The following is a 922,746-nucleotide window of genomic DNA, read 5'->3' on the forward strand; positions in this document are numbered from 1 at the left end:
ACTAAATCATGCTGATTTAGTTATATGTGGTTTTAAATCTGTTCCTCAAGACTGGGGACTAGATTTTTATAGTTTTAATAAAAATACTCATACAAACAATACTTTAACCTCATATGAAGGATTACTTAAATTTTTGTATTTTGATATAAAAATTAGTATTTGTTCTTTAATGGTAAAAAAAACAATTATAGAAAATAATCACTTAAGATTTTCTGAAGGGTATAGGTATAGTGAAGACATGGAAATGGTATGGAAAATAATTGCTAATTCAAAAACACTTACCTATATAAATAGTGAATTATACTTTTATCGAATTAGAAATGATTCCGCTATGAGTCTTATCGATGATAAAAGATTAGATGGTTTTAAGTTAATAAAAAATTTAGAATCTTACTTTGAAAAGTATCGTCCAGATTTTTCAGAAGAGTTTAAAAGGTTTGGAGCAGCAAGGTGGGTCTGGGCTACTATGTGGCAACTTGCTGTAGCCAGTAATAACTATTATCTATTTAAGATAAAGAGAGGAAAATACAAACCATTTTACTATATGAAACAGCTTGTCTTTTATCCTAAAAAATATGTTTCATTAAGTGCCTTATTATACTGCATCACTCCTTATATATACTATAAAATTGCAAGTTATAAAGGTGAAAAAAGACTTAACAATAGAAAAATCACCACCTAATTTAATAAATCTGAATCCAAATAGGAGTGTATTAATGAATATATTATTTATAGGTGTTGCATGTACTAAAAATGCTATATTGGAGAGTAACAAAAAATATTATAATTTTGATCAGGTTAGACCACAACAATATTTTGATATGACACTAATATCTGGACTGTCAAACAATGCAAGTGTTACTGCGGTTTCTTTGCCTCCAGTTGCTTCATTTCCAACATCTAGTTGTTTGTATTATAGAAGAAAGAAAGAAAAAATAAACAAAAATTTATTAATAAATTATATCTCTTTAATTAATTTACCTTTTATTAAAACAATAATAATTATGATGTATATTTTCTTTTTCACTTTAAAGTTTTGTGTAATGACTCGTAAAGAAGATAGAGTTATATTATTAGGTAATTTAACTTCATATATTTCTTTTCCAGCTATGGTAATTTCAAAAATTACTAAAACAAAAATATTTGCAGTAGTTCCTGATGTTCCTAAATTTGCAGCTTCATATACACGAATAACTAATTCTGCGAAAAGAATTATTAATAAAGCGCTTGGAGTACTAGATAAATATATAGAACACAGATTTGATGGATATATACTACTAACTGAAGCGATGAATGATTTAGTTAACAAAAAACGTAAACCTTATATTGTGATAGAGGGAATGATTAGAAAAAAAGATTTTGAAGTTTTTTCTAATAAGGGTATAAAAAAATATCCATCTAAGGTAATGATGTATGCGGGTACTTTACATGCTAAGTTTGGTATTAAAAATCTAGTGGAGTCATTTGATTCAATAGATCCATCATTTAATGCGGAACTTTGGATATACGGTAAAGGGGATTTTGAAAATGAATTGGATTACTTTATTAAAAAAAATCCGAATATAAGATATAAAGGTTCCCAACCACGGTCGGAAATTATCGAAAAAGAACATATAGCAACAATATTAGTTAATCCTCGTCCCGCTAGTGAAAAGTTTACCAAATATTCCTTCCCGTCAAAAACACTTGAATATATGGCATCTGGTACTCCATTGATTACAACAAAATTATCTGGAATCCCTAAAGAATATTATAAATTTGTTTTTACATTTCGTAATGAAGATATTGAGGATATGACAAGGGATTTAGAAAATATTTTATCGCTTCCAACTGAAACACTCAAAAATTTTGGGAATAAAGCAAAAAAGTTTGTTTTAGAGAAAAAAAACCACGAAATACAAACTAAGAAAATTTATGATTTCTTGAAAAAAAGTAATGATTTATAAATTATTCATTAAAATTCATAAAAGGTTTTCGCACATAGAAGGATGTTAAATAATGAAAAACGATAGCCAAAAAACATTAAATAAGAATTTTAGAAGATATTTATATAGACCACTCATCCTTGTTGAATCATACATAATTTTCACTATAATTCTTTACGTATTTGGACCATGGGAATGGCAAACGGAAAATCCTATAAGTTTTTATATGCTTTTGTTTGGATATAATTTGGCCTTTATTTTGGGTTATTTTTTAAGTGCTAATAAAAAAAGAAAAAGTAATCCAAATTATATATTTTCACAACAAACACAGCTTAAATTTAAATCACTAATATTAAACTATTTAAAGATCGCTATATACATTTATTTGATTTTTACAATACTTAACTGTATAAGAGTAACTGGTCTTCAATATCTTAATCCAGTGGCTTACTTTAATGAGGTTTTAAATGGTTTGAAAAATCCAGCATTACAATATCACGAAAAATTCACATATAATTCAGGGAACTTATATGGTGGGTCTGTACTTTCATATATAAATGTTTTAATTTCCCCTTTAATTTATCCAGTAGTCCCGTTATCGATCTTTTATTTTAAAGATCTAAAAATAATGCAAAAAACAGTGGTATTCTTTTCTATATTATTGGAAGTTTCACGATGGATAGCTATTGGAACAAATAAGGGTATTTTTGATATTGCAATCATAATTGTAACTGTTTTGTTAATTAAAAACATTATTAGTAGGTTACACAGTAGAGTTAAGATTAAAAGGAATTTCACCAAATTTAAAACATTAGCACTAATTATTTTCCCCCTTTATTTTTTTGTTAATGCCATTAGTGATAGGCTTGGAGGAAGCAAAGTTATATATAGTCGATATATTAATAATACCGGAATAAACCCAGATAGTTTACTCATGATAATTACTCCGGACTATCTAAAGACCGCATTAATTTTATTGTCATCATATCTGACCCAGGGATACTATGCGCTTTCATTGGCTACAAATATTCCTTTTACACCAATGTTTGGAATAGGAAACTCAATGTTTTTAATTGATAATTTTCAAGGTATTTTTAAAGAGAATTTTTTTGAACATACCTTTCAAGAAAAACTAACAGTTTATGGATGGGACCCATTTGTTCAATGGCATACTTTTTATTTGTGGATAGCAAATGATGTTTCATTATTTGGCGTTATATTTGTTATGTTTTTTATTGGGTATGTTTATGCAACTATTTGGAAGGATGTTCTGCTCTATTCTAATCCCATTGCGATTGTTCTCATGTCGTTATATTCAATAATGTTTGCTTATATCTCAGCTAACAATCAAGTACTTACTTATCCAACTACATTTTTGGCTTTTTGGGGATTAACTTTTTATTGGGTAATAACTAGAAAAAGATACCGAATGAAGGGACAGTAAATGCTGAATAAAAGAAGCACCAAAGACTTTATCAGGGTTCTTTTTTCGAATGGTTTAGGATTGCTTTTAGGGATGGTAATCACCTTTTTGTTACCAATAAAACTTTCTGTAGAAGAATATGGTTATTGGCAATTATATTTTTTTTATAGCGGATATGTAGGTTTATTCATGATTGGCTTTGCTGATGGGATTCATTTAAGATATGCTGGTATAGACTACAATGCTCTAGATAAAGGATTATTTAGAACGTACTTCAGGATAGTATTATTTTTGTCTATGATAATGGCATTTTTTTTAATTAGTTTTATAGCTATTACCATAGATGATCCTGATAGAGCATTTGTATTAGTATTTGTATGTTTAAATATAATTTTATTTAATATTAATGGATTTTTTATTCATGTTAATCAGATATCATCAAGGTTTAACTACTATTCATGGGCTACCGTATTGAACAGATTAATATTTGCTGTTTCAATAATACCCATGTTCTTTATGCCTATAACCAACTATAAAATTTATATAATAGTAAATGTAATTTCTCGTGTCTTAGTTGTTTTTTATAGTATTTCAACATCAAAAGATATTGTATTTGGGAGGGCTACTCCAATTGGGGAGTGTATATCACAATCTATTGAAAATATACGAACTGGTCTCCCATTAACAATATCTGCGATTTTATCTATGTTTTTACTCAGTTATACTAGAATAGTTGTGGATAAATATATGGGCATAGAAGAGTTTGGTTTATATTCTTTTGCAATTTCCATACTATCAATTATTTTGCAGGTTGTAATGGCGGTATCTGCAGTTTTATATCCACTGTTAAGAAAGATTGATAGTGAAAAGTATCAGTCACTAAATATTATGTTAAACCAATTTGTAATAATATTAGGTGCTTTATTTCTTTGTACGTACTTTCCAGCAAATATAATTATTGGGTTATATTTGCCAAAATTTTCACCAATTCTTGATTACTTATATTGTTTATATCCGATAATGATCTATCAGGCTAAAAGTAATATAGTTTTAACTACATTTTATAAAACACTAAGGTTAGAAAAATGGTTACTAGTAAATAATCTTTTGGGGTTGATATTCTGCGTAAGTGTAACTATTCTTTCTTATAAAGTTTTCGAAAATATCATCTCAATTGTTGTTTCTTGGGTAATCTGCTATGTTATTTGGATTTACTATTCTGAATGGATTATAAAAAAGAAATGTAACTGGTCATTTTCTAATAGATTTCTTGATATTGTTATTATATTTGGTTTTTTATTGACAACTCAGATTCCTAATTTATACATTGGACTTCTTATTTACATTTTATATCTAATAATTTTAGGAGTTATTTACAGGAAGTTATTAAGCCATATGGTGAAGAAAATTTTAATTCTAAAGACTTCATAGTAAAGTGCTTTCATAGGAGTTTTACTATTAATAGATGAATTATTGATAGTAAACCAATTATTATTTAGGAAGGTTGTTTCTTATGGATAAAAACATTTTAGTTACTGGTAGTCATAGAAGTGGAAGCACATTTGTTGGCAAAATGTTATCAATTAACCATGATATAGGATACGTTTCTGAACCATTTAACTACAATTTTGGGATAAAAGGAGTCGAAAATTGGTTTCCTTATGTTGATCACCTGACGATTAACCAAGATAAATACAAGAGAATGGTAAACGATTTATTAAATGGTAAGGCCAAATACAAAAAAAATAAAAGTAATAGTTCGAATATTAAATCTAATATTCGGAAGCTAATTGGGTCGAAATCATCTTTACAGTATAAGGCACATTTTATAAATCCAAAAGTAAAAAGATTGTTAATTAAGGATCCAATAGCATGTTTTATGAGTGAATGGTTACACAGAGAATTTGATATGGATGTAATAATTTTGGTGAGGCATCCTGCAGCTTTCATTAGTAGCTTAAAGAGATTAAATTGGAGATTTGATTTTAATCATTTTACCAAACAAGAAATTTTATATGAAAAGTATCTTAATGTTTTCTTAGAATATAGGGATCTCGACAATCTAACCATTTTAGAAGAAGGATGTTTATTATGGAATAGTTTATATGGGGTATTACTGCAATATCTTGAAAACAATCCTTCAATGATATGTATGACACACGAACAAATTTCTGAAAATCCGATAGATAGTTTCACATATTTATATCAATTAGCCGACCTTGATTTTAATAAAAAAGTTGAGAGAACTATAAAAGATTACACTGGATTTTCGAACCCTTCAGATCCAACAAGTAATAAAGTTCATGTATTAAAAAGAAATAGTGCTAAAAATACAAAACGGTGGAAACAAAACTTATCAGCTGAAGAAATTAGCTATATAAAAGATCGTACAAATACTTTATCCAAAAACTTTTATAAAGAGGATGATTGGTAAGTTGAACGTCTTTTTAATTAATCAATAGAAAAATTATTAATCGAGATTCTAAAGGATATAAGATTTATTGGATTCCTACTTTACTATAGAGAAAATTTAATTAGTGTATTTTTCTTATGGAGATTTTATAAATAATTTAATGCATTAACATAATTATATCGGATTTTTATACTACAGTATATTTATAAGTGGTGAATTATTAACATTGGAGAAGACTAATAGAAGGGGGTACATCACCATGAAGGAATTAACACACCTCGATCAACTCGAGGCTGAAGCAATCTATATTATACGAGAAGTAGCTGCAGAATGTGAAAATCCGGTTATGCTCTATTCAATCGGTAAGGACAGCTCTGTTATGCTGCACCTTGCTATGAAAGCTTTCTATCCTGAAAAACCACCGTTTCCATTCATGCATATCAACACCACATGGAAGTTCAAGGAAATGATTGAGTTCCGAGATCTTAGAGCCAAGGAACTTGGAATTGAAATGATTGAACATATTAATCAAGAAGGTGTCGAACAAGGAATCAACCCGTTCGAGCATGGTTCAGCATATACGGATATAATGAAAACGCAAGCATTGAAGGAAGCATTAGATAAATATGGGTTCACGGCTGCTTTTGGTGGAGGCCGACGAGATGAAGAGAAATCACGTGCGAAAGAGCGTGTTTTCTCCTTCCGTAACAAAAACCATGCTTGGGATCCGAAGAACCAGAAACCAGAAATGTGGAAGCTGTATAACACACGAATCAATAAAGGGGAAAGCATGCGTGTCTTCCCACTTTCAAACTGGACAGAAAAAGATATTTGGCAATATATTCGCAGAGAAAATATTGATATTGTACCTTTATATTTTGCAAAAGAAAGACCGGTTGTCTACCGTGATGGGAACATCGTAATGGTCGATGATGACCGTATGCAATTAGAGCCGGATGAAAAGGTGGAAATGAAGAAAGTCCGTTTCCGTACATTAGGCTGTTACCCTCTTACTGGCGGAGTAGAATCTGAAGCAGATACTTTAGATGAAATTATTGAAGAGACGCTTGGAGCGGTTTCATCAGAGCGTACAAGTCGTGTCATTGACCAAGAGGCCGCTGCCAGCATGGAAAGACGTAAGCGAGAGGGGTATTTCTAAAATGAAAGGTCTATTGAAATTTATTACATGTGGAAGCGTGGACGACGGAAAATCAACTCTGATTGGACACATGCTTTATGATGCAAAGCTATTGTTTGCAGATCAAGAAAAAGCGTTAGAACTAGATAGTAAAGTTGGTAGTCGTGGTGGTGAAATCGATTATTCCCTTCTTCTCGATGGCTTAATGGCAGAGAGAGAACAAGGTATTACAATTGATGTTGCGTATCGCTATTTTACAACCGATAACCGTTCCTTTATTGTTGCCGATACGCCTGGACATGAAGAATATACACGTAATATGGCGGTCGGTGCATCTTTTGCTGATCTAGCTATTATTCTTGTGGATGCGACAAAGGGTGTCATCACTCAAACGAAACGTCATGCGCGTATTTGTTCCTTAATGGGAATTCGACACCTCGTCTTAGCAGTCAACAAAATGGACTTGATTGATTTTGACCAAAATCGATTTGAAGAAATCAAAAAAGACTTCATGCAAATGACACATGGTTTTAACTTGGAAAGCATTCAAGTCATTCCTGTTTCAGCTACTGAAGGAGATAACATCACGAAAAAATCAGAAAATACGCTTTGGTATAAAGACCTACCACTTTTACCGTATTTAGAGAATGTAGATGTTACGAAAGAGAATGAACAAGATCATTTTGTCATGCCGGTTCAACGCGTAAGTCGACCGAACCATTCATTCCGAGGATTCCAGGGACAAGTTGAGGCTGGAACCGTTTCTGTGGGAGATGAAGTCATTACTCTACCTAGTAATGAAAGAGCAAAAGTAAAAAGCCTCTTGGTAGGTGATCAAGAATCCGATAAGGGTGTTAATGGACAGCCGGTTACCGTTCAGCTAGACCGTGAAGTTGATGTTTCTCGAGGAAACGTACTAACTACTTCTGAGAATATTAACGTAACGGACATGTTTACGGCAACGATTCTTTGGATGGATGATACCAAGCTCGTTCCTGGTAGAAACTATTTGGTGAAAGTCGGCACCAAGGTTCTACCTGGTACGGTGATGTCAATTAAACATAAGATTGATATCAATACTGGAAAACAAGTTCCCGCTGAACAAGTATATAAAAACGAATTGGTTGAATGTGATATTTCATTATCTGAGAACATGGTATTTGATAAATTCGAAAATAATGAAGCACTCGGTGGACTGATCTTAATTGATCGAGTCACGAATATGACTTCTGCGTGTGGGGTTATTGAGCATGATCTTCGTCGCTCTACGAATGTCAAATGGCAAGAGACAGACATCACAAGAGAAATCCGTTCACAACAAAAAGGTCAAAAACCTTTGACACTTTGGTTTACAGGACTTTCGGGATCAGGTAAATCAACCCTTGCGAATGCAGTTGAAAAACGATTGGTATCCATGGGTCATCACACAATGCTTTTGGATGGCGACAATGTACGTCATGGATTGAACAAAAACCTTGGATTCAAAGAAAATGACCGAGTGGAAAACATCCGTCGTATTTCCGAAGTTGCTAAATTGATGAATGATGCAGGACTGATTACTTTGACTTCATTTATCTCTCCTTATGAAAGTGATCGTCAAAACGCACGAGAAATCATTGGAGAAGAATATGTTGAAATTTATGTGAGTACTCCGCTTGAAGAGTGTGAAAAGCGCGATGTGAAAGGTTTGTATAAGAAAGCACGTGCAGGAGAAATCCCGAACTTCACAGGTATTTCTAGCCCGTATGAAACACCTGTCGATCCAGAAATTGAAATCGATACAAGCCGATATTCATTAGATGAAGCAACTGACTATGTTGTCGATCAAATCATGAAGTATCTTGACTAAAATTTGTAAAGCTACTATCAGTTTTTGGTAGTAGCTTTTTTACAGGATTGGAAGGAACGACTTTCCCATGTCATTAGAAATGATTTTTGTATTAGTCGTGATTATTGGCATGTTTGTGGCCCTACTCCTTGAGTTGGCTCGTCCAGACATGATTGTTTTCTCAGTGTTGGTAATCTTTTTAATTACAGGGCTGTTAACCCCTGAAGAGGCTCTTAAAGGTTTTTCGAATGAGGGGATGTTGACGGTAGCCTTATTATTCATAGTGGCTGGAGCGGTCCAAAAGCATGGCATCATTAATCAAATCATGCAGAAATGGTTGAATAAAAGCAAAAGTTTTAAAGGTTCGATGCTTCGATTTTTTGTACCACTTCCATTTTTTTCAGCCTTTTTAAACAATACCCCAATTGTCGTTACCTTTACGCCGATACTGAAAAATTGGTGTGAAGAGCGTGGGATAGCCCCTTCTAAAATCTTAATTCCCTTATCGTATGTAACGATTTTGGGAGGCACAATTACCTTAATGGGGACTTCCACAAACCTGGTTGTACATGGTTTGCTGATTAGTTATGGCGTAGAAGGTTTTACACTGTTCCAACTTGCTATAGTCGGAATTCCCATAACGATCATTGGTTTCATCTATTTGTTTACTGTAGGGTACCGGATCCTGCCTGATCATCTAGGATTCCGCAAACAAGTTTTAGCGGATTCAAGGGAATATATTGCAGAGATGATCGTGCATCCGGACTTTGCCTATTTGAATCAATCGGTCCAAAAAGCAGGTTTAAGAGATTTGAAAGGTCTATATTTGATTGAAATTATCCGTAAGCAAGAGAGGATCTCCCCAGTACGATCAACCACAATAATTCAATCAGGAGATCGCTTGATTTTTACCGGGTTAATTTCAACTATTGCGGATCTGCAAAATATCAAAGGGTTATCCCTTGAAACGGGCTCTGATCTTGAGTTAGATGATTTGAAAAATGGGGATGTCCAATTGGTAGAAGCGGTTGTATCCCATCAGTCCTCATTGTTAACAAAGTCGATTAAGCAATCACAGTTCCGCTCAAAATTTGATGCTGGTGTCATTGCTGTACACCGTAATAATGAACGGATTAAGAGCAAGATTGGTGAGATCGTACTTCGTCCAGGGGATACATTGTTACTCCTTGCTGGCTCAGATTTTATACGGAAGTACCAACAATCCAGTGACTTTTATGTCGTATCTTCTCTCGACACACCTTCCAAATTACATGAAGATGGAAGGAAAGGCTGGTTTAACATTGGATTATTAATAGCAATGATTCTTCTTGTAACTTTCGGGGTTTTAACTATGTTCAAAGCTATGGCTTTGGCCGTATTCATATTGATTATAACGAAAATGATTACACCAGAGGAAGCCAAGAAATATATCCAGTTTGATGTCCTTTTGTTGATTGCAAGTGCCTTTGGAGTTGGAGCAGCTATGAAGGAAAGCGGATTGGCGGCATTTATGGCGAAAGGAATGCTTGCATTTGGAGAGCCGTTAGGAATTTTTGTTGTTCTTTTACTTGTCTATGTTTTGACGAATTTATTTACTGAATTGATTACGAATAGTGCAGCCGCGGTCTTGATGCTACCAATTGGATTAGAAATTGCTTCATCTCTAGATGTATCCTATATGGGGTTTGCAGTCATTATTGCAATTGCAGCTTCAGCTAGTTTCATTACACCGATTGGCTATCAAACGAACTTGATCGTGTACGGACCTGGTGGTTATACGTTTAAAGATTATGTAAAAGTAGGAACACCATTAAGTATTTTAGTTATGATTGTATCTGTAATGATTGTACGATTGGTCTGGTTCTAAGGAATAAAAAATTTGGTGAAAAGGCGGTTTTGAAGTGAAGGATTTGAATCTGTTTGACTTGTTTAGGACCTCATTAGAGGCTGGAAAGGAAATTTTAGACGTTTACGCACAAGATTTTGAAGTAGAGTTTAAAGAAGATGAATCTCCATTGACGCAAGCTGATCAACAAGCACATGAGTCGATTATGAAAGGTTTAAAAGCGATTGACCCTGACATTCCAGTATTAAGTGAAGAAGGAAGAGCTATTCCATATGAGGAACGACGTGAATGGAGTCGTTTTTGGCTCGTAGATCCATTAGATGGAACGAAGGAGTTCATTAAGAAAAATGGTGAATTTACTGTAAATATTGCACTAATTGAAGGGGAATACCCATCCATAGGTATTATATATGCACCGGCATTGGATGTGTTTTATTTTGGGTGTGTGGGTGAAGGTTCATTTAAGCTTGAGAATGCTTCCAAAACAGAAGTCCGAGATGAAAGAGATCTAATTTCGAAAAGTACACGGTTACCGGAAATAAAAGATCGGCAAGTGACACGAGTTGTTGCAAGCCGTTCACATATGTCAGAGGAAACAGAAGCGTTCATTAAGGAATTAGAAGCGAAACATGGAGAAGTTGAAGTAGTCTCATCTGGAAGTTCCTTGAAGTTTTGCTTAGTTGCAGAAGGAAAAGCTGACTATTATCCTCGATATGCCCCTACTATGGAGTGGGATACTGGAGCAGGACAAGCCATTGTTGAAGCTGCTGGAGGGACAGTATCAAGGTATGAAGACAACCAACGATTCTACTATAACCGCGAAGATCTATTGAATGGATGGTTTTTGGTAACAACTTAACATCGTAATCTATCAATATATTCCCCCGCTAAAAGATTCTTTGCGGGGGATATTTATTGTTGTAAAATGTTTGTATTGTTCATGATGTTCTTTTAAATAAATTTAAAACTTACATCAAAATGTAGTTATGAGGGAGAGTGATTCGATGTGAAAGGAATAATACTGGCTGGAGGAAGTGGAACTCGTTTATATCCTCTGACAATGGTAACTAGTAAACAGCTCCTACCAATCTATGACAAGCCCATGATTTATTACCCACTTTCAACATTAATGCTTGCAGGCATAAAAGATATTTTAATTATATCTACGCCGGAGGACACTCCTCGCTTTGAATCTTTGTTGGGGGATGGCGCTCAATTCGGAATTAATCTTGAGTATAAAGTCCAGCCTAGCCCAGATGGACTCGCTCAAGCTTTTTTAATTGGTGAAGAATTTATCGGGGAAGATTCTGTTGCCATGATATTAGGTGATAATATTTATTATGGTAGTGGGATGAGAAAAATCCTTCAGCAAGCAGCGAAGAAAGAAAAAGGTGCTACTGTGTTTGGTTACCATGTCCAGAATCCAGAACGGTTTGGTGTCGTTGAATTTGGTGATGATGGTGAAGTAATTAGTATTGAAGAAAAGCCGAAAACACCTAAATCAAATTATGCTGTAACCGGTTTATATTTTTATGACCAACGTGTAGTAGATATTGCAAAAAACGTAAAACCTTCTGTGCGTGGAGAATTAGAAATAACTTCTATTAATGAAGCTTATTTAGCGACTGGAGAATTGGATGTTGAACTGTTAGGTCGTGGGTTTACTTGGTTAGATACAGGTACACATGAAAGTTTAGTAGCAGCTACGAACTTTGTTCAAACCGTAGAAGAACATCAAGGGATTAAAATTGCAGCTCCGGAAGAAGTCGCTTACATAAATGGATGGATCGGCGTAGAACAATTAATGGAATCCGGAGAATTATTTTCAAAAACAGGGTATGGTCAATATCTATTAAAAGTTGCCAATGGGGAAATCAAATACTAATTTGGAGAGGTGAAATATGAATATTATTAAAACGAATTTAGAAGGCGTGTTAATCATCGAACCCAAAGTATTTGGTGATCATCGAGGTTGGTTTATGGAAACCTATAGTGACCAAAAGTTAAAAGAGTATGGTGTTCATTTAAATTTTGTTCAGGATAATCATTCTTTTTCAGCATCCAAAGGTACATTACGAGGATTGCATTATCAATTAGATCCAAAAGCACAAACGAAACTAGTACGATGTACAAAGGGCTCTATTTTTGATGTTGCAGTAGACATCCGTAAAGAAAGTCCAACATATGGTCAGTGGATCGGTATTGAGCTCACAGCAGAGAATAAAAAACAATTATTAGTACCAAAAGGGTTCGCACATGCATTCTTAACCTTAACGGATGATGTGGAAGTTCAATACAAAGTAGATGAACTGTATTCTCCAGATCATGATCGCGGAATCAAGTGGAATGATCCTAAGATTGGAATAGAATGGCCTGCCGATTTAACACCAATTCTATCTGAAAAAGATCAAAATGCACCATCTTTGGAAGGGGCAGACAATAACTTTACATATAGAGCTAAGTTATGAAAATTCTAGTTACCGGAGCGAATGGACAGCTTGGATACGATGTGGTTCAAGAAGGCATAAAATTAGGTGTAAAAATGCTTGGAGTCGGTAGAGAAGATTTTGATATAACTTTAGAACAAGATGTTCATAAATTTATAAAAAAAGAAAACCCTGATGCAATTATCCATTGTGCAGCTTACACAGCAGTAGATCATGCTGAAGATGATCAAGATACATGCTGGAAAGTAAATGTAGAGGGTACAAAAAACTTAGCTGCAGCAGCTAAAGAAGTAAATGCAAAATTCATGTATATAAGTACAGATTATGTTTTTGACGGCATGGGTAGTGAGCCATTTAAAGAAACAGACACCCCTAAACCGGTAGGTTACTATGGTTTAACGAAATATGATGGAGAAAAGGTCGTCCAAGAATTATTAGATCAATGGTTTATCGTTCGTATTTCTTGGGTGTTTGGTATCAATGGACATAATTTTATTAAAACGATGCTACGGTTATCAGAAACGAGGAATCAACTCAACGTAGTGGGCGACCAATATGGTTCTCCAACATATACATTTGATTTATCCAAACTAATACTAGATATGATCGTCACGGAGAAATATGGAATCTATCATGCTTCCAATGAAGGATTCTGTACATGGGCTGAATTTGCGAATGAAATTTTCAAACAAGCAGACAAAAATGTAACAGTAAATGCTATATCAACAGAAGAGTACCCTACTCGTGCGGTAAGGCCAAAGAACTCTCGTATGTCAAAGCAAAAGCTTGTTCAAAATGGATTTGAGCCTTTACCATATTGGAAACACGCTTTGACACATTATTTAAATGAAATATCCGAAGAGGTGGAATAGATGGGGAAAAAGATTCTTGTTACAGGCGGTGCCGGTTTTATCGGCGGTAATTTTGTGCACTATATGCTAGGTAAATATCCCCAATATGATATCTATAATTTAGATTTATTAACCTATGCAGGTGACTTAATTAAACATAAACATGTGGAAGAAAAGGATAACTATCAGTTTATTAAAGCAGATATTGCGGACCGTAAAGAGATAATATCGCTTTTTGAGAAAGAACAATTTGATTATGTGGTTCATTTCGCAGCGGAAAGCCATGTGGATCGATCCATCACAGATCCAGGAGTTTTTATTAACACAAATGTGGTCGGCACCCAAGTGTTGTTAGATGCGGCAAAGTCTGTGCAAGTTACGAAATTCGTTCATGTATCCACGGATGAAGTATATGGAGAACTGGATTTTGATCCTTCAACATTCTTTACAGAAGAAACCCCACTGCAACCTAATAGCCCATATAGTGCAAGTAAAGCATCATCTGATTTACTAGTTCGAGCCTATCATGAGACCTATGGCTTACCTGTTAATATTACACGTTGTTCAAATAACTATGGCCCTTATCATTTTCCGGAAAAACTCATTCCCTTAACGATTTCTCGTGTTCTTAAGGAACAAAAAGTACCCGTATATGGAGATGGTCAAAATATTCGGGACTGGTTACATGTGGAAGATCATTGTGCTGCAATTGACTTAGTACTTCATGAGGGAGTTAACGGAGAAGTATATAACGTTGGTGGGCATAACGAGAAAACAAATTTAGAAGTTGTAAAAGCTATCATCAATACCTTGGGGAAATCGGAAACTTTGATTGAATTTGTTACCGATCGTCTAGGGCATGACAAGCGGTATGCCATTGATCCTACTAAAATAGAAAAATTAGGGTGGAGACCTACCTATACATTTGAGAGTGGCATCGCCCAAACCATCGAGTGGTATTTAGATCATCAGGATTGGTGGGAGCAAATTTTAAGTGGTGAATATCAAAAATATTTTGATACGCACTCCACATTGTAAGAGTAGAAGAATTTTTGAAAGCGTTTGGCGAGGAAGCAAAACATCACTTTTGCTTCCTCGTTATTTTTGTTTTTGAGAGGACTAATGTACTAATTGCCTGCACTACTATTAAAAGATTGGGAGATAAAACCGATTCTTAAGAAGAAGGATTTAAATAGTGTAAATGAAAAGGTGAATGTATGCTTACCAGTATAGTCATATTGACTTATAACCAACTCGAATATACAAAACTATGTATTGATAGTATTAGAAGATATACTAAGCCTGGAACTTATGAAATGATTATTGTTGATAATCATTCAACAGATGGTACTCCTGAGTGGCTACATGAACAAGATGATTTGAAAGTCATTTATAATTCTGTAAATGAAGGGTTTCCAAAAGGCTGTAATCAAGGAATAGAAATTTCAAATGGTGACAATATACTGCTTTTAAACAATGACACAATTGTTACCTATAAATGGCTTGAAAATCTAACTGATTGTTTATACAGCTCAGATAATATTGGAGCGGTGGGCCCTGTTACCAACAACTGTTCTTACTATCAGGCTATTAAGGTCAATTATAATGATATAGATCAGATGCAAACATTTGCTCGTAATTATAATCAACAAAATTGCGATTGGGAAGAACGAATTAAACTGATTGGTTTCTGTCTATTATTCAAGAAGGAATTGGTTCATAAAATTGGCTATCTAGATGAAAGGTATACTCCTGGAAACTTCGAGGATGATGATTATTCCTATCGAATAAAGCAATGCGGATATAAGCTAATGTTAGTGAGAAATACATTTATCCACCATTTTGGAAGTATTTCATGGAAAGACGATCCTTATCAATATACGGAACTAATGACAATCAATGCGAAGAAGTTCTATGATAAATGGGGATTCGAAGCCTCTTACCCTAGTATGATGCGTATAGATCTAATTAAATTGTTAGATGAGAAAGATTCCTTTTCAGGTAAAATCCTGCAGTATGGCTGTGGCAGTGGTGCTACACTTTTGTCCTTAGAAAAAGCTTTCCCTCATTCTACCATTGAAGCTTATGATACTAGACAAAACAGTGTGCTCCTCTCGGTGATGGATAAGGTCTATGACCATACAAATTTACCATTAGAGAATACTTACGATTATATAGTGGCGGATACTTATAATACCGAAGTGGATCTATGCAAAATCATAAGCGAGTGTAAGGCTTATTTGAAAACCAATGGTAAATTAATAATAAGTCTAAATACTTCTTATCATGATGAAACTGTGGAAGAGGTAATGAATGGTTTTGAGTTATCAGGTTATCAAGAGCTAGATTATGATACGGATCACAAGATCAACCATTATTTCGTCGGATACAAAAGTGAAAAACCACAGGTAGGTGAATCTCGAACTGACAAAATTAGTCAAATGGTTGAGAAACTCAAAAAATACAATCCAGAACAAATCATACATTATATTGGCACCTTACCTACCAACACCCAAATATCTGTATTAAATGTCATTGCTGAATCCAATTTTGAAAAAAGCAATCATGATAATGTTCTTCCATTCCTCCAATATGCACATCAATTAAATCCGATAAATGAGGAGACCATAGTCAATTTGGTAAATGTGTATAAGAGCATGGGAGAAAATGACCTTGCTCAACAATATTCAGAAATGCTGACGAATAACATTAATCAACATAAAGATAACCGTCTCTTCCTAATCATGTCATTACATAGGTCTGGATCAAGTGCGACCGCCGGAGTAATGCATCAATTAGGAGTTTCTATGGGAGATAATCTATTAGGTCCAGCTCAAGATAATCCGAAAGGCTTTTTTGAAGAGCGAAGTTATGTATTATTGAATGACAAGCTGCTGAATTCCATTTCAAAAAGCTGGGACAATCCACCAAGTAGACATGAAGCGACTCATATTACTCCAAACTTTAAAGAGTTGGCAAACCTCCTTAATACTCAGAAAAGGGAATTCTGGGGATTGAAGGATCCAAGAACACTTTTAACATTTGATATTTGGAAACCGTTATTTGAAAAGGTGGCTAACATAACCTATATCTTTGTTCATCGTCCATTTGAAGAGTCTGTAAAGTCGATTTCCAAAAGGAATAATGTTCCGCTTTCGCAGTCTGTAAAGATACTATCGCCATACCTTGAAAATTATTATTACTACAGGGACCAGTTGTACAGTGAAAACGCTGATGTGATAGAGGTAGAATTCAATGATCTATTAACGGATCCAAGTCAATTTGTAGCGGAAATCAATCAAAGAATGGGTGAATCTCCATTATGTAATATGGAGAAGGTTGAGGATTTTTTAGATTTGAAACTTAAGAACTTTTGAATCACTAAGCTGAACGGATTTGTATAAACGCCTGAGTTTTATAAAACTCAGGCGTTTGTTTATTTAATTTAAGAAATCACTTTAATTTCATAAGTCTTTCTCGTCTTTTAACCTCTATACTCTAACCAGCTATGAATTTCACTATAGAACAAAGTTTGTATATATGTTCTTAAAATGATTGGTTATTGGAATAACTCTCCCTAAAGAAGGGTATAAAATGACCGTAAAACTATTTGGTCTTAAAAGTAAATCGTGAGGATGAATTTTACATCGCTTTTACACACATAGAAAAATGCACATAACCGAATAGTATGTTAGTTTTATATTGAACTTTTGGTATTTTTATGGGAATTATCCAATAATAACTTTTGAAAAGGTGGTTTGTATGGTAGAGGAACTAAAAAGAAGCATTAAAGAAAAACCCCAAATTTACAGTAAGGTGATATTATTATATAGGTTTCTAATCGATCTGAAAAATGTTCTTTCCTATGGAACGCTGGAAAAGAAAGAATACATTATTGTGCATAACAAAAAATTAGTGTATTTGAACAATTCGAAAGTTGCTTGTTCATCCATTAAGAAAACGTTCATTTCTGATGACGTTCCAGATGATTACAGCATTCATACGAAAGCACAGGATTTAAGTCGAGAATATTTAACTGATGGAGAAAAAGAGTACTTTAAGTTCACTTTCGTTCGAAACCCATTCGATCGCTTAGTATCTTGCTATGAAAGTAAATATAAAAAGGATAAGAAAATGGGTCAAGAATACCTCCATTATGATAAGTATCTGCTAGGTTATATCAAGAAAGATAAGGGGTTTGAGAACTTTGTTAAAAAAGTGGACAAGATTCCGGACTTTCTCGCGGACCGTCATTTCCAGTCCCAGTATAATCTTACTCATGATAAAAAAGGGGAGCCGCTTGTCGATTATATCGGGAAGTATGAAAATTTGGCAGAGGACTTTGAGCACTTCAAACATAAATACAAATTAGGAGATCTGCCTCATTTCAACAAAGCGGTACAACGGAACTGGATGGACTATTACACAGTGGAGTCTGCAAAAATCGTTCGTGAAAAATATGCGAAGGACATTGAGGAATTCGGTTATGAAGAGGAGTATCAAAAATTACTTGAATATCTGAAAAATAAACAAAATAACGAAGTATCTAAATAAGGATTTGTCTGACAAGGAGGCATACGTCAATGGAAGAATTAAATCACCTCGATCAACTCGAAGCTGAAGCAATATATATCATTAGAGAAGTAGCAGCTGAATGTGAGAATCCAGTCATGCTGTATTCAATCGGTAAAGATAGCTCTGTAATGCTACATCTCGCAATGAAAGCATTCTATCCGGAAAAGCCACCTTTTCCTTTCATGCATATCAACACAACATGGAAATTCAAAGAAATGATTGAGTTCCGTGACCGTAAAGCGAAGGAACTCGGTATTGAAATGATTGAACACATCAATCAGGAAGGTGTCGAACAAGGGATCAACCCGTTCGAGCATGGCTCAGCATATACAGACATCATGAAAACACAAGCTTTGAAGCAAGCGTTAGACAAATATGGGTTCACTGCAGCGTTCGGTGGTGGAAGACGTGACGAAGAAAAATCACGTGCCAAAGAGCGTGTCTTCTCTTTCCGTAATAAAAACCATGCCTGGGATCCGAAGAACCAGAAACCTGAAATGTGGAAATTGTATAATACAAGAATCAATAAAGGGGAAAGCATGCGTGTCTTCCCACTTTCCAACTGGACAGAAAAAGACATCTGGCAATACATTCGTAGAGAAAACATCGACATTGTGCCATTGTATTTTGCACAAGAAAGACCGGTTGTCTACCGCGATGGGAACATTGTCATGGTGGATGATGATCGTATGCAGCTGGAGCCGGGTGAGGAAATCGTCAATAGAAAGGTACGTTTCCGTACGCTAGGCTGTTACCCTCTTACTGGTGGTGTGGAGTCTGAAGCAGATACTTTAGACGAAATCATTGAAGAAACGCTTGGAGCGGTATCTTCAGAGCGGACAAGTCGTGTCATCGACCAGGAAGCTGCTGCCAGCATGGAACGACGTAAGCGAGAGGGGTATTTCTAAAATGAAGAGTCTATTGAAATTTATTATGTGCGGAAGTGTAGATGACGGAAAATCAACTTTGATTGGACACATGCTTTATGATGCAAAGCTATTGTTCGCCGATCAAGAGGAAGCGCTAGAACTGGATAGTAAAGTAGGGAGTCGTGGTGGAGAGATTGATTATTCTCTCCTTCTCGATGGTTTGATGGCAGAAAGAGAACAAGGCATCACTATCGATGTTGCGTATCGTTATTTCACGACCGATCACCGTTCGTTCATCGTGGCCGACACGCCTGGTCACGAAGAATATACACGTAACATGGCGGTCGGGGCATCCTTTGCCGACCTTGCTGTCATACTTGTTGATGCAACGAAAGGTGTTATCACACAAACGAAACGCCATGCGCGAATTTGTTCGTTGATGGGAATTAAACATCTCGTATTGGCTGTAAACAAAATGGATCTGATTGATTTTGACCAAAATCGTTTTGATGAGATCAAGAAGGACTTCATGCAGATGACGCATGGTTTCAATATTGACAGTGTAGAAGTGATTCCGGTTTCCGCTACAGAAGGGGACAACATCACGAAGAAATCCGAGAACACACTTTGGTATCAGGGACTTCCGTTACTACCTTATCTAGAAAATATCGATGTTCGTAAAGAAAATGAACAACACGGTTTTGTCATGCCTGTCCAGCGTGTGAGTCGTCCAAACCATACGTTCCGAGGCTTCCAAGGACAAATTGAAGCGGGAAGCATCAATGTCGGGGATGAAGTGATCACACTCCCGAGTAATGAAAGAGCAAAAGTCAAAACTCTTTTAGTCACCGATCAAGAATCTGATAAGGCTCTGAATGGACAGCCCGTAACCATCCAACTGGATCGTGAAGTGGACGTTTCCCGAGGTAATGTCCTCACATCATCAGAGAATGTTCAGGTTGCAGACATGTTTACGGCGACTATTCTCTGGATGGACGATACGAAACTTGTACCTGGTAGAAACTATCTGGTGAAAGTCGGAACGAAAACACTCCCTGGAACAGTCATGTCGATCAAGCATAAAATTGATATCAACACGGGGGACAAAGTTCCTGCAGAACACATTTACAAAAATGAACTGGTTGAATGTGACATCTCTTTATCGGAGAATATGGTTTTCGATACATTCGAAAATAATGAAGCACTCGGCGGTTTGATCTTAATCGATCGGGTATCCAATATGACTTCAGCTTGTGGTGTCATTGAGCATTCGCTCAGAAGATCAACGAATGTCAAATGGCAACAGACGGATATCACAAAGGATCTACGGGCTCAGCAAAAAGGGCAGAAGCCGTTGACGCTTTGGTTCACTGGTCTATCAGGGTCTGGAAAATCGACACTGGCCAATGAAGTGGAGAAACGGTTGGTTTCCATGGGGCACCATACGATGCTACTTGATGGGGATAATGTAAGACACGGCTTGAACAAGAACTTAGGCTTTAAAGAAAATGATCGTGTGGAGAACATCCGTCGCATTGCAGAAGTGTCCAAGCTGATGAACGATGCAGGATTGATTACGTTGGCATCCTTCATATCACCTTATGAAAGTGACCGTCAAAATGCACGAGAGATCATTGGTGAAGACTATATTGAAATCTATGTCAGCACACCACTTGAAGAATGTGAGAAGCGCGACGTAAAAGGCTTATATCAGAAGGCTCGTACAGGTGAAATACCGAACTTCACGGGCATTTCCAGTCCGTATGAAACACCAGCCAATCCAGAAGTTGAAATTGATACGAGCCAACATTCTCTTGAAGAAGCAACAGAGTACGTTATTAATCAAATCCTGAAATACTTGGATTAAACAATGGGAAGCTACTATCTTTATGGTAGTAGCTTTCATTTTTATAATGTGAAACAGGATTCGAAGGGAAGACGACCCCTATGACATTTGAAATGGTATTCGTCTTAGTCATGGTCATCGGTATGTTAGCAGCACTTCTATATGAATGGGCACGTCCAGATATGATCGTCTTTTCGGTTGTCGTTATTTTCTTAGTAACCGGTTTGTTAACTCCACAGGAAGCTTTGAGAGGCTTTTCTAATCAAGGGATGTTGACGGTTGCGTTACTGTTCATTGTAGCTGGTGCTGTTCAAAAGCATGGAATCATTGAACATTATATGCAGAACTGGTTGAACAAGAGTAGAACGATTAAAGGGTCGATGTTACGGTTCTTCATTCCGACTGCATCATTTTCGGCATTCCTGAATAACACACCAATTGTGGTTACCTTTACCCCGATCATCAAAAAATGGTGTGAAGAACGAGATATCGCTCCTTCTAAATTTCTGATTCCCTTATCATATGTCACGATTTTGGGTGGAACCATTACGCTGATGGGGACTTCTACCAACCTTGTCGTTCATGGGATGCTGATCAACTATGATTTGGAAGGCTTCACACTCTTTCAATTAGCCGTCGTGGGAATCCCTATTACAATCATCGGCTTGATCTATCTTTTTACAGTCGGATATCGTCTATTACCGAACTATGTAGGCTTTCGTAAACAGGTGATTGCCGATGCAAAAGAATATATTTCTGAGATGATTGTCGAGCGGGATTTTCCTTTCGTGAATCAATCTGTCCAAAAAGCAGGACTACGAGATTTGAAAGGTCTTTATCTGATTGAAATTATACGTGGGAAAGAGAGAATCTCACCGGTTCGTTCGACCACCATCATTCAACACGGAGATCGGTTGATTTTCACAGGATTGATTTCCACGATTGCTGATTTACAAAATACAAAAGGGTTAGCACTGGATACAGGATCAGACCTCAATCTAGACGATTTGAAGAATGGAGATGTGCATTTAGTAGAGGCTGTTGTTTCGCATCAATCTTCTTTATTATCGAAGTCTGTTAAACAATCTCAATTTCGTTCAAAGTTTGATGCAGGGGTACTCGCCGTACACCGAAATAATGAACGCATCAAAAGCAAAATCGGGGATATTGTACTCCGCCCAGGAGATACTTTGTTGTTGTTGACTGGATCCGATTTTGTCCGTAAGTATCAACAATCAAGCGATTTTTATGTTGTTTCATCAATGGATACTCCAACAAAATTCCATGAGGATAGTAAAAAAGGCTGGTTGGCCATCGGGTTGTTGATCACCATGATCCTAACGGTGACGTTTGGGTGGCTCAGTATGTTCAAAGCGATGGCATTAGCTGTATTAATCTTGATTGTAACCAAAATGATTACTCCAGAGGAAGCAAAGAAATATATCCAGTTTGATGTGCTCCTATTGATTGCGAGCGCTTTCGGGGTCGGTGCAGCAATGACGAAGAGCGGACTTGCCGCGTGGATGGCGAAAGGATTACTTTCACTGGGAGAATCATTGGGAGTATTTGTCATTCTGCTATTTATGTATATCCTAACGAACATTTTCACCGAATTGATTACAAATAGTGCAGCCGCGGTCTTAATGCTTCCGATTGGTCTCGAATTAGCAAATTCATTAGATGTTTCCTATATGGGGTTTGCAGTCATTATTTCTATTGCAGCGTCAGCTAGCTTTATTACGCCGATTGGTTATCAAACCAACCTGATTGTATATGGACCAGGGGGATATAAATTCAAGGATTATGTGAAAATCGGGGCGCCATTAAGTGCCTTAGTCATGATTGCTTCTGTAACGATTGTTCATTTTGTGTGGTTTTAGAATAGTTGTGGGAAAAGAAATTTAAACGATTTAATCTCAATAGAGTAAATTTGTTGAATTGAATAGGTGTTTTATAGTTGAACCGTTCGAATTAGCTTTGTACCAAGTTTCGACATGCTCCTCAATCAAACGTTTGATTGAGGGCATTTTTTGTATGATTAATAAGGAATTTTCAATTTAAACAAACGTTTGTTTAGTAGAAATACTTAAATTTACATTCCCTTTACATTTGTAATATAATAGATACTTGTATTGTAATAAAAGTAAAGGGTTGTTTTGTATGTTGTTTAAAAAGTCTTTTAGTAGATGGGCAGTGTTGGGTATTGTGAATTTTATATTCGCAATTGCTTTATATACGCTTGTACAGTTATTCGTATTCATGTTTGATGTCGATCAAATGATTGATTGGACTCAAATGAATACAAAAGCATCACTAATGTATCTTGGGACCTCTTTTGGGGTTCTCCTATGCACATATAAATTTCAGATTAAAATGATTGATCATATCAATCAGTCCGATTTCTTTAATCAATGGTATGGAAAACTATTAACGACATCCATCCTGTTAATAGGATCATCACTGCTAGTGAATCTATTCTTTCAATTATCACAAAAGCTGTTCAATTTAGATCGAACGATCGATTGGATCCAATTGAATTCCAAGTTGTTTTTGATGGGTTCCTTTTATGTATTCTTTTTTGCTTTACTAATCTATTTGGTTATCGGAAATCCATTCACTTCCACAATCATATTCCTGCTGATTGGTATCACATTAGGCTATACCCATTACAATAAGCTGAAGTTCCGGATCGAGCCTTTATTTCCATCCGATTTTTCACAAATAGGGCATATGAAAGAAGTCCTGCCAATGGTTATGAGTTATCTGTCCATCTGGACGATCATCATCTTAATCGGTTTGATTGCCCTATTCGTACTGGCACTTCGTTCATTCCCGAAAATGACAATAAAATGGTGGAAGCGTCTGATCGTAGTACCTGTAGTATTATTTATGATCTACTCCTTTACGTTTTACCCAAAGACCTTTATGAAAGACTTTGTGGAATCAACAAGTTTGGATCTGATTGGGTGGAATCAGCTTTCCAATTATCGTGACAATGGATTTGTGTTTGCATTTCTCTCTAATTTACAAGGGGATAATTTTGAAAAACCCGATGGATATAATAAAAAAAATGTTGTGAAGCTAGCGGAAGACTTAAAAGCTCGTTATGATAGCCGCAATGTCCCTGAAGAGGAAATAAATCCGAATATCATTTATATCATGAATGAAGCGTTTTGGGACCCGACTGAATTTGAAAATATCAATTTAAGTGAAGACCCATTACCGAATATAAGAAAAATTCAACAGCAATATCCTTCTGGAAAGATTCTCTCACCTATGTTTGGAGGAGGAACGGCTAACGTCGAATTTGAAGCCTTGACTGGATTTAGCATGTCCTTCGTTAGAGCCGGCGTTACGCCTTTTCAAAATATGGTTGACCATCAGAATCCATTTCCTACATTAGCGAGTGTATTAAAGGACAAAGGATATTCTACAGTCGCCATTCATCCGTACAATAAGGTTTTTTATAAGCGTAACAGAGTATATGATAAGTTTGGTTTTGACTCATTCCTTCATATGAATTCTATGGAATTCACAGAAAAAGACGGAAGTTATATCTCAGATGAATCCGTTACAAAAGAGATCATTAAAGAACTGGAAAAAAGTAAAGGTCCGGCCTTCATCCATGCTGTGACCATGCAAAATCATTTTCCTTATCTAGAAGGAAGGTTCGATGAAAATACGATAGAAGTAGAAGGGCTATCTCAGGCCTACAAAACTGAATTAGAAGTCTTCGTAGAAGGCATTAAGCGCAGTGATCAGGCAACTCAACAATTAGTAGATTATCTGAATACGTTGGAAGAACCGACTATGGTTGTTTTCTGGGGTGATCATTTGCCGATTTTAGGGACCGATAAGGCCATCTATAAAGCCGCGAATTATACAGAAGGTCTGCCGCCTGAGACTACAAATCGGAAGTATTCAGAGACGCCATTGTTCATATATGCGAATTATCCCATCAACAAAACGGAATTAGGTACGGTAAGTCCAGCTTTCCTTCCTCCTACCGTCATGCAGTATGCAGGAATGGATTTACCACCGTTCTACTCGTTCTTAGAGAAGATAAAGCAAGAAATTCCAGGGTTGAAAGCCTCACTTAAAATCGGTAAAGATGGGCAGCCAATTAAAAAGCTTAGCGAAGAACAAGCTCAGCTTCTAAAAGACTACAAACTTTTGGAATATGACCTGTTGGCAGGAGAACAATATAGCAAGGATATTTTATTTGAATAAACGTTTATGAGATCTTTTCAAGCTCACTTGAGAAGATCTTTTTTTGTGTCTTTAGACCCAATTAGGAAATATATTTCTATTTTAGTAAAAAAGTACCTCTTAATCGTCGACATAAGAGTTGTAACTTTAAGGGGGGAAACACATGAAAAGAACAATGTACTGGTTCATTGGAATAATGACCATCATGATGATGATTGGTGTACATCAAAGTCATGCTGCTACAGATTCCTATGAGCGGATTTCAGGAAAAGATCGTATCTTAACAGCGATCGAAATGTCCAAAATGGGTTGGCCATTAGGATTACACGGGGGTAATCAGGATGTCATTTTAGCACGTGCAGATAATCCAATCGATGCCCTTGCAGCGTCTAATTTAGCCGGCTATATTGATGGTCCGATCCTCTTGACTTCTCCAACGAAGCTTCGTCAAGAGGTATTAGATGAAATGGCTCGTCTCAATGCAAATGAGGTTTATCTTGTAGGGGGGACAAGTGCGATATCCCTTGGGATTGAAAACCAGTTGAAGGATCTTGGATACACTGTTCATCGTGCAGGTAAAAAAGATCGTTATTACACAGCGGCGATGATCAATGCGCATGCAGATGCTCACATCAGTACGAAAGCCTTGATCGTCAATGGAAGTCGTGTGGCTGATGCCGTATCGGCTGCTTCTGAAGCTGCATTGAACGGAGTTCCTGTTTATCTGGCAACACATGACACATTGCCAATTGAACTGCCAAAGTCTATTAAAGAGATTGCCTTATATGGCGGGACAGGGGTCTTGAGTGAAAAACTTGAAAACAAATTGAAGGCACAAGGTTATAAAGTAACGAGAAAGTCCGGGAAGAACCGTTATTTGACGAATGTGGCTGCACTTTCGACGCTCGACAAAACAGAGCGGGCTTTAATGGTAAGAGGAACATCGACCAGCAGTAAAAAGGAAGATTATCCAGATGCTGTTGCTTCTGCGGGATTAGCGGCGAGACTGGGCGCTCATATCATTATCAGTGATAATGATTCAGCTGTCACGGATGTCAAGAACTTCCTTCAATCCAACTACCAGAAAGTTTTTGTAATTGGTGGAAAGGAGGCGATTCAGTCAAATGTCATGGAAGGGCTCAACTTGACGAATGAAATGAAAGTTGAAGACCACACAGTTACAATGAATGCATTTGACCCATATATGACGCTTGACAGTAAAATTGCAAGCGACTCAACTTCACTTGAAACAATCAACAATGTTATGGAAGGGTTGTTCCGAATAGGACCGGATCACAAGCTGCTTCCAGGAGTGGCAAAGACCTATGAAGCAAATGAAGATTATACGGAATTCATTTTCCATTTACGTAAGGATGCAAAATGGTCTGATAATCGCCCAGTATTGGCAGAAGATTTTGTGAGGACGTGGGAGCATACACTTCATCCATTTACAAACAGTGTTTATTCTTACTTGATGCATGATATTAAGAATGCAAAAGCTATTCAAGATTGGCAGGATCCAATGTATGCAATGACTGAGAATTTGGGTGTTTCAGCGATTGATGATCATACATTGAAGGTAGAACTTGAACGAAGCGTTCCTTATTTTGCTTATAACACAGCAAACCCAGTCTATTTCCCACAACCACGGTGGACCTACTTGGGGAGGGAATTTGGAGGCGAACAAAACAATACCTACTATAATGGACCATTCATCATTTCTGAATGGAAAAAGGATGGTAAGTGGACATATAAAAAAAATGAGTTGTATTGGGACCATTTGAATGTCGATTTGAGCGAAATTCATGTACAAGTTACGAAGGATACCAATACAGCTGTAAATCTATTTAATATGGATCAATTAGATCTAGCAGTGTTGGATGAAATCAATCAGGAAATTCAATCGAAGCCAGAATATTTGGCAACACTTGAGCCAATCACATGGTTTATTGAACTCAACCATAACAGGGCAATCTTCCAGAATACAAAACTACGAAAAGCTCTTTCTGCATCGGTTGATCGAAAGAAATTGGTTGATCAAGGTTTTGGAGGATTACATCAACCAGCAACGTATTTGGTACCAAAAGAATTTAGTTATAATGGAACGACCGATTTTAGAAACTTGTATCCGTCTTTTGACCTAGGGACTAGTTCTGAAGCTCAACAATTATGGTCTGAAGCTAAAACGGAATTAGGTATGAGTACTGTGGAGCTTGATTTGCTCATTTCTGAAAAAGGTACAAATACAGGTCAAATTGTGAAAGCAGACTTGGAAAGCAAGTTGCCTGGTTTGACAGTGAACGTCGTGGCACCAAGTTTTTCGGAACTCTTGAATAAAGCGTCGAATGGTGACTTTGATTTGTATTTCACTGGATGGGGAGCGGATTTCAGAGATCCTTCTAACTTCCTTGAAGTATTCACTGCAACGAGTTCATACAATTATGGCAATTACCTTAACAGCCAATTTGATGGTTTAGTGGAAGACATGTTAGCGGCAAATCGTTGGAAGAATATGCAGAACGCAGAGAAGCTTCTCATCGTTGAGCAGGCAGGAGTCATACCAGTCTATCAACACAGAACACCGTATTTACAAAAAGAGAATCTTTCTGGAATCATCAGGGAAACGGCAGGTATAGAGAATCTACAATCGTTTAAATGGGCGTCAAAGAAATAATTCGAGAAAAGAGACAGAAAACGTTCTGTCTCTTTTTTATGTATAACATTTTAGCGTAATGAAAAAATGAATGTACTAATAAAAAAATATGTCGGTTATTTACTAAAAATATGGAAAATAGGTAAATTGTATGTCGAAATTCCTCTAATTAGGAGTTAGAATTAATATTATATTACTAGACTAAAAATTTTAAGGAGGAACAGAATGGGGAAGGCAAAACTTTATATCTCTTTCCTCATAGGATTTGCGGTATTTATGGCAATTCCTATGTTGACGCACGCCCAGAAGACGGTAATTATTGACGCGGGACACGGTGGTGACTATTCAGGCACAACTGGTTACTCAGGTTCACAAACCGGTTACCATGAGGAACATGCGAACTTGAGTATTGCTAAAGAATTACGTGCAGCACTCGAGAACGAAGGCTTCAAGGTTTACATGACACGAGATCGGGACATGCACTTCGGTAAACCTTTACATACTGATTTAGCGAATCGAATGAAGATTGCCAATGATTTTGCAAAAGCAAACCGAGATCAAACAATCTTGCTATCGATTCATCATAATGCCAATCCATATAACATATATACCCGCGGCCATGAAACTTATTATTACTCTAAGAGTAAAGCATATGATCCGGAATATCCTCCAGATCCTATTCAAGTAAGCTATGAGGCTGAAAGTCAAAGACTAGCACATACGGTTCATCCTACGGTTGTAAATAAAGTAGGAATGGTTGATAGAGGCATTCGAAACAACCAGGCATTCTATATGATTCGAAATGCACAAGTCCCTGCCTTGCTACTCGAGATGGGTTATATGTCCAATCCTCAAGAGGAAAGTTTAATTCGTTCATACTCCCATAGATTAAAAGGCGCATTAGCAATTAAAGATGCAGTGGTTGAGTACTATCATGTTTTTGAAGTATTCACGAAAGATGATCAAAGGCTAAAAGTTTACAAGTCTAAGAGTGATGCGATTAACTACGCAAAAGGTCAACAAAACGTATATGTGTATGACAAGTTTAATGAAACAAAAGTGTACTCGAATATAGAAAAAGCATTTGCAGTCGTTCATGAGACAAACGGAACCTTAAGTAAATTCGTTACAGAATCTGAAGCGATTGATTACGCAAAAGCAAGAAAGCAAGTGAATGTTGTCCATGTTAAAAATGAGGAAATTGTTTGGTCAAATTATATCGACAAGACATATCAAGTCGTAAATAGTAATGGAAGCTTAGTAAAAGATTTTTATGAGTATGAAACAGCCTTGAATTTTGCAAAATCATACTCTAAACAAGTAAGTATCCAGCGAAAAAACAGAGGAGATATCCTTTGGACGAATGTTTCTGGGAAGAAAACAACAAAAGAGTTGAACCAGGAAGTTCTGAAAGGTGCAGAACGATTCCACACCTCAGTTGAAATTTCGAAGAAGCTATATCCAAATGGTTTTGCAGCAAACAAATCCGAAAAGACAGTCATCCTAACGACAGCTTATGATTTCGCTGATGCACTGTCTGTAGGTCCTATGGCAGCTATGAAAGATAATGCGCCGATTTTATTGACCTATTCAGATCGATTGGTATCTGTTGTAGAAAGTGAAATTAAAAGACTCGGTGCAGAGAAAGTGATCATCGTGGGTGGATCGAATGCGATTGAACCATCTGTTGAAAACAAGCTTAAAGGTATGGTGAAAGAGGTTCAACGTATCAGGGGTAAAAACCGTTACGAAACCAACATAAAGATTAATCAAGAACTTAAGAATGTTGATAAAGTGTTTGTTGCTTCAGGTCAGAATTTCCCTGATGCATTAAGTGCAGCTCCAATTGCATCGGCAAATAACATGGCGATTGTATTGACGAAAGATAATGAAATTGAAAAGACCTCGTTACAGTATCTAAAGGGTAAGAAAGTTTACCTAGTAGGTGGATCCAGTGTTATTTCTTCTTCTGTTGAGAATGAAATCAAAAACAGTGTTGGTTCATCTAACGTAAAACGTCTATCTGGTACAGACCGTTATGAAACATTAGCAGCGGTATTGAATGAATTCCAATCGATGTTTAACTCAGATGACCTTATTGTTTCAACAGGTGATAAATTCCCGGATGCATTAGCGGCTTCTGCATTATCAGTTAAAACTGGCTCACCAATCGTTTTAGTCGGTAACAATTCAAATGTGCTTGTGAAAGCAGCTCTTCTAGAATACGGAATCTCTAATGATGTCCGAAACATCTATCAAATAGGTGGAGTTGTATCATCACAACAAATACAAATGATTGGGAACAAGGTCTATTAATATTAAAGAGGAGAAGATACACCTATGAAAAAGTTGATCACAATAATAGGGTTACTCATGATTTTGCTTGTTGGTTGTAGCCCTACTTCTTCTCAAGAAACAGAAGAAAAAAACGCAGAAGAGAAAAAAGAAGAAACAGAAACCACATCTGAAAATGAATCAGCTTCCGATGAAGAAACACAGACTTCCGATTCAGAGAATGGGGAGCAAGAGGATCAGGATTCTTCTGAGAAGGACAAAGAAGAAACGAAAGAGGAAAGTCGAGTCAAGAATCTTCGTCCTTCAACCGGAATGTTGAAAGTATTCCAACAGACGGGTGGATACACATTGAAAGAGAAAATCATTGCAACGAATGGTCAGTATGTCCAACGGCTTTTAATCCTTGGGGATATGAAAACCATGCAAGTTTTGAAGTGGGATTCTTCGGAAATTAAAAGAATCTATGAACAGAGTAATCCTTCTAATGAAGATGAAAATATTTTAGACACGTTCAAGCCAATTGATAATACCGAGATATTATTATCAGAAAGTAAGACCGGAAAAGGTGATCAATCAGATTGGCAGATCATTGAAGAAAATGTAGAAACAAAGACACCATTTCAAACATTTAAAGACACAATCGTCGTCCAAAGGACATTTATGGAAGGCGAAAATGAAACCATTCACACCATGTATTACGCTCCAGAATTTGGCATGGTGAAGGAGATTTATAATGTAACGGGTGATAATGGCTACAAGGTTGAAACGCAATTAGAATCTGTTGAAACAAATTAAATAGTTCACTGAACTAAAGCTATCGAGAACGACTCTCGATAGCTTTTTTGTTACAAAATTATTGTAGAATGCTGTAGATTTGTAATGTTATTGTAAAGTAAGTTTTGTTTCATTTCATTTATAATGAGAACTAGGTTGTTTTTAATACTTAACAAATTCTTCTATGACGACATTAATTATCCATTGATACATAATCTATACATTTTTCTTTAGAGATCAAGTTACATGACATCCATACATTACTTCAGTAAGTCATAAGGGGAAAAGAAGAACAGGGGGAGAAAGGTTGATAAAGTTTACTTCTTTAGTACGGTTTTTTGTCGTGTCATTTTTGGTAGTGACTGCATTAATCGTTCATCAGAATGAGGCTTCTGCAGCTCCAAACAGTGTCGATCGAATTCACGGTTCTGATCGTTTTTCAACAGCTGTTCAAATTTCCAAAACAGGTTGGCCAAAAGGAGCGAACACTGTTTTAATCGCTGAAGGGTACGGGTTCGCAGATGCACTTGCAGGAGCACCGTTAGCTTATCGAATGAATGCACCGATCCTTTTGACGGGGAAAGATCAACTAAGTGGAACAACTGCGAAGGAAATTGCTCGGTTGAATCCATCTAAAATCATCATTCTAGGCGGAAACAGTGCAGTATCAGGTAACGTTGAGAAAGCACTGAAAACAGTAGGTGGAAAATCACGTACGGTAGAACGTATCGGTGGAACCAGTCGATATGACACAGCAGCTAAAATAGCATCTAAAATGGGGAATCCATCTAAAGCTGTAATTGTTTACGGTTGGAACTTTCCAGATAGCTTATCCATATCATCTTATGCTGCACGAAACGGTTACCCAATCTTGTTAACCAACACAAATGGTTTACCTGGTGAAACGAAATCAGCGTTAAAAGGTATCAATGACACAATTGTTGTTGGCGGTCCAAGTGTCATTAGTAATAACGTCATTTCACAACTAAATGGTAAGAGCCCAGAACGAATTTCAGGTAGCAGCCGGTACCATACTGGTTCGAAAGTTTTCGATAAGTTCTATGGGTCTTCTACCAAAGCATTCGTTACAACTGGTAAAAACTTTGCTGATGCTTTAACGGGTTCAGTATTAGCAGCGAAACAAAATGCACCGATTTTATTAGTCGAACAAAATGAAATTCCTTATGAAATTCGTAAAGATGTTCGGACAAGCCGTTTAAGTAAGTTCTCAGTCCTAGGTGGTACAAGCGCTGTATCACATCATGTCATCAATGAACTAAAGATCGATGTCGACGATATCATTTCTACCGCAAAAGCTCAAAAAGGGGTCCCATATAAATGGGGAGGGACAAGCCCGTCGGGATTTGATTGCAGTGGATTTTTGAACTATGTGTACGATAACAACGGTGTGAACATTCCTAGAACAGTTAGTGATATTTGGAATGCAGGAAAGAAAGTTAAAGAGCCAGTAATCGGCGATGTCGTATTCTTTGAAACCTACAAGTCAGGTCCATCACACGCAGGCATTTATTTAGGGGATGGGAAATTCATACACTCCAGCTCGTCTAATGGAGTAACAGTAAGTGAAGTGAACAGCCCATACTATTGGGGACCACGTTACTTAGGATCAAAACAAATTTTCTAATACATAAAAAGAGGATGAACTCTAAAGACGAGTTCATCCCTTTTTTATATCCTTTTGGCGAGGATCCTTTTTGCTTTTGATATGGCAATCATGACTTCATCAATTTTCAGAAGATACGTTGAGATCAGGAAAACAATGATCCCGATGGCACTCTTAACAATTAATGTTACAATCGAATTCTCAAATTCAAGAAAGAGTAATATGGCGCTCATGGCAGAGACGGCTATGAAAATCTTTAATACGTTCAGCCAAGGGAATACCAAAGGAAAGATTTTCTTTCCTATTAAAGCGCTTAAGATAAGTGATACAAGGTAAGCACTAATGGTCGAATAGGCAGCACCATATATTTGGTATTTAGGAATCAAGAATAGATTTAATACAACATTTAATATACTAGCCACTAGAACTGGCCATATTTGAAGTTTCGTATTTTTCCCTAATTGGAAGGCTAAATCGAAATAGAACATCTTAATTCCCTGTATAAAGATACCAATAGAGATTAAGGAGAAGATCACTTGCCCTTTTTCACGATAAGCCTCTCCTAGGAATACTTCTACGATAGGTTGACTTAGAATAATCAAACCAGCGACTGCCGGTAAAGATATCATAAATAGTAACGTCGTGTTTTGTCTTAGTTGATTTTGACATGCTTCTAATCCTTCCTTTTCCAAAGCCCGAACAACTAAAGGATATGCCGCCAGGTTGACGATAATCATGATCAACATAAGGATCTGTTTAGACAGATCATAGGAAACAGCATAGATTCCTGTCGCATTCGTACCTACAAACTGATTGAGAAGGAAACGGTCTGAAGTAAGTATGATATATTCCATACTTAAAGTTGCTATGAATGGCAGTCCATACATCACGACTTCCTTAATTAATGAACGATCGATCGTATTCAATTTCAATCGGTGGATATATCTTGGTAGAATGAAGATTGCAGCCAATGATGTTCCTGTAATCAGACCGAGAATGATTGCATCCCCACCAAGCCCTAATTTGATGTATAGATACGAAAAGGCTAGTGAGCTAATTACCTTAATCAGAGTAAGTACACCATACAGTTTAGATCGTAATTCAGCTCTCACGAATTCCGTTAATAATTCGAATGCGCTTAATGTACATAAAAGTGCTAGTCCTAATAACCAAAGATATCTTAAATGAGGCTCTTGTATAAATAGAAAACCACCGGTTGTACCTAGTAATACAGAAAGCAAGATCATAGATAAAAACGTTGCGATAATAGAACTGAAAAAGGTGATTTGTTCTTTCTCCGTATCATTGTGTCTCGCACTAAAGCGTAACATGCCGAGCTTCAACCAATGAAAGAGAGATGCATTGACGAACGTAACAGCCGCAAGAACAAGCGCGTACTCACCATATTCTTTTGGTTCCAGCATACGGGTGTAAACGGCAATGGCAACAAAATTGATGATGCCTGGCAACCCTTTCGCTAGAAAGTAATTCAATGTATGTTTAAGCATTCTAATTCCTCATTTGTCTATAAATGTCATACTGATTAATTTTACTTTAATCCAATATTATTTACAATATCATATTTGATTTCAATCAAGAGCTTAAATAGTGGCTAAGTTGTGATAAAATAGAGAAAGATTGATGAAGGCATTGAGAGAGTGGTAGCATGAAAATCATTATTCTGGCACCTGCCAATAACGTACATACAATAAAATGGTTGGACTATTATGAAGAATTAGGAATAGAGACGATTAATGTCAGCCTGGAAAATCATAAAGATTATACATCTCACAACTGGAAAAATGTTCGTAGAGAGTATTTGGAATTGAAGTTCAACGGGAAGCTTTCTTACCTATTCACCGCACGGCAGCTGCAGTCGATTATTAATAAGGAACAGCCCGACTTACTCCATGCCCATTATGTATCAAGTTATGGGCTTATTGGTTCCCGAGTAAATTTCAAACCATTCGTCGTTTCAGTATGGGGTTCGGATATTTATGATTTCCCCCGACGTAATCTGATTAACCGGAACGTTATTCGATATGTATTAAAGCAGGCAGATGTAATATGTGCAACAAGTAATGCTTTAATGAATGAAACGTTGAATTACGTTCAAGATAAACCTTTGGTTATCACTCCTTTTGGTGTGGATACTACAAGGTTTTCGCCAAAAGATCATCACAATGAAAATAGAAAAACAGTTACGGTTGGCATTGTTAAAGGGATGGAAGAAAAATATGGGATTGAGTACTTGATTAAAGCCTTCAGGTATCTTAAAAACCAATTGACTGTTGAAGAATTTTCAAACCTTCATTTGAAAATTGTAGGAGACGGTCCATCCTTGGAGTATTATAAACGGCTCGCAAAAAAGTATAGGTTAGAGAATACGATTACCTTTACTGGTAAAGTTCCGCACGATCAAGTGCCTCAAGTCATCTCGGATATGGATATTTTTGTTGTACCATCGCTTATTGAAAGTTTTGGTGTAGCCGCCGTCGAAGCTCAGGCTTGTGGGGTTCCTGTAATCGCTTCTGATGTTGGGGGATTGCCAGAGGTTGTATTGGATGGGAAGACAGGTTATATTGTTCCTCCAAAAGACCCAAAGGCAATAGCGAAAAAGATTACACAATTGATGATCGATCCTGCTTTAAGGAAGAAAATGGGAGAACAAGGTGTGCAACACATCAAGCAACAATATAGTTGGAATCAAAATGCAGAGTTGATGAGAACGTTGTACGAAGATATTACTTCAAGTAAAAGGAGTGAAACCAGCTAAGGTTCACTCCTATTTTTTATATTTGAATGTTTCTTTTATGGAATGAAGATACGTGTAAATCGGTTTATCCAAGTGGTTCGCTTTCTTGAAGAAGAAAAGAGTCAGTACGCCTAAAGCGACAGGCGTATTAAAAAGTTCTTTGAACATAGGCCCTTTTCCGATAAACGTTTTGTGATTAATTCGCGACTCCATCGTCGGTTTCTTATGAAAGATGATTTTTTTGGGAATGTAGGAAATCTTTTTATACCCTTTATTATAGAGGCTGAAAAGGAAGATGTTCTCTTCACCTGATGGATATTTTGCTCCTAATCCAAATTGTTCATCAAAAGCGATATCCTCAATTTTTACTTTCTCTAAAGACAAAAAAATCTCAATCGATGATTTTCGGAATAACCCCTTCAACGGTACTGTTTGTTGGCTGTCTGAAGGGTATTCTTTATAGTAGACATTTTGAATCGGGTCATAAATCTGAAAGCATAGGATATCTGAATTAGTATTGTTAAAGGAGGTTTGTACTTCTTCGAAACAACTGTTTTCATACCAGCAATCATCATCTGAGAATGTTAGTATTGAACCTTCGACATGCTTCAAACCTGCGTTTCTTGCTTTAGATAAACCTTTTTCCTGCATCTTCACATGTTTGGAAGAAAAAGAAAACTGGTTTAAAATCGCTTCAACAATGTCATGGTTGTCTTGTGAGACAACAATTACCTCATATTCTTGTGAGGTTTGGTTAGTTAGGCTCTCAAATAATCTTTTCAATTCTTCTTCTCTTGTTCCTAGTGTAGGTACTATTAGACTAATCATGACGTTCATCCTCACGAATAAAGGCTTTATCACCTGTATTATAGCATAAAATTGATGATGCAAACTTTCCGCAAATGAAAGCTTTTAAAAGAATACTTTCCATACATATTTTATTGATGGAAAGAAGATTTGTACATAGGTATCAAATTATTCTTTTGAACCATCCTAAGGTTAAATAAATTGTTAGATTTCTCATTTGTTCCTTATAGAGAAATACATGAAAATCTGGTATTCTTTCTGTATTGAACTTATAGGAGATAAGTTCGACATAAAATTCATGTTTATACGAAGGTTAATATATCTACATATTATTTCGTACGAGGAGTTTATTATGCGGTCATTCATTTTACTATCTTTGATTTTTTGTATAGCATTACTTTCTGGATGTGGGCAAGAACCTTTGAAATCCAGAAATCTAGTTGAAGCGGATTTATATATGAGAAACAACATAACGCAAATGAACTGGAATGAATTTCAGCACCTTCTAAGTGACGATCATAAGGTGACAAAAGAAGAGTTTACACATTTGAAAGATCTCAATTCAAAGAAGTTCAAATCTCAACGGACAGAAGTGGAGAATAAGATCTACCGTTTCAACCCAGACGAAGAATTGATTTACATGACAGAATGGAAAGATCAAGAAGACATACTTTATTTAGAAGATATTTATTACATTTCGAAATAGAATTATAAAGCTGAGAATCAACTAAAGGAGTACTACTGCTGATGAACTTTCGTTCTAAATTCGATCATTTACGCAATCCCTTTCTAACAACTATTATTGTTACGTTTTGTATCTACCTAGGATTGGTTCAATTTACAACTTCCTACCCATATATTCATATGCTGCCAATTCCAACACCTGCTGTATTGACATTAGGAATGGCAGGTTTATTTATCGTATATCACGTCTTATATGGATTGAAGGAGCAAGGTTTATATATATCTATAGCTGACCGATATATGAAATACTTCATTTATGCATTTGTCTTATCCATCATACTTTCTATTTTTTCAGCTCTGTTCACTGCGAGCGTGGTAAATAGTGTGGAGTTTGTCTCTTATTTGAAAAAATCCTTGATCACCAGGATGTTATATTACATCGCTTTTATCGGGATGACCTACTTTGGTTATAAAACCCTTTCTAAACTTGATTTGAGTAAAATCAAAAAGATCGTCAACGTATATCCTATCTCCATTTTGTTAATTACGGCGATTGGGATTTGGCAGCTCTTGTATTTTTTATTCAACGTTCCATTTTTGAACATTGAGACTCGATCCTTTGTTCATAGTGTCGGTGGACTAACTTTATTCGATTTCCGACTTACCTCTTTTGCGGATGAGCCAAGTTATTTAGGTCCGATTATCATTGATATGGTGATTGTTGGATACTTATTATTCAAAAGAAAGTGGATTTATGTAATCGCTATATTGATACCGGCATTGATTGTACTCATCTTTTCTTTCTCGGTTGCAGTTTATTTCAATTTGCTTATTATGTTCGGGATATTATTTTTGTTTATTCTTTTCCACCCAAAAGTACCGAAGAAATACATATGGATGTTCTTAGGGTTATCAGTAGCTGCAGTCGCTGTTGCAATTCTTGTGAAACCCGAACTATTCGCCAAGTTTTTCAGTCCGATCCTTAATCGGGAAAATCTGTTTGACCCTGAACATTCCAGTAGGATTTACATGTATTTGATGCCGTTATTTTGGTTATTTGATCACTCTGTCATCTCTGCATTATTTGGATATGGTCCAGGTGCTTTCGAGTTCATATCAGAGACGAAAATATTACCGAAAGATGGATCCAGATTAAATGTCTCTTCGAACAATATGTATATTGACCTGCTTTTTGAACATGGAATCATCGGGTTTACGTTGATCATGGCTGCTGCAGGTTATCTCTTTTTCAACCTGTTGAAAAGAGTGAGAAGAAACATCTATTTCTTAATTGCATTCTTAGAATTGATGCACTTATTGGTCACATCTTTATATCGAAGTGATTTTGTCACCCCTAGGTTTTGGGGCGTTCTATTAATTGTATTCTTGCTGACGAAAATAGGCGAGGTTACTGACAAGGAAAAGGAAATGTAATGGAGTGAACAATTTGAAGCGCAAATTTCTACTCACAGTCATATTGGTAACAAGTTTAACCTTATCAGGTTGTATCTTGCCCTTGAAAACGAAAGAAATTGATACAAAAGAATATCATTCAATCGGAAATGAGTTGAAGTTATTCGGCTTTGGCATAGGGGAAGACATTCATAATATTAATAAAGCTGTTGAAGGAACCGTTGAAGAGGAAGAACTTTATTATGAATTCCCTAAACATGAACTAAGGGTTTATTTAAATCCATATAAAAAGTCTCATTTCATATCCACAACCAATCCAGAATTTGAGATTCTTGATGAAACTGCACTGAATATGACAAAAGAAGATGTTATGGCTGAATTCTCGGAATATGATTTACATGAATTTGTTTTTGGCTTTGGTGAAGACAACCCTGAGGATACTTCATATATCTACTTTAGCGTAGAGAAAGAAGAAGACGATGATAAACAGAAAGTCGTATTGAAGTTTAATCAGGATAGAGTGGAAAGTGTTTTCCTTGGAACAGAAGACGTACCATTTCATCAAATTATTGAACCAGGTGTTGAAGAAGACGATTTATTTACGGATGATGAGTTGATGGTCTTATCGAAGTACTTGACCCTTGATGTGGATCTAGGTTTAAACAATAAGAAGGTTTTATCAAAAGAATTCATGCAGTATGCACAAGTCGGGCTTCTAGAAGGAATGCCGTTCCCTCTCGGATTTAGTAAAGATGACTTGATTAACAGGTTTGAGTTACCAAATACAGTTACAGCAGGTAGTGGCATGGTCAAACAGTATTATTATTATACAGCCTATAATGCTTATCTTGGTTTTACGCAAGAAGATGAAGAAAGCAAAGAGTTATTAACAGAGATTGTGATCCCTGTCGATCTCCCTATAGAGGAAATGGAAGAACGATATGATTTTAAAGATAAAAAGATGGGGGAATACTCTATTTCAATTGTTACTGAGGAAGAACGAGTGGTTGAAGTGATTTTGACTTTAGCTGACCCTTTTGATAAATCTTGATTGAGAACCCCGCTTTAGAGTGGGGTTTACGTATTTCTAAAATCGTTATGATTATCTAAAATGAACAACCTCTGTTAATATAAAAGTGGATTATTCAATACTGTCATACTTGCGTTGTTCTGTACGAATGATGTTTTTATGAGGATCGTAATTTGGGTATAAAGGAATAAAGCCACTTATTTAAGAGTAATTAAGTTCAAACAAAATGGAATACTAAAGAACTAATAATTTTGAAAAGATACTCTAAGAGATGGATTTAGGAGGAATGTTAATGAGAGTAAAAAAAGCAGTAATTCCAGCAGCAGGTCTTGGTACTCGTTTTCTACCAGCAACCAAAGCGCAGCCGAAAGAAATGCTGCCCATTGTAGATACTCCTACAATTCAATATATTGTGGAAGAAGCTATATCTTCGGGCATTGAGGATATAATAATTGTTACTGGTCGTGGAAAAAGAGCGATTGAAGACCACTTCGATAAATCATTCGAATTAGAAGAATCCCTCGAAAAGAAAGGTAAAACCACGGAATTAGCTAAAATACAAAAAATCTCGGACATGGCCGATATACACTATATTAGACAGAAAGAGCCTAAAGGGCTCGGTCATGCGATATGGTGTGCCCGTAAATTTATAGGGAATGATCCATTTGCAGTCATGCTTGGTGATGACATTGTAGTTTCAGAAGAACCATGTCTTCATCAAATGATTGATGAGTTTGAGAAAAGACAGTCTTCTATCATCGGAGTCCAAGAGGTAACAACTGAGGACGTTTCCAAATATGGAATTGTGGACGCTAAGGATACACCTAATAACACCAACCGGGTATATGAGATCAATGACTTGGTTGAAAAACCGAGTATTGAAGAAGCGCCGTCAAATCTTGCAATTATGGGACGCTATATTCTTACACCAGAAATTCTCGATATCTTAGAACATCTTGAGCCAGGTGCAGGCAACGAAATTCAATTGACAGATGCACTTCGGAAATTAAATATGGATCAAGGAATTTTCGCCTATCTCTTTGAAGGTAGAAGATATGATATTGGAGATAAATACGGGTTTGTACAAGCTACAGTTGAACTGGCACTTCAACGTGGTGATCTTGGAGAACCGTTACTTCAGTGGTTGAAGGAAATTGTAAAAGACCGATAATGCTAAAAGGAGAAAGTACATTGAATATTTGTGTGATAGGTACAGGATATGTTGGACTTGTGTCTGGAACGTGTTTTAGTGAAGTGGGAAATCATGTTACTTGTGTAGATTTAGATGCAGATAAGATAGAAAAGCTGAAACAAAGCATTATTCCCATCTATGAACCTGGTTTAAAAGAACTGGTCCAAAAAAACAGTGCAGAAGGACGCTTGAAGTTTACAACGGATTTGCAAGAAGGTATGGAAGCCGCTGATGTTGTCATAATTGCTGTTGGAACTCCTCCAAAAGAGAATGGTGAAGCCGATCTTAGATTTGTTAAGAATGTAGCAAAATCAATTGGAGAGAACTTAAACGGCTATAAAGTTATAGTGACGAAAAGTACGGTTCCAGTAGGCACGGGTAGCATGATTAAAAGGATTATTCAAGAAACGTCTGATGGCCATTTTGAATTCGATGTCGCTTCCAATCCAGAGTTCCTAAGAGAAGGCTCAGCTGTTAAGGATACTATGGAGATGGAAAGAGCTGTAATTGGTGTTGAGTCTGAAAAGGCTGAGAGGCTTTTGAAGAAATTACATGAACCTTTTACATCCAACATCATTGCTTCTGATGTTGAAACGGCTGAAATTATTAAATATGCTTCAAACGCATTTTTAGCTACGAAGATCAGCTTTATGAATGACATCGCAAATCTTTCCGAAAAATTCAACGCCAATGTAGATCTGATAGCTAAAGGGATGGGTGCAGATAGCCGTATTGGACCACAATTCTTAAACGCGGGTATTGGCTATGGTGGATCTTGTTTCCCTAAAGATGTCAGTGCTCTGATTAATATCGCTGATTCCCAAGATGTTTCACTTGATATTTTGAAAGCTGTAGAAGATATCAATAAGAAGCAAAGATTAAGAATGATTGATAAGTTGAAAAAAGCATTTGATGGAGATCTATCTAATAAGAAAATCGCTGTATTAGGTTTAGCCTTTAAACCAAATACAGATGATATGAGGGAAGCGCCATCCTTAACTGTTATCCCTGAACTTCAAAAGCTGGGTGCCGAGGTCGTCGCATTTGATCCAATCGCTGCTGAAAATGCTAAGAAAGAGATTGATGGTCTGAAAACGGTCGACGATATGTATGTGGCAATCGAAGGTGCAGACTGCATCGCTATTCTTACAGAGTGGGATGAGATTAAACAATTGGATTTAGAGAAAGCGAAACAACTATTAAAACAACCTGTTATCATTGATGGACGCAATATCTTTAAATTAGAAGAGATGGACCAACATGGTTACTACTATGACTCAATCGGTAGGACGTTAGTCCAAGGATAATTTAATGAGATGATGAGGAATGCGACTCTGGAAAAGGTGATTTTCCAGGTCGTATTTTTTATTTCATAAGATATTTCCAAATACCAATTAAAGTAATGGGTAGTCCATAAGTCCTTTAATATATATTCTCTCAGATCTTTAATATTCGTGTATTAAGATTCTTACGAGGAATGTCGATATATTAGATAAGTGAATCTTCACTAACATTATTTCATTACCAATATAGTATTTTATTACCTACTATTCCAAAATTACATATGGTAACCTGAAATTAACAAAACTAAACATGATTCGACTTTAAAAGGGGGGTTCTGTCAAACTTTGCAGGGGTTAAAAATCGTAATCATTTTATTTAAAACTTTTAAGGGGGAAACAAGAAATTGCGTGCCTTATTAACAATACTATTGGCTTGTATTATGGCCATTGTTCCATTCAGTTCGTCTGCTCTGGCTTTTTCTAAAGATATAAATGTCCGTCTAGTAAACTATATTGGAAATCAAGTGGATGTTCACTTCAATGTTGTCGGATCTTATCAGGTTGAAAATTCATCTGTGAAATTAGTACCGGGAGAAAGGTACTCTGTCGCAGCATTAGGTTCAAAAGTAACGTTATTCAATTCCGGTAAAAAATTGATGGAAGCTTCAGAAATTGTTCTCAAACCTACCATTAAAGGTTCTATAGATAGTCAAGTCCTTCTTGAGAACATGGAATACATTGGCGCTGTAAAGTTCATTAATGAAAATGGTTATGTCAGACCAATCAACACGGTTGATCTAGTCAGTTATCTGAAGGGTGTCGTTCCAAGTGAAATGCCTCAATCATGGGGTTACTATAGTGGGATGGAAGCATTGAAAGCACAAGCAGTTGCAGCTCGTACATATGTGTTAAGAAGAAACGCCACAACGATTGATGATGGACAGAGTCACCAGGTGTATAGAGGGTATGACTGGTGGTTGAGTACTTCAGATGCTGTTATGGAAACACAAGGTAAAGTATTGAAGTATGGAAATGAATATGTGAATGCACTCTATTCCTCCTCAAATGGGGGAAGCACTCTTACAAATAAAAACTCATGGGGTACAACCAATCTCCCATACTTTGACACGAAAAAAGATCCTTATGATGCAAAGATTTCGCCATATTCTGATTGGTCATTTACCTTAAACAAAGAACAGATCGACACTTCTAAATTGGATTTGAGTAAGCCGGATTCGTGGTGGGATGATACATATGAAGTCGATCGCTCGATTACGGATAGTATCATTAGTCGATTGCAATCCAAAGGGACTATTTCAAAATACAATGAAATCAAAGTTGTTAGATTTAATTCTATGTCATTTGATAGCCCTCCAAGCAATGCAAATGATGTACTGAATGGTACTTTCACATTTGAATACTTTGTTAAAACTCCAACGGATTATGTCATGGAAGATGGCAAGATAAAGACTTATAAAAAGACGATAGAGGATACTTCCTACAATATTCGTTTTATGATCGGTACTTCGACGATGAGAAGTCCAGTCATTAAAAATGTGGAGCAAGTGAACGGTGAATTCATCGTCAAAGGTTCAGGGTTCGGTCATGGAATCGGGATGAGCCAATACGGTGCTTATCAAATGTCCAAAGATGGTAAACATTATAATGAAATCCTTGATTTCTACTATCCTGGAACGAAACTTGTACGTGAAATTAATAAAGAAGATTACTTTAGTAGATTGAAAGGTCAAGACCGTTATGGGACAAGTGTCGCAATTTCTCAACATGCTTGGGAAAACAAATCAGAGGCTGTTGTGTTGGGACGCGGAGACTTGTCAATTGACTCTTTGACAGGAAGTGTTTTAGCCAAGAAGTATGACTCTCCATTGCTTCTTACGTATACGAACAAAATTCCAGACAATGTTAGAGACGAAATTCAGAGGTTGAGTCCTAAAAAAATCTTCTTACTAGGTGGCACAAGTGCGATATCTGACAAGGTGAAAGCGGAGCTTGAAAAAGCTTATCCAAATGCTCAAGTGAATCGAATTTCAGGAACGGATCGTTTTGCAACTGCGATTGAAGTTGCTGAACAAATCAACAACACGACTGAAGTCATTTTGACAACAGGTGACGAATCCTCACCAGATGCGTTATCGATTGCTTCTCACGCAGCTAGTAATCAGATTCCGATCTTGTATACGAATCCTAACAATTTACCTGAAGATGTTGAAACCTTCTTGAAGAACAATAAAGTCAATAAAGTTACGATTATTGGTGGTAAATCAAGAATATCAACTAATTTGGAGAAATATATTGATTCCATCGTGAACCAGGTGGAGCGAGTATCTGGTCCTGATCGATATGCCACAAGTATTGAAATTGCAGAAAAAATGAATTACCGTGTGTCTCAACTGTTCTTTGCACAAGGGAATGTATTCATTGATGCATTACCAGCTTCCGCATATGCCGCTGCTGTAGATGCCCCTGTCATCCTGACTTACAAAGACCAGGTTCCAGCACCGGTTCAAAATTACTTGAAAACATTTAATAATGTACCGGATACCTATATTTTGGGTGGACCAGGTGCGGTTAGTGATCAAGTCGTTTCAGAGGTTGAAAGCCTTATCTTGAATTAAATATGAGAATAGATTTATTAGATAGGGGTGGTATTGATACTACTCCTATCTTTTTTGGTCAAAACAATTATCGAAAAGTAGATTTTAAGTTATAATAATTAATTATTACGATTTCTAGGGGATGATACTTTGAAAAAAGAAGGAGGGATTGCGATAGCTCTATTCTGGGGAGTGACCCTGGGATTGATCTTATGGACGTCTGTTATCGGATGGCTGAAGCTATGGATAAAAATTATTGTTTATATGTTATAAGTACATAAATGATCGATTTATAGCGAATATTCTGGTGCTTGAAAGTGGTTTTGTTGTAGATTTATGGTTTCATTCGTCTGTAAATCGGTTAAATAATAGAATAGTAGTCCAATGAAAATTTGTTTTGACTTTTTTTGGCGATGTGGTATTATAACTTAGTGATGTACTATATAAGTTGACTTTTTTCTAAAATTAGCTGAGGTGAATTGCATGGCTTTTAATCGCTATCAAGAAAGTTCTATGAGCCAACATACTTCATTAAAATATCAAAATGCAAATGTTTTATATATGAAACGAATTTTAGATGTCATGTTTTCCATCGTTGCATTAGCATTATGTGCACCTATCATTCTATTTACCATGTTAGCTATTAAAATTGAATCTCCTGGATCAGCGATTTTCAAACAGGAGCGTGTAGGTTTAAATGGTCGAACATTTAAGGTGATTAAACTGAGATCGATGCGCAATGATGCAGAAAAAAATGGACCTCAATGGGCTTCCAAAAATGATCCACGAGTAACTAAAATTGGTGCCTTTATCCGAAAAACACGAATTGACGAGCTTCCGCAGTTCATCAATGTGTTGAAAGGTGAAATGAGTATTGTTGGACCGCGACCTGAACGTCCGGTGTTTGTAGAACAATTTAACAAAGAAATTAACGGATTTGATCAACGTTTGAATGTGAAACCAGGTTTAACTGGATTAGCACAAGTAAATGGCGGATATGAAGCTACGCCAGAAGAAAAATTAGAATATGACCTCAAATACATTGACAATTTGAGTGTCTGGAACGATTTTAAAATCATGATGGCTACAGTAAAAGTAGTCTTCACAGGTGATGGAGCGAGATAATCCTTTAATGCACTACTCTAAAACTTATTCCTTTGCAATAAAGGAATAAGTTTTTCTTTATTTTACACTGAATGTTCCATGTCTATACGGAGAAACTAAAGGATGCAACTTTTTCCACTCATAATCGTCTAAATAATTGGAGGATCACAAAAGTGAATGAACCTAAAGTCAGTGTCATAACACCATCATATAAATCATCAAAATTTATTGGTGATACGATCTCTTCTGTTTTAAATCAAACCTATAAAAACTGGGAAATGATTATCGTTGATGATTGCTCCCCCGACAATTCTGTCGAAGTCATCGAAGAATATGTGCAGAAAGACTCTAGAATTAAACTGCATCAGCTTTCTGAAAATAGCGGCGCAGCTGTAGCGCGAAACACAGCCATTGATATGGCTGACGGAAAATACATCGCTTTTCTAGATAGTGATGATTTATGGCTTCCAGAAAAGCTTGAAAAACAAGTGCGATTCATGGAAGAGAACAAGAGTGTATTTTCTTTTACAGAATACCGAATTATGGATGAAGAAGGATCGCCGACTGATATTACCGTTAAAATACCTAAGGAAATGTCCTATAGGGATTTGCTCAAAAGAACGGTGATCGGATGCTTGACTGTAATGGTCAACATTGAAGAGACCGGTAAAGTGCAGATGCCAAACATCCGTGCAAGGCAAGATCTAGCGCTCTGGCTCTCTATTCTCAGAAGAGGTTATGTTGCCCACGGTATCCAAGAAGAACTCGCCATGTACAGAAAAGTAAAAGGGTCGGTTTCAAGTAATAAATTCAAAATGATTAAGAAGAACTGGACAGTATACCGTGATCTTGAAAAGATAGGACCTATCCGTTCAGCCTGGTATGTCGGCAACGTTGCAGTTACATCTGTCTTAAAAAACATCAAAGGATAGTTGAGAGGGGAATTATGTCATGAAAGTGTTAGTAACAGGTGGAGCAGGATTCATTGGAATGAATATCGTTGAACAATATTTAGAGGACGGACACGAAGTAGTGGTTGTGGATGACCTTTCTACTGGAAAAGAAGAAAATCTAAAAGAGTCCGTCACATTCTATAAAGCAGATATTACTACACCAGATTTCATTGATATCGTTAAAAAGGAAACACCTGATGTCATCAACCATCATGCAGCACAAATCGATGTACAGACATCCTTGAAGAATCCAGTATTTGATGCACATATTAATATTTTAGGAACAATCAATGTGCTTGAAGCATGTAAAGAAGTCAATGCAGCAATTGTTTATGCTTCATCTGCAGCGGTATATGGTGAACCAGATTATCTCGGTGTTGATGAAAAGCATAAGGTGGACCCAATGTCTTACTATGGTGCTTCTAAGCATACACCTGAACATTATATAAAAATCTATGGGGATTTACACGGAATCCAATACAGCATCCTCCGTTATGCAAACGTTTATGGAATCGGACAGATTCCTAAAGGAGAAGGTGGGGTCATTTCCATCTTTGTCGATAAAATTATTAAAGGTGAAGATTTGACGATCTTCGGTGATGGAGAGCATACGCGCGATTTTATTTACGTAAGTGACATTGCTGAAGCAAATTTATTAGCGAGTAAACACCCATGTAATGATATAATAAACATCAGTACGAACACACAAGTTTCTCTTAATGATTTAGTGAAGACATTTGAAGAAGTAGTTGGAGATTCTCTCGAGAAAAAACATGAAGGCGAACGTCCTGGAGACATCCGACATAGCTACCTTACAAATGATAAAGCTGAACAGTTGATTAATTGGAAACCGAAAGTTTCGTTGAAAGAAGGACTCGAAAAAACGTTGCTTTACTATCAAAAGAAAGCAGCTGGTAACATCTAGCCTTTTTAAAGAAGGAATGAGGAAGTTTTCATGGAACAATCCAAAAGGAAAAAAACGAAACGGAAAACACTATCAAGGGTCATGATTGTTCTTCTAGCCATAGGTTTCATTTTTTTGACCTATGGAGGATATATAGGATATCAAACATATGTGGCCTCGAAGGACACGTATGAAGAATTGGACCGCAATTCCAAGTATCGTGATGAAGCTGTTACGATTGGAGAAGAGCCAATTTCCATTTTACTGATGGGTATTGAAGACTACTCTACTGGTGGGAAAAACGGGCGGACAGATTCACTGATACTTTTAACATTGGATCCTGATGATAAGACTGCATCTATGTTAAGTATTCCACGTGATTCACGGGTGAAAGTTCCTGGTAGAGAAGGACTTACGAAAATCAATCATGCACATGCATTTGGTGGTACTGAATTGACCGTTGAAACGGTAGAGGAGTTTCTGAAAATTCCTGTGGATTACTATATGAAAGTGAACTTCTTCGGATTCAAGAAAGTCGTAGATGAACTGGATGGCATTACCGTTGATGTACCATTTGACTTCTCTGAGACAAGTGATATTGGTGATAAGCGCCGTATATACTTTGAAGAAGGACCAATGGAGCTGGATGGAGAAGAAGCTCTTGCCTATGTAAGGATGAGAAAGCAAGATCCTCTCCAGGACCTTGGGCGTAACGAACGTCAAAAGCAGGTTGTTAAGGCCGCTGTTGAAGAGCTTCAGTCGCCAAGCGGTGTGTTGAAATTGGACAATGTCATTAAACATCTCGGCAAAAATATAAAAACAAATCTCAAGGCAAGCGACATCTTGTACTTGAGTGAACAATACGAAGGATTTGATAAAGAAGATATCACTTCTTTAAAATTCGATGGAAAAACAGAAAAAATTAATGGATCTGATTTCTACATTCCATCTGAAGAAAGTCTTAAAGAGATTCAAGATCAATTAAACAAACACTTGTTCAAGTAAACAGTCATCATCTGATGGCTGTTTTATTTTTTGATAAAAATAGAACGGAATTTAAGATATACGTTGATGAGAGGGGTCCTCCGTTTCCCATAAAGCTCAATGATTTCTCCAACAATTTGCACAGATACAATGAGAAGGATGACAATGATGAGGGATAACCAGATGGTAGCTCTTGAAAAAGTGATGGCAGCTAATCCGAATAAAGCGGATAACAAATAAATCAACCAAACTGTATTCCTGTGGCTGAACCCCATTGCAAGAAGTCTATGGTGCAAGTGGGATTTATCCGGTTCTGAGAAGCTTTGGTTGTTGAGGATGCGTCGTATAATGGCCGAAAGTGTGTCGAAAATGGGTACGCCAAGAATGATGAACGGGACAACCAGGCTGAATAACGTGATACTTTTGAAAAAGCCAAGAACGGATAATAAAGCAATAGAAAATCCTAAAAATAAGGACCCTGTATCTCCCAAAAAGATTTTTGCGGGATTGATGTTGTAAACAAGGAAGCCAAGAGTTGCTGCAATCAATGTCAATGACCATAAAAACACGGTCATATCGTTTTTCTCGATCGCCATGATCATGATGACAAATAGAGAGATACATGATATTCCAGCTGCTAGCCCATCAAGTCCATCGACCAGATTGATGGAATTCGTAATGCTTACAATCCAAATAATCGTTAGTATGTAGCCGATTATGCCTGCATACTCCAAACGATTGTCTGTAAAGGGTAATGATATGTATGTAATTCGAACTCCAGCATGTACAGCTAAGAATGCAGCTGTAACTTGCCCAATCAACTTTATCTTTGCAGGCAATTGAAAGACATCATCCAATACACCGATTGCGATGATAATTGAAAAAGCAATTGTCATCATGCCTAAGTTGGGTAGAGAAATCTTCAAATAGAAAAAACCGATCATATTGGATAGTATGATAGCCAATCCCCCAAGTCGAGGGATGGCTTTACGATGGACTTTTCTCCAATTCGGTTTATCAACTGCATTTATTTTATGTGCAATTAGGCTAACAACTGGAACCAAGAGGACTGAGATTAAAAAGCAACCTAAAAAATATAAAACGTAGCTGTCAAAATTCATCATCATAATCGCCCTAACCTATATTTGTCGTTTATTAGTATAGGTAAAGGCAGACGAATTTAACCTGTTTCATGAAGATTCTTTAACGTCTATTTCAATATAAAGATCCTCTTTTTCATCAAGCTCGTGAGCATCCATAGTAATGTTCGTAATCCAGTTATGGAAATCCTTAACGTCTTGTAATCGTACATAAATGTTTAAGTCCACCTTATCCAAATAAGTAATGTCATTCAGTATAAAGTTGGTTTGCTTGATGTCATTCTGGATTTTCCCTAATAACGTGTAATCGATCTTGATGGAAAATTGCTTAACCATCACCTTTTCGACAATTCCTGTCGCATCTAGTACTTTAGATGTAGAAGAGCCGTAAGCACGTATTAATCCACCTGCTCCGAGTTTGATTCCACCAAAGTAGCGGGTAATTACTACTACAGTATTTTTCAATTTTCTTTTTTTGAGGACCTCTAATATCGGGACTCCAGCAGTACCACTTGGTTCACCGTCATCATTGGCTTTTTGAATCTGATCATTTTCGCCTATGAGGTAGGCTGAACAGTTATGATTCGCACCATGGTGCTTTTTCTTGATTTCTTGAATGAAATGTTGGGCTTCCTCTTCCGTTTCAACCCTTTGGACATAGCCGATGAATCTAGACTTTTGTATGATTTGTTCGTGTTCTCCGTACGTTTTTACGGTATAATATGATGAGAGCATAAATACCTCCAGATATATTCAATAACATTACTTATTATATATCTGGACCATTATCCCATCAAATTTTACAAAAAAATTGAGTAATAAAGTCATAAATCCTTAGGTGAGTTCGAAACGTATATCGAATGGGGAAAATATTGGCATAGATTATGGGATAATTAGGAAAGAAGGACCTAGTACCTACTACTAAATGTTCGGTACAGTAGTATTGGAGGCATAGGAATGACGACTACAAAAACGTTTGATCCAACAAGTATCGATACGATCTTGGATAAAACGATTGCCACTGTTACCGAGAGTAAAGAACAGATCTTTGAAATTGGCGAGCAATCTCGACAAGAGTTCGAACAGTTAACAAGTGAATTGAAAGAAATTAAAGAGCAAGTGTTAAAGGTGATCCAACAAGGCGATGTCCTTGAAACCAAGTCTCGACTATCTCGTGCAAAGCTTGCTGAAGTAAGTAAGCACTTTGAACGTTATGGAGAGCAAGAAATCAAACAAGCGTATGAAACAGCAAGTGAATACCAGGTTCAATTGATTTCTACCCGTCAAAAAGAAGCTGCTCTTCGTCAGAGAAGAGATGATATTGAACGGCGACTTCTGAATTTAAAGGAAACGATTGAACGCGCAGAACGATTGGTAAGCCAGATCAGCGTTGTGTTGAATTACTTGGACGCGGATTTACGAAAAGTCGGCGAAATGGTAAAAGATGCTCAGGCCAAGCAGGATTTTGGGCTTCAAATCATCGAGGCACAAGAGGAAGAACGAGGTCGAGTCTCACGCGAAATACACGATGGGCCGGCGCAAATGCTTGCAAACGTATTGTTGAGATCTGAACTAATTGAAAAAATATACATGCAAAAAGGTGTCGAAGAGGCGCGTAGCGAACTAAAAGATCTAAGGCATATGGTTAAAGAAGCCTTGACTGAAGTCCGAAGAATCATTTATGACCTGAGGCCGATGGCACTCGATGACTTAGGACTTGTTCCAACGTTAGAGAAATATTTAAGGAACCTGTCTGAATCAACCGGAATCAACATTCAGCTAAGAAGTTTTGGTAATGAACGCAGACTTCCTTCTAAAATGGAAGTAGCAACATACCGATTGATTCAAGAATCTGTCCAAAATGCATGTAAGCATGCAAAAGCCGATGAAATACAGGTGAAAGTCGAATTCCAACAGAACTTATCCATTTTAGTAAGAGATAATGGAATTGGTTTTGATCCTGATGAGAAAAAAGAACAATCCTTTGGCTTGATTGGTATGAAGGAACGAGTCGATCTTTTAGAGGGGACTTTGAAAATAGATACGAACCCAGGCAAAGGGACTTTAATTTTTATACAAATACCATTAACTGAGCAGGAGGCATGGACATGACACAAATGAACGCCGTAAAGACGAGAATCGTACTAATTGATGACCATAAGCTATTCCGTGAAGGTGTCAAACGGATTTTGGATATGGAAGAGAATTTTGAAGTTGTAGCAGAAGGTGACGATGGACAAGATGCGGTCGAGTTGATAGAAACTCATCAACCGGATGTTGTCTTGATGGACATCAACATGCCGAACATCAATGGTGTAGAGGCTACTCGTCGTCTTGTGGAGAAATACCCAGACATCAAGGTCATCATCCTATCGATCCATGATGATGAGGCTTATGTTACGCATGCTGTGCAAACGGGTGCGTCTGGTTACCTGTTGAAGGAAATGGATGCAGACGCTTTGATTGATGCAGTTAAGGTTGTCGCTGACGGTGGTGCATACCTTCATCCGAAGGTAACCGTAAACTTGATCAGCGAATTCCGCCGAATCAAGACACAAGGCAACGGATCAGCTAATGGAGGCAATGGAGAAGTTGGCTTTAAGGAAGTTGAATACCGTAAGCCACTTCATATCTTAACTCGACGTGAGTGTGAGGTGCTTCAAATGTTGGCGGATGGAAAGAGTAACCGTTCGATTGGAGAAGCCCTTTATATCAGTGAAAAAACGGTCAAAAACCATGTAAGTAATATCCTGCAAAAGATGAACGTGAACGACCGTACCCAGGCAGTTGTTGAAGCGATCAAGAACGGTTGGGTAAAAGTGAATTAAGAGATGTGTGAGGACCTTCTGCGGAGAGTGGAAGGTCTTTTTGATTGCGTAAATTCTTGGATGAGTGCGTTTCATTGGTCATTTGTTTCGGTTGAAGCATTTTTAGAGAGTTTCAAGTAAAATAGAGAAGGTAATTCCCCCTTAGAAGTCAAATACATAAAAGAGGGGAAAAATAATAGAAAGGATCATGGTATGCATAAAGTTGCGATAGTTACAGACAGCACTTCGTACTTACCGAAGTCGCTCCGGGATCAATACGATATCAAGATGGTTCCGTTGAACGTCATCTTTGAAAATGAATCGTATCAGGAAGAAAAGGAAATCAGCGCAGAAGATTTTTATCAACAGGTGCGAGAGGGCGGAAAGTTACCTAAGACATCTCAACCTGCAGTCGGGCTTTTTGCGGATTTATACGAGAAGCTTGCTGAAGAAGGGTATACGGATGTCATCGTCATTACGTTATCTAGTGAAATCAGCGGAACTTTCCAAAGTGCACAGTCTGCTGAGACCATGGTGGATAACATCGATGTCCATATTTTCGACTCCGAGATCAGTTGTATGCCGCAAGGATTTTTTGTTTTGGAAGCAGCTAAAATGGCACAGCAAGGGCAAGCCGCAAAGGTCATTTTTTCGCGTTTGACGGTGATTCGCGCAAAAGGTATTCCAGCTTATTTTATGGTTGATGATTTGAGTCACTTACACCGTGGTGGTCGATTGAATAGTGCGCAGTTTTTTGTAGGAAACCTTTTACAAGTGAAGCCAGTCTTACGTTTTGTCGATAAGAAAATTGTTCCTTATGAAAAAATCCGCACGCGTAAAAAAGCAATCAAACGTTTGTTTGAACTTATTCATGAAGATGTTAAGCCTGAAGACAAGGCAACCATTTCCGTCATTCACGCAAATCGTGAAGAGGAAGCTAAAGAGTACGCCGATGAATTACAGAAGGACTATCCGAATTCTGAAATTATTATATCTTATTTCGGTCCTGTCATTGGAACTCATCTCGGTGAAGGAAGTATCGGTCTTACATGGATCAAAGAATAATGAACAGGTGGCAAAGCTGATGCGTTTTGCCACCATTTCTTCTGAACAAGGAACGATTTTGTGTCCTGAACCTCTCGTAAAGTCAACGGTATATCCTCTACAATCAATTGGAACATTGAACGAACTACCTCATTTACCACTCAATCCTACATTTCATTTCAATCCTCAGCTCCAACAATGCTTATTCGGAAAACATCTCCTACTTGATGAACTCTCATTTCCTATTGAAAAAATCCAAGAACATTATTTGAGTGGTCATATTTCGTATGAAAAAGGAATTATAGACGAAAATCAGAAATATCGTTGTGCAAGGTGTGGAAATCGCGAACAAGATTTATTTGCTTCTTTCGACTGTTTTCGTTGTAAGGAAGAATGTATGTATTGTCGAAATTGCATCATGATGAGAAGAGTCAGTCAGTGTACACCACTTTTGAGATGGAGTGGACCTGAAGTTATGTGGAGCAACCCATCTGACTTAAAGTGGGATGGTCAGCTTTCGGAACTTCAGCAATCAGCATCTCGGAGAATTACAGAAGTAGTTGATCATCCTCAGGACCTGTTGATATGGGCGGTTTGCGGAGCAGGGAAGACTGAAATCTTATTTGAGGGGATTAAAAGAGCGATTGGACAAGGTAAACGAGTTTGTTTAGCAACACCGCGAACGGATGTCGTGACTGAACTCCTTCCTCGATTTGAGAGAGCGTTTCCTTTCGTGAATACACAAGCTATATATGGTGGAAATGTCGAAATGAAAGACACCTCACAACTAATCCTATCTACTACGCACCAACTATTTCGCTATAAAGAAGCATTTGACTTAATAATTGTCGATGAAGTTGATGCCTATCCTTTCTCATATGACAAAACACTCCAATTTGCAGTAGAAAAAGCCTCTAAAAAGAAGGCCGCAAAGGTCTATCTAACCGCTACTCCCTCAAAAACGATGTTGCAACGTTTGAAACTTAATTCCCTTGAAGTTGTTCATATCTCCAAGCGTTTTCATGGTTATCCATTACCAGAACCTAAATTTGAATGGTGTGGAAATTGGTCCAAGAAATTGAAAAAGCGAAGATTGCCGGCTAACGTGATGGCGTATATCGCCACCCGATACGAACAGAAGCGAAAATGCCTAGTGTTTGTGCCAACTGTAGATTTCGGTAAAGAAGTACATTCCATACTTAATGAACTGAATTGTGAGTTTGTCCATTCGGAAGATCCAGAAAGATTGAAGAAGCTAAATCAATTTCGGAAAGGAGAGATTGAGTTGCTCATTACGACAACCATTTTGGAAAGAGGTGTCACGGTACCTGAAATTGATGTGGCTATATTAGGAGCGGAACATGAAGTTTTCTCATCCAATGCGTTGGTCCAAATAGCAGGTCGAGCCGGGCGGAGTATTGAGGATCCATATGGCGAAGTTGTTTACTTTCATTACGGGAAATCAAAAGCGATGGTTTCAGCTAGGAAGACGATTCGGGATCATAATCAGAGAGCTTTGAATAGTGAATAAGTGCTTGTATTGTTTGCAGCCCTTTCAATCACAGGTTGGATGGCGAATGTATTTTAGCATTGAGCGTCCGTCATTGTTATGTGATACATGTTCGCAGCAGTTAGAGTTTTTGCACGGAGATATTTGTCGAAAATGCGGTCGTTCTTTTTCGCTATTTCCTGAGAAATATCGTCATGGAGATAAATGCTCGGATTGTGTAAAATGGGAACAACAAGGGAGTTTTATCACAAAGAATCGTTCATTGCTTATATATAACGAATTTGCAAAGGAAGTCATTGCGAAGTACAAATATCGTGGAGATGTAGAGCTTATTAAAGCATTTAAAGATGAGTTTCGCCAGTTGGGTAGAAAAGAGTTTCCGAAGTCCTTGTTTGTACCAATCCCTTTAAGTGAACAAAGACAGTACGAACGGGGATTCAATCAAGCAGAAGGAATCGCTAACCTGTTTGGAAAAGAAGTTGTCAGCTGTTTAACAAGACCGCTTCATGAAGAAAAGCAAAGTAAAAAGGGACGTACAGATCGTCTTAGTATCCAGACGGTTTTTGTGTTTGACTCTAATTTTGTAGCCAAAATACACGGAAAAGATGTCACCTTAGTCGACGACATTTACACGACCGGATCCACTGTTGAAGCAGCGGGTAAGATTTTACTAGACCATGGGGCCCGAACAGTCTCTTCTTTTACATTAGCAAGAGGGTAATTCCTACCAAACATGTCTAAAAGTTAAACTTTTCATTTAAACTTCCGATATAGACATTAGATAAAGAATACGGAGTAGGTATGTAAAGGAGAGACTGTTATGGCGGAATTAGCCAATTGCGCACAATGTGGTCGCTTATTCGCGAAAGTGGTGCGATCCGTCTGTGATGTGTGTTATCAGGAAGAAGAGAAAATGTTTGAAACGGTTTATAAATTCATTCGCAAAAAAGCGAATCGGGAAGCTTCTATAATAGAGGTTTCACAAGCCACAGGAGTTCCTGAAAAGACGATTATCCGGTTTGTAAGAGAAGGACGCCTTCGGGCAAGTCAATTTCCCAATCTTACATTCCCATGTGACAGTTGCGGTAAGCAGATTAGTACAGGACGAACGTGCGATGATTGCCACAACCAATTGAAAAAAGAATTGGAAACACATGACCGTTTTGTACAAAAACAACAAGTGAATGAACGAATAACTTACTATACAGAAAAATAATCCAAAGGTGGAGTAAGGAGGAAATTCCATTGAAGATCAATCGAAATGGAAACATCTCAAACAACCCATACAAACACCAGCTCAATAAACAAACTCAACAGCAGCCACAACAAATGAAGCAAGATCAACTGGAAATTTCAAAAAAGGCACTTGAAATGCAGAAGAGCGGAAAGGCATCAACAGAGCGTATGGAAAAGATCGAACATCTGAAAAACGAAGTTCAATCCGGAAATTATCAGGTGGACGCTGCCAAGGTTGCGAAAAAGTTTTATGACTTTTGGACGAAAAGCTGAGGGTGAATGAAATGACAGCAAAACAAATGGTCGGACTTTTGTCCGATATACATATACAGCACGAAAAGCTTTTGGACTTGTCGGTTCAGAAGACAGAAACGCTCAAAAAGAATGACATTAAATCGTTGGATCATTTGCTGAGTCTTGAAACCCAATGCATTCAGCGAATAGAATCGTTAGAAGATAATCGGGTAAGAGAAGTAGAGCTACTGTTGAACCGCAACGGAATCGTGGCTGATGAAAACCCAGCACTTGCTCAGCTTTTACGTTTCTTTGATGAGGAAGATCAAGAACAATTAATTGCGGTTCAGGAAAAATTGAAGGTTACCATTCAACAGCTCCAAGAACAAAATGAGTTGAACAATGAGTTGACGAGACAATCGTTACAGTTTGTCAATGCGTCGCTGTCGTTGATGGAGCCGAAGAAACCTACAGGAAACTACAGACGCCCTGGGCAAGCCCAACAGAAGAACAGCTACCAAAAACAACAATCGATTTTTGATTCTAAAGCATAGAAAGGCGGCATTGAATAATGTCATCTACGTTTCACGGACTTGAAACATCACTGAGAGGTTTACGTACGCACCAAAGTGCGTTGAATACAACCGGTCATAATATCTCTAACGCAAGTACACCTGGTTATTCAAGACAACGAGTCAATTTTTCACAAACGGAACCTTATCCAGCAGCTGCCCGAAACCGCCCTCAAGTTCCCGGGCAGATGGGTACTGGTGTAGAGGCTGGGACGGTTCAACGTGTGCGTGAAAGTTTCTTGGATCTACAATTTCGAGGTGAAAACACGAAGTCTGGCTATTGGTCTGCTCGAAGTGACGCACTTCAAAAGATGGAAGAAGTAATGAATGAACCTTCTGACCATGGGTTGGCAAAAACAATGGATCGCTTCTGGCAATCATTGCAAGATTTAGTGGTGAATCCAGAAGACTCGGGAGCGCGTTCAGTCGTTCGCCAGCGTGGGGTTGCCCTAGCTGAAACGTTTAACTATCTTTCAACTTCTTTAAACTCTATTCGTGATGATTTTAAAACACAAATTGATGTGACCACAAAAGAAATCAACTCAATCGCAGAGCAAATCAATGATATTAACCGTCAAATTAGTGAAATAGAGCCACACGGTTATTTGCCAAATGACTTATACGACAAGCGAGATGGATTAGTAGATCGTTTGTCAGAGCTTGCCAATGTTAAGGTAACGGCAGTTGGTAGCGGTGGACAAGCACTTGATATCGCAGAAGGAAAATATACTGTTGAATTACTAGATTCGAATGGTAATTCAATCGGCAACCTAGTGGATGGAAGTACACTCTCTACAAACGGATTATCCATTACTGATAGCGATGGTAATGGAGAATTTGATCAGTTTGCACTAGGTGGTGCAACAGGTGCATTGGACCAATTAGGCCAAGGGAAACTAAAGGGACTACTCGAATCTCATGGTTTTGAGTCTGGAGGTTCTGTTAAGGGAATCTATCCAGATATGCTAGCGGACCTAGATGAAATGGCTTATCGTTTTGTTAGTGCATTCAATACGCAACATCAAGCTGGTAATGATTTGAACGGAGCTAATGGTGGTAACTTTTTTGCCTTTACATCAGCTGTAGATGCTACTACTTTTGCTGGTGCTGCATCCAAGTTAACACTTGATAACAATATTTCAGGGGCAAATGGATTAAGCAATATTGCAGCTTCAATGGACGGAAATCCTGGTGATGGAAGTAATGCTCTAAATCTGGCGGATGTAAAAGATCAAACACTAGCATTTAATACTGGGAATGCAACGTTCCAAAGTTATTTTGAAGGGGCTATAGGTGAAATGGCGGTTAGTGCGCAACAGGCGAACCGTCTGGTCGAGAACTCCAATACATTAAAGCAATCCGTAGAAGAACGTCGTCAATCGGTAAGCGGTGTGTCTCTAGATGAAGAAATGACGAAAATGATGCAATTTCAACACGCTTATAATGCGGCGGCTCGTAATATTACGAGTATTGATGAAATGCTTGACCGCATCATCAACGGCATGGGTCGGGTAGGAAGGTAGTGAACTAAATGCGTGTAACACAAAGTATGCTGACAGGAAACATGTTGCGTAATCTAAGCCAAAGCTATGAACGAATGGGGAAATACCAAGAGCAGATGTCTACAGGAAAACGGATTACCAAGCCTTCTGATGACCCTGTAGTCGCTATGAAAGGGATGGAATATCGCACCGACCTGACGGAAGTGGAACAGTTCAAACGTAATCTATCTGAAGTGTATAGCTGGATGGATAACTCAGATGCAGCATTAGATGAGGCAGGGCAAGCATTACATCGAATCCGAGAACTGACTGTACAAGCAAGTAACGGTACTTATGAGCAAGGTCAAAGAAGTGCGATTGGCGATGAAATTGATCAATTACGTGATCATTTGATTTCTGTAGCAAATACAAAAGTCGGTGGAAAATATATCTTTAATGGAACGAATACAACAAATCCACCAGTAGCAACTGATGGAACGGTTGTAGCACCAGTTAATACCAATCCAGTCAATGTAGAAGTGACAAAAGGAATTAAAATCAAAGCAAATATAGATCAAACCAATGTGTTTTCACAGCAAATGTTTGACGATCTTCGAGACTTGGTTTCTGATTTGAAGAGTGGAAACGGAAGTAACGTAGACAGCTATCTTTCAAAAATTGACATTCATACGGATAGTTCAATCGCTGAAAGAGCTGAGCTTGGTGCACGATATAATCGCGTTGAGATGATTCAAGACCGTGTCGCTGAGCAAGAAGTCATTGCGAATCGTATCCTCTCTGACAATGAAGACGCCGATATGGAACGGGTCATCATTGACTTGAAAACCCAGGAAAGCATCCATCGTGCAGCGCTAGCAGCAGGGTCAAGAATTATTCAACCAACCTTAATGGACTTTTTGCGATAAAAGCTATCTAGATAGATAGCTTTTTTTCGATAATGAGGTGAAGTAGATGAAGATAGCCCAAATACAAATACAATCTCAACCTGCGTTAATAGGGCTGAAAACAAGAAATGCCATCCAGGAAATAAAACAACCCAAAGCTGAACAAACCATCCAACAACCGAAAGCTGAATTGAAGATTAATACTACAAAAGGATCCCTAACGATAGATCAAACTCAAGCATGGAACGATATGGATCTGAAAAGTGTGAACGTTCGTATGAGAGCGGCAGCTCAACTCGGTCGTAGTGGTGTCTTAGAAGGTATTGCTCGTCGAGCTCAACAAGGTGACCAGCTTATGAAGATTGAAGATGGTGGCCATCCGATACCTGAGCAAGCGCGAACCAACAGTGGTGATGGAATGAAAGAATGGAACATAGGGTGGATTCCTTCAGCTGGGAGTGTGAAGATTCATTACCAACCAGCTGAGGTGCAAATTGATATCAAAGCGAACAAACCTGTTATTGAAACTATTGCCAAGAAGCCTGAACATATCTATCAACCGGGGAAAACAGAAGTATATTTAAGACAAGAAAACTCTTTGAAAATAAATGTTGTCTAATAAAATGAGTGTGGTGAAGAATATGTTGATTGAAACAAGATATTTTGGAGAAGTTGAAGTCGAAGGAAATGAAGTTATTACGTTCGAGCAAGGTTTACCAGGATTTGTTGATGAAAAAAAGTTTGTAATCATCCCCTTTGCAGATGAAGAAACACCTTTAAGTATTTTGCAATCTACTGGAACTCCATCTTTAGCGTTCGTGATTGCAAATCCATTCATGTTTTATAAAGATTATGAATTTACGATTCCTGAAGGAGTTTTGGGTCAACTTAAGATTAAAGATGAAAAAGAGGTGGCGGTATTTGTCATTTTAACCGTTGAGGATCCATTTGAAAACACGACAGCAAATTTGAAAGCTCCAATCGTACTTAAAGTAGAAGAACGAGTAGGAAAGCAAGTTGTTCTGAACGATGATAACTATCATACAAAACACAAATTAATACAAGAACCCTTAAGTGCAATTAAGGGGGAGAGCTAACATGTTAGTCTTGACGCGTAAACCGAATGAAGCTATTCAAATAGGAGAGGACATCGAAATAAAAGTCCTTGGAATTGATGGTGATCAAGTAAAGTTGGGAGTCAATGCTCCAAAACATATCGATATACATAGGAAGGAAATTTATTTATCCATACAGGATGAAAATAGTAAAGCTAGTCAAGCCCCATCCGATTTACTTGAGACGTTAAAATCAGTAAAAAAATCTAAATAAACTATTAAAGAGAGTTTATGTGATGTCGATAATAGAAATGTAAGCAAAAACAGCCATCATGGTCGGCCGACATGAATGTTTGTTTTTGTCAAAATCAAACCACATGGACGTGGTTCGGACAATTCAAGGAGGAATTTTATAATGAGAATTAATCACAACATTGCAGCTCTTAATACGTATCGTCAATTAGGAAATGCAAACAACATGCAATCAAAGTCTATGGAAAAGCTTTCATCTGGTCTTCGTATCAACCGTGCTGGAGACGATGCAGCTGGTCTTGCAATCTCTGAAAAAATGCGTGGACAAGTTCGTGGACTTGAGCAAGCATCTCGTAACTCACAAGATGGTATTTCATTAATTCAAACTGCTGAAGGTGCTTTGAATGAAACGCATTCAATCCTTCAACGTATGCGTGAATTAGCAGTTCAATCTTCCAACGATACTAATACTGCAGAAGATCGTACAGCTCTACAAAATGAAGTAGATGAATTAGCTAAAGAAGTAACTCGTATCTCTAACCAAACAGAATTCAATACAAAAACACTAATTGATGGTGTTGGGGCAGCGTCATTGGATTTCCAAATCGGTGCCAATGATTCTCAACAACTAACCATTTCAATTGGTGCAATGGATGCTGCTAGTTTAGGTGTAGATGATGGGACAGGTACAGCTGCTGTAACTGGAGGAGATGCAACAGTAAATGGTGGTATTGATATCTCTACTGACGCTGCAACTGCTACTGCAGCAATTTCTACAATTGACACTGCAATCCAAACAGTTTCCGATGAGCGTGCTAAATTAGGTGCGAACCAAAACCGTTTAGAGCACACAATCAACAACCTTGGAACATCTTCTGAAAACTTAACTGCTGCAGAATCTCGTATCCGTGACGTAGATATGGCAAAAGAAATGATGGCACAAACCAAGAATTCAATTCTTGCACAAGCAGCACAAGCGATGCTAGCTCAATCCAATAGCATACCTCAGGGAGTATTACAACTACTTAGGTAACTATTGAAGGGCGTCTTATCTGGTAACGGATAAGAAGATAACTGGGTGAATTGCTGGAACTTCCTAAAGCTGACTCAACCACAACGTAGTTGGAAACGACAAGCGTGAAGGTATGAAAATGAGTGAGATTGGATAATCAGCAGCCAAGCTCCTGGCTCGAAAGAGTGGAGAAGGTTCAACGACTAGAAAAGACCATCTAAGGCCATAAGGCTATGATGATGAATTTCGTAGGGTGGGAAATTCCATTCGAAGTGCCCAGCCCCAATTTGGGTGAAGATATAGTCTATTCTATGATCGAAAGACATAGCGGCGAAGCAAGCCAACCAACAACCACAAGGAGTTCTTCAACTTCTTCGTTAATTTTAAAAGAATGGTCGTCTCATTTGAGGCGACCATTTTTATATTGATCAACTTTTTCCTAGCTACAGATGTGTATAAGTTCTCAAATTCATATAATATTTGTCGATAATATAAATAGGTAAGAAGGTGTAGAGGTGAGTTTGAATATTATTTCAAATCATATATAAGGTGGTACGATATGAATACATTTTTATCAGCATGCTTAATAGTAAAAGATGAAGAAAAAGTGTTAAAAAGATGCTTGGAATCTATTGTTGGAATTGTGGATGAATTAATAATAGTTGATACAGGATCTACTGATAAGACAAGAGAAATCGCATTAGAATTTACTGATTCGTTTTACGAATTTAAGTGGAATGATAACTTTTCTGATGCTCGTAATTATGCAGCATCTAAAGCAACAGGAGATTGGATTTTTGTACTTGATGCTGATGAATTTGTAGACAGAACTAGTTTTGAGCAATTCAAATCCAGTCTTAAATTAGGAACTTCAGATAATATCTTGTCTGTACAAATCGTTAACTTTGTAGGAGAGAACGGAAAAAGTACAGTTTTAAACAATCACGAGCGTGTTTATAAGAATGATGGGAGTATTAGATATTATCGTAATATACACGAAGAGTTAAAACATCAGAGTAATAATGAAAAGAGAGGAATAGCTGAACTACAAATATTTCATTCTGGTTATATGAAAAACGTAGTAATTGAAAAAGGGAAATCAGAAAGAAATCTTAGGTTGTTAGAACAAAAGAAATCAAAAGATCCTATAGACTATTATTATTTAGGAAATGAGTATTCTTCGACAGGAGATATTGATAAAGCAATATCGAATTATAAAAAAGGTTACCGGTTAAAAAAGGATTTGAGCATAGATTGGATACAAAAACTATTAGTGAGATTGGTTAAATGCTTACATATTACTGGGGATTATAATGAAGCTTTAGAAATAGTTAAATCGGTTGAAAAAGTTTATCCATACACGGTTGATTTTAAATTTTTGAAAGGAACGTTACTTTCAGAAATAGGAGCAGAATCAGAAGCGATATCAATTTTTAATGAGATTATCCGAAAAAGGAATGATCTGAGGGCGGATTATAGTATTGATTATTTAGAGTATTTGCCACATAAACATCTTGGTGAATTATATGAGAAGGAAGGAAACCTGCAGCTAGCTGTTCATCATTATTCTAAATCTTTATCTGTTAATGATTCAGATGATTATATTTGGATGAGACTAATTAACCTACTATCCCATAATGTATCACTGGAAGACTTGATTAAATTTATTAATAGTAACTGTTTAAATAGGAGTACCATAAATACTTTAAGAGGTATGAGAATATTATTAAAGGTTCCTAACTTGGAAGTTCAAAAACTTACAAAGTCTTTTCTAGAGGATCCTTCTCTTTCATCTATAGAAAAAGAATCATTAATATTAAAAAATCTAATCCTTGAAGATAAGTTTATTGAAGTCGAACACCGATTGAAATTAATAAGTATTGATGAACATAGTTCGATACTTTCAACTGGCTTATTTAATATCGTTGATTACATTATTCTTGTTCTAAACACTGATGACAATTACTTTAAGAAGATTTTATCGAATGTAAAATCAGACTTAAACATTAAAAATTTGTTGAATGTACTGTACGGGACGAAAAGTAAAAAGCTAACCTCTTTTGAAGAAGAATTATTTAGTGTAATTTACAAGCAATCTTTGGTTATTAATCACCTCAAAATAATTAAATCGCTTGAAAATAAGATGAGACATCTTAGTGTTGATGGAAGAAGAAAGCTAAAGAAAGAATTAAGGATGTACAAATTACATTCACTAGCTAATTAGTTTTTTTGGTTTTAATAAAAGTAAAAAGAAAACGTAAATAAAATAACCCAAATCATTATTGATTAGGGTTATTTTTATGGAAGTAAAATCATCAAAAATGGAGTATTTCGATATGGAATAATACATGAAATCGGCAGTACTTAATAAGTAGTTATTATTTGTAAGTGGAACAAGTATAATAGCTACTCTTATCGAATTTCTTTCACACTTATAATAATGACGTAAAATATCTTAAGGTTTATTCACTTTTTACCGATAAAAAAGGTAAAGAAAAGAAGTGATGGAGGAGCGGTTATGAGCGTAGGGAATGCGGGGAAAATAACGACAGATTTACCTTCTCTTAGCAAGATTGTAGATCTTAAGTATCAAAAGGCTAATAAAAACCAAAATCAAAAAACTGTTGCAGAAGATACTAAAATTCCAAAAGAAGTCTTGCAAGAAAAGGTAGAAAGCATGAACGAGTTTTTGGTTCCAACTCATACCTCTTTAAGGTTTCAACTCCATGAACAATCAGAAGAATACTATGTACAGGTAATAGATGATAAGTCTAAGGAGGTCATCAGAGAAATTCCTGATCGGAAATTCTTAGACATGTATGCGGCGATGGCTGAACTTGTGGGAATTGTTGTAGACAAGAAGATTTAGAGGTGATAGTAGATGGACATGCGAATTGGTGGTCTAGCCAGTGGAATGGACATTGATCAAATAGTTAGTGATCTAATGAAGGCAGAGCGTATGCCACTAGACAAGATGAATCAAGATAAGCAGCTTCTTGAATGGAAACGCGATGACTACCGCGAGATGAACAAGCTGTTAAAAGAATTAGATCAGCACATTTTTGATGGAGTTTTTCGTCAAAGTACTTATTTGACCAAATCAACTTCAAGTTCTAACCCTACTGCAGTAACAGCTAAGGCTGGGAATAATGCTGCAGCAACGAACACGACTATTAATGTAACGAATCTTGCAAAGGCGGCAATGTATAATTCAGCAACTCTGGTAACAGACAATGGCGGGCAACCCGTTTCCGGAGATGATAATTTAGATACGATTACGTTTAATAATGGGAGCAAGTTTGATACACCATTCACATTGAAATTAAGTGTGATGAAACCTGGTGAATCAGCTGCAAGCGACATTACTCTAGATATTGATCCTTCTACGGACTCTATCAATGATGTGATGTCTAAAATCAATTCCCACACCTCATTGGGTGTCTCTGCCTTTTATGATGAAGCAACTAACAAAGTTGTCCTTACCATGAAAAATACAGGTAGCGGGGCTAAACTCAGTATTACGGATGATGGATCTGGTGACACGAAGACTGCGGAGTTTTTCAGTTCGCTAGGATTCACAAATGCAACAACTGGTAGGGAGTTAGGAGACTCCAACGGGGATGGTGTGGTGGATGGTAGTGATGCAGCTATCAAAACTGTTGGACAAGATGCGTCTTTTACCTACAACGGTTTTGCCACAACCCGTAAGACGAATAATTTCACCATCAACGATGTCACCTATAGTTTAAATCAAACAGGTTCAGCGAACATTTCTGTTTCACAGGATACGGATACGATTCTTGATAAGATCGTTAAGTTCGTCGATAAGTATAATGAGACGATTGAAAAGATTAATGGCGAGTTGAAAGAAGAGCGTTTCCGGGATTATCGTCCACTTACAGATAAACAGAAGGAAGATCTTTCTGAGCGTGAAGTGGAGCTTTGGGAAGAGAAGGCTCGCAGCGGAATGCTGAAGAGTGATTCGATCCTTAACGGTGGCTTGAACAGCATGCGGACCGACCTTTACTCTCAAGTGACAGGTGCAAACGTAAATACGAAGTACGACCAGCTTGCTGAAATTGGAATCAAGACTTCGTCCAACTATTTAGATCGTGGAAAACTGATCATCACTGAGGATAAACTGCGTGCTGCTATCCAGGATGACCCGGATGCTATCTACCAGTTGTTCATGAGTGATGGTGCGACCAATAGTGAAAAGGGAATTGCTCGCCGTCTTCGTGACTCGATTGATCAGACGATGGATAAGGTTGAGGTGAAAGCAGGGAACTCGCTGAAAACGAATGCCCAGTTCACGATCGGCCGGAACTTATCAGATCTGGATACTCGAATTACAGACTTCGAGCGTCGCCTTATCGACATCGAGGATCGGTATTGGAGTCAGTTTACGGCGATGGAAAAGGCGATCAGCCGCATGAATCAACAGTCCATGTTCTTGATGAATCAATTCGGCGGCGGCATGTAAACCGCATTAAAATAAGGAGTTGTTTGTATTACCATGTCTCTTAATGCTTATCAGACATACCAACAAAATTCTGTCGGAACGGCGTCTCCAGGTGAATTGACGTTAATGCTATATAATGGTTGCTTGAAATTTTTAAAACAGGCGAAAACAGCGATTGAAACAGGAAATGTTCAAGATAAAAACACCAACTTGCAGAAGGCTCAGAAAATCATTCAAGAGCTGATGGTGACCTTGAACACGGATGTCCCAGTTGGAAATCAGATGCTGCAGCTTTACGATTACATGAATCGTCGTCTGATCGATGCGAATGTGAAAAATGATGTGACAATCATTGAAGAAGTGGAAGGGCTGACGACGGAATTCCGTGATACTTGGAAGGAAGTCATCCAGCAGAACCGTAAGGCAAACTATGGGATGGGTGGCCAAGCTTAAATGAGTCACGTACAGGAATTGTTGGAACAGACAGAAAAGCTTTACGACCATGTTCAAAAAGGGCTGCCGGAGGAAGAGCCAGAAGACTATCTGGACGAACTGAATGCCTATATGGACTATCGTCAAAAGCTGATTGAGCGGTTGTCAGGGGATTATACAGATGAGGAAAAAGAGCTGGGTGAACAGCTTGTGGAAATCAACAAGCTGATTCAACCCTATCTCGACGAACAGATGAAACAGATCAAGTCACAAATGATGAAGATCAGAGTGAAGCGGACAAACAATACGAAGTATTCAAATCCATATCAGTCCAATCGTGCAGATGGTATGTTTTTTGATAAACGGAAGTAGGTTTTAAATATGATTCAAATGGAACAAAAGCAATTTGAAGTGATCAGTCAGTATGTGGATTTGCTGCAGGTGATTGAGGAAGGATTCAACTATATTGAAGGTCGGTACCAAGAGGATGCAGTCATGGCCGGAGACCGAATTCTTGGGGATGTATTCCTCGCGTTTTCTCAAATTGAGGGAGCGAACAAGATTATCTTGGATGTGTTTAATGGGGAAAAGGCCGTGGAACAAGAAATTGGGATGTTCAGTTCCATCATTGATATTGTAAAAGAATTGGAACAGAACTTTGAAGATGCGGATGAGAAAAAACGAATCGTTCTAACGAAGCTGATGCCGGCATTTCTATCATGGAAGGTTCTGATTGAGTCCGAGTTCAAACCATATTTGCAGCATTAAGTCTGGTGTGACCCAGGCTTTTTTATTTGGAGCAGGACATTATGAGTTGTAGATGGAATCCTTTTTACATAGAAAGGAGAGAATCATGAAAAAGTTACTGCTTACCGGCTTTGAGCCGTTCTTGGATCATAAGATGAATCCGACTGAAATGATTGTAAAAGAATTGGATGGGAAAACCATTGGAGCGTTTGAGATTATTGGGCATGTGTTGCCTGTAGATTATGAGCAAGCTTCGCCCAAGTTATTGAACTTAGTTGATGAACTAGAGCCAGATGCAGTCATTGCCCTGGGTTTAGCGGCTGGTCGTAATAAAATAACACCAGAACGTGTAGCGATTAACGTGAATGACGGTGTGAAGGACAATTCCGGTCGGGTACCTGTTGATCAACCAATAATTGAAGGTGGCCCCGCAGCCTATTTTTCAATGTTACCGATTAGGGAGATGGTCAACGCTTTGTTAGAAGAGGGAATACCAGCTGAGATTTCGAATACAGCGGGGACATATTTGTGTAACAATGTCATGTATTCCGTACTTCATGAATTGGAAAAAAGAGGTGGGGAATTTCCAGCTGGGTTCATCCATGTTCCTGCTTCTTTTGAACTTGGGACACAAGATGGGAGACTTTCTTGCTGGCCTCTTAAAACCATCCAAGAAGCGGTTGAAGTGTGCATTAGAATGGTGAATTAATACCCTTGGTGTATGTGCGTCCTAGCTAAGCTTGTCTGACATTTAGTAACTTTTTACTAATCATTTTTGGAAAGTTGACTCTAAAGCTTGTCACATTGTATACTTTTATTGTGGAAATTTCCACATGATTTTTTCAATACGAAAGGAATGTGAATTACATGCAAGGTAAAGTAAAATGGTTCAATGCAGAGAAGGGCTTCGGATTCATCGAAGTTGAAGGTCAAGACGACGTATTTGTACACTATTCTGCTATCGAGTCTGAAGGCTTCAAAACTCTTGAAGAAGGTCAAGACGTTGAGTTTGAAGTTGTAGAAGGCAACCGTGGACCTCAAGCATCAAACGTAACAAAGCTTTAATTCACATTCCTTTTTGAGAATTTGAATTAATAGCAAGCCCTCCCGCTTCTCGTTCAGAGGAGCGGGTTTTGTTTTGCCCATTTGAGGTTAGTTGTACAGAATTAATTTGGAATTGGGCAGAATTAAATTGGAGTTAGGCAGAATAAATCCGAAAGTGGGAAGAATAACTTCCGATTTGGTCAGAATTATTCCGAAATTGGACAGAATAACGCCGCAAGCCTACAAGACCAGCTCCAATTCACACATAATTTTGATCTATCGGCGTACCTTATGCTCATTTACAATCCCTTCATATATCCTCCGAAAGACCTCTACAGTTTGGACACTAGTTTGTCGAATAATCTCTGTAACATGCCGGAACTTCGGCATGTAAACCGCGTGTTTCCTTATATATTTCGCTGTTTTTGCCCGTTTTCCACTACTTTACTAGAAAGTTAAAAATATTGTCAGAATTTTTGATTTTCTTTTATGTTTATGAAGGAATTGTTAAGGGGTATAGCGAAATATATATTAACACCGAAAGGAGGAGTCTTTCATGAACTTTAACATTCGTGGAGATAATATTGAGGTAACACCTGCATTAAGGAACTACTCCGAAAAAAAGGTAAGTAAGCTGGAGCGTTATTTTGATGGTACTCCAAACTCTGATGTTTACATCAACCTAAAGGTGTTCAATAATGAGCAGCTGGTGGAAGTGACGATTCCGATGCCTGGCCTGTTGTTACGAGCTGAGGAGTCTCACGATGACATGTATGCTGCGATTGACTTAGTGGTTGAGAAATTGGAAAGACAAATCCGAAAGCACAAAACGAAAGTGAATCGTAAATTCCGCCAGGGCGGCGCGATTAAGTTCGCCTTCGCAAATGGTAACGGAAGTGCAGCACCTGCTACTACGACTCTTGTGCAAGAAGAAGAGGATGAGGAAGAATTCCCGGTGGTGCGTAACAAGCGATTCGATTTGAAACCGATGGATACACAAGAGGCGATCCTGCAAATGGATATGCTAGGACACAATTTCTTTGTATTCTCACATGCGGAATCTGGAGAAACGAACGTCGTGTACAAACGTAAGGATGGAAAGTACGGGCTGATTGCTCCGGACATCGAATAGACGAATGAAAATGCACTTGGGTGCGGTCGATAAGACCGCGCCCTTTTTACATGGAAAAAAGAAGCACTTCTGCGGGGCGGTTATCCCTTGAATTCTTGTCCTTCCTCTTGCAAACTGTTAAAATAAAGCATGGACTATAGTTAGAAGAATTTTCAAAAATCATATTGATTTTGCAAATAGAGGTGCTGACTTCATGATCGGAATGTTAAAGAAGATTTTCCCTACTGGTAACGAGCGTCAAATCGGCCGTCTTCAGAAGTATGCGGACGAGGTTGAAGCGCTAGGACCAGAAATGGAAGCTTTGTCACATGAGCAATTGAAGGCGAAGACAGAAGAATTCAAGTCCCGTCTGGAAAACGGCGAGACGCTAGATGATATTCTAATTGAAGCGTTCGCAGTCGTACGTGAAGCGGCGACGCGTGTGCTTGGGCTACGACCATACCCGGTTCAGATCATGGGTGCGGTTTCGTTGCACGAAGGAAATATATCTGAAATGAAAACCGGTGAAGGTAAGACGCTAGTCGCCACTATGCCGGTCTATTTGAATGCCCTGACAGGAAAAGGCGTACACGTCGTCACGGTCAACGAATACTTGGCTGCGCGTGATGCTGAAGAAATGGGCCAACTGTATAACTATCTTGGTTTGACAGTCGGGTTGAACGTCACGGGTCTTTCGAAAGAGGAGAAGAAAGAAGCGTACAGTGCGGATATTACGTATGCGACGAACAATGAGCTTGGGTTCGACTATCTCCGTGACAACATGGTTCTGTATAAAGAAGAAATGGTTCAGCGTCCGTTGAACTATGCGATCGTCGATGAGGTCGACTCGATTCTGATTGACGAAGCACGTACACCGTTGATCATTTCGGGGAACTCCGCGAAATCGACTGAGCTTTACCGAATTGCAAACCAATTCATTCATCAGTTAAAACTTGATGAAGATTACACGTTTGATATCAAAACGAAGAACGTTCAGCTGACGGAAGAAGGTATGTCCAAAGCCGAGAAGTTCTTCAACGTAGAGAACTTGTTTGATATTTCCAACGTGTCAATCAACCATCACATCAACCAGGCGTTGAAGGCGCATGTGATTATGCATCGTGATACAGATTACGTCGTGCAAGAAGGCGAGGTTGTCATCGTCGATCCATTTACGGGTCGTTTGATGGCAGGTCGTCGTTACAGTGATGGACTTCACCAGGCGATTGAGGCGAAAGAAGGGCTTCAAATTCAGCGTGAGTCGATGACACTTGCCACAATCACATTCCAGAACTACTTCCGTATGTACAACAAGCTTGCCGGTATGACCGGTACGGCGAAAACGGAAGAAGAGGAATTCCGTAACATTTACAACATGGATGTTATCGTCATTCCGACGAACAGGCCGATTGCGCGACTGGATAATCCGGACCACATTTATAAGACGCAAGAAGGGAAGTTTCGTGCGGTTGTAAACGATGTGGCTGAGCGTCATCGAAAAGGACAACCTGTTCTTGTTGGTACGGTTGCAGTTGAAACATCTGAATTGATCGCAACTTTACTGAAGAAAAAAGGCGTCCCACATAACGTATTGAACGCGAAGAACCACGGTCGTGAGGCACAGATCATCGAAGATGCCGGTCAAAAAGGTGCCGTTACGATTGCAACAAACATGGCTGGTCGTGGTACGGACATCAAGCTTGGTGAAGGTGTTCTGGATCTTGGTGGTCTTCATATCGTCGGTACTGAGCGTCACGAATCCCGTCGTATCGATAACCAGCTCCGTGGACGTTCCGGACGTCAAGGGGACCCAGGTTCCTCTCAATTTTATATTTCAATGGAAGACGAATTGATGCGTCGATTCGCTTCAGATAACATGCGTGCGATGATGGACCGCCTTGGTATGGAAGAAGACCAGCCGTTAGAAAGTAAAATGGTTACCAAAGCGGTTGAGACGGCGCAAAAACGAGTGGAAGGTCATAACTATGACGCTCGTAAGCAGTTGCTGCAATACGATGATGTTATGCGTCAACAGCGTGAAATCATTTATGCGCAACGTGCTGAAGTGCTTGAGTCAGATAACCTTCGTGAAATCGTCGAGCGCATGATCAAGTCGACGGTCGAGCGCATTGTTGAAGCGCACACACCGGAAGAAGAGGTTCAGGAAGATTGGGACCTTCAAGCAATCCTCGATTATGCTAACGCGACGTTCTTGCATGAAGGGGAAGTGACGGTCAAGGACATCAAAGGTAAAGAGCGCGAAGAGATCATCGATGTGTTCATGGCAAAAGTGAAGGAAGAGTACGACCGTAAAGAGTCTAAGCTTGAGCGGGAACAAATGCGTGAATTTGAAAAAGTCATCGTGCTTCGCTCTGTCGACCGTAAATGGATGGATCACATCGATGCGATGGATCAGCTTCGTCAAGGTATTCACTTGCGTGCCTATGGTCAGAATGATCCGTTGCGTGAGTATCAGTTCGAAGGATTCCAAATGTTTGAAGCGATGGTTGAAGCGATTGAAGAGGAAGTTGCGACTTACGTCATGAAGGCGCAAGTGGAGCAGAACCTGCAGCGTGAAAAAGTCGCCGAAGGAAAAGCGGTCGATCCGAAAGCGCAAGAACAACAAAAGAAAAAGCCAGTCCGTAGGCAAAGTGATGTGGGGCGAAATGAACCATGTCCTTGCGGAAGCGGAAAGAAATATAAGCACTGTCACGGTGCGTAACGTATAGTGATTTACCTTAAAGAAGGCTTGGCCCTGCCAAGTTTTCTTTTCACTTTAACGTGACTTTCTTCCTACGGTGCCAGGTACGCTCGAGGAAGTCAGTCATACCAACGGTTTTGAAATGGTGTCAGGCACTGATTCTAATCGCTGCTGTATCAACGGTTGCGAATCAGTGCCTGGTACTTCCTAAACAAGGAGGAGTACGATTATGGAATTAGTGGAGATTAAGCAAGAGTTATCTGCGATGCAGAAGCGAATAGAAGATTTTAGGGGGTCTCTTTGACTTAGATCATAAAGAGGCTCGTATTGCTGAATTGGAACAACAGATGACAGAGCCGGATTTTTGGGATAACCAGGATACGGCGCAAACGGTCATCGGCGAAGTGAATGGTTTGAAAGAAGTGGTCAACGAATTCCGTGAGCTTCAGGAAACGTTTGAAAACCTTGAAGTTTCCTATGAGCTTGTAAAAGAAGAGGAAGACGCGGACTTACAAAGTGAGCTGGAAGGCGAATTGAAGGAACTCTCGAAACAGATGGGAGATTTCGAGCTGACGCTTCTTCTCAGTGAACCGCATGATAAGAACAATGCGATTCTTGAGCTCCATCCAGGTGCCGGTGGAACAGAGTCCCAGGATTGGGCTTCTATGCTTTTACGAATGTATACGCGTTGGGCGGAAAATAAAGGGTTCAAGGTCGAAACGCTCGACTACTTACCTGGTGACGAAGCCGGCGTGAAGAGTGTGACCCTATCAATCAAAGGGCACAATGCTTATGGATACTTGAAAGCGGAGAAAGGTGTTCATCGTCTCGTGCGAATTTCGCCATTTGACTCATCTGGTCGTCGTCATACGTCCTTCGTTTCTTGTGAGGTTATGCCTGAGTTAAGCGATGATATCGAAATCGAATTGAAGCCGGATGAAATCAAGGTGGACACGTATCGTGCTAGTGGAGCTGGTGGTCAGCACGTCAACACGACTGACTCGGCGGTTCGTATGACACACGTTCCTACGAACACGATTGTGTCATGTCAAACTGAGCGTTCTCAGATCAAAAACCGTGAACGTGCAATGAAGATGTTGAAAGCGAAGCTCTATCAGAAGAAGATTGAAGAGCAGCAAGCCGAGCTCAATGAAATCCGTGGTGAGCAGAAAGAAATCGGCTGGGGAAGCCAGATTCGTTCTTACGTTTTCCATCCATACAGTATGGCGAAGGATCACCGTACGAATGTGGAAATCGGAAACATCAACGCGGTCATGGATGGCGAAATCGACCCATTCATCGACGCTTATCTTCGTTCTAGAATTAAATAATCGTGTGAAACCGGGGACAGCGGAAAAACGTTGTCCCCGTTGTTTTTGCCGCAGTTTTACAGTGATGATGCAGTGCCAATCAAACGTTTGATTGACGATTCGTAAAAGATGTCGAACACACTCTGAAACAAAACTCTCATCCCTTGTGCCACTTGACTTTATAGACAAACTAGTGCTAATAATCGGAAAATTTACTTAATCACGAGGTAGTGATATACTTTTTAAGGTTATAACACTACCAAAATTTCCTTTTACATAAAGTGAGTGGTACGACATGATGATGGCAGTTCGACGCAATAAAGTAAATCCTAAAGTTCTGACGGCACTCGATTATCTATTCGTTTTGATCGGTTCCGCTTTTGTCGCGTTAGCATTCAACTTGTTTCTAGCACCGAACAATATCGCTTCAGGCGGTGTTGTCGGGATCAGTTTGATTTTGAAAAATTTATTTGGATGGATGCCTTCGATCGTCCAGTGGTCGTTGAATATTCCATTGTTCATAGCAGGCGTGGTCATCCTTGGGAAAAACTTCGGGGTGAAAACGCTGATCGGAACGCTGTTTTTACCATTCGTCGTCTTCTTATCGGAGGGGGCAGAACCGGTTACGAACGATCCTTTGCTAGGGGCATTGTTCGGAGGTCTCGGGGTCGGTTTAGGACTCGGGATCGTGTTCCGCGGAAAAGCTTCAACGGGTGGAATCGACCTAGCGGCTCAAATCGTCCACAAATATACAGGAATCTCCCTAGGTCTTTGCGTTCTATCCATCGATGGTGCAATCGTAACGGCTTCGGCGTTCGTTTTCTCTATTGAACAAGCGCTCTATGCGATGATCGGTATGTTCTTGACGGCAAAAACGATCGACGTTGTACAGATGGGACTCGGTTATTCTAAGATGGCGTACATCATTACGCAGCATGAGGACGAAGTGCGGGATGAAATCTTCAAAGAAATCGACCGTGGTGTGACGCGCATTAAAGCGACAGGTGGATTCACCGATCACGAGCGTCCGATGCTTATGTGTGTCGTGGAACAATTTGAAGTGACCCGATTGAAACAACACGTGAAAAAAGTGGATCCAAACGCCTTTGTCATCATCGTCAATGCCCACGAAGTTTTAGGTGAAGGATTCAGTCAATAAAGGAAAGCTCCCATTTCGGGAGCTTTTTATTTAGCCTAATTTTTACTGTATATAGGTGAATGCTTACGATTCGTGATTAGGCTTGTCATATAATACACCATTACGAGATTATTAGGATGTGTAGATATGAAAAGAAAGCATTGTAATTGCTATGGGTGTACACCCGGTAATGGGTGTTGTGTAATCATACAAAAGGGTGAAGGACCACCCGGACCACCTGGGCCAGAAGGACCTCCAGGACCTCAAGGTGAACAAGGATCTCAGGGGCCACAAGGTGATCCAGGTCCTCAGGGTCCACAAGGGGAGCAAGGGCCACCGGGACCTACTCCAACAGAAATTGCCTTTCGAGCATTTGATTCAGTAGCGCAAATCGTACCTGGTACGAATACACCAACAACGATCACATTTGAAACAGAAGTTTTTGATATGAGCAATGGATATAATCCTGCAACTTCCACGTATACTGCACCACAAACCGCGACTTACTCGGTGTGTTCCAGTGTAGAATATACAGTGGCTACAGGTGGAGGACAAGCACCGACGAATGTTCGATTGATCCTCACCAGCAATAGCGGAGCGGCTGTAACAGACTTGGATCTTGCTGTTTCCAACCCAGGAACGACAGATAAAGTTCAAGGATGTACCATTATCCGTTTGAATGCTGGAGAAACCATTCAAATCCAGCTCCAGTCATCCAGCCGTAGCGTGACAACGATTATAGGGAACCGTTTCACTCATTTTGAAACTGGTCGTATATTTTAAACCTTGGCTATGAAAGCTAGGGTTTTTTTAATGCCCACTTTTAGGTGATATAATAAAGGTAGAGAAAGGGGTGGCTAATATGAGTGACATTCTGTTGTTTGATGGGGAGTGCAATATGTGCAACGGGGCGGTTCAATTCATCATCAAGCGGGACCCGTCCGGTCATTACAAATTCGCACCTCTGCAAAGTGAAATCGGACATTGTTACGTTCAAAAGCACAATCTACCGAACACGTTGGAATCGTTCGTGCTTATTCGGAACGGCAAGGCGTATCAACACTCGAGCGCAGCTTTGCGAGTATGCCGTCGCTTGAAAGGACCATGGAAACTAGCGACAACCTTACTCATCATTCCAAAGCCGCTCAGAGATGCCATCTATACATTTATTGCTCGAAACCGTTACAAGTGGTTCGGAAAAAGGGAAGAATGTATGATACCGACACCGGATATGAAGAGTCGATTTCTATAAAAGAGAGAGGACAAGTGGAGATGCCATCTTTTTACGAAAACGCGTTAGGATCGGATTTCAATAAGCTTCACCCTAAAATTCAGGAGAAGTTCAACATCTCTACGGAAGATCAGGAGGCGATTTTCTGCAAAGGCGTGATGGAGGAGATTTCCGGACCATCATGGGTTGTGAAGCCCGTAAAAAAATTCGGTACCGACCGCCATCTCATTTTTCCGGAAAGAGGGAGAGACATTCCATTTGATCTGGAGATCTACGCTTTCAAAGATCCGATAGATCGTGAGACGCTGTCCTGGATTCGTACCTTTCATTTTGATAAAGTGGATCGTCGCTTCGACTCCACGATGGTGTACAGCAACCGATTCAATGAAATCATGGACTATCTGGGAAACGTCCAAGCAACGCCAGTCGGAATCGATCTGAAAGTGACCGAGTCAGGCGGCCTCATCCTAAGTACGTCCAAGCAGTACTTTTATGTAGGGAACAAACGCCTTTCGGTGCCATCTGGCCTCATGGTAAAAGGGATCGTCCATGAAGAGTATGATGACACGGCTGATCATTATAAGGTGGATATCACCGTCAACAATGCTGTCCTGGGGACAGTGTTCCGTTATCGAGGGACCTTTGAGATGGAAAAGGTTCCGTTCCGGTCCCCAGATATTCCCCAATACGCTTATCCTAAAAAATATGATGCTAAAGGATAAGTGTTTTTCCCTTGCTTTCATTTCCTACGATAACATTCCAATGGTTCACGACCACAACGACCAGAAATCTGTGTCGAAAAATCGCTACTAAACTAAAATGAACTCGCTTCCGATATAAACAGTGAATCGAAAGTAGCGGTTGACCTCTTCCAGTGACATCCTACCCATACTTATTTTACCAACAGTATCAATACCACTATAGTAAGATCTGTTTACCGTTAATAGAAAATTTTGTACTTCTTGACTATTTCTTTGCAGGATTTTATGAAGTATTGTAGAAAGGTACAACAAAGCAAAAAGTTTGTCGAATAATATTTAGTGCCAAATCTCAGTCCATTACTCGCTTCGTCATATTTTGAAACAGAAATGTAATATGATTTTGGGTTTTTTTGACGAAACGAGATGTTATAATTAATTGTGCAATTCAATGCTAACTATTTATACTAGAATACTTTGAAATAGATAAACAGATTAGAGATAGAAAAAACACTACTAAGATTTGACAGCAAAAGAAACTACATAGGGTGTGATGAAGTTTGATCGAAATGATCGATGTATGGAAAACTTACCCAAATGGTGTAATGGCACTGAACGGGATAGACGTCCATATTGAAAAGGGTGACTTTGTCTATGTAGTCGGTCCGAGTGGTGCGGGGAAATCAACATTCATTAAATGTATGTACCGTCAGGAAAAGCCGACGAAAGGCAATATTATTATAAATGGCAAGAGTTTAACGAAAGTGAAGGAACGTCATATTCCTTACTTGAGACGCCAAATTGGGGTAGTCTTCCAGGACTTTAAACTGTTATCGAAACTATCTGTCTATGAAAATGTCGCGTTTGCTCTCGAGGTTATCGAGGAGTCTCCGAAAGTCGTAAGGAGACAAGTCATGGAAACACTTGAGCTCGTAGGTCTCAAGAACAAAGCGCGGTTTCTTCCAGATGAACTTTCCGGAGGAGAGCAGCAGCGTGTTTCCATTGCCCGCTCCATCGTCAATAAGCCGGCCGTCGTGATTGCGGACGAGCCTACCGGTAACTTGGATCCGGAAACAGCATGGGGCATTATGGAAGTTTTCGAAGAAATCTCGAATCGTGGAACCACTGTAGTTATGGCTACCCACAATAAAGAGATTGTAAACACAATTAAGAAGCGTGTTATCGCCATTGAAGGTGGACGAATCGTACGTGACGAGAAGAGAGGTGTCTACGGGTATGAGGATCATACGGACCCAATCTCGTCATATTAAAGAAGGATTCAAGAACCTTGGACGTAACGGATGGATGTCTTTCGCATCTGTCAGTGCCGTAACGGTTACACTTTTACTCGTCGGAGTATTCCTTGTACTACTCCTGAACATCAACTCGGTCGCTTCACAGATTGAAGATGATGTTGAAATCAGAGTATACCTGGACAAGACGATAAAGGAAGATAAGTACGCACAAATTGAAGAAAATCTCAGCAGTATCGATCGCGTAAGCAATGTCCAATTCGTACCGAAGGATGAAGGGCTGAAAGATCTAATCAATAGTTTAGGTGATGAAGGAAAAGTCTTCGAATCACTGAAAAGTGAAAATCCTCTTCCGGATGCATTCTCCGTGAAAACGGAAAAACCTCAAGATACGCCAGTTGTCGCTGAGAAGATTGAGGGCATGCAGAGTGTAACGAAGGTCGAATATGGAAAAGGCACGGTCGAGAAACTGTTTAAAGTTACCGATGCTGCTCGTAATATCGGGCTCATCTTGATTGTAGGTCTCCTCTTCACAGCAATGTTCTTGATTGCCAATACAATCAAGATCACGATTGTGACGAGAGGTAAAGAGATTGAAATAATGAAATTGGTAGGAGCGACAAACTCCTTCATCCGAGGACCTTTCTTTGTGGAAGGATTACTCTTGGGGATATTGGGATCGCTCGTTCCGATTGGATTGTTGATTCTCGGCTATCAATTCGTGTATGAAGCGGTAAGCATGAATCTGAAGACGGTTTTCATTCAGCTTTTACCGGTTTATCCACTCATGTTCCAGCTAGCCGGATTGCTCGTCGTTATTGGAGCATTCATCGGTGTTTGGGGCAGCTTGACATCTGTCCGCAAGTTCCTGAAAGTTTAATAGGTAAATTGATCGATTAAGAGAAATGTCCAGCAAAGCCCGCCTTGGCTTTCTGGACCTACATATTAAAAAAGAAGAACCGAATGGGGGATGTAGGGTTGAAAAAGAAAATAATCGTAGCCGTTGCATCACTTGGCCTTATACTTGGAAGTTTTCCGGGGGTCAACAACGATGTTTCAGCTGAATCACTAAAAGACAAAATCAATGATGTAAAAGAAAAACGAGAAGCGAATAAATCAGAACAAGACAAAGTGAAATCCGAAATTGAAAAGATCAAGCATGACCAAGAACTTCTAAATGCTGAAATCAAGAAACTCGACCAACAGGTCTCTGAAACAGAAAACCAAATCGACAAGAAAGAAAAAGAAATCAAAAAGACAAAAGAAGATATTGAGCGTTTGAAAGCCGAAATCGTTGTCATTGAAAAGCGTATCGCTGAACGAGACAAAATGTTGAAGGACCGTGTCAAAGCTATGTATGAAAACGGTGGATCCGTCCAGTACATAGAAGTATTGCTTGGCTCAAGCAGCTTCGGTGACTTCCTGGATCGTGTCTTCGCATTGAACCAGATCGCTGAGCAGGATAAAGAGATTCTAGAAGCGCATAAAGCCGATAAAATCGCACTAGAAGAAGCGAAAGCGAAAGTCGAAAAAGAGCTTGAAACATTGAACACACAAATGAAAGAATTGGAAAGCTTGAAAGTAAGCTTGAACCAAAAAGTAGAACGAAAAAATGCATTGCTTGGTGACTTGAAAGAAGAAGAAAAGCATATGCATGATGAACTTGCTAAGATTGAAGACGAAGGTGACCTGCTTGCGAAACAGCAAGCTGCATTTGAAGCAGAAAAGCGTCGTCAAGAAGAAGCAGCACGTCGTGCAGCTCAATCGAACAGTGGTGGTAGCTCAGCTTCTGCACCAGCTGTAACAGGCGGAATGTTCATGAAACCGTCGGCAGGAGCATTCACTTCTGGATTCGGTCCACGTTGGGGAAGCATGCACGCTGGTATCGACATCGCACGTGGTGGAACTGTTCCGGTCGTAGCATCAGCTGCAGGAACGGTCATCAAGTCTTACTACTCAAGCAGTTATGGTAATGTTGTCTTTATTGCCCACTATCTCAATGGACAAACATACACATCGGTTTACGCTCACCTAAGAGATCGTCACGTTGGTAATGGCGCATCTGTAGAAAAAGGACAGCAAATTGGGATTATGGGGAATACAGGAAGATCGACTGGACAGCACTTGCACTTTGAAATCCATAGAGGACAATGGAACTCAAGCAAGTCAAACGCAATCAACCCGAGACAATTCTTCTAAAATAAGGATATAAAAACAACCTCCGAAATTGGAGGTTGTTTTTTATTGGCCATTTCTTTGCACGAACTTGTTGTACTGTTCTTCCGTAAATGCGACCCAATGACCTGGTTTGACTTCACGGAACTCCACGTCTTCATCATGGGGGTTCGACTTTTTCGGGTCATAGTGCGTTCGTTTTCGGTCTCGTTCGTAATCCGGGTCTGGACGCGGGATTGCGGTCAAAAGTGATTGCGTATATGGGTGCATCGGATTGCGGTATAGCTCGTCACTTTCAGCCAGTTCCACGAGACGACCGTTGTACATGACGCCGATTCGGTCGCTGATGTATTTGACCATGGAAAGGTCATGGGCGATGAACAGATAAGTGAGCCCTTTTTCTTTTTGCAGCTTTCTCATCAGATTGACGACTTGCGCCTGGATCGACACATCGAGTGCGGAAATCGGTTCGTCCGCGATGATGAATTCCGGATCGACCGCTAAGGCTCGTGCAATACCGATTCTTTGTCGCTGACCACCACTGAATTCATGTGGATAACGGTTCGCATGCTCTCGGTTCAATCCTACTGTGACGAGCAGGTCATACACTTTTTCCATACGTTCCGATTTATTCTTCGCAAGCTTATGGATGTCGATGCCTTCTGCGATGATGTCCGCTACCGTCATACGTGGGTTAAGGGATGCGTACGGATCCTGGAAAATCATCTGCATCTTCCGGTTGAACTTGAGCATATCTTTCGTATTTTTCTTTCCGTGTACATTTTCTCCGTTAAAAATGACCTCTCCACCGGATGCTTCGTAAAGCCGGATGATGGTGCGACCTGTCGTTGACTTTCCGGATCCAGATTCACCGACGAGCCCGAATGTCTCACCTTTATAGATGTCGAAGCTGACTTGATCGACGGCTTTCACAATGTTCCCACGGCCGGTATTGAAATGCTTGGACAGGTTTTTCACTTGTACGATCTTTTCTCTATCGGCTGCCATTCGGTTCACCTTTTCCTAGTTTCTTTTCTCGGAAGTATTGAATCCGTTTCTGGACGACTGGCGGTGGCTCTACTTTCGGTGCATCTTTATGAAGAAGCCACGTTTTTGCAAAATGTGTATCGGATACTTGGAACATCGGTGGCTCGTATTCGAAATCAATTTTCATCGCATACGCGCTTCGGAGGGCAAAGGCATCTCCTTTTGGCGGATTGACGAGGTCAGGAGGAGACCCTGGTATCGCAGTCAGTTCTTCCTCTTCGTTCGTCAGGTCAGGCATGGAGGAGAGCAGTCCCCAAGTGTACGGATGCTTCGGATTGTAAAAGATTTCGTCTACTGTGCCGGTTTCCACGATCTGTCCGGCGTACATGACAGCGACGCGGTCTGCGACGTTGGCAACGACTCCGAGGTCATGCGTGATGAATATGATGGATGTGCCAAATTCTTCTTGTAGTTCATTCATCAGCTCCAGGATCTGTGCTTGGATCGTAACGTCGAGAGCAGTCGTCGGTTCGTCTGCAATAAGGAGCTTCGGCTTTGTCGCGAGTGCAATCGCAATCATGGCCCGTTGTCGCATTCCACCTGAGAATTCGTGCGGATATTGGTTCGCACGTTTATCCGGCATCGGGATCCCGACCCGATCGAGCAGCTCAATCGCTCGTTTTTTCGCATCAGATTGAGAGATCTTTTCGTGCTTCATCAATCCTTCGATGATCTGACGACCGACTTTCATCGTCGGATTGAGGGAGGTCATGGGATCCTGAAAGATCATGCCGATATCTTTTCCACGGATTGATTCCATTTGGCGGTCGGACTTATGGACAAGATCTTCACCTTCAAAGAGGATCGAGCCTCCGACAAATTTACCGGGTGGCATCGGAATCAGTTTCATGATCGATTGTGTGGTGACACTTTTACCGGATCCGGATTCGCCGACGATGGCGAGCGTTTCTCCTTTACGGACCTCGAAATTCACACCCCGTACAGCTTTTACCTCACCAGCATGGGTAAAAAAGGAGACTTCTAAATCTTTCACTTCTAAAACTTTGTCCACGGATTTCACTCCTTTCAGCATTATTTTCGTAGTTTCGGATCCAAGGCGTCTCGTAATCCGTCACCGATGACGTTGAAGGCGAAAATCGTCAAACTGATGAACGTCGCAGGGAAGAAAAGTCTCCATGGGAAGTAGCGCATGGCCGGGAGACCCTCACTCGCCATCGTTCCCCAACTCGCAAGCGGTGCGGGTACTCCGAGACCTAAGTAGCTTAAGAATGCCTCTGTGAAAATCGCATTCGGTATTGTAAGAGTCATCGTAATAAGGATCGGTCCCATCGTGTTCGGGATGAGATGTTTGTTCATCACCCGGGTCGTTTTCGCCCCTAACGTTTGGGAAGCGAGCACGAATTCCTGGTTTTTCAATTGTAAAACCTGACCGCGGACGATACGGGCCATGTTGATCCAACCGGTGATGGTCATCGCGATGATCATCGTCGTCAGTCCTGGTTCCAAGACGACCATCAGGAGGATGACGAGTAGTAAGTAAGGAACAGCCCATAAGATGTCGGCTGCCCGCATCATGATTTCATCTACCCGACCACCTCTGAACCCGGCGATACCACCCCAGATGACACCGATGAATAAGTCGATGACTGCAGCTGAGAACCCGATGAAAAGGGAGATACGAGCGCCTTCCCAAACACGGGTGAACATGTCACGGCCGAGATTGTCGGTTCCGAACCAATGCTCTGCACTGGGTGCTTCGTTAACGGCTTCCAGATTGTTTTCATAGTAGTTGTATGGGGTCATCATCGGACCGAAGATGGCCATGAACAATAAAAGGGCCAGCAACACGACTCCTGAAAGGGCAAGCTTGTTCTTCCGGAAACGCATCCATACATCTTTCCAGAAGGAGAGGCTTGGACGGGTGATTTTTTCTGCGTCATCTGCCCTTACATCAACGAGTTCGAGAGATTCAATCGGTATATCATCCATGTTCATATGTTGTTTAGACATAAACGTTAGTCTCCTTTCTTCCCGGCGATTTGGATACGAGGGTCAATCAATCCGTATGCGATATCGACAAGGAGAATGGATACGAGTAATAAGATACTGAAAAATACGGTTACACCCATGATGGTCGTGTAATCCCGATTCGTGATGCTTGTGACGAAGTGCATACCGAGACCTGGTACACCGAAGATTTTCTCAATGATGAAGCTTCCGGTGAGGATCGCGGAGATGAGCGGTCCCATGTAGGAAACGACCGGGAGCAACGCGTTCCGGATCGTATGACGCCAGATGATGACGTTTTTGCTGAGACCTTTCGATTTTGCCGTCCGGATGTAATCGTTACTGAGCACTTCGAGCATGCTTGAACGGGTGAGCCGGGCGATGAAAGCCATCGGTGTCGTAGCGAGTGCAAGTGCAGGTAAAACGGAATGCATGAACGAATCCCAACGTGCGACGGGGAAAAGTCCGAGCTGCATCGCTAAAAAGTATTGGAACACCGAGGCGATGATGAAGGAAGGGACCGAGATGCCGAGTACGGCAACAATCATTGCTCCGTAGTCCTGCCATTCATTATGTTTCAATGCAGCGATCGTACCGAGAAGGATTCCGACTGCAACGGCGACAAGAATCGCTTCCATTCCGAGATAAAAAGAGACCGGAAAACCGTTGTTGATCAGGTCGTTTACGGTCTGTCCTTTATAGGTGAACGATGGACCGAAATCCCATTGTGCGATGGATACGAGGTAGTCGAAATATTGTTTATACCAAGGTTGATCGAGACCGTAGAACGCATTCAAGTTCGCTTGGATGGCAGGCGGCAGTTCTTTTTCACCGGTAAACGGACCACCAGGTGCTGCCCGCATCAAGCCGAATGTCGCTGTCACGATGACGAGAAGTGAGATAATCATGAAAAAAAGGCGTTTCAAAATGTAAATGAACAACGGAACCACCTCCTTAATTTTATGGAGGTGCCAGGCACCGATTCGGAACCCTTATGGCGCAAGGGTTCCTGAACGGTGCCTGGCACTATTTACAAACCCTTGTGCAGCAAGGGGTTTAAATCAGTACCTGGTACGGCAGTATTTTTGGTTACTTCATCGAGGCCCATTTGAATTGGGCGTCTCCGAGTCCGGATAGGACGACATCTTGCAGGTTTTCATTTTGCACCCATGTGTTTGTGTAGAAGTAGATCGGTGCAATTGGCATATCATCCATGAGGATTTCTTCTGCTTGCTTCAACAATTTCAGACGAGCTTTTTCATCAGTTTCAGTTGCGGATTGCTCTAGCAATGAAGCGAACTCTTCATTGTGCCAGCGTGTATCGTTGTTTCCGCCTTTTTCTTTATAAAGCTCAAGGAAGTTGATTGGGTCGTTGTAATCTCCAAGCCATCCCATACGACCGATTTGATAATCTCCGCCGTGCAGCTTGTCAATGTACACTTTCCATTCCGCGTTACTGAGCTTCACGTCGATACCAAGGTTCTTCTTCCACATGTCCTGGATCGCTTGTGCTACTTTTGCATGCGATTCGGATGTGTTATATGAAAGCGTGATTGGCGGTAAGTCTGTCACACTGCCATAGCCTTCTTCTTTCAATCCTTTTTCAAGCAGTTTCTTCGCTTCAGACACGTTGTTGTCTTCGAAGTAGCCTTTTTCATTTTCTTCGATCATGGTAGGAGGGACAGCTGCCATTCCAGGGATTTGTCCACCTTTCGTGATGTTGTTGACGATAGCATCACGGTTGATTGAATACGCAAAGGCTTTACGGATGTTTACGTTGTTGAACGGTTTTTTCTCAGTGTTGAACTTGTACCAGTACGTTCCGGCAATCGGTTCAATGTTCAAACGGTCTTCCTTTTTCAGAGACGGAATTGCTTCAGTCGGCAACGTCCCCATCGGAGATCCAGCCCAGTCGAGCTCACCGTTATCAAACATGCTAAGCTCTGTATTCGGATCGTTGACCATGATCATCTCGATCTGTTCAAGGTTCACAACCTCGTTATCCCAGTAATCTTTGTTTTTCTCTAAAATGATCTTGTCGTTGTGCTCCCAAGTCGTCATCACAAAAGGTCCGTTAGACGTGTAGTTGTCACCAGCATCTGTGTACCAGTTTGGATTTTCCTTCGCAATCTTACTGTTGACTGGGAAGTATGTGTAGAATGCAGTCAGCTCTAAGAAATAAGGTGTCGGATTCTCAAGCGTTACCTCTAACGTCTTCTCATCTACGGCTTTTACACCGACTTCATCGACAGACGCTTTACCCATATTCGCAGACTCACCATTTTTCAAATAGTACAATTGATAAGCGTATTGCGCTTCATTCTTAGGATCGAGCGCCCATTTCCAAGCGTACTCGAAGTCCTGAGCAGTCACTTTGTCCCCGTTAGACCATGTTGCATCACGGATCGTGAATGTGTACTTCTTCAAGTCCTCAGACTTCTCAATTTCTTCAGCCATCGCGTTTTCAGGCTCGCCATCTTTACCGATACGCGTTAACCCTTCAAACGTTTGCAGCAAAACACCACCTGAAGTCGTGTCATTCGCTAGACCAGGATTCAATGAAAATGGTTCTGTGTTGATATTTACGCGGATTTTCTGTTCTCCGCCAGCTCCACCGCCATCACCGCCGCCTGGTGCACAAGCAGCAATCAGAAGCGTGAAAGCGAGTACGAAACTAAAAGCAACGAAAATATGTTTCTTGTGATTTTTTAATTGGTTCAGCACGTCATTACCTCCATATTCTCTTTCATTTCGGTTTAGTATCTCTCTCACCGGTCTGTAAATATGCATGAAAAAGTGTTTGATTTTACGGAAGCGGTACTATTTCAATTGGATAAAAACTGGAGGAAATGAAGGGTGAATTGTTGTTTCAGCAGTCTTTCTGTAGTAAGCTAAAAGGAGCAAATATAGTGTGAATTTTCAATGGATGATCATGACTCATAAAGTAAACAAGCTGTTCATATAGTATAGTGAGTAAGCGAGCGGCACGGACTTAAGGGGGACCTTACTCATGTGAGAAGGCATCGCATCTTGGAGGTGTGATGCCTTTTCCTGCAAACACGATGAGGTGATAGAGATGGATTTGAAAGGAAAAGTGGTTGCGTTGATCGCTGCCGGTTCGTTAGCAGTCGGAGCAGGTGGTACATACGCCGGCATGACACTGTTTTCGGATGACGACCGCACGCCTTCGTTACTGGAAAAGGCGAAGGAAAACGGAACGAACCTGAATGTCGGAAGTTCGGCGACCGAAGAAGAGTTTGATAAAATCGAACAAACCTATGAACTCATTCTGGACAAATATGTAGAAGACGTGGATAAGCAAAAGCTGTTGGAGGGCGCTATCCAGGGGATGGTGAACACGCTCGACGATCCGTATTCCGTCTATATGGATCAAGAGACCGCCAAGCAATTCAACGACACGCTCGAGTCTTCTTTCGAGGGGATTGGAGCGGAAGTGACAATGATGGACGGTTTCGTGACGATCGTGGCGCCGTTCGAGGATTCCCCAGCCGAACAGGCAGGCTTGAAGCCGCACGACCAGATCATCTCCATTGACGGAGAGAGTACGAAAGGTCTGGATCTTTACGAAGCAGTCTTGAAGATTCGTGGTAAAAAAGGAACGACCGTCAAGCTCGAAGTGAAACGGGCAGGCGTCACCAACCCACTGACGGTTGAAGTGAAGCGCGATGAAATTCCGATCGAAACAGTCTACTCGGAGGTCATTGAAGAAAACGGAAAGAAAGTGGGTCACTTGAAAATCACGTCATTCTCAGAAGATACGGCTGCGGACTTTGAAAAGCAGCTGAAGGCTTTAGAGAAAAAAGGAATGGATGGCCTCGTCATCGATGTGCGTGGTAACCCAGGTGGTTTCCTGAATGCCGTCCAGGATATTTCCAAGCTGTTCATCACGAATGAAGAGCCGATCGTCCAAATCGAGTCGAGAGCAGGCGACAAGCAGCGCTTCTTCTCTGAACTGAAGAGTAAGAAGGACTATCCGATCGTGGCCTTGATCGACCGTGGAAGTGCGTCGGCATCTGAAATCTTAGCGGCTGCGTTAAAAGAAGCGGGCGGATACGAGGTTGTCGGTGAGAAATCCTTCGGAAAAGGGACCGTCCAGCAAGCGGTTGAAATGGATGATGGAAGCAACATCAAGCTGACGATGTACAAATGGCTGACACCAGACGGCAACTGGATCCATAAGAAAGGCGTCAAGCCGACCGTCGAAGTTCAGCAGCCAGACTTCTATCGTGCAAATCCGATCTCTCTTGAAGATAAAGAGCTTACTTTTGATATGAACGGAGAACAGGTGAAGAACGTCCAGACGATTTTGAAAGGACTTGGTTTCAACCCGGGACGTGACGACGGATACTTTGATGAAAAGACCGAAACAGCAGTCCGCGCATTCCAAAATGCGAACGGCTTGTCGGCAACGGGTAAAGTAAATGAAGAAACAGCGTCCTTGATGGAGCAAAAACTGCTTGAAAAGATTGATAGCGGCAAAAACGACCAACAGCTGAAAACAGCAGTTGAAGTCCTTTTCAATAAGTAATAAGCAGGATGAACCATGCATCTGTCGAATATATCCGTAGAAGATGACCCTTCTACGGATTTTATTTTTGTTTCCGGAACGAATGGTTTAGGAGGAGCATTAATGAACATTGGAGATCTATTGTATCAGCTGTTCGCTTTTATAGTATTGATCGGTACAATTGCCGGTATTGTTTTCGTGGTGAAATATATGATCGTCAAACAAAAACAAATGCGTGAGCTGAATAATAAGCTTGATCGACTTTTGGAAGAAAAACAGAAAGAATAGTCTGGGGGAAGACTTATGCAAGAAATCGTTTGGGACATCTTTAAAGGAATGGGATGGTTCTTTCTCAACCCGCTTTTTTATGTAATTTTACTGTTGATCGGGTTTCATGCAGTCGTCCGGGTCAAGCGTGAACGGAGTGATTTTCACATCCGTGTATACGACGCGATGGATGACTTTGTGAAAGGGATCTTCCCGGGACTTTTAATCGGACTCATCTTTTGCTTATTGAGTGTATTTGCAGGACTGCTTTTGCCGTTCGGGGTCATTGCGGTCATGTCGGCGTTTTACATACTATTAGGACTTACTTTACGGAAAAACTTATTTCATCCGGTGTTCGCCGGGTTGCTGACCTTTTTGGCAGCAGCTTATTTACCGGAATTCACAACTGGTGTCACACTGATTGATGGCTGGCTTGCTGATTTACAAGGGGCTTCGCTCGGTATGATTGCCTTGCTAGTGGCGGCTCTCGTTGTGGCGGAAGGCATTTTATTGATGTCCGTAGGTGCACAAAACACTTCACCGATTCTTTTGCGTGGTAAAAGAGGAAAAGGCATCGGCGCGCATGTCATCAGCCGCATCTGGCTCGTGCCGTTGTTCGTGCTCGTTCCAGGTGGCGCGATTGCGTCGAACAGCTGGTTTCCATTGCTGCAGCTTGGTGAAGCAAGCGTTGGCGTCGTGTTAGTGCCGTTTGCGATTGGCTTCCACCACGTCGTATCCCAGTCCATGCCAGAGCCTGTCGTGAAAAACATCGGGTTACGGTTCATGTGGCTCGGGGTGATTTTGCTGGTCGGAGCGATAACATTGGTCTGGTTCGAGTTGGAGCAGTTCGCTTTTGGGGTCGTTGCGCTCGCATTCGTTGGCCGAAACGCGCTGATTCTCTTTTATCGTAAGCTGGAGGTGGAGCGTGCCCCTTATTTCAGTGCCTTGAACGAAGGTCTGCGCGTGCTTGGTATCATCCCAGGTTCTCCAGCATCTAAAATGAACGTTTCAATCGGGGAGCGGATCGTGAAGGTGAATGGTCGCAAGATGGAGCGAGTGGAAGACTTCTATGGAGCGGTCCAGAGCAATGCCCAGTTTTGTAAAATGGAGGTGCTGAATGCGAATAACGATGTCCGCTTCGTGCAACGCTCTCTATATGAAAATGAGCATCACGAACTTGGATTGCTTTTCGCCCAACCTGAAAAAGCGAAACGTAGAAAAGTTGTAGGTTAATATTGAATTGTTCTAAACCGTCCAGTAGGGCGGTTTTTTTATGTTTTATTCGAACGAGTATTTCCATAAGTTCCAAAGTGTGTGAGGACAGAATAGGATTATTGTAAGTCAATCCGAACCAAGAGGTGAGAGAATGCTCGTAAGTGTGGTAATGGCGGTATATAACGGTGGGGAATATCTGAAAGATGCAGTCGATAGTATTCTGAATCAATCGTATAAAAATCTAGAATTCATCATTGTAAATGATGCCTCGACGGATCACACCAGAGACTACCTCGAATCAATAAAGGACCCACGCGTACGCGTTTTTCATCAAAAAACGAATCGAGGGACACCGGTTTGTTTAAATCTCGCAATCAGTCATGCAAACGGGGAATGGATTGCGATCCAGGACGCAGACGATATGAGTATGCCGTCGAGAATACAAGAGCAAGTCAATTATCTTAAGCGCTTCCCAGAGGTAGGGCTCCTCGGTACATTCGTCAAATGCATTTGTAATCATGGAGAATTACCAGTGATGGAATTAATAAAGATGGAGTCAGGGTTTAATGTGTATCGTGAACATCAGGAAATCATGGAGAACCGTTTTTGGGGATGTCCTTTTTGCCACGGCTCCACCATGTATTCCAAAAAGCTCTTTGACGATGTTGGAGGGTACAACGAAGATTATCGAATATGTCAGGATTACGGTTTATGGCTGCGCATGCTAGAAAAAACAAAAGCTCACAAGCTACCTCAGTACTTATATCAATATCGTGTTCATAGTGATTCTGTCAGTCATCAAGATAACCATTCGACCTATATTGAAATATGGAGACTGATCACTCATCATATTAAAAATCAACTTGTGAGTAAAGGTGTAGAAGAGCCAAGTTTTATTCTTGTTGCTTTAGAGCCGGTTAGTGATCTGTTTATGGAACATGTGTCAGTAATGAATGATTTAAATGTGATACAGGTTGTCAGTAATCCTGAACAACTCGATGTTAATAAAGGTCAGGCTGATGCAGTTGTATTTTTAGATACGAACAACTTCAAGGAATTGTATCAGAGGTTGTTAACAATGGGGTGGACACTTAACGATAATCTGTTCAAAATTTGGACGCAGCTATGACTCAGCCTTACAAGTAACCAGCCCATATTTTAAAAAGGGAAGCATTCCATACCATTCCTTTGTTTTGAAGCTCTTGAAAGAGGGCCAGATATTGAATGCCTTCTAGTAAAATGACTGCATCCGTTTTTCCACTTAGAAAAGAATTATGGATCATTTGTGCCTCGTCTGGTTGAGGCGAGTGGATATACCTATTTACATTCAAATCACATTTTTCCGCCAGTCGTTCAAATTCCTTACAAGCTTGAGAATTACCCAACACAGAAATGAAGGGACGATGTCCGACCTCCTTTGAAACGATATTATGAATGTATTTCGTAGCTACGACCCAGTCCTCATTGATCTGTCCGTCATTCCCATTACTTAAGGATTCGGCATGGATTCGATAATGATAAAGATGTTTCGGAAGTTTATGAATTTCCCCAAATTCAAACATCCTCATCCAAAGATCGTAGTCATAACATACTCTGAATGTAGGATCATACTTACCCGCCTTGTAAAAGGCAGTTCTCGAAAACAGCATAGAACCGTGACATAATGGATTGATATAAAAGCGATACCTTTTCATCTGCTCTTCATCCATCAAGAAGTTGCTGTGCTCTTCCCTTTTCAAGCGTTTCTCTTCTACAGGTATTTTTCCGCTGATGCATTTTTTCAACGTACCGACCGCTACAAGGTCCGGATGCTCTTGAACATACTGGACCTGCTCTTCTAGTCTTGTAGGATGACTTAAGTCGTCCGCATCTTGTATCGCAATCCAATCTCCACTCGCTACCTGTATACCATGGTTCAGAGCATTGGCTGCCCCGCCATTACAATCTAAATGGATGACCTCAACCTTTTGATTTCGAACCTGATCCAGGATTTGTTTCGTGCGATCGGTCGAGCCATCATTCACAATGATGAATTCAAAATGCTGATAAGTTTGCTGCAATATGCTTTCAATGGCCTCTTGTAAATAGAGCTCACTATTGTAGACCGCCATCACTACCGATACCCGCATAGTATCACCGCACCTCTTTTTTCCACAGTGTATGATGACGAGATCTTATAAATGAAAAATCTATCAACTTATCAAATCTATTAATATATCTACCAGTTTGTCCATTCATACTGGAGAATACTTACATATAGTGGAGGTGTGGAGGTGATTTCATGCCAAGAAAATTACTAGATTACTTTGTAAGTGCTCCGGTTAACAGCAGCGGCTCATTGGATCGTGTCATACCTGTATCTCCATCTAATATCAAACTTGCGGAATTTGGTCTTAACGTGACACAATCGCCGAATATCGTAGACTTGAAGGCTACGATTGGATGGGAAGCAGTTGCAGGCCGTCCTACCGTCCTATTCAAGATCTTCCGCGGAACGCAAGTTATTTTTACAACGATAGATGAATTGGATATTACGCTCATCCAGAATAAAACTGTGACATTCACAGCTGTCGACTTCAACGCTCCAGTCGGTTTCAATAAATACTCGCTGACGGTTGAATTGACAAACCCAGAGGGATTGATCAACCAGGCATCTGTCGTTGGACCGATTACTTTTTCCGGTGCCGCTTACGGCAACGCATAACACTATAAAACACCAGCTCATCAAGGCGGGGATGACCGCCTCGTGAGCTTATTATTGAATTGCTTCCTCGATAAGAAGTATAATGACCGTACATACATAGTTTGGTAAGTGGTTGGGAGGCGTGCTTTGTCATGCTAGAAATAATCGGGGCTTTCATTTTGCCCATCCTGTTGATCCCTTTTCTTGCAAGGGTGACCTATAATCGGCTCGTTGCAATCGGGCTTGTGATCATCGTCATGGTCGTGATCTTCAATAAGTTTGAAAGCTTCTGGACAGTCGTGACCGCAGTAGCGGGGATTCTCATCGGTAGTTATTTTTCACTACGCATCGGTAAAAAAGTAAACAAAAAATGGAGCTAGCGTCTATTTCTTTCAGAGATAGACGCTTTCTTTTTACGTTTAGAAAAGATAACTTTTTAGCAAGAAGATAATAGACGCAGATAAAAAGTTTACGTACAAAGTATAAGTTCAACTAAGGCTCATCATGAGCCAGCTTTTGCTTCACTGAGTTTCCTTTATACGATAAAAAGATTAACTAATCAGATTTTTTAGAAAAATCTGATATAAATTTCATAATGTGAAATAATCCGATTGTTCGATTTTGTCGTTCCTTATATAGTTGTATCAGATTTTACTTATTGGAGGTGACTGGATGGACGTACGCGAGTTGCGTAATTGTTTCGGTAGGTTTGCAACAGGGGTGACCGTCGTGACTTGGGCGGGTGAGGATAAGGTTAAACAAGGGATTACAGTCAATTCCTTTACTTCCGTTTCCTTGGATCCACCGCTCGTACTCGTTTCAATCGACAAAAAAGCGAAGGCTTGTGACAGATTAAAGGAACAGTCATTCATTGTCAATATTCTGGCTTCCGGTCAAGAAGCGATTGCCTGGCAATTTGCAGGTAAAGAGCAACAAGGGTTGGAGATTGAATGGGAAGAGTCGATTCTTGGACCTAAAATCAAAGACTGTCTAGCCACCATTGAGTGTTCCCCATGGGAAGCGTATGAAGGGGGAGACCATATCCTCTATGTAGGAAAAGTTCAAGACTTCAGCTACACAGATGGGGACGGACTCGTTTTTTATCAAGGCAGATTCTCTCAGACGAAAGAGATTGAAAACTATATGAAAAAGTAAATTTCAAAAGGAGGAGAATGGATGGGGATAAGAACAGGTGAACAGTACATTAAAGGGTTGAAAGCGAGAAAGCCTGAAGTTTGGTTAGGCGGTCGAAAAATCGAGGATGTATACTCTGAGCCAATTTTCCGGCAACCGATCCATGAAATTGCAAAACTGTACGATATGCAGCACGATCCAAAGTATCAGGACCGCATTACACATGTCTGTGAAGAGACAGGGGAGCGGGTAAATAACTCCTTCCTCGTTCCAAAAACATTCGAAGATCTGAAAAAAAGAAGTGACTTGTTTGAAGTTTGGTCAAGAGCAACATTCGGTACGATGGGACGTACGCCGGATTTCTTGAATGTGACGGTAACTTCCATGGCTAGCAATACGTGGTTTTTGGAGCAGTATGACCCGCAGTGGGGAGAAAACATGGTCAACTATTTCAAACATGTGCGTGATAATGACGTTTTCTTGACCCATGCCATCATTAATCCACAGAACGATCGGAGTAAGGCATCCCACGAACAGGAGAATGAATTTACCCACCTTGGTGTGGTTGCTGAGAAAGAGGATGGCTTAGTCGTTAGTGGAGCAAAAATGCTTGCTACATTAGCACCTGTGACAGACGAAGTCATCATCTACTCATTCCCAGGATTCCAGCCGGGTGATGAAAAGCATGCAGTAGCTTTCGCTTTGCCGATTGATACACCAGGTCTTAAAATCATTTGCCGCGAGCCGACGCAAGATGGTAAGCGTTCATTATTCGATCATCCTCTCGCTTCCCGTTTTGAAGAAATGGATGCACTTCTCGTGTTTGAAAATGTATTCGTTCCATGGAATCGAGTGTTCATCAATCAAAATGTCGAAGCTGCGAATCTGTTATATCCGAAGACCGGAATCGGAATTCAGCCAGCACATCAATCCGGTGTTCGAGGTTGGGTGAAGCTCTCATTTGCGATGGAAGTAGCTTGTAAGATTGCAGATTCAATCGGGGTGGATGTATATCCGAATGTAAAAACCCAATTAGGTGAATTGATTCAGTCGGTGGAAGTGATCCGCTCCTTGTTAAGAGTGTCCGAGTATGAATATGAAACCACGCCTCAGGGTGAATTACGTCCAGCTGCAGCTCCACTGGAAACGATCCGTGGGATGCTGCCTAAGCTCTATCCGCGTGCGATTGAAATCATTCAGACCATTGGAGCAGGTGGACTGTTGATGTCACCGATGGGTGCAGACTTTGAACATGAAGAACTGAAGCCAATCGTAGACAAATATTATGTAGGCCGTGAAGGGGTTTCCTCTGAAGAACGCGTTCAATTGTTCAAGCTTGCCTGGGATTTATCCGGTGAAGCATTCGGTCAAAGACTTCTCCAATATGAACGGTATTATTCTGGTGACCCACTTAGAAGATTATGCTGGTTCTATGACGGTTTCAAACGAAAATACGACTTCCCAATGGTAAAAGATGCATTAGAAACAGCATCTGCCACACAAAAACAGTTGATTAAAAATTAAAAGTTTAAAAGGAAAAACTCTCCACTTATCTAATAATCTACCGTAGCGGATTTTTAAATATGTTTACAAGGAGAGTAAATATATGATTTCGTCTATCAATAAAATTACGAAAATTTTGAATTGTTTTACGAATGAGGAGCCCGCTCTTGGGAATCTGGAAATCGCTCAAAAGCTGGATATGAATCCAAGTACGACACACCATCTCGTAAGAACACTGTGTCAGGAAGGCATCCTCATTCAAGATAGTCGTAAAAAATATCGCCTCGGTTGGAAGTTATTAGAGTGGAGCAATCATGTCATGTATCAGCAAGATATTTATAGCGAAGCGATTCCGATTGTAGAAAATCTCATTCGGAAATACTGCGGCACGGTGCATATCGGGATGTTCGACGCTGGCGAAGTTCGGTTTGTACTGAAAGTAGCTTCTAAAGATTCGATGCCTCTCCCTACATATGTTGGTGCGAAAAAACCAGCTTATTGTACAAGTACAGGGAAAGTGTTGTTAGCATTCAATCCTTCTTTCGTACAACCTACATTGTCTATGGGGCTGTTGCAACGGGCACCGAATACAATCACGTGTGTCGACAAGTTGATGGATGAGTTGAAGCAGATCCGGAAACAGGGATATTCGATTTCTAATAATGAGAATGAACACGGGATGTATGCAGTAGCTGCTCCTATTCAGTCCTATACGGGACAGACCGTAGCTGCGCTCAATATGGTTGGACCGATTGCTTACATGCAAGGAAGGGAAAGCCGGACAATCATTCAGAGTGTCGTGAAGACAGCTCAGTCCATTTCAAATGAATTGGGTTATATCAGCGTTTTATGACAGCGCTTACAAAAAATCGAGGAGGAATATCATGTCTGTTAAAGCAAATAAAACAAATTTGAATAGTAGAGTCGGTAATTTGATGAAAATCATTGAGGATAATAAAGATCTTTTAAAACCACCGGTGAATAACAAAGTCCTTTGGGAGGACTCTGAGTTCATTGCCATGCTCATAGGTGGACCGAATAAAAGACGAGACTTCCACGTCGATCCTTCTGATGAATTCTTCTATCAGGTAAAAGGCAATTGCTATGTGGAATGCATCAATGACCAGGGTGAAAGAGAAGTTGTCACTGTGGGTGAGGGAGATATCTTCATGCTTCCTGCACATGTTCCTCATTCTCCCCATCGGACAGCGGACTCTTACGGAATTGTATTAGAACGGAAACGCGGCGAAGGGGAGCTCGAAGATTTCGTTTGGTATTGCGATAACTGTGACCATGAAATGCATCGGGTCACTGTTCAGTTGACGAATATCGAGACACAGGTCAAAGGAGCGATCGAACAATTCAACAGTAGTGAAGAGCTCAGAAAGTGTGACAATTGCGGTCATATGATGCCTGAAGAAGCAGATGAGTGGAAATGAGAATAGATTTTCATACGCATGTCATTCCACATGACCTACCTGATTTCATGGAAAAGTACGGACAGGAACGTTGGCCGGTCTTGAAACAGACATGTGCATGCGGTGCCAATATCATGGTCGGTGGAAAAGTGTTCAGAGAGGTCACGGATCAAGTTTGGAGCCCAGAAAAGCGAATTCAAGATATGGATCGTGAAGGTGTAGATATCCAAGTTCTCTCACCTATTCCGGTAACATTCTCTTACTGGGCACCAACGGATGCAGCACTTGAAATGGCTCGGATTCAGAACGATTTTATTTCTGAAACGGTAAAACAAAGACCAGACCGATTTCTCGGGCTCGGGACTGTTCCAATGCAAGACAGTGCAGCTGCAATTCAAGAAATGGAACGCTGTATAAATGATCTTCATTTGTATGGCATTGAAATCGGAACGAATGTGAACGGAGAAAACTTAGATGCTCCGGAGTTTCAGGAATTTTTCCGTATGGCAGAGGAATGGAATGTTCCGTTGTTCATCCATCCATGGGAAACGCTCGCCAAAGACAGAACGCCAAGGCATAACTTCATGTATACCGTTGGCATGCCGAGTGAGACCGCTTTGGCAGCAGCAAGTCTCATTTGGAGCGGCGTGATTGAGAAATTCCCTAATCTGAAGATCTGTTTTGCGCATGGAGGAGGATCGTTTCCTTATATCCTACCGAGGTTGGATCAAGGGTGGAAAGTATGGCCACACTTACGGCTTACAACTCATCCACCGAGCCATTATGTGAAAAACTTCTATTTTGATTCTCTGAACTACGATCCGTTGAACATCCAATATTTAATAGATCGTTTCGGATATGAGCGGGTCATGATGGGTTCTGATTATCCGTTCTTGTTGAGGGAGATCCCTCCAGGCAATGTGATTGATGAAATGACGAGTCTATCGGATGAACAGAGGAATGCCATTTTAGGCGGAAACGCTTTGAAATTCTTAAATGTAAACGAAAAGAGGCGGACAAATGGAACAGAAAGTACTGACACCGGAAGAGAAGCTGCAAAGTCTGGGACTTCAACTTAAAGCGGTCCGACCTTCTGCAGGAAATTATGTCAGTCACGTCCGGGTCGGTCAACTGATTTTCACTTCTGGTCAAGGTGTGGATGAGTATCATGGCAAGCTCGGGAAAGACCTTACCTTGGAGGAAGGTTATTACGCTGCTAGACAATCCATGCTCAATTTGCTCAGCGTCCTTAAATATGAACTGGGTGATTTGAGTAAAGTGAAAAGGGTCGTGAAGTTGCTGGGATTTGTGAATAGTACAGAAGATTTTACGGACCAGCCAAAAGTGATGAATGGAGCTTCCGACCTGCTTGTTGAGGTGTTCGGAGAACGCGGGAAGCATGCCAGGTCTGCGTTAGGGATGGCGCAACTTCCGAATAATACAAGTATTGAAATCGAGATGATCGTTGAAGTTGAGGACTAAATGGTGGCCATCGTGTCACCATTTGTTTTTCAGAAGAGAAGGAGGGTTCAATCCAAATGCAAGTGAAAGAGAAAATCCTAAAGGAAGTAAAGCCGATCAATTGCAGGCATTTCATAGACGGCAGTTATGTTGATTCTATTAATATGAAAACCTTCGATAATATCAACCCGGCAACTGAGGAAGTGATGGGGAAGGTAGCAGAAGGCGGGAAAGAAGAAGTTGACCTAGCTGTAGCTGCAGCGAAAAGAGCTTTGAAAGGTCCGTGGAAGGACTTCACTACGCAAGAGCGTTCAGCGGTTTTACGTCGAATCGGCGATCTGATTTTAGAAAGATTAGAAGAATTGGCTGCCTTAGAAGCGATGGATACTGGAAAACCTTATCAAATGGCGCTTGAGGTCGATATCCCGAGGGCAGCGTACAATTTTCATTTCTTCGCAGACTATCTGACTTCAATGGGAACCGAAGCTTACCAGCAGGATCAGACGGCACTCCATTATTCCATCCGTAGACCCGTCGGGGTTGTCGGGATGATCAACCCGTGGAATCTCCCGATGCTGTTGTTGACTTGGAAGCTCGCTCCTTGTTTAGCGGCTGGAAATACAGCTGTGATGAAGCCGGCAGAATGGACGCCGATGACAGCGACTGTGCTTGCAGAAATTTGTAAGGAAGCAGGTGTACCCGACGGCGTCATTAATCTCGTCCATGGCTTCGGGCCAGATTCAGCTGGTGCAGCAATTACGGAACACCCTGATGTAGATGCGGTCACTTTTACAGGCGAAACGAAAACAGGGACTGCGATCATGAAGGCAGCTGCGTCTACACTGAAAAAATTATCTTATGAACTGGGTGGAAAGAATCCGAATATCATTTTTGCTGACTCAGATTTGGATGAGGTCATCGACACGACATTGAAGTCGAGTTTCATGAATCAAGGGGAAGTATGCTTATGCGGTTCGAGAATTTATGTGCAGCGTCCGGTTTATGAGGCGTTTTTGGAAAAGTTTGTGGCTCGAACGAAGGAACTTCTCGTCGGGGATCCGTTCGTTGAAGGGACCAAAGTTGGTGCAGTCATCAGCAAAGAACACTACGAGCGGGTCAACGGTTATATCGAGCTTGCGAAGGAAGAAGGCGGCACCGTGTTGACGGGTGGTGACCGGCCTGAAGGTCATGAGAAAGGTTTTTACATCAAACCGACCATCATTACAGGGCTGACACGGGATTCCCGTTGCGTCCGTGAAGAGATATTCGGACCAGTCGTAACCGTACTGCCGTTTGATTCGGAAGAAGAAGTGATTGAGCAAGCCAATGATACGCATTATGGTCTCGGCACGACGATCTGGACGAATGATCTACGCCGTGCCCATAGAGTCGCTCACCAGATTGAAGCAGGAATCATATGGGTGAACACCTGGTATCTGCGTGATCTCCGAACGCCATTTGGCGGCATGAAGCAAAGCGGGATCGGTAGAGAAGGTGGTATGCATAGCTTTGAATTTTATAGTGAGTTATCCAATATTACGATCAAACTCTAGTAATCAGGTTCATGAAAACCAGAAAGGAATGGATGATGACAGAACGTGTGATAGAGCTTTCAGAGCATTTAGTGACGGCAGAAAAAAACCGAAAAGGCGTTAAGCCACTAACAGAAGTATACCCTGATCTTGATATCCATGAAGCTTATCAAGTGCAGCTGATGAATGTAAGGCGGAAGACGGAGTCAGGCCAAAAGATTATCGGGAAGAAAATTGGACTCACATCAAAAGCGATGCAAGATTTGTTAGGGGTGGGAGAACCGGATTATGGGCATTTACTTGATACGATGGCCATCGAAAATGGTGGGGAGATCACATCCGAACTTGTCCTTCAACCGAAAGTGGAAGCAGAAATCGCTTTTGTTCTACGTAAAGACTTAAATGGTCCAACAGTGACAGCTGAAGATGTATATGAGGCAACCGCTTATGTGGTACCAGCTCTGGAGATCGTGGACAGTCGTGTAGCAGATTGGAAAATTAAACTGGCTGATACGATTGCTGACAATGCTTCTTCCGGATTATATGTATTGGGCGATAACAAAGTACCGGTTCGCGCGGTGGACCTACCGTCGATACAGATGATCCTGTATAAAAATGGTGAAGAGGTGAACTCAGGAACAGGGGCTGCTGCACTTGATAATCCTGCAAACTGTGTTGCTTGGCTGGCGAACAAGCTATCCGATTATGGAGTGTCACTCAAAGCGGGTGAAGTCATTCTGTCAGGAGCCCTTTCTGCGGCAGTGGATGCGAGACCAGGGGATGAATTCAAGGCAACGTTCAATGCACTAGGAGAGGTGACGGTTCGGTTCACTTGATTCGAGTTTACTAGAAAGGAAGTGATCCAGTGTCAAAAGTGAAAGTCGGAATCATCGGCTCTGGAAATATCGGAACAGACCTTATGTTGAAGCTCAGGCGTTCAAAAACGCTTGAACTGACAACGATGATCGGAATTGATGCGAATTCTGATGGATTACGCAAGGCAAGAGAACTCGGCTATGAGGTCATTGTTAACGGGATAGAAGGTTTTATGGAACAGCCCCATTTAGCAGAGATTCTGTTTGATGCTACTTCGGCAAAAGCGCACCAACACCATGCTGAATTGCTGAAATCGATCGGGAAACAGGTGCTTGATTTGACCCCTGCTGCGGTCGGACCCTTTGTCGTTCCCCCCGTCAATTTAGGGGACTATTTGGAAGAATCGAACGTGAATATGATTACTTGTGGTGGACAGGCTACCATTCCGATCGTTCATGCAGTCAATTCAGTGTGTGATGTGGAATATGCGGAAATCGTTGCAACCATTGCAAGCAAGAGTGCTGGACCAGGGACGAGAGCGAATATTGATGAGTTCACCATTACGACGGCGAGAGGCATTGAACAAATCGGGGGAGCAGATAAAGGGAAAGCGATCATCATCCTGAATCCTGCTGAACCTCCCATTATTATGCGGGACACGGTTTATTGCTTGGTCCGAGGTCAGATGGATGAAGAAAAGGTTACTTCTTCAATTCAAAAGATGGTTCGTAGGGTCCAGGAGTATGTGCCGGGTTATAGACTTCGAAGTGAACCGATGTTCGATGGAAATAAAGTGACTGTGTTTCTTGAAGTGGAAGGAGCCGGTGATTACCTTCCGGCGTATGCTGGGAATCTCGATATCATGACGGCGTCCGCTGTTAAAGTGGCTGAGGAATTAGCGAAAAACAAGATGGTCCAGAAGGCATGATTTTTACAAGAAAGGAGTTCTGATATGAAGCAGCGGGAGGTAACGATTACAGAGGTTGCACTTCGGGATGGCAGTCATGCGATCGGTCATCAATTTACCGTGGATCAGGTGAGAGAAGTTGTGCAAATGCTGGATGATGCGAATGTGCCATACATTGAAGTTTCTCATGGTGATGGAATCGGTGGATCTTCCTTGCAATATGGTTTGTCGGGTACCGATGAAATGAAGTTGATTGAAGCAGCTGTTTCAGTTAGCCGACAAGCGAAAATCGGCGTACTACTTTTACCTGGCATTGGTACAGTCCATGAATTGAAAGAAGCCGCAAACATAGGCGCGCGAATGGCTCGGATAGCCACACATGTGACAGAAGCAGACGTTTCTAAGCAGCATATCATGTTGTCAAAAGAATTAGGGATGGAGACGGTCGGATTTCTGATGATGGCGCACATGGTTCCGGTTGAAAAGCTTGTAGAGCAAGCCAAGCTGATGGAAAGCTATGGAGCGGATACGGTCTATGTCGTTGATTCTGCTGGTGCGATGCTGCCACATGAAGTGAGAGAACGGATTCGTGCCTTGAAAAATGAAGTGTCCATTCAAATCGGTTTCCACGCCCATAACAACCTATCCCTTGCAATGGCGAACTCAATTGCGGCCATTGAAGAAGGAGCGACATGGATTGATGGAAGTGTCCGTTGTTTAGGTGCAGGCGCTGGCAACACCCAGACAGAGGTGCTTGTTGCGGTCTTGGATCGATTAGGAATCCAAACCGGAATCGATTTATACAAAATGATGGATCTGGCAGAAGAGGCTGTAGCGCCGATTCTCCCTAAACCACAGGAAATTACGAAAGGCAGCCTTGTCCTTGGTTATGCTGGTGTCTACTCCAGTTTTCTCTTACATGCCAACCGTGCTGCCGATAAGTTCGGGGTTGATGCACGGGACATTCTTGTAGAACTAGGAAAGCAACGGGTAGTCGGTGGACAAGAAGATATGATTCTAGATGTAGCAAGTGATTTGGCAAATAGAAAAACACCGATTGGATAGAAAGGAGAATGGAAATTGGATTTAAAACAATTAGCGGAAAGAATCGATCAACATCAACGGACAGGCAGGGATATGGATAAAGTGACCATTGAACATCCCTCACTGAATGTGAATGATGCTTATGATATTCAGAAAATGTGTATAGACTTCGCACAAGAACGTGGAGACAAGATGGTCGGTTGGAAGATGGGTTTGACGAGCAAGGCGAAGCAAATTTCAGTTGGAGTCGATGAGCCGATCTATGGAAGATTGACGCAATCGATGGAGCTGTCAGAACCTGTTCTTCACATGGACCAACTGATCCATCCTCGTGTTGAACCTGAAATCGCCTTCGTATTGAACAAGGAATTAGGAGGGGAACATGTCACACCACGGGATGTGTGGATGGCGACCGAATGCATTTTCCCTGCTATTGAAGTCATTGATAGCCGTTACAAAAACTTTTCGTTCACACTGGTTGATGTGATTGCAGATAATGCATCCTCAACGAAATTCATCTTAGGAGACCAAGCCTTTTCTCCGTATCATACTGCATGGGATGAAATGGGTGTGGCCATGTACCGGAACGGAGAAATGCTCCATTCTGGAACAGGCGCAGCTGTACTAGGTCACCCTGTCAGGTCGGTTGCGATGCTCGCTAAGATGTTGAGTCGGACGGAGCAAACCATCAAGCCTGGTATGGTCGTTCTTGTCGGTGGTTTTACAGAGGCGATTGATGTGAACAGTGGGGACCATGTAGAAGTCCGATATGAAAAATTAGGTTCATTGAACTTAGACATCAAGTGATCGGAGGATGAATAATGCCTATCGCACAAATTCACATCCTGGAAGGTCGCAGTAAGGAACAGAAGCGGACATTGATTAAAGAAGTGACAGAAGCGATCCATAGAAGTACCGGTACCGATATTGAAAGAATCCGTGTGTTGCTATATGAAATTCCAAACGAGAATTGGGCAACGGGCGGTGTGTCGAAAGAGGAAAGCAAGATGAATCATTCATGAAATTCTCTATACTCCTAAGAAATACATAAAAAATATTGGGACATGGGTTGTTGAATCTCTAATGAAAATGGAGGGGTATGAAATGAGGAAGGTCGTTAAAAGTGTTTCATTGTTGGTTATAGCGCTTATGGTCATTCTGTCCGCGGCATGTAGTAATGATGGGGGCTCAGAACCAGCCAACGCAGACTCGGATCAAACGTATAATTTCAAACTCGCTCACATAACACCGCCAAGTCATATGTGGCACAAAGCAGCTGAAAAATTCGCAGAGGAATTGGACGAGCGCTCGGATGGTCGGATGCAAATGGAAATCTATCCGTCCAGTCAGCTAGGAACGGAAGCGGATATGGTTGAACAAATTTCTGCTGGCTCAGTGGATTTCGGATTTATCACTGCAGCGTATATGAGTTCTCGGTCTCCTTCTTTTGCAGCCTGGTTCACGCCATATGCTTTCAAAGATCTTAAGGAAGCGAATGAAGCGCGTGACAGTGAAATAGCGAAGAAAATCTTAGGTACATTAGATGAGCAAGGCATGGTAGGTCTTGATTACTTTTTCGCTGGACAACGCGTCATGCTGTCTAAAGATAAAAAGATTGAAAAGCCGGCAGACATGGATGGACTTAAGCTGCGTGTAACACCAAGTCCGCCAATGCAGGACTTCTACACTTCATTGGGTGCATCTACTGAAGGTCTTCCACTTCCAGAGGTCTATTCCGCTGTACAAACTGGCGTCATTGACGGGATGGATATGGACCTGGATGCAACCATCACGAACAAATACTTTGAAGTTGTAAAGTATGGTGCCGTGACGAACCACATGGTTTGGCCTGCGGTAGCAATCGTCAATAAGAATACGTTTGAAGGCATGCCTGAATCGGATCAGAAAATCATCCAAGAAGCGATTTCGGCAGCAGCAGAATATGCGGCTTTGACGAGAGCGGGACAAGAAGAAGAATTCAAACAAACGCTTAAAGATGAAGGAATGGAGATCTATGAAATTGATTCTTCACTCTTTGATCCATATAAAAAGCAATTTGATGAAAAGTACGGAAAGAAAGACCCTCTCATTCAAGAATTCATCGACACCTTCCGTGACTAAGCAATCCTAAAGGGGGTTATCTTATGAAAGCTTTGAGCAATGGCATATCACTGCTCGAAAAATATATATCCATTGTTCTGATGTTTTCAATGGCTGTCATTGTGACATTGGCTGTGCTGTTCAGGTATGTGTTCAATGCACCTCTATCGTGGGCGGGTGAAGTGTCTATTTTTCTATTAATTTGGGTCAGCTTTATTGGAGGGAGTCTGGGACTGAAGTATAGGTCCCAGGCTGCTGTATCCATTGTCATGGATTACTTGCCGTTAAAGGTAAAACAAGCGGTTAGCATTCTAGGACACTTGTTGATGCTCGCCTTTCTCCTATTGATTATCTACTATAGTTTCCAGTGGGTGTTATCACCAAGCGTAGCATTTCAGAGATCCACCTCTTTATTACTTCCGATGTGGATTCCGTATTTAGTCGTTCCCGTCGGGTTGACCTTTGCATCAATTCATTTAATTGCGAACTTGCTTGAGGTCGTCAGAGGGGATGTTGCGCAATGACGTTTGTCGTAATTCTGATGTTTTTCGTGTTCCTGTTTATGGGCATACCAATTTCACTCGTGTTAGGAATGACGACGATTTTGTATTTCTTTGTGATGGGGAATACGGTGTTGTTATCTTCTACCCCGATGCGTTTGTTTTCGGGGCTGGATAACTTCGGCTTACTTGCCATACCTCTCTTTATGCTTGCGGGAGAACTGATGAATGGAGGGGGCATCACTACAAGACTAGTAAAGTTCGCGAAAGTACTGTTCGGACATTTTCGAGGCGGACTAGCTTACGTAACGATTGTAGCCAACATGTTTTTGGCTTCGATTTTGGGGTCGGCGAATGCTCAAGCTGCAATGATGAGTAAGGTAATGGTTCCTGAAATGGAGAGGGAAGGGTATAAGAAGGAATTTTCTTCAGCTCTGACCTTGGCTTCATCCATCGTAGCACCGATCATTCCGCCAAGTATGATCTTCATCATCTATGGGACGTTGTCTGGTACGTCCATCGGTGGGTTGTTCATGGCCGGGATCATTCCAGGCATCATGTACGGGATCGGGTTCATTTCACTGATTGCTTTCCTAGGTTACAAATACAATTTTCCGAAGCATGAACGGTCAAAAGGCGCAGAAATCCTCAGGAGTAGTTTAAACGTCATTCCAGCTTTGCTCGTACCGTTCATCATCATTTTTGGAATATTAAGTGGAGCCTTCACTGCAACAGAATCAGCTGCGATTGCCTGTGTGGTCGCTTATCTGGTAGGGGCCTTCTTTTACAAGGAGTTGGGTGTTCGGAAATTACCACAAATTCTCGTAAATACTGTAATCAGTACGGCGACTGTCACGTTTCTGATTGCCATGGCGAACATATTCGGCTGGATGATCGCATTTGAACAGATTCCTCAAATGATATTGGATTCGATGCTGACTTTGTCGGATAGTCCGATTGTATTTTTACTGTTGGTGAATTTGTTCTTATTGTTGCTCGGAGCGGTTTTGGATGGGATCGCTGCACTCATCATCCTTGTTCCTGTCTTCATGCCTTTGTTGACAGCCTTCCAAATCGACCCGATCCACTTTGGCGTTATTATCTGTATCAACCTGACAATAGGGTTGTTGACCCCTCCTGTAGGAACAGGTCTTTTCATCGTCTCCTCTATCGCAGAGGTGAGGTTTGAACGTCTGGTCAAAGCGACCATGCCGTTTTTAATCATGGGCATTCTGATCTTATTTGTCATCACCTATTGGGAAGATGCGGTGCTTTGGATACCGAATATGTTCAACCTTTAAAAATTGCTGAAGAAGACAACGAGCTTGAATAAATCGAGCTCGTTGTTTTTTTATATGTTTTCCTATGAAAATTCCTCGTTTACTACCCCTAAGCAACAGGGAACGAGACGACTGAAAACGATTTTCAGCATGTAATTTGGAAAGGAGAATTCATTGTGGTAACACCTTATAAGCACGAACCCTTTACTGATTTTACAGTGGAAGAAAATATAAAGGCTTTTGAAGAGGCTTTACAAAAAGTGAAAGCAGAATTAGGAGAGAAACACGATCTGCTCGTCAATGGTAAAAGGATTCGTACAGAAGATGAGATTGTTTCCCGCAATCCGGCCGATACTGACCAAGTTGTCGGTCACGTCTCTAAAGCGGATCAGAAGATCGCCGATCAAGCAGTAGAAGCAGCTTCAGAAGCTTTCGAGAGTTGGAGGAAATGGGATGAAAGAGCACGTGCTGAGCTACTATTCCGTGCAGCAAGCATCATCCGTCGCCGCAAACATGAATTTTCCGCTTACTTGGTTTATGAAGTGGGTAAACCATGGAAAGAGGCCGATGCAGATACTGCCGAAGCAATCGACTTCCTTGAATACTATGGTCGCCAAATGATTCAGTTGAAGGAAGGGAAACCGGTTGAAAGCCGTCCAGGTGAACAAAACCGATACATTTATACGCCTACAGGTGTATCTGTCGTCATTCCACCTTGGAATCTCGCATTCGCTATCATGGCAGGTACAACAGTAGCGCCGCTCGTAACCGGAAGTACAGTCGTGATGAAGCCGGCAAGCAACAGTCCAGTCATTGCGGCAAAATTCGTGGAAGTACTTGAAGAAGCAGGTCTACCGAAGGGTGTATTGAATTTCGTCCCTGGAAGTGGCGGAGAAGTAGGTGACTACCTGGTCGACCATCCGAAAACATCGCTCATTTCCTTTACTGGTTCACGGGATGTAGGAACACGGATCATCAAGCGTGCTTCTGAAATCCAGGAAGGCCAGAACCACTTGAAACAAGTGATTGCTGAAATGGGTGGTAAGGACACTGTTGTCGTTGATAACCAAGCTGACTTGGAAACAGCTGCTGACGCTATCATCGTGTCCGCTTTCGGTTTTTCAGGACAAAAATGTTCATCAGGGTCACGTGCAGTCGTCCATGAGGATGTGTACGACGAAGTGCTCGATATGGTGAAAAAACGGACGGAAGAATTAACGGTAGGAAATGCGTCAGAAGAAAATGTCTATATGGGTCCGGTCGTTGACCAAAGTGCCTTTGACAAGATAATGAGTTATATCGAGGTCGGAAAAGAAGAAGGACGTCTGGTCACGGGTGGTAAAGGTGATGATTCCGTAGGATATTTCATCGAACCTACCATTTTTGCGGATCTCGATCCTCAGTCCCGAATGCAGCAGGAAGAGATATTTGGTCCTGTCGTCTGCTTTACAAAGGCAAAAGATTTTGATGAAGCAATCGAAATCGCCAACAATACGGAATATGGTTTGACTGGCGCCGTTATTTCAGATAACCGTGACCATCTTGAAAAAGCGAAATACGATTTCCATGTAGGGAATCTCTATTTCAACCGTAATTGTACAGGCGCAATTGTCGGTTATCAGCCTTTCGGAGGGTTCAAAATGTCAGGAACGGATTCCAAAGCCGGCGGTCCGGATTACTTGATGCTCCATATGCAGGCTAAGACCATCTCTGAAAAATACTAATAGTAAAAATCCACCAGCAGGGTAAGCTTGGACTTACCCTAACTGGTGGATTTTTTTGTTTACGATACGGAAGCGTTTTGCTTTCGCTGTATAAGATCGATCGTGAATTTGCCGAGTAAAGTTACGACATACAAGCCGAGTGCAATCATGCCTGCGATATTGAAGTTAAACAGTTCGAACAGAATACCGACAAGGGTCGTGATGTAGAGTAGGCCAAAGTATTTTTGGATCTGGTCATTGGAATAAAAGGATGTCAATTTCGCACCGACCTGGCTTCCAAACAACGCCCCTATAACTAACAAGAGTCCGATCATATAGTTGATATCGATGGACACTGAATAGGAGATGAAACCAGCTGTTACAATCATCAAGACGCTGACTAAGCTTGTCCCCACCGCTTTTCTAGGCTGAAAGCCCATCAAAGAGATCATGAAGGGTACCATTACGAAACCGCCGCCTACACCTAATGTGGCAGACATGAGCCCACCAAAGAATCCGATTAAGAGGGTTTTCAGAATTCCTGGTTTCCCCATCTGTTCTAATTTCTTTTTGTCTTTCTTTTTCAATAACGAATAGGCAAAGTATCCAATGATGACCGCATAGATGATTGGGATGATCGTTTCGTCATATCCCTTTTGATCAAGCCATAACACGAAAGGCTTTGCAAACTGGGTTGCGGTCACACCGCTGGCTCCGAGAATGAGGGCGGTTTTCCAAACGACGTTGTTCATTTTGAAATGCGCCCATACGCCAGATACAGACGATCCGATGGCGTACATCAGGCTTGTCGTGATGGCAACGACTGGCGCAAATCCGACCAACATGAGTACCGGAGTGAGGATGAATCCGCCTCCAATTCCAAAATAGCCGGACAGAATACCGACCGCAAAACCAAGTATGATATATATAATTTCCATTAAAAAGCTCCTCTAAGTTCAGCTATCTTTTACCTTGTTAATGTTACATGATTGTGAGCGAGAGTTCCAGAAACATTCGAGATGGTTTAGATGAAGAGGCTTTTAGTATAGTAAAAAGGTAATGACTTCCCCAAGTAGAAGTGAAAGTTCCCCAAGAAAGCAGGAAAGTTCCACGAGTTGAAAAGAAAGTTCCACGAATAGGCCAGAAAGTTCCACAAGTTGAAAAAAAGTCCCCCGAAGAATGAAGGGAACTTCCCATGAAATCATAAAATTTACTCTTTTAAAAAGAAAAAAAGCGGCTCGCTGCCGCTTTTTCCAATCAACTGTTTTCGTTCTGGAAGTACACTTCTTCATATGGTTGAACGACGACGAAACCGTCTCCTTCGAACCGCATTTGGATTGATTCACCGCTACCTCGACCGAAGAACGTTTTCAACGACACGTCCGTCTGGAAGTCTGGGGAGAGGGACCCGGACCAGGCGACGGTTGCATTCGGATCAGTCAACACAGGACGTCCTGGCTTCACCTGGATCGTCAACGGCTCATAATGGGAGGTGATTGCAATCATCCCGGTTCCCTGGCAGTGCACGTTGAACAGACCACCCGACATCATACCGGTAATTCTGCGCATGAGCTTGATGTCCCAATCAATCGACGGCTCAAACGCCAACAGGTCATTTCCATTCACATAAATGGAATCGTTCTGAAGCTGCAAGATGGAAATCTTCTTTCCCTGATCCGCGAGATAAAGCTTGCCGGAACCATTCGCTTTCATAAGAGAAGCACCTTCACCCGTCAGTGCTTTCTTGAACATTTTTCCGATTCCATGTTCAAGGATCCCTTCACGGACAAACTTGATCTGCCCATGATACGTCACCATTGACCCGGCTTTCGCCCAAACAGTCCCATCTAAATTGACCTCAAGGATTCGAGGCGTTTCCAGTTCGAAAAAGCCTTCTCCTTTATCTTCCTGGGAGGTTTGTCGTACAAATTCTTCAATTGAATACTTTGACATCGAATCACCTACATTTCTTCTTTATACTCTTTTACGTTCACCACCCGCAGAAAGTTTCCTTCATTTTCGCTCTTCTAAAATGATCACTTTTCCTCCCTCGCCTTGAGCGGGGTAGGACTCCATCATGCCACCAATCGGCCAGACTTCTAGTTTTTGTCCGATTTTGAATGCTTCAATATCTTGGACTTTCAACCAATATGCCTCAGGACTTGCAGTTTCCAGCAATTCTTGGATGCTCATCTGCTCCAGCTGTTCCTTCGTGATTTTTCCGATCAAAAGAATCCGAGAGTCATCCTTATCAGCCACATATCCGGTGAGGGAATGTTCCCAAAGCTCTTCTTCATTCGTTCCTGTATCGCTCCCTGAACTCCCGTCATTCATTGAACTTCCACATCCGACCAGGGAGAGGAAGAATAGAAAGATAGCCCCGATGTACCAACTTTTCATAAAAACACACCCTTCTTTCGCAACGTTTCTTCTTGATTTGAAACGGGAACCTTTCAATAGAAATCAAACCTATTTCTATCTGTATAGACGTTTTGATCAGGTCCAACGTTACATGGAAAATTTCCAGAATTTAAAATGCGAATGTAAGTTCGTTTTTCTTGTTATTTTTTCCTTCTCCTGTGCTATAATGTTGGATAGTGAGATTTAGGAAACGGAGGGAATTCAGGGTATGAATCAGAAGTTCGAGCTCATGTCTAAATACCAGCCAGAAGGGGATCAGCCCAAAGCGATCAAAGAATTGGTCGAGGGAATCAACGCTGGCAAGCGACATCAGACCTTGCTTGGTGCAACAGGTACCGGTAAGACGTTCACGATGTCCAATGTCATCCAACAGGTGAACAAGCCGACGCTTGTCATCGCACATAACAAAACCCTCGCTGGTCAGTTGTACAGTGAATTCAAAGAGCTTTTTCCGAACAATGCGGTCGAGTATTTCGTCAGTTACTACGATTATTATCAACCTGAGGCGTATATCCCTCAATCCGATACATTCATAGAAAAAGATGCGAGCATCAATGATGAAATCGATAAACTCCGACACTCGGCAACGTCTGCGCTTTTTGAACGGAACGATGTCATCATCGTTGCCAGTGTCTCTTGCATATACGGTCTAGGTAATCCGGAAGAATACAAGGAACTCGTCGTTTCATTACGCTCCGGTATGGAAAAAGATCGGGATCAACTGCTACGCGACCTGGTCGATGTCCAGTACGCACGGAATGACATCAATTTCACACGTGGTACGTTCAGAGTTCGTGGAGATGTCGTCGAGATTTTCCCTGCGTCCCGTGACGAGCATTGCCTCCGCGTCGAATTTTTCGGAGATGAGATTGATCGGATTACAGAAGTAGATGCCTTGACGGGTGAAATCCTTGGTGAACGGAATCACGTAGCAATCTTCCCTGCATCCCACTTCGTAACGCGTGCTGAAAAGATGAAGCTTGCGATAGAACGGATTCAAGCGGAACTTGAAGAAACGTTGAAAGAGATGAAAGAGAACGGAAAACTGTTGGAAGCCCAACGACTCGAGCAACGTACCCGTTACGACATCGAAATGATGGAGGAAATGGGCTTCTGCTCTGGAATCGAGAACTACTCAAGACACTTGACGCTACGACCAGCGGGATCGACGCCTTATACGTTGATTGACTACTTCCCTGAGGATTTCTTACTGATGGTGGATGAGTCCCACGTCACGCTTCCTCAGGTTCGAGGTATGTATAACGGGGACCAGGCACGTAAACAAGTGCTGGTTGAGCATGGCTTCCGTTTGCCTTCCGCGAAAGATAACCGCCCTCTCAAGTTTGAGGAGTTTGAGGAAAAAGTAGGTCAGTCGGTTTACGTATCTGCAACTCCAGGTCCATACGAGCTCGAGCATTCGCCTAAGATGACCGAGCAGATCATCCGACCGACAGGATTGCTTGATCCGACGATCGATGTCCGCCCGATTGAAGGACAGATCGATGACTTGATGGACGAAATCCAGGAACGTGTCAAGAAAAAAGAGCGTGTCCTTGTGACGACGTTGACGAAGAAAATGTCAGAGGACTTGACTGATTACTTACATGAAAATGGTGTGAAGGTCCGATACTTGCACTCCGAAATCAAGACACTTGAGCGGATTGAGATTATCCGTGACTTGCGTAGAGGCGTGTTCGATGTACTTGTCGGAATCAACCTGTTGCGTGAAGGTCTCGATATTCCAGAAGTTTCTCTCGTCACGATTTTGGATGCAGATAAAGAAGGGTTCTTGCGTGCTGAACGATCGTTGATTCAGACGATCGGTCGTGCTGCGCGTAATGCCAACGGACATGTCATCATGTATGCGGATAAAATTACGAAATCCATGCAGATTGCACTCGACGAGACGGAGCGTAGACGTACGAAGCAGATTGCTTACAATGAAGAGCACGGCATTACACCTACGACGATCCAAAAGTCGATTCCGGATCTCATCCGAGCGACCGTCGATGCAGAAGACGAAGCAGGTACGACGAAAGAGAAGCCTGTTGCGAAGATGACGAAGAAAGAACGAGAAAAAGTCATCGAGAAGATGGAAAAAGAAATGAAAGAAGCGGCCAAGGATCTCGACTTCGAAAGAGCGGCCGAGCTTCGTGACTTAGTATTAGAGCTAAAAGCGGAAGGATGACTCCTATGCCAAACGAAAACATTACAATCAAAGGAGCGAGAGAGCATAACCTGAAGGGCATCGATGTGACGATCCCTCGGAACAAACTGGTCGTCATGACCGGTTTGTCCGGTTCAGGGAAGTCTTCTCTTGCATTCGATACGATTTATGCGGAAGGGCAACGCCGTTACGTGGAGTCCCTCTCTGCATATGCCCGACAGTTTCTAGGTCAGATGGATAAGCCAGACGTAGATTCAATCGAAGGTCTTTCACCTGCCATTTCGATTGATCAGAAGACGACGAGTAAGAACCCGCGATCCACTGTCGGAACCGTTACAGAAATCTATGACTACCTGCGTCTATTGTTTGCGCGTATCGGAAATCCGGTCTGCCCGAATCACGATATACCGATCACTTCACAGACGGTTCAGCAAATGGTCGACCGGATTATCGAGTATCCCGAGCGTGCAAAACTTCAAATCCTTGCACCGGTCGTTTCCGGTCGTAAAGGAGAACACGTCAAAGTGCTTGAAGATATTAAAAAAGAAGGCTACGTACGTGTTCGGGTAGATGGCGAGATTGTCGATGTGAGTGATGAGATCAAGCTGGAGAAAAACAAAAAGCACTCGATTGAAATCGTAGTCGACCGGATCGTTGTAAAAGAAGGCGTGGAAACACGTCTCGCGGATTCCTTGGAAACGGCGCTGAATATCGCAGACGGAAAAGTCATCGTCGACGTCATCGATGACGAAGAGCTGTTATTCAGTCAGCACCATGCTTGCCCATATTGCGGATTTTCCATCGGGGAACTCGAACCTCGACTATTCTCGTTCAACAGTCCGTTCGGGGCTTGTTCCACATGTGATGGACTCGGTACGAAGCTTGAAGTCGACCTGGATCTGATCATTCCAGACGGGGATCGTTCCTTGCGTGACCATGCGATTGCGCCGTGGGAGCCGCAAAGCTCTCAATATTACCCGCAGCTTTTAAAGAGTGTGTGTGATCATTATGGCATCGACATGGACGTGCCAGTGAAAAAGCTTCAAAAATCCCAGCTCGATAAAGTGTTGTACGGAAGCGGGAAGGACAAGATCTACTTCCGATATGAAAACGACTTCGGACAAGTGCGGGAAAACAAGATCTTGTTCGAAGGTGTCGTGAACAATATCAAGCGTCGTTATCACGAAACGAGCTCCGATTATATCCGTGAGCAAATGGAAGGATATATGACGCAAAAGGCATGTCCGAAATGTGATGGACACCGATTGAAGCCAGAAGCGCTAGCGGTGCTCATCCGTGATCACCATATCGGTCATGTGACGAAAATGTCGGTAAAAGAAGCGCAAACGTTCTTCAGTGAACTTGAATTGACGGAAAAAGAACTACAAATCGGGCGGCTCATCCTGCGCGAAATCAACGACCGTCTCGGGTTCTTAGTGAACGTCGGACTCGATTACCTGACGTTGAGTCGTTCAGCTGGGACGCTATCCGGTGGAGAGGCACAGCGTATCCGATTGGCGACGCAGGTCGGATCTCGATTGACAGGTGTTCTCTATATTCTTGACGAGCCTTCGATCGGTCTTCACCAACGGGATAATGACCGTTTGATCAATACGCTTGAGGAGATGCGCAGTCTTGGCAATACGTTGATTGTTGTCGAACACGATGAAGATACGATGCTTGCTGCGGACTATCTCATCGATATCGGACCAGGAGCAGGGGCTCATGGTGGACAGATTACGGCACAAGGCTCTCCGCAGGAAATCATGGATGATGCTAACTCATTGACTGGCCAATACCTGTCAGGAAAACAATTCATCCCACTTCCGACGGAACGTCGTCAATCAGATGGCCGTAAGCTGACGATCAAGAATGCGACTGAAAACAACTTGCAAAATGTGAATGTGGATATTCCTCTTGGTGTGTTCACCGGGGTCACTGGCGTATCGGGATCCGGCAAAAGTACGCTCATCAACGAAATCCTGTATAAATCACTTGCCTTGAAGCTTCACCGTGCAAAGGAAAAGCCGGGTGAACATAAGAAGATCGAAGGACTCGACCATATCGACAAAGTCATCGATATCGACCAGTCGCCAATCGGTCGTACACCTCGATCAAACCCAGCAACGTATATCGGTGTCTTCGATGATATCCGTGACGTTTTTGCTCAAACGAACGAAGCGAAGGTGAGAGGCTACAAGAAGGGTCGTTTCTCCTTCAACGTAAAAGGCGGGCGATGTGAAGCGTGCCGTGGAGACGGAATCATCAAGATTGAAATGCACTTCTTGCCGGATGTGTATGTCCCTTGTGAAGTGTGTCACGGGAAGCGATACAACCGTGAAACGCTCGAGGTAAAATATAAAGGCAAGAACATCGCAGATATCTTGGATATGACGGTTGAAGAAGCTGTCGAGTTCTTCGCGAACATTCCTAAGATCAAGCGGAAAGTGCAGACGATGATGGACGTCGGGCTCGGATACATCAAGCTCGGTCAGTCATCTACTACGATTTCAGGTGGTGAAGCGCAGCGTGTGAAGCTTGCTTCCCAACTTCATAAACGGGCGACCGGTAAAACGCTCTATATCCTGGATGAACCGACAACGGGTCTTCATGTCCATGACATTGCACGCTTGTTGAAGGTTCTGCAGCGTCTGGTCGACAATGGTGACTCTGTCCTAGTCATCGAGCACAACCTTGATGTCATCAAGGCGGTCGATCATATCATCGATCTAGGACCAGAAGGTGGAGATAAAGGTGGTACGATCGTTGGGACCGGAACACCTGAACAGATTGCAGAAAACAGTGCGTCTTATACCGGAAAATATCTTGCGCCGATCCTAAAGCGTGACCGTAAACGGATGGATGCGAAGATCAAGGAAACGGTTAATAAATAAACGAAAGAAAGTCTTCTAAGAATTTTACTCTTAGAAGGCTTTTTATTTTTTATGTCGAAATAAAGAGAAGGATTGGACCTCCCGCTGGAGTGTCGTCATTTTCACTAAGAGTTGTGCTTTACCATATAAAGAAAAGGGAAATAAACAACATAGCCTTACACAGGTCAGGCATAAAATGGAGGAGAGACAGGTGTCTTCAACGTGTAGAGTAATCTCATCACTAGGCTATATGAGCATTATCTTTGCACCTTTCCTAGTCCCGGTAATGATCTATTGTTTCATGGGTGACCACCTAGTAAGGGAGCATGCAAAAAAAGCGATAAAATTTCATTTGATTCCGATCGTCGCTTTAGCGATGTTATCTATCCTCTTTTTCGAAATGGGGATGCTTTTCAATGTGTTTTCCATCAGCTGCATCATCTTGTTCGGTGGGATCGCGTTAACATTGGTGGTATGGAATATAGTGAGAGGGATCGTTGTACTATTAGAGAAATAAACGAGGGGGGAGTAGTTCGTGGAAGAACGGAAAATGATTTTGAGGATGCTGGATGAAGGGAGAATTACATCCAGTGAAGCCATCGACCTTTTAAAAGCGATCGGTGAGAACACGGACGACGTAGAACAACAAGCCAAAGCAGAAGAACCAACCAAGCAAGAAGTGAAAACATCAGCCACTCAAAAGCAAGGGTATCAGGACCAAACCTATTCGAAAACCGAGCAACAAAAGACGGAGCAGAAGACGAACCAATCAACCTCCAGTAAAGTCGAATCGACGATCAGCCGATTTTCCAGTTTGTTTGATCGGGTCGTCAACAAGCTGAAAGAGTCTGATTTCGATTTTAACTTTGGTCAATCAATTGAAGTCGATCATGTGTTTCAAGAAAATGAGGTCGATATCAGTAAAATCAGGGCACAAATCACGAATGGCGGGATCAAGCTGCATCCTTGGGAAGAGCAAAGTGTCAGAGTAGAGTGCGCTGCATCCGTGTTCCGGACCCAAAGCGTCGAAGAAGCGAAGTCGTATTTCATGAAAAACGTCCATTTTACAACTGAAAACGGTCAGCTTCAATTAATGGTCGATGAAAACCGGATGAAGGTCCATGCCGACGTATATGTTCCGGCAAAACAATACGAAGAAATCCACTTGCGCACCTCGAATGGTGCCATTTCATTAGAAGAGCTCAAGACCAAATCGATGACGATCCGTACATCGAACGGTGCGGTCTCGCTCGATCGGGTTAAAGGAGACTCGCTCACCTCTTCAACATCAAACGGGAAGATCAAGCTTGAAAACAGCGAGTGGGATAAAGTTGATTTAGAGACGTTGAACGGAGCCATCCGTCTCAATGGGAAATATGAGAAGGTGGAGGCAGAAACCCTTAATGGCTCCATCACGTTCATTTTAGATGAGGCACTGCCTGGAGAAGCTTCTTTTAAAACCGTTGCAGGTAAAATCGAGTTGCTTGTGCCTGATTCCTTACGTATCAATGGGAATTTGAAAGCGACCATCGGTAATCTCAATTGTTACCTGGATAAAGTGAAGGTGCATAAGGAAAGTAAAGATGTCGTGCAAAAGCGTATGGAATTCATCGCAAATGAAGAAGCTGAGAACACATACAAAATAGAAGCAGAAGCGAAAACAGGCTCGATTTCCATCGCAAAAAGATAAGGAGGCAGAGGATGAGAGGCTGGATCATATCATTAATAGTCAATACTGTCGTACTTATGGTCGTTTCAGGATTTTTCAGTGAATCATTTTATTTATCAGGAGTTGGTGCAGCAATTCTCGCAAGTCTCTTGCTCTCCATCATGAATGTGATCGTCAAACCCATTCTTGTCATACTGACATTACCGGTGACAATCATGACCTTAGGGCTGTTCCTAATCGTCATTAATGCCATCACACTCATGTTGACGCAGTGGCTAATGGGAGATGCATTCGTCATATCCGGTTTCGGTATGGCATTGTTGGCAGCCATCATCATTTCAATCCTCACACTGCTGATCAATACATTGATTGTAAAACCGCTGAAAGATAGCTAATGTAGCTCTTTTCTAAAAGATTGTTGCTTTCAAGACATTTTTAAAAATCACCTTGTGTAAGTTGATTGGAGAGCAAGGTGCGAGACTCCTGCGGGATCAGCGTGACAGGTGAGACCATTCAATGTCGCAAAGCGACGAGTGGGCTCACCGCACGCCCCGAGGAAAGCGAGCATCCTGGAGCGGAAATCAACAACTTTTAAAGAAAACTTGGCGAGACCAAGCCTTTTATAGGTCGAGCCTTAGTTGCCCTTATACTGAAGAAAGTATTTAATACTTTCTTCAAGTGCAAGAGCAACAAAGTTTGCGAAAACAGCCATAACGAATAAGAAGAGCTGGTACTTTTTTCTAAAGTATCAGCTTTTTTTAGTTCCATTTTAGATAGAGGATGGTATAATAATTATAATTATTCCATTGTAGGAACCATTTTAATTTCAATTGAATAGATTAAAAGACGAATAAAACCGCTGTCAACGTAATGTTGGCAGCTCTTGTATTTTTATAAGGGTAATGAGTATAGTTTTCATTCTCAATTATAAGAGGGGTGCAAAATCCAATGGAGGAAAAACTGGTTTATTCCAAACAAGTGGAACAAGAACAGAATCTCAGTTATAAAGCCATAGGTAGTGTATTTCGTGAGCATTGGGAAATGATTGCAGCTCTGACGAGTGGTGTTCTGATTTTAATCGGTTGGTTCCTTGCGACCATTCATATAAGCGTTGTACCAGTCATCTTCTACGTTTTTGCTTATGCGATCGGTGGTTTTGCGAAAGCGAAAGAAGGTATCCTCGAGACGATGGAAGAGAAGAAGCTGAACGTTGAGCTCCTGATGGTTTTGGCGGCGATTGGATCTGCCATCATCGGCTACTGGCTTGAGGGGGCCTTGTTGATCTTCATTTTTTCCATGAGTGGTGCGTTAGAGACCTATACGTTGAATAAGAGTAAAAAAACGATTACTTCCTTGTTGAACATGAAGCCTTCTACCGCTCTTCGTATCCAGGGAGAGCAACTCGTTGAAATCAATGCTGAAGATTTAAGTGTCGATGATTGGATTCTCGTCCGACCGGGTGAACAATTCCCTGCTGACGGGAAGATTGAAAAAGGGCATACGACGGTTGATCAATCGGCGATTACGGGTGAATCGATTCCGGTGAAAAAGGAGATCGGGGACCCGGTGTTCACAGGGACCGTGAATGACAGTGGAACGGTGACCGTTCGGGTGACGCACGCTAGCAATGAAACGATGTATCAACGGATCGTTGATATGGTACAGACCGCTCAAAACGAAAAGTCCGAGTCCCAGCAATTCATCGAGCGATTTGAGGGGCATTATGTGAACATCGTGTTGGCAGTCGTCGGTTTGATGCTGTTCGTACCGCATTTTGCGCTAGGTTGGAGCTGGACGGAAACCTTTTATCGGGCGATGATTTTGCTGGTTGTCGCATCTCCTTGTGCGGTGATGGCTTCCATTGCGCCAGCTGTGTTGTCGACGCTTTCCAATGGTGCTCGGAAAGGTGTACTGTTAAAAGGCGGAAACCATCTGACCTTGTTAGCAAAAATGGATGCGATCGCTTTTGATAAAACCGGGACGCTCACGCATGGAAAAGCGGAAGTGACGGACCTTGTCGTACGGGAGGACTTAGATGAAGCGGCTGTCGTGCGAGCGGTGGCGTCCATCGAGTCATACTCCAGCCATCCTCTGGCTGAAGCGTTCGTCCATGCAGCTGAAGAGCGTTCGATCCAGATTTCCTCTCCAGAAGCGATGGAAAGCATAACAGGGAACGGTGTAATCGGGACTTTTTCCGATAAAACATGGACAATCGGGAAGCGTTCTTTTGTCGGTGAAGGGTATGATGCGTTCTATCCAGAACAGACGAAAGCCTGGATGAAGCAAGGGAAAACACTTGTCTATGTAAAAGATGAAAACGGGATCGCGGCCGTTTTTGCAATCAAAGATCAGATTCGTGAGGAAAGTAAGCGAGTCATTGCTGAGCTGAAGCAGTTGGGTGTGTCGGCGATCATGGTGACGGGCGATAGCGAAACGACCGCGAAAGCTCTCGCCGAGGAAGCTGGCATTGATTTGTATATTTCGGAATGCCTTCCGGAAGATAAAGTAACTCAGATCAAGCGGCTGAAAAAGGAGTACGGCCAGGTCGGAATGGTAGGGGATGGAATCAATGACGCACCTGCATTAGCGGCGGCGGATATCGGCATCGCCATGGGGCGCGGAACGGATGTGGCGATGGAAACTGCCGATGTCGTGCTGATGAACGACCAGCTCACCAATCTGCCTGAAGTGTTGCGCATTTCACAAAAGATGACTCGCATCATCAAGCAGAATCTCGTATTCTCTGTCATAGTCATCCTTTCTTTGATCGCTTCAAACTTCGTCCAGGTCATCGACTTGCCACTCGGCGTCATCGGTCATGAAGGCAGCACGATCCTGGTCATCCTGAACAGCTTACGGTTGTTGAAATCATAGAATATAGATGAGGAGGCTGACTCGTGTCAGCCTCTTTCATTATGGGGGGATTTTTGGGTCCATTCTATCCTCCATATCAGGAAGTGGCAAAAATGGAGGATAGAAAGAGGGTGATTCTGTCCTCCAAATCGGGAGAAAGTAAAAATGGGGGATAGAAAGAGGGTGATTCTATCCTCCAATTTGGGCAAAAGTAAAAATGGAGGACAGAAAGAGGCTGATTCTGTCCTCCATATTGGGCAAAAGCAAAAATGAAGGACAGAAAGAGGTCGATTCTGTCCTCCAAATCGGGAGAAAGCAAAAATAAAGGACAGAAATAGGTGCTTTCTACCCTCTTAAAACTATCTTCCCCTCCAAATCATCCCTGGTGCTTCCGAATCCCTCTCTACAAAACCGAATCTCTTGTAAAAGCCTGCTTTCCCTTTTGCGCTCATCAATACGACCATCCGAATGGAATGTTGCTCACATTTTCGCAACAACTCTTCCAATATCCGACTCCCGATTCGATTCCCCTGGTAGTCTGGGAGGACAATCAGATCACAGATCATCGCTTGGTAAACACCATCGGACACGACTCTTCCAAAGCCAACAAGCTCTCCATCTTCATAAGCCGAAAGCACATACCAGCTGTTGGAGATGGCTTCAAATAAGGAATCTACTGTAAACTTCAAGTCCCAACCGGTCGTCTGGAACAACGCAAAGAATTCATATTTATCCGGTAACTCATTAACAATCTGCACGATACATCACCTCTACTACAAATTCTCCTAAGGTCCACAGCTATCCTTTTCATCAATAACTCAAATATTTCACCTACGAAGGACATATTTTTTAGCCTGTTAATGGAAAAATAAGTGTAGTTACGGCATATTGGATGAAAGCATGATAAAATATAGTGTGGTATTAACGTTAGACTTTGGGAGTGACCTTCTAGATGGCGAACATACATATAAAAGATCTCATTGAGGAGTTCGAACTCGAACTCGTCCACGGTGAAGAAGGGATACACCGTTCCATATCAACGAGTGACATTTCAAGACCCGGCCTGGAAATGGCGGGCTATTTTGCGTATTACCCGGCTGAACGTCTGCAGCTTTTAGGAAAAACAGAGCTTTCGTTCGTGTCAGGTCTGGACCAGCGCATCCGTCGCGAGCGGCTCCGGAAACTGTGTACAGAGGAAACTCCGGGGATTGTCATTTCACGAGGCTGGGAAGTGCCGGCTGAACTGGCGGAAGCAGCGGAAGAGCAGAACATTCCGATTCTGCGATCACCGATGACGACAACCCGTCTCAGTAGCCGACTCACCAACTTCCTTGAAAGTAAGCTCGCGCCAACAACGGCTGTCCACGGCGTTCTCGTCGATATTTATGGAATCGGCGTGCTCATTACAGGATCCAGTGGTGTTGGTAAAAGTGAAACCGCGCTTGAACTTGTGAAAAGAGGACACCGACTCGTTGCGGATGATTCCGTTGAAATCCGCCAGGAAGACGAGAAAACCCTCGTAGGTAGTGCACCAGATCTGATCAAGCACCTCCTCGAAATCCGAGGTCTTGGCATCATCAATGTCATGACGCTGTTTGGTGCTGGTGCGATCCGCAACTATAAAAAGATCGCGCTCACGATCAACCTGGAGACGTGGGATTCCAAAAAAACGTACGATCGACTTGGGTTGGATGAAGAAACAATGACGATCATCGATTGTGAACTGCCTAGGCTGACGGTTCCCGTCCGACCGGGACGTAACCTTGCGATCATTATCGAAGTGGCTGCAATGAACTTCCGTCTGAAAAAGATGGGCGTCAACGCGGCACAGCAATTTTCCGATAAATTGAATCATGTCATCGATACACCAGATTACGACGACTTTTAGGAGGAGCATAGATGCTTTCACAAATACAACCGCTGGATCGGGTTGCGCTTGAACTTGGTCCATTGACCATCTACTGGTATGGGATTATTATAGGATTTGGAGCCTTACTAGGATTGTATATCGCTGTCCGGGAAACGAAACGGTTAGGGATGAACTCGGAGACGTTTGTCGACCTGGTCATGATTGCTGTGCCGGTTGCGATTTTATTTGCGAGAATCTATTATGTCACGTTCGAATGGTCCTATTATAAAGACCATCTCGGGGAAATCTTCAAGATTTGGGAAGGCGGTATCGCCATTCACGGCGCGCTGATCGGATCGTTTTTGACAGCTTACGTGTTTGCAAAAGTGAAAGACCTTTCATTCTGGAAACTAGCTGACATTGCAGCACCGAGCATCATCCTCGGACAAGCGATTGGACGCTGGGGCAACTTCATGAACCAGGAAGCGCACGGCGGCGAAGTGAGTCGTTCCTTTTTAGAAGGACTGTACTTGCCGGACTGGATCATCAATCAGATGTACATCAATGGAACCTATTATCATCCGACGTTTCTCTATGAATCCATTTGGAACATCATCGGGTTTGCGATTTTGATTGGTTTGAGAAAAGTAAACTTACGACGCGGGGAATTGTTCCTCACGTACGTCATATATTATTCTGTCGGGCGATACTTCATTGAAGGATTGCGGACAGACAGCTTGATGCTCACGGAAAGTCTTCGAATGGCGCAGGTCATCTCGATCGTCTTGATCGTGGTCAGCATCGGAATCATGATCTACCGTAGAAAAGCAGGTCTTGCAGACAAACGGTACATGGATCAGTAAACATCGAAAGAAGGGGTGAAGGAAATGAATACTTTGCGAAAAGGTCTGAAAGTTGGACTGAATACGACCTGGGAGCTTGGAAAGATCATTTTCCCGATCACCCTTCTCGTTACAATACTAGGCCAAACGCCCGTCATGGGCTGGTTGGTCAAACTGGCTGAACCGCTCATGAAGTGGATTGGCCTCTCCGGTGAGGCGGCACTACCGCTCGTCATCGGAAACTTCTTGAATCTATACGCTGGAATCGGAGCGATTTTGAGCCTTGATTTAACGGTGAAAGAGGTGTTCATCCTCGCGGTGATGCTCTCTTTTTCTCATAACCTATTGATCGAGTCCACTGTTGCTACGAAAGCGGGCATCAAGATGTGGATCGTGCTTGTCGTGCGCTTAGGGCTGGCGTTCATATCTGCCTGGATGATTTCGATCTTCTGGAAGGGCGGTACGGAAAAAGCGGTATACGGACTGATTTCCCAGTCTGAGGAGAATGTTTCAGGATTCTGGAACATCCTTTGGCTTGGTGTGGAAAAAGGGTTCATCGGTATCGTCCAGCTCGCGGCGATCGTCATCCCGCTCATGATCTTCATCCAAATCATGAAGGACTTGAACTGGTTGACGGTATTTTCGCGATGGATGTCGCCGATTACCCGTGCCCTTGGAATGAAACCGAACACGTCTACGACGCTCGCGGCGGGTATCGTTTTCGGACTCGCGTACGGAGCAGGCGTAATGATGCAGGCGGTAAAAGAAGACGGCGTCGAGAAGAAAGACTTGTATCTCGCCTTCATTTTTCTCGTATCGTGTCACGCCGTCATCGAGGATACATTGATCTTCATTCCGCTCGGGATCCCGGTATGGCCGTTGTTAATGATCCGATTAGTCGTTGCCATTGTCCTGACGATGATTGTTGCTGTCGTCTGGAACCGATTAGACGCAAGAAAAGCTTATAGACATCGAAAGGAAGCCAACTATGAAAGTTGATACGATTTTGTTTGATTTGGATGGAACGCTGATCAACACGAACGAGCTGATCATCGCATCCTTTACCCATACATTGGAGCATTTCCAACCTGGTAGATTCAGCAGGGAGGACATCATCTCATTCATCGGACAACCTCTTGTCGATAGTTTTAAAGAAGTCGATGAAACGTCTGTACCAGATATGGTAAAAATGTATAAAGAACACAATCTTGCCCATCATGAAGAATACGTACATGCCTTTGAAGGTGTGGTAGAAACGGTGAAAACGTTGCATGAGAAAGGCTTCAAGCTCGGGATTGTCACGACGAAGATGCGTGATGCGGTCGAGCTCGGACTTGAAATCACTGGTTTGAGCGATTATTTCACGACCATCGTTACGTTGGATGATGTGGAAAAAGCGAAGCCGGATCCGGAGCCGATCATGCGCGCGCTGGCGAATTTACAGTCGGATGTGAGCTCAGCGATCATGGTCGGGGACAGCCGATATGATATTGATGCCGGTAAAAATGCCGGGACAATGACGGCGGCCGTCGCCTGGACCATCAAAGGACGCGCGACACTCGAGCGATTGCAACCAGATTACATGCTAGAAGAAATGCCAGACCTACTGAACGTATTAGAGGTAGAGGTGACGGTATAATGCGGAACACCAAGCGCTACCCTGTCAAAGGAAGCAATGCGCTTTGGCAGATTTATAGGACGGTTCCTTTTTTCAAAGTGTTCAAGAATTTCATCGTCATCCAGCTGGCGAGGTATACGCCGATCATTCCGGTGAAAAACTGGCTTTACAAGACGTTTCTCCGGATGAAGGTCGGTGATCAGACTGCTTTTGCGTTGATGGTCATGCTCGATATCATGTTTCCGGAGAAGATTTCGGTTGGAAAAAACTCGATCATCGGCTACAACACGACGATTTTGACGCATGAATATTTGATAAAAGAGTATCGGCTTGGTAGTGTAGTGATTGGTGATGAAGTGATGATCGGAGCGAACAGTACGATATTGCCAGGAGTCACAATAGGTGACGGTGCGATTGTATCTGCTGGATCCCTCGTCCATCGGGACGTCGAAGCCGGTTCATTCGTCGGAGGCAATCCGATGCAGGTCATCTATACGAAAGAACAGATGGACAAGCGTAAACAAATGGCGAAAAATGACGATATATAGGATAGATAAAGGTGAGGTGTCATCAGAATGGAACAAAAGAAGAGAATGTCAATGATCTATATGAATGGTGAGTTCCGTATCAGCGATGCATGGATTCGTCCAGCGGCTGTCTCGAAACAGAAGAAAGACAGCGAGCAGCAAGATCGTTTCTTCTTTTTATCTGCTGTATCCCGTTTAAGAGGAAGCGACTACATACGCGATGCGTACTGGAATGGGCAAGAAGCCGTCATCCGTTTCGAAAACAGCGACCATGTCAGTCCTGAATTCCTTGACGACTATGACGAATACTTCGCTTCCAAGCTGACAATCGGACGATTGCTGTTGGATAATCTCGTATACTTGTTCAAGGAGCTACCGTATATTTCCCGTTTGAAAATCATGGTTCCTTATCAGGAGAACGAACTGGTCGTCCATATCCATCGCAGACAGTTGGAAAAGTATTTGCAAACCGATTTCAGCTATTTCAAAAATGCCCATCGCTGCCAGTACCATTTCATCGTCCAAGAACGGGACGTGCGTCGTTTCGTACAACGTTACGTGAACCTGGTTTATAAATAAGGAAGCGTGTGAAGCGTGGGGACGGTTCTTCTGCTTCACTATACGATTTGTGAGCCTCATTCTGAGCGAATCTCTAACGGATTCCTTCAGAATGGGGCTCTTTTAGTTGAAGGTGAGACTGGAATTCGGAGGAATCGCCCCACTTCTCGAGGGTATCGAACCACTTCTCAGCGGTATCGCCCCACTATCCGGAGGTATCGACCCACTTCTCGAGAGAATCGAACCATTCCACGTAGATATCGCCCCACTTCCCAAATATATCTCCAATAGATGAAAATTTGGAGAAACTTTCCATCAAGTTGTCCCGTATATCTTTAGAGGGGGGACGAGATATGAAAATATGGGTAGGTATTCTTGGATTAATGATTGTACTAGCAGGATGTTCGCCAACAGAAGTAATAGTGAAATCAGAGAATGGAACACCTGAAATAACATTCCGACTTATTGACAAAGCAGGATTATCAAAAGAAGAATTGAACAACGTGGCAGAGCAAGTTAAAGAAGCGACAACGATCATAACTGGTTTAATTGAAACAGATTATGTGCCCGCAGAACAAATTGATATTGTGCTCTATGAGGAAAGTGGAATGTCATATGGAGATGTAAGTCAGATCACGCTTCGCAAGGTTAATGGAAAGTACCCTATTTTCCATGAATTAACGCATTCGTTACTAGGGTACGGAGAAGTCATTGACGGGAAGTTTGGTGGATCATCTTCTGGTTTTTTCACTCAGGAAGGACTTGCTGAGTATGTTGAGTCTGAATATGGTTCTGGTACGATACCAGGATATGAATTGTCTCTACATAGAATGATGCGACAATGCATTGAACTTAATCGGAATCTACCGCTTAGAAAACTAACGGACAATGTATTGAGTGGAACTTATTTTCGATCATACGTAGACAGTGAGGAAGAGAGTGCGCTTCAATTACTTAGCTATGTACATGCGGGTTCATTCGTATCGTATCTAATTGAGGAGTACGGTCTCAAGACATTTGAAAAGATTTATAATGTAGATCAATTGAATATCGCAATTAAAGAAACCTATGGAAAAGATATAGACACACTAGAAACGGAATGGTTGGATTATATCAAGGAAAATGAACGGTCTTTCAGTGATAAAGAAAAGAATGACATGAAAGGATACTATGAGCTCGAAAAGACCATTTTACAAATAGATGATCGATACTATTCAAAATGATTGGGAAGCAAATATGAGTCAAATAATGGGGCAGTCCTATTAGTCGAAATTGGATCGATTTTGTAGGACTGCCCCTTCTGTTTTGTCCCAAATCACTCCATTATTGTATTGGAACTGTTTTTATGTGGATCTTGACTATTAAGAAGGGATAAATAGGGTAAACATAAACGACAGTACTTTAAAATTTATTGGTTGACGAGTATTCGGAAGAGCGTTAGACTACTTATTAAGTCTTTATCTTGTTAGTTAATTAGCGAACTAAAGGATTTTCCTTTTATAAATAAAAAAGAAACCGGAGAGTGAATGATGTGTCGAAACCGCTTGTATTTGAAAAACCATTGGGGATGCGGGACACGCTTCCTCAGCTTTATGAAATCAAATCAATCAGCCGGACAGCGATGGAGAGCATCGTTCGGCAATGGGGATACCGCTTCATGCAGACGCCGACCGTCGAGTATTACGACACAGTTGGTGAGGCTTCTGCCACATTGGATCAGCAGCTTTTCAAACTACTCGACCAAGAAGGGAAAACGCTCGTTCTGCGACCCGATATGACGGCACCGATTGCACGGGTTGCAGCGTCCAGCCTGAAAGACGAGCCGCTTCCGATGCGTATTGCTTATGCCGCGCATGTTTTCCGAGCTCAGGAACAGGAAGGCGGTCGTCCCGCAGAGTTCGAACAGTTCGGAGTCGAGCTGATTGGCGATGGAACGACAAGTGCTGATGCAGAAGTGATCGCCTTGATGATTGAGACGCTGAAAGCTGTCGGCTTGAATAACTTCCAGGTTGCAGTCGGACACCTCGGGTATGTCGATGCACTCTTCAAGGAAATTCTCGGAACCGATCAACGGACGGAAACACTCAAGCGGTTTTTATTTGAGAAAAATTACGTCGGTTATCGCCAGCATGTGAAAGAGCTTCCGTTGTCATCCATCGATCAAAAGCGACTAGTCGACTTTCTGCAACTGAGAGGCGGTACGGCTGGTCTTGAACAAGCGGAGGAACTGATCACATCCACTCGTGCTTACGAAGCGTTGGAGGAGCTCCAGACGTTGCGTGATGGACTCGCAGCTTATGGTGTAAGCGACCTCGTGTCCCTCGACCTGACGCTGGTCAGCCATATGACGTATTACACCGGTGTAGTTTTTGAAGGATATGCACCTGAACTCGGATCCCCGATCAGTAATGGAGGTCGGTACGATACACTGCTCTCCAAATTTGATATGGATACGAAGGCGACTGGATTTGGCATCCATCTTGACCACTTGATCGAGGCGGTCCATCCCCGTGAGGAGAAAACGTTCACGCACTGCATCGTCTATTCGGAAAAACAACGGAAGGATGCCATCGAGTTTTGTCAAAAGCTTAGAGGACAGGGCGAAACAGCGGTCCTTCAAGATATTAAAGGGATTGAAAACCTGGATGCGTTCACCGAAAAGTTTTCCAATGTGACCTATTATTTAGGAAAAGAGGAGGGAGTAAGCAAATGACATCATCGAAGCTGACCATCGCCATGCCGAAAGGGCGAATCTTTGAAGAAGCAGTTCAAATGCTGCGTGAAGCCGATTATGCGCTCCCTCCCGAATTTGAAGACTCACGGAAACTGATCATTGATATCGAAGAAGAGGATTTACGGTTCATTTTAGCGAAACCGATGGATGTGCCGACATATGTGGAGCATGGCGTAGCAGATGTCGGAATCGTGGGAAAGGATGTCATGCTTGAAGAAAAGCGGGATGTCTATGAGGTGCTAGATCTTGGAATCTCGCGTTGTCACTTGTCAGTAGCAGGACTCCCGGGAACTGAACTCGATTCCGTTGCGCCAAAAATCGCTTCCAAATATCCAAACGTCGCTTCGAGCTATTTCAGAAGCCAAGGCAGACAGGTCGAAATCATCAAGCTGAACGGGTCGATTGAGCTTGCACCGATGATCGGTCTTGCCGATCGAATCGTCGATATCGTCTCAACCGGCCGCACGTTGAAAGAAAACGGACTTGTTGAAACGGAAAAAATCATGGAAATCACGTCGAGGTTCATCGTCAATCCCGTCAGCTACCGAGTGAAAGCGAACCGGATCGATGAGATGGTGAATCGACTGGAAAAGGTGATTGAAGGAAAGGAGGTTGTCCGATGAAAATACAGCAGTTAAGGGATGCAACATTACGGAAACAGCTCGATCAAGGAACAGAGGATCAAAGAGAAGCCGTCATCGGAATCCTCAATCAAGTAAAAGAAAGAGGAGACACGGCACTTGTCGAATTGACGGAAACATTCGATGGCGTCCGGTTGGAATCGTTGAAGGTGACGGATGTGGAAATTGAAAAAGCATACGCTTCACTCGATGAAGAAGTGGTGCACATCATCCGCGAAGCGGCGCAAAACATCCGTGATTACCATAAAAGACAGGTGCGAGAATCCTGGATGGTGACGAAAAAGGATGGTACAGTACTCGGACAAAAGATTACCCCACTTGAATCGGTCGGAGTGTATGTACCAGGTGGAACCGCGGAGTATCCATCTTCTGTTTTGATGGGGACGATTCCTGCGAGTGTTGCAGGCGTCAGCCGAATCGCGATTGCGACTCCACCCCGTGAAGACGGAACGATTCCTGCAAGCGTCCTTGTCGCAGCGAACGAAGGCGGCGTCCATGAAATTTATAAAATCGGTGGTGCGCAAGCGGTCGGTGCTTTTACATTCGGAACCGAAACCGTACAACCTGTCGATAAAATCGTCGGACCTGGAAACATCTACGTCGCACTCGCGAAACGGGAAGTGTTCGGGCTTGTCGGCATCGATATGATCGCTGGGCCGAGTGAGATCATGATTTATGCGGATGATACCGCGAACCCGGTTTACCTTGCCGCTGACCTATTGTCTCAAGCCGAGCACGATCAGATGGCGAGTTCCATTCTCGTTACAACTTCGATTGAAGTGGCGGAAGAGACGTCGAAAGAAGTGATCCGACAGTTGGAAAGCCTGCCGCGTAAATCGATCGCCGAGGCTTCAATCATCAGTAATGGTGTCATTTACGTGGCCAATACGGAAGAAGAAGCGATTGCCGCGATTAACGAGGTGGCACCGGAACATTTGGAACTTGTTGCACATGAACCGTTCGAGCTGCTTGGTCAGATTAAGCACGCAGGTGCGATCTTCGTCGGCAAAAACAGCTCAGAGCCTGTCGGTGACTATTTTGCTGGACCGAACCACGTTTTGCCGACAAACGGGACAGCACGATTTTCGAGCCCGCTTAGTGTGGATGATTTCATCAAGAAATCGAGTATCATCTCGTACGGAACAGATGCATTGTTCAACGATGGACGGAAGATTAGTAAACTAGCACGACTTGAAGGCCTAGAGGCACATGCTCGAGCCATTGATATTCGACTGGAGGAAAATTGATACATGTCAGAACGCACTTCATCTATCACTCGTAAAACGAATGAAACGCAAATTGAACTGAGCCTCCAGATCGATGGTCAAGGCCAGTCTGAAATCCATACACCGGTTCCTTTCATGAACCATATGCTCGATTTATGGACACGTCATGGGCTGTTTAACCTGCAGGTGAACGCGACAGGGGATACCGAAATTGACGATCATCATACGACCGAAGACATTGGGATCTGTCTCGGACAGACGTTCCTTGAAGCGTTAGGTGATAAAAAGGGAATTCGTCGGTATGGCAACGCAATCGTGCCGATGGACGAAGCGCTTGCTCAAGTCGTCGTGGATCTAAGCAACCGACCGCACTTCGAGTGGAAAGTCGGTGAGCTGCCATCTTCCAAAGTCGGTACCTTTGATACGGAAAACGTCCACGAATTTTTGTGGAAATTCGCGCTTGAGGCACGGATGAACCTACACATCATCGTCCATCACGGATCGAACACGCATCATATCATCGAGGCGATCTTCAAAGCGCTCGGTCGTGCATTGGATGAAGCGACCCAGCTCGACCCCCGTGTCACCGGAGTCCCGTCAACGAAAGGAATGCTCTAAAATGATCGGAATTATCGATTACGGAATGGGGAATCTCCATTCCGTTCAAAATGCGCTCCGCCGTTTAGGCGTAGAGTACTTTTTATCGGAGAAAAAAGAAGACCTCGCCGATGCTGATGCACTGCTCCTACCCGGAGTCGGGGCGTTCAAGGATGCGATGCATGCTTTGAAAGAGAATGGTATGGATGCGTTTATCAAAAGTGAAGTTGCTGGCGGCAAGCCGTTGTTCGGGATTTGCCTTGGCATGCAACTTCTTTTTGAAGAGAGCGAAGAGAATGGTCTGACGGAAGGCTTGAACCTGTTGCCTGGCCGAGTCGTCCGATTCCCTGGCAAGACAGCTGGCGGTGTCAGCTATAAAGTTCCTCATATGGGATGGAACCGTATGATCCTCCAGCAACCAGATTCTCCTCTTTTACAAGATTTGAGCACGGACTATGTCTATTTCGTCCATTCTTATTTTGTAAAAACGGAGGATCGCAACGTGTTGCTGGCAACGGCGGATTATCATGAAGAGGTTCCAGCCGTTGTCGGAAAAGGGCATATTTTTGGTGCACAGTTTCATCCGGAAAAGAGCAGCACAGCAGGCCTGGAAATTCTGAAAAACTTTGCGGATTACATCGAGGGGAGGAAGTCTGATGCAACGAAGATTTGAACTGTATCCAGCGATTGATATGCGGGGCGGCAAGTGCGTCCGTCTGTTCCAGGGCGATTATGATCAGGAGACGGTTTATGGTGACTCCCCGTTCGAGATGGCGAAAAAGTTCGCCGATGAAGGTGCCGACTGGATTCACATGGTCGACCTTGATGGCGCGAAAGCCGCTGAGAAAGTGAACCACAAACATGTGTTGCGGGTCGCTTCTGAACTCGATGTAAAGGTGCAAGTTGGTGGTGGCATCCGAACGGAAGAAGACGTTGCTTTTTACCTGGAACGAGGTGTTGATCGTGTCATCTTAGGAAGTGTCGCTGTGAAAAATCCAGCGTTTACGAAAGAGATGCTGAAGAAATACGGTGAACGGATCGCGATCGGGCTCGATGCGCGCGATGGCTATGTTGCTACAGAAGGCTGGCTGGACAAATCTGAAGTGAAAGCGACGAACCTCGCTAAAGAGATGGCGGAGGCTGGAGCGCGTCACTTTATTTTTACCGATATATCCAGAGATGGTACGCTCGAAGGTCCGAACATCGAGGCGATTGCCGAGCTTGCAAAGGCATCCGGCGCTGAAGTGATCGCTTCAGGCGGCGTCAGTTCATTGGAGGATCTCCGTAACCTGGCGGACAGACAACACGAAGGGATTGAAGGGGCGATCATCGGAAAAGCCCTCTACACAGAGAGGTTCACCCTATCGGAAGCCCTTGGGAAAGTAGGTCAATAAATGTTAACGAAACGAATCATTCCTTGTTTGGATGTAAAAGATGGACGCGTCGTCAAAGGTGTCCAATTCGTGAATATCATCGATGCAGGAGACCCCGTGGAGCTCGCGAAAATGTACGATGAACAAGGCGCAGACGAGCTCGTGTTCCTCGATATTTCCGCTTCGAATGAAAAGCGGCATGCCATTATTGATGTCGTGAAAGAGGTCGCAGCTGAACTCGCGATTCCTTTTACCGTCGGGGGAGGAATCAACGCTCTGGAAGACATGAAGAAGGTGTTACGGGCAGGAGCCGATAAAGTTTCGCTGAATACGGCAGCGGTAAAAAATCCGGATCTGATTACGCTCGGTTCGCAATACTTTGGGGCACAATGCATTGTTGTCGCCATTGATGCCCGGTACGATGAAGAGATGGGGTCGTGGCGGGTGTATACGAATGGCGGCCAGCGTCCGACTGACTGGGAGGTCATCGACTGGGCGAAGGAAGCGGTCAAACGAGGTGCAGGAGAGATCCTGCTTACGAGCATGGACCGGGATGGTGAAAAGTCCGGCTTCCATATCGAGTTGACGAAAAAAGTACGAGACGCTGTGACGGTGCCAGTCATTGCATCCGGTGGAGCAGGCGCTGCTGAGCATTTTCATGACGTTTTTACCGAAGCGGATGCAGATGCGGCGCTGGCAGCATCAATTTTCCACTATAAAGAAACGTCCATCATGGCTGTGAAGGACGAACTGAGAAAGCAAGGGGTGAACGTGCGATGAACATAAGTGACTTGAAGTTTGATGAAAACGGGCTGATTCCGGCGATTGTCCAGGATGTGCAGAGTAAAGAAGTCCTAACACTCGCTTACATGACTGAAGAATCGTTGCAAAAGTCAATCGATACCCGTGAGACGTGGTTTTACAGTCGTTCGAGACAAGAGCTTTGGCACAAAGGTGAAACGTCTGGGAACACTCAAGTGATTGAGGACATCCGATACGATTGCGATCAAGATGCGCTCATCGTGCTCGTTCATCCGAACGGACCTGCTTGTCATAAAGGGACGTTTTCGTGCTTTGAGGATTCGTTGTTGGAAGATGGCGGTGTCGAGCGAAGTGCTTCCGACCGTTTCGCCATCCTCTCTCAATTGGAAAAATTGATTGCTGAACGTGATGCGGCGCGTCCAGAAGGCTCTTATACGACGTATCTTTTCAAGGAAGGCGTCGATAAGATTTTGAAGAAGGTCGGAGAAGAAGCATCCGAGGTCATCATCGCAGCCAAGAACCGTGATAAGAACGAGCTGTCCTGGGAGACCGCTGACCTTCTGTATCACGTGCTTGTGTTGCTGAAAGAACAAGATCTTCCGCTTGATGATGTGTTGAAAGTACTAAAAGAACGGCACACTGAACCTGCTGAAAAAGAATGATGAAAGGAAGGCTGACAAAGGGTCAGTCTTCTTTTTGTAGTACCATTTTCTTCTTTTTCCAAATCTCGTGATTCGTATATTCGAGGGATGTCCCCGTGTGTTATACTTTCGAAAGAGAGTACAGAGAACGGGTGATTACATTACATGAAAGTCAAGCATAACCCATCTGAGGAACAAGGGAAGGTCATCCCTTTTTCGCGGAGTGGGGAGTATTATTTTCAACGTGGATTAAAGGCATATCAGAAGAAAGATTTGTACAGGGCGAAACAACTTTTTCAACGGGCGGTCGATGTCGATCCGAAAGAACCGACGTACCTTTGTCAGCTTGCTGCAACACTCGCAGAACTCGGAGACTTCATCGAGTCGAATGATCTGTTGGAATACATCGTGAGTGAAATTGATTCAGACATCTCAGAATGCTACTACTTCATGGCAAACAATTATGCCCATCTCGGAATGTTCCGCGAGGCCGAAAATGAAGCGGTCCGCTACATGGAAAACGATCCGGATGGGGATTTTTACGAGGATTCAGAAGAATTGCTAGACCTGATACATAGCGAATTTGGCGAGGATCTCGAAAACCGTTCATCTGAAGAACGGCTGATTGTACAACATGAAAAAGCGCGTCGCAGCCTCGAACAGGGGAAATTTGCGGATGCGCGAGACCTATTGAAGCAGATGATCCAGAACCATCCGGAATTCTGGGCAGCCTATAACAATTTGGCGCTTGCCCATTTTTACCTTGGAGAATATGAAGAAGCTTTCGTCGTGCTTGATGATATCTTAGACAAGAATCCAGGAAATCTTCATGCGCTTTGTAATGCTGCTCTTTTTTATAAACAGCTTCAACAAAGGAACGAGCTCGACCAATTTGTGCGCATGCTCAGAGTCATCCATCCAATCATTCCTGAACATCGGTATAAGCTCGGAAGTACATTTGCTCTTCTCGAGGAGAATGAGCTTGCTTTCCTATGGCTTCATTCTGTGAAAAATCACGGATACGCATGGAATGTGACGTATTTCCACTGGTTGGCTATCGCCTCGTTAAAAACAGGGCGTACGCAGGCAGCACAATGGGCTTGGGAAAAGCTCCTCGACCTCGATCCGGAGAGCCCAGTTGCGACGTATTATCTAGATAAATTGGAAGATTACGCACTCCAACCCGAGTATGCTGAATATCAATATACTATACCGATCAATAATTTTCATGAAACGACCGAATTGACGGAGCGGATTCAACAATTGAAAGGAACGATCAACAAAAATAAGCTTGCTCATCTGTTGTTGATCCGGAAGTGGAAGGATGAAGAGGCATCTGCTGCATTGGAAGCATTGTGTGCTGAAGTGAGTGAAGCAGAAATTGTAAAAGAGCTAGCAGCCACGGTTCTGTTCGAGAATGGTTATGAACAGGTGGAGATGCAAATGGAAAAAGGTATTGTTCAATTAAACGAACCGCCTGTCGAGGCAGTGGCAGGACTAGAAATCCTCGATCAGCTTCTCCAGCACCGGAGTGAATTGGGTGGAGAATCAGCGCTTCTATGGTATCTATTGATTGGAGAATCGAAAAGCGGAACGATTTCATTGAATAATACAGAGGCTTGGGCTGGTGCCATTGAATATCTATCCGACTTATTACATGAAAAGAAGACTTCTCAAAAAGAAGTTGCATCACGGTACGGTATTTCCATTTCGACTGTCGGTAAGTATGTAAAGAAATTGAGAGAGCTATACGATAGAGAAACTGAAGGTACTTTTAGCGAGTGACAGGGACCGCTTTTTTAGTAAGCTAGGTTACAATGATGGGGCTCGTGAGCATTTTGTTAGACGAACGACCACTCGATTTTATACGATACTAATAAGATAAAAATAATGGTCCAAACTAAAAGTACTTTGGTTATGGATGTATGCTCTGTTCAAATCAACATGATTTGACAAAGCCTAGGAATAAAGGAGTGGAGACAATGTCTGAAGAAAAAATTTACGATGTAATCATCGCAGGCGCAGGTCCGGCTGGATTGACGGCTGCTGTATATACTTCACGTGCGAACTTGAGCACATTGATGATTGAACGCGGAATTCCAGGCGGGCAAATGGCGAACACAGAAGATGTGGAGAACTATCCAGGATATGACCATATCCTTGGACCGGATCTTTCCAACAAAATGTTCGAACACGCGAAGAAATTCGGTGCTGAATACGCTTATGGTGACGTAAAAGAGATCGTTGATGGGGAAGAATATAAGACAGTCATCGCAGGCGGCGGTAAAGAATACAAGGCTCGCTCCATCATTATTGGTACGGGTGCAGAATACAAGAAGCTAGGCATTCCTGGAGAGAAAGAATTGAGCGGTCGCGGTGTATCCTACTGTGCAGTCTGTGACGGTGCATTCTTTAAAGGGAAAGAGCTTGTCGTCGTCGGTGGAGGAGACTCTGCTGTCGAGGAAGGCGTGTACTTGACTCGTTTCGCATCTAAAGTGACGATTGTTCACCGTCGTGATCAATTGCGTGCGCAAAAAATCTTGCAAAACCGTGCGTTTGATAATGACAAGATCGACTTCATCTGGAACCATACGGTAAAAGAAATCAACGCTGAAAACAACAAAGTCGGAAGTGTGACGCTTGTCAGCACAGAAGACGGTGAAGAGCGTGAATTCAAGACAGACGGTGTATTCATCTACATCGGTATGATTCCATTGAATGCAGCGGTCAAAGATCTTGGCATCACAAATGAAAACGGCTATGTAGAAACGAACTCAGAGATGGAAACGAAAATTCCTGGCATCTTCGCTGCAGGAGACATTCGAGAAAAAACGCTCCGTCAGATCGTGACGGCAACAGGTGACGGCAGTATCGCTGCACAAAGTGCTCAGCACTATGTTGAGTCGTTGATGGAGAAGTTGAGCGTCTCTTCATAAAATCTAAATGATTCGTAATTCTGTTTTAATCCGATTGTAACAGCCGTGAAACATTGGTGGGGTAGTATATAATTAAGAAATTGACCCCCTTTTAATAAATTTCTTATTTTGTGCACGGGACAAACGTTCCGTGCTCTTTTTTTGCGCATTTTTAACAGTGCCAGGTACCACTTTAGAACCCTTGTGGTGAGGGAACTTTTGGTCGGTACCTGGTACCACGAAGTCTATCCTTCCCAAAAATGAGCAGAACCGTAACTTTGGGGAAGGATTCAGGACTTTTCAACAATGTCATCTGTCAAACAAACGTTTGTTTGAGTGGAATCAATCAAACGTTTGTTTAAGATGACCCCCAGTTTACACAAACTATAAGAAATTAACGGTAAGCGTAGGAACATAGGATGTAGTATAATGATAGAAAGAGGTGAGTGAAGTGCAACGAGTCGCCAATTGTGTACTCGAAAAGGATGATCAAATCTTAGTGCTGCAAAAGCCACGACGTGGATGGTGGGTAGCACCAGGCGGAAAAATGGAGTCTGAAGAGACGATTAAAGATGCAGTCATTCGCGAGTACCGTGAAGAAACAGGATTGTACTTGAAGAACCCGAAATTGAAAGGGGTCTTCAATTTCATCATAAAAGAGGGAGATCAAATCGTCCAAGAATGGATGATGTTCACCTTCTATGCAACGGATTTTGAAGGAGAAGTACTTTCGGAGTCAGAGGAAGGGAAACTCGCCTGGAAGCCGAAGGATGAAGTTTCTGATTTACCGATGGCACCGGGAGACTATCATATTTTGGATTACATGATGACTGGAAACGGCATGATCATCGGTACGTTTACGTATACACCGGATTTCAAGCTTCTCAGTTATCGATTGGATCCATCTTAAGCTGATACTTTTACAATGAATCAGTTCCTGCGTAAAAAGAGGACTGATTTCCGATACACTGAAGACGATCCTATGAAAGGCGGGTTTACCCATGAAACAACAAGAACAACATGAATTTCGCATGGTCATCATCACTGGTATGTCAGGTGCAGGTAAAACGGTCGCGATGCAAAGCTTTGAAGACTTGGGCTATTTTTGTGTCGATAATCTTCCGCCTGCTCTTTTACCGAAATTCGTTGAGTTGATGGATGGTTCAACCGGGAAACTAAACAAGGTCGCTCTTGTCATGGACTTACGTGGTCGCGAGTTCTTCGATCAATTGTTTGCTACAATCGATGAAATGTCCAATAACGATCAAATCAAACCACAGATCCTTTTCTTGGATGCACAGGATTCCAAGCTGGTCCAACGATATAAAGAAACACGCCGTTCCCATCCGCTTGCACCGAACGGATTGCCGCTTGAAGGGATTAAGAATGAGCGTGAACTACTGGAAGAGCTGAAAGGCAGAGCGCAAAAGATTCTCGATACGACCAACATGAAACCGAAAGAACTGCGTGAGAATATCATTGAAAGATACTCTGTCAATGAGTCTCATCCTTTTACAGTGAATGTTCTTTCCTTCGGTTTCAAATACGGAATGCCGATTGATGCAGACCTCGTATTCGATGTACGATTCCTGCCGAATCCTCATTACATCGAACATATGCGACCGAAAACAGGCCTGGAAGAGGAAGTGTCATCATACGTCCTGAAATGGTCTGAAACCCAGAAGTTCATCGAAAAGCTGACGGGCTTACTCGATTTCATCATCCCGCACTACAAACGGGAAGGGAAAAGCCAACTCGTCATCGCTGTCGGTTGTACGGGTGGTAAACATCGTTCTGTCACGCTTGCAGAACACCTGAGAGAATATTTGAGCAAAGACTATCGCGTCCATAGCAGCCATCGCGATATTGAAAAAGATAAGAGTCGGAAACCGGAAATTGAATCGAAAGCCTAAGATCGTCGTCTTTGGCGGAGGAACAGGACTATCTGTACTGTTACGGGGATTGAAGAAGTTCCCGGTCGATATCACGGCCGTCGTGACTGTGGCAGATGATGGCGGAAGTTCTGGAAGGCTGAGAGAAGAGCTCGATATCATTCCACCTGGGGATATCCGAAACGTTTTGGCTGCTCTTTCTGAAGTCGAACCGCTCGTTGAACAACTGTTCCAACACCGATTCACAAATGGAAATGGATTGTCCGGTCACTCTCTCGGCAATCTATTATTGGCTGCAATGTCTGACATCACAGGTAATTTCGTAACAGGAATACGTGAGTTGTCTAAAGTTTTGAATGTACGGGGAAAAGTACTGCCTGCATCCGATCACAGGGTGGTCTTGAATGCGCAGTTCAATGACGGATCCATCGTATCAGGTGAATCAAAAATCCCGCATACGGGTAAAAAAATCGTTCGCGTCTTCTTGACGCCGGATACGGTCAAACCGCTCGATGAAAGTTTACGTGCCATCCGGGATGCAGATATGGTCGTCATCGGCCCAGGGAGCCTTTACACTAGTATCCTACCGAGTCTTCTAGTTCCAGGGATTGCTGAAGAGATCAAGAAGTCCTCGGCAAAGAAGGTCTACTTGTGTAATGTCATGACTCAACCGGGTGAGACGGATCATTTTACCGCATCGGATCATGTAAACATACTTGTCGCTCATACCGGTCTACAGATAATTGATACGATTATTGTCAATAATGAGAATGTATCACCTGATTTATTGGAGAAATACGCCACTGAAGGTGGAGAACCGGTCATATATGATGAGACGAGGTTGAAATCCTTTGGGTTTGAAGTCATAAGTGATAAAATAATTCAATATAATGATTCTTTAATTCGACACGATGCAAAACGTGTTTCAGAGATCATTCTAGAACTAGTATCTCAATAAACCCCGATGCAAGAATGGGTGAGGGGGTGTCAGTAGTGTCGTTTGCATCCGATACGAAAAAAGAACTGACCAAGCTGGAGCTGAAGAGCTGTTGCTCAAAAGCAGAGCTTTCTGCACTGATTCGGATGAATGGGTCGATATCGCTTGCCAACCGGGAGATCATATTGGATATTCCGACAGAGAATGCAGCGATTGCACGACGCATCTACACATTGATCAAGCAACTATACAGTTACCCAGCGGAATTACTCGTACGTAAAAAGATGAGATTAAAGAAAAACAACGTCTATATCGTGCGCATCAAGCAAGATTCCAGAACGTTACTGCGTGAACTGGACATCATCGATGATACCTTTTCTTTCAAACGGGATGTTTCCACGTCCATTACGAAGAAAAGTTGTTGTAAACGATCTTATTTGAGAGGGGCTTTCCTGGCAGGGGGATCATTGAACCATCCTGAATCTGCCTACCATCTCGAAATCTTCTCCATGTATGAAGAACATTCACAATCTCTTCTGAACTTGATTAATTCTTTTGGACTAAATGCAAAAATGTTAGAGCGGAAAAAAGGATTTATCATCTACATGAAAGAAGGAGAAAAGATCTCGGAATTTCTGACGTTGATCGGTGCGCATAATGCACTCTTACAATTCGAAGACGTCCGGATCATGAAAGATATGCGGAATTCCGTCAATCGTCTCGTGAATTGTGAAACGGCGAACTTGAACAAGACCGTCGGTGCATCCATGAGACAGGTTGAAAACATCAAGCTGATCGAACGGGAAGTCGGTCTTGAAACGTTACCTGATAAGCTTCGGGAAATCGCCGAACTGCGTGTGAAGTACCAGGATGTTTCGTTGAAAGAACTGGGAGACCTCGTCTCTACAGGACCGATCAGCAAATCAGGGATCAATCACCGATTGCGAAAGCTCGATGAATTGGCGAACAAAATACGTCTGGGTCAAATGTAACCTCAGACGTTTTTCTTTCAAGATCATACGAGAACGCTTACATTTTACAAATTGTTAAGAACTTCACATTAATTCGTGGTAAGCGATATATATATTATAAACAGGGAATGTACAAGGAGGAATGGACCAGTGATGGAAAAGGAATTGAGGGTTGAGTTGAAAACCGGATTACAGGCTCGACCAGCAGCATTATTTGTTCAAGAAGCAAACCGATTTTCTTCAGATGTGTTTTTGGAGAAAGACGGGAAAAAGGTGAACGCAAAAAGCATTATGGGAATCATGAGCTTAGCAGTTGCTTCTGGTTCGACGGTCACAATCGTCACAGATGGTAAAGATGAAAAAGAAGCACTCAATGCATTGGAACACTTTGTAACCACCGCAGAGTAATACATAAGTACTATCCAGAGGTTGGAAATGGATAGTACTTTTTTATTTTGTTAAAAAAGCCTGTTTAAGAGGGCATTTGATGGGGTGAAAACAGTAAAACGATGCAAGTCACCTAACGAAAGAGGGCATTTGATGGGGTGAAAACACTAAAACAAAGCAAGTCACCTAACGAAAGAGGGCATTTGCTGGGGTGAAAACACTAAAACGAAGCAAGTCACCTAACGAAAGAGGGCATTTGCTGGGGTGAAAACACTAAAACAAAGCAAGTCACCTAACGAAAGAGGACATTTGATCGTGTGAAAACGAAAAACCTAATATATCAGTCAGATCTTAAATAATAGGAATTCCTTCCACAACCTACTAGTAAATAGTTGCTCATAAGGATTTTGCGTATCGACGCTTTGTCATGAATAATACGACACCATTCATGTATGCCACTCGTTGTTATTTTTTTGTCTGGGAAGAGCATTTGATATTCTTCCACGGCCCTCAAAACAGCTTGCTGATATTCTTCGGTTCTGCCGCATTTTTTACAATTCAGAGAGGTTCTTTCTAATCTGCTATACAGCGTCAAACACTGAGGACAATAAATCCCTTTCTTGAGCTGATCATATTGGTATTTTGGTAACTTTGAATATGGATTTTCTGTCAGATGATGAGCTAATAATTGTTGGGGCAGTTGGGGATGCTGACCTTTTGAATGCGGGGGAGCTTTCTTCAAGTAATTCAAAAAGCGATTTAACTGAGGGGGATGTATGATCGGGAGATTTCGAGACGAGTCGTAAAGATGGAATTCGGGGTTTACGAAGACTAGGTATGGTTCAATGGGTACATTGTAACCAAATCTTTTAAGCAATCCTCTTAATACAATTTCATTTCGGTGTAGCTGATGTAAGGGATTTTTTATAACATTCCCGGATGTTGAATACCAATGTTCACGTTCAATATAGTAATCACCTTCGAAATTTTTAATTTCAATCAGATTGATTTTTGGGGATGAAAGGATTAGTGAGTCCATTTGACATACAGTGTTGTTATGCTCCAGCAACATGTCATTGAGAACGATCTTTCCAACTAGAAAAGGTTCTGCCAAATTATCGAATCTTTTTTCACCTATGTAGCCTTTTTCAAGGTTGTCCTTATAATTCTTATCATCTTGTGAGAGCTTCATTCGAACATTTAATGACCTCATAATCCTTAATTCCTTTGATTCATAGCGAGGTTTCATATCCCTCTCCTTTACATTTTTAGTAATCATACCTGTATTTAAGAACTTGTACAACCCCTTTACTTACTTAAGAAAAGCTGCTACTATTATATTAACTTATAAAAAGTAAGTGAAAAGAGGGGATGAACATGTCATTTCATCGTGGGATCAATCCATATGTCAATCAAGTTGAGTTATTCGTTTCAGAAATAGAGAGATCGAGGGCGTTTTATACAGAAGAGCTAGGTTTCAAAGTACTAACGGAAGAAGGAAAGTCAATCACGTTAACGGCTGATGGTGTTAATCCACTCATTACGTTGGTTGAAAATCAAGAGGCTGCCCCGAAACAAGCAAGAAGAACGGGATTGTTCCATTTTGCTATCTTGTTGCCTTCACGAAAGGATTTAAGCAACTTCATCATCCATATGCAGGAAAAGCGCTATCTTTTACAGGGAGCTGCTGACCATCTGTTCAGTGAGGCCTTATATTTAGCCGATCCTGATGGTCATGGAATTGAAGTCTATCGCGATTTGCCACCTGAAGAATGGACCTGGCAGGGAGAAGAGCTGCCGTTGGTGAGTGATCCGATAGACATGGAGGGCGTCATCCAAGCGGGAGATGGACACTGGAACGGTCTCCCATCCGATACGGTCATCGGTCATATTCATTTGCATGTTCGTAATTTGGAAGAAGCAAAGCGATTTTATGTCGATGGACTCGGATTTGATGTAACGATACCGATGAGGCACCGAGCACTCTTTGTTTCAACAGGTGGCTATCACCATCACATCGGACTGAATACGTGGAATGGGACGGACATTCCGAAACCAGATCAGGGCAGTGTTCATATGCGATGGTATTCCATAAAGTTTCATGATGAGGCGCAAAGGAATGAAAGAGTTGAGCAGTTGAACAGGATGGGATATTCGGTAGAAACCGAAGGAGATCTTATATGGACGGAGGATCCTTCAGGTAATCGAATTTTACTAGATGCAAAATAAATTTTTAAAAGGCATCAGCACTAGAGGCTGATGCTTTTTTCATGTTTTAAGTCATCTTTTCTGAAAAAAATGGGTTGACGTTTTGAAAAGTCCTGTGTATAGTATGGATAACTTAACTTTAGTACTTAAAAGCGTCTAAGCGTTTAAGTGTGTAAAAGAATTCAATTCAATATCAAAGCCTTTGCAAAAGCAGTAGCAATTCGGTGGGCAGCACATAGAGACCGGACGGGTGGTGAAAGTCCGGGCAGTCGAATTCGTGAATTACATTGCAAGTGAAGGGCTTTATGTATGAGTGGATGAACGATTCAGTTCATCAATCAGGGTGGTACCGCGGAAACTTTTCGTCCCTATGTGGATGAAAGGTTTTTTTGTTTTCCAAAAAACAAATAAATTCAAAATAAAAGGAGAATGAAAGATGAAACAAAGACCTTTACCGGCGCATTTAAGAAAATTTGTTGTGGAGCAGCATCACGAGAAGTATTCACCGATCAACCACGCGGTTTGGCGTTATGTCATGCGACAGAATCATAATTTCTTGAAAGATGTGGCGCATGAGGCGTATACGGATGGCTTGGTTTCATCTGGGATCAAAATCGATTCAATTCCGAAAGTCGATGATATGAACGAGAGCTTGAAGCCATTCGGTTGGGGAGCTGTTACGATTGACGGATTCATTCCGGCTGTCATGTTCTTCGATTTCCAGGCTCATGGATACTTGCCGATTGCAACGGACATTCGTAAACTCGAAAACATCGATTACACACCAGCTCCTGACATTATTCATGAAGCGGCTGGGCATGCACCGATCCTTTCAGATCCTACTTTTGCACAATTTGTAAAACTGTTCGGTGAGATCGGATCGAAGGCACTCGCGACCAAGGAAGAGCATGAACTGTTTGATGCCATTCGTTCCTTGTCTGCGATACTAGAAGATGGTTCTGCATCTGAAGAAGAGATCGAAGCGGCACGTTCGAATTTTAAAGAAAAACAGGAAGCGGTCAACGAGATTTCTGAAGCTGAACAGATTTCAAGGTTATACTGGTGGACGGTCGAATTCGGAATGATTGGTACTGTAGAGAAACCGAAACTGTACGGAGCAGGTCTATTGTCTTCGATCGGTGAAAGTGTCACGAGTTTATCAGATGAAGTTATGAAACTTCCATTCGATTTGGAAACGGCGATCAACACAGGTTTCGACATTACCACCCAGCAGCCACAACTCTTTGTCTGTGAAAGCTTCGAGCAATTGATTGAAGCGGTGGAACAGTTCTCTGAGACGATGGCATTCAAAGTCGGAGGTACGGAAAGCCTGGATAAAGCGGTCCGATCGGCGAACACAGCCACTTCTGTCTTCAGCTCTGGCCTCCAGGTGACAGGAACTGTGACGGAACTGATCAAAGACACTGATGGGAAAGCGATTTTAATGAAAACGGAGGGACCAACAGCCCTCTCCGTAAATGATGAAGTGCTTGAAGGGCACGGGAAAGACAGCCATGTGGAAGGCTTTAGTTCTCCTATCGGTGATCTCACTGGATCGGAAAAAGCACTCGAAGATTGGACAGATGAAGACTTTGTCGCGAACGGTCTTGAAGTAGGAGAACCACTTCGGTTGGAATTTGATTCAGGTGTCGTTGTCCAAGGTACACTCGATCATGTCGTCCGCAAAAACGATAAAGTCATCATGTTGGGTATTGAAGGTGCAAAAGTGACGCATGAAGGAATCGTTCTTTTTGAAACGGACGAAGGAATCTTCGATATGGCGGTCGGAAGCCGAATCACTTCGGTCTTCGCTGGAGCTGCCGACAGTGAGCATTTCTTTGGTGGGGATGTGAGAGATGAAGAGGATCCAGTAGAACCGAGAGAACATTCTCCGCTTGAAAAATTGTACGGGAAGATTCGTAGTTTGAGAGAGGAAGAGAAGACACCACAAGAAGTCATTGAGACCATCAACCTCGTCGTGACGGAGTTGGAAGACTTCCCTGAAGATTGGCTATTAAGACTCGAAATTGTAGAGATTCTCACCCAGAAACCGTTGTTACCGACGACGAAAAACAAGTTGATGACGGATCTTGAAGAAATGAAAAAACAACCCAAGCTCAATAAATGGATCAACAATGGGCTCCATTTGATCAAAGTTCGAAAATCAGCTTAATCCGATTTGAAAGAATCGTGCACAAATAAGGAAAACCAGAGCGGCATCCTCCCACTGCTCTGGTTTTTTCTATTCAATCTATTTTTCTACATTCAGAGGGATCTCCAGGATATTGATTTCTGAGCCGTCTTTGGCGCTCTCTACGAAAACCTTGATAACCAATTGATCTTTCAAATCTTCAGGTACTGAAATCGTCGTTTCAAAAGTACCCCATGCCGGCGCGCCTTCCGATGCCATCAGAAAATCACTGGCAATTACCGTGTCGCCATCCTTCAATTCATATTGAAAAGCGGCTTCAAACACCCTTGCTTTACCTTTAAAAAGGAACTCACCACTGACTTTTTCGTTCGGGAGAGGACTTTCAATCTTGAAGGCATCGTTTTCAACCGGATCACCGACCGCTGCGTCTTCATCCGATCCTGTATCCCCATCCTCATCAGGCTCTTTTTGATCCTGACCCTGCTGTTCTTCAGACGCTGGAGGTGGACTTTCATTTTCCGAAAACCATTGGTAGGTTCCAAATCCAAGAAGGACAATCAATATTAAGACAACAAGACGTTTCAACCGAAATCCCTCCTTTATTTCAGCTTATGAGTGTTCTTTCACTTTTTACCCATAAAAAAAGGTCGACCCTATCGGTCAACCTTTCTCTGTTCCTTATTAAGTTGTTGCTACTGGCTTTTCAATAACGTCATCGATCAAGCCATATTCTTTCGCTTTATGTGCACTCATGAAGTTGTCACGATCCGTGTCACGTTCTACAACTTCGACTGGTTGACCAGAACGATCAGCGATGATCTTGTTGATCTTCTCACGCATTTCGATGATACGACGAGCGTGAATCTCAATGTCAGCAGCTTGCCCTTGCGTTCCACCAAGTGGTTGGTGAATCATGACTTCACTGTTTGGAAGTGCATAACGCTTACCAGGCTCACCTGCTGTAAGTAAGAATGCACCCATGGATGCAGCCATACCGATACAGATCGTGCTGACTTTTGGTTTGATGAATTGCATCGTATCGTAGATCGCCATTCCAGCAGTGATGGATCCGCCAGGACTGTTGATGTAAAGGGAGATATCCTTATCTGGATCTTCTGCAGCTAAGAATAGCAACTGTGCAACGATCGAGTTCGCTACATTGTCATCAATCGCGCTCCCTAGCATGATGATACGGTCTTTTAGAAGGCGGGAGTAAATGTCATAGGCACGTTCTCCGCGGTTCGTTTGTTCAATAACTGTTGGGATTAAGTTCATTTCAGAAATCCTCCTCTTTCCATAAGTATCTTTATGGCTTAATTTCATCTTACTCAATAGGTCAATATAGGTCAAACTATTAGGCTTCATCGACCGTACTTTTCGTTCGACGATTTTCTCCTTGATGAAAGCATTCGTTGATTCTTCGAAATTCACTCGCTTTCCACGTGCGAACCGCAAGCCTCACTTCCACAGGATGTGGTGACTTCGACGTTCACCACAGGACGTGGTGTGGCTTAGTCGAAGCGGGGTCTTGCCTGGCTCGCTATTCCCGCAGGAGTCTCGTGAATTTCTTCTTATCAACAGATGTTATTCAAACCATGAAAGACTATTGAGATCATTATGTATGGACTATGGTTACATCATACCATTTTTCCCGTTCTTAGCGGATTTAAACGTTGAATCGAGGATAAAAGTTTTATAAAAGAGGGTGTCGGGTAAAAATGTTGATAAGAGTATAACGTGGTAAAAAGGGAGGTCCTTTATGTGACTGAAGTGATCAAAGTAACGGTCAATGGTGTCGAATACCAAACGACGGCTGGACAGAATGTACTACAATTTCTCAAAGCGGAAGAGGTCGATGTGCCTTCCGTCTGTTTTCACGAGAGTCTTGGCCCCATCCAGAGCTGTGACACATGCATCGTCGAAGTGAACGGAGAATTGCAAAGGGCATGTGGTATGAAGCTTGAAACTGATATGGTCATCCAAACCCAACTTGAAGATGTACATAAAGCGCAAGACCTGGCGATGGACCGTATATTGAAAAACCATGAGCTCTACTGTACGGTTTGTGACCACAACAACGGCACGTGTGACATACATAATACGGTTGCAGAAATGCAGAAGGAACATCAGAACATACCGTTCAAAGAGAAAGGCTACGAAGTCGATTATTCCGGGTCCTTTTACCGATATGATCCAGACCAATGCATACTGTGCGGACGTTGTGTCGAGGTGTGTCAGGATGTCGAGGTCAATGAAACGCTCTCAATCGATTGGTCGCGCGAACAGCCTCGCGTCATCTGGGATAATGACGTTCCGATCGACGAGTCGTCCTGTGTCAATTGCGGTCAGTGCGTCACGGTGTGTCCGTGCAACGCATTGATGGAAAAGCCGATGTTGAAGGAAGCGGGCTATCTTACAGATGTGGAACAAGGCACACTGCGGTCCATGATTAATTTTACGAAAAATGTAGAATCCGGTTTTGGTCCATTGTTTGCCATTTCGGACACAGAAGCGGAAATGCGAGAAGATCGCATCAAAAAAACAAAAACGGTTTGCACCTATTGCGGAGTCGGCTGTAGCTTTGACGTCTGGACGAAAGGACGGGATATTTTAAAAATACAGCCTCAACCCGAAGCGCCGGCAAATGGAATTTCCACATGTGTCAAAGGGAAGTTCGGCTGGGATTATGTGAACAGTGAAGAACGTCTCACCAAGCCACTGATCCGTGAAGGGGATGTGTTTAAAGAGGTTGAATGGGACGAGGCGATTTCGTATGTCGCGAAACGCATGTCTGAAATCAAAGCCGAGAGTGGACCGGATGCGCTTGGATTCATTTCCTCCTCCAAGGCGACGAATGAAGAATCTTATTTGATGCAGAAGCTCGCACGCCAAGTGATCGGAACGAACAACGTAGATAACTGTTCCCGCTATTGCCAGTCTCCAGCGACGAAAGGGCTTTTCCGAACGGTCGGATACGGTGGAGATGCAGGTTCGTTGAAAGACATTGAAACGGCCGGGCTTGTGATCACGATTGGGTCTAATACAGCCGAGTCCCATCCGGTTTTGGCGTCGAAAATAAAGCGCTCTCAAAAGTTGTTCGGACAGAAGCTCATTGTCGCAGATATCCGTGAACACGAAATGGCAGAACGGGCCGATCTGTTTTTCCAGCCAGTTCCAGGTACAGACTTGATCTGGTTGTCCGCCGTGACGAATTATATCGTGGAAAAAGGGTGGCACGATGAAGAATTCTTGCATAACCGGGTGAACAATGTGGACGAGTATTTAGAAAAGATTAAGAAGTTCACACTCGAGTATGCAGAAGAGGTGACTGGTCTCTCCAAAGAAACGATGATCCACATTGCGGAAGCGATTCATGAAGCAGATTCGACGGTCATCTGCTGGGCGATGGGTGTGACCCAACAGAAGGGTGGCAGTGATACGAGCACCGCGATCTCCAATTTGCTCATCGTGACAGGGAATTATGGTCGTCACGGTACAGGTGCTTACCCCCTTAGAGGGCATAACAACGTTCAGGGCTGCAGTGATTTCGGTAGCATGCCGAATTCGTTCCCTGGCTATCAGGATGTGGAGGATGATGAGATCCGGGGCAAGTTTGAAAAAGCTTGGAAAAGCGAGCTGCCCGCTGAACCTGGTATGACGAACCACGGGATGGTCGATGCAATGCACGAAGGATCCTTGCGAGCACTGTATTTACACGGTGAGGATATGGGAATCGTCGATGCGAATGCGAATTACGTACAACGTGGATTCGAGGAATTGGATTTCTTTGTCGTCCAGGATCTGTTTTTATCGAGGACATCCGAATTCGCTGATGTCATTTTACCGGCCGTTCCTAGTCTTGAAAAAGAAGGAACGTTCACGAATACCGAGCGTCGCATCCAGCGGATTTATCAAGCGCTTCCGACTTTAGGTGATGCGAAACCGGACTGGGAAATCGTTCAAATGTTAGCGAGAGAGCTTGGTGCAGACTGGAATTTTGGAGGACCAGCCGAAATCATGGACGAAGCAGCGAGTCTGACCCCGATGTTTGCCGGTGTTTCTTATGAACGATTAGAAGGGTACAACAGTCTGATCTGGCCGGTGGATCCTGAAGGAATTGATATGCCAATGTTGTATGAAGATAAATTTCATTTTGAAGATGGAAAAGCACGGCTGTATTTCGTGGATTGGACAGAACCGACAGGGACAGACGTGGAGTATGACCTGCACGTCAACAGTGGTCGATTGCTTGAGCATTTCCATGAAGGGAACATGACTTACAAATCGGAAGGAATCACAAGAAAAACACCGAGTGCGTTCATTGAGGTGTCTCCTGAACTTGCTGAAGAGCGTGGTGTGAAAGATGGAGCGCTCGTCAAGCTGACATCGAGGACGGGTTCCGTTAAAGGTCGTGTCGTCGTAACCGATCGAGTGAAGGGGAATGAGCTCTTTATCCCGCTGAATGATAATGGAGAACTTGCCATCAATAAATTGACTTCCAGTGAAGTGGATAAAGATACGGATACACCAGCTTATAAGGATACAGCGGTTAAAATGGAAGTGCTGGAAGAGAAGGGTGAAAGACCGCTACCACACAACAATCACCGATTCGGAAACCGGAATCCACAAATCGGTGTGCGGATTGAAGAGAAATGGAAGCGTGATGATTATGTGTTTCCTGGGAACATCATCCGTAAGAAGGAAGTGAAGAAATAATGGCAAAGCCGACGAGAAAAATCGAGCCACTCGTTCCTTCAAAAGATCAAATCCGAGAGCAAGGGATGGAAGAAATTGAAGATGCACTGGTCGAGCGGAAAGAAGCCGTATTGGAAATGCTTACGCTCGTTGACCGGCTGCACGAAAGCGATGTTCTACCTTTGTTAAGTGCACTCGTCCATCATAAAGATCAAGCGACTTCTGCACTGTTTCAAGAAATCAACCGCCCACAGAATGCTCAGTTCGCTCGCAACATGGTCGACTTGATGGGATTCCTCGGAAAGGTCGAGTTTGAAAAAATGCAACCACTCATGGAGCGGATGAATGAAGGGATACTGGAAGCGAATAAAGAAGAAGAAAAAGAAGACTTGATCAGTATGTTTCAACTGCTCAAAGCGCTGAAAGACCCGGAAATCAACCGATCCATTCGCATGCTCCTCGCCTTCCTGAAAGGCATGGGCAGGGAATAGTAAGAAAGAACTGCGGTGCCAGGCACCGAACAGAACACGTTGTTACACAACGGTTCTCATTCGGTACTTGGCACTTCCAAAGCAAAAAAAGATTGGAGGACGGTCCCCCAATCTTTTCTTTATGATTCTTCGCTTTCTTCTTCTTCGTCGGTTTCTGAGTTATCAGTGTACGTGTTTGAACCAGGTCCGAGTCCGAGGAAGTCTTGCAGTGCTTGTGTGTTTTTTTCAAAATCGAGTTGCAGAATGGATCCTGCGGAATTGGATGTTTCAGTGAAGCCACCTTCTACAGGGATCTTCAACGTTTCGATTTCACCTTTGTTCGTCATGATATCTTTAGCCAGTCCAACCGCAGTCAGTGTTTTCATGTTCGTATCAATATAAGGTTGAATCGTTCCAATAACCTTTGGAAGCTTACTGATTCCATAGAGGCTTGTGAATTCATCTTTTACTTTAGAAACCACTTCTTGTTGTCTTTCGACACGGGCGAAATCACCTCTGGCATCATGACGGAAACGAGCATAACCTAATAGCTCTTTACCATTCAGTTTTTGTACACCCGGTTCTAATGTCACTCCGATGTTCGTGGACATCCGTTTTTCGACGTCCATTTCGATACCTTCTGGAGCGACTGTATCAACGATTTGTTCAAAGCCTTTGAAATCCACGAGCGCATAATAATGGATATCGATGTCAAAGTTCTCTTTGATCGTTTGTCTCAACAGTTCTGGACCACCGTGGAAAAAGGCAGCATTGATCTTGTTATCTTTGTAACCCGGAATTTCAACGTAGGAGTCACGCATGATAGACACCAATTTTGCTTGATCAGTATCTGTATCGTATTGAGCAATCATGATCGTGTCTGTACGCGAATTGTTTTCCCCTTCTCGAGCGTCAACACCTAAGAGAAGGACATTATACTTTCCTTCGACGGGTTCTTCTGCATTGAATTCATAATCGGATTCCATCTCTTTTGAAGGTTCTGCTTGTTGAAGCCCTCGATAATACTCTATAGCAGCATAGCCGGCGACAGCTATGAACATGATGACTAGAAATAATAGCGTCTTTTTCAGAAAGTTGCCTTTCTTTTTTTGCTTTTTTCGATCTATACGTGAAGGCATAAACTCTTTCACCACCAATTAAACATTATAAAAACATGCCATATCAACACTACATACTGACACTAAATTATATCACAATTTGTAAAGTCCTGTATAAATGTCGGGAAAAATATTTTTTTAAGGGGGTTGTTGAATGGACATCGAGCAAGTGTACCACACTCTTCAAATTTCCCTCGCATTCGGGATGTACGTTATTATCCCCGCAATGATCATATATAAAATGTTCCGCCGGAAGAAACTCCCGAATAATGAGTACACTCCATATGACGACATGTTGTCGGGAAGAGTTTCATTTGACCGGCAAAAAATTTCAGAAGACAATAAACATCAAGTGCGTTATGCAGAAATTGAACATGAAAATCATGAAAATAAGTGATCCAATCTGTATTTTTGAACGTTTGCATATTAAAAGTAACTTTGTTAGTTTTAGACCAATAACAAGGTCCAGGAGTGAAAAATATGCAACTAAAACGCAATACATTTTTTTTGGTCGTTTCTATACTCATGATCTCTTTCTTAGTTGGGTGCGGTTCAGGTGAAAAAGAAGATGCTCCGAAATCTGATGACTCCGCAACGACTGATGAAGAACTGAAGAATGAGGACCAAGACGATGCGAATCAAGCCGACAAGAACAGCGATAAAGCACATGAAACGGATCGAAAAGGCAATACAATTGAAATTACAGCAACAGAAATGAAGTTCGAGCCATCACAAATCACTTTAAAGAAAGGGCAAGAGTATGAATTTGTCATGACGAATGATGGACAAGTCTTTCACGATTTTGTGGAAGATGAGATGGAGATTAAAATGACCTTCATGAGTGATATGCCCGATCACCCAGACCAGACATCCATGCTCGATCGGCTATTAGGCACAAAGAAAGCCTTTGCGCACAGTGACGAAAAGCATAAAAAGACGCTACACATGAATGCAAAGCCAGGTCAAACGGTCAGTATAAAATTCATTCCGAAAGAAACAGGAGAGTTTGAATTTTACTGCAGTGTACCTGGCCATAAAGAAGCCGGTATGAAAGGAACAATCATTGTAGAAGAATAAATTGTTTAGAGTGTTCATTTGTCGGACACTCTTTTTTTTGTAAATATTGCATAGTGATAAAGCGCATACATTTTTGATATGATGGTGTTAGGGAGGTATTGTTATGGAGTTAGGTCTATATCAAACGCAATCGATGAAACTTGTCATGACGAACGAGTTACGGCAAGCAATCACGATTTTACAATACCCAACACTTGAATTAGCTCACTTTCTACGTCAACAAGCACTAGAGAATCCTATTATAGAACTGATCGAACGAGACACACATACAGATAAAGTCGACCAACCTACGACTTTCGACAAGGACTCATGGTTTTATGAAGACGATGAAGTTCATCCAATCTATTATGTAAAATCAGAAGATCCTTCTCTTCCGCAATATTTAGTCGGTCAATTGACCTGGCTCGAGATACCGGAGGAGGAGAAGACCATCGTCGAGTATATGATTTATTGCCTGGATGAAAACGGCTATCTCGATTGCAGTTTCGAATGTTTGCAAGAAGAGCTCGGCATTGAGATGGACAGGATCGAGAAGGCATTAGGAGTCATCCAGCAGTTAGAGCCCGTCGGTGTCGGTGCCCGCACGCTTTCGGAATGTCTTCTTTTACAATACAAAGCGGGTGATGATACATCGCCAGTGGTCCAGGAAATCATTGAACATCATCTTCCGGATCTTGCGGATAAAAAGTTCAGCCAGCTTTCCAAGAAGTTGAGCATTTCGTTGTCGGAGCTCCAAAAGGCGGATGCGATCATTCGCTCGCTTAACCCTAGACCATGCTCCGCTTTCTCGAAACAACGCAGCGAGTGGGTCGAACCGGAATTTTTCATTGAGAATGATGATAGCGGCGGATTCAAGATCCGTATGAATGAGGAACTGGTTCCAGAGGTGACCTTGAATGATCGATATTTCCGTATCATGAAACGTCACTCGGATGCTCGCTCTTATTTGGAAAAACAACTGCAAAAGTATGAATGGTTGAAGCGAAGCCTAGAGCAGCGCAGGGAAACTTTGCAAAATCTCGCGGATTTCCTCGTTCAGAAGCAACGCACCTTTTTTGAAAAAGGGTATGAGGCATTGAAGCCGATGACGTTGAAGGAAGTCGCACAAGCAATCGATGTGCACGAATCGACCATCAGCCGAGCGGTCAAAAACAAGACGATCCAGACGCCGAAAGGGACGATTCAGTTGAAATCGCTGTTCACTTCGAAGCTGGATAAAGGGAATCATACGGAAGAAACTTCGTCAGCCCAGGTGAAAATCAAGATCCAGCGGTTGGTTGAAGCTGAAAAGAAACAAAAGCCACTCTCGGACCAAAAGATCGCCGACAAACTGAAAAAAGAAGGAATCGACATCTCGAGACGAACGGTTGCGAAATACCGGGAAGAATTACGCATCCCTTCCTCATCCAAACGAAAATCACTTGTAGTATAATGAAGATGGAACGAAACCTGTTCCATCTTTTCATTTGGATAAGGCTTATCGTGTCCCGAAAACACAGAAAACGAATCTTCGGGTAACGATAAGGGAATAAAAGAGAACCAAAGGAGCTTACATATGTTGACCGTTCATTTTTACACAAAAGAGAATTGTCCGCTTTGCGATCAAGCGCTCCTCATCTTGGAGGACCTGCAAGAGGAACTTGGTTTTACAATAGAAGAAAGAGACATTCACTCAAACGATGAGTGGCTGGAGGCTTATGGCCTGATGATTCCGGTTGTACAGGTGGCTGGCGAAGACCTGCAATATGGTAAAATCGATCGAATTTCCTTAAGAAAACGCTTACTTACATTTATTTAGTTATATTAGTTGAACACCTTTCAAAGACTTGCTATTATACTAATTGAAAGGGCAGTAAATTTTTTTACATGAATTGGGACATAATATGACTAACCGGGACAAAAATAGTCCTACTTACTCTCATAAAGGGGAGTTGCGATGGAGCCGATCATTGAAATACAACGAAAATTATTGCCAGATTTAATGGATGTTATGCAAAACCGCTACCGCATCCTTCAGAACGTCCGATATCTCCAGCCGATCGGAAGGCGAAGCTTAGCAGCGAACCTTCAACAGACGGAAAGGGTGCTTCGGGCGGAAGTGGAGTTCCTGAGCAAACAAGGTCTCTTGAATATCGCCTCGTCAGGTATGACATTGACCGATGAAGGCAATCATATTCTCCTAGAACTTGAAAATATTATGAAAGAAGTTTCAGGACTTCATGTTTTAGAAGAGCGTTTACGGGAAAAATTAAAGTTGGCAGAAGTGATTATCGTGCCAGGTGACAGTGATCGAGATCAATGGGTTAAAAAAGAAATGGGGAAAGCGGCAATCAAACGTCTTCTCCCGCTTCTGAAAACCGAGAAAACCATCGCTGTTACTGGAGGAACGACCCTTTCGGCTGTGGCTGAAATGATGAAGCCCTTGCCGAATAAAAGTAAACCTCTGATTGTCCCTGCAAGGGGCGGATTAGGGGAGCAGGTTGAAAATCAGGCGAATACGATCTGCTCGACAATGGCGCGCAAAGCCAATGGAGAGTATCGACTCTTACATGTCCCAGATCAATTAAGCGAAGAGTCGTATCAATCCTTGATTGAAGAGCCTGGTGTAAAAGATGTACTGGACCAGATCCGATCTGCTGAAATCGTCATTCACGGAATTGGTGAAGCGAAAACGATGGCAGAACGCAGAAAATCATCCGAAAACGTTTTTCATGAAATTGAAAAACATCAAGCCGTTGCCGAAGCATTCGGTTACTACTTCGACAAGGACGGATCCATCGTCCACAAAGTGAAAACTGTCGGATTGCAGCTTGATGACTTATCGGATGATAAAACGATTTTTGCGGTTGCAGGGGGCAGTAGTAAAGCGAATGCAATTGCAGCCTACATGAACCGCGGACCGCGTCAGATTCTGATAACAGATGAAGGCGCAGCAAAAGAGTTGATTTAAGGACTGGCATACTCTGTCAGATACTATTACTTAACATACACATTCCAAGGAGGAGTTTTAACATGGCAACAAAGATTGGTATTAACGGTTTTGGACGTATTGGACGTAACGTATTCCGTGCAGCTCTTAAGAACAACGACGTTGAGGTTGTAGCAGTAAACGACCTTACAGATGCAAACATGCTTGCACACCTACTTCAATATGATACAGTTCACGGTAAGCTTGATGCGAAAGTAGAAGTAAACGGTGAAAACCTTGTTGTAGATGGTAAAGAAGTCAAAGTTCTTTCTGAGCGTGACCCAGCTCAACTTGGTTGGGGAGATCTTGGTGTTGAAATTGTAGTGGAATCTACTGGACGTTTCACACAACGTGACGATGCTGCGAAGCACATTGAAGCCGGCGCTAAGAAAGTTGTCATCTCTGCACCAGCGAAGGACGAAGACATCACAGTCGTTCTTGGTGTGAACGAAGACAAGTACGATGCAGCTAGCCACAACGTCATCTCTAACGCTTCTTGTACGACAAACTGTCTTGCACCACTTGCAAAAGTATTGCATGACAAGTTCGGTCTAAAACGCGGAATGATGACAACAGTTCACTCTTACACGAACGACCAACAAATCCTTGATCTACCACATAAGGACTACCGTCGTGCACGTGCGGCTGGAGAGAACATCATCCCGACAACAACTGGTGCTGCAAAAGCGGTATCCCTTGTCCTTCCTGAGCTTGAAGGCAAGTTGAACGGTATGGCTATGCGTGTTCCAACTCCAAACGTTTCTCTTGTTGACCTTGTAGCAGAGCTTGATAAAGATGTAACAGTTGAAGAAGTGAACGCAGCATTGAAAGAAGCTTCTGAAACAAACTTGAAAGGTGTGCTTGGATACAGCGAAGAGCCACTCGTATCAACTGATTACAACGGCAACCCTGATTCTTCTACAGTAGATGCTCAATCTACTATGGTTATGGAAGGAAACTTGGTTAAAGCAATTTCTTGGTATGACAACGAAAGCGGATATTCTCACCGTGTTGTTGACCTTGTTGCTTTCATCGCATCTAAAGGTTTGTAAGAAAACTCTAAATGAGACTTGGTCAGAGCAGTTTTCACTATGAAAAACTGTACCTGAATCGCAAGTTTCTATAGAATATAGATTGTGGGGGAAGAGGGGTAGTTTTTACTCCTCTTTTCACATGTCCATATACGAAAGTTCTGATGGAAAGCGATTCTGATATGTTTATCGGACAAGTTTGTGTATATTTCTGACCTGTTTTGATTTTTATCTGACAAAAGTTGAAATATATCTGACTTAAATCGCTTTTTATCTGACCAATTTGAATTTTTATCGGACATTTAACTGAATTCATGTACTTAAGGAGGCTTTCCGAATGCAAAAACAATCTATTCGCGATGTCGATGTAAACGGGAAAACAGTGTTCTGCCGTGTCGACTTCAACGTGCCAATGAAGGATGGAGAAGTGACGGATGACACGCGTATCCGTGCAGCACTGCCGACGATTCAACTTCTCGTTGAAAAAGGAGCAAAAGTCATTCTCGCAAGTCACTTAGGACGTCCAAAAGGTCAAGTAGTAGAAGAACTGCGCCTTGATCCTGTGGCGAAGCGTCTAAGCGACCTACTCAACAAGACAGTGACGAAAACAGACGAAGTGTATGGTGGAGAAGTCAACAAAGCGATTTCCGGGTTAAGCAATGGAGACGTCTTGTTGATCGAAAACGTACGATTCGAAGCTGGAGAAGAGAAGAACGACGCGGAACTAGCAAAAGCATTCGCTGACATGGCGGATGTTTACGTCAATGACGCGTTTGGCGCTGCGCACCGTGCCCATGCTTCTACTGAAGGCGTCGCTCATCACCTACCTGGCGTGGCTGGACTTTTAATGGAGAAAGAATTAGAGGTTCTTGGGAAAGCATTGGCTGAACCAGAGCGTCCATTCACAGCGATCATTGGCGGAGCGAAAGTAAAGGACAAGATCGGTGTCATCGACAATCTATTGGACAAGGTTGATAACCTGATTATCGGTGGCGGTCTTGCATACACGTTTGTAAAAGCGTTAGGTTATGACATCGGAAAGTCATTACTAGAAGAAGATAAGATCGATCTTGCGAAATCATTCATGGAAAAAGCGGAGCAAAAAGGCGTGAAGTTTTACATGCCGAAAGACGTTATTGTAGCGGATGATTTCTCTGGAGACGCGAACACGAAAATCGTCTCAATCGACGAAATTCCATCTGACTGGGAAGCGCTTGATATCGGACCAGCTACTCGTGAAGAGTACGAGTCCGTGATTGAAGGCTCTAAGCTTGTCATCTGGAACGGACCGATGGGTGTATTCGAGATTGATACATTCGCAAATGGAACAAAAGGTGTGGCAAAAGCTCTAGCTGACGCAAAGGACACGTACAGTGTCATCGGTGGCGGAGATTCCGCAGCAGCAGTTGAGAAATTCGGCTATGCCGATCAAATGAGCCACATCTCGACAGGTGGAGGAGCATCCCTTGAATTTATGGAAGGGAAAGTTCTTCCAGGGGTAGCAGCTCTACAAGACAAGTAATTTTACAGAAACTCTAGTTGAAGAAAGGTGGTCCTTAAAGGATGCGTAAACCGATTATCGCAGGAAACTGGAAAATGCATAAAACGCTCGAAGAATCAAAAAGCTTCGTTAAGGAAATCAAAGAATTGATTCCTTCAGAAGAAAAAGTCGATTCTGTCATTTGTGCACCTGCTTTATTCCTGAATGCCCTTGTAAATGAAACAGCTGAGACGAAACTTCATATTGGGGCACAAAACATGCACTTTGAAGAAAGCGGCGCATTTACGGGTGAAATCAGCCCACATGCACTGAACGATATGAATGTTGAATATGTGATTCTCGGACACTCTGAACGTCGTGAAATGTTTGGTGAGACGAATGAATCCGTCAACAAAAAAGTCCACGCTGCCTTTAAGCATGACCTTGTACCAATCGTTTGTGTCGGGGAATCCCTCGAACAGCGTGAGAACAACGAAACGAAGCCTCACGTGAAAAAGCAAGTCGAGCAAGCGCTAAGCGGATTATCTGAAGAGCAAGTGCCTACCGTCGTCATTGCGTATGAACCGATCTGGGCGATTGGAACTGGAAAATCAGCCACTTCAGAAGATGCTAACGAAGTTTGTGCTTACATCCGTACAGTGGTTGCAGAGAAGTTTTCTCAAGAGATTGCGGACCAAGTGCGTATCCAGTACGGTGGAAGTGTGAAACCGGAAACGATTGAAGATCTTATGAGCCAATCCGATATCGACGGTGCACTTGTTGGTGGCGCAAGCTTGAAGCCACAGTCTTTCTTACAGTTGTTGGAGGTTGTTCATAATGGCTAAAAAACCAGTCGCACTCATCATTCTTGATGGGTTTGCGTTACGGGATGAAACAGAAGGGAATGCGGTCGCCCAGGCGAACAAGCCGAACTTTGACCGTTATTGGAACGAGTTTCCGCACGCCCAGCTACAGGCATGTGGAGAAGCGGTCGGACTTCCGCCCGGCCAAATGGGGAATTCCGAAGTTGGGCACTTGAACATCGGTGCTGGACGAATTGTTTATCAAAGCTTGACTCGTGTGAACCTTTCCATTAAAGAAGGCGAATTCTATGAAAACCAAACTTTCTTGGATGCGATGGATCACGTGAAGAAGAAGGATTCAGCCCTTCATGTTTTCGGACTGTTATCCGATGGCGGTATCCACAGTCATATCGATCACTTATATGCGTTGCTGAAGCTGGCTGAGGAAGAAAACGTTGAAAAGGTCTATATCCACGGATTCTTGGATGGACGTGACGTTGGTCCACAATCGGCAAAAGGGTATATCTCTGCGCTACAAGAAAAAATGAACGAGTATGGTGTGGGTGAAATCGCAACCCTATCTGGTCGTTATTATGCGATGGATCGTGACAAGCGTTGGGATCGTGTGGAGCGGTCGTACCGAGCGATGACTTACGGTGAAGGCCCATCGTATACGAATCCGATCGAAGTCGTTGATGATTCTTACAAAAATGAAATCTACGACGAGTTCGTCCTTCCTTCTGTCATCACGAAAGACGATGGATCACCGGTTGCGACGATTAAAGACGATGACGCGATCATCTTCTTCAACTTCCGTCCCGACCGTGCAATCCAAATTTCTCAAGTATTCACGAACGACGACTTCCGTGGTTTCGATCGTGGAGAAGGTCGTCCGGAAAACTTGCACTTCGTCTGCTTGACGCAGTTCAGTGAAACGGTCGATGGTGAAGTGGCATTCAAACCGACGAATCTCGATAACACACTCGGAGAAGTTCTTGCTCAGCAAGATTACAAGCAGCTTCGTATTGCGGAAACGGAAAAGTATCCGCACGTGACTTTCTTCTTTAGTGGCGGTCGTGAAAACGAGTTCCCGGGTGAAGAGCGAATTTTAATCGACTCGCCGAAAGTCGCAACATACGATTTGAAGCCTGAAATGAGTGCGTATGAAGTGACGGACGCATTGCTCGATGAACTGAATGCGGACAAGCATGACGTGATCATCTTGAACTTTGCCAACCCGGACATGGTCGGACACTCAGGAATGCTTGAGCCGACGATCAAAGCGGTCGAAACGGTTGATGAGTGTCTCGGTAAAATTGTCGATCTTATCTTAGAAAAAGATGGAGCAGCGATTATCACAGCTGACCACGGAAACTCAGATGAAGTCATCACGAAGGAAGGCAACCCGATGACAGCTCATACGACGAACCCTGTACCTGTCATCGTGACGAAGAAAGGTGCGAAACTCCGCGAAGATGGAATTTTAGCGGATCTTTCACCGACTGTTCTTGACCTTCTCGGAGGTAAGCAGCCGAAAGAAATGACAGGAAAAACACTGATTAAATAAACCTATACTTTTTTAAAAATAAGGAGATGAATGTAATGCCATCAAGTATCATTAACATTTTTGCTCGTGAAGTATTAGATTCTCGTGGTAACCCAACAGTAGAAGTAGAAGTATGGCTAGAGTCCGGCGCTCGTGGACGCGCACTTGTACCAAGTGGAGCTTCAACTGGTGAGTACGAAGCAGTTGAACTACGTGACGGTGACAAAGACCGTTACCTCGGAAAAGGCGTATTGAACGCTGTAAACAACGTAAACGAAGTGATCGCTCCTGAGCTTGTCTACTTCGACGCGCTTGATCAAGTGGCAATCGACAAGCAATTGCTTGAGCTTGACGGAACAGAAAACAAAGGTAAGCTAGGCGCTAACGCAATCCTTGGTGTATCCATGGCAGTTGCTCACGCGGCAGCAGATCACCTTGGTGTACCGCTTTACAACTACCTTGGCGGATTCAACGCGAAATCTCTTCCAACACCAATGATGAACATCTTGAACGGTGGAGAACACGCGGACAACAACGTGGACATCCAAGAATTCATGGTTATGCCAGTTGGCGCGGAATCCTTCCGTGAAGCGCTTCGTGTCGGTGCTGAAATTTTCCACACGTTGAAAAAAGTATTGAAGGAAAAAGGCTTGAACACAGCTGTTGGTGATGAAGGTGGATTCGCTCCGAACCTAGGATCCAACGAAGAAGCAATCTCTACGATTATCGAAGCGATTGAAAAAGCAGGATACAAGCCTGACGAAGAAGTGAAATTGGCATTGGATGTTGCATCCTCTGAGCTTTATAAAGATGGCAAATATCATCTATCTGGTGAAGGTGTTACGAAAACATCTGAAGAAATGGTTGCTTGGTACGAAGAGCTTACTTCGAAATATCCGATCGTTTCCATTGAAGATGGTCTTGACGAAAACGACTGGGACGGATGGGAAAAGCTTACCGCTGCTATCGGAGACAAAGTACAGCTTGTCGGTGACGACTTGTTCGTAACGAATACAGCGAAGCTTTCTGAAGGTATCAAGCGTAACGTTGGTAACTCCATCTTGATTAAAGTAAACCAAATCGGTACGTTGACAGAAACATTCGACGCAATCGAAATGGCGAAGCGCGCTGGATACACTGCAGTCATCTCTCACCGTTCTGGTGAAACAGAAGACAGCACAATCGCTGACATTGCGGTTGCGACAAACGCTGGACAAATTAAGACGGGTGCACCATCTCGTACAGACCGTGTAGCGAAGTACAACCAGCTTCTACGTATCGAGGACGAGCTCGACTACGCTGGTTACTACGCTGGAAAAGACGCATTCTACAACATCAACAAGTAAGTTATTTAAATAAAGCAACACACATTCAGGGAAGTGGAAGCACAACTGCTGATCTGAATCATGCAAGGAAGAACCCCGATTGGACGGCCGCCAATTGGGGTTCTCTTTTGTTATGGGAGTGCCGCCAGGTACCATTCTGAACCCGTTGCGACGCAACGGTTCTGAAACGGTACCTGACACTAAAGGTCGAAAGTCTCGTTACATGTCTTCGTTGTCGGCATGTACATCGCTTCGTTGGGGCTCGATCCCACTGTCGGCTTGTTCAATGAGCATATCGAGCGGTTGGAAGGCATCACTTTGGACGGTGAATCCTGGGTTCAGGTTCGTCGCCGTTTGCAATTCTTTATTTTTTTCGATATTTGGATCTTTCTTTGTCATTGCAGAACACCTCCATATTTCTAATATGGTTTCCTCTGAAAAAATTATGTTCATCATCATTTACCATGACATTTAGGCAATACTAACCGTAACAGGAAATCGGAGGAGTTTAGATATGACACTTGTTCGTCTCGGATATGTCGCAATGGCGTTGAGCCTTCAAAATGCATCCCCATCCCAAACGATGACCATCAAAAACTTCAACAGCATTCAGAACAGGGATGCGGCGATGTTGAAGCTCGAGCGGATTACGAGAGCCAATCTTCATAACACGTTGAGAATCCTGCGTCATAATGCGGCACATGACATCCAGTTTTACCGAATGACTTCAAGACTCGTTCCCTTGGCAACCTATGAAGAACTTCCGGATTGGAACTACATGGATGCCATTACCGAAGAGCTTCATGATATCGGTGAATTTGTAAAAGAAAAAGACATGCGGGTCGATTTCCATCCGGACCATTTCGTGCTAGTTAACACGCCGAAAAAAGATGTGTTGAAGATGACGGTGAAAACGCTCATGCTGCATAAACGTTTGTTGGATGGAATGTCTATAGACCCGACACATCGATGCGTGCTACATGTTGGGGGAATGTATGGAGACCGGCAGATTGCACTGGAAAGGTTCGTTGATAACTGGATGCTCATTCCGACAGGTGTTCAAGAAATGATTATCCTTGAAAACGACGACAAGTCCTTTCATCTGGAAGACACTTTGTATTTATGTGAAAAGCTCGGTGTGCCACTTGTTTTCGATTACCACCATCACCTCGCACACCATGAAAACGAACATTGGGAAGAAGAATGGGAGCGGGTCGTGAAATCGTGGTCGACTTCACCCTTACCGGTCAAGATGCATATCTCAAGCCCTAAGAGTGAAAAGCAATTTCGTTCACATGCAGACTATGTCAATGTTGAAATGTTCATGGACTTCTTGAATCAGATCAAAGGTAGCGTCGATCAGATCGACTGTATGATTGAAGCGAAGAAAAAGGACGAAGCCCTCTTCCAACTTATGAGAGATCTGAAGGATCATCCGAATGTCGAAATCGTTGACGGCGCGAGCTTTTACGTGAAGTAAAAAAGACCTACAGTGCCAGGCACTATTCATGAAGTACTGGTACTGTAAGCTATCCGAAAAGTGCCTGGCACTGACCAATAACCTTTGCTGCGCTTGAGATTAAAAATGGTACCTGGCACGATCTCAAATTTTGTTGAAACAGTCAGCTTCGTTGTGGTACATTTAAAGTACTGGATTTGTGTCGCTGGAGGTGGATTAACGTGGAAACATTCTTGATGGTCTTATTAATTATTAATGCGATTGCCTTAATTACGATTGTGGTACTTCAATCTGGTAAGAGTGCTGGACTTTCCGGTGCGATTACAGGTGGAGCGGAGCAATTGTTTGGAAAGCAGAAAGCACGCGGAATCGACGCTGTCTTCCAAAAGGCAACGATCATTCTAGCTGTACTATTTTTCATTCTTACGATTCTTTTAGGTTACGTATATTAATAAAACGACGAAGAACAGCAAGTTTCCACGCTTGCTGTTTTCTTTATTTTCAGGTTACATAGATGTGATGTCTAGCTTAGCGCCAAGTCACTCGGATCACTTCAGACCTCCTGTGGCGGCGACAGCCTCCTCGTCGGTCTTCCAGTTCCCTACGTCTAGTAAGGCCCTTCGACTAAAAACATCACGTCCTGTGATATCGTCGAAGTCAGCACATCCATGTGCAAGTCATGGCGCTTCCGCTTTTCTTATGTACATACGTTTTAACGATTCCGACAAGGGGCAAACTATAAGAAAGAATGAAGGAGTCCGAGCGATGATCGGTTGTTTATGTCTCCACGGATTTACCGGAAGCCCTTATGAGGTGGAGCCGCTTGTCCGATATTTAAAAGAGAACACAGATTGGCTCGTCGAGTCGCCGACTTTTCCGGGACACGACACGGGTGGCCGTATGGAATATGTTCCGTTCGAGGAATGGATCAAGACCGCTGAAATGGAACTAAGAGCCCTTGAAAAGCGATGCGATACGATTTATCTCGTCGGGTTTTCAATGGGTGGAATGATTGCGGGTTACCTTGCCTCATCCCACAAAGTCGACAAGCTCGTTCTCATGAGTGCCGCTGCTTATTATGTAAGTCCTCGTCAGCTTTTCGAAGATATCAAAACGATGATCCTCGATTTGTTCAAGGGAAAGATCACAGAGAACGAACTGTTCCAGCGGTATCTTCGGAAGTTCAGAACAACCCCGATGTCGATGACATACCAATTCAAAAAGCTCATTTACAATCTGCGCCCATATATAGACAAAATCGAGACACCCACACTGATCCTGCAGGGAGAATGTGATGGGGTCGTTCCGAAGAAAAGCGCGCAATACATTTATGATACGATTCAAAGCGACCAAAAAGAGCTCGTCTTTTTACCACAATCCAAACACATCATTTGCCATGGTATGGAGCAAGAAGACGTCATTCAACACGTCTTTCACTTTTTAACAGATAAAGAAGCAGTAGATCTAAAAGGAGAGGAAACATCATGAAAATCGTGGCACCAAAACCATTTTTCTTCGAAGGTGGAGACCGGGCAGTCCTTCTGTTGCATGGGTTCACAGGAAATTCAGCCGATGTTCGCATGCTCGGCCGATACTTACAAAAAGAGGGATACTCTTGTCTGGCACCACATTATAAAGGACATGGCGTACCGCCTGAAGAGCTCGTCCATACCGGTCCTGACGACTGGTGGAAGGACGTTATGAACGCATATAATGAGCTGAAAGACAAAGGCTATGAAGAGATTGCTGTCGCTGGCCTGTCACTGGGAGGCGTCTTCTCACTCAAGCTCGGCTACACGGAACCCATCAAAGGGATCGTTCCGATGTGCGCGCCTATGTATATTAAAAGCGAAGAGGTCATGTACGAAGGTGTGCTCGAGTACGCAAGAGAGTACAAAAATTACGAGGGTAAAACGGATGAGCAGATTGAAGAAGAGATGGAAGAATTCAAAAAGACGCCGATGAACACATTGAAGGCGCTCCAAGAGCTCATCTCTGATGTCCGCTCGAACATTGATATGATTTATACACCTACATTCGTGGTACAAGCAAGACACGATGAGATGATCAATACAGACAGCGCGAACATCATTCATGACTCAATTGAATCTGACCAAAAGAGCTTGAAATGGTACGAAGAATCTGGCCATGTCATCACGCTCGATAAGGAAAAAGAACAGCTTCATGAGGATGTGTTGGAGTTCCTAAACTCACTAGACTGGTCAAAATAATGAAGACAATACTTAAATCAAAAGATATAGACAACATTGAAGGAGGGATACAACCATGGATCAAGAAAGAATTTTAGCATTTATGAGAGAAGAAGCCTATAAACCATTGACCGTACAGGAACTGGAGCAAGAGCTCGGGTTAGGAGATGCGGAAGATTTCAAAGAACTTGTCATTACGTTGAATGATATGGAAGAGAACGGTGACATCGTCCGGACGCGAAGTAACCGATATGGTGTCCCAGAGCGGATGAACCTCATCAAAGGAAAGCTTCAAGGTCATGCGAAAGGATTTGCGTTTCTCATCCCAGAACAAAAAGGGGAGAAAGATGTCTTTATTTCGCCATCTGAGTTGAATGGTGCAATGAATGGAGACACGGTGCTCGTCCGGATTTCGAGCCGACCTGGTGACCAAAAGCCAGAAGGAACGGTCATCCGAATCGTCGAGCGTGGCGTAACGGAAGTGGTCGGAACCTTTATAGATAGTAAAAGTTTCGGATTTGTCGAAGCGGACGATAAGCGTATTCCGAACGACATCTTCATCCCGAAAGAAGCCACAAACAACGCGGTGGATGGCCATAAGGTTCTCGTCAAAATCACAGGATACCCGGAAGGTCGTTCCAGTGCGACAGGTGAAATCATTGAGATTTTAGGCCACAAAAACGACCCTGGCGTCGATATTCTATCCATTATCTATAAGCACGGATTGCCGAGAGATTTTCCGGCAGATGCGATGGAGCATGCGAACTCCGTTCCTGATGAAATTGACCCTGATGATCTGCATGACCGCAGAGACTTGCGGGATGAAACGATCGTCACGATTGACGGTGCAGATGCAAAGGACCTGGATGATGCGGTTAACGTTGTAAAGCTTGATAACGGAAACTATAAGCTAGGAGTGCATATTGCGGATGTCAGCCATTATGTGACAGAAGGATCTCCGATTGATGTGGAAGCACTTGAACGTGGGACGTCTGTCTACCTCGTAGACCGGGTCATTCCAATGATTCCGCATCGTTTGTCCAACGGGATTTGTAGTTTGAATCCGAAAGTCGACCGGTTGACGCTTTCTTGCGAAATGGAAATCAATGCGAATGGTGACGTCGTCAATCACGAGATTTTCCAAAGTGTCATTCGCACGAATGAACGGATGACCTATACTGACGTTCGTAAAATTTTACTTCGTGAAGACGACGAAGTACTAGAACGTTACAAGGATCTCGTCCCGTTCTTCGACTTGATGGGCGAGCTCGCAGAAATCCTTCGTAAGAAGCGCTTTGAACGTGGCGCAATCGACTTCGATTTCAGTGAAGCCCGTGTGCTCGTTGACGAAGAATCGAAGCCAGTTGATGTCGTTTTACGTGACCGTACTGTCGCGGAAAAGCTGATTGAAGAGTTCATGTTAGCAGCGAATGAAACGGTTGCCGAACACTTCCATTGGATGAATGTCCCGTTCATGTACCGGATCCACGAAGACCCGGATGAAGAGAAGCTCACGAACTTCCTCGAGTTCATTACGAACTTCGGTTATGTAGTTCGTGGATCAGCGAATTCCATACACCCTCGTGCCCTTCAACAGATTTTAGAAGAAGTGCAAGGGGAACCGGAAGAAGCGGTCATCAGTAAGGTTATGCTACGTTCGATGAAACAAGCTCGTTACGAGCCTGAAAACCATGGCCACTATGGTTTGTCGACGGAATTCTATACGCACTTTACATCACCGATTCGTCGTTACCCGGACTTGATTGTTCACCGTCTCATTCGAACTTACCTCATTCAGAAAAAAGTGGATGAGAAGACGAAGAACCACTGGGGTGAACGATTACCGGAAATCGCACAGCATGCCTCTGAACGGGAACGTCGTGCGGTTGATGCCGAGCGCGAAACTGACGACTTGAAAAAAGCGGAATTCATGCAAGATAAAATCGGTGAAGAATTTGATGGGGTCATCAGTGGCGTCACGAACTTTGGATTGTTCATTGAGCTGCCGAATACGATTGAGGGACTTGTCCACGTCAGCTACTTGACGGATGACTATTATCACTTCAACGAACAGCAGTATGCAATGATTGGAGAACGTACCGGGAATGTGTTCCGAATCGGAGACGAAATACAAATCCGAGTGCTCAATGTTAATGTAGAAGAACGAGCAATCGACTTCGAAATCGTCGGAATGAAAGCTCCAACACAGAGACGACGCAAAGAGAGTTCACGTGTCATCAATAGTGGTGGTAAGAGTCCGACGAAGGAAAAGAAGCGAAATGATAGACGAAATGACAAAGAGGGATCATCCCGTAAGAAGAAAGGCAACAAACCTTTCTACAAGGATGTTCAAAAAAAGAAAAAAGGTAAAAAGAAGAAGAGGTAATGAACAGATGAGAGGGCGTCCATTCGGGCTTCCTCTTCTGTCTATCCAAGGGTGGATTTCTTGACTTTTTTTGACCTTTGTTGATAAAATGTATCATGCAGTTGAAAGGGGAAACGAAGCTATGGCACGTAATGAAGGGAATGCAATCGCACAAAATAAAAAAGCTCGTCATGATTATGCAATTGAAGAAACGTTCGAAGCTGGTATGGTTTTACAAGGAACAGAAATCAAAGCCATACGTGCAAGACGTGTTCAATTGAAAGATTCCTTTTGCCGTGTTCAAAACGGGGAAGTCTTCCTTCATAACATGCACATCAGCCATTATGAACAAGGCAACCGTTACAACCATGATCCGCTTCGAACTAGAAAACTGCTGTTACACAAGAAAGAAATCAATAAATTGATTGGTGCTTCTAAAGATCCTGGATATTCGATTATCCCATTGAAAATGTATATCAAAAACGGAGTCGCGAAGGTCCTAATCGGTGTCGCAAGAGGTAAGAAGAAATACGACAAGCGTGAAGACCTGAAGCGTAAGACGGCGAAACGTGAGATTGAGAAAGCTTTCCGTGAACGCCAAAAAATGTAAGTATCTGTAAGATCATTAACAATATAGCTTCTATATGCTATAATAGATGTTGTCGCCAGTTAGGATAGTAAGATTTTAAAGCAACTACCGAACACTCCTTTTATATGGGGACGTTACGGATTCGACAGGGATAGGTCGAGCTTAAGTTGCGAGCCGAGGGGGTCGGCCTCGTTAAAACGCCAACGCCTATAACTGGCAAAGAAAACAACAACTTCGCACTAGCTGCGTAACAGTAGCTTTGCGGTTCCTCCCTGCATCGCCCATGTGCTAGGGTAAGGGACTCACTTATCAGTGGGCTACGCCGGATTCCACCGCCTGAGGATGAAGGAAGAGAACAACCAGGCTAGCCACACGGAGGCCTGTCAGTAGGCTGAAGTGCTGGCGAAATGCTAATATACTGACTACGCTCGTAGAAGCTTAAGTGCCGATATTTCTGGACGTGGGTTCGATTAGTAAATAGTCGCCTTTTGTGGCAACACAAAAGTGATAACCCGGCTTAATCGGTGAAACCTAAGTCGCTTTAGCGATAGGGCAATGCCGAGCGGTATGTGGAGTAATCCAACAGCCGTGTATCGACTTATAGGCTACCTAAAGGGTAGTACTAGGATACGGAATACTACTTGAAAACAAGTAAAAATTACATTTCGTATAATACGCCGGGGGACCTGATCAAACAGGTTCAAGATATAGTCAGTGCCATGACGAAAGCATGGAACAACATGTCCCACCGTCTCCACCATACATAAAACTATGGTGGTTTTTTTATGGAGTTTTTTATAATTTAAAGAAATCTTCCTCGAACTTCAATTTCCTCGCGAGTACATCTTTTACGTATTTTCCATTCCTTGGTGTGACTTTATCATAATTATCTAATATCCAGGCAGCTCGCTTTCTTTTTTGATCAATTCTCAAGTAAGGTAAACAAGATTGTAGGACATAGAATACCTCTTTTTTTATTTTGATATTTAAAATGAATGAATTTTTATGTTTAGATGGGTTGTAATTTTTCTTACTGTAAAGGTAACCTCCTGCGACAGACTGGACATATGTAAGCAATTCTAAATCTGTAGAAGCAATTGTTATTACAGGTCTACGGTGTTCATTGGCATGCATCCTAGTTAAAATGATGCTCCCCTCACCGTCAATAACACCAGCAATATAAGCGGCTTCCAATTCCTTCATCACATATTGCTCCTCTCCCAAAAATAAGAACGTTCGTTCTTATTTATTGTGCCATTAATTTACTGAATTTAGGGAGAAGTGTATTTAATAAAAAGAGCACATTTATCTCTAAGAGATGAATGTGCTCAATGGTGTTTTAAAAAAAGTGGCTAAACTCCACTTCTACTATAAGAGTTCAACAGTGAGTGCTTTTTTATGCGTTGTTCTTATCCTGGTGTGTTTGCTCCAACAAAGTATCAAGCACTTGCTTTCGCAAGTCCTCATTCAGAGGTGCAAGCCCGAATATCTCTGAAAACCATAACCCGTCTGCTGCCAGTCGGAGGATGGTAGCTTGAACGGGATCTAAACCGTCATGTGCAATATTATCCTGCCAATTGGCGTACGTTTGTTGCAACGGTTTTAGCAAATCAGGATTAATACCTTGAGCAGCTAGCATTCCTGCACTGGTTTCTGTATTCTTCAAGCTTTGATCATAAGTCGCTTTGATAAACGCTCTCGTCCACTTGCCTTCGCGATTGATATCTTCATAAACTGCCTTTTCCACGTTCGTACGGTAAATATTGTTCATGTGGAGGACAAGCCCCTCCACCAATGCTTCTTTACTTCTGAAGTGATAAAGAAGTCCACCCTTACTCACTTGTGCTTCTTCCGCTACAGCATCAAGAGTCAGTGCATCAATACCACGATTATGGACGATCAATGCTGCTGCTTCTAATATTTTGTGCCGTTTTGATTCTCTTGGCATGAAACTATACCTCACAGACTTTTTGGATTTCTCCCAACATCATATCACTCGGCCTAACTGTTTTCAATTTAATCCCTTCATTTCCCTCTATAATGGTGTAGTAATAAGGACATACCTGCCTAAACGAACGTTCAAAATGGATAAACGAATCGAAAAAAAATCCCTTTTCTGGGTTGAAAGTAAACAGTCCAGATGGTATAGTTTCAACTGGATTTGAAATACAAAAACGGAACGAACGAGAAGGAGGAAGTGAACATGAAAGGGAAAGTATTGTTAACATCAGCGGTTACGGGAGCAGGAGAAACAACACAAAAGAATCCTCATGTTCCAGTGACACCAAAAGAAATTGCAGAATCAGCGATAGAATCAGCAAAGGCAGGAGCGACCGTCGCACACGTACATGCTCGTGACCCGAAAACAGGTGGCATCAGTCACGATATCGAACATTATCGTGAAATCGTCGACCGAATCCGTGAATCGGAGACAGATGTCATCATCAATATCACGTCAGGTGGGGGAGGAGACTTCATCCCAAGTCTTGCAACGCCAGCTGCTGGTGGAGATGGAACAGACATGCAAACGCCTGAAGAACGACACCGACCAGTGGGTGAACTTTTACCGGAAATGTGTACGTTGGATTGTGGAAGTACGAACTTTGGCAACATGATCTACATGAGTCCGACAGATTGGTTGCGCGATCAGGCAAAATTAATCCAAGAAAGCGGTGTGAAGCCAGAGCTTGAATGCTTTGATACCGGACACCTTCGTTTTGCGAAGCAATTGATTAACGAGGGTCTGATTGACGGGGACCCGATGTTCCAATTCTGCCTCGGGATTCCTTGGGGAGCTGAAGCGGATGCAGAAACGATCCTATATATGAAAAATCGCCTGCCGGAAAATGCACATTGGTCAGCGTTTGGCATCGGACGGATGCAAATGCCGATTGCAGCTCAATCTGCATTACTCGGTGGAAATGTCCGTGTAGGACTGGAAGACAACATCTACCTCAGTAAAGGTGTCATGGCTAGAAATGAACAGCTCGTTGATAAAGCCTTTACGATGCTGGATGGACATGGACTGGAACCGATGACGCCACAAGAGGCACGTGAGTATTTACAGCTTAGAAATCCACATGGAGGGAAATAAACATGACAGACATCAAAAAAATCGCAGTCGTTGGAACGGGCGTAATCGGCAACGGATGGATTACGAGATTTTTAGCGCATGGTTATGATGTTGTGGCAACTGATCCAGCTGAAGGTGCAGAAGAACGGATGAGAAAAGCGGTCGAGAATGCTTGGCCGTATGTGGAAGAACTGGGTCTTGCTGAAGGCGCGTCGATAGAACGCTTAACATTCGAAAAAGACTTGAGCAAAGCAGTCGAAGACGCTGATTTTATCCAGGAAAATGTACCGGAAGTGGAGGATTTGAAAGAATCGGTCCTTCAAGACATTGATCGTTATGCGAAGAGAGAAGCCATCATCGCTTCCAGTACGTCAGGTATCAAACCATCTTACTTGCAGCGAGGACTTCAGTATCCAGATCGGCTTGTCGTGGCTCATCCATTCCATCCGGTCTATATCCTGCCTCTCGTAGAGGTTGTCCCTGGGGAAGCAACGACCACTACAAACACAGAGCGTGCGACAGCTTTCTTTGAAGGCATGAATATGAAGGCACTGCTTGTCCGAAACGAAATTGAAGGGCATATCGCAGACCGCCTGATTGAAGCAATTTGGCGGGAGTCCCTCCACATCGTCAATGAAGGAATTGCAACGACTGAAGAAGTTGACCAAGCCTTCATTTATGGAGCTGGATTACGATATGCACAGTATGGACCGTTCTTAACGTTCCACTTGGCTGGCGGTGAAGGTGGTATGCGCCACATGCTTAAGCAATTCGGACCTGCCCTGAAGAAGCCTTGGACAAAGCTTGAGGCACCTGAGTTGACCGATGAATTGCATGATCGTGTCGTAGCAGGTTGCGAAGAACAGTCTGGAGAGTGCAGTTTATCTGAGTTGGATCAAAACCGGAATGAATTTCTAGTCCGTTTGCTTGATTTGGTCAAGGATTACTGGCCAGAAGCGAAGCAAGCGCAAAAGTCCAACGTGTAGGAGGATATCACAATGGAACAATTTCAACTTCAACAGCAGGTGAAAAATGAATGGGTCGATTACAACGGTCATATGAATGATGCCGAATATGCAAAAGTATTCAGCATTGCCGTTGATGAGTTCATGAATCATATCGGTCTGCATGAAGAAGGACGAAATACCTTCAAATATACGATTTTCACACTTGAAACCCATGTATGTTATTTAAAGGAAGCTCATGAAGGGGGGCAGTTGACGGTCACTAGTCAGATTCTTGATCTGGATCAGAAAAGAATCCATATCTTCTTCACCATGGAAAATGAACAAGGTGAGACCATCTCCACGAGTGAACAAATGCTCATGGGAATGGATACCACAGAGGATAGACCAGGACCATTCCCTGAGTCCGTCTTTGAAAAATTAAAGGAGATGTATGAAGCTGATCGTGAAAAACCACTTCCAAAACAAGCAGGTAGAACAATTGGAATCAAAAGAAAATAACATAACTAACTAAAAGCACCTTTCATAGGTGCTTTTTTTATACCTATAAGTAATGGGTAATGCCACGATGATAAGCCTTGAGCGAATGATTGTAGGAGCGGTCTTTCTGCATATCTTGCATATCCGGTAGGGTAAATGATACGCCAGTATGCACATGTTCATAGCCCCATCTCGGATACGGAATCATTGGAACCACATCATGTGTATTGACGATCCTAATACTATTTGGAACTATGGCATTGTAAATGGATGCAAAACGATGGTCACCAACGAGCGGACTAGCGTAGTTATACATGATGATGTTTTTAAAATGAATGCCTTTTCTATTGTTGGCTACATCCAATGCATGTAGGGTAGCAAGCGCTGCACCAAGACTATGCCCCGTAATGTACAGCGTTTTGTTTTCCTTTTGTGCTAATCCCATGTATGCATTTAGTAGGGAATCCTGACAACTCCGGTAAACGGAATAAAAGCCATCATGGACATAACCACCATGGAAGGGTTTCTTCTCTATATCCGCATCAACAAGCCAATCAGGTGTTGATCTGGTCCCACGGAAGGCCGTCACAACTGCGTGACTGGAATCAAGAATCATGCCAAACCATTCTAGCTTCCAAAAAGCATAGGCTTTAAAAGGGAGAAGAAGCTTAAACTGTGTTGGCATCGGGAAATTACCGTGATTTTCATATTGAATACTCGGCAGTTCAGCAACCTTCAACAAATCCAGAGCTAACCTTTTATCGAGTGAGTGTGTTTGAGATATATCCACCACCCCCCCAATCGTCAGTTATCTTTTAATCTATGTGGGAGGTTAGGGGGTTATGTTTTTAGAAAGACGAAACAATGTTTAGAATTTTATCGTCAAACAAATTAGGAGGGGAAAGGGAGGAATGTAAATTGGAAGACAACATACAATTTTCGGAGAAAAACACTCTCGAAGAAGTTATAGAAGATCTTATAGATGAATATGGAGATGCCATCAAGAGATTGATTTATACATACATTAAAGACTGGAGTATGACTGAGGATGTTACACAGGAAGTATTTATTACTTGCTACAACAAATATCATCTCTTCCGAGGAGATTCTAATATTAAAACTTGGGTGTATCAAATTGCAGTTAATAAAGCAAAAGATACATTGAAAAGAAAGTCATTTAGACAGTTTTTGGGCCTTGAACGTCTCAAGGAAAATCTACAACTTGATCAACCTTCCATAGAGGAACATGTAATAAGAGAAAATGAAAAGCTGATTTTTTCAAAAAAGGTGCTTGGGCTTCCTGTAAAATACAGAGAAATCATCATTCTATTTTATTATGAAGATCTTACAATAAGGGAAATAAATGAACTTACTGGAATCAACGAACAGACCATCAAGACTAGACTCAGAAGAGGGAAGGAACTATTACGAAAGCAGTTTGAGAAGGGAGTGAGTAATTAAATATGGATGATAAGTTGAACAATTTACGAGACAGTATGAATGATACAGTTTTTAAAAATACAGGAATAAGTAAAGAAGAAAAATACCAAATTCTTAATACGTTAAGCCAGAGAAGAAAGAAGTCTGTTTGGTTTACTTATACAAGTAAGCTTCTCAATCCCGCTCTGACGATAATAGTTGCTCTGATTCTTATTCCATCTATCATTTATTTTGGATATGAAAGCATGACTGTTTCAAGGATTGCACAAACAGATCATGATAATACTGATATTTTTTTAAGTAAACATATTGATGATGCTGGAATTAGGGCTGCCATAAAAATGGGGCATGGTCAAGTTTTAAATCAAACATACTATGATGAAGAACATGATATCTCGGTAAATTTTGAGAGGGTAATGGCGGATGATGCGGAAACAAAACTTTTATTAACTTTTCAAAGTGAAAAGACAGATCTAAAGAATTATTATCTTGATATTTTTGAAGGTAGTACATCCATTCATCTCATAGTGGGAGACGAAAAAATTGAATTAAATCATGTAGGTTGGGGAAGCAGGTATTACGACAGCGAAAAAAACATGGTTGCTGAAGCCTTATCCTTTGAATCCATAAACAAATATGAGGGAAAGGATATTCGTTTAGAAATTAAAGATTTAACCCTGTACGGAAAAAATACTAATCAAAAAGTAGAAACAACATGGCCACTTGAGTTCCAAATCAAATCATCTGCTACCTCAGCAAGAGAAACAATAAAGGTAAATGAAGAATTTACATTTAAAGAAATAAGATACAAGATAAAACAGGTGGAGTTTTCTCCTTTTGAAACAAGAGTTGTAGTCTCTGGGGCAGATACTAAACTCCTTACAGATGAAAATGGAGTTCAGTACGAAGTAAAGAGTAAATTAGAACATCAATATCTCAATGCGAGGAAAATTGATAAAGAATTTGGTTACATCGTTAACGAAAATAAATCTGGTGTATTTTTGAGGTCAGCTGGAGAGAAGGTTATTCCAATCTTTAGTAAAGGTGAAGTGCAAGGCGAAGATGACGAGTTTATAATGGTTTTTGCTCCAGTTAAGGAGCGAAAAGACACTGTTCTCTTAGTGGGAGATGAAATTAAAATACCTTTAACGAAATAGAGATGAACTACACAAAGGGTGCGATGTCTAATAAGACTGTTGCGCCTTTTTTTGCTTCAACTCTAGAGAAAAATGGAGAAATACATATGGAAAAAGGGATTGAGTGTATAAAAACAGAAATTTCTTATTGAGCTAAAATTTTATCGTTTTAGGGAGGATTCATCTTGCAATACTTTATTGGAATTGTGCCACCTGAGGATTACAAAACAAATATAATTGAATTCCAAAAGAAATGGAATGGGCATTGGATTACAGAGGTCGTCGAACCGCATATCACTGTAAAAGCTCAAGGTGGCTTAACCCCAGATCAAGAGTGGTTGAGTAAAGTCGAAGAAGTCTGCAAAGAATTTCAACCATTTACTGTTTCAGTAGGTAAACCGATGTTTTTCGGTGAAGACATTCTATATCTTAACGCTTCATCAATAGAGTTAATTCAACTCCATCAAAGTCTGGTACATAGAATATCTCCCTCAGCTGAGCTAATAAAGAAGTATTTTGAGCTGGATGACTTTACACCACATATGACACTGGGTAAGACTTATTTTGGCTTGTCCAACAGAGAGCTAAAAGATATGGCCAAGCTGTCAGATGAAGAACTTAGCCCCTATCCTACATATGAAGTTGATTTCATTAGAATATATCAGGAAGTCGAACCTATGAAATATATAAAGTATTTGGATATTCCATTAAGCAGATCATGTGTAACTAATTGAATGTTTTTTCGTCTAACTAAACTAAAAGCACAAAAGTTAAGAAAGTACATAACAAAGCGTTCTACATAAAAAGGAGAATGAAACGTATGGCGACATGGATGGCGCATTTCAGAATTGCGGAGAATTTATTGAAAAGGGGCTTACGAGTACCTGAAAAAGAGTTTGTAGTCGGGAATATCGGACCTGATTGTGGTTTGCCTGATGAAGATACAGGAGAATTTTACCCATCACCAGAGGTAACTCACTTTAAAGTAGATAAGAAAATAACCCCCAATCTGTTCCTTGAACAATACCTGAATAAGGATCAGCTCGAATTTACTACTGCCCAACTCTCATTTTATTTAGGTTATTATGTACATTTAGTAACGGATGTTGAATGGAGTGCTCTTCATCAAGAGAAGAAAAAAGAACCGGTCTATCGAGATATACTCGGAACTCCTGAATATACCAGAAAAATAAAAAGCGATTGGTACGGTGGTGATTTTGTTTATCTGAATGAGAATAGAGATAATATTTTTACGAATGCTTTTCAACATATTGAGAGTTTTCCAGATTACCTTGATCTCTTTCCAGAACATCAAATTACAAAACAAATCAAACGGATTACAGAATTCTATTTAAGTGATGTAGGTAATTTTGCATTGGATCCTACATATGAGTTCAAATATTTAACTCCAGAGGAAGTTTCAAGGTTTGTAGAAGAGACTAGTGAAAAATTAGTACATAATCTCAATGCGACTTTTGATAAAGAATTACTCTGGGAAAAGCAAGCCCATAGCAAGTAAAAGGAGAACTTTTAGTCTAGTAGTAGAGAGGAGCTAGTTATGAAAAGTATGAAGGATTGGGTTTTACCAGTTCTTTTTGTTGGCTTGTCGATTTTAACTGTACTAAAGGGACTTGAATTACATTCATATGGAACAAATGTGGACGGACAAGGAATAGGTGTCTATTTTTTGTTCTTTGAGATTAATGATCGAGTTCCAGAAAACGATATTCCAGCCTATGCTTATGGATTTTTCCTTTCAAGTTTGGCAGCCCTTCTTGTTGCGATCGGTTTGTTTTTTAACAGATATTTGAAATTAAAACATGAGTAAGATATGGGGAAAGAAGGTCAGTAATGATGAAATAGAGAAGAAACTAGAAGAAAATTTCAAGAGTTGACTCACTTGAAGTCTAGATAATGGCTAGGGTTTAGGAGTGGTATTTTTGAGTTATGTAAAAGAATTAAGACAATATGTAGGGCATCGACCGCTCATTCTTCCAGGGTCGGTCGTTCTCATCATTAATGAAAATAATCAATTACTGTTACAACATAGAACAGACGGCGGTTGGGGATTGCCTGGTGGAATCATGGAACTTGGAGAAAGCCTTGAAGATACAGCTAGAAGAGAAGTGAAGGAAGAAACGGGACTTGATGTCGGTGATTTGAATCTATTAGGCGTTTTTTCAGGTCCAGAGTACTTTTTGAAAGTATCGAATGGTGATGAACTATATGCCGTGACTGCTGTGTACGTATCAAGGGATGTAAAGGGAACACTTGCAATTGATGAAAGTGAAACGATGGAATTACAATATTTCGACCTCCGTTTTTTACCAGAAGACCTAATAGATTCTTATCGAAGTTATATAAATCCGTACATAGAACAAATATCGAATGAATCCTCATATTAAAAAGGAGTGGATGTACGTGAACAACGTTACAAAAATGAAGATACGAAAGCCTGCTCGTGAAATATATGAAGCGTTTGTTGATCCAGTTAAGATCGGGAACTTCTGGTTTTCCTCTAGTTCTGAAAGGTGGGCAGAAGGAAAAACCATCACTTTGAAATATGAAGAGTATAACGCTCAAGGAGATATATACGTAAAAGAACTTCGAGAGAACGAAAGAATCGTATTCGAATGGGCAGGAGATCACACTGTAACCATTACATTTAAAGAGGATGATCATGATCTTACAGTAGTTGAAGTGATAGAAGAAGGGTTCAAAGAAAATGATGATAACCTGATTGACCAACTACTGGACAATAAAGAAGGCTGGGTGTATATGCTGTCTTGCTTAAAAGGTTATGTGGAGTACGGTGCAGATTTAAGAGCTTCGTTGGTGAAATAGAAGGTAATTCTGATGGATCACATTCTTGATAATCAGAAGACCACGATGATTAATTGAATTTGTGGAGGCAGGCTCTTAGGAGTCTGCCTCCTCTTTACCAGGATGAAACTTCAATAATCGTTGTCCGTATATAGAAATAAAGACGGGAGTGATGGCTTTGTTGAACAAATTAAATGAACGTTTGATTGAAATTAAAGTAGAGTTGAGAAAGAAGCGAAAGTGGGAAAAACAGCTCGCTCTATATAAAGCTGAACAAATGAATATGAAGGAAAAGGTCTACAACCTTAAAGATCAATTAACTGAAGAGCAAGCGGATGTGGACCAGCTGAAAGGGATAGGTGTGACGAACCTGCTCTACACCATTCTAGGTACGAAAGAGCGAAGGATAGAAGAGGAAAAAAAGGAAGTCGCAGCGGTCCAACTGAAACTGAAGGAAGCAACAGAAGCAAGGGATGAAATCAATCAATCCATCGTAGAGCTACAAAAGCATCTTTTAGCAGTTAAAGGATTAGAAAGGGAGTACGAGAACATACTCGCGACAAAAGAAGAATACATAAAAGGGAGCGCATCTCCAAACTCTCAAAGATTAACCGAGTTAACGGAAAGGGAAGGCGACACCGTTGCTTACCTAGCGGAATTGAAAGAGGCAATCCAAGCAGGAGAAGCAGTCACTCAAACCCTCTCCATGGCTATTCGTTCATTAGAAAAAGCGAACGGCTGGGGGACACTCGACATGCTCGGTGGCGGCATGATTTCTAGCTTAGCTAAACATAACCACATTGATGATGCTTCGGCTTACATCCATCAGGCCCAAAGCAAAATGCGTAGTTTTCAAAAGGAATTGTTGGATGTGGATGAAGAAGCTCATCTGGACGTCGATCTATCCTCGATGCTTAAATTTGCCGATTTCTTTTTTGATGGATTGATTGTCGACTGGATGGTCCAAGGAAAAATCAATGATGCTTTAGAAAGAACCAATGCACAAAGTAATCAGATCCATAGTCTTCTAAATGAACTCAAGTACCAAGCAGACCAACAGGAAAAAGAACTTGAGCAGATTTTGCACGAGAAAAAGCAATTGATTGAAAGTGTATAATCTGCGATTTTGGTTGTTGTTGCTCGGACCGACATTAATGATTTTTGTCGGTCTTCAATGGATGAATAGTGTAGTCGTCACGTTCTTGCTTTTCTATAGTTGGCTTCTATTCGTACCCATCTTAAGCAAACGATTTTCTAATAAAAATGTCATTTCGAGCGAACGGAAATCCATTTGGTATGGAATCTTGAGCGGAACTGTCTTCTTTACCTTCATTTTTGGAGGCTTATTCTGGTTGCATGCCTACTTCATCGACTTAGAAGTTCTCCGACAGTTATTGGACGACTGGGGTTTTTCAGGTAATGGAGTCTTCGGTTTGATATTTGTTCTACTATGTGTCAATCCAATACTCGAAGAGCTTTACTGGCGCGGGTTCATGCACAATCGAATTAAAGAGAAGTGGACAGGAGCTCATGCAATCTGGCTAACCGCTATATTTTACACACTTTATCATTTCCTTTCTGTTATTCCGATGTTCCAGTGGCCGTTGAACATAGTTGCCGTACTTCCTGTTTTTATTGCTGGTCTCTTTTGGGGATATTTACGGGAAAAAACGGGTTCTATCACCGCGGGCATCATCAGTCACTTTTTAGGTGACCTCGGGATCATGTGCGTGTACTGGTTCATTGTCAGGTAAGAGCATATAATAAACCCACCACATGACCTGTGGTGGGTTTTCCTTTACGGTTATTCACTCAAATCATTCACTGAAACACTTTGTTTGTTGTTCGGATTATCAAGTGGATGGATGGTGGCCATCCCTTTATCTTGATCCACATGCTCGATATACACATTTTGTCCATTGCAGTTCACTTGAATCATGTTTGGAGACGATGCGATTTCTTGTGCACGTTGTGCGTCCATTGAATTACCTCCTTCGAATTTGTAACACTTCTAATGTGTGTATCCACAGTGTCAGATATACAGCCCCAGGAATCCTTCTTTGTAAAAGTGGTAACGATAATCATGTGAAAAAACGTACTCTTAAAAGGTGATGGCACTTGAATATCAATGTGATGACTTTCAATATCCACCATGGAAAAGGAACCGATAAGAAGCTGGATCTAGAGCGAATCGGAGAAACCATTTTACATTCAGGAGCAGATATTATCGGTCTGAACGAGGTAGACAAAGAATTTTCAAGCCGAAGTGAATTCATGGATCAGGCTCAGCAAATCGCAGATTATTGCCAGATGGAATATGCCTTCGGTCCAGCAATCACAATCAGTGGGAAAGGGAAGGGTGAAGTTCGTCAGTATGGAAGTGCGATTTTGACTCGTTTTCCGATTGTGCAATCAGAGAATTATCCATTCGATTTTTTACCAAGGATTGTGGAGGATCGCGCGTTATTGGAAGTGATCATTCATATAGAAGGTCAAAATTTTGCCGTCTATACGACACATTTGAGTTTAGCGCCGTTTCTGCATGGGAAACAGACGGAGTTCATTTTGAATCAGTTACGCCAACAGCAGTATCCGTCCATCATTCTGGGCGATTGGAACATGAAACCTTATTCGAGCAGTTGGCGTCTCGTTTCTGAACAATTGATCGATACATGGGTGGATCATCATTCGCAATCAGATCAGGGCTACACTTATCCTTCTGACAGACCCAGGATGAAGTTGGATTATATATTTACAACCGAAGAGTTCACCGTGTTGATGACTAAGGTGCTTAAAAGCAATGCAGAAGCCTCGGACCACCTGCCACTATTCGCTACGTTACAGCTCCCAGGATCTAAATTCACCCAGTAATTTTTCGCGTTACAGTTTTAATCCGTAAAATTTTTACTTTATTCAAATAACGTTTTGTAATAGAATGGGAAAAGTGGAAAGGGGGCTGAACGAGGTGGGATGTAATATTGACCATACTCTAGAAGATGTGCAAGCTAAGCTGGAAGCCCAGCGTACTTTTTTACCAGAAGAGGTTGTACAAATGAGTGAACGGTTTCTAGCAAAAGGACCATCGCAAGATCAATTGAACGAGTTGTTTCATTTATTGAAGAAATATGACTTGGCGGATGAAGAAGAGCAACATGAGCGCAACAGACAAATCACTGCTTTAACAACTGGATAAAGTAGAATGTTTGGCAATGCTCTACATAATGTGTAGTGCATTTTTTCTATTTTTGGAGAAGTAAGTCATTCTATTCGTTATATTTTGAAAATTTGCCTTACTCCCAATAGATGATTTTTTACGACGAAAAGTATGTAATCATTCCTATTTTCATAGGACAAAAGGTTGAGACATCTTAGAAGGAGGACACATCATGGAAGGAACAATGAACGAAGATGCAGTGATGATGGAGAAACAGAAGCAGAAGCATCCGAAAGGCTTATTCCTGCTCTTCATTACGGAAATGTGGGAGCGCTATAGCTACTACGGTATGCGGTCTATTCTGATCTTATATTTGACTGCTGAATTGATCAGTGGAGGGCTCGGTTTTGATGAAAAAACAGCCTTGATGTTATACGGAATCTATACAGGACTCGTCTACTTTACTCCACTAATTGGGGGGTACTTGACGGATCGATTGATGGGCTTGAGGACGGCCATCACAATCGGTGGTATCACGATGGCAGTCGGAGATTTCACGCTCTTTGCCGTGCAGGAACAATGGGGATTATATCTTGGACTTCTCATGTTGATCATCGGTAATGGTTTCTTTAAACCGAATATTTCAACACTTGTCGGAGAATTGTATACGAAGAATGATCCTCGTAAAGACTCTGGGTTCACGATTTTCTATATGGGGATCAACTTAGGTGCATTGATTTCACCGCTTGTAGCGGGATTGATCTATGCGAACTGGTTTGCTTCGACGACACCGACTGGTATTGAAGTATTTGGATTCAAATATGCATTCTTAGCGTCTTCTATCGGAATGATCATCGGACAAGTCACATTCAATCTACTATCTAAAAAATATCTCGGCGATATCGGAACGAAGCCTGCTGCGTCTAAAATGAAGCCGTCACCAGAGGCGAGTGCAAAGCCTTTGACGAAAAAGGAAAAGCAACGTACAGCCGTTATTTTGATCCTTGCTTGTTTCACGGTTGCCTTCTGGGCAGGATTTGAACAAGCTGGTGCATCCTTTACGCTTTATACAAGGGATTTCATTGATCGTACTGTATTCGGTTACGAAGTACCCGTATCGTTCTTCCAGTCCCTGAATCCATTATTTATCTTACTGTTTGCGCCAATCGTTTCAATCCTCTGGTTGAAACTATCCAAAACGAAACGTGGCGATTTTGCGATTCCGACAAAAATGGCGTTTGGTCTGATTTTACTTGGATTAGGTTTCATGGTCATGGTGCCAGCTGTCATGATGACAGGTAGTGATGCATCAAGTACGGTCAAAGTATCGATGATGTTCATGGTCGTCACCTACTTGCTTCATACACTCGGTGAGCTTGCACTGTCACCGATAGGTCTCTCTCTTGTCAGTAAGATGGCTCCCGTCAAGATCGCTTCTTTACTGATGGGGGTATGGTTCTTGAGTAATGCGGCTGCCAACTATCTGGCTGGTCATATTGCCTCGTTAACAACCGAATTCGGTTATCTAGAAATCTTCATGTATCTTGGAGGAGCAGCACTTATACTTGGTTTGATCCTGCTTGCACTTTCCAAACCGCTTCAGAAGCTGATGCATCTGGATGAAGATGACGATGATATTGAAAAAGCAGCGTAAAATCGTTTGAAAAAGACTTATTTTAACGAAAGATAGATGTAAATGGTGCAAAACAGAGCGCGACAGTAACTATAGTCGGCTCTGTTTTGTCATTTTGGATAAGGATTTAGATATTTCCCATAAAAATCGGGTTATTTCCAATAAAAATGAAAATTTATAGATCAGTTTTTTGATTTTCCCATAAAAAAAAAATTATAGACCAGATTGAGAAATGATAGAACTGAACCTTCACTATGTATGAAATTCAGATTCCATGCCACATTAAGGGTTAGACATGCATACAAGGAGGGAATGGTATGGGTTTTTATGTCCTTTGTGATTATGATGAACCGGACCGTGATTCGTACCGGGGTATTGTGGTCATTGATACGACGACCAACCAGGAAGCGCATCGCTTCAATTCCGGCGTTTTCCAACAAGATTACGAAGCGTATCAAAACTGGCTGAAAGAAACGGATCCATACTTCTATGAAGGGGAGAGTGTCCTCAACTTCATCGAGGAAGGTCAGGAACATGACGCGTCAGGTGATACGGAACTCTATACGTAAAACGCAACCGCTTAGAGCAGATCTAAGCGGTATTTTTATTGTAAAAATATACCTATTTTCCGAAAAGCCTCTCTACTAGCCCTGTCCTCTATCAACACTACTACATAAAATAATAGGGAACTCTGAAATGATAGGAGGTAAACCAAAATTATTATGAGTTTTCTACCAGATCAAATCGTCATACGTTTCTTCCCGAGTATTCCTAGCAGTCGTGCATTGGAAATTATCCAATTGGTAGGAGGAACGTTGATTGATCGAATTCCTCAAATCTACGTTTATGTCATTGAAGTAGACCCAAGTCGTATGAACATCACTCTTCGTATCCTCGCCAATTTTCCAGAGGTCGACTATGCTGAATTCAATGGTTTGATGTTCACACAGCTCACTCCGAATGATCCTCTTTTCAACCAGCAATGGGGCTTGTTAAAAATCAATTCGACTAGAGCCTGGAACGTCACCCGTGGTTCTTCTCTTCTTAAAATTGCCATCCTCGATACTGGGGTAAATGCAGGTCATCCCGATTTAAATGAAAAAATGGCGCTGAATGTGAACTTCTCTACCTCTTCAACATCACAGGATATCAACGGACACGGAACACATGTTGCTGGTATTGCAGCAGCGGTCACTAGAAATGGAATTGGAATAGCGGGTCTCGCAATCAATCCAAAAATATTGAACATCAAAGTACTAGACGACAGTGGTAGCGGTTCATTTAGTGATGTCGCGAAAGGAATCGTCAACGCGACCGACAATGGTGCAAAAGTCATCAACATGAGTCTCGGCGGACCTTCTTTCAGTAATACCGTCCAAAGTGCCGTTCAATATGCAGATAGCAATGGTGTCATCCAGGTCGCTGCAGCTGGGAATGACAATGCTGACGATCTGTTTTATCCAGCAGCTTATCCGGAAGTCATCAGTGTTGCCGCTCTGGATCGTGACAATACGAAAGCGTCATTCTCGAACTTCGGTTCTGCGTGGGTTGATGTTGCAGCTCCTGGTATCGACATCCTTTCCACCTTGCCTACGACGACTAATATGATGGGGCAAACGGATTACGGTTATCTTTCCGGTACCTCGCAAGCCGCTCCTTTTGTCAGTGGGTTAGCCGCTCTGATGGCATCCCTCGAGCCAGATGCAAGTAAAGTTCGAAATGCGATTGAAACGACTACAGTACCAGTTCCTGGATCGGGTACGCTCTATCAAAACGGTCGGATCAATACGTATGCCGCATTGTTGAAGATAACGAATCAATAATCCTAGTTAGCAATTTTCAATAGATTGGAGGTGAACAAATTGAGAGAAACTTCTGATCGACTCATCGTATGTGTGAAATCCCGAGTTTCTGAAGAAGAAGCACGACGAATGATTTCAGATGAAAATGTTCGAATCATAAGAGAAATTCCTCAACTAAATGCTTATGTATTAAGGGTGCGACCGGGTTCCATAAATGGCATGAAACGTCGATTTGAAAACAAACCCGAAGTGGAATATGCAGAAGTGGATGAGACGATGTCGATACAGCTAGTTCCAAACGATCCACTATTCAATCAGCAATGGGGTCTTCTGAAAATCAACTCCACAAGAGCCTGGAACATTACTCGTGGCTCTTCTCTCCTAAAAATCGCTATCCTCGACACTGGTGTGAACGCTGCCCATCCCGATCTAAACGCAAAAATTGTCTTGAACGTGAACTTCTCCACCTCTTCGACTTCCCAAGATTTGAATGGACATGGCACGCACGTAGCTGGAATAGCTGCAGCTGTCACCCGAAACGCAATTGGTGTTGCAGGACTTGCCATCAACCCGAAGATCATGAACATCAAAGTACTCGATGATAATGGGATCGGCTTTTTCAGTGATATTGCCAGTGGTATCCTCAATGCTACAGACAATGGTGCAAAAGTCATCAACATGAGTCTGAGTGGTCCGACTGCCAGTGCTACCGTCCAAAATGCGGTTGTATATGCAGCGAATAACGATGTCATATTAGTTGCAGCAGCAGGGAATGACAACACATCCGCACAATATTATCCTGCAGCTTATGCACAAGTCATCAGCGTTGCTGCGGTAGACCAGAACGATGCGAAAGCATCCTTCTCGAACTTTGGGGCTAGTTGGGTAGATGTAGCTGCCCCAGGAGTCGATATACTATCGACATTACCGATTACGGCAAACTCAACAGGTCAGACGGATTATGGAACGTTGTCCGGGACATCGCAATCCGCTCCTTTCGTTAGCGGTCTTGCCGCCTTGATGGCTTCGCTTGAACCGGATCCCACAATTGTCCGGAATGCGATCGAATCAACGGCAGTTCCTATTTCCGGGACTGGCACCCTTTATGAGCATGGACGTATTAATGCTTATGCGGCGCTCCTACAAATTACCGGTCCTTAACGAGGTTCCAGGAAAAACAAACTCATGACGCAATATACGTACTAAGCCTCATTTTTTGTAATGTGGATGGTTTTTACAAGTACATTCACGCTTCTTATATTACACTGAGGATATCCTGGTGAAAGAAGGTGAATGGATTGAAAGATGTGAAAGTACGTATTGCAGAGTTAGCGGAACAGGACAAGTCCGAATTAAAAGGAAATGACGTGACTGTAAGCGGCTATCTCGTTGGAAAAGCTGAAGAACCGTTGGAGGATGGCTTCAACTATCCTTTCATCGATGAGAACATGTATAGTGTACTGGTCAAATCGAAAGAAAAGCTGGACCGGCTTGAAAGAGGGAAATGGTTTCATGTTACAGGGAAATTGGACAGCCTAGAACAGCAAGAGATGCATGTCATTTCTGACACAGATGTTGAAGAATCTGATGAACAAACCGAACCACCACAAACCCCAAGACGTTTTTCCTCTTCCGTCAAAAAAGTCGTAGACGGCGATACCATCCATCTTGAAAAGCCTGTGTTAGGGACGACAAAGGTCCGATTCGTTTCCATCGATACCCCAGAAACGAATTATCAGGGAGCTTCCCAGGGCTATTATGCGGAAGAAGCTACACGGCAACTCCAGAACCTTTTACCATTAAGCGAAAATGTAGAAATTGAAGTAGGCGATGAACCCTTTGATCAATATGGACGTCTATTATCGATCGTCATAAAAGAGAATAAAAACATCAATAAGGAAATGATTGAGCTTGGTATGGCCGTTCCGTACTTCATATATCCGAACTTGGATCACTTCAAGGATTATGGTGAAGCCGTCGTGAGAGCGAAGGAAGCAGGCAAAGGCTTATGGAACCCTGAACAACCGATTGATGAGCTTCCATACGAATTCCGTTTCAATAAGCGTGGAGGACCGAACAAGTTTGTCGGCCACCATGAAACGAAGAAATATGTTGAACCGGATAAATGGGAGGAGATCCCGATTGAACACCGTGTCTTTTTCTTGAATGAAAATGATGCGGTTCAAGCAGGTTATGAAAAAGCAGAAAACCCGAAAGAATGTTAGATTATGAAAGGACTTCCGAATGAACGGAAGTCCTTTTTCAATCATTTGAATAGTGCTACAGCACGGTCAGGGTCTGCAGGTCCATCATGGTCGAGTGCATCAAATACAAACTGGAAGGCAAGAGGGTCTTGCGCGATGTTTTGATGTTCGATCTGGTCGTATGGGTAGTAATCCTGAATCGTAATGTTCACGACCTTCTTATCGGGACCATTCAAAAAGGCTGAGGTATAGGGAACGACAACTTCATCGTTACGGGTTGTGACGACCGTATACGAGGTGTCACCTGGTGTCTCGTCGCCTTTGTTGAGGTTCGTTATAAAGTCAGAACCTGTAAGCTGTTGATGACAGGCTGTACAGGAGGCCACGTCTGCACCGGTGGTCGTCAGTTCAGTGAAACCTGCGACACCATCTGTCCCATGGTTGGAAGGGACAAGACCGACGAGATCTTCCACCTGGTCTGCGCCTCCTAGGTATTTCATGTAATAACGAGGCATCATACCGCCTTGGCTATGACCGACAATTGATACCTTCTCTGCGCCGGTCAGCTCAAGCACGTTGTCTATGAACGTCTTCAGTTCCGCTGCCGATTGTTCAATGGGACCGGATGCAGGAATCCCGTTTTCGTATCCATAGTTCAGCGCGAATACACAATATCCTTTTTCTTTTAACATAGGGGAAAGATTGATGAAATTCCTTTCCATCGTTTCAAAAGTACCTGGTACGAGGACAACCGGTTCAGGGTGTTCCTCACTTGGACGGCATTGTGGATCATTGGCACCTGGTGGCGGAGGACCTTCCTCTTCACTAAGGAAATCATCCTGTGAACCATTTTCAGCCCAGACCTGTGAATGCTCCGTTCCAAGCAAACTTAAGAAAACCAACATCGAAATGAACAAGCTTATTTGTTTGACCATTGGATCTCCTCTTTTCTTTAGAATGTAAAAAAAGGAGACACACATAAATCCACTAGTGAATTTATGCGCGTCTCCGTGTCTCCTAGCATAAGTGAATATGAACTTAGTCATAATTAAAACATGACATTGAAAGCGTTGTCAAAAGGAAACTTATGGTTCGAGAGGTAGTCTTGGAGGGTATGGAATGGAGAATAGATTATATAAGTAGAGGAGAGAATCGGTCATGTCATTTGAAAATAAAGTCGTTATCGTGACTGGCGCATCGAACGGAATTGGGAGAGGAATCGCCATTGAATATGTGAGCGCTGGAGCGCGTGTGGTACTTGCCGATATGGATGATCGAGCTGGTAGGGAGCTTGAAAAAGAACTGTCGGAAAGAGAAGGGAAGGTACTCTTCATCAAAACAGATGTACGGGAAGAAGCCGATGTGGTCAATTTGATGGTGCAGACGATCCAGGAGTTCGGCAGCATCGACATCCTCATCAATAATGCGGGGGTAACCGTCTTCAAGTCACCATACGAACTGACGATTGAAGAATGGGATGATGTGCTGAATACCAATCTAAGGAGTGTGTTCTTGTGTTCCCGTGAAGCTGCCAAAGTGATGAAAGAACAGGGCGGCTCGATTGTGAACATCGCTTCGACTCGAGCGGGGATGTCTGAGCCGAACTCAGAAGCGTATGCAGCCTCCAAAGGTGGAATCGTTTCGATTACACATGCGCTTGCCCGTTCTTTTGCAGAGGATGATATTACCGTCAACGCGATTTCACCAGGATGGATTCAAACGGAAAACTACGAGCAGTTGAGAGACATCGACCATGACCAGCATCTTTCCAAAAGGGTCGGAAAACCCGAAGACATTGCCCGAGCATGTCTTTACCTGACAGATGAACGGAACGATTTTGTAAATGGGGAGAATATCATCATCGACGGTGGAATGACGAGGAAGATGATGTACGAACACTAATTGAATTGAGCCAGGATCCTTTGGGGTTCTGGCTTTTTTTGATGTTGTAAAATTGCGGTCCTATTCCCTGAGTATTATCAGTTGCGTCCCTTTCGTTTATAATGTGGTAAAACGAATGGGGTGAGCGGAGTGAGTGATCTAATTTTTCAATCGGTGTACCAGACGATGATCGAGCGTGATACAAGATATGACGGTAAGTATTATGTCGGGATCCGTTCAACGGGAATCGTCTGCAGACCGTCTTGCCGGTCGCGCCTGCCGAAGCCGGAAAACGTGATGATCTACCCTTCAGTGGAGGAAGCGCTCAAAGCAGGCTTTCGCCCTTGTAAAAGATGTAAGCCGGAGACTCCGTCATCGCATGGACCGGATGCAGAGATTGCCGATGCAGTGCTGAAAAACATCAGAGAACGGTACCGGGAACCTCTGACCCTTGAGAGGATTGCTGCCGAACTTCTCATGAGTCCGTATCATTTGCAGCGAGTCGTTAAACGTGTGACAGGTTTGACCCCGACCAAACATGTACAAAAATTTCGTGTAGAACAGGCACAAATTTTATTGAAGTCAACGGAATTGAATGTTGCGGAAATTGCATACGCGGTCGGATTCAAAAATGCCTCTCATTTCTCAGCAACATTTAAAAAACTGACAGGCTCAACGCCGAATGAATATCGACTAGAACCAGTTGGAGGTGGATGAAGGATGAGCAACGTGTATTGGGGAACATTTCAGCATGCTGTTTTTGAAGGACGAGATTTATATGTAGCTGTGACGGATCAAGGGCTATGCCGAATCACTTGGCCGACTGAATCGTTTGAGACATTGAAGGGATGGACCGAAAAACAGGTACCAAACGCTCAATTGATTGAGGATGAGGAGAAAATAGCGGATTTTAAACAGCAACTTGCTGAGTATCTGGATGGTAAGCGTGACGCGTTTTCAGTTCCGATCGATTTTAAAGGAACGGCATTTCAGACCTCTGTCTGGCGAGCGTTGACAGATATTCCGTTTGGAGAAACGCGAAGTTATTCTGAAATTGCAGATGCCATAGGGAACCCGAAAGCGGTCAGAGCAGTCGGTACAGCGAATGGAGCGAACCCGGTTCCGATTGTCGTTCCCTGCCATCGTGTAATCGGTAAAAGCAACGCTCTCACCGGTTTTCGTGGAGGACTTAAAACGAAAGAACGATTGCTTCACTTGGAGGGTTATCATGACTTTACACAACAAGGCCATGCCAGATTCCAATTCTAAATCGAGTGTAACGATTTCAACACCTGGGCTTTTCGATTTTGAAGAAGCCTTGGTGTATTTGAATCGCTCATCCCTGGAGTGTATGCACCTAGTAGGAGATGGAGCAGTCTACAAGCTTTTAGAAGTGGATGGGGAGTACACGCTCATTAAGATCAACACCAATAATGAACGTGAATTACAGATCAGTTGTTTGAACAGGACACCGAGTTCCTATGAACCCATCAAAGCGTATGTGAAAGACTGGTTGGATTTGCGAACGGATATGGCACCTTTTTATCGGATGGCTAAGAATGACCCCATATTAGGTGCATTGACTCAAGATTATGCCGGCTTGAGAGTAATCGGGGTACCGGATCTTTTTGAAGCGCTTTGCTGGGCCGTGATTGGGCAACAGGTGAATTTAACATTTGCTTATACTGTGAAAAAGCGGTTAGTCGAATCCTACGGGGACTCCTATGAATGGGATGGGCAGTCTTTTTGGCTGTTCCCGACACCAGAAAAAATTGCGGAATTAACCGTGGAGGATTTGAAGGCACTGCAGTTAACCGGCCGAAAAGCGGAATACATCCTACATATCGCAAAGTTGATGTCTGACGGTGAGCTCTCCAAAGACACTTTAATGGAGATGGAAGCTGAACGAGCAGAAGAAAAACTACTCAGCATCAGGGGGATTGGTCCGTGGTCAGCCCACTATGTGATGATGCGTTGTCTTCGTGATCCTTCCGCTTTTCCAATTGGCGATGCAGGCTTACATAATGCGTTGAAGCATCTCTTAGCAAGGAGTAAAAAGCCTTCTTTAGAGGAAATCCGTTCCATATTCAAGCCTTGGAAAGGATGGGAAGCGTACGCGGTGTTCTATTTGTGGAGGAGTTTACACGGGTAAATGTAAGCTAGCTCACACTTTGAGCATCAAGCTTTGCATCGTACAATGTCCTGTGATACATTCGCATTGTACCAACCGGTTGGTTTTGTTCTGTCGTTGAATAAGTGTCCAATGTTCAGAGGCCATTGGACACAACCGCATCCTAGGAGGTGGCAGCATGTCTACAAAAAAATTGGTCGTTTACTCTGATTTCATTTGTCCATTTTGCTACATCGGAAAAGTGAATGCAGAACGACTGCAGCAAGAGATTCCGGGACTGGAATTGGAGTGGAGAGAGTTCGAGCTTCATCCAGAAGGTCAACCAGATTCGACAAGCCCTTATATGAAGCAAGCGTATGAAAACGTCAAGATGCTTGCGGATCGCCATGGAATCGACATGAAGCCAGAAGTGTTGACGGAAGTGACAAGCGATTCCCGTAAAGCTTTGCTTGGATTTGAATTTGCGAAGGACCAAGGAAAAGAAGCGCAATATCGCGACACGGTTTTCCATGCTTATTGGGTGGAAGGCAAGAATATTGGTCATGATGACGTATTAAGAGAAATTGCAGAGAAAGTATCACTAGATCCCGATGAACTTCTTCATGCAATTGAGAATCCGGTTTATCAGAACCGACTCATCGACTCCATGCAAGATGCACAAGCACAAGGTATTACAGGCGTTCCGACGTATCAGTATGGCGAAATGACATCCGTCGGTGCACAACCGATTTCTGTCTTGAAAAGAATGATTGAAGCTGAAAATGAAAAAGACGGAGCACAAGGGCTTTATTGTGGACCAGATGGTTGCTGATTTTTGAGAGAACCTTGAATGAGGAAATTTCAGTATGTTATGTTTGAATTGTACCGACTGGTTGGTAGGAGTCGGCAATTGAAAACTGAACAGGTGATAATTATGACGACAAAGAAAGAACACATCATTTCAACAACAGCTGAATTGATCCATTCAAAGGGATATGAAAATACAAAGCTCAGCGACATTCTTCATTCAGCTGACATAGGAAAAGGGCAGTTTTATCATTACTTCTCAACAAAAAAAGATTTAGGGATCGCAGTCGTGGACCAATTCGTCCGGACCTGGGAGCAAAATCTCATAGTAGCAATTCTCAAGTCAGACAAGCCTTCGGTTGAGAAGCTGAATGAAATGCTTGATTGGGCGGTTTCGTATCATGAAAAATCAGCAAGCTTTCGTGGCTGCCCGTTCGGAAACCTTGCACTCGAGATGAGTGAACATGATGAAACCTTCCGTGCCAAAGTCAATGATCTATTTGAAAAGTGGATCAACAGTCTTGCGGAAGTTTTGAAAGACTTTGTGGGAGAAGACAAGGCAAGACAACATGCACAAGCGGTTGTCGCCCAAATTGAAGGCGGCATCCTGTTGATGAAGAATTTTCAGGATCTAACGATTCTACAAAATATCGTCGAGAATATAAGAACGCAATACGTAAAGCATTGAAAGGGGAATTCAGCAATGATTGAAAAAATTACAGCTGTATCAAAAGGTATGAACACAACAGGTAAATCTCACGATCACACCGTCGTAATTGACGAACCAGCAAACATGGGTGGTACCGATGATGGTGCCAATCCACTTGCGACACTGCTCATCTCACTTGCAGGTTGCGAAAACGCAATCGCAAACTTTGTTGCAAAAGAGATCGACTTCGACTTGCAAGGAATCGATTTTGAGATCAACGGAGACATCGATCCAAAAGGAATGATGGGAGACAAGAGCGTTCGTCCTTATTTCCAAAAGATCACGGTTAACGCAAAAGTTCAAACAAGCGAGTCTGAAGACCGCATCAAGGAATTGCAAGAAATCGTCGACAGCCGTTGCCCGATCTATACGACAATGGTAGCAGCAGACGTTGAAATGGTTCCAAACTGGGAAAAAGCATAACTTTTAATAGATGAAGTCCCTTCTCTTTTGAAGGGGCTTTTTACTTTTGACGGAAAGTGGAGTAATCTAACATATATCCTACATAAAGCGGTGAAAAAATGACGAATTTCAATACACTAGGCATTACAACTACCTTTATTGATAAATTGGCTGCGCAAGGTATCGTTGAACCTACTCAGATTCAACAAGACACCATCCCGTCGTTGATGAAAGGAAAAGACGTCGTTGGTCAGGCGAAAACTGGTTCAGGTAAAACGATCGCCTTCCTGCTTCCGATGATTGAAAGGGTTCGAGTGGACGATCCTCGCATTCAATCCTTGATCCTCGCGCCTACACGTGAGCTTGCTCTGCAGATTACATCAGAGCTTGGAAAGCTAACGAAGGAGACCGGCATCAAGGTCCTAGCGGTGTATGGTGGACAGGATATCTACAAACAAATGAAAGTACTCGAAGATGCTGTACACATCGTTGTTGGAACCCCTGGTCGAGTTCTGGATCATATGCGAAGAGGGACGATTGATTTATCCACCGTTTCCATGCTTGTATTGGATGAGGCTGATCAAATGCTCCAAATCGGTTTTTTACAAGAAGCGGAAGCCATTATTGATGCCTTGCCAATGGAACGGCTGACAGCACTATTTTCTGCAACGATGCCTGTTGAAATTCTGAAGTTGACGAAGCGATATATGAACAATCCAGATCAAGTCATGGTGGCACTCCGTGATTTGGACATTCATGAAATCAAGGAGTATGTCGTTGAAACGACGGATCGTAAAAAACAACAAGCCCTTCTGAAAACGATCAAGACTGAGCAGCCGTTACTTGGCATCATCTTTTGCCGGACGAAGCGGCGGGTGACGAAGCTGAATACTGCCCTTCAAGAAAAGGGTTATCTAACGGATGAGCTGCATGGTGGTTTGACTCAAGCTAAGAGGGAAGAAGTAATGGAACGTTTTAGAGAAGGTCAGATTCATTTACTTGTGGCTACTGATATTGCTGCTAGAGGACTTGACATTGAAGGTGTAACGCATATTTTCAATTATGATGTTCCGCTTGATGCTGATAGCTACACGCACAGGATCGGTCGAACGGGACGTGCTGGTGAGACTGGGGTAGCAGTGACGTTTATTGCACCGAAGGATCTCTCTACATTAGCTTCGATTGAAAAAGGAATCGATAAAAAAATTGAGCGAGATAAGTATTAAAATGGACTGTTCCCCATTCATTAATGTGCGATTTTCGTCACAATATTCCCATGCAGAAAAGAGTAAAATTATGTATGGAAATCAAGCAAGGGGGTAGTTCGACCATGAAAAAACTCTTTACTAGTGTACCACTTTTTTGGTTGATCTTAAGTGATGAAGTTTTTGCACAGACTCCATTGAATGGAACAGGTCACACGTTTTTTATGTATTTAGTTTCAAGTATTCCGATCTTTTTTTATTTGATTTTAATCTATATTTTCAGTGACTATAAAGTACTCTTTTGGAGAAAGCGTGCTATGTCTTTAGGTGCTCAGTCATCTGGAAAAGTGACTTCGATAAAAACGTACCGTAAATTATCAAAGATCAAAAATCGCATATCCATATGATGTTCAAGTCTTATCACAATGAAGTGGTAAGACTTTTTTATATTTACGATTATTTTGTGATACTGCAGAGATTTTATGATTACCGTAATTTTCCCTATGCACCAAGTGTTACTCAGGTTTCTTTTGTTCAATCATGCAAACATTAAGAAGGCAAAACCTTCAATAAAGGAGATCAGTGCATGAAAAAACAGATCGTAACCTTAAGTCTTACTGCTGTCCTGTCATTAGGTGCTTTGGCAGGATGTAATATGGATACAGACAATAACGAAGAAGGTATGCAACTTAAAACGGTCAATGATAATCGATACAACAATGATGACCTGCGTACTCGTATGAACAATGATCGGTTCCGTCCGATTTGGTACGGTGGTCAAGGGCAATATCGATTAGAGGTGCCGTTTTCTGGGGAAATGAGAGGTAATGGTCCGCAGTACCGTGGTCAAAACGGTGGAGGTATGCCTGCTGATCGAGGAAATTACCAACAAGCTGATCCACAGCAAGGTCAGGATCAGCAAAAGACCCAGCCATCTGCAGATGGTAAGACAATGAGTCAAATTGAACGAGAAGTGGTCGACCTGACCAACCAGGAAAGAGCGAAAAATGGACTACCGAACCTGAAAGCAAGTTCTAAGCTTGCTGAGGTAGCTCAAGCGAAATCCGATGACATGTTGGAAAATGGATACTTCTCTCACAACTCACCGAACTACGGCTCACCTTTCCAGATGATGCAAGAGTTCGGCGTATCTTACCAAACCGCAGCTGAAAACATTGCAGCTGGTCAGCAATCGGCTGAACAGGTTGTAAAAGATTGGATGAACAGCCCAGGACACCGACGTAACATCATGAATCGAGAGCTTACCCATATCGGGATCGGGCACGCGACAGGTGGAAACCAAGGATCGTACTGGACACAGATGTTCATCGAGAAATAAACAAGGAAGAGACTGGATCGCATGCGATCCAGTCTCTTTTATTAGTGCCTGGTACAGATCGAGAAGCCTTGGCGCTGTAGGGGTGCAAATCGGTGCCAGGCACCAATTATGAACCCTTGCGGCTGTAGGGATGGATTTCTATACCTGGCACTGCCCTATAAATAGTACCGGTAGCGTTCGTAAGGGATACTGAAGAATTGCAGATCCCATAACGGAATTCGCGCTGTATACTTGTCCCAGGATGCCATGAGCAGGATTGCCATCACAGCAACCTGCGGTGAGAAGATGACGTAATCGAAAATCCCTGTCAAAAAAATGACCGGAAGCGACAACAAAAATGTATCCAAATTCAAGCTCTGATACTTGATCAGGAACAGGGATGATGCTTTATAGATGTTAATCAGTACGACAACGATCAAAGCGACGCCGCCTAATGCTCCATATTCTGCGAACATCGCTAGAAACAGATTGTGGGCATGTGGTATCTCTTCATGGAACATGTACACATATTCTTCTCTAAAGCCTAAAGGTGTCATTCCGAATAACGGATACTCTTGCCATAGATCAAAGGATTTTTTCCAGATATCTTTTCTTGTTTCGGCTGATTCAAATAGGTTTTCATTTCTCGGCATCCATTCCAAGATGAATTTGTATTGGACGGCTAACATCAATGTGAAGAGGAGTGTGACCACCTTGTTCCATCGAAAGCAAAAAAGGACGAAAATAATCGACATTGTGGCAAAACCGGCTCTTGAACCTGTAAGAATGATCGCATGAATGATTGCTATTATCGCGATGGACTGAAAGCCGACTTTTACATAAGCGGCATTTCTTAGGTTCTTCAACAGCTCCGCCAATAGAAAAGCGAGTCCTAAAAGCAAGATGGTTACCGAAAAATTCGGATTGTATGCAGCACCGATCAGCCTCGGGTAATGGTTTACATCTCCGACTCCGAGTAAGGCTGTGCCTGCCAGATAGTTCTTAATAGTTGGATGGATGGTCACTTCTTGAAAGGGATACAATCCATAAAAGTATAAGCATCCATAAATCGTGATCCATTTATAGACGGAAAAAGTTTTCATAACGCATTCTTTCGTTATCTTAATATATAAACCAATGTAGGCGAGCATTAGAGCTGATACAAGAAAATAAGAGTGATCTTTCATGACCACTCCTGCTCCAAGCGATGAAATGAACATACAGCAAAGCAGGAATAAACCAGGTGTCAGGTTTACTTTTAACCTGTTTTTCCACGCTTTATTCAACGAATAACAACCGATGAGAAGCATTAGGGTTACGCCCAGCGGCGGTAATAGGAAGCACAGGATGATACTGATTGTCATGAAATGCTTCTTGGCAAAGACGGATAGAGACATCATCATTGAAAACCTCTTCTTCTAAGTGATGAGATAAATTTATAATAATCATCATACAAAAGTGGAAGTAAGAAGAGTCCGATTTTACAATAACAACATAATAACTTTACGATGTCTAAATCCTAATGTACCTTCATGTTTCGGTACCAGGTACCGATTCAGAACCCTTGTCGGAGAAGGGCTCCTGATCGGTGCCTGGCACTCTCAAACAAATCGCGTGGCTCAGGGGGTCCTAGACAGTGCCAGGTTCGGTCCCGTGAAGGTACTGTGGTATAGTCGACTATAAAGAGAATAGAGGGGGGCGATACATATGATTTCATTAACGAAAATTGAGAAGGAACTGAATGACTACTTCAGAGTGAAGGAGTTACCTGAAGATCCGGCGTTCAGCCGTTTCATCCCGATGGTTTACGACCCAATCGGTTTTGATTGGAGATCCTTTTTTGAAGAGGATTTTGTCCAACGGTTCAACGGCGTTATGATGCGGGGGAGCGAAACGGTCAAAACGGTATACCTTGCTGTTTTTCCGACGGATGAGGTGTTAGAAAGCTTCATCCAACAAGCGGAGGAAGGAGACCTCCTATTCATGCATCACCCACTTTTGATGGAATGCGGAGATCCGAGAGGAGCATCTGGAAGAGGGTTCGTCCCGATCAAGGAACAGTACATACACCAACTGAAAGAAAAGAAGCTTAGCGTCTACACATGTCACGTGCCAATGGATTATCATGACGAACTCAGTACCGGTTTGGCAATTGCTGAAGCGCTCGATGCGAAGGTGACAGACCGTTTTCTCCCTTATAAAAACACTGGTTACGTAGGCTTGATTGCAACCATTCAAGAAACGAATACGAAAACACTCGCGCATAAGCTTAGAGATATTTTTGCAATTCCATATCTGGATTTTGAAGGTGTGCACCACGAACAGATTGAAAAGGTCGCTATCGTAGCCGGGTGTGGAGATTCGGTCGAAGCGATGAAAGATGCAGAGGACCGGGGTGTACAAGCCTACATAACAGGTGAAGTCCATTGTCATATTGATAACGAGTATGGACAGAAGAAGTACAAAGAGATGATGAATTATGTGCCAATTACCAATATGTCATTGATGGGTGTATCCCACTCGTCCTCTGAATTCCTCGTTATGAAAACTCAAATGAAAAAATGGTTTGAGGATCACTTCCCTTCAGTGAATGTTCGTTTACTTCATCAACACAAATGGTGGTTGTAATGGAGAACGGAACATATACTCGAATAATAAAAAGGGAATTCGACTGACCTAGGGGGGGTGAAACGTTTGAATTGGGCAAAATCGAGCGTCAACAGATGGAATGAACAAGCAGCTTGGTGGGATGAGATGGAATCGATTTGGCAAAAAGGACCACGTGCTGAAATTCTAAAATTCTTCTTCAATTTCATCGGAAACCAACCTCAGAAAATCTTGGATCTTGGGTGCGGTCCTGGTGTAAGCACGAAACGCATGAACCAGTCAGGTCATTGCGCAATCGGTGCTGATCATTCACCAGAAATGGTACAAAAAGCGGGCACACGTGGTGTGGAAGCCCATGTGTGTACCGATAACAGACTTCCATTCCCCGATGAAGCATTTGATGTCGTCTTTGCCTGTACATCCCTGGAATGGACGAATCAACCACACGAACTGATAAAAGAAGCCTCGCGTGTCTTGAAAAAAGACGGTAAATTCGTAGCGGTCACTCTTGGCCCATATGCTGTACCGAGAACAAGTGCATATGATCGCCTTTATGGAAAAGAGGTTGTCCATAACATGATGATGCCGTGGGAACTACATCGGCTTATGGAAGAGCATGGCTTTACACATAAAGAAAACTACGGGGTGTATTCCGGAAAGAACAGGCCGGACTCCAATATCATTCCACTTCTCAAAGACAATTGGGTTGCCAAGTCCTCCTTATCTTTCTTGTATGCGTTTGCTGCAACCAAATAAAAAAGCTGACCAACAGGCCAGCTTTTTTTCATTACACTGCTTTCGTATTTAGCTCCACATCAATGTTGTTCCTCGTTGCTTTTGAGTATGGACAAACTTGATGAGCCTTCTCGACTAATTCTTCTGCTTCCTCCTGGCTGACGCCATTCACTTCCACATTCAGTGTCACACCAATTTTAAATCCGTTATCACTCGGGTCCTTCATGAAACTGACATCAGCTGTAACAGATGAATCAATGTCCTTTTTTGATTTGGAAGCGACGAGGTTGAGCGCTCCATCAAAGCAAGATGCATATCCAGAAGCAAACAATTCCTCAGGGTTGGTTCCCTTCTTATCCGTGTCGTCCGTCGGCATCACAAGATCATGGTCGATCTGTCCTGTGCTGGACTTCACATGGCCTTTTCTTCCGCCTTTTGCCGTCGCATGTGCTGTGAATAATACATCACTCATCTTAAATTCCTCCTCTTTTGCTACAAACATACACTTCTAATGTTCCTCTAATATCGCAAATAAAAACATTCGATGGTTCTGGATTACACAGTCTTTTATACGACTTTTGTATAATTGTTAGAAAATTTTAAAAAAACTATTGAATTGAAAGGGCTTTCATGGTAATTTCTTAAATAACGACAATCGAAACGTTTCGATAAATAGCGCATATGAACCCAAAACTAATGTTTGTGCATCTAAGAAGCTGATGTCTAGTACATAAGTAACACCTGTGAAATTGTGAGCTCTAGTATCTTTAATTAATCGCTATAATCACTATTTGTTAAGCTTTTTAACCGAATTGGAAGTCATGAGCTTCAAACTGTCTACATCTGAAATCTTATACGGATTTCATTTGAAGAATTTATCGATACGTTTCAATCACATCGATTTTCCATATCATCAGGTTTATCTATTTTCCAAAAGGAGGTCCGTAGGTCTTAGGGGATCACAGGAACATGTGTAGGGAAACGACTAAAAAATTACAAAGTGAGGGATTCAATTGAAAAGCAGTAAATTGTTTCATTGTATATTTGTAGTTTTGCTTAGTTTTGCTGTTGTGTTGACGGGTTGTAAGAGTAATGAACCAGCCGGCTCAGAAGGATCGGAGAACGAGAATAGTAACAAAGAATCATCCGAAGATTCCGGTGATAAGGTCACCATTACATATGGTACATGGCAGGATGAAAAAGAGGTGGATCAAGTCATCAAAGCTTTTGAAGCATCCCATCCCAATATTGAAGTCAAATTGGATAAATCACTTGGGTGGCCGTGGAATGAAAAATTGTCCGCTGCAGCTGCAGCAGGTAAGCTTCCAGATGTGTTTTGGACATTCGGAGTTCCGACAGCTGTAACGAACGGATGGCTGGAAGATTTGACGCCTTACTTGGAAAAAGACGAAGATTATGATCCTGAAAAAACATTTGAGAGTATTCTGAACACCGCCAATTATGAAGGTCATCAATACGCGATGCCACATTCGTTACACGCGATTGTTATGCTGCTCAACACGGACTTGTTTGAAAAAGAAAATGTCCAGGTCCCAGATAGCAGTTGGACATTAGATGATTTACGGAAAGCTTCCGTACAATTGACGAATTACAATGAGCATCAATTCGGATTCCTGAACCCACGTGCCTATCGTGAAGTACTCCCGGTTCAATTCGACAATTCCCTGGAATGGGGTACTTGGGATGGCGAACAATACAACTTCAGTTCTGCAGCTTATGTAGATTCACAGAATTACATCAACACACTATGGAGTGAAGATAAAGTTAGTCCGGATTTCTACGAGCAAGCGGAAAGAGAAAAGTGGTATGGAAAGGACAAGGACCCTTGGACGCTCGGGAAAGTGGGAATTCGATATGACGGGACATGGGGTCTTACAGGAAACAAAGAAAATAATAAATTCAATTGGACAGTCCTCCCGATTCCTGGTATTGAAGGAAACCGCCTTCCTCTAGTCGCTGACTATGTCGGGATCTCCAAAAGTTCAAAACATAAAGAAGCATCGTATGAATTCTTGAAGTGGTTAACGCTGTCAAAAGAAGGCTGGTTTGACCGAAAAGACGCAGGTGTTCCTGTGGCAAGAAGTATTCCACTTGTCAACGATGAAGAAATTTGGGACGCGTATCTGAGTGATGAAAACGTTCCAGAAGAGATGAAAGAAATCATTAAGGAAATTCCAAATGGTACAGTCGATCCGTTGAAAGCACATCCAGGTTATACAGAAGCCTTGAATATCATCGGACCTATGAATGAAAAGTTCGACAAGGGTGAAGCAAAGCCGAGTGATGTTGGACCTGAAATGGAAAAGAAAGCGAATGCGACCTATGAAAAAGCGATGGAAGAATTAGAAAAAGCTATAAACAAGTGATCGAACGAACTTGAAAAATGGATGGGGCTTATTACCTCCCCATCCATTGTATTTTATATCACACTACATAAGCTGAATTCTAGACTGCACCGAAAGTGTAGTGCTTGAATTTTTACTCTGCTAAGAGAAGGAGAAATCCTATGCGCAGAAAAACCATTACCTTTCTACTAATTGGTTTGTTATTGCTAACTACTGGATTACTTATAAAAGACCAATCGTCTTCTGTCAGTTTGGCCAACACGGACAAAAAATCTGATACAGGGGATTTATTGGACGATCTCTTCAATGACGATAAGAAAAAAGACAATGAATCCAAGGACGATGGCAAAAAGAAAGACAAAAAAGAGCAATATGAAACGAGAGTCGTCGAAGCGGATTACAAGGATCGATTAACTCAGTGGGAAGACGAAGGGATATCGGATACGAAAGGCTTCCAAAAAGTTATAGAGCCTGAACAGTTTACCAACACAAAAAAGCAATTGGAATTGACCAGACATGAGGATTACGAAGGTCAAGTGTTTCAGTGGGAAGAAGCAACCAAAGAATTGCAATTCTCCATCAATGTTCCGAAAGAAGGTCTTTATGAAATTCATGTTGATTACTTTGCCTTGCCTGGAAAAATCATTCCGATTGAGCGAGGCATCAAAGTCAATGGAGAATTTCAATACTATGAATCCAGAAGAATCGTCCTTCCACGATTATGGAAGGATTCTGTAAATAAATTCGAGGAAGATAAACTTGGAAACCAAGTCTTTCCGAAACAAGAAGAAATTCGTACTTGGCAGGATCGACCCTTCATGGATGCGAGTTATCTCTTCGATCGCCCACTTAAGTTCCATTTAAAAAAGGGTGAAAATACACTCACGCTCCTGAATATACGTGAACCGATGCTTTTGGGAGACGTTACGGTCAAGTCACCAGAAACTCCTCCATCCTACAATGAATATCTACAGAAGAATGATGCGAATCAAAAAGCCAAAGGTTTGCTCGAGCTTGAAGCCGAGCACCCACATCATAAAACCGATTCCTCGATAAGAGCGTTATCGAACGGTGAGCCGAATGTGACACCGAATCGTGGAAGTAAGCTCTCTCTGAATGCGTTCGGAGGCGATACATGGAAAGCGGGTGGACAAGCGGTCACTTGGAAAATCGATGTCGAAGAGGCGGGGTTCTATCAGCTAGCCTTCAAATATAACCAGTATTTCAATGTGAATGTGCCAGTATATCGAACCATTAAAATTGATGGTGAAATTCCATTCGAGGAATTGTTGAAATACCCATTTGATTACACGACAGAATGGAAAAACGAAACGTTATCCGATGCGAATGGGAAACCTTTTCAATTTTACCTGACAAAAGGGGAACATGAGCTTACGTTCGTTAGTAATCCATCACCATACCAACCTGTCATCAGTACGATCAAGGATGTCATGGAAGAAGTGAATGATCTTTCATTAGAAATCCAGATGGCTACCGGGAAGTCTGTTGATACCAATCGGGATTGGGATATTGAAGAACAGATTCCGGATATCGTACCCCGCTTGAATGAGCTTGCAGAAAAGCTCAGGAATCGATATGCCTACCTTGAAAAGTTGAGTAACAACAAACCCGATCAAGCGAGAAACTTGATGATCAGTGCAAATCAACTGGAGGATATCGCAAATGAACCGGATAAGATTCCTGTTCGTTTCAAGGAATTATCACAAAGCTCAGGATCTGTGACGCAACGGCTTGGAGATTTGTTGCTATTGTTACCGAACCAACCTTTGCAGTTCGATAAATTTTATGTGTACTCTGATGAAGATTTGCCGGATGCGAAAGCGAACTTGTTGCAAAAAGCAGGATCCATGGCGGTCAACTTTTTTTCCTCTTTCACCAAGGATTACACCCAGGTAAGCTCGACCGATGAAGAAGCCATCGAAATCTGGGTGAACCGCCCACGTCAATATGTGATGCTCATGCAGCAAATGGCCAATGAAGATTTTACAAAAGAAACGGGAATCAAGGTTAATTTGAGCTTGATGCCTTCAGAGGAGAAGTTGATTCTGGCGAATGCTTCCGACGAATCACCTGATCTCGCTATGGGTATCCAACAGAAGCTGCCGTTTGAACTTTCCGTGAGGGACGCTCTTGCTGATCTGAGTCAGTTTTCGGACTACGATCAAGTCATTGAACGCTTTTCACCTGGGGCACTTCTCCCGTTCATGTACGACGAAGGGACTTACGCCTTACCAGAAACACAAGAATTTTATGTGTTGTTCTATCGGAAGGATATCTTGCAGGCACTTGATATGAAAGTGCCAGACACGTGGGAAGACGTGCAAAAAATGCTCCCGAAACTCCAAAGGTTCGGAATGAACTTCTATGTACCGATTGCCGGACAAGGTGGTCTTAAAGAGCCGGCTGTGACCGTCCCATATATCTACCAGCATGGTGGAGAGCTGTTCAATGAGGATGGAATGAGTACAGCGATAGGGAGCGATGCTGCATTGAAAGGCTTCAAACAGATGACGAATCTGTTCACGATTTACAGCATGCCGCTTCAGGTTCCGAACTTTTACAGTCATTTCAGGCAAGGAGATCTTCCGATCGGGATTGCTGATTTCGATAATTACGTCAAAATCACGGCTGCTGCTCCTGAGCTTCAAGGCTGGTGGGGAATCGCCCCTTATCCAGGCGTGAAAAATGAAGAAGGTGAAGTCGTCCGATGGGCACCAGGAACCGGGAAAGGTGTCATCATGTTCGACAGCAGTGAGAAAAAGCAAAACGCCTGGGAATTCATCAAATGGTGGACGTCGAAAAATACACAATCTGAATTCGGAAATTTGATCGAGACGATTTATGGTACAGAATTCAGATGGAATACGTCCAATGTTGAAGCCCTGAGTGAACTGCCATGGCCGGATGAGGATTTGAAGGTCATCAAGGACCAATGGGATTGGTTGAGGGATATCCCGCATGTGCCTGGTGATTACATGCTTGAGCGGGAAATCAGCAACGCCTGGAATAAAGTCGTATTCGAGGGCGAGAACGAACGAAAAGCGATTGAAGATGCAGTCATTACGACCAATCGAGAAATGCGGAAGAAGCTTGAAGAGTTTGGTTTTATCAAGAATGGAAAAGTGGTCGAAGAACTAGAAGTCCCTACAATCGAAAAAATACAGTCAAAGGGGGAGGCACGTGAAACCGGTAACCAATACAGAGCAGAACGTCAACATCCGATCAAAGACGAATAGTCGGGCAGCGGTATGGTGGGAAGCGGTCAAAAAGGAATTGAGTGCCTTAGGATTCGTCGCCCCTTTCTTGATTGTCTTTTCATTGTTCATCGTCATACCTGTCATTGTTGCAGCGTATTTTGCGTTCACCTATTTCAATACGATTCAGCCTCCGGAATTCGTGGGACTCAAAAACTTCGTGAACTTGATTACGCAAGACAACGTGTTCATGATGCACGTCTTGCCGAATACCTTCCAGTTCGCCTTGATTGTCGGTGTCGGAGGGTATGTCCTTGCCTTTTTCCTGGCGTGGATGCTTGCTCAGATCCCGAAGAAACCGAGAACGATTTTAACGCTTGCGATCTACTCCCCTTCCATGACGGCTGGGGTAGCCATGTCCGTTGTATGGCTCATCCTGTTCAGTGGAGATCGTGCCGGATATTTGAACAGTATATTGATCCATATCGGTTTCATCAATGAACCGATTCAATGGCTGCAATCTCCAGCACATCTTATGACCATCATGATCCTCGTATCCCTTTGGAACAGTATGGGCGTCGGATTCCTGGCCATGTTGGCAGGTATCCTGAATGTCGATCGGGAGTTGTATGAGGCAGCTTATATTGATGGAATGAGGAACCGGTTCCAGGAGATCTGGTATATCACGATTCCACAGATGAAGCCGCAAATGTTGTTCGGTGCGGTAATGGCGGTCGTCCAGACATTCCAGGCCGGTGACATAGCCGTGCAGCTTTCTGGATCGAATCCTACTCCACAATATTCGGGTCAGTTGATTCTGACACACATCGCGGACCATGGATTCATCCGTTTTGACATGGGATATGCATCTGCCATTTCACTCGTCCTTCTCATATTTGTTTATGGTGTATCCAGGTTCTGTTGGCGCTTGTTCGGTGAAAAGGACTAACTTAGCATTGACCTTCATCAACATAGAAAGGGGGAATCTGTATGGCTTCATTCCAAGGGACGAAAATCAATCCTGAGAAATTCAATATCAGTCAATCGAAGTTCTTCCTATTTTTGATCCCGTTGTCCATTTTTATGGCACTGCCAATCATCTTCATCTTTTCACAGGCTTTAAAACCGATTGATGAGCTCTTTCTATATCCACCGAGATTTTTCGTCGAAAAACCGACGTTGCAGAACTTCGGGGATTTGTTTAAAGAGACGAGTGTGACGGTCATTCCGATGACCCGATACTTATTCAACAGTATCATCATATCCGTTGGAATCGTGTTTGCGAGTGTCATTATCAGTGCAATGGCTGGTTTTGCCTTGTCCAAACTGGATTTCAAATTGAAGAAAGTGATCTTTGAGGCGAACATCATCGCTTTGATGTTCGTTCCAGCAGCGGTTGCGATTCCGAGGTACTTCATCATCGATGGAATCGGTCTGACGGACAATATGTTCGGGCATGTTTTGCCCGTACTCGCCATGCCGGTAGGACTATTTCTGATCAAACAATTCATCGATCAGATTCCGGATGCATTGATTGAAGCGGCAAGAGTGGATGGTGCCAGCAATTTTTATATATTCAGGAAAATCGTCCTTCCGATGGTCACGCCTGCAATTGCGACGGTCGCCATCCTTGCTTTCCAAATGGCGTGGAACAATACGGAAACTTCTGAGATCTATATGAATAATGAAAGCTTGAAAACCTTCGCCTTCTATATGAGCACATTAGCAGGGAATATGGGGAACGATAATCAAGTCGCTGGCCAGGGAATGGCGGCAGCAGCTGCTGCTCTCATGTTCTTACCGAACCTCATCATCTTCTTACTCATGCAGAGTAAAGTAATTGATACGATGGCGCATTCAGGATTGAAGTAATGGAGGAGGTACATAATGGCGCGGCTCAAGATCATGATGCTTCTGATGACGGTTGCTGTTGTGCTGTTTGGCACAATACCGGCATCTGCTGAAGCACCTTTTATCACCTATACATTCGATAAAGATGGCTATCCGATCTATACCCAGACAGCGTATCAACCGATCGGGTCCATCGATGGTTACGACATTGAACCGAGTGAATCCGATGTCGCTGCAGGAGAAAGCGATCCATTGTTTCAACCTGAAGATATCTTCATCGATCAGGATGACACGATTTATGTGGCAGATACAGGTAATTCAAGAATCGTCATTTTTGATTCGTTCGGAAATTATGAACGGACTGTGGGAGAAGAGATTCTTTCCAAACCAACAGGCGTTCATGTGGATGAAGATGGCTCGATCTATGTAGCGGACTATCAAAAAAAGAAGGTTTTTAAATTCAATAAGGATGGATCCGTTGCTTTTGAATATGAGAAGCCGGATTCCGTCATTTATGGAAAAAAGAGTCGTTTCAATCCAACCAAAGTCATTGTAGACAAACAGAAAAATGTCTATATGGTCGGCGATGGCTCAACACAGGGGCTGATCCAGCTAGGGCCGGATGGAGACTTCCTTGGATATTATGGAGGGAATCAGACGAGCTTTGACTTTGTCCGTCAGCTGCAAAAGCTCCTATATACAGATACACAATATAGTCAATTGATGAAGAAATATCCCCCATCCGCAACGAATGTTGCAATTGATGATGAAGGCCTCATCTATACAAGTACGGCAGGATTGGAAACGGAAACGATCAAAAAGCTGAACGTGGCCGGTAAAAATCTTCTCCCGGAAGTGAGTTCCTCCAAGAGTATTACGGACCTGACAGTCGATCAAGATAAAAATATTTTTGCGGTGGATTCCAACCTTGGCTATATCTTCGAGTACGATCCGGATGGTAATCTTCTATTCGTCTTCGGGGGCCTTAATACAGGCAATCAGAGACTAGGTTTGTTCAAAGCGCCTTCCGGAATCGCGGTATCTTCCGATCGCAGATTATTCATATTAGATAAGAAACAAAGCAACATTCAAATTTTGAAACCGACGGAATTTACGAACCTCATTCATAACGCGATATCCCTTAATTCGGATGGTAAGTATCTGGAAAGTGAGAACTACTGGAATGAAGTTCTGAAGCGTAACAGTATGTTTTCACTTGCGCACAATGGGATCGGTAAAGCCGCATTCAAAAAGGGAGATTACGAGAAAGCACTTGAAGAATTCCGGTTGTCAGGAAATGAACAAAGTCTTTCTGAGGCCTATTGGGAAATTCGGAGAAATTGGTTGATGGAGAATGTCTCTTCAGTCATGATCGCAATCGTCCTCGTTTCACTGGGCATTTTCCTTTTGAAACGCCTGTACAGGAAATTCGGATTCGGCAGTCGGATAGTGGGCCTTTGGCAGAGGTTCAGACAGATTGAGATCATTGCACAATTGTTCCACGTTTTCCGCATGCTAAGGCATCCGATTGATGGATATTACGAGCTGAAAAAACAAAATAAAGCTTCTGTTCTATCAGCGACTTTGTTATTGATGTTTTTGTTCGTAGCTCATGTTTTTGCCATTTTTGAAACGAACACCTTGTTCAGTGATGTGGACACCAAAAGGGTGAACATACTGACAGAACTGTATAAAATCTATATTCCATTGCTGGCATGGGTCATCTGTAACTATTTGATCAGTACGATCAACGATGGCATAGGTCGATTCAAAAATGTGTATGTCGGTACCGTTTATGCATTAAGCCCTTATCTCGTATTCTCCATCCCACTTACTGTCATGTCGAAAGGGCTGACGAACATGGAGTTCGTCCTCTACGACTTTTCGAAGAAAGCGATTTTTCTATGGAGCGGATTTCTTCTATTCATGATGGTGAAGGAGATCCATTCCTATGAGATCGGACAGACGGTCAAAAATATGGTGCTAAGTGCAGCTGGCATGCTTGTGTTGGGGATCATCTCCTTCATCTTATTCGGACTCTCCAATCAGGTGGTTGATTTTGTGTACTCTATTTTCCAAGAGGTGAAGCTTCGTGTCTACTAAAAAGAAAATGGTCATCTTACTTGGAAGCCTCTTCTTGATGATCTTGATAACCTATCAAATTGGCTATAGTGAGGAAAATAAGAAGAACAAACAAGAAAAAATAGACGAAGAAATCACACATAGCACTTTTCAATTCAAAGGAAATGACTTCACTCAACCTGAGATAGAGCAGGAAGGGGAACTCCCTGTCAAAGAGATACCGAGTGGGTATGAAATGGCAGCTGAGAGTGAGGGACTTGAACTTTATGTCTCTCCGAAAGAGCTGAACATCATGATCAAAAACAAGAAAACAGGCTACATCTGGAGCTCTGTTCCTGATCAGGAAGCTCTAAAGGATACACAGCTGAATAGTGAATGGGCGGCAACAGTTACCTCACCCATCGTCGTCCAGTATTTTAACAAAGATAACATGCTGAAAAGCGGAAGCTATGTATCTCTAGAAGGAGCGGTCAAACGATTTGAAAAGACGGATAATGGCTTCATAGCTGACTTCAGTTTGGAATCAGTAAAAGTGGACCTGTCCATGGAAGTTTCTTTGGATGGAGATGCACTCGTCGTTCAACTGCCGGATCAGTCTTTCAAGGAAAACGCCGATCAAAAGATTGCATCTGTGCAGCTATATCCTTTCCTTGGTGCTGTGAAGAAAGAAGATATACCGGGATACATGTTCATTCCGGATGGAAGCGGTGCGCTTATTCGATATCAAGCCGAACATCCACAATTTGAAAACCCGTTCATCGGCAAAATCTATGGAAAGGATGAGGCGGTCGAGTCGAAAGGAGATTTCGAAGTAGAACCGCAGCCGATTTCCGTCCCGGTCTTTGGAATGGTGCATGGCGTGAACAAGAATGGATTCCTCGGTGTGGTGGAAAAAGGGCAGTTCAATGCGGAAATCGTTGCCTATCCGAGCGGCGTCAACACAGATTTCAACTGGCTTTCTCCAAGGTTCATCGTCCGTTATCCGTACTTTCAGCCAACGAGTAAAAGTATGGGTGGAATCAATACCTACCAAAAGGAACGACTTCACGAGGATAAGCAAATCCGGTATGAGTTTTTGTCTGATGAGAACGCCGATTACGTAGGAATGGCAAAAAAATACCGAACTTACCTTGAGGAAGACAAGCAGATTTCCTTAGATGGAAAAGATCGTACAGATCAAGATGTTCCTGTTCGGATCGAGTTTCTTGGCGGAGAGATGGAACCAGGACTGATTGGGGATCACCTCGTTCCTATGACAACATTCGATCAAGCGAAGAGCATCATCAACGAATTGTCAGCATCGGGTGTTCAAAATATGACAACGGTTTATCGAGGTTGGAACAAGGGCGGATTGACGGGTTCAAATCCGGCGAAATTCCCTGTTGAAGATGAGCTTGGCGGGGATGAGAGATTGAAAGATTTGAAAAATCTTTTAGATGAAAAAGGGATTCCGCTTTATCTTTATACGAATTACACGAAGGCATTCGGAAATCAGGATGACTTAGATGTGAAAGTGGACGGGGTAAGACGGATCAGCAACCGGATTCTGGAATATTCCTTCGCCAACAGCCTGGTCGATGAAAAGTTTGAAGACCTGAAAATCAATTATATCAATCCGGAAAAAGCTTCGGAATTGGCAGTAGATGATGTGGAACGGTTCAAAGAATTAAAGATAGAAGCCGTCTCCATCGAGGATACAGGGTCTCTTCTATTCTCCAACCATCATGCTGAAAGCCGACTCTCCAGAGAGGAATCGGTTCTACTATATCAGTCGTTGGCTGAAGCCTTCTCAAAACAGATGGAAAATGTATCGTTCTATCAACCGAACGACTATATGTTCCAATACAGTGATGAAATATTCAGTGTTCCGATGAGTTCGTCCCGTTTCGTCTATGAAACGGATTCAGTCCCATTTCTTCAAATCGTCCTTCATGGATCCATCGATTATTACACGACATTTTCTAATTTTCATGCGGATCCTCAGAAGCAATTGTTACGGATGATCGAGTATGGGGCATACCCATCGTTCTATTTGACACACGAACCATCGTGGAAATTGCAGAATACCCCTTCTAAATATTTGTTCACGTCTTCGTTTGAAGATTGGAAGGGAGACATAGTTGAACAGTACGAACTGGTCAATAAGGCATTGAAAAAGGTGCAAGACGCGGTGATCGAGGATCGGAAGGTCATTGAATTAGGCGTCGTCGAAGTGACCTACTCCAATGGCGTGCAGATCGTCGTCAATTACAACTCGAAAGAAATGGACGTAAATGGTCACACGGTCGGAGCCATGGACTACACCATCATTAAAGGAGGGGAATGAAGTGAAAATGCCATCGTTCAATCGAAGGACGAGAGAATACTTCACAGGATACATGTTCATCCTGCCATGGTTGATCGGCTTCGCTTTATTCATGGCGTATCCGTTATTCTACTCCTTGTTCATGAGCTTCAACAAAGTCTATGTGACGGCATCTGGTATCGAAACGACTTTCTTAAAATGGGAAAACTATAAGTTTGCCTTCTTATCCGATCCTCATTTTCTGGAGGAACTGATCATGTTCTTGAAGTCGGTTGTTTTACTGATACCGATTGTCATCGTCTTTTCGCTCATTGTCGCATTGATGATCAATCAGCCGATCCGGGGGAAAGGACTTTTCAGAGCGATCTTTTTCCTTCCGGTCATCATTACGAGCGGTGAAGTCGTCAATGAATTGTTCGCTCAGGGAGCTGCGACGATACCGATCATTGAGCGGTATGGCATCATCGACTTTCTCGATGCGAATCTGAGTCCTTCATGGGCCGCACCGATCATAAAAGTCATCGAGCAGTTGATCATCATCCTCTGGTACTCCGGTGTCCAGATTTTGATCTTTTTAGCTGGATTACAGAAAGTGAACAAACAAATTTATGAGGCAGCAGCCATTGACGGGGCATCCCCGTGGGAAATCTTTTGGAAGATCACGCTGCCGAGCATCAAGCCTTTCATTCTTGTGAACATCATTTATACGACTGTTGACCTTTCGACGAATTCGTTGAACAACGTCATTGTGTTGATCAAGGAGAACATGTTCAAGGTGGAGACAGGATTCGGCTATGCAACAGCATTGTCATGGATCTATTTCATGATCATCTTTGTCATTTTGCTCGTCTCGATTTTCCTTTTTACAAGAAAAGAAAGATTGGAATTCAAAAAATCTTAACCAAGTAGGATGTGGACACCATATGAAACTGGAATATGCCACAAATAAAACGGTTTTAAGAAAAGTGAATACGGTTGGAACACGATTGAAAAAATGGTTGCTCGGAATGCAAGGTAACGATGGTCTTGTTTTTAAAGTCTTCATCTATGCGCTTTTGATCAGTGTAGGGTTCATCTACCTGTATCCGATTCTCTTCATGGTTTCCCAAAGCTTCAAGAGTTTACAAGACTTACTCGACCCTACGGTATTGTGGATTCCGAAAGAATTGTATTTTGAGAATTTCATAAAGGCATGGCATGTTCTTGAATTTCCAAAAACCTTTTTGACATCACTTCTGAATTCGGTTCTGCCGGCTATCGCGCAAATGGTTTCGTGTGCAATCGTAGGATTCGGATTCGCAAGATTCAAGTTTCCAGGTAAGAACATCCTTTTCGGGTTGATGCTTTTGACCTTCATCATCCCGACGCAGATTGTCATGATTCCCATGTTTCTCATGTTTGAACAATATGGAATGCTCGGGACTCCGCTCCCATTCATTTTACCGGCCATATTTGCAGGAGGGATTAAGAGTGCGTTGTTCATCCTCATCTATACGCAATTTTTCAAGTCGATTCCTCAAGTTCTGGATGAATCAGCACAATTGGATGGGGCGAACTATCTGACCATCTTCTTTCGGATCATCCTGCCGATTTCCATCCCGGCTTTGGTCGTCGTGTTCTTATTTTCGCTCGTGTGGCATTGGAACGAGACGTATACAGCATCCCTCTATTTAGGGGACAGCATGTCGACATTGCCATTGAAATTGAAGGAATTCAACGATTCTTTCAAAGCGCTGTATTCCTCTGCGGGTGGAGAGGGTAGTGGTGCCGACATCAATGAATCTATCAAGTTCGCAGGTACTGTATTGGTCATCCTTCCATTGCTTGTACTCTATATGTTCGCGCAGAAATGGTTCGTTGAAGTGCTGGATAAAACCGGGATCACCGGAGAGTAACCATCTAATCTAGGACATAGAAACTCGCTTTTATTTTTATGAAAAATGAAACGATTCGAATCCAGTGAACGAAACTAGTTTAGGAGGTCGAGATTATGCAAAACGTTCGAGTAGGGATCATCGGAATCGGAAACATGGGAACCGAACATTCCACGATGTTATTGAATCATCAGGTCAAGGGAGCACAACTGACGGCTGTATGCGATGTAAGGGAAGACCGTCGCAATTGGGCATTAGAACACCTTGGAAACGATGTAAGTGTCTATCAAACCCCAGATGAGTTGATTGCCTCTGATCGAGTCGATGGTGTCATTATCGCGACTCCGCATTATCAACATTCTGATATAGCTATCAATGCATTTGAGAAGGGACTGCATGTTCTCTGCGAAAAACCGGCAGGCGTGTATACGAAACAAGTCAGGCAAATGAATGAAGCTGCTTCTGATGCTGGTAAAGTGTTCTCGATCATGTACAACCAGCGAACGAACCCGGTATTTCAAAAGGTAAGAGATCTGGTGCTCACCGGAGAGCTGGGAGAAATCAGACGAACCGTTTGGATCATTGATTGGTATCGTTCGCAGAGCTATTATGACTCTGGCTCCTGGCGTGCGACCTGGGCAGGTGAAGGAGGCGGTGTGCTCATCAACCAGTGTCCTCACCAGCTTGATCTCTGGCAGTGGGTGACAGGAATGATGCCGACGCGCGTCCGTTCGTTTTGTAACTTTGGAAAATATCGTAACGTCGAAGTCGAAGATGATGTAACGGCCTATGTGGAATATGAAAACGGCGCGACAGGGTTGTTCGTGACCTCAACCGGAATGGCGCCAGAGACGAATCGATTTGAGATCTACGGAGATCGAGGGAAGCTTGTGGTGGAAGATAACCGGATCACGTTTTGGAGGAATCGCGTACCAGAGAGTCAGTTCAACCAGGAATGGAAAGGCGGTTTCGGACTGCCTGAAAATTGGAAATGCGAAATCCCTGTCCACGGCGTGGAGTCTGGACACGGCGGCATCATTACGAATTGGATCGAGACTATTTTATTTGGCAGACCTTTAATCTCACCAGGGGATGAAGGTATCAAAGGGTTGTCGATCTCAAACGCCATGCACCTATCGACATGGACGGATTCCTGGGTCGACCTTCCGATAGATGAAGAGTTGTATTATGAAAAGCTGAAAGATCGGATCGCGCACTCTTCTTACGACGAAAATCAAGCTGAAGATAAAACCCTGGATGTGAAAGGCACTTATTGAGGGCGAGAATTGGTGTGTAGCATTGAAGTGAACAGATTATCGCGCGAAGTGAACAGATTGTCACGGGAAGTGATCAGAATAACCACGGAAGTGAATAGATTAACCCCAGAAGTGATCAGATTCACAGAAAATCAAAAGGAGTTTTCATAATGAGGGAAAAATTTGCGGCTCAATTGTATACGTTGCGTGATCAATTGCAGGATGATTTTCCAGGCGTGTTGAGAGAACTCAAGAAAATGGGATGGTCAGGTGTCCAGATCAGTGGATTGTTCGGATTTTCGAAAGAAGAGGTTGCGTCGGTTTTACAAGAAACAGGACTGAAAGCTGCTGGTATGCATGTGGGACTCGACCGACTAAGGGGGGATCTCCAATCTGTTGTCGAGGAGGCTGAAGCTTTTCAGACAAAAGATCTCGTATGTCCGTATGTTCCTCCTGAAATGCGAAACTCGGAAAGCTACCAGTCAATCCGACGGGATTTGAATGAGATTGCAAACAAGCTCAAGGAGGATGGCTATCGGATCAGTTATCACAACCATGATTTCGAATTCGAAACGACCATTGATGGACAGTCTGCACTTAAATTCATGCTTGACCCAACCCAGGACAATCAAGTTTTAGCGGAAATCGATACGTATTGGATTCAGAAAGCGGGACACGATCCGTTAGAGTTTATCAAAGCCTATAGCGGTCGGATGCCCATCATTCACCTGAAGGATATGTCCAAGGATGAAGCACAATCCTTTGCGGAAGTTGGAACCGGAGCAATCGACTTCAAGCCGATCCTCGTATGGGGAGAACAGAACGGTGTCGAATGGTATGCAGTCGAGCAGGATGAATGCCCAGGACATCCGTTGGACAGCTTGCAAACCAGTCTTAATCACTTGAATCGGATGGCAGAACAACTGAAACCTGTACTGAAAAAATGAGTGACCACAGTGGTTCACTGGATAGGAACCAGAGGAGGAAACCATTAATGACCGTTCAAATGAAACAACAGAAATTTATCATCAATGGAAAAGAAGAATTTCTTTACGGTGGAGAATTGCATTATTACCGTGTTCCGAAAGGGGAGTGGAAAGATCGCCTTCAAAAATTGATTGAAGCAGGTTGCAATCTCGTCAGTACATACGTGCCGTGGGTGTGGCACGAAATAGAAGAGGGGGTCTATGACCTGAGCGGTGAAACACGTGGTGAACGTGATTTGAAATCGTTCCTGGAACTCGTCAAGGAAATGGGGTTGTATTGCATTGTCCGACCTGGACCTTATGTGATGGCAGAAGTGCGTTTTCATGGCGTGCCGAACTGGTTGCTGGATACATACCCAGAGTTGGTCGCTAAGAAACGGGATCGCTCGGAACATCCGACGCGAGTCGTTTCGTATCGTCATCCCACTTTCCTCGAAAAGACGAAAAAATGGTATGAAAAAGTGAACGAGGTGATTCGACCTCAACAAATCGATAATGGTGGTTCGATCATCATGTATCAGCTCTGTAATGAAATCGGGATGTTCCATTGGGTGACCAATACGAGCGACTACAACCCGGATACACTCGAACATTTCGGGACTTACTTAGAAAAGAAATACGGGACGATTGACCATTTCAACAAAGATCACCAACTGAAAGAGCCGACCTTTTCTGCGTTCATTGGAAAATTTGAAGCTGGACTGCCTGATGATTATCCTTCATTCCATTATGAATGGAGCGAATTCAGAAGAGCGTATATCAAGGATTATACAAGTGACTTGAGAGGATTCGCGAAAGAGACAGGCATTACGGTCCCTTTCATCATCAATGTTCATGGATTCAAAGATTATTCGATCTACAGCAGAGGGACAGACTATCCGATCGGCTTATCTCAGCTTTATCAAACTGCAGAATTTGAGGACGTTGTCATTGCTGGCGACTTTTACCCGGGACACATCGGATATGACAACTACCATGACCTGGTACTCGCGACCACGTTTACAAGAGCCATCTCAAACGCGGATCAGCCGGTCTTTTCAGCTGAATTCCAATCAGGAAGATTAGCCGACCGTCCCCGACTTTATCCACAGGACTTGGATTTGAACACGCGAACATGTGTCGCACATGGGATGAATGCCTTGAATTACTATATGTTCGTCGCAGGTGAAAACTACGAGAACATCGGATTGTTCGGGAGACGTCATGAATGGCAGGCACCTATTGATTCAAAAGGCGAATGCCGTCCTAATTATGAAAAAGCACAACATCTCGGGAATGTATTCCGCACGGTTGGAATACGTTTGCTTGATTGTCCGAAAAAGATACATACTCACGTAGGATTCAACCCCGATGATTACATGACCGAGGTGGTCGAACCTCGTGACCAAGGGCTTCTAGGGGAATTGATCGGCAAACGAGAAGGGTTTTCCTTTGATGGAATCCTCCGTTTACTGACAGCAGCGAACATCCAATTCGAAGCATTGGACCTCTTGAAGGAGATATCGGTTGAGGAGGTTCCGTCCTTATGGGTGTTCTCCACGAAAAAGATGGATGCAGGTTTGCAAAAGCGGCTCGCTGACTATGTACGCAAAGGCGGGAAACTGATCATATATCCAGAACTTCCATCCGAAGATCGACTTGGGAATTCGTGCCGTCTCCTTGCCGATGAACTCGATCTTGGTGAATGGGAAGTGGTTGGAGGTCATCAGGATTATCTCGATGTCCTTGACATAGATGCGGTCAACATCAAGCAGCGTCTGCGTTTCACTTCATTTGAAGGGGAGGCGCTTGCGTCATTCACCAGAACAGGTGGAAAAGAAGTGGCTGCTTACAAGAAAACAGCCGGAAAAGGAGAAATCCTCGTATTTGGAATCGCGATCGGACACGATTACAGCTACCAACTGGATGTAATCCGGAAGATTGCAGAAAAGATGGAGATTTCAGTGCATCTGCACGCTACAAATCCCGATTTATCAATCGTTGAACGGACGAATGGACATGAGTCATTCGTGTTTGTCAGCAATTACGATGAAATGGATCAAGCCGCCGTCATTTACGAAAATGCCGAGCCTTTGTTTGATGGAGAAACGATTGAATTACCACCTCGTTCATCAGCCATATACTTGCGGAACTATGCGTTAGCAGATGGATTGACGATTGATTACACCACATTGGAACTGACGAACCTCAATGAATCAGATGATCAGTTTGAGATCACCGTAACGCCTATTGGTCCAATTGGAGTATTGAAATTGAGAGCTTCTAACGATTGGCTGGTTGACCCGAATGCTGCTGAAGAACACGGAACAATACGATTCACCGACATCAGTGAACCGACAACACTTGTAATCAAGCGGTCTAGAGAAACGATTACAGGTTGATGAAAACAAACAAAGATAGAAATGGATCGGAATGGTTGTATGAAAACATCTGGTATCAAAGGTAAGCTTTTTATTCTATTTGAATGGATCACCAGGCTTGCGTATGTCAATTTACTTTGGCTCGGTTTTACATTACTGGGCGTGTTCTTTTTTGGGATATTTCCGGCTACGTCTGCGATGTTCTCTTTGGTCAGGCGGTGGGTGCGCAAGGACGATGATTTCTCAGTCCTTCCTCTCTTCTGGGAAACGTATAAAGCTGATTTCAAGCGAACCAATGGATTCGGATGGATCATGCTCGTTCTAGGCGTCATTTTATATTTGGACTATATGTACTTTGCATCCTCCAATTCAACCCTGTTTTTCTTATTGAAATCCTTTACGATCATGCTCGTATTCGTCTATGCATTGATTTTGATGATGATTTTTCCGGTGTTTGCCCACTATAAGATCTCGATCCTGCATCTTTTCCGGAATGCGGTCTTCATTTCGATGTTGCATCCGTTGAAAAGCGTCATTGCGTTATTAGGAAGCGGGGCTATCGGGTTGATCATGGTCTTATTACCGACACTCATCCCGTTTTTTGGAGGAAGTTTGATTGCACTTTACCTGACATGGATCACACAGCATATGTTTTTAAAAATTGACCGAAGGATGCAAGAGAGTAATGAAGCATGAAGATTCAGATCGGGAGGGGAACGAATTGATTGAAACAAAGAACAAACAAATCCTCATAGATGGGGAACCACAGCTTATCATGTGTGGTGAAATCCATTATTATCGGCTCAGTCCAGAGGAGTGGCAAGATCGACTGGATAAGTTGAAGTCAGCAGGCTGTAACGCGGTAGCTTCCTATGTGCCATGGCTATGTCATGAACCGCAGGAAGGTGCAATTGAACTGCATGGTCAAACAAGACCAGAGCTGGATCTTGCAGGCTTTATCGATTTGTGTGAAAAAAATGATCTTTACTTCTTCGTCCGCCCAGGTCCATTCATTATGGCGGAGATGAAAAATGAAGGAATTCCACACTGGGTCATGGACAAGCACCCTGACATCGTTCCGGTTACATGGGACGGAAGGCAGGTCCTTGCCAAAACATTGGATTATCTTGCACCAGGTTTTTTAGCAGAAACGCGTAAATGGTTCGAAGCGGTCATGGAGGTGATTGCTCCGAGATTATATCCGAACGGTGGGAATATCATCGGGGTACAGCTTGATAATGAAATCGGAATGCTTTCCTGGGTCAGCAATAGTCCGGATCTGACAGATGTTGTCCTTGAGGATTTTACTAGATGGTTGAAGGAGCAGTATGATGTGGGTCAACTCGAGCAGCGATATCCATTCGACCTGGACAATGAGACTGTCCGTAGTGGGGCGATTCGATCTCCGAAGGAAAATTATGCGCCTTCCCTTCATCTCGATTTAGGGTATTACATGCGTAATCGTTTTGCGCGGTATGTTGCAACCCTTCGAGGCTACGCTGAAGAATTTGGTGTGAAGGATGTCCCTTTCGTCGTCAACATCCACGGAACCGGTGGTGGTCGTGCTTTGACCTATCCGATTGGAATCAGTCAATTATATGAAAGCTATACGCAGGCTCCGGGTTATATTTCCGGCTCAGATATCTATTTTGGCGATCTGACGATGGGGACGTTCCAAGATCTCTATTTGATTAACGGCTTCATGGATGCAGTTCACAATCCAGATCAGCCACTTACATCAGTCGAATTCAATTGCGGTGATGGAAATTTCGGTGAAACACATAGTGGCAGATATGATCCATCCGCTGCGGATTTTAAGATCCGGATGTGTATCGCGCAAGGAAATCGAATGATCAACTATTATCTTTTTACAGGTGGCAGGAACTATCGGCTTGATGAAACGTTCGACGATGGAAACGATCGGATCGCTCATACAGGTGAACGTCATGGTTTCGCGGCCCCAGTCAGCCCGGAAGGTGAGTTGAACTATACGTTCCCGAGGATGGCGAGAGCAACTAGGACGATGATGGCTGTTGCGGACAAGCTAGCGGTCATGGAAGAAGAGCATGATAATGTTTCCTTCGCTTTCATACCGGATTACTTCATGACGGAATCCCGATATCCTGAAAGTGAACAAATGCGGGAAATGTACCAGAACATTGAGGCGAACCGAGCTCCTGCTGCATGGGAGAACCTAGCCAGGGCGATGCTTCTTGCCGGATACCGATTCGGCTCGGTGGACATCCAGAACAAACCGTTGGATCCAAAAGCCACCCCGGTTTTAGTGTTGGCTTCTGCCCTTTATTTGGACCGGACTGTCCAGCAAAAGCTTGTCGACTATATGAACGTGGGAGGCCGCATCATGTTATACGGTCAAGTCCCCAACTATGATTTAGAGGCCAAACCTTGTACGATCCTTGCTGAAGCGCTCGGGGTAAAACATAAAGCGGTCAGAAGCGGCGATGCACACTTTGCGCTTTCGGTTTATGGTGTAGGACGGGCTGAATCCCGACCGGAAATCAGGACGCATATGGCACAAGAATTCGACATACAAGGCGCAATCGAACCGTTCCTCCGTGTTTATGGATCGGATGAAGTTTGCGGGTTCCATACTCAAGTCGGGGACGGGGAAGCAACAGTCATCGCGACCGTATATAACTGTCAAATTGAGTTTTATAAAGAGATGCTAGAAAGTCTTGGGACGAAGGCAGCACTTCAGCATGACTGTAAGTTCCATGGAATCTTCATGACATCGACCGCTAATAAAGAAGGAGAGCGCTTCATTCATCTTTTGAACCTGGATGGATTTGATAAGACATTCTCTATATATGAAAACGGAAACGAACTCTTCAATGGTCGATCCATTGAACTTCAAAGTAAAGATGGTGTCATGCTACCAATTAACATGACAATCGGAGATGTGAAAATCAATTATTCAACAGCGGAAATACAAAAATCATCAGGGAGTACAATTGAGTTCCGTCTCACACAAAGTGAAGACGTCATCTCCGTTACAACAGACCGCGATATTGATGAGAGTGATGATTACTTGATCGAGCAGCGAAGGGATCAAACTCTGATCACCTCACGAAAACATGCAAAAGTCGATGATAAACTGATCATATCGTTCAGGTGATTTCCCATAAATAATAAAAGTAGAGGACGTCAATGTCCTCTGCCTCATTCTATAGGATTTGTCTTCACCTTAGACGGGGCTGTCCCCATCCATTTCTTGAACATGCGGTTGAAATAGGATTGATCACAGTAACCGAGGTACTCCGCAACTTCCCGGATGCTCATACGCGTATCGGACAGTAGATTCCAAGCTGTGTTGATCCGAATCTGATGTAGATATTGGATCGGCGTGACGCCAATGACTTCTTTAAACAATATGGTTACGTAATTCGGTGTGACTTCCGCAATGGAAGCAAGTTCTTCAATCGTAATGTTCCGTCTGAAATGATGAAGAACGTATTCTTGCATCTTCCTGACAATCTGTTCTTTAATCGGGGAAGCATTTCGTTCCGTTTTTTCCTGGTGGACGAGTAGGAGTAGTTCGGTGATGACATTACATGCTAGCATTTCGTAACAAGTCCTTCGACCTAGCCATTGGACAAAAAGGAAAGCGAACCGTTGTTCAAAATAAGCTGTATGACGAGGCTCAAAGCTAGATACCTCTTTCTGTTCGGTGATAATTTCCAGTCCATCGGGGGCATGACCTTCCCAAGAAAAAACAACGGTGTATTTTTTGTGAGATATGTTCACATCGTTCTTCCAGGATCGGTAGACGTTTGAAGGGATATATAAGAAATCTCCTTTTTCCAACACAACCGTTTTGCCATCAAGCGAATATCGGACTTTTCCATCCGTTACATAGACGAGCGTATTCAGCCCCCGTGATTGTTCTGTTGACCAGGTTGGCTCGACATCATGATAGACTCCATGGATTTTCATCACTGTCACTCCATAAAAAATTTAATGAATCATACAAGTATGTATGTTTTGTTTATGTTCATTGTAAGCGTTATCTTCTATTATTAACAATAAGAAATCAATGGTTTGTTTACATTTTACTGTTTGGTTGAAAGATGAAACGTCAATTTCATTAGATGATGAATTGTACAAAATCGAAATGAGAAAGGGAGATTATTCATGCGAGTGCTTTACATCGACATTGATTCATTACGACCGGACCATTTAGGTTGTTATGGTTATCACAGAAATACCTCTCCAAACATTGATCGAATTGCAGAAAGAGGGACGTCATTCACCAACTATTATGCATCGGATGCACCTTGTGCCCCGTCACGCAATGCCATGTTCAAATCCCAATTCGGTATCCATACTGGGGTGATCAACCATGGAGGATTGGAAGCCGACAACCGCCCTGTCGGGGCGAACAGAGCTTTCAACAACCACCAGTCTCCGCACCAAGCATGGGTCGACGTTTTGAGAGTGCAAGGACTCCATACAACCATCATCAGTCCTTTCCCGGGACGTCACTCGAACTGGAGTGTGTTGGAAGGTTTCCTGGAAGTACATGATACGAACAAGCAAGCGGGAGAGACTGCAGATGATGTAACGAAGGAAGCTTTAAGGTGGATCAATGGTCGTGCGACTGAAAAAGATGACTGGATGTTGTACCTCAATTTCTGGGATCCACATACCCCATATCGTACACCGGCTTCTTACGGTAATCCGTTCAAAGAAGATCCAGCACCAGAATGGTTGACGGAAGACATCATCGCTCAACATCAAGAAAGCTATGGACCAATGAGTGCTAGAAATGTACCCGCAGGCAATCAGTGGCCGGACCTTCCACAAGAAATCCGATCACGTGCAGACTTTAAACGATGGATTGATGGCTATGACACGGCTATTCGATATGTAGATGACCATGTCGGGAAGATTTTGAATGCCTTGGAAGAGCAGGGAGTGCTTGAAGAAACGACGATCATCATTTCTGCCGATCATGGTGAAAACCAGGGAGAATTAAATGTTTATGGAGACCATCAGACAGCAGATCATATCACCAGTCGAATTCCACTGATCATGTCTGGACCAGGCATACGCCGTCGTCAAGTGGACGAAGAGTTCCATTACCAGGTGGATTTAGGACCAACTTTGGTCGAAATGGCGGGCGGAAAACAACGCGGGAAGTGGGATGGACGCAGCTTCTTACCGGCATTGAAGGAAGGGAAGTCTGCCGGAAGACCATACCTTGTTGTCAGTCAGGCTGCCTGGAGCTGTCAACGCTCTGTGCGATTCGATAACTGGATGCTGATTCGAACGTACCACGATGGATTGAAGGATTTCCCTGATCTGATGTTGTTTGATATCGAAAATGACCCACATGAAACGACCAACCTGGCAGAAGAAAGACCGGATATAGTAGGACGTGGAATGGTACTGCTGGATGAATGGGTAGCTGAACAGATGGCGATTTCCGACTACCCGACAGATCCGATGTGGAATGTCATCCATGAGGGAGGACCTTATCACACGAGAGGTGAGCTTTCCATGCATGTCGATAAATTACGTAAAGAAGACCGTCATGAAGCAGCAGATCGGTTGGAAGGTCGGCATGAACAATTCCACCGCATTTACGAAAGAGTATAGGAGGCTGAAGGGTATGAGTGAAGTTACAAATGTCTATAAGAAGCTACCTGATGAAGTAAGGGCATTTTTCGATCGTCAATATGTAGATGCCTACGCGCTGTTGGACGCCTCACGCCATCCAAAGACAGGTTTGTATGCAGATGGGTTCATGACATTCGGTGACAATCCTGATTTCAGGTGTTCAATAGCAGCGACAGGAGTCGGACTGATCGGTCTGAGTGTTGCGGACATGGAAGGCTGGGATGATCAGGCCGCTGAAAAAGCGCTCGTCACATTGAAGTGTGTAATGGGTGAGGTCGATGGTTGCAAGCCTGCTCGGGATGATTCTACCGGCTTTTACGCTCATTTCGTAGATATGGAAACAGGGGAAAACCTCCATTCAGAAATATCGACGATCGATACTTCTCTATTGGTCGCAGGTGCCCTTTTTGCCGGAAATCATTTTAAAGAAACGGTACCTGAGATCCAGGAAAGAGCTTACCGACTTTTGCGTGAAATCAATTGGACTGTGGTGATTGCCGATAAGGATCAAGGCGTCATCAATATGATTGTGAAGGAGGGGGTCGGTACTGCTCCGCTCGCTTGTTTCAACGAGTATGCATTGGTCTCCTACCTTGCTTTGTTAGGTCAACCCGAGCATGAAGGTATTCGGACGCTTTGGTACGGGAATTTTGCTGAGGATCAGCTGAGTACGCTGCCACAGGTGAAGTACCGTGATATTCCGGTATTGAACGACACGAATGGCAATCATCAATCGTACCTATCGTCTTTCGTCCATCAATTTCCTTTTTTTCTCGTTCCGGAGTATGCGAAGAGTCCTGTATATAAGGAATACTTGAAAAATGCGTGCACGGCAGATCGGTTGAAGTGGAAAGAGCTTGATGATGTTCCTTCGTACGTATGGGGATATGGAGCTGGACCGAATGATGGACTGCATGGCGGTTATCATGCAGACCAGATCAACAATTCGCCGGGAGATATCGCATCCGCCTATATCGTAGCAGGCTTCTTACCCGTATACCCTGCAGGTATCCATGATCTATATGCTTTATATAAGCTCCATCTCCCATATGACAAGTATGAGAATAAGGATGATCCTGAGGATGAAAAGAAGCTTCGGGCCGCTTATCAGTATGGGTTACACCGTTATTCCTGGTGGCATTTGGAGCTTGAAAACAGATGGTACCCTACCAAGATTACATTGATTGACTGGAGCTCGATGTTATACGGATTGACTGCTTTCAAACGAGGTATGTCTTTCTTTGCTGAACGATTGACAGAAGTGGATGAAATCTCGAAGACCGTTTAAAGAGATTGCCGCATCATACAAAAAAGGATCAGCTGTTTCGATGGTTGATCCTTTCTTTATAAGACAAGTGAGAAGGAAGATTCAGATGAAAGTGATGACATTCAATATACGGGTGGATCTGCCTCAGGATGGGGAAAATGCCTGGGGTCATCGTGTCCAAGCTGTAACGCGTATGGTCCAAAAGCATCAGCCTTTGATCATTGGTATTCAGGAAGGGTTACGTCCAATGCTCGAGGATCTGGAAAGGGACTTATCTGAGTATCGATGGATCGGACAAGGAAGACGAGGTGGTGACGAGGACGAATTTTGCGCAATTTTCTATGCACACCGTGAACTAGAACCTGTGGATTCTGGACAGTTCTGGTTGTCTGAACATCCGGAAGTTCCGAACAGCATTAGTTGGAATAGTGATTTCCCCAGAATTTGTACGTGGGGACGCTTTTGTTTCAAGAAGGAACCTTCCAAAACGTTCACGCACTTCAATACCCATTTGGATCACATCAGTCAATGGGCACGAGAACAAGGGGCTCGCTTAATCGTTAAAAAGATGAAGGAACAATGCCCTCTTGAAGGGATGCCGTTCCTATTGACAGGAGATTTCAACAGCAATCCCGACAATCCGGTCATCCGCCAGTTGCGTGGGGAGTCCTCCTTATTGGAAGGGAAGGTCCATTTGAAGGATGCATACAGCTCTTTCGTCGGGTCACCGGGGAAAACCTTTCATGGTTTCCTTGGTGGGACGGAAGGGGAACCGATTGATTTTATTTTTACATCGCCTTCAATCAAGATCTTGAATACGGAGGTTGATCGAAGTACGGTGGATGGAAAATATCCATCTGATCATTATCCAGTCATTTGCACATTGAGATGGAAAGTATGAGTGAATTGGGAGGAGAAGTATGAAGAATTGTTGTGCACCTGGGCGAAAACATCAACAACAAAGTCAAAGCACCATTCAAACAACCACAAACGAGCCTTCGCTAAAAGGGATGGTTCTTCTTGAAGGTGGGTCATTCACAATGGGAACGGACAGCAAGGTCGGCTTTCCGAAGGACGGGGAAGGACCAGCACGGAAAGTGGTGCTTGACCCGTTTTATGTCGATGTTCATGCTGTATCCAATGAACAATTCCAGCAATTCATCACTGAGACAGGTTATATAACAGAGGCAGAAAAGTTCGGCTGGTCATTCGTATTCCATACATTTGTAACAGAAGAAGCGTTGGCGTCAAACCCTCAAAGAGTACCGAATATTCCATGGTGGTTGGCAGTTGGTGGCGCGACCTGGAACCAGCCTGAAGGTCCCGGTTCAGATATCTGTGATCGTATGGATCATCCTGTGATCCACGTGTCATGGCATGATGCCAAAGCCTATGCAGACTGGGCGGGTAAGAGGCTTCCGACAGAAGCGGAATGGGAATACGCTGCCCGAGGAGGATTGGAGCAGAACCTCTATGCTTGGGGGAACGAGCTTATTGTAGATGGAAAGCATCAATGTAATATATGGCAAGGCGACTTTCCGAACCGAAATACGGTAAGGGATGGGCATGCCGGTACCGCACCTGTGGATGCTTACGAGCCGAACGGGTTAGGACTCTATAATGTTTGCGGAAATGTTTGGGAGTGGTGCTCGGATTGGTTCAGCCCGAATGTACATCTTGCGAGCTCGAACAAAAATCCAAACGGTCCCGATCGAGGGCATGTCCGTTCGATGAGAGGCGGCTCGTATCTCTGTCATAAATCGTACTGTAATCGTTATCGTGTCGCTGCTAGAAGCTCGAATTCTCCCGATAGTTCAACAGGTAATATCGGTTTTCGATGTGTAGTGGATATAGAGCAATAAGGAGGCTTATATGCAGAAAACGGATGGAATGAATTATGCGCCTGAAGGAAAAAGTGAACCTGTCGTAAGCGATGGGGAGTTCAACTTTGCTGCGGTTGCCCTGGACCACGGTCATATTTATGGGATGTGTAATGGTTTGACCGAGGCAGGTGCGACGCTCAAATGGGTTTACGACCCAGACCCGAAGAAAATGGAGGCGTTTTGCAAGGTCTATCCACAAGTCAAACAAGCATCGTCAGAAGAGGAAATCCTACAGGACCCGACCGTACAATTGATTGCTGGAGCTGCCATTCCTTCGCACCGTTGTGGTCTCGGTCTGCGTGCAATGGACGCTGGAAAGCATTATTTTACCGATAAAACCCCGTTCACCACATTGGCTCAACTAGAGGCTGCACGAAGGAAGACAGCTGAAACCGGACGGATCTGGGCGGTCTATTACAGCGAACGGCTGCATGTTGAAAGTGCCGTCTTTGCAGGACAGCTCATTGAGGAAGGCGCAATCGGAAACGTCGTACAAGTGCAAGGGACGGGACCTCATCGGATCAGTACAGACAGTCGACCGGAATGGTTTTTCAACAGAGAAGAATACGGTGGAATCCTATGTGATATCGGAAGTCATCAAATTGAACAGTTCCTTTATTATACAGGCGCAGTAGATGCGCAAGTCGTCCATAGTAAAATCGGGAACTACAAGCATCCGCAGTTTCCTGAACTGGAGGATTTCGGTGATGCTTCTCTGATTGCGGATAATGGTGCCACGAACTATTTTCGAGTGGATTGGCTCACTCCGGACGGGCTCCGAACCTGGGGAGACGGGCGTACGCTTATTCTTGGGACAGATGGCTACATCGAGTTGAGGAAATATGTCGATATTGCAAGAGAAGAGGATGGCGACCACCTTTACCTTGTGAATCATGAAGGGGAAAAGCATTTTGCCTTAAGCGGAAAAGTCGGTTTTCCTTATTTCGGTCAGTTGATTCTGGACTGCATGAATGGAACGGAAAGTGCGATGAAGCAATTCCATACATTCAAAGCTGCAGAGTTGTGCCTGATTGCTCAAAGGGATGCAATACGTATCCGTCCAGGAAAGATAGATCGAGTGAACGAACAGGAGGTCTCTAGCCCTGTTGAATGAAAAAAGGCTTTCCTTTTCGAAGGAAAGCCTTTTAGATTCTAATGATTGTTATTACTCGCAATGAATGAAACAAGTCTTTTTCTTAACTACAAATGAATCGAAATCTGATTATCTGCTGCAGCAAGGTATTGATCCAGCTCGTTTAAAGGAATGGAGAAACCACCCTGGCGGTAGCGATTGGAACAAGTTTTATTGTCTACTTTTGTTCCGTTCACCAGAACGTTTTTCTCAATATTATTGAGGTAATAAACGAAAGTCACAGGGCGATTGAGAATGGTAAACTCTAAAGTCAGTCCATCCAGTTCATCTGTAAGAACGGGATCAATTATCAGGTTACCATTCTCTTGTCGGATGCCAAGCGCATTCGAGATCAGTTGATTCATATAGATACCAGGGCCGCTGGAATATATTCTCCAACCACCTTTGACAGGTACTGTGCCTTTCCTTAGCTCATCAAAGCGTTCTTGTGCCTCATATCGAGTGTTGAATTTCCCGTCTGAACTACTGAAATACGTATTGCTTTGTCGTAATTCAGCGTTCGGCACGACCTCTTTCAAGCCGATTGGATTAATAACGTCGAGCCCTTTCCACACTTCCTCAGCATGTCCCATTTTCGCCATCGCTTCAATGAAGCGGATATGCGCATGAACGTACTGCAGTCCAATCTCTCTTCCGAAGTTTGCAGCTTGCTCAGCACGTTTGAATTGTTTACTTACTCCACCTGAATAAACAGCCGGCCGATTCATCAGTCGTACGCCGTCCGGACAATACAAGTGGTCTTTAATCAAACGATAATGAGATTCAGCTTGTTCCTGAGTGAAAAGTTCACTGATGATGCTTCGATTCATCGGAATCAATCGGTAGTCGATTCCGGTTTTGGATTCTGTTGGATGAATCATCTTTTCCGGGTTGTCCTTGTTTTCCAAGTATAAGAACCCAGGGAGTACATCCGATTGAAGCAAGTGATGATCAAAGTCTTTCTTGATACCGGTTGCCAATGCTTTCATTTCCTGTGCTTCTTGAGGATCGACCTTTTCCAAAGCAATCGAAAGCTGATGGATGACTTGGTAGGTTAGGGCAACCGTCCAGCTACTGACTAAGTATTTTTTCAATTGTTCGTTCGCAGGCTGTAAAGTATCGTCCCAGTCTCCATCGTCATAGGAAGATAAGAACGTATCGTGTAAGAAATGCGCTTTGATATAGGAAACCTGTTTTCTGATATGGTCGGACAATCTCTCTTGATCCTCTGTAAATTCAAACCCTTGCTTCCTTGTATAAGGCATTTTCGTTTGTAAAATATCGTAGTTTCCGGTGGCGCGGATGTAATCACTGACCACCTTCAACGGCCAGACAATGATATCACCGTGGCTTTCATTGGCCTGGATCTTGAAGTACTTATCGAACATGAACCACTGCGGCCAACTGCCATCCTCGGCGAATTGATGGGAATAAACAGTGTGGATGATTTCACGTACAGTCTCATAGTTTTGTGTCGCCAAGAAATATTCGGTCGGACCCTGGCAAACGTCCCTTGTCCCCCAAGCGGCTCCGCCATATTGTTCAAGTCCATGAGGGACAGAAAAATGAACGAGCATATTGTGCGTATACCACCAGGAAAGCGTGTTGAGCTTTTCAATCTGGTTGTTCTTTTCTTTCGCTGATGAGAGCTTGAAACCGTTCATTACTTTCGCCAAAAATTGACGGTATTTTTCTGTCTCCTGTTTGAAGTCCTTTGGTGCAGAATCCAGATTTTCACCGTACAATGAACCGTGAATTGTAACGGTCCAATCACTTGTGTCCCTTATCTCCAAAACGGAAAGGGAAGCAGAGTTGGCCTCGAAGTCAGATGAGAAGATCGATTCATCTGTCAGTGAGAATTCCGCTCCATCCAATTGAAGACGATAGCTTAGATCCGGGAAAACCTTTGCGTTGTCGGCGTTTTCATCGGAAGTATAAAGGATCGTTTGACCCGTTTGTTCCACAACAAATGGAACTTCGTATTCATTATTGTTCATCGTCACCTGGTTCGTTAGCAAAAATCGATACGACTTCCCTTTTGAAGACTGAACCTGTAAACGGACTTCAGGTTTGTCTACTGCAGTGAAGTTGGTGATGAGGATTGTGTCGTCTTCTGTTTTGTAGAACCATCGTGTGTAATTGAACCCGATTTCAAAGAGTGATGGCATCGCTAACAGTTGAAATTTTCCGTCCTTCTCAATATAGATTCTTTGACCAGACGTTTTCAAGATGTTCAAAGCGTTCCGAGTATTCGTCATCATCTTGTTAAAGGAAGTATTACCGATAACAAGCTGTGAATTGAACACCCCTGTCATGTAAGAGGTAGTGGATAAGACATCATCTTTCAATCGATCGTTATGACCCGTCATGAGAATATGGCCATGCGGACGTTCAACAAGTTTTTCTTTTTCTTTCAAGACGACATGTTCATGTGTATCGGTGAAAAAGGAGAGAAGTTTCCCGTTCTCAATTTCCTCATGTTTACGGTGCGGGTATAGCTCGTTTATGTCCTCTTCAGACAGTTCTACTGTATGTAGTGGAGCTCCGAACTTTGGTGAAAGCGATACGTGGTCCACCTCTGTGAAAGTAGTGGCAGCTTTATTGCCGATTCGATTCCACGTAGCATTCAATTCATCTTCAAATTCAAGCTCTGTCACCGCATCCGGATGGTTTTCTTTAAACATGCCATAAAAGACAATCTGATCTTCTCCATTTAGTTGAATGCGTTCTGATTGCAAGGCGATATACGCGAATTCATATTGGTAGATTTCATTAGCCAACATCGGTTTGTGTAATGCTTTAGGTTCATTCGTCTCTCTGTAAGATGTACCGAAGAATTGGAACCCGTCTGTTGAAAAGCCTTTGACTTTATTCAGGGATCCTTGTTGTACGTAAGGGAAACCAGTACCTTGTGGTTGATTTTGGCGAGAGCAAACGACGTAACCGCGCTCGTCATGTTCATAAACGGTATGATCCGTATATTGAGCCATATATGCTTCGTTTGAACGGACAGCACCACGATCCGCTAATCCGAGATCCTGACCATAAATGAGATCTACCTCAACTCCTGTTCCATTCAAATTCACATCCCAGAACCAGATACCTGCATCCGTCAAGGTAAACAACACTTCATATGAGATGTTCTCGACTGAACCGCTCCACTTGATTTGATCTTCCGCAACGAACATCTCACTGTCCGATTGGATTCCTGTCAACGGATACGACTTGATGGCGTCCGGTCGGTGTATTCTTAAATAAAGATTGTTCAATGAACCATCGATTGGATTGGTCAGGATTTGATTGATCATCGTTGAAGAGTGGGAACATTGAAAAAGGTCCCCGCTCTTCAAGAATGTGAATGTTAATGCACCATTCTGTATTTCATATTTCTGTTTATATGTTGTTTTAATAGACATCAAAACACCTCTATTTTACAAGTTTGAAAGGATGTGCACTTACATCTCTGCTGTTTGACCCGATATAAGCTGTAAAGTCGCCGGCATCACTGTCAAACGTTAAATCTGGATGATAGTATCGTAGTTGTTCTTCAGATAAGGTGAATGAAAGTTGCTTTGTCTCACCAGGTTCGATCATCACTTTTTGGAAGCCTTTGAGTTCTTTGAGCGGTCGAACGACTTCTCCTGTGATATCTCTTACATACAACTGCGCGACCTCTTCACCTGCTATTTTTCCAGTGTTCGTCACTTCCACTGACACTTCGATCGGTTGACCGGGCTGGACGACATCACTGGATAATGAGACCTTGCCATACTCGAATGTCGTATAGCTTAATCCGTAGCCGAATGGGAAGAGCGGTTCATTCGGGATGTCGAGGTATTGGGAAACAAAACGCCCTTTCGAGTCAGGAGCTACCTGAGGCCGCCCCGTATTATAACAATTGTAATAGACTGGTACTTGCCCGACAGAGTAAGGGAATGACATCGTCAAACGTCCTGAAGGGTTCGCATCTCCGTATAGAATGTCCGCAACTGCCGCTCCACCTTCTGAACCTGGATACCAAGCTTCCAGCACAGCATCGGTTTGATCGACGACTCCGTGCAAGTCCAGGGGCCGCCCATTGAACAGCACGGCGATCATAGGTTTATCTTGAGACTTTAACGCTTGGATTAAATCCAACTGTGCTTGGGGTAGGCGGATATCTGCTCGACATCCAGCTTCACCACTCATATACGAATCTTCCCCTAGAGCGAGTACAATGACATCAGACTTTTCAGCCACCTCAATCGCTTCATCGATTTGAGACTGTGTAATTTGTTCAATATCACTGCCCTTTGCGATGGTAAGGAGAGAAGAATCGATTTTTGATCGGAATCCTTCACTTACTTTGACAGCATCCTCTCTTGAACCAATCCAAGACCAGGGACCGAGCAGATCATCATGTTCAGCGAATGGTCCAATCAATCCGACTTTCTTGTCTTTTTGTAATGGTAAAATACCTTCATTTTTCAGTAGGACAGAGGATTTGATCGCCAATTCCTTTGCTGCCTGACGATGAGAAGCAGAAAAGACGAGTTCCTTTTCCAGTTCTTCATTGGCACCGCGTGTAGGATTTTCGAACAATCCTAATTTATGCTTCAACTCTAAAATTCGTAAAACCGCTTCGTCGATAATGGACTCATCGAAGGCACCTTCTTCAATCAGTTCTTTTGCATGATGGACGTAGCACGTCGTCATCATTTCAATATCCACCCCTGCACGAAGGGCTTTTAATGCAGCGTCCTTTTGATCCGCAGCATATCCGTGATCGATTTGTTCCTTTACAGCTCCCCAGTCGGAAATCATGACACCGTTGAAGTTCCACTCTCCTCGCAGGAGATCACGCATCAATTTTCTATTCCCTGTAGCTGGAATGCCATCTAGTATATTGAAGGCCGTCATGACCATTTCGCATCCAGCGTCTAGTGCAGCCTTGTAGGCTGGCAGGTAAAATTCGCGGAGTTGCCGTTCAGACATATCCACAGTATTGTAATCCCGACCCCCTTCAGGAGCGCCGTATGCTGCGAAATGTTTAACACAAGCGGCAACTCGGCTATGGTCATTGCTCAAATCTTCACCTTGGTAACCTTTTACAAAAGCTTTGGCAAATTCGCTGTTCAAGAATGGATCCTCACCGGTTGATTCCATCACTCGGCCCCAACGAGGGTCTCTAGCTAGGTCGACCATAGGGGAGAAAGTGACATGTACGCCTGAAACCGCTGCTTCTTTTGCTGCTATTTCAGCACTTTGTTCGGCTAACTCTAAATCCCAGGAACAACCGATTGCTAAAGGTACCGGGAAAATGGTTTTATAACCATGGATAATGTCCGCCATGAATAATAGTGGAATGCCGAGTCGGTTTTCTTCTAGATGAGCTTTCTGGATATCCTTTGTCGTTTTTGCTCCTGAAGCTCCCAATACAGAACCACTATTCAAGGCTACATCTTCCTTGATTCCCATCTCAGCCATCGGTCCTGTGATCTGACCTTCATTGGATGCGCCTTTATAAAAAGGAGTTGCTAGCTGTATCAGTTGAGCAATCTTTTCATCTAAAGTCATTTTAGAAATGAGTGAAGTATACGGCTCTTTGCTCATGTTTTTCCTCCTAAAGTATTCAACTGGTGTTTTTCGAAACGTTTCAATATTAATTTACAATGGATTATAAGCGCTTTCGAAAAAGGAGTCAAACGCTTAAGTTATCATATGGAAAGATAAAAACCTTAATATTATAGGGTTTATACATGAAATACTGAATTTTATAAAAATTTTTTCTCATTAAATATTGAAAGCGGATACATCATTGACTATAATCAATGTATCGAAACGTTTCAATCAAGTTGTTTCAACTCGATTGGTCTCCATTGAAAATGAGGAGCGAAATGTCAGTCAACGTGTTTTTTTATGATGGATGGAATTTAAATAATAGGGTCAGAAGGGAGTAATGGATGATGATGCGTAAGAGAACATTCTTGTTATTCTTAGTCTGTATTTTATCCGTTTCAGCTTTGTTAGGAGGTTGTTCAAACGGATCTGGAGATGATGAGAATACCATCCAAGTGTGGGCAATGGGTGAGGAAGGTAAAAAACTGGACGAAATCGCCAAGAAGTTTGAAGAGGAAAATCCGGATATCAAGGTCAAAGTACAGGCGATCCCTTGGGAAAATGCGCATGATAAATTATTGACTGCTGTTGCTTCTCAGAAGGGTCCGGATGTTGTTCAATTAGGAACAACATGGATGTCTGAGTTTGCAGATGCAGGAGCGTTGGTCGATTTGACGGAACATATGGATGACTATCCTGAGTTCAAACCTGAAAATTATTTCGATGGTGCTGCACAAACCATGAAATATGAGGATCAGATCGTCGGCGTTCCATGGTATGTGGAAACAAGAGTATTGTACTACAGATCCGACCTTCTGAAAGAAGTCGGTTACAACGAACCACCGGCAACCTGGGATGAGCTGAAGGATGCATCTAAGAAACTAGCGGATCGCGGGGATAAGTACTATGGATTGGATATTGATCGGAACGACCAGATCATGCCATTCATTTTTGCATGGCAGAACGGATTTGAATTCGATTTGGACAAGCAGAATCTGAATCTGGATAGTCCAGAATTCAATGAGGCGATTCAATACTATACAAGTTATTTCGAAGAAGGAATCAGTACGACGGCAGAAGGAATGGACATTGTCCAATCCTTTAAAGACGGTGTGAAACCTATGTTCTTCAGTGGACCATGGATGGTGAACATCCTGAATGATCAAGCACCTGACCTTGAAGGAAAGTGGTCCATCACGACTATGCCGAAGAAAGAACAGGTTGCATCTAGTATCGGTGGTTCCAACTTCTCCATTTTCAGCAGCTCAGATAAAGTGGAAAAATCTTTGAAATTCATCTCTTATATGAACGACGTGGATACACAGATTGAATGGTTTAAAATGTCCAATACACTCCCATCAAGAGTAGAGGCTTGGGAAGATGAGACACTTAAGAAGGATGAGAAGCTTGCGGTATTCGGGGAACAACTGGAGACGGCAAAGGCATCACCTCAAATCCAGAACTGGGAAGTCGTTGGACAAGAATTACTGAATGCCATTGAAAAAGTGACGGTCGGGGATGCAGATGTGGAAAAAGAATTGGACAAGTACCGACAAAAAGTAGAAGAATCAATGGAAGAGTAGTATTTGCATGACTTGATAAGAGCTAATAGTGGAGTTGCAGGTATCCAGAGAGGATGCCTGAACTCCATTTTTTCGAAACAACGAAAGTATTGTGAGTACAGTTTCAGTTAGGTGGGGTATTATGGGCAATGGCTTCAAACGGCTTTATCATGATCGACATCCGTTCATGTTCATTGGACCTGCAGTCTTGATTTTAATTGTCTTCAGCATCATACCGATATTCGTCGCATTTATCATCAGCTTTACAGACCTGGATCTGAAAGGATTAGCCAACTGGTCGAATATCAGTTTCATTGGAACAGAGAATTACAGAGAATTGTTTTCCGATGAAGTGTTTCACAAGTCGATCTACAATACATTGTTTTATGCCTTGATCGGTGTGCCTCTTGTCATCGTTTGTTCATTAGGAATCGCTTTACTTTTAAACTACGGTTCCAACTTGCTTTTCCGGTTTTTCAGAGGAGTCTATTACATGCCCTCGATTACGAATATCGTAGCGGTTGCCGTCATCTGGGGCTATTTATACAACACGGAATATGGGTTATTCAACTATATATTATCGCTTTTGGAAGCAGGGAAAGTCCCCTGGTTGGAAGAGCCGACGATTGCAAAGCTTTCCTTGATCGTGCTTGCTGTTTGGAAGGGAATTGGAATCAATATGATCATTTTCCTTGCCGCGTTGCAAGGCATTCCGCAATCGTACTATGAGGCAGCGAAAATAGATGGTGCAAACCGCTTTCAAATGCTTTTCAAAATCACTATTCCATTATTGCGATATGCCACCTTCTTCGTCACGATCACGACGCTGATCGGATGGCTGCAATTTTTCGAAGAACCGTTTGTCATGACGGATGGTGGCCCATTGAACGGTACGATCTCGATGGCTCTATTCATCTATCAAGAAGGTTTCCAATACAGTGAATTCGGATATGCAGCAGCTGGATCGTTCGTCCTTTTCATCTTCATCATCGTGGTGACGCTCGTCCAGTTCAAATTCAGAAAATCGGATACAGAGTACTAGATTGAGGTGAACGATATGGAATCGAATACGATCAACAAAAAAATTGAAAAATCAATCGTCAGCATCCTTCTCATTATCGGCGGGATCCTCGTGTCCATTCCGTTTTTCTGGATGATTGCCAGCTCATTCAAACCGTCAGGGGAAGTGTTGATATTCCCTCCGACTTTGTTTCCGGAGGATCTGACTTTAGAAAATTATCTGAACTTGTTTGAACGGTTGAACTTTGGAATCTACCTTCGTAACACGCTCATCATAGTGCTTTTCTCATTCGTCGGGCTATTGTTGAATGCAATGGCGGGCTATGGGTTCGCAAAGTATAAATTCAAAGGACGGGAACCGATCTTCTACATGGTCCTGGCTACGATGATGATACCTGCCCAAGTGACCATGATACCGGTTTATTTGATTTTGAATGAAATGGGTCTGACGAATACGATGGCCGGAATCGTGTTACCGGGATTAGCGGTAGCGTTCAGCATTTTCTTGTTCAGACAGTTCATGACGACGATCCCTACAGATTTGATTGAAGCAGCCCGGTTGGATGGCGCAGGTGAATTTTATATCTTTTTCCGACTGATCATACCGATCGCCAAACCGATTTTCGCCGTTCAAGGGATTCTTACCTTTATAGGGGCTTGGAACAGCTTCTTGTGGCCACTGATCATCGCGAATGATGAAAACCTGTATACGCTATCCGTCGGATTATCGTTGTTGCAAGGTCAATATGCAAGCAACTACGGTTTGCAGATGGCTGGAGCAGCTTTCATGGTCGTGCCGATCATCATCATATTTTCCTTCTTCCAAAAATACATTGTCGAAGGATTTACGATGTCGGGGCTCAAATAATGCATCGCTTGTGGAGTCAAGATCATATTGACTCCACTGTTGGCTCATTCCGTTTATTAGTAGGAGGTACGTATGGAGAGAGAATGGTGGCATTCGTCAACGGTATATCAAATCTATCCTCGCAGCTTCAAAGACAGCAATCATGATGGTGTCGGGGATCTCCGTGGAATCATAGAAAAACTGGATTACCTTGCAGAGCTGGGGATTGATGTGATCTGGTTAAGTCCTGTGTATGAATCACCGAACGACGACAATGGATATGACATCAGTGATTATTACAGCATCATGGATGAATACGGATCGATGGAAGATATGGAGAACTTGATTCAGGAGGCACGAGCGAAGGGAATCAAAATCATCATGGATCTCGTCATTAACCATACCTCTGACGAACACCCATGGTTTGTGGAATCGAGGAAATCGAAGGATAACCCTTATCGGGATTATTACATTTGGCGGGATGGAGAAGATGGACCGCCGAGTGATATCGGCTCCGTTTTCAGTGGCTCTGCCTGGGAATACGATGAGCTGACTGGACAATATTATTTCCACTTGTTCAGTAAAAAACAGCCGGATCTGAATGTTCATAATCCGGAGGTCCGGGCAGAATTGCACAAAATGATGGACTTCTGGCTGGCAAAAGGGATCAGTGGCTTCCGGATGGATGTCATCGACTTGATTGGAAAAGAAGTTGATGAGAAGGTCTTGACGGATGGACCCCAGCTCCACCCTTATTTGCAAGAGATTCATGAGAAAGTGCTGTCAAAGTATGACGTTATGACAGTTGGTGAAACGCCCTCTGCAACGACAGAGACAGCCAAATTATATACCGCACCAGATCGTCATGAACTAGATATGGTCTTCACTTTCGAGCACATGTCCTTGGATGAAGAAAAGGGACAGGGGAAGTGGGCATTAAAGCCACTCGATCTCAGTGAGTTAAAAACTGTGCTGAGCAAGTGGCAGACCGAGCTCCACGGCGAAGGATGGAACAGTTTGTATTGGAACAATCACGACCAACCACGCATTGTATCCCGGTGGGGTAATGATCAGGCATACAGGGTTGAATCTGCGAAGATGCTCGCGACTCTTTTACATCTGATGCAAGGCACGCCTTACATTTATCAGGGTGAGGAGATCGGAATGACGAACATCCGATTTGAAAACATCGAAGAATACAAAGATATCGAAACGCTCAACATGTATAAGGAAAAAGCAGAACAAGGGACCGCCCATGAGGAAATCATGACCTCCATCTATGCAAAAGGAAGAGATAATGCCCGTACCCCTATACAGTGGAATGTTACGGAAAGCGCTGGTTTTACAAATGGGAAGCCTTGGATCCAAGTGAATCCCAACTATGAAGCGATCAATGTGGAGAAAGCACTCGAGGATGAGCAATCGATTTTTTACCATTACCAAAAATTGATTCAGCTGCGAAAAGAACGGGATGTCATCGTTTTTGGAAAATATGAATTGATTTGTGCAGAACATGAAGAGATTTTTGCTTACACACGACAGCTTGGCGATGAACGGTTACTGATCGTGGTGAATTTCTATGATGGGCATCCGAACTTCTCGTTACCGAAAGGGATTTCCTATGCGGATGCTGAATTAGTCATTAGTAACTATGAAGATTCACCTATAAGACCGGATGAATTTGACTTAAGACCTTTCGAAGCTGTCGTCTATTCGTTGAAAGGATCAGGTGATGAGAATGGCGCATATTAAATGCGATTTCTTTTCAGAGGCGTTAGAGTGTTCGGCTTCTATCCATGTAATCATGCCGCAGCAGCCAAGTTTGCTGAATAAAGATCGAGTTGAGCAGGAGAAATATCCGTGTCTCTATTTATTACACGGGCTGTCGGATGACCATACGATCTGGTCACGATTCACTTCCATAGAACGTTATGCATCCTCTCTCGGTATTGCGGTCATCATGCCGGCGGTCGGACGCAGCTGGTATACGGATATGGCGTATGGACAGAATTATTTTACGTATATCAGTAAAGAGCTTCCAAGGTTCGTGCAATCGATGTTTCCGGTATCAGCGGCCAGGGAAGATACGTACATTGCTGGATTGTCAATGGGTGGATACGGTGCGTTGAAGACGGCAATGCGTTATCCTGATAAATATGGGATGGCTGCGAGTCTTTCAGGTGCCGTGGATATGGCGGAGAGGATAGCGGATTTTAAGAATGATTTTCCTGCGATCTTTGGTGATCGAAAGGTAAGAGGGAGCGAGGATGATCTATTTTATCTGGCGGAAAAATTGTCGGAAAGCTCTGCACCGAAACCTTTCCTCTATTTGAATTGTGGAAGGGAAGATCATCTGCATGCTTCCAACCTTCGATTCCGCGACCATTGTGAACGAATCCAGCTGGATGTCCTCTATGAGGAATTCCCTGGTACGCATGAATGGGGATACTGGGATGAACATATACAAAGAGTTTTGGGGTATTTTTTTAAAGATAAATCAATAATGAGTAAGTAGTAGGATGTGAAAGGTATGGCAACAATCAAGGATGTAGCAAAGCGTGCAGGAGTAGCTGTTTCTACAGCTTCTTACGCTTTGAACAACATTAATAAAATCAGCCCAGAAACCAAAAAGAAGGTCATAGAGGCTGCGAGAGAATTGAATTATTTAAAGAACGGGATCGCTTCTGATCTGAAGCGGACAAATACGAATACGATTGCACTCATTCTGACAGATTTATCAGGTCCGTATTATTCAGAACTGATCAACGGGGTCCAAACCGTCGCCATGTCGAACGGGTACGACTTGATTGCGTGTAATTCGATGGGAGATGCCCAATCGACTGCAGTCAAATTCATAAGGGAAAAACGGGTCGATGGCGTCATTATTCTAGCGCATAACATTAGTGATGAAACGATCCTGGAGTCAGCTCGCGAAGGTTTTCCTATTGTCGTATTGGACCGGAAGCTTGATGACGAACACATTCTTCAGGTAGAAGTCGATAACTGGCAAGGTGGTTTCATTGCGACGGAACATCTGATTAAGCAGGGACATCGGAAGGTGGCCTATATCAGTGGACCGAACAATTCACATGACAATGACTTAAGATTTAATGGCTATAAAGCAGCCCTGGAGAAATATGATCTGCCTTATATTCCGAAGTGGAAAATCTCTGGAGATTTCACGCGTGAAAGCGGCTATAAGGCGACGAAAATGCTTATTGCACAGAATGATCTCCCTGAAGGGGTATTTTATGCGAATGACGAAATGGCGATTGGTGGGATTCAAGCGTTCAATGAGAAGGGAATTGAGATTCCTGGGGACATCTCGATCGTCGGATTCGATGATATTCAGTTGTCAGAGTTCGTTTCCCCACCATTGACAACGATCCGTCAGCCGAAGTATGAGGCAGGAGCACTAGCTGTTCACCTCATTTTCCAGAAGCTCTCCAAGGAACAAGTAGAACCTTATTACAAGCTCACGACCGAGCTGGTGGAGCGGAAATCCGTAGCAATACGTAAGTGAATTTCTGATAAGGAGCCTATCGCCCGAGTGGCGATAGGTTTCTTTTTTAGTTGAGAAGCGGGGCGATATGACGTGACGTGGAAGTGGGTCGTAAACGTGCATGAGTGGGTCGTAAGTGCGGAGAAGTGGGTCAATATATGTGTGGAGCGGGTCGTAAGCTCGCGGAAGTGGTTCGATACACGGAGGGAGTGGGTCGATACGCTGAAGAAGCGGGGCGATACGCGAGAAAAGTGGGGCGTAACCTCTTAAAATTCATCCCTCAGCAGGGTTTTAGAGTGCAATATAGAAAGTACTACTATTCAATTAGGAAAGGGATGATTTTTTGACGCAAAAAATCTACTTTAAAAATCTAAAAATCGAAAAATTAGATGCATTAACAAGAAGGTTGAAGGACAATCATCCTGCTCGAGCAAAATTGGAATCCTGGTGGGATTCCAGTAAGTCTGGCGAATGGGGAGAACGGAGTTTAGATTACTACTTAAGCTTTCTAAATGAAAGTTCCTACCTCATCTTTGATGGTACTCGTTTATCGGGTGGGAGGTATTATTTTCAAATGGACACACTACTTGTCCATCCGTCGTTTATCATCATATTTGAAGTGAAAAACTTAGCAGGAACATTGATATTTGATACGGATCACAATCAGCTCATCCAACAAATTGAAGACAAGGAAGTGATCTATAAAGACCCGATTCAGCAAGTCGAACATCAACATTTTCAGCTTACACAGTGGTTGTTGAAATACAACTTCCCAGATCAGATCCCGATACAGTCTTATGTCGTCATTGCGAATGAAAGAGCGAAAATCGTATCTAGAAATAATGAAACATTACTCGCCAAAAAAGTTATTCGGAATACTAAAATACTGAATACAATAAACGATCTCCATCACATTCATAAAAAGCAGGTACTTCGTAAAAAAGACCTTCAGAAATTGAAAGATTTGATCATCCGATTGCATACTCCTCATAACCCTGATCTTATGACCAAACTAAACATCCGGAAGGAAGAACTGCTAACCGGAGTCCAATGCCCCCAATGTTTGGAAATCCCCATGAACAGAGCCCGAAATAAATGGATCTGTCCTCAATGTAATACAACCTCTACCAATGCCCACATTAATGCGCTCCGAGACTATTTCATCCTTTTTGAAGAAGAGATCTCAAACAAACAAATGAGAGACTATCTCCACATACAATCCAAAACAACATGCCAGCGATTCATTTCCTCACTTAAACTTAACCCCCAAGGAACCTACAGAAATCGAACTTACCAACTTCATTCTCTATGGCCTAACAAATATTAATATACAAAAAAAGGTGCGAAACCTTTTGGCTTCTGCACCTTCATTCTAAATTAATGATTCGCGATATTCGCGCCTGTTTTATTGTAAACCGCAAGCTTGTTGACCAACTTGTGGCTGTCGGCATTCAACCCGATGATTTTAACGGGTACGCCGTTCTGTTTGTATTTCAAGACGATCTTATCGACAGCTCCGACGGCTGAGTCATCCCAGCAGTGGGCGTGCGTAAAGTCGACTATGACTGTATCGACGTTTTCTTTGAAGTCGAACTTCGATACGAAGTCTGTTACAGAAGCGAAGAACAGTTGCCCTCGCACTTGATACGTCTTCGTATTGATGTGATCTTCCATTTTCGTATCGACATGTACTTTGGAAATCTTAGCGGCAAAGAAGATTGCGCTCAAGATGACTCCGGCTATGACACCTTTGGACAAGTCGTGCGTAAAGACGACGGTCACAACGGTAACGACCATTACTGAAGCGTCTGTCTTCGGCATCACGTGCAATTTCGTCAACGAAGACCAGTCGAAGGTTCCGATTGAAACCATGATCATGACACCGACGAGGGCAGCCATTGGAATTTGTACAAGTACATTGTTGAAGACGAGAATCAATAGCATGAGCACAACACCTGCGACGAGCGTAGAGAGTCTTCCACGCCCACCGGATTTTACGTTGATGACGGATTGTCCGATCATCGCACATCCAGCCATACCACCGAAAAATCCAGCAACGATGTTCGCAGCTCCTTGACCTTTCGCTTCTTTGTTTTTGTCACTTTCCGTATCTGTCATATCATCAACGATTTGTGCAGTCAGAAGTGACTCAAGCAAACCGACGATGGCTAATGCAAAGGAATACGGGAAGATGATTTGTAATGTCTCGAAATTCAATGGAATTTCAGGAATCAAGAATAACGGTAACGCTTGGGTAAGTTCCCCCATATCACCGACAGTCCGTACACCAACGCCTGATGTAATCGCAATGATTGTCATGACGATGATCGCAATCAGTGGAGATGGGACTGCTTTCGTAAATCTCGGTAAAATATAAATGATGGCTAAAGCTCCGGCAACCATCGCATACATGACCCAAGTTTCTCCTACAAAATGAGGAAGTTGAGCCATGAAAATCAAAATCGCAAGTGCATTGACGAATCCGACCATAACGGATTTAGGGATGAATTTCATCACTTTACCCAGCTTTAAAACACCCATCAACAGTTGGATGACACCAGTCAAAATCGTCGCGGCTAATAGATATTGTAGACCATGATCGGCAACTAACGTCGTCATCAGGAGCGCCATCGCACCGGTCGCTGCAGAAATCATTCCTGGACGACCACCTACGAAAGCAATCACAACTGCGATACAAAACGATGCGTAAAGACCTACCATCGGATCGACCCCAGCAATGATTGAAAAGGCAATGGCTTCAGGAATCAAGGCTAATGCAACGACAATACCCGCAAGGATATCCCCTCTGATGTTGCCAAACCATTCTTGTTGTAATTTTTGTACGTTCAAAAGTATTTTGCACCTCTCTCTTTCTTCTTTATAAAGTTTAAAAATTCTAGCTTCAGCACCATGTGCATCAGCTTCTCAGAAATGACTTTCAACTCTCATGAAAGTCGGGGCCGTTGTGAACATACGGATTATAACATCGTTCGTAAAGGAAGGATAATCGCAGGAAAGCGCGTACTTAATTCTTTTTCTCTCATTTTCGACATTATGCTCCTTTATGGATGCCAATCTGATAAATTTAAAATTAGGAGATAAATGGGATATTGTTGAGCAATTGTAAATTTATTAAAAAAGTGAGAAAATTAAATCAGTTAGAAGTAATGGGGTTGAAGTGAGGAGGACGACGATGTTTAGACAAATACTATTAGCTTCAGATGGATCCGAACATGCCATCCGGGCAGCGGAAAAAACACGTGCAATTGCAGAAAAGGATGAGGATGCGAAAGTGACGGTTGTGTATGTCATTGATGGTGCAACCTCGAAATCCGATGTCCTTTCAGAGGGCAGTAGGGAAGCGATCGAAGCGAAACGGAAGCTGCGTCTGCACCATACAGAAGAAATTTTACAAAACAGTCGTATCGCCTATGAAGTGAAAGTGTTGAAAGGCGAGCCAGGACCTACCATCGTCCAATTCGCGAATGAAAATCCGTATGATCTAGTGGTCATTGGAAGTCGTGGCCTGAATACATTTCAAGAAATGGTTCTAGGCAGTGTCAGCCATAAAGTGGCCAAGCGGGTTCAATGTCCAGTCATGATTGTTAAATAGCTTTCCACATGTTGGGAGCCAGTGTGTCCCACGGCTACAATTTGAGATGTATGAGCGAATCGTTTTAGTTAAAAAGGGTACTAAATATTAAAGTCCAAATAAAACGATAGAGGGGAATGGCTATGCATCCCACACCTCAACATTTAACGAATCAAGTTTACATCCAATCGGACCGGCTGATTCAGAAGCCTGAGGAGTATACACTGATTGGAAAGGGGAGAAGTGCTTTCGTCTTTAGGGATGAAAGGACGAACCACGCCGTCAAAATCTTCTTCACTGAATATGAACACCTAGCAAAACAAGAGGCTGACATCTATGCAAAGTTGAGCGGCTCACCCTTTTATCCGAAGGTATATGAAGCCGGACATAATTACATTGAGATGGAATATATCCAGGGATACACGTTCTATGAATGTCTGGAAAAAGGCATATGCATATCAGACGAAATGATCGAGAAAGTCGATGAGGCCTTGGAATTTGCACGCTCGAAAGGGCTCAACCCGTCTGACATCCACCTGCAAAACCTGATCCTTACTTATGATGGAGAAGTGAAGGTGATTGATGTCGTCCGATTCACACAGGACAAAGCGTGCCGTCAATGGGACGATTTGAAGGAGGCGCATCAGCGCGTCTACCAAAAGAAACTTTTCATGAAAAGGGTCCCGAAATTCTTCATTGAACTTGTTAAATTCTATTATAGAAGAGTCGTCCTCCCATTGAGGATGTTTCGAACAAACCGACCATAAAAAAGGACTGCCTACAATCGTTGGGCAGTCCTTCCATATTTATTCCTCTGTTGGCTTTTCTTCTTCTGTAAGATAAAGTTCCATTCCACCGAATTTACCAGAAAGCTTATTGTAAATGACAGTGTTGAGCATAGCGAGTAGTCCATAAATCAAGATGAGGAAAACCGGCATCACAATGTACGAAATGCCCATGAACAACAAGGGTGGCTGGTCGATAGCAGCACCGATGATCGTCATGAACAGACCGATCACACCCATAATCCCGAACGGTAAAATCGTAAGGTAAATCGTGATCTTAAACATATTTTTGGCACGTAGTTTGTTGACGAGCACTTTTTTCACGTAAAAACTCCCCTTCTGCTTTATTGCACTAGTAGAAATCCAAGAGTAGCTGCGGAGATTCCTAGCATGACAGAGGTTACTACATATATAATGGCCTGTCTACCGTGGTTTTCCTGTATCATTGTCAACACATCAACGCTGAAAGTGGAAAATGTCGTGAACGCGCCACAAAATCCGGTGCCGAACAGCATCCAGCTCCATTCTGGTATGGATTCGGTCCAATATAAGCTGGCAAGTACTCCGAGTAATAAGGATCCAGCGATGTTGACGACCCACGTCCCGTTCACCCAATGGTTAGGATTTTTTTTATGTAAAAATTGACCGATTAAATACCGAGCTGCTGCCCCCACTGAGCCTCCTAATCCAATCAGAATCATCACCGGAGATCACCTGCTTTCTGGCGCGTTCCCACCCGGTAACCAACAAAAGCGAGCGCAATGCCGGCGAGGACACTCGACAGCACATAGGTTGCCGCAAAAACAAATAGTTCCTGCTTAACAAGTTCGAGGGTTTCTACGGAAAACGTGGAGAAAGTCGTGAACGATCCAGCAAATCCTGTTCCGATCAATAGAGGAATTTCAGGTCGTAGAGACTTACGTTGACTAAAAGCCGTGAACCATCCAAGTAATAGGCAACCTGCTAGGTTTACGCTTAACGTCCCCACTGGAAATCCGCCAGTTGTAGGTATCCATTCACCGAGCATATACCGACAGATTGCACCGAAAAAACCTCCCACCATCACAGAAAGGATAGACATGATCGTTCACCTCCTTACCTTGTTTTGTTCCTATTAATGTATCATATTTTGATTGTTGAAGAATTTTGTACTTGAGTATATAAGTATATACTTATATAATGATGCTTGTGAGGTGAGAAAATGATTAAGGATTCTGCTTTAGAAACCGTTGAGGTAGCTCAAGCTCTCAAGTTGTTGGGTGATAAGACGCGTTTGACGATCATGGGACTTCTGAACGTGCGTGAATGTTGCGTGTGTGAGTTCGTCGAGATGATCCAAATGAGTCAACCATCCGTCAGCCAGCATTTGCGGAAACTTCGAGATGCGCGCCTTGTAAAAGAAACGAGAAAAGGGCAGTGGATCTATTATTCCATCAATCAAGAATATGAAGGATATCCGCTGGTAAAAGATATATTGAAGTATATTTCTGGGGCTGAAGAACAACTGGAAGCCCTTGAAAAAGCGGGTTTGAACGTCCGCTGTACGTAACAGGGGATTCTGTAATTTAAGGGGGAAAACATGCTTTCAGTCATCTTAGCATTACTCATTTTTATCGTGACGTTGGTTCTCGTCATCTGGCAGCCGAAGGGATTAGGAATCGGATGGTCTGCGTGCGGTGGAGCAATTCTTGCGCTCCTAGTAGGCGTTGTCAACTTCGGTGATGTCATCGCCGTGACGGACATTGTCTGGAATGCGACACTAGCATTCATCGCCATCATCATCATTTCATTGATTTTGGACGAAATCGGGTTTTTCGAGTGGTCAGCGCTACATATGGCCAGGATTGCAAAAGGAAACGGCGTGAAAATGTTCGTCTACGTGACGATCCTCGGTTCGATCGTTGCCGCTTTCTTCGCCAACGATGGTGCAGCTCTTATTCTGACACCGATCGTTCTGGCGATGGTTCGTGCGCTGAACTTCAAAGACCAGATGATTTTTCCGTTCATCATGGCGAGTGGATTCATCGCGGATACCACATCCTTACCGCTCATCGTCAGTAACCTGGTGAACATCGTTTCGGCAGACGTATTCGATATCGGTTTTGTGGAGTACGCTTCACGCATGATTGTGCCGAACTTGTTCTCCATCGTGGCGAGTATCATCGTATTGTACTTGTTCTTCCGGAAGGATATTCCGAAGAGCTATGATGCAGGCCAATTGAAAAAACCTGCTGAAGCGATTCGAGACCACAAGATGTTCCGATTATCATGGCTTGTCCTTGCGATCTTGTTGGTCGGATATTTTGCGAGTGAATTCTTCGCAATTCCAGTATCGATCATTGCAGGTATCGTTGCGATTTTCTTCTTGTTTATGGCAAGAAAGAGCGCGGCGGTCGAGACGAAAAAAGTCGTGAAAGGTGCCCCTTGGGCGATAGTCTTTTTCTCAATTGGAATGTATGTCGTCGTATATGGTCTTCGTAACGAAGGATTGACAGACGTATTGGCAGTGGTCATTGAGGCAGCTGCGGATCAAGGATTGTATGCGGCAACGATTTCTATGGGATTCATTGCGGCGATTCTGTCATCGGTTATGAACAACATGCCGACTGTCATGATTGACGCACTGGCGATTCAGGATACAGCAACGACTGGTGTCGTACGAGAAGCGTTGATTTATGCGAACGTCATCGGGTCGGATCTAGGTCCTAAGATCACACCGATCGGATCATTGGCAACATTGCTCTGGCTTCACGTTTTATCGTTAAAAGGAGTGAAAATCTCCTGGGGTTACTACTTTAAAATCGGTATCATCCTGACGGTGCCGACCTTGTTCATTACATTGACTGGCCTGTACATCTGGCTATTGATCATCACATAAAAAATACATCAAAAGGAGTTTTTACACATGTCTAAACCAATCATCTACTTTTTGTGCACAGGAAATTCATGCCGCAGTCAAATGGCTGAAGGATTCGGTAAAAAATACCTAGGTGACAAGTACGACGTTTATTCTGCAGGGATCGAAGCGCATGGTTTGAACCCGAATGCGGTGAAAGCTATGAAAGAAGTTGAAATCGACATTACAGACCAAACTTCAGACATCATCGATACAGAGCTATTGAATAAAGCAGACCTGGTCGTTACACTTTGTGGAGATGCAGCCGATAAATGTCCAATGACTCCGTCTCATGTAAAAAGAGACCACTGGGGCTTTGACGATCCAGCGAAAGCGGAAGGTACAGAAGAAGAGAAGTGGACATTTTTCCAACGTGTCCGTGGTGAAATCGAAGAACGTATCCAAAAGTTCGCAAAAGAAGGTAAGTAATTTTTTCTCGCAAGGAGTGATTGTATATGATTAACCGTATGCACGTTGCCGTAAACTGTAGTGACCTGGAGAAGTCCTTAGAATTTTATAAAAGTTTCTTTGGAGCTGAGCCTACGAAAGTGAAAGAGAACTACGCGAAGTTTGAGCTCGAGCAGCCTGCTTTGCATTTCTCATTGAATGTTCGTGATTTTAACAAAGAAGGTGTATTGAACCACTTAGGCTTCCAGGTGGACAATACAGAAGATGTCTTGAAAATGGGTGAGCGTTTGCGGGAGTCAGGTCTTCTCTTGATCGATGAGATGGACACGACTTGCTGTTATGCCGTTCAAGATAAAGTCTGGGTTTACGATCCGGACGGCAACGCGTGGGAGATCTTCTATACGAAAGAAGATTCGGAGTTTGAATCCGCTGGGGATGCACGGGATATGTCCCTTTGCTGTGCACCGCCAAAACCTCAGCCAATTTCGATTGAAATGACTTCCCCTAAGAAATAAGTCGATTAACGTTGAGGATTCGCTTCGAATACTCTACACTAAGAGAGGCTATAACAGTAAGAGTAAGGGGGAAGATCAATGCAAATCACAGATAGCGCTAAACAAGCCATCGAGGGAATCCTCCATCAGCATGGTGCAGACGGCATCCGTATTTATTTTGCCGGCATGGGCTGAGGCGGTCCCAAGATGGGAATGGCTCTGGATGAGCCACAAGAAAATGATCAAGTGGAAGAGCTGAATGGAATCCGCGTATCTATCGATGAACGAATCGTTTCATATACGAAGGATCTGACAGTCGACTTCCAACAAACTGAACAAGGTGCAGGACTTGTCTTTCTAGGACAGGAAGACTGCTGCTAATTGAGTCTTCATGACTTAAAAATGATAGAAAGCAGAGCCGACTATGGTATAGCCGGCTCTGCTTTTCCTTTATACATAAACCCGTTTCAGAATTTATAAGCCAGAATCGGGAATTATAATCCAAAATCAGAAATTATAATCCAAAATCAGAAATAACAAGCCAAAATCAGAAATTATAAACCGAAATCAAGGTACAGTACCAGGTACCGACAGAGAACCCTTGACCAGAGCGGACTCCAAATAAGTACCTGGCACCATAGGTAAATCTACCTATACTAAATAGAAGATGAATCCGGATATGGTGGACATGGTGATTACAGAGATGACGAAGGTGATCACCAGTTCTTTGTGAAAGATTGATTTCAACAAAACGACCTCGGGTAGACTAGCGCCGGCGGAACTAATCATCATCGCCATGACTGGTCCGAGCGCCATCCCTTTAGCAATCAAGACTTGGGAGATCGGTATCATGCTGGATAGTCGTATATAGAGTGGAATACCGATAATAGCGGCAACAGGGATGAGCCACCAGGCATCTTCGCTGAACAGATTGGAAATCCATTCAGTCGGTACAGCTCCATGTATGACGGCTCCAATCCCTGCACCAAGCATCAAGTATGGATAAACACTTTTCATCAAATCCCAAGTTTCGCGCAACGCAAACCGAACATTGAATTTCTGATTTTCCTCATTGTAGCCAGACATGACGACATTCTTGACCGCTCTCTCGAATCCAAGCGCCCCAAGCGTGAAGCCAATTAGAATCGATAAAACAGTCGTTAAAATTGTATACACGATGGTAACCTTCCAGCCAAGAAAAACACCCATGATGGTCAAAATCGTCGGATCAAGAACAGGTGAAGCGAATAAGAAAATCATGACGATGTTAAACGGGAGCTTTTTCTTCAGCATATTGACGACCACGGGAATCGTGGAACAAGAACAAAACGGCGTAATGAAAGCAAAAAATACCGCAACGAATGCCGCGAGTAACTTGTGCCGCCCAATCAGCATTTGTTCAATCTTCTTGTAAGGTATGTATCCTTGCAACAGACTGATGACAAAGGAAATCACAACGAATAATAGAGTCAATTCCAATGCAATCCATAAAAAACTTTTAAACGTTTCCACCCACATGATATTCATCCTCTCACATTATATCAAATTATTTTGATTAATTAATTCAAAAGAAAACCTCCTCTTAACAAGAAGGTCTGAATAAGCAACAAAGTTCAGCAGATAACAGATGATTTACTTCCTCTTGATTCAATTGATAATAGCTCCAGGTTCCGCGTGTTTCTCGTGTGATGATTCCCGCATCCAGTAGTATTTTCAAATGATAGGAAAGTTTCGATTGTGGCATTTCCATCATATCTACAAGATCACAAACGCAAATTTCTCCTTTTTGGGTTAACAAATACATGACTTGAAGTCGTTTCTTATCGGCCAGTGCCTTGAACTTCGCTTCATATTTTTCAAACGTTCCTGGTAGAGATTCATCTACTCGTTCAATATCTTTCATCCTTCACACCCCAAATCAAAAAAGTTTGATTAATCATAGTATATGATGAGCTGTAATGAATTGCAATTTATTTATCAAAAAAAATTGATTTATAAGTTGCAATTCCATCCGACGAAACATATAATCATATTAATCAATAAAAATTGATTTAAGGAGATGATGATAATGTTTGATTCTTATTTACTAGAAACGGAAATTAAATATCGGCAAGAGCAATTGAACAAGCTGGAAACGCGCCTTTACCATGAGAATAACAATAGGGAAAAGTCTCGATCCTGGTTACGCGTACTTTATAAACTTGGCAGGAGAAGACAACCACAGACGGATTGCTGTTATGCTTAAAATTTTTCAACCAATTAATCAAAAAAATTCAATGAATGAAAGGAGGTGATTAAATGGCTAAGGCTTGTTGTGGAATTGAAATTAAAGAAGTTGAAGTGAAGCAAGATGAGGTTTGTTGTAGTGATGATAAAAATGATCAAACTGACTGTTGTGACCCGTCAGAAAAAGATGACGATCAGTGCTGCTGATCCTCCAAGTACACTCCTCTTCATTGGGGAGTGTTTTTTCTCCTTATTTATGAATTTGGTCCTATTTATAGTAGTTGGAACTTTCTGTATACTTATATGAAAGCGGTTGCACAAATTTTATATGCAGCCCTCTTTTTATGAGGTTTGTGCAAACGTTTTCACAACTCAATCGACAACAATTTTGAGAGGAGATTTTTATGAAAATAAAGCGTTCAAAACCTTTTTTAGTGGTTATGGTATTGCTGCTTGTCATGCAAAGCTTGGTCGGAATGGCATCAAACGATGCAGAAGCAGCTGACCGAACGGTTCGTATCGTCGGAAGCTTCGGTTCAGATGGGGATCCGACCTTTTGGAACCCAGCATCTGATGAGATGAAAATGACTGCTTCAGAACGGGACAAGTATTATTTGAAAAAAGTGCTGGATGCCGGTACATACGAGTATAAAGTAGCCATTAATGGATCATGGGATGAGAATTACGGTCAAAATGGCGAAGCAGGTGGTCAAAACATGACCTTCGCACTGAGTGAACAGAAGGAAGTGCTGTTTGTCTATAACGATCAGACGCATGTAACGACCATCATGACAGAGGATCAAATGCCCCGTCTCGCGGGTACGATCCAACCTGCAATTGGTGCGGGAGATGAATGGTCCCCAGGAACATCCAGTGCGCTTTTAACGGATGAAAACCATGACAATGTGTATGAGTTTACAGCGGATGTTCCGAAAGGCAATTACGAATTCAAAGTCGTCCTCGGGAACGATTGGGGCACTCAGTACCCTGAAGAGAACGTCAAACTGAATGTGACGAAAACTGAACAAGTCACATTTTTCTATAACCATGAAACGAAAGAAGTCACGACTGACTATGAAGGATCCGGTCCGGATGGGCTCATCAAAACAGATCAGCTCCATCACGATACGTGGGACGAGCTATACCGGAAACCATTCGGTGCAATCAAAACAGGAGAGAAGGTCAAACTGCGCCTGGAAGCTGCAAAGGGTGACTTGACCGGCGCGAATGTCCAGTTGAAAAATTACACGTCAGGGAATTCCGAGCTGATTAAAATGGATTTAGTCGGATGGACAGATGTGGACGGAAAAGGCGCACGTGAATACTGGGAAGCGACCATCACACCAAGTGAAAAAGGGGTGTATGGTTACAAATTCATCGCTAAAGATGGTCAAACTGTCAAAGAGTATGGTGAAGATACCGCGCAAGGTCATACAGGACGCGTTGGTGACAACGTACTGGATCTCTTCCAGATGACGGTCTATGAACCGGAATACAAGACCCCAGATTGGATGAAGGAAGCGGTCGTTTATCAAATCTTCCCGGACCGTTTTTACAATGGAAACAAGAAAAACGATGACGCGAAAGAATACGCACGTGGAATGGAGCCGATTGAGGATCAGGACTGGTCTGAACTCCCGGATAATCCACGTTTATCGAACAACTCCAATTATGAAGGAGACGGGATATGGAGCAATGATTTCTTTGGCGGAGATATCAAAGGAATCCATGAGAAATTGGACTATATCCAATCGCTCGGTGTCAACACGATTTACTTAAACCCAGTTGCCCATGCGGCATCCAACCATAAGTACGATGCGACAGACTTCAAATCGGTTGACCCGATGTTCGGTTCACCGAAAGAGTTCAAGCAATTTACGGATGAGTTGAAAAAGCGTGATATGCATCTCATCCTCGATGGCGTGTTCAATCACGTCGGGGATGATTCCATCTACTTTGACCGATATGGAAAATATGAAACTGTCGGTGCTTATGAATATTGGGCAAGAATCTATGATTATATGAATGAGGAAGGCTTGTCGGAAGAGGCTGCAAAGGAAAGAGCGGAGAAAGAATTTTTACAAGAAGGTCAAGTATTCAGTGACTATGGCTTCCACAATTGGTTCAACATCGACAATAGAAAAGTGGAAGTAGGCACGCCTAACGAACGCTATGATTACCAGGCATGGTGGGGATTCGATAGCTTACCGGAAATTGCTTCAGTACCCGGAAAAGCCGTCCCATACGATTCCGAACTGAACAACGAAGCATTTTCGAACTACATCATGTATGACAAAGACTCTGTTGCAAAATCCTGGCTGAACCGCGGTGGTTCGGGGTGGCGTTTAGACGTTGCGAATGAAGTAGATACAGAGTTTTGGAGAGAGTTCCGAGATGAAATCAAAGCGACCAAAACGAAAACGAATGATGATCCGTTGATCCTCGGTGAAATTTGGGATGACGCTTCAAAATACTTCCTTGGAGATCTTTACGATTCGGTCATGAACTACCGTTTCCGAGGCGCGATGCTCGATTATTTGAAAAATGGAAAAGCAGAGCGGGCAGCTGAACAGTTGAAGGCGATTGAGGAAGATTATCCCGAGGAAGCTTTCTATAATCTGATGAATCTGATGGGGTCACACGATACAGCCCGTGCTGTCTACTTACTCGGAAATGGAAACGAAAATGCAGAGCGCGCTGAGTTCGACGCAAACTATGATCACGAGCTCGGATTGAAACGTTTGAAGCTCGCTGCCATCTTCCAATTCGGGTATCCTGGTGCACCGACCGTTTATTACGGGGATGAAGCGGGTGTGACGGGTTCAAAAGACCCGGATGATCGAAGAACCTATCCGTGGGGCAACGAGAATAAGAAATTGATCGAACATTATCAGAACCTAGGGAAAATCCGAGAGAAACATCAAGATCTTCTTGCATACGGCGATTTGAAAAACCTTCACATGGAAGGCGATGTATTCGTATATGGCCGCAGCTTGAATAAGAAATCAGCCATAGTTGCTGTCAACCGAGGCAATCAAGAGCAAACAATCAAGGTGGATGTGAAGGAATTCGCATTGAACGGCATTACGTTTGATAATCAACTCGGTGAAAATGATGCTGTTCAAGTGAAGGATGGAAAAGTGACATTGACCATCCCGGCAATGAGCGGACAGATGCTGTTTGCGAAGAACAAGAATGTAAAAGCGCCGAAAGCAATCAAAAAATTGACCGCTGTTGAAGGCGTCAATGAAGTGAGTCTTTCCTGGAAAGGGAAAGCGGAGCAGTACAACGTGTATGTGACCACCATTAAAGGCGCGCTTTATGAAAAGGTAGAAACAACGAACACGTCTTCAATCGACGTAACTGATTTAGACAATGGTAGGAAATATTATTTCGCGGTGACAGCTGTCGACAAGTATGGGAACGAGTCTATGAAAGTAGCGACAGATGAAGTCATCCCTCATATTCCTTTAACAGAAGATTCATATGAAATTGAGGACCTGACAGAAATCGAAGAAATTGAACTCGATTTATCTGCACCGAAAACGATGAATGTTGGGATTCAGATTGGAAAATATACAGCTGAGGATCTGGCTGAAGGTTTACAGGCTAAACTTCAAGTGAAAACTCCTGGAGAACAGGAATGGGAGAGCATCCCTGCTGTCTACACTGGACAAGGCGAGAATGAACAAGGGACAAATGTGTTCTCAGCTGAATTTTTACCATTAGAAGCTGGACAATATGAATACCGATACGCATATACAACGGACCTAGGAAGAAATTGGATCTATTCGGATGAACAGGCATTCACGGTGTTGAAGGCTGAAGATGAAATACCTCCAGTAGAATCAGTTGCGTTGGAAGAGCCTAAACAAGAATCGGGTCAAGTGAACTTGAACTGGAGCTTGCAGAATTCAAAGGATCCATACATGATTGCCATTGTCCGTGATGGAGAAGTCATTGAGAAGCTTTGGGATCCAAGTATGACTCAATATAAAGACTTGAGTGTCGAAAATGGGAAGTCGTATGAATATGTCGTCCGAGTGTATGACCAATATGGCAACAAGGTGGATTCCAATGCAGTGACAGTAACTCCGGATATCGTCATGGTTGAAGTGACCTTCAAAGTCAATGCGCCAGACTATACGCCATTAGATGCCAAAGTGAACATGCCGAACAGCTTGAACGGCTGGAACACGAACGCATGGGAAATGAGCAGGAATGGAGCGGTAACGCCTGATTGGGAATATACCGTCGAGATGCAAGTCGGTGAAGTACTGACGTACAAGTATGTTAAAGGAAACTCGTGGGATCAGGAAGGGTTGCCGGATCACACGCCTGATGATCCGAACGACGATGACGTCAGCTACTATGGTTACGGAGCTATTGGCACAGATATGAAGGTTGTCGTTGAAAATCAGGGGAATAACAAGATGGTCGTCGAGGATAAGATCCTACGTTGGATTGATCAACCGGTCGTCATTTCCTCTCACGCCAACGGTCAAACTGTTTCAGATGATGTTGTGACATTGAAAGGGAACGCAATCAAGGAAGGCATTCTCACCATCAATGGTGAACGGGTAACCGTAAATGATGACATGACATGGAGTCATCAAGTGAACTTGAGAAACGGTGAAAACCGCTTTGACATCCATATCGAGCCATCGGAAGAAAATAAATCGGAAATCTTTAAAAATGACGCTGGAGCCATCGGCAAAAATACAAAAGACATCACCTTTACATTGGTGAAGCAGTAAGCCAATGGAGATTAGGGATACTTACACCAAAGAAGGACCGTCTAAAAGGCGGTTCCTTTTCCTTGTGCGCCGAAGTACCTATGACTGTACCAGGCACCGGTTGAAAAGTGTTGATACAGAAGGATTCTAAAACGGTGCCAGGTACAAGATCAATTTTTAGTAATAAACTCCATATTACCGTCGAAAACTTGTTGTATGAAGTTCGACTCGATGAGACGCTTAACATAAGGGTTCCGTAAACAGGGACTTCGTTTCACCACGAACAAATAAGGGGACATTAAAGATAGATAAAACCTAAAGGAGATCGTAATGGAGAGCTGGTATACGGAGTTTATTGAACAATACGGCTATTGGGGCATTTTCCTCGTCATGGCATTAGAAAATCTTTTCCCGCCTATTCCATCAGAAGTCGTCCTTCCTTTCAGCGGTTTCATCACAACGAAAACGGATCTGAATGTGTACGGTGTGATTGCGGCTTCTACGGGCGGAGCACTTTTTGGTGCAGTCGTCCTATACGGAGTCGGGTTACTGTTGGATGTAGAAAATCTCGAAAAAATCGTCGACCGTTGGGGGCATATTCTCAGAATCAAGAAAAAAGACATCTACCGAGCGGATGACTGGTTTGATCGATATGGAAAATGGACCGTTTTCTTCGGTAGAATGATGCCATTTCTTCGAAGTGTCATATCGATCCCAGCGGGCATGGCCAATATGGGCTTTGTACTGTTCATCGTGTTTACAACACTGGGGACATTGATTTGGAACATCTTACTCATCAGTATAGGAGCTGCACTCGGGGAAAATTGGAAAGAACTCATTCAATATGTAAAGCTTTACTCCAACATCATTTACATCGCACTCGCTGTTGCAGCGATCCTCTTCATTATTTGGTATATTCTACATCGGAAAAAGAAGAAGGCGTCTTAACCCTGATATGATTCCCACATAGTAGACAGATAAAAGAAAGCACATTAATTTGTCTATTATGCAGGGGATTTTTCTATGGGAAAAGTTTAAGAAAAAAGCTGTTGATTTATATTTTCAAAAAGGCATGGGTTACAAAACAATAGCTAAAGAGTTGGGAGATGGGAGATAAAACCCGATCCATCCATATACGCGTTCTTTACTGGCTTCTATCCCGAGAACAGATCCGAACTTGCGACATATGAAACAAGAATCCATTGAAGTCCCCCCTCAATCCCCTCATCCACCTCAATTGATTGATGTGGGGAATGGGCATTATGTGGCTGCGAATGTCATTGAAATCAAGAACTTTGAAGTGAGTGAACGAATCCGAATGGAAGTCTGATAGAGATGTAAGAAAGCTACCGTCATTGACGGTAGCTTTCTTTGTGCAGGTTATTTTCGACTGTATTCATCAAGTAGTTCGTACAGCTTTTCCAACGGATTGCTTTGCTCGCTTCGTTGCATGTTTTTCCGGTAATCCGAACGGTTATCGTATGTTTTGTCGATCAGCGATCCAAGTGCTTCTTCTGAAAGATCTTCCTCTTGAATGACTTCTGCAAATCCTTGTTTTTCAAACGATTCGGCATTCTGGATTTGATCCCCGCGGCTTTGACTGAGTGGAAGTGGGATCAAAATCATCGGAAGTTCCAAATCGAGAAATTCATAGATGGAGTTGGAACCTGCTCTTGTAACGACGAGGTCCGTCATTGCAAGGATATCCGGCAGTTCATCTTTCACATATTCAAACTGTTTGTATCCGTGGACATTGATGGATTCATCCACTTTTCCTTTTCCGCAAAGATGGACGATTTGATACTTCTTCGTCAAGGTAGGTACCAGACTTCGAATCGTCTCGTTAACTCGTTTCGCGCCCTGGCTTCCACCCATTACGAGGATGACCGGTTTTGATTCGGTAAAATCACATAAATGAAGGCCTTTTCGTTTCGATCCCTCGCGTAATTCTTCACGAACGATGGATCCTAATAAGATCCCTTTATCTTCCGGCAAGTGTTCCAATGTTTCAGGAAACGTCACGCATACTTTGGATGCGAACGGCATGGAAATTTTGTTTGCCAGACCTGGACTCATGTCTGATTCGTGAGAGATGACCGGAGTCCCATTCAATCGAGAAGCGAGGATGACCGGTACCGATACGAACCCGCCTTTGGAAAAGACGATATTCGGCTTCACTTTACGAAGGATCCGATATGCCTGGCCAACGCCTTTAATGACTCTGAACGGATCTTTGAAGTTGTTCAAGTCGAAGTATCGGCGCAGCTTACCCGTGGAAATCGGATAATACTTTACATCCGATAGCGGCTCAATCAATTCTTTTTCTATCCCATTATGAGAACCAATATAATGGATCTCCCAATTGTTCCGTTTCAAGTGTGGGATCAAAGCCAGGTTCACAGCGACGTGCCCTGTCGATCCTCCACCTGTTAGTAAAATACGCTTCATCAACATCAATCCTTTTATTAGTAAACAATACCTACGGTGCCAGGCACCGAAATTTGTTCTTACTCTCCCAATAGGTCTTCGGAAGTACCAGGCACCGCTATGGGTGCCTGACCCCTATTATATAATGAAAGTTTGTGTGTTTTCACCTTCTTTGTGGAGTTTTTTAAGTCTATGTATAATTCTTTTCGGTAGGAGGAAAGCGGCCTAACGGTAAAGAATTATATGTATAAAAGCTTTTTTGCCTATTGCCAATAAAATTGTTTGTAGTCAGATTGTCCAAAAGGGGTGTGACGTCAATGGAGCTTATTGAAAACAGAGTGCTGGAATTGGAATCGAAGGTACAACAATTAGAGGCTGAAAACCAGACTATGAAAGAAAAACTCACTCACTTTCAAGAAATGTTCAATAATATCTATTGTTTATTGTTCAAGTTTATCAAACGTCCCGATGGTAAATTCGAATATACCTTCTTAAGTGGAAAAACAGCTCAGAACAACGGGTTGACTCCGAATCTTATCGTTGGTAAAACACCGGAGGTTTTATTTGATTCTTCTACAGTTTCCATGGTTGCCGACTTCTATGAACGGGCTTATGAAGGAAAGCGGGTACACTTCGATCTCAATTATCGCAATTTTACATATGAGGTAACGCTCATTCCTCTCAAAGTCAACGGATTGACTGTGGAGGTGATGGGTACAGCAATCGATGTGACTGAAAAGAAGCAGATCCAAGGAAAAATGGAGACCAACCATAATAAGTTCACAGCCCTTTTTGAAGAAGCGCTTGATGCTATTGTCTTGTTCGATGATACAGGCATACCAATAGAAGCGAATCCAGCTGCCAGTAGGTTGCTCGGTTTTACCACAGAAGAAATCAAGAGAGCGGAACATTTCGCATTACTAGACCCAAAAATCCGAAACCGGATGCCAGAAACGTTAGAACGATTGAAAGAGGCAGGAACCTTATCCGGAGAGTCGACAGTGACCAATAAAGATCGTACCATCCGTCACGTCGAACACGTGACAAAAGCCAATATTCTTCCAGGTGTCCACTTGACGATCTTAAGAGATATCACCCAAAGGAAAAAACTCGAAGAATCAATACGCAAATCAGAAACACTGAATGTGGTTGGTGAACTCGCAGCAGGAATCGGGCACGAGATCCGAAATCCGATGACCTCCATTAAAGGTTTCATTCAACTGATTAAAGAAGATCCTTCGAACATTGAATACTACAACGTGATCCTCAATGAATTTCAGATCATAGAAACGGTCATATCCGAGTTGATGGTGCTATCCAAACCCCAGGCAAATCGAATGACAGAGGAAAACCTTCAGGAAATCGCTCTTAACACATTGGTCTTACTCGATGTCCAGGCAAGACCCAAGAACATCCAACTCCATCTGGAAGTAGAAGAGGATCTCCCTACTATCATATGTGAAAAAAATCAGATGAAACAAGTATTCATCCATTTTATCAAAAATGGGATTGAAGCGATGGAAAGCGGCCAGAATCTTTGGGTTCGTATACGGAGAGGTGCAGGTTCAAACGTACTGATCGAGATCGAAGACGAAGGATGCGGAATCCCCAAGGAGCGACTAGACAAATTGGGAGAGCCTTTTTACACGACAAAAGAAAAAGGAACAGGTTTAGGAATGATGATGAGTTATAAAATCATTCAGAATCATAAAGGAACGATAAAAGTTGAAAGTCAAGAAGGAGTCGGTACGATCTTCACGATTACACTCCCAATCACAATACAGCCATAATGGCCTACAGCACTTGATTACGAGAGTGCTTTTTTCTTTGCACGAATTTCACTTATTCGGGTTGCGCTTTTCTTCTTGCCCCACTCGACTTTTTTCATCCACGATAAAAACGACGAAGGGGAGGAGAATGATCCAGATTAAGAATATTGATAAAGATACCAACGCAAAAAAATCAAACAAGAAATAGACCAAAACAAAAAATACGACTAGTAATACATAAGGGCTTAACATCAGCCAAATCATTCATCCTCACCCTCTTCCTACCTCTATCCTCTCCAAGTGAATATTCCTATAAACCAAACGTATACAACTGTCATCTAAAGTTAAAAATGGAAGGTATAAGCTGATATCCATGAGAGGGATTTCTATGAGGTCAAAGTGGATCAAAAAATATAAACGTCTGAAAAATAAAGAAAAAGAGGAAGAGCAGTCGTCGATTACAGAAGCACTTTCAACATTTAAACACTCAAAAGACTTCATCCAATTCCAACATACTGGTCACACAGTATGTTTTATTTCGTATATCAAAACGGTCATCGAACCAAAGGTCCTGTCAGAGACGATCTTGGAAAATCTGAAAGAAAAGCAAATGGATACACTCGAAGAAATGATGGAGCAAATAGCTGTCCAGGATCAGATTCTTACACATGATCTGGATCTGATTCAGCAGTCCATTCTACAAGGTCATATCATGATTCAATTGAAAGAAGAGGATGAAAGAGTCTTACTCATACCTGCCGTGTCAACGGAGACCAGGAAGGTAAGTATTCCAGAAGTGGAGTTCAGTGTCGTAGGTCCGAAAGAGGCATTCGTAGAGTCAATCGATACGAACATCAACTTAGTTCGAAAAAGAATCACTCTACCTGAATTGACCGTTGAAGAAACGACAATCGGGAAAGTGACGAAAACAAGAATTTGTACGCTTTACATAGATGGGATTGCAGACCAGGAGAACGTCAATACCGTCCTGCAGCGACTGGATGGTATAGAATTTGATGAAATCAATGACAGTTCTTATATCGCCCAAATGCTCTCGGACAATTCGAATTCACCTTTCCCACAGTTCGTGGATACCGAAAGGCCGGACCGGGTGGCAGGCGCGTTAGCAGAAGGGAAAATCGTCATTTTGGTTGATGGCTCTCCTCATGCTTTGACGTGTCCAACCACACTAGTTGAATTCTTTTCCGCATCGGATGACTACTTTTTGAACTGGCATCTAGCCTCTACTTTACGGTTGTTACGATTATTTGCAGTTGCTTTTTCGGTTATTTCTACTCCGTTGTATGTAGCGATTTTAACGTACCATCATGAAATGATTCCAGAAGATTTGATGGCGACGATTATCACTTCCAGAGCTGATATTCCTTTTCCTCCCATACTGGAGGTCATCATATTAGAACTTGCTATTGAATTGCTCCGTGAAGCTGGGGCGCGATTACCCACAAAGGTCGGTCAAACGATCGGTATCGTGGGTGGTATCGTAATTGGGACAGCAGCTGTCGAGGCAGGCTTGACAAGTAACGTTTTACTTATCATTGTTGCCCTGGCAGCTTTGGCATCTTTCACAACACCCGTCTATCAAATTGCCAATTCAATCCGATTGATCCGATTCCCATTTTTGATCGGGGCTCAGTGGTGGGGGTTGATCGGAGTTGGGTTAGTCATGGCTTTATTCTTAGGGCATTTGATCCGTCTTCAATCCCTAGGCAGACCATTCTTATCGCCGATTTATCCAATGCGCATCAGTGACTTGAAGGACGCTTTCATCCGTCTTCCATATAATAAGCAGACTGTCCGTCCATTCCTATCCAGACCTCAGGATGCTGCCCGATTCAGTAAGCATCGGGCGAATGAAAAGAGGGATATCGATGAATAAGATCAATCTTCCACAATCGGTACCTGAGAATGTAATGGTACAGCCTCAGATGGCTTTCTTTCTCGTGCATGCAATGATCATCGGTATTGGCGTTCTAGGTTTTGAGCGCTATATCGTATTGGATGCCGGATTTGATTCATGGATTTCGATTATTATCGGAGCCGTTTGGGTCCATTTTCTCATCTGGATCATCTATCAGCTTTTAAAAGACGGACAAGGTGATATCGTCACCATCCACCATTCATTATTTGGAAAAGTATTTGGCAGCCTGTTAAATGTGATTTTCAGTCTATACTTTCTCATTTTATGTATTACGGTCTTAAGAACGTTCACAGAGTTGATTCAATTGTGGATTTTTCCACAGTTGAACGTATGGATCTTTTCAACCATATTTATTGGGGTTGCCTACTATTTCGTAGCTGGAGGATTCCGGACGGTTACCGGTATTTGTTTCTTTAGTGTCATCCTAGGTTTGCCTTTGCTTCTATTAAAGTTTTATCCGCTGCAATATTCACACGTACAAAATGTCTTCCCTGTCATTGATCATAGTTTCATGGAATTGTTGAAGGCAGCCCAGACGATGTCATTAAGCTACATTGGTTTTGAGTTAATCCTGATTTACTACCCTTTTTTCAAAAGACCCCTAGAATCTCATAAGTGGGCGCAATTTGGATTTTTGTTTGCTGTATTTATCTATTTGGGTACCGCTCTAACTTCTTTCGTTTACTATAGCGAAAATCAAATTACTCATGTTATTTGGGCTACGATTTCGTTATGGAAAATCATTGAGCTACCCTTTCTTGCTCGATTCGAATATATAGGGATTGCTATCTATGTGTTTGTTGTGCTCCCAAACATATGTCTTAGTCTATGGGCGGCGAGTAGAACCTTGAAGAGAACCTTTCGATTCAAGCAGACCTATGTGATTTGGGCGTACATGATCGTTGTTGTAGCCGCGTGTGGCGTATTTCGGGACCGACCGGAAATTGATATGTTGAATTCAATATTAGGCCAATCCGGTTTTTATCTGACATCCGTTTATCTTCCATTCTTGTATCTCTTACAAAAAATTGTGTTGAAAGTGAGGGGGAAATGAATTGAGACAGCGCTTCGGCTTTTTGATCTTGATGATTTCTTGTCTTCTCCCTCTGTCAGGGTGTTTACCCCGAGAGAGTATTGAGGATATTTCGTTAGTGCAGATCGTTGGATATGATTACGAAGATGGAGATTTAATCCGTGGTACAATTGTAGTTCCTCATTTTTCCAAAGTGGAAGAAGGAACCGGTGTGACTGAAGAAACCTTGACGACAACAGCACATTCCACCAAACAAATCCATACGAAGCTACAAGCAAAAGCCTCCAAACCGATTTCCGTCGGGACGCTGAAAGTAGCTCTCTACAGTGAGGAATTGGCGAAAAAAGGAGTAGGGACCATTATCGACAGTATGGCAAGGGATCCCCGAATCGGACGGAATATTTTCTTAGCCATCACACAAGGTGAGACGGAGGAAATCCTCAATGCAGGTAAATCGAAGAAAGAAACGACGGGAAAATTCATTTCAGGATTAATTGAACAAAATTCAGCCACGAATTATCCGAGAACGAACTTGCATGAATTTCTGTATACCCATTTTGGGGTAGGGAGAGATGGTTTTCTTCCTTATATTAAATTGAATGATCGAGATGAAATTGAGCTAGATGGCATTGCGTTCTTCGACGATGGGAAATTCGTATACAAGGTTCCCTATGATAAAAGTTATACCTTTACGTTGATGAAGGAAAATTTCAAGGAAGCCACCCAAGAAGTAAAGTTTAAGAATAATTACATTGTGGTGGAAAGTATAGGATCCAAGGTTCGTTATGTTCTAGAAGGAGATAAAAACAATCCGGAATTCACAATCCAGATCAAGATGACCGGTATCATAAATGATGCTCCTACATTATCTCTAGAAATGACCCCTGATAAATTAAGGCAAATGGAAAAAACGATCAAAAAATTCAACGAAACAGAAGCATTGAAAATGATCAAAGATTTCCAAGAGCACAATATCGACCCACTTGGGCTAGGAAGTATTTTACGTAATCGAACGACAGGTTTTGATATTAAAAAATGGGACGATATGTATCCTGATATACCAATCAAAGTGGAAGTAGATATGCAAATCCTTGAAGTAGGAACGACAGCATAACAGGAAGGTCGACAATAACGTCGACCTTCTTTTTTATGATAATATTTTGAAAATAATTGAAACTTTTTACATTTATAGCCGTAATAAATAATGAATATAAGTTCAGTATTTCATTACATGATGAGTAAAAAAATGGAGGGGATTCATGTGTTCGAGCTTTTTAAAAGAGTCAAAACGGTTGTCCATTCTGAGTTGAATAACTTGATTGATAAGGCTGAGGACCCGATTAAGATGGTCGATCAATATTTGCGTGAGATGGGTTCTGACATCCAGGAAGCCGAAAAGGCGACTGCCAAAATCATGGCCGAAGAAAAGCTTTTGAAGCTGAAGTGGGAAGAAGCAGAAGGTATGATCAAAAAGCGTGAAGAGCAAGCGGTACAAGCGCTGCAAGAAGGGAACGAAGACCTTGCGAAACGAGCTCTTGAAGATAAGCTCCGTATGCAGCAAGAAGCAGAACAGTTACAACATCTCTATGTAGAAGCATCCAAAACCGCTGCAGATCTAAAAGCGAAGTTAGCTGAAATGAAATCGGAATACCGAGACATGGAAATGAAGAAAGCTTCGTTAAAATCCCGAGCCCAATCGGCAAAGGCAAGAACAAACATCAATCGCTCCATGTCGATGCACAACAGTGAAGGCTCGAAACAGGGCTTTAAACGTATGGAAGAGAAAGTCCTACGATTTGAAGCCGAAGCAGAAACAAGTGAAGATCTGAATACCGCAAGTCGAACACTTGACGATGAACTCAAACAAATGACTCAAAAAACAAAGCTCGATGAAGAGTTGGACCTCCTCAAGGAGAAACTCGCGAAACAAACTAACGTCACGAACGAGTAGGGGATCGTATGGAACTGTTCGGGTATACCATGGAAACGCTTTACCTCTATGGTCTCATCATCGGTGGAATTCTGACATTCGTATACATCTTAATGAGCGATCTTTTAGAAGGGATGTTCGAGGTGCTGTCGGATACGTTCTTCAATCCGACCCTCGTCCTCTCCTTCGTCACTATTTTGAGTGGAACGGGATTCGTTTTAGAAAAAGTGACAGGTCTCCACAGTTTATTGATTTTAGCAGGATCGGTCGTGTCAGCATTACTTCTTGTCACTCTTTTGAACGTTTTTGTCCTTGTTCCGCTTTCCTCAGCGGAAGAGTCCAATACGTATGCATTGGAAGATTTACAAGGACGGATAGGTAAGGTCATCATCTCAATTCCTCCTGACGGATTTGGAGAAGTGCTTATATCCGGAACAAGCGGCAACATTGCCAAATCCGCTAAAAGCTTGGAGAACGTCCCGATTGCGGAAGGTACTGAAATTCTGGTCATTGATATTGAAAGCGGGGTACTACACGTAACCCCTTATGAACGAGCTTCTTTTAACGTGTAAAATAAAAATTTCATATATTAGGAGGTTCTTATGAATTTGATTTTCATTGTTGGTGGGATTGTCGGTCTTTTCATTCTTGCACTCATTGGTGTTTTTGTATCCAAATACCGGACGGCAGGTCCTGATGAAGCCCTGATCGTAACTGGTAGCTATTTAGGTTCCAAAAATGTAAATATTGATGAATCAGGAAATCGGATCAAAATCGTCCGAGGTGGAGGAACGTTCGTGTTGCCTGTTTTCCAACAGGCAGAGTCGTTAAGCCTTTTATCAAGTAAAATTGATGTCCAAACGCCGGAGGTCTACACTGAACAAGGTGTTCCAGTAATGGCGGACGGAACGGCAATCATCAAAATCGGTGGTTCGATCGGTGAAATTGCAACGGCAGCGGAACAGTTTTTAGGTAAAACGAAAGAAGACCGTGAAAATGAAGCGCGGGAAGTACTAGAAGGACATCTCCGTTCCATTCTTGGTTCCATGACCGTTGAAGAAATCTATAAGAACCGTGAAAAGTTTTCCCAAGAAGTACAACGTGTAGCGACACAAGATCTGGCGAAAATGGGACTATACATCGTTTCATTCACCATCAAAGATGTCCGTGACAAAAATGGTTACTTGGAATCCCTAGGTAAGCCTCGTATTGCTCAAGTGAAAAGGGATGCGGACATCGCAACAGCTGAAGCAGAGAAGGAAACTCGAATCAAGCGGGCGGAAGCGGATAAAGACGCGAAGAAATCTGAGCTCGAACGTGCGACTGAAGTGGCTGAAGCAGAAAAATACAACCAGATGAAAATCGCAGAATACCGCCAGGAGCAAGATCAGGCAAGAGCGCGTGCTGACCAGTCATATCATCTAGAAGAAGCACGTGCGATGCAAGAGGTTACAGAACAACAAATGCAAATCAAGATCATTGAACGTCAAAAGCAGATCGAGCTAGAGGAAAAAGAAATCGCACGTCGTGAGAAGCAATACGATTCTGAAGTCAAGAAAAAGGCGGATGCGGATCGATATGCGGTGGAACAATCAGCGGAAGCAGATAAGCGCCGTGAAATTGCAGCAGCTGATGCAAACCAATACCGCATCGAATCGATGGCACGTGCAGAAGCTGAAAAAGTCCGTATCGATGGTATTGCGAAAGCGGATGCGGAACGTGCTCAAGGAGAAACTGCAGCTGATGTCATCCGGCTGAAAGGTCTTGCAGAAGCGGAAGCGAAGCAGAAGATTGCAGAAGCATTTGAACAGTATGGTCAAGCGGCGATCCTCGACATGATCGTGAATATGCTTCCGTCTTATGCGAAGGAAGTAGCGAGCCCGCTTTCGAATATCGATAAGATCACAGTCGTAGATACAGGAAGTGGTGCAGGTGGCGGTGCTAACAAAGTAACGGGTTACGCTACGAACTTGATGTCGACCCTTCAAGAATCGTTGAAAGCATCCTCTGGGTTAGACGTGAAAGAGTTGATTGAAAACTTCTCTGGAAAAGGGAATGTCCGTTCAAGCGTCGACGACCTGACGAGAGAAATTACGAGAACGAGGGAAGGTATCCCGACGAACGAGGAAGAAAAGGAATTCGCCAAAACTGAAAAGTAAGGTTCAACAAGAAAGGGGCTGGCTGCGATGCCAGTCCCTTTAAATTTCTCGTTCTTTCCCTTTGACACTCATCGCTCTCTTTTTTTCACGTGTCAACGTTTTGATGTAATCGATATGCCGGAATCGAATTGCGGACCAATCCTCATTAACCGCAACTTGTCTGACACCCTCAAAGCCAGCGTCTCCTAACGGTTGCCACCCCGTATCCCGAGTAAGGTCCGACTTATATTTTTTGGACGTTTTTTTCGGATATGCGAACCATACGACTGCTTCTTCTTCTAGTTGAGGAAGCAACTCTTTCACAAATGGTTCCACATCTTCTTTTTCATAGGAAAAGACTAAAACGAAGTTGATCTTTTCTCCAGCCTTTAAATCTTCCATAATTGTCACTTCATCGGCGATTTCCGTCATGGTCGGTTCAAATTCATCTGGTGCTTTGATCACCCAAATTTCAGGTTGTCCTTTATAGTTCATCTTTTTCAATAAAGGATGCATGAGAACCCTCCTCTAATATGTACTAAGCTTATCTTATCAAAAAGTGTAAAAAAATACCCTGTTCATCCGTATCAATTGACGAGGAGATGGAAGTGGGGTACATTATGTTTAAGAGTTTGAACCAATTAACACAAGGAGATCGATAACCTTGCAAAATATAGAGCAAATCCTACATTTACAAAAAGAATATTTCTTCACTGGTGAAACGAAATCTGAGACGTTCCGGCTTAATCAACTGGAAAAGCTGAAAGCTGCCATTCAGCGATATGAACGTGAAATTATAGAGGCGTTAAAAACAGATCTGAACAAATCCGAATTCGAATCCTATTCCACCGAAATCGGCATGCTTTACAAGGAAATCGGGTTTACGATGAAAAAATTGAAGAATTGGATGAAACCTGAAAAGGTGAAAACACCGTTGACGCACTTCGGGACAAAGAGCTACATCCATCCTGAACCATATGGTGTCGCATTGATCATCGCTCCATGGAATTATCCATTTTCCCTTCAGATATCACCTCTGATTGGGGCAATTGCAGCAGGAAACTGTGCGGTCATCAAGCCTTCGGAACTGACGCCTACTGTGTCCAACATCATTTCTAAGGTTATTACAGATATCTATGACGAAAAGTATGTGGCAGTCGTAGAGGGTGGAGTTGAAGTCAGTCAAACATTATTGGATCAAGACTTCGATAAAATCTTTTTCACAGGTAGCGTCAACGTTGGAAAGATCGTGATGGAAGCTGCATCAAAAAGATTGATCCCTGTCACACTAGAACTCGGTGGGAAAAGCCCTGCAATCGTAGATGAAACGGCCGATTTGAAATTGGCTGCAAAAAGAATCGTTTGGGGCAAGTTCACGAACTCCGGACAAACGTGTATCGCACCGGACTATCTTTATGTCCAGCGGAGTGTCAAATCTGAATTGATCAAATACATGCTTGAGTACATTCGAGAGTTATATGGTGACAATCCACTTGAAAATGAAGAAATGACGCATATCGTCAACACAAATCACTTTCAACGTTTGAATCGTTACTTAGAAAAGGGAAAAATCATTACCGGTGGAAAAGTCGATGCAGAGACACTTGCTATTGAGCCGACCTTAATAGAAGAGATCACCTGGGACGATCCTGTCATGCAGGATGAAATCTTCGGTCCGATATTGCCGGTATTAGAATTTGATCAAATTAAAGAAGTGGTCGAGAATGTACGCATTCATCCGAAGCCGCTTGCCCTTTACTTATTTACTGAGAAGGACGAGAATCAACGTTATATTGTCGATTCTTTATCTTTTGGTGGAGGATGTATCAATGATACGTTGATTCATGTCGCTTCTCCTTACTTGCCATTCGGTGGAGTAGGGCAGAGCGGTACAGGTAGTTATCATGGGAAAGCGAGCTTTGACGCGTTTTCTCATGAAAAGAGTATCATCAAGCAGACGAACCGGTTTGACATCGTGTTCCGCTATCCTTCATACAAGCATGGTCTCAAGATTATGAAGAAGCTGTTGAAGTAGTATTTGATTTCTTCGAAATTCACTCGCTTTCCGCGGGCGAACCGCGAGCCTCCTCACTCCCACAGGACGTGGTGGTGCTTAGTCAAAGATCCTTATCCATACTCCATATGGTCGTTGCGGGGTCTCGCCTGGCTCGCTGTTCCCGCAGGAGTCTCGTGAATTCTCTTGAAATCAACATTTATTCCAGCTAATATCAATTTGAATATAAAAAGAGGTTGTCCTAAAGGAGTCCACGCTGACTCTTTTAGGGCAACCTCTTTTCGTATTATAAAGAAGGATCCGATAACCAATCGACAAAGTTCTCTTTCACCTCAGGAGCATGATTATGTATCACAGAGAAAGCTTCATGGATTTTTCTTCTCCGTACATGGTCTTTCGCCATGCCAAAGACGACATCATGCTTACTATAAAGCAGACGTATCCTTGAAACGTTCCCACGGCCTTTGCCAGGAGTCCAATCGATAAAATTCTCCTTATTCAATTCTTGTATGATCTTTTTCGCATACCGAGTCGTAATTTCCCACTCTTCAGCCAGCCGTTTCAACGGCACTTCAACCAATTCTTCAGTTGAGAAAAGATCGCACAATTGCAGGTAGTAAGTTCCGTACTTCATCTTTCTCCCCGATAAAAGGGGAACAACTCCTTTCAAAAGTTTCACTTTTTTCCATATGCTTCTTTTATTATACTGTAAAATATCGAAAAAGTCAGACAAAAAAAGGGGATGTCAGATGAAAAGTTACATTTTGAAAAGGGTTATGTACTTATTGATTACAATGTTCGTCATAGCCTCTGCAACTTTTTTCTTAATGAAATTGATGCCAGGTTCGCCTTTGGCATTATCAGAGAAGCTTACTGCTGAACAGGAAGCGATGATCTTAGAGAAATATAATTTAGATGAACCGGTTCCTGTACAGTATGTCACTTACTTGGTGAATCTCGTTCAGGGGGATCTCGGGAGTTCATTCCAATTTGATGGCCGTAGCGTGACGACGATGATCATGGATCGGATCGGTCCGTCTGCCTACTTAGGGCTTCAATCCATGATTATTGGAAGTTTGGTCGGTATGTTATTAGGAATTATTGCTGCCCTAAAGCACAATTCTATGTTGGATTATACGTCAACAACAATATCAGTTATTGGGGTATCGATTCCGAGTTTCGTGTTTGCCGGGTTACTTCAGTATTATATAGGGGTTAAATTAGAATGGTTGCCAGTCGCTTTCTGGGAAGGTTTCGAATACACAATTCTACCTACCATCGCTTTGGCGATATTCCCAATGGCGGTTGCAGCCCGTTTCATGCGTACAGAGTTATTGGAAGTATTCGGACAAGACTTCATCGTTACTGCGAAAGCGAAGGGTGTCAGCACAGCTAAAGTCATCTTCGTTCATGCTGTCCGAAATGCATTGATTCCTTTGATCACAGTACTTGGACCGATGTTGGTCGGAATCATGACAGGTACACTTGTCATCGAGCGGATCTTTTCTGTTCCTGGCCTGGGTGAACAATTCGTACGTTCCATTATGACAAATGATTATCCGGTCATTATGGGTACGACCTTGTTCTATTCATTTTTATTTGTTGTCATGATTCTCCTAATTGATATAGCTTATGGCTTAATCGATCCACGGATCCGTGTCGGTGGAGGAAAAACGTAAAAAGAAACCAAAAAGAGGGTAGCCGGTTTACTGGCTACCCCTTTTTTTACCCTTACCCTTGTGCTTGACGATCGCTGTAGTCGTCATAGGACTCAAACATGAATTGTTGTTCACGTTCTTCTTCCACACCTGGGTGTACGGTACGTTCTTCAATTTCTCGGATTCGTGGATGTTCAATTTCGACTAAGGTTTTCTTTTGTCGTTTGTTTTCAATCATCATGATCCCACCCTCCTTATACTTATCCTTCCCTGTCTCTTCGGTAAATCCATACTAGAAAAAGACACCAAATCTGTACAAAATATTACCTGTTATAGATTGTTCTCCTTTTGCAACACAATAGTGAAGAAGAATTCATTTAGAACGGAGAACAGATGATGATGCGAACAGCTTTGTGTACCATTACAATCGGTATACTATTATTCAGTTGCATGACTGATGAACTTCATGGAAAAGGGATCAAAGTCGAGCAATTGCCTACAATTTTCGATGATGGTACATACATTCCAGAGCAAATCACTTGGAAGACATGGGAAGACACGAGTGAAATCATACCGAGAGGAAGCTCGTTTGAAGTCGTAGATTATGAAACGGGACTTTACTTCCAAGTCCAAAGGAGAGCGGGTTCACGTCATGCAGATGTGCAGCCTCTTACCAAAGTGGATACGTCGATCATGAAGGCGATTTATGATGGGAAATGGAGCTGGAAAAGACGAGCGATTTTCATTCGTAAAGGTACCCATCTCATTCCTGCGTCCATGCACGGTATGCCTCACGGAGCTGGTGCTCTCGCCAACAATTTTCCAGGGCATTTTTGCATCCACTTACCCAAGAGCACGACCCATCGTTCCAGTAAGGAAGATCCCTCTCATCAATTGATGATTATGAAAGCTTCTGATCGACTGGACGATTACATTGAACATGCATCAAGTGAACAAATGGCGAATGTTTTCATGCTGGCTGTCAATCAAGAAGATGACTCGATCATTCAGAAAACGATCGAGTCATCCGCACACAATGCATTATTGGAAAATTTGTTTTTCATCTTTCCGGATCGACCTTTTTCAAAAGTGGATCACAAGGATTTTCACCTTGCAGAATTTCCTGTCGAAATCACTGTAAGCACCGGTAAAGGACTTGAAAAGCGTAAGGCGATGCTGACTGTTGAACGTACTAGTTTGACCGGTCGATGGTACGTCAATCTGGAGTCTTTATTCCAGGAGGATTAAAACCCATCAACCTGCCAACACGAAGCTTAACGCAATGAAACCGAATGTAAAGAAGATGACCGCAAGAATCGAGCAGGAAAGCGTGAGGGACCACCAGGGGATCGAGCTTAAGATTTTCTCTTCGACACTGAAGAAAATCGATGCCATATGGTCTCTGAACCGCGTTTCTGAGGATTCTTCTCTAAGGTGTTCCTTTTCTTTCTCGATCAGTCGGAATAGGATTCCCGGACTTGCGGCGATGATGGTACCGATCAACCAAAAGCCGACTACAAATACCCAACCAAACATCCAAACACATCCTTCATTCATCGTAATGTGTTTAGTATGTACGGTTTGGAGTGTTTCGTTTCATGATTCCGGACAAAAGGAAATCTCCCGCCTTTATAGAACGGGAGAAAACAGGCGACAAAAGGATTCTTTGGTTCTAAGTGCAATCCCTCTTTGTCGATAAGTATCCAGATCCACCTCTACACTGTCCTCAATATCCTCTTCATAGTGACGGATGAGTGTGTCGATTGACGGTGTCCGGAACATGAACACATTCACTTCAAAGTTCAGATGGAAACTCCGTAAGTCGACATTCGCGGTACCTAATGTGGCATAGGTTCCATCAACGATGATCGTTTTCTGGTGTGTGAAACCTTTACGATACATATACACTTTCACCCCATACTGCAGCAATTCATTGAAATAAGAACGGGTCGCATATTGGGTGAGGAATCCATCGCTCTTTTCAGGGACGATGAGGCGAACGTCGATACCTTTGATTGCAGCAATCAATAGAGCTGTCCGTATTTCTTTACTCGGAATGAAATAAGGTGTCGTAATCCAAACCGATTTCTTAGCGTTCGTAATCATGCTGTAGTATAGATAACTCATGATGCCTTGGGAGGTGTCTGGCCCGCTTGGAACGACCTGTATACCGCCTCCTTCATCATGTGGTTCAACATCCAGATACCTTTCTTGGAAAAGAGAATCATCTTGCACATAACTCCAATCCAACAGGAATACACGATGAAGGTCTCGTAATGCTTCTCCTTGTAAAACCAGATGCGTATCGCGCCAATAACCGAAGCGTTCATCTTTTCCAAGATACTCATTACCAACATTAAGACCACCGACGAAGCCGATTTTACCATCGATGACGACGATTTTCCTGTGGTTCCGGAAGTTGAACTTTTGGTTGAAAAATCCTTTGCGGATCGGCAAGAAGCTATGTGCTTCAATCCCCGCTTTTCTCATTCTCGATAGGTCACTGTCAGCCAACCCGATACTACCGATTCCGTCAAAGATAAACCGGACTTCCACGCCTTCTTTTGCTTTTTCACATAGCACTTCGATGATTTCTTTGCCGATATCGTCTGAACGGAAAATGTAATACTGGATATGAATAAAGTCCTTTGCTTGCTTCAATTCTTTTATCAGCCTAGGGAATTTCTTGTCACCGTTCCGAAGCACTTCCGTATGCGAGAAAAAGCTGATGTTCTGGCCGCTGAGGGAAGTGATCAATTTGGAAAATTCACGCTCATCTTCACTCAAATGTGTCCATTTATGGGAGGGTCTGTGATCAAGTTGCATGGAAAGGGATTGCTTGAAATTCGAAAGTCTCTTCTGTTTGAAGAGATGCCCTTTCACCTCCAGCTGCCCGGAATAAATGAACGTGATATAACCGATTACTGGAATGAACAGGATGACGTAGATCCATAACAAGGTTTTATAAGGTGAACGGTTCTCAAGCATCAATACATAACAAACGGACAGGACGATGGATAGATAAATGATTGCAGCAAAAATCTTCACCTGATAAGACTGTTCAGTAGATAAGATCATGACAAAGCAGATAATCATCGCAATGCTGAAAAAGAATTGGCGTGTACGTTTCATCTAGGTTTCCTCCACATGAGAATACGATACAACTAGGTTACCCGTTATTATGGCGATAAAAACGAACCCCTTTTAGCTCAATTCTCTACAAATTTAAATAGCGGTTGGATAATTTTGCATGTATACTATAATTAAGTTTACATTGCAAGTTTTTTGAAGGGTTTTTATTTAGACATGGGGGGATGTCTAATTGGAAAATAATAATGATTTGCATGAGGGAATCTGTTTAGCTTCAAACGTTTATTCGAAAAAAGGGATTCTGCTTCTGAAACAGGGGACGGTGCTGACGCAAGCGCAGATTGACATGTTGGACAAACATGAATGGTTTTATGAAGGGGAGCCATTACCATCTGTAGGTCGTTCATCAGAAATCATTCCAGCCACCATCATAAACAGTGATGATCCACCAATACAACAAGCATATGATCAAGCCGTTACAAGTATCAAAAAGTTATTCACGAATATCCAAACCAACCTGAAGAACAAGGTGAATATTGTTTTTAACCAGTTTTCATCTGTGCTTGAAGAAGTGCTGGAAGATGAAGATCAGGCAATCTCTCTCATCTATGATGTAAAAGATCATGATGAGGTGACCTATCGGCATAGTATGAATGTCGGTCTTGTCGCCGGAGTGATCGGGAAGGTGCTCAAGCTTCCTGAAGAACAAATCTTCCTGTTGGGGAAAATGGGGATCCTTCACGATATTGGAAAGACGAAAATCAAAAACGACATTCTAAAGAAACCTGAGCGGTTAAGTGATGAAGAATACGAAACGATCAAGCTGCATACACGTTACGGTTATGAGATTTTAAGTGAAATCCCGAATCTGAATCCATTGGTGGCAATCGGTGCATTAGCCCATCATGAACGTTTGGATGGTACGGGTTATCCGGATGGCAGGACAGCCGATGATCTTCCGTACTTGGTTCAAATATTGGCCGTTGCAGATATTTATGATGCGATTTGTACAGAAAGGGATTACCATGAGGGACGCTCTTCATTCGTTGCCATTGAACAGCTCGTGAAAGAAGCGGAAATGGGGAGGCTGAATCAAGCCGTGGTGAAAGAATTCGTCCGCTATCTTATGAAACAATATGTAGGAAGGAACGTCCTGCTGAACAGCCAGAAGAATGCAGTCATCACGTTCATACCATATGAACAACCTCATCGACCGTTGTTGAAGATCGGTTCAGAGTTTTTGGATTTGAAAAAAGTGCCTAATGTATCCATCAAAGATTTTGCGCATTAAAAAGAGGATGACAGCCTGTCATCCTCTTTTTCCATTCATATTGTCGATTAATTGGTTTGTTTGTTTTCCCAGATGACACTTGCGCAGTATTTGATGATGTCGCGCCGACGGATGATACCGATGAAATGACCATCATCATCGGTGATCGGGATGAAGTTTTGATCCGTCGCGAGCGTAATCAGGTCTTCCATATTCGCATTGATGGAAATCGGTATGTTTTGAACCCGCCTAGGGACATCCTTCAACCTCGTTCTTTGGATGACCTCTTCATAATCTTCCTCTTTATCCATGTCATCTTTCAGTTTCCATAGCAAATCACCTTCAGTAAGCGTACCCGAATATTTTCCGTCTTCATCCACTAGTGGTACGGACGTATATTTGTGATAAGACATCTTTTCAAGTGCTTGGCGTATGGTCGATTCAGGATTCAAGTACTTCACTTCGCTTTTAGGTAATAAGTAAAAGCCAATGTTCATCTGACTCTTCCTTTCAATCAGAACTCCACTATAAGTATAGTATAAATTGATGCAAATTGATAATTCATAACAAAAAACACACTATGTAAGGTTTACAGACTCTCTATGTATTCTCCTTCTTAACATGTTCAAAACAGGAATTATTTACCACGATCTTGAAGCCTTTTCGTTCGTAACACCTACTCTAATCTGTTATAATGAAATGGTTAAAAATAGGAAGAGGATTGAATAGGTGTGAAGTATGGAGAAACGTGACCAGTTGATTTGGGACTTGGAAAAAAGCTTTCGGAAGACCTTTCGGATGTTCCGAAAAGAAATCAATCAGCTATTTGAAGATGAATGCACTGCAGCCGATTTTTCGTATTTGAAATTCATCATGGAAAAAGGGCAGGTCATGAATTCGATGCTGTCTCAAGAATTCAATGTAGCGATGAGCCACATTTCGGCAGTGACCGATCGTTTCGTTCAACGGAACCTCGTACAACGGAACCGTGCTGAGAATGATCGTAGAGTCGTTTATTTAAGCATTACGGAGGAAGGGCGTAAGCAGGTCCAAGCCCTCGAATTACGTAAGCATGAATACATGGAACGTAAATTCAAAAACCTTGAAGACGAAGATATTGAAGAATTGTTGCGGCTTTTTTCTAAAATATATGATTAAAGCTTCATTTTTTGAAAAATACTTCATTAAGTGAACTATTCATCTTATGAAGGATAGGAGAACGAACGTATGGAACATTTACCACTAAGAAAGAAAATTACGATAATGGTAGCCGTGCTAGCATCCATGTTGTTTGCCGCATTGAACCAGACAATCATTGGAACAGCGATGCCGAAAATCGTATCCGATCTCGGAGGCATGCCTTATTTCAGTTGGATCTTTACAATTTACATGCTCGCTTCTAGTGTGACAGCGATTTTGGTAGGGAAGCTGTCCGACATGTATGGACGGAAACCTTTCATTTTGTTGGGGCTAGGAATGTTCATTATTGCGACCTTCCTGTGCGGAACAGCGACCAGCATTTTCATGTTGATTTTATATCGTGGATTTCAAGGTCTTGCTGGCGGAATGATCTTTTCGACTGCATTTGCATCGATTGGAGACCTCTTCTCTCCACGTGAAAGAGGGAGATGGCAAGGGTTGATGGGTGCTGTCTTCGGTTTGGCGAGTGTGTTCGGACCAACGCTGGGGGGATATATTGTCGACCATTTTGCTTGGAAGTGGATTTTCTGGATCTTCCTACCAGTCGGATTCGTCGCATTCATCCTGATCATGCGGTTGTTTCCGAGTGTTCCTCGCCAGGCGCATGGGAAAATCGACTACTTCGGCTCGGTGTTCCTGGCCGCGACAATCATACCGCTGTTGCTTGCGTTCTCCTGGGCAGGAAATCAATTTGCATGGGGATCGTTTCAAGTGATCGGGCTTTTTGCCTTATCAGTTGTTTCGTTGATCGCCTTTTTGGTTGCCGAAAAGAAGGTGGAGAACCCTGTATTGCCGCTCAATTTATTTAAGAACAGCGTCTTCACTATCTCCAACGTCATCGGATTGTTGATCGGTATGGCAATGTTCGGGGCAATCATGTATATGCCGTTTTTCATACAAGGTGTAATTGGTACTTCTGCTACGACAACCGGATTCATCATGATGTCGATGATGCTCAGCATGGTCGCATCCAGTACGATTGTCGGGCAGCTCATCACTAGGACAGGAAAATATAAAAAACTTGCAATACTTGGTCTGACGACGATGGGAATCGGTATATTCTCTCTGACGACCTTGACGAGTGCCAGCACGAATATGGATGCGATTCTAAGATTGATCATCATCGGTCTTGGGTTAGGATGCAGTTTCCCGATCTTTACGATTACGATACAGAATGCAGTTGCATATAAGCATCTGGGCGTTGCGACTTCTTCTGTCCAGCTGTTCCGTCAGTTAGGCGGAACGATCGGGGTATCGATCATGGGGGCGATCATGAATATCATCATGAGCTCAAACATGAAATCTTCAGCAGAAGCTGTTTCAAGCGGTGCTACAGGTGGTTCAGTGGAAAAGTTGAGTGATCCTAAGCTATTGATGGACCCGGACCAGCTTCAAGCGATCAGATCTCAATTTCCTCAAGACCAACTTGATACGTTCGTGAAAGTGGTAGAAATGATGCGTACGGCTTTAAGCGATGCACTGAGTGGCGCATTCATGTTCGGAGCCATCATGATGGTGGTCGCCGTCGGTCTGGTGTTATTCCTGAAAGAAGTCCGCTTGAAAACCTCCAATCAAGAGGATGATGAAGAGGAAGAGACGCCAATGCCGATGAAGAAACATGCGCATGCCACGAAATGATCTCACAAATAAGAAAGAGTGACAGGCAGCCCGCTTGTCACTCTTTTTTATTTAACAACACGTATCTCTTTATTCTTTCTCCAAAAACAAAGGAAAGTGGAGGATAACAGCATGATTGCTGGAATCCAGTAGAAGAAACTCACACTGAGCAAACCCCAAATGGAACAGATGGCAATGCAGATAGCGAATTTCCTTGTTTGGTAATCCACAAGATTCAGACACAGATAAGCTACGAGTGATGCAATCGCTCCTGATAAGCTGGAAATGATGGCGTGTGTCATGTCATTCATGGATTCATACATAAACTCGAAGAACACAAAATACATGAAAGAGAGGAAGAATCCGATCAAACTCCCGACAAAGACCAGTTTGTGCTCGAGTTCCCTTGTTGGCTTAGTAAGAATGATTGTTCTCTGCTTCCGCCCAAACCTCATCAATAGACCACCCCGTATATTTTTCTGTGATATTGTTATTTCAATAAAGGAAATTAAAATCCCTTCTTGAATTCATAAAAAATGGAATTCATGGTACATATACGAACCAGAGGGCATGTTCGTTTCAGGGTAAAATAGGGAATCAAACAAGTAATAGACATTTTTTGAATGAAAAGTCGTGTCGAGAAGGGGATGATACATGGTATGGGAAAAATAGAAACCACTTTGAACCATAAAGTGTTACAGAAAATCAGTATTCGATTGATCTTTGGCATCTTGGTCGTTTTAGGTCTGATCGGAGTATTTGCACAATTTGCGGACAGTCTTCTGGAAAATGAATTAGGTGATTTCGACGGTGTGCTTTCAGATTTAGTTCATGGCTTGCAAGTCCCATGGCTGACGGAATTTATGATAACGGTCACTCATGTCGGAAATACAAGTACATATCTGGTCGTCGTCCCAATCTATTTAGCCATTCTTCTTTTTAAGAAGTTGAAAGCTGAATCGTTCATCTTGCTGACGACAATTCTTGGTGCTTGGGGCTTGAACGGAGCGTTGAAGTTCTCATTCCAACGCGCAAGACCGGATATTGAACACCTGATTGAAGTGGGGGGCTACAGCTTTCCAAGCGGACATGCGATGGTGTCTATGGCTGCATATGGAATCATGGGCTATCTGATTATCCAATATATGAAGAGAAAAGGGCGATCTACCTGGTATGTGGGTGTGCTTGTCGGTCTGCTGATTTTCCTGATCGGGATTTCCAGGGTCTATCTGCACGTCCATTATCCAAGTGATGTCATTGCCGGTTTTGCAGCTGGTGCCGTTTGGCTGATCATGAACATTTATGCATTGAATTTGTTGCAAAGAAGAGGCAAACGTACGAAGAGGGTCATGGAAAGAAACGAATCGATATGATATTAGGATATGCACCCTCCACAGGGATTTATGAGTACTCATAAAGCTTTATTGCACCCCGAAACGGAGAAAAAAGAGAGATAGGGGTACGAAGCAATGCATGATTTGCTCCCCATATTGAAAAACCCCAAATGAATCGCTCATTTGGGGTTCTATTATTGATTTTTAACAAGTTCGGCGGACACGACGAGCCGCTCTTCTCGTTCAGTTGTATTCGGGTCGTATTCACCCGTGCAGGTAATCAGATTCAACATGCTTCGATATGAAAATCCGAAAATGTTTTCAATCGGTGCGTCTTGTCGTGGATATACATCCGACTGAACCACTTTAAAAGTAAGCTTTTGCCCCGATTCATCTTCCACGATGATTTCGTCTCCGCTTTTCAGTTTATGAAGATGATAGAATACGGCTGGGCTCGTCAAATCATCTACATGTCCTGCAATGACGGAGTTCCCTTGGGCACCTGGCATGGTTCCGGGTTTATACCAGCCGACGTTATCCGCATCTTTCGGAACATCCATCCGACCATCATTGAGTGTCCCTACATGTTCGACTTTCGTTTTTACATCAATAGCAGGAATTTCAATCGTAACCGGGACGATCCCTTTGCGTTCATCCTTAATGATTTCAACATCACTTGAGGATTGGTCCGCGCTAGTGTCAGATGAATCCATTTGTTTCGCTGTTTCTCTTTCTGAAGAGTCCTCAGTACCTGCCTTCATTTCCTGTCCATTTGAATCATTATTCGCTTCGTTCATACATCCCGCTAAAGCCAGAACGAAAACGATCATACTGATCAACATTGTCGTTCTTTTCATCATCAAAATCATCCTTTTTTAAGAAGGAAGAGAGAAGGAGAACCTCCTCTCTATGAATGGTTATTTTGTTTGTCCACCGAGTCTTCTAACGGCTAGCATGGCAAGTGCAATAGAAGCTGCAAATCCAGCGAGTAGAATGGAGGTAAGTGACATCCCTTGATCAGCTGTTCCGCCCATACCTGTCTTTGGCATATCTGTCGGCATTTCTCCTGCAAACTTGTCAGGGAATTGATCGACGAATGCTCCAGATAATCCTGCTGCTGGCTTCAGCATGTGTGCATAAGCTTCACGAAGGTTTGTGTAAGTCGTATCATAATCTTCTGCTACATAGCTGTCGAAAGTTGCAACTAGTTGATCGACGTGCATTTGCAATCCTTCAGATAGCGCGTCCGCTTTCAAACGTCCTTCCGTTGCTGTTTCAAGGAATTGAGAGAAGTTGGCCTTGTATTCAGATAGGGCATCAAGTGCCGCTTGTTTCTTTTCTTCGTCGTTCGCGCCAGTTGCTTTTACATATTCGACAAAGTTACCGATATGACCAGACCACATCTCCTTGAATTTCATACCGGCTTCTTCACCATAAACAGAAGAGATTGCAGCGGTTAGATCTTCTGTATTGTTCGCGAGTGCTTGGGCAGAGGCTTCGAAATCTTCTGAGCCGTCAATGCCATTTTGCATCGCCATTGCCGCTAATCCAACATGTTCTGTCATCAGGTGGTTCAGGTTAGAACGCAAGTCATTTGCAGGTGTTACAGCTTTCGAGTTCTCAAACTTGTCTGGGAACTGTTGTACGATAGCAGAGGATAGACCTTTACTGACCATGTACATATGGTTGATTGCTTCACGCTCATATTCATAAGCTTTTTCATAGTTTCCAGCGACATAAGCGTCAAATGCGCCAATCAATTGCTTCACGTGCATTTGAAGTCCTTCAGCTAGTGCGCCGGCTTCAAGACGTTCTTCCGTAGCCGTTTCCAGGAACTTCGAGAATTCTTGGCGATAGTTTGCGAGGTTGTCTAACGCTTCTTGTTTCTTAGCTTCGTCGTTCGCGCCAGTTGCTTTTACATAATCAACGAAAAATCCGATATGACCCTTCCACATTTCGTCGAATTGCTTACCAGCTTCCTCACCATATACAGAAGCGATTGCTGCACTCAAGTCGTCTGCGTTTGCCATCAATGCGCCAGAGGCTTGTTCGAAGTCTCCCGCTCCTTCTGCACCTTTACGCATCGTTTCAACCGCTAAGTATGCGTGTTCACTAAGGAGATGATCGAGCGATGTACGTAATTCAGATGCAGGTGTCGTTACGGTCGGTTTCGCATGATCATCAGCAAATGCTGTTGTTGCGACGCCTCCTAGAATTAATGATGTGCTTAATGGTATTGCGACAAGTCCTTTTTTCAAATTCATGTGTGAATCTCTCCTTTTTACTTATTTGTAAGGCTAACGAGAGCGATCACGAAACGGATCACTTTTTTATGAAAAAAATTTATATTTTTTGATGAACCATGGATAAAGAGGGCGAAAAAAAGAACATCCCGGAGGATGTTCTTTCAAGATTTATAGCTTGGAGGCGAGGATGATCTGCCCTTTCGGTTGCTCGCTGTCCGGAGTCGGCTCAAGGGTTACGGCAATTGTATCCCATTCATGATCACCTTCAATTTTTACAGGGTGGATGACACCGCCTTGACCGTTCTCGTTCGGCAGGAAGGTTCCGGCTCTGAATTTTTCACCGTTCGCATCAATCAACCAGACTTGATAGGCTTCAGTCCCTGATACTGCCTGTAGATTATTCGCCTGCATGACGAGTGACATTCCGTCTTCTTTCTCAATCATTGCAGCTTGTGCACTTGCATCAAATCCTTCAGTCGCAGCCAGTTCCACATTTTTCAGGACTTGATTGACACTATCGTCCGGGAGCACAACAGGCGTCTGTTGATCATTCATATAAAAATAGACATTCGCTGTCATAGATAGAAGTAAAGAGGCAGCGAGTAACGGTTGAATCCATCGTTTCGGTTTTTTAGCCGACTTATTGGTAGATGTCGATTCAGCTGGACGAATGGGTTGGACATTGGAAATGAGTGCGTTCTTCTCACCACCAGATCCTTCTGTCTCAATCGGCTGTTCAAATACGGTGGAGAGGATCCGCTCTTTCATACCTTCATTAGGTTCTACTGGTTCGGAGGCGTACGGAAGATCAGCCGTCAGTTCTTCTAACTCTTGTAATTCTTCTTGGCAATTTTTACATTCGGAAAGATGTGCCTCAAAGATTTTCTTTTCATCTGCATCAAGACATTGATTGAAATAATCGAGTAGCATTTCACAACGATCTTGATTTGTCATAGGTGATCCCTCCCTTGCCCAGTAGATTCCAAGTTTTTACGTAAGTGTTTCAGAGCCAACCTCAACCGGCCTTTCACTGTGCCGAGTGGAATTTGGAACTTATCAGCAATCTTACTTTGCGATAGCCCTTTGAAGTAGAAGAGGTCGACGATTTCTCGTTGTTCGTCTCCTAAAATCTTCATAGCCTTTCGTAAACGTCTACCGTCTTCCTTCCATTCTACTTGTTCTTCGATGGTGGGTTCGTCTTTTTGCAATGCATCTCTATCTTCAATTTCGTATGTGTTTTCATTTTTTCTTCTCAAATGATCGATGCTTGTGTTCCTTGTTACAGTGAGGAGCCAGGAAGAGAATTTACCTTTGGAGCGGTCATAGATACCAGGTTTCGTCCATAGTTTGATGAAAACCTCCTGGACGATCTCTTCGGAAAGTTCCCTTCGTTTCGTCATGCGGTATGCAAATGAGAAAAGCAGCTTTTCGTAGCGTTCGTATAGGAGCTCTAGGGCTTTTCTATCTTGCTTCAAAACCCGTTCATAGAGCTCGAAATCCTTCTCACTCATTCAATTCTCCTTTTGACAATGTTTTCTCTAAGCATATACTAGTTTACACTTGTTTCAAAGAGAACTCATTCAGTATACGTTTATACAAGGGTTTCGGATCACTAAAAAGGGGAAATTCACTCAATAGGACCATAGGTATATGGAAAGGAGTGAGACATTGGGTAGCTGGAGAGGTAAGATCATACGTACCGATCGGGGAGATTTTGAGATTTTCACGAAGGGTAGAGGTAAGCCCGTGTGTGTAACGCATTTATATTCAGAGTTCAATGAAACGGGTGACCACTTTGCAGACACGTTTACACAAAGGTATGAAACGATTCTAGTGAATTTAAGGGGAGCTGGAAAATCCTCGTCCTATCAAACAGAAGATGAACTATCGATGGGAGAGACTGTCAAGGATCTTGAATCTATCAGAAAAGCGATGGAGTATGATAAATGGGCGTTCGCAGGACACTCCACAGGTGGAATGTTAGGGTTGCATTATGCAGCTGATGTTCCTGAAGCGCTTAGTCAATTGATTGTCGTCGGAAGTGCAGCAGATGGCAAATATGCGGATACGAAGAATAGTATCTATCACCACGATCATCCTCAGTTTCAGATCATGCAAGACTTGATTGAAAAATTGAAGTCGAAAAATTTGCATCCAGATGAACGAAAATTGCTCACCAGGGAACGGACTAAGCTTTCGTTGAACGATCCTGAAAAATACGAAATGTATTTCTCAGCGGATATTTTCAAAAAGATTGCGGCGGATCGCTTGAATTATTTCGGTGAACATGAATTTCAACACTTTGATTTGAAAGACCGGTTGAAGTTCGTCAAAACACCAACGCTCATCGTATGTGGAGAGAATGACGTACAATGCCCTATCCGCTGTTCAGAGGAAATGTACGATCTGATGGAAGACTCTATATTCTTAAGATTCCAGTACAGCAATCACTATCCGTTCTTGGAAGAAAAGGATCGTTTCCAGTTAGCCATCCGCTCTTTCCTATCGTAAAAGAATGATAAGAGGACGTAAGCACGGAGGAGCCTGACTCCATCGCAAAAAAGAACGATGTGTGAACAAAGTAGAATTACCATGAGTTAGGTGATAAGATGGATTCGAAAGTTTTGAGAAAGGAACGGAATCCATCATGCACAAGAAAATGTTCTGCGCACTTACCATTTTATTAACGATTTTCATAATTCCCATTCAAACATTCGCACATGCGAATTTACAAGGCACTACTCCAAGTGATGGTGAGGTCGTCAAATATGCTTTGGATGTCATCACCTTTGAATTCAGTACTGATATTAAGGAAGGCAGCCAATTCATCGTGACCGATGAAGAGGGTCAGGAAATTGATGTCGAAGCTGTCCAAATTGATGGTAACGTCATGCTCGGACAAACGGTAGAACCCCTCAATTCGGGTTCTTATACCGTCAAGTATGAAATCATTTCAGAAGATAGCCACGTCGTTGACGGGGAATATTCTTTCCAAGTCGAGAGTGGAGAAGAGACAAAAGACGATTCGGAAACAGCAGCACCAGATTATGAAGATGGCGACGAACAAACATCTGAAGAGGATGCAAACCAGTCCGCTAATCAAACGAATCCGACAGATGAGCGAGCAGTAGAAGACGGGTTGTCTCCTACTGTGTTCATTATCGCAGGTCTATTCATACTTGCTGGAATAGGCTTTCTTATCTGGGTGATTAGGAAGAAGGGCCAAGCATGATCATCTTCTTCAAAGGTGTCCTCTATCTCGTATTTTCTTTATTGTTCGGAGGATTGCTGCTTGCATCCGTACCAGAGAACAAAAAGCCGAAAGTAAAGGTCCCAAAAGAGCTGCTGTTATGGCTCATCGTCCTTGTTCCGATCATTATGTTCATATCCCTCTTGCAGATTATCGGGTTTTTATCCGAAAGTGTCGGCTATTGGGATACGTTTACAGCCGTGTTGTTTGAATTCAATATCGGAAAGGCATGGTTGGCGAGCATCATGATTTCCGTTGTACTCCTTTTACTCGTTTATAAAAATGATCTTCAGAGTACAACTTTTTACGCTCGGTTAGGTGCGTTCTTGACGGTGATTTTGATGAGCTCTTATTCCTTTGCGAGCCACTCAGCATCCCTATATCCGGTCATCGGATTCATCGCCCATTTCATCCACGTTCTTGCTGTTACTGGATGGGTGGGTGTATTGCTTTATGTGGCATGGAGTTCGAAGGAAGACTCAAACTGGATACCTTTCTTGAATTGGTACACGCCATTTTCGATTGGAGCTGTACTTTTATTGACAGGTGGCGGCTTGTTGATCAATGAAATCGTCGCACCACAATATGTAGATTCGTGGGCATTGAACTACGGACAAGCCTTATTGATCAAACATCTCTTGTTGATCCCATTGTTCCTGTATGCCGTGTTACACGGTGTGTATTTGAAGAAAGCGATCCAAACGAAAGGGAATCGATATGTCCTGCGTTCCTTACGTGGCGAAACGATCTTGATCCTATTCGTGTTCGGGGTAACAGCGTTCCTGTCACAACAGGTCCCACCGCATGAAGTGTGGCGCACGATTTTACAAGAGGATCCATCTCCATTGTTCATGTCTCAGTTTAATGGAACAATCGATTCGCAAACCGTTCTGACCTTCGAGTGGACGATGAAGGTTTTCCTTTGGGGATTAGGTGCGATTGTGGTATTTGCGCTTACCGCAATTACCATTGTAAGAAGATGGCCGATCCTCATCAGTGTTCCGTTAGCCGTCCTAGGCTCCGGACTTGCTTATGTAGCGTTGATAACAGGCGTTCTTTAACGTCTACAACTATAGTCGTAGAAAACTTCAGCCGTATTTCGGATGTTCATACAGTCAGGAAAACATATAATAATACTATAACTTGTTTTAAAAGGCGTGATGTACTTTATGAAGATTTTAGTGTTGAATGGAAGCCCGATGGAGAAATCGAGAACACGGGGTATTTCGAAATTGATGAAGGAATTGCTTGAAGAGAAAGGTGCTTCGGTCGAATATATTGATCTCGGCCTTGAAAAATTACCACTATTCCCAGGTGACGGTGGGAATGAAAACAATATGACGCTTCAGAAGCTGTACAAAGAGGCAGAGGAAGCAGACGGATTTTTCATTGCATCTCCTGAATACCACAATGGTATGAGTGGCGCATTGAAGAACGCATTGGATTTCCTTGGTGGCTCGCATTTCAAGCATAAACCAGTTGCAATTGCGGCAGCTTCAGGTGGGAGCAAAGGCGGTATCAATGCGGTGAACAATATGCGAACGGTGTTGAGAGGTTTATACGCAATGGTGTTGCCAGACCAGTTCGTATCCGATCCGTATTGCTATGACGAAGACTACAACCTTGTAGACCGAGAAGCAGTTGAGCGTCTGGAACAGATGGCGATTCTTCTCTTTGAAATGACTGAGAAACTTGCGAAAACACAAACGGGACAACTCCGATAAGAAGAAATCAAATCCGTCATTTTATGATATTCTTGATGTAGATCATAAAAATGGCGGATTTTTACTATTCTGATCTGAAATACATACAGATTTCAGCAAGGGAGGGGGAGTATGGTGTCGAGAGTCCACACTTTGAAAGTCATCGCTGAAACATTGAACCAATCCAATAATGTACGTGAGATGCTTCAGTCGGTTTTGGAAAAGCTGTTGGAAGTGACCGGCTTGTCGACAGGGTGGATCTTTTTGACCGATGAAGAACCGATCTATGCCTTCATCGCCGATGTCAATCTGCCGCCAGCATTAGCTTGGGATGATAAGAAACCGATGTGCCAGGGAAGCTGCTGGTGCTTGGATAAGATTTGGGATGGACGTCTGCAGAAGGCGGTAAACATCATCAACTGTAAGCGTATTGAAGATGCGATCGAATATGATTGGGGCGACACGAAAGGTATTACCCATCATGCGACCGTTCCATTGATTGCTGGTGGAGAAAAGTTCGGTCTTCTCAATGTAGCAGAGCCAGGGAAAAATGAATTCACAGAGGATGAGCTGGACTTATTGCAGTCGGTCTCATTCCAAATTGGGACAGCGATTAAGCGAACGAAGCTGTACGAAGCCCAGCAAACGAAAGCAGATCAGTACACGAAGCTGGATGAAATCAGCCGCTCCATCTGGAAGATGAATGACATCCATCACCTTCCTCAAAATACGGTGGATGTAGTCGGAAAGCTGTTCGGCCTGGAAAATCTCGCATTTTTCATAAAGGAAGACGACGTACTAGCGTTACGCGCCATTTTCAGTCCTCAAGGTTCGAAGAAAACACACAAACGGTATCCGATTGCTAATGGCGGGGATCTGCAAAAAACGCTCGAGCAACAAATGGTGAAATCAGACTTGCAACAAGCTGGTTTGGACATAGAGCGGTCATTTGTCGTACCGTTATTGATTGGAGAAGAATGGATCGGTTGCTTGGTCGGGGTACAAGAAGGGAATTCGTCAGCAATAGAGCATGAAGTATTGAAGGCTTTAGGCGATCATGTTTCTCTCGTCCTGGAAAAAGCGCGATTGTTTGAACGATCAAGAGAGCTGGCCCTAATTGAGGAACGGAACCGGTTAGCACGCGATCTTCATGACTCTGTGAATCAAAAATTGTTTTCCCTCAGTCTGACTGCGCGTGGATTACGAGAATATGTGAAACAGTTGGAAAACAGCGAAACGATTCTTGAATCGTTGACGGAAATGCAGGGTCTTTCACAAGAAGTGGTCGGTGAAATGCGTTCGATGATTTGGCAGTTAAGACCGGTCGGACTGGAAGAAGGCGTGATTGTATCTCTCAAAAAGTACGGACAGTCGCTTGGTTTGGGTGTCACGGAATATATTGAAGGGGTAGGGAATATCCCTAGGTTGGTTGAAGAAACGATGTGGCGTATCGGGCAAGAAGCGCTTAACAATGTCCATAAACATGCACGGGTGAATGAAGTACGACTCTATTTATACAGGAAAATGAATGAAGTGGTCATGAAGGTTGTCGATGATGGCGTCGGTTTTCCTGTCCCTGAAAACGGTGAGCATAATTGGTCTTTCGGATTGTCGAGCATGAAAGAGCGTGCAGAAATCATGGGAGGCAAAATGGACATTTACAGTCAGCCTGGGAAAGGCACGACAATCGAAGTGAAATTCAATGTCGAGAAGGAAAGAGGGAGTTGAAATGGGGATCAAGGTACTATTAGTCGATGATCATCTGATGGTGTTGAAGGGGCTGCGATTTTTCTTAGGGACACAACCTGATATTGAAATGGTTGGAGAAGCTTCGAATGGCCAAGAGGCGATCGACCTTGTCGAGCAATTGAAGCCGGATGTCATCCTGATGGATTTGACGATGCCTGTCATGGACGGAATCGAAGCGACGAAACGGATCAAAATTGATTATGCAGACGTCAAGATCATCGTTTTGACGAGTTTTTCAGATCAAGACCATGTCGTCCCTGCTCTACAAGCGGGAGCAGATGGTTATCAATTGAAAGATATAGAACCAGACGAACTCGTCAAATCAATCAAGGCCGTGTATTCAGGAGAAACGCATCTTCATCCGACGGCAACCTCCCAGCTTCTCAACCATGTAAATACGGGTACAAAAACGAATGAAGCCGAAAAGAGCTTCAATCAACTGACAGCAAGAGAAAAAGATGTGCTCCGCGAAATTACGCTGGGGAGGAACAATAAAGAGATCTCATCTGAACTGTTCATCACCGAAAAGACCGTGAAAACGCACGTGAGCAATATTCTTAGTAAACTAGGACTGCATGATCGGACACAAGCGGCCATTTTGGCAATGAAAAACAAGTGGTACGATGCTTGATCCGAATTTTTACGTTTGGATGGACCTATGATAGAATGTGATGAAACGAAGAAGGTTGGTGACATCTATGGATCAAACATTAAGAGAACAGTTTGATGGATTGATGACCAAGTACACGGAATTGTTGACGGGTGAAACCGATGAAGCGTCAAAAGAGAAAGTGCAGATGTGGGCGCTTTACACGTACATGTCCAAATCAATGCCACCTCTTGTGAAGCATTGGAATGAGAAGTATCCCGATGCGAAGGATGGCATGAAAGAATTAATCCAAGAAGTACGTGAACTCAATGAAAAATATCGGGAAGAACAAAAATAGACAGCAAAAGAAATTGGGCGACCGCTTAGGTCTGCCCAATTTTTTTAATTGAAATGTGGTTGCATAGATGGAATGTCTAGCTCAGCGCCAGGCCTCTCGGGTCACTTCAGACCTCCTGCGGCGGCAACAGCCTCCTCGTCGGACTTCCAGTGCCCTTCGAGTCTACCCGAGGCGCTTGCGCTTTTCTTATTGAATCGTTCCGCCGTTCGGCAGTTGTTGTTTGTATCCTGAGAACTTTTGATACGCCTGTTGTAAGGCTTGAGGCTGAGCTTGATCGAACGAGTACCAGCCTTTTTGGAACATCACGTTGTATAAGTTACGTTGACAGTCCTGTGTTTCTTTAGCCATAGCAGAAATATCCTGGTACAAAGCTTGATGACTTGCTTCGTTCAATGCTGTAGAATAAGCGTCTGTCATATATTTTTCAGTCGCTAACGTATCGTTGATGAAATCACGATCATTCATGTCCGGGGTTTGCGGAATGTTCGTTTGCGGATTTTGAATTTTCATCTGAGATCCCCCTTATTGAGTCATATTTTGGTTTTGTGGTTGATCGCCCAAGTGACTTTGTAAATGCTGAAGCAGCTGATCATAATGGCGCGTATGCATGCTTGCTGCCTGTTCAATCGCCGACTTCACTTCTTGATCCTGACACTGTTTAGCAAAAAAGCTGCATTTCTTCGCCGCTAACAAATTCCAGCTCATCATATCGGTTATGAAGAGCTGATCCTTGACCGTCATGACTCGTGGAGGTTGGGGCATGAAACCTTGCTGATCCTGCGGGGTCTGTTGTTGTGGCACGATTTGACTCCTCCTTAAATGATAAAATTCCATTTCGAAGATTAGGGTGCCACATCCAAACGATGTTATTCCGAAACGCCGATTTAAGAATGAGCGAGCTCACTCAAGCGTTCATTCGCTTCTTCCTCATCAAATGAGCTATACCACCGATGGTTATCCTCATCCAAAATCCGGAAGTGTTGGCTGATGACATTTTGCTGAAGACGATAGCCATTCTCACACTTCACATCCCGCCACCAGACTTTCCCCCCCAGCGTTTGTTCTTTTGGACGATCGATCCCTTCATGGGCAAGGATCTCGACGATTTCAACAGGATCGCCACCTAGAGCTGAACGGAGAATTTCACTATTTCTGAATAGCGCAGAAACAGCAGCGACGGTCGTCCAGTTCGCATTCGTCCTTTGTTTTTCAATTTGTACGAGAGTCTTTTTGGAAAGACCTAATATCATCGCCATTTTATCTTGGGTGTAGCCGCGTTCTATGCGGATCAATTTCATTTTTGAAGAGACAATTTCAATCATTTGATCAATGTTCATGGTTGTTTACCTCTCACGGAAAGATTTGGTGTAATTTTACACCTTACACACCATCATTACAACTCATATACTATAGAAAAAAGGAAAAAATTAAATTTTGAAAAAAGTAAAAATGTTGTCGAAAAGATGATAAAATACGGTAAGAAGTTTAACTTATTTCCTAAACGTTCATATATATAGTACCTATTTTTTTGTATCCGTTTTCAGTATAGGGGGATTCTTGTCATGGAACAAATTTTGAAAAATTTCTTCTTATTCATGGGTAAAAATAAAGTCGCTACCAAAATGGCGAAAAAGTATGGGCTTCGTTTCGGTGCAGGCCGTTTTGTAGCAGGTGCTTCTCTGGAAAGTACTCTAGAGACGATTCGCAAGCTGAATGAGGAAGGGCTCGAGGTTACAATCGACCATCTCGGAGAGTTCGTAGACAATGAAGAAGAAACGAACGAGATGACGAATCATTGTATAGAAGCGATTAAATCCATTGCGAATCAAGGGCTCAATTCCCAGCTGTCATTGAAATTGACATCCATGGGACTCGATATCAGTCGCGAGCTTGTTATTCGAAATATGAAGCGAATCATGGAAGTGGCAGATAGCTACGATGTTTTCGTAACGATTGATATGGAGGATGAAGCGCGTTGTCAGGCGACAATTGATATTTTCAAAGAATTGAAGTCTCAATACGATAATATCGGTACAGTTCTGCAATCTTATCTGTATCGTACCGTTGAAGATATTCAGGACCTGGATTCATTGAATCCGAATCTTCGATTGGTAAAAGGGGCCTATAAGGAATCTCCAAGCGTTGCGTTCCCTCAGAAAAAAGACGTGGATGAGAACTTCAAAAAAATCATCAAGATGCATTTGTTGAATGGCAACTATACGGCAATTGCAACTCACGATGATGCGATGATCGCTTACACGAAAGAACTCGTCAAAGAGCATAACATCCCGCTTGATCAATTCGAATTCCAAATGCTTTATGGTATTCGCATCGATGCGCAGCGTAAATTACGTGATGAAGGTTACACGATGAGAGTCTACGTACCATACGGAAAAGACTGGTATGGATACTTCATGCGTCGACTGGCAGAACGTCCAGCGAACGTCGCTTTCGTACTGAAAGGCATCTTCGGAAAGTAAATATGGATCATTTGATAGAGTGCCATCTATACGATAGGCACTCTATTTTTTTATGGATGGAGAGCGTATGGTTCTTGTCTTTCATCACTTCATCATTTCCAGCATAAGATATTGTAACCATTTTGAAGGAGAATGGAGCGGGCCCTGTCGAATATGGAAGGTAAGTAGGATTCTTTTTAAAGGAGGAATACCGATGTCTGTATTAGAGTCAGGAAGACAGGAACTGCTCGATGTCGTTAATGAAATTCCGGAAGAGTTAAGCCACGCCCAAGTCTCTTCAGACACTTGGACGATTTTAGAGGTGCTTGAACATCTTGTGTTGATTGAGCGCGTGATTGCCAATCAATTCGAAAATCAACTGAATGAAGGGAAAGATCGAGAAATTGAGGAACACCCTGTTTATCGTTCAGCCAAAAGATCCCCTGCAGTAGAAGCGCCGGAATATGTCCGCCCAACTGGACAATACAAGAGCTTAACGGAAGCTAAAATAGCTTTGGAGAAGTCTAGAGGATACCTGTTCCACGTGTTGGAAAGAGTAGAGGACCCGACGATTCTGGAAAAACGCTCTTTCAAACACCCGATATTCGGTTTCATGCAGTTGAAGCAGTGGCTCGATTTCATCGGCTATCACGAACGTCGCCATTTGGAGCAAATCAAAGAAATTTTAGAGAAAATTCGAGTGGAAAGCCCCTATAGCAAGGAATCCTGAACAAATTAGACAAAATCATAGAAATTTTCAGAAATTTGTATTGCGAAATTGCTTTTGTTTTTTTATAGTAGTTAGTGAGACCACTTATTTTAGTAAGTTCTATTTTTTGCAGAAAAAATGAATGAGTATTCATTCATATAAAGGAGGTACAACATGTCTTACCAGATTCGTAAGGTAGCAGTAATCGGTTCAGGCGTGATGGGGTCAGGAATTGCAGCACATCTAGCCAATGTTGGAATTCCGAGTATCCTTTTGGATATTGTCCCAAGAGAACTGGACGAAAAAGAAAAAGCGAAAGGGCTCACGCTGGAACATCCAGCAGTCCGTAACAAGCTCGCTGAAACGGCGAAACAAAAGCTGTTGAAGCAGAAGCCAGCTCCGCTCAGTTCCAAGGAGCATATTCAGATGATTGAAACAGGAAACCTGGAGGATGATCTAGAGAAGCTTGGTGAAGTGGATTGGATCATCGAGGTTGTCGTAGAGAATCTAGACATCAAAAAGAAGGTTTATGAACAGGTTGAACAGTACAGAAAGCCTGGAACCATCATCAGTTCGAACACATCAGGTATCTCAATCAATGCGATGGCAGAAGGAAGAAGTGAAGATTTCAAAGCCCACTTCTTAGGAACACACTTTTTCAATCCGCCTCGTTACTTGAAACTTTTAGAAGTGATACCGACGAGCGAGACGAAGCCTGAAGTCCTCCAATTCATCAACCAGTTTGGTGAGGATGTACTTGGTAAAGGGGTTGTCGAAGCGAAAGATACTCCGAACTTCATCGCGAACCGAATTGGAACGTATGGGTTACTCGTAACGGTTCAAGAAATGGTGAAGAACGGTTACTCGGTCGGTGAGGTGGATTCAGTCACGGGTCCTGCGATCGGACGCCCGAAAAGTGCGACGTTCCGTACCCTCGATGTTGTCGGACTAGATACGTTCATCCACGTTGCAGGTAATGTGTATGATCAGGTGGAAGGCGATGAGAAAGCCGTTTTCGATGTCCCTGAGTTCATGAAGAAGATGAATGAAAAGGGATGGATCGGAAGCAAGAGCGGCCAAGGCTTCTATTTAAAACAGAAGTCCAGTGGAAAAAGTGAAATCTTAGAGCTGGATCCTGATACGCTCGAATACGGACCACGGAAGAAGCTGAAAACCGCATCCGTCGAAATGAGCAAGCAGGCGAAGACGATGTCGGATAAATTGAAAGCGCTTGTATATGCAGATGACCGCGCAGGACAGCTCGTTTGGTCGATCTTGAAACCAGTCCTTCTCTATTCAGCGGAAAAAGCGTACGAAATTGCGGATGACATCAAAGCAATCGATGACGCGATGAAATGGGGATTCGGCTGGGAACTTGGTCCGTTTGAAACGTGGGATGCGATCGGTCTTGAGAAATCCGTCGAACGGATGAAAAAGGAAGGCGAAACGATTCCAGGCTGGGTTACCGAAATGCTTGAAGCTGGAGAAAAATCCTTCTATAAGCAGGCCGGTACAGATATCGAGTTCTACCATAAAGGTGAACACACGAAAGCGAATGAAAATGAAAAGGTCATTCGATTGCACCGTTTGAAAAATGAAGACCGCGTCATCAAGAAGAATACGGGTGCAAGCCTCATCGATATCGGTGATGGTGTCGCTCTACTCGAATTCCACTCGCAAAACAATGCGATCGGTCCGGATATCATTCAAATGATCCATTATGCGATTGATGAGGTCGAGCAGAATTACAAAGGACTCGTGATTGGTAACCAGGGGAAAAACTTCTGTGTCGGTGCGAACTTGATGCTGATCATGATGGAAGCGCAGGACGATAACTTCTTCGAGCTTGACTACATGGTCCGTCAATTCCAACAAACGATGGCGAGAGTCCGTTACAGTGCCAAACCGGTCGTAGTAGCGCCGTTTAACATGACACTCGGCGGTGGTACGGAAGTATCCCTACCAGCAGCTGGCCTACAAGCTTCATTTGAAACGTATATGGGTCTAGTCGAAGTCGGTGTCGGTATCATCCCTGGCGGTGGTGGAAACAAAGAACTCTACACACGCTTGTTGGATCAAGTACCGAAAGATGTGAAGCCGGACTTGCAGAAAATCGCCATTCAGACGTTTGAATCGATTGCAATGGCGAAGGTTTCTACATCAGCTCACGAAGCGAAGGAAGCTGGATTCTTACGACCACAAGACGGAATCAGCGTGAATGGGGATCACCTCATTTATGATGCGAAGCAACAAGTCTTGTCACTCTTCAACAGAGGATACCGTCCGCCACAGCGTAAATTGATCCCTGTTGCTGGTGAAGCAGGTTATGCAACGATGTATCTCGGTGCACAAACGATGAAATTTGGAAACATGATATCCGATCATGATTTGAAAATCGCGAAAAAATTAGCGTATGTCATCGCAGGTGGAAACGTACCTGAAGGAACGCTCGTCGATGAACAGTATCTACTCGACCTTGAACGGGAAGCATTCTTGAGTTTGGCTGGAGAACCGCTAACTCAACAACGGATGCAACATATGCTCGTCAAAGGAAAGCCATTACGCAACTAAGGAGGGGTGAAGATGCAAGAAGCAGTGATTGTGGCAGGTGCAAGAACACCTGTCGGAAAAGCGAAGAAAGGGACGCTCGCCAATGTGCGTCCGGATGACCTCGGAGCTCTTACGGTAAAAGAAACACTTAAAAGGGCAGGAGGATATGATGGACCGATTGATGACCTGATTATGGGTTGTTCCATTCCAGAAGCGGAACAAGGGATGAACATGGCTCGCTTGATCGGTGGATTGGCTGGTCTTCCAGACAATGTTCCGGCCATTACGATCAACCGTTATTGTTCCTCTGGTTTGCAAAGTATCGCATACGGCGCGGAGCGGATTATGATCGGCCATGCGAATTCGATCATCGCTGGAGGAGCAGAGTCGATGAGTCTCGTTCCTGTTCCGGGTCACGTCGTGAAGCCGAACGTGAAATTGCTCGATTCCCGACCGGAGTACTACATGGGAATGGGGTATACAGCAGAAGAAGTCGCTAAACGATTCGAAATTTCACGCGAAGATCAAGATCAATTTGCATTACGCAGCCACCAACGAGCAGCCAAAGCGATTTCTGAAGGTAAGTTTGATGATGAGGTCGTACCGGTTGAAGTAGCAAAACGCTGGGTGGATGAAAACAATAAATTGCAAGAAAAAATGATGACGTTTTCAAAGGACGAAGGTGTCCGAGCGGATACATCCCTCGAGGTGCTTGGGAAATTACGACCAGCCTTTTCGCCGAAAGGTAGCGTTACGGCAGGAAACTCCTCTCAAATGAGTGATGGAGCAGCTTCCGTACTCGTTATGAACCGTGAAAAAGCAGAAGCGGAAGGATTGAAGCCGATCCTGAAGTTCCGTTCGTTTGCGGTAGCAGGTGTCGCACCGGAAATCATGGGTGTCGGACCGATTGAAGCGATACCGAAAGCCTTGAAGCTCGCTGGTTTGGAACAGTCGGACATTGGATTGTTCGAACTGAATGAAGCCTTCGCTTCCCAATCCATCCAGGTGATCCGACATCTCGGATTAGATGAGGAGAAGGTGAACGTCAATGGTGGAGCAATCGCATTAGGTCATCCACTAGGATGCAGTGGCGCGAAGCTTACGTTGACTTTGATGCATGAAATGATTCGCAGAAATGAACAGTTTGGTGTTGTGACGATGTGTATCGGTGGCGGAATGGGTGCCGCTGGTGTATTCGAATTAATTCAGTAAAGGGAGGTAAAACCTATGTCGAGCAGTGTTGAAAAAGCAGCAAAAGGCGGAAGTTTTCTAGTGGAGGAAGTGGAGGCGCAAAACGTCTACACGCCTGAAGATTTTACCGATGAACAAATCATGATGGGGAAAACGACAGAGGATTTTGTCGTAAAGGAAGTCGTCCCTCAGCTTGAGAAGATTGAGAATCACGAGTTTGATATTTCACGTAACTTGTTGACGAAAGCGGGAGAGTTAGGACTACTAGGTGCGGATGTTCCTGAAGAGTATGGTGGATTGGCACTTGATAAGATTAGTTCTTCTCTGATTACAGAGAAATTCTCGAGAGCTCGCTCGTTCTCACTCAGTTACGGAGCACATGTCGGGATTGGATCTTTACCGATTGTATTGTTCGGAAATGAAGAGCAGAAGCAAAAGTATTTGCCGGATCTTTCAAGTGGTAAGCGTATTGCAGCGTATGCACTGACTGAGCCAGGTTCAGGATCTGATGCACTAGGTGCAAAAACCGTTGCCAAGTTGAACGACGCTGGAACCCATTACATCTTGAACGGTGAAAAGCAGTGGATCACGAACTCTGCGTTCGCAGATGTATTCGTCGTATACGCGAAGATCGATGGCGACAAGTTCTCCGCTTTCATCGTCGAGCGTGAGTTCGAAGGCGTATCCACAGGTCCAGAAGAAAAGAAAATGGGAATCAAAGGTTCATCTACTCGTACGTTGATTTTAGAAGATGCGTACGTACCGAAAGAAAACTTGTTAGGTGATGCAGGACGCGGACACGTCATCGCATTCAACATTTTGAACATCGGACGTTACAAGCTTGCCGTTGGCTGTGTAGGGGCAGCAAAACGTGCACTTGAAGTCTCAATTAAATATGCGAATGAGCGCCAACAGTTCAAGCAACCGATCTCTCGTTTCACATTGATTCAAGAGAAATTAGCGACAATGGCTGCGAAATCTTATGCGGCAGAAAGCTCTGTCTATCGTACAGTCGGCATGTACGAGGATCGACTGGGTGTCCTGTCAGCAGAAGAGCAGAAGGACGGCTCATTGTTAGCGAAGGGGATTGCGGAGTACGCGATTGAATGTTCATTGAACAAGGTCTTCGCTTCCGAAGTGTTGGACTATGTGGTTGATGAAGCAGTTCAGATCCACGGTGGATATGGCTTCATGTCCGAGTATGAAGTCGAGAATATGTACCGTGACTCCCGTATCAACCGAATCTTCGAGGGTACGAATGAAATCAACCGTCTATTGGTACCAGGTACGTTGTTAAGAAAAGCGATGAAAGGTGAATTGCCACTTCTTCAAAAAGCGACAGAGCTTCAGAACGAGTTGATGATGCTCATGCCTGAAGAGTTGGATAACGAGCCGCTCGCACAAGAAAAACAGTTCATCAAGAACGCGAAGAAGATTTTCTTGATGATTGCTGGACTGGGTGTACAGAAATACGGAGAAAAGCTGGAGCATGAACAAGAAGTGCTTTCGAACGTAGCTGACATCGTAAGTGAAGCGTATGCAATCGAGTCGGTCGTATTGCGTACGGAAAAAGCGATTCAAAAAGTCGGTGCTGAAAAAGCGAAGCAAAAGATCTTGTTAACGGAAGTCTATTGTCAGGAAGCATTTGAGCGTATTGAAGCGCATGCGAAAGAATCCATCGTTGCCATTGAAGATGGAGATCAGCTACGTATGATGCTTTCCGCATTGAAGAAGTTGACGCGTTACACGCCAGTTAATGTTGTGAAAAAGAAGCGTGAAATTGCTGAAGTGTTGTTGGAAGAAGAAAGATACGTCGTTTAACAACTATTAATGAAAACTCTCTCTTTTCCTATTTGAAAAACAAACTCTCTCGAAAAAGGTCCTCCCCGAATGGAGGACCTTTTTTCAATGGGCGATGAGTAGTAAGAAGGAATTAAATTCCCCAAGTTGATGTGAAAGTTCCCCAAGTGGAGACGAAAGTTCCATAAGTCGAGGCTAAAATTCCACAAGTTGTAGCAAATGTTCACACCCAACCTAGTTCCGAAACCAACTCTGTTACCCCGATCCAGCCGAACTTGATGCCAAATCCGATCAAAACAAAGCTGGCAACGATGTTTACTCCTTTCATGATCCGAGTATTCATTAACAACCGTCCAAAATGAACCGTGAACGCCAGGTTTAAATTCCACAAGCCAATACCGATGAAAACGAGACTGCTCACTAGAAACGCATGGAGGTGATTGCTTTCTTGAAGGACCCCGCTTAACACTGATCCATAAATTCCAAGCCAGAAAAGCAAGTTCATCGGGTTCGATGCTGCAATCGTCATACCGGACAAATAGGAACGAGCATTTACTTGCCCATTCCGCTGCTCAGGATTCTCCCCATTTTCCATCCAAGCGGTCATTCTCAAATTGTTCAAGCCGGATTGGATCAAAATGAAACAACCGAGCAAGGTCAATGCAATTTTGACCCAAACGAAGGTCATGATATGTGAGAGCCCGAAGAACATCAGGGCCATTAGGATAAGATCAGAGGAAATGCCGCCAGCACCAACCAGTAATGCAGCCCAAAATCCATATAATAATCCTCTTTTGATGATTTCAATATTGATCGGACCGATTGGAGCTGCAATGGAAAGCCCTAGAATGATGTAGCTGGATATCGTAGCAAGCATGAGCACTCTCCTTTAAGTAGCTTGTCTCTATTGTCTCTACTAATAAATGTAGAAAAAAGCTTCAATAGAACCGTCAATATGGAATACGAAATGATGATATAGGATAAAATGAACCAGCCTGAGCTTGAATGCGTATTCTCAGGAGGTTTATGATAGAATGGAACTGAGCTCTTTTAGAAAATACAGAATATAGTGTAAGGAGTGTCGAACTTGTCATTAACGGTCTATGAGTACCCTAATTGTTCAACTTGTAAGAAAGCGAAAAAGTGGTTGGATGATCAAGGGGTTTCTTATGAAAACGTACATATCGTCGAAAACCCTCCTTCTAAAGAAGAACTTGCTTCTCTACACGAAAAGAGTGGTTTAGAGCTGAAGAAGTTCTTCAATACGAGCGGGAAAAAATATCGTGAGCTCGACATGAAGGAACGAATGAAAACTGCATCACAAGATGAGTTGTTGGAATTGCTTGCCTCAGAAGGCATGTTGATCAAGCGACCAATCGTTACAGATGGAGAAAACGTTACCGTCGGGTTTAAAGAGGACACATTCGACCAAACATGGAAGTAGAACAGATTGCGAATGTGGACTGTTTTATAATAGTATTACTGTAGAAGGACTTTATGAAATGGACCTTTTAAGAAGCTGATGAAACTAATGGAGGGATAAGAATGGAATTTCCAAAGGAACTGCGTTATTCAGAAGAACACGAATGGGTAAAAGTTGAAGGAAACAAAGCACATATCGGGATTACGGCATTCGCTCAAGATGAGCTTGGCGACATCGTTTTCGTTGAGCTTCCAGAAGTGGGCGACGAAATTGAAGTGGACGAGCCTTTCGGGAGTGTAGAATCCGTTAAGACGGTATCTGAATTGTATGCACCACTTAGCGGTAAAGTCGTTGAGATCAACGAAGACCTTGAAGATAGTCCTGAATTCGTAAACGAATCTCCATATGAAAAAGCTTGGATGATCGTGGTTGAAATGTCTGATGAGTCAGAACTTGAGAAACTGATGGATTCAGAAGGATATCAGAAGATGGTCAGCGAAGAATAATATACAGCGATCTTACAGAACATAAGAAAGATTCATGTACATCACAGCTGGGTAATATAACGATATTATGCTAGTGGAAGGGTGTGACAGTATGGACCAGAACATTCGTCGAACAGATGTCACGAATAAGGTCTACGGTAAAATGGATCAAGGTTCTATGTCTCTGTACTTGAACAAAGATATAATAGGAAAAATCCGATTTACCAATCAGGGGAATTTGTATGAGATGGGAGAAGGGTTTGAATTTGAAGGGGACAAGATCTTCCGTCAAGATTCAAATTCAGCTCCTAAAGCTCAAGGTCAGCAACAACTAGTTGACGATTGCGAATTCGGTTGGTGTTAAAGCAGCGATCCAAGCGATCGTTGCTTTTTCTTTTATGATGAGAGTTGATTTTTGCTGCAAATCACTCCCTTTCCGCGGGCGAACCGCGAGCCTCCTCGCTCACTTGCCATAGTTGTGGTGTATATTTTTGAGTTCGCTGTGGGGTCTCGCTTGGTCCGCTGTTCCCGCAGGAGTGTCGTGATTTTTGCTTAAAATCAATAGATCGAAGCGGTTAGAGATTTTAAATAAATGACATGGTGGGTTCGATATGGATGAGATAGAGACGAAAGTATTAATCGTTGAGGGGAAAACGGACCGAGAAAAGGTCAAGAAACTGATCAGTGAACCTGTCGAAATCATCTGTACACATGGAACGATCAGTTTTACAAAGCTGGAAGAATTGATTGATTTGATCGAGCATCGGGAGATCTACATCCTTGTAGATGAAGATGATGCAGGACATAAGTTGAGGAAAACGTTGAAAAGAGAATTGCCGAACGCAACGCATCTTCATACGCAGAGTGTTTATAAAGAAGTCGCTGAAACGCCTTTAATGTATCTGGCAAAAATTTTAATGAATGCCAATTTCCGAATTGATCAGCGTTATTTATTCAACGGAGGTGCAACATGAGGATTCTCTTGAGTGCCATTCTTATGATTGTGTTAGTTGGATGTTCGGATCAAGAGCAGATGCCTTCTGAAGGGAAGCAGAACGCATCTGAAGATACAACTCAACAAGTGAACGGTGGAGAACGTGAAGACGCTGAAATAATAGCCACGAAGCTCAAAGTCCCATGGCAGATCAATGTCATTGATGACACGGTCTACTATTTGTCTGGGCGAACTGGTGAAATCATGAGTGTTAAGGACGATTCTGTTCAACTACAATCCGTAAATCTGAACAAGCCTGTAGTGGCTAGAACAGAAGGTGGTCTGCTCGGAATTGTCGTACTCGGTAATCAGTCTGAGCCACAAGAAGCGATCCTCTATCATACATACGAAGAGGATGGCCGTCTCCAGAATCGAGTCGTCAAAGTAAAAAAACAGAAAAGTGAGTGGCAAGAGAGCGATGTTCTGATTGAGGGCATTCCTGGAGGACGTATCCATAACGGGGGACGGCTTGCAATCGGTCCGGATGATAAGCTCTATATTACTACTGGTGATGCTGGGGACGAAGATCAAGCTCAGGACTTGAACACTTTAGGTGGAAAAATCCTCAGACTTAACCTTGATGGGTCCATCCCTTCTGATAACCCTTTTGAGGACTCTCCGATTTATTCATATGGACACCGTAATCCGCAAGGGCTTGGGTGGACTTCGGAAGGGAAGATGTACAGTTCAGAGCATGGGCAAAGCGCACATGATGAAATCAATGAGATCGTGCCTGGCGGTAATTATGGTTGGCCGATTATCCAAGGAGATGAAGAGCAGGAAGGATTGATCCGACCAGTGTTCCATTCAGGTGAGACCACCTGGGCACCTTCAGGTATGGCTATTTCCGGAGATAAGGTTTATGTAGCCTTACTCGCTGGCAAACAAATCAGGGTATTTGACCTGGCGAAGGGTACCCATGAAAAGTGGAAAGATGGATTTGGCCGGATGCGTGATGTTAAGATTGTAGATGGAACCCTATATGCTGTCACTAATAATACAGATGGTAGGGGAAATCCGAGTGAAAACGACGATCAATTAATTAAGTTTTCTTTAGATGAATAAGGTACTCAGGAGGCAGGGCAACCATCTATGATACGTGAAGCAACCTATGAACAAATTATGCACAAACGATTCAAACGCTCTTCTACGATCCTATATTTCTATACCCCATTGTGCGGGACGTGTAAATTGGCAAGACAGATGTTAGAGGTTGTCCTGGCTACGCTGGATGATCCAAACCGTCAAGAACAGGAGGTTTTGGCTTGCAACTTGAACCAAATGCCTTCTGTCGCAAAGGATTGGGAGATCACAAGTGTCCCTTGTTTGACCTTTTTGCATGATGGTAAAATCGTAGAAAAGCTATATTCCTTTCAATCTGTCGACAATATCTATCATAAAATCCTAAATTTCAACCAGAATACTCAAAAAAGTAGTGGATAAATCTTCCTGATTTATGTCAAAAAACAACCTTTCTCAACAAAAATAATGAGAATAAGGTTGTTTTTTTATTGTATAAAAGTAAGCGTTTTCCTATTGGTATTATAGAGTTTTTTAGCAAATACAGGGACTATTGTTACAAAATTCACCCTAATCAGTCTTAATAAAAGCATGTTACAATTGTTAAAGGGCTTGTAACATTGTTATCAAATTGTATCCTCCAAACGGCGAAAATAATGATATAAATGAATTATGGATTCATTAATCCTAAATACAAAATTTCGTTTTATATCATATAAATTCGTTTAGGAAATCCTCAATCAAAAAAGTTAAATAACTTGTCCGTAGCGAGGTGGATACAAAAATGACATCAATGAATATGAACTTACTAATGAAACCGAACTTCAATAAAGCAGTAAAGAAAAATGTTACCATAGAAGATAAAGTAAAAAGAATTGCCCGAGGAGACGAAGAACTCCGCAACGAGTTACTAGAGGATTATCAACCCTTCATTAAAAAAGTAACTTCTAAAGTATGCAATCAATATATCGATCAATCGAGAGATGAATATAGTATCGGATTGACAGCGTTCAATGAAGCGATCAATCAATATCAAGAAGGACAGGGAAGCCGTTTCCTTACTTTTGCAGATATGGTCATCCGTCGACGTGTCATTGACTTCATCCGAAAAGAAGCTCGTCAGAATCGATATGTTTTCCTCGAACCAGAGGAAACAGATGAAGAAGGACGTCTAGAAGACAGTTACGCAGAACAACAAGCTGCGATTCATCATTATGATCAACAGCTACAGGTCGAAAACCGCGTTTATGAGATCGAAGAATACCAGGAATTGTTGAAAGATTATAGCATTACCTTCAAAGTGTTAAGTAAAAATTGTCCAAAGCATATCGATGCTCGTGAAAACGCCAAAAAGATTGCTCAGCTCTTGGCTGAAGATGAGAAGTTAGCGTCTTATCTAGTTGAGAAAAAACAACTGCCAATAAAAGATTTATTAAATATGGTCTCTTGCAGTCGTAAAACGATCGAACGGAATCGAAAATATATAATAGCAATAGCATTGATTTACATTGGAGGGTATACATCGCTTAGATCCTACATTGAGCCCTCTTGATCAATCAATTGAAGGGAGGGACCAATGAGTGAAACGCGGCCTTATCATGAAAGTTTCAAAGCGCAAAGCTGTAATCATGACGAAAGATGGCAGTTTTGAACAGGTTCGGCTGAAAAAAGGCGACCAACCAGAAGTAGGTCAGGAATACATCTGTCCTACGGATGGTGCAGGTATTGCCTTTCGCCCGAACCGTGTACTATTACCTTCATTCTCACTTGCGTTAGTTGCCCTTATTGTATTCGTTTTAGTAGCAGGTGGGATGCCTTTTGGCCATCAGAAGGCTTCTGCTGCAGCTTATGTCAGCTTTGACATCAACCCAAGTATCGAAGTCGCGGTTGATAAAGAAATGAATATCATCAAAGTCCGTGCGTTGAATGAAGACGCTAAAAGTCTATTAGAGGGCTCTGATGGGTACGTAGATTCGTCATTGTTGTATTTTTCCGAGTCTTTATTTGAGATGCTCGAAGAATATGGCTATTTCGACACATATGACGATCTCCTGATCACCTCTTCATTTGAAAAAGGTGATGTATCTTCTGAATTACGTAAACGTCTAGATGATGCAATCAAGCAAATTCGGTCTGATAAGAGCATTGAGAACACGAGTATCGTCGTATCCGTTATGGAAACGTCTTCAGATACACGTAATAAAGCGAATGAACTTGGTTTATCCATGGGGAAATTCCTCGTGTATCAAGATGCGATGGAACAAGATGAATCACTTGAAGTGAATCATGTACGCACACTATCTTTTTCTGAACTGAGAAAGCTAGTTGCTGCTGGAAATGAGGAAGAAGCTACAGATTCAACAGAAGACGCGGCTTTACCAAAAGCTCCAGAAGCTCCAGCACTCGATCATCCAGTAGAACAAACCGGTCTTAAAGATGACAACGGTGCTAAACCGATCAACACGAATCAAACGAAAGAGAATAAAGAAACGATTCAACAGAAAGTGAATAAATCTGTTGAATCGGCGGCGCCTAAAGAAACGCCTAAAGAAGTAAAACAGCCTAAAACTACCGCACCTGCAGCTGTACAAAAACCGAAGTCTGATGACAACGAAGACGAAGATGAGGAACAACGAGAAGAGTCTCCAAAGGATGCAGAACGGGATGACGAAGGCGAAGAAAACGATCGTGAAGACGGTGAACGCGAAGAGGAAGACGAGGATGGTGACAACAATGTCAGTCGCAAAGATTCTAAGCCATCCAACTCTTCAAACTCTTCGGAGGATAAAGATGAAGAGGGTTTGAAGCTGAAGATCAACATTAAAATCGGTGAACGGCTCGAGAAACCTGCGGAACATTTGAAGCAGTTGGACTTATTGAAAATCCAATTCATCCACAACAAAGCGAGTTAATCGAAATCATGGCTCTACGTCATGAAATTTTGTAATGCTTAATTACATAAAGCGTTCCCTTAGGGGGACGCTTTTTTGGATGCACGAAAGATTTGGTGCCCTTATGGAGGGCTAATGTGTGCACGAAACCAGATATCAAACCCTTATGAAAGAAAAAATATCTCGAATTATGCTTGAGAAAGTGTCGAACGTTTCTTAGAGGACATACGATACCCCCATCGAAAAGTTATTGTAGAAAGCGAGGGGGAAATCATGGGGATTGATCTGGTTATTGAGGCGTTCAAGGTGAGGTTTGAAAAACAAAATTATTTATCGCCATTTTTCCGTTTGCAGGATTTCGTCGTCGCGCTCTCGTCTACTGAAGAGCGTATTTCCGTCCATATACGAAAACGTTCCTGTAAGGTCATCACCCAAACGGATCAACCGCAAAGTGTCGTTGAAATAACGGGATCTACTGAAGCGCTAAAATCACTTATTGAGGGTAGAGTGAAGCTATCTGAGTTGATCAGCCGAAAAGAAATTCATATGGATGCATCTTATAGAACGGTTCTAAAACTGGAATCCATCTTCTACTTATCGGGGCAACAAACGAGTGATGCCGTATAAAATATCTTGGAACTTATCCTTATCGGAATAAACATCCTGGATGCGATGTTCTGCATCAAGCAAGACCGTCGTCGGTACAGAAGTGCAGTTGAATAGATCATAAACCTTGGTGCCATCATCTTCTAGAACGGGTACAGTCAATTGATTCTTTTCTATGAAAGCATCACGTTGTTCTATTGCGCCTTCTCTTCCGGTAACATTCACTGTTAAAACGATGAGTTCATCATTGTTCATGGACTTATAAAATTGTTCCAGAAGGGGGACTTCCCGCATGCAATCTGGACACCAGGAAACCCAGAATTGCAATATCACGGGTTTACCCGAATAGTGGGACAAAGATATAACTTCATTCGATTGAAGATCTCTCAGGCTGAAAGCTGCTTTTTCAGTCATTTTTTATGCCTCCTACGACCAAATGTACTTTTAGCATAACCGAAAACGTCTAATATGAAAGTAACATATGTGTTTGAAAACATGCAGTAAAAAATGATTGACACCTAAAAATATCACATGCTACAATGCATTCATGCTTAAATAAACTAAAGTGATAAAGTTTTTAACGAATTAAATAAAATCTTATCAAGAGCGGCGGAGGGACTGGCCCGATGAAGCCCGGCAACCATCAAACCATTATGGGTTTGAAAGGTGCCAAATCCTGCAGAGTGAGAGACTCTGGAAGATGAGATGGAGAGATCCTATAAACCTTTCTGCTCATTTTCGAGTGGAAAGGTTTTTTTGCATTTAACCGAGCCTTAGACAGATGGCTTGGATTTGCCGTGGGTCCTTTACATTTACAGAGACGAATATGCGGATGATAAGGGTTAGGAAGGAGATGAACGACTTGATCACTTTAAAAGATATTAAAAAAGTCTTCTATACAAAGGACGGCACCCTGAATGCAGTGGACCGAGTAAATCTTACGATTGAAAAAGGAGAGATCTTCGGGGTCATCGGATATAGTGGTGCCGGTAAGAGTACGTTGATTCGGATGTTGAACATGTTGGAGCGCCCGACTGAGGGCTCAGTCGACATCAACGGCCAAGCACTCACCAGCTTGAACAGCAAACAACTCCGTGTTGCACGACAAAACATCGGGATGATCTTTCAACACTTCAACTTACTATGGAGCCGTACGGTGAGAGAGAACATCTCATTCCCACTGGAGATTTCAGGCATCGGTAAAGAAGAACGTGAAAAACGGGTGGAGGAGTTGATTGAACTTGTCGGGCTGAAAGGGCGCGGAGATTCGTATCCGTCCCAGTTGAGTGGAGGTCAGAAACAACGTGTCGGAATTGCAAGGGCACTGGCCAATAATCCGGATGTCTTATTGTGTGACGAAGCGACATCCGCTCTTGATCCGAAAACGACAGATTCCATTTTGAACCTGCTCGTCGATATCAACGAGAAACTCGGTTTGACGATTGTGCTGATTACACACGAAATGCACGTCATCCGGAAGATTTGTAATCGGGTCGCGGTAATGGAAGAAGGACGAGTCGTGGAACAAGGACCGGTCCTGGAAGTATTCCGTTCACCTGAACAAACGATTACGAGAGACTTTGTCAAGCAAGTCACAGAGCCAGAAGAAACCGATGAAACGATCCAACATCTCATTGAAAAAGGTGAGAATCACAAGGTTGTGAAACTGACGTTCGTCGGCGGTACTGCTGAGCGACCACTCATCAGCGATCTGATCCGTCAATTCCAAATCAACGCAAACATTTTACAAGGAAAGATTTCACAAACGAGAGACGGTGCTTATGGCACACTGTTCATCCAACTCGAAGGTGAACCTGGTGAATTGGAAAAGGCGATCAGCTATATCAGACAGCAAGAAGTAGAAGTTGAGGTGATTACACATGCTGACAAACCTGTTTCCTAATGTCGATTGGGAGGATATGTGGGAAGCTACGCTTGAGACCTTATACATGACGGTCATTTCTGTCAGCGCCACATTCGTACTGGGGATCATTTTAGGGTTGCTCCTCTTCCTGACAGAAAGAGGAGGCTTATGGCAGAACAAGCCGATACAAACGGTCGTTGCTGCAGTCGTGAACATATTCCGGTCTATTCCATTCATCATATTGATCATTTTGCTGGTGCCTTTCACAACCTGGTTGGTCGGGTCTATGCTTGGAGCTGAAGCGGCGCTTCCAGCGTTAATCATAGGGGCAGCACCTTTTTACGCAAGAATGGTTGAAATTGCACTGCGAGAAATCGATAAGGGTGTGATTGAAGCGGCAAAATCGATGGGAGCGACCGACTGGCAGATCATTTATAAAGTTCTGCTGCCGGAATCCTTACCTGCCTTGATTTCAGGTATAACGGTTACCGCAATCGCATTGATTTCTTATACCGCGATGGCAGGCGTCGTCGGTGCAGGTGGACTTGGAACACTGGCCTTCTTGGATGGGTTCCAACGAAATCAGAACGACGTGACGTTGATTGCGACGATTATCATCTTGGTGATTGTATTCCTCATCCAATGGATGGGCGATATTTTGACACAAAATACAGACAAACGATAATTTGGAGGGAAGCAACATGAAAAAGTTTTTATCCATTATTAGTTTTGCATTGGTCATTACGGTATTAGCAGCTTGCGGTGGAGCGAGTGGCAGCGGCGGAGAAGAGTTGGTCGTCGGTGCGTCCAACGTTCCTCATGCTGAAATTTTAGAAGAAGCAAAACCACTACTTGAAGAAAAGGGCATTGATCTTGAAATTGAGACGTTCCAGGATTATGTGATTCCGAACAAAAGCCTTGATAACAAAGAATTGGATGCGAACTACTTCCAACACATACCTTATTTGAAATCACAAATGAAAGAACATGGCTATGAATTTGAAAATGCAGGCGGGATACACATTGAGCCAATCGGTGTTTATTCGAAAAAACACGAGAGCCTGGAAGACCTTCCGAAGGGTGCTACGATTATCATGAGTAATTCCGTTGCCGATCATGGTCGTATTCTATCGATGCTGGAAAGCAAAGGCTTGCTTACATTGAAAGAAGGCGTTGAAAAGTCAGAAGCCACTGTTAAAGATATTGCCGATAATCCGAAAGAACTGAATTTTAAAGCAGATGTTGAAGCTGGGCTTCTTCCTAAGATTTTCAACAACGGTGAAGGAGATGCAGTCGTCATCAATACGAACTATGCCATTGATGCTGGCTTGAGTCCGAAAGATGACGCAATTGCGCTTGAAGGATCCGACTCTCCTTACGTGAACATCATCGCGGTAAACAAAGGCGATGAAGACAACAAGAACATCAAAGCGCTTGTTGAAGTGCTTCGTTCGAAAGAAATCCAAGACTTCATCAACAAAGAATACGGTGGAGCAGTCGTTCCGGTCAGTGAATAACCTGCCCACAAGAGTGTCGATACGTCGGCACTCTTTTTTTATTACACGCTTTGCCAAGTTTACTTTACGTGAAAAATTCATTCCTTTCGGGGGATACAATTCTCAGGAAGATTCATACTAACTATGAGAAATATTTGAGTATGTAAGGAGTGAATGCTATGAACCAGAAGGAAACTCATCAGCAACCTGGAACACCGACTGAAGCGGCATTGATGGATTACAAACATGGACTTGGCGTATTTACGGAAAAAATGCCCGACATCGCACGTAAGTACAATGCTTTTACAGAGTCTTGTTTCAAAGCCGGGAAATTGACGAAGAAAGAAAAGCAACTGATTGCCTTAGGAATCAGTATCTATTCTCAGGATGAATATTGCATCATCTACCATACAAAAGGATGCCTCGACCAAGGATGTACTGAGGAAGAAATCCTTGAATCAGTCGGCGTTTGTGCTGCCTTTGGTGGAGGGGCAGCAATGAGTCAGTCTGTTACGCTTGTCCAAGAAGCGATTGCAGATCTGAGCCAGATGAAACATTAATCAGAATTATGAGAAAACGGGATGTATTCGGGGGAAATGTATCAATGATTCCCGTAAAACTTCACCAATGGTTGTGAAGAAGGCACAGTGCGAATAATCCATTCATATGGAATTTGGGGTTTAATCAAATTACTGGTAGGGTAATATCTGTAGTGAAAATATTATTGAATAAACCCGAAAGGATTGATTCATTATCCATCAGATTGACACGAACCATACCGGTGAAATGGAGAAAGCCATGCACCAAAATCACGGAATAGGTTATGCGCAATATGCACGCAGCCTAGAGAAGCGTATGGAAATCGAACGTAAACGTGAGCAGGAGTATAAGCGAAGTCAACAAATGCTTAGCGAATTTACGGGGAAAGTCAATAAGTCATAAGCTACAAGAAAAATCAAGCTACAGCAAAGATCGTCACAAGAAATGAGCTCATATATTTTTGGACCTTATCGCACACTAGATAAGGTCCTTTTATATTTACTGAAGGCTCTTTCGGAGCGCGAAAACGAGAAAACTCGGATATCGCACCCTGCAAGAGGCTCTTGCGCCCCCCGAAAACGAGAAAACTCAAGTTTTGCACCCCGCAAGACCGGAAATCTTGAATCCTTATCAGGTTTATGAAAGCTTGTTAATGCCGAAAATAGATCAGGGGCACACTTTACATACCCTTACACAGCAGAAACATACGAGGGGTGTTACTTTCAATAAGCAACAGTCATTCTCAATTAGATTCTAAAAACAAGGCATTTTTTAATACTTCTGTTGAGAATAATTTTAATTTGTTTTAAAATTAGAATGATGATAAAGTAAACTTGGTGAAGACGAACCGACAGGTGAAGTTTGAACCTTAGTTGCACTTATGCTGGAGGCGAAAAGTAAACTTGGTGAAGACGAACCGACAGGTGAAGTCAAAGCAACCATTATACTTACTTGAAGAAAGTCAGTCAGCTTTCTTCATACAAAAATAAAAAATCAGGAATATTTCATTTTTCCATTGTTTTTCGTTACAATGTTAGATGGAGTAAAAATGATTGAAATACGAAATTGGAGGGTTAAGTCATGACTGCACCAAACATTAAGATCGAAAATCTACATGTTTCCATTGAAGGAAAAGAAATCATTAAAGGTCTTGACCTTGAAATAAACGGTGGAGAGATCCATGCGGTAATGGGACCAAACGGAACAGGTAAATCTACACTTGCTTCTGCATTGATGGGTCACCCGAAATACGAAATCACAGACGGAAAAGTGACGTTCGATGGTGAGGATCTACTTGAAATGGAAGTAGACGAGCGCGCGAAAGCTGGACTTTTCCTTGCGATGCAATATCCAAGTGAAATCAGCGGTGTTACGAACGCAGACTTCCTACGTTCTTCTATCAACGCACGCCGTGAAGAAGGAAACGAAATCTCCCTAATGAAGTTCATCCGTAAAATGGACAGCAAAATGGAGCTTCTTGACATGGATGAGTCCTTCTCTCAACGTTACCTGAACGAAGGTTTCTCTGGCGGTGAGAAGAAGCGTAATGAAATTCTTCAATTGCTCATGCTTGAGCCAAAAATCGCAATCCTTGACGAAATCGACTCTGGTCTAGATATCGACGCATTGAAAGTTGTATCCAAAGGTGTCAACGACATGCGCAGCCCAGACTTCGGTTGCTTGATCATCACGCACTATCAACGTCTATTGAACTACATTACACCTGACAAAGTACATGTAATCATGCAAGGACGTATTGTGAAATCCGGTGGACCTGAACTTGCACAACGCCTAGAAGAAGAAGGTTATGACTGGATTAAAGATGAACTTGGAATTGAAGACGAAACTGTAGAACAAGCATAGGCTTTGAAGGAGGATTTATATGTCAGTGGAAACGAAGATTGCGTTCGATCAATCATATGTAAGTGACTTTTCGAAACAAAGAAATGAACCAGAATGGCTAACGGAACTTCGTCTTCGTGGATTGGAACTGGCTGAAAGCCTACCGATGCCGAAGCCGGAAAAAACGAAGATCGACAACTGGAATTTCACTCAATTTCAACATGTTGTAGACGCACCACAAGTTGATAAAGTCGATGAACTTCCTGAATATATACTGAACTTGATCGGGAAAGAGGATCGTACGGATAACTTCATCGTACAACGTAACTCGACTCCTGCTTTCCAACAGTTCTCACAAGACTTGAAAGACAAGGGTGTTATTTTTACAGATATCGCAACTGCTGTCCAAGAGCATGGCGACCTTGTAAAAAAATACTTCATGAATCAAGCTGTGAAAGTCGATGAGCACCGTTTGACAGCGCTACACGCTGCACTATTGAACGGCGGTGTTTTCGTATACGTACCGAAGAACGTTGAAGTTGATGTACCACTTCAATCTGTTTTCGTTCAAGAAGATGGAGAAGCATCTCTGTTCAACCACGTACTGGTTGTAGCAGAAGATAACAGTTCCGTTACGTATGTTGAAAACTACCTTTCTCATAGCGATGATCAAGCTTCCGTAGCAAACATTGTTGCAGAAGTATATGCTGGTCCGAATGCACGTGTACAATTCGGAGCGGTTGATAACTTCGCAAAAGGCATTACAACCTACGTAAACCGTCGTGGACATGTCGAGCGTGACGGAAAGATTGAATGGGCGCTCGGTCAGATGAACGACGGAAACACAGTTTCAGATAACACAACGAATCTTGTTGGCGACGGATCCTATGCAGATACGAAAACCGTTTCTGTCGGACGTGGCGAGCAAAAGCAAAACTTCGTCATCCGAGTGAACCAATGGGGTAAAGAATCAGACGCTCAACTTCTTGCACACGCAGTTATGAAGGATAGCGCAAGCTCCATTTTCAACGGAATTGCAAAAATCGAACACGGTGCTACGAAAGCGAACAGTGAACAGACAGAACGCGTTCTTATGCTGAGCGACAAAGCACGTGGTGACGCGAACCCGATCCTCTTGATTGATGAGGACGATGTTACAGCAGGACACGCAGCTTCTGTCGGACGCATGGATCCGATCCAAATGTTCTACTTGATGAGTAGAGGGATCTCCAAGCAAGAAGCGGAACGTCTTGTCATTCACGGATTCCTTGCACCAGTCGTTAAACAACTACCGATCGAGGGCGTTAAGAAGATGTTAGTGGAAGTCATTGAAGGGAAAGTAACGAAATGATTGCGAACGACATTCGCAAACAATTCCCGATACTTGACCAAGAAGTAAATGGGAAACCACTTGTCTATCTGGACAGTGCCGCAACATCTCAAAAGCCGAAATCGGTGATTGAAACCCTCGACCACTATTATAAAAACGACAACTCTAACGTTCACCGCGGTGTGCATACGTTAGGGACACGTGCCACGGACAGTTATGAAGGTGCACGTGAAAAAGTCCGTCGATTCATCAACGCTTCCTCAATGGAAGAAATCATTTTCGTAAGAGGAACGACGACAGGACTGAATACGATTGCCGGAAGTTACGGTCGTGCAAACGTCGGTGAAGGTGACGAAATCGTCATCACACCGATGGAGCACCACAGTAACATCATTCCATGGCAACAGCTTGCGAAACAAACAGGCGCAACGCTTAAATACATTCCTCTTCAAGAGGATGGAACAATCGATTTGAACGATGTTGAAAATACAATTACAGAACATACTAAAATTGTATCGATCATGCACGTATCGAATGTTCTAGGAACGATCAACCCGATCAAAGAAATTACAGAAATAGCTCACCGAAAAGGTGCAGTCATGGTCGTGGATGGTGCACAAGCAGCACCTCACATGCCTGTTGACGTTCGTGATTTTGATTGCGACTTCTATGTTTTCTCTGCTCATAAAATGTGCGGGCCAACCGGCATCGGTGCACTTTATGGTAAGAAAAAGCTTCTTGAGAAAATGGAGCCCGTTGAATTCGGCGGTGAAATGATTGACTTTGTAGGTCTGTATGAATCTACTTGGAAGGACCTGCCTTGGAAGTTTGAAGGCGGTACACCGATCATCGCAGGCGCAATCGGAATGGGCGCAGCGATTGACTTCTTGGAACAGGTTGGACGTTCTGAAATCGAGAAGATTGAACATGAACTCGTCACTTATGCGATGGACCGTATGTCCTCTATTGAAGGCTTGAAAATTTACGGACCGAAAAATCGAGCAGGGCTTGTTACATTCAATATCGATGATGTTCATCCACACGATGTTGCAACCGTTCTGGATGCAGAAGGGATTGCCGTTCGTGCCGGACATCACTGTGCACAACCATTGATGAAATGGCTGGATGTTACAGCAACTGCTAGAGCAAGCTTTTACCTCTATAATACGAAAGAAGATGTAGATGCTCTGATCGATGGACTAAAGACAACAAAGGAGTATTTTGGTCATGTCTTCTAATTTAGATCAGCTATACCGTCAGGTCATCATGGACCACTATAAAAATCCTCGTAACCGCGGGGAGTTGGAAGATGATGGCGCGCTGACGTTCAATTTGAACAACCCGACATGTGGAGACCGGATTCAAGTATCCATGCAAGTGGAAGATGGGAAAATCAAGGATGCGAAGTTTGAAGGGGAAGGCTGTTCCATCAGCCTCGCTTCTGCTTCCATGATGACAGAAACCATCAAAGGACTTCCGGTTGACGAAGCACTAGAAATATCAAAAATCTTCTCTGAGATGATGCTTGGAAACGATTACGATGAAGGCGATCTTGATCTTGGTGATTTGGAAGCTCTTCAAGGCGTATCGAAGTTCCCTGCACGTATCAAATGTGCAACTCTCGCCTGGAAAGCACTGGAGAAGAGTGTTGAACAGAAAGAGAACGAAGAGGAATAAAGCCAGCCCGGTTGTCTTTTGTATCCATGCACCTTACAATGGAAGTATAGATACTACGTACTCAACTGGCTCTGGATGTATGTATCCTTTAAGGAGGGATTGAACGATGGCTAAGAAAATGCCAGAGATCGGCGAATATAAATATGGTTTTAAAGACAAAGACGTTTCGATCTTTAGATCCAAGCGCGGATTGACGGAAGAAATCGTACGAGAAATCTCCCGTATGAAAGATGAGCCGCAATGGATGCTCGATTTCCGTTTGAAATCACTTGAACAGTTCTATAAGATGCCTATGCCTCAATGGGGCGGTAACTTGAAAGAATTGAACTTCGATGACATCACGTACTATGTTAAACCGTCTGAGAAATCTGAACGCTCTTGGGATGAGGTACCAGAAGAAATCAAGCGTACGTTTGATAAGCTAGGTATCCCTGAAGCAGAGCAAAAATATCTTGCTGGTGTATCCGCTCAGTACGAATCTGAGGTTGTATACCACAACATGCAAGAAGACCTTGAAAACATGGGGATTGTCTTTAAAGACACTGATACTGCTCTTAAAGAGAACGAAGAGCTGTTCAGAGAGCACTTTGGGAAAACAATACCTCCATCTGATAACAAATTCGCAGCATTGAACTCTGCAGTATGGTCTGGTGGTTCCTTCATCTACGTTCCAAAAGGTGTGAAGTGTGATACACCACTACAAGCGTACTTCCGAATCAACTCAGAAAACATGGGTCAATTCGAGCGTACATTGATCATCGCGGACGAAGATTCTTCTGTACACTACGTTGAAGGTTGTACAGCTCCAGTTTATACAACGAACTCACTACACAGTGCAGTCGTTGAGATTATCGTCAAAAAGAACGCATATTGCCGTTATACGACGATCCAGAACTGGGCAAACAATGTCTTCAACCTCGTTACGAAGCGTGCTGTAGCGGAAGAAAACGCGACGATGGAATGGATCGACGGAAACATCGGTTCCAAGCTGACGATGAAGTACCCAGCAGTCATCTTGAAAGGTGAAGGCGCACGTGGTATGACATTGTCCATCGCACTTGCTGGTAAAGGTCAACACCAGGATGCTGGTGCGAAAATGATTCACTTAGCTCCGAATACGTCATCTACGATCGTATCGAAGTCCATCTCTAAAGGCGGCGGTAAAGTAACTTACCGCGGTATCGTACACTTCGGACGTAAAGCACAAGGTGCTCGCGCAAACGTTGAGTGTGATACGCTCATCATGGATAACGAGTCTACTTCTGACACGATTCCATACAATGAGATCCTGAACGAAAACATTTCCCTTGAGCACGAGGCGAAAGTTTCTAAGGTATCAGAAGAGCAACTCTTCTATCTCATGAGCCGTGGAATCTCTGAAGAAGAAGCAACAGAAATGATCGTAATGGGCTTCATCGAGCCATTCACAAAAGAACTTCCAATGGAATACGCAGTCGAAATGAACCGACTGATCAAATTCGAAATGGAAGGCTCAATCGGATAAAAATGATGAAGAACCCTGGCATGATTCATGCCAGGGTTTTTTTATGTATTCTAATTTTCCAAAAATATTGATAGGTAAAATGTATAATAGACTTTATTGATATTCTGAAATGTGTAGCAGGAAAAAATAACAATATATAGAATTTATTTATTACTAAAGGGGGGAGAGATTATGACAGCGGAAGTAAGTATTCTCAACCGTTCTGGAGTTGCTCTCGCAGCTGATAGTGCGGTCACGATTGGCGCAAGAAAAGTGTATAATTCTGCAAACAAGCTTTTTTCATTATCTAAATTTCATCCGGTTGGAATAATGATATACGGTGGAGCGAGTTTTATGGAAATTCCTTGGGAGACAATAATTAAATCCTTTAGAAGCCATCTTGGGATGAAAAAATTTGATAAATTAAAAACATACCAAGAGGAGTTTATAAAATACATATCTAGTGATGACCGATTAAAGAATGTAAATACTGAAAGAAAAGTTGTAGGTAGAACATTTTCTGAAGTACTTAATTTTGTTATTAATAAAGTTCAAACTATAGTTGAAGAAGAGTTAATACAGGGGCGTAGAATTCCTGAAGATCAAGTTAAGGATCATTTAGAAAACAGTGTTAAAAACTATCTAGATCATTTAAGGGATACTAATCACATCATATTGGAAATAAATTTAGATGATTTTACACGTGAACACTCAGAGGTAGTTGAAAGTGTAATTAAGGAGAAAGTACTGTTTAACATCGATAGCTCTACTCGAGTAATATTAATGGAGTTGGCATTTGAAGCGGTACGAAGAAATTATTTTACTAATGGATCATCAGGATTGGTTATTTCTGGTTATGGAGAAGATGAATTATTTCCTTGTTTGTATGAATTTAAAACTGATGGATTTGTACTTAACACACTCAAATTAGAGCAACAAAATGGGTGTGAAATATCTATAGATAATGATAAACCGTCCTCAGCAGTAATACCATTCGCTCAAAAAGAAATGGTTTATTCATTTATGAAAGGTATGGATCCGGTACTACAAGAAAATATACAAAATTTAATTGGAGATATTTTTTCAAAGCTTCCACAAATAATTCAAGAAAATACCAGTGTTCAATTCTCATCAAATGAAGTTTCTGAATTATCGGACTTGGGTATGGAAATCATTAGACAAATATTTCATGAGATATCTTCATTTCAAAATAGTCAGTATTCGTCACCAGTAGTCGAGATTGTTGATTTCTTGCCGAAAGAAGAAATTGCAGAAATGGCAGAAGCATTGGTAAATCTTACATCGTTTAAAAGAAGAATTTCGATTGATACTGAAACTGTGGGTGGACCAATTGATGTTGCAGTAATTACTAAAGGTGATGGTTTTATTTGGATAAAAAGAAAACATTATTTTTCTCCAAATTTGAATTATGGATTTTTTCAAAATTATTTAAGGGGTGGTAAAAATGATGATTCCGTTAATGAGTGATGAGAAATCAAACAAGGAGAAATTTTTCAATTTGACCCCAGAAGAAAAACTTTGGTTTAACTTAAAGGAAAAAGAGAAGGAAGAGGAAAATGAGTTGTATAAAAGAGTAATTGAAGGTCTGAAAAAAAATAAAGATAATAATTAGGACATGGTAAATCAAGATCAAAAACAGTCTTAAACTCAAATTCAAAATGTTTTGCTTGATTAATTGACTTCGGGTCTTCCGAGGTCTTTCTTATCAAATTAATGCCTGTATGCTTGTAAAAAATTTTGTTCAAATAAAAAATATGTCAAATGCATTCACTCATTTTACTTTATGTTCATAATATAAATGTACTACTGAACAAGCTAATGTAACGATATAATTTTATGAGAAAAAATCCTTTACAACGTTACCGAATCGTAGTAAGATTCTAATTAAATCAAATTTAAATGAATAATGAAAACTTCTTATCCAGAGAGGCGGAGGGACTGGCCCTTTGATGCCCGGCAACCATCGAATCAATCTTATGATTGACGAGAACGGTGCCAATTCCTGTAGGATAGTCAAATATCCTAGAAGATGAGAGGATCGTTTATGATCATAACGAACCCTTTTCTTACTGGATAAGAAAAGGGTTTTTATATTGGGTATAATGTCTAGCTTCAGCACCTTGTCACTTGGATCACTTCAATTCTCCTGCGGCGGAAACAATCTCCTCGTCGGATCTCCAGTGACCTTCGTGACTTGACGCGGTGCTTACGCTTTTCTACCTACAAGCTCTCGAAGGAAGTTTCGTTATTTTTGAAAGGACAGATGAGTAATGGCAACAACTACAGCTACAGCAATTTTTGGTGCAGGATGCTTCTGGGGAGTGGAAGCGTTCTTTGAGCAAATTGAAGGAGTCGTTTCAACTCGAGTCGGATATTCTGGAGGACTTTTAGAAAATCCAACTTATGAGCAAGTGAAAGCTGGAAACACGGGACACGCTGAGGTTATTAAGATCGAATTCGATCCTACTGTCATTTCGTACATTGAGTTACTGAACAAACTGTTTGAAATACATGATCCGACTACCTTGAATCGACAAGGCATTGATATTGGTCATCAATATCGTTCCGCCATCTTTTACACAGATGAAGATCAGAAGATCGAGGCTGAAGGAAAAATTACGGCTCTGAAAGAACAAGCGGTATATAAGCTGCCGATCGTAACAGAAGTTAGACCGGCTTCCACTTTCTATGATGCAGAAGAATATCACCAAAAGTACTTTCAAAAGAATGGTTCTGCAGCTTGTGGCATCTAAAGGTTTTCTTACAGCCCTACGAACAGCAATCGTTTAGACAAGTCGAATAGTTTTCTGAAGAGACTTAAACACGAAGGGCTAGAAATGTATGCTACGTATTCAATATTTCATTCTTGCGACAGGGATTGTGATTTTGATATCCCTGAGCATAGCTGCTTTTGGAAACTTATGAAGAATGATAGAGCTCTTAAAACGATAAGAGCTCTTTTTATTTTGCTATTACTTGCACTTTTTACGTGAAGAACTCAAAATATAAGTACGAATATATGAAAATGAGAGGTTACGAATGTATGATTGAGATTGGAGTGACGGGTTGGGGAGATCATGACTCGCTGTACCCGCCGGATATCAAATCAACAGATAAATTGAAAACCTACAGCAGCTTCTTTCCGACTGTGGAAGTGGATTCGTCTTTTTACGCGGTTCAACCCATCAAAAATTATCAAAAATGGGTGAGGGACACTCCCGAGCGCTTTTCATTCGTGGTAAAAGCGTATCAAGGCATGACGGGACATACGAGAGGGGATATCCCTTTTGAAAGTACTGAAGAGATGTTCCGCTTATTCAGAGAGTCCATCAAACCTTTGCAGGAAGCGCATAAGCTGAAGATGGTGCTTTTCCAATATCCTCCGTGGTTTGATTGTAACCGGGACAATGTGGAACAATTACGACAAGCGAAGGAAAAAATGGGGGATATCCCTGTGGCGCTCGAATTCCGCCATCAATCCTGGTTCCATCCATCATTTCAACAACGGACCTTGGAATTCATGAAAGAGGAAGGCTGGATCCACAGTATTTGTGATGAGCCCCAAGCTGGAACCGGCTCTGTACCTACAGTCCTTGAACCAACTCATCCGGACCAAACGCTGATCCGGTTTCACGGTCGAAATGTCCATGGTTGGCAAAAGAAGGGCAAGAGCAACCAAGATTGGCGGGATGTCCGATATCTTTATCGATATTCTGAGGATGAGCTCATAGAATGGAAAGAGAAGCTTCTCGAGCTCCATAAGCCGGGTCACGATTTGACGGTCCTTTTCAACAACAACTCAGGTGGAGACGCCGCAGACAATGCAAAACAGATGATCGACCTATTAGGCATCGATTATGAAGGACTTGCACCGAGACAGCTTGATCTTTTCTAATGAACAAATGACTAGAATCATCAAAGGAGATGGTACAATGAGCCGTATGAAGCTCCATCTGTATCATACGAATGACTTACATAGCCATCTTGAACAGTGGCCGAAAATAATGGGCTTTCTTAAGCAACAGCAACAGATCCATGACCAGAACGGTGAGTGTGTGATCCGTTTCGACATCGGTGATCATGCTGACCGTGTGCATCCAGTGACCGAAGGAACGGACGGTCAAGGTAATGTGCAGCTCATGAATGAGGCTGGTTTTTTGAACGCGACGATCGGGAACAACGAAGGCATCACATTTTCTAAGGAACAACTCGATGCCTTATATGACGATGCCAACTTCCAAGTCATTCTTGGGAATTTGAAAAACAAAAATGGAGATCAGCCTCACTGGGCAAAGCCTTACGACATCCACACGTTGCCTAACGGGCTGAAGATCGGTGTCATCGCTGCAACGGCACCGTTCAAAGCGTATTATGAATTGTTGGATTGGGATGTACTCGATCCTTATGACACAATCAAACAATATGCTGAAGAAGTGAGAGGAGAGGTTGATCTCCTCATACTCCTTTCCCATCTTGGTTTGGAAGCGGACAAACAATTAGCTGAAGAAGTCGAGGAACTGGACATCATCCTCGGATCCCACACCCATCACGTTCTACCTGAAGGCATTCACTCTACGAAAGGTGTAACGGTCGGGCAAGCGGGTAAATTTGGTCTCTATGTCGGGCATATGGAGATCGATTGGAATGAAGAAGAACGGAAAATAGACCATATAAAAGCGGAAGTGTTCGACGTTCGAAACCAGGCTCCAGATGAAGAGAGTGAGCTGCTTCTCGACCGGCTGAAGGATTCTGCGAGAGAAAACCTTCAAGAGGTCGTCGCTGTTTTGGATGAGCCGCTTGAACTAGAGTGGTTCAAAAAATCACCTTTTTCAACGTTGCTTGCCGAAACGATCCGTGAATGGTGTGATACCGAAATCGGGATGATCAATGCCGGACTCCTTCTAGAGCCTTTGGAAAAAGGCCCGGTAACGAAGGGGGATCTTCATAGGGTTTGCCCACACCCGATCAACCCGTGCAAGCTCCTTTTAAAAGGAGAGTACTTGAAAGAAATGATTCATCAAGCTATGACGAAAGAGCTTGTCCATCTGGAGATCAAAGGTCTAGGATTCCGTGGTAAAGTGATTGGGCAGATGATTTTTGACGGTGTGGAAACGGAAGGACAGATGATGGAAGACGGCGAATATCACGTACGCAGGATCCTGATCAATGGCGAGGCACTTGATCAAGAGAGAATCTACACGATCGGGACGGTAGACATGTTTACGTTCGGTCGATTATTGCCTTCTGTGGCATACGCGGAACAAAAATCCTACTACTTGCCCGAAATGCTTCGCGACGTAATAGCCTGGAAATTAAAAACCCTAGAAAGATAGGCAAAGCGCCAACACGCTTTATTCTGCTATGACATATTCATAGTAAGGAAAAGGAGCGTGAGGAAGATGATTACCGTCACCCCGATTGAGATTGACGGGCATTTGTTTACTGGAGTCACAGTTGCATTACCAAAAACAAATTTCATGTCCATCAGTAACGATAAGGGCTATATCATGTGTGGCGCACTAGATGTCGCCTTACTCAACGAAAAATTAGCAGAGCGCAAAATCATTGCTGGTCGAGCAGTAGGTGTTCGAACACTGGATCAATTGCTGGATGCTCCATTAGAGTCTGTCACACTCGAAGCAGAAGCGCTGGGCATTACAGTTGGTACCACAGGTCGAGAAGCCTTGCTTAAAATGGCTCAATGATGATGTTCCCTTTGAAAATAATAGCGATACAACCCCCGTTCATTGCATACATATAGCAATAGATAGGGGGTATTTTTATGTGGCGGATCCGAAGGCGGGCCCGTGCAAGAGGTCCACTGCCTTTTCAATATGTCTTCATCATTTCGTTCATCATCTTTATCTTGTTGACCGCCCAAGCATTATGGCTCGTCGATCGGGGCATTCAACCTGCGCTCATGAAAATAGCCGAAACGGAAACAGAGGATATCGCGCAATTGGCGATACAGAGTGCGGTCAAAAACCGAATTGTAGACTCTGGAAAACTAGACAACTTAATTGTGAACATCCAAGATAACGATGGGAAAGTCGTTGGTGTGACCACAAATCCACAGGTAGTCAATGAAATCCAAGCTTTAGCGACAGCCAATGTACAAATGCTTTTAGAACAAATTGAACAGGGTAAGAAACCTGATTTCTATCGATTTGCAGATGTCGATGTGGAAAGGGAAAATGAACAACAAGCAGGTATCGTCACCGAGATTCCTCTCGGTCGGGCCACGAACAACTCTTTACTAGCAAACTTGGGGCCAAGTATCCCAGTCCGTTTCCGTGTAATCGGAAGTGTGCAAACCGATTGGGTCGAAGAGACCCAAACTTCTGGTATCAATAATACGAAACTAAGAGGATGGATCCATGTGGTCGTCAAAGTACAAGTCGTCGTACCATTCCAGACAGAAGAAAAAGAAATCAAAACGAACATCATGCTATTGTCCCACTTCATACCTGGTGAGGTGCCAGACTATTATGGTCCGGGTGGTTCGGTTCAGCCGACTGTCCCGATAACGGATAGTAATAAAGATGAGAAAGAGGATAAAAAGCCGGAGTAAACGACTCGAATGGTGCAGCCCTTGTATTATTATAGGAATTCTATTATAATATTACATGGCGCGCAAAGATAATATCATAAACCTTATCATCGGATGAGGTAGTGGAGCAAGGAACAAAAGTAGCCTGATGGGAGTATGACATCAATGATCATCAGCGAAAGGGTTCATTGCCGAAACCAGTTACGATTGTCAATGAATGACTGGTTGGGGTTGCACCGAACAGGTGTATCACTGTCACTATTCGGGAAAGATGGAATAGTGGAGAACTACGTGATCGATGGGGGATAACCGTTACAAAGGTAACGATAGGTTATTTTCTATCTATCGTTACCTTTTTTATTTTTACCTAAAAATGAAAAACCGGTTGTTACATCGATTCTGACTTATTTATAGATAAACTAAGGAGGAACATCGAACCAATGGAAAATACAATATACTCACTAATACCACCATTATTGGCACTCTTGATGGTTGCGCTGACTAGACGCGTGCTGTTGTCACTTGGGACAGGCATCGTCGTTGGTGCGCTTATGTTGAATGATTTTGATATTGCTGCGAGTGGTATGAAAATCTTTGAAATCCTGAGAGGTCTGTTCGTCGTTCAAAACGATGCAGGTGCCTGGGAAGTTAACACATGGAATGTCTTCATCTTATTGTTCTTACTCTTATTAGGTATCATGACGTCACTGATTGCGATTTCCGGGGGAAGTCGTGCATTTGGAGAATGGGCGATCAAAAAAGTGAAGACACGCGTCGGAGCTCAAATCCTGACGATCGTGCTCGGTATCATCATCTTTATTGACGATTACTTCAACTCACTTGCGGTCGGAAACGTCAGTCGTCCATTGACGGATCGTCATCGCATCTCACGCGCCAAGCTTGCGTACTATATCGATTCCACAGCTGCGCCAGTCTGTGTCATCTCTCCTGTATCCAGCTGGGGAGCGTACATCATCGGATTGATTGGAAGCATACTAGCTACACATCAAGTTGCTGATTACGGAGCACTAGAGGCATTCATCAGAATGATTCCGATGAATATTTATGCGCTAGCTGCGTTGCTTCTCGTATTTGCGACTGCTCTTTTCAACATCAACCTCTTCTCAATGAAGACGCATGAAGAGCGTGCGATTAAGGAAGGGCAAGTATTAGATCCTGAGAACAAAGCTGTTCCTGGTGAGCAAACTGGACTGCCCGAAAGTGATCGCGGAAAAGTCGGTGACTTGATCTGGCCGATCATCGCACTCATCGTCGGGACAGTTGCAGCAATGCTTTACACAGGTGCCCAGGCGACTGAAGGAGATGTGACTTTGCTTTCCATGTTTGAAAACACAGACGTGGCGAAGTCCCTTGTGTATGGTGGATTGTTCGGATTGGCTGTCACTGTCGTCTTGTTCTTGATGAAACAACTGCCTGGTAAGCATTTCGGCATAGGGATCTGGAAAGGTATTCAATCCATGTTGCCGGCTATCTATATTTTGATTTTTGCATGGGTGATTGTTGCAATCATCGATGAAATCGGCACAGGTAAATATCTTGCTGGTATCGTTGACGGTAATATCAACCTGGCATTCTTACCAGTCCTCTTGTTTTTGATAGCAGGCATCATGGCATTTGCGACTGGAACGTCATGGGGAACGTTCGGCGTCATGCTTCCGATTGCTGGGGAGATTGCTGCAGCAACGGACATTACGTACCTACTACCAGTCCTTGCGGCTGTTCTAGCTGGCTCCGTATTTGGAGACCACTGTTCACCGATTTCCGATACGACCATCTTGTCATCAACAGGTGCGGGAAGTAATCACATCGACCACGTTATGACGCAATTGCCATATGCAATCCTGGCAGCGGTCATCAGCTCGATCGGATTCTTGATTTTAGGCTTCACACTGAGCATTACACTATCCCTGTTGATTTCAATCGCCTTGATGGTAGGAGTTGCTTTTATCCTTCGAAATATGAATGCCGTTAAAGTGGATGCGCCAATAGAAAAACAGTAATGATCATAAGAAAACCTGAGTCGTTTTAAGTAACGGCTCAGGTTTTTTTCACGTTTAAGAGTTCTGTTTCTGTGGTGATCCAAGAGAGTTCAATCGATTGACGAGCCCATAGCCGAAGGTCGGCTGACTGTTTGCTGGACCAAACGATTCTCCTCTCGTATCGTAAGCGGTTGAACCATGTTCGCTGAAGTCGAGTCCCTGGATTTCTTCTTCTGCTGTAACACGGATTCCAGCAGGGATTGAAATCAGTTTTAACGCCAAAAATGAAATTCCGAAGGTCCAAAGGATGACGGCTGCCACGCCAGCGAATTGCACGGCGAGCAACGATATTCCACCACCGTAAAACAAGCCACCTTCCAAAGCGAAGAAACCGATAGCGACCGTGCCCCAAATACCGCAAATCCCATGAACGGCAATAGCACCGACCGGATCGTCCAGCTTCAGTTTTTGATCGATGAAAGGCACGGCTTCAATTAAAACGATCCCAGCAACGAACCCGATGATGAGTGCACCAAAAAGGGATACGTTCGCTGTTCCAGCTGTAATCCCGACGAGTCCTCCAAGTGCTCCATTCAATGTCAATGTTGCGTCCATCTGTTTAAACTTCATGTAAGAGTAGATTGCACTTGAAATAACTCCTGCTGAAGCGGAAAGGAGAGTAGTGGAGACAACCATTGGTACCAGATCAGGATCTGCGGCAAGACTGCTCCCAGCATTGAATCCGAACCAACCGAACCATAAAATGAAGACGCCGAGAGCTCCCAAAGGGATGTTGTGCCCCGGGATGACATTGACTCGGCCATCTCCATATTTTCCAAGGCGCCCCCCTAACAATAGAACCGCAACGATCGCACCAGTCGCGCCGGTCAAGTGAACGACGGTAGAACCTGCAAAGTCAATGAACCCAAGCTCTGCAAGCCATCCGCCTCCCCAAACCCAATGCCCGACCACTGGATATATGAAAGCCACCATGCTCACGGTAAGGAGTAAATAAGAACTTAACTTCATGCGTTCAGCTACTGCGCCGGATATGATCGTCGCACACGTTGCGGCAAATACAGCCTGGAAGACGAAGAAACCGATCTCACTGTCAGCATTTGATAAGAAGAAATGCGAGCTTCCTATCAATCCGCTTATTGAGTCTCCAAACATGATGCCATATCCGACTGCGAAATACAGGACTGCTCCAAGTGCCATTGTAAGGAAATTCTTCATTAAAATATTGAGCGCGTTTTTGGATCGTGTGAACCCTGTCTCCACCATAGCAAACCCCGCATGCATGAAGAAGACGAGGAAGGTTGCGACCATGACCCACATCATATCGATGGATTGGATGATACTTGGAATGGACTTTGATTCAGCGGCAAAGGTAACGGTTGGCAAACTGCTGAACAAGAAAGCAGACAATACGATTTTTTTCTTCAAGATTCATTCAATCCTCTCTAAATTAAATAATCGCTTGTGTTCCATTTTCTCCAGTGCGAATCCGATAGACGTCTTCTATGTCTGACACGAAAATTTTCCCATCACCGACCTGTCCTGTAGAACATGCCTCGATGATGACTTGGATCGTTTGTTCATATAACGATTTGCGGATGACCATTTCCACTTTCACTTTCGGTTCGAGTTGCAATTCAAATGGATTCCCCCGAAAAACACCTTGCTTTTTCCGTTGCTTTCCACAGCCCGCTGCTTCATACACGGTCAAACCATCAATTCCAATTTCTAGAAGCTTTGTACGGAGTTGTTGGAATTGCTCTGGGCGGATGATCGCTTCAATCTTCTTCATATGACACTCCTTTCATGTTAGGAAACCTAACATTTAACTGATTTATACTTTATAATATAGTAAATTTTCAGAAAATCAAGCGCAAAACTTCAGTCTATGTAAGAAAACCTAACATTAATTTCTGGTTCATATTATAGAAAACCAAAAATGTGTAGTATTTTCATACTAAAATTTGGTTCTTTTAATGTAGATAGATATCACTAATTTTTTTGAAAATTCTTTGACATGCCCTATGTGAATCGATATACTTATAGACGAAATAGTCAGAAAAAACTAAAGTTTTACATTAATCGCTTTAGTGTAAAAATTTCAGGAGAATGGGGGAGCATTCATGGACAACAGAGCACAGTGGGGAACAAGAGCAGGCTTTATTCTGGCTGCGGTCGGATCTGCAATTGGCCTCGGAAACATCTGGCGTTTCCCGTATATCGCCTATGCAGATGGTGGTGGGGCATTTTTCCTACCTTATTTGATCGCTTTGCTTACAGCAGGTATTCCAATCTTGATTCTTGAATTCACAATGGGACACAAGTATCGTGGTTCATCACCATTGACTTTTGCACGTGTCAGCAAAAAGGCCGAATGGCTAGGTTGGTGGCAAGTTCTTATTTCATTCGTTATTTCTACGTATTATGCCGTAATCATCGGTTGGGCGTTAGCCTACGCATTCTTCTCTTTCAAGCTTTCTTGGGGAGACGATACAGGCGGATTCTTGATGGGAGACTATCTGGGAGCTGCAGATACGGAGATTGGTACACTCGGTGGAATCGTACCGAATGTTTTCATTCCATTAATTATTGTTTGGGTCATCACACTTGGCGTTTTGTTTAAAGGTGTCAAGAAGGGGATTGAAGCTGCGAATAGAATTTTCATTCCAGCTCTTGTCGTACTATTCATGATCATCGTCGTCCGTGCTCTGACATTGGACGGAGCAGAAATCGGACTGAATGCATTATTCAAGCCGGATTGGAGCAGAATCGGTGATTCGAAAGTCTGGATTGACGCCTACGGGCAGATTTTCTTCAGTCTTTCCATTGCTTTCGCGATCATGATTACGTACTCCAGTTATTTGCCGAAAAAATCGGATTTGACGAACAACGCGTTCATCACTGGTTTCAGTAACTCCAGTTTCGAGTTGCTTGCCGGGATCGGGGTATTCAGTGCCCTTGGATTCATGGCTAAAGCATCAGGTGTAGACATCAGTGAAGTTGCGGCAGATGGCGTTGGACTAGCATTCGCTGTTTTCCCGGCGATCATCAATGAAATGCCGGCATTCAATGAAGTGTTTGGATTCCTGTTCTTTACATCACTTGTTCTTGCGGGATTATCATCACTCGTATCAATCAGTGAAACATATATTGCCGCTTTCCAGGACAAGTTCAACATTTCTCGTACGAAAGCCGTTGCGATTGGTGGAGGACTATCCGCATTGATTTCCATCTTATACGCAACGAAAGGCGGACTTTATCTATTGGATGTTGTTGACCACTTCGTACTATCCATGGGTGTCGGCTTATCCGGACTTGTTGAGGTCATCTTGATTGCATGGGTATTCCGTAAGGTCAAATCTCTTCAAGGACACGCGAACGAATTATCAGATATCCGTCTAGGCAGCTGGTGGGTGATCTGTTTGACAGTCATTACTCCACTACTACTCGGATTCATGATGATCAAGAACGTTTATACAGACATCATCCAACCATATGGGGGTTACCCTGTTTCCTTCCTCGTCACTTATGGTTGGGTAGCACTAGGATTGACCCTTGTCGCTGGATTCTTATTTGCAGCCCGTCGTTGGAATAATGATGTGGATGCTCACAATAAGGAGGTAAGCTAATATGGAAGGTTCAGCTATTGTCATGTTCATTATTGGCGCGGTCATTATCTGGGGTGGACTTGCTCTTAGTATTGGCAACGCCGTGAAAGTTGCAAAACAAAATAAGAAATAAAGAAAAAGGATGAGCTGGTTAGTCAGCTCATCTTTTTTTACTTTTGATACGGTCTTGTCTTTCCCATGCTTTCAAATACGGATATGGATCAAAAGACCATTCGTTATAGCCGTTATCTCGGTACATTCCATAATGGAGATGGGGTGGGAATTTCCCTTGGGTACCTGGTGGTCCATAACCGGAACTGCCTACATATCCGATGATTTGACCAGGTTTTACAACCGATCCTTTACCGATGCCCTTCTCGAATCCATTCAAATGGGCGAAATAATGATAAACATTATTCAAATCACGAATACCGATTCGCCAGCCACCAAATCGATTCCAGCCTTTCATTTCCACAATTCCATAAGTCGTCGCTCGGACAGGAACACCATAGTTCGCAAAAATGTCTGTCCCTTCATGGATCCGTAGACCACCAAATCCGCGTCGGTCGCCCCATGTATTCCGGTAGCTGTAATTGGAGCGTATCGGCACCGGAAAAGCACGATCATGAAGACTGAGCGTTTGGAATTCCTTATAGACTTTTGAGATGCCCATGATGATGTCTACAGTTTTGTCCCTTTGATAATAATCCCATAGGCCGATTTTGATGTTTTCTTCATCAAAACCATACGACTGCAGGTAATTCGCAAATGTGTATAACAAATCTTCATCATTGTTACGATCTGCAATCCCATCATTGTTGCCATCCAAACCGATACCTCCAAACAGAGATATAGTGGATGCGTTTTTATCATCCAAATTAGGATTCAATGGTCCTACCCACTGGATTGGGGAGTAGTAGATGCCAATCAATCCTTCCTCCTCGGGGAGGTCCCTTTGAGCGCGTCGGATGGACCGTTCATATTGATCGACAGAAGCTAGGTAATACCAGGGGATGGAAGTTAACGCCTCCATTTTATGATAAAGGGCGTACCTGGCTACATCTTCTTTCTGGTATGTGGTCTTTGCATGGGTTTCTTCAATACATATGCCAAATCCTATAATGAAAATGATGGTGAGTACGAGTTTTTTCATACAGGGAATTCAGTCCTTTCCTGTATCATTTGCACGTCAGAATAGGTGCAATCAGGGTTCAATCTTCGCAATGCTCGACATTACCAAGTTTTTTATCATAATGTTAGTTTGTATTGAATGAGGCAAATGATGATTCTCAAATGTTGGAAAAGTTGCTTGTTAGTGCAGATGATGGAACTTGTTTGCGCAATATGATACAGTAATAAAGAATTGGATTACCGCATGGGAGTAGTAGGAACTTCATGCCGGTAATACGAATCCAACGATGGAGTGAGTAAGATGGCAAAAAAGGAAGAACACATCCGTAAGCCTGAGTGGCTGAAGATCAAATTAAATACAAACGATAACTATACAGGCCTCAAGAAGATGATGCGTGAGAACAATCTACATACCGTGTGTGAAGAGGCGCGTTGTCCGAATATCCATGAATGCTGGGCAGAACGTAAGACTGCTACATTCATGATTCTTGGTGATGTATGTACTCGTGCTTGTCGTTTCTGTGCAGTCAAGACAGGATTGCCGAACGAACTGGACCTTAAAGAACCTGAACGTGTAGCAGATTCAGTACGACTGATGGGACTTAAGCACGCAGTTATTACTGCAGTTGCTCGTGACGATTTGAAAGACGGTGGATCTGGTGTCTATGCAGAAACAGTCCGTGCTGTTCGACGTGCGAATCCATTCTGTACAGTTGAAGTATTGCCTTCTGACATGATGGGGAAATATGAGAACTTGAAAACATTGATGGATGCTCGTCCAGACATCCTGAACCATAATATTGAAACGGTTGAGCGTTTGACGCCAAGAGTCCGTGCTCGTGCAAAATACGACCGTTCATTGGAATTCCTACGTCGTGCGAAGGAAATGCAGCCTGACATTCCGACTAAATCAAGCATCATGGTAGGTCTTGGGGAAACGAAGGAAGAGATCATTCAAACGATGGACGATCTTCGTGCGAACGATGTTGATATCATGACGATTGGTCAATACCTGCAACCTACGAAAAAGCATTTGAAGGTTCAGAAGTATTATCACCCAGATGAGTTTGAAGAATTGAGAGAGATCGCAATGTCCAAAGGATTCAGTCACTGTGAAGCTGGACCATTGGTACGTTCTTCTTATCACGCAGATGAGCAAGTAAATGCGGCATCTAAGCAACGACAACAAGGTGCTCAATAATAAAGCGAAAGGTTGAACCGGATTGACGGTTCAACCTTTTTTTTAGAAATCAACTATCACTTCATTTTCCCTTTTTGGTTACGGATTCCCATATCCATATCTTCTTGTCCTTCTTCGCCTTCATATCCGCTCATTTTTTCACCTTGAGGGGATTTTTTCATTTCCATGACAAGGCTGTCGATGCTGTTTTTTACGTGTAGAGTTGTTTCATCCAAATTCTTATAACGTTCAATGTATTCAAAAAGAGTGGTATCATCGGATACATAGACCTTGAACCAACGTGGTACGACAGAGAGGGCATTTTTCTTGACCATGTCCGCTGTTTTATTGCGTTCGTCCGTTTTGGCCTCATAGACAATAAGTACTTTATCACTTGTAACGAGTGTTGCTGTATCTTTGATCTGCGGGGATTGCATGATCATACTGGAAATCATATCGGATAGCTGTTTCTTATCGATTTGAGGTGCTTGGGCCAATGGACGTCTCTCGTCACTTGGGCTTTGGATACGGGTATAGCCGAAATCATTCTTGGCATCTGCAGGTGTTTTTCCTGGAGTTCCAGCTCGATCCCGAGCATCCATGGTTGCATTCAGCCCATTCCCGTTCGCGCCATCATAATCTCCTTTATCCATACCGCATGCAGGAAGGATTAGAAGGGTACATGTCAATCCAGCAATGATGAAATTTTTCAAGTTCATTCACCTCCTATGTATAGAATCTGCTGGATATGGAGTGGTTATACAGAGAGAACGTAGGCAATGAAACGGAAAACATGGTAAAATAGGAAGTGTGAAATGGAGTGATGAAATTGGTTTGCGTAAATGGGAACCATTATGAAGTCATAGAGGATTTTCGGGATGGGTGGAATGAGGAAGAATTTACATCTCGATACAGTGAAATCTTACATAAATATGATTACATTGTAGGCGATTGGGGATACAATCAATTGCGCCTCCGAGGTTTTTTCGAAGATCAGCATGATAAAGCCAATCACGAAACGAAGATCAGTGCGGCTCCGGAATATCTACTGGAATTCTGTAATTTCGGCTGTGCTTATTTCATCGTGAAAAAAGTGAAGGGCAAAGGACAGAATAAAGAATCGAACTCATCCTCTAAAAAGCAAAAAGAAAAAGTTGCTCATAAATCAGAAAAAGGGAGCTGACTCTAAAGTCAGTCCCTTTTATTTTTGATCAGGAGCGCTTTGTGATTGCCGCTTAACTTAGGCCGTATGGTGGCTCTTCATTGCGGTCTGGATCATCGTGAGTTGGGTGGGCACCCGGAAATTGTCGCGGAATATCTTGATGAAGATTTTTGAACTCATAGTTGAAGGCACTATAGTATCGCTGATCTTCATCAAACGGCGTCGATTTACCAAGGGAACGGTTTACTGGAGAGCCATAAGGACCCTCTGGCAAATCCTCTGGTAAAACGTACCGGTGCATCGTCTCGACATTTGAGAAATCCGTATACTGCTCGGCTTCTTTTCGATACCCATTATAACCTCTTGCCAAAGGACACCACTCCTTCTCGGCATTTGGATAGGGATGTTCCTATCCATTTTTAGATTGCCCAGAACGAATGGTGCTTACAGTAGCAAAAGCTTACCATTATGTTTACAGATATAGGGATATTGGTGTGATGGGTCCTCAATATTGAGATAAAAGGACATTTTAATGTCCTCCAAATTGAGTGAAACGGAAAATGAGGGACAGAAAACAGCTCTTAGTGTCCTCCAAATCGGGGAAACCATGAAATGGAGGACAGAAAGCACCTTTAAATGACCTACATATAAAAAAATGAAGGACTCATGGTCAACATGAGTCCTTTCCTATTAGGATAATATTTCTTCTGCTAAAAACTCGCGCAGTTCTTGTGCGTCCTCTTCATTCAAGCTGAAGGCGTGTTCGATATAGCCTTCTTCTTCCAAATCGTCTGGGCCGATTATGGCGAACTTACCACCTTGAATATCGAGTACAAGTGGTTTTCCGTAATGACGGTCCGTCTTCGTAATCGCAAGGTCGAAGCGTTGATTCTCCCCCATGAAGCTGACGAAGCGGGTTTTGGTTTCTTCTGTATCATCGTATAGATAAAAACGTTCAGTCATATCGTTTCCTCCTATTCCATCACTAAGTTCGGTTTATGACCTAGATGGTGCTGTGCTTTTATGGAGCGGATCGTTTTCGTCTTCGCTCTCATGACGATCGAATCGGTTTCAACCTGGTCACCGGATAAGAATCTGACCCCTTCCAACAGCTCACCGCTGCTCACTCCTGTGGCAGCAAAGATCGCGTCATCTCCACGGACAAGGTCATCCAGGTGTAGAAGCTGTGAAGGATCTTCGAGACCCATGCGGATGCAACGTTCACGTTCGGCATCGTTATCAGGTACGAGCCTCGCTTGCATTTCACCACCGAGACATTTGATGGCTGCTGCTGAAATGACACCTTCAGGAGCGCCACCTTTTCCGACGAATAGATCAATCCCTGTGTTCGGCATGGCAGCGGCAATCGCAGCTCCGACATCACCATCTCCAAATAGTTTAACACGTGCGCCTTTTTCACGGATACGTCGGACTAGGTCTTCGTGTCTCGGGCGTTCCTGGATGATCACCGTTAGGTCATGCATTCGTTTGTTGTTCGCCTCTGCAACGATATCCATCGTTTTTTCAATCGGATCGAGGAGACTCACTTTTCCGGCAGCCGCTTTACCGACGACAAGCTTATCCATGTACATGTCCGGTGCGTGCAGTAGGCTTCCACGGTCAGCGATGGCGATGACTGCCATTGCATTCGGGTGTCCTTTCGCTACAATATTCGTTCCCTCTAACGGATCGACGGCGATATCCACTTCCGGACCATGGCCAGTGCCAAGCTCTTCACCGATATAAAGCATCGGTGCTTCATCCAGTTCACCTTCCCCGATTACGACAGTACCTTTCATATTGACGGAATCGAACATGGCTCTCATGGCTGTTGTTGCTGCATGATCTGCCTCATTTTTCAAACCTCTACCCATCCATTGAGCTGATGCAAGTGCTGCAGATTCTGTCACCCTTACGATTTCTAAAGCTAATTCACGATCCATCCTCTTCCCCCTTAGTGTAAAATATCCTGAAATGTTCTATACTAAATCAGCTGAAAGAACGATTTGTATGACATTAAGCTTCCTTTATGATAACAGGAAATGTCGAATATAAAAATATTTCAATGATAGTGGGAATTTTCAAATATATATATGGTACAATAGTAGCACATTACGATCACTTCGAGGTGATTATTGAGTGAACGATCAACTGAAAGATTTGCTTCTGTTATGTAAGCACCTTTTTTCGACAAATCAAAGCCTTCGATTCTTTCCTCCACATTTCTGGGTGAGGAATCCAGTCAAGCCGATTTTGAGGGAAGTGTATCGACGAAATAAGACGACTGCAGTGATTGTTTTTGATGTGCAAACCTATAAACACCAGATCGAACAATTCGGTCGTGTATATGTGGAGCAGTTTGAAAAGGATGTTCGACATCATTTCAAAAAAGCGGTTTGTGAAATCGTCGAGGACAAAGAGATTCTTTTTTTACAGCAATATTGGGGAGATGACATCGTCCTATGTCTTTCATTGGAAAAAGAACAAAATGCGATCAGTCAAATCGAATACTACATAGATGAAATCAAGAAAAACATCAATACCCATTTCTTTGCGTATAACGAAGAGGATCAGGATAGCTTTTTGACAGGGTACATGGTGATGGACGCGCAATCGGATAGCCCGTTCCATTCTTTTTTGAGTGCCTATCAGAAAGCGCTCGTCATGGCGAAAAAAGGCCTCGGTGGCAAGTACAATCTGATGGTCCACGAAATCAAAGACATCATCAAGCGCGAGAACATCACCCTGTATTCGCAGCCGATTTTGGATATCGATGTGATGGAGGTTTCCGCTTGGGAAGTGTTGACTCGTGGCCCGGAAGGCACGATTTATGAAAATCCGTTACAGCTTTTTACGATGGCACGCCAAACGAACATGTTATATCCATTAGAGCTTCTCGTCGTGAAAAAAGCACTCCGCCAGATGAGAGGGCAAGAGACGCTCTTCATCAACGTTACGCCGATGACGATTGCACACGAACATTTCGTCGAGGACGTGAATGCGATTTTGGAAGAGTATCCTGAAGTCGATCCTTCTCGAATCGTGTTTGAGATTACTGAGCGAGAATCGATTGACCGCTACCCACACATCCGCACAACTATCGAAGGATTGAGGCAGAGGAAAATCCGTATTGCTCTTGATGATACTGGGGCAGGATATGCAAGTTTGAATTCGATTTCTTTCCTCCATCCTGATATTATAAAAGTGGACCGTTCATTGATTGAAAACATCAATGGAAACAAACTGAAGGAATCGATGCTACAAGGGCTTTTGCATATTGCGAAGGAAGCCAATGCCCTCGTTGTGGCAGAAGGGATTGAAACGGCAGAAGAAGCGTCCGTTATGAAACGGAACGGTGTACATATGGTGCAGGGCTTCTTCTACGCGCGACCTAGATTGATTCCGACTCCATCTTTATAACGTTGTAAAAAAGTCAGGTGAAAAGAGATGTACTTTGTAGATCGAAAGAAAATTGAAGAATTGCTTACGTTTTTGGAAGATTGCATGGCAACGCTCGAAAAAGAGGCGTTCAAAGACACAAAAAAAGACAACTTCGCTTTAGAGCGGATTGCCCATATGACGGTTGAATCCATACTGGATGTTGGGAACAAGATGATTGACGGATTTATCATGCGAGATCCAGGAAGCTACGAAGATATTATCGATATTTTGGACGATGAAAAAGTCGTGACCCAGGATGATGCTGTCCAGCTGAAGAAAGTAATCGGTTTGCGAAAGCAATTGGTGCAAACGTACACCGAGGTGGATCACGGGGAACTGCTTGATGTTCTTCAAACGAACCTGTCCTCTCTTCAAACGTTTCCTCAACAAATCCGTACGTATTTGACGGATGAACTCGGACCGGTGTCCGCCTTTTTACCGGATGACAATTAGGATTATTTAACACGAAAAGCTGCCTGAAACAGGCGGCTTTTTCCTTTGCGTTAATCGAGGAGGACTTGTGGTATCCTACAAATAGATGAAAACAGGAGGAAGAGACAAACCATGAAATATGAAGGTTATCTGATTGACTTGGATGGAACGATGTACCGGGGGAAGGAGCAGATCGACGAGGCGGTCGAATTCGTAAAGGGTCTCAAAAGCGCTGGAATTCCTTATCTGTTCGTCACGAACAACTCTGCAAATACACCTGAACAGGTGACTGAACGGCTGCAAAAGTTCGGAGTACCTGCCTCTCCGGAACACGTATTCACTTCATCAATGGCGACAGCCGCCTACATAGAAAGAAAACGCAAATCAGCCAGAGTCTTTATGATTGGTGAGCTTGGTCTGCAACATGCCTTAGAGAGCAGCGGTTTTGAAGTGGTTGATGATGAAAATGTCGATTATGTCGTTATGGGAATCGATCGAGGGCTGACTTATCAAAAGTTGGAAACGGCTTGTCTTGCGGTTCGGAAGGGAGCCACCTTATTGTCAACGAACAAAGACGTGGCATTTCCAACAGACAGAGGCTTCGTTCCAGGAAATGGCGCGCTCACTTCCGTGGTTGCAGTATCAACAGGGGTTAAACCTATTTTTATTGGAAAACCTGAGTCGATCATCATGGAGCTTGCCATGAACAAACTGAACTTACCGAAAGAAAAAGTATTGATGATCGGTGACAACTATCATACGGATATCATGGCAGGGATGAATGCTGGAATCGATACATTGTTGGTTTATACAGGTGTGACAAGAAGTGTAGAGGATATCAAGTCGAAAGAAAGACCGACTCATACGATCGATTCCTTGGACTTATGGGACATCAAACAATGAAGTAGAGTTGAAAGTGGATCAACTCTACTCCGAATTGTTAGCTCTATGGGCTAGACGACTTGAGGCTGCGGCCGCAATTGCACCGACGATGTCATCCAAGAACGTATGACATTCACCTGTCGATTTATCATTCAACTTTTTTAGGATGCCAGGTTTTAGTTTATCGATATATCCATAGTTCGTAAAACCGATCGAACCGTAAATGTTGACGATGGATAAGGCGATGACCTCATCTACGCCGTAGAGGCCTTCATCTTTTTTTAAGATTTGGAGTAGAGGTTCCTCGAGTTTATTTTGCTCAGCGAGGATGTCCAGTTGAACACCCGTCAGGATGGCGTTCTGTACTTCACGTTTCGCTAAGACACGGTCCACATTGATTTTGCACGTTTCCATGTCGAGATTTTCGTGATATTGACTTTGGAGGTAGTGGACCAATTCAGCAAGATGATCTTCTGTGACGCCTCGGTCATGTAATAACTGGCGAGCTTTCTTCTCCACTTCACTTTGTGATTCTGGTGTATTGTGTTCAGACATAAATGAGTCCCCAATCTTTGTTAGTGGATTTGGTGAGATTTGCGTTTTCTTAGTATATGGTGTTTAGGTTATGTTATGAACAAAATCAAAAATTGCGAGTAAATGATAAACACTCCACCCATTTCTTTCATAAACTACTTATAAAATGGGAGGGGAGTGTAACCATTGTTAGAACGAGAGATATATCACCATTACAATCTTTATGTAGATCGGCAGACTCGTATTGGGGGATACGAGGGGTTCAGTGCCCAGGGCCGTTACTATATCATCGTTCCGATCCTGGATGCGCATCAACAAAAAATCGAGGATATGCAGACGATCATCCGTTATCTCATGGAAAAAGGCGAAAAAGACATGCCGCTCTGGGTAGCGAACCAAAGAGGCAGATGGGTTTCTCGAGTCGAGGGGCGTGATGTTCTTCTATTCGAACTGCCACAAATGGAGCGCAAAGAACGAGGATCCATAGGGAAACAGCTTGCAGAATTCCATAGATCAGGTGAGCAATTTCCATATATAAGTGAGGAGTTGTTACGATATAACCAGTGGGTGGAATTATGGACGACCCGGTTGGACAGTCTGCAAGAACGTTACAGGGATATCAGTGTGAATGGCCCCAGGGGTGAATTCGATTTTCTTTTTTATGACTCGTTCCCGTATTATGAAGGGCTGACGGAGAATGCGATCCAGTACATCGTTGATTACGAGTATGATCGGAATGGGCAAGAGGAAGGAAGTTATACGATTACCCATGACCGGTTTTATGCAGGTTCATGGATCCCAATCAAGCAGGAGCACCATGTCTATTTGAAGCTACCAACGAACCTGGTCATTGATCATCCTGTCAGGGATGTGGCAGAATATATCCGGTACCTGGTCACGGAAAAAGCGAGATCCAATGACATTTCAACGTTCCTCGACGACTACACGCGTTCAAAGCCGCTCACACGCGGGGGATGGCGATTGTTATACGGAAGACTTCTGTTCCCGGCTACGTATTTTGATGTAGTAGAGACATACTACAAAACGTCCCGTTCCAGTGAGCAGGCAATGCTTCTGAGCAATTTGAAATATGTCTTATCGGTGGAAGAGAACCATGAATCGTTCATGAAGAACTTTTTCAAGATCAGTGCGCTTCCAAGAGAAGTCGTCAATATCGAGCCCGTTGGCTGGTTAACAAAGTCATAAGCAGGGAAGGGTGACCTTAAGAGTTGGTGTTTTAGCACACGAGAGGTGGGCTGAAATTTCCGGTCGCCCTCTTGCTATACATAGGTTTTTATCAAAAGGAGAGTGTAAAAGTTGGACAACCCATACGTTTTTATTACAAGAAAAGTTCCAGAAGAAACGATTGAACCGATCCGCCAAGTTGCTGATGTGAAGATGTGGGACTATGAAGATGAACCGGTACCGAGAGAGATCTTATTAGAAGAAGCAGCTCAAGCGACTGCACTTTATACGATGTTGTCCGATCAGATCGATCGTGAATTGCTGTCAAAAGCTCCTCACTTGAAGGTCGTCGGAAATCTGGCTGTCGGATACGATAACATAGATGTTGAAGCAGCAACAGAACACGGTGTGATCATATGTAACACGCCGGATGTATTGACGGACACCACGGCCGACTTGACATTCGCTTTGTTGATGGCGACGGCAAGGCGTTTGACAGAGGCAGAAAAATACATTGAGAAAGGATATTGGGTGAATTGGAGTCCCCTTCTCATGGCAGGACAAGATATCCACCACAAGACGATCGGTATCGTCGGAATGGGGAGAATCGGTGAAACGGTTGCCAAACGTGCGACTGGATTTGAAATGAATATTCAGTACCACAACCGTTCACGCAATGAAAAAGCAGAGCAAGAACTCGGTGCGAAGTATGTGTCCTTCGATGAGCTTGTCGAAACGTCTGACTTCGTCGTGAATCTGACACCGCTGACGTCCGAAACGGAAGGGATGTTCAATGCGGAAGTGTTCAATAATATGAAAGAGTCTGCGATATTTGTAAATGCAGGGCGTGGAGGTGCTGTCGTAGAAGCGGATCTCGTCCACGCGATTGAAGAGAAACAAATTGCAGGAGCTGGACTCGACGTTTTTGAACAAGAACCGGTTCCAGACAATCATCCGTTCTTGAAATTCCCTAATGTCGTATGCCTCCCGCATATCGGAAGTGCAAGCATTGAAACACGCATGGAAATGTGCCGTCTAACCGCTCGAAACATCCGAGCTGTGTTACAAGGGGACAAGCCTGAAGCAGTTGTGAACGGAAAATAAGCTACAAAAAAAGAGCGGACGATTGTTCCGCTCTTTTCTAATATCATTTATATCGTTTTAGAATACTTGTTCTAATTCTGTTACGCCTGGCACTTCTTCAAGTAGTGCACGCTCGATTCCTGCTTTAAGCGTAATCGTTGAACTAGGGCAGCTTCCGCATGCTCCCATTAAACGAACTTTTACGATTCCGTCCTCGATGTCAACCAACTCAACATCTCCACCGTCACGAAGAAGGAATGGTCGTAATTTATCTAGAACCTCTTCGACTTGTTCACGCATTCTTATCTACCCCTTTCTATCCTTTATTATAATCATTTTTAATAAAAAATGCTATTGTTAATAGCTGATAATTCTTTGTTTTTATCGTAGCATAATCAAAATTCCTTCGAAAGAGCCATTTTTCATGGTAAAAAAGCGAGTAAAGCATACCCGATCAGCATGACGAATTCATTCTCAATTAGAGATAGCTAAATAATAATAGAAAAGCATTCCTGGTGAGAGGAATGCTTTGTTTGGTTTAATTGGAGTGGTATTTGTACATCCATAGGATTCCGGATTTCAATAGGCGTGGCACTCGTCCGGTCAATGCTGTTCCTTTCATCATTCCGAATCCGTGCTTTTTACCGAGGGAGCCGAGAACACCTTTCAGCTTGATTTTCTGAAGATCTCCGAGTGGCTCATCCTTCCAAAGCTTGAGCAAGACTTCAACGATTTGATCGCCTTGACCTTCTGCAAGCTGTGCACTAGGTGCGTGTGGCAGGCTCGCGCAATCTCCAACGACAAACACATGCTTGTCATTCGGAAGGTGATGATGAGGGGATAACACGATACGTCCTGACTCATCCTTTTCCACATCCATATTACGGACGATCCGGTTCGGCTGGATTCCTGCAGTCCACACGATCGCGTCGCACTCAACCGGCTCATCTTTATTGTAGAGAATATTTGGCTCCACTTTAGTGATGTTGGAGTGGTTGACGACTTCTACACCATGGTCGATGAACCATTTTTGAACATAGTTGCTTAAGCGTTTCGGGAACGTAGAAAGGATCGTTTCCCCGCGATCGAACAATTTGATGGTGAGATCCGGACGGCTTTCCCGAAGTTCACTTGCAAGTTCGACACCGCTCAGTCCGCCACCGACGACGCCTACAACTGCTTTTGGCGGCAGGTTGTTTAAGTGTTGGTAAGTTTCACGGGACTTGTCGATCGTCTGTATGCTGAGTGTATTTTCAGGAGCACCCGGTACTCCGTGATATTTATCTTCACAGCCTAATCCGATGATCAGATCGTCGTAATCAATCGACTCTTCTTTTTCAAAATGGATGGCTTTGTTCTCCAAATCGATTTCTGAGACTTCTCCATATTTGACGATGACACGAGAATCTTCCGGGAACTGTACACGAATATGGTGATCGGATACGGTTCCAGCTGCCAATGCATAATACTCTGTCTTCAAGCAATGATATGGAAGTCGATCCACCAGGGTGATTTGAATGTCTTCAGGAAGGTCAGATGAATCCAACAATCCGTGTAAAATCTTCATTCCACCGTATCCAGCACCTAAGATGACCAGCTTTTTCATTCCAGCATTTCCCCTTTTTTCTTGAAATCCTTGTATACTTAATTCCATTAATGTCATGACACGTCGTATGAGCGATTCCTTGGTGTCGGTCTTGGAAGAAGTCGATAAGACATAATGGAAATGACTGTTGCAAATATGTGCACATGTATTCAGATCCATCTGTGCACGTATTTCTCCTCTAATGCTCGCTCTTTCCAGAATCAGCATCCAACATTCGATTAAAGGGCTTTCGTCGCGGATGACAGTTCCCCATAAGTCTTTAGTGAAGTCGGAATCGAGATCATAATAAGTCAACAGATGACCGATCATCACTTCCATTTGTTTATGGAAAGGCTGGGATAATATATACCCTTTACCGAGAAAAATACTCAGTGTATGTAGCCTTTCTTTGGCAAAATGTTGCATGAGGTCTTCTTTAGTAGGGAAATAATTAAAAAACGTCCCTTTTGCGATGTTCGCTCGCTCTGTGATTTCTTTGACACTTGTATGGGCATATCCTTTTTCGTAAAAGAGATCGAGTGCTGCTTTTATGATGCTTTCTTCTGTAAAATTGCGTTTCTTGCTACGGGTCATTTTTGCAGCAACTCCTTTTATGACCGTGGTCATTTTTAGTATATCGAAATTGTGACAATCCTACAACATTCTTTCTTATTCAGCAGGAAAACAAGTAAGTTGACGGGTATGTTCATAAGGTTGTAGGATAAGTATGGAAAGAAAGGGTGGTTGAAAAATGAGGCCAATCATCGAATTTTGCGTAAGCAACTTGGCAAATGGATCTCAAAGAGCACGTGAAGTCCTTGAACGCGATCCAAATCTAGATGTGATTGAATATGGTTGTCTCGGGAATTGCGGTCAGTGCTTCCGATCACCTTATGCATTAGTGAATGGAGAGTACGTCCCAGGCGAAACGCCCGATGAACTCGTCGACAACATATATCAATATTTAGAAGAAAATCCGATGTTCTAATTCTCATATAGATGGAAAAGAAAATCCCCGCCGTAATGGTGGGGATTTTTTTATTTTTGAACATGACTCTTGGTTGCGCACCCCGAAATCGAAAAAATACCGAGATCCCCCCCCGCAAATAACTCTTTATTCGGTTTCATACCCTGATAGGGTGGTATAGAAGAGTGGATGAATATGCCTCCTCGCTTAAGTGGTGAAATTCTTTGGATATCTATAAGGAAGAAGGGGAATCTAACGGTAACTTCAAACATTGAAAACGCTTTAGGAAGATTTTGGACCATTTGAAACAATTCTGAAAATAATTAAAGCACTTGTTTTTTTGTCGAATTCTGTTACATTATTTATGTTGAATGTTAGATGTCAGACAACATACCTCGACGGAAAAAGAAAGCGTTCACAATACATTAGGGGAGTGAAGGATTTATGCAACAATACATTTGGGGGATTGGCGGAATTCTTACGATCTTGCTGATTGCCTTTCTTGTATCGAACAATAAGAAACGTATTAGTTTAAGAACCGTTTTAGGTGGTCTAGCGATCCAGATTGGATTCGCGTTGATCGTTCTGAAGTGGGAAGCTGGTAAAGCGGCATTGAAAACAGCTTCAATGGTCGTTCAAAACATCATCAACTACGCGAACGAAGGAATTCAGTTCCTATTCGGTGGCTTGGTAGCTGAAGATAGTGGAATCGGATTTATTTTCGCATTCCAAGTATTGACGATCATCATCTTCTTCTCATCTTTAATCGCGGTATTGTACTACCTAGGTATCATGCAATGGGTTATTCGTTTGATTGGTGGAGCGATCTCTAAGCTTCTTGGAACAAGTAAAGCTGAGTCTCTTTCCGCTACTGCAAACATTTTCGTAGGACAAACTGAAGCACCACTTGTAATCCGTCCTTATCTTGCAAAAATGACGCAATCAGAACTCTTCGCAGTTATGGTTGGGGGACTAGCTTCTGTAGCTGGTTCAGTATTGATCGGGTACAGCCTTCTTGGAGTACCGCTCGAGTACCTACTAGCGGCAAGTTTCATGGCTGCACCAGCAGGTCTTGTCATGGCGAAGATCATCTTGCCTGAAACAGAAGTATCTGAAACGACAGACGAAATCAAAATGGAAAAAGATGAAGAAACAGTCAACGTCATTGATGCTGCCGCTCGTGGTGCATCTGACGGATTGAAGCTTGCTTTGAACGTTGGTGCAATGTTGCTTGCATTCATCGCATTGATTGCTTTGATTAACGGACTTCTTGGATTTATCGGTGGATGGTTCGGAGCTGAAGGACTTTCTCTAGAACTGATCCTTGGATATATCTTTGCGCCATTTGCATTCATCATCGGTGTACCTTGGGACGAAGCAGTTCGTGCAGGTAACTTTATCGGACAAAAGCTCGTATTGAACGAATTCGTAGCGTATTCTTCATTCGCACCAGAAATTCCAGAGCTGAAAGACAAGACTGTTGCGGTTGTCAGTTTCGCGCTTTGTGGTTTCGCAAACCTTTCTTCACTTGCGATCCTACTTGGAGGACTTGGTGGAATTGCGCCAAACCGTCGTCCTGACATTGCAAAACTAGGTGTGAAAGCGATCATCGCCGGATCACTTGCAAACCTACTAAGTGCAGCAATCGCTGGTATGTTGATCTAATAATAGATCTTGAATAGTGTAAAAGCTCTCCGTTCTGAACGGGGAGCTTTTTTTAGTGACGTTTTTATTACAGGCTGTCCGAATTCATTGTCAGAAATCGTAAAGCTGATTATACTATACAAATAAAGAAAAAGAGCAGGGGGAAAATGGCATGTCTTCTTTCCGGAACACTTGGCCGTATGAGCGGATGATGAAAGATATCTATATACAAACATGTCCATATTGCAGTAAGGAAAACATATTGACGAACTTGAAGGAAGAAGACCTCCAACATGCGATGGAAGGCTTCCGAACATATTTGATCATGCCATGCTGTAATACGAAAATGACGATTTTGAAAGCAGACGAAGATTACTTCTGGACGACAGAACAACTGCGCTAATTGGAGGAGCATCCTATGAACCAGTTCAATTTTACGAAAATGCACGGACTAGGTAACAACTACATTTATGTGGATACATTCAAAGAAAACCTACCGGAAGAAGAGCTGTCTTCCATTGCGATTGCAGTTTCGAATCCGCATACCGGAATTGGGTCTGATGGCCTCATCCTGATCGGAAAGTCGGAAAAGGCACATGTCTTAATGAGGATTTTTAATAATGATGGTTCCGAAGCGAAAAATTGCGGGAATGGTTTAAGGTGTGTAGCCAAATATGTATATGAAAACGCCATCGTGCATGAGGAGCATTTTACAATTGAAACCTTAGGTGGCGTTGTACAGGCTCAAGTTCACCCAGTAGATGGTGAAGTTACACAGGTGACGATCAATATGGGGGAACCGCGATTAAAAAGATCGGATCTTCCTATGGTCGGAAAAGGACATCCTGATGACGAAGTTTTAGAGGAAACAGTAGAGGTCGAAGGTCAGACCTTTCAAATGACCGGTGTTTCCATGGGAAATCCACATGCAGTCTTTTTTATCGAGGATATTGAAAAAGCACCTGTCACGACGATGGGTCCTATATTGGAAAAACACGAAAATTTTCCAGAAGGTGTGAATGTGGAATTCGTCGAAGTGGTAAATGAGAAAGAAATGCATTTTCGGGTATGGGAACGAGGCTCTGGGGTAACGCAAGCCTGTGGAACCGGTGCTTGTGCTGCGGTAGTAGCAGCTGTTTTGACAGGTAAAGCAGAGCGTGGAGAAGAAACGGTCGTTCACCTATCAGGTGGAGATCTCCACATCACATGGTCGTTGGACGGAGAAGTACTCATGACTGGCCCAGCCGTCACCATTTGTGATGGGACCTACTATTATAAAGGTAAAGACTTGAAAAACCAGGGAAACTTTACGATATAAAGAGTAAGCACTTCGTTTTTAATAATGGGGTGTATTATAGGAGTGGTGAGTCGCATGATCAAGACATCCAAAAAGACCCTGTTTGAAAGATATAACGAACAAATCGAGTGCCTGAGGGCTGAAATGATCCGCACAGCACGTGTGCTAGGACTGAATCATCCGAAGGTCTTATATTATAGTCAGGAAATCGATCGCCGTCATAACGATCTTCTTCGTCTGAAAGAGGATATGTAACGAATTGTCAGTCCATGAAGGTTGAGGTTCAATCTTTGCCCCTGTATACTATATATAGAGGTATGAAAGGAGTGATTCCATTGATCACAATCACAGAATCTGCTGCAAATCAAATCAAGCAAATGATGGCTGCTGAAGAGGAAGAAAATCTTTATCTTCGCGTTGGAGTTCAAGGTGGAGGCTGCAGCGGTCTTTCATATGGCATGGGCTTTGATACAGAAGTAAAAGAGAACGATACGAAATACGACCAGCACGGAATTGGTGTCATCGCTGACCCGGACAGTGTAAAGATCCTTCAAGGTGTCACGATTGATTATAAAGAGAACATGATGGGCGGAGGCTTCACGATCGACAATCCGAACGCCATCGCATCATGCGGTTGCGGCTCATCCTTCAAGACAGCGACGAACGCTGGTACGCCTGAAGAGTGCTGATATGGAATACAAAGAGTTGACCCCTAGAAGATGGGTTCAACTCTTTATTTATTTTCGCGGGAATTGGTCATACTAACTGTAAAAAGGAGATGACTGTAATATGGACGACAAGTCTGCCCGCGACCGTAAAATCATGAACGCAAACTTCCTAGTATACGGCCTCATTTTAGCCATTCCTTTTATCGGATTACTCGCCTTTTTGTTGTACTACAATTTGTAAAAGCAGAAACCTTCATTCCCAGATGGAATGGAGGTTTTTTATTGAGTAAGAACATCTTGCAGGGGGCGATCTCCGGATTTAAGCGAGATCGGGGTGTGAAAGAGCCTCTAACTGGTATAACGGGGTAAATAAAAAGGTTCCGATCATGATCGGAACCTTCTTAATTCATATTAAAACAAGCTTGTACTATGCATTGGTTGTACTTTTGCTTTCGGATCGATATATGCTTTCGCATTGTTGATCGCCGTCGGTGCTTCACCAAATCCAGTCGCAATCAATTTCACTTTCCCTTCATATGTACAAACGTCTCCAGCTGCATAAATGCCAGGTATGTTCGTTTCCATACGTGAGTTGACGACAATGGAGTTCTTCTGGATGTCCAGACCCCATTCTTTTATCGGACCAAGAGATGAAATGAAGCCGTAGTTGACGATCAAGGAGTCACATTCAATGACTTCTTCTTTCTCCCCTTTGGATTCCTGCAAGACGACCTTTTTCACGCCATTCTCATCTCCAATGACTTCTTTCACTTGGAAAGGTGTCTTGATGGAGACCTTTGAGTTCATCAATTGCTCGACGCTGTGTTCGTGTGCACGGAACTTATCACGACGGTGTGTCAATGTGACTTCCTTCGCAAGTGGCTCAAGCATGTTTGCCCAATCGACTGCGGAATCTCCGCCTCCACAAACAACGACCTTCTGGCCAGCAAAAGCATTGAGATCTTCTACGAAATAGTGAAGGTTCTTCCCTTCATATTCTTTTGCATTCTCATGCTCAAGACGTCGAGGTTGGAAAGCACCAACGCCAGCGGTAATAATTACCGTTTTGGAATAATGTGTTTCCTTATCCGTAGTGAGTCTGAACGTTTTGTCTTCCATTCGCTCTACTTTTTGTACAGATTGCTCTAAAGCTACAGATGGGTTGAACTGAAAAGCCTGCTCTTTCAAATTATCAACGAGATCTTGTGCAAGTACTTTCGGAAATCCTGCTACATCATATATGTATTTCTCAGGATAAAGTGCCGCTAATTGTCCTCCTAATTGAGGCATACTCTCGATGATCTTTACCTTAAGCTGTCTCATGCCTCCGTAAAATGCGGTGAATAACCCTGTCGGCCCTCCACCTATGATCGTTACATCATAGATATCATGTTGCTCGGTCATATCATTCTACACCCCCAGTTATCTGTTGTTGTACTCATTATAAGCTTAATAAAGGATGAAGAAAAGGGAAAAACTGTGTAATAGGGTGGTCGACAAAAAAGTTGCGTGCTATGGGTTGAAAAAATCGAATAAAAGCACTAAACTTGACAATGGGACAATTACGGAGATTTTATGACATTTTGCGTTAAAGTACGTGAAATACGTAACAAACTTTATGGTTCATTTTCGATGCTGCACGCATTTGTCCAACGCTATATAAAAAAGAAAAGGGTGGATGAGAGATATGAGTAGACCAAAGATCGTCATTCTCGGTGCCGGATACGGCGGGATCATGACAGCAACTCGTCTCACAAAAGAATTAGGAATGAACGAAGCGGAAATCACGCTCGTTAATAAGCACAATTACCATTACCAAACAACTTGGCTTCACGAGCCAGCTGCAGGTACGTTGCACCACGATCGTACACGCATGGCGATCAGTGATGTCATCGACACGAACCGCATCAACTTCGTTCAAGACACAGTCGTTTCCATTGATGATGCAAACAAGACCGTCAAATTGGAAAACGGCGAACTGACATACGATTACCTTGTCATCGGACTTGGTTTCGAATCTGAAACATTTGGAATTCCAGGTGTTAAAGACTATGCGTTCAGTATTCGAAGTGTAGATACTGTCCGTAAAATCAAAGAACATATCGAGTACTTATTCGCTAGTTACAATAATGAAGACAACCCTTCTGAAGGCATGTTGAACATCGTTGTAGCAGGTGCAGGATTCACTGGTATCGAGTTCATCGGTGAGATGGCTGACCGTATTCCTGAGCTTTGTGATGAGTTCGACGTACCACGTGAAAGAGTTCGTTTGATCTGTGCTGAAGCTGCTCCGACAGTGCTACCTGGCTTTGACGAAGAACTCGTCGAGTACGCTGTGAACCTTCTTGAAAGTAAGGGCGTCGAGTTCATGCTTGGCACTCCGATCAAGGAAGTCACTGAAGACAGTGTCGTTCTTGAAGAAGAAGAAATCAAAGCAGACACAATTGTTTGGACAACAGGAATCCGCGGTAACTCCATCGTTGAAAACTCTGGTTTTGAAACGATGCGTGGCCGTGTGAAGGTTGAGAAAGATCTTCGCGCTCCTGGTAAAGATCACATCTTCATCGTCGGAGATTGCGCATTGATCATCAACGAAGAGATCAACCGTCCATACCCACCAACTGCCCAAATTGCGATCCAACAATCCTTTACGGTTGCACGCAACTTGAAGGCATTGATCAACGGTGGCAAAATGGAAACATTCGTACCGGACATCAAAGGTACAGTAGCTTCTCTTGGTAAAGGTGAAGCAATCGGTAAAGTCGGCAACAGAAAGCTTTACGGAGCAACTGCAGCAGCGATGAAGAAGATCATCGACAACCGTTACCTCTACCTACTAGGTGGAATTCCACTCGTCATCAAAAAAGGTAAGCTCAAATTATTCTAATAGAAGTTTGATACGATCAAGAGTGAAGTCGTGATGAGCGGCTTCGCTCTTTTTTACATAGTGGCGAAACTGCGTTTTGGATTATAATTTTTGAATTTGGATTATAAATTCTGGTTTTGGATTATAAATTCTGATTTTGGCTTATAATTTTGGATTTTGGTTTATAAATCCTGATTTTGATTTATATTTTCTATATAGAGACAGTTTGCATAGGTAGGGAGGAACCGAAAATGAGCAGAAAACGTGAAAAAGTTTGGCTTTCCGTTGCAGGAATCATTGAACATGACAATCAATGGCTTGTCGTGAAAAAGAAATACGGTGGACTTAAAGGCAAGTGGTCCTTTCCTGCTGGCTTTGTCGATGAAGGGGAAACGATTGATGAAGCGGTAAAACGTGAAGTACGGGAGGAGACCGGCATCATTGCAGAAATCACGGGTGTAATCGGAATCCGCTCTGGGGTCTTGAATGAAGAAATCAGCGATAACATGGTCATTTTCTCAATGGATGCGATTGGTGGCGAATTGAAGCCGCAGCAGAGCGAAATTTCGGAGGTCGGATTTTTTTCTAAGACAAAATTATTGAACGACCCATCATCTTCACTCATGATTCACTTTTTTCTTGGTCAAGACCCTTCCAAAAACGGCTTTTCGACACACGATTTGAACCCTGGAACGCAGTTTGGGTACACGAATTATAAGATTTTCAATATCCGTTAAAAACGTTTGAAAACGAAACATTGTGGAAGAAAAAAGCTCGTGTATACGTTTACATGAACCAATATGGACTAATATCAGATTTTTCAAAAAACTACAGAGTTGGTATATTATCAGAAAATTTAAATAAAGAGGTGTCTATCATGAACAAAGAACAAAAGCATCGCAGTCCTCAAACCGTAACTTGTCAGTATTGTAAAGGGGTAGGGTATTTCCAGCTATTGCTTGGTGGATCTGAAACTTGTGATCATTGTGGAGGCAGTGGCAGGAAGCACATCTGAAACTTATGACAGGTTTATGAACAACTGAGAATAACGCACTGGATCCCCTTTCGCTAGCATTGACTCTGCAACTGATAATGCAGTAAACTAGTCAATGGATATAAAGGGGTGACCAGTATGCCGTTAACCATTCCGACCTTGATCATCTCCATGCTGTTGTTCATGGTTTTGTTCTTTGGAATAGGCTTTCTTTTGAACATGTTGTTAAGAATGACTTGGGTTATGGCTGTTCTTTATCCCGTTGTTGTAATCATGATCATTGACGATGTACCGTTTTTTGATTACTTTGCAGCACCAGGAACAACCTTCCAAGAATTGATAAATAAAATAATTCTATTGCACTTTTCTGATATTCTAATTCTCTTATTCGGCTTACTCGGAGCGATTTTATCGGGCATTACGATCAAGATGCTCAGAGTCCGAGGATACCAGATGTTCTAATTGAAGACCGTATAGGATATGAGCTATGAGAAGACTGTCGAAACCATTCGACAGTCTTTTTTATGTTTACTTTTATATACAACGGGAACAAACCATAACTGTCGGCTGTGCCGACTGTAAATCAATGCCAATCCGTGCTGACCAGTACCAGGTACGCGAAGAGAACCCTACTGCTTGCTGGTGTTCTAAACGGTACCAGGTACCATCTAAGAAGTGTTGATACATAAGGATTTCTGAAGAGTACCTGGCACCGTCTCAAAAGCGTTGACACCAGTGGGTTTTGAAACGGTACCTGGCACTGCTCACCCCCATTCTGGAAGAATATTCAAATAGTCTGTATTTTTCGTCTTTGGACGGGCTTCATGAATACTTTCTTCCGTTTTTGGAAAGGATTAGGCGTGAGAGGAGTGAAAAGATGCAGTTTACCAAAACCATTCTGAAACGCTCTCTTATGACTTGTTTATTTGTAATTGCATTATTCACGACCATAGGGAAAGTTTCAGGAGTCGAAGCTTCGGGACTTGTGAGTTTCGCAAATTCGAAGGAATTCACAATCGATACGAAAGCTTTGGAGCATGTGAAAAAGACAAGCAGCTTCATGATGAAACAGCTGTTAAGCGTCAAAAACAAATCGCTGCAGCTATCATCGAGCGCATTGGCAAAAGGAAAGACATTAGAAGATACCATAGATACGGATCGTTATCCAAAGGTGAAGGTAGTCGCGACGGGGTACACGGCGGGAGTCGAGTCGACCGGTAAGACGAAAGAACACCCTGCCTATGGGATTACGAAATCCGGTGTAAAGGTCCGGCGAGACCTCTACTCGACGATCGCTGCGGATACGAGGGTTTTTCCAATCGGAAGTATCCTTTGGATTCCTGGATACGGCTACGGGGTTGTAGCGGACACAGGCTCAGCCATCAAACAGAAGAAAATCGACCTCTATTACGAGACGGTAGATGATGTGTATAAAAAATGGGGCAAAAAAACCCTTGATGTCTATGTGATCCACCGTGGTGAAGGGAAGTTGAGCGAAAAAACGCTCACCGCCCTCAATGAACAGGAATCGATGCAAGTGTTCCGAGAGCAGATGTTCAAGCCGAAAGATACTTAATCGTATATGTAAAAAAAGGACTGGCTCACTATCAAGCCAGTCCTTTGCTCATTTTCAATAGAGGATCTTCCTCATCCTCGTAAACGGGATAATCATCCGGATGGATGATGGAAGCAATCTTCTGCAATCCGATCAACAGGCGAGGTGAGGGTCTGCAAAAGTAAGGTTCCTCCAACACATGCACATGATTCATCTGCATCGCCTTCATTTGATCCCAATCCGGTCGTTTATCGAGGATCTTCGGGTTGACCTTCTGCTTCCGCACACCTACCCAGACGAGACAGATATGGTCCGGTTCACGTTTCCGAATCGTTTCCCAATCCGTCTGGACACTTGCAACATCTTCATCTGCAAAACAGTTCTCCGCACCGGCAAGCTCACTGATCTCTGTCAGCCAATTCTCGCCACCAGGTGTAAAAGCAGGCTTCGGCCACCATTCCCAATACAAAGAAGGTTTTTCGGTCACCGTCCTCGAAATTCCTTTATACTCTTCAATCACATTTCGAAAATGAGCAACAATCTGTTTCGCTCGTTCTTCAAAGCCAGTCAGTTCTCCAAGCTTCAGGAGATCGTCTGCAATTTCATCAAGGGAGTTCGGATTGAATATATGGTACCGGATCCCTCTTTCGTCAAGTCGTTCAATGTTCTTTTCCATACCTGGTACACTGAGCGAGGCTAATACAAGGTCAGGCTCTAACGCTTGCAAACGATCCATATTGATATTCAAGTCTGGACCTAACCTTGGCAGTTCTTCAATTTCTTTCGGCCAGTCAGAAAAGTCATCCACTCCGACAAGCGAGGAGGTCAAGCCTAAATAGGCAACCAGTTCGGTATTACTCGGACAGATCGATATGATTCGAATATGAATCCCCTCCTATTGGACAAAACCGTAAAAAATCGCTAAGCTTAGACCGATTCCAAGCAGGGCGCCGAAAAACACTTCGCTCGGACGGTGCCCTAACAGTTCCTTCAGTTCTCTTCTCTTTTCTTCTTCGTTCTTTTTCGGCCAATTCTTGATTTCCGTCGTCAAGTGCTGGAAATCTCTGACCAACTGGTTCAACACGATCGCTTGCTCGCCGGCCTGCCAGCGCACACCTTTCGCATCATACATGACAATTATGCTGAATACTGCAGTAATGGCAAATAACGGTGAACCGACCCCTTCCACCAAACCGATGGATGTCGTCAGTGATGTAACGCCGCTCGAGTGGGAGCTCGGCATTCCACCTGTACTGAAGAATAAACCCCATTCGAGTTTCCGTGTGGAAATATACATGATCGGAATTTTAATCAATTGAGCGAACAGTATGGAAAAGATCGCACACCATAATGGAAAATTCGTTAATAAGTCCTCCAAGAAAGCAACTTCCTTTCATCTAATCCTAAATTTAGTTTACCATATCGTTTATTCATTCATTACCCCGATTTAGAAATACATATGCAAGTGATAACATATAGTGGCAGGGGGAGATTGCATGCGTTCAAATTATCCGATGGAATACTATGAATTCTTCGTCAGCTTTAACGAGGGCGATTATTATACATGTCATGATTTGATTGAAGAAATCTGGATGATAGACAAGCAGAATCTTTTTTTAAAAGGCTTATTGCAGATGTCTGTCGCGATTTATCACTATGAATATGGTAATGTAAAAGGAGCAAGGCAAATGTTCCAACGAGCTCAGGAGTGTTTCGAGCCTTATCCTGACGTGTTTTGGGGACTCGACACGAATGAATTGCGTGTTTTTGTGAAAAAGTGCTTGCATATACTGCCGGATATCGATGCTGTTCCTTATGAAAGAACAAAGGAACTCCCGGCACTGCCGAATATTTATTTGTATTTACAAGATGATGTTTAGGTAATCGAAATATTTCGATATAATGAGGAAAAGAGATTAGAGGGGGAATTGGATGTTTACAGTCAAAAAAGGGTTAGATGTGAGACAAGATATACATACGTTGGTTGTCGGAATCTATGGTGATGACAAAAAGCCGACGGGAATCGCAAGTGAAATTGATAGCGCTTTAAATGGCCATATCAGTGAACTGTTCAAAAGCGATGACCTTTCTGCAAAACTGAAGAAAGTGACACGCATTCACACGCTAGGAGCACTTGGTGTGAAGACCATCTATTTCGTTGGATTAGGATTACGCAAAGACCTTAATTACCGTAAAGTGAGAGAGGCTTTCGGTAAAGTCGCAAAAGAATTGAAGCAACACAAGCAAGAAGAAATCGCCATTGCGATGGATTCATTCTATTCCGAAGCGGTTGAGTTCAAGCAAACGGTTCATGCGCTATCCGAAGCATTCATGCTTGCGACATATCAATTTGAAGATTACAAGGAAAAGAAGAATGAAAGAAAGTATGAGTTGAAAAGGATTGAACTCTACTCAGAAGAAGATGAAGCAACAATTGATTACGCCCTGAAGAGTGGGGAAGCGTATGCTGCAGGAACGAACGTAGCACGTGATCTGGTCAATACGCCAGGAAACCTGCTTACACCAACTGACCTTGCGGCTCAAGCTGTAAGTATTGCTCAAAAGCATGGTTTTGAATACGATGTACTCGAAGAGTCGGACATGAAAGAACTCGGAATGGGTGCTTTACTTGGTGTCAGCCAAGGGTCAGATCAGGACGCGAAATTGATCGTCGTCAAATACAAGGCAAAAGAGAAGTGGGAAGACGTCCTTACTTTTGTAGGGAAAGGTCTCACATTTGATGCAGGTGGTTACTCCTTGAAGCCTGCCCTGAACATGCACGAAATGAAGTCTGACATGGGCGGAAGTGCTGCGGTTCTTGGAGCGATGGAGTCGGTCGGCCGATTGAAGCCAGACGTGAACGTCATGTTTGTCATTCCATCCAGTGAAAACCTGATTAACGGCTCTGCAATGAAACCAGGAGATGTTCTGACGTCCATGAGCGGTAAAACGATCGAGATCACGAACACGGATGCAGAAGGACGATTGATTCTAGCAGACGCGATCACGTATGCAAAAGAGCAAGGTGCATCTTACCTGGTGGATCTCGCTACACTTACTGGAGGTGTCGTCGTCGCATTCGGTGACATTGCATCCGGTGTGATGAGCAATGATGAAGCGTTCTTCCAGAAATTCGAGCAATGTGCGGAAGAAGCGGGAGAGTATGTATGGCGACTTCCGATGTTCGGACCGTACAAGAAAATTCTACGCATTAGTAACGTAGCGGATTTCGTCAATTCTGCCGGTAAGAATGCACACCCTGTTCAAGGTGGTGTCTTCCTATCCGAATTCGTGGAGGATACACCATGGCTTCACCTTGATATTGCTGGAACAGCATACAGCAATAAAGCGAGCGACCTCGGGCCAAAAGGTGCAACAGGCGTCATGACTCGTTCGATCGTCAAGCTCGTTGAAAAATTCGCAGCGAAATAAATAGCTTAACCAACCCTTCCGACTACAGTCGGAAGGGGTTTTTTGTACTTCCATACAAATATCGGTAAAAGAAACTTTATAGGATCATGTGATTGACACTTTATCGGAATCGTGTTAAATTGATTTTCGTAATTTAGTACATTAGTGATTTATCGAGATAAAGTAGTTGGAGGTCATTTTCATGAACGCTGTTGTCATTGCTGTACTTGTCATGCTGCTCTTAAGCTTGTTGCGAGTACAAGTCGTTTTGGCCCTTGCTATCGGTGCATTGACTGGGGGATTGGTCGGTGGACTGGGCTTGAATGAAACGATTACCGTTTTTACTGAAGGATTAGGGAATAACGCTACGATTGCTCTGAGCTATGCATTGCTCGGTGCATTCGCATTAGGTCTATCGAAAACAGGTCTACCTGAACTACTCGTGTCAGGTGCCTTGAAAATGACGAAAAAACAGGGAGATACGAAAAGACAAGCGCTTTCAAAAGCTCTGTTACTATTCATCATCGTGACAATCTCAATCTTTTCGCAAAACTTGATTCCGATCCATATCGCATTCATTCCGATTTTGATTCCACCGTTGTTGTTGATTTTCAATGAACTGAGAATGGACCGAAGAGCATTGGCCTCATCCATCACATTCGGGTTGACTGCACCTTACATCTTGCTTCCCGTCGGATTCGGTCTCATTTTCCATCAGATCATCCAAAAGGAAATGGAGAAGAGTGGGTTGACGATTGATATGGCGATGATTCCGCAAGCGATGGCGTTACCGGTCGTAGGTATGGTCATCGGCTTGCTGATTGCGCTTTTCGTATCTTATCGAAAACCGCGTACGTATGAAAATAAGGACATTGCGAGTGAGAGTGAGACCATCCCATCTACATTCACTGCTCGTTCCATTACATTTTCAGTCATCGCAATCATCGTGACCGTCGTTGTACAGGTCTTGACGGAATCTATGATTCTCGGGGCGCTATCCGGAATTGTCGTCCTCTTTTTGACGGGTTCTTTCTCTATAAAAGAATCCGATCTCATCTTCACAGACGGCATGAAGATGATGGCGTTCATCGGTTTCGTCATGATTACAGCTGCTGGGTTTGCTGAAGTGATGAGACAAACAGGAGACATAGAAGTCCTTGTGAAGCAGACTTCTGGACTGTTTGATGGGAATCAAGTGCTGGCAGCGCTGATGATGTTGATTGTCGGGTTGCTTGTCACGATGGGAATCGGGTCGTCCTTTGCGACGATTCCGATCATCGCGACAATCTTCGTGCCGCTCGCTCAGGAGCTTGGATTCAGTCCGCTTGCGATCGTCGCACTTGTTGGAACGGCTGGCGCACTTGGTGACGCTGGGTCCCCCGCTTCAGATAGTACGCTCGGACCGACTGCCGGCTTGAACGCGGATGGGCAACACAATCACATCTGGGATACGTGTGTGCCGACATTCTTGCACTACAACATCCCGCTCATCCTCTTCGGTTGGATTGCTACGATCCTCCTGTAAAGACCGATAGTACTGTAAGACCTCTTTCACTTGGAAAGAGGTCTTTTTTCATAAGTAAAAGAAGGGTAGACTAATATAAAAGAATCGAAAAACATCGACGGAAAGAGGCGAAACCCTCATGTATTTTGGAAAAGAAAAGTCGGAAAAAGTGTCAGAGCGAGTGCCTCCGAACCAGGTCGTCACGAAAAAATGGCCGGTGCTCCATTACGGCAATGTTCCGTATTATGAGGACTTGAACAAATGGGATCTGAGATTGTTCGGTCATGTGGAGGAGGAAGTGCGTCTCACCTATGACGAAATCATGGACCTGCCTCAAACTGAACTGAAGAACGATATCCATTGTGTTACAGGTTGGTCGAAGCTCGATAACCGATGGCAAGGAATCGCAACACAGGAGATTTTAAAGAAGGTGAACGTACTGCCTGAGGCGAAATATGTCATTATACATGCTGAAGAAGGTTGGACGACCAATTTGCCGATGGAGGACTTCATGATGGATACGAGTATGCTTGCCCATAGTCATGATGGAGACACCCTTACACCAGAGCATGGTTTTCCACTCAGGGCAGTCGTTCCGCATCTCTATTTTTGGAAAAGTGCCAAATGGGTGCGGGGAATAGAGTTCCTTACCGATAACAAGCCAGGATTTTGGGAGCGTAATGGCTATCATATGGTCGGTCGTCCATGGAAGGAAGAACGATTCAGCTGGGATTAAAGGAGGAATAAGATGGATTCGAAAGAGTTACATACGTTTCACCGAAAAATAGCGGTCGACCTGTTTAATCATGTATGGGATCTGATGGAGAAAAAGGATCGGACAGACGATGAAGAACTCGAAATGATTCATGCAGCGCATGCGTCTAGATATCACTGGGGAATCGTCGGAAACGAGCTGAACTTCGCAAGAGGAGAGTGGCAAATTTCTCGAGTGTATGCCACCGTCGGCAGCTCAGAAAGAGCGTTGTATCATGCCGAGAAATCATTGGATTACTGTTTGGCAAACGATATCGTCGATTTCGATCTCGCGTTCGCGTATGAAGCGATGGCTCGTGGTTACTCACTTACACAGGACAGGAAACAGTTCGAAGAGAACCTGGAAAAAGCGGTTGCTGCAGGAGAAGCGATTGCGAAAGAAGGCGACAAGAAGGTATTCATGGAAAGCCTGGAAGACCTCAGACAAATCCCGACCACATGATTCTTTCATGTGGTTTTTCTTTTGAAAGTTGACCGGGCATCTGAATTAATGTTACGATTTTGTCACATAAAAAGGGGGGAGGTGTTGGTCATCGCTGAAATGGTTGATGATTTATCCACTACGTTCAAAGCATTGAGTCACCCGATCAGGAGACAGATATTGGACGCACTAATCAACGGTCCGATGTCAACGGGCGACCTGAATGAAAGGTTTCCGGATGTGACCCGCTATGCGGTTATGAAACACCTTGGAATGCTCGAGAGTGCCAACTTGATCACGATCCGTAGAGTCGGACGTGTCCGCTTGAATTATTTGAACGCTGTGCCATTGAGAGAAATGTACAACCGATGGGTGAATAAATACGAGGATCAAGATGCACACTCTCTTTTATCGTTAAAAGAAAAAGCCGAACAATCGGTAGGGAGGCATGAAGAGATGGAGAATGGATTAAAGCAGGATTCATTTCAAATCGAACAAGAGATCACGATTAACGCAACCCGGGATAAAGTGTTCAAAGCGCTCACAGAAGATATCAATGACTGGTGGGCGTATCGACTGAATGGAGATCAAGGCTCTACACTTTCCTTTGAGCCTAAAGTCGGCGGCCAATTCCTGGAGTCGTGGGGAGATGGTGAAGGTGCCCTATGGGGTGTCGTCACGTATATCAAAGCACCAGAAGAAATTCGGATGAATGGACTTCTTGGCATGAGAGGGGCTGTGAACAGTGCCTATACGTATTCCTTGGAGGAAAAAGGAGATCAGACCGTGCTGAAGCTGTCTCATCATGCGTATGGATTACTCGATCCCCAATGGCGTGATGCCCATGATGGCGGTTGGCAGGAATTACTCGGACAGTTCCTGAAAGAGTACGTCGAATCGGGCAAGCGCCCAGAGAAAGGGTAAATCAAAAGGAGATGCCACATACATGGCGTCTCCTTTTACCGTTCAGGTGTTTCGATGAATTCTAGGTCCTTAATCCAGCGGGACATATGTTGTTTCGTTTCTTCGTATTCCTTCTGCTTGTCCTCTAACTGATACATTGGGCGGACGATGTAATTGCGGTCCACATATGTCGGTAAGAAGGCAGGCTTCTCAACCGTGATCGTTTCTTCTTCCCCTTTTACGACCTTGGTGACGCCTACTTCAACTATGCCGCCAATATCCTTGTAATCCCATTTTTGTCCTGATAAAAAGTTTCCGAGGGAGTAGATGACGAACGTTTTTTTACCGTCAGGTCTTTCGATCCATTCTGGCGGCTGCAGGACATGTGGATGGTGTCCAATGATGATGTCTGCCCCTGCTGATGCGGCTTCATGGGCCAAGTATTTTTGTTGTTCATTCGGCAATCGTTCATATTCTGTTCCGAAGTGAAGGCTTAATACGACGACATCGGATTGCTGCTTCGCCTTTTCCACTTCAGTCTTAATCAGATCGGCATCGATCAAGTTGACGAGGTGAGGTTTCGATTCAGGGACAGGAATCCCGTTCGTCCCATAGGTGTAGCTCAGGAATGAGAACTCGATATCATTTCTTTCGAGAATCCGAATTTCAGAGCGGTCCTCTTCTGAACGATAGGAGCCAGTGTATTCCATACTGATGGCATCCCAGTGATCGAGCGCATTCATGATCGCCTTTTCACCACGATCGAGTGTGTGGTTATTGGCAATCGTAACGAGGTCGACTCCGGCTTCCTTCAATGCAGTTCCGATTTCGACCGGACTGTTGAATTGTGGGTAAGTAGACAATCCAATTTCCGTACCGCCAATCATGGTTTCTTGATTGGCAATCGTAATGTCAGCCCCTTCTAGAAAGGGTTTCACATTTTCAAGCATCGGAGTAAAATCATATTGTTGAGGTCCTGTTAAGGCTTTATCATAAACACGGGCATGGATCAAAATATCACCAACAGCACGCAACGTAGCACTTGTAGTCACCGTTTCCGGTTCTGCGGGTGGGTTCGGTTTGGCAGCCTCGATCTTTGTATTTTCAACTTTCGGGGATTCTTTTGGATCTTGTACGGTTTGATTTTCTGGAGAAAACGTATAATTCAACATAAATACAAAGACAAAACTGAATAGGACGACAAAGAGTGAAATAAATAAGACTTTCTTCATAAACAACCCCCTTACCACTATAATAGTCCCCTTTTGTCGCTGATTCCATATCTAGTTTTAGCGAATTAAGTCAGACTTTCGAACTTGTTGTCGAAATTAAGTCAAATGGAGTATCTGAAATGATTCAATATGGATTAGGAGAATATTCACACTGGATCAATAGCAACAATTCTTAAGTAAAACGCATTAAAAAAAGTGTTTGTCACCTGTTTCAAAAGGCGGACAAACACTTTCTAATTCATATCGAGAAAGGAACAGATTTCTTCGCTGACTTCCATCGGGATTTCTTCTGGAAGAAGATGACCAGCATCATCGTGTACTTTCAATTTTGCATTAGGCAAGTCCTTGACCATGCGTTCTCCTACTGAAGGAGGGATGACTCGATCATGTTTGCCCCAAAGGAGCAGAACGGGAGACTGAACTTCCTTCAATTCGTCCGGCAACATATCTCCTTCTCGATGTCTTAATACGCGAATGAGTGAGTGGAAGATGTTGTGGTCCGTAAATGGCTGGGCATAACCTTGGATCAGTTCGTCATCAATCAATTTTGGATTATGAACGACTGTGAGAAGATTATCCCGCACGCCCTTTTTTCCGACCCATCGCCGTATGACATGTACGAAGAAGGGTAAATAAGAACAGCGAACAATGAAAGAACTAGGTCTTTTCAAGTAACCGGAACTACCGAGGAGGATCAGTTTTGCAATCTTATCAGGTGCGATTCGTGCTGCATGCATCGCCACTTGCCCGCCCATGGAATGTCCGATTACATATGTGTTGAACAGTTGTAAATGCTGAATGAAATCGACGATGAGTTGACCGTAATTTTTAAGCGAATAATGGAATGTTCTCGACTTTTCACTTTTTCCGAAGCCAGGTAAGTCTACAGCGTAAATATGGAAACGATTTTTCAGCTCAGGGATGAGCTTTCTGAAGCTGAAACATGAACTCAAGAACCCATGAATCATAATCATGACAGGCGCGTTAGGATTAGGATGTGGGTAATGTTCGTAGTAAAGTTTCGTATTCTGCAGTATCAATTCTTTTGCAGGATTCATTTCTTGAATCATGGTGGTTGTCATCGCCATCGACCCATCACTCCCCTTTTGTCTGAATTTGAACGGACTATATCTACGCTTGCTTGTCCATGGTCTTCGTTATTAGGATTTCCCACTGTGATTTATGGCATGTAGTAAATTCCTGACAAAAAAGGGCGCATTTCCGCTAATACCCCTCTTCCGTTTTTGGATGTTGGTACATATTTTATTATGAAGAATGATAAGGAGGTTTAGGGGAATGCCTCAGTACTACGATAACGAAGAGTTCGATTTTGAAGCGAATGCCGATTTTTCTGATGCCGACAGACCTGGCTGCTATCCAAAACCATACCCGCCTTGTCCACCTGCTCAAGCACCTTCACAAGTGGCAGGTGCCCAAACCCAGCAGCAACCACAAGCGAATTTGCTTTATTGCATGCCTGTGGGTCAAGTAGCTGGAGCACAAGCGCCATCTTTGGTCGCGGGTGCACAAAGTCCATATAATGCATCACCTTATGGTGGGTTCGGAGGATATCCATATCCTTTCTATGGAGGATTTGGATATGGTTGGATTTGGGCTGTCGTGATTATCATCTTTATCCTGTTGATCATTGGAGGATTCTGGTGGTGGTCCTGTTACTGGCGTTAGTCGATTTGACTTTAAAGAAAGGGCTTGGCTTACATTCAAGCTCTTTTCTTTAGGTCATATGAAAATCGTACAAGCGGGCGTTCGCCTGAAGGATAAGTCTGAAGAAAAGTGAGCCTGAATACTGTTTTTCATAAAATTTGGGTAAACTGTTACATATTCCGAATACTATTGGAGGTAGACTATGCATTCTCGTCAAACTGTCATATACATTTGTGAAGAATATCCAAGCGGCAACAGGTATTACTATAAGAAGGAACTGATTACCCATGACTCGTGGATGAATCCGAAATCCCTCGAGTGGTCTGCTCCGAGACCCATTTCTGAGAAGACGTTCATCGAAAGGGCTCGTGCAGGATATCGTACCGAATACAGAAAGATCAACAAACCGAAGGCGAAAGTCTATCCATTCCCACCACCAGAACATCGTTGTTATCCATACTATCCGAACATGCGATGGCGATAAGATGTATAGCATGCACAAAGGTGCCTGGCACCGATTAAGAAGCCCTGTCCCACCAGGTTTCTTGCTCGGTACCAGGCACTTTCTGAAAATGCAGATGTATCAAGGGATGAAAAACGGTACCTGGTACTGGAAGAAAAATGGGTTTTAATTTGCGTATTTGTGGAACATAAGATTGTAGCGATACTAACAGGGATGGGAGGAATATCAGACGTGGAAAATTATCGAATTGCAAAAGATACACTAGGAGAAATAAAAGTACCCGCAAATGCTTATTACGGAGCCCAAACCCAACGAGCGGTCGAAAACTTCCCGATCAGCGGTCAACGATTGCCGCGGGCTTTCATACGTGCCCAAGCGATCATCAAGCGTTGTGCAGCCGTTGCGAATCGTGATACGGGCCAACTTGAAGAAAAGAAAGCGAATGCCATCATTCAAGCTGCTGAAGAAGTGATGGAAGGGAACTTGGATGAAGAGTTTGTCGTAGATGCTTATCAGGCCGGTGCTGGAACGTCACAAAACATGAATGCCAATGAGGTCATCGCATCTCGTGCGAGCGAACTTCTAGGTGGCGAAAGAGGGGATTGGACGAAAGTCCATCCGAATGATGATGTGAATATGGCACAATCTACGAACGATACGATTCATGTCGCCATCAACATCTCGGTTGCTGAAGAGTTGAACCGACACCTCTATCCAGCGCTCGAAAAAACGATTGAAGCGCTCGAAAAGAAAGCACAGGAATTTCAGCCCTACATCAAATCGGGGCGAACCCATATGCAGGACGCAGTTCCGATGCGATTGGGACAATCGTTTGAAGGATATGCTCAGAGTCTCAGGAATGCGTATGACGCTGTAAAGATGGCAGAGCCGTTTCTTTATGAGATCGGTTTAGGTGGAAACGCCGTCGGAACAGGCATCAACTCACACCCTGAATATAGTGACCGGGCAATTCAAGCGATTGCAGACACGACGGGCTTGGATTTCAAACAGCCGAAAAACCGGTTCAGCTTCATGCAAAATACAGGAGCGGCGATTCGTGTCAGTCATGCGTTAAAAGAGGTAGCCATCCATTTAATCAAGATTTCAAGTGATTTCAGACTGCTCAGCTCAGGGCCACGAACCGGCATCGCAGAGCTGACGTTACCAGCAGTTCAACCAGGCTCCTCTATCATGCCAGGGAAAGTGAACCCAGTCATACCGGAAAACCTGTATATGATTTGCTCACAAGTCATCGGTAATGATACCTGTGTTTCAACGGCAGGAGTCGGTAGTCAATTGGAGATCAACCCGATGATGCCAATCATAGGGTACAACGTACTACAGTCCATTACCATTCTCTCAAACGGGATGGACACGTTCACTGAACGATGCATCAACGGAATTGAACCGAATGAAGAGCGCATGAGCGAATTGATGGAAAAGAGTCTTGCCCTCGCGACAGCACTGAATCCGAAAATCGGATATGAAAAAGCAGCTGAAGTTGCAAAAGAAAGCTTTCGATCAGGCAAAACCGTTCGTGAAGTGATCCTCGAACAAGGGATTTTGACGGAAGAAGAAGCAGAGGACTTGTTGGACCCAGAAAATCTAGTGTAAGAAAACGACTACACGAAAGGGCAGAACAAAGCGTCTGTCCTTCTTTTGGTGCCAGGTACCATATTCAACCCATTGATCCATAAAGGTTCTCAATCAGTACCTGGTACTTTTTTTAAACATTTTAAAACTTTTTGAGATTTTGAAAGGTAATACATATAGTGAGTTTTTTGAGTTGAAAAAGCGCATAGTAAGAAATAACCAAAGGGAATTTATGGAATACTAAAAAAAGAAGAGATTTTTTGAAACAATGTCTAAAGTCACTCGTCTAATACTATTGCAAGCATATATAATGAGGTAATAGAGGTTATTCCAAATTTCACCTGGAGATATGAATAACTTCGAAAAAGGAGGCAGTCACATGTGCGGATTTGTCGGCTACGTCTCAGATGAGAACATCGAGCCAGAAGTTACAGAACAGAATCAATTGAAGAATATGACTGGTTTAATCACACATAGAGGACCCGATGATGAGGGGTTCTTCTATGATGAACATATACGTTTTGGTTTCCGTCGTCTAAGTATCATTGACCTTGAAAGCGGACACCAGCCGTTATCTTATGAAGATGACCGTTACTGGATCATCTTTAACGGCGAAATTTACAATTATGTCGAATTGCGTAATGAGTTGATTGAAGAAGGATATGAATTCAATACAACTTCCGACACAGAGGTTATTTTAGCGAATTATGCCCGAAAAGGTGTCGAGTCCATTAAAGATCTCCGAGGCATGTTCAGTTTCCTCATTTGGGATAAGGAAACGAAGAAACTCTTTGGAGGTCGGGATCCGTTTGGTATCAAACCATTTTTCTATTTAGAAGAAAATGGTCATCTTTATTGTGCATCTGAAAAAAAATCAATCCTGGCACTTCGGGACGAAAATGAAGTTGATCCTGAATCACTTCATCATTACCTGACATATCAATTCGTTCCGGAACCTGCGACCATGTCCGTCGGAGTGCAAAAATTGTCGCCTGGACACTATTTTACAAAAGAACCAGGTGGAAAGATGTCGATTCACGCCTATTGGCTACCGACGTTCCATCCGAAAGCTGCACCGATGGTTCGAACAATTGAAGAGATTCGAAATGTGATGAGAGACTCCGTCAAAGTACACATGCGAAGTGATGTACCTGTCGGAAGTTTCCTGTCAGGCGGAATCGACTCAAGTGCGATCGTTGCTCTCGCCCGAGAAATCAATCCGGATATCAAAACATTCACCGTCGGCTTTGAGCGCGAAGGGTATAGTGAAATTGATGTCGCCATTTCGACAGCAGCCGAATTGAATGTCGAGAACATCCATTATATCGTCAAACCAGAGGAATTTATTAGCGAATTACCGAAAATTATCTGGTACATGGACGACCCAGTAGCAGATCCAGCCGCAATCCCGTTATACTTCGTCGCTCGTGAGGCAAGGAAACATGTAAAAGTTGTCCTCTCTGGCGAGGGAGCGGATGAATTGTTCGGTGGGTATACCATCTACAACGAACCGAATTCATTAAGAAGCTATCAATCATTGCCACTAGGACTTCGAAAATGGCTGAAAAAGCTTACGGATGTCCTGCCAGAGGGTACGAAAGGCAAAAGCTTTATTGAACGAGGCAGCATGACGATGGAAGAACGCTATATTGGTAACGCGAAAATGTTCACTGAACATGAGAAAAAGCAGCTTCTCAACAAATATAACGAGGATTGGCATTATCGCAAAGTCACACAGCCGATTTATGACAATGCTCGGACCTATCAAGACATCCATAAGATGCAGTATGTCGATATGCATACGTGGTTACGTGGAGATATTCTTGTAAAAGCCGACCGTATGACGATGGCGAATTCACTTGAATTACGTGTTCCATTCCTTGATAAGGAAGTCTTCCGAGTGGCATCTCAAATCGCCCCATCCGACTCGGTTACAAATGGAACGACCAAGTATGCTCTCCGTGAAGCGATGAAAGGAATTGTTCCAGATTCAGTCCTGTACAGAAGGAAGCTCGGGTTCCCAGTTCCGATCCGTCACTGGTTGAAAAACGAGATGTATGAATGGGCGAAAAACCTCATCCAAAAGAGTCCGACAGACCAATACATCGATAAGAAGATCGTACTTGAGATGCTCGAATCACATCGTTCAGGGAAACTGGATTACAGCCGAAAGATTTGGACGGTGCTCATCTTCATGATCTGGCATCAGATTTATGTGGAAAAGCTCTATGATTTTTCGAACTTCCGCAGTTTAAGCGACTACGAAGAAGTGATTGAAGAATTCAATATCGCGACGAGCTGAGAGAATCCGGATGATTGAAAACCGCCGTCACCACGGTGGTTTTTTCTTTTTGCAAGTCTTATCGCCTTTTTGTACAATTAAGCTTTCTGTGTTATACTGTTAAAGTTAAAAAATATGTAGGAGTTGTTACTTTTATGAAATACGAAGTTGGAAGCACTGTAGAGGGGAAAGTCACTGGGATCAAACCGTTCGGTGCGTTTGTTGCCCTAGATGATCAACACCAAGGATTAGTACACATTTCCGAGGTTTCTCACGATTACGTGAAAGATATAAATGATCACCTTTCTGTAGGGGATACAGTAGAGGTTAAAGTTATGAACGTTGAAGAGGACAGCGGAAAGATCTCCCTCTCTATCCGTAAGACACAAGCTGCTCCAGAACCGAAACAGCAGCGCCCTCGTCGTAAGCGCCCAGCTCAAAACGACAACAATACTCAAGGATTCAACACGCTTGAAGACAAGTTGAAGAGCTGGTTGAAAGAGTCTAACGACCGCCAAGCTCAATTGAACAAGCGTCTTAAGAAATAAATAGAGTACAGTGCAAAAGCAGCCATAGGGGCTGCTTTTTTCTATTTGGAGGGCTCTACCTTACCCCAAAATGATCGGAAATTCCATTCTCAGTAACGAAAAAGAACCTGAGCCATGTTCCGGCTCAGGTTCTTTTCCATTAAATCAAGTTATGTCAATTCGCTGCGGTCTTCCGTACTGAATTCTTCAGACGGTTTGAACAACAGTGTCAGACAGTACAATCCACTAAGTCCAACCAATCCGTACACGATTCTTGCCAAAGCAGCATCTTGTCCACCGAAGATCGCTGCAACTAGATCGAATTGGAAAAAGCCGATAAGTCCCCAGTTGATTGCACCGATAATGACTAACACTAAAGCTGTACGTTGAATAGCACTCATGTTGTTTCCTCCTTTATTGAAGTGGAAGATTTTACTTCTTCTTTATTTTGGAATAGGACGGTCCTTTTTATGCATGAATGGCCAAATCAAATTACTTTACTCAAATCCCTGCTATTCGAGATAATAACACTATCTGATTCATAGAGGAGGATAAGCATGGATGCTTTTCAATTTCGAAATCCTACAAAACTGATATTTGGTAAAGGACAATTACAAACATTAGATACAGAAATCCCTCAATACGGTAAAAACGTGCTAGTCGTATATGGTGGTGGAAGCATTAAGAGGAATGGTCTGTATGACCAGGTGATGGAGCGGCTGTCCGCAATCGGTGCAAATGTGGCGGAGCTAGCTGGTGTTGAACCGAATCCACGATTGACGACCGTACGAAAAGGTGTCGAGCTCGTACGTGAAAACGATGTAGATTTCCTTCTTGCAGTAGGGGGAGGAAGTGTCATCGACTGCACGAAAGCCATCGCAGCAGGTGCGAAGTATGACGGTGACGTTTGGGATCTTATTACGAAAAAAGAGGAAGTGAAAGCGACGCTCCCATTCGGAACAGTGCTTACTCTTGCGGCAACGGGTTCTGAGATGAACTCAGGTTCCGTTATCACAAACTGGGAAACGAACGAGAAGTATGGTTGGGGAAGCCCGTTGAACTTCCCGAAGTTCTCCATTCTTGATCCTGAAAATACATTCACCGTGCCTGAGAATCAAACGGTTTACGGAATCGTCGACATGATGTCTCATGTGCTGGAGTCCTACTTCCATCCAGCGACAAACACGAAATTGCAGGAGCGTATGGCAGAAGCGATCCTACTCACCGTTATGGAAACAGCCCCTCAATTGCTTGAAAATCTGGAGAGCTATGAACATCGTGAAACGATTCTTTATAGTGGAACGATGGCATTGAACGGCATCTTACAGATGGGTGCACGCGGTGACTGGGCAACACACAATATCGAGCACGCTGTTTCTGCGGTGTATGATATTCCGCACGCCGGTGGACTCGCCATTCTGTTCCCGAACTGGATGCGTCACAATATCGAAGCGACAGAGCCGAAGCTGAAACAGCTTGCGATTCGAGTGTTCGGCATCGATCCAGAAGGTCAATCCGATCGGGAACTCGCCTTAACGGCAGTAGACAAAATCTCTGAATTCTGGACTTCATTAGGTGCTCCAACCCGTCTAGCCGATTATGACATCGACGATTCTCAATTGGATCTGATGGCTGATCGTGCGATGAAACGTGGATCATTCGGAAACTTCCGCACACAAGAAAAAGAAGACGTCATGAACGTACTCCAAATGTCCTTGTAAAAAGAATACTGCACACTGCTGATCAGGCGGTGTGCAGTATTTTTTTATCCGCATGTACTCCCAATTATTACAAACGTCTTACGAAAGCGTTTTACAAGGTATCAGGACGGGAATTTCCAATATGTAAATTTCATTGAATAGGAGGGATTGGATTTGGAACATTCTTTGTTACGCTCAGTGTGGGAAAATCTATGGAGATGGCACCACCAGGCAAAGGACTTATTAACGTTTTCATCATCTCAATCAGGGTCTTCCGCTCATTCTAATTCTGAGAAGGAAGCGTCCCAACAGACAGACCCTGGTCCGTCATACGATAAACGAAAAGGTGTCGGTCTGATTCTAGGACCATTGCTATTCGTAGCAACACTTCTTTTCTTCCGACCTGAAGGTCTTCCGCAGGAAGGATTAGCGATTCTTGCAAGTACAATCTGGATTGCGACTTGGTGGATTACGGAAGCGATTCCGATACCGGCAACGTCATTATTGCCACTGATCTTGTTCCCGCTGACCGGTGGTTTGAGCGGTGATCTGACCGCCTCTTCTTATGGAGATAATACGATTTTCTTATTCATGGGAGGGTTCCTGATTGCGTTATCCATGCAAAAGTGGAACTTGCACAAGCGGATCGCTCTCTTCATCATTTCAGCAATCGGAACAAGCACGGAGCGGATCATCCTCGGATTTATGGTCGCAACCGGCTTTCTATCCATGTGGATTTCCAACACAGCCACTTCCATGATGATGGTACCGATCGGGATGGCGGTCATTTTCCAGGTTTCAGAACAGCTGAAGAAAGAAGGGAAAGAAGACACAGCCGTCCACAAGTTCAACTTCGGTAAAGCAATCATGCTTGGGATTGCCTACAGTGCGTCCATCGGTGGTCTCGCTACCTTGATTGGAACTCCACCGAACACGATTTTTGCAGCCGTCGTTCAGGAAACCTATGGGATCGAAATATCGTTTGCCCGTTGGATGCTTTTCGGTGTACCAATCGTAATCGTCATGCTCTTCGGTACCTGGTACTACTTGATAAAAGTAGCGTTTCCGATGAAAATTCGAGAGCTTCCAGGTGGTCGGGAAGTCATCCAGAAAGAGAAGAAGTCACTTGGCAAAATCGGTCCTGAAGAAAAAGTCGTACTGACCATTTTTACATTAACAGCATTAGCCTGGATTTCACGTTCATTCATCCTTGCGGAGCTGAATCCGAATATCAATGACACGATCATTGCGATGTCAGCGGCCATCTTATTGTTCTTGATCCCGTCTGCTACTAAAAAAGGAGACTTCTTGCTTGATTGGAATACGGCGAAAGGTCTTCCATGGGGTATACTACTCCTGTTCGGTGCAGGACTAGCGATCGCTTCAGGCTTCCAGGAATCCGGTCTTGCGAAATGGATCGGTAATCGCCTGACAGTCTTAGAAGGCATCAATCTATTCTTGATCCTTGCCATCGTCGTTGCACTCGTCATCTTCTTGACGGAGATCACATCGAACACAGCAACCGCAACGATGATGTTCCCAATCATGGCATCTCTTGCATCCGCAATATCTGTCCACCCGTATACGCTGATGATCGGTGCAGGAATTGCAGCTAGCTGTGCGTTCATGCTACCTGTTGCTACACCACCGAACGCCGTCGTTTTCGGTTCAGGCTATCTCCGTATACCTGACATGGCACGTGCAGGATTTTGGCTGAATGTCGTTTCGGTCATCATCGTGACATTAGCGATCTATTTTTACATGCCAATTATCTGGGGAATCGACATCACAAGCTTCCCAGATTCATTCAACTAATCAATCCGATGGAAAAGTGGGGCGTTCACACGCTCCGCTTTCTTCTATCCTGGAAAAGGATGACCGTCTATGGATGTACATACACCTTATACAAAAGAGGATCGCCAATTCTGGCAGGTCATTCTGGCACTGACGATCTCTTCGTTATTGAATTTTTCGACCCTTTATGTGTTCCAACCACTGCTGCCCGTATTTGTGGATGAATTCAATTTGACGGCGACTGCGTCCAGTTTCTTGATGTCTGCATCGGTCGTAACAATGATGATTGGTCTGTTCATTCTCGGATTCCTCTCAGATCGATATGGCAGCAAAGTGATTATGATCGTCTCACTGATGGTTACGATCGTGACTTTAGCAACCATGGCCTTTTCAACGAATTTCACGTTAATTGTCATTTTACGCCTTGTTCAAGGATTTTTCTTAGCTGGTGTACCGGCTTCCGCAATGGGATACCTCGGCAATGCGATTGACCGAAGGCATATCGGTGTGGCGATGACCTTTTACATTGCGAGCAATGCATTAGGAGGGATGGCTGGACGCGTGTGGGGAGGCTACAGCACAGATCAATGGGGATGGGAATCAGCAGTCATGAGTCTGGCCGGAGTTGGTGTGGTAGCGCTCGTATCATTCATCGTCCTGCTTCCGACCGAACGCTATGCTACTGATGAAACAGCCTACTTACAGGATGACTTGAAAGGCATGCTCGTCCATTTGACTGACAGAAGGCTCATTCCGCTTTTCGCCATGGGACTTCTCCTGCAGATCATGTTCACAGCAGTATGGACGTACTTACCTTTTTACTTAAAAGGAGACCCGTTCAACTGGTCGCTCAAGTGGATTTCCCTTACGTATTTCGCTTATGTGCTTGGAGTACTTGCGCCACCTTTAGCAAGCCGATTTTCCAACCGGCTCGGATTATCCCGTGTCATGATGGGGGGACTTCTATTACTCGGTATCGGCACATGGATGACAGCTATTCCGAGCGGAACTTTCATCGTGCTCGGCTTAACTTTGATCTGCACCGGCTTTTTCGTCTCCCACTCGATGGCAGCGGCACTCGTCAACAAGACAGCGTCGCATCATAAGAGCGGAGCGTCGAGCTTTTACCTGATCAACTATTACTTAGGGGTGGCCATCGGGAGTACAGCGGTCGGAACGCTATGGGATCAGTTCGAGTGGATCGGGATTCTCAGCACAAGTTTGCTGCTCGTATTGATAGTGATTTTCCTCCCGATCTATAAGCAGCTGAAATAATTTTTCGGTGTAATCGGTTACATGTTTACAAGAACTTGCGTTTGATTTTTCATTCCGATAAAGTGATTATGAATAGTGAATAGAAGATGGAGGGTTAACATGTCAACAATCCAATTTGATTATAAAAAAGCATTGTCTTTCATTGGTCAGCACGAAATCGACCAGTTCGCTGACCAGGTGAAAACAGCCCATAATGCACTACATAACGGAACCGGTGCCGGTAACGATTTCATCGGCTGGGTCAACCTGCCGGAGAATTATGATCGAGAAGAATTTGCTCGTATCCAAAAAGCAGCAGAAAAAATCAAATCAGATTCAGACGTTTTGCTTGTAATCGGAATCGGTGGTTCTTATCTTGGTGCTCGTGCAGCGATTGAAATGCTCAACCACTCTTTCTACAACATGCTCGGAAAAGAAGACCGTGAAACACCTCAAGTCATTTTCGTCGGTCACCACATCAGCTCAACGTACGTTCAAGACCTATTTGATGTGTTGAAGGACAAAGATGTTTCCATCAACGTCATTTCAAAATCCGGAACGACCACGGAGCCTGCGATTGCTTTCCGATTGTTCCGCAGCTTCTTGGAAGAGAAGTACGGTAAAGATGAAGCGCGTAAACGGATCTACGCTACGACAGACCGTGAAAAAGGAGCGTTAAAAACGTTAGCAAATGAAGAGGGCTATGAAACATTCGTTATCCCAGATGACGTTGGAGGCCGTTACTCTGTACTCACTGCTGTAGGGTTGTTGCCGATCGCAGCGACTGGCATCAATATTGAAGAGATGATGCAAGGTGCGAAAGATGCGCGTGAAGCGTATGCGAACCCGAACCTGGCAGAAAACGAGGCATACCAATACGCAACTGTTCGTAACGCACTTTATAATAAGGGAAAAACCATCGAGTTGATGGTCAACTACGAACCAGCACTTCATTACGTGGCAGAGTGGTGGAAGCAGCTTTACGGTGAAAGTGACGGGAAAGACAACAAAGGTATTTTCCCAGCTGCAGCTGACTTTTCTACAGACCTCCACTCCCTTGGACAATACGTCCAAGAAGGTCGCCGGGACTTGTTTGAAACGATCTTGAATGTAGAGAAACCACGTAAAGAAGTGGAGATTAAAGAGGACGAAGGCAACCTTGATAATCTGAACTTTTTAGCTGGTAAAACGATGGACTTCGTAAACCAGAAGGCGTACGAAGGTACATTGCTTGCTCACACAGATGGTGGCGTGCCGAACCTGGTGTTGAACATTCCTGAGCTGAATGCCTACCACTTCGGTTATCTCGTCTATTTCTTCGAGAAAGCATGTGCCATCAGCGGATATTTGCTCGGTGTGAATCCGTTCAACCAACCTGGGGTTGAAGCGTACAAAAAGAACATGTTCGCATTGCTCGGTAAGCCAGGATTCGAAGATCTGAAAGAAGAATTGGAAGGCCGTTTGAAGTAATAATCCTATTAACCAAAAGATGACCTGTCATCGATTTCTCAATCGATGCTTCAGGTCATCTTTTTTCGTTAAATGGACACGCTAAAGGTAATGATTGTCTGAAGGGAGAAACAAGCATGCTTGAAATTCGCTCGAAACTAGAAGGAGAGAAATACGAACTGAATGAGTTGGAATATTCGTTGAAGCCACTCGGATATGATATCGGTGGCGGTTGGGATTACGATCATGGCGCATTTGACTACAAATTGGACGATGAAAACGGCTATATGTTCCTCCGCATACCGTTCAATGCAGTCAAAGGTCAATTGGATAAGGACAACTGTGTCGTCGAACTCGGAACACCTTACTTGCTTCATCACGTATACCAGCGTGGTTTGGATGACAACGTTTCTGTCTGGAACAAGACCGCATCATTCAACCAATTCTCAGAACCACAAGACCCGGATGGTTCCATCGATGATAAGTGGATCAGCATAGGAGAAAAAATGGTCAAGGACCTGGAGGACCAACTCCTCGATTAATCCATTTTTTTCAAAAGCGCTTTGCTCACAATTGTAGAGGTGTGGATGATTTCTTCGGCTCCAGCACGTTTCGCATTTTCATATTGAGCAGAAGTGAGAATTTCAACGATCGTCCGAGCGACGGGACTCATCCCGACGACAGCCAGCAGTGTCAGGACCGAATCCATATCGGACTGTTCTTCACTCACTTGATTGTTTGCGGTGATGAAGACCATTTGAGCAAACCGAACATTCGCTTTATTAAGTGTTGCATCTTCGTACGCTTTTCCATGGATAAAGTGGACATTGCTGTTATGAAACGGATTCGTATTGATTGTCCGATCGATTAACACGATGTCTTTGTCAGGCGTCTCTTGATATATTTGTTCAATCAGTGCTTTGGAGCGTTCATTCCAGCCGACGACGACAATATGACCGCTCTTGCCGTAAGCCATATCACCTTTCAAAAGGGCATTCTGTCGTCTGACTGTATAAGTTGCCATTTGCGAGAAAAAATAAGTGATAAACGTTGTTCCTGTAAAAACCAACAGGATCGTCATCCATTTTCCAAAAACGGTCTTCGGGACGAGATCACCGAAGCCGACAGTAGAAGCCGTGACCACAGCCCAATAAATCCCGTCGAAGATCGATTGGAAATTGTCAGGCTCTAACGCATGCATCATTGTACCGAAAAGGAACAACACGGTGAAGACAATGATGATTAATCGTAATAAGGTTGGTAGGCGGAGATAGTGATTGGCAAGAGTCTTCATCAAAGTCACCTTTATCTAATAAAGTCAATAGTAGCAGTATAACCATATGTATGTAGTTGAAAACGCGAATGAAAGGAGGAAGAACCTATGCGGAAAAGACCTTTTCTCATCTATCTAGTCAATTTGTTCATGGGAATCATTGAAGCACTCATTTTATTGCGCATTATCTTAAAGCTGTTTGGAGCAAATCCATACACCCCTTTTGTCCAATGGATCTATAATTTGACGATGCCATTACTCTCCCCATTTCGGAATATCTTCCCGTCTCCGATGATTCAGGGAAGATATGAATTGGAGCTGACGAGTATTTTCGCCTTGATTGTCTATGCGATTCTTTCTTACTTCCTTGTTCAGTTCATCTTAATGCTGAATTCGGGGGACGGCGACAATCGCAGGAGATAAACAGATTGCTTTGGAGAAGGAATCGACTATGCGTATAATAAAAGCAACAATGAACGGATGGAGCGATTTCTTTGATCAAGTTACTCGTGAATGCCGATGACTTCGGCTACTCAAGAGGTGTCAATCACGGAATCATCGATGCGCACCGTTTCGGTATCGTCAACTCGACGACGATGCTTGTAAACATGCCAGGCACTGAGCACGCAATTGAATTGGCAAAGGAAAATCCGGATCTGAAGGTCGGGGTTCATTTGACGTTGACATGCGGAAGAGCGATGGCTTCAGGTGTACCATCGCTTGTTGATCAGGACGGACGATTTCGTATGACCAAACGATTTGAGGACTTTGAACAAGTCAAGTTGGATGAAGTTGATAAAGAGTGGGAAGCTCAAATTGAGTATATGATTCAAGGAGGATTGAAGCCCAGCCATTTTGACAGCCATCACCACATTCACGCTCAACCACGGTTGCTTCCGGTTGTACAGCGGTTGTCTGAGAAGTACGATTTACCCGTACGGAATGTGTTCGGCAATAAACCAGTGGGTGTGAAGCTATTAACGGACGTGTTCTTCGATGACTTTTTCGGAGAGGAAATACGTGTCGACTATTTTAAGCAATTGAAAAGGAAAATGACAGAAGGTCAAACGGTTGAAGTGATGTGCCATCCAGCATACGTTGATGAAGCATTATTATCAGGATCTTCCTATCACTTAAAAAGGGCAAAAGAACTGGATGTCTTGATGAACACGAAACTGGATCAGGAGTTCCAGTTGCTTTGATGGAAGATATTGCTCATTTCGAGAAGGTTGTGCTATACTCTTCTTGTCGCAAAAATTGAATCACGGGGCATTAGCTCAGCTGGGAGAGCGCTTGGCTGGCAGCCAAGAGGTCAGCGGTTCGATCCCGCTATGCTCCACTTATCGGGAAACCCTTGCATACAGCAAGGGTTTTTTTATTTTGTTTTCATTGCTACATAATTGGCCTATGAACAGGTCACTGTTTCTGTGGACATCTGTTCCGCTATTTTTGATGAATAGTCAGATTTTAAAGTGTAAGCGGACATCTAATCCGCTATTTTTATAGAATTCAGCTAATACAATCATATTTTTGCTCAATAACGGAATAAATGTCCAAAAGATCACTAAAATGTATCAAATTTTTATAAATAACGGAATAAATGTCCATAAACTTTATCTTAATTTATACCTTCTCGCTCGTTCTTTGCTGCTCTCTACCATTAAAATTTTTGACTTAACCATACTGTGTAAAAGGCGCCTAGCGTGCCGATCACTTACATTGAGATGATTTGCTACTTCCAGAGGTGTAAACGATCGTGGTAAGCGACGTGCAAATCTCAGAATTTCTATTTCGACCCAAGTTAAGCTAGAAGGAGCTTCACTCGAGATAAATTTGCCGATGAAAGCAAGAATAAGCTGTGACACTTTTTTGGGTTCATCCTTAATCGATAAATAGGCGATAGGTAAAAAGGTCCAACCATCTAAAGCTAACAAAGAATGCCTCCAACATAAATCCTTAAATCTTCTGACATCTAGGTCTCTCGCATGAGGACCGTATCCTTGAATTTTTATTCCTCCTTTGACGCCTCCTGGCATGTATGCAAGATCCAAGTAGCGATATCCATTGTTGAAATCACGTACCTCCCATTCTGGATATAAATGATCAAAATTGCCGATCGTAGGAAACCATATAACTCTAAGAAATTCGATAGTGCCATGTCCCAATCCCTTGTTTAAAATTTCTAGTCTTCTATGATTTTTTTCATCTGTAATATTTTTTTGAAGCCATTCGTTAAAAGTTTCTTCAAATGTGGGTATGGTAACCACGTCCTTTTCAAATTGGATTTTAATAAAAATATAGAAAAGCAAGTGTTGAGGAGAAGGGAGAATAAATGTACTGAGGTAGTGGGAAAAGGTAATAGAAACAGAAGGGTTTACTCTAGATCTATCATACAGGAAAATAAATTAAAAAATAGTAAAAATTAACATATTTGTTTCGGAGGGATTTAAGATCATTACTCCTAATAATTAATTTTGTAATCATGAAAAGACAGCCATCCAATTGGTGGCTGTCCTTATAAATATTATTACATTGCTGCAGCTTCATTTTGTTGATGTTTCTGTGATTTTTGTTTCTTGAATAGGAACACTGCATATGACAATCCAGCAAAAACGAGAAGATAAGTTAACAGGATCGACATGTTCCACATCATACCGCTGATTGAATCCAGTGTAATCACGGATTTGAAACCGGCAATCGAGTACGTGAATGGAAGGTACTCACTGAGGGCCCGTAAGTTATCCGGAAGCATTTCAATCGGCAAGTTCGCACCTGTAATGGAAAGCTGTAAGATGACAAGTCCGATTGCAATGAATCGACCGATGTTTCCTCCGAACGAGGCAAGGAACAACACAATCGCTGAGAAAACGATACTGACGACGATTGCAAAGAGAATGAGACCGGATGGATTCGTCACATTCACTTTCAAGATGAATAATACGACCATCATGAGTAAAATCGCTTGAACGACTGCAAGAGAAGCGAGCTTCAAGAATTTCGTGATGAACCAGCTCAAGCTTGAAATATGGGCTGGGCGTTTGAAATTGATGAACATCGACATGATCAGGATTCCGACAAACAAACCGAGCGTCAGTACATATGGAGCAGTCGAATCCCGGTAATGTTCATACTGATTCAGTTCTTTCCCTTTCAATTTCACAGGGGAGGAGAACATCCCGACATTTTCATCTCCTGTTTCAATACCACTTGTTTTCTCTGCACCTTCTTTCAACCCGGAAGCGAGTTGCTCACTTCCGTCATCTACTTTTCCAGCACCATCGTTGAGTTTTTCTGCCCCGTTGGCAAGCTTTTGCCAGCCCTCGTCTACGGCAGAATTCCCATCAGCAATTTTACCTGCACCTGTATCAAGCTTCGAGACACCGGCGATCAAGTCGTTCCAGCCTTTTTCCACTTTTGCATTTCCATCTTCAATTTGTCGAGCACCATCTTCAACTTTTCCAGCACCTGTATCGACTTTTTGTTGACCAGCTACGAGTTGATTGAGTCCATCATGGAGTTTGGCTGTTCCTGGTACAACCTTATTGTCGATGCCGTCAGCAACCGTAACTGCTCCATCACTTAGTTTCACAGATTTTGAGGACAGACTGTTCAGACCGTTTGATATTTTCTTCGCTCCGTTAATAATTTTTTGGTAGGATTCCGCATATGGAGGTAGCTGTGTGGAAGGATTTGCATCCCCGAATTCTTCTAATCCAGCTACCAATGCTTCAGCACCAGCAGCTAGTTCTGCTGATCCGCTTTTTAAACGTACCGTTCCATCTGCTACTGCTCGTGCACCTGGTGCTAGGTTCGAAGCAACGCCGTTTTTCAGTTCTTCACTACCTGCCTCAGCTTTTTGCAATCCGGCTAAAATTTGAGAGGTTCCGTCTTTCAGCCGGACCGTTCCATCATGCAGTTCTGCTGAACCATTGGCAAGCTTCGAGATGTCTCCAGACTTGCCTTCTAATTTATCCAGTAGAAGAGCGGTACCGTCTTTCAATTGTTGTGATCCGTTCGCTAGTTTTGTAATATCGGATTGTTTGGATGTCACAGAGTTCAAAAGTTTCTCGGTACCGTCATTCAGCTGACTCGTTCCATCTGACAAACGCGCCGAACCATCTGCTGCCTTCTCGAATCCTTCTGAAACATCTCCTAAACTTGTAAAGACTTTGGATGTATAGTTTTCTGTAATTGTGTTCGCGAGTTTTTCACGAATACGTTCTGTTGCCGTTTTGGTAATAGAGGAGGCAAGAAAGTTGAGCCCTTCATTCTGTATGTATTCCAATTCAAGCTTTTGCGGGTTCGGCTCCATAACGGTTGTGACACGCTGAGAAAAGTCTTCTGGAATGATGATCGCCATATAGTAATCATTTTGTTCAAGCCCCCGCATGGCATCCGTGGAACTGACGAATTTCCAGCCAAGATCGTTCCCTTCTTTCAAATTCGAAACGAGTTGATCTCCGACATTGATTGCTTCTTCTCCAGATATTGCGCCATCATCTTCATTGACGACTGCAACTGGGAGATTCGACAGGTTGTCGTAAGGTCCCCAGGTTGCTGAAAGTAAGATGCCGCCATAAAGGACGGGCACCAATAAAGCGGCTATGACTGAAAAAAGAATCGCTTTATTCGTTGCGAGTTTCGAAAACTCAATCGAAAGCAATTTGAATAGATGCATCACGATACCTCCAAGTAGAGTAGTAGACGCCCCTTAAGCAGAAATGAATGAAGACCCATTCATTTTTTTCTAATTCTCATAATATTCTAATAAAATGTAAGATGCTAGCTTTTGAGGTCCATTTACATATATGGCACTAATCACATTACACAATAAGTAGTATACTGAGATATTTTTGTGCGTGATAGATTTACTATTTTTCGTTTGAAAATAAAAACTAGCTCGGAGCACCGAGCTAGTCAATCTATTTCTCCACAATATGGAATTCCTTCAGCATTTCACTGAGTCGCACCCCATGTCCTTCAGATGCTTCGAGGAAATATTTTTGATGGAAGATGTATGAGCCTCCATTTTTATCTGATATGACAAAAAAGCGATTGACCGGACTGTTCCATTCTTGACCATCTATCGTACGGGCGGTTTGCGCGTCGATGGGGTAGTCAGTAGATTCAAATGTCAAATCATATTCCGCTTCCAGCTGACGGATCGTATCTTCGACTGGCTGATCTTTTTCATGAATGATTTTCATGGACACTTCAGGATATTGTTCAGGTAGTGGTTCTTTCGTTGTAATGAGATCGTACTTTTCATGTTCTTCCAGCTTGTAGTGTTCCTCATCTACATAGATTACGTAGCCTTTCTCCGATTGGTCATTCAAGGTAGCGGTTTCTTCTTCTTCAGATCCTTCCATTGGGATCTTCACTTGCTTTTCAGGTTCAAACCATTTTATTACGGTGTCGACGAGTGCGTGACCAGGTGTGGTAAACAGAAGTCCAGAAGCTAGAATCAAGATGGCAGCAGCTGTCGAGACAAGTCCAATCCAATAAGGTTTCTTCTTTTTCTCTTTCTCAAATGATAGCTGTTCCTCAAGTTCTTGCCACATTCTTTCTTTTTGAAGTTCGTCCACTTTATATTCTTCTTCTTTCAAGGTTTTCTCTATATAACGTTCAAACTTGTTGTTGTCCATGGATATCACCTCTTAATTCTTCTTTCAACATTTTCCGGGCTTGGAACAGCCTTGATTTTACGGCACTTAAGCTGATGTCGAGCACAGTAGACATTTCCTTTTCACTCAGCCCTTCCAAATACTTCAGAACGATGGCTTCACGATGATCCTCTTTCAATTTCGCCATCGCATCATCGAGAATTTCGTGATCAGTCTCAGGAGGTTGCACTTGAGCGATTTCGTTATGGGGAACCTGATCAAAGTCCTGCTCAGGTTTGCGCTTTTTGATGAGCCTCCTTACCTCATTGGTCAATATCCGATAAAACCATGGTTTGAACGGTTTGGATTCGTCAAAAGTATGAATGCCTTTGTAAACTCGGATGAATGTTTCTTGAACAGCATCGGATGCATCCGAGTCATTTTTAAGCATAGATACCGCAGTTCTCATTGCGGATGGGTAGTATTCATCGTATAAAGCCCTGAAGGCTTTTTTATCACCTTTTTTGATTTTCTTGATCGTCTTTTTATTCAAATGGGATCGCCCCTTTTATCTTTCTCATATGTAATACCTCAACAAAGCCTCAAAAGTTGTTACGAACTACAGATTCGTACCAGGTACGTCAGTAGAACCCAACAACCGCAAGGGATTGGGGATGGTGCCAGGTACCTTTTTAGACCCGTTGGTACACAAGGGGAGTGAGAAGGTACCTGGCACTTCAACGACTTTGTTCATTTCCATCTTATGATACACTTGAGATTATCTAACATTAATTTGAGGCTGTATAGGGGATGGTGAAAGTATGGTCGGTTCAACAATCAACTTCGGTGTGGAATGGGAGAAGTTTCTGTCTCACTTTGATTGGATAGATACACTCATCTTCTTCGGTTTCGTATTGTTCATGTTCATCGTACGTTCAGTCATCATCTATTCATTACATAAAGCAGAAGAGAAGAGCGAACGATTTCAAAATCGGCTCGGTCCAGCATTAAAGTCGATTACGAATTGGGTGACGACTTACGGCATCATCGTTTTCGTGCTCATTTACTTTGCGGATGCGGGCTGGATGTTTGGCAGTATCTTTTCAATTGGGAAGGTTGACGTTTCATTCTTTTTGATTCTTCTCGCTGTGTTGATCATTTCCTTTGCGAATCGGACGTCTAAAGTGATTACTCAGTTCTTGCTACCAAACGTTTATGACAGGTATCAACTGGACCGTGGTCTCCGGTTTACGTTCAACCGGATTTTCCACTATATCATCATGGTCTTTGCGATTTTGATCAGTTTTACGACTGTCGGAATTGATATGAGTGCGCTGACCGTATTTGCAGGTGTTCTTGGTGTCGGTATCGGGTTTGGAATGCAGAACATCGCCTCCAACTTCATCTCTGGTCTGATTATTTTGTTCGAACGTCCAATCAAGGTAGGAGACCGCGTCATCATTAACGATGTAATCGGTGATATCGAGAAAATCAACATGCGAGCGACGATCATCCGGACGCTTGATAATGAACGGATTATCATGCCGAATTCCTATTTCCTAGAAGAAGAGGTCGTCAACCGGTCGTATGGTGACCCTAGGCTACGACTCGTCATTCCGATTGGTGTCGCCTACGGCTCTGACGTCGAGCAGGTGAGGGAAGTCTTGTTGGAAGCTGCTCAGGAGGAGTTTGAAGCATCAGAAACCGTATTGATGCAGCCGCCTCCTTATGTGAACTTCACGGGCTTTGGCGATTCATCTCTCGATTTTGAATTATTCATCTGGATCTCCAATCCGGAATATGTCATCCAGATCAAGAGTAATCTGAACTTCAGAATCTATCATCTTTTGAACAAAAACAACATCGAGATTCCTTTTCCACAAAGAGATCTGCATGTTCGTAGCATAGACCAGAAACTCATCTCGAGCTATCTCGATAACAATAACAAATGAACGAAAAAACGGACCTGGCCAGGTCCGTTTTTTACATCTTATTAATCGTGTTCCGTTGAAATCTGCCACGTCAGGCCGAATTTATCTTCTACCCGACCGAACATTGCTCCCCAGAACATCTTTTCAAATGGCATTAATACTTTGCCGTCTTCTGAAAGCTTTTGGAAAACAACATGTGCTTCTTGTTCTGTTTTATATTCGAGAACCAAATTGATTTGTGTCCCTAATCGAACTGGCTCTTGCACTGCATCTGCCATGAAAAAGATCTGATCGGCAGCACTCAGCGTCAGGTGCATGACTTTATCTTTGATGGACTCATCGACATTAGGAGCTTGTTCAAATGTTTGTACACTGACGACCTCACCGTTCAAAGCATAGGCATAAAATTCGGCTTGCTTGCGAGCATCCTCACTGAATATGTATGGGTATAAATTTGCCACTTTCAACACTCCTTTACTTTTAAATAAAGTATATCAGACAACCTCCATCTCAAAAATTAAATCTTTATGAAGACTGCCTTTTAAAAAGACTCCTGATTGTAACAATGACGAGTGGGACGAAAGCTAAGAAGAACGCGAGAATAGTTTCCATGATCGAACCGCTTTCCCCTAGCTCCACTTCATTTTCATACATCGTCAAGGAGAAGAGGAAGACAAGGAGAGCGTTCGGGAAGACGAATGCCCGTTTGTCAGACAGATTGAACAACTGCGTCATCACCTCATTGATGATGAAGAGCATCAAGGTGATCTTCATGTAAGATCCGATGATCAGAGCCATTCCAAAAACCGATTCAACCCGCTGGATGATCTCACCGATTTCAATGATTCTTGCAGCTTGATAGATCGGAAACTTCTCACTCATAGCAATCGGCCCAAGAATCATAATGGATGCAACAATGGTAAAGGCGAGAATCAATCCATTGAATAAGAGTCCCGCATACATCCACCGTTTGAAGGGCTTATCCTTTTCCATTTTTAAAAAAGGTAAGATCATCGCAAAATACATGATGTCCATATAGGGGAATCCAAACCCGACATAAGCTCCGTGTATGACCGGCTTCCAACCGTCCGGAACGACTGGCAATAGGAATTCCGGATGATAATGTGTGATGTTCAAAAGGAAAATCATCAAGATAATGAAGAGGACGAAGAAGAGAAGCCCGTTGAACATCCTAGCCATCACTTCGACACCTGATCGGACCGTCAATCCAGCCACCATCAATATGAGAAAATGAAACACATACAATGGCGTTTCTTTCATCATCGAAGTCGTGAAGAACTGCCCCATTCCATAGGTGATGTTTGCGTTGAAGTGAAACAAGAGCAATAAGAATGGTACGCCAAGGATTAACGCCAGTGGTTTCCCTAATAGTTTTTTTGAGTACTGGATATAGGATTCATCAGGGTAGCGTTCATGGAGACGTAAGATCAGGGCCAGGATAAGAAAAGAGAAAGCGTTGATGATCAGGATGGAGATCCATGCCCCATTTTGGGCAATACCAATCAAAGGTCCTTGAATATTGAGGATAGAGGACCCGGTAATGAATGCTTGAAATAAAATGATGATCTGCCAATTGCCGACTGATTCAACTTTACGCATGGTATACCACCCTTAATTTTAAGAGGTGAAAAATTTCAATATTCCCCTGGCGGGCATCTCGAATGGCCAATCCAAAAGGTCATTTAAGTTAAATCCATCTGTCCCTGTAACGAACAGAAGGCTTAAATAGAAGGAGAGGAGAAGGACACCCATATAAAAGATGTTTTCTTTACGTTGATGCTTCGTCCGATCCAATAGACGGGTATACCCCAATAGCAGGTAGACAATCACCATAATGATTATGTGTTCGGACATCCTCAACACCTCTTATTCTTTAAAAAATGGTTTGCCAATGTCTGCTCCGGAGTTAACGATGTTCATGCTCACTTTGACATCGAAATCCACTTTACTGAAAATTTGTGGCCACTCTTTTTTGATCTTCATCCATTGTTTCGGATCCTTACGATAGATTTCATTCCCAAGGCCGATTAGGTCGATTTGATCCTCTTGTATCTGTTTAAGTGTTTGTTCCACATTGTCTAAGACGACTTTCTCCACTTTTTTGTTGTATTGATCGACCTTTTCACTTTTATCAATTGACGTGCATTTCAATTCACCGATACTTCCCTCAAGCGTGATGGCAATCTGGACGGAAGTTTCCTGCTCCTTAGCTTGAGTGTTCATTTTAGTTTTAGCACTGGCTACTTCAACGGTTTCCTTTAATCCAGCATCATTCTTACAAGGTATTTCAACGATACCGGATCCATATTCGTTCAACAGCATGAGCAATGCTTCCGTTTGGAGTGGAGTAATTTGCCCGGTCATTTTTCCCTTTCGAAAAGTGGCAAGTCCAGATACAAAAGGCTCACCTTCCTCAGATTGTTTATAGTAGGGCATTTTGCTCGTTTGTAATTCGCTGTTCATTTGCCTACCTAATGATAAAAGGTTCACTTCCATTGTTTTGGAACTGAATCTGTGTGCAGCTTTACCTACTTCTTTCAATTGTTGACTCATCGTGTTTTCAATAAACGGTTTGCCTTCCAAATATTCTTTCGCTTTTCCTTCTGTAACCCCTACATTGATCAACAGACGGGGCTCATGATCTCGATAGAAAAATTCGAGCATCTCACCGATATGCCTAGATTCTGCTAGTTCGTCACTGATTAAGATGATTCTCGTGTGACTCCATTGAGCTTTTCGACCTAAACGATTCGTAATATCTCGGATCGCTTCAAATGCGCTGTCACCACGGGTTTCAATGTTTACGAACGCTTTATCGCCACCTCCGCCTGCACTTCCGATCTTGGGGGCAGGTTTGATGAATTGAGTTGTCAATTCAAGCATGTTCTCATTTTCCTCAGAAAGATCAAGAGCAATCGCTTGAACGAAACCATAAATCGGCAATTCTTTATGATCCCAGCATCCGCTTAATAAAAAAGTGGAGCTGAACAACAAACATATGGCAATCCACTTTCTACAATACATCACTAAAACACCTTATTTCATTTTGGAATTCGGGCTTAAATCATCACGTTGATGTCGTCTTAATTGAACTGATAATGGTGAGCGGAAAAGGAATTCGTATAACACACCTCTTCGGATAGGACCAAGCGGTGCGAAATACGGCTGCCCCAATGAACGTAGACCAGCTAAATGTAAGTAGATGAGCAGAAAACCGATCATCAATCCGAATCCGCCCAATACCGCGGCAGCAAACATCAATGGTATTCGGAGAATACGTGCGGACGTCCCAAAGTCGTATTGTGGGATTGAGAAAGACGCAATCCCTGTCAGTGCGACAACTACGACCATCATTGGAGACGCGATTCCGGCATTGATGGCTGCGTCTCCAATGACCAAAGCACCGACAATACTGACTGCTGAACCGATCGGTCTGGGCAACCGTAACCCCGCTTCTTGGAGCAATTCGAAAAAGAAGATCATGATAAGTGCTTCTACTAAGGCTGGAAAAGGCATGCCTTCACGTGTATCCAAGATCGCCATCAACAACACGGTTGGGATCAATTCGGTATGGAAAGTGGACAAAGCGATATAAATACTCGGTAACGTCAGACTGATAATGAAGCCGATAATCCGAAGCGAGCGGATCAGTGATGAAAAAATCGTTCTTTGATAATAATCAGAAGGGGATTGGAAAAACTCCGTAAATAAGCCAGGACAAATCAAAATGGTCGGTGTCCCGTCCAATAAGGCGATGATTTTCCCTTCTAATAAAGCTGATACGGCAACATCCGGTCGTTCGGTCGTCCGATATTGCGGAAAAGGAGAAAACGTCGAGTCTTCAAAAAGCTCAGCGAAATAGGAGGTTTCCAGAATTTCTTCTTCATTGACTTTTTCAAATTTCTTTTTGAACTCTTTTAACGTATCTTCTGGTACAGCGCCTTCCAGGTAAGCATAGGCAGCTTTCGATTTTGTATTGTTTCCGAGATTTTTTATCGTAAATTTCAATTTCTCGGTTTTCAACCGTGACCGAATCAGCCCGATGTTCTTTGTCAGATTTTCGATCGTACCTTCGCGTGGACCGATGATCGACACTTCATTCTGAGGCTCGCCAACCGATCTCTTTTCGACTGAAAACACATCGAAGGCCAATGCTTTGTTCCAATTATGGAAAAGGATGACGATATGACCTTCAAGTATCTTGTCGCGGACTTCTTCTTGCATTTCGACCAATTCAAAAGCTCGAGAACTTACACCATGTTTGATGAAGAACCGTTTGACATCAAATAGGTCTACTTCAGTTGCTGGACCGACTTCATGGGTCACGAGGTCTTGCATGACCTCTTTCAATAGATTCGCCTTTTCATTCTGTACAATCGTTTCACAGAAAACGACCAAAGCCTGTTCTTTGAACTCTTTACTATATTGATACGTGTGATAGACGATGTCCTGGCAATCTACAAATATATCCTTCAAGGCCGTTTCGTTTTTTTTCAGGTCCGTTGAGAGTTCGGTTTTTTCCTGATTAGTATTAGAGTTGTTAGAATCCTTCTGGTTTTGTTTCGCTTGCTTTTGCCAATGTCGTCTCAGTCTCATTAGAAAAGCTCCTTTACCATACATAACGTTACTGATTATCCTTCCAAATATTTGAAACAAGTATGCATTTCGAGCACCTAGATCGGAAATCAAGATCAACAGAATTTACGAAAACCGCCAATAAAAAAAGAGCCCTTAAGCTTAGGGCTCCCTTTAGATATGTATTATTATTTTTTTGTTATGAAAAAGAGCGCTGCAAGTAATAAGATGAAGCCGAATATCCGTTGACCATCAATCGGGATCTGTTTAACACCTAGAAGTCCGAAATGATCGATTAAAGAACTTGCGATAAGTTGAGCGGCGATCACAGTGACCAGAACAGCAGCTACGCCAATTCTTGGCACTGATAAGACCATCGTATATACATAGAATGCTCCAAGGATTCCTCCGGTAAGTTGCCACTTTGGAACCGTGCTTGCTTGGAGGATATTCCCCTTTCCAAAGACAAGCATAATGATCAGCAGCGAAACTGTCCCAATCAAAAATGACAGGAATGCACCTTCAATAACACCGATCTGTTTTCCGAGTCCACCGTTTATGCTTGCTTGGACAGCGACCGCCACACCGCCCATGAATACGGTTATGATAATGATCCAGTTCATTGCACGAACATCTCCTATCCCCGGTAGAAATGGTACAATTTTCTTCTAACTTTAACACAAAGTTAAAAAGAGGGAGAGCATTTCATCAAAAATGAACGAAACGACAAAAAAACAGTTTATTTCGGAAAAATTTCTACAATCTTCTCAGAATAGGTATGATATGTTTTGCTTTACAGAGCCTGTTTCTACATCTAACCAGGCGAAACCACACCACCCCATCACCACTGAAAATCATCATCAATTAGCCCATAATTCCCCATTTTTATCCATCGACTTTTACAGAATGAACAACAAGCTAAAATCATTTTTTGACACTATGTCAAATGTAAACTTTCTTTCGACATCGTAAAATAGACTTAAGATTCAAATAATTCTGTCAAAATAGCATGTTTTCAATGAAACACTACATATCAATTCAGATTTTTAAAGGAGGAATTGTGAATGTCAGATTTAGTGAAGATTGGGTTGATCCAGGCAAAACATGACGTAGACGGGAATGAGCCGGTATCTGTTCATAAGGAAAAATCGATTGAAAAGCACATTAAACTGGTTCGGGAAGCTGCCGAGAAAGGTGCGCAGATCATCTGCTTGCAGGAGATCTTTTATGGTCCTTATTTTTGCGCAGAACAAAATTCGAAATGGTATGACTCTGCTGAAGAAATTCCAAACGGACCAACCACTGCACAATTCATGTCACTTGCCCGGGAGTTAGGTGTCGTCATCGTCCTTCCCATCTATGAACGAGAAGGCATCGCAACCTATTACAATACGGCTGCTGTCATTGATGCAGATGGATCCTACCTTGGAAAATACAGAAAACAGCACATCCCTCATGTAAAAGTAGGAGACGAAGGCTGCGGATTCTGGGAAAAATACTATTTCAAGCCGGGGAACATGGGCTACCCGGTATTTGATACCGCATTCGCAAAAGTGGGTGTCTATATTTGTTATGACCGTCATTTTCCTGAAGGAGCACGACTCCTTGGATTGAAAGGGGCTGAGGTGGTCTTCAATCCATCAGCAACAGTCGCAGGGTTGTCTGAATATCTTTGGAAGCTTGAGCAACCTGCACACGCGGTCGCCAACGGATATTACCTCGGGGCGATCAATCGTGTCGGCACAGAAGGTCCCTGGAATATGGGAGAATTTTATGGACAATCTTACCTCGTAGACCCTCGAGGAAGTTTTGTTGCGATGGGCAGTCGTGATCAGGATGAAGTAATCATTGGTGAAATGAATAAGAAAATGATACGTGAAGTACGGGATTTATGGCAATTTTATCGTGACCGTCGACCAGAAACATATGGAGAAATGACGGCATTACTACCATAAGTAAATCGTAAGCTGACTTTTTCTAAGCAGAGACTTCCTTCACACCATGACAATACGTCAGTTTCTTTAAAGGTGTGTGATGGTTTACTCAAAGATCAAGTCAGCTTCTTAATTTTACATGACGAAAGAATGGATAAACGAGACTACTCCTAAAGGGGGCCTTACAATTGCCGAATACGGATAAATTCCATATTTCATTGACTGATTTGTCCCGTAATTTTAATGAAGTTGAGCCAGCTTTGACGAACAGGGAAGCGGTTGAAGAAGCGAACCGCTGCCTGTATTGCTATGATGCACCATGCATTACAGCTTGTCCGACAGGGATCGATATTCCGAAGTTCATCAAGAAAATCGCCTCTGGGAACATGAAAGGTTCTGCGACAACGATTATGGACGCCAATCCTGTCGGAGCGAGTTGTGCGAGGGTTTGTCCGACTGATGAGCTTTGTGAAGGGGCATGCGTTCTGAATCATTCTACGAAACCCATCATGATCGGTAACCTTCAACGACACGCCACAGATTGGGCGATTCAGAATGACCAGGTTCTTTTTCAAAAAGGTAAGAGCAATGGTAAAAACGTTGCGGTCATTGGAGGAGGACCTGCAGGGCTTTCTTCAGCTCGTGAACTGGCTCGTCTTGGATACGATGTGACGATCTACGAAGCTTCAGAGCAAGCTGGAGGCTTGAATACGTATGGAATCGTATCCTTCCGTCTACCGCAAAAAATCTCGTATTGGGAAGTCGATCAAGTAAAGGGTCTCGATGTCAAAATCAAGACGAATACAGCTGTCGGTAAGGATATACCGGCTGAAGAGATTCTTTCCAATTATGATCGAGTCGTTATGGCTGTCGGGATGTCCTCTGTACCGAACCTTGGTATTGAAGGAGAAGAACTCGATGGTGTCTATGATGCGATTGAGTTTGTGAAAGATACGAAAACCAAACCACTCACCGACCAATTCGTCGGAAAAAATGTTGTGGTCATCGGCGCAGGAAATACCGCGATTGACGGTGCAACCTGTTCTGTTCGATTGGGTGCTGAAAATGTCAAAATCCTCTATCGAAGGACGCATGAAGAAATGACGGCTTATGATTTCGAATATGAATTCGCAAAGCAGGATGGCGTGGAGTTCAGATGGCTGACCCAACCGGTCAAGATTCATGGAGATGCTGGTGGAAAAGTCCGGGCGATCGAATGTATGAGGATGGAACTTGGTGAACCAGGAACAGACGGAAGAAGACGACCAAAACCGGTAGAAGGATCGAATTTCATGATTCCAGTCGACGCGGTCATCAAAGCGATTGGTCAAACACGACATCTCAGTCTGATCGAACAATTCGAATTAGAGCATGCCGATGGCGTCGTCCAAGTTTCTGAAACATATCGCACGTCGAATCCGAAAGTGTTCGCTTGTGGAGACTTGGTCTTTGGTAAAGGAAAAGGTGAAGCGATGGTCGTGACTGCGGCCCAACAAGGGAAAAAAGTGGCATACGCCATCCATCAGCAATATAAACAAGAATCGTTGACCGTATAGAGGAAGTGAATGAACCGAGAGAAGAAAGGGGCGTATATGAATGGCAGATTTACGAACGAGCTTAGCTGGCATTGAATCTCCAAACCCATTTTGGCTCGCATCGGCACCACCGACGAATTCCGGTTATCAAGTCCAACGGGCATTTGAAGCTGGATGGGGCGGAGCAGTTTGGAAAACGCTTGGAGAACCGATTTTGAACGTCACATCCCGATTTGCAGCGGTCAGTTTCAATGGGCAGCGGGTAGCGGGTTTCAATAACATCGAGTTGATTACAGACCGGCCACTGGAAGTCAATCTGAAGGAAATCTATGAAACAAAGAAAAGGTTTCCGAACCATGCGGTCGTAGCTTCTTTAATGGTAGAGCCAAAACAAGAGAAATGGCATGAAATCGTCAAAAAGGTCGAAGAAGTCGGGGTCGATGGACTCGAGCTGAACTTCGGATGTCCGCACGGAATGGCTGAGAGAGGAATGGGATCGGCTTCTGGTCAAGTTCCTGAACTTGTGGAGAAGCAGACGTATTGGGCGAAGGAAGCTGCCCAGACACCCGTCATTGTAAAATTGACACCGAATATCACCGACATTACCGCAACCGCTGAAGCCGCCGTTCGCGGAGGAGCAGACGCGGTCAGTATGATCAATACGATCAACAGCCTGGCTGGAGTCGATCTTGACTCGTGGAATACGATTCCGCATGTCGGCGGGAAAGGTGCACATGGTGGATATTGTGGTCCGGCCGTTAAGCCGATTGCCTTGAACATGGTCGGAGAATGTGCACGTCATCCACGCATCAACGTACCGATCTCAGGTATGGGCGGTGTGTCCAATTGGCAAAATGCGGTCGAGTTCATGCTTATGGGAGCTTCAAACGTTCAAGTTTGTACAGCTGCCATGCACCATGGATTCCGGATTGTTGAAGATATGATCGATGGTATGAACAACTACCTTGATGAGAAAGGGATTGCTTCAGCACGCGATCTTGTTGGGCAATCAGTACCGAAATATTCCGACTGGGGAAATCTCGATCTTAACTACAAAATCGTTGCGCGAATCAATAATGATGTTTGCATCAACTGTAACAAATGCCATATCGCCTGTGAGGATACATCTCATCAATGTATCGATATGCTGCAGGATGGACATGGAAACGCCTATTTGGAAGTAAGAGAAGAGGACTGTGTCGGTTGTAACCTTTGCTCGATTGTGTGTCCAGTCGATGGTGCGATCGATATGATTGAGATCGAAAGTGAACACCCGCCAATGACCTGGAACGAACGTCAAGCAATCCTTAGTGGCGTTCAGGATGGAAAAGCGAACATCGTCAAATAACTTCATTCATTTTTGAAAGGAGCCTGAAAAAATGAAAAAAATCATTAAAAACGGAACGATTGTCACTGCTTCAGATACGTATTGTGCAGAAATTATGATTGAAAATGAACGTATAGTAGCCATCGGTGAAAATCTAGATACCCAAGGAGCAGAGATCATTGATGCAAAGGGATGTTATGTGTTCCCTGGTGGCATCGACCCGCATACCCATCTGGAAATGCCATTTGGTGGGACCGTTTCAAAGGACGATTTTGAAACAGGAACGATGGCGGCCGCTTTTGGTGGGACAACAACTGTTATCGACTTCTGTCTCACCAATAAAGGAGAACCCCTCCAAAACGCCATTGATGTTTGGCATGAAAAATCTAAAGACAAAGCGGTCATCGACTACAGCTTCCATCTGATGATTTCTGAGTTGAATCAAGACGTGTTGAATCAGCTTCCAACCATCATGGACAAAGAAGGGATCACTTCCTTCAAAGTTTTCATGGCGTATAAGAATGTATTCCAAGCGGATGATGAAACGTTGTACCGCACGCTTGTCATGGCAAAAGAACAAGGTGGTCTCGTCATGGTACATGCGGAAAATGGGGATGTCATCGATTATCTGATCAAGGAAGCATTGGATAAAGGCAATACCGATCCAATTTATCATGCACTAACCCGACCACCTGAAGTAGAAGGGGAAGCGACTGGAAGAGCCGCTCAATTGACGGGCCTTGCTCATTCGCAACTTTATGTTGTCCATGTCTCTTGTGCAGAAGCTGTGTACAAAATTGCAGAAGCACGAAACAAAGGATACGACGTTTGGGGAGAAACATGCCCTCAGTATTTAGTGTTGGATCAAACGTACCTTGAGAAACCGAATTTCGAAGGGGCGAAGTATGTCTGGTCTCCTCCACTGAGAGAAAAGTGGAACCAGGATGTCCTTTGGAATGCGTTGAAAAACGGTCAATTACAGACGCTCGGCTCGGACCAATGCTCGTTCGACTTCAAAGGACAAAAGGATCTTGGTAAAGGAGACTTCTCGAAAATCCCGAACGGAGGACCGATGATTGAGGATCGCGTATCCATTCTCTTCTCAGAAGGCGTCAAAAAAGGAAGAATTACGCTGAACCAGTTCGTAGACATCATGTCTACCCGGAATGCAAAGCTGTTCGGCATGTTCCCTAAGAAGGGTACCATCACAGTTGGAGCGGATGCGGATCTCGTCATTTTCGACCCGAATGTGGAGCGGACGATTTCAGCGAAGACCCATCATATGGCGGTCGATTACAACGCATTCGAAGGAATGAAAGTGACTGGAGAGCCGGTTTCTGTCCTCTCTCGAGGTGAGTTTGTCATCAAGGATAAGAAGTTCGTCGGAAAACCTGGGAAAGGGAACTATTTGAAGCGTGCACGCTATAATCAACTGTTGAATCCAGTTGATGATAAGCTGACCATTTGATACATGTCCATAGCGATTAAAAGTTGAGTAGAAAGGAGGGGGAGTGACCCTGAAAGCCCGAGTCATGTGCTTCGCTTTTGGGGTCACAACCGTGCACGCCGGTTGCAGTTGAGAAAGGGTATAAGGAGTGATTGTATTGAGTAAAAGAGAAAGTTATTTGAAATCCCCTGACCTATTACCGATTGGTCAGGACGGAAGAAAGATTACAACACTTGGCTTTTCCTTCATGTGGGTCGGTATGGTTGTGGTTCTTGCGACATTTGCAATCGGTGGAGCGGGCGTCATTTCGCTTCCACTGCCACTGGTCATTTTAGGGACCATCATCGGATCGGTTGCGATAGGATTGTTCATCGCTTTGATTGCGGATATCGGTATTGAACATGGGCTTTCCTTTCCGGTCTATATGCGTGCGCCATTCGGTACGATGGGTACGCACATTCCGTCCATTGTTCGTGGCGTAGCTGCATCCATGTGGTTCGGGATCAATACGTATTTTGGTGCGACTGCTATGAACGGAATTTTGGGCATGTTGTTTGAGTTCAACAACTGGCTTGCTTGTTTCTTCATTTTCGCTTTCGTTCAGTTGTTGAATACAGCACTCGGAATCAAGGCGGTAGAACGCTTTGCCGATATGGCAGCTCCGACAATCATCCTGATTTCCATTTGGATGTTCTTGGAGCTATCCGGTACTGCAGCAGCAGAAGGTCGAAATGTATGGACGTGGACAGAGAACCCGGTGACAGGAGCTGAAGCGTTTACGGCATTCTTAGTTGTCATCTTCAGTAATATGGGCTTCTGGGCAACCTTGTCAGCAGATATACCTTCCATCTCCCGCTTCATCAAAGCACCGAGCTTTGAACGGAATTGGTTTAAACGTAACAAAGGAGCCATCATCGGTAGTTTAATAGCTTTGCCTCTGACCCAGACTTTCATGATCATCATCGGTGCGGTAGCATATATCGCTGTGCAAAATTATGACCCGGTCATTGCTCTCCAAGAGACCGCAACTGGTGTTGTACTTGGCGTCTTACTACTCATGATTGTCCTTGCTCAATGGTCGACGAACATATCGGCGAATATCGTTCCCGCCGCTACAATTTTCTCCAATGTCGGAGGTCCTAAGTTCCCGTTTTGGGCAGGGGTTTTCGCAGCTGGAGTCGTCGGGACAGTCGTCCAGCCATGGAGTTTGTTCGGCATCATCATCCCTGTCTTGCTGATTGTTGGTGGAATTCTGTCCGCCATTGTCGGTATCCTATTCGCTGACTATTACTTATTGAGAAAACGTAGAGTGAATGTGTACGATCTTTATAAATCAGAAGGCCAATTTAAATATGCTGGTGGGGTGAACATCGCCGGTTTCATTTCCTGGGTAGTAGGTGCAGTCGTTTCCTACTTCTATCCAAGCTACTCTTTCCTCATCGGTTTCATCTTAGGGGGCGCATGCTACTACGTCCTTTGTAAGTATTGGTATTTCAACAAATATAAGCAAGCGGAAATTGAAGATCCGAGTGATGAACGATTCCTCGGCATTACGGTAGGGCGCAATTGGAATTTGGATGATGAAAAGGTTCCGGTGAAATTGAAGGACGCAAAGTAAAACTATGTATCTTTGAACTTACCTCTTGTATGCAGCTTCTGTAAAAGGAGGCGGAACCAACTCTCCGAACCAGGAGCTGCAGATAAGAGATTGGAAGAGGAGGAGCTGAGTTGACCGAATATGCAGAGTATGTCTTGGAAAGGGAACAGATCGACTTGATGCTTGAAAAGGGGTACAAGATTAAAGATGTGAAGGAGAATTTGAGCGGCGCTTTCGTCACTTTTGAAAAAGGAAAAGACGATACCGACATCCTCCATATCAAAACAGCTGATGGAAGAAAGTACTTCTCAAATCTGCTATTCCATCAAAAATAAGGATACTTGTATGTGAGTTTTTAGAACCGGTGCTCTGAAAACGAAAAGGAGGAACTTCGATGGAGTTTTCCTTGAAGTGCAAAGAAAGTGTGTTTCCATGTGAAGTGGTCATTGATGAGGATAACGGCCGTTATATGCTTCGTAAGGCAGACTCGAGTGGTGAATTCTTCAATACCCCCCAGGAATTGGCGACATGGATTTTCAGGAATTGGCATTCTGACGATTTTCACGAGCAGGATTCTTTCAACCGCATGCTGAATATCTTGGAAAAGTATCTGCCAATGAACAGTTCCTGAGTAACAAAAGTGATCTACTGAATATCCTAAAATTCTCGCTTCAAAAAGATCGGAGTGTTCCTATCGTGCAGCACCAATCGAGTTTAGCAGTGAAGGATATATTGAACCGTAAACACTTTGAAAAGACAAAGGTGATTGCTGGATTTGAAGGACTTACTCGACAGGTGAAGTGGGTTCATGTCGTCGAAGTGCCGAACATCAAAAAGCTTTTGAATGGGAACGAACTGATTTTATCGACGGGAATCGTTTGGAAAGAAAACGATGATTTATTATTGGATTTCTTACAACAATTGATTGATTGCGGAGCAGCGGGTTTGTGCATCGAAATCGGAACGTATACTTCAACGATACCGGAAAGTGTCATCGAACTTGCTGACCGCAATCGATTTCCGATCATTCTTTTCATGGAGGAAGTCCAATTCGTCAACATTACCCAGGATATCCATGCGCAGTTGATCAACCAGCACTACCAGACGATACAGGACCTTGAACAATATTCTCTTAAACTCAACCAAAAGCTGTTAACGATTGAAAACAGTCAAGAAATGCTGAAGCTGATGCACGAGTATACGGGTTTGCAAGTCATTATGAAGACGTCCGATGAAAAGGATCTCTATGTACCCGAAGTGAATGAAGAACGGAAGAGCCGGGAAGCCCTGCAACAGCTGCCCTATGACTCCCCGTTTGTCGCTAAACGTCCTGTGAATGTGATGGAGCGTCACTTCGGAGAACTCTTTCTGTTCTCAACCGAAAGAGAAATCAACGAATTCGATCTGCTCATATTGGATCGGACGACAACTGCACTTGCCCAACTGTTCTTACGAGAGCTGTATGTAGAAGAAAAAAGAAGAACGGAAAAAAACGAATGGATTACGAGATGGGTGGATGGTGAGTACAGCGAGCAGGAATCATTAGTCAATCTCGTCTATTACGAAGGGAAAATGAAAGTCTATGGTGCAACGGTAGCCATTTGTAAATTGCCACCTAGCATCTCCAATTCGGATCGAACGTACTTGAACCTCTTCATCCGTTCCATTTTTGAACAGCAAGGGTTTCATCTCATTTCGACCGATCGGCATGGTTATGCGGTTTACATCCTTTTGAATCTAAGAGGAGACGGAGCGTGGAAACAACGTTTAAGTCAAGGAATGGACCGGGTGATGAACACCGATTTTCTAAAAAAACATGCTTTCCAAATCAAGAGGATAGCGGTAGGACAATATACAGAGCATTTGAATAAGGTTGGAACCGCCTATCTAACGGCTTCAGAAACACTAAAACTCCAAAAGAAGATCCAACCGGATCGGTTATGTATGTATTATGAAGACTTACATATGCATCGTGTCATCAGTCTATTTAAAACGCAGAATGAATTTCAGGAGATGATTTCGGAATACTTGCAACCAGTCATTGAATACGACCGGAAGTATAACGGTAAATTGCTACAAACGTTGAAGGTGTATCTTTCTTGTAATGGATCGAAGAAAGAAACGGCCAAACAACTTTATGTCGTACGTCAAACGCTCTATTACCGAATTGAGAAGTTGGAAAAATTGCTCGGAGAAGATTTTATGTCTAATTCTGAAAAACGTCTTGCCATTGAATTGATGCTATTCGCCCATGAGTACCTGAACGGATCTGGAAATGAGCAAAATGTCAAAACAGATGATCAGGTGATGAGTTAAGGATTGGGCAGTATGTGTTGAAGTAAGAAGTGATGATTTTACATTATGTCTAATGTATCAGGATGCCAAATTTTAGATAATGAAAGAAAGTCTTTCGATTTTTAAAGGAGGCGTAAGTGAAATGACGGTAACGAAAAGCGATACGAAAGAGTTGAAAAACTATATCAATGGACAGTGGGTAGCATCATCTGGGTCTGACACATTAGAAGTACCGAATCCTGCAACGGGTGAATTATTGGCCAGAGTGCCCATCTCGAATAAAAAAGATCTCGATGGAGCAGTGAAGGCTGCAAATACAGCGTTCCAATCATGGAAGAACGTCCCGGTTCCGAAACGCGCACGTGTCATGTATAAATTCCATTACCTTCTGACTGAGAACCATGAAGAGCTCGCGCGCTTGATTGTGCAGGAAAACGGGAAAGCCTATAAAGAAGCATACGGTGAAATACAACGTGGCATCGAATGTGTAGAATTTGCAGCCGGTGCACCTACTCATTTGATGGGAGAAACGTTGTCCAATATTGCAGAAGAAATCGATTCTGAAATGTTCCGTTATCCACTTGGTGTCGTCGGTGGAATCACGCCTTTCAACTTCCCGATGATGGTTCCACTATGGATGTTCCCGCTCGCAATCGTTTGCGGAAATACATTCGTTTTGAAGCCTTCTGAACGCACGCCCATCTTGGCAAATCGTCTCGGAGAACTCTTGACGGAAGCGGGCATCCCGGATGGTGTGTTCAATATCGTCCATGGCGCACATGACGTTGTGAATGGACTCCTTGAACACCCAGACATCAAGGCGATTTCATTCGTCGGTTCACAGCCTGTAGCCAAATACGTTTACGAGCAGGCAGCGAAAGAAGGGAAGCGGGTTCAAGCTCTTTCAGGTGCAAAGAATCATCACGTCGTCATGCCGGATGCAGATATGGAAAAAGCCGTTCAAAATATCATCAGCTCAACCTTTGGAAGTGCCGGACAGCGCTGTATGGCGTGTAGCGCAGTCGTAGTCGTGGGTGATAATGATCCGTTCGTAGACGCTCTTCGCAAAAAAGCGGATGAGTTGACCATCGGTAATGGTATGGATGAAGAGGTTCTTCTCACGCCAATCATCCGAGAAGCTCATCGTCAAAAGGTACTTGGTTACATTGAGAAAGGTGTGGATGAAGGTGCCGATCTCATCCGTGATGGTCGAAGAGAAATGGCCGACATGAAAGATGGGAATTTCCTTGGACCAACGATTTTTGATCATGTTACACCAGACATGACGATTGCAAAAGAGGAGATTTTTGCGCCCGTATTAAGTTTGCTGCGCGCTGAAGACTTGGATGGTGGACTTGAGTATCTCCGTAAGTCACGATTCGGTAATGGGGCGACTCTTTATACAAAAGATGCCGCAGCTGTACGAAAATTCCGCGAAGAAGCAGATGCGGGCATGCTAGGGATCAATATCGGCGTTCCAGCGACAATGGCTTTCTTCCCATTCTCCGGATGGAAGGACTCGTTTTACGGGGATCTCCATGTCAACGGAAAAGATGGGATCAACTTTTACACACGCAAGAAAATGATTACATCTCGATTCGAGTATTAAAAAAGGAGGGCGTACCATGGTTCATCAAGTCGATCAAACACAAGATGTTTTGAAAAAAGATGAGCAGTATGTCTGGCATTCCATGAAGCCTCACAACCCGAACACGACGATGGTGGTGTCCAGTTCCAAAGGGGCCTGGGTGACCGACATCAACGGTGACCGCTATTTGGATGCCATGGCAGGATTATGGTGTGTCAATGTCGGTTATGGCAGGACAGAACTGGCGGAAGCGGCTTATGAGCAATTGAAAGAAATGGCGTATTTCCCGCTGACCCACAGTCATGTCCCTGCAGTCAAACTTGCAGAGAAATTGAATGAAATGCTCGGTGGAGATTACGTCATCTTCTTTTCCAATAGCGGTTCAGAAGCGAACGAAACAGCGTTCAAAATCGCTCGACAATACCATCAACAACGAGGTGAGCACAGCCGTTACAAATTCATATCGCGATACCGGGCGTACCACGGCAACTCGATGGGATCCCTGGCAGCCACAGGGCAGGCGCAACGTAAGTATAAATATGAACCACTCGCAACAGGATTCTTGCATGTTTCCCCTCCTGATACGTATCGCATGCCGGATGCGGATATAGAGAACGCGCATGATATGGCATGCGTCCAGGAAGTCGACCGAACGATGACGTGGGAGCTTAGTGAAACCGTGGCGGCGATGATCATGGAGCCTATCATTACTGGAGGTGGTATCCTCGTTCCACCAGATGGATATATGAAGGCGGTAAAAGAGATTTGCGAGAAGCACGGTGCATTATTGATTGTCGATGAAGTCATCTGTGGTTTCGGACGTACCGGAACGCCATTCGGATTCCAGAACTACGGAGTGCAGCCGGATATCGTTACGATGGCGAAGGGAATCACCTCTGCTTATCTACCATTATCGGCCACTGCCGTTAAGAAAGAAATTTATGAAGCATTCAAAGGAACGGAAGAATATGATTATTTCCGGCACATCAATACGTTTGGAGGCAACCCGGCAGCATGTGCATTAGCATTGAAGAACATCGAAATCATGGAAAATGAGAAGCTTTTTGCCCGTTCTCAACAGTTGGGTGATCGTCTGAAAAATGATTTGGAGACAAAGCTTCAAAACCATCCATATGTGGGTGACGTAAGAGGAAAAGGATTACTGATCGGTATTGAAATGGTGGCGGATAAAGCAACGAAACAGCCTCTTGAAGTAAGTAAACTGAATGAAGTGATTGCGACGTGTAAAAAGAACAAGCTGATCATTGGGAAGAATGGTGTGACGGTTGACGGCTACAGCAACGTTTTGACCTTGTCACCACCGCTCAATATCGAGGAGGAAGATTTAGATTTCATTGTTCAAACATTGACGAACGCCTTGAACGACCTTACGAAATAAGATGGAAAGACTGTGCTTGAAAACAAAGCACAGTCTTTTTTTTGTTTAGAAAACTTTTATTTTACACAATTTAACGATAACCTTAAGTATAGAAAATATAAAGGTGGGAGTTTTATGGAGGACCATGTATATGATTTATTAGGAGTCGGAATAGGACCATTCAATCTAAGCCTTGCGGCATTGATTGATGATCGAACTGAAGTCGACTCACTCTTTTTCGAACAGAAGCCGGAATTTGATTGGCATCCGGGCATGTTGATTGTAGGGACAAGGCTACAAGTACCGTTCATGGCTGACCTCGTCACCCTTGCGGACCCGACGAGCCGATACAGCTTCTTGAACTATTTAGCGAAAGAAAATCGCTTGTATCCCTTCTACTTCTTACAACGTCTGGACATTCCGAGGCGGGAATACAACGATTATTGCCAATGGGTCGCAAAAGAGTTGAATAACTGCAGTTTTGGTAAGAGAGTCATTGAACTGGATTATGATGAGCAAAATGAAATCTACTTAGTCACGGTACTGGACGTACATACCGAAGAAACATCCGTTTATAAGAGTAAAAATCTCGTGCTGGGTACAGGGGGAACGCCTTCCATTCCGAAAACGTTCCGAGGTTTTTCAAATCAGGATGTTTTCCATACCGCAGAATACTTAAATCGACAAGATCGATGCAAGGAAGCGAATTCGATTACAGTCATTGGGTCTGGTCAAAGTGCGGCAGAAGTGTTCCGCGAGCTTCTTAAGGATCATATGGAGCACGAGTACACGCTGAACTGGATTACGCGCTCCCAAAGTTTCTTGACGATGGAAGAATCGAAATTGAGCGTCGAGCAATTTTCACCAGATTATGTGAATTATTTTTATGAGTTTCCTCAAAAACAGAAGGACGAAATCTTTGCGACACAGGATCTATTGTATAAAGGAATCAGTTCACATACCGTTACGGATATCTATAATCTGCTCTATGAGAACACGGTTTCTCGCCGAAAGATGAAAGTTCGTTTACAAGCGATGACAGAAGTGACTGGCATTGAGCAGAAAAACGGAGCGTATGAGCTGCAATGCAACCAGTGGCAGCAAGAGCAAGATTTTACAATCGATAGTGAGGTTGTCATCATCGGAACGGGCTATCACCCGAATGTGCCTTCGTTCGTCAATGGTTTGAAGGATTATATCTCATGGGATGAAAAAGGCAGATATGAGGTGGAATCTGACTATCGATTACGGATGGATATCCCGAATCCAGTCTATGTCCATAGCGGCATTTCACACTCTCATGGTGTCGGATCGACCAATCTAGGGTTAGCTGTGCATCGGAATAAAGTCATCATCAATCATCTTACAGGTGAAGAAGTATTCCCGATGTACGACCAACACGTGTTCCAGAACTTCGACGCAAATACATTCCACAGATACTAAGGTTGGAAAAGCAGGCAAAAGTTTGCCTGCTTTTTTTCGTCTTTACACAAAATTTGATTGTTAATATTCCTTGCTTTTGAAATAATTGGAATGAGGAAGTCTTTTAAATAAACGGTGGGGGCTTTGAACGATGAATCAAGTGATATCCGCGATTTACATTTCCACTTCTCTAATACTCTTTTTTGCCGTAAGAGTACTTGTCATGTATGGAGAAATAAGTACTCCAGAGAAGCCTCTTGCATTTATGAAAATGTCTGTTTATTATTTCCCTGTTATTCCTTTGATCATTGGTCTCGTCTATTTAGTTGTTCATCTGAATTCCATTTATAAAAAGTGAAACCGACCATAGAGGCATTCGTAAATATTGGTACATAAATGGACAATGTCAGACTTGGGAGGTAAGTATATGAAACAACCTATGGACACTTCAGAATGTCCGAAGTGTGGCGGGAAAGAGTTAGGCAGGGGAAAACATAGTGGATATGCTGTTATGGCTCCATTGAAGAAGTTGAGTACCGGTTCAAACATTGAATACATCATTTGCACAGATTGTGGTTATATCATTGAAGGATATGTATCGAAACCAGAAAAATTTAAAGGGACGATTGATTAACCCTGATACCCTATTGAATGAAAAGAGCTTGGAATTCCAACCAAGCTCTTTTTGATTTTCGGGAAGGATACTTCTTGCTCATCTTGATGCATCTATCAAAATAACTGAGCAAAATCGCCCCTAATAATAAAGAGTATGTATAAATTGTGATAGGATATAGAGTAATAGATTCCTACTTTAAAATGTATGTTTACAACTCTATATCCTACAAGTTTGACGAGGAGAGGAAGTGTCACATTCCATGCTTTATATATGGCAGATTGAAAAAATCATAAATGAAACATTAGGCGAGCTCAGACTTAACATCAATTGTGATTTTGACAACCAATTGAGTGTACCTATGAGTTATAACATTTCAACAAATACAATAAAATTCAACTACCTTCAGGTGAATGGCTATAAAAGTCAAATTAAAGTGAATGAGACAGAAGAAAACTTCGTTAAGATCCTTGTCTACCGAATGGCAGGGTATTATTTTGAAGCAAAGAAAGTGAATTTAAGGAAGCTCATGTATGGAGGCGAGGAGGAAAAAGAGAAGTTTCAGATGGAAATTGAAGAAAATGCCTGGGGGAGAGGAAGGAAGTTGGTTCCAGAACGTTTAATTGATTCCTATGACCGTGTACGTGAACTAGATAAACAGCTGATTAAAAACAGATAGTGTTGTAATGAAAAAAAGAGCTTGGAATTCCAAGCTCTTCGTTATTGTTCATATTTTCGGTCAAACGCTCTCTCCAGCTCCTGGTATTCACTTTCCATGTCCGTTGCAGTCGAAAGTTGGGATAGTTCTGAAAGCAGATACTTCCGATCCAAGTAATAGATTTCATGATTTTCAATGCCTTTTACCGTTTGGACGGCAAAGTTCCATAATTCCTTGTGAAAGACTTTATCCATCGATTTAGCCATTGATTTCAACGAGGATAGGATTTCTGTGATGATGACCCAATTCCGATCCGCATAGTGGCGGATATGAGCAAAACCTCTGTAGAGATAATATTCGAAATCCTCCTCTTTAAGAATAATCCGGATGTTTTCATCTTCATCAATAAGAAAAGGAGAAAAATGTGTGTACCGAGCGATGATGGTCAACAAATCCGACATTTGATGAATTGTGTTTATAGCAGTCTTTGGATCATTATTCCCGAGTGCTTTTATGGCAATTTCGGATAGTTTATTGACCCCGAATTCCAGGTCTTGAATTTCTGTCTGCTTATGTCCAAGTTCAATGGTTTTCAAGTACTCAAGCTCATTGATGGCGGTCTCTTTTTCTTTCCAGTAGGTAAGGATTGGAGCACCTTCCAACACATACTCCCCGACACCGTATTCAAATCGGACCACAAGATTGTCCCTTTTGGCAATCTCAATCAATTTAACGAAATTGACCAACTGGATATATCCCGATTCTTTTGAGTCTAATGGATGGCCATCTCTTGGGTATTCTTTGTCATCCAGCTTCATCTCTTTAGTGCTTCGGTACGGCTCGACTTCTTTTAGAATCGAGAAATTGATGATTCGCTTCGAAATTTCTTTCATATTATCCGTGATGTTATGAACCTGCATCCACGTCGTAGCATGATTGATGAAATAAATGAATGTGACAGCTGTCAAAAATGCTAAGAAAACGGTGATGATCGGGATGGCAAGATAACGCTCGTCATCGGTGTTACTGATGAATAGGAAGACAGTCAATACGTAAATGAAACTACCATTGAAGATTCCTAGAACGTGTTGGGTCTTCTTGTCAGACACGAAATTCAGCAGCATCCTCGGTGAAAATTGGCCACTGAATGTCGTCAGTACGACAAGTAAGGAGTTGAAGGTGAATGCGCTCAACGTCAAGATGCCGCCGATCAGTGTACTGACCAGTATACGTGTTAGACGGGCTTCTGATGTCAATTTCACATTGACATACTGACTAAGTTCCACTTTCAAATCAAGCAATAAGGTAAAGACGGCTAATAATATGGCTAGAAAAATATAAATGCCTGGGGTAAACCATAAGGTAGCGTTTATTTCTTCCCAGCGCTGTCTCTTGGACATCTTGAAATATTTTCTTATAGACTTCGGCATTTTAACTTCGATGGGTAACACCTGCTTTGTTAGGAATACTTCTTATTGTCTACCCGTCTTTTTTCCAAACTATGCAAAAGAATCTATAAAAAATAAAAAGAAGATGACGATTAACAAGTCACCTTCAAAATTACCGGTATAAGCCTCTCACATACATAGTTGAAAGGTTATGGACTATGGATTCAATGGAAACAGGTTTGTTCCGTACAATCTCCCATAAGTACATTTCATTGGAAAAGAACCACCCTCTTCCAACCATTTCTGCATCCACATCTTTATAAGCGATCCCGCTTTGTTGAGAGAAACGGATGTCTTCTGCAATCCGATGGATGAATCTTTCCCGGATTTCGCTCCATTTTTGATAGACGGCATCTGAATGTCCAATTGCTTCTTCCACGACAGATAACATCTGTTGTTCTTCTTTCGCCATTTCCAGAAACATCTGAACTTGTTTTTGAATCATTGTTGATGCATCATCTGGGCTGGATGGACGGAAAGGTAATTCAGCTATTTCATAGAACTTGTTCATGACATCTTCCATTAACGCTATGAGAATGTCGTCTTTATTCTTGAAATGAACATAAGCCGTTCCATATCCGGTATCGGCTTGTTTGATGATCTGTGTAATGGTCGTTTTCTGAAATCCCTGTTCGATAAAAATGCGGCTCGCTGCACCTAACAAGTTTTCACGAGTTTGTTGCGATTTCAGCTGCCTTTTTGTCAGTTTCTCGTTCTTATCAGTCATGTTATTTTCATCCTTTTAAAGAGGTGCTTTCATTTTATAAAGGGCGGAACGGAATGTCAATGACATGATGTCATTGACACTTTGTCAACTTCAACTGTATAGTGAAATTAATTACATACAGAAAAGGAGTCGATCCAATGGGGAAGCAATCATTTGATGCATCCAAAGAGCATGCGTTGCAACTTGATCAACAAGATGAATTGGCATCCTTCCGAGATGAATTCTATATAAAAGAAGATTCCATCTATTTAATTGGGAATTCTCTTGGATTATTATCCAAACGTGCAGAAAAGTCTTTGGAAAACTTGAAAGAATCCTGGAAAGAATATGGCATCGGTGGATGGACAGAGGGAGAGAATCCTTGGTTTTATATGTCTGAAAAATTAGGTGAGATGTCTGCCCCTCTTGTCGGAGCGAAGCCTGAAGAGGTCATCGCAACCGGTTCCACGACTGTAGATTTGCACCAGTTGGTAGCGACATTTTACAAACCTGAAGGAAAAAAGACAAAGATTTTAGCGGATGAACTGACATTCCCGTCTGATATATTCGCTCTGCAAAGCCAGCTGAAGCTGAAAGGGTATGAGCCGGCTGAACATCTCGTGCAGGTGAAGAGTCCAGATGGTAGAATCGTGGAAGAAGACGATATCATCGACGCGATGACAGATGAAATTGCGTTGATCATGTTGCCGAGTGTCATGTATCGTAGCGGCCAAGTGTTAGACATGAAACGGCTGACAGAGGAAGCGCACAAGCGTGGAATCACGATCGGATTCGATCTCTGTCACTCCATCGGCGCGTTGCCGCATGCATTGAGTGAATGGGGGGCTGATTTCGCCTTCTGGTGCAACTATAAATACGTGAATGCAGGACCGGGTTCTGTAGCAGGAATCTATGTCCACGAAAAACACCTTGGGGAAGCACCGGGTCTGGCTGGTTGGTTCAGCTCTGATAAAAATAAACAGTTTGATATGGACCATCAATTGACCCCGGCAACAACAGCGGGAGCCTTCCAGATTGGAACGCCGCACATGTTGAGCCTGGCACCATTGAAAGGATCTCTCGAGATTTTTGAAGAAGCGGGTATCGATCGTCTGCGTAAGAAATCGCTTCGTCTGACTCAGTACATGATGGATCTCGTTGAACATGAACTGAAAGACTATGGTTTTGAAATCGGGAATCCTAGAGAAGATCATCGTAGAGGTGGACATGTGTACTTGGAGCATCCAGAAGCAGCACGAATCTGTACAGCGTTAAAAGCGAATAAGGTGATTCCGGATTTCCGTAATCCGAATGGAATCCGTTTGACACCTGCCGCTCTATACAACACTTTTGAAGATGTATGGAATGCCATTCACATCTTGAAACGGATCATGGACGAAGAACAATATAAGCAATATGAAAATAAGCGTGGCGTAGTCGCATAATTGTTATCGGAAAAGAAAGTGAGTGAGACGATGGGAAACAAACATGAAGAAGGAAAAGAGAAGTATGTAACAGAAAAAGGGATCCATACTGATTTTTCGAAAAACATGACGTACGGAGAATATTTACAGCTGGATCGTTTACTTTCTAGTCAATCCAGATTGTCTGGTCATCATGATGAGATGTTGTTCATCGTCATCCATCAAGTGAGTGAACTATGGATGAAGATGATCTTGCATGAATTGAATGCAGCAATCGATAGCATTCGGAACAGTGAGATGCAGCCGGCTTTCAAAATGTTAGCGCGAGTGTCGAAGGTCCAGTCCCAAATCATCCAGGCGTGGGATGTGCTTTCCACATTGACACCATCTGAGTACTTAGAGTTCCGTGATAGCCTTGGACAAGCGTCTGGATTCCAATCGTATCAATATCGGATGATTGAGTTTGCTCTTGGATACAAGACACCGCACGTGTTGGAAATTTATAAGAAAGACCCGGAATTGCATACGAAATTGAAAGAGGCTTATGAAGCACCGAGCATTTATGATGCGGCCATTCAAGAGCTATCCAATGCTGGTTTTGAAATCAATCCGCAATTATTGAGTCGCGATTTTTCCGTCACGTATGAAGGGGATCCAACGGTCAAAGCAGCTTGGGTCGAAGTGTACCGAAACGTTGATCGATATTGGAACCTATATCAGTTAGCGGAAAAATTGGTGGACATAGAAGATTGGCTTCAACAATGGCGATTCCGTCACATGAAGACAGTAGAGCGAATCATCGGTCATAAGATGGGGACGGGAGGCTCTTCTGGCGTATCTTATTTGAAGCGAGTCCTTGACCATCGCTTCTTCCCAGAGCTATGGGACATTCGTACAGAGCTATAGTATTGAAAAATAAAGAGCACGTGCTGATGCACTTGCTTTTTCTATTGTAATTGGTGGAAAGTTCCACAAGTCAGAACGAAACTTCCCCAAGTCGACCAGAAAGTTCCCTAAGTTCGGCACAATCCAACTTGAAAATAAAAGCATCCCTCCAAGCATATAGTGAACTAAAATGAGGGAGGCGATCCCCTATGCCGCTTTGGATTGATGTGTCGCTGAAAAAACATCAGCTCAAATTATTCGATCATACGAGGCTCCTGAAGACATATCCGATAGCAGTAGGAAAAATGCTGACCCCAACTCCAACTGGAGAATATACAATCATCAATAAACAACCTGATCCAGGCGGACCTTATGGCACCATGTGGATGGGGTTGTCGAGACCGCACTATGGCATACACGGAACAAACGATCCGTCTTCAATCGGCAAGAATGTATCAAAAGGGTGCATACGGATGTATAACAAGGATGTGAATGAACTGGCAAACCTGGTTCCAATCGGCACGAATGTCTGGATCCATAATTGACACAAAAAGAGACCGGAGGTTATTCCGGTCTCTTCCATATATTTAGGGGGGAGGTTATTAATATGAAGCTTTATCCAGCAATCACTTGGTCAATGATCTTGGATGGTTCCATCCGGCTAGGATTTTTACCTGTTTTCTTCGTTTCCTTGATAGGGAGATGACGTTCAAATTCATTCAGATAACCTTTTTCTCCCATGAGATAAGTTTCTTTCCATTTGTTCTTCTTCGCCTTTTTGGTAATCTTAGAACTCAACTCTTTCAACCAACGTTTTTGGTTTTCTTCAAAACGCTCCTGGAATTCATCCTTTTTGTTTGTTTCAGCTGCAGAAATAGAAGCAGCCATTGGACCTTGATGTTCACGCCAGTCATCAATATCCGGATCGAATGAATAATGGTATTCATCCACTAGCACACCCATCTCAGTTTCAAGAACCGTGGCGTCTTCTTTATGGATGACGATGATTCCACTGTAAGGATAGTTGGATTGCAATTCCTTCAATTGATCAAGTTCAGGCTTGTCTTCCCAATGGAAGGACGTTTCAATCGGTACTTGCAAATCTTCCATGATCCAAATGCTTTCATCAGGAGTTGCGAATAGTACGACACTTCGCTTCAATTCACGTTCTCTTCCAATGATTTTGTTATACACCTTGTCTTTCAACTCACGGTAACCCTTCAATTCGTCGTGGTCACCCATCTCTTCGATGTATTCCTCGAATTTGTTCAAACCGTTTTTCAGCTTGATTTTCCATTCGCCGCCTTGTTGATCAGGGCGGCTACGGTCTGTATTTAAGTATACTGATAAAATTTTCTGAGAGCCCTCAGCTTTCTGTTTTTCTAGATTTTGCAGCTTTTCGGAGAATCTCATATACGTTTGCCTCCTTATATTGAAAAATGAATCTACTAATCCATTACCGATTAAAAAAAATTCTAAACGTAAAACTCGGAACCAAAAGTTCGGATCTTCGTAGATTCTACTGAATGGAGGTTTATACCTTGAAAAGATTTGCCTTGATCATAAGCTGGATTCTAGTTGTATACATCGTTTGGAAGCTAGGAACGATAAATCTCTTTAATTATCACTTGTTCTCTGAAAGATATGCACAAGGCTTGGAGATTCAAAAATATTTTGCTATACATATCGGCATACCTCTTGTGGGGATTCTCTTTGTCATGGTGTTGTTCTTCATCACCGTTCTGAACGCTAAAAAACGTTAAAAGACACCCCCTTAGGGTGTCTTTCGCTTCATATGCTCCCATTCTTCCCGTAGAATGCCCATCTTGATAGAATCATAATATTCTCCATCTACGATTCGTGCTTTCCGGATGCGTCCTTCTTCAATCATGCCGATTTTTTCAGCTAGTTTCATCATTCTCACATTGCCGGACCAGGTTGATATACCAACCCTTACGACATTCATGCTTTCGAAGATGTAATCCGTCCATAGTTGGAAAGCTTCTGTACCATATCCTCCAGCCCAATAGCGAGAATCAAAGATCACAATGCCGTTACTGAGCCAATTTGTCACTTCATCCTCCCAGTACCAATTGACGGTTCCAATGAGTCTCCCATCTACTTCAATGACGAGTATCTTCCTTGGCTGATTCAATTCGATATTCGTAAAATCTGCCTTGAACTTTTCTTTGAATTCCTGTCTCCCAAGAGAAGGTCTTTTATAGTACGGTCCGTTCCACTTGAGATGTTCACGATCGGTCGCTTCATAATTCCAATAGAATAAATCATCTAGGTCATCGACCGTCAAATCCCTCAAAACAACCCTGTTTCCTTTTATATGTACAATTGACACAAAACCACTCCTTCTGCTAAAAGTATAGCATTTCATATGAATAAAAAACTCTGCCGACTGAAAATCGGCAGAGTTTCTATGTTTTACGCATTTAATTTCCGGAAATGGTTAAAGAGGATCAGCTTGCTTTTTTCGCTTCTTTCTTTTTCTTTTCAGCCATAAGCAGATCGTGATCTGCAGCCTTGACGAAGGAAGCTGCGAGCATCGTCATGATGAATAGAAGTGGGAAACCACCGACGATACTTGCCGTTTGCAAGCTTGATAGTCCACCGATATACATCAGTATCAATGGTAGTAAAGATAATGCAAATGCCCAGAAAAGACGGTTCCATTTTACGGGTTCATCTTCCACATAGTTTTGGACGACGGCTGCTAGAATGTAAGAGCCAGAGTCGAACGTTGTTGATAGGAAGATGATGGCCAGCAAGATGAAAACAGGTATTACGAGCCAATCCAGTGGCAACTGTTCAAGTGTACCCATGATGGCAGCAGGTGCACCTTGGTTATTCAATACTTCTACGACCGAGAACTTTCCGCTAAGTTCTAGATATAGTCCATAGTTTCCTAGTAGTCCGAAGTACAATACACAACCAAGTGTACCGTAAAGGATCGTTCCAAGAACGATTTGTTTTACAGTACGACCTCTTGATATCTTAGCGATGAACAAACCGATGAATGGTGCATAAACCAACCACCAAGCCCAGTAGAATACCGTCCAGTATTCAGGGAAGCTGGTTTTTTCAAAAGGACCATAGTTGTTGAATGGTTCTGTCCATGTTGCCATGTGGAAGAAATTATCCGCAATCAAGCCGATGCTGTTGACGGTCGTTTCTGTCAAGAATACAGTGGGACCAACAACCAATACGAAACCTAGCAACAAGAAGGACAACCATAAATTGATGTCACTTAAGACCTTGATACCTTTCTTCAGACCTGAGTAAGCACTAAATGCAAAAATGATGGTACAGACAACAAGAATATATGTCTTCATGGATAGGGTTTCTTCCCATCCGAACATGTTGTTCAGTCCTGCAGCAATCAATGGTGTACCTAGTGCGAGTGTGGTACCTGCTCCACCTAGCAGACCGAAGATGAACAAGACATCAATCACTTTTCCTAAAGGACCATCCGCAAGTCGACCAATCAACGGACGACAAGCTTCACTGATTTTGAGTACAGGTTTTTTACGAACGTAGTAGAAATAGGAAATCGGCAGTGCCGGCAGGCAATAAATCGCCCATGCGACCGGACCCCAATGAAAGATTCCATAAGATGATGCCCATTGAATCGCTTCAGTGGAATTCGGCTCTACTCCTAGTGGTGGACTTGAATAATAATAGGCCCACTCAATCGTTCCCCAATATAGGACACTCGATCCAATTCCTGCGCAGAATAGCATTGCTGCCCATGAGAAGTTGGAGAACTCCGGCTTGATATCTTTTCCCATCTGTATTTTTCCAAATCGACTGAATGCGATGTAGAGTAGGAAAATAAGTACGGCTAATCCAAAAACTAAGTATAATACCCCGAAATTACCTGTCATGAATGAATTCATTGCGAGAACGACAGCTTCCCCTTGCTCAGGAAATACAATCAGAGGAACCGTCACGGCTAGTAATAAGACGAAAGCGCCTATGAATGTCGGCCAATCCATAATCTTGTTTTTCTTATCCACCTAATCACTCCTTTTATAACTTTTTCACGATTTATTATTTTACACGAATCCTGTCGAATGTAAAATTTATATTCTATTTGTTTAAAACTTCTGAAAAATAAAAGCGCTTACAAAGTGTGTGGTCATGGTAATTATATACCATATCAAACCAATAAAATAATTATTATTAGATATAAATGGTAATTTAATAGTAAGTTAGAATGTAATTAGGTAAGGGATAAAAGTCATATTATTATTTGAGTTACTGTCAAGGGCTCGAACCGCTTATTTTGTCCATCCAACAATGTGATAAAAATCTGAATGGAGATGAATTGAACCATAACAGAAATCTTCTTACTACAAGATTCGACTTTTAATAGTAAAAAGGTGCAAGATAGTTTCTTTACTTAACTGAATCGAAAGGAATATTGGGAAAAATGTTGTTGAAATCCCGCTAATCTAGCTGTTCATTTAAGGCAGCTTTCCCAACTTCATAAAGAAGGAAATCTCCCTACAAATAGACAATTCCTATTAGTATAGCGCGCGCAATTGTTTAAAAATTTGGGGAGGTATTTTTTTGAAGTTGTCCAAAGGAATTTTGTCCATGTCGTTAGCATTGTCCGTAGCACTTGTCCCAGGAATGGCCGACGCAAAGGGAGCACCAACAACTGAAGCACCGAAAGTCGAAGTTCTACCAAAAGCAAAAGACAATACGAATGAGAGAAGCATGAAGCCTGCAAAAGTCGAATCAACTTCCAACGCAAAGATTCTGAATGCTCAAGGGAAAGAAATCGGGAAACGAACATTCAAAAGCAATACCTTGAACAACAAATCGATGATGCAAGCAGCAGCTGCAACCAGAGTCGTAACGGTTTTGGCGGTTGCAGATGAGGAATATAGAGCTCAATACAGCGATTGGCAAACACGGATCCAGAACGCTGTCGAGAGCGCAGACAATGCTTTCTATCGTGACCATGACATCGATTTCCAAGTGCAAGCAGTAGGGAATTGGTATTCACAAGGCAGCAATGCATCTCAAATCCTATCTGACCTTAGCAACGATTGGAGCGGGTACAGTTATGACTTTGTTGTAGGATTCACTCGTGATGCAAATTTCGATGCAGGAGGAATCGCCTACGTTTACTCTTCTGCTCCAAGCGGAAGTGCATTCAGTGTAAATCTGGATCAAGGTACTACGAATACATGGCATGCAGCTCAACATGAGTTCTCTCATAACTTTGGACTTGGCCATGATCCACAAGGAAGTGGGATCCGTTGTATCATGAACTATGATTATTCCTATAGCGTGGACTACTGGCATCAAGAGCACGACAATCAAATTGAACAAAACGAATACTGGTACGGTAGCTAATCGGTCTACTAGAGACACTCATCCTATTGGTGAGTGTCTTTTTTTGGATAGGACTTTACAAACGAACATATGTTCTGTATAATGAAAACATGATCTTCTAATCGATCTGTTCAAACACACCTTTTGCTGCGTACACCTTGATACGCAGCTCTTTTTTTTGAATGAAATGTAAAAAATTACTAGATAACAAAAGACTGTCCTTTATAATAGAGTTAATAGATTTTTAAGGAGGCTGAAGTTGTGGAAAAGATGCAGAAACTATCTTTGAATGAAATCGGTCAGATCAATCTCAACGTGAAGAATGTCGAGGAAGCGGTTTGTTTTTATCGTGACACACTCGGGCTACCATTATTATTTTCTATGGAGAATATGGCATTTTTTAATTGTAACGGGATTAGATTGATGCTCTCTGTTCCTGAAGATGAATCATTCAACCACCCTGGTTCTGTCATCTATTTCAAGACAGAAAATCTCCAAGGTACATATGAACAATTTAGGGAAGAAGGGGTTGCTTTTACGAGTAGACCTCACATGGTTGCAGACATGGGCCAATATGAACTTTGGATGGCATTTTTCAAGGATCTAGATGGCAATGTACTCGCTCTTATGAGTGAGATTACGAAATGATCGTTAATTAAATCGGAAGGGGTGTTCTTGTGAATTTCTTTAATGAAGATCGGAATCTTCAATTTGTCTTAAACCAATACTTAGAGGGACCGATGAAAAATTGGGCATTTACTGAACTGGATCAGTTTGGAGAAAGATGTGGGACAGAAATTGACGAAAGAGCCGCTCATACGGACCGGGAAGGGCAACCTAGATTAATCAAGTATGACCGATTTGGAAATGACATATCACATGTCTGGATGAATGAGGGTTATAAAAAGACAGTAGAGGAAACGTACAACACTGGCATTGTCGGTTATGTTCATAAAGAAATACCTGAACTGAACCAGAAAGGAAATTACATCTATTCTTATGCCCAAGGTTATCTTCTTTCCCAGACAGAAGCGGGTTTCTATTGTCCTGTGACATTGACAATGGCAACTGCATATTTGTTGGACCATTATGCAGATGAGAAAGTGAAAGAAGAATTCCTTCCACATGTGATTTCTACTGGAGAAACAGAGCTTTTTGAAGGAGCTACGTTCCTTACAGAACGTCAAGGTGGATCGGATGTTGGCGCGAATGAGACAGTAGCTATCAAAGACGGTGACCATTATCGTCTTACTGGTGAAAAGTACTTTGCCAGTAATGCGGGAGCTTGTGGAGTGGCAACGGTTTTAGCCCGAATGGAAGGAGCACCTGAGGGAACGAAAGGGTTGAGTCTATTCCTAGTCCCTTGGAGGAACAAAGATGGGTCGTTGAACAATATTAAAATACGGCGATTGAAAGATAAATTAGGTGTTCGGGCTGTTCCTTCTGCTGAGGTGGAATTTGAAGGGGCTATGGCTTATTTGATTGGTGACTCGACAAAAGGCTTCTATTATATGATGGAAGCATTGAATCTCTCTAGAGTGTGTAATGCTGTGGCTTCAGTCGGAATCATGAGAAGAGGGATCCTGGAAGCAAAACGATATGCAGATCAAAGAGAAGCTTTTGGGAATAAATTATCAAACTATCCGATGATCCAAGAGACATTGGTGAATCTGACAAGTAGACAAGAAGTTCAGCTTGGAGCATTGTTCCGTTTGATATCACTTTTCGATCGAGTCATGAAAAAGGATAGCGGTCATGTAGCAGATGATGAAAAAGTACTTCATCGACTATTAATCGCACTGGTTAAAATGAGAACGGCTGAGGAAGCAGTCACCTTTTCACACGAAGCGATTGAAATGCATGGAGGGAATGGATATATTGAGGATTTCGTAACACCTCGCCTTTTACGAGATGCACAAGTGCTGACAGTATGGGAGGGTACAGCCAATATCCTTGGCTTGGAAGTTTTGAGGTTAATTAACAAATACAATGGAGCTAAAATCTTCACAACCTATATAGAGAAGCTTCTGAATGACATTCCTGATGATCTGCATCCTTATCTTTCACCTATCAAAACCGGTTTAAAGCGCATGGATGATTTCATCCAACAAGTACAAAAGTTCGATCCGAAGACCCAAACCTATCACGCAAAAAAAATTGCAAATCTAATGACGGATCTATATTTGAGTGGATCCGCATTTACGGAAGCAATGAATGGAGGCGAACGAAAACTTCTTATTGCCCGTCAGTTCTGCAAGCAGGTTTGGGATGAAGATGCGGTGGATGTGGATGCGCTACCTCTTCAATTTTTTGATGTATTCATGAATCCGTCATCACAGCCTATGCTCGGTAAGCGTATAAACCAGACATGACGGTCACAAAAAAATAGACAGCCCTTTAGTCGAGGTCTGTCTATTTTCCACTTAGCATGGCATCGTCGTTTCTTTTTCTTTTCTCAGTTCATTGAGTCGATCCCAAACCTCTAAAAACCATTCTTTATCTTTGGTTAATAGAGCCACATCAATAAGGTTTTCAAGGAACACTTCTTGATCATCAATTGATTCTGTTAAAGGTTGGATCCTGTGGATGAACGTCTCGATTGTTTTACTCACAATCTTTCTATTATCGGATTGTGTGACAACAATCTTAACCGTACCATTAGCAGGATGAATCGAATGAATAAATCCTTGAATGATCTCATCATTGATCGTTTTCCCCTTAACCCAATCTCCATTGTAGAAAATCGGTAGCTTTAGGCTACTCATATCGAATTCCTCCTATCCATTTGGTGTTTGTATGGTTTTAGTTCATAGTTCAAAAGTTCGTCGTTATTCTTGATTTGTGTCTATGTGTTGTGATTTGTTTACTAAGTTATTACCCCGTTTATTCGACAATTAACCCTATTTATATTAAATTTCTACAATTTTACCTCATTATTTCTTCAATAGTACGAAAATTCAAAAATTAGTAGGATTTAGCTCTATGTATAAAGAATTAATTAAGTAGATTTCAAGATAAGGAGGATTCGTAGTCAATTAGCATCAGTGCCCGAGGAGAAAAAGACATTCTCGATTGATAAAAAGGAGGAACAAGTATGTATGTAACGATTGGTAAGATGTTTAATCAAACCGTACAAAAGTTTCCGACAAAAGAAGCACTAGTGGATGCAGGAACGAATCAACGTTGGACCTATCAACAATGGAATGAAAAAGTGAATCAGCTTTCAAATGCATTAATGGAGTCAGGGGTACGAAAAGGAGACCGAGTTTCTACTTATTTATTTAACAACATGGAATTCGCTACGACATTTTTTGCTTGCGCTAAAATTGGTGCAGTATTAAACCCCATCAATTTTAGATTAAAGGCTCAGGAAGTCGCTTATATTTTAGAGGATGCTAAGCCTACGGTATTTCTTTTTGAAGCAATGTTAGAACCTCATGTAGCTGCAATTCAAGAAAAATTCGAAGGTACTTCTTTCTGGTGTATCAGTGAAAAGTGTCCTGCTTATGCCATTGATTATCATGAGCGAGTCAACGCATGTTCAGACAAAGAACCGAACGTTGAGGTAGATGAAAACGACTTATACGCAATCATGTATACGAGTGGCACAACTGGTCGACCAAAAGGTGTGATGCATCGTCATAGGAACATGGTGGAACAGAGCTTGGCATGTATCGCCATGATCGACATATCAGAACACGATCGCGGTTTGGTCGGTGCGCCTATGTTCCATTGTGCAGAGCTTCATTGTTGCTTCTTACCACGAGTTCATATTGGGGCGACAAATGTAATCATTCATCACTTTGATCCTCAACAAGTGTTGGAAGTTGTGGATCGAGAGAAGATCACCGTATTCTTCGGAGCTCCGACGATGTGGAATATGATGTTGCAGCAGGACCTTTCTTCATATGATAGGAGTACCTTGAAGTATGGATTATATGGTGCAGCACCGATGGCACCAGCACTCGTTAGAGCGTGCAAAGAAAAATTAGGTGTCGATCTCATCCAAGCGTATGGCATGACGGAAATGGGACCAGCGATCACTTTCCTTTCTAAGGATGAACAGTTGACGAAAGCTGGATCGGCAGGAAAAGCATTCTTGAATCATGAAGTACGGGTCGTCCGACCGAATGAACATGGTCCATCTGAACCTGAAAATGTTCTACCTCCAGGTGAAATTGGCGAAATCATTGTTCAAGGACCAAGTATGATGGTCGGTTATTATAATCGCGAAGATGCAACAAAAGCAGCTATGCACAAAGGTTGGTATCATACAGGTGATCTTGGATACATGGACGAAGAGGGTTACCTCTATGTCTCTGATCGTGTCGATGACATGATCATATCCGGAGGAGAGAATGTGTACCCTCGGGAAGTAGAAGATTTGCTTTATGAACATGAAGGTGTGCTTGATGTAGCCGTGCTTGGAACACCTGATGAAAAGTGGGGAGAAAGAGTAACCGCCATCATTGTGAAAAAAGATGAAAGTCTGAACGAAGACAAATTAGAAGAATTCTGCAAATCCAGTACAGCTTTGGCGGATTATAAACGTCCTCGCCAGTATATTTTCGTAAAAGATCTACCAAGAAACGCGAGCGGAAAAATCCAGAAGTTTTTACTTAAGAACCAATTTAAGCGTGACCGCGAAACACAAACGCCGTAAGAGATAGGAAAGAGGGGTTCATGTGACAGCTAGATACTTGCAAGAGGAGCATCACATTTTTCGAGAGGCTTTTCGTAAGTTTCTTCAGAAAGAAGCTTACCCGTTCTATGACCAATGGGAAGAAGATCGGGTGATCCCCCGGTCATTTTGGGAAAAGATGGGGGAGAATGGCTTTCTATGCCCTTGGGTTGATGAAAAATATGGAGGATTGAACGCCGACTTCGCATACTCTGTCGTACTCCTTGAAGAAATGGAACGAGTCGGGTCAAGCTTGGTAGGAATCGGACTCCATAACGATATCGTGACGCCCTACATTGAAGAATATGGTTCAGAAGAACAAAAACAACGCTGGCTGCCAAAGTGCATCAGTGGGGAATTTATTACTGCTATCGCAATGACTGAACCTTCCGCAGGGTCCGATCTAGCAGGCATTCGGATGACAGCTGTCAAGGAAGGGGACCATTACGTTTTAAATGGAGAAAAAACATTCATTACGAATGGTATTCACGCTGATCTCGTTGTTGTCGTCTGTAAAACCGATCCGAAAGCAACTCCTCCTCACAAAGGCATCAGTCTGATTGTAGTGGATCGGGATACACCAGGTTTTTCACGTGGCAAGAAGCTGAATAAAGTAGGACTTCATAGCCAGGATACAGCAGAACTGATCTTTGAGGATGCGAAAGTCCCAGTTGAAAACATTCTAGGCGAAGAAGGAAAAGGTTTTTATTACTTGATGCAACAACTTCAGCAGGAACGGCTTATTGTTGCAATTGAAGCAGTCACGGCAGCAGAGGTCATGCTGAAACAAACGATTCAATATGTGAAAAGTCGCGATGCTTTTGGGAAAAAAATCAGTGATTTTCAAACCGTTCAATTCAGATTAGCTGAAATGGCCACAGAGGTGGAAATCGGAAGAACGTTCTTAGATGATCTGATTGAAAAACATATTAATAAAGAGAACGTGGTAAAAAAAGTATCGATGGCGAAATATTGGACTACAGAAATGGCTCGTAAAGTTGCGACTGAGTGTATGCAACTACATGGCGGATACGGCTATATGGAAGAATATGAGATTGCAAGGCGTTATAGAGACATACCGGTAGCGTCCATTTATGCTGGTACGAATGAGATTATGAAGACGATTATCGTAAAGGAACTAGGTTTGTAGAGCCTGTAGGGCTGGTCTATACATGACGAATGGATCAGCCCCCATTCTTTTTATCATATACATAGATTCATAAAGGAGACTGTGATTCATGAACAAAATTGGAGTCATCGGCGCTGGTTTGATGGGAAACGGAATTGCCCAAGCCATGGCGATGAAAGGCAAACAAGTGATATTACAGGATATAAATGAAGAAGCCTTGGCAAAGGCTCAATCGAAAATAGAAAAAAGCTTAAGTCGACTTGAAAAAGCAGGGCATATCCAACGAGATGATGTTACAAACACGTTGTCCAACATCACAACTACTTTAGTTATTGAACAAGCATGCAAGGACCGTGATCTGATTATTGAAGCTGTGCCGGAAAATCTACAGTTGAAAAAAACGATTTTCGAACAATTGGACCGTTTTGCTTCACCTGATGCAATTCTTGCTACGAATACGTCAGAGCTCAGTGTCACCTCAATCGCTTCTGCAACGAATCGGCCTGACAGAGTCATTGGAATGCATTGGTTCAACCCTGCTCCGATCATGAAGCTTATAGAAATCGTCAAAGGAATCGATACGTCTGATGAGACGATCAAGGCGGTGGAAAACGTTTCAAGTGAAGTAGGTAAAGAGACGGTTTTAGTGAAAGATGCACAAGGATTTGTCACCACGCGTGCATTATCTGCTCATATGTTGGAGTGTATGCGGATCTATGAGGAAGGTGTTGCTTCATTAGAGGACGTAGATAAAGCGGTCCGTCTTGGACTGAACTATCCGATGGGACCTCTACAGCTTGCAGACTATGTCGGACTAGATACGATGCTGTTTGCCAGTGAAGGATTGGTTGAAGCGTTTGGAGACCGGTTCCGCCCGCCTCAAATCTTAAGGAAGCTTGTCGAGGCTGGCCATCATGGAGTGAAGACTGGAAAAGGCTTTTATACGTATGAATAATTGAAAAGACATCGGGAGGGAATCGGAATGAATCGAGAAGTCGTCATTGTAGAAGCTGTAAGGACAGCAATTGGAAAACGAAAGGGTGTGTTCCGAAACACCCATCCGGTACATTTAGCTGGAAAAGTGTTGGATGAGGTCACGAATAGGGCCAACGTTGAGAAATCTTTGATTGAAGATATCGTAATGGGTTGCGTCACACCACACTCAGAACAGGGATTCAACATTGGTCGTCTAGCTGCGCTCGATTCTGGTTTTCCTGTAGAGGTCCCTTCTGTGCAAATTAACCGTATGTGCGGATCAGGACAGCAAGCTTTACACTTCGCTGCCCAAGAAATTTTGGCAGGAGATATGGATATCACTATTGCGGCTGGTGTAGAAAACATGACGATGGTGCCGATTTTGAGTGATGGTAATGAGAATACGATCCCGACCTCATTAAAGGAAAAATACAACTTCGTCCATCAAGGTGTATCCGCCGAACTGATTGCAGACCAATATGGTTTATCAAGAGAAGACCTTGATCAATATGCATATGAGAGCCATCAGCGTGCCTTGAAAGCTCAAGCAGAAAGTAGATTTAAGCGTGAAATCGTTCCGATGATGGGTGTTGATCCAGAAGGGAATTCGCTTGAGATAACCGATGATGAAGGTCCGAGGAAAGATACTTCGCTGGAAGCATTGGCGAACTTAAAGCCTGTGTTCAAGCCTGATGGGGTCATTACTGCGGGGAATGCGAGTCAAATGAGTGACGGAGCGGCAGCCGTATTACTGATGAGTTCAGGAAAGGCAGCATCATTGGGAATGAAACCACGAGCAAGAATCGTAGCAAGAGCTGTCGTTGGCTCTGATCCGACAATGATGCTCGATGGTGTGATTCCTGCGACTAGAAAAGTGTTGGACAAAGTAGGTATGTCGATTCAAGATATCGATCTTGTGGAAATCAATGAAGCCTTTGCACCGGTTGTGCTCTCCTGGAATAAAGCAATCGGATATACACTTGATCAAGTCAATGTGAATGGAGGTGCCATCGCATTGGGGCATCCACTTGGAGCGACTGGGACAAAGTTGTTGACGACCTTATTGCACGAACTGGAGCGTACAGGTGGCAAGTATGGACTACTCACTATTTGCATTGGACATGGAATGGCAACTGCCACGATTATTGAACGATTATAGAAGGAGGAGTTTTATGAATATTGCTATGGAACCCGTTCGTATGACTGTAAAAGATGACATCGTCCACCTGGAATTGAATCGACCTGAGCGGCTGAACGCTATGAATGTAGAAATGGTAGAGAGCATCATTGAACGCTTGGAGGAAATCGCTGAAAGTGACCAAAAAGTCGTGATCATTTCTGGAGCAGGTGCAGGTTTTTCATCAGGTGGAGACATCCAATCGATGAGTGCAGGTATTTCTGACCCATTATTCATGGAAATCATGGGGAAAGTTAAAGAAATGATCCTCAAAGTGTACACGTTACCAAAAGTGGTCATTTCAGCCGTACAAGGACCTGCCGCAGGTCTCGGTTTCAGCCTTGCACTAGCATCTGATTATATTGTTGCATCTCCCCAAGCGAGTTTTGGATTGAACTTTATTAAAGTAGGTCTTGTTCCTGATGGAGGATGCCACTTTTTATTGAAGAAAAGAATCGGATATCAAAAGGCAAAACACGCGATATGGAACGGAAAAACATTCAGTGCTAATGAGGCGAATGATCTAGGAATTGTCGATCATCTTGTGGATGAAGCCCCTTTGGAGGCTGCTGATGACCTTGCAGCTACGATTATACAACAGCCTCATCAAGCTCAAATCGAATCCAAGCTCATTCTGAACGCAACGGAAGTCTTAGAATTAACCAAAATATTAGATTTGGAAAGTGAAGCTCAAGGGAAAATGCGGAAAACAGTGGAACATCAACAACGGATCCAGGCCTTTCTGAATCGGATGAAGTAACACTGTCAAACAGCCAGGGAAACCACCGGTCAGGTGGTTTCCTGATTTTTTTCATTATTCTAAAATAATTGGAAGTTTATCTCAATTTGAAATGTGGAAAAGGATATTGAGCATACATACACCGCATTACCAGGAATCCCCAATGACAACCTGTTTAGTGATGTAATACAATAAAGGACGGTATGCTTAATACTACTTATTGAGGTGAATTATTGTGTCGTGGTTAGAAACGATAGTCGGATGGGGAAATAACCTCTTATGGACTTATGTGTTAATTGCACTTCTATTGATTTTAGGTGTTTATTTCACAATCCGAACCAATTTCGTACAATTTCGAATGCTAAAGGATATGGTCGTGCTTCTTGGAGAAGGAGCGACTGTGTCGAAAGACAAAAAAAGGCGTGGGGTTTCATCCTTCCAGGCGTTTAGTATCAGTACCGCTTCTCGTGTGGGAACAGGAAACCTTGCAGGGGTAGCACTAGCGATTTCACTAGGTGGACCCGGAGCGGTCTTTTGGATGTGGATCATTGCTTTGATTGGTGCTGCTACCGCATTTGTTGAAAGTACGCTTGCACAGATTTACAAAGTCAAAGATGATTTCGGTTTCCGTGGTGGACCTGCCTACTATATGGAAAAGGGTCTGAACAAGCGTTGGATGGGTATCTTGTTCTCAATCTTGATTACATTCACATTTGGACTTGTTTTCAACGCAGTACAAGCTAATACGATCTCACTAGCTTTCGAACAATCATTTGGATTGAATCGTTTCTTCTTTGCCATTGTTCTAAGTGCAATCGTCGCAGTTATTATCTTCGGTGGAATTAGACGAATCGCTAGAGTGGCAGAAACGATTGTTCCATTCATGGCTGTTATTTATCTATTGATTGCATTATATATCCTAGTTGTGAACATCACTGAGCTTCCATCTGTCATTGCATTGATTGTAAAAAGTGCATTCGGTCTGGAAGAAGCCGTCGGTGGAGGAATTGGTGCTGCATTGATGAATGGTATCAAACGTGGATTGTTCTCCAACGAAGCTGGTATGGGTAGTGCGCCGAACGCTGCTGCTACGGCCAACGTATCCCACCCAGCGAAACAAGGACTGATCCAGACATTGAGTGTATTTACGGATACGATTCTGATCTGTTCAGCTACTGCATTCATGATTATTCTCTCGGGTGTATATACAGGGTCAGAGGATGGAATTCAGTTGACGCAACAAGCGATGAATTCACATCTAGGAGATTGGGCTGGCGTTACAATCGCTGTCTTCATCTTCCTCTTTGCATTCAGTTCAGTTGTTGGAAACTACTATTATGGAGAGTCGAATATCGGCTTCATGCGGTCTGGTAATAAGAGCTGGATGTTCATCTATCGTCTAGCGGTAATCGGAATGGTCTTCTTCGGTTCTGTTGCCAAAATTGCGATCGTATGGAGTCTGGCTGACTTGTTCATGGCATTGATGGCTCTCGTCAACTTGATTGCCATCTTCATGCTTGGTAAGATTGCCTTCGCCACATTGAAAGATTATCTTGCACAGAAACGTGAAGGTAAAGATCCATTGTTTGATCCTCGAACGATTGGTCTTCACAATACAGAAGTGTGGGACGAAGAAAGAGAATACAGACAGAAAGCTTCTAACGAATAGTTTTCACTTTTAATTGAAAAAGCTGGTCTTTCATGGCCAGCTTTTTTTTATGAAAAATTTAGTCGAATGTGATTTACACCCTATCAAATCCGGGTATTGCATATACGTAATGAACGGGGAGGCTGGTCAAATGAATGCACAAATTGAAAGAATAAACAACTACATACAAACCTTTAACGTGAAGCAAGACTATGTAGAGTGTCATCACATCAGTCGCGAAATGTTGCTAGACGGTGATGACCGCTCCATCGCGAAGGCTCTTGCTACTTTGTCTGCATTGATGGAACAAGCCCAAAAGAAAAAATGGGCAGGGTATAAGAAGCTGCATAAAAAATTTTTGGAACAGTTGGATGAGATAGAACGTTTTCCATTTGATGAAGAGGATTTGAGGTTGCAATTACAACTAGTAGATGAGCAAGTCGAGAACGAACCGCAAGATTCAATTATTCCGATCCAATTACGAAAGTAAGGACATCCTATACCGCTTCATGTCAAAAAGTGGTATGCTAAATGCCATATGACAGACGAAAGAAGGAACTCATATGGCAGTTGAAACAATGAAAGCTTCTACTCAAAAACCAGCAACGACCATGTATTCAATTCTATTTGCAATCAGTTTCGTCCATCTACTGAATGATTCGATGCAAGCTGTCATCCCTGCTATATTCCCCATATTGGAGCGCTCAATGGGACTGAGTTTTACACAGTTAGGCTGGATTGCATTTACGTTGAACATTACGTCATCGGTCATGCAGCCTATTGTTGGTTGGTATACAGACCGCTCGACGTCTCCATATCTCTTACCATTTGGTATGCTGGCAAGTTTACTAGGAATGTTAGGTATTGCCTATGCGGCATCTTTTCCTTATATCATCCTTTCCGTCATCGGAATTGGACTCGGTTCAGCTGTCTTCCATCCAGAAGGATCACGTGTTGCTTATATGGCGGCTGGAAACAGGAGAGGACTCGCTCAATCCATCTATCAAGTCGGCGGTAATACAGGATCATCACTAGCACCGATTATGACAGCGCTCGTATTCGTACCGTTAGGACAATTCGGAGCGATATGGTTCACTTCCTTTGCAGCGATTGCCATCTTTGTTTTACTTTATGTATCTGGTTGGTACAGCAAGCAGCTCATTCATTTTCCAAGAGTAGGAAAAGTAAAATCGAAAGCGAAAAAGAGTATTGCCATCAAGCGGAAAAAGCAAGTGATCTTCGCTCTGATCGTTTTGATTTTTCTCGTGTTTGCCCGCTCATGGTATTTTTCCGGCATCGGAAACTACTATCAGTTTTACTTGATTGATGACTATGGACTGACGATCCGCCAGGCACAGATTTACTTGTTCATCTTTATGGCTGCTGGTGTGATTGGTACTTTCTTTGGAGGGCCGTTAGCCGACAGGCTAGGCAAGCGAAATATGATCTTCTGGTCTTTAGCAGGGACAGCACCACTTGCATTGGTGCTTCCTCACGTTGGATTATGGGTCGTCATTCCCTTATTCTTCCTGATCGGGTTCATCTTGAATACGAGCTTTGCGGTAACCGTCGTCTATGCTCAAGAACTCTTACCCGGTAGGATCGGAATGGTCTCCGGACTCATTGTCGGATTAGCATTTGGATTAGGTGCACTCGGGTCCGTACTGCTTGGAAAAATGGCAGACGTAACAAGCATCTCGTTTACGATGTTTGCCGTCAGCTTCCTACCGCTACTAGGCTTATTGACCATTTTACTTCCGAAGGACACTACATTAGATCAATGGGCAAAGGAATCTTGATAAGGATAGGATGAAAGAGCTTGGAAAGAAATCCAAGCTCTTTTTTCTTTATATTGGGGTGCAAATGTCGCTGAAGATGTGATGAGGGTAGATAGAGAACTTAAAAAGGCTGCCCCAAGCTTTTAGGGCAGCCTTCCGTTACTTTATTATTGAGCGATGAACATTTGTGTCCAGTAGTGTCCGTAGTTCCCTCCCTTAGCATATCCTACGCCAATTTCTTTGTAGCTGCCGGACAGGATGTTTTTACGATGACCTTCACTGTTCATCCACGCATTCACGACTTCTTCAGCTGTGCGCTGACCAGCCGCAATGTTTTCCCCAGCTGTCCGATAGTCGATTCCGAAATCTCGAATCATCTTAAACGGACTTCCGTAAGTCGGGGACGTATGACTGAAGTAATTGTTTTCAATCATATCTTTTGATTTATACCGGGCAACTCTTGAAAGCTCCCAATTCTCTTTCAGTGGTTGTAGTCCGTGTTTCGCACGTTCTTCGTTCACCAGCTGAACGACTTGCTTTTCGATAGACCGAACGCCACTGTTATCAGGGATGTTCAATTTTTGCCCAGGATAAATGCGATCTGGATTTTCGACTTGTGGATTGGCATTGATGATTTCAGACGTTCCAATCTGATAATAGGATGCAATTTTCCACATCGTATCTCCAGATTTAACTGTATGTGTAGAAGCAGCAGATGCTTCATTATGAATACCCGTGACTAGAGTGACAGTCAACAATAGTGTGAGTAGTTTTGTAAGTGTTTTCATACTAAAAGTATTACATAGTCCTATGAAACTATGAAACCGGTAATTGTTTCCTATGTCTTGGAAAAGAATATTTTACCAAAAATGAATGAATACTAAAATGAAGTTAATCCATCCTTTTTACTTAGTCCAAGATTCATACAGACTCAACCAAATGTACGATTTATCATCAAATTGCTCCTTTTGAGTCAAAATTTTCTGACACAAGTGATATAATGCGGTCGATTTCAACAAATGATGAGAGGAGAAAAGTCATGCTTAACAAGAAACTAATTGGATTTCTGACCGCATTGATGCTCGTGTCACCATTATGGTCTACGCACTCTGTCTCAGCCGAGGAAACGCCTTACTACGGAAAAGAATACTCACAACCGGATCAAGTTTTAGAGCTGTATCCTACTCCGGAAGTTGAATTTGATACGCCTGCTTTCAAAAAGGAAGGGGAAGCGTTCACCACCCAAGAAGAAATGCTCGAATTCATCCGGGAGCTAGATGAGAACAGTGATGCATTAAAGGTGAAAAACATCGGGAAATCACTGGAGGGAAGAGATATTCCTGCCCTATTTTACATGAAAGAGGATGGCTACAATCATCGTAAACCGACTGTATGGCTTCAAGGACAAATCCATGGTAATGAACCAGCAGCTGGAGAAGGTGTCCTTGTTATGGCGAAAAAACTGACGGAAGGTTTCGGCGATGAAGTACTCGATCATGTGAATGTCATCATCGTCCCAAGAATCAATCCTGATGGTTCTTATGCTTTTGAGCGTAGAATGGCGAATGACCTGGATGGGAACCGGGATCATGTGAAATTTGATTTACCGGAAATCAAGGCTGTCCATGACCTGTATAACCGTTATAGTCCTGAAGTGACAATCGATGCGCATGAATATAGCGTCGGGAATGAAGTGTTCAGCGATTTAGGAGAAGAAGGCTACTTGAAATACCATGATTTGCTCATATTGTCAGGTAAGAATTTGAACATACCTAAGAAGATCCGAGATACATCAGACTCCTTATTTGTTAAGAATACGCAAGAACAACTGACAAAAACCGGTTTCTCAAACAGCCATTATTATGTAACAGGGCGTGATGGTGATAAAGTCGTCATTAAAGAAGGTGGAACGGATGCAAGAATCGGAAGAAATGCTTATGCATTGACGCCATCATTCTCCTTCTTGGTTGAAACACGGGGGATCGGGATTGGTAGAGAGAATTTCAATCGTCGTGTTGCAGCGCAAGTTGAAACCCATTCAGAACTGATTCGTACGACTGCGGAAAATGCATGGGATATCAAAAAGCTCGTTTGGACAGAGAGAGCAAACCTTGTGAAAAAGGGACTCAAGATAAACGATGATGACCCGATCGTCATTGAAGATGAACGTGTTGAAGTTCCGAACCAGACGCTTGAAGTCGTTGACATAAAAGAAGGGAACGTTAAAGAAATTCCGGTCCAATACTTCAGTTCTTCAGATGCGAAAGCCACTCTGACGAGGGAACGACCGACAGCTTACTTGCTTCCTCCAAACCAGCGGGAAGTGGTGGAGAAATTGAAACATAGCGGTGTAAAGGTGTTCCATTTACCTCGTGATGTACGTTTACCTGTCGAATCGTTTACAGTAACAGAAAAAGAAGATGGAGGAACCTATGAAGGACATAAGTTGACGAACGTAAGGACTGAAGTGACGGACAAGGAAGTTGAATTTGAAAGAGGCACCTATATTGTATTGACTGCCCAGCCTTCAGCGAACCTGGCATCGGTTGCTTTAGAACCAGAATCAAATGACAGCTATGTAACATTTAACTTCATTGATTCTGAGGTTGGAGATGAGCTTCCGATCTACCGTTTCGTCAGAGGTATCGATTCTCGGAAACAGATTCAATCCATCATGGATTCAGGAAAATAAACAACATGCATGCGCAGCTCTCAAAAGGGCTGCGCTTTTTTATAGTACAATGATAGAAGCCCTGATATAAAAGTGAGACGATGCTTATGAACATAAATAGACCAATTGTATATGTGCTGCTATTTGGAGTACTGCTCCTTACGAGCTGTGCCCCAGATAAGTCCGATTCTCTTCATGACAAAGCGATGTGGGCATGGCATCCTAGTAAAGAAATCCATACGGAGGAAGCTCGTCTTGAATTAGTCAATTTTGCAATCAGGAAAGGAATCGACGCGATATATCTATACGTAGGTGAAAGCGAAGACTCTACCTATTTGACCCGCAATCCAGATCATTACCGATCATTCATTAGACTTGCCCATGAGAAGAAAATAGATGTCTATGCGTTGGATGGTGAACCCACATGGAGTTATGAGCAAAATGAACCTATCAAACGGATTGAACAAATCCTTGACTACAACGCAGACTCCACTCCTGAGGAACGATTTGATGGCATCCAATTCGATATCGAACCGTATCTCCTGGACGAATGGGATACAGGGGATGCAGAGCGAATGATCCAGCAATACTTGGATGGATTAAAGACTTATGTAACAAAAGTACATACATATGAAAAAGATAGACAATTCCCCTTCATGATCGCCATACCGTTCTGGTTTGATAGTGAGAAATATTACACCACATATGATGGAGAAGATAAAGCGTTATCCGACCATGTCATGGATATCGTGAACTATGTGGTCATCATGGCGTATCGAGACCGAGCGGAGGGAAAAGATTCAATCCTTTCTCACACTGAAAATGAAATGTCTTATGCAGCAGGCAATGGAACAAAACTGATTATAGGCGTTGAAACGAAGGGTGTCGAGCCTGAAAAGGTGACCTTCCACGAGGAAGGGGAGGCGTATATGGAGAAACAACTTCAGTTGGTAGAGAAGCAATACGATAATGAACAGGCTTATGGAGGAGTCGCTATCCACCACTACCACAGTTATAAAAAAATGAAGCCTTGAGTGTTAAACTCAGGCTTCTTATTCTGGTAAGTCAGAAATAGCAGTCTGGATATTGGCGAAGGCTTTCATGTTAAGTAGATTATTGTGTTCTTTACCGAGATTATAAGCCATATCCGGACTGATGCCAGACAAGACAAGTTCAACTCCGAGAAGCTGCAGCCAATCTTTCAAATGGGACAAGTGATTCGAGATTTGACCATCGAAGGAGGCTAATCCGGAGAGATCGACAATGAGGAAATCCACGTCGTCTAAAGCCTTGTCTTTCGATAGGACGGAAATCAGGACATCAAATCGAGTATCGGTCAAAACCCCAATCAACGGGATGACGGATACTGCATTTTTTACAGGGACGAGGGGAGTGGACAACAACTCCACTTCCTTCAAAGCTTCAGTCAATTTCCTTTGGTATTGGACTTCATTCGTGATTTCTTTTTGTACCCCGACGAAATAATATTTCTGCTCATCCTCGATATAGACAGGATCGATCGTAAGCTGATTGATGAATTCCTCACCATTTTTCCGATAATTGACCAGATTCACTGAGACGGATTGATATTCTTCAATCGACTTTCGAATTCGTAGTACATGATCTGATTCAGTATTTTCCCCTTGAAGGAATCGGCAGTTTCGTCCGAGAACTTCCCATGGTTCGTAACCCGTTGTGTATTTGAAACCTTGGTTGACATAGATGATTGGATTGTCGTCCTGTTCAGGATCGGTAATCACTATTCCAGTCTTTGAGGAGTCTAATGCTTTATTTAGTAGTTCAATATTATCGAATCGTCTATTGCCCCAATCAATCATTTGGAAAAACTCCTAACCGAATCATTTTGCTAGTTTAACCTTACCACACCTATTTAGAAAAACAAAAAATTAACTTATCGTAGAAGGAAAGGTAGAATGGAGGTGAATAGATGATGCAAAGGTGGGCTTCAAAAATGAAAGGAAATTTTCCTAGTTTAGAAACAGAGAGATTGAAATTAAGGGAAGTTACAAACGGGGATGCAAATGACCTCTACCTCTATTTATCCGATCCGGAGGTTATGAAACATATGGGATTGCAGCCTTATGAATCAGCGGAAAGTGTACAAGATGAAATCGATTGGTATGCATCCATCTATGGAAAAGGTACAGGAATTAGATGGGGGATTACGATAAAAGGTGATGATCGGGTCATCGGAAGTTGCGGGTTCCTCAACTATCAATCTAAACATCACAGAGCGGAAGTCGGTTTCGAATTACATAAAGCCCAGTGGGGAAAAGGCATTGCAGCTGAAGCGCTGCAGGCAGTATTGAAATATGGGTTTGAACAGTTCGAGCTGGAAAGAATAGAGGCATTGATCGAGCCGGCAAATACCCCTTCACAAAGATTAGTAGAAAATCAAGGATTTCTTCGCGAGGGGTTGTTAAGGCATTATGAATACACATGTGGTAAATTTGATGATCTTTATATGTATTCCATTTTACGAAGTGACTTTGAATGATTACACCCAGCCAACCCTCTTTCGCCATTCGTCGATTTCACGTGTTCGTTCTTTGTAAGTGGTCGGCATTGTTACGTTTTGTTCTTTTAATTCTATTCGGATTCTTTCCACTTCAACCTCGAGCGGAGGGAGTCCGACCTTTTCCCGCAAGGTGTTGACATTCTCTTCGCTCTCCAATTTCCAGGGACTCATATCACCATGCTCATCCCAATCGAGTTGTGTACCAAACCGTTGAGGCTTCCTTTCAAAAAACCGGATCCGGTCTAATAAATGAGCATATTGATAGGGCTGTATTTCATCCTTCTTCATTTCTACCTCTAAAAGTGGCAAGGAATCTCTCTGAAGGTCAGGCAAACTGATGGCATGCTGAAGGATGAGCCAAGCGGCTTCTGCGCCATCAATACCGACTTTTGATTGATTTGGCCAGCCGATTTGTTCTATGATTTGATGTAATCTGTTGCCATTAAGGATATGACATTCCTCCATTTCTGGATGATATCCATCATATAATGTTCCTTCTTTTAATAAACCCTCCCTCAATTCCAGGTCAGAATGCTTCAAATGTATCAATTCTTTTGCAATTTCAGGATACAAACACACCGGTACCACCGTCCTTTTCACCCATTTTAGCATGTGAAGGGGAATTGTTGGCGCGATGTTTGGCTAATTGAGCGACAGTGCTTAGAGATTATAGATCAGTTTCAGGAATTATAGATCAGATTCAGGAATTATAGATCAGTTTCAGAAAATATAGCCCAAATTCAGAAATTATAGCTCAAATCAGACCTATATCAAAAAAAGGGCGACACCCTAGTCAGCCCCCATCTATACTCTAATCACTGCACCATCAATTCGTTTGTATCCTCGTAACTTTGAGATCTCCTCTACGAGTTGAAGCATTGCCTTGTCTTTCAACTTGGCTTCTATCATGATATCTGCGTCTTTTCCGTATTTGACCAAACTTTTGATAAAAGGAAGAGCGAAATCCAGATCGACATATTCGGCATGTGCTCTATACTCTTTTTCAGACTTAGGAGAGGATAGATGGAACTTCGGTGGATAGTCATTGTGATCCCACGTTGCGTAAATTTCTGGCAGCAACGCTTCTAATTCATCTTCCTCCCATGGATTAGCCCAGAAATGATGATAATCGAATACGAAACACAACGAATGAGCACGGCAAACATCGAGTGTTTCTCTCGATGTGTAAGTTTTATCATCGTTCTCAAGCGTGACCTGTGTTTTGACTTTCGGATCCAACTGCTCAATATTCTGATGAAATCGTTCGAGGGCAGTTTCCTTGTCTCCGTATACGCCACCGACATGGATGTTCATGTTGGCTTGTTTATGTACCCCCATCATCTTAAGCATTTCATAATGATATTCCATGTCCTTTACTGCATTGCCGGTGACCCGATCATTTGGACTTGTGAAAACCGTATATTGATTAGGATGAAAACTGACACGCAATCCATACTGATGAATTAAATCGCCGATTTCCTTGAATTTGTCCCGAAATGGAGTGATATAATCCCACAAAACCTCTGGATGGGTTGCCAAAGGTACAATAGAAGAGGACAGCCGATACACATGGATGCCTTGAGCGATGTTATAGTAAATCGCGCGCTTCGTATTTTCAATGTTTTGTGCAGTCACTCTTTTCAGCTTATCTTCTCGTTCATCTTTCGAAAGCTTTTTCCAATTCGTAAAGGTAAGTGTGTGTGCAGGAGTAGATTCCCACAAATGAAGCGCAGTCGATACATACCCAAACCGAAGGATCATATATAAAACTCCTTACACAATCAAGATAACGTTATTATTTGCTTCTTCCCTCTCTATATGTGAACGAAAACAGAAATCAATAGAGATTGTCATTTCGTAAAAAGTTTTTATTGTTTCTTTTTCCGGTATTTGATAGAATACAAACAATTAAAATTTCAGGCCACACTTCATGATGAAGTGATGGTAGAGGCGCGGAAACCAATAGTACGTTGCATGAAGAGGTTGAGCTCTTATGAGTGCAATGGAAAGGGGAATTCGCCGAAGCTGGTTCGTGGACTCAACTTTCATCCAGCTGGATCTGCATTGAAGAAATGCAGGGCTGTCATACGACACATCTCCCTGATGTCGTATGGAGGACTATCTCACGCAAGGGAATAAGTGTGGCAGACGTTGAGGATTGACTCTCAAGTCTGACGATTTATTTCAATTCGACCATAACTCCGATCGAGAGGAAAGTGGTTCATTGGAATGTCCGTCACACTTTGATTTGAGTCAATCCTTTTAATTTTTGGCTGTTTCGCAAAACTTTGTTGCTCTTGAAAGCATTTGATTTAGTTGAAGAAACCATCAACCGTATACCCTTGCGTATATAAATTTTTATCAGTGAAAGGAATGGAAGCATGGCACTCATCGTACAGAAATATGGAGGTACCTCCGTTGGGTCCGTTGAAAGAATTCAGAATGTAGCAGAACGCGTCATAGAAACGTATCAGCAAGGGAATGAAGTCGTCGTCGTTGTTTCAGCAATGGGGAAGAGCACAGACCATCTGATTGAACTCGCAAACAACATTTCGGACAGTCCTTCAAAAAGGGAGCTTGATTTACTGGTGTCTACAGGAGAACAAATATCGATGTCCCTACTCGCGATGGCGATTCAGCAACGAGGCTATGATGCTGTGTCACTTACGGGTTGGCAAGCAGGAATCAAAACGGAAGCGGTTCATGGGAATGCCCGTATCATGGATATTGATCCAAAACGGATCAATGGAGAATTAGCTACCGGAAAAATTGTCATTGTCGCTGGATTTCAGGGGATAACAGAGAATGAGGAAATTGCAACGCTAGGTAGAGGTGGTTCCGATACGACAGCGGTCGCGTTGGCGGCTTCATTAAAAGCTGAAAAATGTGAAATATACACAGATGTGACAGGTGTCTTCACGACAGATCCTAGAGTTGTAAAGGGTGCTCGAAAACTCGAAGCGATCTCCTACGATGAAATGCTGGAGTTAGCGAATCTTGGAGCAGGGGTATTGCATCCAAGGTCTGTAGAATTCGCGAAAAACTACGACGTGCCTTTAGAAGTACGATCAAGTATAGATAAAGAAACGGGTACAAGGATAGAGGAGGAAGTAGAAATGGAAGGGAACTTGATGGTAAGAGGGATTGCGTTCGAGGACAACGTGACGAAGGTGACAGTACATGGGTTGCCAGATGGAATGGCGACCTTATCCACACTATTTACGACGTTATCCAATCATCATATCAACGTCGATATCATCATCCAGAATACGAACGGTAATCAATCAACGGATATCTCTTTCTCCGTCGATTCAGTGGCGTTACAAGAGACACTTGAGGTATTAAGTCAGCATCAGAGTCAGTTGAATTTCGAACAAGTATCATATGAAGGGGACCTTGCCAAAGTTTCAATCGTAGGATCTGGTATGATTTCAAACCCTGGAGTTGCGGCAAAAATGTTCGATGTACTCGCAAGAGATCAAATCAAAGTAAAAATGGTCAGCACGTCAGAAATCAAAGTCTCTACGATCGTCGATAGTTCATCGATGATTACTGCGATTGAATGTTTACATGATGCGTTTGAATTGGAAGCACGTAAACCGGTTAGTACCGTTTAACAATTACGTGTTAGAGAAGCCGTCGAAAGAGACGGCTTTTCTTTATGACTTTTTTTGGTGGTATACTTGAATCGTCTACTGAAAAAAGATGAAGGGATGCACGTTTCATGGTGAGAGTATTAATTGCAGACGATGATCCAAACATTCTGGAATTGATTTCATTATATATTGGAAATGAAGGGTACCAGGTCGTGAAAGCGAAGGATGGACAAGATGCGATAGAACAACTGGAAAGTGAACGGATTGATTTGGCGATTATTGATCTTATGATGCCAAAAGTGGATGGTTACGAGTTATGCGAGGAAATCAGACAATACTACAAGATTCCAGTCTTGATGGTCACTGCGAAGGGTGAAACAAAAGATAAAGTGAAAGGGTTCCAATTAGGAACCGACGATTATGTGGTCAAACCTTTCGATCCGTTGGAAATCGTCATGCGAGTGAAAGCTTTATTAAGAAGGTATCAGGTTGAGGCTTCCAATGAGCTGAAAACAAGGAATGTAACGATGAACACCTCAAAAAAAGAAATCCAGGTAGATGGCGAAAGGTTGACTATGCCCCTAAAAGAATTTGAGTTGTTGTATACATTGGCCAGCTATCCAGAACAAATTTTCACAAGAAACCAATTGATTGAACGCATATGGGGACTGGACTATGAGGGTGATGATCGGACAATCGACGTACATATCAAGCGGATCCGAGACAAGTTATCCAAGTCTAATGCAGCCATCTCAATTAAGACAGTCAGAGGATTAGGGTATAAGATTGAGGTATTCAAATGATGAAAACTCTTTATGTGCAAATAGTCCTCACGTTTTTAGGCGCTATTCTTGTCAGTTTGATCATCACATTTCTTATTTCAGGTCGAATTCACATGTATCAGGTAGGGGACAGGCTTGAAACTCGTATGGAGGAAGTCGGAAAAGACATCATCGAATTGTATAAAGAAACTCCAGAGATGGATGAAACGTTGTACTTTGATTCCATGTCATCGGTCAGCTTTGACTTATTGTTGATGAAAGAACAATCTGACATACCTTTGTACGGTAAAAGCTTAGATCCATGGGGCTTACAAGATGATGAGCTTCAAAAAGTTATAGCAGGTGGGGTTTATAGAGGTCATGACCTGCCACCGAGAAAAGTGGTGGGGCTTCCTTTTCAAAAAGGCGAGGAATCCTATGCCTTATTTTTAAGACCGAATTTCAAATTTTTCTTTCAGGACTTCGAAAAGCTTATGTTGATCCTGTTCAGCACGATACTTGTCATAGGAAGTGTCATTTTCCTGATTTCGACTAGATGGATCATCAGTCCAATCAAAGAAATGACTCAGTCAACAAAAGAGCTGGCTCAAGGCAATTTCAATGTATTCATTAAGAACAAAAGGAAAGACGAGCTCGGAAACCTTACCAAAAGCTTCAACCAAATGACGAGGGGGCTAGGTGAATTGGATGAGATGAGACATCAGTTCGTTACGAACGTTTCCCATGAAATCCAAACACCATTGACCTCCATACAGGGATTTGCAAAAGCTTTGAAAGATGGCGTTGTGAAGGATGCTCGTCAACAAAAGGAGTATCTGTCCATCATCGAGCAAGAGAGTAAGCGATTGTCGGATTTAAGTCAAAATCTATTAAAGCTTGCCCGATTGGACACGGATCAGGATCCAATCCAACCGGTCCCTTATCAGTTAGATGAACAGTTGAGAAGGGTGATCACCTTCCTCGAACCTCAATGGACCGCCAAAGAGAACGACATACAATTAGATGTAAAACCATTGGAGATTGAAGGAGACAAAGATCAACTGGAGCAAGTTTGGATTAACTTGTTGACGAATGCGATCCGTTACAATCCTTTCGGTGGCGTCATAAAGGTTACGGCTAAAGCATCTATTGATCATGTGGTGATCGCAATTAGAGACCAGGGGGAAGGGATCCCTGAAGAAGAACAACATCGTATTTTTGATCGATTTTATAAAGTCGATCCGTCCCGCTCGAAGGAAAACGGCGGGAATGGGTTAGGACTGTCGATCGCTCAGAAAATCACCCAATTGCATGGCGGGAAAATTGAAGTAGAAAGCGATGTTGGAGTGGGGACTACTTTTTACGTCACCCTTCCACTTAATGCTCGCTAGAAAAGATGGAGGATCCTCCATCTTTTTTTCATGTGTTCATATTCAGTTCATATTTCATGAGTATCCTCAAACTAGATCATTGAAAGGAGTCATGACAAATATGAGTTGGATGACAAAGTTTAGCTTGAAGAACATGGTTGCCATCTTGATCCTGACAGTTCTCGTGGTGGTCAGTGGAATTGTAGCAACCAATCAAATAAAAGTGGAGACGTTTCCGGATGTAACTTTCCCAGTTATGACCGTACAGACCGTCTATCCGAATGCTTCTACTGAAGAAGTGGAAGAGAGTGTGACGAAACCGATTGAAGATGTGTTATTGAACATGGAGGGATACGAGTCTATATCAAGTACGTCCAGAGAGAATCTGTCGTTGATCACCATCATGTACCCGTTCGGTGAAGATATCGATGAACTTCAATCGGAAGTTCAGAATAAAATCAATGGATTGACATTACCGGATGATGCTGAAGCGAATGTCCTCGCGGTCTCTTCCAGTTCAATTCCGATCTATCAGGCTGCTATATCGGATGCAGACCTGGGTGCGCTTCAAGAAGATGTCGAGTCCACGATTGTAACTCATCTAGAGAACCTGGAGGGTGTCTCTAGCGTTCAAGTCACTGGTAAGACGGACACGAAGGTTTTTGTGGAAGTAGATGAAGAGAAAGCCTCTTCGTATGGATTGACCTTGTCTGATATAAAGGAATCCATTCAACAGGCAGAATATAAGCTTCCGTTCGGAACGCTCTATGAGTCAGGAACATCCATACCAGTCGAGCTTAAAGGAAGTATCGAGAGTATTGAGTCGATCGAAGAAATTGAGATTCCTGTTCAGATACCAAACAAGAATGGTCAAGGAGCAGATTCAAACAGACAACCACCATCACAAGGTCAAACTGCTCCCTCGGAGAATCAACCTACTCAAACTCAGACAAAAATAACTTTATCCGAAATAGCCGATGTCACACAGGACACCGATCGTTCTGAAATCTCCCGCTTTAACGGGGAAGATAGTATTTTGTTGGAGGTCACCAAAACCCAGGATGCAAACACGGCTGAGGTAGCGGAAGCTGTCCAATCCTATCTGGAAGAGAAGACAGAAGATAAAGGATATGAACTCTATACCATCATGGACCAGGGAGAAGAGGTCAATAAATCCATATCTGCTTTATTGAAAGAAGGCGGGTTCGGCGCGTTATTCACCGTTCTGGTGATTCTGCTATTCTTACGTAATATTCGCGCTACGATCATTGCCATTGTTTCCTTGCCTCTTTCCATACTTGGTTCGATTGCGTTACTTGAGCAATTTGGTTACACACTTAACATCATGACATTAGGCGGTATGGCGGTTGCGGTTGGTCGTATTGTCGATGACAGTATCGTCGTCATTGAAAACATATACCGATGGAAGCAACTGCATCCGGAAATGGATCAGAAAGAGCTGATTTATAAAGCGACGAAGGAAGTGTTAGGTCCGGTTGCATCTTCAACTGTCGCCACATTGATTGTGTTCTTGCCACTTGGATTTGTAAGTGGGATCCTTGGCGAGTTTTTCCGTCCGTTCAGTTTATCCGTCATTTTTTCTGTAACGATTTCATTAATTGTGGCGATTGCGCTTATCCCTGTTCTAGGGAAATATTTTTTCAAAAACGTAAGCCATAAATCCAAGAAGGGCAAGCTCATTGGTCGATACGAAAAATTCTTACGAGGTGCATTGAATCGTAAATGGATTGTATTTACTCTATCGATCGTTCTATTAGTAGGCTCGTTCTCAATCGTACCTGCATTAGGTGTCTCTTTCCTTCCTTCAGAAGGAAGTGATTCGTTCGAAGTCGAGGTCACATTACCAGAAGATACGACACTGGAAGAGTCCAACGTACTTGCTCAACAAATTGAAGAGCTCCTTGCAAAAGAAAAAGCGATTGATTATAGTCAAGTGTCGATCGGTTTCTCCAGTCAACAACAAATGCCGGGTATGACGGCTACGACTACGGACAATGTGACGCGCTTCTTCATCAAACTGAAGGAAGATGCTTCAATAGATGAACTCATGCCTCAGTATGAGAAGGAAATATTAGAAGTTGCGCAAAATGAGTACGCATCAACCACTGTAAAAGCCATGGAAATCCAACAAGAGGGACCACCAACTGGAAATACGATTGATGTGAACTTGTACAGTAACGATTTGGATCAGCTATCGGAAGCCTCCACTCAGGTAGCCAATCTATTGGAGCAAGATGATCGGTTGAAGAATGTGAAGAATGATTTGAAAGATACACAAACGAAGTATCAACTTCAGTTGACGGAAATGGGAGAGGAGTTGAATGTAAGCCCATATCAATTGATGCAACCGGTCCAGGAGAGGTTGAACAACGTCAATGGTGGAACGATTAAAATCAACGACGAAGAATGGGATATGGAACTTACATTTGATGAAACCTTTGATTCTAAAGAGGACCTGGAACAATTCACCGTACAAACCATAGATGGTCCGAAGTCTTTGAGTGAAGTTGCGGATATTGAAGAGCTGCAGGTGCCGTCTTCAATCAAGCATCAAGAAGGAGAAACTGCCACCACCGTTTCAGCTACGATCAAAGGAAATGATACGACGGAAATCGCCCGTTTGGTGGAAAACGATCTTCAGTCGTTAAGTCTTCCTGAAGATGTTGAACTAGAGGTAACGGGCGGTATGGAGATGATTTCGGAAGGATTCGCTGATCTTGGATTAGCGATGGGAGCAGCAGTCGGATTGGTATTCCTTGTCTTAAGTATCACTTTTGGTGGAATCCTCACGCCACTTGTCATCTTATCTTCCTTGATTTTCATCCCGATTGGATCCTTGGCCGGATTACTCATATCAGGTCAAACGTTATCCATGAGTGCCATGATCGGAATGTTGATGTTGATCGGTATTGTCGTAACGAATGCCGTCGTTCTCTTGGATCGTGTTGAGACGAACCGGAAAGAAGGCATTGGATTGACAGAGTCGATTATAGAGGCTTCATCGACCCGTTTACGTCCGATTCTGATGACAGCTCTTGCGACAATCTTTGCATTGGTACCTTTAGCTCTATCCAATTCAGCGTCAGGACTAATTTCGAAAGGATTGGCGATAACCGTCATCGGGGGACTAACAACCTCGACGTTACTCACGCTCGTTTTTGTCCCAGTATTGTATAATGCCATCGGCAGATATCGTAAATTGGACTAATTGTAAAAACCGGCTTCTCTTTGTTGAAGCCGGTTTTACGATGTAAAGAATGAAGACGGGCCTACCAGCTGTTTTGAAAGGTAGATTGGAAGGGTACACTCTTCGTAAAAAGGAGTTTCCTGATGGCTTTTGATTATGATTTGGATTTTGACAATATCGATTTCCGGAAAAATCCGGAGCTATACAGAGTTGGACGCGGCGAGCAAGGGGTGTTGCTTGTAGAACCTTATAAAGGTGAGATCCTTCCGCATTGGAGGTTCAAAACCCCGGATATCGCAAAAGAGTCTTCAGAGAAAATCTACAGTATGTTCCAGGACTATAAAGCGAAAGACGATTTTGTCGGCATGGATATGGCTCGGAAGTTCATCCAGATGGGATACACGAGATCACGAAGGTATGCCAACTACAAAGGTGGCAAAAAGTACGACGAGGAAGGCGAGATTCATGAGCGACAGATCGATGAGGAAAAGGCGGATTCTGCTCGTATTTTTGAGGAGAAATGGAAGGTCGTCCGCAATGACGATGAATATCTGAAGATGAAAAAGGAACATCAGAAGAAATATGGATGAGAAAAGCCGAATCTCAAATGAGGTTCGGCTTTTTGCTTTATTATCTACCGACATTAATTTCAAGCCGGTCTGTATTTTTCAGTTCGTTTACTGATTTCACACCAATTCCGAACATGGCGATTTTGCATTCAAGTTCGATTTGCTCCAGCACCTCTGATAAAAGTTCTTCAGATTCTACCGCAGATTGGAGGACCGAACGACCGAAACCGACAGCATCAGCTCCAAGTGCAATGGCTTTTGCGGCATCGAGCCCATTCCGTAAGCCCCCGCTCCCGATCAGTGTACATTCTGGAACTCGCGCACTGATTTCACGGATGCAACGGGTGGTCGGAATCCCCCATTCACGGAAGGTTTCAGCAGCCCGCCGCTTCATGGAGTCTGTTTTGTTCCTGTATTTTTCAACCTGACTCCATGTCGTACCACCTGCGCCAGCAACATCCACAAAGGAAATACCTATATCGTACATCTCTTTGGCGAGTTCACTGCTGATGCCCCATCCGACTTCTTTAATTCCTACTGGAACATCAAGCTCTTTACAAACCTGTTCAATCTTCGGCAATAACCCTTTGAAGTTCGTGTCGCCTTCGGGTTGGAATATTTCCTGCAAACTGTTCAGGTGTAATACGAGGGCATCCGCCTCAGCCAATTCCACGGCTTTTCTACATTGATCGATTCCGTAGCCATAGTTGAACTGGACAGCCCCTAGATTCGCGATGATCGGAATGGTTGGTGCATATTCACGGACATTGAAGGTGTACGCCGTTTCTTCATTTTCGATGGCAGACCGAATGGAACCTGTACCCATAGCCCAGCCTCTTTCCTCAGCCACAGCGGCAAGGGTTCGGTTGATTTTCCACGCAACCTCTGTACCTCCAGTCATCGAACTGATCAGGAAAGGGGTTTTCAGCGGTTTACTCAAGAATTCCGTTTCCAAACCAATCTCTGAAAAATCGATTTCAGGAAGGGCAAGGTGCCGGAATTGAAAATCGTCAAAGCCAGTCGTGACGGATTTGGCTGTCACTTCCTCGTTCAGTACGATGTCGATATGTTCCGATTTTCTTTTAGATGTTCGATTCTCTGTTGTCATCAGTAAACTCCTTTCACCTGATGAGATTTGTCCTCTTCGATGATTTTTTCAGCAACGAGTCTTCCACACAATGTTACGATGGGGGTTCCACCACCTGGGTGGGTCGTACCGCCTGCAAACCACAATCCTTCTATATCTTTTGAACGGTTGGAAGGGCGGAAGAAGGTCTGCTGAAATCCGTTAGAGGAGATTCCATAGATTGCGCCTCGATGCGCATACGTATCTTTTTGCAAATCGTCAGGTGTGTATGTAGAAAGAACCTCTGCCTTTTCTTTGATACCATCCAACCCAACCTGTTCGAGCTTGTCCAAGATCCGATTCCGATAAGCTGCAGTCGACTCTTCATTCCATTCCCATGACGGGGATAAATACGATGCATTTGCCAGAATAAAGAGGTTAGATGAACCCTCACTGGCGATATCCAAATCCGAATGACTCGAATTGCAAATATAGAGCGTCGGATCTTCAGGCGGTATCCTTTTATGAAAAATATCTTCAAATTCCTTCTCATATTGTTCCGGGAAGAAGACGTTATGATGCACAAGGTCAGGGTATTTTCTTTGTATCCCTACCAACGTCACAAAGCCGGATAAAGAAGGTTCGTATGATTCGATTTTCTTTTGTGTAAAAGACGGACGGTCTGCTTCATCGATCAAATGGTTGTATACAGTCAAGACATCACCATTGGCTACGACAGTGTCAACCTTGAAATTCCCTTGCGTCGTTTCAACAGCGACGACTTTTTTACCCTTGACCACAATACGTGTCGCTTCTGTATTTTTAAGTATAGTGACGCCTAATTCATTAGCGAGTTGTTCAAAAGCACGGACGATTGTATAGGTACCACCTTTCACCCCGAGGATCGTTCCTTCTTTTTCTAAGTGAGCCAGCATGGAAAAGATGGCAGGGGACTTGGAAGGGTCCGAACCTACATAGGTTGCGTAACGTCCGAACATCGCCAATGTATTCGGATGTTGAAAATGCTTCTTCAATAAAGATTGTAACGTAGTGAATGGTCGGATATTTGCAAAGCCTCTCATCAGTGCCGGATCCATCTTATCTTTCCAGGTAAGCAACAGGCGGTTCAAAAATTGCTCTTGCGCTGTCTCATACATTTTACCAGCATGTTGCATGAATGACTTATATGCTTTTGCATCTTCAGGACTGTATTGGGCGATTTGGTCTTCCATTTGCGCATCGTCAGGCACAAGATCTACGATGGATCCGTCTGAGAAAGTGTTCCGTGTGAGCGGCGTAATCGGATAAAATGTAAGATAATCTTCGATGTTCCGCCCAGCTGCTCTAAATACATCCGCAAAAGAAGAAGGCATCGTAATCGTACTTGGACCCAAGTCGAAGGTATAGCCTTTTTCTTTGTAGCTTTGCAGTTTACCACCTAAGGAAGGCTGCTTTTCAATTAATGTGACTTCGTAACCTGCACTGGCAAGGCGGATTGCTGAAGACAATCCACCGAGACCGCCACCTAGTACGATGACTTTCTTCATTGGTAGGTCCTTCCTTTCCATTCGTAACCTTGTTGAAATTGAGAAGCACGCCAAGAATCAATCCCTATCAGATTGACGAACAAGATGCTGAAAGGGAGGAGGAAGGCTAAATAAAGAGGTTGACCGTTCTTCCAATCAATGACGAGCTTGATGATCACCCCGAGAGAATAAGCGATCAGAGATGGCCAGAACCAGCTTGGCATCAGGATGGATCCAATCAGAGTGAGAAGGGGGAGTAGATAGGCGCAAGTATAGAAGGTCAAGACCCCTGCAAACAACCATGGATTATAGCCCATCCCTGGGTATAAGTTCTTTTTGTAGCCTTTCCACACCTGGGAGGCTCTATCGTACATGCGCATCGTCAGATCATTGTGTACATCAGCGAGCATGACTGGATCGCCTGCTTTTTTCACAGCGCGCCCCATACTCATATCATCGACAAGATCTTTCTTGAATGCAGCATGTCCTCCAATCTTCTTGTACGTATTCTTATGTATGAAAAGAAACGCGCCATGAGCGGCCACGAATTTCGGATCTTTCTTGTGTTGGACGAAACGGATCGGCAGATGACAAGCAATGGTGAACATCATCATCGGCACCACGAGTTTCTCAAGCCACGTATTCACTTCCTGGAACGGAAAACCGGAAATCAAGCCTTTCCGTTGATACATCGCTGTCGCAATCGCCTTTCCGAGTGTGCCTCGTTTCAAGCGGAGATCGGCATCCAAAAATAAAAACCATTCCCCGTTGGCTTGCTGCGCGAGCTGATGACAGGCATAAGACTTGCCCATCCAACCTTCTTCAAGCTCAACGCCCTGGATGAGTCTTACCCGTTGGTCACCCTCTGCTATTTCTTTTACGATTTCGCCTGTGCGGTCATCGGAACGATCGTCCAACACGCATACTTCAATTGGGTAAGCTTGTTCTTGCAATATGGATTCCAGACAAGCTTTGATGTTGCCTTCCTCGTTTCGTGCTGGAATCAAGATTGAAATGAGAGGAAAGTCGGTATCCAAATGGTTGTTTGGGAGTGGATTACCGAGTGTAGGAAGCTGGGAAACATTCCACATGACAAATAACAATTGGAAAAATAACAAAACGATTATGATTGTGAGAAAGGTAGCCATCTTTTCACTTCCTTCTGGAATGAATCAAAACGATCACTCGTCGATCGTCCGGGTTGAATCAATCCTTTCGTATCTTCATCGTACCAACGTCCAGAAACGACGAGCTCCTTATGTTCGTTAAGCTGTGATTCTAATATTTTCTGAAGTTCGAACGTGATTTCTTTCTTCGTGTACTCATTCCAATCCAATCGGACGTGTTCGCCGTATGTCATGGTCACATCCGGTTTCTGATGAACACCGAAGCTGTAGTACAAGGTTACAGGGATAACGGTTGTACTCGGCATCTTTTTCAAAAGATATGCAATGCCCGATTGAAAAGCCAGAGGCCGTGTCTCTAAATGATAGATGTCGCCTTGCGGAAAGATCCAAACACACTTGTTATGCTCAAGCAACTCGATACTGTACCGTAAGGATTGAAGGATGCCTCGTTTATTCGTTTTATCGATGGAATAGGCACCGATCTTTCGGAAGAAACGGTATTCTTTCATTTGTTTTTCATCCATCATCATGTAATGATCTTGTCCAGACAAGGTTTTAATGGAATGATAAACAATTAGCCCGTCCCACCAGGAACTGTGATTCATCATGTAGACAATCGGTGAGTTCTGGAATTGGTCGGGCGTACCTTTGACAGAAACCGTGTGAAAGTGTCTCTTCAATAGGTAATCACGATTGTATTTATGAAAAACGGTTTGAAATAAATGTCTTTTGTCGGCTTCGATCAAGTAGAATCCTCCCCTCCGCAACAAGTACGAGGACAACGGATAAGAAGAAGACGCCTGTCATCCCTTCCTTTAGACCGAGAAGTCCGAACATGAGCAACATCGCTTGGAAGAGGATCGTGCCCTTTCTACGTAGTCCTTCTGCCATCGGCTTCAATGGAAAAACGAGTGACAATAGGGCAGCAATCAAGAACCAACTAATGAAATTTTCGACCGGTATGCCGAAATAAGCGCTTTTTGATTCCCATATCCAGAAGCCCCGAGCATAGGCGACAGGATCCAGTACAAGGTCGAACAGAACGACCCAAATGCCAACTTCAATTGCACGGCTCCATTTCGAGTGTGTGTTGGAAATCAAGAGGGCATTGATCAATACGCCGACCCAGGCACAAGCGATCGCGAAGGGGACGCCGAAAGCTCCAATTCCCAGGATGGAACTATAGGCATACTGACCGAAAGGAATACCGGTCCATACCCCGACTGCTTCGATGGTGAACGTTATTGCACCAACGACTAGGGCGAGCGGTATCAATTTTTTATATTGTCCGGTATGTTCCTTTTCCAGTTTCAAGGCATAGATGGCGAAGAAGAAAAGGAAGAGCCCGTTTGAAAATTTTAGTGCGTCGGGTACGTGAAAGAAGAGCATAAGCACAAGTCCGATGGAATACCAGATCCAGAAGATGACGTTGATCATTTAAGACACCACATTGCTCACTTCAGGATTGCTCAATTGATACCGTTGATTCAATTGAAAGAAGATCTCCAGCTTCCGATCGTCCGATACGATTGCTCGCTTAGTGAATACCTCATACCGGTTTCGTTCTACTACATCCAAGATTTCCCCGTAAGCTACCGATGCTAATTCAATGCAGAACGCACTTCTTGATGGATAGTCATTCAGGTAGGCGAGTCCTTTCTTGAACCAGACGGAAGCGGTTTGACGCAGGTCTTCAAGCATCGCAATGAAATTCTCATTGATTTCATGATTGTGAAGCTGTGTTTCTTCATACCGATGCTTCTGCATCAGATCGAGTGGCAAGTATCGTTTGCCTAGCCTCAAATCCTCACCGATATCCCGGATGATGTTCACGATTTGCATCGCCTTACCTAAATAAATGCCGGATGTTCGGATTTTTTCGTCCGGATTGTCATGTAGTACAGGTAATAGCATTTCACCTACTGTTCCTGCTACATCGTAACAATAAGCCTCGAATTCATAAAACGTATCAATGCTCGTCCTCACATTGTCGTAGGCTTGTCCATCCATCTGATTATAAAAGGGTTGCTTCGTAATCGGGAATTCAGAGAACAACCAGCGAAGAGCTGGCCAAATGAAATGACCTGAAGCATTCTCAAGGTGGTCGAATGAATGTCTCAATTCCTCCAAAGTAAAAGGCGCTTCTTCAGGTTCATCCACCGAGTCATCAATCAATCTGCAAAAGGCATAGATGACAAATACGGCTTCTCGCCTGGGACTTTCAAGAAAACTGAAAGCATTGTAAAAAGTTGAGGAACCCTCCCTAATCATTTCTTCACATTCTCTGCTAAACTCTTCCATCATCACTCAGCTCCTTTAAAAGATAGTTTGCAAGAAGTCGGGCGCCTTGCATGACAATCGGGATACCACCGCCAGGATGTACGGACGCTCCTACGGCATAAAGATTTTCAACCGGGTAGGGAATCATCTGAGGTCGATACACACCGGATTGTTTCAAGATTGGTGCAAGTCCGAAACTCCCGCCTTCATACAAACCGTCTTGTTTTGATTCAAGGGGTGTTCTCACTTTCTTCCATGTAATGGAATCTCGTAAACCGGTAAACTTGAGACTTTCAGCCTTTTCAATCACCTGATCGACTAACCTTTGCGTTTCATACTCCCAATTGATGGCTCCAGCGGAGGGGACGGGAATGAGAAAATAGAACACGCTCTCCCCAGGTGGAGCGGCCTCTTCATCCAATTGAGTCGGCGAGAAAACATAGAAAGAGGGATCTTCAGGGATTTTGTTCCGCTCGAAAATGTCGGTCATGTTCGAGTGGAAATCCTCTGAAAGGAAAAATTGGTGAGCCGATGTTCCACTCCACCGCTTATTTGTTCCTAAGTAGACGGTCACACAGCCTGATGAAGGGGTATACGCTCTTGATTTCTTTTGGACCGGCGGCTCAGTTTGCATCATGGACTCCATATGAGGAATCTCACCGTTGAAGACGATCGCGTCATGCATTACCGGTTCTTTATTCGTACGAACACCTTTACAAATGCCATCATTGATCATGAGTTTTTCAACTCTTGTATTCTTGTGGATGGTCACACCACGTTTCGTTAATTCTTTTTCCAAAATAGGGACAAGGGAGGCGTATCCTCCTTTTAAATACCAGATTCCAAAAGCGTGTTCTGCAAAAGGAATCAGCGAATAGATGCCAGGAGATTGGTGTGGTGCTCCACCGATATATAAGGTTTGCAACGAAAACGCGTGCTGTAATCGTTCATCCTTGAAATATTTTTGTGTCAATCTTTTCACGCTTTTGAAAGCACTCAGTCTACTGAGTGTGAATAGATTCTTCATCGTGAAAAAGTCTCGTTTACGGATAAAAGACTTTTCTAGAAAAGCGGGCTTTCCTAAGTCATATGCGACCTGCATTTCCTTCATATACTTTGGGAAATTCTCTTCTTCACCCGGGAACACTTTACGTATTTCTTCGTACTGTTCATAAGTGTCCTGCCATTTTTTGAATGTGGTTCCATCGTTGTAATGGATATCGTACATCGGTGAACATGGTATGAGTTCGACTTTGGAACGATCAATGCCTGCTTCCTCTAGCACTTCCAAGAGCATATCCGGTAACAGGACAATTGTAGGTCCACGATCGATTTTGTGTCTCGCTCCTTCTTCAAAGGCGAGCCGCCCACCAAGGCGATCTTCCTTTTCATAGATGGTGATATCGAAACCTTTTTTGGTTAAGAGCAAGGCTGTCGTCATTGCTCCGATTCCGCCACCGACGATACCGATATTCATAAGGTCGAGTGCTCCTTTTTCTTCTCTGCTGTAGTTCCCATAGACATCGGTGCAGAGGTGTGTTGTTTCATCAATAATGCAGATGTGATTTTAGCAGACTCCAAAATGGTAGGAAGACCACTGCCAGGATGGGTGCCTCCTCCGACAATCCAACAATTCTTCACCTCTTCAAATTGATTATGAGGTCGAAACATCATCATTTGATCGAGGGAGTGTGCAAGGTTGAAGGTGGCGCCTTTGTACACATACATATCATCCTGCCAATCTTGTGGTGTAAGGATCTGTTCCAATTCGATATGCGCTTCGATGTCTGCCAATTCAGGTTCTTGCTTCAGCCGAGCAAGGATTTGATTCCGCACATCCGCTTTCGATTCATTCCAATCGATATCTGCAGATAAGTTAGGGGCAGGCATCAATATGTAAAGCGCTGTCTTCCCACCTGGTGCCAATGTTGGATCGGTCTTACCCGGATTGTGAACGTAAATGGATGGGTCTTCTGAAAGGACTTTTTGCTTCGTCATTTCATCCACATTCCTATGGTAGTCTTTTGCGAAAAGGATGCTATGATGTGGCATATCGACCTTTCGATCCAATCCCACGTACATCATGAAAGCGGAACAAGAGTACTTTTTCTTTTCAACCTTCGCTTTTGCATACTTTTTCAAAGTTCCTTCTGGGAAGAGAGTGGATGCTGCAAAAGCAAAGTCCGCATTGATGACGACTTCATCTGCAGAAACGGTAGATCCATCCTGGAGGACGACACCTTTTGCCTGTCGCTTTTCAATGATGATCTGGTCCACGCCGGTATTCGTGTGAATTTTACCGCCGTATTCTCGTATGACTTCTGCCATCGCTTCACATACTTGATTCACACCACCGATTGGATGCCATAAACCGTAGCGATGCTCAAGGTAGGATAGGATTGTAAACGTTCCTGGGCATTCCCACGGTGACATGCCGAGATATTTGGATTGAAATGAGAAAGCCCACTTGAGTTTTTCATCTGAAAAGTAGCGACCCAATCTGCCTGCCACGGTATCAGCTGCATGGATCTTTGGTAGCGCAGCGAACACATCCTTGGATAAGAGATCCGTCCATTTGGACAGTGGGCGTTGAAGAAGTTTGATGACGTGTTCGAACTTCTCTCCCTCTTTTTCCATGAACCGTATATAACCGTCCCCGTTACCTGGGAAAAGGTTCTCAATCTCTTGCTTCGTCCGTGACGGATCGGTCGACGGTGAAAATTTCTTTCCATCAAACCGGAGCTCGTATAATGGATCAAGTCTTTCCAGGGTGACATAATCATGGAAATCTCTTTGGACGGATTCAAACAACTCCTCCCACAAATGAGGCATCATAAGGAATGTAGCCCCTCTATCAAACTGGTAATCTCCCAGTGTAAGACGGGAAGTACGCCCTCCGATGAACGGTTGTTTTTCATAGATGGTTACGTCATATCCTTTACTCGACAGGATCATTCCCGCGGCCAATCCTCCGGGCCCTGCTCCTATAATCTGAATTTTATTCTGTTTGATGGTCCTCACCGCCTTTACATTCGTAGCTATTTAATAGCATTATAATCTTTGTATAAGGTTTGTACAACTATTTAATCTTTTGTTTGAGCTTTGTGTAATGTTTGTATAATATATGGTTAAATGATGTATAGAATATACTTGTTGATGAATCAGATCAAGATATACAAATCCTTATCAAAAGAAATGAGCGTGTGCTTATGTATAGTATTAAGGTCGCTTCCAGGAAAACAGGAATAGAACCTGTTACAATTCGCGCATGGGAAAGGCGTTACGGTGTGATTGAACCGAAAAGGACGGATGCGGGATTCCGTCTTTATACAGATGGGGATATCGCCGATTTGAAATGGTTGAAACACCAGGTTGAGGAAGAAGGTTTGTCGATCAGTCAAGCAGCAAAACAACTGAAACAACGAAAGCAAGAACTGTATACTGTCTCTACACAAAATATTGGAAAAACAACTGTCCATTTGAACGACAGTATTCCTGCTTTGAACGAGTTAGCTGAAAAGTTGCATCACGCGATTGATACTTTCGATGTGGAGCGTGCTGATCAACTTCTTGAAACCGGTTTTTCCATGTATCCTTTTGACGATTTATTCCATCATGTCCTTACTCCACTGATGCATCGTATCGGAGATGAGTGGGAGGAAGGAACGTTCAGTGTCGCCCAAGAACATTTCGCCAGTCACTTGTTCCGTCAACGGTTATATCAATTTTTCAAAGTGTTTTCGACGAATCCGAATTTACCAAACGCCCTCGCGTTATGTCCACCAGGTGAAAACCATGAGATTGGTTTACTGTTGTTTTCTTTATTCTTAAAAAGAAAAGGTGTCGGCGTCATTTACCTCGGAGCTAACACACCGACACAAGGTTTAGAGAAGATCATCGTCGAAAATGACATCCATATTGTCTTCTTTTCTTTGACTCGATCGGAAAATACGGACGCATTGAAGAATCTGATTCTTCAATTGGCAGAGCAGTTTCCAGAATTGAATATCGTCCTTGGTGGTCAAGGCGTGCCTTCAGATGACGAAGTTTTACAGCGTTATCATCTGAAGGATCAGCCTGCCGATTGGGAAACGTGGTTTGGTCAATTAAGCATCTTCAAGAATTAAATCAGCTGTCAATTGACCAGACAGCGTCACCATTGGAACACCTCCGCCAGGATGTGTACTTCCTCCGACGAAATAGAGGTTCTTCAGAAGATTACTACGTGCCGGAACCTTGAATCCACCGTTCACTTTTCGGTCCGTTACCACACCATAAATCGAACCACCATTTGAACCATACAACCTCTCCAAGTCATCCGGGATGAATTCATATTGGAATTCGATATGGTTTTCGATGTCTTCCAGTCCCATTCTTTCAAGCTTTCTTAAAACGGTTTGACGATACGTTTCACGGAAGGTTTCCCAGCTTTCTCCTTCTTTCAATGGGGGAACGTGGGTCAGGATGAATAAGTTATCTTTGCCTTCCGGTGCTTGGCTCATATCAGACTTGGATGAAACACCTATATAGACCGTCGGATCATCTGCCGGCACTTTTTCATCGAAGATCTGTCTGAATTCTTTTTCAGGATCCTTGGAAAAGAAGAAATTATGGTGCAACAACTGATCGTATTGTTTATCAATTCCGAGAAGCATGACGAGACCAGAAACGGTCGGTTCGTACTTGTTGAGTTCCTTCAATTCTTTATTCGATTTCTTATGTTGGGAAAGAAGGGAACGATGAGCTGGTATCGCTTCTAAGTTGGAGACGACGATGTCTGCCGGGATTTCTTCTCCGTTTTCGAGACGGATACCGGTGGCTTTTTTGCGCTTGTAGGTGATATCGTCAATCTTCGCATTCGTATGGATTGGAACTTCCAACTCATCTAATAGCCTGACCATTGCATTTGCAATCTGGTACATACCGCCTTCGACATAATATATGCCTAATCCGAGTTGAACATGGACAAGCTGGGAGAGTACCGCTGGCGCATGATAAGGTGAAGAACCGATATACATGATGAAAAAGTCGAGCAACTGTTGTAAGTGGGGATCTTTTATGTAGGACCGAGTTTTCTCATGCATGGACTTCATAGGATCCATCTGTAACAAATCTTTGAAACTATGGAGCTTTCTAAGATCGCTTAAGCCAGATAGACTTTTGCCGTAGAAGCTTTTCATGCTGAGCTCATACATCTTAGTGCAATATTGAAGGTATTCCAGGAAATCTGAGGCTTCTGTGTTCGTTTTTTGTTTGATTTCGTTGAGCCAAGATGATAAGTCTGCAGATACATCAATGGTCTTACCATCTTCAAAAAATGTCCGCCATTGTGGATCTAGCTTTTTCAATTTCACATAATCATTCAGGTTTCGACCTGCACTTTCAAACAATTGTTCGAGAACCCATGGCATCGTCAAAATCGAGGGTCCTGTGTCAAAGGTGAACCCGTTTCCAGCTCGTTGATTCAGCTTACCTCCAACACGTTCATTCTTTTCGAATACTTCAACGTCATATCCATCTGCCTTTAAACGGATCGCTGCTGACAATCCGCCAAGACCTCCGCCAATGATTACTGCTTTTTTTGCCAAATCCAGTCCTCCTTTGTTAGGTACGGTTGCTTGGTTCGTTTAGAAACATAGATTTCCCAATAATCACCTATACCCTAATTCATAATAAGCAACTCATTTTAGGAAAATTGTATACTTGATGTATAATAATTGTAAAGTTAAGACGATTCGGACATATAAAGGGGCTGCTGGTCATCGACAACATCGACAAGATTTTTCAAATAGCGGGAGATGCACAGAAAACGTGGTCAGCCCTTTCTGTTCAAGACCGATTGGTACATATCAAAGCATTGAGAAAACGGATCACCTCAGAGTTGGATGAATGGGTTCGACTCGTTTACGAAGAAACAGGAAAGAGCGAAACCGATACTTTAGCAAGTGAGTTGTATGTGACGCTGGATGCAATGAAATATTACGAAAAAAGAGCAGGCAAGATGTTGAAAAAACGAAAGGTGAAAACACCGCTTACGTTTTGGGGAGAGAAGTCGTACGTATGTTACGAACCGATGGGTGTCGTGGCTGTGTTTTCCCCTTGGAATTTTCCGATTCAGTTGTCTCTACTTCCCGTCATCAGTGCCTTGATTGCCGGGAACACGGTTGTATTGAAACCGTCCGAGGAAGTTCCGGCAATCAACGATAAAATAGCCTCTACATTCCAAGCTGCTGGATTTCCGGAAGGTGTTGTACAAGTCGTCCAAGGAGAAGCGGATGTGGGTGAAGCCATCGTTAAAACGGGTCCTGACAAGATCTTCTTCACAGGAGGATTGAAGACGGGGAAGATTGTCAATCGGATGGCCGCAGAAGCGATGATCCCTTGCGATCTAGAACTGAGCGGGAAAGACCCGATGATCGTGTGTGAAGATGCAGAGCTGGACCGGGCAGCCAGAGCGGCTGTATGGGGATCGTTCTTCCATAGTGGACAAGTTTGCGTCAGTATCGAAAGGGTATACGTCCATAAAGATGTGTACGACCTTTTCCTTGAAAAAGTCATATCGCTCACGGAAGAACTGTCCACGAAAGATTATGGTCGTTTGACTACGGAAGGTGGATGGCAGGAAGTGAAAAGGCAAGTGGATGAAGCCGTACAGCAGGGGGCCAAACTTGCACTCGGAGGGACGAGTGAAGAGAGTGGTTATCCGCATTATCCACCGACCATCTTGACGAATGTGACACACGAAATGGACATCTTGCATACTGAGGTGTTCGGACCAGTCATGACTGTGATGCCATTTGAAAATGACGAAGAGGCGATCGAACTATCCAATGACTCAGAATTCGGATTGAATGCTAGCGTGTTTACTCAGAATCTCGATCGTGGACAGCAAATTCTCGAGCGTCTCGAGACAGGAAACGGATATGTGAATGGCGTAGTAAGAAACATCAGCAATATGAACCTTCCTTTCGGTGGGGTAAAAAGAAGTGGCCGTGGCAGGTATCATGCTGAGCACGGATTGCATACATTTTGTGAAACGAAATCAATCATGGTGAACAAAGGGAAGAAGAAAAACGACATCGCCTGGTTTCCATATAAAGAGCGGAATGCACAGTTCTTAAGGAAATTCATCAAAAAGTTGTACGGGTGATGCGGAAGAAAGGGACAGGAGCGAATGGTCGAACTATTGATATTCACATTACTCTGGCCGATTGGATTCCTACTGTTCCGTCGGCTGCCATTTCTCCATCATTCAACTCATTCAGAAATCGAGGGGATCTCCGTCTCTATCATTATTCCAGCACGGAATGAGGAGAGAAACATCACCACATTACTTGAATCTCTGAAGGAACAGGATTTAGAGAACGTTGAAGTCATAGTGGTGGATGATGATTCGGATGATCGGACTTCTGAGGTAGCGAGAGACGCAGGTGCAAAAGTGGTCCGTGCACCGAAGTTGCCAGCAGGTTGGTTCGGCAAGCCATGGGCGTGTTGGAATGGTGCAAATATGGCGAGCGGAGAAGTATTTGTGTTCCTTGATGCAGATATCAGTTTGTCCAAGAATGGGTTGAAGAAGATTTTACATACGTACCGTGAAAATGGTGGATGTATGACGATTCAACCTTATCATGTTGTCAAAAAACCTTATGAGCAGCTGTCAGCCTTGTTCAACCTGGTTGTCGTAGCTGCGTTCAGTTTGACGAAAGAGGAGGGCGCATATGGCCCCTGTCTCGTTTGTGAAAGGGATGACTATTTCCGGGTAGGTGGACATGAAACGATCCGTTCGGAAGTGCTCGAGAACTTTTCATTGGCACGCAAGTTCGGCTCGATGGGCATGAACGTGCGAGGATTGATCGGTAAAGATGTCCTATCTGTCAGAATGTATCCGGAAGGTTTTACACAGCTGATCGGTGGCTGGAGTAAGCATTTTGCAAGAGGAGCTGGGTCGACGCCACTCACGTCTTTATTAGCCGTCATAGCCTGGGTAGCTGGCGGTTTCTCCTTGTTTATGAATGCTTCGTTGTTATGGCGTACAGAAGGGATAGGGATCCCATTATGGTTTAGCTTGCTTTATCTTGCTTACGTTGTTCAAATGGGTTGGATGCTGCGTCAGGTAGGCTCATTCCGATGGTACACCGCTCTCTTTTATCCCATTCCTTTTATCTTTTTTTTCATCGTTTTCATCCGTTCCCTTTTCTTCACATTCATGAAAAAGAATGTGACCTGGAAAGGGAGGGACCTTCCGACGAATAAGTAAGATGAAAAACATCATTAAGTAGGAGGCTCAATCATGAATGTCACTTTGAATGTTTTCGAAGAACTGAAGGGAATCTTGAAAGATGAACAGGTAACGATGAACGAAACCATTTTGCAACAGCATAGCAAGGATGAATCCTATCACACACCTCACACACCCGATATCGTTGTGTATCCTGAAAGTTCGGCGGAAGTTCGTGAAATTGTAAAAGTAGCAGACAAACATGGTGTGCCGATTGTTCCTTTCGGAGTCGGTTCCAGCCTTGAAGGACACGTTATTCCTTACGACAAAGGCATTACGATCGATTTTACACTGATGAACAAGATTCTGGAGGTAAGGGAAAAAGACTTCCTTGTTAAAGTTCAACCTGGTGTCACGCGTATGCAGTTGAACAAAGAGCTGAAAAAGTATGGTCTCTTCTTCTCTGTAGACCCGGGAGCGGATGCGACGTTAGGTGGTATGGCTGCTACAAATGCCAGCGGGACGACGTCTGTTCGATATGGTGTCATGCGGGATCAGGTAAGAGATTTGGAAGTCGTTCTACCAGATGGTGAAATCATACATACAGGCAACATGGCCCAAAAATCTTCATCTGGATACAACTTGAACAGCTTGTTCGTCGGATCAGAAGGGACACTTGGGTGCATTACAGAACTGACATTGAAGGTGTTCGGAATCCCTGAACATATCGTTGCCGGTCGTGCATCGTTCCCGACTGTTGATGATGCTGTTGCAGCAGTCGTGTCTACTTTACAAGCAGGAGTGCCGATTGCTCGAGTCGAGTTGGTGGATGAAATCTCGATCCGTCAGACGAACCTGTACAATGAAACGACCTATGAAGAACAACCGACGTTGTTTTTAGAGTTTCATGGTAATGAGCCTGGTCTGAAGCATGACGTGGAGTTCACAAAGGAAATCGTTGCAGATCATGGCTGTAAGGAAATTGCTTTTGAAGAGGATAACGCAGCTCGGAATAAGTTGTGGGAAGCACGCCACACGCTCGCCTATGCGTTCATTCATGGACATCCTGGAAGGAAACAGATGGTCACAGACGTGTGTGTTCCGATTACAGAGCTTGCAGGTGCCATCAAGCATGCTCGGAATACGATGGACGAGCTTGGGCTGAACGGTGGTCTGCTCGGACACGTGGGTGATGGGAATTACCATGCGATCGTCATGATTGATTTGAATGATGAAGAAGAACTGTGGAAAGCTGACAGGTTGAATGAAGATATCGTCGAGTATGCCCTTGCGCGAGGTGGTACGTGTACCGGTGAACATGGCGTCGGGATCGGTAAAATGAAGTACCAGGAGCGGGAGCATGGGAAAGCTTTGCAAGTGATGGAGAAGATCAAGCTTGCGCTCGACCCGAAGGAAATCATGAACCCGCATAAATTGATTCATTTGAAAAAGTAGATGGCGAAGGACGACGTTGGGTCGTCCTTTTCTTTGTAGATCCGTTTGTTTAAGAAGATGTGGTCGTGTACAATTGCAAATTAGAAGCGATTTTTATTGAAAAAGGTGTTCATTATGAAAAAATACATTGTCGTTGGAGCTGGTATATTGGGCGCGTCGACTGCTTACCATTTAGCGAGAGCTGGGGCAGATGTCACGCTCATTGACCGCAATGACCGCGGACAGGCGACAGAAGCTGCAGCAGGAATCGTCTGCCCGTGGCTATCGCAGCGTCGGAACAAAGCCTGGTACCGTCTTGTAAAAGGTGGAGCGAAACACTATCCTGAACTGATCCGACAGCTTGAAGAGGATGGAGAGACGGAAACCGGTTATCGAAGAGTCGGTGCCATCAGCCTCCATACGGATGAAAAGAAGCTGGACAAGATGATTGAACGTGCTTTGAAGCGCAAGGAGGATGCACCTGAAATCGGTGAGATCACGAAATTGACCCCTGCTCAAACGAAAGCACTCTTCCCGCCTCTGTCAGAAGAATACGCCTCGGTATATGTAAGCGGGGCTGCGCGGGTGAATGGTAAGGCGTTAAGAGATGCTTTGATCCGTTCAGCTCAAAAGAATGGAGCGAAAATCCTTCGCGGAGATGCGTTCCTTTTACATGAGGGAAATCAAGTTACCGGAGTAGTGGTAGATGGTGAAAAGTATGTCGCTGACAAGGTGATGCTTACGACTGGAGCGTGGTCGAAGGAACTTCTCGAAACGGTCGGTTACACGTATCATCTATCTTCCCAACGGGCACAGATCGTCCACCTGGAAATTCCCGATGAAGACACGAGTGACTGGCCAGTCGTGATGCCGCCGACCAACAAATACTTACTCAGTTTCGATGACGGCAGGATCGTCGTCGGTGCGACACATGAGGACGATGTCGGGTTCGACCATCGAGTAACAGCTGGTGGGATTCAGGAAATCCTGAATCAAGCACTCGACATCGCACCTGGACTGAAAGACACCACACTTCTTGAAACGAGAGTCGGATTCCGTCCGTTCACACCTGGGTTCCTTCCAATCATCGGTCCAGTTCCTGAGGTGGAAGGGTTGCTGATTGCGAATGGTCTCGGAGCATCAGGACTAACGAGCGGCCCTTACCTCGGAGCTCAGCTGGCTAAATTGGCAAGAGGAGAAGAAGTGGAATTAGAGCTGTCTGAATATGATGTGAATGGCGCGATTGAAAAGAATCAATGATGAGCTAGAAGCCTTCTCAGTTGAGGAGGCTTCTTTATTTATGGAAAGCAAGCACCTGAAACAGAAATCAACTACTCTCAAGAGTATATACAACCATAGTCGTAGAAGAGTCTTAGAGAATTCGTACATCCATTTTTGTAGGGAAAGTTCAATCCCCGTTCCGACGAAAAACAGCTCCAAGCCCAATAAACTAAGAGTAAGCAAACTAGAAAAAATAAGGAGTGTTTTCATATGAACGAAACACAAGTTGTCATGATTACTGGCGCATCAAAAGGATTAGGTCGAGCCGTTGCAAGGGCTTTCGCCAAGCAAGGAGCAAATTTAGCAATCTGTGCAAGAGGCGAAGTGAAACTGCAGGAAGTGGCTAAAGAACTGGAGGCTCTTGGAGCTGAAGTACTGGCGGTAACCGCAGATGCGAGTGATGCACGAGACATTGAGCGATTCGTCTCTTTAACAGAAACGACGTTTGGAAGGATCGATGTGCTCATCAATAACGCCTCCAAGCTAGGTCCGAGCCCAATGCCATACCTGGCAGACTATCCGAGTGATGAGTTTCTCGAAGTTCTGCGCGTCAATGCAGCAGGTCCATTCATGCTGACAAAGAGAGTACTTCCAGGCATGTTGCAAAGAGATCGTGGCTCCATCATCAATGTCACCTCAGAAGCAGGGAATGTCGGATATGCTGGATGGGGCGCATACGGTGTATCCAAATTTGCCTTGGAAGGGGTAACAGGCATATGGGCTGATGAAGTTTCCGAAACCGGAGTGCGAATTAATATGGTTGATCCTGGTGAAATGAACACGGAGATGCACGACTTGGCAGTACCAGACTGTGACTACGAATTGGCAGAACCGGAAGATTTGACGGATGTATTTCTGTACCTAGCCTCTCTGGAATCAAAAGAAAACGGACAAAGACTTGAAGCACAGAGCTTTGTTCTGGAAAAGGGGTGAGTCGGATGGCACTTGCAGCAAAGAATCCAATCGAGTTTGAACTACCAAACGAACTGAATGCGGTCGGGCCCCCTGAAGCGAAAGGATTGAGGAGGGACCATGTGAAACTGATGGTGCTCGATCCTGCAACCGGAGAGACTGAGGATGACGTTTTTCCGAATCTCGAAAACCATCTGAAACCGGGCGATCTTCTCGTTATGAATCTCAGTCGGACCTTGCCGGCCTCTTTTAAAGTGGATCTCAAGAGGTGTGGCGAAACGATCGCTGAAAATATTGAAGTTCGGCTTGGGCAAAGGAAGAGCAATTCTGTTTGGCGTGTTCTGTTTGTGGATACGAAGGTCCGACAAGGAGACGAGGTCGTCTTTTCACCGAATTTGAAGGCTTATGTACGTTCCAGAAAATCGAATCAACCTCTTATGACGATCTGTTTCTCGTTGAAAGGGAACTCCCTTTACAATGAGCTATACACGTTAGGAGAACCGATTCGGTATGAGTACATCCATGAAAATTGGGGGCTCGACCTGTATCAGACAGTCTATGGAACGGTGCCGGGCTCGGTGGAGATGGTTTCCGCAGGAAGAGCTCTAAGCTGGGAGATGTTGTTACGGTTGAAAAAGCGAGGCATTCAGCTTGCGGACATCACACTCCATACTGGACTCAGTTACTTTGGGAATGACCAATGGCATGTCGGTCCGTCTGATAGCTTAGAGGAATATGAAGTTCCGACAGACACAATCGAGAAAATTAGACGGACGAAACAAGCTGGTCATAAGGTGATTGCCATTGGGACGACGGTCGTTCGTGCACTTGAATCGGCAGTCGATGCTGAAGGGACCCCGGTTGCAAAACGTGGTTGGACGAATCTCCATATCCATGAGGATTATGCTTTACAAGTGGTCGATGGATTGTTGACCGGATTCCATGAGCCGAAAGCGAGCCATCTCGATATGCTGTCCGCCTTCGTAGTACCGGAGCGGTTGAAAAAGGCGTATAGAGAGGCGATCAGAAAACGATATCTCTGGCATGAATTCGGGGATATGAATTTGATTTTAGCGAGGGATGAAGATGAACATGCATCACCTGGGCATTGAAACGCAAAGGTTGGATGAGTCGATTGAGTTTTACAAGAAATTTGGCTTTGAAGTGGAGTCGATTATGGAGTTGCTCGGAGAAAAACTGGTCTTCCTGAAGTTAGGTGTGTTTCAGCTCGAGTTGGTGTTAGTCGAAGAGAGTCTAAAACTCTCAAACAATAAACATATCGCTTTTGAAGTGGAGGACTTGGATGTCTTTTTAGAAGAGCATGCTGAATTGAATGTGAGCGAAGGCCCTTACCAGTTAGACAATGGATGGAAGAATGTTTTCATCCTCGGTCCGAGTGGTGAAAGCATCGAATTGCTACAAACGCATTGAAACGGACGTCATCATGGCGTCCGTTTTTTGTGCTGACGAGCTTTTAAATATAAAATAATCGGAATATTCGATATAATGAAGTTAATTTTACATATTCAAGGGGGCGGTTTCAATCGTTTCAACACAAGCTCAGATTGTGAAAGAGAAATTAGAAGCAGCGACTCAGCTCATGGATCAGGAGGAAATTGACACATGGCTCATTCTAACGAGAAAGGGATATGATCCGAGTCTGCCTTTTGTCACCGATATGGATACGGATCATCTAACAGCCTACTTCATACATAAGAGCGGAGAGCATGTCGCAATCGTATCAGAAGAAGATTACGATTTCTTCAAAGGAACAGGCGTCTACTCGAATGTAAAAACCTATTCGAGCCATATGGATGAAGTGTTTGTTAAAGTGTTCAACGCTTATGAGCCGAAAAAATTAGCACTTAACATTTCACTGTATGACCACCTTTATGATGGGCTTTCATTAGGCTTATATCAGTGGATTGAAAGGTTGATAGGTTCCGAAAGACTGAAAGAGATTGAAGTCTCAAGCGAACCGATCGTCCAACCTTTACGATGTATCAAATCACCAGCGGAAACCGAGGCTGTCCAAACGGCCGTCAATCATACGACTGATATTTTCGAGGCTGCATTCGAACAAATGAAAGTCGGGATGACCGAGAAGGAAATCGGGAAGCTGTTTGTCGAGGAGATGAAGAAAAGGGGCGTAACGAATGGATTAGGCGAACCATTTGATTTACCGCTCGTATGTATCGTTCGTTGTGGGCTTGCTCATAGGAAACCCGGGGACCACATTGTTGAACCTGGTGATACCGTCATCATCGACTTCAGTTTGCGCGCAGAGAGTGGGTATGTTTCAGACATTGCACGGACGTGTTATTTCCTGAATGAAGATGAAGATTCCGCGCCTCAAGATGTGCAAGCTGCTTTTAATGCCTCAGTGGAAGCGATATCGGCTTCGATCGAAGCTTTGACTCCTGGTAAAAAAGGACATGAGGTTGATGCGGTTGGCCGGTCCGTGATTGAGTCACACGGATATCCGACGATCCGTCATTCGGTCGGGCATCAAGTCGGACGTGCCACACATGATGGCGGAACGATCCTTGGACCAAGAAAAATGCCACCGCGCCCTCAAGTGGAAGGGGTCATTCAAGCGGGTGAAATCTATGCGATAGAACCGACAGTCATTCAAGACGACGGTCTTCCATGCATTTTGGTAGAAGAAAATGTGCTTGTTACGGATCAAGAACCAGTCGTGTTGAGCAAACGTCAGCTTGAGCTCGTGACAATCCCTTATGCGGTGGTGAAGCAGAAATGAAATATGTGGATTTGAAAAACAACCTACAAAATGCATCGGAACTCTTACAGAATGAACAGATTGATCTTTGGCTTATTTTCACAAGTGAAGGGAGCGATCCTTGTTTACCGTACGTGACAGGAGTGGAGACAGTCGGACCAGGTGCATTTCTGTTCACTGCGGACAATAGAAGACTCGCAATATGCAGTACAATTGACGCTCAAGACATCCGGGAGTGCGGCTTGTTTGATGAGGTGCGCACGTATCAAGGTGATTTAGAAGAGGTGTTGAAGAGGACGGTGAAAGAACTTGGATCTTCCAAGATCGCCCTCAACTTTTCAGAAAACCATGCAATTGCTGACGGTCTGACGGTCGGCCGTTTCAGGTGGCTGAAGGAAATGCTGCCGTTCGTACCTGAAGAGGCATTTGTATCCTCCGAAGATGTATTGTTACGGATTATCGAAAAGGAGCCGAGTCGATGAAAGCAGAAACGATCATCGTCGGTGCAGGCATCATTGGCTGTTCCATCGCTTACCATCTTGCGAGAAATGGGATGACAGATGTCATTGTCATCGACAAAGGCGGGATTGCTTCAGGAATCACCGGCATCTGTCCAGGCGGGGTGAGACAGCAGTGGGGCACGAAGATCAATTGTGAAATGGCAAAAGCTTCGGTATCGTTTTACCAAAATATTAATGAGGAACTCGATCCGGAATATGAAATCAAATACAGGGAAGTCGGTTACCTATACACCTTCCATAGTGAAGATGCGTTAACAAGGTACGAAGCGCAACATCAGCTCCAGCTGGAGTGCGGCATACCGACTCAACTTCTGACTCCGGTTGAAGCGAAAGGGATCATACCTGGATTGAACACAGATTCTGTCCTCGGAGCATCTTTTTGTCCGACAGATGGTTTTGCGGATGACGCTTACCATGTGACGAACAGTTTTGCTGATGCGGCCAAACGTATGGGTGTCCGTTTTATCAATGACGAATTGACCGATGTTCATGTACAGGACAGACGGATCACTGGCGTTGAAACGGTAAAAAGAGGGAGGATGGACTGTGAGCATCTCATCAATGCTGCAGGGTTGGGAGCGAAGCAGATTGCTAGTCTCGTAGGGATCGACCTGCCAATTGTTGAAGAAACGAGAAGAATCCTTTACACAAACCGGGTGGAAGAACGAGTGCTCGAGCCGTTGCTCGTTTCATTTGAAAAAGGATTTGCCGCGAAGCAGCTGACTGACGGGACCCTTTATTTGAGTTACCTTGGACCGGACCAGCAACATCCCTATAATTCTTTCTCGTTTCAGTTGAGGGCAGCGGAAGTGGGGATCAAGTTGTTCCCGAAATTGGAAGAATTGGAGTTTCGGAGTCATGTCGATGGACGCTATGATTCCACTCCGGATCACCAGGTGATCCTCGGTGATGTTGATGGGATTGAAGGGTACTGGCAAGCGGTCGGCATGAGTGGACACGGCTTCATGATGGCCCCTGCGATCGGGAGAGCGATGGCTGAATCAATGTTGAATTTATCTTCAACCATAGATGTGTCCTCATTGCACTTCCGTAGATTTGCAAACAATCAACTTGTAAAAGAACCGAGCGTAGTTTAAGGAGGAATGGATTTGCGAACGTTTATTATGGAATTTCCGAATGACAATATTGAAATCAGGGCGACTTTACTGGATGATAAATCCCCCAAAACGTGCGACGCCTTCTGGGATGTCATCGAGAAACCACTAGAAACTGCCGGGAAGCATGCGATGTATACGGGAAAAGAAATTTCTGTCCAGTTCCCTGCAGATTTATGTGAAAAGACGGATCTGCATGAAGTGAGACCAGAGAATCAAACGTGCTTTCCACAGCCGGGGGAACTGCTTTTTACATATGTAGGCGCGTATGCATGGGGAGGAATGCCGAAAGCGATTTATGATGTCGGCTGTTTCTATGGACCGGATGCACGGACGTTTTTCCCGATGGGCTGGCTTCCTGGGAACCGGTTTGCAAAAGTTTGGGAAGAAGACCTGGAAAAATTCGCAGAAATGGGTGCGAAAACCGGTAACGAAGGCATTCAACCGATGATTTTTAGGAGAGGGTGACAAAAACGGATGGAATTGCACTTAAAAGTGGTGATCTCAGGACTAAAAGAAGGGTGACCTTGCCAATATGCGGTGTGATTTCTCGAAATCAGAGCTTCATTTCCCGATTTTCACACATCGTCTCTCGAAATTCGCTCATCGTTTCCCGAAATTACAGCTTCGTTTTGCCAAATAGGTCAATTTTACTATATGAAAAAAGAGAGCCTTCCACAAATCTAACTTTTGGGAACAGCTCTCATTATAAGTGGAAAGTCAGGCTCTCGGGAGCCTGACTTTTCATTTTAATTTTTGACTAAGGTATAACCGATGGATTCAAGTGCTTGATTGAGGTCTGCTTTTACCATCAGCTGATCAAAATCACTGTTCTCTCTGACTGCCATCATGGCAAGGTCAGGGCGCATACCTGTCAATATGGTTTTCACGCCTAATAGTTTTAAGGACTTTCCGATTTTCATCAAGTTGACAGTGCTGTTCGAGTCTATGCTGATGAGTCCGGAAAGATCCAGAATGAGATATTCCAGCGTGTGATGGACGCTTTCTTCCAAGCTGATTTCCAAAATACGTTCAGTGCGCTCTTCATCCACATCTCCAATGACTGGCAGAATGGCAACTTCGTCGGAGATTGGGACAAATGGAACAGCCAGCGTTTGAATCTTTGAATGTGCCATTTCCAAATCCAACACATTTCCTAATAGGTTTGCCATTGCTTCAAATAGGTCGATATGATCATCTGTAAAATGATGCGGACGAAGATCCATACCGCATAGTGTTCCGAAGTTCTCGCCGTTACTATAATAGATTGGCATGCCGATTAAAGAACCGCCGCCCAAACTTTTAGTGACAGCCATATCCTTAGTAGAGTCATGCTCAAGTAGATTTTCGATGATAAGGGGTTCACGACCACCTTTTACGATGAATTGTCAGTAGGAATCACGGTAAAGTGTTTCAAATCCTGATTCAAGAACCACTTCATCGCGGTTGAAAGATTGGATGATCTCTACATCGTGTTGATCGTTTTTCGCCACAAAGAAAGTATTCACGTCAACAAAACGGCTGATCAGTTCGAGTACGTCTTTGGAAGCTTCTTCAATATTGGAATAAGACGAGGTCTTCGTTAATGTCATTTTATCACCCTTTATAATGAATAGTGGTGTCGAATTTATTCGAAATATACAAAAATATCTGTAAGTCTATAGTACAATGGTAACTTATTTCTAAGCTTTTGGATAGGGAATTGTATCGGTAAAAAGAAATGGAGAACGATTCCTCGTTCTCCATTTCTACATTTTTAACCACCAATGTGCGACATCTCGACTTTGGTTTTTCGTTTCGTATGATGGGTTCGTTCTTCAGAATAACGGTCTGTACGATGTGACCAGATATTATCGATCAAGTTCATCATTTCTTCATCGCTATATCCGTTTCTTAATGGACCGCGCAAATCATGTCCTTTTACCGAAAATAAACAAGTGTAGAGTTTACCTTCTGCGGATAGTCTGGACCGATTGCAAGCGGAGCAAAATGCATCCGTTACAGAAGAAATAATTCCGATTTCATCGTCTGAGTCGACATACCGGTAACGGGTTGCTACTTCTCCTGTATAATTTGGTTGGATTGGTTCAATCGGCATGACATCATTGATTCGGTTTATGATCTCTTTCTTCGAAAAAACATCATCCATTTTCCAACCATTGGAGTTGCCGACATCCATATACTCGATGAATCTTAGGATATGTCCTTGTTGTCTGAAATACTTTGCCATAGGGATGATATCCTCATCGTTGACCCCTTTTTGTACGACCATATTCATCTTGATGGACAGTCCTGCGGCTTTCGCAGCTTCTATTCCTTTCAGTACAGTCTCAACTGATACATCACGACCGTTGATTTTTTTGAAACGTTCGTCATCAAGCGTATCTAGACTGATGGTCACACGGTCCAGCCCTGCATTTTTTAGCTGATCAGCAAATTTAGGTAACAGGGAACCGTTCGTCGTCATAGCAATGTCCTCAATACCCTCAATAGAAGAGAGTTGAGAAATGAGTACTGGGAGATCGCGCCTCATCAAAGGTTCTCCACCCGTGATCCGCAATTTTTTTATCCCGGCTCGTTTACGGAACAATTTTGCTAGTCTCGTAATCTCTTCAAAACTAAGCAGCATGTTTTTCTTCAAAAACTCATAATTCGGTCCGAACACTTCTGCTGGCATGCAATAATGACACCGAAAGTTACAACGATCGGTTACAGAGATTCGTAAATCCCGTAAAGGGCGGTTATGTTGGTCCAAGATGTTCATGCGATGGATGCACCTCCTTCATGTGATGCGATGTTATAAAACGATTCGTTCTGGGTGTGTATATACATTAACGCGGTTTCCTCGTATGAAACCGGCTGTAGTGATGTTCAAATCTTCTGCCGCTTGAAGGGCTAGTTCTGTTGGGGCAGACTTGGACAATAGAATGCCGACTCCGATTTTAGCTGCTTTCAACAAAATCTCAGAGGATATCCGGCCACTGAATACTAATATTTTATCTTGTACGTGTATCTCGTTCATCAAACAATGACCATAAAGCTTATCAAGTGCATTGTGTCTTCCAATGTCTGTTCTGGACACGATCATTCCTTCAGGAGAACAGATTGCAGCGTTGTGAACGCCACCGGTAGCCTGGAAAGTACTGCTAGACGACTGAAGTTGTTCCATGAGATTGATGCACTGCTCGTAGCTGATCGTTCTTTTCGTCATGGAAGACTTTGCGGTTTTTACGTCATTTTGAAAGTAGAATGACTGTCTGCTCTTCCCGCAACAAGAACCGATAAATCGTTTTGTATGTTCTTGGATCGTCTGCTCAATCTTTGTCGTTGTCTCTACATAGGCAAAACCTTTGTCTTCATCAATCGTAATGGAAGCGATATCACGTTTAAATAAACGAATAACCCCTTCGGAAGCCAAAAAGCCTATGACCATTTCTTTTAAGAATGCTGGTGTACATACCATTGTAGCAAATTCATGGCCGTTCAGTACAATCGTCAAAGGAAACTCTGTCACTACGGTGTCAACTTTTTCAATGACTTCACCATCGATGTATGTATGAATTTTACGAGTCGTAATCATTTGGTCTTTCATCCGTCTCACTCAATTCTTTTCAAAAATGTTCCTATATACTAGTATAGCGTATCGAGGAATTTCTTGTCGTATGAAGACTGTTAAAGGCATTCTGGAAATCGACCTGAGTTGGGAAAATTCTACATCGAAAGGTGGGAATATCACCAGGAACATTCAGTTATTTTCCCAATAAACAAGCGTGTAAAGCCATGCTATACTGAAGTAGACAATCCCCTTAAGACTCTGACACCGCCCATACCTTTTTTAGCGCGAGCCTCCCCCGGCTTGCGCGTTTTTTTTGAAAAAATTTCGAGTTGTAACATCATACACCAAATTGTCTATTTTTACAGAAAATGGCATGTGTTTTTGTGGGGGTTTGACAGGAAACTGACAGTTGGGAAAATGGTACTTCGATAAATAAGATTTTAGTGCGTTAATTCATGTGATTTTCCCAATAAACAAGCGTGTAAAGCCATGCTATACTGAAGTAGACAATCCCCTTAAAACTCTGACACCGCCCATACCTTATTGACGTGCAAGCCACTCTGGCTTGCACATTTTTTTTGTGTATTTTTAAATGTTAGCAAGTAAAGTTTGTGTACAAGGGTATTCCAATAATACAGATAAGTGTGCATTGTGTGAGTCAAAACATTCTTGATTCTTTGAAAGGATGGTAGGAATGAAAACAGTAATATGTGGAATGTTGAACATTCAATATCCGATTATCCAGGCTGGAATGGCAGGGGGGATTACGACGGCTGAACTGGTTGCTTCAGTTTCAGAAGCGGGGGGTCTCGGTACAATCGGGGCAGGGTATCTGACCCCTGAAGATACTCGACAAGCGATCATTGAAGTTCGGAAACATACAAACCGACCATTTGCCGTAAATCTGTTTAATGTTCATAAAGTCCGAGAAGACCCCCGCACAGATGAAGTAATCAAACACCTCTCACCGATTTATGAAAATCTTGAGATAAAACCTAACCAAGATGTGTTCGAAGTAAAGGATTATTATGAAGAGCAATTTGAAGTGCTGTTGGAAGAAGATGTCCCGGTTATATCCACTACGTTTGGAGTGCCTGATTCGGAACAAATTGAGCGGGCTCACGAAAAAGGAATTAAAGTCGTGACCATGGTCACGACAGTAGAAGAAGCTCGATTAGCAGAGAAGGCAGGAGTAGATGTCTTGATCGCCCAAGGAAGTGAAGCCGGCGGACACCGTGGCACGTTTGAATATGAAGAACAATTCGTTACAGTAGGCACATTCGCGCTTGTACCACAAATTGTCGATCACGTTTCGATTCCAGTCATTGCGGCAGGAGGAATTATGGACGGAAGAGGGATGGTAGCTGCCATTGCGCTCGGCGCGAAAGGTATTCAACTCGGTACCCGTTTTTTGAATGCGTATGAAAGTGGAGCACCTGATCTATACAAAAAGGCCTTACTTGAATCAAACGAAGAAAGCACGGTACTGACGTCTGCATTTTCTGGTAGGCCTGCTAGAGCTTTGCGAAATACATTTGTCGATCTATTCCAATCCAAATCAATTGAACCACTCCATTATCCAATCCAAAATATGTTGACGAAAGAAATCAGGTCCCAAGCGAAGCGTCAAGGGAAATTGGACTATATGTCTCTTTGGTCTGGGCAAGGGAATCGATTGATTAAACCAGAACAATCTGCATCTGAAATTGTAGAAGAAATTGTCCGGGAAACAGAACTTTCATTGAAGTCGTTACGGGAACATGAATAAATAGAGTACAAGAGTCATAAACGAAAAACTAAAATACGCCGCACTTACTTTTCCAGATCGAGGGGTTTGTCAACGTTCATTGAAATTGGATGAACAATTTTAAAAAATTTTGCACCTATGCGGTTTATATCCAAAGACTGGAGGGTAAATTGATATTGTTTACTAAATACCAGCGTGAAGTTCGTACGATTGAGGGATTAACTCTCTATAGAGTTAGTCCCGTTTTCTAAAATCAATTGATTTCAGTCTTTATGCAAAGGAGTTTGGGCGATGAGTGTTTTCTCGGTTGATGCGCTTGAAAACCGTCATATCCTCATTACAGGTGCTAGCGGTGGAATCGGAAGTGAGACAGCCAAAGCCGTTGTAAAAATGGGTGGAAAAGTTACATTGACCGCAAGGGATACAAAAAAATTAGATTTCCTCAGACAAGAACTATTGGAGTTCACCCCTTCTGAGAATATCCATGTACATACGGCAGATTTGACGAGTGAATCGGCGCAAATAGGGCTGGTTGAGAATGCTGAGGCAGAGCTTGGTCCCATATATGGTCTGGTAAATTGTGCAGGCATTGCTGGCGGAGGCATCGTTGAGGATACTTCTAAAGAAGAACTCGAATACATCATGGAATTGAATTATACGGCAGCCGTCATGTTGACGAAGCTTGTCTACCAACATATGAAGCAGCACCAAAAAGGCGTTGTCATTAACGTATCCTCTTTATCTGGATTAAGAGGGACATATGGGAACACAGCTTATTCCGGATCGAAATTCGCTCTAATCGGATTTACGCATTCATTCGCACTTGAAGCGATTAAGAACGGAGTTCGCGTGAACGCAGTATGTCCGGGTTACGTCAACACACAAATGGGAATTCGAGCACTTGAAAAACGAGCCAAACGGGAGGGAATCTCGTTTGAAGAACAATTGCAAAAGGTAAAGGATGAATATCCTTCTGGAGAATTGGTACAGCCGGAGGAGGTAGCCAATACAATTTCATACCTCATCACGGACGCCGCTCCCAATATCATTGGAGAATCAGTTAAGATATCCGGGGGTACTGTTTTACGATGAAAAAGGGTTGACCTGAAGCGGCCACCCTTTTTTCATCTGTTCCTCAAGTTAAGCTTTGACAGCTTCTTTCAGTTGCTTTCCAGGCTTGAATGCAGGAGTACGTGTCGCTTCGATTTGGATCACTTCTCCTGTTTGAGGATTTCTTCCTTTTCTTGCTTGGCGTTGGCGTACTTCAAAACTACCAAAGCCGATTAATTGTACGTTTTCGCCATCTGTGAGCTTTTGTGTAATCGCATCGATTACTGCATTGACAGCTGTAGTTGAATGCTTTTTAGATAAGCCTGTTTGTTCAGCGACATGTTGGATTAAATCACGTTTGTTCATGTTTATTCCTCCTTGGAATTTGTTCATTAGAACATTATGTATCTACCATTCTTACCGCTTTAATCGAAAATATACATTTGTTAGTCATTTTTCAGAAAATAAAGGATTAAGTTATTAAAAAAGGAACATGAAAGAATGCAAAAAAGAGTGTCCCAATAGGGCCACTCCACTGTATTTTGCATTCCGTTATGATAATTCAGGCAATACCCGCGTTTCCATCGCCATTTCAGATTGACATAGTGGACAAGCTGGTTTTGCTTCAAAAGACAATCCGTCTCTCATCCATCCAGAACAATCCTGGTTCGTACAACTCCATACTTTTGTTTCGACTTCAGGAATTGGCTCTTGCTGATTCTTTGAGAAAAATGCCATTTGTTTCCACCCACTTTATCTTAATATCTCTATTATACCCCATTTTGCCATGAAATATAGATACAACCATTTTCCAATGGAGGGATGTTGAAATGGAAATAGCGAGAAGAATACAATTACCCGTAGAAAATTCTTGGAGTTTATTCACTCAATATGTGGAAGATAACAAGCGCTACTTGAATATGTACCGAGTAAGAGCCTTGATATGGAGCTTCTTCACTCCATTGATCATGTCCATTCCAGCATACCTATTTGTTGTGACTTTCGACCGTTTCAACTTCACATCTGTCATTCAATTTTTGTTGGCGATTGTATTGTTTGTCACCTGGACCGTTTTTCCCGGAATTTTTCTTTATGTTCTTTCTGATAAAAACAAAGCCTCTGCAATTTGGTTTTGGACATGGTCGGGACTCGTACCGATCTCGTTGATTGTATGGATGGTCCTCTTTAGTTGAACCGTGTTTATTTAGGAATCACCGAGGGTATGGATGCATGTAAGGAGGAGAGGATATGGCACTTACACAAGAACAAATCGAACAGTTCAAAACACAATTAGATACGATGAAACGCGATGTGTATAAACGATACCAAAAACGCGAACAAAACGTAGATACAGAAGAAATCACAAGTAATGAGAACCATATGGGTGACTCTGCTACGGTAGAATATGAGCATGAAAAAGAATTGACCTTAAAAGAAAGCGATGAAGAATTATTAGAGGAAATCAATCAAGCACTGGAACGTATTGAAAAAGGGACCTTTGGCATCTGCATCGATACAGGTGAAGACATATCGAAGGAAAGGTTAGAAGCTGTTCCATATGCAAAACGAACGATAGAAGCACAAAGAGCTTACGATAAAAGAAAAACCATACCCGATGAGCATACAAATGATCGCCGTCGGGACACTTCAAACACGATCGAACAAATCGAAGAAGAACAAAATGCGTCAGGAAGATAATCAGCACCGGCTGATTATCTTTTTTAATGGTGATTCGTTTCTAAATAAGGCTGGTACATCATGATGGCATAATTTTCTGGGTACGAGTATACTTTCTTTTATTCTTCATCCATATGAATCTACGCTTCATTGTAAAGTACACTTTCCCACACATGATCCGTAATTTGGAACGTTTAATCGGTTTAACATCCTCTAGGTTCATTAAGCCCCCCTTTCACTATTGATTTTAACATAAATGTAAATTATTGGAGTTTTTCACTTTCAGTTCTTCAATCCAAATATCCGCCTTAAGGCGGAGAAGGAAACGTCCCAGGGTTCGTTCTGCATTTGTTATGTGAGAGGTATCCTATAAGTAGGAAACAATCAAAAGAAGGGATATACCGAACTTTGTCAAAATGTAAAAGGCGGACCTTCTTAAAGATATAAATAAAGGTGTGTGGTCTTATGAAACTACGTTCTGGTGGTCAATTTATCGTAGCACTGATTTTTATACTAGGTGGAGCAGTGTTACTTCTTGTCAATTTAGGTCTTATTTCCATGGAAATAGACGAAGCGATACATTTCTTGTATCCTTTTGTACTACTTTTATTAGGTCTTAAGTGGCTACTTGAAGCCTGGTTGAGCAAGAGGCGGTCTGGAAGCTGGTTCTTTGGGCTGCTGTTCGCTGCTGTGGGAAGTTTGCTTTCGGCAGATCGATTAGGCTTTATAGAATTCTCTTTTGATCAAATCATCAACCTATGGCCTCTTCTGTTCGTCTATATAGGGGTCAAGATACTCTGGGGTAGAGGACCTAAAGTTTCTGTGAATATGGATAAAAACGCCAAGCATGCCAAAAGTGGCTTTGTCACGGATGTGTCTATGAAAGATGAGAACTGGCAAGTGGAAGATCTTGATGAGCGAAATGGTGTAGCTGATTATGATTTCGACTATACGCGGGCCTTCATTCCAGATAAGGAAACAACCATTCGTTTAGCTGGTTGGGTTGGAGACATAAAGATTTTAATACCGGAGGATGTTGACTTTTCGGTAACGGCCTCATCGAAAGTTGGAGACATCAAGATTGGGAATTACAAGAGAGATGGTCTGATGAAGGACGCGAGTTATAAGACAGAAGGGTACGATGAAGCGACTCGTAAACTGACATTCGACTTTCAATTTCAAGTATTAGATCTCAGAATTGATCGGGTATAAAGGGGTGGTCTTGTGAGTCAAAATCAAAGTGGTGTTCGTGGTATTCTCTATCGTACCCACCTCTTAACAGCGGTTTATACAACCATTTTCGTCTTTTTTATCTTCCAGATCCTTTATTATTTCTCTCCAGAAGCCGATCCAATAATAGGGAGTTTCATAATCTCGTTAGCTGTTTTTCTTTTGACGTTCATATTGGGGATCTTTTTCAGTTTCAAAAAAGGGCAACAGCTGATTCATAGATTGAATGAAATTTCTGTAGCCATCGCCAAGCTATCAAGAGGACATTATGACTACCGCATCAAAGATCATGAAAGCGACGAGATCGGGACAATCTGTGCCGAACTCAATGAATTGACGGCAAAAATCCAAAAACAAGTCCAGTCTTTGCAAAAGCTAGCGAATGAGAAAGCGGCATACGCTGAAAAGGCTCATACAGCAGCTACGATTGAAGAAAGACAACGATTGGCGCGGGATTTGCATGATGCGGTCAGTCAACAACTTTTTGCCTTGAACATGATGTCCTCTGCCGCTATGAAGCTGTTTGATCAGCATCCGGAGCGAGCGAAAGCGCAGCTGAAAGAAGTGGTAGAGATGGCCAATAAAGCTCAAGGAGAGATGAGGGCACTGCTACTTCACTTGCGACCAATCGAACTATCAGGTGAGAACTTACATACTGGTATTAAAGGTCTCGTTGACGAACTAAGACAGAAATCGGGAATTGCGATTGATTCCGAGATACATGAAATTCCGGAATTGCCGAGAGGAATTGAGGATCATCTCTTCAGAATGATCCAGGAAGGGTTGGCAAATGCCCTTCGACACTCACAGGCAGATCGTCTCACGATTGTCTTGAACCATACCGACCAACATATCCGTATTCATCTGAGAGATAATGGTGTTGGATTCGATCTGAATGAAAAGAAGAAAACGTCCTATGGTTTGAAGACGATGAAAGAACGTTGTGAAGAAATAGGTGGCAGTTTTTCCATCACTTCTGCAAAAGGAAAAGGGACAGCGATTGACGTCCGGGTACCGATTGAAAAAGGGGGTGTTCATATTGACGGAACCAATTAAGTTATTTTTAGTGGATGATCATGAAATGGTAAGAAGGGGACTAAGCTCTTATTTAATGACAGATCCATCGTTTGAGATTCTTGGCGAAGCCTCCAGTGGCAATGAAGCTGTGAAGGCGCTGAAGGAACTTGATCCGGATGTCGTATTAATGGACTTGATTATGGAGAATGGAAACGGCATTGAAGCGACGAAGGAAATCATACAAAGCCATCCAGATTGCAAAATCATCATTTTGACTAGTTTTTACGATGATGAACAGGTGTTTCCTGCCATAGAGGCAGGTGCATTCAGTTATGTCTTGAAAACAGCATCCGCTGACGAAATCTCAGATACAATCAAAAAGGCCCATGCAGGTGAGTCAGTCATTGAATCAAAAGTAGCACAGAAGATGATGAACCGTTTTCGTGGCAATGAAACACTCCCACATCACGAATTGACGAGACGCGAACTGGAGGTCTTGGTCTTGATTGGAGAAGGGAAGACGAACCAAGAAATCGGAGAAGAATTGTTCATCGGGATCAAGACTGTCAAAACACATGTAAGTAACATCCTTAGCAAGTTGCAGGTCTCTGACCGTACACAGGCCGCCATTTATGCAAACCGCAATAAGTTATCCTCATGATAAAGGGGCTACCCGGATTTTCGGGTACCCCTTTTTCTTATACTTCATCTAATAAGGTTACATTGACGGTCATTTCGTTTTCAGGTTCACCCTTCGAATAGATACGTGCTGTGTTGCCTGTTTCGTCCACTTGTTGGATCCAAATCGGATTCCCTCGATAATGGACCTCGATTTCTTTTGGCGATTCTAAAATCTGTTTTGCTCTTCCAGCATTCATGTACACATTCTCCTTCCAATCTTTGCTTTCCATAGTTTTTATATTTCAATGTGTTTTATACACGATCCATTACTTTCGAATTCCAACTATAACTTCATAATAAATCCTGTTGGGAAAATAGACTGTTTTAATATACAAATATTAGCTGTATCAAAGGCCTATTTTCCCAATACACCAGGAATGCACAATATGATAACATTAATAATGCAAAATTCAGAAAAAACCGACAATATATTCAGGTAGGGAGGTGAGTCGATTCCGCAGCCTATGATTTTAATTTAAAACTATAAGGTTAAAATGTAGGCTTGCTGCAGCACGTACATACATCGAGACTCTTTGTTCCACATCAATGGAAATTGATGAATCTATTTTGGGGAGAGATTGATAGGATGAAACGATTTTTGTCTATTGCTTTAACAGCGATAATGATGGTTTCCATTTTTGCAACAGGTGTATTTGCAGCAGGAGAAACGCCCGATCAAGCGAAAAATGAGAAGTTACGTGTATTGATTTCATCATCTAGTGATCAAGCAATAATGAATGCGAGTGCAAACTACGGAAAACGCTGGGATTTCCAAGAAAAAGGATTCACAACGGACGTAACGGAAAAACAATATGAAGCACTTCAGAAGAACAAAAATTTGAATGTATCCTTGGTTGAAAAGGTTTCTATAAATAAGGTGTCCCAAACTGCGACACGTACAGCTACTCCTTCTGACCAAACGCCATGGGGAATGGAAGCGATGTACAACGATGCTAATCTTACTGCAACAAGTGGAGGTAACGGCGTCCGTGTAGCTGTTCTTGATACAGGAACTTATGTCGAGCACGTTGACCTAGTTTCCAATGTGGAACAATGTAAAGATTTCAGTCAAAATAGAGCTCCGATTCTAGACGGTCAGTGTACGGATAAAAACGGACACGGTACACACGTTGCAGGTACAGTACTTGCTAATGGTGGAGCTGATGGACAAGGTGTTTATGGTGTAGCTCCAGAATCGAAACTTTGGGCTTACAAAGTACTAGGAAACAGTGGTTTCGGATACTCTGATGACATTGCTGGTGCCATCCGCCATGCAGCTGATCAAGGGAATGCACTTGGTGTGAATGTCGTCATTTCCATGTCACTCGGATCAAGCTCGAAAGATTCTATGATTGCAGATGCAGTCACATATGCAATGAATAATGGTGCACTTGTCATTGCGGCAGCTGGAAATGACGGTCCAGCAGCGGATACGATCGGATACCCTGGTGCATTAGTCGATGCAGTTGCGGTTGCAGCTCTTGAAAATGTACAAGAAAACGGGACTTATCGAGTAGCGGACTTCTCTTCTCGTGGAAATCCGAATACTGATGGGGATTATTCAATCCAAGAGCGTGATGTAGAGGTTTCAGCACCTGGTCGCGCAATCGAGTCTACTTGGAAAGATGGAGCGTATAACACAATCAGTGGTACTTCCATGGCAACTCCGCACGTTTCAGGTCTAGCGGCTAAAATCTGGGCAGCAAACCCTACGATGTCCAATGCTGCACTTCGCACAGAGCTTCAAAACCGTGCGAAAACGAATGACATTCTAGGTGGATCTGGAGCAGCAGCTGGTGATGACTATGCTTCAGGATTCGGTTTCCCTACAGTTCAATAATCTATAACTTTTAAACCCTCTGATTCAATCAGAGGGTTTTCTTCAGAGGTGCAAACAAGTAATTATCAAAGCAAAACGCACTGGATTTCACGATGAAATTCACAGTGCGTTTTTTTTGTTATATCAGCGCTTCCTTGAACTTTTGTACCTAAATAACAGATGAATTCACATACCATTTCACAAGGGCTGAAGTATTTATTGGAGGGACTGTGAATTTAGATGTGATTAGTGTTGGGATTACGTATTTGAAATATAGGTATGAAACAATATGGTCGTTCTTCTACAATCGGGCAGCATTTTTTTGTGGTGTGGTGGGAGATAGGGTTTAACGGACATCAGATCCGTTATTTGTGACAAAAACGCCAATTTCGGTGTGCAAACGGACATCAGATGCGCTATTTTTTAAAAAGTATATTGTTTTGGATGATTTTGAACCAAATAAGGTATCATATGTCCGTTAAGTTTAGTGAAAATGGATAATGTATAGAAATAAGGTCCTTAATGTCCGTTAGATTTATGAATTAGTCATTCTTCATCAATTATCGGGCGCTTAGCTTCAATAAGTCACGTGTCCGTTAAGTCATAGATTTGAACACTCAAATATACAAATGTGGTGAAGGAAATCTGGTGTGATTTATACTGTGAATCATTAAGTGACTAATACGTGATTTTACTTGTAATTTGAGCTGCGTTTTTGCGTTTTGCACCTCACAAGTAAACCCTCTGATTCAATCAGAGGGTTTTTTATTTTTCCATTGAACTTTTTTACGGTTTGGACGTCTTTATGTGTATATGAAAAGTAGGAGGCCAACAAGATGATTGAAGTGAAGAACTTGAGCCATCAATTTGAAATCGGTAAGAAGGGCAGGGAATCTGTCGTTCCGGTATTAAATAATATCAATCTACATGTGGATGAGGGCGAAATCGTAACCATCGTCGGCAGGAGCGGATCAGGAAAGTCCACGCTTCTGAATTTGATCAGTGGATACATGAGTCCAACAGAAGGTGAAATTATCATCACCGGGGAAAAAGTGACAGACTTCAATGAAAGCAAGTGGGCCGACTTCCGATTGAACCGTCTCGGCTTCATTTTCCAAAGCTTTCAATTGATTCCGAGTATGACCGCTTTCGAAAATGTGGAATTAGCATTGACATTAAAAGGCGTGAATGAACGTGAAAGAAGGAAGCAGACCGATGCGATTTTGAAAAAAGTGGGACTTGAGAAGTTCATGGAGCATTATCCGAGTGAACTTTCAGGTGGACAGCAGCAACGGGTGAGCATCGCAAGAGCGCTCGTTTTGAATCCGCCGATCATCCTGGCTGACGAACCGACCGGTAGTCTTGACAGTGAAACAGAAGAGGAACTATTGGACTTCATTAAGCAGTTGAACCGTGAATCAGGCATCACTTTCCTGATCATCACCCATGATGAAAAAGTGGCGAGAATCGGAAATCGTGTCATCGAAATTACAGACGGAAAGTTGAATAAGGAGGCCTATGCATCATGAGGTTCAAGGACCAGTTCAAGTTTGTGCGCGCGAATATGAAAAAGAACAAAAGCCGGATTTTCATGACGGTCCTAGCGACTGCAATGGGATGTGCTTTTTTGATCGTATTGGCTTCGGTCGCTTTCGGAATCCAGAAGTCGGTTGTTGATGAAGTGACATCCGGTCAGTTGATGACAGAAATTCAAGTTCATGGGAAAGAAAATCAAGAGGGAGTGACGATGAAAGATGTAGACTATTTCGAATCCCTTGAAAACGTCGATGCCGTCACTCGCAGAAACTATTTGCGCCAGGAGGCGATCTATCAACTTGATGAATACCGGCATATTGGCGGTTCATACGTCGTACACTATCCTTCCGAGACAAAAGCAGGCTTCGAGCTTTCAGAAGGACGTATGCCGAAAGCGGAACATGAAATCGTTGTCGGGTATGATTTCGCACAAAGCTTGGCTGACTGGGATGGAGAAGGTGACCCGCCTTACGGTGAAGATGGCGTTGTAAAAGAAGAGGTCAGGTATGACGGTGAAGTTCTCAATCAAACGATAACGATGGATGTAAAGAAGGTCAATGATGCTAAAGAGGAAGAAACGAAGCAAATCGAACTGAGCATTGTCGGTATTGGAAAAAAACCGTCTCGTGAGTGGATGCGCGATCCAAACATCTATCTTTCTGAAGGAATTTTGGAAGAAGTAGAAGCATTTACGGGAACGAAAAACGGAGAGATGTCCGATCCGAATGCTACGGAGAGTGGTGGAGATGGAGCGTCCGGAGCCGCTGGTGAAAGAACATTTGATGAAGTGAAGATCTATGCCAATCACGCAGAAGCTGTGAAAGGTATTTCTGAAATACTGAAAGAAAAAAATTATTACACCTATTCAGTGATCAATGAGATGGAGCAAATGAACCTGTTTTTCCTGATTGCAAAAAGCGGTTTGATCTTCATTGGTACGATTGCCATCATCATCGCCTCGATCGGTATTTACAATACGATGACAATGGCTGTAACTGAACGTGCGCCTGATATCGGAATCATGAAGGCGATTGGAGCGAATCCGAGTATAATCAAGCGGATTTTCTTGATTGAAAGCAGCTATATCGGTTTATTGGGAGCACTCTTTGGTACGATTGTCGCCTATGGCATCAGTTATCTGGTGAATTTGTTCTTGCCGATGATTCTTGGGAGCGCTTTTGGAGAGCAACCGCCAGAAGACTTTCTGTTCTCGGATATTCCTTTGAGTCTTCCGCTCATCTGTATTTCCATTTGTTTGATCGTAACGATCATTTCGGGACTACGTCCTGCCCGTCGAGCAACCAAAGTGGATGTTCTGAAGGCGATGCGAAGAGAAGTTTAACATGCGTAATTGAAGAGAGTATCTCGGTATTCAGCGAGTCTGGGTACACGGGTACTCTTTTTTGTTCAGCTTTATTTAACCACCGAACACTGGAGTGAACAGAATAAATGCGAGAGTGAACAGATTAAGCGCAGAAGTGAACAGAATAACTTAAAACTCGGTTCAGATGACCTTCAAAGGCCTATCCAACTAAATCGATACGTTTCGAATACAATCCGATTAAAAATTCTGAAAATTAATGCAAAAGTATTGTTTACGCTTTCATGAGTTGGTTGTACAATGGTATCGAAACGTTTCACCAAAGGTGGTTGAAATCAAAAAATAAAGGAGAGGGCTATGAAAAAACGATGGTCAATTATTGCAGCGGCTATTCTAATCATGAGTTTGAGCGTTATTTCATTTGGCGCAAAGGCCGATACCTCCAAAAAAGGCAAAGAAGTGGCTAGAGATGCTCAACTGAAGTCGATTGCGAAACAGACGTACCGGTATTTTGAAGACTTCACAGATTCGGGAACTGGGTTACCTTACGATGCTGTCCGTGTGGATGGTAACGTTGATCCGAAGGAGTACACTTCTCCAACCAATATCGGAATGTATTTTATGAGTACGATTTCAGCGGATGAATTGGGCCTCTTATCAGAACAAGAGGCAGTTGCGAAAATCAGCAAGTCACTGGGTACATTAGAATCATTAAAGAAGTGGAATGGCCTTTATTACAATTGGTATTACACGGAAGATGGTTCTTTGAAGAAAGATTGGGGACAATTCATCTCCACAGTTGATAATGGTTGGCTATCAGCAGGGTTGATCGCGGTCGGTAAAGCTTATCCAGAACTATATGATCAAACACACCAACTAGTTGAAGAGATGGATTATACACATTTGTATGATCCTGAAGTTGGACAGATGTGGGGCGGATATGATGTGACGAAGGGAGAAACGACGTCTCATCATTACGGAGCTTTCTACACTGAGCCTCGGGTAGCAAGTTATATAGCAATTGGTAAAAAAGATGCACCGAAAACGCATTGGTGGAAAATGGATCGTGTGATGCCAGTTGAATACGATTGGCAATCTCAAACTCCGGAAGGTTATACGACGACATATGATGGGGTCGAAGTGTTTGAAGGACATTATAAGTACAACGGGAAAAAGTTTGTTCCAAGCTGGGGAGGAAGTATGTTTGAAGCCTTGATGCCTTCCTTGGTCCTAAAGGAAAAAGAACTTGGAGAACGCGCACTAGGGTTGAACAACCAACGGCATGTGGATCTTCAAATCGAGTATGCTGAAGAGAAGGGGTATGATGTATGGGGAATGTCTCCTGCAGCTACTCCAGATGGATATTCTGAATTTGCAGCTACGCCTTTAGGGATTTCAGGGTACGAGAAAAGTAATGTGGTCACACCTCATGCCACTTTCTTAGCATTAGAATACGCTCCTGAAAAAGCAATGGACAACATCCATGAGTTGAAGGAAATGGACACCTATAGCAAATATGGATTCCTTGATTCCGTTAATGCGGAAACTGGAGAAGTGACGCAAGCATACTTAGCTTTGGATCAAGGGATGATCATGGTTTCGATTGCGAACTTTTTAGAGGATGGTGTAGTCCGAGACTACTTCCATGAAGACGAAATCGGTAAATACCCTGAGGACCTACTAAGTAGGGAAGAGTTCTCGATCAATTAATCTAATGTAAAAAAATCGCCTTACCCATAAAAAGTGGGGAGGCGATTTTTTATCAGGATGCTATTTCTTCTCAATCATTCCAGTTGTACAGCGTGAGATGCAGATCAGTGCATCTTGTTCATCGGTGATTTTGATTTCCCATACCATCGTCGTTCTTCCTTTATGAAGGGGAAAAGCGGTGGCGGTGACGATTCCGTCTCTTTTACTTTTCAAATGGTTGGCGTTGATTTCGATGCCGAACACGTTATGCGTATTCAGATCAACATTCAGGGCTGTGCCGATGCTTGCAGCAGACTCAGCAAGTGCAATTGACGCTCCGCCATGCAAATAGCCCATCGGTTGTTTCGTCCGTTCGTCAACCGGCATCGTCATCCTCACCACATCAGCCTTCGCTTCTACAACTTCCATTCCGAGCGCGTGAATCAACGTATTGGATAAGTCCATATGTGCAGCTCCTTTTAACAGAAATTAAAACTGTAAAATATAACTGATCAGCAGACCGACCGTCACAGCGATTCCGAAAACGGTGTGCATTTGTGCGGTTGCTTTCATTGCAGGCATCATCGTAGCTGGAGTCCGTTCGCCATGGAACAGCTTGACAGCTTGTACGGCTTTCGGAATACTCAACAGAACGAGGATCAACCAGATAGAGGCTTTTCCTACAAAGACCATCGTCAAAATCCAAGCGATGGAGAAAGCGAACATGCCGCCAAGAAATTGCACGGCTTTTTTATGTCCGAGTAAGATGGCAAGCGTCTTACGCCCACGCTCTTTGTCTCCTTCAAGATCCCTGATGTTGTTCGCCATCAAAATCGCACCGATCAGAATGGAAATCGGGATGGAGATAAGCATGCTGTTTACAGTGACAAATCCTGTCTGGATGTAAAAAGAAATCAATATGATGACAAATCCCATGAAAAAGCCTGCGACGATTTCACCGAGAGGCGTGTATGCAATCGGGTAAGGTCCACCTGTGTAGTAATACCCGGCCGCCATACAAAGACTTCCGATCACTGCGATCCACCAGGTCGTCGTTGCACTGATATAGGCTCCTAATAAGATCGCGGCTAGGAAAAAGACGAGCCCGACAGTCAAAACGGTACGAGGTGAAATGCCATCCCTGACGATTCCACCACCGATTCCGATGGATTCTTCCGTATCGAGGCCCCGCTTGAAGTCATAGTACTCATTGAAAAGGTTCGTAGCGGCTTGGATCAGCATCGAAGCGACCAGCATCGCAATCAATAAGCCCCAATGAAGTTCGGTGTAGAATAGGGCAAGTGCGGTCCCGATAAAGACGGGAATGAAGGATGCCGTCAACGTGTGAGGTCGTAGCTGGCGGTACCAGACCTTCACTTTGGACTCTTTCTTCATCCCGGTACCTGTAGCATTAGAGTTGTTTGCAATATTTTGTTCCATTATCGTTCACCTTTATCATAAGAATGCCTGAAAACTACGTCATTCTGTCATATTTTGACCCATTCTAAGTGTATGCAATGGGGGTATAGGTGTCAACTTGTGGATTTGGTAATAGATGTGAATGGTGGACAATGGAAAAACAGATATTTTTCCTTTATAATAGTATCGATAATAAGGTTTATTAGACTTATCATAGAGAGCGTTTATATAGAGAGATTAGACGTCGGAGGATGTTGGAGGGGAATACTTTGGCAGCTGTAACACAACATGACTTATTAGAGCGATTGGAAAGTGCTAAATTGAAAGCGCAGAGCACCCAAAAAACCATACTGGTCAGTCATCGAGTCCAGGTCGATATGATTGATCCACTCATGGTTTTCTCAAATGGCAATCAGCTATATGAAGGACATCGGTCTTATTGGTCTGATGCATCAAATGAGTTGACGCTAGTCGGAATGGGTGAAGCTCAGAAATTCGATATAGATGGTGAAGAACGTTTTTCCACGATAAAAAATGAATGGCAATCCATTGTAGATGAACAATTGGAGGATTACGAAACACCTTATGTATTTGGTACAGGGCCGATGATGCTAGGTGGTTTCTCATTTGATACGAAAAAAGATAAAACACCATTATGGACGAGTTATTCAGATGCGAGCTTTGTGTTGCCTGTCCACCTTTATTCCTGCTTCCAACACAAGGCGTATTTGACAACGAATTTGTTCGTCCAACCCGATTCGGATGTTGTGCAAGTTTTTGAAGAAAGTATGAAAGAAAAAGCGTTGTTATTGAAACGGACAGCAATCGAAGAATCCGAAGATCGGGACTATACGTTGACAGAGATTGAGCCGGAACAATGGAAAGGTACGGTCGCTGATACAACGTCCATGATCAAACAAGGGAAAATTGAGAAAGTGGTTCTGGCAAGGGAAGTGATCGCGGAAACAGATGAGAAGATTTCTGTGACATCTACGCTGCAACGCCTTGAAAATGAACAACCGAATAGCTTCATTTTTGCATTTGAACGGGGACACAAATGTTTTCTTGGCGCATCACCTGAACGACTTGTGCAAAAGCAGGATAGCGAAGTGCTCTCCACATGCTTGGCAGGTTCCATCAAGAGAGGGACCTTCTTGGAGGAAGATGAACATTTAGGAGCACAGCTGCTTTCCGATGATAAAAACAGGGAAGAGCATGCATTTGTCGTAAAAATGATACGGGATGCTTTGGAAGAAGTAGCCGGTTCAGTACACGTACCGAACGGACCTACACTTTACAAAGGACGTGACATCCAGCACCTTTATACACCAGTCGTTGTCAAACAGGCGAAAGATGTTCCATTGATGGATGTGGTGCAACGTCTCCATCCGACACCTGCACTAGGCGGTTTTCCGCAAACCGAGTCGGTTGAGATCATCCGTGAACATGAAAAATTGGATCGTGGATGGTATTCGTCACCAGTCGGTTGGATCGACTCACACGATCAAGGAGAATTTGCGGTCGCGATCCGTTCAGGTCTCATCAACGAAAATCACGTTTCTCTTTTTGCGGGATGTGGAATCGTTGCAGACTCGGATCCGGAGAGTGAATATGAAGAAACACAAATCAAGTTGAAACCGATGCTTTCTGCCCTAGGAGGATCCTTTGCATGACACTAGATCCACTAACAGCTTATGTTGGAGCTTTCATAGATGAATTAAGTGAATCGGATGTTCGGGACGTCGTCATCAGCCCCGGCTCAAGATCGACGCCGCTTGCGATGATGTTCGCCCAACATCCGGATATTAAAGTTTGGCTGAGCGTTGATGAACGGTCGGCAGCTTTTTTTGCCCTCGGAATGGCGAAGATGGAAGAGAGACCCGTAGCGCTTGTCTGTACGTCAGGTACCGCTGCTGCGAACTATTACCCAGCGATTATCGAGGCTTCGATTTCCCATGTCCCTTTGTTAGTCTTGACGGCTGATCGTCCCCATGAATTACGGGATGTCGGTGCACCACAAGCAATTGATCAGATCGGGATGTACGGAAAGTATGTGAAATGGTTCCACGAGATGGCTCTTCCTGAAATTGAAGCTGGCGTGATTCGCTATGTACGTTCTACTGCTGCAAGGGCTTGTGCAGTGGCGACACATGGTAAGAAGGGACCCGTGCATTTGAATTTACCGTTCAGAGAACCGCTCGTTCCGGATTACAAAGCACCGGACGCTTTTGATTATGGGAAAGGTGAGAACGGAGCTTATCGATCGTTCACCTCTGGGAAACGCCATCTTTCAGAAGCAGAATATACAGAAATGGCGAACGTGTTGTCTGGAGTGCAGAGAGGGTTGATCGTGTGCGGTCCTGGTCAATATCGACATGCCACACATGCGATTACTGAAATGGCTGCCGCGTTCGGATTTCCGATTTTAGCTGATCCCCTATCACCTTTAAGAACAGGAGCACATTCCAAAGAGCTCGTCATTGAGCATTATGATGCCGTTCTGAAAAGTGACATCGTAAAAGAATGGCAACCGCAAGTGGTGATTCGATTTGGAGCGATGCCGATCTCCAAGGCATTTTTCAAATATGTCCAACAGCATCATGAAACGGACGTTTGGATTGTAGACGAAGGAGAAGATTGGCGTGATCCTGCCCATTCTGGTGGCCGGATGATCTATGCCGATTCGGAGCAATTCGCCTCATCTGTTTCCCGATCGGTCCCGATAAGGGATCAATCATCCGAATGGACGACGAAATGGCTTGAAGCAAATAGCGTTGCGCACCAGGAAAAGCAAGCGTTTGTTGAAACAAATGTCTTTTTTGAAGGTAAGATCTTCTCTCGTTTGGAGGAGTTGATGCCTGAGAACACAGCTCTATTTGTAGGGAACAGCATGCCAATTCGTGATTTGGATTCCTTTTTCGGTAAAAATGAAAAGGACATTCAACTCGTTGCGAACAGAGGAGCAAATGGCATTGACGGAGTCATTTCCTCAGCTTTTGGTGTGGCCGCAACTGGTAAAAAGACGGTGCTCGTCATTGGGGATCTATCATTTTACCATGATATGAATGGATTGTTGGCGTCCAAAATGCATGAGCTCGACTTGACGATCGTCCTCGTCAACAACAGCGGTGGAGGTATTTTCTCCTTTTTACCACAGTATAAGCATCCGGAACATTTCGAAAATCTATTCGGTACACCGATTGGCATTTCCTTTGAACAGTCCACTGCACTTTATGGTGGAGAGTATCATCTGATGAGTTCCTGGAACGATTTTGATGAAGCTTTCGCAAAGAGTGTGAATGGAAAAGGATTGCACGTGCTCGAAGTCCAAACAAACCGAGACGAAAACGTACAGCTGCACCGGGAATACTGGAGCAGAGTAAACAACGCGTTGGAAAATAGGTTGGGAATGACCGATGCGAATTGAAGTGAACGACATCCATTATCATGTCAAAGTGATAGGTGAGGGAGAACCGTTACTCCTTCTCCACGGTTTTACAGGGGCTGGCGAGGATTGGACACCGTTCATTGAGGATTGGAAAAATGATCATCAATTGATCATGGTCGACTTGCCGGGGCATGGCCAAACAGAGTGTCCAGACCATTTGAAAAATTACTCGATGGAAGCGACCGTCGACGCACTGGATCAAATTCTCAATGAGCTCAAGATTGAAAGCGCGTTCGTTTTGGGGTATTCTCTAGGTGGAAGAGTTGCATTGTCTTTTGCGATGACTTATCCTGCGCGGGTTAAGAAATTAATTCTGGAAAGCAGTTCCCCCGGTTTGGCGACAGAAGAAGATCGTCTTGACCGTCAACAACGAGACAATCGTCTGGCGGATCGGATCATGGATGAAGGCATAGAAGCTTTTGTCGATTTCTGGGAGGCGATTCCGTTGTTCCGGACACAGTTGACATACCTTTCTTCCGAAGAGCGCGCGCGTCTACATGCGAGTCGGCTCAACAATTCGGAGGTAGGTTTAGCCAACAGTCTGCGAGGGATTGGGACAGGCGTACAGCCTTCTTGGTGGGACCACTTGCACCAATTTGAAGTGCCTACGACGTTAATTGTCGGACAACTCGACGCGAAATTTGTTAAAATAGCAAAAGAGATGCTCCGTTTACTTCCGGATGGTGAGCTTGTGGCCATTGAAGATGCAGGTCACACCGTGCACCTCGAGCAGCCGGAGGCATTCTCACAAACGGTACACAACATATTACATAATAGAAAGGATGACTGAAATGGCATTATTTGAATGGATTGCTGAAAGACAGTATGACGATATTTTGTACGAAACATATAACGGAATCGCGAAGATCACGATCAACCGACCTGAGGTTCGTAATTCGTTCCGTCCTAAGACGGTTCACGAATTGATCGATGCATTCGCATACGCACGTGACGATTCCGATATCGGAGTCATCGTGTTGGCAGGTGCTGGGGACGATGCATTCTGTGCTGGTGGAGACCAGAAGGTACGTGGACATGGTGGATATGTAGGAGACGATCAAATCCCACGATTGAACGTACTTGATCTTCAACGCTTGATCCGTGTCATTCCGAAGCCAGTCGTTGCGATGGTTTCCGGTTATGCAATCGGAGGCGGTCATGTTCTTCACGTTGTGTGTGACTTGACGATTGCAGCGGACAACGCGATCTTCGGTCAAACTGGACCGAAAGTCGGAAGCTTTGACGCTGGTTATGGTGCAGGATACCTTGCACGTATCGTCGGACATAAGAAAGCGCGTGAAATCTGGTACCTTTGCCGTCAATACAATGCAGAAGAAGCGAAGGAAATGGGACTTGTCAACACAGTCGTTCCACTTGAAAAGCTGGAAGAAGAAACTGTGCAATGGTGTTCTGAGATGCTTGAGAAATCACCGACTGCGATCCGTTTCTTGAAAGCTTCCTTCAACGCGGATACAGACGGACTTGCAGGATTGCAGCAAATGGGCGGAGACGCTACATTGCTTTATTACACAACAGACGAAGCGAAGGAAGGCCGCGACGCGTTCAAAGAAAAGCGTAAGCCGGACTTTAAACAATTCCCTCGTTTCCCTTAAGCCGAATAATTCCGGGGAGATTTGTAAGTAGCCACTACTTATGAATCTCCTTTTTTAACTAGAATCGTGGAGTGGTACATATGGAAGGACAAGTTATGAAAAATTGGCTGCAGCAGAGGGCGTACTTGACCCCGAATCGTGTTGCACTCGTTTTTGAAAATCAAGAATGGACGTATGAAGAACTGGATACAGAGGTGAGAAGTCTTGCGCGGAAATTGAGCGGAAAAGGTGTCCGGGAAGGGAATCATATCGCTTTCTTGATGGACAATCATCCAGAAACGGTCATGCTGATTCATGCTCTCCATTATTTAAATGCGGTGATGGTACCACTGAACAAAAGGCTATCTCCGGCAGAGTTGGACTATCAGCTGCAGGATGCAGACGTTGATGTGTTGGTTGTTGACCAGCGGCATCAATCAGTAGCAAAAGAGCTTCAGTTTGAGAACGTCTTCACGCTGGGCGAAATTTTACAAACCGAAGAAAGCACGTTCGGATTGAACGATTCCATCGATCTTGATCAACTTCATTCCATCATCTTCACATCTGGTACGACGGGCTATCCGAAAGGGGTCATGCTCACATATGGCAATCATTGGTGGAGTGCTACCGGTTCGGCGTTGAATCTCGGCATTCATGACAGTGACCGCTGGTTATGCGCTGTCCCTCTTTTCCATGTGAGTGGATTGTCTATTGTGATGCGGAGCGTCATCTATGGAATCACGATGGTACTGCACACCGGTTTTGAGGCAAAAGAATTCATCAGGTCTGTGCATGAGAACAGGGTGACCATTGCATCGGTTGTCAGCGTGATGCTCTCGAATGTCTTAGATTCAGAAGCGTTCAAGACATTTCCAGAATCGTTCCGGTGTATGCTCTTAGGTGGCGGCCCTGCTCCTCTTCCTCTTTTAAAAAGATGCGAAGCAGAAGGAATCCCCGTTTTTCAAACGTATGGATTGAGTGAATCCGCATCGCAAATCGTCACATTAGCACCTGATGACAGCTTCCGTAAGCTCGGTTCAGCCGGTAAACCACTGTTCCCTTCTCAAGTGAAAATCGTTCCGACGAATGATGAGGATGAGCAAGTAGGCGAAATTCACGTGAAAGGACCAAACGTCACGACGGGCTATTATAAAAAGGAAGCCGTGAACGTGGATAAGATCAGGGATGGATGGCTCGCGACAGGGGACATCGGATATTTGGATGAAGAAGGCTTTCTTTATGTGTTGGACCGGCGGAAAGACATGTTTGTTTCAGGTGGAGAGAACGTGTATCCAGCAGAAATTGAGGCTTGTTTATCCGGGCACGAAGCGGTGGCGGAAGTAGGCGTGATCGGAGCCGCAGATGACAAATGGGGGAGAGTACCTGCCGCTTTCGTTGTTGTCCGGAACGGGGCTGAAGTCAGCGAACGATCTCTCATCGACTATTGCGCAGAACGCCTTGCAAAATATAAGGTGCCGAAAGTCATCCATTTCATTGATCAAATTCCTAGGAACGCTTCAAATAAGATTTTACGGAAGGATCTACATCCACTTTTGAAAAAGGATGATCATCATGAAGGTTGAACGCGTCTCAATTCATAAAATCAAGATGCCTTTGAAGCAGCCTTTCATTACAGCATTGAATACGGTCCATGAACGCAAACTGCTGATCACTGAATTGACTTTCCAAGACGGGACGGTCGGCTGGGGTGAATGTTCAGCGTTTGATACGCCTTGGTACACGGAGGAAACGCTCGACACCTGTTTGCATGTCCTTTCCACGTACCTCATCCCGGCTTTATATGAGATAGGAGAGTTCGACCATCCAAAAGCAATCCATGCTTTGTTCAATCGTTATCGTGGACATCATATGGCAAAGTCGGCCATCGAAACGGCTTTGTGGGACGGTTATGCGAAAAGCTTGGATCGACCATTGTTCCAAGTGCTTGGAGGTCAATCAGGTGAAATAGAGGTCGGTACCGCAATCGGAATGCAGTCTGATAAGGAAGCACTTCTTCAAAGAATCCAAGAAGCCGTGGATATCGGCTATAAGCGGATCAAGCTGAAAGTGAAGCCTGGAGAGGATTTGGAGGTTTTAGAAACCGTCCGCTCTCATTTTCCCGATGTGCCTTTGATGGTGGATGCCAACTCCAGTTATACGTTGGCGGACCTGAATCATTTAAAGAAAATGGATCGCTACAACCTGATGATGATAGAGCAGCCTTTAGGTTCACGAGATTTTGTGGAGCATGCGGAATTGCAAAAAGTCCTCGACACACCGATATGTCTGGATGAAAGCATCACTTCTTTTGAAGCGGCGCAAACAGCCATCGCGTTGAAGAGCGCACAGATTTTAGCGGTAAAATTGAGTCGTGTAGGTGGACTGGCAAAAGCCGTTCGGATCCATGATCTTTGTAAAAGAAACGGAATCGAGGTCTGGGCTGGTGGGATGATCGAGTCCGGTGTGGGCAAAGCGCATAACATGGCGTTAGCGACACTAGACGGATTCGCTTATCCTGGAGACATTGCAGCCTCCTCGAAGTATTGGGAGAAGGACATCATTACACCTGAAATCGAGGTACAGGATGGTAATATCATTCTTTCGGAGAGGCCCGGCATCGGTTATGAAATCAATATGGGGGCATTGAAGGCTCATACAGAAGAGACGTTGGAGTATTGAAGGATGCATTTTACCGTATCATTCAAACCGATCCGGTTACATTAAAAACGAGCAACGATTGCGTTGCTCAAATAAACGTGTGGAGTGATCGACTTGCCAAGAAACAAACTCTTAGTACCTGGTGCAAAGAATTCATTGGAACAGATGAAGGAAGAAACCGCCGCTGAAATGGGGGTTCAACTAGGTGGCAATACGTCCTCTCGCGCGAATGGTTCTGTTGGAGGTCAAATGACCAAGAAACTCGTTGCGCAAGCTGAACAGCAACTGAGCAACAACCAACAGCAATAAAGGAAAGTGGCTGGTCCGGAAATATGGATCAGCCACTTTTTTTCATATAGGGTCGTACCGTGAACACGAGGGTAAATCATGTTTGACGATACTAACACCAATAGATCATTGCTAGCCCTACAATCTTACTTAATCACTCCACATGCTATCCGTGCTCCTGCATCTCCTGCTGGATTCGTCTTGTAGTCGTCGGCTTTTTCATGGATGACGAGGGCACTGCCGTCTTTATCGACCAATGAATTCGCTTTCCCTTTTTCCAACGTGACATGTTTCGTGATCGTCGTCATGGACACCATGCCATCTTCATCCACCTTCAAATTCGGCAGATCACCGGCATGATACCCTTTCGGATTTTCAAATCCGTGTTCCTTGGTGACTGGATTGAAGTGCTCACCTGCAGACTTGAAGTCCGGTGCTTCACATTTTCCGGTCTCATGGATATGGTAGCCGTGCACACCAGGAGAAATATTTGAAACCTTCAACTGGATCATGACGCCTTTCGGGGTTTGGGCCAGTCGAGCATGTCCGATCTTTTCTTTATCGGGATTGAATATCTCAACATCTTTGTAGCTTTGGGTATGGTGATTTGCCTGGTTCGAGACGTTGACAGGCACAGATTCATTTTCCTTTGCTTGTTGCTGGTCTTGATAGGCGCAAGCAGCAAGCCCGGAAATGACCAGAAATGCGGCAAAAGTGCTGATCAGCCATTTGTTCATCTTCCATCTTCTCCTTCGCGATATGATCCATATTATTTTTTACAAAACTAGGATAAATATGTAAAATGTTCTACAGGAACCGATATAGAGAATAAGACTAGATATCGAGTAGAAAATAGGGGACTTGGGGCATGTTTAATCGAATTCAAGAGGAGCATTTGCGCGCAATTTTCAATGGGTTCAAAGATATGGTGTTTCTGATGGCAGTGGACAAGGGACCATCCTTTCGTTATGTGACTGCCAATGATTCTGCACTCAAGTTTTCCGGAGTGGACGAATCCTCTTTCGGTAAAAGGATGCAGGATGTGTTACAGGAGGATGTTTTTGTAGAACTCCAAAAAGCATATGAAACGGCCTACTATTCTAAAGAACCTTACCACTATGAAATTGAAACCGAAGTGATGGAAGAAATCATGGTCGGGGAGACGATTTTGACTCCCATACTGAACGATCAGGGGACATGTACGCATGTACTTGCTGCGGTTCGGGATATCACGAATAAGAAGAGGATTGAGAACGAGCTGCAATCGAGTAAAGAACGGTACAGGTATTTGTATGAGAATACCCCTGCGATGTATTTCACCTTGAACAAGGAAGGGACGCTGCTTTCCTTTAATGAAACAGGCTCATCGAGGTTGGGATTCACGAACCAGGACCTCATCGGTCAATCGTTTTCCAATTTCATAGACTCTCGGGACAAGGAACGTTACAACCACTTTATCCGACAGATTAAACCGGGTGTGGATCAATGTATTGAAGTTCGACTTTTACATAAAAACAACCAATCATTCTGGGTGTCCCAGCGCATGAACGTCATATCGCCAAGAGTCGGTGAAACGGAAATCGTGTGTGTCAGTTATGAGGTGCAGGAACAAAAGGAAACGGAAGCACAGTTAAAAGGTCAGAAGCGAATTTTCGAGCTGATCGCGACAGACATCATGCTAGAAGAAGTGTTAGAAGTGACAGCCAAAACGTTAGAAAGCCATATTGATGATACGTTCTGTACGATCCATCTATATTCAGCGGAAAAAGAAGTGCTGCAACTGGCATCGGCACCCTCCATTTGCGAAAAGCATTCGTTACAACTCGCGGAAATGACTGTCGGGGAAGATGTGAGCGGGTGCGGTCGTTCAGCCTCGTTAAAAAAGCCGGTCATCGTTTCTGATATCGAGGATGACCCTTTGAGTCTGCATCTTCATCACTTTTTCTATGAGCATTCGATTCGGGCGTATTGGGTGATGCCGATTCTATCGAGCAACAATGAGCTCCTCGGAATCGTAACGATCTATAGTTTGAAAAACCGACTTCCTAGCAAGCAGGATGAGCGGTTGATTAAGATGTACACTGATATTGCGGTCATCGCGATTGAACAAAAACAGACGAAGCAAGCGTTGAAGGAAAGTGAAACACGGCTGAACATCATGACGGAAAACATGTCTGACCTGATCGTTCTATTTGACCGAAAAGGCCACATCAATTACGTTTCACCAGCCTATAAGAAAATTTTCGGCAGAGCTCCGATGTTGGAGAACAAGTTCATCGATCATGTTCATGTAGAGGATCAAGAGGCTGTACTGGAAAGCTTCGGACGGTTGTTCCAAACGAGTGAACGGCAAGACGTAGAATGTCGATATCGCAATGCTGAAGGGGAGTATGTCGTCATCGAGGCACGGGCGATGCCTGTTTTGGATGAGAACGATCAAGTGAAACAGGTCGTCGTCGTTGCGCGCGACATCACGAAACGGAAGAAGACGGAAGAAACGATTAAACATATGGCGTATCATGATTCGTTGACGGATCTTCCAAACCGGAGGAAGTTCCAGGAAGACCTGGACAAGCTCATCCATCGAAGTAAAAACAAAAATTTGATTGCAGGTGTATTGTTCCTCGATATGGATCGTTTCAAGGTCATCAATGATTCACTAGGTCATGCATTCGGTGATCGTGTCCTTTCCGTAGTCGCTACTAGGCTCAAGAGCTTGATTGCTGAAAAAGGTCAAGTATATCGGATGAGCGGAGATGAGTTCACGATCCTGATTCCGCACGTTATCCATATTTCGGATTTGAACAATATTACCAAGCTGGTATCGCAGTCCTTCAGGCAACCGATCGTCATCGAGGAACATGAATTCCACATTTCATTCAGTATCGGAGTAGCGCTGTATCCAGATGATGGGGAGGATGTCGAGTCATTACTGGCGCATTCCGATATGGCCATGTACCGGGCGAAAGAAAAAGGCCGGAACTCGTACGAATTCTACCGACCTTCGATGAACATCAACAATTACGAGCGACTTGTATTGGAAAATGACCTACATAAAGCGATTGAGAACGAAGAGCTACTGCTGCATTATCAACCTCGCATCGATGTTGCGACCAATGAAATCATCGGTGTCGAAGCACTTGTCAGATGGAAGCATCCACAATGGGGACTGATCTCTCCAGGAGAATTCATTCCACTTGCAGAAGAAACTGGCTTGATTGTTCAGATTGACAACTGGGTTCTGAAGGAAGCATGTCTACAAAATAAACGTTGGCAGGAACAGGGGATTCCCCCAATCCGGATGGCGGTCAATTTTTCCGCGCGCCAATTCTTGCAGCGTAATCTAGCCTCTTCGATCCGGAAAGTATTGAAAGAGGTCGAGATGGATGGCAAATGGTTGGAGATTGAAATTACTGAAAGTACATTGATGAAATATGAGGAAAGTATCGTCCAAAGCCTTGAGGAGCTGGAACGGATGGGAGTCGGAATCGCCATCGACGATTTTGGAACCGGCTATTCCTCCTTGAGCTATTTGAAAAAGTTCCATGTCCATGCTCTGAAGATCGATCAGTCCTTCATTAAGGGAATCGGTAAAAGTCCAGACGAGGCTGCAATTGCAAGAGCGGTCATCACGTTAGGACATAGCATGAAGATGCGCGTCGTTGCAGAAGGCGTTGAAACAGAAGATCAGTTCGCGTTCTTGAAAGAACAGAACTGCAACGAAGTTCAAGGCTTCCATTTTTACCGACCGATGGATGTCAGCAGTATCGATCAGCTCCTGAAAGAAAAAACGGTCACACCTCTCTTATGAGTGGATAGCAGAAGTACGTCCTTCAGTTCTAGCACCTGAACCTGATTAATAGAATGGTAGTAAATGATCAGGGAGGAGCGGGATCGAATGGCGTATTTTTTGCTATCATTCATGGCGTTTACGTTCTTTACTTTAGGGGTGTGTGGTCTTCTTCAACGCTTTATCAGGATTGACACGACGGACTATGATGTCTATCATTTATGGGAAGAGTTTGATTTGAAAAAAGAGGATTATAACCTCTGACGAATTTTTTTGAGAAATTGAGGAACAGCGTGTGTGGAACAGACCTTTGAGATATACAGTGGGAGTGCTCCTGATTGTCGCTCTCATTATCGGAATCAACTTCATAGATGACCAATTTGCTGCTGATGTTCCTGAAGCATCTGACGCAGTAAGGGTAGTGGCAATCGGGGATTCGTTGACCTTCGGTAGCGGAGATCCCGAGCGAACCGGTTATATTGGACGAGTCCAACAAGGCATGACGACAGCCATCGGTCAGCAGGTGATCGTGAACCGCTACGGCATCCGCGGATATCGCAGCGATCAGATCATGGTACACATCCAGGACGTTGAGGCGAAGCAAAAGATCTCTCAAGCCAATTATATTTTTCTTTTCATCGGCACGAACGACTTCATCCAGGCCGCGCGACGGGATTTGAATTCAATCAATCCGACCGAAATGGAAGAGAAGAGAGCGTTGTTTCAGGAGAATCTGACACAGCTCATCGCCCAAATCCGTCAGGACAATCAATTTGCACCGCTCGTGCTGATCGGGATGTATGATCCTTACACAGACTTCGTCAACCATGACCAGTTGAACGAGATCCTCGGTAAGTGGAACCAGGTGACCAAAGGGATGGTCAATGACTTTCCGAAAACGTATTATATATCGACGATCGACTTGTTTTTAGATAAGGAAAAACAGCGCTACTTCAAGGATATCATCCATCCGAACCCGGCAGGTTATCAGCTGATTGCCAACCGCGTGATGAATGAACTACGACGAAATGCGTTAGTGAATTAAATAAATGCGAGAAGACTCATCGATTGATGAGTCTTTTCTATTTTGAGAGCTTTTGAAATTGAGGTAGCGAAATCTTGCCCGGAAAACACAAGATGATTGCATTTGAGGAAAAGATGAGAGGGCCTACCTTATCATCCCTGAAAACGATGAAATACTAAATTTGGGGAAGGGTAGAGGGCCTATCCTCCTCGAAAATCAGGAAACACTGGATTTGGGGAAGGGTAGGAGCTCTATCCTCCTCGAAAACGAGGAAACACTGAATTTGGGGAAGGATACAGCCTTTATGAGTGGTTCATTTTCGGAATCCAGCGCTTTCAACACCTCATACATCCTCTATGAGTAGCCCATCCGCCGTTTCACATACTCATAGACTGTCCATCTCCATCTCCACTAATGACCACAAAGAAAAAGCTGGCCTGACATCCAAACAGTTGGATCTACCAGACCAGCTCTTTCCACAAAAAAGCTCTTTATTTCATTGCCATATCGTTTTCGAGCTTGCCGTTCATGTCGATCATGAACCCGATTTCTCTTCCAAGAAGTTGAGAAAGCTCTTTCGCTTTCTTCTCACTTTCGGATTTGATTTGTTCTATGGTGAGTTCCCCTTTAAGTTTTGAAGAACCTACGATAATCATTAATTCCCCTTTTTCAAAAAACACGATCTTCATATATGTCTAACCTCCAAAATAGAACTAGATTCTAACTATACTTTTCGCTGCTGTGGTGGGAAGATAGGGGGTAATGATCAAGTCGATTGACGGGAAAATTTTCTGTAATTATGTAAATGATTGTCATGTTCACTCGGAAAAAATGATATGATGGAGCTAACAGGAAAACAGGAGGCAATACTTGTGGAAAAAGTGACAGATCTCATCTTGCTCGTGGCAACGTTGTTCGTGACAAAGCTGAAAACACTTGTTATGGCGATTTGGGCCTATTTAGATTTCTTCTTAGAAAATTTTTGGGTACAATTCGCGCTTGTCACTATCCTACTTTATGCTGTCCTTCGAACGGCAGAAAAGCTCTACTTGTGGTATATGTATCACAACTATATGCATCGGAAAATTGAGAACAGTCTTTCGAGTTTCATAGATTTTGAATTGTTCTTCAAACATCTGACGGATAAAAAACGCTCAAACGGAATCGTGCCGGATTTGAAGTTTACGAAAAACCGTCTGCATCAATATAATCAGACCGAATTGAAGCTGTTATCGTCCTTCATCCAGACGTTACATAGAGGCTATCGCGATCTAAGACCTGGTGTGTGGGTTGCGGCGTTCCTGTTAGGTGTTGCAGCGGCCTATATCTTGAATGTCATCGACTTCGAGAACCTGACGTTCAACTTCGAAACCGTACTGAAAACAGCAACGATCATCGCCTTCTGGTATTTGATTACGCTCTTCCGCTATACGAATCGGAAAAAGAAAGTGGCACAAATGCTTGGACTTATCTCGACAAGCTCGAAAGAGAAGAGCTTACAATCGGAAAATGAATTGGAATTGAAAGAACTGAATCCATCACATTAAAACAGAACGGGGCTCCATGCCCCGTTCTTTTCTATGTGTACATTAAATAGCTGTTATATCTTGAATCAGATTTGCGAGAGGGATGTTGCCTCGATCCAGCACTAGATCAAGTTCAAACAAGTAATGGCCCTGTGCTTTGAACGTGATGTACAAAAGTGCACACGTGTTCAAGATCGGTTCTTCATAAACGAAAACACCATTTTCATCAAACTCGACTGGAACCAATGTCCCTCTTTCCGAGATGAATAGGTCAAAATCATGTCGATCTTCAGGATTTCCGAGCGTTACGATCACCTTTGAAGGCTTATCATCCGGATTTCCAGTTGTAAACGCACAGACCTGAAATGCTTGTTGTTCATAAACTCGCACTGTTCGTGATAAATTACTTGTCAAACTTTCCTGTGGTAGATCATTGCCATTTTGGGCATTGGCTGCTCTCCTGTTTTGCCGGTTGTTACTAACATTGTTTCTTCCATTGTTCCTTACTGGAGACACTCGATCCCTAAAGGGTTGGAACCATGAATCGTACATTCTATCAATCCTTTCATGCAATTAAAGTGTAAACAGCATATGGACATATACTCTTTTTATCTTATGATTCATTGATAGAATTGATATGGACAAGTTCCCCTTTATTTAGAAACATAGGGATTACTTTTGATTGAAAAGCGGTAAGGCAAACCAACATGTTCCTCTGCGTAATCAATATTGATGCGTGGTCCGACCTCGACTTCTGAGTCGGGTATCTGCTTATAATCTCTCAAAGTGATTTCCGATCCTATCAAAGGTAGGCCATAATGACTCATATCGAAGCCCATTGCCCGAGACAATTTTCCAGGACCATTTGATAGATTACGAATTTGCGTATTCGTATACCTTTCCTTCGTTCCATACCGATTGTTCAACATGCGGTCGGTACCTTCCGTCGGCTCCAAACCGCGAATCAGAATTGCTTCCGGCTTACTCACGGGTCCTGTTACGATATTGAAGCAATGGTGCATCCCGTAAATGAGGAACATATATACATGCCCAGGTGGACCGTACATGACTTCGGTACGAGTCGTTCGTCGGCCTCCATAAGAATGGGCTGCTTTATCCTCAGGTCCTTTGTATGCTTCCACTTCAACGATTTTACCGGAGAGGACGCCTTTTGGAGTATTGTGGATCAACTCCATTCCGAGCAGTTCACGCGCCAATGTAAGTGTGTCCTGTGTAAAAAAATGCTTTGTCACCATCATCTGTACCATCACCTCTAAAACTGTTAACCATAACTATTTTTAAGTTGACACAATTCCCGGCATCTTTCATAATAGTCTTGGACATAACTTTTGAATTCAACAAGAATGGGGAAGTGAAGAAGGATGAAGAAAACGTATACACTAGTTTATGCAGCCATGTTTGCTGCGGTTGTTGCTGCACTAGGTCTTGTACCACCGATTCCAGTTCCGGGATCACCTGTCCCTATTACAGCACAAACGTTAGGCGTAATGCTAGCTGGAGGTTTACTAGGTGCACGTCTTGGAGGACTGAGCTTACTCGTATTTATTGGACTGATCATTGCTGGAGCACCGGTCCTTTCCGGTATGCGCGGTGGAATTGATGAATTGGTTGGACCGAGTGCAGGTTATATTCTGAGCTGGCCGGTTGCGGCGTTCGTCATCGGTTACCTTGTTGAGAAATCTTGGAACAAACTGAAGTATTGGAAAGTGTTGCTGTTCAATATCCTTGGAGGAATTATCCTTGTCTATGCAGCGGGCATTCCAGTTACCGCATTTGTTCTCGATCTACCTTTAAAAACAGCCGCATTATCAGCGATCGCCTACATTCCTGGTGATATCATCAAGACGATCATTGCAGCATTCGTCATCGTGAAGATGAAGCGTAGAAACCCAGTCATCCAAAAGCAAAACCAAAGTAAAAATGTTGCTGCATAATGTGCATATGATACGCTTAAGAAAGAGGTTTCGTCGATTTAGACAAGCCTCTTTCTTTTTACACATAAAAGAGGCAGGGTGAATCCACCATGATATTCGATCGGATTAAACGACAAGCACAACTTCATCCTATGGCAGTCGCCGTCCAGACTGAAGCAGGTGAATGGATGTATGGGGAGCTGGTTCTGGAAACTGAAAAAGCGGCGAACCACATTTATTCGAGAGCTCCTTTTTCATCCGGGAGGCTTGCCATCTATTTTTCTAAAAACAGTCCGGATTTCCTTACATACTTTTTAGCGGCAGTCTCAATCGGCTGGACCGCTGTCCCGATTGACCCGAAACTACCTTCTGACAAAGTGCGGGATATTTTAATAGATAGTGAACCTGACGTACTCGTAACAGACATTTCGGAGGAAAAAGTGAAGGAGCTGTGGGAGGGCGAAATCGTTACTCCCAATGCCCGAAACGTTTCCTATGAAAAAAGAGCGCTACCAGTAGCGTCCCCTGAATCCCTCTTTTATCTCGGCTATACGTCTGGGACATCCGGAAAACCTAAAGGGTTTCTAAGAACGCAGCACTCCTGGACAGAAAGTTTCGATCATACCGATCATGAATATACAGTGGCGCAAGGGGATGAGGTCGTCATCACCGGATCACTCGTCCATTCGTTGTTCTTGTATGGAACGGTCCATGCGCTCGCGAGTGGCGCGACCGTTTCCATCTTAGATCGTTATTCAGCGACAGGCGTCGCAAGTCGAATCCATCCATCGGTAAAAACGATTGTATATGTCGTACCGACGATGCTTGAGTCCTTGTTGAGCGAATCGTTTGAAGCGTGGAACTGGGTGGACTGCATCATCTCATCTGGCTCCAAATGGAACGCCAAGCGGAGGGGCAAAGTCGAGGAAACATTCTCCAACGCAGAGTGCATCGAGTTTTACGGTGCATCTGAGCTCAGTTTTGTCTCCATTCTTCATCAGAAAGACGCGGAGAAAAAGTCTGACTCTGTCGGCAGACCTTTTACAGGTGTGGAGGTTTCGATTCGAAATGAACAGTTCGAGGAAGTCCAACGAGGGGAAGTTGGCATGCTGTATGTGAAGAGTGACATGATCTTCGAACAGTATCTGAATCTACCGGAAAAAACCGAGGAAGTACGGAAGGGAGATTGGGCGACGGTCGGTGACATGGCACGGATGGATGAAGACGGCTTCATCTATCTTGTCGGACGCGCGAATCAAATGATCATCACCGGAGGGCTGAATGTTTTTCCCGAAGAGGTCGAACGGATCATCTTAACGTGCCCTTCCATTCAAGAAGTGGTGGTTGTCGGCATACCGGACACGTACTGGGGTGAAAAAATCGTCGCATTCGTTCAATGGCAATCTGGTTTTGCAGGAAATGATGAAGAGGTCAGACAGATTTGCAGAGACCTTTTACCAAAGTACAAGTGTCCGAAAGAGTATGTCACTGTAAAAGTGTTTCCATACACAGTGAGCCAAAAAATCGCAAGGAATCAGTTGGTTGAACAATTCGTTCAAGGGGGGATTAGATGATGAATGAGGTTTATATCGTTGAAGCAAAGCGTACACCAATCGGAAAAATCGGTGGCGTTTTACGAACCGTACGTCCAGAGGAAATGGCAGCGACCCTCATCCGTACTGTTGTAGAAGCATGTGAGATCCCTCCTCATAAAATCGATGAAGTGATTCTTGGCAATGTTGTCGGTCCGGGAGGGAATTTGGCCAGGCTCTCTAGTTTGACAGCGGGCTTGCCTGTGGAAGTGCCTGGCGTCACGATCGATCGGCAATGTGGATCCGGTCAGGAAGCGATCAATCTTGGTGCTAGACTCATCCAAGCGGGTGGAGCGGACCTCGTTTTAGCAGGAGGAGTAGAGAGTACCAGTCTGGCTCCATGGAAGATGGAGAAGCCGACAAACCTCCATGATCCCACCGGCCCGAAACCGTTTGGACGGGCTCGCTTTTCACCTGATGATATTGGTGACCCGGACATGGGAGTCGCAGCGGAAAACGTCGCACAACATTACGACGTGACGCGTGAAGATCAAGATCGTTTTGCCTTGCATAGTCACGAAAAAGCGGTCGCCTCTCAGAAGTCAGGGCGATTCCGTCAAGAAATCGTACCGATTGGCGATATTGATATGGATGAGTGTCCGAGAGAGAATACGTCTCTCGAAAAATTAAGCCGGTTAAAGCCCGTGTTCAGAGCAGATGGCACTGTCACAGCAGGCAATGCGTGTCCCGTGAACGACGGAGCAGCAATCGTTCTACTTGCTTCTAAACAAGCATGCGAAGAACTAGGACTCAAACCAACAGTACGCTTTATCGATGCGTGTTCCGCAGGAGTGGATCCGAACCTGCTTGGAATCGGTCCGATACCAGCCGTTGAAAAGCTGCTGAACAGACAAGAACTCTCTATTGAAGATATTGATTTAGTAGAGTTCAATGAGGCATTCGCGTCACAAGTGCTCGCATCCACCCGTGCGTTAGGAATCCGAGAAGAAATCATGAATGTCGGGGGAGGAGCGCTTGCTCTCGGCCATCCATATGGTGCGTCCGGTGCAATCCTCATGACCCGAATGTTCCATGAAATGAAGTTTGGCGAAGCGCAGCGAGGGTTGGTCACACTCGGAATCGGTGGCGGCTTAGGATTGGCCACACTCGTTGAAAAAACGGAGGGATAGGATGAATCACATCGAACAGCTGGAAGTCGGCTTGAAAACAGAGCCATTCAAAATCGTTGTAACACGAGAAGAAGCCGAACACTTCGCGGACGTTGTGGGAGATTCGCCTTTAGCCGAACTTGGCGGTCATCAAATCGTACCTGTAACGTATCCGATCATCTACTGGCAAAGGGTGGACATGCCCTGGTTGGAAGGGATTGGACCACTTGTACATGGCGAACAATCCTTCCACTATGACAAACCGCTTTTAACGGAAAAAGAATATATCGGACAAATTGAACTTGTGAAGATCGAAGAAAAGAGTGGCAAACTAGGGACCGTCATTTGGGTGGAGCATGACCTGACAGGATATGAAGATGAAAATGCTGATGAAGTAATTTTCACCTGTAAAACGAGGGCCATGTTCAAGGCAGAAGTGGAGGGACAGGGATGAGTACCACATCACATGAACTACATTTCACAGATCAAGACATTTCGGATTATGCAGATGTCAGTGGTGATCATAATCCCATTCATACTTCTGTCACGGACGCGAAAAAGATGGGTTTCGAATCCTGTCCCGTGCACGGCATGCTGGTGATGGCGCGTGTCGGAGGATATTGTAGAAGGTTTGCAGCGCAAGGCAAGTTCATCCATGACATTTCTGTCCGGTTCCAGGCACCGGTTTTTACGGGAGAATCTTATAGGTTGGAATTCGAGACATTTGATCAAGAGAATATACAGTTCACTTTGACATTAAAAGGTGGTCACATCGTTATGAAAGGGACCGCCTCCACGACATCACGATAGGGGGTTAAGCTATGAATATAGAGAATCAAGTGGTCGTCATTACTGGTTCGACCAAAGGTATCGGAAGAAGTATGGCTGAATTACTGGCGCGACGAGGAGCTACGGTCGTCATTAATGGACGGGATCAAGAACGTATAGCTAATACCGTTACGGAATTGAAAAAGATTCACGACAGGATTCATGGGATATGTGCATCTGTTTCAGATGAAGAAAGCTGCAAGAGAATCATAGACGAAACGGTGGACAAGTTTGGACGGATCGATGTGCTCGTCAATAATGCAGGCGTCGTTAGGGATCGGATCTCTTACAAGATGACGGAACAAGAGTGGAACGAAGTCATTGAAACCCATCTGCGCGGCACATACGCGTGTACGAAACATGCTGTACTTGCGATGAGAGAGAAGGATGAAGGTGGAACAATCGTCAATATGACTTCCAAATCCGGTATGGAAGGATTACCTGGGCAGCTCAATTACAGTGCAGCGAAATCAGGCATCAACGGCATGACCTATACGTTGGCGAAAGAATTGGAACGGTTCGGGATTTCGGTCTATGCGATCGCTCCAGTTGCGGAAACGGAAATGACGAAGCCCGTCATCGATATGCTGCAGAAAAAAGCGGATGAAAAAGGCGTGCCGTTGCCGGATGAATGGAAAATGGGATCGCCTGACGATGTAGCGAAATTGCTTTCTGTGATTCTTGAGCAACAACCCGAAACCGGGACAATATACTCCGTCAATGGTCATAAAATTGGGAGATGGCTACCGCCAAAGCATGAGATGATCACTGGAGAATCAGACGATTTGACAAATCAAGCTATTTTTCGTGCTTTTTCTAAGTAAAACGAATGAAAAACTTAGTAAATACTGACAGATTTCGTCGATTATAGTATCATTGAACTAGAATCAGAAATCTGATCGTGTCTTGTAAATCGTTAGATAATGGCAAACTCGCTGAAAAGTGAGGACGCAAAGCTTTAGGGACTAAGTTGTGTGTTAGGACAATAAGTCAGCCAGCTACCGGAAACGATGAACACCTTCGATTTATGGGATAGGGTCGATAAAGGTGTGACAAATCGAATGACCTTTTATCAGCTCTTTGTACCTATGTCTTCTTTCATCATCGTATACTCGATCGTCCTGTTTTTCGTCCGCTTCTTGTTTAAAGGCATTTCCGATCGTCTAATGAATGTCCTTTTCAACATCGGAATTCTTTTCAGCACGATTCTTTGGGTATACTTGATGTCCATTCACCATCAGATTTAACATAATGAATGTTCGGTGAGCTTACCTTTATGGTAAGCTTTTTTCGTTGTGGAGAAAGGTATTTTAACGAACTTTGTCGATTTATGTTTTTGGAAAATAATGTTTATTTCGGAAGCCGAAAAAAATCCAAAAATATTCTGAAAATGAAAAAGACGAGTATTCCTTATATAGTAAAGGTTTTGTTCGTTTCCAATATTTAGAGCCTCGAAGAATTTCGGAAAACCCCTTCCTACATGATTTCTATACAGTTATAATATCTTTAAGGACTTTTAAAGGGGGATGGTTATGGAGACATTAACCAGAGTGAAATTGACAGAGGAAGATAAGGAATTGTTACTGGATGTCGTGTTGAAGCAAAGATATGCATCTGAATTAGTAAGCTGTGAGCTAACCGATATTGAAACAGGACAAAAGAACTGTGAAGAAAACCGCATTCGACAGTTGAATCATTTGTTACTACGATTACATAAAGCTGGAGTATAAAAATACGAAGGATGTCTCTGATGAGGAGACATCCCTTTTTTTATCTCGTGTAGGTCAGTTGTCCAATAATCCTTTTCTGCGAGCTTCCATACGCCATTCAGCCTCTTTAATATAACGTTTGGAAGCCGTATTACGTGTGCGTAAATACGACCAGTAATTGGTGTAGTTCGGTGGACGGAATTCTGTCGGGACTCTGCGCGCGTATCCCCACCAATTCAATTTCTGATTTTCTAAGAGGATTAAGTAATGATCGTATTCCTTATTCATGTTTACACTCCTATAACTAATTTTCTCGGTTAAACTCATTCTTTCAATTATGGACGAGAAGTATTCATGTCTCTTTGTGAATCTGGTCTATTCTGGTTTATAAATTCCGAATTTGGATTACAATTTCGGAATTTGGCTTATAAATTCCGAAACTGGTCTATAATTTCTCAATCTGGTCTATAATTTTTGATTTTTATGGGAAAATCGAAAATCTGATCTATAATTTCTCATTTTTATTGGAAATAACCCGATTTTTATGGGAAATACTCATAACTCCTTCAACAAAACCCCATCCCGAGAAAAAATCGATCTCTGCATGAAAACATTTTTGCTATTTCTTATTCATAAAGTAAGAAGAAATGAACCTTTTTTACATGAACTGCATCAAACAGCCTATTTAACTGAGTTTTAAAGGCTTTATGAGAGCGGGTATGGAATTATTATGGAGATGACAAATGATTAGGGGGAAATGAATATGATGGAACAAGTGTTGATGTTTGCGTCTGTTATGACTCCTCTTGTCACCGGTTTGACGGAAGTGGCGAAACGGACATTTCTGATTCCGAAAAGGTTCATCAACATTATCAGTCTGATGATCGGGCTGGTTGTCGGGTTGCTGGCGTTCCCGCTTACCGACCTCGATTGGACATTGCGAACATGGGCAGGGACGATGGCTGGATTGGCTGCGACGGGACTTTATGAAGTAGGTAAATACCGCGTGGGTACGAAACATAGGTGATTTTTTCTAGAAAAATGGGTGCAAGAATAGTGACGAAATAGAGTTCGTTTCTCTCAACTTTCATATAATAGAGTAGGGAAGTACAAGCTGGAGGTAATTAAAATGGAATGGACATTCTTCATCGTGTCCATGGTCGTCAGCGTACTGACTACTTTCGCAGCTGTCTATTTACGGCAAAAGTTGAAAGTCAAACTAGAGGCACGAGAAAACCAACTTAAAGCCAGAGAACTCGCGAAAACTGCATTGCTTCAGGAATTGCAGGATAATTTGAAATTATATTTACGGAAAGATACGAAGAACGGTGGAAGCCTTCAGGATTTCTTAGAACTAGGAACACATGAGATACAGGGTGACGAGAAGATTTGGATGGAAACATACCTCTTCCAACTCGAGGAATGGGATAATGTGAAATACGATATCGCAAAGCTGGATTCAACTCTAGCAGATCAATTAATAGAGGTTTATCGCCAATTTGAAAGACTTGATACACATGCAAAGGTCGAATCACCGATCTTCCGAGTGGACCGTTTAGGGTTTGAAGATTTTACCTTGAAATGTGAAAACATCATAAGAGAATTGAAGAGTGGATAAGAATCATTGCCTTGAGTGATAGGTGATGATTTTTATTTTTCGTAAAAAGATAGACCTTTGCCAAGTTTTCATTATCGTCAAAAACGAACATTATTCTTCTAAAACGATCGTTGTTCTACAAAACAGGTGATAGGGTGAAAAATTTGACGAACGAATTCCATAGTCCATATGGCATAAAAAGGAAATCTGAGCAGGGTTGAATTCTCACATATGGAATTTATAAAAGAGTACGATGCTGAACTCATGTTTTAACCTTAAACGAAACAGGTATACCAATACTAAAACTAGTTCAGAATAATAATAGGAAACATATACTTAATCAAGCAAAGGGGAGTTCGGGTAATGAAGAAAGGTCTATTTCCACTCATCATAGGGGTCGTTGTCGCTATCAGTCTCTTTTGGGTCGGCGGGCATACACAGTCCAATCATTATACGAGTACGGATCTTCCTAAGAAATCATTTTCAAAAGCTCCTATTGAACTCAACAATAAAGAGGTGTTTGCCAGTACACTGAACCGTTCTGAAGTCGATCGGCAAGAACAGGTGAAAACGGTAACCGCTTCAAAAGAAACTGATACAGCAAATCCTGACAAAGGAGACTTCGTCCAACTTGCAGATACATTCATGCAAGAAGCCGTTCAACCGACAAATGAGGACTATAAAGTGACAGAATTTGATTCTAAAGCGCAATTGGTTGATCATCTTGGTCAGTACGCTTCGAAAGAAATTGCAACTTATTATGTGGATGGCTTGTACGAGGAAAAAGCAGATGGATTATACATCATCCCGACAGAATTACCGCCATGGGTCATGAAAGGGGAACCTGCTCAGTTGATTCAGCTTGACGAGCAAAACTATCAACTGAACCAGAAGAATCAGACGGACCTTTATGGCACTTATGTGATACAACTGTCCTTCACGAAACAAAACGATCAGTGGATCATCCAGTCAGTGGACGTCAAATGATGCTTTGTGCTTAGGATAAACGAAACATGACCGAATGGCTTTTCTTGTTTAGCATATGTTGCTACATGACGTTAAGTGTGGTACAAAATGTTAAATAGGAAGAGTCTTTCGTTTTGTTTGAGAGAGTGACTCTTACGGAAATTCACTCCTTTACTGCAATAAAAAGTTTTGCGAATCATCAGTGGTCTTCAAATGTTTTTTTCATGAAGTTCATGTAGAATAAAGCATAAGGAATTGAACGAGGACAGAGATAAAATTGGAGTTTTGACGATGAGCTATTATACGTTCGAAGATTATTATAAAAACACAGTTGAATTATCCTTCACTGATCATCCATATTCTCCTCTACCGAAGCACGTCTGGGTCATTTGCCGCTTCAAAGGACAATGGCTACTGACAGAACATCCGAGAAGAGGCATTGAATTCCCAGGTGGGAAAGTGGAAGAGGGAGAAACAGCGGAGGTTGCAGCTGTTCGCGAAGTATATGAAGAAACAGGTGCAACAGTCGACGACTTGGTCTACTTAGGTCAGTATCGCGTAAATGGTAAAGGTGGAACGATCATCAAGAACATCTATTTCGCGACCATTGAAAAATTGAAATTAAAGGCCCATTACTTTGAAACGAATGGACCTTTACTATTAAATGAACTTCCGGCTACCATCAGTACTGACAAGCGTTTCAGCTTCATGATGAAAGACCAGGTGTTGGAGCGCAGTTTGGAATATATCCTGAGAAACGACATTACGACTTTTTAACGCTTACGCCAACGGTTTTCAAGCATTCCCACTCCGGTATACATGAATGTAGCCAGGATTGCAATGATGAACAGACTGAGCAGTACAAGCGTGAAGTTGAACACTTGGAATCCATAAATGATCATGTATCCTAACCCTTTTTTCGAGACGAGGAATTCCCCTACGATTACGCCGACCCAAGACAAGCCGACATTGACTTTCAGTGTTGAAATAATGGTAGGGATTGCTGCAGGTAAAGTGACCTCTTGAAACACTTGCTTTTTATCTCCACCGAATGTTTCAATGACTTTAATGTAATTCTGATCGGTTTCGTGAAAAGCAGCATAAACGACTAGCGTCGTGATAACGAATGATATGAGTACGCCCATCGCAATGATGGAAATGTACCCTGGTCCAAGCGCGACAATAAGGATCGGACCTAACGCGACCTTCGGCATAGCGTTCAAGACGACAAGGTAAGGGTCCGATACTTTTGACACAAAGGGTACCCACCAGAGAATTGCCGCGCAGGCTGTGCCGAAAATCGTTGCAATCACGAAACTGGCCAACGTTTCCCCTGTTGTAGCTGCTATATGGACGAGCAGTGTCCCATCCCCAATTTTAGTAATGAAAAGTTCCGATATCCGGCTCGGTGAACTGAACAATAACGGATTGATCCAGTTCTGAGTCGAAGCCAATTCCCATAACCCGACAAATAGGACGAAGATTAGAAATTGAGTCAATAAGACGTGTCTTTTCGTTCGTCTTTCTCGATGGATGAATTGATCATATGCAATCTCAATTTTCGACTTCAAGTTCGTTCAACTCCTCCCAGATCGTCTGGAAGATGTGTTTGTAATCCTCATGATTCCTTACTTCAAATGGTTCCATCCTTTGTAGTTCACTTGGCATCGTATGAATCGATTTAATCCTGCCCGGATTGGCGGACAATACGATGACCCGATCAGACATCGCAATCGATTCCCCGATATCATGGGTGACGAGAAGAGCTGTCTTTTGGTGCTCTTTCAAGGTATTGAATACGAGATTCTCCAGTTTCAGCTTCGTCTGATAATCGAGTGCGGAGAAGGGTTCATCTAACAATAATAATACCGGCTGGGTCGCTAACGTACGGACAAGCGCGATCCGCTGCCGCATACCTCCGGATAACTCATGAGGATATTTCGTCCGTGTATGCTCCAAGTTCAGCTGCTCGAGCAGATCGAGTGCAAATGTTTTACTCATCTTATTGAGTTTGTGCTGGATTTTTAGACCGATGAAGATGTTCTCTTCAATCGTCCGCCACGGAAAAAGGTAATCCTGTTGAAACATATAACCGATCTGATTGTGGGCTTTTTGGACATTTTCGTTCTGGATTTTTACTGATCCAATCGTCGGGGTCAGTAGGCCTGCAATTAATGAGAGCAGTGTTGTCTTGCCGCAACCGCTCGGACCGAGGAAGGAGACGAATTCCCCTTCCTCGATTTGAAGCGAGATGTTTTCCAGTGCCGTTGTGACGGATTGAGTAGAGAAGTAGGCGTGTGTCAGTTGATCGACAGTTAAGAATGCCAACCGAATCTCCTCCTCTTACTTAGCCACTCGCTCTGCAATATCCGTGTTCACGAGTATGTCATGGTCGACTTGTTTCGGAAGCTCACCGGCTTCATCCATAATCGTCTGCAAGTTGTTCCATTCTTCTACATCGAGGATCGGATTCGTTGCATAACTGTGTTGTTCTTTGTATCGTTGAGTTACAGTTTCAATCAATTCGATCGATGTATCATCGAAATAAGGCTCGATGACTTCAGCAATTTCTTTAGCTGAATGACTATCGACCCATTGCTGCGCTTTATATAAAGCACGAGTGAACCGTTCGATGACGTCTTCATTTTCTTTCAAGTAGCTCTGTTTGGACATGAATGTCGTGTACGGGATTTTCCCAGACTCTTTCCCGAATGATGCGACGATGTGACCGATGCCTTGCTGCTCGAACAAGCTGGCGGTCGGTTCGAACAATTGTACATAATCTCCTGTACCAGAGGCGAATGAGTTGGCAATGTTCGCGAATTCGATGTTTTGGATCAGATTCAAGTCTTTATGAGGATCGATGCCGTGCTTTTTCAATCCGAATTCACCGGCCATTTGTGGCATTCCGCCTTTCCGTTGACCAAGGAAAGTGCTGCCCTTCAATTGATCCCAAGAGAACGTTTCAGGTTTTTCACGGGCGACGAGGAACGTTCCATCCGTTTGGGTCAGCTGTGCGAAGTTGATGACAGGGTCGTTCGTACCTTGGGCATAGACATAGATGGTCGTCTCTGATCCGACGAGGGCGATGTCCGCTCCATCCGACAACAAGGCTGTCATCGTTTTATCTCCGCCCCACGTCGTTGTCAGCTCAAGCTCAATACCTTCCTCTTCAAAAAAGCCCTTTTCAATGGCGACATATTGAGGAGCATAGAAGATCGAGCGTGTCACTTCAGCGACCCGTACTTTGTCGTTTGTAGAACTGTCAGAGCATCCAGCTGCTAGTAAGGTGAATGCTAGTATGACAGAAGCTGCTCCTGCGATATGACGTCTTATTTTTTTAAACATTGGTATCCCTCCACAAACTATAGATGAAATAGTCTATGAAGGGACCAGTCAATGTGTGTTCGCCTAATTTGAGCTAGAGGTGTGGCCATGTTTACGTCTGATTTAGTGGAAAAAATGCAGCGATACCCATCGCCGCATCCTGATATAAAATTGTATGTCGTTACATATCGGAGCCAGGGACTTCGTGTGAAAGGATTGCTTGCAGTACCGGCTTCTGAAGATTTGTTACCTGGTCTTTTATATTTGAGAGGCGGGATCAAACAGGTCGGAAAGGTGCGGGTAGCTCGTATCATCCAGTTTGCCTCGCAGGGCTTTGTGGTGTTCGCACCTCATTATCGCGGGAATGAAGGTGGCGAGGGACAGGAGGATTTTTGTGGAGAAGACCGGCATGATGCGTTTTCAGCACTGCAAGTCTTGAAAGAGCTACCAGCAGTGGATGAAACGTCAATGCATGTGTTCGGATTTTCCCGTGGAGGAGCAATGGCACTATTCACAGCGGGCTATTGCGTAGACCTGGTTCGTTCTGTTGTCGTGTGGGGCGGCGTTTCCGACATGAAGCTCACGTATGAGGAGCGGAAGGGCTTGCGGAAGATGTTGAAGCGAGTGGTCGGCGGTTCCGTTTACAAGTACCCGGAACGGTATGAGTGGCGCTCCCCGCTTCATCTGGTGGGCGGGTTCGATGCGCCTGTATTGATCATCCACGGTGTATACGATCAAAATGTTACGATTGAGCACGCTTACCTTTTGGAAAAAGAGTTGGCTAAACAGGGTAAGCAGTTTGAGACGTGGTACATTAAGGACGACCACCATTTCACCCCGGCTAAAAAGCTTCAAGTGACCCGGGACTTATGTACCTGGATGAAAAAACAAAAATAAAGCCGTGAAAAAAACTCATCTTCGGATGAGTTTTTTCTTTATGAGGAAGTGGGTCTGATTTACTATTTTCCCCAAGTCGAAGCGAAAGTTCCCCAAGCCAGGCTAAACACTCCATGAAAAACCGAAAAAGCTCAAAAAAAGAAGCGACCCTTCGTTAGGGTCGCTCCTCATCGTATTTTTTAGACCAGTGGTCCTGCTTTTTTGATTTCTTCTGTTACGTTCGGGAACTTATTGAAGTTTTCTTTGAACTTCAGTGCAAGTTCGCGTGCTTTTTTGTCATACGCGTCTTGATCACTCCACGTTTTCTTCGGTTGAAGCACTTCTCCAGGAACACCTGGGCAGCGCGTCGGGATGTGCAAGCCGAAGATTGGATCTTTTACCGTTTCAGTGGAGCGCAATTCGCCTTCAAGTGCGGCTTGAACCATCGCACGAGTGTATGGAAGGTTCATACGCTTACCAACACCGTATTCGCCACCAGACCAGCCTGTGTTCACAAGGTACACATCAACGTCATGCTGCTCGATCTTTTCACCGAGCATCTTCGCGTAACGCTCTGCATGTAAAGGCAAGAACGGTGAACCGAAGCATGTAGAGAATGTTGCTTGTGGTGATGTAACACCACGCTCTGTACCTGCAAGCTTACTCGTGTAACCGGATAAGAAGTGGTACATCGCTTGTTCTTTCGTCAACTTACTGATTGGAGGCAATACGCCGAATGCATCAGCTGTAAGGAAGATGATCGTGTTCGGATTACCCGCAACACTTGGTGTAATGACGTTCGGAATTGCATCGATCGGGTATGCTGCACGTGTATTCTCAGTCAACGTCGTATTGTCATAATCGACGACACGTGATTCTTCATCTGATACGACGTTTTCAAGGACCGTTCCGAATTTGATTGCATTCCAGATTTGCGGTTCTTTCTCCTGAGAAAGGTTGATACACTTCGCGTAGCAACCGCCTTCGATATTGAAGATGCCGTTGTTTGCCCAGCCATGCTCATCGTCCCCGATCAAGCGGCGGTTCGGATCAGCGGAAAGGGTTGTTTTACCTGTACCACTAAGACCGAAGAATAACGCAACATCGCCTTCTTGACCGACGTTTGCAGAACAGTGCATAGACAAGATGTCTTTCTCCGGAAGGATGTAATTCATGACAGAGAAGATGGATTTTTTGATCTCACCAGCGTATTCTGTTCCACCGATGAGAACGATGCGCTTTTCAAATGAGATGATGATGAACGTTTCAGAGTTTGTTCCGTCCACAACAGGATCAGCTTGGAATCCAGGTGCTGAAATGACCTGAAACTCTGGTGTGAAGCCATTTAAATCGCTTTCATTTGGGCGGATGAAAAGTTGGCGTGCGAAAAGGTTATGCCACGCATATTCGTTGATGACTTGAAGCGGCAATTGATACGCCTTGTCAGCTCCAGCAAATCCTTCAAAAACGAACGTTTCATCTTTATTCATTAAGTATTCGATCACTTTTTTATATAAGTTATTGAACTTCTCTTCTTCGATCGGTTGGTTTACTGAACCCCAATCAATCTTGTCCTTTACTGAAGGTTCCATTACGATATATTTATCTTTAGGTGAGCGACCAGTGTATTTTCCTGTTTCAACTTGAAGAGCGCCTGTAGAAGTGAGGCTGCCTTCTTTACGTGTTAGTGCTTTTTCAACTAATAATGGAGTAGATAAGTTCTTATTCGTAGTAGATTTACCGATAAGTTCGTCAGTTAAAGAAGTAAATTGTGCCGTATTCATGTAAACCCATCCTTTTCAACATAATTATTTAACTCTGTCCTATGTTCGAGTTGATGCTGCAAAACCCACTGCGATAAGGATTAAGAGGCTTGAGTTTTGCCTGTTTCATTATACATCCTATTCGTCTGAATTAGTATAACATATTTATTTTAATAATGTATACTATTTTTCCGAATTTGTGACAGTTGAAACATTCTCCTCACATGAAATAGGCATTTTCTTAACAAATGCCCTATATATACCGCTTCCCAGCTTTTACATATTCAATTTCGTTGACATACCTATAGTACTGCGGTATGATATTGCGAGAACGGCTACTCTTATTCCGAGTAGGTGGAGGGACAGGCCCAATGAAACCCAGCAACCGACACCACAGGTGAGAAGGTGCTAACCTGAAAAATAAGAGGGTGAAAGGTTTACAACGAACCACCTTTCCTCTATTAGAAGGAAAGGTTTTTTTTTACGTAAAGAACCGATAACTTTTCTGCATGGAGATCTTCGATGTTGTTGAAAAGTTTACGAACTTAGTATAAGTGCAACTAGGGCTCAGTCATCGCCTTCTACTTGACTTCACCAAGTTTTCTTTACGTTTAACAGGGAGAATCCTTTCTTAAGAATGAATATAAGTGCAAACAAATTTGTCAGCTACATAACAGGTGTTAGGAACGTACGCTTACAAATAATTGAAAGATTGATGGCACTTTTTCGTACGGAATGAGTACCGTATCAATTATCAGCGATATTTTTTTGGGGTATCGCCGAGGAGGTTCCGTAATGTCAAAAAGCAGACGTCTATTCACATCTGAGTCCGTTACAGAAGGTCATCCGGATAAAATCTGTGACCAGATCTCAGACGCAATTCTAGACGAAATTCTATCCAGTGACCCGAATGCCCGGGTTGCGTGTGAAACATCTGTCAACACAGGACTCGTACTTGTAGCAGGTGAAATCACGACTTCTACTTATGTAGATATTCCGAAAATCGTACGTGAAACGGTAAAAGGCATTGGCTATACACGTGCAAAATACGGATTTGACTATGAGACTTGTGCAGTCTTGACTTCCATTGATGAACAGTCTGCGGACATCGCTGCTGGTGTCAACCAGGCTCTTGAAGCAAGAGAAGGTACAATGTCAGATGAAGAGATTGAGGCAATCGGTGCAGGTGACCAAGGATTGATGTTCGGTTACGCAACGAAAGAAACACCAGAATTGATGCCTTTGCCGATCTCTTTGTCACATAAATTGAGCCGTCGCCTGACAGAAGTCCGTAAGAATGAGGTTGTTCCTTACCTTCGTCCGGACGGTAAGACACAGGTAACTGTAGAATATGATGAAGACGGTCAACCTGTGCGCGTTGATACGGTTGTTATCTCGACTCAACACCACCCAGAAGTTACACTTGAGCAAATCAAGCGCGACTTGAAAGAGCATGTCATCAATCCGGTCGTACCGAGCGAGTTGATTGATGAGAATACAAAATATTTCATCAACCCGACTGGCCGCTTCGTAATCGGTGGGCCACAAGGGGATGCAGGACTGACTGGACGTAAGATCATCGTTGATACCTACGGTGGATATGCACGTCACGGCGGTGGCGCATTCTCTGGTAAGGATCCGACGAAAGTGGACCGTTCTGCAGCTTATGCGGCTCGTTATGTTGCGAAAAACATCGTCGCTGCAGATCTTGCAGATAAGTGTGAAGTTCAATTGGCGTATGCCATCGGAGTTGCACAACCTGTATCCATTTCAATCGATACATTCGAAACTGGAAAAGTTTCAGAAGAGAAGCTGGTTGAGCTAGTCCGTGAAAACTTCGACCTTCGTCCTGCTGGCATCATCAAGATGCTCGACCTTCGTCGTCCGATTTACAAGCAGACCGCTGCTTACGGGCACTTCGGACGTACAGACATCGAATTGCCATGGGAGCAAACAGATAAAGCTGAAATTTTGAAAAACAATGCATAAAAATAAAGGAATGGCTGTCACGAACACGTGGCAGCCATTTTTTTCATTCTAAAATAGAATACATTACCGTATACATTATCAGAAAATTGTTGCATTAATAGGTAGTAGTCGAATAAACTGGTAATACCAGAATGAATATTGGTATTACCAATGGAGGGTGAAAACATGAGGTCAACTGATCGAGTGGAACAACAAATTATTGAAAGGGTGATCGAAGGATCGATTCCAATCGGTACCAAGGTTCCATCTGAAAGGGAGTTAGCGGCTACATTTGAGGTGGGGAGACCCGTTATACGTGAGGTTCTTCAGAGGCTTGAAAGAGATGGGTGGCTCACGATACGACAAGGTCAACGTGCTGTTGTCAATGACTTTTGGAAACAAGGCAATTTGATGACGCTTGTACATTACATAAGACATAAAGAAGTAATTCCGAATACATTTATCGTTCACCTTCTTGAACTAAGAAGAGCAATCCTTCCTGCCTATGTTTATGATGCTGTTAAAGAAAACCCTATGAATGTCGTTTCCCTGCTTACTGAAATCAGTAGCTTAGAGGAGGCCCCGGAGGCCTATGCCGAATTTGATTGGTGGTTGCAGAGACGTTTAGCTGAAGGTTCGAGCAATCCGATTTATCTCCTCTTATTAAACAGCTTTCAAAAATTGTACATTGAGATGGCGATCGTCTATTTTGAAGATTCACGCTATCGAAGTGCATCAATGGAATACTACAAACAATTATTTGAAGCAGCTGTTGAGCGGGATGCCAAAAGAGCAAAGCATTTAGCAGAAGATATGATGGATCGAAGTATCGAAATGTGGAAGCTTCATAATTTAGTAAATAATGAATAGGAGGTTCTCATGAACAAGGTTTATCGAGATTTCTTCTTTTTCCCTGATGTGATTATATTACTGGGCCTTATTCTCGTCAGCTCTACCGCTTTATTTTTCACACAGCCTGGAACAGAACTCTTCATTTCGTTTGTTATCGGATTAGTCGCCTTTGTTGGTAGTGAATACTTGACGCACCGATTCCTTTTCCACCTGAAAACACCGAAGAATCCTTACCTCCTTAAACTATTGAAACGACTCCATTATGATCACCATTCATCTCCAGACAACCTGCATCTCTTGTTCTTGCCGATTTGGTACAGCCTGCCCAATATGCTCATTTGGTCTGCCGTTTGTTATTTAATCACGAGCAATATATGGATCACTTTAGCGTTTGCTCTCGGTCTGCAGGTGATGTTGCTCTTATATGAGTGGAAACATTACGTGGCACACAGGCCAATTAAACCGAAAACGAAACTTGGAAGGTGGATGAAGAAAATCCATATCCTTCATCACTATAAGAACGAGAACTATTGGTATGGTGTTTCAAATCCGATAGGTGATTACCTGTTCGGTACGATGAAGGAAGAAAAAACGGTTGAAACAAGCAAAACGGCCAAAGATCTAGAAAGTCGGACAATCGATATGTAAACGCGAAGAGACTTCTATGGTTAGAAGTCTCCCTTTTGTTTGAAAAATAGTATTCTCTATTTAAACTATGAAGCTGAATGGATTTTCTGTTTTCCTTGTGCTGCAATCTCCATGTAGTCATTCGTCAGGTTGCCGAAAATCGTATTCCACGACTGGGTCAGTGCATATTCCCTTGCTTTATGCGAGAACTGGTTCAATAGGTTTGGATGCATGAGAAGGAAGAGGATGCGGTCGATAAAGGATTTTGCATCGCCTGGAGTCACCAAGTACCCGTTCGTGCCATCCTTGATAATGGTCCTTACACCCCCTGAGTTCGCTCCAACCGTCGGTGTGCCGGAAGCCATGGATTCCAGCATGACATTGCCGAAGGTTTCAGTTGGCGATGGGAAGATGAACAAGTCTGATGAGCTATAAGCTTGGGACAGTTCTTCCCCTCTTAAATACCCTGTAAAACGCACGTTAGGGTACGAGTGTAACGACTGCTTCAACTCTTCTTCACTTGGACCTTCACCGACAATCATCCAGCAAACTTTATCATGCCATTCTGTTGAGAATCCTTTAATGATGTTCAACAGGGTTTCCACATCTTTTTCAGGAGCAAGTCTTCCTACATAGCTTAATAGGATACGATCCTGTGGGATGTTGTGTTTTCTTTTAAAATCGGCAGAATGTTGTTCAGGATGGTAGAGGACTGTATCCACGCCACGACCCCAGATGGAAAGACGGTCAAAACCTTTGGATGATAGATGGTCGAGCGTGTCTTGAGACGGGACGTACGTACGGTCAAAAAACGAATGGAACCAATGCATGTATTTCCATAAGAAACTCGTCGCCCATTGAAGATTGTAGTAGTAGAGATAGTGGTCAAAGTTCGTATGATAGGAAGCGACCATCGGTATGCCATACTTCCGGGCATGATTCATGCCGAACAAACCGGAAGAAAAAGGGGTAGCGACATGGATTAAGTCTGGTTCATAGGCTAATAGTTCCTGAGTAACGAAACGATTGAAAGGAAGAGCGACACGGCATTCTTTATAGAGGAGAAAACGCATGCTCGGGAGCGAATGCGAATGGGTCGCATAGACATTGTTAGAACTTGTTTTCGGTGCGATGACTTTACATTCGATTCCATTCTGCTCCCAGTAGCGGACGAGACGGTACAGCGTGTTCGCAACCCCATTGACCTGTGGATAGTAAGTATCAGAGAAAAGTGCAATTTTCATTTTTTACAACCCCCTAAACCTGAATTACAACACCAATACGGAACTCATCAGGATGCCGCTTCCAACCCCTAGAAGCATCCCGGCTAATACGTCTGAAGGATAATGTAGCCCGAGGTACATTCTTGAAATGGCAACGGAGATACCTAAAGGTACCAATAAGAGTGCCACCATCGGCGTCCATATGATCAAAGGTGTAATGACTGAGAAGATGGCGGTCGTGTGGCCGGAAGGGAAAGAATGATCCTTCAACAATTTCGAGATGGTCACTGTGTCAGGAAGGACTTGATACGGTCGTTTTCGTGGATACAATTTCTTGCTGATCTGCACAGGCATGTGGCTGATTGCAAGAGCGAGCAGGCTTTGGATTGCAGCCATCTGAAGGCTTCCAGTCGCTAATAAAATCAAGAATAGACAGCTGGTGATTGCCCCCGTGGCACCCCCTAAATGCGTGACGGTTACGAAATACTTGCTGTGAAATGAGTGCTGGCATTTATTGTTCACCCACTGAAAGACCGTACATTCCCTTTCATGAAGCCACCCAATTACCCTAGACAACGCAGCTCCCCCTTTGTTAGATGATTTACCAAAAGAATAACGTCCCAATATTAGGGAATTGTCAAACGAATGTAAAATCTTTGTGGAGTTTCATTTACAAGAAGCAAGAGAAAGGAGTAGGGGCCATCATTACCATAATGAGAAGCAGGATGATAAAATGGTGAAAGTGGGTATAAAAGAGTAGTAGAGAAGGAGGGATGAAAGATGTATAAGCAGATCCATCACGTTTCGTTAGAAGTGAAGAAACTGAAGCGGGCAAGGGCTTTTTATGAAAAAGTATTGAAATTCGAGGTTTGCCCTGATCGGCCGGACTTTGATTTTGAAGGGATTTGGTATACTTTAGGGAATACGCAGCTTCATCTGATCGTCAATCCATCCTTCTCTCCTGAGGACCAACCGACATTGAACAGCAGAAGCGCTCATTTTGCTGTAAGGGTGGAATCGATCGATGAGCTGATCAGCATGCTGGAGAAAGCGGGCTGCACGTACTTGGATAAACCAGCCAGTAAGACCGGCTGGCATCAAGTATTCGTTCAGGATCCCGATGGAAACATCATCGAGTTCAACGCTTAAGGGACTTGTAATACTGACCGCGTTCCACATATTCTGTACGAATGCGTTCCATTTCTTGAAGGTCATGCTCGTTCAGTTCCCGTACGACTTTAGCTGGACGTCCGAATGCGAGCGTGTTCGGCGGGATTTTTTTACCTGGAGGAACAAGGCTTCCCGCACCAATGAAGGCACCTTCACCAATCTCGGCACCGTCAAGAATCAATGAGCCCATCCCGATCAGAGCTTTCTTGCGAAGGGTGCAGCTATGTAGGGTGACCTGGTGCCCGACCGTAACGTCGTCTTCGATGATCAATGGTGTATTCGGACTTTGATGAAGCATGGACAGGTCCTGGATGTTGACGCGTTTGCCAATATGGGTAGGTGCGACATCCCCACGGATGACGGTATTGAACCAGACGGAGGACTTCTCTTCAATCGTGACGTCCCCTGAAATCATGACGCCATCTGCAATGAATACGGTAGAATCGATGTTCGGTTGTGAACCTTGATAAGGATAAATCATAAAGTATCATCCTCTTTCCTATAGGAATACATATGTTGTATGAAATCATAAGCAGTTTAGCAAATTATAGACTAGAAGAAAAGGGGGATCCATCATGTGGATTTGGGAAGCAGAAAATGCAAAAGCGGTTGTCGTCATGGTTCATGGCGCAGGTGAGCACCACGGTCGGTATGAATGGCTCTGTTCACAATGGGTCTCGAAAGGTTACCATGTAGTCATGGGGGATCTACCTGGACAAGGACTGACACGCCGGAATCGTGGTCATATCGAATCGTTTGAAGAATATATCGAGGCGATTTCTTCCTGGGTAGAAGAAGCGACTCGCTTTGAGCTCCCGGTTTATTTGTTCGGCCACAGTATGGGAGGGCTCGCTGTCATCCGTACCGTTACGGAAAAAAATCTGCCACTCTCAGCCGTTTTGCTGTCATCCCCAGCACTCGGAATCGTTGAAAAACCGCCGAAAGTTCTGGATGCAGCTTCCAAAGTGATCAATAAAGTGTACCCGAGTTTGCGGTTGCGCTCGAGTCGGGGCGGCGGTCCACCGAAAGGAACGCGTTCTGAAGAAGTATTGCAGCGTGACCGAGAAGATTTTTTACTCGTGAAAAAAGTATCCATCCGATGGTACCGTGAGTTGATGAAAGCCATGAAGGACGCGTTTCAATCGATTCATCGGTTCCCTGAAATCCCGTTACTCGTCGTACAAGGCGGTAACGATTTGATTGTCGATAAACAGAGTGTCCGTGATTGGTTCGACAGCTTGAACTTGATGGAGAAGGCGTACAAAGAGTGGCCGTCCCTCTATCATGAAGTGTTGAATGATCCTGAGCGGGAGCTCGTTTTCCAATATATCCATCAGTACGTCGAACTGAATTTGATCGTTCGAGAAAATAGCTTTAAGGAGTGATGGCATGAACGTACCGTCACAGCCATGGTCGTTGATGAACAAAATTTATAGACAAGTCCTTCCCTATGTCCATGAAGAGTTGAACTTCTGGAAGGAGCGGGCCGAGCACATTCCAAATGACGAGCTAAGGACACAGGCGTTGGAGAGTATTGGTTCGAAGACGTTCCATTGTGAGGGAGGGGGCATCTATTCGTTGCTGTCAGCAGATGGTGCCTGGAAAGGAGAGGTCATCCGGTTCATCGTTGCGTACCAGACGATCAGCGATTATCTGGATAACCTATGTGACCGCAGCACCTCACTGGATCCAGAGGATTTTGCTTTGTTGCATCGTTCCATGGAGCATGCATTGACACCAGGTGCACAGCTTGAAAATTACTATGCGTTGCGTGAAGATCAGAATGACGGCGGTTATTTACATGACCTCGTCCAGACGTGCCAGAATGTGCTAGCAGCCTTACCGAGTTTTGATGCGATTGCGGAGGCGTTGATTGAACTCGAGGAGCATTACAGCAATCTGCAAATACATAAGCACGTCATCCATGAAGAGCGGGTGCCACGTTTACAGCAATGGCATCAGGACAATGAAGGGCAGCTGCCTCCGATGAGCTGGTACGAATTCTCGGCTTGTGCCGGTTCGACGATTGGGATCTTCTGTCTTGTTTCTTATGCGACGAATGAAGACATTCCGAGCGATTTAGTTGTCAAAATTAAAGAAGGCTATTTCCCTTGGATTCAAGGGCTTCATATCATGATGGACTATCTCATCGATCAGGAGGAAGATAAAGCGGGTGGCGATCTGAATTTCTGCTTCTATTATGAATCGAAGGAAGAAATGATGGATCGACTGCTTCACTTTTTCAATAAAGCGGATGAAGCGGCACGGCAACTACCACATTCGAAGTTCCACGCGTTGATTACGAGAGGATTGTTAGGGATCTATTCCACTGACACGAAGGTAAGGAACCAGCCTGAAGTCCAGTCTGTATTTAAAAAGTTGATGCGCGCAGGCGGACTGCCCGCATACTATTTCTACTGGAACAGCTTCGTGTACCGGAAAGTGAAGACTTCCTAAGAGAAACCACCAAAAACACCTATCCGAATGGATAGGTGTTTTTTTGTATAGTTGAATCAATGCAATACTACTAAACGATGATTCATTGGAGGATGAATGACGACTAGCGGTGGGGATAATATTCATAGGTGGCGATTTGATTGAGAAACGATTCGGGGACGGTCGTTTCAATATCTCCACGATCCATACCTTCCAAAAATCTCATCCATTCTGCTTCCAGTTCACCGATTTCCTTTCCGTAAGTTTGCAAGATGATCGTTTTCAAATCTGATTGGTTGTAAATTTTCATGAAAGCATCCATTCCATATTTCTCGATAAGATATGTAGAAAAAGATTCAGACTGTATATAGAAAAACCCACGATCCAATCCTTCCTTGCGAGGATCGTTTATTCTGAGAGATTGCTCGGGATCGATCAGCGCTTCAAGCGGAATCCCTACATCTATCTCATTTAAATAGTTCATCCATTCATGGCTGGAATGACCAAAACGTGCTAGGGGTTCTGTATCGGTTATTTGGTTGTTTACATACATCGCTAAACCGTCCAGCGTAAAATACCCCGCATTTTTAAAATCATAGCCGAGAAGAGCGTGAACGAGTTCGTGGATGAGAAACTCATTGTCAGTCCCGACATTGTACAGATAGATGACACCATTAGAGTAGTGAGAGTATCCCTGACCTTTCTCCAGTTGGATCATCACTTCTTTTTGTTCAGCGAGCGCTTGATCCGTTAATTCCAGGATACTTTCATATCCATCTATGGTTTCGTCTTCGATTCTTTTCACCGTTTCTTCTGGAAAAGAACCATTGATTGCAATGGTGAATTGGACTTGATCGTCTTCACTCGTAAACTCTGAATATTGGTGGTCAGATGCCTCCGTCTCGACTACGTTTTCTTGCTTGTCGACAGGTTCATGATTGCTGCAAGCGTTCAAGAGTGTGAAGCATATAGCCATAGGTATGATCAATCGACGTTTGTTCACTTGGTCATTCAACTCCCCGTAATCGCTACTACTCATACGGAAGTGGATTGGAAAAAGTTTCAAAAAAGACGATTGGATGTCCAATCGTCTCAATATGAAAACTATGCTCTTTTTTCAACAGCTACCAGAAACGGTGGGTTGTTTTTCTGGTTCAGAAATTGGTACTGGAGGACGTGTGCTCGCTTTTGATCGAGCTCAGCCAAGTACTGCATCAAGTGTTCTTTCTCTTCAACGCCGCCTTCATGCCCGTAATAGACGACAAGGATGATCAGTCCACCAGGCTTCAAGATGTCAAGCAGAGCTTCAATCGCTTGTAACGTCGAGTCCGGTTTCGTGATGATTTCTTTGTCACTGCCCGGCAAGTATCCGAGGTTGAAAATCGCAGCTTCGACTTTTCCATGGTACTCAGCTGGAACCACTTCTTTCACTTCTGCATGGCTCCTCAACATGATTTGCGCCCGTTCTTCCAACCCGTTGTTTTTCAACCGTTCGATCGTGTTTTCAACAGCTTGCTCCTGGATATCGAATCCGTAAATGCGGCCTTTTTCCCCGACAAGTTCCGCTAAAAAGACCGTGTCATGCCCGTTACCAACCGTCGCATCAACGACAACCCCACCTGGCTCAACGACTTTCTCCAGCAGTTCTTTTGCATAAGGTAAAATCCGACTTAAGTTCATGGGGCAGACACCTCAGCAGGTTCATAATACTTCCCCTGATAGCTGTCGCGGCGCTCGAGTTCAGCCTCGATTGAATTGAGTACATTCCATTTATTCATGCTCCACATTGGACCAATCATCAGTTCAGCCGGACCGTCACCCGTCAACCTGTGAATCATCATGTCCGGTGGAATGATTTCCAGCTGATCACATACAAGCTGGACGTACGTGTCAAAGTCGAGGAACTCGACTAACCCTTTCTCATACTGCTTCACCATAGGCGTCTTTTTTAACAGATGTAAAAGGTGGATCTTGATGCCTTGAACATCTAGCTTCGCCACTTCCCGAGCCGTTTCCATCATCATCTCGGGAGTCTCCTGCGGTAGGCCATTAATGATATGAGCGCAAACGCGGATTCCGTGCTTCCTTAGCTTGTTGACGCCTTCAACGTAACAGGCATAATCGTGCGCACGGTTGATGAGTTGAGCTGTTTCCTCGTGGACGGTCTGCAATCCGAGCTCAATCCATAGGTAGGTACGTTCATTCAATTCTGCCAGGTACTCGACGACATCATCTGGTAGACAATCCGGACGCGTTGCGATTGCCAGTCCGACGACGCCTTCTTGTTCCAAAATCACTTCAAACTTCTCACGCAGTTCTTCAACTGGGGCATGCGTATTCGTGAACGCCTGGAAGTACCCGATGTACTTCCCGTTTTTCCATTTCCGGTGCATTCGATCCTTGATCGTGTGGAATTGCTGGACGAGATCGTCACGCCGGTCACCGGCAAAGTCACCAGATCCACTTTGTGAACAGAACGTGCAACCGCCGGATGCGACGGTGCCATCCCGGTTTGGACAGTCAAATCCACCGTCAATCGGCACTTTGATGATTTTTTCTCCAAAGTGTTCTTTTAAATGCTTGTTCCATGTATAGTAACGTTTATCTCCGAAATGAGAGGGAATCGACATAAGCTATCCTTTCTAATCCTTAAGTTGTTAAGATAGCCCTATTTTAGCACGGTCACAGGACCCTCGCCAAACCCGTCTGGAGACAGAAAAAAACAATTGCGCTTCCCTTCAAAAAGGAATACAATTTCTATGGTTCAGTTACATAAATTTTTACAGTGAACCAGTTCGAACGGAGGTCGTTGAAGGTGCCGAAGCATCTTTGGTTATTAATCATCGGGATGATCATCAATGTCACGGGTTCCTCATTTCTTTGGCCATTGAATACAGTCTATATACACGATCACCTCGGAAAGTCGTTGACCTTTGCTGGTTTTGTGCTGATGGGGAATGCAGGGGCAGGTGTCGTCGGAAACTTGATCGGCGGCGCATTATTCGACCGTGTCGGCGGCTATCGCTCGATTTTGATCGGGATTTCCATCACATTCGGTAGCTCTTTAGGACTCATCTTTTTCCATAGTTTTTATCCATATATGATTTTCTTGATTACACTCGGATTTGGAGGCGGAATGGTGTTTCCGTCTATGTATGCTTATGCCGGGACCGTCTGGAAAGAAGGCGGCCGGAAAGCGTATAACGCCATTTATGTCGCACAAAACGTTGGTGTCGCTGTTGGTGCTGCGGCAGGCGGATTGCTTGCTTCCTTCAGTTTCCAGTGGATTTTCGTCGGTAATGCGATTATGTACGTCGCTTTCTTCCTGTTGGCGTTTTTCGGCTATCGGAGCCTTGCGCATCGATCAGCTGAACCTGTCATCAAAAATGTGCTTGATGATCGATTCGTCATCAAGAGCCGCACGCGTTTCCGAGCACTCATCTGGCTTTGTGCCGCGTACTTCATTTGCTGGCTCGCTTATGTCCAGTGGCAGTCGACCATTGCCTCCTACACGCAAGACATCGGGATTTCTTTGAGTCACTATAGTTTGTTGTGGACAGTGAACGGCGCAATCATCGTTTTAGGCCAGCCGTTGCTTGCTTATATTGTGAAAAATTGGTTGCGTGTGACGAAGACGCAAATCATCGTTGGCATCAGCATTTTCATGGTATCCTTCCTGGTTGCTTCTCAAGCGAATATCTTCATGGGTCTTATGACCGCGATGATTATTTTGACAATCGGAGAGATGCTGGTCTGGCCAGCGGTTCCGACGATTGCTGGCAATCTTGCGCCGAAGGGACGCGAAGGTTTTTACCAGGGTGTCGTGAACAGTACCGCAACAGGCGGGCGGATGTTCGGACCGATCGTCGGTGGGCTCATCGTCGACTTGAGTGGCATCCAGTCGATGTTCTATGTTGTGTTCTGTTTGCTCATTGTCGGTCTGTTGATCACCTTTATCTATGATCGTAATATCGTACCAGAAGCGAGTTCCCAAGTCGCATAACGAAACCGTCCTCGGACGGTTTTTTTCCTTTGCGCAGAAGGCGCAGCTTCCGCCTCCGCCAAAAGGCTTGGCTTTGCCAAGTTTCTTTAAAAATATTTTTGGGAGAGTGAAATAAACTAGGTAGAGAAGGGGTGGGACAATGAGCAGTTGGCTGAAGCTATTGGTAGGCGGAATCGTTTTACTCATCATTTTTCTTTTCTTCGGGGTGTATCATACAACGTTGACCAATTTCGATTTCGTCGTCATGCATGGGGTTTGGAAGATGCGTTCAGATGGGCTGACCGAAGCGATGCTGTTCGTGACAGACCTCGGATCGAAGCACGTATCTTTTCCATTGATGTACATACTGATTGTGTTTTTCCTGTTGGTAAAAAACCCAAAGCTTTCACTGATTGTCGTATTCAATCTGATCGGTGTCCGTGAGATGAACAAGTGGCTGAAGTCGATCTATCATCGGACGAGACCCGATGAGTGGCCGCTCATCCACGAAACGGGTTTAAGTTTTCCCAGCGGACATGCGATGAATTCCGCTGCGTTCTTCGGTTTCCTTGGCTACTTGCTTTGGAGATACTTGCGTAATCGAGGTATTCAGGCGGGTTATATTCTGGTGCTGACTTGGATGTTCATCGGGTTGATCGGCTTCAGCAGAGTCTACCTCGGGGTCCATTTTCCGACCGACGTGCTCGGTGGTTTTACAGCAGGGGCGATTTGGCTTATTCTGACATTGATGCTGATGAAACTGACGAACACAAGCGTTGTTGGAGGGGGATGGATATGGAAAAAATAGAACGCGCTGAAGCGTTAGCGAAGAAAGTACACGAAGGGCAAATTCGGAAACTGTCAGGCGAACCTTACGTCGTCCATCCGATTTCTGTGGCGAATACGTTGAGGGAGGCAGGTTTGTCAGACGATGTGGTCATTGCGGGTTACTTGCATGATGCCGTTGAGGATACGGAGCTAGCGTTTGAAGACATCGAGCGGAATTTCGGTGTGCGTGTATCGGAAATCGTCCGAGGCAATACCGAGGATAAGAGCAAAACGTGGATAGAGCGGAAGCAGCATACAGTGGATTACATAAAGGATGCGCCGTTCGAGGTGAAAGCGCTGATTGTCGCTGACAAGCTCGATAACCTCCGGAGTGTAATCGAGTCCTTTGATGCGGATGGCGACGCGATTTGGGATAAGTTCAAAGGTGACAAGGAGAAGCAGACCTGGTATTACCGGGGTGTTGCAGAAAATGCGTTCGTCGGACTGGACGACGTAGAGGTACCAGCGTTCTTTTACACGTATAAAAAGATGGTAGAAGATTTCTTCGGGGATGTATAAAAGTGGGTCAAAATGCCCATCATGATAGATGTCCATTTTCAGAAAAAACCTTGACAATTTTTGAGAACCTGCATACAATACAAATTACATTCTTCACAAATTCAAGGCGAAGAAGAGGATTAGTAAAATAGTCAACGGTCCTAGAGAGTTGGCGGTTGCTGAAAAGCCAACCCGAGCGCTATTTGAACTCGCCTCCGAGCCATAAACGTGAACAACCGAAGTAGCGTTTATCGTCCCTCCGCGATAAGGAGCTTGAGTGAGTGCACGCTTTTTGTGTACTAATGCGGGTGGTACCGCGGGAGTATTGTTTATTCAACCTCTCGTCCCTGATGTTTAGATCAGTGGCGGGAGGTTTTATTATTTTCTGAGAAAAGATGAGCTTCTGATCTCTGCGTTGTCTTGTTCCTCCGGTCCTCATTTAGGTCAAACTAAACTCCGGTCCTCGGAACTGCGACGCCTTAATCTCATCGTTCCTCTTTCCTCAGAGGGAAGTTGATAAGCTTCTGATTCTTGGGTTGGGGCGTAGTAAGAAGGCCATGGTTTCTAAAACGGACCCTCATTTTCCTAAAACAAGCTAGGATTTTTACAAGACGAAGGGTGAAATTTACAAAACACCACACCTTTTTTCTAAAACCAACGCCGAATTTTCTAAAACCGTACTTATCTCGGCAGCAAATGGGTGCTCATCATGCCCCAATTTTTCATAAATCACGAGAAATCATACTTAAACACATAAAAACGAATGGGAGTGGCTTCAAAATGGCTTTCGATCATCAACAAATCGAGCGTAAGTGGCAATCGTATTGGGAAGAAAACAAAACGTTCAAAACAGAATTCGAACCAGACAAGAAAAAGTTCTACGCGTTGGATATGTTCCCGTATCCATCAGGTGCTGGGCTTCACGTCGGGCATCCGGAAGGGTACACGGCGACTGATATTGTCGCACGAATGAAGCGGATGCAAGGCTACAACGTGCTTCACCCGATCGGGTGGGACGCATTTGGCCTTCCAGCTGAGCAATACGCGTTGGATACAGGGAATGACCCGGCTGATTTTACCGAGCAGAATATCAACACGTTCCGCCGTCAGATCAAGGAATTAGGTTTCTCCTACGACTGGGATCGTGAAGTGAACACGACGGATCCGAACTACTACAAGTGGACGCAGTGGATTTTCCTACAGTTATATAAAAAAGGATTGGCTTACATCGACGAAGTTCCGGTCAACTGGTGCCCGGCATTAGGGACGGTGCTTGCGAACGAGGAAGTGATCGATGGTAAAAGTGAACGTGGTGGACATCCGGTCATTCGAAAGCCGATGAAGCAGTGGATGTTGAAAATCACGGCGTACGCGGATCGCTTGTTAGAGGACCTTGAAGAGTTGGACTGGCCAGAAAGCTTGAAGGAAATGCAGCGTAACTGGATCGGCCGCTCGGAAGGTGCGGAAATCACGTTTGATATCGCGAACTCCGGCAAAACAGTGACCGTCTTCACGACGCGTCCCGATACATTGTTCGGCGCGACGTACATGGTATTAGCGCCGGAACATGCTTATGTTGACGAAATTACGTCACCTGAGCAAAAATCCGCGGTTGAAGCGTACAAGAAAGAAATCAGCACGAAGAGTGACTTGGAGCGTACTGAGCTTGCAAAAGAAAAGACCGGCGTCTTCACAGGGGCTTATGCCATCAATCCTGCGAACGGTGAGCAAATTCCGGTTTGGATCGCAGACTATGTATTGGTGAGTTACGGAACAGGTGCGATCATGGCGGTTCCAGGACACGATGAGCGCGATTACGAATTCGCTACGAAATTCGAGCTTCCGATTATTGAAGTTGTTAAAGGTGGAGACATCTCAAAAGAGGCATATACGGAAGATGGCGAAATCGTCAACTCCGATTTCTTGAATGGAATGAACAAGGAAGAAGCGATTTCCAAAATGATTGCGTGGTTGGAAGAGAACAACAAAGGTGAGAAGAAGATCACGTATCGTCTTCGTGACTGGTTGTTCAGCCGTCAGCGTTATTGGGGCGAGCCGATTCCGATCATTCATTGGGAAGACGGCACGATGAGTGCGGTTCCTGATGAGGAATTGCCGTTGACACTTCCGAAGACGAGCAACATCAAGCCTTCCGGAACAGGGGAATCACCACTTGCGAACATTGAAGAGTGGGTGAATGTCGTCGATCCGGAAACGGGTAAAAAAGGTCGTCGAGAAACGAACACGATGCCGCAGTGGGCAGGAAGTTGCTGGTACTACTTGCGTTACATTGATGCAGACAACAACGATCAGTTGGCGTCGGAAGAGAAGTTGAAGCACTGGCTACCTGTTGACTTGTACATCGGTGGCGCTGAGCACGCGGTTCTTCACTTATTGTACGCACGCTTCTGGCACAAAGTTTTATATGATGTAGGTGTTGTGCCGACGAAAGAGCCGTTTCAACGCTTGTACAACCAGGGTATGATCCTTGGGGAAAACAACGAGAAGATGAGTAAGTCGAAAGGGAACGTCGTGAACCCGGACGACATCGTGAAATCCCATGGTGGAGACACGTTGCGCTTGTACGAAATGTTCATGGGACCATTGGATGCAAGCATCGCCTGGTCTGAGAGCGGTTTGGACGGATCCCGTCGATTCTTGGATCGTGTGTGGCGTTTGTTCGTCGAAGAAAATGGATCGATTTCTGGTAAAATCCAGGACGTTCAAGCTTCCGAAGACTTTGAGCGCGTTTACCATCAAACGGTGAAAAAAGTGAGCGAAGACTACGAAGAGTTGCGTTTCAACGTAGGGATCTCTCAATTGATGGTCTTCATCAACGAAGCATATAAGCAAGACGTGTTGCCGAAAGCGTTGATGGAAGGATTCGTCCAATTGTTGTCTCCGGTTGCTCCTCATATTACGGAAGAGCTTTGGGAGAAGTTAGGACACAGCGGCTCAATCGCTTACGCTGAGTGGCCGACATTCGACGAGTCGAAGTTGACCGAGAACGAAGTGGAAATCGTCGTTCAGATCAACGGAAAAGTACGTGCGAAGTTGTTGGTACCGACTGATGCGGATAGAGGACAAATGGAAGAAATCGCACTTTCCGACGATAAAGTGAAAGAAAACATCGAAGGAAAGACAGTCCGCAAAGTCATCGCCGTACCAGGCAAATTGGTCAACATCGTCGCAAATTAATCAAAATAAGGAAAGGATTGCTCCAGTGCGGAGCAATCCTTTTTTTGAACGGTGCCAGGTACCAAAAAAGAATCCTTGCGGGGCAAGGGCTTATGATTGGTACCTGGCACTCATTTGAATGCTCCCTGGAACAGGGAGCTTCCTTTTTGATGGGTCTATTTTACCGAATTCAAAGACCACCGCCGTTTTTTCTAAAACCACTGCACAAATTTCTAAAACCGCACCCCGATTTTCTAAAACTGCACCCGGATTTTCTAAAACCGCACCCCAAATTTCTAAAACCACCGCCAGAATTTCTAAAACCCCTCCCCGCAAAATCAATCTCTTTACTTTTTTTAGTGAAGTTCGTAAAATAAGTGACGGATGAACAAACAATAAACCAATAAAGCGAATATAGATGGAAGGAATGATTTTAAATGGAGGACTATACAGTTCGAACAATTACACCTGAAGAAGTTGACAAGCTATTGAAAGAAGGGAAAGACATCTCCATCATAGATGTCCGTGAAGACGAAGAAGTGGCTGCAGGTATGATCCCTGCCGCTAAGCATATCCGTCTTTCTGAGATCCCGGAACGTATGGAAGAAATCGAAAAAGACAAAGAGCATATCATGGTTTGCCGTTCCGGCCGACGCAGTGAAAATGCAAGTCTCTTCTTACAAGAGCAGGGCTACAAAGTGATCAACATGACTGGTGGCATGCTTGAGTGGGAAGGCGACACCAAGTAAAAGGACAGAGAAGAAAGGGGAAGTGGACCAAATGATATGGGAACTGATTTTGCTGGTTGCAGCAGCATACTTCCTTTATTCCTATATACTTCCTTATATGAAGCTCAGAACGTTTGAGCAAGATGCGCTCGACGAATATTGCATGATCGACATCCGGGATTACCAATTGTCTCACCGGAATCCGTTCCACGTGGGCACAAAGAACATCCCGCTATCCTATCTTCCACGGACCTCGAAGGAAGGGGAAATTTGTGATCGTGACATCGTCGTCATCGCTGAATCGAAAATAGCGGCAGCGATGGCAGCGCGCATCCTGAAAAAGAAAACGAAGAAATTCATATATTACGTTAAGGTATCCTGACAAAAGTAGAAGGCTTTCGTCAAAGGACTTTGAACACTCTCGGGTGAATTTTTACTATTAAAAGTGGAATTCTCTGGGGGTGTTTTTATGTTGCAGGTGAAAATTTTCGAGGCGGAACATGAAGAGGATCTTGAAGAAGCAGTGAACGAATTTCTAGCCGAATTACAGCAATCGAAATTCGTTGAAATCCAGTACCAGGTTTCCATCGCGGCGGACGAAGAGACGGAAGACTACGAATCGCTATACAGCTTTTCGGCTATGATTTTGTACAAAAAATGACCTTGTAAAATTTGGGAGCAGTGGTAGACTGGTAAAAAAACCTGTCTGGATGTGAGTGGATGATACGGTATTGTATTTGTTTTATCATGAGAGGTTCAGAAGTCCTTATGCTGAACCGGGTGAAAGCACCGAACAAAGGATTGTGGAATGGAGTCGGTGGAAAACTTGAGCCTGACGAAACCCCTGAACAAAGCGTGATCCGTGAAGTGATGGAGGAGACCGGCATGCGCATCGTCACTCCGAAGTATACTGGCGTCGTTTCTTGGGACGTGGAGGGAATCGAAAAAGGCGGCATGCACGTGTTCATCACGCAACTCGAGCCTCACACTGAATATCCAACTCCTCTCAAAATGGACGAGGGAATTCTCGAATGGAAAGAGCTTGAGTGGGTATTAGCAGAAGACAATATGGGCGTTGTCAGCAACATCCGGCATTTCCTGCCTGAGATGATGTACACCGGTGAACCGCTCGAATTCAAGTGCTACTACCGCCACGAACAACTGGACGAAGTGAAAGAATTAGGGCTGACGCGATAAGTCAGCCCTTCAGATATAAATCCTCAGCTTTCCGGCGAATGCCCATCAAGCCTTGATCCTCATTGTCATAAATCTCAAATCCGTACTGCTTATACAAACCTTGCGCGTCTTTGGTCACCAGCATCAACCGACGTAATCGTTGCAGCTCGGGATACGCCATGATTTCTTCCATCAACCACTTGGACAATCCCTTCCCACGGTGGCTTTCCACCACGAACACATCTGCCAGATATCCGAAAGTCGCATAGTCGGTAATGACACGCGCGAATCCGACTTGTTTTCCCAGCGTATCGTTATCTCCATCCATCGTAAAAATTCCGAAACAGAGCGAATTCTCGACGGATTTCTCGACCGTCTCGTAGTCGATTCCCCCTGCCCAATAGGAATCTTCATGTAAATACCGGTGGATGAACGCGACGTCCATCTCAGTTCGATCCGTCGTTAACGCATAAACGCCTCTCCGTTTGAGCATGTCACTTTTCCCCCTATGACCGGTCTGCTGCGGCATTCGTTCCAGCAAGATGACCGGTAACGAAGGCGCAGGTAATGTTATATCCACCTGTGTAGCCGTGTATATCCAAAATCTCACCACAGAAATACAAGTTCGGTACGAATTTCGAACGCATCGTCTTCGGTTCCACTTCTTTCGTCGACACCCCTCCGCCGGTTACGAACGCTTTTTCAATCGGCAAAGTCCCGTTCACGGTAAACGTAAAGCCATTCGCCATTCCTGCAAAATCCCGTAACGCTGAATGCGACAGCTGGGAATAGACCGTCTCAAGGGGAATCTCCGCCCGGTCCAGTAAAAAGTGAAGGTAACGTTCTGGAATCCAACCCTTCAACGCGTTCTTGATGGCTTTCTTCGGCTCATCCTTCAGCATCTTCATCAGTTCTTGGAAGATCTGCTCCTCATTTCGATCTGGAAAAAGATCGATCTGCATCGTCACATAGCCGTCCTTGCTTTTCTTGAGGGCTTTCACGACATATTGACTGCAACGCAACACAGCTGGTCCTGAAATGCCGAGATGGGTGAAGATCATATCCATCCGGTGGGTGATGATCGGTTTCCCGTTCGGTTTCAACACGCTGAGCGCAACATCTCGCAAAGACAAACCTTGCAACGCTTTGTCCTTGATGAACGGTTCATCGGAAGTGAGCGGCACTTCAGTTGGATAGAGCTCTGTGATCTTATGACCGGCATCTTGCGCCCATGCATATCCATCTCCCGTAGAACCGGTATGTGGAACGGACTTTCCGCCAACGGCAATGATCACCGCATCGCTTTCAATCTTTTCGCCATCTTTTAAAAGAATGCCTCTTGCTGTCCCATCCTCGTAAATCACATGCTCGACCTGAGTATTCGTGCGTATTTTAACGCCAAGCTCACGGATCTTATTGAGCATTGCATCGACAACCGATTGCGCCTTATCGTTGACAGGGAACATCCGGCCGTGGTCTTCCTCTTTCAGCTGGATGCCGAGCCCTTCAAAAAACGCAATGATATCTTCGTTGTTGAAGATGTTGAATGCGCTGTATAAGAACTTACCGTTACCCGGAATATGCTTGATGATTTCGTCGATCGGCAGGCGGTTCGTGACGTTGCATCGACCACCACCAGAAATCGCAAGCTTCCGACCGAGTTTATTTCCTTTATCGACTAGTAAAACGGAAGCGCCGCTCGAAGCACTTGCAACAGCGGACATGAGCCCAGACGGACCGCCTCCGATAATGATGACATCGTATTTCATAATTGCACCTACTTTTCGTTCGTTCCATTGTAAGATACCATGTTTAATAGGAAAAGAAAATGAACACGTAGAGGAGCGCTCCATTTCATGAACAATCATTATTCCCCATCCATTACAGAAGCTCACACGCCAGAGGATGGAGGCTGGACAACCTATGAAGACTCACCAGTCCTTCTCATATCCATACCCGCGTTCGGAGATCTCGTCCACATTGAAAACAAAGGGTATTCCTATGCCTGGCTTTGGGATGAATCATGCAACGGTCATATCTTCTGTTTCAAATTGAACAGCGGGGAGGAGCGGGCGATTCTATTCGCTGAGCAATTTGCAGGTAAACTTCTGAAAGAGCCTGAAGCAAGGGAAATTTTCCATATCGCCCTCACAGCCTCTGAACTTACAGAAATGGATGATGATACGACGATTTTATGGTTGCCTGGAATTGAATTTAAGTCTTAACCGTTAAGATAGGAAAAGCTTTCGCGAAAGCTATCATACTATGGTAAAATACATAAGATTACATGTGAATGGCATTGGGAGTTGGAAGTATATATGTCAAAACTGATTCGTGGCACGCTGATTCTGACAGCGGCTACCTTCTTTTCTAAATTTCTAGGGTTGATCTTCGTCATCCCGTTTGAATGGTTAGTAGAATCTGAAAACGGTCCGTCCGGTGGAGCATTGTACAGTTTTGCCTACACACCATACGCCGTCTTTTTAAGTATATCCACATTAGGTTTACCTTTAGCAGTTTCCAAATTCGTTTCGAAATATAATGCAATGGGCGATTATGTAACCGGTCGGAGACTATTGCGATCCGGACTCTTGTTCATGACGGTCAGCGGAATCGTATCCTTCCTATTGTTGTTCTCATTGTCCGGTTGGATCGCTGAATTCCTTGCCAGTCAAAGAGGAGCAGAAGGGAACTCCGTTCAGGACATTAAAATGGTCATCCAGCTCGTATCGACAGCGTTGATCATCGTTCCGGTCATGAGCTTGATTCGAGGGTATTTCCAAGGATTCCAATCAATGGGCCCGACGGGGTTATCACAAGTGGTCGAGCAGATCGTCCGTGTTAGCTTCATCCTGATCAGTGCGTTCTTGGTCATCGTCATTTTCAAAGGGGAAGTGAGTACGGCAGTCGGATTCGCGACTTTCGCGGCAACGATCGGCGCAATGTCTTCTTTACTCGTCCTCCTCTGGTATTGGAAAAGACGTCGTCCTCACCTGAACAAGATGATGAGGAACAGTGTGGACCACAAAATCCCGCTACCGAAAATTTATAAAGAACTGATCCGGTATGCAATTCCATTCGTGGCAGTCGGTCTCGCCATCCCACTTTACCAATTGATCGACATGTTCACGATCACAAATGCGTTGCAAAATGGATTAGGCTACGGCCAGGGTAAGGCGGAAGATTTCTACGCTGTCATGCAGACGTATACACAGAAGCTGATCATGATTCCGGTTTCTTTATCAACGGGTGTGGCGCTTACGGTCATCCCATTGATTACGACCTTATATACGAAAAAAGATTTTCCTGTCCTGCAAAATCAGATCACGAAAATCTTTGAAATCATCTTATTCTTGACGGTACCAGCTGGGATTGGCTTAGCGATTCTTGGTCTGCCAGCTTACTCGTTCCTATTCAACAACAATATCGAAATCGGAGGCTTTGTCCTTTCGTGGTACGCACCGACGGCGATCTTATTCGCGCTCTTCACGGTGACGGCTGCGATTTTACAAGGGATCAATAAACAACGATTCGCTGTCTACAGCTTATTGACAGGAATCTTCGTAAAGTTAAGCTTGAACTATGTATTGATTGCGAACTTCGGTATTCTCGGTGCGGTTCTCGGTACAAATCTAGGGTACGCCATCTCGATCACGATCAACTTGCTCATCATCAAACGTGCAGCAAACTATTCGTTCCGTCCTGTATTCAAACGTTCTATCCTGATCGGAATGTTCATCGGATTGATGGTATTGGCGGTAGTTGTTGCGAAGTGGGCGATGGAAGCACTTGTGGGAACCGATTACGGAAGTACTTTCACTTCATTCGTAGTGTTGACGGTAAGTGTGTTTGCAGGAGCGGGAGTCTATTTATATATGAGTCATTTCTCTGGGCTCCTACAACATATCTTCGGTGATAAAATCAATCGATTCTTCAAACGTCGAAGAACACGAGCAAATTAAAAGGCCTTTCACCGGGCCTTCTTTTTGTACCTTTTTTCACTCAGCGAGCTGTTGATCAAGCCAGGCAAGCTGTTGACCGATTCCGAGGCCTTTCATCGGAATCTTATATTCATAGCCCTTCTGTTCAAGCTGGGGTTCAAGGTGGTCTCGGTACACTTTCCCGCCATGCAGATAAACGATGATCTCATCAGGAGATTCATATTTACGGAACGTATCGATGACATTCCGAGCCCATACCTTCTTTTCCATAATGGAGAACGTCTTGATGGAAAGGTCGTAGGGTTCTAATGTTTGATCGGGTAATAAGAGTCCATCTTTTGCATTATAAAAGTAAAAACCGTCATAATGCTCTTTTGCATACTGTACTGATTTCTGAAACAATGGACTTGTATAAAAATCCAGCACCGGTGCGGGATGTCCTAGTTTTTTTCGTCCTGTAGCAAGTAGTCCGATTGCGCGTTTCAATGGTACCCCTCCTTTTGAACTAGTTTTACTTATTATACACTCATCGTTGAAAATTAAGCTACTATTTTACAATTGTTGGGAGGATCTCTTTTGAGAATCGATAAATTGTTGGCCAATATGAACTTTGGAAGCCGTAAAGAAGTGAAGAAGCTGTTGAAAAATGGTCTTGTGAACGTAAATGGCGAACCTTTGAAAAACGGAAAAACCCATGTCGATCCAGATAAAGATGTCATCACCGTCGCCGGAGAAGTCGTCGAGTATGTAAAACATATCTATCTGATGATGAATAAACCGGATGGGGTCATTTCTGCTACCGAAGATCACGTCCATAAGACCGTGATTGATTTACTAGATGTCGAGGATGCTGGGTTTGAGCCTTTCCCGGTAGGGCGTTTGGATAAAGATACGGAAGGATTGCTTTTGCTGACAAACGACGGACAACTTTCGCATGAACTGCTTTCACCTAAAAAACACGTCCCGAAGATGTATTACGCAAAGATCGACGGGGAAGTCACGCAAGACGATCAAATCGCTTTCCGCAAAGGCGTCACACTCGATGACGGGTATAAGACAAAGCCTGCCGACTTAAACATTTTAAAAAGCGGCACACAATCCGAGATCGAGCTTGTCATAACGGAAGGGAAATTCCATCAAGTGAAACGGATGTTTGAAGCCGTTGGGAAAAAAGTCACCTACTTGAAACGGATGGAAATGGGATCGTTGAAACTGGACCCATCCCTTGCCCCTGGTGAATATCGACCGCTGACAGAGGATGAACTTGAACGCTTACAAGATCGTCAACAAAACGAGTAATCCACTCAGAGACATCTGGCCTATTTTTCATCATCCTTTCCGCCTGGTTGTTTTATTCCCGAAAATGTCGGGTATTAATCAAAACATCCAACGAAAGGAGAATCCAATATGTTAATATTCGGAAAAGACATCTTAAAGAAAAAGATCGTCAGCAGTGAATATGATGAGGCACCTGAACACAAGGTCGAGGACATACTCCTGAACAAAAAAACATTTGATTTAGACTACCTTATATATTTAGAGAAACGACCTGATGAAGATCGGGTGGATAACCGAATGGAAACGTCAATGGATAATGTGGTGAACAGTTCTGGAGGGCAAGTAGCGATGAACACACCACCTGTAACAGACGAAGATACATTCGAGAAGAATTATACCACCGAAACGCTGTATATCCCTTTTAAGGATGTATTGGAATTAAGTGAAGACAAGGTGAGGATATCTGGAATCGATCAACAGTATCATGATCCAATCGATTCAATCGCGACAGAGTCCATTATCCACAAGAAAGTGAAGACAGAAAGCGGAGATACAGTTGGAAAGGTGCAGGATGTCGTCATAGACTGGGATACTCGAAGAGTCATCGGTCTTTCCCTATCAGAAGGTTTCTGGGCGAACTTGGTGTCGGATGCGAACCGTTACATGAGACTTGAAGACAACATGGAGCTTGCGACTGAACACATCATCGTACCGGATCACGTGAAAGATCATCTCGTAGAAGATTTACGCGAAGTCCAACCGAGATAAAAGGTTTTGAAATCAATAAAAGAGCTGGCCACATCGCGGTCAGCTCTTTTTTCTACTTATTTTTGAAGTTATTGTGCAATCTTTACCTTTTTGGATGTCGTTTCCCATTTTCCTCTAGTGGGGCTTTCTACCAGGTTGTTATACGTTAGTACGTTCAAATCTCGCTGAATCGTTCTCTTTGTCGTCCCGAATTCGTCGACAATTTCCTGCGTTGTTACCGGACCACTTTCATTAATAAACATATAAATAGCCTTTACGCGGTTCAACATACGTTCAGTCGAAGGACTCAAACAACCACTCCTTACCTTATTTAACGACTTCATGGATAGTGTACCCAATAATTGTTAAGTGGATGTTAAGCAATTATTGAATTATTTGAATAAATAGGTACATTAGCATAAATCGTTATCAATCGGCGGAAACTGATGATGAAAGAGATATGATGAGACTGTCCGTCATATGACATGTTGCTTCCACTCCATCCCCTGTTTTAGAGTGGATATTGTGACTTCAACCCCACCTCCTGGTTAGAAATATTGTATAATAATTCTGTAAATAATTCAAAACAGAAATTCAGTGTAGGTGTGGTACATTGAGGAGGAAGGGGGAGTATTCCGTGCAATTTTTCAAATGGTTAAGGGTCAAGGTCGTCCAGCTGAGTAACTGGGTCATTTTCGTCATGAGTATAGTCATGGTCGTGATGAGTTCCTTAGTCATGGTCCTGATTGAGCCCGAAACCTTCACCAACTTGTTCGATGCACTATGGTGGGTGATGACTACCGTGACGACCGTTGGATATGGGGACATCTCACCGATTTCCGTCGGCGGCCGTGTTTATGCGATGCTTTTATACATAGTCGGGATTGGCTTGATCGGTGTCGTCATTGGGAAAGTAGTCGATGGTTTCAGTGCATTCAGACGTAGGAAGGAGGAAGGAATGTTGACCTATAAAGGAAAGAATCACATCGTCATTATCGGATGGTCTCAGAAAGCGAAGTTTGCGATTCAAGAAATTTTACAAACGGATAAGTTCCGGGAAATCGTCATCATCGATCAGTTGAAAAAGTCACCCTATTTGGATGAGCATGTCCATTATGTAAGAGGTGATGCGGCAGACCAGGATACGTTGATGCAAGCGAATCTGTCCGAAGCAGCTGGTGTCCTATTGTTTGCGGATGACACGATTCAGGATCCGTTATTAACAGATGGAAAAACGTTGTTGATCGTAACGACGATTGAGCGCATTTCACCTGAAATACATAGTACGGTCGAAATTTTGAACGAAGATCATATCAAGAACTTCCGCCACGTGGATGTGGACGAGTTCATTTTATCCAACGAAACGATTTCGAGGTTGGCCGTCCGTTCAGCGATTACGAATGGGATATCCAAGCTCTTCAGCCAGCTGATGAGCCATGGAATTGGGGACAACATCTACGAAATCCCTGCCCGCTCGGATTGGAAGACGTACCGGGACGCGTTCACCTCATTGTTACAGGAAGGTGCGACGCTCATTGCAGACGGAAACAAGATGGACATCAATCGCCGGTTGAACGAAACAATCCCAGTGGATGCACGACTATTCGTCATTTGTGATAAGGAAACGTTTGATAAAATTCGCAGTGAAGCATAAAACGAACGGAGGGGTCATCACATGATTGATTGGAAGCAGGAAGTGGAGAAGCGCAGGGACGATTTGATTCATGATCTTCAAGCGCTGTTGCAGATTGAAAGTGTCCTTGATCCAGAAAGTGCAAAGGAAGGAGCGCCTTTTGGAGAAGGGATTGACCGTGCTCTCACGCACTTTTTGGAAAAAGGGGAAGCGGACGGTTTCTCGAGTAAAAATCTAGATGGATACGCTGGTCACCTGGAATTCGGTGAAGGGGAAGAGCTCGTCGGGGTACTGTGCCACTTGGACGTCGTTCCGGCTGGCGACGGTTGGAGCTCAGACCCATTCGCAGCTGAAATTCGAGACGGCCGCATCTATGCTCGTGGTGCCATCGATGACAAAGGACCTACGATGGCGGCCTATTATGCTATGAAAATCGTCAAAGAGCTCGGGCTTGATGTGAGCAAGCGCGTGCGCATGATTTTCGGGACGGACGAAGAAAGCAACTGGCGATGCGTGAAGCACTACTTCAAGCAGGAAGAAATGCCGACGATCGGATTCGCACCAGACGCCGATTTCCCGATCATTTATGCGGAAAAAGGAATCTTCGATTGCGAGTGGAAGCAGTCGAGTGCAGTCGGGGCTGGTGAGGGTGAAGGTGCGCGTTTGGTTTCGTTTGATTCTGGTAGAAGGCTGAACATGGTTCCTGATTATGCGGAAGCAGTCGTTGAGGGACTTTCAGAAGAAGTGGAAGCTTCGTTCAATGCGTTTCTAGCTGATACTGGATTGACTGGTGAGGTTGCTGCTACGGACGGCCGCTATACGTTTAAGCTGGAAGGTGTCTCGGTGCACGGCAGTAAACCGGAGACTGGAAAAAACGCAGGCCTGTTCTTGGCCGAGTTTTTATCCGCTTATTCCTTTGAAGGGGACGGCGATGCGTTCATCCGCTTTGTCAATGAGTATCTTACTTCTGATTCAGAAGGGACAAAGTTGGAGATCGCTGATTCCGATGAAGTGAGCGGACCGTTGACACTGAACGCGGGTATCATGCGGTACACGGTTGAAGAAGGCGGCAAGGTCGGGATGAACCTCCGCTACCCAGTGTCGCACGATTTCGAGCGCACACGAGGCATACTGGAGGAAGCAAGCGCTCAGTTCGGTTATGAGCTGAACGAGATCGAGCACTTGGCTCCACATCACGTTCCGGAAGATCACCCGTTGATCAAGACGCTGATGTCCGTGTATGAAGAGCAGACAGGAGAAGACGGCTACCTCATCTCCATCGGCGGCGGTACGTATGCCCGCTCGCTCGATGCAGGTGTCGCGTTCGGCGCCCTGTTCCCAGGCGAAGATGAACTCGCTCACCAGAAGGACGAGTACATCGACATCGAAAACCTAATGAAAGCCACCGCAATCTACGCACAAGCCATCTATGAGTTGGCAAAATAAATTAAATGGTCAAATCGGAGAACCGAGTACGGATGTACTCGGTTTTTCATTGTTGGAGGGGGGCGATTGGGCAGTGCGGAATGGTCTTTCGCACCCCGAAGTCGCAGAAATGACGAGATCGCCCCCCGCAAGAAGCTCATTCGCACCCCGAAGTCGCAGAAATGACGAGATCGCACCCCGTAAGAAGCTCATTCGTACCCCGAAGTCGCAGAAATGACGAGATCGCACCCCGTAAGAAGCTCATTCGTACCCCGAAGTCGCAGAAATGATGAGATCGCACCCCGCAAGAAGCTCATTCGCACCCCGAAGTCGCGAAATATGGCGAGATCGCACCAATGAGCATTACCTTTGTTGCTCTTTAACATAATGAGACATCTTACCGCTCTTAATTAAATCAAAATTCTTGGAAAGAATTTTCCGCATTGCTTTTTTGGTACTGATTATATCACACCATTCAATCATAGTAGTCGTTGTTATTTTCTCCGCTGGAAACAACAACTGAAACTCCTCTACGCTGCGTACAACGGCAGATTCATAATCCTCACCAAATCCACAATTCTTACAAACCAGGGTAGTTCTGACGAGCGCACCATACATCCCACCACAAGCCAAGCAAGGGATGCCTTTCTTCATTAGGGGATAGTCGTATTTGGGTAATCGAAAGGAGGGGGCGTCGGTCAACTCGAGGGATAGCAGTTGTTTTCCTATTTCATAGTGGTGATCTTTCAAAATCGATCGTTCTTTTTGCATCTTCGTAAAATATCGATTCAACTGGGGGAGAAAAATGATTGGAAGATTTGTAGGAGCTTGATAAAGGTAGAACTCGGGGTTCACAAACACAAGATAAGGTTCGATCGGGAGAAAAATGCCCAATCCTTTTAACAGATGACGGAGAAGGATGGTACTTCGGTTCAATTGATGCAGAGGGTTCGTGATCTCTTTATCGTTCGAGGAAAACCAGCTGTCGCCCTCCAAATAATAATCACCTTCGAGATTTTTCACCTCGAACAAAACAATCTTCGACGAGCTCATCACCAACGAATCATTCTGAAAAACGGTATTCTTGTGCGCGAGCAGCAGGTCATTGAGTACGATGCGTCCGTCCAGATATGGTTCAATCAATCCATCAAACTTGCACTCGCCTTCAAAACCTTTTTTCAAACTCAGAAGGTAGTTCCGATCAACCTCACATAAATCCATCCGCGCACCCAAAGATCTCATCACCTTCAATTCTTTAGATTCATTTCGATATCTCTTCATTCAATGCACATTCCTCCTTCACATAATTTCCATAATCATACATTTAACTGGTAAAATTAACAACCATTCCACTATTGCATTTTTCTAAGGGTGCGTTACAATCGACAGAGTAATTACATACGGTCAGACAGGAGAGGGCTTATGAAATCAATAGAACGTACACCATTGAATATCAGCTTGTTTTACTTTTTCATCTTCTTCGGTTTCGGGACGCTTTTTCCATTATTAAGTGTTTATCTTAAACAAGACGTCGGGCTCACGGGAACGCAGATCGGGGCAATCATGTCCGTCAGTCCGGTCGTGATGATCATCGCGCAACCGATATGGGGCGTCATTTGTGACTATACGAGGCGTCCGAGAGCGGTCCTCATTTTTACATTGGCGATGAGCGGATTCATTGCAATCCCGTTCGCAGTCATGGACTCATACATCAGTCTCATTCTCATTTCGATTCTGCTCGCGACATTCCAGAGTGCGATCGTACCGGTTTCAGATAGCATCACACTCAATTATGTAATGGCGACAAAAAAAGATTACGGGAACTTCAGGCTGTGGGGAGCGGTCGGTTTCGCAGTATCGGTCTATGTGATGGGAACGCTTGCTGAAACGCTAGGGCTCAAACTGATCTTCTACAGCTTCACAGCGGCACTGCTCATCTGTACGATCTTCGTTCTTTCTTTTCCAAAAGAAAGCAATACGCTAAAAGTGGACTTGCGCTCAGGATTCATGCGGCTCATCAGAATGCCGAAGTTCATCCTGTTCCTGTTTACAACGTTTTCGGTGTTCGGACCGATCCACTCGAACAACTTTTATTTCGGTCTCTATATACAAGAGCTGGGCGGAACCCTCGCTGGTGTAGGTATCGCTTTCTTGCTAGCGGCGGGTAGTGAAGCGCCGTTCATGAAACTGTCTGGCGGTTGGATTCGCAAACTCGGCTATGAGAAAATCCTCATTGCGGCCGCGCTCATTTCCGCAGTCAGATGGTTCTACTATTTTACAGAACCAACATTGGTCGGAGTCTACGCGACAACGATTGCACAAGGGTTCTCGATCGGTCTCTTCATTCCGGCAGCGCTCCAATACGTGAGGGAAATCGCACCGGATGACGTGAAAGCGACAGCGGTAGCGCTCTACAGCTCGATGGGGAACGGACTCGGCAGCTGGTTCTGCACGTTCTTCGGCGGAATCATCTACGACGCCCACTCCTTATTCGGCCTTTATTTCTTCTTCGGAACGATGACGACGATCGGTCTGATCCTACTGCTCATCAATCTGAAGGTCTTGCCGGAAGGTGCTGCGAGCGCCAGTCCATCCTCATAATATGTAAAAAACCCCCGGGAACCGGGGGTTTTCTTGTTAGAGATGACTGACGGTGTCATTCCATTTCGCAATCATATTTTTCAAATCGTTGATGTTGGACGTAAAAGGATAGTTCTGATGGATGGTCTTTTTCTCGCCGCTGTCCAGTTTTTCATAGCTATGGACGAGCTCCGACCAGTCGCGGGTAATCCGATTCAAATGCCACTTGAATGTATCCATTTCATCTGCAGCCATATTGGAAAACTCCTTTACAATGAGATTGTCTATATGGGAGTTTACCCTTTATGACCAGGCGAAAAACGTAAAGAAAACTTGACTCAGCCAAGCCTTGGTGCAGGCTGAGTCCTAGCTGCACTTATACTTTGTACGTAAACTTTTTATCTGCGTCGATTAACTTCTTGTTAAAAAGTTATTTATCATAATGTATAAAGAAAACGACCTCCACTCACTGGAAGTCGTTCCATTTCAACGATTACTCTTCACCGAAGTCGAACAGGTCGCTGGACAAGTAGCGTTCACCTGAGTCGCAAGTCATGCAAATGACAACATCGTCGCTACTCAACTTCTTCGCAGCTTGTAGTGCGGCATAGACGGAAGCGCCAGAAGACGGTCCAACTAAGATACCTTCCTCACTTGCAAGCTTGCGGGTCGTTTCAATCGCTTCCTCGTCCTTGATCCGAATGATTTCGTCGTAAATGTTCTGGTTCAGGATGTCTGGAATGAATCCAGGGCTTGTTCCGACGAGCTTGTGCTTACCAGGTTTACCGCCGGACAATACCGGAGAGCCTTCAGGTTCAACGACTTTGATTTCAAGATCCGGCATGTGTTCTTTCAACGTTTCACCTGTCCCGGTTATCGTGCCGCCTGTTCCAGCTGGTGCGACGAACGTTTTGAAGTTTTTACCGATTTCTTTAGCGGCTTCCAAAATTTCAATCGCAGTCGTATTTCTGTGGGCATCCGGGTTAGCCGGGTTTTCGAACTGCATCGGCATGAAGCTGTTCGGAATCTGGTCCGCCAGTTCCTTCGCTTTTGCAATCGCGCCTGGCATCTTATCATCGCCCGGTGTCAACACGACTTCTGCGCCATACGCCTTCAGCAGGTTGATTCGTTCCTTCGTCATCGTGTCTGGCATGACGATGATGGATTTGTAACCTTTCGCGGCTGCGTTCATCGCAAGACCGATTCCTGTGTTCCCGGAAGTCGGTTCGATGATCGTGGATCCCGCTTTCAGCAGTCCTTTTTCTTCCGCTACCTTCAACATATTGTAGGCTGCGCGGTCTTTGATGCTGCCGCTCGGATTGAAATACTCTAATTTTACATAAACGTCTGCACCGTTCGGATCCGTGAGACGGTTCAATTTTACAAAAGGTGTATCTCCGATTAATTCAGCTATACTATTAACAACACGCATGTTCAACACGTCCTTTGCTTACGATACTTCACACATATTATATCAAATCCAAGTAAACGGCTCTAATTAAACGGTCTTGAAAAAATACAATTACATTCAAGTCATTCCCTATTTCTGATAGACTTATGAATAGATTTAATGGAGGTTTTGTACAATGGATCGACATATGTTCCTGGCTGTACCGGTTCCAGAAGAGCTACAAGCGAAAATTCAGGGTTATGCGGAAAAAGTAAAGCCGATCCTTCCACTGAAAAAGTGGACGAGTGAGGGAGATTTTCATATTACGTTAAATTTCCTAGGGGCGACGTCCGATGAATCTGCGCGCGATTTAGTGGACAAGCTGCGTGGAAAGCTGCAAGACACCCAACCGTTTGAACTAGAGCTCTCTTCCGTCGGAGTGTTCGGAAACCCGAAAACCCCTCGTGTCTGTTGGGTCGGCATCGAACCGTCTGAACAACTCGACGAACTATACAAGCGCACCTCCGAGAGCTGTGCATCCGTCGGTTTTGATACGTCAAATCGGCCGTATCGACCCCATATCACGATCGGAAAAAGGTGGGGTGGGCAGAACGAGAAGGTTACCGAACGGCTTCCGGAACCAGAAGGACTCAACGGTCTCACCTGGCAAGTAGACGAAGTGATCCTATACGAAATCCATCCGCAAAGAAAACCGAAGTACGTTGTTTATGAGCGTTTCAAACTCAGAGAGGACCAATAAAACATGTCAAAAATCATGATCGGTACCCTGCAAATCTTCCTCTTGTACGGTTTGTATCTTATCGGGACCTTCATTCAAAATACGTTCGATCTCCCGATACCTGGGAGCATTCTCGGCATGCTTCTCTTGTTCATCTTACTGACGACAAAAATATTGCCGTTGAAATGGGTGCAGGAGGGGTGCAACTTCCTGCTTTCCCATCTTCCGCTCTTTTTCATACCGGTTACGGTCGGAGTGATGGAATTCGGATTCGTTTTCCAAGGGAAAGGTCTCCTGCTCATACCCGCGGTGCTCGGTAGTACGATCCTCGTGATGGTACTGTCTGCTAAAGTTTTGGAATGGATGATGCCAAACGATGTAAAGAAGGATTCATATGATTGATAGTTTACTAGCACTATTCTTCACAGCACTGACGATTGGCTTATATTTACTCGGCATCCAACTGTATAAAAAGAAACGGCATCCATTCACGACGCCGATCATCACGGCTACAACGCTCATCATCATATTCCTGCTAGTAGCGGATATTCCATATGACACTTATATGGAAGGCGCACAATGGATCGATCGACTGCTAGGACCTGCCGTCGTCGCACTCGCTTACCCGCTCTATATATACCGGGGCATCATTGTCCGTTACATGCTTCCGCTGATGCTCAGTATTTTTACAGGTGTAGTGGTCGGAATCTTATCTGGACTCTTATTTGCGAAGTGGGTCGGACCGCCAGACAACGTCATCTATTCGTTGTTGCCGAAATCTGTCACGACACCGGTTGCGATGGAAATCTCCAAAGTGACCGGGGGCACGCCTTCTATTGCAGTTGTGTTTGTCATGGTAGCTGGAATCGGTGGCGTAATGATCGCCCCATATGTGTTCAAATGGTTTAAAATAGAGGGAGAAATGGCGAGGGGAATCGGATTAGGGTCCGCCTCTCATGCCATCGGAACAGCCAAGTCATTGGAATATGGTCATCAAGCAGCGGCCATCAGTTCGGTCGCAATGACGATCTCAGCGTTACTTGCATCATTTTTGATACCGATTATTTCTTCATGGATGTAAAGAGGTGGTACACGAATGGCACAGCTTTTGAAAATCGAGGATTGTGTCTCTCGTTATGAAAAAGACGTATACCGATACACCGGTCAATATATCAGATTGAAAAGCGATCGCTGGAAACGGGTGAAAGCGAACTGGGAAAACGAGAAGCTTTCGGAACCTGATGATCGAGAATTCTCATCCGAACCAGAACGGAAAAAGTGGTGGCAGAGAAAGTCGGAGACGTCCGAGACGATTGAAGAGGAACCGTACACTCCACCAAGAACACCGATTACCCTATCGGCCTTGAAAAAGAACTTCCGGGAAGAACTGTTCGACTTCCAATTGAAATGGGCAAGCTCGACAATTCGGGAAAGGTCAAGAATTGGAAGAGAGAGGTTGCGAGAGGATTTCCTTCGCATATTATTGATGGATCTTCCTGATAATTATCTGGTCCTGTACCGACCGATCATCCGATTGAAAAAGGCCGAAGCCCAAATGGATGTGATCATGATTGGTCCTGATACGATTCATGCGATTGTTCTGATGGATACACAAAAAGGAGATGTTATCCATCCTTCACAAGGGCGTTTTTGGGAAGTCGAGAGGCGGGGTGAGGTCGTGAAAACTGTCAGCCCGATCGCAGCTGTTCAACGGATGAACTACTTTATCGAATCGGTCATCGACACGAATGAGACAGAGATGAAGATATCTTATACAGTTCTTTGTAAAAATGGATTCATCAATCGGAGCGGCATTCCTCCATACATCCAAGTCGTCGATCAGACCAATTACGGACAGTGGTGGGAAGCTCTGAAAAGACAGCCTAGTCCTATCAAAGCAAAACAATTGAAGGCAGCGAAGGGTCTCATGGATCAATGTGTAACGACCGCCTACCTCAGACCTGAATGGGAAACAGAACAGGATTTATGGAGTCGAGTGGATCCTGAATAAACTTGTTTGTTGAAAGTGTTCAACAATTGAACAGTATATGTCGATAAAAAATAAGACACGAATGATTCAACAAAACACTCCTACCTATATAAACCATTTCTTTGAAAGGACTTTTAGACTACACTAATGTAGTTCTATCATCCTTATCATCGACATTCATTTACCAATATTTATAAAATATTAGAGGATTTTCGATCATTTTGTTGAAAAAGGAGAGAGGATGAAAAACTTGTCGATGCGGATTTTACGTCATGCGTACAAGTTTTGCACTTTTGGTGGGAAAGTGCCATCTGAAAGAAAGAGGCTTCTATGGAAAAGTTCTTGATCTTCATCATTAATCCAAAAGCGGGAAATGGGAAAGGCGAAAAGGTATGGAAGAAAGTCAAAAAGGAACTACAGAAGCGTAAGGTACCTTATCGAAGCTTTTTTACCCAACGACCTGGACATGCAAAGGATCTTGCCCAGCAGATGACGCATATGCACCATGAAAATATGAAGGGAATCGTTGCGGTTGGTGGTGATGGGACGATCCATGAAGTCATCAACGGAATGGTGCAGTACATACATATTCCAGTCGGTTTCATCTCGGCTGGTTCAGGTAATGATTTTGCGCGTGGATTTCGTTTGCCGCGATCCACTACCCAAGCATTGAACCATATTTTATCTTCTAAATTTCAACGCAACAAAAGGTACGATCTAGGCGAGTTCCGTATTGGAGCACGCAAGCATAAAGCGAACCATTTTTCCAGCTCCATAGGCATCGGTTTCGATGGTGAAGTCGCAAAGCAGACCAACGAATCGAAATATAAAGGAATCCTGAATACATTCGGACTTGGGTCATTATCATACATTTTTACCTTGTTGAAACTGAGTTTGAAATATGAACCTTATGCATTGACGTTGAGAGTGGATGGCAAGCTGTACACGTTTGAAGATGTGTGGCTCGTCGCAACGACGAACATCCAATATTACGGTGGCGGTATGAAGATCTGTCCAAGTGCTCGCCCGGACGACGGTGTTCTCAACCTGTGTATCGTCCATAATTTGTCCAGAAAGAAACTTTTCTTTCTCTTCGGTACCGTATTTTTAGGTTTACATACAAGGCTGAAAGAGGTAACGATGTTAAGAGGAAGCGAAATACAAGTTGAAACGGATCGCTCGGTTACGATGCATGCCGATGGAGAAGTCATCGGCTCAAGCCCTGCTACAATCAAGGTTTTGCCGAAGCGTTTTACGGTAATCTGATCGGAACGTATCGATTTTGACCCGTTTCTGTGTTAAAATATTATATCTGTACAGAACTGTCCGATTTTAACGGAACAAGCCGATCATAATAATGATAGACTGATGAAATCGAAGGTGAAAGCATTGAAACACATATTAGGAAGCGGTTGGCAGGTGAAGCCTGCAGGTGGTGCAACCGGTGAAGCCTACATCGCACAATATGGGGAAGAGAAGATCTTCTTAAAACGCAATTCGTCCCCGTTCCTTGCTGTTTTATCGGCAGAGGGAATCGTCCCAAAGCTTTTATGGACGAAACGTTTGGAAAACGGAGACGTTATAACAGCTCAGCACTGGTTGAACGGCAGGGAATTGAAAGCTGCTGAAATGAACCAACAACCCGTTGCCCAATTGCTTTCGAAAATCCATCGTTCTCAGGAATTGCTTTCGATGTTACGCAGGATTGGCATTCAGCCGTTAACACCTGATGCAGTTTTGGATGAACTGAAAAACCGAACGTATAAAAATATAAAATTCCAAGCCGAAATCCAGCCTTATTTAGACTATTTGTCTTCCCATATTGAAGATATGCGCACAGACCAATTCGTCGTATGTCATGGGGACGTGAATCACAACAACTGGCTGATTACGGAAGATGAAAAACTTTACCTGATTGATTGGGATGGTGCAGTCATTGCCGATCCTGCCCTCGATCTTGCCATGCTGTTGTACTGGTATGTGCCAGACGAAGAATGGGACAAGTGGCTTCGTTCTTATGGAGTACCAATGACAACCGCTTTAAAAACTCGCATGCATTGGTATATCGTTGCCCAAACCATCGAGTCGATTTACTGGCATTGTGAACGAAACCAGGAACAGCAAGCGAACTACTGGATGAATTACCTCGTCCAGCTGAACAAGCAAATATTGCATTGAATATATATGGGTGAAACCTGATGTCAGGTTTCATCTTTTTTATTGGTAGAGGAACACTTACGCACCCCGAAACGGCTGAAATGAGAAGTTCGCACCCCGCAAGTTGCTCATAAGAACCTCAGCCCTACATAAAAAAACTCCAGCGCACATACACGCTGAAGCTCTCTCAACTCACTTTATTGCTATTGCGGGTCCAATACGCTCATCCACTGTGTGAGTTCATTATGATAGCCGACTACATGTTGATCTACCGAAGGGGAGGTGCTGCCTGTTCTGCTGTATGCTTGTATCGATGTTAATGTCTCCCTCAATTCCAGCGGGGTTTGAGGATTTTGAAGCAACGAGTTGGTCAGGCGTTCGATCTGTTGACACTCTGAAGAAGAACCGCATTGATCGAGCTGGTGGCTTCTTAGTATATCCATCAACAATGACAGCTGGTCAGTAACTTGCAATGGCATGAATGACGCATCCTTTCAAGTCCGTTTGAGTTTAGGATGTGCCAGTGCCTGAATATTCATCCGTTTATTTTTTAGCACCCCAAACGAACAAGCCGATGATGGCAATCAACAGGACAAGTGGTGGCGCCCAAAATATGAAGAATTGATCCATGTAAACCTCACCTTTTTTATACAATTGTACCCGTATTTACAGTGTTTATCACATAATTGGATCACTAAAATTCATCCAAAACAAAAGGTTCCTGATTCCGTTTTTAAAAAACGGGAATACAGGAACCATCGTTCTTACAAATTAATATTGAGAAGCGTATTTGATTTTCATCTCTTTTGCGCGTGTCGATTGTTTGTGAACAAGGCGTTCTAATGGATATATCGCTAAAGCATAACCTGCAAATAGTCCACTGAATACAGTTAGAACTGAGATTTCTGCTGTTTTCGTCATCACATTTTTCATCATAAGTTTGTTTAATTCACTCCTAAAGTGTTTTTGTCAAACAACACTTAATAGCATATATGTGTAAGCGTTTTCTTTCCTAATCACGTTAATCATGGTTATCCATGATATACCAGTCTGTCATAAGCCTCATTCGGTTCAGGTCTCATATATAAAAAATTGCGCCTATATGCGCTGGTATGCTCCCATATTCAAGAATCGAACCAGATAAATTCGATAGAAGTTCATTTTTTGGAACGTTTCATGGTAAAATATCCGAGGATATCGTAAATAAAGGAGTTTGAATGAATGCGTCTTAGAAACAAGCCTTGGGCACAAGATATGATAGATGATCACCCTGGAATCGTCGTACCCGACCCGGAAAACTGGAAAGGGAAGTGGAAAGAACTTTTCGGGAATGAAAACCCGATCCATATTGAAGTGGGAACAGGTAAAGGGCAGTTCATCACAGAAATGTCCAAGCTTCACCCGGATATCAATTTTATCGGAATTGAACGACAAAAGAGTATCGTCGTTAGTTCCATTGATAAAATCAAAGAGTCTGGACAGGAAAATGTCCGCATGATGAACGTCAATGCGATGGAATTGAATCAGTTTTTTGCAGAAAACGAAGTGCATCGTGTGTATTTGAACTTTTCCGATCCATGGCCGAAAGCAAGACATGAGAAGCGACGTCTGACGTACGAAACGTTTTTACAATCGTATGAAGCAGTTCTGATTCCAAACGGAGAAGTCCATTTGAAAACGGACAATCAGGGACTGTTCGAGTATTCTCTGCATAGCTTTTCAAAGTACGGGATGATCTTGAACAATGTCAGCTTAGATCTCCATAACAGTGATATCGAGGGCAATGTCATGACAGAGTACGAAGAGAAGTTCTCTGCGAAAGGGAACCGAATTTATCGATGTGAAGCGGTATATCGAAGCAAGTGAATCCGATAGAGCGTTTTCAATATGGTACAATAAACTCTAGATTAGCTAAATAAGGAGTGAAAGGTCATGGAAACGCTTCAATTCGGTGAAATCAAACTGCACTGGCTCAATGGGGGAGTCACACATATGGATGGAGGAGCGATGTTTGGTGTCGTACCGAAGCCATTGTGGAGCAAGAAATACCCGGTCAATGAAAACAATCAAATCGAACTTCGCACGGATCCGATCTTCTTTCAATATGAAGGGAAAAACATTCTGATTGAATCCGGAATGGGGAACGATAAATTAACCGATAAACAAAAAAGGAACTATGGCGTAAACGAAGAGTCCCACATTGATGATGAGTTGGCGAAATTCAACCTGACAACGGATGATATCGACTTTGTTCTAATGACACATCTTCATTTCGATCACGCTTGCGGCTTGACGAAACCAAATGCCGACGGATATGAATCCACTTTCAAAAATGCGACGATTTACACGTCTGCAACTGAGTGGAACGAAATGCGCAATCCGAATATCCGATCCAAAAATACATATTGGGAAATGAACTGGAAGGGCATCGAGGCTCAAGTTCAAACGTACGAGGATCGAGTAGAAGTGTTGCCTGGTCTTTTCATGATTCATACAGGCGGTCACAGTGATGGGCATTCGATTCTCATGTTCGAACAAGGAGAGGACAAGCTCATCCATATGGCGGATTTGATGCCGACCCATGCACATAAAAATCCTTTATGGGTGCTCGCGTACGACGATTATCCGATGACTTCAATCGGACAAAAGCAAGAATGGTTACCAAAGGGTATGACAGAGAATGCTTGGTTCACGTTTTACCATGATGCGATTTATCGTGCTGTTAAATTCAATGATCAAGGTGAAATCATAGATTCGGTCAAACGTGACAAATGATCAAGAATTTGTCACATTTACACCTTTTGTAAGAAAATGGATGGTAAAAACCGTCACATTTTTTGTAGAAACCTGTTACAATTATCATAGATTTTAATTGCAATAATAGTGTAATATATTACTTGGCTTATATTGTTAGGAGGGAATTGCGAAATGTTGAAACGAGTAACTGCAGCTATGATGGCTTTCGCATTGATGCTGACTGGTGGAGCTGGTGTACTTGCTGCAACAGAAAAACCAGAAGGCATGGATAAAGCGATCGAAAAGCATTTGGAAGAGGAATACTACGATTATAATAAAAAATATGAACCTAAATATTCTGAAACGATCAAGGTAGAAGCAACTCCTCAAGCAGAAGAAGGAGAAGAGGCTGAAGCTTCTGGTCCGATTACAGTTTATGCTTCTCTTGTAGAATTCCAAACAGTGCGTGATAACATCTTTACGTTTGCACACCGTGAAGTCGTATACTACGATGCGACAAACGAGAAGGTTCTTACTGGAACTGAAGTCGGAAAACTACAAAACGAAGAATTGACTCAGTTCAAAGAGCAATTTGCTCATCTTGGTAAGAAGATGAACATTGGTTGGATCATGTTCTTGCATGCATTGATTTTGATTGTTCCTGCCTATCTTATGTTCGTCTGGAGCAACCAAGTTTATTCTTCTACAAGTTTCCAAATTCGAAACAACCTTTACAACCAAAAGCACACATTCAACTAATAGAACGTACGCCTTAATAAAAAAGGGGCTGACTCTTGATGAGTCCGGCCCCTTTTACATGTGTTTAGAGAAGATAGGTATGTTCAATCGGTATCGGCTATATATTTGTACTTGAGACTTCCAAAACAGATCCTGTATCAGCATCAACTGTGAAGAGGAAATGTTCTTCACCGGATGGAGTTTCACGGGTGAACCCACCCTTGTAGACGTTGTAAGCCAATCCATGGAGATCCAGCGTCTCCTTGTTGGTGTAGATCCAAGAACCGCTGACTTTGGATGACACTCTCTTTTTGATCGTATTCAGTGCTGCTTCAGGCGTGACTGGTCTGGACTTCATCTGATTGGTTACGAGTGCACCAACGAGAAAGCCTATGCCGGCACCGACGAGGGTAGATGTTTTCAAAATGGCATGCCCCTTTCCAACATTATTGATATCCTTTATTGTATAGTATAACAGAATGGGTTTTGTCTTTAACATAACCAACCACTGAGGGTTCGTAATTCCCACCCCTCATTAAACAAAACTAGGGAGCGTGAACATTTATTTTTTGTGATTTCACACTCCACTTGTTTTCAGGTGGAGTTTTTCATTTTAAAAGAGAATGGTATTAAATGAATACACCTTGCAAAATCTTCAATGCTCCCCTTAAAAAGACTTTTGCGAGGATAGCGAGCAAGATCTTGATGAGAAAATGTCAATCGTCAAGCTTGCTTGTAAGATTTTATTTCTCATCAAGATCAAGGGGGAGCATTTGTTATGAACCTAAAAATTAAAGGAGGGCACGTATGATGGACTTTCAAATACCGAAGAAGGTCGAACGGATCGACGAAGACATCCAAAGACACGAGTTGAAATATCACCACAAGCGCGTTGCCGTGACGAAAGAATTCACTTTCGATGCTGCCCATCATCTCCATTGTTATGAAGGAAAATGCAAAAGCCTACATGGGCACACGTATAAATTGATCATTACCATCAGCGGTTACGTCAATGACATCGGCATTACCGTCGATTTCGGCGACATCAAAACCATGTTCAAGGAGGAGATCGATTCCAAACTCGATCATCGTTATTTGAACGAAGTTTTACCGAATATGAATACGACGGCTGAAAATATGATCGTTTGGATTTGGGAACAGCTCGACCGACGCCTCCAAGCGGATGAATACAAAAAGCTCGGGACCCGAATTGAAGAGTTGAAATTGTATGAAACGCCGACCAGTTATGCAACCTTGAAACGAGAGTGGATGGAAAATGAATAAACAAATGATTTTACCGGATAAAAAAGAATACATGCAATGGGAGCTTCCGATGGTAGAAATCTTCGAAACGGTTGAAGGAGAAGGTGGCATGGCAGGCTTTCCGACCGTCTTCGTTCGTGTCTTCCACTGCAACTTGAGATGTACATGGTGCGATACGGACTACAGTTATGCACCAGCGAAGGAAGAGTTCAAAGCGACGATTCAGGAAATCATCGAGAAAATCGATTCTTTCTCCAGTCACCGCATCTGTTTTACAGGTGGAGAACCGCTCATCCATGGGAAAAAATCTGCAGCTCTCTTAGCAGCGATGTGCGAGCTCGACCATATTTCAGACGTCCATATCGAAACGAACGGTGCGATTGATCTCGTTCCATTTGAAGAACTCCGGAACGAACATGAACAAATCAGAGAGAAAGCACGGTTCATCATGGATTTCAAACTGCCGGACTCTGGAGAAATGGACCGGATGATTTACTCGAATTTCAACATTCTGAAACCTCAGGATGAAATCAAGTTCGTCATCGGCGACGACGAAGATTTCGACGTCGCGACGTCCGTCGTCAAGGAGCATCACAAGCTCGGGCAAGTTTTATACAGTCCCGTTTGGGAAACGATGCCTCCGAAAAAATTGGTGTCTAAAATTTTGGCAGAACCATTACCAGAAGTGAAGTTGAGTCTGCAGATGCATAAAGTCATCTGGGACCCGAATCAGAGGGGAGTTTAGACTAAAATGAAAAAAGCAGTTGTCGTTTTAAGCGGTGGTCTGGATAGTACAACTTGCATGGGAATGGCTAAAGAACAAGGCTATTCTCTCTATCCGATCACTTTCCATTACGGACAAAGACATAACCGTGAAGTAGAGCAAGCAGAAAAAGTTGCAAAGCATTTTGACGCTCCAGAACACCGGATCGTTGACGTCAGCTTCCTTCAACAAATCGGTGGCAGTGCCTTGACAGATGAATCGATCGAGGTCCGCCAGGGCGGAGTGGATGAAGAAATCCCTGCAACTTACGTACCTGCTCGAAACATGATTTTTCTTTCTCTAGCGAGTGCTTATGCGGAGGTCATCGGTGCAGAAGCGATTTTCATCGGGGTATCTGCAGTCGATTTCAGCGGTTATCCGGATTGCAGACCGGAGTTCATTGAAAGCATGAATCAAACAGTGAACCTTGCGACGAAAGCAGGGGCTACTGGTGGACATTTGAATATTGAAGCACCACTCATCCATATGACGAAGAAAGAAACGATTGAAGAAGGACTCCGACTTGATGTACCGTATGAGCTTACAACTTCTTGTTACCTTGGAGAAGAAGTCGCTTGCGGTGAATGTGATAGCTGTCTTCTTCGCTTGAAAGGTTTTGAAGAGGCTGGAGCGAAAGACCCGATCCCTTATGCAAAAAGACGCTGATTCTAGCGACTCTCCTGAAGTTACGTTACAATAGTTGTGGAGAATAAACTATTGTAATGAGAAGGGTGAAATGATGAACGAAGAAACGATGCAGCTTTTTAAAACGCTGACAGAATTGCAAGGGGCACCTGGATTCGAGCATGACGTTCGTAAGTTTATGCGCAGTGAGCTCGAGCCAGTGTCAGATGAAATCATACAGGACAAGCTCGGCAGTATTTTCGGCGTGAAAAAAGGAAAAGAGAACGATCCGAAAATCATGGTAGCCGGGCACATGGACGAAGTCGGTTTCATGGTCTCCCAAATCACACGTAACGGAATGCTGAAGTTTGAAACGTTAGGTGGATGGTGGAGTCAGGTATTGCTTGCGCAACGTGTGCAGGTCATGACAGATAACGGACCTGTCATCGGTGTCATCGGTTCTACACCGCCTCACTTGTTGGAAGAATCTCAACGCTCTAAACCAATGCCTATGAAGCACATGTACATCGATATCGGTGCGGATGATCGTGAAGATGCAAAAGCAATCGGAATCCGACCAGGTCAGCCGATTGTACCAATCTGTCCTTTCACACCAATGGCAAACAGCAAGAAAATCCTTGCAAAGGCTTGGGATAACCGATACGGCGTCGGACTTGCCATTGAGCTGATGAAGGAACTCCAAGGTACAGAGCTTCCGAACACATTGTTCTCAGGTGCGACGGTCCAAGAAGAAGCAGGCTTAAGGGGAGCTAAAACGGCTGCGAACATGATTCAGCCTGACTTGTTCTTCGCATTGGATGCAAGTCCTGCCAATGATTCGAACGGAGATAAAGATGCATTCGGTCAACTAGGAAAAGGGGCATTGCTTCGAATCCTCGACCGCACGATGATTACGCATAAAGGAATACGGGACTATATCCTGGACACTGCTGAATCCAACGATATTCCTTACCAATATTTCATTTCCAAAGGTGGAACGGATGCAGGAAGCGTCCACGTGGCGAATGAAGGCGTTCCTTCCGCAGTGGTCGGGATCTGCTCCCGTTACATCCACACATCTGCATCCATGATTCACATCGATGATTATGCAGCAGCGAAAGAATTACTGATTAAGCTTGTCAAACAGGCTGACCGATCCACAGTGGATCAAATCATCTACGATTGATGGACAGAGGTGTCAGGCACTTAGTTGCCTGGCACTTTTTACATACGAGGGAGTGTTGAGAATGAAGATAGCAGTCGGATCCAAAAATCCAGCAAAGGTCAATGCAGTCTGTGAAGTTGTCCAGTCTCTCGGATGGGAAGTCGAAGGGGTGGATGTACCTTCTGACGTTTCGGCCCAACCATTCACGGATTCCGAGACGAGGAAAGGAGCATTCAACCGTGCGAAAGCTTGTTTGGCACTTGGTTATGACCTCGGAATTGGGCTAGAAGGTGGCGTAGAGGATACGGAAGAAGGTCTATTCTTATGTAACTGGGGAGCGCTCGTGACTAAAGAGGAAAAGACCTATTTTGCAAGTGGTGCCAAGATCGTGTTACCAGAAGAAATCAGTTCGCAAGTCCGTGCCGGTTCTGAACTGGGAGACGTGATGGCTACTTACACCGATCAAAAGGATGTCCGTAAGAAAGAGGGAGCGGTAGGTATTTTCACGACTGGACGAATTACACGTAGCGATATGTTCGCACACATCGTTAATCTCTTAATCGGACAGTATGAATTTAATCGACAATAATGGAAAAGAGTCATCCTCGATCCTATGAGTAGGATTGGAGATTGACTCTTTTTCTTACTTACGTCCTAATAAGCCACCAATGATTCCACCGTCTCCAGATCCTGAACCTGAACCGTTGTTATCGTTTGAACCTGAGTCACCGTTGTCCCCAGCTCCTGATTCAGATCCACCAGTGGAACCGCCGGAACCTTCTTCAGTGCCACCAGTTGTGTCACCTTCACCAGTTTCACCGTTTGTAGTTCCACCGTTTCCAGATTCTGAAGATCCATCTCCAGTCGTATCTCCGCCACTGCCACTCTCACCACCAGATGTTCCACCAGTAGAGGTTTGATCTTCTGTCGTTGTATCACCTGCTGAAGATTCATCAGTTTGATCTCCACCATTAGTACTAGTATCTTCCGTTGTGTTCGAAGAGGCTGTGTCCTGTTCCTCAGTTGTTGAAGATGTTGAATCGGATGATCCCACTGAAAGATCAGTTGGAACCGCTTGAACAGCAGTTTCACCCGCATGTGCGGCATTGAATCGATCATAAGCCTCTTTACTGATATCCATACGGAAAGCATGTAGCTTCGACTCCCAGGACTGTTGGAACTTGTCTACACGATAGCTGACCAACTTACTCGCCAGGTTTTGAAGATTGGTTTTCAAGTCCTCGAAATTGGCATTGCCACCGTTCCTGTAGGAATAATAAGCGTTCAACACATTTTTCATATCCGTGAACGATTGCTTCGACACCTTCTGGTCATCCGATTCATAACGACCCTTCAGGTGATCGTCATTCCTGGATTCATATCCATTCGTCTGTTTCGATTCATTTTTCGTGTAATCATTGCTGTAGTTATACGTGTTGTTATTGGATTGATAGTACGTATTAGATGAATGATTCACTTGCATCGTCAATCGTCACCCCCTTTCGTCACTTTATATATCGGCAAAGAAGGGTGACTATTTGACTATTAACAATCGACAAAATAAAACAAAAGTCCCGATATAGGAATAAAAAAACCAGTCTGATTAGGATTCAGACTGGTAGTTTCTAAAGTACTTATTCCGTTTCAAAAACGTAGGAGAGTGCTTTCAATGCTTGATCGAAATTTTCCACAGTTGCAGTCGCTTTATTGGAGAGTTCTTTCAAAGCATGATGAAGCGATTCATCTCTCACTAGAATGAGTGGCTTGTTATGGGCAAGCGCCGTCGACGCATCCATCGCTGTGTTCCATTGTTTATAACTGTCACCGAAAAAGGCGAGCACGACATCCGATTTTGCCATTAGGATCTCCGTCCGTAAATTATTGAAATCGGATGCTTTGTCATCTTTTACGATTTTCGTCGGTTGCTCACCAAGGATCTCTTCACCAATCGCATCTGAACGGCTATGATTGGTCATCGGACTGACGAACTGCAAAGGGAGATTCATCTGTTCTGCTTTCTGGATCAACTCATTCCGCCAATCGTCATGGATCTGCCCTGCTAGATAAACTGTTAATTGCATGGTCTCACTCCTTATTCATAATCTCACTCTATCGTAACATGAAATTTCTGAAAACTTGCCAGATTATGCTTGAATGATAGTCAGTAGAAAAGGGCATCCTGATGGCTGAGAATAGAAAGACAGGTGAGGTCACATGAATAAAAGAATCATTTTACAGATATCATTATTGATTGTATTGGTCATTTCGGTATGGGTCGTATATGAATCCATGCCTTATTTTGATGATACAGAAGAGAGTATCACTGTAAGAGCTGGCCAATCACTTGATGAAGTGGCAGACAACCTTCATAAAGAGAAACTCATAAAAAACAAGATGTTCTTCGTCCTGTACGGTAAAGTTCAAGGGCTGGACGGCCAGGTGAAAAAAGGGACGCATAACATATCCAGTTCTCAGTCGATTGCCTCCATATACAAGGAGCTGATCACTTCGCCTTTAGAGGAGGGGATTACTGTCACCATTCCAGAAGGATTCTCTGTAGAACAGATTGCGTCACGCCTAGAGAAGGTGGGGCTCATCGATCGGAAAGCTTTTCTGGACATTGCTAAAACGGGGAAAGGGGTTCAGCATCCTCTCCTGAAGGAAATCAAAGCAAAAAAAGGTGTTACTTACCGTCTGGAAGGCTACTTGTTCCCAGATACATACTCATTCCAGAAACAAACATCATCAGAAGCTATCATCGAACGGATGATTTCGAGATTTGACGAGGTCCAAAAGGAAATCGGTACCCGGAAAGACTTCTCCTTGCATGAATGGGTCACGCTCGCATCTATCGTTGAAAAAGAAGCAGTCGTCGACAAAGAAAGAGAGTTGATCGCAGGGGTCTTCCACAATCGGATGGAAGACGATTGGCGCTTGCAGTCCTGTGCCACAGTACAATATGTGTTGGATAAACCGAAAGAGCGCCTGCTGTATAAGGATTTGGAAGTGGAAAGTCCTTATAACACTTATGTGAATGAAGGATTGCCACCAGGACCAATCAGTAACCCTGGAAAACAATCGCTGATAGCGAGTAAAAATGCGGACAACCATGATTATTACTTTTTCGTTGTAAAAGGAGATGGCTCGGGTGAGCATCATTTCTCTAAAACATTCAAGGAACATCAGAAACATACGGATCATAAAGGGAATTGGTAACATGCACACGAAAAAGGACGCCCGCAATGGGCGTCCTTCTCATTTATTTTTGTTCGTCTTCTTCGATAGTCACAGCCGCTTCATCCTTGTACCCAGGTTGAATCCCTTCTGGGGGATGCTCTTTTTTCTCGCCGTCGTTATGAAGCTCTTCTTCCACATAACTGCTTACAAGGTTGAATTGACCGACTTCTTCTTGTAGCAACATCGCGATGTGCTGTAATTCGTTCGCTGCGTTATTCACTTCATTGATCGCTTCTTTCTGGTGGATGCTAGAAGCGCTCACTTGCTCAGATGTTGCAACAGATTCCTGAGAAATTGCGCTTACTTCTTGCAGCTTCTCAGATAGTGCGGTATTCGAGGTTTGAACATCATTAATCGCATCACGTACTTGTTGGATACGTCCGTTGATTCCTGTCACATTATCCACGATTTTCGTAAAGGCTTGCTTCGTACGTTCTACAGAAGATTGTTGTTCTGTACGATAATGGTCAAACTGTTCCGCTTCACTGGACAGTTGTTCCATCTGTTCAGACATGATCGCAATCAGCTTGTAAATGTTTTGGGCCTCAGACTTGGATCGTTCTGCCAATTTACGGACTTCCTGCGCGACAACCGCAAATCCTCGACCAGCGTCACCCGCACGAGCCGATTCAATCGCTGCATTAAGGGCAAGAAGATCTGTGCTGCTTGCGATGTCTTTGATCGTATCGACGATGGATCCGATCTGTTGGGAGTTCTGATTCGCTTCCTGAACCTGTTGGATCAGGTGGTTTGCTAAGGATAAGAATTCATTTGAGCTCTTGTCCAAGTTGTGTACGATTTGGAGACCTTCTTTTCCTTCTTGTTCGGTCGCTTGAGAGTCTTCACTGATCAGGAAACTCAGCTCAGCGGATTCGTTGACGGAAGTTGTTACCCGTTCAATCAGCTCTGTACTTTCCACAAGATGATCAGCTTGAGATTGAGCACCTTCAGAAACCTGTTGGATCGCTTCGTTCACTTCTTCAGCCTGCGCTGTCGTTTCTTCTGAAATGGCGGCCAGGTTCTGTGAGGAAGAAGTCAATTTTTCAGATGCTTGATTGACTTCGTTCATCGCTTTTTGCATCTTTTCTGCCATCATATTGAACGTTGTCGCAAGTTCGCCCATCTCATCATCTTGTTCCACCTCGACACGGTGTCCGAGATGACCTTCTCCAATGATGGTCGCACCTTCTTTCAAGGTCATGATGGACGATGTGATTGTCCGTGTCAGCCATAATCCTAGAGCAACCATTGCTCCGAGAATGATCAGACTAAGGATGATCAGTGTCCATAGGAGGATGGTAGAAAGAGAATCTTGATTCTTAGAAATTGCAGCAGCTTCTTTCGTTACGCTCTCTTCCACATCTTGAATCGTCATTTCAAGGTTCATGCCGATTTCTTCAAATTCTACGACCGTGTTGTTGATCTGATCACGGTAGGACTGAATGGTATCCACAGCACTCGTGTATGCGAGGAATGCCGAGTTGAAAGCGGATTTGCTTTCAGAAGGGATCTCTGAAGATTTTACCGCTTCTTTCAACTTATCCTTCTGATCGTTGTATCGGTTCAGATCCGTTGTGGTGGATACTAAGAAATATTGTTTTTCCAGTACGCGGAGCTTATAAAATTCGTTTAAAAGTCCTTGGTCTGCAGAAGATAAAACATTGACCATCGCGCCTGATTTTTCATCCAGGATTCCGAGCATACTGTTGATGTCACCCGTCAAAGTGGCTGTACTGGTGAATGCGTCTTGATAGGTCGTCACTTGATCAGAGATTTCTGTATACGACTTTTTAAAGTCATTGTTGACGCCTTGTAGCTTTGTAATATGACCCTGTAGGTCGCTCAGCTCATTTGTGATTTCAGTAGTAATAGCCTCCCGGCTTGTACGCAAATACTCCTGTTCAAGCTTTCGGATATGTGAGAACTCACTGTTAAGAGCTGTCGTCTCCGCTGATAGTTCCTGTAGATTTGTTTTCTTCTTATCCATGTTTTGTGTCATGAACACATAGAACATCGTAAACGCAAATAAGACGACGACTCCGACGATCGCCATGATCATCATCAATCGTACTTTGTTCTTGATCGTCATCTGCGGCATGTTCGGCATCTTTGGTACTTTAGGCATTTTCGACAATTTCGGTATTTTTGGCATCTGAACCATTGTTTCTCCCCCTTGAATTCCCTTCCAGTTGCTATCTCTACTTCTACCTTTATATCTCATTAGGACACGTTTATAATAAAGACCGTGATGGTTATGTATAGATTGGGGTAGTTTAGAAATAGTCTATTTTCCTTACTTTTAATATCGTAGTTTGACAGAAAATTTTAATACTTTTCCAACAGATATTTTAAGGATTCATAAATTTGATCAACGTGGTAAAAAAATCTACTAAAGAACGGAGGAAAAGAATTGAAATCATTTTTAGCGAAAAAAGGCGTCACGCTATCATTACATACATATTTTGTTACAGCCCTAAGCTATATGGCACTTGGTCTTTTTTCATCCCTCATTGTCGGTCTGATTTTGAAGACAATCGGTGAACAAGTGCCAGCTCTTCCGATTTTTACAGAGATCGGTACGCTAGCGATGAGTTTGATGGGAGCGGCAATCGGTGTCGCGATCGCCTACGGATTGAATGCACCACCTCTTGTATTGTTCTCTGCTGTAATAGCCGGAGCTGCAGGTAGTGCGCTTGGTGGGGGACCTGCTGGAAGCTTCGTCGCTTCCGTCATTGCCGTTGAGATTGGAAAAATCGTCTCCAAAGAAACGAAGGTCGACATCATCGTCACACCGATCGTCACTGTGACTGCCGGATACCTGGTAGCTAAATTCATCGGTCCGAAAATCTCTGATGTGATGGTGAACTTTGGCGAGTTGATCATGTGGGCGACTGAACAGCGTCCTTTCGTCATGGGGATTCTTGTGGCAGCTTTAATGGGGCTTGCACTTACTGCACCGATCTCCAGTGCGGCCATTGCCATCATGCTCGGTCTGGATGGGCTTGCGGCAGGAGCTGCAACAATCGGTTGCGCCGCTCAGATGATCGGTTTTGCGACCGCGAGCTTCCGGGACAATGGATGGGGCGGTTGGCTTGCTCAAGGTCTTGGGACATCGATGTTACAAGTCGCCAACATTGTCAAAAAACCCGTCATCCTCTTACCACCGACTTTGGCGGGTATGTTGCTTGCACCTTTTGGAACGGTCGTGTGGGTCACGTCGAACATACCTGCAGGAGCCGGAATGGGGACGAGCGGATTTGTCGGTCAGATCATGACGTTTAGAGCGATGGGCTTCAATATGGAAACGTTCATGATTGTTGCCCTGTTGCACTTCATTGGACCTGCTATCCTCTCTCTTGTAATATCAGAATATATGAGGAAAAAGGGACTCATCCAACCAGGTGACATGAAAATTGATTATTAAACAGGAGGAAAAGATAAAATGAAAACGATCAACTCAGTAGAAGAGTGGAAGGAAGCCATTCAATCGGACAACGCAATCATTATGTTTTCAGCAGATTGGTGTCCGGATTGTGTATTCGTAAAACCAATCATGGAAGAAATTGAACAAGAACAGGGTGCGTTCGAGTACTATTATGTGAATCGTGATCAACACATCGAATTGGCTCAAGAGAACGATATTTTCGGTATTCCGAGCTTCCTTGCGTTCCGGAACGGAGAAGAAGTCGGAAGGTACGTGGACAAAGAACGGAAGACGAAAGAGCAAATCGAGAAGTTCCTTCAATCAGTAAGGTAAAACAGTGACTTTTTCCCTTTCAGGTGTTACAATTTAGCATTAGAGATATGTTCTCTATCGTTTTCAGAAAGGGTGAAAAAAGTGGCAAAAGTTGATGTTGACCACAGTAAATACGCTGGTATTCGATTTGATATAGAAAATGAGGATGTTATCCTTGTCGATATTCTTGAAACAATTCCATACGAGTATGCAGGGAAAAATACACTCGTAACGATTCCGACGACAGAATTCACTTCTGTTTGTCCTTGGTCAGGCCTACCTGATTTCGCAGAATTCCACATCAGTTACATTCCGAATGAAAAATTGGTGGAAATGAAATCGTTGAAGTATTACCTGACTTCTTACCGTAATGTAGGGATCTATCAAGAGCATGCAACAAACCGCATCCTTGACGATCTCGTTCAACTCCTTGATCCGAAAGAGATGCAGATCACAGCAATCTGGAACGCTCGTGGCGGACTAGGAACAGAAGTTGTCGCTGAATACAAAAAAGGCGAATAATAAAAAACTAACTCTCTAGGGGTCTCGCCCTATCGGTAGCATGACCCTGGGGCTGGCTCATCTCTTATGTGTGATGGAGTCAGCCTTTCTTTGTATAGGAACATCGTCAGTTGAAGGAGGATTTGAAAATGGAGCCTATCGAACTGAAACGTATTTTAGAGAAAAAGTTGAAAGCGGAAGACCGTTCATTCAACTATGATCATAAGGAAAAGACATTAAGAATTGAACATACAGGTAGCGGGAAAGGCATCACCTTGTCCTTACCTGGATTGACTGCAAAATATGAAGAGCGGAAAGATGCTGCCATTGATGAAGTGGTGCATCACGTCAACGAAGTGTTCTCTGTCATGCAGAAGGAACAATCGCTAGATGGGAATCAAAAAGGCATTTTCCCAGTCATCCGTTCAACGTCATTCCCTACAGAAAACAATGGTGAGGAATTGGTTTTTGAAGAGCACACTGCTGAAACGCGTATATTTTACGCACAGGATCTCGGCAACTCTTACCGCCTGTTGACGAAGAAGTTGCTAGAAAAAGAAGGTTGGGATATGAAGCAGTTGAAAGAAATCGGCCGCTTCAACCTGCGATCATTGGACACTTCTATGAAAGAAGATCAGGTAGCAGGCAATCGCTTCTTTTTCCTCAACAGCAATGACGGCTATGACGCGAGCCGCATTCTGAACCAACAGCTTTTAGAAGAAATGAACGAGAAAGTCGAAGGGACGATGGCAATCGCAGTTCCCCATCAAGATGTTTTGATTATTGCCGATATACGAAATGATCAAGGCTATGATATTCTCGGACAGATGTCGATGCATTTTTTCTCAAACGGAAGAGTACCGGTAACCGCATTGCCTTTCTTATATGATGAAGGCGAACTGGAACCGATCTTCATCTTAGCAAAAAACAAACCAACTGAAGCAGAATAATTGAGTACGAGGAAGGGGTAAGACCTTATGGTGAACGTTCATTACAATGAAAAAGGAATTGGAGATGTTCTGTTAGTCACACTTGATGCAGGAGAAGTGACTGAACGTAACTACGAAAAGAGCGGAGATGTCGTGAAGCTGGTCGATCAAAAGGACGGTCGTACACTGGGTTTCAACATCTTCAATGCTTCTCAAAACTTTAATTTTTCGGGTCATGGAAAAATTGATGTGACCGATGAACTCGTAGATGAACTGAACACATTCTTGAAGAAAAACAATGTGGATGATCAAATCGAATTCGATTCCCGTCCTGACTTCATCGTAGGGTATGTGGAATCCAAAGAAAAGCACCCTGATGCGGACAAGCTAAGTGTCTGCCAAGTGAATATCAGCGATGAAACACTTCAGATCGTTTGCGGTGCTCCGAACATCGATCAAGGACAAAAGGTCGTCGTATCACGCGTTGGCGCTGTCATGCCAAGCGGTATGTTGATTAAAGAAGCAGAACTTCGCGGTGTGAAATCGTCTGGAATGATCTGCTCCGCTAAAGAGCTTGATTTACCAGATGCGCCTCAGGAAAAGGGAATACTTGTCCTGGAAGATTCCTACGAGGTCGGAACAGACTTCTTCGCTGGAAAATAAGTAGATACAGAAGAAAACAACCAGGGCTGACTCTGGTTGTTTTCTACTACGTATTTACCTTTTCATAGGAAAAACTGTGAGAATTACGATTGTTTCTTTTCTTTAGCCCCTTATAAAAAGAAGGTAATTCCGATATTCTTAAAGTACCTTTGAAATTAGCTTTTTCCGCAAAAAGCTAAAGAAATAAGGATCAGAGAGAGAAAATTCAATTAAAAAAGGTGAATGCATACATGTCAAATTGGTTCAAAAAAATGATGGATCTCATCTTAGATGATGAGGGTGAAAATAAAGAGAGTGGTCGTTCATCTGAACGGAAAAGTACTAAACCAAGCAGGTCACAGGGGAAAGCGGTCGGTCGTTTAGAAGACAGCAATCGTTCTATCGAGCCCAAAATGGTACACCAGTACCCGCAAGAAGGGAACTTCCGCTTCCCGGTAATTCCTGATGAGGAGAAGAACAGACCTCAGTTTAATCGAAAGCGAAGCCAAAACCGTCCTGTACACGATGATTCAGAGCGAAACCATTCTGTGCATCAGTCACAACGTACAGAAAAGACAACCGAAAGAAAAAGAGCGGACCGTCCAAAACCAAACGTACAAGATCAATCAGATAGACCAAAATTCACTGGCGTCAACTTTACGGCTTCGGACATACCGTCTCCTATTTATGGCTTCAGGGAGAGACCATCTGTCTTCCCACCTCAGCAACAAGAGCAGAAAAACGAAGCAGAAGAAAAATACACAACGTATGAACCTGGCTATGAAACGTTGAAGGCCATTCATGAAGAGTACGAAGATCATCATGAAGTCACCGAAACTCTACAAGAAGATGCTCAAGATTTTCAAGTAGAGTCAGATAGCTTGATTGAAGATATTGAAATGGAGTACCCACCTCAAACGACCGAGGAAGAATCCGATGAAGATGAACATGTAGAGGATCTCGGACTCCAAACCATTTTTGAATTAGAAAAAGAAGAAAACATGGACTCCTACACAGATACATATGAAGAACTAGATGAAGAATTCAGTGAAGAAATAGAAGAAGAAACATATGAAGATGAACTAGATGATGCAGCTTGTGATGATGAGCTTCCATCAGTCAACGATGCAGAAGAATTAGAAGAAACGAATGTTGCTGAAAAGCAAGAGGACCAACCAACTGAAGCTCTCCAACAGTCTTCTGAAAAACAAGAGCAAGATACACACGAAAATCCGGAAACAAGAAAAGAAAAACGGAATCCGATTGCTTCAGACCAGAAAAAAGGCATGATTCCTTTCAATGTCATGATGCTGCAACGTGATCGGAAACCTAAACAACAGGAAGATAGACAACAGAAAGAGCATCCACAGGAAAGAAAACAGACTCAAATGGTAGAACGAAATTATCGGTTCCCTTCTGAGCAATTATTGGATGAAGAATTGATTGAAACGAACGAGGACGACTCCTGGCTACAAGATCAAATCGACTTGCTCCAGTCGACACTCGATAATTTCAACGTTAAAGCGAAAGTGATTGGAGCTACGAAAGGACCTTCTGTCACTCGAATAGAAGTTCAACCAGCTCCTGGAGTCAAAGTCAACAAAATCACGAACCTGTCAGATGATATCAAGCTCAGCCTAGCGGCAAAAGATATCCGGATGGAGGCACCGATTCCAGGTAAGAATGCAATCGGAATCGAAGTACCGAACAAAGTGAGTCAAGCGGTCACATTACGCGAAATCATCACCCATCCCGCTTTCCATGAGAGCAAATCACCACTATCGGTCGCGCTCGGATTGGACATTTCCGGTCAGCCTGTCATTACAGACCTGCAGAAAATGCCGCACGGTCTGATTGCAGGTGCGACAGGCTCTGGTAAAAGTGTCTGCATCAACTCCTTGTTGATCAGCATTTTGTATAAATCACATCCAGATGATGTCCGTTTATTACTCATTGATCCGAAGATGGTCGAGCTTGCGCCGTATAATAAACTTCCTCATCTCGTAACGCCAGTCATCACGGATGCGAAGGAAGCGACACAAGGCTTGAAGTGGGCTGTGGATGAAATGGAACGCCGTTATGAATTGTTTGCGAAGTCCGGCGTGAGAGATATGGAACGGTTCAACAAGCTCGTCAAAGAAAAAGGTGAACCTGATCAGAAGCTTCCATACATCGTAGTTGTCATCGATGAGCTCGCCGACTTGATGATGGTCTCTCCACAAGAGGTCGAGGATTCAATCTGCCGTATCGCTCAAAAAGCGCGTGCGTGTGGTATCCACCTCTTGTTGGCTACACAACGTCCATCGGTCGACGTCATCACAGGACTCATCAAAGCGAACATCCCGACACGAGTCGCTTTCGCCGTTTCTTCCTCTGTCGATTCACGAACGATCATCGACACGAACGGCGCTGATAAACTCCTCGGAAAAGGTGATATGTTGTTCTTAGGCAATGGCGTCTCCAAACCTGTACGAATCCAAGGGAACTTCGTATCGGATGATGAAATCGAACGAATTACCGACCATGTGAAAAAACAAAAGGAACCGGAATATTTCTTTGAAAAGGAAGAACTGATCCAATCCACACTTGAATTCGATCAGAGTGATGAATTGTTTGATGAAGCGTGTGAGTTTGTTCTGGATCAAGGGGCTGCTTCATCATCCTCCCTTCAACGGAGATTCCGGATCGGTTACAATCGTGCAGCTCGACTCATCGACATGATGGAAGCGAAAGGTTTCGTTTCTGAAGCAATGGGTAGTAAACCAAGGAACGTACTCATAACGAAACAAGAGTACTATGAGCAATCTGGTGAAGAAATGAGACAATCGTAGAAACCCTTGTCATATCTTTAGTCGTTTTATATGATAAAGGAATGGTTATGTTATAGGTAATAGCTAGCCTACCTGTACGAATTATTCTTACATGAAGGAAATAGGTGCATGTTATGGACATGAAAGAAATCGAACTCAAAATGCAAGGAAAAATAAACCGGCTCACGAACCATACGTTCAAGTTCGACGAGCGTGTGGGCGAAGGTTGGTTCTCGGCGGTTTACTTCTTGAAAACTTGTAAAATCGCTGAAAATCATAAACCGGATAATATCGTCAAAATGCAATTTTTCCAGAAGAAGCACGCGGTCTTGTGTGGAACGGATGAAGCGATTGCTTTGATCAAAACGTTCGCCAAGGACCCAGAAGATCTGGTGATCTACTCCTTGAAGGACGGCGATAAGGTTGAGCCATATGAGACGGTTCTGACCATAGAAGGTCCTTATCAGAATTTCGGATTTCTAGAAGGCATTATCGACGGAATTCTGGGCAGAAGAACGTCTGTTGCTACGAATGTATATGAGGTTGTAAAAGCTGCAAGCACTTCTGGCGTGCAGAAACCGGTCATCTTCATGGGAGACCGTGATGATCATTTTACACAGCAATCAGGAGATGGCTATTCAGCTTATATTGGTGGCTCAACAGCCCAAGCGACCCACGCAATGAACGAATGGTGGGGAAAACGCGGTATGGGTACGATGCCACATGCACTCATCCAACTCTTTGAAGGGGATGTCGTCGCAGCTTCAAAAGCCTATCACGAGCAATTCCCGGAAGACGATTTGATTGCTCTTGTCGATTACAACAATGATGTAGTGACCGACTCGTTGAAGGTTGCAAGAGAATTCGGGGACTTGTTGAAAGGTGTCCGAGTCGATACATCTAGAACTATGGTCGACCAATATTTCTGGCGAAACCAGGATGTCCTAGGGAAGTTCGACCCTCGTGGTGTGAACCAGGAACTCATTTTCGCTTTGCGCCAAGCTCTTGATCAGGAAGGATTCGACCATGTGAAAATCGTCGTCAGTGGTGGTTTCACAGAGGATCGCATCCGTAACTTCGAAGAGCATCAAGTGCCGGTCGACATATACGGAGTCGGAAGCTCATTATTGAAGATCAACATCGGCTTCACTGGAGATAACGTCATTCTAAATGGAAAAGAAGAAGCGAAGAAAGGACGTAAGTATCGTCCGAACGAAAGACTGGAGAAAGTGGACTGGTAAGAAGACGGAATGGTTTCCACTTTACCTTTCTGCTATAATGGGAAAATGGGTTGAAAGCCCACAAGGGGAACTAGCCCCATTTAAGTAAGCTAGGCATATACTAAATATAGATCAATGAGCAACGATTCCAGATCAGTTGGAGGTTCGTTTTTATGACAACATATCATTTTGTTGGGATTAAAGGGACTGGAATGAGTCCACTTGCACAAATATTGCATGATATGAAATATTCGATTCAAGGCTCGGATATCGATAAATACATCTTTACCCAACAAGCATTAGAAGAAAGAAATATATCGGTGTTGCCGTTCCAGGCTGAAAACATCAATGATGACCAGGTCGTCATTGCGGGTAACGCTTTTCCGGATGATCACGAAGAAATTTCGAAAGCCAATGAATTAGGTGTGCCGATTTATCGGTACCATCATTTCCTAGGTGATTTCATACAGAAGTTCACAAGCGTAGCAGTGACTGGATCACACGGTAAAACATCGACTACAGGATTGCTTGCTCATGTGTTAGGAGCAGCTCATCCGACATCGTACTTAATCGGAGATGGATCTGGAAAAGGTGTGGAAGACAGTCAATACTTCGTATTCGAAGCATGCGAATACCGTCGCCATTTCCTTTCATACGAACCGTCCTACGCGATCATGACGAACATCGATTTCGATCATCCAGACTATTTTAAAGACGTAGATGACGTATTCGATGCATTCCAATCGATGGCGATGCAGGTTCAGCAAGGAATCATCGCATGCGGGGACGACCCACACTTGCAGAAGATCCAGGCGAATGTACCGGTTCTTTTCTACGGATTGAATGAGAACAACGATTTCCAAGCTGGAAACATTCAAGTGAGTAAAGAGGGTACAACATTCGATGTGTTCGTCCGTAATGCATATCACGAGACGTTCACGATTCCTGGATATGGTACACATCATGTGTTGAATGCATTATCCGTCATCGCACTTTGTCATTATGAGCAAGTGGATGTGAACATCTTAAAAGAACAGTTGAAAAACTTTAAAGGTGTTAAAAGACGTTTTACAGAAAAGCATGTTGGGCAACAAGTGTTGATCGATGATTATGCACACCACCCAACTGAAATCAAAGCGACGATCGAATCGGCAAAACAAAAGTATCCAGACAAAGAAGTGGTCGCGATCTTCCAACCGCACACGTATACAAGGACCCAGACGTTCTTGAAAGAGTTCGCGGACAGCCTCGGACACGCAGATGCTGTTTATCTTTGTGATATTTTCGGTTCTGCACGTGAGGACAGAGGCAACCTTACGATTGAAAACCTGCAGGAGCGAATCGATAACTCCCACATCATCCGGGAAGAAACCATCGATTTACTATCAAAGCACACCAACAGTGTACTCTTGTTCATGGGTGCAGGTGACATTCAAAAATATCAAAAAGCCTACGAAAGCCAAATGGCATCGTAAGCACGAAACTGTAGTTAAACCAGAACCGAATCCGGTTCTGGTTTTTTCATTTAGGTGGATTTTGCTCCGACTTGTGGAACTTTCTAGCTCACTTGTGGAAGGTTTACATTTACTTGGGGAACTTCCCCTCATACTTGTGGAACTTTTGTTTTAACTTGTGGAAGTTGGGACTATTTAACTATACCAATCTCCATAAAAAAAGCGTCCTCAACGTGAGAGGACGCTTTCCCTTAAGATATTACTTCAAGTTTTCCGGGTTAAGAGGTTCTAATTCTGGCAGAACGAATCTTCCGTCTTTACGGATCAATACGCCGTCGAAGTAGATTTCCCCTCCGCCGTAATCAGATCGCTGAATGTTCACGAGATCCCAGTGGATGTTGGAATCATTGCCATTGGCTGCTTCTGCATAGCACTGGCCTGGCGTGAAGTGGAAGCTGCCGTCGATTTTCTCATCAAACAGAATGTCCTGCATCGGTGTTTGAATGAATGGATTGACGCCGATTGCAAATTCTCCGATAAAGCGTGCGCCTTCGTCTGTATCCAAGATCTTGTTGATTCGTTCAGTATCATTTGCGCTCGCTTCAATGATTTTGCCGTCTTTGAACGTGAAGCTTACATTGTGGAAGACGAAACCTTGATAAGGTGATGGAGAATTGTAAGTAATCGTCCCATTGACTGACTCACGTACTGGAGCTGTGTACACTTCACCATCAGGCAAGTTCTTATGTCCTGCACATTTGATCGCTGGAATGTCTTTGATGGAGAACGTCAAGTCCGTACCTGGTCCTTTAATGTGAACCTTGTCTGTACGGTTCATCAAGTCTTCAAGTGGGCCCATCGCATCGAGCATCTTGCTGTAGTCGAGGTTACAAACATTGAAGTACAAGTTTTCGAAAGCTGTCGTACTCATGTCTGCAAGCTGGGACATGTTCGGTGTTGGATAACGGAGTACACACCACTTCGTTTTCGGTATACGGATGCCATGGTGGACACCTTTATAAACTTTCTTTTGGTACATCGCCATTTGCTCAGAAGGAACATCAGACATCTCTGAAATGTTGTTGCCAGAGCGGATGGCAACATACGCATCCATCTCCTTCATGATCGTTTCTTCGAATTTCCCTTGCAACGCCAATTGCTCTTCCTTCGCTTCCATCAGTAACGCACGTTGCGTCGTCTCATCTTTGATGTTTACGAATGGAAAACCGCCAGCCTTGTAAGCTTCCTCTACAAGTGCATTGACGAGCTCCCGCTGATAGCCTGTATTCTCAATCAGGACTTTCTCTCCAGGCTGAAGATCGACGGAGTATGTAATGATGTTGTTCGCTAAAGCTTGAATTCTAGGATCTCTCATTTTCATGTCTCCTCTCAATTTTTCCTATATGATTTCCCAACTTCTATTGTACTTTATTTCAACTTTAGAAAAAAGCTAGGAGGATTGTTTGTGATTTGCAGCGAATTTCATTAGAATAGGGTACAACTAGTTTAGGGAATAGACAGATTGGGAAATGGAATACTAAACAGGAGGTGGTATACGTTATGGAAATAATCTTGTATTTAAGTGTAGCTCTAATTGCAATTGCGTTTGCAGTACTGGTCGTATTTATCTCTCGAACATTGAAATCACTCCAATTGACGTTGACCAATGTCGCAAAAACACTCGACGGACTTGAGAACCAACTTGATGGAGTATCCAGGGAAACAACAGATTTGTTACATAAAACAAACCGTCTGGCAGAGGATATCCAGCAGAAATCAGAATCCCTTAACTCAGTATTCCACGGTGTGCGTGAAATCGGAGACAGTCTCTCCACCGTCAGTCATTCCGTAAAAAATGTTTCGACTCGAATTGCACGTGAAGGTGAGAAGAAGTCCGATACAGTCTCGCAAGTCGTGCAGTGGAGTAATGCAGCATTAGATATTTATGAAAAATTCAAACTTAGAAACAGAAGAATAGAGCGTACGACAGAACCAAAATAGAGGAGGAATTGTAAATGACAAATGACAAGAACAACCAAAACTCTAACATTGACACGAAGGACTTCTTGATTGGAACATTAATTGGAGGTATCGTAGGTGCAACAACAGCACTTCTACTTGCTCCTAAGACTGGTAAAGAGCTTCGTACGGATCTCAACGACCAGGCTTTACAATTGAAGGACAAAAGTACTGAAGTAGCAACAATGGCTAAGGAGAAGTCTTCCAACCTTGCACAATCCGTCAGTACTCAAACTTCCCAGGCTGCCAACAAAGTGAAAGAATTCTCCAACAACGTGAAGACTGATTACACCAATTGGAGAAACAAAGACAAGATGGATGAGCTTGAAGAAGAATACAACGAAGGTAAAGCGGATGCGATTGAAGACGCAATGCAAACACCTAACAAAGAACTAGACGAGATGGAAACGAACTACGAAGAAAAGCATACGCCTGAATATAAATAATCGTTAAAAGGTAAGAACATAGAAGTGCCGGCGTGCTCAAATGGATGGCGAATTTCATTTTTGAGTCTGTCCGGCACTTTTATTTGTTGGCTGCTTTCGCGAGCTTTGTTGCTCTTGAGAGTTGTTGATTTCCGCTTCAGGTACTCGCTTTCCGCGGGGCGTGCGGTGAGCCCACTCGTCGCTTTGCGACATTGATTGGTCTCACCTGTCCCGCTGATCCCGCTGGAGTCTCGCACCCTACTCTCCAATCAAATTACACAAGATGTTTTTTATAAAAACACCTAAAAGCAGCAATCCTTAGGAAAAGAGCATATTTTTTAGAAGGCAACTGATAAACATAGACATTTTTACAAAAGGAGCAATGATTCATGAAAAAAATCACGAGTTGGGATGAATTTAAGTCCATTGATACATCCAAACCATTTTACTTTCTAAAGAACAGTACGACTTGTCCGATCAGCGGTTCTGCTTATGAAGAAGTGGAGAAGTTTGCAAAGGATCATCAAGATATTTCTGTCTATTACTTGAACGTTCAAGAATCACGTCCATTATCCAATCAGATTGCCGAAGAATATGGGGTGAAGCACGAATCTCCACAGCTTTTCCTATTCAATGGGGACCAAGTGGTATTCCATGACTCTCATTGGAACATCACTTACGATAAATTGGACCAATTGACGAAACAACATATCTGATTTTTTCTGAAAAGTGCTCAAAGGTAGACGTCACCCGCAAGGTAGACTAAACTAGTATTGAATCATTCTTAGTAACAATGGCTTACTTATATTCTAGGAAGTGAAATTATGAGCAATCAAGAACTCGACCACTTACGAGAACAAATCGATCAGATAAATCTGCAATTAGTTGAGATGCTGAACAAGCGTGCCGAAATCGTCCAGGAAATCGGTCATGTAAAAAAGAAGCAAGGGATGAATCGCTACGAGCCAGTTCGTGAGCGGCACATGCTGAATCTTATTTCAGAACATAACCGCGGTCCATTAGAAACGACTACTTTGCAACACTTGTTCAAGCAGATCTTTAAAGCTGGTCTAGAGCTGCAAGAAGACGAGCATCGCCAGGCTTTACTCGTATCACGTAAAAACCAACCTGAAAATTCGATTGTCGATGTACTCGGTGAAACGATCGGCGATGGCAGACAACGAATCATCGCAGGTCCTTGTGCCGTCGAATATTATGAGCAAGTCGACGCAGTCGCTGAAGCAGTCAAAGCACAAGGCGTGAAACTGTTGCGTGGAGGTGCATTCAAACCTCGCTCCTCTCCATATGACTTCCAAGGACTAGGGATGGAAGGCTTGAAAATTTTAAGAGATGTAGCCCGAAAACACGGTCTGGCTGTGATCAGTGAAATCGTGAATCCAGCAGACATCCAGGAAGCGACCGAGTATGTCGACGTCATCCAAATCGGTGCACGGAACATGCATAACTTCGAACTGTTGAAAGAAGCTGGACGAGCATCGAAGCCTGTCTTGCTGAAACGCGGCCTTTCCGCAACCATTTCGGAATTCATGAACGCAGCTGAGTACATCATGTCTCAAGGAAATGGTGACATCATCCTTTGTGAACGTGGAATCCGGACCTATGAGAAAGCGACGCGAAACACACTCGATATTTCAGCTGTACCGATTTTGAAACAAGAAACACACTTACCGGTGTTTGTCGATGTGACGCACTCGACCGGGCGACGTGACATCCTGCTCCCAGTAGCGAAAGCTGCACTTGCCATTGGAGCGGACGGCGTCATGGCTGAAGTCCATCCAGATCCAGCTGTCGCGCTATCTGATGCCACTCAGCAAATGGACATCGATCAATTCAATGAATTTGCTAACGCTTTGAAACAATCGTATCCAGATTTAATTTAATTTTTAGATTAGGATAAGATAAAAGTAGACCATCGTTTGGAAACAACAACGTGCAGAATAGGAGGCCGTTATGAATAACAATTCAACCATTTATGATGTTGCAAGAGAAGCCGGAGTATCGATGGCAACCGTTTCACGTGTTGTGAACGGGAATCCAAACGTTAAACCAGCAACTCGGAAGAAAGTATTGGACGCAATTGAACGACTCGGTTACCGACCGAACGCAGTCGCTCGTGGACTCGCAAGTAAAAAGACGACCACAGTCGGTGTCATCATTCCAGATATCTCAAGCATTTTCTTTGCTGAACTCGCTCGTGGAATCGAAGATATCGCAACGATGTACAACTACAACATCATCCTATCCAACTCTGATCAAAACAAAGATAAAGAAATCCATTTGCTGAACACGATGCTTGGGAAGCAAGTAGATGGAATTGTCTTCATGGGTGGGACGATTACGGAAGAACATGTAGAGGAATTCAAACGCTCACCGGTACCGATTGTCCTTGCAGCGACGATCTCACCGGACCAAGAAATTCCGACGGTGAACATCAATTACACAGAAGCTGTTTATGATGCAATCCATTTCTTAACGGAACAAGGCCATGAAAGAATCGGAATGGTATCAGGACCACTCGAAGACCCGATTAACGGTCATCATAAGTTCTCCGGTTACCGTAGAGCCTTAGATGAAGCGAACCTTGAGATGAAGGAAGACTTCATTTACATCGGTGACTACACGTATGACGCAGGAATTGAGGCTGTAGAGAAGTTCTTATCCCTCGATGACAAACCATCTGCAGTATTTGTAGGAACGGATGAAATGGCATTAGGTGTCATTCATGGCGCACAAGATAGAGGCTTGAAGATTCCTGAGGATCTGGAAGTCATCGGATTCGACAACACGCGTCTCGCGTCCATGGTTCGCCCGACACTGACAACGGTCGTTCAACCGATGTACGATATCGGAGCGGTAGCGATGCGTCTTCTCACCAAATTCATGAACAATGAAACCGTCGAAGATCGTACCGTCATTCTCCCACACCGTATCCAACTACGCGACTCAACGAAATAATGACTATTTAAAACACGTAGCACAAAAAGAGCTACGTGTTTTTTTCTTTAAATAAAGGACATAAGATCCTCTGAATTGAAATAAATGGTATTCCGTTAAAGGGCAGGATTGTTGAATAACTGATTGGGGAATGAATAACAAATTAGTATTAATTTTTATTATATTTTTATGAAAGACATGAGGTGTAGAAATGTCAATTAAAAACAAGGTGATGATGGAGAGTCCAGGATTATGGGAGAACTTTAATAAATGTATAGCCGATATAACAGAAGCATCATTGGAAGAGAATTTCGATGGAAACTTGTGTTCATATATGGTTAAGGATCTTATTGTTGATTATGTAGAACCTTATATGATTTTTATTATTTTTTGCAGGTTAAAGGAATTTAATTACAGCTATAAAGATAGGGATAAAACTTTATACGACATCTCTTTTCGATTTAAAAATTATTATTGTGTTTTTTCATATGAAAAAATGGGGCTTATATTATCCATTAATACACAAGATGAGAAAATAATCGGTGATTTGTTTAAAAAAGTTAATAGTGCAATTAGAATAACCAATTTATTACTTAATTCAGTAGTTGAGGAAGCAATTAACCATGGTAATTTTACTTTAGAAAATCGTTCTGGTTTATTAAGGCAAAGATATTTATATTTTAGAGAAAAAGCAAAGGATCTAAATCCTATTAATCATGATCGTGTAAAAAGGCTACGTGACATAGAAAAACAAAAGGAAGTCATCTTTAATACCCAATCAATGCTAGACGCTTATTTTAGCTTTCATGAACATATTTTAATACTATTACTACCTTTTAAAGAATTTAATAAAAGCATAGAAAAAGTTACTGATTTACTTTCAGCTAATTGGACATATAAATATAATCGTATTTTTAATCCACAAGATAATCCAGTATATATGAGTTGGTTTAATAAATTAAAATATTTGAAGGAATTACGAAATAAATATGCTCATGGAGGATTTGAAAAGAAAAACGGTTCGTTCTTTCCACATATTGAGGGGGTGGGAATAATACCTGTTCAGCCTCCAGAAAGTAGTAGTGGGATTTACTCTCTACTACAGATCAATGATATTCACTTTCATGAGATATGTAAAATAATAAACGAGTATGAAAGCTTTTTATTTGAGTCAAATTGGAAACTACCATTAACTATTTTAGAAAGCGGACTAGACATTAGATATGACGATGAATATATTAAACGTCTTAAAGATGCTATAAAATCAGAGGAAAACCTTGAGTCTTTCTTAGAATTTGAATTTGAAATAATTGATCGTGCAGCAAATATGGATTGGTGAATGGTTTCTTTATCCTATCAAAAACCACGAAAACTTAAAAAAGAGTGTGACGATGTAGTTAGACATAATAAAATAAAGAAACAAGAGACGGGTTTGTGGAAGACTCAGTTCAGAGATGGCCCTTATTATTTAGAAAGCTATTGGAAAGGAACAGTTGATGGGTTATACCAAAAATAGGAAAAGTATGATAGAAAATGAAATTCATTTAGAGGTAGAGTTATATGCCTAAAATTGACAATATGTTAGCGATTCTATGGATGCTTCGTTCAGGTGAAAAAATTACTGCACAACAGATTTCAGAAAAGTTAGAGATGAATATAAGGACTGTGTATCGTTATATTGATACGATTTCAACGAGTGGAGTACCTATCATTTCAGAACCAGGACATAATGGTGGATACACTTTATTGAACAATTTTATTGAAGCTCCTCTTTTTTTTGATTTTGAGGAGCAAACTTCACTATTTCACGCTGCTGTATTTGCAGAAGAAGCCGGATATTATGGTGGTGAGGCACTAAATAGAGCCCTTTCAAAACTAAATAACTTCTCAAATAAAGAGCAGAAAACAAAGATAAACCAACATTTAACGAGTCTTGAAGTGATCAGTCGATCATGTTCACTTTCTATGGAACAACTTTTGAAGGAGTTGGAGCAGACCGTAGCTGACGGGTACTCAATAAAATTTGTTTACCATAAAAGTGGCGAAAAACAGTTAGATGATAGATTAGTCGATCCGTATAGAATGATTTATTGGAATAATAAGTGGTATGTGATTGGATTTTGTCATTTTAGAAATGATATCCGTAGTTTTAGAGTAGATCGCATTGAAAGTCTAATGCTAACCGAAAATAAGTTTAACCGGCCCAAAAATTTCTCAGCACGTGACTTTTTTACAAGAAATCTTCTTCCAGCTATAGAAGATAAGGAAGGGGGGATTTCTTTCGTTATTAGTGGGGATAAAAGTGTATTGAATGATATTTGTCAACATTGGTTTTTAGGACATTATTTACAAGAAAGGACTTCAAATCGAGCCGTTTTTCTTCTTGAAAAAGATATAATCCATACATATGTACCTTATTTACTTTTACCGTACAATCAATCTATTAAAGTGATTGAGCCAATCAGTCTAAAGAAACGCCTTGTTGAAGTTCTGTCGGAATTAATAAAATTTCATGAAGTATAATCACTTCCCTGACGCTAAATGTCAGGGAAGTTTTATTATACTGGCTATATCAAATGTGATTGGAGTGTTATTGGATGCAAACAAAAAAGGTTTTTTTATATGTATTTAATACTATGTCAGACTGGGAATATGGATATTTAATTGCTGAATTAAACTCAGGAAGGTATTTCAAAAAAGATTTAGCACCTTTAAAAGTAATGACAGTAGGAGCTAATAAAGAAATGATTACGACGATGGGAGGGCTGAGCATAAAACCAGATATGTCCTTTGATGAAATTACACTTGAGCGTAAAGATCTTTTAATTTTACCAGGAGGGACTACTTGGAGTGAAGACATTCATCAGCCTATCTTGGAAAAAATCGGCCAGGCTTTAAAGAATGGCACGATTGTTGCTGCAATTTGTGGCGCCATTGAGGCCCTCGCGAATAGGGGATACTTAGATACTAGAAGGCACACAAGTAATGACTTAGAATATACCAAAATGGTAAGTCCTAACTATAAAGGAGAAAAATTTTATGATTTCGAGTCTGCCATATCTGATGAGAATTTAGTTACCGCATCAGGAATAGCTCCGCTGGAATTTGCCATGGAGGTACTTAAAAAAATAGATGTATTTACACCAAATACATTACATTCATGGTATAACCTAAATAAAACGAATGAACCTGAATATTTCTTCCAGTTGATGAATTCTAATTAATAAATGAAGTGACACATTGTGACGTATATCTTGAATCACTCGTGTCTCTAATGATTGAAGATATACGTTCCCTTATTTCATTTAAAAGATTGTATTACAGTCATCTATTTGAAATAATTGGTATTAGATTGGAAGCGAGGGGACGGTTCGAACGCTTCCAACATGAAGCATAAGAACCGTCCCCTCGCTTGATAGTAATTAGAAATCAATCGTATGCAGTTAAGGAAGAATGATTGTTAATAAACAGCGATTGAAATATCTTGATATCAAATCTTCCGTTAAAGGGGGCTAATCATTAATAAAGGTTAGCTCTCTTCTTTTTACTAATAAGGATTGCCTTATCATGATTGTTTTGAAATAATTGGGTCTAAATCGCATCAAACAACCCATTGGGAAATGTCGTTGAGAAGAGGTACTTTAATATGTCTTTGAAGTTAGAAACAGAACGATTAACAATGCAGCCATTTAGTATAGTAGATTCAAGCAGAATTAAGGAGTTAGCAAATAACATAGAATTAGCTACTATTCTGGATCTTCCTTTTCCTTATGAGCTAGAACATGCTGAGGAGTGGATTGCTATTCAACCAGAACAGATTCAAAAGGGACTCGAGTACCCTCTAAAAATAGTAAACAAGAAAGAAAATGAAATAATTGGAACGATCACTTTAAGAGTTGATAAGAATAATAATAAGGGTGAACTTGGTTATTGGATTGGTAGAGATTATTGGGGGAACGGGTTTGCAACAGAAGCTGTAAATAGGATTATTGAATTTGGATTTAATCAATTGGATTTAAACAAAGTATGGGCCTCAGCTATTTCTAGGAACAAAGCTTCAAGCGTTGTTTTAGTAAAAGCTGGCTTTCAAAAAGAAGGAAGATTAAAACAAAATAGACTTTTACAAAATAAATATGAAGACGTTGATGTGTATGGGCTCTTAAAAATTGATTATAAGAGTTGGTTTTTTAAACAATCAGGAGAGCTTGCTTAAATGAAAGATAAGGAGAGATTAATGACACTGGAAGTAGAAAGGTGATAATAGTGATGATTTTTGAAAAGAACGAAATAAACAAGTGGAAAATTGAGTTAGAAATTATGAATTCAAATTCTTCCTATAACCTTCTGTCCAAGAATAAAAAAACTATTAGTTTTAAAGATATAAATTCTGAGTTTGAAGAATCAAAAAAGCTAAATACCACTAGATTATTAATCAAGAAGTCTGAAAAGTACATTGGTTTAGTCGATTACTGCATAGAAAATCCCACTGATAATACACCTTGGATAAGTTTGTTTGTAATTCATAAGCAGTTTCAAGGTTCTGGAAACTCTCTTGAAGCATTTCGACATTTAGAAAATATAATTAGACTAGAAGAAAAGAAAAGTTTACGTTTGGCAGTACATAAGGAGAATGAGAAAGGTTTAATGTTTTGGACTAAACTAGGTTTCAAAAAGTTTAAAGAAGTAATTCTTGAAGGAAAACCACACTATTGTTTAGAAAAGGACTTATAAGTCTTTATTCAAGAAAAGGGGGCTTTAATGGAGTAACTTTTAGAAAGAAAAGAGCTTGGAGGAGATCCTCCAAGCTTTTTTGTTGTGAATTTTATTGTGAATCCGTACATGAATTTTATGTACCTTGTTATTTAGTATGTGATCTTGCATTCTGTTACCTCATAAAAGAACCTGTTACGTAAAGCGTTATATGTTTTTTAATCCCATAAAGGAATTTCACACCTTTAACTTGAAATATAGGATAACTGATAAGCGGAGCATTAAAGGAGGAACGGTTATGACTGTGAAAAATAAAACAGAGTTGTCCCTAGAACAAAGTGAAGAATTACTTGGCGTGTTAAAAGAACGATTTGAAAACAATATGAATCGACATGAAGGTCTGGAATGGTCCAAAGTAGAAGGAAAATTGAGTTCAAATAAAGAAAAACTATGGTCGCTTAATGAAATGGAAAGAACCGGTGGAGAACCCGATGTAGTTGATTATGATCAAGAGAACGACACCTACATTTTTTATGATTGTTCAGCGGAAAGTCCTAAAGGGCGGAGAAGTGTTTGTTACGACCGTGAAGCACTTGAATCAAGAAAAAAACATAAACCTGAAAACAACGCCATCGATATGGCCGCACAATTGGGAATAGAACTCCTTACTGAAGAACAGTACAGAGGATTGCAGGAGCTTGGCAATTTCGATTTGAAATCCTCGAGTTGGGTGCAAACCCCTCATGATATTAGAGAATTAGGTGGTGCGCTTTTTTGTGATAGTCGATTCGGTCATGTCTTCGTTTATCACAATGGTGCAGAATCCTACTATGCTGCCAGAGGATTTCGTGGATCCCTAAAGGTCTAATCTTGTATCAATATTCTTCCAAGAAGAAATACACATCCAATTGAGTATGAAGGAAAATAAGACATACAAAAAAGAAGGAGTGTTCATTGGATGACAGAAAGTCAGATGAATCGTAAGGTTGACGGATTCTTAAGGAAGGACACTAAGTGGAAAGAAGAATTCGAGTTGTTAAGAAAGATTGTTCTTGATTTCGGACTGACCGAGGATTTTAAGTGGATGCATCCATGTTATACGTTAGAAGGAAAGAACATTGTATTAATCCATGGATTCAAAGAATATTGCGCACTTCTGTTTCATAAAGGGGCTTTGTTAAAGGATCCACATGGAGTACTAATTCAACAGACAGAGAATGTACAGTCAGCGCGTCAGATACGGTTTACGAATGTCCAAGAAATAGTTGAAATGGAAGACATTCTAAAAGACTATATTCTGGAAGCTATTGAAGTTGAAAAAGCTGGTTTGGAAGTAGAAAAGAAAACAGAGATTGAAATTCCTGAAGAACTCCAAAATAAATTCCGTGAAGTACCCGACTTACAAAATGCCTTTGAAGCATTAACGCCTGGACGGCAAAGAGCGTATACACTCTATTTTTCTAAAGCAAAACAATCGAAAACCCGGGAGTCAAGGATTGAAAAATATGTACAGCATATCCTTGATGGAAAAGGTATGCATGACTGATAGTGACTGTATTAAGTAAGACAATTAGTAGAATTAATCCAGTACAGAAGACGGGCAGTCAAAAGGGTTCCCGTCTTTTATTGTGGAATACATTGAGTCGTAGATACTCCTTCTACATCAAAAGTTGTAGCTATTTTCCATCCTATATCGGAAGCCATCCTATGTTTTTACTTGTATTCTAAAGATAGAGTTATAGACTTAACTAGGATCAAGGAGGCTGGTTGAATGCAGTTATTTCATTACCATTGGTGGACAGAACGACCGGAAGAGATGGAAAAATTCTATGAACGGTTGGGTTTTGAAACTACTTTAAGAGTCGGCAGATATAATGGAGAGTTTCAACAATTCAATCCACCGTTAACGTGGGAAGACTTCAGAGACAAAGGCATTCAGTTTAGAATTATTGAAATGGTAAAAGGTCAAACCAATATCACATTTGGTCAAGGGAAAAGGGATATGTTCGATCACATCGGTGTTCTAGTAAGTGATACGGAGTACAAACAGATTATAGACAACGCAACACAATTAAAGTGGACAGTTAATGAGGGAGAACGGAGAACATTTGTTACGACTCCTTGGAAATTTAAAATTGAACTTCAGAAACGAAAAGAAGTCGTAAGTGAAGAAAAACATACTTTCATAGAAAACATGACCATTCGCTTACCTTTTCAAAATGACCCTGAATTAATTGGTAGACTTTTGGACCTGAACAAACTTCAGAAAACAACAGACTGTGTAAAGGTAGGCAATTATTCATGGAACATCACTTTCAATAAAGGTAACCAAACCAGGTTAGATTCAGTTGTATACTTATCAAATGATTCACTGGATGAAGAAGATCCTGTGGGAACTAAATTAAGAAGTAGACAGTATTAAGTAATGACTAAACTTTCCAATATTAAAAAAGCAGGTGTATCAGATATGAAAGCTGTAATTCAACAAGAGTATGGGGATGCGAACGTACTGCAGTTCTCTGAAGTTGAAAGACCAAAAATTAAAGAAGGTGAAGTATTAATTCGAACTTCCTATACAAGTGTGAACTACGCGGATATCAAAAAGCGAAAAGGAAACAAAGGGAATGGTAGTTTCCCTTTCATATTGGGTCTGGATGTTGCTGGGACAATAGAAGAAGTGTCTTCAAATTCGAGGTTTACAAAAGGATCTCGCGTCATCGCTTTTCCTAAAAACGGTTCTTACGCAGAATATGTTGCTGCGAACGAACAACTCGTTTTTGAAATTCCTGATCATCTTTCCATGGAACGAGCGGCTACAATGCCAACCGTATCTATATTATCTTATACTCTTTTACATGAGATTGGACAAGTACAAAAGACAGATACGATTGTCATACATAGCGCAGGTGGAGGGGTTGGATCCATGCTTATTCAACTAGCCAAACTAGCGGGTGTCAGAAATATTATAGGAACAGTTGGAAACCTTGATAAAGAGCCATATGTGAAGAGATTAGGGGCTGATTCAGTCTATACTTACGATACATTCGTGGATGGTGTCTTAAATGAAACGAATAATCAAGGTGCGAATGTTGTCTTTGATTCGGTTGCAGGTGATGTGTCGAGATCAAGTCTGGATTGCTTAGCCCTTTATGGGACACTTGTTCAGTTCGGGAACAGCAGTGGCAAATCGGGATCTTTAAGTACGAACGATGTACATAGCAGCTGTAGAAACATTAAGGGATTCAGTTTGGGTACGACTAGAAAACATCATCCAGAACGACTTGCTCCTGCTGCAGAAAAAGTCATACAGTTGTTTGCTTCTAATAAGGTGGACCTCCAAATATCACAGATATTCAGTTTAGAAGAAGCTTCCCAAGCTCATCAATTAATTGAGAGCAGAGATTATGAAGGTAAAGTTCTGTTGAAAATAGATAAATAATTCCAAGTATATGAAAGAAGGACCCTACAAGTGAAAAGATTGATACTATTTTGCCTGATGTGTTTAACGATTATTTTAACCAGCTGCTCACAATCCCCTGATTACTCGGTACTTGAAGAAGAAGAGATCAAGGATCTACCAACTGTCTCAGGTTACATAAAAGAATTACAAACAAATAAAAAAGAGTATCAGGGCTACAAAATATTCGATTCCGCGGATGATAAAAAAGTCGTTGTGATATCCTCAGGAAATGGAAAGAGCGTGGTTAAGGTTAATCAAGTGGAACAATCCAGCAAAGACACTGCAATTACTATTTTACAAACAGACCAAGCTTCCGAACATGAAAATTCCTATGTAGTTGTACAGATAGAAGAAATCGTTGGAGCTTTCTATGTATTTGAAAGAGTAGAATATGAAGAGGCTCAATGATTACAAAAAGGGAAAAGCCCCATTTCAATGAAGAAATAGGGCTTTTTTCCTGCGGTAGTCATGTTTTCACGGTCTGTTTTTTCACAGGAATGTAGATGTCCATCTGTATGTTTTCTGATCCGTGACATCTTTCATCATACGCTCCATATCAAATGTCCCTCCATGTTCATATCCGGATTGTGGGAACCATTCGGTAAATACATAATTCCAGGTGGATTGAATGGAAGAGGGGAACGATTCCTCATTTGCTTTCGGTGTTGTGAACACGGCGTATTCCATCTCCGGGAAACTTCTGTACACCATACCATTAGGGGCTTGAGTTCCTTCTGCTACTTCCATTCCTATGATATAGACGAACTCACCTGTTTCAGGGGAAAAGTCGGTACAAATGCCAAGCTCGACATTTTTGTGAAGCGGGTCCGGGATGTTTGAGCCTAATTGATTTTGAATATACTGTTGCCAGAATGCTGGGATGTCTTTGTTGTTCTGCCCATCTTGATTCTTTGTTTTCAGTTCGTAGCCAATGATGTGAAAAGCCGGTTTTGTAACAAATTTCGGTTCCATTGTGTTACCTCCTGATATGAGTTTAGGATTTAAGCAGGCTTTGGCACGTAATGGACCAGAAAGGCTAGTGGCGTTACGGTATTGCCTCGGTGTCACGGCAAAGTACTTTTTAAACGCACGGTTGAACGATTCGTGATATTGAAAGCCCACATCAAGGGCAATATCAATCACTTTATCATCTGAAAAATAAAGTCGTTCTGCTGCAAACGTCAGCTTTCTCCTTCTCACGTAAACCATCACAGGCTCCCCAACCATGGCTTGGAAAACCCGATGATAATGGAACGGAGAAAAACAAGCGATTGAAGCCAACTCCTCAAGTGTAATCGGTTCTTGAAGGTTTTCTTCGATGTAATCGAGCGTACGCTGTATACATACCACATAATCCATATCCATTCACCTGCCTATATCCACAATACCAATCCCTGAAATTTTGTTCTTAACCTTTATTGCTATCTTCATTTTACGTTGAAAAATAGAGACAGCCAACAAGGTTAAGATAGGAAAAATAAAAAAGAGGTAAATATTACCTTTTGTCGAAAAGTACCAAGAATATGAGTTTTCAAGGAGGCTGTACATGTTGAATTTTCCGAAACCAGATGTAGAACAATTCTTTCAGACATTAACCATCAACGATTTTGTCATAAGCCCGGATGAAGAGCAGCTAGTCATCAGTACGAACATTAATGGGCATTTCAATCTATGGGGGATGGACCTTCCTAATAAGTACCCATATCCACTAACATTCTCCAATCAAAAGTGTCATGCGCTTCATTATGATCAGAAGGGTGACTTCATAGTTGCTGGCTTTGACTTTGATGGAGATGAAGACATCCAGCTATATGCGCTTCAACCACAAGGAGGAGCATTGCTTCCATTACGTGAAGAGAAAGGTGTAAAACACTATTTCGGCAGTCTTTCAGAAGATGGTAAGCGGTTATACTACACATCTTCGAAAGGCAATCCAACGTACCTTAACTTGTACCGCTACAACTTAGAAACAGAAGAGGTTACCACCCTGATTGAGGGAACGGATGCAGCCATTGATATCATGGCAGTAAGTGAAGATGAAAAAAAAATCGTTTACTCAAAGCATTATACAAACTCTCATACGCTCGCTTTTGTAAGAATGAATGGAGAGGATGTATCTTTAACACCGCCAAGTGAAGAAGAATTCATGATTATGGAAGCCGTCTTTTTCACCGATGACATTCTTTACTTTACGACAAACTTTGGATCTGATTTTTCTTATTTGGCGAAGTTTAATTTACATACGAAGGAATTCTCCAAAGTGTTAGAACTCGAGCAGGAGGACTTAACGACTGTAAAGGCGGATAAAGAGAATAACCGATTATACATCGTCAGCTCGAGTGGGGTTGAAGACCGGCTCTATGTGTATGACTTGAGTAAAGAAACCTACGAACAAAAGGACATCCCTGTTCATCTCATCAACAAACTCGCGATTTCCTCAAAAGGGAATCTTTACTTGCTTGGCGATGGTTCAAAAAGACCGACAAATGTATATTGCCAGAAGCTTAATGAAAGTCAATGGGAAAAGTTGACGAACAATCAAGTCCCAGGTGTTTCAGAAGAATTGTTGATTGAACCTGAAGTAATCCGATATAAATCCTATGACGGACTTGAAATTGAAGGATTGTTCTATCGTGCGCATGAAGACAATTCAAACGGTCATGTTATCCATTTCCCACATGGAGGACCACAGTCCGCAGACCGGAAGAGGTTCTGGTCCTTGTATCAATTCTTGCTGCATCGCGGGTATTCCATTTTTGCTCCTAATTTCAGAGGATCGACCGGTTATGGATTGAAATTCATGAAAATGGTAGAGCGGGATTGGGGGTATGGGCCGCGGCTTGATAACGTAAAGGGTATCGAGTGGTTAATCGAAAATGATTACGTAGATCCAGATAAAGTCTTTTTGATGGGTGGAAGCTATGGCGGTTATATGGCATTGCTCCTTCACGGTCGTCATGCAGAGTTATACCAGGCGGTCGTAGATATCTTCGGCCCTTGTAACCTGTTTTCTTTCATTGACAGTGTGCCGGACCATTGGAAACCTGCGATTGCCAAGTTCGTCGGTGACCCGGTTGAGGATAAAGAGAAATTGACGGAAGACTCCCCAATTACCTATCTGCAAGAAATGAATAAACCGATGCTCGTTATCCAAGGTGCAAATGATCCGCGGGTCGTGAAGGCAGAATCTGACCAGATTGTTGACGCGCTGAAAGAAAATGGCACAGAAGTCGAGTACATGCTTCTAGAAGACGAAGGACATGGATTCTCCAAGAAAGAAAATGAAATGAAGGTATATAGAAGGATTCTAGAATTCTTCGACCAAAAGATTAATGCAACAGTAAAATCCTAATACAACTGTAGGGGCGTAAATCCGATAAAAGGATTACGCCTCTTTTTGTTTAATATCTAATAATAGCGACCATTGATGTTTTAGGTGAGGGAGGATGAAAGTGAACGTAGTCGATGAGTTAGAGCAACAGTTAATAGAAAAAATTGAAGAGAGCATAGGTGAAATCACGAAAATACATATACCAGCCGAACAAGGATGGACCTCAACTGTAAGGCAACTTTTTACAAATGAAAGTAAATACATACTTAAAACCTCTACCGAAGAAAGATATCGAATCTGGTTGAAGACAGAAGCTCAAGTACTAAAAAAGCTCCTTCATGAAAATATCCCCGTTCCAAAATTTCATGGCTTTATTGATGAAGAAGATCGAAGTCACTTAATCATGTCCTATGAGAAGGGGATTACCTTAAGAAAAGCTTTAGCAACATCAGCCACTTTAGAAGAACAATGCTCTTTAATTACGAGCTTTGGTGAATTTCTTCATCATTTTCACGAGAGCTCCCCGATTCAATCCCTTCAGCACGATAAGAATTGGCTGAATGAGCAACTTCGTATTGCTGAATTTTATGTGGGGCAAGGAAATACAGATGGGACGAAACAGCTGTTAGAACACTTGGTATTGAACAAACCTACACCTGTACAACAAACAATGATACATGGGGACTGTACGATAGACAATGTACTTGTCACGGATGGCAAAGTACACAAGTTCATTGATGTAGCTGGAATGACAGTGGGAGATCCTAGATTCGATGAGGCGCTCGCCATTCGGAAATTCACGGATCATACTGAGTACATCCAATCTTTTTACGAAGGATATAAGCGATATAAGATTACAAATGAAGAACTAGCGTACTTTGATGAAGGATTGTATGAGTTCTTCTAACATGAAAAATAAGATTAGAATTTTTTCCGTTATTCTCTTCCTAATCACCACTTATGTAATTTTGATATTCGTTAACAGTAGCGAGGAAGCGAGAAGTTATGTAGAAGATCATGATTATTATGTGGTTTGGTCAAACGGAGATAACCATCGTTACACATTAGATAGAGTGACACTGTTTAACGAACCCTATAATTACATCTGGAGTTTGCAGAAAGATGAAATACGTGAATATATCGACAAGGAAATTACGGTTGAAGCTTTTATAGGATATAGCTTTGAACATGGCCTGAAATCCTTGTATGTGATGAAAAGCCAACATAAATTAATTGGCGGATATTCTACTGAACTGACCGTAATGCCTCAAAATGGTATAGCTAATACGATGGATGGGCGATCATTTGCAGAAGTACATTCAGGTACTATAGAGGATTGGGAGGAAGCAACACGTACAAGGTTAGATTAGCAATATACAAAATAACTGGGGCATGAGCATTTGCCCTTTTTTATTTATGGAGGGACTCAAGTGGAAGAACTTATACATCAGATTGCAAGACAGGTTAACACCAGCAAAAAGAGACTTATCATTGGCATATCCGGTCATGGTGCCTCTGGAAAGACAACGTTTGCCAATCAACTTGTAAAGGTTCTAGGCCAAGATGAAGTCAATCACCTGAACACCGACCCTTATATCATTGGCTCTAATCTTAGAAAGTACGCCAAAATTGATTATGAGTATGAAAACAAGAAACATCATTTTAAAATGACAGCTTGTCATCCCGCTGCCCATAATGTAGTGGCGCTAGAAAGAGATATCATAATGATTAAGGGTGGTCTGGATCTCTATTCAATTGGGACTTCTTATTCAGAAAGCACTTTGATGTCATCTAAGAATCGTGTGACGGTCATTGAAGGGATTAGTGTCGCTTTTGTTAATCCTGATCTAATAGATATCAAAATATTCTTTTATACAGATGGCGAAACGGAATTTCTAAGAAGAACGGATCGTGATATTAAGGAAAGAGGCTTAAATCTCGACTACTTAAAACAATCTCACGAAGAGCGAAGGATTCAATATGAGTTGTTCATGCAGCCGTATCAAAAGAACTTCGATGTGATCGTTAGAAACTCAAACAATGAATATCAAATCGAAAAATCTGCTGTACAGTTTTCTTGAATACATGGGAGGTTGATGAAGATGGATCATACAAGTCTTGACCCACATGAGTTCAGCGTCATATGCCCTGATAGTTGTGGTAACTCTCCAAAAGGAAAGCTAATCAAAGAGATTACCATCGCTTTTGCGAAGAGAGATCTTGATTCTTTAAGCGACTATATCTCTGATGGCTTCACGTGGGAGATTGTTGGAGAGAATAAGATAAATGGGAGAGAGAATTGCTATAATCAGCTATGTAAAATGAACAAAGATCGTCAGGTGCTTCAGATAGAGATAAAAAGCATTATTACGCATGGTAGAGAAGGTGCAGTGAACGGCTCTCTCATTCTAGACAACTCAAAGGAAATCTCATTTTGTGATATCTATCAATTCACCAGTGCAGGGAAGAATTCGAAGATTAAAGTATTAACGTCATATAATATAGAACTGAAATAACTGAGGTGTACGCATGAAGTGGAAAGAGAAATTTAGTGATTTTCCTTCGTTGAATACAGACCGTCTCATACTAAGAGAAATAACTCTCGAGGATACGGAAGATCTCCATCATTATGCGTCAAATGACGACGTAACGAGACTAGTGGCATGGGAGAGGCATACCAATTTGTCAGAATCCAAGCAATTTATCAAGACATTCCTTCCTAAATATGTTGTTCCTTGGGGAATAGAACATAAGGAAAGTGGAGCATTCATCGGGACCGTCCATTTTGTTTGGTGGGATGAAGCTAATCATAGTGCAGAAATCGGTTATGTCCTCTCACAAGACTATTGGGGACAAGGCTTGATTACAGAAGCGGCTAACGCTGTCATCTCATTCGGATTTGAAAAGTTGGATCTCGTTCGCATTCAGGCAAGATGCTTTTTAGAAAACGACGGTTCAGAACGGGTTATGAAGAAGTTGGGAATGACCTATGAGGGAACGGTAAGAAAAGCCATGCTGGTGAAAGGAACCCACCGGGACTTAAAGCTGTATTCGATTGTGAAATAGGATTAGCTGAAGATGTAACTCTTCAGCTCTTTTTGTGGAAACTTTTAGAATCCATATCCGTATTAATTAGTACAAACAGCTTCTGGAGGGGAATATGCGTTTTACAAGCTACGTGTTATACATATGTCTAAGCTTATTGATACTGAGTAGTTGCTCAAATCCGGAAAAAACAAAACACCCAGTGATTGTGAATCAGGAAGATTATATACTTTTTGATACTCCTTATTCTAAAAATGTTGAAGCAAAAAGAATTACGTATTTAAGTGATGATTTTGAAGTTGCAGGTTTTATAGTAAAACCTAAGAAAATAGATGGCAAGTTACCTTTATTGATTTTCAATCGAGGTGGAAACAAAGAATACGACAAGCTTGAAGAGAAAATTCTATCTAACTATTTAGCTTTTTGGGCAGAAAAAGGTTATGTAGTACTTGCTTCCCAATACAGAGGAAATGATGGAGGAGAAGGAGAAGAAGAGTTTGGAGGATCCGATATAAATGATGTTCTTAATCTCCAGAAAGTAGCAGAAGAACTTCCGTATGTTGATTCCAACAAAAAAGTAATGCTTGGTATTTCTCGTGGCGGAATGATGACCTATCTTGCTATAAAAAATGATATGGACATCGATGCAGCAGCGGTAATAAGCGGTACAAGTAATTTGTTCGATTTATACAATAAAAGAGGAGAAAAAATGAAGAGTGTGCTAGAAGAGTTAGTAGGCACACCTAAAGAAGAAAAAGCTGAATATGAAAAGCGTTCTTCGGTCTATTGGGCGGATGAAATTAATGTACCGATACTCATTGTACACGGTGCGAAAGATGAACAAGTACCAGTTGAACAAGCTCGTACACTTACAAAAGAACTTAAGAAGAATAACAAGGATTACAGATTTGTAGAATACCCTGATGCCGATCATTCCATTTCAAGTCATTTCAAGGAATCATCAATTGAGATTGAGAAATGGTTTAATCACCACTTAAAGAATTAAGAAACAATTCCTGACAGAGGTGGACTATGCAAAACATATTACTTCTCATTATTCTCGTATTGACAATTACAGTTTCAATTGACTCTTACCGAAATACAAAGAAAATTTTTAAAGAATTATCCCATATTAAAGGTAAGTTGAACCGTTTAGAAAAAGCTATAAATGATACAAGTGAGAAATAAGCTTTGTCACCCTTGGATCCGTTTCTTTTATATACATGAAGAGGGATTGTTATACCACTAGAGAATACAAGTTGAAGAGATTTTTAATAAGGTGTGAGAGGGATTAATGGATCAAAACACATTAAGTAGCATTAATAAAGCTGGTTGGAGCCAGGCTGCTTACCAGGCATGGGTGAATCGGCACGGTACTCCGGGTGTGTACGCAGAAGAATTAATGAAAAAACCGAAAAAGGTTGTTTCTCATTATCTCAATTACATGGTGAATGTTGAAGGATCGAGAATTATAAACCTCCTGGGATCAAAGGGAAATAAAGCGGTAGCTTTTGCACTATTAGGAGCGGATGTAACGGTTGTCGATATTTCAGAGGACAATGCAAAGTATGCTACTGAATTAGCTCAGGCTGCCAATGTTGATATCCAATACATTGTTTCAGATGTTCTAGACATACCACAAGAACACAAGCTGGGCTACTTTGATTATGTAATTTTAGAACTAGGGGTTTTGCATTACTTTGTAGACTTAAAACCGTTATTCAGGTTGATACAAAGCTTACTTACACCTGGTGGAACCTTCATTTTGCGAGACTATCATCCTTTTGTCTCTAAGATGTTAAACTTTGAGGGTGGTACTTGTGTAGCGACTGGAAACTACTTCTCTGAAGAGCTTGTAGAGGTCGACGTCGCTTTTAGTAAACTGCTATCAGAAAACCAGAGGACCACCTTGAAGCAAAATAAAATCCGGAGGTGGACCTTAGGTGAAATTGTGACTGCTCTTGTTGATACTGGCTTGGTGATCAAATCACTAGATGAAGAACAAGGGATCAAGTGGGCATTTCCACCTGGTTCACCCGAAAAGATTGAGGATCGATTACCTGGTGTTTTTACATTGGTAGCAACCAAAAGAGAGGAAGGAGCATCCTATGAATCTTCAATTTAGCAAACTGACAGCACCTACTCCAGAGATAGTGGAAGCATACAACCGATGGGAAAATGATCTTGCTTTAATTCCGTTTACACGACCTAACCCTAGTCAGGCTGAACTAGAGCTTCAGCGGGAACTTACAATTGAGGATTTACAACAACGATTAGAGCACTTACATATCTATTTGATTTATCTTGACCATCAGTTAATTGGAGAAATGAATTACATGGTAGACCCAGAACACTTGTTTATCAAGGAACCCGGAACTGCCTGGGTTGGTATTACAATAGGTGAGCAGGAAGCTAGGGGAAAAGGTGTAGGGCATCACGCTATGCAGTACTTGGAGGAACAAATTAAACATCAAGGACTCCACCGGATTGAACTGGGGGTTTTTGAATTCAATCATCAAGCGCAAAAATTGTATCGGAAATTAGGATACAAAGAGATTGGGCGGATTCCCGATTTTACCTATTACCAAAATAAAATGTGGACAGATATACGGATGGAGAAGTACATCACAAATCAATGAAATGGGAGATTATTATATGAATCAACATCATGTTTTTCCAGATTTAGAAACGGACCGTTTAAGGTTGAGAGGGATAAATGAGGAGGATACGGATTTTATTTATCGGCATTTCAGTAATGAGATGGTTTGTAAATACTTATATGATGAAGAACCGATAGCAAATAAAGAAGAGGCTCAGGAACTCGTGAATTCCTACCATGACTCCTCAGCTAAAGGGTATAATCGATGGATTCTAGTAAAGAAAGAAGACGGAAACTCCATTGGAACTTGTGGTTTTCATTTGTGGGATCGAACCAATCATATAGCTGAAATCGGATACGATTTAGGGCATGAGTATTGGAGGCAAGGATACATGAAGGAAGCTTTGAAGCAGGCGATTGAAAGTGGGTTCCGTAATATGAACCTGAACCGCATCAATGCCTTTACCGCTATAGAGAATGAAGCTTCTATCCAGCTTTTGAAATCACTTGGCTTTAAAAATGAAGGAATATACAGAGAGAAACATCTATTCCGGGGCCAGTATTACGACCATTATTCTTTTTCATTGTTAAGAAGAGAATGGGAACCCCACAACATGGGTTAAGGGATTGGATAAAAGGGAGGGATAGAAGAGTGGGGAAAAAAACATTCATAGACCTGAGCCATACGATTGAGGATGGAATGATAACGTACAAAGGGCTCCCTGCGCCTATCATATGTGACTATCTAAGTAGAGAAGAATCAAAAGACATGTATGAAGATGGAACTGAATTTCAGATCGGTAAGATTGAAATGGTTTCGAACACAGGAACCTATGTAGATGTACCTTTTCACCGATATGACGATGGTAAAGATTTGAGTGAAGTTGTCGTAGATAAATTCGCTGGCTTAGAAGGTATCATCATACATATTGAGGAGACGGTTAGAGAAATTGATGAAACCTATTTTAAAGGGCTTGATCTTGCGGGTAAAGCTGTACTCATTCAGACAGGCTGGGACCAACATTGGAACACCGACCAATACTTTGAAAACCATCCCTACATAACTGAACAAGCCGCACATGTCCTGAAGGAAAGCGGGGTAACACTGGTTGGGATTGACTCCGTTAATATTGATGACACATCCGGTAATACTCGTCCTGCACATACCATTTTACTTGGTGCAGAGATCTTGATTGTGGAACATCTGTGTAATCTGAATGAACTGAAACGGAAAGATTTTCTCTTTTATGCTGTCCCACCGAAAATTAAAGACTTCGGTACGTTTCCAGTTCGAGCTTTTGCAGAAATAACAGATTAATTGAGTTGGAGGGGTGACATTGGAAATCTGGACTATACTCACCATTATTGTTCTAGTATTTGCTGTCCGGTGGATCAAGTTTGTCAAAATGAACACCGATAAACAAATTGAACAAAATGAAGAAATCATCGCCTTACTAAAAGAATTGAATGGCAAGAAGCAAAATTGATGAAAGTGGTGGGGGTTATTTGAAAAACATAGTCGATTCGGTAAGAAGGTATAAATCTATTAAGTAACATTGACATACTGGAAAATAATGATAACATATCTATTAATTTATTTGACTGACTCTCGTTTAGTAGGCGAGAGTCTTTTCAGTAAAAAGGGGGAGCACCATGAATCCGATTTTAAGAGAAATTGAAACGACTTTAGAGACTGAAAGATTAATTCTGCGTATGCCTAAGTGTGGAGATGGTACAGCAGTGAATGCTGCCATCCTAGCATCTTTAAAGGAACTGAAGCCATGGCTGCCGTTTGTACAGACAGTACCGACTGTTGAGGATACAGAGCTTAACATTAGAGAAGCACATGCGAACTTTGTAAAGCGTACCAGCTTGCGATACCTTATTTTTCATAAGGGAACGAAAGAGTTCATTGGAAGTACAGGTTTCCATGAGATTGATTGGGAAGTCCCGAAGCTTGAAATCGGTTACTGGATTGATACTCGGTTCAGTGGTCAGGGGTATATGGTTGAAGCGGTCGGCAGGCTGACAGACTTTGCTCTTGAAGACTTGGGTATGAGAAGAGTGGAAATTCAATGTGAATCGGAAAATAAGAAGAGCCGGTCCATTCCAGAGAGATTGGGCTACACTCTGGAAGGAATCATGCGAAATGATGATGTGTCCGTAGATGGAGAGCGCTTAACTGACACATGTATCTATTCCAGAATCAACTGACAGAGGGAGGTTATCATGGGCAAATTGTTACTTTCAGGTGGAGGGAATGCAGTACAGTCAGCGCCGATTAACAAACATTTTGTTGAACAATTGAACGCGAGCCCTTCTATCCTTTACATACCCATTGCTGGAGATCCCTCATTCAGACCATATGAAGAGTGCCTTGATTATGTAAAAAGCATGTTCAATCCACTTGGCGTTAAAGAGATTGAGATGTGGACAGATTTTGAAGGAAAGACACTTGATGATTTAAAACAGTATTCAGGTGTTTATATGAGTGGTGGAGATCCGTTAAGACTCTTAGAGGCATTCAAGGCGACCGGTTTTTCAAAAGTCGTAACGCAATATTTTGAAGGTGGAGGAATCATATACGGGCAAAGTGCTGGTGCATTGATTCTCTGTGAAACGATTGCACATCTCTATGTGGGTGATGATCCTCAGCCTAATCCTAATGCATACACGGGATTAGAACTATTCAAAGGTAAGCTGATCTGGTGCCATTACACGGAGGAAGCCGATCATGAGATAAAAGACTCTCTCCGGCAGATTGATAGACCTATTGTAGCTATACCGAATGGAACAGCGTTATATATTAATAATTTACGAATGAAGCTTATAGGAAACGAACCTGCTTATTTTTTTGAAAGTGAATCCAAAAGACGACTGTATAAAGACATCACCTCATCATCTACCATAATTTGAGTAAAAAATTTTTCTCCCCCTTTTGTTATTTTAGTTGTATAATTTATCTTGGCTTACAACAATTGACAAAAGGAAGGGGGGAGAACAGAATGAATCAAAACATAGCTGCCAACGAGTTGGTACATAAGAATGAGAAAAAATATTTCTGGTTGGTCTTAACCATCAGCATGATTACATACATTCTATTATCCATTTCAATCATTGGGATTTTCATTGCGCTCTTTATCGCGTGTATGTCTTTATTCGTTACAGCGTTGATGATTGGAAACATTCGTATGAATGCTGTGAAGCTCAGTGAACATCAATTTCCTCAAGTGTATGAACGCACGAAAGAATTGTGTGCAAAAATGGATATCCCCTATGTACCGGATGTCTATGTCATGGAATCTTCAGGGATGCTCAATGCATTTGCGACCCGTTTTTTTGGTAAAAACATGGTCGTCCTCTATTCAGAAATTTTCGAGCTGATCGAAAGGGAAGCAGATGACGAGCTGGATTTCGTCATTGCTCATGAGTTAGCCCATATTAAGCGAAAGCATTTATCCAAATTATTAGTTCTATTACCGGCAATGTGGATTCCGGGCCTAGCTGAACTGTATTTACGCGCTTGTGAATATACTTGTGATCGGTATGCTGCCTATTACACTGAAAAACCAGAAGCGGGAGCCAATGGTCTAACGATTTTTGCAATCGGTAAATCGCTGTTCAAACATGTGGATCGCCAAGCTTATCTACAACAAGTTGATCAAGAGAAAGGGTTCTTCGTGTGGCTCAGTGAAATTTTATCCACACATCCACCACTTCCAAAACGAATTCGTGAAATCGAACTGTTTTTTGCTGAGGATAGAGGTTTTGCCGTAGAAAAGAAATCAGTAGGCAAGGCTTGGGTACTCGGAGCTGGAGCAGTCCTTGTATTTGGTGCGGTGGTCTTTGGAGCCTATTCACTCATCGAACGCTTTTCATTTCAAGATATGTTAGCGGATGCAGAAGAGAGTTTCGCTTTTATGGATGAACCGCCACCAATGATTAATGCGGTTGTAAAAGGGGATCGTGATGAAGTAGTCGCTTTGATTGAAATTGGTGAGGACCTTCATGTTGAAGATTCTCAAGGATTCACACCTTTGCACTGGGCTGTGCAAGATGGAAACGATGAAATGGTCCAGTTGTTATTGGAAGCTGGAGCAGATTCGAATTATGAAGATTATTCAGGTATGACCCCACTCATGATTGCTGCAGAATACGCAAGTACAGAAACCGTGGAGCGATTAGTCGAGGCTGGAGCGGATTTGAATTACCAGGATTTTGGTGGGATGACACCGATTTTTTATGCGGTCTTCAGTGACAACATCGAGACGGTTCAATTGTTGATTGATAATGGGGCAGACCTTGAAATGGTCGATATGGACAATCAGACAGCACTTATGCATGCCATCCAATTCGGAAATCGAGAAATAGCAGAATTGTTGAAACAAGCAAGTCAAAACTAAAAAGGGGAGAGAACACATGATTTCAGAACCAGCAGGATTTTGGAGAAGATTATTAGCACTTATTTTAGATGCATTTATTGTTGGAATACCACTCGGCTTAATCAGCTACATGATTTTCGGAACGATGGAAGAAAACGCGTTTACTTCCATTACAAGCTTCCTATATGGCTTGATTCTCCCAGTCGTATGGACGGGGTACACGATTGGAAAAAGGATCTTAGGAATACGTATTGCGAAAGTGAATGGAGATAAGGTAGGGATTGGTACGATGTTGATGCGTACAGTTGTTGCCACTCTTGTATACACTATTACGCTTGGAATAGGCTTCATCGTCAGTGCTTTCATGATCGGTTTAAGAGAAGACAAAAGATCCATCCATGACTTTATCGCAGGCACATATGTAACCCATCAAAAACCTTAAGAAACAATGGAAAACGGACGCTAAGATTGCGTCCGTTTTTTTCTTATTAGTAGATATGCTGAAATAATGAGTACAACGATAAGACTTATGTAAAACCAATTAGCATTGTGGGATTGGTTTACTGTAGAAGTAGTTGTTGATTTTACAACAGGTTTAGAATTGATGTATTCCTGAAAAAATACGTTTCTTTCTTGATTAAATTCCTCAACTTGACCGTTTTTAACTTGAATCATCCCGTTTGGTCCAGCAACAGGTACAAGGAAATCAGCTGTTTCCACTTTTTCTAAAAGCAGAAGGAATTCACCACCGTCATTCTGAAAATCTTCTGCCCAACCGACATCAGCTGCATCAATGCCCACTATTTCAGGGTTTGTGGTCTCTCCTTTATAAATTTCATTGATGTTAAACTCGTATCCACCAAAAATGAAGGTGCTTGTCTTAGGCTTTGAAGAAAAATCATATGTCCCTTTGACGACCACATCTGCTCGTTCAACAACTACTTCTGGTTTCAACTCCACCCAACTTGTAGCCTGACCGATTGCATATGGAGAAACCAATGTAATGAAACATATGAATAGTAAACTCCAAAAAGTTTTCATATTCATCCCCCTTTATCTCATAGACGTACGCTAAAATTTGAGGGTTTCACATTATACCGTTTCGCGTTCAATTAGCGTTGTCGGAACTTCGATGTGGGCGACTTGCTCCGTCATGGCTTGGTCAAACAATTGTTGACCAACTTTTACAAGAGGAAGGTCAATCGTAGTAATATTCATCAGCTTGGCGATCGGTTGATTATCGAATCCGATAATCGCTAAGTCCTCTGGAATGGAGATTCCCTGTTCTTTACAGCAGGTAACGACTCCTGCAGCTACTTGATCGCTCGTAATCAAGAGAGCGGTTGGAGGATTCTCCATTTTTACAAGTGAAGAAACGACTCGTTCACCATCCTCAACTTTATAACATTCATCGAACACAAAATCATTTCGGTAAGATTCTTTTATTCGTTTGAGAAAATCCCTGTAAGCTGATTCTCTTTGGAGACTGTTTGTGCCGGATCTTCTTCCGATGCAATAACCAATCTCACGGTGTCCTTGTTTATGTAAATAGTCCAACGCTTTTGTGAAACTGGCATAATGATCAACATAGGTCGCAGATACTTCTTTCTGTCGGGCATCCTCACAAACCACGATTTTCCCGTAGCTTGTGTAACGCTCAATGACGTCCCAACCCGATATTCTTGAACAGATGATCAACGCATCGATCTGTTTGTGTTTCAACATGTCGAGGGCTTCCATTTCCCGCTCCACGTCATAATCCGATTGGAAAAGGACAAGCTTATAATTGTTTTTCAGCGCTTCTGCCGCAATTCCTTCCACAAGAGATCCAAAATAGGGATGGTTGGAGAAGGGGATGACAACACCGACTAAGAACGTTTTCCCTTTACTAAGGTGAACAGCGTTAATGTTTTTTTGATAATTATGTTGTTGAATGGCACTCATAACGGCTTGCTTTTTCTGTTCACTTACGTATGGTTGATTGTTGAGGACTCTCGACACTGTGGTTACGGAAACACCAGCAAGCTTGGCGATATCACGAATATTTGGCATTTGATCACCCTTTTTCAGTTTCTCCTTGCTCTGAAACGCGTTTCATACATTAAGCTTACCTTGAAAACGCGATAATGAGGAGGAGATTACTTTGGCTATCCTATATTTGTTGATCCTGTGTACCATTATTCTAGCATGTTCGTCGTTGGCGGTCTTTGAGTATGACAAACCAGATCATACGTTTCACACAGACGATGAATATCGTTACTTGTTTGATGTTTATAGTAAAAAAGATAGGGGCTCATCATTATGAGCCCCTATCTGTATGGAAATTAACGATCCGATCCAAAAGGAACAAGATCCTTCGAGCGAGCTTCTTTTACCTTTAGTTTAATCTTCATAGGGTTTATATCCAGCATAACATTGAGTGCAGCATAAGACTCTTCGCCATTGATCTTGCCCCAATAACCGGATGTTTCAGATGCTTCACGGAATGTTAGCTTGAATCCTTCACCTCGATTTTCATTTATCATCTCAAAACCGAGAGCATCCGCTTCGGTTGCTTCGTTGTCAACAAGATCGTAGGTCATCACTTGTTTTAAGGCATCTGCTTCAAAAATCCCTGTGTTGGTTGAGTTTGGCGGATAGTACGGGTTTTCAATGAGGGATTTTCCCTTAATGATGTCAAAAGTTTTTGTATCCCAATGGTATTGATCACCTTTTTCAATGTAACTGAGTTTCACATCTTGCATTTGTGCTGGATATTTTGAACCTTTCTTTGCGTCAGCCAAGTCTATGATAATAAGTCCGCTTTCGCCAACAACCTGAATGGTTTTCTTTCGATTATCGACGATCATCGCACTGTTTTCTTCGATTCCGAAGCCATAAGCTTTACCCGCTTCCCAGGCTCCCACGATTATACGTCCAAATCGTCCTCGCTCCAGGAAATGTTGATCGACCATCCCAAGCTCGAAAAATCCTAGACCTTTCGTCAAGAAGACCCTGTTGTCATCAGAATCATCATAATTATCTCTCTTGGTAGCACCTTCGTTCAGAGCACCTAGGCTTGTCCCAGCTCCAATCATTGGATCACTCATTATGGCAGCACCAGCACTTGTGCCTCCAAGCACAGCCCCATCTTGATACAGGTTTCGGATAGCGGTTAACACAGGAGTGTCTTCCTTCTTCTCAGTTAAAAGTGTGTCGGTATAACGGAGCTGGTCCCCGCCCACAAACCATATGGCATCGTATTGTTGCATCTGGCGAGCAAGTTCAGGGTCATTTGCATTGTCTTTCCATGTGGATTCATCTTCTTCCGTTGAAGAATCGTCTCGAACGGCAATAGGGATGATATCAATGTTTTGTTCAGCGACACCATAGTGAATGAAGTCCTTTTTATAAGACGTCGCACTTTGAATCGGACTGGAGCTTGCAGTGGGAAGAATACCGATTTTAATTTTGGACATGTCTTCGTTTTGATGTTCTTGTGCTTTTTGAATGAACGCTGAATATACCTCAGTGTTATCCGGTGACAATGCGCCACCAACAATGACAAGGGATCCTTTCTCATTAGTTGTTCCTGCACTTACTTGTACACCATCTTGAAACATGAGTGGCAAAATGATTGCGGCACACAAAAGCAAAGCGACTACTAAACTACTAACCAGTTTCTTGTGACTATTCAAGACCATCTCTCCTTCTTTTTTGAATTCTTCTTGTTAATAACATGCAAGTTTTGTTCCAATTTTCTGATAGTTAGTAGAGTAAGAATCTATTGACGGCTTGTCATTTAAGTGCGGAATTAATGAGAACCTATTAGAACCTAATAAGCGGAAAAGAACCCATACTGAGAATAAGACAGAGGGATGGATACCTATATATAGGCTAAAATTGAGCTGTTGTAGTTTTTAATTGAGGACGTCTACTTCCTATTATTTACATGTAAATAAAAACCATATAAACCATATAATTTACACTATTTTACATAATATGTAATAGTTTAGTAGATTTCTACCTATTTTCAATGAATAAAGGAACTTAACTGATAGGTTCCTCATCCTATGTAATGACTTAAGGCCGTATGCAAGAAATTCTTAGGGGAGGAACCGCAATATATGCAGACCATCGTTTTTATTGGGACTAATAAATCAGGTTCTAGTCGAGAGGCTATAAGAGCTGCAGAGAAGATGGGATACTTCACAATACTTCTAACTAATCAAAAAAAGTTCATCAAGCAACGAACAGAATTCGAGGATATTCATGAAATCATTTACAGCCGTTTTACAAAAAAGGAATTACGATTCCACCTCAAAGAACAAACCCAAAAAGGGAGAGAAATCAAAAGTATTGTAAGCTTTATCGATCCATATGTCCATCTTGCCGCAGAACTTGCAGATGAGTATGGCGTCTGCAATGTTTCAGTTGAAGCACTAGGTAAAATGGAGAACAAGTATGAAACCCATCGTGTCTTAGCAGGGATGGGGCTCACTCCTTATGCCAAATTCTATTATCCTGGAGATTCTATATTTGAATTCATCAACACGCTGGATCTGACAAGGAATTGGATTGTAAAGTCCCCTACTTCCACTGGTTCGAAGGATGTCATACTGACAAAAGGAATGGAAGAAATACAACACGCTATTCAACGACTCTCTGAGCGTTATCCAGAAGAGGTAATTCTTGTAGAAGAGTATTTGGAAGGTCCTCAATATCTAGTAGAAATTCTGATAGATGGAGGAATCATTCATACCATTGCAGTCATCAAACAAAAAATACAAATCGGAAAACGGTTCATCATTACAGGTTATGCAGTGTTGCCCGCCCTTGTTGAAGAAGAGTTGAAGAACAGTCTGGATGAAACGATCTCCAAGATTATCGCTGCATTCAAGTTGCGAAGCGGGGCTTGTCATCTGGAATTAAGGTTGGTGCAAGGTGAGTGGAGGCTGATTGAAATCAATCCTAGAATTTCAGGTGGAGCCATGAATGACATGATTGAAGCAGCGACTGGAATCAATCTAGTAGCTGAAACGCTCAAACTAAATCTTGGTGACAATCCAAACATAAATAAGAGAAGGTCAAGACCCGTTTATACGCATTATCTGACGATTGATAAAAAAGGGACACTCTTGAAAGTTACTGGTAAGAAGAGGGCGTCTAGATGTCCTGAAGTGGAGAAAGTCTATATTAAACCAAGAAAAGGAATGTTCCTACGACCTCCTCTTTCAATGGGAAACCGGTACGGATACATCATCGCAACAGGAAAGACAATTGAAGAAGCCAAACAAAATGCCTTGAACGCATCAAAGGAAATCCGTTTTCACCTAGAACCATTGTAGGTAGTAGAGGAAGGGGAGACAATTTTGACTACAGTCGGTATGCTTTCTCATCGTAAAGACCCTAAGACTGTTTACAAAGCTTATTCGTATGCTGCTGCAGCAAAAATGGAAGATGTAGAATTCGTCTTTTTTTCACCAGGTAGAGTGAACTTGAGTGAAAGGACCATATTAGGATGGGTATATGAAAGTGGAGAATGGATTGAAAAGACGGTTTCATTTCCAGATGTCATTTATAACATTAGTTCAGCTCATACGAGTAAACAGCAAGATATCATTGATCAATTAAGGGCGGAAATTCCTTTTACAAGCTACGCGATCGGGGATAAGATCAGCGTCTATGAGCGGATCAAGGTCGCGCAGAAATATGCCCAATACTTGATACCATCCTTTGAAATCATGCGCCCAAAAGAAGTCACAAGTTACCTGAGCATGCATCCTGAAATCATTGTAAAACCAGTTACTGGTCATAAAGGAAATGATGTCATTCATATTAAGAGAACTGGAATGGACTACTCTGTAAATGAACTTCATGATTCACACACTATGACAAAACAAGCGTTAGAAGAATTTTTAAAAGATCTCATGAAAGACACTACTTTTCTTTTTCAACCATTTATTCAAAGCAAAACACGTGGAGGTTTGGCCTATACGCTTAGACTTCATACTCAAAAGAATGGGAAAGGCCAATGGACTGTAGCAACGATCTATCCGCAAATCGCTGTTGAAGGTGTTGTAGCAAACTTGAGCAAGGGTGGATATACGTCAGAGCTCACAAAGTTTCTAAAATATGAATTCGGGGAGCATTATTTTAATATCAAAAGAACGCTAGAGCAATTCGCACTCCAGTTTTCAAAGCACTTCGATAGTCTATATGAAGACTCGTTGGACGAATTGGGAATGGATGTTGGGTTGGATGAACATGAGAAGATTTGGCTTTATGAAGTGAATTGGCGACCTGGAGTTCCGCCGATCTTTAATCTTAATTCAGACATCACAAGAACAATGATTCGTTATGCCTGTTATTTACATGAGACCTCGAAAGGGGGTAAAAACGATGAGCTTGTTTGATCGCGATGCATGCCCGAAATCATCTTGTGTATGCCAAACGGCGAAGAAAATTGAAGCCTTACAGAATAAGTTTAAAAAGAATGGTTGCGTGAATGAGTCCTTATTCTACAAAACATCTGACAAAGATACTGTTCCCATCATCTTGTTCAACTGTGAAGACAAAACGTTCAAAGCTTTTGGTGACATCGGAGATTTATCTTACGAAGGATATGGTTGCTTCTTGACCCACTTTTTTCGAGTTGAAGAGGTCGATTCCCATTTATGTTGCGCCACCTTATCTTTGCTGAGATCTGTAGATGAATATGGTTGTGTAACAGATTCCATATGCGACACGTTTCGTCTTGAAAAAACGGATGTTTGTGTTGAAGTAGATCTGAAACGCTTTTGCGCCATCCAGTGTGCTAGTCCTAAGTTAATAGACCGTCCTTTACCGATACAGCCGAAATGTTAAGTGAAAAGTAAACCCTAGAGTACTTGGACTCCAGGGTTTACTATATTGGTATATTAGTTCGTTTTCTTCCAGTAAGCTGTTTCTTGACTGGAGCGAAGGGGAGGGAATGTTTCTCCGCTTTCCAATTTGATATGTTTTTCATCGTCGGTTGGATTGCTGTTCTTTCTGCCATCTGCTAAACCATCGAATTCATACGTTCCGTTTGCTGGAGCTTTTTCTCCTGTCTTGTAACGATCAGCCATGAAAATCCTCTCCTTAATTGGTTATTTTTGTCGACAGTTAATATGTAACCCATATAAGGAAAGGGTAAACTTATTTTACTTATAAAGTTTATGTGGAGGAAATAAAATGTATATTTCATCCATACTCCTATAGAATATTTGTAATATTGAGAAAAATATTGTCTGAATGGAAGGAATATTGTAGACAGAAAAGGAATTAGAGAAGTGGTCATCTTTTTTAGTTGAGCATTCCTTTTACGTTAAAAATGAATGCGCTTACAAACTCTGTGATTGGGGGACGTTATTGTGTTGGGTATGGAAGATGGAATCGTTGGGATTGCGTGGATTGGAACACTCCTTGCAGCAGTTGGTTGTGTCGTCTTCGGGGCTGTGATGTGGAACCGCGGAGGGGATGATTCACAATGAACTTGGCTGTCCTTATACCGATTTGTATTGTTTACATAGGAATCATGTCAGGACTTGCTTATTACGGCTACAAAAAAACGACGACTGAAGCAGATTATCTCGTCGGGGGACGAAATATCCATCCTGCCGTTATGGCACTTTCTTATGGCGCGACGTTCATCAGTACTTCAGCCATCATCGGATTCGGTGGTGCAGCAGGTGTATTTGGAATGGGCTTGTTATGGCTCGCATTTCTGAACATCGTGTTAGGAATCTTTGTAGCTTTTGCGATTTTTGGTACGAAGATTCGAAGATTATCAATTGAATTGGATGCCTCGACATTCCCGACTTTACTTGGAAAAAGGTATAAATCGAATTTTATTACTGTTTTTGCTGGTGCGATGATTTTCGTACTGATGCCAGCTTATACGAGTATCGTCTTGATTGGTGGGGCACGTTTTTTGGAAGAGTCTCTCGCGATGAATTTTAATATTGCGTTGCTGATTTTAGCATTGATCATTGCCCTCTATGTCATAAGTGGTGGAATTAAAGCGGTCATGTATACCGATGCGTTCGGAGCTGTCATCATGCTCGTTGGGATGGCGATATTCTTGTTCGTCACTTACCAGGCTGTTGGTGGATTTATTGAAGGTCATCGAGGATTAAGTGCGATGAAAGATTTGGTCCCGCAGCCACTTATTGATGGAGGGCATCTCGGATGGACAAGCATGCCTGCGTTAGGTTCACCACTTTGGTGGACGATGGTCAGCACGATCATCATGGGTGTTGGAATCGGTGTTTTGGCTCAACCACAGCTTGCTATGCGTTGTATGACGGTGAAGGACGACCGTGCACTATACCGTTCCGTATTGGTTGGTGGCGTGTTCATCTTGTTCATGACAGGAGCGGCGTTTGCGATTGGTCCATTGAGCAACCTGTATTTCTTCAACACATCAGGAGAGATTGCGTTAACAGCTGCGGGTGGTAATACGGACTTGATCATTCCGAAATTCATCAACGCCATTATGCCGGATTGGTTCATCTATCTTTTCACACTGACGTTATTATCCGCGACCATATCAACGGTTTCGTCATTGATCCATGTTCAGGCGACTGCGTTTGGTCAGGATATTTTGAAAACGATGGGAATTAACAAGTTGTTCGGTCTGAAAATGAACGTATCTCGAGTAGGAGTCATACTTGGAATGGTTGCAGCAGTCATCCTGGCTTACATTTTACCTGGCGGGGTCATTGCCACAGCAACGGCATTCTGGTTCGGTATTTGTGGAGCCGCATTCTTACCAGCATTGATTGGAGCTTTCTATTGGAAGGGTGCGACAAAAGCAGGGGCAACCTACAGTGTCATAACTGGCTTTACAGTCAGTATCTTAGGATTCCTCTTCCTCCATGTAAAAGAATCAGCGGCTTTAGGGTTATCCAAAGCGATTTTTGGAAAAGATGCCTTGTTAGCATTCCCGTGGACACACATTGACCCACTCTTCTATGCACTGCCATTATCCACAATCGTCTTCATTGTGGTCAGCTTGCTTACGAAAGGCACAAGTGTGAAAGAACGATATGAAGAACAACATAAAACCGCACTGTAAATTGTTTTTTGGAAGACTGTAAAGGCCGATTGCCTTTACGGTCTTTCTTTTTGCTAGAAGAAGGTTATCATCTGCTCATATAGAAGTAGTTGTGAGGAAAAATGGAAGTGGGAGAGATTACTGTGAATGAAGTCATCAAAAAATTATCGGAAATCCAGACTGGGGAAGTAGGGATTATCATCTATTCTCCAGCTGAGAAAAATGTTATCGCCTCATTTAATGGTGATTTGAATGTTCCGCTCGCCTCAGCAGGGAAAGTAGCGATTGGTTTTGTCGTTACGAAGTGGGTGCAATTGAACTATTTCTCTTGGAGCGAGACGGTGAGCGGAATCGAATTCGATGAAAAAGAAGATAGTAGGGAGCTTTATCCTCATCTGCAAGGAATGCAGGAGCTCACTTTGGAAAATGCAATCGAAGTTATGGTGGCGTGTCATGATAACGTGATTGCCAAAAGGGTTGTTGAACACTGTGGTGGTTGGCATGCGTTCAATGAAGAACTGCAGAAATTCTTCCGTAGTATCAACCTGAAGTCGGATTCAACGGATATAGAGAATAGCGGAAACTTGAACGAGTTATTTATCTTATTGAATGAAGTCTATGAGGGGTATATTTCTGACTCTGGGTTATGGAAACCGGTCGTGAATGGACTGGTGAGACAACAAGGTCCAATTGAAGGAATCCCGGCGCATCACCTAAACCATATGACTGGCGGATTGCCAACTGCCCTTGTTCATCTTGGTATGTTAGGGGAGTTCCATCACAACCCTCTTCTCTATGTGGTCGGTGTAAAAAATTTACCGGATCGATCGGGAAATGGAGAAGCAGACGTGAAAGTAACCGAAGCGTTACGAATGATGTACAACCACAGGGAGGATATGTAGGATGGAGTTTTATCGATTCGATCAAGCAGTAGGGAAAGACATTAAACAGTTTGATTCTAAGTTCATCATGTCCCGAGTTGTCATGACGGATAAGCCAGCACATATCGGGTGTATGCATCTGGATGTGGACGGATTGATCGGTTATCATCAGGCGGTTGTTCCTCAACTTTTGTTAATCATGAGTGGCGAAGGAAAAGTCAGGGGAGAGGATGATCAATTCTTTCCTGTGAAAGCAGGTGACGCGGTCTTTTGGAAGAAAGATGAATGGCATGAAACGAAGACGGAAACGGGACTAACCGCAATCGTAATTGAAAGCGAAGAGTTGGACCCTTCATCCTTCATGCCTGCCAGAATGGTGAACGCATAAGTAAAGGGCTGACGAGAAGTCAGCCCTTTTTTTCATTCAAAACGGGTGTGTAGCGAGTTGCTTAACCGGTTCAGTTTAGGGTGGATCCAGAAATAGAACGTGAATGTGAAATAACCGATTCCTGATAAAAGTAGGATAAGTGGTCCTGAACTCAATTCCCCAAAAATTCCTCCTAGAAAATAACCAAGTGGACTTAGTGAACCAAGTATGGATAAAATGAATGCAAATCCAATTCCCAAGTATTCCTGAGGCAGATTCACCTGAATCAAGGTCTGTACATAAATGCCGATGATCCCGATTCCAACCCATGAAAAGCCAAAAAAGATAAACGGTACGATGTACCATTCACTCAAGGCGAAAGCCGTAATCCAACAGATCCCTGAAAAAAGGGAGGCGATTGGCATGATGCGGTTCAATGGGAGATGCTCCACCTTGCTTGAAAGCACTGTCCCGAGCAATGTTCCGACTGACATCGCAGTGAGCCAGAAACCGAATTCAGCTGAACTTTCTGATATGACCGGCAGCATTGCGAGCCCCATCGTTGCGAGGACATTGATCCCAATGATGCCGAACATCAAACTCAATAAGATGGTCCGTCCTTTTACCACGGTATAACCCTCAATGAGATCACGCTTATACTGTTCAAGGAACTTCAGGGTGGAGGGCTGTGCTTCTTTCTTTGTTTTCGGTACTTTTAAATAGATGAGAAAGAGCAGCGCTGTTCCAATCAGAAGCACACTATTGGATACGTAAATGATGCCGAGTCCAACAAAGATGATCAGAATTCCGGAAATTGCATCCGAAATGATGTCTAGCGTTTGATAGGAAAAAGCAAAAACAGAATTGACCTTCGTTAGATCTTTCCGGTCGGCTAACCCTTCAATCAATGCACTTTCGGTCGGATAGGTCGCCTCTGATAAGGCCAGTGCCAGGAACATCAATACGAATAAGAGTGGCAGCCAGAGCACATTTGAAAAATAAAGTAGCGCGATGATACCGACTAATATCCCTTGACCAAGCTCTGCGAAAAATAAGATCTTTCGTTTTGAAAATCGGTCGATCAGCGGACCGTATAAAAATTGCAAAGTGACCGGCAACATAGCAATAGCGCTCGTCAGCCCGATTAAAAAGGCAGAGTCGGTTGTTGTTTTGACATACCAGATCGTTGCAATCATGTACAGGCTGTCTGCGATGTTTGTTATGATTCTACCAATCAATAAAATGAGCAGTTGTTTGTTCATAGATTTCTCCTCCGATGATGTGTGGATTTTTACACATTGCTGAGTCATTCATCCACATCGGAGGGGCTCGGATTCGATTGGTGCTGCAGCGGCGCTAATGTTCGAATGGATTAAGATGTAGCGTATGTACCATAATTAGAAATCCTTTCCTTTTTAAAAAGTTGTAAGTCATTATGACACTGATGCTGGGGAAGTTCAAGAACCGAATAGGAATAACTTACTAATTTCTAAAATAAGGGTCCGTTTTTCTAAGAAAAACGCTCATTATTCTAAAACGGACAGTGAAATTTCTAAAACCAGTGCTGATTTTTCTAAGACGCCGGACCAATTTTCTAAAACGCCCCCTTACCAATAGGAAAAGACGGATCCGCTCACGGATCCGCCCCTTATTTTTACATGGATTTCTGCTCATTTCGGATATGTTGCAATGCTCGTTCCAGCATGAGCTGATTTTTATCGCAAATCTCCTGTTTTCGTGGGATTTCAGGGTAAATATCGTCTGGATCGTCCCAGTTTTCCGGCAGATCGACGGGCGCTTTCGCTTGCCACTTCGTCCGCCACACATCCGGAAGCGCGCCACTCAAGTCATGTCCGTTCATTTCCGCCCAGATCATCGACCACGCTCTCGGTACGACGCGCCAAATATCGTAACCACCACCGCCGACTGCGATCCAGCGACCATCTGCATACCGATCAGCCGCTTGTTTCACAATTTGCGGAATCCTACGATACGACTTCATCGTCACCGATAAATGCGTGAGTGGATCCCAATAGTGCGCATCTACACCATTTTGGCTGATGATGACGTCAGGCTTGAAGAACCGCGCGATCTCATCAATGGACTCTTCCAATACCGGAATCCACGAATCATCCTCTGTGAATGCATCGACAGGAATATTGAACGAATAACCGTAGCCTTTGCCTGCTCCTTTTTCCGAGACATTACCGGTACCGGGGAACAAGTAACGACCGGTCTCATGGATTGAGAACGTGCAAACGTCCGGATCGTCGTAAAAAGCCCATTGCACACCGTCTCCGTGATGGGCATCTGTATCAATATACAGCACACGGGCGTTGTATTTCTGTTTCATATATTCGATCGCGATGGAGCTGTCATTGTAAATACAAAACCCTGACGCACGACCACGGAATCCGTGATGAAGACCGCCGCCAAGGCTGAGCGCTTTCTTCGTCTTTCCTTCAAAAACTTGCTCAACTGCACTCAGAGTTGCCCCGACAAGCCAGGCACTCGATTCATGCATATCATTGAAAATCGGTGTGTCATCCGTATTCAGTCCAAAGCTCGACTCTTGCGAAGGAGGGAGCTGACCGGTACTCGCCTGCTTGACAGCGTTTACATAATCCTTGTTATGAATAAGCTCGATCTCCTCATCGGTGGCCTTCCGAGGGGCAACGATCTGATCGTCCTGTAAAATACCCGCATCACGCAGCAGCTCGTACGTCAATTTAAACCGTAACGGATTGAAGGGATGATGGTTACTGAATTTATAGCTTAAGAGCTGATCTGAAAAAATGAAAACCGGTTTCGTCATACTTGTTCTCCTGGTGATACGGGCCACATTACGTTATAGCCTTCAGATTTCAAATGATCGATGATCGGTTGTGGATTCATCGTTTGAAGGCGTAACACAAGGACTTTCGTTGTGTCGGTTTCGCCAGGGTAGACGAGGACGCTCGTGATGTTGACGTTGTGATGACGGATGACGGCTGTGACGTCGGCTAATTTTCCAGATACATTCTCTACATGGACTTCAAATTGGGAGCTTGGCTGGTGTGCTCCAGTCAGTTGGATCAATGTATAAAGCATGTCCCGTTCGGTGATCATTCCGACCACTTCTCGTTGATTCACGACTGGAATACATCCGATTCGCTCTTCGTAAAAAACAGTCAACAGCTCTTCGATAAAATCGAGGGGATGGGCTGTGATGACTTGTTTCGTCATGACCGCATGGACCTGTGCACTTTCCGCATCTTCATTCTTCGGAAGTCGATCCATTACGAGATCCCGGTCAGAAACGATTCCGATCAGATGGTTATGGTGATTGACGACAGGGATATGGCGGATTTTATTTCTCGTCATGATGTCTTTCGCTTCTTGGATGGTTGTATCTTGCTGGATGGTGACGACATCCCTTTTCATAACTTTCTCTACCTTCAAAAAAGACACCTCCTAATACATGAAACGGTTCTGGAACCTCAGTTGGTCGAATTGCTGGATGGACTCCCGGTCGACTCGGCTGCCGATCCTTGCCATCAAACAGTTGGCTGGATGGGAGCTGATTTCTGGATCGTCCGTTGCAAACCACTCGAGACCGCCAGCACTCATCATTTTTTCCATCACTTTTCGGTAATCCCAAACCGATAGCCCGGTTCCTTTTAAATCCCAATGCCAGTAATATTCAGTCGTGATGACGATGAAATCTTCCATCGCATCGTCCATCATGGATACTTTCAATAGATTCTTTCCGATTTTATAGTTCCGGAACTCTGGAATGATTTCAATCGCTCCGAGTTCAATCAAATTCTCCATATTACCTTGAGACCATCGTTCCATCGGATCCGGATAGACGTACGTGACATATCCGACGATCGTGTTCTGATGGCGGGCAATGATGATTCTACCTTCTGGAAGTCCTGCAATTTCGATCAAAGCTTTATGTTGTTCAGCAGGGGGTCGAAACGCAGTCAAGTCTTCATGGAATTCATAGCTTGCGAGTGTGGTAGGTTTGATCGGACCTTCAAGTATTAGTTTTCCTTTAGGTGTGTTCACCGTTTTGGCATTATAAATCTTCGTATGCTTCAAGCTTTGTTTCACCACCTGTGATAGACTCTTCTCTTATTATACATGAAACCATATACAGTAAGCGTTTTCAAACATAATAATAGAGGATGTTCAAAAAGTCCGGTGGAATATAGCCGTCGAATTTCTGCGTCAGCTTGCTTTTCCGCTCCTCACGTATTGAGTACATACGATCCGGTGCTCAAAGCAGCGCTTTCTTGAACTTCTTGCCTCTATTATCCTCCTTTTTGAACGTACTATATGAACTGTTTTAAAATTGAGAATACTCAAATATATGATATACTAATTTTAAATCTTTGAATAAAGGGGAGATCCAATAATGAAAGTGGAAGCGCTTCCGGTTATCAACGGAGATTATAACCTGCAAGATTACGAAACTACCTATAAAAACTTTGACTGGTCACAGGTAGAACAGAACTTCACCTGGTCTACGACGGGGCGAGTAAACATGGCTTACGAGGCGATCGACCGTCATGCTGAATCCGCAAAGAAAAATCAGGTAGCCCTTTATTTTTCAGACCCGAAACGAGACGAGAAATATACGTTTAAAGAAATGAAAGATTACTCCAATAAAGCTGGTAATGTAATGAGAGATTTGGACGTGGAGAAAGGCGACCGCGTGTTCATCTTCATGCCGCGTTCCCCTGAACTTTACTTCCTGTTCCTCGGTGCTTTGAAAGTAGGAGCGATCGTTGGACCGCTTTTCGAAGCGTTCATGGAAGGTGCCGTTACGGACCGGCTGGAAGACAGTGAAGCGAAAGTGCTCGTAACCACTCCAGCCCTATTGGATCGTGTACCGGTAGATAAGCTGCCGGCATTGAAACACGTCATCCTGGTCGGTGACGATGTGAAAGAAGACGACACATACGTCGACTATTACGGCCGCATGGAAAAAGCGAGCAAAAACCTCGACATCGAGTGGGTGGATCGTGAAGACGGGATGATCCTGCATTATACTTCAGGGTCGACTGGAAAGCCGAAAGGTGTCCTTCACGTGCATAACGCCATGATCCAGCACTACCAAACAGGTAAGTGGGTCCTCGACTTGAAAGAGGATGACGTCTACTGGTGTACAGCGGACCCGGGTTGGGTGACTGGTACTTCCTACGGTGTGTTCGCCCCTTGGTTGAACGGGGTATCGAACGTCATCCGAGGAGGACGTTTCAGTCCAGAAGACTGGTATTCGACAATTGAAAAATATGGTGTCACTGTCTGGTATAGTGCACCGACTGCATTCCGTATGCTGATGGGAGCAGGTGATGAAGTCGTAAAGCAATTCGACCTCTCATCCTTGCGCCATATCTTGAGTGTCGGTGAGCCGTTGAACCCGGAAGTTGTCCGTTGGGGGAACAAAGTGTTCGACTTACGCATCCACGACAACTGGTGGATGACGGAAACAGGCGCACAGCTCATCAGTAACTTCCCGGCGATGGAAATCAAGCCAGGTTCCATGGGGAAACCGCTCCCGGGAATTAAGGCTGCAATCATCGACGATCAAGGAAATGAGCTACCACCTTATCGCATGGGGAACCTGGCGATCAAAAAAGGATGGCCGTCGATGATGCGAGCGATCTGGAATCGTCCGGAAAAATATGAGTCTTACTTTACTAAAGGAGACTGGTATATTTCAGGAGACTCCGCCTACATGGATGAAGACGGATACTTCTGGTTCCAGGGACGAATCGACGACGTAATCATGACGTCAGGTGAACGTGTCGGACCGTTTGAAGTCGAGAGTAAGCTCGTGGAGCATCCAGCGATTGCTGAAGCGGGTGTCATCGGGAAACCGGATCCAGTCCGCGGTGAAATCATCAAGGCATTCATCGCACTCCGTACTGGTTATGAAGCGAACGAGGATCTGAAAGAAGAGATTCGCTCCTTTGTGAAAAAAGGATTGGCAGCACACGCAGCGCCACGTGAGATTGAGTTCAAGGAGAAACTTCCGAAGACGCGAAGTGGTAAGATCATGCGTCGTGTGTTGAAGGCGTGGGAATTGGATCTACCGACAGGTGACCTTTCCACAATGGAAGACTAATAGATTGAGTTTAGAAGCATGCGGGAAATCCCGCATGCTTTTTTACTGAAGTGGGGGCAATCATCCCTCGGCAGGCCAGTAGAAAAAAGTCGTTTTCAGGCGTAATTTTATGCCTCAAATCGCTGTTAAATTATGTTAAGGTAATGAAGTAGTAAGTCTAATCATAAAAGTCTGAAAGTTAGTGAAGGACTTGGGGGGATACGATGAGTCAGGCAGTTGAACAAATCAAAATTGTAGAATACGATCCAAGCTATGCAGCGGCTGTCGCAGAAATGTGGAATAAAAGTCGCGACGGTTGGGGCGGCTCCAATACGGTCCAGACCGAAGAACAAGTGTTGAAGCAAGAAGCCAACTCGACCAACCTGAACCTATACCTGGCTTTAGATAGTGACCAAGTCGTGGGCTATTGCGGGTTGAGTGAGTACCGTGAGGACGAAGGTGCTTTATACATTCCGTTATTGAACGTACGTGACGACTATCATGGCAAAAAGATCGGGAAGAAGCTCGTGTTGAAAGCACTTGAGCGTGTAATCGAGCTGAAATGGCCGAGGCTCGACCTGTACACTTGGCCTGGAAATACGAAGGCAGTACCACTGTATAAAAAATGCGGATTCTTCTGGGAGGACCGGGATGACACAACGCACTTGATGAACTTCATGCCGACTGTTTTACATACCGAAGCCGTTGAAGAATTCTTCAAAGACCTGAATTGGTACGAAGCGAGTACAAGAGCAATCGAAGTGAAACCGGACGGGCGTAAGGAGAATGACTTCCATTTTTACGAGTATTCCTGGTCGAACCGTGGTCAGATGCTGAAAATGGAATTCGAACGATTCGGTCGCGGACTTCGTTCTATAGAAACAGATGATTACAGGATTGATGCGAGTTTAGAAGATTTCAAGCTCGTATTCGGTTCAGAGTATAAGATTCGCTACCATATTAAGAATAAGTCAGGAAAGCCACTGACGATTTCATTGCAAGGTTCAAATCACAAAAATATCCGATTTAATTTGTCGAAGGATTATATTGAGGTGAAAGAGGAAGAGATCGTAGAAGCTCCTTTTTACGTAGATGCCATTGAAGAAGAGCAAAGTATTTGGCGGACACATCCGACTGTGAATACGAAGCTTCTCATCAATGGAAAAGAAGCGCAGTTCAAAATCGGCCTGATGCCGAAATTCCCTGCGAACGTGTCCAGTCATGCGAAAGAAAATCTCACTTATAAAGGGTCCACTTCATGCTTTTATATAAATATCGAAAACAACTATAAAGAGCCTGTTACGTTTTCGTTTCCTTTACCTGAAACAGAGCTCTTCGATACGGAGCGGAAGAAAATCGAGGTAACCTTGCAGCCGAAGTCGAGATGCTCAATCCCTATTGAATATACGCTGAAAAAGCATGGATTCTACTCACCTGAAGTAGTGGTCACAGCAACAAAACCAGATGGGTCGACCACGACTTTTAAGAAGAAGCTGGGCGTTGCGTTCAAAGGCATCGGCACGAAGTTTGCTGGAGAAAGTGAAGACGCTTATCACTTATACAATGGACAATATCAGCTCTGGTTGAAGAAGTTCAACAACTGGGTGGAACCCGGAAAACACTCAGCTGAGGAACAAGAGTCTGCTCTTATGTATCCGAAGCTCGGAAAGCCTTTCTCGGAAGAGTTTGCGAGGTTACGTGCGAATCAGGTGGTCTTTTTCGAAGAGGAAAATGCCGTCGGTTATCGTGCGACATACACCTCCAGAGCCTTTGAAGGAATCCGATTGCATGCTGTCGCGAAGTTGTTTGCTGAAGGATTGGTGGAACAGCATTACGAGTTGGAAAATACGAGTTCTGATGATTTAACAGAGGATCTTTGGCTGAATATTCCCGTGTACCATTCCATGGAGCGGGCTGTCCTTCCGTATGAGGATAAAATCGTCGAACTGAAAGATTCAATCGGTTGTTTCACAGAGTACTGGAATGGAAAATCGGTCACAGAAAACTGGTTGTTTGCGCGGGTTCCTAATGATCCGAGAGGGTTGTGCTGGCCGGATGACCTGAAGTTCAACTTCGGTTCATGGTACGTCTTTTTTGAAAAAGAAATCGGTAAGTTGAAAGCGAATGAAGTCGTGAGGACAAAACCGATTCACTTATCAATCGGAGCATTCCAGGATTGGAAGGAATTTCGAGGTTTTGCCAAACAACAAAGCGTTGAGCCCGCTCAGGTGACCGATCACCTAGACCTCTCCATCAATGACCACAATCCGTTCGTCGCTGGTAATCAGATGGAAGTCGGTTTGAAAGATTTTAAAGCCGCCTACTTTAACGGGACGATTGAGCTTCTATCGGATGGAAAAGTAGTGAACCGAGAATCGTTCAAGTCAGAAGATAAGGTGAAACAGCATCCATTTCACGTGAACATGGAAAGCTTGAGTTCAATTGGCGTTATTGAATCAAGCGTTCAGCTGGACTCGGTGGAAACGAAGAGAAAAGCCCTCTATGTGAAAAAAGGGCAAGACTCACTTCGCTTCGAGACGAAAGTGAAAGAAGGAATGGATGTATATACGTGCAGTAACGGGTACTTGGAGATCTCTGTTGCACCGGACTTCTACCCAGGCTTGTATTCGTTGAAATCCAACAATGGCGAATGGCTCGACTCTTCATTCCCGAAAGTCCAACCGAAATCCTGGTGGAACCCGTGGGCTGGTGGAGTGAACAATGCGCTCCGCGTCGTCAGTGCAAACTCGTTGTTGAAGGAGAAACGGGAGGCAGAATTCGTTTCAGTTGAAGATAACAAGGGAAATAAGTGGGAAGGCATCAAGGTGGTCGTGAAGCTCGAAAAGCATGAAGAGTACAAAGGATTCGAATACCATCAGTACTTTTTGATGTTACCAGGTTCATCGGTCCTTGCCACCACGACGGAAATCATCCAGAATGCTGATCGGTATATTAATATGAAACATTGGGATACCAATTGCTATTTCAAGCCGAGTGAAGAGTTGAAAGCGAGCTGGGGCAATCTCCTGAACGCTTCCGGACAGTGGCAAAAGCTATACGGCGGAAAAGGAGAGCAGCAAATGCGATTCCCTAGTAGTGTCGTGTTTGGCTCAGAGGATCGCGATGACCGATTGCAGATCGTGACCGATACGGTGGGTGTCCAACTGACTACTTATATCAACAAGGAAATCATGTTCTTTGAAGTGAATTCCCAACTTAATTTGGAAAACGGAGGACGTATATTTACAAAGCCGGTCTTTTTCATGGTGAATGAGAACGTCATTCCGGATTCTGCTCTGGAAGATTTGAAATCACTTCGATTCTAGAAACATGTTGACTCTCTTATAAAGGAAGGTTATTCATGAAAATCATCGATGCACATATGCACTTTTCCGATATCGAAAGTTTCAAAGAGACGGCGAGAGATCTTTCCAAGCTTGATTATTCATATGAAGGCATCATTAAAGAATATGAAGATGCGAATGTGGTGTTAGGCATCGGAATGGGGTTGCAGGAAAAGGAGAAGGAAGGATTTCCGGATGCTGCATCTTCAACTCCGATGGGAATGGATCTGCATGAACGGTTGCCCTCTTCAGTCGTTTATTGTGCGGGTGTGAACCCTCACCACCTGGACGAAACAGCAATCGAGGCATTGGAGAAATCCGTGCAAGATCCGAAAGTCGTCGGGATAAAAATTTACTTAGGGTATTATCGTTATTACGCACATGACAAGGTGTACGATCCTGTTTATAAAATTGCGAGTAAATATGGATTACCGGTCGTTTTCCATACGGGGGATACGTATTCTGAGAGAGGCTTGTTGAAGTACTCGCATCCATTGACGCTGGATGAAGTGGCTGTGGAACACCGAGACATCAACTTCGTCATGGCGCACTTCGGAGATCCATGGACATTGGACGGAGCAGAAGTCGTTTATAAAAACCGGAACATGTACGCGGATCTGTCCGGTTTGGTCGTCGGAACTGCGGAAGACTTGAAGCGATACAAAGACTCTCCTCGCTTTTTCAACCATTTGAAGCACGCATTGACGTTCACGGACAATTACAAGAAGTTTCTGTTCGGGACCGATTGGCCGCTTATTCCGGTACAGCCGTACATCGAATTTGTGAAGAGCATCATCCCGAAAGAATATCACGAAGACGTTTTCTACAATACAGCTCTTAAAGTTTTTCCGAAAATCGAGAAGCATTTATAGTGGGGAAGTGACCAGATGCCTGGTCACTTTTCTTTTTGGTAAAACCGTCGGGCTTTTGCACGGTTTCCGCAATCAGCCATCGAGCACCAGCGACGGCTCCGATTCCGGCTCGTATCGTAAAACAACCAGCCACACGGATCACCCTCACACTGTTTGACTCGTTTCCATTCGTTTCTTGAAACGAGTAGATCTACTGCTGATTGCAAGATGGGAGGGAGCATCATGTCGAGGTCCTCAGTCGTATAGTGGAAACCTAATCTGAATTGATCTTTCTGTTGGGTTAATTGCAAGTTTTGATAATATTGGCTGATGAACGTATTGAACTGTTCGATGTCGCCTTGCGAAGGGAATTGTTGTTTGGAAATGCGTTTAAAGATCCGATACAGCCCTTCACGGAACTGAAATGTTTGCTCTAAAACTTGTGCAGCCGCAGCAGGATTTTTTTCCGCTTTTTGATGAAGGACTTTCGCTTCCTCTTCAGTCAACAATTGCGCGTAGATCGACCAATCGATCAATTTGGCATAACTCGTAAACCAATCTCTGCTTTTATCAACACTTTCACGCCAGCTGACGGTATTGATGAAATCCATACATAAGCGTTCTCCAACCATCATATAAGGGTTCGATTCTGACATTTTGAAAACTCCTTTTCTATAACCATCATAATACATATTGACAGTTATAAACAACTCAACTACACTATAACCATCTAAATCTATTTAGAAGGTTAAAATTGAATTGGAGGTAACCCAATGAAGAATCCAATGTTGTTAGCTGTTCAAACATTGTTGAAGGAAACATTTGATGGTCCTGAAAAGAATGCAAGTTGGTTCACTGAAGCTAAGCCTAGAAGTGGACTGTACGGAACACTTGAGAACGTTACAGCAGAGCAGGCGTCTATACCCGTTCATGGCACGACGATCGCTGCTCAAACCGATCATACCCGTTACTATTTGTGGGTTGCGAATTCCTATTTAAGAGGAGAAGAACCTGCAAAAGATTGGGAAGCATCATGGAAGATTTCAGAGGTTGAATCCATTACATGGAGCGAATTCAAGCACAAACTTCAACACGAATACAACACACTCCTGAAGTCGATTGATTCATTGGACACCTTAGATGAACAAACCTCCCACGGACTGCTGGGCGCGATCGCTCACTCTGCCTATCACCTTGGTTCCGTCCGCCAAATGATCAAAGCCTTAAAAGTACCTAGCCAGACTTAGCCATGAAAAAAAGCTCCAAGGAATGAATGCCTTGGAGCTTTTACCGTATTGTTAGTTGTTACCACTATTGGAGTCGCCGCTGTCTCCGTCGTTATCTCCAGGTGGAGGATCCGTTGGTGGTGGCTTAGGTTTATCTCCACCGCCACCTCCGTCTCCATCACCTGGTGGCTTTGGATCCTTCGGCTTTTCAGGATCTTCCGGTTCTTCAGGTGGTGGCTCCGGTTTCGGATCTTCCCCAACTTTTACCGCGTTACTGTTCGCTGATTCTTTACCAGCAATATCAACAGCACGTACGACATAAGTGAAGTTTCCTCCGGAAATCTTGAAGCTCGTTGCGTTTCCGCCTTTCACTTCGCCTACCTTGCTATATTTGTTCGAACCATTCGGTGTACGATATATGCGATATCCGATGACATCATTTTCACCAGATGCACCCCATGTAAGGCTGCTACCGCTCTTCTTGATGCCAACAGCACCAGGAGCTTTACCGTTATCGTTCAATTCTTCTTCACCGATGATGTTATCCCAATCGTCTTTAATGACGTCTTCGAGGTCGACATGTTCAAAGTATTCTTCCTTGATCATGACGCCATCGTCTGTAAATTCACCAGGCGTGTTTCCGAGTGCTTTGAACTTCTTGCCCTGAGAGTTTACGACGTATTTCACTTGTTGGAGACTGTCGTCTTCAGACTTCGGCAAGTACTTCACGTTGAACCAATCCGTTTCAACAAGCCCTGCTTCTTTACAAAGTGGAGAAGGGAGCTTGCCTGAAATTCCACAGAAGGAAGCTTTGACGATTCCGCCAGGTCTTTTATGATTTCCACCTGGATCCATCAGCTTCGGATCAATGTCGTAAGCCGCATTTGCTAATGCTGACCAAACCCGGATTCCACGTACTGTATGGGATCCATGTTGTGAGTCGGACATGGTTTTCGGTGTATCATAACCCATCCATAGACCGAGTGTGACATTCGGGTTGGTTGCAATGAACCACGTATCTTTCGTTTGTTGTGATGTTCCTGTCTTACCAGCCCAGTCAGAGCGGAATTTCAAGAAACGGTTTGCACTTGCACCCGTACCACTATTGAAGACTGTACGCATCATATCGAGCGTCAACCAAGCTGTTTGTGGTGAAAAGACATCTACAGACTTGGATTCATGTTTGTAGAAGGTGTCTCCTTCTTTCGTGTCAATCTTTTCAATCATATACGCATCGACGAACTTACCGCCGTTCGCAAATGTTGCATATGCATTTGTCGTTTCTTCAACCGTTACCCCGTAAGTAGGACTTCCAAGTGCCAGGGAACGATTGTATCTTTCGTTTTGACCAATTGTCGTAAAGCCCATCTCGTACAGGTTTTCAGTCGCTTTGAGCGGATCCATCTTCACGTACGTTCTTGCTGCGGGTACGTTGTAAGACCACTGTAACGCTTTTCTTGCAGTGACCAAACCATGGTAGCTTCCACCGTAGTTCTGAACTTTCCAAGGACTACTTCCCGTATTAGCGAATGTGAAAGGTGTATCAGGAATAATCGAACCTGGCTGGATAATGCCTTGTTCCATTGCTGGTGCGTATGCGAGTAACGGCTTCATCGTTGAACCGTTATGTCGCTTCGCTTGTGTCGCGTGGTTCAAGTTTTCCCGGTTATAGTCACGTCCACCAACGAAACTGAGAATCGCACCAGTATCGTTTTTGATCAATATGGAACCAACGTCTTCCATTTCTTTTTCGTCTGTTGTCGGCTCATATTTATCATTCGCATAAGGTACTTCTGTTTTCGCTACTTGCATTTTGTCATATATTTTCTTGTTGATGGTCGTATGGATCTTATAGCCTTTCTTCCTCAATTCGAGGTCGGCTGCTTTCGCATAACTTTCTTTTTCAGTCGGTGTCAACTCCGAATAATCCTTACCGTCTTTTTCAGCTAATTGGACCTTCAATACATTGACCGCTCGACGTTCGATTTCCATCGTCAACCAAGGATACTGTTCAAATGGACTTGGTGTATCCTTAGCGAATTCTTTTGTAATATCAGTTGCGAGTGCTTTCTCGTACTCTTCTTTCGTTATGTACCCTCCGGTATGCATTCTGGAAAGTACCGTTTTCATACGAGTCATACCTGCCGTCAGGTTTTCTTTCACTTTTCCATCGTTCGTAAAAGGCGTGTAACCGAACGGACTTTGTGGTAAACCAGCTATGAACGCTGCTTGCGGGAGGCTTAGATCCTTCGCTTCGACACCAAAAATACCTTGGGCAGCCGCTTGGATACCAGCGATGTTTCTGCCGGAAGCGTTACGCCCGAATGGCACGATATTAAGGTACGCTTCAAGAATTTCTTCTTTTTCAAAATAACGTTCCAGACGCAATGCGAGGAGCATTTCCTTCGCTTTACGGTCGAAAGAGACTTCCCGTGTGAGGATCTGGTTTTTGACAAGCTGCTGTGTCAGTGTACTACCACCTGTCTGAACGGCAGCTCCTGTCACCTCTTGGAAGATGGCACGTGCAATCGCTTTCGGAACGATCCCTTCGTGTTCATGGAAATACTGATCTTCCGTCGCGATGACGGCATCAATGACATGAGGCGAAATTTCCTTGATTCCGACCTCTTGTCGGATGACGTCTGATCGTAGGTTTCCTAACAACGTCCCATCTGCAAAATAAATCTTACTGGTCTCTGAATAGTTGTATATGTCATTCTTCATGTTATTGTAAGTACGGATAGGTTCGTTTTTAACGAGAGAGGCGAAGTAGCCTGCCCCGACGCCAGTAGCGAAGAATCCACCGGCAACAGTAATTACTAATAAGATCAAGAATAAGTTCCAAACCACTTTTCCAGTGATACGACTGAACTTAAATATGTTCTTATCATCTAAAACCTTCATGAAATGCTTGATTTTTTCAATGAAGGAAGTTAGGTGATCCATTCTCATTCCCCCCTAAATTTCAACCTTAATTATAGCACATCCGAAATAAGTGGAATACCTTTCTTCGACATTTGTAGACTGCTATTTGACATTTAAGTGCCAGTTGTGATACAAAATGATTATACTTTTTTCATACGTTTACATAGCAATGACAGGAATAAGTAGCAGTTATCCTCCCTGTTTGTAGAGAGCTGGTGGTCGGTGTGAACCAGCACAAAGGATAATGTGAATTACATCCTCGAGCACCTTTTGTGAAGAATTTTATGAGTAGCAAAGGGCGGTGAAGAGCCGTTATCTTCATTGAGGTGGAAGCACTGTTTTTTGGTTGTGCTTCAAAAAGGATGGTACCGCGTCGATCACGTTCCTTTCATATTGAAAGGGACGTTTTTTAATGCAAAAAATAAATCGGTCATATATTGAAGGGAGAATGGATCATGGATCAAAAATTTGAGTTAAGCCCTGAACAGCAGTTGGAAGTTGAACGCCAGCTGGACATTCTACAGCGTGGGGTTGTCGAAATCGTACCGGAAGAGGATTTGAAAAAGAAGATTGAAAAGTCTGTAGCGACAGGCGTACCTTTGAAGGTGAAGTTGGGATTGGATCCTTCCGCGCCGGATGTACACGTCGGTCACACGGTGCCGTTGCATAAGCTTCGCCAGTTCCAGGAGCTTGGGCACGAGATCCAATTGTTGATTGGTGACTTTACAGGTCGTATCGGGGACCCGACAGGGAAGTCTGAAACGCGTAAGCAACTGACGGATTTTGAGATCAAAGAGAACGCGAAGACGTACGTCCATCAATTCGGTAAAATCATCGACATGGACAAGACGACTGTGCATTTCAATGCGAAGTGGCTTTCGAAGCTGGACTTCGCTGACGTAATTGAGCTGGCAGCAAAAGTGACAGTCGCGCGTATGTTGGAGCGTGACGATTTCGAGAAGCGTTACAAGTCCGGTCAAGCGATCTCCATCCATGAATTCTTCTACCCGTTGATGCAAGGTTACGATTCGGTGGCACTTGAAAGTGATATCGAAATCGGCGGAACAGACCAGAAGTTCAACCTGTTGATGGGCCGTCAGCTGCAGGAAGAGTACGGGAAAGAGAAGCAGGTAACAATGACGCTTCCGTTGATTGAAGGTCTTGATGGTGTCCGCAAGATGTCGAAGTCGTTGAACAACTACATCGGAATCGACGAGCATCCGAACGAAATCTTTGGAAAATCAATGTCCATCCCCGATGACTTGATGATCAAGTACTTCGAGCTGGCGACGCCACTTCCGATTGAAGAGGTGCGTGCGATCGAAGAGGGTGTGCAGAGCGGAGAGTTGCACCCGCGTGATATGAAAATCAAGCTCGCGAAGACGTTCGTCGAGATGTACCACGGGCATGACGAAGCGGCTGCTGCTGAAAAGCATTTCCGCACCGTGTTCTCGAAAGGTGCATTGCCGGATGACATTCCGGAACACGAGTGGGCTGGTGAAGACGAGAAGTGGATCGTCGAGCTGATCGTTGACCTCGGATTGCTGAACTCAAAAGGGGAAGCCCGTCGAATGATCCAGAACGGCGGCGTGAAGATCAACCAGGAGAAAGTCGACGACGTACAGGCACAAGTCGCAGTCGAAGACGGCATGATCGTCCAAGTCGGCAAACGTAAATTCGTGAAGGTCATTAAAGGATAAATGAGGAGAGAGCCGTCCGGTGGGGCGGCTCTTTTCAATATTTTGAATAGGATGAGGTGAGAACCGGCTGCGGCCGGTTCTTTTCTATTTGGAGTGTGATTTCTAATAAGGAGAGAACCGTCAGATGACGGTTCTTTTTCCGAAGACTTAAATCGATTGAAGAGACTAATCAAAAACATCATACACCGAGTGAAAGAGATTTTGTCGAAAACTTCGGTTTAGAACCGGAGGATATCATAACAGGTGTACAATGTCCGCATTGTGAACAGTTTCCTATGGAACGATCTTATGGAAAATGGTTATGTCATTCCTGCAACAAATCCTCGAAAGATGCCCATAAAAAAGCTCTCCAAGAATATCTTCTTTTATTTAATCCTTCTATCACAACTAACGAAATGAAAAAATTCCTCCATATTGAATCCAGAGAAGTTGTAAAGTATATCATTCAGTCACTACAGCTAAAAGGAGAAGGCACCACTAGCAATCGTAAATAGGATTTGACCTCATTAATGAAGCTAAAATAGGACACAAAAAACCCCCGAACACGAGGTTCGAGGGCATTTCCAAAGCACTTATTAACGAGAGTAGAACTCAACGATAAGAGCTTCAGTGATTTCAGCTGGAAGTTCAGAACGCTCAGGGTAGCGAGTGTAAGAACCTTCTAGCTTGTTTTCGTCGAATGTAAGATATTCTGGTACGAAGTTGTTTACATCAAGAGCTTCCTTAACGATGTCAAGGTTGCGAGACTTTTCACGTAGTCCGATTACTTGTCCTGGAGCTACACGGTAAGATGGAATGTCAACGCGCTTTCCATCAACAGTTACGTGACCGTGTCCAACCAATTGACGAGCTTGACGACGAGTACGTGCAAGTCCTAAACGGTAAACAAGGTTATCTAGACGAGACTCAAGAAGAATCATGAAGTTCTCACCGTGGATTCCGTTCATTTTACCTGCTTGATCAAACAATTTACGGAATTGACGCTCATTCATGCCATACATGTGACGAAGCTTCTGCTTCTCTTGAAGTTGCAATCCGTATTCAGACATCTTCTTACGCTGGTTTGGACCATGTTGTCCAGGAGCGTAAGGACGCTTTTCTAATTCTTTCCCAGTCCCACTAAGAGAGATTCCTAGACGACGGGAGATTTTCCATTTTGGTCCTGTATATCGAGCCATAATTGACTCCTCCTTCACTGATTTTTTGTTGTGAAACAAAAACAGTGCCGGTGTGATCGCTCACGTGTTCATTATGTTTTCATACATCCTCACCTCGACAGCATGAGGTTACGCGATGCACCTTGCAAACAGCCGCAGCTGCAAGGAACATAATGAGAGGGCTCACGTGAATTCACATGGCTGTCTTAATTTACACAAAGAACATTGTATTACTTTTACCGACATTAGTCAAGGGCCTTTCCAAAGCGCACAGACAATACTCGATATTCCTCCATATAATGTAACACAAAATGTCAAAAGAATATGGTACGATGAAAAAAGAAAGCGTTTACATACACAGAAAAGGGGAGTGTTCTGAAGTGAAAAAGAGGATCGAAACAGAAGTCATACATTCAGGTTACTCGTCGGATCAGCACCATGGTGCGTTGGCCCCGCCGATCTATCCGACATCGACATTCGTTTTTCCTAATGCTGAAACCGGTGAACAACGTTTTGCAGGAGAAGAGGAAGGGTTCATTTATTCGAGGCTTGGCAATCCGACTGTGAAGATGTTGGAAGAGCGCATCGCAGTCTTAGAAGGTGGCGAAAAGGGACTGGCGTTCGGTTCGGGGATGGCAGCCGTTTCCGCCGTATTACTCGGACTAACGAAAACAGAAGACCACATTCTTTGTTCACAAGGCGTTTATGGCTGTACGTTCGGGCTGCTTCAGATGATGGAAGAAAAGTACCGGATTTATCATGATCTTATCCCGATGACAGATCCGGAATTCATTGAAGAGCACATTCAGCCGAACACGAAAGTCATTTTTATCGAAACACCGATCAATCCGACGATGACACTCGTCGACCTTGAAATGGTCAGTAAAATTGCGGCAAAACACAACATTACCGTTGTTATCGATAACACGTTCTGTACACCTTACTTACAACGTCCGCTTGAACATGGATGCCACATCGTCATCCACAGTGCGACGAAATATATCGGAGGGCATGGAGATGTTGTTGCTGGGCTAGTCGTCAGTGATGCTGAAACGATCAACTTCCTTGCTTCCACGACTCAAAAAGACATCGGAGGCATCATGTCACCTTTCGATGCATGGTTACTTCTTAGAGGTCTCAAAACCTTGCCGATCAGAATGGACCGACATTGTGAAAATGCTGCTTACATCAATGAAAAATTGAAGGGACATCCGATGGTGGAAGCGGTCGACTACCCAGGGGATCCACAGTTCCGGGATTATATGGTGGCGAAAAAGCAGATGGATCGTCCAGGTGGACTCATCAGTTTTAAAATCAAAGGTGGCAAAAAGGACGCGCAAAGGTTCATCAATTCTATGGAGCTCATCAAGATTGCTGTGAGCCTTGGTGATGCCGAATCTCTCATCCAACATCCTGCAACGATGACCCACGCGGTTGTAGGTGAAGAGTCCCGTGCGAAGATGGGTATCACCGACAACTTGATCCGTCTTTCAGTAGGACTAGAAGCGAAGGAAGACATCTGGGCAGACCTCGAGCAAGCGCTGGAGCTCTACAAAAACAGCGGGATGACCGAAACCGTTTAATCTCCAATATAGAAAAAAGGGGGCGTAATTCGCCCCCTTTCTTAATGCCTTATATATGCAACGTCAACTCTTCAACGAATTGTTCCAAGTATTTCTGATCGACTTCATCAAAGCGTGAAGTCACTGGACTATCGATATCCAGTACACCAATGACTGTACCGTCCTTCACGATCGGTACGACAATCTCGCTTCGGGATGCCGCATCACATGCTATGTGGCCAGGGAATTGGTGGACGTCTTCGACCAGCATCGTTTTCTTTTCTTGGACTGCTGTACCGCATACCCCTTTACCGACCGGGATTCTTACACATGCCGGTAGCCCTTGGAAAGGTCCGAGCACTAACTCTCCATCATCCATCAGATAGAATCCAACCCAGTTCACTTCTTTCAAGAATTGGTTCAACAAAGCAGAGGCGTTTGAAAGATTTGCGATTAGGTTCTTTTCACCTTCCAAAAGTGCTTTCAACTGTTTGATGACCATTTGATAGTTTTCTTCACGATTTCCTGTGTATATTTCGACGTCAAACATGGCATTTCTCCCTCGCAATCCTAGAAATTAGTCTTATCATATCAGATAATGTAGAAACTTTCATTTCATATGTCGAGCGTTTAACGAAGGATTTTCAAGGGTAAAGAAGAATGTTGGTAGTATAGATCGTATGTTGAGGTGATTTGCCATGAATAAGGCTCTGTCCATCACCAAAGAAAAAGTAGCAGAAGCTGCAGCATACTTGTTTAATAACAACGGCTACTCGGGGACATCCGTCCGTGACATCGCAGATAAGGCTGGCGTAAACGTATCCTTGATTTCTTATTATTTTGGTGGGAAGAAAGGACTACTGGAATTTCTCATGTCTTCCTTTCTTGAAGGCTATCTCTATGTGCTTGAAGACGCCTATGAAAAATTGGAAAAGGATTCTGCCCGTAGTTGTTTGAATAAGCTCATCGAAGAAGTGATCATCTACCAGCAAGGTCGCTCCCAGGCGGCGAGGCTCGTACACAGGGAAATAAGTATTGATACGACCCTTGTAAGGGAGATCATGACGACTTATTTGATGAAGGAAAAATACTACTATAATGCGATATTCGATAAAGGGATCAAGCAGAAGGAATTCAAATCTGTTTCGAAAAACATGGTGATCATGCAGTTGAGGAGCATGCTGTTCATGCCGTTTCTCTATCCGCAGTACATACGGGAAATCTATCAGTTTTCCGTTAACGACCGGTACTTCACGACGAAGTACATGAACACGATCCAAAACTGGGTGAACGAAACACTCTGTATCCATTATGATGCCAATGCACTGGCAGGAAAAGAAAATAAGGAAGCACCGCTTGCAGCCCCTTAAAAAGGCTGAGTGAGCGGTGCTTCTTTCATCAACTGTCCATAGCCTTGACCGAGGTCTTTCGCACTATGGGCATCGGAACCATAAACGAGCGGAATGTGTCTCTTCAGGGCTTCTTTCACAATCCATTCAGATGGGTAAGGCTCCCGACATAAAGGCTTCATCATACCCGAACCATTATAATCTAGTTGGAGATTTTGTTCGGCAACAAGATCAAGCGTATCCAGAATCTCTTTTTTGTTGATGTCCGGATTCGGGAATTTCTTTTGAAATTTCATGACAAGGCTCATATGACCGATTCGCTTCGGTTTATTTTTTCCTAGATCGGCTGTAATCGAACGTTGCACTGTCCGATAATAGTGTGTGTAAACGTTCTGAACCGATCCCAGCTCATCGACAAGCACTCCGAACACATCCGGGCTATAATCCATGCAGTGATAATTTGCACCGGACTTTAAAAAATGGACAGACAGGATCGCATCGTCCAGATGAGGACCATATTCATCGAGAAAAGCGCGGGATTCGTGTTCGTAACCTTCAATAAAATCCACTTCAAGACCCGTTTTGATGATGAGATCTTTCTCGTATTCATGACGAAGGTCATTGATACGCGCTACATACGACTCCATTTCTTGCAGCTTCATACCGCTATCTTGTTGGGGGGTAGGATCGGTGAAACCAGCGGGTAAAGGAGCATGTTCGGTAAATGTGAGTCCCTTGAGACCGAGCTCAATTGCTCGTTCGATGTATTTGTGAAAATCGTCTTTGGAACCATGAGGACAATACGGTGTGTGAACGTGTCCATCAAAAATTTTCATATGGATCCTCCTTATCTGGGATTTCTGTCAGAAAAAAGCAATTTTTTATCAAATTTTCGAAAAAATGTAGTTATGAAAGTCGCATACATGGTATTATAGTAGTTATGAAGAACGCCGAAATCCCATGAATTTTGGCGAAAAATAGTACATATTGTAGAAATATTATTTCCTAGAAAATTTTCATGCCATAATTTTTACTTAATAGCTTAATATACATAACTGAAAAAGGGAAGGATGGAAGGTCCCTATGATGATTTATATCTTCATGGTGCTGATCGTGCTGCTTTCAGCATTTATAGGTTACGGTACATACACACGAAAGAAAATTTATGACCAGATCGATCATCTCGAAACACAAAAAGTGAATATCATGAATCGCCCTCTTTCGGATGAAATCGCTAAAGTGAAAGCATTAGAAATGATCGGAGAGACGGAAAAGAAGTTCGAGGTTTGGCGAGAAGAGTGGGATGTCATCGTTACACAACAGCTTCCAAATTTAGAAGAGAACCTATTTGATGCAGAAGATGCTGCAGACAAATACCGTTTCAAAAAAGCGCGCAACATCCTGTCTGAAACTCGAAAGGCCATTTTCCATATCGAAGAAAAGATCGATGAAATTTCTTCAGAAATCAATGAATTCGTTGAAAGTGAAGAGTTGAACCGGAAAGAAATCGGAGAATTGAAGGAAGAATTCAAAGGGTTGCGAAAGCACCTTCTCACGCACTATCGTGCTCTGGGTCCTCTGGTTGAAACGTTTGAGAAGAGAATTGAACAGGTTTCGGAAAAATTCGCCAATTACAACGAAGAGACGGAAAACGGCAACCATATCGCTGCCCGTACATATATCATCCAGATCGACGAAGATATCCGAACGTTGCAATATGAGCTCGAAGTAATGCCAGAATTGCTATACCAGTTCCAATCAGAAATTCCTGAGACGATCAAAGAACTCAAAGAAGGTCTCAAACAGATGGAAGAACAAGGCTTCAGAGTCGATCAATTAGGTGTCGAAAAAGAGCTTGAAGTAATCGACTATGCTTACGGTATCATCAAAGAAAAAGTCCATCACATCGAAGTCGAAGAGGCGCGGGAAGAAATCAGCCAGATGAACGCTAAGATCGAAGAGCTCTACGATACACTAGAGGCGGAAGTTGTAGCGAAACAGACGGTTGCTGAACGAAGCGAAGAAATCAAAATAGACGTCGAAGGTCTTAAGACGGAGATTCAACAGCTGAATGAAGAGACGAACGTCGTACGACTCAGCTATCAGATCGAGCAAGAGAACCTAGACTTACAAGAACGATTAGAAAACTCATTTGAAAAGCTGGAGAAACGAGTAGGAACGATCCTTCACTCAATGGATGAGCAACATCAATCCTATACATCAGTCCAAGAGATGCTTGAAGGTGTAACGAAGCAACTGGAAGAGCTTCGCGAAATGACGGAAGTATATCAGGAGAAACTTCAAAACCTCCGTAAAGATGAGCTGGAGGCTGTTGAAAAAATCCACGAATTCCGTAAAAAGCTGATCGATGCAAAAAAGGAAGTCCATCGCAATAATCTTCCGGGTCTTCCAGAAACGTTCTTTGCATCCATGCACGATGCCGAAGTGAAGCTTCAAACCGTCACCAACAAATTGAATGATAAACCTTTGCAAATGGCTGAAGTGCTCCATCGCTTGATTGAAGCAGAAGAAGCCATCGATGAAGTGTATGAGAAAACGTATCATATCATCGATCGTGCCGTTTGGGCAGAACGCCTGATCCAATACGGTAACCGTTATCGTAGCCAGTATATTACGGTCGCTGTCAAGCTTTCTGAAGCCGAGCAATCCTTCCGTACGTACAATTATGAAGATGCGTTGGAACATGCGGCTGAAGCCATCGATACTGTTGAGCCAGGCATTCTACAACGTTTAGAAGAAAGCTATAAACCGAAACAAAAAGTATAGCGAAAGAAAAACCCGAAGGTGCACTTCTCCAGTTGGAGAGTCCTAGCCTTCGGGTTTTATTATGCACATAGAAAAAGGACGACCAGCGATGGATCATCCTTAAACTCAATTTGTTTTATGCTTCGTTCGGATCGGGGTTTTCAGCCGATTGGTTTCGAGTCCGTGCAACAAGGTAACCGATGATTGCCCCTATGATGGATGGTACAATCCAACCGATCCCCTCGTCATATAGAGGAAGAATGACGCTGAACACTTCAGCTACAGCTGAGATATCCACCTTCATCTGCTTCAATGCATCAAAGATACTTATGATTCCTGCACCTAACAATCCCCCGATATACACTTCACGGTGTCCACCGAACTGACGATGAAGATAAGAGTAACCAACAAGCGCGATTGCAAGTGGATAAACACCGATCAATACTGGCAATGTGAGGTTGATCAATTGTGTAAGGCCGACATTGGCAACCGCCGCACTGAACACACACAAAATAGCGATGATCAATTTGTACGAGACATTCGGTAACAAGCTCTTGAAGTATTCACCACAAGCCGTTACAAGCCCGATAGAAGTTGTTAAACAAGCGAACGTAATCGCAACCGCCAATAAGCTGATGCCGAATTGACCGAACAATAGATCAGCAGACCCTGTCAAAATGGCACCGCCGTTAGCTAGCTCTCCAAGTGCCCCACGGCTTGTAGCACCGATATACGCAAGAGAAAGATACACTAAGGCAAGACCGCTGACAGCGATGATACCCGCTTTCGTCGTCGCTTTGGCGATTTCTTTTTTATCCGTAACACCTTTCGACTTCACCGCGTTGATGATGATGATTCCGAATACAAGAGCTGCGATGGCATCCATCGTCAGGTAACCGTTGATGAAACCAGTGAAAAATGGAGTAGATGCATAGTCCCCTTTAGGTGCTGAGAAATCACCCATCGGACTGAAGATTCCTTTGAACACAATCAAACCGATGACCGTAATCAGAATCGGAGTTAGGATCTTACCGATTCGATCCACGAGTTTGGTCGGATTGAGCGCAAACCAGAATGTGATTCCAAAAAAGATGATCGTATAAATGAAAAGCGGTAGTCCATTTGGATTCACACTTTCTGCTAAGAATGGCTTAGCTCCGATTTCAAACGCTACAGTACCTGTTCTCGGTATGCCAAAGAAAGGACCAATTGCAAGATAGATCAGGGAAGTGAATACAAATGCAAACTTTGGATGAACACGAGATGATAGATCACGTAATGTTCCGCCAGTAAGTCCAATTGCAATGATTCCTACTAAAGGTAATCCAACACCGGTGATCAAAAAGCCGATAATTGCTGTCCATACATTCGTACCTGCGGTTTGACCAAGTGCCGGTGGAAAAATCATATTCCCTGCTCCAAGGAATAAGGCAAACATCATAAGACCGATTGTAAGTGTATCTTTCATTGTAAGCGCTTTTTTTGAATTCATGAAGAAACCTCCTGTTGCGATCGACTGAAATCATTGATTTTTCTAAATTCGAATTAGATATTAACATAATCTTTACGAAAAAAAGATACTAAACAAAAAAGTTTAAAGATTGTTATCATTAAAAATTTTTGTGCAAATTTACTATCCTCGGATATGATCCCTTATTCCCTCGTATGTTCTTTCATGCATGAAACGTGAAAATTTTCAGATATGTATTTTCGTGTCGCATAATGTCGATTTTGAGTGGGTTTTTAATATTCTAAAGGCGGTTTGGAATAATTTTAAAATATGGTATTATTAAATGATGCAAAAATCGTATTAAAAGGGGTACATGGATTCATGATTTATTTTGATAACAGTGCAACGACTAAGCCTTATCCCGAAGTGTTGCAAACATATCTGAAAGTATCGGAAAACTATTTCGCCAACCCTTCCTCGATTCATCGCCTCGGTGGAGAAGTGGAACGGTTGATCCATAAAGCTAGGCAGCAAGTATCGGATTTGATACGAGTGAAACCGAACGAGATCGTGTTCACATCAGGTGGTACCGAAGCCAACAACTTGGCTATTAAAGGTATTGCCTTGGAACATCAGTCTAGAGGTCGTCACTTGATTACGACCGAAATCGAACATGCTTCTTGCTATTCTTCATTTCAACAGCTAGAAGACATGGGATTCGACGTGACGTATCTACCTGTAGATGAACAAGGGAGAACTACGGCTGAGGATGTAAAAAATGCATTAACGGAAGAAACCATTCTAGTTTCGGTCATGCATGTGAACAATGAGCTTGGTACGATCCAGCCTATCAAGGAAATCGGTCAAATGCTGAAAGCGTATCCGAAGATCTTTTTCCATGTTGATAACGTTCAGGGAATTGGAAAAGTACCTCTTCAGTATGAGCAATCTGGCATTGATTTATGTTCATTTTCCAGTCATAAGTTCCACGGTCCTAAAGGTGTTGGATTCCTTTACGTGAGAAGTGGCGTGTCGCTTTTCTCTTTATTGACCGGTGGCGAACATGAATTCCGCAACCGAGCGGGGACGGAGAATGTACCTGGAATCATCGCCATGACGAAAGCCCTTCGACTGACGATGGAAAATTCGGAAGAGCGGATGTCTGATATGCTTCAGTTGAAGGATTTTCTCCGGAAAAGAATCTCTGAAATGGATCGTGTTTTGATCAATACACCAGAAGTGAACAGTGCACCGCACATTTTGAATTTCTCAGTACTGGGCATCAAGCCTGAAGTTTTGATTCATGCGTTAGAAGAGCGTGACATGTATGTGTCCACAAAATCCGCATGCTCATCCAAATCCAGTGATGTCAGCCGGATTTTAGAGGCGACAGGTCACGATGCTGAACGTGCGAGCAGTGCAATCCGAGTAAGTTTGAATTTCGAGAACACATTAAGTGAAGGAAAAGAATTTCTCGAGACACTAGAAGAAGTCATTTTAAATTTAAGAAAAGTAATGAGGGAGTAGTATGATTTACGATCACATCATAGTCAGATACGGTGAACTTTCATTAAAAGGAAAGAACCGTCACCATTTTGAAAAAAAATTGAGAGAAACGGTAAAACGCAAGTTGAAGCCTTTCGGACAAGTGAAGGTGAAGAAGGCGTTTGACCGCATGAATATTGAATTGAACGGACAAGACCATGAACCTGTGGTTGAAAAACTTCAAGAGATTTTCGGGATTCAAGGTTTAAGACTTGCTGCGAAGTGTGACCTTGAACTCGAAACGATCCAAAAAACTGCACTTGAAGCGTTGCGTGACGCAGGTCCATCTGTCAACACGTTCAAGGTGTCCACGAAACGGAACTATAAACAGTATCCGCATGATTCCCAAGAAATGAACCCTCTCGTCGGAGGATACATTCTGGAACATACAGAAGATATTACGGTGGACGTCCATAACCCGGATGTCGAAGTGAAGGTAGAAATCAAGCCTGAAGCCGCCTATATCAGTTGCATCGATTATCCGGGTGCTGGAGGTCTTCCGATTGGCAGCAGCGGGAAAGTCATGTTGATGCTTTCCGGTGGCATTGACAGCCCAGTCGCTGGCTACTTGACGATGAAACGTGGAGTACGATTGGAAATGGTCCACTTCCACAGTCCTCCATTTACAAGTGAGCGCGCCCGTCAGAAGGTAGAGGACCTGACGAAAGTGTTAACGAGATACGGCGGAAACATCAAGATGCACGTCGTTCCTTTTACAGAAATTCAAAAAGCGATCAAGAAACAGATTCCGGACAATTACAGCATGACGGTCATGAGACGGTACATGCTGCGGATCACAGAACAATTGGCTTATAAAAATGACGCACTTGCTATCGCAACGGGTGAAAGTCTCGGGCAGGTAGCAAGCCAGACGTTGTCCAGCATGAACACGATCAACGAAGTGACCAACCTGCCGATGATCCGTCCGCTCATAACGATGGACAAGCTTGAAATTATGGACATTTCAAGAAAGATCGGCACTTACGATATTTCGATTCGTCCATATGAAGACTGCTGTACAGTCTTTGTTCCATCCGCTCCGAAAACGAAACCGAACCGTGATAAAGCGAACCGGTTCGAGCAGTACATGGAGATCGATGAGCTCGTGGAGCAAGCGGTTGAGAACACTGAGTCGATCTTCTTTAGAGAAGATACGCATTCTAAAGAGGAAGAAGCATTCGAGGACTTGTTCTAATGAATTGAACCTGTGGATTTTTTAGCAAGAATTTACCACTTTTAAAGAGGTATGGTTTTTTGCTCACCTTCGCAACCTATGGTCAAGGAGGTGAATCCACATGGCATATCAATCAAACAAGCTAGTAGTTCCTGGAGCTCAACAAGCAATCAATGCAATGAAGACTGAAATCGCTTCTGAATTCGGTGTTCAACTTGGTCCTGACTCTTCAGCACGTGCAAACGGTTCTGTAGGAGGAGAGATCACTAAGCGTCTTGTAGCTATGGCTCAAGGTCAAAAACCTCAACAATAACACCTCTACAACATCATATCTATGGAAAACAGGTCAGCACTCGTGCTGGCCTATTCTTGTGCGGTTTTTGTGAGGGATGGGGTGAGGCGGGCACTGTTTGCGGTGCTCGATAAGGGGAGGTTCGGGGAGATCGAGCACCGACAGAGGCTTTTGCGGGGTGCGAAAAGAGAAAAACGGGGAGATCTAGCACCGAAAGAAGCCTATGCGTGGTGCGAAAAGAGAAATTCGGGTAGATCCAGCACCGAAAGAGGCTTATTCGATCCTCGAAAAAAGGGAAATCGTAAAATGACGGATAGAAAGAAAATTTCATTCCTTATGATTCCCGTCTGTACTAGCATTTCCGGCATTTTCTTCCTGAGTGAACGTTCGGTCGAAATGGAAATATTCTAAAAATTATGTATAATGGTAGGTGTAAACGATTACATAAGGAGGCTATCCATCTTGAACAACGAAACACTCATTGCACCAGAAATGTACAATGCAGCAGAAGAAATGGAGAAGTATGCTAAGGACTCTACCCGTGTCGCAATCCAGTGGTTGAATGATCAGGGTGAAGAGGACGAAATCACGTACAAACAGTTATTTGACGAAGCAAACGAAATTGCAAAAGCATTCCTATCACTAGGTCTTCAAAAAGGCGACAAAGTGCTCGTCATGATGCCTCGTTTAATCGATACGTACAAAGTGTACTTGGCGAATCTGAAAGCTGGACTCGTCGTTATCCCTTGCTCTGAAATGCTGAGATCGAAAGACTTGAGCTATCGAATCAATCACGGAGAAGTGAAGGCGGTCGTGTCGTACCACCCATTCACGCCTCAAATCGATGAGATTGAGGGTCCTATCGATAGCCTGAAACATAAAATCGTTGTTGGCGGTGAGAAAGATGGCTGGATGGATCTTGGCGAAGTCATCGCGAAAGCGGACAAGTCCCTTGAGCTCCCATCAACTGAGCGAGATGACATGGCCTTTTTATCATATACGTCAGGGACGACAGGACAGCCGAAAGGTGTTGTTCACACGCATGGATGGGCTTACGCGCACATTCGTACTGCTGCACTTTCTTGGCTTAACATTAAAGAAGGCGACAAGGTCTGGGCGACAGCCGGACCAGGTTGGCAGAAGTGGATCTGGAGTCCATTCGTATCCGCTTTAGGTACAGGTTCAACAGGTTTTGTCTATAATGGAAAATTCGATCCGAACATGTACTTGGAGCTTTTGGAAAAATATCAGATCAACGTTTTGTGTTGTACACCGACGGAATATCGATTGATGGCTAAGGTGGATAACCTGGATGATTATAATCTTTCAAATCTGAGAAGTGCGGTTTCAGCTGGTGAACCGTTGAATCGTGAAGTCATTGATATCTTCCAAAGGTATTTCAACGTCACAGTCCGTGATGGATATGGTCAGACCGAAAATACATTGCTCGTCGGAATCGTCGATGGGATGGAAGTCCGTCCGGGATCGATGGGGAAACCGACACCTGGTAACCGTGTCGAAATCATCAACGAGGAAGGTCAACCCGTTCAACTTGGAGAAGTGGGGGATATTGCGGTACACCGCGATGCACCTGCGCTTTTCAAAGAATATTATAAGGATGCGGATCGGACACGAATGGCATTCCGCGGTGATTATTACCTTACAGGGGACAAAGCGAAAAAAGACGAAGACGGCTACTTCTGGTTTGAAGGGCGTGGAGATGACATCATCATCAGCTCCGGATATACGATCGGACCATTTGAAGTTGAAGATGCGCTCGTTAAGCACCCTTCAGTGAAAGAGTGTGCTGTCGTTGCAAGCCCTGATGAAGTGAGGGGGCATGTGGTCAAAGCGTTCATCGTCTTGAAGAATCCATCTGAAGCATCGTCTGACGATATCATTCCAGCTCTTCAAGATCACGTGAAAAAGCTTACTGCACCATACAAATATCCACGTAAAATCGAGTTCGTCGAGGAGCTGCCGAAAACCACATCCGGTAAAATCCGCCGTATCGAACTCCGTATGAAAGAAAATCAAGCGACAGTAAAATAAATGTAGCGAAAAGACAGGCCTGATTAATTTTTAGGCCTGTCTTTTATATTGTCAAAGGAGTTCACCTGGAAAACGTTGTATTACTTAAAGGTAGAGTATAATTCGGGAGTTGGTTTTTTGAAAAATGCAAGCTATGTCTTAATCATCATATGTTTTATTCTAGTAGGTTGCACAAATAAGTTGGATTTGGATCAACTTTCAAGAATTGATGTCCAAGTGGTTAACTCAGATGAAAGCTATGGAGATCCTTTCATGATCACAGATGATGAAACATTAGGAAAGTTAAGAGAAGCCTTCCACCATATCAAGTGGGAACCAAATGTTAATCCGAAAATGGCGAGAAAAGAAGATATAAAGGCGACTCTATTTTTCAGATATGATAAGAACATGCCTGAACGATTGATCGAATATCAAATATGGTTCGAACAGAATTTAGGTACTGTCACCATTATCAGTAACAATGAAAAAGAAGGGTATGGAACTCTCGAAAAAGAATACGCCGAGAACTTGGAAAACATCTTCCTCAATCAATAAAAAGTGCTATGCGCACTCCGACTTTTCTGGATAGATTTTTTCAGAAAATTTCGGTATGCTTTTGTTACGAAATCAGAAAAATTGGGGTGTAGTCATGAGAACGTTATGGACGAACGGCACAATCTACACGATGAAAGAAGAAGGGGACACCGTCGAAGCCGTATTGGTCGAAGGCGATAAAATCCTGGCGTGTGGAAATCGCGCAGAAATCGAACAACAATATGAAATCGACCAGGTACAAGACTTAGATGGGGCTGTCATGTACCCAGGGTTCGTAGACAGTCATTTACATATGATCGGGCATGGTGAAAAGCTCATGCGACTCGATTTATCAGACATCCATTCAGCAGAAGAAATGAGAACGACGCTGAAAGAGAAGGTCTATTCGACACCGTTAGATGAATGGATCATTGGTGATGGTTGGAATGAGAACAATTTTGTGGATCGTAAAATTTTTCACCGGTTTGAGCTAGATGAAATTGCACCTCATCATCCGATGATGTTGACGAGGATCTGCCGGCATGCTTTGCTGGCAAACTCCAAAGCACTGCAACTCGCTGGCATAACAAATGAAACGCCTGATCCACCTGGAGGAGTGATTGTCAGGGATTCAAACGGTTCCCCGACAGGATACCTTCTGGACAAGGCTCAGGACCTTGTGAAGAACGCTATCCCACAAGTGACGGAGGAATACTTGGATCGTGCATTAAGAACGTCGATTGAAGATCTGACGAAGCATGGGATTGTCGGCGGACATAGCGAAGACCTCAACTATTATGGAGGGTTCGGAAGGACGTATCAGACGTTTTTAAATGTGGTGAATGAAGATCAACTGAAATTCAAAGCGAACTTGCTCGTGCATCATGAGGTTGTAGAAGACATGCATGGCCAAGGGTATGTAGTCGGTGCTTCCAACGGATATGTCGAGCTTGGTTCAATGAAAATCTTTGCGGATGGGGCACTCGGAGGTAGGACGGCGTATTTAAGCAAGCCATACAATGACATGCCGGAAACATATGGTGTAGCAATCCATTCTCTGACCGAGCTGAAAGAGCTCGTCAAAAAGGCAAGGAAATACAACATGCCAGTCGCCATCCATACGATCGGAGACTTGGCATTGGAGTTTGCCTTATATGCCGTGGAAGAGAATCCACCGCCAGAAGGATCGAGGGACCGTTTCGTACATGGACAAATCGTGCGTCCAGATTTAATTGAACGGCTGAAAAAAGTGCCGGTCATCATCGACATCCAACCTCATTTCGTTGCATCCGATTTTCCATGGGTGATCGAGCGGTTGGGTGAAGAGCGCATGCAATATAGTTTCGCGTGGAAGACGTTGCTTGAAGAGGGAATTCCGTGTGCATCCGGCTCAGATGCCCCCATTGAAACAGCGGATCCTTTAGCGACGATCTATGCTGCGGTCATGCGTAAAAAACCAGGAGATCGCCACGAAGGCTACTATCCTGAACAGAAGTTGACGCCGTACGAAGCTGTGGAGCTGTATACGAAAGGAAGCGCTTATGCAATTGGAAAAGAAGAAGAAATGGGACAGATCGACAATGGATACAGTGCAGATTTCACTGTGCTGAGTGAGGACTTGTTCCGGATCGACCCTGAAACGATTCCTCACGTGAAAGTTTTAAAGACCGTAGTCAACAATACAGTCGTATACTCTGCTGAATAAACAATTCATGTAAAAAAGGTGACCTGCCAGGTCACCTTTTTCCTATAGAAAGCTTCGTTTCACTTTATGCCAGAAGGAGTTGTCCTTCAGTTTTACCGTTTTAATTCGTTTATCTGAGAGGTTGATCCGTATCGTACCCCCGTGGCGGACGCTTAATGCCTCATTGTCCATTCCAATGACAGGGAAATCGTTTCCGTCGTCGACCATTCTGATTTCCAGTGCACGTTCATCACTCAATAGAAAAGAGCTACCGAGTGTCCGATAGTGATTGTTGTTGATGGAAGCGACCTCACTGACCTGCATGCAAGCGAGCTTCGGATCTACAATCGCACCGTCCAATGATTTGTTGTACGCTGTGCTGCCTGTCGGGGTGGATACGATGATTCCGTCTCCCTTGAACCTCTCGAAAAACAAATCATCAATGTATAAGTCCAGAGACAATGCCTTGATGATGCCCGATCGGATCGAAACCTCATTCAAACAATAGAAGGAAGCGTCGTGTTCCACATCCACTTGGATGGTCGGATAACGGCGGACCTCCACTTGTTCGTTCATCATCGCTTCAATCATTCCTGAAAGATCTTCGATATCAAAGTCACAATAAAAGCCCAGTTGTCCTGTGCTCACTCCAACATACAACACATCGTCCCGGAACCCGGTCTTGCGGACCGCTTGAAGGAAAGTGCCGTCCCCTCCGATACTTGCGATGATGTTGGCGTCATCAGCATCGTCTACCAATGTAAAACCATTATCGACGGCTAAATTTTTCAGTCTGGTGATTTTCTCCTCGTATTCGCTGCCTTTTTTATAGAAAAAATGGATGTTCTTACGATCAGCCATCACAAACCTCCTGTAAACAGAATTTCATCGAGCTACAATTGCTTACTTATTATTCGCTTTTTCTAATCCTGTACACTCATAATCTGTTTTCTGAACTTTTTTGTCAAATCTTAATCCTGCCTTCTGAAATATGATATTCTAACTAGTATTGGGTAAACTTTACAAAATAAAATGGAACGAGGGGGCTTCAAAATTGAACGGAAAACGTTGGGCGGCTTTAGGAATTGCAGCTGTGCTGCTGATTGGCTCAATCATCATAAATGGATTGTCCGTGATGGCAGATGCGAACTTCGGAAAATTACAAAGCAACGCATTTTTTGAAGAAGAACCATTTGTCGAGCAAGTTGTAGAGAAAGGCAGTAGTCAGAACAGCATTGTCGTGTTGGAGGTAGATGGGGTCATCCAGGATACAGGCGATGCCACATCATTTTTCCAATCCCCTGGCTATAATCATAGACAATTTCTCGATATGCTGGAATATGCAGGAGAAAATGCGAATGTCGAAGGGATCATCATCCGTGTGAATTCCCCTGGTGGTGGAGTGGTCGAAAGTGCTGAGATTCACGACCAGATCAAAACGATTCAGGAGAAATCCAAGAAACCAGTTTACATATCAATGGGAAGTATGGCGGCTTCTGGAGGTTATTACATTGCCGCTCCTGCCGATAAAATCATCGCACACCCTTCCACTTTGACCGGATCGCTCGGTGTCATCATCCAGTCGATGAATTATGGAGAGCTTGCTGAAAAGCTTGGCGTGAAATGGGAAACGATCAAGAGCGGTGAGCATAAGGACATCCTCTCGCCAACACGTGAGATGTCTGAGGATGAAAGGGAAATCCTCCAATCCATCGTGGATAATTCGTATAACGAGTTTGTGAATGTCATCGCGTCTGGACGTGACATGAATGAGAATAAAGTGCGTGAACTAGCAGATGGTCGAGTCTATGACGGCCGCCAGGCGAAGGAACTCCAGTTGGTTGATGAGCTTGGCGATCTGGACGATGCGATTACTAAGATGAAAAAAGATCTTGGAAACTCTCATCTGAAGGTTGTCCGTTATGAACAAAATTTCGGATTGAATTCCTTCTTGAACATGACAGCTCAAAAACTGTTCCAGCCGAATGGCGACATTTTAGGCATCCAAAAGTTGATGAGTGAGACGAACACACCTCAAATCAAATATTTGTATACAGAATAGGAGGAGATTGATTTGGATCATACAGAAGAATCAATGGATCAACCAGTCGAAACGTCTCCAGCACCAGCTCCTCCTCCAGCACGGAAATATGCAGGGTTCTGGATGCGCTTTTGGGCGTATTTATTTGATATTCTCGTTATCGGTAGCTTATACCGCATTCTCATCTATCCGACATTCCGATGGCTGGACCTTCCGTTGACGGACGGAAGCATGTTTTCATTGAAAGCCATCCTGACCGCAATCATATTTTATGGGTACTTCCTGTTGATGACCCGTTTCTTCGGTCAGACATTAGGTAAAATGATTTTGGGAATTCAGGTGGTCACGCAGGATGTGGATGGAAAGTTGGCCTGGTCGACGCTTCTTTTCCGGGAGGTTGTCGGCAGATTCATTAGTAAGGTGTTCTTCATAGGGTATATCATCACTGCTTTTACAAGTGAAAAGAAAGCCTTGCATGATATTTTCGCAGATACGAGAGTCGTTCATATACGTAAATAGGTATTGTTATAGACCTGTCAGTACATAATGCTGATAGGTCTTTTTTATGTGATTTTTGCTGAAAGGTGGTCAGTCGGATGTATTGGGTCATCGGGATTCTATCGATTCTTGGTTTGATTATCGTTCTCCTCATGTTGAGCACTGTCCGGATTTCTATCATTTTTGTCCATGATCAGAATCGTGATGAGTGTAAAGTCCGACTGCACCTCTTACGTGGCATGTTCCACTATTCATGGGATATTCCTTTCAACGAAATGGAAATGGAGGATGACGGCTTGCATATGAAGTATCAAACGGATATGGAAGTCGGAGAACAAGATCACGAGAAAGAGAGAGAAGCCATCTTTCGAGTGGAATCCATTATGGAGCGTGCACAGGAGACGAAAGAGTTGATCGACTCGGTTTATCAAATGCACTGGATCATCCGTAGATTCTTGAAAAGGGTGCGAGTAGAAGAGTTTGAGTGGTACAGTTCTCTCGGGACCGGAGATGCAAGTTCAACCGGTATCTTTTCGGGAATGCTATGGACGATTAAGGGCAGTATTGTAGGGATGGTCAGTCACTTGATGAAAATGCTGAGTCCACCGAAAATCGAAATTCAGCCTTCCTTTCAGATGCCGATCGTCCAAACACATTTTCAATGCATAATATCATTCCGGGCTGGGCAAGCTATGCTCGCAGCATATCAGATCGCAAAAAATTGGAAGGGAAGGAAACAACATGTCAGAACATCCAATCCAGGGCTTGATGCAAACGGCAATGGAAAATATTAAAGAAATGATCGATGTGAATACGATCATTGGTGACCCGGTCGAAACCCCAGATGGCAGTGTGATTTTAACGGTTTCAAAGGTTGGTTTCGGGTTTGCAGCAGGTGGTAGCCAGTTCAATTCTATGTCGTCAGGTCACTCGAAAGGGAGTTCAGATGGAGATTCTCTCCCGTTCGGTGGAGGTAGTGGTGGCGGGGTTTCCATTACGCCGATTGCCTTTCTTATTGTAAACTCCTCTGGTGTGAAGACCATCCACCTGGATAACAGTACCCATTTATATGAACGATTATTGGATCTTGCACCGCAAGTCGTTGAGAAAATCCAGAAGATGATGAACAATGGACAAGGCTCAGGTAGTTCTAAGTCCAACAAAGATTCCCAAAGACATCAACAACCGGATCTGAGTCAGACGCAGCACCAATCAGAGCGACGTCAAAAACAAGATCTTGATTTCTAAAGAGAAGCTTCGAATGTCCGGAGTCCCAATCATGGGGGTTCCGGACATTTTTTATTTCTAATTTTTCACTTTTGTTAAATCTGACGTTTATGACTTGAAAGGAGAAAGTAGAACGTATACGATGAACTTGTACATAACCTTATAAAAGGAGTTGTTTAGTAATGGCAGCAGTAACTTTCAAAGAAAATCCAGTTACACTATTAGGAAACGAAGTAAACGTAGGGGATGCAGCTCCAGATTTCACTGTTTTAGCAAATGATATGTCAGAAGTAACGTTACAAGATACAAAGGGAAGCGTTCGTTTGATCAGCGTAGTGCCTTCTCTTGACACAGGTGTTTGTGATCAACAGACTCGTCGATTCAATGAAGAAGCTTCTAAGCTTGATAATGTGAACGTATTGACGATCAGCGTTGACTTGCCGATGGCTCAAAAGAGATGGTGTGCGGCAGCTGGTGTCGATAACGTCCAAACACTTTCTGACCACCGTGACCTTTCCTTTGGTAGAGCATATGGTGTTGCAATTGAAGAATTGCGCCTGTTGGCTCGTGCAGTGTTCGTCGTTGACTCCAATGATAAAGTCACGTACGTAGAGTATGTAAGCGAAGCAACGAACCATCCGGATTACGATGCAGCAATCGAAGCTGCAAAGTCTGCAGAGTAAACGGCAACTTTTTCATATTAGTACGAGAGAAGGTTAACCTACAACGGGGTTAGCCTTTTTCTTTTGAACAGAACACACTATTCTCATCATTCGAGGTGTTCTTCAAGATTTGGTACAATGGTTTCAGATGTATGATAGGAGGATTTAAGCATGCCTGATTTTCAAAAAATCGAATCATTTTATCGCTTGTTGCATGAAACAGCGACCATCCTTTCCGAAAAGGAGCAGGTGACTTATCTGGAAGGTTTGGTCCAGACAGGTGAAAACCTGGTACAAGGCGGCATTCCAGACCGTTTTGATGAACAAACAAAAAATGATCTACTTTATAAATATCAATCCCTTTCTCTGGACGACCTTTCCAAAGAGGAAATCCGTAAAGGTTATCAACTGGCTATCCTGAAAGGAATGCAGGATGGTGTACAATCCCATCACGCAATGACTCCTGACGCAGTAGCATTGTTTGTCGGGTATCTGGTCGAGAAGACGATGGGGAAAAAAGAACGCATCACCATGCTCGATCCGGCAATCGGAACGGGTAACCTTGTAGCTGCGATTCTGAACCAGATCAAAAAGCCTGTATTCAGCTACGGATCAGAAGTGGACGAAACACTGATCAAGCTTGCTTATGCAAACTTGAATGCACAGGAACACGACATTCAGCTGTATCATCAAGACAGTTTACGATCTCTGATGATTGATCCTGTGGATGTTGTCGTGACGGATCTACCGGTCGGTTATTATCCGGATGATGTAACGGCATCCCAATACAAATTGAAATCAGATTCTGGTCATTCTTATGCACATCATCTCATGATTGAACAAGCGCTCAACCATACGAAAGAGGGCGGGTTCCTGTTTTTCTTGATTCCGAACTTCTTGTTCACGAGTGACGAAGCGAAAAAGCTGAACAGCTTCCTGAAAGAAGAAGCGGTCATTCACGGAATGCTTCAGCTTCCGCTATCCATGTTCAAAAAAGAAGAGCAAGCGAAGAGCATCTTCTTTTTACAGAAAAAAGGAGAAGGTGTCACAGCTCCGAAAGAAGCGTTGATGGCAGAACTTCCAAGCTTCTCGGAACCGAAAGCCCTTCAAGGCATCATGGCGAAAATCGATCAGTGGTTTAAGACATCCTTTAATGGTTAACTTATAGAATGTGAAGAAGATATGATTTGTGAAAAAGAAATTCACTCCCGCGGAACGGGAGTGAATTTTACCAAGAAAACGGAAAATTTTTTCACAAGTACGTCACAATGAAATCGTATTCAAATCTGAAAATAAAGAATATGGCTCGAAAACGCTTTCCGTCCTTGCAGTTGACCGTAGTCTGGTGGTTTAATGATAGCAGGTTTTTGCGAAAATTGATCTTCAAACAACGAAGGAGTTGTATTTATATATGAATAAGGTACTGGCGATTAATGCCGGAAGTTCATCGCTTAAATTTCAACTATTGAAAATGCCTGAGGAAACCATCATCACCAAAGGGCTCGTCGAAAGGATCGGACTTGCGGACAGCGTCTTCGCGATTGAAGTGGAAGGCGAAAAAGTGAAAGAAGTGACAGACATCGAAGACCATGCGGTAGCGGTCAAGATGTTGTTGGATAAATTGACTGGTCATCACATCATCGAATCGTATGATGAAATTGAAGGAATCGGTCACCGTGTCGTCCACGGTGGAGAGAAATTCAACGACTCTGTACTGATTACAGATGAAGTCATCAAGGAAATTGAGGAAGTTTCTGACCTTGCACCGCTTCATAACCCTGCGAACATCGTGGGGATCCAAGCGTTCAAGGAAATCCTTCCTGATGTTCCGGCAGTAGCAGTGTTCGATACGGCATTCCACCAAACGATGCCTGAGCAATCGTTCTTATATAGCTTGCCATATGACTATTACAAAGAATTCGGTATTCGTAAGTACGGATTCCACGGGACAAGCCATAAGTATGTTTCCCAGCGTTGCGCAGAGCTACTTGGTCGCCCGATCGAGCAACTCCGTCTGATTTCTTGTCACCTCGGAAACGGTGCAAGTATCGCAGCAATCGAAGGCGGAAAGTCGATTGATACGTCAATGGGCTTCACACCGCTTGCTGGTGTAACGATGGGTACACGTTCAGGGAACATCGACCCAGCGTTGATTCCATATATCATGGAGAAGACCGGAAAAACAGCTGAAGAAGTCATGAACGTTTTAAACAAAGAAAGTGGACTTCTCGGTGTATCTGGATTTTCAAGCGACCTACGTGATATCGAACAACAAGCAGAAGAAGGTAACGAGCGTGCAGAGCTTGCCCTTGAAGTTTTTGCAGGTCGTATCCACAAGTATATCGGGTCTTACGCTTCCAAGATGCATGGAATCGATGCGATTGTGTTCACAGCAGGAATCGGTGAGAACAGCGACGTCATCCGCGAGCGTGTCATGAAAGGACTCGAGTTCATGGGCGTCTATTGGGACCCAGCACTAAACAAAGTACGTGGTAAAGAAGCATTCTTGAACTATCCTCATTCACCTGTAAAAGTGTTGATCATCCCGACGAATGAAGAAGTCATGATTGCCCGTGACACCGTGCGTTTAGCTCAATAAGTATATTTTGAAAATGAAGGAACTTCCGAAATCGGAAGTTCCTTTTTCTATCCTTCATTTTGATTAAATTCAATTTTCGAGGATAGAAAGAGCTACATTCTATCCCTTATTTTGAGTTTTTCTGATTTTCGGGGATAGAATGGTCATCCTAATAAAAAAGGGGCTAGGCGGAATGATTTATCAATCGGTCTTATATTAAGGACTTATCTGATATGGCTTCCTTTTGATATAATGGATGCAAAGTTACGGAGGTGCTTGCTATGCAATGGTCGAAAAACGAACAACAAGTATGGTCCACGATCCAAAAGTGGGAAGAAGAATACTTTACATATGTACCGACAGACTTCAGTCGAGCTTATGTGAAAACGTTCGATGAAGCACTCGCACGGGTGAATCCAACATTGAAAGAGCGTGCTCTACATACGATTGACAATCTCCTGTTTCACTTGCACTCCATCATTCTGAACACGCAGTTCCAACAGGATGCGAAACAGCGAATCATGCTTTCCGCACAGGCGATGAACGAAAACGTGGAAGTGTTTGAAGACATCAAGGACTGCCGGATTGAACAGCTTCGATACATAGCACAGCATCAGGTGGCGAAGCATCGGCTGCTTTCTTTTGCACAGGGAGGATTGAGTGGAGCAGGTGGACTGTTGTTTCTAGGAATCGACATCCCGGCTAGTATCGCAGCTCACCTCAGATCCATACAGGTGTTAGCCTTATCATACGGATACCCTATCAACCAGCCTTATGAAACGGTGCTTGCTTTACGTGTATTTCATGCTGCTACCCTTCCGAAAGAACATCAACATGAGGCATGGGATAAACTGATGAACGAAGTCATGCAGCAAGAAATGAATCCTTACTTGTTTGAAACGGAAGAAGTCGTTGCGGACCACAAATGGATGCGACACCTTGTCGGTCTTGTCGGAAAAGGGACGGTCTTGTTCATGTTAAGAAAGCGCTTGATTCAGGGCATTCCGGTGATGGGAATGGTTTATGGGGCTGCCGCCAACTATCAGCTCTCAAGACAAATTACAGACTTCGCCAACCACTTTTATCAGAAGCGTTGGTTATTAGAAAAGCAAGAAGGGTGAGCGAACATGAGTGTATCAGATCATAAACAGAGTGCGCCGGACCATGTGTCGGTCATGGTCGTGACGGTCAGTGATACGCGTACAGAGGAAACGGATAAAAGCGGGAAGCTGATCATGGGGGCTTTAGAAGAGAACGGTCATGTGATTTCTTCCTATTCGATTGTAAAAGATGAAGCGGATCTCATTCAGGATGCAGTCTTAAAAGCTGGTGAAGATCCTAGCACTGATGTGATCATTTTGAATGGCGGGACGGGCATCGCCAAGCGTGATGTGACAGTTGAAGCAGTAGCTGAACTTTTAGATAAAGAAATACCTGGGTTCGGAGAGATCTTCCGGATGCTCAGTTACACAGAAGACATCGGTTCAGCGGCGATCATGAGTCGCGCCATTGCAGGGGTTTACAAGGATACAGGTGTATTCTCGATTCCAGGATCAAGCGGAGCGGTGAAGCTCGCAATGAACAAGTTGATCCTGCCGGAAATCAACCACGTTGTCCGTGAAATCAAAAAGGATTGACCAGTGTGTAAAAACTGGCCAATCCTTTTCTTTTAGGCTTCTATCTGGTGGACAGGATTCAAACGTTTTTCCCGGAAGATGGAATATAGGATGGTCATGAACGGTGACAGCCACAAGAAGAACGCGAACACAACGTATTGCAGGACAGGAATGCCGAGGATTGTACTGCATAAGACAGCTAGCAGACTCCACGGGACGAGTCCGGCGTACACCATGGTCGAATCACTGACAATACGTGCGAGTTGCGGTGCACTGAAGTTTTTCGTCCAGTGGGGAAGCAACATCCTTCCGTTCAAGATGATTGGAAAGGATTGATTCGGCGAGATGAGCGATACGACAAGAGCCAGGGTAACTCCTTGCAAGGAATTGACCGTGAGCGAATGGTCGTTCGTAAGCAGCTTATTGATATAAGGTTGTACAATCTGATACCGTTCTAAAATTTCGCTGTAAATTCCGACCACACTGATGAAAATGATGAACGGAACCATGCTCCAGAAACCACCGATGTCATCGAAACCTGTTACGACCGCTGAGAGCCAGTCCATTATTGGAATACCTTTCAACAAAACGATGAGAAAGGCAGATCCGATACTGAGCATGAAAGAGTAACGAATTTTTATTCCGACGATCACAGCTATGAGCAATATAACGATTGGGATGAATACGATCCAATCGCTCATAATTGTGGAAAAAGAAACCTGGCTTTCATTAATTGCTTTCAAATTGATTGTGCTATCTAGCCATGCAAATAATCCGCTGCTGACGATGATTGTCAAGATTGCAGTCGGAATGATGGCTGCGAATTGCTTTTTCGTTTCCAGTTCAAGTGAGGTGGCGAGCAATTGAAACGCACTCGATAACGGTGAGGACCGATCCCCGACGAAAGCCCCTGATATGAGAGCTCCTGCAGTCCATTCCAACGGAACCCCTAACGCTTGCGCCGTCCCCATCAATGGCAATCCGATTACACTTAAACTTCCGACTGATGTGCCGAGTATGAGTGAGATGACCATCGTCATCAGGAACGACAACAACAAGAAGTGCTCCGGCTGGATGATGGACAATATAAAGGAAACCATCGTGGGTACGGTACCGATGATGGCCCACGATGGAAGCAGTACACCAATCAAGGAAAGCAACCAAATGATCTCCTTGTTTCTGTGGATTCCTTTTAAAGCGGTTTGTCCGGTGCTTTTTAGCGTTATGCCTTTTTGCATAAGCTTTCCAATCAGTAAAACAAACCCAGGCATGAAACCCAGCAACAATTGAAAATCAAAGGAAACGGCCATTAACAGCCCGGAAACTGTAATGACCACAAGGATAATCAGTTCTTTTGGTGAAAAAACGACTTTTTCTACGTTCATCATAATAGCCTCCGATTAAAACGTTCTATTGGTGACTTTTTTCTGTTACTTGGTTGTTCAATCGATACCATATCCAGAGGTCATTGATGATGGATGCCAGCTCGGCTATGTCAGAATTCAATTGGCACGATCTTTCGAAATCTTCTTCTATGTTCAATTGTTCTTGTTTTTCATTGATGTGGTGTTCCAATTCCTTAATGCGGTCTGGAATCTTACCTCTGATCGTTTCCCATTCCGATAAGATCGACTCTTGTGTTTGTACGGTATATTGGTTCCAGGACTCATTGAGAACAGGCAGTCTGATCCCGAGCCTCTCGTCCATTTGGAAAGAATAAGTCATCTTCAGTCCCCCTACTCAACCACATTGTACAGAAAATGGATGTGTTAGGCTATGGCTTTTATTTGAAGGTCGATTTGATTTTCGTCTTTTTTCGCAATATGAGGAGTGGTGAAGGTGCATACTAAAGCATGAGGTCGGATGTAAAAAGGAGGCATCACTCATGCAGAAACAGCCGAAAAGACCTGAGGCGTATCAATACGATGCGAATGGTGAATTTGAAGTGCAACAGCAGATCATGCAATCCTACCAGAGCGGGGTTGTCGATCAGTCTGTCGAGCAAAAAACGCCGAACAAAATGAATGAAGAAAATCAGTTGAGATAGAGCGGATAGAAGGGGATCAGCTTTCTCCATAGAGGAGAAAGCTTTCCGATTTTATATATGTTAGAATGAAAGCGGATACAATAATTTGTAGATGCTGTAGAATAACAGGATTTCTTGCGAATTTTTCTCTTTTTCTTTTTGACGTTTGGTGTTATCTTTAAATGGGCAGTCTCACGGACTGGAAGAAGATTTGTTGATTTAGGAGGTCGCAAACTATGCGAATTGGTGTACCAAGAGAGATTAAGAACAATGAAAATCGTGTTGCAATGACTCCGGCTGGGGTTGTCAACCTGATGTCATCTGGACATGAAGTTTATATTGAAAAGGATGCTGGACTTGGTTCAGGATTTACGAATGAACAATACCAAGAAGCTGGTGCTCTTATTGTAGATACAGCAGAAGAAGCTTGGAGCATGGAAATGGTCATGAAGGTGAAAGAACCTTTGAAAGAAGAGTACCAATATTTCCGTGAAGGGTTGATTCTCTTTACATATTTACACCTGGCTGCTGAGCCGGAATTGACGAAAGCACTTATTGAAAACAAAGTGGTCGGAATCGCTTATGAAACGGTACAACTTCCGAATCGAAGCTTACCACTACTGACACCAATGAGTGAAGTTGCAGGTCGTATGGCGACGCAAATCGGTGCTTCCTTCTTAGAAAAACCGCATGGCGGAATGGGTATCCTTCTTGGAGGAGTACCAGGCGTCAAACGTGGTAAGGTAACGGTCATCGGTGGAGGTGTCGCAGGTACGAATGCGGCCAAGATTGCAGTCGGTCTCGGTGCGAGTGTAACAGTAATCGACTTGAACCCTGAACGTCTCCGTCAATTGGACGACATCTTCGGTTCTGACATCAACACGTTGATGTCCAACCCATTGAACATCGCTGAGTCAGTTGTAGACTCTGACCTTGTCATCGGTGCCGTTTTGATCCCAGGAGCAAAAGCTCCGAAATTGGTGACAGAAGACATGATCAAAGAAATGCGTAAAGGTGCTGTTCTTGTTGATGTTGCCATCGATCAAGGTGGAATCTTCGAAACGACAGATCGCATCACAACGCACGACAACCCTACTTATGAAAAACATGGGGTCGTACATTATGCAGTTGCGAACATGCCAGGTGCTGTACCTCGTACATCAACGATCGCATTGACGAATGTGACGGTACCTTATGCATTGCAAATTGCAAACAAAGGCTATGTACAAGCATGTCAGGATAACGAAGCGCTACTTAAAGGAATCAACACGCTTGATGGTTATGTAACGTATGAAGCGGTATCCCAAGCGCATGGTTTAGAATATAATGACGTTCGTAAAATGCTTTCTTAATGGAAGGCTAGAAATTGAAAGGGCTGACCCAAAGCATCCTGAATCGTGATGCCGGGTCAGCCCTTCTTTCTCTTTTCTAAAAGATCGTTGCTTTAAGTCATTTTTAAAAACCACCCTGTGCAAGTTGATTGGAGAGCAAGGTGCGAGACTCCAGCGGGATCAGCGTGCCTACTACCTGAATAATCTCCTCGCAAGGCATGCGACGAGGAAGCTCGCATCGACAGGAATATCTTGTAGACGCAGGAGCACAAATGGCTCCCTTGAAAAGGAGGCTATTCACTTTTTATAAGTATCTTGGACTAAGACCCACCACGTCCTGTGGTGAACGTCGAAGCCAGCACATCCTGTGCAAGTGAGTGGGCTCACCGCACGCTCCGCGGAAAGCGAGCATCCTGGAGCGGAAATCAACCGCTCTTTAGAGCAACAAAGTTTGTGAAAAAAGTCTTCCTTTTCCAAAAAGCTGAGGGATATTTCGTTCAAATTTGGGTCAAAAAGGTATTGACTGTTCAACTCGGCTTTTTAAATCTCGAAAAAAACGGGTACAAGAATTGTGTGTTCATCTTTTTACTTGGAAGAAGGAATAGGAATCCATCAGGTAGAAGGATTAGAACAGATCTAACAACAAATATGGAAAGAGGAGAGATCATAATGAAAGTAACGTATTATGGACATTCGGTCGTCGCAATTGAAACAAATGGCAAGTCGATTTGGATTGACCCTTTTATCACGGGGAACGAGCAATGCCATATCACTGCGGATGAAGTGAAAGCCGACGTCATCCTGCTTACACATGGTCACAATGATCATGTCGGTGATACTGTCGATATTGCGAAAAGGAATGACTCTCTAGTCGTAGCACCATTTGAACTAGCGAATTATCTCGCAACAAAAGGAATTGAAACGCATCCGATGCACATCGGTGGTGCGTACGAATTTGAATTCGGAAAAGTGAAACTGACGCAAGCGTTCCATGGTTCCAGTTATGCGGAAGAAGACGGCTCTGTCGTCTACACAGGCATGCCTGCTGGACTTCTTTTCACTGCAGAAGACAAGACGGTCTACCACGCTGGGGACACGGCACTTTTCTCAGATATGAAGTTGATCGGTGAGCAGAATTACATCGATATCGCATTCTTGCCGATTGGTGATAATTTCACGATGGGACCTGAGGATGCTTCAATCGCAGCAAGCTGGTTGAAAGCGAACACTGTCGTTCCGGTCCACTATAATACGTTCCCGGTCATCGAACAGGACCCAGAAGCTTTTGTCAATGATTTGGAAGGTAAAAAGGGACGCGTATTGAAATCAGGAGAATCCATCGAACTTTAAAGGGACGTTCTTCTTTCTTTAGAGGTGGTTGCATAAAGTATGTAAAAAGGACTACCTCTACATGAAAGGAGACGATGTCATTGAAGAATCGTTTGCTATTATCTTTATTAGCTGGACTTGCTCTCGTGTATTTTGCAGTCCCGTATCTCCCTGAGATGGAGCCGGGCTTAAGTGGATGGTTTTCTGCGATCTGGCTCATCTTCGCCGTTTTAGTGATTGGCGGGAACCTGTCCGCATTGATGTTCCAGAGGTATACGCAATATGCACCGGAGCGTGCCCCGTCCAAACGGGTGCAAAAAGAGCGCAAGAGAGTAAGACAACATTGATGTAGTGTTGTACCCTTAGTATAATAGGAAAGACTTAGCCATGAGAAAGCTTGGTGAAAATATGGCAACGAAACACGAACAAATTCTAGATTACATCGAAACATTGGATATCGGTAGTAAAATATCCGTCAGGCAAATCGCAAAAGCTCTTTCCGTTAGTGAGGGTACAGCCTACCGTGCGATAAAGGATGCCGAAAACCAGGGCACTGTCAGCACGATTGAACGAGTCGGAACGATCCGAATCGAAAAGAAACGCAAAGATAACATTGAAAAACTCACCTATGCGGAGGTCGTCAACGTCGTAGACGGACAAGTGTTAGGTGGCAAACAAGGATTGCATAAAACGCTCAACAAGTTCGTCATCGGGGCGATGAAACTCGAGGCGATGATGCGTTATGTCGACCCGGACAGCCTTCTCATTGTCGGTAACCGGACGAAAGCTCATGCACTTGGTTTGAAAGCTGGTGCCGCTGTGTTGATTACCGGGGGCTTTGATACAGAAGACTCCGTCAAAAAGCTAGCCGATGAGTTGGAGCTTCCGGTCATTTCAACGAGCTACGATACGTTCACGGTTGCTGCTATGATCAACCGTGCCATTTATGATCAGCTGATCAAAAAAGAGATCGTCCTTGTCAGTGACATTACGACTTCGATTGAACATACCAACTATCTGATGAAAACGGACAAGGTTTCCAGATGGTATGAATTGAATGAAACAACGGGCCATAGCCGTTATCCTGTTGTGGATAAAATGATGCGTGTCGTCGGAGTGGTAACCGCTAAAGACATCATCGGAATCGATCACGATCTCATGATTGAAAAAGTGATGACCAAAAATCCGATTTCGGTGAAAGGGACGACGTCTGTCGCCAATGCTGCTCATATGATGATCTGGGAAGGAATTGAGTTACTTCCGGTCATTGATGCACAACAGACCTTGCATGGCATCATCAGCCGTCAGGATGTCCTGAAGGCGCTGCAAATGATACAGAAACAGCCGCAGGTTGGTGAAACGTTCGATGACCTGATCACGAGCCATGTGCAGGATATTGTAGAAGAGGATAATGAGGAATCCTATACATGTGAAATTACACCTCAGATGACCAGTTACCTTGGTACGTTGTCTTATGGTGTCATGACGACGCTCGTATCTGAGGTCGGCAGCCGTGCACTTCGAAAGCAGAAGAAGGGTGACCTCGTTGTCGAGAACATCACCCTCTACTTTTTGAAACCTGTACAGATTGATAGTAAAATTACGATCCGACCAAAAATATTGGAACTGAGCCGCCGATACGGGAAAGTGGATGTTGAAATTTATCATGAAGGGGATGTCGTAGGCAAAGCCCTCATGATGGCTCAGCTGATCGACAGACATATGTAATCCATGCAAAAAGGGGGCCGACACCATCGTGTCAGCCCCCAACATATGCTTTAGGATTTGGTTTGTTGCTCGTTTTCTTCAATCGCGAGCGGCAAGAAATACTTATACGCTTTATATCCCATAACGATATTCAAAATTCCTAGGACGAGGAAGACGCCTCCGATAATCAAATCGTATTTGGATTCGTTGATGAACAAACGGTTCAGACCATATGTACCGATGAAAGTGCCCAAAGCGATATTCGCTTTCGCTTTCGTCCAACGTTTTTCATATGGAGCTTTCAATCGCCACTCTTTAATTTTATAGAAAATATAAAGACTTAATGCAATTACAATTATGATGATGAATGCAGGCATGGTAATCCTCCAATTAGAATTGATGTCGACTACCATTGTATAGAAGTTCAACATAAAAATCCATATTTAGAAATGAACATTAGGTTACAGATAGAAGGAGTACAAGATGAAAGAACAAATTATTGAGAAGATCAAAGACTATGACAAGATCATCATCCATCGCCACGTCCGTCCTGATCCGGATGCACTCGGATCACAAGGTGGATTGGCAGAAATCCTGAAGGCGACTTTTCCAAAGAAGTCGATCTACGTCGTCGGAGAAGAAGAGCCTTCACTGACATTCATGAACCGGATGGACACAATTGAGGATGACGAATATAAAGGTGCACTGGTGATCATCTGTGATACAGCCAACGAGGCTCGAATCAGTGATACACGTTATTCTCTAGGGGATTTCATGATCAAGATCGATCACCATCCGAATGAAGATAAATACGGAGACATGATCTGGGTCGATACAGAAGCAAGCAGCGTCAGTGAAATGATTTATGAATTTTACCTTTATGGGAGAGACAATCATTCATTCAAACTGACGGATAAAGGAGCAGAGCTGTTATATACAGGGATTGTAGGAGATACAGGCAGATTCTTGTTCCCGAACGCGACTGAGAAAACGATGAAATTCGCTGGAGAATTACGCAATTATGATTTCGATCTGTCTGGCGTCTATAATGAGATGTACAAGGTTTCCTTGAACCTTGCACGCTTGAATGGGTATGTTTTATCCCATTTTCAATATGTAGATCCTGGAGTCGGATACATCTATCTGACAAAAGAAGTGATGGAGGAATTCAACACGACACCGAGCGAGTCTTCGCTGCTTGTCAACACGTTTTCCAATGTTGAAGGGTTGAAGACGTGGGTGTTTTTCGTAGAGGAACCAGACCAGATCCGTGTCCGATTGCGTTCTAAAGGTCCGATCGTCAATACGATTGCGGCGAAGTATAACGGCGGAGGCCATCCAATGGCATCCGGAGCGACGGTCCATACAATCAAGGAAACGGAACAGATCATCCAAGATCTAATCGAGGCTTGCAAAGAAACGACCTAAAAAAGTCCATAATAATAGCCCCGTATCCTTCCTGTCTGAAGGTCGGGGCTAACTTTTACTGCTGTTCTTGGGGTTTGGCTGGGATGAACCAAGATCCAATTTCAGTCACGTCCTCTACGAATTCAATGTTTAGTTCTTTTGCTTGTTTCTTAATCAATTCGGCAACTTCTTTTGATTCTGCGAAAGCAGAATATCCGCTCAACAACTTCTCAACCTTCGCCTTTGCCATTTCTTTTCGATTGATAATCATACACATTACCCCTTTACACTTTTAATCCTATTTCTATTGTATACGAAGTGCATGTACTTTGCGACTCTTATGCCTATTTGTCTCAGAATTGTCAAAAACCCGCATCTATTTGACTCTTTCCACATTCAAATATAAACGTAGGGTTGTATAAAGATGCATTTGATAGACTTTTACCTGGAATTTTTCATTTTCAATCAAGAATGTCTTGTTTTCTAATGTTTTGATTACAAGATCAGAATGCTTGGAAACAGATTCAATATCATCTGTAAGCAAATCATGTAATTCTGATTTGACTGACCTCTCTAATTCGTGGAACATCAGTCCTTTGATTTTTACTTTTTCCCTGTTTAAGAAGGTCACATCAATTTCCTGCACTTTTAAATTCTTTTCGATCTCCTTATTTTTTTCATCGTAATCTTCCCTATAGTGTTGAAACTTGTTATTCAAATCCTCATATCTCTGATCCCTTTTTTTGATTTCCATGATGTAATGGTTCTGCAATCCTCCAAAACTTAATAAAAAGAAAAACCAACCGATTAAAGTGCCTATGATGATCCCCGCAAAAAAACGTTGATACCCCTTTCGTCGATGTAAAGGAGGTATCCTCATTATTCTGTCTCCTGAGTAATCCAATTGATGACAGATTCGCCAGTATTAGCTCCTATTAGCGCTGCAATAATATAGATACATTGATTGATTACCTCCAAAGTCGTTCCGTTGAACAATCCTCTCTCGAAATTATTGATTGTATCAAAAGTACCACCGATTGCTGCTACAATTGCCCATATCTTCAAGCTTCTAGATAACGCATTCATGGACTCGAATGGGGGTTTGCCCATCAGAGTCATGCCAATGGCGCCAATTACTGAACCACCAACTATAATGCCGAAAGCTACGAAAAAATTGATTATATTTGTAGCAACGAAATCGCGGACCATAAATCATTCCACCTTTTAATGGGATCACTCATAACTATAAATATGGACAGCCATCTTCAAGTATGCTTGATTTATTGTTGTCCTTGTCTTGTATATAATGGGGATAAGATGTTTAAAGAAGGGAGTGACAGCTGATGGGCTACGTCCATTTGAACGTACATAGCGAATTTTCTTTATTGGAGAGTGCGTGCCGTATCGAGCGTTTGACAGATAAGGCGAAAGAAGAAGGAATGCAGTCACTCGCAATCACCGACCGGAACGTCATGTATGGGATCATCCCTTTTTATAAATCATGTCAGGCCAAAGGGATTAAACCGATTCTCGGATTAGATATAGATATCCAATCTAAACAAGACACAGCCCCTGTGCGGTTGCTCTTATATGCAATGAACCATCAAGGCTACCAAAATCTGATTGAAATCAGTTCCAAACTCCAAGCGGATGAACGGAATTCGCAACATGCCTTGGATTTCAATGATTTACATAAGTATTGTGAAGGTTTGTTGGCTGTTTCTTCTGGAGTGGAAGGTATCATCCAAAGAACCTTGCTTAGTGGAAAAGATCAGCACAACAAGCTGATTGATTATATGAAAAATCTTTTCGAAGGTAACTTTTATCTTGGTCTTGAAGATCACGGACTTGGGAAGGAAAAGGAACTGAACCTTACGCTAGTCCAATTATCGAAGGAGACGGACGTCCCGCTCGTTGTAACGAACAACATCCATTACATAGATCAGAACGACTCAAAGGCTTATGAAGCGTTGCGCGCTATCAAGCTCGGTAAGAAGTTGAATGAAGAAGACGAAGGCCGGTTCCAGACGGATGAGCATTACTTCAAAACAGCTGGTGAAATGAAAGAGTTGTTCTCCCATACCCCTGAAGCGTTAGAAAATACGGGAAAAATCGCAGACAAATGTAATGTTGAGCTTACATTCGGGAACCCCATTCTACCCGCTTATCCACTACCGGAAGGCGAATCGAGCAAAACGTATTTGCATAAAGTTTGTCAAACTGGTGTTGAAAAAAGATACGGCCAAGCCCCTTCTCAAGAGGTACAGGAGCGTTTGGAGTATGAACTAGATATTATCGACCGTATGGGATTCAATGATTACTTTCTGATCGTTTGGGACTTTATGAAGCATGCGCAAGAAAACGGCATCATGACTGGCCCAGGGCGAGGATCCGCAGCTGGATCTCTTGTATCCTACGTCCTGTTCATCACACAGGTCGATCCGATTGAACATGAGCTCTTATTTGAGCGTTTCTTGAATCCAGAGCGTGTAACCATGCCCGATATCGATATCGATTTTCCGGATACGAAGCGTGACGATGTGATTGAATATGTTGCGCAGAAATATGGAAAAGATCGTGTCGCGCAGATCATTACGTTTGGTACACTCGCCGCGCGTGCGGCTGTGAGGGACGTGGGACGGGTGCTTAGCCTGGACAACCAGCTGGTCGACCGGGTGGCGAAACAAATTCCGTCTAGACCTGGAATCACGCTCGATAAAGCGCTGGAAGAATCCCCGCTTTTGAAAAAGACCCTTGATCAATCGGAGGACGCACAACATCTATGGAGGATTTCCAAAACGATCGAAGGCATTCCACGTCATGCTTCCACGCATGCGGCTGGAATCGTCATCAGTAAGGATCCGCTGACGAATGTTGTGCCGACCCAATCAGGCGGAGAATTTTTATCACTGACTCAATATACGATGGATGGACTAGAGGACATCGGTCTTTTGAAAATGGACTTCCTCGGTCTCCGAAATTTGACCTTGCTTGAGAACATTACGGCATCGATTGAAGCTCAGACTGGAAAGCAGATCCCGCTACATATGTTGCCATTTGACGATGGAAAAACGTACGAATTGCTCAGCGAAGGAGATACGACGGGGATTTTCCAGTTGGAGTCTGAAGGTATGCGACGCGTGTTGAAAAAACTGAAGCCAAGTGAATTCGAAGACATCGTCGCCGTTAATGCTCTTTACCGACCAGGTCCGATGGAAAACATACCTGTTTATATTGAAAGGAAGCATCAACAGAATACGGTTGCTTATCCGCATCCAGACTTGAAGCCGATTTTACAAAAAACATATGGCGTCATCGTTTACCAGGAGCAGATCATGCAGATCGCTTCGAAGATGGCAGGATTTTCGTTAGGGGAAGCGGATATGCTCAGAAGGGCTGTCGGGAAGAAGAAAGCGGAAGTTTTACATGAGCAGCGGGAACATTTCGTGAGTGGAGCCGTACAGAAAGGGTATGATACTGCTTCCGCAGATGAAGTATATGACTTGATCGTCCGCTTCGCCAATTACGGTTTTAACCGATCCCACGCTGTAGCCTATAGTGTAATCGCTTATCAGCTTGCCTATTTGAAAGCGAACTATCCACTTTATTTCCTGGCTGAATTACTGAGTAGCATTGTGGGGAATCATGGTAAGACAGCAGCCTACTTAGGTGAGATCCGTCAGAAAGGTATATTCATCCATCCCCCTTCCATCAACGATAGTGCCGCAGGGTTCACGGTTGAAGACGAAGGACTACGGATCGGCCTGATGGTCATCAAAAACGTTGGAATTCGTGCGATTGAAGCGATTTTGATAGAAAGGAAGAAAGGTCGCTTCAAGAACCTGTATGACTTATGCAGAAGAGTTTCCTTGAAAACGATGAACAAACGGTCATTGGAATCGCTGATCTTAGCAGGGTGCCTGGATGAATTTACAACCAATCGGGCACAGTTGCTTGCGAATCTTGACGCCGCAATCGATTATGGTGCAAAGATTCAAAAAGCAGAGGCGGAAGGACAGATTGATTTATTCCAAGATGAAGAGACAGTGGAGAGCCCAGTGATGGAAGATGTACCACCATTCCAGGATAAAGAGACGCTCCAATTCGAATATGAAGCCCTAGGTTTCTATCTGACTGGACACCCGCTTGAGCAATTCAGCGAGGCGCTACAAGGGTTCAGTTGCACTAGAATTGGAGAAATTGAAGGAGAAACGAAACGGATTCGTATCGGTGCGATGGTGACGAAAGCGAAGCTGATCAAAACAAAAAAAGGAGACTGGATGGCGTTTCTTCAATTGGGAGATGAAACTGGAGAATTGGAAGGTATCGTCTTTCCAAAAGCCTACAAACAACAACCAGAATTATATCAGGAAGGAAGTCTCCTATTATTAGAGGGCAATGTAGAAAAGTCTGACGATGTGAAGTTCATCGTAGAAAAAGCGGCCAGCCTACAGACAGTCACTAGTAACCAAAGCAATCAGAAACGGGATCTATATTTGAAGATTGAAGCTTCACAGCAAGATAAGGGTGTGCTGCATCAAATCAAGAACATCGTACTCGATTACCCAGGTACGACAGATGTCATCTTGTACTATGAACAGAGCAAAAAAATTGTCCGTCTATCCGAGGAATTCAGCATTGACCCCGTCAAAGAATGTGTTGTAAAGTTTGAATCGTTACTCGGCTCAAAAAATGTCGTGTTAAAATAAACCGCTAAATCTTTACAGGTGAATGAGGTTTGTTATAATGTATAAGTCAATAGGTGGTCAGACCACCTCGTTTGTCCATTTTGTACAAGCAGACTATTTCATTCACATATATAAAAGAATGAGGGAGATGAACGTATGTCTGTTTCTAGAGAAGAAGCACTACACATGCATAGGATCAATCAAGGAAAACTAGAATCGAAAGCGAAGGTTCCTGTACGGAATGCACAGGACTTAAGCTTGGCATATTCGCCAGGAGTCGCAGAACCTTGTAAGGAAATCTATGAAGATAAGAACAGAGTATACGAATATACGATGAAAGGGAATACAGTCGCAGTCGTATCTGATGGCACGGCTGTACTCGGGCTTGGAAATATCGGCCCAGAAGCTGCTTTACCTGTAATGGAAGGAAAAGCGGTCCTTTTCAAAAGCTTCGCAGGAGTCGATGCTTTTCCAATCTGCTTGAATACGACGGATGTTGATGAAATCGTCCAATCTGTCAAACTGATGGAACCGACTTTCGGCGGTGTGAATCTTGAAGATATCGCAGCACCGAACTGTTTCATCATTGAAGAACGCTTGAAGAAAGAGACAAACATCCCAATTTTCCATGATGACCAACACGGAACGGCGATCGTTACGGTCGCAGGACTAGTCAATGCGCTCAAGTTGACTGGAAAGTCTATGTCATCGATCAAAGTGGTCGTCAATGGAGCAGGTTCTGCTGGTATTGCCATCATCAAGCTATTGAACCGTTTCGGTGTGAAAGACATCATCATGTGTGACTCGAAAGGTGCCATTTATGAAGGTCGTCCTTACGGTATGAACCGTGTAAAAGAAGAAGTCTCACACTTCACGAACCGTCAACAAGTGGAAGGAAAGCTTGAAGAAGCGGTTAAAGGAATGGATGTCTTTATCGGAGTATCAGTTGAAGGTGCTCTCACTCAAGAGATGGTCCAAACGATGAATGATGACCCGATCATTTTCGCAATGGCCAATCCTGTGCCAGAAATCATGCCAGGAGAAGCGAAAGAAGCAGGTGCGAAAGTCATCGGTACGGGTCGTTCAGACTTTGCGAACCAGGTAAATAACGTCCTTGCGTTCCCTGGAATTTTCCGTGGTGCGCTCGATACACGTGCAACCCACATTAACGAAGAAATGAAGATTGCTGCGGTTTATGCGATTGCGGACTTGATCGACGAAGACGAGCTATCCGAAGATTATGTCATACCAGCTCCATTCGATCCTAGAGTAGCGCCAGCCGTTGCAGCTTCAGTAGCAAAGGCCGCGATGGAAACGGGTGTAGCAAGAATCAATGTGGATCCTGAGGAAATCGCAGAAAAAACGCGTCGACTTTCATTGATTGAAGAAGAATAAGCCTCTTAAAAGTAGGTGGCGTATGAAATGACAACTAAACCTCGCGAAAAAATGTTCGTGGAGATTTTAAATAAGCTAAAAGCCATCATTCAAAAAGACCGACTCCAGCCTGGAGATAAGCTCCCTTCTGAACGGGAGCTTTCCGAGCGTTTGAATGTTGGAAGGTCTTCTGTGCGTGAAGCGTTGAGGGCTATGGAACTGTTGGGTCTGATTGAAACACGCCGAGGCGAAGGCACATTCATCAAAGAAGCTCGTAATCATCGCCTAGTGGAAGTGCTCGCATCTTTTATCCTGAATGATGGACTGGTCAAGAAAGAGTTGACTGAAACGAGGCAGATGATTGAAAAGAACGCAGTCTTATTAGCTTCAGAACGCCGGACAGAAGCCCAAATGGATCGGCTGGAGGACTTTCTTTACCAAATGGAAAAGAACGACCAAACCGGCATTGATTCCGTAGTGGACCGGGATTTTTTCCGGATTGTCCTGGATGCAGCTCATAATTCCCTACTCAAACGTCTATGGGTGGAATTGACCGAATACGATCAATTCAATGAGGATGAAGTAACATATTTGTTATCAGACTATCGTCAAATCTTTACACTGATTAAAGAAAGAGCGTCAACAGAGACACTTTCATCTTTAAGTCGGTATCAGAATTCGTATCAATAGTCACTAGCGATTTATGGAGGTGCAACAACTTGTTAAAGGATTTGTTTGCCAAGAAAAGAAAATATGCAACGATACCTTCTGATCGGATGAAACAAGAGGTTCCAGAAGGGCTCATGACCAAGTGTCCTGAATGTAAATCGATCATGACCACAAAGGAACTCAATAAAGCACATAAAGTATGTGTTTCGTGCGATCATCATTTCAGAATGACAGCGCAAGAACGAATTCAACTCATCATCGATCAAGGTACGTTCCGTGAAATCAATCAAGATATGAAAACGGAAAACCCACTTGATTTTCCAGATTACCTAGATCGTATTGATAAGGACCGTGAAAAAACAGGAATGAATGAAGCGGTCATGACTGGTCACGGTGAAGTTGAAGGAAATCCGATCGTATTTGCTGTTATGGATGCACATTTCCGAATGGGAAGCATGGGATCGGTCGTAGGTGAAAAAATCACTCGAGCGATTGAAGCAGCAACGGAAGAAGGGAAGCCGTTCATTATCTTCACAGCGTCCGGCGGAGCTCGTATGCAGGAAGGTATTCTAAGCTTGATGCAGATGGCGAAAACAAGTGTTGCGCTCCGACGTCATCATGAGGCTGGTTTGTTGTTCATATCTGTCATGACTCATCCTACAACAGGTGGCGTATCAGCGAGCTTTGCATCTGTAGGTGACTACAATTTCGCAGAACCGAAAGCATTGATCGGATTTGCAGGTCGCCGTATCATCGAACAGACGATTCGCCAAGAACTACCAGAAGACTTCCAAACGGCGGAGTTCTTGCTGAAGCACGGACAACTGGATGCAGTGGTCCATCGTAAGAAAATGAAAGCTACATTAGCGAACGTATTGGATATTCATAAAGGAGGTGAAGCGTAATGGTAGGAGATTTAGAGTTTGAACGCCCGGCAAAAGAATTGAGAGATAAGATTGCTGAACTGAAGTCCTTCATGGATGAGAAAGGGATCGACCTGAGTGATGAAGTGGAACGTTTAGAAGAACGTTTGGCGAAGGTCGAAAAGGAAGTATACGGAAAGATGACCCCATGGGATCGTGTTCAAGTCGCACGTCATCCGGAAAGACCGACGACTCTAGATTACATTTCCATGCTCTTCACTGACTTTCTTGAGTTGCACGGTGACCGTCTATATGGTGATGATGAGGCGATTGTCGGAGGGATTGCAAAGTTCCACGGCAAACCCGTAACCGTAATCGGACACCAAAGAGGGAAGGATACGAAAGAAAACCTTCGAAGAAACTTCGGGATGCCACATCCGGAAGGGTATAGAAAAGCCTTACGCTTAATGAAGCAAGCAGAGAAATTCAACCGTCCTGTTGTTTGCTTGCTTGACACGAAAGGTGCTTACCCTGGAATGTCAGCTGAAGAGCGGGGACAAAGTGAAGCAATCGCTCGGAACCTAGTTGAAATGGCTGGATTGACGGTTCCTCTCGTATGCATCATCATCGGAGAAGGAGCGAGTGGTGGAGCACTTGCGATCGGTGTTGGAAACCATGTCCATATGCTTGAAAATTCATGGTACTCTGTCATCTCCCCTGAAGGAGCTGCTGCTTTATTGTGGAAAGATTCCGGTCAAGCAAAACGTGCAGCGGACACAATGAAAATCACTGCACCGGACCTGAACGAGATGGGTATCATCGACAAAATGATTCCAGAAGTTGAAGGCGGAGCCCACCGAGACGTGAAAAAACAGGCTGAATATATCGAGGAAGCTTTGCAAAAATCCCTTGATGAACTCTGTAAATTGAGTGAAGAAGAGCTTGTGGCACACCGTTATGAAAAATACAAAAAAATCGGACAATATACATTTGAAACCGATTCCATTGGCGTCAAATAAAGAAAGTGCTTTTCCAGAAGTGGAAAAGCACTTTTTCTGTGGAATGTTTGTCTATTGTGTTGTATTTTGGAACATGATATTTTAAGAACACAACTATCGTACGAGGTGAAAGAGATGAAGCGGATTGGTGTTTTGACAAGTGGTGGAGACAGTCCTGGTATGAACGCAGCAGTCAGGGCTGTGGTTCGTGAAGCCATTTACCAGGGTATGGAAGTGTATGGTATCTACCATGGATATACAGGTTTGATTGAAGGACAAATCAAAAAGATGGAGCTTGGTTCCGTCGGAGATATCATCCATCGTGGTGGAACGATGCTTTACTCTGCCCGCTGTGAGGAATTCAAAACCCATGAGGGACAGATGAAAGGTGTCAAACAGCTCGAGAAATTCGGCATTGAAGGATTGGTCGTCATCGGAGGCGATGGTTCTTATCGTGGAGCTCAGAAATTGACTGAGCACGGATTCCCGACGATTACATTGCCTGGAACAATCGATAACGATATTCCTGGTACGGATTTCACGATCGGTTTTGACACGGCATTGAACACGGCGATTGATGCGATTGATAAAATCCGTGATACCGCAACATCTCATGAACGCACGTATGTCATTGAGGTCATGGGACGTAATGCAGGTGATATCGCTCTATGGTCTGGTCTTGCTGGCGGAGCAGAATCGATTCTCATTCCGGAAGAAGACTTCAAGATGGAAGACATCACGGATCGTTTGCTTCGTGGACAAGAACGTGGTAAAAAACATAGTATCATCGTCGTTGCAGAAGGAGTTGGCAGCGGTGTTGATATCGCCAACCAGATTGAAGAAGCTACGGACTTCGAAACGCGAGTCACTGTTCTAGGTCATATCCAACGGGGAGGTTCCCCTACTGCATTTGACCGTGTATTGGCTAGCCGTCTCGGAGCGAAAGCGGTACAGTTGCTGTTAGCTGGAGATGCAGGAAAAGCTGTAGGTATTCAGAGTAACAAGCTTGTGGCACATGACATCAATGAAGTCCTGGCTCAACCACACAAGATCGACAACGACATGTATAAGCTGTCACAAGAGCTTTCTATTTAAAATGATATTGTTTTTTATTTTTAGCAAGCACATTTAACATGTATGAATTACAACAGGATGCCATGTCGTATTCATCGCAATTGTAGTACGGCATGGATTCATAATGTCCATAATTTTTAGGAAAGATAGATACATTGAGTTTATAGGAGGAAAACAATGAGAAATACCAAGATTGTTTGTACAATAGGACCTGCGAGTGAGAGTGTCGACACTCTGACGCAGTTGATTGAATCTGGCTTGAATGTCGCACGTTTGAACTTCTCTCACGGAGACTTCGACGAGCATGGAGCACGTATCGCGAATATCCGTGAAGCTGCTCAAAAAACAGGAAAGACTGTGGCAATCCTTTTGGATACGAAAGGTCCTGAAATCCGTACGGGTACATTGGAAAAAGGGGAAGTTGAACTCAAATCTGGACAAGAGCTTACTGTTTCCATGGAAGAAGTGATGGGGAACGAATCCATGATTTCCGTTACGTATCCTGGACTCGTGAATGACGTCCACGTCGGATCCACAATCCTTTTGGATGACGGACTGATTGAACTTGAAGTGACGAAGGTTGAATCAAATCAACTTCAAACTCGTGTGCTGAACAGTGGAACTTTGAAAAACAAAAAAGGAGTCAATGTGCCGAACGTATCTGTCAACTTACCAGGGATTACAGACAAAGACGCGCGTGACATCGAGTTTGGTATTCAGCAAGGTGTTGATTTCATTGCAGCCTCTTTCGTACGTAGAGCATCTGACGTTTTAGAAATCCGTGAGATCCTAGAGCGTCATAATGCTGAGCACATCCACATCATTCCGAAGATCGAAAACCAGGAAGGTGTCGACAACATCAATGAGATCCTTGAAGTTTCAGATGGACTGATGGTTGCACGTGGAGACCTCGGTGTGGAAATTCCTGCTGAAGAGGTTCCTCTTGTACAAAAAGAATTGATCCGCAAATGTAATGACAAAGGAAAGCCGGTTATCACTGCGACACAGATGTTGGACTCTATGCAACGCAACCCACGTCCTACACGTGCAGAAGCAAGTGATGTAGCCAACGCTATTTTTGACGGCACAGATGCCATCATGCTTTCAGGTGAAACAGCTGCTGGACTTTATCCTGTAGAAGCTGTGCAAACCATGCACAAAATTGCATTGAAAGCTGAAACGGCTATGAACCATGCGGATATCCTTCATGCACGCAGTAAGTCTAGTAAATTGACGGTTACAGATGCGATCAGCCAATCCGTTTCTCATACAGCTCATAACTTGAATATCTCGGCAATTATTGCACCGACGGAAAGTGGACATACCGCTCGCATGATTTCAAAATATCGTCCAGAAGCAGCAATCATTGCAGTAACAAGCTCTGAGGCTGTTTGCAGAAGAATGTCTCTTGTCTGGGGTGTCACGCCTCAATTGAGCCAGGAAGCGAAGTCTACGGATGAATTGCTCGACATCTCAGTTGACGCATCCTTGAAATCAGGTCTTGTGAACCACGGTGATCTCGTGTTGATTACAGCTGGTGTCCCTGTTGGGGAAACTGGAACGACGAACTTGATGAAAGTCCATGTCGTTGGCGATGTCATTGCGAAGGGCCAAGGAATCGGACAAAGCTCTGTTGCTGGTAAAGTCGTTGTTGCGAACAATGCGGAAGACGCGATTGCGAAAGTTAAAGAAGGAGACATCCTCGTTACAATCGGAACAGACCGTGATATGATGCCGGCATTGAAAAAAGCTTCTGCCATCATCACTGAGGAAGGCGGACTGACAAGCCATGCAGCTGTTGTAGGCTTAAGCCTTGGTGTACCAGTGATTGTCGGTGTTGAACGTGCGACACAACTTCTGAAAGATGGAGAAGACATTACAGTGGACGGCTCCCGCGGTGTCGTTTATAGTGGAAAGACAAGCGTATTGTAATTCGTAGATGTAAAGCTGGTCTGGAGGAACGAAGCTATGTTTCGTATTTTATTATTGCTACTCATCATCATACCTGCCGCAGAAATCGGGATTCTGATTTGGTCCGGATCGACGTTTGGTATTCCCGTTACGATTTTGTTGATTATCGCTACAGGGATCATCGGTGCATGGTTAGCAAGAAGAGAAGGTATGGAAACATTGAAACTTGCGCAGATCCAATTACGGAGTGCGCAAGTTCCGAGCGACGTCCTCTTAGATGGCGTATGCATTCTGGTCGGGGGAACATTGTTGCTTACACCAGGGTTCATCACCGATACAGTCGGTTTCCTGTTGTTGATTCCTTACACGCGTTCAATCTTTAAAATCGGAATGCGCCGTTTCATCCAAAAGAAAATCGACTCAGGACAATTTACATTTACAATCCGAAGATAAATAGGATGAAAGCTGGCCCGCCACCCATGATGCATGGGATGAACGGCCAGCTTTTTCTTTTGTGAAGAGTAGATATTGGGGACACAAATCTTTCTTTGTGTCCTCCATTTTGGGATTATAGAGATTTGGAGGACACTAAAAAGCTCTTAGTGTCCTCCATTTTGGGTTTATAGCAATTTGAAAGACAGTAAACGGCCCTTTGTGTCCTCCATTATGGAATTTCAGCGATTTGAAGGACAATAAACAACCCTATGAGTGCACGATCTCGTGACTTCATCGATCTCATGCACTCATAGATACCATACACAGTCCTCCATCTCACAAAGAACCCGAAATCAACAAAAAACAGGCAGCCGGCGCAAACCGGTCTGCCTGTTCTCACACAACTTACTATGCTGCTTTTTTCCCAGTGATGAATTTCCAAAGGTCACTGAATACGTGCGCTTGGCTCAACGCGCGGAACACGACCAGAGTGACCGGTCCGATGATCAGTCCAAGGAAGCCGAATAACTTGAACCCGACGAACAAAGAGATTAAGGTAGCTAATGGGTCAAGTCCAATGCTGCTGGACAAGATCTTCGGCTCCATCACCTGTCGTTGGATGATGACAACGCCATATAAGATCGAGAGACCGATGCTCAGTGTGTATTCCTCCATGATGAAGCTGTAGATGATCCAAGGGACAAATACCGCTCCTGTGCCCAAATATGGCAGGAGATCGACGAGTCCAGTCAAGATTGCGATCGTAATCGCGTAGTCAACCCTCAATATCAGTAAACCGACCAGCACAATGGCAGCTGTAATGGAGATGAGGGTCAATTGTGCTTTTACAAAACCGACAAGCGCTTTACGAAGTTCATTGTACACACTACGTCCGCTTTCAACCGTACGTTCAGGCGTGCGTTTCTCAATCCAGCCTTTGAAACGGTACCAATCCTTGCTGATGAAAAAAGTCGCTAATAAGGAAAAAATCATAACCGTGACAACATTAGGCAAGCTAAGTAGGAAGTTTTGCAAACCTCTCAACACGGACTGAACAAAATCTTTTACATTTTCCGTGATGTTCTGACCGACGGATTGGATGTTGCCGACGACCGTCTCCCTCTGGGAAGGATCGAGATTTTTGAACATCGCCAGAAGATCATAATAGACAGGTAGAATTTGTTGTGTAAAATAGGTCTGTGCATATTGAACGAGAATTTGAGTGTGTTGCGGTATGACTTCTGCAAGGTAGCCGAAGCCTGATATCATCTCACTGATGACAAGCGTCAAGAAACCAGCGACAATTCCGATCAGGAGGAATAAGACAATGGTTACCGCTAATCCTCTTGGCATTTTCGCTTTCCGTTCCAATAGGTTGACAAGCGGGTTGATGATCAACGCTAAAAAGAATGCAATGATGAATGGATAAGTGACTTTCGCTGCATAAATGAGTGCGAAGAATGATAAGACAACAATGGCTACGACTAGTAAAAATCGTAAAAAGCTATGTACGTAATGGAGATTCAATTGCAACCGATCCTTTCGAGAAGGGCAAGATACCCTTTGGAATAGTATTATTTTACATTTTCAGATAATAAGATTCAATGGAGATTTCGGCCGTTATTGTGCTATCAGTCTCGCCGAATCGAGCTTTTCCCAAACCAGGAACTGGAATGCACTACATTTTACATAAGAAAAATAGAAAGGAAGACAGAAAAGGATGTTGAACCAGGCCTCATTATTTTTACTCGTTCTACTTGCGATCGCTCTTTGGGCGAAGAACAAATCGTTATTGTTCGCAGTCATATTCCTGCTCGTGCTGAAGTGGACCGGACTTGGCGATAAAGTTTTTCCTTACATACAAAAGAAAGGCATCAACTGGGGCGTGACCATCATCACGATTGCCGTTCTGGTCCCGATTGCGACAGGGGACATCGGATTCAAACAGTTAGGAGAAGCGATGAAATCCTCCTACGCATGGGTCGCGCTCGGTTCTGGAATCGCGGTCGCGCTGATTGCAGCGAGCGGAATCGATTTGTTGAAAGAAGACCCTCATATTACCACTGCGTTGGTGTTCGGGACGATCCTCGCGGTCAGTTTATTCAACGGAATTGCGGTCGGCCCCTTGATTGGAGCAGGAATTGCGTATATGGTAATGAAGGTGGTGCATTTTATCACTTGATGGTTTTACTGTCGGATTTCGTTGATATATTAAGGTTTTTGAGCCTTAGGCGTTCACAAAGTTTCGAAAATTGTTTATAATTGTACTGTATGTGTTTTATCCTTCCTTAATAAATGTGTTTACAATTGTAAGCATTTTCTTTCTGATACTGAAGTGAGTGTCTGCTCGGCGTACTAAAAATGCGTCATTGAATGGGACAACACTTTAATGTATTTAGAGAACAGACAAAAAATCATTTTTTAAAGGAGAGAGAGCCATGACCGCAACGAGAGGTTTAGAAGGAATTGTAGCAACAACTTCATCGGTAAGCTCCATCATTGATGGTGTATTGACTTATCGAGGCTACAACATTGACGATCTTGCTGATTATGCAAGTTTTGAAGAGGTTGTATATTTATTATGGTATGGTAAGTTACCGAACCAAAAGGAACTAGATGGATTCAAGGCTGAATTGTCCAAGCACTATGCATTGCCTAAGCAAGTTCTGGACATGATCAAGAGCTTCCCGCTAGATAATATCCATCCGATGGCAGCTGTAAGAACAGCGGTTTCTTCACTAGGTTTATATGATGAAGAAGCGGATGATATGAATGAGGAAGCGAATTTCACAAAAGCGATCCGTCTTCAGGCAAAACTTGCGAGTATCGTTGCAGCGTTTTCACGCTTACGTGATGGCTTGGAAATCATCGAACCGAAGGAAGATCTCAGCTATGCTGCGAACTTCTTATACATGTTGAACGGTGAAGAGCCAGATGAAATTTCAGAGAAAGCTTTCAACAAAGCATTGGTGCTTCACGCAGACCATGAATTGAATGCGTCTACTTTCACAGCTCGTGTATGTGTTGCGACGCTTTCTGACGTGTACTCTGGTGTAACAGCAGCAATCGGAGCATTGAAAGGACCACTTCACGGTGGTGCAAATGAACGTGTTATGAGTATGCTCTCTGAAATCGGAGATCCAGAAAATGTAGAAGAATACTTAAAAGGTGCTCTTGAGCGCAAAGAGAAGATCATGGGCTTCGGACACCGTGTGTATAAAGATGGAGACCCACGTGCAAAACACCTTCGTGAAATGTCCAAGCAGTTGACGCACACGACAGGTGAAACGAAGTGGTACGAAATGTCCGTTAAGTTGGATGAGTTGATGACGAATGAAAAAGGTCTATTGCCGAACGTCGACTTCTATTCTGCTTCGGTCTACCACAGCTTAGGGTTGAAGCATGACTTGTTCACACCAATTTTTGCGATGAGCCGTGTATCCGGTTGGTTGGCACACATTCTCGAACAATATGACAACAACCGTCTGATTCGTCCACGTGCAGAGTACATTGGACCGGACATGCAAAAATATGTAGCGATTGAAAACCGCTAACATTGAATCACAAAGCGAATAGGAAGTGTTGGAAAGGTCTTGTATGAACGTGCAAGACTTTCCAAATGCACTTTCATGGGTTAACCATGTCTTTTTTGATACGATAAAAACGAAAAACATTTCGATCAGGAGGTAATGAACTTGGCAAACGGAGAACGTATTACAGTAGATAACGGTAATTTGAATGTACCTAACAATCCGATCATCCCATTCATCGAAGGAGACGGAATCGGACCAGATATCTGGGCAGCAGCGTCTAAAGTATTGGAAGCAGCTGTAGAAAAAGCGTACAACGGTGAAAAGGGTATTGTGTGGAAAGAAGTCCTTGCTGGTCAAAAAGCGTACGACAAAACAGGAGAATGGCTACCTGCTGAAACGCTAGATGTCATTCGTGAGTACATACTAGCGATCAAAGGGCCATTGACGACTCCAGTAGGTGGAGGAATCCGTTCCTTGAACGTTGCATTGCGTCAAGAATTGGATCTATTCACTTGCTTGCGTCCAGTGCGCTACTTCACTGGTGTTCCTTCTCCACTTAAAAAGCCGGAAGACACGGACATGGTCATCTTCCGTGAGAACACTGAAGACATCTACGCTGGAATCGAGTATGCAAAAGGTTCTGACGAAGTGAAGAAAGTCATCCAATTCCTTCAAGAGGAAATGGGCGCAAACAAAATCCGTTTCCCTGAAACTTCTGGAATCGGAATCAAGCCAGTTTCTGAAGAAGGTACGAAGCGTCTTGTACGTGCTGCAATCGAGTATGCACTTACTGAAGGTCGAAAGAGCGTAACGCTTGTCCACAAAGGAAACATCATGAAGTTCACTGAAGGTGCTTTCAAGAACTGGGGTTACGAAGTTGCTGAAGAGGAATACGGCGACAAAGTATTCACTTGGGCAGAATATGACCGCATCGTTGAGAAAGACGGTAAAGATGCAGCAAACAAAGCTCAAGCAGATGCTGAAGCTGAAGGTAAAATCATCATTAAAGATTCCATCGCGGACATCTTCCTTCAACAAATCCTTACACGTCCAGCAGAGTTCGATGTTGTTGCAACAATGAACTTGAACGGTGACTACGTATCTGATGCACTTGCTGCACAGGTTGGTGGAATCGGAATCGCTCCTGGAGCGAACATCAACTATGAAACGGGTCACGCGATCTTTGAAGCGACACACGGAACAGCTCCTAAGTATGCTGGTCTTGACAAAGTGAACCCTTCATCTGTCATCCTTTCAGGCGTATTGATGCTTGAGCATATTGGTTGGACAGAGGCTGCTCAACTTGTAACGAAAGCAATGGAGAAAACAATTGCTAGCAAGGTTGTAACATATGACTTCGCTCGTCTGATGGACGGTGCTACAGTAGTGAAATGTTCTGAGTTCGGTGACGAATTAATTAAAAATATGGGCTAAGGAGGAATCATACATGGCAAACAGGCGTAATAAGATTTCCGTAATCGGTGCTGGTTTCACTGGTGCTACGACAGCTTTCATTGCAGGTCAAAAGGAACTTGGTGATGTCGTGTTAGTGGATATCCCGGACATGGAAGATCCGACGAAGGGGAAAGCTCTTGATATGCTGGAAGCGAGTCCTGTACAAGGGTTTGACTCCAACATCATCGGTACTTCCAATTACGAAGATACAGCAAACTCCGATATTGTCGTGATTACTGCTGGTATCGCTCGTAAGCCTGGTATGAGCCGTGATGACCTCGTTAACACCAATGCAAAAATCATGAAGAATGTCACGAAAGAAATCGTGAAGCATTCTCCGGACTGCACGATTATCGTATTGACCAACCCGGTTGATGCGATGACGTACACCGTAATGCAAGAATCTGGTTTCCCGAAAAACCGTGTAATCGGTCAATCAGGAATCCTGGATACTGCTCGTTTCTGTACGTTTGTTGCACAAGAATTGAACCTTTCTGTCAAAGATATCAGAGGATTCGTTCTTGGTGGACATGGAGACGATATGGTACCGTTGATCCGTTACTCCAACGCTGGAGGCATCCCGCTCGACAAGCTCATCAGCAAAGAGCGTCTTGACGCGATTGTCGAACGTACGCGAAAAGGTGGCGGAGAAATTGTTGGTCTACTAGGGAATGGTAGTGCTTATTATGCACCAGCTGCTTCACTCGTTGAGATGGTTGAAGCGATTCTCAAAGACCAGCGACGCGTCCTTCCATCGATCGCTTATCTGGAAGGTGAGTACGGATACAATGGAATCTGTCTAGGTGTTCCGACGATCCTCGGCGGAAACGGCCTAGAAGAAATCATCGAACTTGAGTTGACGGATGATGAAAAGGCTCAACTAGACAAGTCTGCAGAGTCCGTGCGCAATGTCATGAATGTTTTAGCTTAAAATTGGAACAATGAAAAGGAGGAATTCGGGAATATTTCTCGAATTCTTTCTTATATACATGGATATTTTATAACTTTTCATCAGGGATGATTATCCTACCTGGTTGAAAAGTTTACGAATCCAGTATAAGTGCAACTAAGGCTCGGCCTGCACTTCGCTTGGCTTCGCTAAGTTTTCTTTATACGTGAATGTCAGAATGTTTCTACTCATCTGGCATTTTCTTTTCAGAGATTTGTAACCGCTTACTTCTAGAGGAGGGAACTGACATGTTACTAGGGAAAAAACGAAAGCTTGGAAGAAAGATCGATGAAATCAATGTTGGGGAAAAACTCGAAATCACAGAAACGATCGAGGACAAGGATCTTCTCTTATATCTTGGTTTGACGGATGACAACAATCCTTTATATATCCAACATGACTATGCTTCACTGACACCATTCAAAAAACCGGTGGTGCCACAGATCATGTTGACAGGAATTGTAACTTCAGCAGTAAGTAAGTATTTGCCCGGACCAGGAAGCTCAATTTTGAAACAGACTTTGTCTTTTCCAAAGCCGGTCTATCATTATGCAACAATTACATTGAACTTTGAAGTAACCAACGTCGATTCAGAGAACCACATGGTTACAGTCGGCATCAAAGGTTATGACGAAGAAAACGATACGATCCTGGAAGGCGAAATGGACGTGTGCCCGCCTTATGCACCAAGATCCATCACCGCAAGAACTTTTGATAATTTTTAATTTAATGTAAAGATTATGTAACAAAAGAGACGTTTCCGTCTTTTTTGTTTTTTTTTTAATCCGGTTATGTGAAAATAAAAGCGAATAATAGTTCCTACACGGGGTGAAACAGCGATGAAAGATAAAAAGATCTTAGTAATCGAAGACGAAGAATCAATTAACACACTATTACAGTTCAACCTGGAACAAGCTGGATTCAATGTGCTGACAGCCATGGATGGCGCATCCGGATTAAAACTCGCACAAGAAGAAAATCCAGATTTGATCGTACTTGACCTGATGCTTCCGGAAATGGACGGATTGGATGTATGTAAAAACCTCCGCCAATCTCAGCACTTGATCCCGATCTTGATGCTCACAGCTAAAGATGATGAATTCGATAAAGTGTTAGGACTTGAGCTTGGTGCGGATGACTATATGACGAAGCCATTCAGTCCAAGGGAAGTGGTTGCTCGTGTGAAAGCGATCTTGAGAAGAAGCGAGTATAATGCTTCAACCGCTCAAACTCAATCGGATCTAGAAGCAATGGTCGTAGGTGATTTGAAAGTCTATCCTGAAAACTATGAAGCTTTCTTCGAAGGTGAAGCTCTTGATCTCACCCCTAAGGAATTCGAATTGCTCGTCTATCTCGTTAAAAACAAGGGACGCGTCTTATCCCGTGAACAACTGCTCAATGCAATCTGGGATTACGATTTTGTCGGGGATACCCGTATCGTAGATGTGCATATCAGCCACTTACGTGAAAAGATTGAACAGAATACCAGGAAGCCAATCTACATCAAAACGATCCGTGGATTAGGATATAAACTGGACGGACCTCAGTAAAATGGAAAACTTCCGTGGAAGAATCTTGAATTCTTTCGTCATCTTTACGAGCGGTATCTTCCTTTTGCTTGGGATTGCCATTGCGAACCTTTCAATCGGCAACATGGAACGTAAAATGTTCAACTCCTATTCAAAGCAGCTGGACTTGGTATCCTACGCAATTCTGTCTGATGAAAGAAATCTGGAACCGATTCTTGAAAATTACAACACAAGTATAGATGGCAACCTCAGCTATGTTACAGCAGGTGGGAAGATTACTGCCACCACTTTACAGGACCCACCTGAAAGAATGCTGCAGAGCTTACGACATAGAACGGAGAACACGCAGCGCATCAACCGGGATGATCAGGTCAATTTCGTCAAGCCGATGACGTTGGACAACCGTTCGACGGACTACCTCGTCATAACCTTGGATAAAAGAGACTATGAAAACGAATTGCAGAGTGCCTGGTTTCCGATTTTGATTGCCATCTTGCTTAGCTTCCTGCTGCTGATCTACGTTACATTCCGTCTGACTGGTAAACTTGCGAAGCCAGTAGATGATGCGATGAGAGTAGCCAAAGAGCTTGCACAGGGAAATTTCAATGCTCGAAGTCACGAATATCAGTTGAGGGAAACGGGTGAACTGAACCACTCCTTGAATGTGCTCGCCCGAAACCTCGAACAGATCACAGAGCTTCGTGAAGCGGAGCAAGAACGGATGAAAACCGTCATCAACAACATGGATAGTGGATTGCTGTTGATTGATTCATTAGGCTATGTCAATCTAGTGAACCGCACCTATTGTTCGATTTTTGATGTAGAGAAGGAAGTTCCGAAAGAGACATTGTACTATGACATCATGCCGAACCAGGATGTCATCGACCTTGTCGAAGAGACGTTCCTTACAGAAGCCACGGTACGAAAACAAGTATCCATTCCGATCGGCATCGAGCGGAAACATTTCCACATCACATGTGTTCCGATTCTTGGGTTCCAGGATAAGATCAAAGGCATTGTGCTCGTGTTCCATGACATTACTGAGCTGAAACATCTGGAGCAGATGAGGAAAGACTTTGTTGCGAACGTCTCGCATGAACTTCGCACACCCGTTACATCGTTAAAAGGGTTCGCAGAAACGCTGTTGGACGGTGCAATGGAAAATGTTGAACTACGGCACAAATTCCTGACGATCATCTGGAAAGAAAGCGATCGTCTTCAAAATTTGATCCAGGATTTGCTTGATTTTACGAAAATGGAACAATCCAACTTCAAGTTACATTGGCAAAATGTCGATCTGGCAGTCATCGTCGATGATGTGACTACGTTGCTCGAATCTCGCTCCAATGAAAAAGAAATCGATATGAATGTCGAGATTTCAGGAGACCTCCAAATGGAGGGGGATGCAGCAAGGTTGAAACAGATTCTGATCAATCTGATCAACAACGCTCTATCCTACACGCCGAATGGCGGTAAAGTGTGGATTACCGGCCGTGATGCAGGGGATGAAGTCGAGCTTGAAGTACGCGATACCGGAATCGGGATCAGTGAGGAAGAGGTTCCGAGGATCTTTGAACGTTTCTATCGAGTCGACAAGGCGAGAAGCCGGAACTCCGGTGGAACCGGACTAGGCTTGGCGATCGTCAAGCATCTTGTTGAAGCACATAAAGGGACGATCCAGGTGACAAGTAAGAAGAACGAAGGAACGACCTTCAAACTGAGCTTTTCCAAAGAGAAGACGACATGAATTTACGATATTTTTACATGAATGACACGGGGTCTTCACAAAAGGATGCTACGTTTGTATTGTAAAATCCTTTTCAAAGGATCCCCTAATTATGGGACGAGAGCACACACCGCTCTCGTCATTTTTTTGCGTTTATTTAACCGAATTCCACTATAGATGAGATTGGGTGCATTTTTTAGCCAATCTCACTCATATTTAAGTTTTTTAGTATGATTTTATTTGCTTTATGAAAAATACAGGACTGATGAGGGCATTTTGGGAGTGTTTTTATAGTGAAAGTATCCAATTTGGTGGTCGGTCTTGGAAAAACTGTGCTTAGTTTTACAAAATTAGTGTGATGTTTTACAAAAATTGCCCCTCGTTTTAGAAAAAAAGCAAACCGTTTTGCAAAAACCAGCATATGTTTTGTTATTCGAGTCTTTCTTACTACGCCCCACTATCACATCTGAAGCTCCTCAGCGAGAAGTTCAACGCACTGTTGTGCATTTTTCCCTTCTAAATGTAAACATGATAAAATGTAGCTAGTGTTTAACGAGGAGGAAATGGAATGGGCAAAAAGAAACTCGTTTTAATTGATGGAAATAGTATTGCATATCGCGCGTTCTTCGCATTACCGCTCTTGAACAATGACAAAGGTGTGTACACGAACGCGGTGTACGGATTCACGACCATGTTGTTGAAAGTACTTGAAGACGAAGCGCCGAGCCACATCTTGGTCGCTTTTGACGCTGGTAAAACGACATTCCGCCATAAAACGTACGGAGAATATAAAGGCGGACGCCAAAAGACACCACCCGAGCTTTCGGAACAGTTCCCGCTGATTCGCGAGCTGCTCGATGCGTTTGAAATCAAGCGCTATCAACTAGAAAATTATGAAGCGGATGACATTATCGGGACGTTGTCCAAGCATACGGACTCCAAGGAATGGGAAGTCAAAGTCATCACGGGTGACAAGGACCTTTTACAACTGGTAGATGATCATGTAAAAGTCGCCCTCACGAGAAAAGGAATCTCTGATGTTGATACATATGACCTCGATCTTGTGGAAGAGCGCTACGGATTGAAGCCTGAACAGATCATCGATATGAAAGGACTCATGGGGGATAGCTCGGACAACATCCCAGGCGTACCTGGAGTCGGTGAGAAAACAGCGATCAAGCTTCTAAAAGAATTTGGAACGGTCGAGAATGTGCTCGAATCCATCGACCAAGTGTCCGGTAAAAAGTTAAAAGAGAAGCTTGAGGAACATAAAGACCAGGCAGAAATGAGCAAGCAGCTAGCGACAATTGAAGTGGATGCGCCGATTGACGTGGAACTGGACAAGTGCGGATACAAAAACGAAGTGTCAGCAAAGGTGATCGAGTTATTTAAAGAACTTGGATTTAACTCCTTGCTGGAACGGGTAGACAGTGAAGCGGCTGAAGAAGCGGATACGCCGACCGAAGACATCGACTATGAAATCCTCGAGGAAGTAAAGGATGCAGACTTCGGCTCTGAAGCTGCTGTCGTCGTCGAATGTCTCGAGGAAAACTATCATAACGGAGACATCCTCGGGGTAGGTATCGTTTCTGAAAAAGGGAAGTATTTCATTCCGACTGAAGTGGCTCTTGAGTCTGAAGCCCTTAAGGAGTGGCTTGAAGATGAATCGGTCGTCAAATATCTACCAGATGCGAAACAAGCGACAGTATCCCTTGCGTGGAAAGGCACCAAGCTGAACGGTGTGAAATTCGATGCACTCATCGCAAGTTACTTGTTGAATCCATCTGATTCGTCTCACGATATCGCCTCTATTGCCAACCGCTTGGGAGTGAAGGGGGTTTCCAGCAATGAGACGGTCTATGGAAAAGGTGCGAAACAAAAGGTACCTGAACAGGATGCGTTGAGCGAGCACATCGTACGCAAAGCCCACGTTTTACGTGAGATTGTGCCGCAGTTACAAGAGAGCTTGAAAAAAAATGAGCTAGAGACACTTTTCTATGACCTTGAGATGCCGCTTTCCATCGTATTGGGTGAGATGGAGGAGCAAGGTGTACAAGTGGATGTCGATCGCCTCGAAAAGATGGGCAAAGACCTGAACGAACAGCTCAAAGACATTGAGAGTAAAATTTATAAACTCGCTGGAACTGAATTCAACATCAACTCTCCGAAACAATTGGGAGAAGTGTTGTTCGAGAAATTGCAGCTACCTGTAGTCAAGAAAACGAAAACCGGCTACTCCACCTCAGCTGATGTTTTGGAGAAGCTGAAGGACAAGCACGAAATCATCGAGGAAATCCTCTACTACCGTCAGTTAGGAAAATTGAACTCAACATATGTTGAAGGCTTATTGAAGGTCGTCCGTCGTGATACGGAAAAGATCCATACTCGATTCAATCAAGCGCTAGCCCAAACTGGCCGTTTGAGTTCGATCGATCCGAACCTGCAGAACATTCCGATCCGATTGGAAGCAGGACGTAAGATCCGTCAAGCGTTCATCCCGTCTGAAAAGGATTGGGTCATTTTCGCAGCAGATTATTCTCAAATCGAGCTGAGAGTGCTCGCCCATATCGCACAGGACGAGAAAATGATGGAAGCGTTCAACAATGAAGAAGATGTCCATACGAAAACAGCAATGGATGTTTTCCATGTCGATAAGGATGAAGTGACGTCCGATATGCGTAGACAGGCGAAAGCAGTCAATTTCGGAATCGTATACGGAATTAGTGATTATGGTCTGTCGCAAAGTCTCGGGATCACACGTAAAGAAGCAGGAGAGTTCATTGAGCGTTACTTGGAGAGCTTCCCTGGTGTCAAGCAGTACATGGACGATATCGTACAGCAAGCGAAACGGGAAGGGTACGTCACGACGATGTTGAACCGACGTCGATACCTGCCTGAGATTACGAGCCGTAACTTCAACCTGAGAAGTTTTGCTGAACGAACCGCCATGAACACACCGATCCAAGGGTCGGCTGCCGATATCATCAAAAAAGCGATGGTCGAGATGGCGAAGCGTCTGGAAAAAGAGAAACTACAAACGAGAATGCTGCTTCAAGTACACGATGAATTGATCTTTGAAGCACCAAAAGATGAAATCGAAAAGCTGGAAAAAATCGTCCCAGACGTCATGGAGCACGCCATTCAATTGGATGTTCCATTGAAAGTCGATTACTCATACGGAGACACCTGGTACGATTCCAAATAAAGTTGGATAGCTGTTGTTGGATGAAGGAGAATCAGAAATGCCTGAATTACCTGAAGTTGAAACCGTCAGAAGAACATTAGAAAACCTCGTGCTTGGTAAAACGATTGAAGAGGTTACCGTCAGTTGGCCCAAAATCGTCAAACATCCGGATGATCTGAAGGAGTTCAATGCACTCCTTTCAGGTCAGACAATCAATTCGATCGGCCGTCGTGGTAAGTTCCTGAAAATTTTACTGGATGATGTGGTTCTTGTTTCCCACCTTCGAATGGAAGGACGATACGTATACGTAGAAGGGGATGAGGAACCGGATAAGCATACCCATGTGATCTTCCATTTTACAGATGGATCGAAGCTCTGGTATCGGGACGTTCGAAAGTTCGGGACCATGCACGCTTATTCGATTGGTGAGGAAGAATTGAATAAGCCGCTCGTCCAACTCGGTCCTGAGCCATTGGACGGTGCGTTCGATCCGGATGAGCTTTGGGAAAAGCTGCAGAAAACATCACGGAAAATCAAGCCAGCATTGCTCGATCAAGCAGTACTCGTCGGGCTCGGCAACATTTATGTGGATGAAGCGCTATTCCGGATCGGTCTTCACCCCGAAACGATCGCTAAAACTTTGAGCAAAAAGCAAGTGATGGAATTGCATCAGGCAATTGTAGCCACTCTACAAGAAGCGGTCGACCAGGGAGGTAGTACGATCCGATCGTATGTGAACTCTCAAGGGGACATGGGCATGTTCCAGCAAAAGCTTGCCGTCTATGCAAGAAAAGGAGAACCTTGTGTGAACTGCGGTCGTGAGATTGAACGGATTGTTGTCGGAGGCAGAGGGACTCATATCTGTCCGAACTGTCAAAAGTAACATCATAAAATGCTGAATTCGGCGTACGTCGGATGGGCCCCAGCCATATACTATCCTAGTGTTATTTCGGGGAGGATGTATAGAAGTGACAGGATGGGTAGCTCTCTTGATGTTAACGATCGCTGTCAGCATGGACAGTTTCGGCGTCGGTGTCACCTATGGCGTTCGACGGATGAAGATCACAGTATTCTCCATCATATTGATTGCGGTTTGCTCTGCCATGATGCTGCTTGCAGCAATGAACCTGGGATCCATCATCAGTACATTTTTATCTCCCGCCATCGCAGAGAAAATCGGCGGTGTATTGTTAATCAGCTTAGGATTCTACGTCCTATGGCAATTTTTCAAGAAAAATGAGGAACGACCAGATAAGAAATCAGATGCTGACTCGATGTACATCTGGAACATGGAAATCCGTTCACTTGGGATCGTCATCCAAATATTGAGGACGCCGGATGCAGCGGATATCGACCGTTCCGGGACGATTACCGGACTGGAAGCTTTGTTGCTCGGGCTTGCCCTTTCATTGGATTCGTTCGCAGCAGGTCTCGGTGCGTCCTTGCTCGGATTTCCACATCTGCAGACCGCGTTGTTCGTATCAACGATGAGTGCGATGTTCCTCGTTACCGGCATGAAGGTTGGAAAGATCCTTTCGAATTTACCGACCATGCGTTTTTTCAGCTTTTTGCCAGGGATCATGTTGATCGTGTTAGGTTTTTTTAAATTGTGAGGTGTTTACGTTTGATTGTAGGATTGACAGGTGGGATTGCGAGCGGAAAGAGTACAGTTTCAGGCATGATTCAATCGCTTGATATCCCTGTAGTAGATGCTGATCAGATCGCCCGGCAGGTCGTCTTGCCGGGTGAAAAAGCATATGAAGACATTGTAGCAGCTTTTGGTGAAGAAATTTTGGACGAGAACCGTACATTGGACCGGAAAAAGTTAGGTGCGATCATTTTCAACGATGAAGAAAAGCGAAAGACACTGAACGGCATCGTCCATCCTGCTGTCCGTAAAGAGATGATGGCTCAAAAGGATGAACATCTGAAGCATCATAAGGATGTTGTGCTAGATATCCCTCTCCTTTTCGAAAGCAAATTGACCCACTTGGTCGATAAGACATTGCTTGTGTTTGTAAGTTCGGATACCCAGCTCCAGCGGTTGGTTGAAAGGGATCAATCTACAGTAGAGGAAGCCCGGTCTCGTATCGGATCACAAATTCCGTTGGATGACAAAAGACAATGGGCAGATGAAATCATCGATAACAATGGAACGATTGAAGAGAGCAGAGAACAGCTGTTACATATCTTCTCAAAATGGGCGATTCTATAGGTAGAACCCAATAATGACAGTTTATTGAACGAAAGAGGCCGGGCGTCGGCCTCTTTTTTTCCTTTTTGTTAAATTTAGTGTTCCCTTTGACATACAATATGTTATACTAATTTTAGATTTTCAGAAAAAAGTATAGCACTTTAATAGTGGAGGGATCTCATCATGAAAGCTAGAGTAGCAATTAATGGATTTGGACGTATCGGAAGAATGGTATTCCGTAAAGCGATGAAAAATGATCAATTAGAAATCGTTGCGATAAATGCAAGTTATCCTTCTGAAACACTTGCGCATATGGTCAAATACGATAGCATTCATGGCACTTATGACCTTGAAGTTGAAGCGAAAGAGGATGCGCTCGTTGTTGACGGTAAAGAAGTGAAGCTTCTTAGCAACCGTGATCCTAAGCAACTTCCATGGAAAGAAATGAACGTCGATATTGTCATCGAAGCAACTGGAAAGTTCACTTCCAAAGAAACGGCTGGCTATCACATGGAAGCTGGAGCGAAAAAAGTCATCATCACGGCTCCTGGTAAAAACGAAGACATTACGATTGTCATGGGCGTAAATGATGACGCTTACAAGCATGACCAACACGATGTCATTTCCAATGCATCCTGCACAACAAACTGCCTTGCACCTGTTGTGAAGGTACTAGATGAGCAGTTTGGAATTGAAAACGGTGTCATGACGACTGTCCATGCCTATACGAACGACCAAAAGAATATCGATAACCCACATAAAGACTTGCGTAGAGCGCGTGCATGCGGCCAATCCATCATCCCGACTTCCACTGGTGCTGCTAAAGCGATCGCAAAAGTCATGCCTCAGCTTGAAGGCAAGCTTCACGGAATGGCACTTCGCGTACCGACTCCGAACGTGTCCCTTGTCGACTTAGTCGTCGATTTGAAAGTGGACGTATCGGTTGAGCGTGTGAATGAAGCGCTTGAAAGTGCTTCGCAAGGTTCAATGCAAGGCATTCTTGGATACTGTGCGGATCCACTTGTATCCATCGACTTCAACGGTAACGAAAATTCATCCATCATCGATGCGATGTCTACGATGGTCATTGAAGGTCGTAAAGTGAAAGTACTTGCTTGGTATGATAACGAGTGGGGCTATTCTTGCCGCGTCGTAGATCTTACTGAAAAAGTTGCACAACACTTATTGGCGGAATCCAACAACAAAAGTGTGTTAGGAACCGTTTGAAATAAACGAGAAAAGGGTCAGGATTGAACCGATTTTGGTTCAATCCTTTTTATTTTGATGAAAAATGAGTTAAGCGAGCAAAATTTAGAAGCAATTCTGGTCAGTTTCCCGAATTATGGAGTTGTTCTTGCCAAAATGTCTGTTTGTCTCTCGAAAATGAAGGAACATCTTGCCATAATCTATACTTGTTTTGCCGAAATACAGGTATGTCTTGCTTTTTGAGTCGATTGTACTACTAAATCCAAACATCCCCGCCCTCTGATTCCCCATTCCCATGCCCAGCTTGACCTCAACCTAGAAGTTTTCTAATCCTATAAAAACTTAGGCTCAAAAATAGGTTCAACGTCCATGTTTTCAATGCTTTTTCTAGTGGAAGGGTACATATATATGGAGGTGAAGGATGTAAAAATATTTCTTGCAAAAACGTAGGAAAAGAAGTATACTGTTCATCGTGAACTTCAAGTTATAAGCAAATTTAGGAACTGGATACTACTTAAAGGGTTAGGACCTCTTTGGACTAACTTTCCCCCGTGGTAAATTTCCATTTCCGCATGCTTTTGAAGGCATGATTATTAAAACAAAGGGGGACTATGCAAATGGATACAATGGGACGTCATGTGATTTCTGAATTATGGGGATGTGACTCTGAGAAGTTGAACAATATGCCATATGTTGAACAACTTTTCGTTGAAGCTGCTTTAAAGTCGGGTGCTGAGATCCGAGAGGTAGCTTTTCACAAATTTGCACCACATGGTGTAAGCGGAGTCGTCATCATATCTGAATCACACTTGACCATACACAGTTTTCCAGAGCATGGTTATGCAAGTATCGATGTATACACGTGTGGAGATCTAGACCCTAATGTCGCTGCGAACTACATTGCAGAACAGTTAGGCGCAACATCCAAAGAGAACTTTGAACTTCCAAGAGGAATGGGTCCTGTAAAAGTAGGACAGAAGAAAGTATCTGCATATTAATTTAACAACACAAGCAAACGGGTGTGCATCGAGCACACCCTTTTATTATGGAGCTGAAGCCGCCTATACGAAAAGAGCTTGTCAGACACCAGCCTTTCTAATATCATGGTAGAAAGGGTATATTTTTAATCTCGAATGCGAATTTTACGTTTTTATCATAGAATTCGTTCATCGATCATGGGGTTGGTTTTTTTATGAGGTGTCCAAATTGTCAAAACAACGGAACAAGGGTGCTCGACTCACGTCCTGTACATAGCGGTCGATCCATTCGCCGCAGACGGGAATGCGAAGCATGCAATTATCGATTCACAACCTTTGAAACGGTTGAGGAGATCCCACTTGTCGTCGTCAAGAAAGAAGGAACACGAGAAGAATTCAACCGAGACAAAATCCTGAGAGGATTGATCAAGGCTTGTGAAAAGCGTCCAGTACCACTTGAGAGGCTGGAAGAAGTGGTCAATACGGTTGAAAAGGATTTGCGCAACGATGGCGTTTCTGAGATTCAAAGCAAAGATATCGGTGAGCGGGTGATGGATCATCTCGCTGATATCGATGAGGTCGCCTATGTCCGTTTTGCTTCCGTCTATAGACAATTTAAGGATATCAACGTATTTATCGATGAACTGAAAGAACTTCTAAAAAAAGAGGACGAGTAAAGAGCTTAACAACGATAAGCTCTTTTTTTCACTTAAAGGAAGTATAAATACTTTCTAAAATATTAGGGCAACTAAGGCTCAGCCCTCGCCAGAAGGCTTGGCTTTGCCAAGTTTACTTTTACACTATTTAAGATAGATAAGGTGAAGCTTAATGAGTAATTATTGGAAGGAAATCCTGCCTGTCGATCGATATGAGGTTTGCAGCAGAAGCCGTATCCAATTTGATGATTTGAAAGTGATCACGCTCTTGTATCAACCATTGGTGGGTGCCAGAGCATATAGCTTGTATATGACCTTGTTTGGAGAACTTTCTGCAGGGGACTCATCACACCACAGTTTGATGAATCATACTCAGATGAATCTACAACACATATACGAAGAACGAAAAAAGCTTGAAGCGATCGGTCTTCTGAAAACATATCGAAGCAGCGTTGATGATGAGCGAGCGTTTCTCTATGAACTGCAGCCAGTGCCGAAGCCAGAGGAGTTTTTCCAGGACGATGTACTCAGCGTCTACCTTTATGGACGTTTAGGGAAAGAGCGGTACTTGGAAATCAAGAAGCGCATTTGTTTACCTCAACAAAAGAGTTTCGAAGCGTTCGATGAGGTGACAGCAAGTTTCAATGAAGTTTTCCATTCCCTTCACCAATCGGAAATCCGTGCTGGTCTGAATTCCGAAATCACCGGAACAGCTGTGCACAATCCAGTGGATGAAAAAGGGAACACACCTCGATTTTCTCATGATGAATTTGACTTTGACACACTCGTGAAAGACTTGAGCAGCTTCATCATTCCTTCTGAAGTTTTAACGGAAAAGATGCGAGAGGCAATCCACCGGCTGGCATTCATCTATCAAATAACGCCTCTCGAAATGAGCAGTATCGTGCAGCAGGCTTATTTCAGGGACGATGAGCTAACTGAAAAAGCACTTCGGCAGGAGGTACAACGTTGGTACAAGATCGAAAAGCCGGGACAATTGCCACGCCTCAGTGAACGAAAACAGGAACCACAAAAAGCACAAGAGGACCGCAAAGAACAGTCGCCAGAAGATATCATGATTCAGACGTTTGAATCGATTTCTCCGAGAGCGCTCTTGGAAAGATACAGTGAGGGTGGACGAGCTGCAAGTGCAGACTTACGCTTGATCGATTCGATTATGTTTGATCAGAAGCTGCCGGTCGGGGTCATCAATGTGCTGATTGATTATGTACTCAACACGAATGATATGAAACTCATCCACAGCCACGTCGAGAAGATCGCTAGCCAGTGGAAGCGGAAAAAGATTTCGAGTGTACGAGAAGCGATGGCTCTTGCCAAGGCGGAGCATCAAAACTATCAGGCTTACAAACAGCAAAAGAAATCGACTCCGAACCGAAACTATCAGCGGAACACGAACAATGTCCGTAAAGATAAATTGCCGAAGTGGATGAATGACCAACAACCACAACAGGATGGTCAAAAGACCGCTAACGAGAAAGAAGACGTAACCGAATCGGAAGAAAAATGGTTAGAAGAATATTTAAAGGGATTATAGGGGGTGCGCGAAATGAAATCCATATCTGACTCAATGCAAGGGTTTTCCGATCGTACGAAAGTACAAAAACAGATGATGGCTGTCAAAAGCAAAGTCTTGTCGCATCCCGATTGGAAAGCATTCCATCAAGAACATCCCGAAATTACGAATGACATGATCGAACGGAGCCTTCCTAGATTGCTCGAGTATGTACAGGGATCGAAGAATTGTGAAGGCTGTAAGAGCGTAAAGCAATGTCAGAACATGATTCCTGGGTATGAGCCTGAACTGTTCATCAACGGGAGTATCATCGACATCTCCTATAATCGCTGTCCGAACAAAGTGGCGAACGATGAAATGGAAAAGCTGCAATCGATGATCAAGAGCTTTTTCATACCAAGGGATATCCTTTCGGCTACGTTCGAACAGTTCGATAAGAATGATCCGGAACGGAAAAAAGCGACCTTGAATGCTGCCAGGTTTGTGGAATCTGTATCGAATCCGGATGTCGATTCAAAGGGCTTATACATTCATGGAAGCTTTGGCGTCGGAAAAACCTATTTGATGGGGGCAATCGCCAATGCCCTTGCCAAGAAAAAGATCCAAACGATGCTCGTGTATACGCCGGACTTTTTCAGAGAGATGAAGTCAGCCATCGGAGATCAAACATTGGATGAAAAATTGGACATGATCAAAAAGGCGCCTGTCCTCGTCCTAGACGATATCGGTGCTGAGTCGATGTCGAGCTGGGTCCGGGACGAAGTGCTCGGCTCTATTCTCCAATATCGGATGATGGAAAAACTACCGACCTGCTATACTTCGAATTATGATTATGACGAGCTGGAAGAACACCTCGCCTACTCGCAAAAAGCAGGAATCGAGCAGTTGAAAGCAAAACGGATCATGGAGCGGATCCGCCATTTCACGACGCCAGTCGAATTGAGCGGGGATAACCGTAGAATGACTTAGGAAAAGGAAGACCGCTGTTGAGCGGTCTTTTTCTTTTAGAATAATCTTCCTTTCCATTCATATATTGTAGCAATGAACGTGGACAAGGAGGATTAAGGTTGGTTACGATCTATTTCCTAGATGAGAATGAAGGACATTACCTGTATAGACGTGTCAGAAAGTTGATTAGCAACCGAAGCATATCCAACCGGTCTACTCCCGTAAAGGTCTATTATACGGAAGATCACGCCCTGAATATTGATATGAATCCTCGGGATCCGGTTAGTGAAATGGTCAAACCTACGATTTTGAATTTTTTTGCGAAGCATATTATCCGTACACGAGAAATCGGATGGATTCTCAGGATTTTAGAGCATCAGTATTACTTTGAAAATGAAGATGAACAACAGCAGATCCTATCGATTGTCCAAGCTTTGATGGATGGACAGCATGAGGACCTTCCTAAAATTCGTGGTCTGCCCAACCGGGAAGATGTGATTGTGGATGCGTTGGAAAGCTTTTTTGATTGTGAAATGATGTTTTCCTATGAATCGTTCCTGCAGTTTCGATTGAAACCTTACCGGGAGCTACTCCAGGAATACATTGAATGTGGAATCGACGAGTTCAAGCTTGAACAGGAATACCAGGATTTCATCCATCAGTTACGGCAATTCGTAAAAGCGCGAGTCTCTTTGTTCAGCATGGTACATCTCATTCACGACAGAGATGAGTTCCGGTTGTTCAACCAGCACAATTATGAACTGACTGAAGAAGATATCACGGGTTTGTTGAAGGAAAACCAACAGTCCTTCCATGATTTGATTGCATCCAATCTACTGAAGTTGTTGATTGTCATCGCACCTTCGAAAATTTGTCTCTACACAGATGATCCGGATTCGTCCATGAACCAGACGATTCAGAACATCTTCCAAGAAAAAGTACTCATCTTGCCTCATCAATCTTTCCAAGTCCGACATAAGAATTCATGATCTGTAAAATGGGCTTGATTTTCTTTGGTGAACTGAATATAATACTACATAACAAAACAACCATACCAAAGTTTCGATGAGGACATGAGTCTTTTCTAGTACGGGTTACCAGAGAGAAGGGCATTAGCTGAAAGCACTTCACCGCGTCAAAAGGACTTACCACCTCTGAACTTCAACGGGGAACTTTCTAAGTATCCGTTGACGGCAGATGACCGTTACATGATTCCAAGTGCCGGATTTTTGTATTTGTACATATCCGGAACGAGGGTGGAACCGCGAGTACAACACTCGTCCCTTTCTTAGGGACGGGTGTTTTTTATTTATTAAAAAATCTGAGGTTGTAATGAGGAGGAGTTAGAATGGCACAAATTGATATCATTTTTCCGGATGGGTCCAGACGAACGTATGAGAGTGGCATTACAACCGAAGAGATCGCAGGTTCCATCAGTCCAGGGTTGCGAAAGAAAGGCATCGCTGGAAAACTGGACGATCGACTCATCGATTACCGACGTCCGATCCATGAAAGCGGCAAGTTGGAAATCATCATGCCGGATTCAGAGGAAGGCCTGGAAATCATTCGTCACAGTACAGCACACTTGATGGCTCAGGCGATCAAACGTGTTTTTAAAGAGGAAAAGATCCAACTCGGTGTCGGTCCAGTCGTTGAAAACGGATTTTATTATGACATCGATATGGATCACCGTTTGACAGAGGAAGATTTTCCGGCCATTGAAAAAGAAATGAAGCGGATTGTCGAAGCGAACTTAGAAATTATCCGGGAAGAAGTAGACCGAGAAGAAGCGATCCGTCGATATGAAGAATCGGGAGATGAGTTGAAGGTAGAGCTTGTTGGAGCGATACCGGAAGGCGAACCCATCACGTTTTACCAGCAAGGTGAATTCTTCGATCTTTGCCGTGGTGTACACGTTCCTCAAACAAGCAAGTTGAAGGTGTTCAAGCTGATGAACATTTCAGGTGCTTATTGGCGAGGGGACAGTGACAATCAGATGCTGCAAAGGGTGTACGGTACAGCTTTCAACAAAAGTGCCGAACTCGAAGAACACCTTCATTTCCTGGAAGAAGCGAAAGCACGTGACCATCGTAAACTTGGTAAAGAGCTGGAGTTGTTCATGTTCTCGGAAGAAGCACCTGGCATGCCATTTTACCTGCCGAATGGTCAGTTCATCCGAAATGAGCTGGAAGCCTTCTCCCGTTCCTTGCAGCTGAGGAATGATTATGACGAAGTCCGCACACCGTTGATGATGAATCAGCGGCTTTGGGAGAAGTCGGGGCATTGGGAGCATTACAAAGAGAACATGTACTTTTCCGAAGTGGACAGTACGAAATTCGCGATGAAACCAATGAATTGCCCGGGGCATATGCTGATCTTTAAAAACTCGCTCCGATCTTATCGAGATTTGCCGATCCGGATGGCGGAGTTCGGTCAAGTTCATCGCCACGAATACAGCGGTGCCTTGAACGGAATGATTCGGGTGCGGACGTTCTGTCAGGACGATGCACACATTTTCGTAACACCTGAACAGATAGAGGGAGAAATCAAGTCAGTCTTTGCTCTGATTGACGAGATCTACTCAGCGTTTGGATTCGAGTACAGTGTCGAGCTATCCACTCGACCGGACGACTCGATGGGGAGTGATGATTTGTGGGATCAGGCGGAAGGTGCGCTGAAAAACGTGCTTTTCGATTTAGGAATCGACTATTCCTTGAATGAAGGAGATGGTGCGTTTTACGGTCCGAAAATCGATTTTCACATCCGGGATGCCTTGAAGCGAAGTCATCAATGCGCAACGATTCAACTCGATTTTCAGATGCCGGAGAAATTCGATCTCACTTACATCGATGAAAACAACGACAAGGTAAGGCCTGTCGTCATCCACCGGGCTGTGTTCGGCTCGATTGACCGGTTCTTCGGAATCCTCATCGAACATTTCGCAGGTGCTTTCCCAACTTGGCTCGCTCCCGTGCAGGTCAAAATTTTACCAGTTTCTCATGTCCATGAAGGATATGCGAAGGAGCTCTCTCAAAGGTTGAAGGATGAACAGATTCGCGTTGAGCTCGATCTGAGGGAAGAAAAGCTCGGTTACAAAATCCGTGAAGCCCAGATGAAGAAGGTTCCGTATACGATCGTTGTCGGTGACCAAGAGGTTGAACAGCAAGCGGTCAATGTGAGAAAGTACAGTGTGGATGAATCGAATACGTACTCGATTGAAGCATTCATAAGTGAAGTCTTAAATGATATTCATACAAAAAAGATAGAAGAACATAGGAGTGTGAACCATGTCTAAAGTGAACATTACGTTTCCAGATGGAGCTGTTAAAGAATTTGATAAAGGTGTAACAACTGAAGAAATTGCTGCTTCCATCAGCCCTGGTTTGAAAAAGAAAGCCATTGCTGGAAAGCTTGACGATCAAGTGCTTGATCTTCGTCAACCAATCGAGCGTGACGGAGCGATTACGATCGTCATGCCGGATTCTGAGGAAGGTCTTGAAATACTCCGTCATAGTACGGCTCACTTGATGGCTCAAGCGATCAAGCGTGTATATAAAGATGAAAAGATTCAGCTCGGTGTCGGTCCGGTCATCGAAAACGGCTTCTACTATGACATCGATATGGAGCACCGTTTAACAGAAGAAGATTTTCCTGTGATTGAAAAAGAAATGAAAAAGATCGTGGACGAAAACCTTGAAATTACACGTGAAGAGGTCAGCCGGGAAGAAGCCATCCGCCGTTACAAAGAGATGGGCGATGAGTTGAAGGTGGAACTCGTTGAGTCGATTCCGGAAGGTCAGCCGATCACGTTCTATCATCAAGGTGAGTTTTTCGACCTTTGCCGTGGGGTGCATGTTCCCCAAACAAGCAAGCTGAAAATATTCAAGCTGATGAACATTTCAGGCGCGTACTGGCGTGGAGATAGCGACAACCAAATGCTGCAGCGTGTCTACGGGACTGCGTTCAACAAGAAGTCAGAGCTTGAAGAGCACCTTCATTTCTTGGAAGAGGCGAAAGAACGTGACCACCGTAAGCTTGGTAAGGAGCTGGAGATCTTTACGATTTCACAAAAAGTCGGTCAAGGATTGCCGATCTGGCTTCCGAAAGGGGCAACGATCCGTCGCGTGATTGAGCGTTATATCGTTGACACAGAAGTGAAGCTTGGTTATGACCACGTCTACACACCACACCTTGGTAGTGTCGAGCTTTACAAAACTTCAGGTCACTGGGATCACTATCAGGAAGACATGTATCCTGCAATCGAAATGGAAAATGAGCAGCTCGTGTTGCGACCGATGAACTGCCCGCACCATATGATGATTTATAAAAATGCGATGCACAGTTATCGTGATCTGCCGGTCCGTATCGCTGAACTCGGTACGATGCACCGTCATGAAATGTCCGGAGCGCTTGCTGGGTTACAACGTGTCCGTTCCATGACGTTGAATGATGCGCACATTTTCGTCCGACCGGATCAGTTGAAGGAAGAGTTCATCCGAGTGGTACAGTTGGTTCAGAAGGTGTATAAAGACTTCGGCATCAACGATTACAAGTTCCGTCTCTCTTACCGTGACCCTGCGGATAAAGAGAAGTACGTCGATAATGATGAAATGTGGGAAAAAGCACAAGCATTGCTGAAAGAAACGATGGAAGACATGGACTTGAACTATGTAGAAGCTGAAGGTGAAGCGGCGTTCTATGGTCCTAAGCTGGATGTTCAGGTGAAGACAGCACTCGGTAAAGAAGAAACGCTATCCACTGTACAGCTTGACTTCCACTTGCCTGAGCGCTTTGACCTTACGTACAAAGGAAGCGATGGTCAGGATCATCGTCCGGTCGTCATCCACCGTGGAGTCGTATCCACAATGGAACGTTTCGTCGCATTCTTGATCGAGGAATACAAAGGTGCCCTACCGACATGGTTGGCTCCCGTCCAGGCAAAAATCATCCCGGTTTCTTCTGTTCACATGGACTATGCTTACAAAGTGAACGAAGAGCTGAAGGCGAGCGGAATCCGCGTTGAAGTCGATTCTCGTGAAGAGAAGATCGGATACAAGATCCGTGAAGCGCAAATGAAGAAGATTCCTTACATGCTCGTTGTCGGTGATCAAGAGATCGAATCCAATGCTGTGAACGTACGTAAGTATGGTGAACAGGATTCCGAAACGGTTTCATTCGAGAGCTTTAAAGAGAAGCTGCTCACTGAAATCGAGCATAGCTAAGTTTTAAGTTGGAGAGACGTTCCATGAATGGAGCGTCTTTTTTTGTTAGTAAAATAGTGCTGAGTTCCCCAAGCTGACCTGGATTCAATGCCATTCGGAAGATTTTTGTACCAAAAATCGTCTATATAGGTCAGTGAAGGGTTGAATCTTAGAAAAATTCCTCTTGAAATAATCGGAAAGATGAGATATGCTATAAAGGTTGAATTGAGCACAGGTCACGAACTTGACACTGTGTTGCATCGATGATATGATTCTAATGTGATAATAATCGAATATTCTTGTAAAAGCAGAAGCACCCGCTTCTCACCTGATTGGCGCACTTGCGTGCAGCTGGCAGGTACAATGAACGAGATCTCCAAAAAGATCGAACTTTCAGTGTGGGTGTGGTATGCGCCGACGCTTTTTCTATTTGGTTTTAAAAAATAGATTGCTTTTTACAAGAAGATATTAGGTTGTAAAAATCGATGGAGGTGGCTCATTATTAGTAAGGACATGATGGTCAACGAAGGCATTCGCGCTCGCGAAGTACGCCTAATTGGCGCCAATGGTGATCAAATTGGCGTGAAATCTCGTCAAGAAGCACTTGAAATTGCTCAAAACGCAAACTTGGATCTTGTTCTTGTTGCCCCTAACGCGAAACCACCGGTATGCCGAATCATGGACTACGGTAAGTACCGTTACGAGCAACAGAAGAAAGAGAAAGAAGCGCGTAAGAATCAGAAGACGATTACGACGAAGGAAGTTCGTCTAAGTCCGAATATTGAAGAACACGATTTCAATACAAAGCTTCGAAATGCGAAAAAGTTTCTTGAAAAAGGAAACAAAGTCAAAGCTTCCATCCGCTTCCGCGGTCGTGCGATCACTCACTCCGAGCTTGGACGTGAAGTGCTCATGCGAATGGCAAAAGAGTGCGAAGAACTTGGAACAATCGAATCCAAGCCGAAGATGGAAGGCCGTAGCATGTTTTTAATCCTTGCTCCACTTGCTGAAAAGCAGCAATAACTGTCTGCTACGAACAGTTCTAACGGACCAGAGGATGTACAAGTATTCAAAGGAGGAACTTTATTATGCCTAAAATGAAAACTCATAAAGGGACTGCTAAGCGATTCAAGAAAACTGGAACTGGTAAATTGAAGCGTGCACACGCGTTCACAAGCCACATGTTCCGAAACAAGTCTCAAAAGCAAAAGCGTAAGCTTCGTAAATCTGCTCTTGTTTCTAAAGGTGACTACAAGCGCATCAAAGACATGATCTAAATCGGAAATTCAAAAGTCATCCGCTGACTTTTGAACCCGTTCGAACTTAAACATTTTACTGAAAAATTTAGGAGGGATTACAATGCCAAGAGTAAAAGGTGGCTATGTAACACGTCGTCGTCGTAAACGCGTCTTAAAACTTGCAAAAGGTTATTTTGGAGCAAAACATAAATTATTTAAAGTTGCTCAGCAACAAGTATTCAAATCACTACGCTATGCGTACCGTGATCGTCGTCAAAAGAAACGTGATTTCCGTAAGCTTTGGATCACACGTATCAACGCAGCAGCTCGTATGAACGGAATTTCTTACAGCCGCATGATGCACGGATTGAAGCAAGCTGGAATCGACGTTAACCGTAAGATGCTAGCTGAACTTGCAATCAACGACGAAAAAGCATTCGCAGAACTTGCATCTAAAGCAAAAGACAGCCTAAAGGCGTAAACTTTTCAAAATGAGGGGATTGACTATTAGAGTCAATCCTCTTTTTACATAACAATGGGGTTGGGTTTCGAGAGCAATTATGTCCTCGTAAATGCTGAAATCCTAAAATGAGGGACAGCAAGAGGCTCTTTCTATCCTCAAAACTGCTGAAATCCTAAAATGAGGGACAGCAAGAGGCTCTTTCTATCCTCAAAAATGCTGAAATCCTAAAATGAGGGACAGCAAGAGGCTCTTTCTATCCTCGAAAATGCTGAACTCCCAAAATGGAGGACAGTAAGAGGCTCTTTCTATCCTCGAAAATGCTGAAATCCGAAAATGAAGGACAGAAAGCGGCTTGGATAGGCGTACTAACAAGGCTATATTCCTTAGACGGAGGTGATCGGATGGGTCAGACGGCTACTACATGTGAGCTTTGCGGTCGAGAAGGTGTACAAACGACCGAGCATCACCTTGTTCCGCGTGAATATGGTGGAACTTTCGGAGAAACGGCCCAGCTCTGCATTCCTTGCCATAAGCAGGTGCATGCTCTTTTTACAAATGAGGAACTGGCCACCTTATACCCGGACTTGAAGTCGCTTAGAGCAAACGAAAAAATCCATAAATACATCAAGTGGATCCGCAAGAAGCCTTCATCAGCCATCCCACTCACCCGTAAATCCAACGCTAAGAAAAGGAAAGGCAAACGATGATCATACTTACTATATTCATAGCACTCAATCTATACGGACTCATCATCATGTACATGGACAAAAGAAAAGCGAGACAGCAGCAGTGGCGAATTTCGGAAGGACACCTCTGGATTGTCGCCATCATAGGCGGAGCCGTCGGCATATTCACCGGAATGCGCTTGTTCCGTCACAAGACGAAGCATGCTACTTTTAAATACGGCGTACCTGCGATCATCGCGCTTCAAGCGATCCTCTATTTCTATTGGTACGTCTAATCCATCGGTCATACTCATATCATTGTAAATGGGGGGATGTAGATGGAACAGCATGCGATGCAACTCATCCACTGGCTTGGCGCAAGCGGTGCATTAGCCCCAATCCTATTTATTTTCCTGCACATTCTACGGCAATTTCTGTTCATACCTGTCGGCTTCATTTGTATATTAGGTGGGGTAGCTTTCGGTGTCATTTTCGGTACGATCTACTCGTTAATTGGCATTACACTTGTCAGCCTGTATTTCTATTTTTTAGTGAAGTCGCTTCCGAAGTCGTACAGCAGGTTTATGAAACTGAAGGAAAGATGGTTCGGTAAACGCTCCACCCTTTCATTCGGTCAGATCACGATTTTACGACTTGTGCCTTTTCTCCATTTTCATCTCATATCACTTTGCTTGATTGAAATCACCCGCAATTTTAAAGATTATACAAGAGCTTCAGTGTTCACGAATGTGCCGCTCGCGATTGTTTACACGTCGGTAGGAAGCTGGCTCAACCAACTCACTGTTCAGTGGATGCTAACCCTACTCTTTATCCTCGCCGTTCTATTCTATGCATTGAGGCGAAAGGAATGGGTCTACAAATGGCAGGAGTTCTTTGCTGAAGCACGGTAAAAGGAGACGGAACCGATTCCGTCTCTTTCTTTTTGTTTTCAAACGACCTGCAATCACTGATATACTTTTAACAGCTAGATCAGAAAGGGGAATCAGCATGAATTTGAAGCTACAATCCTTATTTGAAATGCAGAATGAATTGGATCGAAGAATAGAACGAGAACGAGGTCTTGAGAACGAGGACTTGGTCGATAAAAAGATACTTGCGCTTCAGGTCGAACTTGGAGAGCTCGCAAATGAAACGAGATGCTTTAAATTCTGGAGTTCAAAGGCTCCTTCTGAACGAAGTGTCATACTAGAAGAGTTTGTGGATGGCATCCACTTCCTCCTGTCTCTCGGACTGATCCTTCCGTACGATGTACCGCAACAAATGCAGGTGCCGGAACTGGTACAAGAAAACCTTGTCGATGCATTCCTGAAAGTGTATGAAGACCTTACGAATTTGAAAAACAATCGTGAGGATGTCAATAATTACGTCACTTTAATGGAAGACTATCTGATGATCGGGCGTTTATTAGGATTCACTTCTGAAGAGATTAACGAAGCCTATTTATCTAAAAATGAAGTGAACCATTCTCGTCAAGATCAAGGGTATTAATCCATAACGATAACGTACAGACATCAGGAGGATCTTCATGAACAAATTAGACGAGACACTTACCATGCTGAAAGAACTGACCGATGCAAAAGGGATTCCGGGCGATGAATCGGAACCACGAGAAGTGATGCGCAAATACATAGAGCCGTACGCGGACGAAGTATATTGCGACAACCTGGGTAGCTTGATTGCGAAGAAGGAAGGGTCGAAGAATGGACCGTGCATCATGATGGCAGGGCACCTGGATGAGGTCGGATTCATGGTCACGAGAATCGACGACAAAGGTTTCCTTCGGTTTCAAACGGTCGGAGGCTGGTGGGGTCAAGTCATGCTGGCGCAACGGGTTACGGTAAAAACTAAAAAAGGCAATGTGGTCGGAGTGATCGGATCGAAACCGCCGCATATTCTTTCGCCGGAAGCACGTAAGAAACCGATGCCGATCAAAGATATGTATATCGATATTGGAGCGGGAAGCAAGGACGAAGCGATGGGATTCGGTGTGAGGCCGGGGGATTCCGTCATTCCTTATTTTGATTTTACCGTGATGAGCAATCCGAAAATGTTGCTTGCCAAAGCATTCGATAACCGGATCGGTTGTGCGATCGTCATAGATACGATGCGCCAACTCAAAAAAATCAAACATCCGAATACGGTTTATGGCGTCGGAACCGTTCAGGAAGAAGTCGGTTTACGAGGTGCAAAGACCGCTGCGAACCTTATCAACCCGGACATTGCCTTTGCGATTGATACAGGAATTCCAGGTGATACACCGGGTGTGACTGACCGTGATGCCTTGTCCGTTCTAGGTGAAGGTCCTCAAATCATCATATATGACGCAAGAACGATTGCCCACCGTGGATTAAGAGACTTCGTGCTCGAAACAGCGGAAAAGAACAACATCCCTTATCAGATCGACACGACTGCAGGTGGGGGAACAGATGCAGGAAATATCCACATCAGTCACGATGGAGTACCAGCAGTATCCATCACCATTGCGACTCGATACCTCCATACGCATGCTTCCATGATCCACCGTGATGATTATGAGAATGCGGTGCGCTTGATGGTCGAGATCATCAAAGGACTTGATCAGAAGCAGGTTGAAAAAATCATTCAATGTTAATACGAAAAAAGGACCTGCAGCTGAGGTCCTTTTTTTATGGATGTATGGGTTATTGAAGTCCTTCTGACAAGATTTCAAGCAGTTCATTCTTCTCATTCTCATCGGCATTCTGCCAAATGACTTCAAACAGTACGCCGAGACCAGGGAGCATTTTTTCTTCGCCACTCTTGATTGCTTCCATAATCGTGCTTTCCAGTTCATCATGACTGTTACCGGAAACGTTGGCCAAAACCGCTTTTCTTAAGTTCAAATCCATACCTTTTCACCTCTTATTTGTAATTGGAGTATTGCTCATAGCATTTGTATGTTGATAGTTTTTATCCAGTTTCATTGGATTATGTATCAGATTGACGTATAATATCATTATTATTTCGAGGAATTAAAGGAATGAAGGCCATGAATCGAATTACATCACCAAAAAATGGACGAGTGAAAGAATGGAAGAAGTTGAAGAGCCGTAAAGGTCGGGAAAAAGCAGGTGCCTTTATCATTGAAGGTCCTCATCTGATCGAGGAAGCGTTGAACCATCATGCTGAAGTCACCGACTTGATCATCGAAGAGTCTTTCCGTGTACCGCATGAATGGCATACGGGCAATGTGACGACCTGGCTCGCGACGGATTCCGTCATCAAAGAACTGACGGATACGGAAACGCCTCAAGGAATTGTGGCGATTGTCCAATTCCAACAAGAAAAGCATGAACTGAATCCGGAGGGTACATACATTTTAATTGATGGGATACAAGATCCAGGAAACCTCGGAACGATCATCCGTACGGCAGACAGTTCGGGGGCAGATGGCGTCATACTCGGTCAAGGGAGTGTAGACGTCTATAACAGCAAAGTGCTCCGCTCCACACAAGGATCGATTTTCCACATGCCAATCCTGAAGGGTGATTTGACCGACTGGATTCCGACGTTAAAAGAAAAAGGAATCAAAGTATATGGCACTGCATTGGAAGGTGGCGTTCCCTATACTGATGAAAAACCGGACGGTGGATACGCGCTGATTTTAGGGAATGAAGCTAATGGTGTCCATCCAGATCTGTTGGCACAGACGGATCAGAATCTATACGTGCCGATCTATGGAAAAGCAGAGTCGTTGAACGTAGCGGTTGCGGCTGGTATCTTGCTGTATGGTTTAAAGTTGAGCCAATAGGTCGATAATAGTTGCATGAACGAAATGGAACTTTTATAATACAGTAGTAGAAAACAATTGGATAAGATATGAAAAACGATGATGGAAAGTAGTACATTATTTGTCACCTTTCAGGGAGAGCGTGCCATAGACTGGGAGCATGCTTATGGTTGAGGTAATGGAATTCAGTCCGGAGTTGCCTTTCGAACACTGGTCGTGTTGTGCGATGAGCTAAGATTGTGCCGGGAAATCCGTTAAATGATGAAGTGAACAATTGTGTTTTTTTGTGATTGTTAATTAGGGTGGTAACGCGAAACCTTCGTCCCTTTGTGGGGGCGGAGGTTTTTTTAATTTCATTTTTGCTCTCCTATCGTCTCTTTCCGTATGGTGAGTCACTTACAAACAAGTTTGACGATGACTCACATACTTCAAGAGACCGTTCGTTCCACTCACAAAAAACTTTTTGGATAGGAGAGCAATGAGGATTATTCGAGGTTGTACTAGGTTTTAGATTAGCCAGGGTGAAATACGTGTAAGTTTGGACTTATTTTTGAATTCATTTTTTAAGAAGGATAAAGGAGGAACTGTTATGCAAGAACGTTTGATGACCTTGCAAGGTGAGGCTGTAGAGAAGATTGAGAAAGCAGCTTCACTGAAAGAATTGCAGGATATCCGTGTCGAGTATTTAGGAAAGAAAGGCCCGATTACGGAAGTGTTGAAAGGAATGGGGAAACTTCCGGCAGAGGAGCGACCGAAAATGGGTCAGCTCGCCAATGAGGTGCGTGACGCCATCACTCAGAAAGTCGAAACAAAGCAGGAAAAGCTTGAAAGAGAAGCGCTCGATGCGAAGCTAAGTAGTGAGACCATCGATGTGACATTACCGGGACGCCCGGTTCGTAAAGGGAATGCACACCCTCTTACGGCTGTCATTGAAGAAATTGAAGACTTGTTCATCGGAATGGGCTTCTCTGTTGCAGAAGGTCCTGAGGTAGAGACGGACTATTATAATTTTGAAGCATTGAACTTACCGAAGAATCACCCGGCACGTGATATGCAGGATTCCTTCTTTATTACAGAAGACATTTTGCTTCGTACGCAAACGTCACCGGTTCAAGCGCGTACGATGGAAAAGCATGAAGGAAGAGGACCTGTCAAAATCATCAGCCCTGGTAAGGTATACCGCCGTGATACAGATGATGCGACACACTCCCATCAGTTCATGCAGATTGAAGGGCTTTACGTTGATAAAGATGTCCGTATGAGTGATTTGAAAGGTACGTTAACGTTGTTCGCTCAAAAGTTGTTCGGTGCAGAGAGAGAAATTCGTTTACGTCCGAGCTTCTTCCCGTTCACTGAACCATCGGTAGAAGTGGATGTATCTTGCTTCAAATGTAACGGTAAAGGCTGCTCGATCTGTAAACGTACAGGCTGGATTGAAATATTAGGTGCTGGAATGGTACATCCGAACGTACTTGAAATGGCAGGATTCGATTCCAAAGAGTACACAGGATTCGCATTCGGAATGGGACCAGAACGAATCGCCATGCTGAAATACGGCATCGATGATATCCGTCATTTTTATGCGAATGATGTTAGGTTCCTAGAACAATTCAAACGAGCTTAGTTGTTGTTTAAAAAGTGCGGTAAACATAGCTATCGAATTTCTTTGTTGTGTTTCCACTCCGGTCCTCAAGTAGTTGCAATCTACGTTCCGGTCCTCGTGGCTTCCGCGCCTCGAACTTCTCTGCTCTGTTTGTCCTCTTTTTAAACTTAGATTGAAATTGAAGTAGTGAAAATGAACTGATGAATCAAGGGGAGTGAAATCATGTTAGTATCCTATAATTGGTTGAAAGAATACGTCGATCTGGAAGGTGTCACGCCAGATGAGCTTGCAGATCGCATTACGAAAAGCGGAATAGAAGTTGAAGGCGTCGAATCCTTGAACAAAGGGATCTCTGGTGTTGTCGTCGGACATGTGGAAGCATGCGAGCAACATCCGAACGCTGATAAATTGAACGTGTGTAAAGTGAACATCGGTGAAAACGAGCCGGTCCAAATCATTTGTGGTGCTCCAAATGTCGCTGCAGGTCAAAAGGTTGCTGTCGCGAAAGTCGGCGCAGTCTTACCAGGTGATTTTAAAATCAAAAAAGCGAAGCTCCGTGGTGAAGCCTCTCATGGTATGATCTGTTCTCTTGAAGAGCTTGGTGTTGATGCGAAAATGGTGCCGAAAGAGTTCGCTGATGGCATCTATGTTCTAAAAGAAGATGCAGAAGTCGGATCGGACGCGCTTGCGGCTCTGAATCTAGACGATCATATTCTTGAACTCGGACTTACACCGAACCGTGCGGATTGCTTGAATATGGTAGGGGTGGCTCACGAAGTTTCGGCGGTGCTTGAAAAACAACTGAACTTGCCGAAGCCCACTTTATCCGAAACAACCGAGTCTGCATCAGACTACATTTCTGTGAACATTGAAGACCTTGAAGACAATCCATACTATGGGGCGAAAGTGATTCGGAACATCCAGGTCGGTCCATCTCCTGAATGGATGCAAAATCGTCTGATCGCAGCTGGTATCCGTCCAATCAACAATGTAGTTGATATCACGAACTATGTATTGCTCGAGTACGGTCAGCCGTTACATGCCTTCGACTACGATCGTTTCGGTTCCAAAGAGATCCTCGTTCGCCGTGCGAAAGATGGGGAAGAAATCGTTACATTGGATGACGAGAAGAGGAAACTGGAAGCGCATCACCTTGTCATTACGAATGGTTCTGAGCCAGTCGCAGTTGCAGGTGTGATGGGTGGCGCGGATTCTGAAGTGTCTGATACGACGACAACTGTGTTGCTTGAAGCGGCTTACTTCAATCCGTCACTTGTACGTCAAGCATCAAAAGATCTTGGACTACGAAGTGAGTCATCGACTCGTTTTGAAAAGGGAATCGATCGAAACAGAGTATATGAAGCAGCTAACCGTGCTGCTCAACTACTTGAAGAGTTTGCAGGTGGAGAAGTACTGGAAGGTATGGTCGAAGCGGGCCCAAGATATGTCGATCATTACAACGTCACGGTCAGCGGTACCCGTGCAAACAAAGTGTTGGGGACATCCATCCATACGGAAGATATCCACGAGATCTTCAACCGCCTTGGTTTTTCTTATGAAGTAGAAGAAGACGTATTCAATGTGGAAATTCCAGCGCGACGACCGGATATTACGTTGGAAGAAGATTTGATTGAAGAAATCGGACGAATTTACGGCTATGATCGAATTCCGACGACTCTTCCGGAAGGTTCAACGACTCCAGGGGAATTGAATCCTGCTCAGAAGAAGCGTCGTCTTGTACGTCGTTATCTTCAAGACTCAGGTCTCTATCAAGCGATTACGTACTCCTTGACGACAGAGAAAAAAGCTAACCGTTATCACGGATTGACAACGGAAGACCAACCTGCTTATGTTGGGGTTTCCATGCCGATGAGCGAAGAACGTGCTGTTTTGAGACGTACGATCTTACCTCAACTGTTAGAGGTCGTCCAATACAACCAAAATCGCCAAATCAACGATGTCGCGGTATTTGAAGTTGGTTCGACTTACATGACAGAGGAATCAAACCTGAAGAGTCTACCGAATGAACATCAGAAGCTCGCAGGAGCGTTCACTGGGCTATGGCATACACACCCTTGGCAACAAGAGAAGAAGCCAGTCGACTTCTACGTTGTGAAAGGTGTGCTCGATGGTCTGTTTGAAAAGCTTGGATTGAACGAGCGTATTGAGTATCAACAAGCTAAACGTGAAGGATTCCATCCAGGTAGAACGGCGATTCTTCTTCTCGATGGGAAGCAGATCGGAATCGTCGGTCAATTGCACCCAGCGGATCAGAAAGATTGGGACATCAAAGAAACGTATCTGTTCGAACTTGAGCTGGATGAATTGTTCTCAGCGGACGTACCACCAGTGGTTTACAACGCCCTCCCGCGTTACCCATCCATTACCCGTGACATTGCACTGATTCTGGATCAGGATGTGCAAGCGGGTGAAGTCCAGGCAGGGATTCAAGCTGCTGGAGGAGACTTGCTGAAACAAGTATCCATCTTCGACCTTTACGAAGGTGAGCATATGGATGAAGGCAAAAAATCCGTGGCGTATTCACTTACGTACTACAACCCTGAAAAAACGTTAACGGATGAAGATGTTGAAAAGGTCCACCACAAAGTGATCGACTATGTGAAAGACCAATTCAATGCAACAATGAGAGGATAAATAGAAAGGGTAGATGACCGTAATCCGTCGTCTACCCTTATTTTTTGCGCTTTTGATTCACAAGCTTCATCGCTTTTTGAGTGTTTGCAAAGTGGGATTTGCTGATGCTTTTCAAGAAATCCGAGCTCTTTCTCATGACGATCTTTGCAGCTGCTTCATCTACAAGAGGTCCCGCTCCTTTAGGAATAGTGACGCCTGCATGTTCAGACAATTCATCCATCTTTTTCAAAAAGGCATAACGAGCGATGATGGAGGCCGCAGCAACAGCTAAATGCAATTCCTCTGCTTTCGTTTCAAAAAAGAAAGGAAGGTTATCGCCTGGCTGTTGGTTCGTATGTCTGAAGAACACCTCTGGCTCACAAAATTGGTCGATCAACACGCCTTCTACATCTTCTGTATCAGAAATTTTATCAAATACTTTACGAATCGCTTGCTGATGAAGCATCGCTTTCATTTTCCCTTGTGACAATCCTTTTGCTTGAAGTTCATTATATTTCGGATTCGGCAGGACCATCAAGCTGTATGGAATCGTTTGGATCAGACTTTTTGCAATCTCAATGATCTGAGGGTCTTTCATCATTTTGGAATCCTTTACCCCAAGCTCTTTGACCAAAGCCATATTTTCTTTGGACACAAAAGCTGCAACGACTGTGATCGGTCCGAAGAAGTCTCCCGTTCCGACTTCGTCTGAGCCGATCAAGGACATGGACGAAACATTTTCAGGTGGTAGATAGGCATGCTTCTTCCGTTTCTTGTCAGAACTTGGTTTGCTGTCTTTTTCGATAGAACCCCAACGGGAAGCCTCTTCTTCAGCGGCTGGACCTTGAAAGAGGATTTTACCTGATTTATAGGCCGTGACCGTACATCCATTGACCTTCGCGACGAAAAGCCCTCCTTGAGGGACTTTCGGTTGTATGTAGGGTTCATAAGCATTTTGGATTTCATCTATTTTAGTCTTACTCAGTTTCAATACGGCATTTGCCATTCCATTTCACCTTCAATTTCCTATGTAATTAGTGCCATACCCTCATTATAACGAAGCAAGAAGCTCAGCGGGAATCGAATTTAACTTGATTTGCCAATGACATATTCAGTAAAATAGAAGAGGACTTATGTTAATCTTTGTAGGACCGTGTTGATTTTTAAAAAATCAACTTCATTCGATCGACGAACTTTATGTTAAAATATGTCAAGAGCAAAAGTCTCATTATTCTCATTCTTACCTGTTCATGTTAAGATAATGATTAGTCATTTACGAGTTAGGAGGCTTTTGGGTGTCTAACCAAAATCGAACGACAGTACATATATTCGGTCAACAATATACAATCATTGGTGAAGAGGGGGCTGGGCACGTTAATAAAGTGGCGGACCTGGTCGATCAAAAAATGAGAGAGATCCGTCACCAAACGAACAATCTAGATACGAAACAACTTGCCGTTCTAACAGCGGTCAACATTACGAATGATTATCTCAAACTGGTAGAAAGAGTGAAACAGTTAGAGGGAAAGAAAGAGGAATAAAAGGATGGTCGATTTACTTTTAATAGGGGTTTTAATTGTCGGTTTCTTAATTGGGTTACGTAGAGGTTTGATCCTTCAACTCGTTCATTTAACAGGATTCATTGCCGCTTTCATCGTTGCCTATCTGTATTTTGATGATCTAGCTCCAAAACTACGCTTGTGGGTTCCATACCCGACGATTTCAGAGGGCAGCTCATTAGCCATTTTCATGAATTCAGGCTTTTTGGAAGATGCCTACTACCGTGCAATCGCGTTCGCGATGCTGTTTTTCGGAACGAAAATACTCCTACAAATCTTAGGATCCATGTTGGATTTCTTGGCTGACCTGCCAATTTTACGGACAATCAACGGCTGGCTTGGTGGTGTACTCGGATTTGTAGAAGTGTATCTCGTCATCTTCCTATTCTTGTATATCGCAGCGCTAGTACCGCTCGATTCCATACAATCCGCCATGTCCGATTCATTCATAGCAAAGGCGATGGTGGAACATACGCCGGTTTTCTCTGAGAAAATCAAGAGTATCTGGATAGCGGAGATCAATACAAAAATTTGATGATTTAAAAAGTTCAAAGGATAAGGAGACTTATCCTTTTTCTACATTCTTGAATAGGGGGTACAGCCGCTTCTGATTCTTCATGGTGACCTCGTATACAAATTCGACGGATGGGAAGTGCTTTTTTTATGAACAAAAAGTTGATTATAAAAATGATGGAACAGATTGCTTTATATATGGAAATCAAAGGTGAAAACAGTTTCAAAGTTTCGGCCTATCGCAGAGCAGCTCAAGCGTTAGAAAGTGATTCAAGAACGCTTGATGAAATTGAGGATATTGGCAATCTGAAAGGGATTGGGAAAGGTACCTTATCTGTCATTGAGGAAATCATTGAAACAGGACAATCTTCCTTGCTGGAAGAGTTGAAAGAGGAGTTGCCTGACGGTCTGATTGCCCTATTGAATCTACCGGGTCTTGGTGGGAAGAAGATTTCCCGTCTGTACCATGAGCTTGGTGTAACGGATCTCCAATCTTTAAAAGAGGCTTGTGAGGAAAATAAAGTACAAGCGATGCAAGGCTTCGGTAAAAAGACGGAAGAGAAGATCCTAGAAGCGATAGAGGATTATGGTAAAAGACCTGAGCGTCTCCCGATTGCCATGATGCTTCCAATCGCAGACCGCATTGAAGAGCAGCTGGACCACATTGATGGTGTCGAGCGTTTTTCACGTGCGGGTAGCATTCGTAGATATAGCGAAACGATCAAAGATATCGATTTCATCATAGCGACGACGACACCAGACAAAGTCGTTCCACGTTTGGAAGACTTGGAAAATGTCACGAATGTCATCGCATCCGGGTCAACGAAAGTCTCGGTTGTCGTCACTTATGACTATGATATTTCGGTAGATTTCCGACTCGTCAAACCTGAAGAATTTGCGACGACTTTGCATCATTTTACCGGATCAAAAGAGCATAACGTCAAGATGCGTCAGCTAGCAAAAGAACGCTCTGAAAAAATCAGTGAGTATGGTGTAGAGGATGCAGAGACAGGTGAAATCACCACTTTCAAAACGGAAGAAGAATTCTTTGGACATTTCGGGCTAACCTTCATCCCCCCACAAGTTCGTCAAGGGAAAGAAGAGCTTGAGCTTTTCAAAGATAAGATTGAATATATTGAGCGAAGCGATATCAAGAGTGATCTCCACATGCATACAACCTGGAGTGATGGTGCCAACTCTATCGAGGAGATGGCTGAGGCTGCTCGTAGCCAAGGATATAGCCATATCGTCATCACGGATCACTCTCAATACCTCGTTGTCGCAAATGGACTGACGCCAGAACGGATCATGCAGCAACAAGAAGAGATTAAGAGATTGAATGAAAAATGGGACGACTTTACGATTCTTTCCGGCATCGAGATGGACATCTTACCAGATGGGACGTTAGATTATGAGGACTCACTGCTGGAACAGTTGGATTTTGTCATCGCTTCCATCCATTCTTCCTTTTCTCAAAGCAAAGAAACGATCATGAAGCGACTGGACACAGCGCTGAACAACCCGCATGTCGATTTGATCGCACATCCGACTGGACGTATCATCGGTCGTCGTAATGGATATGCCGTGGACGTGGATGAACTGATTGAAAAGGCAGCGGAGACAAATACGGCACTTGAATTGAATGCGAACCCGAATCGATTGGATCTGGCACCAGCATGGTTAGCGAAAGCGCAAGAGAAAGGTGTCAAGCTATCGATCAATACGGATGCCCATGTCCATGAAACACTGGAGCATATGGACATCGGTATCAAAGTCGGTCAAGCAGCATTGCTTCGGAAGGAAAACGTTTTGAATACGTATACGTTGGAGGATTTCCGTGCTTTTCTGAACCGACATAAGTAAAGGAATGTTACAGGAGGCTCACCGTGAACGAACGAATACTTAGAGTTTTAGAATATACAAAAATCAAAGAACAACTGCTTGAGCATGTCTCCTCTTCTTTAGGGAAAGAAAAAATCCATGACCTTAAGCCGTGGACGAATTTTGAGGATGTGAACCATCAGCAGAACAGTACGGATGAAGGTGCACAGATTCTCAGGTTGAAAGGCCATGTTCCATTAGGCGGTATCCGCGATATCCGTGCGTCGTTGAAGCGTTCGGAAATTGGCGGAATCCTAAGTCCGGAAGAGCTCGTCGATATCTCGACCACTATCCATGGGGGACGTAGGTTCAGAAGATTTATAGAAGGCACGTTGGAGGACGAAATCGAGCTGCCGATTTTAGCGGATCTCATTGAACAGATCGATCCTCTACAGGAAGTGGAGCGAAAAATCAAAGATTGCATTGATGATCAAGGACATGTGATGGATACAGCAAGCCCTGCTCTTAGAACGATTCGTCAACAATTAAGAAGCTTTGAATCCCGTATCCGTGAAAAACTAGAGTCGATCATCCGATCTTCAAAATCACAAAAGATGCTGTCTGATGCCATTGTCACAATCCGAAATGATCGCTATGTCATTCCAGTCAAGCAAGAATATCGTTCAGCGTTTGGCGGTATGGTTCATGATCAATCCGCTTCTGGTGCAACATTGTTCATTGAACCTCAGGCAGTTGTAACAATCAACAACCAATTGAAAGAGACGAAGAGCAAAGAGTATCAAGAAATTCAGCGCATCTTGAAAATGTTGACGGAAACAGTGGCTGAAGTGTCTGGATTTTTAAGTCACAATGTCACTGTCCTTGCAGAAATTGATTTCATTTTCGCAAAAGCGCGCTATAGTCACGCGATAAAAGCGGTTAAGCCGAAAATCAATGATAACGAATACATGAACTTGAAACGAGCGCGACATCCACTGATTTCTGCAGATGAAGTCGTTCCGATCAATGTCGAGCTTGGCGGAGAATATAATGCACTTGTCATTACTGGTCCAAACACGGGTGGTAAGACGGTTACGTTAAAAACGATCGGCTTATTATCCTTGATGGCACAATCCGGTATGCAAATACCGGCAGAAGAAGAATCGGAAGTGACGGTTTTCGAATCGATCTACGCGGACATCGGGGATGAACAGTCCATTGAACAGAACTTGAGTACGTTCTCCTCTCATATGACGAATATCGTGGATATACTCGATCGGGTCAACTTCAAGTCGTTGGTCCTGTTCGACGAACTCGGCGCTGGTACAGATCCGACTGAAGGAGCTGCACTTGCCATCTCGATTCTCGACTATGTCAATGAACGAGGTTCAAAAATTGTAGCGACGACTCACTACAGTGAACTGAAAGCTTATGCGTATAATCGTAAAGGCGTCATGAACGCAAGTGTGGAGTTCGATGTGGAAACGTTACGTCCGACCTATCGCCTATTGATCGGTGTACCAGGACGGAGTAATGCTTTCGAAATCTCCAAACGGATCGGACTGAACGAAAAGATCATAACCGATGCAAAGTCTCACATCAGTGAAGACAACAACAAGATCGATGTGATGATCGCTTCCCTCGAAGATGCTCAGAAAAGAGCTGAACGAGAACGTGCGGAAGCTACCGATATCCATCAGGAAGCCGAAGACTTGAAGCGTGATCTTGAACAGAAGTTGAAAGAGTTCGAACAGCATAAAGAAAAACTGTATGAAAAAGCGGAACAGGAAGCGAAAAAATCTGTTGAACATGCTCGCCAGGAAGCAGATGAGATTCTCAAAGAGCTCCGCGGATATCAGAAGGAATACGGAAATGTGAAAGAGCATAAGCTCATCGAAGCCCAAAAGCGGTTGGATGAAGCAGCTCCAAAACGGAACAAAGCCCTGAAAACACCGACAACGAACAAAAAAGCGCCAGATAATTTAAAGCCTGGTGAAGAAGTGAAAGTGTTAACCGTGAACCAAAAAGGTCATATCGTTGAAAAAGTCGGTTCGAATGAATATCAAGTCCAGATCGGCATCATGAAAATGACGGTCAAAGCGAACGAATTGGAGCCGATCAAATCAGAAAAGAAAAGAGAAACGAAACCGTTCGTCAAAGTGGAAGGAAGTTCTGTGACAAAGCCTGAACTGGATCTAAGAGGGGAACGATATGAAAACGCGCTTCGAGCGGTCGATAAATTCTTGGATGATTCGTTACTCGCCGGATACCCTCAAGTTTCAATTATTCACGGTAAAGGAACCGGGGCATTGAGAACAGGTGTGCAGTCGTTGTTAAAAGAACATCCGAATGTGAAAACGACCCGACTTGGGAATGCAGGTGAAGGTGGAAGCGGCGTCACGATCGTCGGACTGAAATAGAAAGCGGGGAAATCATGGACAATTGGTTGGCTAATCCTTATGTTGAAACTGTAGCAAATTATAGTGTCGTCGTATTGAGTCTCATCGTTTTTCTCGCCATTTTTGAAGTCGTAACGAAGTATAAAAATTGGGAAGAGATCAGTAAGGGCAATTTGTCAGTTGCTATGGCGACAGGAGGAAAGGTATTCGGGATTGCGAACATCTTCAGATACTCAATTGAACATAACGATTCCATTTTGGATATGACGATTTGGGGCGTTTATGGTTTCTTATTATTGTTGATTGGATACTTCATTTTTGAATTTCTGACGCCACGGTTTAAGATTGACGATGAGATTCAAAAAGACAATAGAGCTGTCGGATTTATTTCCATGATTATATCTGTGGGATTATCCTTTGTCATCGGCAGCGGAATCGGATAGGTGAAAGCATGGAAACATTATGGAAAGTCCTCTTAGTATGCTGCGGTCTCTTCATCGTGGCAGGTATCATTTATTTGTTCGTGTGATTTTTAACTGATAGTTGCTTTTGAGTCATTTTAAAAGAAACCATGTGCAAGTTGATTGGAGAGCAAGGTGCGAGACTCCAGCGGGATTAGCGGGACACGTGAGACCATTCACTTTTTAAAGGATCTTCGACTAAGTTCCACCACGTCCTGTGGTGAACGTCGAAGCCAGCACATCCTGTGCAAGTGAGTGGGCTCACCGCACGCCCCGCGGAAAGCGAGCACCTGGAGAGCGGAAATCAACGACTTTCAAGAGCAACAGAGACTGCGAAAACATGCTTTTAGTATAGACTAGGGTGTGAATTTCGTTAGAAATAAAATTAAGCTTTAGACCTCCTTTGACTCTAATGTCAAAGGGGGTCTTTTTTCCTTGTTTTACTAATACAATTATTACAAGCAAGAAAATTTATTGGAAATATTCTAAAAATATATAAAATTGTATCCGTTTTCATTATAATAGTAGTAGAGAGTGAGTTTTTCATAGGAAAGGAGCGGTAAAAAAGGAGGAGATTAAGGTGGAGAAAAATTGGTTACTGCAGTATCCCGAAGAAATCCCTCACGAAATCGAGATTGACGAAAAGCCTTTGCAATTCTATCTGGAAGATGCAGCTCGTAAGCACCCAGAGAAACCCGCTTTAGATTTTCTAGGTAAGCGGATGAACTACGGGGAAGTTTATGAAAGCGCCTTGAAGATGGCGAATCAACTACGGTCCCTTGGTATTCGGAAAGGAGATCGGGTCGCCATCATGCTTCCGAATTCGCCGCAATCAGTCATCAGTTATTATGGTGTATTGTTGGCTGGAGGCATTGTCGTCCAAACCAATCCTCTCTATACGGAGAGGGAGCTGGAACACCAGTTGACAGACTCTGGTTCTAAGACGATCATTTGTCTGGATTTATTGTTCCCGCGGGTCGAGGCAGTGAAAAAACGGACTTCACTCGAACATGTCATCGTTACCGGAGTGAAAGACTATCTGCCATTCCCGAAGAACCTCATCTATCCATTCGTTCAGAAAAAGCAGACCAACATTGTTGTGCGTGTCGAATACAACGACACGATTCATTCCTTCAGAAAGTTGCTGGATGAAGGAGACATGAACCCGATTGATGTTGAAGTGGATGCGAAAGAAGATCTTGCTTTACTACAGTATACGGGTGGTACGACAGGTCCTGCGAAGGGAGTCATGCTCACGCATTACAACCTTGTCGCAAATACGATGCAATGCCGTTATTGGATGTATAAAGCGAAGTATGGAGAAGAAAAGATTCTTGGTGCATTGCCATTCTTCCATGTGTACGGAATGACATGTGTCATGAACTTTTCGATCATGTACCTGGCTGAAATGATCATTCTCCCTAAGTTTGATCCGAAGCAGGTGCTGAAAGCCATCGGTAAGCATAAGCCGACGATGTTCCCAGGCGCACCAACGATGTACATCGCTTTATTGAATGATCCGAATATCAAATCGTATGACTTGTCTTCAATCGCAAGTTGTATCAGCGGTTCAGCTCCACTTCCTGTTGAAGTTCAGGAAAGCTTTGAGGAGATTACAAAAGGGAATCTTGTTGAAGGTTATGGATTGACCGAAGCATCACCAGTCACCCATGCCAACTTCCTGTATGGTAACCGAGTCATCGGTAGTATCGGGGTCCCTTGGCCGAATACAGAAGCGGCCATCCTATCTGCTGAAACAGGCTCGATTGCCGAGGAAAAGGAAGTCGGAGAGCTGATGATCAAAGGTCCACAGGTCATGAAAGGCTATTGGAATCAACCCGAAGAGACAGCTTCCACGTTCCACGAGGGTTGGCTGTTGACCGGAGATATGGGATACATGGATGAGAAAGGTTACTTCTATATCGTCGATCGTAAAAAAGATATGATCATTGCCGGTGGATTCAACATCTATCCTCGAGAAATCGAAGAGATTTTGTTTGAACATCCAAAAGTGAAAGAGGCGACCGTCATCGGTGTTCCAGATCCATATCGAGGAGAAACTGTGAAGGCTTTCGTCGTTCTGAAGGATGGGGTTACATGTACAGAAGAAGACCTGGATACCCACTGTAGGAAGTATCTGGCCTCCTTTAAAGTTCCGCGCCTTTATGAATTCAGGGATGAACTTCCGAAAACGATGGTTGGAAAAGTACTCCGAAGAGTCCTCGTTGAGGAAGAAAAGCAGAAACTGAAAGAAAGCGCTAAAGAGAATGCGTAACAGAGAAAAGGATCCCGATATCGGGGTCCTTTTTTATTGGTGATTACTAAAGGAGCGTTCTGATAGGGTGAAAAAGCAGAAATCGCCAAGTCACCCACTCAGAAATGACTTCTTGTGAGAAGAGATGCTGGAAATCAACTTTTTTCATATTAAAATGCAGAAATACAGTGGCATACTTTCATGATCATCTTTGCAGTCCTAGTTGACCCTTTCTTGTTATTTTTTTGACAGATTAATGATATAATTCAGATAATCGACAGGATGCGTAAAATTCTGAAAAATACGAAAGATTCATTGACTTAACCCCCGTTTGTAAAGTACAATGAACCCGAGTGAATGTTCATTCATTTTTCGGATCAACGAGAAAAGCAGGCAGTTTTTCTTGTAGAACGTGGAGGTAAAGGACGATGACCGTTAAACGAAAAGGACCTAAATATGACAAAATTATCGATGCAGCTGTTTCGGTCATTGCGAAACATGGCTATCACCAATCACAGATTTCAAAAATCGCGCGTGAAGCTGGGGTAGCGGACGGCACCATCTACTTGTATTTCAAAAACAAAGAAGATCTGCTCATATCTTTGTTCCAGGAAAAGATGGGTCACTTTATCGACACGACCAAAAATGAAATCGAACATCAGCATTCTGTTGAAGATAAGCTGTTAAAGCTGATTGAAATGCACTTCAAACAGCTATCAGAGGATCATGAATTGGCAATCGTGACACAGCTCGAATTGCGTCAGACGAATCGTGCGCTACGAGCGCAGATCGGGGAAGTGTTGAAGCGTTACCTGCATCTTCTGGATGACATCATCCATGAAGGGGTCAAACAACAGGTGTTCCAACCTGACCTGGATATCCGGATCGTCCGTCAGATGATTTTCGGTACATTGGATGAAACGACGACGAGCTGGGTGATGAATGATCATCACTATGATTTGACAGCGCTTGCAAACTCAGTTCATGATCTGCTTATTAATGGCATCCGTTATAGACCTAGTTAAGAGGAGGAGAGAATTTGGAGTACTTATCCTATTCAAAGGAAAATCAAATCGGAACGATCCTGCTACAACATGCACCAGCGAACGCACTCTGTTCTCCAATGATCAGAGAGATCAACTCTGTTTTAGATGAAGTTGAGAAGGATTCAGAAGTCAAAGCTCTTGTCATACGTGGAGAAGGAAGATTTTTCTCTGCAGGGGCAGATATCAAAGAATTCACGACTGTAGAAGATGCATCTGGATTCTCTGAACTTGGTGCTTACGGTCAACAGGTGTTCGATCGGATTGAACAATTTTCCAAACCCGTCATTGCAGCAGTACATGGCGCTGCACTAGGGGGAGGACTGGAGCTCGCGATGGCTTGTCACATGAGACTGGTCACGGATAACACGAAGCTCGGTTTACCTGAACTACAACTTGGGTTGGTTCCAGGCTTTGCAGGATCCCAACGTCTACCTCGCTATGTCGGAGCTGCGAAAGCGACAGAAATGCTCCTGACCAGCGAACCGATTACAGGAACGGACGCGATGCAATGGGGTCTAGCCAACCATGTGGTTTCTGAAGATGAGTTGCTGGATAAAGCCTATACTCTAGCTGGAAAAGCAGCTGCTAAAAGTGCCGTTGCTGTCAGCCTCGCACTCGAATTAGTCGATTTCGCCCGAAAAGGGGAATACGAGCAAGGTGCGAAGAAGGAAACGGAATCGTTTGGAAAAGCTTTCGCCTCACATGATGGGCAAGAGGGTATCCAAGCTTTCATAGAAAAACGCAAGCCTGAATTTAAAGACCGCTAAAATTGGAGGGAAACACATGAATATTTATGTCATTCTAAAAAGAACATTCGATACGGAAGAAAAGATCGCGATCGAAAACGGAAAAATCAGTGAAGACGGTGTTGAATTCATCATCAACCCATACGATGAGTATGCGGTGGAAGAAGCAATCAAATTGCGCGACGAGCATGGCGGAGAAGTCACTGTCGTTACAGTCGGTGAAGAAGAAAGTGATAAGCAGCTCAGAACGGCACTAGCGATGGGCGCGGATAAAGCTGTATTGATCGACGATGAAGATGTGGACTATGGAGATCAATATTCTACAGCTAAAATCCTTGCAGCTTATTTTGAAGATAAGGAAGTAGATATCATTCTAGGCGGTAACGTTGCGATTGATGGAGCTTCCGGTCAGGTTGGACCACGCCTAGCAGAGTTGTTGGATATGCCTCACGTGACGACGATCACGAAGCTTGAAGTAGAAGGTTCTACTGTCAAGATCGAACGTGACGTTGAAGGTGACCTTGAAATCATTGAAACGTCATTGCCAGTTCTTGTGACGGCTCAGCAAGGATTGAATGAGCCACGCTATCCTTCATTACCAGGGATCATGAAAGCGAAGAAGAAGCCTCTAGAAGAGCTTGAGTTGGATGATCTGGATCTGGATGAAGATGAAGTAGAAGGCAAGACAAGAACGTTAGAAGTCTTCCTCCCACCTGAAAAACAGGCTGGAAAAGTACTCGAAGGTGAAGTTGACGACCAAGTGAAAGAACTTGTGTCCTTGTTACGATCTGAAGCAAAAGTGATATAAAAGGGGAGAGAAAACGATGGCTAAAAAAGTATTGGTTTTAGGAGAAGTCAGAGACGGTGAACTTCGTAACGTATCCTATGAAGCAATTGCAGCAGCGAAAGAAATCTCTGAAGGCGGAGAAATCGTGGGAGTCGTTTGCGGCGATAGTGTCAACGACATCGCTGGAAACATGATTCATTACGGAGCAGACCGTGTTCTAGTCTTAGAAGACGAAAATTTGAAAACGTATACATGTGATGCCTATACACAAGCATTGATGCAAGTAATTGACGCAGAAAGTCCTGAGGGAATCGTATTCGGTCATACAGCACTTGGTAAGGACCTATCTCCTCGACTTGCAGCGAAATTGCAATCTGGATTGGTTTCCGATATCACAGGTATTGAGAACACAGGTGGGAACCTTGTATATACGCGCCCAATCTATTCCGGTAAGGCGTTTGAGAAGAAGATCATCACAGATGGCGTCATGTTCGTGACGATTCGTCCGAACAACATCTCTGCTCTTGAAAAAGATGAAAACCGTACAGGTGATGTTTCTAAAGTAGATGTTACGATCAAGGATCTTCGTACGATTGTAAAAGAAATCGTTCGTAAGACGACCGATGGTGTCGATCTTTCTGAAGCGAAAATCATCGTTGCTGGTGGACGTGGTGTGAAATCTGAAGATGGTTTCGAGCCGTTGAAAGAACTTGCAGATGTACTTGGAGCGGCAGTCGGTGCATCCCGTGGTGCTTGTGATGCAGATTACTGCGATTACTCCTTGCAAATCGGTCAAACCGGTAAAGTCGTAACACCTGACTTATATATCGCATGTGGTATTTCTGGAGCAATCCAGCACTTGGCTGGTATGTCCAACTCAAAAATCATTGTTGCGATCAACAAAGACCCAGAGGCGAACATCTTCAATGTAGCTGACTACGGAATTGTCGGAGACCTCTTCGATGTCGTACCGAAGCTGACAGAAGAATTCAAGAAGGTACTCGTTTAATTTTAAGAACATGGCAGGGTGACCCACTTGGTCACCCCTTTGTTTTTGTACCCGATTTGTATGTGTGAGTTTTTTGAAAAAGGGTATGCTACAACTGGAAGCAGATTGTTAGGAAGTTGATCGGTTAAGTGATATACTTCCATTGAAAGTGAAAGAATGATGAGGAGGCAATACAAATGGCTATTTCACACGTAACAGACCAAAACTTCAATACGGAAACGAGCTCAGGCCTCGTTCTTGCAGACTTCTGGGCACCTTGGTGCGGACCTTGTAAAATGATTGCACCAGTCTTGGAAGAGATTGATAGCGAAATGAGCAACGACGTAAAAATCGTAAAGTTAGATGTAGATGAAAACCAAGAAACAGCAGGTAAATTCGGAGTCATGAGCATTCCGACACTTATGCTTTTCAAAGACGGAGAAGTCGTCGACCAAGTCGTCGGTTTCCAACCGAAAGAAGCACTTGTTGAATTGATCAACAAGCATAAATAAGAGTGATTCTTATAATAAGGTCTGCCCTCACATAGGGCGGACCTTATTTTTTTGTATTTTAATCTATAAATTTCAATTTTTATTGGAAATAGTGGGATTTTTATGGGAAATAACCAAAACTGAGCTATAAATTTCGATTTTTATGGATTTTCTCCAAATCTGATCTATAATCCCGTTTTTAGACCCCTATAGACTACTGTTTTATACTGAAAAGCCTCGTTAACGACCGCCTCACTAGCAATAACTGGCATATATTCATACATTTTTTCATCTGAAAAGTATTTTCAAGAGAAAACTTTCAAAAACTTGTTTGACACTGAGAATCATTATCGATATAATACTTATCGGAGAACAGAAATGATAATCATTATCATTATCACTACATATATGGGGGAGAAACAACAATGACAAACAAATTCAAATTTGTATCAAGCAGTTTCTTAGCATTAAGCTTACTTCTTTCAGCTTGTGGTCAGGATGAGAAGAAAGAAGAGTCCAACACACAAACGGAAGAGAATGAAAATAAAGACCAAAAAGAGGACAAGGAAGAAACGGCAGCACAATCTCCATCTGAAGAGATTGCAGCGATGGTTGAATCCTATAACACTGGAAAAGATGAATTGGCGAAAGCAGGCGAAGGCCAAGAAGTCGACTATGACATGGTCATGGACCTGTACAAAAAAGATTTGCAAGGTCTTGTGAAAAAGCGTGACGGTGAATTTGAAACGTCAATGGACCAACAAATTTCAACTGCTCTTGAAGCAGGTAAGTCAGGCGATCTTGACGGAAGCGTCGTCAAGCAAATCTTCGATAAGATCATGCAAGAAGCATTCTTCTTCACAATGCGTCATGAATTCATTGAAATCAAAGAATATTGGGGAGATAAAGAAGAAGTCAACGTAGAACTTGAAGAAGCGAAAGCATTCTATGCTGCTCTTGAAGGAACTGTCCAAAAGCGTGATTCTGCGTATTCCACAAACATGGCTGAGAAAATCCAAGCTGGTTTCGACGAAATGGAAACTGCAGTCGAAAACGACGATGAGCTCGCTTTCCAACTTGGAAAACAAGTCGTAGACAAATCCTTGATGCGTACGTTCTATCTTGCAGTCGGAGCTGAGCCTCACGGTTACGCAACAAAAGCAGCGAAAGAAGCGAAGGAAGATCCAGAAGCGGCACGTGTAGAGCAAGCTGAAGGATGGGCATTCTTCCAATCCATTAAATCTTACCTAGAAAAGTATGCATCTGAAGAAGCTCAATTGATCGAAACTCAATTGAACCTTGAAAGTGATGTTACGAAGCTGGATCCTAAAGCAATCAACGAAGCATTCGTAAGTGGTTTCTCTAAAGTTGCCCTCCACGAATATGAAGAGAGCCAAGAATACTGGGGCGAAGACAAGTCCATGATCACGGCACTTGAAGGAGCTCTATTTATCGAGATCCTTGAAACGGACCTTAAGGCGAAACTTGGGGAAGATCAATACGCTGAACTTCGCAAACAAGCAGAAGACTACATCGGAGCTGTAGAAGCGGACGATCAAGAAAAAGCGAAAGAATTGCTTTCTTCCATCGAAAAAACGTTGAACAGCGTAATAAAATAACTCGATACAATCGAACTCAAAAAATAAGAAGCTCACAAAAGGGCTGACTCAAAAGTGTCGGACTCTCTGAACCAACCAGGGAGGTCTGGCACTTCTTTATACTTTTAGGGAGAATAACTTTTTTGCAGTGTTGGAAATCGACGTTGTTAAAAAGTTTAGGTGCAAAGTATAAGGGCAACTAAGGCTCATCCATCGCTAAAAGCTTGGCTTTGCCAAGTTTCCTTTATGAGTTCAGCCCTTTCAATATTTCAACTTGTTGAAGGTATACTATAATGGTACGGTAAATGCTTGAAAAACAGATGATCAAAAGGTTGTTGAATAGATTGAAGATTGCAGTTACTGGGGGAGCGGGTTTCATTGGTAGCCATTTAACGAAGCGGCTGATCAATGAAGGTCATGATGTGACCATCATTGATAACTTGGATCCCTATTATTCCATCGCACGAAAAAAACAACATATGAAAGAAATCGAAATGCAAGTAGGTACGGTTCCGTTCATTCAACTGGATCTACGGTATGAAGAGGAAACCAGGCAACTTTTTCTTGAACAAAAGTTTGATGTCGTCTATCATTTGGCAGCATTGCCGGGTGTTACGTATTCCGTCGAACAACCTTTGCCTTACGTGGATTATGATATCAATGCCACCATCAATGTACTGAAAGCAGCTGGGGAATCAAAAGTCGAACACGTACTATTTGCATCTTCTTCCTCTGTTTATGGAAATCAGAACAACGGGGCTTTCCACGAAGACATGCGGATTGGAGAAGTCGAATCGCCATATGCTGCTGCAAAAGCAGGTGCGGAATCGTTTTGCCATGCCTTTCACAAACTATACAGATTCAAGATGACGATTCTCCGAATGTTTACAGTTTATGGTCCATGGGGGAGACCGGACATGGCGATCCCGAAGTTCACCCGCCTACTGTTATCCAATGAACCGATTGAAATTTACAGTTTGGACAGTGCCCGCGATTATACGTATATCGACGACTGCATCACGGGACTCTTCAAAGCTATGCATATAGAGCAACATTATGGCATCCTGAACATCGGTTCTGGCAATCCCATCAAGATGATCGACTTACTCAATGTTTTCAAAAAACACTTTCCACATATGAATGTAATCGAAAAACCATGGCGGACTGGGGATGTCAAAATGACTTGGGCAGATATTACGAAAGCATCCAGCCAATTGAACTATGCGCCTGAGGTCTCAATTGAAACGGGGATTGAAAAAACGATCGAATGGGCAAAAGCGTGGTATCAATGAGCAAGAGGTGGATTGCGATCATTCGATTTCTATTCCTGGCGGCGTTTATATGGATCTCCGTGCTCGTTATGGCTGATGAGGAATTCAGGTCTCCACTCCTTTCGTCCTTCGAATGGACAAGCCTCTTGATCATGACGACGGTCTATACGTCCGCCTTTCTATTCAGAGCACTTGCCTGGAAAATGTTCTTGCAGGATCAAATCACCTTCAGGTCAAGTATTATTGGAATCTTCTACAGTTTTGTGCTGAATCATATTCTACCGATCAAGGCAGGAGATCTGATCAGGGCAGGTGTGATATCTATGAGGCATGAGCTATCTTATAAGCGCTCCTTATCATCCGTTATCCTCTTGCGTGGTTTGGATCTCATGACTTTAGCTACATTCGCATCGATTGGTGCTTTCATCTATGGATATCAAATCTCAGTCTGGTTGTTTTTCCTTGCCGTATTAGGGACAGTCGCCCTGGCGTTCGTCGCCTGGAAACTCCAAGACAAGATCGGTTGGCTGAAGCAAGGATTCATCCATATAAAAGGCCTTGGTTTCAAATACGCAACCGGAATTCTGTCTTTGACCATACTGAGCTGGATATTGGAGGGGATTGTTCTTTATCAAGTAGCGCAACAATTTCTTTCTCCACTTGGATACTTACAAAGTGTTTGGGTGAACAGCTTGACTGTTGCAGGACAGGTCTTTCATTTTACACCAGGTGGGTTAGGCACGTATGAAAGTGTCATGACAGCTGTACTCGTTTTTATCGGATACGGGATGAAAACGGGATACAGTATTGGGTTGACGACTCATCTGTTTAAATTTCTGCTATCATTCTTGATTGGAATCGGCTTGGTCATTTGGACTCCGATTCCGATTCAAACCATTAGAGGATGGATAAAAAGGAAAGGGGAAAAATCATGAAACAAGCTTCAAAGTTCGAAAAAATCGCAGCAAGATGCTGGAATTTACTGAATGAAGGCAAACCGTTCACACCGATTTTCGTGTTCGGTACCTTGCTGCTCTTTCATATTCCACAATGGGGGAGCTTAAGTTTCTGGCAGTTTGGGTCTTTGGCGTTTCTATTGACGATTCCACTACTCGCCCTTTTCTTCCATTATGATTTTCCCTTGATGCTGCGGAATTACTTATGGATTCCATTTGTCGTTTTCGTCATGATCTGGCCAGATTTGAACTTGCCTCTATTGATATTCGCATTAGGACTTTATTTCTTTTTCACTATCTTTTTCTGGGGCACGTTCTACTATCACTTGAGAATTGGCACGAGCTGGATGAACTTCAAGCGTTTCTGGAAACTTGTATTGAAAAATAGTGATTCAACAAGTGGGAATGCGCAGGAACAGATGCCGAAATTCCTTTTGGTTCTGTCTCTATGGAACTTGTTTTATACAAGCCTCCAGGGACCCACGGCGATCCAAGCTGAATTTGTCTTAGCACCTGCCGGCTTCTTACTCGGCTTATGGCTGTATGCTTTCATTTTGCACCGCAATCTTTTCGACTGGAAGCCTGACATGTACGATTCCTACACACGTGAAAATGATTCGGAAAGTGAAGGACTGTCGGATCGTGTGGTTGTCATTGTCATTGATGGGATGAGAAAAGAACGATTCTATCAAGCGAATACGCCGTTTCTGGACAAGCTTCGTAAAGAGGGGACGGAATATACACAGATGGAAACGGTGTACCCTGCGCGTACTGTCGTTTGCTTCACCTCCATGTTCACAGGCACATATCCTTATGAGCATGGTATTACGTCCAACATGGTTTGGAAGCTTGGAATCAAGGTCGGAAGCATTTTCGATGCATTGCGATCGGTCGGTAAAAAAGGTCGTTTACTCGGAATCGCCCATCTTGTCGATTCCCTGGGGAATGATGTCGACACTGTAACAGCTGTCATGGATAACGATCACGCGGATCGAAACATTATCGAGCGGTCCAAACAGATCATGAAAAAAGAAGACCCAGACCTGTTCATCACTCAGTTGATTGGAACAGACCAAACCGGTCATTCACAGGGTGTCTTTTATGATGAATATATCCAAAAAATCGAAGAAGCCGATCAGTTGATCGAAGAGTTTGTACAATGGATGCATGAAGAAGGCAAGATGGAGAATACCACCCTGATGATTTGTGCGGATCATGGACAAGCAGATGGGATCGGCGGACACGGACATCTCGATGAAGGAGAAAGGTTCGTACCTTTCTTCATGTGGGGTCCACATATCCAATCTGGTAAAGTAGTTGAAGATCGCGAATCATTGGTCTCCGTGGCACCTACGATTGCACATCTATTAGGTACACCATTCCCAAGCCACAGCAGAGGACGAGTGCTACGAAAAGCGATCCGGCAATCAACGAAAGGAAAGAGGGAACATCTTGAAGAAAATCATCGTATTTTTACCCGCACACAATGAAGAAAATTCCATACAAGAAGTCATTCAAAGAATACCGAAAGCGTTCCATACAAATTATAAAGTTGAAGTGCTGGTCATTGATGACGGTTCAAAAGACCAGACCGTGCAAGTCGCGAAGAAAGCTGGAGCGGACCATATCCGCTCCTTCCAACAAAATAAGGGGCTTGGTGCTGCAGTTCGGGAAGGCTTGAAGGTGTCCGTCGAACTAGGCGCGGATATCAGTGTCATGATAGATGCGGATAATGAATATCCAGCAGATGAAATCCCTGAACTGGTAGCACCAATCATTTCTGAAGAAGCGGATTATGTGATGGGTTCTCGGTTCAAAGGGACGATCAAAGGAATGAAGCTACACAGAAGATTGGGGAATTATGTGTTCACACTCACTCAGTCTATTCTTTTACGTCGCTGGATCTATGATGGTCAATCAGGCATGAGAGCTTTCTCGAGAGCTGCCGCAATGGACGCTGAAATCATCCATGACTACAATTACGCACAAGTCGTCACTTTGAATTTAGTTCGAAAAGGATTCAGGATGAGAGAGATTCCGATTCGTTATCAAGTACGAACGAAAGGGCAGTCTTTTATCAAGTTCAAAGCGTACTTGACGTCGGTCATTCCAGCCATCTACAAAGAAATGAAAAGAAAGCCTGAACGAAAAACGTTTAATGAAGAGTTAACTGAGAATCAATTTCGCTAAAATCGTTGACTTTTAGCGTGATAATGATTATCATTTACGATGAAGGGAAGATGAACATGCGTGTACTACTGCAATCCATCCTACTATTATTATTTACAATCATGATTCCAGTCGAAGCGATGGCTTATTCTTATGGTGATCCAAGTGAAGAACCGATCGCTATCGCCTACGAGGAAATGGTCAGTTACTTAGATAATGAGAATTATGGGAAGGCTGAAGAACTCTTCGGCACCATAAAAGAAGAAATTCAACTACATATGGGAAATGAAATCGTGAACAAAGTCGAGGAAGCATTCGAGGAAGAAGATAAAGAAGCGATCAAAGATCATATGCAGACGATTCTCGTTCTCAACATTTCAAGAAGACTTGGAGCGATTGAAGAAAAGTTTGACGAAGTGGATAAAAACAAAATCTTGATAGCGAAAGCGAATGCTACATATAAAGTCCTTTCTCCAGCCGTACAAAACGAAAATCCTGAATTGGATGCTCAATTGAAGGATGAGTTTGAAAACGCGCTTAACGCTCTAGGGAACCCTGGTTTGTTCGGAGTCGGGGAGAAGGAGTCGAATCCAGAAGGATTCAAAACAAGCAAAGAAAACATCTTGAACGATTTAAAGCAGTTCTTTGATTTAGAAAGTGTCGATGTCGGACATTACGCAGCTGATAGATCGGAAGAGGAAAGTGCGTCTAACACACAAACATGGACGGACTACGCCCAGCTTAAAAACTGGCTGCCGATACTGATCTTAGCTGTCATCATCATTGGGGTCGTAATATACGTTCGTAGAAAAAGATAAAAGGCCTGAACGAGATAGGGGAGAGAGCACATGGCGAGTTTAGAAATCCAAGCATTATTGATTACATTCCGTGAAGCACTCGAAGCTTTACTGATTGTCGGAATCATCACCACTTACCTGAAACGAATCAAAAGACCTGAATACACTAAATACGTGTGGATCGGTGTCGGTCTTGCGCTCCTGGCAAGCTTCGGAGCCGCCTTATTATTCCAGGTCGTATTCACTGGATTCGCGGCAATGGGTAGTGAAATGTATCTGAAAATATCAATTATGTTGATTTCCTCCATTCTCTTGACTCAGATGGTCTTCTGGATGGCTAAACATAGCAAGAATCTAAAAGGTGAAATGGAGTCGAAGCTCGATACGTACTTGACGACAGGAAATGTCATCGGAATGGTCTTCCATTCTTTCCTCGTCGTACTGAGAGAAGGAATCGAGACAGTATTCTTCTTTGCAGCGATTACAGGAGGAAACATCGAGAAAGCAATCACGGGTTGGGGAGCGATCTCCGGAGTCCTGATTGCGGTTGTCGTATGTTACTTCTTCTTCAAAGGATCGATGCGCGTACCATTGAAAACTTTCTTCAAAGTGACAGGAGCATTCATCGTGGTGGTTGCCGCTGGATTACTTGTTCAAGGAATCTCCGTGATGCAAGACCTTAAAATCATCGGCAGCGTCATGCCACAAGTCTACAACCTGACAAGTTTTCTTCCTGAGCATCCGATCGACTATGCTCATTATGTAAGAGATCACGGTGTAGCACCTCTTCTATCAGGTGAAATCGGTATTTTCTTAAAGGCACTTTTCGGATACTCATCCATGCCATCCATTGAAGAAGTGGTCGCGTATATCGGATACTTTGTCGTCATCTACTTACTCGTCAAAGAGAACGGCAAAGAAAAGACAGCTCCAACAAAACAGACTGTCTCCCAAAATGAAGACAAACAAGAAGTCTCTGGTGCTTACGGTAAAAAAGCGCCTGGAGTTTCAACAATCAACACATAATCAAAAACGACAAGACGTTTACAGCGATGTATCCGTCTTGTTTTCTTTATGTCCAGGAAGCATAATAGGTAGATAGACATAAGAACAGTAAGGTGAATCATCTTGAAGCGAATATATTCTGTAACAGCATTCATACTCATTATGACCTCTTTTTTAGGAATCCGTATATATTTTGCAAGCCCATATGCTTCTACTTGGGACATGGTGGACTTTAGCCTTGCACTCGAACGATTCGACTTGTTCATGATGCAGCCCCATTTTCCGGGATATCCTTACTTCATCTTCTTGGGAATGATGGTAGAACCTTTTGTACAAGAACCAGGTAAAGCATTGTCAATCGTCAGTGCGGTTTTATGGACGTCGGCAGCCATTCCAACTTATTTGATTTTGAAAAAGCGTATGGATTATTGGCTTGCGCTACTTGGCACAATCGTCATCCAATCATCCACATACCTTTGGGTGATGTCCACTCAGCCGATGAGTGAGGCAGCTGCAGTAGCTGTGTTACTCTGGTTTTTCTGGGCATTGGATGTTTCCTTGGAAAAGAAGGAACGTCTAGGACAGGCTGTTCTTGCTTCATTCCTTTTCAGTGTATTGATGGGCATCCGGCTATCTTATTTTCCCTTCGGCATTGGCTTGCTCTTATTATGGTGGAGGAGATGGAAAGGATTACGTAAATCTGCGATTCCACTGGCAGAAATCCTTCTCTTTATTCTTTTCCAATTCATATGGATTGGCGGACTCATCACGAGTGCGGGAGGAATCGGATCATTTCTTGAGTTATCTGTCTCCTTTACGAGTGGACATTTCCAGGAATGGGGCGGATCAGTCGTCACCAGTGAACTTTCAATAGTTGAGCGTCTGATCCAACTGATCTTTATCAATTATGTATGGACGGGGCTTTTGGGTGAGTCCATCCTTTCAGCTATATTGCTGTTCGGTTTTGTTGGCATGATCCTCTTTTTCGGTCGGGAAAAGATGGACCGTTGGATGCTCATTCTGTTCATTGCCTATTTGGCATGGGCATGGATTGGGCAGAACATAGAAAAACCGCGGCACATTCTACCACTCGTACCATTGACATTCTTACTTCTGATACAATCAGCAGGAAGTTCGAACATAGACAAAGGCAAAAGGGGAGCCCTCATACTAACACTTGTTCCCCTGTTGATGTTACAATCGGTAAAGGGAGTCATCCAAATTGAAGAAATCAGAGCTGAAAAACCGGCTTCTTATCAGCTTATGGAATATGTAAGTGAGCAGGAAGGCCAGTTAGCTGTTTTTACATGGGAAGAAGAACGGGTCTTCGATTATTTGAATGCACCTTTTTATTATAAAAAAACGTATCGTTATCATTTGTTCCAAGAGGAAATCAATCAATTGGAAAACCATAGAATCCTCATTACGGATCGGGTCTTGAATGGCTTTGCATATCAAGGAATCGACTACACTCCTTATGTGAAAAAAGTCAAAGTCTTCAGATCCAACCATCTGGTCGATCCGATCTATAATGAAATTGAACTCTACGAGTGGGACCCTACCATCAGAAAGCCTAAAGGGGGGACATCATGAAACAACAATTGAAACAAAAACTTTCAGTTCTTCCAAGCCAACCGGGATGCTATTTGATGAAAGACCGTAACGGCAACATCATTTACGTTGGAAAAGCGAAGAACTTACGCAACCGAGTGCGGTCTTATTTTACCGGTTCGCACGACGGCAAGACACAACGACTTGTACTCGAAATCGAGGATTTTGAATACATCGTCACTTCATCGGACCTTGAAGCGCTTGTCCTTGAAATGAATCTCATCAAGAAACATGATCCGAGATACAACGTCATGCTGAAAGATGATAAAAGTTATCCATATATCAAGATCACGAATGAAAAACAGCCGAGATTGATTACGACACGAAATGTGAAAAAGAGAACTGGCCGATACTTCGGTCCATATCCGAATGCTTATGCAGCTAACGAAACGAAGAAACTATTGGACCGTATATATCCGCTACGTAAGTGTAGAACGATGCCAGACCGCGTTTGCCTGTATTATCATATGGGCCAATGCCTTGCACCTTGTGTGTATGAAGTGACCGACGAACAGAATCGCGAAATGGTCGAAGCGATCATCCGTTTCTTGAATGGCGGGCATCAAGACGTGAAAAAAGACCTTCAAGCCAAGATGGAGAAGGCTGCAGAAGACTTGGAGTTTGAACGTGCCAAGGAACTGAGAGATCAGATTCGCCACATCGAATCGGTCATGGAACAACAGAAGATGGTTCATACCGATCAAAAAGACCGTGACGTTTTCGGTTACCACATCGATAAGGGCTGGATGTGTGTCCAAGTCTTTTTCGTGCGACAAGGAAAATTGATTGAACGAGACGTGTCGCTCTTTCCGGTTTACGGGGATCCAGAAGAAGAGTTTTTATCATTCGTCGGGCAATTTTATCTGCAAAAGAACCACATCATGCCAAAAGAAATACTCGTACCCAAGCATGTGGAGAGTGACCTATTGGAGAAATTATTGGAAATCGACGTTACCCAGCCTCAACGCGGCAAAAAGAAAGACCTTGTCAATCTGGCGACGAAGAATGCCCAAATTGCTTTAGGTGAGAAGTTCGAGTTGATCAAAAAAGACGAAGAACGAACAATCAATGCGATTGAAAATCTGGGTGAACAGTTAGGAATTGCAACGCCTAACCGGATCGAAGCCTTTGATAACTCGAACATCCAGGGCACGAACCCTGTATCAGCTATGGTCGTCTTCACAGATGGGAGACCGAATAAGAAACAGTATCGTAAATATAAAATCAAAACAGTCGAAGGACCGGATGATTACGCGTCGATGAGAGAAGTGACACGCAGACGTTATTCGCGCGTGTTGAAAGAAGATCTTCCTCTGCCGGACTTGATCATCATCGATGGAGGAAAAGGGCAAATCAGTGCAGCCATCGATGTACTGGAGAACGAACTAGGGCTGTCCATCCCGGTTTGTGGGCTCGTGAAAGATGACAAACATAATACGGCACAACTGATGATGGGCGATCCACCGGCAGTGGTGCCTCTCGCACGGAACAGTCAGGAATTCTACCTTTTACAACGGATACAGGACGAAGTTCACCGTTTTGCGATTACATTCCACAGGCAGATCCGTGAGAAAGGGATGGTCCAATCCAGTCTTGACCGGATTCCGGGCATTGGAGAAAAGAGAAGGAAAGCATTGTTAAAGCATTTCGGTTCGTTCAAGAAAATCAAGCAAGCTTCTGTTGAGGATTTGGTGGATGCGAAGATCCCAAGCTCCGTTGCAGAAAACATCGTTTCCTACTTCACTGAGCAAGAACAAGAACAGGAAGAGAATTAAACGGCAAATGAAAAGGGCTGATTGGAGCACCTAGAGTCTACTCTGTGCTTCCAATCAGCCCTTTCTTTGTATGTAAACTATGAAACTGGGGTGTCTTCTGAGTCTTCTTTCACTTCATCTTTGCGATCCCATTGGACATTGAAGATGATTTTATCGACTTTGCCGCGTTTCACTTCTTCAGTCGACTCGGTTATCTTCTCTTTCCGCTGCTGGATCTGTTCTGCTAAGAAGCCTGCTTCCAACTGAAAAGAGTCATGTTTACGTTGTTTCAACAAATCCCCGATACGTTCTGAAGTCATCTCGAATGTCATTTCTTTCGTGTTCGCAGATAGAAGAGTCAGTTCTCCAAAGTTCGCTTTCGCGAAGAACTGAATGATTTCCTCGTTGGAGGATAGGGGATATTTACGGGCTAACGTTCTACCAGCCCAATATAGTAGACTATGATCATCTTTTCCGAACAATTCAGGTAAGAGTACATCCCTTAATAGTTCATACCCGAATAAGTATGCTTCTTTTTCACTCGGTTGTGGAAGGATATTCTTGTCTTTTCTCATATAACCTCTCCTTTCCTTCCTCATTATTATTCTATTATAGCTTAATCTGTCGAATGGTCCAAAGCGATTTTCTGAAACTCCGATAATATTATTCAACGACAATCTATGCACCATTCTAAGAAAAGGCTTTCATAGTCTTGAACTTTCTGACATCCAAATGTATTCGTTTTCTTGACGCTCCTATATGATGGGAGTACAATATACATGTTATCAATTCTTGTCGGAGCTTGTCTCTGATAGGCGATTTTTACCTGAGCGCATGATCGGAATCTTGAAATTATTTGAAATTGCAGCGGCAACATTTATCTAAAAGGGGGCGTAGACATGGCACAACACAAGGACTTTGCATTACGAAGATTACATTCATTACTTGGTGTCATACCAATTGGTCTATACTTAGTTCAACACTTGACCGTTAACCATTTTGCGACAAGAGGTCGTGAAGAGTTTAATGCTGCAGCACACTTTATGGAGACACTTCCATTCCGTTATTTTCTGGAAATTTTCATCATCTTCCTACCGATCATCTTTCATGCTGTTTTCGGGCTGTACATAACTTTCCAGGCTCGTAACAATGTGAACCGCTACGGTTACTTCCGTAACTGGATGTTCATGGTTCAGCGTGTTACAGGGATCATCACGCTTATTTTCATCGCTTGGCACGTTTGGGAAACCCGTGTCGCAGCTGCTTTCGGGGCAGAAGTGAATTTCAATATGATGGAAGAAATCCTTGATAACCCGATTATGATTGGATTCTATGTGATTGGGGTCTTATCAACTGTATTCCATTTCTCAAATGGATTATGGTCATTCTTTGTCAGCTGGGGACTTGCTGTATCTCCACGTTCGCAAAAGATCCTCACTTATGTAACCGTGGGTATTTTCTTTGCGGTATCTATTATCGGAATGCGTTCAATCTTCGCATTCGTTTATCCAGAATGGTTTGCTTCTCTAGCGACAAACCTACCAATTTTATAAGGAGTGAGTCACGATGAGCAAAGGTAATATCATAATTGTAGGTGGAGGACTGGCAGGATTAATGGCTGCCATCAAATCCGCTGAAGCAGGAATGCACGTTGATCTGTTCTCACTCGTTCCAGTTAAACGTTCTCACTCCGTTTGTGCACAGGGTGGAATAAACGGGGCTGTTAACACGAAAGGGGAAGGGGACTCTCCTTGGGAACATTTCGATGATACAGTTTACGGAGGAGACTTCCTTGCGAACCAACCTCCAGTAAAAGCGATGTGTGATGCTGCACCAGGCATCATCCACTTGCTAGACCGTATGGGTGTCATGTTCAACCGTACACCAGAAGGTCTGTTGGACTTCCGTCGTTTCGGAGGTACGCAACACCATAGAACAGCATTTGCTGGGGCTACAACAGGTCAGCAGTTACTATATGCACTAGACGAGCAAGTTCGTCGTTACGAAGTACAAGGTCTTGTCACGAAGTATGAAGGCTGGGACTTCCAATCTGCAGTGCTTGATGATGACAATGTTTGTCGCGGTATCGTTGCTCAAAACTTGAAGACTTCTGAGATCCAAAGCTTCAAATCTGATGCGGTCATCATGGCAACTGGTGGACCTGGAGTCATCTTCGGTAAATCAACCAACTCTGTCATCAATACTGGAGCAGCTGCTTCTGCTCTTTATCAACAAGGTGTCCACTATGCGAATGGTGAGTTCATCCAGATTCACCCGACAGCCATTCCTGGCGACGACAAATTACGTCTTATGAGTGAATCTGCACGTGGTGAAGGTGGACGAGTTTGGACTTATAAAGATGGTAAGCCATGGTATTTCCTTGAAGAGAAGTACCCTGCATACGGTAACCTCGTTCCACGTGACATCGCAACACGTGAAATCTTTGATGTTTGTGTGAGACAGAAGCTTGGTATCAATGGTGAAAACATGGTATACCTCGATCTATCCCACAAAGATCCAAAAGAACTGGATATCAAACTCGGTGGAATCATTGAAATCTATGAGAAATTCATGGGTGATGATCCACGTAAAGTACCTATGAAGATCTTCCCTGCCGTCCACTATTCTATGGGTGGTATGTGGGTCGACTACGATCAAATGACGAATATTCCTGGTCTATTTGCTGCAGGAGAGTGTGATTACTCACAACACGGTGCAAACCGTCTTGGTGCGAACTCCTTGCTATCTTCCATTTATGGTGGAATGGTTGCAGGACCTAAGGCAGCAGAATATATCAACGGCTTAGAAAAGACGACTGAAGACATTTCTTCTACAGTTTACGAGCGTCAAGTGAAGAAAGAAGAAGATCACCTCGAACAGATCATGAAGATGGATGGTACGGAAAACGCGTATCAGATTCATAAAGAACTCGGTGAATGGATGACTGCGAATGTAACCGTTGTTCGTCACAACGATAAGTTGCAAGAAACGGATGACAAGATTGTAGAATTGATGGAACGATATAAAGATATCAACATCAATGACACGTCTAAGTGGAGTAACCAGGGTGTATCCTTTACACGTCAACTGTGGCACATGCTGCAATTGTCACGTGTCGTCACACTCGGTGCACTGAACCGTAATGAAAGTCGAGGCGCACACTATAAGCCAGACTTCCCGGATCGTAACGACGAAGAATGGTTGAAGACAACGAAAGCGATCTTCAACGCAGAGAAGAATGGTCCAGACTTCGAGTATGATGATGTCGATACATCGCTCATCGAACCTCGTAAACGTGACTACTCTAAGAAGAAGGGAGCGAAATAATAATCATGGCTGAAGAGAAAAAAATCATTCAATTTATTGTGAAACGTCAGGATAACCCTGATTCAGCAGCTTATGATGAAAAATTTGAAATCCCTTATCGCCCGAATATGAACGTCATTTCGGCTTTAATGGAAATCCGCCGAAACCCTGTTAATAGTCAAGGTGAAAAAACAACTCCAATTACATGGGAAATGGGTTGTTTGGAAGAAGTTTGCGGAGCTTGTTCCATGGTCATCAACGGGAAGCCACGTCAATCTTGTACAGCGCTTGTCGATCAATTGGAACAACCGATTCGCTTAGAACCGATGGCGACTTTCCCTGTTGTTCGTGACCTCCAGGTAGATCGTAGCCGTATGTTCGACGCATTGAAAAAGGTGAAAGCTTGGATTCCGATCGATGGAACATACGATCTAGGACCAGGGCCGCGTATGCCTGAAACAAAGCGTCAATGGGCTTACGAATTATCTAAATGTATGACTTGTGGTGTATGTCTGGAAGCTTGCCCGAATGTGAATGACAAGTCGGACTTCATCGGACCTGCTCCATTATCACAGGTACGTCTTTTCAATGCTCATCCAACTGGAGAGATGAATAAGGCAGAACGTCTGGAAGCACTCATGGGAGATGGTGGACTTGCATCTTGTGGTAACTCACAAAACTGCGTCCAGTCTTGTCCTAAGGGAATTCCATTGACGACTTCCATCGCGGCATTGAACCGTGACACAACTTTACAATCGTTCCGAAGCTTCTTCGGTTCAGACGCACAATAATTCTCAAATTAGCAACGAAACTACAAGGACTGACTCAACATCGTAAATGGGTCAGTCCTTGTTTTTTTACATAGAAGGAGGCCGTTATGAAAAGAATCGCATATATCGAAGAATGGGGAAATTGGGTAGAGGAGTTTCATTTCCATACGGATGTCAAAGTCCGTTTTTCTGAAGTCGATCCGTTTAATCATTTGAATAATACAGTTCCGTTTGTGTATTTCGAGGATGCAAGAATCCAATTATTCAAGGCGTTAGGATTCATGCAAGAGTGGAGCAGGCCAGGAAGTGTTACCATTCCAGTCGTTTCCGATTTGCAGTGCGACTATATCAGGCAAGTGTTTTTTGATGAAGCCCTGAAGATTTATGTAAAGATTGCCAACATCGGAACGACATCGATCGATTTACATTACATGGCTGAGAATGAGAAAAAAGAGCAAGTTTTCGTTGGTAGAGGGCGTATCGTCCATATCGATAAAGCACAAGGAAAACCTGCCAAATGGACAGAAAGTATGATTGAGCGAATGGAGAATATGAAAAAATCCATCAAAGCCTAATATAATTTTTTGGTGGTGGCAAGTCACGACCATTTTCATCCCTTCATATGATATGTTGACTAAATATCTTTTCTGCATGACCGCAGCTCGTTAGCCCATGCAAGGAGGGGTGAAATCATTGAAAGATAAACACTACCGACCGAAGCCTCTACTTACAAAAAGGGAGAGAGAAGTATTCGAACTTCTTGTTCAAGACAAGACAACCAGGGAGATTGCAGAACAACTTTTCATTAGCGAAAAAACGGTTCGAAATCACATTTCTAATGAAATGTGTTTTGAAACACATATATTACGGTAGATTGAAAAGCATTGATTTATCAATGCTTTTTATATTTTTATAAATAATTCCACATAATATAAAAATGATATATCCATTCATTTGAATGTAAAATAATGTTATAATTAATATATAACAACCATTAAAGGGGATTTTTTCATGGATTATCAGGTTATTGATTTAGGCTTTGATTTTGGGACCAAGTTCTTGACCGAGGATGCAGCATACTTCTTAGGATTATTGATGGCAGACGAACGCGAAGAATTTAATGGCGTAACTTATTGGTTTGCTCCAATAAGACATAACCCAAAACAATACGAGATTCAAGATTTGGAATCTCATTACATTAAGGTCAAAAATATGGCGAAAACCATTCAGAAAAATGATATGACTCAAATGACCGATTTTTTAAAGAACCAAGGCTTCACTCTTGGTAAATTTAATATGGGTAAAAAAGGGATTGTAACTTTATTCGAGGTGTTAAACACCGATTATAAGATAGAGGATTTGGTTTACGATATATCCGAGCAATTGCTAAGTTCGAGCAAGGATGTTCAACGTTCATTTATCATCGGATTATTTGATGGTCGAGGATCTTATGATGGATCAAGTTTTATTGCTGTAGATTTTGATAACGATTCTGTTAAGGATCTTGTTGTCCGATGTTTAACTAATTTGGGAATTGAACCTAATATTAATGACGGTTCAAATTCACGAAAAAGAGAAAAACCAGATTCGACACCGAGAAAGAAACAGATTCGTATCAAACATATCAATTATTTGTCTAATATTGGGTATGTATCGGATGTTCGATTTAAAAAAGCTACCGTAAAAGTCCTTGATAAATTTTCGATTAAGGAAGTTGGTACGCCACTGTATGGAGTTAAAATAATTGAACCGAAACATACTCAACAAACGCTATTTCAAAAAATTTAAGGAGTAAGAAGATATGGGAGAAAATATTATTTACTATGGTCCTCCAGGTACAGGGAAGACTTTTTTTTTACAGAAATTAAAAACAAAATATACTGATTTTGAGATATCCGATGAAGAAATCCGAAATGCTTATATTCGGTCTTCTCAAGATTGGGTATTAATTGCGTTAATATTAATACGACATGGTAACCTAATGAATAGTAATGAAATATCAACAATAATACAATCATTAAATATTACTGGTTTCTCTGGAGCCCCCTCAACTGTTTTAAATGCTCATAACATTAATTTAAATTCAAATTTTTCGAGTAATTCTCCTCAGATATTTCGTGAAAATAATATAGGTTGGTATGTTGATTTTGTAAAGTTATGGGAGTATGATCCTGAATTTTTTGATACATACTTTGAAAACACAAATATAAAGGAACGATTTTATTTTGTTACTTTTCACCAATCATTTACATACGAAGATTTTGTTGAAGGAATTAGACCTGTAATACAAAGTGACGATAGTGATGAACTACAAGAAGATTTGGAAGAACAATTAAGCGAAATTGAAGATGAAGACTCTGAACTGCAATATAACTCTGAAATAAAATACCAAATTACTAATGGTATATTCAAGTTAATTTGTGATAACGCAAGAGATAATTCTACCCAAGAGTTTGCAATTTTTATTGATGAGATTAACCGTGGCAATATCTCTGAAATATTTGGAGAATTAATCAGTCTGATTGAGCTAGACAAGAGGGAAGAAATGCCCAATGAATTAAAAGTTCTGCTCCCGTACTCAAAGAAACCATTTGGGGTTCCAAAAAATGTATCAATTTATGGTACTATGAATTCCGCTGACAGAAGTATCGCTCTTATTGATGTGGCTTTACGTCGAAGGTTTGATTTTATTCCTATGAAATCTGATACCAACGTTTTAGAAACTGCTTTACGCGAAAAAGGAATAGATCCAACTAATATTGGAGGAATCAATTTAATTGAATTGTTGACTGTTATCAATAAAAGAATTCATGTATTATTAGATGAAAATTTTGAAATAGGACATGCTTATTTTACTTCTATTTCAAGTTTTAATGATATTAGCGATGTCATTGTAAATAAAGTGATTCCGTTACTTGAAGAATATTTCTTTGATGATTTAGAAAAAATCCAACTGATTTTTTCAGACTTAGATGAAGACGGAGAGTTAAAAGCTAATGCTGTATATAAACATACAATGCTTGATATAGAAGATTTATTTGAATATCAAGGAGATTTCAATCTTGAGAATAAGAAAGACTATTTTGTATCCGATTCAATTACTGTTGATTCATTAAGGAAGATTTATTCTTAAAGAATAGAGGGTAATCATGGGAGTAATATCAATAATTGAACATCAAAAAATAAAAATTGCTAGCAGTTTTGATCCGCATTTAAAACAAATTACTAGAGAAGATGCAAAATATTTAAGAGAGCTTGAACTGATTCAAGATAAAAAGATTTTCAGCTGGGGACTTAATACGGTATCTCCTATGCAATGGATAGGAATCATAAATATGCCAAATGGGACTATTGAGATACTACCTAAAATCGCAAATAACGAAAATGATGAAAGTTTGCGTGAAATTCTTGTTCACATGCTTCAAGTCGTACATGATGTACCTGTTAGGAAGAATATCATTTCAAACCTTAGTTATGGGACACAAGGTTTTCTTGATGTCCTTATATTTCTTTTTTTAACTGAATTAGAAAAACAATCTAGGTATGGAATGTATAAAACCTATCAAAAACATACCCAAAACTTAAACACAATAAAGGGGAAGGTGGATTATCCAGAAAACCTAAGAAAAAATGCAAACTTAAAACACAAGTTTGTTTGTAAGTATTCTAAATTTAGTGAAGACAATCTCCTGAATCAAATTATTCGATTTACTCTAGAGTTTACAAAAAAAATTACATTATCTAATCAAAATAAATCACTTATAAAAAGGTTATTAGTCGATTTTAATGAAGTAAGCTTGCTCGATATAAAAGAAACGGATCTTAATAAAATTATTCTTAGTCGAAATACCAAAAGGTTTGAAGAAACGCTTAATTATTGTAGGTTATTTTTAAAAGGTTTAGCATTAGATTTAAAAAGTGGAGAAGTAAAGATAAATTTCATGTTATTCGATATGAATTTGTTGTTCGAAAAGTATATTTATAGAATGTTTAAGAAAGCATTACCAAATAGTAAAGTGATATATCAAAACAAAAAAAATTATATGCTTGTTCAAGAGTCTTCATTATCAAAAAAAGTGCAATTAAAACCAGATCTAATTATTACATACAATAATAAAACATTTGTTTTAGACACAAAGTGGAAGAACAATAAGGGATTTGATGGAAAAGACATGTACCAAATGAATACATATCTAGATTGTATCCCGAAGGTTGAAGAGGGGATATTATTGTATCCTAAATCGACAAAAAATGATAAGATAATAGATAACTATGAAGTTAGAAATCCTCAAAATAAAACGGTAATAAAAATTAGGACGGTTGACTTATCATTGTCTGGAGATAATCCAGCTTTTTTAAATTTATTAATCAGTTTTTTATTATAAGTTAAGTAGGTGGTCTAGATCGAACAACATATCAAAATATATAACAACAACTGCCTTGATATCTTAAAAGGTCTTGAGGATGAGAGTGTCGATTTAATTCTAACTGATCCTCCATATAATCTTGGGAATTTCATGAGAGATAGACAAACTAATTTAAAAAAAATGCGTGATAACTTTTTTGGAGATGCAGGCTGGGACGATATGGAGTTTGAAGAATGGACAAAGAGTATGCACATGTTTTTTGAGCAGGCTCAACGTGTACTTAAGAAAAAAGGCTCAATGATTATGTTTATGTCTCTTCTCAGGGTTGAAACTATGGTTAAACTTGCTACCGAACACAAATTTTATTATAAAACTACAGGTGTTTGGCACAAAAAAAATCCTATGCCACGAAACATGAACTTACATTTTATCAATTCAACTGAGGGTTGGTTGTATTTTGTTTCAAAAGGAAGGACAGGTACTTACAACAATAATGGAAAGGCATTACATGACTTTATTGAAACTTCCGTTGCACCTGCAGGTGAAAAAAAATACGGCGGTCATCCAACTCAAAAGCCAGAAAAATTATTTGAGCATTTTATTCAAGTACTAACAAATGAAAATGATGTGGTTCTTGATCCTTTTATGGGTAGTGGAACTGCAGGTGTAGTTTCGAAGAGAAATAACCGTAATTTTATCGGCATAGAAATAGATCAAAATTATTATGATGTGGCTAAGTTACGTTTAGATGATGTAGAAAAAGGTTACCAGTTAACATCATTATTTTCTCGGGAGTTGACGTAAGTGAACATAATTGATTTATTTTCGGGGGTAGGAGGTCTTTCTCTTGGGTTTAGGCAAGCTGGATTTAATGTGGTAATTGCTAATGAAATTGATAAGGAAATTTCTAAGGCTTATAAAGAGAACCACCCTAAAACAAAGATGCTTAATATTGATATTACAAAGCTTGATATTCCATCTGTTTTTTCCGAGTATAAAGGGAAAATTGATGTAATTATTGGCGGGCCACCTTGCCAGGGTTTTTCCCAGAAAGGTGCAAGAAAAGTTTTAGATGATGAAAGAAATTATTTATTTGAATATTTTTACAGAGTTGTAGAGTATTTAAAACCTAGATATTTTCTAATGGAAAATGTTCCGAATTTATTAACTGCAAACAAAGGTTCTTTTAAGACTGATATTTATAATGTATTTGAAAAAATTGGATATAACTTGGATTCTGGAATATTAAATGCTTACGATTATGGAGTACCTCAAATGAGAAGGAGAGCATTTATAATAGGAAAAATTGATGGAAGCATTTCCTTGCCGTTAGGTTTTTTTGAAAAGGTATCATCCTGGGAAGCCATTTCTGATTTGGCTTATTTAAATTCAGGTGAAGGGATGATTGAGCAAGAATACTTAAATCCTCCAAAAACAAATTACCAAGTAATGTTAAGAAAAAATTCTCGGAAACTATATAACCATGTAGCCACAAATCACTCTGATATTGCTATTGAACGAATGAAGTTAGTCCCTCCTGAAAGAGGTAGGGAATCATTACCTGTAGAACATCTGACAAAATCTATATATAGCGGAACCTGGTCAAGAATCATTAAGTCTGATCCATCAGTTACAATTACAACTCGATTTGATACTCCTTCCTCTGGACGGTTTACACATCCATATTTGAATCGTGCAATTACAGTAAGAGAGGCTGCGAGAATACAATCATTCCCAGATGACTTTATCTTTTATGGAACTAAAACATCTCAAATGAAGCAGGTAGGAAATGCGGTTCCTCCATTATTAGCAAATAGGATTGCTGAATCCATCAAACAGGATATGTTGACTAATAATAAAGTGATTGATATGAGAAAAATAGAAACATGTACTCTGTAGAGAGTACATGTTTTTCTTAATTTAATTTCATAATTAGTTCCAATTTAAAAACAGATAATTAATAATCATGATTCTAACTCTGGAATATGAAAAAACAGAATTTCCAAAAAGGAACTTCTGTTTTTTTTTTATATTAATTTGTTGAAGAATAATTTTATACAGAGGTATATACCGCTACCCTTATATCTTAGGGTAAAGAAGGACATTACAAATTGGCTAGAGTTCTCGTCTCCCTCGGCTTCGACTAACCATCGAAAAATCGTCCGTTAAAGGGACATGCAAATATCCAGATACACTAGTATCGTTACTAGTGACCCGTCGTAGTCAAGCTAAGCTTGAGGTGGAATAGGAAAGTGATCGTGGTGATCCCGCTTGTAAAGCTACACCTGGAAAGCGTCTATATATGAATACCCTAACGTGCGACGACTTCGGCTCCATACCGAAGCGTTCATTTTTCACTCTTTTTATAAGGGTGGGAGAGCTCTGAGCTTCTCTCCACCCGAAGCAATAAATACAAAATATAAATAAACCAGACATGCTATTACAGACATATAATACATTAATTAAAGTCATAATTACCTAGTCATTAAATGTCATTAAACTTGTATTCATTAGGTAGATGTAGCCGCTTATCATATATTAGGAGGTTACAAACGATGTTAAATGTCGGCATTAATGGTTTTGGCCGTATCGGAAGAATGGTATTTAGAAGAATACTTAAGGATCAATCAAAAGTAATTATTGCTATAAATTCAAGTTATTCTCCTTTAACTTTGGCACACCTAATTAAATATGACACTGTTCATGGAAAATTAGATGTTGAAATCGAAACAAAAGATGATGAAATAGTGATTAACGGAGTCACAATTAAAGTCTTAAATGAACGAGATCCTAAAAATATCCCTTGGAATAAATATGGGGTAGAACTGGTTGTAGAAGCAACTGGAGTTTTTCGTACAATAGAGTCGGCAGGTGCTCATATAAACTCTGGCGGAGCAAAGAAAGTAGTCGTAACCGCCCCCTCCAAAGACGATATGAAGATGATTGTTATGGGAGTAAATGAAAGGACATATGAAAATGATGCTATTGTTTCAAATGCTTCTTGTACCACAAATGCCCTTGCTCCTTTATTAAATGTTCTAGAATCAAGTTACGGTATTAACAGCGGTTTAGTCACTACTGTTCATTCATATACCAATGACCAAAAAATCCTAGATAATCCACACAATGATTTAAGGAGATCAAGGGCAGCAGGATTAAATATGATTCCAACTACCACTGGTGCAGCAAGTGCAATTGGAAAAATCATACCCACTTTATCTGGAAAATTAGACGGTGTGTCAGTACGTGTTCCCACCCCAAATGTATCTTTACTAGATGTGGTTGTTGATTTAAAAATTGAAACTACAAAAGAAGAAGTAAATAAAGTGTTTCAAAACGAATCAAAAAAGAATAACGGAGTCATTGGTTTCAATGAACTTCCGTTAGTATCTTGTGATTATATTGGAAATTCCAATTCGGTAATTGTTGACGGTCTATCGACAATGCTTATTTGCGGAAAAAAACTAAAATTATTAGGTTGGTATGATAATGAATGGGGGTATTCATGTCGTATTGTCGATCTAATAAATTATATATCAAACCAAAACAACGGTTAAACGACCGTTGTTTTTTCATACGAGATAATTACACCGAACTTTGGATAAATGATATGATATAACCAGAAACTAATTTTCGAATAATTCACACAATAGTATTTACGCCCATTTTATAATTATAGTCCCCATTCAAATCACTAGAAATTACTTATGAGAGGTGGAATTATGAACTATAGAATAGTTCATTGTGGTACATCCTTAGAGAACTATGAATTGTGTATCAATGAAAAGATTGTTGGTTTTACAAAACGAGTGGGACAAGATGGAGATATTATATTTCTTACTGTAAAAGTTAATGGACAAAGTGTATGCGGTGCCCGAGCAAAGTTATCTTCCATTACTTCCAGTAAGCCTTGGAAAGATCCAAATAAATATAAACAATGTTTTAAACTAACTAACTTAGAATACTGTGTTCCATTTGAACTGGGTTTTTTAAGTGATTTTTTTGGAGACTACTGGGGTTTAAAACTTATAGGTGGTAAAATTCTCAAAAATGAAAATGCTATAGCAGCATTTAATACGCAATTTGAACAAAATAAAGTTGAAAAGTTTCAATGTTTTTAAATTTTATATTAATACGGTTCTTCTTTTATTCCAATTTGTGTATTCTACAGTATATTTCCATTAGATATAGCCTGTGACATGTACGCCTACTACAGCATATGTGGATACAAAAAACAGCATGTTTTATGGCTAAATATCTACAATTGTGGAACTTGTTGTTGAGGGAATAAATGAAAGGAGAAACGTATGAATAAAAAAATTGTATTAACTAATAGGGATAAACAAATATTAATTGCTTTAGAGACATTTCGAATTATGGACCGTAATGCTATCGAACTATTATTCTTTTCAGGTATTCGTTCAAAAGTGTCATGCAATCGTGTGATGTTACGTCTTCGAGATAGAGGACTTGTGGAGTACGAACCCAGAGGTCCTTATGAATGTTATTTGTATCATCCAAAACCTCGTAAGCTTAAGTTTGGATCAAGAAAACAAGCTCACTATTTAGGAATATTACGAACATTTCTGGAACTATCGGAGTTTAGCGATATTTTGAATTTGTCCATCGATAAAATACAGGTAGAACCTAGGTTTAACGAAGTATCATTTCCTCAACCAGATGCATTATTACACTTAAAAAACCGTGATGTTTTCTTAGAGTATCAAAATACGCAATATCAGCTAAAGACGATACTCGGCAAGCTAAAACGTTATGAGTCGTTCTATAAAAAAGGAGTCTTAAGTGAGTTTCCGATTGTCTGGATCCTCACTGATTACCAGTACAAGATACCTAAGGTGGATGGCGTAGAGGTTATACAGACTAAGACTGTGGAAGATTTCGTGGTTTGGTTTACCCAGATTCATCTAATGCAGTTAAGATTTAATTAGCATAATCATTACAACAAAATAGAGGTGAATACAATCTTTGATAATAAAAAACTATGAAAGTTTCTTAATAAATCTGGGTTATTTGCCTTTGAGTAATTGGAAGTCTGGGAATGTTCAACATCAAATACAGAAGCTAAAGGGAGAACGAAAGCCCCCAGAAAGAGAAAGAATCCTAAATGAATTTAGCAGGGAATCAGGGGTCTATATGTACTCTTACAATGATAAGTGCTTATATGTTGGTGAGGCGAATGATATAGGATGTCGATTAGCTGGTCATTACGATGCTGCTTGGTTGCCACAAGAAGGTCGGCAGAAAAAATACCCTCAATACGATTTTTTTAAATTGTACCGATACGAATTAGAAGTTAAATGGATAGAGGTACAAAATGAATTCGATCGAGATGCAGTTGAAGCTATGTGTACAAGAATATTCAACCCCATTTATATTGAATTTAGAAGGAAGTACAGAGGAAATTAAAAAACTGGGCTAATCCCCAGTTTTTTTGTTACCGCGTCACTCTCGTTGTTCAAGCAATCTTTGGACTCGTTCGCTTCGCTCTGTTCAATCGAATTTTAGCCAATCTGATTGAAAGCCACGCAAAAAATTGCTTTCACAATAATTGTTCCTGTTTTGGTTACAGCTTTCTATTCTCCCGCATGTCCACGTTCACGTAGTGCTTCACAATGTCGATACGGCTGTGGCCGAGGTGCAGAGATACGAATAATCTTCTCAACTGTTCCTTCGAGAAATCCCGTTTTTTCACCTTTTTGATGATGCGGTACCGATTGATCCGATCCAGTTCATTCTTCAGTTTTTCTGTGAGCTGTTCGCGGTTCGTTCCTTGCATTTTGATGTAATTCCCGATCATCTTCTCGATTTGGTTCTTACTCAAGTTACGGGTTGTGTCGTATAGGTTTTGTGCGTAGTGCTTTCGGTTCGAGTGGGTCGTGAACCGTCTCTTTTCTCGGTTTACCCCCGCCTTTTTCGCTGCATCATTCGTGTAACGCTGGACCGTTTTCACTGCATCTTTAATTCCCATATCTTTTCCGTCCTCACTCTGCATCACAAATACGAGAGCTCCGTCTTTTTTGCCCCTGCATCGTTCTTCCAGGATCTTTCTCGCTTCTTCTGTCATCGGGACGGTTCTTGTGAAGTTGTTTTTATCGTTTCGGAACGTGATCGTACGGTTTTCGAAATCAATGTCCCTTACTTCCAGTTTGAAGACGGATTTGATACGGGCCCCACATTCGGTTTGCAGTTCATTGATCACGCGTGCGATCTTCCCGTTTTCGGTTTTTGTATTGATGTTGTCGTGAACGTTTTTTGTATCCTTTTTGGTCGGCTTCATTGCGGTAATCTCTTCTTTCGTCCGAACCACGCCGCGGTTTTTCAAGTAATCCAGCCGATCTTCCTTGTCCCCGATATTGATCTCTGTATCTTTCCCGCACACATTGGTGTTACCCACGAACGTTCGGAAGGCTTCCAGGGCATGAACCCTTTTTTGAATGGATGCAGCTGTGATCGTTCCCTGGTCGTGCCTCTCTGCCATCTTCTCGAAATAACGGTCCCACGTTCTTTGATCCATGTATTTCGGCAGCAATTTCTTCGCCGTTTTCCCGATTATTTTCTCGAGTTCCGTTACCATGGTGATCATCGTTTTCTCGTATGTATCGTAGGTCTCACTTCGCCAGTTTTCTTTCTTCACCGTTAACCGAGATTTTCTCGCCTCTCGGAATGCGGCCGCCACATTGTCTTTTGCAATTTCCAGGTTCGTCATTTTGCTTCGCATCTTCTTTTTCTTTCCCATACGCCTCACCTCCAGTTCAAAAAGGGAAAATTTTTCGCGATCTGCTAACTGACTGTATCGTCTCGCTCCGCATCGCCGACATTCAGTAAGCACTAGGGATTGGACGTTTTTTCTCCTCAAAGTCTTCTTCACGAGGACCTGCTGAAAAGCCGTAGTCTTTTAGCAGTTTCCCTCTAACTGTTTTGAAATTTTTAACACGATTGTCTCGGCGGTTAAACGCCTCACCAACTCGCGTTTTCAAATTTCAAAACGAGGGAAACTGCTCTTCGCACCCAGGGCACTTCCAGGTTTTGAAGCTCCTCGTCGTTGTGGCGGAATTCACCCGCCACAACTTCCTCGAACCTTGCAAATCCAGGAAAGCCCTGAGTGGCTTCCATTGCTCCATATCCCATCGTTGACTCGGCGACCGTATCTTACGGATGTCCTCGATATGTTTCCATATCTATTTCATCTGCGTTCGCCAAGTTACAGACGCAGCAACGCTACGCACATCAAGGCCCCTAGTACCTTAATGCCCCGCATGAATTTCTTCAAGCAAGCTGCCAGTTATTTTCCTCTCGGAAGCCGAAACTGGTGCATATCCATATGGACTTAGCAACGGCATAAATGGTTCTCATAAACGATGGCAATACGGAATACAATTGAAAGCGACACGGTTTTTTAAAATGCATGACGTAACACCTTCTCAAGAGAAGTTGTTCTTCCTGATTCACGATCAACCAGCACGCTAGCGTGACTCGTTAAATGGTGAACGCGGGAATGTCATATCAATCTGTAACCTTCATTGGCGGAAGGTTATTTTTCTTTGTCTTTTTGGTCAATGCCAGGTCATGTCTCATCCCTCTCCTTTCATCATTTTTTGGTCCTCTATTTCGTTCTCCAACATTCACTCTATCTCGCGGTCGATGATCTTGGGATAGTCACCGCCACTTCTAACAGCTGGGATGCCGTTAGCTTTTCGCTATTTTCAAATGAGTTTTTCTCTACGGTTCCTGTAACGTTGTTTGGCGTTTTTGGGAATCTGATCGTTTGCAGTTTCCCTGTTTTTATAGTGTTTTAGCTGAAGCCAAGCACGTTTACAGGTGAACCGCAGATTGTCTGATGCCTGGGATGGCTCAGAGCGTGTTGAACTGGGGTGTCCAACGGTGTTTATAATCTTTCTAATTATAAAAGAAAAATGGGTTAAATGCGTGAAATTACGGGGTTTTATAGTAGGATATTTGAAACGTGGAGGTGATGATTTTGGATGATTTGATGCGTGAATTAAAAACGTATTTCGAACGAACAAAAAAGATCCCCGATTTGGAGATCATCGAACTGCCAGCAGGTAAGAGTTATCGCCCGAATGACAAGGAAAACGCGGATCCTGATGGCTACATTTTTATTTCAGACATTCATGAATTTTTGAACTTAGAAAGCGAGTGGGTCCAACCGAAAACAGGTGTCGGCCACCCTGATCCCATCCATACCGATCGGATGATTACGGCAGTCGAATTCCCGTCCTGGGACGAAGAAATCATCTTCGGCCGCCATACACCTGAACAGGGTTATAAATTTTCGAAAATCACCGTTGATCGGAAACCCCTCGGCGTCGTATCCATCCTCCATCAGTACGGGAAGAAAGCTCGAAAAGCGAACGACTTCCGTTACTTTGATGAACGATTCAACCCGAATGAAAAAATCCGCCAGGATCTTTATCACTTTCTTTACCTGGAGGATGAGGGGAAATATGTCCGAGTCGCTCTTGAGAATCCGAAGAGTGTTGAACAGAAGCAGCTAAAAGCCGCCTTCGAAGCTCGGATTGATGAGGCAGAAGAGATGAAAAGAATTGCAGGTAAAATCATGTTCCGTTTCCGAAAGGAGTATCGCGAATTTTATCCTCGGACCGAACGATCGGAAGGTGTGGTTTATAGTTTCAATCCGAAAGTAGTGGTTGAAGCGTATGGGACGATGAAGGTTTCCGATGCCATTGATCGGTTGAAGAAATGGCAGGCGTTTCTTGATTCGGCAGAAGCTTATACCGACGCCCTGATGCTTCTTCGCCTTATCACCAAAAAGGAAAACGAGTTCATCTATCATCACATCCAAAAAACAAAGGCGGCTGTTGAGAAAGCGATCACCCATGCAGAGACTCTGAATGATGAGCTCCTTAACGAGAAGCAAGGACCAGTTCAGGAAGCTGTCGATCTGATGCGAATGCTCCTTCAACCCCGAAAAGAATCGTTCACCGAAGGGAAAGAGATAGCCAGGGATTACTTGCACTCAAAGTTGAAAAAAGAATACAACGAACGCCTGGCTTACTTTAACGGATACCTCAAAATCATGAACAATTCTTTCTATCCTTCTCTCGGTGAGTTCATCCGATCCATTGAAAAATACGATCAGCATGCTGATGAAAGAAGCGAAAGAAAGATTCAACAGGATATCTTGATCTTTCTGGATGAAATGAAACGCCAAAGAGCGATCGAGAGACGTATTAAACAAGGTAATCCCCGTACATAACCTCTTTCGCTGCAACTGAGAGCTCGTCACAAGCACCAAAATGTTATGTCCTCACCCCCGTCCCATTTTGGGACGGGGATTTAACTATCTAAATTGAAAAGCACCATTTCTGTTATTCTCCCAAAAATCCTCCACAATGACTGTCCGAACCCCCCAAACCCTCCCCGCAAACAAGCTTAAATCAATAGCCGCCTGGATATACCCAGTCCACAAAAAAACACCTGTATCCCATGCAGGGCAAAATTGCTTATTTGTATTCACAGTTTGTCAAAAAAACTGTGACAGTTATTGTAGAAAAACTTAAATGACACCCCACTTATTTATGGGGTGTCATTTAAGATATTGTTTAAGGTACATGTTAAAAGTTAGAAATAAGGAGAGGGTGAGGGCATACAACGTAATCTATAAGCATTTTCGTATGCCTCTAGAAGAACAGCATATAAATGTGAATCATCTAATACAACTTTATGTAAGTTATCGTCAATTAATTGTTTTTCATTTTTCGAAAACTTTAATCCTAAATCCTCAGAAGGTAAAATATTTTGAGAAACAATAAATGAGAAAGTTTTTAATTCATTATATTTCTCATCTGATATGCCTGCATTTTTATCATACTCTCTCTTAAGTACATTAATAAACTCAATTGGTAGCATCGATTTATTACCTAACACTTTATTAAAAATATCTTTAATAATAACATCCCAACCTACATCTCTTATATTCATATCTAATTACCTCCATAATTTAGTCATTAGTTATATCGGTATAAGTCTCTTTGAATTCAACTGGACCAAAATAAAAAACCTGCAATATATGCAGGTTAGAAATGCTCAATGATAGATAACCCATAATGATTTTTATCTTGAAATTCTTTCATACCGATAACTGATTGATGTTGTTTTTTGCTTCCATCTAGACCCTGATTTTGCGTTTGCAGTGATTACACTCGCTGCATCTGATGCGTTATCGAAAGGGAAGTCCTCTTTAAAAATAAAAACAGATCCTTTTTTTTCTAAAATTTTATCATGAATTAGTTTTCGTCTAACTCTCCATGGTTTCTTTCGGTCTTTGAAGCTTGGAACTTCCTCAAATGCAGCAGTGGATCCTTTTAAAACAACGAATTTTCCATCTATTCTTTGATAACCTTGAGCATAAAAATGCTTGCCATTAATGTAATATAAGTCATCCACTTCATGACGATAGAAAAGATTGACCTTCATATATTTCAGGTAGGTAATTATGACATCACAAGCTCTATAAAGAGTTCTCAATTGTTCTTCACTAAGATTTTTGATGCAACCGTTGTTAATATTATTAAGTTTCCAAGCACCACCAGTTTCAATTCCGTTAATTAACCAATATTCTAATACGAAAAGTTGGTTATCACAAAAAACATTTTCGGATGTGGAAACAAATACAATCGCTTTGTCCCAAAATTCTTTCTTATTAATATGAGTATTTAATCGATCTAGCAGATTTCCTTTTCCTACATACGCAGTTTTCTCACTCTCGTTGAATAACACGTAGATGCCATATTTATGCTTAATGTATTTCCTGATAGGTTTTATTGAGTATTGACGTGAAAACTCGTATGAGTAGATATCCACCAATTCAATCTTATAACGTAATACATGTTCTTCAACAAAGAACTGAATGACATCACAATTGTCAATTGAATTTGCGTTAAGTATTCCGTTTTTTTCTCTAATTACCTGTCTAAGTGTCACGTCTTTCACCTCTCGGTAATTATTATGCGTCATCGTCTAATATTTAATAAGGTAAATCATGCTAATTAATGCGAACATAAGTATTTATCAAGAGGTTATACAAAATATGGTAACTAGTGTAATATATAATTATCACATATTTTTGGAGGTTAGACATGCCTGAATATGAATACGATGATTTAATAAGTGAGCACGGAAACAAATTTTTATACAACTGCATCATAAAGTCAATACAGGGTCCAATATTTAATATTTGTGTGGTTTATAACTGTGATGATGGGAAAATTCTTAATGTTAGTATTGGAAGTCACTGTGGAGCAAAGGAATCTGTTGAGCTTTTTGATAATGATAATTTAGAAGTAGTGCTCATTAAGGAGTACGCACTTAAAAGATTTAGATCTTGGTTTAAAATTAATAAGGTAAAAATGATTATTAAGTAAAAGTGGGGTGTTATAAATAAATAGATGTACGTATTGTGGAAAGTGTTATGGAGAGAGCTTAGAAAAGCCACCTTATTACTGTGGTTATTGTACTCTAATATATAAACGGAATGGCATAAATGTTGGTACACGAGTGAGATTGAAAAACGCAGAGAAAACCTATGCTCCTAAGAAAGTGAATGGGTTATGGGTTACAATTGTTGAAATAGATGGTTACAATAATCCGATTTACTGGTGTCCTAGTCAAAATATAAAAAGGAAATTATTATTAAATCAAGTTGATAAGAAAATAATTCCGTAGTTATTAAAAACGAGCTAGGTAATACTAGCTCGTTTTTTGTTGGAAAAGATTATTTTTCACGTTCCAACAAAAATTTCACAAATCTTCTTACCGTTGTTATCTCATTCTTTTCTAATGAAGCTATGTCAAAAAGTAAGTCTCTATTTTCAAAAATGACTTTATGCATTTTCTTAATATCTTTCCGATCCATATATTTAAATGATTCGGTTAAATCTGTTATTAAGACTGATTGTGTATAAAGGTCTTCTTTATGTGTCTCATCACATAATAGTTTTTCTAAATTTATCTCTAGTATATCTGCGATTTTCTCAAGGTAGCCTTTATTTGGGTACTTTATTAAACCTCTTTCAACCTGAGAAATAAATGAAGGGCTTGCTTTAATCATTGTCGAAAGTTCTCTGGTTGAATATCCCCTTTTTAACCTTTCATTTTTTATTAACTGACCAATTGACAATTTACTCACCTCTAAGAAAGTTTTTTTAAAATTTTTCTGTTTACCTCTTACATTCTTAATGAACTTGTTGTATAACATGACCATATAAAAATAACGCACAACACACAATACATATAACACAAAATCGTGTTTTAAGACAAGTAATTCTCTTCATAGATATAGAATGTACGGGGGAGATGTAAATTGAAAAAGAAAGCGAAGTTTATATTCGTTTACAGAAGACCTGAAAATCAAAACCAATCTCCAGATGAAATCATTAAAGAACTTGTTGACTCCACAGTAAAAAAAGCTATTGCTAAGTAAGATGATACTCATTAGAATATTAGTAACAACAAAGCCCTAGACATAATGACTAGGGCTTTGTCAATGTTAAAGGAGATGCTTATGAAAAACGACATTACCGCAAGTTATGTTCGTGTATCAACATTAAAAGCAACACAAAAAGATTCGCCAGAACATCAAAGAATGGTATGTGAAGAAAAAGCTATTAAAGAGAACCTTAATATTATATACACATATGAAGATCGATCATCTGGTACAAATATTTTAGGACGTTCAGAAATTCAACGAATGATTAAAGATGCAGAAAATAAAAAGTTTAATACATTGATTTTTGCTTCTATTTCTCGTTTTTCCCGTGATCAACTTGATGCATTGAACTTAAAGCGTAAACTCGTCGATGCACTTGGTATCAGACTGATATCAATAGAAGAAAATTATGACTCAAAAATCGACCAAGGGGAAATGAAATTCACTTTATTTTCTATGATGGCCCAACAACAAGCAGAACAAATTTCCTTATCAACTCGAAGAGGCAAACGACAATCAGCAAAACGAGGAAACTTTACTGGTTCTTTTGCTCCATATGGATACACAAAAAAGAAAACGGATTCTAGCAAAACATTAGTTATAAATGAAAAGGCAGAGATTGTACAAAGAATATTTCATTTATATGTTCACCAAAATATGGGTGAAAAGAGTATTGTAAAATGCCTAAACAATGAAGGAATTCCCTCACCTAAAGATGGACTTTGGGGTATCAGCTCTATAAACAGAATACTTACCAATGAAGCGTATACAGGAAGAAACGTTTATAACAAATTTGCAGTTGTTAAGGTTTATGATGATTTAAGTAATATGACCAATAGAAAAAAAGTACAAAAACTTAATTCTAAAGAGTTATGGAATCGTAACGAAGAGAAGAATTGGGATCCAATAATTGATGATCAGTTATTTGAAGCTGCACAAGAAATTCGAAGGAGACGTAGTGGAGGAAAAAGAGGAGGTCCAAGACAAAAAGTCAATGTTTTTGGCGGATTTATTTTTTGTGGTAGTTGTAATTCGAGTATGGTCACAATGAAGAGCAAAAATGGAAAAAATCTGAAAGATGGTAAGGAATACCGTTATTTAATTTGTTCTAAGCGGAGAAGGCTAGGGGAAAAGGGTTGTGATAATAACAATTATATTCCTTACTATGATTTTAGAGATTCTGTAATTGAAGAGGTTGCACAAAAATTAAAATCCAGAATTGACATTGATAAAGAATTGGAGAAGACTAAAATACAACAAGGTGAAGCAAATCACATCCTTAATAATAAGGAAAAAACTCGTATAGAAAGTTCATTGGAAGAGAATAGGATGTTCCTGTTTGAGTTGAGAAAGCAAAGGATGAAAAATGAACTTGATGAAAAACAATATCAGTTTGAAAAAAAACATTATGAAAGAGAAATCTCTAACCTAAATAAAAAGATGGAAAGTATTGAAGATAAACTTTCTAGAAGAGAAGACCATGAGCAGTACAAGCAAAATATTAGAGATGCACTTGTAGAGTTACAAACTTTATCATATGAGAGCTTTGATGATCTTCACTTAACGTTAAAACGGCTGATAGAAAAGTTAGTCATAATGCCTGATCAAAGTGTGGAAATTTACACTTTCTTGGATTAGTTTGTTGTGTTTCAAAATACATCATGAATACGATGCAGAAGTTAGGTGTCAAGGGGCGCTCCCAGGCTGTCGTCGAGCTACTGCGGCTTGGCGAGTTGGAAATTTAGAGGTTTGCGGCTTTCATAAAGGTGAAAGCCGCTCTTTTTTTGTTGTTGTAAGGTTTTAGCATAAAAGTTGACGTTACCGGTTGGATTCGGTATGATGTTGACGTTTCATAAGGTTGTTTTGTTTGAAAGGAATGGCATGACATGGTTGCCCATTATACAATACTTAAAGTACTCAATAATAATGTGGTCATCGCGCAGAGTCCAGATGAACAAGAAGCTGTGTTGATTGGAAAAGGAATCGGTTTTTCCAAAAAAGCGGGCGATCAGCTGGAATCCTCTGATGCGGACAAGCTCTATGTGATGAAGGATGAGGAGAAACAACATCAGTATAAGCAGCTCGTCGCACAAGTTGATGAATCCATCATTCTAGTCATGAACGACATCATCCAATACAGCGAGCAAAAATTGGGTGTCAAGTTCGATGAACACATCCATATCGCATTGACGGATCACATAGCCTTTGCCATAAAAAGAGTTCAGCAAGGGCTGGACATCGTCAATCCGTTCCTGAAAGAGACGCAATTGATGTATCCGAAGGAATATTCGGCTGCGGAAGAGGTTGTCAAAATGATCGAAGCGCACCTGGATGTGCACTTACCTGATGGCGAAATAGGTTTCATCGCCCTTCACCTACACAGTGCAGCAACCAACCGTTCTCTTTCCGAGATCAACAGGTACTCCCAATTGATGAATACGCTGATTCAAATGATCGAGCAACAATTAGAGATTTCGATTGATAAAAGCAGCATCAATTACATGCGGTTGATCCAACATCTCCGTCGGGGCATCAACAGAATCGAATCAGGAGAACAAGTCGGGAATCAAGATCGATTAGCAAAAGTCTTGAAAGAAGAATACCCGGTGTGCTACAATACTGCTTGGAAACTAATGAAAGTATTGCAACGTCAGTTAGGTAAGACGGTTTCAGATGCTGAAGCAGTTTATCTAACAATGCATTTGCAAAGGCTTTCATCTCAATAAAAAAGAATACACGAACTTTACGTGTTACTGATTCGATCAGGCATGAGTGAAGAAGGTTGAAATACAGAAAATGGGGGAACCTATTTTTTAGCTGTGTTTCGTTCTTTACTCATGCCTTTTTTATTTTTCTTAACACCTGCTAGCACAATGATGTAAACGTATTCTTTTTTATTGTGAAACTATAAAAACTGTCAATGGAGGTAAAGAGAATGCAAAAAGCGTTTGGTACGTTACAAAAAGTCGGTAAAGCATTGATGCTTCCGGTTGCGATCTTACCAGCAGCAGGACTGCTCCTTGCGTTTGGTAATGCATTGCAAAACCCAACGTTACTTAAAATGGCGCCATTCTTAGAGAATGACGTGATGGTACTGATTGCTTCAGTCATGGAATCGGCTGGTGGAATCATATTCGGAAACTTGGCTTTACTCTTCGCTGTTGGGGTGGCCATCGGATTAGCCGGTGGTGATGGAGTAGCAGGTCTTGCTGCAACTGTAGGATTCTTGATCATGAATGTCACGATGAGCGTGATTGAAGGTCTGGAAATTGCAGATGTGACGGGGGAAAATGTCGATCCGGCTTTTGCACTTGTCCTAGGGATCCCCACATTACAGACTGGGGTATTCGGCGGTATCATACTCGGTATCGTAGCCGCTTATATGTACAACAAATTTTACAATATTGAATTGCCTTCTTACTTAGGATTTTTCGCTGGGAAACGTTTTGTTCCGATCGCAACTGCAGCAAGTGCAGTCATACTCGGAATCATCATGACATTCATTTGGCCACCAGTGCAGGATGGCTTGAACGCGTTCTCACAAAACATGGTTCATGCGAACTTGACCCTTTCCGCTTTCGTATTCGGTGTGATTGAGCGTGCGTTGATTCCATTCGGACTGCACCACATTTTCTACGCACCGTTCTGGTTTGAATTTGGCTCTTACACGAATGAAGCTGGGGAGCTCGTACGTGGTGACCAACGTATTTTCTTCGAACAAATTAAAGATGGTGTTGAAAACTTGACTGCAGGAACATTCATGACAGGTAAATTCCCATTCATGATGTTCGGATTACCAGCTGCAGCACTTGCGATCTATCATGAAGCACGACCAGAACGTAAGAAAGTCGTAGCAGGGATCATGGCTTCTGCAGCATTGACTTCTTTCTTGACTGGTATTACTGAACCAATTGAATTCTCATTCCTATTCGTAGCACCCGTATTGTTCGGTATCCATACGATCTTTGCTGGTTTGTCATTCATGACGATGCACTTGTTAGATGTCAAAATCGGTATGACATTCTCAGGTGGTTTGATTGACTTCATCCTGTTCGGTGTCATCAACCCGCAAACCAACTGGTGGCTAGTCATTCCGGTAGGATTGGTCTTTGCGGTCATCTACTACTTCGGATTCCGATTTGCGATTCGTAAGTTCAACTTGATGACGCCTGGACGCGAAGATGTTGAAGAAGACGATGAAGATGGCTCACCAGTTGGTGAAGCTGATGATCTTCCATATAACATCCTTGAAGGACTTGGTGGACAAGAGAACATCTCTCACTTGGATGCTTGTATCACGCGTCTACGTGTTTCCGTCAACGATGTGAAGCAAGTCGATAAGAACCGATTGAAAAAATTAGGTGCATCTGGAGTATTGGAAGTAGGGAACAATATTCAAGCAATCTTTGGTCCTCGATCCGACTCCATCAAATCGCAAATGCAAGACATCATGAAGGGTAAACGCCCGCGTAAAGTGGAAACGAACCCTGAAGAAGAAGTTCAAGAGCAGATTGAAGACGTAAGTCCAGAAGCACTTGCAACAGATATCGATGCGAAAAAAGCTTCGATTGTAGCTCCGATCAAAGGGGAGCTCCTTCCGATCACTGAAGTACCAGATGAAGTGTTCTCTGGAAAAATGATGGGTGACGGATTCGCGATCAAGCCATCAGATGGCAAAGTCGTTTCGCCAGCTGATGCGAAGGTCATGAACGTATTCCCAACCAAGCACGCGATTGGATTGGAAACGACCGATGGAAGAGAAATCCTGATCCATTTCGGTATTGATACGGTCAACCTCAAGGGAGAAGGATTCGAAGTAATGGTTGAGCAAGGTGATGAAGTGAAGCAAGGTCAAGAGCTGATGAAAGCAGATATTGACTACATTGCTGAACATGCAAAATCAACAATTACACCGATCGTGTTTACAAATCTTCAAGATGGAGAAAAAGTAACAATAGAGAAGTCTGGATCTGTAGACCACGGTGAAGAAGACATCATCTCAATTGAAAAATAGAAAGGAAGATGCATTATGGCAGCAGAAAAAACATTCACAGTAACAAGTGAGTCAGGAATTCACGCAAGACCAGCAACTACATTGGTCAATAAAGCAGGGCAGTTCAGTTCAGAAATCGAATTGGTCCATAAAGAAAAAGCAGTAAACTTGAAGTCGATCATGGGTGTCATGTCCCTGGGTATTCAGCAAGGTTCTGAAATCACAATCAAGGCAGACGGAAATGATGAAGAAGACGCATTGTCTGCACTCAGCAATCTTTTGAAGGAAGAAGGACTGGCTGAGTAATGAGTCAACGCATTACAGGTATCGGCGCATCAGCTGGGATTGCGATCGCAAAAGCATTCAGACTTGAAAATCCAGCTCTTGACGTCGAGAAAAAAGTGGTTGAAAATCCAGCTCAAGAGGTCGAACGGTTTCAAGAGTCGATTGAAAAATCGAAGAATGAACTTGAAGCGATCAAAGACCATGCTGAAAAAGAACTTGGAGAAGATAAGGCAGCAATCTTTGCTGCCCATCTTCTTGTCTTGCAAGACCCAGAACTGATCGATAATGTGAAAAAGAAAATCAACGAAAAGAACGTCAACGCAGAATTCGCTCTTGATGAAGTCACAGGTATGTTCATCTCCATGTTTGAAAATATGGACAACGAATATATGAAGGAAAGAGCAGCAGACATCCGTGATGTTCGAAAGCGTATTTTAGCTCATCTTATGGGAGTTGAATTCAATACGCCAAGTATGATTACGGACGAAGTGATCATCATTTCCGATGACTTGACGCCTTCTGATACAGCACAATTGAACCGCCAATTCGTCAAAGGATTTGCAACAGATATCGGAGGACGTACTTCCCACTCCGCAATCATGGCGCGCTCCATGGAAATTCCGTCTGTTGTCGGAACCAAAACGATCACCGACTCTGTCGAGAATGGAACGATCGTCATCATTGATGGTATTGATGGTGAGGTCATCATCGATCCTACCGAAGAAGAGCGATCCACTTATGAAGAGAAACGGAACCAATTTCTCGAGCAGAAAAAGGAATGGGCGAAGCTCGTCAACGAGCGTACGGTCACTTCTGATGATGTACACGTGGAGTTGGCAGCCAATATCGGGACACCGAAGGATCTTCCTGGTGTGTTGAATAACGGTGCAGAAGGAATCGGTCTATACCGCACAGAGTTCCTTTACATGAACCGTGACCAATTGCCGACAGAAGAAGAGCAATTCGAAGCTTATAAAGAGGTCCTTTCACAAATGGAAGGGAAGCCAGTTGTCATCCGAACACTGGATGTAGGAGGAGATAAAGAGCTTCCTTACTTGAACCTTCCGAAGGAACTGAACCCATTCCTCGGTTACCGAGCGATTCGGTTGTGCCTTGATCAGCAAGATATTTTCCGTACTCAATTGCGCGCGCTGCTTAGAGCAAGTACGTTAGGAAACTTGAAAGTCATGTTCCCGATGATTGCTACATTGGACGAATTCCGCCAAGCAAAAGCAATTTTGATGGAAGAGAAAGAAAAGCTTCAATCGGAAAATGTGGAAGTTTCTGATGCGATTGAGATTGGTATGATGGTCGAAATTCCTTCTACTGCAGTCATGGCTGACATTTTTGCCAAAGAAGTGGATTTCTTCAGTATCGGAACGAACGATCTCATCCAATACACGATGGCTGCTGACCGGATGAATGAGCAGGTTTCCTACCTTTATCAACCATACAACCCGGCGATTTTACGTCTTGTTAAAAGTGTCATTGAAGCGGCACACAAGGAAGGCAAATGGGCTGGTATGTGTGGTGAAATGGCTGGAGACGAAATCGCGATTCCGATTTTACTCGGACTTGGACTGGATGAATTCAGCATGAGTGCGACATCCATCCTGCCAGCACGTTCACAGCTTCTAAAGTTGAGCAAAGAGACGATCGCTTCTCATATTGAAGCCATCCTTGAAATGGATTCTGATCAAAAAGTAAAAGAATACGTACAAGAGCATTTTTTGAAATAAAGAAAGCCGCCTGACTCTAAAGTAGGAGTCAGGCGTTTTTTTGTACCGTCATATTGTGATTTTGGAGATTAGGCGAATCGTAAAGCCTTGAATCTATCCCCCAAATGGAGGTTTCCCTGAAATGGAGGACAGAAAGTGACTGATTCTATCCCTCAAATAGAGGTTTCCCTGAAATGAAGGATAGAAAGCGGCTGAATCTATCCCTCAAATGGAGATATTACTAAAATGAAGGACTGAAAGCCTTTGATTCTCCACGATAGTTGCAAGGACAAAATAATAAAAGTTGAAAAATACGACTAAACCAATCAAAATAGATGTAACAGTATGTTCAGGAGGTTACGTCTTTGGATTTAAAACAAGAAAAAATCAATGAAATGGAAAAAGCATTAAGAATGATTTCAGCACATATTAAACAAAAAGGGAGAGAAATCCTCAACGATTTCTCAATTACCCCACCACAATTCGTTGCATTACAATGGTTGTTTGAACAAAATGAAATGACAATCGGTGATTTATCCAATAAAATGTACCTCGCCTACAGTACAACGACGGATCTGATCGACCGTATGGAAAAGAACGGTCTCGTACAAAGGATTCGGGACCCGAAAGACCGTCGCGTCGTCCGCATACAGAAACTCGATAAAGGGTACGAAATAATAGAAGAGGTCATCAAGCGAAGACAGAATTATTTAAAAGAGTTGACCGAACAGTTTTCGGATCAAGAGATCGAAAACCTCCATCAAAGTCTGCATCTGCTGTATGACAAGATGGATATGTATCATCCGAACTAGACATACATAGAAATTGAGGGGTTTACTTGAAAAGACCGATTGGAATTATTGATTCTGGCGTAGGTGGTATGACGGTCGCTCGAGAAGTGATGCGGCAGCTGCCCAAAGAGAAAATCTATTATTTAGGTGATACGATCCGCTGTCCATACGGACCGCGTCCATTAGAAGAAGTGCGGACTTTTACATGGAATATGATTGATTATTTATTGGAGAAGGATATCAAGCTGTTGATCATTGCTTGCAATACAGCGACTGCAGCTGTATTGGAAGAAGCCCAACAATCCTTAGAGATTCCCGTGGTCGGTGTCATCCATCCTGGCGCACGAGCTGCTATCAAAGTTACGATGAACCGGGAAATCGGGGTCATTGGCACAGAGGGAACCATCCATAGTAAAGCCTATGTGCAAGCGTTGCATAACATAGATAGTAAGGTGAACGTCCATAGTTTGGCGTGTCCTGAATTCGTACCATTAGTCGAAAGCGGGATGCTTCATGAAGAAAATACGAAACGAGTCGTTTATGAACGGCTTGCACCGCTTATGAAACTGCCGATCGATACCCTCATATTAGGCTGTACACATTATCCGATCTTGATGCCAGTGATTAAAGACGTCATGGGTGTCGACGTAACGATCATATCATCTGGTGCGGAAACCGCTCGGGAGGTAAGTACGATTTTGTATTATAACGATTTGCTGAATACAGATGATCAAATGCCTGAACACCGGTTTTTTACGACTGGATCTAGTGAGATTTTCAATAGACTTTCGAGAGAGTGGTTTGACCAAAGCGTCAAGTACATTGAACATATCGAATTGTAGTAGAGCATTCCCTTTGTGGGATGCTCTTTTTTTTTACATTCCATTTTCTAAAATAATACAAGTTGGTCTAATCGGGCGAATAGCTCGTATATATAGTAGTACAAACCACTGTGGGAGGGAAAGGAATGAGAAAAAAGCAGAGAAGAATCGTATTCATCTCTCTTTTAACAGGCCTATTAATCGGAACTTCAGGATGTGGACTGTTAACGGAAAAAACAAATAATGAAATCGATCCACCTCAAGAAGTGAATTACCTTGAAGATGGGGAGTCACTTGATGAGAATGGGGAAGACAAGGATGCAATGGCTCATGGAAAAGATGCACCAGCAGGAGCGACAGACGCTCAACAATTGCAAGTATACTTAATTGATGAAAATGGGCTGGTTGTCCCTCAGACGATGAACTTGCCATTATCACAAGAACCGGCAAAAGAGGTTGTCGAGCATCTCGTCAAAGATGGTAAAGTATCGAACATGATCCCGAATGGCATGAGAGCCGTTTTACCAGCGGGAACTGAAGTGTTGGATGTGAACATTGATCAAGGCATTGCAGTCGTCGATTTTTCAGAGGAGTTCAAAGAGTATGCTCCAGAAGATGAGCAGAAGATCCTCCAATCCTTAACGTACACGCTTACTCAATTTGATAATGTATCAGCAGTAAAAATTCGTATCAATGGTATCGACCAAAAAGTGATGCCGGTCAACCAAACACCGATCGGGGATAGCGTCAGTCGGTCAGACGGAATCAACATTGAGACAAATGGCGTTGTCGATGTCACAGGTAGTCAGACAGTCACGGTCTATTTCATCGGTCAGAATGGTAAGGAGTATTATTATGTGCCTGTCACAAGAGTCGTTTCTGGAAAAGACAATCTAGTGAAAACAACCGTTGACGAGTTGTTGAACGGGCCAGCGCTTCAATCCGGCCTACTCACAGACTTCCGAAACACGGTTGAACTAGTCAGTGCTCCAGTCGAAGAGGATGGAGTCGTGACGTTGAATTTCAATGAAGCGATCTTGAGTGAACAGAGTAACACAGCGATCTCGGATGCGGTCTTGAATTCTCTCGTCTTGTCACTCACTGAGATTGCAGGTGTCGATAAAGTCTTAGTGAAAGTGGATGGAAAAAGTGAAGTAATGAACGAGGAAGGCAAGAAACTGACAGAACCTGTCTCAAGACCTGTTAATGTGAATAAAGTAGAATTTTAAAATATAAATATGTTACCATAAGTAAGAACTGAGGCGGTTATTATAGCCGCCTTTTTCCTATGTAAAGGATGAAGTTCTCGAAAATTTTAGTTGAAGTTGGTCATACTAACCGATAGTGTTCGAAACATAGAGGAGGAAGCGATATGCGTACGGATGGACGATCAAACGATCAATTGAGAAACATACATATAGAAACCGAATACGTCAAACACCCAGAAGGATCGGTCTTAATTTCAGTAGGGGATACGAAGGTGATTTGTAACGCGAGTATCGAGGAACGCGTACCGCCATTCATGAGAAATCAAGGAAAGGGCTGGATTGCAGCCGAATACTCCATGCTACCAAGAGCGACAGAGCAGCGGAACATCAGAGAATCCAGTAAAGGCAAGGTTTCAGGACGGACAATGGAAATCCAACGATTGATTGGACGTGCACTGCGATCAGTGGTTGACTTGGATGCAGTGGGAGAACGTACTTGTTGGATCGATTGTGACGTCATCCAGGCAGACGGTGGTACACGAACAGCAAGTATTACAGGAGCATTTGTTGCGATGGCGATTGCTTTTAATGGTCTCGTTGAGCAAGGTGTAATCAAGAAAATGCCGATCAAAGAATTCATCGCCGCAACTTCTGTAGGTGTAGCATCTGAATTGGGCGAAATTCTGGACCTTTGTTATGAAGAGGATTCCAAGGCACTTGTGGACATGAACGTCATCATGACGGGAGCGAAGGAATTCGTTGAATTACAGGGTACGGGGGAAGAAGCGACTTTCTCTTATAAGCAGCTTCAAACATTACTTGAACTAGCAGACAAAGGAATTACAGAACTAATTGATATCCAGAAAGAAGCACTTGGTGACATTCAGCATTCGATTGGTGATCCGCAATCATGAAGGAAATCATTATAGCTTCCCATAATGAAGGAAAAGTAAAAGAGTTTCGCTCGATGTTCGAGGAGTTCAACGTGTCCGTCGTTTCATTACGTGACCTTGATTTTCACGATGAGATCGAAGAAACCGGTACAACGTTTGAAGAAAACGCGACGATCAAAGCTGAAGCCATCGCTGAACGTTTCAATCAGCCTGTGATCGCTGATGATTCTGGTCTGGTCATTGATGCTTTAGATGGAAGACCAGGAGTATACTCCGCGCGATATGCGGGAGAAGAGAAAGACGATCAAGCAAATATGGATAAAGTGCTTTATGAATTGAAGTCAGTTCATGAGTCTGAACGTACAGCGCGCTTTGTTTCAGTTTTAGCGATCGCCCAACCAGGGAAAGAGACAAGTATCGTGAAAGGCACTTGTGAAGGTGTCATTACTGAAGAGAAAATAGGGGAGCATGGTTTCGGATATGATCCGATCTTTTATGTCCCTTCTTTAAATAAGACGATGGCTCAGCTCGAACCTGGAGAAAAGAACAAAATCAGTCACCGATCCAATGCTTTGAAAAAGCTACGTAATCAGTGGGATGATATCTTCTAATTTATATTGATTATAATTTAACGTTGGTATTTTTATTAAGGCTCTCTTCTAAAAGATTGTTGCTTTTAATAATCACCTAGTGCAAGTTGATTGGAGAGCAAGGTGCGAGACTCCTGCGGGATCAGCGGGACAGGTGAGACCAATCAATGTCGTAAAGCGACGAGTGGGCTCACCGCACGCCCCGCGGAAAGCGAGCATCCTGGATCGGAAATCAACGACTTTCAAGGTAACAAAGACTGCAAAAACAACGTTTTTTAAAAAGGAGGACCTTAAAATGAATGTCTTAGTCGTAAGTGACAGTCATGGACTATCAAAAGAACTTAAGGAAATCCAGGAGTTACACAAAAATCAGGTAGATGTGATGATTCATTGTGGTGATTCAGAGTTGGAATCAGACCATGAACATCTTCGTCATTTCCATAATGTACAGGGCAACATGGATCTTGGTCATGATGATTTTCCAAACGAGATACTCGTGGAGGAACAGGGATTCCGACTCTTTGTCACACATGGTCATCTGTACAATGTCAAAATGTCGTATATGAATCTGGCTTATAAGGCAGAGGAATATGACGCAGACCTTGCTTTCTTCGGTCATTCCCATGTGGCAGAATCATTTGAGAAGAATGGCACCGTCTTCGTCAATCCCGGCAGCATCCGTTTACCTCGTGGTCGAAGGGAAAAGACGTATGCGATTTGTGAATGCAAAGATCGAAGTCATATCAAAGTTCGTTTCTTTGAATTCAATGGAAATGAGTTGACCGAACTCTCAAAAGAGTATCATTTATAAATGGATTGGGCCCCCCACGACCCTAAAAAAGTCTTTGACATTTTGGTTGATATGCGATATATTAATTATTGTCGCTGATTGATGCGCGGGTGTAGTTTAGTGGTAAAACAAGAGCCTTCCAAGCTCTGGTCGTGGGTTCGATTCCCATCACCCGCTCCATTTATACAACTAGATCAAGTCCTTTTTTATTTGAAACAAGTTTTATATCTTATTATTAAGTCCCAGTAGCTCAGCAACGAGCGAAGCATCGAGTATTCACAACGAGTTGTCCCGACGGATAGACTACAAATGAGATACTTGTAGAGGAAGGGACAGGATTTGAATTTAGTTTTATATCTTTTATTAAGTCCCAGTAGCTCAGCAGGATAGAGCAACAGCCTTCTAAGCTGTCGGTCGGGCGTTCGAATCGCTCCTGGGACGCCATCTCATACATATTGACGCTTTCTTCTTCATAGAAAAGAAGGGAAGCGTTTTTTTGTACGACATTTTATATGTAAAGACACATGGTAATACTAGGGGAAAGGTTACATTTGTTTTTACAAGATTAAACTGCTAAACTTGCTTTAAGCGATTGAAAAGCGGGGAGATTGAATTGGAAAAACACCGTAAAGGGCCGCGTGACAGCAAAATCGTTTACTTCCCAAACCTTACTGCTAAGCTTGTGAATAAAGGAATGTCAGCCCTTAAACAAAAAAAGTTCAAAGAATCGCTGGATTACTTCCAGCAATTGATTGAGATGGAACCTGATCATCCGCAAGGAAACATAGGTGTTGTCTTAAGTTTGGTCGAATTAGGTCATTTGCAAGAGGCCAAGATCAAGTGTGATGAGATATTGAAAAAGGATATCGGGGAATATTACGATGTTCTACAAATATACATATCGATTCTGATCCAACTTGCAGATTATGAAGAAGTGGTCGACATATTGGAAGCAGTCATACAGGAGAATAGCTTGCCACCTCAAATGGCTGAAAACTTCTACCAATTACTCTATTTCAGTAGAAAAATGGCTGAAGAGGATTCCAATAACGATGAGACATATGAGAGCATGCCGAAGTCCATTTCCCAAAACGAGTTGGAGCGACTGGCAGAGCAGCTGAAGTCCGAGGATTCCAAACAACAATGGCAAGCCGTCCAGTCCATTGAGGATCCAAACCACCCGACCATACGAACAGAATTGAAGAAATACCTTACATATCCTGATGCAAATCCTTCATTGAAAACGATCGTCTTACAGATGTTGAAGGATGGCGAAGCAAATGAAACGGTCCACATACATAAATTCGGAAAAACAATGGATGTTAAACCGAGTGAACTTCATGACATACCGGACGGACAATTTTACCGTCTAGTCAAAAAGATCATCGTTCACGAATTAGAACAGAACAATCCTACGTTAATGGAGATGGCTGTACAAATTTGGGACCATTACTTATTTATGATCTACCCATTCCAACCCGAGCCTTTGAACGAACAACTATGGGCAGTTGGTGTGTTGGAAGTTGCACATCGAATGAATGGCATCGAGTTTGATAGTGATGAGCTACAGGTAGCCTTTTCTTTGAAAGAAGCATCTGTTGAACAAGTGGTTGAAAAAATCCTTGAAATAGAGCGTATTTCGATGAAAGACATCGGATTACCCGATGATCAGCCGAATAGTTGAAAACCAGTGTTCATGTGTTATAATGTAGTGGTTGTAAACTCATTTGAACGTTAATGAAGTTTTAAGAAGATAAATGTTGGAGGGAAATTTAGTCATGAGTGCAAAATGGGAAAAACAAGAAGGCAACCAAGGTGTATTAACCATTGATGTTGATGCAGAACGTGTCAACGAAGCTTTAGACCAAGCATTCAAAAAGGTCGTTAAGAAAGTGAACGTACCTGGATTCCGTAAAGGTAAGGTACCTCGTTCTATGTTCGAAAAGCGTTTCGGTGTAGAAGCTCTTTACCAAGATGCATTGGATATCCTACTTCCAAGCGCTTATAGTCAAGCAATTGAAGAAACAGGAATCGAGCCTGTTGATCAACCAGACGTTGACATCGAGCAAATGGAAAAAGGCAAGAACTTGATCTTCAAAGCGACTGTAACGGTAAAACCGGAAGTCAAGCTTGGAGACTACAAAGGTCTTGAAGTAGAAAAGCAAGACACTGAAGTGACTGACGAAGATGTTCAAAACGAATTGACTGAAATGCAAAAGAAACACGCTGAACTTTCAGTTAAAGAAGAAGGTAAAGTAGAAAGTGGTGACACGGTTGTCATCGACTTTGCTGGATATGTTGATGGAGAAGCATTCGAAGGCGGAACTGCTGAGAACTACTCTCTAGAAATCGGTTCTGGTTCATTCATCCCTGGATTCGAAGAGCAGATTGAAGGGGAAGAAGCAGGAGCAGAAAAAGACGTTGTTGTAACGTTCCCTGAAGAGTATCATGCAGAAGAGCTTGCAGGTAAAGAAGCTACTTTCAAAGTGAAAATCCACGAAATCAAGCAACTTGAGCTTCCTGAGCTTGACGATGAGTTTGCAAAGGATGCAAATGAAGAAGTTGAAACGCTTGATGAGTTGAAGACAAAGATCAAAAATCGTCTTCAAGAGGAAAAATCAACTCAAGCTGAGAACGAAATGAAAGATCAACTCGTTCAAAAAGCAACTGAAAACGCAGAAATCGATGTGCCAGAAGCGATGGTAACGAGCGAATTGGATCGTATGATGAAAGAATTCGACCAACGTCTTCAAATGCAAGGTATGAACCTTGACATGTACTATCAATTCTCTGGAACTTCAGAAGATCAATTGAAAGAGCAAATGAAAGAAGACGCTGAAAAGCGTGTTCGTACAAACTTGACTCTTGAAGCGATTGCTGAAACAGAGAACATCGAAGTGAGCGACGAAGAAGTTGAAGAAGAAATCACAAAGATGGCTGAAATGTACCAAATGGAAACTGACAAAATGAAACAGATGCTTGCAATGCAAGGCGGACCTGACCTATTGAAAGGTGACTTGAAGGTACGTAAAGCAATTGATTTTCTTGTAGAGAACAGCAAGACTGTTGCATAAGATATAAGAAAGATTGATTACAGAACAAGGCGCGATTATTCGTGCCTTGTTTTGTAACAAATAACCAAAAAAATAAATATTTTGGTTTAGAGGAATCGCATTAAGGAAATATGACTATACTGATACATATCACCAGCAAACTTTTGACATACTAAAAGCTTTATTGTTTTTGTTTTACGTTTCTTCGTGATAAAATCGTATACATAAAATAGTTTCATCAAAAGAACGTTTTGTTACTCAACACATATTGGAAATGTTTCAATGTGTAAAAAACACATGATGACAAATAACTAAAAGTAACAATTCATCCAAACCATTCTTAGGGGTGATTAGATGTTTAAATTTAACGAAGAAAAAGGACAATTGAAGTGTTCTTTTTGTGGTAAAACACAAGACCAAGTACGTAAACTGGTTGCAGGACCAGGTGTCTATATCTGTGATGAATGTATCGAACTTTGTACAGAAATCGTAGAAGAAGAGCTCGGCACTGAAGAAGATGTGGAGTTCAAGGATGTACCGAAGCCGCAAGAAATCCGACAAATCCTTGACGATTATGTCATCGGTCAGGATCAAGCGAAGAAATCTCTTTCAGTAGCCGTTTATAACCACTATAAGCGTATCAATGCTTCTAAGAAAGCGGATGACGTTGAGCTTGCAAAGAGTAACATCGCCATGATCGGACCTACTGGTAGCGGTAAGACGTTACTCGCACAAACTCTTGCGCGTATCTTGAATGTTCCGTTCGCGATTGCGGATGCTACATCTCTTACTGAAGCGGGTTATGTTGGTGAAGATGTCGAGAACATCCTACTTAAGTTGATCCAATCTGCAGACTACGATGTGGAAAAAGCAGAGCGTGGAATCATCTACATTGATGAAATCGATAAGATTGCCCGTAAATCCGAGAACCCATCTATTACACGCGACGTATCTGGTGAAGGTGTCCAGCAGGCGTTACTGAAGATCTTGGAAGGAACAGTCGCAAGCGTTCCTCCACAAGGTGGACGTAAGCATCCTCATCAAGAATTCATCCAGATCGATACGACGAACATCTTGTTCATCTGTGGTGGTGCTTTCGATGGCATCGAACAGATCGTAAAACGCCGTCTTGGTAAGAAGGTCATCGGATTCGGTACGGAAACTTCTGAAAAAGCAGACTTGAAAACAGGCGAATACCTATCTAAAGTATTGCCTGAAGACTTGCTCCGTTTCGGATTGATTCCAGAATTCATCGGTCGTCTTCCAGTAACAGCAAGCTTGACTCCACTGGATGAGGAAGCACTTGTTGAAATCTTGACGAAGCCGAAGAACGCTCTTGTCAAACAATACAAAAAGCTCTTGCAGCTTGACGATGTAGAACTTGAATTCACAGAAGATGCACTTCGTGAGATCTCGAAGCAAGCGATCGAGCGTAAAACAGGTGCACGTGGATTGCGTTCGATCATTGAAGGCATCATGCTTGATGTCATGTTCGATCTGCCTTCACGTGAAGAAATCAGCAAATGTGTCATCACGGCAGAAACGGTTGCTGATAAAGTCGCACCACAACTTGTTCTTGAAGATGGAACAGTGGTGGAAGGTAAGAAGGAAACACCAAAAGAAAGTGCATGATCATTGTATGCTAAAAGCATCCCCAACATGGGGATGCTTTTTTTTACGTATAAGTAGGTATTCATCCCTATCAATGGAAAAAATCCTGTCGATAGTAATGAATAGCTCCTTCTGTCCCAACTTCATCTGACTCTTTGCCAAATCTGAACGTTTAGTCCGCCCCATGCTCGGAGATACTAGTGGATAATCAACATACATACAGGAGGGGAAAGCATGAGTTGGACAGGAATCGCGTTAATCATCCAACTATTCTTTGGTGTCATCATCGGGCTATACTTTTGGAACTTATTGAGGAACCAGCGAACACAGAAAGTCTCTATAGATAAAGAATCCCGTAAAGAAATGGATCAGTTGAGAAAGCTCAGGAGCATTTCGCTTAGTGAGCCTTTATCGGAAAAAGTACGGCCATCCCGCTTCGATGAAATCATCGGTCAAGCCGAAGGGATCCGTGCACTCCAAGCAGCGTTATGCGGACCTAACCCGCAGCACGTCATCGTGTATGGACCTCCAGGGGTAGGGAAGACTGCTGCTGCTCGTATCGTCCTGGAAGAAGCGAAGAAAAACAAACGCTCACCATTCCGCCCTACTGCTGTATTCGTTGAACTCGACGCAACAACTGCTCGATTCGACGAACGTGGTATCGCAGATCCACTCATTGGCTCGGTCCATGACCCGATCTATCAAGGAGCCGGAGCGATGGGACAAGCGGGAATCCCTCAACCGAAACAAGGTGCAGTAACGAATGCCCATGGCGGCGTCCTTTTCATTGACGAAATCGGGGAACTGCATCCGATTCAAATGAACAAGCTTCTCAAAGTACTTGAGGACCGGAAAGTGTTCTTGGAGAGTGCTTATTATAGTGAGGAAAACAATCAGATCCCTCAACACATCCATGATATATTCCAAAATGGACTGCCGGCGGATTTCCGTCTGATTGGTGCGACGACTCGGACACCAGATGAGATTCCTCCTGCAATCCGTTCTCGCTGTCTGGAGATCTTTTTCAAAGAACTCTCGTCTAATGATATCGTTCGAATTGCCAAGCGTGCAGTAGAAAAAATCAGTTTTACAATAGAAGAGGATGCATTAGAACTCTTATCCCGATATGCTCGAAATGGTCGTGAAGCGGTTAATAGCGTGCAGATTGCGGCTGGATTAGCCATTACAGAAGATCGGAACAACCTGACGAAAGAGGACATCGAATGGGTGCTCCATTCCAGCCAGCTTTCACCGAAAATGGAATCGAAAATCCATACCGTTCCACGTGTCGGATATATCAATGGTCTAGCTGTTTACGGACCAAATACTGGGGCGCTTCTTGAGCTTGAAGCGACCGTCATCCCGTCTAAAGAAAAAGGATCGATCATGATTACGGGAATCGTAGAGGAAGAGAGCATCGGCAGCCAATCGAAATCGATCCGCAGGAAAAGTCTTGCGAAGAGCTCAGTAGAAAACGTGCTCACTGTGCTAAGAAGAATGGGCGTGCCAGCGAACAACTACGATATCCACATCAATTTCCCAGGTGGTGCGCCAGTTGACGGACCATCTGCAGGTATCGCGATTGCGACTGCGATCTACTCAGCTATCAAAGGGATAGCAGTGGATAATACAATTGCAATGACTGGAGAAATCAGCATCCACGGAAAAGTGAAGCCGGTCGGCGGTGTCTTCGCGAAGGTATCTGCTGCAAGCCAAGCTGGCGTCAAAACGGTTTTCGTACCGAAAGAAAATCAGCAATCGATTCTGAAAGAAATCCAGGGGATAGAAATCAAGTACGTCGAACACCTCGAAGAAGTCCTGGAACAAGTGTTCAAAGGTCAGTATCACAAAGAAAGAGTGGAAGAAATTTCAGCACAGGAGTCCTCACCGAAGGTTGTCTGAGGTGAGGGCTTTTTTTGTCGATAGGTCCAGAAGGTATTGTACATAATAAATGTGTGTGAGTTTATGTGTACGATTCTAGTGGTAAAGAAGGTTGTGTCTCATTAGACAAACCAATGAATTACGGGTAAAATTGATAAGATGAAATACCTATAATCACATACATAATCGAAGCCGGTTTATAGGGTGATTGAAATAGAATTTGGAGGTGTGTTTCTATGGCTCAAACTAGAGAAATCCCATTGTTGCCACTCAGAGGCCTGCTTGTCTATCCAAGCATGGTCCTCCATCTGGATGTAGGTCGGAAGAAATCTGTCCAGGCATTGGAAAAGGTGATGATGGAAGATCAACAGATTTTTTTATCCACTCAAAAAGAAGTGGCCATAGAAGAACCAACGGAAGATGAAATTTATCATATGGGGACGCTTGTAAAGGTCAATCAGATGCTGAAGCTTCCAAACGGAACCATCCGAGTGCTTGTTGAAGGTCTTCAACGTGGAAAAATCCATCAGTTCAATGAGCAGGAAGAATATATGGCAGTTAATGTAGAACTGATTGAAGAACGACAGGAAGCGGATTCCGAAGAAATGGCATTGATGCGAATGCTGCTTCAATATTTCGAACAGTACATAAACCTTTCGAAAAAAGTGACGGCCGAAACGCTCGCATCCGTACAAGATATTGAAGAGCCGGGCAGACTTGCTGATGTCGTATCCTCTCATCTGCCGCTTAAAATCAAGCAGAAGCAAGAAATTCTAGAAACGTTAGAAATCAAAGAACGATTGAATAAAATCATCAAGATCTTGAATAACGAAAAAGAAGTACTCGGACTGGAGAAAAAAATCGGTCAACGTGTCAAGAAATCAATGGAAAAGACACAGAAAGAGTACTATCTACGTGAGCAGATGAAAGCGATCCAAAAAGAGCTCGGCGACAAAGAAGGGAAAGCCGGAGAGGTAACCTCTCTGAAAGAAAAGATCGAAGACTCCCAAATGCCTGAAAACGTGAAGGAAACGGCGTTGAAGGAACTGGACCGCTATGAAAAGATGCCTCAAACCTCTGCGGAAAGTTCTGTGATCCGAAACTATATCGATTGGTTGCTGACGATTCCTTGGGTGGAACAAACAGAAGATAATCTGGACATCCATCATGCAGAAACCATTTTAAATGAAGATCACTACGGGTTGGAAAAAGTCAAAGAGCGTGTTCTTGAATATTTGGCTGTGCAACAGCTGACGGATTCATTGAAGGGACCGATTCTTTGTCTAGTAGGTCCTCCTGGAGTCGGAAAGACGTCCCTTGCACGATCGATTGCTCGTACGTTAGGACGTAAGTTTGTCCGTATTTCACTAGGTGGAGTGCGGGACGAAGCAGAAATCAGAGGTCACCGCAGAACGTATGTCGGTGCAATGCCTGGGCGCCTCATCCAGGGGATGAAAAAAGCAGGTTACGTCAATCCAGTATTCCTTCTGGATGAAATCGATAAAATGTCCAATGACTTCCGTGGCGATCCATCCTCTGCATTACTGGAAGTGCTTGACCCTGAACAAAATAATACGTTCAGTGATCATTTCATTGAAGAGCCTTATGACCTATCGAAAGTACTTTTCGTCACGACTGCGAACAACATCTCAACAATTCCAGGTCCATTGCTCGATCGTATGGAATTGATCCAGATTGCAGGATATACCGAAGTCGAAAAGCTTCATATCGCCAAACAGTACCTCGTTCCGAAACAAACAGAAGCACACGGTTTGACGAAAGGGAAGGTACAAATTCGCGATGAAGCGATTCTGGAAGTCGTTCGCCGTTATACACGTGAAGCAGGTGTCCGTAACTTGGAGCGGCAAGTTGCTTCCCTTTGCAGGAAAGCAGCGAAGCAGATCGTGTCGGGTGATAAGAAACGCGTCATCATTACCGAAAAAAATATTGAAGACTATCTTGGAAAAGCGAAATTCCGGTACGGTCAAGCAGAAGTAGAAGACCAGATCGGGGCAGCAACCGGTCTCGCTTATACGACAGCAGGTGGAGACACACTGTCGATTGAGGTTTCCGTCTCATCTGGAAAAGGTAAACTCACCCTGACTGGTAAGCTGGGAGATGTGATGAAGGAATCTGCTCAAGCAGCCTTCAGTTATATCCGTTCAAGAGCGGAGGAACTGAACATCGATCCAGAATTCTCTGAGAAGAATGATATCCACATACACGTACCAGAGGGTGCTACACCGAAAGACGGACCATCTGCAGGTATAACGATGGCGACTGCGCTTATTTCGGCTCTAACGAACCGTCCTGTACGAAAAGAAGTCGGAATGACCGGTGAAATCACACTCCGAGGTCGAGTGTTGCCGATCGGTGGCCTGAAGGAAAAGACATTGAGTGCCCACAGGGCAGGTCTAGAAAAAATCATTTATCCTGAAGAGAATAAGAAAGACTTGGACGATATTCCGGATAGTGTGAAGAAGGATCTAACCTTCGTACCTGTCTCACATTTGGATCAAGTATTAAAAGAAGCATTGATAGGGGAAAAAGAATGAAAATCAATACAGCTGAGCTCATCATCAGCGCAGTAAAAAAAGAACAATATCCAAACGACCAGAAGCCAGAGATTGCACTGGCAGGACGATCGAATGTAGGGAAATCATCCTTCATCAACAAGATGATCAACCGCAAAAGCCTTGCGAGAACGTCTCAGAAACCAGGTAAGACCCAGACCCTCAACTTTTACTTGTTGAATGACATCATGTACTTTGTGGATGTTCCGGGTTATGGTTTTGCAAAAGTATCGAAAAAAGAACGTGATGCTTGGGGACGTATGATTGAACAGTATCTGATGGAGAGTGAAGATTTGAAGGCAGTCGTACTGTTGGTCGATATCCGTCATGCACCATCAAAGGACGATCAGCTGATGAACGACTGGCTGAGACATTTCGATATCCCGGTCATCGTCGTTGCCACAAAAGCGGATAAGGTTCCAAAAGGGAAACATCAACAGCATGTCAAAAAAATCAAAGAAACGCTACAGTTGGATAAAGACGATCCGATTCTAGTTTTCTCATCTGAAACTTCTTATGGGAAAGAAAAAGTATGGTCTACCATTGAAAGCTATTTGAGGTCTTAATAGGAAGGCCATTCTTATACATCATTCGACCTATTTGAAGGGTCTGAACCTCCTTGTTTTTAAAAAACAGGGAGGTTTTTTTGTTTTTATGTAGAAGGTAGTGTTATGGATACTTCCAGTAAAATGGGATTTACCGTAGTTAAGAAATATGGGAAATGTACAGAGGTAAAGAGAATAAAGGTGTATGTAGCCTTAGAATAGGGTATACATACATGGTGGTAATTGTCGGAAGATTCACCATTTTAAGGGGCGTTCCTTAGTATCACTGTATGTTTCTCGCGGTGGATGTATCCAAAAAATCAGTAGAAAGAGGGTCAAAACAGAATGAAAAAATTAAGTCTATGGGCAACATTGTTATTAGCATTCTCATTGCTTCTGGCTGCATGTGGCGGATCGGAAGGAGATAATGCAGGGGGAAGCGAGGGAGGCAGTGACTACGAACTCGCTGAAGATGGTAAATTCACTTTCGCATCATCCGGGGAATTTGCTCCGTTCAGTACAACCAATGCAGAAGGTGAAATGTCCGGTTTTGATATCGATGTCGCGCAAGCTGTTGCGGAAGAACTCGGATTAGAGCCGAATCAACAGAAATTCAAATTCGCAAGTATCGTCGAAGGTGTCAAGACGGGACGATTCGATGCTGCGGTAGCGAGTCATACGATAACGGATGAACGTAAGCAAGCCGTTGACTTTTCTACACCTTACTACTATTCTGGACCGCAAATTTTCACAAGACCAGATAGTGATATTGAAGGGAAAGCGGACTTAGAAGGTAAAGAGATTGCTGTTTCCAAAGGTTCGACATATGCAAAAACAGCTGAAGAATTGACAGACAATATCAAGATTTATGACAGTGACGTTACTGCTCTAGAAGCACTAAGTAATGGGAAGCATGATGCTGTCATTACCGATTTCGTAACCGGTAAGGAAGCGATGGGTAATGGATTTGATATTGTTGCAAAAGAATTACTTGGTAGAAGTGAGCAAGCGATCGCAGTTGCGAAAGAAAATGACAAACTATTAGAAGACATCAACGCAGCACTAGAAAAACTACGTGAAAATGGAACACTGGAGGAATTGAGTAAGAAGTACTTCGGTGAAGACATCACAACAGATCCAGAAGAAAGTAAGTAATCTATCTGTTTCCATTCAAGAATGTGCGCAAAAGAGTTTGCGCACATTCGTTTCTTAATAAGATCTTTAGCTTACTAACTTTGAATTCGCAACTTAACCAGATGCTGAAGGAGAGGATACACTTTGCCAAGTTTTTCACACTTTTTCCAAACATTCATTGAGAGCTATCCTGTATTCTTCAAAGGGATGCTCTTAACGTTACAAGTTACGGCCGTTTCGATCTTAATCGCAATTTTTATCGGATTATTTTTTGCACTATTGAAGATTTCAAAGGTAAAAGTACTTGAAGTCATTGCAAACATCTACATTTATATTGTTCGTGGTACGCCATTGATCGTTCAAATCTTCATCTTCTATTTCGGATTATCCGAGATGAACATTTCAGGCTTTTGGTCTGCAACACTCGCATTAGCTTTCCATAACGGGGCATACATTGCGGAAATCTTTCGTGGGACGATCCAATCAATTGATAAGGGTCAAATGGAGGCTGGTCGTTCACTCGGGATGACCTCAGCTTTGACGATGAGAAGAATCATTCTGCCTCAAGCATTCCGTCGAGCATTGCCACCACTAGGCAACCAATTCATCATCGGTCTGAAAGACTCCTCATTGGCTGCTTTCATTGGAATGTACGAGCTTTTCAATGTGGCGACAACAGCAGGTTCCAACAACTTTGACTCCATGACATATCTCTTGATCGTTGCAGTTTACTATCTCATTCTCGTATTCTTACTGACAGCAGTCGTAAGTGTCATGGAAAACAAGCTATCAGCAAGCGATTAAAGGAGTGAATGGATTTGAGCGAAAAACGAGAAATGATCAAAATCGAGAAGCTAAATAAAAAATTCGGCGATTTACATGTATTGAAGGACGTTGATATGGTTGTCAAAGAGAATGATGTGGTCGTCCTGATCGGAGCCAGTGGTTCCGGTAAAAGTACGTTATTAAGGTGCCTCAACTTCTTGGAAATCAAAAATGATGGAAAAATTATCATCGAAGAAAAGGAAATCGATCCGAAGAGCGATAATCTGAACAAAGTTCGAGAAAGGGTCGGAATGGTATTCCAGCACTTCAATCTGTTCCCCCATAAAACGGTATTGGAGAATGTCATCGAAGCACCTACTATGGTCAAAGGGATGAATAAAGCCAAAGCCATTCAAGAAGGAAAAGAATTGTTGGATAAGGTCGGTCTTGCAGATAAAGCGAATGTATATCCGTCCAAGCTGTCGGGTGGTCAAAAGCAGCGTGTTGCGATTGCAAGAGCTTTAGCGATGAAACCGGATATCATGCTCTTTGATGAACCGACCTCTGCATTGGACCCCGAGCTGGTCGGTGAGGTTCTCTCTACGATGAAGCAACTGGCCAAGGAAGGTATGACCATGGTCGTTGTAACCCACGAGATGGGCTTTGCGAAGGAAGTCGCAGATTGGGTGTTTTATATGCATGACGGCAGAATCGTAGAAGTCGGTCATCCACAAGAATTGTTCAACGATCCGAAAGAAAAGAGAACACAAGATTTCCTTAGTTCTATACTATAAGTAAAAAACGAGCTCATCCTATCGGGATTGAGCTCGTTTTTTTATCAAATTGCCAGGAGGATTCTCTTTAGTGGGGTGACTTGCTCGATTTCGCGTTTTCACCCAACCAAAATGCCTCTTTAGTGGGGTGACTTGCTCGATTTCACGTTTTCACCCAACCAAAACGCCTCTCTGGTGTGGTGACTTGAGCAATTTCGAGTTTTCACCCAACCAGAAGCACTGCTTAAGCAAGAATCAACCTTCCCTTATTTCTTCTTCATCAGGTACCCGCCTACTAGGATCAAGATGACTGGCCAGAACCTCTCTGTATAGGCGACGATTTCTCCTAGGATACCTGTGGCGTTTGCAGCGAATAAGCTGAGGAGCGCAAGAATTGTCAAGGCAGCTCCTAGCCATATGCCGCTCTGTTTCGTCTTATTATATTGCAGGATGAAGCCGATTCCGATACTTAACAAATAGATGACCCAAATCGCTGGCCAGTTATTTACTGTACCACTTGCGTAGTAATGGACCGCAATCCCACAAATGACAACCCCTGAAAAAAGAGCATACGGTTCTTTTCTTTGTAGCAGAAAGCCGATCCCGATGATCAGCAGGAATGCCGGCAGTGGGTCCATCTCTCCTATGAAAGGAACTGCCCATTGTTTAGATAAGAAATACAGACCGATACCCGCAATCAGGGTACCTGGAAAAACACCTTGTTTCATGATTTCCTCCTCTAGTCATTGGTTTCTCTTATGCTGGATTTTTGCGAAAAAGAACGAAATTTGGTACATTATAGTTGGATAGAGGCTTGATAGAGTCAGGTATCATATTTATTTTCAGCATTTTCGGGAATACTGAAATCATGTGCTAGAATTATCTTATCATAAGACTTTCAAACACTGTTCACATTTCTTACGTTCATGGATTCATTGTCCATGTTATAATGGCTTGTGGAACAGGAAGACATTGTTCATGATTGAGCAATGCTGATACATAATACTAACAGGGGGTGAAGAACGATGCACATTTTAAAAGTAGGATTGAACCATAAGACTGCCCCGGTCGAAATCCGTGAAAAAGTTTCCTTTCAACCTGATGAATTGGAAAGTGCATTGATTCAATTACGACAAACCAAAAGTATACTTGAGTGTGTGATCGTGTCGACGTGTAACCGTACAGAGGTTTATGCAGTCGCAGATCAGCTGCACACGGGTCGCTATTATATAAAAGCATTCTTAGCAGAGTGGTTCGCATTAGATAAGGATCTTTTGACCCCGTATCTGATGATCCATGAGCGAGAAGATGCAATTGAACACCTTTTCAAGGTGGTATGTGGTCTAGACTCCATGGTACTTGGAGAAACTCAAATCTTGGGACAAGTACGTTCCAGTTTCTTTACTGCACAACAAAATGGTACGACAGGTACTGTTTTCAATGAGTTGTTCAAAAAAGCGATTACCCTAGCAAAACGTGCTCATTCTGAAACGGATATCGGTGAAAATGCTGTTTCTGTGAGCTATGCAGCTGTTGAACTTGCGAAAAAGATCTTCGGCGGACTAGAACGCAAAAACGTACTCATCATCGGTGCTGGTAAAATGGGCGAGTTGACAGCGAAGCATCTATCGAGCAATGGAGCAGAAGAAATCAGGGTATTGAACAGAACCTATTCAAAGGCTCAAGAACTGGCAACACGATTCAATGGACAAGCTTCTACGATGGATCAATTGGAAGAGTCCTTGTTGAAAGCCGATATCGTAATCAGTTCCACTGGGTCGACTGAATATGTCTTGAATAAAGCGAAAGTGGCTCCGATTCTGAAAAAGCGGAAAGGGAAGCCGCTCTTCATGGTTGATATCGCTGTACCACGTGATTTATCACCAGACTTACAAGACCTTGAGAACCTATTCTTATATGACATTGATGATCTGGAAGGCATTGTTGAAGCCAACTTAGCTGAGCGTCAGCAAGAAGCGGCAAAGATCAAAGTGATTATTGAAGAAGAGCTATTAGCATTCTTGAACTGGATCAATACACTCGGTGTTGTGCCACTTATTACGGCCCTACGTCAAAAAGCCCTCATGATCCAGGGGGAAACGATGAAAAGCATCGAGCGTAAAATGCCTGACTTGACCGACCGTGAACGGAAGGTCCTTAGCAAGCATACGAAGAGCATTGTCAATCAGCTCCTTCGCGATCCGATCACCCGTGTGAAAGAGCTTGCTGCTGAACCGAATGCACAAGAGAATTTGGATCTCTTCACACAATTATTCGGGATTGAAGAGGAGTTAGAGAACGTATTGAAAGAGGAGCGCCTTGCTCGCGAACAAAGTGTGTCGGAGAAACAGACAGAAAAGAGTCTATCAACCACAACAAATCCGGCAACGAACTAGTCTTGCTCCCCGGAGAGGAGTTGCAGCGTGAGTAGTATTAGGTGGATCTATGATCTTACAATCATTTTATATGCTTTGAGCGTATTAGGATATTTCGTAGATTTCTTACAAAACAACCGGAAGGCGAACCGTATTGCCTTCTGGTTGCTTTCTATTGTCTGGGTTTTACAACTCGTTGTTATGATTTTCAGAGTCATTGAAACGAATCGCTTTCCGATCTTGACCCCGAATGAAGGCTTGTTCTTCTACGCCTGGGTCATCGTGACACTTTCACTATTGATCAACTGGTTTTTCCGAGTTGACTTTTTTGTGTTTTTCACGAACATCATCGGGTTCATATTGATGGCAGTCAGTTGGTTTGCGCCGAACAATTACGTTTCACCCGCATTTTCAGACCAATTGATCAACGAACTGGCCATCATCCATATTACGATGGCATTCATCGCATATGGTGCTTTTACGGTATCGAGCATCCTCTCGGTTATGTACCTGACCCAGTATAATATGCTTAAAGAAAAGAAAGTCGGAAAACGATTGTGGCGCTTTGAGAGTCTCGGTCGTTTGGAAAGTCTTTCTTATCTGCTGAATGTTGTAGGGGTGCCCATCCTATTCCTAAGTTTGATACTTGGTCTGATTTACGGATATAAAATGAATTTGGCACCTACCATCTTTTACGATGCCAAAGTGATCAGTTCATTCATCGTTTTGATTGTTTACGGTTTTTATCTATACTTGAAAGTAGTGCAAGGTACTTATGGAAGACAGTTGGCTTATTGGAACGTAGCAGGGCTGCTTGTCATCTTGATCAATTATTTCCTGGCGGCTACATTGACTGAATTCCATCTCTGGTACTAAGGAAATTTTAACTATAAATTATGAAATGTTTGGAGGCCAATTATGCGTAAGATCGTCGTCGGTTCTCGAAGAAGTAAGCTTGCTATGACCCAAACCCGTTGGGTGATCGATCAGTTGAAAAAAGCAGGTGCACCCTTCGAGTTCGAAATCAAAGAGATCGTGACGAAAGGGGACCAGATTTTGAACGTGACCCTTTCTAAAGTTGGAGGGAAAGGACTGTTTGTAAAAGAAATCGAACAAGCTATGATGGATAAAGAAATCGATTTTGCCGTTCATAGCATGAAAGACATGCCTTCTGTCCTGCCCGAAGGTTTAGAGCTTGCGTGTACGCCACCTCGTGAAGACTACCGGGACGCACTCATCTCTAATGATCACCTGACATTTGAGGAGCTTCCTGAAGGTGCCATCGTAGGAACGAGCAGTCTAAGACGTGGAGCTCAAATGCTGGCGAAACGTCCGGACCTCGAAATCAAGTGGATCCGCGGAAATATCGACACGAGAATCAAGAAGCTGGAAACAGAAGATTACGATGCGATTGTCCTGGCAGCCGCTGGTCTGAAACGCATGGGTTGGTCTGATGATATCGTCACTCAATATCTTGAGAAAGATGTGTGCATCCCTGCAGTCGGACAAGGTTCACTCGCAATCGAATGCCGTGAAGGGGACCAAGATCTGAAGACATGGCTAGAAAAGATCAACTGTCCAGAAACATTTGACACTGTAAAAGCAGAACGTGCTTTCCTCAGAACACTTGAAGGCGGATGCCAGGTGCCGATCGGTGGTCTTGCTGAACTGGATTCAAAATCAGAAAGAATCACACTGACTGGATTCGTTTCCACACCAGATGGGAAAACGATCATTAAAGATACGATTGAGGGGACGAACCCTGAAGAAATCGGAATTGAATTAGCAGAGAGACTCGGAGATCGAGGAGCGAAAACGATATTGGATCGGGTAAAAGAGGAGCTTGATCAATGATGAAACGGGAGAAGCCGCTGTCAGGTCAAAAAATCTTAATAACTAGATCTGAAGAACAGGCGCTTCCTTTTGTCCGATCAATCGAGAAGAAAGGAGGGGAAGCATTAGTCATTCCCCTCCTTTCTTTTCAATCTCCAAATGATCCGAAAATGATCAAACAAGCCGTACAAAAGCTTCACAGCTATCAGTGGGTCATCTTTACCAGTCAAAATGCAGTCCGGTTTTTCATGGAAAGCCTCGAGGAAGCGGGACAACCGATTGAGCGTTTACATACATGCAAAGTGGCTGCGATCGGAAAGAAGACACTGGAACGATTAGAGGCTTACGGGGTAAACGTCGACTTTTATCCTTCAGAATTCGTTGCTGAGCAATTTGCGAAGGAGTTCATCGAGTGGATCCAACCTGGTGAAAAAATCTTGCTTCCCCATGGCAACTTAGCGCGGACCACGATTCGAGATGAGTTATTAGAGAATGGCTATGAAGTGGATGCAGTCATCACCTATGAAACAGTGGCTGATACTTATCGTAAGGCTGAGCTGAGGGAAGCAATAACGAACGCTTCTGTTGATATCGTTACATTTACAAGTTCGTCGACGGTCCACTTTTTCTTCGAACTATTAGGTGACGGTACGGCACTTGAAGGTTGCTTGACTGCTTGCATCGGTCCAATAACCGCAGAAACATTAGAGCAATATGCAATAACCCCAGATATCATTGCTGAAGAATATACCATAGACGGCCTAGTCCAATCGATTGAGTCATTTTTATTAAAGGAGGAAACACTGTGAACAACGGATTTCAACGTCATCGTAGACTTAGAAGATCAGAAAGCATGCGTGCACTCGTGAGGGAAACCGTCCTTCGAAAAGAGGATCTGATTTATCCTTTATTTATCGTAGAAGGTGAAAATGTGAAACAAGAAGTAGGTTCCATGCCAGGTGTTCATCACTATTCATTGGACCGACTTCATGAAGAGTTGGATGAGATTGTCGGACTTGGCATCCAGTCCATTATCGTATTCGGAGTACCCCAACATAAAGATGAAAAGGGTTCTTCCGCCTATGCCGACGATGGAATAGTTCAGAAGTCGATTACTTATGTGAAAGAAAACTACCCTCAGTTGACGGTCATCGCAGACACATGTTTGTGCCAGTACACGGACCACGGTCATTGCGGTGTCATTCATAATGGAGATGTATTGAATGATGAATCACTAGCTCTACTTGCCGAGACGGCTGTTTCCCAGGCGAAAGCAGGCGCTGATATCATCGCTCCATCCAACATGATGGATGGATTCGTTGCGGCGATCCGTGCGGGTCTTGATGAAGCGGGTTACCACGACGTACCGATCATGTCTTATGCGGTCAAGTATGCTTCATCCTTTTATGGACCGTTCCGCGACGCAGCTCATAGTACGCCTCAATTCGGAGACCGCAGAACGTATCAGATGGATCCGTCCAACCGAATGGAAGCCATTCGTGAGGCGCAATCCGATTATGAAGAGGGAGCAGACTTCCTCATGGTGAAACCGGCTTTAGCGTATTTGGATATCATGCGCGAATTGAAGGACCGTTTTCCACTACCGCTTGTCGCTTATAATGTAAGTGGAGAATACGCCATGATCAAAGCTGTTGCCATGAATGGATGGGTGGACGAACAAGCCATCGTCATGGAAAAGTTGACGAGTATGAAGCGAGCAGGAGCCGACCTGATCATTACTTACTTTGCAAAAGATGCAGCACGATATATAGACAAAAACTAATCCGTATTGAAAGGGTGTTATGATGAATAACCGATCGTTTGAAAAATCGAAGGAAGCATTCTCGAAAGCTACGCCATTGATGCCAGGAGGTGTGAACAGCCCCGTTCGTGCATTCAAATCGGTTGAAATGGATCCGATATACATGAAACGAGGAAAAGGCTCGAAGATTTATGACCTGGATGATAACGAGTATATCGATTATGTATTGAGCTGGGGTCCATTGATTCTTGGTCATGCGGATGATCAAGTGGTTGAAGAACTGAAGAAAATGACAGAGCTTGGTACAAGTTTCGGAGCACCTCATGAAATGGAAACCAAACTAGCTGAGCTCGTCATCGAACGTGTACCTTCCATTGATATCGTCCGAATGGTCAACTCGGGTACAGAAGCGACGATGAGCACATTACGTTTAGCTCGTGGTTATACCGGACGAAATAAGATCCTTAAATTCGAAGGTTGTTATCACGGCCACGGTGATTCGTTATTGATCAAAGCTGGTTCAGGAGTGGCTACTCTTGGTCTACCTGACAGCCCTGGTGTACCTGAATCGATCGCACGAAACACCATCACGGTCCCATATAACGACGAAGAAAGCGTCCGTTATGCTTTCGAACAATATGGGGATGATATTGCGGGCGTCATCGTTGAGCCTGTTGCAGGTAACATGGGCGTCGTACCGCCACATGATGGGTTCCTAGAATTCTTACGTGAGATCACAACAGATCACGGCTCTCTCCTGATCTTTGATGAGGTCATGACCGGTTTCCGTGTCGGTTACCGTTGTGCGCAAGGGCATTACGATGTCACTCCTGACTTGACATGCCTTGGTAAGGTCATCGGTGGTGGACTTCCTGTCGGTGCTTATGGCGGTAAAAAAGAAATCATGGACCAGGTGGCACCAAGTGGACCGATTTATCAAGCCGGTACATTATCAGGGAATCCATTGGCGATGACCGCTGGTTATGAAACATTAAATCAATTGACCGAAGAGTCCTATGAGGAGTTCAATCGAAAAGCGGAACGATTGGCAAATGGGCTTTCTGAAGCTGCGACGAAATATGGAATCCCACATCACATCAATCGTGCAGGATCGATGGTAGGATTCTTCTTCACAGATCAGGAAGTGACCAACTACGAGACTGCAAGCTCTTCTAACTTAGTAGCCTTTACGACGTATTTCAAAGCGATGATCGACCAGGGTATTTCCATTCCACCATCCCAATATGAAGGACTGTTCCTGTCGACGAAACATACGGATGAAGATATTGAAAAGACCATCGAAGCAAGTCACCATGCCTTCAAAGCAGTGGCAGACATGCTTCAGAAATAATGTTGGAAGGAGTTTGGCATAAGCCAAGCTCCTTTTTTGGTATAAAATCCTCGCTCATACATACACCTGTATTGTACAGGAATAATTGTGTTGAGAGGGGGAGTTTGCTTTGACAGAGCGCAATCAGTCCAAGTTGCAATTTTCAATAGAGGAATCGGTTTGGCTGAATAAGGGACAGGAGGTAGAGGAACTTTACAATATTGCTCTCGACCCTGATGTGACGATTGAAGAAATGGATGATCAAATTTGCATCAGAGGATATTTATGTTTGACCGGAGAGTATCGTTGTAAAGATGAAGAGTCGCAAGAAGACCAACAATCTGTTAATCCATTGAGCTATCGATCTTTTTCTCAGCTTGAGGATACGACGGAAGAAACCGTCAATCTGGAACATCGTTTCCCAGTCGACATTACGCTACCGAAAAGTCGGGTGCGGAATGCAAATGACTTGTATGTTGGGGTCGATCACTTCGATTATGATATCCCTACGCCGTCTTGTATTGAAGTATCAGCATCCATCTGTATTACAGGCGTTTATGAGAAACAAGCAGAGGAAGCGCAATATGAACCTGAACAAACGTTTGATCAACATGCGTATCAGACTCAGCAACAGGAAGAGGTATACGAACAGGAAGACGAAACACAGTACGATTTTTCAGAGGAAGAAGCTTCTAATCCTTTCCCTATACTAGAATTCGAATCTCGTCGATCACCACAAAAATATGACCATGATGAGATGGACGCGGCTGAATATCAAGCACCTAGAACGCAGCCACAGGTCGGTTTTTCAAGTAGAGTGGATCAGGATGACAATCAACAAGAGTATTCTTTGAATTACATGAGGGGGGCTTCTTATCGCCCGGGTAGTCAACCGGAAGAAGTAGAAGCAGAAGAATACGCTTCTAATGAGGAATACGATTATCGTGAAGAGTATGAAGAAGAGTATGAGGAGGAGTATTCCTACGAGGAAGAGGCGGAATACGATTACGAATACGAAGAGGAGTATGAAGCGGAAGAAGCTCCTGCAGCCAACAAGCCTCCTAGAGAAGAGAATGCATTGTATCTGACTAAAATGGTGACGAGAGATGAAGAAGTCCTTACAAAAATGAAGATGTGCATCACACAGGCAGGGGATTCTTTGGATTCCATCGCAGGAAGGTATGACGTTCCGACCAGTCATCTCATGAGAGTCAACCAGCTAGAAAGTGAAGAAATTGAAGAAGGACAAATTTTGTATATACCCGTCTCGGCTCACCGTTAGGATGGTGTTGTCATGAGCATGGATATTTTAGAGCTCATTGAACAGAATTATTCCCTTAAACCGTTAAGGTGGAAACTGAAGAATGAAGTGCTCGAATCTGATTCGGGCACGAAGCGAATTCGGATCTGGTCAGATGAACAGTCGATGAATTGGCATTTTTCATGGAGGGAAAGACTTGAGAGCAATGAACTGTTGACCGATCGGATGCTTCGGACGAGAGATGGACATTGGTTTCTTCCGTATGAGCATCAATTTTTGACGCTTCATGATGAAAGATACGAGCCATACCCGAAGCATAACCATGAACAAGTATGGGGCATGCTTGCCGGAAAACTGTTGTCTTATGGCATCGAACAAGCGAAACAAGTACAGGAAGATTTCGAACATGAGACACGGGAGGAGCGGTTCCAATCCTTTGGTCTTCATAGGAGAGACCTCAATTTACCTATATTGAATAGAAGTCTTCCAGAGGCAAGGAGAAGGTTGGTCACATTTGAAACCATTCGGGATCGGTATAGACATTTGAAACTTCCTTTCCTTGATCCTTCCATCATGCCTCATCAAGCGAAACGAGTTCATGGCCGGTTATTCTGGCAAGGTGGTGATGGACCGCCTGATCAAAGTATGAAAGGAATCTGCACGTTATTATCGGAATGGAGAGTTGCAACCGATACACAGTCCCTGTATAAGCTATTAGATGCCATACACGATCACTTCCCTATCGAAGGCGGGTATGATCAATTGCTCGCTGCAGAACTCATCGCTCCGTATGAAGTCCAAAGGTGTGTCCGACGACTTGAATCAGGGGAAGCGAACTCAGCGAGCGCTACACTCGATTTGTTTGAGCGTGAGTGGGAATCCAATCGCGTATTGGTGGAAGAAGTTTGTTATTGGATTGATCATCGTTCAAAGAAGGTGGTCAGATGAAGGCAGCATCGATATCCATTGACGGGATGATCTTATATTATTACGATCTCTTTCCTGAGCGGGTTGAATCGTATGGGAAAGTCCAGAGGATTACATCGAAAAAAGGGACGTTTGCCCTGAAAGAGACCCACATGGGTCCTGAAGAAATGAACTGGTTCCTTCATTGCATGGAGCGGCTTCATGAATTGAAATACGATCACGTTGTACCGATCACCCCGACGAAGTATGGCGATCCATATGTCGTCGTCAACAACCGGTACTATTATGTGACAAAGTGGCATGAACACGACTCCCGTAATCAATTTGCATATGAGGACTTCATCATTGATGAGCTTGGAAAGCTACATGCCAATACGGTAAAAGCTCAGTCCTTTTCAGAAGAGGTCGTGAACGACTCTTATGCTGGTCTGTTGAGGCGCTTTGAGCATAGACAGCTCGAGATGGAGCGTTTTACAGAAGTAGCTGAAAGGCAGACATACATTTCGCCATTCGAATTACGATACCTGTCACAATTCCACAAGATGATGAGGATAGCTGAAGAAGCCAAACACAGGGTGACGGAATGGTACAACGGATGTGCGGAGCATCAACGCTACAGAAGTGTATTATGTCACGGTCGTCCTTTCAGAGGTCATGTCGTGCAAGATCAATTGGGTGAAGGAAACTTCATCAATTTTGAACGTGCCATACTCGATACACCTGTTCGTGATTTGGCCTACTTCTTCCGGACTGCAGCTCAATATCCAGAATGGAGTGAGCATAACGCCATGCAATGGCTCAACCGCTACGAAAGCCATTTGCCATTGCTCATGGAAGAGAAAGCGTTATTAGCAAGTTACTTGAAGTTCCCTGAACCGGTATTCTCTACAATACAACTGTATCAAGGGTCTCCTGATACGTCACAACTGGATCTTGTCCGCAAATTGGATCGTAAGCTCAATGTAATGAGAGCATTGGATCGGTTCACAGATCACTTTTTACAAGAAGCGATTCCGGAACAACAAGACTGACCGATAAGTGTCTGGCACTCTCCTTTAAACCCCAAGGTCTAATACGTTCATTCAAACACCTTGAGTGCCTGGCTCTTATTTGAGTCAGTTTTTTTGTTTTTGAAAAGGGAAATTAAGTAAATGGAATAAACGCTGAAGAAGTTACGTTGATCACCAGAACTCATAATAGATCGCCAAATGGAGACCGAGCAGAATCACCACAAGTGCAATGTCAAATGGAGATGGAAATAGGAGTGTGCGAATCGCTTGGAAAATCAACAAAGGAAAGACGAATTGTTCGCAAATGCTCCGGAATTGGCGTAAATGGTGTTGGAAACGGTATTTATCAAATCCCCGCCTTTTCCTCATACTCATTTTCCTCTCTATTAGTGTGATAGTATACGTTATGATAAACATGGGCGAGAGGTGCCCATTTTTGTTTAAAATGCAAAATATGTGGAAAGCCTATTGACTAGAAGAGATTTCAAAAGTAAACTATAAAATACAAAATGGATGCGTAAATGTCATCCAATCACATACGAAGGCTTTGATAGGGAAGAGTAGATTGTGAGCCCTTTAGAGAGAGGAACCACCCGCTGAAAGGTTCCTTAGGATGTAGCAATTGAATGTCGCCCAGGAGCAATTTCTCTGAACTGACCAGTAGGAGAAATCGGATCTGAATCCGTTATCGTTTTGAGGTGTGTAGTTGCATTGTTGTGTTTTAACATGAACTGCAAACAAAGGTGGTACCGCGAACTTCTTTCGTCCTTTGAGGATGGAAAGAGGTTTTTTTAGTTTATAGGGAAACAACGCTCGCGTCACCTCAAGATCATTGACTGTGAGGGTGCGAACTTCTAAAAAAATCAACAAATGAAGATTTTTTATCTGAAATCACTAACATTCCATATTAAAAGGAGGAATTTCCATGCAAGAACAAGACATTTCGATGCCAACGAAGTACGATCCGCAAAAGACGGAAGCAAAATGGTATCAATATTGGCTAGATGGGAAGTTTTTTGAAGCAAAAGGTGGAGAGGATAAAGAGCCATATACAATCGTGATTCCTCCACCGAACGTAACTGGAAAACTGCACTTAGGTCATGCCTGGGACACGACGTTACAAGATATATTGATTCGTACGAAGCGTATGCAAGGATACGATGCCCTATGGTTACCAGGAATGGACCATGCAGGGATCGCCACTCAGGCGAAGGTTGAAGGAAAGCTGAAAGAAGAGGGCACAAACCGCTATGAACTGGGGCGCGAAAAGTTTCTAGAAACTTCTTGGGAATGGAAGCATGAATATGCGGAGTTCATCCGTAAACAATGGTCGAAGCTCGGTTTATCCGTTGACTATTCCAGAGAGCGTTTTACGCTAGATGAAGGCTTGTCGAATGCGGTTAAAGAAGTATTCGTCACATTGTATGAAAAAGGACTCATCTATCGCGGCGAGTATATCATCAACTGGGACCCGCAAACGAAAACAGCGTTGTCTGATATCGAGGTTATCTACAAAGATGTTCAAGGAGCGCTTTATCACATGAAATACCCGCTCGTTGATGGCAGCGGTCATATCGAGATTGCAACAACACGTCCTGAAACGATGTTGGGTGATACGGCAGTAGCGGTTCATCCAGAGGATGAGCGATACAAGGATCTCATCGGCAAGAAAGTCAAACTACCGATCACTGGACGGGAAATTGAAATCGTAGCCGATGATTATGTGGACATGGAATTCGGTTCTGGAGCGGTAAAAATTACACCGGCGCACGATCCGAATGATTTTGAAATCGGAAACCGCCACAACCTGAAACGCATTCTTGTCATGAACGAAGATGGAACGATGAATGATGAAGCAGGCCCATACAAAGGAATGGACCGATTCGAGTGCCGTAAGCAAATCATCAAGGACCTTCAGGATCAAGGTGTTCTGTTCGAGATTGAAGAACATATGCACTCTGTCGGACACTCCGAAAGAAGCGGAGCAGTTGTTGAACCGTACCTTTCCACTCAATGGTTCGTTAAAATGCAGCCACTAGCGGATCAAGCGATTGAGCTTCAAAAACAAGAACAAGGCAAAGTAAACTTTGTACCGGAACGTTTCGAGAAGACGTACTTGAACTGGATCGAAAATATCCGTGATTGGTGCATCAGTCGTCAGTTATGGTGGGGACACAGAATTCCGGCATGGTACCACAAAGAAACAGGAGAGATTTATGTAGGTCGCACCGAGCCGAAAGACCTTGAAAATTGGACTCAGGATGAAGATGTTCTGGATACGTGGTTCAGTTCTGCTTTATGGCCATTCTCCACTATGGGCTGGCCGGATGAGACATCAGAAGATTTGAAGCGATACTATCCGACTCAAGCTCTCGTAACGGGATATGACATCATCTTCTTCTGGGTAGCACGTATGATTTTCCAAGGACTTGAGTTCACTGATGAAAGACCATTTAACGACGTTCTGATCCACGGTCTAGTTCGAGATGCAGAAGGCCGTAAAATGAGTAAGTCCCTTGGGAACGGCGTAGACCCGATGGATGTAATCGATAAGTACGGTGCGGATTCACTGCGTTACTTCCTATCCACTGGAAGTTCACCTGGAAACGATTTACGTTTCTACTGGGAAAAAGTCGAGTCCACTTGGAACTTCGGCAACAAGATCTGGAATGCGTCCCGTTTCGCACTCATGAACATGGATGGCTTAAAGTATGATGAAATCGATCTAACTGGCGAGAAGTCGTTAGCGGATAAATGGATTCTGACCCGACTCAACGAAACAATTGAATCGGTAACGAAGCTTATCGATGCTTATGAGTTTGGTGAGGTTGGAAGAGCACTCTACAACTTCATCTGGGATGACTTCTGTGATTGGTATATCGAAATGGCGAAGCTCCCTCTATATGGGGAAGATGAGGCACGAAAGAAGACGACAAGATCTGTACTAGCATACACACTTGATCAGACGCTTCGATTGCTCCATCCATTCATGCCATTCATCACAGAGGAAATTTGGCAGCATATTCCTCATGAAGGAGAATCGATTACGGTTGCTTCTTGGCCGGTGAAACGGGAAGACCTTCATTTCGAAGAATCTGCGAAAGAAATGAAGCTCCTCACGGAGATCATCCGTTCCGTTCGTAATACCCGTTCGGAAATGAATGTACCGCCGAGTAAGCCGATTGAAATCCAATTGAAACCTAGAGATGAGGATACCCTGAAACAACTGGAAACGAACCGTTCTTATCTCGATCGTTTCTGTAACCCGGAACCACTAACGATGGCGTTGGATCTAGTAGCCCCTGACAAGGCGATGACCTCTGTCGTCAGTGGTGTTGAAATCTTCCTTCCTTTAGAAGGGTTGATCGACATCGAGGAAGAGATCAAACGTCTCGAAAATGAATATAAAAAGTGGGATGCGGAAGTTGAACGTGTCCAGAAGAAGTTAAGTAATGAAGGATTCGTCAAGAAAGCGCCTGAGAAAGTTGTTGAGGAAGAACGTGCGAAAGAAAAAACGTACGTCGATAACCGTCAAAAGGTAGAAGAGCGAATCAAAGAACTGAAAAACTAACTTGTGGAAGGAGGCGAATCGAACAAGATTCGTCTTCTTCATAGTTACATAGGAGTTTTTAATATGAAAACATATGAAGAAACGTTGCACTGGATTCACGAACTGCTTGCGTTCGGCATGAAACCAGGTCTTACACGTATGGAAAAAATGCTGGAAGAACTCGGGAACCCTGAACGGGACCTTACCTCCGTCCATATTGCTGGTACGAACGGAAAAGGGTCTACAGTCACATACATGCGATGTGTTTTGGAAGAAGCGGGATATACAGTAGGCACGTTTACATCACCTTATATCGAGCAATTCAACGAACGGATTTCAATCAACGGTACACCTATTCCGGATGAGGATCTTGTAAAAGTGGCCAATGAAGTCCGGCCTGTTGTAGAAAAAGTGGCTGAATCCGAGTTAGGTACGCCAACTGAATTTGAGGTCGTAACAACGTTAGCAATCGTTTATTTCGCCCGACACAAACAACCAGATATCATCCTGTTCGAAACGGGACTGGGAGGGCGTTTCGATTCAACGAATGTCATCACTCCGATACTGACCGGGATTACGAATATCGGGTACGATCATACCGCTATCTTAGGTGAGACCTTAGCGGAAATCGCCTTCGAGAAAAGCGGCATCATGAAAACGAACATACCCATGGTGACAGGTGTGGAACAACAGGAAGCAGTAGAGATTATTGTAGAACATGCGGAAAAGAAACAGGTGGATCTGACACGTTTGGATGTCGATTATTCCATTTCGGCGCATAAGGTTCTCGTTGATGGAGAGCAATTTTCGGTAAAAACACCGTCAAATATGTACAACGACCTAGAAATCCACATGAGTGGATACCATCAAGTGAAAAATGCTTCCATGGCGGTCGTCTTATTGGAGAAGCTTCAACAAGAATCGGGATTCGCCATTTCTCATCAACACATCCAAGTTGGTTTGAAAAGAGCGTCATGGCCTGGAAGATTTGAGACAGTAAGTCAACATCCGCTCGTCATTATAGATGGAGCCCACAATAAAGAGGGAATCGAGAGCCTGAAACAGACGATTCAGACTCATTATCCGGATCATAAGAAAAGGTTGATATTCAGTGCTTTGAAGGATAAGCCTGTAGAGGAAATGTTATCTATCCTTTACGATACCATCGATCATATTACCTTCACATCGTTCGACTTCCATCGGGCTAGTTCGGCGGAATCACTTTATGACAAATGTTCATTTAAGGACAAAGACCTAGCTGAGAATTACGAGGTTGCCATTCAGAACGAGCTGGAAAAAGTGGATGAACACTCGGTATTGATCATAACGGGTTCTCTTTACTTCATTTCAACCATACGAGAATTTTTTAAAAATAAAAAATAAAGTAAATTTTTGGTGACAATATTTCGAATAGTTTGTTAAAATATGATAAAGAAAAGTAGTACGTAAGTCTCAATTCGATTTTCACAATATAAAAGGGGGGATACGAGTGAGTAAAAATGCGAAACGTTTGCTGGCATTGATATTTGGCGCTGCTTGGGCTGTGGTTTTGTATGCTTTCATTTCTTTCTCTATCCCTTCTTTACAAGGTTACTGGTTCGATATTATTGGTATGTTGATCCTAATGGTCGTTGTAGCATTGTTCCCGATCCAGGTAAAAGGGACCAATATCTCATTTATTCAGGGGATCTCATTGGCGGTCTTTTTACAATTCGGTCTTTTGGTGGAGCTCGTACTCGTTCAAGTGACAATTGCCGTTTCCATTTTGAAATTGAGGTATCCTCTGTATCGTTTAGGTACAAGCTCCCTCATGTTCATGATTGTCTCGAGTGCGGCAGCTATCGTCTATTATCTATTAGGCGGGGAAATCGGTGGACTCGGTATGAACGAGTATCCTGCAATCTTACCAGTCATCGGCTATTCAATCACCGCCATTCTAACGAACCATCTTGTCCTCTATTTCTTAAGGAAAGAATTGTACAAAGAAAAGAGCTCTTTTCTGGATAAAGGTTTCCTGTGGGAAATGCTCATGGAAATGTTCATTTTACCGGTCGGAATTACATTCTACATCCTTTATTCTCAGCTCGGTTCAAGTGCGATCCTCTTTGTAGGTGTGCCGTTTGTCGTCCTTTCACTCATCATGCGCATGTATCATTCTAGTGAGAAAATCAATCATCTATTGAAATCGACGAGTAAAATCGGGCAAGAATTGACGGAAAGCTTGAAGGTCGATGAGATATTGGATATATACCTTTCACGGATCACGAAAATGCTGAAGGTCGATTATGCATACATATTGGATATTGAAGACGATCAGCAGCTGAAAATCATCCGAAAATATGAATCCCAACGTGCCCAAAGCGTGGACTTACCTTATCTGTTCAAAGGAGAAGGAATCAGTGGCAAGGTTTGGGAGAGCGGTCATAGTATGAGGTTCGAGGGAAGACATCAATGGCGGAAATACACAAAAGGATTCCTTCCGATCACGACGCAATCGGTCGTATCTGTGCCGATGATACGAAACTATGAGGTTGTCGGTGTGATTACAGTGGCTTCCACCCAGAAGAGAGCGTTTGAAAAAGCGCATGTCATGATCCTTGAAATCCTGTCCAACTACCTGGCAGTTGCTGTTGATAAAGCCAGGAATTATGAAGCAACTAAAAATAAGAGTGAACGCTGTCATCTTACAAATCTGTATAACTATCGTTACTTCGAGGACAAGCTTTCGAATATGTATGAACAATATGAAAATAATCCGAAACCTTTCTCACTCATTCTATTGGATATCGACCATTTCAAAAAAGTAAATGATACGTTCGGTCACCAGGCTGGAAACATCGTATTATGTCAGGTTGCTGATCGACTTGTGCAAATGATTGGTCAACACGGAACGGTAGCAAGGTATGGCGGGGAAGAATTCGTCATCCTCTTACCTGACCTGGAGCATCATGCATGCATTGAGTTGGCAGAAGCGATACGGGAAGATATTTCAACCAATGCCTTCCGAATTAAAAATGACTTGGGTGACTTTAGAAGTAAGACCATTAACATTACGGTAAGCATCGGGGTATCAACTGCTCCAGAACAAGGAGAAGATCCGCTGACATTGATCCGGAATGCCGACCGCGCGATGTATACAGGCGCCAAACAACAAGGCAGAAACAAAGTCGCGAGTTATATCGGGTAAGACGCATTCAAATCATGGGTGCGTCTATTTTCATTGAAGGAATAAGTAATATTTTCCTTTTCATGTAGTCTAATTTACTAGATAATGAGGAAGTAGTGATATAAAGATAGGGTGGTTCTATGCTCCGGATTCTGAAATCCAATAAGGGTGGCACCATGATAATCGTATTGATGGTAATCATGGTATTAGGCATATTGGTTCCAACTGGTTATGTGATGTTCAATAAATTGTTGATGAATGATACGAGAATTGTACATCAGAAACAAGCTGTAAACATTGCTGTCAGTGCAATGGAGACGTTCCAGTCACAGGAAGATCTAATGAAAATTGATTATTTGACCTCGAATTTACATACACCAGACAACCCATTAAGCGTACTGAAATCCAACACGAATGATTTGGACTTATACCAATATGCAGAGGATGGAAACGGAAATCGTTTAACCCCCCAACAACTAGAATCATTAATAGGAGAGTATACAGTCGTCGTACGTGGAATTTCAGGTGATTTGAATCATAACCAAAAAAAGGATGACAACGAACCATTCTACTATGAACATAAGATGGAAGCAGTTGAAACGGTATACAAGGGAATGGTACGGATCGAACAAAAGGATTGGTTCGGAAACATTTACAATACAGAATGGATGTCGTTCTGTGAATTTCTCAATACATATAATCTAGCAGATGAAGGTTGCTCCGACGGTAATGGTGCTCCTGAAGAAGGTGAGGAACGGGATGAAGAAGATGATAAAAAAAATAATTGTAACGGAAAGAAAAATGATAAGTGTGAAGGAAATGATAAGTGTGAAAGTACCCAGAATGATAAATGTGGTGAATTCGATAAACAAGAAACCAGTCAGGCAAGTCTGAACCATTTCTATTACAACAAGTACACCATTTGTAAAGAGCCTTTCAGATATCTTTGTGAGGATGAAGAGTGGTATCGTAAACTTGTTTTAGGAGATGTAACGATATTCGGGGTAGGAAGTTCAGAAGTCTTTGACAAAGTTAATAACATTAATATTATTTCTGTTGGATCCATTACCTTTAAAGGTCAATACACGATTGAGGCACCACATAGCGGTCATACTTTACTTGGTTTCACTTCAGTTTTAGGAGATATTGTAGTTGAAAAAACGACAATGAAAGGAACCGGTCATAGTAACACAAGCAGTGTTATTCTTCAGTCCATTCTAGGAGATGTTAAAATCAATCAATCAAATATTACTTCTAATAGGAACATATATGTGTTGGCTGGATATTTTTATAATCCCATCCTTGATCGTTTATCTTACATAGCTCCTGGTAGAGATGTATCAATTGTTGAATCATCTACATTTGCTAAAAAGCAAGAAATTATTAGGCCATAAAACTCTAATCAGGTTGATAAAGGCTTATCGGAAACTTAATTTGATTGTTAACAGTTTTTAAACCTTCTCTATTGTAATAAATGGTAAGATAACCCATACCCTCTGATAGCGTCGAAATGGCGCTATCATTTTTATTTTGAAGTGTCATTCTTTGGACAGGTAATGAGAAAGTATGTAATAAAGACGTGTTGGAGAAATCATCTTCCCCCTTTGATAAACTGAGTTGTTGACCGTTTAGTGACAGAATATAGAAAGATCCATTTTGTCCTTCGAACCTTAATTCGTTTCCTTGGAAGGTGAGACTGACTGGAGAAGCCAGTTCTCTTGTCAAAACGATTTGCAGTTCCTGAACGGAGGATTCGGATTGAGTCACTCCTTTTGTATGTGTCCAATTTGCCTGGGAAAAGGAAAACAAACTGTACACAACACCAATTATTAATGAAAAGATTGTCAATGTGGCTAACAATTCGACTAAGGTGATACCTCTTTCATTGTTCAATCTTATTCCCCCCAAGATACGGTAACGGTCAGTATTTTTGGAGTCTGTTCATCGCTGAAGACGCCGGACAAGGAAACATGGCGTTGGGGTGTGCGAGGATTAGAGGGTTCTGCCAGTTTTGTAACCGAAATATCAATGGAATAGCCTTCTATGTTTTCTGGGATTCTTTGAGGAATTCCTTCTTTTTGTTGTTCTAATGCTTCTTTCAACACTTGTTCCGCAATTTGCGCAGCTTCTTTTTTATGATCATGAAGAGAGGTAGCCGTTGATAGGAAATCAGTAGATTGAAAGAGTAATGTAAACACAATGCCGATAATGACGAGTGTAGCGAGAACTTCGATTAAAGAGAGCCCTTCTTGATTCAAATTCATCAAATTTCAACTACTTTCTTCATAATAATCTATATTTTAACATTATTTTGAAGTGTTTTATAGTAAGATAGTATAAGAAGATTTCAAAACGTATCCAAAGGGTGATTACGATGAAACTCCGATTAGGAGATCTCCTCGTCAGTGAACGAATGGTGACACAAGAACAATTAGACGAAGTATTAAAGGATAAACCAAGAAACCAGAAACTTGGTGACGCTCTACTGGATCGTGGTTATATCACGGAACGGAAGTTGATTGAGGTGCTTGAATTCCAATTAGGAATTCCTCATATCCGTATTGCAAATACTCCGATTGATTCAAGTTTGACTTCACTCGTTCCTAAGGATATTGCCCGTAGAAATTTATACATACCAATAAAAAAACAAAATGATAAATTGACCGTAGCTATGGCGGATCCGATGGATTATTACTCCATAGAAGATCTGAGGTTATCTACCGGCTTTCAAATTATGCCTGTCATTGCGACGAAATCTGAAATTATCCAAGCCATCAATAAATATTATGGAACACCAGAAATGATGGAGAGTCAAACTTTACCTGGTGGAAAATCTGATGAGATGGATGCATCTGCTGTACGAGTGGTTGACCAGATTTTATCCGATGCTGTTGAAAGTCATGCAAGTGATATACATATCGATCCTCAAGAAAAACAAGTACTTGTCAGATTCAGGGTGGATGGGGTACTACGAAACGAACAATCTCTTTCTAAGTCGATGCAAAGCGCGATCACTTCAAGGATAAAGGTAATGGCAGAATTGGATATTACGGAGTTTCGTATTCCGCAGGACGGTAGAATTAAATTGAAAATGAATGAGAGCAAAATCGATTTGCGGATTTCAATTCTTCCGACCATGTTTGGTGAAAAGGTCGTAATTCGGATTCTTGACCTTTCAAAAATGCATCTTAAGATGTCAACGCTCCATTTTACGGAAGAAAACGAACGGACTTTCAAATCTCTGTTGGATAAGCCGAATGGGCTTATATTACTGACCGGTCCTACGGGTTCAGGAAAAACATCAACATTATATACAGGCTTGAACCGCTTGAACAAGGAAGAAGTTAACATTATCACTATTGAAGATCCGGTGGAATATCAACTGGAAGGAATCAATCAAATTCAAGTGAACAAATCAGTAGGATTGACGTTTGCAAGTGGGTTGCGTTCAATTCTCAGACAAGATCCCAATATTATCATGGTGGGTGAAATTCGAGATGCGGAAACAGCGGAAATTGCCATCCAATCCTCTCTGACGGGTCATCTTGTACTCTCTACTTTACATACAAATGATGCGGTCAGTGCAATTACACGTTTGATTGACATGGGTATTGAACCTTATTTGATTTCTGCCTCTGTCACAGGTGTTGTCGGTCAACGACTCGTACGGAAAATCTGTAAAGATTGTATTCAGGATTATGTGCCAACAGAAGAAGAACGAGAATTGTTCCGATCAAGAAAACTGTCCATAGACAAGCTGTATAGAGGCTCAGGTTGTGAAAGTTGCCGAAATACAGGGTTTAAAAGAAGACTGCCCATTCATGAAGTTGTTCAAATGGATGACATCATTCGTGAATGGATCATGACAAAAGGGTCCAATGATTCCATTAAACAGCACTTACACCAGCAAGGGACGAAATGGCTCATTGATGATGGCCTGACGAAAGCGAAACAAGGACTGACAACCGTTGATGAAGTCATACGGGTATCTTTGGTGGAATAAAGGGGGAATTACGGGATGAGTTATATCCTTGAACAAATTCAAGAGTTATTAATTGAAGCCCATGGTATACAAGCATCAGATGTCCATCTTTCAACTGGACTAGCACCGATTTTCCGAATCCACGGTGAACTCGTACCACGTCAAATGGACTTGTTGACTCCTGACGATACTGAACAAATCGCTCAAGGATTAATGGATGAAGCACAATGGAAGGAATTTAAAGAGGTTGGAGAGTTGGACTTTTCATATGGAATCGCTGGTATATCGCGTTTCAGAATAAACGCTTTTCATCAACGCTCCAGTGTGAGCTTAGCGATCCGTGTCATTCCCACCATTATCCCGACGATTGATGAACTCGGCCTGCCAATTACATTAAAACAGATTATGCATAAGTCACAGGGGCTCGTGCTCATTACAGGACCAACTGGGAGTGGAAAATCAACCACACTCGCTGCCATGATCGATCATGTGAATCAACATATGAATCGAAACATCATCACTTTGGAGGATCCAATAGAGTATCTTCACCGTCATCGGAATTCAATCATTTTACAAAGGGAAGTTGGATTGGATACGAAAGGATTTGCGGCTGGACTCCGATCAGCTCTTAGACAGGACCCAGATATCATTTTAGTAGGGGAGATGCGGGATTTGGATACCATATCAACCGCAATAACTGCTGCAGAGACAGGACACCTAGTACTAGGTACACTCCATACAACTGATGCCCCTTCTACAATTGACCGAATCATTGATGTCTTCCCTGCAGAACAGCAAGCACAAATTCGTATCCAGCTTGCGTCCGTCCTTGTTTCAGTCATGTCACAACGACTGCTTCCAAACATCAAAAAGGATGGTCGGAGTTTAATTACGGAATTGATGATGAACAATCCTGGAATCTCAAATCTGATCCGAAACGAAAAGATTTATCAAATCAAAAGTATGATGCAGACAAGTCGAGCTCAGGGTATGTATACACTCGAAATGTCGATTCAAGAGAAAATACGGGAAGGAAAGATTTCGAGTGAATCGGCAAAACCATTTTTAAAAGAGATGATGATATAGATGGCGTTATATGAATATGAAGGTCGTGACCAATTCGGTCAAAAAGCAAAAGGCCAAGTTGAAGCCGATACAAGAGTGACTGCCGTAACCTTATTACGGGAACGTGGGATTGCAGCGACAGAGGTCAATGAATTTCAGCAGTCGTTCCTGACAAAAGAAATTTCTTTGAATCCAGGGATTAAACCGAGGGAGCTCGTCGTTTTCCTAAGGCAATTCGCTGCTTTATTAGAAGCTGGGGTTTCAGTCGTGCGGTCGGTACAGATTCTTCAAGAACAGTCTGATCATAAGTATTTGAAACGAGCTTTGACGTCTGTAAAAGACCTGGTACAAGAAGGTGAATCCTTGTCAAATGCATTGAAGAAGCATCCGAAGATATTTCCGTCAATGGTCATTCATCTGACCCGTGTCGGAGAAGTAAGTGGTAATCTGGATCTTGCAATGCTTAGACTGGCGGATTACTTTGAATCAAGATATGAAATGCGGCAAAAAGTGATTTCCGCTCTAACCTATCCCATGTTGTTAGGTGTTGTAGCAATTGCTGTCTTAAATGTTTTGTTGTATATGGTGGTTCCGCAATTCACAGCGATGTATGCAAATTCGGATCAACCCCTGCCGACCCTTACACAATGGGTTCTTGCTGTCAGTAATTTCAGCATGACCTATTGGTGGTTCATGGTTACTATGGTTTTTGTAGTAATAACAGCATTCTATTTTTTGAGAAAAAATGAATCTAGTAAATATTACCTTGATTATGCTATACTGAAAGTGCCAATATTTGGCTCTATTTTACAAAAAACGCTAATTATTGAATTTTCTCGCACGCTTAGCTCCTTATTTAATAGTTCTGTCCCCATCTTACAATCCATGACGATCACTCAAAATATATTAAATAATGCAGTCTTCAAGAAAATAGTGAATAAATCGATGCAATCAGTCGAAGAAGGAAATTCAATGACAGTACCAATGAGAGGTGATTGGCCATTCCCGCCGCTTGTCCTACATATGATTTTGATTGGCGAACAAACCGGTAACCTGGATACCATGCTGGATAAAGTCGCAAAGTTTTACGAAGCGGAAGTGGAACATATTACAGATCGATTACGGACATTGCTTGAGCCTATCTTGATTCTTATTCTATCTGTGGTTGTTGGTGTCATTGTTTTAGCGATTGTATTACCTATGTTTAACCTTTATGAAAATATCAATCTATAAGAACAAAGGAGAGGTTTTTATGAAAAATTTGTTGTCAGTACGAATGAAGACTGTCAAAACAGAAAAGGGTTTCACACTTGTTGAACTGCTTGCTACGATTGTCATACTTGGAATCATTGCTGCGATTGCAGTACCAGCTATTGGAAATTTAATTGAAAACACTAAACAAGATGCACATGAAGCAAACGCTAAACAAATGGTTGAAGCAGCAAGGTTGTATGTATTAACGGAAGGAGCTCCTAAAAACAATAAATTAAGCAAAAAGCAGTTAGATGGTTATCTTGAGTCGATTCCTCAAAACCCAACAACAGAGAAACCTTATAAAAGTATTACTGTTTCACTAGATAGTAATCAGAAAATCTCTGGAGTAACCTTGGATGGTATGAGTTTCGATTCTGATGGTAAAGTAATAGAATCAAGCAACTAAAAAATGTTTTATTATACTTTCAAACCCTCTCTTCTCGAGAGGGTTCATTCCTATTCAGGGGTAGATTTTAATGTTTATCGTTTTGATTTTTATATTGGGCTTGGTTTTAGGGTCCTTTTATAATGTGGTTGGATTACGTGTACCGGAGAATAGATCGATCGTTCATCCGGGTTCCCATTGCACGAACTGCCGGAAACCACTCCGACCGATTGACCTAGTCCCAGTCCTCTCTTACATATTTTCTAAAGGGAAATGCCGTTATTGCGCTCACAAGGTTACCTTGCTATATCCTGCCGTTGAATTATCAACAGGATTATTATTTGTATTCAGCTATATTCAATTCGGATTCTCCCCGATGTTAATTGGAAGTGTATTGATTGTATCACTGCTTATGATTATATTCGTCAGTGATCTTAATTTCATGCTCATACCGGATAAAATCCTGTTATTCTTTGCTCCGATGCTGATCTTATATCGTTTATGGAACCCAACTGATCCTTGGTGGGATGCTTGGATCGGGAGTGTTATCGGGTTTGGTTTATTATTTATCATAGCGATCATCAGTAAGGGTGGAATGGGTGGCGGAGATATCAAATTGTTTGCATTACTGGGTCTTTTCTTTGGTTGGAAAGGTATTTTTCTCATTTTATTCTTCGCTTCATTATTCGGATCAGTTGTTGGAATTCTGCTGCTTATTCTGAAAAAAGTCAAAAGGAAACAGCATATTCCATTCGGACCATTCATTGTATTGGCAGCGTTGGTCGTTCTATTTTGGGGAGAACCCATTCTCAACTGGTATCTTAAATAAAGGGGTTTGTTCATCATGGCATGGATCACAAGATCGTTACCCATACACCTGGTTTTCCAAGATGATTGTATCCGTTACGTAAAATTGAAAAGTAGATCTCCACTAGTCATTCAGAAAGTGGGAGAGAAAAGAATTCCACCCGGTATGATACAAGAGGGAAAAATTACAAACATGGATGAACTGACCCGTTTGTTGAACACATGTGTGAATGAATGGAAGATCAAACGGAAAAAGGTCCGGTTTTCAATACCGGATGCGATTACAGTTATACGGAAAATCCCTGTACCATCGACAATCCCTCCCGCAGAATTGAGTGGATATGTCAATGTCGAGCTGGGTGCCTCCATCCATATTCCCTTCGAAGAGCCGGTATTTGACCTGCATAAACTTGGTCAGTCTGAAGGTCAAACGGACTACCTTCTCTTTGCTGCACCTGAAGTAGTGATGAGAGAGTACGTCGATGTTCTTGAAGCGGCTAAATTGAAACCTGTTGATGCTGAGCTGTCTTCATTAGCCAGTTATCGATTATTTTACAAGTTAGATTTGGTAGACTCTAAGATGCATTACCTGGCTTTGAACCTTGATCGTAACGGGATAAATGCTACCGCGTTCAATGAGCATTCACCAGTATTCACAAGATTCATTTCATTAACCAGTACAGGTACAAAAAACGTTTCAGAACTCCAGATGGATCGTGTTTTTTTTGATATTGAGGATCATGGGAATGAAATGACAACAGAAATCGAGCGGGTCATGAATTTCTACCAATTCACTTTATCGGATGGCGCTGCAGTCGACGCACTTTTGATTACTGGAGATCATCCGCAAATGGACTTGTTCGAAAAGTGGTCATCCTCTACGTTCAACTTACCGTTAATACAAGTACCGCCTGATAAAGTGAAACTGAACCGCGGTATGGAAGTGCCTGTGCAATTTTACACTGCTATTGGACTAGGGTTAAAGGGGGAGTAGCAATGCAAGTAGAAATCAATTTACTTCCTCAGAAAAAAAAGATAGTCAAAAGTACGAGAAAAGTAACGATCCTGATGACGGTAGTATTCATGCTCGGAATGATTGTCATTGGGGGTGCAACATACCTAGCCAATCAAAAGGTGAAGGCTCTTGAGGTGGAGTTGCAGGGGATACAGGAACAACGTAAGGTTATTGAAGAACAGATTGTGCAAATGAAAGATCCTTCTAATACGCTTCAAAAGGAAATCAAAGCTCTAACCGAAGAACGGATAGATACGACTGATGTAGTTGCGGATGTCCTCCAACCTCTAAACAAAGATGCGATGCTGAATCTTACGTATGCCAACGATGGGAATGTCCTTTTGCTTGGCAAATTCAAGGGTCTGGAAGACATAGCTACTTATGAACAGAATCTAATTAAAACGGAAGGAATTTCAGAAGTTAAGGTTATCAAAATAACCAAGAACAGTGAACTTGAAGGAGAAATCGTCTCTGGTGATGTGCCGTATTTTACAGAGTTTGAAGTGAAGTATGCAAAAGAAGCGTATCGTCCGCAAGGGGGGGCAAACTGATGTCTTCCATTCTCTCACAAAAGAAAATCAGAGTCTTCTTATGGATTATTATTTTCTTGCTGTTCATTGCTGGATATCTACTAATTGTTCAACCACAGCTTGAAAAAATCAATACATTAAAATCTCAAATCAGCGTTGATAAAGCTTTCCTGAAAACCGCTAATCACCAGGTTGATATCGGTCAATCGAGCGCACTAGATTCCGGATATACAGTTCCTGAAACGGTTGCCACGGATCAGGTAGTCCTCGATCTACGCAAGGCTGAAACAGAGTCTTCAAGTGAAGTGCAGGAATTTTCTATGAATGGGGAAGACGAGGAAAAGTCATCTGTTGCATCAGAGGAAGAGGATAACATTCTAACAGAACTTCAATCGCTTGAATTGATCGTTCAAGTACAATCACCGAATGTGGATGCCATGAAGAAATTCGTCGATTCCATCGAACAAGGTAAGCGGTTGTACACTGTACAGCAAATTAGCATGCCTGCTAATTTAGAAACAGAGAATGCACCATTGATTTTTACGCTTAAGATTCAGACCTACCATCAATGAGTAGCATGTCATAAATAATCGAAACCTTTCTAGAACAAGACGACAGAGGTCTTGTTCTTTTTTATTTGGACTGTGGTATAGTCACTCTACTACTCTATCAGACAAGTTCTAAATACAAGTGAAAATACATAGAATAGACTGAACGGAAAAGGAGTTGATACGGGTGGATCGGAACGAAGAAAAGGATATTTCAATCAGAGTCAACGGGAAGGACAGGCCTGTGTCTGAGAAGAAAGAAGCCAAGAATGAAAAGACTGAAATCGCAGCTTCTATAGCTGATGATGCAGAGGAAACGCCTTTTGAATGGGTTCTTCCAAAAGAAAATACCGCTTCAAATGTCTACCTTTTCCATGCAAACCGTGATGACACGAAATCAGACGAGTATGGCGACCATTCCTATGAGTCTGAACGGAAGCCAGGGCTACCCATTCACCGGAAGAAACAGCGGACTCCGTTGAATAAGAAATTCCCCTCATCGGAAACGACTTTTAAATTACCTAAACAATTGCTTGTCCCGATTGGTAGTGCGATCGTGATCGGTTGTATCATTGGATTGATCGTGTTGATGATTTTTACGGGTGATGGATTCCAATCAAAAACCGCACCAGTGGCGAATGATACGCCTAAGACACCTGTTCAGAATCCAATCTCGAGTCCTGTTGCCGGTTCGGTCGATTTATCGATTTCACCACACATCGTGCAAGGTGGTGTCTTTTCGTCACTAGAGAATGCGGAAGAATTTGCGGATAAGGTAAAAGCGAGTGGTTTCGCTGCTGCGGTGGATCCTGAAGATAATCGAGTCATTATCGGGATTGGGGATTCGATGGAAGATGTACGTGGATTAGCTGGTGACTATCAGGAGGTCGTGGCGGATGCATACCCGAGACAATGGGAGATAGGTGGGAGTGACATTGCCATTTCAGAGAAAAATGATTACGCATGGCTGGTAGAAGGGAAGGATCTTCTTGCTGGCTTGTTCACTACACAAGAGGTTCAAGAGGAAACCATTTTAGCATGGAAAAAGGAAGCTCTTACTTCGCTATCAAATCTGGAAGGAGAGCAGCAGAAGAGTGCTGTAGCGTTCATCAATGCGTTGTCCTCGCTTACGGAATCGGGGGAAGACAAATGGGTGGTCCAGCAGGCGAAACTAGAAGCGCTCATTCATTACAAGACATTGGTTGAATCACTTTGATGGTGAGGAAGCTATTGACTCACCAAATTCCTCAATCATTCGACAAAAGATAGTCATAAATCGCCCTTCCTTTACGAACGATAGTAGAGGAGGGTGATACTATATTTGGTTGTCTTACTGGAAGGGATTTGCTATTCTGTAAATAATCCCTTCATTTGTAGTGAAATGACAATCATAACCTCTACTCTAAACGTAAAGGGTGATTGTATGAAACACCTCATATTAGCCTCAGGCTCACCTCGACGTAAGGAATTACTCGAAACAGCCCACCTTCCATTTACAATCCAAAAAAGCTCTGTACATGAAAATATAAGTGAAGAATATTCTCCGGCAGAGGTCGTTGAGCAGCTTTCGTTGAGAAAAGCGAAAGATGTCGCCAAGTCCAATCCTGATGATGCAGTCGTGCTTGGTTCGGATACGGTCGTCGTTTACGATGGCAAAATTCTGGGGAAACCAACAGACGATCAAGATGCATTTGAAACGTTACAGATGTTATCGGGAAATACACATCATGTGTATACCGGCGTTGCAATTGTATCAGGAGATGAGGAGATTTGTTTTCATGAAGCTACAGAAGTTACGTTTTGGAATTTGACTTCTGAGGAAATAAAAGATTACGTAAGTACGGGTGAAAGTATGGACAAGGCAGGGTCCTATGGGATCCAAGGACTTGGTTCCACTCTGGTCAAAAAGATTCACGGGGATTACTTCAGTGTTGTCGGTTTACCGCTCTCACGAACGGTCCGTGAATTGAAAAAATTCGGAATAACGAAAGAGGCAAAGTCAGTCACGGAATAAATCCTAAGGAGGATGATGAATTGGGTATAAAACCCCTGACAATCCGTGATTTTCCATTGAATGAGAGACCGAGAGAGCGTATGCTGAAAGAGGGAGCGAACGTGCTTTCCAACTAGGAGCTTTTGGCGATCTTATTGCGTTCGGGTACACGTCAAGAATCCGTTCTGCAACTGGCGCAAAAAGTCATTCAGCAATTTGAAGGTCTCAATCTCTTAAAAGATGCAACCATTGATGAATTGACGAAAGTAAAAGGAATTGGAAATGCGAAAGCGGTGGAAATCCTTGCTTCCATTGAACTTGGTAAACGTGTAAGCCGTCTTCAGATTGATGATCGATACATCATCCGATCTCCAGATGACGGAGCCAAATATGTCATGGATGAAATGCGTTTTTTGTCACAGGAGCATTTCGTATGCATTTATTTGAACACGAAAAATCAGGTGCTGCATAAACAGACCGTTTTCATCGGTAGTCTGAATGCCTCCATCGTCCATCCGCGTGAGGTGTTTAAAGAAGCGATGAAAAGATCTGCGGCATCTATCATTTGTTTCCACAACCATCCGAGTGGTGATCCCAACCCAAGTCGTGAAGATATCGAAGTGACACAACGTCTATCAGAGTGTGGAAAGATCATTGGAATTGATTTGTTGGATCACATCATCATCGGAGATCAAAAATTCGTGAGTCTTAAAGAAAAAGGCTACGTTTAGACTTCTCAAGCCTTAGGGTTTGGAGTATAATCAAAGTTATGAGTTTTGCTAGTAATGAAGGGAGATTTACATAAATGTTTGGTGGATTTTCAAGAGATATGGGAATTGATTTAGGAACTGCAAATACATTGGTTTATGTCAAAGGTAAAGGTGTCGTTGTTCGCGAACCTTCCGTAGTGGCAATCAATACAAAGAGCGGAGATATCGAAGCGGTCGGTAATGCGGCAAAGAACATGATCGGTCGTACGCCAGGAAATATCGTAGCTCGTCGTCCGATGAAGGACGGCGTTATTGCAGACTATGATACGACTGCTACAATGATGAAATATTATATTCAACAAGCGCAAAAGAACCGTTCTGTCTTCTCGCGTAAGCCATTTGTTATGGTTTGTGTTCCTTCTGGAATTACACATGTAGAAGAACGCGCGGTAAAAGAAGCGACAAAACAAGCAGGCGCACGTGATGTTGAAACGATCGAAGAACCGTTGGCTGCTGCAATCGGTGCAGATCTTCCGGTATGGGAGCCGACTGGTAGCATGGTTGTCGATATCGGTGGAGGAACAACGGAAGTTGCGATCATTTCACTTGGTGGCATTGTTGAGAAGCAATCCATCCGTGTCGCAGGTGACGAAATGGATGACGCAATCATCCAATACATCAAAAAGACATACAACGTCATCATCGGTGAACGTACAGCCGAGGCGATCAAGCTCGACATCGGATCTGCAGATGCTTCTGATGGAATGGAAGAAATGGATATCCGTGGTCGTGACCTCTTGACTGGTCTTCCAAAGACAATCACGATTACAGGCGAAGAAATCGCTGGAGCGTTGAAAGATACAGTTGATACGATCATGGATGCTGTGAAGCTTGCTCTGGAAAAAACACCACCTGAACTGGCTGCTGACATCATGGATCGTGGAATCGTGTTGACAGGTGGCGGAGCATTGTTACGTAACCTTGACCGAATCATCAGTGAAGAAACGAAAATGCCAGTGATTGTAGCTGAAAATGCATTGGACTGCGTTGCGATTGGAACGGGTCGTGCAATTGAAAACTATCAACAGGTCAGAAACAAACCTGGATTTGGTGGCGGCCGCTCTAAATCAAAGTCGTAAGAGGTGTGAATCGTGCCGCAGTTTTTCTCTAACAAACGTCTTATTATTCTGTTAGTCAGTATGATTGTTCTTGTGGCCATGATTGGTTTTTCCATGAAAGAAAGAGAAAACATTTCATGGCCTGAACAACTTTTACACGATACTGTAGGCTGGACCCAGTCCATCTTCTATAAACCCGCACATTTTGTAGCGGGTTTCTTTGGGAACGTCGTGGAAATGAAAGAAATCTATGAGCAAAACAAGGTGCTCAAGCGTCAATTGAATGAATATGACAAGCTCGCAAGCCGTGTGAAGGATCTGAAGAGGGATAACGAGTCCTTGCGACAAACGTTGGACAAGGAGGATACCCTGTCAGACTTTAACGTTTGGCATGCGACGATTGTCGGAAGAGCGCCGGAACCACAATGGTATCAATCCATTAAGATCGATTTAGGGAAGCAGGCTGGTGTGGAACCGAATATGGCTGTCATATCAGCAAAAGGATTGATCGGGAAAATCGACAAAGTTTCAGCCTTCCACTCAACGGTTGAATTGATCAGCAATACGGATCCGAACAGCCGTATTTCTGCTGTCGTTCAAGGCGAGAAAGAACCGGTTTACGGCTTGATCCAAGGATTCGATTCGAAAAAGAAACTATTGACGATGAAAATGATCGGTATTGATAAAGAATTGAAAAAGGGACAACTCGTGACGACATCCGGTTTGGGAGGTATATTCCCGAAAGGACTTGAAATTGGAAAAATCGTTGAAGTAGAGCCAGACAAAGTGGAACCGACGCAAACGGCTTACATAGAACCGTCAACGGACCTGTATGACATCCACCATGTCATGGTCGTCCAACGTACGATGCAGGAAGTCGATATGGAGTCTGATTCCGAAAAGGCTGAGGAGGAAGAAACGTCATGATCCGATTTCTTCTTCCTCTTCTTACATATTTGCTGTTTATAAGTGAAAGTACGTTGATGCAGGTTTTCACCCCACAGCATGTGGAAAGTGACACATTGCTCATTCCTCGATTCGTCGTGGTGATGGTTTGCTTCATCGGCATGTTTGTTTCTCCAGTCAGGGGTGTTGTTTACGGAATCGCTTTCGGGTTACTGTACGATCTCATTTATACGGACCTGATCGGTGTTCACATGTTCTCGATGGGATTGACGGCGTATTTGACAACTTTTATCGCACGTTATTTCCATGGAAACATATTTGTAACATTATTCGTGTTAATCATCGGGCTTTCGGCATTTGAATTTCTCGTATATGGCCTATATAGCTTGATCAATATAGCGAATATGATGCTTGAAACATTCATCTATCAACGCTATCTACCTACATTACTATTAAATAGCGTGTTCGTTGTTTTGGTCTATTACCCGCTTCGAAAATGGTTGATCAACATCGCCATGGACATAGAAGAAAAATAGGGTAGAAAAAAGGAATCCCCATTGACATTGTCGAATTTGTGTATGTTGAGGTGAACAGGGTAATGGCACAGAAACAGAAGCAAGCAAACAACCATTATGTAACGATAAAAGGAACAAAAGAAGGTTTGATCCTGAACTTGGATGACAATTGTTCCTTCGAACAATTACTCTCTGAATTGGAGACGAAATTGATCCACCCATCTGAAAACCAGGGATCAGACGGTCCTAAGATACCTGTTAACGTAAAGGTTGGAAAAAGGTACTTGACCGAGCACCAAGAAGAACTGCTTCGTAAAATCATATATCAAAAGAAAAACCTGCTTGTCGATGTCATCGAGACAGAAGTCATCACGAAAGAAGAAGCAGAATACATGAAGAAAGAAAACGAAGTGACATCCGTCAATCGAATGGTCCGTTCAGGACAGATCTTGAAAGTACAAGGAGATCTATTGTTGATTGGAGATGTCAATCCAGGTGGCTATGTAGCAGCTACTGGGAATATCTTCGTCATGGGAGCTTTGAAAGGGATTGCCCATGCTGGGTGTGAAGGACGTACGAGTGCTGTCGTCGCAGCCTCCGTCATGATTCCATCCCTAGTACGTATCGCCGATCAAATGTTTCAAGATGAAGAAGATGAACAAGAATACTCTGGTGGATGTGCCTTTTTAGATGAAGAAAACCATGAAATCAAATTGGACAGTTTACACATCTTACATCAGATCAGACCCGGTTTAAACCGACTGTAGGGAAAGGGGAATGTTTTGTGGGTGAAGCAATCGTAATTACATCTGGAAAAGGCGGAGTTGGAAAAACCACAACAACAGCTAATATTGGAACATCACTTGCACTCCTTGGAAAGAAGGTATGTCTGATTGATACCGACATCGGCCTTCGAAATCTGGACGTCATCATGGGGCTGGAAAACCGAATCATTTATGACCTGGTGGATGTCGCACATAACCGCTGTAAACTCCACCAAGCCTTGATAAAAGATAAACGATTTGAATGTTTGTACTTGCTACCTGCAGCGCAAACCAAAGATAAAAGTGCTGTCGTACCTGAGCAGATGAAACGGATTGTGACCGAGTTGAAGCAAGACTATGATTATGTCATCATCGATTGTCCTGCTGGTATCGAACAAGGTTTCAAAAATGCGATTGCCGGTGCTGACAAATCCATCGTCGTGACCAATCCTGAAACGTCCTCTGTCAGGGATGCGGACCGAATCATCGGTTTATTGGAGCAGGAAGATATCGAACCTCCGAAGTTGATTGTCAATCGACTGAAAGCACACATGATGGAAAATGGAGATTCGTTGGATGTAGATGAAATTGTCTCCATTTTGGCGATCGAGTTGCTAGGTATCGTGGTGGATGATGAATTGGTCATCAGAGCCTCCAACCGCGGAGAGCCGATTGCATTGAATCCTGATACGAAAGCTTCTCAAGCCTATCGGAACATTGCGAGAAGAATATTAGGCGAATCCGTTCCATTGATGTCACTTGAACAAGACAAAGGTCTATTCAGCAAAGTGAAACAGTTCTTCGGAATGAGATCATAATGTAAAAGTCAGACTCCCTTTACATGTTTATGGACATGTAAAGTGTAGGGTCTGGCTTTTTTTATTGGCGTGAGAGGGGGGACAACGCTAAATTGGGCAATTCATTTAATCAAAGTGAGCGTTTGAATAGGTGAAAACACGAAAACTGTGCAAGTCACCTAACCCAAGAGCCGATCTCGTTAGGTGAAAACGCCAAAACCCTGCATGTCACCTAACCAATAAGCCCCTCTGAAGTAGTGAAATCACCAGATTCACGAATCTCACCAACTCAAAATAAATTAGACAAGTTTTCTTCACATGTTTTCACAACTTAGACAACTGCCGAGAAACTAGGTGGCCACCCGAAAGGCATAATCCCTCCGGACAAGTCATAAACATGTACAAATCAGGTGTAGAGGGTGGAGGTCAATGAAAAATCGGGCGGACGAAATCCGGAGAAAATATCAAAACCAATTCAAGAGCCAAAAGCCATCATCAGGCAATACGTTCTCAGATAATAGAAGTTACCTTGATCGTGGACAAAGCGGGCATCCGTTATTCTCCTCAGAAGGATTCCTCTTCCGCATTATGGCAGCGGTGTGCCTATTTTTAATTGTAGGAATCGTCTTCAAAAATCCCACGGGACCTATGGTGAATGCCCAGGACTACATCAATCAGGCTTTTGAAGAAGAATTCCAATTTGCTTCCATTGCAGGTTGGTATGAAGAGAAGTTCGGTAAGCCGATGGCTCTCTTTCCGACGGAAAAAAAGGAAAAGTCGGATGGCACAGGATCGGGAGCATTAGATGAATATGCATTACCGGCCAATGCGAAAGTACTGCAATCGTTCAAAGATAATGGAAAAGGTGTCCTTCTGGAGACGGGGAGTAATTCAGACGTTTCTTCCATTAAGGAAGGGTTCGTCATCTATGTCGGTGACAAAGACCAATTGGGAAAAACCGTTGTCGTCCAACATTTTGATGGAAGTGAATCCTGGTATGGGAAATTGGATAAAATCAACGACAGCATCAAACTTTACAATTATATCGATGCAGGTGCGCAATTAGGGAAAGTGACCAAAGAAGAGAAGACTGGCTCAGGATTGTTTTACTTCGCCATCAAAGATAATGGTGGTTTCGTAGATCCTCTGAAAGCCTTGTCTTCAGACTGATGTGGAAACTGTTCACATTACTCAAAATCAATCCTCTTCTTTGGATCGTAGCAATCGTCAGTGTCATGACTGGTCATTTTCGCGAGTTCCTCATCTTATTCATCGTCATTTTCATCCATGAATTAGGGCACGCCATGACTGCATTGTTTTTCAAATGGAGATTGGTGAAAGTGGAAATGCTCCCATTTGGGGGAGTTGCTGAAATGGATGAGTATGGGAATAGACCTTACCGTGAGGAGTTATCTGTCATATTGGCTGGACCATTGCAACATGTATGGATGATTGTAGGTAGTTTATTTCTGATGCAATTCGGCATCGGAGATCCGTTCATACTGAATCTTTTTGTTTCAATCAATTGGATGATCTTATTGTTCAACCTTTTGCCGATCTGGCCGCTGGATGGAGGTAAGCTTCTTTTTTTATGTTTGACTGTCCTCTTTCCATATAAAAAGGCGAAGAGCCATATGCTTATATTGTCTTCCGTATTACTTTTGACTTTCTTCAGCGGTTGCATGCTTCTCTTTCCATTCCATATGAACCTATTGATCGTGTCGTCCTTTTTACTTTATGCCCATTATGTGGAGTGGAAACACCAGCCTTATGTTTATGTCCGCTTTTTGTTGGAACGATTGAATGCGATACAGAAACCAACCAAAAAGAAAGTCCTCACAGTTGACCCGACAGAGACTGTTGGCAGCGTGCTTTCCACCCTTTATAAAGGATACGAACACGAAGTGCATATCAAGTCCGATCCACCTTATGTTTGTAAAGAAAAGGAACTCCTCACCGCTTATTTCAAGCAAAGTGCCAAGACATGTGCAATCCAGGATCTTTTTCGATAAAATAGATGGAAAAGTGATTCAGATTCGGAATTGAGGAAGCACATGAACAAAATCATATTTAATTTAACAACTTCAGAGAAAAGAGCTGCCATCCTTCAAGATGGAAAAGTGGTTGAAATCCTCATAGAGCGCCCCGAGGAATATCCGAAAGCAGGGAATGTTTATGTCGGACAGGTTTCCAAAGTTCTTCCCGGCATCCATGCAGCATTCATTGACATCGGATTTGAGCAAAACGGTTTCATTCACTCAACTGACCTTGTAAAAAATCAAGATCAACAGCCGATCAATGAGCTTGTTCATGAAGGTCAATCATTAATTGTACAAGTGAAGCGTGAAGCATCAAAAAACAAGGGACCTCTCCTGACAGAAAACATTACGGTTCCAGGAGAGAATCTTGTTTATTTGCCGTTCAGCGGACACATCGCTTTGTCTAAAAAGCTTTCGGATGAAGATAAAGTCCGGATGAAGCAGCTTGGAGAAGATCTGATCACCTCGCCAGAAGGTCTGATTATGCGGACCTCAAGTGCTTCAACAGATATAGCGAGCATTGGAAAAGAAATCAAGGAGCTTAGAGAGGTGTGGACTTCCATACAGGAAGACGCGTTGAAAGTGAAGAAAAGCGGCTTATTGTTTGAAGGTCATTCGATTGTTGATACCGCTCTGAATCATGTACCTGATCAACGGGTGGGACTTGTTTTTGACAATGCCGATATGTATCGAAGGTATCGAGATCAACTACCCGATCCATATGAGGTTTCCATGTATAGAGGAAGTGAAAACATCTTCTCCCATTACCAAATCGAACCGGTTATTCAAAAAGCCTTATTACCTTCTGTATGGTTGAAAAACGGGGGGCAAATACAAATTGATTCGACCGAAGCACTTACGGTCGTCGATGTGAACACAGGAAAGTTCACAGGAAAACAAGACCGTGAACGGACTGTATTGGAAACGAACCTGTTGGCTGCTGAAGAGGCTGGAAAGCAATTGAGACTTCGAAATATCAGCGGCATGATTGTCATCGACTTCATCCGGATGTCGAAGGAAGAGCATCAGAAGGAAGTGGAAATGAAACTCAGGGAAGTGCTCTCGAAAGACCCCATTCATACAAAGGTGTATGGGTTTACTGCCCTTGGATTGATGGAGCTCACACGTCAAAAAGTGAGAGACAGTTTGTCTGCCCAGCTGACGGAGTCATGTTCAACCTGTGACTCATACCAAAAACAATGGTCAGTAGAGTCACTTTATCACCAACTTGAACGAATGCTATATGAACTACGTAATACTGAGGAGACTGGTGTTTGGATCGAGTTGTCCCACCGACTATATCAATATGTTACAGAAAGTGGATACAACCGGGAGAAACATCTTTTGGATCAGGTCCCTGCACAACTTTATATCACTGAAAAATCCACTGCAAAACTGAAGGAATTCCATGTCAGGCAGATCGGACCAAAGAATGAAATCGAAGCAAGGATACGCCAGGAATCGCGTTGACAATCTCACGCGCATTATGGTATGATTTTTCTGTTGGTTTTTGGAGCACCTAGCTCCAACCGCACAAACCAGGTTTTCAAGCCGCATTATTTGAATTAATATACTATATTGATTCAAGGGCACCTGCGATGGCGAGTCTGAGTATAATAGGAGGTGCAAATATGTACGCAATTATCGAAACAGGTGGAAAGCAATTCCGCGTTGAAGAAGGACAAGAACTTTACATCGAAAAGTTGGACGTTGAAGCTGGTGAAACAGTAACATTCGACCGTGTATTGATGGTAGGTGGAGACGACGTTAAAGTCGGAAGCCCTATGGTCGACGGTGCGACTGTAACAGCGAAAGTCGAAAAGCAAGGTCGCGGTAAGAAAGTCGTTGTTTACAAGTTCAAGCCTAAGAAGAACTACCGTCGTAAGCAAGGACACCGTCAACCTTACACTAAAGTCGTAATCGACAAAATCAACTCTTAATCATGTTAAGGGTTAAGATCCAACAAGAAGAGGAAAAAATCGTCTCGTTCAGCATTACCGGGCATGCAGAATCAGGTCCATACGGACATGATCTCGTATGTGCAGCTGTTACGGCTGTATCTTTCGGATCCGTGAATGCAATCGAGGAGATCTGCCAGGTCGAACCTGAAGTAGAAACCCGAGATAACGGCGGTTACTTACTCTTTAAAACGCCTTCCGCTGTAAGTGAAGAAACATCTGAGAAAATACAGCTTTTACTAGAAGGCATGCTCGTTTCATTGAGAACAATTGAACGTGACTATGGTCAATATATTAAAATTGAGGTTTTAGGAGGTGCATCCCATGCTTAAATTAAACCTGCAGTACTTCGCATCCAAGAAGGGTGTTGGTAGTACAAAGAACGGTCGTGACTCTATCTCCAAGCGTCTTGGAGCTAAAAGAGCTGACGGACAAACTGTAACAGGTGGATCTATCCTTTTCCGTCAACGCGGAACAAAAATCTACCCTGGTAAAAACGTAGGCCGCGGCGGAGATGACACTCTATTCGCTAAGGTAGACGGCGTCGTTCGTTTCGAACGTCTTGGCCGTAACCGTAAGCAAGTAAGTGTTTACCCAGTAGCCAAAGAAGCGTAACACTCAAAACTCTAACCGGACTGGTTAGAGTTTTTTTCTTCTTCGATAGGCGTCTCTTTTATAGAGATTTAGGGGACTGTCAATTATTAGTTTGGGAGTGCTGTTATGATGGGAAAATGGGATACTGTAAGCCTATTACGTCATGCTCGTCATGATTGGCTGAATCATCTTCAATTAATAAAAGGCAACTTGGCACTTGATCGAACCGATCGAGCGAAAGAAATCATCGAACAAATTGTTCAAGAGTCCAAGAACGAAGCAAAAGTATCGAATTTAAGGATGCCGAAAATGGCAGAACTTTTGTTAACCTACAATTGGCAGCAGAATCAATACAGACTGGACTATGAAGTAATCGGACAAGAAAGAGATTTATCCGAATATGATTTTTATTTATATGATTGGACACTTCAATTCCTGGCGCATCTGGAAAAAGTGGTTGACTTGGATTGTGAGTCCCATCTGATGATTACAATTCAGTTGTTGGATGAAAAAGCAAGGATCAGCTATGATTTTGCAGGTGAATTGAATGTGGAGGAAGTTGACGAATTCTTGAAGACAGCAAGACAGGCTGTACATAATTCTATAACAATCATCGAAAGCTACTGTCAGGAAAATGAACTGTTATTTATCCTCGAACTAGGATAAGAAATAGAGGTGAAAGAACCATGTTTGTGGATCAGGTAAATGTATTTGTAAAATCAGGCGATGGCGGGAATGGTATGGTGGCTTTCCGCCGTGAAAAATATGTACCGGATGGCGGACCAGCCGGAGGAGACGGTGGAAGAGGCGGAGATGTTGTTTTTGAAGTGGAAGAAGGCTTAAGAACGCTTATGGACTTCCGCTATAACAGGCATTTCAAAGCTCCTCGTGGAGAAAACGGAATGTCCAAAAACATGCACGGACGAAATGCTCAAAACATGGTCGTCAAGGTACCACCTGGAACGGTCGTGACAGATACGAAGACCGGTCAGGTGATTGCCGATTTGATCGATCATGGACAACAAGCCGTGATTGCAAGAGGTGGCCGTGGGGGAAGAGGTAATACCCGATTCGCTACTCCTGCCAATCCTGCACCTGAACTGTCGGAGAACGGTGAACCAGGTGAAGAACGAGAAATTACATTAGAGCTGAAGTTATTAGCAGATGTCGGATTAGTTGGGTTCCCGAGTGTAGGAAAGTCAACGTTATTGTCTGTCGTTTCAGCAGCGAAACCGAAAATTGCTGAATATCACTTTACGACGCTCAGCCCGAATCTCGGTGTCGTAGAAACGGAAGACAACCGAAGCTTTGTCATGGCTGACCTTCCTGGTTTGATTGAAGGTGCCCATGAAGGGGTCGGACTCGGTCATCAATTCTTAAGACATATCGAACGTACGAGGGTCATCGTCCATGTGGTGGACATGTCCGGTATGGAAGGCCGAGATCCTTATGAAGATTTCTTGAAAATCAACGAAGAGTTGAAGCAGTATAACCTTCGATTGACGGAGCGTCCGCAGCTCATTGTTGCGAATAAGATGGATATCCCGGGTGCAGAGGAAAACTTGGAAGAATTCAAAGAAAAAGTCGGAGATTATCCGATCTTCCCGATCTCTGCAATTACGAAGAATGGTGTAAGGGATCTGCTGTTTGAAATTGCGAATCAATTAGAAAACGCTCCCGAATTTCCACTTAATGAACCGGAAGAAGAGGAAGAAGAAAGAGTCCTCTATAAACACCATGCTGAGGAACAACCATTTGAGTTGTCTAGAGAAGACGATGGAACCTTTGTCATTACAGGTGGTAAAATAGAACGTCTCTTCAAAATGACAGACTTCTCACGTGACGAATCTGTCCGCAGGTTCTCCCAACAAATGAGAAGGATGGGAATCGACCAGGCGTTGCGTGATCGCGGTGCTGAAGATGGTGACATCGTTCGCATCTTAGAATATGAATTCGAATTCATCGAGTAGACTGTCACATGTGACAGTCTATTTCTTTCTAAGGAAAAGGATTAAAATTGCCTTCTATGGTTCATTCTTATATACTGAAAAATAATTCCAATTCAGGAGGCTGAAAAATGGAACGGTACGGCGAACGATTTTATCTAGTTAAAGAAGAATTGCTTTCTGAAGCGATGACCAAAACGTTGGAAGCAAAGGAATTATTGGAATCTGGTAAAGTGAGTACGGTCAACCAAGCGGTACAAGCTGTAGATTTGAGTCGGAGTGCCTTTTATAAATATCGGGATGGTATTTTCCCTTTTGAAACGATGGTCAAAGAGAAAATCGTCTCAATCTCCATCCACCTCGAAGATCGTTCGGGTTCTTTGTCATCCCTCTTAGCTATATTAGCTGAACTAGGATGTAACATTTTGACGATCCATCAGACGATTCCATTGCAAGGTAGAGCCAATGTAACCATTTCGATTGAAACGGCCTCTGCGAAGGAAGACATTAACGGCATCCTCAAAGCTTTAAAACGATTGGAGCATGTCAAACAAGTGAGCGTGATTGGCTCTGGCGCGTGAGGATGGACATTTCGTGTACAGAATTTTGTAATATAAAAAAAGCAGCCATAAGGGCTGTTTTTTCTTATCCTCTAATTTTGGGAAAGTAAGTAACCTTTCTCTTCCAATGCTGAGCAAGCTTGATCCAACTGTCTGGTGGAATCTGCTTCTAACGTGTGCAGATGAATCCCATCGGTCAACTCAAGTAAGTAAGAGGCTTTGGTTTCTTTTACTTTTTCCAAAAACATTTCAACATCGTGCCGGTTTTTGATCATAATCGAACCGGTCAAATCCCCATAAACAGGATGTTCAATCGTGACATCTTTCACCGTTACGCCATAATCGACGATGGTGATCAATTCATCTTCTGTCTGCTCTGCTGAATGTACGCTGGCGATCACTCTTGTTACCTTTTGTTTCTGAGGAGAAGGATGGAAATAAATATACCCTTGTGCAGTAGCCATGATGGGTTCGTTGCGAGCTTTCAACAAGGAAATATCTTGAACAATGACTTGGCGACTGACATTCGTATCTTTCGCTAATTGACTGCCTGTTAAAGGAGATGTACTTTCCTTCAACCAATTCAGAATCATTTCCCTTCGTTCTTCTCCTAATACTTTCGTTCCTTTCCCACTCATTGATTTTCCTCCTAAGACTACTGTTATTCCTTTTAAGGATACCATAATTTTTTTATCTTGAACGACCCACTTGTCTTATAGAATATGCAGAATCACACGTTCATATATTGGTTATGGTGAGCAGTGCGGTTTCTCATCTTGTAGCAAGATGCCCAAATTCTCATATACTGTGTATTGAATTAGGCAGGGAGGAGATCGTTTTGAAAATACACATCGTGAAAAAAGGGGATACACTTTGGAAAATTGCACAAATGTACGGCGTTGACCTGGATACCGTTATCCAGGCAAATCCCCAAATCAAGACACCCGACACCATCTACCCTGGTGCTAAGGTGAAAGTACCTACTGGTAATGCACCGATTAAATCCAATCCACATCATAGCAATAGCAATAACAATAATACCGTAATGCCATACATGAATATGAAGGAAAAACCGATCAAAAAAGAAATGCCGATCAAGAAAGAGATGCCGATCAAAAAAGAGATGCCAATAAAAAAAGAAATGCCAAAACCGAAGGAAATGCCTAAGCCAAAAGAAATGCCGATCAAAAAAGAAATGCCAGTGAAAAAAGAAAAACCGATTGTAAAAGAAAAACCAGTTAAGAAGCCACCAAAAGCCCCGATGACAGAAGAAGAATTTCATATTACTTTAGGGCTTTCGAAAGAGGAAACGACCACAACATATGAAATGCCAAAACCGAAGCCGATTCCTAAACCAATTCCTTGTCCACCCATCGACTATTGTATGCCGGATCCTTGTTGTGAACCGTATTATCCTATGATGGACCCATGCTGCGATCCGATGATGTACGGATATGGTGGGTATGACCATCCTATGATGTATGGTCATTCCATGCATGGTGGATATATGGACCATTACGGTATGCCTCATGAATATATGCACCATCAACATGGTGGATATGGCATGGAACATATGTATACAAACGGGTACGAAATGGATTCCTATGAAGGTATGTATGAAGACATGATGTGGGAAAATGGGATGGACTATGGACAGATGATGGAGTCTCAACAAATGGAATATGAGCAATATGGTGGGAACGGTCAAATGCCTTGGATGCAACAAGGTGGTATGGATCAGATGATGCCTGGAATGGGTCAAAATGGTGGCATGGAACAGATGATGCAGATGGACCAGGGTCAATATGATTTTGGTGCTCAAAATGCCGCGAATCCTTGGAAAGACCAAGATCAAATGTATGGACAAATGATGCCAGGAATGGGTCAAGGACAACAGAACGGCGGCATGGGTCAAATGATGCCAGGAATGGGTCAAGGTCAACAGAACGGCGGCATGGGACAAATGATGCCTGGAATGGGTCAGGGTCAACAGAACGGTGGCATGGGACAAATGATGCCAGGAATGGGTCAAGGTCAACCATTCGGAGGTATGGGACAAATGATGCCAGGGATGGGTCAAGGTCAACCCTCAGGAGGCATGGGTCAACTGATGCCAGGGATGGGTGGTCAAGGTCAACCATTCGGTGGTATGGGCCAAATGATGCCTGGAATGGGTGGTCAAGGTCAACCGTTCGGAGGCATGGGTCAAATGTTACCAGGCATGGGCGCAGCGGGCGGTCGAGATCCATATTGGGACATTGATATTGAAATGCAGCCTAGAAAAAGCAAAAAGAAAGAATCCAACAAAGAATAGGTAACGATTTCCATCTATTAGAAGATTATTTTAAACCTCCGATTGCCATCATAAAGGTGAAAGGAGGTTTTTCTAATGAAAAAATTTATGGCGTTCACATCAGCATTATTACTGACTAGTGCTCTGACAGCTTGTAATGCTGACGATAATGAAGCATTGGATACACGTTATGATAATGATACACGTCCAATCGGTTATTACACCAATGATGGTCGAAACGATGGACCTATGACTCGTATTGCCGATCGAGATCGAAATGACTTGGATCGCGCAGAGATCAATTATGCGGATGATTATGAAGGTGGGGACCTTGCTAGAAAAATCGCTCGTAAAGTTGAGAACATGCGTGATGTCGACGATGCACGTGTTGTCGTAACAGGAGATTCTGTCCTGATCGGAATCGACACGAATGATCGTAACGATCGCGACGTAGAACCGAAAGTCCGAAATGCGGTTCAAAAAATGACAGATAAAAACGTCCGTATCACAACGGATGAAGATATGTTTACACGTATCCGCGACGTAGATAACGATTTGCGAGATGGAAATGGTTTCGCTGAGGTACAATCGGATGTCAACGCAATTATGGATGATATCGGAGACGCACTTCAACGTCCATTTCAAAACAACCGCTAAACATTCCTTTAGGTGATTCCGGCTCTCTCCGGAATCATCTTTTTTATTGCCATACATAGAGTTGTACTGGCTTTAAGCCAGTCCGCATCTTATGCTATATTAGGATAAAAACCTGTGATCCATGAAGGGGAGAGAGTTACAATGGCAGGACATTCTAAATGGAAGAACATACAACGCAGAAAAAATGCGCAGGATGCAAAACGCGGGAAAATCTTCATGAAACTCGCTAAGGATATATATGTAGCTGCAAAAGAAGGTGGAGGAGATCCAGAAACCAATCCTTCGTTACGTTTGGTGGTCGACAAAGCGAAAGCTGCAAATATGCCAAATGAGAACATTGACCGTGCAATCAAGAAAGCGACAGGCAATTTAGAAGGAGTCAGCTACGAAGAAATCGTTTATGAAGGATATGGAGCTGGTGGGACAGCTGTGATGGTTGAAGTGCTGACAGATAATAAAAACCGGACAGCAGCTGATGTCAGACATGCCTTCTCCAAGCACGATGGAAATCTGGGAGAGTCTGGTTGTGTCTCATTCATGTTTGACCGGAAAGGGTTGATCGTCATCAATCAGGAAGACGTAACTCTACCTGAGGATGAATTCATGCTTGAAGTCATTGATAGCGGTGCAGAAGAATATGAACTGAATGATGGTATGTTTGAGATCTACACGGAACCCGAAGAATATGCGACTGTAAAATCCGAACTAGAGTCGAAAGGCTATAAAATCTCTTCATCGGAAATTACGATGATTCCTCAAACGCTATCAAAGATCGAGAATGAGGAAGCCAAAAAAGTAGTCAAATTGATTGATGTACTTGAGGATTTGGATGACGTTCAGGAAGTCTATCATAACTTGGATATTGACGAAGAGGAGTACGAAACCCTCCTATCCTAATTGAATATGGATATTTTTCCTTAATACGGTAAAACTATTATTGATTGAACTTATGCCTTTAATAACTTCGTGAGGTGATCGTAAGGTGAAATCCTTCCGTATCAAAACATCGTGGGTTTTTCCTTTAGTAGTAACCGTATTAGGGACCGTTTACGTCTTCTTGTTTCATACATTTGAAGATGAAGTGAAGGCGAATTTGCCCTCGAAAACGAAAACGCAGCCATATGCTGAAGTAGAAGCTCAAACTGTCAGTGGACCTATAACGGTCGAGGTTTATCTTCAACGAACATACATCGATGGGAAGCAAAGTGAAGAAGTCATCTATGAAACGATCTGGTCGATGGAGGACTTCTGGGCGAATTATGCAGACTGGCAACTCGTCGATCAAGAAGTGAATAAAGTCATCTTCGAACAACAAGTGGATGACATCTCTCCACAAGCCAAGGTGAATGGATTTTTCGGTTTGACAGAGGAGGGGATCCTGACAATCTTCAACGGGCGACCGCACGAGGAAGAAGTGATCCAGTCATTCTTCCAAATCGACATAGAAAAACTGGAAAGCGGTCTGATGGAAGATCTGAAACAAGGGATCAAAATCCAGTCGAAACAAGAATATACTGAGGTATTGGAACGATTCCGACCATATGCCACGAATTAATGTACAAGCAACCTTCACGGGTTGCTTTTTTCATGGGAGAAGCATGGGAGATTCTTTCGACTTTTTTAAAAAGGATATGCTACAATGAGGAAATAGGAAGAAATGTTCGCATTTTAAGGGGAGAATAAAGGTTGATTGATTATATTACTGGCATAGTGAAATACATACATACCGACCACGTTGTTGTTGAATGTGGGCATATCGGATACAAAATCAACTGTCCAAACCCATTCGTGTACCAAAGGGAAATTGGGAAGACGACGACAATTTATACGTATCAACATGTACGAGAAGATATATTGGCCTTATATGGCTTCGAAAATTTAGATGAGCGCGATCTTTTCATGAAGCTGATACAAGTTTCCGGAATAGGGCCGAAAGGTGCATTGGCGATTCTCGCTTCCGGAAAACCGACACAAGTTGTTCAGGCAATCGAGAATGAAGATGAAAAATTCCTCACACGATTCCCTGGTGTTGGTAAAAAAACAGCGAGACAAATGATACTGGATTTGAAAGGGAAGCTGCCTAACTGGACAGAAACGTTGTTTGATGAAGAGCCTGTCCAATCTTACACGCCACAAGAAGGCTTGGATGATGCTTTGGAAGCCTTGGAGGCTCTCGGTTATGGTCAAAAGGAAATCAAAAAGATCGTTCCGCAGCTTGAAGAACAAGGTGAACTCTCAACCGATCAATACATAAAAAAAGCTTTGCAATTATTACTGAATTGATCGAGGTGGATGAAATATGGAAGATCGTATCATTTCAAATGAATTGAATCAGGGCGATGAAACGTTGGAGTTCAGTCTGCGTCCACAATATCTCCAACAATATATCGGCCAACACAAGGTGAAAGAAAACCTGCAAGTATTCATTGAAGCGGCTAAAATGCGTAGTGAACCTTTGGATCATGTATTATTGTATGGTCCGCCTGGACTTGGGAAAACGACATTGTCCTGCATCATTGCAAACGAAATGGGTGTGAATATCCGGACGACGAGTGGACCTGCGATTGAACGTCCTGGTGATCTGGCAGCGATCTTAACGGCGTTGGAGCCGGGAGACGTCCTGTTCATTGATGAAATCCACCGTCTTCATCGATCTGTAGAGGAAGTCTTATATCCTGCCATGGAAGATTTCTGTCTGGATATCGTCATTGGAAAAGGGGAAACCGCTCGTTCTGTACGTTTGGATCTGCCTCCTTTTACATTAGTCGGCGCGACGACAAGAGCGGGTCTTTTGTCTGCACCACTTAGGGATCGTTTTGGCGTACATAGTCGTTTGGATTATTATGAACTGGATGACTTGACCGAAATTGTCATCCGTACCGGAGATTTCTTTGATATAATGGTTCAGCCGGATGCAGCAGAGGAATTGAGCCGTCGGGCAAGAGGGACACCTCGGATCGTGAACCGTTTGTTGAAGCGGGTCCGGGACTTTGCTCAGGTCCAAGGTGATGGCATCATTACGAAAAACATTGCAGACGAAGCGCTGGAAAGGCTACAGGTCGACCGTTTAGGATTAGACAATATTGACTATAAATTGTTAAGAGGGATCATAGAAAATTATCAAGGTGGTCCTGTCGGTTTGAATACGATTGCAGCAACGATTGGTGAGGAACCTCAAACGATTGAGGATGTTTATGAACCTTACCTGCTACAAATCGGATTCATCCAACGGACACCACGTGGTCGTATGGCTACAAGGTTAGCATATCAGCATTTGAATTTGGAGGAACCGAAACGGTCATGAATAAGATTTTCATCATCATCGGCATCGTATTTATCTTATTTGGATTGATCGGCAGTTTCATCGGAAAGCTGCCGGGAGACATCATGTTCAAAAAAGGGAATACTACCTTCTACTTTCCTATTGTCACCTCGATCGTAGTCAGCATCGTCTTGTCGCTCCTCTTTTACCTATTCGGACGATTTAAATAAATAATAAATCTTAAAACAAGGTGAATGCATTATGAGAGTGGAAGAATTCAACTTCAATCTGCCAGAACATCTAATTGCACAAACACCGTTGAAGGATCGCACAAAATCACGGATGATGGTCGTCGATCCTGAAATGGGACGTGTAGAAAATCGCGCTTTCAGTGAAGTCAGTGAATTTTTACAACCAGGAGATTGTCTCGTGCTGAATGACACACGGGTCATGCCTGCGCGATTGTACGGTATGAAAGCCGATACGGGTGCGAAGATTGAAGTATTACTGTTAAAAGAAGAAGAAAAGGATACATGGAAGACGCTCGTCAAGCCGGCGAAGCGTATTAAAGAAGGAACTGTCATCTCATTCGGTGATGGACGTTTGAAAGCCACATGTATGCAAGAAGGAGACCAAGGTGAACGGGTTCTGAAATTTGACTATGAAGGTGGAACGTTCTTCGAAATGCTCGATGAGCTTGGGGAAATGCCTTTGCCACCTTATATCCGTGAACAATTGAACGACCGTGAAAGATATCAGACGGTTTTTTCGAAGCATACGGGATCTGTGGCAGCTCCGACAGCGGGTCTACATTTTACAGAGGAATTGATTGCTGACCTGCAGGAGCGTGGAATCCACGTGGCGTACATTACGCTTCACGTCGGCCTTGGTACGTTCCGACCCGTCACTGCTGAAAACGTTGAGGAACATGAAATGCACGGAGAGTACTATCAGGTCTCGAAAGGCACAGCAAACCTGCTGAACCAGGTACGCTCAGAAGGGGGCCGCATCATTGCGGTGGGAACCACCTCTTGTCGTACACTAGAAACGATCATGCAGAACGGCGCAGAATCGTTCCAGGAACAGTCAGGCTGGACTGACATTTTCATTTATCCAGGATTTGAGTTCAAGGGAATCGATGGCATGATAACGAATTTTCATCTGCCTCAATCCACATTGATCATGTTGGTGAGTGCTTTAGCCGGAAAAGAATTAATCATGAAGGCTTATGAGGAAGCGGTCCAACAAGAATACCGATTCTTCAGCTTCGGCGATTCGATGCTCATCCTTGAAGGGAGTACCAAACATCTATGAGTGCAATACGTTATGAACACATTAAGACATGTAAACAATCAGGAGCTCGCTTAGGGAAGGTACACACACCTCATGGAACTTTCGAGACACCGGTATTCATGCCTGTAGGTACATTGGCGACGGTAAAGACGATGAGTCCTGAAGAACTGAAGGAAATGGAAGCAGGTATCATCCTCAGTAATACGTACCACTTATGGCTTCGACCTGGTCATGATATCGTAAAAGAAGCGGGCGGGCTTCATAAGTTCATGAACTGGGATGGTGCAATCCTTACCGACTCGGGTGGATTTCAGGTATTCAGTTTGAGTGACCTACGGGAAATCACCGAAGAAGGTGTCCATTTCCGGAATCACTTGAGTGGGGAAAAGCTGTTTCTGACACCTGAAGGCGCGATGGAGATCCAGAATGCGCTCGGATCCGATATCATGATGGCATTCGATGAATGTCCTCCGTATCCGGCTGAGTATTCCTATATGAGACAATCCGTTGAACGGACAAGCCGTTGGGCGGAGCGATGTTTGGAGGCCCATCAACGCCCGGAGGATCAAGGCTTGTTCGGAATCGTCCAGGGTGGAGAATACGAAGAGCTAAGAAAGCAAAGTGCGAAAGATCTCGTATCACTCGATTTCCCAGGCTATGCGGTCGGTGGACTTTCCGTAGGGGAACCGAAGGATGTCATGAATCGGGTGCTGGAATTCACGACACCATGGCTACCGGAAGATAAGCCAAGATACTTGATGGGAGTCGGTTCACCGGATTCACTCATCGACGGTGCGATCCGTGGTATTGATATGTTTGATTGTGTGCTGCCTACACGAATTGCCCGGAATGGAACGTGTATGACGAGTGAAGGGCGATTGGTTGTCCGCAATGCGAAATTCAGCCGGGACTTCCGACCATTGGATGAGAATTGCGATTGTTATACTTGCCGCAATTACTCTCGTGCTTATATCCGACATCTCGTCAAAAGCAGTGAAACATTCGGCTTCCGCTTGACGACTTACCATAACCTTCATTTTCTGTTAAAATTGATGGAGCGGGTAAGACAGGCGATTCGAGAAGATCGATTGCTTGATTTCCGGGAAGAGTTTTTTGAACAATATGGTTTCAATAAACCTAACGCAAAAAACTTTTAACATACATGATTTGTTGAAAGGGGTGAACGAAACATGGAAGGATTAACTGGATTATTACCGATTATTCTAATGTTTGTAATCTTCTACTTTATCTTGATCAGACCTCAACAGAAGCGTCAAAAGAAGACAGCTCAAATGCAGGCGAGTCTTGAAAAAGGAAATCGCGTCATCACCATCGGTGGATTCCACGCGACGATCGAAGCGATCGATGAGGATAACAACACTGTTGTTCTTCGCGCAGGAGATGGATCTAAGCTTACATATGATCGCTCTGCAATTCGTGAAATAGCTGAGAACAACTAATAAAAAACCTAAAAGAAAGAGGCTGAACCGTTTCGAACGGACAGCCTCTTTTTTTTCGTGTGATAGACGGTTGAAATGCATGGACACAAATCAGTGCTTATGGGATGACAGGTTGACCCCCATCACACCTCCTAGTGCAGAAGCCAGCAAATATCCGAGATGGTACAAATATTGCTCAGGGTCGAATTGCACCTGGTATCCAAGGTATTGGACGAGAAACACTACAACAGAGAACAATAACCCAGTCCCCGCTCCGAGAATCCAGCCTTTTTCCTTTCCTTTCTTTCCGGAAACCATTCCTCCAATGAACAATGCTAAAATCGATAAACCGAGTATGACCCAGGTCAACGAATGCTCAGTCAGGCTCGTGAACCTGAGAAGTAGTGATAACAAGAAGCTGCTGCACATGATGATCGCCAAAACGACCACTAGTCCGAAGCCCATCGCGGTAATCATTCTTCTAGACATATTTCCCACCCCTTTTAGGCATGTATACTCATTTGTACAACTTATTCCGCACGACTATGAAATAGAAGTCGAACATGTTTACTTGTGCTATTACATACGATGTAGTATTACGGACAAGTAGAGGATGGGAAATGTGAACGTAACCTTAGCGTTTATCATTTTTTTAATCAGTTACATCGGAATCATGACGGAGAAGATCAATCGTGCACTCGTTGCATGTTGTGGCGGAGTCGTCATGCTCGTTTTGGGCATTCTGAATATAGACCAGGCCTTATTCGAGCATGTCGATTGGAATACGATTGCATTGCTCTTTTCCATGATGATTCTCGTATCGATCACCAGTCAGAACGGTGTTTTCGAATACATAGCCATCAAGCTCGCTCAGCAAGTGAAAGGGAAGTCGATTCCGTTACTGGTGGTGATGTCCACCATCACAGCAGTCGGTTCAGCTTTTCTTGATAATGTGACGACGGTCTTGTTGCTCGTTCCGATTATCATTACACTGACGAACCTACTGAACGTAACCAGCGTTCCTTTTTTGATCTGCGCAATCCTTTTTTCTAATATCGGTGGCACTTCGACATTGATTGGCGATCCACCGAATATCATGATTGGCCAAGCGGTTGATCACCTGGATTTCAATGATTTTCTGTTTCATCTTGGGCCTGTTGTCGCTGTAATTTTTATCGTCGTCATCGGAGGCATGGCTCTCTTTTACCGAAATGCACTCCACATTTCAGAAGACAAACGGGAAGAATTGATGAGGTTGGATCCGAACTCGTTCTTGAAAAAAGGACCGATGCTCTATAAATCAGTGAGCGTGCTATTGATGACGATTATGGGTTTTCTCTTACATCCGATCCTGCACTTGGATTTGACGACGGTGGCGATGTGTGGCGCTATGTTATTGCTGCTTCTCACAACAAAGGAGCAGGATATTGAAGAGGTGTTCAAATCCGTTGAATGGGTGACGCTGTTCTTCTTCATCGGCTTATTCATCCTTGTCGGTGGTTTGATTGAAGTCGGTATCATTGATGAGATGGCGCGTGCGATCTTATCTTACACAGAGGGAGATGTACCGAAAACGACGATCTTCATCTTGTGGGGTTCAGGTCTCTTATCCGGATTTGTCGACAATATTCCATTTGTAGCAGCAATGATTCCGGTGATCATGGAGTTTAAAGAGTATGGAATCCAGAATCTCGATCCACTTTGGTGGGCGCTCGCGTTAGGTTCCTGTTTAGGGGGAAATGCCACGTTGATTGGCGCGTCTGCCAACGTGATTGTGGCTGGTCTCGCAGCAAAATCGAACAATCATTTCAGCTTTGTACAATTCTTTTTGATCGGTTTTCCCGTGGTCATCATATCGTTGATCATTGCGACGATTTACTTGATTTTACGCTATTTGCTCGCGTATCTCTAAAATATTTCCATTGTATTTTTTTCATATCTTCTCCTAACTCGGTGAGACTATATGTAGAAGGGAGAAGACTACATGGAATACGGTCTCATCATGTTTCGGACATTTTTCATATACTTGATCATCATTTTAGTGTTCCGCTTAATGGGAAAACGTGAGATCGGTCAGATATCTGTCGTCGATTTCGTCGTATCCATCATGATTGCGGAGCTGGCCGTCATTTCCATTGAAAGTCCGGAGAAGCCGATGATCCATTCCTTACTTGGCATCGGGATCCTGCTGATCGCCCAGATCGTTTTTGCTTACGTGTCACTGAAGAGTGAACGGCTAAGAGAAATCATCGATGGGAAACCTTCCGTCATCATTGATCGCGGAAAGATTGACGAGATGGAGATGAAGAAACAAAAATATAATTTCTCGGATCTTCTCATACAGCTACGGGAAAAAGGTGTGAGTAAAGTGTCGGACGTGGAGTTTGCCATTCTGGAACCATCGGGAAAATTGTCGGTGATTCGGAAAGAGGATGATGATGAAGTCGGAGAAAGTACATTATATCCTTTACCTTTGATACTCGATGGAAAGATCCAAGAAGAACACCTGAACCGCTTTGGTAAAACAGAGCTATGGTTACGCCAGGAGCTGAAAAAACTCGGATATAAAGACCTGAAAAAAATATCGTTCTGTTCATTGGAGGCTGACGGAATCTTCTTCGTCGATTCGAAGGATGAGTAGCGGGAATCAACCCTAAAGTGTAGCGGTTGATTTTTTTGCGTTAGGGGTGATTTCGAGCGGATTTTTGACCTTTACATATATACAGCAAAACCCCACTTGAAAATTGGAACAAAATGTTAGAGGGAAAATAATTGACGGTGAAATCAATCGCTAATAAAATCGGGTGAAGAAAATTTGAAATCCAAGTTTTCTATATAAATGAAGAAGGGAGGAGATCGTAATGTTCTATCGTGTTACGGTTTACCTTCTAGGTATGTTTGTCAACTTCTTCGGGGTTGCGATGGTCATCCATGCGACACTCGGAGCAGGGTTCTGGACTTCCTTTTTCCTCGGCCTATCCGATTTGTTCGGAATGACTGTCGGATTCTGGTATGGAGTCTTCCAGTTCCTGATCATTTTCATCAACGCAAAATTAATGAAACAACATCCTGAATTCATGGCATTGATACCCGTCGTGCTGGAAAGTTTCATCTTGGATTTTTGGCTTGAGATCGTGTTTGCATCATTCGATCTGTCGGCAGCTCCAGTTGTGATCAAAGCCCTCACGCTTGGAGCGGGTATGGCTGCAATTGGACTTGGTGTAGCCATCTATATCTTGCCACAATTCCCGAGAGCGCCAGTCGATCAACTGTTTCTTGCCATCAGCGCACGTTTTAATTTGAGTTTGCGTATGGGGCAAACAATTGTAGCAGTAATCGTTGCGACAATTGCAGTTCTTATTGGTGGACCTGTCGGTATAGGAACAGGAATACTTGTCCTATTTCTCGGACCCGTCATCCAATTCTGGTACACAAGAGCTTATCGCTTGTACTACGTTGTGAAGCCAGAGGCTGCCCCACAAGAAGAATGGTTATAATAGATAAAGCTGATCCGATACGAAATATGGATCAGCTTTTTTCATTATCGGATGAACTTTTTCAAGAAGGGTACGTACTGAACATCTTCTTTTTTCACAAGGTTAAAGACGATGATCAAAGTGAGATATAGGATGACAGCAAATCCGATGGAGAGTAATGTATCACTCAAAAGACTCTTATCAAGCACTTTTGTGAACCATGTGACAGCTCCTCCGGTCAGGACAATCGCGAGGATTCCTTTCACATAATCCTTCACAACAATCGTATAGCTGATTGCTTTAACAACAGTTGAAAAATGCAGCAGTGTAACCAGCATGATGTTGATGACGATGGCCAGCGCGACTCCCATGATTCCTAAATCTGGCCGTGTTGCAAGAAGGAAGATGAGTGCAATCTTCAGAATTGCTCCGATAATGCTGTTGATCATGGCGGCTTTGGCAAGATCCAATGCTTGCAATACGGCTTGTAAAGGCCCCTGGAAGTAGAGGAAGAAGAAGAATGGTGCCATCAACTTTACATAGATGGATACTTGAGGTGTGTCGTACATTAGATCCATCAACGGCGCTGCCAAAACATAGGTGATAACGACAGAAATCCCACCAGAAAGCATTGCAATCCGTAGAGCTTGGTTCAATCGACGCTCCACGACCTGGAATTTCTTTTGGGCAGCTGCTTCACTGATGGCTGGAACGAGAGAAACGGACAAAGAATAAGTGATGAACATCGGTAAAGTTAAGAATGGGATGACGTAACCTGCAAGAGCACCGTATTGCTGAGTGGCGATGACCGTTGAAATGCCCGCTATCGCTAGGCTGTTTGCAACGACGATCGGCTCAAAGAAATACGAAATTGAACCAACGAGCTGACTTGCTGTCGTAGGTAGCGATATTTTCATCAGTTGGTTGAAGGTTTCTTTCCCTTTGGTCACATAGTCGAAAAATCCTTTCCGGATACGAATCCTCTTTTGCATTTTAAACATGGAGAACATGTAGAAAAGCGATGCAAGCTCCCCGATGACGACGGAGATCATCGCACCTGCAGCTGCAAATTCGATTCCATAAGGAAGGAAAGCACCTGTCAGAACGGCGACGAGTGTAATCCGTACCACCTGTTCAATGACTTGTGAATAGGCGGAGGGGCGCATGTTCTGATGACCCTGGAAGTACCCTCGGATGACGGAGGAGAGTGCGACAATCGGAACGACTGGAGCAATCGCGATTAATGGATAATAAGTTCTCTCATCCTTTAGAATCTGTGATAAAATAGGTGCAAGTGCAATCATGGCCGTCGTAAAGATGAGGCTTAATATCCCAGTGATGGCTAAAGACACGACAAGGATTTGCTTGATTTTCTTCGGGTTTCGTTGTGCATCTGCTTCAGCAACCATTTTAGAAATCGCGACAGGTAAACCTAGGCGCGTCAATGTGATCGTAAGCAGTAAAGTCGGGACAGCCATCATATACAGCCCGACACCTTCTGGCCCCATGATACGGGCGATTACGATCCGATTGATGAAGCCTAATATTTTTGTGATCAAACCTGCTAAAATGAGAATCATCGTACCTTGTATGAATGTTTGTTTTGACATGAATTGTACCTGCCTTCTTCACATACATAAACGATAAGGGATGCGGTCCATAACAGGGTGCCGCACTTACAAACATGTATATGCGTCGAAGGAGGCCAAGCATGACAAGTATATATTTGGGGTGTAGAAGTTGAAGGAAGAGATTAAACGATATGTGGTTGAACATCTGAGTTTCTTACCGGATGAATTGATTGTGGTCATTGTTTCGGCAATGCCGATTCTGGAATTGCGAGGAGGCATACCGCTTGCCTACACATTCGGATATGATTTCTGGACCGCGTTTGCCTTATCGGTATTAGGCAATTTACTGCCGATCATTCCATTATTGATTCTATTCAGACCGTTGAGCAACATCATGATGCGTTTCGCCTGGTACAAGCGGTTTTACAGTTGGCTTTATGAACGGACACTTCGAAACAGCAAAAACGTCGAGCGGTTCGGAGCTCTTGGCTTGATCTTATTCACTGCGGTTCCGCTTCCGACCACAGGAGCTTACAGTGCATGTGTAGCGGCAGCACTATTTAACATCCGCTTTCATTATGCATTCCTGGCGATTGCTTTTGGAGTCGTCATCGCTGGATTAGGCGTTGGATTCGCAATTTACTCAATCTTTTAGTTAAACAGTTAAGGATTTTTCTCTTTAAAAATGAAAGTAGCCCATTCCAAAGTGTTTCAATAGGGGTTGAGCTACTTTCACCAATATATCGTGCTAAAAGGAGGATCTGAAGATGGCTGAATTAATGAAATTAGAGGATTGGCTCCCAGAAGTAAAACCCGCTTTAAAGAGCAAAAAGGAAGAATTGCATTTCATGGGGTATGAAAGTGTGAAGGAAAGTGAAATATGGAAATGCATTGTTTCACGGGCCAAAAAACAGAAAGATGAAGAATGGCGCATTCATCAAGTCGTGAACACCATCATGACTCTATCCACTAACGATTTCATGAACTGGCTCACCATCCAAGCTGTGACAGACGACAGTTGGTACTCATTTGACGATTTCGAGCAAAATTGACACTCCATTCAAGGGATGGATATAATAGGATGTACTGTCATTACATAACACGAAGATGCGCATCCAGATTGTCGGCATAGGGGAGGAAAATACATATGGTAAAAAGAGGACGGATCGTTGCCTTTTTCCTGCTTGTTATCATGATAGCTGGAACATTAGGCGTAACGACGAAAGACATCGTCCAAAATATCAAATTAGGACTGGACCTTCAAGGTGGATTTGAGGTTCTTTACGATGTCGAACCTACTGACGAAGGACAAAAAATTGATAAGGATCTACTGAATAGCACGGTTAGTGCTTTAAGAAAGCGTGTAGACGTACTCGGTGTATCCGAGCCGAACATTCAAATTGAAGGCGAACGGATTAGAGTTCAGCTCGCTGGCGTTGATGACCAGAACAAAGCGAGAGAATTATTATCAACTCAGGCAGAACTGACCTTCCGTGACGTTGAAGATCAAGTAAGAATGAAAGGTTCAGACTTGAAAGAAGGCGGAGCGAAGGTTGAGTTCATACAAGAAACCAATCAACCAATCGTTGCTTTACAGTTGAAAGATGGAGACAAGTTTGGACAAATAACAAGCGAAATCTCCCAAATGCCTTATCCTGAAAACAGGTTGGTCATTTGGTTAGATTATCGTGAAGGAGATTCTTTTGAAGAGGAGTCGAAAAAAGAAGATCCGAAATACATTTCAGCACCTTTTGTGGATAAACCGATTAATTCCGATCAAGCAACAATCGATGGTATGGAAACCATCCAAGAAGCTCAGAACCTTGTTGATCTATTAAACGCAGGTTCACTTCCGGTGAAGTTGAAGGAAATCTACTCCACTTCCGTCGGTGCTAAATTTGGACAAGACTCACTGGATAAGACCGTTGTCGCTGGTGCAGTCGGTATTGCATTCATCTTCTTGTTCATGCTTTTCTTCTATCGTGTACCTGGAGTCATTGCAGTCATCACGCTTTCTGCATACATCTATCTCATCTTACTCATATTTGATTGGATGGATGGGGTACTGACCTTACCAGGAATCGCAGCCTTGATTCTAGGGGTTGGTATGGCTGTTGACGCCAACATCATCACCTACGAACGGATCAAGGAAGAGCTAAGATCAGGGAAGTCAGTCATGTCTGCTTTTAAAGCAGGAAACAAACGATCTCTATCTACCATCTTAGATGCTAATATTACGACGATTCTTGCTGCATCTGTATTGTTCTTCTTCGGAACAAGCTCTGTAAAAGGATTTGCACTCGTATTGATCATCAGTATCCTTGCGAGCTTCCTGACAGCAGTCTATGGTTCACGTCTGTTACTAGGATTATGGGTAAACAGCCGTATCCTGAACAAGAAGCCGGGTTACTTCGGAGTCAAAGAAGATCAAATCAAAGATCTAGATGATACAGATCGACTGGATATTTCAAATAGTAAATTCAAGAACTTCGATTTCGTTCAACACCGTAAAAAGTTCTTTACCCTATCATCTGTATTGATTGGACTTGGAATCGCATCCTTACTCATCTTCAACTTGAACTTGGGTATTGATTTTGAAAGTGGAAGTCGTGTTGAAATTACAGCAGATCAATCACTTACAGATGACAAAATCAAAGAGCAGTTGCAAGCTCTTGATTTGGAAGCGGAAGAAGTCATCATTTCAGGTGACAATGAAAACATCGCTGTTGCCCGTTATGTCGGTGTCCTCAGTCAAGGTGAAATCGGTGAATTGAAGTCGTTCTTCCAGAAAGAATACGGACAAGAGCCGAATGTAAGTACTGTCGATCCGACGGTAGGACGTGAACTTGCGAAAAACGCCATGTATGCGATCGCCATCGCGTCAATCGGGATCATCATTTATGTAACGATCCGATTCGAGTGGTTGAAAGCATTAGCATCCATTGTTGCGTTGCTCCATGATGCGTTCTTCATCATCGCGATCTTCAGTCTATTACAGATCGAGGTCGATCTACCGTTCATTGCAGCAGTCCTCACGATTGTCGGTTACTCGATCAACGATACGATCGTCACCTTTGACCGGATACGTGAGAACTCGAAGTACATGAAAATCAAGACGTTTGCAGACTTATCGAAAGTCGTCAACGTCAGCTTGGTTCAAACGCTAGCTCGTTCAATCAATACAGTATTGACTGTTGTGTTTGCTGCGGCAGCCTTGATGATCTTCGGAAGTGAAGCGATCCGTAACTTCTCGTTCGCCCTTCTCGTAGGACTTGTTGCCGGTACGTATTCGTCCTTGTTCATCGCCTCCCAAATCTGGTTGGTATGGAAAGGCAAGCAGTTGAAGAAAAAACGTGTAAAGCCTGCTGAAACAGCAGAATAATGAAAAACGGTTGGCTTCGGTCAACCGCTTTTCTTTTTCATAAGAAGAATGAAGTGTAAAATGACAGGTATATGTTGAATATAATCGTAGAATGATTATGTAGAATGTAAGTATGGAGTGGTTATTGTGGATCAAAATGATCGGTTTAAACAAGGGGAATTTGCAGCTTGGGTCGGTATATTAGGAAATCTTGTGCTCGCCATCGTAAAAGGGGTCGTAGGTTTCCTTTCAAATAGTCGTGCGTTGATCGCAGACGCTGTTCATTCCGCTTCTGATGTGGCTGGTTCGTTTGCGGTACTCCTTGGACTTCGGGCAGCAAAACTTCCGCCAGACCGGGATCATCCGTATGGTCATGGAAAAGCAGAATCGATTGCAGCCATCATCGTAGCTGTTTTATTGTTTGTCGTTGGACTTGAAATCGGATATTCATCTATTGAAGCGTTCTTCCATCCGATTGAAGCACCGAAAGTTTGGGCAATATATGCGGTCATCTTCTCCATCATCTCAAAGGAACTGATGTTTCAATATAAGATCCGATTGGGAAAAAGAATTAATAGTGATGCCGTCATCAATAATGCATATGAACATCGGTCAGATGTCTATTCCTCTATTGCAGCCTTGATTGGAATCGGAGCTGCTGTAATCGGTGGAAAACTTAACATCAGCTGGCTTGAATATGCCGATCCGATTGCGGGCCTTGCCGTTTCACTCCTTGTACTCCGCATTTCCTGGAAACTCGGTGCAGAGTCCATCCACAATACGCTTGATCATGTGTTGCATGAAGAAGATACGGTTGAAATGAAGAAAATCGTAGAAAGTGTAGAAGGCGTATTGAATCTGGATGAGTTTTTCGCAAGAGAACATGGTTATTATGTCATCATCGATATCAAGGTTGCTGTCGATCCGGAAATTACCGTTCAGCAAGGGCATGACATTGGAAAAGAAGTGAAAAACCGTTTGATTGAACAGACGCTGGTAAGAGATGTTTTCGTCCATATCAATCCATACCAGGAAGAAAAGGGTGGTGAAGACTTATGAGAAGAGAATGGAGCTTGATCATCGTTTTGTTGTTCGCCATCATCGTCGCCGTTTTTGCCGTCATCAATGTAGATGCTGTTGAAGTGGATTATCTGTTCGGAACAGCACAATGGCCACTTGTACTTGTCATTTTAGGCTCGGCACTCTTAGGCGCATTGACAGTAGGCTTCGCGGGTTCCGTACGCTTTTTATCCATGAAAAAGGAATTACGGTTGTTACGAAGAGAAAATCAACAACTGAATGCAGATTCAAAAAACCGTACAGAAAAAGAAAAAACAGTGAAACAAGAACCCACTGATCAAAACAAATCAGTTGAAAACACGCCATCATAAATTGAAATTGTATTTGCCACCTCTTCGACCGCTCTTGTATAATGAGTGAGTCAAGAGGTGGTTTTATGTTGAATGCGAAAACGAGGTGGAGCGTGACCGAAACCGACCAGGAGAAAGTCGATCAGTTGGTCCAACACCTTGAAATATCCCCGCTCGTAGCGGGTTTGCTTGTAAATCGAGGAAAACATAACTTAGATGAAGCAACGGAGTTTTTACATACAGAACATGCTGAATTTCATGATCCTTATCTGATGGACGGCATGAAAGAAGCTGTAGAAAGAATCCAAAAAGCGATTGAACAAAATGAGAAAATATTGATATTCGGAGACTATGATGCCGATGGTGTAAGCAGTACCTCGGTCATGGTCTATACATTGCGCGAAATGAATGCAGATTTCGATTATTATATTCCGAACCGGTTCACAGAAGGATACGGTCCGAATGAAGCTGCATTTCGTTGGGCGAAAGAACAAGGCTATTCGCTCATCATCACGGTAGATACAGGTATATCGGCCATACATGAAGCTTCAGTCGCGAAGAAAATAGGAATCGACCTGATCATCACCGATCACCATGAGCCGCAACCCGAATTGCCGGAGGCATACGCGACCATCAATCCGAAGAAACCAGGTTGTCCTTATCCGTTCAAAGGGTTGGCAGGAGTTGGTGTGGCCATTAAATTGTCCCATGCACTCCTTGGGAAACCGCCGGTGCATTTGTTGGATATTGCCTGTATCGGTACGATTGCCGACTTAGTACCACTCGTGGATGAAAACCGAATGATCGCCAAACGAGGCATTGCCAGGCTACAACGTACGGAAAAGCCAGGGCTTCAAGCTCTATTGAAGCTTTGTAACATTAAGGATCAAGTGTTGAATTCAGAACACATCGGATTCGGAATCGGTCCACGTGTGAATGCAGCCGGTCGTCTGGATTCTGCAGATCCAGCTGTGGATCTTTTCACGACTGATGACCCTGAACAAGCGGAAATGATTGCAGCAGAGATCGACGCGATGAACAAGGAGCGTCAGAATCTGGTCAATCAAATGACGAAAGAAGCGGTCAAAATTGTGGAGGAGGAATATCCACCAGAGGATCATTCCGCCCTCATCATCGCAAAAGAAGGCTGGAATCCAGGGGTCATAGGAATTGTCGCTTCCAGAATCGTTGAGAAGTATTATAGACCGACGATCATTTTAAGTATTGATCGAGAGAAGGGTGTTGCCAAAGGATCTGCGAGAAGTATCGTCGGTTTTGATATGTTCGCAAATCTATCAGAGTGTCGTGACATTCTTCCTCATTTCGGCGGTCATCCGATGGCAGCAGGGATGACGTTGGACCTTCAATACTTGGACGATTTGCGGTACAGACTGAACAAATTAGCTGAAGAAAAATTGACAGTGGATGATTTCACACCGATTACCCCCGTTGACCTAGAATGTTCTGTGGATGACGTCTCACTCGAAGTGATTGAGGAACTTCAAGCATTAGAGCCCTTCGGAGTCGAGAACCCGAAACCGAAGTTTCTCATTGAACAATGTAAATTGAATGAGTTTCGTAGAATCGGCAGTGACTCGAAACATTTGAAACTCTCATTGAAAGGGGAGACCAACACTTTAGATGTCATCGGCTTCCATTTCGGAGATGTCTTTGAAGAGATTACACCAAATGCATCTTTATCTGTTGTCGGGGAGTTATCCATCAACGAATGGAACGGTTTCCGGAAGCCCCAATTGATGCTGCAAGATATTGCAGTGAAGGAGAAGCAATTGTTCGATTATCGGGGGATCAAAAATTTGAAAGATCGGTTGGACTTACTCGATCGGGAGAAGGTACAGCTGCTCGCCTTCCAGACTGACACTGTCCAACAATTGGAGCTAGGAGATTGGCAGGAACGAATCTACCATGTGTCAGAAGATGAATCTCTTGATCACTTACAGATTGATGGACAATATTTGATTATATTGGATCTGCCGAAAAGTAAGGATCAATTGAAAAAATTGATGTTCTTCGGTTCGAATGCAGAACGGGTGTACACCGTTTTTCATCATGAAGAAGATCATTATTTCAACCCGATTCCGACTCGTGAAGCGTTCAAATGGTTCTATGCCTTCCTGAAGAAAAAAGGAACGTTCGACTATAAGAAACAGGCGAAAGAGCTCGCATCCTACAAAGGCTGGACGAAAGAGTCTGTCTATTTTATGACAGAGGTGTTTTTTGAGCTTGAATTTGTTACAATAGACAATGGTGTTATTACAGTGTCGGATCAACCGATGAAACGACCGCTTACAGATTCAAAAACGTATAGGAGAAAACAAGAACAGATGAGTCTAGAAAACGACCTATGTTACTCCTCCTATCGTGAGTTAAAACGCTGGTTTTTTGAGGAAGAAAATGATGGTGTTCGATTTGAGGAGGCTTACTAGTAGAGATGGATTACAAAAAATATATTGAAGTAGTTGAGGATTTCCCTCAAGAAGGGATTCGATTCAAAGATATCACGACCCTTATGCAACAAGGGGATGTTTATAAAAAAGCGATGGATGACATCGTGACATACGCGCAAGAAAAGCAAATTGATGTCGTCGTCGGACCTGAAGCAAGAGGATTCATCGTCGGTTGTCCTGTGGCATACGCGATGAATATCGGCTTCGTACCGATCCGTAAAGACGGAAAACTTCCTCGTGAAGTGGAGAAAGTGGACTACGGAAAAGAATACGGAAAAGATGTACTTACGATTCATAAAGATGCGATCAAACCAGGTCAACGCGTCTTGATTACTGACGATCTGCTTGCAACTGGTGGAACAATTGATGCAACTGTCCAGCTGGTTGAAAAGCTCGGTGGTGTCGTAGCTGGAATCGCATTCATGATTGAATTGACTTACTTGAATGGCCGTGACAAATTAGACGGCTATGATATCTTCACATTGATGCAATATTAATATTGAGATTTTCAAACGGGCTCGGTTTTCGGGCTCGTTTTGTACATTTCAAATTTCTTTTTCGTCTGATGAAATCGTGAAGGAACCTGAATATGGTAATGAGAATATCTTAAGAGTCCAAACGTTGTATACATTTGATTTTAAGAAATTCTCAACACTATAATTTCCAGAGATTACAAGTTAGAGGCGAATCGACAATTTTCGATTTTCACTTTACATGGAGTCAAATTTTAACGATAATAGAATTTATATACCAATCAACATATGATAGGTGATTGTATGGCCATTCAAGATGTACTTAATAAAGCGGCAACCTACTTGCCGAAAGATGATATAGATTATTTGCAAAGGGCGTATGAATTTGCGAGAGATGCTCATGAAGGGCAATTCCGTAAATCAGGCGACCCTTATATTGATCATCCTGTTGAAGTGGCAGATATCCTTGTGAACTTGGAAATGGATTCAACCACGATTGCGGCAGGGTTTCTTCATGATGTCGTTGAAGATACAGATGTTTCTCTAGATGACTTGAAAGAAGCATTTGATGAAGAAGTCGCCATGCTCGTGGATGGCGTCACGAAATTGAAGAAGATCAAATTCAAATCCAAAGAAGAACAACAGGCAGAGAACCATCGGAAAATGTTCGTCGCAATGGCTCAGGATATCCGATGTATCCTGATTAAGCTGGCCGATCGCCTACACAATATGCGTACGTTGAAGCATATGCCGAAGGAAAAGCAGATCCAAAAAGCGAACGAAACGTTGGAAATCTTTGCACCGCTTGCACACCGTCTCGGTATTTCGACGATCAAGTGGGAACTTGAGGATGTATCGTTGCGATATTTGAATCCTCAGCAATACTACCGGATTGTCAATTTGATGAAACAGAAGCGGAATGAACGTGAACAATATGTCCAGGAAGTAATTGAGGACATACGTGGACGACTTGAAGAAGTCAATATCGATGCTGATATTTGGGGGCGTCCTAAGCATATTTACAGCATCTATCGCAAGATGACGAAACAGAACAAGCAATTCAACGAAATTTACGATTTGCTCGCTGTTCGTGTGATTGTTGATAATATCCGAGATTGTTATGCGATTCTTGGAATCATCCACACATGCTGGAAACCGATGCCTGGTCGTTTTAAAGATTATATTGCAATGCCGAAAGCGAATATGTATCAATCCCTTCATACGACGGTGATTGGACCGAAAGGCGACCCGCTTGAGGTACAAATCCGTACCGAGGATATGCACCGTGTAGCTGAATACGGGATCGCGGCGCATTGGGCCTACAAGGAAGGGATGAACAACTCAGGTAAGAACACGTTTGAAGAGAAATTGACGTGGTTCCGGGAAATTCTCGAGTGGCAAAATGACGCAAGTGATGCAGAGGAATTCATGGAATCCTTGAAAGTCGATCTATTCTCTGACATGGTTTTCGTGTTCACACCTAAGGGAGATGTTATCGAGCTTCCATCAGGGTCCGTGCCGATTGACTTTGCCTATCGGATTCATACGGAGATCGGGAATCAATGTATCGGTGCGAAGATCAACGGCAAAATGGTGCCGCTCGATTACAAGTTGAAGACCGGTGACATAGTGGAGGTTCTGACTTCCAAACATTCGTATGGACCGAGTCAGGACTGGTTGAAGCTTAGCCAGAGTTCACATGCGAAGAATAAGATTCGTCAATGGTTCAAGAAAGAAAAACGCGAAGAGAATGTCGCGAAGGGTAAAGAACTGATTGAAAAAGAAGTCAAAAACGACGGTTACGAGTTGAAAGACGTCGTCACGCAAGAGAACCTGGATCGTGTTGCAGAAAAATACAGTTTTTCCAATATTGAAGACATGTATGCTGCTGTCGGTTATGGTGGTATTACAGCTTCTCAAATTGCAACTCGTCTAGCAGATAAGATTCGAAAGCAGAAGAGCGAGGCGGAAACGGAAAGCCTTCTGAATACGATCAACGAAACAAAGAGTTATCCGCAAAGAAAACGAACAGAAGTCGGTGTTCAAGTAAAAGGCATTGATAATTTATTGATCCGTCTTTCAAAATGCTGTAATCCTGTTCCAGGGGATGATATCGTCGGTTATATTACGAAGGGCCGTGGCGTATCCATCCACCGGAAGGATTGTCCGAACATTGATGTAGAAAACGATGAAACCCGCTTACTCCCAGTCGAATGGGAAGGGGCACATGAACAGACGAAGAATTACAGTGTCGACATTGAAATCAACGGATTTGATCGCAGGGGATTGTTGAACGAAGTCCTTCATGCTGTTGCTGAAACGAAGACGAATATCAGTGCAGTGTCCGGGCGTTCCGATAAGAACAAGATGGCGACGATCAATATGACGATTTCAATCCAGAACGTCAATCACCTGCAAAAAGTGGTCGAGCGAATCAAACGGATACCAGATATCTACGCTGTCCGAAGAGTGATGCAGTAATTGGAGGGAAAACCTGATGCGAGTAGTCGTGCAAAGGGTCTCAAGTGGTAAAGTGCTTGTGAAAGACCAAACAGTTGGTGAAATCGAGAAAGGACTTGTGCTCCTTGTCGGTGTCACGCATGAAGATACCCTGGAGGACGTACAATTCCTAGCTGATAAAATACCCAACCTGCGCATTTTTGAAGATGAAAACGGTAAGATGAACCATTCATTGTTGGACATCGATGGAGGGATTTTATCCGTTTCTCAGTTCACCTTATATGGGGATTGCCGAAAGGGACGAAGACCGAACTTCATGAATGCAGCGAAACCAGATGTGGCTGAAGATCTGTATGAGAAGTTCAACGGATTACTGAATGAAAAAGGCATTCATGTGGAAACCGGACAGTTCGGTGCCATGATGGATGTCCAGATTCACAACGACGGTCCTGTCACCCTCATTCTTGATACAGATGAAATGAAAAGATAAGCAAAAACAGTCCTCGCAGAGGGCTGTTTTTTTGTTTCTGTCCTCAAAAACGGGAAAAGTGGCAAATGAGGGATAGAAACGAGCGCTTTCTATCCTCCAAAATAGGAAAATCGTGAAATGAAGGATAGAATCGGGCTCTTTCTATCCTCCAAAATGGGAAAAAGCGAAAATGAAGGATAGAAACACGCTCTTTCTATCCTCCAAAATAGGAAAAACCGAAAATGAAGGACAGAATCAGGTTCTTTCTATCCTCGAATTTGAAAAACAACTCAAATGAAGGACAGAAAGAAAGGAACTTCCGTTTGGAAGTTCCTTCATTTTATCAGTTATTTGAGAAATACTTCGCCAAACCTCGGTAGATGGCGTGTCCGGCTTTTTCCATGTAGGCAGACGTGCGGATATAATGTTCTTCTTGGGAGTTTGAGAGAAATCCTAACTCGAGAAGAACGGAAGGTTGACGGTTCGTCCGCAGCACTTGGAAATTACCAAATGCAATTCCTCGGTTGGAGAGTCCGGTTTGTCTGACAAGCTCCTCCTGCATGGAACTCGCAAGCGGACCGTCTTTCCCTTTTGAATAGTAGAAGCTGTTGATGCCTCTCGCACTTGGAAAAATGGATGAGTTGAAATGCACGCTGATGAAAGCATCTGCATTATGTGCATGCGATAAATAGACGCGATAAGGAAGACTAATGTATTGATTGTCTGAACGTGTCATGACGACCTTCGCTCCAGCCGACTCCAGTTTGGCAGAGACCGTTTTCGCGACGTTCAAATTCAATACTTTCTCAAGGGTGCCATACGTTGTTCCTACTGCGCCCCCATCGTGTCCACCATGACCAGGGTCAACGACGATCGTTTTCCCTTTCAGATGATCTCCGACAGTCGGGTGAGTCACTTCTGGTGTGGATGCTCCCACTACTGTCACGATCCATCCGGCTACATACGCTTCTTTATTTCTTGAGAGCTTGATTTTGTACCAGTTGCCTTCCTTGGACAAGATTGGGAACTGGTCACCTTTGTTCCCGCGATCCACGACTGCATAGCTTGTCGAAGGGCCGCTACGTAAATTCGTTCCATCATAGAGAAGAGAGATGGATGGTTCATTGGATAAATCGTTTCCAGGAGTCGATGTATTGGTCTCCTTGATTTCTTCTAAGAACCAGGAAGCGACCCATCCTTTGGAACGGTCCCATTCCACGTATGCCCAATTGCTATCATTCTTCAGAATGTTGACGGTACTTCCTTGTTTCAGTTGCCCGATGATTTTACCTTGAAGAGAACCTTGATCTCTTACATTCAAAATGGAAGCTGTCACTTTCGCACGCTTGGTCGATGTAGAAGGTGCGGATGGAGTAGTAGGTGTCTCAGATGTTTGTTCTTCGGATTTTGTTACATAGCGACCTGCGACCCATCCTTTCCCTTGAGCGTACTTGACTTCATACCAACCGTTCTGGATGTTGAGGATTTCGACTTGATCCCCTTTACGAAGTGAACCAACAATAGAATGATTCGTCCCAGGCCCGGAGCGGACATTCAAGCTCGTTGCATTGACGGTTGATTTCCCTCCACTGCCCGAAGTGGTTTCTTCTTTTTTCGAGGCTGGTGCACTTGCAGACTGGATCAACCAGGATGCGACCCATGCTGTTGAGTTGTTGAAATTGATTTTCGTCCAGGAGCCTTTTGTTTCAACCAACTGAAATTTTTGATGAGGATAGATTTGGCCAAGAACCGCAAATGACGTGTCAGGTCCAGAGCGTACATTCAATGCATCGACTTTTGAAGAAATCCATGTGCCGTTGCCAGAAGTAGCATTACCATCTCCAGACGATCCTCCTGTATGGGTAGAGGTGGTGATTTTTTTCGCGTACCATCCTGCGATCCATCCTTTTTTGCTACCAATCTGGATTTGGAGCCAATCGCCTTTTTCAGACAAGATCGGATATTCCTTGTTCTTATGTACTTGATCGATGACCGCATGACCTAGACCTGGTCCAGAGCGGACATTCAACGTACTTACCGTGATTTTTGCTTTCTTATGGTCTGCTGCAGTGACGATGTTGTCTCCGACGGTTGAAAAGGAACCGAGCAATAAGAGCATCATGAGCACACCGTACCAAAACCTTTTCATCCATACACCTCCATAACTTCCCTTTTATTCCTTATATCGGCTTGAGGAGTAATACTTTATATGGGGTTCTCCAAAATTCAATAAAAACCTCTACCGATGTAAAAAAATCTGAATTTATGGCAATGATACGTAACAAGAGAATCGATAGGTGGTTTGGCAAATGAGAAAAAGTAGAAAGCAAGATGCCCTGAACCAGAGAGGAACAGCTTTGTTTGGTATGGATTTTCATCAGTTCATAGAGAAAGAGCAGAGCATGACCAATTATGAATTGGCAGAAGAGTTCGGGGTCAATTTAGAGGCGGTAAAAAAATTGAAGCAGCAAATTCAACGCTGATTTTTGAAATCGTGCTTGACATGGCGTTTAAAAGCTCATATGATAGTAATCAATTCAAATGAAACGAACGAAAACCGTTGATGGAGAAAAGTACTTCAGTAACTGCTGTCGAGAGAGGAAATGCCATAGGCTGAAAGCATTTCTACAGAGAGGCTGGACGAAAGACACTCTGGAGGTTTTATCCCGAACCGTGAGCAGTAGGGATCAAACGTCTTGCAGGCGTTAACTGCAGCTAGAGTGGAGGTTCAGATGACACTGGACTTCAACTAGGGTGGCACCACGGGAATAAACTCTCGTCCCTTCTTTATTTCTTTTACAAAAGGAATAGGAAGGGATGGGAGTTTTTTTATTGGATTTTTGTTACTTATCTTTGTTGATCTAAAATGAAATTCACGACACTCCTGCGGGAATGGCGAGCCAGGCAAGACCCCACAGTGAGCAAAGCGAACGAGGAGGCTTGCGGTTCGCCCGCGGAAAGGGAGTGAATTTCAAAATCATCAAAAACAGTATTTATCTTTCAAGAATAAGAGGAGTGAACTGGAATGAGCTTTCAAATTCCTAGAGGAACCCAGGATATTTTACCGGGGGAAGTTGAGAAATGGCAGTTGATCGAAGAAAAAGCGAAAGAGCTTTGTCGTAAATATAATTACCACGAAATTCGAACACCGATTTTCGAGTATACAGAACTTTTCCAACGGGGTGTCGGTGATTCGACTGATATCGTCCAAAAAGAAATGTACACATTCAAGGATCGCGGCGACCGTAGCTTGACGCTTCGTCCAGAGGGAACGGCGTCAGTCGTCCGATCTTTCGTCCAGAACAAAATGTTCGGAGATCCACAGCAGCCGACGAAGCTTTATTATATCGGCCCGATGTTCCGTTATGAACGTCCACAAAAGGGTCGTACGAGACAATTTGTCCAGTTCGGAATCGAGGCGCTTGGAAGTAATGATCCAGCGATTGATGCTGAAGTGATGGCACTTGCGATGGAGCTTTATCAAGAGCTTGGATTGAAACATTTGAAGCTGATCATCAACTCACTTGGTGATACGGAGAGTCGGATCGCACACCGAGAAGCGCTTGTTTCACACTTCAAGCCGGTCATCAACGAACTTTGTGAGGATTGTCAGAGTCGGATCGATACGAATCCACTCAGAATCCTTGATTGTAAGAAAGATCGCAATCACCCGAAAATGGAATCAGCACCGTCCATTTTAGACTACTTGAACGATTCTTCGAGAGCGTACTTTGAACAGGTGAAAGCTTATCTAGAGGAACTGGATGTCCCTTACGTAGTAGATCCTACACTCGTCAGAGGATTGGATTACTACAATCACACGGCATTCGAAATCATGAGTGAAGCACCTGGTTTTGGAGCCATCACAACACTGAGTGGTGGGGGCCGATACAACGGTCTTGTCGAAGAAATCGGTGGACCTGAAACACCTGGAATCGGTTTTGCGATGAGTCTGGAGCGTTTCCTTGTAGCACTCGAAGCGGAACAAATCGACCTTCCAGTTGATAAAGGCGTCGATTGCTATATCGTTTCTCTTGGTGACGGGCCGAAGAAACGAAGCATGTCCATTCTGAATGCGCTGCGTCAAGCGGGTCTCACAGCAGACCGTGATTACCAGGATAAGAAAATGAAAGCTCAATTTAAAGCGGCAGATCGTTTGAATGCCAAATACGTACTCGTGCTGGGAGAAGATGAGCTTGAAAAAGACGTGATCAACATCAAGGATATGAGTACGGGAGAACAAGTTGAAGTCTCCATTAGTGAAGCAGAAGACTATATACTGAAACAGCTTGAAGGAGGAGCACAATCATGATTGGAAGAACACATCATTGCGGCAGAATTACAAAAGAAGACATCGGTTCTACTGTTCAACTGAAAGGTTGGGTTCAAAAGCGAAGAGACCTAGGAGGACTTATTTTCATCGACTTAAGAGACCGTTCCGGAATCGTACAGGTCGTTGTGAATCCTGAAGTCTCCAAGGAAGCAGCTGAAATTGCAGACAAAGTGCGTAACGAATATGTGATGGACATCAAAGGAACAGTTGTCGCGCGGGATGCTGGGACCGTTAATGAAAAGATGACTACGGGTCACATTGAAATCAAAGCTGAGCAAGTTGAAATCATCAACGCAGCGAAAACACCTCCTTTTACCATTTCAGATAAAGAGGAGATCAGCGAGGATATTCGACTGAAGTATCGATATATGGACCTTCGCCGTCCGATCATGCAGGAAACGCTCAAAATGAGAAGCAAGGTAACGAAGCAAATCCGTGATTTCCTAGAGGGTTATGAATTCCTCGAAATGGAGACGCCAATGTTGACGAAGAGCACACCGGAAGGAGCGCGTGACTACCTCGTTCCTAGTCGGGTGCATCCAGGCCACTTTTATGCCTTGCCGCAATCTCCACAAATCTTCAAGCAGTTACTGATGGTTTCTGGATTCGAGCGGTATTATCAAATCGTTCGTTGCTTCCGTGACGAAGACCTTCGTGCAGACCGTCAACCGGAATTCACACAAGTCGATATCGAGACATCCTTCATGGAGCAAGAAGAGTTGTTTGAAATGACGGAAAAGATGATGACACAAGTTTTACAAGAAACGAAAGGTGTTACGATACAGACGCCGATTCCACGTATGACATATGCAGAAGCGATGGACCGTTACGGATCTGATAAGCCGGATACGCGCTTTGGAATGGAACTCGTCAACGTTTCGGATCTCGTCAAGGACTCAGACTTCAAAGTATTCGCATCTACTGTGGAGTCAGGTGGACTCGTGAAGGGGATCAATGTTAGCGGGAAAGCAGATCAATACTCCCGTAAAGACATCGATCAACTGACTGAGTTTGTAAAAGTTTACGGCGCAAAAGGTCTTGCCTGGATGAAAGTAGAAGCAGAAGGCCTAAAAGGACCCATTTCAAAGTTCTTTGATGAAGATAAGCAGAAACAGTTGATGGAAGCGTTCGGAGCAGAAGTAGGCGATTTGCTCTTGTTTGTGGCAGACAAACCGAAGGTGGTCGCAGAAAGTCTTGGAGCATTGCGTTTGAAGCTTGGTAAAGAACTCGAGCTGATCGACAAAGAAAAGTTCAATTTCCTTTGGGTCGTCGACTTCCCATTGCTTGAGTTTGATGAAGATGCGAATCGTTACGTAGCAGCTCACCATCCATTCACAATGCCGAAGAGAGAAGACTTGGATATGCTGGAGACGGACCCAGTCAATGTGCGTGCTCAAGCGTATGACCTCGTCTTGAACGGTTATGAAATCGGTGGAGGATCTCAGCGTATCTATCAAAAAGAAATCCAAGAACGCATGTTCAAGGCGCTCGGATTTACACTAGAACAAGCGCATGAAGACTTTGGTTTCTTGATGGATGCATTCGAATATGGAACGCCTCCACACGGTGGTATTGCACTTGGATTAGACCGTCTCGTTATGTTGATTGCGGGTCGTTCGAACCTTCGTGATACGATTGCATTCCCGAAAACAGCGAGCGCAAGCTGTCTGTTGACGAATGCCCCAAGTGAAGTCAGCCCACAACAATTGGATGACCTACACTTGAATGTGAAAAAGGATAAAGTAACAAACGAATCTTAAGAGTCGAGACCGCCCTTCCTTGTGGAGGGCGGTTTTTTATAAGGTGTAAATAGGCCTTATTCTTAAGGGAGAAGAAAAGTGTTCTAGCGTCCTCGATAATGAGAAAAAACGGATAATTGGGGACGTTAGGAGCGTTAAAAAAATCAAAGAATCATGCACTCATGACCATGTCTTGCATCTTTGTTCAGGCATGTTTTTCTTACTTTAGTCACAATTCGAATAAACCGCATAAAATCAGGTTTAAAATTGTGAACGGTTGTGGCAGCTAAGGTTCCGTCCACCCTACAGTGTCAAGGTCTATTTCAATTCATTACATAACTTGGTATAGAAGTCTGATTTTTGAGAATACACTGACAAATAGATTGAAAACTCAAAATCCTTATGCTATTCTATAACTACAATAACAAAGAGTCCTGAGGTGTACGTTTCTGCCGAACGTTTGAGCCAACACATTCAATATGGGAGTCTGAGTTTATGACCGGCGTGCAAGCCTTCAGTGAAAGGACGCATAATGGTGATAACAAGGCACCCACGTTTTACAGGCAGGTTCAACACTGAGGAACAAGAGGACGGCACATATGGGACTCTTTCCAAGAATTACACAAAAACAACTAGGGAAACCTGGTTGTTTTTCTTATGTTCAAGTTGCATTCATTCTTCCGTTTCATATATGCTATTATGGATATTGGTTTGCAACAAGAGCACGGAAGGAGTATATAGATGTTACATCAATTCTCAAGAAATGAATTAGCGATAGGAAAAGACGGGCTCGAGGTTTTGAAAGGAGCGACTGTTGCCGTTCTAGGGATCGGCGGTGTTGGTTCTTTCGCTGCTGAAGCGTTGGCACGTTCAGGTGTCGGAACCTTGATCCTGGTGGATAAAGATGATGTCGATATCACGAACGTCAACCGTCAAATCCATGCATTGGTATCCACAGTCGGACAACCTAAGGTCGATCTGATGAAAGAACGCATCGCAGATATCAATCCAGACTGTAAAGTGGAAGCATTGAAAATGTTCTATACGGAAGAGACGTACGAACAATTTTTCAGTTATCCTCTAGACTTCGTTGTCGATGCTTCTGATACGATCGAGTACAAGATCCACTTGATGAAAGAGTGTCTCAGAAGAGAGATTCCGATGATCTCCAGCATGGGGGTAGCGAACAAAATGGATCCTACCCGGTTGAGAATCGAAGATATCTCAAAAACCAGTTATGACCCAATTGCAAAAGTCATCCGTACGAGACTTCGCAAAGAGGGCATCCACAAAGGGATCAACGTCGTCTTTTCTGATGAAAAGCCGATCCAAATCCGAGAAGAAATCCGTAAAGAAATCGTCCCGGATGAAAATGCGAAGATCCGTAAGGCGAAAATGCCGCCATCTTCCAACGCATTCGTTCCATCAGTATCCGGCTTGATTATGGCTGGACATGTCATCAATAAGATCATTGAAAAGAACGATATCACCATCAATCGTATCCGATAACGTAAAAAACCCACCGTCCTCTAGGCGGTGGGTTTGTGCATTACTTCGCTACTTTCTCTAAGTTGCCGTTTTTGTCCATTTTGAATTTAGAAGACGAAAGCTCTTCCTGATCTTGTAGGAGGACCATTCTTCTTGCACGATCCATGATTTGAAGGAGGGCTTGATAGTCTTCTTTCAATGAAGCATAATTGTTTTTCAATTCTTGTAGTTCATTTTGGTACTCTTCATTTTGTTGACGAAGAGTACGGCATTCATTCTCTAAGCGTTCATTCTGTTGTTTGACAGAGGATGAGGCCGTGTCTTGATGTTTCAAGTTCTGTAAAAAGGCTATGACAGAATCCAATTCCACTGGACTTTGAGCCTTTACTGAAGGAGCTGGTGCTTTATATGGAACTTCTTCCTGTGCAAATTCAGTATTTGCCGGATTGGTTTCAGCAGTCACTGGTTCAGGTGTTGACTCCACTGTTGTTTGCTCCGATTTACTCTTCCGCTCAGAAAGAGGATGATAGTTTTCAAAATCCATAGGATCTTCAAAACGAGTTTGATAAGTAGTTTCTTTCTGTGGTTTAGCTACAGGTGTATTGGATGCAGCTGCACGCTTTCGCTCTTTCCGTTGTCTTCGCGCAATTTTCAATGCTTGCTCATACTTTTTACGAACGATGGCGTTCCAACGGAAACCGACCGCTGCTGATGTACGATCAAGCTTGTCGCCGACTTCGTCAAAAGCTTGTAATTGTGTGCTACCTTCACGTACGTGTCGTAGCACGGTTTCTGCTAATAATAGATCATCTTCTTCAGACCACGCATCTTGGCGTTGATTTGTCATAAAGGTTCTCTCCTTTTTCATCCCATTCGATTAGGCTTTTTAGCTTTATCATGGACAAGAAAGAGAGAAACTATACAAGTTTACTATATTTAAAATACTAGGTTATTCGCCTTTTTGTTTCCGTTCGGTGAAGTAGTCGAGTCTTCTGGAGACTGTTTTTTCATAGCCTCGTTCACTCGGATTGTAAAAAGTCTTATGTGTCAGATGGTCAGGCAAATATTGCTGTGGAACATAGCCATCTTTGAAATTATGGGGATATTTGTACCCGATGCCAGAACCGAGTTCTTCTGCTCCGCTGTAGTGGGCATCCCTCAAGTGAGTTGGGACCTGACCGGCTTTTTCATTTTTGACTGCCTTCAACGCTTGATCGATTCCGGTGATGACCGCATTGCTTTTCGGAGCAGTGGCAAGATAAAGTGCAGCTTCAGCAAGCGGGATTCGAGCTTCAGGCATACCAATGAAATCTACGGCTTGAGCTGCCGCTTGTGCGACCAATAAAGCATTTGGATCTGCCAACCCGACGTCCTCTGCTGCGTGGACGTATAATCGCCGTGCAATGAACTTCGGGTCTTCACCTGCGTAAATCATTTTAGCCAGCCAGTAGAGTGTCGCATCTGGGTCAGAACCACGGATACTTTTGATGAATGCTGATATCGTGTCGTAATGATTGTCTCCCTGTTTATCGTATTGCAACACACGCTGTTGAATGGATTCTTCTGCAATTTCTACCGTGATGTGAATGATGCCATCCTCATCAGGATTCGTTGTTAAGACCGCTAGTTCCAATGCGTTCAGCGAAGTTCTTGCATCACCGTTGGCAACATCAACGAGGTGGTCCAGTGCTTGATCATCCGCTTGTACATTATGTTTGCCGAATCCGCGCTCCTCATCCCTGATGGCGGTTTCTAGCACTTTTTTAATATGACCGTCCGTAAGCGGTTCGAATCGGAACAATCTTGATCGTGATAACAAAGCGCGATTGATTTCGAACATCGGGCTCTCTGTCGTAGCACCAATCAGGATGATCGTACCGTCCTCTACATAAGGAAGAAGCGCATCCTGCTGACTTTTATTGAAACGATGAATTTCATCGATAAAAAGAAGCGTTTTCTGATTGTCCATCTTCAAACGTTCTTTTGCTTGTGTCGTGATATTTCGAATATCGGCGACACCAGATGTAACAGCATTGATCTGTTCAAAGTGCGCCGAAGTTGTGTTAGCAATGATTTTAGATAGTGTCGTTTTTCCCGTCCCAGGTGGACCGAAGAAAATCATAGCTGAAAGCTGATCCGCTTCAATCGCTCGTCTCAGCAATTTCCCTTTGCCGACAATATGTTCCTGACCGATAAACTCATCCAACCTTCTAGGTCTCATCCGGTCAGCAAGTGGTTTGCCCCTCGGTGATTCATCCATCGACATATCAAATAAATCCATAGCTTCACGTCCTTTCATGGACCGTTCTAAACGTCTTCTAGATAAGCATAAATAATTCATCTGAACGATACTATAGGAACGGAATGAATGCAAGAATAACCCATTTCATGCTATAATGTCATAGTTAAAATGAACGTGTCATTTCTACGGGGTGAACCCCTATGATGGATAGATGCTTAGTGAATCGAGGAGGATACTATGAAGATTTCAACAAAAGGACGGTACGGATTGACCATCATGATTGCTCTCGCAAAAAAATACGGTGAAGGCCCCATTTCTTTGAAGTCGATTGCAAAGGAACACAACCTTTCCGAACATTACCTTGAGCAATTAGTCGGACCGCTCCGGAATGCTGGACTTGTCAAAAGTATTCGTGGCGCATATGGAGGGTATACTTTGACCCGCGATGCGGAAAAGATAACGGCAGGAGACATCATCCGCGTTCTCGAAGGACCGATTACACCCGTCGAAATCCTCGATGATGAAGAGCCGGCTAAGCGAGACCTTTGGATCAAGATCCGAGACGCAGTGAAAGAAGTGCTAGATAGTACAACACTGGACGAACTGGCTTCTTATAGTAATGATGATGACCAAGAAGCGTATATGTTCTACATTTAATGAAGGTTTAAAAATGAAACGGATGGTTTAATAAAGAACGGGAACTTTACTATATTGATAAGGTGATAACATGAATGCCATTTATTTGGACCATGCGGCAACTTCCCCTACGAGGGAGGAAGTTGTAGAAGCAATGGTCCCCTATTTTACAACCCAATACGGAAATCCTTCGAGTATCCACCAATTCGGGCGGAATACTCGCCAAGCTTTGGACGAAGCGAGAAGAGTGATGGCAGCGAGCATCAATGCGAGCTTCAACGAAATTGTTTTTACAAGTGGTGGAACGGAAGCGGACAACATGGCTATTATCGGAGCAGCACTTGCTCAGCAGAATAAGGGCAAGCATATCATCACATCCAAAGTGGAACACCATGCGGTCTTGCACGCTGTTGAGTACCTCGAAGACAATGGTTTCGAAGTCACATATCTTCCTGTCGATGAAACAGGTCGGGTTCGTCCACAACAAGTGGAAGAGGCGATCAAGGATGATACAATCCTCGTAACCATCATGTACGGAAACAATGAAGTCGGAACCCTTCAACCGATTCAAGAAATCGGTGCGATCACGAGTGAAAAAGACGTCCTTTTCCATACGGATGCTGTACAGGCCTATGGCAGTGTCATGATTGACGTGAAGCACTTCGGAATTGATCTGATGTCGATTTCCTCTCATAAAATCAATGGTCCAAAAGGGAACGGTTTCCTATATGTACGCGATGGTGTTCGACTTGAGCCGAGAGCGTTCGGGGGCGAACAAGAGCGAAAACGGAGAGCGGGTACCGAAAACGTTCCAGGCATCATGGGAATGAAGAAAGCAGTGGAACTGATCCAGGAAGAGAAGATGGACCGCCATGAAAACTTGAAAGCCTTCAAGCAGCGTATGCTGGAAATTTTTCAAGAAGAGGGTATTGAGTATATACTGAATGGATCCATTGAATATTCTCTGCCGCATGTACTGAATGTCAGTTTCCCTGGCACGAATGTGGAATCCATGCTCGTCAACCTGGACCTGTCCAGGATTGCAGCTTCAAGCGGGTCGGCTTGTACAGCTGGATCCATTGAGCCTTCCCATGTGTTGGCGGCGATGTTTGAAGATCATGAACGAATGACATCAGCCATCCGATTCAGTTTCGGTTATGGGAATACAATGGAAGAAATCGAGCGTGCGGCGAATGAGACAGTCAAGATCGTCAAACGCTTAACATCTATGTGAATGGAGGTGTGAACAATGGAAAAAAGACCAGAAGATACACGTGTGGTCGTCGGTATGTCCGGTGGGGTCGATTCCTCGGTGGCAGCGTTACTTTTGAAAGAACAAGGTTATGATGTGATCGGAATCTTCATGAAAAACTGGGACGATACCGATGAAAACGGCGTATGTACCGCTACGGAAGATTATGAAGACGTCATCCGAGTCTGCAACCAGCTCGGCATCCCTTATTATGCGGTGAACTTCGAAAAGCAATATTGGGATAAAGTGTTCACATACTTCCTTGAAGAATATAAAGCAGGGCGCACACCGAATCCAGACGTTATGTGCAACAAGGAAATCAAATTCAAAGCATTCCTTGAGCATGCGATGAGTCTTGGAGCGGACTATGTCGCTACTGGGCATTATGCACGAGTCGACCATCGAGATGGAGAAACGGTCATGCTTCGCGGAGTGGATGAGAACAAAGATCAAACGTATTTCTTGAATCAATTGAGCCAGGAGCAAATTTCGAAAGTCATGTTCCCGATCGGTGAATACAACAAGCCGGAAATCCGGGAAATGGCGGAACGTGCTGGACTTGCAACCGCTAAGAAAAAAGACAGTACTGGAATCTGCTTTATCGGTGAACGGAACTTCAAGGAATTCTTAAGTCAATATCTCCCTGCACAACCAGGCGAAATGCAAACTCTTTCTGGTGAAAAGAAAGGCACACATGACGGGCTGATGTACTACACAATCGGACAGCGTCATGGTCTAGGCATTGGTGGAGATGGTGATCCTTGGTTCGTCGTCGGTAAAGACCTGGATCGCAATGTTCTCTTCGTGGAACAAGGCTTCCATAATGAACTTTTATATTCCGATAAGCTGACTGCGACGAAAGTCAGTTGGATGACCGGTAAGGAAATGCCAGACGAAATCAAGTGCACTGCGAAATTCCGTTACCGTCAGCCGGATCGTAACGTAACTGTTCGTAAACGTGATGACGGATTGTATGACGTCGTATTCGATGAACCACAACGAGCGATCACTCCTGGACAAGCAGTCGTCTTTTATGATGGAGATGTCTGCCTCGGTGGAGGAACCATCGATAAAGTGTATAAGAAAGAAGAAGCGATTTCGTATTTGTAGTCGATGAAATGCATGACAACAGTGGACCTTTTCAAATTGAACGTTTGACGAGGTCCATTTTCTTTTAATGAGGAGATTGTTGATTTCTTCGAATATCAACAATAGAGCTTATAAGAGGAACTCTAACGTTCTACAATTAAGGTTAACTAAAATGGAGGAGGCGGAGAGATCATGGCAGAAGATCACAATCAACTAGGCATACAACTGATGAAAGAAGGGAAATACGAGGATGCGGCGAAGGCTTTTCATAAAGCGCTCGAGGAAAAGCCGGATGATCCGATTGCTTATGTAAACTTTGGGAATCTCCTGGAACTCGTTGGGGAGTATGAAAAAGCGATGGGCTTTTTCGATAAGGCGATTGAATTGGATGAAAATCTGGCAGCGGCCTACTACGGGGCAGGTGTCGTCTTTTACAAATTGGAACAATTCGATGATGCAGTGGACCTGTTCATTGATGCGATCAAAAAAGGACTAGCAGATGGGGACAGCCATTTCATGCTTGGGATGAGCTTTGTGCAATTAGGAGATGACAAACGTGCACTCCCGCATTTCCAGAAGGCGACCGAAGAGAACAGTCAGGATGTTGACGCATGGTTCCAATACGGCATGGCACTTGGAAAGCTGCAAATGTTCGAACAGGCAGTTGATGCACTCGAGCGTACGATCAAACTGGATGAGTCTCATTCAGATGCCTATTACAACCTAGGAGTTGCTTATCTGTATCGTGAACAAGTCGATCAGGCAGAGGAAATGTTCAAAAAAGCGGTCGAGCACCAAGAAGACCATATCCTGGCACACAACGGTCTGAAAATGGTAAAGGAATTACGAGAGTCCACTGAAAACAATGATTGATTAGCGGGGCGAGTATATGGAGTTACAAGGTCAGTTTAATTTGGGAACGGAGGAGAAGCGATTCGTAAAAGGATCGATCCTCCATGTAATCTACAAAAACTCAGAAACCTACTACACCGTATTGAAAATAGAAACCAAAGATACGAATTTGGCAGAAATGGAGAAAGAATTGATCGTCGTCGGCACGTTTCCTGTTTTACTAGAGGATGAGACGTATATCTTTTGGGGCGATGTGAAAGATCACCCGAAATACGGAAAGCAATTCGTAGTGGAGTTCTACCGGAAAGATTTGCCTCGCACGGAAGACGGGATGGTTTTGTATCTTTCAAGTGATCTGTTTAGTGGCATCGGGAAAAAGACTGCTGAAAAAGTCATCAAATCGCTTGGTGAAGATGCATTTACAAGGATCATTGAAGACCCGAAAGTGTTGAATGACGTCCCTGACCTCAATGAGGAGAAGGCGAAGACCATTTACGAGACGCTGATGGAGCATCAAGGGCTTGAACAACTGCTGAGTACCCTTCACAGATACGGAATCGGACCATCCATCGCGATGAAAATTTATCAGACGTACCAAGGAGAGGCCATTTCCATCATCCAGTCCAACCCGTATCAATTAATCTATGATATTGATGGCGTCGGATTCAAACGAGCGGATGAAATCGGGCAGGCACTTGGAATAGAGGAAGCTTCCTCAGAACGGATTCAAGCCGGTCTCCTTTATTGTCTGAAAGAACTATCAAACCAACATGGACATACATATATTCCGGTAGAAGACCTCATACAAGAGTCGAAAAGTCTACTGTTCACAAAACCGGTCCTTGAGGAAGAGGTTGATTTTTACACGGAAATCGTTCAATTACATGGTGATGGAAAGGTGTATATCGAGGATGAAAATGCATACCTTCCTTCACTCTATTTTTCAGAATTCGGATTCATCAAAACGATTGAACGGGTCTTGAAGCAGGGTGATTATGATCGCATTGAGCAATCGGACTTCTACACCGCGCTTGGTTCTTTAGAAGAACAGTATGGGATGGAGTATGCCGAAGCTCAAAAGGACGCGATTCTAAGAGCGATCACATCTTCAATGATGATCTTGACAGGTGGACCGGGTACCGGAAAAACAACGGTCATCAAAGGAATCATTGAAGTGTATGCTGAGATCCATGGGGTGTCCCTCGATCCTAAAGACTATGAGGACGGGGAATTCCCGTTCCTACTTGTTGCGCCTACAGGTCGGGCAGCCAAGCGGATGAGCGAGTCGACAGGTATCCCCGCGGTTACGATCCACCGTTTACTCGGTTGGAAAGGTGGAAGCGGGTTTGAATACGATGAAGATAATCCAATCAAGGGCAGATTATTGATCATTGATGAAATGTCGATGGTTGATCTTCGATTGGCTTACCGGTTGTTCGACGCTTTGCCAGAGGATATCCAGATTGTCATGGTCGGTGATGAGGACCAGCTCCCTTCCGTAGGTCCCGGACAAGTGTTGAAAGATTTGATTGCCTCAAATGTCATTCCGACGGTAAAACTCGATCAAATCTATCGACAGGCTCAAGGCTCAACCATCGTTCAACTCGCGCATGAGATGAAAGAAGGCAGGCTACCTTCTGATCTTCAATCGCCACAGCCCGACAGACGATTTTTCCCTTGTTCACAAGAGCAGGCGTCTCAGGCAGTTTTGCAAGTTTGTAAAAGTGCCCTCGCGAAAGGTTTTACAGCTCGAGATGTACAGGTGCTCGCACCGATGTACCGTGGTAAGGCTGGGATCGATGAGTTGAACCGTGAGCTTCAGCTCATGTTCAATCCACCATCTGATCAAAAGCGTGAGATTGATTATTTTGATACGAAATACCGGGTCGGCGATAAGGTGCTTCAACTCGTCAATGTGCCTGAAGAGCAAATCTTCAACGGAGATATCGGTGAAATCGTATCAATCATCTATGCGAAAGAAACGAAAGACAAAGAAGAACAGATCGTCATATCATTTGATGGAATCGAAGTTACCTTCAAAAAGACGGACTTGAATCAGATCACCCATGCATACTGCTGCTCTATTCATAAATCGCAAGGGAGCGAATTTCCCATCGTCGTCTTACCGATTGTGAGAGGCTATTATCGTATGCTAAGGCGGAATCTCATCTATACTGCGGTAACGAGGAGTAAGGAATATTTAATCATTTGTGGAGAGATGGATGCGTTTGAAAGAGCGGTCCAACAAAATGACGCCGGTTCAAGAAATTCGTTGCTGGATGAGAAGTTGAAGAAACGGATCAACAGCACCCAGACAAGTGAAAACGTATAGATAGCAGTGAAACGGGACATCCTATTCCTACCATTTCAAAAAATCAGCCAACAAGGTTGATGTTTCAAGAGGAGGAACAAGAAATGAGATGTCCCAACTGCCAATGCAAAGACTTAGGCAAAATAGGGGTAGAGCAATTCTATTGTTGGGGTTGTTTTATTGAACTGACGATCGTGGATGGCAAACTTGCTCTGAATCAAGTAGAGGAAGATGGGAGTTTGACTTCACTCGATGATTTGTTTGAGGATGACGATTTAAGCATATCTATGTAAGAGGGGGCTGTGAATGAACCGTACGATTATGACAATCGCTACAACATGTGCCGGAGCCTATCTTGTCAAAACGCTTTATGATAACGGAACCTTTTCGTCACGGAAGATGAAAAAACTTCGTAAACGAATTGCAAAAGCAATCTACTAATGGACTGACACTCTGAGGAGGTCAGTTCATTTTAATTCATACAGAAGATTCACCGGTTCTTGAATAGGGTCACTATTTAAGTGCAACTTAAGAATGACTGAAAATATGGAATGAGATCCGGTGGAGATTATGAAAAAACTGTTTACAATTGAAGCACTTGTTCGACTCGGAATGGTTCTCCTCCTGCTATTGTCCATCTTCGTATTTATGAAAATAGGACCTTTCTGGCATCCGATCCTTGATGTGATCCAGACGATTTTCGTTCCTTTTTTTGTTGCCATTTTCATCACATATTTGTTGCATCCGATTGTGGAGTGGTTGCACCGTAAGGGCTTGCCACGTTCCATCGCCATTCTCATCATCTATCTTACTTTCTTCGGAGGCACCGGGTTTCTTATTTTTAAGAGCATCCCTTATTTGATTGAGCAATTGAAAGGGCTGAGCGAACAACTACCTGTCCTCTCGGATACGTACAAAATATGGGTTCGGGAATTTTACGAACGGACAGACAATCTCCCTGAAGTCGTCCATAAAGAATTTGAGGAAACACTTCATGCAACTGAACGGTACCTTGATGGCATGATTGAAGGTGTCATAGAAACCATCAAAGTGTTCTGGAGTAACATTTTCGCATGGATCGTCATTCCGTTTCTTGTGTTCTACATGTTGAAGGACATCGACGTCATTTATAAGATGATCGGTAACATCACTCCGAAAAAATGGCGTGAACCGGGTAAGCGACTTGCAAGAGACGTCGATCAGTCACTCGGTAACTACATCCGCGGACAATTGACGGTAGCAGTTGCGCTCTCCCTTATCGCCATCCTTGCTTTTTGGCTAGCAGGGGTACCTTATCCCGTCATTCTTGGACTCATTATCGGGGTGACAGACTTCATTCCTTATTTCGGACCGATTATCGGAGCGATTCCTGTTGCGTTGATTGCGGCTACCATCTCGGTTAACAAATTGTTGATCGTCCTGGGTATCCTGATCGTGCTGCAATTCATTGAAGGCAATATTCTCGGTCCGCTGATTGTCGGTAAAACGTTGCATATTCACCCGATCATGATCATATTTGCACTTCTTGTTGGTGGTGAAATCGGTGGAGTTGTTGGATTATTGTTAGCCGTTCCGATATTTGCGGTAGGGAAGGTCATCTTTTTGCATACCCGGAAACATTTCAGGAATGTTGACAATGAATAATGGGTAAGTCTATAATTATCCACAGTTAGGAAATTAACCATAAACATGTAAAGTGATGATGGAACGAGTAAGTCAAAGCCCATCTTGTAGAGAGGAACCCCCTCCGGCTGTAAGGGGTTCTAGATGAAGATTGACCGAACGCTGATCCGGAATGCAGGCAAAACCTGCCGGCGCACACCGTTAATGTGTCGAGGTGATGGATACATAATACGTATTCGTAACCAGGGTGGTACCGCGTGATAACTCTCGTCCCTGTTTTTATACAGGACGGGAGTTTTTTGATTTTTACAGCTATGTGATTAAGTTAGACTCTAAGGAGGGTACAAAAATGAAAACATTAACATCCGCTCAAGTAAGACAAATGTTTCTCGATTTCTTCAAAGAAAAAGGACATAAGGTAGAACCGAGTGCATCACTCGTTCCACATGAAGATCCGTCTTTGCTATGGATCAATAGTGGAGTTGCAACATTGAAAAAGTACTTCGACGGTCGTGTCGTTCCTGAAAACCCTCGTATCGTCAACGCTCAAAAATCCATCCGTACGAATGATATTGAAAATGTCGGTAAGACAGCTCGTCACCATACGTTCTTCGAAATGCTCGGGAACTTCTCAATCGGTGATTACTTCAAGAAGGAATCGATCCACTGGGCATGGGAATTCCTCACAAGTGAGGATTGGCTTGGAATCGACCCTGAAAAATTAGCGGTCACCATCCACCCTGAAGACGATGAAGCTCACGACATCTGGCACAACGAAATCGGGCTTCCGAAAGAAAAGATCATCCGACTAGAAGAAAACTTCTGGGATATCGGTGAAGGTCCGAGTGGACCGAACACGGAGATTTTCTTTGACCGAGGTGAGCAATACGGAAACGACCCGAATGATCCTGAGCTTTTCCCTGGTGGAGAAAATGAACGTCACCTGGAAATCTGGAATCTCGTCTTCTCACAATTCAATCATAATCCAGACGGTAGCTACACACCGCTTCCGAAAAAGAACATTGATACAGGTATGGGGCTAGAGCGTGTGATTTGTGCGCTTCAAGATGCACCGACGAACTATGAAACAGACCTGTTCATGCCGATGATAGAGGCGACCGAAAAAATTTCAGGTGTTGAATATGGCAAGAGTAAAGAAATCGACACAGCTTTCAAAGTCATTGCTGACCATATCCGTACAGTGACATTCGCAGTCGCAGACGGAGCATTACCGTCAAACGAAGGGCGTGGATATGTACTTCGTCGTCTGGTCCGTCGAGCAATCCGATTCTCAAAACAGCTGGATATCAGCAAGCCATTCATGTATGAACTCGTTCCAGTCGTAGCAGACGTCATGAAAGAATTCTATCCGAATGTCCTTGAAAACACGGACTTCATCCAAAAGGTCGTCAAGAACGAGGAAGAACGTTTCCACGAGACGATCAACGAAGGTCTTGCGATTTTATCAGAAATGATCAAGAAAGCGAAAGAAAATGGTCAAACGGAGCTTTCTGGGTCCGATGCATTCAAACTGTATGACACTTATGGATTCCCGTTCGAGTTGACGGAAGAATACCTTGAAGAAGAGAATATGACGGTCAACCGTGAACAATTCCAGGTTGAGATGGAAGCGCAACGAGACAGAGCTCGTGCTGCTCGCCAGGATACAGGCTCTATGCAAGTGCAGACAAGTGTGTTGAGCGATATCAACGAAAAGAGCGAATTCATCGGCTACGATCGATTATCTGGCTCTTCGAAAGTGAGCGTCATCGTGAAGGGGACAGAAACGGTTCAGGAAGTGAATGCGGGCGAAGAAGTACTCGTAATCCTTGATGAAACACCGTTTTATGCAGAAAGTGGAGGTCAAATTGCGGATAAAGGTACTTTAAGCAACGACCAAGTCTTCGCAGTCGTTAAAGATGTACAAAAGGCACCGAATGGTCAGAACCTCCATACGGTCCTTGTAGAAAAAGGTACGCTTCGCGTTGGTGAGCAACTTGAGACTGTCGTCAATGAGACAAGCCGTTCAGGAATCATCAAGAACCATACGGCAACCCATTTGCTTCATCAGGCTTTGAAGGATGTTTTAGGAAAGCACGTCAATCAGGCTGGATCACTCGTGACACAAGATCGTCTTCGATTTGACTTTTCTCACTTCAATCAGGTGACTTCTGAAGAGATCGAGGAAATCGAATCCATTGTGAACGAGAAAATCTGGAGCTCCATTTCGGTTGATAAAATGGTTAAACCGATTGAAGAAGCAAAAGCAATGGGAGCGATGGCTTTATTCGGTGAGAAGTACGGAAGCGAAGTCCGCGTCGTTCAAGTCGGCGATTACAGCCTCGAGCTTTGCGGTGGATGTCACGTTCGCAACACAGCAGAAATCGGACTGTTCAAGATCGTTTCTGAATCCGGAATCGGTGCAGGAACCCGAAGAATTGAAGCCGTGACGAGTGAAGGTGCGTATCGCCACCTTTCCGGCCAAGTCCAAGTGTTGAAGAACACAGCTGATATTCTGAAGTCGAACTTGAACGATGTGCCGACAAGAGTAGAAGGCTTACAAACGCAGATTCGTGACTTGCAACGTGAAAATGAATCACTGAAAAGCAAGCTCGCAAACATTGAAGCAGGTTCCTTATTGGACGATGTCGTCGAAGTGAACGGCGTGAAGGTCCTAGCGCAGAAAGTCTCTGCAAGTGACATGAACAACCTACGCTCCATTGTTGACGATTTGAAAAATAAAGTTGGAAATGGAATAGTTGTGTTAGGTTCCGTTCAAAATGAAAAAGTGAATATCGTTGCAGGAGTTACCGATGATTTAACGAAAGAAGGGTATCATGCAGGGAAAATCGTGAAGGAAGTCGCTACCCGTTGTGGCGGAGGCGGCGGAGGCCGTCCTGACATGGCTCAAGCAGGTGGTAAAGAACCTGCAAAACTTGACGAAGCATTAAATTATGTTTACGAATTCGTCAAATCCATTTCCTAAACCTGTATGCGTAAGGTACAATGAAATTAGAGTTATGGGGGCTTCCAAATTCATACGCTAAAGAGAGGTGTCAAGATGAGCTCATTTGACAAAACGGTAAAGTTCAACTTTCAAGATGATTCAATGGATACCAATGTCAAGCATGTGTTGTTGTCGGTTTATGATTCCTTACAAGAAAAAGGATACAATCCGATTAATCAGATCGTCGGTTACCTCCTTTCTGGTGACCCGGCTTATATTCCTCGTCACAACGATGCAAGAAGCAAAATTCGGAAACTTGAACGTGATGAATTGATTGAGGAGCTAGTGAAATCCTACTTAGTCCAGCACCAGGAAAGTGAGAGATAAATCAAGAACATGCGAAAATTAGGTTTGGACCTCGGTACGAAAACGATCGGAATTGCATTGAGCGATGCCCTCGGTTGGACCGCACAGGGCATCGAAACGTACCGTCGTAAGGGAGATATTGACCAGGACTTGGCTTATATCCGTGAATTGGTCGAAAAGAACGATGTAGACAAAATCGTCGTCGGTCTCCCGAAAAATATGAATGGCACGATTGGTCCCAGTGGAGAAATGTGTCAAGAATTTGCACAGCTCATCGAGGATACATTAAACGTATCTACGGTTCTGTGGGATGAACGTTTGACGACGGCTGCTGCAGAACGGATGCTTATCGAAGCAGATGTCAGTCGAAAGAAACGTAAAGGCGTCATTGATAAAATGGCAGCGGTACTTATTTTACAAAGCTACTTAGACAGCCCAGCTGCAAACTAAAAAAGAAGGTGTATTCAAATGGCAGAAGAAGAAAAAGAGCGGATCATCATCCCGGATGAGAATGGAGAGGAACATTTATTTGAAGTCCTTTTCACATTCGATGTGGATGAAACGGAAAAATCATATATGGTATTGGTTCCAGTAGAAAGTTCTGAAGAAGACGAAGAAGATGTAGAAGTCTTCGCTTTCCGTTATGAAGACAAAGGCGAGAAAGACGACGATATTGAGCTGTTCCCAATCGAAACGGACGCTGAATGGGATATGGTCGAAGAAATGCTGAACACATTCCAGGATTCAGAAGAGCTCTAAAACATTCACAAAGAAGGACTGACGATTTCCTCGTCAGTCTTTTTCTATGCCGTTGTTTAGTCAATGACTTTAGAATAAAATTGCTGGAAGATACCTTGTAATTACTAGAATCTACCACTTTTGATTCGACAGCGAATAAAAAAATTGGCGGATTTTAGCTGAATTTTTCTGAAGTTATAGTATAATAGGAAAGATGAGAGAGAGGGGGATGATTGGTGCTTCAGCCAAATCTTGATCAAGAAACGATAATGCGCCGTAATCAGGAAGCAAAAGTCGTAAGACGTGTCGTCATCATCGTACTTACGCTGTTGATCCTATCGATTGCAGGTGTTGGTATAGGTGGATATCTATACATTAAAGGAGCACTGGAGCCTGTAAATGCGTCCAGCAACAAACCGGTGAATGTCGAAATACCAATCGGGACGTCTACAAGTGAAATAGCCAATAAATTAGAAGAAAAAGGCGTTATCAAAAGTGCACTCGTATTCAAGTATTATGTAAAATATAAAAATGACAACGACTTCCAAGCTGGAAACTATGAACTCACGAAATCAATGGATATGAAAGGAATCATCAATTCATTGAAGGATGGGAAAGTATATAAAGAAGCGGAAATGACGGTCCGTGTGGCAGAAGGTCTTCGTATGCCGGAAGTCGCAGCCAAAATCGCGGAACAATCGGATTACACAGAGGAAGAAATCCTTGAGAAAATGCAAGATAAAGAGTATATCCAATCATTGATTGATAAGTATCCGCTACTTGACGAAAAGATACTCGATGACAAGGTTCTGTGGCCTTTAGAAGGCTATTTATTCCCTGCAACATACGAGTTCTACAAGAAAGATCCATCTTTGGAGTCGATTATTGAATCCATGATCCAGAAGATGTCTTCTGTGGTTGAACAATACCAGGCAAGCATCGAAGATACTGGATATACGACTCATGAAATCTTGACGCTCGCTTCCATTATTGAAGAAGAAGCTCGGAAGAAAGAAGACCGATTCAAAGTATCAGGCGTATTCTATAATCGTCTGAAAAAACCAATGCCATTACAATCGGATGTAACGGTCACTTACGCACAGCAGCAATCGAAAATCATCGTAACCTATAAAGATACTGAAACAGCGTCTCCATACAATACGTATACCGAACCAGGATTACCGATCGGACCGATTGCTTCACCAGGTGAATCGGCTATCAATGCAGCCGCGAATCCAGAAGCTAATCCGTACTATTACTTCTTTGCCCGTCCGAACGGAGAAGTATTGTATGCGAAAACGTTAGATGAGCATAATAAGATCAAAGAGAAGTACATCCAGGAATGGCGAGATTTAGCAAATAAAGACAAAGATGAATCCTGATGATCAGAGGGAATGAAGGAAGTTCGCATTCCCTCTTTTCTTATGTTAAAATAGACCGGGTTAAAAGGAGGCTTCCGTATGATTTCGGATGAAATGAAGCAGTACTTGGAAGAATTAATACCAGAACGTCCGCAGGAAATTGTGGAAATGGAGCAACAGGCGGAAGTAGAAAATGTTCCGATCATGGATTTGATTGGTATGGAAGCCTTGTTACAAATCATACGATTGCACAAGCCGAAGAGGATATTGGAAATCGGAACTGCAATCGGTTATTCTGGCATCCGGATGATACAAGCTTCACCTGAAAGCCGCCTTGTCACGGTTGAACGGGATCCTGAACGATATGGACAAGCGATTCAAAACATCTCAAAGGTTGGTATGGGTCATGCCATTGAAGTACTTGAAGGAGATGCTCTGGAGTTGATCAATGAGATTCAACATTCAGGTCCGTATGATCTGATTTTCATCGATGCTGCGAAAGGGCAATATCAACGATTCTTTCAAGAATTTGAAAACATGCTCGTACCAGAAGGCATCATCGTCAGTGATAATGTTTTATTCAGAGGATTCGTCGCGAAGGAAAACGAGGAAATCGAGTCCCGAAGGTTCCGAAAGCTTACAGAGAAAATCAGGAATTACAACGAATTTTTATATGAACAAAAGCATTTCGTAACGACGATATTGCCAGTTGGTGATGGAATGGCCATTAGTATCCTGAAGCAAAAAGAAAAGGAATAAAGGGGAAAGAACATGGGTAGAAAACCAGTAGTTATTGGTGTAGCCGGAGGCTCTGGCTCTGGAAAGACGACAGTTGCAAAGGAAATTTTCAGGCAGTTCGCTGATCAATCCATCCTGATCCTTGAACAGGATGCCTATTATAAGGATCAGACTGAAAAATCAATGGAAGAGAGACTGCAAACGAATTATGACCACCCGTTGGCGTTCGATAACGATTTGTTGATCGATCATATCGACAAACTTCGCAACTCAAAAGGCATTGAAAAACCAGTCTATGACTATACAGCACATACAAGAAGTGATAAAATAATTCCAATTGAGCCAAAAGATGTTATTATATTAGAAGGAATTCTTATCCTTGAGGACGAACGTTTACGTGACCTGATGGATATCAAGCTTTTTGTTGATACTGATGCAGATGTGCGGATCATCCGTCGATTATTGCGTGATATCAACGAGAGGGGACGTACCATCGATTCCGTGATTGAACAATATACATCTGTTGTTCGTCCGATGCATAATCAATTCATTGAACCGACGAAACGTTATGCAGATATTATTATTCCTGAAGGCGGTCAGAATCGAGTAGCAATTGATTTGATGGTTACGAAGATCCGAACCATTTTGGAAACGAATGAAATATTGAACCCATAAAAAATGGAGGTGGAACGTTCACCTCTGTTTTCAATATCATCATTTGATGTATAATAAATGAAATGAAGAATGGTTACGCTTACAGTTTTTATTAATACGTGATGCAACATCATGCATATACTAGTCGGTAACGAGAAGGTTTTTGGAGGAGTGAGTAAGATGGCAGAAGAAAAGAAACACTATATGACCGAAGAGGGTAAAGAGAAGTTAGAGAACGAATTGGAGTACCTGAAGACCGAGAAACGTAAGGAAGTCGTGGAGCGCATTAAAGTGGCAAGAGGTTTCGGTGACCTTTCGGAGAACTCTGAATACGATGCTGCAAAAGACGAGCAAGCATTCGTAGAAGCACGAATTGGACAGCTTGAAAAAATGATCCGAAATGCCGAAATCATCGAAGAGCAAGACCAAAATCCACACGTCGTTTCCATCGGTAAATCCGTCAAATTCGTCGAACTTCCAGATGGAGAAGAAGAATCCTACACGATTGTAGGTAGTGCGGAAGCTGATCCGTTTGAAGGCAAAATCTCAAACGATTCTCCGATGGCAAGAAGCCTCCTCGGACGTACAGTCGGTGACGAAGTATCCGTACAAACGCCAGGCGGAGAAATGAACGTCCGTATTACCGAAGTCGGTTAATCTAATATCAGATACCAAACCAGTTTTATCTCATCGATAAAGCTGGTTTTTTAATTGGATTAAACGAGCTCAAGGAAATGTATGGATGAACGGAGAAGTCTAGTATTAGAATGCATAAAAGTCTGGAGGAATTCGTATATGATGACTCATGAAACCAAATTACATTATGAGTTGATTCAAACTCACGACAGTAAACCGACGATTGTTTTTGAATCGGGCTATGGTTGGTCTACTGAAAATTGGAAGCCTATCATTGATGATGTTGCGCGGTTCGCAAATCTTTTTTTATATGACCGAGCAGGGGTTGGGAAAAGCGATAAGGGAACACTTCCGAAGGATAGCGAACAAATCGTCAAGAATCTCCATAGGCTTTTGTGGGAAAAAGATGTGAAACCTCCTTACATATTCGTAGGACATTCATATGGTGGAATTAACGCACGTCTATTTGCTCATACATTTCCAAGAGATGTTGTTGGAATTGTTCTACTCGATGCTTGTCATGAGGACCAGAATAAAAGGATGGTCCCCCTGTTCGATGAAAAAATCCGTGAAACCTATTTAGCCCAGTTTACGGTTGAAGGAACATTTGAAGAGTTCGAAAATAGCTTGGAACAAGTAAGAGACAAATCACTTGGCAATCTTCCACTAGCTGTAGTGACAGGTTGTACTCAGCCTTACCATACCGCTCAATCTATGGAAGTGTGGATGGATCTGCAACACGAACTCTCGGAGCTATCATCCAATAGTGTACATTACAAACTTGAAGATACCGGTCACGCTGTCCATATGGATAACCCTGAAAGAACTGTTGAGGTAATAAGAGAAATGGTTGAAAAAAGTGGGAATATAAATGAATGACAAGAGATTTCTTCAGTCAATCATAGGCATTCTTTCAGTAGCATTAATTGTGCTGTCTATTCTTTTTTATACTAATCATAAACAGAATGAAGAACAATTAATTAAGCAGGATATGACGTTATGGATCGTTTATACACAAGAATTGATTGAAGGCTTGAGGGAAGAGGATCAATATCAAGTCGAAATGGTTCTTTCTCACCTCCAAGCTTATCCCCCTGAACAAACAGCTTCAATGCAAGATACGGGGTATTTACTAATTGAAGATTATAGAATGGTGATCAGAGAATACCTGATAGGCGAGAGGAAGGCTGACACCTTGATTGAACGATTAGAGGAAATCTTTCCTATCTTTGTTGATATTATGGAGAACCCTCGATTACTTACCGCTGATAAACTTAATGAAATCAATGATATTCTAAAAAACAAACGATAAAGCGTCCGATAGTTTTAAATTCTGCTTTTCGGGTGAGAATGATGGGTGAGGTGGCCATCATGAAAGCTCCGAAAAGACTCTATCATACCGCAATCCTATTCTTTTTACTTTTATTCGTATTGATTGGAAGACTTGCGCATATCCAACTGATCGATCCGCTCTCTTTTTCGGAAAATCAGGTTAATCTGGTTGAAGAAAGTGTCAAGCAGCGGACGCATTCCGTAGCCCTGGATGACGGGAGAGGGAAGATCCATGACCGTAACGGTGAGGTGTTAGTGGAAATCCACCAACCGTCTATCATCCTTTTTCCTTTTTTAGCGGAACATGAAGAAAAACTATCGCAAGTCGCACAAGAGTTGAACTTTACAACCGATGCACTGAAACGAAGCCTCCTTGAACAGTCAGAACCTCTTGTTTTAATAGAGGATGTGTCTGCTGAGAAGGTAGATCGCATCAATGAATTGAAAATACCAGGAGCTTATGGACAGCTGCTCTCCAATGAAACGGATACTGATTTTGCCTATCACTTTATCGGTGCAATCCGAGAGAATCCAAGGCAAGTGGAAAGTCGATATTCTGATCGACTGGAAAAAGGGTTGATCAATCGGACGACCAAAGTCGGAATTAATGGTATTCAATATGCATTCGATCCTTTTCTCCTTTCAGAAGGGGAATCGAAGCTTATTTATCATGTACAACAATCCGGAAAACCGTTGTTTGGTCTCGATGTGAAGTACTCCGCACCAGCTAACCCTTTTTACCCGGTTGCGTTGCAAACGACCTTAGATCGTAATGCCCAAACGATTTTGGAAAATGCAGTCGACTCATCAGGACTAAAAAATGGTGGAGCTGTTTTGCTTGATGTCCAGTCGAGTGATGTACTCGCCATGGTTAGTAGACCTTTACCACCTGAGAAAAATCCGACAAAAGAGGGAACAGGAAACCAGATGGTGCTTCCGCATATACCAGGCTCCGTCTTTAAAATCGTTACGGCAGCAGCTGCTATTGAACAGGACCATCTGAATCCCACACGTACATTCAATTGCAGTCAGAACACATACAATGACGGAGAAGAGTCGAGGGATCTAGGCTGGCTTACTTTTGAAGAAAGCTTCTACCAGAGCTGCAACCATACATTTGCTACACTGCTGAATGAAATGATGGAAAAGAACCCGGACATTGTAGATGAAATCGGAGCAATGTTAGGCTTGAGTGGACGAAACGGTTGGGAAGAAGACGTTTTCCACCTACAAGGCTTCAAGCACTTCCCGAATGAACGTCAAAATACGTTCTGGGCCAATGATACGGATAAAAAAGTGTCTAGAGCGGTGTCACAGACTGCGATAGGACAACTGAACGTCCGGCTTTCCCCGCTGTCTGTAGCGAATTTGATGGCGACCGTTGCAAGAGGGGGACAAGCGAAACGGGTACGAGCTGCACATTCCGTACAGTACAAGAACGGAAACACGTTAGTGGAATTCGAAAATGAGGGCATGACGAATGAACCTCTATCCCGGTATACGGTACAGAAGCTTCAACAGTTATTAGAGGGTGTCGTTCTTGATCCTAAAGGAACAGGGCATTATTCTTTTCATAGCCTTCCATGGACCGTTGCGGGCAAATCCGGAACTGCACAAAAAGGTAAGGTAGGTATATACAACAAGTGGTTCGCTGGCTATTTTCCTGCCGATGATCCAAAGTATGCGCTGGTTGTTGTTGACTTGGAAGCTTCAGAGACGGCTCGGTCAACGAACGTAGCGTTTGCCGAAATCGTAGAACAGCTCTTTCAGCTGCAACAACAACCAGACAATCTGAATGTTGATTAAGACTTCGATTGGACAATCTTCACTTCATGATTGGGTAGAAGCTGATTTTGTAGGTATTGTTCTTTATAAGGAGCCAGTATGAACTCAAAAAGTCGTTGTTCTGTTACGTCTTGGACTTCAAGTGTTGAACCACCGTGGAGACAAACATGCAGCGTTTTCGAATCTTTTTGATACCCGATCGTATGAAACGTTTTCAGATTCCATTCCTTTGATTCAAATGTCGTAAATTGCATCTTGTACCCCTCCTTCATAGTAATATTGGTGATAGGGACTCTAAAATCCTCTAAGACGACAAAACTAGTTTAAATATTACAAATATTCTCAATATTCATTATACCTCTTTTTAAAGGACGGTACAAAAAATAACCCTTCTTCGAATCTATGTAGAGTGATAGAATAATATGTAAGAATGGAGGGGGAATCATGAAAGATCGTTACTCATTCAGTTCGAGATATGAACGAACGAAAAAATCGAAAAAACAGAATGTCATCCTGAATGTCTTGATTGGTGTCGTATTTGTTGGAATTCTAGCAGTAGGAGCTTCCATCTTACTAGGAGATGATGAACCTGCTTCTAAAGAACAGTCCAATGAAGAAAAATCGGCTTCCATGTCTGATGATAATAAAAAGGATGATTCCGATAAGCAAGATTCGTCTTCAGATCAACAAGAAGAAAATAAAGACGATGAGTCTTCTGATGAAAATAATGAAGATAGTGAAAGTGTAGACATGTCAGAAGAGGAAAAGAAAGAAGACTCGGAATCAGAGTCTAATGGAGAGTACAAATCCCATACAGATGAAACCGCAGGTCCGGATGGAAGCTGGGAACCGGTCGGAACGAAGCAAGAAGAGCACCAAAACAGCTTTGACACAGGATCCCTGGATTGGGAAGAAAAACAACGTGCGCTCCAGTATGCTACAGGATTATCACCGGATGAAATTGAGTATTGGTGGATTGGAAATGGTGGATCTTCCACTACTGTAAAAGGCGTCGTCAGTAAAGCGGAAAATGGAGATGAACCCTTTGTCGTCATGCTAGAATGGGTCGACGGACAAGGTTGGAAACCGACATCCGTTGAACGTGTTCCAGGTGCGGCTGATGAATACAGATAGTAAGTAAAAACTGTCCCCAAAAGCTCTTGTAGACTTTTGAGGGCAGTTTTTTAATTGCAACGTTTTAATAGATTTCGATTTCACCACTTGAGACGGATAGATCGATCTGGTGTTCTCCGGACCCGTAAGTACCTGCGATCTTCCTGCTACCTGTCGATTGGCTCTTCAGCGGGAACTTACAATGAATATCTCCGCTGCTCACTTCACCTTTTAAAGTAAAATCAGCATCTTCAGGTAAGTCGATATCAGCTGAACCTGAACTTACATCGACGCGGATATCACCAACCAACTCATCCATTTGGATGTCCAGATCTCCTGAAGATAGGTCAGCCTTCAACGGACCTATATAATGTTCTACTCTTACCCCGCCAGAGCTTAAATCGAATGTCCCTGATTCAGTTTTCATGTTGCGGATCTCTACATCGCCTGAAGATCCATCATGAACGAATTCTTTCGCATGCACATTTTCTACGGTTATGTCACCTGAACCAATATCAATGGAAAGTGAAGATAAGGAAAGAGGTTCCTCTTTAGACGGTCCATTCAACACGAGATTCCCTGATCCATTTTCAATTTCAAGCGCTTGATCATAATCTCTCGGCATATGGATCGTCAGCTCAGATCGTTCAAACGTGAACCAATTAAACCAACCTTTCTCTACTTCGACGATGACTACATCACCTTTTCGATCAACCTTGAGTTCACCTTTCCCATTGAGTTCAGCGGTCAATTCACCGCGATCGTCTGGTACGATTTTGGTTTTCATACTGGAAACATCGATCTCGAGACGATCGACATCATCCATATCAGCCGATTGCACTTTTTCCCCGCTAGGATTGAACCATGTTGTTACATTGGTCTGCATCATAATAAAATAGCCACCGATTAATATCAATAAGATTGCAAACAACGTTTTCATAACATACCCCCTGTTTTTCCTTCAATGATTGTTTCCATCTTAATCCAATTGTAACATCGGCACAATGAACTCACGGATTATATTTATCTAAGACTTCAGGCTTAGTTGAAAAATGGTAAAAAAAGGGCTCTTCAATAGGGTGTATGTCCTATCTATTGGAATCAGAAAGGTTTTAAAGAGATTGTGTCGAAAAAGAGTGTAAATTAGAGCCTATTGGAAAAAAGGAGATGAATCGAACGTGGAGGTCATAGTGGATTCGAATGAGATGTCAGATCTACTGAATGGTTGGTATATCCTGATTCGAGATGGTGATGTTGAACGAGCTGCTAGACTAAAAGACGAGGTAGATCACAAAATCAACCGAATGGAGGAAAATCAAAATCTACTCCTTTATTATTCATTGTTAACGTTCCGGTATAATTTGATGAACGTCCAAGCCTACCAGGATGTGAACAGTTTGTTGCAGCAAATTGATCAGGATAAAGGTACGACGGATGATATGTTGGAGTACTACTATCAATTCTTCAAAGGCATCTATCTTTACAAACAAAAGAAGTACGATGAAGCCATCACCCATTATCATTTAGCTGAAAAGAAGCTCAGCTCCATACCTGACCCCATTGAATCCGCGGAATTCCATTATAAGTTGGCTTCGGTTTATTCCCAACACATGAACATATTGAACTCCATTCAACATGCATTCAAAGCGATTGAGATCTTCATGAAAGATCACCATTACCTCCTTCGTACGGCTGATTGCAATAATCTCTTAGGTGCAAATCACATTCTGCTCGGTAATTTTAAACGTGCAGAAGATTATTTAAGAACAGCGATTCAATACGCTCAACAAGGTGAATGTCGAGAAACAGAAGCCATCTCTCTGCACAACCTAGGGTGGATGTACTCTAAAATGGGAGATTCCAGACAAGCCATCACACATCTAGAAGAAAGTCTGAGTTGGATGGTTGAACAGGAGCAATATACTAACCAAGTCAAAACGATGTACATAATGGCGAAAGAATACTTCTCGATGAAGGAAGACCTACAAGCGATGTATTGGGTGGATCGTTGTTATGAAATGTGTGAACGGAATCAAGACCTTGAATATACGGGGAAATTGAACATATTGAAAGCGAAGCATACGCTCAATCTAGCGTCTTATATGACGGTATTGAAAAATGAAATTTCACTCTTTTACGACAGGAAATATTGGTCGAATGTGGAGGATTACTGTCATGAGCTGGCGAATTATTATGAGGAACAAAAAAACATCGAAGAAGCTATGAACTACTACAAGCTTGTCATCTATGCGAAAAATAAATTGATCTAGGGAGGATTTTAGATGAAGAAAGCAGTAGGCATTTGTTTGTTCGTAACAACGATTGTATTCCTGCCATTATCCCTTGGGCATCATGAAGCGCATGACGGAATCATAAAGGATTCCCCATCCCATATGGCTCATGACGGCATCATCAAAGACTCTCCACCAAATTTTGCGCATGATGGCATCATTAAGGATTCTATAGGAGCATAAGAAAAAGAAGCGCTGCGATCAGCGCTTCTTTGTTTATTTTCCATTATAACGATAGTGGACGACTGCAGTATACAGACGATGGCCACTAGAAGGATCCAATGTCACTTGATGGGAAACGTGATGAACCCGGAGCAGAAGAGCTTTGTTTTGCTCAATCTTCTCCTGGATGATCGCTTCTAACTTAGACATTTCATTCGCCTCGTAAAATTCCACTTTGTCTTCGATGAAATCTAAATGTAATTCCAACGCTTTCCACACTCCTCATACGACAATCAATTCTAACTGTTTCGTTTGAAAGGAAGCCAGTTAGCCTCTCCGAACCATTTTACCATGACTGGTACGAATAAAGGTAGAAGGACAAGAGCGTAAAGGAATAATCCTGTCAATACGACCGTTGCGATTTGTAAAAGCGAAAGCACGCCGGAAGGATACATGGCAGCGAACGTTCCTCCGAGGATGACCGCTGCTGATAAGATTACGGTCCCCATATTTTTCATAGATAAGATCATGGCTTCTCTTACCGAAATTTCCTTGTATTCATTGAAGCGATCCATCAGGAAGATGCTGTAATCGACCCCTAGAGCGACAAGGATTACGAAACCGAAAAACGGCACGGTCCAGTTGATGCCTGGGTAGCCGAGGAGGTTGACGAAAATCGCTTCGGTCATCCCCATGGAAGTGAAATACGTCAATATCAATGAAGCTACCAGATAAAGTGGCATGATGATCGATCTCAACAGAATGATCAAGATGATAGAGATTCCAATCAACATGAAGAGTACCGTTCGACTGTAATCGGAATTTGATATCCCTTCCAAGTCATTGTTGATACTCGTTACTCCGCCAATTCCGTAGTCTAGTCCTTCTAGCTGAGTACCTGCCGTTGAACGTTCAATCGCAGATTCGATTTCATTGATTTTGTCCATAGAGTCCGTTGAATAAGGATTCTCAGCAAAAATGACATCCAGGGTCGTTACTTGACGGTTCTCAGACATATACGCATCCAATGCAGATTGGAAATCGTCACTGTCATAGGCTTCATCCGGTATATACCAGCCTGTCGTGGATCTGTTCCCGGTGTTGCTTAAGGATGTTAAATAGTTTTGAGCATCATAAAGTCCATTTGAAATGTCATTCAAGCCGTCCACACTTTGGTCTAGACCATCCGTCAAATCAGACATCTGTTGATCCATTGAACCGAAGCCATCCAATAATTGCTGTTGACCAGAGGCTAGGGAGCCTAGACCATTCGATAAAGCTGGTACATTTTGAATCACTTGATTCTGGCCATTGGCAGCATCATTCAGACCCGATTCAAGCGCCAAAAGTCCTTTTGACACTTCATTCAACCCTGTAGTTACGTTTTCTTGTGCAGCAATGATTTTGTTAAAGTTGCTGTTTGCGATTTGTAATCCTTCAGCTACATCGTGCAAGTTCTTGTTTAAGGCTTCTGTTCCAGCAACGAGTTGGTTCGTGGACGCGATTGAACCTTCCGTAACTTTAAGAATCCTTTGATAGGTTTCATCATTTTTAAGGTCATCTCCGTGCTTTTCACCAAGTTCTTTCAAGTCAGACTGGAGAGACGATAGCGTACTGGAAAGGGTACGCAAGTTTTCCGTAATCCCAGCGTACTGATCATATAAGTCTGATACGCCTTTAGCCGTTTCTTCATACCCACCGAGCAGACTATTTTGGTTTTGAATCAATTCTTTGATACCCGCTTGCGCCTGGTCTATTCCACTTTTAAGTTCAGAGGCACCTGCTGATCCACTCCGGATGCCATTCTCGATTTTTGTCAGTGAGGCACTGAGATCGTTGACGCCTGATTTTAACTCTTGTGTTCCTGAAAGGAGCTCATTGATTCCGCTCGTCGCGTCTTTCAGCTCTGGCTCGGATTTTTTCAATTCAGAGGAAGCTTCTTTCAGACCATCCTCAATCTGATTCAATCCGTCCTTTCCTTCACCTAAACCGTCATTGAGTTGTTCAGCTTGTTTGGCAACGAAAAATTCTTCTACCTGGTCACCCTGCGGTTGAGTAGCACTTCGCACCGTTTCAATTCCTTCGATCTCTTTAATCGAGCGTGTAATTTCTTCGATGATGGGAAGAACCTCTTTGGAATCCATTCTGTCATCGTCCCGTAGGACGACTTTTGTAGGCAGTGACTCGCCTGGACCGAAGCTGTCAGAAATGACATTGAAAGCTTTGACGGAATCATATTCATCCCCGATTTCATTCAAAGAATTGAAGGAGAGTTTTCCATCGTAAGTCACAAGAAACGGTAATGTAATTAGTCCGGCAATCAAAAGGGCCATGAATGGTCTCGCGAAAGTGAAACGTCCTGCCCAACCCCAGAGACGACTTTGTTTATGTTCGAGACTACCTTTAGAAGGCCAGAACAATTTAGGGCCAAGGACTTTCAGGAAGAAAGGTACAATGGTTAGCAATGCGATCATCAATACTCCGACACCGACAGCTACTGCTGCAGCTGATTGATAAAGCTTGAATGTGGAGAACCCGATTGCACTGAAACCGATCATTACAGCAAGTGCACTGAAGATGACGGTTCTCCCAGCGTTACGATAGGTAGCGATGATGGCCGCATCCACATGTTCGTGATGGGACAATTCTTCTTTAAAGCGGCTGAGTAATAGGATACAGTAATCCGTTCCAATCCCGAATAGGATTGCTACTAAGAAAATTTGTGTGAAATTCGATAACGGAAAATCCAATCGATCCACGAGAAAGCCGACGATGGATTGTGATACTAAGTAGGTTAATCCGACTGTTAGTAACGGAATGAGCGGAGCCACAACCGACCGGAAGACGAGAATGAGAACGACAAGGATAAACACAACGGTTATGCCCTCGGTTTTCTTAAGTCCCTCTTGTGAACTGGAGATTAAGTCCTCATCAATCATCCAACTTGTCGTGTAATAATAATCCACCTCGACTGAATCGAGTGCTTCATATAATGCATCGCGCGTTTCAGCTGCCGTTCGATCTTTGAAATGGACGTCCACACCTGCAAGGATGGTGTTTCCATCATCTGAAACGAGCTGGTCTTTTAGTTCAGGCGTTTCAAAATGGGTAGTGATCTCTGTAATGCCTAGTTGATCTTTGTCTTGTTCAAGTGATTGTAACGCTTGCTCTGCTTCGGATATGTCATCCGTTGTTAGTCCCTCTGGATTATGAAAGACGAGCGCTATCCTTGAGCCGTTTTCATCTTCACCTGATGCTTCATCTAAAATTTCATCTGCTTTCGTTGAAGTGTAGCCGTCCGGAACTTGAATTTGACCTTTATCTCTGACCAGAGTCTCCATATTCGGAGCGGTCATCAATAGAGCGACGATTGAAGCGATCCAGACACCGATGATGAGCCATCTTGCTTTGATGATGTGTTTCACTGGTCTACCTCCTTGCATTGAATCAATTCATCAAGAAACCCATCCAGCTTTTCGTACGTCTGGATAAATTGGAGAATCTCTTCCTTCTCAAACTTCTGGATGAAGGAGCCGACCAATTGATGTACTTTCTCTTCTGAAAGCTTGAATAATTCTTCTCCTTTTTCAGAAAGGGAGAGATAGACAATCCGACGATCTTCATGATCTCGTTCACGGTCGACCAATTCTCTCGTTACCAATCGATTGATGATTGCTGTAATTGAGCTTTTTTTAACATGAAAGACGTCAGCAAGTTCTGTTGATGTACATTTTCCCCTCGAGTGGATGTAACGCAATATAAAGTGTTGATCACTCGTCAGTTCCTCACTGATTTCTTCTTTTATGAGCATTTCAGCTTTTTTTGTCACCGAAAACGAAACATTTTCATATCTTTGAATAATTTCTTGAAGTCGAGCAAAATCCATGGATAAGTCCTCCTGAACTATTTAATTAGACAATCTAACTATTAACGAGTCTAACTATAATGGATGGAAAAGTTCTTTGTCAAGAGGCTTTATTTCATTGCTATCTGTCCAGTTGTGTGGTATCTTGTAGCCATATTAAAGTTAATTCATAGTATATTGATAGGAATAATATAGAATGAAAAATAGGAGAGTGGAGAAAGTGGGAAGAGAGTTTATCGATCTCTTTGACAAATGGGCCGATTCTTATGATGATACGGTATCGAGTTCGAGTGAAGACAACGAATATCATGAAGTCTTTACGGGATATCAGGAAATCTTGGACCGCGTCGCGATTGAATCGAAGGGGACGGTGCTTGAATTCGGGGTAGGTACGGGGAACTTGTCCGATGCATTGATGAAGAAGAACTTGAATGTAATCGGTGTAGAACCATCACCTGGAATGAGGCAGAAAACGAACGAAAGATTTCCTGATATGAAGCTATTGGATGGAGATTTCTTGTCGTTTCCTGAACTGGATGAAAAAGTCGATACGATTGTGAGTACGTATGCCTTCCATCATTTGACGGACGAAGAAAAGGAGAAAGCTATCCATAATTATGGAAAGCTCCTTGGGAACAATGGTAGAATTGTATTTGCGGACACCGTATATGAACATGAAGAGGCGAAGAAAGAGATCCATTCCCGTGTGAAAAAGCAAGGGTACAAGAATCTTCTGCATGATCTTCAAACAGAGTATTATACGACAATCGGTGTACTATCCGACATGTTCAACGCACACGGATTCGAAGTCGATTTCGAACGGATGAACCGCTATGTGTGGTTGATGGTCGCCGTCAAAAAAGATACGTAAAGGAATGTAGATATGAAAATTGCAATTATCGGAGCAATGGACGAAGAAGTCATCCTCATGCAGGAATTGATTGAAGACTGCGAAACAAAAACGATTGCAGGCTGCACATTTTATACAGGTACCATATATGACCAAGAAGTCATCTTGTTGAAATCCGGCATTGGAAAAGTAAATGCTGCGATTGCAACGACGTTGTTGAACCAGCTTTACAAACCGGATTATGTTATCAATACGGGGTCTGCTGGAGGATTCAATCCAGAATTGAATGTCGGGGATGTTGTCATCTCATCTGAAATCCGTCACCATGACGTTGATGTGACAGCTTTCGGATACGAGTACGGGCAAGTGCCTGCACTGCCAGCATTTTATATGCCTCATCCACTATTGGTTGAGATTGCAGAAGCAAGTGCGAAGGATGTGACGGATAAGCAGATCGTCAAAGGATTGATTGCATCCGGAGATTCATTCATGAATGATGCTGTCCGGGTAAAAGATGTCCGTGGGAAGTTTCCTGAGCTGTATGCTGCGGAAATGGAAGCAGCAGCAATTGCTCAAGTATGTCACCAATTCGATGTTCCGTTTGTGGTCATCCGGTCGCTATCGGACATCGCTGGAAAAGATGCACCAATGTCATTTGATCAATTTTTGAAAGTGGCGGCTAAAAACTCCGCCGATCTAATATTAAAAATGGTAAAGGAGCTGAAGAAACATGGCTAAAAAAATGAATGTAGAAAGTTTCAATCTCGATCATACGAAGGTACGTGCACCATATGTGCGCCTTGTAGGTGTAACGAAAGGACAGCACGGAGACGAAATCGCGAAGTATGATATCCGATTCAAGCAACCGAACAAAGAACACATGGATATGGCTGGTCTTCACTCTATCGAGCATCTAATGGCTGAAAATATCCGTAATCACCACGATCGTATCATTGATATTGGTCCTATGGGTTGTCAAACTGGCTTTTACCTTGCAGTCCTCAATCAAACAGACCATGATGAAATCCATGATGTGATTGAGAAGACATTGAATGACGTATTGGAAGCAGATGAAGTTCCTGCGTGTAACGAAGTCCAATGCGGTTGGGCTGCGAACCATAGCTTAGAAGGTGCAAAAGAAATTGCACGCGATATGCTAGCAAAACGCAGCGAATGGAAAGAAGTTTTCGGAGAAGAATAAGCTTTATTCGGAGAGGAACCACATTCAATGAGGTATTTTAAAAACGTACAGGAATTGATTGGTCATACACCGTTGGTGGAGATCGCGAACTTCGATCTTCCTGACGGTGTACGACTTTTTGCTAAATTGGAATTCTATAATCCCGGGGGAAGCATCAAGGACCGCCTCGGAAAAGAGCTGTTGGAAGAAGCTTTTGCAAGTGGCAAGCTGAAGCCTGGCGGAACCGTCATTGAACCGACAGCGGGGAACACGGGAATTGGCCTTGCGTTGGCAGCCGTCAACAAAGGAATCAATGTCATTTTCGTCGTACCGGAAAAGTTCAGTGTCGAAAAGCAAGACTTGATGCGAGCACTCGGAGCGGAAATCGTGAATACTGATACGGAAAAAGGAATGCGCGGAGCGATTGAAAAAGCGAAAGAGCTAGAGCAAACGATTGAGAACGCGCATTATCCTGCTCAGTTCGCTAATGCTGCTAATCCAAATACGTACTACAAAACGTTAGGTCCTGAAATTTGGGAAGCGCTTGATGGCAAAGTCAATGTGTTCTTAGCAGGAGCCGGAACTGGCGGAACCTTCATGGGAACGGCCCGCTATCTGAAAGAGCAGAATCCAGATGTGAAGACAGTCATCGTCGAGCCAGAAGGTTCGATCTTGAACGGTGGAGAACCCGGTCCGCATAAGACGGAAGGCATCGGGATGGAGTTTTTACCAGAATATATGGATCCGTCCTATTTCGATGCAATCCATACTGTTGAAGATGTGGATGCATTCGAACGGGTAAAAGAATTAGCTCTGAAAGAAGGCCTCCTCGTCGGCAGTTCCTCTGGTGCTGCATTACATGCCGCACTCATTGAAGCAAGAAAGGCAGAACCAGGAACCAACATCGTTACGGTCTTTGCAGACAGTAGTGAGCGATACTTAAGTAAGAAGATCTATCAAGGAGGCATGTAGGATGAAGCCAAAAACGAAAATGATTCACGCTGGTATTTTCGGGGATGAGCAGACGGGAGCTGTATCCACACCGATCTATCAGGTGAGTACGTATAAACAAGAAAGTGTCGGAAACTTCAAGGGCTATGAGTATTCCCGTACAGGTAACCCGACGCGTTTCGCTTTGGAAGAATTGATTAAGGACTTGGAAGAAGGGGAAGCTGGTTTCGCCTTCGGTTCGGGAATGGCAGCGATCAACTCGATCATGATGATGTTCAATACAGGAGATCATGTCGTTTTCACGGATGATGTGTATGGTGGTACGTATCGTCTCGTATCCAAAGTGTTGAACCGTCTCGGACTTGAGTCCACGTTCGTAGACACGAGCAACTTGGAAAACATCGAGAATGCAATCCAAGAAAACACGAAAGCGATTTATGTTGAGACACCGACGAATCCGTTGTTGAAGGTGACGGACATTGAGGGTGCTTCGAAAATTGCGAAAGCACGCGACCTATTGTTGATCGTCGATAACACGTTCAACACACCATACTGGCAAACACCGATTACGCACGGTGCGGATATCGTATTACACAGTGCGACGAAATACATCGGAGGACACAGTGATGTTGTCGCTGGTCTCGCTGTTGTGAATTCGAAGGAACTTGCTGAGCAGCTTCACTTTATCCAAAACTCTGCTGGAGCAGTTCTTGGACCACAAGATTCTTGGTTGCTAATCCGTGGAATCAAGACGCTTGGACTCCGTATGGAAGCTACTGAAAGCAACACGAAGCAGATTGCAGAATTCTTAGAAGGTCACCCTGCTGTGACGAAAATCTACTATCCGGGTCTTGAATCGCACCCTGGCCATGAATTGTCAAAACGTCAGGCTGGTGGATTCGGAGGAATGATTTCCTTTGATGTAGGTAGTCAGGAGCGTGCGGACCAAGTGTTGAGCAAGACTCGCTACTTCACTCTTGCGGAAAGCTTGGGAGCGGTTGAGAGTTTGATTTCAGCTCCAGCTCGTATGACACACGCATCGATTCCGAAGGAACGTCGTGACGAACTCGGAATTACTGACGGATTACTTCGTATCTCCGTCGGAATTGAAGATGCGGAAGATCTGATTGAAGACTTGAAGCAAGCTTTAGAAGGATAATTGGATTAAAGGGGCTGTTCCTAAAAGTCATTTTTCCAGACTTTTTGAACAGCCCTTTCTTTGTTTATGAATACTTTTATGAAAAGCTTGGTTGTGCGGACATTTGATACCTTATTTCTTCTAAAATGTCTGGATTTAATGGTTATGCGGACATCTAGTACCTTATTCTTTAAAAAACATCAGAATTAAGTCTATTTTTAAGTAAATAGCGAACTAAATGTCCGAGTGGCATTCAATATAGAACAAAATTACAAAAATAGCGAACTAAATGTCCGTAAGTATTGTTTCTAAGCTACTTTTCCTAACAGAACTATGACCAAATCCATTTAACCAAAATTCGGGATATCCCTATAATCATTCTTCCAGACTTTTGGATCACCCCCTTTTTGGTAACTTAAGGAATTGTCAGAAAATCTCTTATTCTCTCACTCTAGACATGTTAATATGTACAAAGTAAGGGGTGGGGAAATTGTCTAAAGAAATGGTAAAGAATCTACAAGAGAAAATTGCAGATTTCAAACGGTTCAGCTTTGTTCTACTATCATTAAGTGCATTTCTCTACATCGGAAGTATCGTTCCTTTTGAAGGAAAAGAGACAGCAGATCAACTCATGCTACTAAGTGCAAGTTACACATTCTTAGGGGTTACAATCCTTTTTTATCGAAGAATTTCAGTTTGGAAAAAGAAACTGAATACAGATCAATAGATATATATGTAAAAGCTCAGAGCTATGGCTCTGGGCTTTTTTTATATCATTAAAATTACACAGGTCATGAAGCAGGATTTCCAATTCCCCTATCTAAATATATGGGTACGACATACATAAAGGGGTTCATTGAACATGGAATTTTCCCAGTACCTGTTTCAAGATGATCATCCGTTCAAAACGACGATCCGTAATTACACCGAACGCGACTTCGAGCAGTTGATTAAAATCCAAAAAGAGTGCTTCCCACCCCCTTTTCCTTCTGATTTGTGGTGGACAGAAGATCAGCTGTCCAATCATATCCGTCTTTTTCCTGAAGGAGCGATATGTGCGCAAGTCGGGGCGGAGCTTGCGGGCTCTATTACGACGTTGATTGTAAACCATAAAGGTGAAGACCATACATGGGAAGAGATCACTGGAAATGGTTCAATAAGCAATCATGACCCGAACGGCAACGCACTGTATGTGGTCGATATCAGTGTGCGACCTAAATACAGGAAGACGGGGCTGGGGAAACTGTTGATGCAAGCTTTATTCCATCTTGTTGTGGAACTGAAACTGGAGTCCGTCCTCGGCGGCAGTCGCATGCCCGGTTATGAAAAAGTTCAGGATCGACTGTCACCAAATGCGTATTTGGAGAGTATTATGGAAGGTACGCTAAAAGATCCTGTGGTGAGTTTCCTAATGAAAGCCGGACGCACGCCAGTCAAATTGCTACCCAACTATTTAGATGATCCGGAGTCCGCCAATTATGGGGTCTTGATGGAGTGGAAAAACCCATTTTTAGAAAAAAGTAAATAATTTTTCAATTTGCGGTTTACAATTGGATTGCTTATGGGTATACTTTACTCTGCAGGTTAAAATTACTAAAGGAGGTCGAACGAAATGATGATCATGACAAACTGGAAAGCAAACAACGCACAACCCAATATGAAAAGTAGTTCGACCAGTGAAACGAACGATTTTTAAACATTGAACTTTGTTAAAATCGCCACAGGTCGACGACTGCCTGTGGCTTCTTTATGCCTATAAAAGACAGTAGACCATTTCTGTCTTCATGCCGACCTACGCCACAGGGAGTTATTCCTGTGGCGTTTTTATATGAATGAATTCTGAAAGGAGGCTGAACAACATGTGGAAGAAGATTAAAAAACAAAAACGTTGGCACAAGCGGGGGCTAAACCCAGATTAATCGATTCATAGAAAGGAGGGATTCCGCTATGATGCCGGTGCATTTATTCATTTTAACCATTATTAAAAACATGAAAAGTGAAATGACGTATGAAGAGAACCAGAAACGTCAAGAAGTCGAAGAGTTCTACAGTCAGAACCGTGACAAAGCCTTTTATTACATGTCTCACATGTAAAAACGATAGAGGAGGATGAAGAAAATGAGGAGAGGAAAAGTATTTCTAGATTGGATTGTAACGGAGAAAGATACCACCTGAAAGGAAATTGTTAGCCAAAGGAGTGATAGAGTATGATGCCATTTCAATTATTTATTTTGACGATTATCAAAAAAGTACGTACGCATGAAGTCGATCCGAATATATTGGAACACCAAGCACGCGTTCAGTCGATGATGGACGCTGCACACGATAAGTCCAACACCTTCATGAATATGTAATGAAAAAGAGCAAGCGGGGGACGCCACCGCTTGCTCTTACTATTTTTAAAATAAATTAGTACAGACACAACCAAGCCCAACCCATCATAGGTATAAGTATGTGTGATAGCTGCCTATGGAGGTGAGGGTGTGTCCAGCATCATCGCAGCACTCGCTTATTTCTTCAAAGAAGTCATGTTCTTCGTCTCATATGTGAAGAACAATGCGTTTCCACAGCCATTGTCACCTAAAGAAGAAGCGAAATATCTTAAAGAGATGGCGGAGGGTAGTGAAGAAGCACGCAATCGTCTGATTGAACACAATTTAAGGTTAGTTGCACATATTTGCAAAAAGTTCGAAAACACAGGTGAAGACACGGAAGACTTGATTTCAATCGGTACCATCGGGCTGATCAAAGCGATCGAGAGCTATTCCAGAGGGAAAGGAACGAAGCTTGCAACCTACGCTGCCCGTTGTATTGAAAACGAAATCCTCATGCATTTGAGAGCCATCAAGAAAACGAAAAAGGATGTCTCCTTACACGACCCGATCGGAACGGATAAAGAGGGCAATGAAATCACCCTAATCGATGTCTTGAAAGCGGACTTGGATGACATTGTCGACACGATCCAGCTCAAGATGGAAAAGAAACAGATCTACGAGCACATTCATATTTTGGATGATCGCGAGAAAGAAGTCATCGTCGGGCGCTTCGGACTCGACATGGAAAAAGAACGGACTCAACGAGAGATCGCAAAAGACCTGGGAATCTCAAGAAGCTATGTCTCTCGTATAGAAAAGCGCGCTTTAATGAAATTGTTCCATGAGTTTTATAGACAGCGGAATGACAAAGAAAAAGGATCGTGAAAAGAGAACAGCCCATGGTGCCTACACCAGGGCTGTTCTTTGTTAGTCAACCGGTAACCTTACCCAAAGAAATATTCATGGTTTACAAATGGAAGAGGAATCTTTATACTATTCCTATAACAAATCGTAATCATTACGGTTTGTATTTTTTCTATATTAAATCGTAACCATTTCGATTTATAAGAAACAATTAGAAAAGGAGCATATACAGTTATGGCTAAAAAGTCCAAAGTTGCGAAAGAGCGTAAACGACAAGAGATGGTTGAGCACTATGCTGAAATCCGGAGAAAATTGAAAGAGGAAGGGGATTACGAGGCACTGCGGAAACTCCCCCGAGATTCTTCCCCGACACGTTTGAAAAATCGATGTGAAGTAACAGGAAGGCCTAGAGGTTATTTAAGAAAATTCAAAATGTCTCGTATTGCGTTTAGAGAATTTGCCCATAAAGGACAGATTCCTGGTGTTAAAAAATCAAGCTGGTAATACATTTTAAAGGAGAATTGCAATGAAGGAATGGGTGATTGTCGGAGGTGGCGTGCATGGGTGTACAATTGCTACTTATTTATTGAAAAACAAAGATATGAAACCTTCAGATATACAAATCATTGATCCTTATCAAAAACCTATGCAGAGTTGGAGAAAGTTGACTTCACGCATTGGCATGGACTACCTCCGCTCTCCTGTCGTTCATCATATCGATCCATATCCCTTCAGCCTCGAAAAGTTTGCTAAAGGTACATCTTCACTTGATGTTTTCTATGGCTACTATTCAAAACCAAAACTAAGTTTATTTAACGCACATTGTAAACATATTTTCGATGAAGTTAAATTGGAGACATGTTGGAAAGTCGGTTTTGTTAAGGATTTGATACAACAAGAAGATCACTGGATTGTTATTACGACTGATGGAGATGAGATTCCTTCCAAAAAGGTCGTTTTAGCAATGGGGGTCAATAATCGCCCATATTACCCAGATTGGGCAAAAGTAAGGTCTGAGAAAGTGTTTCATATCTTTGATTGTGATCTGCCTTCATTCAAGGGTGTAACTTTACCGGTCGTTATTATTGGAGGTGGTATCACGGCATCCCATTTAACGAATAAAATTTGCAAAGACACCGAGCTACCGGTGATTCAGATAAAGCGACATCCTACCCGTGTTCATGAGTTTGACAGTGATCCGGGATGGATAGGTCCTAAAAATTTAAACACATACAGTAAGGTGAAAGATTTTAACGAACGTAGAAGGATCATTACCGATGCGAGGTACAGAGGATCTACAACGAAATCGCTCTATCGCAGACAAAAACACCTCGAACAAAAGAAGAGATTGAACGTGATCACAAGTGAAGTATCAAACTGTTGGATTGATGAAGATATTCATTTACTTTTGAAGGATGGTTCCCAGATTGACGCCTCATATGTCATTTTAGCTACTGGAGTTGAGGGTGTTTTACCTGGGAAGGAATGGCTAGAGCGAACGATAAAACGGTATGATCTTAAATGTGCAGAATGTGGTTTTCCAATCATAACGCATCACTTGGAATGGGACAAAGGTCTCCATGTAGCAGGTGCGTTGGCTGAACTGGAAATTGGACCCGTGTCCAGGAACATTTCCGGTGCAAGAAAAATCGCTGAACGAATATCAGCAATGTAAAGTAAAGGAGAGATCATAATGAAAAAAGGAATACATCCAGAATATCGGCAAGTAGTTTTTATGGATACGAATAGCGGATACAAATTCATGTCAGGGTCGACGAAGACCTCTAATGAAATAATCGAATGGGAGGATGGAAACGCTTATCCATTAATTAAAGTGGATGTGAGTTCGGATACACATCCTTTTTATACAGGTAGACAGAAGTTTGCGGACAGTGGTGGACGCGCTGAGCGTTTCTTGAAGAAATACAATATGGATAAAAAAGATTAAGAAAATCGAGGAGAGAGCAGAATGAATGATTATTTGTCTGAAATGCTCATAAGAGAAATTGTTAAATCTCTTCCTGAACAAAAAAGAAAGGTGTATGAATACATCGTAGATAAGGAAGAGTATCTAGCACAGCAATCCGTTACTTCAGCAGAGTTCATCGACAAATTGCAAATGCATTCACCTTATCGTCAGGCAGCAAAGCATTTCAGACAGCCCATTCGGGAAATTGATCGCCTGATGAAGGACATCGAAAAGACGATTGATGCCGAACTTCATATAAAGTTAAATGAATTACAATGGTTGGACTGCACAGACCTAGTTAGCAAGAACTCTGAGCGGAAAGCAGCTTTTTTATTATCTTGGAACCCGTTAAAGATAAACAAAAGTAATATTGGTTGAAGATCGTCAACTTCCCGAGTAAGGCTCTAAGGGAAAACCATTCGACAAGAAAAAGGATCTTAAATGTAAAACAGCTCACGGCCTGGATAGGCTGGAGCTGTTTTATTTTTGCGCAATGGAGGGTATGGAGTTAGAGATTAGAAAGGAGCTTGCCGATGCTGCAATCCAAAATGTTCAGAAGTTTGATTTGGGTTCTGTTAATCTTTGTCATCATTTGGGTCGGAACCCAAATTTCCTTCTTATTCAGACCCATCGGAATATTAATTACTACATTGTTTTTTCCAATCGTTGTATCAGGTGTATTCTTTTATTTATTCCGTCCGATTGTACATTTGATCCAAAGGTTTAATGTTCCGAAGATCTTTAGCATCCTCCTTGTTTATGTTATTTTTGGCGGTCTCATAACGGGTGTTGTATGGGCGTTTGGACCCGTTCTCCAAGAACAAGTGAAAAGTTTGATTGAGGGAGCTCCAGAGCTTGCAGAGAAATTCAAAGATAAAATGGGAGAATGGAAGCAAAACCCGGTTGTGGCACGTGTGATGGAGAGTGGTGTGTTGAACGATGGTAAGTTGACAGAACGCATTTCGAGTTCAGTAGGGAATCTTACTTCATCAGTTGGAAATCATATCGTATCTTTTCTAAGTGTCTTAACCAACATTATCGTCATTCTGATTCTTTTACCATTTATTCTGTTCTATATGTTAAAAGATGGCCATAAACTTCCTGGATCCATCCTCCGTTTTCTACCTGAAAAGCACCGGGATGAAGGAAAAAGTATACTAGATGATATGGATAAAGCTTTAAGTGGATTCATCCAAGGTCAATTGATTGTAAGTTTGTTCATCGGAACGTTCGTCTATATCTGGTATCTGATCATTGACCTGGAGTATGCGCTCGTTCTTGCTTTGATTGCTTTATTCCTGAATGTCGTACCATTTGTTGGACCGATTATTGGCACTGCGCCAGGAGTTATTGTAGGACTACTACAATCTCCGATGACAGCACTTTATGTAATTCTCGGCGTAATCGTCATTCAACAGATTGAAAGCAATTTGATCTCTCCTCAGGTGATGGGGAAAAGGTTAAGTATGCATCCACTGACTGTCATTCTACTATTGTTGGTAGCTAGCAGTATTGCAGGTGTTCTAGGTTTGATCCTTGCCATTCCAACCTATGCGATCGGTAAGGTACTCGTCATCCATACGAGACGATTGATCCGATTACACAGGAATGAGATATCTTAAGCATAAAAAACTCAAAAGGCAGTTAGCCTTTTGAGTTTTGTGATTCATCCTACTTATGGAATGGGGAGGATACCTGCATAGTCTGTATAGTAGCCTGCTGCAGGATAAGCGGGTATGTCGTTCCAATGTTCAGGATCGACATCTTTGATCTCATTTGTAGCAATACCTGTAAGCAAAGCTTTCAATGCAATGTAGTTTTGTTTCGTTAAATAGCCATTCGATTTTTGTCCGAGGTTTCCTTCTCTTGTATTGCCCTTCGTTTCAAAGAAGATAGCAGGGTTACTGTGACCATCTGGATTCAAGTTATCATAGTTCAAGCCTAGCATCATGGCAGAGACGACCCCGCCTTTAATGTCGATGTAATATTTCGTATCTCCACCGACTTGGTATTGGTCGATATGTGTGTAGCCATAGTGATTGAGTTGATCATATACATACGCTTGCATCTGCTTCGTAACTGTATTGTAGTATCCATCTTGGAGTCCAGGTAACGTAGGACCATCAGGTGCTAAAGAGATCCCTAAAGAAAAGCTGGTAGATTCATCGGTCCCGTACACCGTTTTGAACCCTTGATGGTGCAGATCAACTGCATAATCCGGCTTTACATCCGCCCAGTAAGCATAAACAACTTCAGATTCCTTCGCTTTAAAACCATCCAATGCCCAATCACGATTTAAATCGATGTATGTGGATTCTTCCTCATCCGAAAGCTTTGTCCCACGGGTATTCATGACGCTTCCATCAGGATTATAGATCGGAATGACATACAAGGTAAGCTCATTCAATAATGTTTCTACGTCTTTATGACCAGAGCTTACCAACGTTTTTAAAAGTTGCATGACCGCTTCTGTCGTCAGTTTCTCATCTCCATGGATTTGGGCTTGAATCCATATATCCTTTTCACCTTGACCGATTTTTGCACTGTAGATGCTACGGCCTTGTTCTGTTTTTCCATAATCGTCAAGAGTACGAACTTCCATTTTTCCTTTACTTTGTTTTTCCAAGTGGTGTAATTGATCGACCATTTCTTCATAGGTCATGATACTGTTGATGTTATCATTGCCATTGGTTGATGGACCTCCTGGTTTCGAGTGGTCCGAGGCATAGGCGCTACCAACTCCTGTAAGCAAAGCCACAATCGAAAATACTGTGATGAATTTTATCCATTTATACATAAAAAGCCTCCTCAATTATTCGCTTTTCCAACCACTTTCGGGAAGTGTGTCCCAAAAAGAAGTATCTGCTTTTTCAATCGAACCGTCAGCTATGGCTTCAATTGCTGCTTCCATTGCTACGACAGCTTGCTGGATGAGATATCCGTTACTTTTTTGTCCAAGTACATAAGGCTCATAATAATGATCAGCCATCCCTCTCATTTCCATCAATAGAGTTGAAATGCCGTACTCCATCGCGATTCCGTTCCGACCGATTGTCGGAGCGGTTCCACCTCTATACTTCGACAAAGTCCCATATCCTTTTGCTTCAACGGCTTCATAAACGACTGAACCTAGCTGCATGGAAGCTTCAACAACTTCTGGATCCACTTCAGGATTCGTTGGATACAAGATAGACCCTGATACAAGTTCATCACTGTCGCCTAGGGTAGTTTGTGTACCTTGATGATGCAGATCAATCATATATTCCGGTTGATACTTTTGGAGAACATTTTCATGGAATGATTGAGTTTCAGGCTGCTCTTTTGCCACATGGTCACGGTTCAAGTCCACTTCATTTGCGTTATAGCGTGTATGCGTTCCAGCTACATAGTCGTCTAGTGAAAAGTTGACATCCCCTTCAGCACCATCTACGTTCAAACGAGGAGCTACAAGGACGTTCACATTTTGAAGCATCTCTTTCACATTCTTGCTGCTAGAAGCTAACTGTTGGATCAGCTTTAGTGCGCCTTCCGTTGTAAGGGTTTCATTACCATGTTGTTGTGTAAGGAAAAGAATGGTCGGATTTTCAGGGTTACTTATGAACTTGGCCAGAAATAGATCCCTTTCTTTAACGGATTGGCCATATACTTCTAAAGTCAGTGCTTCAGATTTTTTATCTTGCTTGTGCAAGAAATCGACCATTTCTTCATAATTGTGCAGTCTTTCATTCATAATGGTTTCATTACCATTATAGTTCGGACCTTCTCCTGTAGCATTTGCATCTCCCATCGGTACGCTGAAAATCATTCCAGTACTAAGTACGACACTTGATACGATTGACCACTTTTTCTTCATCATCCTACTCCTTTCGGGAATCGAAATATATTTACACCTTTCTGCTCGTTCCGACATTTTTCCTTTTAATAATGGATAAACAGGCTAGAGGGGCTAATGTATCGACATAAAACATCAAATTACTATCTTGGTAGGAGACTACAGAACTAGTCTTTTATATTCAGAAATACGCTACAAAAAAAAGACCCGTCAAGTAGACGAGTCTTCTTCTTTCCCTCCATCAATTCTTCAATTGCTCAAGCTCATTGTGTGCGAAATTCATCAATTTTTCGACTATTTCTTCAGAGAAGTCAAATCGAATGCCAGCGGCTTCATACACTTCAGGAAGAGATTTTGAGCTTCCTAAAGAAAGTGCTTGTTTATAATTTGCTAGTGTCTGATCATGGTTTTCTTTGAACTGCATGTAGAGTTGTACAGCTCCGAGTTGGGCAATCGCGTATTCAATAAAGTAGAAAGGCACTTCGAAAATATGAAGAACAATGAACCAATTCAGTTCTTTCCATTTTTCGCGTCCGTTCCAATTTACGACCCCACTGCTGAACTCGTTGGAAAGCTCCACGTATCTTTCTTGGCGTTGTTCTACAGTATGGTTTGGATTCTCATAAAGCCAGTGTTGGAATTGATCAATGACCATGACACTCTGCAGCATGCCGATTACATCTTCCCACTGTTTCTTTTGGGCGCGGATGAAATCCTCTTGATTCGGATAATATTCTTTCCAGTCGCGCAACGTGAACAATTCCATGCTCATGCTTGCCAGTTCTGCTGATTCCATGGGGATTTCACGATACTTCCCTAATCGAATATCCCGTTTCATACGGTCATGGATGCAATGGCCCATTTCATGTACGAGGGTAATCAGGTCACTGTGAGCTTTGGCTGCGTTCATGAAGATGAAGGACATTCTGGAAACAGGTAAGTATTCACAAAAACCACCCTGGGCCTTGCCTTTCCGGCTTTCCAGATCTAGCTTCCCTTGCTCATCCATTTCCTTTAAAAGCATTGAAAATTCCGGGTCCAGCTTATTTAAGATTCCTGATGTTTTTTCCAAGAAGGTATCCATCTCTTCATAAGGCTTAAGGGGCTCTAAACCAGAAGCTTCAGCATGCTGATCCCAAGGGAAGTAGTCATCCAAACCGAGTTCGTTTTTGTGTTGCTGTTGAATTTGCCTGTTAAGCGGGACAGCGTGCTTTGCAACAGCATCGGCTAATTGTTTGCAATCCGCTGGACCATAGTCAAAGCGCTCATACTTCGCAAACATATAATCTCTGAAATTGGCGAACCCGACGTTCTTCGCCTTTTGATCTCTCAGTTGGATGAGTTCAGTGAGAATAGGCTGTAGATCGTCAGCCATAGACTCGAACTTTTCATACATAAGGGTCATCGATTGTTGCCGTTTATCACGATCGTGGCTTTTGAAAACCTGGCGTAATTCGCTGAAGGTCAGTTCTTTCCCTTCCCACGGATAAGTGAGTCCACCCATTAACTCAAAGTATTTGTTGACGAGATGATCTTCCTTCACTTCAATTTCAATATTCTCTTCACTATACAACTTCATCGCAAGCTCTTTGCTCTTGATGAAGCGGCCATAATAAGCTTGATCGAGTTGATGTCGAAATGGAGTCTGCATGAACTTCTCATCAAGCTTAAACTTATATCGTTTCATCAGTGGCTTTACTTTTTCCTGATCATGTTCCACGGCTTTTTTCTTATCCTCGTCATTACTATAGCATTGAAAATCTATATAATGTCCCAACGTACTTTCTTCAACCATGTCATACAGCTCTGTCTGGGCAAGGAGCCATTTTTCCAATTCCTCAACAGAGTCAATCGAGGTATTCAATAATTTCTTCAATTCCACTTCCAATACATTCAGATCATTTACCTTTTCCATGTACACAGTCATTTTTCGTCCTCCTCCAATGGTTCTATGACATTAATTCCACTTTGGTAATTAAATCCCTTTTTTGCTAGTGGAAATCCGTCTGTAGTCTGAGGAGAATTAAATGTTAAACATAATCTCTCAGTGTGCCAAAGTAGAAAGTCTGATTGTATTCCGGATAGGTGGAGTTGAACTGGATATAGATGGGTGCATCAAGAAGGTACGGGTGATTGGAAAGAAACGGCTGGTCTCCATATAGCATGCCTTTTAATGCTGTACCCATCTCTTTTCGGAAGATGTTGAACCGCCGTTCTGTCACTTCTTTGCTGAATTCTCCACCATCTACATAAACCTCACCGAATAAATGGTAGCGGCCATATCTGTCCCTTCTCCATTCAGCAATGACTTCATCGCGCATCTGTTGATCGATACTTTCCAGATCAATCCTACAACCAACTGATAAAAACAATTCTCCAGTGATATCAGAATGAGTCAGTGTGTATTTCCTTCCTACAACAGGGTAGTTGGGATTAGCGGGAGGTAAGAATTTCGTACTTACTTTGTTTGGGTCAAAAGTGGACATAACTTCCCTCCTCATCGGTAAAAGATAGGGGTAACGTTTTACACAATGTATTACGAATCCACATTTGTTATGTTGGTGAAGTGAAATGAATGTACTCAGAGGAAATGGAGCAGTAGTTGGAGAAACTGTCTAGAGAAGTCATTGAGGAGGTTACATATGAACATTTTATGGGATTTTGATGGAACGATGGTGGACAGCTATCGTTTGTTCGTCAAGCTATTTAAAAAGATGCTAGATGACGATACAACAGAAGAGGAGATCCTCAGTCACATGAAAGTATCATTTAGACACGCGTTCAACCACTTCGGTGTGACGGATGAACAAAAGAAATACTTCCAAGCGATGGAGCGGGAATTGGAGCCTGCAGAGTTTGAGCTATTTGAAAGTCTGGAAGATGTACTGAAGCTCGCTGAACATAATTTTGTCGTTACCCATAACTCCAGAGAAGTCGTGAGAAGAGTCTTGGAACATCATCAGTTGGACCACTATTTTACAAAGATCATCGGGTGGGAGGATGAATTCCCGAGAAAACCAGATGCGACTGCCTACAAACATATTTTAAAAGAACATTCGATTGACCTTGTGGTCGGTGATCGAGAGCTGGATCTGCTCCCTGCGAAAGAATTAGGAATTCCAGCTTGCAGCTTCCAGGACCCTGACATCCCAGGAATGGATTATTATGTGGATTCCTATTCTGAATTGTATGACCTAATCAAGAAAAAACACTAGGATGATTTAACAACCGAAAACAACGTACATATTTCAGACCTGGGCATAAGATAACGATAGAATGCACAGGAAAGGAAGGTAGAGTATGTACAGAGATCCTCAACCAGTCGCCGATGCTTTACTTGCCGGAATAAAAAGAGAAGCATCTGCTATCCAATTTTACAGCCGATTAGCGCAGTCGGCACCGGATCAAAGGCACCAATATGAAATCCTTCAAACACTACAAAATAAAAAAGTGCAGTTGAAACAATTTACCGAATACTATAGAGGGCTTACAGGTACTCAGCCAGAGTACGAAATAAAAGAAGTCCCTTTTCAAAACTATGCGGAAGGTCTTCAGAGAGCCTATCAATCCGAAATTGAAGGATTCCATGAATATCAAAAAAACTGCTACTCAACCCAGCAACCTGTTTTCTTCCAAGCGATGAACTCTGAACGGATGAATGCCGCTCGATTCAAGTTTTTAACGAAATATTTCCCCTATCGGTTGAAAGATTATGGGGGAGAGCCTTTTGTCATTGATATTGAAAAGGCTACCTTACAGAATGATAATTTCCGTACAGCCTTATGGACAGGAGATAACCTACAGCTGACTTTAATGAGTATTGGTGTGGGAGAGGATATAGGCTTAGAAATACATCCTGAATTGGATCAATTCATCCGTCTCGAACAAGGTCAAGGCTTCGTCCAAATGGGAGATGACCCCAATAATTTGGATTATGAAGCAGAAGTATTTGATGATTATGCCATCTTCATACCTGCTGGTAAATGGCACAATGTGACCAATACCGGTAAAGAGCCAATGAAGCTCTATGCCATCTATGCACCACCAGAGCATCCATTTGGAACGGTGCATAAGACGAAAAAGGATGCGCTGGAAGCAGAAGGCACTTATTGATTGCAAAGAAGGAGGATGGGCAGGTCCCATCCTCCTTTTTTTATGAATATGATTTCGTTTGCATCGCTTTTTTGGCCTGAAACCGGAGTAGTGTGAAAGATAACAATGCAGAACAACTTATGAGTATGGAGGCGAAAATATAGACGAATCGAATGCCTACGAAGTCAGCTACCATTCCGACAAGAAGTACAGAAATACCTCCTATGGTCGATATCAATATACCGTGTGTAGCATAAATCTTCGGCAAACGTTCAGTCGACACACTCGTCTGCATCGCGGTTTGTTGAGCGATGTCACGAATTTGATAAGACGGCCCCATTAATACACATAGAACCAATGCAAGCCAAGGAACGCTGTTGATGCCATATAAGAAAGTCAAAATTCCGAAGAGGAAAGAGCCGATCGCCATGCTTTGGATGAGGTTGGCTTGCACCTTTTTCGCAATTAAAAGGGCTAGTACACCACCCAGGATGGTGCCTGCATAATAACTGGAGTTGATAAAGCCCCACCATTCAGCACCTTGATTTAAAGCTTCTTGAACGAAGACTAGAGTAATAGCCCCTACCCAAATCGTCCCTGCTATGCCTTCAATCATATCCATGATCGTAATGACTAGGATTGTTTTGTTGTTCCAGAGAAGTAGCCATCCATCCTTGATTGCCTTCCATTTAGAAGGACTCGGTTTTGGCTGTTCATCGGGCACAGAGACCAAGGTTGTGAGTAATAAAATCGTCGCAAACCCTTGTAACGTAGCCGTAGCGGACAAAGTCGATATTTCTCCAAATGCAACGACAACTAACCCGGTGAACGAATACCCAGCAAGCTGGACGGAATGATTGGAGAAGGTAAGATAACTGTTTGCGGTAACAAGGTGATCCTTCTCAACGACTTTCGGAATCATGGTGTTCAGGAGCGGTTTCGTCCAACCTGAAATGAAGGATAGAATCGCAATAAATAGGAACAGTCCTACTAGATGGTCCGATATGTATGGGAAAAGAAAAGGTAATGCAATGAGCAGAACGGTTTTTAATATTGTAAAGTTGATTAGCAGCCCGTTGAATTTGAACCGTTCTACAAATAACGGAGTTGTAAATCCAGCGATCAAACTGGCAATGACTTGTAATAACGGATAAATGGCCGCATAAGTTGCCGACCCTGTCTTTTGGTAAATGTATGTAACGATGGTCATGATATATAGAACGTCCGCCAATGCCATCAATGTTTTTGCACCTAAGAAAGGATAAAAACGTCTTTTATTCATATTTGCCCTCCTAGCCCTAAACAAGAACGATTATAACATAGAAATAGTTATCAATTGGTAATCGAAGAAAGGGAAAAAGGTTAATCGTATCGAATGTGTGGAAATATAGGTAGAGAGAGATTGAAGAAGCGAGGTGAACACTGCGAAATGGAAGGAATCATTTTCAATTTAACACTCATTATCATGCTCATCTATTTCATGTACGCATGCGCATTCGACTAAGGATAGGGCTGACCCGGGATGACCAATACGGGTCAGTTTTTCCTTTATGGAATAAATCAGTTGTTTTATCCTTTTACGTAATTTTAATTCTTGGTGATTTCTTAAGACAATTCACGACACTCCTGCGGGAATAGCGAGCCAGGCGAGACCCCACAGCGAACTACTAGATTCTAAAAACTACATTTGCAGGTGAGCGCGGAGGCTCGCGGTTCGCCCGCGGAAAGGGAGTGAATTTCGAAGAAATCACCATATTACTCCAGAACTCTCAATGTGCTATTTAAAGGGGAACAAATTTACCAGGTATAATCTCTTTTTTATTTTTAGAATTTTCCTTATAATGGAGGTATTACATATTAGGGAGGATAAACATGAAACTAGCCCAATTATCACAGCAATGGAATTTAGAAAACATTTTTGCAGGTGGAAGTTCCTCTGAAGAACTCCAAGCATACATATCATCCATCGAAACGAAAGTGGTGGAATTGAAAAGCAGCATAAAACAATGCGACCCAACCAATCCTACTCAACTGAGTGAGGTTGTTGAAGAGTTAAGCGCTCTTTCCTCTCGCCTTCATGAGAGCAGTGCTTATGTCGGCTGTCTTGTCGCACAGGATGTGAAAGACAAGGAAGCTGTCGCAATCAGAGGTAAGCTCGATTCCATCGGTGCAAAATATCATTCCCTTTGGACTCAATTCGATGAGAAATTGAAACAAGTATCCGATGAAGAATGGAAGGCATTGTTACAGTCAGAAGGTCTTGCACAATATGCCTACATCCTCAATGAACGACGCCAGAATGCAGTCGAGAAGCTCAGCTTCAATCAGGAATCACTCATCAACGATCTTGCGGTAGACGGCTATCATGCCTGGTCCAACCTTTATGACCTAGTCGTTGGTAAAATGAGCATTCCATTTGAAGAAGATGGTGAAGTGAAAGAGCTTTCTGTCGGACAATTGGACAACAAGCTATCCAGCCAAAGTAAAGAAGTTCGTGAACGCGCTTTTGAAGCGTATCAAAATGCATGGGCCGAGCAAGAAGATTTCTGTGCGGAAGCACTGAATCATCTCGCAGGATTCCGTTTAAGCACGTATGAACACCGCAACTGGGAATCAGTGCTGAAGGAACCGCTCAAAATCAATCGTATGTCTCAAGAAACACTGGATACGATGTGGAAGGTCATCACGGATCACAAAGATACTTTTGTAAAATATCTCAACCGAAAAGCGGAAATGTTGAACCTTGAAAAACTGGGATGGACTGACGTTGATGCTCCGGTTGGCAAGACGGAATCAAACGTATCCTATGATGAAGCAGCCAACTTCATTATTGAGCAGTTCAAACAATACAATCCGAAAATGAGCGAGTTCTCTCGTCAAGCGTTTGAAAAGTCTTGGATTGAAGCAGAGGATCGCTCTGGAAAACGTCCTGGTGGATTCTGCACAAGCTTCCCGAATGCACAAGAAACACGTATCTTCATGACATTCTCCGGCACGCCGAGCAACGTTTCAACGTTAGCGCATGAGCTTGGGCACGCATACCATCAACATGTCATGGATGAACTTCCATACTTGAATCAGAATTACGCGATGAACGTTGCAGAAACAGCTTCCACTTATGCTGAAATGCTCGTTTCTGATGCAGCAGTGGAAACGGCAAAGACAGAAGAAGAACGCCTGGTTTTATTAGAGGATAAAATTCAGCGTTCCGTTGCTTTCTTCATGAACATCCATGCGCGTTTCCTATTTGAAACTCGTTTCTATGAAGAGCGCTCAAAAGGTCTTGTGTCTGTAGATCGTTTGAAAGCATTGATGGAAGAAGCACAACGTGAGGCATATAATGACGCGCTTGGTGAATACCACCCACATTTCTGGGCTTCTAAGCTTCACTTCTACATTACGGATGTTCCGTTCTATAACTTCCCATACACGTTCGGTTATTTGTTCAGTGCGGGAATCTACGCGATTGCAAAAGAACAAGGAGCAGCATTTGAAGAGAAATACATTGCATTGCTTCAAGATACTGGAACGATGTCTGTTGAAGAATTGGCTGAGAAACATCTCGGTGAAGATCTTACAAAACCACAGTTCTGGACACGAGCGATCCAGTTGGCAGTGGAAGACGTTGAAGAGTTCTTGAAACTGACGAAATAAGCAGAAACACATAAAGACCCCGAGAGGCTGTTGGATGCCTTCCGGGGTCTTTTTTACATAAGCTAACGTTTTTGGATACTGATATTACTGATCATTAAGAATGAAAGGATGAGTACGAGAAACATGAATACATAATCAGGGAATAAGTTGATCGTCAGAAAGGACATGGCTAACAGACAACCTGCAATCGTAATCGGGACTCCTGTAAAATGGCCGTTGAATTCCGTGATGTTGAATCGAGCAAGTCGAATCGCACCACAAATGATATAAAGAATAATAAAGACAAGGCCTGGTATTCCGAATTCGAACAATACACCCTGGTAAATCAAAAAGGCTGGCGCAACTCCGAATGATATCAGATCACATAATGAATCAAGTTGTTTACCGAATTCCGATTCAATTTGAAGCTTCCTTGCAATCATGCCATCAAAGCGATCAAAGAGGGCACATAAGAAAATGAACCAAAAACTCAATTCCAACTGACCTTTCAAAATACAAACGATTGCGATTGCACCTAGTGTCAAATTCAACAATGTCATCGCATTAGCGGCTTGACTCTTCATCCGTCTGACAGTGTGGTCAACCCGTTCTAGAAAATACATATGCAATTGTCACTCCTTATTGGTTTTTTCATCTGAAAAAGCCAATTTCTTATACATATAGATGATTAAAACTATTATATGTCACAATAATGATTTAAGGAAGACTGTATTTACAAATTCCTTACAATAATCATTACATATTAAAAGACTGATGGAATGCTCCATCAGTCTCTTCACATTTTAAATTAAGAGGTTTCGTCTTTATATCTCTTTTCAAGTTCGTCTTTGATCGTCCGATCAGAGAGCGGGACGCCGGTTCGATAGGCGGAGCGCGATATCATGTGACCACTGACCGGAGCCGTCAATAACACGAACAGGATTCCCAAAATCAACTTTCCGCTTACCATGTTCTCTTTGAATAAAAAATAGAGAAAAGCAGCAAGCATGACGCCTGAGACACCTAGAGTCGCACTCTTGGTCGCAGCGTGCAGGCGAGAATAGACATCTGGAAAACGTAGTATGCCTAGTGAGCTAGAGAATACGAAAAATGTACCCATCAGCAATAGGACACTAATCACGACTTCGGTCAATGATAACACCCTTTTCTAAGAATTTCGCAATGGCTACCGTTGCGATGAACGTCAAAATACCGATTAACAAGATTACATCATTTAAGCGGGTTGTATTCAACTGGATTGCGACCAATCCGGTCATTGAAATCAAGTTGATCCCGATTGTATCGATGGCAACTGCGCGGTCTGGATTTGAAGGTCCTTTGATTGCACGATAGAGCAGCATGATAATGGAAATCGCATTGACGATCATGCAAAGCCAAATGACGTTGTGTAGAAGTATGCTCATCGTGTCACATCCTTTATTGCTTTCTCGAATGTCCCTTTGATCTGATTGATCGTCTCATCAACATCCGGCAAATCCATCGCATGGATATAAATGAAATTGTTGTCTGCTGATACATCGACGGATAGTGTACCTGGTGTAAGGGTGATAAGATTCGCTAGAAGTGTAATTTCCCAATTCGATCGCAAATCTGTAGGAAGTGCGATGATACCAGGCTGCATATCCATCTTCGGTTTGTACACCATTTTCAATACATCAATGTTTGCGATCAAAAGTTCCTTCGCAAACAAGAGGACCAGCTTCCAGATCGCCAAAATATATCGAAAATAGAACGTATCTGGAATGAATCTGTTCAATAAGAAAAGCAAGAACACTCCGATGATAAATCCGACTAAAAAAGTGACGAACGTATAAGTTTCAGTTAAAAACATCCAGATGAGTCCAATTGCAAGGTTGATCAAAAGTTGAAAAGCCATATCGAACTACTCCTTTAATACTGCGTCAACATAGACCGATGGATTCATCAGGTCGACGCCGATTTGTTGGATATGTGGTAAGAACCATTCTGCACCGATCCCGAGTACAACTGAAAAGATCAGAAGGAACGTAATCGGAAGATAGAGTGGTTTAATCGATCGTTTTTCCTTTGGCAGCTCCATGCTGACTCCCCAGAAACCGTTGATGAAGATTCGCATGACAGAAACCAAGATTAATAAGCTAGTGATCAACCCGATTGCAGCAATGACATAATGACCGTTTTCAAATGCCCCTTTCAATAAGAGCAGTTTGCCGATAAACCCACTGAATGGAGGTAATCCGGCTAACGTAACCGTTGCGATGAAGAACAGCCATCCTAGTAAAGGATAGTTCTTGATCAATCCACTGATTTTACGTAAATCTGAAGTTCCAGCTACAATTGCAATGGCTCCGACAAGCAAGAACAATGCTCCCTTGATGATCATATCGTGCACTAAGTAATAGACGGAACCAGCTAATGACACATCTGTGAAAATCCCGATACCCATAATCATGAATCCGATCGCTGGGATGATGTTGTAGGCAATGATCAATTTGATGTTATTCGTGGACATCGCACCGATTACGCCAAAGATCAATGTAAACCCAGCTAATGTAATGAAGAAGGTATGTGTATAGTCTATATTCCCATTAAAAATCAAAGTGAATACTCGTAAGATTGAGTAAATACCGACTTTCGTCAATAGTGCCCCAAATAGAGCTGAAATGACCGCTGGCGGTTTCGCATAAGCATGTGGCATCCAAAAGTAAAGAGGGAACAGTGCCCCTTTTGTTGCAAATACGACAAAGAACAGAATCGCAATTGTTGTCAGAATGCCTTCCTGATTGACTTGACCGACACGCTCAGAAAGCTGAGCCATGTTAACAGTTCCCGTGACAGAGTATAGGAAGCTGACAGTCGTTACGAACAGGATGGAAGAGAACAAGTTCAGCAACACGTACTTGATTGATTCTCGTAGCTGTTGTCTCGTTCCACCGAGCACGATCATTCCATAGGAAGCCATCAACAACACTTCGAAGAATACGAACAAGTTGAAGATATCCCCGGTCAAGAATGCGCCACTCACGCCTCCGATCAAGATCAAGAAGAATGTATAAAAATAATGTTCTTCACGTCCTCTATCAAGTGAAAAAGGCGCATAGAAAGCAGCTGCCACAGCAATGACGTTTGTCGTCAACAAGAGGGATAAGGATAAGGCATCTCCTACCAAGATGATTCCGTAAGGAGCTACCCAACCTCCCGTTTCTAAAATGATCGGCCCATTCTGGATGACGAGAAAGGTGATAACGGCTGTTACGATTAAATTGATGATTGTAATGATCTGAGTACCCACTCGAACGAAGGGCAGTTTCTTTCTCCAAAAGATGAACATGGTTCCAGCGATGAGCGGTATCAGTATCGGTAATGTAATTAAATTAGTCATGATCAGATCCCCTCAATTGCTCCATGTTGTCTGTCTTGTTCGTTTTGTACGCTCGATATGCGAGAACGAGTAAAAATGATGTTACCCCGAAACTGATGACGATCGATGTCAAAATCAGTGCCTGAGGTAAGGGATCTGCGTAATGTTCGATCCCTTTTTCCAATATCGGTGGTTGCCCTCTATTCAACTTCCCCATTGTCAAAATGAGAAGGTGAGCTCCATGGGAGAGAAGAGCTGTACCGAAAACGATTTTCAGAACTTGTCTTTGTAGTAGTAAGTAAACACCAGCAGTAAACAACAAGCCGGCGAGTACGGACATGATTAATTCCATTATGAATCCAGCTCCTCTTCTTCTTTTCGGAGTCGAATCATTGCGTAAATGCCTAATGCAGCCAACCCGAGTACTGTAATTTCAAACAAGGTATCCAGTCCACGCATATCAACCAGGATGACGTTGACCACATTATCACCGCCACCGAGGTGGTGGGATTCTTCTATGAAGTAATGCGATATCGTTTCAAACTTCTTAGAACTATGAGAAGCGATGGCGACCAATGTAACCAATATCCCGACTGAAGCTGAAATGATCATATTCAACGTTCTTGCACCTGGTGATTGCTTTTCTGTATCGAGCTTCGGTAAATGATAGAAGCAGAGTAAGAACAGAGCGACTGTCACTGTTTCGACGATCAACTGCGTCAATGCAAGGTCAGGTGCTCGGAAGAACACGAACAAGAGTGATAATCCAAAACCGACGACACCTAAGACGAGAATGGCTGCAATACGGTTTTTCATAACAATGGTGGCAAACGCAGCAATTGCCATGACGACCGCAACTGCGATTTCCGGCCAGGAAATTGGAGCGAGATCATCGGTTGAAATGACGAATCCATCTGTCACATACAATGTGACACCTGTAGCTCCGACTAAGAAAATCAAAATATACATCACATAATGACGGATCGAACCTGTCATATAGGTGTTGGTTGTCTTTTCAGCGATTTTGAACTGTGTATTGTAGATGAAATCATACACTTTGTTCGCACTCATTCGTCCAGGCAGCCAGTTGTAGATCACTTTCCACTTTTTCATCGTCAAGTAGAAGAGTGTACCGAGAGCGACGACTGCAAGAGACATGAACAACTGCGGTTCGAATCCGTGCCAGAATTTCAGGTGTTTCTCAGGTGCTTCTCCAAACACTGCTGCTGTAGCAGGTGTCAAAATTGGATGATTGATCAGGTTAGGTAACAATCCGACGACAACAACGAAAAGAATCAGTACGATCGGAGAGAGCAGCATGCCTAGTGGTGCTTCATGCGGCTTCACCGGAAGATCGCCCTTCGTATTCCCTGCGAATGTTTGGAAGAAGAAATACATCGAGTAGACGAATGTAAAAATACTACCGAGTACCGCAAGGACCGGAATAATCGGTGTTAGTGCGGATACAAACGCTGAAGTCGATTCGATATGCAATGACGTTTCAAAGAACATTTCTTTACTTAGGAACCCGTTGAACACCGGTAATGGAACGCCAGCCATCGAAAAGGCACCAAAGAAAGCCAGTGTGGCAGAAATCGGCATCAATGTCATGAGTCCTCCGAGTTTACGAATATCTCTCGTACCGGTTTCATGGTCTACGATACCGGCAACCATGAACAGACTTCCTTTAAAAGTAGCATGGTTGAAAATATGGAAAATCGCCGCAAATATGGCCGCTTTCGTACCGAAACCGAGCATGGACATAATCATACCGAGCTGACTGATCGTAGAGAACGCTAAGATCGCTTTCAAGTCGGTCTGACGAACCGCCATGTAGGATCCCCAGCATAATGTGAGTAATCCAAATCCAGTGACGAGTAAGAAGAAAAGATCAGTCCCTCCGAAAATCAGGAAGAGACGTGCTGTCAGGTAGATCCCTGCTTTTACCATTGTGGCGGAGTGGAGGAAGGCACTGACAGGCGTCGGTGCTTCCATCGCATCCGGCAACCAGATATGGAACGGGAATTGGGCGGATTTCGTAAACGCACCCAATAAAATCAACAATAGGATGGCAACGAAATACGGACTTTCCAGAACAACATCAGTTGCACCGATGATTTCTCGGATGCTCGTCGACCCAGCTACATAAGAAAGGAGGATGAATCCACCCAGCATAGCAAGGCCACCTAATACCGTAATGATCATGGATTTGAGTGCACCGTAACGGGATGCTTCACGATCATACCAATATCCGATCAGAAGGAATGAGGAAAGACTCGTCAATTCCCAGAACAGGTAAAGCGCATATACATTATCAGAGAGGACGACTCCCAGCATCGCACCCATGAAAATGAAGAGAAATACATAGAAATTGTTCAACTTTTCGTTTTTATTCAGATAAAAAATGGAATACAAAGTTACAAGAGTACCAATTCCACTGATTAACATGGAGAACAATAGGCTTAATCCATCCAGGTAAAAACTGAAATTCATTCCGAGGGATGGTACCCATTCTACTACGGTCAATATATTGTCCCCTTCAGATACTGTACCCATCTGACTCAAAAAGTAGATGAACAGTAGGAAAGGGACGGGCAGCACGAACCAGCCGGTGTGCACCTGCCGTATGTATCGAAAGAAAAACGGCACAAGTAATGCCGTTAAAAAGGGAGCAAGGACTGCAAACTGTAACATTATGAATTATCCTCCTATCGAGTTTTCCGTAACCTATTATGTAAGTAGACCATTATCATTGTAATCAAAAAAAGTTTCCCTTATCAACTTTTTAACGTCAAAAGACCTTAAAATTCACAAATTGTTTAATTTACTTGAAACTCCTTACTGCTATTATCGCCTATATCGGCAACTTTAACAGCTAATTTGCATCATGATGGTAGAAACCAAAAAAACGTTGTTTTAGAAAATAGCAAAAAAAAAGAACCAACGGCGGGTCGGTTCGATTACAAATGAGTCGTGATCAATTTGGTAGATAAGTGGCGACGGTCAATCTCTTGTTTGATCAACGTGATGAATTCATTGCTCAGTTTCAATTCCTTGGCTTTGTGATAGGATTCAATCAATAGCTCATCAGATAAATTTTCCATAGTTATAGCCGAATGGCCTTCGCACCTCCAGACGTTTTCAGAAATCATTCATTTGTAAAAGTTAAGAAAAGAAATGTAAGAGTTCAAAAATAATTTTATGAAGAGGATCGATGAGGTTTTAACATTATATAAATCTATCTTTCATATTTATAAAGCGCTTCACATAAGCTATTATGTTATGATGTAAACCTAGCTTACCACGAATTAAAATAAGGAACAATCGTTCTATTATCCACATGAAAAAGTGGATAACTTGTGGGTAAATTGTTTATAAAGTAAATAATTAGTTGTTTTTCGGTGTGTATTTTGTGAGTAAAGTTATCCACATTTTGGATGCAATCGAATATTGTCGAAAAGTTTTTATGTTTTTTTACGAACAATTCAAAGTTTTCGCTCAATACTTCTTTAAATACGAATGGATAAAAATCATTGTTCAGCCCTTAATTATTGGTACAATAATGAGGATTGAAGAAGATTGTATAATGAGGTGTTTTGGTTGTTAAAACGATTATTGCCAAATGAACATGTCCCATCAATTTATGACATAGACGCCAATGAATTGTTGGATAGAGGTATCAAAGGCATCATTACGGATCTGGATAATACATTGGTCGAATGGGATCGACCTGAGGCGACACCTGAACTGATCAAATGGTTCGCCATGCTGAAAGAAAAAGGATTACAAGTGACGATCGTATCGAATAATAACGAAGAAAGGGTAAGAAGTTTTTCATACCCTTTGAACATTCCTTTTATTTTTCGTGCAAGAAAGCCGATGACAAAAGCATTCAAGCGTGCAGCAAAAAATATGGATCTGAAGAATGAAGAAGTTGTCGTCGTCGGAGATCAGATTTTTACAGATGTATTAGGAGGGAATCGCCTCGGTTTACATACCATATTGGTGGTTCCGGTCGCAAAGAACGATGGACTTGCTACCAAATTGAATCGGTACATGGAACGACATGTGCTCGAGTGGTTCAAACGTAAAGGGTTAATTAATTGGGAGGAATGATTGTTGGATAATCAGATTTATTGTGAAGGTTGTGGAGTAACCATTCAAACAGAAGACAAAGGGGAGCTTGGTTATGCTCCTCCGTCGGCATTGGAACGGGATTCCGTCATTTGCCAACGGTGTTTCCGTTTGAAACATTATAATGAGGTACAGGATGTCGCATTGACAGACGACGATTACCGAAAAATTTTGTCTGGAATCGGTTCACAGGATGCACTCATTGTGAAGATTGTAGACATTTTTGATTTCAGTGGTAGCTGGCTACCCGGTATTCACCGTTTTGTAGGAAAGAATCCGATCTTGCTTGTCGGGAACAAACTGGACGTCTTACCGAAATCGGTGAAGCCGAACAAGATCAAACATTGGATGAAGTATGAGGCGAGTCAGCTTGGAGTCAAACCGATCGATGTAGAGTTGATGAGTGCAGAGAAACGGCTCCATATAAAGGAAGTCGCAGAGACGATTGAACAGCATCGCCAGGGTAGGGATGTCTATATCGTCGGTGCCACTAATGTCGGAAAATCGACGTTCATTAATCAGTTGATTCGTGAATTCAGCGAGGAAACGTCCTCTCTGATTACGACTTCCCATTATCCAGGGACAACGCTTGATCTGATCGAGATTCCATTGGATGATTCTAGTTCTCTGTTTGATACGCCTGGTATCATTAATCATCATCAAGTTGCACACTATATAGATAAGAAAGATCTGAAGAAAGTGACACCTAAGAAAGAAATCAAACCGAAAATCTATCAATTGAACGAAGGACAGACATTGTTCTTTGGTGGTCTATCCCGTTTCGATTTCGTATCTGGTGATAAGCAATCCTTCATCTGTTATCTTTCAAACGAACTACCGATTCATCGTACGAAACTTGAAAAAGCAGATGATCTTTACGAGAATCAGTTAGGTGAACTGTTGAGTCCACCAGATTCTGAACATAAGGACAACCTCCCTCCTCTCGTGAAACATGAATTTTCCATCAAAGAAGACAAGATGGATATCGTTTTCTCTGGATTAGGCTGGGTCACTGTATCGGAAGCAGGAACGAAAGTGACGGCCTATGCACCAAAGGGAGTAGGGGTTTACATCCGTAATGCGCTTATCTAAGGTAAACGCACCGTTTTATGCAGTCATAGGTGACCCGATCGAACAATCGATGTCCCCTGCGATCCATAATGCTTGTCTTCAACAGTTAGGAATGGAAGCCCGTTATGAAGCGATCCATGTACCCCAAGTGGAACTGGAGAAACAAGTGGAGCGGCTGGTAGAGGCCGGCTGTAAAGGGTTCAATGTTACGATTCCGCACAAGCTTCGAATCATGGACCTTTTGGATGAAATCGATCCTTATGCAAGAGCGATCGGTGCTGTGAACACTGTAGAAGTACACGGGAAACGTTTGAAAGGCTACAACACCGACGGACCTGGTTTTTATCGGGGCCTAAGTGATTTTCACCAAGGAAACTTAAGGGATGCAGCAGTACTTGTTCTTGGAGCAGGTGGGGCTGCCCGTGCTATCGTGAAAACACTGATCATGAAAGGTGTCCCGAACATTGCCATCGCCAACCGAACCGTTTCCAAGGCGAAAGATATTTTAGAGGAAAGCGGAGGCGTTGCCCTTTCGATCTCAGCTGCAGAACAACGCCTTACCGAGTATGATATCATCATCAATACGACTCCGATTGGGATGTATCCCAATGAAGGAGCTATGCCGATTGATTTGAGTTCAGTGAGCTCGAAATCTACGTTAGTTGATATCATCTACAACCCGCTTATGACAGAATTTTTACGAATAGGATTGGAAAAAGGGTGTGCAGTTCAGAATGGCGTGCCGATGTTCGTCCATCAAGCAGCACTGGCATTCGAACAGTGGACAGGAAAAGAACCAGACATCGATCTAATGGAAGAAATCATACATCAAAAACTTGGAGGGAAACCAACATGCTAACAGGAAAGCAGAAACGCTTTTTGCGTTCGAAAGCTCATCACCTTGATCCTATTTTTCAAGTTGGAAAAGGTGGTACGAACGAAAATATGTACCAACAACTGAAAGATGCGTTGGAAGCACGTGAATTGATCAAAGTCAGCGTACTTCAAAATTGTGAGGAAGATAAAGAGACGGTAGCTGAAAACATCACTCACAACACAGGTGCAGAGCTTGTCCAGATCATCGGAAACATCATCGTGTTGTACAAGGAATCTACTGAGAAAAAAACGATCGAGCTGCCTTCGTAACATCAAATGGATACGAAGAAAATCGGCATTCTAGGCGGCACGTTCGATCCACCTCACATCGGACATCTGATTATGGCAACCGAGGCTAAGTTCCAGTGCAACCTGGATGAAATCTGGTTCATGCCAAGTGCGACACCTCCTCACAAAAACAGGGAGGTCACACATGGAGAGCATCGTATTGCCATGGTTCGAGAGATGATCGCACGTTGCGAGGGATTCGAAGTAACCGAAATCGAGTTTGAACGGAAAGGGCCTTCTTACACAGTCGACACCATCCAGCAGTTGAAAGAGGACCATGCGGATGCCCGATTCTACTTCATCATAGGCGGGGATATGGTTGATTCTCTCCATACGTGGGACCGGATAGAACAATTGATGGAGATGGTGACGTTCATCGGTGTGAAGCGACCTGGCTATGAGTTTGAAAGCCCCTATATGGACAGGATTCTGACCATTGAAACCCCGTTGATCGGTATTTCATCTACCATGTTGAGAAACCGGTTTGCGGGAGGGGAGAATACGAAGTACTATGTATCAGAAGAAGTAAGGAAATATATTGAGGTGAATGGTCTTTATGAGGCAGGAAGAAGCACTGAAAATCGTTAAAGCGCAATTGACGGACCACAGGTATCAACACACGATCGGTGTCATGGACACTGCTGTCGAGTTGGCAGAACGCTTTGGTGCCGATGTTGAAAAGGCGAGACTTGCAGCGATTTTCCATGACTATGCGAAATTTCGGCCGAAAGAAGAGATGAAGTCGCTCATCCTTGAGCAAAATCTAGGAGAAGACCTTCTTCATTATGGATCAGAGTTATGGCATGCCCCCGTAGGTGCCTATCTCGTGAAAAAAGAAGTCGGAATCGACGATGAAGAGATTCTCGAAGCCATCCGTACACATACTTCCGGCCGAATCGACATGTCGTTGCTTGAAAAGGTGATTTTCCTTGCGGATTACATCGAACCTGGCAGACATTTTCCGGGCGTAGAAGAAGTCCGTGAAACGGCAGAAAAAGATTTGGACGAGGCGGTCAAGCAAGCGATCATGAATACGATTACTTTCTTAATGAGACGTAATCAGCTCGTCTATCCGGACACATTGCACACATATAATGATATCGTCAGTCAACAAGGAGGAAAATGAGAATGACAGCAAACGAATTGGTTCAATTATCGGTAAAAGCTGCAGATGATAAAAGAGCAGAGGACATTGTCGTCCTAGATGTCCAAGGTATTTCCCTAGTAGCAGATTATTTCATGATCTGTCACGGGAATTCAGAGAAACAAGTAGAAGCGATTGCACGTGAATTGAAAGATCAAGCACAAGAAAGCGGGTTTGACGTCAAACGATTGGAAGGCTTGGACCAATCAAGATGGGTGCTCATCGATCTTGGGGATGTCATCGTCCATGTCTTCCATCGGGAAGACCGTTCGTACTACAACCTTGAAAAATTATGGGGAGATGCCCCGACTTTGAACGTTGCATCAATGCTTACGTAACTGGAGTGTGACCATGACTTATCAACAATTCGCAGGACTATACGATCGGCTGATGGAAGATGCGCCTTATGATATGTGGATGCATTTTTTCAATCAGGCAGTCGAACGTTTCGGTACGGAGGACACGAATCGCGTCCTTGATATCGGTTGTGGAACGGGTGAAATATCTACTCGTTTGAAAACAGAAGGGTTTGAGGTCCATGGAGTCGATCTTTCAGAAGAGATGCTCATGGTCGCTCAAGAGAAGTCAGAGAAACAAGGGCTGTCGATCCCATTCTATCAACAAGATATGAGAGAGTTGGAAGGGTTCTCAGCAATGGATGCGGCTTTGATTTTCTGTGACTCCCTTAATTATCTGAGGACATATGATGATGTGAGGTCTGCCTTCATGCATGTGCATTCCGCATTGAAAGAAGAAGGACTGCTGTTATTCGACGTCCATACTCTCTATAAAATGGAGGAAATCTTCCAGGGCGAAACCTTCACTCTGAACCGTGATGACATCAGCTATATTTGGGAATGTCACCCTGGGGAGGAAGAGGGAAGTGTCTATCATGACCTTACGTTCTTTGTCCGAGCTGGGGATGACCTCTATAAACGATATGATGAAACGCACTATCAACAAACGTTCTCTCAGGATACATATGAGCGACTTTTAGCCGATTCTGGGTTCGAATTGGTGCAAATTACGTCCGATTTTTCAGATCGGGAGCCATCAGAGACGTCTGAACGGCTGTTTTTCGTTGCGAAGAAGGTTGGATGATCCGTTCATTTTAGAAAACCAGGGGTTGGTTTTGTAAAATCACCACTTTGTTTTGGAAAAATGATGAGGGATTTTGTAAATTCGACTCACTGTTTTAGAAATTCAAGGCTGCGTTTTAGAAATCGGGAACATTTTACTACAAAAATCACCCACAAATGAAAGGACTGCCTCATTTAAGAGGACAGTCCTTTTTTCATCTCACAAAAGAGGATTCCTTACCAGCGAGGAGAATAAGAAAGAGAGCGTTAGTACTGCTTCGTAAATTGACGCTCCACCAACTCGCAATCTTCATCGTATTTCTTATGTGTCCGTTCAATGACATGGTTGAACAATGGACCCAGCTCCGCGTCGAATACTTTCAACGCTTCACCCGTCACTCCACCCTTCACACACACTTTCTGCAGCAAAGTCGGCAATGTATAGATTTCCTTCTCAAGAAGTTTCCCCATCCCAATGATCATTTCACTTACCAAATACGTCGCCTGTTCTTTTGAGATTTCAGTTTCCTCTACTGCACTATTGATATACGCCTGTAAAAGATAACTGAAAAAGGCAGGACCACAGCTTGAAAGGTCAGATGCGACCCTCGTTATGGACTGCTCGATTTCAACTGGTGTCGATATGCATCCCATCAATTGCTCCAGGTTCTTTTTGTGTTCAGCTGTACAACGTTTCCCATACGTAACCAATGATGCCCCTGATAGCGCACGGTTCGTAATACTTGGAATCGCTCTCGCGACGGAACAAGGAGTCAGCTCTTCCAATTGTTCCACTGAAATTGGGCTTGTGATGGATACGACAAGCTTATCGTTGGTCAAATAAGGCGAGATATGTTCGAGCAGCGCATAATATTCAAGTGGTTTTACGCAAATGAACAGAATATCGCAAAAGGCAGTAACCTCACCATTGGATTTTCCTACTTTTAGGTCAGGGTATTGTTTTTGTAGCGCTTCAGCTTTATGAGCTGTTCGGTTGATGATCATCAAGTCGGACGGCCTTACGGCTAACGAATCGATAAAGGCAGAAATCAAGATCGTCCCCATGTTCCCTGTACCTATAACGCCTACTTTCATTTTTAACCCTCCTTTTGACCGTCTTCTATCTTCAAATGTATGAAGTTGTTGACCCAATTATGTATGAATCAGGGAATGATGCCGTCAGCATTAATATTCGAATGGAAGGGGGTGAATGGACTGATTTGGGAGCAACGTTCGATATTGGAGCGGATATTATTCATCATTATTGTCGTGTTCATTGTTTCATTCATATGGATTTTTATTGAAAAAATGGATTCCGATGGTCATCAGGAGGATCCCTTCGCCATCACGGAAAATTCTGCGGATATTCCTGCTTCCGCAGAACTAGAGGAGAGTCCGGCTCGGAGCGAAGAGACGAATACGATTGTCATCGTTGATGTGAAAGGGGCGGTGAAAAAACCAGGCGTATTCCAGATGGATGCAGGTCAACGCGTCAACGAAGCGATTTTACTGGCTGGTGGTTTTTTAGATGAAGCCGATCCGAATCGAGTCAATCTTGCACAGACTGTCCAAGATGAAATGGTCATCTATGTGCCGGAGTTCGGAGAAGAGGATGCCGCTCTTGAGCAGGTTTCCGTTGAAAAAGACGACGGTAAAGTGAATTTGAATAAGGCAGAGTCATCTGAACTTGAAACGATTCCAGGGATCGGACCTTCGAAAGCGAAGGCGATCATCGCATTCAGAGAAGAAAACGGTGATTTTAACAAAATAGAAGATCTGACGAACGTGCCTGGTATCGGTGATAAGACATTAGAGTCCATCAAAGATTATATTTCTGTCTCGAAATAGGATTGCGAAGTAAGAGATCTATCGATAAACTGGAAAAGAACAACGGAAGGGGGATATTCAGGTTGAGTCGTATTTCTTGGAATCAATATTTCATGGCCCAAAGCTCTTTACTCGCATTACGAAGTACGTGTGAACGATTGTCCGTCGGAGCGACGATCGTTAGAGATAAAAGGATCATTGCTGGTGGATACAACGGTTCGATCTCAGGCGGTGTTCACTGTCGGGACGAAGGCTGTTATGTCATTGACGGACATTGTGTAAGAACGATCCATGCGGAAATGAATGCGTTGCTGCAATGTGCCAAGTTCGGTGTACCGACTACAGGTGCTGAAATTTATGTCACACATTTTCCGTGTCTCCAATGCTGCAAAGCCATCATTCAGAGTGGAATCAAGAAAGTCTACTATGCATCGGATTATAAGAACCATCCATATGCTATCGAGCTGTTCGAACAATCCGGCGTGGAAACCGAACTCGTCATTTTGGAAGAACAATATGATTTAACATCCAAATCGAAGAAAGAACTGACTGAAGCGCTGTTGGACGAGTTGATGAAGAGCCACACTGACCCCGAGACTGTCCAAAAGTACAGGGAGCAATTCAACACGCTGTATGAACAGGATATCCACACCCTCAATAAATGAAAATACCGATACATATGATTGTCATAGCCGCCATCTTTGGAATTTGCACAACTTCTGAGCGATGGTGGCTTTTCATATTATTGATCCTTTTTTTATTGATTGGGAAACGATTCAGGAATATCAAGGCGATTGTGTTGATCCTCCTCATCTACATTGCCTTCTTCTTCTACATCAACGCTTATAACCACTTCCAACAAACAAATCTGTCCGAAGATTCCACTCACCTACTCATCGGAAAAATTACATCCATTCCTGTAATCGATGGCGATCGAATGCGTTTCCGTTTTGCCGTTCAAGGGGATGAAGCGGTGCTCGTTCAGCATAAGATTTCTTCGCTTCAGGAAAAAGATTCATTGAAACATCTCTACATTGGAGACGAATGTAGGTTGCACGGAGAGTTGCAAAAACCTTCAGGCAAGCGAAACTTCTATGCCTTTGATTATGAACAGTATTTGAAGCAAACGTTTCAAATTCACTGGATTTATGAAACGAGGCAAAATGCTCGCTGGGTTTGTAAAAAGTCATCAGGAATCCTCAATAACATCCGTAAATACCGGCAAGCCTCTATGGAAAAGATCAAGAACGATTTCCGGCCGGAAATCGCACCGATTATGAATACGTTGATCTTTGGGGACCGAACAGAGTTGGACGATGATTTGAAGAGGCGATATCAAAGCCTGGGTTTGATTCATCTTCTCGCTATTTCAGGTCTTCATGTCGGAACGCTTTTAGGGATGATGTACTTTTTGATGATCCGCTTCGGCATGGTAAGAGAACATGCACTTGTTGCTTTGTTGATCCTCATTCCATGTATCATTCTGTTCACAGGTGGTGCACCCTCTGTTATCAGAGCAGGCTTGATGGCCGCCTTTGTCTGTTTGACGATTCTTTTTCAATTGAAGATCCCCGTCCATACACAGCTGAGTCTCATCGCCCTTCTTCTCCTCCTTTATAAGCCTACTTATATCTTCCATATCGGATTTCAACTGTCATTTCTGATTACAGCTTCCTTGATTGTTTCCAATACTTTTTTGTTAAAGGAAAAAAGTCCTTTCATCCAATTGTTGTTGGGCTCAGCTATTGCACAAATCGCATCGCTTCCTATCATCCTTTGGAATTTCCATGAATTTTCCTTATGGTCGCTCCCCTTGAATATCGTATACATCCCGTTGATGACACTTTACCTACTGCCATTGGTTCTATTCACCTATTTCCTATATCTCGTGGTTCCATTCCCAATCTGGGAACTGCCTGCTGAGGTTATCGCCATTTGTTTCACATGGATCCACAAGGTGATGGAAGTAGTCGATGCATGGGAAATTGGAAAAATGACGATCGGTAAACCGAGTTTTTTGCTCATGTTTTTATTTGTAGTTTCACTTATTGTTGTCCTTTTATGGATAGAAAAGAGACAAACACTCAAGGCATTCTTTTATGCCTCCGTTTTAATCGTCACGGTTTTCTCAGTGATGCTTCATCATCACAAATTGGACCCGAATGCCTACGTGACTTTCCTGGACGTTGGTCAAGGGGATGCCATTGTCGTTGAACTTCCTTACAGGCGAGCTGTGTACGTCATCGATACTGGAGGTCAAATGGCTTTTCAGAAGGAAGATTGGATGAAGCGGAAGAAGAATTTCGATACGGGTGAAGACATTGTTGTTCCTTTTCTAAAAGCGAGAGGCATCAAGCGGATTGATAAGCTTTTTTTGACACATGGGGATTATGATCATATCGGCGGGACGAAGGGCTTAATCAAACATATGGATGTTGAGAGGGTCATTTATGGTGAGGTGCTCGGAATCAGTGATGGAGAGCAAAGACTGTTACAGGAAATGGCGTCAAACTCAATTAAGATCAGCTCGGTCAATCGATCTTTACAATGGTCAGAAAGCAAGAGTCATTTTCGATTGATCGCTGCTGAAGGTTTTCGACATGAGAAAAATAATCGCTCAATGGTCCTTTATATGAGTGTATATGATCAGACCTTCCTTTTTACAGGGGATATTGAGAAAGATCGGGAGCGGGAATTGATTGCCGCATTTCCACGGTTAAAAGCGGACTTTCTGAAAGCAGCGCATCACGGCAGCGATACGTCTTCTTCGAGTGAGTTCTTAGATCAGATCAATCCTAAGACGGTGTTCATATCAGCTGGTGCACAAAATCGATATGGCCATCCTTCCAGTGAAGTGGTGGGAAGGTATGTCGAACGTGGCGTCTCTGTTTATGAGAACGCTGAATATGGAGGCGTGATGGTCATCATCGAACCCGGTGGAATCAAAATAGAGACCACCCGATGAATCTTTTCCACGTAAAAAAGCGAAAGGCTCAATCCCTCCCGCTTTCAACTGCCTTATATGTACCCTTATATGGGGTGGCTGATTACATTGCTACAGCTTTAATCACTACACCGATAAAGAAAATGATCGTAAAGAACAAAAACGAAAATACGAAACCAAGACCGGATTCAATTGCATCGTTGGATTTCGCCTGAACATCTTTTTCAAATTCATTCATTTCCGCAACCCTCCTGTTTCAACTCAAGTATACGGTATTCGTTTGAAAAAATCCATATTTGTATTTTAAACGATTCCGTGAAACTTATGACTAGATGTCATTTCCATATTATCTAAAAAGTAGCCCATATTGCTAAGAGTTGACACCTATAGTTTCATCCTGCATAGGATAACATAACAATAAGCTTACGGGGAAGAGTGTTATCGTTGGCAGTGAAGCTTCCCGGGTCTTGACTGCCAGCGTTCATATAAATGGAGGTTTAACTTTTGAAGTTGAGCCTCCTTTTACCCTGTACGTCCGCAATTTTATCATATATGCTATTGGTATGACAGTGAGGTGGTAAAATTGTCGATCAATGCACTTGCAAAAAAGCTGAAGAATGGTTCATATGCTTCGCTTTATTTATTATATGGAAAAGAAAAATACATATTGGAGTTTTCCCAAAAAATGATCGTACAAGCTGTACTGGATGAAAGTACAGCTGATTTTAATCTTTCTTCATATGATATGGAAGAACAGACGATTGATGCAGCATTGGAAGACGCTGAAACACTTCCGTTCATGGGTGATCATCGTGTGGTCGTCATCCAGAATCCATACTTTTTGACAGGGGCTAAGACGAAATCCAAGGTCGAGCATGATTTGAAACGATTGGAATCCTATCTTCAAGATCCTGCCGAACAAGCGGTCGTCATATTCGTTGCACCTTATGAAAAGTTGGATGAACGGAAGAAAATCGTAAAGGCGTTGAAAAAGCACGGTGAGGTCATTCAAGCGGATAAGATGAATGTTCAGCTGCAAAAAGAATGGATCAACCATGCAGCAAAGGAAGCGGAAGTCGAAATCACTGATGAAGCGGCAGAGCGGCTCATCCAATTGCAAGGTGAAAACCTGGCATTATTGATCAGCGAAGTGAACAAAATGGCGCTCAATGTTGGTGAAAACGGGGTCATTGAACCTTCGACCGTGGATGAGCTCATTTCAAGGTCTTTGGAGAACAATGTTTTTACAATGGTTGAGCATGTGGCCAACCGTAGGATCGATGCGGCTCTCCGGATATGCTATGATCTGCTAAAACAAAATGAAGAACCGATCAAGTTGATGGCTCTGCTTGCTCGACAGTTCCGGATCATCCTGCAGGTGAAGCAATTGGGCTCACAAGGATTCTCGGAGAAAAAGATGGCTTCGGTTCTATCATTGCATCCTTATGCCGTTAAAATTGCAGCCAAACAAGGGAAGTCTTTTTCAGAAGAAGAACTGAAGGACTTGTTGATAAGGGCTGCAGACGCCGACTTTGAAATGAAGACAGGTCAACGGGACAAACAGCTCTCACTCGAACTCTTCATGACGGGCATCGTCAAACAGAAGCAACTGAATTAACGTTAAAAAGAGCTTGGATCAGGAATTGATCTTAAGCTCTTTTTTTATGACCCAGAAAGACCCAACAGACCTCTTTAACGTCCTCAATATTGTAAGTATCACGATTTTGGGGGCGCAAGATGGCTTCTAACGCCCCCCCCTTATCGGGATTTCCACATTTTCAAGGAAGTTAAAGACAAAATAAAAAACGACCTTATGCCAGGTCGTTTAAAACATTGATATCATTAAGCGCTAAGCTCGTTAAGTTGCTTTGCAAGGCTAGATTTCTTTCTAGCTGCAGCATTCTTGTGAAGGATGCCTTTACCTGCAGCTTTGTCAAGCTTTTTGGTTGCAACCAAGAATGCTTCTTTCGCACCTTCAACATCTTTGTTTTCTACTTTTGTTTCAAAGTTTTTAACAGCAGTACGCATTGCTGATTTGTATGATGCATTAACTGCACGACGCTTGTCGTTTGTTTTAACTCGTTTGATAGCGGATTTAATGTTAGCCAATTCCGTTCACCTCCTTGAAATGCAACCGAAATTGCGGAAAATACAACACAAAGTATTCTATCATTCGGACCGCATAAATGCAATCTCTTTTCGCTAAACATCAACCAATTCCATTTCAACACTAGAGGTATAATCCCCTTCAAATAACCCAAGAATGAAAAGAGAATAACACGGTCATCATAAGTGAAAATGCGACTATGAATCTGAGGTGAACCCGATTATGGAAAAAGATCTCGAACTGGAACAATACAGTGTAAGGACAGACTTAGCGATTGAAGCAAATGAAATGATCACGAAAGAGCAAGAAGAACAGTCCAAGAGTACGATTGATGGTGTCATCGTCAAAGAACGTGAATTGGATGGCATCAAGTTGACAAGAGTTGAAATTGAAGAGGCTGGGTCGAAAGCAACTGGAAAAAAACCAGGCATCTATTTGACGATGGAAATGCAAGGAATACGGCAACAGGATACGGCTCTTCAACAGCGGGTTCAGGACGTTTTTTCCCATGAGTTCAATCATTTCCTGAAAGAACTGAATATCCCGAAGGAAGCTAGCTGTCTGGTGGTGGGACTTGGAAACATCAATGTCACGCCAGATGCGCTCGGACCGATTACATGTGAAAACTTGCTCGTCACAAAGCATTTGTTTGAGCTGGCTCCAGAGAATGTTGAAGAAGGATTCAGACCAGTCAGTGCGATTGCTCCTGGAGTCATGGGGACGACGGGGATTGAAACGAGTGACATCATTGTCGGTGTTATTGAAAAATCGAAGCCTGATTTCGTCATTGCAGTTGATTCACTTGCGTCAAGAGCTGTCCAACGTGTGAATACGACCATCCAAATTTCAGATACCGGTATACATCCTGGATCCGGAGTCGGGAACAAACGAAAAGAACTCAGCAAAGACACGCTTGGGATTCCTGTCATCGCAATCGGCGTTCCGACTGTCGTTGATGCTGTGACGATTACGAGTGACACGATCGATTATATTTTGAAGCATTTCGGACGGGAAATGCGTGAAAAAGACGATCCTTCAAAAGCGTTGACTCCAGCAGGAATGACTTTCGGAGAAAAACGTGAGTTGAAGGATGAGGATCTTCCGGATGAAGAAAATCGCAAAGCTTATCTTGGCTTGATTGGAACGCTCGAGGAACAACAAAAACGGCAATTGATCGGTGAAGTGTTAGCGCCGCTCGGCCATAATCTGATGGTTACGCCGAAAGAGGTCGATGTGTTCATTGAGGATATGGCAAACGTCATCGCTGGGGGATTGAATGCCGCATTACACGGGCAGGTCGATCAACAGAACAGTGGTTCATACACACATTAAGTTCTAATCGTGGAACCTGATGCATAGGCTTGTACCAAAATAGGTTTATAACGTTTGATATAAATAGGAGGAAGTTCGATGATTCGATTCTTCTTTAAATGTTCAATACTCATATCCGTTTTGTTGTTCGGAATTCTGATCGGTATGCAGCAAGTCGGAGTTCAGATGGATCATATGAAAGGGACGGAAGGCAACAAGGCACTTGAATGGAAGGTAGACGACAAAGGCGCAGTGGAAGCAGAAGTCCTCGGAAAGCAAATCACAAGTCATGATATCGAGGAAAAACAAAAGCAGTTAGAGGATGTTGAAGCGTTCAACCTCTTCTCGAAATTGGGATCGTTGCTTTCAAGTTTGATCAAGGATATTCTGACGTTGTTCATGGAAATCATCGGGACGATTTTGACCAAGATTCTATACTTTTTGTTTTCTTAGATAAATGAGTGATACTTTGAAAAGGATGGGTCCGCATGTTCAGCGCTCATCCTTTTTTCGTGTTGTTCGATAGGGCACTTTCATAACAACCAGTTCCTTACTCTTCAGAGAAAGAATTGAATAAAGTGTGTGCTATTGCTATAATCAATGCTAGCTTAGTTGTACGACCTTTAGGAGTGAAGAGAATGAGCAAAAATGATAAGTTGGAACGTCAAAAAAGAATACGGAACTTTTCGATCATCGCCCATATTGACCATGGGAAATCGACTTTAGCTGACCGTATCTTGGAAAAGACGAGTGCTCTGACACAGAGAGAAATGAAAGAGCAAATGCTCGATGCCATGGATCTAGAACGTGAACGTGGTATTACAATTAAATTGAATGCAGTTCAGTTGACCTATAAAGCAAGAGATGGAGAAGAATACATATTCCATCTGATTGATACACCGGGACACGTCGACTTCTCATATGAAGTTTCCCGAAGTTTAGCCGCTTGTGAAGGGGCTCTTTTGATTGTAGACGCAGCCCAAGGGATTGAAGCCCAAACATTGGCGAACGTCTATCTTGCGCTTGAGAATGATCTTGAAATCATTCCGGTCATTAATAAAATTGACCTACCTAGCGCAGAACCTGAACGCGTACGTAAAGAGATAGAAGATGTCATCGGTCTGGATGCATCCGATGCAGTTCTGGCTTCTGCAAAAGCTGGAATAGGAATTGAAGACATCCTTGAACAAGTTGTCGAAAAAGTGCCTGCACCTCAAGGGGATCCAGAAGGACCGTTGAAGGCATTGATCTTTGACTCCCTTTACGATAGCTATCGTGGTGTCGTAGCGTACATTCAGATTAAAGAAGGTACGGTCAAAGTCGGGGATAAAATCAAAATGATGGCGACTGGTAAAGAATTTGAAGTCAATGAAATCGGCGTATTCACACCAAAGCCTGTCATGAAAGATGAACTGACGGTCGGAGACGTAGGTTTCTTGACGGCTTCCATCAAGAACGTTGGAGATTCCCGCGTCGGTGATACGATCACTCATGCTAAAAGAGGGGCGGATACACCGCTGCCAGGTTATCGTCGTATGAATCCGATGGTATTCTGTGGGCTGTATCCAGTGGACTCAAACAACTACAACGACTTGCGTGAAGCGCTTGAGCGTCTAGAGTTGAATGACTCTTCCTTACAATATGAACCGGAAACTTCACAAGCACTCGGATTCGGTTTCCGCTGTGGATTCCTTGGGCTATTGCACATGGAAATCATCCAGGAACGTATCGAGCGTGAATTCGGAATCGATCTAATTACGACTGCACCAAGCGTTATCTACAATGTTCATTTGACGAATGGAGAAACGCTCGTTGTCGATAACCCGTCTAATATGCCCGACCCACAAACGGTCGATCATGTGGAAGAGCCTTACGTGAAAGCTTCAATCATGACACCAAACGACTACGTCGGTCCAGTTATGGAAATCTGTCAGAAGAAACGTGGAAACTTCATTACGATGGAATACTTGGATGATATCCGAGTAAATGTCATCTATGAAATCCCTCTATCGGAAATCGTCTATGATTTCTTCGACCAGTTGAAATCAAGTACGAAAGGGTACGCATCCCTCGATTATGAGTTGATCGGATACCGTACATCTAATCTAGTGAAGATGGATATTCTCTTGAATGGTGAGAAGATCGATGCTCTATCTGTCATCGTCCACCGTGAATTCGCTTACGATCGTGGTAAAGCGGTCGTTGAAAAACTGCGCGAACTCATTCCACGTCACCAATTCGAAATTCCTGTCCAGGCAGCGATCGGACAGAAAATCGTTGCGAGAACGAATATCCGTGCATTGCGTAAGAACGTACTTGCAAAATGTTACGGTGGAGACATTTCTCGTAAGCGTAAGCTTCTAGAGAAGCAAAAAGAAGGTAAGAAACGAATGAAGACTGTAGGGAACGTAGAAGTTCCTCAGGAAGCGTTCATGTCCGTACTACGTATGGATTCGGACGACTAAATACAAACTGGTTAAGAGACTGGCGATTCGTTTACAAGAGCCAGTCTTCTTTTTACGATTGAACAATACATTGAAAGTGTGATTGACATGGTGAAAGCCGCATATATTCACATCCCTTTTTGCGAACAAATCTGCCATTATTGCGATTTTAATAAATTCCTCCTCCAAGGACAGCCGGTTGACGAATACCTGGATGTTATGGACCTTGAGATGAAACGACTCGTCCAATCCGCTGACCAGGAACCGATCGAGACGATTTACATCGGTGGAGGGACACCGACGGCTCTTAACGAGGAACAACTCGAGAGAATGATAGAAAGTGTCAAAGCGAACCTGCAACCGATTCATCCAGATGTTGAATTCACAGTTGAAGCGAACCCTTCTGTAACGGATCGGAATAAGCTTACCGTATTGAAAGAAGCGGGAGTGAACCGGCTGAGTATCGGTGTGCAGGCATTCCAGGATACGCTGTTGACCGCTCTCAATCGTAATCACCGACAAGCGGATGTGTGGAAAATGATTGCCGAAGCTCAATCGATCGGATTTGAGAACATTTCCATCGACCTCATGTTCGGGCTGCCTGGTCAGACGTTGGACATGTTCAAGCAATCCGTCCATCATGCCCTTGAATTGGACGTGCCACATATATCAGCGTACTCGCTACAGGTGGAAAAGCAGACCGTCTTTTACATCCGGGATCAAAAAGGTCAGTTGACTTTACCGGGGGAAGAACAAGAATCAGAGATGTTCGAATACCTGATCAGCACATTGAGAGAAAACGGCTATACACAGTATGAAATCAGCAATTTCGGTAAGCCTGGATATGAAAGCCACCACAACCTCGTCTATTGGAAAAACGATGAATACTACGGGATTGGTGCTGGTGCTCATGGTTATCTCGCTAACCATCGATACGAGAATGTGAAGCCACTTCCGCATTACATTAGAAAAATCAAAGATGGAGAGCTTCCTCAACGACTTTCCAACGAGTTGACTGAAAAAGAACAAATGGAAGAAGAAGTGTTTCTCGGTCTCCGTAAAATGTCGGGTGTGGATAAGAAGGTTTTCCTAGAAAGATATAACGTCCAGATCGATGAGATTTTCGCTGCTCAAATTGAGAAACTTGTAGCGGAAGGATTACTGATCAATGACGCGGAATCCCTTCGGTTGACCCAAAAAGGTGTCTTTCTCGGCAACGAAGTTTTCCAGGAATTCATCGGTGTGATTTAAAATATTGACAAACTAAATTCCAATTTGGTAATTTATAAAGTAGAATTAGCACTCAAACAGATAGAGTGCTAACAAAGGGGATGAGAATTGATGTTAACAGATCGTCAGCTGTTAATTCTCCAGATACTTATAGATGAGTATATCCAAAACGCAGAGCCCCTGGGATCTCGTAGTATATCGAAAAGACAGGACATCACGTTCAGTTCTGCAACGATTCGTAACGAACTTGCAGACCTTGAAGACATGGGGTTCATAGAGAAAACCCATAGTTCATCAGGACGTATTCCATCAGAGAAAGGGTATCGGTTCTATGTCGATAACCTGCTTTCACCTGTCCAACTTCAACACCATGATATGGCGAAGATCCAATCCCTTTTCCATGAAAAGATGTATGAATTGGAACTGCTGATCGAACATTCAGCGAATCTTTTGTCTGAAATAACGAATTACACGTCCATCATACTCGGACCTGAAGTGTATGAAACGAAGCTGAAGCATCTACAAATCGTTCCGATTTCAAAAGGGACGGCGATCTTTGTATTGATTACGGATACCGGGCATGTTGAAAAGTATACAGTCGACCTGCCAGAAGAGATGGATGCTGCAGATATCGAACGGACAGTGAATATCCTGAATGATCGCTTGAAAGGTGTTCCTTTTTCACATTTAAAATTAAAACTACATCAAGAAGTTCAAGGCCTATTGAAGACCCACACTGAAAATTATAAGCAGACGCTTGATTTCTTGGCTCAATTATTTCAAACTGGGAAGTCGGACAAAGTGTATTATGGTGGTAAAACCAACATCTTGAACCAACCTGAATTCCAGGATGTCAATAAGGTGAAGGACCTCTATAATGCGATCGAAAAGCAAGACCTCGTCCAACAGCTTTTACATCAAGATGGTACATCGGGTATCAAAGTGAAAATCGGAGCTGAAAACCCGATCCAGGAAATGAAGAACTGCAGCTTGATCACCGCCAGTTATTCGATTGGTGGTCAACATATGGGGACCCTTGCAATTCTTGGTCCTACAAGGATGGAGTATCCACGGGTCATCGGGTTACTCGACTTGTTATCAAAAGATTTGACGAAGGTCCTGACACAGCGGTATTATTCAAACTGATAATGGAAATACCTTTTAGAGTGGGAGAAGGTCTCTCCCTTCTTTTCATGTACTAATACTAATGAAATCACTCCCTTTCCGCGGGCGAACCGCAAGCCTCCTCGCTCACCAGCCATATGGCTGGTGAGCTGTGGGGTCTCGCCTGGCTCGCTATTCCCGCAGGAGTGTCGTGATTTCACTTGTAAAAATTGAAACATAAACCAACTATAAAATTTTATTAGGTCAGGGAGGTGAATGAAGTGGAAGAGAATAAGCAACAACATGAGGAAGCAGTTGAAGAGAAGCAAGAGACTGTTGAAGATCAGACTGAGGAAAAGGCTGAAGATTCAACGGAGGCAACTGGTAACGAAGAAATGGACCGGGTGACTGAACTTGAACAGGAACTCGATGAGATAAAAGGTCGTCTTCTCCGTACACAGGCTGATTATGATAATTTCCGACGCCGCACTCGTGAGGAGAAAGAGGCTGCTGCGAAATATCGAGCACAAGGGATTGTGGAAGGATTACTCCCTGTCATCGATAACTTCGAGCGTGCGCTCCAAACGGAAGTGAGTGATCAAAATGAATCACTTTTACAAGGTATGAAAATGGTGTACAACCAACTGATTGATGCCTTGAAAAACGAGGGTGTTGAGGAAGTTGAAGCGGTAGGAGCTGCATTCGATCCGCATCAACATCAAGCTGTCATGCAAGTACAGGAAGAAGAGTACGAAGACAATACGGTGGTTGAAGTCTTACAAAAAGGCTACAAACTGAAGGACCGTGTCATCCGACCAGCAATGGTCAAAGTGAACTCAAAATAAAAGTCAATGGACTACATATTTAAATAGGAGGTATATGTCATGAGTAAAGTAATTGGTATTGACTTAGGGACAACAAACTCTTGTGTCGCAGTAATGGAAGGTGGAGAAGCGACCGTCATTCCGAATCCGGAAGGTAACCGTACGACGCCATCCGTCGTTTCATTCAAAGACGGCGAGCGTCAAGTTGGGGAAGTAGCGAAGCGCCAAGCTGTTACAAACAAAAATACAATCATGTCCATCAAGCGACACATGGGCACAGACTACAAAGTAGAAGCAGAAGGTAAGGAGTATACTCCACAAGAGGTTTCTGCGATCATCCTACAAAAATTGAAGTCTGATGCAGAAGCTTACCTTGGTGAAAAAGTGACGAAAGCTGTCATCACAGTTCCTGCTTACTTCAACGACTCTCAGCGTCAAGCAACTAAGGACGCAGGTAAAATTGCAGGGCTTGAAGTTGAGCGTATCGTCAACGAGCCGACTGCAGCTGCACTTGCTTACGGACTAGAAAAAGAAGAAGATCAAACGATTCTTGTATATGACCTAGGTGGAGGAACATTCGACGTATCCATCCTTGAACTTGGAGATGGATTCTTTGAAGTTAAAGCAACATCTGGAGACAACGAGCTTGGTGGAGATGACTTCGACCAAAAAATCATCGACTACCTTGTAAGTGAATTCAAAAAAGAGAACGGAATCGACCTTTCTCAAGACAAAATGGCATTACAACGTTTGAAAGACGCAGCTGAGAAAGCGAAGAAAGATCTTTCTGGCGTTACGCAAACTCAAATCTCCCTACCGTTCATCACAGCAGATGCTTCTGGACCGAAGCACCTTGAGTTGAACTTGACTCGTGCGAAGTTCGAGGAAATGGCTTCAGACTTGGTTGAGCGTACAATGGGACCTACTCGTCAAGCAATGAAAGATGCAGGACTAACACCAGCAGAAGTTGATAAAATCGTACTTGTCGGTGGATCTACACGTATCCCAGCTGTACAAGAGGCAATCAAGAAAGTAACGGGTAAAGATCCGCATAAAGGTGTTAACCCTGACGAAGTTGTTGCACTTGGTGCAGCCGTTCAAGCAGGTGTCTTGACTGGTGACGTTAAAGACGTTGTCCTTCTAGACGTAACACCACTCTCACTAGGAATTGAAACAATGGGTGGCGTTAATACAAAGCTTATTGAACGAAACACAACGATCCCTACAAGTAAGTCTCAAGTCTTCTCTACGGCAGCTGATAACCAGCCATCCGTCGACATCCACGTCCTTCAAGGTGAACGTGAAATGGCAGCAGACAACAAGACACTTGGTCGTTTCCAATTGACGGATATCCCGCCAGCACCACGTGGTGTGCCTCAAATCGAAGTTTCTTTCGATATTGATGCGAACGGTATCGTTAACGTTAAGGCGAAAGACCTTGGAACAAACAAGGAACAATCCATCACGATCACATCTTCATCTGGTCTTTCTGATGAAGACATCGAGAAAATGGTTAAAGATGCAGAAGAGAATGCTGAAGCGGACAAGAAACGCCGTGAAGAAGTCGACCTTCGTAACGAAGCTGACCAACTCGTCTTCACGACTGAAAAGACGTTGAAAGACCTTGAAGGTAACGTAGACGAAGCAGAAGTGACGAAAGCGAACGAAGCGAAAGACAAAGTCAAGTCTGCATTGGAAGGCGAAGATCTTGAAGCGATCCGTACGGCAAAAGATGAGCTACAACAAGTCGTTCAAGAACTTTCTACAAAGCTTTATGAGCAAGCGGCACAAGCGCAACAAGCTCAACAAGAAGGCGGAGAAGAAAAGAAAGCAGACGACGATGTCGTAGATGCTGAATACGAAGAAATGAACGATGATAACGAGAAGAAGTAATACGGAAAGATAGGGAAAAGTCAAAGTCAGTCTTCTAGGCTTTGACTTTTTTCCGCTTTTGATGAATACGAGAAAAGCTTGGCGATGCCAAGTTTTCCGTATGTTATGGATTAGTAAATTTCCCGCAATATGTTGCGGATTTCTTGAAATTAGTGATATGATAATCGTTATGTAAAAGAACCGGGAGTGAGTGTCTTGAGTAAGCGAGATTATTATGAAGTCTTAGGCGTAGACAAGAACGCTTCGACCGATGAGGTTAAGAAAGCTTATCGAAAACTCGCGAGAAAATACCATCCGGACGTCAACAAAGAAACGGATGCAGAAGAAAAATTCAAAGAAGTAAAAGAAGCTTATGATGTCTTGAGTGACCCACAAAAGAAATCACATTATGATCAATTCGGTCATTCGGATCCAAACCAAGGATTCGGAGCTGGCGGTGCTGATTTCGGTGGTTTCGGTGATATATTCGACATGTTCTTCGGTGGCGGAGGCCGTCGTAATCCGAACGCACCTCGTCAAGGTGCCGATCTCCAATACACGATGACCTTGAAATTTGAAGAAGCGGTCTTCGGTAAAGAAACCGACATTCAGATTCCGAGAGAAGAAGAATGTGAGACTTGTTTCGGGTCTGGTGCTAAACCTGGAACGAAACCTGAAACGTGTTCACACTGTGGAGGAAGCGGTCAGCTCAACGTTGAACAGAATACTCCATTCGGACGTGTCGTGAACCGTCGTGTCTGTCACCATTGTAGTGGTACAGGGAAATTCATCAAAGACAAGTGCAACACGTGTGCTGGAAAAGGGAAAGTTCGCAAGCAGAAAACCATCCATGTGAAGATTCCTGCTGGTATCGATCATGGCCAACAGATTCGTGTAGCAGGTAAAGGAGAAGGTGGCGAAAACGGAGGACCTCCAGGAGATCTCTATGTCGTCGTACGTGTAGCTCCACACGAATTCTACAGCCGAGAAGGCGACGATATCTACGTAGATATGCCACTTACTTTTACACAAGTATCACTTGGAGATGAAATCGAAGTGCCGACGTTACATGGAAAAGTAAAGCTGAAGATTCCTGCTGGTACACAGTCCGGAACAAGCTTCCGTCTCCGTGGCAAAGGCGTTCAAAACGTACGAGGTTATGGACAGGGTGATCAGCATGTGAAAGTGAAGGTCGTCACACCTAAAAACCTTAGCGAACGTCAAAAGGCATTACTTCGTGAATTTGCTGAGTTGAGCGGTGAATCCGTTGATGAACAGCATGGGAATTTGTTCAGTAAGGTGAAAAGAGCTTTTAAAGGCGAATAAGCCCATCGGGTGAAAAATGGAAAGGAAGATGGTAGATCTCATGAAATGGTCTGAAATTAGTATTCTAACGACGCAGGAAGCAATTGAACCGATTTCAAATATCTTGCACGAATCTGGAGCGAGCGGTGTCGTCATTGAAGATCCGCAAGACCTGGTTAAAGTATGGGATACATCCATGGGCGAGATCTACCAGCTTAATCCTGATGACTATCCGGATGAAGGTGTCGTCGTCAAGGCTTATTTGCCCGTTAACAGCTTTTTGGGTGAAACGGTAGAAGAAATCAAGGAAGCGATCAATGGTCTGCTTTTGTATGATATCGATTTGGGTCATAACCGAATCACAATCAGTGAAATCCATGAAGAAGAATGGGCGACAGCCTGGAAAAAGTATTATAAACCCGTCAAAATTTCCGAACGCATTACAATCATACCGACCTGGGAAGAGTATGAGAAGGTCAGTACGGATGAACTGATCATTGAACTCGATCCGGGTATGGCGTTCGGCACAGGTACCCACCCGACGACGGTCATGTGTATCCAGGCGCTCGAGAAATCTTTGACCCCAGGTGATGAAGTGATTGATGTCGGCACAGGCTCCGGTGTGCTGAGCATTGCAGCAGCTAAGCTCGGTGCAAGTACAGTCACAGCGATGGACTTGGACGAAATCGCTGTAAAAAGTGCACGTCTGAACATCAAGCTCAACAAATGCCAGGAACAGGTCAATGTAAAACAGAACAACTTGCTCGATAACATCGAAGGACAATATGATTTGATCGTCGCGAACATTTTGGCAGAGATCATTATGCGATTTGATGATCAAGCATTCGAGCATTTGAAACCAGGTGGCAAGTTCATCGTATCTGGAATCATAAAAGGAAAGAAAGATGAAGTGAAGCAATCGCTTATGAATCATGGTTTCGAAATTCAAGAAACACTATTGATGGAAGATTGGGTCGCATTCATTGCAAAGAAACCGGAACAGGTGATGGCTTAATGCAACGGTACTTCGTGACACCTGAGCAAATGACGGATTCAATCGTCACGATCTCAGGCGACGATGTAAAGCACATAGCTAAAGTGATGCGGATGTCTCCAGGCGATCAAGTCATTTGCAGCGATAATCGAGAGCGGGTAGCAACGTGTGAAATCGCAGACATCCAAGAATCGTCCATAGAACTTTCAATCATTGAATGGTTGGAGAATGACACGGAACTGCCAATTCCTGTAACGATTGCACAAGGGCTCCCAAAGCATGATAAACTAGAAATGATTGTCCAAAAAGGAACGGAACTTGGTGCAAATGGATTCCTCCCTTTTCAAGCGTTCCGGTCGATTGTAAAATGGGATGCAAAGAAGTCCAAGAAAAAGACGGAGCGACTTCAAAAAATCATCAAAGAAGCTGCAGAACAATCTCATCGTAATCGAATGCCTGATTGCTTTGAACCTGTAACTTTCAAGGAATTGATTTCACATAGTGAGGCGTATACGATCAAAGTCGTTGCGTATGAGGAAGATGCGAAACAGAATGAATCAGCCAACCTGGCAAAGGTATTGCAATCTGCTGATATCCACACTGATCGGATGTTGGTCGTCGTAGGACCGGAAGGCGGTCTGTCGGAAGATGAAGTCGATGCATTGCAAGAAGCTGGTTTCATTACCTGTGGGTTAGGCCCACGCATTCTTCGAACCGAAACAGCCCCTTTATACTTACTAACTGCTGTTTCTTATCAACTAGAATTATTGAGGTGACCAAATATGCCTTCAGTAGCGTTTCATACGTTAGGTTGTAAAGTGAACCATTATGAAACTGAAGCGATCTGGCAGTTGTTCCAGAGCAATGGATATGAGCGTACCGATTTTGAAAAACGGTCGGATGTTTATGTCATCAATACTTGTACAGTTACGAATACTGGTGATAAGAAAAGTCGCCAGGTTATTCGGCGTGCCATCCGTAAAAACCCGGATGCAGTCATTTGTGTAACCGGTTGTTACGCACAGACTTCACCTGCTGAAGTCATGGCGATCCCTGGAGTCGATGTTGTCGTCGGAACGCAGGACCGTGTAAAAATGCTCGATTATATCGAGCAATACAAGCGTGAACGCCAACCGATCAATGGTGTCGGAAACATCATGAAAGCTCGTGTTTACGAAGAGCTTGAAGTTCCTGCTTTTACAGATCGTACCCGTGCATCTCTTAAGATACAGGAAGGATGCAACAATTTCTGTACGTTTTGCATCATTCCGTGGGCGAGAGGTTTATTACGCTCGAGAAAGCCTGAGCATGTCATCGAACAAGCTCAGCAGCTGGTTGATGCAGGCTACCAGGAGATCGTCCTGACCGGAATCCATACAGCCGGTTACGGTGAAGATATGAAGGATTATAACTTCGCTCAATTGCTATCCGATTTGGATGCGCAAGTGAAAGGTTTGAAACGCCTTCGTATTTCATCCATCGAAGCGAGCCAGGTGACTGATGAGGTCATCGAGGTGTTGGATCGATCAGATAAAGTCGTTCCTCATCTCCACATACCACTTCAATCCGGTTCGAATAGTGTGTTGAAACGCATGCGACGAAAGTATAGTATGGAAATGTTCGCTGATCGCCTGAACAAGCTGAAAGAAGCCCTTCCTGGACTTGCGATTACGTCAGACGTGATTGTCGGCTTCCCAGGTGAAACGGAAGAAGAGTTCATGGAAACATATAACTTCATCAAGGAGCATAAGTTTTCCGAGCTGCATGTCTTCCCATTCAGTAGACGGACGGGAACGCCAGCAGCAACAATGGAAGACCAAGTGCCTGAAGATGTGAAAAATGAACGTGTCCATCGATTGATCGAGCTTTCCAATCAATTGGCGAAGGAATACGCTTCGGACTATGAAGGAGAGGTGCTGGAAATCATTCCGGAAGAGTTGGACAAGGATCATCCGGAAGAGAGCATGCTACTCGGCTATACAGCTAACTACATGAAGGTCCGGATTCCTGGTACAGAGGACTTGATTGGTAAACTCGTTCGAGTAAAGATAACGAAAGCAGGATACCCTGTTAACGAAGGACAATTCGTCAGAGTAATGGATGTTGATCAAGCGGAAGCTTCCGCTACAGCATAATGCATACATCTTAGATTAAACCAAAACAACAACAGAGGAGATGCTAATATGAACATCGCAAAAATGATTGACCACACAGCTTTAAAACCAGATATGAACAAAGAGGATATCGTCAAACTTTGTGAAGAAGCGAAAGAATATAACTTCATGTCCGTTTGTGTTAACCCGACTTGGGTGACAACTTCTTATGAACTTTTGAAAGATACAGACGTGAAAGTTTGTACAGTCATCGGATTTCCATTGGGCGCTTCTACGCCTGAAACAAAAGCATTCGAAACGAAGGATGCAATTGAAAAAGGTGCAACAGAAGTCGACATGGTCATCAACATCGGCGCTTTGAAGAGCAAAGACTATGACCTGGTTGAAAAAGACATCAAAGCAGTTGTAGATGCTGCAAAAGGTAAAGCTCTTACAAAAGTAATCATTGAAACTTGCCTTCTGACAGACGAAGAAAAGAAGCAAGCTTGTGAACTATCTGTAAAAGCTGGTGCAGACTTCGTGAAGACTTCTACTGGTTTCTCCACAGGAGGAGCAACAGTTGAAGACGTAGCCTTGATGCGTAAGGTTGTAGGACCTGAAATCGGTGTCAAAGCAAGCGGAGGCGTACGTGGACCTGAATCCGCTCAAGCTATGATCGATGCAGGAGCTACACGAATCGGAGCAAGCTCTGGAATCTCAATCGTCAAAGGCGAAACATCAAACGCTGATTATTAATCGGTAAAAAAAATGACCGCGACAAAGTGTCGTGGTCATTTTTTTGTTATTAAGGAGCTCATTCTATCCTCCATTTCGGGATTGAGCAATTTTGAGGGATAGAAAGCCCCTCTTTCTGTCCTCCATTTAGGAGTTGAGCAAATTTGAGGGATAGAAAGCCCCTCTTTCTATCCTCCATTTCGGGATTGAGCAATTTTAAAGGATAGAAAGGTCTTCTTTCTATCCTCCATTTATGGATTCAGCTATTTTAGCGGAATGAAAAAACGTAGTTGGTCAAATCGCCCTGTAACCATGAATCCTCGCGATCCACGAGGCTAACAAGCCTGCACAAGGTAATAAGAGCAAGGAAGAGATCACGTTAAACAGGACGCTGGCGTGAGCGATCTGAACATCAGGCAGTTGGGTGAGGAGCATTACGACTTCCGAAAACCCACTCAAAAAAGGCAGGAATAAAACCACCCCGATAATATTGATCCAAACGTGGGCAAAGGCGACGAGCTTCGCTTCCTTCGAAGTTCCGATACAAGCGATCAATGCAGTGACACAGGTTCCGATATTCGCACCAAGCAGTATCGCAATGCCAGATGTCAGGGTCAGGATGTTCTCATTCATGAGTGGCATGATGATTGCGGTCGTAGCTGTACTCGATTGGATGACGGCGGTCATCGTCGTCCCGAGACCCAGGCTCATCCACACATGTTCATCTGTAAGGTGCAGGAAATTTTTCACCCATTTCAAGTCGGTAATCGGACCTGACAAAGTTTCAAATCCATTCATCGCAATAAACATACAGCCCAGCCCGAAAAGAGTGGATCCAAGGCAAAATGACCAGCCCTTCGGAATGAAAATGAGCACGACACCTATGATGATGAAGGGGAGGATCAAATGGGTGATGTCCATCGTGATGATTTCCGTCGTCACCGTCGTTCCGATGTTGGCACCTAAAATGATGCCGATCGATTGTCTGAAACTCATGATCCCTGCGGCTACAAGGCCGATCACAATGACCATGACGGCTGAGCTGCTTTGCATGATTGCGGTAATGAGGATGCCGGCGAGAAAACTTTTCCATGTCGTATCGGTATATTTCAAAAGCCAATTCTTCAGCTTTTGTTGTGAAGCAGCACTCAATCCTATTCGCATCACCGTCATCCCGAATATGAAAATGGTCAGGAAAACGGCGAATAATGAGAAGATTTGCATCAACGTCATCACCACCTAGTCTATTTTATGGACGAGATGTTTTGGACATGACGAAATAATTACCCGAATAAAGTTGACGAAAAAAAGTGGCATATATTATAATGTTTTAAGATATGGTTTTCGCTCCTTTTCTATATTTTTTGAAAGGAGCTTGGAGGGAGGGAAATATATGTCCATTAGAACTAGTGTTCGTAAGAACGAATCTATAGAAGATGCACTTCGTCGTTTCAAGCGCAACGTTTCTAAAGAAGGAACATTGGCAGAGGTACGTAAGCGTAAGCATTACGAAAAGCCTAGCGTCAAGCGTAAGAAGAAGTCTGAAGCTGCTCGTAAGCGTAAGTACTAAGAGAGGGTGTTCTAATTGAGTCTTCTTGACCGTTTGAATCACGATATGAAACAAGCGATGAGAAACAAAGACAAGCAACGACTGACGGTCATTCGTATGGTGAAGGCCTCTCTTCAGAACGAGTCGATCAAGTTAGGACACGAATTGAACGAAGAAGAGGAATTGACGGTTCTTTCACGTGAAGTTAAACAGCGGAAAGACTCCCTCCAGGAATTCGACAAAGCTGGTCGTGATGATCTAGTCGAAAACTTACGTCAAGAGATTGAAATACTTCAAGAGTATCTCCCAGAACAACTATCTGAGGAAGAAGTCGACCAGATTGTAAAGGAGACC

The 922,746-nt window shown here is 43.0% G+C and carries 913 protein-coding genes, 3 tRNA genes, 2 other RNA genes, 4 pseudogenes, 6 riboswitches and 8 other annotated features (2 of these 936 cut by a window edge); of the genes and pseudogenes, 721 read left to right on the plus strand and 201 right to left on the minus strand.

Annotation, left to right across the window (positions count from 1 at the left end; translation table 11 throughout):
• From ACXQIQ_RS14765 to ACXQIQ_RS14875, 23 genes are all read left to right on the plus strand, one after another.
• Positions 1-682, plus strand: partial view of a glycosyltransferase family 2 protein gene (locus ACXQIQ_RS14765; protein WP_439301603.1) — the 3' portion only. Its footprint begins 317 nt before the window's first position; only the last 682 of its 999 coding nucleotides appear in the window; its start codon lies off the left edge, out of view; its stop codon occupies positions 680-682.
• Positions 683-716: 34 nt separating this feature from the next.
• On the plus strand, positions 717-1,946 hold the full coding sequence (locus ACXQIQ_RS14770) for a glycosyltransferase (protein WP_439301602.1): 1,230 nt from the start codon (positions 717-719) through the stop codon (positions 1,944-1,946).
• A 52-nt stretch (positions 1,947-1,998) separates the two neighbouring features.
• Positions 1,999-3,369, plus strand: a complete 1,371-nt coding sequence (locus ACXQIQ_RS14775; protein WP_439301601.1) for a hypothetical protein — start codon at positions 1,999-2,001, stop codon at positions 3,367-3,369.
• Positions 3,370-4,779: a lipopolysaccharide biosynthesis protein gene (locus ACXQIQ_RS14780; RefSeq protein ID WP_439301600.1), complete on the plus strand. Its 1,410-nt coding sequence runs from the start codon at positions 3,370-3,372 to the stop codon at positions 4,777-4,779. It begins immediately after the preceding gene.
• A gap of 82 nt (positions 4,780-4,861) precedes the next feature.
• The gene (locus ACXQIQ_RS14785; protein WP_439301599.1) at positions 4,862-5,782 is read left to right on the plus strand and encodes a sulfotransferase; all 921 of its coding nucleotides are present in this window, start codon (positions 4,862-4,864) and stop codon (positions 5,780-5,782) included.
• Positions 5,783-6,020: 238 nt separating this feature from the next.
• The gene (cysD, locus tag ACXQIQ_RS14790) at positions 6,021-6,920 is read left to right on the plus strand and encodes a sulfate adenylyltransferase subunit CysD (RefSeq protein WP_439301598.1); all 900 of its coding nucleotides are present in this window, start codon (positions 6,021-6,023) and stop codon (positions 6,918-6,920) included.
• 1 nt (position 6,921) lies between these two features.
• Complete coding sequence (gene cysC, locus ACXQIQ_RS14795; RefSeq protein ID WP_439301597.1) at positions 6,922-8,748, plus strand: adenylyl-sulfate kinase; 1,827 nt, start codon at positions 6,922-6,924, stop codon at positions 8,746-8,748.
• 67 nt (positions 8,749-8,815) lie between these two features.
• Entirely contained in the window at positions 8,816-10,594 is a 1,779-nt protein-coding gene (locus tag ACXQIQ_RS14800; RefSeq protein ID WP_439301596.1) for an SLC13 family permease, read from the plus strand.
• A gap of 34 nt (positions 10,595-10,628) precedes the next feature.
• The gene (cysQ, locus tag ACXQIQ_RS14805; RefSeq protein WP_439301595.1) at positions 10,629-11,432 is read left to right on the plus strand and encodes a 3'(2'),5'-bisphosphate nucleotidase CysQ; all 804 of its coding nucleotides are present in this window, start codon (positions 10,629-10,631) and stop codon (positions 11,430-11,432) included.
• A gap of 147 nt (positions 11,433-11,579) precedes the next feature.
• The gene (gene rfbA / locus ACXQIQ_RS14810) at positions 11,580-12,458 is read left to right on the plus strand and encodes a glucose-1-phosphate thymidylyltransferase RfbA (protein ID WP_439301594.1); all 879 of its coding nucleotides are present in this window, start codon (positions 11,580-11,582) and stop codon (positions 12,456-12,458) included.
• A gap of 16 nt (positions 12,459-12,474) precedes the next feature.
• A complete protein-coding gene (gene rfbC, locus ACXQIQ_RS14815) occupies positions 12,475-13,041 on the plus strand; it encodes a dTDP-4-dehydrorhamnose 3,5-epimerase (RefSeq protein ID WP_439301593.1) in 567 nt (188 codons plus the stop codon).
• On the plus strand, positions 13,038-13,892 hold the full coding sequence (gene rfbD / locus ACXQIQ_RS14820) for a dTDP-4-dehydrorhamnose reductase (protein ID WP_439301592.1): 855 nt from the start codon (positions 13,038-13,040) through the stop codon (positions 13,890-13,892). The genes rfbC and rfbD overlap by 4 nt, the downstream gene beginning before the upstream one ends.
• The gene (gene rfbB, locus ACXQIQ_RS14825) at positions 13,893-14,909 is read left to right on the plus strand and encodes a dTDP-glucose 4,6-dehydratase (RefSeq protein ID WP_439301591.1); all 1,017 of its coding nucleotides are present in this window, start codon (positions 13,893-13,895) and stop codon (positions 14,907-14,909) included.
• Positions 14,910-15,088: 179 nt separating this feature from the next.
• Complete coding sequence (locus tag ACXQIQ_RS14830) at positions 15,089-17,248, plus strand: glycosyltransferase (protein ID WP_439301590.1); 2,160 nt, start codon at positions 15,089-15,091, stop codon at positions 17,246-17,248.
• A 385-nt stretch (positions 17,249-17,633) separates the two neighbouring features.
• The gene (locus ACXQIQ_RS14835; protein WP_439301589.1) at positions 17,634-18,425 is read left to right on the plus strand and encodes a sulfotransferase family 2 domain-containing protein; all 792 of its coding nucleotides are present in this window, start codon (positions 17,634-17,636) and stop codon (positions 18,423-18,425) included.
• A 29-nt stretch (positions 18,426-18,454) separates the two neighbouring features.
• Positions 18,455-19,354 carry a sulfate adenylyltransferase subunit CysD gene (gene cysD / locus ACXQIQ_RS14840; protein ID WP_439301588.1) on the plus strand — a complete coding sequence of 300 codons (900 nt, stop codon included), beginning with the start codon at positions 18,455-18,457 and terminating at the stop codon, positions 19,352-19,354.
• A 1-nt stretch (position 19,355) separates the two neighbouring features.
• A complete protein-coding gene (gene cysC / locus ACXQIQ_RS14845; RefSeq protein WP_439301587.1) occupies positions 19,356-21,182 on the plus strand; it encodes an adenylyl-sulfate kinase in 1,827 nt (608 codons plus the stop codon).
• 80 nt (positions 21,183-21,262) lie between these two features.
• Positions 21,263-23,041, plus strand: coding sequence for an SLC13 family permease (locus ACXQIQ_RS14850; protein WP_439301586.1), 1,779 nt, complete (start codon positions 21,263-21,265; stop codon positions 23,039-23,041).
• 325 nt (positions 23,042-23,366) lie between these two features.
• Positions 23,367-25,391, plus strand: a complete 2,025-nt coding sequence (locus ACXQIQ_RS14855) for a sulfatase-like hydrolase/transferase (protein WP_439302015.1) — start codon at positions 23,367-23,369, stop codon at positions 25,389-25,391.
• Positions 25,392-25,533: 142 nt separating this feature from the next.
• Complete coding sequence (locus ACXQIQ_RS14860) at positions 25,534-28,044, plus strand: ABC transporter substrate-binding protein (RefSeq protein ID WP_439301585.1); 2,511 nt, start codon at positions 25,534-25,536, stop codon at positions 28,042-28,044.
• 204 nt (positions 28,045-28,248) lie between these two features.
• Positions 28,249-30,339 carry a cell wall-binding repeat-containing protein gene (locus tag ACXQIQ_RS14865; RefSeq protein ID WP_439301584.1) on the plus strand — a complete coding sequence of 697 codons (2,091 nt, stop codon included), beginning with the start codon at positions 28,249-28,251 and terminating at the stop codon, positions 30,337-30,339.
• A 24-nt stretch (positions 30,340-30,363) separates the two neighbouring features.
• Positions 30,364-31,113 (plus strand): hypothetical protein, encoded by a 750-nt coding sequence (locus tag ACXQIQ_RS14870; protein WP_439301583.1) that lies wholly within the window; start codon positions 30,364-30,366, stop codon positions 31,111-31,113.
• A 286-nt stretch (positions 31,114-31,399) separates the two neighbouring features.
• Positions 31,400-32,737, plus strand: coding sequence for a cell wall-binding repeat-containing protein (locus ACXQIQ_RS14875; protein ID WP_439301582.1), 1,338 nt, complete (start codon positions 31,400-31,402; stop codon positions 32,735-32,737).
• A gap of 44 nt (positions 32,738-32,781) precedes the next feature.
• Here ACXQIQ_RS14875 and ACXQIQ_RS14880 read toward each other — a convergent pair whose 3' ends face one another.
• Positions 32,782-34,224 carry a lipopolysaccharide biosynthesis protein gene (locus tag ACXQIQ_RS14880; RefSeq protein WP_439301581.1) on the minus strand — a complete coding sequence of 481 codons (1,443 nt, stop codon included), beginning with the start codon at positions 34,222-34,224 and terminating at the stop codon, positions 32,782-32,784.
• A 158-nt stretch (positions 34,225-34,382) separates the two neighbouring features.
• Here ACXQIQ_RS14880 and ACXQIQ_RS14885 point away from each other — a divergent pair, with 158 nt between their 5' ends.
• Positions 34,383-35,492 carry a glycosyltransferase gene (locus ACXQIQ_RS14885; protein WP_439301580.1) on the plus strand — a complete coding sequence of 370 codons (1,110 nt, stop codon included), beginning with the start codon at positions 34,383-34,385 and terminating at the stop codon, positions 35,490-35,492.
• Between the two features lie 9 nt (positions 35,493-35,501).
• Here ACXQIQ_RS14885 and ACXQIQ_RS14890 read toward each other — a convergent pair whose 3' ends face one another.
• The gene (locus ACXQIQ_RS14890; protein WP_439301579.1) at positions 35,502-36,308 is read right to left on the minus strand and encodes a glycosyltransferase family 2 protein; all 807 of its coding nucleotides are present in this window, start codon (positions 36,306-36,308) and stop codon (positions 35,502-35,504) included.
• A gap of 322 nt (positions 36,309-36,630) precedes the next feature.
• On the opposite strand from ACXQIQ_RS14890, the gene ACXQIQ_RS14895 reads away from it, so the two are divergent.
• The 10 genes from ACXQIQ_RS14895 (at position 36,631) to ACXQIQ_RS14940 (ending at position 48,461) form a co-directional block, all read left to right on the plus strand.
• Positions 36,631-36,984, plus strand: a complete 354-nt coding sequence (locus tag ACXQIQ_RS14895) for a hypothetical protein (RefSeq protein ID WP_439301578.1) — start codon at positions 36,631-36,633, stop codon at positions 36,982-36,984.
• Positions 36,985-37,025: 41 nt separating this feature from the next.
• Positions 37,026-38,396, plus strand: a complete 1,371-nt coding sequence (locus ACXQIQ_RS14900; protein WP_439301577.1) for an O-antigen ligase family protein — start codon at positions 37,026-37,028, stop codon at positions 38,394-38,396.
• Positions 38,397-38,478: 82 nt separating this feature from the next.
• Complete coding sequence (locus ACXQIQ_RS14905) at positions 38,479-39,426, plus strand: hypothetical protein (protein ID WP_439301576.1); 948 nt, start codon at positions 38,479-38,481, stop codon at positions 39,424-39,426.
• Between the two features lie 271 nt (positions 39,427-39,697).
• Positions 39,698-40,576 carry a UTP--glucose-1-phosphate uridylyltransferase GalU gene (gene galU / locus ACXQIQ_RS14910; RefSeq protein ID WP_439301575.1) on the plus strand — a complete coding sequence of 293 codons (879 nt, stop codon included), beginning with the start codon at positions 39,698-39,700 and terminating at the stop codon, positions 40,574-40,576.
• A 20-nt stretch (positions 40,577-40,596) separates the two neighbouring features.
• Complete coding sequence (locus tag ACXQIQ_RS14915; protein ID WP_439301574.1) at positions 40,597-41,904, plus strand: UDP-glucose dehydrogenase family protein; 1,308 nt, start codon at positions 40,597-40,599, stop codon at positions 41,902-41,904.
• 380 nt (positions 41,905-42,284) lie between these two features.
• Positions 42,285-44,516, plus strand: coding sequence for a SpoIID/LytB domain-containing protein (locus tag ACXQIQ_RS14920; RefSeq protein WP_439301573.1), 2,232 nt, complete (start codon positions 42,285-42,287; stop codon positions 44,514-44,516).
• 462 nt (positions 44,517-44,978) lie between these two features.
• Positions 44,979-45,620, plus strand: a complete 642-nt coding sequence (locus tag ACXQIQ_RS14925) for a sugar transferase (protein WP_439301572.1) — start codon at positions 44,979-44,981, stop codon at positions 45,618-45,620.
• A gap of 152 nt (positions 45,621-45,772) precedes the next feature.
• Positions 45,773-46,531, plus strand: a complete 759-nt coding sequence (locus tag ACXQIQ_RS14930) for a glycosyltransferase family 2 protein (RefSeq protein WP_439301571.1) — start codon at positions 45,773-45,775, stop codon at positions 46,529-46,531.
• A gap of 19 nt (positions 46,532-46,550) precedes the next feature.
• The gene (locus ACXQIQ_RS14935; RefSeq protein ID WP_439301570.1) at positions 46,551-47,477 is read left to right on the plus strand and encodes an NAD-dependent epimerase/dehydratase family protein; all 927 of its coding nucleotides are present in this window, start codon (positions 46,551-46,553) and stop codon (positions 47,475-47,477) included.
• 30 nt (positions 47,478-47,507) lie between these two features.
• Positions 47,508-48,461 carry an LCP family protein gene (locus tag ACXQIQ_RS14940; RefSeq protein WP_439301569.1) on the plus strand — a complete coding sequence of 318 codons (954 nt, stop codon included), beginning with the start codon at positions 47,508-47,510 and terminating at the stop codon, positions 48,459-48,461.
• Between the two features lie 23 nt (positions 48,462-48,484).
• Here the strand turns inward: ACXQIQ_RS14940 and ACXQIQ_RS14945 are convergent, their stop codons facing one another.
• Both ACXQIQ_RS14945 and ACXQIQ_RS14950 read right to left on the minus strand, forming a co-directional pair.
• Complete coding sequence (locus tag ACXQIQ_RS14945; protein ID WP_439301568.1) at positions 48,485-49,567, minus strand: glycosyltransferase family 4 protein; 1,083 nt, start codon at positions 49,565-49,567, stop codon at positions 48,485-48,487.
• Between the two features lie 63 nt (positions 49,568-49,630).
• Complete coding sequence (locus ACXQIQ_RS14950) at positions 49,631-50,275, minus strand: YigZ family protein (RefSeq protein WP_439301567.1); 645 nt, start codon at positions 50,273-50,275, stop codon at positions 49,631-49,633.
• 222 nt (positions 50,276-50,497) lie between these two features.
• Between ACXQIQ_RS14950 and ACXQIQ_RS14955 the strand changes: the two genes are divergently transcribed.
• The 32 genes from ACXQIQ_RS14955 (at position 50,498) to ACXQIQ_RS15110 (ending at position 79,974) form a co-directional block, all read left to right on the plus strand.
• Positions 50,498-51,652, plus strand: coding sequence for a sensor histidine kinase (locus ACXQIQ_RS14955; protein ID WP_439301566.1), 1,155 nt, complete (start codon positions 50,498-50,500; stop codon positions 51,650-51,652).
• Entirely contained in the window at positions 51,649-52,368 is a 720-nt protein-coding gene (locus ACXQIQ_RS14960; protein ID WP_439301565.1) for a response regulator, read from the plus strand. The genes ACXQIQ_RS14955 and ACXQIQ_RS14960 overlap by 4 nt, the downstream gene beginning before the upstream one ends.
• Before the next feature lie 192 nt (positions 52,369-52,560).
• Complete coding sequence (locus ACXQIQ_RS14965) at positions 52,561-53,412, plus strand: DegV family protein (RefSeq protein ID WP_439301564.1); 852 nt, start codon at positions 52,561-52,563, stop codon at positions 53,410-53,412.
• A 19-nt stretch (positions 53,413-53,431) separates the two neighbouring features.
• Positions 53,432-54,922: a DEAD/DEAH box helicase gene (locus ACXQIQ_RS14970; protein WP_439301563.1), complete on the plus strand. Its 1,491-nt coding sequence runs from the start codon at positions 53,432-53,434 to the stop codon at positions 54,920-54,922.
• Between the two features lie 46 nt (positions 54,923-54,968).
• Positions 54,969-55,622, plus strand: coding sequence for a phosphoribosyltransferase family protein (locus ACXQIQ_RS14975; RefSeq protein WP_458025622.1), 654 nt, complete (start codon positions 54,969-54,971; stop codon positions 55,620-55,622).
• Between the two features lie 99 nt (positions 55,623-55,721).
• Positions 55,722-56,117, plus strand: a complete 396-nt coding sequence (locus ACXQIQ_RS14980) for a TIGR03826 family flagellar region protein (protein WP_439301561.1) — start codon at positions 55,722-55,724, stop codon at positions 56,115-56,117.
• A gap of 29 nt (positions 56,118-56,146) precedes the next feature.
• Complete coding sequence (gene flgM, locus ACXQIQ_RS14985) at positions 56,147-56,410, plus strand: flagellar biosynthesis anti-sigma factor FlgM (protein WP_439301560.1); 264 nt, start codon at positions 56,147-56,149, stop codon at positions 56,408-56,410.
• A gap of 11 nt (positions 56,411-56,421) precedes the next feature.
• Positions 56,422-56,925, plus strand: a complete 504-nt coding sequence (locus tag ACXQIQ_RS14990) for a flagellar protein FlgN (protein WP_439301559.1) — start codon at positions 56,422-56,424, stop codon at positions 56,923-56,925.
• 17 nt (positions 56,926-56,942) lie between these two features.
• A complete protein-coding gene (flgK, locus tag ACXQIQ_RS14995; RefSeq protein WP_439301558.1) occupies positions 56,943-58,466 on the plus strand; it encodes a flagellar hook-associated protein FlgK in 1,524 nt (507 codons plus the stop codon).
• An 8-nt stretch (positions 58,467-58,474) separates the two neighbouring features.
• Positions 58,475-59,350 carry a flagellar hook-associated protein FlgL gene (flgL, locus tag ACXQIQ_RS15000; RefSeq protein ID WP_439301557.1) on the plus strand — a complete coding sequence of 292 codons (876 nt, stop codon included), beginning with the start codon at positions 58,475-58,477 and terminating at the stop codon, positions 59,348-59,350.
• A 46-nt stretch (positions 59,351-59,396) separates the two neighbouring features.
• A complete protein-coding gene (locus ACXQIQ_RS15005; RefSeq protein WP_439301556.1) occupies positions 59,397-59,948 on the plus strand; it encodes a DUF6470 family protein in 552 nt (183 codons plus the stop codon).
• Positions 59,949-59,970: 22 nt separating this feature from the next.
• Positions 59,971-60,426 (plus strand): flagellar assembly protein FliW, encoded by a 456-nt coding sequence (gene fliW / locus ACXQIQ_RS15010; RefSeq protein WP_439301555.1) that lies wholly within the window; start codon positions 59,971-59,973, stop codon positions 60,424-60,426.
• A gap of 1 nt (position 60,427) precedes the next feature.
• Positions 60,428-60,658, plus strand: a complete 231-nt coding sequence (csrA, locus tag ACXQIQ_RS15015; protein WP_439301554.1) for a carbon storage regulator CsrA — start codon at positions 60,428-60,430, stop codon at positions 60,656-60,658.
• A 141-nt stretch (positions 60,659-60,799) separates the two neighbouring features.
• Positions 60,800-61,669, plus strand: a complete 870-nt coding sequence (gene hag, locus ACXQIQ_RS15020; protein ID WP_439301553.1) for a flagellin Hag — start codon at positions 60,800-60,802, stop codon at positions 61,667-61,669.
• A gap of 538 nt (positions 61,670-62,207) precedes the next feature.
• Positions 62,208-63,872 carry a tetratricopeptide repeat-containing glycosyltransferase family 2 protein gene (locus tag ACXQIQ_RS15025; RefSeq protein ID WP_439301552.1) on the plus strand — a complete coding sequence of 555 codons (1,665 nt, stop codon included), beginning with the start codon at positions 62,208-62,210 and terminating at the stop codon, positions 63,870-63,872.
• Between the two features lie 294 nt (positions 63,873-64,166).
• Positions 64,167-64,517, plus strand: a complete 351-nt coding sequence (gene flaG / locus ACXQIQ_RS15030) for a flagellar protein FlaG (protein WP_439301551.1) — start codon at positions 64,167-64,169, stop codon at positions 64,515-64,517.
• A gap of 12 nt (positions 64,518-64,529) precedes the next feature.
• Positions 64,530-66,131: a flagellar hook-associated protein 2 gene (locus ACXQIQ_RS15035; RefSeq protein WP_439301550.1), complete on the plus strand. Its 1,602-nt coding sequence runs from the start codon at positions 64,530-64,532 to the stop codon at positions 66,129-66,131.
• A 33-nt stretch (positions 66,132-66,164) separates the two neighbouring features.
• Positions 66,165-66,563: a flagellar export chaperone FliS gene (fliS, locus tag ACXQIQ_RS15040; protein WP_439301549.1), complete on the plus strand. Its 399-nt coding sequence runs from the start codon at positions 66,165-66,167 to the stop codon at positions 66,561-66,563.
• A complete protein-coding gene (locus ACXQIQ_RS15045) occupies positions 66,564-66,914 on the plus strand; it encodes a hypothetical protein (RefSeq protein ID WP_439301548.1) in 351 nt (116 codons plus the stop codon). It begins immediately after the preceding gene.
• A 9-nt stretch (positions 66,915-66,923) separates the two neighbouring features.
• Entirely contained in the window at positions 66,924-67,310 is a 387-nt protein-coding gene (locus ACXQIQ_RS15050) for a hypothetical protein (protein WP_439301547.1), read from the plus strand.
• 85 nt (positions 67,311-67,395) lie between these two features.
• Positions 67,396-67,998, plus strand: a complete 603-nt coding sequence (gene pcp / locus ACXQIQ_RS15055) for a pyroglutamyl-peptidase I (RefSeq protein ID WP_439301546.1) — start codon at positions 67,396-67,398, stop codon at positions 67,996-67,998.
• A gap of 158 nt (positions 67,999-68,156) precedes the next feature.
• Entirely contained in the window at positions 68,157-68,354 is a 198-nt protein-coding gene (gene cspD, locus ACXQIQ_RS15060) for a cold-shock protein CspD (protein ID WP_236336607.1), read from the plus strand.
• 535 nt (positions 68,355-68,889) lie between these two features.
• A complete protein-coding gene (hpf, locus tag ACXQIQ_RS15065; RefSeq protein ID WP_439301545.1) occupies positions 68,890-69,465 on the plus strand; it encodes a ribosome hibernation-promoting factor, HPF/YfiA family in 576 nt (191 codons plus the stop codon).
• A 193-nt stretch (positions 69,466-69,658) separates the two neighbouring features.
• A complete protein-coding gene (secA, locus tag ACXQIQ_RS15070; protein WP_439301544.1) occupies positions 69,659-72,166 on the plus strand; it encodes a preprotein translocase subunit SecA in 2,508 nt (835 codons plus the stop codon).
• 208 nt (positions 72,167-72,374) lie between these two features.
• A protein-coding gene (gene prfB, locus ACXQIQ_RS15075) for a peptide chain release factor 2 (RefSeq protein WP_439301543.1) occupies positions 72,375-73,476 on the plus strand; the annotation gives its coding sequence in 2 pieces (ribosomal slippage) (positions 72,375-72,446 and positions 72,448-73,476; 1,101 coding nt in all).
• 280 nt (positions 73,477-73,756) lie between these two features.
• Complete coding sequence (locus tag ACXQIQ_RS15080) at positions 73,757-74,614, plus strand: YitT family protein (protein ID WP_439302014.1); 858 nt, start codon at positions 73,757-73,759, stop codon at positions 74,612-74,614.
• 126 nt (positions 74,615-74,740) lie between these two features.
• On the plus strand, positions 74,741-75,376 hold the full coding sequence (locus ACXQIQ_RS15085; protein ID WP_439301542.1) for a collagen-like triple helix repeat-containing protein: 636 nt from the start codon (positions 74,741-74,743) through the stop codon (positions 75,374-75,376).
• A gap of 79 nt (positions 75,377-75,455) precedes the next feature.
• The gene (locus tag ACXQIQ_RS15090) at positions 75,456-75,845 is read left to right on the plus strand and encodes a thiol-disulfide oxidoreductase DCC family protein (protein ID WP_439301541.1); all 390 of its coding nucleotides are present in this window, start codon (positions 75,456-75,458) and stop codon (positions 75,843-75,845) included.
• Entirely contained in the window at positions 75,803-76,546 is a 744-nt protein-coding gene (locus ACXQIQ_RS15095) for a DUF4166 domain-containing protein (RefSeq protein ID WP_439301540.1), read from the plus strand. The genes ACXQIQ_RS15090 and ACXQIQ_RS15095 overlap by 43 nt, the downstream gene beginning before the upstream one ends.
• A gap of 536 nt (positions 76,547-77,082) precedes the next feature.
• Positions 77,083-77,793, plus strand: a complete 711-nt coding sequence (ftsE, locus tag ACXQIQ_RS15100; RefSeq protein WP_439301539.1) for a cell division ATP-binding protein FtsE — start codon at positions 77,083-77,085, stop codon at positions 77,791-77,793.
• Positions 77,759-78,655: a permease-like cell division protein FtsX gene (ftsX, locus tag ACXQIQ_RS15105; RefSeq protein ID WP_439301538.1), complete on the plus strand. Its 897-nt coding sequence runs from the start codon at positions 77,759-77,761 to the stop codon at positions 78,653-78,655. Before ftsE ends, ftsX begins: the two co-directional genes overlap by 35 nt.
• A 98-nt stretch (positions 78,656-78,753) precedes the next feature.
• Entirely contained in the window at positions 78,754-79,974 is a 1,221-nt protein-coding gene (locus tag ACXQIQ_RS15110) for a murein hydrolase activator EnvC family protein (RefSeq protein ID WP_439301537.1), read from the plus strand.
• Between the two features lie 42 nt (positions 79,975-80,016).
• Here the strand turns inward: ACXQIQ_RS15110 and ACXQIQ_RS15115 are convergent, their stop codons facing one another.
• The 5 genes from ACXQIQ_RS15115 to ACXQIQ_RS15135 all read right to left on the minus strand — a co-directional run bounded on the left by ACXQIQ_RS15115 (position 80,017) and on the right by ACXQIQ_RS15135 (position 85,689).
• Positions 80,017-80,958 (minus strand): ABC transporter ATP-binding protein, encoded by a 942-nt coding sequence (locus ACXQIQ_RS15115; protein WP_439301536.1) that lies wholly within the window; start codon positions 80,956-80,958, stop codon positions 80,017-80,019.
• Positions 80,945-82,009, minus strand: coding sequence for an ABC transporter ATP-binding protein (locus ACXQIQ_RS15120; protein WP_439301535.1), 1,065 nt, complete (start codon positions 82,007-82,009; stop codon positions 80,945-80,947). The genes ACXQIQ_RS15115 and ACXQIQ_RS15120 overlap by 14 nt, the downstream gene beginning before the upstream one ends.
• 20 nt (positions 82,010-82,029) lie before the next feature.
• The gene (locus ACXQIQ_RS15125) at positions 82,030-82,947 is read right to left on the minus strand and encodes an ABC transporter permease (RefSeq protein WP_439302013.1); all 918 of its coding nucleotides are present in this window, start codon (positions 82,945-82,947) and stop codon (positions 82,030-82,032) included.
• A 26-nt stretch (positions 82,948-82,973) separates the two neighbouring features.
• Positions 82,974-83,873, minus strand: coding sequence for an ABC transporter permease (locus ACXQIQ_RS15130; RefSeq protein WP_439302012.1), 900 nt, complete (start codon positions 83,871-83,873; stop codon positions 82,974-82,976).
• Positions 83,874-84,054: 181 nt separating this feature from the next.
• Positions 84,055-85,689, minus strand: coding sequence for a peptide ABC transporter substrate-binding protein (locus ACXQIQ_RS15135; RefSeq protein ID WP_439301534.1), 1,635 nt, complete (start codon positions 85,687-85,689; stop codon positions 84,055-84,057).
• Positions 85,690-86,047: 358 nt separating this feature from the next.
• On the opposite strand from ACXQIQ_RS15135, the gene ACXQIQ_RS15140 reads away from it, so the two are divergent.
• The 4 genes from ACXQIQ_RS15140 (at position 86,048) to ACXQIQ_RS15155 (ending at position 90,104) form a co-directional block, all read left to right on the plus strand.
• On the plus strand, positions 86,048-87,514 hold the full coding sequence (locus ACXQIQ_RS15140; protein ID WP_439302011.1) for a S41 family peptidase: 1,467 nt from the start codon (positions 86,048-86,050) through the stop codon (positions 87,512-87,514).
• Positions 87,515-87,616: 102 nt separating this feature from the next.
• Complete coding sequence (locus tag ACXQIQ_RS15145; RefSeq protein ID WP_439301533.1) at positions 87,617-87,781, plus strand: DUF4083 family protein; 165 nt, start codon at positions 87,617-87,619, stop codon at positions 87,779-87,781.
• A gap of 15 nt (positions 87,782-87,796) precedes the next feature.
• The gene (locus ACXQIQ_RS15150) at positions 87,797-88,993 is read left to right on the plus strand and encodes a hypothetical protein (protein ID WP_439301532.1); all 1,197 of its coding nucleotides are present in this window, start codon (positions 87,797-87,799) and stop codon (positions 88,991-88,993) included.
• Positions 88,994-89,126: 133 nt separating this feature from the next.
• Positions 89,127-90,104: a glycosyltransferase gene (locus ACXQIQ_RS15155; protein WP_439301531.1), complete on the plus strand. Its 978-nt coding sequence runs from the start codon at positions 89,127-89,129 to the stop codon at positions 90,102-90,104.
• A gap of 7 nt (positions 90,105-90,111) precedes the next feature.
• On the opposite strand, the gene ACXQIQ_RS15160 is transcribed toward ACXQIQ_RS15155, so the two are convergent.
• Positions 90,112-91,104 (minus strand): glycosyltransferase family 2 protein, encoded by a 993-nt coding sequence (locus ACXQIQ_RS15160; RefSeq protein WP_439301530.1) that lies wholly within the window; start codon positions 91,102-91,104, stop codon positions 90,112-90,114.
• Positions 91,105-91,256: 152 nt separating this feature from the next.
• Between ACXQIQ_RS15160 and ACXQIQ_RS15165 the strand changes: the two genes are divergently transcribed.
• From ACXQIQ_RS15165 to pruA, 18 genes are all read left to right on the plus strand, one after another.
• Positions 91,257-91,679, plus strand: coding sequence for a hypothetical protein (locus ACXQIQ_RS15165; protein ID WP_439301529.1), 423 nt, complete (start codon positions 91,257-91,259; stop codon positions 91,677-91,679).
• 131 nt (positions 91,680-91,810) lie between these two features.
• Positions 91,811-92,038, plus strand: a complete 228-nt coding sequence (locus ACXQIQ_RS15170) for a DUF2198 family protein (protein WP_439301528.1) — start codon at positions 91,811-91,813, stop codon at positions 92,036-92,038.
• Between the two features lie 292 nt (positions 92,039-92,330).
• On the plus strand, positions 92,331-92,813 hold the full coding sequence (locus ACXQIQ_RS15175; RefSeq protein ID WP_439301527.1) for a flavin reductase family protein: 483 nt from the start codon (positions 92,331-92,333) through the stop codon (positions 92,811-92,813).
• A 21-nt stretch (positions 92,814-92,834) separates the two neighbouring features.
• Positions 92,835-94,316: a 4-hydroxyphenylacetate 3-hydroxylase family protein gene (locus tag ACXQIQ_RS15180; RefSeq protein WP_439301526.1), complete on the plus strand. Its 1,482-nt coding sequence runs from the start codon at positions 92,835-92,837 to the stop codon at positions 94,314-94,316.
• An 82-nt stretch (positions 94,317-94,398) separates the two neighbouring features.
• Positions 94,399-95,148, plus strand: coding sequence for an IclR family transcriptional regulator (locus ACXQIQ_RS15185; protein ID WP_226547256.1), 750 nt, complete (start codon positions 94,399-94,401; stop codon positions 95,146-95,148).
• Between the two features lie 31 nt (positions 95,149-95,179).
• A complete protein-coding gene (locus ACXQIQ_RS15190; RefSeq protein ID WP_439301525.1) occupies positions 95,180-95,734 on the plus strand; it encodes a 3-hydroxyanthranilate 3,4-dioxygenase in 555 nt (184 codons plus the stop codon).
• Positions 95,731-96,792, plus strand: a complete 1,062-nt coding sequence (locus ACXQIQ_RS15195) for an amidohydrolase family protein (protein ID WP_439301524.1) — start codon at positions 95,731-95,733, stop codon at positions 96,790-96,792. The genes ACXQIQ_RS15190 and ACXQIQ_RS15195 overlap by 4 nt, the downstream gene beginning before the upstream one ends.
• Entirely contained in the window at positions 96,734-97,195 is a 462-nt protein-coding gene (locus tag ACXQIQ_RS15200) for a RidA family protein (RefSeq protein WP_439301523.1), read from the plus strand. Before ACXQIQ_RS15195 ends, ACXQIQ_RS15200 begins: the two co-directional genes overlap by 59 nt.
• Positions 97,196-97,251: 56 nt before the next feature.
• Positions 97,252-98,727 (plus strand): aldehyde dehydrogenase, encoded by a 1,476-nt coding sequence (locus ACXQIQ_RS15205; protein ID WP_439301522.1) that lies wholly within the window; start codon positions 97,252-97,254, stop codon positions 98,725-98,727.
• A gap of 11 nt (positions 98,728-98,738) precedes the next feature.
• On the plus strand, positions 98,739-99,542 hold the full coding sequence (locus ACXQIQ_RS15210) for a 2-keto-4-pentenoate hydratase (protein WP_458025637.1): 804 nt from the start codon (positions 98,739-98,741) through the stop codon (positions 99,540-99,542).
• Between the two features lie 29 nt (positions 99,543-99,571).
• Entirely contained in the window at positions 99,572-100,450 is an 879-nt protein-coding gene (locus ACXQIQ_RS15215) for an acetaldehyde dehydrogenase (acetylating) (protein WP_439301521.1), read from the plus strand.
• Between the two features lie 24 nt (positions 100,451-100,474).
• Positions 100,475-101,494 carry a 4-hydroxy-2-oxovalerate aldolase gene (dmpG, locus tag ACXQIQ_RS15220; protein ID WP_439301520.1) on the plus strand — a complete coding sequence of 340 codons (1,020 nt, stop codon included), beginning with the start codon at positions 100,475-100,477 and terminating at the stop codon, positions 101,492-101,494.
• A 15-nt stretch (positions 101,495-101,509) separates the two neighbouring features.
• Positions 101,510-102,280, plus strand: coding sequence for a 2-keto-4-pentenoate hydratase (locus ACXQIQ_RS15225; RefSeq protein WP_439301519.1), 771 nt, complete (start codon positions 101,510-101,512; stop codon positions 102,278-102,280).
• Positions 102,281-102,294: 14 nt separating this feature from the next.
• Entirely contained in the window at positions 102,295-102,495 is a 201-nt protein-coding gene (locus ACXQIQ_RS15230) for a 2-hydroxymuconate tautomerase (RefSeq protein WP_439301518.1), read from the plus strand.
• 82 nt (positions 102,496-102,577) lie between these two features.
• Positions 102,578-103,594, plus strand: a complete 1,017-nt coding sequence (locus tag ACXQIQ_RS15235; RefSeq protein WP_439301517.1) for a TRAP transporter substrate-binding protein — start codon at positions 102,578-102,580, stop codon at positions 103,592-103,594.
• A 23-nt stretch (positions 103,595-103,617) separates the two neighbouring features.
• Complete coding sequence (locus tag ACXQIQ_RS15240) at positions 103,618-104,097, plus strand: TRAP transporter small permease (protein WP_439301516.1); 480 nt, start codon at positions 103,618-103,620, stop codon at positions 104,095-104,097.
• Positions 104,094-105,374: a TRAP transporter large permease gene (locus ACXQIQ_RS15245; RefSeq protein WP_439301515.1), complete on the plus strand. Its 1,281-nt coding sequence runs from the start codon at positions 104,094-104,096 to the stop codon at positions 105,372-105,374. The genes ACXQIQ_RS15240 and ACXQIQ_RS15245 overlap by 4 nt, the downstream gene beginning before the upstream one ends.
• A 155-nt stretch (positions 105,375-105,529) precedes the next feature.
• Complete coding sequence (gene pruA, locus ACXQIQ_RS15250; RefSeq protein ID WP_439301514.1) at positions 105,530-107,077, plus strand: L-glutamate gamma-semialdehyde dehydrogenase; 1,548 nt, start codon at positions 105,530-105,532, stop codon at positions 107,075-107,077.
• A gap of 59 nt (positions 107,078-107,136) precedes the next feature.
• Here pruA and ACXQIQ_RS15255 read toward each other — a convergent pair whose 3' ends face one another.
• The 3 genes from ACXQIQ_RS15255 to ACXQIQ_RS15265 all read right to left on the minus strand — a co-directional run bounded on the left by ACXQIQ_RS15255 (position 107,137) and on the right by ACXQIQ_RS15265 (position 109,456).
• Positions 107,137-107,994 carry a sulfite exporter TauE/SafE family protein gene (locus ACXQIQ_RS15255; RefSeq protein ID WP_439301513.1) on the minus strand — a complete coding sequence of 286 codons (858 nt, stop codon included), beginning with the start codon at positions 107,992-107,994 and terminating at the stop codon, positions 107,137-107,139.
• Between the two features lie 319 nt (positions 107,995-108,313).
• Entirely contained in the window at positions 108,314-109,009 is a 696-nt protein-coding gene (locus ACXQIQ_RS15260; protein ID WP_439301512.1) for an AIM24 family protein, read from the minus strand.
• Between the two features lie 60 nt (positions 109,010-109,069).
• Positions 109,070-109,456 carry a YobA family protein gene (locus tag ACXQIQ_RS15265; RefSeq protein WP_439301511.1) on the minus strand — a complete coding sequence of 129 codons (387 nt, stop codon included), beginning with the start codon at positions 109,454-109,456 and terminating at the stop codon, positions 109,070-109,072.
• Between the two features lie 229 nt (positions 109,457-109,685).
• On the opposite strand from ACXQIQ_RS15265, the gene uvrB reads away from it, so the two are divergent.
• The 6 genes from uvrB (at position 109,686) to ACXQIQ_RS15295 (ending at position 119,060) form a co-directional block, all read left to right on the plus strand.
• On the plus strand, positions 109,686-111,665 hold the full coding sequence (uvrB, locus tag ACXQIQ_RS15270; protein ID WP_439301510.1) for an excinuclease ABC subunit UvrB: 1,980 nt from the start codon (positions 109,686-109,688) through the stop codon (positions 111,663-111,665).
• Between the two features lie 5 nt (positions 111,666-111,670).
• Complete coding sequence (gene uvrA, locus ACXQIQ_RS15275) at positions 111,671-114,538, plus strand: excinuclease ABC subunit UvrA (RefSeq protein ID WP_439301509.1); 2,868 nt, start codon at positions 111,671-111,673, stop codon at positions 114,536-114,538.
• A gap of 190 nt (positions 114,539-114,728) precedes the next feature.
• On the plus strand, positions 114,729-115,034 hold the full coding sequence (locus tag ACXQIQ_RS15280) for a DUF4870 domain-containing protein (RefSeq protein WP_439301508.1): 306 nt from the start codon (positions 114,729-114,731) through the stop codon (positions 115,032-115,034).
• 18 nt (positions 115,035-115,052) lie between these two features.
• The gene (locus ACXQIQ_RS15285; protein ID WP_439301507.1) at positions 115,053-116,207 is read left to right on the plus strand and encodes a DUF4097 family beta strand repeat-containing protein; all 1,155 of its coding nucleotides are present in this window, start codon (positions 115,053-115,055) and stop codon (positions 116,205-116,207) included.
• An 11-nt stretch (positions 116,208-116,218) separates the two neighbouring features.
• Complete coding sequence (locus ACXQIQ_RS15290) at positions 116,219-116,581, plus strand: phage holin family protein (RefSeq protein ID WP_439301506.1); 363 nt, start codon at positions 116,219-116,221, stop codon at positions 116,579-116,581.
• A 553-nt stretch (positions 116,582-117,134) separates the two neighbouring features.
• On the plus strand, positions 117,135-119,060 hold the full coding sequence (locus ACXQIQ_RS15295; protein WP_439301505.1) for a heavy metal translocating P-type ATPase: 1,926 nt from the start codon (positions 117,135-117,137) through the stop codon (positions 119,058-119,060).
• Positions 119,061-119,398: 338 nt separating this feature from the next.
• Here the strand turns inward: ACXQIQ_RS15295 and ACXQIQ_RS15300 are convergent, their stop codons facing one another.
• Positions 119,399-119,797, minus strand: a complete 399-nt coding sequence (locus tag ACXQIQ_RS15300; protein WP_439301504.1) for a GNAT family N-acetyltransferase — start codon at positions 119,795-119,797, stop codon at positions 119,399-119,401.
• A 194-nt stretch (positions 119,798-119,991) separates the two neighbouring features.
• On the opposite strand from ACXQIQ_RS15300, the gene hprK reads away from it, so the two are divergent.
• From hprK to ACXQIQ_RS15410, 22 genes are all read left to right on the plus strand, one after another.
• Positions 119,992-120,927, plus strand: coding sequence for an HPr(Ser) kinase/phosphatase (gene hprK, locus ACXQIQ_RS15305; RefSeq protein ID WP_439301503.1), 936 nt, complete (start codon positions 119,992-119,994; stop codon positions 120,925-120,927).
• Positions 120,928-120,938: 11 nt separating this feature from the next.
• Positions 120,939-121,751 (plus strand): prolipoprotein diacylglyceryl transferase, encoded by an 813-nt coding sequence (gene lgt, locus ACXQIQ_RS15310; RefSeq protein ID WP_439301502.1) that lies wholly within the window; start codon positions 120,939-120,941, stop codon positions 121,749-121,751.
• A 24-nt stretch (positions 121,752-121,775) separates the two neighbouring features.
• Positions 121,776-122,729 (plus strand): nucleoside recognition domain-containing protein, encoded by a 954-nt coding sequence (locus ACXQIQ_RS15315; protein WP_439301501.1) that lies wholly within the window; start codon positions 121,776-121,778, stop codon positions 122,727-122,729.
• Complete coding sequence (gene ppaX / locus ACXQIQ_RS15320) at positions 122,719-123,369, plus strand: pyrophosphatase PpaX (RefSeq protein ID WP_439301500.1); 651 nt, start codon at positions 122,719-122,721, stop codon at positions 123,367-123,369. Before ACXQIQ_RS15315 ends, ppaX begins: the two co-directional genes overlap by 11 nt.
• Positions 123,369-123,896: an acyltransferase gene (locus ACXQIQ_RS15325; protein ID WP_439301499.1), complete on the plus strand. Its 528-nt coding sequence runs from the start codon at positions 123,369-123,371 to the stop codon at positions 123,894-123,896. The genes ppaX and ACXQIQ_RS15325 overlap by 1 nt, the downstream gene beginning before the upstream one ends.
• 27 nt (positions 123,897-123,923) lie before the next feature.
• Positions 123,924-124,454: a hypothetical protein gene (locus tag ACXQIQ_RS15330; RefSeq protein WP_226547227.1), complete on the plus strand. Its 531-nt coding sequence runs from the start codon at positions 123,924-123,926 to the stop codon at positions 124,452-124,454.
• A 332-nt stretch (positions 124,455-124,786) separates the two neighbouring features.
• A complete protein-coding gene (locus ACXQIQ_RS15335; RefSeq protein ID WP_439301498.1) occupies positions 124,787-125,656 on the plus strand; it encodes a gluzincin family metallopeptidase in 870 nt (289 codons plus the stop codon).
• 344 nt (positions 125,657-126,000) lie between these two features.
• Complete coding sequence (locus ACXQIQ_RS15340) at positions 126,001-127,146, plus strand: ATP phosphoribosyltransferase regulatory subunit (RefSeq protein ID WP_458026121.1); 1,146 nt, start codon at positions 126,001-126,003, stop codon at positions 127,144-127,146.
• Entirely contained in the window at positions 127,143-127,790 is a 648-nt protein-coding gene (gene hisG / locus ACXQIQ_RS15345) for an ATP phosphoribosyltransferase (RefSeq protein WP_439301496.1), read from the plus strand. Before ACXQIQ_RS15340 ends, hisG begins: the two co-directional genes overlap by 4 nt.
• A complete protein-coding gene (gene hisD, locus ACXQIQ_RS15350) occupies positions 127,787-129,055 on the plus strand; it encodes a histidinol dehydrogenase (protein ID WP_439301495.1) in 1,269 nt (422 codons plus the stop codon). The genes hisG and hisD overlap by 4 nt, the downstream gene beginning before the upstream one ends.
• Before the next feature lie 3 nt (positions 129,056-129,058).
• Positions 129,059-129,652: an imidazoleglycerol-phosphate dehydratase HisB gene (gene hisB / locus ACXQIQ_RS15355; protein WP_439301494.1), complete on the plus strand. Its 594-nt coding sequence runs from the start codon at positions 129,059-129,061 to the stop codon at positions 129,650-129,652.
• Position 129,653: 1 nt separating this feature from the next.
• Complete coding sequence (gene hisH, locus ACXQIQ_RS15360) at positions 129,654-130,304, plus strand: imidazole glycerol phosphate synthase subunit HisH (protein WP_439301493.1); 651 nt, start codon at positions 129,654-129,656, stop codon at positions 130,302-130,304.
• Positions 130,288-131,025: a 1-(5-phosphoribosyl)-5-[(5-phosphoribosylamino)methylideneamino]imidazole-4-carboxamide isomerase gene (gene hisA, locus ACXQIQ_RS15365; protein ID WP_439301492.1), complete on the plus strand. Its 738-nt coding sequence runs from the start codon at positions 130,288-130,290 to the stop codon at positions 131,023-131,025. The genes hisH and hisA overlap by 17 nt, the downstream gene beginning before the upstream one ends.
• Positions 131,026-131,784: an imidazole glycerol phosphate synthase subunit HisF gene (gene hisF, locus ACXQIQ_RS15370; protein WP_439301491.1), complete on the plus strand. Its 759-nt coding sequence runs from the start codon at positions 131,026-131,028 to the stop codon at positions 131,782-131,784.
• Positions 131,781-132,428 carry a bifunctional phosphoribosyl-AMP cyclohydrolase/phosphoribosyl-ATP diphosphatase HisIE gene (gene hisIE, locus ACXQIQ_RS15375; RefSeq protein ID WP_439301490.1) on the plus strand — a complete coding sequence of 216 codons (648 nt, stop codon included), beginning with the start codon at positions 131,781-131,783 and terminating at the stop codon, positions 132,426-132,428. The genes hisF and hisIE overlap by 4 nt, the downstream gene beginning before the upstream one ends.
• Positions 132,429-132,572: 144 nt before the next feature.
• Entirely contained in the window at positions 132,573-134,192 is a 1,620-nt protein-coding gene (locus ACXQIQ_RS15380; protein WP_439301489.1) for a tetratricopeptide repeat protein, read from the plus strand.
• 197 nt (positions 134,193-134,389) lie between these two features.
• Entirely contained in the window at positions 134,390-135,343 is a 954-nt protein-coding gene (gene trxB, locus ACXQIQ_RS15385) for a thioredoxin-disulfide reductase (protein WP_226547215.1), read from the plus strand.
• 430 nt (positions 135,344-135,773) lie between these two features.
• Positions 135,774-136,232 carry an 8-oxo-dGTP diphosphatase gene (locus tag ACXQIQ_RS15390; protein WP_439301488.1) on the plus strand — a complete coding sequence of 153 codons (459 nt, stop codon included), beginning with the start codon at positions 135,774-135,776 and terminating at the stop codon, positions 136,230-136,232.
• A 91-nt stretch (positions 136,233-136,323) separates the two neighbouring features.
• On the plus strand, positions 136,324-137,235 hold the full coding sequence (rapZ, locus tag ACXQIQ_RS15395) for an RNase adapter RapZ (RefSeq protein WP_439301487.1): 912 nt from the start codon (positions 136,324-136,326) through the stop codon (positions 137,233-137,235).
• Positions 137,219-138,172: a gluconeogenesis factor YvcK family protein gene (locus tag ACXQIQ_RS15400; RefSeq protein WP_439302009.1), complete on the plus strand. Its 954-nt coding sequence runs from the start codon at positions 137,219-137,221 to the stop codon at positions 138,170-138,172. Before rapZ ends, ACXQIQ_RS15400 begins: the two co-directional genes overlap by 17 nt.
• 35 nt (positions 138,173-138,207) lie before the next feature.
• On the plus strand, positions 138,208-139,143 hold the full coding sequence (whiA, locus tag ACXQIQ_RS15405) for a DNA-binding protein WhiA (protein WP_439301486.1): 936 nt from the start codon (positions 138,208-138,210) through the stop codon (positions 139,141-139,143).
• A 129-nt stretch (positions 139,144-139,272) separates the two neighbouring features.
• Positions 139,273-139,530: an HPr family phosphocarrier protein gene (locus ACXQIQ_RS15410; protein WP_439301485.1), complete on the plus strand. Its 258-nt coding sequence runs from the start codon at positions 139,273-139,275 to the stop codon at positions 139,528-139,530.
• A gap of 319 nt (positions 139,531-139,849) precedes the next feature.
• Here ACXQIQ_RS15410 and ACXQIQ_RS15415 read toward each other — a convergent pair whose 3' ends face one another.
• Positions 139,850-140,758 carry a nuclease-related domain-containing protein gene (locus ACXQIQ_RS15415; RefSeq protein WP_439301483.1) on the minus strand — a complete coding sequence of 303 codons (909 nt, stop codon included), beginning with the start codon at positions 140,756-140,758 and terminating at the stop codon, positions 139,850-139,852.
• A gap of 128 nt (positions 140,759-140,886) precedes the next feature.
• On the opposite strand from ACXQIQ_RS15415, the gene ACXQIQ_RS15420 reads away from it, so the two are divergent.
• The gene (locus ACXQIQ_RS15420; protein WP_439301482.1) at positions 140,887-141,738 is read left to right on the plus strand and encodes a VOC family protein; all 852 of its coding nucleotides are present in this window, start codon (positions 140,887-140,889) and stop codon (positions 141,736-141,738) included.
• A 415-nt stretch (positions 141,739-142,153) separates the two neighbouring features.
• Entirely contained in the window at positions 142,154-143,890 is a 1,737-nt protein-coding gene (locus tag ACXQIQ_RS15425; protein WP_439301481.1) for an aromatic amino acid hydroxylase, read from the plus strand.
• Positions 143,891-143,968: 78 nt separating this feature from the next.
• On the opposite strand, the gene ACXQIQ_RS15430 is transcribed toward ACXQIQ_RS15425, so the two are convergent.
• Together ACXQIQ_RS15430 and clpP are read right to left on the minus strand one after the other, a co-directional pair.
• A complete protein-coding gene (locus ACXQIQ_RS15430) occupies positions 143,969-144,454 on the minus strand; it encodes a Gmad2 immunoglobulin-like domain-containing protein (RefSeq protein ID WP_439301480.1) in 486 nt (161 codons plus the stop codon).
• A 96-nt stretch (positions 144,455-144,550) separates the two neighbouring features.
• Entirely contained in the window at positions 144,551-145,144 is a 594-nt protein-coding gene (gene clpP, locus ACXQIQ_RS15435; protein WP_439301479.1) for an ATP-dependent Clp endopeptidase proteolytic subunit ClpP, read from the minus strand.
• Between the two features lie 486 nt (positions 145,145-145,630).
• On the opposite strand from clpP, the gene fdhF reads away from it, so the two are divergent.
• Positions 145,631-148,585 carry a formate dehydrogenase subunit alpha gene (gene fdhF / locus ACXQIQ_RS15440; protein WP_439301478.1) on the plus strand — a complete coding sequence of 985 codons (2,955 nt, stop codon included), beginning with the start codon at positions 145,631-145,633 and terminating at the stop codon, positions 148,583-148,585.
• Positions 148,585-149,055 (plus strand): helical membrane plugin domain-containing protein, encoded by a 471-nt coding sequence (locus ACXQIQ_RS15445; RefSeq protein ID WP_439301477.1) that lies wholly within the window; start codon positions 148,585-148,587, stop codon positions 149,053-149,055. Before fdhF ends, ACXQIQ_RS15445 begins: the two co-directional genes overlap by 1 nt.
• 119 nt (positions 149,056-149,174) lie before the next feature.
• Here ACXQIQ_RS15445 and ACXQIQ_RS15450 read toward each other — a convergent pair whose 3' ends face one another.
• Positions 149,175-150,173 (minus strand): LCP family protein, encoded by a 999-nt coding sequence (locus ACXQIQ_RS15450; protein WP_439301476.1) that lies wholly within the window; start codon positions 150,171-150,173, stop codon positions 149,175-149,177.
• Positions 150,174-150,306: 133 nt separating this feature from the next.
• On the opposite strand from ACXQIQ_RS15450, the gene ACXQIQ_RS15455 reads away from it, so the two are divergent.
• The 10 genes from ACXQIQ_RS15455 to eno all read left to right on the plus strand — a co-directional run bounded on the left by ACXQIQ_RS15455 (position 150,307) and on the right by eno (position 160,403).
• Positions 150,307-150,549, plus strand: a complete 243-nt coding sequence (locus tag ACXQIQ_RS15455) for a hypothetical protein (protein ID WP_439301475.1) — start codon at positions 150,307-150,309, stop codon at positions 150,547-150,549.
• 83 nt (positions 150,550-150,632) lie between these two features.
• Entirely contained in the window at positions 150,633-151,229 is a 597-nt protein-coding gene (locus ACXQIQ_RS15460) for a cupredoxin domain-containing protein (RefSeq protein ID WP_439301474.1), read from the plus strand.
• 103 nt (positions 151,230-151,332) lie between these two features.
• Positions 151,333-152,661: an RNA polymerase factor sigma-54 gene (rpoN, locus tag ACXQIQ_RS15465; RefSeq protein ID WP_439301473.1), complete on the plus strand. Its 1,329-nt coding sequence runs from the start codon at positions 151,333-151,335 to the stop codon at positions 152,659-152,661.
• A 123-nt stretch (positions 152,662-152,784) separates the two neighbouring features.
• A complete protein-coding gene (locus tag ACXQIQ_RS15470) occupies positions 152,785-153,027 on the plus strand; it encodes a glutaredoxin family protein (RefSeq protein WP_439301472.1) in 243 nt (80 codons plus the stop codon).
• Between the two features lie 138 nt (positions 153,028-153,165).
• Positions 153,166-154,179 (plus strand): sugar-binding transcriptional regulator, encoded by a 1,014-nt coding sequence (locus tag ACXQIQ_RS15475; protein WP_439301471.1) that lies wholly within the window; start codon positions 153,166-153,168, stop codon positions 154,177-154,179.
• A gap of 62 nt (positions 154,180-154,241) precedes the next feature.
• Positions 154,242-155,249, plus strand: coding sequence for a type I glyceraldehyde-3-phosphate dehydrogenase (gap, locus tag ACXQIQ_RS15480; RefSeq protein ID WP_439301470.1), 1,008 nt, complete (start codon positions 154,242-154,244; stop codon positions 155,247-155,249).
• 316 nt (positions 155,250-155,565) lie between these two features.
• Positions 155,566-156,750 (plus strand): phosphoglycerate kinase, encoded by a 1,185-nt coding sequence (locus ACXQIQ_RS15485; RefSeq protein ID WP_439301469.1) that lies wholly within the window; start codon positions 155,566-155,568, stop codon positions 156,748-156,750.
• A 41-nt stretch (positions 156,751-156,791) separates the two neighbouring features.
• Positions 156,792-157,553: a triose-phosphate isomerase gene (tpiA, locus tag ACXQIQ_RS15490; RefSeq protein ID WP_439301468.1), complete on the plus strand. Its 762-nt coding sequence runs from the start codon at positions 156,792-156,794 to the stop codon at positions 157,551-157,553.
• Positions 157,546-159,078: a 2,3-bisphosphoglycerate-independent phosphoglycerate mutase gene (gene gpmI / locus ACXQIQ_RS15495; RefSeq protein WP_439301467.1), complete on the plus strand. Its 1,533-nt coding sequence runs from the start codon at positions 157,546-157,548 to the stop codon at positions 159,076-159,078. The genes tpiA and gpmI overlap by 8 nt, the downstream gene beginning before the upstream one ends.
• Positions 159,079-159,113: 35 nt before the next feature.
• Complete coding sequence (gene eno, locus ACXQIQ_RS15500; protein WP_439301466.1) at positions 159,114-160,403, plus strand: phosphopyruvate hydratase; 1,290 nt, start codon at positions 159,114-159,116, stop codon at positions 160,401-160,403.
• A gap of 198 nt (positions 160,404-160,601) precedes the next feature.
• Here the strand turns inward: eno and ACXQIQ_RS15505 are convergent, their stop codons facing one another.
• The gene (locus tag ACXQIQ_RS15505) at positions 160,602-160,781 is read right to left on the minus strand and encodes a hypothetical protein (protein WP_439301465.1); all 180 of its coding nucleotides are present in this window, start codon (positions 160,779-160,781) and stop codon (positions 160,602-160,604) included.
• A 115-nt stretch (positions 160,782-160,896) separates the two neighbouring features.
• Between ACXQIQ_RS15505 and uvsE (ACXQIQ_RS15510) the strand changes: the two genes are divergently transcribed.
• From uvsE (ACXQIQ_RS15510) to ssrA, 7 genes are all read left to right on the plus strand, one after another.
• Complete coding sequence (uvsE, locus tag ACXQIQ_RS15510) at positions 160,897-161,862, plus strand: UV DNA damage repair endonuclease UvsE (protein WP_439301464.1); 966 nt, start codon at positions 160,897-160,899, stop codon at positions 161,860-161,862.
• Between the two features lie 215 nt (positions 161,863-162,077).
• Complete coding sequence (gene secG, locus ACXQIQ_RS15515; RefSeq protein ID WP_439302008.1) at positions 162,078-162,293, plus strand: preprotein translocase subunit SecG; 216 nt, start codon at positions 162,078-162,080, stop codon at positions 162,291-162,293.
• 313 nt (positions 162,294-162,606) lie between these two features.
• Positions 162,607-163,329 carry an alpha/beta hydrolase gene (locus ACXQIQ_RS15520; RefSeq protein ID WP_439301463.1) on the plus strand — a complete coding sequence of 241 codons (723 nt, stop codon included), beginning with the start codon at positions 162,607-162,609 and terminating at the stop codon, positions 163,327-163,329.
• Positions 163,326-164,072 carry an alpha/beta hydrolase gene (locus ACXQIQ_RS15525; RefSeq protein ID WP_439301462.1) on the plus strand — a complete coding sequence of 249 codons (747 nt, stop codon included), beginning with the start codon at positions 163,326-163,328 and terminating at the stop codon, positions 164,070-164,072. The genes ACXQIQ_RS15520 and ACXQIQ_RS15525 overlap by 4 nt, the downstream gene beginning before the upstream one ends.
• A 55-nt stretch (positions 164,073-164,127) precedes the next feature.
• The gene (gene rnr, locus ACXQIQ_RS15530; RefSeq protein WP_439301461.1) at positions 164,128-166,437 is read left to right on the plus strand and encodes a ribonuclease R; all 2,310 of its coding nucleotides are present in this window, start codon (positions 164,128-164,130) and stop codon (positions 166,435-166,437) included.
• Positions 166,438-166,558: 121 nt separating this feature from the next.
• Complete coding sequence (smpB, locus tag ACXQIQ_RS15535) at positions 166,559-167,026, plus strand: SsrA-binding protein SmpB (RefSeq protein WP_226547188.1); 468 nt, start codon at positions 166,559-166,561, stop codon at positions 167,024-167,026.
• Positions 167,027-167,140: 114 nt separating this feature from the next.
• Positions 167,141-167,478: a transfer-messenger RNA gene (ssrA, locus tag ACXQIQ_RS15540) on the plus strand.
• 322 nt (positions 167,479-167,800) lie between these two features.
• On the opposite strand, the gene ACXQIQ_RS15545 is transcribed toward ssrA, so the two are convergent.
• Complete coding sequence (locus ACXQIQ_RS15545; RefSeq protein ID WP_439301460.1) at positions 167,801-168,208, minus strand: LAGLIDADG family homing endonuclease; 408 nt, start codon at positions 168,206-168,208, stop codon at positions 167,801-167,803.
• Positions 168,209-168,401: 193 nt separating this feature from the next.
• On the minus strand, positions 168,402-168,953 hold the full coding sequence (locus ACXQIQ_RS15550) for a TetR/AcrR family transcriptional regulator (protein ID WP_439301459.1): 552 nt from the start codon (positions 168,951-168,953) through the stop codon (positions 168,402-168,404).
• A gap of 255 nt (positions 168,954-169,208) precedes the next feature.
• Here ACXQIQ_RS15550 and ACXQIQ_RS15555 point away from each other — a divergent pair, with 255 nt between their 5' ends.
• Genes ACXQIQ_RS15555 through ACXQIQ_RS15565 form a run of 3 tightly spaced genes read left to right on the plus strand, consistent with a single transcriptional unit; the run spans position 169,209 to position 171,544 of the window.
• Entirely contained in the window at positions 169,209-170,099 is an 891-nt protein-coding gene (locus ACXQIQ_RS15555; protein ID WP_439301458.1) for a beta-keto acid cleavage family enzyme, read from the plus strand.
• A gap of 2 nt (positions 170,100-170,101) precedes the next feature.
• Positions 170,102-171,064, plus strand: a complete 963-nt coding sequence (locus ACXQIQ_RS15560) for a 3-hydroxyacyl-CoA dehydrogenase NAD-binding domain-containing protein (RefSeq protein ID WP_439301457.1) — start codon at positions 170,102-170,104, stop codon at positions 171,062-171,064.
• 12 nt (positions 171,065-171,076) lie between these two features.
• Complete coding sequence (locus tag ACXQIQ_RS15565) at positions 171,077-171,544, plus strand: thioesterase family protein (protein WP_439301456.1); 468 nt, start codon at positions 171,077-171,079, stop codon at positions 171,542-171,544.
• A gap of 43 nt (positions 171,545-171,587) precedes the next feature.
• Here the strand turns inward: ACXQIQ_RS15565 and ACXQIQ_RS15570 are convergent, their stop codons facing one another.
• A complete protein-coding gene (locus ACXQIQ_RS15570) occupies positions 171,588-172,313 on the minus strand; it encodes a lipase family protein (protein WP_458025649.1) in 726 nt (241 codons plus the stop codon).
• 128 nt (positions 172,314-172,441) lie between these two features.
• On the opposite strand from ACXQIQ_RS15570, the gene ACXQIQ_RS15575 reads away from it, so the two are divergent.
• The 9 genes from ACXQIQ_RS15575 to ACXQIQ_RS15615 all read left to right on the plus strand — a co-directional run bounded on the left by ACXQIQ_RS15575 (position 172,442) and on the right by ACXQIQ_RS15615 (position 178,676).
• Complete coding sequence (locus ACXQIQ_RS15575) at positions 172,442-172,984, plus strand: sigma-70 family RNA polymerase sigma factor (RefSeq protein WP_439301454.1); 543 nt, start codon at positions 172,442-172,444, stop codon at positions 172,982-172,984.
• Positions 172,985-172,986: 2 nt separating this feature from the next.
• The gene (locus tag ACXQIQ_RS15580; protein ID WP_439301453.1) at positions 172,987-174,120 is read left to right on the plus strand and encodes a hypothetical protein; all 1,134 of its coding nucleotides are present in this window, start codon (positions 172,987-172,989) and stop codon (positions 174,118-174,120) included.
• Between the two features lie 164 nt (positions 174,121-174,284).
• On the plus strand, positions 174,285-174,833 hold the full coding sequence (locus tag ACXQIQ_RS15585) for a 2'-5' RNA ligase family protein (protein WP_439301452.1): 549 nt from the start codon (positions 174,285-174,287) through the stop codon (positions 174,831-174,833).
• An 86-nt stretch (positions 174,834-174,919) separates the two neighbouring features.
• Positions 174,920-175,618: a zinc dependent phospholipase C family protein gene (locus tag ACXQIQ_RS15590; RefSeq protein WP_439301451.1), complete on the plus strand. Its 699-nt coding sequence runs from the start codon at positions 174,920-174,922 to the stop codon at positions 175,616-175,618.
• A gap of 39 nt (positions 175,619-175,657) precedes the next feature.
• A complete protein-coding gene (locus ACXQIQ_RS15595) occupies positions 175,658-175,927 on the plus strand; it encodes a hypothetical protein (RefSeq protein ID WP_439301450.1) in 270 nt (89 codons plus the stop codon).
• A gap of 112 nt (positions 175,928-176,039) precedes the next feature.
• The gene (locus ACXQIQ_RS15600; RefSeq protein ID WP_439301449.1) at positions 176,040-176,504 is read left to right on the plus strand and encodes an NUDIX hydrolase; all 465 of its coding nucleotides are present in this window, start codon (positions 176,040-176,042) and stop codon (positions 176,502-176,504) included.
• Positions 176,505-176,514: 10 nt separating this feature from the next.
• Entirely contained in the window at positions 176,515-176,943 is a 429-nt protein-coding gene (locus ACXQIQ_RS15605) for an SRPBCC family protein (RefSeq protein WP_439301448.1), read from the plus strand.
• 157 nt (positions 176,944-177,100) lie between these two features.
• Positions 177,101-178,039: a hypothetical protein gene (locus tag ACXQIQ_RS15610; RefSeq protein ID WP_439301447.1), complete on the plus strand. Its 939-nt coding sequence runs from the start codon at positions 177,101-177,103 to the stop codon at positions 178,037-178,039.
• Entirely contained in the window at positions 178,032-178,676 is a 645-nt protein-coding gene (locus ACXQIQ_RS15615) for a CPBP family intramembrane glutamic endopeptidase (RefSeq protein WP_439302007.1), read from the plus strand. Before ACXQIQ_RS15610 ends, ACXQIQ_RS15615 begins: the two co-directional genes overlap by 8 nt.
• Before the next feature lie 50 nt (positions 178,677-178,726).
• Here the strand turns inward: ACXQIQ_RS15615 and ACXQIQ_RS15620 are convergent, their stop codons facing one another.
• Positions 178,727-178,903: a small acid-soluble spore protein H gene (locus ACXQIQ_RS15620; RefSeq protein WP_439301446.1), complete on the minus strand. Its 177-nt coding sequence runs from the start codon at positions 178,901-178,903 to the stop codon at positions 178,727-178,729.
• Between the two features lie 137 nt (positions 178,904-179,040).
• On the opposite strand from ACXQIQ_RS15620, the gene ACXQIQ_RS15625 reads away from it, so the two are divergent.
• The 7 genes from ACXQIQ_RS15625 (at position 179,041) to ACXQIQ_RS15655 (ending at position 185,736) form a co-directional block, all read left to right on the plus strand.
• Complete coding sequence (locus ACXQIQ_RS15625) at positions 179,041-179,793, plus strand: endonuclease/exonuclease/phosphatase family protein (protein ID WP_439301445.1); 753 nt, start codon at positions 179,041-179,043, stop codon at positions 179,791-179,793.
• 94 nt (positions 179,794-179,887) lie between these two features.
• Entirely contained in the window at positions 179,888-180,115 is a 228-nt protein-coding gene (locus ACXQIQ_RS15630; protein ID WP_439301444.1) for a hypothetical protein, read from the plus strand.
• 193 nt (positions 180,116-180,308) lie between these two features.
• Entirely contained in the window at positions 180,309-181,730 is a 1,422-nt protein-coding gene (locus tag ACXQIQ_RS15635) for a peptide MFS transporter (protein WP_439301443.1), read from the plus strand.
• Between the two features lie 296 nt (positions 181,731-182,026).
• Complete coding sequence (locus ACXQIQ_RS15640; protein WP_439301442.1) at positions 182,027-182,278, plus strand: hypothetical protein; 252 nt, start codon at positions 182,027-182,029, stop codon at positions 182,276-182,278.
• Positions 182,279-182,431: 153 nt separating this feature from the next.
• Positions 182,432-183,532: a S8 family peptidase gene (locus tag ACXQIQ_RS15645; protein WP_439301441.1), complete on the plus strand. Its 1,101-nt coding sequence runs from the start codon at positions 182,432-182,434 to the stop codon at positions 183,530-183,532.
• Positions 183,533-183,571: 39 nt separating this feature from the next.
• On the plus strand, positions 183,572-184,672 hold the full coding sequence (locus ACXQIQ_RS15650) for a S8 family peptidase (RefSeq protein ID WP_439301440.1): 1,101 nt from the start codon (positions 183,572-183,574) through the stop codon (positions 184,670-184,672).
• A 146-nt stretch (positions 184,673-184,818) separates the two neighbouring features.
• Positions 184,819-185,736 carry a thermonuclease family protein gene (locus ACXQIQ_RS15655; protein WP_439302006.1) on the plus strand — a complete coding sequence of 306 codons (918 nt, stop codon included), beginning with the start codon at positions 184,819-184,821 and terminating at the stop codon, positions 185,734-185,736.
• Positions 185,737-185,777: 41 nt separating this feature from the next.
• Here the strand turns inward: ACXQIQ_RS15655 and ACXQIQ_RS15660 are convergent, their stop codons facing one another.
• On the minus strand, positions 185,778-186,650 hold the full coding sequence (locus ACXQIQ_RS15660) for an esterase/lipase family protein (protein ID WP_439301439.1): 873 nt from the start codon (positions 186,648-186,650) through the stop codon (positions 185,778-185,780).
• 223 nt (positions 186,651-186,873) lie between these two features.
• Here ACXQIQ_RS15660 and ACXQIQ_RS15665 point away from each other — a divergent pair, with 223 nt between their 5' ends.
• The 9 genes from ACXQIQ_RS15665 (at position 186,874) to ACXQIQ_RS15705 (ending at position 194,168) form a co-directional block, all read left to right on the plus strand.
• Positions 186,874-187,617: an SDR family NAD(P)-dependent oxidoreductase gene (locus ACXQIQ_RS15665; protein ID WP_439301438.1), complete on the plus strand. Its 744-nt coding sequence runs from the start codon at positions 186,874-186,876 to the stop codon at positions 187,615-187,617.
• 129 nt (positions 187,618-187,746) lie between these two features.
• Complete coding sequence (locus tag ACXQIQ_RS15670) at positions 187,747-188,313, plus strand: bifunctional transcriptional activator/DNA repair enzyme AdaA (protein ID WP_439301437.1); 567 nt, start codon at positions 187,747-187,749, stop codon at positions 188,311-188,313.
• 3 nt (positions 188,314-188,316) lie between these two features.
• Entirely contained in the window at positions 188,317-188,865 is a 549-nt protein-coding gene (locus tag ACXQIQ_RS15675) for a methylated-DNA--[protein]-cysteine S-methyltransferase (RefSeq protein WP_439301436.1), read from the plus strand.
• Complete coding sequence (locus ACXQIQ_RS15680) at positions 188,825-189,748, plus strand: DNA-3-methyladenine glycosylase family protein (protein ID WP_439301435.1); 924 nt, start codon at positions 188,825-188,827, stop codon at positions 189,746-189,748. Before ACXQIQ_RS15675 ends, ACXQIQ_RS15680 begins: the two co-directional genes overlap by 41 nt.
• 157 nt (positions 189,749-189,905) lie before the next feature.
• On the plus strand, positions 189,906-190,538 hold the full coding sequence (locus ACXQIQ_RS15685; RefSeq protein ID WP_439301434.1) for a DsbA family oxidoreductase: 633 nt from the start codon (positions 189,906-189,908) through the stop codon (positions 190,536-190,538).
• Positions 190,539-190,640: 102 nt separating this feature from the next.
• Positions 190,641-191,201 carry a TetR/AcrR family transcriptional regulator gene (locus tag ACXQIQ_RS15690; protein ID WP_439301433.1) on the plus strand — a complete coding sequence of 187 codons (561 nt, stop codon included), beginning with the start codon at positions 190,641-190,643 and terminating at the stop codon, positions 191,199-191,201.
• Between the two features lie 15 nt (positions 191,202-191,216).
• The gene (locus ACXQIQ_RS15695; protein WP_439301432.1) at positions 191,217-191,645 is read left to right on the plus strand and encodes an OsmC family protein; all 429 of its coding nucleotides are present in this window, start codon (positions 191,217-191,219) and stop codon (positions 191,643-191,645) included.
• A gap of 98 nt (positions 191,646-191,743) precedes the next feature.
• On the plus strand, positions 191,744-192,850 hold the full coding sequence (locus ACXQIQ_RS15700; RefSeq protein WP_439301431.1) for a DEAD/DEAH box helicase: 1,107 nt from the start codon (positions 191,744-191,746) through the stop codon (positions 192,848-192,850).
• Positions 192,851-193,415: 565 nt separating this feature from the next.
• Positions 193,416-194,168: a CAP domain-containing protein gene (locus ACXQIQ_RS15705; protein WP_439301430.1), complete on the plus strand. Its 753-nt coding sequence runs from the start codon at positions 193,416-193,418 to the stop codon at positions 194,166-194,168.
• A 155-nt stretch (positions 194,169-194,323) separates the two neighbouring features.
• Here ACXQIQ_RS15705 and ACXQIQ_RS15710 read toward each other — a convergent pair whose 3' ends face one another.
• Positions 194,324-195,550: an O-antigen ligase family protein gene (locus ACXQIQ_RS15710; RefSeq protein WP_439301429.1), complete on the minus strand. Its 1,227-nt coding sequence runs from the start codon at positions 195,548-195,550 to the stop codon at positions 194,324-194,326.
• A 304-nt stretch (positions 195,551-195,854) separates the two neighbouring features.
• On the opposite strand from ACXQIQ_RS15710, the gene ACXQIQ_RS15715 reads away from it, so the two are divergent.
• Complete coding sequence (locus ACXQIQ_RS15715; RefSeq protein WP_439301428.1) at positions 195,855-196,775, plus strand: Nif3-like dinuclear metal center hexameric protein; 921 nt, start codon at positions 195,855-195,857, stop codon at positions 196,773-196,775.
• Between the two features lie 66 nt (positions 196,776-196,841).
• Positions 196,842-197,510 carry a class I SAM-dependent methyltransferase gene (locus ACXQIQ_RS15720; protein ID WP_439301427.1) on the plus strand — a complete coding sequence of 223 codons (669 nt, stop codon included), beginning with the start codon at positions 196,842-196,844 and terminating at the stop codon, positions 197,508-197,510.
• Positions 197,511-197,541: 31 nt separating this feature from the next.
• Here ACXQIQ_RS15720 and ACXQIQ_RS15725 read toward each other — a convergent pair whose 3' ends face one another.
• Complete coding sequence (locus ACXQIQ_RS15725) at positions 197,542-197,961, minus strand: organic hydroperoxide resistance protein (protein ID WP_439301426.1); 420 nt, start codon at positions 197,959-197,961, stop codon at positions 197,542-197,544.
• A gap of 541 nt (positions 197,962-198,502) precedes the next feature.
• On the opposite strand from ACXQIQ_RS15725, the gene ACXQIQ_RS15730 reads away from it, so the two are divergent.
• The 13 genes from ACXQIQ_RS15730 to ACXQIQ_RS15790 all read left to right on the plus strand — a co-directional run bounded on the left by ACXQIQ_RS15730 (position 198,503) and on the right by ACXQIQ_RS15790 (position 218,920).
• Positions 198,503-199,876, plus strand: a complete 1,374-nt coding sequence (locus ACXQIQ_RS15730; RefSeq protein ID WP_439301425.1) for an ABC transporter substrate-binding protein — start codon at positions 198,503-198,505, stop codon at positions 199,874-199,876.
• A 140-nt stretch (positions 199,877-200,016) separates the two neighbouring features.
• A complete protein-coding gene (locus tag ACXQIQ_RS15735; protein ID WP_439301424.1) occupies positions 200,017-203,112 on the plus strand; it encodes an extracellular solute-binding protein in 3,096 nt (1,031 codons plus the stop codon).
• Positions 203,057-204,019 carry a carbohydrate ABC transporter permease gene (locus ACXQIQ_RS15740; protein WP_439301423.1) on the plus strand — a complete coding sequence of 321 codons (963 nt, stop codon included), beginning with the start codon at positions 203,057-203,059 and terminating at the stop codon, positions 204,017-204,019. Before ACXQIQ_RS15735 ends, ACXQIQ_RS15740 begins: the two co-directional genes overlap by 56 nt.
• A 41-nt stretch (positions 204,020-204,060) precedes the next feature.
• Positions 204,061-204,942, plus strand: a complete 882-nt coding sequence (locus ACXQIQ_RS15745; RefSeq protein ID WP_439301422.1) for a carbohydrate ABC transporter permease — start codon at positions 204,061-204,063, stop codon at positions 204,940-204,942.
• Positions 204,943-204,957: 15 nt separating this feature from the next.
• The gene (locus ACXQIQ_RS15750; protein WP_439301421.1) at positions 204,958-207,024 is read left to right on the plus strand and encodes a YIP1 family protein; all 2,067 of its coding nucleotides are present in this window, start codon (positions 204,958-204,960) and stop codon (positions 207,022-207,024) included.
• A complete protein-coding gene (locus tag ACXQIQ_RS15755; protein WP_439301420.1) occupies positions 207,014-209,329 on the plus strand; it encodes a DUF5696 domain-containing protein in 2,316 nt (771 codons plus the stop codon). Before ACXQIQ_RS15750 ends, ACXQIQ_RS15755 begins: the two co-directional genes overlap by 11 nt.
• Before the next feature lie 7 nt (positions 209,330-209,336).
• Positions 209,337-210,209 carry a carbohydrate ABC transporter permease gene (locus ACXQIQ_RS15760; RefSeq protein ID WP_439302005.1) on the plus strand — a complete coding sequence of 291 codons (873 nt, stop codon included), beginning with the start codon at positions 209,337-209,339 and terminating at the stop codon, positions 210,207-210,209.
• A gap of 22 nt (positions 210,210-210,231) precedes the next feature.
• Positions 210,232-211,203 carry a carbohydrate ABC transporter permease gene (locus ACXQIQ_RS15765; protein WP_439301419.1) on the plus strand — a complete coding sequence of 324 codons (972 nt, stop codon included), beginning with the start codon at positions 210,232-210,234 and terminating at the stop codon, positions 211,201-211,203.
• Between the two features lie 95 nt (positions 211,204-211,298).
• Entirely contained in the window at positions 211,299-212,459 is a 1,161-nt protein-coding gene (locus ACXQIQ_RS15770) for a Gfo/Idh/MocA family protein (RefSeq protein ID WP_439301418.1), read from the plus strand.
• Positions 212,460-212,608: 149 nt separating this feature from the next.
• Positions 212,609-213,385 (plus strand): sugar phosphate isomerase/epimerase family protein, encoded by a 777-nt coding sequence (locus ACXQIQ_RS15775; protein ID WP_439301417.1) that lies wholly within the window; start codon positions 212,609-212,611, stop codon positions 213,383-213,385.
• A 47-nt stretch (positions 213,386-213,432) separates the two neighbouring features.
• Positions 213,433-215,805, plus strand: coding sequence for a beta-galactosidase (locus ACXQIQ_RS15780; protein WP_439301416.1), 2,373 nt, complete (start codon positions 213,433-213,435; stop codon positions 215,803-215,805).
• Positions 215,806-215,844: 39 nt separating this feature from the next.
• Positions 215,845-216,480 carry a YesL family protein gene (locus ACXQIQ_RS15785; protein ID WP_439301415.1) on the plus strand — a complete coding sequence of 212 codons (636 nt, stop codon included), beginning with the start codon at positions 215,845-215,847 and terminating at the stop codon, positions 216,478-216,480.
• Complete coding sequence (locus ACXQIQ_RS15790) at positions 216,470-218,920, plus strand: beta-galactosidase (protein WP_439301414.1); 2,451 nt, start codon at positions 216,470-216,472, stop codon at positions 218,918-218,920. The genes ACXQIQ_RS15785 and ACXQIQ_RS15790 overlap by 11 nt, the downstream gene beginning before the upstream one ends.
• Before the next feature lie 44 nt (positions 218,921-218,964).
• Here the strand turns inward: ACXQIQ_RS15790 and ACXQIQ_RS15795 are convergent, their stop codons facing one another.
• Positions 218,965-219,738, minus strand: a complete 774-nt coding sequence (locus ACXQIQ_RS15795; RefSeq protein WP_439301413.1) for a helix-turn-helix domain-containing protein — start codon at positions 219,736-219,738, stop codon at positions 218,965-218,967.
• Between the two features lie 198 nt (positions 219,739-219,936).
• Here ACXQIQ_RS15795 and ACXQIQ_RS15800 point away from each other — a divergent pair, with 198 nt between their 5' ends.
• From ACXQIQ_RS15800 to ACXQIQ_RS15820, 5 genes are all read left to right on the plus strand, one after another.
• Positions 219,937-221,403, plus strand: a complete 1,467-nt coding sequence (locus ACXQIQ_RS15800) for a sulfatase family protein (RefSeq protein ID WP_439301412.1) — start codon at positions 219,937-219,939, stop codon at positions 221,401-221,403.
• 13 nt (positions 221,404-221,416) lie between these two features.
• Positions 221,417-222,712, plus strand: coding sequence for a hypothetical protein (locus ACXQIQ_RS15805; protein WP_439301411.1), 1,296 nt, complete (start codon positions 221,417-221,419; stop codon positions 222,710-222,712).
• A gap of 85 nt (positions 222,713-222,797) precedes the next feature.
• Positions 222,798-223,592, plus strand: a complete 795-nt coding sequence (locus tag ACXQIQ_RS15810) for an endonuclease/exonuclease/phosphatase family protein (protein ID WP_439301410.1) — start codon at positions 222,798-222,800, stop codon at positions 223,590-223,592.
• A gap of 19 nt (positions 223,593-223,611) precedes the next feature.
• Positions 223,612-224,553: a formylglycine-generating enzyme family protein gene (locus ACXQIQ_RS15815; RefSeq protein ID WP_439301409.1), complete on the plus strand. Its 942-nt coding sequence runs from the start codon at positions 223,612-223,614 to the stop codon at positions 224,551-224,553.
• A 10-nt stretch (positions 224,554-224,563) separates the two neighbouring features.
• Entirely contained in the window at positions 224,564-225,688 is a 1,125-nt protein-coding gene (locus ACXQIQ_RS15820; protein WP_439301408.1) for a Gfo/Idh/MocA family protein, read from the plus strand.
• 86 nt (positions 225,689-225,774) lie between these two features.
• On the opposite strand, the gene ACXQIQ_RS15825 is transcribed toward ACXQIQ_RS15820, so the two are convergent.
• Together ACXQIQ_RS15825 and bglX are read right to left on the minus strand one after the other, a co-directional pair.
• Positions 225,775-229,122 carry a GH36-type glycosyl hydrolase domain-containing protein gene (locus ACXQIQ_RS15825; protein ID WP_439301407.1) on the minus strand — a complete coding sequence of 1,116 codons (3,348 nt, stop codon included), beginning with the start codon at positions 229,120-229,122 and terminating at the stop codon, positions 225,775-225,777.
• Between the two features lie 10 nt (positions 229,123-229,132).
• Positions 229,133-231,298, minus strand: a complete 2,166-nt coding sequence (bglX, locus tag ACXQIQ_RS15830) for a beta-glucosidase BglX (RefSeq protein ID WP_439301406.1) — start codon at positions 231,296-231,298, stop codon at positions 229,133-229,135.
• A 350-nt stretch (positions 231,299-231,648) separates the two neighbouring features.
• Here bglX and ACXQIQ_RS15835 point away from each other — a divergent pair, with 350 nt between their 5' ends.
• The 8 genes from ACXQIQ_RS15835 (at position 231,649) to ACXQIQ_RS15870 (ending at position 239,562) form a co-directional block, all read left to right on the plus strand.
• A complete protein-coding gene (locus ACXQIQ_RS15835) occupies positions 231,649-232,887 on the plus strand; it encodes a sugar ABC transporter substrate-binding protein (protein ID WP_439301405.1) in 1,239 nt (412 codons plus the stop codon).
• 121 nt (positions 232,888-233,008) lie between these two features.
• Positions 233,009-233,908, plus strand: a complete 900-nt coding sequence (locus ACXQIQ_RS15840) for a carbohydrate ABC transporter permease (RefSeq protein ID WP_439301404.1) — start codon at positions 233,009-233,011, stop codon at positions 233,906-233,908.
• Between the two features lie 15 nt (positions 233,909-233,923).
• Positions 233,924-234,754 carry a carbohydrate ABC transporter permease gene (locus tag ACXQIQ_RS15845; RefSeq protein ID WP_439301403.1) on the plus strand — a complete coding sequence of 277 codons (831 nt, stop codon included), beginning with the start codon at positions 233,924-233,926 and terminating at the stop codon, positions 234,752-234,754.
• Between the two features lie 72 nt (positions 234,755-234,826).
• Positions 234,827-236,485 (plus strand): glycoside hydrolase family 13 protein, encoded by a 1,659-nt coding sequence (locus ACXQIQ_RS15850; RefSeq protein WP_439301402.1) that lies wholly within the window; start codon positions 234,827-234,829, stop codon positions 236,483-236,485.
• Positions 236,472-237,248, plus strand: a complete 777-nt coding sequence (locus ACXQIQ_RS15855; protein ID WP_439301401.1) for an alpha/beta hydrolase — start codon at positions 236,472-236,474, stop codon at positions 237,246-237,248. Before ACXQIQ_RS15850 ends, ACXQIQ_RS15855 begins: the two co-directional genes overlap by 14 nt.
• A gap of 15 nt (positions 237,249-237,263) precedes the next feature.
• Positions 237,264-238,256, plus strand: a complete 993-nt coding sequence (locus tag ACXQIQ_RS15860; protein ID WP_439301400.1) for a LacI family DNA-binding transcriptional regulator — start codon at positions 237,264-237,266, stop codon at positions 238,254-238,256.
• A gap of 72 nt (positions 238,257-238,328) precedes the next feature.
• Positions 238,329-238,505: a hypothetical protein gene (locus tag ACXQIQ_RS15865; RefSeq protein ID WP_439301399.1), complete on the plus strand. Its 177-nt coding sequence runs from the start codon at positions 238,329-238,331 to the stop codon at positions 238,503-238,505.
• 166 nt (positions 238,506-238,671) lie between these two features.
• Positions 238,672-239,562, plus strand: a complete 891-nt coding sequence (locus ACXQIQ_RS15870; protein ID WP_458026122.1) for a nuclease-related domain-containing protein — start codon at positions 238,672-238,674, stop codon at positions 239,560-239,562.
• 50 nt (positions 239,563-239,612) lie between these two features.
• Here ACXQIQ_RS15870 and ACXQIQ_RS15875 read toward each other — a convergent pair whose 3' ends face one another.
• Positions 239,613-241,085, minus strand: a complete 1,473-nt coding sequence (locus ACXQIQ_RS15875; protein WP_439301397.1) for a SulP family inorganic anion transporter — start codon at positions 241,083-241,085, stop codon at positions 239,613-239,615.
• Between the two features lie 343 nt (positions 241,086-241,428).
• Here ACXQIQ_RS15875 and ACXQIQ_RS15880 point away from each other — a divergent pair, with 343 nt between their 5' ends.
• On the plus strand, positions 241,429-241,848 hold the full coding sequence (locus tag ACXQIQ_RS15880; RefSeq protein ID WP_439301396.1) for a universal stress protein: 420 nt from the start codon (positions 241,429-241,431) through the stop codon (positions 241,846-241,848).
• Between the two features lie 122 nt (positions 241,849-241,970).
• A complete protein-coding gene (locus ACXQIQ_RS15885; RefSeq protein ID WP_439301395.1) occupies positions 241,971-242,594 on the plus strand; it encodes a hypothetical protein in 624 nt (207 codons plus the stop codon).
• Positions 242,595-242,633: 39 nt separating this feature from the next.
• On the opposite strand, the gene ACXQIQ_RS15890 is transcribed toward ACXQIQ_RS15885, so the two are convergent.
• The 3 genes from ACXQIQ_RS15890 to crcB (ACXQIQ_RS15900) are packed head-to-tail and all read right to left on the minus strand — an operon-like array spanning position 242,634 to position 243,693.
• Positions 242,634-242,936: a hypothetical protein gene (locus ACXQIQ_RS15890; RefSeq protein ID WP_439301394.1), complete on the minus strand. Its 303-nt coding sequence runs from the start codon at positions 242,934-242,936 to the stop codon at positions 242,634-242,636.
• A gap of 20 nt (positions 242,937-242,956) precedes the next feature.
• Positions 242,957-243,313 carry a fluoride efflux transporter CrcB gene (gene crcB, locus ACXQIQ_RS15895; RefSeq protein WP_439302004.1) on the minus strand — a complete coding sequence of 119 codons (357 nt, stop codon included), beginning with the start codon at positions 243,311-243,313 and terminating at the stop codon, positions 242,957-242,959.
• The gene (crcB, locus tag ACXQIQ_RS15900; RefSeq protein WP_439301393.1) at positions 243,313-243,693 is read right to left on the minus strand and encodes a fluoride efflux transporter CrcB; all 381 of its coding nucleotides are present in this window, start codon (positions 243,691-243,693) and stop codon (positions 243,313-243,315) included. Before crcB (ACXQIQ_RS15900) ends, crcB (ACXQIQ_RS15895) begins: the two co-directional genes overlap by 1 nt.
• Positions 243,694-243,813: 120 nt before the next feature.
• Here crcB (ACXQIQ_RS15900) and ACXQIQ_RS15905 point away from each other — a divergent pair, with 120 nt between their 5' ends.
• The 5 genes from ACXQIQ_RS15905 to ACXQIQ_RS15925 all read left to right on the plus strand — a co-directional run bounded on the left by ACXQIQ_RS15905 (position 243,814) and on the right by ACXQIQ_RS15925 (position 246,791).
• Positions 243,814-244,161 carry an ArsR/SmtB family transcription factor gene (locus ACXQIQ_RS15905; protein ID WP_439301392.1) on the plus strand — a complete coding sequence of 116 codons (348 nt, stop codon included), beginning with the start codon at positions 243,814-243,816 and terminating at the stop codon, positions 244,159-244,161.
• Between the two features lie 30 nt (positions 244,162-244,191).
• Positions 244,192-245,490 (plus strand): arsenic transporter, encoded by a 1,299-nt coding sequence (locus ACXQIQ_RS15910; protein ID WP_439301391.1) that lies wholly within the window; start codon positions 244,192-244,194, stop codon positions 245,488-245,490.
• 27 nt (positions 245,491-245,517) lie between these two features.
• Positions 245,518-245,937, plus strand: a complete 420-nt coding sequence (gene arsC, locus ACXQIQ_RS15915; RefSeq protein ID WP_439301390.1) for an arsenate reductase (thioredoxin) — start codon at positions 245,518-245,520, stop codon at positions 245,935-245,937.
• Between the two features lie 26 nt (positions 245,938-245,963).
• Entirely contained in the window at positions 245,964-246,431 is a 468-nt protein-coding gene (locus ACXQIQ_RS15920) for an ArsI/CadI family heavy metal resistance metalloenzyme (RefSeq protein ID WP_439301389.1), read from the plus strand.
• 78 nt (positions 246,432-246,509) lie between these two features.
• Positions 246,510-246,791, plus strand: coding sequence for an iron-sulfur cluster biosynthesis family protein (locus ACXQIQ_RS15925; protein ID WP_439301388.1), 282 nt, complete (start codon positions 246,510-246,512; stop codon positions 246,789-246,791).
• 270 nt (positions 246,792-247,061) lie between these two features.
• Here the strand turns inward: ACXQIQ_RS15925 and ACXQIQ_RS15930 are convergent, their stop codons facing one another.
• Together ACXQIQ_RS15930 and ACXQIQ_RS15935 are read right to left on the minus strand one after the other, a co-directional pair.
• Positions 247,062-247,928 carry a permease gene (locus tag ACXQIQ_RS15930; RefSeq protein ID WP_439301387.1) on the minus strand — a complete coding sequence of 289 codons (867 nt, stop codon included), beginning with the start codon at positions 247,926-247,928 and terminating at the stop codon, positions 247,062-247,064.
• A 64-nt stretch (positions 247,929-247,992) separates the two neighbouring features.
• Positions 247,993-248,313 (minus strand): ArsR/SmtB family transcription factor, encoded by a 321-nt coding sequence (locus ACXQIQ_RS15935; RefSeq protein WP_439301386.1) that lies wholly within the window; start codon positions 248,311-248,313, stop codon positions 247,993-247,995.
• A 165-nt stretch (positions 248,314-248,478) separates the two neighbouring features.
• Between ACXQIQ_RS15935 and ACXQIQ_RS15940 the strand changes: the two genes are divergently transcribed.
• From ACXQIQ_RS15940 to ACXQIQ_RS15960, 5 genes are all read left to right on the plus strand, one after another.
• On the plus strand, positions 248,479-248,655 hold the full coding sequence (locus tag ACXQIQ_RS15940; protein WP_439301385.1) for a hypothetical protein: 177 nt from the start codon (positions 248,479-248,481) through the stop codon (positions 248,653-248,655).
• A 53-nt stretch (positions 248,656-248,708) separates the two neighbouring features.
• Positions 248,709-248,843: a hypothetical protein gene (locus ACXQIQ_RS15945; RefSeq protein WP_439301384.1), complete on the plus strand. Its 135-nt coding sequence runs from the start codon at positions 248,709-248,711 to the stop codon at positions 248,841-248,843.
• A 197-nt stretch (positions 248,844-249,040) separates the two neighbouring features.
• Positions 249,041-253,393 carry an alpha-amylase family glycosyl hydrolase gene (locus ACXQIQ_RS15950; protein ID WP_439301383.1) on the plus strand — a complete coding sequence of 1,451 codons (4,353 nt, stop codon included), beginning with the start codon at positions 249,041-249,043 and terminating at the stop codon, positions 253,391-253,393.
• Positions 253,394-253,702: 309 nt separating this feature from the next.
• Entirely contained in the window at positions 253,703-254,320 is a 618-nt protein-coding gene (locus ACXQIQ_RS15955) for a DedA family protein (protein ID WP_439301382.1), read from the plus strand.
• A gap of 229 nt (positions 254,321-254,549) precedes the next feature.
• On the plus strand, positions 254,550-254,702 hold the full coding sequence (locus ACXQIQ_RS15960; protein WP_458025655.1) for a hypothetical protein: 153 nt from the start codon (positions 254,550-254,552) through the stop codon (positions 254,700-254,702).
• 50 nt (positions 254,703-254,752) lie between these two features.
• On the opposite strand, the gene ACXQIQ_RS15965 is transcribed toward ACXQIQ_RS15960, so the two are convergent.
• On the minus strand, positions 254,753-255,823 hold the full coding sequence (locus ACXQIQ_RS15965) for an undecaprenyldiphospho-muramoylpentapeptide beta-N-acetylglucosaminyltransferase (RefSeq protein WP_439301380.1): 1,071 nt from the start codon (positions 255,821-255,823) through the stop codon (positions 254,753-254,755).
• Between the two features lie 293 nt (positions 255,824-256,116).
• Here ACXQIQ_RS15965 and ACXQIQ_RS15970 point away from each other — a divergent pair, with 293 nt between their 5' ends.
• The 7 genes from ACXQIQ_RS15970 (at position 256,117) to ACXQIQ_RS16000 (ending at position 264,629) form a co-directional block, all read left to right on the plus strand.
• Positions 256,117-257,589, plus strand: a complete 1,473-nt coding sequence (locus ACXQIQ_RS15970; RefSeq protein WP_439301379.1) for an ATP-binding protein — start codon at positions 256,117-256,119, stop codon at positions 257,587-257,589.
• A 367-nt stretch (positions 257,590-257,956) separates the two neighbouring features.
• Complete coding sequence (locus tag ACXQIQ_RS15975; protein WP_439301378.1) at positions 257,957-259,465, plus strand: spore germination protein; 1,509 nt, start codon at positions 257,957-257,959, stop codon at positions 259,463-259,465.
• Positions 259,458-260,561, plus strand: coding sequence for a GerAB/ArcD/ProY family transporter (locus ACXQIQ_RS15980; protein WP_439301377.1), 1,104 nt, complete (start codon positions 259,458-259,460; stop codon positions 260,559-260,561). Before ACXQIQ_RS15975 ends, ACXQIQ_RS15980 begins: the two co-directional genes overlap by 8 nt.
• Positions 260,562-260,592: 31 nt before the next feature.
• Positions 260,593-261,654 (plus strand): Ger(x)C family spore germination protein, encoded by a 1,062-nt coding sequence (locus ACXQIQ_RS15985; RefSeq protein WP_439302003.1) that lies wholly within the window; start codon positions 260,593-260,595, stop codon positions 261,652-261,654.
• Positions 261,655-261,801: 147 nt separating this feature from the next.
• Positions 261,802-262,491, plus strand: coding sequence for a PspA/IM30 family protein (locus tag ACXQIQ_RS15990; protein WP_439301376.1), 690 nt, complete (start codon positions 261,802-261,804; stop codon positions 262,489-262,491).
• A gap of 8 nt (positions 262,492-262,499) precedes the next feature.
• A complete protein-coding gene (locus ACXQIQ_RS15995; protein WP_439301375.1) occupies positions 262,500-263,042 on the plus strand; it encodes an NfeD family protein in 543 nt (180 codons plus the stop codon).
• A 30-nt stretch (positions 263,043-263,072) separates the two neighbouring features.
• On the plus strand, positions 263,073-264,629 hold the full coding sequence (locus tag ACXQIQ_RS16000) for a flotillin family protein (protein WP_439301374.1): 1,557 nt from the start codon (positions 263,073-263,075) through the stop codon (positions 264,627-264,629).
• Between the two features lie 39 nt (positions 264,630-264,668).
• On the opposite strand, the gene ACXQIQ_RS16005 is transcribed toward ACXQIQ_RS16000, so the two are convergent.
• Entirely contained in the window at positions 264,669-265,124 is a 456-nt protein-coding gene (locus tag ACXQIQ_RS16005; RefSeq protein WP_439301373.1) for a DUF3052 domain-containing protein, read from the minus strand.
• Positions 265,125-265,272: 148 nt separating this feature from the next.
• On the opposite strand from ACXQIQ_RS16005, the gene ACXQIQ_RS16010 reads away from it, so the two are divergent.
• A complete protein-coding gene (locus tag ACXQIQ_RS16010) occupies positions 265,273-266,643 on the plus strand; it encodes an aldehyde dehydrogenase (RefSeq protein ID WP_439301372.1) in 1,371 nt (456 codons plus the stop codon).
• Positions 266,644-266,908: 265 nt separating this feature from the next.
• On the opposite strand, the gene ACXQIQ_RS16015 is transcribed toward ACXQIQ_RS16010, so the two are convergent.
• Positions 266,909-267,256, minus strand: a complete 348-nt coding sequence (locus ACXQIQ_RS16015; RefSeq protein WP_439301371.1) for an SgrR family transcriptional regulator — start codon at positions 267,254-267,256, stop codon at positions 266,909-266,911.
• A gap of 115 nt (positions 267,257-267,371) precedes the next feature.
• On the opposite strand from ACXQIQ_RS16015, the gene opp3b reads away from it, so the two are divergent.
• Positions 267,372-268,301 (plus strand): oligopeptide ABC transporter permease, encoded by a 930-nt coding sequence (gene opp3b / locus ACXQIQ_RS16020; RefSeq protein ID WP_439301370.1) that lies wholly within the window; start codon positions 267,372-267,374, stop codon positions 268,299-268,301.
• A 52-nt stretch (positions 268,302-268,353) separates the two neighbouring features.
• Here opp3b and ACXQIQ_RS16025 read toward each other — a convergent pair whose 3' ends face one another.
• Entirely contained in the window at positions 268,354-268,521 is a 168-nt protein-coding gene (locus ACXQIQ_RS16025; RefSeq protein WP_439301369.1) for a hypothetical protein, read from the minus strand.
• 152 nt (positions 268,522-268,673) lie between these two features.
• On the opposite strand from ACXQIQ_RS16025, the gene ACXQIQ_RS16030 reads away from it, so the two are divergent.
• The gene (locus ACXQIQ_RS16030) at positions 268,674-269,528 is read left to right on the plus strand and encodes a hypothetical protein (RefSeq protein WP_458025656.1); all 855 of its coding nucleotides are present in this window, start codon (positions 268,674-268,676) and stop codon (positions 269,526-269,528) included.
• A gap of 6 nt (positions 269,529-269,534) precedes the next feature.
• Here the strand turns inward: ACXQIQ_RS16030 and ACXQIQ_RS16035 are convergent, their stop codons facing one another.
• Positions 269,535-269,816 (minus strand): hypothetical protein, encoded by a 282-nt coding sequence (locus ACXQIQ_RS16035; protein WP_439301367.1) that lies wholly within the window; start codon positions 269,814-269,816, stop codon positions 269,535-269,537.
• A gap of 93 nt (positions 269,817-269,909) precedes the next feature.
• Entirely contained in the window at positions 269,910-271,412 is a 1,503-nt protein-coding gene (cls, locus tag ACXQIQ_RS16040) for a cardiolipin synthase (protein WP_439301366.1), read from the minus strand.
• A gap of 190 nt (positions 271,413-271,602) precedes the next feature.
• Here cls and ACXQIQ_RS16045 point away from each other — a divergent pair, with 190 nt between their 5' ends.
• On the plus strand, positions 271,603-272,661 hold the full coding sequence (locus tag ACXQIQ_RS16045) for an HD-GYP domain-containing protein (RefSeq protein ID WP_439301365.1): 1,059 nt from the start codon (positions 271,603-271,605) through the stop codon (positions 272,659-272,661).
• A 47-nt stretch (positions 272,662-272,708) separates the two neighbouring features.
• Here the strand turns inward: ACXQIQ_RS16045 and ACXQIQ_RS16050 are convergent, their stop codons facing one another.
• Positions 272,709-273,137 (minus strand): CBS domain-containing protein, encoded by a 429-nt coding sequence (locus ACXQIQ_RS16050; protein ID WP_439301364.1) that lies wholly within the window; start codon positions 273,135-273,137, stop codon positions 272,709-272,711.
• 241 nt (positions 273,138-273,378) lie between these two features.
• Between ACXQIQ_RS16050 and ACXQIQ_RS16055 the strand changes: the two genes are divergently transcribed.
• Together ACXQIQ_RS16055 and ACXQIQ_RS16060 are read left to right on the plus strand one after the other, a co-directional pair.
• Positions 273,379-273,798: a MarR family winged helix-turn-helix transcriptional regulator gene (locus ACXQIQ_RS16055; protein ID WP_439301363.1), complete on the plus strand. Its 420-nt coding sequence runs from the start codon at positions 273,379-273,381 to the stop codon at positions 273,796-273,798.
• A gap of 69 nt (positions 273,799-273,867) precedes the next feature.
• A complete protein-coding gene (locus ACXQIQ_RS16060; protein WP_439301362.1) occupies positions 273,868-275,478 on the plus strand; it encodes an MDR family MFS transporter in 1,611 nt (536 codons plus the stop codon).
• Between the two features lie 47 nt (positions 275,479-275,525).
• Here ACXQIQ_RS16060 and ACXQIQ_RS16065 read toward each other — a convergent pair whose 3' ends face one another.
• On the minus strand, positions 275,526-275,912 hold the full coding sequence (locus ACXQIQ_RS16065) for a hypothetical protein (protein WP_439301361.1): 387 nt from the start codon (positions 275,910-275,912) through the stop codon (positions 275,526-275,528).
• Positions 275,913-276,116: 204 nt separating this feature from the next.
• Here ACXQIQ_RS16065 and ACXQIQ_RS16070 point away from each other — a divergent pair, with 204 nt between their 5' ends.
• Complete coding sequence (locus ACXQIQ_RS16070) at positions 276,117-276,830, plus strand: phosphatase PAP2 family protein (protein ID WP_439301360.1); 714 nt, start codon at positions 276,117-276,119, stop codon at positions 276,828-276,830.
• A 155-nt stretch (positions 276,831-276,985) separates the two neighbouring features.
• Here ACXQIQ_RS16070 and ACXQIQ_RS16075 read toward each other — a convergent pair whose 3' ends face one another.
• The 4 genes from ACXQIQ_RS16075 to ACXQIQ_RS16090 all read right to left on the minus strand — a co-directional run bounded on the left by ACXQIQ_RS16075 (position 276,986) and on the right by ACXQIQ_RS16090 (position 280,548).
• Positions 276,986-277,651 carry a class F sortase gene (locus ACXQIQ_RS16075; RefSeq protein ID WP_439301359.1) on the minus strand — a complete coding sequence of 222 codons (666 nt, stop codon included), beginning with the start codon at positions 277,649-277,651 and terminating at the stop codon, positions 276,986-276,988.
• Positions 277,652-277,708: 57 nt separating this feature from the next.
• A complete protein-coding gene (locus ACXQIQ_RS16080; RefSeq protein ID WP_439301358.1) occupies positions 277,709-279,055 on the minus strand; it encodes a copper amine oxidase in 1,347 nt (448 codons plus the stop codon).
• 150 nt (positions 279,056-279,205) lie between these two features.
• Positions 279,206-279,991, minus strand: coding sequence for an anti-sigma factor (locus ACXQIQ_RS16085; RefSeq protein WP_439301357.1), 786 nt, complete (start codon positions 279,989-279,991; stop codon positions 279,206-279,208).
• Entirely contained in the window at positions 279,988-280,548 is a 561-nt protein-coding gene (locus ACXQIQ_RS16090; protein WP_439301356.1) for an RNA polymerase sigma factor, read from the minus strand. Before ACXQIQ_RS16090 ends, ACXQIQ_RS16085 begins: the two co-directional genes overlap by 4 nt.
• Positions 280,549-280,726: 178 nt before the next feature.
• On the opposite strand from ACXQIQ_RS16090, the gene ACXQIQ_RS16095 reads away from it, so the two are divergent.
• From ACXQIQ_RS16095 to ACXQIQ_RS16125, 7 genes are all read left to right on the plus strand, one after another.
• Positions 280,727-281,548 (plus strand): alpha/beta fold hydrolase, encoded by an 822-nt coding sequence (locus tag ACXQIQ_RS16095; protein ID WP_439302002.1) that lies wholly within the window; start codon positions 280,727-280,729, stop codon positions 281,546-281,548.
• 136 nt (positions 281,549-281,684) lie between these two features.
• Positions 281,685-282,269: a copper resistance CopC family protein gene (locus ACXQIQ_RS16100; RefSeq protein WP_439301355.1), complete on the plus strand. Its 585-nt coding sequence runs from the start codon at positions 281,685-281,687 to the stop codon at positions 282,267-282,269.
• Positions 282,266-283,348, plus strand: a complete 1,083-nt coding sequence (locus ACXQIQ_RS16105; protein ID WP_439301354.1) for a copper resistance D family protein — start codon at positions 282,266-282,268, stop codon at positions 283,346-283,348. The genes ACXQIQ_RS16100 and ACXQIQ_RS16105 overlap by 4 nt, the downstream gene beginning before the upstream one ends.
• 108 nt (positions 283,349-283,456) lie before the next feature.
• Positions 283,457-284,011 (plus strand): NADPH-dependent FMN reductase, encoded by a 555-nt coding sequence (locus ACXQIQ_RS16110; RefSeq protein ID WP_439301353.1) that lies wholly within the window; start codon positions 283,457-283,459, stop codon positions 284,009-284,011.
• Between the two features lie 111 nt (positions 284,012-284,122).
• The gene (locus ACXQIQ_RS16115) at positions 284,123-285,718 is read left to right on the plus strand and encodes a GAF domain-containing sensor histidine kinase (RefSeq protein WP_439301352.1); all 1,596 of its coding nucleotides are present in this window, start codon (positions 284,123-284,125) and stop codon (positions 285,716-285,718) included.
• A gap of 1 nt (position 285,719) precedes the next feature.
• Entirely contained in the window at positions 285,720-286,370 is a 651-nt protein-coding gene (locus tag ACXQIQ_RS16120; RefSeq protein WP_439301351.1) for a response regulator, read from the plus strand.
• 67 nt (positions 286,371-286,437) lie between these two features.
• Positions 286,438-286,686, plus strand: a complete 249-nt coding sequence (locus ACXQIQ_RS16125; RefSeq protein WP_439301350.1) for a YusU family protein — start codon at positions 286,438-286,440, stop codon at positions 286,684-286,686.
• A gap of 186 nt (positions 286,687-286,872) precedes the next feature.
• Here the strand turns inward: ACXQIQ_RS16125 and ACXQIQ_RS16130 are convergent, their stop codons facing one another.
• From ACXQIQ_RS16130 to ACXQIQ_RS16140, 3 genes are read right to left on the minus strand one after another with little or no spacing between them, the layout of a single operon-like run.
• A complete protein-coding gene (locus ACXQIQ_RS16130; RefSeq protein WP_439301349.1) occupies positions 286,873-287,196 on the minus strand; it encodes a spore coat protein in 324 nt (107 codons plus the stop codon).
• A 12-nt stretch (positions 287,197-287,208) separates the two neighbouring features.
• Positions 287,209-287,520 (minus strand): hypothetical protein, encoded by a 312-nt coding sequence (locus ACXQIQ_RS16135; protein WP_439301348.1) that lies wholly within the window; start codon positions 287,518-287,520, stop codon positions 287,209-287,211.
• Between the two features lie 50 nt (positions 287,521-287,570).
• On the minus strand, positions 287,571-288,023 hold the full coding sequence (locus ACXQIQ_RS16140) for a helix-turn-helix transcriptional regulator (protein WP_439301347.1): 453 nt from the start codon (positions 288,021-288,023) through the stop codon (positions 287,571-287,573).
• Positions 288,024-288,248: 225 nt separating this feature from the next.
• On the opposite strand from ACXQIQ_RS16140, the gene ACXQIQ_RS16145 reads away from it, so the two are divergent.
• From ACXQIQ_RS16145 to ACXQIQ_RS16165, 5 genes are all read left to right on the plus strand, one after another.
• Complete coding sequence (locus ACXQIQ_RS16145) at positions 288,249-289,166, plus strand: proline dehydrogenase family protein (protein WP_439301346.1); 918 nt, start codon at positions 288,249-288,251, stop codon at positions 289,164-289,166.
• Between the two features lie 193 nt (positions 289,167-289,359).
• Positions 289,360-289,875: a DinB family protein gene (locus ACXQIQ_RS16150; protein ID WP_439301345.1), complete on the plus strand. Its 516-nt coding sequence runs from the start codon at positions 289,360-289,362 to the stop codon at positions 289,873-289,875.
• Positions 289,876-290,028: 153 nt separating this feature from the next.
• On the plus strand, positions 290,029-292,425 hold the full coding sequence (locus ACXQIQ_RS16155) for a 3-hydroxyacyl-CoA dehydrogenase/enoyl-CoA hydratase family protein (protein WP_439301344.1): 2,397 nt from the start codon (positions 290,029-290,031) through the stop codon (positions 292,423-292,425).
• Positions 292,426-292,437: 12 nt separating this feature from the next.
• Entirely contained in the window at positions 292,438-293,616 is a 1,179-nt protein-coding gene (locus ACXQIQ_RS16160) for an acetyl-CoA C-acetyltransferase (RefSeq protein ID WP_439301343.1), read from the plus strand.
• A 15-nt stretch (positions 293,617-293,631) separates the two neighbouring features.
• The gene (locus tag ACXQIQ_RS16165) at positions 293,632-295,416 is read left to right on the plus strand and encodes an acyl-CoA dehydrogenase family protein (RefSeq protein WP_439301342.1); all 1,785 of its coding nucleotides are present in this window, start codon (positions 293,632-293,634) and stop codon (positions 295,414-295,416) included.
• A 202-nt stretch (positions 295,417-295,618) separates the two neighbouring features.
• On the opposite strand, the gene ACXQIQ_RS16170 is transcribed toward ACXQIQ_RS16165, so the two are convergent.
• Positions 295,619-296,272 carry a LysE family translocator gene (locus ACXQIQ_RS16170; protein WP_439301341.1) on the minus strand — a complete coding sequence of 218 codons (654 nt, stop codon included), beginning with the start codon at positions 296,270-296,272 and terminating at the stop codon, positions 295,619-295,621.
• 210 nt (positions 296,273-296,482) lie between these two features.
• Here ACXQIQ_RS16170 and ACXQIQ_RS16175 point away from each other — a divergent pair, with 210 nt between their 5' ends.
• From ACXQIQ_RS16175 to ACXQIQ_RS16215, 9 genes are all read left to right on the plus strand, one after another.
• Positions 296,483-296,839 carry an arsenate reductase family protein gene (locus tag ACXQIQ_RS16175; RefSeq protein ID WP_439301340.1) on the plus strand — a complete coding sequence of 119 codons (357 nt, stop codon included), beginning with the start codon at positions 296,483-296,485 and terminating at the stop codon, positions 296,837-296,839.
• Between the two features lie 101 nt (positions 296,840-296,940).
• Positions 296,941-297,324, plus strand: a complete 384-nt coding sequence (gene gcvH, locus ACXQIQ_RS16180; RefSeq protein ID WP_439301339.1) for a glycine cleavage system protein GcvH — start codon at positions 296,941-296,943, stop codon at positions 297,322-297,324.
• 91 nt (positions 297,325-297,415) lie between these two features.
• Positions 297,416-297,667 (plus strand): DUF2553 family protein, encoded by a 252-nt coding sequence (locus ACXQIQ_RS16185; protein ID WP_439301338.1) that lies wholly within the window; start codon positions 297,416-297,418, stop codon positions 297,665-297,667.
• A 247-nt stretch (positions 297,668-297,914) separates the two neighbouring features.
• Positions 297,915-298,277 (plus strand): toprim domain-containing protein, encoded by a 363-nt coding sequence (locus ACXQIQ_RS16190; protein WP_439301337.1) that lies wholly within the window; start codon positions 297,915-297,917, stop codon positions 298,275-298,277.
• A complete protein-coding gene (locus ACXQIQ_RS16195; protein WP_439301336.1) occupies positions 298,274-299,362 on the plus strand; it encodes a PQQ-dependent sugar dehydrogenase in 1,089 nt (362 codons plus the stop codon). Before ACXQIQ_RS16190 ends, ACXQIQ_RS16195 begins: the two co-directional genes overlap by 4 nt.
• A gap of 27 nt (positions 299,363-299,389) precedes the next feature.
• Positions 299,390-299,740 (plus strand): thioredoxin family protein, encoded by a 351-nt coding sequence (locus ACXQIQ_RS16200; protein ID WP_439301335.1) that lies wholly within the window; start codon positions 299,390-299,392, stop codon positions 299,738-299,740.
• A gap of 361 nt (positions 299,741-300,101) precedes the next feature.
• Positions 300,102-300,869: an RNA polymerase sigma-I factor gene (sigI, locus tag ACXQIQ_RS16205; protein ID WP_439301334.1), complete on the plus strand. Its 768-nt coding sequence runs from the start codon at positions 300,102-300,104 to the stop codon at positions 300,867-300,869.
• A 28-nt stretch (positions 300,870-300,897) separates the two neighbouring features.
• Positions 300,898-302,229 carry an anti-sigma factor domain-containing protein gene (locus tag ACXQIQ_RS16210; protein WP_439301333.1) on the plus strand — a complete coding sequence of 444 codons (1,332 nt, stop codon included), beginning with the start codon at positions 300,898-300,900 and terminating at the stop codon, positions 302,227-302,229.
• Between the two features lie 252 nt (positions 302,230-302,481).
• A complete protein-coding gene (locus ACXQIQ_RS16215) occupies positions 302,482-302,835 on the plus strand; it encodes a hypothetical protein (protein WP_439301332.1) in 354 nt (117 codons plus the stop codon).
• Here the strand turns inward: ACXQIQ_RS16215 and ACXQIQ_RS16220 are convergent.
• A complete protein-coding gene (locus ACXQIQ_RS16220; protein ID WP_439301331.1) occupies positions 302,803-303,228 on the minus strand; it encodes a TlpA disulfide reductase family protein in 426 nt (141 codons plus the stop codon). The two genes, ACXQIQ_RS16215 and ACXQIQ_RS16220, sit on opposite strands and share 33 nt — an antisense overlap.
• Before the next feature lie 180 nt (positions 303,229-303,408).
• Positions 303,409-303,521: riboswitch (SAM riboswitch) on the plus strand.
• Between the two features lie 155 nt (positions 303,522-303,676).
• Between ACXQIQ_RS16220 and ACXQIQ_RS16225 the strand changes: the two genes are divergently transcribed.
• From ACXQIQ_RS16225 to ACXQIQ_RS16310, 18 genes are all read left to right on the plus strand, one after another.
• The gene (locus ACXQIQ_RS16225; protein WP_439301330.1) at positions 303,677-304,717 is read left to right on the plus strand and encodes a methionine ABC transporter ATP-binding protein; all 1,041 of its coding nucleotides are present in this window, start codon (positions 303,677-303,679) and stop codon (positions 304,715-304,717) included.
• Entirely contained in the window at positions 304,695-305,363 is a 669-nt protein-coding gene (locus ACXQIQ_RS16230; protein WP_439301329.1) for a methionine ABC transporter permease, read from the plus strand. The genes ACXQIQ_RS16225 and ACXQIQ_RS16230 overlap by 23 nt, the downstream gene beginning before the upstream one ends.
• A gap of 16 nt (positions 305,364-305,379) precedes the next feature.
• The gene (locus ACXQIQ_RS16235) at positions 305,380-306,195 is read left to right on the plus strand and encodes a MetQ/NlpA family ABC transporter substrate-binding protein (protein ID WP_439301328.1); all 816 of its coding nucleotides are present in this window, start codon (positions 305,380-305,382) and stop codon (positions 306,193-306,195) included.
• 158 nt (positions 306,196-306,353) lie between these two features.
• On the plus strand, positions 306,354-306,734 hold the full coding sequence (locus tag ACXQIQ_RS16240) for a carboxymuconolactone decarboxylase family protein (protein ID WP_439301327.1): 381 nt from the start codon (positions 306,354-306,356) through the stop codon (positions 306,732-306,734).
• A gap of 238 nt (positions 306,735-306,972) precedes the next feature.
• The gene (locus ACXQIQ_RS16245) at positions 306,973-307,116 is read left to right on the plus strand and encodes a hypothetical protein (protein ID WP_439301326.1); all 144 of its coding nucleotides are present in this window, start codon (positions 306,973-306,975) and stop codon (positions 307,114-307,116) included.
• Between the two features lie 678 nt (positions 307,117-307,794).
• Positions 307,795-308,577 carry a Fe-S cluster assembly ATPase SufC gene (sufC, locus tag ACXQIQ_RS16250; protein ID WP_439301325.1) on the plus strand — a complete coding sequence of 261 codons (783 nt, stop codon included), beginning with the start codon at positions 307,795-307,797 and terminating at the stop codon, positions 308,575-308,577.
• Positions 308,578-308,596: 19 nt separating this feature from the next.
• The gene (gene sufD, locus ACXQIQ_RS16255; RefSeq protein WP_439301324.1) at positions 308,597-309,907 is read left to right on the plus strand and encodes a Fe-S cluster assembly protein SufD; all 1,311 of its coding nucleotides are present in this window, start codon (positions 308,597-308,599) and stop codon (positions 309,905-309,907) included.
• Positions 309,904-311,124 (plus strand): cysteine desulfurase, encoded by a 1,221-nt coding sequence (locus ACXQIQ_RS16260; RefSeq protein WP_439301323.1) that lies wholly within the window; start codon positions 309,904-309,906, stop codon positions 311,122-311,124. Before sufD ends, ACXQIQ_RS16260 begins: the two co-directional genes overlap by 4 nt.
• The gene (gene sufU, locus ACXQIQ_RS16265; protein ID WP_226547077.1) at positions 311,114-311,563 is read left to right on the plus strand and encodes a Fe-S cluster assembly sulfur transfer protein SufU; all 450 of its coding nucleotides are present in this window, start codon (positions 311,114-311,116) and stop codon (positions 311,561-311,563) included. Before ACXQIQ_RS16260 ends, sufU begins: the two co-directional genes overlap by 11 nt.
• Before the next feature lie 106 nt (positions 311,564-311,669).
• Positions 311,670-313,067: a Fe-S cluster assembly protein SufB gene (sufB, locus tag ACXQIQ_RS16270; protein WP_439301322.1), complete on the plus strand. Its 1,398-nt coding sequence runs from the start codon at positions 311,670-311,672 to the stop codon at positions 313,065-313,067.
• Positions 313,068-313,238: 171 nt separating this feature from the next.
• A complete protein-coding gene (locus ACXQIQ_RS16275; protein ID WP_439301321.1) occupies positions 313,239-314,534 on the plus strand; it encodes a hypothetical protein in 1,296 nt (431 codons plus the stop codon).
• Positions 314,512-314,679, plus strand: a complete 168-nt coding sequence (locus ACXQIQ_RS16280) for a hypothetical protein (RefSeq protein ID WP_439301320.1) — start codon at positions 314,512-314,514, stop codon at positions 314,677-314,679. The genes ACXQIQ_RS16275 and ACXQIQ_RS16280 overlap by 23 nt, the downstream gene beginning before the upstream one ends.
• Before the next feature lie 302 nt (positions 314,680-314,981).
• Positions 314,982-315,103, plus strand: a riboswitch (SAM riboswitch).
• A 234-nt stretch (positions 315,104-315,337) separates the two neighbouring features.
• Complete coding sequence (msrA, locus tag ACXQIQ_RS16285; protein ID WP_439301319.1) at positions 315,338-315,820, plus strand: peptide-methionine (S)-S-oxide reductase MsrA; 483 nt, start codon at positions 315,338-315,340, stop codon at positions 315,818-315,820.
• Between the two features lie 290 nt (positions 315,821-316,110).
• Complete coding sequence (locus ACXQIQ_RS16290; protein ID WP_439301318.1) at positions 316,111-316,962, plus strand: DUF72 domain-containing protein; 852 nt, start codon at positions 316,111-316,113, stop codon at positions 316,960-316,962.
• Positions 316,963-316,999: 37 nt separating this feature from the next.
• The gene (locus ACXQIQ_RS16295) at positions 317,000-318,400 is read left to right on the plus strand and encodes a bifunctional metallophosphatase/5'-nucleotidase (protein WP_439301317.1); all 1,401 of its coding nucleotides are present in this window, start codon (positions 317,000-317,002) and stop codon (positions 318,398-318,400) included.
• Between the two features lie 66 nt (positions 318,401-318,466).
• Positions 318,467-318,772: a YunC family protein gene (locus ACXQIQ_RS16300; RefSeq protein WP_439301316.1), complete on the plus strand. Its 306-nt coding sequence runs from the start codon at positions 318,467-318,469 to the stop codon at positions 318,770-318,772.
• 77 nt (positions 318,773-318,849) lie between these two features.
• A complete protein-coding gene (gene yunB, locus ACXQIQ_RS16305) occupies positions 318,850-319,638 on the plus strand; it encodes a sporulation protein YunB (RefSeq protein WP_439301315.1) in 789 nt (262 codons plus the stop codon).
• Between the two features lie 91 nt (positions 319,639-319,729).
• Positions 319,730-319,915: riboswitch (Lysine riboswitch) on the plus strand.
• A gap of 142 nt (positions 319,916-320,057) precedes the next feature.
• A complete protein-coding gene (locus tag ACXQIQ_RS16310; protein WP_439301314.1) occupies positions 320,058-321,638 on the plus strand; it encodes a Na+/H+ antiporter NhaC family protein in 1,581 nt (526 codons plus the stop codon).
• Positions 321,639-321,692: 54 nt separating this feature from the next.
• Here ACXQIQ_RS16310 and ACXQIQ_RS16315 read toward each other — a convergent pair whose 3' ends face one another.
• Both ACXQIQ_RS16315 and ACXQIQ_RS16320 read right to left on the minus strand, forming a co-directional pair.
• On the minus strand, positions 321,693-323,063 hold the full coding sequence (locus ACXQIQ_RS16315; RefSeq protein ID WP_439301313.1) for an ammonium transporter: 1,371 nt from the start codon (positions 323,061-323,063) through the stop codon (positions 321,693-321,695).
• A 22-nt stretch (positions 323,064-323,085) separates the two neighbouring features.
• Positions 323,086-323,427 (minus strand): P-II family nitrogen regulator, encoded by a 342-nt coding sequence (locus ACXQIQ_RS16320; RefSeq protein WP_439301312.1) that lies wholly within the window; start codon positions 323,425-323,427, stop codon positions 323,086-323,088.
• A 331-nt stretch (positions 323,428-323,758) separates the two neighbouring features.
• Here ACXQIQ_RS16320 and ACXQIQ_RS16325 point away from each other — a divergent pair, with 331 nt between their 5' ends.
• The gene (locus tag ACXQIQ_RS16325) at positions 323,759-325,264 is read left to right on the plus strand and encodes a sodium-dependent transporter (RefSeq protein WP_439301311.1); all 1,506 of its coding nucleotides are present in this window, start codon (positions 323,759-323,761) and stop codon (positions 325,262-325,264) included.
• Between the two features lies 1 nt (position 325,265).
• Positions 325,266-325,376, plus strand: a complete 111-nt coding sequence (locus tag ACXQIQ_RS16330; RefSeq protein ID WP_226547067.1) for a MetS family NSS transporter small subunit — start codon at positions 325,266-325,268, stop codon at positions 325,374-325,376.
• A 27-nt stretch (positions 325,377-325,403) separates the two neighbouring features.
• On the opposite strand, the gene ACXQIQ_RS16335 is transcribed toward ACXQIQ_RS16330, so the two are convergent.
• Positions 325,404-326,396, minus strand: coding sequence for a M23 family metallopeptidase (locus ACXQIQ_RS16335; protein ID WP_439301310.1), 993 nt, complete (start codon positions 326,394-326,396; stop codon positions 325,404-325,406).
• 279 nt (positions 326,397-326,675) lie between these two features.
• On the opposite strand from ACXQIQ_RS16335, the gene lipA reads away from it, so the two are divergent.
• Entirely contained in the window at positions 326,676-327,575 is a 900-nt protein-coding gene (gene lipA / locus ACXQIQ_RS16340; protein ID WP_439301309.1) for a lipoyl synthase, read from the plus strand.
• Positions 327,576-327,631: 56 nt separating this feature from the next.
• Here the strand turns inward: lipA and ACXQIQ_RS16345 are convergent, their stop codons facing one another.
• Positions 327,632-328,267 carry a YhcN/YlaJ family sporulation lipoprotein gene (locus tag ACXQIQ_RS16345; protein WP_439301308.1) on the minus strand — a complete coding sequence of 212 codons (636 nt, stop codon included), beginning with the start codon at positions 328,265-328,267 and terminating at the stop codon, positions 327,632-327,634.
• Between the two features lie 116 nt (positions 328,268-328,383).
• Here ACXQIQ_RS16345 and ACXQIQ_RS16350 point away from each other — a divergent pair.
• A pseudogene (locus tag ACXQIQ_RS16350) lies at positions 328,384-328,653 on the plus strand (YutD family protein); the annotation flags it as partial.
• A gap of 136 nt (positions 328,654-328,789) precedes the next feature.
• Here ACXQIQ_RS16350 and ACXQIQ_RS16355 read toward each other — a convergent pair.
• From ACXQIQ_RS16355 to glpX, 3 genes are all read right to left on the minus strand, one after another.
• Entirely contained in the window at positions 328,790-329,017 is a 228-nt protein-coding gene (locus tag ACXQIQ_RS16355; protein WP_439302001.1) for a cytosolic protein, read from the minus strand.
• Between the two features lie 389 nt (positions 329,018-329,406).
• Positions 329,407-329,679 carry a DUF3055 domain-containing protein gene (locus ACXQIQ_RS16360; protein WP_439301307.1) on the minus strand — a complete coding sequence of 91 codons (273 nt, stop codon included), beginning with the start codon at positions 329,677-329,679 and terminating at the stop codon, positions 329,407-329,409.
• Positions 329,680-329,690: 11 nt separating this feature from the next.
• Positions 329,691-330,659 carry a class II fructose-bisphosphatase gene (gene glpX / locus ACXQIQ_RS16365; RefSeq protein ID WP_439301306.1) on the minus strand — a complete coding sequence of 323 codons (969 nt, stop codon included), beginning with the start codon at positions 330,657-330,659 and terminating at the stop codon, positions 329,691-329,693.
• Positions 330,660-330,855: 196 nt separating this feature from the next.
• On the opposite strand from glpX, the gene ACXQIQ_RS16370 reads away from it, so the two are divergent.
• The 3 genes from ACXQIQ_RS16370 (at position 330,856) to ACXQIQ_RS16380 (ending at position 333,492) form a co-directional block, all read left to right on the plus strand.
• Positions 330,856-332,136 (plus strand): EAL domain-containing protein, encoded by a 1,281-nt coding sequence (locus tag ACXQIQ_RS16370; RefSeq protein WP_439301305.1) that lies wholly within the window; start codon positions 330,856-330,858, stop codon positions 332,134-332,136.
• A 27-nt stretch (positions 332,137-332,163) separates the two neighbouring features.
• Positions 332,164-332,610, plus strand: a complete 447-nt coding sequence (locus tag ACXQIQ_RS16375; protein WP_439301304.1) for a DUF86 domain-containing protein — start codon at positions 332,164-332,166, stop codon at positions 332,608-332,610.
• Between the two features lie 111 nt (positions 332,611-332,721).
• Entirely contained in the window at positions 332,722-333,492 is a 771-nt protein-coding gene (locus ACXQIQ_RS16380; protein WP_439301303.1) for a TIGR01457 family HAD-type hydrolase, read from the plus strand.
• Between the two features lie 24 nt (positions 333,493-333,516).
• Here the strand turns inward: ACXQIQ_RS16380 and ACXQIQ_RS16385 are convergent, their stop codons facing one another.
• A complete protein-coding gene (locus ACXQIQ_RS16385; protein ID WP_439301302.1) occupies positions 333,517-334,026 on the minus strand; it encodes a phosphatidylglycerophosphatase A family protein in 510 nt (169 codons plus the stop codon).
• 165 nt (positions 334,027-334,191) lie between these two features.
• On the opposite strand from ACXQIQ_RS16385, the gene yutH reads away from it, so the two are divergent.
• Both yutH and ACXQIQ_RS16395 read left to right on the plus strand, forming a co-directional pair.
• Entirely contained in the window at positions 334,192-335,211 is a 1,020-nt protein-coding gene (gene yutH, locus ACXQIQ_RS16390; RefSeq protein ID WP_439301301.1) for a spore coat putative kinase YutH, read from the plus strand.
• A gap of 111 nt (positions 335,212-335,322) precedes the next feature.
• Positions 335,323-336,294 carry a 2-hydroxyacid dehydrogenase gene (locus ACXQIQ_RS16395; protein WP_439301300.1) on the plus strand — a complete coding sequence of 324 codons (972 nt, stop codon included), beginning with the start codon at positions 335,323-335,325 and terminating at the stop codon, positions 336,292-336,294.
• A gap of 57 nt (positions 336,295-336,351) precedes the next feature.
• On the opposite strand, the gene ACXQIQ_RS16400 is transcribed toward ACXQIQ_RS16395, so the two are convergent.
• Both ACXQIQ_RS16400 and ACXQIQ_RS16405 read right to left on the minus strand, forming a co-directional pair.
• Positions 336,352-336,573, minus strand: coding sequence for a NifU family protein (locus ACXQIQ_RS16400; protein WP_221566648.1), 222 nt, complete (start codon positions 336,571-336,573; stop codon positions 336,352-336,354).
• A gap of 238 nt (positions 336,574-336,811) precedes the next feature.
• On the minus strand, positions 336,812-338,452 hold the full coding sequence (locus ACXQIQ_RS16405; RefSeq protein ID WP_439301299.1) for an FAD-dependent oxidoreductase: 1,641 nt from the start codon (positions 338,450-338,452) through the stop codon (positions 336,812-336,814).
• A 157-nt stretch (positions 338,453-338,609) separates the two neighbouring features.
• Between ACXQIQ_RS16405 and ACXQIQ_RS16410 the strand changes: the two genes are divergently transcribed.
• The 6 genes from ACXQIQ_RS16410 (at position 338,610) to erpA (ending at position 342,455) form a co-directional block, all read left to right on the plus strand.
• Entirely contained in the window at positions 338,610-338,846 is a 237-nt protein-coding gene (locus ACXQIQ_RS16410) for a YuzB family protein (RefSeq protein ID WP_226547054.1), read from the plus strand.
• 423 nt (positions 338,847-339,269) lie between these two features.
• A complete protein-coding gene (locus ACXQIQ_RS16415) occupies positions 339,270-340,490 on the plus strand; it encodes a NupC/NupG family nucleoside CNT transporter (RefSeq protein WP_439301298.1) in 1,221 nt (406 codons plus the stop codon).
• A gap of 151 nt (positions 340,491-340,641) precedes the next feature.
• Entirely contained in the window at positions 340,642-340,872 is a 231-nt protein-coding gene (locus ACXQIQ_RS16420) for a hypothetical protein (protein WP_439301297.1), read from the plus strand.
• A gap of 15 nt (positions 340,873-340,887) precedes the next feature.
• Complete coding sequence (dapF, locus tag ACXQIQ_RS16425) at positions 340,888-341,787, plus strand: diaminopimelate epimerase (protein WP_439301296.1); 900 nt, start codon at positions 340,888-340,890, stop codon at positions 341,785-341,787.
• 54 nt (positions 341,788-341,841) lie between these two features.
• Positions 341,842-342,021, plus strand: a complete 180-nt coding sequence (locus ACXQIQ_RS16430; RefSeq protein ID WP_439301295.1) for a Spo0E family sporulation regulatory protein-aspartic acid phosphatase — start codon at positions 341,842-341,844, stop codon at positions 342,019-342,021.
• Between the two features lie 62 nt (positions 342,022-342,083).
• Positions 342,084-342,455 carry an iron-sulfur cluster insertion protein ErpA gene (gene erpA, locus ACXQIQ_RS16435; protein WP_439301294.1) on the plus strand — a complete coding sequence of 124 codons (372 nt, stop codon included), beginning with the start codon at positions 342,084-342,086 and terminating at the stop codon, positions 342,453-342,455.
• 390 nt (positions 342,456-342,845) lie between these two features.
• On the opposite strand, the gene ACXQIQ_RS16440 is transcribed toward erpA, so the two are convergent.
• A complete protein-coding gene (locus ACXQIQ_RS16440; RefSeq protein ID WP_439301293.1) occupies positions 342,846-343,838 on the minus strand; it encodes an NAD(P)/FAD-dependent oxidoreductase in 993 nt (330 codons plus the stop codon).
• A gap of 283 nt (positions 343,839-344,121) precedes the next feature.
• On the opposite strand from ACXQIQ_RS16440, the gene ACXQIQ_RS16445 reads away from it, so the two are divergent.
• The 5 genes from ACXQIQ_RS16445 (at position 344,122) to ACXQIQ_RS16465 (ending at position 347,870) form a co-directional block, all read left to right on the plus strand.
• Complete coding sequence (locus ACXQIQ_RS16445) at positions 344,122-345,321, plus strand: NAD(P)/FAD-dependent oxidoreductase (protein ID WP_439301292.1); 1,200 nt, start codon at positions 344,122-344,124, stop codon at positions 345,319-345,321.
• Between the two features lie 230 nt (positions 345,322-345,551).
• Positions 345,552-346,037, plus strand: a complete 486-nt coding sequence (locus ACXQIQ_RS16450; RefSeq protein WP_439301291.1) for an NUDIX domain-containing protein — start codon at positions 345,552-345,554, stop codon at positions 346,035-346,037.
• Positions 346,038-346,177: 140 nt separating this feature from the next.
• Entirely contained in the window at positions 346,178-346,315 is a 138-nt protein-coding gene (locus tag ACXQIQ_RS16455) for a YuiA family protein (protein ID WP_226547046.1), read from the plus strand.
• A gap of 117 nt (positions 346,316-346,432) precedes the next feature.
• On the plus strand, positions 346,433-346,756 hold the full coding sequence (locus ACXQIQ_RS16460) for a YuiB family protein (protein ID WP_226547045.1): 324 nt from the start codon (positions 346,433-346,435) through the stop codon (positions 346,754-346,756).
• Between the two features lie 415 nt (positions 346,757-347,171).
• On the plus strand, positions 347,172-347,870 hold the full coding sequence (locus ACXQIQ_RS16465) for a 3D domain-containing protein (RefSeq protein ID WP_439301290.1): 699 nt from the start codon (positions 347,172-347,174) through the stop codon (positions 347,868-347,870).
• A 31-nt stretch (positions 347,871-347,901) separates the two neighbouring features.
• Here ACXQIQ_RS16465 and ACXQIQ_RS16470 read toward each other — a convergent pair whose 3' ends face one another.
• Together ACXQIQ_RS16470 and ACXQIQ_RS16475 are read right to left on the minus strand one after the other, a co-directional pair.
• Positions 347,902-348,732, minus strand: coding sequence for a cobalamin-binding protein (locus tag ACXQIQ_RS16470; RefSeq protein ID WP_439302000.1), 831 nt, complete (start codon positions 348,730-348,732; stop codon positions 347,902-347,904).
• Between the two features lie 12 nt (positions 348,733-348,744).
• Positions 348,745-349,227, minus strand: a complete 483-nt coding sequence (locus ACXQIQ_RS16475) for a divergent PAP2 family protein (RefSeq protein ID WP_439301289.1) — start codon at positions 349,225-349,227, stop codon at positions 348,745-348,747.
• 118 nt (positions 349,228-349,345) lie between these two features.
• On the opposite strand from ACXQIQ_RS16475, the gene ACXQIQ_RS16480 reads away from it, so the two are divergent.
• The 6 genes from ACXQIQ_RS16480 (at position 349,346) to ACXQIQ_RS16505 (ending at position 354,883) form a co-directional block, all read left to right on the plus strand.
• Entirely contained in the window at positions 349,346-349,729 is a 384-nt protein-coding gene (locus tag ACXQIQ_RS16480) for a DUF309 domain-containing protein (protein ID WP_439301288.1), read from the plus strand.
• A gap of 52 nt (positions 349,730-349,781) precedes the next feature.
• On the plus strand, positions 349,782-351,281 hold the full coding sequence (locus ACXQIQ_RS16485; protein ID WP_439301287.1) for a leucyl aminopeptidase: 1,500 nt from the start codon (positions 349,782-349,784) through the stop codon (positions 351,279-351,281).
• Between the two features lie 181 nt (positions 351,282-351,462).
• Positions 351,463-352,785, plus strand: a complete 1,323-nt coding sequence (locus tag ACXQIQ_RS16490) for a Na+/H+ antiporter family protein (RefSeq protein ID WP_439301286.1) — start codon at positions 351,463-351,465, stop codon at positions 352,783-352,785.
• Between the two features lie 118 nt (positions 352,786-352,903).
• Positions 352,904-353,500: a sulfite oxidase-like oxidoreductase gene (locus ACXQIQ_RS16495; protein ID WP_439301285.1), complete on the plus strand. Its 597-nt coding sequence runs from the start codon at positions 352,904-352,906 to the stop codon at positions 353,498-353,500.
• 12 nt (positions 353,501-353,512) lie between these two features.
• Positions 353,513-353,980: a hypothetical protein gene (locus tag ACXQIQ_RS16500; protein ID WP_439301284.1), complete on the plus strand. Its 468-nt coding sequence runs from the start codon at positions 353,513-353,515 to the stop codon at positions 353,978-353,980.
• Between the two features lie 84 nt (positions 353,981-354,064).
• A complete protein-coding gene (locus tag ACXQIQ_RS16505) occupies positions 354,065-354,883 on the plus strand; it encodes a helix-turn-helix domain-containing protein (RefSeq protein WP_439301283.1) in 819 nt (272 codons plus the stop codon).
• A gap of 35 nt (positions 354,884-354,918) precedes the next feature.
• Here the strand turns inward: ACXQIQ_RS16505 and ACXQIQ_RS16510 are convergent, their stop codons facing one another.
• The gene (locus ACXQIQ_RS16510; protein WP_439301282.1) at positions 354,919-356,094 is read right to left on the minus strand and encodes a CapA family protein; all 1,176 of its coding nucleotides are present in this window, start codon (positions 356,092-356,094) and stop codon (positions 354,919-354,921) included.
• A gap of 233 nt (positions 356,095-356,327) precedes the next feature.
• Positions 356,328-357,182: an alpha/beta fold hydrolase gene (locus tag ACXQIQ_RS16515; protein ID WP_439301281.1), complete on the minus strand. Its 855-nt coding sequence runs from the start codon at positions 357,180-357,182 to the stop codon at positions 356,328-356,330.
• A 208-nt stretch (positions 357,183-357,390) separates the two neighbouring features.
• Between ACXQIQ_RS16515 and ACXQIQ_RS16520 the strand changes: the two genes are divergently transcribed.
• The 5 genes from ACXQIQ_RS16520 to yugI all read left to right on the plus strand — a co-directional run bounded on the left by ACXQIQ_RS16520 (position 357,391) and on the right by yugI (position 362,644).
• Complete coding sequence (locus ACXQIQ_RS16520) at positions 357,391-357,780, plus strand: hypothetical protein (protein ID WP_439301280.1); 390 nt, start codon at positions 357,391-357,393, stop codon at positions 357,778-357,780.
• Positions 357,781-357,961: 181 nt separating this feature from the next.
• Positions 357,962-358,243, plus strand: coding sequence for a hypothetical protein (locus ACXQIQ_RS16525; RefSeq protein ID WP_226547035.1), 282 nt, complete (start codon positions 357,962-357,964; stop codon positions 358,241-358,243).
• Positions 358,244-358,435: 192 nt separating this feature from the next.
• A complete protein-coding gene (locus tag ACXQIQ_RS16530; RefSeq protein WP_439301999.1) occupies positions 358,436-359,836 on the plus strand; it encodes a class II fumarate hydratase in 1,401 nt (466 codons plus the stop codon).
• 358 nt (positions 359,837-360,194) lie between these two features.
• A complete protein-coding gene (asnB, locus tag ACXQIQ_RS16535; RefSeq protein ID WP_439301279.1) occupies positions 360,195-362,117 on the plus strand; it encodes an asparagine synthase (glutamine-hydrolyzing) in 1,923 nt (640 codons plus the stop codon).
• 134 nt (positions 362,118-362,251) lie between these two features.
• Positions 362,252-362,644, plus strand: coding sequence for a S1 domain-containing post-transcriptional regulator GSP13 (gene yugI / locus ACXQIQ_RS16540; RefSeq protein ID WP_439301278.1), 393 nt, complete (start codon positions 362,252-362,254; stop codon positions 362,642-362,644).
• A gap of 149 nt (positions 362,645-362,793) precedes the next feature.
• Here yugI and ACXQIQ_RS16545 read toward each other — a convergent pair whose 3' ends face one another.
• Entirely contained in the window at positions 362,794-363,024 is a 231-nt protein-coding gene (locus ACXQIQ_RS16545; protein ID WP_226547032.1) for a DUF378 domain-containing protein, read from the minus strand.
• A gap of 156 nt (positions 363,025-363,180) precedes the next feature.
• On the opposite strand from ACXQIQ_RS16545, the gene ACXQIQ_RS16550 reads away from it, so the two are divergent.
• The 5 genes from ACXQIQ_RS16550 (at position 363,181) to ACXQIQ_RS16570 (ending at position 369,362) form a co-directional block, all read left to right on the plus strand.
• Positions 363,181-364,344 (plus strand): iron-containing alcohol dehydrogenase, encoded by a 1,164-nt coding sequence (locus ACXQIQ_RS16550; protein ID WP_439301277.1) that lies wholly within the window; start codon positions 363,181-363,183, stop codon positions 364,342-364,344.
• Between the two features lie 165 nt (positions 364,345-364,509).
• Positions 364,510-366,138: an SLC13 family permease gene (locus ACXQIQ_RS16555; RefSeq protein ID WP_439301998.1), complete on the plus strand. Its 1,629-nt coding sequence runs from the start codon at positions 364,510-364,512 to the stop codon at positions 366,136-366,138.
• 69 nt (positions 366,139-366,207) lie between these two features.
• Positions 366,208-367,392, plus strand: coding sequence for an MFS transporter (locus ACXQIQ_RS16560; protein ID WP_439301276.1), 1,185 nt, complete (start codon positions 366,208-366,210; stop codon positions 367,390-367,392).
• Between the two features lie 99 nt (positions 367,393-367,491).
• A complete protein-coding gene (locus ACXQIQ_RS16565; RefSeq protein ID WP_439301275.1) occupies positions 367,492-368,841 on the plus strand; it encodes a glucose-6-phosphate isomerase in 1,350 nt (449 codons plus the stop codon).
• 116 nt (positions 368,842-368,957) lie between these two features.
• Positions 368,958-369,362 carry a YugN-like family protein gene (locus ACXQIQ_RS16570; protein ID WP_439301274.1) on the plus strand — a complete coding sequence of 135 codons (405 nt, stop codon included), beginning with the start codon at positions 368,958-368,960 and terminating at the stop codon, positions 369,360-369,362.
• Here ACXQIQ_RS16570 and ACXQIQ_RS16575 read toward each other — a convergent pair.
• A complete protein-coding gene (locus tag ACXQIQ_RS16575; protein WP_439301273.1) occupies positions 369,359-370,114 on the minus strand; it encodes an ion channel in 756 nt (251 codons plus the stop codon). The genes ACXQIQ_RS16570 and ACXQIQ_RS16575 overlap by 4 nt on opposite strands.
• Positions 370,115-370,201: 87 nt before the next feature.
• Here ACXQIQ_RS16575 and ACXQIQ_RS16580 point away from each other — a divergent pair, with 87 nt between their 5' ends.
• The 3 genes from ACXQIQ_RS16580 (at position 370,202) to ACXQIQ_RS16590 (ending at position 371,432) form a co-directional block, all read left to right on the plus strand.
• Positions 370,202-370,516, plus strand: coding sequence for a YggT family protein (locus ACXQIQ_RS16580; RefSeq protein WP_226547027.1), 315 nt, complete (start codon positions 370,202-370,204; stop codon positions 370,514-370,516).
• A 71-nt stretch (positions 370,517-370,587) separates the two neighbouring features.
• Complete coding sequence (chbG, locus tag ACXQIQ_RS16585) at positions 370,588-371,295, plus strand: chitin disaccharide deacetylase (RefSeq protein ID WP_439301272.1); 708 nt, start codon at positions 370,588-370,590, stop codon at positions 371,293-371,295.
• A 64-nt stretch (positions 371,296-371,359) separates the two neighbouring features.
• Positions 371,360-371,432: transfer RNA gene (locus ACXQIQ_RS16590), tRNA-Ala, on the plus strand.
• Positions 371,433-371,706: 274 nt separating this feature from the next.
• Here the strand turns inward: ACXQIQ_RS16590 and ACXQIQ_RS16595 are convergent.
• From ACXQIQ_RS16595 to ACXQIQ_RS16610, 4 genes are all read right to left on the minus strand, one after another.
• Positions 371,707-372,351 (minus strand): transcriptional regulator, encoded by a 645-nt coding sequence (locus tag ACXQIQ_RS16595; RefSeq protein WP_439301997.1) that lies wholly within the window; start codon positions 372,349-372,351, stop codon positions 371,707-371,709.
• A 269-nt stretch (positions 372,352-372,620) separates the two neighbouring features.
• Positions 372,621-374,771, minus strand: a complete 2,151-nt coding sequence (locus ACXQIQ_RS16600; protein WP_439301271.1) for a YhgE/Pip family protein — start codon at positions 374,769-374,771, stop codon at positions 372,621-372,623.
• Between the two features lie 244 nt (positions 374,772-375,015).
• Entirely contained in the window at positions 375,016-375,738 is a 723-nt protein-coding gene (locus ACXQIQ_RS16605) for a hypothetical protein (RefSeq protein ID WP_439301270.1), read from the minus strand.
• A complete protein-coding gene (locus ACXQIQ_RS16610; RefSeq protein WP_439301269.1) occupies positions 375,719-376,249 on the minus strand; it encodes an RNA polymerase sigma factor in 531 nt (176 codons plus the stop codon). Before ACXQIQ_RS16610 ends, ACXQIQ_RS16605 begins: the two co-directional genes overlap by 20 nt.
• A 268-nt stretch (positions 376,250-376,517) precedes the next feature.
• Between ACXQIQ_RS16610 and ACXQIQ_RS16615 the strand changes: the two genes are divergently transcribed.
• The gene (locus tag ACXQIQ_RS16615) at positions 376,518-377,648 is read left to right on the plus strand and encodes a mechanosensitive ion channel family protein (protein WP_439301268.1); all 1,131 of its coding nucleotides are present in this window, start codon (positions 376,518-376,520) and stop codon (positions 377,646-377,648) included.
• 41 nt (positions 377,649-377,689) lie between these two features.
• Here ACXQIQ_RS16615 and ACXQIQ_RS16620 read toward each other — a convergent pair whose 3' ends face one another.
• From ACXQIQ_RS16620 to ACXQIQ_RS16645, 6 genes are all read right to left on the minus strand, one after another.
• Positions 377,690-378,088, minus strand: a complete 399-nt coding sequence (locus ACXQIQ_RS16620) for a VOC family protein (RefSeq protein ID WP_439301267.1) — start codon at positions 378,086-378,088, stop codon at positions 377,690-377,692.
• Positions 378,089-378,152: 64 nt separating this feature from the next.
• Positions 378,153-379,247, minus strand: coding sequence for a GerAB/ArcD/ProY family transporter (locus ACXQIQ_RS16625; protein WP_439301266.1), 1,095 nt, complete (start codon positions 379,245-379,247; stop codon positions 378,153-378,155).
• A gap of 18 nt (positions 379,248-379,265) precedes the next feature.
• Complete coding sequence (locus ACXQIQ_RS16630) at positions 379,266-379,502, minus strand: hypothetical protein (RefSeq protein WP_439301265.1); 237 nt, start codon at positions 379,500-379,502, stop codon at positions 379,266-379,268.
• Between the two features lie 12 nt (positions 379,503-379,514).
• The gene (locus ACXQIQ_RS16635) at positions 379,515-380,672 is read right to left on the minus strand and encodes a Ger(x)C family spore germination protein (protein WP_439301264.1); all 1,158 of its coding nucleotides are present in this window, start codon (positions 380,670-380,672) and stop codon (positions 379,515-379,517) included.
• A gap of 12 nt (positions 380,673-380,684) precedes the next feature.
• Positions 380,685-382,244, minus strand: coding sequence for a spore germination protein (locus ACXQIQ_RS16640; RefSeq protein ID WP_439301263.1), 1,560 nt, complete (start codon positions 382,242-382,244; stop codon positions 380,685-380,687).
• Between the two features lie 167 nt (positions 382,245-382,411).
• A complete protein-coding gene (locus tag ACXQIQ_RS16645) occupies positions 382,412-382,846 on the minus strand; it encodes a DMT family transporter (protein WP_439301262.1) in 435 nt (144 codons plus the stop codon).
• A 441-nt stretch (positions 382,847-383,287) separates the two neighbouring features.
• On the opposite strand from ACXQIQ_RS16645, the gene ACXQIQ_RS16650 reads away from it, so the two are divergent.
• The 14 genes from ACXQIQ_RS16650 (at position 383,288) to ACXQIQ_RS16715 (ending at position 398,038) form a co-directional block, all read left to right on the plus strand.
• On the plus strand, positions 383,288-384,178 hold the full coding sequence (locus tag ACXQIQ_RS16650; protein WP_439301261.1) for a nitrilase-related carbon-nitrogen hydrolase: 891 nt from the start codon (positions 383,288-383,290) through the stop codon (positions 384,176-384,178).
• Positions 384,179-384,345: 167 nt separating this feature from the next.
• A complete protein-coding gene (locus ACXQIQ_RS16655) occupies positions 384,346-385,713 on the plus strand; it encodes an NAD(P)-dependent oxidoreductase (RefSeq protein WP_439301260.1) in 1,368 nt (455 codons plus the stop codon).
• Positions 385,714-385,753: 40 nt separating this feature from the next.
• Positions 385,754-387,040, plus strand: coding sequence for an NAD-dependent dihydropyrimidine dehydrogenase subunit PreA (gene preA, locus ACXQIQ_RS16660; RefSeq protein ID WP_439301259.1), 1,287 nt, complete (start codon positions 385,754-385,756; stop codon positions 387,038-387,040).
• A 31-nt stretch (positions 387,041-387,071) separates the two neighbouring features.
• A complete protein-coding gene (hydA, locus tag ACXQIQ_RS16665) occupies positions 387,072-388,487 on the plus strand; it encodes a dihydropyrimidinase (protein WP_439301258.1) in 1,416 nt (471 codons plus the stop codon).
• Between the two features lie 136 nt (positions 388,488-388,623).
• Positions 388,624-390,084: an NCS1 family transporter gene (locus ACXQIQ_RS16670; RefSeq protein ID WP_439301257.1), complete on the plus strand. Its 1,461-nt coding sequence runs from the start codon at positions 388,624-388,626 to the stop codon at positions 390,082-390,084.
• Between the two features lie 110 nt (positions 390,085-390,194).
• On the plus strand, positions 390,195-390,398 hold the full coding sequence (locus tag ACXQIQ_RS16675) for a MerR family transcriptional regulator (protein WP_439301256.1): 204 nt from the start codon (positions 390,195-390,197) through the stop codon (positions 390,396-390,398).
• A gap of 59 nt (positions 390,399-390,457) precedes the next feature.
• Complete coding sequence (locus tag ACXQIQ_RS16680) at positions 390,458-390,694, plus strand: hypothetical protein (protein ID WP_439301255.1); 237 nt, start codon at positions 390,458-390,460, stop codon at positions 390,692-390,694.
• Positions 390,695-390,759: 65 nt separating this feature from the next.
• Positions 390,760-392,379 carry a PucR family transcriptional regulator gene (locus ACXQIQ_RS16685; protein ID WP_439301254.1) on the plus strand — a complete coding sequence of 540 codons (1,620 nt, stop codon included), beginning with the start codon at positions 390,760-390,762 and terminating at the stop codon, positions 392,377-392,379.
• 121 nt (positions 392,380-392,500) lie between these two features.
• A complete protein-coding gene (locus ACXQIQ_RS16690; protein ID WP_439301253.1) occupies positions 392,501-393,967 on the plus strand; it encodes a CoA-acylating methylmalonate-semialdehyde dehydrogenase in 1,467 nt (488 codons plus the stop codon).
• A 16-nt stretch (positions 393,968-393,983) separates the two neighbouring features.
• The gene (locus tag ACXQIQ_RS16695; RefSeq protein WP_439301252.1) at positions 393,984-395,345 is read left to right on the plus strand and encodes an aspartate aminotransferase family protein; all 1,362 of its coding nucleotides are present in this window, start codon (positions 393,984-393,986) and stop codon (positions 395,343-395,345) included.
• A 114-nt stretch (positions 395,346-395,459) separates the two neighbouring features.
• Entirely contained in the window at positions 395,460-396,767 is a 1,308-nt protein-coding gene (locus tag ACXQIQ_RS16700; protein ID WP_439301251.1) for a lysine N(6)-hydroxylase/L-ornithine N(5)-oxygenase family protein, read from the plus strand.
• Between the two features lie 130 nt (positions 396,768-396,897).
• The gene (locus ACXQIQ_RS16705) at positions 396,898-397,104 is read left to right on the plus strand and encodes a hypothetical protein (protein ID WP_439301250.1); all 207 of its coding nucleotides are present in this window, start codon (positions 396,898-396,900) and stop codon (positions 397,102-397,104) included.
• Between the two features lie 69 nt (positions 397,105-397,173).
• Positions 397,174-397,380: a transcription initiation factor TFIIIB gene (locus ACXQIQ_RS16710; protein WP_439301249.1), complete on the plus strand. Its 207-nt coding sequence runs from the start codon at positions 397,174-397,176 to the stop codon at positions 397,378-397,380.
• Positions 397,381-397,621: 241 nt separating this feature from the next.
• The gene (locus ACXQIQ_RS16715) at positions 397,622-398,038 is read left to right on the plus strand and encodes a hypothetical protein (protein WP_439301248.1); all 417 of its coding nucleotides are present in this window, start codon (positions 397,622-397,624) and stop codon (positions 398,036-398,038) included.
• A 41-nt stretch (positions 398,039-398,079) separates the two neighbouring features.
• Here the strand turns inward: ACXQIQ_RS16715 and ACXQIQ_RS16720 are convergent, their stop codons facing one another.
• The gene (locus tag ACXQIQ_RS16720) at positions 398,080-399,417 is read right to left on the minus strand and encodes a DUF2254 domain-containing protein (protein ID WP_439301247.1); all 1,338 of its coding nucleotides are present in this window, start codon (positions 399,415-399,417) and stop codon (positions 398,080-398,082) included.
• A 160-nt stretch (positions 399,418-399,577) separates the two neighbouring features.
• Positions 399,578-400,192 (minus strand): TetR/AcrR family transcriptional regulator, encoded by a 615-nt coding sequence (locus ACXQIQ_RS16725; RefSeq protein WP_439301246.1) that lies wholly within the window; start codon positions 400,190-400,192, stop codon positions 399,578-399,580.
• A 137-nt stretch (positions 400,193-400,329) separates the two neighbouring features.
• Here ACXQIQ_RS16725 and kynU point away from each other — a divergent pair, with 137 nt between their 5' ends.
• The 3 genes from kynU to ACXQIQ_RS16740 all read left to right on the plus strand — a co-directional run bounded on the left by kynU (position 400,330) and on the right by ACXQIQ_RS16740 (position 403,025).
• Positions 400,330-401,616: a kynureninase gene (gene kynU / locus ACXQIQ_RS16730; protein ID WP_439301245.1), complete on the plus strand. Its 1,287-nt coding sequence runs from the start codon at positions 400,330-400,332 to the stop codon at positions 401,614-401,616.
• A gap of 30 nt (positions 401,617-401,646) precedes the next feature.
• Positions 401,647-402,501: a tryptophan 2,3-dioxygenase gene (kynA, locus tag ACXQIQ_RS16735; protein ID WP_439301244.1), complete on the plus strand. Its 855-nt coding sequence runs from the start codon at positions 401,647-401,649 to the stop codon at positions 402,499-402,501.
• Positions 402,502-402,689: 188 nt separating this feature from the next.
• Entirely contained in the window at positions 402,690-403,025 is a 336-nt protein-coding gene (locus ACXQIQ_RS16740) for a L,D-transpeptidase (RefSeq protein ID WP_439301243.1), read from the plus strand.
• Positions 403,026-403,095: 70 nt separating this feature from the next.
• On the opposite strand, the gene ACXQIQ_RS16745 is transcribed toward ACXQIQ_RS16740, so the two are convergent.
• Positions 403,096-403,893 (minus strand): VLRF1 family aeRF1-type release factor, encoded by a 798-nt coding sequence (locus ACXQIQ_RS16745; RefSeq protein WP_439301242.1) that lies wholly within the window; start codon positions 403,891-403,893, stop codon positions 403,096-403,098.
• Between the two features lie 128 nt (positions 403,894-404,021).
• Here ACXQIQ_RS16745 and ACXQIQ_RS16750 point away from each other — a divergent pair, with 128 nt between their 5' ends.
• Positions 404,022-404,243 carry a hypothetical protein gene (locus ACXQIQ_RS16750; RefSeq protein ID WP_439301241.1) on the plus strand — a complete coding sequence of 74 codons (222 nt, stop codon included), beginning with the start codon at positions 404,022-404,024 and terminating at the stop codon, positions 404,241-404,243.
• A gap of 11 nt (positions 404,244-404,254) precedes the next feature.
• Here ACXQIQ_RS16750 and ACXQIQ_RS16755 read toward each other — a convergent pair whose 3' ends face one another.
• Both ACXQIQ_RS16755 and ACXQIQ_RS16760 read right to left on the minus strand, forming a co-directional pair.
• The gene (locus ACXQIQ_RS16755) at positions 404,255-404,869 is read right to left on the minus strand and encodes a GNAT family N-acetyltransferase (RefSeq protein ID WP_439301240.1); all 615 of its coding nucleotides are present in this window, start codon (positions 404,867-404,869) and stop codon (positions 404,255-404,257) included.
• 82 nt (positions 404,870-404,951) lie between these two features.
• Positions 404,952-406,487: a BCCT family transporter gene (locus ACXQIQ_RS16760; protein WP_439301996.1), complete on the minus strand. Its 1,536-nt coding sequence runs from the start codon at positions 406,485-406,487 to the stop codon at positions 404,952-404,954.
• 583 nt (positions 406,488-407,070) lie between these two features.
• Between ACXQIQ_RS16760 and ACXQIQ_RS16765 the strand changes: the two genes are divergently transcribed.
• From ACXQIQ_RS16765 to ACXQIQ_RS16775, 3 genes are all read left to right on the plus strand, one after another.
• Complete coding sequence (locus tag ACXQIQ_RS16765; protein ID WP_439301995.1) at positions 407,071-407,859, plus strand: zinc-dependent metalloprotease; 789 nt, start codon at positions 407,071-407,073, stop codon at positions 407,857-407,859.
• A 249-nt stretch (positions 407,860-408,108) separates the two neighbouring features.
• A complete protein-coding gene (locus ACXQIQ_RS16770; RefSeq protein WP_439301994.1) occupies positions 408,109-408,486 on the plus strand; it encodes a VOC family protein in 378 nt (125 codons plus the stop codon).
• Between the two features lie 92 nt (positions 408,487-408,578).
• On the plus strand, positions 408,579-410,210 hold the full coding sequence (locus ACXQIQ_RS16775; protein ID WP_439301993.1) for an acyl-CoA dehydrogenase family protein: 1,632 nt from the start codon (positions 408,579-408,581) through the stop codon (positions 410,208-410,210).
• A 51-nt stretch (positions 410,211-410,261) separates the two neighbouring features.
• Here ACXQIQ_RS16775 and ACXQIQ_RS16780 read toward each other — a convergent pair whose 3' ends face one another.
• A complete protein-coding gene (locus ACXQIQ_RS16780) occupies positions 410,262-410,603 on the minus strand; it encodes a hypothetical protein (protein ID WP_439301239.1) in 342 nt (113 codons plus the stop codon).
• A gap of 329 nt (positions 410,604-410,932) precedes the next feature.
• Here ACXQIQ_RS16780 and ACXQIQ_RS16785 point away from each other — a divergent pair, with 329 nt between their 5' ends.
• The 8 genes from ACXQIQ_RS16785 to ACXQIQ_RS16820 all read left to right on the plus strand — a co-directional run bounded on the left by ACXQIQ_RS16785 (position 410,933) and on the right by ACXQIQ_RS16820 (position 419,986).
• Positions 410,933-412,501 (plus strand): fatty acid--CoA ligase, encoded by a 1,569-nt coding sequence (locus ACXQIQ_RS16785; RefSeq protein WP_439301238.1) that lies wholly within the window; start codon positions 410,933-410,935, stop codon positions 412,499-412,501.
• Positions 412,502-412,523: 22 nt separating this feature from the next.
• Positions 412,524-413,669, plus strand: a complete 1,146-nt coding sequence (locus tag ACXQIQ_RS16790) for an acyl-CoA dehydrogenase family protein (protein ID WP_439301237.1) — start codon at positions 412,524-412,526, stop codon at positions 413,667-413,669.
• A gap of 88 nt (positions 413,670-413,757) precedes the next feature.
• Complete coding sequence (locus ACXQIQ_RS16795) at positions 413,758-414,603, plus strand: 3-hydroxyacyl-CoA dehydrogenase family protein (protein ID WP_439301236.1); 846 nt, start codon at positions 413,758-413,760, stop codon at positions 414,601-414,603.
• A gap of 27 nt (positions 414,604-414,630) precedes the next feature.
• Positions 414,631-415,782 (plus strand): thiolase family protein, encoded by a 1,152-nt coding sequence (locus tag ACXQIQ_RS16800; protein ID WP_439301235.1) that lies wholly within the window; start codon positions 414,631-414,633, stop codon positions 415,780-415,782.
• 13 nt (positions 415,783-415,795) lie between these two features.
• Entirely contained in the window at positions 415,796-416,560 is a 765-nt protein-coding gene (locus ACXQIQ_RS16805; RefSeq protein ID WP_439301234.1) for an enoyl-CoA hydratase-related protein, read from the plus strand.
• A gap of 214 nt (positions 416,561-416,774) precedes the next feature.
• Entirely contained in the window at positions 416,775-418,208 is a 1,434-nt protein-coding gene (locus tag ACXQIQ_RS16810) for an alanine/glycine:cation symporter family protein (protein ID WP_439301233.1), read from the plus strand.
• 130 nt (positions 418,209-418,338) lie between these two features.
• Positions 418,339-418,677: a hypothetical protein gene (locus ACXQIQ_RS16815; RefSeq protein WP_439301232.1), complete on the plus strand. Its 339-nt coding sequence runs from the start codon at positions 418,339-418,341 to the stop codon at positions 418,675-418,677.
• An 88-nt stretch (positions 418,678-418,765) separates the two neighbouring features.
• Complete coding sequence (locus tag ACXQIQ_RS16820) at positions 418,766-419,986, plus strand: MFS transporter (protein ID WP_439301992.1); 1,221 nt, start codon at positions 418,766-418,768, stop codon at positions 419,984-419,986.
• A 146-nt stretch (positions 419,987-420,132) separates the two neighbouring features.
• Here ACXQIQ_RS16820 and safA (ACXQIQ_RS16825) read toward each other — a convergent pair whose 3' ends face one another.
• Complete coding sequence (gene safA, locus ACXQIQ_RS16825; protein ID WP_439301231.1) at positions 420,133-420,753, minus strand: SafA/ExsA family spore coat assembly protein; 621 nt, start codon at positions 420,751-420,753, stop codon at positions 420,133-420,135.
• 251 nt (positions 420,754-421,004) lie between these two features.
• Between safA (ACXQIQ_RS16825) and ACXQIQ_RS16830 the strand changes: the two genes are divergently transcribed.
• Entirely contained in the window at positions 421,005-422,657 is a 1,653-nt protein-coding gene (locus tag ACXQIQ_RS16830) for a M14 family metallopeptidase (protein ID WP_439301230.1), read from the plus strand.
• A gap of 86 nt (positions 422,658-422,743) precedes the next feature.
• Positions 422,744-423,670, plus strand: coding sequence for a hypothetical protein (locus tag ACXQIQ_RS16835; protein ID WP_439301229.1), 927 nt, complete (start codon positions 422,744-422,746; stop codon positions 423,668-423,670).
• An 18-nt stretch (positions 423,671-423,688) separates the two neighbouring features.
• Here ACXQIQ_RS16835 and ACXQIQ_RS16840 read toward each other — a convergent pair whose 3' ends face one another.
• Entirely contained in the window at positions 423,689-424,474 is a 786-nt protein-coding gene (locus ACXQIQ_RS16840; protein WP_439301228.1) for an STAS domain-containing protein, read from the minus strand.
• A 134-nt stretch (positions 424,475-424,608) separates the two neighbouring features.
• On the opposite strand from ACXQIQ_RS16840, the gene ACXQIQ_RS16845 reads away from it, so the two are divergent.
• The gene (locus tag ACXQIQ_RS16845) at positions 424,609-425,154 is read left to right on the plus strand and encodes a GNAT family N-acetyltransferase (RefSeq protein WP_439301991.1); all 546 of its coding nucleotides are present in this window, start codon (positions 424,609-424,611) and stop codon (positions 425,152-425,154) included.
• On the opposite strand, the gene ACXQIQ_RS16850 is transcribed toward ACXQIQ_RS16845, so the two are convergent.
• Positions 425,155-425,763 carry a DUF6624 domain-containing protein gene (locus ACXQIQ_RS16850; RefSeq protein ID WP_439301227.1) on the minus strand — a complete coding sequence of 203 codons (609 nt, stop codon included), beginning with the start codon at positions 425,761-425,763 and terminating at the stop codon, positions 425,155-425,157. It abuts the gene before it with no gap.
• 216 nt (positions 425,764-425,979) lie between these two features.
• Entirely contained in the window at positions 425,980-426,936 is a 957-nt protein-coding gene (uvsE, locus tag ACXQIQ_RS16855) for a UV DNA damage repair endonuclease UvsE (protein WP_439301226.1), read from the minus strand.
• 176 nt (positions 426,937-427,112) lie between these two features.
• Positions 427,113-427,304: riboswitch (Lysine riboswitch) on the plus strand.
• A 252-nt stretch (positions 427,305-427,556) separates the two neighbouring features.
• On the opposite strand from uvsE (ACXQIQ_RS16855), the gene ACXQIQ_RS16860 reads away from it, so the two are divergent.
• From ACXQIQ_RS16860 to ACXQIQ_RS16880, 5 genes are all read left to right on the plus strand, one after another.
• Positions 427,557-428,792 carry an aspartate kinase gene (locus ACXQIQ_RS16860; RefSeq protein WP_439301225.1) on the plus strand — a complete coding sequence of 412 codons (1,236 nt, stop codon included), beginning with the start codon at positions 427,557-427,559 and terminating at the stop codon, positions 428,790-428,792.
• A gap of 107 nt (positions 428,793-428,899) precedes the next feature.
• Positions 428,900-429,574, plus strand: coding sequence for a response regulator transcription factor (locus ACXQIQ_RS16865; RefSeq protein ID WP_439301224.1), 675 nt, complete (start codon positions 428,900-428,902; stop codon positions 429,572-429,574).
• Entirely contained in the window at positions 429,571-430,923 is a 1,353-nt protein-coding gene (locus ACXQIQ_RS16870; RefSeq protein WP_439301223.1) for a HAMP domain-containing sensor histidine kinase, read from the plus strand. The genes ACXQIQ_RS16865 and ACXQIQ_RS16870 overlap by 4 nt, the downstream gene beginning before the upstream one ends.
• A 100-nt stretch (positions 430,924-431,023) precedes the next feature.
• On the plus strand, positions 431,024-434,131 hold the full coding sequence (locus tag ACXQIQ_RS16875; protein WP_439301222.1) for an efflux RND transporter permease subunit: 3,108 nt from the start codon (positions 431,024-431,026) through the stop codon (positions 434,129-434,131).
• 122 nt (positions 434,132-434,253) lie between these two features.
• A complete protein-coding gene (locus ACXQIQ_RS16880; RefSeq protein ID WP_439301221.1) occupies positions 434,254-434,700 on the plus strand; it encodes a DUF4385 domain-containing protein in 447 nt (148 codons plus the stop codon).
• Positions 434,701-434,740: 40 nt separating this feature from the next.
• Here the strand turns inward: ACXQIQ_RS16880 and fni are convergent, their stop codons facing one another.
• Genes fni through ACXQIQ_RS16920 form a run of 8 tightly spaced genes read right to left on the minus strand, consistent with a single transcriptional unit; the run spans position 434,741 to position 443,633 of the window.
• On the minus strand, positions 434,741-435,787 hold the full coding sequence (fni, locus tag ACXQIQ_RS16885; protein WP_439301220.1) for a type 2 isopentenyl-diphosphate Delta-isomerase: 1,047 nt from the start codon (positions 435,785-435,787) through the stop codon (positions 434,741-434,743).
• Positions 435,787-437,292 carry a phytoene desaturase family protein gene (locus ACXQIQ_RS16890; RefSeq protein ID WP_439301219.1) on the minus strand — a complete coding sequence of 502 codons (1,506 nt, stop codon included), beginning with the start codon at positions 437,290-437,292 and terminating at the stop codon, positions 435,787-435,789. The genes fni and ACXQIQ_RS16890 overlap by 1 nt, the downstream gene beginning before the upstream one ends.
• Positions 437,289-438,419: a glycosyltransferase family 2 protein gene (locus tag ACXQIQ_RS16895; RefSeq protein ID WP_439301218.1), complete on the minus strand. Its 1,131-nt coding sequence runs from the start codon at positions 438,417-438,419 to the stop codon at positions 437,289-437,291. Before ACXQIQ_RS16895 ends, ACXQIQ_RS16890 begins: the two co-directional genes overlap by 4 nt.
• A complete protein-coding gene (locus ACXQIQ_RS16900) occupies positions 438,395-439,144 on the minus strand; it encodes a lysophospholipid acyltransferase family protein (protein WP_439301217.1) in 750 nt (249 codons plus the stop codon). The genes ACXQIQ_RS16895 and ACXQIQ_RS16900 overlap by 25 nt, the downstream gene beginning before the upstream one ends.
• Positions 439,098-439,835, minus strand: a complete 738-nt coding sequence (locus tag ACXQIQ_RS16905; protein ID WP_439301216.1) for a carotenoid biosynthesis protein — start codon at positions 439,833-439,835, stop codon at positions 439,098-439,100. Before ACXQIQ_RS16905 ends, ACXQIQ_RS16900 begins: the two co-directional genes overlap by 47 nt.
• The gene (locus tag ACXQIQ_RS16910) at positions 439,836-440,702 is read right to left on the minus strand and encodes a phytoene/squalene synthase family protein (protein ID WP_439301215.1); all 867 of its coding nucleotides are present in this window, start codon (positions 440,700-440,702) and stop codon (positions 439,836-439,838) included.
• Positions 440,686-442,155: a phytoene desaturase family protein gene (locus tag ACXQIQ_RS16915; RefSeq protein ID WP_439301214.1), complete on the minus strand. Its 1,470-nt coding sequence runs from the start codon at positions 442,153-442,155 to the stop codon at positions 440,686-440,688. The genes ACXQIQ_RS16910 and ACXQIQ_RS16915 overlap by 17 nt, the downstream gene beginning before the upstream one ends.
• Positions 442,152-443,633, minus strand: a complete 1,482-nt coding sequence (locus tag ACXQIQ_RS16920) for a phytoene desaturase family protein (RefSeq protein ID WP_458026124.1) — start codon at positions 443,631-443,633, stop codon at positions 442,152-442,154. Before ACXQIQ_RS16920 ends, ACXQIQ_RS16915 begins: the two co-directional genes overlap by 4 nt.
• Positions 443,634-443,887: 254 nt before the next feature.
• Here ACXQIQ_RS16920 and ACXQIQ_RS16925 point away from each other — a divergent pair, with 254 nt between their 5' ends.
• Positions 443,888-444,805, plus strand: coding sequence for a MerR family transcriptional regulator (locus ACXQIQ_RS16925; protein ID WP_439301212.1), 918 nt, complete (start codon positions 443,888-443,890; stop codon positions 444,803-444,805).
• Here ACXQIQ_RS16925 and ACXQIQ_RS16930 read toward each other — a convergent pair.
• Positions 444,785-446,266 (minus strand): phytoene desaturase family protein, encoded by a 1,482-nt coding sequence (locus ACXQIQ_RS16930; protein ID WP_439301211.1) that lies wholly within the window; start codon positions 446,264-446,266, stop codon positions 444,785-444,787. The two genes, ACXQIQ_RS16925 and ACXQIQ_RS16930, sit on opposite strands and share 21 nt — an antisense overlap.
• Positions 446,267-446,466: 200 nt before the next feature.
• Here ACXQIQ_RS16930 and ACXQIQ_RS16935 point away from each other — a divergent pair, with 200 nt between their 5' ends.
• The 11 genes from ACXQIQ_RS16935 (at position 446,467) to ACXQIQ_RS16985 (ending at position 457,367) form a co-directional block, all read left to right on the plus strand.
• Positions 446,467-447,828, plus strand: a complete 1,362-nt coding sequence (locus ACXQIQ_RS16935) for an aldehyde dehydrogenase family protein (RefSeq protein WP_458026125.1) — start codon at positions 446,467-446,469, stop codon at positions 447,826-447,828.
• A 24-nt stretch (positions 447,829-447,852) separates the two neighbouring features.
• A complete protein-coding gene (locus tag ACXQIQ_RS16940; RefSeq protein WP_439301210.1) occupies positions 447,853-448,935 on the plus strand; it encodes a glycosyltransferase family 2 protein in 1,083 nt (360 codons plus the stop codon).
• Between the two features lie 33 nt (positions 448,936-448,968).
• Complete coding sequence (locus ACXQIQ_RS16945; RefSeq protein WP_439301209.1) at positions 448,969-450,351, plus strand: FAD-binding oxidoreductase; 1,383 nt, start codon at positions 448,969-448,971, stop codon at positions 450,349-450,351.
• Between the two features lie 114 nt (positions 450,352-450,465).
• Positions 450,466-451,590 carry an NAD(P)/FAD-dependent oxidoreductase gene (locus tag ACXQIQ_RS16950; protein WP_439301208.1) on the plus strand — a complete coding sequence of 375 codons (1,125 nt, stop codon included), beginning with the start codon at positions 450,466-450,468 and terminating at the stop codon, positions 451,588-451,590.
• Between the two features lie 231 nt (positions 451,591-451,821).
• Entirely contained in the window at positions 451,822-452,544 is a 723-nt protein-coding gene (locus ACXQIQ_RS16955; RefSeq protein WP_439301207.1) for an SDR family NAD(P)-dependent oxidoreductase, read from the plus strand.
• Between the two features lie 5 nt (positions 452,545-452,549).
• On the plus strand, positions 452,550-453,635 hold the full coding sequence (locus tag ACXQIQ_RS16960; protein ID WP_439301206.1) for an S-adenosylmethionine:tRNA ribosyltransferase-isomerase: 1,086 nt from the start codon (positions 452,550-452,552) through the stop codon (positions 453,633-453,635).
• Positions 453,610-453,954, plus strand: coding sequence for a VOC family protein (locus tag ACXQIQ_RS16965; RefSeq protein ID WP_439301205.1), 345 nt, complete (start codon positions 453,610-453,612; stop codon positions 453,952-453,954). The genes ACXQIQ_RS16960 and ACXQIQ_RS16965 overlap by 26 nt, the downstream gene beginning before the upstream one ends.
• Before the next feature lie 136 nt (positions 453,955-454,090).
• On the plus strand, positions 454,091-455,284 hold the full coding sequence (locus ACXQIQ_RS16970) for a M24 family metallopeptidase (RefSeq protein ID WP_439301204.1): 1,194 nt from the start codon (positions 454,091-454,093) through the stop codon (positions 455,282-455,284).
• Positions 455,281-455,745 (plus strand): aminopeptidase P family N-terminal domain-containing protein, encoded by a 465-nt coding sequence (locus tag ACXQIQ_RS16975; RefSeq protein WP_439301203.1) that lies wholly within the window; start codon positions 455,281-455,283, stop codon positions 455,743-455,745. The genes ACXQIQ_RS16970 and ACXQIQ_RS16975 overlap by 4 nt, the downstream gene beginning before the upstream one ends.
• Positions 455,742-456,881, plus strand: coding sequence for an NAD(P)/FAD-dependent oxidoreductase (locus ACXQIQ_RS16980; protein ID WP_439301202.1), 1,140 nt, complete (start codon positions 455,742-455,744; stop codon positions 456,879-456,881). The genes ACXQIQ_RS16975 and ACXQIQ_RS16980 overlap by 4 nt, the downstream gene beginning before the upstream one ends.
• Before the next feature lie 12 nt (positions 456,882-456,893).
• Positions 456,894-457,367: a DUF3830 family protein gene (locus ACXQIQ_RS16985; RefSeq protein WP_439301201.1), complete on the plus strand. Its 474-nt coding sequence runs from the start codon at positions 456,894-456,896 to the stop codon at positions 457,365-457,367.
• Between the two features lie 281 nt (positions 457,368-457,648).
• On the opposite strand, the gene ACXQIQ_RS16990 is transcribed toward ACXQIQ_RS16985, so the two are convergent.
• The 4 genes from ACXQIQ_RS16990 to fdhD all read right to left on the minus strand — a co-directional run bounded on the left by ACXQIQ_RS16990 (position 457,649) and on the right by fdhD (position 460,491).
• The gene (locus tag ACXQIQ_RS16990) at positions 457,649-458,215 is read right to left on the minus strand and encodes an STAS domain-containing protein (protein ID WP_458025660.1); all 567 of its coding nucleotides are present in this window, start codon (positions 458,213-458,215) and stop codon (positions 457,649-457,651) included.
• A gap of 72 nt (positions 458,216-458,287) precedes the next feature.
• Positions 458,288-458,491, minus strand: a complete 204-nt coding sequence (locus ACXQIQ_RS16995) for a hypothetical protein (protein ID WP_439301200.1) — start codon at positions 458,489-458,491, stop codon at positions 458,288-458,290.
• A 164-nt stretch (positions 458,492-458,655) separates the two neighbouring features.
• The gene (gene moaA, locus ACXQIQ_RS17000; protein ID WP_439301199.1) at positions 458,656-459,663 is read right to left on the minus strand and encodes a GTP 3',8-cyclase MoaA; all 1,008 of its coding nucleotides are present in this window, start codon (positions 459,661-459,663) and stop codon (positions 458,656-458,658) included.
• 33 nt (positions 459,664-459,696) lie between these two features.
• The gene (gene fdhD, locus ACXQIQ_RS17005) at positions 459,697-460,491 is read right to left on the minus strand and encodes a formate dehydrogenase accessory sulfurtransferase FdhD (RefSeq protein WP_439301198.1); all 795 of its coding nucleotides are present in this window, start codon (positions 460,489-460,491) and stop codon (positions 459,697-459,699) included.
• Between the two features lie 658 nt (positions 460,492-461,149).
• Here fdhD and ACXQIQ_RS17010 point away from each other — a divergent pair.
• Together ACXQIQ_RS17010 and ACXQIQ_RS17015 are read left to right on the plus strand one after the other, a co-directional pair.
• The gene (locus ACXQIQ_RS17010; protein WP_439301197.1) at positions 461,150-462,223 is read left to right on the plus strand and encodes an NAD(P)H-dependent flavin oxidoreductase; all 1,074 of its coding nucleotides are present in this window, start codon (positions 461,150-461,152) and stop codon (positions 462,221-462,223) included.
• A 270-nt stretch (positions 462,224-462,493) separates the two neighbouring features.
• The gene (locus ACXQIQ_RS17015; protein ID WP_439301196.1) at positions 462,494-463,294 is read left to right on the plus strand and encodes an SDR family NAD(P)-dependent oxidoreductase; all 801 of its coding nucleotides are present in this window, start codon (positions 462,494-462,496) and stop codon (positions 463,292-463,294) included.
• Positions 463,295-463,342: 48 nt separating this feature from the next.
• On the opposite strand, the gene ACXQIQ_RS17020 is transcribed toward ACXQIQ_RS17015, so the two are convergent.
• Both ACXQIQ_RS17020 and ACXQIQ_RS17025 read right to left on the minus strand, forming a co-directional pair.
• Positions 463,343-463,618 carry an HU family DNA-binding protein gene (locus ACXQIQ_RS17020; protein ID WP_226546948.1) on the minus strand — a complete coding sequence of 92 codons (276 nt, stop codon included), beginning with the start codon at positions 463,616-463,618 and terminating at the stop codon, positions 463,343-463,345.
• A gap of 186 nt (positions 463,619-463,804) precedes the next feature.
• Positions 463,805-463,990 (minus strand): cold-shock protein, encoded by a 186-nt coding sequence (locus ACXQIQ_RS17025; RefSeq protein WP_439301195.1) that lies wholly within the window; start codon positions 463,988-463,990, stop codon positions 463,805-463,807.
• Between the two features lie 92 nt (positions 463,991-464,082).
• Here ACXQIQ_RS17025 and ACXQIQ_RS17030 point away from each other — a divergent pair, with 92 nt between their 5' ends.
• From ACXQIQ_RS17030 to ACXQIQ_RS17050, 5 genes are all read left to right on the plus strand, one after another.
• The gene (locus ACXQIQ_RS17030) at positions 464,083-464,445 is read left to right on the plus strand and encodes a hypothetical protein (protein WP_439301194.1); all 363 of its coding nucleotides are present in this window, start codon (positions 464,083-464,085) and stop codon (positions 464,443-464,445) included.
• 55 nt (positions 464,446-464,500) lie between these two features.
• Positions 464,501-464,950: a TraR/DksA family transcriptional regulator gene (locus ACXQIQ_RS17035; RefSeq protein ID WP_439301193.1), complete on the plus strand. Its 450-nt coding sequence runs from the start codon at positions 464,501-464,503 to the stop codon at positions 464,948-464,950.
• Between the two features lie 444 nt (positions 464,951-465,394).
• Positions 465,395-466,141, plus strand: coding sequence for a cell wall-active antibiotics response protein LiaF (gene liaF / locus ACXQIQ_RS17040; protein WP_439301192.1), 747 nt, complete (start codon positions 465,395-465,397; stop codon positions 466,139-466,141).
• 12 nt (positions 466,142-466,153) lie between these two features.
• Positions 466,154-467,215 (plus strand): HAMP domain-containing sensor histidine kinase, encoded by a 1,062-nt coding sequence (locus ACXQIQ_RS17045; RefSeq protein ID WP_439301191.1) that lies wholly within the window; start codon positions 466,154-466,156, stop codon positions 467,213-467,215.
• 25 nt (positions 467,216-467,240) lie between these two features.
• Positions 467,241-467,837 carry a response regulator gene (locus tag ACXQIQ_RS17050; protein ID WP_458026126.1) on the plus strand — a complete coding sequence of 199 codons (597 nt, stop codon included), beginning with the start codon at positions 467,241-467,243 and terminating at the stop codon, positions 467,835-467,837.
• Positions 467,838-467,874: 37 nt separating this feature from the next.
• On the opposite strand, the gene ACXQIQ_RS17055 is transcribed toward ACXQIQ_RS17050, so the two are convergent.
• Positions 467,875-468,054, minus strand: coding sequence for an H-type small acid-soluble spore protein (locus ACXQIQ_RS17055; RefSeq protein ID WP_439301189.1), 180 nt, complete (start codon positions 468,052-468,054; stop codon positions 467,875-467,877).
• Positions 468,055-468,443: 389 nt separating this feature from the next.
• Between ACXQIQ_RS17055 and ACXQIQ_RS17060 the strand changes: the two genes are divergently transcribed.
• From ACXQIQ_RS17060 to ACXQIQ_RS17075, 4 genes are all read left to right on the plus strand, one after another.
• A complete protein-coding gene (locus ACXQIQ_RS17060; protein ID WP_439301188.1) occupies positions 468,444-469,697 on the plus strand; it encodes a S8 family peptidase in 1,254 nt (417 codons plus the stop codon).
• 815 nt (positions 469,698-470,512) lie between these two features.
• Entirely contained in the window at positions 470,513-471,205 is a 693-nt protein-coding gene (locus tag ACXQIQ_RS17065; protein WP_439301187.1) for an ABC transporter ATP-binding protein, read from the plus strand.
• Positions 471,202-472,554, plus strand: a complete 1,353-nt coding sequence (locus tag ACXQIQ_RS17070; RefSeq protein ID WP_439301186.1) for an ABC transporter permease — start codon at positions 471,202-471,204, stop codon at positions 472,552-472,554. The genes ACXQIQ_RS17065 and ACXQIQ_RS17070 overlap by 4 nt, the downstream gene beginning before the upstream one ends.
• A gap of 336 nt (positions 472,555-472,890) precedes the next feature.
• A complete protein-coding gene (locus tag ACXQIQ_RS17075) occupies positions 472,891-474,243 on the plus strand; it encodes a glucoamylase family protein (RefSeq protein ID WP_439301185.1) in 1,353 nt (450 codons plus the stop codon).
• A 60-nt stretch (positions 474,244-474,303) separates the two neighbouring features.
• On the opposite strand, the gene ACXQIQ_RS17080 is transcribed toward ACXQIQ_RS17075, so the two are convergent.
• Positions 474,304-474,687, minus strand: coding sequence for a hotdog fold thioesterase (locus ACXQIQ_RS17080; RefSeq protein ID WP_439301184.1), 384 nt, complete (start codon positions 474,685-474,687; stop codon positions 474,304-474,306).
• 24 nt (positions 474,688-474,711) lie between these two features.
• The gene (locus ACXQIQ_RS17085) at positions 474,712-475,662 is read right to left on the minus strand and encodes a 1,4-dihydroxy-2-naphthoate polyprenyltransferase (RefSeq protein ID WP_439301183.1); all 951 of its coding nucleotides are present in this window, start codon (positions 475,660-475,662) and stop codon (positions 474,712-474,714) included.
• 248 nt (positions 475,663-475,910) lie between these two features.
• On the opposite strand from ACXQIQ_RS17085, the gene ACXQIQ_RS17090 reads away from it, so the two are divergent.
• The 7 genes from ACXQIQ_RS17090 to ACXQIQ_RS17120 all read left to right on the plus strand — a co-directional run bounded on the left by ACXQIQ_RS17090 (position 475,911) and on the right by ACXQIQ_RS17120 (position 483,648).
• Complete coding sequence (locus ACXQIQ_RS17090; RefSeq protein WP_439301182.1) at positions 475,911-477,314, plus strand: isochorismate synthase; 1,404 nt, start codon at positions 475,911-475,913, stop codon at positions 477,312-477,314.
• Complete coding sequence (menD, locus tag ACXQIQ_RS17095) at positions 477,311-479,068, plus strand: 2-succinyl-5-enolpyruvyl-6-hydroxy-3-cyclohexene-1-carboxylic-acid synthase (protein WP_439301181.1); 1,758 nt, start codon at positions 477,311-477,313, stop codon at positions 479,066-479,068. The genes ACXQIQ_RS17090 and menD overlap by 4 nt, the downstream gene beginning before the upstream one ends.
• Positions 479,058-479,879 (plus strand): 2-succinyl-6-hydroxy-2,4-cyclohexadiene-1-carboxylate synthase, encoded by an 822-nt coding sequence (gene menH / locus ACXQIQ_RS17100; RefSeq protein WP_439301180.1) that lies wholly within the window; start codon positions 479,058-479,060, stop codon positions 479,877-479,879. The genes menD and menH overlap by 11 nt, the downstream gene beginning before the upstream one ends.
• Position 479,880: 1 nt before the next feature.
• Positions 479,881-480,702 carry a 1,4-dihydroxy-2-naphthoyl-CoA synthase gene (menB, locus tag ACXQIQ_RS17105; protein ID WP_439301179.1) on the plus strand — a complete coding sequence of 274 codons (822 nt, stop codon included), beginning with the start codon at positions 479,881-479,883 and terminating at the stop codon, positions 480,700-480,702.
• An 80-nt stretch (positions 480,703-480,782) separates the two neighbouring features.
• Positions 480,783-482,264 (plus strand): o-succinylbenzoate--CoA ligase, encoded by a 1,482-nt coding sequence (locus ACXQIQ_RS17110; protein ID WP_439301178.1) that lies wholly within the window; start codon positions 480,783-480,785, stop codon positions 482,262-482,264.
• The gene (gene menC, locus ACXQIQ_RS17115; protein ID WP_439301177.1) at positions 482,254-483,360 is read left to right on the plus strand and encodes an o-succinylbenzoate synthase; all 1,107 of its coding nucleotides are present in this window, start codon (positions 482,254-482,256) and stop codon (positions 483,358-483,360) included. The genes ACXQIQ_RS17110 and menC overlap by 11 nt, the downstream gene beginning before the upstream one ends.
• A gap of 93 nt (positions 483,361-483,453) precedes the next feature.
• Positions 483,454-483,648, plus strand: a complete 195-nt coding sequence (locus ACXQIQ_RS17120; protein ID WP_439301176.1) for a small, acid-soluble spore protein, alpha/beta type — start codon at positions 483,454-483,456, stop codon at positions 483,646-483,648.
• A 125-nt stretch (positions 483,649-483,773) separates the two neighbouring features.
• Here the strand turns inward: ACXQIQ_RS17120 and ACXQIQ_RS17125 are convergent, their stop codons facing one another.
• Positions 483,774-484,364: a superoxide dismutase family protein gene (locus tag ACXQIQ_RS17125; RefSeq protein WP_439301175.1), complete on the minus strand. Its 591-nt coding sequence runs from the start codon at positions 484,362-484,364 to the stop codon at positions 483,774-483,776.
• A 131-nt stretch (positions 484,365-484,495) separates the two neighbouring features.
• On the opposite strand from ACXQIQ_RS17125, the gene ACXQIQ_RS17130 reads away from it, so the two are divergent.
• The 3 genes from ACXQIQ_RS17130 (at position 484,496) to ACXQIQ_RS17140 (ending at position 488,462) form a co-directional block, all read left to right on the plus strand.
• On the plus strand, positions 484,496-487,438 hold the full coding sequence (locus ACXQIQ_RS17130) for a bifunctional diguanylate cyclase/phosphodiesterase (RefSeq protein ID WP_439301174.1): 2,943 nt from the start codon (positions 484,496-484,498) through the stop codon (positions 487,436-487,438).
• Between the two features lie 87 nt (positions 487,439-487,525).
• Positions 487,526-487,681: a hypothetical protein gene (locus tag ACXQIQ_RS17135; RefSeq protein WP_439301173.1), complete on the plus strand. Its 156-nt coding sequence runs from the start codon at positions 487,526-487,528 to the stop codon at positions 487,679-487,681.
• Positions 487,682-487,727: 46 nt separating this feature from the next.
• A complete protein-coding gene (locus ACXQIQ_RS17140) occupies positions 487,728-488,462 on the plus strand; it encodes a GDSL-type esterase/lipase family protein (protein ID WP_439301172.1) in 735 nt (244 codons plus the stop codon).
• Positions 488,463-488,932: 470 nt separating this feature from the next.
• Here ACXQIQ_RS17140 and ACXQIQ_RS17145 read toward each other — a convergent pair whose 3' ends face one another.
• Positions 488,933-489,130: a hypothetical protein gene (locus ACXQIQ_RS17145; RefSeq protein WP_439301171.1), complete on the minus strand. Its 198-nt coding sequence runs from the start codon at positions 489,128-489,130 to the stop codon at positions 488,933-488,935.
• A gap of 183 nt (positions 489,131-489,313) precedes the next feature.
• Between ACXQIQ_RS17145 and ACXQIQ_RS17150 the strand changes: the two genes are divergently transcribed.
• A complete protein-coding gene (locus ACXQIQ_RS17150) occupies positions 489,314-489,988 on the plus strand; it encodes a hypothetical protein (RefSeq protein WP_439301170.1) in 675 nt (224 codons plus the stop codon).
• A 42-nt stretch (positions 489,989-490,030) separates the two neighbouring features.
• Here ACXQIQ_RS17150 and ACXQIQ_RS17155 read toward each other — a convergent pair whose 3' ends face one another.
• Positions 490,031-490,519, minus strand: a complete 489-nt coding sequence (locus ACXQIQ_RS17155) for a hypothetical protein (RefSeq protein WP_439301169.1) — start codon at positions 490,517-490,519, stop codon at positions 490,031-490,033.
• 101 nt (positions 490,520-490,620) lie between these two features.
• Positions 490,621-491,226, minus strand: coding sequence for a DNA-3-methyladenine glycosylase (locus ACXQIQ_RS17160; RefSeq protein ID WP_439301168.1), 606 nt, complete (start codon positions 491,224-491,226; stop codon positions 490,621-490,623).
• Between the two features lie 123 nt (positions 491,227-491,349).
• Here ACXQIQ_RS17160 and ACXQIQ_RS17165 point away from each other — a divergent pair, with 123 nt between their 5' ends.
• The 8 genes from ACXQIQ_RS17165 (at position 491,350) to abbA (ending at position 497,160) form a co-directional block, all read left to right on the plus strand.
• Complete coding sequence (locus ACXQIQ_RS17165; RefSeq protein WP_439301167.1) at positions 491,350-491,922, plus strand: biotin transporter BioY; 573 nt, start codon at positions 491,350-491,352, stop codon at positions 491,920-491,922.
• Between the two features lie 89 nt (positions 491,923-492,011).
• Positions 492,012-493,475 carry an AMP-binding protein gene (locus ACXQIQ_RS17170; RefSeq protein WP_439301166.1) on the plus strand — a complete coding sequence of 488 codons (1,464 nt, stop codon included), beginning with the start codon at positions 492,012-492,014 and terminating at the stop codon, positions 493,473-493,475.
• Entirely contained in the window at positions 493,475-494,623 is a 1,149-nt protein-coding gene (locus tag ACXQIQ_RS17175; RefSeq protein ID WP_439301988.1) for a thiolase family protein, read from the plus strand. The genes ACXQIQ_RS17170 and ACXQIQ_RS17175 overlap by 1 nt, the downstream gene beginning before the upstream one ends.
• Position 494,624: 1 nt before the next feature.
• Complete coding sequence (locus tag ACXQIQ_RS17180; RefSeq protein ID WP_439301165.1) at positions 494,625-495,056, plus strand: hypothetical protein; 432 nt, start codon at positions 494,625-494,627, stop codon at positions 495,054-495,056.
• Entirely contained in the window at positions 495,053-495,412 is a 360-nt protein-coding gene (locus tag ACXQIQ_RS17185; RefSeq protein WP_439301164.1) for a MaoC/PaaZ C-terminal domain-containing protein, read from the plus strand. The genes ACXQIQ_RS17180 and ACXQIQ_RS17185 overlap by 4 nt, the downstream gene beginning before the upstream one ends.
• A gap of 11 nt (positions 495,413-495,423) precedes the next feature.
• Complete coding sequence (locus ACXQIQ_RS17190) at positions 495,424-496,254, plus strand: SDR family NAD(P)-dependent oxidoreductase (RefSeq protein WP_439301163.1); 831 nt, start codon at positions 495,424-495,426, stop codon at positions 496,252-496,254.
• Positions 496,255-496,345: 91 nt separating this feature from the next.
• A riboswitch (cyclic di-GMP riboswitch) is annotated at positions 496,346-496,436 on the plus strand.
• A gap of 55 nt (positions 496,437-496,491) precedes the next feature.
• Positions 496,492-496,677, plus strand: a complete 186-nt coding sequence (locus ACXQIQ_RS17195) for a hypothetical protein (protein ID WP_439301162.1) — start codon at positions 496,492-496,494, stop codon at positions 496,675-496,677.
• A 285-nt stretch (positions 496,678-496,962) separates the two neighbouring features.
• Positions 496,963-497,160, plus strand: a complete 198-nt coding sequence (gene abbA / locus ACXQIQ_RS17200; protein WP_439301161.1) for an antirepressor AbbA — start codon at positions 496,963-496,965, stop codon at positions 497,158-497,160.
• 54 nt (positions 497,161-497,214) lie between these two features.
• On the opposite strand, the gene ACXQIQ_RS17205 is transcribed toward abbA, so the two are convergent.
• A complete protein-coding gene (locus ACXQIQ_RS17205) occupies positions 497,215-497,427 on the minus strand; it encodes a hypothetical protein (RefSeq protein WP_439301160.1) in 213 nt (70 codons plus the stop codon).
• Between the two features lie 478 nt (positions 497,428-497,905).
• Here ACXQIQ_RS17205 and ACXQIQ_RS17210 point away from each other — a divergent pair, with 478 nt between their 5' ends.
• From ACXQIQ_RS17210 to ytkD, 4 genes are all read left to right on the plus strand, one after another.
• A complete protein-coding gene (locus ACXQIQ_RS17210; protein WP_439301987.1) occupies positions 497,906-498,166 on the plus strand; it encodes a holin in 261 nt (86 codons plus the stop codon).
• A gap of 102 nt (positions 498,167-498,268) precedes the next feature.
• Positions 498,269-498,757 (plus strand): hypothetical protein, encoded by a 489-nt coding sequence (locus ACXQIQ_RS17215; protein WP_439301159.1) that lies wholly within the window; start codon positions 498,269-498,271, stop codon positions 498,755-498,757.
• Between the two features lie 342 nt (positions 498,758-499,099).
• Positions 499,100-499,723: a hypothetical protein gene (locus ACXQIQ_RS17220; RefSeq protein WP_439301158.1), complete on the plus strand. Its 624-nt coding sequence runs from the start codon at positions 499,100-499,102 to the stop codon at positions 499,721-499,723.
• 270 nt (positions 499,724-499,993) lie between these two features.
• Positions 499,994-500,479, plus strand: coding sequence for an RNA deprotection pyrophosphohydrolase (gene ytkD / locus ACXQIQ_RS17225; protein WP_439301157.1), 486 nt, complete (start codon positions 499,994-499,996; stop codon positions 500,477-500,479).
• Here the strand turns inward: ytkD and ACXQIQ_RS17230 are convergent.
• From ACXQIQ_RS17230 to ACXQIQ_RS17240, 3 genes are read right to left on the minus strand one after another with little or no spacing between them, the layout of a single operon-like run.
• Positions 500,476-501,273, minus strand: coding sequence for an ABC transporter permease (locus ACXQIQ_RS17230; protein ID WP_439301156.1), 798 nt, complete (start codon positions 501,271-501,273; stop codon positions 500,476-500,478). The genes ytkD and ACXQIQ_RS17230 overlap by 4 nt on opposite strands.
• Entirely contained in the window at positions 501,257-502,030 is a 774-nt protein-coding gene (locus ACXQIQ_RS17235) for an ABC transporter ATP-binding protein (RefSeq protein ID WP_439301155.1), read from the minus strand. Before ACXQIQ_RS17235 ends, ACXQIQ_RS17230 begins: the two co-directional genes overlap by 17 nt.
• Positions 502,031-502,045: 15 nt before the next feature.
• Positions 502,046-503,050 carry an ABC transporter substrate-binding protein gene (locus tag ACXQIQ_RS17240; protein WP_439301154.1) on the minus strand — a complete coding sequence of 335 codons (1,005 nt, stop codon included), beginning with the start codon at positions 503,048-503,050 and terminating at the stop codon, positions 502,046-502,048.
• A gap of 87 nt (positions 503,051-503,137) precedes the next feature.
• On the opposite strand from ACXQIQ_RS17240, the gene ACXQIQ_RS17245 reads away from it, so the two are divergent.
• Positions 503,138-503,926, plus strand: coding sequence for an alpha/beta hydrolase family protein (locus ACXQIQ_RS17245; protein WP_439301153.1), 789 nt, complete (start codon positions 503,138-503,140; stop codon positions 503,924-503,926).
• Positions 503,927-504,105: 179 nt separating this feature from the next.
• On the opposite strand, the gene pckA is transcribed toward ACXQIQ_RS17245, so the two are convergent.
• Positions 504,106-505,689, minus strand: a complete 1,584-nt coding sequence (pckA, locus tag ACXQIQ_RS17250; RefSeq protein WP_439301152.1) for a phosphoenolpyruvate carboxykinase (ATP) — start codon at positions 505,687-505,689, stop codon at positions 504,106-504,108.
• A 317-nt stretch (positions 505,690-506,006) separates the two neighbouring features.
• Positions 506,007-506,095, plus strand: a riboswitch (SAM riboswitch).
• Between the two features lie 368 nt (positions 506,096-506,463).
• On the opposite strand from pckA, the gene metK reads away from it, so the two are divergent.
• From metK to ACXQIQ_RS17265, 3 genes are all read left to right on the plus strand, one after another.
• Positions 506,464-507,657 (plus strand): methionine adenosyltransferase, encoded by a 1,194-nt coding sequence (gene metK, locus ACXQIQ_RS17255; protein ID WP_439301151.1) that lies wholly within the window; start codon positions 506,464-506,466, stop codon positions 507,655-507,657.
• A 165-nt stretch (positions 507,658-507,822) separates the two neighbouring features.
• Positions 507,823-508,506: a GntR family transcriptional regulator gene (locus tag ACXQIQ_RS17260; RefSeq protein WP_439301150.1), complete on the plus strand. Its 684-nt coding sequence runs from the start codon at positions 507,823-507,825 to the stop codon at positions 508,504-508,506.
• Positions 508,507-508,515: 9 nt separating this feature from the next.
• Complete coding sequence (locus ACXQIQ_RS17265) at positions 508,516-509,136, plus strand: sterol desaturase family protein (protein WP_439301149.1); 621 nt, start codon at positions 508,516-508,518, stop codon at positions 509,134-509,136.
• A 65-nt stretch (positions 509,137-509,201) separates the two neighbouring features.
• Here the strand turns inward: ACXQIQ_RS17265 and ACXQIQ_RS17270 are convergent, their stop codons facing one another.
• Together ACXQIQ_RS17270 and ACXQIQ_RS17275 are read right to left on the minus strand one after the other, a co-directional pair.
• The gene (locus ACXQIQ_RS17270) at positions 509,202-510,359 is read right to left on the minus strand and encodes a glycosyltransferase family 4 protein (protein WP_439301148.1); all 1,158 of its coding nucleotides are present in this window, start codon (positions 510,357-510,359) and stop codon (positions 509,202-509,204) included.
• Between the two features lie 24 nt (positions 510,360-510,383).
• Entirely contained in the window at positions 510,384-510,914 is a 531-nt protein-coding gene (locus ACXQIQ_RS17275) for a phosphatase PAP2 family protein (RefSeq protein WP_439301147.1), read from the minus strand.
• Positions 510,915-511,118: 204 nt separating this feature from the next.
• Between ACXQIQ_RS17275 and ACXQIQ_RS17280 the strand changes: the two genes are divergently transcribed.
• Positions 511,119-511,487 carry a VOC family protein gene (locus ACXQIQ_RS17280; RefSeq protein ID WP_226546898.1) on the plus strand — a complete coding sequence of 123 codons (369 nt, stop codon included), beginning with the start codon at positions 511,119-511,121 and terminating at the stop codon, positions 511,485-511,487.
• On the opposite strand, the gene ACXQIQ_RS17285 is transcribed toward ACXQIQ_RS17280, so the two are convergent.
• Entirely contained in the window at positions 511,477-511,989 is a 513-nt protein-coding gene (locus ACXQIQ_RS17285) for a gamma carbonic anhydrase (protein WP_439301146.1), read from the minus strand. The genes ACXQIQ_RS17280 and ACXQIQ_RS17285 overlap by 11 nt on opposite strands.
• A gap of 94 nt (positions 511,990-512,083) precedes the next feature.
• Between ACXQIQ_RS17285 and ACXQIQ_RS17290 the strand changes: the two genes are divergently transcribed.
• Complete coding sequence (locus tag ACXQIQ_RS17290; RefSeq protein WP_439301145.1) at positions 512,084-512,893, plus strand: alpha/beta hydrolase; 810 nt, start codon at positions 512,084-512,086, stop codon at positions 512,891-512,893.
• Between the two features lie 4 nt (positions 512,894-512,897).
• Positions 512,898-513,965: a tetraprenyl-beta-curcumene synthase family protein gene (locus ACXQIQ_RS17295; RefSeq protein WP_439301144.1), complete on the plus strand. Its 1,068-nt coding sequence runs from the start codon at positions 512,898-512,900 to the stop codon at positions 513,963-513,965.
• A 103-nt stretch (positions 513,966-514,068) separates the two neighbouring features.
• Here ACXQIQ_RS17295 and ACXQIQ_RS17300 read toward each other — a convergent pair whose 3' ends face one another.
• The 3 genes from ACXQIQ_RS17300 to ACXQIQ_RS17310 form a co-directional block, all read right to left on the minus strand.
• Positions 514,069-514,947 carry a hypothetical protein gene (locus ACXQIQ_RS17300; RefSeq protein WP_439301143.1) on the minus strand — a complete coding sequence of 293 codons (879 nt, stop codon included), beginning with the start codon at positions 514,945-514,947 and terminating at the stop codon, positions 514,069-514,071.
• A 101-nt stretch (positions 514,948-515,048) separates the two neighbouring features.
• Positions 515,049-515,624, minus strand: coding sequence for a class I SAM-dependent methyltransferase (locus tag ACXQIQ_RS17305; protein WP_439301142.1), 576 nt, complete (start codon positions 515,622-515,624; stop codon positions 515,049-515,051).
• Complete coding sequence (locus tag ACXQIQ_RS17310; RefSeq protein ID WP_439301141.1) at positions 515,621-516,574, minus strand: TIGR01212 family radical SAM protein; 954 nt, start codon at positions 516,572-516,574, stop codon at positions 515,621-515,623. The genes ACXQIQ_RS17305 and ACXQIQ_RS17310 overlap by 4 nt, the downstream gene beginning before the upstream one ends.
• A 185-nt stretch (positions 516,575-516,759) precedes the next feature.
• On the opposite strand from ACXQIQ_RS17310, the gene ACXQIQ_RS17315 reads away from it, so the two are divergent.
• From ACXQIQ_RS17315 to leuS, 4 genes are all read left to right on the plus strand, one after another.
• Positions 516,760-517,947, plus strand: coding sequence for an MDR family MFS transporter (locus ACXQIQ_RS17315; protein ID WP_439301140.1), 1,188 nt, complete (start codon positions 516,760-516,762; stop codon positions 517,945-517,947).
• A gap of 139 nt (positions 517,948-518,086) precedes the next feature.
• A complete protein-coding gene (locus ACXQIQ_RS17320; RefSeq protein WP_439301139.1) occupies positions 518,087-518,734 on the plus strand; it encodes a phosphatase PAP2 family protein in 648 nt (215 codons plus the stop codon).
• Positions 518,722-519,273: an HD domain-containing protein gene (locus tag ACXQIQ_RS17325; RefSeq protein WP_439301138.1), complete on the plus strand. Its 552-nt coding sequence runs from the start codon at positions 518,722-518,724 to the stop codon at positions 519,271-519,273. Before ACXQIQ_RS17320 ends, ACXQIQ_RS17325 begins: the two co-directional genes overlap by 13 nt.
• A 100-nt stretch (positions 519,274-519,373) precedes the next feature.
• Positions 519,374-519,604, plus strand: a binding site (T-box leader).
• Positions 519,605-520,032: 428 nt separating this feature from the next.
• A complete protein-coding gene (leuS, locus tag ACXQIQ_RS17330) occupies positions 520,033-522,450 on the plus strand; it encodes a leucine--tRNA ligase (RefSeq protein ID WP_439301137.1) in 2,418 nt (805 codons plus the stop codon).
• Positions 522,451-522,540: 90 nt separating this feature from the next.
• Here the strand turns inward: leuS and ACXQIQ_RS17335 are convergent, their stop codons facing one another.
• Complete coding sequence (locus tag ACXQIQ_RS17335) at positions 522,541-522,891, minus strand: hypothetical protein (RefSeq protein ID WP_439301136.1); 351 nt, start codon at positions 522,889-522,891, stop codon at positions 522,541-522,543.
• Here ACXQIQ_RS17335 and ACXQIQ_RS17340 point away from each other — a divergent pair.
• The 4 genes from ACXQIQ_RS17340 (at position 522,867) to ACXQIQ_RS17355 (ending at position 524,354) form a co-directional block, all read left to right on the plus strand.
• Positions 522,867-523,178, plus strand: coding sequence for a rhodanese-like domain-containing protein (locus ACXQIQ_RS17340; RefSeq protein ID WP_439301135.1), 312 nt, complete (start codon positions 522,867-522,869; stop codon positions 523,176-523,178). The two genes, ACXQIQ_RS17335 and ACXQIQ_RS17340, sit on opposite strands and share 25 nt — an antisense overlap.
• A gap of 31 nt (positions 523,179-523,209) precedes the next feature.
• Complete coding sequence (locus ACXQIQ_RS17345) at positions 523,210-523,539, plus strand: rhodanese-like domain-containing protein (RefSeq protein ID WP_439301134.1); 330 nt, start codon at positions 523,210-523,212, stop codon at positions 523,537-523,539.
• Positions 523,540-523,626: 87 nt separating this feature from the next.
• On the plus strand, positions 523,627-523,818 hold the full coding sequence (locus ACXQIQ_RS17350; protein WP_439301133.1) for a sporulation protein Cse60: 192 nt from the start codon (positions 523,627-523,629) through the stop codon (positions 523,816-523,818).
• A 59-nt stretch (positions 523,819-523,877) separates the two neighbouring features.
• Positions 523,878-524,354: an NUDIX hydrolase gene (locus ACXQIQ_RS17355; RefSeq protein ID WP_439301132.1), complete on the plus strand. Its 477-nt coding sequence runs from the start codon at positions 523,878-523,880 to the stop codon at positions 524,352-524,354.
• A gap of 1 nt (position 524,355) precedes the next feature.
• On the opposite strand, the gene ACXQIQ_RS17360 is transcribed toward ACXQIQ_RS17355, so the two are convergent.
• Both ACXQIQ_RS17360 and ACXQIQ_RS17365 read right to left on the minus strand, forming a co-directional pair.
• Positions 524,356-524,826 carry a GNAT family N-acetyltransferase gene (locus tag ACXQIQ_RS17360; RefSeq protein WP_439301131.1) on the minus strand — a complete coding sequence of 157 codons (471 nt, stop codon included), beginning with the start codon at positions 524,824-524,826 and terminating at the stop codon, positions 524,356-524,358.
• Between the two features lie 13 nt (positions 524,827-524,839).
• Positions 524,840-526,102, minus strand: a complete 1,263-nt coding sequence (locus ACXQIQ_RS17365; RefSeq protein ID WP_439301130.1) for a BaiN/RdsA family NAD(P)/FAD-dependent oxidoreductase — start codon at positions 526,100-526,102, stop codon at positions 524,840-524,842.
• A gap of 87 nt (positions 526,103-526,189) precedes the next feature.
• Between ACXQIQ_RS17365 and ACXQIQ_RS17370 the strand changes: the two genes are divergently transcribed.
• Together ACXQIQ_RS17370 and ACXQIQ_RS17375 are read left to right on the plus strand one after the other, a co-directional pair.
• Positions 526,190-526,558 carry a hypothetical protein gene (locus ACXQIQ_RS17370; RefSeq protein ID WP_439301129.1) on the plus strand — a complete coding sequence of 123 codons (369 nt, stop codon included), beginning with the start codon at positions 526,190-526,192 and terminating at the stop codon, positions 526,556-526,558.
• 93 nt (positions 526,559-526,651) lie between these two features.
• A complete protein-coding gene (locus ACXQIQ_RS17375) occupies positions 526,652-528,295 on the plus strand; it encodes a putative polysaccharide biosynthesis protein (RefSeq protein ID WP_439301128.1) in 1,644 nt (547 codons plus the stop codon).
• Between the two features lie 36 nt (positions 528,296-528,331).
• Here ACXQIQ_RS17375 and ACXQIQ_RS17380 read toward each other — a convergent pair whose 3' ends face one another.
• Complete coding sequence (locus ACXQIQ_RS17380) at positions 528,332-528,760, minus strand: DUF6884 domain-containing protein (protein ID WP_439301127.1); 429 nt, start codon at positions 528,758-528,760, stop codon at positions 528,332-528,334.
• A 117-nt stretch (positions 528,761-528,877) separates the two neighbouring features.
• Between ACXQIQ_RS17380 and ACXQIQ_RS17385 the strand changes: the two genes are divergently transcribed.
• Both ACXQIQ_RS17385 and ACXQIQ_RS17390 read left to right on the plus strand, forming a co-directional pair.
• Positions 528,878-529,573 (plus strand): pseudouridine synthase, encoded by a 696-nt coding sequence (locus ACXQIQ_RS17385; RefSeq protein WP_458026127.1) that lies wholly within the window; start codon positions 528,878-528,880, stop codon positions 529,571-529,573.
• 108 nt (positions 529,574-529,681) lie between these two features.
• Positions 529,682-530,320 (plus strand): PRC-barrel domain-containing protein, encoded by a 639-nt coding sequence (locus ACXQIQ_RS17390; protein ID WP_439301125.1) that lies wholly within the window; start codon positions 529,682-529,684, stop codon positions 530,318-530,320.
• A 68-nt stretch (positions 530,321-530,388) separates the two neighbouring features.
• Here the strand turns inward: ACXQIQ_RS17390 and ACXQIQ_RS17395 are convergent, their stop codons facing one another.
• On the minus strand, positions 530,389-530,610 hold the full coding sequence (locus ACXQIQ_RS17395; protein WP_439301124.1) for a DeoR family transcriptional regulator: 222 nt from the start codon (positions 530,608-530,610) through the stop codon (positions 530,389-530,391).
• A 326-nt stretch (positions 530,611-530,936) separates the two neighbouring features.
• Here ACXQIQ_RS17395 and ACXQIQ_RS17400 point away from each other — a divergent pair, with 326 nt between their 5' ends.
• On the plus strand, positions 530,937-531,953 hold the full coding sequence (locus ACXQIQ_RS17400) for a potassium channel family protein (protein ID WP_439301123.1): 1,017 nt from the start codon (positions 530,937-530,939) through the stop codon (positions 531,951-531,953).
• A 21-nt stretch (positions 531,954-531,974) separates the two neighbouring features.
• Complete coding sequence (pepV, locus tag ACXQIQ_RS17405; RefSeq protein WP_439301122.1) at positions 531,975-533,378, plus strand: dipeptidase PepV; 1,404 nt, start codon at positions 531,975-531,977, stop codon at positions 533,376-533,378.
• A 342-nt stretch (positions 533,379-533,720) separates the two neighbouring features.
• On the opposite strand, the gene ACXQIQ_RS17410 is transcribed toward pepV, so the two are convergent.
• A complete protein-coding gene (locus ACXQIQ_RS17410) occupies positions 533,721-534,638 on the minus strand; it encodes a nuclease-related domain-containing protein (protein ID WP_439301121.1) in 918 nt (305 codons plus the stop codon).
• A 141-nt stretch (positions 534,639-534,779) separates the two neighbouring features.
• Here ACXQIQ_RS17410 and ACXQIQ_RS17415 point away from each other — a divergent pair, with 141 nt between their 5' ends.
• Complete coding sequence (locus ACXQIQ_RS17415; RefSeq protein WP_439301120.1) at positions 534,780-535,958, plus strand: MFS transporter; 1,179 nt, start codon at positions 534,780-534,782, stop codon at positions 535,956-535,958.
• A gap of 36 nt (positions 535,959-535,994) precedes the next feature.
• Here ACXQIQ_RS17415 and ACXQIQ_RS17420 read toward each other — a convergent pair whose 3' ends face one another.
• Positions 535,995-536,192 carry a hypothetical protein gene (locus ACXQIQ_RS17420; protein WP_439301119.1) on the minus strand — a complete coding sequence of 66 codons (198 nt, stop codon included), beginning with the start codon at positions 536,190-536,192 and terminating at the stop codon, positions 535,995-535,997.
• A 238-nt stretch (positions 536,193-536,430) separates the two neighbouring features.
• Positions 536,431-537,369 carry a cysteine synthase A gene (cysK, locus tag ACXQIQ_RS17425; protein WP_439301118.1) on the minus strand — a complete coding sequence of 313 codons (939 nt, stop codon included), beginning with the start codon at positions 537,367-537,369 and terminating at the stop codon, positions 536,431-536,433.
• A 154-nt stretch (positions 537,370-537,523) separates the two neighbouring features.
• Here cysK and thpR point away from each other — a divergent pair, with 154 nt between their 5' ends.
• The 6 genes from thpR to ACXQIQ_RS17455 all read left to right on the plus strand — a co-directional run bounded on the left by thpR (position 537,524) and on the right by ACXQIQ_RS17455 (position 542,234).
• Entirely contained in the window at positions 537,524-538,087 is a 564-nt protein-coding gene (thpR, locus tag ACXQIQ_RS17430; RefSeq protein ID WP_439301117.1) for an RNA 2',3'-cyclic phosphodiesterase, read from the plus strand.
• A 3-nt stretch (positions 538,088-538,090) separates the two neighbouring features.
• The gene (locus ACXQIQ_RS17435; protein WP_439301116.1) at positions 538,091-538,468 is read left to right on the plus strand and encodes a CidA/LrgA family protein; all 378 of its coding nucleotides are present in this window, start codon (positions 538,091-538,093) and stop codon (positions 538,466-538,468) included.
• Positions 538,461-539,147, plus strand: coding sequence for an LrgB family protein (locus tag ACXQIQ_RS17440; RefSeq protein ID WP_439301115.1), 687 nt, complete (start codon positions 538,461-538,463; stop codon positions 539,145-539,147). Before ACXQIQ_RS17435 ends, ACXQIQ_RS17440 begins: the two co-directional genes overlap by 8 nt.
• A gap of 15 nt (positions 539,148-539,162) precedes the next feature.
• Positions 539,163-540,077 (plus strand): hypothetical protein, encoded by a 915-nt coding sequence (locus ACXQIQ_RS17445; protein WP_439301114.1) that lies wholly within the window; start codon positions 539,163-539,165, stop codon positions 540,075-540,077.
• A 309-nt stretch (positions 540,078-540,386) separates the two neighbouring features.
• On the plus strand, positions 540,387-541,322 hold the full coding sequence (locus ACXQIQ_RS17450; RefSeq protein ID WP_439301113.1) for a diacylglycerol/lipid kinase family protein: 936 nt from the start codon (positions 540,387-540,389) through the stop codon (positions 541,320-541,322).
• 123 nt (positions 541,323-541,445) lie between these two features.
• Positions 541,446-542,234, plus strand: a complete 789-nt coding sequence (locus ACXQIQ_RS17455) for a phosphotransferase family protein (RefSeq protein WP_439301112.1) — start codon at positions 541,446-541,448, stop codon at positions 542,232-542,234.
• Positions 542,235-542,416: 182 nt separating this feature from the next.
• On the opposite strand, the gene ACXQIQ_RS17460 is transcribed toward ACXQIQ_RS17455, so the two are convergent.
• The 3 genes from ACXQIQ_RS17460 to ACXQIQ_RS17470 form a co-directional block, all read right to left on the minus strand.
• Positions 542,417-542,692: a YtzH-like family protein gene (locus tag ACXQIQ_RS17460; protein ID WP_439301111.1), complete on the minus strand. Its 276-nt coding sequence runs from the start codon at positions 542,690-542,692 to the stop codon at positions 542,417-542,419.
• A gap of 64 nt (positions 542,693-542,756) precedes the next feature.
• Entirely contained in the window at positions 542,757-542,843 is an 87-nt protein-coding gene (gene cydS, locus ACXQIQ_RS17465; RefSeq protein ID WP_439301986.1) for a cytochrome bd oxidase small subunit CydS, read from the minus strand.
• 141 nt (positions 542,844-542,984) lie between these two features.
• Positions 542,985-543,134 (minus strand): hypothetical protein, encoded by a 150-nt coding sequence (locus ACXQIQ_RS17470; protein WP_439301110.1) that lies wholly within the window; start codon positions 543,132-543,134, stop codon positions 542,985-542,987.
• A 300-nt stretch (positions 543,135-543,434) separates the two neighbouring features.
• Between ACXQIQ_RS17470 and trmB the strand changes: the two genes are divergently transcribed.
• The 3 genes from trmB (at position 543,435) to ACXQIQ_RS17485 (ending at position 545,708) form a co-directional block, all read left to right on the plus strand.
• The gene (gene trmB, locus ACXQIQ_RS17475) at positions 543,435-544,079 is read left to right on the plus strand and encodes a tRNA (guanosine(46)-N7)-methyltransferase TrmB (RefSeq protein ID WP_439301109.1); all 645 of its coding nucleotides are present in this window, start codon (positions 543,435-543,437) and stop codon (positions 544,077-544,079) included.
• A gap of 66 nt (positions 544,080-544,145) precedes the next feature.
• Positions 544,146-544,988: a YtnP family quorum-quenching lactonase gene (locus tag ACXQIQ_RS17480; RefSeq protein WP_439301108.1), complete on the plus strand. Its 843-nt coding sequence runs from the start codon at positions 544,146-544,148 to the stop codon at positions 544,986-544,988.
• Positions 544,989-545,141: 153 nt separating this feature from the next.
• Positions 545,142-545,708 (plus strand): hypothetical protein, encoded by a 567-nt coding sequence (locus ACXQIQ_RS17485; RefSeq protein ID WP_439301107.1) that lies wholly within the window; start codon positions 545,142-545,144, stop codon positions 545,706-545,708.
• 97 nt (positions 545,709-545,805) lie between these two features.
• On the opposite strand, the gene ACXQIQ_RS17490 is transcribed toward ACXQIQ_RS17485, so the two are convergent.
• Positions 545,806-546,111: a PepSY domain-containing protein gene (locus ACXQIQ_RS17490; RefSeq protein WP_439301106.1), complete on the minus strand. Its 306-nt coding sequence runs from the start codon at positions 546,109-546,111 to the stop codon at positions 545,806-545,808.
• Positions 546,112-546,494: 383 nt separating this feature from the next.
• Here ACXQIQ_RS17490 and queD point away from each other — a divergent pair, with 383 nt between their 5' ends.
• The 5 genes from queD (at position 546,495) to ACXQIQ_RS17515 (ending at position 550,091) form a co-directional block, all read left to right on the plus strand.
• Positions 546,495-546,971 (plus strand): 6-carboxytetrahydropterin synthase QueD, encoded by a 477-nt coding sequence (gene queD / locus ACXQIQ_RS17495; protein ID WP_439301105.1) that lies wholly within the window; start codon positions 546,495-546,497, stop codon positions 546,969-546,971.
• A complete protein-coding gene (locus ACXQIQ_RS17500) occupies positions 546,964-547,695 on the plus strand; it encodes a 7-carboxy-7-deazaguanine synthase QueE (protein ID WP_439301104.1) in 732 nt (243 codons plus the stop codon). Before queD ends, ACXQIQ_RS17500 begins: the two co-directional genes overlap by 8 nt.
• A gap of 6 nt (positions 547,696-547,701) precedes the next feature.
• Positions 547,702-548,379 (plus strand): 7-cyano-7-deazaguanine synthase QueC, encoded by a 678-nt coding sequence (queC, locus tag ACXQIQ_RS17505; RefSeq protein WP_439301103.1) that lies wholly within the window; start codon positions 547,702-547,704, stop codon positions 548,377-548,379.
• A gap of 73 nt (positions 548,380-548,452) precedes the next feature.
• Positions 548,453-549,523 (plus strand): M42 family metallopeptidase, encoded by a 1,071-nt coding sequence (locus ACXQIQ_RS17510; RefSeq protein ID WP_439301985.1) that lies wholly within the window; start codon positions 548,453-548,455, stop codon positions 549,521-549,523.
• A gap of 61 nt (positions 549,524-549,584) precedes the next feature.
• Positions 549,585-550,091 (plus strand): DUF84 family protein, encoded by a 507-nt coding sequence (locus ACXQIQ_RS17515; RefSeq protein WP_439301102.1) that lies wholly within the window; start codon positions 549,585-549,587, stop codon positions 550,089-550,091.
• Between the two features lie 54 nt (positions 550,092-550,145).
• Here ACXQIQ_RS17515 and ACXQIQ_RS17520 read toward each other — a convergent pair whose 3' ends face one another.
• Positions 550,146-550,991 carry a hypothetical protein gene (locus tag ACXQIQ_RS17520; RefSeq protein ID WP_439301101.1) on the minus strand — a complete coding sequence of 282 codons (846 nt, stop codon included), beginning with the start codon at positions 550,989-550,991 and terminating at the stop codon, positions 550,146-550,148.
• Between the two features lie 145 nt (positions 550,992-551,136).
• A complete protein-coding gene (locus ACXQIQ_RS17525; protein ID WP_439301100.1) occupies positions 551,137-551,583 on the minus strand; it encodes a YtoQ family protein in 447 nt (148 codons plus the stop codon).
• A gap of 133 nt (positions 551,584-551,716) precedes the next feature.
• Between ACXQIQ_RS17525 and mltG (ACXQIQ_RS17530) the strand changes: the two genes are divergently transcribed.
• The gene (gene mltG / locus ACXQIQ_RS17530; protein WP_439301099.1) at positions 551,717-552,718 is read left to right on the plus strand and encodes an endolytic transglycosylase MltG; all 1,002 of its coding nucleotides are present in this window, start codon (positions 551,717-551,719) and stop codon (positions 552,716-552,718) included.
• Between the two features lie 43 nt (positions 552,719-552,761).
• Here mltG (ACXQIQ_RS17530) and ACXQIQ_RS17535 read toward each other — a convergent pair whose 3' ends face one another.
• Positions 552,762-554,900, minus strand: coding sequence for a methyl-accepting chemotaxis protein (locus ACXQIQ_RS17535; RefSeq protein WP_439301098.1), 2,139 nt, complete (start codon positions 554,898-554,900; stop codon positions 552,762-552,764).
• A 249-nt stretch (positions 554,901-555,149) separates the two neighbouring features.
• Between ACXQIQ_RS17535 and ACXQIQ_RS17540 the strand changes: the two genes are divergently transcribed.
• The 8 genes from ACXQIQ_RS17540 (at position 555,150) to murC (ending at position 564,052) form a co-directional block, all read left to right on the plus strand.
• Positions 555,150-556,163, plus strand: a complete 1,014-nt coding sequence (locus tag ACXQIQ_RS17540) for a PTS transporter subunit IIC (RefSeq protein WP_439301097.1) — start codon at positions 555,150-555,152, stop codon at positions 556,161-556,163.
• An 18-nt stretch (positions 556,164-556,181) separates the two neighbouring features.
• The gene (locus tag ACXQIQ_RS17545; RefSeq protein ID WP_439301096.1) at positions 556,182-556,496 is read left to right on the plus strand and encodes a thioredoxin family protein; all 315 of its coding nucleotides are present in this window, start codon (positions 556,182-556,184) and stop codon (positions 556,494-556,496) included.
• Positions 556,497-556,577: 81 nt separating this feature from the next.
• Positions 556,578-556,997, plus strand: a complete 420-nt coding sequence (gene queF / locus ACXQIQ_RS17550; protein WP_439301095.1) for a preQ(1) synthase — start codon at positions 556,578-556,580, stop codon at positions 556,995-556,997.
• Positions 556,998-557,119: 122 nt separating this feature from the next.
• The gene (locus ACXQIQ_RS17555; RefSeq protein ID WP_439301094.1) at positions 557,120-557,926 is read left to right on the plus strand and encodes a DUF1444 domain-containing protein; all 807 of its coding nucleotides are present in this window, start codon (positions 557,120-557,122) and stop codon (positions 557,924-557,926) included.
• Between the two features lie 30 nt (positions 557,927-557,956).
• Positions 557,957-558,568 carry a YtpR family tRNA-binding protein gene (gene ytpR / locus ACXQIQ_RS17560; protein ID WP_439301984.1) on the plus strand — a complete coding sequence of 204 codons (612 nt, stop codon included), beginning with the start codon at positions 557,957-557,959 and terminating at the stop codon, positions 558,566-558,568.
• A 230-nt stretch (positions 558,569-558,798) separates the two neighbouring features.
• The gene (locus tag ACXQIQ_RS17565; protein ID WP_439301093.1) at positions 558,799-561,378 is read left to right on the plus strand and encodes a DNA translocase FtsK; all 2,580 of its coding nucleotides are present in this window, start codon (positions 558,799-558,801) and stop codon (positions 561,376-561,378) included.
• A 119-nt stretch (positions 561,379-561,497) separates the two neighbouring features.
• Complete coding sequence (locus ACXQIQ_RS17570; protein ID WP_439301983.1) at positions 561,498-562,598, plus strand: nicotinate phosphoribosyltransferase; 1,101 nt, start codon at positions 561,498-561,500, stop codon at positions 562,596-562,598.
• Positions 562,599-562,750: 152 nt separating this feature from the next.
• Positions 562,751-564,052 carry a UDP-N-acetylmuramate--L-alanine ligase gene (murC, locus tag ACXQIQ_RS17575; RefSeq protein ID WP_439301092.1) on the plus strand — a complete coding sequence of 434 codons (1,302 nt, stop codon included), beginning with the start codon at positions 562,751-562,753 and terminating at the stop codon, positions 564,050-564,052.
• Between the two features lie 238 nt (positions 564,053-564,290).
• Here murC and ACXQIQ_RS17580 read toward each other — a convergent pair whose 3' ends face one another.
• Entirely contained in the window at positions 564,291-565,406 is a 1,116-nt protein-coding gene (locus tag ACXQIQ_RS17580; RefSeq protein ID WP_439301091.1) for an aminopeptidase, read from the minus strand.
• 185 nt (positions 565,407-565,591) lie between these two features.
• On the opposite strand from ACXQIQ_RS17580, the gene ACXQIQ_RS17585 reads away from it, so the two are divergent.
• From ACXQIQ_RS17585 to ACXQIQ_RS17655, 15 genes are all read left to right on the plus strand, one after another.
• Positions 565,592-566,032, plus strand: a complete 441-nt coding sequence (locus ACXQIQ_RS17585; RefSeq protein WP_439301090.1) for a DUF948 domain-containing protein — start codon at positions 565,592-565,594, stop codon at positions 566,030-566,032.
• Positions 566,033-566,046: 14 nt separating this feature from the next.
• Positions 566,047-566,496, plus strand: a complete 450-nt coding sequence (locus tag ACXQIQ_RS17590; protein WP_439301089.1) for a YtxH domain-containing protein — start codon at positions 566,047-566,049, stop codon at positions 566,494-566,496.
• Positions 566,497-566,864: 368 nt separating this feature from the next.
• The gene (gene ytxJ, locus ACXQIQ_RS17595; protein ID WP_439301087.1) at positions 566,865-567,191 is read left to right on the plus strand and encodes a bacillithiol system redox-active protein YtxJ; all 327 of its coding nucleotides are present in this window, start codon (positions 566,865-566,867) and stop codon (positions 567,189-567,191) included.
• A gap of 108 nt (positions 567,192-567,299) precedes the next feature.
• Positions 567,300-568,376 (plus strand): bifunctional 3-deoxy-7-phosphoheptulonate synthase/chorismate mutase, encoded by a 1,077-nt coding sequence (locus ACXQIQ_RS17600; protein WP_439301086.1) that lies wholly within the window; start codon positions 567,300-567,302, stop codon positions 568,374-568,376.
• Between the two features lie 70 nt (positions 568,377-568,446).
• On the plus strand, positions 568,447-569,451 hold the full coding sequence (ccpA, locus tag ACXQIQ_RS17605; RefSeq protein WP_439301085.1) for a catabolite control protein A: 1,005 nt from the start codon (positions 568,447-568,449) through the stop codon (positions 569,449-569,451).
• Between the two features lie 190 nt (positions 569,452-569,641).
• A complete protein-coding gene (locus ACXQIQ_RS17610) occupies positions 569,642-570,769 on the plus strand; it encodes a hypothetical protein (RefSeq protein ID WP_439301084.1) in 1,128 nt (375 codons plus the stop codon).
• 221 nt (positions 570,770-570,990) lie between these two features.
• Positions 570,991-571,953, plus strand: coding sequence for a helix-turn-helix transcriptional regulator (locus ACXQIQ_RS17615; RefSeq protein ID WP_439301083.1), 963 nt, complete (start codon positions 570,991-570,993; stop codon positions 571,951-571,953).
• Between the two features lie 74 nt (positions 571,954-572,027).
• Positions 572,028-572,654: a type 1 glutamine amidotransferase family protein gene (locus tag ACXQIQ_RS17620; protein WP_439301082.1), complete on the plus strand. Its 627-nt coding sequence runs from the start codon at positions 572,028-572,030 to the stop codon at positions 572,652-572,654.
• A 422-nt stretch (positions 572,655-573,076) separates the two neighbouring features.
• A complete protein-coding gene (locus ACXQIQ_RS17625; protein WP_439301081.1) occupies positions 573,077-573,643 on the plus strand; it encodes a GNAT family N-acetyltransferase in 567 nt (188 codons plus the stop codon).
• 53 nt (positions 573,644-573,696) lie between these two features.
• Positions 573,697-574,161: a GNAT family N-acetyltransferase gene (locus tag ACXQIQ_RS17630; RefSeq protein WP_439301080.1), complete on the plus strand. Its 465-nt coding sequence runs from the start codon at positions 573,697-573,699 to the stop codon at positions 574,159-574,161.
• A 277-nt stretch (positions 574,162-574,438) separates the two neighbouring features.
• Positions 574,439-575,008 (plus strand): DUF4256 domain-containing protein, encoded by a 570-nt coding sequence (locus ACXQIQ_RS17635; RefSeq protein ID WP_439301079.1) that lies wholly within the window; start codon positions 574,439-574,441, stop codon positions 575,006-575,008.
• 90 nt (positions 575,009-575,098) lie between these two features.
• Positions 575,099-575,686 carry a YdeI/OmpD-associated family protein gene (locus ACXQIQ_RS17640; RefSeq protein ID WP_439301078.1) on the plus strand — a complete coding sequence of 196 codons (588 nt, stop codon included), beginning with the start codon at positions 575,099-575,101 and terminating at the stop codon, positions 575,684-575,686.
• Positions 575,687-575,911: 225 nt separating this feature from the next.
• Positions 575,912-576,562, plus strand: coding sequence for a hypothetical protein (locus tag ACXQIQ_RS17645; RefSeq protein WP_439301077.1), 651 nt, complete (start codon positions 575,912-575,914; stop codon positions 576,560-576,562).
• 45 nt (positions 576,563-576,607) lie between these two features.
• Positions 576,608-577,579 (plus strand): quinone oxidoreductase family protein, encoded by a 972-nt coding sequence (locus tag ACXQIQ_RS17650; RefSeq protein ID WP_439301076.1) that lies wholly within the window; start codon positions 576,608-576,610, stop codon positions 577,577-577,579.
• A gap of 30 nt (positions 577,580-577,609) precedes the next feature.
• On the plus strand, positions 577,610-578,008 hold the full coding sequence (locus ACXQIQ_RS17655; RefSeq protein WP_439301075.1) for a hypothetical protein: 399 nt from the start codon (positions 577,610-577,612) through the stop codon (positions 578,006-578,008).
• A 58-nt stretch (positions 578,009-578,066) separates the two neighbouring features.
• Here the strand turns inward: ACXQIQ_RS17655 and ACXQIQ_RS17660 are convergent.
• Positions 578,067-578,959: pseudogene (locus tag ACXQIQ_RS17660) on the minus strand (AraC family transcriptional regulator).
• A 187-nt stretch (positions 578,960-579,146) separates the two neighbouring features.
• On the opposite strand from ACXQIQ_RS17660, the gene ACXQIQ_RS17665 reads away from it, so the two are divergent.
• The 16 genes from ACXQIQ_RS17665 (at position 579,147) to ACXQIQ_RS17740 (ending at position 591,399) form a co-directional block, all read left to right on the plus strand.
• Entirely contained in the window at positions 579,147-580,952 is a 1,806-nt protein-coding gene (locus ACXQIQ_RS17665) for a S9 family peptidase (RefSeq protein WP_439301074.1), read from the plus strand.
• A 94-nt stretch (positions 580,953-581,046) separates the two neighbouring features.
• Positions 581,047-581,838, plus strand: a complete 792-nt coding sequence (locus ACXQIQ_RS17670; RefSeq protein ID WP_439301073.1) for a phosphotransferase — start codon at positions 581,047-581,049, stop codon at positions 581,836-581,838.
• A gap of 1 nt (position 581,839) precedes the next feature.
• Positions 581,840-582,301 carry a hypothetical protein gene (locus tag ACXQIQ_RS17675; protein ID WP_439301072.1) on the plus strand — a complete coding sequence of 154 codons (462 nt, stop codon included), beginning with the start codon at positions 581,840-581,842 and terminating at the stop codon, positions 582,299-582,301.
• A gap of 60 nt (positions 582,302-582,361) precedes the next feature.
• Positions 582,362-583,012, plus strand: coding sequence for a uridine kinase family protein (locus ACXQIQ_RS17680; protein ID WP_439301071.1), 651 nt, complete (start codon positions 582,362-582,364; stop codon positions 583,010-583,012).
• A gap of 21 nt (positions 583,013-583,033) precedes the next feature.
• Entirely contained in the window at positions 583,034-583,447 is a 414-nt protein-coding gene (locus ACXQIQ_RS17685) for a nuclear transport factor 2-like protein (protein ID WP_439301070.1), read from the plus strand.
• Positions 583,448-583,460: 13 nt separating this feature from the next.
• Complete coding sequence (locus ACXQIQ_RS17690; protein WP_439301069.1) at positions 583,461-583,997, plus strand: GNAT family N-acetyltransferase; 537 nt, start codon at positions 583,461-583,463, stop codon at positions 583,995-583,997.
• A gap of 94 nt (positions 583,998-584,091) precedes the next feature.
• On the plus strand, positions 584,092-584,982 hold the full coding sequence (locus ACXQIQ_RS17695; RefSeq protein WP_439301068.1) for an alpha/beta hydrolase family protein: 891 nt from the start codon (positions 584,092-584,094) through the stop codon (positions 584,980-584,982).
• Positions 584,983-585,270: 288 nt separating this feature from the next.
• The gene (locus ACXQIQ_RS17700) at positions 585,271-586,101 is read left to right on the plus strand and encodes a class I SAM-dependent methyltransferase (RefSeq protein WP_439301067.1); all 831 of its coding nucleotides are present in this window, start codon (positions 585,271-585,273) and stop codon (positions 586,099-586,101) included.
• Positions 586,085-586,615, plus strand: a complete 531-nt coding sequence (locus ACXQIQ_RS17705; RefSeq protein WP_439301066.1) for a GNAT family N-acetyltransferase — start codon at positions 586,085-586,087, stop codon at positions 586,613-586,615. Before ACXQIQ_RS17700 ends, ACXQIQ_RS17705 begins: the two co-directional genes overlap by 17 nt.
• 16 nt (positions 586,616-586,631) lie before the next feature.
• Positions 586,632-587,198, plus strand: a complete 567-nt coding sequence (locus ACXQIQ_RS17710) for a GNAT family N-acetyltransferase (RefSeq protein ID WP_439301065.1) — start codon at positions 586,632-586,634, stop codon at positions 587,196-587,198.
• Positions 587,199-587,227: 29 nt separating this feature from the next.
• Positions 587,228-587,893, plus strand: a complete 666-nt coding sequence (locus ACXQIQ_RS17715; RefSeq protein ID WP_439301064.1) for a cyclase family protein — start codon at positions 587,228-587,230, stop codon at positions 587,891-587,893.
• A 19-nt stretch (positions 587,894-587,912) separates the two neighbouring features.
• The gene (locus ACXQIQ_RS17720) at positions 587,913-588,062 is read left to right on the plus strand and encodes a hypothetical protein (protein WP_439301063.1); all 150 of its coding nucleotides are present in this window, start codon (positions 587,913-587,915) and stop codon (positions 588,060-588,062) included.
• Between the two features lie 166 nt (positions 588,063-588,228).
• Positions 588,229-588,789, plus strand: a complete 561-nt coding sequence (locus ACXQIQ_RS17725) for a GNAT family N-acetyltransferase (RefSeq protein ID WP_439301062.1) — start codon at positions 588,229-588,231, stop codon at positions 588,787-588,789.
• A gap of 15 nt (positions 588,790-588,804) precedes the next feature.
• Positions 588,805-589,491 (plus strand): Type 1 glutamine amidotransferase-like domain-containing protein, encoded by a 687-nt coding sequence (locus ACXQIQ_RS17730; protein WP_439301061.1) that lies wholly within the window; start codon positions 588,805-588,807, stop codon positions 589,489-589,491.
• An 89-nt stretch (positions 589,492-589,580) separates the two neighbouring features.
• Complete coding sequence (locus ACXQIQ_RS17735; RefSeq protein WP_439301060.1) at positions 589,581-590,978, plus strand: M48 family metallopeptidase; 1,398 nt, start codon at positions 589,581-589,583, stop codon at positions 590,976-590,978.
• A 16-nt stretch (positions 590,979-590,994) separates the two neighbouring features.
• Positions 590,995-591,399, plus strand: coding sequence for an RDD family protein (locus tag ACXQIQ_RS17740; protein WP_439301059.1), 405 nt, complete (start codon positions 590,995-590,997; stop codon positions 591,397-591,399).
• Between the two features lie 20 nt (positions 591,400-591,419).
• On the opposite strand, the gene ACXQIQ_RS17745 is transcribed toward ACXQIQ_RS17740, so the two are convergent.
• From ACXQIQ_RS17745 to ACXQIQ_RS17755, 3 genes are all read right to left on the minus strand, one after another.
• Positions 591,420-591,998: a hypothetical protein gene (locus ACXQIQ_RS17745; RefSeq protein WP_439301058.1), complete on the minus strand. Its 579-nt coding sequence runs from the start codon at positions 591,996-591,998 to the stop codon at positions 591,420-591,422.
• 51 nt (positions 591,999-592,049) lie between these two features.
• A complete protein-coding gene (locus ACXQIQ_RS17750; protein WP_439301057.1) occupies positions 592,050-593,009 on the minus strand; it encodes a LacI family DNA-binding transcriptional regulator in 960 nt (319 codons plus the stop codon).
• Positions 593,010-593,281: 272 nt separating this feature from the next.
• Entirely contained in the window at positions 593,282-594,634 is a 1,353-nt protein-coding gene (locus ACXQIQ_RS17755; RefSeq protein WP_439301056.1) for a cyanophycinase, read from the minus strand.
• A 429-nt stretch (positions 594,635-595,063) separates the two neighbouring features.
• Here ACXQIQ_RS17755 and ACXQIQ_RS17760 point away from each other — a divergent pair, with 429 nt between their 5' ends.
• Genes ACXQIQ_RS17760 through ACXQIQ_RS17770 form a run of 3 tightly spaced genes read left to right on the plus strand, consistent with a single transcriptional unit; the run spans position 595,064 to position 597,803 of the window.
• Entirely contained in the window at positions 595,064-596,284 is a 1,221-nt protein-coding gene (locus ACXQIQ_RS17760) for an ATP-grasp domain-containing protein (RefSeq protein ID WP_439301055.1), read from the plus strand.
• Positions 596,285-596,308: 24 nt separating this feature from the next.
• A complete protein-coding gene (locus ACXQIQ_RS17765) occupies positions 596,309-597,352 on the plus strand; it encodes a YheC/YheD family protein (RefSeq protein WP_439301054.1) in 1,044 nt (347 codons plus the stop codon).
• Complete coding sequence (locus ACXQIQ_RS17770; protein WP_439301053.1) at positions 597,339-597,803, plus strand: CotY/CotZ family spore coat protein; 465 nt, start codon at positions 597,339-597,341, stop codon at positions 597,801-597,803. The genes ACXQIQ_RS17765 and ACXQIQ_RS17770 overlap by 14 nt, the downstream gene beginning before the upstream one ends.
• A 53-nt stretch (positions 597,804-597,856) precedes the next feature.
• Here ACXQIQ_RS17770 and ACXQIQ_RS17775 read toward each other — a convergent pair whose 3' ends face one another.
• Positions 597,857-598,045 (minus strand): YjzC family protein, encoded by a 189-nt coding sequence (locus ACXQIQ_RS17775; protein WP_439301052.1) that lies wholly within the window; start codon positions 598,043-598,045, stop codon positions 597,857-597,859.
• 285 nt (positions 598,046-598,330) lie between these two features.
• Between ACXQIQ_RS17775 and ACXQIQ_RS17780 the strand changes: the two genes are divergently transcribed.
• The 4 genes from ACXQIQ_RS17780 to ACXQIQ_RS17795 all read left to right on the plus strand — a co-directional run bounded on the left by ACXQIQ_RS17780 (position 598,331) and on the right by ACXQIQ_RS17795 (position 601,284).
• Complete coding sequence (locus ACXQIQ_RS17780) at positions 598,331-598,450, plus strand: symporter small accessory protein (RefSeq protein WP_439301051.1); 120 nt, start codon at positions 598,331-598,333, stop codon at positions 598,448-598,450.
• On the plus strand, positions 598,447-600,036 hold the full coding sequence (locus tag ACXQIQ_RS17785) for a sodium:solute symporter family protein (protein ID WP_439301050.1): 1,590 nt from the start codon (positions 598,447-598,449) through the stop codon (positions 600,034-600,036). Before ACXQIQ_RS17780 ends, ACXQIQ_RS17785 begins: the two co-directional genes overlap by 4 nt.
• Positions 600,037-600,158: 122 nt before the next feature.
• On the plus strand, positions 600,159-600,917 hold the full coding sequence (locus ACXQIQ_RS17790; protein ID WP_439301049.1) for a serine hydrolase: 759 nt from the start codon (positions 600,159-600,161) through the stop codon (positions 600,915-600,917).
• A gap of 1 nt (position 600,918) precedes the next feature.
• Positions 600,919-601,284 (plus strand): cupin domain-containing protein, encoded by a 366-nt coding sequence (locus tag ACXQIQ_RS17795; protein ID WP_439301048.1) that lies wholly within the window; start codon positions 600,919-600,921, stop codon positions 601,282-601,284.
• A 32-nt stretch (positions 601,285-601,316) separates the two neighbouring features.
• Here the strand turns inward: ACXQIQ_RS17795 and ACXQIQ_RS17800 are convergent, their stop codons facing one another.
• The 4 genes from ACXQIQ_RS17800 to ACXQIQ_RS17815 all read right to left on the minus strand — a co-directional run bounded on the left by ACXQIQ_RS17800 (position 601,317) and on the right by ACXQIQ_RS17815 (position 605,349).
• Positions 601,317-602,525: an MFS transporter gene (locus ACXQIQ_RS17800; protein WP_439301047.1), complete on the minus strand. Its 1,209-nt coding sequence runs from the start codon at positions 602,523-602,525 to the stop codon at positions 601,317-601,319.
• Positions 602,526-602,917: 392 nt separating this feature from the next.
• Positions 602,918-604,078 carry an acetoin utilization protein AcuC gene (locus ACXQIQ_RS17805; protein WP_439301046.1) on the minus strand — a complete coding sequence of 387 codons (1,161 nt, stop codon included), beginning with the start codon at positions 604,076-604,078 and terminating at the stop codon, positions 602,918-602,920.
• Positions 604,075-604,704 carry an acetoin utilization AcuB family protein gene (locus ACXQIQ_RS17810; protein ID WP_439301045.1) on the minus strand — a complete coding sequence of 210 codons (630 nt, stop codon included), beginning with the start codon at positions 604,702-604,704 and terminating at the stop codon, positions 604,075-604,077. The genes ACXQIQ_RS17805 and ACXQIQ_RS17810 overlap by 4 nt, the downstream gene beginning before the upstream one ends.
• A 12-nt stretch (positions 604,705-604,716) precedes the next feature.
• Positions 604,717-605,349 (minus strand): GNAT family N-acetyltransferase, encoded by a 633-nt coding sequence (locus ACXQIQ_RS17815; RefSeq protein ID WP_439301044.1) that lies wholly within the window; start codon positions 605,347-605,349, stop codon positions 604,717-604,719.
• Between the two features lie 316 nt (positions 605,350-605,665).
• Here ACXQIQ_RS17815 and acsA point away from each other — a divergent pair, with 316 nt between their 5' ends.
• From acsA to ACXQIQ_RS17830, 3 genes are all read left to right on the plus strand, one after another.
• On the plus strand, positions 605,666-607,381 hold the full coding sequence (gene acsA, locus ACXQIQ_RS17820) for an acetate--CoA ligase (RefSeq protein ID WP_439301043.1): 1,716 nt from the start codon (positions 605,666-605,668) through the stop codon (positions 607,379-607,381).
• A 203-nt stretch (positions 607,382-607,584) separates the two neighbouring features.
• Positions 607,585-610,686 carry a GNAT family N-acetyltransferase gene (locus ACXQIQ_RS17825; protein WP_439301042.1) on the plus strand — a complete coding sequence of 1,034 codons (3,102 nt, stop codon included), beginning with the start codon at positions 607,585-607,587 and terminating at the stop codon, positions 610,684-610,686.
• A gap of 35 nt (positions 610,687-610,721) precedes the next feature.
• Positions 610,722-611,576, plus strand: a complete 855-nt coding sequence (locus ACXQIQ_RS17830; RefSeq protein WP_439301041.1) for an amidohydrolase family protein — start codon at positions 610,722-610,724, stop codon at positions 611,574-611,576.
• 23 nt (positions 611,577-611,599) lie between these two features.
• Here ACXQIQ_RS17830 and ACXQIQ_RS17835 read toward each other — a convergent pair whose 3' ends face one another.
• Positions 611,600-612,211, minus strand: a complete 612-nt coding sequence (locus ACXQIQ_RS17835) for a CGNR zinc finger domain-containing protein (RefSeq protein ID WP_439301040.1) — start codon at positions 612,209-612,211, stop codon at positions 611,600-611,602.
• Between the two features lie 117 nt (positions 612,212-612,328).
• Between ACXQIQ_RS17835 and ACXQIQ_RS17840 the strand changes: the two genes are divergently transcribed.
• A complete protein-coding gene (locus ACXQIQ_RS17840; RefSeq protein ID WP_439301039.1) occupies positions 612,329-612,802 on the plus strand; it encodes a hypothetical protein in 474 nt (157 codons plus the stop codon).
• Between the two features lie 51 nt (positions 612,803-612,853).
• Here the strand turns inward: ACXQIQ_RS17840 and ACXQIQ_RS17845 are convergent, their stop codons facing one another.
• Entirely contained in the window at positions 612,854-615,727 is a 2,874-nt protein-coding gene (locus tag ACXQIQ_RS17845) for a transglycosylase domain-containing protein (protein ID WP_439301038.1), read from the minus strand.
• Positions 615,728-615,866: 139 nt separating this feature from the next.
• Positions 615,867-616,096: a binding site (T-box leader), on the plus strand.
• A 65-nt stretch (positions 616,097-616,161) separates the two neighbouring features.
• Here ACXQIQ_RS17845 and tyrS point away from each other — a divergent pair.
• Positions 616,162-617,406 (plus strand): tyrosine--tRNA ligase, encoded by a 1,245-nt coding sequence (tyrS, locus tag ACXQIQ_RS17850; protein ID WP_439301037.1) that lies wholly within the window; start codon positions 616,162-616,164, stop codon positions 617,404-617,406.
• A 575-nt stretch (positions 617,407-617,981) separates the two neighbouring features.
• Here tyrS and rpsD read toward each other — a convergent pair.
• A complete protein-coding gene (gene rpsD / locus ACXQIQ_RS17855; RefSeq protein WP_439301036.1) occupies positions 617,982-618,584 on the minus strand; it encodes a 30S ribosomal protein S4 in 603 nt (200 codons plus the stop codon).
• 311 nt (positions 618,585-618,895) lie between these two features.
• On the opposite strand from rpsD, the gene megL reads away from it, so the two are divergent.
• The gene (gene megL, locus ACXQIQ_RS17860) at positions 618,896-620,146 is read left to right on the plus strand and encodes a methionine gamma-lyase (protein WP_439301035.1); all 1,251 of its coding nucleotides are present in this window, start codon (positions 618,896-618,898) and stop codon (positions 620,144-620,146) included.
• Between the two features lie 49 nt (positions 620,147-620,195).
• On the opposite strand, the gene ACXQIQ_RS17865 is transcribed toward megL, so the two are convergent.
• A complete protein-coding gene (locus tag ACXQIQ_RS17865; RefSeq protein ID WP_439301034.1) occupies positions 620,196-620,675 on the minus strand; it encodes a GAF domain-containing protein in 480 nt (159 codons plus the stop codon).
• Positions 620,676-620,823: 148 nt separating this feature from the next.
• On the opposite strand from ACXQIQ_RS17865, the gene refZ reads away from it, so the two are divergent.
• A complete protein-coding gene (refZ, locus tag ACXQIQ_RS17870) occupies positions 620,824-621,495 on the plus strand; it encodes a forespore capture DNA-binding protein RefZ (protein WP_439301033.1) in 672 nt (223 codons plus the stop codon).
• On the opposite strand, the gene hisJ is transcribed toward refZ, so the two are convergent.
• On the minus strand, positions 621,492-622,310 hold the full coding sequence (gene hisJ, locus ACXQIQ_RS17875; protein WP_439301032.1) for a histidinol-phosphatase HisJ: 819 nt from the start codon (positions 622,308-622,310) through the stop codon (positions 621,492-621,494). The two genes, refZ and hisJ, sit on opposite strands and share 4 nt — an antisense overlap.
• Positions 622,311-622,557: 247 nt before the next feature.
• On the opposite strand from hisJ, the gene ezrA reads away from it, so the two are divergent.
• Positions 622,558-624,261 carry a septation ring formation regulator EzrA gene (gene ezrA / locus ACXQIQ_RS17880; protein WP_439301031.1) on the plus strand — a complete coding sequence of 568 codons (1,704 nt, stop codon included), beginning with the start codon at positions 622,558-622,560 and terminating at the stop codon, positions 624,259-624,261.
• 115 nt (positions 624,262-624,376) lie between these two features.
• Here the strand turns inward: ezrA and brnQ are convergent, their stop codons facing one another.
• Positions 624,377-625,732, minus strand: a complete 1,356-nt coding sequence (gene brnQ / locus ACXQIQ_RS17885) for a branched-chain amino acid transport system II carrier protein (RefSeq protein WP_439301030.1) — start codon at positions 625,730-625,732, stop codon at positions 624,377-624,379.
• 339 nt (positions 625,733-626,071) lie between these two features.
• Here brnQ and ACXQIQ_RS17890 point away from each other — a divergent pair, with 339 nt between their 5' ends.
• From ACXQIQ_RS17890 to ACXQIQ_RS17915, 6 genes are all read left to right on the plus strand, one after another.
• Positions 626,072-627,217: a cysteine desulfurase family protein gene (locus tag ACXQIQ_RS17890; RefSeq protein ID WP_439301029.1), complete on the plus strand. Its 1,146-nt coding sequence runs from the start codon at positions 626,072-626,074 to the stop codon at positions 627,215-627,217.
• 1 nt (position 627,218) lies between these two features.
• The gene (gene thiI, locus ACXQIQ_RS17895; RefSeq protein ID WP_439301028.1) at positions 627,219-628,430 is read left to right on the plus strand and encodes a tRNA uracil 4-sulfurtransferase ThiI; all 1,212 of its coding nucleotides are present in this window, start codon (positions 627,219-627,221) and stop codon (positions 628,428-628,430) included.
• Between the two features lie 100 nt (positions 628,431-628,530).
• Entirely contained in the window at positions 628,531-628,722 is a 192-nt protein-coding gene (locus ACXQIQ_RS17900; protein ID WP_439301027.1) for a small, acid-soluble spore protein, alpha/beta type, read from the plus strand.
• A gap of 441 nt (positions 628,723-629,163) precedes the next feature.
• Entirely contained in the window at positions 629,164-630,753 is a 1,590-nt protein-coding gene (gene mbcS, locus ACXQIQ_RS17905; RefSeq protein ID WP_439301026.1) for an acyl-CoA synthetase MbcS, read from the plus strand.
• Between the two features lie 180 nt (positions 630,754-630,933).
• Positions 630,934-631,287 carry a hypothetical protein gene (locus tag ACXQIQ_RS17910; RefSeq protein ID WP_439301025.1) on the plus strand — a complete coding sequence of 118 codons (354 nt, stop codon included), beginning with the start codon at positions 630,934-630,936 and terminating at the stop codon, positions 631,285-631,287.
• Between the two features lie 94 nt (positions 631,288-631,381).
• Positions 631,382-632,971, plus strand: coding sequence for an amidohydrolase (locus tag ACXQIQ_RS17915; protein WP_439301024.1), 1,590 nt, complete (start codon positions 631,382-631,384; stop codon positions 632,969-632,971).
• Between the two features lie 42 nt (positions 632,972-633,013).
• Here ACXQIQ_RS17915 and ACXQIQ_RS17920 read toward each other — a convergent pair whose 3' ends face one another.
• Positions 633,014-633,811, minus strand: coding sequence for an NAD kinase (locus ACXQIQ_RS17920; protein ID WP_439301023.1), 798 nt, complete (start codon positions 633,809-633,811; stop codon positions 633,014-633,016).
• Between the two features lie 193 nt (positions 633,812-634,004).
• Here ACXQIQ_RS17920 and sppA point away from each other — a divergent pair, with 193 nt between their 5' ends.
• The 9 genes from sppA to ACXQIQ_RS17965 all read left to right on the plus strand — a co-directional run bounded on the left by sppA (position 634,005) and on the right by ACXQIQ_RS17965 (position 641,593).
• Positions 634,005-635,012 carry a signal peptide peptidase SppA gene (gene sppA / locus ACXQIQ_RS17925; protein WP_439301022.1) on the plus strand — a complete coding sequence of 336 codons (1,008 nt, stop codon included), beginning with the start codon at positions 634,005-634,007 and terminating at the stop codon, positions 635,010-635,012.
• A 12-nt stretch (positions 635,013-635,024) separates the two neighbouring features.
• A complete protein-coding gene (locus ACXQIQ_RS17930; RefSeq protein ID WP_439301021.1) occupies positions 635,025-635,510 on the plus strand; it encodes an RDD family protein in 486 nt (161 codons plus the stop codon).
• A gap of 77 nt (positions 635,511-635,587) precedes the next feature.
• On the plus strand, positions 635,588-636,283 hold the full coding sequence (locus ACXQIQ_RS17935; RefSeq protein ID WP_439301020.1) for a DUF2953 domain-containing protein: 696 nt from the start codon (positions 635,588-635,590) through the stop codon (positions 636,281-636,283).
• Positions 636,231-636,737 carry a GerW family sporulation protein gene (gene ytfJ, locus ACXQIQ_RS17940; protein WP_439301019.1) on the plus strand — a complete coding sequence of 169 codons (507 nt, stop codon included), beginning with the start codon at positions 636,231-636,233 and terminating at the stop codon, positions 636,735-636,737. Before ACXQIQ_RS17935 ends, ytfJ begins: the two co-directional genes overlap by 53 nt.
• A 161-nt stretch (positions 636,738-636,898) precedes the next feature.
• Positions 636,899-637,399: a thiol peroxidase gene (gene tpx, locus ACXQIQ_RS17945; protein ID WP_439301018.1), complete on the plus strand. Its 501-nt coding sequence runs from the start codon at positions 636,899-636,901 to the stop codon at positions 637,397-637,399.
• A 150-nt stretch (positions 637,400-637,549) separates the two neighbouring features.
• Entirely contained in the window at positions 637,550-638,539 is a 990-nt protein-coding gene (locus ACXQIQ_RS17950) for a class I SAM-dependent methyltransferase (protein ID WP_439301017.1), read from the plus strand.
• Between the two features lie 250 nt (positions 638,540-638,789).
• A complete protein-coding gene (locus ACXQIQ_RS17955; protein ID WP_439301016.1) occupies positions 638,790-639,977 on the plus strand; it encodes an acetate kinase in 1,188 nt (395 codons plus the stop codon).
• A 260-nt stretch (positions 639,978-640,237) separates the two neighbouring features.
• A complete protein-coding gene (locus tag ACXQIQ_RS17960; RefSeq protein ID WP_439301015.1) occupies positions 640,238-641,077 on the plus strand; it encodes an EcsC family protein in 840 nt (279 codons plus the stop codon).
• A 6-nt stretch (positions 641,078-641,083) separates the two neighbouring features.
• Positions 641,084-641,593: a MogA/MoaB family molybdenum cofactor biosynthesis protein gene (locus ACXQIQ_RS17965; protein WP_439301014.1), complete on the plus strand. Its 510-nt coding sequence runs from the start codon at positions 641,084-641,086 to the stop codon at positions 641,591-641,593.
• Positions 641,594-641,625: 32 nt separating this feature from the next.
• On the opposite strand, the gene ACXQIQ_RS17970 is transcribed toward ACXQIQ_RS17965, so the two are convergent.
• Entirely contained in the window at positions 641,626-642,960 is a 1,335-nt protein-coding gene (locus ACXQIQ_RS17970) for a Na+/H+ antiporter NhaC family protein (RefSeq protein ID WP_439301013.1), read from the minus strand.
• 22 nt (positions 642,961-642,982) lie between these two features.
• The gene (locus tag ACXQIQ_RS17975; protein ID WP_439301012.1) at positions 642,983-643,297 is read right to left on the minus strand and encodes a hypothetical protein; all 315 of its coding nucleotides are present in this window, start codon (positions 643,295-643,297) and stop codon (positions 642,983-642,985) included.
• Between the two features lie 160 nt (positions 643,298-643,457).
• On the opposite strand from ACXQIQ_RS17975, the gene ACXQIQ_RS17980 reads away from it, so the two are divergent.
• The 5 genes from ACXQIQ_RS17980 to ACXQIQ_RS18000 all read left to right on the plus strand — a co-directional run bounded on the left by ACXQIQ_RS17980 (position 643,458) and on the right by ACXQIQ_RS18000 (position 647,986).
• Complete coding sequence (locus ACXQIQ_RS17980) at positions 643,458-643,619, plus strand: hypothetical protein (RefSeq protein WP_439301011.1); 162 nt, start codon at positions 643,458-643,460, stop codon at positions 643,617-643,619.
• A 215-nt stretch (positions 643,620-643,834) separates the two neighbouring features.
• Entirely contained in the window at positions 643,835-644,950 is a 1,116-nt protein-coding gene (ald, locus tag ACXQIQ_RS17985; RefSeq protein ID WP_439301010.1) for an alanine dehydrogenase, read from the plus strand.
• A gap of 648 nt (positions 644,951-645,598) precedes the next feature.
• Positions 645,599-646,279 carry a metal-dependent hydrolase gene (locus ACXQIQ_RS17990; protein ID WP_439301009.1) on the plus strand — a complete coding sequence of 227 codons (681 nt, stop codon included), beginning with the start codon at positions 645,599-645,601 and terminating at the stop codon, positions 646,277-646,279.
• Positions 646,280-646,359: 80 nt separating this feature from the next.
• On the plus strand, positions 646,360-646,605 hold the full coding sequence (locus tag ACXQIQ_RS17995) for a hypothetical protein (protein ID WP_439301008.1): 246 nt from the start codon (positions 646,360-646,362) through the stop codon (positions 646,603-646,605).
• 61 nt (positions 646,606-646,666) lie between these two features.
• Positions 646,667-647,986: a DRTGG domain-containing protein gene (locus ACXQIQ_RS18000; RefSeq protein ID WP_439301982.1), complete on the plus strand. Its 1,320-nt coding sequence runs from the start codon at positions 646,667-646,669 to the stop codon at positions 647,984-647,986.
• A 50-nt stretch (positions 647,987-648,036) separates the two neighbouring features.
• Here ACXQIQ_RS18000 and ACXQIQ_RS18005 read toward each other — a convergent pair whose 3' ends face one another.
• On the minus strand, positions 648,037-648,342 hold the full coding sequence (locus ACXQIQ_RS18005) for a YtpI family protein (RefSeq protein ID WP_439301007.1): 306 nt from the start codon (positions 648,340-648,342) through the stop codon (positions 648,037-648,039).
• 106 nt (positions 648,343-648,448) lie between these two features.
• Between ACXQIQ_RS18005 and ACXQIQ_RS18010 the strand changes: the two genes are divergently transcribed.
• Positions 648,449-649,393 (plus strand): DHH family phosphoesterase, encoded by a 945-nt coding sequence (locus ACXQIQ_RS18010; RefSeq protein WP_439301006.1) that lies wholly within the window; start codon positions 648,449-648,451, stop codon positions 649,391-649,393.
• 55 nt (positions 649,394-649,448) lie between these two features.
• Here ACXQIQ_RS18010 and ACXQIQ_RS18015 read toward each other — a convergent pair whose 3' ends face one another.
• The 3 genes from ACXQIQ_RS18015 to ACXQIQ_RS18025 form a co-directional block, all read right to left on the minus strand.
• Positions 649,449-649,643, minus strand: a complete 195-nt coding sequence (locus ACXQIQ_RS18015) for a hypothetical protein (protein WP_439301005.1) — start codon at positions 649,641-649,643, stop codon at positions 649,449-649,451.
• 105 nt (positions 649,644-649,748) lie between these two features.
• Positions 649,749-650,252 (minus strand): sporulation membrane protein YtrI, encoded by a 504-nt coding sequence (gene ytrI / locus ACXQIQ_RS18020; protein ID WP_439301004.1) that lies wholly within the window; start codon positions 650,250-650,252, stop codon positions 649,749-649,751.
• Positions 650,252-650,581 (minus strand): YtrH family sporulation protein, encoded by a 330-nt coding sequence (locus tag ACXQIQ_RS18025; protein WP_439301003.1) that lies wholly within the window; start codon positions 650,579-650,581, stop codon positions 650,252-650,254. Before ACXQIQ_RS18025 ends, ytrI begins: the two co-directional genes overlap by 1 nt.
• Before the next feature lie 134 nt (positions 650,582-650,715).
• Here ACXQIQ_RS18025 and ACXQIQ_RS18030 point away from each other — a divergent pair, with 134 nt between their 5' ends.
• From ACXQIQ_RS18030 to ACXQIQ_RS18065, 8 genes are all read left to right on the plus strand, one after another.
• Positions 650,716-654,081, plus strand: coding sequence for a DNA polymerase III subunit alpha (locus ACXQIQ_RS18030; protein WP_439301002.1), 3,366 nt, complete (start codon positions 650,716-650,718; stop codon positions 654,079-654,081).
• A gap of 135 nt (positions 654,082-654,216) precedes the next feature.
• Complete coding sequence (locus tag ACXQIQ_RS18035; protein ID WP_439301001.1) at positions 654,217-655,455, plus strand: NAD(P)-dependent malic enzyme; 1,239 nt, start codon at positions 654,217-654,219, stop codon at positions 655,453-655,455.
• A 27-nt stretch (positions 655,456-655,482) separates the two neighbouring features.
• On the plus strand, positions 655,483-656,124 hold the full coding sequence (locus tag ACXQIQ_RS18040) for a FadR/GntR family transcriptional regulator (RefSeq protein ID WP_439301000.1): 642 nt from the start codon (positions 655,483-655,485) through the stop codon (positions 656,122-656,124).
• A gap of 29 nt (positions 656,125-656,153) precedes the next feature.
• A complete protein-coding gene (accD, locus tag ACXQIQ_RS18045) occupies positions 656,154-657,008 on the plus strand; it encodes an acetyl-CoA carboxylase, carboxyltransferase subunit beta (RefSeq protein WP_439300999.1) in 855 nt (284 codons plus the stop codon).
• Positions 657,008-657,985, plus strand: a complete 978-nt coding sequence (gene accA, locus ACXQIQ_RS18050) for an acetyl-CoA carboxylase carboxyl transferase subunit alpha (protein WP_439300998.1) — start codon at positions 657,008-657,010, stop codon at positions 657,983-657,985. The genes accD and accA overlap by 1 nt, the downstream gene beginning before the upstream one ends.
• Positions 657,986-658,099: 114 nt before the next feature.
• Complete coding sequence (gene pfkA, locus ACXQIQ_RS18055) at positions 658,100-659,059, plus strand: 6-phosphofructokinase (protein WP_439300997.1); 960 nt, start codon at positions 658,100-658,102, stop codon at positions 659,057-659,059.
• A 156-nt stretch (positions 659,060-659,215) separates the two neighbouring features.
• Positions 659,216-660,970, plus strand: a complete 1,755-nt coding sequence (gene pyk, locus ACXQIQ_RS18060; RefSeq protein WP_439300996.1) for a pyruvate kinase — start codon at positions 659,216-659,218, stop codon at positions 660,968-660,970.
• Positions 660,971-661,006: 36 nt separating this feature from the next.
• Positions 661,007-661,402 carry an FxsA family protein gene (locus ACXQIQ_RS18065; RefSeq protein WP_439300995.1) on the plus strand — a complete coding sequence of 132 codons (396 nt, stop codon included), beginning with the start codon at positions 661,007-661,009 and terminating at the stop codon, positions 661,400-661,402.
• Between the two features lie 390 nt (positions 661,403-661,792).
• Here ACXQIQ_RS18065 and ytvI read toward each other — a convergent pair whose 3' ends face one another.
• Positions 661,793-662,911 carry a sporulation integral membrane protein YtvI gene (gene ytvI, locus ACXQIQ_RS18070; RefSeq protein WP_439300994.1) on the minus strand — a complete coding sequence of 373 codons (1,119 nt, stop codon included), beginning with the start codon at positions 662,909-662,911 and terminating at the stop codon, positions 661,793-661,795.
• A 193-nt stretch (positions 662,912-663,104) separates the two neighbouring features.
• Between ytvI and ACXQIQ_RS18075 the strand changes: the two genes are divergently transcribed.
• The 27 genes from ACXQIQ_RS18075 to ACXQIQ_RS18205 all read left to right on the plus strand — a co-directional run bounded on the left by ACXQIQ_RS18075 (position 663,105) and on the right by ACXQIQ_RS18205 (position 691,474).
• Positions 663,105-663,566: a DUF441 domain-containing protein gene (locus ACXQIQ_RS18075; RefSeq protein WP_439300993.1), complete on the plus strand. Its 462-nt coding sequence runs from the start codon at positions 663,105-663,107 to the stop codon at positions 663,564-663,566.
• Between the two features lie 256 nt (positions 663,567-663,822).
• Positions 663,823-664,938, plus strand: coding sequence for a citrate synthase (gene citZ / locus ACXQIQ_RS18080; protein WP_439300992.1), 1,116 nt, complete (start codon positions 663,823-663,825; stop codon positions 664,936-664,938).
• A gap of 141 nt (positions 664,939-665,079) precedes the next feature.
• Positions 665,080-666,351 carry an NADP-dependent isocitrate dehydrogenase gene (gene icd, locus ACXQIQ_RS18085; RefSeq protein WP_458025666.1) on the plus strand — a complete coding sequence of 424 codons (1,272 nt, stop codon included), beginning with the start codon at positions 665,080-665,082 and terminating at the stop codon, positions 666,349-666,351.
• Between the two features lie 13 nt (positions 666,352-666,364).
• Complete coding sequence (gene mdh, locus ACXQIQ_RS18090; protein ID WP_439300990.1) at positions 666,365-667,303, plus strand: malate dehydrogenase; 939 nt, start codon at positions 666,365-666,367, stop codon at positions 667,301-667,303.
• A 266-nt stretch (positions 667,304-667,569) separates the two neighbouring features.
• Positions 667,570-668,046, plus strand: coding sequence for a MaoC/PaaZ C-terminal domain-containing protein (locus ACXQIQ_RS18095; RefSeq protein ID WP_439300989.1), 477 nt, complete (start codon positions 667,570-667,572; stop codon positions 668,044-668,046).
• Between the two features lie 114 nt (positions 668,047-668,160).
• Entirely contained in the window at positions 668,161-668,871 is a 711-nt protein-coding gene (locus ACXQIQ_RS18100) for a response regulator transcription factor (protein ID WP_439300988.1), read from the plus strand.
• Position 668,872: 1 nt separating this feature from the next.
• The gene (pnpS, locus tag ACXQIQ_RS18105; protein WP_439300987.1) at positions 668,873-670,597 is read left to right on the plus strand and encodes a two-component system histidine kinase PnpS; all 1,725 of its coding nucleotides are present in this window, start codon (positions 668,873-668,875) and stop codon (positions 670,595-670,597) included.
• A gap of 547 nt (positions 670,598-671,144) precedes the next feature.
• Positions 671,145-673,781, plus strand: coding sequence for a DNA polymerase I (gene polA / locus ACXQIQ_RS18110; RefSeq protein WP_439300986.1), 2,637 nt, complete (start codon positions 671,145-671,147; stop codon positions 673,779-673,781).
• Positions 673,782-673,818: 37 nt separating this feature from the next.
• The gene (gene mutM / locus ACXQIQ_RS18115; RefSeq protein ID WP_439300985.1) at positions 673,819-674,643 is read left to right on the plus strand and encodes a DNA-formamidopyrimidine glycosylase; all 825 of its coding nucleotides are present in this window, start codon (positions 673,819-673,821) and stop codon (positions 674,641-674,643) included.
• 85 nt (positions 674,644-674,728) lie between these two features.
• Positions 674,729-675,373, plus strand: a complete 645-nt coding sequence (gene ytaF / locus ACXQIQ_RS18120) for a sporulation membrane protein YtaF (protein WP_439300984.1) — start codon at positions 674,729-674,731, stop codon at positions 675,371-675,373.
• Between the two features lie 65 nt (positions 675,374-675,438).
• Positions 675,439-675,975: a dephospho-CoA kinase gene (gene coaE / locus ACXQIQ_RS18125; protein WP_458026129.1), complete on the plus strand. Its 537-nt coding sequence runs from the start codon at positions 675,439-675,441 to the stop codon at positions 675,973-675,975.
• Between the two features lie 162 nt (positions 675,976-676,137).
• Entirely contained in the window at positions 676,138-677,181 is a 1,044-nt protein-coding gene (locus ACXQIQ_RS18130) for a glyceraldehyde-3-phosphate dehydrogenase (protein ID WP_439300982.1), read from the plus strand.
• Between the two features lie 596 nt (positions 677,182-677,777).
• Positions 677,778-678,158, plus strand: coding sequence for an adenosylmethionine decarboxylase (speD, locus tag ACXQIQ_RS18135; protein WP_439300981.1), 381 nt, complete (start codon positions 677,778-677,780; stop codon positions 678,156-678,158).
• A 194-nt stretch (positions 678,159-678,352) separates the two neighbouring features.
• Positions 678,353-678,814 carry a transcriptional regulator NrdR gene (nrdR, locus tag ACXQIQ_RS18140; protein WP_439300980.1) on the plus strand — a complete coding sequence of 154 codons (462 nt, stop codon included), beginning with the start codon at positions 678,353-678,355 and terminating at the stop codon, positions 678,812-678,814.
• A 151-nt stretch (positions 678,815-678,965) separates the two neighbouring features.
• Positions 678,966-680,348 (plus strand): replication initiation and membrane attachment family protein, encoded by a 1,383-nt coding sequence (locus ACXQIQ_RS18145; protein WP_439300979.1) that lies wholly within the window; start codon positions 678,966-678,968, stop codon positions 680,346-680,348.
• 12 nt (positions 680,349-680,360) lie between these two features.
• Positions 680,361-681,296, plus strand: coding sequence for a primosomal protein DnaI (dnaI, locus tag ACXQIQ_RS18150; RefSeq protein WP_439300978.1), 936 nt, complete (start codon positions 680,361-680,363; stop codon positions 681,294-681,296).
• A gap of 98 nt (positions 681,297-681,394) precedes the next feature.
• Positions 681,395-682,264 carry a sporulation protein YtxC gene (gene ytxC, locus ACXQIQ_RS18155; RefSeq protein ID WP_439300977.1) on the plus strand — a complete coding sequence of 290 codons (870 nt, stop codon included), beginning with the start codon at positions 681,395-681,397 and terminating at the stop codon, positions 682,262-682,264.
• 64 nt (positions 682,265-682,328) lie between these two features.
• Positions 682,329-682,563, plus strand: a binding site (T-box leader).
• Between the two features lie 60 nt (positions 682,564-682,623).
• Positions 682,624-684,570 (plus strand): threonine--tRNA ligase, encoded by a 1,947-nt coding sequence (thrS, locus tag ACXQIQ_RS18160; RefSeq protein ID WP_439300976.1) that lies wholly within the window; start codon positions 682,624-682,626, stop codon positions 684,568-684,570.
• A complete protein-coding gene (thrS, locus tag ACXQIQ_RS18165) occupies positions 684,563-686,497 on the plus strand; it encodes a threonine--tRNA ligase (RefSeq protein WP_439300975.1) in 1,935 nt (644 codons plus the stop codon). The genes thrS (ACXQIQ_RS18160) and thrS (ACXQIQ_RS18165) overlap by 8 nt, the downstream gene beginning before the upstream one ends.
• Before the next feature lie 278 nt (positions 686,498-686,775).
• Positions 686,776-686,909: a sequence feature (ribosomal protein L20 leader region), on the plus strand.
• 80 nt (positions 686,910-686,989) lie between these two features.
• The gene (gene infC, locus ACXQIQ_RS18170; RefSeq protein WP_226546739.1) at positions 686,990-687,499 is read left to right on the plus strand and encodes a translation initiation factor IF-3; all 510 of its coding nucleotides are present in this window, start codon (positions 686,990-686,992) and stop codon (positions 687,497-687,499) included.
• 65 nt (positions 687,500-687,564) lie between these two features.
• Positions 687,565-687,753, plus strand: coding sequence for a 50S ribosomal protein L35 (rpmI, locus tag ACXQIQ_RS18175; protein ID WP_439300974.1), 189 nt, complete (start codon positions 687,565-687,567; stop codon positions 687,751-687,753).
• An 82-nt stretch (positions 687,754-687,835) separates the two neighbouring features.
• Positions 687,836-688,195, plus strand: coding sequence for a 50S ribosomal protein L20 (rplT, locus tag ACXQIQ_RS18180; protein ID WP_439300973.1), 360 nt, complete (start codon positions 687,836-687,838; stop codon positions 688,193-688,195).
• Between the two features lie 383 nt (positions 688,196-688,578).
• A complete protein-coding gene (locus ACXQIQ_RS18185) occupies positions 688,579-688,884 on the plus strand; it encodes an HNH endonuclease (protein ID WP_439300972.1) in 306 nt (101 codons plus the stop codon).
• Positions 688,881-689,138: a DUF1294 domain-containing protein gene (locus ACXQIQ_RS18190; protein WP_439300971.1), complete on the plus strand. Its 258-nt coding sequence runs from the start codon at positions 688,881-688,883 to the stop codon at positions 689,136-689,138. The genes ACXQIQ_RS18185 and ACXQIQ_RS18190 overlap by 4 nt, the downstream gene beginning before the upstream one ends.
• A gap of 42 nt (positions 689,139-689,180) precedes the next feature.
• Positions 689,181-689,753, plus strand: a complete 573-nt coding sequence (locus tag ACXQIQ_RS18195; protein WP_439300970.1) for a TVP38/TMEM64 family protein — start codon at positions 689,181-689,183, stop codon at positions 689,751-689,753.
• 97 nt (positions 689,754-689,850) lie between these two features.
• On the plus strand, positions 689,851-690,351 hold the full coding sequence (locus tag ACXQIQ_RS18200) for a dUTP diphosphatase (RefSeq protein WP_439300969.1): 501 nt from the start codon (positions 689,851-689,853) through the stop codon (positions 690,349-690,351).
• 37 nt (positions 690,352-690,388) lie between these two features.
• Positions 690,389-691,474, plus strand: a complete 1,086-nt coding sequence (locus tag ACXQIQ_RS18205) for a M42 family metallopeptidase (RefSeq protein WP_439300968.1) — start codon at positions 690,389-690,391, stop codon at positions 691,472-691,474.
• A gap of 49 nt (positions 691,475-691,523) precedes the next feature.
• On the opposite strand, the gene sspI is transcribed toward ACXQIQ_RS18205, so the two are convergent.
• Entirely contained in the window at positions 691,524-691,730 is a 207-nt protein-coding gene (gene sspI / locus ACXQIQ_RS18210) for a small acid-soluble spore protein SspI (protein ID WP_226546732.1), read from the minus strand.
• A gap of 140 nt (positions 691,731-691,870) precedes the next feature.
• On the opposite strand from sspI, the gene ACXQIQ_RS18215 reads away from it, so the two are divergent.
• The 3 genes from ACXQIQ_RS18215 (at position 691,871) to pheT (ending at position 696,869) form a co-directional block, all read left to right on the plus strand.
• Positions 691,871-692,632, plus strand: a complete 762-nt coding sequence (locus ACXQIQ_RS18215; RefSeq protein WP_439300967.1) for a TrmH family RNA methyltransferase — start codon at positions 691,871-691,873, stop codon at positions 692,630-692,632.
• 69 nt (positions 692,633-692,701) lie between these two features.
• Positions 692,702-692,941, plus strand: a binding site (T-box leader).
• 259 nt (positions 692,942-693,200) lie between these two features.
• Positions 693,201-694,235, plus strand: a complete 1,035-nt coding sequence (gene pheS / locus ACXQIQ_RS18220; protein ID WP_439300966.1) for a phenylalanine--tRNA ligase subunit alpha — start codon at positions 693,201-693,203, stop codon at positions 694,233-694,235.
• 201 nt (positions 694,236-694,436) lie between these two features.
• Positions 694,437-696,869 (plus strand): phenylalanine--tRNA ligase subunit beta, encoded by a 2,433-nt coding sequence (pheT, locus tag ACXQIQ_RS18225; protein WP_439300965.1) that lies wholly within the window; start codon positions 694,437-694,439, stop codon positions 696,867-696,869.
• A gap of 37 nt (positions 696,870-696,906) precedes the next feature.
• On the opposite strand, the gene rnhC is transcribed toward pheT, so the two are convergent.
• Complete coding sequence (gene rnhC, locus ACXQIQ_RS18230; RefSeq protein WP_439300964.1) at positions 696,907-697,854, minus strand: ribonuclease HIII; 948 nt, start codon at positions 697,852-697,854, stop codon at positions 696,907-696,909.
• A gap of 289 nt (positions 697,855-698,143) precedes the next feature.
• Between rnhC and zapA the strand changes: the two genes are divergently transcribed.
• From zapA to uvrC, 20 genes are all read left to right on the plus strand, one after another.
• On the plus strand, positions 698,144-698,389 hold the full coding sequence (zapA, locus tag ACXQIQ_RS18235) for a cell division protein ZapA (protein ID WP_226546727.1): 246 nt from the start codon (positions 698,144-698,146) through the stop codon (positions 698,387-698,389).
• Between the two features lie 4 nt (positions 698,390-698,393).
• Positions 698,394-698,942: a CvpA family protein gene (locus ACXQIQ_RS18240; RefSeq protein WP_439300963.1), complete on the plus strand. Its 549-nt coding sequence runs from the start codon at positions 698,394-698,396 to the stop codon at positions 698,940-698,942.
• Positions 698,943-699,070: 128 nt separating this feature from the next.
• Complete coding sequence (polX, locus tag ACXQIQ_RS18245) at positions 699,071-700,783, plus strand: DNA polymerase/3'-5' exonuclease PolX (protein WP_439300962.1); 1,713 nt, start codon at positions 699,071-699,073, stop codon at positions 700,781-700,783.
• Positions 700,784-700,806: 23 nt separating this feature from the next.
• Positions 700,807-703,161 (plus strand): endonuclease MutS2, encoded by a 2,355-nt coding sequence (locus tag ACXQIQ_RS18250; protein ID WP_439300961.1) that lies wholly within the window; start codon positions 700,807-700,809, stop codon positions 703,159-703,161.
• Positions 703,162-703,175: 14 nt separating this feature from the next.
• A complete protein-coding gene (locus ACXQIQ_RS18255; RefSeq protein WP_439300960.1) occupies positions 703,176-703,583 on the plus strand; it encodes a DUF350 domain-containing protein in 408 nt (135 codons plus the stop codon).
• Between the two features lie 598 nt (positions 703,584-704,181).
• Positions 704,182-705,876, plus strand: a complete 1,695-nt coding sequence (locus tag ACXQIQ_RS18260) for an AMP-binding protein (RefSeq protein ID WP_439300959.1) — start codon at positions 704,182-704,184, stop codon at positions 705,874-705,876.
• 407 nt (positions 705,877-706,283) lie between these two features.
• A complete protein-coding gene (locus ACXQIQ_RS18265; RefSeq protein ID WP_439300958.1) occupies positions 706,284-706,880 on the plus strand; it encodes a TetR/AcrR family transcriptional regulator in 597 nt (198 codons plus the stop codon).
• 14 nt (positions 706,881-706,894) lie between these two features.
• Complete coding sequence (locus tag ACXQIQ_RS18270; protein ID WP_439300957.1) at positions 706,895-707,668, plus strand: enoyl-CoA hydratase; 774 nt, start codon at positions 706,895-706,897, stop codon at positions 707,666-707,668.
• A gap of 16 nt (positions 707,669-707,684) precedes the next feature.
• Positions 707,685-708,455 carry an electron transfer flavoprotein subunit beta/FixA family protein gene (locus tag ACXQIQ_RS18275; RefSeq protein WP_226546720.1) on the plus strand — a complete coding sequence of 257 codons (771 nt, stop codon included), beginning with the start codon at positions 707,685-707,687 and terminating at the stop codon, positions 708,453-708,455.
• A 16-nt stretch (positions 708,456-708,471) separates the two neighbouring features.
• A complete protein-coding gene (locus ACXQIQ_RS18280) occupies positions 708,472-709,443 on the plus strand; it encodes an electron transfer flavoprotein subunit alpha/FixB family protein (RefSeq protein WP_439300956.1) in 972 nt (323 codons plus the stop codon).
• Positions 709,444-709,619: 176 nt separating this feature from the next.
• On the plus strand, positions 709,620-709,934 hold the full coding sequence (gene trxA / locus ACXQIQ_RS18285; RefSeq protein WP_226546718.1) for a thioredoxin: 315 nt from the start codon (positions 709,620-709,622) through the stop codon (positions 709,932-709,934).
• A 404-nt stretch (positions 709,935-710,338) separates the two neighbouring features.
• The gene (locus ACXQIQ_RS18290) at positions 710,339-711,532 is read left to right on the plus strand and encodes a hypothetical protein (protein ID WP_439300955.1); all 1,194 of its coding nucleotides are present in this window, start codon (positions 710,339-710,341) and stop codon (positions 711,530-711,532) included.
• Positions 711,533-711,816: 284 nt separating this feature from the next.
• The gene (locus ACXQIQ_RS18295; protein ID WP_439300954.1) at positions 711,817-712,803 is read left to right on the plus strand and encodes an NAD-dependent epimerase/dehydratase family protein; all 987 of its coding nucleotides are present in this window, start codon (positions 711,817-711,819) and stop codon (positions 712,801-712,803) included.
• Complete coding sequence (locus ACXQIQ_RS18300; protein ID WP_439300953.1) at positions 712,800-713,717, plus strand: lysylphosphatidylglycerol synthase transmembrane domain-containing protein; 918 nt, start codon at positions 712,800-712,802, stop codon at positions 713,715-713,717. The genes ACXQIQ_RS18295 and ACXQIQ_RS18300 overlap by 4 nt, the downstream gene beginning before the upstream one ends.
• Positions 713,714-715,228 carry an alkaline phosphatase family protein gene (locus ACXQIQ_RS18305; RefSeq protein WP_439300952.1) on the plus strand — a complete coding sequence of 505 codons (1,515 nt, stop codon included), beginning with the start codon at positions 713,714-713,716 and terminating at the stop codon, positions 715,226-715,228. The genes ACXQIQ_RS18300 and ACXQIQ_RS18305 overlap by 4 nt, the downstream gene beginning before the upstream one ends.
• Positions 715,191-715,928 carry a glycosyltransferase family 2 protein gene (locus ACXQIQ_RS18310; protein WP_439300951.1) on the plus strand — a complete coding sequence of 246 codons (738 nt, stop codon included), beginning with the start codon at positions 715,191-715,193 and terminating at the stop codon, positions 715,926-715,928. The genes ACXQIQ_RS18305 and ACXQIQ_RS18310 overlap by 38 nt, the downstream gene beginning before the upstream one ends.
• 56 nt (positions 715,929-715,984) lie before the next feature.
• A complete protein-coding gene (locus ACXQIQ_RS18315; protein WP_439300950.1) occupies positions 715,985-716,725 on the plus strand; it encodes a hypothetical protein in 741 nt (246 codons plus the stop codon).
• A gap of 30 nt (positions 716,726-716,755) precedes the next feature.
• Positions 716,756-717,730, plus strand: a complete 975-nt coding sequence (locus ACXQIQ_RS18320; RefSeq protein ID WP_439300949.1) for an FTR1 family iron permease — start codon at positions 716,756-716,758, stop codon at positions 717,728-717,730.
• 102 nt (positions 717,731-717,832) lie between these two features.
• Complete coding sequence (locus tag ACXQIQ_RS18325) at positions 717,833-719,302, plus strand: nucleoporin-interacting protein (RefSeq protein ID WP_439300948.1); 1,470 nt, start codon at positions 717,833-717,835, stop codon at positions 719,300-719,302.
• Positions 719,299-721,095 (plus strand): excinuclease ABC subunit UvrC, encoded by a 1,797-nt coding sequence (gene uvrC / locus ACXQIQ_RS18330; protein ID WP_439300947.1) that lies wholly within the window; start codon positions 719,299-719,301, stop codon positions 721,093-721,095. Before ACXQIQ_RS18325 ends, uvrC begins: the two co-directional genes overlap by 4 nt.
• 77 nt (positions 721,096-721,172) lie before the next feature.
• On the opposite strand, the gene ACXQIQ_RS18335 is transcribed toward uvrC, so the two are convergent.
• A complete protein-coding gene (locus ACXQIQ_RS18335) occupies positions 721,173-721,649 on the minus strand; it encodes a YslB family protein (protein WP_439300946.1) in 477 nt (158 codons plus the stop codon).
• A gap of 324 nt (positions 721,650-721,973) precedes the next feature.
• Between ACXQIQ_RS18335 and ACXQIQ_RS18340 the strand changes: the two genes are divergently transcribed.
• From ACXQIQ_RS18340 to ACXQIQ_RS18405, 14 genes are all read left to right on the plus strand, one after another.
• Positions 721,974-722,627 (plus strand): succinate dehydrogenase cytochrome b558 subunit, encoded by a 654-nt coding sequence (locus ACXQIQ_RS18340; RefSeq protein WP_439300945.1) that lies wholly within the window; start codon positions 721,974-721,976, stop codon positions 722,625-722,627.
• 13 nt (positions 722,628-722,640) lie between these two features.
• The gene (gene sdhA, locus ACXQIQ_RS18345) at positions 722,641-724,401 is read left to right on the plus strand and encodes a succinate dehydrogenase flavoprotein subunit (RefSeq protein WP_439300944.1); all 1,761 of its coding nucleotides are present in this window, start codon (positions 722,641-722,643) and stop codon (positions 724,399-724,401) included.
• Between the two features lie 5 nt (positions 724,402-724,406).
• On the plus strand, positions 724,407-725,171 hold the full coding sequence (sdhB, locus tag ACXQIQ_RS18350; protein WP_439300943.1) for a succinate dehydrogenase iron-sulfur subunit: 765 nt from the start codon (positions 724,407-724,409) through the stop codon (positions 725,169-725,171).
• An 86-nt stretch (positions 725,172-725,257) separates the two neighbouring features.
• Positions 725,258-725,725, plus strand: a complete 468-nt coding sequence (locus tag ACXQIQ_RS18355) for an acyl-CoA thioesterase (protein ID WP_439300942.1) — start codon at positions 725,258-725,260, stop codon at positions 725,723-725,725.
• Between the two features lie 97 nt (positions 725,726-725,822).
• Positions 725,823-726,023: a helix-turn-helix domain-containing protein gene (locus ACXQIQ_RS18360; protein ID WP_439300941.1), complete on the plus strand. Its 201-nt coding sequence runs from the start codon at positions 725,823-725,825 to the stop codon at positions 726,021-726,023.
• Between the two features lie 138 nt (positions 726,024-726,161).
• Complete coding sequence (locus ACXQIQ_RS18365; protein ID WP_439300940.1) at positions 726,162-726,938, plus strand: LAGLIDADG family homing endonuclease; 777 nt, start codon at positions 726,162-726,164, stop codon at positions 726,936-726,938.
• A 13-nt stretch (positions 726,939-726,951) separates the two neighbouring features.
• A complete protein-coding gene (locus tag ACXQIQ_RS18370; protein WP_439300939.1) occupies positions 726,952-728,283 on the plus strand; it encodes an McrB family protein in 1,332 nt (443 codons plus the stop codon).
• A 16-nt stretch (positions 728,284-728,299) separates the two neighbouring features.
• Entirely contained in the window at positions 728,300-729,535 is a 1,236-nt protein-coding gene (locus ACXQIQ_RS18375) for an McrC family protein (protein WP_439300938.1), read from the plus strand.
• A 132-nt stretch (positions 729,536-729,667) separates the two neighbouring features.
• Positions 729,668-730,321 carry a DNA-methyltransferase gene (locus ACXQIQ_RS18380; RefSeq protein WP_458025670.1) on the plus strand — a complete coding sequence of 218 codons (654 nt, stop codon included), beginning with the start codon at positions 729,668-729,670 and terminating at the stop codon, positions 730,319-730,321.
• Positions 730,322-731,416: a DNA cytosine methyltransferase gene (locus tag ACXQIQ_RS18385; RefSeq protein ID WP_439300937.1), complete on the plus strand. Its 1,095-nt coding sequence runs from the start codon at positions 730,322-730,324 to the stop codon at positions 731,414-731,416.
• A 656-nt stretch (positions 731,417-732,072) separates the two neighbouring features.
• Positions 732,073-733,074 carry a type I glyceraldehyde-3-phosphate dehydrogenase gene (gene gap, locus ACXQIQ_RS18390; protein ID WP_439300936.1) on the plus strand — a complete coding sequence of 334 codons (1,002 nt, stop codon included), beginning with the start codon at positions 732,073-732,075 and terminating at the stop codon, positions 733,072-733,074.
• A gap of 165 nt (positions 733,075-733,239) precedes the next feature.
• Complete coding sequence (locus tag ACXQIQ_RS18395; protein ID WP_439300935.1) at positions 733,240-733,638, plus strand: hypothetical protein; 399 nt, start codon at positions 733,240-733,242, stop codon at positions 733,636-733,638.
• 186 nt (positions 733,639-733,824) lie between these two features.
• Positions 733,825-734,466, plus strand: coding sequence for a hypothetical protein (locus ACXQIQ_RS18400; RefSeq protein ID WP_439300934.1), 642 nt, complete (start codon positions 733,825-733,827; stop codon positions 734,464-734,466).
• A gap of 37 nt (positions 734,467-734,503) precedes the next feature.
• Positions 734,504-734,944: a hypothetical protein gene (locus ACXQIQ_RS18405; protein WP_439300933.1), complete on the plus strand. Its 441-nt coding sequence runs from the start codon at positions 734,504-734,506 to the stop codon at positions 734,942-734,944.
• A 157-nt stretch (positions 734,945-735,101) separates the two neighbouring features.
• Here ACXQIQ_RS18405 and ACXQIQ_RS18410 read toward each other — a convergent pair whose 3' ends face one another.
• Both ACXQIQ_RS18410 and ACXQIQ_RS18415 read right to left on the minus strand, forming a co-directional pair.
• Positions 735,102-736,274, minus strand: coding sequence for a tyrosine-type recombinase/integrase (locus ACXQIQ_RS18410; protein ID WP_439300932.1), 1,173 nt, complete (start codon positions 736,272-736,274; stop codon positions 735,102-735,104).
• Positions 736,275-736,495: 221 nt separating this feature from the next.
• Entirely contained in the window at positions 736,496-736,651 is a 156-nt protein-coding gene (locus tag ACXQIQ_RS18415; protein WP_439300931.1) for a hypothetical protein, read from the minus strand.
• 865 nt (positions 736,652-737,516) lie between these two features.
• On the opposite strand from ACXQIQ_RS18415, the gene ACXQIQ_RS18420 reads away from it, so the two are divergent.
• Positions 737,517-738,776 carry a hypothetical protein gene (locus tag ACXQIQ_RS18420; RefSeq protein ID WP_439300930.1) on the plus strand — a complete coding sequence of 420 codons (1,260 nt, stop codon included), beginning with the start codon at positions 737,517-737,519 and terminating at the stop codon, positions 738,774-738,776.
• A 365-nt stretch (positions 738,777-739,141) separates the two neighbouring features.
• Here the strand turns inward: ACXQIQ_RS18420 and ACXQIQ_RS18425 are convergent, their stop codons facing one another.
• Entirely contained in the window at positions 739,142-739,501 is a 360-nt protein-coding gene (locus ACXQIQ_RS18425; RefSeq protein ID WP_439300929.1) for a hypothetical protein, read from the minus strand.
• A gap of 132 nt (positions 739,502-739,633) precedes the next feature.
• Positions 739,634-740,503 carry a hypothetical protein gene (locus ACXQIQ_RS18430; protein WP_439300928.1) on the minus strand — a complete coding sequence of 290 codons (870 nt, stop codon included), beginning with the start codon at positions 740,501-740,503 and terminating at the stop codon, positions 739,634-739,636.
• A 155-nt stretch (positions 740,504-740,658) separates the two neighbouring features.
• On the opposite strand from ACXQIQ_RS18430, the gene ACXQIQ_RS18435 reads away from it, so the two are divergent.
• Positions 740,659-740,943 carry a hypothetical protein gene (locus tag ACXQIQ_RS18435; protein WP_439300927.1) on the plus strand — a complete coding sequence of 95 codons (285 nt, stop codon included), beginning with the start codon at positions 740,659-740,661 and terminating at the stop codon, positions 740,941-740,943.
• 350 nt (positions 740,944-741,293) lie between these two features.
• Here the strand turns inward: ACXQIQ_RS18435 and ACXQIQ_RS18440 are convergent, their stop codons facing one another.
• Positions 741,294-741,698 carry a helix-turn-helix domain-containing protein gene (locus tag ACXQIQ_RS18440; RefSeq protein ID WP_439300926.1) on the minus strand — a complete coding sequence of 135 codons (405 nt, stop codon included), beginning with the start codon at positions 741,696-741,698 and terminating at the stop codon, positions 741,294-741,296.
• A gap of 384 nt (positions 741,699-742,082) precedes the next feature.
• Between ACXQIQ_RS18440 and ACXQIQ_RS18445 the strand changes: the two genes are divergently transcribed.
• The 23 genes and pseudogenes from ACXQIQ_RS18445 to ACXQIQ_RS18555 all read left to right on the plus strand — a co-directional run bounded on the left by ACXQIQ_RS18445 (position 742,083) and on the right by ACXQIQ_RS18555 (position 766,452).
• Positions 742,083-743,645, plus strand: a complete 1,563-nt coding sequence (locus tag ACXQIQ_RS18445; RefSeq protein ID WP_439300925.1) for a recombinase family protein — start codon at positions 742,083-742,085, stop codon at positions 743,643-743,645.
• A 20-nt stretch (positions 743,646-743,665) separates the two neighbouring features.
• Positions 743,666-743,752 (plus strand): annotated as a pseudogene (locus ACXQIQ_RS18450) (helix-turn-helix transcriptional regulator); the annotation flags it as partial.
• A 141-nt stretch (positions 743,753-743,893) separates the two neighbouring features.
• Entirely contained in the window at positions 743,894-744,733 is an 840-nt protein-coding gene (glcT, locus tag ACXQIQ_RS18455; protein ID WP_439300924.1) for a glucose PTS transporter transcription antiterminator GlcT, read from the plus strand.
• Between the two features lie 209 nt (positions 744,734-744,942).
• The gene (gene ptsG / locus ACXQIQ_RS18460) at positions 744,943-747,021 is read left to right on the plus strand and encodes a glucose-specific PTS transporter subunit IIBC (protein WP_439300923.1); all 2,079 of its coding nucleotides are present in this window, start codon (positions 744,943-744,945) and stop codon (positions 747,019-747,021) included.
• 15 nt (positions 747,022-747,036) lie between these two features.
• Positions 747,037-747,306 (plus strand): phosphocarrier protein HPr, encoded by a 270-nt coding sequence (locus ACXQIQ_RS18465; protein WP_439300922.1) that lies wholly within the window; start codon positions 747,037-747,039, stop codon positions 747,304-747,306.
• A complete protein-coding gene (ptsP, locus tag ACXQIQ_RS18470; protein WP_439300921.1) occupies positions 747,306-749,024 on the plus strand; it encodes a phosphoenolpyruvate--protein phosphotransferase in 1,719 nt (572 codons plus the stop codon). Before ACXQIQ_RS18465 ends, ptsP begins: the two co-directional genes overlap by 1 nt.
• Before the next feature lie 374 nt (positions 749,025-749,398).
• Positions 749,399-749,815 (plus strand): MarR family winged helix-turn-helix transcriptional regulator, encoded by a 417-nt coding sequence (locus tag ACXQIQ_RS18475; protein ID WP_439301980.1) that lies wholly within the window; start codon positions 749,399-749,401, stop codon positions 749,813-749,815.
• 26 nt (positions 749,816-749,841) lie between these two features.
• Complete coding sequence (gene racE, locus ACXQIQ_RS18480) at positions 749,842-750,636, plus strand: glutamate racemase (RefSeq protein ID WP_439300920.1); 795 nt, start codon at positions 749,842-749,844, stop codon at positions 750,634-750,636.
• 125 nt (positions 750,637-750,761) lie between these two features.
• On the plus strand, positions 750,762-751,844 hold the full coding sequence (locus ACXQIQ_RS18485; RefSeq protein ID WP_439300919.1) for a GerMN domain-containing protein: 1,083 nt from the start codon (positions 750,762-750,764) through the stop codon (positions 751,842-751,844).
• 143 nt (positions 751,845-751,987) lie between these two features.
• Positions 751,988-752,737, plus strand: a complete 750-nt coding sequence (gene rph, locus ACXQIQ_RS18490) for a ribonuclease PH (protein ID WP_439300918.1) — start codon at positions 751,988-751,990, stop codon at positions 752,735-752,737.
• Positions 752,734-753,327, plus strand: coding sequence for an XTP/dITP diphosphatase (locus ACXQIQ_RS18495; protein ID WP_439300917.1), 594 nt, complete (start codon positions 752,734-752,736; stop codon positions 753,325-753,327). Before rph ends, ACXQIQ_RS18495 begins: the two co-directional genes overlap by 4 nt.
• Positions 753,328-753,601: 274 nt before the next feature.
• Positions 753,602-754,117, plus strand: a complete 516-nt coding sequence (locus tag ACXQIQ_RS18500; protein WP_439300916.1) for a metallophosphoesterase family protein — start codon at positions 753,602-753,604, stop codon at positions 754,115-754,117.
• 85 nt (positions 754,118-754,202) lie between these two features.
• Positions 754,203-754,276: transfer RNA gene (locus tag ACXQIQ_RS18505), tRNA-Gly, on the plus strand.
• A 187-nt stretch (positions 754,277-754,463) separates the two neighbouring features.
• Positions 754,464-754,540: transfer RNA gene (locus ACXQIQ_RS18510), tRNA-Arg, on the plus strand.
• 169 nt (positions 754,541-754,709) lie between these two features.
• Complete coding sequence (locus ACXQIQ_RS18515) at positions 754,710-755,780, plus strand: tetratricopeptide repeat protein (RefSeq protein WP_439300915.1); 1,071 nt, start codon at positions 754,710-754,712, stop codon at positions 755,778-755,780.
• A gap of 94 nt (positions 755,781-755,874) precedes the next feature.
• Positions 755,875-757,170 carry a trigger factor gene (gene tig / locus ACXQIQ_RS18520; RefSeq protein WP_439300914.1) on the plus strand — a complete coding sequence of 432 codons (1,296 nt, stop codon included), beginning with the start codon at positions 755,875-755,877 and terminating at the stop codon, positions 757,168-757,170.
• Between the two features lie 333 nt (positions 757,171-757,503).
• Positions 757,504-758,781 carry an ATP-dependent protease ATP-binding subunit ClpX gene (clpX, locus tag ACXQIQ_RS18525; protein WP_439300913.1) on the plus strand — a complete coding sequence of 426 codons (1,278 nt, stop codon included), beginning with the start codon at positions 757,504-757,506 and terminating at the stop codon, positions 758,779-758,781.
• Positions 758,782-758,994: 213 nt separating this feature from the next.
• Entirely contained in the window at positions 758,995-760,662 is a 1,668-nt protein-coding gene (lonB, locus tag ACXQIQ_RS18530) for an ATP-dependent protease LonB (RefSeq protein ID WP_439300912.1), read from the plus strand.
• A 215-nt stretch (positions 760,663-760,877) separates the two neighbouring features.
• Positions 760,878-763,196 carry an endopeptidase La gene (lon, locus tag ACXQIQ_RS18535; protein ID WP_439300911.1) on the plus strand — a complete coding sequence of 773 codons (2,319 nt, stop codon included), beginning with the start codon at positions 760,878-760,880 and terminating at the stop codon, positions 763,194-763,196.
• Positions 763,193-763,780, plus strand: a complete 588-nt coding sequence (gene yihA, locus ACXQIQ_RS18540; RefSeq protein WP_439300910.1) for a ribosome biogenesis GTP-binding protein YihA/YsxC — start codon at positions 763,193-763,195, stop codon at positions 763,778-763,780. Before lon ends, yihA begins: the two co-directional genes overlap by 4 nt.
• 324 nt (positions 763,781-764,104) lie before the next feature.
• The gene (locus ACXQIQ_RS18545; protein WP_439300909.1) at positions 764,105-764,914 is read left to right on the plus strand and encodes a transporter substrate-binding domain-containing protein; all 810 of its coding nucleotides are present in this window, start codon (positions 764,105-764,107) and stop codon (positions 764,912-764,914) included.
• A 123-nt stretch (positions 764,915-765,037) separates the two neighbouring features.
• Positions 765,038-765,697, plus strand: coding sequence for an amino acid ABC transporter permease (locus ACXQIQ_RS18550; protein WP_439300908.1), 660 nt, complete (start codon positions 765,038-765,040; stop codon positions 765,695-765,697).
• 32 nt (positions 765,698-765,729) lie between these two features.
• Positions 765,730-766,452 carry an amino acid ABC transporter ATP-binding protein gene (locus ACXQIQ_RS18555; RefSeq protein ID WP_458026130.1) on the plus strand — a complete coding sequence of 241 codons (723 nt, stop codon included), beginning with the start codon at positions 765,730-765,732 and terminating at the stop codon, positions 766,450-766,452.
• Between the two features lie 245 nt (positions 766,453-766,697).
• Here ACXQIQ_RS18555 and ACXQIQ_RS18560 read toward each other — a convergent pair whose 3' ends face one another.
• Positions 766,698-767,159 (minus strand): hypothetical protein, encoded by a 462-nt coding sequence (locus ACXQIQ_RS18560; RefSeq protein ID WP_439300906.1) that lies wholly within the window; start codon positions 767,157-767,159, stop codon positions 766,698-766,700.
• A 297-nt stretch (positions 767,160-767,456) separates the two neighbouring features.
• On the opposite strand from ACXQIQ_RS18560, the gene hemA reads away from it, so the two are divergent.
• The 9 genes from hemA (at position 767,457) to ACXQIQ_RS18605 (ending at position 776,950) form a co-directional block, all read left to right on the plus strand.
• Positions 767,457-768,827, plus strand: a complete 1,371-nt coding sequence (hemA, locus tag ACXQIQ_RS18565) for a glutamyl-tRNA reductase (RefSeq protein ID WP_439300905.1) — start codon at positions 767,457-767,459, stop codon at positions 768,825-768,827.
• Positions 768,828-768,854: 27 nt separating this feature from the next.
• Positions 768,855-769,682, plus strand: a complete 828-nt coding sequence (locus ACXQIQ_RS18570; protein ID WP_439300904.1) for a cytochrome C assembly family protein — start codon at positions 768,855-768,857, stop codon at positions 769,680-769,682.
• 42 nt (positions 769,683-769,724) lie between these two features.
• Complete coding sequence (hemC, locus tag ACXQIQ_RS18575) at positions 769,725-770,660, plus strand: hydroxymethylbilane synthase (RefSeq protein ID WP_439300903.1); 936 nt, start codon at positions 769,725-769,727, stop codon at positions 770,658-770,660.
• On the plus strand, positions 770,657-771,448 hold the full coding sequence (locus tag ACXQIQ_RS18580) for a uroporphyrinogen-III synthase (protein ID WP_439300902.1): 792 nt from the start codon (positions 770,657-770,659) through the stop codon (positions 771,446-771,448). Before hemC ends, ACXQIQ_RS18580 begins: the two co-directional genes overlap by 4 nt.
• 44 nt (positions 771,449-771,492) lie before the next feature.
• Positions 771,493-772,422 carry a porphobilinogen synthase gene (gene hemB, locus ACXQIQ_RS18585; protein WP_458026132.1) on the plus strand — a complete coding sequence of 310 codons (930 nt, stop codon included), beginning with the start codon at positions 771,493-771,495 and terminating at the stop codon, positions 772,420-772,422.
• Positions 772,423-772,444: 22 nt separating this feature from the next.
• On the plus strand, positions 772,445-773,752 hold the full coding sequence (gene hemL, locus ACXQIQ_RS18590) for a glutamate-1-semialdehyde 2,1-aminomutase (RefSeq protein WP_439300900.1): 1,308 nt from the start codon (positions 772,445-772,447) through the stop codon (positions 773,750-773,752).
• Between the two features lie 109 nt (positions 773,753-773,861).
• Positions 773,862-775,013 (plus strand): stage VI sporulation protein D, encoded by a 1,152-nt coding sequence (gene spoVID / locus ACXQIQ_RS18595; protein ID WP_439300899.1) that lies wholly within the window; start codon positions 773,862-773,864, stop codon positions 775,011-775,013.
• A gap of 12 nt (positions 775,014-775,025) precedes the next feature.
• Entirely contained in the window at positions 775,026-775,940 is a 915-nt protein-coding gene (locus ACXQIQ_RS18600; protein ID WP_439300898.1) for a hypothetical protein, read from the plus strand.
• Positions 775,937-776,950, plus strand: a complete 1,014-nt coding sequence (locus tag ACXQIQ_RS18605; RefSeq protein WP_439300897.1) for a spore coat protein YsxE — start codon at positions 775,937-775,939, stop codon at positions 776,948-776,950. Before ACXQIQ_RS18600 ends, ACXQIQ_RS18605 begins: the two co-directional genes overlap by 4 nt.
• A gap of 150 nt (positions 776,951-777,100) precedes the next feature.
• Here the strand turns inward: ACXQIQ_RS18605 and ACXQIQ_RS18610 are convergent, their stop codons facing one another.
• The gene (locus ACXQIQ_RS18610; protein WP_439300896.1) at positions 777,101-777,298 is read right to left on the minus strand and encodes a hypothetical protein; all 198 of its coding nucleotides are present in this window, start codon (positions 777,296-777,298) and stop codon (positions 777,101-777,103) included.
• 169 nt (positions 777,299-777,467) lie between these two features.
• Positions 777,468-777,702: a binding site (T-box leader), on the plus strand.
• A gap of 152 nt (positions 777,703-777,854) precedes the next feature.
• Here ACXQIQ_RS18610 and ACXQIQ_RS18615 point away from each other — a divergent pair.
• The 4 genes from ACXQIQ_RS18615 to ACXQIQ_RS18630 all read left to right on the plus strand — a co-directional run bounded on the left by ACXQIQ_RS18615 (position 777,855) and on the right by ACXQIQ_RS18630 (position 785,039).
• Positions 777,855-780,500, plus strand: a complete 2,646-nt coding sequence (locus ACXQIQ_RS18615; RefSeq protein WP_439300895.1) for a valine--tRNA ligase — start codon at positions 777,855-777,857, stop codon at positions 780,498-780,500.
• 63 nt (positions 780,501-780,563) lie between these two features.
• The gene (locus ACXQIQ_RS18620) at positions 780,564-781,862 is read left to right on the plus strand and encodes a bifunctional folylpolyglutamate synthase/dihydrofolate synthase (RefSeq protein WP_439300894.1); all 1,299 of its coding nucleotides are present in this window, start codon (positions 780,564-780,566) and stop codon (positions 781,860-781,862) included.
• 106 nt (positions 781,863-781,968) lie between these two features.
• Entirely contained in the window at positions 781,969-783,666 is a 1,698-nt protein-coding gene (locus ACXQIQ_RS18625; protein ID WP_439300893.1) for a sensor domain-containing diguanylate cyclase, read from the plus strand.
• A 155-nt stretch (positions 783,667-783,821) separates the two neighbouring features.
• Positions 783,822-785,039, plus strand: a complete 1,218-nt coding sequence (locus ACXQIQ_RS18630) for a hypothetical protein (protein WP_439300892.1) — start codon at positions 783,822-783,824, stop codon at positions 785,037-785,039.
• Between the two features lie 4 nt (positions 785,040-785,043).
• On the opposite strand, the gene ACXQIQ_RS18635 is transcribed toward ACXQIQ_RS18630, so the two are convergent.
• Together ACXQIQ_RS18635 and ACXQIQ_RS18640 are read right to left on the minus strand one after the other, a co-directional pair.
• Positions 785,044-785,538 carry a PulJ/GspJ family protein gene (locus ACXQIQ_RS18635; RefSeq protein ID WP_439300891.1) on the minus strand — a complete coding sequence of 165 codons (495 nt, stop codon included), beginning with the start codon at positions 785,536-785,538 and terminating at the stop codon, positions 785,044-785,046.
• Between the two features lie 2 nt (positions 785,539-785,540).
• Positions 785,541-785,909 (minus strand): type IV pilus modification PilV family protein, encoded by a 369-nt coding sequence (locus tag ACXQIQ_RS18640; protein WP_439300890.1) that lies wholly within the window; start codon positions 785,907-785,909, stop codon positions 785,541-785,543.
• A gap of 101 nt (positions 785,910-786,010) precedes the next feature.
• On the opposite strand from ACXQIQ_RS18640, the gene ACXQIQ_RS18645 reads away from it, so the two are divergent.
• The 25 genes and pseudogenes from ACXQIQ_RS18645 (at position 786,011) to ACXQIQ_RS18765 (ending at position 807,152) form a co-directional block, all read left to right on the plus strand.
• Positions 786,011-787,648, plus strand: coding sequence for a GspE/PulE family protein (locus ACXQIQ_RS18645; RefSeq protein WP_439300889.1), 1,638 nt, complete (start codon positions 786,011-786,013; stop codon positions 787,646-787,648).
• A gap of 24 nt (positions 787,649-787,672) precedes the next feature.
• Positions 787,673-788,713 carry a type IV pilus twitching motility protein PilT gene (locus ACXQIQ_RS18650; RefSeq protein WP_439301979.1) on the plus strand — a complete coding sequence of 347 codons (1,041 nt, stop codon included), beginning with the start codon at positions 787,673-787,675 and terminating at the stop codon, positions 788,711-788,713.
• Positions 788,714-789,925, plus strand: a complete 1,212-nt coding sequence (locus tag ACXQIQ_RS18655) for a type II secretion system F family protein (RefSeq protein ID WP_439300888.1) — start codon at positions 788,714-788,716, stop codon at positions 789,923-789,925.
• A gap of 19 nt (positions 789,926-789,944) precedes the next feature.
• The gene (locus ACXQIQ_RS18660; RefSeq protein WP_439300887.1) at positions 789,945-790,352 is read left to right on the plus strand and encodes a type II secretion system protein; all 408 of its coding nucleotides are present in this window, start codon (positions 789,945-789,947) and stop codon (positions 790,350-790,352) included.
• Between the two features lie 70 nt (positions 790,353-790,422).
• Positions 790,423-791,160 (plus strand): prepilin peptidase, encoded by a 738-nt coding sequence (locus ACXQIQ_RS18665; protein WP_439300886.1) that lies wholly within the window; start codon positions 790,423-790,425, stop codon positions 791,158-791,160.
• A gap of 15 nt (positions 791,161-791,175) precedes the next feature.
• Complete coding sequence (gene pilM, locus ACXQIQ_RS18670) at positions 791,176-792,132, plus strand: type IV pilus biogenesis protein PilM (protein WP_439300885.1); 957 nt, start codon at positions 791,176-791,178, stop codon at positions 792,130-792,132.
• A gap of 2 nt (positions 792,133-792,134) precedes the next feature.
• A complete protein-coding gene (locus ACXQIQ_RS18675) occupies positions 792,135-792,704 on the plus strand; it encodes a PilN domain-containing protein (RefSeq protein ID WP_439300884.1) in 570 nt (189 codons plus the stop codon).
• Positions 792,704-793,255 carry a hypothetical protein gene (locus ACXQIQ_RS18680; RefSeq protein WP_439300883.1) on the plus strand — a complete coding sequence of 184 codons (552 nt, stop codon included), beginning with the start codon at positions 792,704-792,706 and terminating at the stop codon, positions 793,253-793,255. The genes ACXQIQ_RS18675 and ACXQIQ_RS18680 overlap by 1 nt, the downstream gene beginning before the upstream one ends.
• A 163-nt stretch (positions 793,256-793,418) precedes the next feature.
• A complete protein-coding gene (locus ACXQIQ_RS18685; RefSeq protein WP_439300882.1) occupies positions 793,419-794,447 on the plus strand; it encodes a hypothetical protein in 1,029 nt (342 codons plus the stop codon).
• Between the two features lie 207 nt (positions 794,448-794,654).
• A complete protein-coding gene (locus tag ACXQIQ_RS18690; protein ID WP_439300881.1) occupies positions 794,655-795,245 on the plus strand; it encodes a Maf family protein in 591 nt (196 codons plus the stop codon).
• A gap of 80 nt (positions 795,246-795,325) precedes the next feature.
• Positions 795,326-795,955 (plus strand): annotated as a pseudogene (radC, locus tag ACXQIQ_RS18695) (RadC family protein).
• A gap of 74 nt (positions 795,956-796,029) precedes the next feature.
• Complete coding sequence (locus tag ACXQIQ_RS18700) at positions 796,030-797,073, plus strand: rod shape-determining protein (RefSeq protein ID WP_226546643.1); 1,044 nt, start codon at positions 796,030-796,032, stop codon at positions 797,071-797,073.
• Between the two features lie 12 nt (positions 797,074-797,085).
• On the plus strand, positions 797,086-797,979 hold the full coding sequence (gene mreC, locus ACXQIQ_RS18705) for a rod shape-determining protein MreC (protein WP_439300880.1): 894 nt from the start codon (positions 797,086-797,088) through the stop codon (positions 797,977-797,979).
• The gene (gene mreD, locus ACXQIQ_RS18710) at positions 797,976-798,494 is read left to right on the plus strand and encodes a rod shape-determining protein MreD (protein WP_439300879.1); all 519 of its coding nucleotides are present in this window, start codon (positions 797,976-797,978) and stop codon (positions 798,492-798,494) included. The genes mreC and mreD overlap by 4 nt, the downstream gene beginning before the upstream one ends.
• Before the next feature lie 62 nt (positions 798,495-798,556).
• The gene (minC, locus tag ACXQIQ_RS18715; RefSeq protein WP_439300878.1) at positions 798,557-799,240 is read left to right on the plus strand and encodes a septum site-determining protein MinC; all 684 of its coding nucleotides are present in this window, start codon (positions 798,557-798,559) and stop codon (positions 799,238-799,240) included.
• A gap of 17 nt (positions 799,241-799,257) precedes the next feature.
• A complete protein-coding gene (gene minD / locus ACXQIQ_RS18720; protein WP_439300877.1) occupies positions 799,258-800,055 on the plus strand; it encodes a septum site-determining protein MinD in 798 nt (265 codons plus the stop codon).
• 408 nt (positions 800,056-800,463) lie between these two features.
• On the plus strand, positions 800,464-801,204 hold the full coding sequence (locus ACXQIQ_RS18725; protein ID WP_439300876.1) for a peptidoglycan DD-metalloendopeptidase family protein: 741 nt from the start codon (positions 800,464-800,466) through the stop codon (positions 801,202-801,204).
• Complete coding sequence (locus ACXQIQ_RS18730; protein WP_439300875.1) at positions 801,204-802,046, plus strand: M50 family metallopeptidase; 843 nt, start codon at positions 801,204-801,206, stop codon at positions 802,044-802,046. Before ACXQIQ_RS18725 ends, ACXQIQ_RS18730 begins: the two co-directional genes overlap by 1 nt.
• 42 nt (positions 802,047-802,088) lie before the next feature.
• Positions 802,089-803,543, plus strand: coding sequence for an Rne/Rng family ribonuclease (locus ACXQIQ_RS18735; RefSeq protein ID WP_439300874.1), 1,455 nt, complete (start codon positions 802,089-802,091; stop codon positions 803,541-803,543).
• 47 nt (positions 803,544-803,590) lie between these two features.
• Positions 803,591-803,692 (plus strand) — a sequence feature (ribosomal protein L21 leader region).
• Between the two features lie 12 nt (positions 803,693-803,704).
• Positions 803,705-804,013, plus strand: coding sequence for a 50S ribosomal protein L21 (gene rplU / locus ACXQIQ_RS18740; RefSeq protein WP_439300873.1), 309 nt, complete (start codon positions 803,705-803,707; stop codon positions 804,011-804,013).
• A gap of 2 nt (positions 804,014-804,015) precedes the next feature.
• Positions 804,016-804,363 (plus strand): ribosomal-processing cysteine protease Prp, encoded by a 348-nt coding sequence (locus ACXQIQ_RS18745; RefSeq protein WP_439300872.1) that lies wholly within the window; start codon positions 804,016-804,018, stop codon positions 804,361-804,363.
• Positions 804,356-804,646 (plus strand): 50S ribosomal protein L27, encoded by a 291-nt coding sequence (rpmA, locus tag ACXQIQ_RS18750; protein WP_221566230.1) that lies wholly within the window; start codon positions 804,356-804,358, stop codon positions 804,644-804,646. Before ACXQIQ_RS18745 ends, rpmA begins: the two co-directional genes overlap by 8 nt.
• A 105-nt stretch (positions 804,647-804,751) precedes the next feature.
• Positions 804,752-805,291 (plus strand): Spo0B C-terminal domain-containing protein, encoded by a 540-nt coding sequence (locus ACXQIQ_RS18755; RefSeq protein WP_439300871.1) that lies wholly within the window; start codon positions 804,752-804,754, stop codon positions 805,289-805,291.
• A 20-nt stretch (positions 805,292-805,311) separates the two neighbouring features.
• Positions 805,312-806,595, plus strand: a complete 1,284-nt coding sequence (obgE, locus tag ACXQIQ_RS18760; RefSeq protein WP_439300870.1) for a GTPase ObgE — start codon at positions 805,312-805,314, stop codon at positions 806,593-806,595.
• A gap of 107 nt (positions 806,596-806,702) precedes the next feature.
• The gene (locus tag ACXQIQ_RS18765) at positions 806,703-807,152 is read left to right on the plus strand and encodes an ACT domain-containing protein (protein ID WP_439300869.1); all 450 of its coding nucleotides are present in this window, start codon (positions 806,703-806,705) and stop codon (positions 807,150-807,152) included.
• 71 nt (positions 807,153-807,223) lie between these two features.
• Here ACXQIQ_RS18765 and ACXQIQ_RS18770 read toward each other — a convergent pair whose 3' ends face one another.
• A complete protein-coding gene (locus ACXQIQ_RS18770) occupies positions 807,224-807,769 on the minus strand; it encodes a transcription repressor NadR (RefSeq protein WP_439300868.1) in 546 nt (181 codons plus the stop codon).
• Between the two features lie 200 nt (positions 807,770-807,969).
• On the opposite strand from ACXQIQ_RS18770, the gene safA (ACXQIQ_RS18775) reads away from it, so the two are divergent.
• The 10 genes from safA (ACXQIQ_RS18775) (at position 807,970) to yajC (ending at position 816,096) form a co-directional block, all read left to right on the plus strand.
• The gene (safA, locus tag ACXQIQ_RS18775) at positions 807,970-809,445 is read left to right on the plus strand and encodes a SafA/ExsA family spore coat assembly protein (RefSeq protein WP_439300867.1); all 1,476 of its coding nucleotides are present in this window, start codon (positions 807,970-807,972) and stop codon (positions 809,443-809,445) included.
• A 75-nt stretch (positions 809,446-809,520) separates the two neighbouring features.
• Positions 809,521-810,081, plus strand: a complete 561-nt coding sequence (locus tag ACXQIQ_RS18780) for a YhcN/YlaJ family sporulation lipoprotein (protein ID WP_439300866.1) — start codon at positions 809,521-809,523, stop codon at positions 810,079-810,081.
• 141 nt (positions 810,082-810,222) lie between these two features.
• Entirely contained in the window at positions 810,223-810,978 is a 756-nt protein-coding gene (locus ACXQIQ_RS18785) for a YebC/PmpR family DNA-binding transcriptional regulator (RefSeq protein ID WP_439300865.1), read from the plus strand.
• Positions 810,979-811,063: 85 nt separating this feature from the next.
• A complete protein-coding gene (locus ACXQIQ_RS18790; protein ID WP_439300864.1) occupies positions 811,064-811,636 on the plus strand; it encodes a BofC C-terminal domain-containing protein in 573 nt (190 codons plus the stop codon).
• Positions 811,637-811,767: 131 nt separating this feature from the next.
• On the plus strand, positions 811,768-812,364 hold the full coding sequence (ruvA, locus tag ACXQIQ_RS18795) for a Holliday junction branch migration protein RuvA (protein ID WP_439300863.1): 597 nt from the start codon (positions 811,768-811,770) through the stop codon (positions 812,362-812,364).
• Between the two features lie 16 nt (positions 812,365-812,380).
• Positions 812,381-813,385: a Holliday junction branch migration DNA helicase RuvB gene (gene ruvB, locus ACXQIQ_RS18800; protein ID WP_439300862.1), complete on the plus strand. Its 1,005-nt coding sequence runs from the start codon at positions 812,381-812,383 to the stop codon at positions 813,383-813,385.
• Entirely contained in the window at positions 813,382-813,573 is a 192-nt protein-coding gene (locus ACXQIQ_RS18805) for a DUF2905 domain-containing protein (protein WP_439300861.1), read from the plus strand. The genes ruvB and ACXQIQ_RS18805 overlap by 4 nt, the downstream gene beginning before the upstream one ends.
• Positions 813,574-813,604: 31 nt before the next feature.
• Positions 813,605-814,657 carry a tRNA preQ1(34) S-adenosylmethionine ribosyltransferase-isomerase QueA gene (gene queA, locus ACXQIQ_RS18810; protein ID WP_439300860.1) on the plus strand — a complete coding sequence of 351 codons (1,053 nt, stop codon included), beginning with the start codon at positions 813,605-813,607 and terminating at the stop codon, positions 814,655-814,657.
• Positions 814,654-815,793, plus strand: coding sequence for a tRNA guanosine(34) transglycosylase Tgt (tgt, locus tag ACXQIQ_RS18815; protein WP_439300859.1), 1,140 nt, complete (start codon positions 814,654-814,656; stop codon positions 815,791-815,793). Before queA ends, tgt begins: the two co-directional genes overlap by 4 nt.
• 33 nt (positions 815,794-815,826) lie before the next feature.
• Positions 815,827-816,096 carry a preprotein translocase subunit YajC gene (gene yajC, locus ACXQIQ_RS18820; RefSeq protein WP_226546620.1) on the plus strand — a complete coding sequence of 90 codons (270 nt, stop codon included), beginning with the start codon at positions 815,827-815,829 and terminating at the stop codon, positions 816,094-816,096.
• A 90-nt stretch (positions 816,097-816,186) separates the two neighbouring features.
• Here yajC and ACXQIQ_RS18825 read toward each other — a convergent pair whose 3' ends face one another.
• Positions 816,187-816,564 (minus strand): TIGR04086 family membrane protein, encoded by a 378-nt coding sequence (locus ACXQIQ_RS18825; RefSeq protein WP_439300858.1) that lies wholly within the window; start codon positions 816,562-816,564, stop codon positions 816,187-816,189.
• Between the two features lie 124 nt (positions 816,565-816,688).
• On the opposite strand from ACXQIQ_RS18825, the gene ACXQIQ_RS18830 reads away from it, so the two are divergent.
• The 3 genes from ACXQIQ_RS18830 (at position 816,689) to ACXQIQ_RS18840 (ending at position 819,572) form a co-directional block, all read left to right on the plus strand.
• Positions 816,689-817,987, plus strand: coding sequence for an ArsB/NhaD family transporter (locus ACXQIQ_RS18830; RefSeq protein WP_439300857.1), 1,299 nt, complete (start codon positions 816,689-816,691; stop codon positions 817,985-817,987).
• A gap of 72 nt (positions 817,988-818,059) precedes the next feature.
• Positions 818,060-818,716, plus strand: coding sequence for a DUF421 domain-containing protein (locus ACXQIQ_RS18835; protein WP_439300856.1), 657 nt, complete (start codon positions 818,060-818,062; stop codon positions 818,714-818,716).
• A 220-nt stretch (positions 818,717-818,936) separates the two neighbouring features.
• Positions 818,937-819,572 carry a YczE/YyaS/YitT family protein gene (locus ACXQIQ_RS18840; RefSeq protein WP_439300855.1) on the plus strand — a complete coding sequence of 212 codons (636 nt, stop codon included), beginning with the start codon at positions 818,937-818,939 and terminating at the stop codon, positions 819,570-819,572.
• Between the two features lie 44 nt (positions 819,573-819,616).
• Here the strand turns inward: ACXQIQ_RS18840 and spoVB are convergent, their stop codons facing one another.
• Complete coding sequence (gene spoVB, locus ACXQIQ_RS18845; RefSeq protein WP_439300854.1) at positions 819,617-821,161, minus strand: stage V sporulation protein B; 1,545 nt, start codon at positions 821,159-821,161, stop codon at positions 819,617-819,619.
• Positions 821,162-821,291: 130 nt separating this feature from the next.
• Between spoVB and ACXQIQ_RS18850 the strand changes: the two genes are divergently transcribed.
• The 9 genes from ACXQIQ_RS18850 to dtd all read left to right on the plus strand — a co-directional run bounded on the left by ACXQIQ_RS18850 (position 821,292) and on the right by dtd (position 831,744).
• Positions 821,292-821,777: a COG2426 family protein gene (locus tag ACXQIQ_RS18850; RefSeq protein ID WP_439300853.1), complete on the plus strand. Its 486-nt coding sequence runs from the start codon at positions 821,292-821,294 to the stop codon at positions 821,775-821,777.
• A gap of 112 nt (positions 821,778-821,889) precedes the next feature.
• A complete protein-coding gene (locus ACXQIQ_RS18855) occupies positions 821,890-822,174 on the plus strand; it encodes a post-transcriptional regulator (protein ID WP_439300852.1) in 285 nt (94 codons plus the stop codon).
• Between the two features lie 95 nt (positions 822,175-822,269).
• Positions 822,270-824,504, plus strand: a complete 2,235-nt coding sequence (secDF, locus tag ACXQIQ_RS18860; protein WP_439300851.1) for a protein translocase subunit SecDF — start codon at positions 822,270-822,272, stop codon at positions 824,502-824,504.
• Between the two features lie 126 nt (positions 824,505-824,630).
• Positions 824,631-825,542 (plus strand): cation diffusion facilitator family transporter, encoded by a 912-nt coding sequence (locus ACXQIQ_RS18865; RefSeq protein WP_439300850.1) that lies wholly within the window; start codon positions 824,631-824,633, stop codon positions 825,540-825,542.
• On the plus strand, positions 825,539-825,874 hold the full coding sequence (locus ACXQIQ_RS18870; protein ID WP_439300849.1) for a LapA family protein: 336 nt from the start codon (positions 825,539-825,541) through the stop codon (positions 825,872-825,874). Before ACXQIQ_RS18865 ends, ACXQIQ_RS18870 begins: the two co-directional genes overlap by 4 nt.
• 65 nt (positions 825,875-825,939) lie before the next feature.
• Positions 825,940-828,300, plus strand: coding sequence for a single-stranded-DNA-specific exonuclease RecJ (recJ, locus tag ACXQIQ_RS18875; protein WP_439300848.1), 2,361 nt, complete (start codon positions 825,940-825,942; stop codon positions 828,298-828,300).
• Between the two features lie 5 nt (positions 828,301-828,305).
• Positions 828,306-828,818: an adenine phosphoribosyltransferase gene (locus tag ACXQIQ_RS18880; protein WP_439300847.1), complete on the plus strand. Its 513-nt coding sequence runs from the start codon at positions 828,306-828,308 to the stop codon at positions 828,816-828,818.
• A 279-nt stretch (positions 828,819-829,097) separates the two neighbouring features.
• Positions 829,098-831,275: a RelA/SpoT family protein gene (locus tag ACXQIQ_RS18885; protein ID WP_439300846.1), complete on the plus strand. Its 2,178-nt coding sequence runs from the start codon at positions 829,098-829,100 to the stop codon at positions 831,273-831,275.
• Positions 831,276-831,291: 16 nt separating this feature from the next.
• Positions 831,292-831,744 carry a D-aminoacyl-tRNA deacylase gene (gene dtd / locus ACXQIQ_RS18890; RefSeq protein ID WP_439300845.1) on the plus strand — a complete coding sequence of 151 codons (453 nt, stop codon included), beginning with the start codon at positions 831,292-831,294 and terminating at the stop codon, positions 831,742-831,744.
• A gap of 322 nt (positions 831,745-832,066) precedes the next feature.
• Here dtd and ACXQIQ_RS18895 read toward each other — a convergent pair whose 3' ends face one another.
• Positions 832,067-833,872 carry an SH3 domain-containing protein gene (locus ACXQIQ_RS18895; protein ID WP_439300844.1) on the minus strand — a complete coding sequence of 602 codons (1,806 nt, stop codon included), beginning with the start codon at positions 833,870-833,872 and terminating at the stop codon, positions 832,067-832,069.
• 160 nt (positions 833,873-834,032) lie between these two features.
• Between ACXQIQ_RS18895 and ACXQIQ_RS18900 the strand changes: the two genes are divergently transcribed.
• The 5 genes from ACXQIQ_RS18900 (at position 834,033) to ACXQIQ_RS18920 (ending at position 839,304) form a co-directional block, all read left to right on the plus strand.
• Positions 834,033-834,206 carry an RNA polymerase subunit sigma-70 gene (locus tag ACXQIQ_RS18900; RefSeq protein ID WP_439300843.1) on the plus strand — a complete coding sequence of 58 codons (174 nt, stop codon included), beginning with the start codon at positions 834,033-834,035 and terminating at the stop codon, positions 834,204-834,206.
• A gap of 68 nt (positions 834,207-834,274) precedes the next feature.
• Positions 834,275-834,510, plus strand: a binding site (T-box leader).
• Between the two features lie 238 nt (positions 834,511-834,748).
• Entirely contained in the window at positions 834,749-836,035 is a 1,287-nt protein-coding gene (hisS, locus tag ACXQIQ_RS18905) for a histidine--tRNA ligase (protein WP_439300842.1), read from the plus strand.
• On the plus strand, positions 836,032-837,816 hold the full coding sequence (gene aspS / locus ACXQIQ_RS18910; protein WP_439300841.1) for an aspartate--tRNA ligase: 1,785 nt from the start codon (positions 836,032-836,034) through the stop codon (positions 837,814-837,816). The genes hisS and aspS overlap by 4 nt, the downstream gene beginning before the upstream one ends.
• Positions 837,817-838,223: 407 nt before the next feature.
• Positions 838,224-838,405, plus strand: a non-coding RNA gene (gene ssrS, locus ACXQIQ_RS18915) — 6S RNA.
• Positions 838,406-838,536: 131 nt separating this feature from the next.
• The gene (locus ACXQIQ_RS18920) at positions 838,537-839,304 is read left to right on the plus strand and encodes a tRNA threonylcarbamoyladenosine dehydratase (RefSeq protein WP_439300840.1); all 768 of its coding nucleotides are present in this window, start codon (positions 838,537-838,539) and stop codon (positions 839,302-839,304) included.
• Positions 839,305-839,344: 40 nt separating this feature from the next.
• Here ACXQIQ_RS18920 and ACXQIQ_RS18925 read toward each other — a convergent pair whose 3' ends face one another.
• Together ACXQIQ_RS18925 and ACXQIQ_RS18930 are read right to left on the minus strand one after the other, a co-directional pair.
• Positions 839,345-840,130: an RsfA family transcriptional regulator gene (locus tag ACXQIQ_RS18925; RefSeq protein WP_439300839.1), complete on the minus strand. Its 786-nt coding sequence runs from the start codon at positions 840,128-840,130 to the stop codon at positions 839,345-839,347.
• A gap of 102 nt (positions 840,131-840,232) precedes the next feature.
• Entirely contained in the window at positions 840,233-841,564 is a 1,332-nt protein-coding gene (locus ACXQIQ_RS18930; protein ID WP_439300838.1) for an AAA family ATPase, read from the minus strand.
• 198 nt (positions 841,565-841,762) lie between these two features.
• On the opposite strand from ACXQIQ_RS18930, the gene cymR reads away from it, so the two are divergent.
• The 19 genes from cymR (at position 841,763) to ACXQIQ_RS19025 (ending at position 859,866) form a co-directional block, all read left to right on the plus strand.
• Positions 841,763-842,182, plus strand: coding sequence for a cysteine metabolism transcriptional regulator CymR (cymR, locus tag ACXQIQ_RS18935; protein ID WP_439300837.1), 420 nt, complete (start codon positions 841,763-841,765; stop codon positions 842,180-842,182).
• A gap of 70 nt (positions 842,183-842,252) precedes the next feature.
• Positions 842,253-843,395 (plus strand): cysteine desulfurase family protein, encoded by a 1,143-nt coding sequence (locus ACXQIQ_RS18940; RefSeq protein WP_439300836.1) that lies wholly within the window; start codon positions 842,253-842,255, stop codon positions 843,393-843,395.
• A 15-nt stretch (positions 843,396-843,410) separates the two neighbouring features.
• Positions 843,411-844,523: a tRNA 2-thiouridine(34) synthase MnmA gene (gene mnmA / locus ACXQIQ_RS18945; protein WP_439300835.1), complete on the plus strand. Its 1,113-nt coding sequence runs from the start codon at positions 843,411-843,413 to the stop codon at positions 844,521-844,523.
• Positions 844,524-844,694: 171 nt separating this feature from the next.
• Positions 844,695-845,375 (plus strand): tetratricopeptide repeat protein, encoded by a 681-nt coding sequence (locus ACXQIQ_RS18950; protein ID WP_439300834.1) that lies wholly within the window; start codon positions 844,695-844,697, stop codon positions 845,373-845,375.
• A gap of 16 nt (positions 845,376-845,391) precedes the next feature.
• Complete coding sequence (recD2, locus tag ACXQIQ_RS18955) at positions 845,392-847,686, plus strand: SF1B family DNA helicase RecD2 (RefSeq protein ID WP_439300833.1); 2,295 nt, start codon at positions 845,392-845,394, stop codon at positions 847,684-847,686.
• Between the two features lie 83 nt (positions 847,687-847,769).
• Positions 847,770-847,958, plus strand: coding sequence for a hypothetical protein (locus tag ACXQIQ_RS18960; protein WP_439300832.1), 189 nt, complete (start codon positions 847,770-847,772; stop codon positions 847,956-847,958).
• Positions 847,959-847,971: 13 nt separating this feature from the next.
• Entirely contained in the window at positions 847,972-848,106 is a 135-nt protein-coding gene (locus ACXQIQ_RS18965; protein ID WP_439300831.1) for a YrzQ family protein, read from the plus strand.
• A 129-nt stretch (positions 848,107-848,235) separates the two neighbouring features.
• Positions 848,236-849,309: an AI-2E family transporter gene (locus tag ACXQIQ_RS18970; protein ID WP_439300830.1), complete on the plus strand. Its 1,074-nt coding sequence runs from the start codon at positions 848,236-848,238 to the stop codon at positions 849,307-849,309.
• 328 nt (positions 849,310-849,637) lie between these two features.
• Positions 849,638-852,274, plus strand: coding sequence for an alanine--tRNA ligase (gene alaS, locus ACXQIQ_RS18975; protein ID WP_439300829.1), 2,637 nt, complete (start codon positions 849,638-849,640; stop codon positions 852,272-852,274).
• A gap of 75 nt (positions 852,275-852,349) precedes the next feature.
• Positions 852,350-852,622 carry an IreB family regulatory phosphoprotein gene (locus ACXQIQ_RS18980; protein WP_226546590.1) on the plus strand — a complete coding sequence of 91 codons (273 nt, stop codon included), beginning with the start codon at positions 852,350-852,352 and terminating at the stop codon, positions 852,620-852,622.
• 9 nt (positions 852,623-852,631) lie between these two features.
• Positions 852,632-853,051, plus strand: a complete 420-nt coding sequence (ruvX, locus tag ACXQIQ_RS18985; protein WP_439300828.1) for a Holliday junction resolvase RuvX — start codon at positions 852,632-852,634, stop codon at positions 853,049-853,051.
• Positions 853,052-853,069: 18 nt separating this feature from the next.
• On the plus strand, positions 853,070-853,360 hold the full coding sequence (locus ACXQIQ_RS18990; RefSeq protein WP_226546588.1) for a DUF1292 domain-containing protein: 291 nt from the start codon (positions 853,070-853,072) through the stop codon (positions 853,358-853,360).
• Positions 853,361-853,575: 215 nt separating this feature from the next.
• Positions 853,576-854,721, plus strand: coding sequence for an endolytic transglycosylase MltG (gene mltG / locus ACXQIQ_RS18995; RefSeq protein WP_439300827.1), 1,146 nt, complete (start codon positions 853,576-853,578; stop codon positions 854,719-854,721).
• A 78-nt stretch (positions 854,722-854,799) separates the two neighbouring features.
• On the plus strand, positions 854,800-855,459 hold the full coding sequence (locus ACXQIQ_RS19000; RefSeq protein WP_439300826.1) for an O-methyltransferase: 660 nt from the start codon (positions 854,800-854,802) through the stop codon (positions 855,457-855,459).
• Positions 855,460-855,471: 12 nt separating this feature from the next.
• Positions 855,472-856,113 (plus strand): uridine kinase, encoded by a 642-nt coding sequence (gene udk / locus ACXQIQ_RS19005; RefSeq protein WP_226546585.1) that lies wholly within the window; start codon positions 855,472-855,474, stop codon positions 856,111-856,113.
• Positions 856,114-856,272: 159 nt separating this feature from the next.
• Positions 856,273-856,749 (plus strand): transcription elongation factor GreA, encoded by a 477-nt coding sequence (gene greA, locus ACXQIQ_RS19010; protein WP_439300825.1) that lies wholly within the window; start codon positions 856,273-856,275, stop codon positions 856,747-856,749.
• Positions 856,750-856,887: 138 nt separating this feature from the next.
• Positions 856,888-857,607, plus strand: a complete 720-nt coding sequence (locus tag ACXQIQ_RS19015) for an alpha/beta fold hydrolase (RefSeq protein ID WP_439300824.1) — start codon at positions 856,888-856,890, stop codon at positions 857,605-857,607.
• Positions 857,600-858,040 (plus strand): hypothetical protein, encoded by a 441-nt coding sequence (locus ACXQIQ_RS19020; protein WP_439300823.1) that lies wholly within the window; start codon positions 857,600-857,602, stop codon positions 858,038-858,040. Before ACXQIQ_RS19015 ends, ACXQIQ_RS19020 begins: the two co-directional genes overlap by 8 nt.
• Before the next feature lie 59 nt (positions 858,041-858,099).
• The gene (locus tag ACXQIQ_RS19025) at positions 858,100-859,866 is read left to right on the plus strand and encodes a peptidoglycan D,D-transpeptidase FtsI family protein (RefSeq protein ID WP_439300822.1); all 1,767 of its coding nucleotides are present in this window, start codon (positions 858,100-858,102) and stop codon (positions 859,864-859,866) included.
• On the opposite strand, the gene ACXQIQ_RS19030 is transcribed toward ACXQIQ_RS19025, so the two are convergent.
• A complete protein-coding gene (locus ACXQIQ_RS19030) occupies positions 859,863-860,099 on the minus strand; it encodes a KTSC domain-containing protein (RefSeq protein ID WP_439300821.1) in 237 nt (78 codons plus the stop codon). The two genes, ACXQIQ_RS19025 and ACXQIQ_RS19030, sit on opposite strands and share 4 nt — an antisense overlap.
• 190 nt (positions 860,100-860,289) lie before the next feature.
• On the opposite strand from ACXQIQ_RS19030, the gene ACXQIQ_RS19035 reads away from it, so the two are divergent.
• Entirely contained in the window at positions 860,290-860,979 is a 690-nt protein-coding gene (locus ACXQIQ_RS19035) for a YrrS family protein (protein WP_439300820.1), read from the plus strand.
• Positions 860,980-861,043: 64 nt separating this feature from the next.
• Here the strand turns inward: ACXQIQ_RS19035 and liaG are convergent, their stop codons facing one another.
• Complete coding sequence (liaG, locus tag ACXQIQ_RS19040; RefSeq protein ID WP_439300819.1) at positions 861,044-861,898, minus strand: LiaG family protein; 855 nt, start codon at positions 861,896-861,898, stop codon at positions 861,044-861,046.
• Between the two features lie 238 nt (positions 861,899-862,136).
• Between liaG and ACXQIQ_RS19045 the strand changes: the two genes are divergently transcribed.
• Positions 862,137-863,228, plus strand: coding sequence for a response regulator aspartate phosphatase (locus tag ACXQIQ_RS19045; RefSeq protein ID WP_439300818.1), 1,092 nt, complete (start codon positions 862,137-862,139; stop codon positions 863,226-863,228).
• Positions 863,229-863,240: 12 nt separating this feature from the next.
• Positions 863,241-863,432 carry a hypothetical protein gene (locus tag ACXQIQ_RS19050; RefSeq protein ID WP_439300817.1) on the plus strand — a complete coding sequence of 64 codons (192 nt, stop codon included), beginning with the start codon at positions 863,241-863,243 and terminating at the stop codon, positions 863,430-863,432.
• 33 nt (positions 863,433-863,465) lie between these two features.
• On the opposite strand, the gene ACXQIQ_RS19055 is transcribed toward ACXQIQ_RS19050, so the two are convergent.
• Genes ACXQIQ_RS19055 through ACXQIQ_RS19065 form a run of 3 tightly spaced genes read right to left on the minus strand, consistent with a single transcriptional unit; the run spans position 863,466 to position 867,297 of the window.
• Positions 863,466-863,678 (minus strand): DUF2536 family protein, encoded by a 213-nt coding sequence (locus ACXQIQ_RS19055; RefSeq protein ID WP_439300816.1) that lies wholly within the window; start codon positions 863,676-863,678, stop codon positions 863,466-863,468.
• A 32-nt stretch (positions 863,679-863,710) separates the two neighbouring features.
• Positions 863,711-866,836: an MMPL family transporter gene (locus tag ACXQIQ_RS19060; protein WP_439300815.1), complete on the minus strand. Its 3,126-nt coding sequence runs from the start codon at positions 866,834-866,836 to the stop codon at positions 863,711-863,713.
• Complete coding sequence (locus ACXQIQ_RS19065; protein WP_439300814.1) at positions 866,833-867,297, minus strand: MarR family transcriptional regulator; 465 nt, start codon at positions 867,295-867,297, stop codon at positions 866,833-866,835. Before ACXQIQ_RS19065 ends, ACXQIQ_RS19060 begins: the two co-directional genes overlap by 4 nt.
• 199 nt (positions 867,298-867,496) lie before the next feature.
• Between ACXQIQ_RS19065 and ACXQIQ_RS19070 the strand changes: the two genes are divergently transcribed.
• The 15 genes from ACXQIQ_RS19070 to ACXQIQ_RS19140 all read left to right on the plus strand — a co-directional run bounded on the left by ACXQIQ_RS19070 (position 867,497) and on the right by ACXQIQ_RS19140 (position 878,165).
• Positions 867,497-868,147, plus strand: a complete 651-nt coding sequence (locus ACXQIQ_RS19070; RefSeq protein ID WP_439300813.1) for a class I SAM-dependent DNA methyltransferase — start codon at positions 867,497-867,499, stop codon at positions 868,145-868,147.
• A gap of 12 nt (positions 868,148-868,159) precedes the next feature.
• Positions 868,160-868,864: a 5'-methylthioadenosine/S-adenosylhomocysteine nucleosidase gene (gene mtnN, locus ACXQIQ_RS19075; RefSeq protein WP_439300812.1), complete on the plus strand. Its 705-nt coding sequence runs from the start codon at positions 868,160-868,162 to the stop codon at positions 868,862-868,864.
• Entirely contained in the window at positions 868,857-869,327 is a 471-nt protein-coding gene (locus tag ACXQIQ_RS19080) for an S-ribosylhomocysteine lyase (protein ID WP_439300811.1), read from the plus strand. The genes mtnN and ACXQIQ_RS19080 overlap by 8 nt, the downstream gene beginning before the upstream one ends.
• Before the next feature lie 27 nt (positions 869,328-869,354).
• Positions 869,355-870,278, plus strand: coding sequence for a PLP-dependent cysteine synthase family protein (locus ACXQIQ_RS19085; RefSeq protein ID WP_439300810.1), 924 nt, complete (start codon positions 869,355-869,357; stop codon positions 870,276-870,278).
• Position 870,279: 1 nt separating this feature from the next.
• Positions 870,280-871,416, plus strand: coding sequence for a bifunctional cystathionine gamma-lyase/homocysteine desulfhydrase (locus tag ACXQIQ_RS19090; RefSeq protein WP_439300809.1), 1,137 nt, complete (start codon positions 870,280-870,282; stop codon positions 871,414-871,416).
• Positions 871,417-871,885: 469 nt separating this feature from the next.
• Positions 871,886-872,122, plus strand: coding sequence for a YrhC family protein (locus ACXQIQ_RS19095; protein ID WP_439300808.1), 237 nt, complete (start codon positions 871,886-871,888; stop codon positions 872,120-872,122).
• Positions 872,123-872,257: 135 nt separating this feature from the next.
• The gene (locus tag ACXQIQ_RS19100; protein ID WP_439300807.1) at positions 872,258-872,923 is read left to right on the plus strand and encodes a GNAT family N-acetyltransferase; all 666 of its coding nucleotides are present in this window, start codon (positions 872,258-872,260) and stop codon (positions 872,921-872,923) included.
• Between the two features lie 419 nt (positions 872,924-873,342).
• Positions 873,343-873,489, plus strand: coding sequence for a hypothetical protein (locus ACXQIQ_RS19105; RefSeq protein ID WP_439300806.1), 147 nt, complete (start codon positions 873,343-873,345; stop codon positions 873,487-873,489).
• 113 nt (positions 873,490-873,602) lie between these two features.
• Positions 873,603-873,749, plus strand: coding sequence for a hypothetical protein (locus ACXQIQ_RS19110; RefSeq protein WP_439300805.1), 147 nt, complete (start codon positions 873,603-873,605; stop codon positions 873,747-873,749).
• A gap of 129 nt (positions 873,750-873,878) precedes the next feature.
• Positions 873,879-874,595 (plus strand): RNA polymerase sporulation sigma factor SigK, encoded by a 717-nt coding sequence (gene sigK / locus ACXQIQ_RS19115; RefSeq protein WP_226546564.1) that lies wholly within the window; start codon positions 873,879-873,881, stop codon positions 874,593-874,595.
• A 213-nt stretch (positions 874,596-874,808) separates the two neighbouring features.
• Positions 874,809-875,078 (plus strand): 30S ribosomal protein S14, encoded by a 270-nt coding sequence (gene rpsN / locus ACXQIQ_RS19120; protein ID WP_439300804.1) that lies wholly within the window; start codon positions 874,809-874,811, stop codon positions 875,076-875,078.
• A gap of 22 nt (positions 875,079-875,100) precedes the next feature.
• Positions 875,101-876,249, plus strand: coding sequence for an FAD/NAD(P)-binding protein (locus ACXQIQ_RS19125; RefSeq protein WP_439300803.1), 1,149 nt, complete (start codon positions 875,101-875,103; stop codon positions 876,247-876,249).
• Between the two features lie 18 nt (positions 876,250-876,267).
• On the plus strand, positions 876,268-876,522 hold the full coding sequence (locus ACXQIQ_RS19130) for a type B 50S ribosomal protein L31 (RefSeq protein ID WP_439300802.1): 255 nt from the start codon (positions 876,268-876,270) through the stop codon (positions 876,520-876,522).
• A 21-nt stretch (positions 876,523-876,543) separates the two neighbouring features.
• Positions 876,544-876,921, plus strand: a complete 378-nt coding sequence (locus tag ACXQIQ_RS19135; protein ID WP_439300801.1) for a hypothetical protein — start codon at positions 876,544-876,546, stop codon at positions 876,919-876,921.
• 155 nt (positions 876,922-877,076) lie between these two features.
• Positions 877,077-878,165: an AI-2E family transporter gene (locus ACXQIQ_RS19140; RefSeq protein WP_439300800.1), complete on the plus strand. Its 1,089-nt coding sequence runs from the start codon at positions 877,077-877,079 to the stop codon at positions 878,163-878,165.
• A 53-nt stretch (positions 878,166-878,218) separates the two neighbouring features.
• Here the strand turns inward: ACXQIQ_RS19140 and ACXQIQ_RS19145 are convergent, their stop codons facing one another.
• From ACXQIQ_RS19145 to ACXQIQ_RS19160, 4 genes are all read right to left on the minus strand, one after another.
• A complete protein-coding gene (locus ACXQIQ_RS19145; RefSeq protein WP_439300799.1) occupies positions 878,219-879,340 on the minus strand; it encodes a M14 family zinc carboxypeptidase in 1,122 nt (373 codons plus the stop codon).
• A gap of 15 nt (positions 879,341-879,355) precedes the next feature.
• The gene (locus tag ACXQIQ_RS19150; protein ID WP_439300798.1) at positions 879,356-880,396 is read right to left on the minus strand and encodes a M14 family metallopeptidase; all 1,041 of its coding nucleotides are present in this window, start codon (positions 880,394-880,396) and stop codon (positions 879,356-879,358) included.
• 220 nt (positions 880,397-880,616) lie between these two features.
• Positions 880,617-882,302, minus strand: coding sequence for a M3 family oligoendopeptidase (locus tag ACXQIQ_RS19155; RefSeq protein ID WP_439300797.1), 1,686 nt, complete (start codon positions 882,300-882,302; stop codon positions 880,617-880,619).
• A 103-nt stretch (positions 882,303-882,405) separates the two neighbouring features.
• Complete coding sequence (locus ACXQIQ_RS19160; protein WP_439300796.1) at positions 882,406-882,861, minus strand: staygreen family protein; 456 nt, start codon at positions 882,859-882,861, stop codon at positions 882,406-882,408.
• 156 nt (positions 882,862-883,017) lie between these two features.
• On the opposite strand from ACXQIQ_RS19160, the gene ACXQIQ_RS19165 reads away from it, so the two are divergent.
• Both ACXQIQ_RS19165 and ACXQIQ_RS19170 read left to right on the plus strand, forming a co-directional pair.
• Positions 883,018-883,590, plus strand: coding sequence for an HAD family hydrolase (locus ACXQIQ_RS19165; RefSeq protein WP_439300795.1), 573 nt, complete (start codon positions 883,018-883,020; stop codon positions 883,588-883,590).
• Positions 883,591-883,675: 85 nt separating this feature from the next.
• Positions 883,676-884,488 carry a cupin domain-containing protein gene (locus ACXQIQ_RS19170; protein ID WP_439300794.1) on the plus strand — a complete coding sequence of 271 codons (813 nt, stop codon included), beginning with the start codon at positions 883,676-883,678 and terminating at the stop codon, positions 884,486-884,488.
• 40 nt (positions 884,489-884,528) lie between these two features.
• Here the strand turns inward: ACXQIQ_RS19170 and ACXQIQ_RS19175 are convergent, their stop codons facing one another.
• On the minus strand, positions 884,529-885,749 hold the full coding sequence (locus ACXQIQ_RS19175; RefSeq protein WP_439300793.1) for an MFS transporter: 1,221 nt from the start codon (positions 885,747-885,749) through the stop codon (positions 884,529-884,531).
• 590 nt (positions 885,750-886,339) lie between these two features.
• Between ACXQIQ_RS19175 and ACXQIQ_RS19180 the strand changes: the two genes are divergently transcribed.
• Positions 886,340-888,121 carry a M3 family oligoendopeptidase gene (locus tag ACXQIQ_RS19180; protein ID WP_439300792.1) on the plus strand — a complete coding sequence of 594 codons (1,782 nt, stop codon included), beginning with the start codon at positions 886,340-886,342 and terminating at the stop codon, positions 888,119-888,121.
• A 62-nt stretch (positions 888,122-888,183) separates the two neighbouring features.
• On the opposite strand, the gene pssA is transcribed toward ACXQIQ_RS19180, so the two are convergent.
• The 8 genes from pssA to sda all read right to left on the minus strand — a co-directional run bounded on the left by pssA (position 888,184) and on the right by sda (position 894,565).
• The gene (pssA, locus tag ACXQIQ_RS19185) at positions 888,184-888,723 is read right to left on the minus strand and encodes a CDP-diacylglycerol--serine O-phosphatidyltransferase (RefSeq protein ID WP_439300791.1); all 540 of its coding nucleotides are present in this window, start codon (positions 888,721-888,723) and stop codon (positions 888,184-888,186) included.
• 185 nt (positions 888,724-888,908) lie between these two features.
• Positions 888,909-889,253, minus strand: a complete 345-nt coding sequence (gene mnhG, locus ACXQIQ_RS19190; RefSeq protein WP_226546554.1) for a monovalent cation/H(+) antiporter subunit G — start codon at positions 889,251-889,253, stop codon at positions 888,909-888,911.
• On the minus strand, positions 889,234-889,524 hold the full coding sequence (locus ACXQIQ_RS19195; protein WP_439300790.1) for a Na(+)/H(+) antiporter subunit F1: 291 nt from the start codon (positions 889,522-889,524) through the stop codon (positions 889,234-889,236). Before ACXQIQ_RS19195 ends, mnhG begins: the two co-directional genes overlap by 20 nt.
• A complete protein-coding gene (locus ACXQIQ_RS19200; RefSeq protein ID WP_439300789.1) occupies positions 889,521-889,997 on the minus strand; it encodes a Na+/H+ antiporter subunit E in 477 nt (158 codons plus the stop codon). Before ACXQIQ_RS19200 ends, ACXQIQ_RS19195 begins: the two co-directional genes overlap by 4 nt.
• 6 nt (positions 889,998-890,003) lie before the next feature.
• Positions 890,004-891,482 carry a Na+/H+ antiporter subunit D gene (locus ACXQIQ_RS19205; RefSeq protein ID WP_439300788.1) on the minus strand — a complete coding sequence of 493 codons (1,479 nt, stop codon included), beginning with the start codon at positions 891,480-891,482 and terminating at the stop codon, positions 890,004-890,006.
• The gene (locus tag ACXQIQ_RS19210; protein WP_439300787.1) at positions 891,475-891,813 is read right to left on the minus strand and encodes a Na(+)/H(+) antiporter subunit C; all 339 of its coding nucleotides are present in this window, start codon (positions 891,811-891,813) and stop codon (positions 891,475-891,477) included. Before ACXQIQ_RS19210 ends, ACXQIQ_RS19205 begins: the two co-directional genes overlap by 8 nt.
• A complete protein-coding gene (locus ACXQIQ_RS19215; RefSeq protein ID WP_439300786.1) occupies positions 891,813-894,155 on the minus strand; it encodes a Na+/H+ antiporter subunit A in 2,343 nt (780 codons plus the stop codon). The genes ACXQIQ_RS19210 and ACXQIQ_RS19215 overlap by 1 nt, the downstream gene beginning before the upstream one ends.
• 266 nt (positions 894,156-894,421) lie before the next feature.
• A complete protein-coding gene (sda, locus tag ACXQIQ_RS19220) occupies positions 894,422-894,565 on the minus strand; it encodes a sporulation histidine kinase inhibitor Sda (protein WP_439300785.1) in 144 nt (47 codons plus the stop codon).
• Between the two features lie 496 nt (positions 894,566-895,061).
• On the opposite strand from sda, the gene ACXQIQ_RS19225 reads away from it, so the two are divergent.
• From ACXQIQ_RS19225 to ACXQIQ_RS19260, 8 genes are read left to right on the plus strand one after another with little or no spacing between them, the layout of a single operon-like run.
• On the plus strand, positions 895,062-895,577 hold the full coding sequence (locus ACXQIQ_RS19225) for a YqeG family HAD IIIA-type phosphatase (RefSeq protein ID WP_439300784.1): 516 nt from the start codon (positions 895,062-895,064) through the stop codon (positions 895,575-895,577).
• Between the two features lie 3 nt (positions 895,578-895,580).
• Positions 895,581-896,687 carry a ribosome biogenesis GTPase YqeH gene (gene yqeH / locus ACXQIQ_RS19230; protein ID WP_439300783.1) on the plus strand — a complete coding sequence of 369 codons (1,107 nt, stop codon included), beginning with the start codon at positions 895,581-895,583 and terminating at the stop codon, positions 896,685-896,687.
• Positions 896,674-897,525: a shikimate dehydrogenase gene (gene aroE, locus ACXQIQ_RS19235; RefSeq protein ID WP_439300782.1), complete on the plus strand. Its 852-nt coding sequence runs from the start codon at positions 896,674-896,676 to the stop codon at positions 897,523-897,525. Before yqeH ends, aroE begins: the two co-directional genes overlap by 14 nt.
• On the plus strand, positions 897,519-897,812 hold the full coding sequence (gene yhbY, locus ACXQIQ_RS19240) for a ribosome assembly RNA-binding protein YhbY (RefSeq protein WP_226546544.1): 294 nt from the start codon (positions 897,519-897,521) through the stop codon (positions 897,810-897,812). Before aroE ends, yhbY begins: the two co-directional genes overlap by 7 nt.
• 6 nt (positions 897,813-897,818) lie before the next feature.
• Positions 897,819-898,418, plus strand: coding sequence for a nicotinate-nucleotide adenylyltransferase (locus ACXQIQ_RS19245; RefSeq protein ID WP_439300781.1), 600 nt, complete (start codon positions 897,819-897,821; stop codon positions 898,416-898,418).
• Positions 898,387-898,956, plus strand: a complete 570-nt coding sequence (gene yqeK, locus ACXQIQ_RS19250; protein ID WP_439300780.1) for a bis(5'-nucleosyl)-tetraphosphatase (symmetrical) YqeK — start codon at positions 898,387-898,389, stop codon at positions 898,954-898,956. The genes ACXQIQ_RS19245 and yqeK overlap by 32 nt, the downstream gene beginning before the upstream one ends.
• Positions 898,957-898,958: 2 nt before the next feature.
• Entirely contained in the window at positions 898,959-899,312 is a 354-nt protein-coding gene (rsfS, locus tag ACXQIQ_RS19255) for a ribosome silencing factor (RefSeq protein WP_439300779.1), read from the plus strand.
• A gap of 13 nt (positions 899,313-899,325) precedes the next feature.
• Positions 899,326-900,075 (plus strand): class I SAM-dependent DNA methyltransferase, encoded by a 750-nt coding sequence (locus ACXQIQ_RS19260; RefSeq protein ID WP_439300778.1) that lies wholly within the window; start codon positions 899,326-899,328, stop codon positions 900,073-900,075.
• 245 nt (positions 900,076-900,320) lie between these two features.
• Here the strand turns inward: ACXQIQ_RS19260 and comER are convergent, their stop codons facing one another.
• Positions 900,321-901,148 (minus strand): late competence protein ComER, encoded by an 828-nt coding sequence (gene comER, locus ACXQIQ_RS19265; protein ID WP_439300777.1) that lies wholly within the window; start codon positions 901,146-901,148, stop codon positions 900,321-900,323.
• A 144-nt stretch (positions 901,149-901,292) separates the two neighbouring features.
• Between comER and ACXQIQ_RS19270 the strand changes: the two genes are divergently transcribed.
• The 3 genes from ACXQIQ_RS19270 (at position 901,293) to ACXQIQ_RS19280 (ending at position 904,845) form a co-directional block, all read left to right on the plus strand.
• Positions 901,293-901,901, plus strand: a complete 609-nt coding sequence (locus ACXQIQ_RS19270) for a helix-hairpin-helix domain-containing protein (RefSeq protein WP_458025677.1) — start codon at positions 901,293-901,295, stop codon at positions 901,899-901,901.
• A 62-nt stretch (positions 901,902-901,963) separates the two neighbouring features.
• Entirely contained in the window at positions 901,964-902,545 is a 582-nt protein-coding gene (locus ACXQIQ_RS19275; RefSeq protein WP_439300775.1) for a ComE operon protein 2, read from the plus strand.
• Positions 902,546-902,625: 80 nt separating this feature from the next.
• A complete protein-coding gene (locus tag ACXQIQ_RS19280; RefSeq protein ID WP_458025678.1) occupies positions 902,626-904,845 on the plus strand; it encodes a DNA internalization-related competence protein ComEC/Rec2 in 2,220 nt (739 codons plus the stop codon).
• An 82-nt stretch (positions 904,846-904,927) separates the two neighbouring features.
• Here ACXQIQ_RS19280 and ACXQIQ_RS19285 read toward each other — a convergent pair whose 3' ends face one another.
• Positions 904,928-905,062, minus strand: coding sequence for a YqzM family protein (locus ACXQIQ_RS19285; RefSeq protein WP_439300773.1), 135 nt, complete (start codon positions 905,060-905,062; stop codon positions 904,928-904,930).
• A gap of 345 nt (positions 905,063-905,407) precedes the next feature.
• On the opposite strand from ACXQIQ_RS19285, the gene holA reads away from it, so the two are divergent.
• Positions 905,408-906,442: a DNA polymerase III subunit delta gene (holA, locus tag ACXQIQ_RS19290; RefSeq protein WP_439300772.1), complete on the plus strand. Its 1,035-nt coding sequence runs from the start codon at positions 905,408-905,410 to the stop codon at positions 906,440-906,442.
• A 224-nt stretch (positions 906,443-906,666) separates the two neighbouring features.
• Here holA and rpsT read toward each other — a convergent pair whose 3' ends face one another.
• A complete protein-coding gene (rpsT, locus tag ACXQIQ_RS19295) occupies positions 906,667-906,933 on the minus strand; it encodes a 30S ribosomal protein S20 (RefSeq protein WP_226546533.1) in 267 nt (88 codons plus the stop codon).
• 220 nt (positions 906,934-907,153) lie between these two features.
• Here rpsT and gpr point away from each other — a divergent pair, with 220 nt between their 5' ends.
• The 12 genes from gpr to deoC all read left to right on the plus strand — a co-directional run bounded on the left by gpr (position 907,154) and on the right by deoC (position 920,864).
• Positions 907,154-908,263 (plus strand): GPR endopeptidase, encoded by a 1,110-nt coding sequence (gene gpr, locus ACXQIQ_RS19300; RefSeq protein ID WP_439300771.1) that lies wholly within the window; start codon positions 907,154-907,156, stop codon positions 908,261-908,263.
• A gap of 78 nt (positions 908,264-908,341) precedes the next feature.
• Positions 908,342-908,695, plus strand: coding sequence for a DUF3679 domain-containing protein (locus tag ACXQIQ_RS19305; protein WP_439300770.1), 354 nt, complete (start codon positions 908,342-908,344; stop codon positions 908,693-908,695).
• A 185-nt stretch (positions 908,696-908,880) separates the two neighbouring features.
• The gene (lepA, locus tag ACXQIQ_RS19310; RefSeq protein WP_439300769.1) at positions 908,881-910,707 is read left to right on the plus strand and encodes a translation elongation factor 4; all 1,827 of its coding nucleotides are present in this window, start codon (positions 908,881-908,883) and stop codon (positions 910,705-910,707) included.
• Between the two features lie 90 nt (positions 910,708-910,797).
• Positions 910,798-911,937, plus strand: a complete 1,140-nt coding sequence (hemW, locus tag ACXQIQ_RS19315) for a radical SAM family heme chaperone HemW (protein ID WP_439301978.1) — start codon at positions 910,798-910,800, stop codon at positions 911,935-911,937.
• Between the two features lie 90 nt (positions 911,938-912,027).
• Positions 912,028-913,062: a heat-inducible transcriptional repressor HrcA gene (hrcA, locus tag ACXQIQ_RS19320; RefSeq protein ID WP_439300768.1), complete on the plus strand. Its 1,035-nt coding sequence runs from the start codon at positions 912,028-912,030 to the stop codon at positions 913,060-913,062.
• Positions 913,063-913,301: 239 nt separating this feature from the next.
• Positions 913,302-913,865 carry a nucleotide exchange factor GrpE gene (gene grpE, locus ACXQIQ_RS19325; protein ID WP_439300767.1) on the plus strand — a complete coding sequence of 188 codons (564 nt, stop codon included), beginning with the start codon at positions 913,302-913,304 and terminating at the stop codon, positions 913,863-913,865.
• A 39-nt stretch (positions 913,866-913,904) separates the two neighbouring features.
• Positions 913,905-915,737, plus strand: a complete 1,833-nt coding sequence (gene dnaK / locus ACXQIQ_RS19330) for a molecular chaperone DnaK (RefSeq protein ID WP_439300766.1) — start codon at positions 913,905-913,907, stop codon at positions 915,735-915,737.
• A gap of 195 nt (positions 915,738-915,932) precedes the next feature.
• Complete coding sequence (dnaJ, locus tag ACXQIQ_RS19335; protein ID WP_439300765.1) at positions 915,933-917,042, plus strand: molecular chaperone DnaJ; 1,110 nt, start codon at positions 915,933-915,935, stop codon at positions 917,040-917,042.
• 40 nt (positions 917,043-917,082) lie between these two features.
• The gene (prmA, locus tag ACXQIQ_RS19340; RefSeq protein ID WP_439300764.1) at positions 917,083-918,036 is read left to right on the plus strand and encodes a 50S ribosomal protein L11 methyltransferase; all 954 of its coding nucleotides are present in this window, start codon (positions 917,083-917,085) and stop codon (positions 918,034-918,036) included.
• Positions 918,036-918,791: a 16S rRNA (uracil(1498)-N(3))-methyltransferase gene (locus ACXQIQ_RS19345; RefSeq protein WP_439300763.1), complete on the plus strand. Its 756-nt coding sequence runs from the start codon at positions 918,036-918,038 to the stop codon at positions 918,789-918,791. The genes prmA and ACXQIQ_RS19345 overlap by 1 nt, the downstream gene beginning before the upstream one ends.
• A 6-nt stretch (positions 918,792-918,797) precedes the next feature.
• Complete coding sequence (gene mtaB / locus ACXQIQ_RS19350; RefSeq protein ID WP_439300762.1) at positions 918,798-920,150, plus strand: tRNA (N(6)-L-threonylcarbamoyladenosine(37)-C(2))-methylthiotransferase MtaB; 1,353 nt, start codon at positions 918,798-918,800, stop codon at positions 920,148-920,150.
• Between the two features lie 48 nt (positions 920,151-920,198).
• Positions 920,199-920,864: a deoxyribose-phosphate aldolase gene (gene deoC, locus ACXQIQ_RS19355; protein ID WP_439300761.1), complete on the plus strand. Its 666-nt coding sequence runs from the start codon at positions 920,199-920,201 to the stop codon at positions 920,862-920,864.
• Between the two features lie 273 nt (positions 920,865-921,137).
• On the opposite strand, the gene ACXQIQ_RS19360 is transcribed toward deoC, so the two are convergent.
• On the minus strand, positions 921,138-922,067 hold the full coding sequence (locus tag ACXQIQ_RS19360; protein WP_439301977.1) for a Na/Pi symporter: 930 nt from the start codon (positions 922,065-922,067) through the stop codon (positions 921,138-921,140).
• Between the two features lie 169 nt (positions 922,068-922,236).
• On the opposite strand from ACXQIQ_RS19360, the gene rpsU reads away from it, so the two are divergent.
• A complete protein-coding gene (gene rpsU, locus ACXQIQ_RS19365; RefSeq protein ID WP_221565661.1) occupies positions 922,237-922,413 on the plus strand; it encodes a 30S ribosomal protein S21 in 177 nt (58 codons plus the stop codon).
• A gap of 15 nt (positions 922,414-922,428) precedes the next feature.
• A protein-coding gene (locus ACXQIQ_RS19370; protein ID WP_439300760.1) for a GatB/YqeY domain-containing protein crosses the window boundary here: on the plus strand, positions 922,429-922,746 show its 5' portion. It continues 126 nt past the right edge of the window; only the first 318 of its 444 coding nucleotides appear in the window; it begins with the start codon at positions 922,429-922,431; its stop codon lies beyond the right edge, outside the window.

The organism is Pseudalkalibacillus sp. Hm43 (assembly GCF_054170705.1).

What these genes read in the sequence shown, in the direction of transcription:
- ACXQIQ_RS14770 (WP_439301602.1), top strand. Translation starts at nt 717, where the DNA reads ATGAATATATTATTTATAGGTGTTGCATGTACTAAAAATGCTATATTG.
- ACXQIQ_RS14775 (WP_439301601.1), top strand. Translation starts at nt 1,999, where the DNA reads ATGAAAAACGATAGCCAAAAAACATTAAATAAGAATTTTAGAAGATAT.
- ACXQIQ_RS14780 (WP_439301600.1), top strand. Translation starts at nt 3,370, where the DNA reads ATGCTGAATAAAAGAAGCACCAAAGACTTTATCAGGGTTCTTTTTTCG.
- ACXQIQ_RS14785 (WP_439301599.1), top strand. Translation starts at nt 4,862, where the DNA reads ATGGATAAAAACATTTTAGTTACTGGTAGTCATAGAAGTGGAAGCACA.
- cysD (WP_439301598.1), top strand. Translation starts at nt 6,021, where the DNA reads ATGAAGGAATTAACACACCTCGATCAACTCGAGGCTGAAGCAATCTAT.
- cysC (WP_439301597.1), top strand. Translation starts at nt 6,922, where the DNA reads ATGAAAGGTCTATTGAAATTTATTACATGTGGAAGCGTGGACGACGGA.
- ACXQIQ_RS14800 (WP_439301596.1), top strand. Translation starts at nt 8,816, where the DNA reads ATGTCATTAGAAATGATTTTTGTATTAGTCGTGATTATTGGCATGTTT.
- rfbC (WP_439301593.1), top strand. Translation starts at nt 12,475, where the DNA reads ATGAATATTATTAAAACGAATTTAGAAGGCGTGTTAATCATCGAACCC.
- rfbD (WP_439301592.1), top strand. Translation starts at nt 13,038, where the DNA reads ATGAAAATTCTAGTTACCGGAGCGAATGGACAGCTTGGATACGATGTG.
- rfbB (WP_439301591.1), top strand. Translation starts at nt 13,893, where the DNA reads ATGGGGAAAAAGATTCTTGTTACAGGCGGTGCCGGTTTTATCGGCGGT.
- ACXQIQ_RS14830 (WP_439301590.1), top strand. Translation starts at nt 15,089, where the DNA reads ATGCTTACCAGTATAGTCATATTGACTTATAACCAACTCGAATATACA.
- ACXQIQ_RS14835 (WP_439301589.1), top strand. Translation starts at nt 17,634, where the DNA reads ATGGTAGAGGAACTAAAAAGAAGCATTAAAGAAAAACCCCAAATTTAC.
- cysD (WP_439301588.1), top strand. Translation starts at nt 18,455, where the DNA reads ATGGAAGAATTAAATCACCTCGATCAACTCGAAGCTGAAGCAATATAT.
- cysC (WP_439301587.1), top strand. Translation starts at nt 19,356, where the DNA reads ATGAAGAGTCTATTGAAATTTATTATGTGCGGAAGTGTAGATGACGGA.
- ACXQIQ_RS14850 (WP_439301586.1), top strand. Translation starts at nt 21,263, where the DNA reads ATGACATTTGAAATGGTATTCGTCTTAGTCATGGTCATCGGTATGTTA.
- ACXQIQ_RS14860 (WP_439301585.1), top strand. Translation starts at nt 25,534, where the DNA reads ATGAAAAGAACAATGTACTGGTTCATTGGAATAATGACCATCATGATG.
- ACXQIQ_RS14865 (WP_439301584.1), top strand. Translation starts at nt 28,249, where the DNA reads ATGGGGAAGGCAAAACTTTATATCTCTTTCCTCATAGGATTTGCGGTA.
- ACXQIQ_RS14870 (WP_439301583.1), top strand. Translation starts at nt 30,364, where the DNA reads ATGAAAAAGTTGATCACAATAATAGGGTTACTCATGATTTTGCTTGTT.
- ACXQIQ_RS14880 (WP_439301581.1), bottom strand. Translation starts at nt 34,224, where the DNA reads ATGCTTAAACATACATTGAATTACTTTCTAGCGAAAGGGTTGCCAGGC.
- ACXQIQ_RS14885 (WP_439301580.1), top strand. Translation starts at nt 34,383, where the DNA reads ATGAAAATCATTATTCTGGCACCTGCCAATAACGTACATACAATAAAA.
- ACXQIQ_RS14890 (WP_439301579.1), bottom strand. Translation starts at nt 36,308, where the DNA reads ATGAACGTCATGATTAGTCTAATAGTACCTACACTAGGAACAAGAGAA.
- ACXQIQ_RS14895 (WP_439301578.1), top strand. Translation starts at nt 36,631, where the DNA reads ATGCGGTCATTCATTTTACTATCTTTGATTTTTTGTATAGCATTACTT.
- ACXQIQ_RS14900 (WP_439301577.1), top strand. Translation starts at nt 37,026, where the DNA reads ATGAACTTTCGTTCTAAATTCGATCATTTACGCAATCCCTTTCTAACA.
- galU (WP_439301575.1), top strand. Translation starts at nt 39,698, where the DNA reads ATGAGAGTAAAAAAAGCAGTAATTCCAGCAGCAGGTCTTGGTACTCGT.
- ACXQIQ_RS14925 (WP_439301572.1), top strand. Translation starts at nt 44,979, where the DNA reads ATGGCTTTTAATCGCTATCAAGAAAGTTCTATGAGCCAACATACTTCA.
- ACXQIQ_RS14935 (WP_439301570.1), top strand. Translation starts at nt 46,551, where the DNA reads ATGAAAGTGTTAGTAACAGGTGGAGCAGGATTCATTGGAATGAATATC.
- ACXQIQ_RS14940 (WP_439301569.1), top strand. Translation starts at nt 47,508, where the DNA reads ATGGAACAATCCAAAAGGAAAAAAACGAAACGGAAAACACTATCAAGG.
- ACXQIQ_RS14945 (WP_439301568.1), bottom strand. Translation starts at nt 49,567, where the DNA reads ATGATGATGAATTTTGACAGCTACGTTTTATATTTTTTAGGTTGCTTT.
- ACXQIQ_RS14950 (WP_439301567.1), bottom strand. Translation starts at nt 50,275, where the DNA reads ATGCTCTCATCATATTATACCGTAAAAACGTACGGAGAACACGAACAA.
- ACXQIQ_RS14955 (WP_439301566.1), top strand. Translation starts at nt 50,498, where the DNA reads ATGACGACTACAAAAACGTTTGATCCAACAAGTATCGATACGATCTTG.
- ACXQIQ_RS14960 (WP_439301565.1), top strand. Translation starts at nt 51,649, where the DNA reads ATGACACAAATGAACGCCGTAAAGACGAGAATCGTACTAATTGATGAC.
- ACXQIQ_RS14965 (WP_439301564.1), top strand. Translation starts at nt 52,561, where the DNA reads ATGCATAAAGTTGCGATAGTTACAGACAGCACTTCGTACTTACCGAAG.
- ACXQIQ_RS14970 (WP_439301563.1), top strand. Translation starts at nt 53,432, where the DNA reads ATGCGTTTTGCCACCATTTCTTCTGAACAAGGAACGATTTTGTGTCCT.
- ACXQIQ_RS14975 (WP_458025622.1), top strand. Translation starts at nt 54,969, where the DNA reads ATGTATTTTAGCATTGAGCGTCCGTCATTGTTATGTGATACATGTTCG.
- ACXQIQ_RS14980 (WP_439301561.1), top strand. Translation starts at nt 55,722, where the DNA reads ATGGCGGAATTAGCCAATTGCGCACAATGTGGTCGCTTATTCGCGAAA.
- ACXQIQ_RS14990 (WP_439301559.1), top strand. Translation starts at nt 56,422, where the DNA reads ATGACAGCAAAACAAATGGTCGGACTTTTGTCCGATATACATATACAG.
- flgK (WP_439301558.1), top strand. Translation starts at nt 56,943, where the DNA reads ATGTCATCTACGTTTCACGGACTTGAAACATCACTGAGAGGTTTACGT.
- flgL (WP_439301557.1), top strand. Translation starts at nt 58,475, where the DNA reads ATGCGTGTAACACAAAGTATGCTGACAGGAAACATGTTGCGTAATCTA.
- ACXQIQ_RS15005 (WP_439301556.1), top strand. Translation starts at nt 59,397, where the DNA reads ATGAAGATAGCCCAAATACAAATACAATCTCAACCTGCGTTAATAGGG.
- fliW (WP_439301555.1), top strand. Translation starts at nt 59,971, where the DNA reads ATGTTGATTGAAACAAGATATTTTGGAGAAGTTGAAGTCGAAGGAAAT.
- csrA (WP_439301554.1), top strand. Translation starts at nt 60,428, where the DNA reads ATGTTAGTCTTGACGCGTAAACCGAATGAAGCTATTCAAATAGGAGAG.
- hag (WP_439301553.1), top strand. Translation starts at nt 60,800, where the DNA reads ATGAGAATTAATCACAACATTGCAGCTCTTAATACGTATCGTCAATTA.
- ACXQIQ_RS15025 (WP_439301552.1), top strand. Translation starts at nt 62,208, where the DNA reads ATGAATACATTTTTATCAGCATGCTTAATAGTAAAAGATGAAGAAAAA.
- flaG (WP_439301551.1), top strand. Translation starts at nt 64,167, where the DNA reads ATGAGCGTAGGGAATGCGGGGAAAATAACGACAGATTTACCTTCTCTT.
- ACXQIQ_RS15035 (WP_439301550.1), top strand. Translation starts at nt 64,530, where the DNA reads ATGGACATGCGAATTGGTGGTCTAGCCAGTGGAATGGACATTGATCAA.
- fliS (WP_439301549.1), top strand. Translation starts at nt 66,165, where the DNA reads ATGTCTCTTAATGCTTATCAGACATACCAACAAAATTCTGTCGGAACG.
- ACXQIQ_RS15045 (WP_439301548.1), top strand. Translation starts at nt 66,564, where the DNA reads ATGAGTCACGTACAGGAATTGTTGGAACAGACAGAAAAGCTTTACGAC.
- ACXQIQ_RS15050 (WP_439301547.1), top strand. Translation starts at nt 66,924, where the DNA reads ATGATTCAAATGGAACAAAAGCAATTTGAAGTGATCAGTCAGTATGTG.
- pcp (WP_439301546.1), top strand. Translation starts at nt 67,396, where the DNA reads ATGAAAAAGTTACTGCTTACCGGCTTTGAGCCGTTCTTGGATCATAAG.
- cspD (WP_236336607.1), top strand. Translation starts at nt 68,157, where the DNA reads ATGCAAGGTAAAGTAAAATGGTTCAATGCAGAGAAGGGCTTCGGATTC.
- hpf (WP_439301545.1), top strand. Translation starts at nt 68,890, where the DNA reads ATGAACTTTAACATTCGTGGAGATAATATTGAGGTAACACCTGCATTA.
- secA (WP_439301544.1), top strand. Translation starts at nt 69,659, where the DNA reads ATGATCGGAATGTTAAAGAAGATTTTCCCTACTGGTAACGAGCGTCAA.
- ACXQIQ_RS15080 (WP_439302014.1), top strand. Translation starts at nt 73,757, where the DNA reads ATGGCAGTTCGACGCAATAAAGTAAATCCTAAAGTTCTGACGGCACTC.
- ACXQIQ_RS15085 (WP_439301542.1), top strand. Translation starts at nt 74,741, where the DNA reads ATGAAAAGAAAGCATTGTAATTGCTATGGGTGTACACCCGGTAATGGG.
- ACXQIQ_RS15090 (WP_439301541.1), top strand. Translation starts at nt 75,456, where the DNA reads ATGAGTGACATTCTGTTGTTTGATGGGGAGTGCAATATGTGCAACGGG.
- ACXQIQ_RS15095 (WP_439301540.1), top strand. Translation starts at nt 75,803, where the DNA reads ATGTATGATACCGACACCGGATATGAAGAGTCGATTTCTATAAAAGAG.
- ftsX (WP_439301538.1), top strand. Translation starts at nt 77,759, where the DNA reads ATGAGGATCATACGGACCCAATCTCGTCATATTAAAGAAGGATTCAAG.
- ACXQIQ_RS15115 (WP_439301536.1), bottom strand. Translation starts at nt 80,958, where the DNA reads ATGGCAGCCGATAGAGAAAAGATCGTACAAGTGAAAAACCTGTCCAAG.
- ACXQIQ_RS15125 (WP_439302013.1), bottom strand. Translation starts at nt 82,947, where the DNA reads ATGGATGATATACCGATTGAATCTCTCGAACTCGTTGATGTAAGGGCA.
- ACXQIQ_RS15130 (WP_439302012.1), bottom strand. Translation starts at nt 83,873, where the DNA reads ATGATTATCTCACTTCTCGTCATCGTGACAGCGACATTCGGCTTGATG.
- ACXQIQ_RS15145 (WP_439301533.1), top strand. Translation starts at nt 87,617, where the DNA reads ATGAACATTGGAGATCTATTGTATCAGCTGTTCGCTTTTATAGTATTG.
- ACXQIQ_RS15150 (WP_439301532.1), top strand. Translation starts at nt 87,797, where the DNA reads ATGCAAGAAATCGTTTGGGACATCTTTAAAGGAATGGGATGGTTCTTT.
- ACXQIQ_RS15155 (WP_439301531.1), top strand. Translation starts at nt 89,127, where the DNA reads ATGCTCGTAAGTGTGGTAATGGCGGTATATAACGGTGGGGAATATCTG.
- ACXQIQ_RS15160 (WP_439301530.1), bottom strand. Translation starts at nt 91,104, where the DNA reads ATGCGGGTATCGGTAGTGATGGCGGTCTACAATAGTGAGCTCTATTTA.
- ACXQIQ_RS15165 (WP_439301529.1), top strand. Translation starts at nt 91,257, where the DNA reads ATGCCAAGAAAATTACTAGATTACTTTGTAAGTGCTCCGGTTAACAGC.
- ACXQIQ_RS15170 (WP_439301528.1), top strand. Translation starts at nt 91,811, where the DNA reads ATGCTAGAAATAATCGGGGCTTTCATTTTGCCCATCCTGTTGATCCCT.
- ACXQIQ_RS15175 (WP_439301527.1), top strand. Translation starts at nt 92,331, where the DNA reads ATGGACGTACGCGAGTTGCGTAATTGTTTCGGTAGGTTTGCAACAGGG.
- ACXQIQ_RS15180 (WP_439301526.1), top strand. Translation starts at nt 92,835, where the DNA reads ATGGGGATAAGAACAGGTGAACAGTACATTAAAGGGTTGAAAGCGAGA.
- ACXQIQ_RS15185 (WP_226547256.1), top strand. Translation starts at nt 94,399, where the DNA reads ATGATTTCGTCTATCAATAAAATTACGAAAATTTTGAATTGTTTTACG.
- ACXQIQ_RS15190 (WP_439301525.1), top strand. Translation starts at nt 95,180, where the DNA reads ATGTCTGTTAAAGCAAATAAAACAAATTTGAATAGTAGAGTCGGTAAT.
- ACXQIQ_RS15195 (WP_439301524.1), top strand. Translation starts at nt 95,731, where the DNA reads ATGAGAATAGATTTTCATACGCATGTCATTCCACATGACCTACCTGAT.
- ACXQIQ_RS15200 (WP_439301523.1), top strand. Translation starts at nt 96,734, where the DNA reads ATGGAACAGAAAGTACTGACACCGGAAGAGAAGCTGCAAAGTCTGGGA.
- ACXQIQ_RS15205 (WP_439301522.1), top strand. Translation starts at nt 97,252, where the DNA reads ATGCAAGTGAAAGAGAAAATCCTAAAGGAAGTAAAGCCGATCAATTGC.
- ACXQIQ_RS15210 (WP_458025637.1), top strand. Translation starts at nt 98,739, where the DNA reads ATGAAAACCAGAAAGGAATGGATGATGACAGAACGTGTGATAGAGCTT.
- dmpG (WP_439301520.1), top strand. Translation starts at nt 100,475, where the DNA reads ATGAAGCAGCGGGAGGTAACGATTACAGAGGTTGCACTTCGGGATGGC.
- ACXQIQ_RS15230 (WP_439301518.1), top strand. Translation starts at nt 102,295, where the DNA reads ATGCCTATCGCACAAATTCACATCCTGGAAGGTCGCAGTAAGGAACAG.
- ACXQIQ_RS15235 (WP_439301517.1), top strand. Translation starts at nt 102,578, where the DNA reads ATGAGGAAGGTCGTTAAAAGTGTTTCATTGTTGGTTATAGCGCTTATG.
- ACXQIQ_RS15240 (WP_439301516.1), top strand. Translation starts at nt 103,618, where the DNA reads ATGAAAGCTTTGAGCAATGGCATATCACTGCTCGAAAAATATATATCC.
- ACXQIQ_RS15245 (WP_439301515.1), top strand. Translation starts at nt 104,094, where the DNA reads ATGACGTTTGTCGTAATTCTGATGTTTTTCGTGTTCCTGTTTATGGGC.
- ACXQIQ_RS15255 (WP_439301513.1), bottom strand. Translation starts at nt 107,994, where the DNA reads ATGGAAATTATATATATCATACTTGGTTTTGCGGTCGGTATTCTGTCC.
- ACXQIQ_RS15260 (WP_439301512.1), bottom strand. Translation starts at nt 109,009, where the DNA reads ATGTCAAAGTATTCAATTGAAGAATTTGTACGACAAACCTCCCAGGAA.
- ACXQIQ_RS15265 (WP_439301511.1), bottom strand. Translation starts at nt 109,456, where the DNA reads ATGAAAAGTTGGTACATCGGGGCTATCTTTCTATTCTTCCTCTCCCTG.
- uvrB (WP_439301510.1), top strand. Translation starts at nt 109,686, where the DNA reads ATGAATCAGAAGTTCGAGCTCATGTCTAAATACCAGCCAGAAGGGGAT.
- uvrA (WP_439301509.1), top strand. Translation starts at nt 111,671, where the DNA reads ATGCCAAACGAAAACATTACAATCAAAGGAGCGAGAGAGCATAACCTG.
- ACXQIQ_RS15290 (WP_439301506.1), top strand. Translation starts at nt 116,219, where the DNA reads ATGAGAGGCTGGATCATATCATTAATAGTCAATACTGTCGTACTTATG.
- ACXQIQ_RS15295 (WP_439301505.1), top strand. Translation starts at nt 117,135, where the DNA reads ATGGAGGAAAAACTGGTTTATTCCAAACAAGTGGAACAAGAACAGAAT.
- hprK (WP_439301503.1), top strand. Translation starts at nt 119,992, where the DNA reads ATGGCGAACATACATATAAAAGATCTCATTGAGGAGTTCGAACTCGAA.
- lgt (WP_439301502.1), top strand. Translation starts at nt 120,939, where the DNA reads ATGCTTTCACAAATACAACCGCTGGATCGGGTTGCGCTTGAACTTGGT.
- ACXQIQ_RS15315 (WP_439301501.1), top strand. Translation starts at nt 121,776, where the DNA reads ATGAATACTTTGCGAAAAGGTCTGAAAGTTGGACTGAATACGACCTGG.
- ppaX (WP_439301500.1), top strand. Translation starts at nt 122,719, where the DNA reads ATGAAAGTTGATACGATTTTGTTTGATTTGGATGGAACGCTGATCAAC.
- ACXQIQ_RS15325 (WP_439301499.1), top strand. Translation starts at nt 123,369, where the DNA reads ATGCGGAACACCAAGCGCTACCCTGTCAAAGGAAGCAATGCGCTTTGG.
- ACXQIQ_RS15330 (WP_226547227.1), top strand. Translation starts at nt 123,924, where the DNA reads ATGGAACAAAAGAAGAGAATGTCAATGATCTATATGAATGGTGAGTTC.
- ACXQIQ_RS15335 (WP_439301498.1), top strand. Translation starts at nt 124,787, where the DNA reads ATGAAAATATGGGTAGGTATTCTTGGATTAATGATTGTACTAGCAGGA.
- ACXQIQ_RS15340 (WP_458026121.1), top strand. Translation starts at nt 126,001, where the DNA reads ATGCGGGACACGCTTCCTCAGCTTTATGAAATCAAATCAATCAGCCGG.
- hisG (WP_439301496.1), top strand. Translation starts at nt 127,143, where the DNA reads ATGACATCATCGAAGCTGACCATCGCCATGCCGAAAGGGCGAATCTTT.
- hisD (WP_439301495.1), top strand. Translation starts at nt 127,787, where the DNA reads ATGAAAATACAGCAGTTAAGGGATGCAACATTACGGAAACAGCTCGAT.
- hisB (WP_439301494.1), top strand. Translation starts at nt 129,059, where the DNA reads ATGTCAGAACGCACTTCATCTATCACTCGTAAAACGAATGAAACGCAA.
- hisH (WP_439301493.1), top strand. Translation starts at nt 129,654, where the DNA reads ATGATCGGAATTATCGATTACGGAATGGGGAATCTCCATTCCGTTCAA.
- hisA (WP_439301492.1), top strand. Translation starts at nt 130,288, where the DNA reads ATGCAACGAAGATTTGAACTGTATCCAGCGATTGATATGCGGGGCGGC.
- hisF (WP_439301491.1), top strand. Translation starts at nt 131,026, where the DNA reads ATGTTAACGAAACGAATCATTCCTTGTTTGGATGTAAAAGATGGACGC.
- hisIE (WP_439301490.1), top strand. Translation starts at nt 131,781, where the DNA reads ATGAACATAAGTGACTTGAAGTTTGATGAAAACGGGCTGATTCCGGCG.
- ACXQIQ_RS15380 (WP_439301489.1), top strand. Translation starts at nt 132,573, where the DNA reads ATGAAAGTCAAGCATAACCCATCTGAGGAACAAGGGAAGGTCATCCCT.
- trxB (WP_226547215.1), top strand. Translation starts at nt 134,390, where the DNA reads ATGTCTGAAGAAAAAATTTACGATGTAATCATCGCAGGCGCAGGTCCG.
- rapZ (WP_439301487.1), top strand. Translation starts at nt 136,324, where the DNA reads ATGAAACAACAAGAACAACATGAATTTCGCATGGTCATCATCACTGGT.
- ACXQIQ_RS15415 (WP_439301483.1), bottom strand. Translation starts at nt 140,758, where the DNA reads ATGAAACCTCGCTATGAATCAAAGGAATTAAGGATTATGAGGTCATTA.
- ACXQIQ_RS15420 (WP_439301482.1), top strand. Translation starts at nt 140,887, where the DNA reads ATGTCATTTCATCGTGGGATCAATCCATATGTCAATCAAGTTGAGTTA.
- ACXQIQ_RS15425 (WP_439301481.1), top strand. Translation starts at nt 142,154, where the DNA reads ATGAAACAAAGACCTTTACCGGCGCATTTAAGAAAATTTGTTGTGGAG.
- clpP (WP_439301479.1), bottom strand. Translation starts at nt 145,144, where the DNA reads ATGAACTTAATCCCAACAGTTATTGAACAAACGAACCGCGGAGAACGT.
- ACXQIQ_RS15445 (WP_439301477.1), top strand. Translation starts at nt 148,585, where the DNA reads ATGGCAAAGCCGACGAGAAAAATCGAGCCACTCGTTCCTTCAAAAGAT.
- ACXQIQ_RS15450 (WP_439301476.1), bottom strand. Translation starts at nt 150,173, where the DNA reads ATGCCTTCACGTATAGATCGAAAAAAGCAAAAAAAGAAAGGCAACTTT.
- ACXQIQ_RS15455 (WP_439301475.1), top strand. Translation starts at nt 150,307, where the DNA reads ATGGACATCGAGCAAGTGTACCACACTCTTCAAATTTCCCTCGCATTC.
- ACXQIQ_RS15460 (WP_439301474.1), top strand. Translation starts at nt 150,633, where the DNA reads ATGCAACTAAAACGCAATACATTTTTTTTGGTCGTTTCTATACTCATG.
- rpoN (WP_439301473.1), top strand. Translation starts at nt 151,333, where the DNA reads ATGGAGTTAGGTCTATATCAAACGCAATCGATGAAACTTGTCATGACG.
- ACXQIQ_RS15470 (WP_439301472.1), top strand. Translation starts at nt 152,785, where the DNA reads ATGTTGACCGTTCATTTTTACACAAAAGAGAATTGTCCGCTTTGCGAT.
- ACXQIQ_RS15475 (WP_439301471.1), top strand. Translation starts at nt 153,166, where the DNA reads ATGGAGCCGATCATTGAAATACAACGAAAATTATTGCCAGATTTAATG.
- gap (WP_439301470.1), top strand. Translation starts at nt 154,242, where the DNA reads ATGGCAACAAAGATTGGTATTAACGGTTTTGGACGTATTGGACGTAAC.
- ACXQIQ_RS15485 (WP_439301469.1), top strand. Translation starts at nt 155,566, where the DNA reads ATGCAAAAACAATCTATTCGCGATGTCGATGTAAACGGGAAAACAGTG.
- tpiA (WP_439301468.1), top strand. Translation starts at nt 156,792, where the DNA reads ATGCGTAAACCGATTATCGCAGGAAACTGGAAAATGCATAAAACGCTC.
- gpmI (WP_439301467.1), top strand. Translation starts at nt 157,546, where the DNA reads ATGGCTAAAAAACCAGTCGCACTCATCATTCTTGATGGGTTTGCGTTA.
- eno (WP_439301466.1), top strand. Translation starts at nt 159,114, where the DNA reads ATGCCATCAAGTATCATTAACATTTTTGCTCGTGAAGTATTAGATTCT.
- ACXQIQ_RS15505 (WP_439301465.1), bottom strand. Translation starts at nt 160,781, where the DNA reads ATGACAAAGAAAGATCCAAATATCGAAAAAAATAAAGAATTGCAAACG.
- uvsE (WP_439301464.1), top strand. Translation starts at nt 160,897, where the DNA reads ATGACACTTGTTCGTCTCGGATATGTCGCAATGGCGTTGAGCCTTCAA.
- secG (WP_439302008.1), top strand. Translation starts at nt 162,078, where the DNA reads ATGGTCTTATTAATTATTAATGCGATTGCCTTAATTACGATTGTGGTA.
- ACXQIQ_RS15520 (WP_439301463.1), top strand. Translation starts at nt 162,607, where the DNA reads ATGATCGGTTGTTTATGTCTCCACGGATTTACCGGAAGCCCTTATGAG.
- ACXQIQ_RS15525 (WP_439301462.1), top strand. Translation starts at nt 163,326, where the DNA reads ATGAAAATCGTGGCACCAAAACCATTTTTCTTCGAAGGTGGAGACCGG.
- rnr (WP_439301461.1), top strand. Translation starts at nt 164,128, where the DNA reads ATGGATCAAGAAAGAATTTTAGCATTTATGAGAGAAGAAGCCTATAAA.
- smpB (WP_226547188.1), top strand. Translation starts at nt 166,559, where the DNA reads ATGGCACGTAATGAAGGGAATGCAATCGCACAAAATAAAAAAGCTCGT.
- ACXQIQ_RS15545 (WP_439301460.1), bottom strand. Translation starts at nt 168,208, where the DNA reads ATGAAGGAATTGGAAGCCGCTTATATTGCTGGTGTTATTGACGGTGAG.
- ACXQIQ_RS15550 (WP_439301459.1), bottom strand. Translation starts at nt 168,953, where the DNA reads ATGCCAAGAGAATCAAAACGGCACAAAATATTAGAAGCAGCAGCATTG.
- ACXQIQ_RS15555 (WP_439301458.1), top strand. Translation starts at nt 169,209, where the DNA reads ATGAAAGGGAAAGTATTGTTAACATCAGCGGTTACGGGAGCAGGAGAA.
- ACXQIQ_RS15560 (WP_439301457.1), top strand. Translation starts at nt 170,102, where the DNA reads ATGACAGACATCAAAAAAATCGCAGTCGTTGGAACGGGCGTAATCGGC.
- ACXQIQ_RS15565 (WP_439301456.1), top strand. Translation starts at nt 171,077, where the DNA reads ATGGAACAATTTCAACTTCAACAGCAGGTGAAAAATGAATGGGTCGAT.
- ACXQIQ_RS15580 (WP_439301453.1), top strand. Translation starts at nt 172,987, where the DNA reads ATGGATGATAAGTTGAACAATTTACGAGACAGTATGAATGATACAGTT.
- ACXQIQ_RS15590 (WP_439301451.1), top strand. Translation starts at nt 174,920, where the DNA reads ATGGCGACATGGATGGCGCATTTCAGAATTGCGGAGAATTTATTGAAA.
- ACXQIQ_RS15595 (WP_439301450.1), top strand. Translation starts at nt 175,658, where the DNA reads ATGAAAAGTATGAAGGATTGGGTTTTACCAGTTCTTTTTGTTGGCTTG.
- ACXQIQ_RS15605 (WP_439301448.1), top strand. Translation starts at nt 176,515, where the DNA reads ATGTACGTGAACAACGTTACAAAAATGAAGATACGAAAGCCTGCTCGT.
- ACXQIQ_RS15620 (WP_439301446.1), bottom strand. Translation starts at nt 178,903, where the DNA reads ATGGACGCACAACGTGCACAAGAAATCGCATCGTCTCCAAACATGATT.
- ACXQIQ_RS15635 (WP_439301443.1), top strand. Translation starts at nt 180,309, where the DNA reads ATGGAAGGAACAATGAACGAAGATGCAGTGATGATGGAGAAACAGAAG.
- ACXQIQ_RS15640 (WP_439301442.1), top strand. Translation starts at nt 182,027, where the DNA reads ATGGGTTTTTATGTCCTTTGTGATTATGATGAACCGGACCGTGATTCG.
- ACXQIQ_RS15645 (WP_439301441.1), top strand. Translation starts at nt 182,432, where the DNA reads ATGAGTTTTCTACCAGATCAAATCGTCATACGTTTCTTCCCGAGTATT.
- ACXQIQ_RS15660 (WP_439301439.1), bottom strand. Translation starts at nt 186,650, where the DNA reads ATGGTCAAACAAATAAGCTTGTTCATTTCGATGTTGGTTTTCTTAAGT.
- ACXQIQ_RS15665 (WP_439301438.1), top strand. Translation starts at nt 186,874, where the DNA reads ATGTCATTTGAAAATAAAGTCGTTATCGTGACTGGCGCATCGAACGGA.
- ACXQIQ_RS15675 (WP_439301436.1), top strand. Translation starts at nt 188,317, where the DNA reads ATGAGCAACGTGTATTGGGGAACATTTCAGCATGCTGTTTTTGAAGGA.
- ACXQIQ_RS15680 (WP_439301435.1), top strand. Translation starts at nt 188,825, where the DNA reads ATGACTTTACACAACAAGGCCATGCCAGATTCCAATTCTAAATCGAGT.
- ACXQIQ_RS15685 (WP_439301434.1), top strand. Translation starts at nt 189,906, where the DNA reads ATGTCTACAAAAAAATTGGTCGTTTACTCTGATTTCATTTGTCCATTT.
- ACXQIQ_RS15690 (WP_439301433.1), top strand. Translation starts at nt 190,641, where the DNA reads ATGACGACAAAGAAAGAACACATCATTTCAACAACAGCTGAATTGATC.
- ACXQIQ_RS15695 (WP_439301432.1), top strand. Translation starts at nt 191,217, where the DNA reads ATGATTGAAAAAATTACAGCTGTATCAAAAGGTATGAACACAACAGGT.
- ACXQIQ_RS15700 (WP_439301431.1), top strand. Translation starts at nt 191,744, where the DNA reads ATGACGAATTTCAATACACTAGGCATTACAACTACCTTTATTGATAAA.
- ACXQIQ_RS15705 (WP_439301430.1), top strand. Translation starts at nt 193,416, where the DNA reads ATGAAAAAACAGATCGTAACCTTAAGTCTTACTGCTGTCCTGTCATTA.
- ACXQIQ_RS15710 (WP_439301429.1), bottom strand. Translation starts at nt 195,550, where the DNA reads ATGATGATGTCTCTATCCGTCTTTGCCAAGAAGCATTTCATGACAATC.
- ACXQIQ_RS15715 (WP_439301428.1), top strand. Translation starts at nt 195,855, where the DNA reads ATGATTTCATTAACGAAAATTGAGAAGGAACTGAATGACTACTTCAGA.
- ACXQIQ_RS15725 (WP_439301426.1), bottom strand. Translation starts at nt 197,961, where the DNA reads ATGAGTGATGTATTATTCACAGCACATGCGACGGCAAAAGGCGGAAGA.
- ACXQIQ_RS15735 (WP_439301424.1), top strand. Translation starts at nt 200,017, where the DNA reads ATGCGCAGAAAAACCATTACCTTTCTACTAATTGGTTTGTTATTGCTA.
- ACXQIQ_RS15745 (WP_439301422.1), top strand. Translation starts at nt 204,061, where the DNA reads ATGGCTTCATTCCAAGGGACGAAAATCAATCCTGAGAAATTCAATATC.
- ACXQIQ_RS15750 (WP_439301421.1), top strand. Translation starts at nt 204,958, where the DNA reads ATGGCGCGGCTCAAGATCATGATGCTTCTGATGACGGTTGCTGTTGTG.
- ACXQIQ_RS15760 (WP_439302005.1), top strand. Translation starts at nt 209,337, where the DNA reads ATGCCATCGTTCAATCGAAGGACGAGAGAATACTTCACAGGATACATG.
- ACXQIQ_RS15765 (WP_439301419.1), top strand. Translation starts at nt 210,232, where the DNA reads ATGAAACTGGAATATGCCACAAATAAAACGGTTTTAAGAAAAGTGAAT.
- ACXQIQ_RS15770 (WP_439301418.1), top strand. Translation starts at nt 211,299, where the DNA reads ATGCAAAACGTTCGAGTAGGGATCATCGGAATCGGAAACATGGGAACC.
- ACXQIQ_RS15775 (WP_439301417.1), top strand. Translation starts at nt 212,609, where the DNA reads ATGAGGGAAAAATTTGCGGCTCAATTGTATACGTTGCGTGATCAATTG.
- ACXQIQ_RS15780 (WP_439301416.1), top strand. Translation starts at nt 213,433, where the DNA reads ATGACCGTTCAAATGAAACAACAGAAATTTATCATCAATGGAAAAGAA.
- ACXQIQ_RS15785 (WP_439301415.1), top strand. Translation starts at nt 215,845, where the DNA reads ATGAAAACATCTGGTATCAAAGGTAAGCTTTTTATTCTATTTGAATGG.
- ACXQIQ_RS15790 (WP_439301414.1), top strand. Translation starts at nt 216,470, where the DNA reads ATGAAGCATGAAGATTCAGATCGGGAGGGGAACGAATTGATTGAAACA.
- ACXQIQ_RS15795 (WP_439301413.1), bottom strand. Translation starts at nt 219,738, where the DNA reads ATGAAAATCCATGGAGTCTATCATGATGTCGAGCCAACCTGGTCAACA.
- ACXQIQ_RS15800 (WP_439301412.1), top strand. Translation starts at nt 219,937, where the DNA reads ATGCGAGTGCTTTACATCGACATTGATTCATTACGACCGGACCATTTA.
- ACXQIQ_RS15805 (WP_439301411.1), top strand. Translation starts at nt 221,417, where the DNA reads ATGAGTGAAGTTACAAATGTCTATAAGAAGCTACCTGATGAAGTAAGG.
- ACXQIQ_RS15810 (WP_439301410.1), top strand. Translation starts at nt 222,798, where the DNA reads ATGAAAGTGATGACATTCAATATACGGGTGGATCTGCCTCAGGATGGG.
- ACXQIQ_RS15815 (WP_439301409.1), top strand. Translation starts at nt 223,612, where the DNA reads ATGAAGAATTGTTGTGCACCTGGGCGAAAACATCAACAACAAAGTCAA.
- ACXQIQ_RS15820 (WP_439301408.1), top strand. Translation starts at nt 224,564, where the DNA reads ATGCAGAAAACGGATGGAATGAATTATGCGCCTGAAGGAAAAAGTGAA.
- ACXQIQ_RS15825 (WP_439301407.1), bottom strand. Translation starts at nt 229,122, where the DNA reads ATGTCTATTAAAACAACATATAAACAGAAATATGAAATACAGAATGGT.
- bglX (WP_439301406.1), bottom strand. Translation starts at nt 231,298, where the DNA reads ATGAGCAAAGAGCCGTATACTTCACTCATTTCTAAAATGACTTTAGAT.
- ACXQIQ_RS15835 (WP_439301405.1), top strand. Translation starts at nt 231,649, where the DNA reads ATGATGATGCGTAAGAGAACATTCTTGTTATTCTTAGTCTGTATTTTA.
- ACXQIQ_RS15840 (WP_439301404.1), top strand. Translation starts at nt 233,009, where the DNA reads ATGGGCAATGGCTTCAAACGGCTTTATCATGATCGACATCCGTTCATG.
- ACXQIQ_RS15845 (WP_439301403.1), top strand. Translation starts at nt 233,924, where the DNA reads ATGGAATCGAATACGATCAACAAAAAAATTGAAAAATCAATCGTCAGC.
- ACXQIQ_RS15850 (WP_439301402.1), top strand. Translation starts at nt 234,827, where the DNA reads ATGGAGAGAGAATGGTGGCATTCGTCAACGGTATATCAAATCTATCCT.
- ACXQIQ_RS15855 (WP_439301401.1), top strand. Translation starts at nt 236,472, where the DNA reads ATGGCGCATATTAAATGCGATTTCTTTTCAGAGGCGTTAGAGTGTTCG.
- ACXQIQ_RS15860 (WP_439301400.1), top strand. Translation starts at nt 237,264, where the DNA reads ATGGCAACAATCAAGGATGTAGCAAAGCGTGCAGGAGTAGCTGTTTCT.
- ACXQIQ_RS15880 (WP_439301396.1), top strand. Translation starts at nt 241,429, where the DNA reads ATGTTTAGACAAATACTATTAGCTTCAGATGGATCCGAACATGCCATC.
- ACXQIQ_RS15885 (WP_439301395.1), top strand. Translation starts at nt 241,971, where the DNA reads ATGCATCCCACACCTCAACATTTAACGAATCAAGTTTACATCCAATCG.
- crcB (WP_439302004.1), bottom strand. Translation starts at nt 243,313, where the DNA reads ATGATTCTGATTGGATTAGGAGGCTCAGTGGGGGCAGCAGCTCGGTAT.
- crcB (WP_439301393.1), bottom strand. Translation starts at nt 243,693, where the DNA reads ATGTCTATCCTTTCTGTGATGGTGGGAGGTTTTTTCGGTGCAATCTGT.
- ACXQIQ_RS15905 (WP_439301392.1), top strand. Translation starts at nt 243,814, where the DNA reads ATGATTAAGGATTCTGCTTTAGAAACCGTTGAGGTAGCTCAAGCTCTC.
- ACXQIQ_RS15910 (WP_439301391.1), top strand. Translation starts at nt 244,192, where the DNA reads ATGCTTTCAGTCATCTTAGCATTACTCATTTTTATCGTGACGTTGGTT.
- arsC (WP_439301390.1), top strand. Translation starts at nt 245,518, where the DNA reads ATGTCTAAACCAATCATCTACTTTTTGTGCACAGGAAATTCATGCCGC.
- ACXQIQ_RS15920 (WP_439301389.1), top strand. Translation starts at nt 245,964, where the DNA reads ATGATTAACCGTATGCACGTTGCCGTAAACTGTAGTGACCTGGAGAAG.
- ACXQIQ_RS15930 (WP_439301387.1), bottom strand. Translation starts at nt 247,928, where the DNA reads ATGTGGGTGGAAACGTTTAAAAGTTTTTTATGGATTGCATTGGAATTG.
- ACXQIQ_RS15935 (WP_439301386.1), bottom strand. Translation starts at nt 248,313, where the DNA reads ATGAAAGATATTGAACGAGTAGATGAATCTCTACCAGGAACGTTTGAA.
- ACXQIQ_RS15940 (WP_439301385.1), top strand. Translation starts at nt 248,479, where the DNA reads ATGTTTGATTCTTATTTACTAGAAACGGAAATTAAATATCGGCAAGAG.
- ACXQIQ_RS15945 (WP_439301384.1), top strand. Translation starts at nt 248,709, where the DNA reads ATGGCTAAGGCTTGTTGTGGAATTGAAATTAAAGAAGTTGAAGTGAAG.
- ACXQIQ_RS15950 (WP_439301383.1), top strand. Translation starts at nt 249,041, where the DNA reads ATGAAAATAAAGCGTTCAAAACCTTTTTTAGTGGTTATGGTATTGCTG.
- ACXQIQ_RS15955 (WP_439301382.1), top strand. Translation starts at nt 253,703, where the DNA reads ATGGAGAGCTGGTATACGGAGTTTATTGAACAATACGGCTATTGGGGC.
- ACXQIQ_RS15970 (WP_439301379.1), top strand. Translation starts at nt 256,117, where the DNA reads ATGGAGCTTATTGAAAACAGAGTGCTGGAATTGGAATCGAAGGTACAA.
- ACXQIQ_RS15975 (WP_439301378.1), top strand. Translation starts at nt 257,957, where the DNA reads ATGAGGTCAAAGTGGATCAAAAAATATAAACGTCTGAAAAATAAAGAA.
- ACXQIQ_RS15980 (WP_439301377.1), top strand. Translation starts at nt 259,458, where the DNA reads ATGAATAAGATCAATCTTCCACAATCGGTACCTGAGAATGTAATGGTA.
- ACXQIQ_RS15985 (WP_439302003.1), top strand. Translation starts at nt 260,593, where the DNA reads ATGATTTCTTGTCTTCTCCCTCTGTCAGGGTGTTTACCCCGAGAGAGT.
- ACXQIQ_RS15995 (WP_439301375.1), top strand. Translation starts at nt 262,500, where the DNA reads ATGGAACTGTTCGGGTATACCATGGAAACGCTTTACCTCTATGGTCTC.
- ACXQIQ_RS16000 (WP_439301374.1), top strand. Translation starts at nt 263,073, where the DNA reads ATGAATTTGATTTTCATTGTTGGTGGGATTGTCGGTCTTTTCATTCTT.
- ACXQIQ_RS16005 (WP_439301373.1), bottom strand. Translation starts at nt 265,124, where the DNA reads ATGCATCCTTTATTGAAAAAGATGAACTATAAAGGACAACCTGAAATT.
- ACXQIQ_RS16015 (WP_439301371.1), bottom strand. Translation starts at nt 267,256, where the DNA reads ATGAAGTACGGAACTTACTACCTGCAATTGTGCGATCTTTTCTCAACT.
- opp3b (WP_439301370.1), top strand. Translation starts at nt 267,372, where the DNA reads ATGAAAAGTTACATTTTGAAAAGGGTTATGTACTTATTGATTACAATG.
- ACXQIQ_RS16025 (WP_439301369.1), bottom strand. Translation starts at nt 268,521, where the DNA reads ATGATGATTGAAAACAAACGACAAAAGAAAACCTTAGTCGAAATTGAA.
- ACXQIQ_RS16030 (WP_458025656.1), top strand. Translation starts at nt 268,674, where the DNA reads ATGATGATGCGAACAGCTTTGTGTACCATTACAATCGGTATACTATTA.
- ACXQIQ_RS16035 (WP_439301367.1), bottom strand. Translation starts at nt 269,816, where the DNA reads ATGTTTGGTTGGGTATTTGTAGTCGGCTTTTGGTTGATCGGTACCATC.
- cls (WP_439301366.1), bottom strand. Translation starts at nt 271,412, where the DNA reads ATGAAACGTACACGCCAATTCTTTTTCAGCATTGCGATGATTATCTGC.
- ACXQIQ_RS16050 (WP_439301364.1), bottom strand. Translation starts at nt 273,137, where the DNA reads ATGAACATTGGCTTTTACTTATTACCTAAAAGCGAAGTGAAGTACTTG.
- ACXQIQ_RS16055 (WP_439301363.1), top strand. Translation starts at nt 273,379, where the DNA reads ATGGAGAAACGTGACCAGTTGATTTGGGACTTGGAAAAAAGCTTTCGG.
- ACXQIQ_RS16060 (WP_439301362.1), top strand. Translation starts at nt 273,868, where the DNA reads ATGGAACATTTACCACTAAGAAAGAAAATTACGATAATGGTAGCCGTG.
- ACXQIQ_RS16065 (WP_439301361.1), bottom strand. Translation starts at nt 275,912, where the DNA reads ATGAGGTTTGGGCGGAAGCAGAGAACAATCATTCTTACTAAGCCAACA.
- ACXQIQ_RS16070 (WP_439301360.1), top strand. Translation starts at nt 276,117, where the DNA reads ATGGGAAAAATAGAAACCACTTTGAACCATAAAGTGTTACAGAAAATC.
- ACXQIQ_RS16075 (WP_439301359.1), bottom strand. Translation starts at nt 277,651, where the DNA reads ATGATGAAAAGAACGACAATGTTGATCAGTATGATCGTTTTCGTTCTG.
- ACXQIQ_RS16080 (WP_439301358.1), bottom strand. Translation starts at nt 279,055, where the DNA reads ATGAATTTGAAAAAAGGACTTGTCGCAATACCATTAAGCACATCATTA.
- ACXQIQ_RS16085 (WP_439301357.1), bottom strand. Translation starts at nt 279,991, where the DNA reads ATGACAAATCAAGATCGTTGTGAAATGCTACTCGATTATTTCAATCAA.
- ACXQIQ_RS16090 (WP_439301356.1), bottom strand. Translation starts at nt 280,548, where the DNA reads ATGAGTGAGAAGGATTTCGAGCTCTATGAACGGGTTTTGAAGCAAGAT.
- ACXQIQ_RS16100 (WP_439301355.1), top strand. Translation starts at nt 281,685, where the DNA reads ATGCACAAGAAAATGTTCTGCGCACTTACCATTTTATTAACGATTTTC.
- ACXQIQ_RS16105 (WP_439301354.1), top strand. Translation starts at nt 282,266, where the DNA reads ATGATCATCTTCTTCAAAGGTGTCCTCTATCTCGTATTTTCTTTATTG.
- ACXQIQ_RS16110 (WP_439301353.1), top strand. Translation starts at nt 283,457, where the DNA reads ATGAAGATTTTAGTGTTGAATGGAAGCCCGATGGAGAAATCGAGAACA.
- ACXQIQ_RS16115 (WP_439301352.1), top strand. Translation starts at nt 284,123, where the DNA reads ATGGTGTCGAGAGTCCACACTTTGAAAGTCATCGCTGAAACATTGAAC.
- ACXQIQ_RS16120 (WP_439301351.1), top strand. Translation starts at nt 285,720, where the DNA reads ATGGGGATCAAGGTACTATTAGTCGATGATCATCTGATGGTGTTGAAG.
- ACXQIQ_RS16125 (WP_439301350.1), top strand. Translation starts at nt 286,438, where the DNA reads ATGGATCAAACATTAAGAGAACAGTTTGATGGATTGATGACCAAGTAC.
- ACXQIQ_RS16130 (WP_439301349.1), bottom strand. Translation starts at nt 287,196, where the DNA reads ATGAAAATTCAAAATCCGCAAACGAACATTCCGCAAACCCCGGACATG.
- ACXQIQ_RS16135 (WP_439301348.1), bottom strand. Translation starts at nt 287,520, where the DNA reads ATGGAATTTTATCATTTAAGGAGGAGTCAAATCGTGCCACAACAACAG.
- ACXQIQ_RS16140 (WP_439301347.1), bottom strand. Translation starts at nt 288,023, where the DNA reads ATGAACATTGATCAAATGATTGAAATTGTCTCTTCAAAAATGAAATTG.
- ACXQIQ_RS16145 (WP_439301346.1), top strand. Translation starts at nt 288,249, where the DNA reads ATGGAACAAATTTTGAAAAATTTCTTCTTATTCATGGGTAAAAATAAA.
- ACXQIQ_RS16150 (WP_439301345.1), top strand. Translation starts at nt 289,360, where the DNA reads ATGTCTGTATTAGAGTCAGGAAGACAGGAACTGCTCGATGTCGTTAAT.
- ACXQIQ_RS16155 (WP_439301344.1), top strand. Translation starts at nt 290,029, where the DNA reads ATGTCTTACCAGATTCGTAAGGTAGCAGTAATCGGTTCAGGCGTGATG.
- ACXQIQ_RS16160 (WP_439301343.1), top strand. Translation starts at nt 292,438, where the DNA reads ATGCAAGAAGCAGTGATTGTGGCAGGTGCAAGAACACCTGTCGGAAAA.
- ACXQIQ_RS16165 (WP_439301342.1), top strand. Translation starts at nt 293,632, where the DNA reads ATGTCGAGCAGTGTTGAAAAAGCAGCAAAAGGCGGAAGTTTTCTAGTG.
- ACXQIQ_RS16170 (WP_439301341.1), bottom strand. Translation starts at nt 296,272, where the DNA reads ATGCTTGCTACGATATCCAGCTACATCATTCTAGGGCTTTCCATTGCA.
- gcvH (WP_439301339.1), top strand. Translation starts at nt 296,941, where the DNA reads ATGGAATTTCCAAAGGAACTGCGTTATTCAGAAGAACACGAATGGGTA.
- ACXQIQ_RS16185 (WP_439301338.1), top strand. Translation starts at nt 297,416, where the DNA reads ATGGACCAGAACATTCGTCGAACAGATGTCACGAATAAGGTCTACGGT.
- ACXQIQ_RS16190 (WP_439301337.1), top strand. Translation starts at nt 297,915, where the DNA reads ATGGATGAGATAGAGACGAAAGTATTAATCGTTGAGGGGAAAACGGAC.
- ACXQIQ_RS16195 (WP_439301336.1), top strand. Translation starts at nt 298,274, where the DNA reads ATGAGGATTCTCTTGAGTGCCATTCTTATGATTGTGTTAGTTGGATGT.
- ACXQIQ_RS16200 (WP_439301335.1), top strand. Translation starts at nt 299,390, where the DNA reads ATGATACGTGAAGCAACCTATGAACAAATTATGCACAAACGATTCAAA.
- sigI (WP_439301334.1), top strand. Translation starts at nt 300,102, where the DNA reads ATGACATCAATGAATATGAACTTACTAATGAAACCGAACTTCAATAAA.
- ACXQIQ_RS16215 (WP_439301332.1), top strand. Translation starts at nt 302,482, where the DNA reads ATGGGGATTGATCTGGTTATTGAGGCGTTCAAGGTGAGGTTTGAAAAA.
- ACXQIQ_RS16220 (WP_439301331.1), bottom strand. Translation starts at nt 303,228, where the DNA reads ATGACTGAAAAAGCAGCTTTCAGCCTGAGAGATCTTCAATCGAATGAA.
- ACXQIQ_RS16230 (WP_439301329.1), top strand. Translation starts at nt 304,695, where the DNA reads ATGCTGACAAACCTGTTTCCTAATGTCGATTGGGAGGATATGTGGGAA.
- ACXQIQ_RS16235 (WP_439301328.1), top strand. Translation starts at nt 305,380, where the DNA reads ATGAAAAAGTTTTTATCCATTATTAGTTTTGCATTGGTCATTACGGTA.
- ACXQIQ_RS16240 (WP_439301327.1), top strand. Translation starts at nt 306,354, where the DNA reads ATGAACCAGAAGGAAACTCATCAGCAACCTGGAACACCGACTGAAGCG.
- ACXQIQ_RS16245 (WP_439301326.1), top strand. Translation starts at nt 306,973, where the DNA reads ATGCACCAAAATCACGGAATAGGTTATGCGCAATATGCACGCAGCCTA.
- sufC (WP_439301325.1), top strand. Translation starts at nt 307,795, where the DNA reads ATGACTGCACCAAACATTAAGATCGAAAATCTACATGTTTCCATTGAA.
- sufD (WP_439301324.1), top strand. Translation starts at nt 308,597, where the DNA reads ATGTCAGTGGAAACGAAGATTGCGTTCGATCAATCATATGTAAGTGAC.
- ACXQIQ_RS16260 (WP_439301323.1), top strand. Translation starts at nt 309,904, where the DNA reads ATGATTGCGAACGACATTCGCAAACAATTCCCGATACTTGACCAAGAA.
- sufU (WP_226547077.1), top strand. Translation starts at nt 311,114, where the DNA reads ATGTCTTCTAATTTAGATCAGCTATACCGTCAGGTCATCATGGACCAC.
- sufB (WP_439301322.1), top strand. Translation starts at nt 311,670, where the DNA reads ATGGCTAAGAAAATGCCAGAGATCGGCGAATATAAATATGGTTTTAAA.
- ACXQIQ_RS16275 (WP_439301321.1), top strand. Translation starts at nt 313,239, where the DNA reads ATGACAGCGGAAGTAAGTATTCTCAACCGTTCTGGAGTTGCTCTCGCA.
- ACXQIQ_RS16280 (WP_439301320.1), top strand. Translation starts at nt 314,512, where the DNA reads ATGATGATTCCGTTAATGAGTGATGAGAAATCAAACAAGGAGAAATTT.
- msrA (WP_439301319.1), top strand. Translation starts at nt 315,338, where the DNA reads ATGGCAACAACTACAGCTACAGCAATTTTTGGTGCAGGATGCTTCTGG.
- ACXQIQ_RS16290 (WP_439301318.1), top strand. Translation starts at nt 316,111, where the DNA reads ATGATTGAGATTGGAGTGACGGGTTGGGGAGATCATGACTCGCTGTAC.
- ACXQIQ_RS16295 (WP_439301317.1), top strand. Translation starts at nt 317,000, where the DNA reads ATGAGCCGTATGAAGCTCCATCTGTATCATACGAATGACTTACATAGC.
- ACXQIQ_RS16300 (WP_439301316.1), top strand. Translation starts at nt 318,467, where the DNA reads ATGATTACCGTCACCCCGATTGAGATTGACGGGCATTTGTTTACTGGA.
- yunB (WP_439301315.1), top strand. Translation starts at nt 318,850, where the DNA reads ATGTGGCGGATCCGAAGGCGGGCCCGTGCAAGAGGTCCACTGCCTTTT.
- ACXQIQ_RS16310 (WP_439301314.1), top strand. Translation starts at nt 320,058, where the DNA reads ATGGAAAATACAATATACTCACTAATACCACCATTATTGGCACTCTTG.
- ACXQIQ_RS16320 (WP_439301312.1), bottom strand. Translation starts at nt 323,427, where the DNA reads ATGAAGAAGATTGAAGCGATCATCCGCCCAGAGCAATTCCAACAACTC.
- ACXQIQ_RS16325 (WP_439301311.1), top strand. Translation starts at nt 323,759, where the DNA reads ATGGACAACAGAGCACAGTGGGGAACAAGAGCAGGCTTTATTCTGGCT.
- ACXQIQ_RS16330 (WP_226547067.1), top strand. Translation starts at nt 325,266, where the DNA reads ATGGAAGGTTCAGCTATTGTCATGTTCATTATTGGCGCGGTCATTATC.
- ACXQIQ_RS16335 (WP_439301310.1), bottom strand. Translation starts at nt 326,396, where the DNA reads ATGAAAAAACTCGTACTCACCATCATTTTCATTATAGGATTTGGCATA.
- lipA (WP_439301309.1), top strand. Translation starts at nt 326,676, where the DNA reads ATGGCAAAAAAGGAAGAACACATCCGTAAGCCTGAGTGGCTGAAGATC.
- ACXQIQ_RS16355 (WP_439302001.1), bottom strand. Translation starts at nt 329,017, where the DNA reads ATGCACCGGTACGTTTTACCAGAGGATTTGCCAGAGGGTCCTTATGGC.
- ACXQIQ_RS16360 (WP_439301307.1), bottom strand. Translation starts at nt 329,679, where the DNA reads ATGACTGAACGTTTTTATCTATACGATGATACAGAAGAAACCAAAACC.
- glpX (WP_439301306.1), bottom strand. Translation starts at nt 330,659, where the DNA reads ATGGATCGTGAATTAGCTTTAGAAATCGTAAGGGTGACAGAATCTGCA.
- ACXQIQ_RS16375 (WP_439301304.1), top strand. Translation starts at nt 332,164, where the DNA reads ATGTACTTTGTAGATCGAAAGAAAATTGAAGAATTGCTTACGTTTTTG.
- ACXQIQ_RS16380 (WP_439301303.1), top strand. Translation starts at nt 332,722, where the DNA reads ATGAAATATGAAGGTTATCTGATTGACTTGGATGGAACGATGTACCGG.
- ACXQIQ_RS16385 (WP_439301302.1), bottom strand. Translation starts at nt 334,026, where the DNA reads ATGTCTGAACACAATACACCAGAATCACAAAGTGAAGTGGAGAAGAAA.
- ACXQIQ_RS16400 (WP_221566648.1), bottom strand. Translation starts at nt 336,573, where the DNA reads ATGCGTGAACAAGTCGAAGAGGTTCTAGATAAATTACGACCATTCCTT.
- ACXQIQ_RS16405 (WP_439301299.1), bottom strand. Translation starts at nt 338,452, where the DNA reads ATGACCCGTAGCAAGAAACGCAATTTTACAGAAGAAAGCATCATAAAA.
- ACXQIQ_RS16410 (WP_226547054.1), top strand. Translation starts at nt 338,610, where the DNA reads ATGAGGCCAATCATCGAATTTTGCGTAAGCAACTTGGCAAATGGATCT.
- ACXQIQ_RS16415 (WP_439301298.1), top strand. Translation starts at nt 339,270, where the DNA reads ATGCAACAATACATTTGGGGGATTGGCGGAATTCTTACGATCTTGCTG.
- ACXQIQ_RS16420 (WP_439301297.1), top strand. Translation starts at nt 340,642, where the DNA reads ATGTCTTCTTTCCGGAACACTTGGCCGTATGAGCGGATGATGAAAGAT.
- dapF (WP_439301296.1), top strand. Translation starts at nt 340,888, where the DNA reads ATGAACCAGTTCAATTTTACGAAAATGCACGGACTAGGTAACAACTAC.
- ACXQIQ_RS16430 (WP_439301295.1), top strand. Translation starts at nt 341,842, where the DNA reads ATGATCAAGACATCCAAAAAGACCCTGTTTGAAAGATATAACGAACAA.
- erpA (WP_439301294.1), top strand. Translation starts at nt 342,084, where the DNA reads ATGAAAGGAGTGATTCCATTGATCACAATCACAGAATCTGCTGCAAAT.
- ACXQIQ_RS16440 (WP_439301293.1), bottom strand. Translation starts at nt 343,838, where the DNA reads ATGACCGAGCAACATGATATCTATGATGTAACGATCATAGGTGGAGGG.
- ACXQIQ_RS16445 (WP_439301292.1), top strand. Translation starts at nt 344,122, where the DNA reads ATGAGTAGACCAAAGATCGTCATTCTCGGTGCCGGATACGGCGGGATC.
- ACXQIQ_RS16450 (WP_439301291.1), top strand. Translation starts at nt 345,552, where the DNA reads ATGAGCAGAAAACGTGAAAAAGTTTGGCTTTCCGTTGCAGGAATCATT.
- ACXQIQ_RS16455 (WP_226547046.1), top strand. Translation starts at nt 346,178, where the DNA reads ATGAACAAAGAACAAAAGCATCGCAGTCCTCAAACCGTAACTTGTCAG.
- ACXQIQ_RS16460 (WP_226547045.1), top strand. Translation starts at nt 346,433, where the DNA reads ATGCCGTTAACCATTCCGACCTTGATCATCTCCATGCTGTTGTTCATG.
- ACXQIQ_RS16465 (WP_439301290.1), top strand. Translation starts at nt 347,172, where the DNA reads ATGCAGTTTACCAAAACCATTCTGAAACGCTCTCTTATGACTTGTTTA.
- ACXQIQ_RS16480 (WP_439301288.1), top strand. Translation starts at nt 349,346, where the DNA reads ATGCGTTCAAATTATCCGATGGAATACTATGAATTCTTCGTCAGCTTT.
- ACXQIQ_RS16485 (WP_439301287.1), top strand. Translation starts at nt 349,782, where the DNA reads ATGTTTACAGTCAAAAAAGGGTTAGATGTGAGACAAGATATACATACG.
- ACXQIQ_RS16490 (WP_439301286.1), top strand. Translation starts at nt 351,463, where the DNA reads ATGAACGCTGTTGTCATTGCTGTACTTGTCATGCTGCTCTTAAGCTTG.
- ACXQIQ_RS16495 (WP_439301285.1), top strand. Translation starts at nt 352,904, where the DNA reads ATGTATTTTGGAAAAGAAAAGTCGGAAAAAGTGTCAGAGCGAGTGCCT.
- ACXQIQ_RS16500 (WP_439301284.1), top strand. Translation starts at nt 353,513, where the DNA reads ATGGATTCGAAAGAGTTACATACGTTTCACCGAAAAATAGCGGTCGAC.
- ACXQIQ_RS16510 (WP_439301282.1), bottom strand. Translation starts at nt 356,094, where the DNA reads ATGAAGAAAGTCTTATTTATTTCACTCTTTGTCGTCCTATTCAGTTTT.
- ACXQIQ_RS16515 (WP_439301281.1), bottom strand. Translation starts at nt 357,182, where the DNA reads ATGGCGATGACAACCACCATGATTCAAGAAATGAATCCTGCAAAAGAA.
- ACXQIQ_RS16520 (WP_439301280.1), top strand. Translation starts at nt 357,391, where the DNA reads ATGCCTCAGTACTACGATAACGAAGAGTTCGATTTTGAAGCGAATGCC.
- ACXQIQ_RS16525 (WP_226547035.1), top strand. Translation starts at nt 357,962, where the DNA reads ATGCATTCTCGTCAAACTGTCATATACATTTGTGAAGAATATCCAAGC.
- ACXQIQ_RS16530 (WP_439301999.1), top strand. Translation starts at nt 358,436, where the DNA reads ATGGGAGGAATATCAGACGTGGAAAATTATCGAATTGCAAAAGATACA.
- asnB (WP_439301279.1), top strand. Translation starts at nt 360,195, where the DNA reads ATGTGCGGATTTGTCGGCTACGTCTCAGATGAGAACATCGAGCCAGAA.
- yugI (WP_439301278.1), top strand. Translation starts at nt 362,252, where the DNA reads ATGAAATACGAAGTTGGAAGCACTGTAGAGGGGAAAGTCACTGGGATC.
- ACXQIQ_RS16545 (WP_226547032.1), bottom strand. Translation starts at nt 363,024, where the DNA reads ATGAGTGCTATTCAACGTACAGCTTTAGTGTTAGTCATTATCGGTGCA.
- ACXQIQ_RS16550 (WP_439301277.1), top strand. Translation starts at nt 363,181, where the DNA reads ATGGATGCTTTTCAATTTCGAAATCCTACAAAACTGATATTTGGTAAA.
- ACXQIQ_RS16560 (WP_439301276.1), top strand. Translation starts at nt 366,208, where the DNA reads ATGGATGTACATACACCTTATACAAAAGAGGATCGCCAATTCTGGCAG.
- ACXQIQ_RS16565 (WP_439301275.1), top strand. Translation starts at nt 367,492, where the DNA reads ATGTCAACAATCCAATTTGATTATAAAAAAGCATTGTCTTTCATTGGT.
- ACXQIQ_RS16570 (WP_439301274.1), top strand. Translation starts at nt 368,958, where the DNA reads ATGCTTGAAATTCGCTCGAAACTAGAAGGAGAGAAATACGAACTGAAT.
- ACXQIQ_RS16575 (WP_439301273.1), bottom strand. Translation starts at nt 370,114, where the DNA reads ATGAAGACTCTTGCCAATCACTATCTCCGCCTACCAACCTTATTACGA.
- ACXQIQ_RS16580 (WP_226547027.1), top strand. Translation starts at nt 370,202, where the DNA reads ATGCGGAAAAGACCTTTTCTCATCTATCTAGTCAATTTGTTCATGGGA.
- ACXQIQ_RS16600 (WP_439301271.1), bottom strand. Translation starts at nt 374,771, where the DNA reads ATGCATCTATTCAAATTGCTTTCGATTGAGTTTTCGAAACTCGCAACG.
- ACXQIQ_RS16605 (WP_439301270.1), bottom strand. Translation starts at nt 375,738, where the DNA reads ATGGACAACAACAAGTTTGAACGTTATATAGAGAAAACCTTGAAAGAA.
- ACXQIQ_RS16615 (WP_439301268.1), top strand. Translation starts at nt 376,518, where the DNA reads ATGGTCGGTTCAACAATCAACTTCGGTGTGGAATGGGAGAAGTTTCTG.
- ACXQIQ_RS16625 (WP_439301266.1), bottom strand. Translation starts at nt 379,247, where the DNA reads ATGCGTAAAGTTGAATCAGTCGGCAATTGGCAGATCATCATTTTATTT.
- ACXQIQ_RS16630 (WP_439301265.1), bottom strand. Translation starts at nt 379,502, where the DNA reads ATGTCCGAACACATAATCATTATGGTGATTGTCTACCTGCTATTGGGG.
- ACXQIQ_RS16635 (WP_439301264.1), bottom strand. Translation starts at nt 380,672, where the DNA reads ATGTATTGTAGAAAGTGGATTGCCATATGTTTGTTGTTCAGCTCCACT.
- ACXQIQ_RS16640 (WP_439301263.1), bottom strand. Translation starts at nt 382,244, where the DNA reads ATGAGACTGAGACGACATTGGCAAAAGCAAGCGAAACAAAACCAGAAG.
- ACXQIQ_RS16645 (WP_439301262.1), bottom strand. Translation starts at nt 382,846, where the DNA reads ATGAACTGGATCATTATCATAACCGTATTCATGGGCGGTGTGGCGGTC.
- ACXQIQ_RS16650 (WP_439301261.1), top strand. Translation starts at nt 383,288, where the DNA reads ATGTCAGATTTAGTGAAGATTGGGTTGATCCAGGCAAAACATGACGTA.
- preA (WP_439301259.1), top strand. Translation starts at nt 385,754, where the DNA reads ATGGCAGATTTACGAACGAGCTTAGCTGGCATTGAATCTCCAAACCCA.
- hydA (WP_439301258.1), top strand. Translation starts at nt 387,072, where the DNA reads ATGAAAAAAATCATTAAAAACGGAACGATTGTCACTGCTTCAGATACG.
- ACXQIQ_RS16680 (WP_439301255.1), top strand. Translation starts at nt 390,458, where the DNA reads ATGGAGTTTTCCTTGAAGTGCAAAGAAAGTGTGTTTCCATGTGAAGTG.
- ACXQIQ_RS16690 (WP_439301253.1), top strand. Translation starts at nt 392,501, where the DNA reads ATGACGGTAACGAAAAGCGATACGAAAGAGTTGAAAAACTATATCAAT.
- ACXQIQ_RS16695 (WP_439301252.1), top strand. Translation starts at nt 393,984, where the DNA reads ATGGTTCATCAAGTCGATCAAACACAAGATGTTTTGAAAAAAGATGAG.
- ACXQIQ_RS16700 (WP_439301251.1), top strand. Translation starts at nt 395,460, where the DNA reads ATGGAGGACCATGTATATGATTTATTAGGAGTCGGAATAGGACCATTC.
- ACXQIQ_RS16705 (WP_439301250.1), top strand. Translation starts at nt 396,898, where the DNA reads ATGAATCAAGTGATATCCGCGATTTACATTTCCACTTCTCTAATACTC.
- ACXQIQ_RS16710 (WP_439301249.1), top strand. Translation starts at nt 397,174, where the DNA reads ATGAAACAACCTATGGACACTTCAGAATGTCCGAAGTGTGGCGGGAAA.
- ACXQIQ_RS16715 (WP_439301248.1), top strand. Translation starts at nt 397,622, where the DNA reads ATGCTTTATATATGGCAGATTGAAAAAATCATAAATGAAACATTAGGC.
- ACXQIQ_RS16720 (WP_439301247.1), bottom strand. Translation starts at nt 399,417, where the DNA reads ATGTCCAAGAGACAGCGCTGGGAAGAAATAAACGCTACCTTATGGTTT.
- ACXQIQ_RS16725 (WP_439301246.1), bottom strand. Translation starts at nt 400,192, where the DNA reads ATGACTGATAAGAACGAGAAACTGACAAAAAGGCAGCTGAAATCGCAA.
- kynU (WP_439301245.1), top strand. Translation starts at nt 400,330, where the DNA reads ATGGGGAAGCAATCATTTGATGCATCCAAAGAGCATGCGTTGCAACTT.
- kynA (WP_439301244.1), top strand. Translation starts at nt 401,647, where the DNA reads ATGGGAAACAAACATGAAGAAGGAAAAGAGAAGTATGTAACAGAAAAA.
- ACXQIQ_RS16740 (WP_439301243.1), top strand. Translation starts at nt 402,690, where the DNA reads ATGCCGCTTTGGATTGATGTGTCGCTGAAAAAACATCAGCTCAAATTA.
- ACXQIQ_RS16745 (WP_439301242.1), bottom strand. Translation starts at nt 403,893, where the DNA reads ATGAGATTCTCCGAAAAGCTGCAAAATCTAGAAAAACAGAAAGCTGAG.
- ACXQIQ_RS16755 (WP_439301240.1), bottom strand. Translation starts at nt 404,869, where the DNA reads ATGAAATGCTATACTTTTAGCAGAAGGAGTGGTTTTGTGTCAATTGTA.
- ACXQIQ_RS16760 (WP_439301996.1), bottom strand. Translation starts at nt 406,487, where the DNA reads ATGGATTGGCCGACATTCATAGGCGCTTTCGTCTTATTACTAGCCGTG.
- ACXQIQ_RS16770 (WP_439301994.1), top strand. Translation starts at nt 408,109, where the DNA reads ATGCAGAAACTATCTTTGAATGAAATCGGTCAGATCAATCTCAACGTG.
- ACXQIQ_RS16775 (WP_439301993.1), top strand. Translation starts at nt 408,579, where the DNA reads ATGAAAAATTGGGCATTTACTGAACTGGATCAGTTTGGAGAAAGATGT.
- ACXQIQ_RS16780 (WP_439301239.1), bottom strand. Translation starts at nt 410,603, where the DNA reads ATGAGTAGCCTAAAGCTACCGATTTTCTACAATGGAGATTGGGTTAAG.
- ACXQIQ_RS16785 (WP_439301238.1), top strand. Translation starts at nt 410,933, where the DNA reads ATGTATGTAACGATTGGTAAGATGTTTAATCAAACCGTACAAAAGTTT.
- ACXQIQ_RS16795 (WP_439301236.1), top strand. Translation starts at nt 413,758, where the DNA reads ATGAACAAAATTGGAGTCATCGGCGCTGGTTTGATGGGAAACGGAATT.
- ACXQIQ_RS16800 (WP_439301235.1), top strand. Translation starts at nt 414,631, where the DNA reads ATGAATCGAGAAGTCGTCATTGTAGAAGCTGTAAGGACAGCAATTGGA.
- ACXQIQ_RS16805 (WP_439301234.1), top strand. Translation starts at nt 415,796, where the DNA reads ATGAATATTGCTATGGAACCCGTTCGTATGACTGTAAAAGATGACATC.
- ACXQIQ_RS16815 (WP_439301232.1), top strand. Translation starts at nt 418,339, where the DNA reads ATGAATGCACAAATTGAAAGAATAAACAACTACATACAAACCTTTAAC.
- ACXQIQ_RS16820 (WP_439301992.1), top strand. Translation starts at nt 418,766, where the DNA reads ATGAAAGCTTCTACTCAAAAACCAGCAACGACCATGTATTCAATTCTA.
- safA (WP_439301231.1), bottom strand. Translation starts at nt 420,753, where the DNA reads ATGAAAACACTTACAAAACTACTCACACTATTGTTGACTGTCACTCTA.
- ACXQIQ_RS16830 (WP_439301230.1), top strand. Translation starts at nt 421,005, where the DNA reads ATGCTTAACAAGAAACTAATTGGATTTCTGACCGCATTGATGCTCGTG.
- ACXQIQ_RS16835 (WP_439301229.1), top strand. Translation starts at nt 422,744, where the DNA reads ATGAACATAAATAGACCAATTGTATATGTGCTGCTATTTGGAGTACTG.
- ACXQIQ_RS16840 (WP_439301228.1), bottom strand. Translation starts at nt 424,474, where the DNA reads ATGATTGATTGGGGCAATAGACGATTCGATAATATTGAACTACTAAAT.
- ACXQIQ_RS16845 (WP_439301991.1), top strand. Translation starts at nt 424,609, where the DNA reads ATGAAAGGAAATTTTCCTAGTTTAGAAACAGAGAGATTGAAATTAAGG.
- uvsE (WP_439301226.1), bottom strand. Translation starts at nt 426,936, where the DNA reads ATGATCCTTCGGTTTGGGTATGTATCGACTGCGCTTCATTTGTGGGAA.
- ACXQIQ_RS16860 (WP_439301225.1), top strand. Translation starts at nt 427,557, where the DNA reads ATGGCACTCATCGTACAGAAATATGGAGGTACCTCCGTTGGGTCCGTT.
- ACXQIQ_RS16865 (WP_439301224.1), top strand. Translation starts at nt 428,900, where the DNA reads ATGGTGAGAGTATTAATTGCAGACGATGATCCAAACATTCTGGAATTG.
- ACXQIQ_RS16870 (WP_439301223.1), top strand. Translation starts at nt 429,571, where the DNA reads ATGATGAAAACTCTTTATGTGCAAATAGTCCTCACGTTTTTAGGCGCT.
- ACXQIQ_RS16875 (WP_439301222.1), top strand. Translation starts at nt 431,024, where the DNA reads ATGAGTTGGATGACAAAGTTTAGCTTGAAGAACATGGTTGCCATCTTG.
- ACXQIQ_RS16880 (WP_439301221.1), top strand. Translation starts at nt 434,254, where the DNA reads ATGGCTTTTGATTATGATTTGGATTTTGACAATATCGATTTCCGGAAA.
- fni (WP_439301220.1), bottom strand. Translation starts at nt 435,787, where the DNA reads ATGACAACAGAGAATCGAACATCTAAAAGAAAATCGGAACATATCGAC.
- ACXQIQ_RS16890 (WP_439301219.1), bottom strand. Translation starts at nt 437,292, where the DNA reads ATGAAGAAAGTCATCGTACTAGGTGGCGGTCTCGGTGGATTGTCTTCA.
- ACXQIQ_RS16895 (WP_439301218.1), bottom strand. Translation starts at nt 438,419, where the DNA reads ATGGCTACCTTTCTCACAATCATAATCGTTTTGTTATTTTTCCAATTG.
- ACXQIQ_RS16905 (WP_439301216.1), bottom strand. Translation starts at nt 439,835, where the DNA reads ATGATCAACGTCATCTTCTGGATCTGGTATTCCATCGGACTTGTGCTT.
- ACXQIQ_RS16910 (WP_439301215.1), bottom strand. Translation starts at nt 440,702, where the DNA reads ATGATGGAAGAGTTTAGCAGAGAATGTGAAGAAATGATTAGGGAGGGT.
- ACXQIQ_RS16915 (WP_439301214.1), bottom strand. Translation starts at nt 442,155, where the DNA reads ATGAATATCGGTATCGTCGGTGGCGGAATCGGAGCAATGACGACAGCC.
- ACXQIQ_RS16920 (WP_458026124.1), bottom strand. Translation starts at nt 443,633, where the DNA reads ATGATCCTGTCGAGTAAAGGATATGACGTAACCATCTATGAAAAACAA.
- ACXQIQ_RS16925 (WP_439301212.1), top strand. Translation starts at nt 443,888, where the DNA reads ATGTATAGTATTAAGGTCGCTTCCAGGAAAACAGGAATAGAACCTGTT.
- ACXQIQ_RS16940 (WP_439301210.1), top strand. Translation starts at nt 447,853, where the DNA reads ATGGTCGAACTATTGATATTCACATTACTCTGGCCGATTGGATTCCTA.
- ACXQIQ_RS16945 (WP_439301209.1), top strand. Translation starts at nt 448,969, where the DNA reads ATGAATGTCACTTTGAATGTTTTCGAAGAACTGAAGGGAATCTTGAAA.
- ACXQIQ_RS16950 (WP_439301208.1), top strand. Translation starts at nt 450,466, where the DNA reads ATGAAAAAATACATTGTCGTTGGAGCTGGTATATTGGGCGCGTCGACT.
- ACXQIQ_RS16955 (WP_439301207.1), top strand. Translation starts at nt 451,822, where the DNA reads ATGAACGAAACACAAGTTGTCATGATTACTGGCGCATCAAAAGGATTA.
- ACXQIQ_RS16960 (WP_439301206.1), top strand. Translation starts at nt 452,550, where the DNA reads ATGGCACTTGCAGCAAAGAATCCAATCGAGTTTGAACTACCAAACGAA.
- ACXQIQ_RS16965 (WP_439301205.1), top strand. Translation starts at nt 453,610, where the DNA reads ATGAACATGCATCACCTGGGCATTGAAACGCAAAGGTTGGATGAGTCG.
- ACXQIQ_RS16975 (WP_439301203.1), top strand. Translation starts at nt 455,281, where the DNA reads ATGAAATATGTGGATTTGAAAAACAACCTACAAAATGCATCGGAACTC.
- ACXQIQ_RS16980 (WP_439301202.1), top strand. Translation starts at nt 455,742, where the DNA reads ATGAAAGCAGAAACGATCATCGTCGGTGCAGGCATCATTGGCTGTTCC.
- ACXQIQ_RS16990 (WP_458025660.1), bottom strand. Translation starts at nt 458,215, where the DNA reads ATGGCTGTCACTAAAAGTTTGGGCGGCGGTTCTTTAATCGGCATGCCA.
- ACXQIQ_RS16995 (WP_439301200.1), bottom strand. Translation starts at nt 458,491, where the DNA reads ATGACATTAACGAAGACCTCGTCTTATTCCAATATTGAAGAAGCTTCC.
- moaA (WP_439301199.1), bottom strand. Translation starts at nt 459,663, where the DNA reads ATGAACATCTTGGACCAACATAACCGCCCTTTACGGGATTTACGAATC.
- fdhD (WP_439301198.1), bottom strand. Translation starts at nt 460,491, where the DNA reads ATGAAAGACCAAATGATTACGACTCGTAAAATTCATACATACATCGAT.
- ACXQIQ_RS17010 (WP_439301197.1), top strand. Translation starts at nt 461,150, where the DNA reads ATGAAAACAGTAATATGTGGAATGTTGAACATTCAATATCCGATTATC.
- ACXQIQ_RS17015 (WP_439301196.1), top strand. Translation starts at nt 462,494, where the DNA reads ATGAGTGTTTTCTCGGTTGATGCGCTTGAAAACCGTCATATCCTCATT.
- ACXQIQ_RS17020 (WP_226546948.1), bottom strand. Translation starts at nt 463,618, where the DNA reads ATGAACAAACGTGATTTAATCCAACATGTCGCTGAACAAACAGGCTTA.
- ACXQIQ_RS17025 (WP_439301195.1), bottom strand. Translation starts at nt 463,990, where the DNA reads ATGGCATTTTTCTCAAAGAATCAGCAAGAGCCAATTCCTGAAGTCGAA.
- ACXQIQ_RS17030 (WP_439301194.1), top strand. Translation starts at nt 464,083, where the DNA reads ATGGAAATAGCGAGAAGAATACAATTACCCGTAGAAAATTCTTGGAGT.
- ACXQIQ_RS17035 (WP_439301193.1), top strand. Translation starts at nt 464,501, where the DNA reads ATGGCACTTACACAAGAACAAATCGAACAGTTCAAAACACAATTAGAT.
- liaF (WP_439301192.1), top strand. Translation starts at nt 465,395, where the DNA reads ATGAAACTACGTTCTGGTGGTCAATTTATCGTAGCACTGATTTTTATA.
- ACXQIQ_RS17050 (WP_458026126.1), top strand. Translation starts at nt 467,241, where the DNA reads ATGGTAAGAAGGGGACTAAGCTCTTATTTAATGACAGATCCATCGTTT.
- ACXQIQ_RS17055 (WP_439301189.1), bottom strand. Translation starts at nt 468,054, where the DNA reads ATGAATGCTGGAAGAGCAAAACAGATTTTAGAATCGCCAAAAGAAATC.
- ACXQIQ_RS17060 (WP_439301188.1), top strand. Translation starts at nt 468,444, where the DNA reads ATGAAACGATTTTTGTCTATTGCTTTAACAGCGATAATGATGGTTTCC.
- ACXQIQ_RS17065 (WP_439301187.1), top strand. Translation starts at nt 470,513, where the DNA reads ATGATTGAAGTGAAGAACTTGAGCCATCAATTTGAAATCGGTAAGAAG.
- ACXQIQ_RS17070 (WP_439301186.1), top strand. Translation starts at nt 471,202, where the DNA reads ATGAGGTTCAAGGACCAGTTCAAGTTTGTGCGCGCGAATATGAAAAAG.
- ACXQIQ_RS17075 (WP_439301185.1), top strand. Translation starts at nt 472,891, where the DNA reads ATGAAAAAACGATGGTCAATTATTGCAGCGGCTATTCTAATCATGAGT.
- ACXQIQ_RS17080 (WP_439301184.1), bottom strand. Translation starts at nt 474,687, where the DNA reads ATGGACTTATCCAATACGTTGATTCACGCGCTCGGAATGGAAGTTGTA.
- ACXQIQ_RS17085 (WP_439301183.1), bottom strand. Translation starts at nt 475,662, where the DNA reads ATGGAACAAAATATTGCAAACAACTCTAATGCTACAGGTACCGGGATG.
- menD (WP_439301181.1), top strand. Translation starts at nt 477,311, where the DNA reads ATGACACTAGATCCACTAACAGCTTATGTTGGAGCTTTCATAGATGAA.
- menH (WP_439301180.1), top strand. Translation starts at nt 479,058, where the DNA reads ATGCGAATTGAAGTGAACGACATCCATTATCATGTCAAAGTGATAGGT.
- menB (WP_439301179.1), top strand. Translation starts at nt 479,881, where the DNA reads ATGGCATTATTTGAATGGATTGCTGAAAGACAGTATGACGATATTTTG.
- ACXQIQ_RS17110 (WP_439301178.1), top strand. Translation starts at nt 480,783, where the DNA reads ATGGAAGGACAAGTTATGAAAAATTGGCTGCAGCAGAGGGCGTACTTG.
- menC (WP_439301177.1), top strand. Translation starts at nt 482,254, where the DNA reads ATGAAGGTTGAACGCGTCTCAATTCATAAAATCAAGATGCCTTTGAAG.
- ACXQIQ_RS17125 (WP_439301175.1), bottom strand. Translation starts at nt 484,364, where the DNA reads ATGAACAAATGGCTGATCAGCACTTTTGCCGCATTTCTGGTCATTTCC.
- ACXQIQ_RS17130 (WP_439301174.1), top strand. Translation starts at nt 484,496, where the DNA reads ATGTTTAATCGAATTCAAGAGGAGCATTTGCGCGCAATTTTCAATGGG.
- ACXQIQ_RS17135 (WP_439301173.1), top strand. Translation starts at nt 487,526, where the DNA reads ATGGCGTATTTTTTGCTATCATTCATGGCGTTTACGTTCTTTACTTTA.
- ACXQIQ_RS17145 (WP_439301171.1), bottom strand. Translation starts at nt 489,130, where the DNA reads ATGAAGATCGTGTTTTTTGAAAAAGGGGAATTAATGATTATCGTAGGT.
- ACXQIQ_RS17155 (WP_439301169.1), bottom strand. Translation starts at nt 490,519, where the DNA reads ATGTACGATTCATGGTTCCAACCCTTTAGGGATCGAGTGTCTCCAGTA.
- ACXQIQ_RS17160 (WP_439301168.1), bottom strand. Translation starts at nt 491,226, where the DNA reads ATGATGGTGACAAAGCATTTTTTTACACAGGACACACTTACATTGGCG.
- ACXQIQ_RS17165 (WP_439301167.1), top strand. Translation starts at nt 491,350, where the DNA reads ATGAAGAAAACGTATACACTAGTTTATGCAGCCATGTTTGCTGCGGTT.
- ACXQIQ_RS17170 (WP_439301166.1), top strand. Translation starts at nt 492,012, where the DNA reads ATGATATTCGATCGGATTAAACGACAAGCACAACTTCATCCTATGGCA.
- ACXQIQ_RS17175 (WP_439301988.1), top strand. Translation starts at nt 493,475, where the DNA reads ATGAATGAGGTTTATATCGTTGAAGCAAAGCGTACACCAATCGGAAAA.
- ACXQIQ_RS17180 (WP_439301165.1), top strand. Translation starts at nt 494,625, where the DNA reads ATGAATCACATCGAACAGCTGGAAGTCGGCTTGAAAACAGAGCCATTC.
- ACXQIQ_RS17185 (WP_439301164.1), top strand. Translation starts at nt 495,053, where the DNA reads ATGAGTACCACATCACATGAACTACATTTCACAGATCAAGACATTTCG.
- ACXQIQ_RS17190 (WP_439301163.1), top strand. Translation starts at nt 495,424, where the DNA reads ATGAATATAGAGAATCAAGTGGTCGTCATTACTGGTTCGACCAAAGGT.
- ACXQIQ_RS17195 (WP_439301162.1), top strand. Translation starts at nt 496,492, where the DNA reads ATGACCTTTTATCAGCTCTTTGTACCTATGTCTTCTTTCATCATCGTA.
- abbA (WP_439301161.1), top strand. Translation starts at nt 496,963, where the DNA reads ATGGAGACATTAACCAGAGTGAAATTGACAGAGGAAGATAAGGAATTG.
- ACXQIQ_RS17205 (WP_439301160.1), bottom strand. Translation starts at nt 497,427, where the DNA reads ATGAATAAGGAATACGATCATTACTTAATCCTCTTAGAAAATCAGAAA.
- ACXQIQ_RS17210 (WP_439301987.1), top strand. Translation starts at nt 497,906, where the DNA reads ATGGAACAAGTGTTGATGTTTGCGTCTGTTATGACTCCTCTTGTCACC.
- ACXQIQ_RS17215 (WP_439301159.1), top strand. Translation starts at nt 498,269, where the DNA reads ATGGAATGGACATTCTTCATCGTGTCCATGGTCGTCAGCGTACTGACT.
- ACXQIQ_RS17220 (WP_439301158.1), top strand. Translation starts at nt 499,100, where the DNA reads ATGAAGAAAGGTCTATTTCCACTCATCATAGGGGTCGTTGTCGCTATC.
- ytkD (WP_439301157.1), top strand. Translation starts at nt 499,994, where the DNA reads ATGAGCTATTATACGTTCGAAGATTATTATAAAAACACAGTTGAATTA.
- ACXQIQ_RS17240 (WP_439301154.1), bottom strand. Translation starts at nt 503,050, where the DNA reads ATGTTTAAAAAAATAAGACGTCATATCGCAGGAGCAGCTTCTGTCATA.
- ACXQIQ_RS17245 (WP_439301153.1), top strand. Translation starts at nt 503,138, where the DNA reads ATGTTTACGTCTGATTTAGTGGAAAAAATGCAGCGATACCCATCGCCG.
- pckA (WP_439301152.1), bottom strand. Translation starts at nt 505,689, where the DNA reads ATGAATACGGCACAATTTACTTCTTTAACTGACGAACTTATCGGTAAA.
- metK (WP_439301151.1), top strand. Translation starts at nt 506,464, where the DNA reads ATGTCAAAAAGCAGACGTCTATTCACATCTGAGTCCGTTACAGAAGGT.
- ACXQIQ_RS17260 (WP_439301150.1), top strand. Translation starts at nt 507,823, where the DNA reads ATGAGGTCAACTGATCGAGTGGAACAACAAATTATTGAAAGGGTGATC.
- ACXQIQ_RS17265 (WP_439301149.1), top strand. Translation starts at nt 508,516, where the DNA reads ATGAACAAGGTTTATCGAGATTTCTTCTTTTTCCCTGATGTGATTATA.
- ACXQIQ_RS17270 (WP_439301148.1), bottom strand. Translation starts at nt 510,359, where the DNA reads ATGAAAATTGCACTTTTCTCTGATACTTACTATCCACAGGTCAATGGG.
- ACXQIQ_RS17280 (WP_226546898.1), top strand. Translation starts at nt 511,119, where the DNA reads ATGTATAAGCAGATCCATCACGTTTCGTTAGAAGTGAAGAAACTGAAG.
- ACXQIQ_RS17285 (WP_439301146.1), bottom strand. Translation starts at nt 511,989, where the DNA reads ATGATTTATCCTTATCAAGGTTCACAACCGAACATCGATTCTACCGTA.
- ACXQIQ_RS17290 (WP_439301145.1), top strand. Translation starts at nt 512,084, where the DNA reads ATGTGGATTTGGGAAGCAGAAAATGCAAAAGCGGTTGTCGTCATGGTT.
- ACXQIQ_RS17295 (WP_439301144.1), top strand. Translation starts at nt 512,898, where the DNA reads ATGAACGTACCGTCACAGCCATGGTCGTTGATGAACAAAATTTATAGA.
- ACXQIQ_RS17305 (WP_439301142.1), bottom strand. Translation starts at nt 515,624, where the DNA reads ATGAACTTAAGTCGGATTTTACCTTATGCAAAAGAACTGCTGGAGAAA.
- ACXQIQ_RS17310 (WP_439301141.1), bottom strand. Translation starts at nt 516,574, where the DNA reads ATGTCGATTCCCTCTCATTTCGGAGATAAACGTTACTATACATGGAAC.
- ACXQIQ_RS17320 (WP_439301139.1), top strand. Translation starts at nt 518,087, where the DNA reads ATGAGCAGTTGGCTGAAGCTATTGGTAGGCGGAATCGTTTTACTCATC.
- ACXQIQ_RS17325 (WP_439301138.1), top strand. Translation starts at nt 518,722, where the DNA reads ATGGAAAAAATAGAACGCGCTGAAGCGTTAGCGAAGAAAGTACACGAA.
- leuS (WP_439301137.1), top strand. Translation starts at nt 520,033, where the DNA reads ATGGCTTTCGATCATCAACAAATCGAGCGTAAGTGGCAATCGTATTGG.
- ACXQIQ_RS17340 (WP_439301135.1), top strand. Translation starts at nt 522,867, where the DNA reads ATGGAGGACTATACAGTTCGAACAATTACACCTGAAGAAGTTGACAAG.
- ACXQIQ_RS17345 (WP_439301134.1), top strand. Translation starts at nt 523,210, where the DNA reads ATGATATGGGAACTGATTTTGCTGGTTGCAGCAGCATACTTCCTTTAT.
- ACXQIQ_RS17350 (WP_439301133.1), top strand. Translation starts at nt 523,627, where the DNA reads ATGTTGCAGGTGAAAATTTTCGAGGCGGAACATGAAGAGGATCTTGAA.
- ACXQIQ_RS17355 (WP_439301132.1), top strand. Translation starts at nt 523,878, where the DNA reads ATGATACGGTATTGTATTTGTTTTATCATGAGAGGTTCAGAAGTCCTT.
- ACXQIQ_RS17360 (WP_439301131.1), bottom strand. Translation starts at nt 524,826, where the DNA reads ATGCTCAAACGGAGAGGCGTTTATGCGTTAACGACGGATCGAACTGAG.
- ACXQIQ_RS17365 (WP_439301130.1), bottom strand. Translation starts at nt 526,102, where the DNA reads ATGAAATACGATGTCATCATTATCGGAGGCGGTCCGTCTGGGCTCATG.
- ACXQIQ_RS17370 (WP_439301129.1), top strand. Translation starts at nt 526,190, where the DNA reads ATGAACAATCATTATTCCCCATCCATTACAGAAGCTCACACGCCAGAG.
- ACXQIQ_RS17375 (WP_439301128.1), top strand. Translation starts at nt 526,652, where the DNA reads ATGTCAAAACTGATTCGTGGCACGCTGATTCTGACAGCGGCTACCTTC.
- ACXQIQ_RS17385 (WP_458026127.1), top strand. Translation starts at nt 528,878, where the DNA reads ATGAACTTTGGAAGCCGTAAAGAAGTGAAGAAGCTGTTGAAAAATGGT.
- ACXQIQ_RS17390 (WP_439301125.1), top strand. Translation starts at nt 529,682, where the DNA reads ATGTTAATATTCGGAAAAGACATCTTAAAGAAAAAGATCGTCAGCAGT.
- pepV (WP_439301122.1), top strand. Translation starts at nt 531,975, where the DNA reads ATGATTGATTGGAAGCAGGAAGTGGAGAAGCGCAGGGACGATTTGATT.
- ACXQIQ_RS17410 (WP_439301121.1), bottom strand. Translation starts at nt 534,638, where the DNA reads ATGAAGAGATATCGAAATGAATCTAAAGAATTGAAGGTGATGAGATCT.
- ACXQIQ_RS17415 (WP_439301120.1), top strand. Translation starts at nt 534,780, where the DNA reads ATGAAATCAATAGAACGTACACCATTGAATATCAGCTTGTTTTACTTT.
- ACXQIQ_RS17420 (WP_439301119.1), bottom strand. Translation starts at nt 536,192, where the DNA reads ATGGCTGCAGATGAAATGGATACATTCAAGTGGCATTTGAATCGGATT.
- cysK (WP_439301118.1), bottom strand. Translation starts at nt 537,369, where the DNA reads ATGCGTGTTGTTAATAGTATAGCTGAATTAATCGGAGATACACCTTTT.
- thpR (WP_439301117.1), top strand. Translation starts at nt 537,524, where the DNA reads ATGGATCGACATATGTTCCTGGCTGTACCGGTTCCAGAAGAGCTACAA.
- ACXQIQ_RS17435 (WP_439301116.1), top strand. Translation starts at nt 538,091, where the DNA reads ATGTCAAAAATCATGATCGGTACCCTGCAAATCTTCCTCTTGTACGGT.
- ACXQIQ_RS17440 (WP_439301115.1), top strand. Translation starts at nt 538,461, where the DNA reads ATGATTGATAGTTTACTAGCACTATTCTTCACAGCACTGACGATTGGC.
- ACXQIQ_RS17445 (WP_439301114.1), top strand. Translation starts at nt 539,163, where the DNA reads ATGGCACAGCTTTTGAAAATCGAGGATTGTGTCTCTCGTTATGAAAAA.
- ACXQIQ_RS17450 (WP_439301113.1), top strand. Translation starts at nt 540,387, where the DNA reads ATGGAAAAGTTCTTGATCTTCATCATTAATCCAAAAGCGGGAAATGGG.
- ACXQIQ_RS17460 (WP_439301111.1), bottom strand. Translation starts at nt 542,692, where the DNA reads ATGCCATTGCAAGTTACTGACCAGCTGTCATTGTTGATGGATATACTA.
- cydS (WP_439301986.1), bottom strand. Translation starts at nt 542,843, where the DNA reads ATGGATCAATTCTTCATATTTTGGGCGCCACCACTTGTCCTGTTGATT.
- ACXQIQ_RS17470 (WP_439301110.1), bottom strand. Translation starts at nt 543,134, where the DNA reads ATGACGAAAACAGCAGAAATCTCAGTTCTAACTGTATTCAGTGGACTA.
- trmB (WP_439301109.1), top strand. Translation starts at nt 543,435, where the DNA reads ATGCGTCTTAGAAACAAGCCTTGGGCACAAGATATGATAGATGATCAC.
- ACXQIQ_RS17480 (WP_439301108.1), top strand. Translation starts at nt 544,146, where the DNA reads ATGGAAACGCTTCAATTCGGTGAAATCAAACTGCACTGGCTCAATGGG.
- ACXQIQ_RS17485 (WP_439301107.1), top strand. Translation starts at nt 545,142, where the DNA reads ATGTTGAAACGAGTAACTGCAGCTATGATGGCTTTCGCATTGATGCTG.
- queD (WP_439301105.1), top strand. Translation starts at nt 546,495, where the DNA reads ATGATGGACTTTCAAATACCGAAGAAGGTCGAACGGATCGACGAAGAC.
- ACXQIQ_RS17500 (WP_439301104.1), top strand. Translation starts at nt 546,964, where the DNA reads ATGAATAAACAAATGATTTTACCGGATAAAAAAGAATACATGCAATGG.
- queC (WP_439301103.1), top strand. Translation starts at nt 547,702, where the DNA reads ATGAAAAAAGCAGTTGTCGTTTTAAGCGGTGGTCTGGATAGTACAACT.
- ACXQIQ_RS17510 (WP_439301985.1), top strand. Translation starts at nt 548,453, where the DNA reads ATGAACGAAGAAACGATGCAGCTTTTTAAAACGCTGACAGAATTGCAA.
- ACXQIQ_RS17515 (WP_439301102.1), top strand. Translation starts at nt 549,585, where the DNA reads ATGAAGATAGCAGTCGGATCCAAAAATCCAGCAAAGGTCAATGCAGTC.
- ACXQIQ_RS17525 (WP_439301100.1), bottom strand. Translation starts at nt 551,583, where the DNA reads ATGCAATTAACAGTTTATCTAGCAGGGCAGATCCATGACGATTGGCGG.
- mltG (WP_439301099.1), top strand. Translation starts at nt 551,717, where the DNA reads ATGAATAAAAGAATCATTTTACAGATATCATTATTGATTGTATTGGTC.
- ACXQIQ_RS17535 (WP_439301098.1), bottom strand. Translation starts at nt 554,900, where the DNA reads ATGGTTCAGATGCCAAAAATACCGAAATTGTCGAAAATGCCTAAAGTA.
- ACXQIQ_RS17545 (WP_439301096.1), top strand. Translation starts at nt 556,182, where the DNA reads ATGAAAACGATCAACTCAGTAGAAGAGTGGAAGGAAGCCATTCAATCG.
- ACXQIQ_RS17565 (WP_439301093.1), top strand. Translation starts at nt 558,799, where the DNA reads ATGTCAAATTGGTTCAAAAAAATGATGGATCTCATCTTAGATGATGAG.
- ACXQIQ_RS17570 (WP_439301983.1), top strand. Translation starts at nt 561,498, where the DNA reads ATGAAAGAAATCGAACTCAAAATGCAAGGAAAAATAAACCGGCTCACG.
- murC (WP_439301092.1), top strand. Translation starts at nt 562,751, where the DNA reads ATGACAACATATCATTTTGTTGGGATTAAAGGGACTGGAATGAGTCCA.
- ACXQIQ_RS17580 (WP_439301091.1), bottom strand. Translation starts at nt 565,406, where the DNA reads ATGAGAGATCCTAGAATTCAAGCTTTAGCGAACAACATCATTACATAC.
- ACXQIQ_RS17585 (WP_439301090.1), top strand. Translation starts at nt 565,592, where the DNA reads ATGGAAATAATCTTGTATTTAAGTGTAGCTCTAATTGCAATTGCGTTT.
- ACXQIQ_RS17590 (WP_439301089.1), top strand. Translation starts at nt 566,047, where the DNA reads ATGACAAATGACAAGAACAACCAAAACTCTAACATTGACACGAAGGAC.
- ytxJ (WP_439301087.1), top strand. Translation starts at nt 566,865, where the DNA reads ATGAAAAAAATCACGAGTTGGGATGAATTTAAGTCCATTGATACATCC.
- ACXQIQ_RS17600 (WP_439301086.1), top strand. Translation starts at nt 567,300, where the DNA reads ATGAGCAATCAAGAACTCGACCACTTACGAGAACAAATCGATCAGATA.
- ccpA (WP_439301085.1), top strand. Translation starts at nt 568,447, where the DNA reads ATGAATAACAATTCAACCATTTATGATGTTGCAAGAGAAGCCGGAGTA.
- ACXQIQ_RS17610 (WP_439301084.1), top strand. Translation starts at nt 569,642, where the DNA reads ATGTCAATTAAAAACAAGGTGATGATGGAGAGTCCAGGATTATGGGAG.
- ACXQIQ_RS17615 (WP_439301083.1), top strand. Translation starts at nt 570,991, where the DNA reads ATGCCTAAAATTGACAATATGTTAGCGATTCTATGGATGCTTCGTTCA.
- ACXQIQ_RS17620 (WP_439301082.1), top strand. Translation starts at nt 572,028, where the DNA reads ATGCAAACAAAAAAGGTTTTTTTATATGTATTTAATACTATGTCAGAC.
- ACXQIQ_RS17625 (WP_439301081.1), top strand. Translation starts at nt 573,077, where the DNA reads ATGTCTTTGAAGTTAGAAACAGAACGATTAACAATGCAGCCATTTAGT.
- ACXQIQ_RS17630 (WP_439301080.1), top strand. Translation starts at nt 573,697, where the DNA reads ATGATTTTTGAAAAGAACGAAATAAACAAGTGGAAAATTGAGTTAGAA.
- ACXQIQ_RS17635 (WP_439301079.1), top strand. Translation starts at nt 574,439, where the DNA reads ATGACTGTGAAAAATAAAACAGAGTTGTCCCTAGAACAAAGTGAAGAA.
- ACXQIQ_RS17640 (WP_439301078.1), top strand. Translation starts at nt 575,099, where the DNA reads ATGACAGAAAGTCAGATGAATCGTAAGGTTGACGGATTCTTAAGGAAG.
- ACXQIQ_RS17645 (WP_439301077.1), top strand. Translation starts at nt 575,912, where the DNA reads ATGCAGTTATTTCATTACCATTGGTGGACAGAACGACCGGAAGAGATG.
- ACXQIQ_RS17650 (WP_439301076.1), top strand. Translation starts at nt 576,608, where the DNA reads ATGAAAGCTGTAATTCAACAAGAGTATGGGGATGCGAACGTACTGCAG.
- ACXQIQ_RS17665 (WP_439301074.1), top strand. Translation starts at nt 579,147, where the DNA reads ATGTTGAATTTTCCGAAACCAGATGTAGAACAATTCTTTCAGACATTA.
- ACXQIQ_RS17670 (WP_439301073.1), top strand. Translation starts at nt 581,047, where the DNA reads ATGAAAGTGAACGTAGTCGATGAGTTAGAGCAACAGTTAATAGAAAAA.
- ACXQIQ_RS17675 (WP_439301072.1), top strand. Translation starts at nt 581,840, where the DNA reads ATGAAAAATAAGATTAGAATTTTTTCCGTTATTCTCTTCCTAATCACC.
- ACXQIQ_RS17685 (WP_439301070.1), top strand. Translation starts at nt 583,034, where the DNA reads ATGGATCATACAAGTCTTGACCCACATGAGTTCAGCGTCATATGCCCT.
- ACXQIQ_RS17690 (WP_439301069.1), top strand. Translation starts at nt 583,461, where the DNA reads ATGAAGTGGAAAGAGAAATTTAGTGATTTTCCTTCGTTGAATACAGAC.
- ACXQIQ_RS17695 (WP_439301068.1), top strand. Translation starts at nt 584,092, where the DNA reads ATGCGTTTTACAAGCTACGTGTTATACATATGTCTAAGCTTATTGATA.
- ACXQIQ_RS17700 (WP_439301067.1), top strand. Translation starts at nt 585,271, where the DNA reads ATGGATCAAAACACATTAAGTAGCATTAATAAAGCTGGTTGGAGCCAG.
- ACXQIQ_RS17705 (WP_439301066.1), top strand. Translation starts at nt 586,085, where the DNA reads ATGAATCTTCAATTTAGCAAACTGACAGCACCTACTCCAGAGATAGTG.
- ACXQIQ_RS17710 (WP_439301065.1), top strand. Translation starts at nt 586,632, where the DNA reads ATGAATCAACATCATGTTTTTCCAGATTTAGAAACGGACCGTTTAAGG.
- ACXQIQ_RS17725 (WP_439301062.1), top strand. Translation starts at nt 588,229, where the DNA reads ATGAATCCGATTTTAAGAGAAATTGAAACGACTTTAGAGACTGAAAGA.
- ACXQIQ_RS17730 (WP_439301061.1), top strand. Translation starts at nt 588,805, where the DNA reads ATGGGCAAATTGTTACTTTCAGGTGGAGGGAATGCAGTACAGTCAGCG.
- ACXQIQ_RS17735 (WP_439301060.1), top strand. Translation starts at nt 589,581, where the DNA reads ATGAATCAAAACATAGCTGCCAACGAGTTGGTACATAAGAATGAGAAA.
- ACXQIQ_RS17740 (WP_439301059.1), top strand. Translation starts at nt 590,995, where the DNA reads ATGATTTCAGAACCAGCAGGATTTTGGAGAAGATTATTAGCACTTATT.
- ACXQIQ_RS17745 (WP_439301058.1), bottom strand. Translation starts at nt 591,998, where the DNA reads ATGAAAACTTTTTGGAGTTTACTATTCATATGTTTCATTACATTGGTT.
- ACXQIQ_RS17750 (WP_439301057.1), bottom strand. Translation starts at nt 593,009, where the DNA reads ATGCCAAATATTCGTGATATCGCCAAGCTTGCTGGTGTTTCCGTAACC.
- ACXQIQ_RS17760 (WP_439301055.1), top strand. Translation starts at nt 595,064, where the DNA reads ATGCAGACCATCGTTTTTATTGGGACTAATAAATCAGGTTCTAGTCGA.
- ACXQIQ_RS17770 (WP_439301053.1), top strand. Translation starts at nt 597,339, where the DNA reads ATGAGCTTGTTTGATCGCGATGCATGCCCGAAATCATCTTGTGTATGC.
- ACXQIQ_RS17775 (WP_439301052.1), bottom strand. Translation starts at nt 598,045, where the DNA reads ATGGCTGATCGTTACAAGACAGGAGAAAAAGCTCCAGCAAACGGAACG.
- ACXQIQ_RS17785 (WP_439301050.1), top strand. Translation starts at nt 598,447, where the DNA reads ATGAACTTGGCTGTCCTTATACCGATTTGTATTGTTTACATAGGAATC.
- ACXQIQ_RS17795 (WP_439301048.1), top strand. Translation starts at nt 600,919, where the DNA reads ATGGAGTTTTATCGATTCGATCAAGCAGTAGGGAAAGACATTAAACAG.
- ACXQIQ_RS17800 (WP_439301047.1), bottom strand. Translation starts at nt 602,525, where the DNA reads ATGAACAAACAACTGCTCATTTTATTGATTGGTAGAATCATAACAAAC.
- ACXQIQ_RS17805 (WP_439301046.1), bottom strand. Translation starts at nt 604,078, where the DNA reads ATGACGAAACCGGTTTTCATTTTTTCAGATCAGCTCTTAAGCTATAAA.
- acsA (WP_439301043.1), top strand. Translation starts at nt 605,666, where the DNA reads ATGAAAGTGGAAGCGCTTCCGGTTATCAACGGAGATTATAACCTGCAA.
- ACXQIQ_RS17825 (WP_439301042.1), top strand. Translation starts at nt 607,585, where the DNA reads ATGAGTCAGGCAGTTGAACAAATCAAAATTGTAGAATACGATCCAAGC.
- ACXQIQ_RS17830 (WP_439301041.1), top strand. Translation starts at nt 610,722, where the DNA reads ATGAAAATCATCGATGCACATATGCACTTTTCCGATATCGAAAGTTTC.
- ACXQIQ_RS17835 (WP_439301040.1), bottom strand. Translation starts at nt 612,211, where the DNA reads ATGTCAGAATCGAACCCTTATATGATGGTTGGAGAACGCTTATGTATG.
- ACXQIQ_RS17840 (WP_439301039.1), top strand. Translation starts at nt 612,329, where the DNA reads ATGAAGAATCCAATGTTGTTAGCTGTTCAAACATTGTTGAAGGAAACA.
- ACXQIQ_RS17845 (WP_439301038.1), bottom strand. Translation starts at nt 615,727, where the DNA reads ATGGATCACCTAACTTCCTTCATTGAAAAAATCAAGCATTTCATGAAG.
- tyrS (WP_439301037.1), top strand. Translation starts at nt 616,162, where the DNA reads ATGGATCAAAAATTTGAGTTAAGCCCTGAACAGCAGTTGGAAGTTGAA.
- rpsD (WP_439301036.1), bottom strand. Translation starts at nt 618,584, where the DNA reads ATGGCTCGATATACAGGACCAAAATGGAAAATCTCCCGTCGTCTAGGA.
- megL (WP_439301035.1), top strand. Translation starts at nt 618,896, where the DNA reads ATGAAAAAAGAAAGCGTTTACATACACAGAAAAGGGGAGTGTTCTGAA.
- ACXQIQ_RS17865 (WP_439301034.1), bottom strand. Translation starts at nt 620,675, where the DNA reads ATGTTTGACGTCGAAATATACACAGGAAATCGTGAAGAAAACTATCAA.
- refZ (WP_439301033.1), top strand. Translation starts at nt 620,824, where the DNA reads ATGAATAAGGCTCTGTCCATCACCAAAGAAAAAGTAGCAGAAGCTGCA.
- hisJ (WP_439301032.1), bottom strand. Translation starts at nt 622,310, where the DNA reads ATGAAAATTTTTGATGGACACGTTCACACACCGTATTGTCCTCATGGT.
- ezrA (WP_439301031.1), top strand. Translation starts at nt 622,558, where the DNA reads ATGATGATTTATATCTTCATGGTGCTGATCGTGCTGCTTTCAGCATTT.
- brnQ (WP_439301030.1), bottom strand. Translation starts at nt 625,732, where the DNA reads ATGAATTCAAAAAAAGCGCTTACAATGAAAGATACACTTACAATCGGT.
- ACXQIQ_RS17890 (WP_439301029.1), top strand. Translation starts at nt 626,072, where the DNA reads ATGATTTATTTTGATAACAGTGCAACGACTAAGCCTTATCCCGAAGTG.
- thiI (WP_439301028.1), top strand. Translation starts at nt 627,219, where the DNA reads ATGATTTACGATCACATCATAGTCAGATACGGTGAACTTTCATTAAAA.
- ACXQIQ_RS17900 (WP_439301027.1), top strand. Translation starts at nt 628,531, where the DNA reads ATGGCATATCAATCAAACAAGCTAGTAGTTCCTGGAGCTCAACAAGCA.
- ACXQIQ_RS17915 (WP_439301024.1), top strand. Translation starts at nt 631,382, where the DNA reads ATGAGAACGTTATGGACGAACGGCACAATCTACACGATGAAAGAAGAA.
- ACXQIQ_RS17920 (WP_439301023.1), bottom strand. Translation starts at nt 633,811, where the DNA reads ATGGCTGATCGTAAGAACATCCATTTTTTCTATAAAAAAGGCAGCGAA.
- ACXQIQ_RS17935 (WP_439301020.1), top strand. Translation starts at nt 635,588, where the DNA reads ATGTATTGGGTCATCGGGATTCTATCGATTCTTGGTTTGATTATCGTT.
- ytfJ (WP_439301019.1), top strand. Translation starts at nt 636,231, where the DNA reads ATGTCAGAACATCCAATCCAGGGCTTGATGCAAACGGCAATGGAAAAT.
- tpx (WP_439301018.1), top strand. Translation starts at nt 636,899, where the DNA reads ATGGCAGCAGTAACTTTCAAAGAAAATCCAGTTACACTATTAGGAAAC.
- ACXQIQ_RS17950 (WP_439301017.1), top strand. Translation starts at nt 637,550, where the DNA reads ATGCCTGATTTTCAAAAAATCGAATCATTTTATCGCTTGTTGCATGAA.
- ACXQIQ_RS17955 (WP_439301016.1), top strand. Translation starts at nt 638,790, where the DNA reads ATGAATAAGGTACTGGCGATTAATGCCGGAAGTTCATCGCTTAAATTT.
- ACXQIQ_RS17960 (WP_439301015.1), top strand. Translation starts at nt 640,238, where the DNA reads ATGCAATGGTCGAAAAACGAACAACAAGTATGGTCCACGATCCAAAAG.
- ACXQIQ_RS17965 (WP_439301014.1), top strand. Translation starts at nt 641,084, where the DNA reads ATGAGTGTATCAGATCATAAACAGAGTGCGCCGGACCATGTGTCGGTC.
- ACXQIQ_RS17970 (WP_439301013.1), bottom strand. Translation starts at nt 642,960, where the DNA reads ATGATGAACGTAGAAAAAGTCGTTTTTTCACCAAAAGAACTGATTATC.
- ACXQIQ_RS17975 (WP_439301012.1), bottom strand. Translation starts at nt 643,297, where the DNA reads ATGACTTATTCTTTCCAAATGGACGAGAGGCTCGGGATCAGACTGCCT.
- ACXQIQ_RS17980 (WP_439301011.1), top strand. Translation starts at nt 643,458, where the DNA reads ATGCAGAAACAGCCGAAAAGACCTGAGGCGTATCAATACGATGCGAAT.
- ald (WP_439301010.1), top strand. Translation starts at nt 643,835, where the DNA reads ATGCGAATTGGTGTACCAAGAGAGATTAAGAACAATGAAAATCGTGTT.
- ACXQIQ_RS17990 (WP_439301009.1), top strand. Translation starts at nt 645,599, where the DNA reads ATGAAAGTAACGTATTATGGACATTCGGTCGTCGCAATTGAAACAAAT.
- ACXQIQ_RS18000 (WP_439301982.1), top strand. Translation starts at nt 646,667, where the DNA reads ATGGCAACGAAACACGAACAAATTCTAGATTACATCGAAACATTGGAT.
- ACXQIQ_RS18005 (WP_439301007.1), bottom strand. Translation starts at nt 648,342, where the DNA reads ATGCCTGCATTCATCATCATAATTGTAATTGCATTAAGTCTTTATATT.
- ACXQIQ_RS18010 (WP_439301006.1), top strand. Translation starts at nt 648,449, where the DNA reads ATGAAAGAACAAATTATTGAGAAGATCAAAGACTATGACAAGATCATC.
- ACXQIQ_RS18015 (WP_439301005.1), bottom strand. Translation starts at nt 649,643, where the DNA reads ATGATTATCAATCGAAAAGAAATGGCAAAGGCGAAGGTTGAGAAGTTG.
- ytrI (WP_439301004.1), bottom strand. Translation starts at nt 650,252, where the DNA reads ATGAGGATACCTCCTTTACATCGACGAAAGGGGTATCAACGTTTTTTT.
- ACXQIQ_RS18025 (WP_439301003.1), bottom strand. Translation starts at nt 650,581, where the DNA reads ATGGTCCGCGATTTCGTTGCTACAAATATAATCAATTTTTTCGTAGCT.
- ACXQIQ_RS18030 (WP_439301002.1), top strand. Translation starts at nt 650,716, where the DNA reads ATGGGCTACGTCCATTTGAACGTACATAGCGAATTTTCTTTATTGGAG.
- ACXQIQ_RS18035 (WP_439301001.1), top strand. Translation starts at nt 654,217, where the DNA reads ATGTCTGTTTCTAGAGAAGAAGCACTACACATGCATAGGATCAATCAA.
- ACXQIQ_RS18040 (WP_439301000.1), top strand. Translation starts at nt 655,483, where the DNA reads ATGACAACTAAACCTCGCGAAAAAATGTTCGTGGAGATTTTAAATAAG.
- accA (WP_439300998.1), top strand. Translation starts at nt 657,008, where the DNA reads ATGGTAGGAGATTTAGAGTTTGAACGCCCGGCAAAAGAATTGAGAGAT.
- pfkA (WP_439300997.1), top strand. Translation starts at nt 658,100, where the DNA reads ATGAAGCGGATTGGTGTTTTGACAAGTGGTGGAGACAGTCCTGGTATG.
- pyk (WP_439300996.1), top strand. Translation starts at nt 659,216, where the DNA reads ATGAGAAATACCAAGATTGTTTGTACAATAGGACCTGCGAGTGAGAGT.
- ACXQIQ_RS18065 (WP_439300995.1), top strand. Translation starts at nt 661,007, where the DNA reads ATGTTTCGTATTTTATTATTGCTACTCATCATCATACCTGCCGCAGAA.
- ACXQIQ_RS18075 (WP_439300993.1), top strand. Translation starts at nt 663,105, where the DNA reads ATGTTGAACCAGGCCTCATTATTTTTACTCGTTCTACTTGCGATCGCT.
- citZ (WP_439300992.1), top strand. Translation starts at nt 663,823, where the DNA reads ATGACCGCAACGAGAGGTTTAGAAGGAATTGTAGCAACAACTTCATCG.
- mdh (WP_439300990.1), top strand. Translation starts at nt 666,365, where the DNA reads ATGGCAAACAGGCGTAATAAGATTTCCGTAATCGGTGCTGGTTTCACT.
- ACXQIQ_RS18095 (WP_439300989.1), top strand. Translation starts at nt 667,570, where the DNA reads ATGTTACTAGGGAAAAAACGAAAGCTTGGAAGAAAGATCGATGAAATC.
- ACXQIQ_RS18100 (WP_439300988.1), top strand. Translation starts at nt 668,161, where the DNA reads ATGAAAGATAAAAAGATCTTAGTAATCGAAGACGAAGAATCAATTAAC.
- pnpS (WP_439300987.1), top strand. Translation starts at nt 668,873, where the DNA reads ATGGAAAACTTCCGTGGAAGAATCTTGAATTCTTTCGTCATCTTTACG.
- polA (WP_439300986.1), top strand. Translation starts at nt 671,145, where the DNA reads ATGGGCAAAAAGAAACTCGTTTTAATTGATGGAAATAGTATTGCATAT.
- mutM (WP_439300985.1), top strand. Translation starts at nt 673,819, where the DNA reads ATGCCTGAATTACCTGAAGTTGAAACCGTCAGAAGAACATTAGAAAAC.
- coaE (WP_458026129.1), top strand. Translation starts at nt 675,439, where the DNA reads ATGATTCAATCGCTTGATATCCCTGTAGTAGATGCTGATCAGATCGCC.
- ACXQIQ_RS18130 (WP_439300982.1), top strand. Translation starts at nt 676,138, where the DNA reads ATGAAAGCTAGAGTAGCAATTAATGGATTTGGACGTATCGGAAGAATG.
- speD (WP_439300981.1), top strand. Translation starts at nt 677,778, where the DNA reads ATGGATACAATGGGACGTCATGTGATTTCTGAATTATGGGGATGTGAC.
- nrdR (WP_439300980.1), top strand. Translation starts at nt 678,353, where the DNA reads ATGAGGTGTCCAAATTGTCAAAACAACGGAACAAGGGTGCTCGACTCA.
- ACXQIQ_RS18145 (WP_439300979.1), top strand. Translation starts at nt 678,966, where the DNA reads ATGAGTAATTATTGGAAGGAAATCCTGCCTGTCGATCGATATGAGGTT.
- dnaI (WP_439300978.1), top strand. Translation starts at nt 680,361, where the DNA reads ATGAAATCCATATCTGACTCAATGCAAGGGTTTTCCGATCGTACGAAA.
- thrS (WP_439300976.1), top strand. Translation starts at nt 682,624, where the DNA reads ATGGCACAAATTGATATCATTTTTCCGGATGGGTCCAGACGAACGTAT.
- thrS (WP_439300975.1), top strand. Translation starts at nt 684,563, where the DNA reads ATGTCTAAAGTGAACATTACGTTTCCAGATGGAGCTGTTAAAGAATTT.
- infC (WP_226546739.1), top strand. Translation starts at nt 686,990, where the DNA reads ATGATGGTCAACGAAGGCATTCGCGCTCGCGAAGTACGCCTAATTGGC.
- rpmI (WP_439300974.1), top strand. Translation starts at nt 687,565, where the DNA reads ATGCCTAAAATGAAAACTCATAAAGGGACTGCTAAGCGATTCAAGAAA.
- rplT (WP_439300973.1), top strand. Translation starts at nt 687,836, where the DNA reads ATGCCAAGAGTAAAAGGTGGCTATGTAACACGTCGTCGTCGTAAACGC.
- ACXQIQ_RS18185 (WP_439300972.1), top strand. Translation starts at nt 688,579, where the DNA reads ATGGGTCAGACGGCTACTACATGTGAGCTTTGCGGTCGAGAAGGTGTA.
- ACXQIQ_RS18190 (WP_439300971.1), top strand. Translation starts at nt 688,881, where the DNA reads ATGATCATACTTACTATATTCATAGCACTCAATCTATACGGACTCATC.
- ACXQIQ_RS18195 (WP_439300970.1), top strand. Translation starts at nt 689,181, where the DNA reads ATGGAACAGCATGCGATGCAACTCATCCACTGGCTTGGCGCAAGCGGT.
- ACXQIQ_RS18200 (WP_439300969.1), top strand. Translation starts at nt 689,851, where the DNA reads ATGAATTTGAAGCTACAATCCTTATTTGAAATGCAGAATGAATTGGAT.
- ACXQIQ_RS18205 (WP_439300968.1), top strand. Translation starts at nt 690,389, where the DNA reads ATGAACAAATTAGACGAGACACTTACCATGCTGAAAGAACTGACCGAT.
- sspI (WP_226546732.1), bottom strand. Translation starts at nt 691,730, where the DNA reads ATGGATTTGAACTTAAGAAAAGCGGTTTTGGCCAACGTTTCCGGTAAC.
- ACXQIQ_RS18215 (WP_439300967.1), top strand. Translation starts at nt 691,871, where the DNA reads ATGAATCGAATTACATCACCAAAAAATGGACGAGTGAAAGAATGGAAG.
- pheS (WP_439300966.1), top strand. Translation starts at nt 693,201, where the DNA reads ATGCAAGAACGTTTGATGACCTTGCAAGGTGAGGCTGTAGAGAAGATT.
- pheT (WP_439300965.1), top strand. Translation starts at nt 694,437, where the DNA reads ATGTTAGTATCCTATAATTGGTTGAAAGAATACGTCGATCTGGAAGGT.
- rnhC (WP_439300964.1), bottom strand. Translation starts at nt 697,854, where the DNA reads ATGGCAAATGCCGTATTGAAACTGAGTAAGACTAAAATAGATGAAATC.
- ACXQIQ_RS18240 (WP_439300963.1), top strand. Translation starts at nt 698,394, where the DNA reads ATGGTCGATTTACTTTTAATAGGGGTTTTAATTGTCGGTTTCTTAATT.
- polX (WP_439300962.1), top strand. Translation starts at nt 699,071, where the DNA reads ATGAACAAAAAGTTGATTATAAAAATGATGGAACAGATTGCTTTATAT.
- ACXQIQ_RS18255 (WP_439300960.1), top strand. Translation starts at nt 703,176, where the DNA reads ATGGACAATTGGTTGGCTAATCCTTATGTTGAAACTGTAGCAAATTAT.
- ACXQIQ_RS18265 (WP_439300958.1), top strand. Translation starts at nt 706,284, where the DNA reads ATGACCGTTAAACGAAAAGGACCTAAATATGACAAAATTATCGATGCA.
- ACXQIQ_RS18275 (WP_226546720.1), top strand. Translation starts at nt 707,685, where the DNA reads ATGAATATTTATGTCATTCTAAAAAGAACATTCGATACGGAAGAAAAG.
- ACXQIQ_RS18280 (WP_439300956.1), top strand. Translation starts at nt 708,472, where the DNA reads ATGGCTAAAAAAGTATTGGTTTTAGGAGAAGTCAGAGACGGTGAACTT.
- trxA (WP_226546718.1), top strand. Translation starts at nt 709,620, where the DNA reads ATGGCTATTTCACACGTAACAGACCAAAACTTCAATACGGAAACGAGC.
- ACXQIQ_RS18290 (WP_439300955.1), top strand. Translation starts at nt 710,339, where the DNA reads ATGACAAACAAATTCAAATTTGTATCAAGCAGTTTCTTAGCATTAAGC.
- ACXQIQ_RS18295 (WP_439300954.1), top strand. Translation starts at nt 711,817, where the DNA reads ATGCTTGAAAAACAGATGATCAAAAGGTTGTTGAATAGATTGAAGATT.
- ACXQIQ_RS18300 (WP_439300953.1), top strand. Translation starts at nt 712,800, where the DNA reads ATGAGCAAGAGGTGGATTGCGATCATTCGATTTCTATTCCTGGCGGCG.
- ACXQIQ_RS18305 (WP_439300952.1), top strand. Translation starts at nt 713,714, where the DNA reads ATGAAACAAGCTTCAAAGTTCGAAAAAATCGCAGCAAGATGCTGGAAT.
- ACXQIQ_RS18315 (WP_439300950.1), top strand. Translation starts at nt 715,985, where the DNA reads ATGCGTGTACTACTGCAATCCATCCTACTATTATTATTTACAATCATG.
- ACXQIQ_RS18320 (WP_439300949.1), top strand. Translation starts at nt 716,756, where the DNA reads ATGGCGAGTTTAGAAATCCAAGCATTATTGATTACATTCCGTGAAGCA.
- uvrC (WP_439300947.1), top strand. Translation starts at nt 719,299, where the DNA reads ATGAAACAACAATTGAAACAAAAACTTTCAGTTCTTCCAAGCCAACCG.
- ACXQIQ_RS18335 (WP_439300946.1), bottom strand. Translation starts at nt 721,649, where the DNA reads ATGAGAAAAGACAAGAATATCCTTCCACAACCGAGTGAAAAAGAAGCA.
- ACXQIQ_RS18340 (WP_439300945.1), top strand. Translation starts at nt 721,974, where the DNA reads ATGGCACAACACAAGGACTTTGCATTACGAAGATTACATTCATTACTT.
- sdhA (WP_439300944.1), top strand. Translation starts at nt 722,641, where the DNA reads ATGAGCAAAGGTAATATCATAATTGTAGGTGGAGGACTGGCAGGATTA.
- sdhB (WP_439300943.1), top strand. Translation starts at nt 724,407, where the DNA reads ATGGCTGAAGAGAAAAAAATCATTCAATTTATTGTGAAACGTCAGGAT.
- ACXQIQ_RS18355 (WP_439300942.1), top strand. Translation starts at nt 725,258, where the DNA reads ATGAAAAGAATCGCATATATCGAAGAATGGGGAAATTGGGTAGAGGAG.
- ACXQIQ_RS18360 (WP_439300941.1), top strand. Translation starts at nt 725,823, where the DNA reads ATGCAAGGAGGGGTGAAATCATTGAAAGATAAACACTACCGACCGAAG.
- ACXQIQ_RS18365 (WP_439300940.1), top strand. Translation starts at nt 726,162, where the DNA reads ATGGATTATCAGGTTATTGATTTAGGCTTTGATTTTGGGACCAAGTTC.
- ACXQIQ_RS18370 (WP_439300939.1), top strand. Translation starts at nt 726,952, where the DNA reads ATGGGAGAAAATATTATTTACTATGGTCCTCCAGGTACAGGGAAGACT.
- ACXQIQ_RS18375 (WP_439300938.1), top strand. Translation starts at nt 728,300, where the DNA reads ATGGGAGTAATATCAATAATTGAACATCAAAAAATAAAAATTGCTAGC.
- ACXQIQ_RS18380 (WP_458025670.1), top strand. Translation starts at nt 729,668, where the DNA reads ATGAGAGATAGACAAACTAATTTAAAAAAAATGCGTGATAACTTTTTT.
- gap (WP_439300936.1), top strand. Translation starts at nt 732,073, where the DNA reads ATGTTAAATGTCGGCATTAATGGTTTTGGCCGTATCGGAAGAATGGTA.
- ACXQIQ_RS18395 (WP_439300935.1), top strand. Translation starts at nt 733,240, where the DNA reads ATGAACTATAGAATAGTTCATTGTGGTACATCCTTAGAGAACTATGAA.
- ACXQIQ_RS18400 (WP_439300934.1), top strand. Translation starts at nt 733,825, where the DNA reads ATGAATAAAAAAATTGTATTAACTAATAGGGATAAACAAATATTAATT.
- ACXQIQ_RS18410 (WP_439300932.1), bottom strand. Translation starts at nt 736,274, where the DNA reads ATGGGAAAGAAAAAGAAGATGCGAAGCAAAATGACGAACCTGGAAATT.
- ACXQIQ_RS18415 (WP_439300931.1), bottom strand. Translation starts at nt 736,651, where the DNA reads ATGGAAGCCACTCAGGGCTTTCCTGGATTTGCAAGGTTCGAGGAAGTT.
- ACXQIQ_RS18425 (WP_439300929.1), bottom strand. Translation starts at nt 739,501, where the DNA reads ATGAATATAAGAGATGTAGGTTGGGATGTTATTATTAAAGATATTTTT.
- ACXQIQ_RS18435 (WP_439300927.1), top strand. Translation starts at nt 740,659, where the DNA reads ATGCCTGAATATGAATACGATGATTTAATAAGTGAGCACGGAAACAAA.
- ACXQIQ_RS18445 (WP_439300925.1), top strand. Translation starts at nt 742,083, where the DNA reads ATGAAAAACGACATTACCGCAAGTTATGTTCGTGTATCAACATTAAAA.
- glcT (WP_439300924.1), top strand. Translation starts at nt 743,894, where the DNA reads ATGGTTGCCCATTATACAATACTTAAAGTACTCAATAATAATGTGGTC.
- ptsG (WP_439300923.1), top strand. Translation starts at nt 744,943, where the DNA reads ATGCAAAAAGCGTTTGGTACGTTACAAAAAGTCGGTAAAGCATTGATG.
- ACXQIQ_RS18465 (WP_439300922.1), top strand. Translation starts at nt 747,037, where the DNA reads ATGGCAGCAGAAAAAACATTCACAGTAACAAGTGAGTCAGGAATTCAC.
- ptsP (WP_439300921.1), top strand. Translation starts at nt 747,306, where the DNA reads ATGAGTCAACGCATTACAGGTATCGGCGCATCAGCTGGGATTGCGATC.
- ACXQIQ_RS18475 (WP_439301980.1), top strand. Translation starts at nt 749,399, where the DNA reads ATGGAAAAAGCATTAAGAATGATTTCAGCACATATTAAACAAAAAGGG.
- ACXQIQ_RS18485 (WP_439300919.1), top strand. Translation starts at nt 750,762, where the DNA reads ATGAGAAAAAAGCAGAGAAGAATCGTATTCATCTCTCTTTTAACAGGC.
- rph (WP_439300918.1), top strand. Translation starts at nt 751,988, where the DNA reads ATGCGTACGGATGGACGATCAAACGATCAATTGAGAAACATACATATA.
- ACXQIQ_RS18495 (WP_439300917.1), top strand. Translation starts at nt 752,734, where the DNA reads ATGAAGGAAATCATTATAGCTTCCCATAATGAAGGAAAAGTAAAAGAG.
- ACXQIQ_RS18500 (WP_439300916.1), top strand. Translation starts at nt 753,602, where the DNA reads ATGAATGTCTTAGTCGTAAGTGACAGTCATGGACTATCAAAAGAACTT.
- tig (WP_439300914.1), top strand. Translation starts at nt 755,875, where the DNA reads ATGAGTGCAAAATGGGAAAAACAAGAAGGCAACCAAGGTGTATTAACC.
- clpX (WP_439300913.1), top strand. Translation starts at nt 757,504, where the DNA reads ATGTTTAAATTTAACGAAGAAAAAGGACAATTGAAGTGTTCTTTTTGT.
- lonB (WP_439300912.1), top strand. Translation starts at nt 758,995, where the DNA reads ATGAGTTGGACAGGAATCGCGTTAATCATCCAACTATTCTTTGGTGTC.
- lon (WP_439300911.1), top strand. Translation starts at nt 760,878, where the DNA reads ATGGCTCAAACTAGAGAAATCCCATTGTTGCCACTCAGAGGCCTGCTT.
- yihA (WP_439300910.1), top strand. Translation starts at nt 763,193, where the DNA reads ATGAAAATCAATACAGCTGAGCTCATCATCAGCGCAGTAAAAAAAGAA.
- ACXQIQ_RS18545 (WP_439300909.1), top strand. Translation starts at nt 764,105, where the DNA reads ATGAAAAAATTAAGTCTATGGGCAACATTGTTATTAGCATTCTCATTG.
- ACXQIQ_RS18555 (WP_458026130.1), top strand. Translation starts at nt 765,730, where the DNA reads ATGATCAAAATCGAGAAGCTAAATAAAAAATTCGGCGATTTACATGTA.
- ACXQIQ_RS18560 (WP_439300906.1), bottom strand. Translation starts at nt 767,159, where the DNA reads ATGAAACAAGGTGTTTTTCCAGGTACCCTGATTGCGGGTATCGGTCTG.
- hemA (WP_439300905.1), top strand. Translation starts at nt 767,457, where the DNA reads ATGCACATTTTAAAAGTAGGATTGAACCATAAGACTGCCCCGGTCGAA.
- hemC (WP_439300903.1), top strand. Translation starts at nt 769,725, where the DNA reads ATGCGTAAGATCGTCGTCGGTTCTCGAAGAAGTAAGCTTGCTATGACC.
- ACXQIQ_RS18580 (WP_439300902.1), top strand. Translation starts at nt 770,657, where the DNA reads ATGATGAAACGGGAGAAGCCGCTGTCAGGTCAAAAAATCTTAATAACT.
- hemB (WP_458026132.1), top strand. Translation starts at nt 771,493, where the DNA reads ATGCGTGCACTCGTGAGGGAAACCGTCCTTCGAAAAGAGGATCTGATT.
- hemL (WP_439300900.1), top strand. Translation starts at nt 772,445, where the DNA reads ATGAATAACCGATCGTTTGAAAAATCGAAGGAAGCATTCTCGAAAGCT.
- ACXQIQ_RS18600 (WP_439300898.1), top strand. Translation starts at nt 775,026, where the DNA reads ATGAGCATGGATATTTTAGAGCTCATTGAACAGAATTATTCCCTTAAA.
- ACXQIQ_RS18605 (WP_439300897.1), top strand. Translation starts at nt 775,937, where the DNA reads ATGAAGGCAGCATCGATATCCATTGACGGGATGATCTTATATTATTAC.
- ACXQIQ_RS18610 (WP_439300896.1), bottom strand. Translation starts at nt 777,298, where the DNA reads ATGAGGAAAAGGCGGGGATTTGATAAATACCGTTTCCAACACCATTTA.
- ACXQIQ_RS18615 (WP_439300895.1), top strand. Translation starts at nt 777,855, where the DNA reads ATGCAAGAACAAGACATTTCGATGCCAACGAAGTACGATCCGCAAAAG.
- ACXQIQ_RS18620 (WP_439300894.1), top strand. Translation starts at nt 780,564, where the DNA reads ATGAAAACATATGAAGAAACGTTGCACTGGATTCACGAACTGCTTGCG.
- ACXQIQ_RS18630 (WP_439300892.1), top strand. Translation starts at nt 783,822, where the DNA reads ATGATAATCGTATTGATGGTAATCATGGTATTAGGCATATTGGTTCCA.
- ACXQIQ_RS18640 (WP_439300890.1), bottom strand. Translation starts at nt 785,909, where the DNA reads ATGAATTTGAATCAAGAAGGGCTCTCTTTAATCGAAGTTCTCGCTACA.
- ACXQIQ_RS18655 (WP_439300888.1), top strand. Translation starts at nt 788,714, where the DNA reads ATGGCGTTATATGAATATGAAGGTCGTGACCAATTCGGTCAAAAAGCA.
- ACXQIQ_RS18660 (WP_439300887.1), top strand. Translation starts at nt 789,945, where the DNA reads ATGAAAAATTTGTTGTCAGTACGAATGAAGACTGTCAAAACAGAAAAG.
- ACXQIQ_RS18665 (WP_439300886.1), top strand. Translation starts at nt 790,423, where the DNA reads ATGTTTATCGTTTTGATTTTTATATTGGGCTTGGTTTTAGGGTCCTTT.
- pilM (WP_439300885.1), top strand. Translation starts at nt 791,176, where the DNA reads ATGGCATGGATCACAAGATCGTTACCCATACACCTGGTTTTCCAAGAT.
- ACXQIQ_RS18675 (WP_439300884.1), top strand. Translation starts at nt 792,135, where the DNA reads ATGCAAGTAGAAATCAATTTACTTCCTCAGAAAAAAAAGATAGTCAAA.
- ACXQIQ_RS18680 (WP_439300883.1), top strand. Translation starts at nt 792,704, where the DNA reads ATGTCTTCCATTCTCTCACAAAAGAAAATCAGAGTCTTCTTATGGATT.
- ACXQIQ_RS18690 (WP_439300881.1), top strand. Translation starts at nt 794,655, where the DNA reads ATGAAACACCTCATATTAGCCTCAGGCTCACCTCGACGTAAGGAATTA.
- ACXQIQ_RS18700 (WP_226546643.1), top strand. Translation starts at nt 796,030, where the DNA reads ATGTTTGGTGGATTTTCAAGAGATATGGGAATTGATTTAGGAACTGCA.
- mreD (WP_439300879.1), top strand. Translation starts at nt 797,976, where the DNA reads ATGATCCGATTTCTTCTTCCTCTTCTTACATATTTGCTGTTTATAAGT.
- minC (WP_439300878.1), top strand. Translation starts at nt 798,557, where the DNA reads ATGGCACAGAAACAGAAGCAAGCAAACAACCATTATGTAACGATAAAA.
- ACXQIQ_RS18725 (WP_439300876.1), top strand. Translation starts at nt 800,464, where the DNA reads ATGAAAAATCGGGCGGACGAAATCCGGAGAAAATATCAAAACCAATTC.
- ACXQIQ_RS18730 (WP_439300875.1), top strand. Translation starts at nt 801,204, where the DNA reads ATGTGGAAACTGTTCACATTACTCAAAATCAATCCTCTTCTTTGGATC.
- ACXQIQ_RS18735 (WP_439300874.1), top strand. Translation starts at nt 802,089, where the DNA reads ATGAACAAAATCATATTTAATTTAACAACTTCAGAGAAAAGAGCTGCC.
- rplU (WP_439300873.1), top strand. Translation starts at nt 803,705, where the DNA reads ATGTACGCAATTATCGAAACAGGTGGAAAGCAATTCCGCGTTGAAGAA.
- ACXQIQ_RS18745 (WP_439300872.1), top strand. Translation starts at nt 804,016, where the DNA reads ATGTTAAGGGTTAAGATCCAACAAGAAGAGGAAAAAATCGTCTCGTTC.
- rpmA (WP_221566230.1), top strand. Translation starts at nt 804,356, where the DNA reads ATGCTTAAATTAAACCTGCAGTACTTCGCATCCAAGAAGGGTGTTGGT.
- ACXQIQ_RS18755 (WP_439300871.1), top strand. Translation starts at nt 804,752, where the DNA reads ATGATGGGAAAATGGGATACTGTAAGCCTATTACGTCATGCTCGTCAT.
- obgE (WP_439300870.1), top strand. Translation starts at nt 805,312, where the DNA reads ATGTTTGTGGATCAGGTAAATGTATTTGTAAAATCAGGCGATGGCGGG.
- ACXQIQ_RS18765 (WP_439300869.1), top strand. Translation starts at nt 806,703, where the DNA reads ATGGAACGGTACGGCGAACGATTTTATCTAGTTAAAGAAGAATTGCTT.
- ACXQIQ_RS18770 (WP_439300868.1), bottom strand. Translation starts at nt 807,769, where the DNA reads ATGAGTGGGAAAGGAACGAAAGTATTAGGAGAAGAACGAAGGGAAATG.
- ACXQIQ_RS18780 (WP_439300866.1), top strand. Translation starts at nt 809,521, where the DNA reads ATGAAAAAATTTATGGCGTTCACATCAGCATTATTACTGACTAGTGCT.
- ACXQIQ_RS18785 (WP_439300865.1), top strand. Translation starts at nt 810,223, where the DNA reads ATGGCAGGACATTCTAAATGGAAGAACATACAACGCAGAAAAAATGCG.
- ruvB (WP_439300862.1), top strand. Translation starts at nt 812,381, where the DNA reads ATGGAAGATCGTATCATTTCAAATGAATTGAATCAGGGCGATGAAACG.
- ACXQIQ_RS18805 (WP_439300861.1), top strand. Translation starts at nt 813,382, where the DNA reads ATGAATAAGATTTTCATCATCATCGGCATCGTATTTATCTTATTTGGA.
- queA (WP_439300860.1), top strand. Translation starts at nt 813,605, where the DNA reads ATGAGAGTGGAAGAATTCAACTTCAATCTGCCAGAACATCTAATTGCA.
- tgt (WP_439300859.1), top strand. Translation starts at nt 814,654, where the DNA reads ATGAGTGCAATACGTTATGAACACATTAAGACATGTAAACAATCAGGA.
- yajC (WP_226546620.1), top strand. Translation starts at nt 815,827, where the DNA reads ATGGAAGGATTAACTGGATTATTACCGATTATTCTAATGTTTGTAATC.
- ACXQIQ_RS18825 (WP_439300858.1), bottom strand. Translation starts at nt 816,564, where the DNA reads ATGTCTAGAAGAATGATTACCGCGATGGGCTTCGGACTAGTGGTCGTT.
- ACXQIQ_RS18830 (WP_439300857.1), top strand. Translation starts at nt 816,689, where the DNA reads ATGGGAAATGTGAACGTAACCTTAGCGTTTATCATTTTTTTAATCAGT.
- ACXQIQ_RS18835 (WP_439300856.1), top strand. Translation starts at nt 818,060, where the DNA reads ATGGAATACGGTCTCATCATGTTTCGGACATTTTTCATATACTTGATC.
- ACXQIQ_RS18840 (WP_439300855.1), top strand. Translation starts at nt 818,937, where the DNA reads ATGTTCTATCGTGTTACGGTTTACCTTCTAGGTATGTTTGTCAACTTC.
- spoVB (WP_439300854.1), bottom strand. Translation starts at nt 821,161, where the DNA reads ATGTCAAAACAAACATTCATACAAGGTACGATGATTCTCATTTTAGCA.
- ACXQIQ_RS18855 (WP_439300852.1), top strand. Translation starts at nt 821,890, where the DNA reads ATGGCTGAATTAATGAAATTAGAGGATTGGCTCCCAGAAGTAAAACCC.
- secDF (WP_439300851.1), top strand. Translation starts at nt 822,270, where the DNA reads ATGGTAAAAAGAGGACGGATCGTTGCCTTTTTCCTGCTTGTTATCATG.
- ACXQIQ_RS18870 (WP_439300849.1), top strand. Translation starts at nt 825,539, where the DNA reads ATGAGAAGAGAATGGAGCTTGATCATCGTTTTGTTGTTCGCCATCATC.
- recJ (WP_439300848.1), top strand. Translation starts at nt 825,940, where the DNA reads ATGTTGAATGCGAAAACGAGGTGGAGCGTGACCGAAACCGACCAGGAG.
- ACXQIQ_RS18880 (WP_439300847.1), top strand. Translation starts at nt 828,306, where the DNA reads ATGGATTACAAAAAATATATTGAAGTAGTTGAGGATTTCCCTCAAGAA.
- ACXQIQ_RS18885 (WP_439300846.1), top strand. Translation starts at nt 829,098, where the DNA reads ATGGCCATTCAAGATGTACTTAATAAAGCGGCAACCTACTTGCCGAAA.
- dtd (WP_439300845.1), top strand. Translation starts at nt 831,292, where the DNA reads ATGCGAGTAGTCGTGCAAAGGGTCTCAAGTGGTAAAGTGCTTGTGAAA.
- ACXQIQ_RS18895 (WP_439300844.1), bottom strand. Translation starts at nt 833,872, where the DNA reads ATGAAAAGGTTTTGGTACGGTGTGCTCATGATGCTCTTATTGCTCGGT.
- ACXQIQ_RS18900 (WP_439300843.1), top strand. Translation starts at nt 834,033, where the DNA reads ATGAGAAAAAGTAGAAAGCAAGATGCCCTGAACCAGAGAGGAACAGCT.
- hisS (WP_439300842.1), top strand. Translation starts at nt 834,749, where the DNA reads ATGAGCTTTCAAATTCCTAGAGGAACCCAGGATATTTTACCGGGGGAA.
- aspS (WP_439300841.1), top strand. Translation starts at nt 836,032, where the DNA reads ATGATTGGAAGAACACATCATTGCGGCAGAATTACAAAAGAAGACATC.
- ACXQIQ_RS18920 (WP_439300840.1), top strand. Translation starts at nt 838,537, where the DNA reads ATGTTACATCAATTCTCAAGAAATGAATTAGCGATAGGAAAAGACGGG.
- ACXQIQ_RS18925 (WP_439300839.1), bottom strand. Translation starts at nt 840,130, where the DNA reads ATGACAAATCAACGCCAAGATGCGTGGTCTGAAGAAGATGATCTATTA.
- ACXQIQ_RS18930 (WP_439300838.1), bottom strand. Translation starts at nt 841,564, where the DNA reads ATGGATTTATTTGATATGTCGATGGATGAATCACCGAGGGGCAAACCA.
- cymR (WP_439300837.1), top strand. Translation starts at nt 841,763, where the DNA reads ATGAAGATTTCAACAAAAGGACGGTACGGATTGACCATCATGATTGCT.
- ACXQIQ_RS18940 (WP_439300836.1), top strand. Translation starts at nt 842,253, where the DNA reads ATGAATGCCATTTATTTGGACCATGCGGCAACTTCCCCTACGAGGGAG.
- mnmA (WP_439300835.1), top strand. Translation starts at nt 843,411, where the DNA reads ATGGAAAAAAGACCAGAAGATACACGTGTGGTCGTCGGTATGTCCGGT.
- ACXQIQ_RS18950 (WP_439300834.1), top strand. Translation starts at nt 844,695, where the DNA reads ATGGCAGAAGATCACAATCAACTAGGCATACAACTGATGAAAGAAGGG.
- recD2 (WP_439300833.1), top strand. Translation starts at nt 845,392, where the DNA reads ATGGAGTTACAAGGTCAGTTTAATTTGGGAACGGAGGAGAAGCGATTC.
- ACXQIQ_RS18960 (WP_439300832.1), top strand. Translation starts at nt 847,770, where the DNA reads ATGAGATGTCCCAACTGCCAATGCAAAGACTTAGGCAAAATAGGGGTA.
- ACXQIQ_RS18965 (WP_439300831.1), top strand. Translation starts at nt 847,972, where the DNA reads ATGAACCGTACGATTATGACAATCGCTACAACATGTGCCGGAGCCTAT.
- ACXQIQ_RS18970 (WP_439300830.1), top strand. Translation starts at nt 848,236, where the DNA reads ATGAAAAAACTGTTTACAATTGAAGCACTTGTTCGACTCGGAATGGTT.
- alaS (WP_439300829.1), top strand. Translation starts at nt 849,638, where the DNA reads ATGAAAACATTAACATCCGCTCAAGTAAGACAAATGTTTCTCGATTTC.
- ACXQIQ_RS18980 (WP_226546590.1), top strand. Translation starts at nt 852,350, where the DNA reads ATGAGCTCATTTGACAAAACGGTAAAGTTCAACTTTCAAGATGATTCA.
- ruvX (WP_439300828.1), top strand. Translation starts at nt 852,632, where the DNA reads ATGCGAAAATTAGGTTTGGACCTCGGTACGAAAACGATCGGAATTGCA.
- ACXQIQ_RS18990 (WP_226546588.1), top strand. Translation starts at nt 853,070, where the DNA reads ATGGCAGAAGAAGAAAAAGAGCGGATCATCATCCCGGATGAGAATGGA.
- ACXQIQ_RS19000 (WP_439300826.1), top strand. Translation starts at nt 854,800, where the DNA reads ATGATTTCGGATGAAATGAAGCAGTACTTGGAAGAATTAATACCAGAA.
- udk (WP_226546585.1), top strand. Translation starts at nt 855,472, where the DNA reads ATGGGTAGAAAACCAGTAGTTATTGGTGTAGCCGGAGGCTCTGGCTCT.
- greA (WP_439300825.1), top strand. Translation starts at nt 856,273, where the DNA reads ATGGCAGAAGAAAAGAAACACTATATGACCGAAGAGGGTAAAGAGAAG.
- ACXQIQ_RS19015 (WP_439300824.1), top strand. Translation starts at nt 856,888, where the DNA reads ATGATGACTCATGAAACCAAATTACATTATGAGTTGATTCAAACTCAC.
- ACXQIQ_RS19020 (WP_439300823.1), top strand. Translation starts at nt 857,600, where the DNA reads ATGAATGACAAGAGATTTCTTCAGTCAATCATAGGCATTCTTTCAGTA.
- ACXQIQ_RS19025 (WP_439300822.1), top strand. Translation starts at nt 858,100, where the DNA reads ATGAAAGCTCCGAAAAGACTCTATCATACCGCAATCCTATTCTTTTTA.
- ACXQIQ_RS19030 (WP_439300821.1), bottom strand. Translation starts at nt 860,099, where the DNA reads ATGCAATTTACGACATTTGAATCAAAGGAATGGAATCTGAAAACGTTT.
- ACXQIQ_RS19035 (WP_439300820.1), top strand. Translation starts at nt 860,290, where the DNA reads ATGAAAGATCGTTACTCATTCAGTTCGAGATATGAACGAACGAAAAAA.
- liaG (WP_439300819.1), bottom strand. Translation starts at nt 861,898, where the DNA reads ATGAAAACGTTGTTTGCAATCTTATTGATATTAATCGGTGGCTATTTT.
- ACXQIQ_RS19050 (WP_439300817.1), top strand. Translation starts at nt 863,241, where the DNA reads ATGAAGAAAGCAGTAGGCATTTGTTTGTTCGTAACAACGATTGTATTC.
- ACXQIQ_RS19065 (WP_439300814.1), bottom strand. Translation starts at nt 867,297, where the DNA reads ATGGATTTTGCTCGACTTCAAGAAATTATTCAAAGATATGAAAATGTT.
- mtnN (WP_439300812.1), top strand. Translation starts at nt 868,160, where the DNA reads ATGAAAATTGCAATTATCGGAGCAATGGACGAAGAAGTCATCCTCATG.
- ACXQIQ_RS19080 (WP_439300811.1), top strand. Translation starts at nt 868,857, where the DNA reads ATGGCTAAAAAAATGAATGTAGAAAGTTTCAATCTCGATCATACGAAG.
- ACXQIQ_RS19085 (WP_439300810.1), top strand. Translation starts at nt 869,355, where the DNA reads ATGAGGTATTTTAAAAACGTACAGGAATTGATTGGTCATACACCGTTG.
- ACXQIQ_RS19090 (WP_439300809.1), top strand. Translation starts at nt 870,280, where the DNA reads ATGAAGCCAAAAACGAAAATGATTCACGCTGGTATTTTCGGGGATGAG.
- ACXQIQ_RS19100 (WP_439300807.1), top strand. Translation starts at nt 872,258, where the DNA reads ATGGAATTTTCCCAGTACCTGTTTCAAGATGATCATCCGTTCAAAACG.
- ACXQIQ_RS19105 (WP_439300806.1), top strand. Translation starts at nt 873,343, where the DNA reads ATGATGCCGGTGCATTTATTCATTTTAACCATTATTAAAAACATGAAA.
- ACXQIQ_RS19110 (WP_439300805.1), top strand. Translation starts at nt 873,603, where the DNA reads ATGATGCCATTTCAATTATTTATTTTGACGATTATCAAAAAAGTACGT.
- rpsN (WP_439300804.1), top strand. Translation starts at nt 874,809, where the DNA reads ATGGCTAAAAAGTCCAAAGTTGCGAAAGAGCGTAAACGACAAGAGATG.
- ACXQIQ_RS19125 (WP_439300803.1), top strand. Translation starts at nt 875,101, where the DNA reads ATGAAGGAATGGGTGATTGTCGGAGGTGGCGTGCATGGGTGTACAATT.
- ACXQIQ_RS19130 (WP_439300802.1), top strand. Translation starts at nt 876,268, where the DNA reads ATGAAAAAAGGAATACATCCAGAATATCGGCAAGTAGTTTTTATGGAT.
- ACXQIQ_RS19135 (WP_439300801.1), top strand. Translation starts at nt 876,544, where the DNA reads ATGAATGATTATTTGTCTGAAATGCTCATAAGAGAAATTGTTAAATCT.
- ACXQIQ_RS19140 (WP_439300800.1), top strand. Translation starts at nt 877,077, where the DNA reads ATGCTGCAATCCAAAATGTTCAGAAGTTTGATTTGGGTTCTGTTAATC.
- ACXQIQ_RS19145 (WP_439300799.1), bottom strand. Translation starts at nt 879,340, where the DNA reads ATGTATAAATGGATAAAATTCATCACAGTATTTTCGATTGTGGCTTTG.
- ACXQIQ_RS19150 (WP_439300798.1), bottom strand. Translation starts at nt 880,396, where the DNA reads ATGAAGAAAAAGTGGTCAATCGTATCAAGTGTCGTACTTAGTACTGGA.
- ACXQIQ_RS19155 (WP_439300797.1), bottom strand. Translation starts at nt 882,302, where the DNA reads ATGACTGTGTACATGGAAAAGGTAAATGATCTGAATGTATTGGAAGTG.
- ACXQIQ_RS19160 (WP_439300796.1), bottom strand. Translation starts at nt 882,861, where the DNA reads ATGTCCACTTTTGACCCAAACAAAGTAAGTACGAAATTCTTACCTCCC.
- ACXQIQ_RS19165 (WP_439300795.1), top strand. Translation starts at nt 883,018, where the DNA reads ATGAACATTTTATGGGATTTTGATGGAACGATGGTGGACAGCTATCGT.
- ACXQIQ_RS19170 (WP_439300794.1), top strand. Translation starts at nt 883,676, where the DNA reads ATGTACAGAGATCCTCAACCAGTCGCCGATGCTTTACTTGCCGGAATA.
- ACXQIQ_RS19175 (WP_439300793.1), bottom strand. Translation starts at nt 885,749, where the DNA reads ATGAATAAAAGACGTTTTTATCCTTTCTTAGGTGCAAAAACATTGATG.
- ACXQIQ_RS19180 (WP_439300792.1), top strand. Translation starts at nt 886,340, where the DNA reads ATGAAACTAGCCCAATTATCACAGCAATGGAATTTAGAAAACATTTTT.
- pssA (WP_439300791.1), bottom strand. Translation starts at nt 888,723, where the DNA reads ATGTATTTTCTAGAACGGGTTGACCACACTGTCAGACGGATGAAGAGT.
- ACXQIQ_RS19195 (WP_439300790.1), bottom strand. Translation starts at nt 889,524, where the DNA reads ATGAGCATACTTCTACACAACGTCATTTGGCTTTGCATGATCGTCAAT.
- ACXQIQ_RS19200 (WP_439300789.1), bottom strand. Translation starts at nt 889,997, where the DNA reads ATGGCTTTTCAACTTTTGATCAACCTTGCAATTGGACTCATCTGGATG.
- ACXQIQ_RS19205 (WP_439300788.1), bottom strand. Translation starts at nt 891,482, where the DNA reads ATGACTAATTTAATTACATTACCGATACTGATACCGCTCATCGCTGGA.
- ACXQIQ_RS19210 (WP_439300787.1), bottom strand. Translation starts at nt 891,813, where the DNA reads ATGGAATTAATCATGTCCGTACTCGCCGGCTTGTTGTTTACTGCTGGT.
- ACXQIQ_RS19215 (WP_439300786.1), bottom strand. Translation starts at nt 894,155, where the DNA reads ATGTTACAGTTTGCAGTCCTTGCTCCCTTTTTAACGGCATTACTTGTG.
- sda (WP_439300785.1), bottom strand. Translation starts at nt 894,565, where the DNA reads ATGGAAAATTTATCTGATGAGCTATTGATTGAATCCTATCACAAAGCC.
- aroE (WP_439300782.1), top strand. Translation starts at nt 896,674, where the DNA reads ATGCGCTTATCTAAGGTAAACGCACCGTTTTATGCAGTCATAGGTGAC.
- yhbY (WP_226546544.1), top strand. Translation starts at nt 897,519, where the DNA reads ATGCTAACAGGAAAGCAGAAACGCTTTTTGCGTTCGAAAGCTCATCAC.
- ACXQIQ_RS19245 (WP_439300781.1), top strand. Translation starts at nt 897,819, where the DNA reads ATGGATACGAAGAAAATCGGCATTCTAGGCGGCACGTTCGATCCACCT.
- yqeK (WP_439300780.1), top strand. Translation starts at nt 898,387, where the DNA reads ATGAGGCAGGAAGAAGCACTGAAAATCGTTAAAGCGCAATTGACGGAC.
- rsfS (WP_439300779.1), top strand. Translation starts at nt 898,959, where the DNA reads ATGACAGCAAACGAATTGGTTCAATTATCGGTAAAAGCTGCAGATGAT.
- ACXQIQ_RS19260 (WP_439300778.1), top strand. Translation starts at nt 899,326, where the DNA reads ATGACTTATCAACAATTCGCAGGACTATACGATCGGCTGATGGAAGAT.
- comER (WP_439300777.1), bottom strand. Translation starts at nt 901,148, where the DNA reads ATGAAAGTAGGCGTTATAGGTACAGGGAACATGGGGACGATCTTGATT.
- ACXQIQ_RS19285 (WP_439300773.1), bottom strand. Translation starts at nt 905,062, where the DNA reads ATGAATGAATTTGAAAAAGATGTTCAGGCGAAATCCAACGATGCAATT.
- gpr (WP_439300771.1), top strand. Translation starts at nt 907,154, where the DNA reads ATGGAAAAAGATCTCGAACTGGAACAATACAGTGTAAGGACAGACTTA.
- ACXQIQ_RS19305 (WP_439300770.1), top strand. Translation starts at nt 908,342, where the DNA reads ATGATTCGATTCTTCTTTAAATGTTCAATACTCATATCCGTTTTGTTG.
- lepA (WP_439300769.1), top strand. Translation starts at nt 908,881, where the DNA reads ATGAGCAAAAATGATAAGTTGGAACGTCAAAAAAGAATACGGAACTTT.
- hrcA (WP_439300768.1), top strand. Translation starts at nt 912,028, where the DNA reads ATGTTAACAGATCGTCAGCTGTTAATTCTCCAGATACTTATAGATGAG.
- dnaK (WP_439300766.1), top strand. Translation starts at nt 913,905, where the DNA reads ATGAGTAAAGTAATTGGTATTGACTTAGGGACAACAAACTCTTGTGTC.
- prmA (WP_439300764.1), top strand. Translation starts at nt 917,083, where the DNA reads ATGAAATGGTCTGAAATTAGTATTCTAACGACGCAGGAAGCAATTGAA.
- ACXQIQ_RS19345 (WP_439300763.1), top strand. Translation starts at nt 918,036, where the DNA reads ATGCAACGGTACTTCGTGACACCTGAGCAAATGACGGATTCAATCGTC.
- mtaB (WP_439300762.1), top strand. Translation starts at nt 918,798, where the DNA reads ATGCCTTCAGTAGCGTTTCATACGTTAGGTTGTAAAGTGAACCATTAT.
- deoC (WP_439300761.1), top strand. Translation starts at nt 920,199, where the DNA reads ATGAACATCGCAAAAATGATTGACCACACAGCTTTAAAACCAGATATG.
- ACXQIQ_RS19360 (WP_439301977.1), bottom strand. Translation starts at nt 922,067, where the DNA reads ATGCAAATCTTCTCATTATTCGCCGTTTTCCTGACCATTTTCATATTC.
- rpsU (WP_221565661.1), top strand. Translation starts at nt 922,237, where the DNA reads ATGTCCATTAGAACTAGTGTTCGTAAGAACGAATCTATAGAAGATGCA.